Source organism: Pseudomonas extremaustralis, assembly GCF_900102035.1.
GTDB lineage: Bacteria > Pseudomonadota > Gammaproteobacteria > Pseudomonadales > Pseudomonadaceae > Aquipseudomonas > Aquipseudomonas extremaustralis.
Window position 1 is genome coordinate 1 of the sequence record NZ_LT629689.1, and the last position, 896,564, is coordinate 896,564.

Annotated in this window: 874 protein-coding genes, 14 tRNA genes, 2 other RNA genes, 19 pseudogenes and 2 riboswitches (1 of these 911 running past the window's edge); of the genes and pseudogenes, 518 read left to right on the top strand and 391 right to left on the bottom strand. The window is 60.7% G+C overall.

The genetic code is table 11. From position 1 onward, the window contains the following. From BLR63_RS31425 to BLR63_RS00055, 11 genes are all read left to right on the top strand, one after another. Positions 1-320: dTMP kinase (locus BLR63_RS31425; RefSeq protein WP_269458100.1), on the top strand; the 320-nt coding region annotated here is incomplete at its 5' end. Further along, a complete protein-coding gene (locus BLR63_RS00010) occupies positions 313-1,302 on the top strand; it encodes a DNA polymerase III subunit delta' (RefSeq protein WP_010566554.1) in 990 nt (329 codons plus the stop codon). The genes BLR63_RS31425 and BLR63_RS00010, both read left to right, overlap by 8 nt. Before the next feature lie 63 nt (positions 1,303-1,365). Then, positions 1,366-2,148: a TatD family hydrolase gene (locus tag BLR63_RS00015; RefSeq protein ID WP_010566553.1), complete on the top strand. Its 783-nt coding sequence runs from the start codon at positions 1,366-1,368 to the stop codon at positions 2,146-2,148. 448 nt (positions 2,149-2,596) lie between these two features. After that, the gene (locus tag BLR63_RS00020; protein ID WP_010566552.1) at positions 2,597-3,256 is read left to right on the top strand and encodes a TetR/AcrR family transcriptional regulator; all 660 of its coding nucleotides are present in this window, start codon (positions 2,597-2,599) and stop codon (positions 3,254-3,256) included. 114 nt (positions 3,257-3,370) lie between these two features. Then, a complete protein-coding gene (locus BLR63_RS00025) occupies positions 3,371-4,339 on the top strand; it encodes a GTP 3',8-cyclase MoaA (protein ID WP_010566551.1) in 969 nt (322 codons plus the stop codon). A gap of 75 nt (positions 4,340-4,414) precedes the next feature. Continuing rightward, positions 4,415-5,020 carry a DUF4823 domain-containing protein gene (locus tag BLR63_RS00030; RefSeq protein WP_010566550.1) on the top strand — a complete coding sequence of 202 codons (606 nt, stop codon included), beginning with the start codon at positions 4,415-4,417 and terminating at the stop codon, positions 5,018-5,020. 27 nt (positions 5,021-5,047) lie between these two features. Beyond that, positions 5,048-5,608 (top strand): DUF1285 domain-containing protein, encoded by a 561-nt coding sequence (locus BLR63_RS00035; protein WP_010566549.1) that lies wholly within the window; start codon positions 5,048-5,050, stop codon positions 5,606-5,608. Between the two features lie 70 nt (positions 5,609-5,678). Further along, a complete protein-coding gene (locus BLR63_RS00040) occupies positions 5,679-6,392 on the top strand; it encodes a GntR family transcriptional regulator (RefSeq protein ID WP_042947284.1) in 714 nt (237 codons plus the stop codon). Further along, on the top strand, positions 6,389-7,390 hold the full coding sequence (locus tag BLR63_RS00045) for an ADP-ribosylglycohydrolase family protein (protein WP_010566547.1): 1,002 nt from the start codon (positions 6,389-6,391) through the stop codon (positions 7,388-7,390). Before BLR63_RS00040 ends, BLR63_RS00045 begins: the two co-directional genes overlap by 4 nt. A gap of 186 nt (positions 7,391-7,576) precedes the next feature. Further along, on the top strand, positions 7,577-9,043 hold the full coding sequence (locus BLR63_RS00050) for a purine-cytosine permease family protein (RefSeq protein WP_010566546.1): 1,467 nt from the start codon (positions 7,577-7,579) through the stop codon (positions 9,041-9,043). After that, the gene (locus BLR63_RS00055) at positions 9,036-9,962 is read left to right on the top strand and encodes a PfkB family carbohydrate kinase (RefSeq protein ID WP_042947281.1); all 927 of its coding nucleotides are present in this window, start codon (positions 9,036-9,038) and stop codon (positions 9,960-9,962) included. Before BLR63_RS00050 ends, BLR63_RS00055 begins: the two co-directional genes overlap by 8 nt. Before the next feature lie 16 nt (positions 9,963-9,978). Here BLR63_RS00055 and BLR63_RS00060 read toward each other — a convergent pair whose 3' ends face one another. Together BLR63_RS00060 and BLR63_RS00065 are read right to left on the bottom strand one after the other, a co-directional pair. Beyond that, positions 9,979-10,323 carry a hypothetical protein gene (locus tag BLR63_RS00060; RefSeq protein ID WP_010566544.1) on the bottom strand — a complete coding sequence of 115 codons (345 nt, stop codon included), beginning with the start codon at positions 10,321-10,323 and terminating at the stop codon, positions 9,979-9,981. Positions 10,324-10,407: 84 nt separating this feature from the next. After that, positions 10,408-11,604 (bottom strand): MFS transporter, encoded by a 1,197-nt coding sequence (locus BLR63_RS00065; protein ID WP_010566543.1) that lies wholly within the window; start codon positions 11,602-11,604, stop codon positions 10,408-10,410. A gap of 188 nt (positions 11,605-11,792) precedes the next feature. On the opposite strand from BLR63_RS00065, the gene BLR63_RS00070 reads away from it, so the two are divergent. From BLR63_RS00070 to BLR63_RS00090, 5 genes are all read left to right on the top strand, one after another. After that, complete coding sequence (locus BLR63_RS00070; RefSeq protein ID WP_010566542.1) at positions 11,793-12,272, top strand: GNAT family N-acetyltransferase; 480 nt, start codon at positions 11,793-11,795, stop codon at positions 12,270-12,272. Positions 12,273-12,574: 302 nt separating this feature from the next. Beyond that, the gene (locus BLR63_RS00075; protein ID WP_010568123.1) at positions 12,575-13,579 is read left to right on the top strand and encodes a substrate-binding domain-containing protein; all 1,005 of its coding nucleotides are present in this window, start codon (positions 12,575-12,577) and stop codon (positions 13,577-13,579) included. Then, positions 13,576-15,078 carry an L-arabinose ABC transporter ATP-binding protein AraG gene (araG, locus tag BLR63_RS00080; protein ID WP_010568124.1) on the top strand — a complete coding sequence of 501 codons (1,503 nt, stop codon included), beginning with the start codon at positions 13,576-13,578 and terminating at the stop codon, positions 15,076-15,078. The genes BLR63_RS00075 and araG overlap by 4 nt, the downstream gene beginning before the upstream one ends. A 9-nt stretch (positions 15,079-15,087) precedes the next feature. Further along, complete coding sequence (gene araH, locus BLR63_RS00085; protein WP_078834509.1) at positions 15,088-16,056, top strand: L-arabinose ABC transporter permease AraH; 969 nt, start codon at positions 15,088-15,090, stop codon at positions 16,054-16,056. A gap of 68 nt (positions 16,057-16,124) precedes the next feature. Beyond that, entirely contained in the window at positions 16,125-16,928 is an 804-nt protein-coding gene (locus BLR63_RS00090; protein ID WP_010568109.1) for an IclR family transcriptional regulator, read from the top strand. On the opposite strand, the gene BLR63_RS00095 is transcribed toward BLR63_RS00090, so the two are convergent. Then, positions 16,929-17,981: an NAD(P)-dependent alcohol dehydrogenase gene (locus BLR63_RS00095; RefSeq protein WP_010568108.1), complete on the bottom strand. Its 1,053-nt coding sequence runs from the start codon at positions 17,979-17,981 to the stop codon at positions 16,929-16,931. A gap of 180 nt (positions 17,982-18,161) precedes the next feature. Here BLR63_RS00095 and BLR63_RS00100 point away from each other — a divergent pair, with 180 nt between their 5' ends. Continuing rightward, positions 18,162-19,055 (top strand): AraC family transcriptional regulator, encoded by an 894-nt coding sequence (locus tag BLR63_RS00100; protein WP_010568107.1) that lies wholly within the window; start codon positions 18,162-18,164, stop codon positions 19,053-19,055. A gap of 38 nt (positions 19,056-19,093) precedes the next feature. On the opposite strand, the gene BLR63_RS00105 is transcribed toward BLR63_RS00100, so the two are convergent. Beyond that, positions 19,094-20,056: an IS110 family transposase gene (locus BLR63_RS00105; protein WP_010568165.1), complete on the bottom strand. Its 963-nt coding sequence runs from the start codon at positions 20,054-20,056 to the stop codon at positions 19,094-19,096. A 326-nt stretch (positions 20,057-20,382) separates the two neighbouring features. Further along, entirely contained in the window at positions 20,383-22,047 is a 1,665-nt protein-coding gene (locus BLR63_RS00115; protein ID WP_010563758.1) for an electron transfer flavoprotein-ubiquinone oxidoreductase, read from the bottom strand. A 533-nt stretch (positions 22,048-22,580) separates the two neighbouring features. Here BLR63_RS00115 and BLR63_RS00120 point away from each other — a divergent pair. The 14 genes from BLR63_RS00120 (at position 22,581) to BLR63_RS00185 (ending at position 34,129) form a co-directional block, all read left to right on the top strand. Next, positions 22,581-23,330, top strand: a complete 750-nt coding sequence (locus BLR63_RS00120) for an electron transfer flavoprotein subunit beta/FixA family protein (RefSeq protein WP_010563759.1) — start codon at positions 22,581-22,583, stop codon at positions 23,328-23,330. A 2-nt stretch (positions 23,331-23,332) separates the two neighbouring features. Continuing rightward, on the top strand, positions 23,333-24,262 hold the full coding sequence (locus BLR63_RS00125) for an electron transfer flavoprotein subunit alpha/FixB family protein (protein WP_010563760.1): 930 nt from the start codon (positions 23,333-23,335) through the stop codon (positions 24,260-24,262). 83 nt (positions 24,263-24,345) lie between these two features. Further along, positions 24,346-25,164, top strand: coding sequence for a substrate-binding periplasmic protein (locus BLR63_RS00130; protein WP_010563761.1), 819 nt, complete (start codon positions 24,346-24,348; stop codon positions 25,162-25,164). A gap of 9 nt (positions 25,165-25,173) precedes the next feature. After that, on the top strand, positions 25,174-25,536 hold the full coding sequence (locus BLR63_RS00135; RefSeq protein ID WP_010563762.1) for a DUF4398 domain-containing protein: 363 nt from the start codon (positions 25,174-25,176) through the stop codon (positions 25,534-25,536). Continuing rightward, positions 25,533-26,348, top strand: a complete 816-nt coding sequence (locus BLR63_RS00140) for an OmpA family protein (RefSeq protein ID WP_010563763.1) — start codon at positions 25,533-25,535, stop codon at positions 26,346-26,348. The genes BLR63_RS00135 and BLR63_RS00140 overlap by 4 nt, the downstream gene beginning before the upstream one ends. Before the next feature lie 191 nt (positions 26,349-26,539). Then, positions 26,540-27,979, top strand: coding sequence for an aminotransferase-like domain-containing protein (locus BLR63_RS00145; RefSeq protein ID WP_010563764.1), 1,440 nt, complete (start codon positions 26,540-26,542; stop codon positions 27,977-27,979). 103 nt (positions 27,980-28,082) lie between these two features. Next, positions 28,083-28,574, top strand: a complete 492-nt coding sequence (locus tag BLR63_RS00150; RefSeq protein WP_042946555.1) for a hypothetical protein — start codon at positions 28,083-28,085, stop codon at positions 28,572-28,574. A 163-nt stretch (positions 28,575-28,737) separates the two neighbouring features. Continuing rightward, positions 28,738-28,992 carry a YkgJ family cysteine cluster protein gene (locus BLR63_RS00155; protein WP_010563766.1) on the top strand — a complete coding sequence of 85 codons (255 nt, stop codon included), beginning with the start codon at positions 28,738-28,740 and terminating at the stop codon, positions 28,990-28,992. Between the two features lie 41 nt (positions 28,993-29,033). Continuing rightward, positions 29,034-29,639 (top strand): START domain-containing protein, encoded by a 606-nt coding sequence (locus BLR63_RS00160; RefSeq protein WP_010563767.1) that lies wholly within the window; start codon positions 29,034-29,036, stop codon positions 29,637-29,639. Between the two features lie 103 nt (positions 29,640-29,742). Beyond that, complete coding sequence (locus tag BLR63_RS00165; RefSeq protein WP_010563768.1) at positions 29,743-29,979, top strand: hypothetical protein; 237 nt, start codon at positions 29,743-29,745, stop codon at positions 29,977-29,979. Between the two features lie 213 nt (positions 29,980-30,192). Continuing rightward, the gene (locus BLR63_RS00170; RefSeq protein ID WP_005790456.1) at positions 30,193-30,534 is read left to right on the top strand and encodes a ribonuclease E inhibitor RraB; all 342 of its coding nucleotides are present in this window, start codon (positions 30,193-30,195) and stop codon (positions 30,532-30,534) included. A gap of 451 nt (positions 30,535-30,985) precedes the next feature. Then, the gene (locus tag BLR63_RS00175) at positions 30,986-32,395 is read left to right on the top strand and encodes a circularly permuted type 2 ATP-grasp protein (RefSeq protein ID WP_010563769.1); all 1,410 of its coding nucleotides are present in this window, start codon (positions 30,986-30,988) and stop codon (positions 32,393-32,395) included. Positions 32,396-32,399: 4 nt separating this feature from the next. Next, positions 32,400-33,350 (top strand): alpha-E domain-containing protein, encoded by a 951-nt coding sequence (locus BLR63_RS00180; protein ID WP_010563770.1) that lies wholly within the window; start codon positions 32,400-32,402, stop codon positions 33,348-33,350. Next, positions 33,347-34,129: a transglutaminase family protein gene (locus tag BLR63_RS00185; protein WP_010563771.1), complete on the top strand. Its 783-nt coding sequence runs from the start codon at positions 33,347-33,349 to the stop codon at positions 34,127-34,129. Before BLR63_RS00180 ends, BLR63_RS00185 begins: the two co-directional genes overlap by 4 nt. Positions 34,130-34,211: 82 nt before the next feature. Here the strand turns inward: BLR63_RS00185 and BLR63_RS00190 are convergent, their stop codons facing one another. Continuing rightward, positions 34,212-35,018: a c-type cytochrome gene (locus BLR63_RS00190; protein WP_010563772.1), complete on the bottom strand. Its 807-nt coding sequence runs from the start codon at positions 35,016-35,018 to the stop codon at positions 34,212-34,214. Positions 35,019-35,664: 646 nt separating this feature from the next. Between BLR63_RS00190 and BLR63_RS00195 the strand changes: the two genes are divergently transcribed. The 3 genes from BLR63_RS00195 (at position 35,665) to BLR63_RS00205 (ending at position 39,957) form a co-directional block, all read left to right on the top strand. Continuing rightward, positions 35,665-36,870, top strand: coding sequence for an acetyl-CoA C-acetyltransferase (locus tag BLR63_RS00195; protein WP_010563773.1), 1,206 nt, complete (start codon positions 35,665-35,667; stop codon positions 36,868-36,870). A gap of 16 nt (positions 36,871-36,886) precedes the next feature. Further along, positions 36,887-39,031, top strand: coding sequence for a 3-hydroxyacyl-CoA dehydrogenase NAD-binding domain-containing protein (locus BLR63_RS00200; RefSeq protein ID WP_010563774.1), 2,145 nt, complete (start codon positions 36,887-36,889; stop codon positions 39,029-39,031). A 182-nt stretch (positions 39,032-39,213) separates the two neighbouring features. Beyond that, positions 39,214-39,957: an amidotransferase gene (locus BLR63_RS00205; RefSeq protein WP_010563775.1), complete on the top strand. Its 744-nt coding sequence runs from the start codon at positions 39,214-39,216 to the stop codon at positions 39,955-39,957. On the opposite strand, the gene BLR63_RS00210 is transcribed toward BLR63_RS00205, so the two are convergent. The 3 genes from BLR63_RS00210 to BLR63_RS00220 form a co-directional block, all read right to left on the bottom strand. Next, positions 39,935-40,906 (bottom strand): magnesium and cobalt transport protein CorA, encoded by a 972-nt coding sequence (locus BLR63_RS00210; protein ID WP_010563776.1) that lies wholly within the window; start codon positions 40,904-40,906, stop codon positions 39,935-39,937. The two genes, BLR63_RS00205 and BLR63_RS00210, sit on opposite strands and share 23 nt — an antisense overlap. 86 nt (positions 40,907-40,992) lie before the next feature. Continuing rightward, positions 40,993-41,733, bottom strand: coding sequence for a lysophospholipid acyltransferase family protein (locus BLR63_RS00215; protein WP_010563777.1), 741 nt, complete (start codon positions 41,731-41,733; stop codon positions 40,993-40,995). Positions 41,734-41,945: 212 nt separating this feature from the next. Next, positions 41,946-42,638 carry a crotonase/enoyl-CoA hydratase family protein gene (locus BLR63_RS00220; protein ID WP_010563778.1) on the bottom strand — a complete coding sequence of 231 codons (693 nt, stop codon included), beginning with the start codon at positions 42,636-42,638 and terminating at the stop codon, positions 41,946-41,948. A gap of 320 nt (positions 42,639-42,958) precedes the next feature. On the opposite strand from BLR63_RS00220, the gene BLR63_RS00225 reads away from it, so the two are divergent. Next, a tRNA-Ser gene (locus BLR63_RS00225) sits at positions 42,959-43,048 on the top strand. A gap of 555 nt (positions 43,049-43,603) precedes the next feature. On the opposite strand, the gene BLR63_RS00230 is transcribed toward BLR63_RS00225, so the two are convergent. After that, positions 43,604-43,972, bottom strand: a complete 369-nt coding sequence (locus BLR63_RS00230) for a helix-turn-helix domain-containing protein (protein ID WP_010563779.1) — start codon at positions 43,970-43,972, stop codon at positions 43,604-43,606. Positions 43,973-44,277: 305 nt separating this feature from the next. On the opposite strand from BLR63_RS00230, the gene BLR63_RS00235 reads away from it, so the two are divergent. Both BLR63_RS00235 and BLR63_RS00240 read left to right on the top strand, forming a co-directional pair. Then, complete coding sequence (locus BLR63_RS00235) at positions 44,278-45,105, top strand: EAL domain-containing protein (RefSeq protein ID WP_010563780.1); 828 nt, start codon at positions 44,278-44,280, stop codon at positions 45,103-45,105. 146 nt (positions 45,106-45,251) lie between these two features. Then, positions 45,252-46,904 carry a methyl-accepting chemotaxis protein gene (locus BLR63_RS00240; RefSeq protein ID WP_010563781.1) on the top strand — a complete coding sequence of 551 codons (1,653 nt, stop codon included), beginning with the start codon at positions 45,252-45,254 and terminating at the stop codon, positions 46,902-46,904. 68 nt (positions 46,905-46,972) lie between these two features. Here the strand turns inward: BLR63_RS00240 and BLR63_RS00245 are convergent, their stop codons facing one another. The 5 genes from BLR63_RS00245 to BLR63_RS00265 all read right to left on the bottom strand — a co-directional run bounded on the left by BLR63_RS00245 (position 46,973) and on the right by BLR63_RS00265 (position 50,779). Then, positions 46,973-48,013 carry a DMT family transporter gene (locus BLR63_RS00245; RefSeq protein WP_010563782.1) on the bottom strand — a complete coding sequence of 347 codons (1,041 nt, stop codon included), beginning with the start codon at positions 48,011-48,013 and terminating at the stop codon, positions 46,973-46,975. Between the two features lie 61 nt (positions 48,014-48,074). Then, positions 48,075-48,410 (bottom strand): hypothetical protein, encoded by a 336-nt coding sequence (locus BLR63_RS00250; RefSeq protein WP_010563783.1) that lies wholly within the window; start codon positions 48,408-48,410, stop codon positions 48,075-48,077. Between the two features lie 90 nt (positions 48,411-48,500). Beyond that, entirely contained in the window at positions 48,501-49,160 is a 660-nt protein-coding gene (locus tag BLR63_RS00255; RefSeq protein ID WP_010563784.1) for a M24 family metallopeptidase, read from the bottom strand. A gap of 101 nt (positions 49,161-49,261) precedes the next feature. Continuing rightward, positions 49,262-49,840: a DUF4337 domain-containing protein gene (locus BLR63_RS00260; protein ID WP_010563785.1), complete on the bottom strand. Its 579-nt coding sequence runs from the start codon at positions 49,838-49,840 to the stop codon at positions 49,262-49,264. A 54-nt stretch (positions 49,841-49,894) separates the two neighbouring features. Next, positions 49,895-50,779 carry a LysR family transcriptional regulator gene (locus BLR63_RS00265; RefSeq protein ID WP_010563786.1) on the bottom strand — a complete coding sequence of 295 codons (885 nt, stop codon included), beginning with the start codon at positions 50,777-50,779 and terminating at the stop codon, positions 49,895-49,897. 94 nt (positions 50,780-50,873) lie between these two features. On the opposite strand from BLR63_RS00265, the gene BLR63_RS00270 reads away from it, so the two are divergent. Both BLR63_RS00270 and BLR63_RS00275 read left to right on the top strand, forming a co-directional pair. Beyond that, positions 50,874-51,890, top strand: a complete 1,017-nt coding sequence (locus BLR63_RS00270; protein ID WP_010563787.1) for an SDR family oxidoreductase — start codon at positions 50,874-50,876, stop codon at positions 51,888-51,890. Positions 51,891-52,003: 113 nt separating this feature from the next. Continuing rightward, the gene (locus tag BLR63_RS00275) at positions 52,004-52,690 is read left to right on the top strand and encodes an HAD-IA family hydrolase (RefSeq protein WP_010563788.1); all 687 of its coding nucleotides are present in this window, start codon (positions 52,004-52,006) and stop codon (positions 52,688-52,690) included. 112 nt (positions 52,691-52,802) lie between these two features. On the opposite strand, the gene BLR63_RS00280 is transcribed toward BLR63_RS00275, so the two are convergent. Further along, complete coding sequence (locus BLR63_RS00280; RefSeq protein ID WP_010563789.1) at positions 52,803-53,549, bottom strand: 3-oxoacyl-ACP reductase family protein; 747 nt, start codon at positions 53,547-53,549, stop codon at positions 52,803-52,805. Positions 53,550-53,675: 126 nt separating this feature from the next. On the opposite strand from BLR63_RS00280, the gene BLR63_RS00285 reads away from it, so the two are divergent. Beyond that, positions 53,676-54,599 (top strand): LysR family transcriptional regulator, encoded by a 924-nt coding sequence (locus tag BLR63_RS00285; RefSeq protein WP_010563790.1) that lies wholly within the window; start codon positions 53,676-53,678, stop codon positions 54,597-54,599. Between the two features lie 25 nt (positions 54,600-54,624). Here the strand turns inward: BLR63_RS00285 and BLR63_RS00290 are convergent, their stop codons facing one another. From BLR63_RS00290 to rloA, 9 genes and pseudogenes are all read right to left on the bottom strand, one after another. Beyond that, complete coding sequence (locus BLR63_RS00290; RefSeq protein WP_010563791.1) at positions 54,625-55,353, bottom strand: aspartate/glutamate racemase family protein; 729 nt, start codon at positions 55,351-55,353, stop codon at positions 54,625-54,627. Between the two features lie 13 nt (positions 55,354-55,366). Further along, positions 55,367-56,896 carry an NCS1 family nucleobase:cation symporter-1 gene (locus tag BLR63_RS00295; protein WP_010563792.1) on the bottom strand — a complete coding sequence of 510 codons (1,530 nt, stop codon included), beginning with the start codon at positions 56,894-56,896 and terminating at the stop codon, positions 55,367-55,369. Positions 56,897-57,303: 407 nt separating this feature from the next. After that, entirely contained in the window at positions 57,304-58,038 is a 735-nt protein-coding gene (locus BLR63_RS00300; protein ID WP_010563793.1) for a phosphoadenylyl-sulfate reductase, read from the bottom strand. A 184-nt stretch (positions 58,039-58,222) separates the two neighbouring features. Beyond that, positions 58,223-58,579 (bottom strand): helix-turn-helix domain-containing protein, encoded by a 357-nt coding sequence (locus BLR63_RS00305; protein ID WP_010563794.1) that lies wholly within the window; start codon positions 58,577-58,579, stop codon positions 58,223-58,225. Next, positions 58,579-58,881, bottom strand: a pseudogene (locus BLR63_RS00310) (type II toxin-antitoxin system HigB family toxin). The gene BLR63_RS00305 and the pseudogene BLR63_RS00310 overlap by 1 nt, the downstream one beginning before the upstream one ends. A 227-nt stretch (positions 58,882-59,108) precedes the next feature. Then, the gene (pabB, locus tag BLR63_RS00315; RefSeq protein ID WP_010563797.1) at positions 59,109-60,452 is read right to left on the bottom strand and encodes an aminodeoxychorismate synthase component I; all 1,344 of its coding nucleotides are present in this window, start codon (positions 60,450-60,452) and stop codon (positions 59,109-59,111) included. Positions 60,453-60,551: 99 nt separating this feature from the next. Continuing rightward, complete coding sequence (locus BLR63_RS00320; protein ID WP_010563798.1) at positions 60,552-61,538, bottom strand: alpha-L-glutamate ligase-like protein; 987 nt, start codon at positions 61,536-61,538, stop codon at positions 60,552-60,554. Beyond that, on the bottom strand, positions 61,538-63,070 hold the full coding sequence (gene rloB / locus BLR63_RS00325; RefSeq protein ID WP_010563799.1) for an osmotic stress tolerance membrane protein RloB: 1,533 nt from the start codon (positions 63,068-63,070) through the stop codon (positions 61,538-61,540). The genes BLR63_RS00320 and rloB overlap by 1 nt, the downstream gene beginning before the upstream one ends. A gap of 5 nt (positions 63,071-63,075) precedes the next feature. After that, a complete protein-coding gene (rloA, locus tag BLR63_RS00330; RefSeq protein WP_010563800.1) occupies positions 63,076-63,609 on the bottom strand; it encodes a retropepsin-like aspartic peptidase RloA in 534 nt (177 codons plus the stop codon). Positions 63,610-63,881: 272 nt separating this feature from the next. Here rloA and BLR63_RS00335 point away from each other — a divergent pair, with 272 nt between their 5' ends. The 8 genes from BLR63_RS00335 (at position 63,882) to BLR63_RS30970 (ending at position 73,542) form a co-directional block, all read left to right on the top strand. Beyond that, entirely contained in the window at positions 63,882-64,580 is a 699-nt protein-coding gene (locus tag BLR63_RS00335) for a GntR family transcriptional regulator (protein WP_010563801.1), read from the top strand. 11 nt (positions 64,581-64,591) lie between these two features. Then, the gene (gene prpB / locus BLR63_RS00340) at positions 64,592-65,485 is read left to right on the top strand and encodes a methylisocitrate lyase (RefSeq protein WP_010563802.1); all 894 of its coding nucleotides are present in this window, start codon (positions 64,592-64,594) and stop codon (positions 65,483-65,485) included. Between the two features lie 31 nt (positions 65,486-65,516). After that, a complete protein-coding gene (locus BLR63_RS30965) occupies positions 65,517-65,678 on the top strand; it encodes a hypothetical protein (RefSeq protein WP_156791889.1) in 162 nt (53 codons plus the stop codon). After that, complete coding sequence (gene prpC, locus BLR63_RS00345) at positions 65,657-66,784, top strand: bifunctional 2-methylcitrate synthase/citrate synthase (RefSeq protein ID WP_010563803.1); 1,128 nt, start codon at positions 65,657-65,659, stop codon at positions 66,782-66,784. The genes BLR63_RS30965 and prpC overlap by 22 nt, the downstream gene beginning before the upstream one ends. 196 nt (positions 66,785-66,980) lie before the next feature. Then, complete coding sequence (gene acnD, locus BLR63_RS00350) at positions 66,981-69,575, top strand: Fe/S-dependent 2-methylisocitrate dehydratase AcnD (protein WP_010563804.1); 2,595 nt, start codon at positions 66,981-66,983, stop codon at positions 69,573-69,575. Between the two features lie 11 nt (positions 69,576-69,586). Then, on the top strand, positions 69,587-70,777 hold the full coding sequence (prpF, locus tag BLR63_RS00355; protein ID WP_010563805.1) for a 2-methylaconitate cis-trans isomerase PrpF: 1,191 nt from the start codon (positions 69,587-69,589) through the stop codon (positions 70,775-70,777). Between the two features lie 197 nt (positions 70,778-70,974). Continuing rightward, positions 70,975-72,459: a 2-methylcitrate dehydratase gene (prpD, locus tag BLR63_RS00360; protein ID WP_010563806.1), complete on the top strand. Its 1,485-nt coding sequence runs from the start codon at positions 70,975-70,977 to the stop codon at positions 72,457-72,459. Positions 72,460-72,648: 189 nt separating this feature from the next. After that, entirely contained in the window at positions 72,649-73,542 is an 894-nt protein-coding gene (locus tag BLR63_RS30970; protein WP_130926074.1) for a hypothetical protein, read from the top strand. Positions 73,543-73,687: 145 nt separating this feature from the next. On the opposite strand, the gene BLR63_RS00375 is transcribed toward BLR63_RS30970, so the two are convergent. The 7 genes from BLR63_RS00375 to BLR63_RS00405 all read right to left on the bottom strand — a co-directional run bounded on the left by BLR63_RS00375 (position 73,688) and on the right by BLR63_RS00405 (position 82,509). Continuing rightward, complete coding sequence (locus BLR63_RS00375) at positions 73,688-75,010, bottom strand: ABC transporter ATP-binding protein (RefSeq protein WP_010563809.1); 1,323 nt, start codon at positions 75,008-75,010, stop codon at positions 73,688-73,690. A 14-nt stretch (positions 75,011-75,024) separates the two neighbouring features. Then, positions 75,025-76,770: an ABC transporter permease gene (locus BLR63_RS00380; RefSeq protein ID WP_010563810.1), complete on the bottom strand. Its 1,746-nt coding sequence runs from the start codon at positions 76,768-76,770 to the stop codon at positions 75,025-75,027. Positions 76,771-76,999: 229 nt separating this feature from the next. Further along, entirely contained in the window at positions 77,000-77,728 is a 729-nt protein-coding gene (locus BLR63_RS00385) for an alanyl-tRNA editing protein (RefSeq protein WP_010563811.1), read from the bottom strand. A gap of 2 nt (positions 77,729-77,730) precedes the next feature. Then, positions 77,731-78,723, bottom strand: coding sequence for a serine O-acetyltransferase (locus BLR63_RS00390; RefSeq protein ID WP_010563812.1), 993 nt, complete (start codon positions 78,721-78,723; stop codon positions 77,731-77,733). A 37-nt stretch (positions 78,724-78,760) separates the two neighbouring features. Continuing rightward, positions 78,761-79,675: a PLP-dependent cysteine synthase family protein gene (locus tag BLR63_RS00395; RefSeq protein ID WP_042946578.1), complete on the bottom strand. Its 915-nt coding sequence runs from the start codon at positions 79,673-79,675 to the stop codon at positions 78,761-78,763. A gap of 24 nt (positions 79,676-79,699) precedes the next feature. Beyond that, entirely contained in the window at positions 79,700-81,580 is a 1,881-nt protein-coding gene (moeB, locus tag BLR63_RS00400) for a molybdopterin-synthase adenylyltransferase MoeB (protein WP_010563814.1), read from the bottom strand. A 35-nt stretch (positions 81,581-81,615) separates the two neighbouring features. Then, positions 81,616-82,509, bottom strand: a complete 894-nt coding sequence (locus BLR63_RS00405) for a DMT family transporter (RefSeq protein ID WP_010563815.1) — start codon at positions 82,507-82,509, stop codon at positions 81,616-81,618. A 160-nt stretch (positions 82,510-82,669) separates the two neighbouring features. Between BLR63_RS00405 and BLR63_RS00410 the strand changes: the two genes are divergently transcribed. Then, positions 82,670-84,094: an aminotransferase-like domain-containing protein gene (locus BLR63_RS00410; RefSeq protein WP_042946556.1), complete on the top strand. Its 1,425-nt coding sequence runs from the start codon at positions 82,670-82,672 to the stop codon at positions 84,092-84,094. 42 nt (positions 84,095-84,136) lie between these two features. On the opposite strand, the gene ppsR is transcribed toward BLR63_RS00410, so the two are convergent. Continuing rightward, positions 84,137-84,955, bottom strand: coding sequence for a posphoenolpyruvate synthetase regulatory kinase/phosphorylase PpsR (ppsR, locus tag BLR63_RS00415; protein WP_010563817.1), 819 nt, complete (start codon positions 84,953-84,955; stop codon positions 84,137-84,139). A gap of 178 nt (positions 84,956-85,133) precedes the next feature. Here ppsR and ppsA point away from each other — a divergent pair, with 178 nt between their 5' ends. From ppsA to BLR63_RS00455, 8 genes are all read left to right on the top strand, one after another. After that, the gene (ppsA, locus tag BLR63_RS00420) at positions 85,134-87,509 is read left to right on the top strand and encodes a phosphoenolpyruvate synthase (protein WP_010563818.1); all 2,376 of its coding nucleotides are present in this window, start codon (positions 85,134-85,136) and stop codon (positions 87,507-87,509) included. Between the two features lie 107 nt (positions 87,510-87,616). Beyond that, positions 87,617-88,606, top strand: coding sequence for an alpha/beta fold hydrolase (locus BLR63_RS00425; protein WP_010563819.1), 990 nt, complete (start codon positions 87,617-87,619; stop codon positions 88,604-88,606). 188 nt (positions 88,607-88,794) lie between these two features. Then, positions 88,795-89,286, top strand: coding sequence for a ribonuclease E activity regulator RraA (rraA, locus tag BLR63_RS00430; protein ID WP_010563820.1), 492 nt, complete (start codon positions 88,795-88,797; stop codon positions 89,284-89,286). A gap of 24 nt (positions 89,287-89,310) precedes the next feature. Then, positions 89,311-90,306 (top strand): zinc transporter ZntB, encoded by a 996-nt coding sequence (locus BLR63_RS00435; protein WP_010563821.1) that lies wholly within the window; start codon positions 89,311-89,313, stop codon positions 90,304-90,306. 86 nt (positions 90,307-90,392) lie between these two features. Then, positions 90,393-90,638 (top strand): hypothetical protein, encoded by a 246-nt coding sequence (locus BLR63_RS00440; protein ID WP_010563822.1) that lies wholly within the window; start codon positions 90,393-90,395, stop codon positions 90,636-90,638. A gap of 2 nt (positions 90,639-90,640) precedes the next feature. Beyond that, entirely contained in the window at positions 90,641-91,465 is an 825-nt protein-coding gene (locus BLR63_RS00445) for a mechanosensitive ion channel family protein (protein WP_003175519.1), read from the top strand. A gap of 87 nt (positions 91,466-91,552) precedes the next feature. Then, positions 91,553-92,143 carry an RNA polymerase sigma factor SigX gene (gene sigX, locus BLR63_RS00450; RefSeq protein ID WP_010563823.1) on the top strand — a complete coding sequence of 197 codons (591 nt, stop codon included), beginning with the start codon at positions 91,553-91,555 and terminating at the stop codon, positions 92,141-92,143. Between the two features lie 107 nt (positions 92,144-92,250). Beyond that, complete coding sequence (locus tag BLR63_RS00455; RefSeq protein ID WP_010563824.1) at positions 92,251-93,228, top strand: OmpA family protein; 978 nt, start codon at positions 92,251-92,253, stop codon at positions 93,226-93,228. A gap of 60 nt (positions 93,229-93,288) precedes the next feature. Here BLR63_RS00455 and cobA read toward each other — a convergent pair whose 3' ends face one another. The 5 genes from cobA to BLR63_RS00480 form a co-directional block, all read right to left on the bottom strand. Next, positions 93,289-94,032: a uroporphyrinogen-III C-methyltransferase gene (gene cobA / locus BLR63_RS00460; RefSeq protein WP_010563825.1), complete on the bottom strand. Its 744-nt coding sequence runs from the start codon at positions 94,030-94,032 to the stop codon at positions 93,289-93,291. Between the two features lie 25 nt (positions 94,033-94,057). Beyond that, complete coding sequence (locus tag BLR63_RS00465; RefSeq protein ID WP_010563826.1) at positions 94,058-95,728, bottom strand: bifunctional protein-serine/threonine kinase/phosphatase; 1,671 nt, start codon at positions 95,726-95,728, stop codon at positions 94,058-94,060. Further along, positions 95,728-96,939, bottom strand: a complete 1,212-nt coding sequence (locus tag BLR63_RS00470; protein ID WP_010563827.1) for a nitrate/nitrite transporter — start codon at positions 96,937-96,939, stop codon at positions 95,728-95,730. Before BLR63_RS00470 ends, BLR63_RS00465 begins: the two co-directional genes overlap by 1 nt. Positions 96,940-97,148: 209 nt before the next feature. Then, the gene (locus BLR63_RS00475) at positions 97,149-97,724 is read right to left on the bottom strand and encodes an ANTAR domain-containing response regulator (RefSeq protein WP_010563828.1); all 576 of its coding nucleotides are present in this window, start codon (positions 97,722-97,724) and stop codon (positions 97,149-97,151) included. Positions 97,725-97,736: 12 nt separating this feature from the next. Continuing rightward, on the bottom strand, positions 97,737-98,963 hold the full coding sequence (locus BLR63_RS00480; protein WP_010563829.1) for a CmpA/NrtA family ABC transporter substrate-binding protein: 1,227 nt from the start codon (positions 98,961-98,963) through the stop codon (positions 97,737-97,739). A 260-nt stretch (positions 98,964-99,223) separates the two neighbouring features. Between BLR63_RS00480 and sctC the strand changes: the two genes are divergently transcribed. The 5 genes from sctC to BLR63_RS00505 all read left to right on the top strand — a co-directional run bounded on the left by sctC (position 99,224) and on the right by BLR63_RS00505 (position 102,986). Next, positions 99,224-100,645, top strand: coding sequence for a type III secretion system outer membrane ring subunit SctC (gene sctC / locus BLR63_RS00485; protein ID WP_010563830.1), 1,422 nt, complete (start codon positions 99,224-99,226; stop codon positions 100,643-100,645). A 15-nt stretch (positions 100,646-100,660) separates the two neighbouring features. Further along, positions 100,661-100,885 carry a FliM/FliN family flagellar motor switch protein gene (locus BLR63_RS00490; protein ID WP_010563831.1) on the top strand — a complete coding sequence of 75 codons (225 nt, stop codon included), beginning with the start codon at positions 100,661-100,663 and terminating at the stop codon, positions 100,883-100,885. A 155-nt stretch (positions 100,886-101,040) separates the two neighbouring features. Further along, the gene (locus BLR63_RS00495; RefSeq protein ID WP_010563832.1) at positions 101,041-101,418 is read left to right on the top strand and encodes a winged helix-turn-helix domain-containing protein; all 378 of its coding nucleotides are present in this window, start codon (positions 101,041-101,043) and stop codon (positions 101,416-101,418) included. Further along, positions 101,411-101,872: a transglycosylase SLT domain-containing protein gene (locus BLR63_RS00500; protein WP_042946557.1), complete on the top strand. Its 462-nt coding sequence runs from the start codon at positions 101,411-101,413 to the stop codon at positions 101,870-101,872. The genes BLR63_RS00495 and BLR63_RS00500 overlap by 8 nt, the downstream gene beginning before the upstream one ends. Positions 101,873-101,957: 85 nt before the next feature. After that, positions 101,958-102,986, top strand: coding sequence for a quinone-dependent dihydroorotate dehydrogenase (locus BLR63_RS00505; protein WP_010563834.1), 1,029 nt, complete (start codon positions 101,958-101,960; stop codon positions 102,984-102,986). A gap of 124 nt (positions 102,987-103,110) precedes the next feature. Here the strand turns inward: BLR63_RS00505 and rmf are convergent, their stop codons facing one another. After that, a complete protein-coding gene (gene rmf / locus BLR63_RS00510) occupies positions 103,111-103,326 on the bottom strand; it encodes a ribosome modulation factor (RefSeq protein WP_002553055.1) in 216 nt (71 codons plus the stop codon). A 531-nt stretch (positions 103,327-103,857) separates the two neighbouring features. Here rmf and rlmKL point away from each other — a divergent pair. Beyond that, the gene (gene rlmKL / locus BLR63_RS00520; RefSeq protein WP_010563835.1) at positions 103,858-106,122 is read left to right on the top strand and encodes a bifunctional 23S rRNA (guanine(2069)-N(7))-methyltransferase RlmK/23S rRNA (guanine(2445)-N(2))-methyltransferase RlmL; all 2,265 of its coding nucleotides are present in this window, start codon (positions 103,858-103,860) and stop codon (positions 106,120-106,122) included. Positions 106,123-106,253: 131 nt separating this feature from the next. Beyond that, complete coding sequence (locus BLR63_RS00525; protein WP_010563836.1) at positions 106,254-108,683, top strand: sensor domain-containing diguanylate cyclase; 2,430 nt, start codon at positions 106,254-106,256, stop codon at positions 108,681-108,683. Positions 108,684-108,690: 7 nt separating this feature from the next. On the opposite strand, the gene dacB is transcribed toward BLR63_RS00525, so the two are convergent. Next, positions 108,691-110,151, bottom strand: coding sequence for a D-alanyl-D-alanine carboxypeptidase/D-alanyl-D-alanine endopeptidase (dacB, locus tag BLR63_RS00530; RefSeq protein WP_010563837.1), 1,461 nt, complete (start codon positions 110,149-110,151; stop codon positions 108,691-108,693). Between the two features lie 237 nt (positions 110,152-110,388). Between dacB and BLR63_RS00535 the strand changes: the two genes are divergently transcribed. Next, positions 110,389-110,733: a YggL family protein gene (locus tag BLR63_RS00535; protein ID WP_010563838.1), complete on the top strand. Its 345-nt coding sequence runs from the start codon at positions 110,389-110,391 to the stop codon at positions 110,731-110,733. 55 nt (positions 110,734-110,788) lie between these two features. Here BLR63_RS00535 and BLR63_RS00540 read toward each other — a convergent pair whose 3' ends face one another. Beyond that, entirely contained in the window at positions 110,789-111,979 is a 1,191-nt protein-coding gene (locus BLR63_RS00540) for a benzoate/H(+) symporter BenE family transporter (protein ID WP_010563839.1), read from the bottom strand. A gap of 342 nt (positions 111,980-112,321) precedes the next feature. Here BLR63_RS00540 and BLR63_RS00545 point away from each other — a divergent pair, with 342 nt between their 5' ends. Next, positions 112,322-113,086 carry a GntR family transcriptional regulator gene (locus tag BLR63_RS00545; protein ID WP_010563840.1) on the top strand — a complete coding sequence of 255 codons (765 nt, stop codon included), beginning with the start codon at positions 112,322-112,324 and terminating at the stop codon, positions 113,084-113,086. A gap of 126 nt (positions 113,087-113,212) precedes the next feature. Here BLR63_RS00545 and guaD read toward each other — a convergent pair whose 3' ends face one another. The 4 genes from guaD to xdhA form a co-directional block, all read right to left on the bottom strand. After that, on the bottom strand, positions 113,213-114,517 hold the full coding sequence (gene guaD, locus BLR63_RS00550) for a guanine deaminase (protein WP_010563841.1): 1,305 nt from the start codon (positions 114,515-114,517) through the stop codon (positions 113,213-113,215). 12 nt (positions 114,518-114,529) lie between these two features. Then, a complete protein-coding gene (gene xdhC / locus BLR63_RS00555) occupies positions 114,530-115,369 on the bottom strand; it encodes a xanthine dehydrogenase accessory protein XdhC (protein WP_010563842.1) in 840 nt (279 codons plus the stop codon). Between the two features lie 122 nt (positions 115,370-115,491). Further along, positions 115,492-117,891 (bottom strand): xanthine dehydrogenase molybdopterin binding subunit, encoded by a 2,400-nt coding sequence (xdhB, locus tag BLR63_RS00560; RefSeq protein ID WP_010563843.1) that lies wholly within the window; start codon positions 117,889-117,891, stop codon positions 115,492-115,494. Further along, positions 117,884-119,332, bottom strand: a complete 1,449-nt coding sequence (gene xdhA, locus BLR63_RS00565; RefSeq protein ID WP_010563844.1) for a xanthine dehydrogenase small subunit — start codon at positions 119,330-119,332, stop codon at positions 117,884-117,886. The genes xdhB and xdhA overlap by 8 nt, the downstream gene beginning before the upstream one ends. A 282-nt stretch (positions 119,333-119,614) precedes the next feature. Between xdhA and BLR63_RS00570 the strand changes: the two genes are divergently transcribed. The 8 genes and pseudogenes from BLR63_RS00570 (at position 119,615) to BLR63_RS32085 (ending at position 129,269) form a co-directional block, all read left to right on the top strand. After that, positions 119,615-120,274: a GntR family transcriptional regulator gene (locus tag BLR63_RS00570; protein WP_010563845.1), complete on the top strand. Its 660-nt coding sequence runs from the start codon at positions 119,615-119,617 to the stop codon at positions 120,272-120,274. Positions 120,275-120,276: 2 nt separating this feature from the next. After that, positions 120,277-123,765, top strand: coding sequence for a chromosome segregation protein SMC (smc, locus tag BLR63_RS00575; RefSeq protein ID WP_010563846.1), 3,489 nt, complete (start codon positions 120,277-120,279; stop codon positions 123,763-123,765). 258 nt (positions 123,766-124,023) lie between these two features. Next, a complete protein-coding gene (zipA, locus tag BLR63_RS00580; RefSeq protein WP_010563847.1) occupies positions 124,024-124,887 on the top strand; it encodes a cell division protein ZipA in 864 nt (287 codons plus the stop codon). A gap of 86 nt (positions 124,888-124,973) precedes the next feature. After that, positions 124,974-127,340 (top strand): NAD-dependent DNA ligase LigA, encoded by a 2,367-nt coding sequence (ligA, locus tag BLR63_RS00585; protein WP_010563848.1) that lies wholly within the window; start codon positions 124,974-124,976, stop codon positions 127,338-127,340. 112 nt (positions 127,341-127,452) lie between these two features. After that, positions 127,453-128,616, top strand: a complete 1,164-nt coding sequence (locus BLR63_RS00590; RefSeq protein WP_010563849.1) for a zinc-binding metallopeptidase family protein — start codon at positions 127,453-127,455, stop codon at positions 128,614-128,616. 198 nt (positions 128,617-128,814) lie between these two features. After that, positions 128,815-128,911, top strand: an RNA gene (ffs, locus tag BLR63_RS00595) — signal recognition particle sRNA small type. A 144-nt stretch (positions 128,912-129,055) separates the two neighbouring features. Next, a pseudogene (locus tag BLR63_RS32165) lies at positions 129,056-129,130 on the top strand (hypothetical protein); the annotation flags it as partial. Between the two features lie 10 nt (positions 129,131-129,140). Beyond that, entirely contained in the window at positions 129,141-129,269 is a 129-nt protein-coding gene (locus BLR63_RS32085; protein ID WP_256858833.1) for a hypothetical protein, read from the top strand. 6 nt (positions 129,270-129,275) lie between these two features. Here the strand turns inward: BLR63_RS32085 and BLR63_RS00605 are convergent, their stop codons facing one another. Continuing rightward, positions 129,276-129,833: a hypothetical protein gene (locus BLR63_RS00605; RefSeq protein ID WP_010563850.1), complete on the bottom strand. Its 558-nt coding sequence runs from the start codon at positions 129,831-129,833 to the stop codon at positions 129,276-129,278. Between the two features lie 74 nt (positions 129,834-129,907). Here BLR63_RS00605 and ffs (BLR63_RS00610) point away from each other — a divergent pair. Continuing rightward, an RNA gene (gene ffs / locus BLR63_RS00610) (signal recognition particle sRNA small type) lies at positions 129,908-129,991 on the top strand. A gap of 150 nt (positions 129,992-130,141) precedes the next feature. On the opposite strand, the gene BLR63_RS00615 is transcribed toward ffs (BLR63_RS00610), so the two are convergent. Then, positions 130,142-130,894, bottom strand: coding sequence for a substrate-binding periplasmic protein (locus BLR63_RS00615; RefSeq protein ID WP_042946559.1), 753 nt, complete (start codon positions 130,892-130,894; stop codon positions 130,142-130,144). A gap of 133 nt (positions 130,895-131,027) precedes the next feature. Here BLR63_RS00615 and dnaX point away from each other — a divergent pair, with 133 nt between their 5' ends. From dnaX to recR, 4 genes are all read left to right on the top strand, one after another. Continuing rightward, the gene (gene dnaX / locus BLR63_RS00620) at positions 131,028-133,076 is read left to right on the top strand and encodes a DNA polymerase III subunit gamma/tau (RefSeq protein ID WP_010563852.1); all 2,049 of its coding nucleotides are present in this window, start codon (positions 131,028-131,030) and stop codon (positions 133,074-133,076) included. A 42-nt stretch (positions 133,077-133,118) separates the two neighbouring features. Beyond that, positions 133,119-133,457: a YbaB/EbfC family nucleoid-associated protein gene (locus tag BLR63_RS00625; RefSeq protein WP_010563853.1), complete on the top strand. Its 339-nt coding sequence runs from the start codon at positions 133,119-133,121 to the stop codon at positions 133,455-133,457. A 144-nt stretch (positions 133,458-133,601) separates the two neighbouring features. Then, positions 133,602-134,636 carry an NADP-dependent oxidoreductase gene (locus BLR63_RS00630; RefSeq protein WP_010563854.1) on the top strand — a complete coding sequence of 345 codons (1,035 nt, stop codon included), beginning with the start codon at positions 133,602-133,604 and terminating at the stop codon, positions 134,634-134,636. Positions 134,637-134,702: 66 nt separating this feature from the next. Continuing rightward, entirely contained in the window at positions 134,703-135,305 is a 603-nt protein-coding gene (gene recR, locus BLR63_RS00635; protein WP_010563855.1) for a recombination mediator RecR, read from the top strand. A 59-nt stretch (positions 135,306-135,364) separates the two neighbouring features. On the opposite strand, the gene BLR63_RS00640 is transcribed toward recR, so the two are convergent. From BLR63_RS00640 to ccoN (BLR63_RS00715), 16 genes are all read right to left on the bottom strand, one after another. After that, positions 135,365-135,913: an adenine phosphoribosyltransferase gene (locus tag BLR63_RS00640; protein WP_010563856.1), complete on the bottom strand. Its 549-nt coding sequence runs from the start codon at positions 135,911-135,913 to the stop codon at positions 135,365-135,367. Between the two features lie 76 nt (positions 135,914-135,989). Continuing rightward, the gene (gene fnr, locus BLR63_RS00645; RefSeq protein ID WP_010563857.1) at positions 135,990-136,727 is read right to left on the bottom strand and encodes a fumarate/nitrate reduction transcriptional regulator Fnr; all 738 of its coding nucleotides are present in this window, start codon (positions 136,725-136,727) and stop codon (positions 135,990-135,992) included. A 199-nt stretch (positions 136,728-136,926) separates the two neighbouring features. Then, the gene (gene hemN, locus BLR63_RS00650) at positions 136,927-138,309 is read right to left on the bottom strand and encodes an oxygen-independent coproporphyrinogen III oxidase (protein ID WP_010563858.1); all 1,383 of its coding nucleotides are present in this window, start codon (positions 138,307-138,309) and stop codon (positions 136,927-136,929) included. Positions 138,310-138,412: 103 nt separating this feature from the next. Beyond that, positions 138,413-139,096, bottom strand: coding sequence for a sulfite exporter TauE/SafE family protein (locus BLR63_RS00655; protein WP_010563859.1), 684 nt, complete (start codon positions 139,094-139,096; stop codon positions 138,413-138,415). Next, on the bottom strand, positions 139,089-139,307 hold the full coding sequence (gene ccoS, locus BLR63_RS00660) for a cbb3-type cytochrome oxidase assembly protein CcoS (protein WP_010563860.1): 219 nt from the start codon (positions 139,305-139,307) through the stop codon (positions 139,089-139,091). The genes BLR63_RS00655 and ccoS overlap by 8 nt, the downstream gene beginning before the upstream one ends. A gap of 22 nt (positions 139,308-139,329) precedes the next feature. Further along, complete coding sequence (locus tag BLR63_RS00665) at positions 139,330-141,780, bottom strand: heavy metal translocating P-type ATPase (protein ID WP_010563861.1); 2,451 nt, start codon at positions 141,778-141,780, stop codon at positions 139,330-139,332. A gap of 114 nt (positions 141,781-141,894) precedes the next feature. After that, positions 141,895-142,434 (bottom strand): FixH family protein, encoded by a 540-nt coding sequence (locus tag BLR63_RS00670; RefSeq protein WP_010563862.1) that lies wholly within the window; start codon positions 142,432-142,434, stop codon positions 141,895-141,897. A 14-nt stretch (positions 142,435-142,448) separates the two neighbouring features. Beyond that, entirely contained in the window at positions 142,449-143,876 is a 1,428-nt protein-coding gene (ccoG, locus tag BLR63_RS00675; protein WP_010563863.1) for a cytochrome c oxidase accessory protein CcoG, read from the bottom strand. A 336-nt stretch (positions 143,877-144,212) separates the two neighbouring features. Then, complete coding sequence (gene ccoP, locus BLR63_RS00680) at positions 144,213-145,190, bottom strand: cytochrome-c oxidase, cbb3-type subunit III (RefSeq protein ID WP_010563864.1); 978 nt, start codon at positions 145,188-145,190, stop codon at positions 144,213-144,215. Then, positions 145,187-145,372 (bottom strand): CcoQ/FixQ family Cbb3-type cytochrome c oxidase assembly chaperone, encoded by a 186-nt coding sequence (locus BLR63_RS00685; RefSeq protein WP_003183474.1) that lies wholly within the window; start codon positions 145,370-145,372, stop codon positions 145,187-145,189. Before BLR63_RS00685 ends, ccoP (BLR63_RS00680) begins: the two co-directional genes overlap by 4 nt. Before the next feature lie 6 nt (positions 145,373-145,378). Further along, positions 145,379-145,987: a cytochrome-c oxidase, cbb3-type subunit II gene (ccoO, locus tag BLR63_RS00690; RefSeq protein ID WP_010563865.1), complete on the bottom strand. Its 609-nt coding sequence runs from the start codon at positions 145,985-145,987 to the stop codon at positions 145,379-145,381. Beyond that, positions 145,987-147,429, bottom strand: coding sequence for a cytochrome-c oxidase, cbb3-type subunit I (ccoN, locus tag BLR63_RS00695; RefSeq protein ID WP_010563866.1), 1,443 nt, complete (start codon positions 147,427-147,429; stop codon positions 145,987-145,989). Before ccoN (BLR63_RS00695) ends, ccoO (BLR63_RS00690) begins: the two co-directional genes overlap by 1 nt. A gap of 396 nt (positions 147,430-147,825) precedes the next feature. After that, a complete protein-coding gene (ccoP, locus tag BLR63_RS00700; RefSeq protein WP_010563867.1) occupies positions 147,826-148,773 on the bottom strand; it encodes a cytochrome-c oxidase, cbb3-type subunit III in 948 nt (315 codons plus the stop codon). Next, positions 148,770-148,970: a cbb3-type cytochrome oxidase subunit 3 gene (locus tag BLR63_RS00705; RefSeq protein WP_010563868.1), complete on the bottom strand. Its 201-nt coding sequence runs from the start codon at positions 148,968-148,970 to the stop codon at positions 148,770-148,772. The genes ccoP (BLR63_RS00700) and BLR63_RS00705 overlap by 4 nt, the downstream gene beginning before the upstream one ends. A 3-nt stretch (positions 148,971-148,973) precedes the next feature. Then, positions 148,974-149,582 carry a cytochrome-c oxidase, cbb3-type subunit II gene (gene ccoO, locus BLR63_RS00710; protein ID WP_010563869.1) on the bottom strand — a complete coding sequence of 203 codons (609 nt, stop codon included), beginning with the start codon at positions 149,580-149,582 and terminating at the stop codon, positions 148,974-148,976. 10 nt (positions 149,583-149,592) lie between these two features. Further along, positions 149,593-151,017, bottom strand: coding sequence for a cytochrome-c oxidase, cbb3-type subunit I (gene ccoN, locus BLR63_RS00715; RefSeq protein WP_010563870.1), 1,425 nt, complete (start codon positions 151,015-151,017; stop codon positions 149,593-149,595). Between the two features lie 79 nt (positions 151,018-151,096). Here ccoN (BLR63_RS00715) and BLR63_RS00720 point away from each other — a divergent pair, with 79 nt between their 5' ends. Continuing rightward, a complete protein-coding gene (locus BLR63_RS00720) occupies positions 151,097-151,789 on the top strand; it encodes an alpha/beta family hydrolase (RefSeq protein WP_010563871.1) in 693 nt (230 codons plus the stop codon). Between the two features lie 51 nt (positions 151,790-151,840). On the opposite strand, the gene BLR63_RS00725 is transcribed toward BLR63_RS00720, so the two are convergent. Both BLR63_RS00725 and BLR63_RS00730 read right to left on the bottom strand, forming a co-directional pair. After that, a complete protein-coding gene (locus BLR63_RS00725; protein ID WP_010563872.1) occupies positions 151,841-153,406 on the bottom strand; it encodes a methyl-accepting chemotaxis protein in 1,566 nt (521 codons plus the stop codon). 110 nt (positions 153,407-153,516) lie between these two features. Beyond that, positions 153,517-154,308 (bottom strand): CPBP family intramembrane glutamic endopeptidase, encoded by a 792-nt coding sequence (locus tag BLR63_RS00730; protein ID WP_010563873.1) that lies wholly within the window; start codon positions 154,306-154,308, stop codon positions 153,517-153,519. A 431-nt stretch (positions 154,309-154,739) separates the two neighbouring features. On the opposite strand from BLR63_RS00730, the gene BLR63_RS00735 reads away from it, so the two are divergent. The 8 genes from BLR63_RS00735 (at position 154,740) to BLR63_RS00770 (ending at position 165,766) form a co-directional block, all read left to right on the top strand. Further along, positions 154,740-155,600, top strand: coding sequence for a DMT family transporter (locus BLR63_RS00735; RefSeq protein WP_042946561.1), 861 nt, complete (start codon positions 154,740-154,742; stop codon positions 155,598-155,600). Between the two features lie 310 nt (positions 155,601-155,910). Then, on the top strand, positions 155,911-157,632 hold the full coding sequence (aceK, locus tag BLR63_RS00740; protein WP_010563875.1) for a bifunctional isocitrate dehydrogenase kinase/phosphatase: 1,722 nt from the start codon (positions 155,911-155,913) through the stop codon (positions 157,630-157,632). A 99-nt stretch (positions 157,633-157,731) separates the two neighbouring features. Continuing rightward, positions 157,732-158,919 carry an AAA family ATPase gene (locus BLR63_RS00745; protein ID WP_010563876.1) on the top strand — a complete coding sequence of 396 codons (1,188 nt, stop codon included), beginning with the start codon at positions 157,732-157,734 and terminating at the stop codon, positions 158,917-158,919. Further along, positions 158,916-159,494, top strand: a complete 579-nt coding sequence (locus BLR63_RS00750) for a DUF4276 family protein (RefSeq protein WP_010563877.1) — start codon at positions 158,916-158,918, stop codon at positions 159,492-159,494. Before BLR63_RS00745 ends, BLR63_RS00750 begins: the two co-directional genes overlap by 4 nt. 83 nt (positions 159,495-159,577) lie before the next feature. Further along, complete coding sequence (gene hrpA / locus BLR63_RS00755) at positions 159,578-163,489, top strand: ATP-dependent RNA helicase HrpA (RefSeq protein WP_010563878.1); 3,912 nt, start codon at positions 159,578-159,580, stop codon at positions 163,487-163,489. A 285-nt stretch (positions 163,490-163,774) separates the two neighbouring features. Next, complete coding sequence (locus BLR63_RS00760; RefSeq protein WP_010563879.1) at positions 163,775-164,896, top strand: beta-ketoacyl-ACP synthase III; 1,122 nt, start codon at positions 163,775-163,777, stop codon at positions 164,894-164,896. Positions 164,897-164,912: 16 nt separating this feature from the next. After that, on the top strand, positions 164,913-165,527 hold the full coding sequence (locus BLR63_RS00765; RefSeq protein WP_010563880.1) for an RNA polymerase sigma factor: 615 nt from the start codon (positions 164,913-164,915) through the stop codon (positions 165,525-165,527). Then, complete coding sequence (locus BLR63_RS00770; protein ID WP_010563881.1) at positions 165,521-165,766, top strand: anti-sigma factor family protein; 246 nt, start codon at positions 165,521-165,523, stop codon at positions 165,764-165,766. Before BLR63_RS00765 ends, BLR63_RS00770 begins: the two co-directional genes overlap by 7 nt. A gap of 105 nt (positions 165,767-165,871) precedes the next feature. Here BLR63_RS00770 and BLR63_RS00775 read toward each other — a convergent pair whose 3' ends face one another. Then, positions 165,872-167,194 carry a putative porin gene (locus BLR63_RS00775; RefSeq protein WP_010563882.1) on the bottom strand — a complete coding sequence of 441 codons (1,323 nt, stop codon included), beginning with the start codon at positions 167,192-167,194 and terminating at the stop codon, positions 165,872-165,874. 282 nt (positions 167,195-167,476) lie between these two features. Between BLR63_RS00775 and BLR63_RS00780 the strand changes: the two genes are divergently transcribed. From BLR63_RS00780 to BLR63_RS00790, 3 genes are all read left to right on the top strand, one after another. Continuing rightward, positions 167,477-168,601: a GNAT family N-acetyltransferase gene (locus BLR63_RS00780; RefSeq protein WP_010563883.1), complete on the top strand. Its 1,125-nt coding sequence runs from the start codon at positions 167,477-167,479 to the stop codon at positions 168,599-168,601. Between the two features lie 77 nt (positions 168,602-168,678). Beyond that, positions 168,679-168,957, top strand: a complete 279-nt coding sequence (locus BLR63_RS00785; protein WP_010563884.1) for a BrnT family toxin — start codon at positions 168,679-168,681, stop codon at positions 168,955-168,957. Then, the gene (locus BLR63_RS00790) at positions 168,935-169,183 is read left to right on the top strand and encodes a BrnA antitoxin family protein (RefSeq protein WP_010563885.1); all 249 of its coding nucleotides are present in this window, start codon (positions 168,935-168,937) and stop codon (positions 169,181-169,183) included. Before BLR63_RS00785 ends, BLR63_RS00790 begins: the two co-directional genes overlap by 23 nt. A 55-nt stretch (positions 169,184-169,238) precedes the next feature. Here the strand turns inward: BLR63_RS00790 and aqpZ are convergent, their stop codons facing one another. The 5 genes and pseudogenes from aqpZ to BLR63_RS00815 all read right to left on the bottom strand — a co-directional run bounded on the left by aqpZ (position 169,239) and on the right by BLR63_RS00815 (position 174,330). After that, on the bottom strand, positions 169,239-169,940 hold the full coding sequence (aqpZ, locus tag BLR63_RS00795; protein ID WP_042946563.1) for an aquaporin Z: 702 nt from the start codon (positions 169,938-169,940) through the stop codon (positions 169,239-169,241). 165 nt (positions 169,941-170,105) lie between these two features. Further along, positions 170,106-171,938 (bottom strand): ABC transporter ATP-binding protein, encoded by a 1,833-nt coding sequence (locus tag BLR63_RS00800; RefSeq protein ID WP_010563887.1) that lies wholly within the window; start codon positions 171,936-171,938, stop codon positions 170,106-170,108. A gap of 83 nt (positions 171,939-172,021) precedes the next feature. After that, on the bottom strand, positions 172,022-172,585 hold the full coding sequence (locus BLR63_RS00805) for a peptidylprolyl isomerase A (RefSeq protein WP_010563888.1): 564 nt from the start codon (positions 172,583-172,585) through the stop codon (positions 172,022-172,024). A gap of 3 nt (positions 172,586-172,588) precedes the next feature. Next, positions 172,589-173,392 (bottom strand): annotated as a pseudogene (locus tag BLR63_RS00810) (alpha/beta fold hydrolase). Between the two features lie 14 nt (positions 173,393-173,406). Then, positions 173,407-174,330 (bottom strand): LysR family transcriptional regulator, encoded by a 924-nt coding sequence (locus BLR63_RS00815; protein ID WP_010563889.1) that lies wholly within the window; start codon positions 174,328-174,330, stop codon positions 173,407-173,409. Between the two features lie 49 nt (positions 174,331-174,379). On the opposite strand from BLR63_RS00815, the gene BLR63_RS00820 reads away from it, so the two are divergent. Together BLR63_RS00820 and BLR63_RS00825 are read left to right on the top strand one after the other, a co-directional pair. After that, positions 174,380-174,694 carry a hypothetical protein gene (locus BLR63_RS00820; RefSeq protein ID WP_042946565.1) on the top strand — a complete coding sequence of 105 codons (315 nt, stop codon included), beginning with the start codon at positions 174,380-174,382 and terminating at the stop codon, positions 174,692-174,694. A 420-nt stretch (positions 174,695-175,114) separates the two neighbouring features. Beyond that, on the top strand, positions 175,115-175,981 hold the full coding sequence (locus BLR63_RS00825; protein WP_010563891.1) for a carboxylate/amino acid/amine transporter: 867 nt from the start codon (positions 175,115-175,117) through the stop codon (positions 175,979-175,981). Here the strand turns inward: BLR63_RS00825 and BLR63_RS00830 are convergent. Continuing rightward, positions 175,971-177,248 (bottom strand): OprD family porin, encoded by a 1,278-nt coding sequence (locus BLR63_RS00830; protein ID WP_010563892.1) that lies wholly within the window; start codon positions 177,246-177,248, stop codon positions 175,971-175,973. The two genes, BLR63_RS00825 and BLR63_RS00830, sit on opposite strands and share 11 nt — an antisense overlap. Positions 177,249-177,331: 83 nt before the next feature. Next, positions 177,332-178,630, bottom strand: coding sequence for a mechanosensitive ion channel family protein (locus BLR63_RS00835; protein ID WP_010563893.1), 1,299 nt, complete (start codon positions 178,628-178,630; stop codon positions 177,332-177,334). A gap of 194 nt (positions 178,631-178,824) precedes the next feature. Here BLR63_RS00835 and BLR63_RS00840 point away from each other — a divergent pair, with 194 nt between their 5' ends. Continuing rightward, positions 178,825-180,171 (top strand): DEAD/DEAH box helicase, encoded by a 1,347-nt coding sequence (locus BLR63_RS00840; RefSeq protein ID WP_010563894.1) that lies wholly within the window; start codon positions 178,825-178,827, stop codon positions 180,169-180,171. Between the two features lie 223 nt (positions 180,172-180,394). After that, positions 180,395-180,784: a hypothetical protein gene (locus BLR63_RS00845; protein WP_010563895.1), complete on the top strand. Its 390-nt coding sequence runs from the start codon at positions 180,395-180,397 to the stop codon at positions 180,782-180,784. A gap of 22 nt (positions 180,785-180,806) precedes the next feature. Here the strand turns inward: BLR63_RS00845 and BLR63_RS00850 are convergent, their stop codons facing one another. The 3 genes from BLR63_RS00850 to BLR63_RS00860 all read right to left on the bottom strand — a co-directional run bounded on the left by BLR63_RS00850 (position 180,807) and on the right by BLR63_RS00860 (position 182,845). Further along, the gene (locus BLR63_RS00850; RefSeq protein ID WP_010563896.1) at positions 180,807-181,673 is read right to left on the bottom strand and encodes a DUF6279 family lipoprotein; all 867 of its coding nucleotides are present in this window, start codon (positions 181,671-181,673) and stop codon (positions 180,807-180,809) included. A gap of 65 nt (positions 181,674-181,738) precedes the next feature. Further along, positions 181,739-182,461, bottom strand: coding sequence for a TorF family putative porin (locus tag BLR63_RS00855; RefSeq protein ID WP_010563897.1), 723 nt, complete (start codon positions 182,459-182,461; stop codon positions 181,739-181,741). A 204-nt stretch (positions 182,462-182,665) separates the two neighbouring features. Next, positions 182,666-182,845, bottom strand: coding sequence for a hypothetical protein (locus tag BLR63_RS00860; RefSeq protein ID WP_003193095.1), 180 nt, complete (start codon positions 182,843-182,845; stop codon positions 182,666-182,668). 311 nt (positions 182,846-183,156) lie between these two features. Between BLR63_RS00860 and BLR63_RS00865 the strand changes: the two genes are divergently transcribed. The 3 genes from BLR63_RS00865 (at position 183,157) to BLR63_RS00875 (ending at position 186,204) form a co-directional block, all read left to right on the top strand. Then, positions 183,157-183,993, top strand: a complete 837-nt coding sequence (locus BLR63_RS00865; RefSeq protein ID WP_010563898.1) for a CvfB family protein — start codon at positions 183,157-183,159, stop codon at positions 183,991-183,993. 171 nt (positions 183,994-184,164) lie between these two features. Further along, the gene (locus BLR63_RS00870; RefSeq protein WP_042946567.1) at positions 184,165-184,563 is read left to right on the top strand and encodes a DUF2177 family protein; all 399 of its coding nucleotides are present in this window, start codon (positions 184,165-184,167) and stop codon (positions 184,561-184,563) included. A 198-nt stretch (positions 184,564-184,761) separates the two neighbouring features. Then, entirely contained in the window at positions 184,762-186,204 is a 1,443-nt protein-coding gene (locus tag BLR63_RS00875) for an NCS1 family nucleobase:cation symporter-1 (protein ID WP_010563900.1), read from the top strand. Here the strand turns inward: BLR63_RS00875 and BLR63_RS00880 are convergent. Continuing rightward, complete coding sequence (locus BLR63_RS00880) at positions 186,116-187,324, bottom strand: MFS transporter (protein ID WP_010563901.1); 1,209 nt, start codon at positions 187,322-187,324, stop codon at positions 186,116-186,118. The genes BLR63_RS00875 and BLR63_RS00880 overlap by 89 nt on opposite strands. Positions 187,325-187,428: 104 nt before the next feature. Between BLR63_RS00880 and ptrR (BLR63_RS00885) the strand changes: the two genes are divergently transcribed. Both ptrR (BLR63_RS00885) and BLR63_RS32090 read left to right on the top strand, forming a co-directional pair. After that, the gene (gene ptrR, locus BLR63_RS00885) at positions 187,429-188,322 is read left to right on the top strand and encodes a putrescine utilization regulator PtrR (RefSeq protein ID WP_010563902.1); all 894 of its coding nucleotides are present in this window, start codon (positions 187,429-187,431) and stop codon (positions 188,320-188,322) included. A 142-nt stretch (positions 188,323-188,464) separates the two neighbouring features. Further along, positions 188,465-188,587, top strand: coding sequence for a PA1414 family protein (locus BLR63_RS32090; RefSeq protein WP_017134862.1), 123 nt, complete (start codon positions 188,465-188,467; stop codon positions 188,585-188,587). 146 nt (positions 188,588-188,733) lie between these two features. Here BLR63_RS32090 and BLR63_RS00890 read toward each other — a convergent pair whose 3' ends face one another. Genes BLR63_RS00890 through speB form a run of 4 tightly spaced genes read right to left on the bottom strand, consistent with a single transcriptional unit; the run spans position 188,734 to position 193,053 of the window. Continuing rightward, entirely contained in the window at positions 188,734-190,116 is a 1,383-nt protein-coding gene (locus BLR63_RS00890) for a sodium:solute symporter (protein ID WP_010563903.1), read from the bottom strand. Positions 190,117-190,150: 34 nt separating this feature from the next. Next, positions 190,151-191,662: a purine-cytosine permease family protein gene (locus tag BLR63_RS00895; protein WP_010563904.1), complete on the bottom strand. Its 1,512-nt coding sequence runs from the start codon at positions 191,660-191,662 to the stop codon at positions 190,151-190,153. Between the two features lie 21 nt (positions 191,663-191,683). Then, complete coding sequence (locus tag BLR63_RS00900; protein WP_010563905.1) at positions 191,684-192,103, bottom strand: YybH family protein; 420 nt, start codon at positions 192,101-192,103, stop codon at positions 191,684-191,686. Beyond that, positions 192,103-193,053 carry an agmatinase gene (speB, locus tag BLR63_RS00905; protein ID WP_010563906.1) on the bottom strand — a complete coding sequence of 317 codons (951 nt, stop codon included), beginning with the start codon at positions 193,051-193,053 and terminating at the stop codon, positions 192,103-192,105. Before speB ends, BLR63_RS00900 begins: the two co-directional genes overlap by 1 nt. A 256-nt stretch (positions 193,054-193,309) precedes the next feature. Between speB and BLR63_RS00910 the strand changes: the two genes are divergently transcribed. The 7 genes from BLR63_RS00910 (at position 193,310) to BLR63_RS00940 (ending at position 201,013) form a co-directional block, all read left to right on the top strand. Beyond that, positions 193,310-194,203: a LysR family transcriptional regulator gene (locus BLR63_RS00910; protein ID WP_078834318.1), complete on the top strand. Its 894-nt coding sequence runs from the start codon at positions 193,310-193,312 to the stop codon at positions 194,201-194,203. A gap of 6 nt (positions 194,204-194,209) precedes the next feature. Then, positions 194,210-194,815, top strand: coding sequence for a tRNA-uridine aminocarboxypropyltransferase (locus tag BLR63_RS00915; protein ID WP_010563908.1), 606 nt, complete (start codon positions 194,210-194,212; stop codon positions 194,813-194,815). Between the two features lie 153 nt (positions 194,816-194,968). Further along, on the top strand, positions 194,969-195,871 hold the full coding sequence (gene cysM, locus BLR63_RS00920) for a cysteine synthase CysM (protein WP_042946570.1): 903 nt from the start codon (positions 194,969-194,971) through the stop codon (positions 195,869-195,871). Continuing rightward, complete coding sequence (rlmD, locus tag BLR63_RS00925; protein WP_010563910.1) at positions 195,871-197,223, top strand: 23S rRNA (uracil(1939)-C(5))-methyltransferase RlmD; 1,353 nt, start codon at positions 195,871-195,873, stop codon at positions 197,221-197,223. The genes cysM and rlmD overlap by 1 nt, the downstream gene beginning before the upstream one ends. A gap of 136 nt (positions 197,224-197,359) precedes the next feature. Then, a complete protein-coding gene (gene relA / locus BLR63_RS00930; RefSeq protein ID WP_010563911.1) occupies positions 197,360-199,603 on the top strand; it encodes a GTP diphosphokinase in 2,244 nt (747 codons plus the stop codon). 5 nt (positions 199,604-199,608) lie between these two features. Next, positions 199,609-200,442 (top strand): nucleoside triphosphate pyrophosphohydrolase, encoded by an 834-nt coding sequence (mazG, locus tag BLR63_RS00935; protein WP_010563912.1) that lies wholly within the window; start codon positions 199,609-199,611, stop codon positions 200,440-200,442. A 25-nt stretch (positions 200,443-200,467) separates the two neighbouring features. Further along, positions 200,468-201,013, top strand: a complete 546-nt coding sequence (locus BLR63_RS00940) for a DUF2058 domain-containing protein (protein WP_010563913.1) — start codon at positions 200,468-200,470, stop codon at positions 201,011-201,013. 333 nt (positions 201,014-201,346) lie between these two features. Here BLR63_RS00940 and BLR63_RS00945 read toward each other — a convergent pair whose 3' ends face one another. The 4 genes from BLR63_RS00945 to purM form a co-directional block, all read right to left on the bottom strand. Beyond that, entirely contained in the window at positions 201,347-201,535 is a 189-nt protein-coding gene (locus tag BLR63_RS00945; RefSeq protein ID WP_010563914.1) for a hypothetical protein, read from the bottom strand. Between the two features lie 286 nt (positions 201,536-201,821). Further along, positions 201,822-202,535 (bottom strand): DUF3108 domain-containing protein, encoded by a 714-nt coding sequence (locus BLR63_RS00950; RefSeq protein ID WP_010563915.1) that lies wholly within the window; start codon positions 202,533-202,535, stop codon positions 201,822-201,824. An 8-nt stretch (positions 202,536-202,543) separates the two neighbouring features. Next, a complete protein-coding gene (purN, locus tag BLR63_RS00955) occupies positions 202,544-203,194 on the bottom strand; it encodes a phosphoribosylglycinamide formyltransferase (protein WP_010563916.1) in 651 nt (216 codons plus the stop codon). Further along, on the bottom strand, positions 203,194-204,252 hold the full coding sequence (gene purM, locus BLR63_RS00960) for a phosphoribosylformylglycinamidine cyclo-ligase (RefSeq protein WP_010563917.1): 1,059 nt from the start codon (positions 204,250-204,252) through the stop codon (positions 203,194-203,196). The genes purN and purM overlap by 1 nt, the downstream gene beginning before the upstream one ends. Positions 204,253-204,596: 344 nt before the next feature. On the opposite strand from purM, the gene BLR63_RS00965 reads away from it, so the two are divergent. From BLR63_RS00965 to BLR63_RS00985, 5 genes are all read left to right on the top strand, one after another. Then, a complete protein-coding gene (locus BLR63_RS00965) occupies positions 204,597-205,637 on the top strand; it encodes a DUF2066 domain-containing protein (RefSeq protein ID WP_010563918.1) in 1,041 nt (346 codons plus the stop codon). Positions 205,638-205,679: 42 nt separating this feature from the next. Then, on the top strand, positions 205,680-206,753 hold the full coding sequence (locus tag BLR63_RS00970) for an AI-2E family transporter (RefSeq protein WP_010563919.1): 1,074 nt from the start codon (positions 205,680-205,682) through the stop codon (positions 206,751-206,753). Between the two features lie 203 nt (positions 206,754-206,956). Further along, complete coding sequence (gene hda, locus BLR63_RS00975) at positions 206,957-207,661, top strand: DnaA regulatory inactivator Hda (protein ID WP_010563920.1); 705 nt, start codon at positions 206,957-206,959, stop codon at positions 207,659-207,661. Positions 207,662-207,871: 210 nt separating this feature from the next. Continuing rightward, positions 207,872-208,501 carry a C40 family peptidase gene (locus tag BLR63_RS00980; RefSeq protein ID WP_042946571.1) on the top strand — a complete coding sequence of 210 codons (630 nt, stop codon included), beginning with the start codon at positions 207,872-207,874 and terminating at the stop codon, positions 208,499-208,501. A gap of 144 nt (positions 208,502-208,645) precedes the next feature. Further along, positions 208,646-209,188, top strand: coding sequence for a C40 family peptidase (locus BLR63_RS00985; protein ID WP_042946572.1), 543 nt, complete (start codon positions 208,646-208,648; stop codon positions 209,186-209,188). Between the two features lie 72 nt (positions 209,189-209,260). On the opposite strand, the gene BLR63_RS00990 is transcribed toward BLR63_RS00985, so the two are convergent. Then, complete coding sequence (locus BLR63_RS00990) at positions 209,261-210,574, bottom strand: PQQ-dependent sugar dehydrogenase (RefSeq protein WP_010563923.1); 1,314 nt, start codon at positions 210,572-210,574, stop codon at positions 209,261-209,263. 99 nt (positions 210,575-210,673) lie between these two features. Then, positions 210,674-210,932, top strand: a riboswitch (cobalamin riboswitch). 78 nt (positions 210,933-211,010) lie between these two features. On the opposite strand from BLR63_RS00990, the gene cobO reads away from it, so the two are divergent. The 14 genes from cobO to BLR63_RS01055 are packed head-to-tail and all read left to right on the top strand — an operon-like array spanning position 211,011 to position 222,215. Then, complete coding sequence (gene cobO / locus BLR63_RS00995) at positions 211,011-211,622, top strand: cob(I)yrinic acid a,c-diamide adenosyltransferase (RefSeq protein ID WP_010563924.1); 612 nt, start codon at positions 211,011-211,013, stop codon at positions 211,620-211,622. After that, positions 211,619-212,941, top strand: coding sequence for a cobyrinate a,c-diamide synthase (locus BLR63_RS01000; RefSeq protein WP_010563925.1), 1,323 nt, complete (start codon positions 211,619-211,621; stop codon positions 212,939-212,941). The genes cobO and BLR63_RS01000 overlap by 4 nt, the downstream gene beginning before the upstream one ends. Next, positions 212,934-213,584 carry a 5,6-dimethylbenzimidazole synthase gene (gene bluB, locus BLR63_RS01005; protein WP_010563926.1) on the top strand — a complete coding sequence of 217 codons (651 nt, stop codon included), beginning with the start codon at positions 212,934-212,936 and terminating at the stop codon, positions 213,582-213,584. The genes BLR63_RS01000 and bluB overlap by 8 nt, the downstream gene beginning before the upstream one ends. Continuing rightward, positions 213,581-214,489, top strand: coding sequence for an adenosylcobinamide-phosphate synthase CbiB (gene cbiB / locus BLR63_RS01010; RefSeq protein ID WP_010563927.1), 909 nt, complete (start codon positions 213,581-213,583; stop codon positions 214,487-214,489). Before bluB ends, cbiB begins: the two co-directional genes overlap by 4 nt. Further along, positions 214,482-215,471, top strand: a complete 990-nt coding sequence (gene cobD, locus BLR63_RS01015; protein WP_010563928.1) for a threonine-phosphate decarboxylase CobD — start codon at positions 214,482-214,484, stop codon at positions 215,469-215,471. The genes cbiB and cobD overlap by 8 nt, the downstream gene beginning before the upstream one ends. Further along, positions 215,468-216,934 carry a cobyric acid synthase gene (locus BLR63_RS01020; protein WP_010563929.1) on the top strand — a complete coding sequence of 489 codons (1,467 nt, stop codon included), beginning with the start codon at positions 215,468-215,470 and terminating at the stop codon, positions 216,932-216,934. Before cobD ends, BLR63_RS01020 begins: the two co-directional genes overlap by 4 nt. Beyond that, on the top strand, positions 216,922-217,443 hold the full coding sequence (gene cobU / locus BLR63_RS01025; protein WP_010563930.1) for a bifunctional adenosylcobinamide kinase/adenosylcobinamide-phosphate guanylyltransferase: 522 nt from the start codon (positions 216,922-216,924) through the stop codon (positions 217,441-217,443). The genes BLR63_RS01020 and cobU overlap by 13 nt, the downstream gene beginning before the upstream one ends. Continuing rightward, on the top strand, positions 217,440-218,495 hold the full coding sequence (cobT, locus tag BLR63_RS01030; protein ID WP_010563931.1) for a nicotinate-nucleotide--dimethylbenzimidazole phosphoribosyltransferase: 1,056 nt from the start codon (positions 217,440-217,442) through the stop codon (positions 218,493-218,495). Before cobU ends, cobT begins: the two co-directional genes overlap by 4 nt. Next, entirely contained in the window at positions 218,492-219,067 is a 576-nt protein-coding gene (cobC, locus tag BLR63_RS01035; RefSeq protein WP_010563932.1) for an alpha-ribazole phosphatase family protein, read from the top strand. Before cobT ends, cobC begins: the two co-directional genes overlap by 4 nt. A gap of 2 nt (positions 219,068-219,069) precedes the next feature. Then, positions 219,070-219,798, top strand: a complete 729-nt coding sequence (locus BLR63_RS01040) for an adenosylcobinamide-GDP ribazoletransferase (RefSeq protein WP_010563933.1) — start codon at positions 219,070-219,072, stop codon at positions 219,796-219,798. Positions 219,799-219,840: 42 nt separating this feature from the next. After that, positions 219,841-220,245, top strand: a complete 405-nt coding sequence (locus BLR63_RS01045; protein WP_010563934.1) for a MarR family winged helix-turn-helix transcriptional regulator — start codon at positions 219,841-219,843, stop codon at positions 220,243-220,245. A gap of 55 nt (positions 220,246-220,300) precedes the next feature. Beyond that, positions 220,301-221,509, top strand: coding sequence for an MFS transporter (locus BLR63_RS01050; protein WP_010563935.1), 1,209 nt, complete (start codon positions 220,301-220,303; stop codon positions 221,507-221,509). After that, on the top strand, positions 221,506-221,628 hold the full coding sequence (locus BLR63_RS32095; RefSeq protein ID WP_256858832.1) for a hypothetical protein: 123 nt from the start codon (positions 221,506-221,508) through the stop codon (positions 221,626-221,628). The genes BLR63_RS01050 and BLR63_RS32095 overlap by 4 nt, the downstream gene beginning before the upstream one ends. A 35-nt stretch (positions 221,629-221,663) precedes the next feature. Further along, positions 221,664-222,215 carry a glutathione peroxidase gene (locus BLR63_RS01055; RefSeq protein WP_010563936.1) on the top strand — a complete coding sequence of 184 codons (552 nt, stop codon included), beginning with the start codon at positions 221,664-221,666 and terminating at the stop codon, positions 222,213-222,215. 65 nt (positions 222,216-222,280) lie between these two features. Here BLR63_RS01055 and BLR63_RS01060 read toward each other — a convergent pair whose 3' ends face one another. The 4 genes from BLR63_RS01060 to BLR63_RS01080 form a co-directional block, all read right to left on the bottom strand. After that, positions 222,281-223,567: an OmpP1/FadL family transporter gene (locus BLR63_RS01060; RefSeq protein WP_042946573.1), complete on the bottom strand. Its 1,287-nt coding sequence runs from the start codon at positions 223,565-223,567 to the stop codon at positions 222,281-222,283. 145 nt (positions 223,568-223,712) lie between these two features. Then, a complete protein-coding gene (locus BLR63_RS01065; protein ID WP_010563938.1) occupies positions 223,713-224,195 on the bottom strand; it encodes a hypothetical protein in 483 nt (160 codons plus the stop codon). 281 nt (positions 224,196-224,476) lie between these two features. Further along, the gene (locus BLR63_RS01070) at positions 224,477-224,698 is read right to left on the bottom strand and encodes a hypothetical protein (protein ID WP_010563939.1); all 222 of its coding nucleotides are present in this window, start codon (positions 224,696-224,698) and stop codon (positions 224,477-224,479) included. Positions 224,699-225,141: 443 nt separating this feature from the next. Then, a complete protein-coding gene (locus BLR63_RS01080) occupies positions 225,142-225,447 on the bottom strand; it encodes a hypothetical protein (protein WP_010563940.1) in 306 nt (101 codons plus the stop codon). A 456-nt stretch (positions 225,448-225,903) separates the two neighbouring features. On the opposite strand from BLR63_RS01080, the gene BLR63_RS01085 reads away from it, so the two are divergent. Further along, positions 225,904-226,227, top strand: a complete 324-nt coding sequence (locus BLR63_RS01085; protein WP_042946574.1) for an SEL1-like repeat protein — start codon at positions 225,904-225,906, stop codon at positions 226,225-226,227. 175 nt (positions 226,228-226,402) lie between these two features. Next, on the top strand, positions 226,403-227,782 hold the full coding sequence (rmuC, locus tag BLR63_RS01090) for a DNA recombination protein RmuC (protein WP_162830757.1): 1,380 nt from the start codon (positions 226,403-226,405) through the stop codon (positions 227,780-227,782). 72 nt (positions 227,783-227,854) lie between these two features. Here rmuC and BLR63_RS01095 read toward each other — a convergent pair. The 3 genes and pseudogenes from BLR63_RS01095 to BLR63_RS01105 all read right to left on the bottom strand — a co-directional run bounded on the left by BLR63_RS01095 (position 227,855) and on the right by BLR63_RS01105 (position 232,446). Continuing rightward, positions 227,855-231,324, bottom strand: a pseudogene (locus BLR63_RS01095) (hybrid sensor histidine kinase/response regulator). 130 nt (positions 231,325-231,454) lie between these two features. Further along, positions 231,455-231,838 carry a YbaN family protein gene (locus BLR63_RS01100; RefSeq protein WP_010563944.1) on the bottom strand — a complete coding sequence of 128 codons (384 nt, stop codon included), beginning with the start codon at positions 231,836-231,838 and terminating at the stop codon, positions 231,455-231,457. Between the two features lie 20 nt (positions 231,839-231,858). Beyond that, positions 231,859-232,446, bottom strand: coding sequence for a UPF0149 family protein (locus tag BLR63_RS01105; protein WP_010563945.1), 588 nt, complete (start codon positions 232,444-232,446; stop codon positions 231,859-231,861). Between the two features lie 276 nt (positions 232,447-232,722). On the opposite strand from BLR63_RS01105, the gene recQ reads away from it, so the two are divergent. Then, a complete protein-coding gene (recQ, locus tag BLR63_RS01110) occupies positions 232,723-234,849 on the top strand; it encodes a DNA helicase RecQ (RefSeq protein WP_010563946.1) in 2,127 nt (708 codons plus the stop codon). 121 nt (positions 234,850-234,970) lie between these two features. Further along, a complete protein-coding gene (locus tag BLR63_RS01115) occupies positions 234,971-235,405 on the top strand; it encodes a MarR family transcriptional regulator (RefSeq protein ID WP_010563947.1) in 435 nt (144 codons plus the stop codon). Between the two features lie 66 nt (positions 235,406-235,471). On the opposite strand, the gene BLR63_RS01120 is transcribed toward BLR63_RS01115, so the two are convergent. Then, a complete protein-coding gene (locus tag BLR63_RS01120) occupies positions 235,472-237,661 on the bottom strand; it encodes a patatin-like phospholipase family protein (protein WP_010563948.1) in 2,190 nt (729 codons plus the stop codon). A gap of 84 nt (positions 237,662-237,745) precedes the next feature. Between BLR63_RS01120 and BLR63_RS01125 the strand changes: the two genes are divergently transcribed. Next, a complete protein-coding gene (locus BLR63_RS01125) occupies positions 237,746-238,033 on the top strand; it encodes a SelT/SelW/SelH family protein (protein WP_010563949.1) in 288 nt (95 codons plus the stop codon). 41 nt (positions 238,034-238,074) lie between these two features. On the opposite strand, the gene BLR63_RS01130 is transcribed toward BLR63_RS01125, so the two are convergent. The 3 genes from BLR63_RS01130 to BLR63_RS30975 all read right to left on the bottom strand — a co-directional run bounded on the left by BLR63_RS01130 (position 238,075) and on the right by BLR63_RS30975 (position 239,594). Beyond that, positions 238,075-238,356 (bottom strand): hypothetical protein, encoded by a 282-nt coding sequence (locus BLR63_RS01130; RefSeq protein WP_010563950.1) that lies wholly within the window; start codon positions 238,354-238,356, stop codon positions 238,075-238,077. Between the two features lie 128 nt (positions 238,357-238,484). Continuing rightward, the gene (locus BLR63_RS01135; protein ID WP_010563951.1) at positions 238,485-239,369 is read right to left on the bottom strand and encodes a DMT family transporter; all 885 of its coding nucleotides are present in this window, start codon (positions 239,367-239,369) and stop codon (positions 238,485-238,487) included. A gap of 81 nt (positions 239,370-239,450) precedes the next feature. Next, the gene (locus BLR63_RS30975; RefSeq protein ID WP_156791890.1) at positions 239,451-239,594 is read right to left on the bottom strand and encodes a hypothetical protein; all 144 of its coding nucleotides are present in this window, start codon (positions 239,592-239,594) and stop codon (positions 239,451-239,453) included. 137 nt (positions 239,595-239,731) lie between these two features. On the opposite strand from BLR63_RS30975, the gene BLR63_RS01140 reads away from it, so the two are divergent. Further along, a complete protein-coding gene (locus BLR63_RS01140) occupies positions 239,732-240,541 on the top strand; it encodes a UDP-2,3-diacylglucosamine diphosphatase (protein ID WP_010563952.1) in 810 nt (269 codons plus the stop codon). Positions 240,542-240,573: 32 nt separating this feature from the next. Here the strand turns inward: BLR63_RS01140 and BLR63_RS01145 are convergent, their stop codons facing one another. From BLR63_RS01145 to phhA, 3 genes are all read right to left on the bottom strand, one after another. Then, complete coding sequence (locus tag BLR63_RS01145; RefSeq protein ID WP_010563953.1) at positions 240,574-241,767, bottom strand: amino acid aminotransferase; 1,194 nt, start codon at positions 241,765-241,767, stop codon at positions 240,574-240,576. Further along, the gene (locus BLR63_RS01150) at positions 241,767-242,123 is read right to left on the bottom strand and encodes a 4a-hydroxytetrahydrobiopterin dehydratase (RefSeq protein ID WP_010563954.1); all 357 of its coding nucleotides are present in this window, start codon (positions 242,121-242,123) and stop codon (positions 241,767-241,769) included. Before BLR63_RS01150 ends, BLR63_RS01145 begins: the two co-directional genes overlap by 1 nt. A gap of 124 nt (positions 242,124-242,247) precedes the next feature. Next, positions 242,248-243,039, bottom strand: coding sequence for a phenylalanine 4-monooxygenase (gene phhA, locus BLR63_RS01155; RefSeq protein ID WP_010563955.1), 792 nt, complete (start codon positions 243,037-243,039; stop codon positions 242,248-242,250). Positions 243,040-243,296: 257 nt separating this feature from the next. On the opposite strand from phhA, the gene BLR63_RS01160 reads away from it, so the two are divergent. The 51 genes from BLR63_RS01160 to BLR63_RS01410 all read left to right on the top strand — a co-directional run bounded on the left by BLR63_RS01160 (position 243,297) and on the right by BLR63_RS01410 (position 294,098). Beyond that, on the top strand, positions 243,297-244,859 hold the full coding sequence (locus BLR63_RS01160) for a sigma-54-dependent phenylalanine hydroxylase transcriptional regulator PhhR (RefSeq protein ID WP_010563956.1): 1,563 nt from the start codon (positions 243,297-243,299) through the stop codon (positions 244,857-244,859). 305 nt (positions 244,860-245,164) lie between these two features. Continuing rightward, positions 245,165-245,905, top strand: coding sequence for a flagellar basal body rod protein FlgF (locus tag BLR63_RS01165; RefSeq protein WP_010563957.1), 741 nt, complete (start codon positions 245,165-245,167; stop codon positions 245,903-245,905). 67 nt (positions 245,906-245,972) lie between these two features. Further along, complete coding sequence (flgG, locus tag BLR63_RS01170) at positions 245,973-246,758, top strand: flagellar basal-body rod protein FlgG (RefSeq protein ID WP_010563958.1); 786 nt, start codon at positions 245,973-245,975, stop codon at positions 246,756-246,758. Positions 246,759-246,811: 53 nt separating this feature from the next. Further along, the gene (gene flgH, locus BLR63_RS01175; protein ID WP_010563959.1) at positions 246,812-247,507 is read left to right on the top strand and encodes a flagellar basal body L-ring protein FlgH; all 696 of its coding nucleotides are present in this window, start codon (positions 246,812-246,814) and stop codon (positions 247,505-247,507) included. A 27-nt stretch (positions 247,508-247,534) separates the two neighbouring features. After that, on the top strand, positions 247,535-248,623 hold the full coding sequence (locus BLR63_RS01180) for a flagellar basal body P-ring protein FlgI (RefSeq protein WP_033901075.1): 1,089 nt from the start codon (positions 247,535-247,537) through the stop codon (positions 248,621-248,623). Between the two features lie 4 nt (positions 248,624-248,627). After that, positions 248,628-249,890, top strand: a complete 1,263-nt coding sequence (gene flgJ, locus BLR63_RS01185; protein ID WP_010563961.1) for a flagellar assembly peptidoglycan hydrolase FlgJ — start codon at positions 248,628-248,630, stop codon at positions 249,888-249,890. Between the two features lie 10 nt (positions 249,891-249,900). Then, positions 249,901-251,949: a flagellar hook-associated protein FlgK gene (gene flgK / locus BLR63_RS01190; protein ID WP_010563962.1), complete on the top strand. Its 2,049-nt coding sequence runs from the start codon at positions 249,901-249,903 to the stop codon at positions 251,947-251,949. Between the two features lie 14 nt (positions 251,950-251,963). After that, positions 251,964-253,595 carry a flagellar hook-associated protein 3 gene (locus BLR63_RS01195; protein ID WP_010563963.1) on the top strand — a complete coding sequence of 544 codons (1,632 nt, stop codon included), beginning with the start codon at positions 251,964-251,966 and terminating at the stop codon, positions 253,593-253,595. A 276-nt stretch (positions 253,596-253,871) separates the two neighbouring features. Beyond that, on the top strand, positions 253,872-254,801 hold the full coding sequence (locus BLR63_RS01200; RefSeq protein WP_010563964.1) for a ketoacyl-ACP synthase III: 930 nt from the start codon (positions 253,872-253,874) through the stop codon (positions 254,799-254,801). A gap of 266 nt (positions 254,802-255,067) precedes the next feature. Next, complete coding sequence (locus tag BLR63_RS01205) at positions 255,068-256,540, top strand: flagellin N-terminal helical domain-containing protein (protein ID WP_010563965.1); 1,473 nt, start codon at positions 255,068-255,070, stop codon at positions 256,538-256,540. Positions 256,541-256,613: 73 nt separating this feature from the next. Continuing rightward, entirely contained in the window at positions 256,614-256,964 is a 351-nt protein-coding gene (locus BLR63_RS01210; RefSeq protein WP_010563966.1) for a flagellar protein FlaG, read from the top strand. Positions 256,965-257,044: 80 nt separating this feature from the next. Next, positions 257,045-258,448, top strand: a complete 1,404-nt coding sequence (fliD, locus tag BLR63_RS01215) for a flagellar filament capping protein FliD (protein ID WP_010563967.1) — start codon at positions 257,045-257,047, stop codon at positions 258,446-258,448. Between the two features lie 139 nt (positions 258,449-258,587). Then, positions 258,588-258,992 (top strand): flagellar export chaperone FliS, encoded by a 405-nt coding sequence (gene fliS, locus BLR63_RS01220; protein WP_010563968.1) that lies wholly within the window; start codon positions 258,588-258,590, stop codon positions 258,990-258,992. Positions 258,993-259,033: 41 nt separating this feature from the next. Further along, positions 259,034-259,330, top strand: coding sequence for a flagellar protein FliT (fliT, locus tag BLR63_RS01225; RefSeq protein WP_010563969.1), 297 nt, complete (start codon positions 259,034-259,036; stop codon positions 259,328-259,330). A gap of 169 nt (positions 259,331-259,499) precedes the next feature. After that, positions 259,500-260,975, top strand: a complete 1,476-nt coding sequence (locus tag BLR63_RS01230; RefSeq protein ID WP_010563970.1) for a sigma-54 dependent transcriptional regulator — start codon at positions 259,500-259,502, stop codon at positions 260,973-260,975. Between the two features lie 110 nt (positions 260,976-261,085). Beyond that, positions 261,086-262,297: a sensor histidine kinase gene (locus tag BLR63_RS01235; RefSeq protein WP_042946579.1), complete on the top strand. Its 1,212-nt coding sequence runs from the start codon at positions 261,086-261,088 to the stop codon at positions 262,295-262,297. A 6-nt stretch (positions 262,298-262,303) separates the two neighbouring features. Beyond that, positions 262,304-263,680: a sigma-54-dependent transcriptional regulator gene (locus BLR63_RS01240; protein ID WP_010563972.1), complete on the top strand. Its 1,377-nt coding sequence runs from the start codon at positions 262,304-262,306 to the stop codon at positions 263,678-263,680. 131 nt (positions 263,681-263,811) lie between these two features. Further along, on the top strand, positions 263,812-264,141 hold the full coding sequence (fliE, locus tag BLR63_RS01245; RefSeq protein WP_010563973.1) for a flagellar hook-basal body complex protein FliE: 330 nt from the start codon (positions 263,812-263,814) through the stop codon (positions 264,139-264,141). Between the two features lie 16 nt (positions 264,142-264,157). Then, the gene (gene fliF / locus BLR63_RS01250; protein ID WP_010563974.1) at positions 264,158-265,933 is read left to right on the top strand and encodes a flagellar basal-body MS-ring/collar protein FliF; all 1,776 of its coding nucleotides are present in this window, start codon (positions 264,158-264,160) and stop codon (positions 265,931-265,933) included. Further along, complete coding sequence (fliG, locus tag BLR63_RS01255) at positions 265,926-266,945, top strand: flagellar motor switch protein FliG (RefSeq protein ID WP_010563975.1); 1,020 nt, start codon at positions 265,926-265,928, stop codon at positions 266,943-266,945. The genes fliF and fliG overlap by 8 nt, the downstream gene beginning before the upstream one ends. A gap of 10 nt (positions 266,946-266,955) precedes the next feature. Further along, positions 266,956-267,720: a flagellar assembly protein FliH gene (fliH, locus tag BLR63_RS01260; RefSeq protein WP_010563976.1), complete on the top strand. Its 765-nt coding sequence runs from the start codon at positions 266,956-266,958 to the stop codon at positions 267,718-267,720. Continuing rightward, positions 267,710-269,068, top strand: coding sequence for a flagellar protein export ATPase FliI (gene fliI, locus BLR63_RS01265; protein WP_010563977.1), 1,359 nt, complete (start codon positions 267,710-267,712; stop codon positions 269,066-269,068). The genes fliH and fliI overlap by 11 nt, the downstream gene beginning before the upstream one ends. Positions 269,069-269,071: 3 nt before the next feature. Then, a complete protein-coding gene (gene fliJ, locus BLR63_RS01270) occupies positions 269,072-269,521 on the top strand; it encodes a flagellar export protein FliJ (RefSeq protein ID WP_010563978.1) in 450 nt (149 codons plus the stop codon). A 66-nt stretch (positions 269,522-269,587) separates the two neighbouring features. Continuing rightward, positions 269,588-269,893, top strand: a complete 306-nt coding sequence (locus BLR63_RS01275; protein ID WP_010563979.1) for an STAS domain-containing protein — start codon at positions 269,588-269,590, stop codon at positions 269,891-269,893. Beyond that, positions 269,890-271,608: an ATP-binding SpoIIE family protein phosphatase gene (locus BLR63_RS01280; RefSeq protein ID WP_010563980.1), complete on the top strand. Its 1,719-nt coding sequence runs from the start codon at positions 269,890-269,892 to the stop codon at positions 271,606-271,608. The genes BLR63_RS01275 and BLR63_RS01280 overlap by 4 nt, the downstream gene beginning before the upstream one ends. Before the next feature lie 33 nt (positions 271,609-271,641). Next, positions 271,642-271,986, top strand: coding sequence for an Hpt domain-containing protein (locus tag BLR63_RS01285; RefSeq protein ID WP_042946580.1), 345 nt, complete (start codon positions 271,642-271,644; stop codon positions 271,984-271,986). Between the two features lie 138 nt (positions 271,987-272,124). Then, positions 272,125-273,513: a flagellar hook-length control protein FliK gene (locus tag BLR63_RS01290; RefSeq protein WP_010563982.1), complete on the top strand. Its 1,389-nt coding sequence runs from the start codon at positions 272,125-272,127 to the stop codon at positions 273,511-273,513. A 123-nt stretch (positions 273,514-273,636) separates the two neighbouring features. Further along, positions 273,637-274,140 carry a flagellar basal body-associated protein FliL gene (gene fliL, locus BLR63_RS01295; RefSeq protein ID WP_010563983.1) on the top strand — a complete coding sequence of 168 codons (504 nt, stop codon included), beginning with the start codon at positions 273,637-273,639 and terminating at the stop codon, positions 274,138-274,140. A gap of 9 nt (positions 274,141-274,149) precedes the next feature. Next, positions 274,150-275,118, top strand: a complete 969-nt coding sequence (gene fliM, locus BLR63_RS01300; RefSeq protein ID WP_010563984.1) for a flagellar motor switch protein FliM — start codon at positions 274,150-274,152, stop codon at positions 275,116-275,118. 45 nt (positions 275,119-275,163) lie between these two features. Then, positions 275,164-275,631 (top strand): flagellar motor switch protein FliN, encoded by a 468-nt coding sequence (gene fliN / locus BLR63_RS01305; RefSeq protein ID WP_010563985.1) that lies wholly within the window; start codon positions 275,164-275,166, stop codon positions 275,629-275,631. 1 nt (position 275,632) lies between these two features. Then, entirely contained in the window at positions 275,633-276,070 is a 438-nt protein-coding gene (gene fliO, locus BLR63_RS01310) for a flagellar biosynthetic protein FliO (protein WP_010563986.1), read from the top strand. Next, positions 276,070-276,813 (top strand): flagellar type III secretion system pore protein FliP, encoded by a 744-nt coding sequence (gene fliP / locus BLR63_RS01315; RefSeq protein ID WP_010563987.1) that lies wholly within the window; start codon positions 276,070-276,072, stop codon positions 276,811-276,813. The genes fliO and fliP overlap by 1 nt, the downstream gene beginning before the upstream one ends. Positions 276,814-276,817: 4 nt before the next feature. Next, a complete protein-coding gene (gene fliQ, locus BLR63_RS01320) occupies positions 276,818-277,087 on the top strand; it encodes a flagellar biosynthesis protein FliQ (protein ID WP_010563988.1) in 270 nt (89 codons plus the stop codon). 4 nt (positions 277,088-277,091) lie between these two features. Beyond that, positions 277,092-277,877, top strand: coding sequence for a flagellar biosynthetic protein FliR (fliR, locus tag BLR63_RS01325; protein ID WP_042946575.1), 786 nt, complete (start codon positions 277,092-277,094; stop codon positions 277,875-277,877). A 3-nt stretch (positions 277,878-277,880) separates the two neighbouring features. Next, positions 277,881-279,017: a flagellar biosynthesis protein FlhB gene (flhB, locus tag BLR63_RS01330; RefSeq protein WP_010563990.1), complete on the top strand. Its 1,137-nt coding sequence runs from the start codon at positions 277,881-277,883 to the stop codon at positions 279,015-279,017. Between the two features lie 172 nt (positions 279,018-279,189). Then, positions 279,190-279,390: a cold-shock protein gene (locus tag BLR63_RS01335; protein WP_010563991.1), complete on the top strand. Its 201-nt coding sequence runs from the start codon at positions 279,190-279,192 to the stop codon at positions 279,388-279,390. Positions 279,391-279,434: 44 nt separating this feature from the next. Then, a complete protein-coding gene (locus BLR63_RS01340; protein WP_010563992.1) occupies positions 279,435-279,638 on the top strand; it encodes a cold-shock protein in 204 nt (67 codons plus the stop codon). A gap of 171 nt (positions 279,639-279,809) precedes the next feature. Next, positions 279,810-281,939: a flagellar biosynthesis protein FlhA gene (gene flhA, locus BLR63_RS01345; protein WP_010563993.1), complete on the top strand. Its 2,130-nt coding sequence runs from the start codon at positions 279,810-279,812 to the stop codon at positions 281,937-281,939. Between the two features lie 12 nt (positions 281,940-281,951). After that, a complete protein-coding gene (flhF, locus tag BLR63_RS01350) occupies positions 281,952-283,268 on the top strand; it encodes a flagellar biosynthesis protein FlhF (protein ID WP_010563994.1) in 1,317 nt (438 codons plus the stop codon). 106 nt (positions 283,269-283,374) lie between these two features. Further along, positions 283,375-284,208, top strand: a complete 834-nt coding sequence (gene fleN, locus BLR63_RS01355; RefSeq protein WP_003192912.1) for a flagellar synthesis regulator FleN — start codon at positions 283,375-283,377, stop codon at positions 284,206-284,208. Then, entirely contained in the window at positions 284,205-284,945 is a 741-nt protein-coding gene (fliA, locus tag BLR63_RS01360) for an RNA polymerase sigma factor FliA (protein WP_010563995.1), read from the top strand. The genes fleN and fliA overlap by 4 nt, the downstream gene beginning before the upstream one ends. Positions 284,946-285,116: 171 nt before the next feature. Beyond that, entirely contained in the window at positions 285,117-285,491 is a 375-nt protein-coding gene (locus BLR63_RS01365; RefSeq protein ID WP_160385018.1) for a chemotaxis response regulator CheY, read from the top strand. A gap of 18 nt (positions 285,492-285,509) precedes the next feature. Continuing rightward, complete coding sequence (locus tag BLR63_RS01370; RefSeq protein ID WP_010563996.1) at positions 285,510-286,298, top strand: protein phosphatase CheZ; 789 nt, start codon at positions 285,510-285,512, stop codon at positions 286,296-286,298. 11 nt (positions 286,299-286,309) lie between these two features. Next, entirely contained in the window at positions 286,310-288,553 is a 2,244-nt protein-coding gene (locus BLR63_RS01375; RefSeq protein WP_010563997.1) for a chemotaxis protein CheA, read from the top strand. A 48-nt stretch (positions 288,554-288,601) separates the two neighbouring features. Then, the gene (locus BLR63_RS01380) at positions 288,602-289,729 is read left to right on the top strand and encodes a protein-glutamate methylesterase/protein-glutamine glutaminase (protein ID WP_010563998.1); all 1,128 of its coding nucleotides are present in this window, start codon (positions 288,602-288,604) and stop codon (positions 289,727-289,729) included. Beyond that, entirely contained in the window at positions 289,729-290,469 is a 741-nt protein-coding gene (locus BLR63_RS01385; protein WP_010563999.1) for a flagellar motor protein, read from the top strand. The genes BLR63_RS01380 and BLR63_RS01385 overlap by 1 nt, the downstream gene beginning before the upstream one ends. A gap of 142 nt (positions 290,470-290,611) precedes the next feature. Further along, complete coding sequence (motD, locus tag BLR63_RS01390; protein ID WP_010564000.1) at positions 290,612-291,499, top strand: flagellar motor protein MotD; 888 nt, start codon at positions 290,612-290,614, stop codon at positions 291,497-291,499. A 51-nt stretch (positions 291,500-291,550) separates the two neighbouring features. Then, positions 291,551-292,336 carry a ParA family protein gene (locus BLR63_RS01395; RefSeq protein WP_010564001.1) on the top strand — a complete coding sequence of 262 codons (786 nt, stop codon included), beginning with the start codon at positions 291,551-291,553 and terminating at the stop codon, positions 292,334-292,336. Then, positions 292,336-293,142, top strand: a complete 807-nt coding sequence (locus BLR63_RS01400) for a CheW domain-containing protein (protein WP_010564002.1) — start codon at positions 292,336-292,338, stop codon at positions 293,140-293,142. Before BLR63_RS01395 ends, BLR63_RS01400 begins: the two co-directional genes overlap by 1 nt. Positions 293,143-293,222: 80 nt before the next feature. Next, complete coding sequence (locus BLR63_RS01405) at positions 293,223-293,705, top strand: chemotaxis protein CheW (RefSeq protein ID WP_010564003.1); 483 nt, start codon at positions 293,223-293,225, stop codon at positions 293,703-293,705. Beyond that, positions 293,706-294,098 (top strand): DUF2802 domain-containing protein, encoded by a 393-nt coding sequence (locus BLR63_RS01410; RefSeq protein ID WP_010564004.1) that lies wholly within the window; start codon positions 293,706-293,708, stop codon positions 294,096-294,098. Positions 294,099-294,152: 54 nt separating this feature from the next. Here the strand turns inward: BLR63_RS01410 and BLR63_RS01415 are convergent, their stop codons facing one another. Next, complete coding sequence (locus tag BLR63_RS01415) at positions 294,153-295,310, bottom strand: hypothetical protein (protein WP_050901320.1); 1,158 nt, start codon at positions 295,308-295,310, stop codon at positions 294,153-294,155. Continuing rightward, entirely contained in the window at positions 295,303-298,845 is a 3,543-nt protein-coding gene (locus BLR63_RS01420) for a toxin VasX (RefSeq protein ID WP_083365915.1), read from the bottom strand. The genes BLR63_RS01415 and BLR63_RS01420 overlap by 8 nt, the downstream gene beginning before the upstream one ends. A gap of 495 nt (positions 298,846-299,340) precedes the next feature. On the opposite strand from BLR63_RS01420, the gene yegS reads away from it, so the two are divergent. Continuing rightward, positions 299,341-300,261, top strand: a complete 921-nt coding sequence (gene yegS / locus BLR63_RS01425) for a lipid kinase YegS (protein ID WP_010566367.1) — start codon at positions 299,341-299,343, stop codon at positions 300,259-300,261. On the opposite strand, the gene BLR63_RS01430 is transcribed toward yegS, so the two are convergent. The 3 genes from BLR63_RS01430 to BLR63_RS01440 all read right to left on the bottom strand — a co-directional run bounded on the left by BLR63_RS01430 (position 300,220) and on the right by BLR63_RS01440 (position 302,555). Beyond that, positions 300,220-300,879, bottom strand: coding sequence for a response regulator transcription factor (locus BLR63_RS01430; RefSeq protein WP_010566368.1), 660 nt, complete (start codon positions 300,877-300,879; stop codon positions 300,220-300,222). The genes yegS and BLR63_RS01430 overlap by 42 nt on opposite strands. Then, a complete protein-coding gene (locus BLR63_RS01435) occupies positions 300,876-301,769 on the bottom strand; it encodes a sensor histidine kinase (protein WP_010566369.1) in 894 nt (297 codons plus the stop codon). Before BLR63_RS01435 ends, BLR63_RS01430 begins: the two co-directional genes overlap by 4 nt. 336 nt (positions 301,770-302,105) lie before the next feature. Beyond that, complete coding sequence (locus BLR63_RS01440; RefSeq protein WP_042947190.1) at positions 302,106-302,555, bottom strand: hypothetical protein; 450 nt, start codon at positions 302,553-302,555, stop codon at positions 302,106-302,108. 548 nt (positions 302,556-303,103) lie between these two features. Here BLR63_RS01440 and BLR63_RS01445 point away from each other — a divergent pair. Continuing rightward, on the top strand, positions 303,104-304,039 hold the full coding sequence (locus BLR63_RS01445) for a chemotaxis protein CheV (RefSeq protein WP_010566371.1): 936 nt from the start codon (positions 303,104-303,106) through the stop codon (positions 304,037-304,039). A gap of 40 nt (positions 304,040-304,079) precedes the next feature. Continuing rightward, positions 304,080-304,886 carry an MOSC domain-containing protein gene (locus tag BLR63_RS01450; RefSeq protein WP_010566372.1) on the top strand — a complete coding sequence of 269 codons (807 nt, stop codon included), beginning with the start codon at positions 304,080-304,082 and terminating at the stop codon, positions 304,884-304,886. A 63-nt stretch (positions 304,887-304,949) separates the two neighbouring features. On the opposite strand, the gene ppnP is transcribed toward BLR63_RS01450, so the two are convergent. From ppnP to BLR63_RS01490, 8 genes are all read right to left on the bottom strand, one after another. After that, positions 304,950-305,234 carry a pyrimidine/purine nucleoside phosphorylase gene (gene ppnP / locus BLR63_RS01455; RefSeq protein ID WP_010566373.1) on the bottom strand — a complete coding sequence of 95 codons (285 nt, stop codon included), beginning with the start codon at positions 305,232-305,234 and terminating at the stop codon, positions 304,950-304,952. Positions 305,235-305,347: 113 nt separating this feature from the next. Then, positions 305,348-305,890, bottom strand: a complete 543-nt coding sequence (locus BLR63_RS01460) for an exonuclease domain-containing protein (protein WP_010566374.1) — start codon at positions 305,888-305,890, stop codon at positions 305,348-305,350. 74 nt (positions 305,891-305,964) lie between these two features. Next, positions 305,965-307,887, bottom strand: coding sequence for an acetyl/propionyl/methylcrotonyl-CoA carboxylase subunit alpha (locus tag BLR63_RS01465; protein ID WP_010566375.1), 1,923 nt, complete (start codon positions 307,885-307,887; stop codon positions 305,965-305,967). A gap of 111 nt (positions 307,888-307,998) precedes the next feature. Next, complete coding sequence (locus BLR63_RS01470; protein WP_010566376.1) at positions 307,999-308,766, bottom strand: enoyl-CoA hydratase/isomerase family protein; 768 nt, start codon at positions 308,764-308,766, stop codon at positions 307,999-308,001. Next, positions 308,763-309,920, bottom strand: coding sequence for a citronellyl-CoA dehydrogenase (atuD, locus tag BLR63_RS01475; protein ID WP_010566377.1), 1,158 nt, complete (start codon positions 309,918-309,920; stop codon positions 308,763-308,765). Before atuD ends, BLR63_RS01470 begins: the two co-directional genes overlap by 4 nt. Before the next feature lie 21 nt (positions 309,921-309,941). Further along, complete coding sequence (gene atuC / locus BLR63_RS01480; protein WP_010566378.1) at positions 309,942-311,558, bottom strand: geranyl-CoA carboxylase subunit beta; 1,617 nt, start codon at positions 311,556-311,558, stop codon at positions 309,942-309,944. Positions 311,559-311,561: 3 nt separating this feature from the next. Next, complete coding sequence (locus BLR63_RS01485) at positions 311,562-312,434, bottom strand: SDR family oxidoreductase (protein ID WP_010566379.1); 873 nt, start codon at positions 312,432-312,434, stop codon at positions 311,562-311,564. Positions 312,435-312,446: 12 nt separating this feature from the next. After that, positions 312,447-314,225, bottom strand: coding sequence for an acyclic terpene utilization AtuA family protein (locus tag BLR63_RS01490; protein ID WP_010566380.1), 1,779 nt, complete (start codon positions 314,223-314,225; stop codon positions 312,447-312,449). A 153-nt stretch (positions 314,226-314,378) separates the two neighbouring features. On the opposite strand from BLR63_RS01490, the gene BLR63_RS01495 reads away from it, so the two are divergent. Next, the gene (locus tag BLR63_RS01495) at positions 314,379-315,002 is read left to right on the top strand and encodes a TetR/AcrR family transcriptional regulator (RefSeq protein WP_010566381.1); all 624 of its coding nucleotides are present in this window, start codon (positions 314,379-314,381) and stop codon (positions 315,000-315,002) included. A gap of 93 nt (positions 315,003-315,095) precedes the next feature. Continuing rightward, positions 315,096-315,884 (top strand): substrate-binding periplasmic protein, encoded by a 789-nt coding sequence (locus BLR63_RS01500; protein ID WP_081480380.1) that lies wholly within the window; start codon positions 315,096-315,098, stop codon positions 315,882-315,884. Positions 315,885-315,961: 77 nt separating this feature from the next. On the opposite strand, the gene BLR63_RS01505 is transcribed toward BLR63_RS01500, so the two are convergent. Next, positions 315,962-316,513, bottom strand: coding sequence for an RNA polymerase factor sigma-70 (locus BLR63_RS01505; protein WP_042947196.1), 552 nt, complete (start codon positions 316,511-316,513; stop codon positions 315,962-315,964). Between the two features lie 302 nt (positions 316,514-316,815). Here BLR63_RS01505 and BLR63_RS01510 point away from each other — a divergent pair, with 302 nt between their 5' ends. Beyond that, positions 316,816-317,568: a thioesterase II family protein gene (locus BLR63_RS01510; protein WP_010566384.1), complete on the top strand. Its 753-nt coding sequence runs from the start codon at positions 316,816-316,818 to the stop codon at positions 317,566-317,568. 51 nt (positions 317,569-317,619) lie between these two features. Continuing rightward, positions 317,620-330,516, top strand: a complete 12,897-nt coding sequence (locus BLR63_RS01515; protein ID WP_010566385.1) for a non-ribosomal peptide synthetase — start codon at positions 317,620-317,622, stop codon at positions 330,514-330,516. A gap of 118 nt (positions 330,517-330,634) precedes the next feature. Here BLR63_RS01515 and dsbG read toward each other — a convergent pair whose 3' ends face one another. The 3 genes from dsbG to dsbD are packed head-to-tail and all read right to left on the bottom strand — an operon-like array spanning position 330,635 to position 333,950. Then, complete coding sequence (gene dsbG / locus BLR63_RS01520; RefSeq protein WP_010566386.1) at positions 330,635-331,396, bottom strand: thiol:disulfide interchange protein DsbG; 762 nt, start codon at positions 331,394-331,396, stop codon at positions 330,635-330,637. Further along, on the bottom strand, positions 331,372-332,223 hold the full coding sequence (locus BLR63_RS01525) for a TlpA disulfide reductase family protein (protein WP_010566387.1): 852 nt from the start codon (positions 332,221-332,223) through the stop codon (positions 331,372-331,374). The genes dsbG and BLR63_RS01525 overlap by 25 nt, the downstream gene beginning before the upstream one ends. Next, a complete protein-coding gene (gene dsbD, locus BLR63_RS01530; protein ID WP_010566388.1) occupies positions 332,223-333,950 on the bottom strand; it encodes a protein-disulfide reductase DsbD in 1,728 nt (575 codons plus the stop codon). The genes BLR63_RS01525 and dsbD overlap by 1 nt, the downstream gene beginning before the upstream one ends. Before the next feature lie 174 nt (positions 333,951-334,124). On the opposite strand from dsbD, the gene BLR63_RS01535 reads away from it, so the two are divergent. From BLR63_RS01535 to BLR63_RS01555, 5 genes are all read left to right on the top strand, one after another. Next, positions 334,125-334,805 (top strand): response regulator, encoded by a 681-nt coding sequence (locus BLR63_RS01535; RefSeq protein ID WP_010566389.1) that lies wholly within the window; start codon positions 334,125-334,127, stop codon positions 334,803-334,805. Next, on the top strand, positions 334,802-336,124 hold the full coding sequence (locus BLR63_RS01540) for an ATP-binding protein (protein WP_010566390.1): 1,323 nt from the start codon (positions 334,802-334,804) through the stop codon (positions 336,122-336,124). The genes BLR63_RS01535 and BLR63_RS01540 overlap by 4 nt, the downstream gene beginning before the upstream one ends. Positions 336,125-336,245: 121 nt before the next feature. After that, the gene (locus tag BLR63_RS01545; RefSeq protein ID WP_010566391.1) at positions 336,246-337,013 is read left to right on the top strand and encodes an N-acetylmuramoyl-L-alanine amidase; all 768 of its coding nucleotides are present in this window, start codon (positions 336,246-336,248) and stop codon (positions 337,011-337,013) included. A 290-nt stretch (positions 337,014-337,303) separates the two neighbouring features. Beyond that, positions 337,304-338,719 (top strand): aspartate aminotransferase family protein, encoded by a 1,416-nt coding sequence (locus BLR63_RS01550; protein ID WP_010566392.1) that lies wholly within the window; start codon positions 337,304-337,306, stop codon positions 338,717-338,719. Between the two features lie 81 nt (positions 338,720-338,800). Next, positions 338,801-339,022 (top strand): MbtH family protein, encoded by a 222-nt coding sequence (locus tag BLR63_RS01555; RefSeq protein WP_010566393.1) that lies wholly within the window; start codon positions 338,801-338,803, stop codon positions 339,020-339,022. A 69-nt stretch (positions 339,023-339,091) separates the two neighbouring features. On the opposite strand, the gene BLR63_RS01560 is transcribed toward BLR63_RS01555, so the two are convergent. The 7 genes from BLR63_RS01560 to minC form a co-directional block, all read right to left on the bottom strand. Next, positions 339,092-341,260 carry a mechanosensitive ion channel family protein gene (locus BLR63_RS01560; protein WP_010566394.1) on the bottom strand — a complete coding sequence of 723 codons (2,169 nt, stop codon included), beginning with the start codon at positions 341,258-341,260 and terminating at the stop codon, positions 339,092-339,094. Between the two features lie 72 nt (positions 341,261-341,332). After that, positions 341,333-341,500, bottom strand: a complete 168-nt coding sequence (locus tag BLR63_RS31430) for a hypothetical protein (protein ID WP_162097538.1) — start codon at positions 341,498-341,500, stop codon at positions 341,333-341,335. 109 nt (positions 341,501-341,609) lie between these two features. Further along, entirely contained in the window at positions 341,610-342,899 is a 1,290-nt protein-coding gene (locus tag BLR63_RS01565) for a M18 family aminopeptidase (protein ID WP_010566396.1), read from the bottom strand. A gap of 107 nt (positions 342,900-343,006) precedes the next feature. Next, positions 343,007-343,642: an RluA family pseudouridine synthase gene (locus BLR63_RS01570; protein WP_010566397.1), complete on the bottom strand. Its 636-nt coding sequence runs from the start codon at positions 343,640-343,642 to the stop codon at positions 343,007-343,009. Positions 343,643-343,738: 96 nt separating this feature from the next. Beyond that, complete coding sequence (minE, locus tag BLR63_RS01575; RefSeq protein WP_003175252.1) at positions 343,739-343,993, bottom strand: cell division topological specificity factor MinE; 255 nt, start codon at positions 343,991-343,993, stop codon at positions 343,739-343,741. 3 nt (positions 343,994-343,996) lie between these two features. Beyond that, positions 343,997-344,809, bottom strand: coding sequence for a septum site-determining protein MinD (minD, locus tag BLR63_RS01580; protein ID WP_010566398.1), 813 nt, complete (start codon positions 344,807-344,809; stop codon positions 343,997-343,999). Between the two features lie 200 nt (positions 344,810-345,009). Next, positions 345,010-345,747 carry a septum site-determining protein MinC gene (gene minC, locus BLR63_RS01585; protein WP_010566399.1) on the bottom strand — a complete coding sequence of 246 codons (738 nt, stop codon included), beginning with the start codon at positions 345,745-345,747 and terminating at the stop codon, positions 345,010-345,012. Positions 345,748-345,866: 119 nt separating this feature from the next. On the opposite strand from minC, the gene BLR63_RS01590 reads away from it, so the two are divergent. After that, the gene (locus BLR63_RS01590; protein WP_010566400.1) at positions 345,867-346,802 is read left to right on the top strand and encodes a lipid A biosynthesis lauroyl acyltransferase; all 936 of its coding nucleotides are present in this window, start codon (positions 345,867-345,869) and stop codon (positions 346,800-346,802) included. 30 nt (positions 346,803-346,832) lie between these two features. Beyond that, positions 346,833-347,975, top strand: coding sequence for a patatin-like phospholipase family protein (locus BLR63_RS01595; protein WP_010566401.1), 1,143 nt, complete (start codon positions 346,833-346,835; stop codon positions 347,973-347,975). Positions 347,976-348,017: 42 nt separating this feature from the next. Here BLR63_RS01595 and BLR63_RS01600 read toward each other — a convergent pair whose 3' ends face one another. The 6 genes from BLR63_RS01600 to puuE all read right to left on the bottom strand — a co-directional run bounded on the left by BLR63_RS01600 (position 348,018) and on the right by puuE (position 353,615). Beyond that, complete coding sequence (locus tag BLR63_RS01600; protein WP_010566402.1) at positions 348,018-348,803, bottom strand: outer membrane protein OmpK; 786 nt, start codon at positions 348,801-348,803, stop codon at positions 348,018-348,020. Between the two features lie 380 nt (positions 348,804-349,183). Then, positions 349,184-350,464, bottom strand: coding sequence for a urate hydroxylase PuuD (locus BLR63_RS01605; RefSeq protein WP_010566403.1), 1,281 nt, complete (start codon positions 350,462-350,464; stop codon positions 349,184-349,186). A 51-nt stretch (positions 350,465-350,515) separates the two neighbouring features. After that, on the bottom strand, positions 350,516-351,019 hold the full coding sequence (locus tag BLR63_RS01610) for an ureidoglycolate lyase (protein WP_010566404.1): 504 nt from the start codon (positions 351,017-351,019) through the stop codon (positions 350,516-350,518). 120 nt (positions 351,020-351,139) lie between these two features. Further along, positions 351,140-352,135, bottom strand: coding sequence for an allantoicase (alc, locus tag BLR63_RS01615; protein ID WP_010566405.1), 996 nt, complete (start codon positions 352,133-352,135; stop codon positions 351,140-351,142). 41 nt (positions 352,136-352,176) lie between these two features. Then, complete coding sequence (uraD, locus tag BLR63_RS01620; RefSeq protein WP_010566406.1) at positions 352,177-352,692, bottom strand: 2-oxo-4-hydroxy-4-carboxy-5-ureidoimidazoline decarboxylase; 516 nt, start codon at positions 352,690-352,692, stop codon at positions 352,177-352,179. Continuing rightward, positions 352,689-353,615, bottom strand: a complete 927-nt coding sequence (gene puuE, locus BLR63_RS01625; protein WP_010566407.1) for an allantoinase PuuE — start codon at positions 353,613-353,615, stop codon at positions 352,689-352,691. Before puuE ends, uraD begins: the two co-directional genes overlap by 4 nt. A gap of 455 nt (positions 353,616-354,070) precedes the next feature. On the opposite strand from puuE, the gene uraH reads away from it, so the two are divergent. Continuing rightward, positions 354,071-354,424: a hydroxyisourate hydrolase gene (gene uraH, locus BLR63_RS01635; protein ID WP_010566408.1), complete on the top strand. Its 354-nt coding sequence runs from the start codon at positions 354,071-354,073 to the stop codon at positions 354,422-354,424. Between the two features lie 152 nt (positions 354,425-354,576). Beyond that, complete coding sequence (locus BLR63_RS01640) at positions 354,577-359,772, top strand: dermonecrotic toxin domain-containing protein (RefSeq protein WP_010566409.1); 5,196 nt, start codon at positions 354,577-354,579, stop codon at positions 359,770-359,772. Here the strand turns inward: BLR63_RS01640 and BLR63_RS30980 are convergent. From BLR63_RS30980 to BLR63_RS01655, 3 genes and pseudogenes are all read right to left on the bottom strand, one after another. Further along, positions 359,772-359,837, bottom strand: a pseudogene (locus BLR63_RS30980) (LysE family translocator); the annotation flags it as partial. The gene BLR63_RS01640 and the pseudogene BLR63_RS30980 sit on opposite strands and share 1 nt — an antisense overlap. A gap of 7 nt (positions 359,838-359,844) precedes the next feature. Continuing rightward, positions 359,845-361,191, bottom strand: a complete 1,347-nt coding sequence (locus tag BLR63_RS01645) for an NCS2 family permease (RefSeq protein WP_010566410.1) — start codon at positions 361,189-361,191, stop codon at positions 359,845-359,847. Positions 361,192-361,462: 271 nt separating this feature from the next. Continuing rightward, on the bottom strand, positions 361,463-361,897 hold the full coding sequence (locus BLR63_RS01655) for a MarR family winged helix-turn-helix transcriptional regulator (RefSeq protein WP_010566411.1): 435 nt from the start codon (positions 361,895-361,897) through the stop codon (positions 361,463-361,465). Between the two features lie 81 nt (positions 361,898-361,978). Here BLR63_RS01655 and BLR63_RS01660 point away from each other — a divergent pair, with 81 nt between their 5' ends. Both BLR63_RS01660 and BLR63_RS01665 read left to right on the top strand, forming a co-directional pair. Beyond that, positions 361,979-363,145, top strand: a complete 1,167-nt coding sequence (locus BLR63_RS01660; RefSeq protein ID WP_010566412.1) for an aminotransferase-like domain-containing protein — start codon at positions 361,979-361,981, stop codon at positions 363,143-363,145. A 10-nt stretch (positions 363,146-363,155) separates the two neighbouring features. After that, on the top strand, positions 363,156-363,758 hold the full coding sequence (locus BLR63_RS01665) for a glutathione S-transferase family protein (RefSeq protein ID WP_010566413.1): 603 nt from the start codon (positions 363,156-363,158) through the stop codon (positions 363,756-363,758). 9 nt (positions 363,759-363,767) lie between these two features. On the opposite strand, the gene BLR63_RS01670 is transcribed toward BLR63_RS01665, so the two are convergent. Beyond that, entirely contained in the window at positions 363,768-364,664 is an 897-nt protein-coding gene (locus BLR63_RS01670; RefSeq protein WP_010566414.1) for a LysR family transcriptional regulator, read from the bottom strand. Between the two features lie 111 nt (positions 364,665-364,775). Between BLR63_RS01670 and BLR63_RS01675 the strand changes: the two genes are divergently transcribed. The 3 genes from BLR63_RS01675 to BLR63_RS01685 are packed head-to-tail and all read left to right on the top strand — an operon-like array spanning position 364,776 to position 367,709. Further along, complete coding sequence (locus BLR63_RS01675; protein WP_010566415.1) at positions 364,776-366,068, top strand: CitMHS family transporter; 1,293 nt, start codon at positions 364,776-364,778, stop codon at positions 366,066-366,068. Between the two features lies 1 nt (position 366,069). Then, the gene (locus BLR63_RS01680) at positions 366,070-367,395 is read left to right on the top strand and encodes an acyclic terpene utilization AtuA family protein (protein ID WP_010566416.1); all 1,326 of its coding nucleotides are present in this window, start codon (positions 366,070-366,072) and stop codon (positions 367,393-367,395) included. After that, the gene (locus BLR63_RS01685; protein WP_010566417.1) at positions 367,392-367,709 is read left to right on the top strand and encodes an AtuA-related protein; all 318 of its coding nucleotides are present in this window, start codon (positions 367,392-367,394) and stop codon (positions 367,707-367,709) included. Before BLR63_RS01680 ends, BLR63_RS01685 begins: the two co-directional genes overlap by 4 nt. A 111-nt stretch (positions 367,710-367,820) precedes the next feature. Here the strand turns inward: BLR63_RS01685 and BLR63_RS01690 are convergent, their stop codons facing one another. From BLR63_RS01690 to BLR63_RS01825, 30 genes are all read right to left on the bottom strand, one after another. After that, the gene (locus BLR63_RS01690) at positions 367,821-368,192 is read right to left on the bottom strand and encodes a glutathione S-transferase N-terminal domain-containing protein (RefSeq protein WP_010566418.1); all 372 of its coding nucleotides are present in this window, start codon (positions 368,190-368,192) and stop codon (positions 367,821-367,823) included. 114 nt (positions 368,193-368,306) lie between these two features. After that, entirely contained in the window at positions 368,307-368,852 is a 546-nt protein-coding gene (gene folE / locus BLR63_RS01695; RefSeq protein WP_010566419.1) for a GTP cyclohydrolase I FolE, read from the bottom strand. Between the two features lie 37 nt (positions 368,853-368,889). After that, the gene (locus BLR63_RS01700; protein ID WP_231998174.1) at positions 368,890-370,020 is read right to left on the bottom strand and encodes a site-specific integrase; all 1,131 of its coding nucleotides are present in this window, start codon (positions 370,018-370,020) and stop codon (positions 368,890-368,892) included. After that, entirely contained in the window at positions 369,924-370,265 is a 342-nt protein-coding gene (locus BLR63_RS31680) for a hypothetical protein (RefSeq protein ID WP_010566421.1), read from the bottom strand. Before BLR63_RS31680 ends, BLR63_RS01700 begins: the two co-directional genes overlap by 97 nt. A 2-nt stretch (positions 370,266-370,267) precedes the next feature. Then, the gene (locus BLR63_RS01705; RefSeq protein ID WP_010566422.1) at positions 370,268-370,486 is read right to left on the bottom strand and encodes a hypothetical protein; all 219 of its coding nucleotides are present in this window, start codon (positions 370,484-370,486) and stop codon (positions 370,268-370,270) included. Between the two features lie 49 nt (positions 370,487-370,535). Beyond that, a complete protein-coding gene (locus BLR63_RS01710) occupies positions 370,536-370,853 on the bottom strand; it encodes a hypothetical protein (protein WP_010566423.1) in 318 nt (105 codons plus the stop codon). A gap of 49 nt (positions 370,854-370,902) precedes the next feature. Next, positions 370,903-371,235: a hypothetical protein gene (locus tag BLR63_RS01715; RefSeq protein ID WP_010566424.1), complete on the bottom strand. Its 333-nt coding sequence runs from the start codon at positions 371,233-371,235 to the stop codon at positions 370,903-370,905. A gap of 46 nt (positions 371,236-371,281) precedes the next feature. Then, positions 371,282-371,734, bottom strand: coding sequence for a hypothetical protein (locus tag BLR63_RS01720; protein ID WP_010566425.1), 453 nt, complete (start codon positions 371,732-371,734; stop codon positions 371,282-371,284). Continuing rightward, positions 371,731-372,186 carry a hypothetical protein gene (locus BLR63_RS01725; RefSeq protein WP_010566426.1) on the bottom strand — a complete coding sequence of 152 codons (456 nt, stop codon included), beginning with the start codon at positions 372,184-372,186 and terminating at the stop codon, positions 371,731-371,733. The genes BLR63_RS01720 and BLR63_RS01725 overlap by 4 nt, the downstream gene beginning before the upstream one ends. Before the next feature lie 67 nt (positions 372,187-372,253). Next, on the bottom strand, positions 372,254-372,682 hold the full coding sequence (locus BLR63_RS01730; protein ID WP_010566427.1) for a hypothetical protein: 429 nt from the start codon (positions 372,680-372,682) through the stop codon (positions 372,254-372,256). A 68-nt stretch (positions 372,683-372,750) separates the two neighbouring features. Continuing rightward, entirely contained in the window at positions 372,751-373,077 is a 327-nt protein-coding gene (locus BLR63_RS01735; RefSeq protein ID WP_010566428.1) for a hypothetical protein, read from the bottom strand. Between the two features lie 69 nt (positions 373,078-373,146). Next, the gene (locus BLR63_RS01740; protein WP_010566429.1) at positions 373,147-373,617 is read right to left on the bottom strand and encodes a hypothetical protein; all 471 of its coding nucleotides are present in this window, start codon (positions 373,615-373,617) and stop codon (positions 373,147-373,149) included. Next, positions 373,614-373,856, bottom strand: a complete 243-nt coding sequence (locus BLR63_RS01745) for a hypothetical protein (RefSeq protein WP_010566430.1) — start codon at positions 373,854-373,856, stop codon at positions 373,614-373,616. The genes BLR63_RS01740 and BLR63_RS01745 overlap by 4 nt, the downstream gene beginning before the upstream one ends. Next, entirely contained in the window at positions 373,853-375,481 is a 1,629-nt protein-coding gene (locus BLR63_RS01750; protein ID WP_010566431.1) for a YqaJ viral recombinase family protein, read from the bottom strand. Before BLR63_RS01750 ends, BLR63_RS01745 begins: the two co-directional genes overlap by 4 nt. Next, positions 375,478-376,284: a phage recombination protein Bet gene (gene bet / locus BLR63_RS01755; protein WP_010566432.1), complete on the bottom strand. Its 807-nt coding sequence runs from the start codon at positions 376,282-376,284 to the stop codon at positions 375,478-375,480. Before bet ends, BLR63_RS01750 begins: the two co-directional genes overlap by 4 nt. Before the next feature lie 171 nt (positions 376,285-376,455). Then, entirely contained in the window at positions 376,456-376,749 is a 294-nt protein-coding gene (locus tag BLR63_RS01760) for a hypothetical protein (RefSeq protein WP_010566433.1), read from the bottom strand. Beyond that, complete coding sequence (locus BLR63_RS31435) at positions 376,746-376,895, bottom strand: hypothetical protein (protein WP_010566434.1); 150 nt, start codon at positions 376,893-376,895, stop codon at positions 376,746-376,748. The genes BLR63_RS01760 and BLR63_RS31435 overlap by 4 nt, the downstream gene beginning before the upstream one ends. Further along, positions 376,892-377,107, bottom strand: coding sequence for a hypothetical protein (locus BLR63_RS01765; protein WP_010566435.1), 216 nt, complete (start codon positions 377,105-377,107; stop codon positions 376,892-376,894). Before BLR63_RS01765 ends, BLR63_RS31435 begins: the two co-directional genes overlap by 4 nt. Continuing rightward, positions 377,104-377,532 (bottom strand): hypothetical protein, encoded by a 429-nt coding sequence (locus tag BLR63_RS01770; protein ID WP_010566436.1) that lies wholly within the window; start codon positions 377,530-377,532, stop codon positions 377,104-377,106. Before BLR63_RS01770 ends, BLR63_RS01765 begins: the two co-directional genes overlap by 4 nt. 21 nt (positions 377,533-377,553) lie before the next feature. Then, positions 377,554-377,814 carry a hypothetical protein gene (locus BLR63_RS01775; protein ID WP_010566437.1) on the bottom strand — a complete coding sequence of 87 codons (261 nt, stop codon included), beginning with the start codon at positions 377,812-377,814 and terminating at the stop codon, positions 377,554-377,556. Between the two features lie 21 nt (positions 377,815-377,835). Then, positions 377,836-378,030: a hypothetical protein gene (locus BLR63_RS01780; protein ID WP_010566438.1), complete on the bottom strand. Its 195-nt coding sequence runs from the start codon at positions 378,028-378,030 to the stop codon at positions 377,836-377,838. 28 nt (positions 378,031-378,058) lie between these two features. Then, positions 378,059-378,346 carry a hypothetical protein gene (locus BLR63_RS01785; protein ID WP_010566439.1) on the bottom strand — a complete coding sequence of 96 codons (288 nt, stop codon included), beginning with the start codon at positions 378,344-378,346 and terminating at the stop codon, positions 378,059-378,061. Between the two features lie 427 nt (positions 378,347-378,773). Then, complete coding sequence (locus tag BLR63_RS01790; RefSeq protein WP_010566440.1) at positions 378,774-379,046, bottom strand: hypothetical protein; 273 nt, start codon at positions 379,044-379,046, stop codon at positions 378,774-378,776. A 366-nt stretch (positions 379,047-379,412) separates the two neighbouring features. Then, positions 379,413-379,592, bottom strand: a complete 180-nt coding sequence (locus tag BLR63_RS01795) for a hypothetical protein (RefSeq protein WP_042947210.1) — start codon at positions 379,590-379,592, stop codon at positions 379,413-379,415. A 61-nt stretch (positions 379,593-379,653) separates the two neighbouring features. Further along, positions 379,654-380,196, bottom strand: a complete 543-nt coding sequence (locus BLR63_RS01800) for a hypothetical protein (RefSeq protein ID WP_010566441.1) — start codon at positions 380,194-380,196, stop codon at positions 379,654-379,656. Positions 380,197-380,935: 739 nt separating this feature from the next. Further along, positions 380,936-381,154: a hypothetical protein gene (locus BLR63_RS01805; RefSeq protein WP_010566442.1), complete on the bottom strand. Its 219-nt coding sequence runs from the start codon at positions 381,152-381,154 to the stop codon at positions 380,936-380,938. A 143-nt stretch (positions 381,155-381,297) separates the two neighbouring features. Continuing rightward, on the bottom strand, positions 381,298-382,164 hold the full coding sequence (locus BLR63_RS01810) for a BRO family protein (protein WP_010566443.1): 867 nt from the start codon (positions 382,162-382,164) through the stop codon (positions 381,298-381,300). A gap of 63 nt (positions 382,165-382,227) precedes the next feature. Next, positions 382,228-382,470 carry a hypothetical protein gene (locus BLR63_RS01815; protein WP_010566444.1) on the bottom strand — a complete coding sequence of 81 codons (243 nt, stop codon included), beginning with the start codon at positions 382,468-382,470 and terminating at the stop codon, positions 382,228-382,230. Between the two features lie 29 nt (positions 382,471-382,499). Then, positions 382,500-382,943: a hypothetical protein gene (locus tag BLR63_RS31685; RefSeq protein ID WP_010566445.1), complete on the bottom strand. Its 444-nt coding sequence runs from the start codon at positions 382,941-382,943 to the stop codon at positions 382,500-382,502. 12 nt (positions 382,944-382,955) lie between these two features. Then, positions 382,956-383,687, bottom strand: a complete 732-nt coding sequence (locus BLR63_RS01825; protein WP_010566446.1) for a S24 family peptidase — start codon at positions 383,685-383,687, stop codon at positions 382,956-382,958. 99 nt (positions 383,688-383,786) lie between these two features. Between BLR63_RS01825 and BLR63_RS01830 the strand changes: the two genes are divergently transcribed. The 35 genes from BLR63_RS01830 (at position 383,787) to BLR63_RS02015 (ending at position 408,844) form a co-directional block, all read left to right on the top strand. Further along, positions 383,787-383,981: a helix-turn-helix domain-containing protein gene (locus BLR63_RS01830; RefSeq protein ID WP_010566447.1), complete on the top strand. Its 195-nt coding sequence runs from the start codon at positions 383,787-383,789 to the stop codon at positions 383,979-383,981. 64 nt (positions 383,982-384,045) lie between these two features. Then, the gene (locus BLR63_RS01835; protein WP_042947214.1) at positions 384,046-384,513 is read left to right on the top strand and encodes a YmfL family putative regulatory protein; all 468 of its coding nucleotides are present in this window, start codon (positions 384,046-384,048) and stop codon (positions 384,511-384,513) included. A gap of 122 nt (positions 384,514-384,635) precedes the next feature. After that, positions 384,636-385,469, top strand: a complete 834-nt coding sequence (locus tag BLR63_RS01840; protein WP_010566449.1) for a hypothetical protein — start codon at positions 384,636-384,638, stop codon at positions 385,467-385,469. A gap of 36 nt (positions 385,470-385,505) precedes the next feature. Further along, complete coding sequence (locus BLR63_RS01845) at positions 385,506-386,348, top strand: ParB/RepB/Spo0J family partition protein (RefSeq protein ID WP_010566450.1); 843 nt, start codon at positions 385,506-385,508, stop codon at positions 386,346-386,348. Between the two features lies 1 nt (position 386,349). After that, positions 386,350-387,318 carry a hypothetical protein gene (locus tag BLR63_RS01850; protein ID WP_010566451.1) on the top strand — a complete coding sequence of 323 codons (969 nt, stop codon included), beginning with the start codon at positions 386,350-386,352 and terminating at the stop codon, positions 387,316-387,318. After that, positions 387,305-388,081, top strand: a complete 777-nt coding sequence (locus BLR63_RS01855; RefSeq protein WP_010566452.1) for a hypothetical protein — start codon at positions 387,305-387,307, stop codon at positions 388,079-388,081. Before BLR63_RS01850 ends, BLR63_RS01855 begins: the two co-directional genes overlap by 14 nt. Next, on the top strand, positions 388,078-388,350 hold the full coding sequence (locus tag BLR63_RS01860; RefSeq protein WP_010566453.1) for a hypothetical protein: 273 nt from the start codon (positions 388,078-388,080) through the stop codon (positions 388,348-388,350). The genes BLR63_RS01855 and BLR63_RS01860 overlap by 4 nt, the downstream gene beginning before the upstream one ends. Beyond that, the gene (locus BLR63_RS01865) at positions 388,347-389,147 is read left to right on the top strand and encodes a hypothetical protein (RefSeq protein WP_010566454.1); all 801 of its coding nucleotides are present in this window, start codon (positions 388,347-388,349) and stop codon (positions 389,145-389,147) included. Before BLR63_RS01860 ends, BLR63_RS01865 begins: the two co-directional genes overlap by 4 nt. A gap of 109 nt (positions 389,148-389,256) precedes the next feature. After that, positions 389,257-389,727 (top strand): hypothetical protein, encoded by a 471-nt coding sequence (locus tag BLR63_RS01870; RefSeq protein WP_010566455.1) that lies wholly within the window; start codon positions 389,257-389,259, stop codon positions 389,725-389,727. Positions 389,728-389,926: 199 nt separating this feature from the next. Then, positions 389,927-390,523, top strand: a complete 597-nt coding sequence (locus BLR63_RS01880; protein ID WP_083365916.1) for a recombination protein NinG — start codon at positions 389,927-389,929, stop codon at positions 390,521-390,523. After that, positions 390,520-391,206, top strand: coding sequence for a hypothetical protein (locus BLR63_RS01885; RefSeq protein ID WP_010568145.1), 687 nt, complete (start codon positions 390,520-390,522; stop codon positions 391,204-391,206). The genes BLR63_RS01880 and BLR63_RS01885 overlap by 4 nt, the downstream gene beginning before the upstream one ends. A 313-nt stretch (positions 391,207-391,519) precedes the next feature. Beyond that, positions 391,520-391,589, top strand: a tRNA-OTHER gene (locus BLR63_RS01890). Between the two features lie 4 nt (positions 391,590-391,593). Further along, a tRNA-Ile gene (locus BLR63_RS01895) sits at positions 391,594-391,669 on the top strand. A gap of 201 nt (positions 391,670-391,870) precedes the next feature. Then, the gene (locus BLR63_RS01905; RefSeq protein WP_016967662.1) at positions 391,871-392,194 is read left to right on the top strand and encodes a hypothetical protein; all 324 of its coding nucleotides are present in this window, start codon (positions 391,871-391,873) and stop codon (positions 392,192-392,194) included. Position 392,195: 1 nt separating this feature from the next. After that, positions 392,196-392,468 (top strand): hypothetical protein, encoded by a 273-nt coding sequence (locus BLR63_RS01910; protein WP_010567909.1) that lies wholly within the window; start codon positions 392,196-392,198, stop codon positions 392,466-392,468. A gap of 51 nt (positions 392,469-392,519) precedes the next feature. Continuing rightward, a complete protein-coding gene (locus BLR63_RS01915) occupies positions 392,520-393,143 on the top strand; it encodes a putative metallopeptidase (RefSeq protein WP_010567908.1) in 624 nt (207 codons plus the stop codon). 31 nt (positions 393,144-393,174) lie between these two features. Continuing rightward, positions 393,175-393,651, top strand: a complete 477-nt coding sequence (locus BLR63_RS01920) for a DUF2280 domain-containing protein (RefSeq protein ID WP_010567907.1) — start codon at positions 393,175-393,177, stop codon at positions 393,649-393,651. Then, a complete protein-coding gene (locus BLR63_RS01925; protein WP_010567906.1) occupies positions 393,626-394,948 on the top strand; it encodes a phage terminase large subunit family protein in 1,323 nt (440 codons plus the stop codon). Before BLR63_RS01920 ends, BLR63_RS01925 begins: the two co-directional genes overlap by 26 nt. Continuing rightward, positions 394,945-396,405, top strand: coding sequence for a DUF4055 domain-containing protein (locus BLR63_RS01930; RefSeq protein ID WP_010567905.1), 1,461 nt, complete (start codon positions 394,945-394,947; stop codon positions 396,403-396,405). Before BLR63_RS01925 ends, BLR63_RS01930 begins: the two co-directional genes overlap by 4 nt. Then, a complete protein-coding gene (locus tag BLR63_RS01935) occupies positions 396,380-397,468 on the top strand; it encodes a minor capsid protein (RefSeq protein ID WP_010567904.1) in 1,089 nt (362 codons plus the stop codon). The genes BLR63_RS01930 and BLR63_RS01935 overlap by 26 nt, the downstream gene beginning before the upstream one ends. Before the next feature lie 39 nt (positions 397,469-397,507). Next, positions 397,508-398,218 (top strand): hypothetical protein, encoded by a 711-nt coding sequence (locus BLR63_RS01940; protein WP_010567903.1) that lies wholly within the window; start codon positions 397,508-397,510, stop codon positions 398,216-398,218. 11 nt (positions 398,219-398,229) lie between these two features. Then, complete coding sequence (locus BLR63_RS01945) at positions 398,230-399,198, top strand: major capsid protein (protein ID WP_010567902.1); 969 nt, start codon at positions 398,230-398,232, stop codon at positions 399,196-399,198. Positions 399,199-399,247: 49 nt separating this feature from the next. After that, a complete protein-coding gene (locus BLR63_RS01950) occupies positions 399,248-399,823 on the top strand; it encodes a hypothetical protein (RefSeq protein ID WP_010567901.1) in 576 nt (191 codons plus the stop codon). Positions 399,824-399,881: 58 nt separating this feature from the next. Continuing rightward, on the top strand, positions 399,882-400,385 hold the full coding sequence (locus BLR63_RS01955) for a DnaT-like ssDNA-binding protein (RefSeq protein ID WP_010567900.1): 504 nt from the start codon (positions 399,882-399,884) through the stop codon (positions 400,383-400,385). Positions 400,386-400,765: 380 nt separating this feature from the next. Continuing rightward, positions 400,766-401,137, top strand: a complete 372-nt coding sequence (locus BLR63_RS01965) for a hypothetical protein (RefSeq protein ID WP_010567899.1) — start codon at positions 400,766-400,768, stop codon at positions 401,135-401,137. Beyond that, complete coding sequence (locus BLR63_RS01970; protein ID WP_010567898.1) at positions 401,134-401,790, top strand: hypothetical protein; 657 nt, start codon at positions 401,134-401,136, stop codon at positions 401,788-401,790. Before BLR63_RS01965 ends, BLR63_RS01970 begins: the two co-directional genes overlap by 4 nt. After that, on the top strand, positions 401,787-402,203 hold the full coding sequence (locus BLR63_RS01975; RefSeq protein WP_010567897.1) for a phage tail terminator-like protein: 417 nt from the start codon (positions 401,787-401,789) through the stop codon (positions 402,201-402,203). The genes BLR63_RS01970 and BLR63_RS01975 overlap by 4 nt, the downstream gene beginning before the upstream one ends. Positions 402,204-402,276: 73 nt before the next feature. After that, positions 402,277-402,933 carry a phage tail protein gene (locus tag BLR63_RS01980; RefSeq protein WP_010567896.1) on the top strand — a complete coding sequence of 219 codons (657 nt, stop codon included), beginning with the start codon at positions 402,277-402,279 and terminating at the stop codon, positions 402,931-402,933. A gap of 3 nt (positions 402,934-402,936) precedes the next feature. Beyond that, positions 402,937-403,317 carry a phage tail assembly chaperone gene (locus BLR63_RS01985; protein ID WP_010567895.1) on the top strand — a complete coding sequence of 127 codons (381 nt, stop codon included), beginning with the start codon at positions 402,937-402,939 and terminating at the stop codon, positions 403,315-403,317. 17 nt (positions 403,318-403,334) lie between these two features. Next, complete coding sequence (locus BLR63_RS01990; protein ID WP_010567894.1) at positions 403,335-403,637, top strand: DUF1799 domain-containing protein; 303 nt, start codon at positions 403,335-403,337, stop codon at positions 403,635-403,637. Positions 403,638-403,664: 27 nt separating this feature from the next. After that, entirely contained in the window at positions 403,665-406,745 is a 3,081-nt protein-coding gene (locus tag BLR63_RS01995; RefSeq protein WP_010567893.1) for a phage tail tape measure protein, read from the top strand. Then, positions 406,745-407,083, top strand: a complete 339-nt coding sequence (locus tag BLR63_RS02000) for a phage tail protein (protein ID WP_010567892.1) — start codon at positions 406,745-406,747, stop codon at positions 407,081-407,083. Before BLR63_RS01995 ends, BLR63_RS02000 begins: the two co-directional genes overlap by 1 nt. A 9-nt stretch (positions 407,084-407,092) precedes the next feature. Next, complete coding sequence (locus tag BLR63_RS02005; RefSeq protein ID WP_010567891.1) at positions 407,093-407,845, top strand: phage minor tail protein L; 753 nt, start codon at positions 407,093-407,095, stop codon at positions 407,843-407,845. A gap of 2 nt (positions 407,846-407,847) precedes the next feature. Further along, positions 407,848-408,603, top strand: a complete 756-nt coding sequence (locus BLR63_RS02010; RefSeq protein ID WP_010567890.1) for a C40 family peptidase — start codon at positions 407,848-407,850, stop codon at positions 408,601-408,603. A 34-nt stretch (positions 408,604-408,637) separates the two neighbouring features. Then, entirely contained in the window at positions 408,638-408,844 is a 207-nt protein-coding gene (locus BLR63_RS02015) for a hypothetical protein (RefSeq protein ID WP_010567889.1), read from the top strand. On the opposite strand, the gene BLR63_RS02020 is transcribed toward BLR63_RS02015, so the two are convergent. Next, entirely contained in the window at positions 408,822-409,067 is a 246-nt protein-coding gene (locus BLR63_RS02020; protein WP_010567888.1) for a hypothetical protein, read from the bottom strand. The two genes, BLR63_RS02015 and BLR63_RS02020, sit on opposite strands and share 23 nt — an antisense overlap. Positions 409,068-409,146: 79 nt before the next feature. Continuing rightward, positions 409,147-409,407, bottom strand: coding sequence for a hypothetical protein (locus BLR63_RS02025; RefSeq protein ID WP_010567887.1), 261 nt, complete (start codon positions 409,405-409,407; stop codon positions 409,147-409,149). A 136-nt stretch (positions 409,408-409,543) separates the two neighbouring features. Between BLR63_RS02025 and BLR63_RS02030 the strand changes: the two genes are divergently transcribed. Together BLR63_RS02030 and BLR63_RS02035 are read left to right on the top strand one after the other, a co-directional pair. Further along, the gene (locus tag BLR63_RS02030; protein ID WP_010567886.1) at positions 409,544-409,888 is read left to right on the top strand and encodes a hypothetical protein; all 345 of its coding nucleotides are present in this window, start codon (positions 409,544-409,546) and stop codon (positions 409,886-409,888) included. A 54-nt stretch (positions 409,889-409,942) separates the two neighbouring features. Continuing rightward, positions 409,943-410,524, top strand: a complete 582-nt coding sequence (locus BLR63_RS02035) for a tail assembly protein (RefSeq protein WP_010567885.1) — start codon at positions 409,943-409,945, stop codon at positions 410,522-410,524. 63 nt (positions 410,525-410,587) lie between these two features. Here the strand turns inward: BLR63_RS02035 and BLR63_RS02040 are convergent, their stop codons facing one another. After that, positions 410,588-410,869, bottom strand: a complete 282-nt coding sequence (locus BLR63_RS02040; protein ID WP_010567884.1) for a hypothetical protein — start codon at positions 410,867-410,869, stop codon at positions 410,588-410,590. 151 nt (positions 410,870-411,020) lie between these two features. On the opposite strand from BLR63_RS02040, the gene BLR63_RS02045 reads away from it, so the two are divergent. The 6 genes from BLR63_RS02045 (at position 411,021) to BLR63_RS02075 (ending at position 418,266) form a co-directional block, all read left to right on the top strand. Beyond that, a complete protein-coding gene (locus BLR63_RS02045; protein ID WP_010567883.1) occupies positions 411,021-414,590 on the top strand; it encodes a host specificity protein J in 3,570 nt (1,189 codons plus the stop codon). A gap of 337 nt (positions 414,591-414,927) precedes the next feature. Further along, positions 414,928-415,581 carry a hypothetical protein gene (locus BLR63_RS02055; protein ID WP_081480414.1) on the top strand — a complete coding sequence of 218 codons (654 nt, stop codon included), beginning with the start codon at positions 414,928-414,930 and terminating at the stop codon, positions 415,579-415,581. Positions 415,582-415,644: 63 nt separating this feature from the next. Next, complete coding sequence (locus BLR63_RS31690) at positions 415,645-416,862, top strand: hypothetical protein (RefSeq protein WP_231998132.1); 1,218 nt, start codon at positions 415,645-415,647, stop codon at positions 416,860-416,862. Continuing rightward, entirely contained in the window at positions 416,862-417,209 is a 348-nt protein-coding gene (locus BLR63_RS02065) for a hypothetical protein (protein ID WP_010567430.1), read from the top strand. Before BLR63_RS31690 ends, BLR63_RS02065 begins: the two co-directional genes overlap by 1 nt. Before the next feature lie 59 nt (positions 417,210-417,268). After that, entirely contained in the window at positions 417,269-417,778 is a 510-nt protein-coding gene (locus BLR63_RS02070; protein WP_010567431.1) for a glycoside hydrolase family 24 protein, read from the top strand. After that, entirely contained in the window at positions 417,775-418,266 is a 492-nt protein-coding gene (locus BLR63_RS02075; RefSeq protein WP_010567432.1) for a DUF2514 family protein, read from the top strand. Before BLR63_RS02070 ends, BLR63_RS02075 begins: the two co-directional genes overlap by 4 nt. Here the strand turns inward: BLR63_RS02075 and BLR63_RS02080 are convergent. From BLR63_RS02080 to BLR63_RS02095, 4 genes are all read right to left on the bottom strand, one after another. Further along, positions 418,247-418,600, bottom strand: coding sequence for a hypothetical protein (locus tag BLR63_RS02080; RefSeq protein WP_010567433.1), 354 nt, complete (start codon positions 418,598-418,600; stop codon positions 418,247-418,249). The two genes, BLR63_RS02075 and BLR63_RS02080, sit on opposite strands and share 20 nt — an antisense overlap. A 316-nt stretch (positions 418,601-418,916) precedes the next feature. After that, positions 418,917-419,474: a Smr/MutS family protein gene (locus BLR63_RS02085; protein ID WP_010567434.1), complete on the bottom strand. Its 558-nt coding sequence runs from the start codon at positions 419,472-419,474 to the stop codon at positions 418,917-418,919. Between the two features lie 75 nt (positions 419,475-419,549). Then, entirely contained in the window at positions 419,550-419,870 is a 321-nt protein-coding gene (locus tag BLR63_RS02090) for a hypothetical protein (protein WP_010567435.1), read from the bottom strand. 142 nt (positions 419,871-420,012) lie between these two features. Beyond that, positions 420,013-420,603 (bottom strand): cysteine hydrolase family protein, encoded by a 591-nt coding sequence (locus tag BLR63_RS02095; protein ID WP_010567436.1) that lies wholly within the window; start codon positions 420,601-420,603, stop codon positions 420,013-420,015. 241 nt (positions 420,604-420,844) lie between these two features. Here BLR63_RS02095 and prmB point away from each other — a divergent pair, with 241 nt between their 5' ends. Then, complete coding sequence (gene prmB, locus BLR63_RS02100; RefSeq protein ID WP_010567437.1) at positions 420,845-421,753, top strand: 50S ribosomal protein L3 N(5)-glutamine methyltransferase; 909 nt, start codon at positions 420,845-420,847, stop codon at positions 421,751-421,753. A gap of 68 nt (positions 421,754-421,821) precedes the next feature. On the opposite strand, the gene BLR63_RS02105 is transcribed toward prmB, so the two are convergent. Next, entirely contained in the window at positions 421,822-422,628 is an 807-nt protein-coding gene (locus BLR63_RS02105) for a hypothetical protein (RefSeq protein WP_010567438.1), read from the bottom strand. A 100-nt stretch (positions 422,629-422,728) separates the two neighbouring features. Then, positions 422,729-423,691: an alpha/beta hydrolase gene (locus tag BLR63_RS02110; RefSeq protein ID WP_042947602.1), complete on the bottom strand. Its 963-nt coding sequence runs from the start codon at positions 423,689-423,691 to the stop codon at positions 422,729-422,731. 142 nt (positions 423,692-423,833) lie between these two features. Here BLR63_RS02110 and aroC point away from each other — a divergent pair, with 142 nt between their 5' ends. From aroC to BLR63_RS02130, 4 genes are all read left to right on the top strand, one after another. Then, the gene (aroC, locus tag BLR63_RS02115; RefSeq protein WP_010567440.1) at positions 423,834-424,925 is read left to right on the top strand and encodes a chorismate synthase; all 1,092 of its coding nucleotides are present in this window, start codon (positions 423,834-423,836) and stop codon (positions 424,923-424,925) included. A 10-nt stretch (positions 424,926-424,935) separates the two neighbouring features. After that, positions 424,936-426,096, top strand: coding sequence for an MFS transporter (locus tag BLR63_RS02120; protein WP_010567441.1), 1,161 nt, complete (start codon positions 424,936-424,938; stop codon positions 426,094-426,096). Next, the gene (locus BLR63_RS02125; protein ID WP_010567442.1) at positions 426,093-426,623 is read left to right on the top strand and encodes a 1,2-dihydroxy-3-keto-5-methylthiopentene dioxygenase; all 531 of its coding nucleotides are present in this window, start codon (positions 426,093-426,095) and stop codon (positions 426,621-426,623) included. Before BLR63_RS02120 ends, BLR63_RS02125 begins: the two co-directional genes overlap by 4 nt. A 211-nt stretch (positions 426,624-426,834) precedes the next feature. Beyond that, positions 426,835-427,098: a response regulator transcription factor gene (locus BLR63_RS02130; RefSeq protein WP_010567443.1), complete on the top strand. Its 264-nt coding sequence runs from the start codon at positions 426,835-426,837 to the stop codon at positions 427,096-427,098. Positions 427,099-427,156: 58 nt separating this feature from the next. On the opposite strand, the gene BLR63_RS02135 is transcribed toward BLR63_RS02130, so the two are convergent. After that, positions 427,157-427,435: a DUF3509 domain-containing protein gene (locus BLR63_RS02135; RefSeq protein WP_010567444.1), complete on the bottom strand. Its 279-nt coding sequence runs from the start codon at positions 427,433-427,435 to the stop codon at positions 427,157-427,159. Between the two features lie 394 nt (positions 427,436-427,829). Here BLR63_RS02135 and BLR63_RS02140 point away from each other — a divergent pair, with 394 nt between their 5' ends. The 5 genes from BLR63_RS02140 (at position 427,830) to BLR63_RS02160 (ending at position 433,534) form a co-directional block, all read left to right on the top strand. Beyond that, on the top strand, positions 427,830-429,656 hold the full coding sequence (locus BLR63_RS02140; RefSeq protein ID WP_010567445.1) for a long-chain-acyl-CoA synthetase: 1,827 nt from the start codon (positions 427,830-427,832) through the stop codon (positions 429,654-429,656). Between the two features lie 94 nt (positions 429,657-429,750). Beyond that, positions 429,751-430,266, top strand: coding sequence for an ankyrin repeat domain-containing protein (locus BLR63_RS02145; protein ID WP_010567446.1), 516 nt, complete (start codon positions 429,751-429,753; stop codon positions 430,264-430,266). A 41-nt stretch (positions 430,267-430,307) separates the two neighbouring features. Beyond that, complete coding sequence (locus tag BLR63_RS02150) at positions 430,308-430,838, top strand: hypothetical protein (RefSeq protein WP_010567447.1); 531 nt, start codon at positions 430,308-430,310, stop codon at positions 430,836-430,838. 68 nt (positions 430,839-430,906) lie between these two features. After that, the gene (locus tag BLR63_RS02155; protein WP_010567448.1) at positions 430,907-431,098 is read left to right on the top strand and encodes a PLDc N-terminal domain-containing protein; all 192 of its coding nucleotides are present in this window, start codon (positions 430,907-430,909) and stop codon (positions 431,096-431,098) included. A 348-nt stretch (positions 431,099-431,446) separates the two neighbouring features. Further along, the gene (locus tag BLR63_RS02160) at positions 431,447-433,534 is read left to right on the top strand and encodes an LTA synthase family protein (RefSeq protein ID WP_010567449.1); all 2,088 of its coding nucleotides are present in this window, start codon (positions 431,447-431,449) and stop codon (positions 433,532-433,534) included. 59 nt (positions 433,535-433,593) lie between these two features. On the opposite strand, the gene BLR63_RS02165 is transcribed toward BLR63_RS02160, so the two are convergent. Continuing rightward, positions 433,594-433,746: a DUF3309 family protein gene (locus tag BLR63_RS02165; RefSeq protein WP_010567450.1), complete on the bottom strand. Its 153-nt coding sequence runs from the start codon at positions 433,744-433,746 to the stop codon at positions 433,594-433,596. A gap of 327 nt (positions 433,747-434,073) precedes the next feature. Between BLR63_RS02165 and BLR63_RS02170 the strand changes: the two genes are divergently transcribed. Both BLR63_RS02170 and csrA (BLR63_RS02175) read left to right on the top strand, forming a co-directional pair. Continuing rightward, on the top strand, positions 434,074-434,889 hold the full coding sequence (locus tag BLR63_RS02170; RefSeq protein ID WP_010567451.1) for an SDR family oxidoreductase: 816 nt from the start codon (positions 434,074-434,076) through the stop codon (positions 434,887-434,889). 126 nt (positions 434,890-435,015) lie between these two features. Next, positions 435,016-435,219, top strand: a complete 204-nt coding sequence (gene csrA / locus BLR63_RS02175) for a carbon storage regulator CsrA (protein ID WP_010567452.1) — start codon at positions 435,016-435,018, stop codon at positions 435,217-435,219. Positions 435,220-435,229: 10 nt separating this feature from the next. On the opposite strand, the gene BLR63_RS02180 is transcribed toward csrA (BLR63_RS02175), so the two are convergent. The 4 genes from BLR63_RS02180 to BLR63_RS02195 are packed head-to-tail and all read right to left on the bottom strand — an operon-like array spanning position 435,230 to position 440,263. After that, positions 435,230-435,457, bottom strand: a complete 228-nt coding sequence (locus BLR63_RS02180) for a YheU family protein (RefSeq protein ID WP_003192759.1) — start codon at positions 435,455-435,457, stop codon at positions 435,230-435,232. Positions 435,458-435,516: 59 nt separating this feature from the next. After that, complete coding sequence (locus BLR63_RS02185; RefSeq protein ID WP_010567453.1) at positions 435,517-436,701, bottom strand: osmoprotectant NAGGN system M42 family peptidase; 1,185 nt, start codon at positions 436,699-436,701, stop codon at positions 435,517-435,519. 37 nt (positions 436,702-436,738) lie between these two features. Next, positions 436,739-438,487: an N-acetylglutaminylglutamine synthetase gene (gene ngg / locus BLR63_RS02190; protein ID WP_010567454.1), complete on the bottom strand. Its 1,749-nt coding sequence runs from the start codon at positions 438,485-438,487 to the stop codon at positions 436,739-436,741. 3 nt (positions 438,488-438,490) lie between these two features. Next, positions 438,491-440,263, bottom strand: coding sequence for an N-acetylglutaminylglutamine amidotransferase (locus BLR63_RS02195; RefSeq protein ID WP_010567455.1), 1,773 nt, complete (start codon positions 440,261-440,263; stop codon positions 438,491-438,493). Between the two features lie 212 nt (positions 440,264-440,475). Here BLR63_RS02195 and BLR63_RS30985 point away from each other — a divergent pair, with 212 nt between their 5' ends. Beyond that, on the top strand, positions 440,476-440,619 hold the full coding sequence (locus tag BLR63_RS30985; RefSeq protein ID WP_156791891.1) for a hypothetical protein: 144 nt from the start codon (positions 440,476-440,478) through the stop codon (positions 440,617-440,619). Between the two features lie 10 nt (positions 440,620-440,629). Here the strand turns inward: BLR63_RS30985 and mnmC are convergent, their stop codons facing one another. After that, entirely contained in the window at positions 440,630-442,627 is a 1,998-nt protein-coding gene (gene mnmC, locus BLR63_RS02200; protein WP_010567456.1) for a bifunctional tRNA (5-methylaminomethyl-2-thiouridine)(34)-methyltransferase MnmD/FAD-dependent 5-carboxymethylaminomethyl-2-thiouridine(34) oxidoreductase MnmC, read from the bottom strand. A 141-nt stretch (positions 442,628-442,768) separates the two neighbouring features. Between mnmC and pap the strand changes: the two genes are divergently transcribed. The 3 genes from pap to BLR63_RS02215 all read left to right on the top strand — a co-directional run bounded on the left by pap (position 442,769) and on the right by BLR63_RS02215 (position 446,733). After that, positions 442,769-444,277: a polyphosphate:AMP phosphotransferase gene (gene pap / locus BLR63_RS02205; protein ID WP_010567457.1), complete on the top strand. Its 1,509-nt coding sequence runs from the start codon at positions 442,769-442,771 to the stop codon at positions 444,275-444,277. 160 nt (positions 444,278-444,437) lie between these two features. Further along, entirely contained in the window at positions 444,438-445,622 is a 1,185-nt protein-coding gene (locus BLR63_RS02210) for a thiolase family protein (RefSeq protein WP_010567458.1), read from the top strand. Positions 445,623-445,776: 154 nt separating this feature from the next. Continuing rightward, on the top strand, positions 445,777-446,733 hold the full coding sequence (locus BLR63_RS02215; protein WP_010567459.1) for a DMT family transporter: 957 nt from the start codon (positions 445,777-445,779) through the stop codon (positions 446,731-446,733). Here BLR63_RS02215 and BLR63_RS02220 read toward each other — a convergent pair. Continuing rightward, positions 446,730-448,112 carry a class II fumarate hydratase gene (locus tag BLR63_RS02220; RefSeq protein ID WP_010567460.1) on the bottom strand — a complete coding sequence of 461 codons (1,383 nt, stop codon included), beginning with the start codon at positions 448,110-448,112 and terminating at the stop codon, positions 446,730-446,732. The two genes, BLR63_RS02215 and BLR63_RS02220, sit on opposite strands and share 4 nt — an antisense overlap. 193 nt (positions 448,113-448,305) lie before the next feature. Here BLR63_RS02220 and BLR63_RS02225 point away from each other — a divergent pair, with 193 nt between their 5' ends. From BLR63_RS02225 to BLR63_RS02255, 7 genes are all read left to right on the top strand, one after another. Beyond that, complete coding sequence (locus BLR63_RS02225) at positions 448,306-448,824, top strand: DUF2059 domain-containing protein (RefSeq protein WP_010567461.1); 519 nt, start codon at positions 448,306-448,308, stop codon at positions 448,822-448,824. 6 nt (positions 448,825-448,830) lie between these two features. Beyond that, positions 448,831-449,124, top strand: a complete 294-nt coding sequence (locus BLR63_RS02230; protein WP_010567462.1) for a BolA family protein — start codon at positions 448,831-448,833, stop codon at positions 449,122-449,124. Positions 449,125-449,352: 228 nt separating this feature from the next. Continuing rightward, positions 449,353-450,294 carry an oxygen-dependent tRNA uridine(34) hydroxylase TrhO gene (gene trhO / locus BLR63_RS02235; protein ID WP_010567463.1) on the top strand — a complete coding sequence of 314 codons (942 nt, stop codon included), beginning with the start codon at positions 449,353-449,355 and terminating at the stop codon, positions 450,292-450,294. Between the two features lie 3 nt (positions 450,295-450,297). Further along, positions 450,298-450,933, top strand: coding sequence for a DsbA family protein (locus BLR63_RS02240; protein WP_010567464.1), 636 nt, complete (start codon positions 450,298-450,300; stop codon positions 450,931-450,933). Further along, a complete protein-coding gene (locus BLR63_RS02245) occupies positions 450,926-452,746 on the top strand; it encodes an ABC transporter ATP-binding protein (RefSeq protein WP_010567465.1) in 1,821 nt (606 codons plus the stop codon). Before BLR63_RS02240 ends, BLR63_RS02245 begins: the two co-directional genes overlap by 8 nt. Before the next feature lie 71 nt (positions 452,747-452,817). Then, positions 452,818-455,280, top strand: coding sequence for an EAL domain-containing protein (locus BLR63_RS02250; protein ID WP_010567466.1), 2,463 nt, complete (start codon positions 452,818-452,820; stop codon positions 455,278-455,280). Between the two features lie 45 nt (positions 455,281-455,325). After that, positions 455,326-456,129 carry a TenA family transcriptional regulator gene (locus tag BLR63_RS02255; RefSeq protein WP_010567467.1) on the top strand — a complete coding sequence of 268 codons (804 nt, stop codon included), beginning with the start codon at positions 455,326-455,328 and terminating at the stop codon, positions 456,127-456,129. Between the two features lie 22 nt (positions 456,130-456,151). On the opposite strand, the gene BLR63_RS02260 is transcribed toward BLR63_RS02255, so the two are convergent. Beyond that, positions 456,152-457,078 (bottom strand): GGDEF domain-containing protein, encoded by a 927-nt coding sequence (locus tag BLR63_RS02260; RefSeq protein ID WP_010567468.1) that lies wholly within the window; start codon positions 457,076-457,078, stop codon positions 456,152-456,154. Between the two features lie 277 nt (positions 457,079-457,355). Next, positions 457,356-458,498, bottom strand: coding sequence for an FMN-dependent L-lactate dehydrogenase LldD (gene lldD, locus BLR63_RS02265; RefSeq protein WP_010567469.1), 1,143 nt, complete (start codon positions 458,496-458,498; stop codon positions 457,356-457,358). Between the two features lie 101 nt (positions 458,499-458,599). Here lldD and BLR63_RS02270 point away from each other — a divergent pair. From BLR63_RS02270 to BLR63_RS02285, 4 genes and pseudogenes are all read left to right on the top strand, one after another. Continuing rightward, a pseudogene (locus BLR63_RS02270) lies at positions 458,600-459,495 on the top strand (LysR family transcriptional regulator). Positions 459,496-459,555: 60 nt separating this feature from the next. Further along, positions 459,556-459,631 (top strand) — tRNA-Asn (locus tag BLR63_RS02275). Between the two features lie 350 nt (positions 459,632-459,981). After that, positions 459,982-460,440: an Hsp20 family protein gene (locus tag BLR63_RS02280; protein WP_010567471.1), complete on the top strand. Its 459-nt coding sequence runs from the start codon at positions 459,982-459,984 to the stop codon at positions 460,438-460,440. Between the two features lie 237 nt (positions 460,441-460,677). Further along, entirely contained in the window at positions 460,678-461,475 is a 798-nt protein-coding gene (locus BLR63_RS02285) for a DNA/RNA non-specific endonuclease (protein WP_010567472.1), read from the top strand. 16 nt (positions 461,476-461,491) lie between these two features. Here BLR63_RS02285 and BLR63_RS02290 read toward each other — a convergent pair whose 3' ends face one another. From BLR63_RS02290 to BLR63_RS02300, 3 genes are read right to left on the bottom strand one after another with little or no spacing between them, the layout of a single operon-like run. After that, a complete protein-coding gene (locus BLR63_RS02290) occupies positions 461,492-461,671 on the bottom strand; it encodes a DUF1289 domain-containing protein (protein WP_081480396.1) in 180 nt (59 codons plus the stop codon). 34 nt (positions 461,672-461,705) lie between these two features. Beyond that, positions 461,706-462,617 carry a CDF family Co(II)/Ni(II) efflux transporter DmeF gene (gene dmeF, locus BLR63_RS02295; RefSeq protein WP_010567473.1) on the bottom strand — a complete coding sequence of 304 codons (912 nt, stop codon included), beginning with the start codon at positions 462,615-462,617 and terminating at the stop codon, positions 461,706-461,708. After that, positions 462,614-462,889, bottom strand: coding sequence for a metal/formaldehyde-sensitive transcriptional repressor (locus tag BLR63_RS02300; RefSeq protein WP_010567474.1), 276 nt, complete (start codon positions 462,887-462,889; stop codon positions 462,614-462,616). Before BLR63_RS02300 ends, dmeF begins: the two co-directional genes overlap by 4 nt. A 139-nt stretch (positions 462,890-463,028) precedes the next feature. Here BLR63_RS02300 and BLR63_RS02305 point away from each other — a divergent pair, with 139 nt between their 5' ends. After that, the gene (locus BLR63_RS02305) at positions 463,029-464,240 is read left to right on the top strand and encodes a YeeE/YedE family protein (RefSeq protein WP_010567475.1); all 1,212 of its coding nucleotides are present in this window, start codon (positions 463,029-463,031) and stop codon (positions 464,238-464,240) included. Between the two features lies 1 nt (position 464,241). Here the strand turns inward: BLR63_RS02305 and BLR63_RS02310 are convergent, their stop codons facing one another. The 5 genes and pseudogenes from BLR63_RS02310 to BLR63_RS02325 form a co-directional block, all read right to left on the bottom strand. Continuing rightward, positions 464,242-464,403: a DUF2986 domain-containing protein gene (locus BLR63_RS02310; RefSeq protein WP_010567476.1), complete on the bottom strand. Its 162-nt coding sequence runs from the start codon at positions 464,401-464,403 to the stop codon at positions 464,242-464,244. Between the two features lie 81 nt (positions 464,404-464,484). Next, on the bottom strand, positions 464,485-465,711 hold the full coding sequence (locus BLR63_RS02315; RefSeq protein ID WP_010567477.1) for an MFS transporter: 1,227 nt from the start codon (positions 465,709-465,711) through the stop codon (positions 464,485-464,487). Between the two features lie 293 nt (positions 465,712-466,004). Continuing rightward, positions 466,005-466,385, bottom strand: a pseudogene (locus BLR63_RS32265) (methyl-accepting chemotaxis protein); the annotation flags it as partial. Between the two features lie 534 nt (positions 466,386-466,919). Then, positions 466,920-468,026, bottom strand: a pseudogene (locus BLR63_RS32270) (FIST signal transduction protein); the annotation flags it as partial. A gap of 229 nt (positions 468,027-468,255) precedes the next feature. Next, positions 468,256-468,651: a hypothetical protein gene (locus BLR63_RS02325; RefSeq protein WP_010567479.1), complete on the bottom strand. Its 396-nt coding sequence runs from the start codon at positions 468,649-468,651 to the stop codon at positions 468,256-468,258. A gap of 151 nt (positions 468,652-468,802) precedes the next feature. On the opposite strand from BLR63_RS02325, the gene BLR63_RS30990 reads away from it, so the two are divergent. From BLR63_RS30990 to BLR63_RS02340, 4 genes are all read left to right on the top strand, one after another. Further along, positions 468,803-468,988, top strand: a complete 186-nt coding sequence (locus BLR63_RS30990) for a hypothetical protein (protein ID WP_156791892.1) — start codon at positions 468,803-468,805, stop codon at positions 468,986-468,988. Further along, the gene (locus BLR63_RS02330; protein ID WP_010568148.1) at positions 468,933-470,306 is read left to right on the top strand and encodes an IS1182 family transposase; all 1,374 of its coding nucleotides are present in this window, start codon (positions 468,933-468,935) and stop codon (positions 470,304-470,306) included. Before BLR63_RS30990 ends, BLR63_RS02330 begins: the two co-directional genes overlap by 56 nt. A 380-nt stretch (positions 470,307-470,686) precedes the next feature. Then, positions 470,687-471,394 carry a hypothetical protein gene (locus BLR63_RS02335; RefSeq protein WP_010568136.1) on the top strand — a complete coding sequence of 236 codons (708 nt, stop codon included), beginning with the start codon at positions 470,687-470,689 and terminating at the stop codon, positions 471,392-471,394. 396 nt (positions 471,395-471,790) lie between these two features. Continuing rightward, entirely contained in the window at positions 471,791-472,159 is a 369-nt protein-coding gene (locus tag BLR63_RS02340; protein ID WP_083365918.1) for a hypothetical protein, read from the top strand. A gap of 673 nt (positions 472,160-472,832) precedes the next feature. Here BLR63_RS02340 and BLR63_RS31695 read toward each other — a convergent pair. Then, a pseudogene (locus BLR63_RS31695) lies at positions 472,833-473,105 on the bottom strand (SAM-dependent methyltransferase); the annotation flags it as partial. Between the two features lie 86 nt (positions 473,106-473,191). Between BLR63_RS31695 and tnpB (BLR63_RS02350) the strand changes: the two are divergent. Continuing rightward, positions 473,192-473,551, top strand: coding sequence for an IS66 family insertion sequence element accessory protein TnpB (gene tnpB / locus BLR63_RS02350; RefSeq protein WP_010568142.1), 360 nt, complete (start codon positions 473,192-473,194; stop codon positions 473,549-473,551). A gap of 18 nt (positions 473,552-473,569) precedes the next feature. Further along, complete coding sequence (gene tnpC, locus BLR63_RS02355) at positions 473,570-475,114, top strand: IS66 family transposase (protein ID WP_010568141.1); 1,545 nt, start codon at positions 473,570-473,572, stop codon at positions 475,112-475,114. A gap of 46 nt (positions 475,115-475,160) precedes the next feature. Here tnpC and BLR63_RS02360 read toward each other — a convergent pair. The 3 genes and pseudogenes from BLR63_RS02360 to BLR63_RS02370 form a co-directional block, all read right to left on the bottom strand. Beyond that, positions 475,161-475,610: pseudogene (locus BLR63_RS02360) on the bottom strand (class I SAM-dependent methyltransferase); the annotation flags it as partial. A gap of 206 nt (positions 475,611-475,816) precedes the next feature. Continuing rightward, positions 475,817-476,152 (bottom strand): DUF6124 family protein, encoded by a 336-nt coding sequence (locus BLR63_RS02365; protein ID WP_010567211.1) that lies wholly within the window; start codon positions 476,150-476,152, stop codon positions 475,817-475,819. 366 nt (positions 476,153-476,518) lie between these two features. Then, complete coding sequence (locus BLR63_RS02370) at positions 476,519-476,887, bottom strand: VOC family protein (protein ID WP_010567212.1); 369 nt, start codon at positions 476,885-476,887, stop codon at positions 476,519-476,521. A 54-nt stretch (positions 476,888-476,941) separates the two neighbouring features. Here BLR63_RS02370 and BLR63_RS02375 point away from each other — a divergent pair, with 54 nt between their 5' ends. Further along, on the top strand, positions 476,942-477,403 hold the full coding sequence (locus BLR63_RS02375) for a MarR family winged helix-turn-helix transcriptional regulator (RefSeq protein ID WP_010567213.1): 462 nt from the start codon (positions 476,942-476,944) through the stop codon (positions 477,401-477,403). A 122-nt stretch (positions 477,404-477,525) separates the two neighbouring features. On the opposite strand, the gene BLR63_RS02380 is transcribed toward BLR63_RS02375, so the two are convergent. Beyond that, the gene (locus BLR63_RS02380; protein ID WP_010567214.1) at positions 477,526-478,290 is read right to left on the bottom strand and encodes an SDR family oxidoreductase; all 765 of its coding nucleotides are present in this window, start codon (positions 478,288-478,290) and stop codon (positions 477,526-477,528) included. A gap of 107 nt (positions 478,291-478,397) precedes the next feature. On the opposite strand from BLR63_RS02380, the gene BLR63_RS02385 reads away from it, so the two are divergent. After that, positions 478,398-479,357 carry a GlxA family transcriptional regulator gene (locus tag BLR63_RS02385; protein WP_010567215.1) on the top strand — a complete coding sequence of 320 codons (960 nt, stop codon included), beginning with the start codon at positions 478,398-478,400 and terminating at the stop codon, positions 479,355-479,357. A gap of 21 nt (positions 479,358-479,378) precedes the next feature. Here BLR63_RS02385 and BLR63_RS02390 read toward each other — a convergent pair whose 3' ends face one another. Continuing rightward, positions 479,379-480,203, bottom strand: a complete 825-nt coding sequence (locus tag BLR63_RS02390; protein WP_010567216.1) for an AraC family transcriptional regulator — start codon at positions 480,201-480,203, stop codon at positions 479,379-479,381. Positions 480,204-480,332: 129 nt separating this feature from the next. Here BLR63_RS02390 and BLR63_RS02395 point away from each other — a divergent pair, with 129 nt between their 5' ends. Continuing rightward, on the top strand, positions 480,333-480,851 hold the full coding sequence (locus BLR63_RS02395) for a carboxymuconolactone decarboxylase family protein (protein WP_010567217.1): 519 nt from the start codon (positions 480,333-480,335) through the stop codon (positions 480,849-480,851). Between the two features lie 3 nt (positions 480,852-480,854). Here the strand turns inward: BLR63_RS02395 and BLR63_RS02400 are convergent, their stop codons facing one another. From BLR63_RS02400 to BLR63_RS02410, 3 genes are all read right to left on the bottom strand, one after another. After that, the gene (locus BLR63_RS02400) at positions 480,855-482,111 is read right to left on the bottom strand and encodes a flavin-containing monooxygenase (protein ID WP_010567218.1); all 1,257 of its coding nucleotides are present in this window, start codon (positions 482,109-482,111) and stop codon (positions 480,855-480,857) included. 128 nt (positions 482,112-482,239) lie between these two features. Beyond that, positions 482,240-482,686: a type II 3-dehydroquinate dehydratase gene (locus BLR63_RS02405; protein ID WP_010567219.1), complete on the bottom strand. Its 447-nt coding sequence runs from the start codon at positions 482,684-482,686 to the stop codon at positions 482,240-482,242. A gap of 39 nt (positions 482,687-482,725) precedes the next feature. Then, positions 482,726-483,148 carry a RidA family protein gene (locus tag BLR63_RS02410; protein WP_010567220.1) on the bottom strand — a complete coding sequence of 141 codons (423 nt, stop codon included), beginning with the start codon at positions 483,146-483,148 and terminating at the stop codon, positions 482,726-482,728. 182 nt (positions 483,149-483,330) lie between these two features. On the opposite strand from BLR63_RS02410, the gene BLR63_RS02415 reads away from it, so the two are divergent. From BLR63_RS02415 to argE, 7 genes are all read left to right on the top strand, one after another. After that, positions 483,331-484,305 (top strand): LysR family transcriptional regulator, encoded by a 975-nt coding sequence (locus BLR63_RS02415; protein WP_010567221.1) that lies wholly within the window; start codon positions 483,331-483,333, stop codon positions 484,303-484,305. 242 nt (positions 484,306-484,547) lie between these two features. Then, on the top strand, positions 484,548-486,065 hold the full coding sequence (locus tag BLR63_RS02420) for an amino acid ABC transporter permease/ATP-binding protein (RefSeq protein ID WP_010567222.1): 1,518 nt from the start codon (positions 484,548-484,550) through the stop codon (positions 486,063-486,065). Positions 486,066-486,092: 27 nt separating this feature from the next. Beyond that, positions 486,093-486,965, top strand: a complete 873-nt coding sequence (locus BLR63_RS02425) for a phytanoyl-CoA dioxygenase family protein (protein ID WP_010567223.1) — start codon at positions 486,093-486,095, stop codon at positions 486,963-486,965. 28 nt (positions 486,966-486,993) lie between these two features. Further along, a complete protein-coding gene (locus BLR63_RS02430; protein ID WP_042947519.1) occupies positions 486,994-487,824 on the top strand; it encodes an ABC transporter substrate-binding protein in 831 nt (276 codons plus the stop codon). A gap of 50 nt (positions 487,825-487,874) precedes the next feature. Beyond that, on the top strand, positions 487,875-488,606 hold the full coding sequence (locus BLR63_RS02435) for a class II aldolase and adducin N-terminal domain-containing protein (RefSeq protein ID WP_010567225.1): 732 nt from the start codon (positions 487,875-487,877) through the stop codon (positions 488,604-488,606). A 10-nt stretch (positions 488,607-488,616) separates the two neighbouring features. Next, on the top strand, positions 488,617-489,294 hold the full coding sequence (locus tag BLR63_RS02440) for a DUF1028 domain-containing protein (protein WP_010567226.1): 678 nt from the start codon (positions 488,617-488,619) through the stop codon (positions 489,292-489,294). Continuing rightward, a complete protein-coding gene (argE, locus tag BLR63_RS02445; protein WP_010567227.1) occupies positions 489,291-490,442 on the top strand; it encodes an acetylornithine deacetylase in 1,152 nt (383 codons plus the stop codon). The genes BLR63_RS02440 and argE overlap by 4 nt, the downstream gene beginning before the upstream one ends. A gap of 33 nt (positions 490,443-490,475) precedes the next feature. Here the strand turns inward: argE and BLR63_RS02450 are convergent, their stop codons facing one another. Next, a complete protein-coding gene (locus BLR63_RS02450; protein ID WP_010567228.1) occupies positions 490,476-491,717 on the bottom strand; it encodes an acyl-CoA dehydrogenase family protein in 1,242 nt (413 codons plus the stop codon). 274 nt (positions 491,718-491,991) lie between these two features. On the opposite strand from BLR63_RS02450, the gene BLR63_RS02455 reads away from it, so the two are divergent. The 3 genes from BLR63_RS02455 (at position 491,992) to BLR63_RS02465 (ending at position 493,735) form a co-directional block, all read left to right on the top strand. Then, positions 491,992-492,915: an ABC transporter substrate-binding protein gene (locus tag BLR63_RS02455; protein WP_010567229.1), complete on the top strand. Its 924-nt coding sequence runs from the start codon at positions 491,992-491,994 to the stop codon at positions 492,913-492,915. Positions 492,916-493,053: 138 nt separating this feature from the next. After that, a complete protein-coding gene (locus BLR63_RS02460) occupies positions 493,054-493,356 on the top strand; it encodes a type II toxin-antitoxin system RelE/ParE family toxin (RefSeq protein ID WP_010567230.1) in 303 nt (100 codons plus the stop codon). 1 nt (position 493,357) lies between these two features. Continuing rightward, positions 493,358-493,735, top strand: coding sequence for an addiction module antidote protein (locus BLR63_RS02465; protein WP_042947520.1), 378 nt, complete (start codon positions 493,358-493,360; stop codon positions 493,733-493,735). A gap of 22 nt (positions 493,736-493,757) precedes the next feature. Here BLR63_RS02465 and gudD read toward each other — a convergent pair whose 3' ends face one another. Together gudD and BLR63_RS02475 are read right to left on the bottom strand one after the other, a co-directional pair. After that, a complete protein-coding gene (gudD, locus tag BLR63_RS02470; RefSeq protein ID WP_010567232.1) occupies positions 493,758-495,080 on the bottom strand; it encodes a glucarate dehydratase in 1,323 nt (440 codons plus the stop codon). A gap of 19 nt (positions 495,081-495,099) precedes the next feature. After that, on the bottom strand, positions 495,100-496,461 hold the full coding sequence (locus BLR63_RS02475) for an MFS transporter (protein WP_042947532.1): 1,362 nt from the start codon (positions 496,459-496,461) through the stop codon (positions 495,100-495,102). A gap of 338 nt (positions 496,462-496,799) precedes the next feature. Between BLR63_RS02475 and BLR63_RS02480 the strand changes: the two genes are divergently transcribed. Beyond that, on the top strand, positions 496,800-497,510 hold the full coding sequence (locus BLR63_RS02480) for a FadR/GntR family transcriptional regulator (RefSeq protein WP_010567234.1): 711 nt from the start codon (positions 496,800-496,802) through the stop codon (positions 497,508-497,510). A 26-nt stretch (positions 497,511-497,536) separates the two neighbouring features. Continuing rightward, positions 497,537-498,220 (top strand): tRNA (adenine(22)-N(1))-methyltransferase, encoded by a 684-nt coding sequence (locus BLR63_RS02485; protein WP_010567235.1) that lies wholly within the window; start codon positions 497,537-497,539, stop codon positions 498,218-498,220. A gap of 142 nt (positions 498,221-498,362) precedes the next feature. Here the strand turns inward: BLR63_RS02485 and solA are convergent, their stop codons facing one another. Further along, the gene (gene solA, locus BLR63_RS02490; protein WP_010567236.1) at positions 498,363-499,532 is read right to left on the bottom strand and encodes an N-methyl-L-tryptophan oxidase; all 1,170 of its coding nucleotides are present in this window, start codon (positions 499,530-499,532) and stop codon (positions 498,363-498,365) included. A 197-nt stretch (positions 499,533-499,729) separates the two neighbouring features. Here solA and BLR63_RS02495 point away from each other — a divergent pair, with 197 nt between their 5' ends. Then, positions 499,730-500,956 (top strand): hypothetical protein, encoded by a 1,227-nt coding sequence (locus tag BLR63_RS02495; RefSeq protein WP_130926107.1) that lies wholly within the window; start codon positions 499,730-499,732, stop codon positions 500,954-500,956. 89 nt (positions 500,957-501,045) lie between these two features. On the opposite strand, the gene BLR63_RS02500 is transcribed toward BLR63_RS02495, so the two are convergent. From BLR63_RS02500 to BLR63_RS02550, 11 genes are all read right to left on the bottom strand, one after another. Then, a complete protein-coding gene (locus BLR63_RS02500) occupies positions 501,046-502,305 on the bottom strand; it encodes a hypothetical protein (protein ID WP_010567238.1) in 1,260 nt (419 codons plus the stop codon). A 95-nt stretch (positions 502,306-502,400) separates the two neighbouring features. Continuing rightward, the gene (locus tag BLR63_RS02505; protein ID WP_010567239.1) at positions 502,401-502,781 is read right to left on the bottom strand and encodes a cupin domain-containing protein; all 381 of its coding nucleotides are present in this window, start codon (positions 502,779-502,781) and stop codon (positions 502,401-502,403) included. A gap of 90 nt (positions 502,782-502,871) precedes the next feature. Then, positions 502,872-503,954 carry a protein-glutamate methylesterase/protein-glutamine glutaminase gene (locus BLR63_RS02510; RefSeq protein ID WP_042947522.1) on the bottom strand — a complete coding sequence of 361 codons (1,083 nt, stop codon included), beginning with the start codon at positions 503,952-503,954 and terminating at the stop codon, positions 502,872-502,874. Beyond that, positions 503,917-504,450: a chemoreceptor glutamine deamidase CheD gene (gene cheD / locus BLR63_RS02515; protein WP_010567241.1), complete on the bottom strand. Its 534-nt coding sequence runs from the start codon at positions 504,448-504,450 to the stop codon at positions 503,917-503,919. The genes BLR63_RS02510 and cheD overlap by 38 nt, the downstream gene beginning before the upstream one ends. Then, the gene (locus BLR63_RS02520) at positions 504,447-505,256 is read right to left on the bottom strand and encodes a CheR family methyltransferase (protein WP_010567242.1); all 810 of its coding nucleotides are present in this window, start codon (positions 505,254-505,256) and stop codon (positions 504,447-504,449) included. The genes cheD and BLR63_RS02520 overlap by 4 nt, the downstream gene beginning before the upstream one ends. Positions 505,257-505,265: 9 nt before the next feature. Next, positions 505,266-505,805, bottom strand: coding sequence for a chemotaxis protein CheW (locus tag BLR63_RS02525; protein ID WP_010567243.1), 540 nt, complete (start codon positions 505,803-505,805; stop codon positions 505,266-505,268). 36 nt (positions 505,806-505,841) lie between these two features. After that, on the bottom strand, positions 505,842-507,500 hold the full coding sequence (locus BLR63_RS02530; protein ID WP_010567244.1) for a methyl-accepting chemotaxis protein: 1,659 nt from the start codon (positions 507,498-507,500) through the stop codon (positions 505,842-505,844). A gap of 29 nt (positions 507,501-507,529) precedes the next feature. Further along, entirely contained in the window at positions 507,530-509,569 is a 2,040-nt protein-coding gene (locus tag BLR63_RS02535; protein ID WP_010567245.1) for a chemotaxis protein CheA, read from the bottom strand. A 38-nt stretch (positions 509,570-509,607) separates the two neighbouring features. Further along, complete coding sequence (locus BLR63_RS02540; protein ID WP_010567246.1) at positions 509,608-509,895, bottom strand: STAS domain-containing protein; 288 nt, start codon at positions 509,893-509,895, stop codon at positions 509,608-509,610. A gap of 23 nt (positions 509,896-509,918) precedes the next feature. Beyond that, positions 509,919-510,287 (bottom strand): response regulator, encoded by a 369-nt coding sequence (locus BLR63_RS02545; protein ID WP_010567247.1) that lies wholly within the window; start codon positions 510,285-510,287, stop codon positions 509,919-509,921. Between the two features lie 9 nt (positions 510,288-510,296). After that, positions 510,297-511,511 carry a methyl-accepting chemotaxis protein gene (locus BLR63_RS02550; RefSeq protein WP_010567248.1) on the bottom strand — a complete coding sequence of 405 codons (1,215 nt, stop codon included), beginning with the start codon at positions 511,509-511,511 and terminating at the stop codon, positions 510,297-510,299. A 367-nt stretch (positions 511,512-511,878) separates the two neighbouring features. Here BLR63_RS02550 and BLR63_RS02555 point away from each other — a divergent pair, with 367 nt between their 5' ends. Both BLR63_RS02555 and BLR63_RS02560 read left to right on the top strand, forming a co-directional pair. Beyond that, entirely contained in the window at positions 511,879-512,235 is a 357-nt protein-coding gene (locus BLR63_RS02555; RefSeq protein ID WP_010567249.1) for a VOC family protein, read from the top strand. Positions 512,236-512,332: 97 nt separating this feature from the next. Next, on the top strand, positions 512,333-512,725 hold the full coding sequence (locus tag BLR63_RS02560) for a hypothetical protein (protein ID WP_010567250.1): 393 nt from the start codon (positions 512,333-512,335) through the stop codon (positions 512,723-512,725). A gap of 22 nt (positions 512,726-512,747) precedes the next feature. Here the strand turns inward: BLR63_RS02560 and BLR63_RS02565 are convergent, their stop codons facing one another. From BLR63_RS02565 to BLR63_RS02590, 6 genes are all read right to left on the bottom strand, one after another. Further along, positions 512,748-513,299: a 3-demethoxyubiquinol 3-hydroxylase gene (locus BLR63_RS02565; RefSeq protein WP_179130330.1), complete on the bottom strand. Its 552-nt coding sequence runs from the start codon at positions 513,297-513,299 to the stop codon at positions 512,748-512,750. A gap of 213 nt (positions 513,300-513,512) precedes the next feature. Then, entirely contained in the window at positions 513,513-514,085 is a 573-nt protein-coding gene (locus BLR63_RS02570) for a GNAT family N-acetyltransferase (protein WP_010567252.1), read from the bottom strand. Between the two features lie 120 nt (positions 514,086-514,205). Next, on the bottom strand, positions 514,206-514,955 hold the full coding sequence (locus BLR63_RS02575) for a CPBP family intramembrane glutamic endopeptidase (protein ID WP_010567253.1): 750 nt from the start codon (positions 514,953-514,955) through the stop codon (positions 514,206-514,208). Between the two features lie 247 nt (positions 514,956-515,202). Beyond that, the gene (locus BLR63_RS02580; RefSeq protein WP_042947525.1) at positions 515,203-516,021 is read right to left on the bottom strand and encodes a helix-turn-helix transcriptional regulator; all 819 of its coding nucleotides are present in this window, start codon (positions 516,019-516,021) and stop codon (positions 515,203-515,205) included. Between the two features lie 5 nt (positions 516,022-516,026). Continuing rightward, positions 516,027-516,566 (bottom strand): kinase inhibitor, encoded by a 540-nt coding sequence (locus BLR63_RS02585; protein ID WP_010567255.1) that lies wholly within the window; start codon positions 516,564-516,566, stop codon positions 516,027-516,029. Between the two features lie 239 nt (positions 516,567-516,805). Beyond that, positions 516,806-517,225 carry a RidA family protein gene (locus tag BLR63_RS02590; protein WP_010567256.1) on the bottom strand — a complete coding sequence of 140 codons (420 nt, stop codon included), beginning with the start codon at positions 517,223-517,225 and terminating at the stop codon, positions 516,806-516,808. A 137-nt stretch (positions 517,226-517,362) separates the two neighbouring features. Between BLR63_RS02590 and BLR63_RS02595 the strand changes: the two genes are divergently transcribed. Then, positions 517,363-518,280, top strand: coding sequence for a LysR family transcriptional regulator (locus BLR63_RS02595; protein WP_010567257.1), 918 nt, complete (start codon positions 517,363-517,365; stop codon positions 518,278-518,280). On the opposite strand, the gene BLR63_RS02600 is transcribed toward BLR63_RS02595, so the two are convergent. The 3 genes and pseudogenes from BLR63_RS02600 to BLR63_RS32170 form a co-directional block, all read right to left on the bottom strand. Next, positions 518,267-520,225: an FUSC family protein gene (locus BLR63_RS02600; RefSeq protein ID WP_010567258.1), complete on the bottom strand. Its 1,959-nt coding sequence runs from the start codon at positions 520,223-520,225 to the stop codon at positions 518,267-518,269. The two genes, BLR63_RS02595 and BLR63_RS02600, sit on opposite strands and share 14 nt — an antisense overlap. Beyond that, a complete protein-coding gene (locus BLR63_RS02605) occupies positions 520,225-521,133 on the bottom strand; it encodes an efflux RND transporter periplasmic adaptor subunit (protein WP_010567259.1) in 909 nt (302 codons plus the stop codon). The genes BLR63_RS02600 and BLR63_RS02605 overlap by 1 nt, the downstream gene beginning before the upstream one ends. A gap of 10 nt (positions 521,134-521,143) precedes the next feature. After that, positions 521,144-521,331, bottom strand: a pseudogene (locus BLR63_RS32170) (DUF1656 domain-containing protein). Positions 521,332-521,449: 118 nt separating this feature from the next. On the opposite strand from BLR63_RS32170, the gene BLR63_RS02615 reads away from it, so the two are divergent. The 4 genes from BLR63_RS02615 to BLR63_RS02635 all read left to right on the top strand — a co-directional run bounded on the left by BLR63_RS02615 (position 521,450) and on the right by BLR63_RS02635 (position 524,093). Continuing rightward, on the top strand, positions 521,450-522,244 hold the full coding sequence (locus BLR63_RS02615; protein ID WP_010567261.1) for an AraC family transcriptional regulator: 795 nt from the start codon (positions 521,450-521,452) through the stop codon (positions 522,242-522,244). A gap of 199 nt (positions 522,245-522,443) precedes the next feature. Beyond that, entirely contained in the window at positions 522,444-522,851 is a 408-nt protein-coding gene (locus BLR63_RS02620; RefSeq protein ID WP_010567262.1) for a DUF3224 domain-containing protein, read from the top strand. 161 nt (positions 522,852-523,012) lie between these two features. Next, the gene (locus tag BLR63_RS02625) at positions 523,013-523,459 is read left to right on the top strand and encodes a GNAT family N-acetyltransferase (RefSeq protein ID WP_010567263.1); all 447 of its coding nucleotides are present in this window, start codon (positions 523,013-523,015) and stop codon (positions 523,457-523,459) included. A gap of 400 nt (positions 523,460-523,859) precedes the next feature. Beyond that, positions 523,860-524,093, top strand: coding sequence for a hypothetical protein (locus BLR63_RS02635; protein ID WP_042947537.1), 234 nt, complete (start codon positions 523,860-523,862; stop codon positions 524,091-524,093). 131 nt (positions 524,094-524,224) lie between these two features. Here the strand turns inward: BLR63_RS02635 and BLR63_RS02640 are convergent, their stop codons facing one another. Continuing rightward, positions 524,225-524,455, bottom strand: coding sequence for a DUF6124 family protein (locus BLR63_RS02640; RefSeq protein WP_010567265.1), 231 nt, complete (start codon positions 524,453-524,455; stop codon positions 524,225-524,227). A gap of 387 nt (positions 524,456-524,842) precedes the next feature. Beyond that, positions 524,843-526,030, bottom strand: coding sequence for a chromate efflux transporter (chrA, locus tag BLR63_RS02645; protein WP_042947528.1), 1,188 nt, complete (start codon positions 526,028-526,030; stop codon positions 524,843-524,845). A gap of 182 nt (positions 526,031-526,212) precedes the next feature. Between chrA and tspO the strand changes: the two genes are divergently transcribed. Continuing rightward, a complete protein-coding gene (tspO, locus tag BLR63_RS02650) occupies positions 526,213-526,653 on the top strand; it encodes a tryptophan-rich sensory protein TspO (protein WP_010567267.1) in 441 nt (146 codons plus the stop codon). A gap of 155 nt (positions 526,654-526,808) precedes the next feature. Here tspO and BLR63_RS02655 read toward each other — a convergent pair whose 3' ends face one another. From BLR63_RS02655 to BLR63_RS02670, 4 genes are all read right to left on the bottom strand, one after another. Further along, entirely contained in the window at positions 526,809-527,573 is a 765-nt protein-coding gene (locus BLR63_RS02655; protein ID WP_010567268.1) for an ABC transporter ATP-binding protein, read from the bottom strand. Beyond that, complete coding sequence (locus BLR63_RS02660) at positions 527,570-528,574, bottom strand: FecCD family ABC transporter permease (RefSeq protein WP_010567269.1); 1,005 nt, start codon at positions 528,572-528,574, stop codon at positions 527,570-527,572. Before BLR63_RS02660 ends, BLR63_RS02655 begins: the two co-directional genes overlap by 4 nt. After that, positions 528,571-529,581 carry an ABC transporter substrate-binding protein gene (locus BLR63_RS02665; protein ID WP_010567270.1) on the bottom strand — a complete coding sequence of 337 codons (1,011 nt, stop codon included), beginning with the start codon at positions 529,579-529,581 and terminating at the stop codon, positions 528,571-528,573. The genes BLR63_RS02660 and BLR63_RS02665 overlap by 4 nt, the downstream gene beginning before the upstream one ends. A 118-nt stretch (positions 529,582-529,699) precedes the next feature. Continuing rightward, positions 529,700-529,894, bottom strand: a riboswitch (cobalamin riboswitch). Between the two features lie 42 nt (positions 529,895-529,936). After that, positions 529,937-531,328: an aldehyde dehydrogenase family protein gene (locus BLR63_RS02670; protein ID WP_010567271.1), complete on the bottom strand. Its 1,392-nt coding sequence runs from the start codon at positions 531,326-531,328 to the stop codon at positions 529,937-529,939. A gap of 102 nt (positions 531,329-531,430) precedes the next feature. Here BLR63_RS02670 and ptrR (BLR63_RS02675) point away from each other — a divergent pair, with 102 nt between their 5' ends. Continuing rightward, positions 531,431-532,324, top strand: coding sequence for a putrescine utilization regulator PtrR (gene ptrR / locus BLR63_RS02675; protein WP_010567272.1), 894 nt, complete (start codon positions 531,431-531,433; stop codon positions 532,322-532,324). Positions 532,325-532,537: 213 nt separating this feature from the next. Here ptrR (BLR63_RS02675) and BLR63_RS02680 read toward each other — a convergent pair whose 3' ends face one another. After that, positions 532,538-532,747 (bottom strand): hypothetical protein, encoded by a 210-nt coding sequence (locus BLR63_RS02680; RefSeq protein WP_010568038.1) that lies wholly within the window; start codon positions 532,745-532,747, stop codon positions 532,538-532,540. Positions 532,748-532,858: 111 nt separating this feature from the next. After that, complete coding sequence (locus BLR63_RS02685; protein ID WP_010568037.1) at positions 532,859-534,055, bottom strand: amino acid aminotransferase; 1,197 nt, start codon at positions 534,053-534,055, stop codon at positions 532,859-532,861. Positions 534,056-534,400: 345 nt separating this feature from the next. Between BLR63_RS02685 and uvrB the strand changes: the two genes are divergently transcribed. Continuing rightward, positions 534,401-536,416: an excinuclease ABC subunit UvrB gene (uvrB, locus tag BLR63_RS02690; protein ID WP_010568036.1), complete on the top strand. Its 2,016-nt coding sequence runs from the start codon at positions 534,401-534,403 to the stop codon at positions 536,414-536,416. A gap of 89 nt (positions 536,417-536,505) precedes the next feature. On the opposite strand, the gene BLR63_RS02695 is transcribed toward uvrB, so the two are convergent. Further along, the gene (locus BLR63_RS02695) at positions 536,506-538,056 is read right to left on the bottom strand and encodes an MDR family MFS transporter (protein WP_010568035.1); all 1,551 of its coding nucleotides are present in this window, start codon (positions 538,054-538,056) and stop codon (positions 536,506-536,508) included. After that, complete coding sequence (locus BLR63_RS02700) at positions 538,046-539,092, bottom strand: HlyD family secretion protein (RefSeq protein ID WP_010568034.1); 1,047 nt, start codon at positions 539,090-539,092, stop codon at positions 538,046-538,048. Before BLR63_RS02700 ends, BLR63_RS02695 begins: the two co-directional genes overlap by 11 nt. Positions 539,093-539,275: 183 nt before the next feature. Between BLR63_RS02700 and gltX the strand changes: the two genes are divergently transcribed. The 12 genes from gltX to BLR63_RS02760 all read left to right on the top strand — a co-directional run bounded on the left by gltX (position 539,276) and on the right by BLR63_RS02760 (position 547,812). After that, positions 539,276-540,757: a glutamate--tRNA ligase gene (gltX, locus tag BLR63_RS02705; protein ID WP_010568033.1), complete on the top strand. Its 1,482-nt coding sequence runs from the start codon at positions 539,276-539,278 to the stop codon at positions 540,755-540,757. A gap of 147 nt (positions 540,758-540,904) precedes the next feature. Then, a tRNA-Ala gene (locus BLR63_RS02710) sits at positions 540,905-540,980 on the top strand. Between the two features lie 77 nt (positions 540,981-541,057). Continuing rightward, positions 541,058-541,133 (top strand) — tRNA-Glu (locus tag BLR63_RS02715). Positions 541,134-541,182: 49 nt separating this feature from the next. Then, a tRNA-Ala gene (locus BLR63_RS02720) sits at positions 541,183-541,258 on the top strand. Between the two features lie 78 nt (positions 541,259-541,336). After that, positions 541,337-541,412 (top strand) — tRNA-Glu (locus tag BLR63_RS02725). Between the two features lie 184 nt (positions 541,413-541,596). Then, positions 541,597-542,136, top strand: a complete 540-nt coding sequence (locus BLR63_RS02730; RefSeq protein WP_010566972.1) for a TetR/AcrR family transcriptional regulator — start codon at positions 541,597-541,599, stop codon at positions 542,134-542,136. 15 nt (positions 542,137-542,151) lie between these two features. Beyond that, positions 542,152-542,985, top strand: a complete 834-nt coding sequence (locus BLR63_RS02735; protein WP_010566973.1) for an alpha/beta hydrolase — start codon at positions 542,152-542,154, stop codon at positions 542,983-542,985. Positions 542,986-543,026: 41 nt separating this feature from the next. Beyond that, a complete protein-coding gene (locus BLR63_RS02740; protein WP_010566974.1) occupies positions 543,027-543,461 on the top strand; it encodes an acyl-CoA thioesterase in 435 nt (144 codons plus the stop codon). A 55-nt stretch (positions 543,462-543,516) separates the two neighbouring features. Next, on the top strand, positions 543,517-544,485 hold the full coding sequence (locus tag BLR63_RS02745; RefSeq protein WP_010566975.1) for a tRNA dihydrouridine synthase: 969 nt from the start codon (positions 543,517-543,519) through the stop codon (positions 544,483-544,485). Between the two features lie 416 nt (positions 544,486-544,901). After that, positions 544,902-545,417 carry a hypothetical protein gene (locus BLR63_RS02750; protein WP_010566976.1) on the top strand — a complete coding sequence of 172 codons (516 nt, stop codon included), beginning with the start codon at positions 544,902-544,904 and terminating at the stop codon, positions 545,415-545,417. Between the two features lie 86 nt (positions 545,418-545,503). After that, positions 545,504-546,439 carry a hypothetical protein gene (locus tag BLR63_RS31700; protein ID WP_010566977.1) on the top strand — a complete coding sequence of 312 codons (936 nt, stop codon included), beginning with the start codon at positions 545,504-545,506 and terminating at the stop codon, positions 546,437-546,439. Positions 546,440-546,528: 89 nt separating this feature from the next. Further along, the gene (locus BLR63_RS02760) at positions 546,529-547,812 is read left to right on the top strand and encodes a hypothetical protein (protein WP_010566978.1); all 1,284 of its coding nucleotides are present in this window, start codon (positions 546,529-546,531) and stop codon (positions 547,810-547,812) included. 3 nt (positions 547,813-547,815) lie between these two features. Here the strand turns inward: BLR63_RS02760 and BLR63_RS02765 are convergent, their stop codons facing one another. Together BLR63_RS02765 and BLR63_RS02770 are read right to left on the bottom strand one after the other, a co-directional pair. Continuing rightward, on the bottom strand, positions 547,816-551,094 hold the full coding sequence (locus tag BLR63_RS02765; RefSeq protein ID WP_010566979.1) for a sensor domain-containing protein: 3,279 nt from the start codon (positions 551,092-551,094) through the stop codon (positions 547,816-547,818). A 66-nt stretch (positions 551,095-551,160) separates the two neighbouring features. Beyond that, positions 551,161-552,051, bottom strand: a complete 891-nt coding sequence (locus BLR63_RS02770; RefSeq protein ID WP_010566980.1) for a LysR family transcriptional regulator — start codon at positions 552,049-552,051, stop codon at positions 551,161-551,163. A gap of 147 nt (positions 552,052-552,198) precedes the next feature. On the opposite strand from BLR63_RS02770, the gene leuC reads away from it, so the two are divergent. The 20 genes from leuC to BLR63_RS02870 all read left to right on the top strand — a co-directional run bounded on the left by leuC (position 552,199) and on the right by BLR63_RS02870 (position 571,158). Continuing rightward, positions 552,199-553,617, top strand: a complete 1,419-nt coding sequence (leuC, locus tag BLR63_RS02775) for a 3-isopropylmalate dehydratase large subunit (protein ID WP_010566981.1) — start codon at positions 552,199-552,201, stop codon at positions 553,615-553,617. A gap of 10 nt (positions 553,618-553,627) precedes the next feature. Then, positions 553,628-554,272 (top strand): 3-isopropylmalate dehydratase small subunit, encoded by a 645-nt coding sequence (gene leuD / locus BLR63_RS02780; protein WP_010566982.1) that lies wholly within the window; start codon positions 553,628-553,630, stop codon positions 554,270-554,272. A 129-nt stretch (positions 554,273-554,401) separates the two neighbouring features. Continuing rightward, positions 554,402-555,166: a class I SAM-dependent methyltransferase gene (locus BLR63_RS02785; protein ID WP_010566983.1), complete on the top strand. Its 765-nt coding sequence runs from the start codon at positions 554,402-554,404 to the stop codon at positions 555,164-555,166. Positions 555,167-555,219: 53 nt separating this feature from the next. Further along, entirely contained in the window at positions 555,220-556,302 is a 1,083-nt protein-coding gene (gene leuB / locus BLR63_RS02790; protein WP_010566984.1) for a 3-isopropylmalate dehydrogenase, read from the top strand. 64 nt (positions 556,303-556,366) lie between these two features. After that, entirely contained in the window at positions 556,367-557,479 is a 1,113-nt protein-coding gene (asd, locus tag BLR63_RS02795) for an aspartate-semialdehyde dehydrogenase (protein WP_010566985.1), read from the top strand. A 169-nt stretch (positions 557,480-557,648) separates the two neighbouring features. Next, positions 557,649-558,659, top strand: coding sequence for an aspartate-semialdehyde dehydrogenase (locus BLR63_RS02800; protein WP_010566986.1), 1,011 nt, complete (start codon positions 557,649-557,651; stop codon positions 558,657-558,659). A gap of 162 nt (positions 558,660-558,821) precedes the next feature. Further along, positions 558,822-561,371 (top strand): FimV/HubP family polar landmark protein, encoded by a 2,550-nt coding sequence (locus tag BLR63_RS02805; protein WP_010566987.1) that lies wholly within the window; start codon positions 558,822-558,824, stop codon positions 561,369-561,371. Positions 561,372-561,527: 156 nt separating this feature from the next. Further along, positions 561,528-562,352, top strand: coding sequence for a tRNA pseudouridine(38-40) synthase TruA (truA, locus tag BLR63_RS02810; protein WP_010566988.1), 825 nt, complete (start codon positions 561,528-561,530; stop codon positions 562,350-562,352). A 64-nt stretch (positions 562,353-562,416) separates the two neighbouring features. Continuing rightward, the gene (locus tag BLR63_RS02815; protein WP_010566989.1) at positions 562,417-563,049 is read left to right on the top strand and encodes a phosphoribosylanthranilate isomerase; all 633 of its coding nucleotides are present in this window, start codon (positions 562,417-562,419) and stop codon (positions 563,047-563,049) included. A 249-nt stretch (positions 563,050-563,298) separates the two neighbouring features. Then, positions 563,299-564,219 carry an acetyl-CoA carboxylase, carboxyltransferase subunit beta gene (accD, locus tag BLR63_RS02820; RefSeq protein WP_010566990.1) on the top strand — a complete coding sequence of 307 codons (921 nt, stop codon included), beginning with the start codon at positions 563,299-563,301 and terminating at the stop codon, positions 564,217-564,219. Next, complete coding sequence (gene folC, locus BLR63_RS02825; RefSeq protein ID WP_010566991.1) at positions 564,216-565,523, top strand: bifunctional tetrahydrofolate synthase/dihydrofolate synthase; 1,308 nt, start codon at positions 564,216-564,218, stop codon at positions 565,521-565,523. The genes accD and folC overlap by 4 nt, the downstream gene beginning before the upstream one ends. Further along, positions 565,507-566,169, top strand: coding sequence for an SPOR domain-containing protein (locus BLR63_RS02830; RefSeq protein ID WP_010566992.1), 663 nt, complete (start codon positions 565,507-565,509; stop codon positions 566,167-566,169). Before folC ends, BLR63_RS02830 begins: the two co-directional genes overlap by 17 nt. A 152-nt stretch (positions 566,170-566,321) precedes the next feature. Then, positions 566,322-566,879 (top strand): CvpA family protein, encoded by a 558-nt coding sequence (locus tag BLR63_RS02835; protein ID WP_003234314.1) that lies wholly within the window; start codon positions 566,322-566,324, stop codon positions 566,877-566,879. A gap of 41 nt (positions 566,880-566,920) precedes the next feature. Further along, the gene (purF, locus tag BLR63_RS02840) at positions 566,921-568,426 is read left to right on the top strand and encodes an amidophosphoribosyltransferase (RefSeq protein WP_010566993.1); all 1,506 of its coding nucleotides are present in this window, start codon (positions 566,921-566,923) and stop codon (positions 568,424-568,426) included. A gap of 65 nt (positions 568,427-568,491) precedes the next feature. Beyond that, the gene (locus BLR63_RS02845) at positions 568,492-569,703 is read left to right on the top strand and encodes an O-succinylhomoserine sulfhydrylase (RefSeq protein WP_010566994.1); all 1,212 of its coding nucleotides are present in this window, start codon (positions 568,492-568,494) and stop codon (positions 569,701-569,703) included. Further along, entirely contained in the window at positions 569,700-570,479 is a 780-nt protein-coding gene (locus BLR63_RS02850; RefSeq protein WP_010566995.1) for an SDR family oxidoreductase, read from the top strand. Before BLR63_RS02845 ends, BLR63_RS02850 begins: the two co-directional genes overlap by 4 nt. 107 nt (positions 570,480-570,586) lie before the next feature. Further along, positions 570,587-570,662, top strand: a tRNA-Val gene (locus BLR63_RS02855). 55 nt (positions 570,663-570,717) lie between these two features. Beyond that, a tRNA-Asp gene (locus tag BLR63_RS02860) sits at positions 570,718-570,794 on the top strand. Between the two features lie 105 nt (positions 570,795-570,899). Beyond that, a tRNA-Asp gene (locus BLR63_RS02865) sits at positions 570,900-570,976 on the top strand. 105 nt (positions 570,977-571,081) lie between these two features. Then, positions 571,082-571,158, top strand: a tRNA-Asp gene (locus tag BLR63_RS02870). 153 nt (positions 571,159-571,311) lie between these two features. Here the strand turns inward: BLR63_RS02870 and BLR63_RS02875 are convergent. Beyond that, positions 571,312-572,595: an NAD(P)/FAD-dependent oxidoreductase gene (locus tag BLR63_RS02875; RefSeq protein ID WP_042947442.1), complete on the bottom strand. Its 1,284-nt coding sequence runs from the start codon at positions 572,593-572,595 to the stop codon at positions 571,312-571,314. A 184-nt stretch (positions 572,596-572,779) separates the two neighbouring features. Between BLR63_RS02875 and BLR63_RS02880 the strand changes: the two genes are divergently transcribed. Further along, a tRNA-Val gene (locus BLR63_RS02880) sits at positions 572,780-572,856 on the top strand. A gap of 1,388 nt (positions 572,857-574,244) precedes the next feature. Here BLR63_RS02880 and BLR63_RS02890 read toward each other — a convergent pair. The 5 genes from BLR63_RS02890 to BLR63_RS02910 form a co-directional block, all read right to left on the bottom strand. After that, positions 574,245-574,601: a hypothetical protein gene (locus BLR63_RS02890; protein ID WP_081480391.1), complete on the bottom strand. Its 357-nt coding sequence runs from the start codon at positions 574,599-574,601 to the stop codon at positions 574,245-574,247. A gap of 617 nt (positions 574,602-575,218) precedes the next feature. Continuing rightward, positions 575,219-576,682 carry a DEAD/DEAH box helicase family protein gene (locus BLR63_RS02895; protein WP_010566998.1) on the bottom strand — a complete coding sequence of 488 codons (1,464 nt, stop codon included), beginning with the start codon at positions 576,680-576,682 and terminating at the stop codon, positions 575,219-575,221. Next, positions 576,669-576,959 carry a hypothetical protein gene (locus BLR63_RS02900; protein ID WP_010566999.1) on the bottom strand — a complete coding sequence of 97 codons (291 nt, stop codon included), beginning with the start codon at positions 576,957-576,959 and terminating at the stop codon, positions 576,669-576,671. The genes BLR63_RS02895 and BLR63_RS02900 overlap by 14 nt, the downstream gene beginning before the upstream one ends. A 2-nt stretch (positions 576,960-576,961) precedes the next feature. Beyond that, the gene (locus tag BLR63_RS02905; RefSeq protein ID WP_010567000.1) at positions 576,962-577,369 is read right to left on the bottom strand and encodes a hypothetical protein; all 408 of its coding nucleotides are present in this window, start codon (positions 577,367-577,369) and stop codon (positions 576,962-576,964) included. A gap of 693 nt (positions 577,370-578,062) precedes the next feature. Then, a complete protein-coding gene (locus BLR63_RS02910; protein WP_010567001.1) occupies positions 578,063-579,019 on the bottom strand; it encodes a tyrosine-type recombinase/integrase in 957 nt (318 codons plus the stop codon). 282 nt (positions 579,020-579,301) lie between these two features. On the opposite strand from BLR63_RS02910, the gene BLR63_RS02915 reads away from it, so the two are divergent. Further along, the gene (locus BLR63_RS02915; protein ID WP_010567002.1) at positions 579,302-579,733 is read left to right on the top strand and encodes a hypothetical protein; all 432 of its coding nucleotides are present in this window, start codon (positions 579,302-579,304) and stop codon (positions 579,731-579,733) included. Positions 579,734-579,915: 182 nt separating this feature from the next. After that, positions 579,916-580,197 carry a hypothetical protein gene (locus BLR63_RS02920; protein ID WP_231998134.1) on the top strand — a complete coding sequence of 94 codons (282 nt, stop codon included), beginning with the start codon at positions 579,916-579,918 and terminating at the stop codon, positions 580,195-580,197. Between the two features lie 187 nt (positions 580,198-580,384). Here BLR63_RS02920 and BLR63_RS02925 read toward each other — a convergent pair whose 3' ends face one another. From BLR63_RS02925 to BLR63_RS02940, 4 genes are all read right to left on the bottom strand, one after another. Next, positions 580,385-580,930 (bottom strand): DUF4410 domain-containing protein, encoded by a 546-nt coding sequence (locus BLR63_RS02925; RefSeq protein ID WP_010567003.1) that lies wholly within the window; start codon positions 580,928-580,930, stop codon positions 580,385-580,387. 280 nt (positions 580,931-581,210) lie between these two features. Continuing rightward, complete coding sequence (locus BLR63_RS02930; RefSeq protein ID WP_010567004.1) at positions 581,211-582,683, bottom strand: heavy metal sensor histidine kinase; 1,473 nt, start codon at positions 582,681-582,683, stop codon at positions 581,211-581,213. After that, a complete protein-coding gene (locus tag BLR63_RS02935) occupies positions 582,680-583,351 on the bottom strand; it encodes a heavy metal response regulator transcription factor (protein ID WP_010567005.1) in 672 nt (223 codons plus the stop codon). Before BLR63_RS02935 ends, BLR63_RS02930 begins: the two co-directional genes overlap by 4 nt. Positions 583,352-583,393: 42 nt before the next feature. Beyond that, positions 583,394-583,639, bottom strand: coding sequence for a DUF2790 domain-containing protein (locus BLR63_RS02940; protein ID WP_010567006.1), 246 nt, complete (start codon positions 583,637-583,639; stop codon positions 583,394-583,396). Positions 583,640-583,890: 251 nt separating this feature from the next. On the opposite strand from BLR63_RS02940, the gene BLR63_RS02945 reads away from it, so the two are divergent. Then, entirely contained in the window at positions 583,891-584,568 is a 678-nt protein-coding gene (locus tag BLR63_RS02945; RefSeq protein WP_010567007.1) for an HAD-IA family hydrolase, read from the top strand. Positions 584,569-584,588: 20 nt separating this feature from the next. Here BLR63_RS02945 and BLR63_RS02950 read toward each other — a convergent pair whose 3' ends face one another. The 3 genes from BLR63_RS02950 to csrA (BLR63_RS02960) form a co-directional block, all read right to left on the bottom strand. Further along, complete coding sequence (locus BLR63_RS02950; RefSeq protein ID WP_010567008.1) at positions 584,589-584,885, bottom strand: hypothetical protein; 297 nt, start codon at positions 584,883-584,885, stop codon at positions 584,589-584,591. An 87-nt stretch (positions 584,886-584,972) separates the two neighbouring features. Continuing rightward, positions 584,973-585,230: a hypothetical protein gene (locus BLR63_RS02955; RefSeq protein WP_010567009.1), complete on the bottom strand. Its 258-nt coding sequence runs from the start codon at positions 585,228-585,230 to the stop codon at positions 584,973-584,975. 210 nt (positions 585,231-585,440) lie between these two features. Continuing rightward, the gene (csrA, locus tag BLR63_RS02960; protein ID WP_010567010.1) at positions 585,441-585,635 is read right to left on the bottom strand and encodes a carbon storage regulator CsrA; all 195 of its coding nucleotides are present in this window, start codon (positions 585,633-585,635) and stop codon (positions 585,441-585,443) included. A 247-nt stretch (positions 585,636-585,882) separates the two neighbouring features. On the opposite strand from csrA (BLR63_RS02960), the gene BLR63_RS02965 reads away from it, so the two are divergent. Then, positions 585,883-586,263, top strand: coding sequence for a hypothetical protein (locus BLR63_RS02965; RefSeq protein ID WP_010567011.1), 381 nt, complete (start codon positions 585,883-585,885; stop codon positions 586,261-586,263). Between the two features lie 112 nt (positions 586,264-586,375). On the opposite strand, the gene BLR63_RS02970 is transcribed toward BLR63_RS02965, so the two are convergent. The 3 genes from BLR63_RS02970 to BLR63_RS02980 all read right to left on the bottom strand — a co-directional run bounded on the left by BLR63_RS02970 (position 586,376) and on the right by BLR63_RS02980 (position 588,656). Then, positions 586,376-587,068 (bottom strand): endonuclease, encoded by a 693-nt coding sequence (locus tag BLR63_RS02970; protein WP_010567012.1) that lies wholly within the window; start codon positions 587,066-587,068, stop codon positions 586,376-586,378. A 4-nt stretch (positions 587,069-587,072) separates the two neighbouring features. Next, positions 587,073-587,324, bottom strand: a complete 252-nt coding sequence (locus tag BLR63_RS02975; RefSeq protein WP_010567013.1) for a DUF1654 domain-containing protein — start codon at positions 587,322-587,324, stop codon at positions 587,073-587,075. Positions 587,325-587,567: 243 nt separating this feature from the next. Further along, a complete protein-coding gene (locus BLR63_RS02980; RefSeq protein ID WP_010567014.1) occupies positions 587,568-588,656 on the bottom strand; it encodes an asparaginase in 1,089 nt (362 codons plus the stop codon). Positions 588,657-589,216: 560 nt separating this feature from the next. Here BLR63_RS02980 and BLR63_RS02985 point away from each other — a divergent pair. The 7 genes and pseudogenes from BLR63_RS02985 (at position 589,217) to BLR63_RS03015 (ending at position 596,182) form a co-directional block, all read left to right on the top strand. Beyond that, positions 589,217-590,176 (top strand): sugar ABC transporter substrate-binding protein, encoded by a 960-nt coding sequence (locus BLR63_RS02985; protein ID WP_010567015.1) that lies wholly within the window; start codon positions 589,217-589,219, stop codon positions 590,174-590,176. 57 nt (positions 590,177-590,233) lie between these two features. Continuing rightward, entirely contained in the window at positions 590,234-591,787 is a 1,554-nt protein-coding gene (locus BLR63_RS02990) for a sugar ABC transporter ATP-binding protein (protein WP_010567016.1), read from the top strand. Continuing rightward, a complete protein-coding gene (locus BLR63_RS02995) occupies positions 591,784-592,761 on the top strand; it encodes an ABC transporter permease (protein ID WP_010567017.1) in 978 nt (325 codons plus the stop codon). The genes BLR63_RS02990 and BLR63_RS02995 overlap by 4 nt, the downstream gene beginning before the upstream one ends. A gap of 3 nt (positions 592,762-592,764) precedes the next feature. After that, positions 592,765-593,787, top strand: a complete 1,023-nt coding sequence (locus BLR63_RS03000; RefSeq protein ID WP_010567018.1) for a LacI family DNA-binding transcriptional regulator — start codon at positions 592,765-592,767, stop codon at positions 593,785-593,787. Between the two features lie 23 nt (positions 593,788-593,810). Then, entirely contained in the window at positions 593,811-594,728 is a 918-nt protein-coding gene (gene rbsK / locus BLR63_RS03005) for a ribokinase (RefSeq protein ID WP_010567019.1), read from the top strand. Beyond that, positions 594,725-595,129, top strand: a complete 405-nt coding sequence (gene rbsD, locus BLR63_RS03010; RefSeq protein WP_010567020.1) for a D-ribose pyranase — start codon at positions 594,725-594,727, stop codon at positions 595,127-595,129. The genes rbsK and rbsD overlap by 4 nt, the downstream gene beginning before the upstream one ends. A 25-nt stretch (positions 595,130-595,154) precedes the next feature. Then, positions 595,155-596,182 (top strand): annotated as a pseudogene (locus BLR63_RS03015) (nucleoside hydrolase). 33 nt (positions 596,183-596,215) lie between these two features. Here the strand turns inward: BLR63_RS03015 and BLR63_RS03020 are convergent. Beyond that, complete coding sequence (locus BLR63_RS03020; RefSeq protein ID WP_010567022.1) at positions 596,216-596,428, bottom strand: hypothetical protein; 213 nt, start codon at positions 596,426-596,428, stop codon at positions 596,216-596,218. A 156-nt stretch (positions 596,429-596,584) separates the two neighbouring features. Here BLR63_RS03020 and BLR63_RS03025 point away from each other — a divergent pair, with 156 nt between their 5' ends. After that, positions 596,585-596,893 (top strand): hypothetical protein, encoded by a 309-nt coding sequence (locus tag BLR63_RS03025; RefSeq protein ID WP_010567023.1) that lies wholly within the window; start codon positions 596,585-596,587, stop codon positions 596,891-596,893. A 143-nt stretch (positions 596,894-597,036) separates the two neighbouring features. After that, complete coding sequence (locus BLR63_RS03030) at positions 597,037-597,357, top strand: I78 family peptidase inhibitor (protein ID WP_010567024.1); 321 nt, start codon at positions 597,037-597,039, stop codon at positions 597,355-597,357. 73 nt (positions 597,358-597,430) lie between these two features. Here the strand turns inward: BLR63_RS03030 and BLR63_RS03035 are convergent, their stop codons facing one another. Continuing rightward, positions 597,431-597,643 (bottom strand): cold-shock protein, encoded by a 213-nt coding sequence (locus BLR63_RS03035; protein ID WP_003234260.1) that lies wholly within the window; start codon positions 597,641-597,643, stop codon positions 597,431-597,433. Between the two features lie 290 nt (positions 597,644-597,933). Further along, entirely contained in the window at positions 597,934-598,248 is a 315-nt protein-coding gene (locus tag BLR63_RS03040; protein WP_010567025.1) for a hypothetical protein, read from the bottom strand. A gap of 366 nt (positions 598,249-598,614) precedes the next feature. Between BLR63_RS03040 and thrS the strand changes: the two genes are divergently transcribed. From thrS to BLR63_RS03085, 9 genes are all read left to right on the top strand, one after another. Beyond that, the gene (gene thrS, locus BLR63_RS03045) at positions 598,615-600,537 is read left to right on the top strand and encodes a threonine--tRNA ligase (RefSeq protein ID WP_010567026.1); all 1,923 of its coding nucleotides are present in this window, start codon (positions 598,615-598,617) and stop codon (positions 600,535-600,537) included. After that, complete coding sequence (infC, locus tag BLR63_RS03050; RefSeq protein WP_169850653.1) at positions 600,537-601,088, top strand: translation initiation factor IF-3; 552 nt, start codon at positions 600,537-600,539, stop codon at positions 601,086-601,088. The genes thrS and infC overlap by 1 nt, the downstream gene beginning before the upstream one ends. 60 nt (positions 601,089-601,148) lie before the next feature. Continuing rightward, complete coding sequence (gene rpmI / locus BLR63_RS03055; protein WP_002553160.1) at positions 601,149-601,343, top strand: 50S ribosomal protein L35; 195 nt, start codon at positions 601,149-601,151, stop codon at positions 601,341-601,343. Positions 601,344-601,373: 30 nt separating this feature from the next. Then, positions 601,374-601,730 (top strand): 50S ribosomal protein L20, encoded by a 357-nt coding sequence (gene rplT, locus BLR63_RS03060; RefSeq protein WP_002553161.1) that lies wholly within the window; start codon positions 601,374-601,376, stop codon positions 601,728-601,730. Between the two features lie 109 nt (positions 601,731-601,839). After that, complete coding sequence (pheS, locus tag BLR63_RS03065) at positions 601,840-602,856, top strand: phenylalanine--tRNA ligase subunit alpha (RefSeq protein ID WP_010567027.1); 1,017 nt, start codon at positions 601,840-601,842, stop codon at positions 602,854-602,856. 26 nt (positions 602,857-602,882) lie between these two features. Then, a complete protein-coding gene (gene pheT / locus BLR63_RS03070; RefSeq protein WP_010567028.1) occupies positions 602,883-605,261 on the top strand; it encodes a phenylalanine--tRNA ligase subunit beta in 2,379 nt (792 codons plus the stop codon). Between the two features lie 3 nt (positions 605,262-605,264). Beyond that, positions 605,265-605,567 (top strand): integration host factor subunit alpha, encoded by a 303-nt coding sequence (ihfA, locus tag BLR63_RS03075; RefSeq protein WP_002553164.1) that lies wholly within the window; start codon positions 605,265-605,267, stop codon positions 605,565-605,567. Continuing rightward, positions 605,548-605,904: a MerR family transcriptional regulator gene (locus tag BLR63_RS03080; protein WP_003174972.1), complete on the top strand. Its 357-nt coding sequence runs from the start codon at positions 605,548-605,550 to the stop codon at positions 605,902-605,904. The genes ihfA and BLR63_RS03080 overlap by 20 nt, the downstream gene beginning before the upstream one ends. A gap of 90 nt (positions 605,905-605,994) precedes the next feature. Then, a tRNA-Pro gene (locus tag BLR63_RS03085) sits at positions 605,995-606,071 on the top strand. Between the two features lie 79 nt (positions 606,072-606,150). On the opposite strand, the gene BLR63_RS03090 is transcribed toward BLR63_RS03085, so the two are convergent. The 11 genes from BLR63_RS03090 to BLR63_RS03135 form a co-directional block, all read right to left on the bottom strand. Continuing rightward, positions 606,151-607,314: a tyrosine-type recombinase/integrase gene (locus BLR63_RS03090; RefSeq protein ID WP_231998175.1), complete on the bottom strand. Its 1,164-nt coding sequence runs from the start codon at positions 607,312-607,314 to the stop codon at positions 606,151-606,153. After that, positions 607,200-607,586, bottom strand: coding sequence for a helix-turn-helix transcriptional regulator (locus tag BLR63_RS31705; protein ID WP_010567030.1), 387 nt, complete (start codon positions 607,584-607,586; stop codon positions 607,200-607,202). The genes BLR63_RS03090 and BLR63_RS31705 overlap by 115 nt, the downstream gene beginning before the upstream one ends. 82 nt (positions 607,587-607,668) lie before the next feature. Beyond that, on the bottom strand, positions 607,669-607,824 hold the full coding sequence (locus BLR63_RS31000) for a hypothetical protein (protein ID WP_156791893.1): 156 nt from the start codon (positions 607,822-607,824) through the stop codon (positions 607,669-607,671). A 46-nt stretch (positions 607,825-607,870) separates the two neighbouring features. Further along, on the bottom strand, positions 607,871-608,272 hold the full coding sequence (locus BLR63_RS03100) for a hypothetical protein (protein WP_042947455.1): 402 nt from the start codon (positions 608,270-608,272) through the stop codon (positions 607,871-607,873). A 51-nt stretch (positions 608,273-608,323) separates the two neighbouring features. Continuing rightward, positions 608,324-608,641, bottom strand: coding sequence for a hypothetical protein (locus tag BLR63_RS03105; protein ID WP_010566423.1), 318 nt, complete (start codon positions 608,639-608,641; stop codon positions 608,324-608,326). 49 nt (positions 608,642-608,690) lie between these two features. Then, positions 608,691-609,392 (bottom strand): ASCH domain-containing protein, encoded by a 702-nt coding sequence (locus BLR63_RS03110; protein ID WP_010568094.1) that lies wholly within the window; start codon positions 609,390-609,392, stop codon positions 608,691-608,693. 44 nt (positions 609,393-609,436) lie between these two features. Further along, entirely contained in the window at positions 609,437-609,973 is a 537-nt protein-coding gene (locus BLR63_RS03115) for an NUMOD4 domain-containing protein (protein WP_010568095.1), read from the bottom strand. A 53-nt stretch (positions 609,974-610,026) separates the two neighbouring features. Beyond that, a complete protein-coding gene (locus BLR63_RS03120) occupies positions 610,027-610,533 on the bottom strand; it encodes a hypothetical protein (protein WP_130926180.1) in 507 nt (168 codons plus the stop codon). Then, positions 610,530-610,730 carry a hypothetical protein gene (locus tag BLR63_RS03125; protein ID WP_010568097.1) on the bottom strand — a complete coding sequence of 67 codons (201 nt, stop codon included), beginning with the start codon at positions 610,728-610,730 and terminating at the stop codon, positions 610,530-610,532. Before BLR63_RS03125 ends, BLR63_RS03120 begins: the two co-directional genes overlap by 4 nt. A 10-nt stretch (positions 610,731-610,740) precedes the next feature. Continuing rightward, positions 610,741-611,298, bottom strand: a complete 558-nt coding sequence (locus BLR63_RS03130; protein WP_010568098.1) for a hypothetical protein — start codon at positions 611,296-611,298, stop codon at positions 610,741-610,743. Between the two features lie 44 nt (positions 611,299-611,342). Continuing rightward, positions 611,343-611,711, bottom strand: a complete 369-nt coding sequence (locus BLR63_RS03135) for a hypothetical protein (RefSeq protein WP_083365919.1) — start codon at positions 611,709-611,711, stop codon at positions 611,343-611,345. A 107-nt stretch (positions 611,712-611,818) separates the two neighbouring features. Between BLR63_RS03135 and BLR63_RS03140 the strand changes: the two genes are divergently transcribed. Continuing rightward, a complete protein-coding gene (locus tag BLR63_RS03140) occupies positions 611,819-612,061 on the top strand; it encodes a hypothetical protein (protein WP_010568100.1) in 243 nt (80 codons plus the stop codon). Positions 612,062-612,067: 6 nt separating this feature from the next. Here BLR63_RS03140 and BLR63_RS03145 read toward each other — a convergent pair whose 3' ends face one another. The 13 genes from BLR63_RS03145 to BLR63_RS03200 all read right to left on the bottom strand — a co-directional run bounded on the left by BLR63_RS03145 (position 612,068) and on the right by BLR63_RS03200 (position 619,128). After that, positions 612,068-612,628 (bottom strand): hypothetical protein, encoded by a 561-nt coding sequence (locus BLR63_RS03145; RefSeq protein WP_010568101.1) that lies wholly within the window; start codon positions 612,626-612,628, stop codon positions 612,068-612,070. Positions 612,629-612,686: 58 nt separating this feature from the next. Beyond that, the gene (locus tag BLR63_RS03150; RefSeq protein WP_010568102.1) at positions 612,687-613,172 is read right to left on the bottom strand and encodes a hypothetical protein; all 486 of its coding nucleotides are present in this window, start codon (positions 613,170-613,172) and stop codon (positions 612,687-612,689) included. Positions 613,173-613,241: 69 nt separating this feature from the next. Next, complete coding sequence (locus tag BLR63_RS03155; protein ID WP_083365920.1) at positions 613,242-613,835, bottom strand: hypothetical protein; 594 nt, start codon at positions 613,833-613,835, stop codon at positions 613,242-613,244. 9 nt (positions 613,836-613,844) lie between these two features. Continuing rightward, positions 613,845-614,516 carry a 3'-5' exonuclease gene (locus BLR63_RS03160; RefSeq protein ID WP_010568129.1) on the bottom strand — a complete coding sequence of 224 codons (672 nt, stop codon included), beginning with the start codon at positions 614,514-614,516 and terminating at the stop codon, positions 613,845-613,847. After that, positions 614,513-615,379 carry an ATP-binding protein gene (locus BLR63_RS03165; protein ID WP_010568130.1) on the bottom strand — a complete coding sequence of 289 codons (867 nt, stop codon included), beginning with the start codon at positions 615,377-615,379 and terminating at the stop codon, positions 614,513-614,515. Before BLR63_RS03165 ends, BLR63_RS03160 begins: the two co-directional genes overlap by 4 nt. Positions 615,380-615,389: 10 nt before the next feature. Further along, a complete protein-coding gene (locus BLR63_RS31005) occupies positions 615,390-615,530 on the bottom strand; it encodes a hypothetical protein (protein WP_156791894.1) in 141 nt (46 codons plus the stop codon). Continuing rightward, entirely contained in the window at positions 615,527-616,021 is a 495-nt protein-coding gene (locus BLR63_RS03170; protein WP_010568131.1) for a hypothetical protein, read from the bottom strand. Before BLR63_RS03170 ends, BLR63_RS31005 begins: the two co-directional genes overlap by 4 nt. A 53-nt stretch (positions 616,022-616,074) precedes the next feature. Continuing rightward, complete coding sequence (locus tag BLR63_RS03175; protein ID WP_010568132.1) at positions 616,075-616,302, bottom strand: hypothetical protein; 228 nt, start codon at positions 616,300-616,302, stop codon at positions 616,075-616,077. Further along, positions 616,299-616,547 (bottom strand): hypothetical protein, encoded by a 249-nt coding sequence (locus BLR63_RS03180; protein WP_130926186.1) that lies wholly within the window; start codon positions 616,545-616,547, stop codon positions 616,299-616,301. Before BLR63_RS03180 ends, BLR63_RS03175 begins: the two co-directional genes overlap by 4 nt. A 365-nt stretch (positions 616,548-616,912) precedes the next feature. Beyond that, complete coding sequence (locus BLR63_RS03185; protein WP_010568157.1) at positions 616,913-617,371, bottom strand: hypothetical protein; 459 nt, start codon at positions 617,369-617,371, stop codon at positions 616,913-616,915. A gap of 65 nt (positions 617,372-617,436) precedes the next feature. Further along, positions 617,437-617,643 (bottom strand): hypothetical protein, encoded by a 207-nt coding sequence (locus BLR63_RS03190; RefSeq protein WP_010568156.1) that lies wholly within the window; start codon positions 617,641-617,643, stop codon positions 617,437-617,439. A 4-nt stretch (positions 617,644-617,647) separates the two neighbouring features. Then, complete coding sequence (locus BLR63_RS31010; RefSeq protein WP_047274375.1) at positions 617,648-617,860, bottom strand: hypothetical protein; 213 nt, start codon at positions 617,858-617,860, stop codon at positions 617,648-617,650. A gap of 575 nt (positions 617,861-618,435) precedes the next feature. After that, complete coding sequence (locus BLR63_RS03200) at positions 618,436-619,128, bottom strand: LexA family transcriptional regulator (RefSeq protein WP_010568093.1); 693 nt, start codon at positions 619,126-619,128, stop codon at positions 618,436-618,438. Between the two features lie 123 nt (positions 619,129-619,251). On the opposite strand from BLR63_RS03200, the gene BLR63_RS03205 reads away from it, so the two are divergent. From BLR63_RS03205 to BLR63_RS03460, 55 genes are all read left to right on the top strand, one after another. Then, on the top strand, positions 619,252-619,464 hold the full coding sequence (locus BLR63_RS03205; RefSeq protein ID WP_010568092.1) for a transcriptional regulator: 213 nt from the start codon (positions 619,252-619,254) through the stop codon (positions 619,462-619,464). A 32-nt stretch (positions 619,465-619,496) separates the two neighbouring features. Next, positions 619,497-619,700 carry a hypothetical protein gene (locus tag BLR63_RS03210; RefSeq protein WP_010568091.1) on the top strand — a complete coding sequence of 68 codons (204 nt, stop codon included), beginning with the start codon at positions 619,497-619,499 and terminating at the stop codon, positions 619,698-619,700. Between the two features lie 19 nt (positions 619,701-619,719). Further along, positions 619,720-619,923 (top strand): hypothetical protein, encoded by a 204-nt coding sequence (locus BLR63_RS03215; RefSeq protein WP_010568090.1) that lies wholly within the window; start codon positions 619,720-619,722, stop codon positions 619,921-619,923. A gap of 19 nt (positions 619,924-619,942) precedes the next feature. Next, complete coding sequence (locus BLR63_RS31015; RefSeq protein ID WP_130926179.1) at positions 619,943-620,272, top strand: hypothetical protein; 330 nt, start codon at positions 619,943-619,945, stop codon at positions 620,270-620,272. Between the two features lie 657 nt (positions 620,273-620,929). Beyond that, complete coding sequence (locus tag BLR63_RS03230; protein WP_042947963.1) at positions 620,930-621,721, top strand: Rha family transcriptional regulator; 792 nt, start codon at positions 620,930-620,932, stop codon at positions 621,719-621,721. Next, entirely contained in the window at positions 621,721-622,527 is an 807-nt protein-coding gene (locus tag BLR63_RS03235) for a hypothetical protein (RefSeq protein ID WP_010568086.1), read from the top strand. Before BLR63_RS03230 ends, BLR63_RS03235 begins: the two co-directional genes overlap by 1 nt. After that, positions 622,508-623,281, top strand: coding sequence for an ATP-binding protein (locus BLR63_RS03240; protein ID WP_010568085.1), 774 nt, complete (start codon positions 622,508-622,510; stop codon positions 623,279-623,281). The genes BLR63_RS03235 and BLR63_RS03240 overlap by 20 nt, the downstream gene beginning before the upstream one ends. Further along, positions 623,281-623,499: a hypothetical protein gene (locus BLR63_RS03245; RefSeq protein WP_010568084.1), complete on the top strand. Its 219-nt coding sequence runs from the start codon at positions 623,281-623,283 to the stop codon at positions 623,497-623,499. Before BLR63_RS03240 ends, BLR63_RS03245 begins: the two co-directional genes overlap by 1 nt. Then, a complete protein-coding gene (locus BLR63_RS03250) occupies positions 623,496-623,687 on the top strand; it encodes a DUF1382 family protein (protein ID WP_231998135.1) in 192 nt (63 codons plus the stop codon). The genes BLR63_RS03245 and BLR63_RS03250 overlap by 4 nt, the downstream gene beginning before the upstream one ends. Next, positions 623,684-623,953 (top strand): hypothetical protein, encoded by a 270-nt coding sequence (locus BLR63_RS03255; protein ID WP_042948049.1) that lies wholly within the window; start codon positions 623,684-623,686, stop codon positions 623,951-623,953. Before BLR63_RS03250 ends, BLR63_RS03255 begins: the two co-directional genes overlap by 4 nt. Before the next feature lie 232 nt (positions 623,954-624,185). Continuing rightward, positions 624,186-624,545: a hypothetical protein gene (locus BLR63_RS03260; RefSeq protein WP_010568163.1), complete on the top strand. Its 360-nt coding sequence runs from the start codon at positions 624,186-624,188 to the stop codon at positions 624,543-624,545. Then, positions 624,542-624,745 carry a hypothetical protein gene (locus BLR63_RS03265; RefSeq protein ID WP_010568162.1) on the top strand — a complete coding sequence of 68 codons (204 nt, stop codon included), beginning with the start codon at positions 624,542-624,544 and terminating at the stop codon, positions 624,743-624,745. Before BLR63_RS03260 ends, BLR63_RS03265 begins: the two co-directional genes overlap by 4 nt. Then, positions 624,742-625,209, top strand: coding sequence for a recombination protein NinB (locus BLR63_RS03270; protein ID WP_083365922.1), 468 nt, complete (start codon positions 624,742-624,744; stop codon positions 625,207-625,209). Before BLR63_RS03265 ends, BLR63_RS03270 begins: the two co-directional genes overlap by 4 nt. Next, positions 625,206-625,823 (top strand): recombination protein NinG, encoded by a 618-nt coding sequence (locus BLR63_RS03275; RefSeq protein ID WP_042947852.1) that lies wholly within the window; start codon positions 625,206-625,208, stop codon positions 625,821-625,823. The genes BLR63_RS03270 and BLR63_RS03275 overlap by 4 nt, the downstream gene beginning before the upstream one ends. Continuing rightward, on the top strand, positions 625,820-626,401 hold the full coding sequence (locus BLR63_RS03280) for a hypothetical protein (protein ID WP_010567859.1): 582 nt from the start codon (positions 625,820-625,822) through the stop codon (positions 626,399-626,401). Before BLR63_RS03275 ends, BLR63_RS03280 begins: the two co-directional genes overlap by 4 nt. 146 nt (positions 626,402-626,547) lie before the next feature. Further along, the gene (locus BLR63_RS31020; protein ID WP_154220638.1) at positions 626,548-626,712 is read left to right on the top strand and encodes a hypothetical protein; all 165 of its coding nucleotides are present in this window, start codon (positions 626,548-626,550) and stop codon (positions 626,710-626,712) included. Positions 626,713-627,097: 385 nt separating this feature from the next. Then, entirely contained in the window at positions 627,098-627,412 is a 315-nt protein-coding gene (locus tag BLR63_RS03290) for a phage holin, lambda family (RefSeq protein ID WP_042947841.1), read from the top strand. Then, the gene (locus BLR63_RS03295; RefSeq protein WP_010567856.1) at positions 627,409-627,624 is read left to right on the top strand and encodes a DUF7940 domain-containing protein; all 216 of its coding nucleotides are present in this window, start codon (positions 627,409-627,411) and stop codon (positions 627,622-627,624) included. Before BLR63_RS03290 ends, BLR63_RS03295 begins: the two co-directional genes overlap by 4 nt. A gap of 77 nt (positions 627,625-627,701) precedes the next feature. Beyond that, positions 627,702-627,875, top strand: coding sequence for a hypothetical protein (locus BLR63_RS31025; RefSeq protein ID WP_156791895.1), 174 nt, complete (start codon positions 627,702-627,704; stop codon positions 627,873-627,875). A gap of 4 nt (positions 627,876-627,879) precedes the next feature. Continuing rightward, complete coding sequence (locus tag BLR63_RS31440; protein WP_162830776.1) at positions 627,880-628,044, top strand: hypothetical protein; 165 nt, start codon at positions 627,880-627,882, stop codon at positions 628,042-628,044. Positions 628,045-628,052: 8 nt separating this feature from the next. Then, positions 628,053-628,613: a terminase small subunit gene (locus tag BLR63_RS03300; RefSeq protein WP_010567855.1), complete on the top strand. Its 561-nt coding sequence runs from the start codon at positions 628,053-628,055 to the stop codon at positions 628,611-628,613. Next, a complete protein-coding gene (locus tag BLR63_RS03305) occupies positions 628,582-629,943 on the top strand; it encodes a PBSX family phage terminase large subunit (RefSeq protein ID WP_010567854.1) in 1,362 nt (453 codons plus the stop codon). The genes BLR63_RS03300 and BLR63_RS03305 overlap by 32 nt, the downstream gene beginning before the upstream one ends. Before the next feature lie 33 nt (positions 629,944-629,976). Beyond that, the gene (locus tag BLR63_RS03310) at positions 629,977-631,332 is read left to right on the top strand and encodes a DUF1073 domain-containing protein (RefSeq protein WP_042947850.1); all 1,356 of its coding nucleotides are present in this window, start codon (positions 629,977-629,979) and stop codon (positions 631,330-631,332) included. Further along, positions 631,332-631,580, top strand: coding sequence for a hypothetical protein (locus tag BLR63_RS03315; protein ID WP_010567852.1), 249 nt, complete (start codon positions 631,332-631,334; stop codon positions 631,578-631,580). The genes BLR63_RS03310 and BLR63_RS03315 overlap by 1 nt, the downstream gene beginning before the upstream one ends. Positions 631,581-631,583: 3 nt before the next feature. Next, on the top strand, positions 631,584-633,374 hold the full coding sequence (locus BLR63_RS31710) for a minor capsid protein (protein ID WP_010567851.1): 1,791 nt from the start codon (positions 631,584-631,586) through the stop codon (positions 633,372-633,374). 25 nt (positions 633,375-633,399) lie between these two features. Beyond that, positions 633,400-634,563, top strand: coding sequence for a DUF2213 domain-containing protein (locus BLR63_RS03325; RefSeq protein ID WP_010567850.1), 1,164 nt, complete (start codon positions 633,400-633,402; stop codon positions 634,561-634,563). A gap of 2 nt (positions 634,564-634,565) precedes the next feature. After that, on the top strand, positions 634,566-635,060 hold the full coding sequence (locus tag BLR63_RS03330) for a structural cement protein Gp24 (protein ID WP_010567849.1): 495 nt from the start codon (positions 634,566-634,568) through the stop codon (positions 635,058-635,060). Between the two features lie 5 nt (positions 635,061-635,065). Beyond that, positions 635,066-636,094 (top strand): DUF2184 domain-containing protein, encoded by a 1,029-nt coding sequence (locus BLR63_RS03335; protein ID WP_010567848.1) that lies wholly within the window; start codon positions 635,066-635,068, stop codon positions 636,092-636,094. Positions 636,095-636,162: 68 nt separating this feature from the next. Beyond that, the gene (locus tag BLR63_RS03340; RefSeq protein WP_010567847.1) at positions 636,163-636,396 is read left to right on the top strand and encodes a hypothetical protein; all 234 of its coding nucleotides are present in this window, start codon (positions 636,163-636,165) and stop codon (positions 636,394-636,396) included. A 43-nt stretch (positions 636,397-636,439) separates the two neighbouring features. Continuing rightward, positions 636,440-636,859, top strand: a complete 420-nt coding sequence (locus BLR63_RS03345) for a DUF4054 domain-containing protein (RefSeq protein WP_010567846.1) — start codon at positions 636,440-636,442, stop codon at positions 636,857-636,859. Further along, positions 636,860-637,018, top strand: coding sequence for a hypothetical protein (locus tag BLR63_RS31030; protein WP_156791896.1), 159 nt, complete (start codon positions 636,860-636,862; stop codon positions 637,016-637,018). Next, positions 637,015-637,614 (top strand): hypothetical protein, encoded by a 600-nt coding sequence (locus tag BLR63_RS03350; RefSeq protein WP_010567845.1) that lies wholly within the window; start codon positions 637,015-637,017, stop codon positions 637,612-637,614. The genes BLR63_RS31030 and BLR63_RS03350 overlap by 4 nt, the downstream gene beginning before the upstream one ends. Next, positions 637,611-637,982, top strand: coding sequence for a hypothetical protein (locus BLR63_RS03355; RefSeq protein ID WP_010567844.1), 372 nt, complete (start codon positions 637,611-637,613; stop codon positions 637,980-637,982). The genes BLR63_RS03350 and BLR63_RS03355 overlap by 4 nt, the downstream gene beginning before the upstream one ends. Next, positions 637,979-638,524, top strand: a complete 546-nt coding sequence (locus BLR63_RS03360; RefSeq protein WP_010567843.1) for a phage neck terminator protein — start codon at positions 637,979-637,981, stop codon at positions 638,522-638,524. Before BLR63_RS03355 ends, BLR63_RS03360 begins: the two co-directional genes overlap by 4 nt. A gap of 18 nt (positions 638,525-638,542) precedes the next feature. Further along, the gene (locus tag BLR63_RS03365) at positions 638,543-639,685 is read left to right on the top strand and encodes a DUF3383 family protein (protein WP_010567842.1); all 1,143 of its coding nucleotides are present in this window, start codon (positions 638,543-638,545) and stop codon (positions 639,683-639,685) included. A 10-nt stretch (positions 639,686-639,695) separates the two neighbouring features. Further along, positions 639,696-640,103 carry a hypothetical protein gene (locus BLR63_RS03370; RefSeq protein WP_010567841.1) on the top strand — a complete coding sequence of 136 codons (408 nt, stop codon included), beginning with the start codon at positions 639,696-639,698 and terminating at the stop codon, positions 640,101-640,103. Between the two features lie 3 nt (positions 640,104-640,106). Beyond that, positions 640,107-640,508: a hypothetical protein gene (locus BLR63_RS03375; RefSeq protein WP_010567840.1), complete on the top strand. Its 402-nt coding sequence runs from the start codon at positions 640,107-640,109 to the stop codon at positions 640,506-640,508. A 156-nt stretch (positions 640,509-640,664) separates the two neighbouring features. Further along, positions 640,665-642,014 (top strand): phage tail tape measure protein, encoded by a 1,350-nt coding sequence (locus BLR63_RS03380; protein ID WP_010567839.1) that lies wholly within the window; start codon positions 640,665-640,667, stop codon positions 642,012-642,014. A 2-nt stretch (positions 642,015-642,016) separates the two neighbouring features. Then, a complete protein-coding gene (locus tag BLR63_RS03385; RefSeq protein WP_010567838.1) occupies positions 642,017-642,673 on the top strand; it encodes a phage baseplate protein in 657 nt (218 codons plus the stop codon). Then, positions 642,673-642,981 (top strand): phage baseplate plug family protein, encoded by a 309-nt coding sequence (locus BLR63_RS03390; protein ID WP_010567837.1) that lies wholly within the window; start codon positions 642,673-642,675, stop codon positions 642,979-642,981. The genes BLR63_RS03385 and BLR63_RS03390 overlap by 1 nt, the downstream gene beginning before the upstream one ends. Before the next feature lie 110 nt (positions 642,982-643,091). Continuing rightward, complete coding sequence (locus tag BLR63_RS03395) at positions 643,092-644,417, top strand: baseplate hub protein (RefSeq protein ID WP_231998136.1); 1,326 nt, start codon at positions 643,092-643,094, stop codon at positions 644,415-644,417. Positions 644,418-644,513: 96 nt separating this feature from the next. Next, a complete protein-coding gene (locus tag BLR63_RS03400) occupies positions 644,514-645,272 on the top strand; it encodes a hypothetical protein (RefSeq protein ID WP_130926158.1) in 759 nt (252 codons plus the stop codon). Positions 645,273-645,416: 144 nt separating this feature from the next. Continuing rightward, complete coding sequence (locus BLR63_RS03405) at positions 645,417-645,920, top strand: KilA-N domain-containing protein (RefSeq protein ID WP_010567834.1); 504 nt, start codon at positions 645,417-645,419, stop codon at positions 645,918-645,920. A 77-nt stretch (positions 645,921-645,997) separates the two neighbouring features. After that, entirely contained in the window at positions 645,998-646,705 is a 708-nt protein-coding gene (locus tag BLR63_RS03410) for a Gp138 family membrane-puncturing spike protein (RefSeq protein WP_010567833.1), read from the top strand. Then, a complete protein-coding gene (locus tag BLR63_RS03415; protein ID WP_010567832.1) occupies positions 646,702-647,049 on the top strand; it encodes a hypothetical protein in 348 nt (115 codons plus the stop codon). Before BLR63_RS03410 ends, BLR63_RS03415 begins: the two co-directional genes overlap by 4 nt. Continuing rightward, positions 647,042-648,262 (top strand): baseplate J/gp47 family protein, encoded by a 1,221-nt coding sequence (locus BLR63_RS03420; protein WP_010567831.1) that lies wholly within the window; start codon positions 647,042-647,044, stop codon positions 648,260-648,262. The genes BLR63_RS03415 and BLR63_RS03420 overlap by 8 nt, the downstream gene beginning before the upstream one ends. After that, the gene (locus tag BLR63_RS03425) at positions 648,262-648,903 is read left to right on the top strand and encodes a DUF2612 domain-containing protein (RefSeq protein WP_010567830.1); all 642 of its coding nucleotides are present in this window, start codon (positions 648,262-648,264) and stop codon (positions 648,901-648,903) included. The genes BLR63_RS03420 and BLR63_RS03425 overlap by 1 nt, the downstream gene beginning before the upstream one ends. Position 648,904: 1 nt before the next feature. Further along, complete coding sequence (locus BLR63_RS31035) at positions 648,905-650,212, top strand: hypothetical protein (RefSeq protein WP_130926159.1); 1,308 nt, start codon at positions 648,905-648,907, stop codon at positions 650,210-650,212. Continuing rightward, entirely contained in the window at positions 650,209-650,577 is a 369-nt protein-coding gene (locus tag BLR63_RS03430; protein WP_130926160.1) for a phage tail assembly chaperone, read from the top strand. Before BLR63_RS31035 ends, BLR63_RS03430 begins: the two co-directional genes overlap by 4 nt. A gap of 60 nt (positions 650,578-650,637) precedes the next feature. Further along, a complete protein-coding gene (locus tag BLR63_RS03435; RefSeq protein ID WP_042947832.1) occupies positions 650,638-650,916 on the top strand; it encodes a hypothetical protein in 279 nt (92 codons plus the stop codon). Between the two features lie 53 nt (positions 650,917-650,969). Then, positions 650,970-651,551: a DUF7338 family protein gene (locus BLR63_RS03440; RefSeq protein ID WP_010567828.1), complete on the top strand. Its 582-nt coding sequence runs from the start codon at positions 650,970-650,972 to the stop codon at positions 651,549-651,551. Between the two features lies 1 nt (position 651,552). Next, positions 651,553-652,158, top strand: coding sequence for a glycoside hydrolase family 19 protein (locus BLR63_RS03445; RefSeq protein ID WP_083365923.1), 606 nt, complete (start codon positions 651,553-651,555; stop codon positions 652,156-652,158). Further along, positions 652,155-652,670 carry a DUF2514 family protein gene (locus BLR63_RS03450; protein WP_083365924.1) on the top strand — a complete coding sequence of 172 codons (516 nt, stop codon included), beginning with the start codon at positions 652,155-652,157 and terminating at the stop codon, positions 652,668-652,670. The genes BLR63_RS03445 and BLR63_RS03450 overlap by 4 nt, the downstream gene beginning before the upstream one ends. A 603-nt stretch (positions 652,671-653,273) precedes the next feature. Further along, a protein-coding gene (locus BLR63_RS03455; protein ID WP_086008205.1) for an IS3 family transposase occupies positions 653,274-654,424 on the top strand; the annotation gives its coding sequence in 2 pieces (ribosomal slippage) (positions 653,274-653,508 and positions 653,508-654,424; 1,152 coding nt in all). A gap of 237 nt (positions 654,425-654,661) precedes the next feature. Continuing rightward, the gene (locus BLR63_RS03460; RefSeq protein WP_010567594.1) at positions 654,662-655,177 is read left to right on the top strand and encodes a hypothetical protein; all 516 of its coding nucleotides are present in this window, start codon (positions 654,662-654,664) and stop codon (positions 655,175-655,177) included. Positions 655,178-655,183: 6 nt separating this feature from the next. On the opposite strand, the pseudogene BLR63_RS32175 reads toward BLR63_RS03460, so the two are convergent. The 14 genes and pseudogenes from BLR63_RS32175 to BLR63_RS03525 all read right to left on the bottom strand — a co-directional run. Then, positions 655,184-655,291, bottom strand: a pseudogene (locus BLR63_RS32175) (YqaJ viral recombinase family protein); the annotation flags it as partial. 712 nt (positions 655,292-656,003) lie between these two features. After that, on the bottom strand, positions 656,004-657,272 hold the full coding sequence (locus BLR63_RS03465; RefSeq protein ID WP_010567595.1) for a vWA domain-containing protein: 1,269 nt from the start codon (positions 657,270-657,272) through the stop codon (positions 656,004-656,006). A gap of 48 nt (positions 657,273-657,320) precedes the next feature. Continuing rightward, a complete protein-coding gene (locus BLR63_RS03470; RefSeq protein WP_010567596.1) occupies positions 657,321-657,821 on the bottom strand; it encodes a hypothetical protein in 501 nt (166 codons plus the stop codon). A 7-nt stretch (positions 657,822-657,828) separates the two neighbouring features. Then, positions 657,829-658,569, bottom strand: a complete 741-nt coding sequence (locus tag BLR63_RS03475; protein ID WP_010567597.1) for a hypothetical protein — start codon at positions 658,567-658,569, stop codon at positions 657,829-657,831. 32 nt (positions 658,570-658,601) lie between these two features. Further along, on the bottom strand, positions 658,602-660,050 hold the full coding sequence (locus BLR63_RS03480) for an SUMF1/EgtB/PvdO family nonheme iron enzyme (RefSeq protein ID WP_010567598.1): 1,449 nt from the start codon (positions 660,048-660,050) through the stop codon (positions 658,602-658,604). Between the two features lie 88 nt (positions 660,051-660,138). Next, complete coding sequence (locus tag BLR63_RS03485) at positions 660,139-661,362, bottom strand: ABC transporter permease (protein WP_010567599.1); 1,224 nt, start codon at positions 661,360-661,362, stop codon at positions 660,139-660,141. After that, positions 661,346-662,038: an ABC transporter ATP-binding protein gene (locus BLR63_RS03490; RefSeq protein ID WP_010567600.1), complete on the bottom strand. Its 693-nt coding sequence runs from the start codon at positions 662,036-662,038 to the stop codon at positions 661,346-661,348. The genes BLR63_RS03485 and BLR63_RS03490 overlap by 17 nt, the downstream gene beginning before the upstream one ends. A 1-nt stretch (position 662,039) precedes the next feature. Further along, positions 662,040-664,016 carry a vWA domain-containing protein gene (locus BLR63_RS03495; RefSeq protein WP_010567601.1) on the bottom strand — a complete coding sequence of 659 codons (1,977 nt, stop codon included), beginning with the start codon at positions 664,014-664,016 and terminating at the stop codon, positions 662,040-662,042. Beyond that, positions 664,013-665,062 (bottom strand): hypothetical protein, encoded by a 1,050-nt coding sequence (locus BLR63_RS03500; protein WP_010567602.1) that lies wholly within the window; start codon positions 665,060-665,062, stop codon positions 664,013-664,015. Before BLR63_RS03500 ends, BLR63_RS03495 begins: the two co-directional genes overlap by 4 nt. Continuing rightward, positions 665,063-667,759: a putative virulence factor gene (locus BLR63_RS03505; protein WP_010567603.1), complete on the bottom strand. Its 2,697-nt coding sequence runs from the start codon at positions 667,757-667,759 to the stop codon at positions 665,063-665,065. Then, entirely contained in the window at positions 667,756-670,890 is a 3,135-nt protein-coding gene (locus tag BLR63_RS03510) for a virulence factor SrfB (protein ID WP_010567604.1), read from the bottom strand. The genes BLR63_RS03505 and BLR63_RS03510 overlap by 4 nt, the downstream gene beginning before the upstream one ends. A gap of 11 nt (positions 670,891-670,901) precedes the next feature. Continuing rightward, positions 670,902-672,263: an SrfA family protein gene (locus BLR63_RS03515; protein WP_042947713.1), complete on the bottom strand. Its 1,362-nt coding sequence runs from the start codon at positions 672,261-672,263 to the stop codon at positions 670,902-670,904. Positions 672,264-672,653: 390 nt separating this feature from the next. Further along, positions 672,654-672,851 (bottom strand): acyl-CoA dehydrogenase, encoded by a 198-nt coding sequence (locus BLR63_RS03520; protein WP_010567607.1) that lies wholly within the window; start codon positions 672,849-672,851, stop codon positions 672,654-672,656. An 11-nt stretch (positions 672,852-672,862) separates the two neighbouring features. Beyond that, positions 672,863-673,465, bottom strand: a complete 603-nt coding sequence (locus BLR63_RS03525) for an OmpW/AlkL family protein (protein WP_078835156.1) — start codon at positions 673,463-673,465, stop codon at positions 672,863-672,865. Between the two features lie 476 nt (positions 673,466-673,941). On the opposite strand from BLR63_RS03525, the gene BLR63_RS03530 reads away from it, so the two are divergent. From BLR63_RS03530 to BLR63_RS03545, 4 genes are all read left to right on the top strand, one after another. Next, complete coding sequence (locus tag BLR63_RS03530; protein ID WP_010567609.1) at positions 673,942-675,126, top strand: efflux RND transporter periplasmic adaptor subunit; 1,185 nt, start codon at positions 673,942-673,944, stop codon at positions 675,124-675,126. A gap of 2 nt (positions 675,127-675,128) precedes the next feature. After that, positions 675,129-678,263 (top strand): efflux RND transporter permease subunit, encoded by a 3,135-nt coding sequence (locus BLR63_RS03535; RefSeq protein ID WP_010567610.1) that lies wholly within the window; start codon positions 675,129-675,131, stop codon positions 678,261-678,263. Further along, positions 678,260-679,654 carry an efflux transporter outer membrane subunit gene (locus BLR63_RS03540; protein ID WP_010567611.1) on the top strand — a complete coding sequence of 465 codons (1,395 nt, stop codon included), beginning with the start codon at positions 678,260-678,262 and terminating at the stop codon, positions 679,652-679,654. Before BLR63_RS03535 ends, BLR63_RS03540 begins: the two co-directional genes overlap by 4 nt. A gap of 100 nt (positions 679,655-679,754) precedes the next feature. Then, a complete protein-coding gene (locus BLR63_RS03545; RefSeq protein ID WP_042947714.1) occupies positions 679,755-680,456 on the top strand; it encodes an MlaA family lipoprotein in 702 nt (233 codons plus the stop codon). 70 nt (positions 680,457-680,526) lie between these two features. Here the strand turns inward: BLR63_RS03545 and BLR63_RS03550 are convergent. The 3 genes and pseudogenes from BLR63_RS03550 to BLR63_RS03560 form a co-directional block, all read right to left on the bottom strand. Further along, positions 680,527-680,799: pseudogene (locus BLR63_RS03550) on the bottom strand (helix-turn-helix transcriptional regulator); the annotation flags it as partial. After that, positions 680,790-681,207: pseudogene (locus BLR63_RS03555) on the bottom strand (transporter); the annotation flags it as partial. The pseudogenes BLR63_RS03550 and BLR63_RS03555, both read right to left, overlap by 10 nt. Before the next feature lie 414 nt (positions 681,208-681,621). Next, complete coding sequence (locus BLR63_RS03560; protein WP_042947707.1) at positions 681,622-682,659, bottom strand: LacI family DNA-binding transcriptional regulator; 1,038 nt, start codon at positions 682,657-682,659, stop codon at positions 681,622-681,624. 220 nt (positions 682,660-682,879) lie between these two features. Here BLR63_RS03560 and BLR63_RS03565 point away from each other — a divergent pair, with 220 nt between their 5' ends. Then, the gene (locus BLR63_RS03565; RefSeq protein ID WP_010567616.1) at positions 682,880-684,211 is read left to right on the top strand and encodes an MFS transporter; all 1,332 of its coding nucleotides are present in this window, start codon (positions 682,880-682,882) and stop codon (positions 684,209-684,211) included. Positions 684,212-684,224: 13 nt separating this feature from the next. Further along, on the top strand, positions 684,225-685,577 hold the full coding sequence (locus tag BLR63_RS03570; protein ID WP_010567617.1) for an amidase: 1,353 nt from the start codon (positions 684,225-684,227) through the stop codon (positions 685,575-685,577). 26 nt (positions 685,578-685,603) lie between these two features. Here BLR63_RS03570 and BLR63_RS03575 read toward each other — a convergent pair whose 3' ends face one another. The 6 genes from BLR63_RS03575 to BLR63_RS03600 form a co-directional block, all read right to left on the bottom strand. Then, complete coding sequence (locus BLR63_RS03575; RefSeq protein ID WP_050901353.1) at positions 685,604-686,395, bottom strand: amino acid ABC transporter ATP-binding protein; 792 nt, start codon at positions 686,393-686,395, stop codon at positions 685,604-685,606. 17 nt (positions 686,396-686,412) lie between these two features. Beyond that, a complete protein-coding gene (locus tag BLR63_RS03580) occupies positions 686,413-687,654 on the bottom strand; it encodes an NAD(P)/FAD-dependent oxidoreductase (RefSeq protein WP_010567619.1) in 1,242 nt (413 codons plus the stop codon). Between the two features lie 49 nt (positions 687,655-687,703). Then, positions 687,704-688,414 (bottom strand): ABC transporter permease, encoded by a 711-nt coding sequence (locus tag BLR63_RS03585; RefSeq protein WP_010567620.1) that lies wholly within the window; start codon positions 688,412-688,414, stop codon positions 687,704-687,706. Then, entirely contained in the window at positions 688,411-689,130 is a 720-nt protein-coding gene (locus BLR63_RS03590) for an ABC transporter permease (RefSeq protein ID WP_010567621.1), read from the bottom strand. The genes BLR63_RS03585 and BLR63_RS03590 overlap by 4 nt, the downstream gene beginning before the upstream one ends. 108 nt (positions 689,131-689,238) lie before the next feature. Then, positions 689,239-689,997: an ABC transporter substrate-binding protein gene (locus tag BLR63_RS03595; RefSeq protein WP_010567622.1), complete on the bottom strand. Its 759-nt coding sequence runs from the start codon at positions 689,995-689,997 to the stop codon at positions 689,239-689,241. A 22-nt stretch (positions 689,998-690,019) separates the two neighbouring features. Further along, positions 690,020-690,901 carry a MurR/RpiR family transcriptional regulator gene (locus tag BLR63_RS03600; RefSeq protein ID WP_042947711.1) on the bottom strand — a complete coding sequence of 294 codons (882 nt, stop codon included), beginning with the start codon at positions 690,899-690,901 and terminating at the stop codon, positions 690,020-690,022. A gap of 147 nt (positions 690,902-691,048) precedes the next feature. Here BLR63_RS03600 and BLR63_RS03605 point away from each other — a divergent pair, with 147 nt between their 5' ends. Beyond that, positions 691,049-692,077 carry an Ldh family oxidoreductase gene (locus BLR63_RS03605; protein WP_010567624.1) on the top strand — a complete coding sequence of 343 codons (1,029 nt, stop codon included), beginning with the start codon at positions 691,049-691,051 and terminating at the stop codon, positions 692,075-692,077. Between the two features lie 79 nt (positions 692,078-692,156). Here BLR63_RS03605 and BLR63_RS32275 read toward each other — a convergent pair. The 14 genes and pseudogenes from BLR63_RS32275 to BLR63_RS03665 form a co-directional block, all read right to left on the bottom strand. Next, positions 692,157-692,416: pseudogene (locus BLR63_RS32275) on the bottom strand (hypothetical protein); the annotation flags it as partial. 86 nt (positions 692,417-692,502) lie between these two features. Further along, positions 692,503-693,396, bottom strand: coding sequence for a regulator of G-protein signaling domain-containing protein (locus BLR63_RS03610; protein ID WP_010567625.1), 894 nt, complete (start codon positions 693,394-693,396; stop codon positions 692,503-692,505). A 68-nt stretch (positions 693,397-693,464) separates the two neighbouring features. Continuing rightward, positions 693,465-693,710 (bottom strand): hypothetical protein, encoded by a 246-nt coding sequence (locus tag BLR63_RS31040; protein WP_130926150.1) that lies wholly within the window; start codon positions 693,708-693,710, stop codon positions 693,465-693,467. Continuing rightward, complete coding sequence (locus tag BLR63_RS03615) at positions 693,707-694,630, bottom strand: hypothetical protein (RefSeq protein ID WP_010567626.1); 924 nt, start codon at positions 694,628-694,630, stop codon at positions 693,707-693,709. The genes BLR63_RS31040 and BLR63_RS03615 overlap by 4 nt, the downstream gene beginning before the upstream one ends. After that, positions 694,627-695,559: a hypothetical protein gene (locus tag BLR63_RS03620; RefSeq protein ID WP_010567627.1), complete on the bottom strand. Its 933-nt coding sequence runs from the start codon at positions 695,557-695,559 to the stop codon at positions 694,627-694,629. Before BLR63_RS03620 ends, BLR63_RS03615 begins: the two co-directional genes overlap by 4 nt. Further along, positions 695,556-696,503, bottom strand: a complete 948-nt coding sequence (locus BLR63_RS03625; RefSeq protein WP_010567628.1) for a hypothetical protein — start codon at positions 696,501-696,503, stop codon at positions 695,556-695,558. Before BLR63_RS03625 ends, BLR63_RS03620 begins: the two co-directional genes overlap by 4 nt. Further along, the gene (locus BLR63_RS03630; RefSeq protein ID WP_010567629.1) at positions 696,500-697,432 is read right to left on the bottom strand and encodes a hypothetical protein; all 933 of its coding nucleotides are present in this window, start codon (positions 697,430-697,432) and stop codon (positions 696,500-696,502) included. The genes BLR63_RS03625 and BLR63_RS03630 overlap by 4 nt, the downstream gene beginning before the upstream one ends. After that, positions 697,429-698,379: a hypothetical protein gene (locus tag BLR63_RS03635; RefSeq protein ID WP_083365925.1), complete on the bottom strand. Its 951-nt coding sequence runs from the start codon at positions 698,377-698,379 to the stop codon at positions 697,429-697,431. The genes BLR63_RS03630 and BLR63_RS03635 overlap by 4 nt, the downstream gene beginning before the upstream one ends. Beyond that, the gene (locus BLR63_RS03640) at positions 698,376-699,317 is read right to left on the bottom strand and encodes a hypothetical protein (RefSeq protein WP_083365926.1); all 942 of its coding nucleotides are present in this window, start codon (positions 699,315-699,317) and stop codon (positions 698,376-698,378) included. The genes BLR63_RS03635 and BLR63_RS03640 overlap by 4 nt, the downstream gene beginning before the upstream one ends. Then, the gene (locus tag BLR63_RS03645) at positions 699,314-700,252 is read right to left on the bottom strand and encodes a hypothetical protein (RefSeq protein WP_083365927.1); all 939 of its coding nucleotides are present in this window, start codon (positions 700,250-700,252) and stop codon (positions 699,314-699,316) included. The genes BLR63_RS03640 and BLR63_RS03645 overlap by 4 nt, the downstream gene beginning before the upstream one ends. Beyond that, the gene (locus BLR63_RS03650) at positions 700,249-703,536 is read right to left on the bottom strand and encodes a toxin VasX (RefSeq protein ID WP_010568064.1); all 3,288 of its coding nucleotides are present in this window, start codon (positions 703,534-703,536) and stop codon (positions 700,249-700,251) included. Before BLR63_RS03650 ends, BLR63_RS03645 begins: the two co-directional genes overlap by 4 nt. After that, the gene (locus BLR63_RS03655; protein WP_010568065.1) at positions 703,533-704,396 is read right to left on the bottom strand and encodes a DUF4123 domain-containing protein; all 864 of its coding nucleotides are present in this window, start codon (positions 704,394-704,396) and stop codon (positions 703,533-703,535) included. The genes BLR63_RS03650 and BLR63_RS03655 overlap by 4 nt, the downstream gene beginning before the upstream one ends. After that, on the bottom strand, positions 704,393-706,438 hold the full coding sequence (locus BLR63_RS03660) for a type VI secretion system Vgr family protein (protein ID WP_083365928.1): 2,046 nt from the start codon (positions 706,436-706,438) through the stop codon (positions 704,393-704,395). Before BLR63_RS03660 ends, BLR63_RS03655 begins: the two co-directional genes overlap by 4 nt. Positions 706,439-706,518: 80 nt before the next feature. After that, on the bottom strand, positions 706,519-707,037 hold the full coding sequence (locus tag BLR63_RS03665) for an Hcp family type VI secretion system effector (protein WP_010563421.1): 519 nt from the start codon (positions 707,035-707,037) through the stop codon (positions 706,519-706,521). A gap of 786 nt (positions 707,038-707,823) precedes the next feature. Here BLR63_RS03665 and tssA point away from each other — a divergent pair. The 24 genes from tssA to BLR63_RS31055 all read left to right on the top strand — a co-directional run bounded on the left by tssA (position 707,824) and on the right by BLR63_RS31055 (position 736,615). Then, positions 707,824-709,380: a type VI secretion system protein TssA gene (gene tssA, locus BLR63_RS03670; RefSeq protein WP_010565818.1), complete on the top strand. Its 1,557-nt coding sequence runs from the start codon at positions 707,824-707,826 to the stop codon at positions 709,378-709,380. A gap of 32 nt (positions 709,381-709,412) precedes the next feature. Continuing rightward, positions 709,413-709,916, top strand: coding sequence for a type VI secretion system contractile sheath small subunit (tssB, locus tag BLR63_RS03675; RefSeq protein ID WP_010565817.1), 504 nt, complete (start codon positions 709,413-709,415; stop codon positions 709,914-709,916). Positions 709,917-709,944: 28 nt separating this feature from the next. Next, complete coding sequence (gene tssC / locus BLR63_RS03680; protein WP_010565816.1) at positions 709,945-711,420, top strand: type VI secretion system contractile sheath large subunit; 1,476 nt, start codon at positions 709,945-709,947, stop codon at positions 711,418-711,420. A gap of 12 nt (positions 711,421-711,432) precedes the next feature. Next, positions 711,433-711,840 (top strand): type VI secretion system baseplate subunit TssE, encoded by a 408-nt coding sequence (tssE, locus tag BLR63_RS03685; RefSeq protein WP_010565815.1) that lies wholly within the window; start codon positions 711,433-711,435, stop codon positions 711,838-711,840. A 10-nt stretch (positions 711,841-711,850) separates the two neighbouring features. Further along, the gene (locus BLR63_RS03690) at positions 711,851-712,228 is read left to right on the top strand and encodes a PAAR domain-containing protein (protein ID WP_010565814.1); all 378 of its coding nucleotides are present in this window, start codon (positions 711,851-711,853) and stop codon (positions 712,226-712,228) included. A 177-nt stretch (positions 712,229-712,405) separates the two neighbouring features. Continuing rightward, the gene (locus tag BLR63_RS03695) at positions 712,406-712,813 is read left to right on the top strand and encodes a hypothetical protein (RefSeq protein ID WP_010565813.1); all 408 of its coding nucleotides are present in this window, start codon (positions 712,406-712,408) and stop codon (positions 712,811-712,813) included. A gap of 130 nt (positions 712,814-712,943) precedes the next feature. Then, positions 712,944-713,573: a hypothetical protein gene (locus BLR63_RS31050; protein WP_130926165.1), complete on the top strand. Its 630-nt coding sequence runs from the start codon at positions 712,944-712,946 to the stop codon at positions 713,571-713,573. 76 nt (positions 713,574-713,649) lie between these two features. Next, positions 713,650-714,192, top strand: a complete 543-nt coding sequence (locus BLR63_RS03700; RefSeq protein ID WP_081480374.1) for a hypothetical protein — start codon at positions 713,650-713,652, stop codon at positions 714,190-714,192. Beyond that, positions 714,170-714,472, top strand: a complete 303-nt coding sequence (locus tag BLR63_RS03705; protein WP_042947047.1) for a hypothetical protein — start codon at positions 714,170-714,172, stop codon at positions 714,470-714,472. Before BLR63_RS03700 ends, BLR63_RS03705 begins: the two co-directional genes overlap by 23 nt. 214 nt (positions 714,473-714,686) lie before the next feature. Continuing rightward, positions 714,687-716,474 (top strand): type VI secretion system baseplate subunit TssF, encoded by a 1,788-nt coding sequence (gene tssF, locus BLR63_RS03710; protein ID WP_010565810.1) that lies wholly within the window; start codon positions 714,687-714,689, stop codon positions 716,472-716,474. Next, on the top strand, positions 716,438-717,445 hold the full coding sequence (tssG, locus tag BLR63_RS03715) for a type VI secretion system baseplate subunit TssG (RefSeq protein ID WP_010565809.1): 1,008 nt from the start codon (positions 716,438-716,440) through the stop codon (positions 717,443-717,445). Before tssF ends, tssG begins: the two co-directional genes overlap by 37 nt. A gap of 12 nt (positions 717,446-717,457) precedes the next feature. Beyond that, positions 717,458-720,070 (top strand): type VI secretion system ATPase TssH, encoded by a 2,613-nt coding sequence (gene tssH, locus BLR63_RS03720; protein ID WP_010565808.1) that lies wholly within the window; start codon positions 717,458-717,460, stop codon positions 720,068-720,070. Positions 720,071-720,080: 10 nt separating this feature from the next. After that, positions 720,081-721,604: a sigma-54 interaction domain-containing protein gene (locus BLR63_RS03725; RefSeq protein WP_010565807.1), complete on the top strand. Its 1,524-nt coding sequence runs from the start codon at positions 720,081-720,083 to the stop codon at positions 721,602-721,604. An 81-nt stretch (positions 721,605-721,685) separates the two neighbouring features. Next, positions 721,686-721,826, top strand: coding sequence for a hypothetical protein (locus BLR63_RS03730; RefSeq protein WP_010565806.1), 141 nt, complete (start codon positions 721,686-721,688; stop codon positions 721,824-721,826). Positions 721,827-721,843: 17 nt separating this feature from the next. Beyond that, complete coding sequence (tagH, locus tag BLR63_RS03735) at positions 721,844-723,031, top strand: type VI secretion system-associated FHA domain protein TagH (RefSeq protein ID WP_010565805.1); 1,188 nt, start codon at positions 721,844-721,846, stop codon at positions 723,029-723,031. A 5-nt stretch (positions 723,032-723,036) separates the two neighbouring features. Continuing rightward, the gene (gene tssJ / locus BLR63_RS03740) at positions 723,037-723,537 is read left to right on the top strand and encodes a type VI secretion system lipoprotein TssJ (protein ID WP_010565804.1); all 501 of its coding nucleotides are present in this window, start codon (positions 723,037-723,039) and stop codon (positions 723,535-723,537) included. Positions 723,538-723,539: 2 nt separating this feature from the next. Continuing rightward, the gene (gene tssK, locus BLR63_RS03745; RefSeq protein WP_010565803.1) at positions 723,540-724,871 is read left to right on the top strand and encodes a type VI secretion system baseplate subunit TssK; all 1,332 of its coding nucleotides are present in this window, start codon (positions 723,540-723,542) and stop codon (positions 724,869-724,871) included. Positions 724,872-724,876: 5 nt separating this feature from the next. Continuing rightward, a complete protein-coding gene (gene icmH / locus BLR63_RS03750) occupies positions 724,877-725,752 on the top strand; it encodes a type IVB secretion system protein IcmH/DotU (protein ID WP_010565802.1) in 876 nt (291 codons plus the stop codon). A 13-nt stretch (positions 725,753-725,765) separates the two neighbouring features. Continuing rightward, on the top strand, positions 725,766-729,287 hold the full coding sequence (gene tssM, locus BLR63_RS03755) for a type VI secretion system membrane subunit TssM (protein WP_010565801.1): 3,522 nt from the start codon (positions 725,766-725,768) through the stop codon (positions 729,285-729,287). Beyond that, positions 729,287-730,015 (top strand): PP2C family protein-serine/threonine phosphatase, encoded by a 729-nt coding sequence (locus tag BLR63_RS03760; protein WP_010565800.1) that lies wholly within the window; start codon positions 729,287-729,289, stop codon positions 730,013-730,015. The genes tssM and BLR63_RS03760 overlap by 1 nt, the downstream gene beginning before the upstream one ends. Then, positions 730,012-731,025 carry a serine/threonine-protein kinase gene (locus BLR63_RS03765; protein WP_010565799.1) on the top strand — a complete coding sequence of 338 codons (1,014 nt, stop codon included), beginning with the start codon at positions 730,012-730,014 and terminating at the stop codon, positions 731,023-731,025. Before BLR63_RS03760 ends, BLR63_RS03765 begins: the two co-directional genes overlap by 4 nt. 12 nt (positions 731,026-731,037) lie before the next feature. After that, a complete protein-coding gene (locus BLR63_RS03770; protein WP_010565798.1) occupies positions 731,038-733,080 on the top strand; it encodes a type VI secretion system Vgr family protein in 2,043 nt (680 codons plus the stop codon). A 53-nt stretch (positions 733,081-733,133) separates the two neighbouring features. Continuing rightward, positions 733,134-735,842, top strand: coding sequence for a glycoside hydrolase family 19 protein (locus tag BLR63_RS31730; RefSeq protein WP_010565797.1), 2,709 nt, complete (start codon positions 733,134-733,136; stop codon positions 735,840-735,842). Between the two features lie 2 nt (positions 735,843-735,844). Continuing rightward, positions 735,845-736,615 carry a hypothetical protein gene (locus tag BLR63_RS31055; protein ID WP_130926059.1) on the top strand — a complete coding sequence of 257 codons (771 nt, stop codon included), beginning with the start codon at positions 735,845-735,847 and terminating at the stop codon, positions 736,613-736,615. 295 nt (positions 736,616-736,910) lie between these two features. On the opposite strand, the pseudogene BLR63_RS03780 reads toward BLR63_RS31055, so the two are convergent. Next, positions 736,911-737,297: pseudogene (locus BLR63_RS03780) on the bottom strand (transposase domain-containing protein); the annotation flags it as partial. A gap of 18 nt (positions 737,298-737,315) precedes the next feature. Beyond that, positions 737,316-737,675, bottom strand: a complete 360-nt coding sequence (gene tnpB, locus BLR63_RS03785) for an IS66 family insertion sequence element accessory protein TnpB (protein WP_010565795.1) — start codon at positions 737,673-737,675, stop codon at positions 737,316-737,318. Positions 737,676-737,818: 143 nt separating this feature from the next. On the opposite strand from tnpB (BLR63_RS03785), the gene BLR63_RS03790 reads away from it, so the two are divergent. Then, on the top strand, positions 737,819-738,535 hold the full coding sequence (locus BLR63_RS03790) for a hypothetical protein (protein WP_010565794.1): 717 nt from the start codon (positions 737,819-737,821) through the stop codon (positions 738,533-738,535). 861 nt (positions 738,536-739,396) lie between these two features. Here BLR63_RS03790 and BLR63_RS03795 read toward each other — a convergent pair. The 4 genes from BLR63_RS03795 to BLR63_RS03810 form a co-directional block, all read right to left on the bottom strand. After that, complete coding sequence (locus tag BLR63_RS03795) at positions 739,397-741,097, bottom strand: FAD-dependent oxidoreductase (RefSeq protein WP_010565793.1); 1,701 nt, start codon at positions 741,095-741,097, stop codon at positions 739,397-739,399. Positions 741,098-741,165: 68 nt separating this feature from the next. Then, complete coding sequence (locus tag BLR63_RS03800; RefSeq protein WP_010565792.1) at positions 741,166-741,486, bottom strand: NIPSNAP family protein; 321 nt, start codon at positions 741,484-741,486, stop codon at positions 741,166-741,168. Beyond that, positions 741,455-743,233, bottom strand: coding sequence for an FAD-dependent oxidoreductase (locus BLR63_RS03805; protein WP_042947043.1), 1,779 nt, complete (start codon positions 743,231-743,233; stop codon positions 741,455-741,457). The genes BLR63_RS03800 and BLR63_RS03805 overlap by 32 nt, the downstream gene beginning before the upstream one ends. Positions 743,234-743,266: 33 nt before the next feature. Beyond that, positions 743,267-744,085, bottom strand: a complete 819-nt coding sequence (locus tag BLR63_RS03810) for a shikimate dehydrogenase family protein (protein WP_010565790.1) — start codon at positions 744,083-744,085, stop codon at positions 743,267-743,269. 147 nt (positions 744,086-744,232) lie between these two features. On the opposite strand from BLR63_RS03810, the gene BLR63_RS03815 reads away from it, so the two are divergent. After that, positions 744,233-745,006: an IclR family transcriptional regulator domain-containing protein gene (locus BLR63_RS03815; RefSeq protein ID WP_010565789.1), complete on the top strand. Its 774-nt coding sequence runs from the start codon at positions 744,233-744,235 to the stop codon at positions 745,004-745,006. A 3-nt stretch (positions 745,007-745,009) separates the two neighbouring features. Here the strand turns inward: BLR63_RS03815 and BLR63_RS03820 are convergent, their stop codons facing one another. Further along, complete coding sequence (locus BLR63_RS03820) at positions 745,010-745,897, bottom strand: helix-turn-helix domain-containing protein (RefSeq protein WP_010565788.1); 888 nt, start codon at positions 745,895-745,897, stop codon at positions 745,010-745,012. Between the two features lie 204 nt (positions 745,898-746,101). Between BLR63_RS03820 and BLR63_RS03825 the strand changes: the two genes are divergently transcribed. From BLR63_RS03825 to BLR63_RS03840, 4 genes are all read left to right on the top strand, one after another. Then, on the top strand, positions 746,102-746,941 hold the full coding sequence (locus tag BLR63_RS03825) for an SDR family NAD(P)-dependent oxidoreductase (protein WP_010565787.1): 840 nt from the start codon (positions 746,102-746,104) through the stop codon (positions 746,939-746,941). A 108-nt stretch (positions 746,942-747,049) separates the two neighbouring features. After that, positions 747,050-748,798, top strand: coding sequence for an FAD-dependent oxidoreductase (locus BLR63_RS03830; RefSeq protein WP_010565786.1), 1,749 nt, complete (start codon positions 747,050-747,052; stop codon positions 748,796-748,798). Next, complete coding sequence (locus tag BLR63_RS03835; RefSeq protein ID WP_010565785.1) at positions 748,798-749,130, top strand: NIPSNAP family protein; 333 nt, start codon at positions 748,798-748,800, stop codon at positions 749,128-749,130. Before BLR63_RS03830 ends, BLR63_RS03835 begins: the two co-directional genes overlap by 1 nt. An 83-nt stretch (positions 749,131-749,213) precedes the next feature. After that, on the top strand, positions 749,214-750,587 hold the full coding sequence (locus BLR63_RS03840) for an MFS transporter (RefSeq protein WP_010565784.1): 1,374 nt from the start codon (positions 749,214-749,216) through the stop codon (positions 750,585-750,587). On the opposite strand, the gene BLR63_RS03845 is transcribed toward BLR63_RS03840, so the two are convergent. From BLR63_RS03845 to BLR63_RS03875, 7 genes are all read right to left on the bottom strand, one after another. Then, positions 750,584-751,984: a methyl-accepting chemotaxis protein gene (locus BLR63_RS03845; RefSeq protein WP_010565783.1), complete on the bottom strand. Its 1,401-nt coding sequence runs from the start codon at positions 751,982-751,984 to the stop codon at positions 750,584-750,586. The genes BLR63_RS03840 and BLR63_RS03845 overlap by 4 nt on opposite strands. 334 nt (positions 751,985-752,318) lie before the next feature. Further along, positions 752,319-752,552: a hypothetical protein gene (locus BLR63_RS03850; RefSeq protein WP_010565782.1), complete on the bottom strand. Its 234-nt coding sequence runs from the start codon at positions 752,550-752,552 to the stop codon at positions 752,319-752,321. Between the two features lie 271 nt (positions 752,553-752,823). Then, positions 752,824-753,243, bottom strand: a complete 420-nt coding sequence (locus tag BLR63_RS03855; RefSeq protein WP_010565781.1) for a DUF6691 family protein — start codon at positions 753,241-753,243, stop codon at positions 752,824-752,826. A gap of 2 nt (positions 753,244-753,245) precedes the next feature. Continuing rightward, a complete protein-coding gene (locus BLR63_RS03860) occupies positions 753,246-753,680 on the bottom strand; it encodes a YeeE/YedE family protein (RefSeq protein ID WP_010565780.1) in 435 nt (144 codons plus the stop codon). A 55-nt stretch (positions 753,681-753,735) separates the two neighbouring features. After that, positions 753,736-754,533, bottom strand: coding sequence for a sulfite exporter TauE/SafE family protein (locus BLR63_RS03865; protein ID WP_010565779.1), 798 nt, complete (start codon positions 754,531-754,533; stop codon positions 753,736-753,738). Between the two features lie 28 nt (positions 754,534-754,561). Continuing rightward, positions 754,562-756,232 (bottom strand): bifunctional protein tyrosine phosphatase family protein/NAD(P)/FAD-dependent oxidoreductase, encoded by a 1,671-nt coding sequence (locus BLR63_RS03870; protein ID WP_010565778.1) that lies wholly within the window; start codon positions 756,230-756,232, stop codon positions 754,562-754,564. A 52-nt stretch (positions 756,233-756,284) separates the two neighbouring features. Continuing rightward, entirely contained in the window at positions 756,285-757,163 is an 879-nt protein-coding gene (locus tag BLR63_RS03875; protein WP_010565777.1) for an MBL fold metallo-hydrolase, read from the bottom strand. Between the two features lie 246 nt (positions 757,164-757,409). Between BLR63_RS03875 and BLR63_RS03880 the strand changes: the two genes are divergently transcribed. The 6 genes from BLR63_RS03880 (at position 757,410) to BLR63_RS03900 (ending at position 762,199) form a co-directional block, all read left to right on the top strand. Beyond that, positions 757,410-758,735 (top strand): sigma-54 interaction domain-containing protein, encoded by a 1,326-nt coding sequence (locus tag BLR63_RS03880; protein WP_042947036.1) that lies wholly within the window; start codon positions 757,410-757,412, stop codon positions 758,733-758,735. A 158-nt stretch (positions 758,736-758,893) separates the two neighbouring features. Beyond that, positions 758,894-759,070, top strand: coding sequence for a cytochrome oxidase putative small subunit CydP (gene cydP / locus BLR63_RS31450; RefSeq protein WP_010565775.1), 177 nt, complete (start codon positions 758,894-758,896; stop codon positions 759,068-759,070). Further along, positions 759,067-760,638 carry a cytochrome ubiquinol oxidase subunit I gene (locus BLR63_RS03885; protein WP_010565774.1) on the top strand — a complete coding sequence of 524 codons (1,572 nt, stop codon included), beginning with the start codon at positions 759,067-759,069 and terminating at the stop codon, positions 760,636-760,638. Before cydP ends, BLR63_RS03885 begins: the two co-directional genes overlap by 4 nt. Further along, complete coding sequence (gene cydB / locus BLR63_RS03890; RefSeq protein WP_010565773.1) at positions 760,631-761,767, top strand: cytochrome d ubiquinol oxidase subunit II; 1,137 nt, start codon at positions 760,631-760,633, stop codon at positions 761,765-761,767. Before BLR63_RS03885 ends, cydB begins: the two co-directional genes overlap by 8 nt. A 22-nt stretch (positions 761,768-761,789) precedes the next feature. Beyond that, positions 761,790-761,912: a cytochrome bd-I oxidase subunit CydX gene (gene cydX / locus BLR63_RS03895; protein ID WP_010565772.1), complete on the top strand. Its 123-nt coding sequence runs from the start codon at positions 761,790-761,792 to the stop codon at positions 761,910-761,912. Then, entirely contained in the window at positions 761,912-762,199 is a 288-nt protein-coding gene (locus BLR63_RS03900; RefSeq protein WP_010565771.1) for a cyd operon YbgE family protein, read from the top strand. The genes cydX and BLR63_RS03900 overlap by 1 nt, the downstream gene beginning before the upstream one ends. A 102-nt stretch (positions 762,200-762,301) precedes the next feature. Here the strand turns inward: BLR63_RS03900 and BLR63_RS03905 are convergent, their stop codons facing one another. Together BLR63_RS03905 and bamA are read right to left on the bottom strand one after the other, a co-directional pair. Next, a complete protein-coding gene (locus tag BLR63_RS03905) occupies positions 762,302-763,123 on the bottom strand; it encodes an LPS biosynthesis protein (protein WP_010565770.1) in 822 nt (273 codons plus the stop codon). A 173-nt stretch (positions 763,124-763,296) separates the two neighbouring features. Beyond that, complete coding sequence (gene bamA, locus BLR63_RS03910; RefSeq protein ID WP_010565769.1) at positions 763,297-765,663, bottom strand: outer membrane protein assembly factor BamA; 2,367 nt, start codon at positions 765,661-765,663, stop codon at positions 763,297-763,299. 187 nt (positions 765,664-765,850) lie between these two features. Here bamA and BLR63_RS03915 point away from each other — a divergent pair, with 187 nt between their 5' ends. The 13 genes from BLR63_RS03915 to BLR63_RS03975 all read left to right on the top strand — a co-directional run bounded on the left by BLR63_RS03915 (position 765,851) and on the right by BLR63_RS03975 (position 781,301). After that, on the top strand, positions 765,851-766,531 hold the full coding sequence (locus BLR63_RS03915) for a response regulator transcription factor (protein WP_010565768.1): 681 nt from the start codon (positions 765,851-765,853) through the stop codon (positions 766,529-766,531). After that, positions 766,528-767,811 (top strand): HAMP domain-containing sensor histidine kinase, encoded by a 1,284-nt coding sequence (locus BLR63_RS03920; RefSeq protein ID WP_010565767.1) that lies wholly within the window; start codon positions 766,528-766,530, stop codon positions 767,809-767,811. The genes BLR63_RS03915 and BLR63_RS03920 overlap by 4 nt, the downstream gene beginning before the upstream one ends. A gap of 57 nt (positions 767,812-767,868) precedes the next feature. Next, entirely contained in the window at positions 767,869-768,321 is a 453-nt protein-coding gene (locus tag BLR63_RS03925) for a hypothetical protein (RefSeq protein ID WP_010565766.1), read from the top strand. 251 nt (positions 768,322-768,572) lie between these two features. Beyond that, positions 768,573-769,241: a GntR family transcriptional regulator gene (locus BLR63_RS03930; protein WP_010565765.1), complete on the top strand. Its 669-nt coding sequence runs from the start codon at positions 768,573-768,575 to the stop codon at positions 769,239-769,241. 64 nt (positions 769,242-769,305) lie between these two features. After that, positions 769,306-770,112 carry an ABC transporter substrate-binding protein gene (locus tag BLR63_RS03935; RefSeq protein ID WP_042947035.1) on the top strand — a complete coding sequence of 269 codons (807 nt, stop codon included), beginning with the start codon at positions 769,306-769,308 and terminating at the stop codon, positions 770,110-770,112. 12 nt (positions 770,113-770,124) lie between these two features. Further along, positions 770,125-770,901, top strand: coding sequence for an amino acid ABC transporter permease (locus BLR63_RS03940; protein WP_010565763.1), 777 nt, complete (start codon positions 770,125-770,127; stop codon positions 770,899-770,901). Between the two features lie 2 nt (positions 770,902-770,903). Next, positions 770,904-771,683, top strand: coding sequence for an amino acid ABC transporter ATP-binding protein (locus tag BLR63_RS03945; RefSeq protein ID WP_010565762.1), 780 nt, complete (start codon positions 770,904-770,906; stop codon positions 771,681-771,683). A 52-nt stretch (positions 771,684-771,735) separates the two neighbouring features. Beyond that, positions 771,736-773,346, top strand: a complete 1,611-nt coding sequence (locus BLR63_RS03950) for a gamma-glutamyltransferase family protein (RefSeq protein ID WP_010565761.1) — start codon at positions 771,736-771,738, stop codon at positions 773,344-773,346. A 126-nt stretch (positions 773,347-773,472) separates the two neighbouring features. Further along, complete coding sequence (locus BLR63_RS03955) at positions 773,473-775,878, top strand: TonB-dependent receptor (RefSeq protein WP_010565760.1); 2,406 nt, start codon at positions 773,473-773,475, stop codon at positions 775,876-775,878. Between the two features lie 159 nt (positions 775,879-776,037). Beyond that, positions 776,038-776,769: a response regulator transcription factor gene (locus BLR63_RS03960; protein ID WP_010565759.1), complete on the top strand. Its 732-nt coding sequence runs from the start codon at positions 776,038-776,040 to the stop codon at positions 776,767-776,769. Next, a complete protein-coding gene (locus BLR63_RS03965; protein WP_042947034.1) occupies positions 776,769-778,112 on the top strand; it encodes a HAMP domain-containing sensor histidine kinase in 1,344 nt (447 codons plus the stop codon). Before BLR63_RS03960 ends, BLR63_RS03965 begins: the two co-directional genes overlap by 1 nt. A gap of 97 nt (positions 778,113-778,209) precedes the next feature. Further along, entirely contained in the window at positions 778,210-780,432 is a 2,223-nt protein-coding gene (locus BLR63_RS03970) for a TonB-dependent siderophore receptor (protein WP_010565757.1), read from the top strand. Next, the gene (locus BLR63_RS03975; RefSeq protein ID WP_010565756.1) at positions 780,432-781,301 is read left to right on the top strand and encodes an alpha/beta hydrolase; all 870 of its coding nucleotides are present in this window, start codon (positions 780,432-780,434) and stop codon (positions 781,299-781,301) included. The genes BLR63_RS03970 and BLR63_RS03975 overlap by 1 nt, the downstream gene beginning before the upstream one ends. A gap of 10 nt (positions 781,302-781,311) precedes the next feature. Here BLR63_RS03975 and BLR63_RS03980 read toward each other — a convergent pair whose 3' ends face one another. The 6 genes from BLR63_RS03980 to BLR63_RS04005 all read right to left on the bottom strand — a co-directional run bounded on the left by BLR63_RS03980 (position 781,312) and on the right by BLR63_RS04005 (position 787,490). Next, positions 781,312-781,707, bottom strand: coding sequence for a Rid family hydrolase (locus BLR63_RS03980; protein WP_010565755.1), 396 nt, complete (start codon positions 781,705-781,707; stop codon positions 781,312-781,314). An 8-nt stretch (positions 781,708-781,715) separates the two neighbouring features. Continuing rightward, positions 781,716-783,065, bottom strand: a complete 1,350-nt coding sequence (locus tag BLR63_RS03985) for an MFS transporter (protein ID WP_010565754.1) — start codon at positions 783,063-783,065, stop codon at positions 781,716-781,718. Positions 783,066-783,154: 89 nt separating this feature from the next. After that, positions 783,155-783,868 (bottom strand): SDR family NAD(P)-dependent oxidoreductase, encoded by a 714-nt coding sequence (locus BLR63_RS03990; RefSeq protein WP_010565753.1) that lies wholly within the window; start codon positions 783,866-783,868, stop codon positions 783,155-783,157. Positions 783,869-783,882: 14 nt separating this feature from the next. Continuing rightward, positions 783,883-785,166, bottom strand: coding sequence for a flavin-containing monooxygenase (locus BLR63_RS03995; RefSeq protein WP_010565752.1), 1,284 nt, complete (start codon positions 785,164-785,166; stop codon positions 783,883-783,885). Between the two features lie 124 nt (positions 785,167-785,290). After that, a complete protein-coding gene (locus BLR63_RS04000; RefSeq protein WP_010565751.1) occupies positions 785,291-786,217 on the bottom strand; it encodes a LysR family transcriptional regulator in 927 nt (308 codons plus the stop codon). Positions 786,218-786,284: 67 nt separating this feature from the next. Beyond that, positions 786,285-787,490: a DUF1835 domain-containing protein gene (locus tag BLR63_RS04005; RefSeq protein ID WP_010565750.1), complete on the bottom strand. Its 1,206-nt coding sequence runs from the start codon at positions 787,488-787,490 to the stop codon at positions 786,285-786,287. 282 nt (positions 787,491-787,772) lie between these two features. Here BLR63_RS04005 and BLR63_RS04010 point away from each other — a divergent pair, with 282 nt between their 5' ends. From BLR63_RS04010 to BLR63_RS04045, 8 genes are all read left to right on the top strand, one after another. Beyond that, positions 787,773-788,450 (top strand): ABC transporter ATP-binding protein, encoded by a 678-nt coding sequence (locus BLR63_RS04010; RefSeq protein WP_010565749.1) that lies wholly within the window; start codon positions 787,773-787,775, stop codon positions 788,448-788,450. Next, positions 788,447-789,238: an ABC transporter permease gene (locus BLR63_RS04015; protein ID WP_010565748.1), complete on the top strand. Its 792-nt coding sequence runs from the start codon at positions 788,447-788,449 to the stop codon at positions 789,236-789,238. Before BLR63_RS04010 ends, BLR63_RS04015 begins: the two co-directional genes overlap by 4 nt. A 634-nt stretch (positions 789,239-789,872) precedes the next feature. Then, positions 789,873-790,616, top strand: coding sequence for a hypothetical protein (locus BLR63_RS04020; protein ID WP_010565747.1), 744 nt, complete (start codon positions 789,873-789,875; stop codon positions 790,614-790,616). Beyond that, the gene (locus BLR63_RS04025) at positions 790,616-791,326 is read left to right on the top strand and encodes an ATP-binding cassette domain-containing protein (RefSeq protein WP_010565746.1); all 711 of its coding nucleotides are present in this window, start codon (positions 790,616-790,618) and stop codon (positions 791,324-791,326) included. The genes BLR63_RS04020 and BLR63_RS04025 overlap by 1 nt, the downstream gene beginning before the upstream one ends. A gap of 253 nt (positions 791,327-791,579) precedes the next feature. Next, entirely contained in the window at positions 791,580-792,212 is a 633-nt protein-coding gene (locus BLR63_RS04030) for a glutathione S-transferase family protein (protein ID WP_010565745.1), read from the top strand. A gap of 18 nt (positions 792,213-792,230) precedes the next feature. Further along, positions 792,231-793,151 carry a LysR family transcriptional regulator gene (locus tag BLR63_RS04035; protein ID WP_010565744.1) on the top strand — a complete coding sequence of 307 codons (921 nt, stop codon included), beginning with the start codon at positions 792,231-792,233 and terminating at the stop codon, positions 793,149-793,151. Further along, entirely contained in the window at positions 793,151-794,035 is an 885-nt protein-coding gene (locus tag BLR63_RS04040) for a LysR family transcriptional regulator (protein WP_042947031.1), read from the top strand. The genes BLR63_RS04035 and BLR63_RS04040 overlap by 1 nt, the downstream gene beginning before the upstream one ends. Before the next feature lie 80 nt (positions 794,036-794,115). After that, on the top strand, positions 794,116-795,048 hold the full coding sequence (locus tag BLR63_RS04045; protein ID WP_010565742.1) for a pyridoxamine 5'-phosphate oxidase family protein: 933 nt from the start codon (positions 794,116-794,118) through the stop codon (positions 795,046-795,048). Between the two features lie 81 nt (positions 795,049-795,129). Here BLR63_RS04045 and BLR63_RS04050 read toward each other — a convergent pair whose 3' ends face one another. Further along, positions 795,130-795,402 carry a DUF6124 family protein gene (locus tag BLR63_RS04050; RefSeq protein WP_010565741.1) on the bottom strand — a complete coding sequence of 91 codons (273 nt, stop codon included), beginning with the start codon at positions 795,400-795,402 and terminating at the stop codon, positions 795,130-795,132. Positions 795,403-795,850: 448 nt separating this feature from the next. Here BLR63_RS04050 and BLR63_RS04055 point away from each other — a divergent pair, with 448 nt between their 5' ends. Further along, on the top strand, positions 795,851-796,777 hold the full coding sequence (locus BLR63_RS04055) for an ATP-binding cassette domain-containing protein (protein ID WP_010565740.1): 927 nt from the start codon (positions 795,851-795,853) through the stop codon (positions 796,775-796,777). Between the two features lie 7 nt (positions 796,778-796,784). On the opposite strand, the gene BLR63_RS04060 is transcribed toward BLR63_RS04055, so the two are convergent. The 3 genes from BLR63_RS04060 to pmrG all read right to left on the bottom strand — a co-directional run bounded on the left by BLR63_RS04060 (position 796,785) and on the right by pmrG (position 800,827). Beyond that, on the bottom strand, positions 796,785-798,308 hold the full coding sequence (locus tag BLR63_RS04060) for an ArnT family glycosyltransferase (protein ID WP_010565739.1): 1,524 nt from the start codon (positions 798,306-798,308) through the stop codon (positions 796,785-796,787). Then, positions 798,308-799,963, bottom strand: a complete 1,656-nt coding sequence (gene arnT / locus BLR63_RS04065; RefSeq protein WP_010565738.1) for a lipid IV(A) 4-amino-4-deoxy-L-arabinosyltransferase — start codon at positions 799,961-799,963, stop codon at positions 798,308-798,310. The genes BLR63_RS04060 and arnT overlap by 1 nt, the downstream gene beginning before the upstream one ends. A 189-nt stretch (positions 799,964-800,152) precedes the next feature. Further along, positions 800,153-800,827, bottom strand: a complete 675-nt coding sequence (gene pmrG, locus BLR63_RS04070; protein ID WP_010565737.1) for a lipopolysaccharide core heptose(II)-phosphate phosphatase PmrG — start codon at positions 800,825-800,827, stop codon at positions 800,153-800,155. Between the two features lie 273 nt (positions 800,828-801,100). Between pmrG and BLR63_RS04075 the strand changes: the two genes are divergently transcribed. The 4 genes from BLR63_RS04075 (at position 801,101) to BLR63_RS04090 (ending at position 806,868) form a co-directional block, all read left to right on the top strand. Continuing rightward, on the top strand, positions 801,101-801,769 hold the full coding sequence (locus BLR63_RS04075; RefSeq protein ID WP_010565736.1) for an ABC transporter ATP-binding protein: 669 nt from the start codon (positions 801,101-801,103) through the stop codon (positions 801,767-801,769). 1 nt (position 801,770) lies between these two features. Then, positions 801,771-804,233 carry an ABC transporter permease gene (locus BLR63_RS04080; protein ID WP_010565735.1) on the top strand — a complete coding sequence of 821 codons (2,463 nt, stop codon included), beginning with the start codon at positions 801,771-801,773 and terminating at the stop codon, positions 804,231-804,233. Further along, positions 804,223-805,287, top strand: coding sequence for a lipocalin-like domain-containing protein (locus BLR63_RS04085; RefSeq protein WP_010565734.1), 1,065 nt, complete (start codon positions 804,223-804,225; stop codon positions 805,285-805,287). The genes BLR63_RS04080 and BLR63_RS04085 overlap by 11 nt, the downstream gene beginning before the upstream one ends. A gap of 114 nt (positions 805,288-805,401) precedes the next feature. Then, on the top strand, positions 805,402-806,868 hold the full coding sequence (locus tag BLR63_RS04090; protein WP_010565733.1) for an ATP synthase subunit B family protein: 1,467 nt from the start codon (positions 805,402-805,404) through the stop codon (positions 806,866-806,868). 48 nt (positions 806,869-806,916) lie between these two features. Here the strand turns inward: BLR63_RS04090 and BLR63_RS04095 are convergent, their stop codons facing one another. From BLR63_RS04095 to BLR63_RS04120, 6 genes are all read right to left on the bottom strand, one after another. Next, positions 806,917-808,020 carry an SMP-30/gluconolactonase/LRE family protein gene (locus tag BLR63_RS04095; RefSeq protein WP_010565732.1) on the bottom strand — a complete coding sequence of 368 codons (1,104 nt, stop codon included), beginning with the start codon at positions 808,018-808,020 and terminating at the stop codon, positions 806,917-806,919. 205 nt (positions 808,021-808,225) lie between these two features. Next, the gene (locus tag BLR63_RS04100) at positions 808,226-809,089 is read right to left on the bottom strand and encodes a LysR family transcriptional regulator (protein WP_010565731.1); all 864 of its coding nucleotides are present in this window, start codon (positions 809,087-809,089) and stop codon (positions 808,226-808,228) included. 217 nt (positions 809,090-809,306) lie between these two features. Next, positions 809,307-810,056 carry an alpha/beta fold hydrolase gene (locus tag BLR63_RS04105; RefSeq protein ID WP_010565730.1) on the bottom strand — a complete coding sequence of 250 codons (750 nt, stop codon included), beginning with the start codon at positions 810,054-810,056 and terminating at the stop codon, positions 809,307-809,309. A 107-nt stretch (positions 810,057-810,163) separates the two neighbouring features. Further along, complete coding sequence (locus BLR63_RS04110) at positions 810,164-811,564, bottom strand: efflux transporter outer membrane subunit (protein ID WP_010565729.1); 1,401 nt, start codon at positions 811,562-811,564, stop codon at positions 810,164-810,166. Continuing rightward, positions 811,557-813,530 carry a MacB family efflux pump subunit gene (locus BLR63_RS04115; RefSeq protein WP_010565728.1) on the bottom strand — a complete coding sequence of 658 codons (1,974 nt, stop codon included), beginning with the start codon at positions 813,528-813,530 and terminating at the stop codon, positions 811,557-811,559. Before BLR63_RS04115 ends, BLR63_RS04110 begins: the two co-directional genes overlap by 8 nt. A 1-nt stretch (position 813,531) precedes the next feature. After that, a complete protein-coding gene (locus tag BLR63_RS04120; RefSeq protein WP_010565727.1) occupies positions 813,532-814,701 on the bottom strand; it encodes an efflux RND transporter periplasmic adaptor subunit in 1,170 nt (389 codons plus the stop codon). A 356-nt stretch (positions 814,702-815,057) separates the two neighbouring features. On the opposite strand from BLR63_RS04120, the gene BLR63_RS04125 reads away from it, so the two are divergent. The 4 genes from BLR63_RS04125 to BLR63_RS04140 all read left to right on the top strand — a co-directional run bounded on the left by BLR63_RS04125 (position 815,058) and on the right by BLR63_RS04140 (position 819,224). Further along, positions 815,058-815,540 carry a sigma-70 family RNA polymerase sigma factor gene (locus tag BLR63_RS04125; RefSeq protein ID WP_042947027.1) on the top strand — a complete coding sequence of 161 codons (483 nt, stop codon included), beginning with the start codon at positions 815,058-815,060 and terminating at the stop codon, positions 815,538-815,540. Positions 815,541-815,659: 119 nt separating this feature from the next. Beyond that, a complete protein-coding gene (locus tag BLR63_RS04130; protein WP_010565725.1) occupies positions 815,660-816,997 on the top strand; it encodes a lysine N(6)-hydroxylase/L-ornithine N(5)-oxygenase family protein in 1,338 nt (445 codons plus the stop codon). Positions 816,998-817,176: 179 nt separating this feature from the next. Beyond that, entirely contained in the window at positions 817,177-818,397 is a 1,221-nt protein-coding gene (locus tag BLR63_RS04135; RefSeq protein ID WP_010564832.1) for a putative DNA modification/repair radical SAM protein, read from the top strand. Beyond that, on the top strand, positions 818,394-819,224 hold the full coding sequence (locus BLR63_RS04140; protein WP_010564833.1) for a TIGR03915 family putative DNA repair protein: 831 nt from the start codon (positions 818,394-818,396) through the stop codon (positions 819,222-819,224). Before BLR63_RS04135 ends, BLR63_RS04140 begins: the two co-directional genes overlap by 4 nt. A 32-nt stretch (positions 819,225-819,256) precedes the next feature. On the opposite strand, the gene BLR63_RS04145 is transcribed toward BLR63_RS04140, so the two are convergent. From BLR63_RS04145 to ctlX, 7 genes are all read right to left on the bottom strand, one after another. After that, positions 819,257-819,754 carry an Lrp/AsnC family transcriptional regulator gene (locus BLR63_RS04145; protein ID WP_010564834.1) on the bottom strand — a complete coding sequence of 166 codons (498 nt, stop codon included), beginning with the start codon at positions 819,752-819,754 and terminating at the stop codon, positions 819,257-819,259. Between the two features lie 5 nt (positions 819,755-819,759). After that, a complete protein-coding gene (locus BLR63_RS04150) occupies positions 819,760-820,590 on the bottom strand; it encodes an ABC transporter ATP-binding protein (protein WP_010564835.1) in 831 nt (276 codons plus the stop codon). A gap of 3 nt (positions 820,591-820,593) precedes the next feature. Next, a complete protein-coding gene (locus BLR63_RS04155) occupies positions 820,594-821,307 on the bottom strand; it encodes an ABC transporter permease (protein WP_010564836.1) in 714 nt (237 codons plus the stop codon). Next, positions 821,304-822,005: an ABC transporter permease gene (locus BLR63_RS04160; RefSeq protein WP_010564837.1), complete on the bottom strand. Its 702-nt coding sequence runs from the start codon at positions 822,003-822,005 to the stop codon at positions 821,304-821,306. Before BLR63_RS04160 ends, BLR63_RS04155 begins: the two co-directional genes overlap by 4 nt. 86 nt (positions 822,006-822,091) lie before the next feature. After that, positions 822,092-822,871: an ABC transporter substrate-binding protein gene (locus tag BLR63_RS04165; RefSeq protein WP_010564838.1), complete on the bottom strand. Its 780-nt coding sequence runs from the start codon at positions 822,869-822,871 to the stop codon at positions 822,092-822,094. Positions 822,872-823,129: 258 nt separating this feature from the next. Next, positions 823,130-824,176, bottom strand: coding sequence for an ornithine cyclodeaminase (locus BLR63_RS04170; protein ID WP_010564839.1), 1,047 nt, complete (start codon positions 824,174-824,176; stop codon positions 823,130-823,132). An 11-nt stretch (positions 824,177-824,187) separates the two neighbouring features. Then, positions 824,188-825,114: a citrulline utilization hydrolase CtlX gene (gene ctlX / locus BLR63_RS04175; protein ID WP_010564840.1), complete on the bottom strand. Its 927-nt coding sequence runs from the start codon at positions 825,112-825,114 to the stop codon at positions 824,188-824,190. Positions 825,115-825,340: 226 nt separating this feature from the next. On the opposite strand from ctlX, the gene BLR63_RS04180 reads away from it, so the two are divergent. Continuing rightward, positions 825,341-826,234 (top strand): GNAT family acetyltransferase, encoded by an 894-nt coding sequence (locus BLR63_RS04180; protein WP_010564841.1) that lies wholly within the window; start codon positions 825,341-825,343, stop codon positions 826,232-826,234. Between the two features lie 127 nt (positions 826,235-826,361). Here the strand turns inward: BLR63_RS04180 and BLR63_RS04185 are convergent, their stop codons facing one another. The 5 genes from BLR63_RS04185 to BLR63_RS04205 form a co-directional block, all read right to left on the bottom strand. Next, positions 826,362-827,381, bottom strand: coding sequence for a branched-chain amino acid aminotransferase (locus BLR63_RS04185; RefSeq protein ID WP_010564842.1), 1,020 nt, complete (start codon positions 827,379-827,381; stop codon positions 826,362-826,364). 180 nt (positions 827,382-827,561) lie between these two features. After that, on the bottom strand, positions 827,562-828,941 hold the full coding sequence (lpdA, locus tag BLR63_RS04190) for a dihydrolipoyl dehydrogenase (protein ID WP_010564843.1): 1,380 nt from the start codon (positions 828,939-828,941) through the stop codon (positions 827,562-827,564). Positions 828,942-828,945: 4 nt separating this feature from the next. Next, on the bottom strand, positions 828,946-830,199 hold the full coding sequence (locus tag BLR63_RS04195) for a dihydrolipoamide acetyltransferase family protein (RefSeq protein ID WP_010564844.1): 1,254 nt from the start codon (positions 830,197-830,199) through the stop codon (positions 828,946-828,948). Continuing rightward, positions 830,200-831,258: an alpha-ketoacid dehydrogenase subunit beta gene (locus BLR63_RS04200; protein WP_010564845.1), complete on the bottom strand. Its 1,059-nt coding sequence runs from the start codon at positions 831,256-831,258 to the stop codon at positions 830,200-830,202. It abuts the gene before it with no gap. Position 831,259: 1 nt separating this feature from the next. Beyond that, positions 831,260-832,495, bottom strand: a complete 1,236-nt coding sequence (locus tag BLR63_RS04205) for a 3-methyl-2-oxobutanoate dehydrogenase (2-methylpropanoyl-transferring) subunit alpha (RefSeq protein WP_010564846.1) — start codon at positions 832,493-832,495, stop codon at positions 831,260-831,262. 195 nt (positions 832,496-832,690) lie between these two features. Between BLR63_RS04205 and bkdR the strand changes: the two genes are divergently transcribed. The 5 genes from bkdR to BLR63_RS04230 all read left to right on the top strand — a co-directional run bounded on the left by bkdR (position 832,691) and on the right by BLR63_RS04230 (position 839,631). Further along, positions 832,691-833,173 carry a Bkd operon transcriptional regulator BkdR gene (gene bkdR, locus BLR63_RS04210; RefSeq protein WP_010564847.1) on the top strand — a complete coding sequence of 161 codons (483 nt, stop codon included), beginning with the start codon at positions 832,691-832,693 and terminating at the stop codon, positions 833,171-833,173. 261 nt (positions 833,174-833,434) lie between these two features. Then, a complete protein-coding gene (locus BLR63_RS04215) occupies positions 833,435-834,976 on the top strand; it encodes a HAMP domain-containing methyl-accepting chemotaxis protein (protein WP_010564848.1) in 1,542 nt (513 codons plus the stop codon). 222 nt (positions 834,977-835,198) lie between these two features. Next, complete coding sequence (locus BLR63_RS04220) at positions 835,199-836,374, top strand: porin (RefSeq protein WP_010564849.1); 1,176 nt, start codon at positions 835,199-835,201, stop codon at positions 836,372-836,374. A 226-nt stretch (positions 836,375-836,600) separates the two neighbouring features. After that, positions 836,601-837,746, top strand: coding sequence for a nitric oxide-sensing protein NosP (nosP, locus tag BLR63_RS04225; RefSeq protein WP_010564850.1), 1,146 nt, complete (start codon positions 836,601-836,603; stop codon positions 837,744-837,746). Beyond that, complete coding sequence (locus BLR63_RS04230) at positions 837,688-839,631, top strand: PAS domain-containing hybrid sensor histidine kinase/response regulator (protein ID WP_050901328.1); 1,944 nt, start codon at positions 837,688-837,690, stop codon at positions 839,629-839,631. The genes nosP and BLR63_RS04230 overlap by 59 nt, the downstream gene beginning before the upstream one ends. Before the next feature lie 158 nt (positions 839,632-839,789). Here the strand turns inward: BLR63_RS04230 and BLR63_RS04235 are convergent, their stop codons facing one another. The 6 genes from BLR63_RS04235 to BLR63_RS04260 form a co-directional block, all read right to left on the bottom strand. Next, positions 839,790-840,455, bottom strand: coding sequence for a response regulator transcription factor (locus BLR63_RS04235; protein WP_010564852.1), 666 nt, complete (start codon positions 840,453-840,455; stop codon positions 839,790-839,792). A gap of 24 nt (positions 840,456-840,479) precedes the next feature. Then, positions 840,480-841,019: a PQQ-dependent catabolism-associated CXXCW motif protein gene (locus BLR63_RS04240; RefSeq protein WP_010564853.1), complete on the bottom strand. Its 540-nt coding sequence runs from the start codon at positions 841,017-841,019 to the stop codon at positions 840,480-840,482. 108 nt (positions 841,020-841,127) lie between these two features. Continuing rightward, complete coding sequence (locus BLR63_RS04245; protein ID WP_010564854.1) at positions 841,128-841,919, bottom strand: ABC transporter permease; 792 nt, start codon at positions 841,917-841,919, stop codon at positions 841,128-841,130. Then, positions 841,916-842,656 (bottom strand): ABC transporter ATP-binding protein, encoded by a 741-nt coding sequence (locus BLR63_RS04250; protein ID WP_010564855.1) that lies wholly within the window; start codon positions 842,654-842,656, stop codon positions 841,916-841,918. The genes BLR63_RS04245 and BLR63_RS04250 overlap by 4 nt, the downstream gene beginning before the upstream one ends. Further along, positions 842,653-843,612, bottom strand: a complete 960-nt coding sequence (locus BLR63_RS04255; RefSeq protein WP_010564856.1) for a YVTN family beta-propeller repeat protein — start codon at positions 843,610-843,612, stop codon at positions 842,653-842,655. Before BLR63_RS04255 ends, BLR63_RS04250 begins: the two co-directional genes overlap by 4 nt. 30 nt (positions 843,613-843,642) lie before the next feature. Further along, on the bottom strand, positions 843,643-844,827 hold the full coding sequence (locus tag BLR63_RS04260) for an ABC transporter substrate-binding protein (RefSeq protein ID WP_010564857.1): 1,185 nt from the start codon (positions 844,825-844,827) through the stop codon (positions 843,643-843,645). Between the two features lie 281 nt (positions 844,828-845,108). On the opposite strand from BLR63_RS04260, the gene BLR63_RS04265 reads away from it, so the two are divergent. Together BLR63_RS04265 and BLR63_RS04270 are read left to right on the top strand one after the other, a co-directional pair. Next, entirely contained in the window at positions 845,109-846,368 is a 1,260-nt protein-coding gene (locus BLR63_RS04265) for a HAMP domain-containing sensor histidine kinase (RefSeq protein ID WP_010564858.1), read from the top strand. After that, entirely contained in the window at positions 846,368-846,994 is a 627-nt protein-coding gene (locus BLR63_RS04270; protein ID WP_010564859.1) for a response regulator transcription factor, read from the top strand. The genes BLR63_RS04265 and BLR63_RS04270 overlap by 1 nt, the downstream gene beginning before the upstream one ends. A gap of 123 nt (positions 846,995-847,117) precedes the next feature. Here the strand turns inward: BLR63_RS04270 and BLR63_RS04275 are convergent, their stop codons facing one another. Next, positions 847,118-847,765 carry a pentapeptide repeat-containing protein gene (locus BLR63_RS04275; protein WP_010564860.1) on the bottom strand — a complete coding sequence of 216 codons (648 nt, stop codon included), beginning with the start codon at positions 847,763-847,765 and terminating at the stop codon, positions 847,118-847,120. Positions 847,766-847,830: 65 nt separating this feature from the next. Next, positions 847,831-849,726 (bottom strand): quinoprotein ethanol dehydrogenase, encoded by a 1,896-nt coding sequence (gene exaA / locus BLR63_RS04280; protein ID WP_081480362.1) that lies wholly within the window; start codon positions 849,724-849,726, stop codon positions 847,831-847,833. Between the two features lie 255 nt (positions 849,727-849,981). On the opposite strand from exaA, the gene pedF reads away from it, so the two are divergent. The 12 genes from pedF to BLR63_RS04340 all read left to right on the top strand — a co-directional run bounded on the left by pedF (position 849,982) and on the right by BLR63_RS04340 (position 864,099). After that, complete coding sequence (gene pedF, locus BLR63_RS04285; RefSeq protein WP_010564862.1) at positions 849,982-850,443, top strand: cytochrome c-550 PedF; 462 nt, start codon at positions 849,982-849,984, stop codon at positions 850,441-850,443. Between the two features lie 3 nt (positions 850,444-850,446). Beyond that, positions 850,447-851,322, top strand: coding sequence for a substrate-binding periplasmic protein (locus BLR63_RS04290; protein ID WP_010564863.1), 876 nt, complete (start codon positions 850,447-850,449; stop codon positions 851,320-851,322). Between the two features lie 21 nt (positions 851,323-851,343). After that, complete coding sequence (locus tag BLR63_RS04295) at positions 851,344-852,105, top strand: quinoprotein dehydrogenase-associated SoxYZ-like carrier (RefSeq protein ID WP_042946812.1); 762 nt, start codon at positions 851,344-851,346, stop codon at positions 852,103-852,105. Positions 852,106-852,121: 16 nt separating this feature from the next. Continuing rightward, complete coding sequence (locus BLR63_RS04300; RefSeq protein ID WP_010564865.1) at positions 852,122-853,054, top strand: quinoprotein relay system zinc metallohydrolase 1; 933 nt, start codon at positions 852,122-852,124, stop codon at positions 853,052-853,054. Between the two features lie 135 nt (positions 853,055-853,189). After that, positions 853,190-854,965, top strand: coding sequence for a PQQ-dependent methanol/ethanol family dehydrogenase (locus BLR63_RS04305; protein WP_010564866.1), 1,776 nt, complete (start codon positions 853,190-853,192; stop codon positions 854,963-854,965). 121 nt (positions 854,966-855,086) lie between these two features. Continuing rightward, positions 855,087-856,607 (top strand): acetaldehyde dehydrogenase ExaC, encoded by a 1,521-nt coding sequence (exaC, locus tag BLR63_RS04310; protein ID WP_010564867.1) that lies wholly within the window; start codon positions 855,087-855,089, stop codon positions 856,605-856,607. A 270-nt stretch (positions 856,608-856,877) separates the two neighbouring features. Then, positions 856,878-856,949, top strand: a complete 72-nt coding sequence (gene pqqA, locus BLR63_RS04315; RefSeq protein ID WP_010209364.1) for a pyrroloquinoline quinone precursor peptide PqqA — start codon at positions 856,878-856,880, stop codon at positions 856,947-856,949. Between the two features lie 128 nt (positions 856,950-857,077). Beyond that, a complete protein-coding gene (ercA, locus tag BLR63_RS04320; protein WP_010564868.1) occupies positions 857,078-858,241 on the top strand; it encodes an alcohol dehydrogenase-like regulatory protein ErcA in 1,164 nt (387 codons plus the stop codon). Then, complete coding sequence (locus tag BLR63_RS04325; RefSeq protein WP_078834759.1) at positions 858,225-859,595, top strand: ATP-binding response regulator; 1,371 nt, start codon at positions 858,225-858,227, stop codon at positions 859,593-859,595. The genes ercA and BLR63_RS04325 overlap by 17 nt, the downstream gene beginning before the upstream one ends. A gap of 79 nt (positions 859,596-859,674) precedes the next feature. Next, entirely contained in the window at positions 859,675-861,153 is a 1,479-nt protein-coding gene (locus BLR63_RS04330) for a DASS family sodium-coupled anion symporter (RefSeq protein WP_010564870.1), read from the top strand. Between the two features lie 151 nt (positions 861,154-861,304). Further along, entirely contained in the window at positions 861,305-862,951 is a 1,647-nt protein-coding gene (locus BLR63_RS04335) for an MFS transporter (protein ID WP_010564871.1), read from the top strand. Then, positions 862,948-864,099, top strand: coding sequence for an HlyD family secretion protein (locus BLR63_RS04340; RefSeq protein WP_010564872.1), 1,152 nt, complete (start codon positions 862,948-862,950; stop codon positions 864,097-864,099). Before BLR63_RS04335 ends, BLR63_RS04340 begins: the two co-directional genes overlap by 4 nt. A 9-nt stretch (positions 864,100-864,108) precedes the next feature. Here the strand turns inward: BLR63_RS04340 and BLR63_RS31740 are convergent. From BLR63_RS31740 to copD, 9 genes and pseudogenes are all read right to left on the bottom strand, one after another. Then, positions 864,109-864,195 (bottom strand): annotated as a pseudogene (locus BLR63_RS31740) (outer membrane lipoprotein carrier protein LolA); the annotation flags it as partial. A gap of 8 nt (positions 864,196-864,203) precedes the next feature. After that, a complete protein-coding gene (locus BLR63_RS04345; protein ID WP_010564873.1) occupies positions 864,204-865,064 on the bottom strand; it encodes an aldose 1-epimerase in 861 nt (286 codons plus the stop codon). Continuing rightward, positions 865,064-866,344: a TRAP transporter large permease gene (locus BLR63_RS04350; protein WP_010564874.1), complete on the bottom strand. Its 1,281-nt coding sequence runs from the start codon at positions 866,342-866,344 to the stop codon at positions 865,064-865,066. Before BLR63_RS04350 ends, BLR63_RS04345 begins: the two co-directional genes overlap by 1 nt. A gap of 1 nt (position 866,345) precedes the next feature. Continuing rightward, positions 866,346-866,873 carry a TRAP transporter small permease gene (locus BLR63_RS04355; protein WP_010564875.1) on the bottom strand — a complete coding sequence of 176 codons (528 nt, stop codon included), beginning with the start codon at positions 866,871-866,873 and terminating at the stop codon, positions 866,346-866,348. Positions 866,874-866,937: 64 nt separating this feature from the next. Next, positions 866,938-867,912 carry a TRAP transporter substrate-binding protein gene (locus BLR63_RS04360; protein ID WP_010564876.1) on the bottom strand — a complete coding sequence of 325 codons (975 nt, stop codon included), beginning with the start codon at positions 867,910-867,912 and terminating at the stop codon, positions 866,938-866,940. Positions 867,913-867,963: 51 nt separating this feature from the next. After that, positions 867,964-868,839, bottom strand: a complete 876-nt coding sequence (locus tag BLR63_RS04365) for an SMP-30/gluconolactonase/LRE family protein (protein ID WP_083365929.1) — start codon at positions 868,837-868,839, stop codon at positions 867,964-867,966. Positions 868,840-868,869: 30 nt separating this feature from the next. Then, on the bottom strand, positions 868,870-869,691 hold the full coding sequence (locus BLR63_RS04370; protein WP_010564878.1) for an NAD-dependent epimerase/dehydratase family protein: 822 nt from the start codon (positions 869,689-869,691) through the stop codon (positions 868,870-868,872). Positions 869,692-869,939: 248 nt separating this feature from the next. Then, positions 869,940-871,202, bottom strand: a complete 1,263-nt coding sequence (locus BLR63_RS04375; protein ID WP_010564879.1) for an OprD family porin — start codon at positions 871,200-871,202, stop codon at positions 869,940-869,942. 163 nt (positions 871,203-871,365) lie between these two features. After that, entirely contained in the window at positions 871,366-872,223 is an 858-nt protein-coding gene (copD, locus tag BLR63_RS04380) for a copper homeostasis membrane protein CopD (RefSeq protein ID WP_010564880.1), read from the bottom strand. A 154-nt stretch (positions 872,224-872,377) separates the two neighbouring features. Between copD and BLR63_RS04385 the strand changes: the two genes are divergently transcribed. Beyond that, the gene (locus tag BLR63_RS04385) at positions 872,378-872,998 is read left to right on the top strand and encodes a TetR/AcrR family transcriptional regulator (RefSeq protein ID WP_010564881.1); all 621 of its coding nucleotides are present in this window, start codon (positions 872,378-872,380) and stop codon (positions 872,996-872,998) included. A gap of 59 nt (positions 872,999-873,057) precedes the next feature. On the opposite strand, the gene preA is transcribed toward BLR63_RS04385, so the two are convergent. The 3 genes from preA to hydA all read right to left on the bottom strand — a co-directional run bounded on the left by preA (position 873,058) and on the right by hydA (position 877,288). Then, a complete protein-coding gene (preA, locus tag BLR63_RS04390) occupies positions 873,058-874,332 on the bottom strand; it encodes an NAD-dependent dihydropyrimidine dehydrogenase subunit PreA (RefSeq protein ID WP_010564882.1) in 1,275 nt (424 codons plus the stop codon). Next, on the bottom strand, positions 874,332-875,699 hold the full coding sequence (locus BLR63_RS04395) for an NAD(P)-dependent oxidoreductase (protein WP_010564883.1): 1,368 nt from the start codon (positions 875,697-875,699) through the stop codon (positions 874,332-874,334). The genes preA and BLR63_RS04395 overlap by 1 nt, the downstream gene beginning before the upstream one ends. Positions 875,700-875,848: 149 nt before the next feature. Continuing rightward, positions 875,849-877,288: a dihydropyrimidinase gene (gene hydA, locus BLR63_RS04400; RefSeq protein WP_010564884.1), complete on the bottom strand. Its 1,440-nt coding sequence runs from the start codon at positions 877,286-877,288 to the stop codon at positions 875,849-875,851. Between the two features lie 593 nt (positions 877,289-877,881). Between hydA and BLR63_RS04405 the strand changes: the two genes are divergently transcribed. After that, a complete protein-coding gene (locus BLR63_RS04405; protein ID WP_010564885.1) occupies positions 877,882-879,369 on the top strand; it encodes an NCS1 family nucleobase:cation symporter-1 in 1,488 nt (495 codons plus the stop codon). A 61-nt stretch (positions 879,370-879,430) separates the two neighbouring features. Then, positions 879,431-880,714: a Zn-dependent hydrolase gene (locus BLR63_RS04410; RefSeq protein ID WP_010564886.1), complete on the top strand. Its 1,284-nt coding sequence runs from the start codon at positions 879,431-879,433 to the stop codon at positions 880,712-880,714. A 118-nt stretch (positions 880,715-880,832) separates the two neighbouring features. On the opposite strand, the pseudogene BLR63_RS04415 reads toward BLR63_RS04410, so the two are convergent. The 4 genes and pseudogenes from BLR63_RS04415 to BLR63_RS04430 all read right to left on the bottom strand — a co-directional run bounded on the left by BLR63_RS04415 (position 880,833) and on the right by BLR63_RS04430 (position 887,320). Next, positions 880,833-881,291: pseudogene (locus tag BLR63_RS04415) on the bottom strand (REP-associated tyrosine transposase). Positions 881,292-881,537: 246 nt separating this feature from the next. Next, on the bottom strand, positions 881,538-882,956 hold the full coding sequence (locus BLR63_RS04420; protein WP_042946797.1) for an efflux transporter outer membrane subunit: 1,419 nt from the start codon (positions 882,954-882,956) through the stop codon (positions 881,538-881,540). After that, positions 882,940-884,109, bottom strand: a complete 1,170-nt coding sequence (locus BLR63_RS04425; RefSeq protein ID WP_010564890.1) for an efflux RND transporter periplasmic adaptor subunit — start codon at positions 884,107-884,109, stop codon at positions 882,940-882,942. Before BLR63_RS04425 ends, BLR63_RS04420 begins: the two co-directional genes overlap by 17 nt. Next, positions 884,099-887,320: an efflux RND transporter permease subunit gene (locus BLR63_RS04430; RefSeq protein WP_010564891.1), complete on the bottom strand. Its 3,222-nt coding sequence runs from the start codon at positions 887,318-887,320 to the stop codon at positions 884,099-884,101. Before BLR63_RS04430 ends, BLR63_RS04425 begins: the two co-directional genes overlap by 11 nt. Positions 887,321-887,540: 220 nt before the next feature. Between BLR63_RS04430 and BLR63_RS04435 the strand changes: the two genes are divergently transcribed. Then, positions 887,541-887,951: a PA0061/PA0062 family lipoprotein gene (locus BLR63_RS04435; RefSeq protein WP_010564892.1), complete on the top strand. Its 411-nt coding sequence runs from the start codon at positions 887,541-887,543 to the stop codon at positions 887,949-887,951. Here BLR63_RS04435 and BLR63_RS31455 read toward each other — a convergent pair. After that, the gene (locus tag BLR63_RS31455; RefSeq protein WP_010564893.1) at positions 887,948-888,109 is read right to left on the bottom strand and encodes a hypothetical protein; all 162 of its coding nucleotides are present in this window, start codon (positions 888,107-888,109) and stop codon (positions 887,948-887,950) included. The two genes, BLR63_RS04435 and BLR63_RS31455, sit on opposite strands and share 4 nt — an antisense overlap. 284 nt (positions 888,110-888,393) lie before the next feature. Here BLR63_RS31455 and BLR63_RS04440 point away from each other — a divergent pair, with 284 nt between their 5' ends. Continuing rightward, on the top strand, positions 888,394-889,053 hold the full coding sequence (locus BLR63_RS04440) for a C39 family peptidase (protein ID WP_042946798.1): 660 nt from the start codon (positions 888,394-888,396) through the stop codon (positions 889,051-889,053). Between the two features lie 17 nt (positions 889,054-889,070). Here the strand turns inward: BLR63_RS04440 and BLR63_RS04445 are convergent, their stop codons facing one another. The 5 genes from BLR63_RS04445 to BLR63_RS04465 form a co-directional block, all read right to left on the bottom strand. After that, on the bottom strand, positions 889,071-889,772 hold the full coding sequence (locus BLR63_RS04445; protein ID WP_010564895.1) for a VIT1/CCC1 transporter family protein: 702 nt from the start codon (positions 889,770-889,772) through the stop codon (positions 889,071-889,073). A gap of 13 nt (positions 889,773-889,785) precedes the next feature. Further along, positions 889,786-890,781: an FAD:protein FMN transferase gene (locus BLR63_RS04450; protein WP_010564896.1), complete on the bottom strand. Its 996-nt coding sequence runs from the start codon at positions 890,779-890,781 to the stop codon at positions 889,786-889,788. Continuing rightward, a complete protein-coding gene (locus tag BLR63_RS04455; protein WP_010564897.1) occupies positions 890,765-892,945 on the bottom strand; it encodes a PepSY domain-containing protein in 2,181 nt (726 codons plus the stop codon). The genes BLR63_RS04450 and BLR63_RS04455 overlap by 17 nt, the downstream gene beginning before the upstream one ends. Before the next feature lie 25 nt (positions 892,946-892,970). Then, entirely contained in the window at positions 892,971-893,441 is a 471-nt protein-coding gene (locus tag BLR63_RS04460; RefSeq protein ID WP_010564898.1) for a DUF2271 domain-containing protein, read from the bottom strand. A gap of 83 nt (positions 893,442-893,524) precedes the next feature. Continuing rightward, positions 893,525-893,848, bottom strand: a complete 324-nt coding sequence (locus BLR63_RS04465) for a PepSY domain-containing protein (RefSeq protein WP_010564899.1) — start codon at positions 893,846-893,848, stop codon at positions 893,525-893,527. A gap of 131 nt (positions 893,849-893,979) precedes the next feature. Here BLR63_RS04465 and BLR63_RS04470 point away from each other — a divergent pair, with 131 nt between their 5' ends. After that, entirely contained in the window at positions 893,980-894,639 is a 660-nt protein-coding gene (locus tag BLR63_RS04470) for a response regulator transcription factor (protein ID WP_010564900.1), read from the top strand. Then, complete coding sequence (locus BLR63_RS04475) at positions 894,636-895,973, top strand: sensor histidine kinase (protein WP_010564901.1); 1,338 nt, start codon at positions 894,636-894,638, stop codon at positions 895,971-895,973. The genes BLR63_RS04470 and BLR63_RS04475 overlap by 4 nt, the downstream gene beginning before the upstream one ends. Before the next feature lie 116 nt (positions 895,974-896,089). On the opposite strand, the gene pbpG is transcribed toward BLR63_RS04475, so the two are convergent. Beyond that, positions 896,090-896,564, bottom strand: partial view of a D-alanyl-D-alanine endopeptidase gene (gene pbpG / locus BLR63_RS04480; protein ID WP_010564902.1) — the 3' portion only. Its footprint extends 449 nt past the window's final position; 475 of the gene's 924 nt are visible here — the last part of the coding sequence; its start codon lies off the right edge, out of view; the stop codon is at positions 896,090-896,092.

The window sequence follows — 896,564 nt, forward strand, 5'->3', positions numbered from 1 at the left end:
AGGGCGGTGGCCGGGGCCTGTCCCTGGAGCGCATTGCCACTCTGGAAACCTTTGTGCAGGGCGATTTACGCCCTGATCTGACCTTGGTGTTCGATCTGCCGGTGGAAGTGGGCCTGGCCCGTGCCAGCGCACGTGGGCGTCTGGACCGCTTCGAACTGGAGGGGCAGGCATTTTTCGATGCGGTACGCACGGCGTTCCTCAAACGCGCCAAGGCCGAACCCGCACGTTATTACTTGCTGGACGCCGCCCAGCCGCTGGCCCAGGTACAGCGGGCCATCGATGCATTGCTGCCAGACCTGCTGGAGCGCGCCCGTGGCTGAAGCCTACCCTTGGCAGGACAGCCTCTGGCAGCAATTGGCCGGTCGTGCCCAGCATGCCCATGCCTATCTGCTGCATGGGCCGGTGGGGATCGGCAAGCGCGCACTCGCCGAACGCCTGATGGCCAGTCTATTGTGTCAACGACCGATCGACCTCGAAGCCTGCGGCACATGTAAATCCTGCCTGCTGCTCAAGGCCGGCAGCCACCCGGACAACTATCTGCTGGAACCGGAAGAAGCCGACAAGGCGATCAAGGTCGACCAGGTGCGTGACCTCGTCAGCTTCGTGGTGCAGACCGCGCAGATGGGCGGGCGCAAAGTGGTGCTGATCGAACCGGTGGAAGCGATGAACATCAACGCCGCCAACGCCTTGCTCAAGAGCCTGGAAGAACCATCTGGCGACACGGTGCTGCTATTGGTCAGTCATCAGTCCAGCCGACTGCTGCCGACGATTCGCAGTCGTTGCGTGCAGCAGGCTTGCCCGTTGCCGAGCGAAGCCATGAGTCTGCAATGGTTGGCGAAAGCGTTGCCGGACTGCGCAGAAGACGAGCGGGTAGAGTTGCTGACCCTGGCTGCGGGTTCCCCCCTTGCGGCGGTGAAGTTGCACGCTCAGGGCGTGCGTGAGCAGCGTGCGCTGGTGGTGGATGGCGTGAAGAAGCTGCTCAAGCAGGAGCTGTCGGCCACCCAACTGGCCGAAACTGCCTGGAAAGATATTCCCCTGCTGTTGTTGTTCGACTGGTTCTGCGATTGGTCGAGCCTGATCCTGCGCTACCAACTGACCCAGGACGAAAGCGGCCTGGGCCTGCCGGACATGCGCAAGGTCGTGCAGTACCTGGCGCAAAAAAGTGCCCAGGACAAGGTGCTCACTATTCAGGACTGGATCCTCGCCCAGCGCCAGAAAGTGCTCGGCAAGGCCAACCTCAACCGTGTGCTGTTGCTCGAAGCGCTGCTGGTGCAGTGGGTTGGCTTGCTCGGCCGTCGTTAATTTCGGTGGTCGACGGGTGTATCGTTGGCCAGACCCTTATCGTGACTCAAGTTGTAACCTCTTATGCTCGTAGATTCCCATTGCCACCTTGATCGACTCGACCTTGCCCAGCACGGCGGCTCCCTTGACGCCGCCCTCGACGCCGCACGCCTGCGCGGGGTAGGGCACTTTTTGTGTATCGGCGTCAGCGCCGATAACGCTGCCGACGTCAAAGCCCTGGCCGAGTGTTATGCCGATGTGGATTGCTCAGTGGGTATCCACCCGCTCGACCTCAAGCCCGGCGAAGCCCCGGCCCTCGACTGGCTTCTGGACGAACTCGATCACCCCCGCGTCGTGGCCATTGGCGAAACCGGTCTGGACTACCACTACGAGCCGGAAGCCGCCGATTTGCAGCAGGCCTCTTTCCGCCTGCATTTGCAGGCCGCCCAGCAAACCGGCAAACCGGTGATCGTCCACACCCGCGGCGCCCGCGCCGACACCCTGACGCTGCTGCGCGAGGCCGCGCTGCCCCAGGCCGGCGTGCTGCATTGCTTTACCGAGGACTGGGACATGGCCAAAGCCGCCCTGGACCTGGGCTTCTATATTTCCCTGTCTGGCATCGTCACCTTCCGCAATGCCGACGCCCTGCGCGATGTGGCACGCCAGGTTCCGGCCGACCGCCTGCTGGTGGAAACCGATTCGCCTTACCTGGCACCCATTCCTCATCGCGGCAAGCCCAACCTGCCGGAATATGTGCGCGATGTGGCGGATTACCTGGCCATGCTGCGCGGTGAGTCTTACGAGCGCTTTGCCGAGCAGACCACCGAGAACTTCAAGCGCCTGTTCCCCTTGGCCCACGTCGGTTAACGCGGTCGGTCAAATCCCAGGCAAAAAAAACCCGGGTTCTGGGGGGGGAATCCGGGCTAAGACCATTAGGAGTAAACAAGGGCACTCAGTCCGTCGGTGCCCAGGTCGGCGCTTCACTTGGGGGAGATGTCACGCCGACAGTTCAAGTATTGATCAGTATCCCATTCAGTCCAGTCGCCATTGTTCGGTTTTTAAACAGATTTGGAATACGCCCGCTTCGCTTGAGTTCTCATCAGGTAGGTGCACGACCGAAGTTGTTGCGTGTTATTTCTGACTGGTTTCGGTGAAAACGTTGGCGTGTTGAAACTAAAGTGCCTAGCCAGTTCACATAGGCGTTGCTCAACGACCGATCAGTCGGGATAATCCCTCGAATCGGGTAAATCGTATCGCCACGTATCCGTGGCCCTGCGCAACCCTCCTTATACCGACCTCTGCAGACCTTTTCCTCATGCACAAAGAACCCCGTAAGGTCCGTGAGTTTCGCCGCCGCGAGCAGGAAATTCTCGACACCGCACTCAAGTTGTTCCTTGAACAAGGCGAAGACAGCGTTACCGTCGAGATGATTGCGGATGCCGTGGGTATCGGCAAAGGCACGATCTACAAACACTTCAAGTCCAAGGCCGAGATCTACCTGCGCCTGATGCTCGACTACGAGCGCGACTTGAACGAACTGCTGCATTCGGCCGATGTGGACAAGGACAAGGAAGCGCTGTCCCGTGCCTACTTCGAGTTCCGCATGCGTGACCCGCAGCGTTACCGGCTGTTCGACCGCCTGGAAGAGAAGGTGGTCAAGGGCCATCAGGTGCCGGAAATGGTCGAGGAGTTGCACAAGATCCGTGCCTCGAACTTCGAACGCCTGACCCTGCTGATCAAGGGCCGCATCAGTGAAGGCAAGCTTGAAGACGTGCCGCCGTATTTCCATTACTGCGCCGCCTGGGCGTTGGTGCATGGCGCCGTGGCGCTGTACCACTCGCCATTCTGGAGCAATGTGCTCGAAGATCAGGAAGGCTTCTTCCAATTCTTGATGGATATTGGCGTGCGCATGGGTAACAAGCGCAAGCACAGCACCGAGTTGCCGCAGGTACCTGTCGAAACGCCTGCCACCTGATTATTTGCTGCCTGTCGCAATACCCCAGGAATATACTCAGGCAAGGAACTTGCTAAAAACTGATTTATAAGTCAGTTTTTGGCCTGCCCGAATCGTCCTCTGCCGGAGTGATCCATGATCGTTGATCGTCAAGGCAGGCGTTTTCGCAATTTGCGGATCAGCCTGACCTCAGCCTGCAATTACGCATGTACCTACTGCGTGCCAAATGGCAAGCGGCTGGTGGCTGCCCAGGACGAACTCTCGGCCGAGGCCATGGCCCGTGGCGTGGCTTATCTGATCGAAGCCGCGGGTATCGAACGCCTGCGCATCACCGGTGGCGAACCGCTGGTCAGTCCCAAGCTGGAAGCCTTCATGGGTGCCGTGGGAGGGATGGGCCTCAGCGATATCAGCCTGACCACCAACGGCCAATTGCTGGCGCGTAAACTGCCGCTGCTGGTGGACGCCGGGATTCGACGCATCAATGTCTCCCTCGACACCCTGGATGCCGACGCCTTCCGCAGTATCGCCCGTGGGGGCGACCTGGCTACCGTACTCGATGGTATGGACCAAGCGCGCGCCGCCGGGATCAAAATCAAAGTCAATATGGTGCCGTTGCGCGGCCAGAACCTGGACCAGGTGATGCCGCTGCTCGACTACTGCCTGGAGCGTGGCTACGAGCTGCGTTTTATCGAGTTGATGCGCATGGGCCATCTGGCCAAGGATTCCAACGCATTCCTGCAGCAGTTTGTCAGTCTGCAGCAACTGCTCGACCTGATCGGCGAGCATCATGAATACCTGCAGGCCGATGCACCGGTCGACGCCACGGCGGTACGCTATCAAGTGCCGGACAAAGGCTTCTTTGGGGTGATCGCCAATGAAAGCGTGCCGTTCTGCCGCACCTGTTCGCGACTGCGCTTGTCATCCACCGGTTGGCTCCACGGCTGTCTGTCGTCGAGTAACCGTCACTACGTCGGCGACTTGCTCGACAAACCGCGTCACCAGGCTTTGCCGGCCTTGCAGGGCCTGTTGATGAAGGCCCTGGGCGACAAACAGGAAGTGGCTTTCTCTGGTGGCGCCACCGTCATGAAGATCATCGGCGGCTAGTGCTGCAAGCTGGCGCAGAACCTGCATCTTGTGCCCATTCGCCGGTTTTCCGTCACCGGCCTCTGGAGGATTAGGATGCGTAGTCTGGTTTTGTTGCTGGCGTCGTTGACGCTGAGTGGTTGCATGACCGTCAGCGATATGGCCGAAGGCACCCGCTATCAGATGAGCGACGCCGGGTTGCTGGATCACAGCGATACCCGTCGCACGGCGTCGATTCGGGTGCAGCCGGACTCCTTTATCTTTATTGCCCAAGGCGCCTTCGTGCCGCCGGGCAGCGCTTATCCGCGCCCGAACGTGGTGGCCGAGGAAGCGTTCAACGGTTTCGTCGAATATTTCCCCATGGTGCGTCGCGCCCGCAAGCCTGAAGGGCTTGAGCAGGCCATGGCCGAAGCCCGTGCGGCCGGTGCCCATTACTTGCTGTACTGCCGTTTTGCCGCGGCGGATGACCGTATCGGCAACGCCGACGAGTGGACCGACCAGCAAGCCCTCGACCGCGTCGGCCTGGACAGCGGGGTTATCCAGATCATGTTGATCGAGACCAGCACCCAATACTTGATTGATACTGCACGGATTCGCAGTCGTGGCGGTTTACTGACGTTCCACGATAACAAGCCTGAAGACCTGATCGCCCGCCCCCTGGCGCAGTACGCACGAGGCCTGCTGGGCATGAGCGATCAGTAAGGCACATACGTAAAAAGGGAGAACCCCATGACCGATTCCGCCAAGGCCAATGACCTGTTGGCTCAACTGCCCAAGGGCAAGGGGCCGGCGCCGGTGCATCTGTGGAACCCGGAATTCTGCGGCGACATCGACATGCGCATTGCCCGTGATGGCACCTGGTTCTACCAGGGCACGCCGATCGGACGTAAGCCGATGGTCAAGCTGTTCTCCAACATCATCCGCCGCGATGGCGATGATTACTTCCTGGTCACTCCGGTGGAAAAAGTCGGCATCCGCGTCGATGATGCACCGTTTGTGGCACTGACCCTGGACGTGCAAGGGCTGGGCGAACATCAGGTGCTGCGCTTTACCACCAATGTCGATGAGCAGATCGAAGCGGGCCTTGAACATCCGCTGCGGGTGGTCATCGACCCTGTCACGCAGGAACCCGCACCTTACCTGCGGGTGCGCACCAACCTCGAAGCCCTTGTGCATCGCAACGCGTTCTATCAATTGGTGGAGCTGGCGGTGAGCCGTCCGATCAACGGTCAGAACTGGTTGGGGGTGTGGAGCGACGGGGCGTTTTTCCCGATTGGCCTGGAGCCCTGAGCCCGTTTTTTTTATCTGTCTAAAATAATTCCCTTGCTGTGATCGAACGCTTTCGGTTATCAATTTGTACATGATTAGACATGTGCGATTTGATAAGAAAAAACGCGTCGTCGACGAACTCATCCGCCGTATCGAAGGTGGCGTGATGGCCGACGGTTTCCTACTGCCGGGCGAGCATCAACTGGCCGAGGAGTTTGCGGTCAGTCGCGGCACGCTGCGCGAAGCCCTCGCCGAGCTCAAACGCCGTAATTACATCGCCACCCAGAGCGGTGTCGGTTCTATCGTCACCTTTGACGGCATGGTGCTCGACCAACGCAGCGGTTGGGCCCAGGCCCTGGCCGATACCGGCGCGCTGGTGATCACCGATATCCTGCGCTTCGAGGCGGTCACCCGCCCAGACCTGCTCAGCCGTTTCGGCAGCGACCAATTCATTGCCCTTGATCGCCTGCGGCGTACCGCCGACGGCACGGCCGTGTCCCTGGAACGTTCGCTGATGCCCGCGTCCGGCGCCCTGGAAGGTCTGCCCCGTGTCGGCCTGATCGACAATTCCCTGACCATTACCCTGGCCGCCTACGGTTACATCGGTGCCGAAGGCGACCAATGGATCGGCGCCGAGCCCCTCTGCGCTGAGGATGCTGAACTGCTTGGCCGTCCGGCGGGCACTGTGTTTCTCAAGGCATCGCGCACTACCTATGACCGCCGCGAGCGTTTCATGGAATACGTCGAAAGCTTGCTCGACCCGCTGCACTTTCGCCTGCATCTCCAGTTCGGAGCTTCAAAATGACTGCGCAAAGTCGTGCCCTGGGCGCCTTCTATGGCCTGGCCTTGGGCGATGCCTTGGGCATGCCCACCCAGTCTTTGAGCCGCGAGCAGGTCAGGGCTCGCTTCGGTGCCATCACCGGTCTGGAAGATGCTGGCGCCGACCAGCCCATCGCACCCAACATGCCGGCCGGTTCCATCACCGATGACACCGAGCAGGCGATCCTTATCGGCGAGTTGCTGGTGGCAGGCCAGGGCAAGATCGAGCCGATCGTGCTCGCCCGGCGCCTGATCGAGTGGGAAGCGGTGATGCGCGCCAAGGGCTCCCAGGATCTGCTCGGTCCGTCCACCCAGCGTGCGATCGATATGATCCTCGCCGGCCATACCCCGCAAGAGTCCGGGCGCTACGGCACCACCAATGGCGCGGCCATGCGCATTACGCCGGTGGGGATCGCGGCCGATGTCAGCGACCCCGAGTCATTCATCCAGGCGGTGATCCAGGCGTGTCAGGTCACCCACAACACCACGCTGGGGATCTCCAGCGCGGCGGCGGTGGCGGCGGTGGTGTCGGCCGGGATCAACGGTGTGGACTTGGGCGAAGCCCTGAACATCGGTACGCAGATCGCCCAGCAGGCGCAAAGCCATGGTCACTGGATCGCTGGCGGGCGTATTTCCACCCGCATCAGTTGGGCACGGACTTTGAGCGTCGGCAGCGGCGACAAGGCGCTATTTGCCGACCTGCTCTATGAGTTGATCGGCACTTCCGTTGCCTCCCAGGAGTCGGTGGTGGTGTCGTTCGCCCTGGCCCAGCAGGTGGCCGTAGGTGCGTTGGATGCCTTCGAAGCCCTGTGCCTGGCCGCCAGCCTTGGCGGTGACACCGACACCATCGCGGCGATCCTCGGCGCCATGCTGGGCGCGTGCCTGGGCATGCAGTGCTGGCCGCAGGCGTTGATCGAACAGGTCAAGGCCGTCAATGGCCTGGATTTGCAGGCGCTCGTTCAGGGGCTGCTCGCGTTGCGATAACCCCGTAGGAGCGAGCTTGCTCGCGAAGGGGTCAACGATGACGCGGGGAGCCAGGTGTAACGCGGCGCGCTGAAGTTTTTCGCGAGCAAGCTCGCTCCTACAGTAGTGATTCATTGAGTCAGGATGACCGGCCAAAGCCTTGGCTTTCTGCCACAACCACAACAATACAGGCACCAGGAGCCCCCTATGAGCACCACTTCTTCCGGCCAGAGCGCCGGGCAATTGGAAACACGCGGTATCGAACCGGTCCCCGAAGACGAGTGCAACGGCCATCCCCTGCAACTGTTCTGGGTCTGGTTCGCGGCCAATATCAGCATCCTCGGCTTGCCGCTCGGCGCGACGCTGGTGGCGTTTCGTGGCCTGGCGATCTGGCAGGCGATCATCGTCGCAATCCTCGGGGCCGCCGGTTCCTTCGCGGTGGTGGGCATCATTTCCATTGCCGGTCGTCGTGGCCGTGCGCCGAGCCTGACCCTGTCCCGCGCCATCTTTGGCGTGCGCGGCAATATCGGCCCGACCCTGGTGTCGCTGATGTCGCGCCTGGGCTGGGAAACCGTCAACACCACCACGGCCGCCTTCGTGCTGCTGTCGTTGTGTTCGATCCTGTTTGGTTCCGCGGTCGAAGCGAAAAGCGCACCGCTGCTCACCCTCATCTTCATCGGCATTTTTGTGTTGCTGACCCTGGCCGTTTCCGGCCTGGGCCATGCGACCTTGCTGGTGATCCAGAAGTGGGCCACCTATGTGTTTGGCGCCTTGAATATCCTGGTGGGCGGTTTTCTCTGCGCCACCATCGACTGGAGCGCAGTGTTCAACGCCACCCCGGCACCGCTGAGCGCCATGATCATCGGCGTCGGCACCATGGCCGCCGGTACCGGCATCGGCTGGGCCAACGCCGGCGCCGACATGTCGCGCTACCAGCACCGCAGCGTCAAGGCCGTGCGCCTGGTGGCCTCCGCCGCATTCGGCGCGGGCATCCCGCTGGTGTTGCTGATCACCCTCGGCGGCCTGCTGTCGGTGGGTAACAACGACCTGGCTTCGGCCACCGACCCGATTGTCGCCATCCGCGACATGCTGCCGACCTGGATGGCCGTGCCGTACCTGATCACCGCGTTTGGCGGCCTGCTGCTGTCGAACAACCTGTCGGTTTACTCGGCGGGCCTCACCACCTTGACCCTGGGCCTCAAGGTCAAGCGTGTGCATGCGGTGATCGTCGATATCGTGGCGATTTTCGCCGGCTCCATCTATTTCATGCTGATCGCCGACAGTTTCTACGGCCCGTTCATCACCTTCATTTCGTTGCTGGCGGTGCCGATCACGGCGTGGGTGGGGATCTTCGTGGTCGACCTGATCCATCGTCATTACTACAGCCCCAAGGACCTGCTGGACGTCAGCCCAAGCAGTGCCTACTGGTATCGCGGCGGCGTGGAATGGCGTGCATTCGGCGCCTGGGCCGTGGCGATCGTGCTGGGTTTCAGTTTCACCACCATTGGCACCACCGCCGAAAACATCTGGTTTGCCGGGCCGTTGTCCGACTCGTGGCTTGGCCATAACGGCCTGGGCTGGATTGTCACTTTCCTGGTGGCCGGTGGGATTTATGCCGTACTGGGCGGTGCCGCTGACCGTCGTCCGGCGTTAGTCGAGAGCGCCAATGTCTAGATTGCTGCACACCGGCCAAGTCATCGTCGACCTGGTGATGGCCCTCGACACCTTGCCAGCGACGGGCGGTGACGTGTTGGCGCAATCGGCCACCTTCGAAGCCGGCGGTGGCTTCAATGTGATGGCCGCCGCGCAGCGCAACGGGCTGCCGGCGGTCTACCTGGGCCGGCATGGCAATGGTCGTTTCGGCGACCTGGCGCGGGCGGCGATGCAGGCCGAAGGCGTGCAAATCGCCCAGCCTGTGAGTGAGCACAAGGACACCGGTTTATGCGTGGCGCTGACCGAGGCCAGCACCGAACGCACGTTCATTTCCCATATCGGCGCAGAGGGTGAATTGAGCGTCGAGGATTTGGCGCAGGTCGCGCCGCGAGCGGACGACTACGTGTACGTCAGTGGCTACAGCCTGTTGCTGGAGGGCAAGGCGCAAGCCCTGCTCGACTGGCTGCTGGCGCTGCCGCGGGAAATCACCGTGGTGTTCGACCCCGGCCCGCTGGTCAAGGCGCCGGACTCCGCCTTGATGCGCGCGCTGTTGCCGCGTATCGACATCTGGACCAGCAATGGCCCCGAAGCCATGGCGTTCACCGGTGCGACGGATATCGCCAGCGCGCTGCGCGAGCTCGGTCGCCACCTGCCTGCCCAAACGCTGCGGGTGGTGCGTGACGGGCCGAATGGCTGCTGGGTCGGGCGTGCGGGCGAGATCGAACATGTGCCGGGCTTCAAGGTGCGGGCGGTGGACAGCAATGGCGCGGGGGATGCGCATGCCGGGGTGTTCATTGCCGGTCTGGCCAGTGGCCTGACGCCTGCCGTCGCCGCACGGCGAGCGAACGCGGCGGCGGCATTGGCGGTCACCCGTTGGGGGCCGGCGACTTGCCCAGGCACCGCCGAAGTCAACGCCCTGCTAGGTGACGCGGGGAAATGACCGGTGGTTCGACGCATCAAGGCGCAGGCTGTTTCGGTGCGCCTGGGATGTTGGAGTCGTCGCCTTTATTGATATTGGGCTGATTGATAGCCGGGCCCATTTTGCCGTTACCCACGGCAGTCGGCGCCTGGCGCTGGGTGTCGTTGCCTCGGGTACGTGGGTCGGCGCCGTTATCGATGATCGCGCCGCCATTGGTGTCGAGGCCGGTGCCCATCGAATCCTGGGATTCCTGGGTGGCTGGGCTCGGCGGGCTGCCGACGGGGTCGGTCTTGCCGGTGGACGAGGTGGCCGCAAAGGCGCTCAGCGACGCAGCGGACAACAGACCGGTGAGGGCGAGGGCAGCGAGCTTGGAGGGGGTCATGGGGTGTCTCCTTATGATTGATGTCCTTACCTGTGATTGGTCAGTCCTCGTTGCGGGTTGGTGCCTTGATGGCGACGAACGGTATCAGCTCACTTGCACGATTTTAGGCGCGGCGATCCGCCGCGCGATCAGGCGAGCCACGGTGATCAGCCAGTTCAGCGCGGCGATGGTCAATACGCTGAGCATCAGTGCCGACAGGCCGTAGTCGACGATGATCTTGCCCGCCAGCCAGGGAAATCCGAAGACGCCGACAAAGTACGCCAGACTGAACAGCAGCAACGCCTGGGGCGTCGTGCCGGACGGCGCTTCGTTAGCCACCAGCCCGTTGATCACGGAATAAGTCAGGCCGTACCCGACCCCTAGCGAGGCAGCCGCCAGCAGGTAGCTGAAGTTTCCGCTCACGCCAAACGCAAACAGCACGATCGAGCCGAGCATCACCCCCGACAGCCCACAGGCGGCCCGATAGGCGTCAAGTTTGACCACGAAGCCGGCGATCAGCAGGCGGCTGGTGATCGCGGCACTCAGGAATCCTGCGAAAAACAGCGAATAGTCCAAGCCATGCGCGGCTGCGTAGCTGGTCTGGAACGATGACAGCCCGCCGAACACGCAACCTCCCAGGCCGACCATGAGGATGGCGAACGCTGCTTTGGACGACAGCACCTGGCGGATAGCAACCCAGGAGATTTTCGCCACAGGTGCATTGGCCTGTCGCTTGAGGTGGGCACCGAGGCGCCAGAACATCACCACGCCGATCAGGCTGGCCAATGCGGCGATATGAAAGGCGGTGGTGAGCGGCAACGTCAGCGCGCTTGCTGCCCTTCCCAGCAAAGGGCCGGCGCCGATGCCGCTCAACATGCTGCCCGACAGTAACGCAAAGTATCTGGCCCGCTGCCGAGGCTCCACCAGCATCGCCACGATGATCGGCCCCAAGGTATAAAACACGCCCCACCCCAACCCCAGGGCCAGGCCGAATCCCTTCAGGTCTTCACCCAATCCTGGCGTCAGCGCAAAGCCCAGGCATGCCACCACCAACAGCAGGCCCATCCCGGCGATGGCGCGTGCGGCGCCCCATGCATCCGCCAGATGTCCGGAGACCACCACTGCGACAAAGGTGCTGAGCATTGCCGTGGAAATCACACTGCCTGCATCGTGCTCATTCCCCCCGCGCAGTTGAATCAGCAATGACAACAGAAAGGTCGAGCCGTAAGACAGCGATAGCAAGAAGCTGGCAAGGCAAAACAGGGCGAACAACTTTGTGTTCACAGGGGATGTGGAATGCATGGAGCCACCCGCAAGTCATTGGAGTTATGGCTGCCTGTTTACCATGCAGGTTCAAGCGGTTTGTTCTGTGGTTGCTGGTGCTTGCATTACCGTTGACCGGAGTAACTGAGTTGCCGGCGAAGTGGCACTGCAATCAGTCATGAAAGCGCCTTAGTATGTGTGCTTTGAAATTGTCCCAAGGCTCGCCCATGACTATCGAGATTCGCCCCGCCGTGCCCAGCGATGCTGCGCAGATCCTGACGTTCATCACCGAACTCGCCGATTACGAAAAAGCCCGCCACGAAGTGATCGCCAGCGTGGCGGATATTGAGCGCAGTCTGTTCAGCGAGGGCGCTACCGCCCATGGCCTGATCTGCTCGCGGGACGGTTTGCCGATTGGTTTCGCGGTGTTCTTTTTCAGCTATTCCACCTGGCTGGGCAGCAACTGCCTGTACCTCGAAGACCTCTACATCAACCCGGAACAGCGCGGCGGCGGCGCAGGCAAGAAGCTGTTGCGCCACCTGGCCAGGATCGCCTGCGACAACGGTTGCGGCCGCTTCGAGTGGAGCGTGCTGGACTGGAACGAGCCGGCGATTGCCTTCTACAAATCCATCGGCGCCCAGCCGCAGGAGGAGTGGGTGCGCTATCGCATGGAAGGTGATGCGCTACGGGATTTTGCCCAGGGCTGATACACCTTAAAAAAGCCGGTTAGCGATGACCGGTTTTTTTGTGCTTTTGCTCACTATATGGGATGTAAATTTATATATTGAGATGTTTTAAACGATGGGTTTATATTTCGTCTGCATCAGCACTCAACTAAAGCTCTACGGGTTTTCGCCGCCTAAACGCTGCACCGCTTCACTGTAGGAGCGAGCTTGCTCGCGAAAGGCCTGAGAGCGCCGCGTGCATTCAGGCTATACGCGTCATCGTTAACGTTTTTCGCGAGCAAGCTCGCTCCTACAAAAAACAACAACAATAAGGAGTCAACCGTATGAATCGTCGTCGTGCTATCCGTTCCTTGTGCTGCGCCGCCGTGGCGGTCTCGGCCATCGGCTTGAGTGGGCTGTCGCTGGCCGCCGAAGCCGTGAAAATCGGTTTCCTGGTCAAGCAAGCCGAAGAACCCTGGTTCCAGACCGAATGGGCCTTCGCCGAAAAAGCCGGCAAGGAACATGGTTTCACCGTGATCAAGATCGCCGTGCCCGATGGAGAGAAGACGCTGTCGGCCATCGACAGCCTGGCCGCCAACGGTGCCAAGGGCTTCGTGATCTGCCCGCCGGATGTGTCCCTCGGCCCGGCGATTGTCGCCAAGGCCAAGGTCAATGGCCTGAAGGTCATGGCCGTGGATGATCGCTTCGTCGATGCCAAGGGCAACTTCATGGAAGACGTGCCGTACCTGGGCATGGCCGCCTTCGAAGTCGGTCAGAAGCAGGGCGCGGCGATGGCCGCCGAGGCGAAAAAACGTGGCTGGGACTGGAAGGACACCTACGCGGTGATCAACACCTTCAACGAACTCGACACCGGCAAGAAACGCACCGACGGTTCGATCAAATCCCTCGAAGAAGCCGGGATTCCCAAGGACCACATCCTTACTGCCGCGCTCAAAACCCTCGACGTGCCGGGGAGCATGGACGCTACCAACTCGGCCCTGGTCAAGCTGCCCAGCGGCGCGAAAAACCTAATCATCGGCGGCATGAACGACAACACCGTGCTCGGCGGCGTGCGCGCCACCGAAAGCGCCGGGTTTGCCGCCGCCAACGTGATCGGCATCGGCATCAATGGCACCGACGCCATCGGCGAATTGAAGAAAGCCAACAGCGGCTTCTTCGGCTCGATGCTGCCCAGCCCGCACATCGAGGGCTACAACACCGCGCTGATGATGTACGAGTGGGTCACCACCGGTAAGGAGCCGCCGAAGTACACGGCCATGGACGAAGTGACGCTGATCACCCGCGCCAACTTCCAGGAAGAACTGACCAAGATCGGGTTGTGGAAATGAGTGCAGCGGCACTGCGTTTTGACGGCATCGGCAAAACCTTCCCCGGGGTCAAGGCGCTGGACGGCATCAGCTTCAGCGCCCAGCCGGGGCAGGTGCACGCGTTGATGGGCGAGAACGGCGCGGGTAAGTCGACGCTGCTGAAGATCCTCGGCGGCGCCTACATTCCGAGCAGCGGCAGCGTGCAGATCGGCGCACAGACCATGGCGTTCAAATGCGCCGCCGACAGCATCGCCAGCGGCGTCGCGGTGATCCACCAGGAGCTGCACCTGGTGCCGGAAATGAGCGTCGCCGAGAACCTGTTCCTCGGGCACTTGCCGACGCGTTTCGGCGTGGTCAACCGCCGGCTGCTGCGCCAACAGGCGCTGGCGTGCCTCAAGGGCCTGGCCGATGAAATCGATCCGGATGAAAAACTCGGACGCCTGTCCCTCGGCCAGCGGCAACTGGTGGAAATCGCCAAGGCCTTGTCCCGTGGTGCCCATGTAATCGCCTTCGACGAACCCACCAGCAGCCTGTCGGCGCGGGAGATCGAGCGCTTGATGGCGATCATCACGCGCCTGCGCGACGAGGGCAAAGTGGTGCTCTATGTGTCCCATCGCATGGAAGAAGTGTTCCGCATCTGCGACGCGGTCACGGTGTTCAAGGACGGGCGCTACGTGCGCACGTTTGACGACATGAGCACGCTGAGCCACGACCAGTTGGTGACGTGCATGGTCGGCCGCGATATCCAGGACATCTACGATTACCGCCCGCGCGAGCACGGTGACGTGGCGCTCAAGGTCGACGGTTTGCTCGGCCCGGGGTTGCGCGAGCCGGTCAGTTTTGAGGTGCGCAAGGGCGAGATTCTTGGCCTGTTCGGGCTGGTGGGGGCCGGGCGCACGGAGCTGTTTCGCCTGCTCAGCGGCTTGGAGCGCGCCAGCGCCGGCAGCCTGGAGCTGTGTGGTCAGCCGCTGCAACTGCGCTCGCCCCGCGACGCCATCGCCGCCGGCGTGCTGCTGTGCCCGGAGGACCGCAAGAAGGAGGGCATCATTCCGCTGTCCAGCGTCGCGGAGAACATCAACATCAGCGCGCGCGGCGCCCATTCGCGCTTCGGCTGGCTGCTGCGCGACGGCTGGGAAAAGGGCAACGCCGAGCGGCAAATCACTGCGATGAAGGTCAAGACGCCGAACGCCGAGCAGAAAATCCTCTACCTGTCCGGCGGCAATCAGCAGAAGGCCATCTTGGGCCGTTGGCTGTCGATGCCGATGAAAGTGTTGCTGCTCGACGAACCCACGCGCGGCATCGACATCGGCGCCAAGGCCGAGATCTACCAGATCATCCATAACCTGGCGGCCAGCGGCATTGCGGTGATCGTGGTGTCCAGCGACCTGATGGAAGTGATGGGCATTGCCGACCGCATCCTGGTGCTGTGCGAAGGCGCGATGCGCGGCGAACAGACCCGCGCCCACGCCACTGAATCCAACCTGCTGCAGCTGGCGTTGCCGCGCGGCCTGGCGAACTGAGAGATGACCATGACCACTCAACACAAGCTGCTGGCGACGGCCCGCAAACCCCTCGATACGCGTGCGCTGCTGGACAATTGGGCGATGCTGCTGGCGGCGCTGGGGATTTTTCTGCTGTGCGCCTTACTGATCGACAACTTCCTCTCGCCGCTGAACATGCGCGGGTTGGGCCTGGCGATTTCCACCGTGGGCATCGCCGCCTGCACCATGTTGTTCTGCCTGGCGTCAGGGCACTTCGACTTGTCGGTGGGCTCGGTGATCGCCTGCGCCGGAGTGGTGGCGGCGATCGTAATGCGCGACACCGACAGCGTGCTGCTGGGCATCGGCGCGGCGCTGCTGATGGGCCTGATCGTCGGGCTGATCAACGGCATCGTGATCGCCAAGCTGCGGGTCAACGCACTGATCACCACCCTGGCGACCATGCAGATCGTACGCGGCCTGGCGTACATCTTTGCCGACGGCAAGGCGGTGGGGGTGTCCCAGGAACAGTTCTTTATCTTCGGTAACGGCCAGTTGCTGGGCGTGCCGGTGCCGATCCTGATCACGATTGTGTGCTTTGTGTTTTTCGGCTGGCTGCTCAACTACACCACCTACGGACGCAACACCATGGCCATCGGCGGCAACCCGGAAGCGGCGCTGCTCGCCGGGGTGAATGTCGACCGCACCAAGATCCTGATCTTCGCCGTACACGGCTTGATCGGCGCGTTGGCCGGGGTGATTCTTGCTTCGCGCATGACCTCGGGCCAACCGATGATCGGCCAGGGCTTCGAGCTGACGGTGATTTCGGCGTGCGTGCTGGGCGGGGTGTCGCTGAGCGGCGGGGTAGGGATGATCCGTCATGTGATTGCTGGAGTATTGATCCTGGCGATCATCGAGAACGCGATGAACCTGAAGAACATCGACACGTTTTACCAGTATGTGATCCGTGGTTCGATCCTGTTGCTGGCGGTGGTGATCGACCGCATGAAACAACGCTGAAACTCCCGGTATTGAGGTCCGGCATTTGCCATAATGGCGCCGTTTTCGTACTTCCCAATAGGCCCGATATGCAGGAAAACGCCCACACCCCTGTCAAAGACGCCGCGCCCACCGGTACCCAGACCTTGCTGCGTGGCCTGGGCGTGGTGCAAGCGGTGGCGGCCGGTGCGCGGGATCTGAAAGAGATCGCCCGGCGCATCGGCACCACTCGCAGCACCACGCACCGCCTGGCCAGTTGCCTGGTGGACGAGCGCTACCTGCGTGTGGTGCCGCAAGTCGGTTATCTGCTGGGGCCGAAATTGATCGAGCTGGGGTTCCAGGCCCGTGAAGAACTGCCGCTGGTGACCCTGGCCATGCCGTACCTGGACGAGTTGTCGGCACTGACCGGCGACACCATTCACCTGGCCATTCGCGAAGACGACGATGTGCTTTACCTGCATAAGAACCCCGGCCGCAACGGCCCGGAAATGCGTTCGCGGGTCGGCCATCGCATGCCATTGGCGCGCACCGGGGTTGGCAAGGCGATGCTGCTGGATGACACGGTGCAGGAATGGCAGCGTCTGTACGAAACCAGTTTGCCGGCCGGCGGCAAGAGCGTGCAGTGGCCACATCACCCGGAACAATCCTGGGCACAGTTCGAGCAGCGCATGCATGAATACGTGGCGGGGGGGTATGCGTTCGATCTGGAAGACAACGAACCGTCGATCCGTTGCGTGGCGGCACCGGTGCGCGATGCCAGCCGGCGAATCGTCGCCGGCATCAGCATCGCCAGTACCGTGCCCTACATGCCGCTGGAGAAAATGGCCGAGCTGATCCCTGTGATCAAGCAGGTCGCGGCGCGGCTGTCGGCGGAGTTGGGCGCGAAGGCCTGATCAGGCCTTCAAGGTCGCCATGTCGATGACAAAGCGGTACTTCACATCGCCGGCGATCATGCGCGTGAAAGCCTCGTTGATCTGACGGATGTCGAGCATTTCGATGTCGCAGGTAATGCCATGCTCGGCGCAGAAATTCAGGACTTCCTGGGTTTCGGCAATGCCACCGATCAAAGAACCGGCCAGCATTTTACGGCCCAGTATCAGCTTGGCCGCATTCACCGGCGGGTCCACTGGCTCGACCAAGCCGACCAGAATATGCACGCCGTCAAAACGCAGCACGTCGAGGTAGGGGTTGAGGTCGTGCTGCACCGGAATGGTATCCAGCAGGAAGTCGAAGTGTCCGGCAGCGGCTTTCATCTGCTCGGCATCGGTGGACACGATCACATGATCGGCGCCCTGGCGACGGGCTTCTTCGGCCTTGCTCGCTGAACGCGTGAAGAGGGTCACTTCGGCGCCCATGGCCTTGGCGAACTTGATGCCCATATGGCCCAGGCCGCCCATGCCGAGAATCCCGACTTTGTCGCCGGCCTTGACGCCATAGTGCTTGAGCGGCGAGTAGGTGGTGACGCCCGCACAGAGAATCGGCGCGGCGCTGGCCAGGTCGAGCTTGGCGGGGATCTTCACCACGAAGTGTTCGCTGACCACGATGCTGTCGGAGTAGCCGCCCATGGTGTTGCTGCCGTCCACGCGGTCCGGGGTGGCGTAGGTCATGGTCGGGCCTTCGAGGCAGTATTGCTCCAGGTTCGATTGGCACGCTTGGCAATGACGGCACGAATCGACCATGCAGCCCACGCCGACCAAGTCGCCGACTTTGTGCGCGCTGACACTGGCGCCGACGGCGCTGACTCTGCCGACGATCTCATGCCCCGGCATCAGCGGGTACACGGCAATGCCCCATTCGTTGCGTGCCTGGTGGATGTCGGAATGGCAGACGCCGCAGTAGAGGATCTCGATCGCCACGTCATCGGCGCGCGGGCTGCGGCGTTCAAACGACATGGGGGCGAGGGGAGTGGTGGCCGACTGGGCGGCGTAACCGATGGCGGTATACATGGAAAACCTCGCAAAAGCAGTGACAAGTGAGGCGGGCCATTCTCCGCGCCGCCCTCTGATGCGGCCATGGCGATTGCTCCGAGTCTCATGCCTATTCGTCCGGGAGTGCCCCTGGTTTGGATCTATCGGCGGTCAGACCTGCGATGATGTTTGCATCCCCTATCAACGAAGTTTTTTGCCATGTTGTTGACCCGCCATCTCGATGCCAATGCCCCGCTGGTTTCCTTGATTGAGAGGCTGACGCCCCGCGACGGTTTCTCCCCGACCCACCTGCCCGGCGTGCAGGTACTGCGCGCCAGTTGCGACGTGGCGCGCGGGCCGCAGATCTACGAGCCGAGCCTGATGTTCGTGGCCCAAGGCAGCAAGGTCGCCTACCTGGGCCCGCGCACCCTGGAATACGGCGCCGGGCATTATCTGATCCAGGCCATGCCGGTGCCTTTCGAGTGCGAGACCTTCGCCATGGCACCCGGCGCGCCGCTGCTCGGGGTGACCGTGGGCATTGATCGCGTGGTGCTGGGGGAGTTGGTGATGGCCATGGGCATGCATGCCGGGCCGCCGCCGACCGCGCAAACCCTGGAGTCGATGAGTTCGGTGGTGCTGGACGATGCCATGCGCGGCTGTGTCGAACGGTTGTTGCAATGCCTGCACGATCCGCTGGAAAGCCGGATCATGGGCCCGGCGCGAGTGCGCGAATTATTGTTCACCGCGCTGCGCGGCCCCCAGGCGGATGTACTGCGCGCACTGGTGGAACAGCAGGGGCAATTCTCGCGGATCGCCACCGCGTTGAATCACCTGCATGCCCATTACGCCGAACCACTGAACATCGAGACGTTGGCCGGTTATGCGCATATGAGTGCATCGACCTTTCACGAGCACTTCAAGCGTTGCACGTTGTTGTCGCCGGTGCAGTACCTCAAGCGCCTGCGGTTATTGAAGGCTCAGCAGTTGTTGCTGGTCGAAGGCATGGGCGTGGCGCAGGCGGCGCATCGGGTGGGCTATCAGAGCACATCGCAGTTCAGTCGCGAATATAAGCGCTACTTCGAGCGTAATCCGGGCGAAGAGCGTGCAGCCTGATTCTCCCTGGTTCAACGGGATTAAGAATGTGAGAGATTCTATGTTGCAGGACAACCCTGCAACGGCCGATTCGGTTGGTATTCGCTCTGGTTTTTCATCAGGGCGAACGCCACCCGTGCGAGTTTTCGGGCAAGGATTACCAGGGCCTGAGTCTTCTTGAATCCTCTGGCCAGGTACCCTTCATAAAATGGTTTCCAGGTCGCTGAACGACAGGCGGCCATAGCCGAGTTGTGGGCCAGACGCCGTATTTCCGGATCCCCTTTCTTGGTCAGCCTGCGACTCCCCGTCTTTTTTCCCGAGTCATCGACCCTCAAGTCCATGCCCAAAAAAGCGATGAAGGCATTGCTATCCTTAAACTCGCCACGCAAAAAAGCCGTCGCAAATCCGGTTGCCGTCAGTACTCCGACGCCTTCAATGGCCTTGCAACGCTCGATATTTTCGGCGGCTCCAGCCTCTTTGCTCAGGTCGCGCAGCTTTTTTTGAATGGCCAGATCCGAGTGCTTAAACGTCTCCATCAGACATTTCAGCTCTTCTTCCAGGCGCGGCTCATCGGCCCAGCTCTGAGCCAGACTGACGCGCGCCTTGATCAGTGCTGCCCGTCGATGAAGCAGACTTTGCAGGGCCTTGTAAGCCTTGGGTGGCGGGCTCCAAGCGCGTAACCCACCCTGTTCATGCGCCAGATATCGAGCTAGAAGACGAGCATCGCACGGATCATTTTTAGCTCGTTGGCCGACACCGCGACGGTAATGACTCAAGCGATAACCGTCCACGACGTAGACCTGATGACCCAACTCATGGGCCAACTCAACCGTGTCCAAGTGGTAAATATTGGTGGCCTCGACGGCAATGCCACTTTGGGCGGGCAGCGTCTTGAGCCAGCGTTTGAGTGCTGCTCGATTATTGGGGATGGCTTGTGTGGTTTGCAGATCGGCACGATAGACGAGCACCTCAGCCTTGGCCACATCAACACCCACGACCGTTTGCGAAGTAAGGATTGTCATGACGAATCCTCGGAGCTAGGGTTTAAGAGCTTGTTGGGGTCTACCGTTGCGCTGACTTGTCTCTATCGTCGGCCTTGCCGATGAATTCCTTATTGGCGCTTTTGGGTAGAAGGGGTGGGACGAAGTCTCCCACGGTCTGTACTGGTTAGAGTCAGAATCGGGCTTTTAGTCCCACCCACCCCTTCAAGTCTAAACATACAAGGGGGCTTGCTCCCGATGACGGTGGTTCAGCCATAGATGTGCTGACTGTTCCACTGCTATCGGGAGCAAGCCCCCTCCCACATAAAAAAGGCTCCCGATTTGGGAGCCTCTATGCTCAAGCCATCTTACATATTCGGGTAAGTCGGCCCACCCGCACCTTCCGGTGTGACCCAGGTGATGTTCTGCGAAGGGTCCTTGATGTCACAGGTCTTGCAGTGCACGCAGTTCTGGGCGTTGATCTGGAAGCGTTTCTCGCCGTCCTCCTTGGTGATCACTTCATATACGCCGGCCGGGCAGTAGCGCTGCGCCGGTTCATCGTAGAGCGGCAGGTTGGTGCCGATCGGGATGCTTGGGTCCTTGAGTTTCAAGTGGCACGGCTGTTCTTCTTCGTGGTTGGTACCGGAGATGAACACCGAACTCAGCTTGTCAAAGCTCAGCTTGCCGTCGGGTTTGGGGTAGTCGATCTTCTGGCAGTCCTTGGCCAGCTTGAGGCAGGCATAGTCCGGCTTGGTGTCGTGCAGGGTGAACGGCATTTTGCCACCCATGATGTTCTGGTCGAACCAGTTGAAGCCGGCACCGATGATCGGGCCGAACTTGTGCATCGCCGGGCCGAAGTTGCGGCTGGCGAACAGTTCTTCATAGAGCCAGCTGGACTTGAAGCTGTCGACGTAAGCGGTCAGTTCATCGCCGCCTTCGGACTCGGCGAACAGGCGGTCGGCCACGGCGTCGGCGGCGAGCATGCCGGACTTCATCGCGGTGTGGCTGCCCTTGATCTTGGCGAAGTTCAGGGTGCCGAGGTCGCAACCGATCAGTGCGCCACCTTTGAAGACCATCTTCGGCAGCGAGTTCAGGCCGCCTTTGCAGATAGCACGGGCGCCGTAGCTGATGCGCTTGCCGCCTTCCAGGTACTGGGCCAGCACCGGGTGATGCTTGAGGCGCTGAAACTCATCGAAGGGCGACAGGAAGGTGTTGCTGTAGGACAGGTCAACGATCAGGCCGACCACCACCTGGTTGTTTTCCAGGTGGTAAAGGAAGGAGCCACCGGTGTTCTCGTTGCTCATGATGTCCAGCGGCCAACCGGCGGTGTGCACCACCAGGCCTGGCTTGTGCCTGGCCGGGTCGATTTCCCAGATTTCCTTGAGGCCGATGCCGTAGTGCTGGGCGTCAGCGTCGCTGTCCAGGTTGAAGCGCTGGATCAGTTGCTTGCCGATGTGGCCACGGCAGCCTTCGGCGAACAGCGTGTACTTGCCGCGCAGTTCCATGCCTGGGGTATAGACGCCTTCTTTTGGATGGCCTTCGCGGTCGACGCCGAGGTCGCCGGTGATGATCCCGCGGACCACGCCGTTCTCGTCGAACAGTGCTTCCTGGGCGGCGAAGCCTGGGTAGACTTCCACGCCGAGGTTCTCGGCCTGTTGGGCCAGCCAGCGGCACAGGTTACCCAGGGAGATGATGTAGTTGCCTTCGTTGTGCATGGTCTTGGGCACAAAGAAGTCAGGCACCTTGGTCGAGGTGTCGGCGCTGCGCAGGACATAAATGTCGTCGCGCACCACGGGGGTGTTGAGCGGGGCGCCGAGTGTCTTCCAGTCCGGGAACAGCTCGTTCAGTGCGCGCGGTTCGAATACGGCACCGGAGAGGATATGTGCGCCGACTTCGGAGCCTTTCTCGACCACGCAGACGCTGATTTCCTTACCGGCTTCGGCGGCCTTCTGCTTCAATCGGCAGGCGGCGGACAGGCCCGCCGGGCCAGCGCCGACGATGACCACGTCGAATTCCATGTATTCGCGTTCCACAGGCTATCTCCTACTCAAGGCTCAACAGGCTTTTTTTCTAATGGGTGGAGGTTGGGTGTCGTAACTGTCATCGCTGCGTTCACTGGACAGGGTATGACCCACCTTGCTCTCTAGGTGGCGCATTATATATAGACCACTGTCAGCGTCCAATACAAACGTTTGTTTGAATTGCCCGCAGGCTAGGTAAATCAAAGCGACGCGGCTTATGACTGGCCATTTTGCCGTATTGACCAGAATAGGTGTTCCGGTCAAGATACGGGCGGTTTTGCGCTAACCGTAGGCAGACAGCAGGTTTCAAGAGCACGTCCAAAAGCAGGGCAGAGGCAAAACGGGTGACGCGCGCGCAAATGATGGCGCGCAGTTTACACGCCGCGAGAAAGAATGACCTGTCAGTCACCACTGACGAACGGTCGCACTTCCCCATCGCTGTGTCATTCGCCGACGTTTTTGGAGGTGCCCTTGTGTGCCGATGAGCATCAACCGCCAGGTTCGCCTAGGCGACTTTCTTTTCACCGGAGAGTAACGAGGAATCCATGAAGGTTCTTGTAGCTGTCAAACGCGTTGTCGATTACAACGTGAAAGTTCGCGTCAAGGCGGACAATTCCGGCGTCGACCTCGCTAACGTCAAAATGTCGATGAACCCCTTCTGCGAAATCGCCGTGGAAGAAGCCGTGCGCCTGAAAGAGAAAGGCGTGGCGACTGAAATCGTCGTGGTTTCCATCGGCCCGACCACCGCCCAGGAGCAACTGCGTACCGCCCTGGCACTGGGCGCCGATCGCGCCATCCTGGTCGAATCCGCCGAAGACCTGACTTCCCTGGCCGTGGCCAAGCTGCTCAAGGCCGTGGTCGACAAGGAACAGCCATCGCTGGTGATCCTTGGCAAACAAGCCATCGACAGCGATAACAACCAGACCGGCCAGATGCTGGCTGCACTGACCGGTTACGGCCAGGGCACCTTCGCCTCGAAAGTCGAAGTGAGCGGCGACAACGTAGCCGTGACCCGCGAAATCGACGGCGGCGCGCAGACGGTTTCGTTGAAACTGCCGGCCATCGTCACCACCGACCTGCGTTTGAACGAGCCGCGCTACGCGTCTTTGCCAAACATCATGAAAGCCAAGAAGAAGCCTCTCGAAGTGCTGACTCCTGACGCTTTGGGCGTTTCCACCGCCTCTACCAACAAGACTGTGAAAGTCGAAGCGCCGGCTGCACGCAGCGCGGGCATCAAGGTCAAGTCGGTGGCTGAATTGGTCGAGAAACTGAAAAACGAAGCGAAGGTAATCTAATCATGACTATCTTGGTAATCGCTGAACACGACAACAAGGTACTGGCTCCGGCCACCCTGAATACCGTGGCTGCCGCTGTGAAAATCGGTGGTGATATCCACGTACTGGTTGCAGGTCAGGGCGCTGGCGCCGTGGCTGAAGCCGCTGCGAAAGTCGCCGGCGTGAGCAAAGTACTGCTGGCCGACAACGCCGCTTACGCTCACCAACTGCCGGAAAACGTGGCCCCGTTGGTCGCTGAACTGGGCGCTGGCTACAGCCACATCCTGGCCGCCGCCACCTCCAACGGCAAAAACATCCTGCCGCGGGTTGCCGCGCAACTGGACGTTGACCAGATCTCCGAGATCATCTCGGTCGAAAGCGCTGACACCTTCAAGCGCCCGATCTACGCCGGTAACGCGATTGCCACCGTGCAATCGAGCGCTGCGGTCAAGGTCATCACCGTGCGCGCCACCGGTTTCGACCCGGTTGCCGCTGAAGGTGGTTCGGCTGCCATTGAAGCCGTCTCCGCAGCCCATGATGCTGGCATTTCCAGCTTTGTCGGCGAAGAGCTGGCCAAGTCGGATCGTCCTGAGCTGACCGCTGCCAAGATCGTCGTATCCGGCGGGCGTGGCATGCAGAACGGTGACAACTTCAAGCACCTGTACGAGCTGGCCGACAAGCTGGGCGCGGCGGTCGGCGCTTCCCGCGCGGCCGTCGACGCAGGCTTCGTGCCCAACGACATGCAGGTCGGCCAGACCGGCAAGATCGTTGCGCCACAGCTGTACATCGCCGTCGGTATCTCCGGCGCGATCCAGCACTTGGCGGGTATGAAAGACTCCAAAGTGATCGTGGCGATCAACAAGGACGAAGAAGCACCGATCTTCCAGGTGGCCGATTACGGCCTGGTGGCGGATTTGTTCGAAGCCGTACCCGAGCTTTCGAAGCTGGTCTAATCCAGTCGCTTCACTTATAAAGAGCCCGGTCCTGTGACCGGGCTTTTTATTGCCTGCCTTTTTCAACATCGGAGAACCTCGCCATGGAACTGCGTCCCTGGACCGTACTGCTGGGCTTCACCTTGCTGCTGCCGACCTTGTCGCTGGCCGCCGGCAAATGTGATCGCCTGGTGATCACCGGCAGTCCGGACGCACCGCCCCTGCTCTGGCGCGATCCCCAGGACCCCACCCACCTGATCGGCGCGACTGCCGATGTGTTGCAACAGGTGGCCAAGGACCTCGATGTCAAAATCGACCTGCTCTACGGTGGCACGCGCGCCCAGGCCTTGGATGAAGTCCGCAGCGGACGCATGGACATCCTTGCCGATGCCCCGCTGAACATCGGCGAGCTGGAAACTCTCGACTACATTCACCCGGCGCTGGTGCAGACCGATTATCTGGTATGGACCCGCAAGGACTCGGCGCTGGCCTATACCACCGCAGCTGACCTGCATGGCCACAAAGGCGCAGTGTCGGAGCGCGCACGCTTGAGCCGGGCGTTCGAAGCCTTCGCCGGCCAGCAACTGACGCTGCAGCGCTTTCCCGCCCTGACCCCGGCGTTCCAGAAACTGCTGCTGGGAGAGGTGGATTACGTACTGGCCGGACGTTACTCAGGCATGGCCATGGCCCAGACATTGGGCATGAGCACCGACCTTGTCGCCCGCGAAATTCCCGTCGATCAGCCTGGCTTGTACCTGGCGATTTCCCACAACTCGGCCTGCAATGATCCGTGGTTGCGCGGACAGCTCGCCAAAAAGATGACAGAATTGCCCGGGTCTGGTGTGGCGCAAGCTGCGCTGCAGCGCAATCTAGAGCGTTGGAAAGCGCAATTGCAACAACCCGTCGGCACCCCAACAAAGTAGGGATTTTCAGTGACTCTTCGACCTTTTTTCGCGGCCCTCGCCGTTGTCGCTCTGGCGGGATGTGCAGCCGATCCTGCGCCGAATGAACAAATACGCCTTACCCGGCAAGCCCTCGAACAAGCCAGCGCCGTGGGCGCCAGCGCGGATGAATCGCCCGAGTTGAAACTGGCTGAAGAAAAATTCGCCCAAGCCGAGGCCGACATGGCCGATCAATCCTACAAAGACGCGCGCATGCAGGCTGAACAGGCTGAGCTGGATGCACGTCTTGCCGAAGCCAAGGTGCTGACGCGCAAAAGCCATGAGCAACTGAACGTGCTCAACACCCGCATCACGCGCCTGCGCAAGCAGTTGCAATTGGGGGATGCCCAATGAGCCCGCTGATCCGTGGTCTGGGCTGTATTGTGCTGCTGGGTAGCGCGGCACTGGGCGGTTGCGCCACTCATCCCAACAGCGAGCAGGCCCTGCAACAGGCCGGCAGTGATTTCCAGAAGGTCAAGGAAGACGCCAATGTGCTACGTATCGCGCCCAAGGACGTGATTCGTGCCGGTGAATCCCTGGCCCGCGCCGACCGTCTGTCCAGCTATTGGGGCAGCGGTGCGGACGTGGTGCATTACGCCTACCTCAGCCAGCGCTACAGCGCCATCGCCCGCGAGCACACCGAACAGGCGCTCAATGAAGAGCGTGGCACCAAACTCGAACTGGAACGCCAGCGCCTGCAATTGGCCTTGCGTGAAAGCAAGCTGATCAGCGTGCAGCAGCAAGGCAAATGGCTTGAAGAACAGATCGCCAGCCTGGCGACTACCCAGACCGATCGCGGCCTGGTGATGACCCTTGGCGACATGCTGTTCGACACCGGCGAAGCCGACCTGAAAAACTCGGCCAACCGTACCGTGCTGAAAATCGTGCAGTTCCTGCAGCTGAACCCCAAGCGCGTGGTGCGTATCGAGGGCTATGCCGACAGCACCGGTGGCGAGCAGGAAAACCTCCAGCTGTCCCGTGATCGAGCGCAGTCGGTAGCCGATGTGCTGGTGGACCTTGGGATCGACGAAAAACGCATCCAGGTCGAGGGCTACGGCGACAAGTACCCGGTGGAAGCCAATGCCTCCGAGCGCGGACGCGCGCAGAACCGTCGGGTGGAAATTGTTTTTTCTGATGAAAAGGGCCAACTGGGCGCTGCCCGATAAGCCAGGTTTGTCCCATCAACCCGGGTTTATCCCGGGTTTTTGTTGCCTGGAATTCTGTTTATCGCCCTTACAGTTTTTGCTATCACTGCCGCCCGTGCTCGACTATTGTGGCAACTGTCCCCGTACACTTCTAAACTGTGCCGGTATGTTTCACACAAAAATAAAATACCCGTGAAATCGAGTGCTGCGTCATGACCAATCTGTTGCTTTACCAACGTATCGCCCAGCAACTGGCTGAGGATATCCGGCGCGGTGTCTATCAGCCGGGCGAGCGCGTGCCCTCGGTGCGCAAGATGAGTTCGCAACTCAACGTCAGCCATGCCACGGTGCTGCAGGCCTACGCGAACCTGGAAGACCAGGGGCTGATCAGAGCGCGGCCGCAGTCCGGCTACTACGTGCACCAGACACCGGCGCTGACTGCGCCGACGCCGGATATCGCGCGGGTCGAGCGTCCGGGGTTGGTCACCCGCAGCAGCATTATCCAGCAGGTATTGGGCGAGTCGCGCCGTGAAGGGGTGTTCCCATTGGGCGCCGCCGTGCCGAGTGTCGACTATCTGCCGGTACGCGCGCTGCACCAGCAGTTGGCCAAGGTCACTCGGTTTCAGAGCCCGCGCGCGTTCAGCTATATGTTCAGCCCAGGTTTCGAGCCGCTGCGCCGCCAAGTGGCGATTCGCATGCGCGATGCCGGGGTGGTGGTGGACCCTTCCGAAGTGGTGATCACCCACGGTTGCGTGGATGCGTTGCAGATGTCGCTGCGAGTGCTGACGCGGCCAGGCGACTTGATCGCGGCTGAATCCCCGACTTATTACGGCTTGCTGCAGTTGGCCGATCTGCTGGGCCTGAAGGTCATCGAGATCCCCAGCGACCCCTCCACCGGTATGAGCCTGGAAGCCCTGCAACTGGCGGCCAACCAATGGTCGATCAAGGCCCTGGTGTTGACCACGCGCCTGAGCAACCCTTTGGGCGGCACCATGCCAGAGGAACGGCAGAAACACTTGCTGCGTCTGGCTTCGGACTTCGATATCCAGATCGTGGAAGACGATATCTACGGCGAACTGATGTTTGAAGTCGGCCGCACCAAGGCCCTCAAGGCTTATGATCGCCTGGACCGGGTCATCTATTGCTCGAGCTTTTCCAAGACCTTGTCGCCGGGCGTGCGCATTGGCTGGATGATCGCTGGCAAGTACCAGCAGGAAATCCAGCGTTTGCAGATGTTCAGCACACATTCGGCGTGCAGTGTCACCCAGATGGGTGTTGCGGCGTACTTGGAGAACGGCGGCTACGACCGGCACTTGCGCTACATCCGCCAGGAATATCGCAAGAACCTCAGCGCGTTCCAACTGGCCGTGCAGCAGTATTTCCCGGAAGGCACCCAGATGACCCGTCCGACCGGCGGCTTTATCCTGTGGGTCAGTTTGCCCGGGCGGGTCAATACCCAGGAACTGCACGTGCGTGCCCTGCAACAGGGCATCAGCATTGCACCGGGGTTGATTTTCAGTAACACCGAACAGTTCAATCACTGCATTCGTCTTAATTGCGGCACACCGTGGAACCGTGAGGCAGAGCGTGCGCTGATGACTCTGGGCATGCTCGCCAGCCAGTTATGTCAGGAAACCGCGGCGGGCCTTTGAGGCGCTGAAAAGGCACAACGCCCATCGCTGGCCAATCCCGCGCTTGTCATGCCGCACACAACAAGCGAGCATATGCGCCTCTGCCGTTAATGCTGTTGGCGATATGACCTCTATTGTTCGTGCTGTTTTGGTGATTGGCCTGTTAAGCCTATGTAACGTCGGCACAGTGCTGGCGGCGACACCTGTGACCGAGGCCAAGCCCGCTACCCATGCCCAACAGAAGTCCCCCGCGAAAAAATCGGCACCGGCCAAAACCGCTCCCGTCGTCAAAAAGAAAGCCGCCACCGTGAAAAAACGTGCGTCGGTCGCGAGCAAATCCAAGGCGGCCCGTGAAGTGGCGCAAACCCAATTGCCACCTGCACATTTGGACTTGTCACTGCCTTCGGACATGGTCAGGCACTTGCAGCCTCTGGGCACCGTGCCCAAACCCAAGAGCGTGCCGCTGCTGCCACCGATGTTTGGCGAGAAACCCACCGACAACAGTGCGTTCCAGATCAACGGTCGCCTGCTCAGCAACGAAATGAAGCTGCAATTGCGCAACGAAGAGCGCCGTGAAGTGGAAGGCGCCGCATTGGAATTCGAGTTCAAGCAGTAAACCTTCCGCCAAACGTGACGCCTCCCCTCGACCATCTGTCGCAGACTGGTCAGTCACTTTTGTTTGGCACGAAAAAAGCCCTGTTAGACCATTTTAAAACGGCTGTTTAAGGGCGTACTCTAAGCCCGGCCATCTACATTGAGTCGTCGAGGATCTACTGGTCATGAAATGCCGTGAAGGTTGTGGCGCTTGCTGCATCGCCCCCTCCATCAGTTCACCCATACCGGGAATGCCCAATGGCAAACCGGCGGGCGAACGCTGTCTGCACCTGTCTGTCGAACAGCTGTGCCTGTTGTTCGGCCGACCGGAACGACCGGCAGTGTGCAGTGCTTTCAAAGCCGATATCGACGTGTGCGGCACCGACCAGGCCGATGCCATCCGCTTGATCGGCTGGTGGGAGCAGGTGACGGCGGCTTGATGGGCTTTACTATCGGAACTTCAACAATAAGGAATACAACAATGGGTTCGCTGAAACGAATGGCTGTGTTGTGCGGTTTTACGGTGTTGTTTGCTGCCACTGCCCAGGCTGAGGATTGGCAGGTCGCCAAGGACGAAGACGGTATCAAGGTTTCTCTGAGTGAAATTGCCGGCTCCAAGTACAAGGCTTATCGCGGCGTGACGGTGATCAAGGCGCCAATCGCCAAAATCCAGGCTCTGCAGGAAGACGCGGTCGGGGCCTGCTCCTGGATTCACGAGTGCAAGTCGCAAAAGTTACTCAAGGCGCAAGGTGACAAGAGCTGGACCTACACCCAGTTCAAGGCACCGTTCCCGGTGACTGACCGTGATTCCATCCTGGAAATCACTACGTCCAAGGCCGCCGACGGTACGGTCACCCGCACGCTCCTGGAAGTGCCGACCTATCAGCCGGAAGTCAAAGGCTACGTACGGGTAGCGCAGGTCAACGGCTTCTGGAAACTGGTCCCCAAAGGCGACAACCAGACCGAAGTCACCTACCAGGTGCACACTGAGCCCGGCGGCAGCGTGCCTTCGTGGTTGGCCAACAAGTTCGTGGTGGATGCCCCGTTCAACACCTTGAAAGCCCTCAAGGAGCGCGCTGAAAAGTAACAGCAGTTGATCAGGTGCCTCCTGCCTTGAGTGGAACGTTTGGCGAACCTTCAAGGTCCAGATAGGTATAGGCCCACACATGGGTTTTATCGAGGAGGCACCAATGCAAACGTGGCAAATTACCTTCGTTGACGATCACGGCGTCAAGTCTGTCGAGCAGTTCGCCTGCGAGCAGATGCCCAGCCTGGAAGATGCTGCCCACATGATTCGCAACAAACTGCTACCCGTGGCTGCCGAACTCGACCTCAATGATCTTGAAGGTCGCCAGCCAGAGCCTACGGTCAAGATCCTCAAAGACCAGAACAGTATTCAAATCCTCGACATTTCCCCCGCCGCCTGAATATTGGCTGTATGTGTTCCTAGCGCCTCTGGTGGAGGTGATAGCTTCGCGCTACTCTGCAAGCGAGATCAGCGAATGAATCGCTAAGGTCTGGTCTTGTCAGCTACATGCTTGTTTTCCATCGGTGATGTTATTGCCGCAGTACCCGCGCCAGTAGGGCGCGGGCTTCGGGAAGCACGGAAAGTCTATCCATCGGTTTGAGGAGGACGTTTCATGAGCACAGCCTATCAAGAAGACATCAGCACCAACGTTCTGCGCCGCATGAAAGAAGGCGGCTTCGACTTTTCACGGTTTCACCCCATCGAGTTCTACGCCATTTTTCCGGATGAGGAACGGGCGCGCAGGGCTGCGGGTCGATTTCGTGGGGAGTCCCTGAATGCCCAGGTCAGCGCGCGCGACGATGGCGCCTGGTACTTGGAATTGAGCAAAGTCATGTTTGCAACCTACGACGGCATAGGAGACTTCGAGCAGGACTTTGAGGCGGTGGTCGAACCTTTGGGCGGAATCATCGAGGGATGGGGAGTCAAGCAGGAGGTGCGTGGCTTGCCCATGTAGCGGTATGAGAAACACAGCGTATCGGCTGACCTATGGGTCAGCCGATTTTGTTTGGGATGTCTGAAAAACTCTGGAACTTGTGCTGTCTTTTCCGGCACCCAAAAAAAACCACCCGAGCAGGGTGGCTGAAAGGGAAGACCGGGAGAGCCGGTCGGTACACGAGCTATCAAGGTACCGATTGAGCAAGGGTTGACGCTGTAGGACACGTCCTGTTCAGCACAGGAGGGCGATTATCCGCGGGCTTGGTCGGGCAGTGAAATCAACTGAGACTATGCTGTTGATAGTCAAAGTCCGCATTGTGATGAGGCATGCGGCGATACACTGGGCGTTCTGCGCACCAGGACGGTGCGTTCAAATCTCTTGAGTTATTCAACCCACTGATTTTTAAGTGTTTATGCCGCTGGCACGGGCCTTGCGATGGTTCTTGCGTCCGGGTGACAAGGAGTTCGGCATGATCCGCACTTATTACGATGAAATGTACGACGGGGCAGGGCAGGTTCGCCCTCACTACCGTGAGTTCGCCCGCTGGTTGGCCGATACCCCTGCTGAACTGCTGGCACAGCGTCGGCGCGAAGCCGATTTGCTGTTCCACCGCGCCGGGATCACCTTCACCCTTTACGGGGACGAGCAAGGTACTGAGCGACTGATTCCTTTCGACACGATCCCGCGCAGTATTCCCGCCAGCGAATGGCGGATGGTCGAGCGCGGCTGCATCCAACGGGTCAAGGCGCTGAACATGTTCCTCGCCGACCTGTATCACGAACAACGCATCATCAAGGCCGGGATCATCCCCGCCGAACAGGTACTGGCCAACGAGCAGTACCAACTGGCGATGCAGGGGCTGAACCTGCACCGCGATCTGTATTCCCACATCTCCGGGGTAGACCTCGTTCGCGATGGCGACGGCACCTATTACGTGCTGGAGGACAATCTGCGTACACCGAGCGGCGTCAGCTACATGCTCGAAGACCGCAAGATGATGATGCGCCTGTTCCCGGAGCTGTTCGCGGCCCAGCGCATTGCGCCCATCGACCATTACCCCAACCTGTTGCTAGACACCCTGAAAAGCGCCAGCCCCCTGGATAATCCCAGCGTGGTGGTGCTGACCCCTGGGCGCTTCAACAGTGCATTCTTCGAACATGCCTTTCTTGCCCGGGAAATGGGCGTCGAACTGGTGGAGGGCGCCGACCTGTTCGTGCGTGACGACCACGTGTTCATGCGCACCACCGACGGCCCCAAAGCCGTGGACGTGATCTACCGTCGCCTCGACGATGCGTTCCTCGACCCACTGGCGTTCAACCCGGACTCCATGCTCGGCGTGCCCGGCCTGCTCGCGGCCTATCGCTCGGGCAACGTGGTGCTGGCCAATGCGATCGGCACCGGGGTGGCGGATGACAAGTCGGTGTATCCCTTCGTCCCCGAGATGATCCGTTTTTACCTGGATGAAGAACCCATCCTGCAAAACGTTCCTACTTTCCAATGCCGTAAGCCCGACGAATTGTCCCACGTACTGGCCAACCTGCCGGACCTGGTGGTCAAGGAAACCCAGGGCTCCGGCGGCTACGGCATGTTGGTCGGGCCGGCCTCCACGGCGGCGGAAATCGAAGCTTTCCGCGCCCGCATCAAGGCCAAGCCTCACGCTTATATCGCACAGCCCACCCTGTGTTTGTCCACCTGCCCGACCTTCGTCGAAAACGGCATTGCACCGCGCCATATCGACCTGCGCCCGTTCGTGCTGTCCGGCAAGGAAACCCGTGTAGTGCCCGGCGGTTTGACCCGCGTGGCGCTGCGTGAAGGGTCGCTGGTGGTCAATTCATCCCAGGGCGGCGGCACTAAAGACACCTGGGTGGTTGAGGACTGATGCCATGTTGAGTAGAACTGCCTCGGATTTGTACTGGATGTCGCGCTACCTGGAACGCGCGGAAAACCTCGCGCGCATGCTCGATGTCAGCTATTCGCTGTCGCTGATGCCCCAGGATGGGCGCGGTGATGGCCTGCATGAATTGGCCATGCCGCTGTTGATCACCGGCACGCTGGATGACTACCACGAACGCCATGGCGAATTGCATGCCGAACGGCTGCTGCACTTCTTCGCGCTGGACGCGGCCAACCCGGCCAGCATCTACAGCTGCCTCGGCGCCGCGCGGGCCAGCGCCCATGCGGTGCGTGGGCGAATCACTGCCGACATGTGGGAAAACATCAACGCCACCTGGCTGGATATTCGTGACATCGCCCAGCAGGGGCTGAGCCGCTATGGCATGAGCCGTTTTTGTGAGTGGGTCAAGGAGCGTTCGCACCTGTTCCGTGGGGCGACCTACGGCACCATCATGCGCAACGATGCCTTTCGCTTCATTCGCCTGGGCACCTTTATCGAACGCGCCGACAACACCCTGCGCCTGCTGGACGCGCGCTATGAAATGGCCGGCGACCAGGCCGAAGCCGTCACCGATGGCACGGCCCACGCCTACTATCAGTGGAGCGCGTTGCTGCGCGCGCTGTCCTCGTTCGAGGCCTACACCGAGATTTACCGCGACGCCCCCGGCGCCCGGCAAGTCGCCGAGCTGTTGCTGTTGCGCGCCGACGTGCCGCGTTCGCTGCGAGCCTGCAGTGAAGAGATCGACCAGATCCTCGCCAGCCTGCCAGGCCTCAATGGCCGACCGGCACAACGCCTGGCCGCCGAGATGGATGCGCGCCTGCGCTTTACCGCCATCGATGAAATCCTCGAGGAAGGCCTGCACGCCTGGCTGACCGACTTTATCCCCTTGGTCCGCCAGTTGGGCGACGCCATCTACAGTTCCTACCTGGAGGCGGCATGAGACTCTCCATCAGCCACGAAACCACCTACCGCTACGAAGACCAGGTGCGCAATAGCATCCAGTACCTGCGCCTCACGCCCCACGACAGCGAGCGTCAACATGTGCTCAGTTGGCAACTGGACTTGCCACGCCCGGTGCGCGCGCAAGTGGACCCGTTCGGTAACATCCTGCATGTGTTGACCCTCGACGAGCCCCACGACGCCATCATCATCGGTGCCCGCGGCCAAGTGGATATCGACGAATTGCGCGAAGCGGAACACGAGAGCCAGTCGGCCTTTCCATTCCTGCGCTGCACGCGGCTGACCGAACCTGACGAAGCCTTGCGTGCCTTTGCCGAACAGCATTGTCATCAGCGCCGCGATCGCACCGCGCTGATCGACCTGATGCACGCCCTCCACCAGTCGATGGTCTACACGCCGGGCGCCACCGAAGTTGACACCAGTGCCGCCCAGGCCTTTGCAGGGCGCGCGGGCGTGTGCCAGGACCACACCCATGCGTTCCTGGCCTGCGCGCGCAGCCTGGGGATTCCTGCGCGGTATGTGTCGGGGTATTTGTACACCGAAGACAGCACCCACTTGGCCAGCCACGCTTGGGCCGAAGCCTGGCTGGACAACGCCTGGTACAGCTTTGACGTCACCAACCAACTGGCCCGGCCGGAACGGCATTTGAAACTGGCCGTGGGCCTGGACTACCTTGATGCCTGCCCGGTGCGCGGCATGCGCCGGGGCGGCGGGCATGAGCAGATGCATGCCAAGGTGTTCGTGGCGCCGCAGCAGTAGTTGGCTGACAACGCGGGGTAACTGATACCCCTGTGGTGTCCTGGGGTTTTTCGCGAGCAAGCTCGCTCCTACGGGGGGGGCGTCAAGGTTGTTGTTTGCGCCCGGCCATGTGCTTCAGATACGCCACCAGCAACGCCAGCTCGCTGTCAGGCAACACACTGGCGGCGAACGCGGGCATCTTTGCCTGTGGCCAGCGCCGCAGGCTCTGCGGGTCGCGGATATAGCGCTTGAGGAAATCCCCGCCGAAATACTCGGTGGGGTTGTAGGGAATATTCAGGTCCGGGCCCACTTGTGCGTCGCCGGCGCCATTGAGGCGGTGGCAGGCCAGGCAATTCTTCTGGAATAACGCAAAACCCTGGTTGATCGGATCATTCGCCGCCAGCGTCGGGTCAGGCAAGAGCGCTGGGAAACGCTCGGCCACCGTCTTCAGCTGTTTGATCCCCGAGATCTGGAACGGCCACTGCTCAGGGCTGATATGCCCGGCTTGCGGGGCGGTCCACACCAGGTAGAACGGCCCGGCACTCGGCTTGCCGTCTGCCAGTGCGGGCCATGGGTGGGCCGGGTCTTCCACGGCCAGCCAGGCGCGGGCGCCGCTTTTTTGCAGCAACGGCGCGGCCGTCAGTTCGGCGGCAAACCCATCGAGGGCAATCGCTTGCAGATGATTTTCCGGCTTGAGGCCGGGTAGGAGCGCTGCCAACGGCACTGCGCGATAGGTCATGGTGCGTTTGTAGGAAACGTCATCGACGATTTGTACCGTCTGCACGTCGGGGTGCTTGAGCAAGTCGGCGGTCTGCCAGATCTTGCTGGCGTGGTCGAGTTCGATGGTCAATTGCGCCGCCGCTGCGGGCAGGCTGATGAGCAGGGCAAAAAGGGCGAAGATCGATTTCAAGAGAGAGGCCCGGTGCGAAGTGGCGATGGGGCTCACGATACCGCAAATCTGCGTGCAAAAAAGGCAGCCCCTGCGGGACCGCTATGGGCAATGTCCCGGCAGGTGCTGCCAAAACCTGCAGTCCCGATGGTGTATATGCGCGGAATGTGGGGGTAAAGGCTCACCCCATAATCTTGGTTAGATTGGGCAGGATCAGAATCAGTGTGGTGGCGAAAAGAATGAGTCCCGCCTGACGTACTTTCGAGTGCTTGAACATGGCTGACTGCCTTTTGTTGTTATTCCTGAACGTCAAATGCGCGCCGGTAAAATCTACTATGCCGATCTGACGTGTCGCTTTTCTTACAGCTGCTCCAGCAAAACCCGGCAGCAACTTCTTACTGATTGAACCTTAGAGCCCTCGTTCTTCGTGGCTTAGATCCATTTCGTATCAACTAATTAAAATTTCAGCTGAAAACGGCATGAGGCCTATCGCCATCTTGGCGCCAATGCCTTGGCTAGACCGCTAAAACGATTAATCTTTGGATTGCTCGTCGAGCCTACCGTTCGTCCGAGCATGGCGGTCAAAAGCAATGAGCGCATCCGTCATTGAAACCGTGTCATTCGGGCCTAAGGTAAGGGCACTACTGCGCAATGGTTCGAGGACGTCATGACCCAAGCTTTGATCTTTGATGCGATACGCACGCCCCGTGGCAGAGGCAAGGCCGACGGTGCCCTGTACAGCGTCAAGCCGGTAAACCTGGTGGCCGGTTTGCTCACCGCCCTGGCGCAACGCAGCGACCTCGACACCCACCAGGTGGATGACATCGTTCTCGGTTGCGTCACCCCCGTGGGCGACCAGGGCGCCGACATTGCCAAGACCGCCGCGCTGGTGGCGGATTGGGACGTCAGCGTCGCCGGCGTGCAACTCAACCGCTTCTGCGCCTCGGGCCTGGAGGCGGTCAACCTCGGCGCGATGAAAGTGCGCTCAGGCTTCGAAGACCTGGTGGTGGTCGGCGGCGTCGAGTCCATGTCCCGCGTGCCCATGGGCAGCGATGGCGGCGCCTGGGTGCTCGACCCGCAAACCAACATGCACAGCCACTTCACGCCCCAAGGCATCGGCGCAGACCTGATTGCCACCCTCGAGGGCTTCAGCCGCGAGGATGTCGATAGATTTGCCCTACAGTCCCAGCAGAAAGCAGCCAGGGCTCGCGCAGACGGTTCGTTCAACAAGTCGCTGATCGCCGTGCAGGACCAGAATGGCATCGTGCTGCTGGACCAGGATGAATTTATCCGCGCCGACTCCACCCTCGAAGGCCTGGGCATGCTCAAGCCGAGCTTTGAAATGATCGGCCAGATGGGCTTCGACGCCACCGCGCTGCGGGTCTACAGCCATGTGGAGCGTATCCAGCATGTACACACACCGGGTAACAGCTCCGGGATTGTCGATGGCGCCGCGTTGATGTTGATCGGTTCCGAGGCCAAGGGACGCGAGCTGGGTTTGCAGCCGCGGGCACGCATCGTCGCCACGGCGGTGACCGGCACCGATCCGACCATCATGCTCACAGGCCCCGCGCCAGCCACGCGCAAGGCGCTGGCCAAGGCCGGTCTGCGCGTGGAAGACATCGACCTGTTCGAGGTCAACGAAGCCTTTGCCTCGGTGGTGCTCAAGTTCATCAAGGACATGGGCATCGACGCCGCGCGGGTCAACGTCAACGGCGGCTCCATCGCCATGGGCCACCCATTGGGCGCCACCGGCTGCGCGATCCTCGGCACCCTGCTCGACGAGCTGGAGGCGCGCCAGCAGCGCTATGGCCTGGCCACCCTGTGTGTCGGTGGTGGCATGGGCATCGCCACCATCATCGAACGCCTCTGAGCCCAAGGAATTTGTCATGACCGACGCGATTCGTTACGAAAAAGGCCAGGACCAGATCGTGGTACTGACCCTCGACATGCCCGGCCAGAGCGCCAACACCATGAACGCCGCATACCGCGAGGCCATGGCAGCCACTGTTGCGCGCCTGGAGGCGGAAAAAGACAGCATCGCCGGGGTGATCATCACCTCGGCGAAAAAGACGTTTTTTGCCGGCGGCGACCTCAATGAACTGATCAAGGTCGACAAGGCCCACGCCAAGGAGTTCTACGCCAGTGTGCGGGTGTTGAAGGCACAACTGCGCCGTCTGGAAACTCTGGGCAAACCGGTGGTGGCCGCGATCAATGGCGCTGCGCTGGGGGGCGGCTGGGAGATTTGCCTGGCGTGCCATTACCGCGTTGCGCTGGACGACAAATCGGTGCAACTGGGGTTGCCGGAAGTCACCCTCGGCCTGCTGCCTGGCGGCGGCGGAGTAGTGCGCATGGTGCGCCTGCTCGGTCTGGAAAAGGCTTTGCCGTATTTGCTGGAAGGCAAGAAAATCCGCCCGCAACAGGCGCTGCAAGCCGGTTTGATCAATGAGCTGGCGGCGGATCGTACCGAGCTGCTGGCCAAATCCCGTGCCTGGATTCTTGCCAATCCGCAGGCCAGACAACCGTGGGACAACAAGGCTTACCAGATCCCTGGTGGCACGCCGTCGAACCCGAAAGTCGCGCAGATGCTCGCGATTGCACCGTCGATATTGCGCAGCAAAACCAACGGCTGCTTCCCGGCCCCGGAAAAAATCCTCTGCGCCGCCGTGGAGGGCGCCCAAGTGGATTTCGACACCGCGCACCTGATCGAAACTCGCTACTTCACTGAGCTGGTCACCGGGCAGGTGGCGAAAAACATGATCGGCACCTTCTGGTTCCAGCTCAATCAAATTAATGCCGGCAGCTCGCGACCACAGGGCTTTGCGCCTTACGTGACGCGCAAAGTCGGCGTGCTCGGCGCCGGGATGATGGGCGCCGGGATTGCATATGCAAGTGCCTGTGCGGGCATCGACGTGGTGCTCAAGGACATCGACCTGGCGGCGGCCGAGAAGGGCAAGGCGCACTCGGCTGCGCTGCTGGACAAGAAGGTCAGTCGTGGGCAATTGACCGCCGAGCAGCGGGAAAACACCCTGGCGCGTATTCATCCTACGCAGGATGACGCCGACCTGGCCGGCTGCGACCTGATCATCGAAGCGGTGTTCGAAGACCGCGAACTCAAGGCCAGGGTCTCTGCCGCCGCGCAACGCGTGGTCGGCGCCGACGCAGTGATCGCCTCCAACACCTCCACCTTGCCCATCAGCGGGCTGGCGACGGCAGTGCCCGATCAAGGTAAGTTTATCGGCCTGCACTTCTTCAGCCCGGTGGACAAAATGCCCCTGGTGGAAATCATCAAGGGCGCCCATACCTCGGACGAAACCCTGGCCCGAGGTTTTGATTTCGTCCTGCAAATCAACAAAACCCCGATCGTGGTCAACGACAGCCGTGGCTTCTTTACCTCGCGGGTGTTCGGCACCTTTACCAACGAAGGCATTGCCATGCTTGGCGAAGGCGTTGCCGCACCGATGATCGAGACCGAAGCGCGCAAGGCTGGTATGCCGGTTGGGCCGCTGGCGGTGTCTGACGAAGTGTCGCTGAGCCTGATGAGCCATATCCGACAGCAGGCGGTCAAGGATCTGCAGGCCGAGGGTAAAGCCGTGCCGACTCATCCGGCGACCGCGGTGATCGACCTGTTGGTGAACGAATACAAACGCATGGGCAAGGCCGCCGGGGGCGGTTTCTATGAGTACCCGGCAGGTGGGCAGAAGTATTTGTGGCCGGAATTGAAACGCCGCTTCGAGCAGCCCGGCCAACAGATTTCGCCACAGGATATACGTGACCGTTTGTTGTTTATCCAGGCCATCGAGACCGTGCGCTGCGTGGAGGAGGGGGTGTTGATGTCCACGGCGGACGCCAACGTGGGCTCGATCTTCGGGATCGGCTTTGCGGCCTGGAGTGGCGGCGCGTTGCAGTTCATCAACCAGTACGGGCTCAACGATTTCATCGCCCGCGCCCGCTACCTGGCCGAGCAATATGGGGACCGTTTCACCCCTCCGGCGCTATTGCTGGAGAAGGCCGCACAAGGTGCAATGTTCTGATTCCCCACTGTAGGAACGAGCTAGCTCGCGAAAAGCGAACAAGCGACAAGCGACAAGGATGTCGCGTTTTCGTCAACGTTCTTCGCGAGCAAGGGGTGCATGGCTAGGGCTTGCGTTGTGGGGGTATTTCGAGGCACGCTCTCGGGTGTTCAATATTCCCATCGCCGTGTCAGGTATTTTTTATGTCGCTACGCGTCTGCATCCTGGAAACCGATATCCTGCGTCCAGGCTTGATCGATCAATACCAAGGGTACGGGCAGATGTTCAAGCGCCTGTTCGCCAAACAGCCGATCCCCGCTGAGTTTGTCGTGTACAACGTGGTGCAGGGTGAATACCCATCGGACGACGAAGTGTTCGACGCCTACCTGGTGACTGGCAGCAAAGCCGACTCCTTCGGTACCGACCCTTGGATACAGACCCTCAAGACTTACCTGCTCAAACGCTATGAACGCGGCGACAAGTTGCTGGGCATCTGCTTCGGCCACCAATTGCTGGCGTTGCTGCTGGGCGGCAAGACCGAACGCGCCGGCCAGGGTTGGGGCATGGGCATCCACGACTACAAACTCGATGCCAAGGCCCCGTGGATGAGTCCCGAGGTGCCAGAGCTGACGCTACTGATCAGCCACCAGGATCAGGTGACGACCTTGCCGGACAATGCCACAGTCATCGCCTCCAGCGAATTTTGCCCGTTCGCCGCGTACCACATCGGCGACCAGGTGCTGTGCTTCCAAGGCCATCCAGAATTTATCCACGATTATTCCCGCGAGTTGCTGGAGATTCTTCAGACGACTCTGGGCGAAAAGGTCTACACCAACGGTGTGGCGAGCCTGGAGCGCGACCACCACGGCGTCACCGTGGCGGAATGGATGATGCGCTTTGTGGCCCACAAGCCCGAGGCGAAGGTTAAAGCCAGCCCGAGCGCTTGAAGCTGGCCCACAAGCCCGTGCATCCCGTGGCAATAAACCCGAGCACTGCAAAATAGCCGTAGTGCCATTGCAGCTCGGGCATGTTCTGGAAGTTCATCCCATAGATCCCCGCTACCGCCGTGGGGAACGCCAGGATCGCCGCCCATGCGGCGAACTTGCGCTGCACCACGCTCTGGCGCGAGGCCTCGAGCAGCACACCGATTTCGATGGTCTGGCTGGCGATATCGCGCAGGGTGGTGAGGTCTTCCATCTGCCGTGTCACGTGGATTTGCACGTCACGGAAATACGGGCGCATGTTCTTGTCGATGAACGGGAAACTCAGTTTCTGCAGCTCCTGGCTGATCTCCACCATCGGCGCCACATACCGCTTGAGTCGCAGCACGTCGCGGCGCAAACCGTGGAGGTTCTGAATATCGCGCTCGCTCAGTGAACTGCACAGCACGTTGCGCTCCAGCTCATCGATCTCGGCGTGGATTGTCTCGCTGACGGGTTGATAGTTTCCGGTGACGAAATCCAGCAGCGCGTAGAGTACGAAATCTTCCCCATGCTCCAGCAATAGCGGCCGCGCCTCACAGCGCTGACGTACAAAGCCGTAGGACGCCGAATGACCGTTGCGCGCCGTGATGATATAGCCGCTGCCGGCAAAGATATGGGTCTCGATAAATATCAGCTTGCCGTTCTCGCGCACCGGTGAATAGGTCACGATAAACAGCGCATCGCCGAAGGTTTCCAGCTTCGGTCGGCTGTGTTTCTCCAGGGCGTCTTCGATGGCCAGTTCATGCAGATTGAACTGGCGCTGCAGGTTGGCCAGTTCCAGGGCGCTGGGTTCTTCGAGGCCGATCCACACAAAGTGGCCCGGTTTGGCAGCCCAGGCCGCGCCTTCGTCAAGGGTGATATCAGTAACTTTTTTTCCGGCGCTGTAAACGGCGGCCGCGACAACTCTACCCATGGTGCTGATCACTTCGTATTAGGAGGACAGATGTTGGGCAGCTTAGCCTGAATGGCGTTCATTTGTTGCTGACGAAAGTCGCCCCCCTACAGACCGCGCGGTGCCCCGGCGCTTTTCAGTTCAAGGTCCATCGCCTTGATGCACGCGTCCATCTGCGCCTGACAGGCCTGCATTAACCGAGGGATGTCATCCGAGGTCAGCCCGACTGTAGGAATCGGCGGCAACGAGCGTATGAGCACATCGCCGCTGTTCCAGCGATTAAGCCGCATATGGGTGACGTAGTTACTGACACATACCTGCACGATGGGCACGCCGGCGGCAATCGCCATATGGAATGCGCCTTTCTTGAACGGCAGCAAGCCTTTGCCCAGGTTGCGCGTGCCTTCTGGAAACACCCAGATCGACGTGTCTTCATGTTGCAAGGTTCGGGTTGTGGTCAGCATCGCGCGACGCGCCTGGTGCGCATTGCCACGGTCGATCAACACATTGCCCGCCAGCCAGAACAACTGGCCGAACAGCGGCACCCATTTCAGGCTTTTCTTGGCGATACACACGGTGCGATGGGGCACCACGGTGCCCAATACAAACAGATCATAGTTGGACTGGTGGTTGGCGATGATCACGCAGGTGCCGGGCTTGTGGCGCAGCGAGTCCACATCGGCCTTCACCTTCAGGCCCAGCAGCCACATGGCCGGCAGCGCATAGAGGCGAGCACATAGGCGGCTGTTGTCCGGGTTGAACGGTCGGCAGATACCGATCAGCACGCCCAGCACGCCGGCGAACATAAAATGCAGGCTCATCAACAACATACGCAACAGAAAAAGCATCGACACGGCCCATGGGGACAAAGGTGGCGCAGTGTACGGTTGTGCACTGTATTCGGCAATTGCCCCTGTAGAGTGGGGAGATAGGCGATGTTTAAGTACATGTTTCAACATCTGCCAGCATCGGCAGGCTAGAGCGTCTGAAGAAGATTCGGATTCATGTGTAAGAAAAAGCCCGACTCAAGGTCGGGCTCTGACACGGCAGCAGTAGGCGCTTAACTCAAAATATGGCCTTGATCCTGGAGGATTGCATCGTCCAGCGCTTCCAGCAGCGCCTTACGCACTTTCAGCTTGGTTTGCTTGTGGGCGTTCATATTGAGCTTCTTCAACTGGCGTGCCGCTTCCAGCGCGGCCGCATGCAGCTCTTCCGGGGCCACCACTTTATCGAGGAAGCCGGCACCCAAGGCACCTTGTGGGTCGAATATCTCGGCATTGATCACCGAGCGATGAAACGCCGACTTACGCAGACGATCCCGCGCCAACTCGATACCGGCGTGGTGCATGGTCATGCCAATCGCCACTTCATTCAGGCCAATGCTGAACGGGCCTTCCACCCCAATTCGATAATCCGCCGACAACAGCAGGAACGCGCCCTTGGCCACCGCATGTCCTGGGCACGCCACAATCACCGGGAACGGGTGCGACAACAGACGACGCGCCAGCGTCGAGCCCGCCGTCACCAGGCCGACCGCCTCTTTAGGACCGGCCGTCATCACCTTCAAATCATAACCACCCGACAAGATCCCCGGCGTGCCGGTGATGATCACCACCGCCCGGTCTTTCTCCGCCTGGTCCAGCGCTTCATTAAAGGCATTGACCACCGCAGGAGAAATCGCATTCACCTTGCCGTTGCTCAACGTCAGGGTCGCGATACCGTCTTCCAGGTGGTAGGAGATCAACTCACTCATGACGCGGTTCCTTATAGAGTTGTTATAGAAGTGCATGCGCAGACGTTACCCACCACGCCCGCCCTGGTAAAGCACCGTGACTGACTGGCCAGTCAGTCTTTTCCTGTGCGCTGGGTGTTGAAAGCCCTAGGGCGGGGCGCAATCGCCGTTCCAGACCCGCGCGGCCAATGCCTAAGAATGGCAGAATCACCGCCCTTTGCCGGGCTTGGCCCGGCATACCCGTCTAACCGCATGAAAATTCTGAAAAAAACCTTTGCCATCAGAAAGGCTTTCGACTACATTAGCGCGCCTCGACAGACTGAACTGGTTTGACGAGATACGGTGAAGTGTCCGAGTGGCTTAAGGAGCACGCCTGGAAAGTGTGTATACAAGAAATTGTATCGAGAGTTCGAATCTCTCCTTCACCGCCACATTCGAAACGACAAAACCCCTGAAAACGTTAAAGTTTTCAGGGGTTTTGTGTTTTCTGGGGGCGAAAAAGGCCCGTATGGGAACGTCCGTGGAAATACAGTCTGTTGGGTTGCCCGCGTCCAAATCCTCGTTGACGGGGCTGCGTTACTATCCTTTCCTCTGTTAGCAATCGCTATTTTTTTGCCTGATAGCCTTATGCTGGTTTCGGGTTGGATGATTACAGCGCTCGGTTGGATTTTTTATGAGTGTTTGAGTCGCTGCAAGCGAGTGGTGGCGGGTTGGAAAATGTTCCTCCCGAGAGAGTGCAAGTATCGGTTTTTACATGCATTGATGAGGTTTTGAACCCCTGGCTAGTTAGATGTATGGCAGTTATTGCTTTGTTCATTGTTATTTTACAAGTTGTAATTCGAGGTTGCTGAAGATATTCCCGGATGATCCATCATCAGCAATAACGGGAATAAATGTATGCATTTCCAGGCTTAATTAAGCTTGAATAACACCTACAATAAAAAACAACGAAAAGCCCCATGAACCGACTCAAGATTGTTCTCTATCTATTGGGTAGACCGGTCCGTATATTTCTCTTGCACTCGATTTCTCAGGATTCTCTTGGCCGCCCCAACAATTTCTTTCAGCGAGATTTCATCAGCCTGGTAGGCAATGTCGCATAGGTGGTGGCGGAGGTTCGCCGTGGTGGGTTCAGCAGGATCCTGATTGGAGAAAAACGCATCCAGTCCCACTCCCAGGACCCTGGCGATTTGCTCCAGCATCTCGATGCTTGGGGCGTATTCGCCTCTCTCGTAACGACTCACGGTCATTGACTCGCACCCCAATGCTTCCGCAAGGGAGGCTTGTGTCCATTTATTGTCTAGTCGTAAGTGCTTGATTCGCTTGCCTATAGTGATGGTGGCATTCTGCTTCATGGGAAATATCACTTAAAATCAAATGCTTACACCTATTTACCTTCCCAGGAAGATCAGAAAAAGGCTAGATTGCTATTATTTTATAGCTAATTTCAGTATAGTCATTTTTTGACTATCTGAACGATGTTGAATTGCTAAGGAATTTTCCCATGGACGCAGAAAATTATGCCTGCAGGAAAATGCGATTGATTTCTGGTGTCTGCAGGCGTCAGCGCTTGGATAGAGCTACCAAGAATTTATTTGCTATTACAGGTCGAAAAAAACGGCTCCTACTGCCTACGTTCGGGTAACTGGGGGTCACGTTTATGCTCACACCGTCCCACAATCCACAACTGATACGGCAAAGCAAGATCGAACAAGCCTTGCATCAGGTCGATATTGAGCAAGAATTCAGCCTGGTTTTTCAGCCGGTGATTGATTTGCGTAGCCGCCGGACTGTCGCGTTCGAAGCATTGGCACGTTGGAGCAGCCTGGAGCTGGGTGACGTCCCGCCCTGTCAATTTATTCCGATTGCCGAGCGGATCGGTTTAATCAATCGCTTGAGCACTCATCTGCTTGGCAAGGCCTTGATGATTGCCGCTGATTGGCCCCCGCACATCAGTCTTTCTTTTAACTTGTCTACACACGACTGCGCGTCGGACGAAGTGGCCGAGCAAATAGTTTCAATTATTCAGGAAAGTAACTTTGATCCCCGGCGACTGGATCTGGAAATAACTGAAACAGCCATTATGCAAGATGTTGTTAAAGTGCAGCATTCTATTGATCGATTCTGCCGGTTAGGTTGCGGTGTTGCCCTTGATGATTTCGGTACTGGATACTCCAGTCTGAGCCAGTTACTGTCGTTGGCGTTTACCAAGATAAAAATAGATCGGGCTTTTGTCATAGGGATTGATGAAAACCCGGTCAGCTACAAAATCGTAAAGTCGCTGGTCGCTTTAAGCAGGGATATGCAGCTGGAATGTATAGTCGAGGGCGTGGAAACCCGTGAGGAGTTGGAGGCGCTGATTAGTCTGGGGTGTTTTTTTGTTCAGGGCTATTACTTTGCGCGGCCTATGTGTCATTCGGATATAAATGGCTGGCTTAAAGAAAATTCAATGGCGGGTGATGTGTCGGAAGCGAGTGTCAAGCGCTGACCATGATTCAGATATCGCAAGGGTTTTCTTATGCCACAGTCTAGTCCTGTCTCCAACAGGTATCATGCCGAACATAACGAGCCACCTTGATAGTGAAAGTCTGGATTAAAAATACACATCTTTAAAACTAATACGGATTTTAGATAATGAAAGATATTCTCTCTGTAAAGGCCAGGCTCGGCCTTGGCTTTGGGTCATTGTTTTTACTTGTCTTGATAATTTCAGCGATTTCTATTTTTTCACTGAGTGACGCTAACAATCGCTTTTTCAGGTATGTGGATGGTATCGGTAAGCGAAAAGAACTTTCTTCAGAATTGTTGCTGGCTGCTCAGCAACGTGCTGTTTCGGCAAGAAATCTGGTTCTGATCAATTCATCTACGGTTCGGGTCGATGAAAAAAATATTGTCAATAATGCCCACCGAAAAGTGGGTGAGTTATTACGTGAATTGACGGCGTCGGTAGAAGCGATGTCGCCCGGTGAAGAGCGAGTCGAAGCTCAACGTTTGATTTCAGACATTCAACAGATCGAGTCTTTGTACGGGCCGGTGGCTTTGAATATTGTCGATCTGGCACTTAATGGGGATAAAGACGCGGCAGTTGTAAAAATCAATAATGATTGTGAGCCTCTGCTGAGGAAGCTGGTTGAGGTGGTGACTAAATTTATCGCGCTTGAGGAACAAACCAGCGCAGCCAACGTCATGCATTCGCAGGACGAGTATGAGTTACAGCGCAATCAACTGATTGCTTTTTGTCTGGTTGCGGCGATCATCGCTTTGGCTCTGACACTGGTAATCACTCGCGGATTGGATCGAGCATTAGGCACGGAGCCCTCCATTCTTTCCGGTATTGCCCAGCGAATTGCCTCTGGCGATATTCGAGCTATCGATGAAATTAAAACAGCTAGGCCTGGAAGCGTCCTGGCCTCTTTTGGGCAAATGCAAGCCAGCCTCAGTGCGCTGATCAGTGAGGTTCATAACTCATCGAATGTGATATCAGGTTCTGCGCAAGAGCTTTCAGCGGCCACGGAGCAAACCCGTATGGGGGTCAGCCAACAACGCCTGGAAATTGATCAGGTCGCTACGGCAATTCATGAAATGGCCGCCACCGTGATGGAAGTTGCACACAATTCCGAAAGTGCAGCGAACGCAGCGGCGACGGCGGATCAGCAGGCACAGACCGGCGGAGTCACGGCCAAGCAAGCGGTAGCACAGATTGAGCATCTGGCTACCGAAGTGTCGAATACGTCGCAAGCTATGCTTCGTCTCAAACAAGAGAGTGAACATATTGAGGGCGTACTTAATGTCATCAAGTCTGTAGCGGATCAAACTAACCTTCTTGCTCTAAATGCTGCCATTGAAGCGGCCAGGGCGGGCGAAGCGGGGCGTGGTTTTGCAGTGGTGGCTGATGAGGTGCGCAATTTAGCCAGGCACACGCAAGGGGCAACTCAAGAAATCGAAACACTGATTGCCAGCTTAAGAAATATTTCTGAGGACGCTGTTGAGCGAATGGAAGTATGCCGTGGCCTTACAGATAAGGCTGTGCTTCAGATTTCCGACACAGATGTCTCTGTCACCGCGATCACCACGATGATCAGCAATATCCAGGAAATGGTGCGACAGATTGCGACGGCTGGAGAAGAACAAAGCGCGGTCGCTGAAGAGATCAGTCGGAGTGTCACTCGCGTTCGGGATATTTCAGATCAGTCTGCTGCTTCCAGCGAGCACACAGCGGCCTCTAGCATGAGCCTGGCCAAACTGGGTGGTACGTTGAAACAACAACTGGAAAGATTCCAGATTTGATAAAGCCTGGAGCTGGATCTGCATAAACACTGGGCGACTTTCTGTCGCCCATTACATCTTCAGTCTGCTCAATGCCTATGCCGATGATGCACATCCGGAAAGTGCGCATGGCTATGCCTCATCGCATTGTGTGTATGCACATGGCTGTGTGGCACCTTCGCATCCCACTCAAACCCATGCTCATGCTGATGATGCTCATCATGCACATGCCAATGCCCGTGCTCTGTCGCTTCATGCAGATGATCGTGGGCGTGTCGTTCCGTCAGGTGCAGCCACACACCCACGGCCATCAACGCCGACGCAATCCAGAAAGCCAGCGTCACCGATTCCCCCAGCGCCAGCACCGCAATCGCGGCACCCAGGAAGGGCGCTGTCGAAAAGTAGGCGCCGGTACGCGCGCTTCCCAACCCGCGTAGCGCCAGCACAAACAGGACCAGGCTGATGCCATACCCCAGGAACCCAACCAGCAAGATAGGCGCCAGCTGCGCCACGCCGGGTACCTGTGCGCCGAGATAAAGCGCCAGGCCGCCATTCACCGCCCCTGCAATCAAGCCCTTGGCCCCGGCGATAAACAGCGCATCCGACGCGGATACCTTACGCGTCAGGTTGTTATCGATCCCCCAGCACAAGCAGGCCAGCGCTACCGCAAACGGCCCCGTCCAGTCATGGCTTGTGCCGCCGCCGTCCGACCATGACAACACCACACCGCCCAGTACGATCGCGATCATCCCGAGGACGATGCGCCGGTCCGCGTTTTCTCGGAACACCAGCCAGGCGATAACAGCAGTCAGCACCGATTCAAGGTTGAGCATCAGCGAGGCGGTCGCGCCGGCGGTGCGGGTCAGGCCGAACATCAGGGCGACGGGGCCAAGGATGCCGCCGAACGCAATGGCGCCGAGCAGCCAGGGCCATTCCGAGGGGGTCAGTCCAGGCGATTTCCAGCCGCGATCGCGCAACAGGCGTACAGCGGCGAGTCCGAGACCACTGCCGAGGTAGAGCAGGCCGGCAAGCAGTATGGGCGAGAGACCCAGGCCGAGGTTTTTGGCGAGGGGGGTGCTGGCGCCGAACAGGGCGGCGGCGGCGAGGGCGTAAACGATGCTGAGGTTCATGGGCCATCCTCGAGAGATTGGCCCATGATACTTCGCAGGCTTTGGTTAACGCCTGGCGATTTTACTGCGCGGTTTTCAACTTGATCACATCACCGGAAATCTTGGTGGTGTAACCGCTGAGTACCCATGCCCAGAACCAGTTTTCCTGAACCTGGGTATTGATCAGCGCGTCGCCGCCTTTTGCCTTGATGGCAGCGTCTTGGGCACGCACGAAACGGCTGTTCTGGCCGATTGGGATAACGCCGAAGAGCATGATGCCGGTGGCGCTGGCTTCACTGTGACCCAGCACGGTGTATTGGCTGCTGTCGTATTGCGGGGATTTGATGGCGGTGCCAGTGCAGCCGGCGAGGGCGAAGCCGAGAACAGCTGCTGCAACTACTTTACTGACGTACTTCACTGAGTAACTCCATGGGCTAAAGCCCGAGATTCAATTCTCGGGGGGCGGTACTTTAATCGCTCCTGTAACAGATTGAAAACAATCGTCCCTTCAGGCCAGCAAGTCTTCATAAAAGGCACCGTAAGGCTTGCACGGATGGGCAATCTGGATTTCCAGAATCCACAGTCCGGCGTTCGGGTAGTGCTCGAAGTCACCCAGGTCGCCGCCGCGATGGATCGCATGGGGGAAGTCGCTGACCCGGTGTCCCTTGATGTCGAGGTTCAAGTCCCAGCCCATGGCTTGGGCTTGTTCTTCGGCGTAGCGGTAGAGCTCGAGGCCAATGACCTGGTGGTCTTTCCAGTGTGCCTGCACGCGGTCGAACAGGTCTTTGGCGGCGTTGGCGCAGGCGATCATGTCCGGGTCGTTGCCAGTGGTGAATGTGGCGCCGGCGTCACCTTCGTGGCCTTGCCATACCGCGCCCATGTCGATGAAGAAGATGTCGTTGTCGCCCAGTATCGGGTCGCCTTCGGAGCGTTGCTTGAAGGTCTTGAGGGTGTTGGCGCCGAAGCGCACCAGCAGCGGGTGCCAGATGCGTTGCATGTCGAGGTCGGCGAGTACTTGCTTGCCCAGTTCACGGGCTTCGGACTCCAGCATGCCGGGGCGGATGCGCTGGGCCAGTTGTTCGATGGCCTGCCAGGTCATCGACTGGGCGTAACGCATGGCGTCAATGTTGTAGGCGGCGCCTACGGCTTCCTTGGGGTGTGCGGACACCGGTATCTCCTCGGGCTAGGCTGTACTGATCGTTATGCTTTTTACTATATAGCGATCGAGTGGCAGAGCCCAAGTGCAAAGATGCTGTTGTGGCGAGCGCCTCAGATATGCAACCAGGCCAGACTCCCCAACACCACCGCCACGCCAGCGGCTGTATACGACATACGCTTCAACCATTCCCGGCGCGTCAGCAACGTAATCGCCGCCAGCGAAATCGCGATCTGAATCGCGGTCATCGCCTGGGCCCAGCGATGATGCTGGTGCAGCGCCTGTTCGGACTTCTCGTCCCATTCCTTTGAGGACGCTTCGAGCTTTTCGGCCTGGCGGCGCACGTCTTCCTTCTGGGTTTTATAGCGCTCGATTTCATCCTTGTAATGCGCCGCATCCACGCCGGGAATATGGGTGGCCAGTTCCGCCAGGTTCTGCCGGCTGGATTTGGCCTGGTAGTAATTCCACTGGTTGGCCGCTTCAGTCTTGATGATGGCAGCGTTGTTCTTGTCCATCGCCGCTTCGCTTTCGGTGGAGCCGGCCTGATAGCTGAGCATGGCGCCGAGAGTGGCCATGAGCGCGGTCATCACGGCAATACGGCTGGCGAAATTGTCACCGCGACCGTGGGCATGTTCGGTGGTGTGTTCGATGTGTTTTTCGTGGGGGCTGGGGACTTCGAAGGCTTCGGACATGGGGGCGTCTGTGAAGGGATTGAGGGACTCTGATTCTTCACCAGTGAAGCTGTCTCAAGCCTGTACGTAACGCTGTAAACCCTGCACCAGTGCATCGAACATCACTCGGCAGCGCGGGCTGTTGCGCAGGTCTTCGTGCATGGTGACCCACGTGTCCATCCTGAGCGCGAAGGCATCCGGCAAAACGCGCTGCAGGCGTGGGTCGCGCTTGGCCAGTTGCACCTGGCAGCCGCCAATGCCGGCACCGGCGCGGATCAGCGCCAATTGCGCCAGGTCGCTGTCGCTGCTGAGGGCGAATGCGCTGCGCTCGAAGCCCTGGATGGCCAGGCTGCGGATAAAGGCGTTTTCCTGGTCAAAGCCGATCACCGAGTGGTGCGCCAAATCGTGCATGTGCACAGGGACGCCGTGTTGCTGCAGGTAATCGTCGCGAGCGTGCAGGCCGACTTCGATCAGGCCTACGCGTTGTGCCAGCAATTGTTCCTGGCGGGGTCGGAGCATGCGTACGGCGATGTCGGCTTCCAGTTGCAGCAAGTCGCTCAGGCGGTTGGTCAGGACCAGTTCCACCTTGAGGTGAGGATGTTGCTGGCGCAATTGGCTGATGATCGGCGGCAGCACCTCCACGCCGACCACTTCGCTGGCGGACACGCGCACCACGCCACGCACCTCGTCGCCGTGGGATGAGGCGGCGCGCTCCAGGGCGGCAGCGGTACGCGCCATGGTCTCGGCGTGGGGGCGCAGCGCCTGGGCGACCGCCGTCGGCAGTAAACCTGTCGGTGAGCGGGTGAACAGTACGACGCCCAGCGCCGTTTCCAGCGCGGCAATATGCCGGCCGACCGTGGGCTGTGTGATGCCGAGCTGCCGTGCGGCGCCCGACAACGATCCCTCCTCGAGTACGCCGAGGAACGACCGGTAGAACTCCCAACCAATATTCAATGCCATGCATAAATGTATAGCTGCTGGATGAAGTTCGGCAATTTATCTATAGCTTGCCCACGCTCAGGATGAACCCTTCTAGTTATTGCGGGAGACAGGCATGGACAAGGTATTGGTACTGGGCGCAACGGGCGGGATCGGTGGTGAAGTCGCGCGTCAGTTAGCCGCCGGCGGGTGGCAGGTCATAGCGCTGACCCGTGACGTGGAAAAGGCCCGCCGACAAAGCGGCGATTTCATCTGGGTACAGGGTGACGCAATGAACCGCGCCGACGTACTCGCGGCGGCCAGCGGTTGTTCGGTGATCGTGCACGGGGTCAACCCGCCCGGTTATCGCCGCTGGGCCGAGTTGGTGCTGCCGATGATCGATAACAGCATCGCAGCGGCTATTGCCGAAGGGTCGACGATCGTGTTGCCGGGTACCGTCTACAACTATGGGCCGGATGCGTTCCCGCTGGTCGACGAAGACGCGCCCCAGCACCCGCAGACCCGTAAAGGCGCGATTCGAGTCGAGATGGAACGGCGCTTGTTGGACGCATCGCAGCACGGTGCGCGGGTGTTGATTGTACGGGCCGGGGATTTCTTCGGCGCCAGGGCCGCCAATAGCTGGTTTTCCCAAGGGCTGGTCAAGCCAGGCAAGCCGGTGGGTACGGTGAGTTACCCAGGCGCTCCGGGCGTGGCGCACCAATGGGCGTATCTGCCGGATGTGGCGCGCACGATGGTGCAATTGCTGGAGCGTCGCGAAGGGCTGCCACCCTTTGCACGGTTTCATCTGGCCGGGCATGTGGATGCCGATGGTACCCAGATGGTCGAGGCTATCCGCCGAGTCGTCGCTCGCAGGACCGGGGCGCAACCGCGCGTAGGCAACTTCCCTTGGTGGCTGCTGAAGATGGCTGCGCCTTTTATCGTCACTTTCCGCGAACTGCAGGAGATGCGTTACCTGTGGCAGACCCCGCTGCTCCTCAATAACCATCGGCTCTTGCAAACCCTGGGCAACGAACCCCATACACCGCTGGATGAGGCGGTGGAGGCTACGTTGGTCGGCATGGGCAACCTGCCACTGCTGCATGATCCAGCGCAGAACGGCACGAACCGGATAAAAGCGCCGACCACGCGATAGAGCCTTGCGCGCGTTTCAAAAGGATAAACGCTGCGTCTAAAGGGTTGCTTGCGGGCAAGCGTGGCCGTTATTGTGCTGAATCCTTTTAGTCCTTCCCCCTGGGATCTGTTGTGATGAATGCACCGCGTACCGCTGTCCCGATCAAGGCCGTGATTTTCGATATGGACGGGTTGTTACTGGATACAGAAGGCATCTATACCGAAGTCACACAGATCATCGCCGAACGCTACGGTCGCGCCTACGATTGGGGCATCAAGCAGCACATCATCGGGCGTGGTGCCCAGGACTTGGCCGACTATGTGGTCAAGGCGCTGGATCTGCCGATCACGCCAGCGCAATTCCTGGAAATCCGCGAGCCGCTGATGAGCGAGCGTTTCCCCAAGGCCTTGGGCATGCCGGGGGCCGAGGTGCTGGTGCGGCACTTGAAGGCCCACAACATCCCGATTGCCGTGGGCACCAGTTCGTCGCGCCATTCGTTTGGCCACAAGACCACCCTGCACCGCGAGTGGTTCAGCCTGTTCGGCACCATCGTCACGGCCGATGACCCGGAAGTCGGCGCCGCCAAACCCGCGCCGGATATCTTCCTCACCGCCGCGCGTCGCCTGGGTGTGGCGCCGGAAGATTGCCTGGTGTTCGAAGATTCGCCGTTTGGCGTCACCGCTGCGAAAGCGGCCCGGATGACCGCCATTGCCGTGCCGGATGAAGCCATGGCCGACAGCAAGTATCACCATGCCGACCAGATCATCCGCAAGCTCGCGGACTTCGACCTGGCTGCCTACGGCCTGCCGCCTCTTTCCTGAACGCCCCCAGCCAGACAGGTGGGAGGGGGGCTTGCTCCCGATGACGGTATGACAGTCAGCATCTGTATCGACTGATCCACCGCTATCGGGAGCAAGCCCCCGCCCGCCGTTGTCAGGCGCTGAAGCCGCCATCGATGGTCAGGCTGGCACCGGTGATATAGCCCGCTTCCGGGCCGGCCAGATACGCCACGAAGCTGGCAATCTCTTCCACATGTCCGTAACGGCCCACCGCCATCAGCCCGATCAGGCTCTCGGCAAACTCACTGTTTGCCGGGTTCATGTCGGTGTCCACCGGCCCGGGCTGCACGTTATTGATGGTGATGCCCCGTGGCCCCAGGTCACGTGCGAGGCCTTTGGTCAGGCCCACCAGCGCCGCCTTGCTCATCGCGTAGGGGCCGCCACCGCCAAACGGCATGCGCTCGGCGTTGGTGCTGCCGATATTGATCACTCGTCCCCCTTCGCCCATGTGCCTGGCTGCTTCCTGGGTGGCGATAAACACGCTGCGCACGTTGATTGCCAGGGTCTGGTCGAAGTCTTCCAGGGTGAAGTCCTGCAGCGGTGCGATGGCCAGCACGCCGGCATTGTTCACCAGGATATCCAGGCGGCCGAAGGCTTCGACGGTGGCGTTGACTGCGTTGCGGATCGCCGTGGCATCGGCGCTGTCGGCTTGAATCGCCAGGGCTTTGCCGCCTTGGCTGATGACGCTGTTCTGCAATGCTTCAGCCTTGGCGGCCGAGCTGACGTAGGTAAAGGCAACGGCGGCACCCTGTGCGGCCAGGCGCTGGACGATGGCGGCGCCAATGCCGCGGGAACCGCCTTGAATCAACGCAACTTTGCCGCTGAGGTTTTGTGTGGTCATGTCGATCTCCTTGATGTTCAAGGCCCAATGCCTTGTTGATGGAGCCGAGTATCGACCTCGCCCGCACACACCGGTAGATCGCGATTGCTATAGTCTGTGTAAACCAAAAGTTTAGAGTGGGGTGGTATGGAGAGCTTTGGCAGTATCGAATGCTTCGTGCGCAGTGCCGAAGGCGGCAGCTTTGCCGAGGCGGCGCGGCACCTGAGCCTGACCCCGGCGGCCGTCGGCAAAAGCGTCGCCAAGCTGGAGGCGCGCCTTGGTGTACGCCTGTTCCAGCGCAGCACCCGACGCCTGACCCTGACAGAAGCCGGCAAAGTGTTCCTGCAGGAAGTCAGCGGCAGCCTTACCACTATCCAGAACGCCGTCGCCAACCTGGCCAGCGCCGAAGGGCGGCCAGTGGGTACGCTCAAGGTGAGCATGGGCACGGTGTTCGGCAATCGCTACGTGGTGCCGTTGTTGGGCGAGTTCATGCGGCGTTTCCCGGACATCAGCCCAGACTGGCATTTCGATAACCGCCAGGTCGACCTGATCGGCCAGGGCTTCGATGCGGCCATCGGCGGTGGGTTCGAACTGCCCCAGGGCGTGGTGGCGCGCAAGCTGGCACCGGCGCATCGGGTGCTGGTGGCGTCACCGCATTACCTGGCGCAGCGCCCGCCGGTGCTGGTGCCCGAAGACTTGTCGCGCTGCAAGGGCATCCTGATTCGCTCACCGCAAACCGGGCGTATACGCTCCTGGCAACTCACCAGTGGCGAACGCGAACAGCGCCCGCTGGTGCTCAAGCCCGGCATGACCATGAGCGACTCCGAAGCCGCCTGCTGCGCCAGTGCCCAAGGCCTGGGCATTGCACTGGTGAGCATGCCCATGGCCGTGCCGTTTCTGGACAGCGGCGCGGTGGTGCGCGTGCTGCCTGACTGGTACGTCGACGACGGCAATATCTCCCTCTACTACGCCGAGCACAAACTGCTGCCCGGCAAAACCCGGGCGTTTGTGGATTTCATCATCGAGCAGTTTGCCGAGCAGGGCTTGGGGCAAATATTCAGCGCGGTCTAAGCCCAGCGTCCTCCCGCGTCAGATTTTATTGTCCGAACTTGCCGGGCCAGCCAATGATGGTCTTCGGTCGTGGCGTCGCGTAAGTCCGAATCTTCGAGGTCGACAACCCCAGTCGCACCAGGGATTCGGCAATGGTCACCGCCGCCGTTACTCCGTCGACCACCGGCACGCCGGTGCGCTGGCGAATCCGTTCATCCAGCCCGGCCATGCCGCCGCAACCCAGGCAGATCACCTCGGCCTTGTCCTCGCGGATCGCCAGTTCCGCCTGGTGGACGATGGCTTCCATGGCTGCCAGCGGGTGTTCTTCCAGCTCCAGCACCGCCATGCCGCTGGCTCGCACCGAGGCGCAGCGCTGGTACAGGCCGGCGAGTTTCAGGCGGTCTTCGATCAGCGGTACGGTGCGATCCAGGGTGGTCACCACCGAATAGGCATGCCCCAGGAACATCGCGGTGCTGGCGGCCGCTTCGGTGATGTCCACCACTGGCACGTTCAACAGTTCCTGCAAACCTTCGCGGCCATGTTCGCCATAGCCGGCCTGGATCACTGCATCGAACGGCTGGTCGTAGGCCATCACCCGGTCCATCACCGCGATGGCGGCCAGGTAGCTTTCAAAATTGCCTTCTACCGAATCCGCGCCGAAGCGAGGCGTGAGCCCGACAATCTCGGTGCCCGGTGCCGCCACGGCCCGCGCTTGCCGGGCGATGGTGTCGGTGATGGATTCGGTGGTGTTGACGTTGACCACGAGGATACGCATGGAAGGTCCTTGATTAATGACTGACGTTATCGACTGCAATGCTTTCGCCGCTGACATCGGCGTAGAACGGCTGACGCTTGGCGATCAGCAGATAGAGTAGCCCTGCAATACCGGCGCCAAACAACCAGGAAAACGGCGAGACGCTGGCGAACCCTGGCAACAACGCTAGCAGGATGGCGATCATCGCCGCCGGAATAAACGCTGCCAGTGCACGCAAATTGACGCCACGGCTGTAGTAATAAACACCGTTCGGGTCTTCGCTGTACAGCTGCGGCACGTCCACCTGGCTTTTACGGATCAGCCAGTAATCGACCATGATCACTCCGTACAGCGGCCCCAGCAGCGCGCCAAGGCCAGAGAGGAAATACACGATCACCAGCGGGCTGTTATAGAGGTTCCACGGCAGGATCAGCACCGCCACGGTGGCGCTGATCAACCCGGCGCGGCGGAAGTTCAGGTACTTGGGCGCCAGGTTGCTCAGCACAAAGGCCGGCGCGACGAAGTTGGCCATGATGTTCACCGCCACGGTGACGATCAGGAATGCGAGGCAACCGAGCACGAGAAAAAAGGTGTTGGGGATGGCGGCGATGATTTCAGTCGGGCTTTCGATCACCCGGCCGTTGAGCTGGAATTGCCCGCCGCACAGCAGCACGGTGATGGCGGCAAAGACCAGGATATTCACCGGCAAGCCCCAGAAGTTGCCGACCAGGATGGTCTTGCGGCATGGCGAGGAGCGGGCGAAGTCGCAGAAGTTGAGGATCAACGTGCCGTAGATCGCCAGCCACAGCGCGCCGCCGGCAAAGATATTGCGCCACATCTCGGCGCCGCGCAGCGGTTCGCGGATCGACCAGGCGATGTTGCCGCCGGTCTGAAAGTACATCCAGCCGGCCAGCGCCGCGACGGTGAGCAAGATCACCGGCCCGGCGAAGCCTTCATAGCGGCGCACCATCTCCATCCCGTAGGCCAGGATCACCAGTTGCACGAACCAGATCGCCACAAAGCACACCCAGCCCAGGGTCGACAAACCCAGGATCGAGTTGTGGTCATAGTCGCCAAAGCCCGGATGAATCGCGGTCAGCAGCACGCGGAAAACCACCGAGGCCAGGTAGGTCTGGATCCCGAACCAGGCAATCGCAATCACGGCGCGGATCAGCGCCGGAATCTGTGCCCCATGAATACCAAAGCTGATACGGCTGATCACTGGAAACGGTACCCCGGTCTTTTGCCCCATATAGCCCGACAGGTTCATGAAGAAGTACACCAGCGCCGCGCCGATGCCCAGGGACAGCAGAATCTGCCAGCCACCCAGGCCCAGTGCGTACAGGCCGATGGCGAATGAGTAGTTGGCAATGTTGTGCACATCGTTGGTCCACAGCGCAAAGATGCTGTAGCGCCCCCAGCGTCGGCCTTCGACCTTGGTGGGCGCCAGGTCCTTGTTGTGCAGGCGCGGGCTGAGCGCCACCGGACCGGGGCCGGCGTCCTCGGGGTTCAGGGCGGAGGAGGGCAGATCCAGTGCGATGGTGTTCGAGAGGCTTGTACGCATTCCGGCAGGCTCCAGCGCATCTGCAGCAGCGCCGCGGATGGCAAAGTGTATGTAGGTTTTGTATTTATTGTATACAAAGCACTTTTCACCTTAAGCCACATGCGTGCCAGTTTTGGCTCTATAAAAAACCTGGGTAATTTCGTTTTGATAGGGGGATTGAATAAATCGCTGAATTTCAAGAGATATAAATTGACCGCTTGAACAGCTATTTATTTTTCGCTTGTAGGCGTGCGATTCGCCAGGCCAGGCGATGGCCGGGGAAGGTGTTACGTTATGGTGCGCGAGAATAAGGATTGCACACACAAATGGCACCGATGGTTACATGTGTGTGTACATATCTAATGGCAAACACAAAACAAAATGTGGGAGGGAGCAAGCCCCTTCCCACATGTTTTACTGCGTCAGCTTCAAGCCTTGCCGATGAGATTCCCGGCGTGCAGCCCGCATTCTTTCTGCGTGGCTTCTTCCCACCACCAACGGCCTTCGCGTTCGTGCTGGTTCGGCAGTACCGGACGGGTGCAGGGTTCGCAGCCGATGCTGATAAAACCGCGCTCATGCAGGCTGTTATACGGCAACTCCAGCATGCGGATATAACCCCAGACTTCTTCGCTGGTCATCTGCGCCAGCGGGTTGAATTTGTACAGGGTACGTTCCGGGGTGGAGAAGGCGGTGTCGATCTCCAATGCCGCCACTTGGCTGCGGGTGCCGGGGCTCTGGTCGCGGCGTTGGCCGGTGGCCCAGGCGCTCACGCCGGCAAGCTTGCGGCGCAGCGGCTCGATCTTGCGCACGCCGCAGCATTCGCCATGGCCGTCCTTATAGAAGCTGAACAGGCCTTTCTCCTTGACGAAGGGTTCCAGTCTGCTCTGGTCCGGCGAGATCAGTTCGATGTCGATCTTGTAGAACTCGCGCACCTGCTCGATGAACCGGTAGGTCTCCGGGTGCAGGCGGCCGGTGTCGAGGCTGAACACCTTGACGTTCTTGTTCAGCTTCCAGGCCATGTCCACCAGCACCACATCCTCGGCACCGCTGAAGGAAATCCACAGGTCATCGCCGAACTGGCTGAATGCCAGCTTGAGAATGTCCTGGGCAGACTTGTTGGCATAAGTCGTAGCGAGTTCAACAACGTCGAAAGCTTGGTTCATCAGGACGGTTCCTACAGGTCAGTGGCGCTGAGCGCTCTATAGGGGAGCGATGGTATCAAAATCCGCCCTGCGTTGCGGCGACGGGCTTGAATCCCTAGAGTTCGGCAGTCCTTTTGCTCGCTCAACCAACACTTCTGACCGCTCGTTGAGCCTGTAAGTCGTTCGCTGACGGCGGCCCGAGATCTCAGGCCCCGGTCAGCAACCGCTCATAAGGGATGCTCAAACCTTCATGCAGGCGCCTGATCATCGACAGGCTCAGCTTGCGCTTGCGGTTGAGCACTTCGGACACCCGGCCACTGGTGCCGATGAATGCCTCCAGGTCGCGTGCCGTCATACCGAGTTGCTCCATGCGAAAGCGGATGGCTTCCACCGGGTCCGACGGCGGCATTGGATAATGTTCGGTCTCATACTTTTCAATGAGTATTGCAAGAATTTCCAGCTCATCCCCCTCGGGCGAGCCGATTGGCGCTTCCCATATCTGTTCGACGCGTGCGAGCGCGGCGGTGAGGTCTTCTTGGGAATGTATGGGTTTGATGTTCATCACACGGTCTCCGCGTTGATCTGATCGTACTGTGCGTGGGTTCTCACGAAACGTATGAACCCAAGCTGGCGCTGATAATTGATCGCCATGATTACTCGCTATTTGTTGCCGCCCACATTGAATACAACCCTGCTGCCTTTGAGGATGCTCGCGGTTGCGAGCTCCGCCTTGAGCGCTTGCGGTGTTGAATATGCAGCCTTCTCCATATGGCGATACAACTCGACCAGCGGTGTTTTGGCGTCGATATAAGCTGGGTGGCTCTCCCAGAAGAGACGTAAGGTCGAGAACGCGATTATCCGCATGACTTCAACCTCCCAATTTGGGAGATGCTAGGCTCGCGCAAGTGCAGATGCAATCTTTGAAATATTTTCTGAGGAGTAAGCAATCGCTTCATGTGATCCTTCACAGACGGCGGGTGGACGGTCGAAGCCGGACGCTATCCTCCGGTTCATACCCCGTCCACAGCGGTTCTGATTCAGATTCTTTCCGCGGTCGAGCGCTGCTTTCCGAAGCCAGGAAGGGCGCGGCGTTACAGGCTTTCCAGGGTTTGTAACAAGACCCGCACCTTGGTCAGCGACTCCTGATACTCCGCCTCCCATTGCGAATCCGCCACAATCCCGCCGCCGCCCCAGCAGCACACCTGGCCATCCTTGACCAGCAAACTGCGGATGGCGATGGAGCTGTCCATCTCGCCGCGCACATCCAGATACACCAACGAACCGCAATACAGGCCGCGTCGGGTCGGTTCCAGTTCGTCGATGATCTGCATCGCACGGATCTTCGGCGCGCCGGTGATGGAACCGCCGGGAAAGCTGCCGGCGATCAGGTCGAGGGCGTCTTTGTCGTCGGCCAGTTCGCCGGTCACGCTGCTGACCAGGTGGTGCACGTTGGGGTAGGTTTCCAGGCTGAACAGCTCCGGCACGCTCACCGAACCGGTGCGGCAGGTGCGACCGAGGTCGTTGCGCAGCAGGTCGACGATCATCAGGTTCTCGGCGCGATCCTTGGGGCTGGCCAGCAGTTCGGCGGCGTTGGCGGCGTCTTCCGTGGGGGTGAGGCCTCGGGGGCGGGTGCCTTTGATCGGGCGGGTTTCGACCTGGCGCTGGCTGATGCGCACGAAACGCTCCGGCGACAGGCTCAGCACCGCGCCGTCATCCGGCAGGCTCTGGAACCCGGAAAATGGCGTCGGGCAGGCTTCGCGCAGGGCGCAATAGGCCACCCATGGATCGCCGCTGCACGCCGCACGGAAACGCTGGGTGAAGTTGACTTGGTAGCAGTCGCCCGCCTGGATGTAGTCGTGGATGCGGGCGATGGCCTGTGCGTAGGTCTGGGCGCTGATGTCCGGTGTCATCGGGCCGTGGAGCTTGAAGGTGGCCGCGGTAGCGGCGCCGGCTCGGCCGAACAGGCTGATCAGTCGCTGCCGCTCGCTATCGACCAGCGTCGGGTGAAACACCAGTTGGCTGGTCTGCGCCTGGTGATCGCTGACCAGGGCCCAGGCATACAGCCCGAAACGTGCGTCCGGCAGGTGCAGATCATCCACCGCCTGGTGCGGCAACGGTTCCAAGTGCCGGCCGAAGTCATAGCTCAGGTAACCGATCAGGCCGCCGGCGAACGGCAACGTATAGCCGGCTGGCAATGCCGCTTCACCCAACTGCGTCAGGTTTTCCCGCAGGCGTTGCAGGAACTCGCTGCCGCTCTCGTCAGGCCCCACCGTCAGCGTTACCAGTGGCCAGGCGCTGAGCAGGTCGTAACGGCCACGCTCGGCGGCCGGGCGACCGCTGTCGAGCAGCACCGCACCGGGCGCGTGACGAATCGCCGCAAAATACTCGGCGGGGTTGGCCCGATAGGGCAGTGGGTGTACGGAGCAGGTCGACATGCGGGGTGGATCAGCCGTTGGCATGGGGGAGGGGATTGTAGTCCCCCGTAGGATTTGGTCCTAGGGGGGATGTCGGGGATAGGCAGGTGGAAGGCTGGATCAGCCTGCTACGGGGGGAATATGTCCGAACATTTCCTGGGCGAACTTGACTCGCTCTTCCGGGGTTTGCGTCACCCCCGCCGCCTTCAACGCTTCCAGGTGCGCCTCCACCGCATGGGTGCGCAGGGTCAGGCCGCAGTCGTTGGCGATCTGGATATTCAGCCCCGGCCGCGCATTCAGTTCAAGGATCAGTGGGCCTTTCTCCTGGTCCAGCACCATGTCCACGCCGATATAGCCCAGCCCGCACAGCTCATAGCAGCCGGCCGCGAGTTTCATGAAACCGTCCCAATAGGGCAGTTGCACGCCATCCACCGCGTTGGTGGTGTCGGGGTGTTTGGTGATGATGTTGTTCAGCCAGGTGCCGCGCAGGGTCAGGCCGGTGGCCAGGTCGACGCCCACGCCGATCGCGCCCTGGTGCAGGTTGGCCTTGCCGCCGGACTGGCGGGTCGGCAAGCGCAGCATGGCCATCACCGGGTAGCCCATCAGCACGATGATGCGGATGTCCGGCACGCCTTCGTAGCTGATGCTCTTGAAGATCTGGTCGGGCACCACGCGGTACTCGATCAGCGCACGGTCGCGGTGGCCGCCCAGGGAGTAAAGGCCGGTGAGGATGCTGGAGATCTGATGCTCGATCTCCTCATGGCTGATGATCTTGCCGGACACGGTGCGATAACGCCCCTCGAAGCGGTCGGCGATGACGAGGATGCCGTCACCGCCGGCGCCCTGGGCCGGTTTGATCACGAAGTCGCTGCGGCCGCCGATGATCTCGTCGAGCTTGTCGATTTCCTTCTCGGTGGAGATCACCCCGTACATCTGCGGCACATGGATGCCGGCGGCCAATGCGCGCTCCTTGGTGATGATCTTGTCATCCACGATCGGGTACAGGCTGCGCTTGTTGTACTTGAGCACATAGTCGGCATTACGCCGGTTGATGCCCATGATCCCCCGCGCTTCCAGGGCCTTCCAGGTCTTCCAGAGGCCGAACATTACGAGTCAGCCTTCACGAAGGCTTTGAAACGCATCAGTTCAGTCAGGCGATAGCCGCGATAGCGCCCCATGGCCAGCATGAAGCCCACCAGGATCAGCAGGACGGCCGGGAAGGTGAACACAAAGTAGACCAGCTCCGGCACGCTCATGATCAGGTGCGCCAGGGATGCCGCGAACAGCGTGCCAATCGCCACTTTCAGCGCATGGCTGGCGCCGCGTTCTTCCCAGGTGATCGACAGGCGTTCGATGGTCATGGTCAGGATCACCATCGGGAACAGCGCCACCGACAGCCCGCGTTCCAGCCCCAGTTTATGGCTGAACAGGCTGATGGCCGCGATCAGCACCACGACGAAGGTCAGCACCACCGACAATCTCGGCAGCATCTGCAACTTCAGGTGTTCCAGGTACGACCTGAGGGACAAGCCCAGCGCGGTAATAATGGTGAACAGCACAATCCCGAAGCCCAGTTGCGTCTCGCGGAACGCCAGGGCGATCAGCACCGGCGTGAAGGTACCCAGGGTCTGCAGGCCGATCAGGTTGCGCAGGATCAGGATCACCAGCACGCCGATCGGGATCATCACCATGATCATGAAGGTCTGCTGGGTCTGCAGCGGCAGGCCATACAGCGAGTATTCGAGGAAGTTGGCGTCGGTGTTTTCGTCGGTCAGCTTGGCCAGGCGAATGGCGTTCATTTCGCTGTTGTTCAGGCTGAAGGTGACCATGGCTTTCTTGCCGCCATCGACGGTGATCAGGTTCTCGTCGCCGGTCCACCACAGCAGGCGGTCGGCGGGCAGGCCTTGTTCGCCGGTTTCCGGGTTGAAGTACAGCCAGTCGCTGCCATTGAAGCTGCGCAGCCACAGTTCCGGGGTTTGCGGCTGGTCGGCCACCAGGCGCAGGGTGTGGACTTTTTCCACCGGCACATGGGCAATGGACAACAGCAGTTCGACGATCTTGGCCTTGTGCGGGATCGACGGATCGCCGGCCAGCAGCAGCTTGACGTTGTCGTCGTTGAGGTTGTTAGTGCGCTTGATCGCCTCGCTGATAAAGGTCTCGACGTCGGCCGAGTGCTGGCGGATCGGTGCGAGCAGGGCTTCGGCGGCGATTTTTTCCGGGCCTTCGACAGCGATGCTGTCGCGGAAGGTCGGGCCCTTGACCTTGACCTTTTCGCCGCTGTAACGCTTGGTCAGCACCAGGCGGTAATACAGGGTCTGGTTGCCCTTGGCGCGGCGCGCCGACCAGGTGACCTTGCGGTTGCCGTCGATGCGGTTGACGCTCACCCCGTAGTTATTGGAGATGAAACTCTCGTTGAGGCTGACGAAATCGCGGCTCAGCGGCGGCACGAACATCTGGACCTTCACCGGGTCCTTGGGGTTGGCGACGAACTCGACCTTGGCGTCGATGTTCCACAAGTCGTCGGTGGCGTCTTCAGTGACAGGGATGCCCAGCACGAAGATCTGGTAGGCGGTGACCGAAATCCCCAGCACCACCAGGATGGCGATGAGGATTCTCAGGTGCAGGGTCAGAGAGCGCATTCGGTTTACTCGGCGGTATGAGCGTCGGCGGCGCAGGCGGGTTTGCCTGCTGCATATTTAAGACTGGGGTCGACCAGCGCATCAAAGCGTTTCAACGCTTCGGAGCCGATCAGCAGCGGGTATTGAAAGGCGCTGCGGTCAGTCAAGTTCACTTCGATGCTGCGTAAAGCGGTACCCATGCAGATATCCAGCGCGATCACTGGACGGGCTGTGTAGTTCTTGTCCTCATCGGGGTCGTAATCACCGGCGCGACGCTTGATCTTGCTGACGCGGGCCAGGGGGCGTTCGATGGGGTGGGAATGGGCGGCGTCGATGGCCAGGTAGAAGCGTACCCAGGACTCGCCGTTGCGCTTGAAACGCTTGATGTCGCGGGCGCTGAGGGAGGCGGTCTTGGCGCCGGTGTCCAGTTTGGCGGCGACTTCCAGGTCGATGTCGGCCAACTTGGCGTATTCGTTGAGACCATACACGGTCTTCTCGGCGGCAACGCCAAGACCGGGGATGAACAGTAGGCAGAACAGGGGGAAGGGCTTGAGTCTCATAGATCCTGAGGCGGTGCAGTGCGATGTTCAATTCAAGGCGACTGGCATTGCTGCGCAAGCTCCCTCGTGCGCCGTTTCATCTAGCGATGTCAGGCAAATGCGGCGTGCATTCTAACATGATGCTTTTTTGGCGCCAGCGCTGGCAGCCCGCCATGCCCAGACGGACCGATGGGAAGGTTATTAGACGATTGTCGACAATGTTGATTTATTCTTTGACTAACAGGGCCTGATTGGCTAGTTTTTGCCACATTGCTTTTAAAGGTGTCGACAATATGCTGGATCAACTGGAAAACCCAGTGATGGCGCAGGACGATTCCCAGACGATGTCCGAGAACGTCTTTAGGCGTATACAGGCCGCCATCGTCAAGGGCGAAATCGCCCCCGGCAGCAAGATTTCCGAACCGGAACTGGCGCGCACCTATGGCATCAGCCGCGGCCCGCTGCGCGAGGCGATCCATCGTCTGGAAGGCCAGCGCCTGCTGGTGCGCGTCCCCCATGTCGGCGCCAGAGTGGTGTCCTTGAGCCACGCCGAGCTGATCGAACTCTATGAAATCCGCGAATCCCTGGAAGGCATGGCCTGTCGCCTGGCCGCCGAGCGCATGACCGACGCGGAGATCGACGAACTGCGCCAGGTGTTGCACACCCATGAGCGCGACGAAGCGTTCCAGGCCGGTGTTGGCTACTACCAGCAGGAAGGCGACTTCGATTTTCATTACCGGATAATTCAAGGCGCCCGTAATCGCACCCTGACCCAAATGCTCTGCGGCGAGCTGTATCAATTGGTGCGCATGTACCGCATCCAGTTCTCCGCTACCCCGAATCGTCCACGCCAGGCCTTTGCCGAGCATCACCGGATTCTTGACGCGATTGCCGATCGCGACGGTGAGTTGGCCGAACTGTTGATGCGCCGTCACATAGGCGCTTCCAAACGCAACATCGCCCGTCACTTCCCGGACGGCGCTCCCCAATAACGAGGTGAGTCATGAGTTCTAACATTAAGAGCACCCCAGGCCAGCGTTTCCGTGACGCAGTCGCCAGCGAACAGCCGTTGCAGGTCGTCGGTACGATCAACGCCAACCATGCCTTGCTGGCCAAGCGCGCCGGTTTCAAGGCGATCTACCTGTCGGGTGGCGGGGTTGCCGCCGGTTCGCTGGGCGTGCCGGACCTGGGGATCACCGGCCTGGACGACGTGCTGACCGACGTACGCCGCATCACTGACGTCTGCGACCTGCCACTGCTGGTGGACGTGGACACCGGCTTCGGTTCCTCGGCGTTCAACGTAGCGCGCACCGTCAAGTCGATGATCAAGTTCGGCGCCGCCGCCATCCATATCGAAGACCAGGTCGGTGCCAAGCGCTGCGGCCATCGTCCGAACAAAGAGATCGTGTCCCAGCAAGAAATGGTCGACCGCATCAAGGCCGCCGTGGACGCGCGCACCGATGACAGCTTCGTGATCATGGCGCGTACCGATGCCCTGGCCGTCGAAGGCCTGGAGTCCGCTTTGGAGCGGGCTGCCGCGTGCATCGAAGCCGGCGCCGACATGGTGTTCCCGGAAGCCATCACCGAACTGGACATGTACAAGCTGTTCGCCGCCCGTGTGAAAGCGCCGATCCTGGCTAACATCACCGAATTCGGCGCGACCCCGCTGTACACCACCGAACAGTTGAAATCTGCCGATGTTTCCCTGGTGCTGTACCCGCTCTCGGCCTTCCGTGCCATGAACAAGGCCGCCGAGAACGTCTACACCGCGATCCGTCGCGACGGTACCCAACAGAACGTGATCGACACCATGCAGACCCGCATGGAGCTTTACGATCGCATCGACTATCACACCTTCGAGCAGAAGCTCGACGCGCTGTTTGCCGCGAAGAAATAGAAGCTGGTCATCCAGCTGTAGGAGAGCGGGCTTGCCCGCGAAGATCGTCAACGATAACGCGGGAAAGCTGGATAAACGCGCTGGCCGTAGGTTTTTTCGCGAGCAAGCTCGCTCCTACAGGGATGGGGTCAACGAAGGCTTCCCTGATAAATACAAGATTGGAGAACAGACATGGCTGAAGCAAAAGTACTGAGTGGTGCCGGCCTGCGTGGCCAAGTGGCCGGGCAGACCGCACTGTCCACCGTGGGCCAGGCCGGTGCCGGCCTGACCTATCGCGGCTACGACGTGCGCGAACTGGCTGCCGATGCGCAGTTCGAAGAAGTCGCCTACCTGCTGCTGTACGGCGAACTGCCGACCAAAACCGAACTGGCGGCCTACACCGCCAAACTGAGCAAACTGCGCGACCTGCCCCTGGCCTTGAAAGAAGTGCTGGAACGCATCCCCGCCGACGCCCACCCGATGGACGTGATGCGCACCGGTTGCTCGTTCCTCGGCAATCTTGAGCCGGAACAGGACTTCAGCGCACAACGCGATGTCACCGACCGCCTGCTCGCCGCCTTCCCGGCGATCATGTGCTACTGGTACCGCTTCAGCCACGACGGCAAGCGCATCGACTGCGTGACCGACGAGCCAAGCATCGGCGCGCACTTCCTGCATCTGCTGCATGGCAAGAAGCCGAGCGAGCTGCATGAAAAAGTCATGAACGTGTCGTTGATCCTCTACGCCGAGCACGAGTTCAACGCCTCGACTTTCACCGCGCGGGTATGTGCCTCGACCTTGTCCGACCTGTATTCGTGCATCACCGCTGCCATCGGCTCGCTGCGCGGCCCGCTGCACGGCGGCGCCAACGAAGCTGCGATGGAAATGATCGAGCGCTTCTTGTCGGCAGAGGACGCCGTCGACGGCACCCTCGCCATGCTGGCGCGCAAGGACAAGATCATGGGCTTCGGCCACGCGATCTACAAAGACTGCGACCCACGCAATGAAGTGATCAAGGGCTGGTCGAAACTGCTCGCCGACGAAGTGGACGACAAGGTGTTGTTCCCAGTCTCCGAAGCCATCGACAGAGTCATGTGGGAACAGAAGAAGTTGTTCCCCAACGCCGACTTCTACCATGCCTCGGCGTACCACTTCATGGGCATCCCGACCAAGCTGTTCACGCCGATCTTCGTGTGCTCGCGCCTGACCGGCTGGGCTGCCCACGTGTTCGAACAGCGCGCCAACAACCGCATCATCCGTCCAAGCGCCGACTACATCGGCGTCGAACAGCGCAAGTTCGTTCCAATCGAACGTCGCTGAATGAGGAGACCGCCGATCCCTGGCTGGAAACCCGATTAAACAGGTGGGAGGGGGCTTGCTCCCGATAGCGGTAGCAGTTGTTGCTGTGTTGAATGACACACCGCAATCGGGAGCAAGCCCCCCTCCCACATTTGGATCGCGTTCCTGCTTCGGATCAGTCGGCTTCTTTTGTAATTACCGTGACCGAGTCCTGACGATGAACACTGAATTTCGCAAACAACTCCCTGGCAGCCGCCTGGATTTCTTCGACGCCCGCGCGGCAGTCGATGCAATCAAGCCCGGTGCCTACGCCACGTTGCCCTACACCTCCCGCGTCCTTGCGGAAAACCTCGTGCGCCGTTGCGACCCGGCCACCCTCAATGCGTCCCTGAGCCAACTGATCGAGCGCAAGCGCGACCTCGACTTCCCGTGGTTCCCGGCGCGTGTGGTGTGCCATGACATCCTTGGCCAGACCGCCCTGGTGGACCTCGCCGGCCTGCGCGACGCCATCGCCCTGCAAGGCGGCGACCCGGCCCAGGTCAACCCGGTGGTGCCGACCCAACTGATCGTCGACCACTCGTTGGCCGTCGAAGCCGGTGGTTTCGACCCGAAAGCGTTCGAGAAAAACCGCGCCATCGAAGACCGTCGCAACGAAGACCGCTTCCACTTTATCGAGTGGACTAAAAAAGCCTTCAAGAACGTCGATGTGATCCCGCCGGGCAACGGCATCATGCACCAGATCAACCTGGAGAAAATGTCTCCGGTGATCCAGGTGCGTGACGGCGTGGCCTTCCCCGACACCTGCGTCGGCACCGACAGCCACACCCCGCACGTGGATGCCCTGGGCGTGATCGCCATCGGCGTCGGCGGCCTCGAAGCCGAGAGCGTGATGCTCGGCCGCGCCTCGTGGATGCGCCTGCCGGAAAGCGTCGGCGTGGAGCTGACGGGCAAGCTGCAACCTGGCATCACCGCTACCGACATGGTGCTGGCGCTGACCGAGTTCCTGCGTCAGCAGAAAGTCGTGGGCGCATGGCTGGAGTTCTTTGGCGAAGGTGCCTCGGCACTGACCCTGGGCGACCGCGCGACCATCTCCAACATGGCCCCGGAATACGGCGCGACCGCGGCGATGTTCTACATCGACCAGCAGACCATCGCCTACCTGAAACTCACCGGCCGTGAAGACGAGCAAGTCGCCCTGGTCGAGCAATACGCCCGCCAGACCGGCCTGTGGGCCGACGACCTCAAAGGCGCGAAATACGAGCGCGGCCTGACTTTCGACCTGTCCAGCGTCGTGCGCAACATGGCCGGCCCGAGCAACCCGCACGCCCGCGTCGCCACCAGCGACCTCGCTGCCAAAGGCATCTCCGGCAAGTGGGAGGAAGTACCGGGGCAAATGCCCGACGGTGCGGTCATCATTGCTGCGATCACCAGCTGCACCAACACCAGCAACCCGCGCAACGTAATCGCCGCCGGCCTGTTGGCGCGCAACGCCAACAAACTGGGGCTGACCCGCAAGCCGTGGGTCAAGTCGTCCCTGGCGCCCGGTTCGAAAACCGTGGCCATGTACCTGGAAGAAGCCGGCCTTGGCCACGAACTGGAAAAACTCGGTTTCGGCGTGGTGGCCTTCGCCTGCACCACCTGCAACGGCATGTCCGGTGCGCTCGACCCGGTGATCCAGCAAGAAATCATCGACCGCGACCTGTACGCCACCGCCGTGTTGTCGGGTAACCGCAACTTCGACGGTCGTATCCACCCATATGCCAAGCAAGCGTTCCTGGCTTCGCCGCCGCTGGTGGTGGCCTACGCGATTGCCGGCACCATCCGTTTCGACATCGAGAAGGACGTGCTGGGCCTCGACGCCAACGGCAAGGAAATCCGCCTGAAAGACATCTGGCCGAGCGACGAAGAAATCGACGCGGTGGTCAAGGCGTCTGTCAAGCCGGAGCAGTTCCGCAAGGTGTATATCCCGATGTTCGCGATCCACGAAGACACCGGCCCGAAAGTCGCGCCGCTGTATGAGTGGCGCCCGCAAAGCACCTATATCCGCCGTCCGCCGTACTGGGAAGGCGCACTGGCCGGTGCACGTCCGCTCAAGGGCATGCGTCCGCTGGCGGTACTGCCGGACAACATCACCACCGATCACCTGTCGCCATCCAACGCGATCATGCTCGACAGCGCCGCCGGCGAATACCTGGCGAAAATGGGCCTGCCGGAAGTCGACTTCAACTCCTACGCGACCCACCGTGGCGACCACTTGACCGCGCAGCGTGCGACGTTCGCCAACCCGAAACTGTTCAACGAAATGGTCGTCGAGAACGGCAAGGTCAAGCAGGGTTCCCTGGCGCGCATCGAGCCGGAAGGCAAGGTTACGCGCATGTGGGAAGCCATCGAAACCTACATGGAACGCAAGCAGCCGCTGATCATCATCGCCGGCGCCGACTACGGTCAGGGTTCGTCCCGCGACTGGGCAGCCAAGGGTGTACGCCTGGCGGGTGTGGAAGCGATCGCTGCCGAAGGGTTCGAACGTATCCACCGCACCAACCTGGTGGGCATGGGCGTGTTGCCGCTGGAGTTCCTGCCGGGCACCGACCGTCACACCCTGAAAATCGACGGCAGCGAAACCTATGACGTGGTCGGTGAACGCACCCCGCGTGCACAGTTGACCCTGGTGATCACCCGCAAGAACGGCGAACGTGTCGAAGTGCCGGTGACCTGCCGTCTGGACACTGCTGAAGAAGTGTCGATCTACGAGGCGGGCGGCGTGTTGCAACGTTTTGCCCAGGACTTCCTGGAATCGGCGGCGACCGCCTGAAGGGGATAACCATGGCACACGTACCGCAAATCAAGATCCCCGCCACCTACATGCGTGGCGGCACCAGCAAGGGTGTGTTTTTCAGCCTCCAGGACCTGCCCGTGTCGGCGCAGGTCCCGGGTGCCGCACGCGACGCCCTGCTGTTGCGGGTGATCGGCAGCCCCGATCCCTATGACAAACAGATCGACGGCATGGGCGGCGCAACGTCCAGCACCAGCAAAACCGTGATCCTCGCCAAAAGTACCCGCGCCGATCACGACGTGGACTACCTGTTCGGCCAGGTCTCCATCGACAAGCCGTTCGTCGACTGGAGCGGCAACTGCGGCAACCTGTCGGCGGCGGTGGGTTCCTTCGCCATCAGCGCGGGCCTGGTCGACCCGGCCCGCGTGCCGCGCAACGGCGTGGCCGTGGTGCGGATCTGGCAGGCCAACATCGGCAAGACCATCATCGCCCACGTGCCGATCACCGACGGTGCGGTGCAGGAAACCGGCGACTTCGAGCTCGATGGCGTGACCTTCCCGGCCGCCGAAGTGCAGTTGGAATTCCTCGACCCGGCCGCCGAAGAAGAGGGCGGCGGTGGTTCGATGTTCCCCACCGGCAACCTGATCGACGACCTGGAGGTGCCGGGCATCGGCACCTTCAAGGCCACGCTGATCAACGCTGGTATCCCGACGATCTTCATCAATGCCGAAGACCTGGGCTACACCGGTACCGAGCTGCAAGGCGCGATCAACAGCGACCCCAAGGCCCTGGCGATGTTCGAGACCGTGCGGGCCTATGGCGCGTTGCGCATGGGCTTGATCAAGCACCTGGACGAAGCCGCCCAGCGTCAGCACACGCCGAAGATCGCGTTCGTGGCCAAGCCTGCGGATTACGTGGCTTCCAGCGGCAAGGCGATCAAGGCCGGTGATGTGGATCTGCTGGTGCGCGCGCTGTCCATGGGCAAGCTGCACCACGCCATGATGGGCACCGCAGCGGTGGCGATCGGCACGGCTGCGGCGATTTCCGGGACTTTGGTCAACCTCGCGGCGGGCGGCATCGAACGTAATGCGGTGCGCTTCGGGCATCCGTCCGGCACCTTGCGCGTCGGCGCCGAAGCCACCCAGGTGAACGGCGAATGGGTGGTGAAGAAAGCCATCATGAGTCGCAGCGCGCGGGTGCTGATGGAAGGCTGTGTACGCGTTCCAGGCGACGCGTTCTAAAACCCAACACCAATCCCTGTGGGAGGGGGCTTGCCCCCGATAGCGGTGTACCAGTCGACACATTCATTGACTGACCCACCGTCATCGGGAGCAAGCCCCCTCCCACAAGGGATCTCTATTCCAAGGCAGGCATCCAAGATCTGCCTCCAGTAACCGTAAGCCCGAGGACTGACCCCCACCCACTTTGGAGAACAGCCATGAGCGCCAACGTCGACCAGAACACCCGCCCCGACTACGACCAGGTCCTGCAGGACATCGCTGACTATGTCCTCAACTACCGGATCGATTCGCCGGACGCACTCGACACCGCCCGCAATTGCCTGATGGACACCCTCGGTTGCGGCCTGCTGGCCCTGCGTTTCCCTGAATGCACCAAGCACCTGGGACCGCTGGTGGAGGGCACGGTGGTGCCGTGCGGAGCGCGGGTGCCGGGCACGTCGTTTCGGCTGGACCCGGTCAAGGCGGCCTGGGACATTGGCTGCATCGTGCGTTGGCTCGACTACAACGACACTTGGCTCGCTGCCGAATGGGGCCACCCTTCGGATAATCTCGGCGGCATCCTCGCCGTGGCCGATCACCTCTCGCAAAAACGCGTGGCCAATGGCGACGCGCCGCTGACCATGCGCGCAGTGCTGGAGGCGATGATCATGGCCCACGAAATCCAGGGCGTGATTGCCTTGGAAAATTCCTTCAATCGTGTCGGCCTCGACCATGTGCTGCTGGTGAAAGTCGCCTCGACGGCGGTTGCTGCCAAGCTGATGGGTGCCGATCGGGATCAGTTGCTCTCGGCGCTGTCCCACGCCTTTGTCGATGGCCAGGCCTTGCGCACCTATCGGCATGCGCCGAACGCCGGTTCGCGCAAATCCTGGGCGGCGGGGGATGCATCGAGCCGTGGCGTGCGCCTGGCGGATATCGCCCTGCGCGGCGAGATGGGCATTCCCGGTGTGTTGAGCGCGCCGCAGTGGGGCTTCTACGATGTGCTGTTCAGTCATACCAACAAGGACCTGGCGCTCAAGCCCGAGGACAAGCGCAGGTTCAGCCTGTCCCAGCCTTACGGCACGTATGTGATGGAAAACGTGCTGTTCAAGATCAGCTTCCCCGCCGAGTTCCACGCGCAAACGGCCTGCGAAGCGGCGGTGACCCTGCACCCGCAGGTCAAGCATCGCCTGCACGAGATCGAACGCATCGAGATCACCACCCATGAGTCGGCGATTCGGATCATCTCCAAGGTCGGCCCACTGGCCAACGCCGCCGACCGCGACCATTGCCTGCAATACATGACTGCCGTGCCCCTGGCCTTCGGCAATCTGGTGGCCGAGGATTACGAGGATGAATTCCACGCCGCGCACCCGATCATCGATGAGCTGCGCGACAAGATGGTGATCATCGAAGACCCGCGCTACAGCCGCGAATATCTGGAGGCGGACAAGCGTTCCATCGCCAACGCGGTGCAGGTGTTCTTCAAGGACGGCTCCAGCACCGGACAGGTCGCGGTGGAATACCCGATTGGCCATCGCCGGCGCCGGGCGGATGGCATTCCGCTGCTGGAAGACAAGTTCAGGGCCAACCTGGCCACGCGGTTTCCCGCCCAGCGCAGTGCCGAGATTTTTGCCTTGTGCAAGGACCAGGCGCGGCTTGAGGCGACGCCGGTCCATCAGTTTGTGGACCGGTGGGTGATGTGACTGGTGGCGTGTCGACGCGTGACGCTGAGTGGTGGTTTTTGAAGCCGACACACTTTGCTATTCATGCTTCCTACGTCTGCGGAACCGTTTTCAGATAAATGCCCAATCAGGTGGCCAGATGACTTGTTTTAGCAGGTCGTCTGGCAAGCAATCTTTTTGAATAGCACACCTGAATCTGAGAGGCCCTCCATGACCAGCGTCAGCCATCGACAAGCCGCGTCCTACAACGCCAGCTATGAAATGTCCCCAAAGCCAGCGCCGATCCGGCGCGAAGACAGTGCCGAGGCACAGGTCCATTCCGCCCGTCATTCGGACTCAGCGACACCGCGCCCGCCGGTCACGGCAGAACAACGGGGGCAATTCTCGGCACATGGCCATTTGGTCAACCCACCGTCATCCGCGACTGGCGTTGACAGCGCTCGCCTTGCGCAGCTCTCCCAGCAAAACGCTCAACTGCGTGATGGGATTCAAAAGGTAATAGACCACTTCACACCGATAATCATGCAGCTTCGCCAGCAAGTGGCTGAGCTCACCCGACAAGCCAATGGGGCCGGGAGCCCAGGAGAACAACCAGCCGCGCCATCGGAACAAGGCGTCAGGGGTGGCCCTGAGCACCGCGAGTCGCCTGATGAACCCGCCGCTGCGGCAGAAAATGCACAGGTATCAGGTGACTTCCAGCAGATGGTCGCTGAAAACAATCAGTTGCGTGAGACAGTGGAGCGCCTGCAAGCCCAGTTCACAACGGTGGTGACCCAGCTTCAGAAGCAAATACAGGCGTTGAGTCAAAAGCTGGGCGGGCCGGACGTCGAAGCCGATCAGGCACCTGCCAGGACCTCAGGCGCGGACGCCAGCAGCAATGCTTCCCCAGACCGTGCGGCGGATGAAGAGCCGCGTGACGCCAGCCCGGCCCAATCCGATGAGGCCGCTTCGACCACAAGCCCTACCGTTGACGATCTGATGCGCGACAACCAACAACTTCGTGCTCAGCTCGAACAAATGGTCGCTCAATTCACCCAGGTGATTTCACAACTGAAACAGCAAATCGAACAATTGAGCGCCCAGGTCAAAGCCAGGACCGCCTGAGGTCCGCCAGGCTGAAGTGGCCGGCGTGGCTTGAGGCGACGTCTGTGCATCGCTTTATGGACCTGATCGTGATCTGAGAAACACGGTAAAAAAAGGTGGGAGGGCGCAAGCCCGTTCCCACCTTTTGATGAGCGGCGTTCAGGGGTTACATGCTGCCTTCGACATCCTCCAGGCTGAACGTCTCGGTGTGGTCGTCATAGGAGAAAATCTCTGCATAGCGACCCCACGCCACCACGCTTTCCAGGGTTTTCTCTACAAACGCTTCGGTCATCGAGTCTTCCAGTTCCTGTTCGAAGCGCACGCGTGGCGCCCGGTGTCCGCTGCGCTCCAGCAGTACCTGGTGAATCCGCGCGGCCAACGGCACGTGCTGGATCAAGTGCTCGGCGAACAAGGTCTTGCGCTCCTGGGTGCCGTAGTCGGCGAACAGCTTGCCGGCTTCGGTCAGGGTGATGTCGGCGCCCTTGAGTTCGGCAAAGCCCAGATGCTCGAGCATCTCCGCGACCGGGAACAGGTCGTCCACTTCCAGCAAGCGCCGCTCGGCCACAGTGGGCAGGCCGGCGTGACCGTTGTAGGGCTCGGCGGCCAGGGTTTCGATCAGGCCGGCCATCAGGTTGGTGGACACTTCCGGCAGCAGGCTGCCCATTTTTAGTTCGGGTATGCCTCGGCTGGCATCGGCGCTGCGGCGGTCGGTCATCAAGGCGTAAATGTCATCGACCATTTGCCGGAAGGACGGGTCCAGCCGATTGCGCGGGTGCGGGAACGGCACCTTGATTTCGGCCACCACCCGGCCGGGGTTCGATGACAGCACCAGGATGCGGTCGCACATCAGTACGGCTTCTTCGATGTTGTGCGTCACGATCAGGATCGACTTGATCGGCAGTTGTTTGCCGCTCCACAAATCCAGCAAGTCGGTGCGCAGGGTTTCGGCGGTGAGCACGTCCAGGGCCGAGAACGGCTCGTCCATCAGCAGCAGCGTCGGGTTGACCACCAGGCCGCGTGCGAAGCCAACGCGCTGGCGCATGCCGCCGGACAATTCGCGGGGGTAGGCGTTTTCGAAACCATCCAGGCCGATCAGGTCGATGGCCGCCAGGGCGCGCTTGCGGGCGGCCTTGCGTTCCACTTGCAAGGCTTGCAGGCCCGCTTCGACGTTTTCCAGCACGGTCAGCCAGGGAAACAGGGCAAAGGTCTGGAACACCATGGCCACGCCTTCGGCCGGGCCGGTCAGCGGTGCGCCGTGGTAACGCACCTCGCCGGACGATGCCTGGATCAGCCCGGCGATAATACGCAGCAACGTGGATTTGCCGGAGCCGGAGCGGCCCAGCATGCCGACGATCTCGCCTTCGTGCAGGGTCAGGTCCACACCGCTGAGGACTTGCAGTTCATCTTTGCCTTTGCCGAATACCCGGTTCACGTTTTTCAGCGAGAAGATTTCCGGCGTGTCGGCGGTGTTTACGGTGTAGGTAGTCATCACAGCGAATCCCATCAATTCAAGCGGAGTTTGTTTTCAGCCATGGCGTACATCGGTCGCCAGACCGCGCGGTTGAAAGCCACTACAAAGATCGACATCACGACCACGCCCAGGGTGATCTTGGGGAAGTCGCCGGCCGCGGTGGTCTGCGCGATGTAGGCGCCCAAACCGTGGGCGACCACGTTGTCCTGTCCCCAGGACACATACTCGGACACGATGCTGGCGTTCCACGCGCCGCCCGAGGCGGTGATTGCGCCGGTGACGTAGTACGGGAAGATGCCCGGCAACATCACCTTGCGCCACCACAGCCAGCCGCGAATACGGAAGTTGGCGGCGGCTTCCTTATAGTCGTTGGGGAAGGCACTGGCACCGGCGATCACGTTGAACAGGATGTACCACTGGGTGCCCAGTACGATCAGCGGGCTCAGCCAGATGTCCGGGTTCAGTTGGTAGTGCAGGATCACAATGACAAACACCGGAAACAGCAGGTTGGCCGGGAACGCCGCGAGGAACTGTGCCAGTGGCTGGATTTTTTCCGCCAGGCTCGGTCGCAGGCCGATCATCACGCCAAGCGGCACCCAGATGAGCGAGGCAATCAGGATCAGTCCCACCACCCGCAGCAGGGTAATCAGGCCCAGCACCACGACATGCCCGACTTCGCCGAGGGTCACCTCGGTGCCGACATAACGCACGATGTGGTACAGCGCATAGGCGGTCAGCGCGGCGATGAGGGCGCCCCACACCCAGTCGATCACTTTGGACCTTGCCGCACTGGCCGTGGGCATTGCCTTGAGCGGCCCGCGCGAGAAGCTGAAGCGGCGGTTGCCCAGGCGGCTGACCATGCGAGTGATCGGGCGCAGGATGCGTTGGACGACGCGGGTGCGCTGGATCAAGTTCAGCACCCAGGATTGCGGGGCGCTGCCTTGGGAGGCGGTGGTTTCCATGCGGAACTTGTCGGCCCAGGCCACCAGCGGGCGAAACAGGAACTGATCGTAGAGCAGGATCACCGCAATCATCACCAGAATCACATAGCCCACGGCATGCAGGTCTTTCTGGGCGATGGCCAGGGCCAGGTACGAACCCACCCCCGGCAAGGTGATGGTCTTGTCGCCGACCGTAATGGCTTCGGAAGCAACCACGAAAAACCAGCCGCCGGACATGCTCATCATCATGTTCCACACCATGCCGGGCATGGCGAAGGGCACGTCGAGTTTCCAGAATTTCTGCCAGCCGGACAGCCGCAAGTTGGTGGACACTTCGACCAGGTCATGGGGCAGCATGCGCAACGACTGGTAGAAGCTGAACGTCATGTTCCAGGCCTGGCTGGTAAAGATCGCAAAGATCGCCGCGAACTCGGCACCGAGCACGCGTCCGGGAAACAACAGCAGGAAGAACGTCACGGTAAACGAGATGTAGCCCAGCACCGGCACCGATTGCAGGATGTCGAGCACCGGTACCAGCAGTTTTTCGGCGCGCCGGCTTTTGGCCGCGAGGGTGCCGTACAGCAAGGTGAAGATCAGCGCCGCAGCCATCGCCGCGAGCATGCGCAGGGTCGTGCGCATCGCGTATTCCGGCAGGTTGGCCGGGTCGAGGGAAATGACTTCGCTCTGTAAGGTGGCGATGGGGGCCCAGGTTTCCCGGGCGGTGATAGAGAAGAACAGTAAAAAACCGATCACCAGGGGCAGGGCGACCAGGTCCCAGCGATTGGGCAGCAAGCGCATCGTGGACGCAGGGATATAGTGACGGAACACTTTGTTCATAGGCAGTCAGTCCTGCAGCGTTCAGGTTCAGAGTGGGCGTGTTGGGCGTGGGCTTGTCTGTCGCACGAATCACCCGCGGCCAAGGGCGGTGGTGTTTTCGTGAGTGTTGGGCATCTAGGCGATGCTGGAGGAATTGTACGTTTCAGAATGTTACAAGGTCATAAATTTGCTGTCAGTTTCCTGTACGAACCGCGGTCAGCACATGGGCGTCCCAACCGCGGTCCGGCCGTTACTCAAAACGCAGGATGACCCGGCGGTTGTGCTTGCTCTTCTTTTCGATCTTCTCGCAGAACACCCGGCCGATCTCCTCGGTATTGAGCACATGGGTGCCGCCGCACGGCTGGATATCGATCCCGCCAATTTCAATCACTCGCACCGCGCCCTGGATCACCGGGGGCGCCACCGCCTGGGTGCGGGTGATCTGCAGCAGGGTGGCGTACTCCGACGCCGGCATCGACAGGGTTTTCACCTGATGGGCCTGTTCGATCAGCGCATTGAGGTCGCGGGTGAGGCTGTCCTTGTCCAGGGTCATTTCCGGCAAATCGAAATCCAGGCGGCCCTTGTCGGCACTGATGCTGCAGCCGGTGACCGGCGCATCGATAAGGGAGCACAGCAGGTGCAGGCAGGTGTGCATTTTCATGTGTTGGTAGCGCCGTTCCCAGTCCAGGCTGGCGTCCACCTGGACCCCGGCAATCAACTGCTCGGGGCAGTGCTCCACCTGGTGCCAGATGATCGAGCGCAGCAACGGGTCGCGCACCGTGCCGGTCACCTCCACCCGTGAGCCATCCGCAAGGGTAAAGTAGCCGGTGTCACCCGGTTGCCCGCCGCCGGTGGGGTAGAACAGCGTGTGTTCGAGGGCGATTCCCTGTTCGCTGACGGCCATCACCCGTGCGCTGAAGGCGTTCTGGTAGGGCGCGCTGTCGTACAGCGCCAGGGTTTCCATGGTGTGCACGGACATGTTCAACCTCCGACAATCAGTGGGCTGGCTTGCAGCAGATGGCGCACCATTGCGCTCAAGCCAGGGGGGGAGAGCAGGGTGATTTCAAATTCCGGGCCGCACACTTTGAGGTTAAGCGGCAGGCGCGGCAGATGGTTGCCCGACTCGACACGGTGCAGGCGAAATTGCAGGTGGTGACGCTCTTTCACCGTGGGTTCCAGCATCAGCCCGGGCAACGGATGGAAGTCGGCGTCCAGCACGGTGACCTTGTGGTTGATGTTGACCTCGCCGACCACGTGCAAGCGCTCATTCAGGGCGAAGGCGCCGAGGTAGTTGCTGTGGTCCGATTCGTCGTTTTTCTGTAGCTGGATCTGGTTCACCACCTTGACCTTGGTGCCGGCCGGCACATCCTGGGTGATCACGCAGGATGGGCTGATGAACACGTTGTCGCCGATCAGCACGTAGCCCAGCACGCGGGCGCCGGAGCCGACTTCCACATTGTTGCCCAGGCGTGGGTGGCGCTTGCCGTCGGGGTTGTTGGCGATGCCCCGGGCGCCCAGGGTCACGCCGCAGAGGATGTAGCAGTCGTCGCCGATCTCGCAGGTTTCGCCGATCACCGTGCCGTAGCCGTGGTCGAGCACGAAGCGTCGACCGATGCGCGCCGCCGGGTGAATCTCGGCCCCGGAGAGCACCTTGCCCTGGTTGCTCAGCTTGAGGGCGATGCGCGAAAACACGCCGTTGGGCTGGTCGGGGAAATGCCACACCCGGTGCGCGAGCCGGTAATAGAGCACGGCCTTGAACGAGGCGTAGGACTCCAGGATCAGCTCGCCGCGCCCACGGGACGCCGGGTCGCGATACGCGTAGGCGATCAGGTCCTCGGCCACCGCCTGGGCCGCACCCTGGATCAGTGGCGCCAGGTGCGGTTCCAGCTGCTTCATCTGTGTGGGTGTGAGGGTCTTGATGAGGTGGGTGAGTAACTCATCGTGCAACAGTTGCATGTCGATAAAGCCGCCCATGGAGGCACCCCCGCATTCTGGATCGTTGGAAAACCGGTTATTCGAAACTGGGCAGGTAGCTGTCGGCACTGTCATAGACCATGGTCAATACCACCGTTTCGGGCGGCAGTTCGGGAGCGAGTCTGGCGATCGCCACCATGTTGGCGGCGGAAGACAGACCCAGGCTGATGGCGTCGGTGCGCATGATGCGTTTGATCATGTCGAGGCATTCCTGGTGCGAGACCTTGAGCATGCCGTCGATCACCTCCAGGTTGAGGATGCTCGGGATCAGGCCGATCGACAGACCCTGGATATGGTGCGGCGCGTGCTGGTTTTTCAGCAGGTCGCATTCTTCCGGCTCCACGCCCATCACGCGGATGGCCGGCCAGGCGGTCTTCAGGGTTTCGCCGATGCCGGTGATGTGGCCGCCGGTACCGATGCCGCTGACGAAATAGTCCACATGGCGATCACCGAAGGCGCGGATGATTTCCCGTGCGGTGGTGTCGCGATGGGTTTGCGGGTTGGCGCCGTTGCGTTGCTGGTTGAGCATCACGTAGCTGGGGTTTTCCAGCTGCAGCTCCATGCACTTTTCGCCGTGGGAGTTGTTGCCCAGGCGGCTGTCCGACAGCACCACCTTGGCCCCATACAGGCGCAGCAGCTTCTGTTTTTCGGGGCTGTAGTTATCGGGGATCACCAGCACCACCTTGTAGCCCAGCACGTTGCCGGCCATGACCAGGCCGATGCCGGTATTGCCGCCGCTGGGTTCGATGATGGTTTGCCCGGAGTCACGGATCAGCACGCCACGGCGCTCGGCGTCGAGGATCATGCCCAGGGCGATGCGCGCCTTGTGGCTGCCGCCGGGGTTGAGGGATTCGAGCTTGGCGTAGACCTCGATACCGAGGTCTTCGGAAAACTGCCCCAGGCGTACGATCGGCGTGTGGCCAATGACATCGAGGATTGAGTTGTGCAGCATCAGGTAGGAACCCATGGCCGGTGATCAGTACAAAGGCATGTCGGGTTCGACGTCGCGAACCCAGTGTTTCATGCCGCCCTGCAAGACTTTGGTGTTGGCGAAGCCCGCCGCCAGCAAGGTGCTGGCGGCTTGCTCGGCGCGGGTGCCGGCGTAGCAGATCAGGTAATGGGTGTTGTCCCGACTGAGGCTGTCGAGGTGTCCGTCCAGCTCGGCCAGGGGGATATGCACCACGCCTGGCAATTTGCACACTTCCAGTTCGCTGGCATCGCGCACGTCCAGCAGCACGTCGGCGCTGCTGTGGTGGTCGAGTACCTGCTTGAGCACCCGTGGCTTGATGTAGCGCTCTTCGGCCAGGGACGGCTGGCGCGGTACCGCATCCGCGCATACGGTGGGAGCCTGGGTTTCGCTGTGGCGCAGCTCGGAGCAGCACGGGCAGTCGGCGCGGCGCTTGAAGCGGATCTCGCTGAACTTCATCGCCAGCGCATCGAAGCGCATCAAGCGGCCGGACAGGGGCTCGCCGATGCCGATCAACAGTTTGATGGCCTCGGTGGCCTGGATCATCCCGACCACGCCGGGCAGCACGCCGATCACGCCGCCGGCGCTGCAATTGGGCGCCAGTTCGGCGGGCGGTGCCTTGGGGAACAGGCAGCGGTAGCAGGGGCCGCCTTTATAGTTGAGCACGCTGATCTGGCCGTCGAAACGGTAGATGGCGCCGTACACCAGGGGTTTGCCCAGTTGCACGCAGGCGTCGTTGACCAGGTAGCGGGTGTCGAAATTGTCGGTGCCGTCGATCACCAGGTCATAGGCGCCCACCAGTTCCAGGGCGTTATCGGCGTTGAGGGCGGTGTCGTGGGCGTTGATCTGGATGTGGCGGTTCAGATCCTGCAGGCGCTGCTTGGCGGACGCCACTTTGGGCATGCCGAGGGTGCTGTTGCCGTGGACGATCTGGCGTTGCAGGTTGCTGCTTTCCACCACATCGAAATCCACCAGGCCCAGGGTGCCGATACCGGCCGCGGCCAGGTAGAGGCTGATGGGCGAGCCCAGGCCGCCGGTGCCGATGATCAGCACCTTGGCTTTCTTGAGGTTCAATTGGCCTTCGCGGCCGACGCCGGGCAGGGTGATGTGGCGCACATAGCGCTGTACTTCTTCATTACTCAGGGCTGCTTCATCACTCGGGGTGTCGACGTCCATGCCGCCGGAAGTGGCGAGCAGCACTTCGATCCTGGTTTCTTCTGGCAACCGGTCATCGGCATCAATCAGCTCTTGCTCGGCGGTGAACAGGAAGTGTTCCTTGAGCTGATTGTTCTTCTCGTGAAACAGATGCGGGCGCAACTGCGGGTGGAGGCTGCAGAGGTTTTCAATGACTTCGCGCAATGTCGATCCGGCGCCCTTGAGGGTCGATTCCGGCAGCTTGGCCACGCGAACCAGAATGTCGGGGAAAGAGACAGCGTTCATGGACAACTCCGTGTTCAGGTCGTTGAAGGGTTTAAGGGCGAAATGCTTGCCATCCCAGGCAAACAGCTTGGAACCCAGGGCCTGGCCCTGGCGAACGTCTACCACCAGATAACTGACGGGGTAGATCGGTTCGCCCATGAACAGCGCCTTGTCCTGGTCTTCGTCGCTGAAATAAGCGCCGACGTCCGGGTGGGAGTGATAGATCACCACCACCGGGTTGTCGCTGCGAAACGCCTTGCTCAGCAGCAAGGTGTCGGCCACCGAAAACGTGTAGCCGTTGGCCGCACTGCGCGGGTACATCTCGGGGTTCTTGCGGTGCAGCTCGTTCTGGATATTGCTGCCCAGGTGCACGCTGCCGTCGGCGAAGACGAAACCACAGCATTCCTCGGGGTAGCGGCGGCTGGCGTGGGCATAGATCTGTTCCAGGGCTTCTGGGCGCAGGAGGTCCATGTTTCTCTCGCGTTGCTGTGTGAGGGCCGGGAGGATCAATTTTTTTTGGCCAGGAGTTTTTCAACGGGCAACTTGGTGATCGCGAAGCCGGCCAGCAGGATGGCCGAGTACAGCATCAGGTCGCGGGAAATCGCCACGCCTTCGTACCAGGCACCGATGATCACTGCGAAGACTGGGAAAATGATGAACACGAAGGACAGGATGATCGGGCTCAGGCGCTTGAGCAGCATGAAGTACACGATGAAGCCGCCCACCGACGCCACCAGTCCCAGGTAGAACAGCGCGCCCCATGAGCGCAGGGTGATGGCTTCGAAGGTCGGCGTTTCAAACCACAACCCGGCGACGAACAGCATCAGCCCGGCAATGCCGATGGGCAGGGTGTTGTAGGTGATCACGCTGATGGCGCTGCCTTTCTGCTTGGTGATCACGTAGCACAAGGCGTGCATGATCGCCGCGCTCAGGATTGCCAGGACCCCGAAGAACTCCGCGTGGTCCAGGTGCAGGCCCTGGCTCTTGATGATCATGTAGAGGCTGCCGAAACCGATGCCGATGCCGACTACCTGGGAGAAGTAGATGCGTTCGCGCAGGAACAGCGCGGAAAAGATCAGGATAAACACCGGCATGCAACTGAACAGCAGCGCGGTCAGGCCGGACGACACATGCATCTCGCCATAGTTGAGCAGGTAGTAGGGAACGCTGAAGTAGGACAGGGTCACGAACACAAAGAACCAGCGGCTCTCGCGGGGAAACAGGATCGGTTCGCGGCGCACCATGGCGAAACACAGGAACAGCGGGAAGGCGATCAGGAAGCGCAGGCCGGCGGATGTCAGCGGCGGCACGCTCTCCACCGCGATCTTGATCCCCAGCCAGGTGGTGCCCCAGCTCAGGCACACGATCAAAAACATCACGCTGGTGACCAGGCCGGCCAACCACTGTTTTTGGTTTTTTGTTTTGGCGCTGTTTTCGAGCACGGCGGACATTGGCATCGTTTATTGCTTCCCTGAGCCGGAATTGAACTCTATATTGAGCGGGTAATGAGTCGTAAAATTCGGCGATTGAACCCGTAAATGCACACTATTAGGGCCAAAGATGACTGTCAAAACAAATATTGACATGGTGTCAATTATGCGTGAGGGGTTGTCCAACGGGCAGGGCGTCAAGTACAAACGCCTGTCCGATGTCATGGAGCGGGGTATTCTCGAAGGCTTGATTGAGCCCGGACGAAAACTGCCGCCCCATCGGGTGCTTTCCGACAATCTGGGGGTAACCATCGGCACCATCAGCCGGGCCTACGGTGAGTTGGAGCGCCTAGGGTTGGTGGTGGCGCGGGTCGGCGACGGCACTTTCGTGCGTAAGCGTGGGATGGAGCGCCAGCGTGACGAAGGCTTTCGCAACTTCAGCGAAGAACCACGCCAGTACTTCGACATGAGCCGCAACATGCATATCCCTGGGCAGGAAACCACCTTCCTGGCCCAGAGTTTCCAGACCCTGTCCACCAACGCCAAGTTTCTCCAGGACATCAGTGCCTACACCCCGGACGCCGGCCTGCCGCGTTACCGCGATGCGGGCGCGCAGTGGCTGGTGCAGCGCGATTTTCATCCGATTCCCGAGCAGGTCATCTGCGTCAATGGCGGCCAGCATGGCCTGCTCTGCGCGATGATGGCATTGCTGCGGGCCGGCGATACGGTGGTCACCGAGCAAATGACATACCCCGGCCTGATCACGGCTGCGCGGATGCTCGGCATCCGCTTGATCGGCCTGGAGATGGATGACGAAGGCGTCCTGCCGGGCGCGCTGGACGAAGTCTGTCGTAACCACCGGATTTCGGCGCTGTACTGCACGCCGACGATCCAGAACCCGACCACCGCGGTGTTATCGGTGGCGCGTCGTGAAGCGCTGGTGAGGGTGTGCCGGGAACATAATCTGCTGATTCTCGAGGACGAAGCCCACGGTGTATTGGTCGAAGACCGGCCGCCGCCACTGAGTCATTTCGCCCCCGAACGCACGATTCTGATCAGCAGCTTGAGCAAGGCTGTGTCCGCCGGGCTGCGCGTGGGCTACGTGCATGCGCCGCCGGCACTGGTCAGCCGCATCTCCGCGGCCCTTCGTTCCACGTGCTGGATGGCCACGCCGGTGACCCTGGAACTGGCCACCCAATGGATCGAAAACGGCACGGCGGAATACCTGTTGCACCAGCAGATCAACGAGATCAGCCGACGCAAGGCGCTGGTACAGGACTTGTTGGCCGGCCTGGAGTATCGCACCCACTTGAACAGCCCACATTTCTGGATCGAAGTGCCGGAGCCATGGCGCGCCTCGGAAATCGAGGCGGAACTCAAGCAGAACAATTACCTGATCGCCACCGCCGAGGCCTTTGCCGTGGGGCAGACAGCGGTGCCGCAGTTTATCCGGGCGAGTATCTGCAACACGTCGGGGGATGATCAGTTATTGCGGGCGGGCTTTGATGCGCTGGCGACGGCATTGGGGCAGGGCGGCGGACGGTTTCACCTGTAGGCGGTGAGTGGGCTTGCCATACCCAGCCCGCTCACCAGAAGGCTATTTGAACCGCCGTTCCACGCCTTTCTCCACCAGAATCTTCGCCGAAATCTCTTCCACCGAAAAATGCGTGGAATTGATATGCGGAATGTTCTCGCGACGGAACAGATTTTCCACTTCGCGTACTTCGAACTCGCATTGGGCGTAGCTGGAGTAGCGGCTGTTGGGCTTGCGCTCGTTGCGGATGGCGGTGAGGCGGTCCGGGTCGATGGTCAGGCCGAACAGCTTGTGCGCATGAGCGCGCAGGGCGGTCGGCAGCGTCAGGTGTTCCATGTCGTCTTCGGTCAGCGGGTAGTTGGCCGCGCGGATGCCGAATTGCATGGCCATGTATAGACAGGTCGGCGTCTTGCCGCAGCGCGACACGCCCACCAGGATGATGTCGGCCTTGTCGTAGTAGTGGGTGCGGGCGCCATCGTCGTTGTCGAGGGCGAAGTTCACCGCTTCGATACGCTCCATATAGTTGGAGTTGTGCCCGATGGAATGGGACTTTCCGACCGAATAAGACGAGTGTTCACTCAGCTCCTGTTCCAGCGGCGCCAGGAAGCTCGAGAAGATGTCGATCATGAAACCATTCGAAGTAGCGAGGATCTCACGGATGTCCTGATTGACGATGGTGTCGAAAATGATCGGTCGGAAGCCGTCTTTTTCAGCGGCCAGATTGATTTGTTGTACCATAGCCCGCGCTTTATCCGCGTTGTCGATATATGGCCGCGTGAATTTGGCGAAAGTAACGTTTTCGAACTGCGCGAGCAGGCTTTGGCCCAGTGTTTCGGCTGTGATGCCGGTTCCATCCGAAATAAAGAAAGCAGATCGTTTCATTTGAGCCCTGGGCCTTAAGCTGATGGCGAATCTTGGATATGATAGGCGCGATTTTGCCGTCCCTCAGTGGGCCGCATTCTCACTTATTTTCCAGGTCCAGGCCACAAGCGCTGGCGAATGCTCCTACTGAGCAGCCGGCGTCCTGAGCTTTTCCAATACAGAAAGTGGAGAGATCACCTTGGTAGAGTACGTAGTTTCCCTCGATAAGCTCGGCGTCCATGATGTGGAGCACGTAGGGGGCAAGAACGCATCCCTCGGCGAGATGATCAGTAATCTTGCAGGCGCTGGTGTCTCGGTGCCAGGTGGTTTTGCCACCACCGCCCAGGCTTACCGTGATTTTCTCGAGCTGAGCGGCCTCAACGCTCAGATCCACGCCGCGCTGGACGCTCTGGACGTCGACGACGTCAACGCCCTGGCCAAGACCGGCGCCCAGATCCGTCAGTGGATCATGGAAGCCGAGTTCCCCGAGAAACTCAACGAAGAAATCCGTACCGCGTTCGCCACGCTGTCGGCCGGTAACCCGGACATGGCTGTCGCCGTGCGCTCCTCGGCCACCGCCGAAGACTTGCCCGACGCCTCCTTCGCGGGCCAGCAGGAAACCTTCCTCAACATCCGCGGCGTGGAAAACGTGATCCGCGCGGCCAAGGAAGTGTTCGCCTCGCTGTTCAATGACCGCGCCATTTCCTACCGCGTACACCAGGGTTTCGACCACAAGCTGGTGGCCTTGTCTGCAGGTGTGCAGCGCATGGTGCGTTCGGAAACCGGTACCGCCGGCGTGATGTTCACCCTGGACACCGAATCGGGCTTCCGTGACGTGGTGTTCATCACCGGCGCCTACGGTCTCGGCGAAACCGTCGTGCAAGGCGCGGTCAACCCGGACGAATTCTACGTACACAAGGGCACCCTCGAAGCGGGTCGCCCGGCCATCCTGCGCCGCAACCTGGGCAGCAAGGCCATCAAGATGATCTACGGCGACGAGGCCAAGGCCGGTCGTTCGGTCAAGACCGTTGAAGTCGACAAGGCCGAGCGCGCGCGTTTCTGCCTGAGCGACGCCGAAGTCAGCGAGCTGGCCAAACAGGCGATGATCATCGAGAAGCACTACAAGTGCCCGATGGACATCGAGTGGGCCAAGGACGGTGACGACGGCAAGCTGTACATCGTGCAGGCGCGTCCCGAGACCGTGAAAAGCCGCACTTCCGCCAATGTCATGGAGCGCTACCTGCTCAAGGAAACCGGCACCGTGCTGGTGGAAGGCCGTGCCATAGGCCAGCGCATCGGCGCGGGCAAGGTACGGATCATCAAGGACGCGTCCGAGATGGACAAGGTCCAGCCAGGCGACGTCCTGGTCTCCGACATGACCGACCCGGATTGGGAACCGGTGATGAAGCGCGCCAGCGCCATCGTCACCAACCGTGGCGGGCGTACCTGCCACGCGGCGATCATCGCCCGTGAACTGGGGATTCCTGCAGTAGTCGGTTGCGGCAACGCCACCCAACTGCTCAAGGATGGCCAGGGCGTGACCGTATCCTGCGCCGAAGGCGATACCGGTTTCATCTTCGAAGGCGAGTTGGGCTTCGACATCAAGCAAAACTCCATCGACGCCATGCCGGACCTGCCGTTCAAGATCATGATGAACGTCGGTAACCCGGATCGCGCATTCGACTTCGCGCAGTTGCCGAATGCTGGCGTGGGCCTGGCCCGCCTGGAGTTCATCATCAACCGCATGATCGGTGTGCACCCCAAGGCGCTGCTGAATTACGACGGTCTGCCGCATGACATCAAGGACAGCGTCGACAAGCGTATCGCTGGCTACAACGACCCGGTGGGCTTCTATGTCGAGAAGCTGGTGGAAGGCATCAGCACCCTGGCAGCGGCGTTCTACCCGAAAAAGGTCATCGTGCGTCTGTCGGACTTCAAGTCCAACGAATACGCGAACCTGATCGGCGGCAAGCTCTACGAGCCGGAAGAAGAAAACCCGATGCTGGGCTTCCGTGGGGCCTCGCGTTACATCAGCGAAGCCTTCCGTGACTGCTTCGAGCTCGAATGCCGCGCGCTGAAGCGTGTGCGCAACGAGATGGGTTTGACCAACGTCGAGATCATGGTGCCGTTCGTGCGTACCCTGGGTGAAGCGAGCCAAGTGGTCGACCTGCTGGCTGAAAACGGCTTGTCCCGTGGTGAAAACGGCCTGCGCGTGATCATGATGTGCGAACTGCCGTCCAACGCCATCCTGGCCGAGGAGTTCCTGGAATTCTTCGACGGCTTCTCCATCGGCTCCAACGACCTGACCCAGCTGACCCTGGGCCTGGACCGCGACTCCGGGATCATCGCTCACCTGTTCGACGAGCGTAACCCGGCGGTCAAGAAGCTGCTGGCCAATGCCATCCAGGCATGCAACAAGGCCGGCAAGTACATCGGCATCTGCGGCCAGGGCCCTTCCGATCACCCTGACCTGGCCAAATGGCTGATGGAACAGGGCATCGAAAGCGTGTCGTTGAACCCTGACTCCGTGCTGGAAACCTGGTTCTTCCTGGCGGAAGGCCAAGCGTCCGCCTAAGGTCGACATGTCAAAAAGTGCCGGTCACCCGTTATAGGTGGCCGGCATTCTTATCTGTACAGGGCGGAACTCCTTCCGGACGCCGCCCTTTTTTGTGCAAGAGCATTATGCAAAGCAGCAGCAATCTGTTTCCCGTCGCCCTGATCAGCGCTGAACGTCGTGGCGACCTGAGTGAAGATGTGTACCGCCTCAAGCCCGGTAATAGCCCGGACGGCACGGTCGAGCTGGCGCTTACCCGTTTGGGCCTGGCCGATGCCCCGCAAAGCCGGGGCGTGCCGGTCATTTTGTTGCATGGCAGTTTCTCCAATCGACGTTTTTGGTACTCGCCCAAGGGCATCGGCCTGGGGGCTTTCCTGGCGCGCCAAGGGTTCGATGTCTGGGTCCCGGAAATGCGGGGGCATGGCCTGTCCAAGCGCAATCACGACTACGCCAGAAATCGCGTCGCCGACTATGCCCGCTACGATTTGCCGGCCATCGGTGCATTTGTGCGTGAGCAAAGCGCGCAGGTTCCCCATTGGATTGGTCATTCCCTGGGCGGCACTACCTTGGCGGCAGCCCTGGGTGGCAAGCACCTTGGCGCACCGGCAGTGGCTTCAGTGGCACTCTTTGGCTGCCAGGTCAGCCGCACCCACTGGCCGTTGAAAATCCCACTGGTGGAGTGGACCGGTCGATTGCTCTTGAAGCGGTTAGGTCAGGTATCCGGCGCGCGGTTCAAGCGCGGTCCGGAGGATGAGCCGGCAGGCGTGATGATCGAAGCCATGCGCTGGAATGGCCTGTTCGGTCGCTTCGGCGAGGGCAAGCAGGATTGGTGGAAGGGCCTGGCGGAAGTCGATCTGCCGCTGTTGGCGGTCAGCGCCGCCGGGGATCAGCAAGACCCCGACTGGGCTTGCCGCAAGCTGTTCGAGCAAATCGGTTCCGAGCACCGCCAGTATCTCTGCCTGGGACGCCAGCAAGGCTTTACCGACGATTTCGGGCATGTGGAAATGTTGGTCAGCAAAGCCGCGCAAGCTGAAGTGTGGCCACTGGTGGCGCGATGGTTGAAAGATTCACTGACACCTTTGCAGGGTGCGCCGGCCGAAGGGGCGGCCACAGTTTGACGCGGAGCTCTACCAAGGGCGTTTCGCTCGCGGATGGTTGCGGCTAAGATATGACGCGTTAAATGCTTCTGGTCATATTCAGTCGTGCAGTGGCTATTGCGTTGCGGCGAAACGGATGGGATGTTTCGCACCTGCTTGGGCCGGCGCTTCTTTCGAAAGACATCTCTTTGACGGAAAGGAATTATTCAATGAATCATTACGTGACTCCCGATCTGTGCGACGCCTACCCGGACCTGGTGCAGGTGGTCGAGCCGATGTTCAGTAATTTCGGCGGCCGAGACTCCTTTGGTGGCGAGATCGTCACCATCAAATGCTTCGAAGATAACTCCCTGGTCAAGGAACAGGCGGACCAGCCTGGGGCCGGCAAGGTGCTGGTAGTCGACGGTGGTGGTTCCCTGCGTCGCGCCCTGCTGGGTGACATGATCGCTGAGAAAGCCGCGAGAAACGGTTGGGAAGGGCTGGTGATCTATGGCTGCATCCGTGATGTCGACGTGATTGCCCAGACCGATCTGGGGGTGCAGGCCCTGGCCAGCCACCCCATGAAGACCGACAAGCGCGGTATCGGCGACCTCAACGTGGCAGTCACCTTTGCCGGCGTGACGTTCCGCCCGGGTGAATACATCTATGCCGACAATAACGGTGTGATTGTCTCGCCAAGCCCGCTGAAAATGCCTGAATAAACCGCAATAGCCACAGGGGTAAGGATGTTCGAGGAAGAAAACGCGCAATGGGGGCTGGTACATGCCCTGGTGCTGGATGGTAAAGGCGGTGCGCGTTCGATTGCCCGGACTGAGCTCGACGACTTGCAGCTGCAGCCCCAGGAAAGCCTGTGGCTGCACTGGGATCGCAGCCATCCGCAAACCCAGACATGGTTGCGCAAAGCCAGTGGTTTGAGCGAATTCGCCTGTGACTTGTTGCTGGAGGAGAACACCCGTCCGCGCCTGCTGTCATTGCCGGAATCCGAGTTGCTGCTGTTCCTGCGTGGCGTCAACCTCAACCCGGGGGCCGAGCCCGAAGACATGGTCTCGGTGCGCATCTTCGCCGCTGCCCGCCGTGTGATTTCCCTGCGTTTGCGACCGCTGCGCGCCACCGATGAGCTGCTGGTGCAGTTGGCTGATGGCAAAGGGCCGAAAACCGCCTCGGAACTCATCCTGTATATGGCGCAGTACCTGACCCTCAAAGTGCAGGATCTGGTCACTGACCTGTCTGAAATCGTCGATGCCGAGGAAGAAAAACTCGATACCGACGAACGGTATACGCCGGAGCATGGCAGTATTTTGCAGATTCGTCGCCGGGCGGCCGGACTCAAGCGGTTTTTGGCACCGCAGCGGGATATTTTTGGTCAGCTCACGCGGATCAAATTGGCGTGGTTCTGTGACGACGATGCCGACTACTGGAACGAATTGAACAACAGCCTGACCCGCTACCTGGAAGAGCTCGAATTGACCCGGGAGCGCGTGGGGCTTGTACTTGAAGCTGAAGACCGACGCTTGAGCGTGCGCATGAACCGCACCATGTACCGCTTCGGGATCATCACCGGAATCTTCCTGCCGATGAGTTTTCTGACCGGCTTGCTGGGCATCAACGTGGGGGGCATACCGTTCTCTGCCAGCCCCTACGGATTCGTGATTGCGTGTCTGTTGATGGTGTCGGTTGCACTCGGACAATGGTGGCTATTTCGACGATTGCGCTGGGTTTGAGCTGAATATGACCTGAACGTAGGAAGGGGTCTATGTGACCTCAGGAAATTTACCCTCGTCTTTTAAAACACTTGCGAGAGGTCTATATGCACGATCCGTTCGAACAGTCTTTACGTGACATGCTCAATGCCTCGCCGTCCAACCGTGACGACGATGCCTGTCTGGGCCGCGTGTTGAAAACCGCCAACCGTCAGGTAGGGGCGGGTGATCTGTTCGGTCTGCTCGGTCGATGGCTACCAGCGTTGATGATGGCCCTGAACAACGGTTCGGCCCACGTATCGCCGGTTTCCCGTCGTAAATCTCTTGCGCGTACTGCTGATAAGGCTGAATGAATATGGAACTTGATCTCTGGACCCAGAGCCTGGTCACCGCGATGACCGCATTGTGGACCAAGGTGGCGAATTTCATTCCCAACCTGTTTGGTGCCCTGGTACTGGTGCTGCTGGGTTTTGTCGTGGCCAAGCTGCTCGACACCCTGCTGTCCAAATTGCTCGCCAAACTCGGCCTCGACCGCTTGATGGCAGGCACCGGCCTGACCAAACTGCTCGGCCGTGCCGGGCTGCAAGTGCCGATCTCCACGTTGATTGGCAAGATCGTCTATTGGTTTGTATTGCTGATTTTTCTGGTTTCCGCCGCGCAGTCCCTTGGACTTGAGCGAGTTTCAGCTACGCTTGACATGCTAGCGCTGTATTTGCCGAAGGTTTTCGGCGGCGCACTGGTGCTGTTGGTAGGCGTTTTGCTGGCGCAACTGGCCAATGGTTTAGTGCGTGGCGCCGCCGAAGGCGTGGGGCTGGACTATGCTGCCGGGCTCGGGCGAATCGCCCAGGGGCTGGTGATCATCATCAGTATTTCGGTCGCGATCAGCCAGTTGGAGGTCAAGACCGACCTGCTCAACCATGTGATTGTGATCGTTTTGATTACCGTTGGTCTGGCCGTTGCGTTGGCCATGGGCTTGGGTAGCCGGGAAATTGCCGGTCAGATTCTTGCGGGAATCTATGTGCGCGAGTTGTATCAGGTTGGGCAGCAGGTGCGTGTGGGCGAGGTCGAAGGGCAAATCGAGGAGATCGGTACAGTCAAGACGACAGTGCTGACCGATGACGGCGACCTGGTGTCGCTGTCCAATCGGATTCTCCTGGAGCAGCAGGTCAGTAGCCGCTAATCCGGCAAACCCTGCTAATGTACGCCGCCGCGAGCCTGGGTGACCGGGCTGTGGCGGACATTGACCTGACTGTCGGCACGACTTGTTTTGAATAAAGCCCAAACGCTGTCTACGCGCTATGACCCCCGTGAGCTCTCCGATGAGGAGTTGGTCGCGCGCTCGCACACGGAGCTGTTTCACGTCACTCGCGCGTACGAAGAATTGATGCGCAGATATCAACGCACTCTGTTCAATGTCTGTTCAAGGTATTTAGGGAACGATAGAGATGCGGATGATGTCTGTCAGGAAGTGATGCTCAAGGTGTTGTATGGCCTGAAGAACTTTGAGGGTAAATCGAAGTTCAAGACCTGGCTCTACAGCATCACGTACAACGAGTGCATCACGCAGTATCGGAAGGAACGGCGAAAGCGTCGCTTGATGGATGCTTTGAGTCTGGACCCCCTTGAGGAGGCATCTGAAGAAAAGGTGCCGGCACCCGAGGAAAAGAGCGGACTCGATCGCTGGTTGGTGCATGTGAACCCGATTGACCGGGAAATTCTGGTGCTACGTTTTGTCGCAGAGCTGGAATTTCAGGAAATCGCTGACATCATGCATATGGGTTTGAGTGCTACAAAAATGCGTTACAAACGTGCTCTAGATAAATTACGTGAGAAATTTGCGGGCGAGACTGAAACTTAGTACGTGGCAAATATCTCTTACGTGTAGGCAAGTTCTGTTAGACTTGCCGCCGAGTTGTCCCCCGGTTTGTGGGACTGCTTTACAATCACCAGATGGGGATTTAACGGATGAAACTGAAAAACACCTTGGGCTTGGCCATTGGTTCTCTTATTGCCGCTACTTCTTTCGGCGCACTGGCACAAGGCCAAGGCGCAGTTGAAGGCGAGCTGTTCTATGCGAAGAAGTTCAACGACAGCGTTAGTCACGTCGAAGACGGTCGCGTTCCAGGCATTTCGCTCGGTTACTTCCTGACCGACGACGTTTCGGTGAACTTTACCTACGGCAAGCTGGATCACACCCGCTCGAACGACGGTACCGGCAATCAGAAGATCCGTGGCGATCAGTTCGGTCTGAAGAGCCAATACCACTTCGGTACCGTTGGTGACGCGATCCGTCCATACGTTGAAGGTGGCGTTGCTCACGGCAGCCAGACCAACGTTGCTGCTGACGGTCACACCGGTCGTGATCAGTCGACCTTCCTGACCACTGGTGCAGGCGTTAAGTGGTATATCACTAACAACCTGTACGCTCGTGGCGGCGTTGAAGCTGACTACAAGCTGGACAACGGCAAGTGGGACTACCAGGCCTTGGTTGGTCTGGGCGTGAACTTCGGCGGCAACGGCGGCAAGGTTGCTCCAGCCCCTGCCCCAGCACCAGCTCCAGAGCCAGTTGCAGAGCCAGAAGCTCCAGTTGCTCAGGTTGTTCGTGTTGAGCTGGACGTTAAGTTCGACTTCGACAAGGCCGTTGTTAAGCCTAACAGCTACGGCGACGTGAAAAACCTGGCCGACTTCATGAAGCAGTACCCAGCTACCCACGTAGAAGTGGCTGGTCACACTGACTCCGTAGGTCCAGACGCCTACAACCAGAAGCTGTCCCAGCGTCGTGCTGACGCTGTCAAGCAAGTCCTGGTTAAAGACGGCGTAGCACCTAACCGCGTTACTTCGGTAGGTTACGGCGAATCCCGCCCAGTTGCTGACAACGCAACTGAAGCTGGTCGTGCTATCAACCGTCGTGTAGAAGCATCGGTTGAAGCTCAAGCTCAGTAATTACTGAGTGGTAGAAAAAAGCCCGGCTTAGGCCGGGCTTTTTTTCGCCCGCAATATGGCTCAGGCGCTGGCCGCCGATTCGATGAACGCCACCTGCCCAGCGGCGGCGACACGGCCGATCACCAGGATCGACGGGCTCTTCAAGGCAAATGCCTGCGCATCCTCATACATGCGCCACAGCTCGCTGCGGCATTCGCGCTGCAGGGGCAGCGATGCATTCTCGATCATCGCCACAGGCATATCCGCAGCCATTCCCGCCTCCAGCAGTTGCTGGGCAATCTCTTCCAGTTTCGCGACGCCCATATACACCACCAGCGTCGTACGGCCTTCGGCCAGCGCACGCCAATTAAGGCTGCTGTCATCCTGGGTATGGGCCGTGACCAGGGTCACGCCACGGCTGACACCACGTAAAGTCAGTGGAACCGCGCAGTTGGTCGCGCCCGCCAGCCCAGCGGTAATCCCGTTGACCAACTCAACCTCTACACCCCGCTCGCGCAGCCACGCGGCCTCTTCACCACCCCGACCGAAAATACACGGGTCGCCGCCTTTGAGGCGTACCACGCACTTGCCTTGGCGCGCATAACGCAACATCAGGCGGTGGATAAAGTCTTGCGGGGTTGAACGACAGCCACCGCGTTTACCCACGGTGATCACGCGCGCGTCGCCGCAGTGTTCCAGCACCGCCGGGTTGACCAGGTCATCGATCAGCACCACATCGGCTTCGTTCATTGCTCGTACCGCCTTGAGGGTCAACAACTCCGGGTCGCCGGGGCCTGCGCCCACCAGCCAGACTTTTGCGTTCATAGGTTTCCCTCGTATAGAGATGACGTCAGCTATGGAAGAGTGAATACAAGAGCAGCAGATTGAGCAGCAGCGAAAGCAACGCCAAGGTACGCCAGACCTTCAACGGTTCGCGCTCCAGCAATGGCCTGGGGCGGATACTCAGTTCCCGCCGGTCGGCCTGTTCCAGCACCAGTAACCATTCTTCGGCGGTTTCATAGCGTTGTGTCGGCTGTGCGGCCACGGCCCGTTCCAGGCTGAGGGGCAACCAATCCGGCAGGTCGGGGCGATAGCGGCTGGCGCTGACGGGTTGGGTGAATCTGGGCCGTTGGAAGGCTTCGATTTCACCGTAGGGATAGTGCCCGGTCAGCAGGTAATACAGAGTGACGCCTACGCTATACAAATCTTGTTGGGGCGTCGGACGCTCGCCATTGAAGGCTTCGGGGGCGATAAAACTCGGGGTGCCGGGCAACGCGTGAACGCGGTCTTCGGAGAGGCCCGGGCAGTACGCCAGGCCGAAATCCAGCACGCGCAATTCGCCGTCGTCCCCCAGCAGCAGGTTTTCCGGTTTGATATCGCGGTGCAGGATCTGCCGTCGATGCAACAGACCTACCGCTCGCAGCAAGCGCTCGGCCACGGACTGCCATTGCGCCAGGGCCAGGGGGCCTTGTTGCTCGAACAGCTCGGCGAGGGTCTGGCCGGAATATTCGCGCATCACGTAGTACAAATGCTGGCGCTCACTGGCGGCATGTACTTCAGGAAATGCGCGCCCAGCCACGCGGCGCAAGAACCACTCCTCGGACAACAAAGCCTGGCCGGCGTCGCTGTCATCGTCGTGGCTCGCCGGCAGGGTTTTCAGCAGCCAGGGTTGCTGTTGGGCATCGCGTACCCGGTACAGCAACGACTGTCGGCTTTGCGTCAGCATGGTTTCCACTTGCCAGCCCTCGAAGTGTTGCCCGGATTTCAAGGGCGGCGGCAGTGGCCATTGCTGCAATTGCACCAGTGCGTCGCCGAGGGTGGCCGCGCCAAGTGCGTCGACGCGTACCAGCAGCGCGCTGGCATTGTCCTGGCTGCCCGCCAGATGCGCGGCATTCACCAGGGTGTTGACCGCCAAATCCAGGTCTGATTGTTCCCGCAGGATGGCGCGAATGCTGTGATCGCCTAAAGTGGCCCACACGCCATCGCTGAGCAGCAGGAAGCACTCGCCTTCACGCAATTGGCCATCGAGAAAATCCAGCACCAAATGCTGATCCAGGCCAAGGGCACGCTTGAGCACATGCTGCATGCCCGGTTGTTCCCAGACGTGATCTTCGCTGATGCGCAGCAACTCGCCGTCCAGCCAGCGATACGCCCGGCAATCGCCGACGTGGGCCAGGGTGAAGCGTTGGCCGCGAAACACCAGGGCACTGAGGGTGGTCAGCAATGGCTGGCCACCGCCGTTGGCCTGCAGCCAGCGATTCTGCGCCAGCAGCAAGCGCTCCAGTGCCTGGGCCACGCCCCAGGTTTGCGGCGTGGCGTAGTAGTCCAGGGCCAGGGCCTGCAGGGTCGAGCGTGCGGCCAGGCCACCGTCGGCGCATTGGCTCACGCCGTCGGCCATGGCGCACAGGTAGCCTTTGCTCGCGGCCAGATCCGCCACCGGAGTGACCACGCGCAAGGCATCCTGGTTTTCTGCCCGTGGGCCGATCGCGCTGGCCTGGGCGACGCTCAGTCGCAGACTCATCAGACGCGTGCAGCGGTCACGGCGGCCGAACCCCAGGTGGTTCTCCAGCGACGTTTGACGCCGTGCAGGCCGAACCAGGCCAGCACGCCCAGGCTAGCGAACAACCACAGGGCCATCTGATAGCTGCCGGTGCTTTGTTTGATCGCACCCATGCCCGCCGCCAAGGCAAAGCCACCAATACCGCCCGCCATGCCGATCAGGCCGGTCATCACGCCGATTTCGCGACGGAAACGCTGGGGCACCAGTTGGAACACCGCGCCATTACCGGCCCCCAGGCCAAGCATGGTGCAGACGAAAAGAGCCAATGCCGCATAGGAACTGGGCAGGTTGAACCCCACCGCCGCAATGCAGATCGCCGCCACGCTGTACATGCCCAGCAGGGTACGGATCCCGCCGAAGCGGTCGGCCAGCGCGCCGCCCAGGGGACGCATCAGGCTGCCGCCGAACACGCAGGCTGCGGTGTAGTAACCGGCGGTCACCGGGCTCAGGCCGTACTGGTCGTTGAAGTAACCGGGCAGGGCGCTGGCCAGGCCAATAAAGCCGCCGAAGGTCACGCTGTAGAAAAACATGAACCACCAGCTGTCGCGGTCGCCCAGGGCCTTGAAGTAGTCGGCCATGGACTTGGCTTTCGGCCGCTCGGGGGCATTGCGGGCGAGCCAGGCGAAGATAATCAGGGTCAGTACCAGTGGAATCAACGCAAAGCCGAACACGTTACTCCAGCCAAACGCGGCGGCCAGCACGGGGGCCAGCAAGGCGGCGAACACAGTGCCCGAGTTGCCCGCGCCAGCAATGCCCATGGCCTTGCCCTGGTGCTCGGCCGGGTACCACTGGGACGCCAGGGGCAGCGCCACCGCAAAAGAGGCGCCGGCCATGCCAAGGAAGAGTCCGAGCAGCAATGCTTGCTCATAACTGTGGATGCCCAGTTTCCAGGCACCGAACAGTGCGGCGATGACGATCACCTGGCCGATCAGCCCGGCGGTCTTGGGCGACAACTTGTCGGCCAGCATGCCCATCAGGAAGCGCAGCACCGCGCCCGCCAGGATCGGCGTCGCGACCACCAGGCCGCGTTGCTGGGTGGTCAGGTGCAGGTCGGCAGCAATCTGCACCGCCAGTGGACCCAGGAGGTACCAGACCATGAAGCTCAGGTCGAAATACAGGAACGCGGCAAACAGGGTCGGGGTGTGCCCGGATTTCCAGAAGCTTGATTTCATCACGCACCTCAACGGTTGGGAGTCTTGTAAAAAGGCTTGGTGATGGAACAGCCGGCTAGGGCTGCCCCACCGGCCCCACGCAGGGGGCCAAAACGAAAAAACGCCGCCACCGGGTTCGCGAGGGCAAACCGGGTGTGCGACGTCTTTGTCGTGGAGGGGCAACCGCCGTTGGTTACCTGTAGTGATTCTTTAGCAAGAGCTGAGCCAAATCAGCCGAGCAGCTCACTCATGGCAATAATCTGCTCCGCCACCTGGATCAGTTTCTGCTGGCGGCTCATGGCTTGGCGGCGCATCAAGGTGTAGGCCTCTTCTTCGTTGCAGGCTTTCATTTTCATCAACATACCCTTGGCCAGCTCAATGCGCTTGCGTTCGGCCAACTGCTGATCACGGGCCTGGAGCTCTGCGCGCAAGGCCTGGTCGCTTTCGAAACGGGCCATGGCGACATCGAGGATCGGTTGTAACCGTTGGGCCTGGATGCCTTCGACAATGTAGGCACTGACGCCGGACTTGATCGCCTGGCGCATGACATTCGGGTCGTGCTCGTCGGTGAACATCACGATGGGTCGCGGCTGGTCGCGGCTGACCAGTACCACTTGCTCCATCACATCGCGACCGGGTGACTCGGTATCGATCAGGATCACATCCGGGCGCACCGTTTCGACGCGCGCGGGCAGGTCGATGATCAGGCCGGATTCATCGATCACCTCAAAACCGGCCTCGATCAATGCCGCCCTGAGGCGGCCGACCTTACGCGGGGTGTCGTTGATCAACAGGATTCGCAGCATAGGAGGCTCCTGTCAGCGCAAGGCTTGGCGGCTGGTGTGATCAGCCATGGCGTGCAGGCGGAAGCTGCGCGCGTAGCCGCCGGGATCCGAGCCGTCCCAGATTTTGCCGTCGATCAACTGGCTGCTGCGCATGTCCCGGTCGTTGCTGCTGATGCCCAGCGCATCGGCCGCCTGGCGATAGAGCGCCAGTTGTTGCACCTGGCGCGCAACGCCCAGGTAGTCGGGATCTTCACGCAGCAGGCCCCAGCGCCGAAATTGGGTCATGAACCACATGCCGTCGGAGAGGTAGGGCAGGTTCACGTCGCCACCGGCAAAAAAACGCAGGGCGTGGGGGTCCTGCCACTGGTTACCCAGGCCGTCGTCATAGATTCCCAGCAGACGCGGTTCGATACAGTCGAGCGGAGCATCGAGGTACTCGCGACCACTGAGCAATTGCGCGGTCGAGCGCCGGTTTTCGATGTTCTGCTCGATAAAGCGACTGGCCTCCAGCAGTGCCATCACCAATACGCGGGCGGTGTTGGGGTATTGGTCGACAAAGGCCTGCGTGCAGCCGAGCACTTTTTCCGGATGATTCGGCCAGATTGCCTGGGTGGTCGCCAGGGTAAAGCCTTGGTTTTGCTTTACGGCGCTGGCCGACCAGGGTTCGCCGACGCAAAAGCCGTCGATACGCCCGGCCTGCAGGTGCGCGACCATTTGCGGTGGCGGGACCACGACGCTTTCCACGTCCTGTAAAGGATGAATGCCTTGGCTCGCCAGCCAGTAATACAACCACATGGCGTGAGTGCCTGTGGGAAAGGTCTGGGCGAAGGTCAGTTTTGTTCGGCTTTGGTGCACGTGGCGATCCAGTGCTTCAGGAGTGACCACCCCTTGCTGTTGCAGGGCGTGGGACAGGTTGATGCTCTGGCCGTTCTGGTTCAGGCCCATCAGCACTGCCATATCGATGGGCGCCACGCCGCCAATACCCAGGTGCACGGCATAGATCAGTCCATACAGGCTGTGGGCGGCATCCAGTTCGCCGCTGACCAGTTTGTCCCGCAGGTTGGCCCATGAGGACTGACGCTTGAGGTTCAGGGTCAGGCCATAGGGTTGAGCGAAACCCTGGGTGGCGGCCACCACCAGCGAGGCGCAATCACTCAAGGCCATGAAGCCCAGGTCGAGGCTGCTCTTTTCCGGGGCATCACTGCCGTTGACCCACGCCAGCGGGTCGTTCATCGGGCTGTTGCCATCCGAATCGTTCATCAACACCTACCTTTTCTGTCAAAAAAAAGCGTCGTTCCCTCAGATGGCGATGCAAGCCATTGCAGGTAACGACGCCTTTGTCCGTAAGCGCGCTCCGCCGTTGGTGCGCACTTTGATGCAGAGTCCGTAGCAAGGCACATGCCACGGGGCGGCCGTCAACTTTTCATCAAGATTGAAACGAGGCTGCCTTTCAGTATGGCCGCTTCTCAATGCCAGGTCGTCCAGGAAGCCCCACGGTGTACGCTGAATTTCCCCTAACGATGCCCCGTCTCCGGCTCTGCCGCTGGCTGTTGTTTGCCGCGCTGATGCTGGGGAATGTGCATGCCCGGGGCGAATCCTACGAGGCACAGGACGAAAGCCTGCATACGGTATTTACCGCACTGTCGGTGCCGCTTGGGACGTCCATCGTTGTCAGCCGCGCGGTGGCCCGTAAACGCCTCAGCGCAGTGCTGGATTTCGATGCGCCGCAACAGACCCTGGAGGCGCTGGTGCTCCAGCAAGGGCTGATCGGGTACGGCGACGGGCAAGTGCTCTACCTCTATGACGCCAGCGAGGCCAAAAGCTCGGCGGTCGCCTTGCGGCATATTTCCGTCGACCGGCTGCGGGCCCTCATGCGCCGCTCGGGGCTCGATGAGTCGCGCTATCCCCTGCGCGAAAGCGGCGAGCGGACATTCTATGTGTCTGGCCCACCGAACTATGTCGACCGGGTGCTGCGCCTGGCCCAGCTGATGGATCGGCAAAGGGCGGACTTGCGCGTCGGTCAGCAGGCCTTTGGCGTGGTTCAGGTGCTCAACACGCACGTTGCGGATCGCCAGTACGACACACGGGATGGGCCGGTCACGGTACCGGGGATGGCATCAATCATCGAAACCCTGCTCGCCAGCGAGCATAAAAGCCTGTTGGCCGACAAGAGCCTGGGGGTGATCGCCTACCCCGATACCAACAGCCTGCTGATCAAGGGCAAGCCAGCGCAGGTGAGTTTCATCCAGAAACTGGTGACGGAGCTGGATTTGCCCAAGCGATCGATCGAGGTCTCATTGTGGTGGGTGGACGTGCACCGTGACGAACTGAAGAAGATCGGCCTGGACGCGGACAAGGAGGGCGAGGCCACGACCACCCGCATCATGGAACCGCTGGACGATCAACGACTGATGGCGCACATCACTGCACTGGAACGCCGGCGACGAGCGAGTGTGGTGACCTTGCCGGTGATTCTCACCCAGGAGAATGTGCCGGCCGTTTTCCAGGACAACCACACTTTCTACCTGCCCCCACTCGGTAACGAGCGGGGCGACTGGAGACCGGTGCGTCATGGCACTCAGGTCAGCGTGCTGCCGCGTTTTACCGAGTCCAACCAGATCGAACTGCGCCTGGATGTCGAAGATGGCCGTCAGATGAGTGGGGCGGGGGCGGGCAATACACCCTCGGCGGTCGGGCGGGTTGGGGTTGGTAGTGTTGTTCGTCTGCCGCAGGGCAAGCGTTTATGGCTGGGAGCGTTTGCACGAGATAGCGGGGAGTCAAGGCGTTCGGTGCAAGTGCGCCTGTTTGTCATTCAGGCGCGGGCCGTGGGGGGCGAGCCAAAGGTTTTAGCCGGTGGCGTCGGTCCTGCGCCCTTGAGTGCTACGCAATACGAGCGCGTGCAACGTGCATTTGTACGTCCAGATCGTGATATCTCACCGTGAATGAGGCGTTAACCCATGCATCTGGAAATTCTTCTACAGGAACAATTGGTCAGTCGCAGGCGCCTGGCGGCTTTTGCACCGGGAAAGGTGCTGCCGTTGGCGCCCGACGTTATCCACTGTGTGGAGGTGCGGGTCAACGGCCAGTTGCTTGCCCTGGGCGAACTGGTGCAGCTGGAGGATCGGTTGGGGGTTGAATTGCACGAAGTGTATTCGGAGTGGGCGCCTGGTGGGCTCAGATAGAGAAATATCCTACGAAGTGCTTTCGTAAGTCTCTGTATCTATGGGTTTTTTCCTGGCGCGAAGCGTGGGGCGCGTTTTTATAGTCGTGACATGGGCGCATGCGCCATTACTGGAAATAAGGACTTCAATGTCAGTAGTCGGATGCCGAGGTATGTATGGCTGTCGTGGGTAATGAGCTGACGACAGCGGCTCTGGTTTTTGCACGCTGGACCCTGCATGGCGATGGCCGTCTCACGGGCGAGGGCGCGGATGTTCAGTTGCCGCCCAAGGAGTGGCATGTGCTGCGGCTCTTGCTGGCTTCCGGCGGTGTGTTGATGAGCAAGGATCGCTTGCTGGAGCTGGCATGGCCCCAGGGGGAGGTCGCCGAGGAGTCGCTGACACGCTGCATCTACTCGTTGCGCAAATATCTGGGCGCGGACAAGGGCTTTATCAAGACGATCTATGGTCGAGGGTACCGTTTCACTTGCCCGGTGACGGTGGAAGAGCAAACGGAGCATGTGTGCTCGGCTTGCGGTCGGGTCAGCCATGGGTAAGTGCTGGCGCATGGGCTGGTTGTTGAGCGTACTGCTGGGTGGCAATCAGGCATTGGCCTATTGCTGGGAGGAAACTGCCCGCCGCTATGACATCGAGCCTGAATTGCTGCAAGCCATCGCCGATGTGGAGTCGGGTTTTCGTGCGGACGCGATCAATCATGGCAACCGCAATGGCACCCGGGATATCGGCTTGATGCAGATCAACAGCATCCACTTGCCCCGTCTGCTCAAACAAGGCATCACCGAGGAGCGCTTGTTGAACGAGCCGTGCCTGTCGGTGGAGGTGGGGGCTTCGATTCTCGCGGAATTTATCCAGCGTTTTGGCTACAACTGGACAGCGGTCGGTTCATACAACGTGGGGGCGGGCTCCGGGCCCCAGCGCGAGGCGCTGCGTCGGCGCTACGCGGAAAAAATCTGGACGCGTTACGAGGCCCTGGTCATGCAGCGCCACTGACGTTTGGACGGGCGCCTCGCGTGCACCCCGTCACCCCGGCTATAATCGCCGCCACCTTTCGCCGCCATCCGAGTCTAGCCCGCCCATGTATACCCTGGCCCGCCAGCTGTTATTCAAACTCTCCCCGGAAACCTCCCACGACCTGTCCCTGGACTTGATCGGTGCCGGCGGCCGCCTGGGGCTCAACGGCCTGGTATGCAAGGCACCGGCGAACATGCCGGTTTCGGTGATGGGGCTGGAGTTCCCCAACCCGGTCGGGCTGGCGGCAGGCCTGGACAAGAACGGCGCGGCCATCGATGGCTTTGCGCAACTGGGTTTCGGGTTTGTTGAAGTCGGCACCGTGACCCCGCGCCCACAACCGGGCAATCCCAAGCCCCGCATCTTCCGCCTGCCGGAAGCCGAGGCGATCATCAATCGCATGGGCTTCAACAACCTGGGCGTCGATCATTTGTTGTCACGGGTTCAGGCGGCGAAATACAAAGGGATTCTGGGCATTAACATCGGCAAGAACTTCGATACCCCGGTAGAGCGCGCCGTCGATGACTACCTGATCTGCCTGGACAAAGTCTACGCCCACGCCAGCTACGTCACCGTCAACGTCAGCTCGCCCAACACCCCGGGCCTGCGCAGCCTGCAGTTCGGCGACTCCCTCAAGCAATTGCTCGAAGCCTTGCGCCAGCGCCAGGAAGACCTGGCCGTGCGCCATGGCAAGCGCGTTCCGTTGGCGATCAAGATTGCACCGGACATGACTGATGAAGAAACCGTGCTGGTGGCCCAGGCCCTGATGGAGTCGGGCATGGACGCGGTGATCGCGACCAACACCACCCTCAGTCGTGTTGGCGTCGAAGGCCTGGCCCATGGTGATGAGGCCGGCGGCCTGTCGGGGGCACCGGTGCGAGAGAAGAGTACCCATGTCGTCAAGGTGCTGGCCGCCGAGCTGGCGGGGCGCTTGCCGATCATTGCGGTGGGCGGCATCACCGAAGGCAAGCATGCGGCCGAGAAGATCGCCGCCGGTGCGAGCCTGGTGCAGTTGTACTCCGGCTTTATCTATAAGGGGCCTGAGCTGATTCGCCAGTCGGTGGACGCGATCATGGCTTTGCCAGGCAAGGCCTGATTCGCCGCCAATAAAAAGGGCTCCTCAAAAGGAGCCCCTGGGCCGAAGCCCGCCGCCTGGATAGGGCGTGCGTGGTTAAGTCGTTACCTATATTCGTGCTGGTGTCGGAATTGAATGCCCTTGATTAGCCGACCGCGTGAAGTTCGTTGAGTCTGTGGATGCCCGCAGTGCCTGTCATACCGTCCCAGTTGTCGCCGCGTCCTTCTCGCCAGCCGTTGATCCAGGCTTGGCGTACCGACGGTAGAGTAAATGGGCAAAGCTCACGGGATTTGCCATGAACGCCGTATTGATATCCGCGTAAAAATGCTCTTTCCAACGGATCACGCTTAAGTCTTCTCATAGGGTGTTTCCCTCACTTGTTGACTGTCTTGATATCCTTCGGTCTCGTCTGAGGCCGGGCAGAGTTTTTCTGCCGTTGGTGGGCGCACTGCCGGCGTGGCGAGCCCAAGTGTCGGCGTCGTTACGGCGCCAACCTGTGTTGAGTTCTAACCAATAGGTCACATGGATTCAATGATCGTTTTGTCATAAGCACGTAACAATAACGATGCTATAGCCATAAGCTGGGATGGCTTTTCGCCCCTTTTATGGGGTAAAGCCAGCTATGATGTGCCTTACGAAGAGAATGGACTTGATCCTTGGGTGAGAAAGCCCGCCCGTTGCGGTCGGTTATTATTCGACGAAGGGTCTGAATATTTCTTTTTGTTGCGAAAATTATCTCTCTGCCCCGTCAATCAAGGCCTGAAGGCCCGCCAGACGGAGTGGGACGGCACATTCGTGCCACGCGAGCACTCTTCAAGAAAAGTGCTTGATTGAAAACCGAGCCGGCGATGCGTCGCCCGTTCATTTATTGCTGAAAAGCCTGGAATGCCCCATGTCGGACCGTTTTGAACTCTTCCTCACCTGCCCCAAAGGCCTTGAAGGCCTGCTGATCGAGGAAGCCGTCGGGCTTGGCCTTGAGGAAGCCCGCGAGCACACCTCGGCCGTGCGCGGCATGGCCGACATGGAAAGCGCCTATCGCCTGTGCCTCTGGTCGCGCCTGGCCAACCGTGTGTTGCTGGTACTCAAGCGCTTTCCGATGAAGGACGCCCAAGACCTCTACCACGGTGTGCTGGATATCGACTGGGCCGATCACATGGTCCCGGACGGCAGCCTGGCGGTGGAGTTCAGCGGCCACGGCTCGGGCATCGACAACACCCACTTCGGTGCGCTGAAGGTCAAGGATGCGATTGTCGACAAGTTGCGCACCCCGACCGGCGAGCGTCCATCCATCGACAAGATCAACCCGGACCTGCGTATTCACCTGCGCCTGGACCGTGGCGAAGCCATCCTGTCCCTCGACCTGTCCGGCCACAGCTTGCACCAGCGCGGTTACCGCCTGCAGCAGGGCGCCGCACCGTTGAAAGAAAACCTTGCGGCAGCGATCCTGATTCGTGCCGGCTGGCCGCGTATCGCTGCTGAAGGCGGCGCGCTGACCGACCCGATGTGCGGCGTGGGCACCTTCCTGGTGGAAGGCGCGATGATCGCCGCCGACATGGCACCGAACCTGAATCGCGAACTCTGGGGCTTCACCACCTGGCTCGGTCACGTCCCGGCGTTGTGGAAGAAACTTCACACCGAGGCCAGCGAACGCGCGGCCATCGGCATGAACAAGCCACCGTTGTGGATTCGCGGCTACGAAGCCGATCCGCGCCTGATCCAGCCCGCCCGCAACAACATCGAACGTGCCGGCCTCAGCCATTGGATCAAGGTGTACCAGGGCGAAGTCGGCACATTCGAGCCGCGCCCGGACCAGAACCAGAAAGGCCTGGTGATCTGCAACCCACCCTATGGCGAGCGCCTGGGTGACGAAGCCAGCCTGTTGTACCTCTACCAGAACCTTGGCGAGCGTCTGCGCCAGGCCTGCATGGGTTGGGAGGCAGCGGTGTTCACCGGCGCGCCGGACCTGGGCAAGCGCATGGGCATCCGCAGCCACAAGCAGTATTCGTTCTGGAACGGCGCCTTGCCGTGCAAATTGCTGCTGATCAAGGTCAACCCGGATCAGTTCGTCACCGGCGAGCGCCGCACCCCCGAACAGCGCCAGGCCGAGCGCGAGCAAGCCGCTTACGATCAGGCCCCGGCCGAACCGCAAGAACGCCAGTACAACAAGAACGGTAACCCGATCAAGCCGGCGCCGGCTCCCGTGGTCGAACAGGCGCGACTGAGCGAAGGCGGGCAGATGTTCGCCAATCGCTTGCAGAAGAACCTCAAGCAGCTGGGCAAGTGGGCCAAGCGTGAAGGCGTGGATTGCTACCGTGTGTATGACGCCGACATGCCGGAATACTCCATGGCCATCGACCTGTATCACGACTGGGTCCACGTCCAGGAATACGCCGCACCCAAATCCATCGATCCGGAAAAAGCCTCGGCACGCATGTTCGATGCGCTGGCAGCCATTCCCCAGGCGCTGAACATCGACAAGAGCCGCGTGGTGGTCAAGCGTCGCGAGCGTCAGAGCGGCACCAAGCAGTACGAGCGCCAGAGCGCCCAGGGCAAGTTCACCGAGGTCAGCGAAGGCGGCGTGAAGCTGCTGGTCAACCTTACCGACTACCTCGACACCGGCCTGTTCCTCGACCACCGGCCGATGCGCATGCGTATTCAGAAAGAGGCGGCCGGCAAGCGTTTCCTCAATCTGTATTGCTACACCGCCACCGCCAGTGTGCACGCAGCCAAGGGCGGCGCGCGCAGCACCACCAGTGTCGACCTGTCCAAGACCTACCTGGACTGGGCGCGCCGCAACTTCTCCCTCAATGGTTTCTCTGACAAGAACCGCCTGGAGCAAGGTGATGTGATGGCGTGGCTGGAAGCCAGTCGTGATGAGTTCGACCTGATCTTCATCGACCCGCCGACCTTCTCCAACTCCAAGCGCATGGAAGGTATCTTCGACGTGCAGCGCGACCACGTGCAGTTGCTCGACCTGGCCATGGCGCGCCTGGCACCGGGCGGCGTGCTGTACTTCTCGAACAACTTCCGCAAGTTCGTGCTCGAGGACAACCTCAGCGAACGCTATGCGGTCGAGGAGATCAGCGACAAGACCCTCGACCCGGATTTTGCGCGTAATGCCAAGATCCACCGCGCCTGGAAAATCACCGCGCGCTGATTGCCGCTTGCCTTGTAGGAGCGCGCTCGCTCCTACAACTTTTTTACGCTGGTCAAACCCTGGGCCGATAGTTATAAGTAAGGCCTAGCCAAAGTGACACCCCCCGCACGCTGGCGTTGTGAGTGTTGCCTATGCCGTTACAAGCCGTTCGCCCGAAAATCCTAGGTTTTATCAGTGAACAGGCGTCGGCTTGGCTGGTGGCATTAGTGGTGCTATTGGCAGGTTGCGCACTGACGACAATCGTCGCCTGGGCGGCTTCGGACCTCTATGAGCAGCAGGTGCGCCAGCGCTTTCAGTTGCTGGTCAACGAACGTTTTGCCCGACTGCAAGAGCGCTTCGAGGATCAGGAGCAGCGCCTGAACGGTCTGCGGCGCTTCTTCGTCAATTCTGACGATGTGTCCCGTGAAGAATTCGACGGTTTCGCCCAACCTTTGTTGTTGCGCGCTCGCGCCTACTCGTGGGCGCCTCGGGTATTTCGCGAGCAACGCGGGCGGTTTGAACAGGAGATGTCCCGTCAGATCGGCCGGCCCTATGTTATCCGTGAGTTGAATGCGGCCGGGGAATTGGTCCCTGCGGCTGAGCGTGATGAATACGTCCCCGTGCTTTACAGCCAGACCCAAAGCCTGCTGGGCGTGCCGCTGGGCTTTGATCTGCTGGCCCAGCCGCTGCGGCGCTCGACCCTCGAGCGCGCGCATAGGAGCGGCAAGCTGGCGGTGTCCCAGCCGATGCAACTGGTGGGGGTCGAGCCGGCCTACGCCACCGGAGTATTGCTGGTCGCGCCGGTAGCGCACCTGTCCAGCGCCGAGTCATCCTCGAATGAGCCCTACGGTTACGTGATGGCGGTGATCAGCATGCGCCAGCTGGTGGCCGATGGTTTGCCCAAGCCGGACCTGGATAATCTGGTGATGCAGATCGTCGACACCTCCGATCTGCAGCAGCGTGTGCTCTTCGAATCCAATAATGTCGTGGCCGACAGCGACCTCGTCAGCGTGCGCCGCCTGAGCCTGGGCGACCATGTGTACGCCCTGAGCCTGCATCCGAGCCAGGTGTTCGAACAGTCCAACCATTCCTCGCTGCCCACGATCCTGTCCATGGGCGGCTTGCTCAGCCTGCTGCTCAGCGCCTTGCTCTACGTGCTGGTGAGCCAGCGTCAACGCGCACTGAGACTGGTAGACCAGCGGACCGCGCAGTTACGCCTGCGCGAGCAGGAATTGCGCGATGCCCACGGCCAATTGCGCAGCGTGCTGAATGCCGCCACCCAGGTCGCGATCATTGCCACCGACCTGCGCGGTATCATCAATACCTTCAACGCTGGTGCCGAGCAGATGCTGGGGTTCAAGGCCGAGCAGGTGATTGGCCAGTTGACCCTGGCGACGCTGCACTCATCCTCGGAGCTGGAGGCACGTTCCGCCAGCCTGAGTGTGGCCCTGGGCAAGCGCATCCCGGCGAGTCAGGCGATGTTGGTGGAAAGTCCGGACAACCCGCACGAAGCCCGCGAATGGACCTTGATCCGCCAGGATGGCAGCCATCTGAGCGTGAACATGCTGGGCACGGTGTTGCTGGACGACCATGGTTTATGGATCGGCCACCTGGCCATCTACTTGGATATTACCGAGCAGAAACGGGTCTACGAGGCGCTGGCTGCTCGTGACCGCCTGCTCAAGAAGCTCAGCGCCCATGTGCCAGGCGGGATCTTCCAGTTCACCCTGGAGCCCAGGGACAATTGGCGTTTCATCTATGCCAGCGATGGCATGCGCGATATCTACGAAATCGAGGTCAGCGCGTTGCAGCAGGATGCGAACAAGGTTTTCGAGCGCATCCATCCGCAGGATGCGGAGCGTGTGCGCACGTCAATTCGCTTGTCGGCGTTGCAGTTGAGCCATTGGCGCGAAGAGTACCGCGTGCTGTTGCCGCAACGGGGCTTGCGCTGGATTCGCGGCGAGGCCACTCCCGAGGAGTTGCCGGGAGGCGGTACGCTGTGGCATGGCTACGTGTCCGATATTTCCGATCTCAAGCGGGTGGAAGAGGAATTGCGGGCGTTGTCCATTACCGACTCCCTGACCGGCATTCACAACCGTCGCTATTTCCAGGATCGCCTCAAGGCGGAGATGGTGAGGCTTAACCGCACGTCGGGGGCACTGTCGGTCATCATGCTGGATATCGATCACTTCAAGCGGATCAACGATCAGCACGGGCATGCGGTCGGTGACGGGGTGCTGCAGGAATTGTGCAAGCGCATCAGTCAGCGCCTGCGCCGCAGCGATGTGTTCTGTCGTCTTGGGGGCGAGGAGTTCATGGTGCTGTGCCCCAACACCGACGGCGAGCAGGCCTATGGCCTGGCGCTGGAATTGTGGCAATCACTGCGCAGTGCGCCGATGGCGTCGGTGGGTATCGTCACCGCCAGCTTTGGCGTGGCCAGTTGGCAGGCGGATGAAGGCATCGATGCGCTGTTGCTGCGCGCCGACTCGGCGGTGTACGTCGCCAAGCAGGCGGGCAGGGATCGGGTGGAGGTGGTGGCGAGGGCGCTCGATCCGGCGGGACCGCAAAGCGGTCCCCATTAGTGGATAGTTACAGAACCGGTGCCGCCGCTGCCAACTTCGGTTGGCGATACAGATCCAGCAGCACCTGATCCAGCACCGACGAAGCACCCCATGGCTTCGGATCGTTGAGGATCGCCACCACAGCCCAGGTGTTGCCATTGTTGTCGCGGCTGAACCCCGCGATGGCGCGCACGGTGTTCAAGGTGCCGGTCTTGACGTGGGCTTCCCCGCGCATGGCCGTGGTCTTCAGGCGTTTGCGCATGGTGCCGTCGGTACCGGCGATCGGCAGCGAACTGATGTATTCCGCCGCATATGGGCTTTTCCAGGCGGCTTGCAGCATGGCGGCCATTTCGCGGGCGCTGACCCGTTCGGCACGGGACAGGCCGGAACCGTTCTCCATGACCAGGTGCGGCGCGGTGATGCCTTTCTTCGCCAGCCACTGGCGCACTACGCGCTGGGCGGCCTTGGCATCGTCGCCATCGGCATCGTTGCGAAACTGTGCGCCCAGGCTCAGGAACAATTGCTGGGCCATGGTGTTGTTACTGTATTTGTTGATGTCGCGGATGATTTCCGCCAGGTCCGGCGAAAACGCGCGGGCCAGCACCTTGGCGTCCTTGGGCACTGGCGCCTGGATGTCCCGGCCCTGGATGGTGCCACCCAGCTCCTGCCAGATCGCGCGCACGGCGCCGGCGGTGTAGGTGGCGTGGTCCAGCAGCGACAGGTACGTCTGCGAACTGCAGCCGTCCGCCAACTGACCGCTGACGGTGACGGTCATGCTGCCGTCGGCGGCCGTTACCGGGTTGTAACGCACATCGCCGGTGCATTGCTTGGCATTGGAGACCTTGACCTGGTTGTCGATGCGGATATTGGCAATGGGCGGTTCGACCGATACGAGCACTCGGCCCGAATCGTTACGGGTCACAAAGCGCAAGGCCTTGAGGTTGACCATCAGCGCATCGGGCTTGACCAGGAACGGCTTGTTCTCGTCGTTGCCGTCATCATTGAATTCCGGCAACTGTGGCTGGTTGAAGAAGCTGCGGTCCAACACCAGGTCACCGGTGACTTGTTGCACGCCATTGGCGCGCAGGTCGCGCATCAGCAGCCAGAGCTTTTCCATGTTCAGCTTGGGGTCGCCGCCGCCCTTGAGGTACAGGTTGCCGTGCAACACGCCGCCGTTGAGGGTGCCGTCGGTATAGAACTCGGTTTTCCACTGATGGTTGGGACCGAGCATTTCCAGGGCCGCATAGGTCGTGATCAGTTTCATGGTGGAGGCCGGGTTCACCGACACATCGGCGTTGAATACCGTGGGGGTGCCTGGGCCATTGAGTGGAATCATCACCAGGGACAGCGCGGTGTTTTGCAGCTTGGCCTTGGCCAGCGCCTGCTGGACATTCGCCGGCAGGCTGTTGTTGATCGGCGCGGCGACGGTAGAGAAGGCCAGTGGCAGGAGAAGGCCTGCAAGTAATACTGAGCGCAAAGATGTGATCATAGGAAATAAAACCCTACTGCTGAGAAGGGTGAAAAAGACGAGGGGTAAATAAGAAAAATCCCTCAATGGTCATGAAAGTGTCGGCATTATGCCCCAAGGTGCAACCCGTTGTGGCTGAACGATAGCTGCTAATCCGCGTTTTTTTTACCGGCAAAGTGACGCCTGTCCCAGAGAGCGGGCAATTGCCGCCTTAAACTGCTAAAGTGCCGCCCGTTATTACTTATGAGGATTGTTCCAATGGCGACTAACCGTTCCCGGCGTCTGCGCAAAAAACTGTGCGTTGATGAATTTCAAGAGCTGGGTTTCGAACTGAACCTGGACTTCAAAGAAGGTTTGGACGATGAAGCGGTTGACGCGTTCCTCGAAGCATTCCTGACCGAAGCGATGGACGGCAACGGCCTGGACTACGTGGGCGGCGAAGACTTCGGTCTGGTGTGCAAAGCCACTCGTGGTTCGGTCACCGAAGAGCAGCGTGCAACCGTTGAAGCGTGGCTCAAGGCCCGCCCAGAGCTGACTCGCGTTGAAGTCAGCGCGTTGTTGGACGCTTGGCATCCAGAGACGCCGATCAACCCGGGCGCCTGATGTCATGAAACAGCGACCCGCCCGGGTCGCTGTTTCGTTATGGGGCGTTAAATCCTCAGGCTTTGCGCCCGTTCAGAATCAGCAGCGTCAACACCCCCGCCACAATCCCCCAGAACGCCGACCCGATGGAAAACAACGTCAAGCCTGACGCGGTGACCATAAAGGTGATCAGCGCCGCTTCCCGTTCCTTCGGCTCATTCATGGCGATGCTCAGGCCATTGATGATCGAGCCAAACAACGCCAACGCCGCAATCGACAGCACCAGTTCCTTGGGCAGTGCTGCGAACAATGCTGCCAAAGTGGCGCCGAACACGCCGGCAATCCCATAGAACACCCCGCACCACACCGCTGCGGTGTAGCGCTTGTTGCGGTCCTCATGGGCATGGGGGCCAGTGCAGATTGCTGCGCTGATCGCCGCCAGGTTGATGCCGTGGGAACCGAAGGGCGCCAGTACCAGAGAGGCAAGGCCCGTGGCGGTGATCAGCGGCGAGGCCGGTACGTTATAGCCGTCAGCCCGCAACACCGCGACGCCGGGCATGTTCTGCGAGGTCATCGCCACCACGAACAATGGGATGCCGATGCTGATGGTCGCCGCCAGCGAGAAATGCGGTGTGGTCCACACCGGTGTCGCGACTTCCAGGTGAAAGCCGCTGAAATCCAGCAGCCCCATCAGCCCCGACAGCAGGGTGCCGATCACCAGCGCGGCGAGTACCGCATACCGCGGCGACAGGCGCTTGACGATCAGGTAGGTGAAAAACATCCCCAGCACCAGGCCGGTACGGTGTTGCGCGGCGACGAAAATCTCGCTGCCGATCTTGAACAGAATGCCCGCCAGCAACGCCGCCGCCAGCGACGCCGGAATACGCTTGACCAGCTTTTCGAAGCTGCCGGTCAGCCCGCAGATCGTCACCAGTACCGCGCAGGTGATATAGGCGCCGATGGCCTCGCCATAACTCACGCCGCCCAGGCTGGTGATCAACAGCGCCGCACCCGGTGTCGACCAGGCAATGGTGATCGGCGTGCGATAGCGCAGCGACAGGCCGATGCTGCAGACCGCCATGCCGATGGAGATCGCCCAGATCCACGAAGAAATCTGCGCGGTGGTCAGGCCGGCGGCTTGCCCGGCCTGGAACATCAGCACCAGGGAACTGGTATAGCCGGTCATCATGGCGATAAAGCCGGCGACGACGGCCGACGCAGAAGTGTCGGCCAGCGGGCGCAGGGGCGCTTGGGTGGCGTCGGTCATGGCGAGGTGTTCCTTCTACCTGACTCCCGTACCTGTAGGAGCGGGCTTGCTTGCGAAAAACCTGAGAACGCCGCGTTTATCCAGAATGCTCGCGTTATCGTTGACGTTTTTCGCGAGCAAACTCGCTCCTACAGCGGGATGTCGTTCATGGGAAAGCGTGGAATCAAGCCTAAACTCAAACGTAACGAGTCATTGCAATACAGCCGGGGTCGCAAACAGCCGTACAGTGTGTGGACGCATGGGGTTGTGTACAATGTGCCCTGTTTTCAGGTGATACTTGCCAGCACCCCGCTGTTGCCGTATTACCGTTAAATCGCCGCCGTTCTCCAAACCCGAGTGCCCATGAACGAACAGTTGCAACCTCTCAAGAAACAACCGCGAGCCGGCAAGACCGCTCGCAGCGGAACCCAGGACGATATTGTCTATGCACATATCTTCGAGGCGATCCTCGAACAACGCCTGGCACCCGGGACCAAATTGAGTGAAGAGGCACTGGGCGAAATCTTCGGCGTCAGCCGCACCATCATTCGCCGCGCACTGTCGCGCCTGGCCCATGAAGGCGTGGTGCTGCTGCGGCCCAATCGCGGCGCGGTGGTGGCCAGCCCCAGCGTGGAAGAAGCGCGCCAGGTGTTCCTGGCCCGGCGCCTGGTAGAGCGGGCGATCACGGAACTGGCGGTGCAGCACGCCACTGCCGAGCAACTGGCCGAGTTGCGCCAGATGGTCAACGACGAACGCGACAGTTTCTCCCGTGGTGATCGCGGCGCCGGTATCCGCCTCTCCGGCGAATTCCACCTCAAGCTGGCCGAAGCGGCGAAGAACGCGCCGCTGATCAGCTTCCAGCGCAGCCTGGTGTCCCAGACCTCATTGATCATCGCCCAGTACGAAAGCGGCAACCGCTCGCACTGTTCCTACGATGAACACACCCAGTTGATCGACGCGATCGAAGCGCGGGATGCAGCGTTGGCGGTAGACCTGATGATGCACCACATGGATCACATCGACAGCAAGCTCAACCTCGACGAGGAAAGCGCCTCGGATGATTTGCATGCGGTGTTCTCGCATTTGTTGCAGACCAAGAAGCCGGGGCGCTCGTCTGTAAAGTTGTAAACCCGATCAAACCTGTGGGAGGGGGCTCGCTCCCGATGGCGGTGTATCAGTCAATCAATCCAGTGACTGACACTCCGTCATCGGGAGCAAGCCCCCTCCCACAGTGGTTTGGGCTTGCCGTTGGGATCAGCGTTGGTGCACCCGGTTGCCCGCCGCATACGTCTGCAACACCGTGCGGTCATCCCCCAGTGTCATCAGCACGAACAACGTTTCGGCAATGTTGTTCGCCTGCTTCAAGCGATAGCTGAGCAGTGGCGTGGCGTTATAGTCCAGTACGATGAAATCCGCATCGGTTCCCGGCTGCAAGGTGCCGATCCTGTCCTCCAACCGCAGCGCCCGCGCACCACCGAGGGTTGCCAGGTACAGGGATTTGAACGGGCTCAACCGCGCGCCCTGCAACTGCATGACCTTGTAGGCTTCGTTCAGGGTTTGCAGCAGCGAGAAACTGGTACCGCCGCCGACGTCGGTCCCCAGGCCCACATTGAGTTTGTGTTTCTCGGCCATCGGCAGGTTGAACAGGCCGCTGCCAAGGAACAGGTTCGAGGTCGGGCAGAACGCCACCGCCGAGCCGGTCTCCGCCAGCCGCGCGCACTCTTCATCGCACAGGTGCACACCGTGGGCAAACACCGAGCGCTCGCCCAGCAGCTTGTAGTGGTCGTACACATCCAGGTAGCCATCGCGCTCCGGGAATAGCGCCTTGACCCACTCGATTTCCTGCTTGTTCTCGCTGATGTGGGTCTGCATGTACAGGTCTGGATATTCGCCCAGCAGCTGCCCGGCCAGGGCCAGTTGTTCCGGCGTACTGGTCGGGGCAAAACGGGGCGTGACCGCATAGTGCAGGCGGCCCTTGCCGTGCCAGCGTTCGATCAGCGCCTTGCTTTGCTGGTAGCTGGATTCGGCGGTGTCGGTCAGATAATCCGGTGCGTTGCGATCCATCATCACCTTGCCGGCGATCATGCGCAGGTCGAGCTTTTCGGCGGCCTCGAAGAATGCATTGACCGACTGCGGATGCACGCTGCCGAACACCAGCGCGGTGGTGGTGCCGTTGCGCAGCAGTTCCTTGATGAAGACATCCGCGACTTCCTCGGCGTGGGCCTTGTCGGCGAATTGGCTTTCGCAAGGGAAGGTGTAGGTGTTGAGCCAGTCCAGCAGCTGTTCGCCGTAGGCACCGACCATGCCGGTTTGCGGCAGGTGGATGTGGGTGTCGATCAGTCCAGGGGTGATCAGCGCATCCTGGTAATGGGTGATGTCGATATCCGCAGGCAGGCGCGGCAGCAGGTCGCTGGCGTGGCCGAGCGCACTGATCCGACCGTTCTCGATCACCAGCAGACCGTCTTCGAAATATTCATAGGACGCCTCGATACCCACTTCAGCAGGGTCGGCGAGGCTGTGCAGGATGGCGGCGCGGTAGGCTTTGCGGGTCAAAGGCATGGTGATCTCAATTCAGATAGCTTGGCTGCGACGCGAAGCCGGCAGCAATTTGGCAATGGGTTCGGCGCTCGCGCTGTGCTGGCCGAAACGGGCGTTGTAGGTGGCGATGATTTCGCCGGCGATGGAGATGGCGATTTCCACCGGCAATTTGCCCTTCACTTCGGGCAGGCCCATGGGGCAGCGCATGCGCTGCAACTGCGCGGGGTCGAAACCGCGTTCGCGCAGTCGGTGTTCGAACTTGATCCGTTTGGTCTTCGAGCCGATCAGGCCGAAGTAGGCGAAGTCATTGCGTTTGAGCAGGGCGGCGGTCAGTTCCAGGTCCAGCGCGTGATTGTGGGTCATGACGATGCAGTAACTGCCCACCGGCAGGTCGGCAATTTCGTCGACCGGCTCTTCGCTGACGATTTTACGCACGCCCTGGGGGATATATTCCGGAAACTCCTGCTCGCGGGAGTCGATCCAGCGCACCCGGCACGGCAGACTCGCCAGCAAAGGTACCAGTGCGCGGCCGACGTGGCCGGCGCCAAACACAGCGATCTGTGCCTGCACCTGCACCATGGGCTCGAACAGCAGCACCGTCACGCCACCGCAGCACTGGCCCAGGCTAGCGCCCAGGCTGAAACGCTCCAGATGGGTGTTCTGCTGGCCACGGTCGAGCATGTCGCGGGCGATCTGCATCGCCTTGTATTCCAGATGCCCGCCGCCGATGGTGTCGAAGGTCTGCGTGGCGCTGATCACCATCTTCGAACCGGCATTGCGCGGCGTGGAGCCGAGCTCCTCGATGATGGTCACCAGTACGCAGGGTTCGCCCTGGTCTTGCAGGTTGGCGAGGGCGCTGATCCAGTTGGTCATGGTTACCTCAACATTACTGTTGTCTGTTCGGCCGTCATCGGGAGCAAGCCCCTCCCACATTGGAAGGTATTCACCGATCAAAATGTGGGAGGGGGCTTGCTCCCGATGACAACGCCTCAATCCTAAAGCGAAGCCAACTCGGTTTGCGCATCGACGCTCTTCACTGCCTGCAACCGGCGCATCTGCTCACACCCCCACAACACCCGCTCCGGTGTCGCCGGTGCGTCGATCTTCGGCTGATGGCGATAGTCGCCCAGGCTCGCCACGGCATCCTTGATCGCGCACCACGAGGCGATGCCGAGCATGAACGGTGGCTCGCCCACGGCCTTGGAATGGAACACCGTGTCTTCCGGGTTCTTGCGGTTTTCCACCAGCTTCACGCGCAAATCCAACGGCATGTCGGCGACGGCCGGGATCTTGTAGCTGGCCGGGCCGTTGGTCATCAATTTACCCTTGTCGTTCCACACCAGCTCTTCCATGGTCAGCCAGCCCATGCCCTGGATGAAGCCGCCTTCCACCTGGCCGATGTCGATGGCCGGGTTCAGCGAGGCGCCCACGTCATGGAGGATGTCGGTGCGCAGCATTTTGTATTCGCCGGTCAGGATGTCGACGATCACTTCGCAACAGGCCGCGCCGAAGGCGAAGTAGTAGAACGGCCGGCCGCGCGCCTGGCTGCGGTCGTAGAAGATTTTCGGGGTCTTGTAGAAACCGGTGCTCGACAACGAGACCTGGGCGAAATACGCCTGTTGGATCAACGTCTCGAAGGCCAGGATCTGCTCGCCCACACGCACATGGCCGTTATGGAAGGCCACGTCCGCTTCGCTCACTTCGTACTTGCGCGCGGCAAATTCCACCAGGCGCTGCTTGATGGTTTCGGCGGCGTTCTGCGCGGCCTTGCCGTTCAGGTCGGCGCCGCTGGAGGCCGCGGTTGGCGAGGTGTTGGGTACCTTGTCGGTGTTGGTGGCGGTGATCTGTACGCGGTCGATCTCAACCTGGAACACTTCGGCCACCACTTGCGCGACCTTGGTGTTCAGGCCCTGGCCCATTTCGGTGCCGCCATGGTTCAGGTGGATGCTGCCGTCGGTGTAGATGTGGATCAGCGCGCCGGCCTGGTTGAGAAAGCTCGCGGTGAAGGAAATACCGAATTTCACCGGGGTCAGCGCCAGGCCTTTTTTCAGGATCGGGCTGTGGGCGTTGTACCGGCGGATCGCTTCGCGGCGCTCGGCGTATTGGCTGCTGGCCTCCAGCTCGGCGGTCATCTCTTCGAGCAGGTTGTGCTCGACGGTCTGGTAGTAGTGGGTGACGTTGCGCTCGGTCTTGCCGTAGTAGTTGGTCTTGCGCACCGCCAATGGGTCGAGGGCTAGATGGCGGGCGATGGCGTCCATCACTTCTTCGATGGCGACCATGCCTTGGGGGCCGCCGAAGCCGCGATAGGCGGTATTGGACGCGGTGTTGGTCTTGCAGCGATGGCCGTTGACCGTGACATCGCCCAGGTAGTACGCGTTGTCGGCATGGAACATCGCGCGGTCGACAATCGAGTTGGACAGGTCCGGCGAGCAGCCGCAGTTGCCGGCCAGTTCCAGATTGATACCGTGCAGGCGTCCACGGTCGTCGAAGCCCACGTCGTATTCGATATAGAAGGGATGGCGCTTGCCGGTCATCAGCATGTCTTCGACCCGCGGCAGGCGCATCTTGGTCGGCTGGCCGGTGAGGTGCGCGACCACCGCACACAGGCACGCCGGGCTGGCGGCCTGGGTTTCCTTGCCGCCAAAACCGCCGCCCATGCGACGCATGTCGACGACGATCTTGTTCATCGACACGTCCAGCACTTCGGCCACCAGTTTCTGTACTTCGGTGGGGTTCTGCGTGGAGCAGTAGACGATCATGCCGCCGTCTTCGGTGGGCATTACTGAAGAAATCTGGGTTTCCAGGTAGAAGTGTTCCTGGCCGCCGATATGCAGGGTGCCCTGAATGCGATTCTTCGCCGTTGCCAACGCGCCTGCCGAATCACCGCGCTGGTGGGTGTGGCTGTCCAGCACGAAGTGCTTTTTGCGATAGGCCTCGACCACATCCAGCACCGGTTCCAGGTCTTCGTATTCGATGACGGCGGCCATCGCGGCCTTGCGTGCGGTGTCCAGGTCGCGGGCGGCCACGGCCAGCACCACCTGGCCGACGAACTGCACGGTGTCGATGGCCAGCAGCGGATCGCCCGGCAGCAACGGGCCGATGTCTTTCAGGCCTGGCACGTCCTGGTGGGTGATGACGATGCGCACGCCGTCGAAGGCATGGCAGGGCGCGGTGTCGATGCTCAGGATTCGGGCGTGGGCGCGGTCGGACAGGCGCGCATACAGGTGCAACTGGTTGGGGAATTCCAGGCGATCATCGATGTACTGCGCCTCGCCGGATACGTGCTTGGTGGCGCTGTCATGCTTGACGCTGCGGCCGACGCCGGAGGTCAGGTCCTGGGCGAACAGCTCGGCCAGTTCGGCCTGGGTTTTAACGACGGCGTGATGGTTAGACATAAGCGGTCACCCGAGTCTCGATGTGCGGCGTTTGCAGCTCGATGAAGTATTTGCGCAGCAGGTTCTGTGCGCTGAGCAGGCGGTATTCCTTGCTGGCGCGAAAGTCCGACAGCGGGGTGAAGTCCTCGGCCAGTGCGGCGCAGGCTTGCTCCACGGTGGCGGCGTTCCAGGGGGCGCCGACCAACGCGGCTTCGCAACGTTTAGCGCGTTTGGGCGTGGCAGCCATGCCACCGAAGGCGACGCGCGCTTCGCGGACCACACCGTTGTCGATCGTCAGGTTGAAGGCCGCGCACACGGCGGAAATATCGTCGTCCAGGCGCTTGGAAACCTTGTACGCACGGAACAGCGCATGGCCCTTGGGCACGATGACTTTTTCGATGAACTCGCTGTCCTGGCGCGCGGTGACGCGGTAGTCGATGAAGTAGTCTTCCAGCGCCAACGTCCGGCGGACGTTGCCTTTGCACAGTACGATCCGGGCGCCGAGGGCGATCAGCAGCGGCGGCGAGTCGCCGATCGGCGAGGCGTTGCCGATATTGCCGCCGAGGGTGCCCTGGTTGCGGATCTGCAGGGAGGCGAAGCGGTGCAGCAGGTCGCCGAAGTCCGGGTAGGCGTGATGCAGTGCGGCATAACAATCGGAGAGTGGGGCGGCGGCGCCGATTTCCAGGCGGTCGTCGAAGGATTCGATGCGCTTCATTTCTTCAATGTTGCCGACATAAATCATCACCGGCAGCGTGCGGTGGAACTGGGTGACTTCCAGCGCCAGGTCCGTGCCACCGGCCAGCAGACGGGCTTGCGGATAGGCGTCGTAGAGGTCGGCCAGGTCGGCGACGGTCAGCGGTACCAGGCAGCGTTTGTCGCCGCTGTTGAGTTCGCCGGTCTGGGTTGGCGCGATGGCTTTCAAGCGAGCAATCGTCTCGGCCTGGCGGCTGTCGAACTGGTCCTGGGGTTTGTTGCAGCAGGCCTGTTCGGCAGCGGCGAGGATCGGGCGATAGCCGGTGCAGCGGCACAAGTTGCCGGCCAGGGCTTCGTGGGCTTTCTGGCTGTCGGGGGCGTCGCTGTTCTTTTGCAGGGCGAACAACGACATCACAAAGCCGGGGGTACAAAAACCGCATTGCGAGCCGTGGCACTCCACCATGGCTTTCTGCACGCTGTGCAACTGGCCCTGGTGCTTGAGGTCTTCGACGCTGATCAGTTGCTTGCCGTGCAACGACGACACAAACGTCAGGCAGGCATTGAGGCTGCGATAGCGAATCTGCTCGGTGCCTTGCGCATCGGCATGCAACTCGCCGACCACCACGGTGCACGCGCCGCAGTCACCGCTGGCGCAACCTTCCTTGGTGCCGGACTTGCCCACATGCTCGCGCAGGTAGTTGAGTACGGTGAGGTTGGGGTCCAGGGTGTGTTCGCTACGGAGTTCCTGGTTAAGTAAAAACTGGATCACGGAAGGCCTCGCAGACTCATTATTGTTGTTAACCACTTTGCGCCGAATCTAGTCATGTCTGACTTTTCGGTCAACGGTTTTCTGACCTGTAGGTCAAGAAAATGCAGTCGCAACACATTCAATTATGGTCCAGTCTTCTGGAACCGGCGTTTTTGGGGGGCTTCTGGGGGCTGAGTGCTGCTTATTTCATGCCAAATTCAGCGAGGAGGGCCTAGCGCTATCAACCGGGCATTTGCGCTACACTGCCGCGCTTGTACCGATAGAAGATTTTGAAGGGAAAACATGACGTTCAAGGCGCCGGACAGTCTCGCCGAGCAAATCGCTCACCACCTCGCCGAACGTATCATTCGCGGCGATCTCAAGCCTGGGGAGCGGATCCAGGAACAGAAAGTCACGCTGGCGCTCAACGTCAGCCGTGGTTCTGTGCGCGAAGCCTTGTTGATCCTCGAACGCCGGCATCTGATTGCGATCCTGCCGCGCCGTGGCGCCCATGTCACCGAACTCACCGCGCACAAAGTGCAGAGCCTGTGCACGCTGATGAGCGAGCTGTATATCCTGCTCGGCAATGCGGTTGCCCAGGGCTGGCAGGTCCAGGCCGACATGGCCCCGTTTCTGCAGATCCAGCAGCGCCTGGTCACCAGTTATGAACGCCAGGATATCCGCGCCTTCGTCGAAGAAAGCTTCAATGTGATGCGCGCCGCGTACCCCTTCGCCAACAACCCGTACTTGCAGGAGACCGTCGAAAACCTGCAGCCGGCGATGAACCGTGCCTATTACCTGGCGCTGGACCAGCGCAAGGCGTCCATGGGCGAATACCTGGCGCTGTTCGAGCAACTGCTCGCCGCGGTGCTGGCCCGTGACCTGGCGCAGATTCGCCTGGTGCTGTCGGTCTACGGCCAGCGCAGTTGCTCGCTGGTGGTCGCTGCGTTGACGGACGTCTAAGCGTGCGGCTCAAGTGCATCAAACTGGCGGGGTTCAAATCCTTCGTCGACCCGACCACGGTGAACTTCCCCAGTAACATGGCGGCGGTGGTGGGGCCCAATGGCTGCGGCAAGTCGAACATCATCGACGCCGTACGCTGGGTGATGGGCGAGAGCTCGGCAAAAAACCTGCGTGGCGAGTCGATGACCGACGTCATCTTCAACGGCTCCACCAGCCGCAAGCCGGTGAGCCAAGCCAGCATCGAACTGGTGTTCGACAACTCCGACGGCACCCTGGTCGGCGAATATGCGGCCTACGCGGAAATTTCCATCCGCCGCAAAGTCACGCGCGACAGCCAGAACAGTTACTTCCTCAACGGCACCAAGTGTCGCCGTCGGGACATTACCGATATCTTCCTCGGCACCGGCCTGGGCCCGCGCAGCTACTCGATCATCGAACAGGGCATGATCTCCAAGCTGATCGAAGCCAAGCCCGAAGACCTGCGTAACTTTATCGAAGAAGCAGCCGGCATCTCCAAGTACAAGGAGCGCCGCCGCGAGACCGAAAACCGCATCCGCCGTACCCATGAAAACCTCGCCCGCCTGACCGACCTGCGCGAAGAGCTGGAGCGCCAGTTGGAGCGCCTGCACCGCCAGGCCCAGGCCGCCGAGAAGTATCAGGAATACAAGGGCGAAGAGCGCCAGCTCAAGGCGCAACTCTCGGCCCTGCGCTGGCAGGCGCTGAACGACCAGGTCGGCCAGCGCGAAGCGATCATCGGCACCCAGGAAATCAGCTTTGAAGCCCTGGTGGCCGAACAGCGTAACGCCGATGCCAGCATCGAGCGCCTGCGCGATGGGCATCATGATCTGTCCGAACGCTTTAACTTGGTGCAGGGCCGCTTCTATTCGGTGGGCGGCGATATTGCCCGTGTCGAGCAAAGCATCCAGCACGGCCAACAGCGTCTGCGCCAGTTGCAGGAGGACTTGAAAGAAGCCGAACGCGCACGCCTGGAAACCGAATCCCACCTGGGCCACGACCGCACCTTGCTGCTGACCCTGGGCGAAGAGCTGGACATGCTCACCCCCGAGCAGGAAATCACCGACGCCGCTGCCGAAGAAGCCGCCGCCGCCCTGGAAGAAGCCGAAGCGACCATGCATGGCTGGCAGGAGCAGTGGGACGCCTTCAACCTGAAGTCCGCCGAGCCGCGTCGCCAGGCTGAAGTACAGCAGTCGCGCATCCAGCAACTGGAAACCAGCATGGAACGCCTGGCCGAGCGCCAGCGTCGTCTGCAGGAAGAGCGCGTGTTACTTGCCGCCGACCCGGAAGACGCGGCGATCATGGCGCTCAACGAGCAACTGGCCGAAAGCGAAATGACGCTGGAAGAGCTGGAAGCCAGCGAAGAACAACAAGTCGAGCGCCTGGAGCAACTGCGTCAGCAACTGCAACAGGCGACCCAGGCCCAGCAACAGGCCCAGGGCGATTTGCAGCGACTCAATGGCCGCCTGGCCTCCCTCGAAGCCTTGCAGCAAGCCGCGCTGGACCCCGGCACCGGCACCGCCGAATGGCTGCGCGACCAGCACCTGGCCGAGCGTCCGCGCCTGGCCGAAGGCTTGAAGGTCGAGGCGGGTTGGGAACTGGCAGTAGAAACCGTTTTGGGCGCCGACCTGCAAGCGGTGCTGGTCGATGATTTCGGCGGTTTCGACTTGGCCGGCTTTAGCCAGGGCGATCTGCGCTTGCTCAGTCCCGCGGCCGATGGCACCCGCGTGCCGGGCAGTTTGCTGGATAAAGTCGAGGCAGCGATTGACCTGTCGCCGTGGCTCGGCCAGGTCAGGCCGGTGGAGTCCCTGGAGCAGGCCCTGGCCCAACGCGGTCAATTGGGCACGGGTGAAAGCCTGATCAGCCGCGATGGCTATTGGATCGGCCGCCATTTCCTGCGGGTGCGTCGCGCCAGCGAAGCGCAGAGCGGCGTATTGGCCCGGGGCCAGGAAATCGTCAACCTGATCGCCGAGCGCGAAGAACGCGAAGCCACCCTGGAGAGCCTGGAAACCGAACTGCAAACCCTGCGCGCCACCCAGCGCCAGCAAGAGACCGGTCGCGAACACCTGCGCCGCCTGTTGCAGGACGAGGCGCGCCAGCAAGGTGAATTGAAAGCCCAGCTCTCGGCGAGCAAGGCCAAGGCCGAGCAACTGACCCTGCGCCGCACCCGGCTCGATGAAGAAGTCGCCGAGATGGGCGAGCAGCGCGCCCTCGAACACGAAGAAATCGGCGAAGCGCGTCTGCACTTGCAGGAAGCCCTCGACAGCATGGCCCTGGATACCGAGCAGCGCGAACTGCTGCTGGCCCAGCGCGACAGCCTGCGCGAGCGCCTCGACCGCGTGCGCCAGGAAGCCCGCCAGCACAAGGATCACGCCCATCAACTGGCCGTGCGCCTCGGCTCCCTGCGCGCCCAGCACGCGTCCACGGCCCAGGCCCTTGAGCGCCTGGAGATGCAGTCCGAACGCCTCACCGAGAAACGCGAGCAACTGAGCCTCAACCTGGAGGAGGGCGAAGCGCCCCTGGAAGAGTTGCGACTCAAGTTGGAAGAGTTGCTCGACAAGCGCATGACCGTCGACGAAGAACTCAAGACCGCGCAGATCGCCCTGGAAGACGCTGACCGCGAACTGCGCGACGCGGAAAAACGCCGGACCCAGGCCGAGCAGCAGTCCCAGTTGATCCGCGGCCAGCTCGAACAACAGCGCATGGAATGGCAAGCCCTGACCGTACGCCGCAAGACCTTGCAGGACCAATTGCTCGAAGACGGCTACGACCTGCACGGCGTGCTCGACACCCTCACTGGCGAGGCCAACGAGAAAGACGCCGAAGAAGAGCTGGAGCGGATTGCCGCCCGTATCCAACGCCTCGGCGCGATCAACCTCGCGGCCATCGATGAGTATCAGCAACAGTCTGAGCGTAAACGTTATCTGGATGCCCAGGACGCCGATCTGGTGGAAGCCCTGGACACTCTGGAAAACGTGATCCGCAAGATCGACAAGGAAACCCGCAACCGTTTCAAAGATACCTTTGATCAGATTAATGGCGGTTTACAGGCGTTATTCCCGAAAGTTTTCGGCGGTGGCAGCGCTTACTTGGAACTGACGGGCGAAGATCTACTCGATACAGGGGTAACGATCATGGCGCGGCCTCCGGGCAAGAAGAACAGCACCATCCATTTGTTGTCCGGTGGCGAGAAGGCCCTGACTGCATTGGCCCTGGTATTTGCCATCTTCAAGTTGAACCCGGCGCCGTTCTGCATGCTCGATGAAGTTGACGCACCGCTGGATGACGCTAACGTTGGTCGCTATGCGCGACTGGTCAAGGAGATGTCACAAACGGTGCAGTTCATCTATATCACCCACAACAAGATCGCCATGGAGATGGCTGACCAGTTGATGGGTGTGACGATGCACGAGCCAGGCTGTTCGCGTTTGGTGGCGGTAGATGTGGAAGAGGCGATGGCGATGGTGGAATCCTGAACCGCGCCAGGCGAGAACATTTCAGCGTGATGTAAGACGGTTTACCGCTCTGGCAAAACTGGCAAATGGACATATTTGTTCAAGGCATTTTGACAGACGGTGTAAAGTTATCTTTGGTCGTGCTAGTTTAATGTCAATTTTTCGTATGCGTGGGCAAAACGCCAGTCAGAACATAGAGTTGGCGCCACGTTTTAAAGCGGTTTGCACGGTGCTAAACCCCTTATTTTTCAGCATTTTTTATTAGAGGCACGGGATTACATGGAAATCGGTCTGCGCGAGTGGCTGATCGTCATCGGCATTATTGTGATTGCCGGGATTCTTTTTGATGGCTGGCGCCGCATGCGCGGTGGCAAGGGCAAGCTCAAATTCCGTCTGGACCGCAACCTGTCCAACTTGCCTGACGACGACGGCAGCGCCGAGCTGCTGGGGCCGCCCCGTGTGCTGGATACCCATAAAGAGCCGCAGTTGGACGAGCACGACCTGCCGTCGATGAGCGCACCGCAGCGTGAAGCGCGGGAGCCGTCGTCCAAGCGTGGCAAGCGCGGTAACGCGGCCGTTGCCGAACCCCATCAGGGCGACCTCAACCTCGATGTGGATGAAGGCCCGAGTTTCAGCAGCCGCGACGATGATTTCCCGGACGAAAACGCTGGCAAGAACGCGCCACGCCAGACCGTCAACGATCAGCCTGCCGCGGAAGAAGTGCTGGTGATCAGCGTGATCTGCCGCGACGCCTCGGGCTTCAAGGGCCCGGCGCTGTTGCAGAACATTCTGGAAAGCGGTCTGCGTTTTGGTGAGATGGACATCTTCCACCGCCACGAAAGCATGGCCGGTAACGGCGAAGTGCTGTTTTCCATGGCCAACGCGGTCAAGCCCGGCACCTTCGACCTGGACGATATCGACCTGTTCAGCACCCCGGCGGTGAGCTTCTTCCTGGGTCTGCCAGGTCCGCGTCACCCGAAACAAGCATTCGACGTGATGGTGGCCGCAGCCCGCAAGCTGTCCCAGGAACTCAACGGCGAACTCAAGGACGACCAACGCAGCGTCCTTACCGCCCAGACCATCGAACACTACCGTCAGCGCATCGTCGAGTTCGAGCGCCGTGCCCTGACACAGAAACGCTGAGGATTGGTTTCCAGCGTTGTCACTAGAATAAGCGCACCAACATTTGAGCAGCTTCGGCTGCTCTTTTGCTTTATGAGAGAACACCCATGACCGCCGCCCAAACCCGCATCCTTGAACTGCGCGCTGAATTGGATCAGCACAACTACCGTTACCACGTCCTCGATGAGCCGAGTATTCCGGACGCTGAGTACGATCGCCTTTTCAACGAGCTCAAGGCCCTCGAGGCCGAGCACCCTGAACTGGTGACGCGCGATTCACCGACGCAGCGGGTCGGCAGTGCGGCGTTGTCCGCCTTTACCCAGGTGCGCCACGAGATCCCGATGCTCAGCCTGGGCAACGCGTTCGATGAAACCACGATGCTGGAATTCGATCGACGGGTCACCGAAGGTCTCGACCTGCCGGCGGGCGATCTGTTCGGTGGCGGCGCTGCGGTGGAATACAGCTGCGAGCCGAAGCTGGACGGCCTGGCGGTCAGCCTGCTGTACCAGGATGGCGAGCTGGTGCGTGGTGCCACTCGGGGCGACGGTACCACTGGCGAAGACATCAGCGTCAATGTGCGCACCGTGCGCAATATCCCGCTGAAACTGCACGGCAGCGGCTGGCCCGCAACCCTGGAAGTGCGCGGCGAAGTGTTCATGTCCAAGGCCGGTTTCGAGCGGCTCAATGCCACGCAGTTGGAAGTGGGTGGCAAGACCTTCGCCAACCCGCGCAACGCGGCGGCCGGCAGCCTGCGCCAACTGGATTCGAAAATCACCGCCAGCCGCCCGCTGGAATTCTGTTGCTATGGCATTGGCCAAGTGACTGCCGATATCAGCGATACCCATATCGGCAACCTGCAGCAGTTGCAGAAATGGGGCATGCCCATCAGTCACGAGTTGAAGCTGGCCCATGGGATCCAGGAGTGCCTGGAGTATTACCGCGATATCGGCGAGCGGCGTAACAGCCTGCCTTATGAAATCGACGGCGTGGTGTTCAAGGTCAACAGCATCGCCTCCCAGCGTGAACTGGGTTTCCGCGCCCGCGAACCGCGCTGGGCCATCGCCCATAAATTCCCGGCCATGGAAGAACTGACCGAGCTGCTCGACGTGGAGTTCCAGGTCGGTCGTACCGGCGCCGTGACCCCGGTGGCGCGCTTGAAGCCGGTCAAGGTCGCTGGCGTCACCGTATCCAACGCGACGCTGCACAACATGGACGAAGTGGCGCGGCTGGGCCTGATGATCGGCGATACCGTGATCATCCGCCGCGCCGGCGACGTGATCCCGCAGGTGGTGTCGGTGGTCACCGAGCGCCGCCCGGAAAACGCCCGTGCGGTGCAGATTCCCGAAAGCTGCCCGGTGTGCGGTTCCCATGTGGAGCGCACGCAACTGGTCAAGCGCAGCAAGGGCAAGGAAACCGTCAGCGAAGGCGCGGTGTACCGTTGCGTCGGGCGCCTGGCCTGCGGCGCGCAGCTCAAGCAGGCGATCATCCATTTCGTCTCGCGCCGCGCCATGGACATCGACGGCCTGGGCGACAAGACCATCGAGCAACTGGTGGACGAAAAACTCATCGGCTCGCCGGCTGATCTCTACACGCTTAAATACGAGCAGATCATCGACCTGGAAGGCTTTGCCGACGTCTCCAGCAAGAAGCTGATCACCGCCATCGAAAACAGCAAGACGCCGACCCTGGCGCGCTTTATCTATGCCCTGGGCATTCCTGACGTGGGCGAGGAGACCGCCAAGGTGCTGGCGCGCTCCCTGGCGTCCCTGGAGCGGGTACAGAAGGCATTGCCGGAAGTGCTGACGTACTTGCCCGACGTAGGCCTGGAAGTCGCCCACGAGATCCACAGCTTTTTTGAAGACAGCCACAACCGCAACGTCATCAGCGCGCTGTTGTCGCCGGATGAATGCGGCCTGCAATTGCAGGATCAGGGTGAGTTGAGCGCCGAGTTCGCCGCCAGCACCACCTTGGGCGGCTTGCTCGACAAGTTGAACGTGCCCAGTGTCGGCCCGGGCGCTGCGCAGAAACTCGCGGACAGGTTCGGCAGCCTCGAAGGCGTGATCCAGGCTGACTGGCTCGACATGCGCCAAGCGCTGCCCGAGAAGCAGGCCAAGGCGGTGCGCGAGTTCTTCGACAACCCGAACAACGCCAACCACGCACGGGCCATCGAGCAGCAGCTCACCGACTTCGGCATGCACTGGCAGAGCGAAAAGAAAGTGGTCGAAGGTCTGCCGGAAGCGGGGCATACCTGGGTGCTCACCGGGTCCCTGGAGCTGATGAGTCGCGACGTGGCCAAGGACAAGCTCGAAAGCCTGGGCGCCAAGGTCGCCGGTTCCGTCTCGGCGAAAACCCATTGCGTGGTGGCTGGGCCGGGCGCCGGTTCGAAATTGGCCAAGGCCACGGAGCTGGGCTTGAAGGTACTTGACGAAGAAGCCTTCGTCGCATTCCTCGCCAAGCACCACATCACCGTCTGATAGCGAGCGGGTTTGCCCCGCGTCGGGCTGCATAGCAGCCCATCACCCCAGCAAAGTGGAACGATCCCAGGCGAGAAATGATCTAGTCTCTGTCACCCCTAGAGAGATCGCCATGTTCCGCTACTTCGAACAACTCAGTTCGCGCATCGCTGCACCGTTCATGGCCGACACTTCGCGTAACAGCAAGGTCTGGCAGTGCCGGTGCGGTCAGTCGCTGTTCTTTCGCAACAGCCAATGCCTGGCCTGTTCGGCGCTGCTGGGGTATCAACCGCAGCAAACGCGCCTGTCCTCACTGCAGCCCGGTCCCGTCGCCGACACGTGGCTTGCGGACGACAACCTCGATGCCGGCGCTTTTCGCCGTTGTGCCAACCTCGACACCCCGGCCGCCTGCAACTGGTTGATTCCCGCCCACAGCACCGCGTCGCTCTGCGTGGCGTGCAGCCTCAACCGCACCATCCCTGACCTGTCGATCGCGGAAAATGCCGACCGCTGGTGCAAGGTCGAAACCGCCAAGCGCCGGTTGGTGGCGCAGTTGATCAGCCTCGGCCTGCGAGTGGTGCCCAAGAGCGTCGACGAAGAGGCCGGCCTGGCCTTCGACTTCGTCGGCATAGACCTGGAAGGCAATGCGCCCATGACTGGCCACGCCAACGGTCTGATCACCCTCGACATCAAGGAAGCCGACGACGCCCATCGCGAAACAATCCGCGTGCAGATGCGCGAACCGTACCGCACCTTGCTCGGCCACTTTCGACATGAAGTCGGCCATTACTATTGGGATCGCCTGATCGCCAACAGCGCTTGGCAGCAACCTTTTCGTAACCTGTTCGGCGACGAACGCGCCAGTTACGCGGACGCCCTCGAGCTGCACTACCAGAACGGCCCGCGGCCCGACTGGCAGCAAACCTGCGTCAGCGCCTACGCCACCATGCATCCCTGGGAAGACTGGGCCGAAACCTGGGCTCACTACCTGCATATGATGGACGCCGTCGACACTGCCCTGGGCTTTGGCATGAGTGCCCGCGAGATGGATCTGGACTACCAGCCGTTTCCTCTCGCCACCCTTTATGACCCCCAACATCCCGGCGGCCCGGCGTTTCTGTCTTTCGTCAACGCCTGGATCGAATTGGCCGGCATGCTCAACGAACTGTCCCGCGCCATGGGCCAGCCGGACTTCTATCCCTTCGTGCTGCCGCCGGCGGTGATTGCCAAGCTGCACTTCATCCACCTGGTGATCCAGGAGGAGGGTGGTCGGGCGGATGAGGCAGTTCTTCTGTAGGCGTGAGCTTGCTCGTGAAGGGTGCGGGTGTCTGTGAATTTTTCGCGAGCAAGCTCGCTCCTACGGGGAATGGTCGGAGCCGGTAGGCAAGTGCTTGAACCATCGAATGTTTTTAATCCGGAACCAACGGTTGTAACTTCCGATCAGATCGGTACAATGGCGCGGCTTGCCGAGAGGCCAGCGTCGTTATGGTGACCCCATCGGTCCCCCCGCAACGATTACCCGTGAACCTGGTCAGAGCCGGAAGGCAGCAGCCACAGCGGGAACATTGTGTGCCGGGGTGTGGCTGGTGGGGTTGCCTCCATAACGCTCAACCGATTGATTCTTAACGGTTTTTCACTCTTTTCCACGTGGTGGTACAAAGAGTGATACATCTGTGTCGACCATCCCGTCCTACCTTTTGTTGTCCCGCCACTCGGTCTATTACTTCCGAATCGTGGTGCCGGATATCATTCGCCCGCTGTTCCCCCAAAGAGAAATTCGTCGCTCCCTGCAAACCCGTTGCAAGCGGGAGGCGCTGATTCGTGGGCGTGACATTCTGGCCCAGGGCCAAGGTCTGTTCACGCAACGTCGGCAGCACGACCACGACCATCAGCGTGACGACCTTCAACAACTACGTGAAGAGCCTGACGACCTTCTTTCGTCTGCGGTGAGCGGCATTACGGCCGGTAAAGCGGGAATACTTCCATTAACGGTGGTATCTCCTGGCCTATTTCTGCTGCGCTGTCAGAGGGGTTGCTCGGTTTTGGAATATTCCGGGCGAAGTGAAAGATGATGGTCTGGCCGGAGGTGCCATCCTTGTAATACTTGAAATAGCTGATCTCCGAGAATTGCCCGTCTTTACGCAGTGAATTGGGATAAAACATCATCGCGTAATCTATCCCGGTTCTATTGTCGGTCAGCAGGACTGCCGGCATATTCGGGTTTTCTTGTTGATGAAGCTGGATGGCACGTTTGGCGAGGTCGAGGGGTTTGAAGCGGTTCATCTCGCGAGGCACGACGGTAAAGTCCACCATCTCATTCCAGGCATCCATGCTTTCCTCAGCAGGGAAATACTCCCACAAGCCCGGTTTTTGGAATTTCAGGACGAACGTCTTGCCGCCGAATACCACCGTTTTGGTATCGGCAATTGACGGACTGGACATGTCAGAGGTGAGCGGCGTGGCGCAGCCATAGAGCAGGAAGAAGGCGGATAACATAAGCAATGTGGCTTTCATTTCAATCCTTGAAAATGTGCGTCAATGTATTTTGCGCAAGTAACAGTAGCCCAACGCATCACTGAATACTTCCTTTATCGGGATCGAAAGTGAACCCGTGAACCTGGTCAGATCCGCAAGGAAGCAGCCACAGCGGGAACATTGTGTGCCGGGGCGTGGTTGCTTCCATAACGCTCTTCCTTGCAATACCCCTTCTGTTTCATATCGAAAAATCTTTGATTACCGCCATCTGCCAAGTTGTATCGCGCAGTGCATGGCGAGTTTTTCCGTGCGTTGGTGGCGGGTGTATCGGGGCCCGCCGGAGGTCTTCAACGTGCGGGGTCGCTGGCCGCGCGCTCCCCGGTATACCGCTGGATAATGTCGTCGATTTCCCCCGACATCTTCATCCTCAGCAGGGTGCGCAGAATCCGCTGCGGTTGTATGTTCGGGTCATTGCGCACGATGCAGCCCAGGCTTTCTTCATTGATCACGGCGACCTTGTGCAATCGGCGCCCGGTCGGCAGCCGCTGGTTGAAACGGTCGAAAATCCATTCATTGCTCACTGCGTACTGGAAGCGCCCCGCGATCAGTTTGTACAGCACTTGCTCTTCGCTGCGGGCATCGTCGCGGGTCAGTTGGCCGCTGGCGAACAGGGGGTCGAGGCTGGTGTAACGGTAGTTGAGTGCCGTACCGATCGTCTGTGGTGCCAGCCGGCTCACCTGTACCGGTTGAGCGTGGGTACTGACCAGCACATTGCGTTGCACCATCAACGGGATGCTCCAGATGTAATCGCCGGACAGGTTGTTGAACCAGGCCTGGGTGACATAACAGCGCACATCGATATCGCCATGCTCCATGGCGGCGGCGATGCGTGCCCGGGCCAGGACGTGGAACTCGGCCGGACGACCTACCTGAGTGGCCAGGCTCACTAGCAGGTCGTACAAAATGCCCTGGACGGCCCGACCGTCCTCCACTTGTATCAAGGGCATCGCCCAGCTGTCGGAAACCGAGAAGCGCAGCGGCGCCGGTGCGGCCAGGCTGGCCGTGGCAATCATCCATAAAGCGCCCAGAACTACACGCATAGATTCTCCGGGTTCAGGCCTTTTCGGGGCCAATCGGGTGAGCTTAGTCAGATTAGGCGAGCGTGCCGGATGCAATTTCCCCCTTGCTCCGCTAGCATTACCGGCTTCCGCTTCTCAGTTGCGACGGTTTTCGATGAGTTATCAGGTTCTTGCACGTAAATGGCGTCCGCGCTCGTTCCGCGAAATGGTCGGCCAGACCCATGTGCTCAAGGCTCTGATCAATGCCTTGGACAGCCAGCGGCTGCACCACGCTTATCTCTTCACGGGCACCCGTGGGGTGGGCAAGACTACCATTGCGCGCATCATCGCCAAATGCCTTAACTGTGAAACTGGTATTACGTCGACGCCCTGCGGCACCTGTTCGGTGTGCCGGGAAATCGACGAAGGGCGTTTCGTCGACCTGATCGAGATCGACGCCGCGAGCCGTACCAAGGTCGAAGACACCCGTGAACTGCTGGACAACGTCCAGTACGCGCCGAGCCGCGGGCGCTTCAAGGTCTACCTGATCGACGAAGTGCACATGCTCTCCAGCCACTCGTTCAACGCTTTGTTGAAAACCCTGGAAGAGCCGCCGCCCTACGTCAAATTCATTCTGGCCACCACCGACCCGCAGAAACTTCCTGCGACAATTCTATCGCGGTGCCTGCAGTTTTCCCTGAAAAACATGACCCCCGAGCGCGTGGTCGAGCATTTGACCCATGTGCTGGGGGTCGAGAACGTCCCGTTCGAAGACGACGCCCTGTGGTTGCTCGGCCGCGCCGCCGACGGCTCCATGCGTGATGCCATGAGCCTCACCGACCAGGCCATCGCCTTTGGTGAAGGCAAGGTCATGGCCGCCGATGTGCGCGCCATGCTCGGTACCCTGGACCACGGCCAGGTATTCGATGTGCTCCACGCGCTGATCGAAGGCGACGCCAAGGCGCTGCTCGAAGCGGTGCGCCACTTGTCGGAGCAGGGCCCGGACTGGAATGGCGTGCTTTCGGAAATCCTCAATGTGCTGCACCGCGTCGCCATCGCCCAGGCCTTGCCGGAAGGTGTCGACAACGGCCATGGCGACCGCGACCGCGTGTTGGCCCTGGCCCAGGCGCTGCCGGCCGAAGATGTGCAGTTCTACTACCAGATGGGCCTGATCGGCCGGCGTGACCTGCCGTTGGCGCCGGATCCGCGCGGTGGTTTTGAAATGGTCCTGCTGCGGATGCTGGCCTTCCGGCCCGCCGACACGGCAGACGCGCCGAGGCAGCCGCTAAAGCCAGTGGGGATCAGCCAGGCCACAGTTGATTCCGCCAAACCAGTGGCTGGCGCGACGGTCGTTGCGCCAGTGGTTGCTGCACCTGTTGCGCCGGCGCCTGAACCAGCGCCCGTTATGGCGCCGCCAGTGGCTGCGCCGGAGCCGGTTGCGGCGCCCGCGCCTGTGGTCGACTTGCCTTGGAATGACCCGGTAGACGCCGAACCCGAACCCCCACTGCAGCCCGCCGTGGAGCCCGTACTGGAAACCGCCGGCGAGCAGCCCGAACTGACGCCGATGCCCACCCCGCTCCCCGACAGTGTGGTGCCGGATGCGCCGGAGTGGGTCGCCGCCCCCGTGCCGGAGCCGACGTTGGCCCAGGTGGAGGCCGCTGTCCCCGGTATCGACCTCGACGATGAGCCGCCGCTGGACGAAGACTACATCGAGCCGGACATGGATTCGGCCTACAGCTACCTGGACGACCTGGCCAGCGAACACACCGCCGAGCCAGCCCCCGAGCCCGACGTCGAGCCTGCCGCAGCACCGGCCACCGGCCTGGCCCTGCAATGGCTGGAACTGTTCCCGAAATTGCCGATCTCCGGGATGACCGGCAGCATCGCGGCCAACTGCACGCTGATTTCCATCGAGGGCGACCATTGGTTGTTGCACCTGGACCCGGCCCACAGCGCCCTGTTCAATGCGACCCAGCAGCGTCGCCTCAACGATGCCTTGAACCAGTACCATGAGCGCACGCTGACCATTACCATCGAGCTGATCAAGCCGGAGCAGGAAACCCCGGCCCAGGCCGCGACCCGTCGGCGTATCAACCGCCAGCGCGAGGCAGAAGAGTCGATCCACGCCGATCCGCTCATCCAGCAAATGATGCAACAGTTCGGCGCAGTCGTTCGCCAAGATACAATTGAACCTGTCGAAGCCCCGGTGTCCCAGGCGTCATGACACCGGGCTACTTATTGATCCACGTACTTTGAGGTGATTCCCATGATGAAAGGTGGCATGGCCGGCCTGATGAAGCAGGCGCAGCAGATGCAGGAAAAGATGGCCAAGATGCAGGAAGAATTGGCCAACGCCGAAGTCACCGGTAAAGCCGGTGGCGATATGGTCAGCGTGGTCATGACCGGTCGTCACGACATCAAGCGTGTGAGCATCGACCCAAGCGTATTGCCAGGCGCCAGCGAAGATGACCTGGAAATGCTCGAGGCGTTGTTCGCTGCGGCCGTCAATGACGCGGTGCGCAAGATCGAGGCCAACAGCCAGGACAAAATGTCCGGTGTGACCGCAGGCATGCAACTGCCGCCGGGTATGAAGCTGCCGTTCTGATCGGCCTGCTCTGACGGGCGGGAGCTACTAGACTCAAATGCCAGGCCAAGCGCCTGGCATTTTTGTTTACACCGATCCGATCGAACGTCGGCGCGGCAAGCATGGTCTGCACCCTATACCGATGGATTCGTCAAGGAGCCCCTGATGCCTCAAGAACCGATTCTTAACCAGCGCATTGTGCTGGTCTCGCGCCCCCAAGGTGCACCGACCCCGGAAAACTTCCGTCTGGAGCGCGTGACCCTGCCAGAGTTGGCGGACGGCCAGGTCCTGCTGAAAACCCTGTACCTGTCCCTCGATCCCTACATGCGCGGACGCATGAGCGACGCACCTTCCTACGCCGCACCGGTGGAAATCGACGAGGTGATGACCGGTGGTGCCGTCAGCCGTATCGAGCAGTCGCGTAATCCGAAATTCGAGGTGGGTGACCTAGTGGTCGGCTCGACCGGTTGGCAGAGCCACAGCATTTCCGATGGTCGCAACCTGATGCCGATGCCCAAGGGGCTGGCCCGTCCGTCCATGGCCCTGGGGGTATTGGGCATGCCGGGCATGACCGCCTACATGGGCCTGATGGACATCGGCCAGCCCAAGGTCGGGGAAACCCTGGTGGTCGCGGCGGCGTCCGGCGCGGTGGGCTCGGTGGTGGGGCAGGTGGCCAAGCTCAAGGGCTTGCGCGTGGTCGGGATTGCCGGTGGTGCCGACAAGTGCCGCTACGTGGTGGATGAGTTGGGCTTCGATGCCTGCATCGATCACAAAAGCGAGAACTTCGTCGATGAGCTGGCCCTGGCTTGCTTCAAAGGCGTGGATATCTACTTCGAGAACGTTGGCGGCAAGGTATTCGATGCCGTGATGCCTTTGCTCAACCCCAAGGCGCGCATTCCGTTGTGCGGGCTGATCGCCGGTTACAACACTCATCAACCGCCGAGCGGTCCCGACCGGTTGCCGGCGCTGCAACGTACCTTGCTGACCAAGCGTGTGCGCATCCAGGGTTTTATCGTGTTTGACGACTATGGCGATCGCCAGCCTGAGTTCCTCAGTGCGATGGCGCCGTGGGTGCGGGACGGCAAGATCAAGTTCCGCGAAGATGTGGTCGACGGCCTGGAGCAGGCGCCCGAAGCCTTTATCGGTTTGCTCGAAGGGCGCAACTTCGGCAAGTTGGTGGTGCGGGTCGCGCAGGATTGACCATTTGACGCTAATCCGGAGCGCGGGTATAAACCGCGTCTCGTCGTTTTGTCGGACCCATGCCCCATGAGCTTCAGCCCCTTGATTCGCCAACTGATCGACGCCCTGCGCACGTTGCCGGGCGTCGGCCAGAAAACCGCCCAACGCATGGCGCTGCAACTGCTGGAGCGCGACCGCAGCGGCGGCACCCGGTTGGCCCAGGCCCTGAGCCAGGCCATGACGGGCGTCGGTCACTGTCGCCAGTGCCGCACCCTCACCGAAGAAGAACTCTGCCCGCAATGCGCCGACCCGCGCCGTGACGACACACTGTTGTGTGTGGTGGAAGGTCCGATGGATGTGTACGCGGTGGAGCAGACCGGCTATCGCGGACGCTACTTCGTGCTCAAGGGCCATCTGTCACCGCTGGACGGCCTGGGCCCGGAAGCCATCGGCATTCCGCAACTGGTCAAGCGCATTGAAGAGCAGGGCACCTTCACCGAGGTGATCCTGGCCACCAACCCTACGGTTGAAGGTGAGGCGACGGCGCATTACATCGCGCAACTGCTGACCAACAAAGGCCTGATCACCTCGCGCATCGCCCATGGCGTGCCGTTGGGTGGCGAGCTGGAGTTGGTGGACGGCGGCACCCTGGCGCATTCGTTCGCAGGGCGCAAACCCATCGCGCTCTAAGGTCCCACGCAGTCCAAGGGGAGGGGGCTTGCTCCCGATAGCGCCGGTCCGGTCAATCGTTAACGATCAGTCAGCGCAAACTGTGTCAGGCAAAAAGTGGGAATCCCCATGTCTTCCAGGCGCTGCGAGCCGCCCAGCTCGGGCAGGTCGATGATCGACGCCGCTTCGAAAACTTTGGCACCCATGCGCCTTACCAGGTTGGCCGCCGCGATCAAAGTACCGCCGGTGGCGATCAGGTCATCGAATATCAGCACCGAATCGCCCTCGCACAGGCTGTCGGCGTGCACTTCCAGGAAGGCCTCGCCGTATTCGGTCTGATAACCCTCGGCCAGCACGTCGGCCGGCAGCTTGCCCTGCTTGCGAAACAGGATCAGCGGCTTGTTCAACTGGTAGGCGATGATCGAGCCGATCAGGAATCCTCGCGCATCCATCGCGCCGATATGGGTGAAGTCGGCTTCGACGTAGCGATGGACAAACGCGTCGGCCACCAGGCGCAGGGCCTTGGGCGACTGGAACAGCGGGGTGATATCACGAAAGATTACCCCAGGCTTGGGGAAGTCGATGACGGGACGGATCAGGGATTTGATGTCGAATGAATCGAAGGTCATCGTCGAGGAGTCCTGGCGGAAAACGGACCCCAAGTATACCCGCGGCCTCGCCGGTTGGCGCGGCCGCGGCGTTGGCCTATTGACCTTCCAGGGAGCCGCCGGCCAGGGCGCACAGCTGGATCGGGTCGAGGATGTGCACTTCCTTGCCTTCGGCGGCGATCAGCTCGTTCTGCTGGAAGCGGGTAAAGACGCGGGACACGGTTTCCACCGCCAGGCCCAGGTAGTTGCCGATTTCGTTGCGCGACATGCTCAGGCGGAACTGGTTGGCCGAGAATCCACGGGCCCGGAAGCGCGCCGACAGGTTGACCAGGAAGGTGGCGATGCGCTCGTCGGCGGTCTTCTTCGACAACAACAGCATCATCTGCTGGTCATCGCGAATCTCACGGCTCATCACGCGCATCAATTGGCGTCGCAGTTGCGGCAATTGCAGGGCCAGTTCGTCGAGGCGCTCGAAAGGGATTTCGCACACCGAAGTCGTTTCCAGGGCCTGGGCCGACACCGGGTGCATTTCGGTGTCCATGCCCGATAGCCCGACCAGTTCGCTCGGCAGGTGGAAACCGGTGATCTGTTCTTCGCCGCCATCGCTCAGGCTGAATGTCTTCAACGCCCCCGAACGTACTGCAAAGACGCAATCGAATTTGTCGCCCTGGCGAAAGAGAAACTCGCCCTTTTTCAACGGGCGGCCGCGTTTAACGATTTCGTCCAGCGCATCCATGTCTTCCAGATTCAGCGAAAGTGGCAGGCAGAGGGGGGCCAGGCTGCAATCCTTGCAATGAGCCTGGCTGTGAGCGCGCAGTTTGACTGGCTCGGACATTTCTTAAATCCTTGTGGGAAAGCACACATAAGACGTAAGGGTACCGCACTGTAGGACTCGGAGGCCAGTGTGTACAGAAAAGCCGCGCAGGTATAAAGATTTGTGTCTTGGTGCGTATCTCACTTGGGTTTCATGAGGGATAGCCGAGGCTGCAGGCTTCGCGCAGGGCTTCAGCCAAGCCCTGGCATTTGCGAAACCATCAGATCACCCGGGAAAAACGCTGCCGGTTCTGGTGCTCCAGGTAAGCATCGAAAACCATGCACACCGAACGCACCAGCAGGCGGCCGGCCGGCAGTACGCGGATACCCTGTGCATCCAGCTCGATCAGGCCGTCTTGCGCCATGGCCTCGAGTTGCGGCCACACGTCGTCGAAGTACCCACGAAAATCAATGTTGAAGGCTTGTTCGATGTGTTCGAACGTCAGGCTGAAATTGCAGATCAACTGCTGAATCACTTCCCGGCGCACGCGATCGTCCGGGGTGCACAGCAAGCCCCGGCTGGTGGCCAGTTGTGCGCTGGCGAGGGCGTTCTGGTAGCCGTTGAGGTCACTGGTGTTCTGGCAGTACAAGTCACCGATCTGGCTGATGGCCGATACGCCAAGGCCGATCAGGTCGCAATGGCCATGGGTGGTGTAGCCCTGGAAATTGCGTTGCAGGGTGCCTTCTTCCTGGGCGATGGCGAGCTCGTCGTCCGGTAGGGCGAAATGGTCCATGCCGATGTAGCGATAGCCGGCCTGGGTCAGTTGCTCGATGGTGGTTTGCAACATCAGCAGCTTGGCCGCCGGCGACGGCAGGTCTTCGCTGTTGATGCGCCGCTGGGGCATGAAACGCTCCGGCAGGTGGGCGTAGTTGAACACCGAGAGGCGGTCCGGTTGCAGCTTGATCACTTCCTCTACGGTACGCGCGAAATTGATCGGCGTTTGCTTGGGCAGGCCATAGATCAGGTCGATATTGATCGAGCGATACTGCAGGGTCCGCGCCGCATCGATCACCGCGCGGGTTTCTTCCAGGCTTTGCAGGCGGTTGACCGCGCGTTGGACCTCCGGGTCGAGGTCTTGCAAGCCGATGCTCACGCGGTTGAAGCCCAGTTCGCGCAGCAGGCCCATGGTGGCCCAGTCGGCTTCGCGCGGATCGATCTCGATGCCATAGTCGCCAGAGTCATCATCCAGCAGATTGAAGTGCTGGCGCAGGCAACTCATGACCTGACGCAGTTCATCGTGGCTGAGAAACGTCGGGGTGCCGCCGCCGAAGTGCAGTTGTTCGACCGGTTGCTTGGGGTCGAGGTGGCAGGCCACTTGCTGGATTTCTTGCTCCAGGCGCAGCAGATAGGCGTGCGCGCGACCACGGTCCTTGGTGATGACCTTGTTGCAGGCGCAGTAGTAGCAAATATTCGCGCAGAACGGCACGTGCACATACAGCGATAACGGCCGCACGGCCTTGCGACTGTCGCGCAGGGCGTGGAGCAGGTCGAAGGTTCCGACCCGGCTGTCGAATTGTACGGCGGTGGGGTAGGACGTGTAGCGTGGTCCCGCCAAGTCGTAGCGGTGAATCAGATCGGTGTCCCAACGAATGGCGTCGAGCATGCGGGCGTTCCCCCGGATAGGCTAATAGGCCGAGTCTAGGGGCGTGGCTGATGGGGCATCTTGATTTGCGTCAACGGGGAGCGGCGCTATGCCACATGGCCTTCTAGTGGCCCATTAGCCAGTGCTGATGCGGCCCGGGCAATGTCCACACGCCGAACAGGATAACCAGCAACCCTCCGGCCATGCGCACACTGCGTTTGCGTAATAACGCGGTGACGCGCTCGGCGGCCAGCCCGGTCGCCAGCAGCACCGGCCAGGTGCCCAGGCCGAACGCGAGCATCAGTAGTGCACTGTCCAGGGCATTGCCTTGGCTGGCGGCCCACAACAGGGTGCTGTAGACCAATCCGCACGGCAACCAGCCCCACAATGCGCCCAGCAGCAGGGCGCGAGGCAGGCTGGACACCGGCAGCAAACGGTTGGCGACAGGTTGTATGTAGCGCCACAGTCCGCGACCGAGGCTTTCGACACGAGTCAGGCCACTCCACCAGCCGGCCAGGTACAGGCCCATGCTGATCAGCAGCAAACCGGCGAGCACGCGCATGAACATCGCCGCCGGGCTGTTGGCCACGGCCCTGCCCGCCAGGCCGATCAACAGGCCGGCCGTGGCATAGCTGAGGATGCGTCCCAGGTTGTACGCCAGCAGCAGGCCAAATCGCCGGCTGCGTTGTTCCTTGGGAATCGCCAGGGTCAGCGCGCCCATCAGCCCGCCGCACATGCCCAGGCAATGGCCGCCGCCGAGTAGGCCCAGGATCAGCGCGGAGACCAGCAGCGGCGCCAGGTCAAGCATGGGGTGGGTCTTTGGGCGTGGTTGGCGGCTCGGGGTCGTTGGCTTCGTCGACGGCGGCCAGATGGTTCGGGTCCTGGTCGTCGAACAGCACGCTGTGGGCCGGACCGTCGAGGTCGTCGTACTGGCCGCTGTCGACCGCCCAGAAAAAGATGTAGATGGCGACGCCCACCAACAACAGTGCCGCCGGAATCATGATGTATAGAGCTGGCATCTGTACTCCAGGTCCACGCGGCTCAAGCCGGCTGTGGACGGGTTACCAAAGGGGCGCTGTCGGTCTGCGGACTCGGCAGGCGAGTCAGGCGCAGGGCGTTGAGCACCACGGTCAACGAGCTGAGGGACATGCCGATGGCTGCCCAGATCGGCGTGATCCAACCCAGGGCGGCAAACGGCAACATCAGGCCATTGTACAGCCCGGCCCACAGCAGGTTTTCAATGATTACCCGACGCGTGCGCCGTGCCAGGGTAAAGGCCTGTACCAGGGCGTCGAGGCGGTTGGACAGCAGTACCGCGTCGGCGCTGGTTTTGGCCAGGTCGGTGGCCGAGCCCATGGCGACGCTGATATCGGCGGCGGCGAGCACCGGCACGTCGTTGACGCCATCGCCGAGCATCAGCACCTTGCGGCCTTCCTGGTGCAGCCGTTGCAGTACCTGCAGCTTGTCGTCGGGGCGCAGGCCGCCGTGGGCTTCGTCGATGCCCAATTCAGCCGCGACACTGGCGACCATCGGCGAGCTGTCCCCGGACAGCAGCAACGTGCGCCAGCCACGCGCCTTGCACGCCGCCAGCAATGCCGGGGCGTCGCTGCGCAGGCGGTCGTCCAGCACGAACCAGGCGAGGGCGCCGTGTGGGTCGCCCAGCAGCAACCATTGGCCAGCTTCCTCCGGCGCGGCAGGAATCGGGCAACCGCTGAGTTCGCAGACAAAACCGGGCTGGCCGATGCGCAGCAGGCGTTCACCCACATGGCCTTCCAGCCCCAGGCCCGGCGTGCTGAGCACTTCATCGGCGGCCAGCGGCGCACGGCCGAAAGCCCGGGCGATCGGGTGTTCGGAGCGGTTCTCCAAGGCAGCGGCGAGGCCCAGGCAGGTGTCGCTGTTCAGGCTGCCCAGGGGCCGGATGGCTCTCAACGCCAGGCGGCCTTCGGTGAGGGTGCCGGTTTTGTCGAAAATCACCGTGTCGATCTGGTTCAGGCCTTCCAGCACATGGCCGCGGGTCAGCAACAGCCCGAGTTTGTGCAGGGTGCCGGTGGCGGCGGTGAGGGCGGTCGGCGTGGCCAGGGACAGCGCGCAGGGGCAGGTCGCGACCAGCATTGCCAGGACGATCCAGAATGCGCGGGATGAATCCAGCTCCCACCACAGCAGACCGATGACCGCGGCGGCGATCAGCGAGCCCAGCAGGAACCATTGCGCGGCGCGATCGGCGATCTGGGCCAGGCGCGGTTTTTCGGCCTGGGCCCGCTCCAGCAGGCGCACGATAGCGGACAGGCGGGTGTCATGGCCCAGGGCGCGGACTTCGACACTCAAGGCGCCTTCGACGTTGAGGGTGCCCGCCGTGACGCTATCGCCCACCTGCCTGGGTTGCGGCAGGTACTCACCGGTGAGCAGGGATTCATCGATGCTGGATTGGCCGTCGAGGATCACCCCATCCGCCGGCAATACTGCGCCGGGATGCACCAGCACGCGGTCGCCGAGTGCCAGTTCGCTGAGCAGGATGCGTTCGCTCTGACCGTCCGCTTTCAGGCGCAGGCACGAGGCGGGCAGCAGGTTGACCAACTGGGCGGTGGCCGCCGCCGTACGTTCCCGGGCGCGGCGTTCCAGGTAGCGACCGGCCAGCAGGAACAGCGCGAACATGCCGACGGCATCGAAGTACAACTCGCCCACCCCGGTGATCGCGGTCCAGATCCCCGCCAGGTAAGCGCCGCCAATCGCCAGGGATACCGACACGTCCATGGTCAGGTGGCGGGTGCGCAGGTCACGCAGGGCGCCTTTGAAAAACGGCGCGCAGCTGTAGAACACGATGGGGGTGGTCAGAAACATCGCGACCCAGCGCAGGATGACGTGCAGCTCCGGGCTCAGGTCGATATTGAATTCCGGCCAGGTGGCCATGGTGGCCATCATCGCCTGAAACCACAGCAGACCGGCAACCCCCAGTTGGCGCAGGGCCAGGCGGTTTTCGTTAGCCAGTTGCTCGGCTGCGCGGTCGGCCTGGTAAGGGTGGGCGGCATAGCCGATGTGGCGCAGCTCGCTGAGCAGCTGGCTCAAGGGCAATTGCCCATCGGCCCAGCGTACTTGCAGGCGATGGTTGGACAGGTTCAGCCGCGCCTCGGCCACGGCGGGCAGGCGGCGCAGATGTTTTTCGATCAGCCAGCCGCAGGCGGCGCAGCTGATGCCTTCCATCAGCAGGGTGGCTTCGGCGAGATCGCCGCTGTGGTGCACGAAGGGTTTTTGCACGTCGGCCCGGTCGTACAGGGCCAATTCGTCCACCAGTTGCACCGGCAGCGTCTCAGGGTTGGCCGAGGCTTCGCTGCGGTGCTGGTAATAGCTTTCCAGCCCGCCTGCCACGATCGCTTCGGCCACCGCCTGGCAGCCCGGGCAGCAGAGCTCGCGGCACTCACCGAGAATCACGGCGGTGAAGCGGCTACCGGGCGGAACGGGCAGGGCGCAGTGGTAGCAGGGGGTTGGGGTGGTCATGGTTCAGGATCTTTGGTGGCTGGGTGGGCCTCATCGCGAGCAAGCCCGCGCCCACAGGGGAACACGTTCCGGATGTGGGCGCGGGCTTGCCGGCGATGCGCGAAGCGCGGGCGTTTAGTTCTTCAGGTCTTCGGCACCTTGCAACGGTTCATCACCCAACATCAAGTCCTTGTCATGGCTGATCTGTTCTTCTTCGAACATGCGCCAGGTGCGGTCGCCTTCCACGCCAAGCAGTTCGACGAAGCGCCGGCCTTCGACTTTGTCGGTGAGCTGGCCGATGTAGCGACCGGGCTCGCTGTCATTGCGGGCCAGGTTGATCTTGCGGTCCTTCTCCGGCTGGGTCGGGGAAATCAGGTTCAGTTCCAGGGTTGTCGGGTTGCTGTTGCCGGTCAGGTGCACCTCGACTTCGCCGGTCAACTCGTCCAGGCGCACCTTGGCGTGCAGTTGCAGGGTCTGGGCCAGCAGTTCGCGGTCCAGGGAGCGGTTGATGCCTTTGCCGGCCTCGTAGTAGTTGTCGTTGACCAGGTTGTCCGGGTTGTTCACCGCGATGGTCACCATGGACAAGGTCAAGGTCACCGAGCAGGCCAGGATGCCAATGATGATCCAGGGCCAGAGGTGCTTGTACCAAGGGCTTGCGGCAGTAGCTACGGACATTGTTCGACTCTCTATTAACGAACTTGTGGGCCGATGAATCGGCTCTTGGCTTCAACACGAACGCTGGCGTCGTCGGCGTCCTGGAGGATGAACTTCACCTCGTTGGTGCTCGATGGCAATTGCTCCGGCGCGCTCGACAGTTCTACCGGCATGCTGGCGATCTCGCCAGCGGCCACTTTGATTTCGCGACGTCCTTGCAGTTTGAGGTCTGGCAGGCCAGCGGCGTCGAGCACATAGCTGTGGTCGCGCTGGTCCTTGTTCATGATCTTCAGGCTGTAGACGTTCTCGATGCGCCCTTCGGCATTTTCTCGGTACAGCACGCGGTCCTTGCTGACGTCGAAACCGACCAGTGGGCGTATGAAAAATGCCGTGGCCAACAGGCTCATCATGGTCAGCAATACCAGCGCATAGCCGATCAGGCGTGGACGCAGCTTGTGGGTCTTCTGCCCCGACAGGTTGTGTTCGGTGGTGTAGCTGATCAGGCCGCGCGGGTAGTCCATCTTGTCCATGATGGTGTCGCAGGCGTCGATGCAGGCTGCGCAACCGATGCACTCGATCTGCAGGCCGTCACGGATGTCGATACCGGTGGGGCATACCTGCACGCACATGGTGCAATCGATGCAATCGCCCAGGCCCTGGGCCTTGTAGTCGGCGCCTTTTTTACGCGGGCCACGCACTTCGCCACGGCGTGGATCGTAGGAGACGATCAGGGTGTCCTTGTCGAACATCACGCTCTGGAAGCGTGCATACGGGCACATATAGATGCACACCTGTTCGCGCAGCCAGCCGGCGTTGCCGTAGGTGGCGAGGGTGAAGAAGCCGACCCAGAAATACGACCAGCCATCGGCCTGGCCGGTGAAGAAGTCGAACACCAGTTCGCGGATCGGCGAGAAGTAACCGACGAAGGTCATGCCGGTGACGAAGCCGATCAGCAGCCACAGCGTGTGCTTGCTGAACTTGCGCAAGAATTTGTTCGCGCCCATGGGCGCCTTGTCCAGCTTGATGCGTTGGTTGCGATCGCCTTCGGTGACCTTTTCGCACCACATGAAGATCCACGTCCACACGCTTTGCGGGCAGGTATAGCCGCACCATACGCGTCCGGCGTAGACAGTGATAAAGAACAGGCCAAACGCAGCTACGATCAGCAGACCCGAGAGCAGGATGAAGTCCTGGGGCCAGATGGTCGTGCCGAAAATGAAGAACTTACGCTCCGGCAGGTCCCACCATACTGCCTGGTGCCCGCCCCAGTTCAGCCACACCGTGCCGAAGTAGAGCAGGAACAAGACCGCGCCGCCGAGCATGCGCAGGTTGCGGAACAGGCCGGTGAAGGCACGGGTGTAGATTTTTTCCCGCGACGCATAGAGATCGACAGTCTTACTGTCTGCGCTGTTCGGGGTTTTGGCAGGCGGGGTAACGTCATGTACCGGTATCTGGTTGCTCATCATTGCATCCCACGGCGGTGGAGATTTGCCTCGGCCAGTGCGTGCCAACCGGGGTCAAATGAAGGGTCTTGCAGTGGCGTAATGATACGCCCCCGATAGTGTACAAGGGGTGCGACCTTTGGTCGCGTTGGGGAAAATCAATTGATGGTGTACGTGATCTGGATCAATTGACTTGTGAAGTATGGACGGTTTTTGCCGGCTCAACCTTCAAGACACTGGCATTCCAATGTGGGAGGGGCTTGCTCCCACATTTTGGAATTCCCACATTGGATTTGTTCATGGCAATAAAAAAGGCCCGTCACCTTTCAATGAGCGGGCCTTTGTTGCTGCTCCGACTTACTGCTCTTCAGCCTTCTTATCCCCATGGGACAGGCTGTAAACATACGCGGCCAGCAGGTGCACCTTGTCATTGCCTTGCAACAGTTCCTGCGCCGGCATCTGGCCTTGGCGGCCATAGCGGATGGTCTGCTGCAGTTGAGCGAAGCTCGAACCGTAGATGAACGCACCCGGATGGGTCAGGTCGGGCGCGCCCATGGCCGGGGTGCCTTTGCCTTGTGGGCCGTGGCAGGCTACGCAGTTGGCGGCGAAGAGTTTCTCACCGTTGGCTGCGTCGGCCTTGGTGCCTTCCGGCAACGGGCGTCCATCCAGTTTGGTCACGACGAATGCAGCCACGTCGCTGACGCCCTGTTCCGTGAGGACATCCAGCCAGGCCGGCATCATGGCATGGCGACCTTTCATGATGGTTTCCTTGATGGTCAGCGGCTCGCCGCCCCAACGCCAGTCGGCATCGGTCAGGTTGGGAAAGCCGTAGGCGCCCTTGGCGTCGGAGCCGTGGCATACCGAGCAGTTGGAGGCGAACAGGCGACCGCCCATCTTCAGGGCTTGCGGGTCCTTGGCGACCTCTTCAATGGGCATCGAAGCGAATTTGGCGAAGATCGGCCCGAACTTGGCATCCGACCTGGCCATTTCCTTTTCCCATTCGTGCACGCCTGTCCAGCCGGTCTGGCCGTTGGCGAAGGCGATTTGCTTGTCGTTGTCGAGGTAGTCGTAGCCCGGCAGCAGGCCTTTCCAGTTGCCCAGGCCAGGGTACAGCGCCAAGTAGCCGAGGGCGAAGACGATGGTGCCGACGAACAGCATGAACCACCATTTTGGCAGCGGGTTGTCATACTCCTCGATGCCATCGAACGAGTGGCCGACGGTCTCGTCGGTCTGCTCGCTGCGCTGGCCCCTTTGGGTCGACAGCAGCAGCCAGGTCAGGGCGAAGATGGTACCCAGACTGAGGACTGTGACGTACAGACTCCAGAACGTAGTCATTCTTTGTTACTCCTAGAAGCTTGCTCGACGTGCTTGATGGCTTCGGGATCATCCGCAAAGGGCAACAGGGTCGCGTCGTCAAACTCTGACTTGCGCTTGGGGCTGAAGACCCACAACGCCAGGCCGATAAAGGCCACCATCACCACAACGGTGCCCAGGCCACGAATCATCCCGATATCCATGAAGAATCACCGTTTGCTTTTGATGATGGTGCCAAGGCCTTGCAGATAGGCCACCAATGCGTCCATTTCGGTCTTGCCCTTCACGGCTGCTGATGCACCGGCGATGTCTTCGTCGGTGTAGGGCACGCCCAGGGTGCGCAAGACTTCCATCTTCTTCGCGGTGTCCTTGCCGTCGAGCTTGTTTTCCACGAGGAACGGGTACGCCGGCATTTTCGATTCAGGCACGACGTTGCGCGGGTTGTACAAGTGCGCGCGCTGCCAGTCATCGGAGTAACGCCCGCCGACACGCGCCAGGTCCGGGCCGGTGCGCTTGGAACCCCACAGGAACGGGTGGTCCCACACACTTTCACCGGCGACCGAATAGTGGCCGTAGCGTTCGGTTTCGGCGCGGAACGGACGGATCATCTGCGAGTGGCAGCCGACACAGCCGTTGGCGATGTAGACGTCGCGACCTTCCAGTTCAAGGGCGGTGCGTGGCTTCATGCCTTCGACCGGCTTGTTGGTGACGTCCTGGAAGAACAGCGGAACGATCTGGGTCAGGCCGCCGATACTCACGGCGATGACCATGAAGAAGGCCAGCAGGCCGATATTCTTCTCGACTACTTCATGCTTCATCAGTGGGCTCCCACAACGGCGATCTTGGCGGCGGCTTCGGCTTCTGCAGGGTCCGAGGCACGCACGGTGCGCCAGACGTTGTAGGCCATGAACAGCATGCCGGAGGCAAAGAACGCACCGCCCAGGGCGCGGACGATGTAGCCCGGATGGCTGGCTTGCAGCGCTTCGACGAAGGAGTAGGTGAGGGTGCCATCATCGTTGATCGCACGCCACATCAGGCCCTGGGTGATGCCGTTGACCCACATCGAGGCGATGTAGAGCACGGTGCCGATGGTGGCCAGCCAGAAGTGCGTGTTGATCAGACCGACGCTGTGCATCTGCGCACGCCCGAAGATTTTCGGGATCATGTGGTACAGCGCGCCGATGGAAATCATCGCTACCCAACCGAGTGCGCCGGCGTGTACGTGGCCGATGGTCCAGTCGGTGTAGTGGGACAGGGAGTTGACGGTCTTGATCGCCATCATCGGCCCTTCGAAGGTCGACATGCCGTAGAACGCCAGGGAGACGACGAGGAAACGCAGGATCGGGTCGGTGCGCAGCTTATGCCAGGCGCCCGACAGGGTCATCATGCCGTTGATCATGCCGCCCCAGCTCGGGGCCAGCAGGATGATCGACATCGCCATGCCCAACGACTGTGCCCAGTCCGGCAACGCGGTGTAGTGCAAGTGGTGGGGACCGGCCCAGATGTACAGGGTGATCAGCGCCCAGAAGTGCACGATGGACAGGCGATACGAGTAAATAGGACGTTCGGCCTGCTTGGGTACGAAGTAGTACATCATCCCCAGGAAACCGGTGGTGAGGAAGAACCCCACGGCGTTATGCCCGTACCACCACTGGATCATCGCATCCGTCGCCCCGGCGTAAGCCGAATAGGACTTGAACAGGCTGACCGGCAACGATGCATGGTTGACGATGTGCAACATCGCCGTCACCAGGATGAAGGCCCCGTAGAACCAGTTGCCCACATAGATGTGCTTGGTCTTGCGCTTGACGATGGTGCCGAAGAACACCACGGCGTAGACCACCCACACGATCGCCAGCAAAATGGCGATGGGCCATTCCAGCTCGGCGTATTCCTTGGTGGTGGTGTAGCCCAGCGGCAACGTAATGCCGGCGCCCACGATCACGGCCTGCCATCCCCAGAAGGTGAAGGCCGCGAGGCTGTCAGAGATCAGTCGCGTCTGGCAGGTTCGCTGCACGACATAGTAGGAGGTGGCAAACAATGCACATCCGCCGAAGGCGAAAATCACCAGGTTGGTATGCAGGGGGCGCAGGCGACCGAAGGTCGTCCATGGCAAGCCGAAATTCAACTCCGGCCATACCAGTTGCGAGGCGATGAACACCCCGAGCCCCATGCCAAGGATCCCCCAGACCACCGTCATGATGGCGAACTGGCGGACTACCTTATAGTTATAAGCAGTCGGACTGATTGCTGTGCTCATTCTAAGGTTCCACGGTTTAGGTTTTTTTATAGGTCAAATCGGCCGCAAGTATGTAGAAAGCAAGGGGTCATTGCAACGCAATGACTGACCTGTATCAATGCGTTCCACGCCAGATTCTGCGCCCTTTCCCTGTTTTGCGTAAGGACAAAATCCGAAATCAAAAGCTGATCGAGTAGACAGGAAATTTTCAGGGTCGCAACGATTGTCGTTGCGTACGCCAGGATCAGTCCGCTGTGCAAGCAAGCGTAGACCCGAATGGCAGGAGGGGAAAGTTGTGCTTTAGAGGGGTGCGACACTCGGTCGCGTAGAAGAGGGCGGTTCAGTCAAGCGTAAGCAATGAATCTGTGGCGAAGGAGCAAGAGAGCTGCCGCCCCGAAGCGGGGCGGCAGTCAGCGGTTACTGAGCCTGGCTTTCTGGCGTTGCGCCATCAGCGTTATGGGAGAGGCTGTAAACGTAGGCGGCGAGCAAGTGCACCTTGTCGTTGCCTTGCAACACTTCCTGCGCCGGCATCTGACCTTGGCGGCCATAGCGGATCGTCTGCTGCAACTGCGCCAGACTGGTGCCGTAGATGAAGCCGGCTGGCAGCGTCAGGTTCGGCGCACCCATGGCTTCCGTGCCGTGGCCTTGCGGACCGTGGCAGGCTACACATGTGGTGTTGAAGGTGGCTTGGCCAGCGGCCAGGTCGGCGGTGCTGTCAGCCGGCAAAGGCAGTTTGGCCAGATCGTGACGGACATAGGCGGCGACGTTTTTGACGCCCTCGTCGCCCAGCATTTCACCCCAGGCCGGCATCGCCGCGTGGCGACCGTTCATGATGGTGGTCTTGATCGTGTCGGCCGAGCCGCCCCAGCGCCAGATATTGTCGGCCAGGTTCGGGAAGCCAAAGGCGCCCTTGGCATCGGAGCCGTGGCACACCGCGCAGTTGGAAGCAAACAGGCGACCGCCCATTTTCAGCGCTTGCGGGTCTTTCGCGACTTCTTCCACCGGCATCGCCGAGAATTTGGCGAAGATCGGCCCGAACTTGGTGTCAGCCTTGGCCATCTCCTTTTCCCACTCTTTGGCCGACGTCCAACCGTCTTCATAGCCCGGCAGCACGCCTTTCCAGTTGCCCAGGCCCGGATAGAGGATCAGGTAGCCGACGGCAAACACCAGGGTGCCGGCGAATAGCATGAACCACCACTGGGGCAGCGGGTTGTCATATTCCTCAATGCCATCGAAGGCGTGGCCCATGGTCTGGTCGACACTGCCCTTGGTCTCGCCCTTGCGGGTGCCGATCAAGAGCCAGGTCAGGCCGATCAGGCTGCCGAGGGTCAGTACGCAGATCCATGTACTCCAGAAGGTAGTCATGGCCGGTTGCTCCTTGTTACAGGCTCTTCTTGAGCGTCGGATGAAGTGGGTTCGTCGGCGAAGGGCAGCAGGCGCGCCTGCTCGAATTCCGCATTGCGCCGATTGTTGAACACCCACAGCGACAGGCCGATAAAGGCAATGGCCACTACCAGGGTGCCTAGGCCGCGGATGGTGCCCGCATCGAATTCAAATCCCATGGCTCACCTCTTGCTCTTGATGGCGGTACCGAGCACTTGCAGGTACGAAACCAGCGCGTCCATCTCGGTCTTGCCCTTGAGGCTGGCGACGGCGCCACTGATGTCGTCGTCGGTGTACGGCACGCCAAGGGTGCGCATCACTTTCAACTTGGTCTCGGTGTGGCTGCTGTCGACCGCAGCGTTCACCAACCATGGGTAGGCCGGCATCTTCGACTCAGGCACTACGTTGCGCGGGTTGTACAAGTGCGCGCGGTGCCAGTCGTCCGAGTAACGTGCGCCGACGCGTGCCAGATCCGGCCCGGTGCGCTTGGAACCCCACAGGAACGGGTGGTCCCACACGCTTTCGCCGGCGACCGAGTAATGGCCGTAGCGTTCGGTTTCGGCGCGGAACGGACGGATCATCTGCGAGTGGCACTGTACGCAGCCTTCGCGGATGTAGATGTCACGGCCTTCCAGTTGCAGCGCGGTGTAGGGCTTCATGCCTTCAACCGGCTTGTTGGTCACGTCCTGGAAGAACAGCGGGACGATCTGGGTCAGGCCGCCGATGCTCACGGCGAGCACCATGAGCAGCATTAGCAGGCCGACGTTCTTTTCAATCGTTTCGTGTTTCATCACTGACTCCTCAGGCCATTTGCGCGACAGGGGCGTCTTCGACAGGTTGTGCCGAGCGCACGGTGCGCCATGTGTTGTATGCCATCAGGAACATGCCGCTGAGGAACACCGCACCGCCCACCAACCGCACGACGTAGCCTGGGTGGCTGGCCACCAGGGTTTCGACGAAAGAGTAGGTCAGCGTGCCGTCTTCGTTGATCGCGCGCCACATCAGGCCCTGAGCGATACCGTTGACCCACATCGAGGCGATGTAGAGCACGGTGCCGATAGTGGCCAGCCAGAAGTGCGCGTTGATCAGGCCGACGCTGTACATCTGCTGGCGACCGAAGACTTTCGGGATCATGTGGTACAGCGCGCCGATGGAGATCATCGCCACCCAGCCCAGAGCGCCGGCGTGTACGTGGCCGATGGTCCAGTCGGTGTAGTGGGACAGCGAGTTGACGGTCTTGATGGCCATCATCGGCCCTTCGAACGTCGACATGCCATAGAACGCCAGCGAGACCACCAGGAAGCGCAGGATCGGGTCGCTGCGCAACTTATGCCAGGCGCCCGACAGGGTCATCATGCCGTTGATCATGCCGCCCCAGCTTGGCGCCAGCAGCACCAGGGACATCACCATGCCCAACGACTGTGCCCAGTCCGGCAACGCGGTGTAGTGCAGGTGGTGCGGACCGGCCCAGATGTACAGGGTGATCAGCGCCCAGAAGTGCACGATGGACAGGCGATAGGAATACACCGGACGTTCGGCTTGCTTGGGTACGAAGTAGTACATCATCCCCAGGAAGCCGGCGGTCAGGAAGAAACCTACAGCGTTATGCCCATACCACCACTGCACCATGGCATCCGTCGCACCGCCGTACAGCGAGTAGGACTTGGTCAGGCTGACCGGGATTTCCAGGTTGTTGACGATATGCAGGATAGCCACGGTGATGATGAACGCACCGAAGAACCAGTTACCGACATAGATATGCTTGGTGTTGCGCTTGGCCACTGTGCCGAAAAACACAATGGCGTAGGCGACCCAGACAATGGTGATCAGGATATCGATCGGCCATTCCAGCTCGGCGTATTCCTTGGAACTGGTGTAACCCAGCGGCAAGGTGATCGCTGCCAGGACAATGACCAGTTGCCAGCCCCAGAAGCAGAACTGGGCGACTTTCGGCGCGAACAGTTGGGTCTGGCAGGTGCGCTGCACCGAGTAGAAGGAGCTGGCAAACAGCGCACAACCCCCGAAGGCGAAGATCACCGCGTTGGTATGCAGCGGGCGCAAGCGGCCGAAGCTGGTCCAAGGCAAGTCAAAGTTGAGTGCAGGCCACACCAATTGGGCCGCGAGAAAAACCCCGAGCCCCATGCCGACGATGCCCCACACCACCGTCATAATGGCGAATTGGCGGACCACCTTGTAGTTATAGGCGGTGCTTAATGTAGTGTTCATGGTTCCCCATCCACGGTTCAACCCAAGCAGATGCGGCACTTGGGCTGGAGTTATAGGCAGACTAAATAGCGAGGCAAGCATGGGCAAAGAGCACAAGGCCAGTATTGACGGGGATCAATGGGCGCGGTGTGTGCAGGAACATGGCTGGCTGTGGGATGCCGCGTCGGGCGCCGAGGGCCGTCCACCGGTCACCCTGATCCTGGCCCACGGCGCGGGCGCACCGATGGACTCAGCCTTCATGAGCGACATGGCTGCACGCCTTGCTGCGCATGGCGTCAACGTGTTGCGCTTCGAGTTTCCCTACATGGCGCAGCGGCGCGTGGACGCAGGCAAACGCCCCCCGAACCCGGCGCCGAAACTGTTGGAGAGTTGGCGCGAGGTGTATGCCGAAGTGCGACGCCATGTCGCTGGGAAACTGGCCATTGGCGGCAAGTCCATGGGCGGGCGCATGGCCAGTTTGCTGGCGGACGAATTGGGCGCCGATGGGCTGGTCTGCCTGGGCTATCCGTTCTATGCGGTGGGCAAGCCGGAAAAACCCCGGGTCGAGCACCTGGCCGGGCTGAAGACGCCGACGCTGATCGTGCAGGGTGAGCGCGATGCACTGGGCAATCGGGCGGCGGTGGAAGGGTATGCGTTAGCGCCGGGCATCGAGGTGATGTGGTTGGTGGCCGGCGATCATGATCTGAAGCCGTTGAAGGCGTCGGGGTTTAGTCATGAGCAGCATTTGGAGGCGGCGGCGGGGAAGGTGGCTGGGTTTCTCGGCGCCTGTTGAGGCTCTATCGGGAGCAAGCCCTGTGGTAAGGGGCTTGCTCCCGATAGCGATCTACCGGTTAAAACGCTCTACCAGCGAATACTGGGTATGCGCCGTATGCGTCAGCTCTTCACTCAATTGCGCCGAGTTCAGCGCTTGCTCTGAGGTTTGATCCGCCAACAGCGCAATGGTGCTGATATTGCGGCTGATCTCTTCGGCCACCGAGCTTTGCTCTTCGGTGGCTGCCGCGATCTGGGTGGTCATGTCGGTGATGTTGGCTACCGCTTCGCTGATGCCCACCAGCGCCTGGTCCGCCTCCATCACCTTCGCAACGCCCTCTTCGGCCTGGCGATGCCCGGCGTCCATGGTTTGTACGGCGGCGGCAGCGGTCTGCTGCAGTTTGGCGATCAGCGTGTGGATCTGCCCGGTCGATTCTGCGGTACGTTGCGCCAATTGGCGCACTTCATCGGCCACCACCGCGAAACCACGGCCCATCTCACCGGCGCGGGCTGCTTCGATCGCTGCGTTGAGCGCCAGCAGGTTGGTCTGGTCGGCAATGCCTTTGATCACGTCGACCACGCCGCCGATTTCGTCGCTGTCCTTGGCCAGTTGGGTGACGGTCACGCCCGTCTCACCGACGGCCACCGACAGACGCTGGATCGCCTCGCGGGTTTCCCCGGCGATATCGCGACCGCGGCCGGTCAGGCGATTGGCTTCCTGGGTCGCATCTGCGGTGCGCTGCACATGGCTGGCCACTTCCTGGGTGGTCGCCGCCATCTGGTTGACCGCCGTGGCCACCTGTTCGGTTTCTACGCGCTGACGCTCCAGGCCGCTGGAGCTGTTATGCGCCAGAGTGTTGGACTGCGCGGCCTGATCGTTCAGGTGTTCGGCGGTGTCCTGCAAGCGCGTGAGACAGGTCTTCAGACGCGCCTCCTGGCTGAGGATCGACATCTCCAGGCGCGCTTGTGCGCCGCGGCTGTCGGTATACATCTGTGCGATCAACGGATCGGAGGTGGTCTGCTCGGCCAGGCGCAGGAGGCGCTTGAGGCCGCGCTGTTGCCAGCTCAGGCCCAACAGGCCCAACGGCACCGACAGCCCGGCGGCCAAGGCAAAGCCCCAGTGGGAGTTGAGCGACGCACCGATCATGAAGCTCAACTGGCTGACCAGGATAAACGGCAGCCAGTCCTGTAGCACCGGCAGCCACTTGTCGCGCCGGGGAATGGCCGACTTGCCCTGATTGATACGGTGGTAGAGCGCTTCGGCGCGGCGGATCTGCTCAGCGGTGGGCTTGATGCGCACCGATTCGTAGCCGACCACCTGGCTGCCTTCGAAGACCGGCGTCACATAGGCGTTCACCCAATAGTGATCGCCCGTCTTGCAGCGGTTCTTGACGATGCCCATCCATGGCAAGCCTTGCTTGAGCGTGGACCACATATGCGTGAATACTGCCGCCGGAACATCCGGGTGGCGCACCAGGTTGTGCGGGGCACGGACCAGTTCGTCGCGGGAAAACCCACTGATTTCGACGAAAGCGTCGTTGCAGTAGGTGATCACACCCTTGGCATCCGTGGTGGAAATCAACCGTTGCTGAGCGGGGAAAGTTCGCTCGCGTTGGGTAACGGGCTGGTTATTACGCATAGTTATTCTAATCCGCAAGGCTTTCAGGGAGTATCGGCCAAGGCGGGGGTTTATTTAACTTAATTTTGTACCAATCAGCGGGTCGAACGTCCCGCGCCTGCGGGGGCGCATCATCCCGCCAGCATCGGATACGTAAACAACCCAAAATGAAGCAAATTCAAACCAAAATGCGTGGCAACCGCCGCACCCAGCCCGCCAAATCGATAAGCCATGCCGTAACCCACCCCGGCGATGCTCGCTAGTAACACCCAATGCCAGCCCGCGCCCACGTGCACCAGGCCGAATAGCAGCGATGCCAGCAGCAGCGCGAGGTTGTCGCCGTAGGGCAGGTGTTTGAAGCGCCGGCTCAGGCCGCCTTGCACGTAGCCGCGGAACAGGGCTTCTTCCACCAGGGTCACCAGCAGCAGGTTGTTGAGCATCCACAGCCAGGCCTGTTCCGGCCATTTCGGTGCCCAGTTGATAACGCCCAGTAACGTGGCGCCGCCCAGTGCGGCGATGGCGGTCAGGGTCAGGGCCAGGGCGGTCACGCAGATCGACAGGCGCAGGGCGCGGCGCGCGACGATCCACGGGCAGGCCAGCAGCAGCCAGAAACCGATCAGCGGTTTGTCCTGGTTCAGATACATCGAGAAGGGCACGGCGTCGGCGGTCAAGCGTTGCGGGGCGATGCCGCGGCCGTTGTAGAAACCCGGCAGCCAGTGCATCGCCAGGCTCAGGGCCAGCACGATGAATAAGCCGTGGCCAATGGCGCGCGCCCAAGGGGTCCGTTGCTGGCGTACTGCATATCCGGCAATCAGCAGCAGGGCCACGGAGACTGCCGCCAGCGCACCCAGTTGGCCGTAGACCAGCGCCAGGACATAGCCGATGGACAGCAGGGCGAGGTACAGCCAGGGCAAAGTGGCCATGTGAAATCCTTGGAAAAAAACGGACGCTAGTATAGCGAGCGGACTCCACTGCCAAGATGAAAAAGCCGCCATGGGAAAGTGGCTCATGGAGTGATTGCAAAACATGTCTGCGGCTGGTTATAGTCGGCGCGTCTTCATCTCCTCAAAAGATCAGCCCATGCCTGCATTCCTGTGCATAGCGGTAGTCGATTCAGCGTCCAGCGCTGTGGTCGTGCCGTGCGGGAACCTTCAGCCTGTGCAGATCAGTCACTACCCCCCACCTGTCAGTAGCACGCCGGTGTACGCAGTCGTATCACCGCCGGGTGTCGGCATTTCGGGCTGATCAGCTGATGGCTGTTCCCGTGTGCCTGCCTGAAACAAACCTACTGGGCTGAACCTTCGCGTTTTGGCTTTTGCTGAATCGGCTTTTTGCCTGATTACAGGTGGTAACCATGTCTGTCATATCGAAACAATCCGTGGCCGCGGCGGCCTCGACGAGCCTGTTTGTATTGCTGTGGAGCAGCGGGGCGATTTTCTCCAAGCTGGGCCTGGCCCATGCGTCGCCCTTCGCTTTTTTGCTGATCCGTTTTGCCATTGCCCTGGCTGGGTTGGTGATACTGGTACCGATCCTCAAGCTGAAACTGCCACGCCCCGGCAAGCCACTGTTATATGCGGCGACAACGGGGCTGGTGCTGTTGGGGGCGTACCAGATCTTCTATCTGCTGGCCCTGGACCTCAACGTCACACCGGGCGTGATGGCGACCATCATGGGCGTGCAGCCGATCCTGACCGTGGTGGTGATGGAACGCCAGCGCTCCTGGCGCCGGATGTTCGGCCTGGGCCTGGGGTTGGCGGGGTTGATCATGGTGGTGTACCAGGGCATCGGGCTGTCGGGGATGTCCCTGGCCGGGATGCTCTTCGGCTTGCTGGCCCTGGCCAGCATGACCTTTGGTTCGATCATGCAAAAGCGCATCACCGATAACCCCTTGGGCACGCTGCCCGTGCAATACCTGGCGGGGCTGTTGTTGTGCGCGGTGTTCGTGCCGTTCCAGCCGTTCCACTTCGAACACAACGCCAGCTTCTACCTGCCGGTGCTATGGATGGGCCTGGTGGTGTCGCTGCTGGCGACGCTATTGCTGTACCGCCTGATCGCCCGGGGCAATCTGGTCAATGTCACTAGCCTGTTCTACCTGGTACCGGCGGTGACAGCCGTGATGGATTACCTGATCTTCGGCAACCGGCTCGCGTTGTTGAGCGTGCTGGGGATGGGGTTGATCATCATTGGCCTGATCTTTGTGTTCCGTAGAGGCTGACCACCGGACACGCTGTAGGGGCAGGCATGCGCCTACAGCGTTTTGGCCAATTGCAACGACAACCCACATGCCAGTCGCCCCAACGGGCGCGCCGATGGTGCTATAGGCAAACGGCTCGACCCAATCACGGACTGCAGGGCAAATCCCACCCCCCGCCTGCCCTGGCGGATTGGCGCATTGGCCGCAGATAAGCCCCATCAATCCACGAAATGCACGAAAGTCCACAACCCGGCATGCTAAATGACTGCTTCTCCTGCCTTCGCTCACTGGCTAAGCTCTGGCTTCCAGATGCCCGTTCGAGGTTTTCCGCATGTCGCAACCCACGCCTGCCCTCGCTATCGCCCGTACCATCCTCGAAGGCTTCGACGATTACCGCGAGCACTTCCGCCAGATCACCGATGGCGCCCGTGAGCGCTTTGAAAAGGCCCAGTGGCAACAAGGGCAGGCGGCTTCGGCGGCGCGTATCAACCTGTACGAAGAAAAAGTCAGTGAAGTGACTGCACGGCTGCGGGAGAACTTCGCTGAGGCTGTCTTGCTCGACATCGATGCCTGGCCCCTGGTGAAAAGCGCCTACATCGGCCTGATCGACCTGCGCTTTGACGATGAGCTGTCCGAGACCTGGTACAACTCGATCTTCTGCGGTCTGTTCAGCCACGACCTGATCAGCGACGGCTGCATGTTCGTCCACACCACGCGACCAAGCCTGCGCCGGGCGAGGGCGGCGCAAACCCGGATCTACACGCCGGTCGGCAGGATTTCCGACATGCTGGGGCAGATTTTCGCCGACTACAGCTTCAGCGAGCCCTATGCGGATCTGTCGGCCGACCTGCGTCGCATCGAAGCGCAACTGCGCGAGAACCTGCCGGACTGGGTGTGCAAGGACCCGGACCTGAAGGTCGAGCTGTTTTCCTCGGTGCTCTACCGCAACAAGGGCGCTTACCTGGTCGGGCGTATCTATACCCACGACGAGCAGTGGCCCCTGGTCATCCCGCTGCTGCACCGCGAAGGGCAGGGCATCCAGATCGATGCGTTGATTACCGACGAAGCCGATGTGTCGATCATTTTTTCCTTCACCCGCTCCTACTTCATGGTCGACGTGCCGGTGCCGGCGGAATTCATCGGTTTCCTCAAACGCATCCTGCCGGGCAAGCACATTGCCGAGCTGTACACCTCGATCGGCTTCTACAAGCACGGCAAGTCGGAGTTCTATCGCGCCCTGATCAACCACCTGGCCACCACTGACGATCAATTCATCATGGCCCCCGGTGTGCGCGGCATGGTCATGAGCGTGTTCACGCTGCCGGGCTTCAACACGGTGTTCAAGATCATCAAGGACCGCTTTTCGCCGTCGAAAAACGTCAACCGCGCCACGGTGATCGAGAAGTACCGCCTGGTCAAAAGCGTCGACCGCGTCGGGCGCATGGCTGATACCCAGGAGTTCGCCGATTTCCGCTTCCCGTTGAGCAAGTTCGAGCCCGAATGCCTGGCCGAATTGCTCGATGTGGCCGCCGGCACCGTCGAAGTCGAAGGCGACACCGTGCTGATCCGCCACTGCTGGACCGAACGGCGCATGACCCCGCTCAATCTCTACCTCGAAAACGCCAACCCCGCCCAGGTCCGCGAAGCCCTGGAAGACTATGGCCTGGCGATCAAGCAACTGGCGGCAGCGAACATCTTCCCCGGCGACATGCTGCTCAAAAACTTCGGCGTCACCCGCCATGGCCGCGTCGTGTTCTACGACTACGACGAGATCTGCTACCTCACCGAAGCCAACTTCCGCCACATCCCCGCACCGCGCACACCGGAGGATGAAATGGCCTCCGAACCCTGGTATTCCATCGGCCCGCTGGATGTGTTCCCGGAAGAGTTCCCGCCGTTCCTGTTCGCCGACGCCGGCCAACGCAAGCTGTTCAATGAACTGCATGGCGAGTTGTACAACGCCGACTACTGGAAAGGGCTGCAGGATGCGATTCGCGCCGGCAAGGTCATCGATGTGTTCCCGTACCGGCGCAAGGAGCGGTGTGGTGAATAATGTTACAAAAAACGGTGTTGGGTGATGATTGGCATTTATTTTTGCGGTCTGTGACAATGCTTGGCTAATCAAACGACAGCTCGGATGGTCGAGGTACTCATGAAAATCGAATCAATTCGGCTAAAAAACTTCAAAGTTTTCCGTGACGTACATTTGAAAGATATTCCTCCCTTTCTAATCGTTGTAGGTGCCAACGGTGCGGGGAAAACTTCACTGTTCGACGTATTTGGATTTTTGCACGATTGTTTAAAAGGCAATGTCAGGCAGGCACTGGACAGCCGAGGGCGTTTTCGGGAGGTCTTAAGCAGGGAGAGCGACGGCGACACAATTCTTATAGAAATCCAGTACCGTATGCCAATTGCTGGCGTTAATCGTCTGGTTACATATTCTCTTGAAATTGGTGACAAAAATAATGTCCCTTATGTCAAGCGCGAAATTCTTCGTTATAAACGAGGTCGCTATGGCAGTCCTTATCGTTTTCTCGATTTCGAGAATGGGCAGGGATTTGCAATTACCAATGAAGAAGACTTTCAGCGTTCCGACGAAGAGCTAGATAGAGAATATCAATCAGTTGCCTCGGATACCTTGGCGATTAAAGGACTTGGTCAGTTTGAAAAGTTTAAAGCTGCCAATGCTTTTAGGCAGTTGATCGAGCAATGGCATGTTTCTGATTTTCATATCAGTTCCGCCCGGGGAAGGAAAGAGCCGTCAGGCGATTCCGAGCATTTGTCTGAGTCGGGTGATAATTTGCCACTGGTTGCTCGATATATGTTCGAGCAACACCCCGAGCAATTCAAAAAAATACTCGAAACTATGTCGAGACGAGTGCCTGGCGTCAAAACCATCGAGCCTCTTTTGACTGCGGATGGTTATTTAACTCTGAGATTTCAAGACGGCGCGTTCAAAACGCCGTTTCTGGATCGTTATGTTTCTGATGGCACCATTAAAATGTTTGCTTATATGGTGTTGTTGCACGATCCAGCGCCTCACCCCTTGCTCTGTGTGGAAGATCCGGAAAATCAGCTCTACCCAACGTTGATGCAAGAGCTGGCAGAGGAGTTTCGGGGGTATGCATTGCGCGGAGGTCAAGTGTTGGTTTCGACCCACTCTCCAGACTTTTTAAATGCTGCCGAGTTGGATGAAGTCTGTTGGCTGGTCAAGAAAGAGGGCGGGACGGAGGTTCGTCGTGCCAAGGATGATCCGCAAATATGTGAGTATATGGCTGAAGGCGATCAGTTAGGTTACTTGTGGAAGCAAGGATTTTTTGATGGGGCTGATCCTCAATGAGAAAAGAGTTGGTTTTTCTATTGGAAGAGCGCTCCGCAAAGGTCATGTTGGAAACTTTTCTACCAAGAATGCTTGATGAGCGTATAGAGTTTAGGTTGATTGCATTTGAGGGGAAGCAAGATCTTGAGAAACGTATGGTTATGCGTATCAAAGGGTATATAAATAACGATGCGCGGTTTATCGTTGTGCGTGATCAAGACAGTGATCCAAATTGCGTTGCGTTGAAAGCCAGGTTGATTGATAAATGCAAGGCTTCCGGGCGAGCGGCTGTCAGCTTGGTTCGAATCGCTTGTCGTGAGCTGGAAACTTTTTATCTTGCAGATCTTAACGCAGTTGAAAAGGCATTGTGTATGAAAGGCCTGGTTGCTAAGCAGCAAGGTGCAAAATTTCGCAATCCAGACTATCTAGTGTCGCCTAGCCATGAATTGAAAATTCTAACTAAGCAAAAATACGAGAAGATTGCTGGTTCTCGAGAGATAGGGCGTTATCTGGAGGTTGATAATGTTCGCTCTGATAGCTTCCGTAATTTAGTGCAGGGTATCAAACGTTTTGAGAGGGAGTTGCTAATGCTTTAAACCAAGCATCAGCCATTACGACACCGCGTGTTTGATAACCTTTGATTTGTTTCACCACCCTAAATAAGACCTATACGTACCTGATGACTGACCAAGCGCCCGCTATCGACCAACTGCTGAAAAACCTCGATCACGCCATGCTCGCCGACCGCAACCGCTTGCGGCGGCAGTTGCTCGAGCTGCGCAAGAAGCCCGATGAGCAGAAGCTGGCGCAGTGGGTCGCACGTATGCAGGCGTCCTGCGCCCAGGTCACGGCGCGGCGTGCCAGCCTGCCGGTGATCCGCTACGACGACAGCCTGCCGATCGCCGCCAAGCGCGACGAAATCAAGGCGGCGCTGCTCAAGCATCAGGTGCTGATCATTGCCGGCGAAACCGGCTCGGGCAAGACCACCCAACTGCCGAAAATCTGCCTGGAAATCGGTCGCGGCCAACACGGCCTGATCGGCCACACCCAGCCGCGCCGGATCGCCGCGCGCAGCGTCGCCAGCCGGGTCGCCGAAGAACTGGCCACGCCGCTCGGCGCGCTGGTCGGCTATCAGGTGCGCTTCGAAGACCAGAGTGATTCGAACACCCTGATCAAACTGATGACCGACGGCATCCTGCTGGCGGAAACCCAGAACGACCGTTACCTGGAACGCTACGACACGATCATCGTCGACGAAGCCCACGAACGCAGCCTGAACATTGACTTCCTGCTCGGCTACCTGAAAACCCTGCTGCCGCGTCGCCCGGACCTGAAGGTGATCATCACCTCGGCGACCATCGACCTGGAGCGTTTCTCCAAGCACTTCGACGATGCGCCGATCGTCGAGGTCTCTGGCCGCACGTTCCCGGTGGACACTTGGTATCGCCCATTGACCCTGGAACAGGACGAGGAGGGCAACCGCGTCGAAGACGACTTGACCGTCGATCAGGCGATCCTCGCCACCCTCGATGAAATCGCCGCCTACGAGCGCAGCGAGCGCCGCAGCCCTGGCGACGTGCTGGTGTTTCTGCCCGGCGAGCGCGAGATACGCGACGCCGCCGACATGCTGCGCAAGGCCCAGCTCAAGCACACCGAAATCCTGCCGTTGTACGCGCGCCTGTCGCCGGCCGAGCAGCAGCGTATTTTCCAGTCCCACCCCGGTCGGCGCGTGGTACTGGCGACCAACGTCGCGGAAACCTCGCTGACCGTACCGGGCATCCGCTATGTGATCGACAGCGGCACCGCACGCATCAGCCGCTACAGCTACCGCGCCAAGGTGCAGCGCCTGCCTATCGAGGCGATTTCCCAGGCCAGCGCCAACCAGCGTAAGGGCCGCTGTGGCCGGGTCGAGCCGGGGATTTGCATCCGCCTGTACAGCGAAGAAGATTTTATCGGCCGCCCGGAATTCACCGATCCGGAGATCCTGCGCACCAACCTGGCGGCGGTGATCCTGCAGATGCTGCACCTGCGCCTGGGGGAAATCACCGACTTCCCGTTTATCGAGCCGCCGGATGGCAAGGCCATCAGCGACGGTTTCAACCTGCTGCAAGAACTCTCGGCGGTGGATCGCAACAGTCAGCTCACGCCGCTGGGCCGCCAATTGGCGCGCCTGCCCGTGGACCCGCGCATGGGCCGCATGTTGCTGGAAGCGGCCAAGCTGGGCAGCTTGCAGGAAGTGCTGATCGTGGCCAGCGCCATGTCGATCCAGGACCCGCGTGAGCGCCCGCCGGAACGCCAACAGGCCGCCGATCAGGCCCATGCACAGTGGAAAGATCCGGATTCGGACTTCGCCGGCCTGGTCAACCTGTGGCGCGGCTTTGAAGAGCAGCGCCAGGCGCTGACCGCCAGCCCGCTGCGCAACTGGTGTCGCAAGAACTTCCTCAACTACCTGCGCCTGCGCGAGTGGCGCGATTCCCATCGCCAGTTGAGCCTGATTTGCCGCGACATGCAGCTGACCGTCAACAAAGAACCGGCGGACTTCCCGAAACTGCACAAGGCGGTACTCTCCGGCCTGCTCAGCCAGATCGGGCAGAAAACCGAAGACGGCGATTACCTCGGTGCGCGTCAGCGACGTTTCTGGATTCACCCCTCGTCAGGCATCGGCAAGAAACGCCCGCAATGGCTGATGACCGCCGAACTGGTGGAAACCACCAAGCTGTATGCGCGCATGGTGGCCAAGATCGATGCCGATTGGATCGAGCCCCTGGCCGGGCACCTGATCAAGAAGAACCACTTCGAACCCCATTGGGAGAAGAAGCGCGGCCAAGTCGTGGCCTTTGAGCAGATCACCCTGTTCGGGCTGATCGTGGTCGGGCGCCGGCCAGTGCATTACGGGCCGATCGATCCGGTGGTGTCGCGCGAGTTGTTTATCCGCGAGGGCCTGGTGCGCGGCGAGATCCAGTCGCGGGCCAAGTGCCTGACGGCCAATCAGCAATTGCTGGAACAGCTCGACGAACTGGAGGCCAAGGCCCGTCGGCGCGACATCCTCGCCGACGAGGAAACCCTCTATGCCTTCTACGATGCGCGGCTGCCGGCGGAGATCCACCAGACCGCCACGTTCGACAGCTGGTACAAGGTCAACAGCCAGAAAGACCCGCAACTGTTGATCATGCGCGAGGAAGACGTGCTGGCCCGCGATGCCAGTGAAGTCACCGCCGCGCATTACCCCGACACCCTGCACCTGGGCGACCTGGCGCTGGCCTTGAGTTACCACTTCGAGCCCAACCATCCGCGCGACGGCGTGACCCTGCGCGTGCCGGCACCGCTGTTGCCGGCCTTGCCGCCGGAGCGCCTGGAGTGGCTGGTGCCGGGGGTGATCGAAGCCAAGTGCATCGCCCTGGTGCGCAACTTGCCCAAGGCGCTGCGCAAGAACTTCGTGCCGGTGCCGGATTTCGTCAAGGCGGCGTTGCAGCGCATCGAGTTCGGCCAGGGCTCGTTGCCCCAGGCCTTGGGGCGCGAATTGCTGCGCATGACCGGTGCGCGGGTCAGCGATGAAGCCTGGGCCGAAGCGGCACAGCAGGTGGACAGCCACCTGCGGATGAACCTGGAAGTGGTCGACGCCCAAGGCAAGTTCCTTGGCGAAGGCCGCGACCTGGCGGAACTGACCGCACGCTTTGCCGAAGCCAGCCAAGCCGCGTTGGCCGTGCCACAAACCGCGAAAAGCCAGCAGCCGGTGGAAGCCAAGGTCTTCGCCGCGGTGGCCGAGAAAACCCAGCAGAACATTGCCGGCCTGTCGATGACGGTGTATCCGGCGCTGGTGGAAGAAAACGGCACCGTCAAGGAAGGGCGTTTCTCCACCGCCGCCGAGGCCGAGTTCCAGCACCGTCGCGCCTTACAGCGCCTGCTGATGCAGCAGTTGGCGGAACCGGCGAAATTCCTGCGCGGCAAATTGCCCGGCCTGACCGAGTTGGGGCTGATGTACCGCGAACTGGGGCGTATCGACGCGCTGGTGGAAGACATCTTGCTGGCCAGCCTGGACACCTGCGTGCTTGAAGGCGAAGCCAGCCTGCCCCGCGACGGCGCGGGTCTGGCCGCCTTGGCCGAGCGCAAGCGCGGCAGCTGGACCGAGCACGCCGAACGCCTGGCGCGCCTGACCCTGGAGGTGCTGAAGCTCTGGCATGGCCTGCAAAAACGCTTCAAAGGCAAGATCGACCTGGCCCAGGCCGTGGCCCTGAACGACATCAAGCAGCAGTTGAGCAACCTGGTCTATCCCGGTTTTGTGCGGGAAACCCCGGCGCAATGGCTCAAGGAACTGCCGCGCTTCCTCAAGGCCATCGAACTGCGCCTGGAGAAATTGCCGAGCCAGGTGCAAAAGGATCGCGTATGGAGCGGCGAGTTGGGCGGGCTGTGGGCGCAATACCAGAATCGCTTGAACAAGCATGCCCAGGAAGGCAAGCGCGATCCGCAACTGGCGCTCTATCGCTGGTGGTTGGAGGAATATCGGGTGTCGTTGTTTGCCCAGCAGTTGGGGACCAAGGTGCCGATTTCCGATAAGCGCCTGAGCAAGCAATGGAGCTTGGTGGAGGCGTGACGGTCCAGGGGGTGTGGTTGTGGCTTGTGGTCACAACCATAACCACTCTGCTCCGCACTCTTGGCCTAAAAAGGGACACTTATCCGGCATATGGCGCCAAATCCCAGGGTTTGTGGCAAACTTCGCGGTCATAAATACCGGGATCGTCGTGAGAGGCTGGTGAGCAGCCGCGGCGCAATGGAATAAAGCGATGCCAGTTTGGTGCCCGCGGAGCGGAATCGGACTAGTTAAAGTTTGGTACGACGGTACCAATATCTTCTGCCTGACAGATTTAGAGGAACGACCGTGCATAACGTCGTCATCAGCGGCACTGGCCTGTACACCCCGGCCAACAGCATCTCCAACGAAGAGCTGGTGCAGTCTTTCAATACCTACGTGCAACAGTTCAACGCCGACAACGCCGCCGCCATCGAGCGTGGCGAGGTCAAGGCGCTGACGGAGTCCAGCGCGGCCTTCATCGAAAAGGCCTCGGGCATCAAGAGCCGCTTTGTCATGGACAAGGACGGCATTCTCGACCCGCAGCGCATGGCCCCACGCCTGCCCGAGCGCAGCAACGACGAGTGGTCGGTGCTCTGCCAGATGGCCGTCGGCGCCGCCGAACAAGCCTTGCAGCGTGCCGGCAAGACCGCCGCCGACATCGACGGGGTGATCGTCGCCTGTTCCAACCTGCAGCGCGCCTACCCGGCGATCGCCATCGAAGTCCAGGAAGCCCTGGGCATCAAGGGCTTCGGGTTCGACATGAACGTGGCATGCTCTTCAGCCACCTTCGGCATTCAGAACGCGGCCAACAGCATCAAACTGGGCCAGGCCCGGGCGATCCTGATGGTCAACCCGGAAGTCTGCACCGGTCACCTGAACTTCCGTGATCGCGACAGCCACTTCATCTTCGGCGATGCCGCCACTGCCGTGGTCCTTGAGCGCGCTGACCTGGCAACCTCCGAGCACCAGTTCGACGTGGTCAGCACCAAGCTGCTGACCCAGTTCTCGAATAACATCCGCAACAACTTCGGCTTCCTCAACCGCGCGGCGGAAGAGGGCATCGGTGCGCCGGACAAACTGTTCGTGCAGGAAGGCCGCAAAGTCTTCCGCGATGTCTGCCCGATGGTCGCCGAACTGATCGGTGCGCACCTGGAAGAAAACCAGTTGAACGTGGCCGATGTGAAGCGCTTCTGGCTGCACCAGGCCAACCTGAGCATGAACCACCTGATCGTGAAGAAACTGCTGGGCCGCGAAGCCACGGTAGAAGAGGCGCCGGTGATTCTCGATACCTACGCCAACACTAGCTCGGCGGGTTCGGTGATCGCTTTCCACACCTACCAGGACGACTTGCCCCAGGGCTCTGTCGCGGTGCTCAGTTCGTTTGGCGCGGGCTATTCGATCGGTAGCGTGATCCTGCGCAAACGCTGAAACATCGAGGTCTTGAATGGCAGCAGCGGACGACGCGCACCTGCTTGAGCGCTTGCTCAAGGGGGAACAACGGGCCTACAAGGAATTGGTCAGCACCTACCAGAGCGCAATGCGGGCGGTGGCCTATGCCATCGTCGGCCAGCGCCATGCCGACGAAGTGGTGCAGGACGCCTGGTTGTCGGTCGTCCGGAACCTGGCCAAATTTGAAGGGCGTTCCAGTCTCAAGACCTGGCTGCTGACCATCACCGCCAACGCCGCCAAGGGCCGCTACAAACAGAATCGTCGGGAAGTGCTGCTCGACGATTTGCCCTCGCCCCACGGCACCATCGGCGATGATCGCTTCACCCCGGACGACGGCCACTGGGCCGTCGCCCCATATGCCTGGCACCAGGACACCCCGGAAGCGTTGCTGACCGAGGACGAACTGCGCAAATGCCTTGAGCATACGATCCTGAGCTTGTCCGAATTGCAAAGCAGCGTGCTGGTACTGCGCGAACGCCAGGGCCTGGAGCTGGACGAGATCTGTAATTTGTTGACGCTCTCGCTCTCCAACGTTCGTGTGCTGTTGCATCGTGCGCGGCTTAAAGTCTTCGCCACGGTGGAGCATTTTGAGGAAACGGGCGAATGTTGACCTGTAAAGAACAAGTGGCACGTTCCAGCGACTATCTCGATGGGCAATTGACCTTTCGCGAGCGTTTGCTGGTGCGTCATCACTTGATGTTCTGCCCTAACTGCCGGCGGTTTATCCGCCAGATGCGCTTGATGCAGGCGACGTTGAAGATCATGCCGGAGGAACCGGTGAAGGATGTCGATGCCTTGGCGCAGCGTCTGGCTGACGAGCAGCTCAAGGATCGGAAAGGCGGGGAATAAGCAGGCTCGCGCGGGGGAATCGAACGGATGATGGGGATCGCCCCCCGCGCAAGACTGTAACAGCCACCTCGGGCCGTCCTGGCCCAAGGCGTTTGACACTTGCCTTTAGAACTTGGCTTCAGCATCCAACTGCAGGGTGTTGGTGTTGGCATCACGCTGAGTGCGGCTGGCGTAGTCAGCCTTGGTCAGGTAGTACGTGGCGCCGACGGCGAAGTTTTTATCGATGTCGTAGCTGACCTTCATTTTGTGACCGCGCGAACCGGTGGTGCCGTTGGCGAAGTCCGAATCGGTGAAGGCGCCTACTACAGCGTTACGTTGCGTATCGCGGTAGTTGTAGTCCAGGTTGAAGCCGAACACTTTGGACTTGGCACCCAGCAACCAGGCGGTGTCCTGATCGTTGGACGCATCGTTGTTCTTCACGTACTGGCCATAGAACGCCAGCGGCACGGCCAGGCCACCGATGTCGGCTTGGGCAAAACCTTCGTACAAACGGAATTGTTCGTTCGGCGAGTTGCCGTTGACCGCCAGTGCACACGGTGTGGTGGAGCTGGTACAGGTGCTGTTTTCGTCGTTCTGGTAAGCGTAGATGCTGCCGCCCAAGGTCATTTTCAGGTTGTCGGTCACCGAGAAACGGGTCCCCAACTGGCCGGAAGTCAGGCGCAGGTCATGGCGAAATTGCACGCCGTCGCCATCGACGTTGTCCTTGAGGTTGTAGTTACCGATGCTGCCGAACAGCTCGGCGCTGCTACCCAATGGGTATTTGTAGGTCAGGGCCAGACCTTCCGGGTTGATATCGCTATCCCAGATCACGTCGCCCATGTTCACCCATGGCTGCAGCATCTTGCCGCCGATGACGTGCAGGTTCTTGATCTGGTCCGGGTGGTAGTCGATGTAGCCAAGGTCCAGCCAGATCGACTTCTTGTTGAAGTAGTTGTCCTGGTCCTGGTTGGTGGAGCGCGCGTCGTCGCTGCTGCCGGTGGCGATGCGGATACCGGTGTCGACCTGAGGGTTGATCTCGGTGTAGGCACCCAGGCGGGCACGGATGCGCTGGCGGTCCTTGTCGCGGCCACCGTTGTTGGATTCGCCCTGGATTTTCACAGTTTCCTGGCGGAAACGGACATCACCCTTGAATTGGGTCTTGGCGGCCCAGGCCAGTTTCTGGTCGAAGATGCTCAGTTCGTTGGCTTTTTTCGCGGTGGCCGCGATCTGCTCGTTGGTCTCTTGTTGAGCTTGCTGTGCGATCTGCTTTTCTTTCTGATCCTTGGCCAGTTCCGCTTGCAGTTCGGTGTACTGCGAAGCAGTGATCTGGCCGTTGGCCTTGAGCATGTCGAGCAATTTAGCGTCGACTGCAGCGCTGGCCGGAACGCTCAGGGCCAGTAACAGGCCACCGCACAGGGCCGCCGCAGTTTTAGTGGAAGCAAGACGCATATCAATCTCCGAAAGTGAGGAGGGATGGCAAACCATCCAGGACACAACCGACCGATGACGGACGGAAAAATAACCACCTGATAGAACCAGGCGCTCTAAAAACAGGCGTCAGTATCACGATCGTTTATGACGGACGAGTGGCGGAGTGATGTCATGTAGATGACAAATTATTTAAGTTGGAACTATTTGTTTGGAGCCTTGTCGTGCGATTTGAGAGTGTGTCTCACCTCGCGATAAGCGATACTCGCGCAGCTTTCACGCCATGACGCAGTGAGGATCCCAATGCCATTGCAACGCCTGGACAGTCTTTCTGAAATCGCTCCGCAGGCCTGGGATGCCCTGGTGCCGGATGCCCAGCCGTTTGTGCGGCACGCCTTCCTCAGTGCACTGGAAGACAGCGCCAGCCTGGGCCCGCAGTCGGGCTGGCAGGCGGAGCATTTGCTGCATTGGGAGGGCGATCGGCTGGTGGCGGCCTTGCCCAGTTATCGCAAGTGGCACTCCTACGGCGAGTACGTGTTCGATCATGGTTGGGCCGACGCCTGTGAGCGCGCGGGCATCGACTACTACCCCAAGCTGCTGACGGCCGTGCCGTTCAGCCCCGTCAGCGGGCCGCGCTTGCTCGCGCGCAGTGCCGAAGACGGTTTCGAGCTGCTCAAGAGTCTGCCGGGTTACCTGGAAATCGAAGGGCTCTCCAGCGCCCATATCAACTTCACCGACGCATTGGCCGACGCAGCGTTGGCGCTGCAACCGGGCTGGTTGCAGCGCCTGGGTTGTCAGTTTCATTGGCAGAACCGTGGCTACCGCGACTTCCAGGATTTCCTCGACGCCCTGAGTTCACGCAAGCGCAAACAGATGCGCAAGGAGCGTGAACAGGTGGCCGGGCAGGGCATTGAGTTCGAGTGGCTACAAGGCCATGAACTGAGCGAAGCGCAGTGGGATTTTGTCTACGCCTGCTACGCCAATACCTACGCGGTACGTCGTCAATCGCCCTACCTGACCCGTGAGTTTTTCAGCCTGTTGGCCGAGCGCATGCCTGAAGCGATTCGCGTCGTGCTGGCCAAGCAAGGTCCGCGCCCGGTGGCCATGGCCTTCAGCCTGCTTGGTGGCGACAGTTTCTACGGTCGCTACTGGGGCTGCCTGGCCGAGTTTGATCGCCTGCATTTCGAAACCTGTTTCTACCAGGGCATGGACTACGCCATCGCCCACGGCGTGCAACGTTTCGACGCCGGTGCCCAGGGCGAGCACAAACTGATCCGCGGGTTCGAGCCGGTGATCACGCGGTCGTGGCATTACCTGCGCCATCCGGGGCTGAAGAAGGCTGTGGAGGATTTCCTGGAACGTGAGCGAGTGGGGATTCTGGCGTATGCCGAAGAGGCGAGGGCAGCCCTGCCGTATCGGCAGGGCTGAACCATCGGTCTGGCGGAGCTACCAAGAAACAGCGAAATCGCTACCCTGTATGTACAAAAGTACATACAGGATGCGCCATGTATTTTGAGTGGGATGAGTCCAAGAACAAAGCCAACATCGCCAAGCACGGCATCGATTTCAACGACGTTCCTGATATCTTTCGGCATCCAATGCTGGCCTTGCGCGATGATCAAGCGGAATATGGCGAAGAGCGTTGGATCGGTATTGGCTGGATCAAATTATTAATGGGTGTGGTCGTATACACCGAACGGAGTGGGGATGTGATCCGTATCATTTCCGCCCGAAAAGCAACCAAGAAGGAGGCCAAATACTATGACGCAAACATCGAAAACTGATTGGGAGCGCTTGGCCAAGATGAATGACGAAGAAATCGATACCAGCGACATTCCTGAGCTGGACGCCGACTTTTTTCGGCGCGCCGAATTGCGTGTTCCGGTGAAGCAAGCTGTGACCATTCGACTGGATGCTGACGTTCTGGAGTGGTTCAAGGGTCAGGGGACCGGGTATCAGACGCGAATCAATCAGTTGCTTCGCCAGTACATGCAGGCTCATCAACGCTGAATCACCATCTATGGACTCAGCCCCGCTATGTCGGCAGGGCTGAACCCGTCTTGCCTCAGTCCGGCTCTTCCTTGCCCAGCCATCGATAGACCACGCCAGCAATCGCCGCGCCCAGAATCGGCGCGAGCCAGAACATCCACAACTGCTGGATCGCCCATCCGCCCACGATCAGGGCCGGGCCGGTACTGCGGGCCGGGTTGACCGAGGTGTTGGTCACGGGGATGGAGATCAGGTGGATCAAGGTGAGGGCCAGGCCGATGGCGATGGGCGCAAGGCCCTTGGGGGCGCGATGGTCGGTGGCGCCGAGGATGATCAGCAGAAACATCGCCGTCATCACCAGCTCACAGACAAACCCCGCTGCCATTGAATAGCCGCCCGGCGAATGCTCTGCATAGCCGTTGGAAGCCAGGCCCGACGCCAGTTCGAACCCCGGTTTGCCGCTGGCAATAAAGTACAGCAGCGCAGCGGCGACAATGCCGCCAATGACTTGGGCCACGATGTACGCCGGTAACTCCTTGGCCGGAAACCTTCCGCCCACGACCAGCCCCACCGAGACCGCCGGGTTGAGGTGACAACCACTGATGTGCCCGATGGCCACCGCCATGGTCAGCACTGTGAGCCCGAACGCCAGGGCTACACCCAACAAACCGATCCCGACCGCAGGGAATGCCGCGGCCAACACCGCGCTCCCGCAACCGCCCAACACCAGCCAAAACGTTCCCAACCCCTCTGCGACTGAACGCTTGAACAAAGACATGCAACCCGTCCTTGATAGATCGCTCTACCCAATCAGCAAATCGGTGATGCTCCCTGCAGATTTACTTCAGCGCCCGTCTGGGCACTGCACTGAGTACAGCACGGTTGTGGCACAAATCCAGAAGACCCATGTGGGAGGGGGCCTCCCACATTTCCAGTTGCGTTTTCAGTCGATGCCGACGAAACCCCCGGTCTGGTGCTGCCACAACCGCGCATACAGCCCACGATGAGCCAGCAACTCGGCATGGTTACCGCTCTCGGCGATCTGGCCTTTTTCCAACACCACCAGGCGGTCCATCCGCGCAATGGTCGACAACCGGTGCGCGATCGCAATCACGGTTTTGCCTTGCATCAGGGTTTCCAGGCTTTCCTGGATTGCCGCTTCGACTTCCGAGTCCAGCGCCGAAGTGGCTTCGTCCATGATCAGGATCGGCGCGTCCTTGAGCAGCACGCGCGCAATGGCGATACGCTGGCGTTGCCCGCCGGACAGTTTCACCCCGCGCTCACCCACGTGGGCATCCAGCCCGGTGCGGCCTTCGGCGTCCGACAGCAGGGGGATGAACTCATCGGCGCGTGCCTTGCGCACGGCGGCCCAGAGTTCTTCGTCGGTGGCGTCCGGCTTGCCGTACAGCAGGTTGTCGCGGATCGAACGGTGCAGCAACGAGGTGTCCTGGGTGATCATGCCGATCTGTTCGCGCAGGCTTTCCTGGGCCACTTCGGCGATGTTCTGGCCGTCGATCAGGATGCGCCCGCCTTGCAGGTCGTACAGGCGCAGCAGCAGGTTGACCAGGGTCGATTTACCCGCGCCGGACGGGCCGATCAGGCCGATTTTTTCACCGGCCTTGATGTGCAGGTTCAGGCCGCCAATGATCCCGCTCTTCTTGCCGTAGTGAAAATCCACCTGTTCGAAGCGCACTTCGCCGTGGGGCACGCTCAGGCGTGGCGCGTTCTCGCGGTCGATCACCGCCAGCGGCTGGGCGATGGTTTTCAGGCCGTCCTGCACCATGCCGATGTTTTCAAAAATGCCGTTGACCACCCACATGATCCAGCCCGACATGTTGACGATGCGAATCACCAGGCCGGTAGCCAGGGCGATGGCCCCCACGGAGATCAGCGAGTGGGTCCACAACCACAGGGCCAGGCCGGTGGTGGTGACGATCAACAGGCCGTTCATGCTGGTGATCACCACGTCCATGCTGGTCACTACGCGGCTGGCCAGCTGGGTTTTTTCGGTCTGCTCGATGATCGCTTCCCTGGCGTACTCCTGTTCGTATCGGGTGTGGGCGAACAGTTTCAAGGTGGTGATGTTGGTGTAGCCGTCCACGATGCGGCCCATCAATTTGGAGCGCGCCTCGGAGGAGATCACCGAGCGTTCCTTCACCCGTGGCACGAAGTAGCGCAACGCCAGGCTGTAGCAGACGATCCAGGTCACCAGCGGGATCATCAGGCGCCAGTCAGCCTCGGCGAACAGTACCAGGGAGCTGATGGCGTAGATCGCCACGTGCCAGATCGCATCCACCGCGGCCACCGCGGAATCGCGCAGGGAGTTACCGGTTTGCATGATGCGCTGGGCGATGCGCCCGGCGAAGTCGTTCTGGAAGAAGTTCAGGCTCTGCTTGAGCACATAGCTGTGGTTCTGCCAGCGGATCAGGCTGGTCATGCCGGGGCTGATGGTCTGGTGCACTAGCAGGTCGTGCAGGGCGCCGAAGATCGGGCGCAGCAGCAGGGCAACCACGGCCATCCAGATCAGCTCGGTGCTGTGGATCTGGAAGAAGTCAGCGGGTGGCGTGCCTTGGGCCAGGTCGATGATGCGGCTCAGGTAGCTGAACAGGGCGACTTCGATCAGCGCACCGATCAGGCCGATCACCAGCAGCGCGGCGAAACACGGCCACACCTGGCGCAGGTAGTAAAGGTAGAAGGGCAGGACTTTGTCGGGAGGGGCGGCGCTGGGCGCGTCGCGGAAAATATCGATCAGTTGTTCGAAACGACGATAGAGCATTAGGGTTGACGCCCGCCGGGCGGGCTCTCCTGTTCAAATGCGCGCGCAGCCTGCAGAGCCGCGCGCGGGACTCCCTGCAGACGTCAGTCGATGCGCTTGGCCGACTTGATCAGGACAGGATCGATAGGCACGTTCTGCATGCCCTGCTTGGTGGTGGTCTGCGAGTTGACGATGATGTCGACCACGTCCATGCCTTTGACCACTTTGGCGAACACCGCGTAGCCGCGGTCACGGCCCGGGTCGAGGAAGGCATTGTCGGCGACGTTGATGAAGAACTGGCTGGTGGCCGAATCCGGATCGTTGGTGCGCGCCATGGACAAGGTGCCACGCACGTTATGCAGGCCGTTGCTGGCTTCGTTCTTGATCGGAGCTTCGGTCGGCTTTTGCGACATCGACTTGGTAAAGCCGCCACCCTGGACCATGAAGCCCGGGATCACGCGGTGGAAAATCGTGTTGGTGTAGAAGCCTTTGTCGACATAGGCCAGGAAGTTCTTGGTACTGATCGGTGCCTTGACCGGGTCCAGTTCGATCTCAATGTCGCCGTTGGTGGTAGTGAGCAATACGTGAGGCGCCTTGGCCGGCTGGGCCGCCATCAAGTTGGCAGCGAACAAAACGGAACCGGCAAAAAAGGCGATTTTTTTCAGCATGGGTCAGTGATCCTGGGTAGTGGTTTCGACTGTCTTTAGAAAATCGAGCAGGGTGGCGTTAAAGACTTCGGGTTGATCCAAGGGCGTGGCATGGCGGGAATCCTCGATCACCACCAGTCGCGCATCGGGCAGCAGTTTTACATAGATTTCTTTGTGCGCCACAGGGGTGTAGTCGTGGTCGGCGCTGATGACCAGGGTTGGACAGGTAATCCTGGAAAGTCGTTCCTGTACGCCCCAGCCCACAATCGCATCGAAGCTGGCGAGATAAGCACGTTTGTCGTTTTTTGCCCAGCGTTCGGCCATCTTGCGCCGCAGGTCGGCTTGCGCAGGCTTGGGGAACAACCGGTCGCCGAGGGCCTTGCCAATGGTGGCCAGGCTGAGCACGCGGGCCAGGGTTCAGCGCTTGGCCCACTGCCAGTAATCGTCGAGGGTGCGCACCTTGACCTCGGGCGCGCTGTTGACGATGCACAGGCTCCTGACCCGGCCGGGCTCGTCCACCGCCAGCTGGAAGGCGATCATGCCGCCCATGGACAAGCCCACCACATGGGCGGGTGGCAGGTTCAGGTGTTCGATCAGGGCGATCAGGTCGTCGGTGAACCCTGCGATGCTGTAGCGCTCGCGCGGTTTGTCGGAACGCCCATGGCCGCGCACATCCACCACGATCAGGCGGTAATGCCGCGACAGCACCGGGATCTGCATTTCCCAGTCCTGGCTGCTGGAGCCCAGGCCGTGGATCAGGATCAGCGGTATGCCGTGGCCGTACTCCGCGTAATGCAGGCTGCAGCCTTCGTGGTCGAACCAGGGCATGCACGAACTCCGTTTCAGGCTTGCAGGGGGGCGGTGAAAGGCGCGTCCAGAGGGGCCGTGTCAAAGCTGCGCAGCAATTCCACGAGGATCTGCGTGGCCGGCCCCAAGGGTTTGTCCTTGTTCGAGTACAGGTAGAACGTGGGGTGGCGGCTGCCGCCCTGTTCCAAGGGTAGCTGCTTGAGCACGCCTTCGTGGAGTTCACGTTCGATAATGTGCCGAGGCAGCCAGGCAAAGCCCAGGCCACTGCTGACAAAAGCGGCGGCAGTGGCCAGGCTGCCGACGGTCCAGCGCTGTTCGGCGCCGAGCCAGCCCACGTCCCGCGGCTGCTGGCGACCGGAGTCGCGGATCACCACTTGCATCTGGCCTTCCAGGTCCTGGAAGCTCAGTTCGCGGTTCATGCGGTGCAGGGCATGGTCGGGGTGGGCCACGGCGATAAATTCAACGTCGCTCATTTCCGTGCCGAGGTAGCCAGGGATGCTGAAACTGCTGATCGCCAGGTCGGCCACGCCTTCCATCAGAAGCTCTTCGACGCCGGACAGCACCTCTTCACGCAGGCGTACCCGGCAGCCACGGCTTTTCGGCATAAAAGCGGTGAGGGCACGTACCAGGCGTGCGTTGGGGTAGGCGGCGTCCACCACCAGGCGTACTTCGGCTTCCCAGCCCTGTTCCATATGGTGGGCGAGGTCTTCGAGCTGGCTGGCGTTTTTCACCAGTTGCCGGGAGCGGCGCAGCAGCACTTCACCGGCGTCGGTGAGCACGGCCTTGCGCCCGTCGATGCGCAGCAGCGGTACACCGAGCTGGTCTTGCATGCGGGCCACGGTGTAGCTCACCGAAGACTGCGAACGGTGCAGCGCTTCAGCCGCCTGGGCGAAGCCGCCATGGTCGACCACGGCTTGCAGCGTGCGCCATTGATCGAGGGTAACGCGGGGCGCTTTCAAGATGAGCTCCTCTTGTCCTAAGCTGGCAGTCCTTATTGGAGACTGCCGAATGAGAAAATTCTGTTGTGTGCTGATGGCGCTAATGCCGATGACTGCGTTCGCCTACCCCATCGACGTGACAAAAAAGATCGATGGCGTGAGCGTGGATTACACGGCTTCCGACGTGGACGGCGATATCAGTTCGATCCAACTGAATAACTACGGGACGAAGGATGCCGTGTGTTCGGTGACCTTCACCAATGGTCCGGAGTCGCCACGTCGCCGCACGGTGACGGTGCCGGCGGGCAAAAGCACTAACACCACAGTCAAGTTCAACCGCGCGATTATCAAGATGCGCATTGCCTTGGCCTGTGCCCCGAAATAAAGCGGCAGCGGAGCATGTCTACAGGAATACTCCGCTTATAAACAAATTTCTAGATGGGTTGTAGCAGTTTTTTGCGCTTTTTTATCGAATGAGCCCTAGCTAATCTTTTCTCCATCGACTTACAGCAATTACAGATGGAGGCTACGACGCCACGTCTAAAGTTCTGATCATCGAAAGCAGGCCGGCACGCCAAGGCGCTGTTGGCGCAGATGGCTCGATCCTTTAATCGCCAGATAATCGCGCGGTGTTTATCTAGTGCCACGCAAACCCTTCAAGTCCGCGTAACAGACCTCCCTTTGCACTTCTGCTCCTGAGTGCTCCTGCCCGACTGCCGCTTTAGCGAGGTCGGGTTTTTTTTGCCCCGAGTTTCTTCAACCGGCGAAAACCTTTAATGTCCGGCCCATTCGAAACGAGGCGCGCATGGGCTACTTACTGGTTGTCACCCTGATTCAGGCATTTTCCTTCAGCTTGATCGGCGAATACCTCGCCGGTCACGTCGACAGCTACTTCGCCGTGCTGGTGCGGGTCGTGCTGGCCGGCCTGGTGTTCATCCCGCTGACGCGCTGGCGCTCGGTGGAACCGGCCTTCATGCGCGGCATGCTGCTGATCGGCGCACTGCAATTCGGCGTGACCTACGTGTGCCTGTACCTGAGCTTTCGCGTGTTGACGGTGCCGGAGGTGTTGCTGTTCACCATTCTCACGCCCTTGCACGTGACCTTGATCGAAGACGCCCTCAACCGCCGTTTCAACCCTTGGGCGCTGATCGCCGCATTGGTGGCGGTGGCAGGGGCGGCGGTGATCCGGTTCGACCAGATCACCCCGCACTTCCTCATGGGCTTTTTGTTGCTGCAACTGGCCAACTTCACCTATGCCGCCGGGCAGGTGATGTACAAGCATCTGGTGGCACGTTATCCGAGCGACCTGCCGCACTACCGACGCTTCGGGTATTTCTACCTGGGCGCGCTGCTGGTGGTGTTGCCGGCATTCCTGCTGTTCGGCAAGGCCGACTTCCTGCCCGATGCGCCGTTGCAATGGGGTGTGCTGGTGTTCCTCGGATTGGTCAGCACGGCGCTGGGCATGTACTGGTGGAACAAGGGCGCGTGCCTGGTCCATGGCGGTACCCTGGCGGTGATGAACAACCTGCATGTGCCGGTGGGGTTGCTGCTCAACCTGCTGATCTGGAACCAGCACGAGCCGCTGGGCCGCCTGGCGCTGGGCGGGTTGGTGATCGTGGCGGCGGTGTGGATCAGTCGCTTGGGCGTGCGTTCGGTAGCCGTCAAAGCTTGAGCGGATATTCGATCACGACGTACACCCGGTCGATGTCATCCCCGGCCTGTGCCGTGTTGGCGCGGTGGCTGACGTGGGACAACTGCACCGACAGGTCCTTGGCCGGACCGGATTGCACCACGTAATGCAGGTCGATATCGCGCTCCCAGTGGCGACCGCCGCGGCCTTGCAGGGGTTGATACTCACCGCTGTCCGCATCGAACGGGTTGTAGGCGCCGCCTTGGGGGGCGTGCGTGCCGTCGATACCTCGGCCGGTGACGTAGCGGGTCATGAACTTCAAACCCGGCACGCCGAAGGTGGCGAGGTTGAGGTCATAGCGAAGCTGCCATGAGCGTTCGCCGGGGCCATTGAAGTCGGCGTACTTGATGGAGTTGGCCAGGTAGATGGAGTCGCCGCCGACGAAGTCGAACGGCGTGTTGCCGTTGATCTTCTGGTAGGCCAGAGTCACCGACTGCGCCGCGAAGCTATATTTGCCGGCCAGGCTGTAAGCGGTGTTGGCGATGGCGCCGGCCTGCGCGCGGCCCTGGTCCTCGGTGCGGTAGATATTGCCGTCGAGTCCCCAGTTTGCCGTGGCGCCATGCAGGTTGGCGTAGTACTGGCGCCAGGTGTCCCGCAGTTGCGAGGCATACAAGGCGCCGCCCAGCGGTTGGCCTTCGAAGAACTGCCCGCCGAGGAAGTCGATGGCGCCGCTGCGCGTACTGGCGCCATAGCCATCGAAATCGCCGTGCCCGCTCGAGGCATTCTGGTTTTTGAAGGCAGTGAAGTGGCCTGCCTGCCAATGCAGGGCGTCGATCTCATGGCTGTCCAGCAACAGGCCCGTGGCGTATTCCGGTTGCAGGCGTTTGTCGGCGGTGTCGAACACTGGGGTTTCGACGGTCATCTCACCCACTGACAGCGTGGTTTTGGCGACGCGCAGCTTCACGGCCCCGCCGGCGCTGGAGTAATCGCGCTCACTGCGTCCGTCGGCGTCCAACGGCAGCAGACCGGTGCCGGCGTGGCCCTTGCCACCGTCGAGTTTCAGGCCGACAAAGGCGTGGGCGTCGAGACCGACGCCGATCGTGCCTGGGGTGAAGCCGGAGACGAACGAGGCGATAAAACCCTGGGCCCATTCCGCCTTGTGCGGCTGGTTGGACGGGGAGCGTTCCCTGTTGTCGAGGTAGAAGTTACGGCTGAGTACGTCGAGGCTCGAATCCTCGATAAAACCCGCCGCCAGCACACTGTTGCAGGTGCCGGTCAGCAGGAGCGAAAGCAAGGTTGGAGCGCGCATCGGCGTGGCCTCGAAGGATTGTCCATGAGGCCAAGGGTCGCCAACTATTCAGCACCGCGATTGAATGGCTGTGCTGCATCGCTCTAAATCGCGGTTTTTTCCGGCTCAGGCAGGTGGCTGGCGCCCAACACCGCTGGCAATATGCCGGCGCGCAGGTCATTGCCACTCGGCTGCTGATACAAGCTCAAGCCAAACTCCGGCAACACCGCCAGCAGGTAATCGAAGATATCCCCCTGGATGCGCTCGTAATCCGCCCACGCCGTGGTGCGGGTGAAGCAGTAGATTTCCAGCGGCACGCCTTGGGCGGTGGTTTGCATCTGGCGCACCATGCAGGTCATGTTGGGCTGGATGTCCGGGTGGCTTTTCAGATAAGCCAGGGCATATGCGCGGAAGGTGCCGAGGTTGGTCATGCGGCGGCGGTTGGCCGACAGTTGCGCGCTTTCACCCTGGGCTTCGTTCCAGGCCTTGAGCTCGGCCTGCTTGCGCCCGATGTAGTCCGTGAGCAGATGCACCTGGGTCATGCGTGCTTCTTCGTCATCCCGCAAAAAACGCACGCCGCTGGCGTCGATATACAGACTGCGCTTGATACGGCGCCCGCCCGCAGCCTGCATACCGCGCCAGTTCTTGAACGACTCGGACATCAGGCGCCAGGTGGGGATGGAGACGATGGTCTTGTCGAAGTTCTGCACCTTGACCGTATGCAGGGTGATGTCCACCACATCGCCATCCGCGCCGACCTGGGGCATTTCGATCCAGTCGCCGACCCGCAACATGTCGTTGCTGGTCAGTTGCACACTGGCGACGAATGACAGCAGGGTGTCCTTGTACACCAACAGGATGACCGCCGACATGGCACCCAGGCCAGACAACAGCAACAGCGGCGAACGGTCGATCAGGGTGGCGACGATGATGATCGCGCCGAACACGAACAGCACCATCTTTGCCAACTGCACATAGCCCTTGATCGAGCGGGTGCGTGCGTGTTCGGTGCGGGCGTAGATGTCCAGCAGCGCGTTGAGCAGCGCGCTCATGGCCAGCACCAGGAACAGAATGGTCAGCGCCAACGCCACGTTGCCGATAAACAGGATGGCGGTCTTGCTCAGGTCCGACACCAGGTGCAGGCCGAACTGGATGACCAGGGACGGGGTCATTTGCGCCAGGCGATGGAAGACCTTGTTATGGCGCAGGTCATTGAGCCAGTGCAGGGGCGGTTGCCGACCGAGCAATTTAACGGCGTGGAGGATGAGGTAGCGCGCCACGCGTCCAAGCAGCAGGGCCACCGTCAGCAACACCAGCAAGCCAAGGCTGGCATGCAGCAGTGGGTGTTGATCGAGGGTGCCCCAGAGGTCCTGGGCGTTGAGCCAGAGCTGTTTGATATCCATGGGGGGAACCGATTCTTCTGTAAGACAAGACGAGGGCGATTAGAGCATTTAAGTGCAATACAGTTGGCGTTCCGGACAAATGCCCTGACAAAAAAGCAGCTGATTAACGCCGTTCGCGTAAAGACACTCGGTTTGGACGCCCGAAACCGGTACCCTATGCAGCTGATTTTTTGTATTTCTTCGAGGTAGCACCCGTGTTTTCCCAATTCGCCCTGCACGAACGCCTGCTCAAAGCCGTGGCCGAGCTTAAATTTGTCGAGCCTACGCCTGTGCAAGCAGCGGCCATCCCGCTCGCGCTCCAAGGGCGTGACCTGCGGGTGACGGCTCAAACCGGGAGTGGCAAGACCGCCGCTTTCGTCCTGCCGATTCTTAACCGTCTGATCGGCCCGGCCAAAGTCCGCGTCAGCATCAAGACCCTGATCCTGCTGCCGACCCGCGAGCTGGCCCAGCAGACCTTGAAGGAAGTGGAGCGCTTCTCGCAGTTCACCTTCATCAAGTCCGGCCTGATCACCGGCGGCGAAGACTTCAAGGTCCAGGCCGCCATGCTGCGCAAGGTGCCGGACATCCTGATCGGCACTCCGGGCCGCATGATCGAGCAACTCAACGCCGGCAACCTCGACCTCAAGGAAGTCGAAGTGCTGGTGCTCGACGAAGCCGACCGCATGCTCGACATGGGCTTCGCCGACGACGTGCAGCGCCTGGTGGGCGAGTGTGTGAATCGCCAGCAGACCATGCTGTTCTCCGCCACCACCGGCGGTTCGACCCTGCGCGACATGGTCGCCAAGGTCCTGAACAACCCTGAGCACCTGCAGGTCAACAACGTCAGCGACCTGAACGCGACGACGCGCCAGCAGATCGTGACTGCCGACCACAACGTGCACAAAGAGCAGATCCTCAACTGGCTGTTGGCCAACGAGACCTATCAGAAGGCCATCGTGTTCACCAACACCCGTGCCGCGGCCGACCGCATCTACGGTCGCCTGGTGGCGCAGGACTACAAGGCATTCGTGCTGCACGGCGAGAAAGACCAGAAGGACCGCAAGCTTGCGATCGACCGTCTCAAGCAGGGCGGCGTGAAGATCCTGGTCGCCACCGACGTGGCTGCCCGTGGCCTGGATGTGGATGGCCTGGACATGGTCATCAACTTCGACATGCCCCGCAGCGGCGACGAGTACGTGCACCGTATCGGGCGTACCGGGCGTGCCGGCAACGATGGCCTGGCAATCTCGCTGATCTGCCACGGTGACTGGAACCTGATGTCGAGCATCGAGCGCTACCTCAAGCAGTCGTTCGAGCGTCGCACCATTAAGGAAGTCAAAGGCACCTACACAGGGCCGAAGAAGGTCAAGGCGTCCGGCAAAGCCGTTGGCGTGAAGAAGAAAAAGACCGACGCCAAGGGCGACAAGAAAAAAGCCGGCGCCAAGTCGCCGACCAAGCGCAAGATCGCCAATCGGCCGAAGACCGACAACCTGTCGCTCGTCAGCAAGGACGGCATGGCGCCGCTCAAGCGTCGCAAGCCGGAAGCACCGGCAGCCGAATAAGGCAGGGCAGAGCGTAAAAAAAACCGGACGATGTCCGGTTTTTTTACGCGTTCAATTTTCCGTCTTGGCGGCGGCGTCTTTCAGTTCTTATGCTCGGTTGAGCGGGCGCACGCCTGGAAAACCCAGGGAAATGACGTCCGTCCATTCAGCTGAACGGCCGCTGATGCGACGTGTCACACCTTCAGACGGGCAACTTTTCCTTGGGCCCGCAGGAGGAATCAGGATGACGACTTACAACTGGGATTTGATCGAACGTCTGCTGCATGAAGTGCAGAACGGCGAGGGCAGTTTTGCTCCACGCAAATATGCCGAACAGGAAGCCGCCGAGAAAGCCACGGTGGGCGAGGCCATCGGTAATCTGGATGCGCTGAAAAAAACTGCCGCCGACTATGAGGCGTTGTTGTTCAAGCGTGGATTTATTGAGTCGCGGCCGGAGGAAGAGGGCGGCAACGGCGAGAACTTCGTCCTGACGCCCCTCGGCGCCCAGTTGCTGGCGCTGATCGACAGTTCGATTCCAGGCAATGATCACCCGCGCCAGGTGTTGGATGAGCAGGCCGATGCACTGGACCCGGCGACGTTTGCGCAAGTGGCCTCGAAGGCACAGATCGCCTGAGGTGAAAGGGGGCTTGCTCTCGTTAGTTGGCGGCGGTCTTGAGGCACTTGAGTGCCTTGAAGTCGCTGCGCACGCCGTCGATTTTTTGCGTCAGCTTCAGGCGCTGTTGCTTGCTGCTTTCAGCCATCAAATCGACGAGCAGGCTACGTGCCGCCGCTTCGGTCAGGGCATAAGCGACGCGATATTCCGGGGTCCACAGGCTTTCGCGATCCACCAGTAACTGCTGCATTTTCTGCGGGAAGTCGGCTGTTTGGCGTTGTCGTACCGCCTCCATCAGTTGCGCCTGCCAATCGGCGCGATTGCCGATCCACTCCCGGTTTTGCTCGCCCAGCTCAATGGACCACGCCGTGACCCGGTTCTGTTGGCTGCTATTGAGCGGTCCCATCCAGGCGTCCAGGCGTTTGCTCATGCGTTGGGCGCGTTCCTTGATCTGTTGCTCCAGCGGTGGCTTGAGGTACTCGTCCTGGCGTTGGCGCAGGTCTTTGGTCAGGGCGGTGTTCATGTCCTTGACCTGTCGATCGTCCAGGCTCTGGAGCAGCTCGACAGCCGATGGGGTGATTGCCTGGGCGACGTTGGCGATGGCCTGTTTGGCTTCGACGGTACGGGCCTGCAGGGCGGCGTCGCTGACCTGATGGTTGTCGACCATCTGTTGCAGGCGATCGAGCCAGTCGAGGTAACCCGGCAACTGCGTGGTGCAGTGCCAGGCCAGGTGTTCCTTGAGTTTGTCGTTGAACCAGCGTTTCTGCCCGGCGTTCATGTCCAGGTAGTCACCGAGGGTCCAGGGGATGATCACGTCAAGGTTGCGGTAGGCCAGGCCGACGCGATTACAGCCGGCGAGCACCAGGCTCAGGGTCAGCAATACCAGCAGTCGTTTGAGCCAGTGCAGCATGGGCGGGTCCTTGCACAGAGGGATTAATGCATGTGAACCCGCAGCAGGCGCGACAGTTCAGCCCGTCAATAAAACGACCGCGCCGCCTTCAAGGTCAACAGGCCATCGCATTGCGAATTGTGTCCGGAGTAGGCCGAGCAGTCGCCGCCGCTGAGGCTGGAGTCGCTGTAGATCAGGTTCAGGTCAACGCCCATCCACGCCCTGGAAAATTGCAACGACCAGTCACTGAAGGCGCGAATGGCACCGCCCTCTACCGAAACCGGCGTGCCCAACTGATGGGTGGTGTATTTCATGCTGACGCCGATGCCGAATGGTTGGGTACCGCCGAGGTCGGCGAACAGCGTGCTGTCCTGGCGGTCCGGGTCGTTGCTGAAGGAAACGCCGAAGCGATTGCCCAGCAGGTTCAGGCCGCCATAGAACTCCTGGCTGTTGAGGGGGCTGAGCTTGGGGTAGCTGTAGTGGATCAAGCCGACTTCATAGCCCAGGGTCTGATCGAAGGGGTGTTTGAAACCCACATACGAGTCGATTTCGAGATTGTTCGCCGAGGATAGGCCCATGTTCGGCGAGAATTGGCCGAAATACAGGCCGCTGTCGTGGCTGAGGTCCAGCCCGCCATGGAACGAATCGCCGCCGGGAGACGTCGGCTTGACCAGGCCCTGAGCCATGCTTCGGCTGGGCGTGGTGCCCAATTTCAGGTCGAAGTCGCCCAATTCACGCTGGAAAATCTGCGCTTCGGCGAGGGGGCAGGCAGCCAGGACGGCGACCAGGAAAATGCAGGGTTTGAACATGCTTCACTCCGTGAAAAGCGAGGAGCAGTGACGAAAAAGTCGGGAGATGCCCGTGCTAGACGTGTGCAAGCATACCGGCGAATGCCTGGGGATGAGGCCCGTTCGTCGATTGGCGCGAGGATGAATGTGTTGGGAGGGTATTGCCGGCTCTAGTCCAAGCGCCTTGAAGGCAAGGCGCTCGGGGACCAGGTGTGTTGCGAAGTCTTACTTCTTGCCCAGGCTGATCTGCTTGGACGGGCCGAAAGTCTGGCCGCTCACGCCCTTGGCAATTTGCTGGATTTCGCCACCGGACTTGAGAAAAGCAGCAATCTGGCTGTTGATCGATTCGCTGGTTTCAACGGCGGGAGCTGGCTTTGCTTTGCTATTGGATGCTTTTACGCGCATGGCGGCCACTAACCTGTAGAAAATTAACTTGGCCAGGCATCGTACAGGAAATACTTGACAATTGCTTGGCAAATATCCACGGAGAATAAGTGCGGTGGTGATAAAGCACCAAAGTTCATCTTTGAATTAAGCGCCTAACTGACTGTTTTAGCTCGAAACCATGGGGCGTGCTGGGGGTTTCCAGTGGGCAAAATCGAGTCGATTGATCGGACGAGCGGGATGGTCCTGCGCCAGCCCGCGATTTTTAGGGCGTGCGCGCGTGGCGAGCGCAACTCGGGTAGAATGCCGCCCACGCAATGAGGGTATTGGAAATGGCTTTAGTCGGGCGCTACAACAGCTTGCAAGTGGTTAAACACACTCACTTCGGTTTGTACCTGGATGGTGCGCAAGATGGTGAAATCCTCTTGCCTAATCGGTATATCCCGAAAGATATTCCGAGTGAAGATGAAGATTGGCTTAACGTGTTCATTTACTTGGACAGCGATGACAAACTTATCGCGACGACGGAGAAACCGAAAGTTCAAGTTGGCGAATTTGCCAGTTTGAAAGTGGTTGAAGTCAATAGTATTGGCGTATTCCTCGATTGGGGTTTGCCCAAAGATCTGTTGTTGCCGTATTCGGAAGAAAAACGCCAGTTGAGCGCCGGTGAATATTGTGTGGTGCACGTCTACCTCGACAAGCACACCAAGCGCATTACCGCGACTGCGCGCCTCGATCGTTATCTGGATAAGACGCCCGCCAACTACCAGGTGGGCCAGGAAGTCGACCTGTTGGTGGCGGAAGCGACCGATATGGGCTTCAAGGCGATCATCAACAACAAACACTGGGGCCTGATCCACAAGAACGAAGTGTTCAAGTTCCTGCGTCCGGGCAAGGAAGAGAAAGGCTTCATCAAGGAAATCCGCGCCGATGGCAACATCAGCCTGAGCCTGCAACCGGTCGGCCAGGAAGCGGCCTCCAGCCTCAACTCGAAGATCCTCGCCAAGTTACGTGAAAACAATGGCACCTTGCCGGTCAGCGATAAAAGCGACCCGGCGGTGATCAGCAACTTGTTCGGCGTGAGCAAAGGCAACTTCAAGAAGGCCATTGGCGCACTGTACAAGCAGGGCCAGATCGTGATTCATGCGGATCGCATTGAACTAAGCTGAGTTCGGTTCGCTCTCTTGCAGGAGCGAGCTCGCGAATTCTACAAAATTCGCCCACAGCCATGTAGGAGCGAGCTTGCTCGCGAAAAAACCAAGAGCGCCGCGCTGTATCAGGTTCTCCGCGTTATCGTTGGCGATTTTCGCGAGCGAGCTCGCTCCTACAGGGCCATTGCCATGTCTAAGAAGTCTGTGTTCGCTTACCTCGGCACCTTGCTGGCCTTTCTGGTGCTCGACGGCCTCTGGCTCGGCGTCCTTATGGGCCCGACCTACAAATCCCTGTTGGGCCCGCTGATGCTCGATCAGCCGCGGCTGTTGCCAGCCGTGTTGTTCTACCTTCTGTATGTCGTCGGTTGCGTCGTGTTCGTGGTCTTGCCCAGCGTCGGTTGGCAGCGTGCGGCGCGCCTGGGCGCGCTGCTCGGCCTGGTCGCCTACGGCACCTATGACCTGAGCAACTGGGCCACGCTGCAAGGCTGGTCCGCCGGGTTGGCGGTGATGGACATGGCCTGGGGCGCCGTCCTTACGGCGGCTTGCTGCACGTTTGGGCATTTGTGTGCACATCGAGTGCAACACTGATTGTGTACAGGATTTACGTGCACCGTTGCTGAGCATGGCGCTCACGTCTAAAACCTCATAAGCCCCTTTGGAATGCAGTTTCTGGGGGATTGTGTGCTATTGGCACGCATTCTGCTGACTATCTCGTATACAAATCAGGCCGCCTACCGTATGCATCCCGTGACGGAAGCGCAGGCCGGTATTTCGAGGAGCCCAGCGATGTCAGAACAATTGCCCAACGGCTACAGCCCGCGCCTTTACAACCAGGACCTGGGCCCACTGCCGCAAAAGTGGACCTGGTACAACATCTTCGCCTTCTGGATGAGCGACGTGCACAGCGTCGGCGGCTATGTGTTCGCCGCCAGCCTGTTCGCCTTGGGCCTGGCCAGTTGGCAGGTATTGGTCGCCTTGCTCGCCGGTATCTGCATCGTGCAATTGATTGCCAATCTGGTGGCCAAGCCGAGCCAACAGGCGGCGGTGCCTTATCCGGTGATCTGCCGGCTGGCGTTTGGGGTGTTTGGCGCAAATATTCCTGCGGTGATTCGCGGTTTGATCGCCGTGGCCTGGTACGGGATTCAGACGTACTTGGCGTCGAGTGCGTTGATCATCGTGGTGCTGCGTTTTTTCCCGCAAATGGCCGTGTATGCAGAGCCGCATTTCGCGGGCCTGTCCTACCTTGGATGGTTTGGTTTCCTCAGCTTATGGGTATTGCAAGCGGCGGTGTTCTGGGCCGGCATGGAGTCCATTCGCCGTTTTATCGACTGGGCCGGGCCGGTGGTGTATGCGGTGATGTTCGCCCTGGCTGGTTGGATCGTGTGGAAGGCGGGCTGGGCGAATATCAGCTTTACCCTGGCGGAGAAAACCCTGTCGGGCTGGGAGGCGTTCGGCCAGGTGATTGTGGCGACCGCGCTGGTGGTCTCGTACTTTTCCGGGCCCACCCTGAATTTCGGTGACTTCAGCCGCTATTGCCGCAGTATGCAGGACGTGCGACGCGGGAACTTCTGGGGGCTGCCGGTGAATTTCCTGGCGTTTTCCCTGGTGACCGTGGTGATCGTCTCGGGCACCTTGCCGGTCTTCGGCGAAATGCTCCATGACCCGATCGCCACTGTGTCGCGCATCGATAACAGCATGGCGGTGCTGCTTGGCGCGTTCGCCTTTGTCACCGCCACCATTGGCATCAACATCGTCGCCAACTTCGTATCCCCGGCGTTTGATTTCGCCAACGTGGCCCCGAGCAAAATCAGCTGGCGTGCCGGTGGCATGATCGCGGCGGTGGCGTCGATCTTTATCACCCCATGGAACCTGTTCAACAACCCGCTGATGATCCACTACACCCTGGATATCCTCGCGGCGTTTATCGGCCCCTTGTTCGGGATTTTGCTGGTGGACTTCTACCTGGTCAAAAAGCAGCAGATCGATGTGGATGCGCTGTTCGATGACAGCCCGAGCGGGCGCTACTACTTCGACCGTGGGGTGAACTGGACAGCGGTCAAGGCGCTGGCGCCCGCCACACTGGTGGGCGTTGCGATCACTTTCACCCCGGCTTTGCAGGGAATGGCCAACTTTGCCTGGTTTACTGGCTGCTTCCTGGGTGGGCTGTTTTACCGGATATTGGCGCGGCGTGAACAGGTTCGCGTGCCAGCGCCGATGGCTGTCGGCTGACCAATGCCGCGCCTGCCAGTAACAAACCGACGCCGGCAATCACCAGCGCCGGTTGCAGGCCGCCGCTCACGTGGCTGCTCACCGACGCCAACAACGGCCCGCTCAACTGGCCCATGGCAAAGCTGGCGGTGAGTAACCCTGTGCTGCGCTGATAACCGTGGGGCGCGATTTCCCGCAGGCGTGCCATCACCAGCTGCATGCACGCCAGAAACGGCGCGCCGCACAGCAACACGCCCAGCGCCAGGCCCCAACCATTACCCAGCAAACAGGCAAACACTCCACCCGCTTGCAGCCATAAGGTTGTCATCAGCCAGCGGCGGGTGGTGTGCGGGTCCTTGCGACGCAGGCTGGCGACCACCACGCCCATCACGGCAGCCAAGCCAAAGCTGGGCCAGAACAGATCGGCCTGCCAGGCACCCTTGAACTGCGCGCTGGCCATCTGCGACAGGAACGTCGCCGGGATGATGTAGCCCAGGCCGTACAGCGCATAGATCCAGCACAGATGGGTGATGCTGTCGTTACTGGCGCTCTCGGTTTGGCTGGCGACGGAGGTGTGGGCAGCGGACGGCTTGGGCAGGAATGGCAGGATCGCCAGCAGCATCGCCAGTGCGACGCCTCCATACACCAACCACAAGGTTGCCGAGCTTTGCCCCAGGAGGTTGGAGCCCAATGCCAGCAACCCGGTCAACAGAATCCCCAGTCCAGGCCCGGCAAATACCAGGGCTCCCAGGCGTGGGCGTCCGGCGGCAATCGCCAGCGGCTGGCTCAGGCTGGTGATCATCACCAACACCCAGGCACTCGCCACACCGGTCCCGAAGCGCAACAGCAGGTGCGGCCAGAAACCCTGGGCCCAATACGACGCCAGGGTCAGCAGTACACACAACCACAGCCCGCCGTACAAACGACCGCGGACATGGTGATGGCTGCGGGCGAAGATCGAATCCACCGCGCCAACGAAATAGCCCAGGTAATTGGCTGCCGCAATCAGGCCGGCGCCGGTCAGGTCGATCTGACCCTCGCTGAGCAGGTGGGGCATTTGTGGGGTGAGGGCGAAGCGGCCAATGCCCATGGCCATCATCAACGCGATAAAACTGGCGAGTAAGCGGATCAGGGGCGACATGGTCAGGTCTCCTGCAAGCAAGCGAATGACCATCAGGCTAGAGTGGATTGACTTTCTGTAAAAATGAATAATAGTGAGTAACTTGTTCAGTTTTGGAGAAAGGTATGGAGTTCAGTCAATTGCGGATTTTCCAGGCCGTGGCGGAAGAAGGCTCCATTACCCGCGCTGCCGAGCGCCTGCACCGCGTGCCATCGAATCTGTCCACTCGCCTCAAGCAGATGGAGGAACAGCTTGGCGTGGAGTTGTTCGTGCGTGAGCGTCAGCGTTTGCAGCTGTCGCCTGCGGGAAAAGTATTGCTGGACTACAGCACCCGTCTGCTGGCGCTGCATGACGAAGCCCATGGCGCCATCCAGGGCGGGCAGCCGGCCGGCGACTTCGTGCTGGGCAGCATGTACAGCACGGCGGCGGTTCATTTGCCGAAGCTGCTGGCGCGCTACCACAAGGCTTACCCGATGGTGAACTTGCAGGTGCAATCGGCACCCAGCGGAGAGTTGCTGGAAGGATTGATCACCGGGCGCCTGGACGCGGCGCTGGTGGACGGCCCGGTGACCATTGCCACCCTGGATGGCGTGCCGCTGTGCGAAGAAAGACTGGTGCTGATATGCGAAGCCGACCATCCTCCGGTGCGCGGGCCGCAGGATGTCGCGGGGCGCGCGGTGTTCACCTTCCGACGCAGTTGCGCCTATCGCACACGCTTGGAAAGCTGGTTTTCCCACGAGCGGGTCGCCATGGGCCGGGCGATTGAGATCGAGTCCTATCAAGGCATGCTCGCCTGTGTCATCGCCGGTTCTGGGGTGGCTTTGATGTCCGAATCGATGCTCAACAGCCTTCCCGGCAAGGACAGCGTGTCCGTTCATCCGTTGACTGGGCCTTTTGCCACTGCGACAACCTGGCTGATGTGGCGAAAGGGTATGCTCGGCGCTAACCTCAACGCATGGATCGACCTGCAGCAAGCGGAGAAGGCCGTGGTCTTGCAAGACTCGCGCGCCATTGCTTGAACGATCCGTCAGGATTTTGATCAATTCAGTAATAGTTCATTGTGGTTTCGTTCAAGCAATACGTAGGACTTAGGGCTACTATCAGTGTAGGAAAAGGCGACAGAACATGCGCCTACCAGCATTACCCTCAAAGGGGGCAACCATGAAAGAGAAAATCCAGAACTGGCTCCACGACCTTGGTGTTGCACTGGGCTTGATCGAGCCGCCGCTGCAACCTATACCGATTCGTACAGACGATGAGCAGCGTCGTCCACGTCGTCGATAATGCCTTCAGGCGCTCAAGCCCACGTGTTTGAGCGCAGTTTTCGAAACGCCGCAGAGAGTGGGGCTGTTTTTGCGCAAGGCAAAAAAAACGGGCGCGATATCCGACATCGCACCCGCTGAAGAAACCACTCAGAATTCAGTTATCTCCTACGCTATGTGCGCGCCCACCGCTTCAGGCCGGCGCGACAACAAACTCACTCCCACAAAGCTCACCAACGCTACTGCCAGGCTGTAGTAGATCGGCGTGTTGGCATCCAGCCCATCCTTGAACATGAACACCAGCGCGGTCACAAAGCCCAGGGTCATGGACGTGATTGCCCCCGGAGTGGTCGCCCGCTTCCAGAAGATCGCCCCAATCAGCGGGATCAGCATGCCCCCCACCAACAAGTTGTAAGCCAGGGTCAGGGCGCTGATCACATCGTTGACCACCAGGGCGATGGCCAATACCGCCGCGCCGGTCAACAAGGTGAACAGGCGGTTGATCTTCAGGCTCGACTGTTTGCCGCCACGCAGCCGCGGTAGCAGGTCTTCGGTCAATACGGTGGATGCCGCCAGCAACCCGGCGCTGGCCGTCGACATCATCGCCGCCAAGGCCGCCGCAATCACCAGCCCACGAATCCCGTCCGGCAGCGACACTTTGACGATGGCCGCAAACGCGTTGTTGACGTTATCCAGATCCGGAATCAGCACATGGGCCGCCATGCCAATCAGTGCACAGGCCAGGCCGTAGAGGATGCAGTAGAAGCCGGCGAAAGTGCCTGCATACTGGGCGACCTTTTCGTCACGGGCGGTGAACACCCGTTGCCAGATATCCTGGCCGATCAGGATGCCGAAGAAGTAGATCATGAAGTAGGTGATGATCGTGTCCCAGCCGATCGCCGTGAAGCTGAAATTCGATGCCGGCAGCTTGGCCACCAGCTCATCCCAGCCGCCCACGCGGTACAGGCAGATCGGCAGCAGGATAAACATCAGGCCGACGGTCTTGATCACGAATTGCACGATATCGGTCAGGGTCAACGACCACATGCCACCGATGGTCGAGTAGACCACCACCACGCCACCGCCCAACAGCACCGACATCCAGAACGGCAGGCCGAACAACACCTGCAGCACGGTGCCGATGGCCAGGATCGAGGTCACGCCAATCATCAGTGCATAGGCCAGCATGATCACCGCACTGGCCTGGCGGGCCATGGGGTTGTAGCGCTTTTCCAGGACCTGGGTCACGGTGAAGATTTTCAGCTTGAGCAGCGGCTTGGCCAGGAACAGGTTCAGCGCGATGATCCCAGCACCCAGCGCGGCGCACAGCCAGAAGCCGGAGATGCCGTGTACATAGCCCAGGCGCACCGTGCCGACGGTGGACGCGCCGCCCAATACCGTGGCGGCCATGGTGCCCATGTACAGCGATGGGCCCAGGTTACGGCCGGCTACCAGGTAGTCTTCGTGGGTCTTGGCGCGGCGCATACCGTAATAGCCGAGCACAAGCATGCCGGCGGCGTAGATGAGTACGACGAATAAATCCAAAGCCATGACGGCAAATCTCCGCTTATTTTTTTTATGAAAATCAGGTGGCGTGTTGCTGCGTCGGTGCAGTGCGCGCATCTATGCGCAGGCTGCGGGGGTCGGTCGGCCCATAGACGGCCGCCGGTTCCGGGAACAGGCGAAGCAACGTCAGGTACACCGCCGAGGCCAGGCCCAGCGTCACCGGCAGGCTGATGTCGATGCCATCGGCCAGGTTGCCCAACGGCCCGACGAACTGCCCCGGCAGGTTGACGAAGCACAGCCCCACCAGCGCACTCGGGATCCAGGCACCCAGGCCGCGCCAGTTCCAGCCATGGCTGAACCAGTAACGGCCGCCGGTTTCACCGCGGGTGAACACCTGCAGGTCATCCGGGCAATAAAAGCCGCGACGCACGATCAGGCCGATGATCATCATCACCATCCATGGCGTGGTGCAGGTGATGATCAGCACGGCGAAGGTCGACACGCTCTGCACCAGGTTGGCGGCGAAACGTCCGATAAAGATGAAGGCAATCGACATCACCCCGATCAGCAATGTGGCCTTGACCCGCGACAGCACGCGCGGGAACACGCTGGACATGTCCAGCCCGGTGCCATACAGCGAGGTGGTGCCGGTGGACATGCCGCCGATCACCGCGATCAGGCACACCGGCAGGAAGAACCAGGTGGGCGCCACGGCCAGCAAACCACCGACGTAGTTGTTGGCCGCGATGTAGTCCGGTGCCTTGACCGCCACGATGGTCGCGGTGGCCAGGCCGAACAGGAACGGGATCAAGGTGGCGATCTGCGCCAGGATCACCGCGAGCATGATCCGACCCTTCGGGGTTTCCCGTGGGATATAACGCGACCAGTCGCCCAGGAACGCGCCGAAGGAAATCGGGTTGCTCATGGCCACCAGCGCGGCGCCGATGAAGGCTGCCCAGAAGCCGGTCTGGCCCAGGGCTACGGTGCCGGCGAAGTGGCTGTCGAAGGTTGGTGCGAACGCGAAGATGCCCAGCAGGAACAGCAGGCTCGCCGCCCACACCGCAATGCGGTTGACCCACAGCATGAAGCGAAAGCCATAGATGCATACCGTCAGCACCAGCAGGGCGAACAGACCGTAGGCCAGGCCCAGGGTCAGGTCGGTTTCCGGCAGGCCGATCAGCCGTTTCGCACCGCCGACCAGTGCATCGCCCGAACTCCACACCGACAGTGAGAAGAAGGCAATCGCCGTCAGCAATGACAGGAACGAGCCGACAATCCGCCCGTGCACCCCAAAGTGTGCCCCGGAAGACACGGCGTTGTTGGTGCCATTGATCGGTCCGAACAGGCCCATGGGCGCCAGGATCACAGCGCCCACCAGCACGCCCAGCACAATCGCCCAGACACCGGCCTGGAATGACAAACCAAACAGCACGGGGAACGAGCCCAGTACGGCGGTGGCAAAGGTATTGGCACCGCCGAAGATCAGTCGGAACAGATCCTTGGGGCTGGCGGTACGTTCGTGGTCCGGGATCTGTTCGACCCCGTTGGTTTCTATTTTGCGAATACTGTTGTCGTTGTTTTTATTATTCATGATCAGCTCCGATCACATTGGCTAATGGGGCGGCAGCCCTTCCGGCATAGCGGATAAATGTTCGTGACAGGCCAGCCATAGGCCTTGTTGTTCTAATTGAGATCCTTGCCGTCTGAAGACAATGGTCTCGCGTTCCTGGCTAAAGAATTGCTCCCCGTTCATGCGCAGCTCGGTGGCCACGTCATGAATGAAAATCGCCAGGTCACCTTGCAGGCTGACCACAGCGTTGCTCGAGGTGCAGGAGAGCACCTCGAAACCTTCGTCCTGGCGCCAGCTGTCCCACAACGCCTGGTAGGCATCGCGACTGAGCAACGGCTGGGGCAGGGTGTAAAACACAAAGCTGGCATCGGCCGTGAACGCGCCGAAGTAAGCGGCGCGATCATTGCGGGCAAAGGCCGCCACCAGGTCGGCGGCGGCTTTCAACACCTCGTGCGCGCTCATCAGCGGTGCGCCACGCCGGGCAGTACGCAGAGCATCTCGTACAGCAAGTTGGCGCCGAGCAGCGAGGTGTTGCCGGTGGTGTCGTAGGGTGGCGAGACTTCGACCAGGTCGCAACCGATCAGGTCGAGACCCTGGCAGCCACGGATGATCTCGATTGCCTGGATGGTGGTCAGTCCGCCGATTTCCGGGGTGCCGGTGCCGGGCGCCCATGCCGGGTCGATGCCGTCGATGTCGAAACTCAGGTACACCGGACCGCCGCCGACTTTTTCCCGCACTTCGGCCATCAAGGGTGCGAGGGAGTGGTGCCAGCATTCTTCGGCCTGGACCACACGGAAGCCCTGTTTACGGCTCCAGTTGAAGTCCTCGGCGGTGTAGCCCTGGGCGCGCAGACCGATCTGTACCACACGATCGCAATCGAGCAGGCCTTCTTCCACCGCGCGGCGGAAGGTGGTGCCGTGGGCGATTTTCTCGCCGAACATATGGTCGTTGACGTCGGCATGGGCATCAATGTGCACCAGCCCGACCTTGCCGTGTTTCTTGTGGATCGCCCGCAGGATCGGCAGGGTGATGGTGTGGTCGCCGCCCAGGGTCATGGGGATCACGTCGTGTTCGAGGATCTCATCGTAGGCTTCTTCGATGATGCGCACGGCGTCCAGCAGGTTGAAGGTGTTGATTGCTACATCACCGATGTCCGCCACCGACAGCGAGTCGAAGGGCGCGGCGCCGGTGGCCATGTTGTACGGGCGGATCATCACCGATTCGGCGCGGATCTCCCGCGGCCCGAAGCGAGTGCCGGCGCGCAGCGAAGTGCCGATGTCCAGGGGCACGCCGATAAACGCGGCGTCCAGGCCCTTGGCCGACTGCAGGTGGGGAAGACGCATCATGGTGGCGATGCCGGCGAAGCGCGGCATTTCGTTGCCGCCCAGTGGTTGGTGGAAAATCTTGTCCACGGGATTGCCTCATCGTGTTGTGTTTATTAGCGGCCGATTCTGCGAAAAGCACGGGGCGGGAAGAATCGGCAGGGGCAAATACTTAGTTCAGATTTTTCTAAACTAATACGTGAGGTAGACTCGGATGCCTGACCAATACCGCATGTCGGACTCGATCCCCCTGTAGGAGTTGGCTTATCAGCGATGGCGATATATCTGAACCACCGCGATCGCCGGCAAGCCGGCTCCTGCAGTGTTTGTGTCTTCTGGAGACTCCATGGCCAACGCCTTGCCTGACCTGAAACTCCTGCGCATCTTCGTCAGCGTCGTGCGGCACCAAGGGTTCGCCAATGCACAGCACGAACTCAACCTGTCCACTTCGGCCATCAGCACTTATATGAGTCAGCTGGAATCGGGGCTGGGCTTGGTGCTGTGCCATCGAGGTCGGGGCGGGTTCAGCCTGACCAGCAAGGGCGAGCTGTTCTACCAGGAAACCTTGCGCCTGCTCGGCGAGCTGGAGGGCTTCGAGCAATACGCCGCCGCGCTCAAGGGTGAACTGCGCGGTACGCTCAAGCTGGGGGTGCTCGACTCCACCGTCAGCGACAAGGCCTTGCCGTTCGCCGAAGTGATCGGCGCCTACAGCCTGGAGCACCCGGCGGTGCACTTGCATCTATCGGTGCTAAGTCCTTACGAACTGCAACTGGGTGTGCAGGACAACCGCCTGGACCTGGCCATCGGCGCCTTCTCCAACCGCATGAGCGGGCTGATCTATATGCCGCTGTACCGCGAACAGCACTGGCTGTATTGCAGCAGCCGCCACCCGTTGTTCAATGAACGGCGGATCCCTGAACAAGTGATTACCCAGCAACGCATGGTCGGGCGCGGCTATTGGAGCCAGGCCGAACTGGCACGCCATGGCTTCAAGCACAGTGCCGCGACCGTTGAGAGCATGGAGGCGCAGTTGATCCTGGTGCTGTCCGGCGCCTATATCGGCTACCTGCCCGAGCACTACGCCCAGGCCTGGGCCGACAAGGGCGACCTGCGCGTGTTACTGCCGGCCACCTTCGGCTACCAGGCGCCGTTCTCGATGATCATGCGCCGTGGCCGCAGCCGCGAACCGCTGATCCAGACTTTCCGCGATCTGCTCAAAGCGCAGCTCAACCAGGCCTGAAAAATCATGTCCAGACCCCAATGTTCCCGTTGCCTGAGGCCGACCGCCCATTGCCTGTGCCCGCTGATCCCCAGCCTCGACAGCCGTACCCGCGTGTTGCTGTTGCAGCACCCGAGCGAAGTCAACCATGCGCTCAATACCGCGCGTTTGGCGGCGCTGGGCTTGAACAAGGCGCAGTTGGTGGTGGGGGAGGTCTTCGAAGATCTGCCGACTTTATTGAACCCACCCGGCTACCAGGCGCGGCTGCTGTTTCCCGCTGACGACGCCCAGCCGCTGCAAGCCTATGCCCCCGGCGATCAGCCGCTGTTGCTGGTGGTGCCCGATGGCACTTGGCGCAAGGCCCGCAAACTGCTGCACCTCAATCCGTTGCTGGCGGCGTTGCCACGGGTAACGCTGGCCGAGGGCGCCGTGTCGCGCTATCGGCTGCGCAAGGCGCCGGGGCCGGGCGCCTTGTCAACGGTGGAAGCGATCGTGCAGGCGTTGCAGGTGTTGGAAGCGCCCACATCGTTCGAGCCCTTGCTCAAACCTTTTGAGGCACTGATCGAGGGGCAGATTGCGGCGATGGGCGACGAGGTGTTTCAGCGAAACCATGGCGACGGGCGGCTGGGCTAGTCGGGTATCGAGGCTTGCTCCCGATCGCGTCTCTACAGTCTCCACATCATTCGCTTATTCCCATAAGCCATAAGCACCGCACTTTGCGTGATATGGCGCGCCAGGCTTTCCCGGTATGATGTTCGCCCCCGCAGTCTGGATTGCGAATACGCCATGACCTTGCAGTACCCTACAATCGCCGATTGCGTCGGCAATACGCCCCTGGTCCGCTTGCAACGCATGGCGGGTGAAACCAGCAATATCCTGTTGCTCAAGCTCGAAGGGAACAACCCGGCCGGGTCCGTGAAAGACCGTCCGGCGCTGTCGATGATCACTCGCGCCGAGTTGCGTGGGCAGATCAAGCCAGGCGACACCCTGATCGAAGCCACTTCGGGCAACACCGGGATCGCCCTGGCCATGGCCGCCGCGATCAAGGGCTACAAGATGATCCTGATCATGCCGGACAACGGCAGCGCCGAGCGCAAGGCGGCAATGACCGCCTACGGTGCCGAGCTGATCCTGGTGACCCAGGAAGAAGGCATGGAAGGCGCGCGTGACCTCGCCGAACGCATGGCCGCCGAAGGCCGTGGCCTGGTGCTGGACCAGTTTGCCAACGGTGACAACCCCGAGGCGCACTACACCACCACCGGCCCGGAGATCTGGCGCCAGACCCAGGGCACCATCACCCATTTCGTCAGCTCCATGGGCACCACCGGCACCATCATGGGCAATTCGCGCTACCTCAAGGAGCAGAATCCCGAGATCCAGATCATCGGCCTGCAGCCGATGGAAGGCTCGGCCATTCCCGGCATCCGCCGCTGGCCCGAAGAGTACCTGCCGAAGATCTACAACGCGACGCGCGTGGACCGCATCATCGACATGGCCCAGCGTGAAGCCGAGGACACCACCCGTCGCCTGGCCCGCGAAGAAGGCATCTTCTGCGGCGTGTCCTCCGGTGGCGCCGTGGCTGGCATGTTGCGCTTGTCCAAGGAAGTGGAAAACGCGGTGATCGTCGCGATCATTTGTGACCGAGGCGACCGCTACTTGTCGACCGGCATCTTCGACGCGCCCAACTGATGGCCAAGCACGAGCGAGGCCTGCGCTTCCAACCGACGGGCGGCAGCCGGGCCCCACAGATTCCCGTGGGCAAGAAACAGCACCTGACCATCGAGCGCCTGGCCAACGATGGTCGGGGCATCGTGTTCTTCGAGGGGCGTACCTGGTTTGTGAATGGCGCGCTGGCCGGCGAAGACGTCGAAGCGCGGGTGTTGGGCACCCACGGCAAAGTGGTCGAGGCCCGCACCGAGCGTGTGCTCAAGGCCAGCGAACTGCGCCGTCCGGCGCCGTGTGCGCACGTTGGCCGCTGCGGCGGTTGCAGCGTGCAGCACTTGCCCCATGACGAACAACTCGCCCTGAAACAGCGCATGCTCGCTGAGCAACTGTCCCGCGTGGCGGGTGTCGAACCGCAAGAGTGGGCTACAGCGTTGAGCGGGCCTGAATTCGGCTACCGGCGTCGCGCCCGGGTGGCCGTGCGCTGGGACGCCAAGGCGAAAAAACTCGAAGTGGGTTTCCGTGCCGTGGCCAGCCAGGACATCGTCGCCATCGATGATTGCCCGGTGCTGGTACAGGCCTTGCAGCCGATCATGCAGCGTTTGCCGAACATGCTGCGTCGCCTGAGCAAACCCCAGGCGTTGGGGCATGTGGAACTGTTCAGCGGTTCGTCCATCGCCATATTGCTGCGCCATATGGCGCCGTTGTCCGATGCGGACCTGCACATATTGAAAGAATTTTGTACGTTCCATGATGCGCAACTGTGGCTGCAGGGGGAGGGCCAGCCGCAACCGGTGGAGCCTGGCCACGCCCTCGGCTTCCAGTTGGAGGCATGGGACCTGGAACTGGCTTACCGACCGGGCGATTTTGTGCAGGTCAATGCCGGGGTCAACGCGGCAATGGTCAGCCAGGCCCTGGCATGGTTGGCGCCCCAACCCGATGAGCGGGTGCTGGACCTGTTTTGCGGCCTGGGCAACTTTGCTTTGCCCCTGGCGCGGCAGGTGCGCGAAGTGGTGGCGGTGGAAGGCGTACAGGCCATGGTGGACCGGGCGGCAGCCAACGCCGTAAGCAACAATTTGCATAATGTGCAGTTTTTTCAGGCCGATTTGTCTCAGCCTCTGACTGACGCGGAGTGGGCCAAACAGGGCTTTTCTGCGGTACTCTTGGACCCACCTCGCGATGGGGCCCTGGAGGTTGTGCGCAAGCTCGCCACTCTGGGGGCCAAGCGCTTGGTGTACGTGTCCTGCAATCCGGCGACGCTGGCGCGGGACACGGTAGAGTTGGTCAAGCAGGGCTACCGGCTAAAACGTGCCGGAATCCTCGACATGTTTCCGCAAACCGCGCATGTCGAGGCGATGGCGTTATTTGAAGCGGGCTAGGATGCCCGTTTAATCCGACTGGCCTGCATTCTCCAAGGCCGTGACCTGCCAGGGAGAGTGTGTAAGCTTTAGTGATAAAGCAGGTCGGCGATGATTTTTGGCGCATCGAAGGTGCGTCGTAGGGAAGGTAAGCAAGATGGTACAGGTGAGAGCACACCAGCCGATCAACACCGACGGCAGTATCAATCTCGAGGCATGGCTGGATCATGCCATCAGTGTCGATCCGGCACTGGACCGTGAAGCCTTGAAGGCAGCCTGCGAGTTCGCTCGTGAGTCTGAACAGCAAGACAATGCGGCCAAGAACCTGTGGGCCGAAGGTACTTCGAGCTTTCGCACCGGCTTGGAAATCGCCGAGATTCTCGCCGATCTCAAGCTGGACCAGGATTCGCTGATCGCCGCCGTGCTCTATCGCGGCGTGCGGGAAGGGCATATTCCGCTGGCCACCGTCGGCCAGCGTTTTGGTTCCGTGGTGGCCAAACTGATCGATGGCGTGCTGCGCATGGCGGCCATCAGTGCCAGCCTCAGTCCGCGCCAGTCCATGGTGCTGGGCACCCAGGGCCAGGTCGAGAACCTGCGCAAGATGCTGGTGGCAATGGTCGACGACGTGCGCGTCGCCCTGATCAAGCTGGCCGAACGCACCTGCGCGATCCGTGCGGTGAAGACCGCCGACGATGAGAAGCGCAACCGCGTGGCCCGCGAAGTCTTCGATATCTACGCGCCGCTCGCCCATCGCCTGGGTATCGGCCATATCAAGTGGGAACTGGAAGACTTGTCCTTCCGGTACCTCGAGCCCGACCAATACAAACAGATCGCCACGTTGCTGCATGAGCGACGGCTCGACCGTGAGCGTTTCATCACCGACGTGATGGGCCAATTGCGGGCTGAGTTGCAGGCCACCGGCGTCGACGCCGACATCAGCGGCCGTGCCAAGCACATCTATTCCATCTGGCGCAAAATGCAGCGCAAGGGCCTGGCCTTCAGCCAGATCTACGACGTGCGCGCGGTGCGCGTGCTGGTCCCGGAAATACGCGACTGCTACACCGCGCTGGGCATCGTCCACACCCTGTGGCGGCACATCCCCAAGGAGTTCGACGACTACATCGCCAACCCCAAGGAAAACGGCTATCGCTCGCTGCACACTGCGGTGATCGGCCCCGAGGGCAAGGTGCTGGAAGTGCAGATCCGCACCCACGCCATGCACGAAGAGGCGGAACTGGGGGTGTGTGCGCACTGGCGCTACAAGGGCACCGACGTCAAGGCCGGGTCCAACCAGTACGAAGAGAAAATCTCCTGGCTGCGCCAAGTGCTGGAATGGCACGAAGAACTCGGCGATATCGGCGGCCTGGCGGAACAGTTGCGCGTCGACATCGAGCCGGACCGGGTCTACATCTTCACCCCCGACGGTCACGCCATCGACCTGCCGAAGGGCGCCACGCCGCTGGACTTTGCCTACCGCGTGCACACCGAAATCGGCCACAACTGCCGGGGCGCCAAGATCAACGGGCGCATCGTGCCGCTCAACTACAGCCTGCAAACCGGTGAACAGGTCGAAATCATCACCAGCAAGCACGGCACCCCAAGCCGCGACTGGCTGAACCCGAACCTGGGTTACATCACCACGTCGCGGGCGCGGGCAAAGATCGTCCATTGGTTCAAACTGCAGGCGCGCGACCAGAACGTGGCTGCCGGCAAAACCCTGCTCGAACGCGAACTGGCGCGCCTGGGCTTGCCCCAGGTGGATTTCGACAAGCTGGCCGAAAAGGCCAACATGAAGATCGCCGAAGACATGTACGCCGCCCTCGGGGCCGGCGACCTGCGTCTGGCGCAACTGGTCAACCTGGCCCAGCAACTGGTCGAGCCGGAACGCGGCAACGAACAGCTGGAACTGATCCCGCGCAAGGCCACCAGCTACAAGCCCGGCAAGCGCGGCGATATCCAGATCCAGGGCGTGGGCAACCTGATGACGCAAATGGCCGGCTGTTGCCAGCCCTTGCCGGGCGACGCGATCGTCGGCTACATCACCCAGGGCCGCGGTGTGAGCATTCACCGTCAGGACTGCGCCTCGGTGCTGCAGTTGGGTGGCCGCGAGCCGGAGCGGATCATCCAGGTCAGCTGGGGCCCGGTGCCGGTGCTCACCTACCCGGTGGACATCATCATCCGTGCCTACGACCGCTCCGGCCTGCTGCGCGACGTGTCGCAAGTGTTGCTCAATGAGCGCATTAACGTGCTGGCAGTCAACACCCGCTCGAACAAGGAGGACAACACCGCGTTGATGTCCCTGACCATCGAGATCCCGGGCCTGGACGCACTGGGGCGGCTGCTGGGGCGGATTTCCCAGTTGCCGAACATCATTGAAACTCGACGCAACCGTACCCCATGACGCCGATGTATTCGCTCGACGATCTGCTGCACCTGATGAATCGCCTGCGGGACCCGAAATACGGGTGCCCGTGGGACATCAAGCAAACCTACGCGACCATCGTCTCGCACACCCTGGAGGAAGCCTACGAGGTTGCCGACGCCATCGAGCGCGGTGACTTCGATCATCTGCAAGGTGAGTTGGGCGACCTGCTGTTCCAGGTGGTGTATTACAGCCAGCTGGCACGGGAAGAAGGGCGTTTCGAGTTTGCCGGGGTGATCGACGGCATCACCCGCAAGCTGATCCGTCGCCATCCTCATGTGTTCCCCACCGGCGACCTGTATGCACCCCTGGATATTCCTCAATTGAGCGAAGAGCAGGTCAAGGTGCGTTGGGAGCAGATCAAGGTCGAGGAGCGTGCGGAAAAGTCCGACGCGCCGCTGCAACTTTCCCTACTGGACGATGTGCCTACCGCCTTGCCGGCCTTGTCCCGTGCCGCCAAACTGCAAAAGCGTGCCAGCCAGGTCGGTTTCGACTGGCCGTCGGCATTGCCGGTGGTGGATAACGTTCGCGAAGAGTTGGATGAGGTGCTCGAAGCCATGGCCGATAACGACCCGGCGGCGATTGCCGATGAGGTCGGCGACCTGCTGTTTGCCGCGGTCAACCTGGCCCGCCACCTGAAGATCGACCCGGAAACCGCGCTACGTGGTGCCAATGCCAAGTTCGAGCGACGCTTTCGATTTATCGAACAGGCATTGCGCGATACGCGCCAATCCATGGAAGATTGCACCCTCGAAGAGTTGGACGCCCTGTGGGGCGAAGCCAAACGCCAGGAAAAGAATGTGTCCAGCTGCGGTTGAGCAGTTGCCTAAGTGAGTAAGCACCATGAGCCTTTCCCTTCGCGACCAGTTGCTCAAAGCAGGTCTGGTCAACCAAAAGCAGGCCAAGCAGGTCGGCAAAGAGAAACAGAAACACCAGCGTCTGGTCCACAAAGGCCAGGCCGAGGCGGATGACACCCAGGCACGCCTGGCCCAGGAAGCGCAAGCCGAGAAGGTCAAGCGCGACCAGGAGCTGAACCGCCAGCAACAGGAAAAAGCCGAGGCCAAGGCCCGTGCGGCCCAGGTCAAACAACTGATCGAAACCTCGCGCCTGCCCAAGCTCACGACCGAGGATTACTACAACTTCGTGGATGACAAGAAGGTCAAGCGCCTGTCGGTCAACACGTTGATGCGTAACAAGCTGAGCAACGGCTCCCTGGCCATCGTGCACCACGGTGGCGGCTACGAGGTGATCCCGCGCGAGGCAGCGCTGAAGATCCAGGAGCGCGCCCCGGAGCGTATCGTGCAGCTCAACATCCTCACCGAAAGCCAAGTGCCGGATGAGGATGATCCATACGCCGCCTACCAGATCCCGGATGATCTGATGTGGTAAAGCCCTAGACGCGGGGGGCTGGCGGCCTTCTTGCGTGTTGTTGCAATGAGGGAATGGCTTGTTGCGAGGGGGGCTTGTTGTGGCGAGGGGCGTGTCCCCCGTTGGGGCGCGAAGCGCCCCCCAACCCCGCTCAATACCGTGTGGCCAGCGAGCTTGTTCGCGCTGGACTGCGCAGCAGCCCCACTCTGAGGGCCGCTTCGCGCCCCAGCGGGAGCAAGCTCCCTCGCCACAGGTACGGTGTTCGTCCTTGACTGCACAGCATTGCGTTCAAAAGGCGCGGTTTGCATGTGTGGGCGGCCTTGCGATAAACGCTACCTACCCAATTCCAGCCTGTCAGGAGCCTTCTGCCTGGCTTCTCATCTCAAGGGCTTCAAGCTCGTTCTTATAGTTATGAGCGTCGCTCTCGTTGTGAAACATGCCGACCAGCATGTCTTGTTGATGTACATCCCAGATATGAATCCCATGGCCCAATGCTTCGTGGGACATATGTTCGTCGTCGCGTTCAGTCACTTTTACAGTCATCTGCCTGCTCCCGTCTCTGGTTGATCTGCGACAAGTCGTCGCAGGCTTTTGTTATATGTTTTGTTAGTTTGCTAAGTAAACCGATTTTCTGCGCAACAGTTTGTTGCGAAAACTGCAACAGTCGCCCGGCCCGCTGAAACCGTGGCGTTGCGTTGCGCGATGCCGGTTTTTATGACAAAAGCTTCATCTTCGCGTCAGCCCAGCGTGTTGATCCAAGTGTTGCCTTGCCTGAAAAGCGGACGAAAAAAAGCCCCGCATTCGCGAGGCTTTTTGGCTTATTTGCCGATCAGCTGCCTTTGACAGACTTCCCGTCAACGGTACCGTCTTTGAGCATGATGTTGTATTCCTTGCCGTCGGTTTCCACCTGACGCAGGGCAACCAGGATGCCGCCCCAGCCCTTGGCAAACCACATCTGGGTGATGCGCTTGCTTTGAGTCGGATCACGTACGCGCTCGACCTTGATCGCGTCGATGGAGCCGGCCTTGGTCTGGACCTTTTCCGGTCCGATCACGCGGAAGTCGTAGGTGTCGACATCGGTGCCTTCGACCACGTTGTAGCTCATGCTCTTCTTGCCGGCCGCGACATCGCGCTGCAGGGCCAACTGGTAGGTCGACTTGTCGAGCATGCCGCTTTGCAGGGCAACGTTGACCGGGTCCTTGTTTTCAAACCCGGTGACTTTTTTGGTCGCCTGGTCGAAGTCCAGGTTGATCTTTTTGGCCCTGCCCAGGCCACCGCGTTCGAAGGTGTAGCTCTTCGGTTGCAGGGTGTCCTTTTCGAACAGGATCACACTGGTTTCGGTCAGGCTGGCGATCATCATCGAGGCCTTGAAATTCAAGGTCCAGGAGCCGTCGCCATTCTTGGCCAGGCTGCGTTCAGCTGAACCGCTCATGGGCAACTGTTTCCAGTCGGCGGTGTAGCTCGCGGAGAAAGGGTGTAGGTCTGCCGCTTGCACGGCAGGCAAGGCGAATAGCGCAACAGCGAAGAGCAAGGCGCGACGCATAAAATCTCCTAGGTTCGAATCAAATGGCCGCTGGCCGCAAGTAACTGACCGTCCAATAATGCTCCCTGATCACCAAGAATCAACCGCCCCTCGGCAAACCAGCGAACAGCCAGCGGATAAATCCTGTGTTCCTGGGTGTGAACCCGTTGCGCAAGTGTCTGCGCCGAGTCGTCAGACTCTACCGGAACTACTGCCTGTACGACCAGAGGCCCGCCATCGAGTTCCTCTGTGACGAAGTGCACGCTGCAGCCATGCTCGCGGTCACCGGCGTCGAGCGCGCGCTGGTGGGTGTGCATGCCTTTGTACTTGGGCAACAGGGAAGGGTGGATATTCAGCAGGCGCCCTTCGTAGTGCCGCACGAAGTCTGCGCTGAGGATGCGCATGAAACCGGCCAGTACCACGAGTTGGGGATTGAACGCGTCGATCAGTTCGACCAAGGCACTATCGAACGCCTCGCGGCCCTCGAATGCCTTGTGATCCAGTGAGCGGGTTTCGATGCCCGCATCCCTGGCGCGTTGCAGGCCGTAGGCGTCGCTGCGGTTGGAGATCACCGCAGCGATGCGCACCGGGCTGTCGCCGGTGCGCGTGCTGTCGATCAGGGCCTGCAAGTTACTGCCGGTGCCGGAGAGTAGCACCACGACATCACAGGTCTGGGACATCAATGAGCCTTGAGGTTCTTCAGTTCAACCTGGGCCGCGCCTTCGGCAGCGGTGGCGATCTGGCCGATGACCCAAGGCTGCTCGCCGGCTTCGCGCAGGACGTTCAGCGCGGTTTCGACGTGCTCTTGGGCGACGCAGATGACCATGCCCACGCCGCAGTTCAGCACGCGGTGCATTTCGGTTTCATTGACGTTGCCTTTTTCTTGCAGCCAGTCGAATACCGCCGGACGCTGCCAGCTGGCCACGTCGACGATTGCCTGGGCGCCTTTTGGCAGTACGCGCGGGATGTTGTCCAGCAGGCCGCCGCCGGTGATGTGGGCCATGGCCTTGACCGCGCCAGTGTCCTTGATCAGCTTGAGCAATGGCTTGACGTAGATGCGCGTCGGGGCCATCAGCAGATCGGTCAGTGGCTTGCCGTCGAGCTGGGTGTTTTCGATGTCGGCACCGGACACTTCGATGATCTTGCGGATCAGCGAGTAGCCGTTCGAATGTGGGCCGGACGATGGCAGGGCGAGCAGGGCGTCGCCGGCAGCGACTTTGGAGCCGTCGATGATCTCGGCCTTCTCTACCACACCGACGCAGAAACCGGCCAGGTCGTAGTCTTCGCCTTCGTACATGCCTGGCATTTCAGCGGTTTCACCGCCGACCAGGGAGCAACCCGACAGTTCGCAGCCAGCGCCGATACCGGTCACCACTTGTGCAGCGGTGTCCACGTTCAGCTTGCCGGTGGCGTAGTAGTCGAGGAAGAACAGCGGCTCGGCGCCGCACACCACCAGGTCGTTGACGCACATGGCGACCAGGTCGATGCCGATGGTGTCGTGCTTGTTCAGGTTCAGGGCCAGGCGCAGCTTGGTGCCCACGCCGTCGGTGCCGGAAACCAGTACAGGCTGTTTGTAGCCGGCCGGGATTTCGCAGAGGGCGCCAAAACCGCCCAGGCCGCCCATGACTTCGGGGCGCGCAGTGCGCTTGGCGACGCTCTTGATGCGTTCGACCAATGCTTCACCGGCGTCGATGTCTACACCGGCGTCCTTGTAGCTCAGGGAGGGTTGCTTGCTCATGATCCAGGCCTTTAGGGGGGATTCAGGGGTAACGACCGAGCTGGCGAAGGCTTTCATGAAGAGGCCCAGCCGTTGACGGTCTGCGAAGGCGCGCGATTTTATCAGGCTTGAGGGGCAGCGGCCATCCTCGGGCCGACGGGCAGGGGCATATGCACTTAAAAAAATGCTAATCGGCTCTGCGACGGCACGTATTAAGGTATAGCCTTTAACCCGCTAGCGTTATGACACTGCGAAAACTTACCGAGACCCCGTGAATGTTTTAGTTGCCGCTGTGGTCACAGCCTGGCGATGCCGATTTCACGCGGTCTGTTCAAGCCGCTAAATTTGTCGTTCGGGAATCTTCCATGCGTCTGTGTAAATTCTTTTTTGTAGGCTGCTTGTCGTTGGTCAGCCTGGCGAGTCATGCCGAAACCCTCAATGGTCTTTATCAAGTGCTTGAGCCGGTCCGCAGCCAATCCCCGCAAGAGCGCGACCAGGCGACCCAGCGTGCCGTGCAGACCCTGGTGATCCGCCTCACCGGCGATGCCAAGGCCGCCGAGGGTCCTGGCCTGGCGGCGATTCGCAAGGACCCGCAGCAAATCATCAGTCAATACGGTTACGACGCCGGCCCGCCGGAAAGCCTGCAAGTGGATTTCGACCCGGTCAGCACCGATCGCGCCCTGCGTGGCGCGGGCCTGTCGATCTGGGGCAGCAACCGGCCGTCGATCCTCGGCTGGTGGCTCAGCGACTCCACCGAAGGCAGCAGCCTGGTGGGCGATGGCCAGACCGGCGCCCCAGCGTTGCGCCGTGCGGCACAGCACCGCGGCTTGCCGTTGCGCCTGCCATTGGGCGACCTGGACGAACAGGTCGTCGCCACCGCGCCGAATCTTGAAAGTGCCGATGCCACGCCATTGCGCGCCGCCTCCGAGCGCTATGGTGCCGACGCCCTGCTCGCGGTGCACGCGCGTCAGGCAGGTAGTCAGTGGGAGGCCAAATGGCGCCTGTGGCTGGGTGACAAGAGCGAACAAGGCAGCGTGCAAGGTGCCGACACCGACGCGGTGGCCGATGCCGTGATGCTGGCGGTCAGTCAGAAGCTCGCGCCGCGCTTTGCCGTCAAGCCAGGGGTGAGCACTGAACAGCTGTTGGAAGTGCAGGGTATGAACCTGGAGCGCTATGCCATCTTGGCGCATCTGCTGGAACCCTTTGGTGGCAATCCTCTGCGGGTGGATGGCACTCGCATCGTGTATCGCGTCAACGGCAGTGCCGATCAGTTGCGGACCCAGTTGAGCCTCGCCAAGTTGCAGGAGATCCCTGCGGGGGAGGCGCCGGCTCAGCAATCCGTCGCCGACGGCACGCAAGCGGTCGCGGCGCCTGAGCCTCAGGCGCAACTGCGTTTTCGTTGGTAAATGTCCTTCCTATATAGATAGAAGCAAATGATGGAGTGGTTTATGGCGGATGCGCGTCGTTGGGTGTGGTTGGGTGGGATCGTCCTGCTGTGCGTTTTTGTGTTCTTGCTGCATTCGATCCTGACGCCGTTCCTGGTGGCGTTGCTGCTCGCCTATCTGTTCGATCCGGTGGTGGATCGCCTGGAGAAAGCCGGCTTCTCGCGGACCCTGGGCGTAGTGACGGTGTTTGCCCTGTTCACATTGATCATCACCACGTTGGTGCTGGTGCTGGTGCCGATGCTGGCCAAGCAACTGTTCCGTCTCTATGAACTGGCGCCACAGATGCTCGACTGGCTGCAGCATACGGCCATGCCATGGGCCCAGGCCAAGCTGGGCTTGGCCGACGGTTTCTGGAAGTTCGACAAGGTCAAGGCCGCGATCAGTGAACATATGAGCCAGACCACCGATATCGTCGGGGTCATTCTCAGCCAGGCGACAGCGTCCAGCCTGGCGCTGATCGGCTGGCTGACCAACCTGGTGCTGATCCCGGTAGTGGCGTTTTACCTGTTGCGGGACTGGGACATCATGATGGCCAAGATCCGCAGCCTGCTGCCGCGTAACCGCGAGGAACGCATCGTGTCCCTGGCGGAAGAGTGCCATGAGGTGCTTGGTGCGTTCGTGCGCGGCCAGTTGCTGGTGATGCTGGCGCTGGGGATCATCTACGCGGCGGGCTTGATGGCGATCGGCCTGGAGTTGGGCCTGTTGATCGGCTTGATTGCTGGCCTCGCCGCGATCGTGCCGTACATGGGGTTTGTGATCGGTATCGGTGCGGCGCTGGTGGCTGGGTTGTTCCAGTTCGGCGGCGACCTGTACCCGATGCTGGGGATTGTTGCGGTGTTCATGGTGGGCCAGGCCCTGGAAGGCATGGTACTCACGCCGTTGCTGGTGGGCGATCGGATTGGCCTGCACCCGGTGGCGGTGATCTTTGCGATCCTGGCGGGCGGTGAACTGTTCGGCTTTACCGGCATCCTGCTGGCCCTGCCGGTGGCGGCGGTGATCATGGTGCTGGTGCGCCATGTGCATGATCTGTACAAGGATTCGGATGTCTACATGGGCGTTGAAGACCCTGACCTGTAACGACTTCGCCACACACCTGGCATAGCCGGGTTTGTGGTTTATGCAAAGAGGGTGTCAAACATTCCGCGCAAATCCGCCAAGTTAACGCAAACCTTTGATTTTGCTTGTGGTCTGCTGCATTGTGCGCCCGGCGTCACGGGTATAAACTTTGCAAACTTTACACAGAGGCCACTAACGGTTCGTATTGGAGCCGTTCAGTCAGCATGAAACCGATTCAGCTGCCCCTAGGTGTGCGTCTGCGTGACGATGCCACCTTTATCAATTACTACCCAGGCGCCAATGCCGCTGCACTCGGCTATGTCGAGCGGCTCTGCGAAGCCGACGCCGGGTGGACCGAAAGCCTGATCTATCTGTGGGGCAAGCAAGGCGTAGGGCGGACTCACCTGTTGCAGGCCGCGTGCCTGCGTTTCGAGCAGATGGGTGAGCCGGCGGTGTATCTGCCTTTGGCTGAGTTGATGGACCGCGGTATCGGGATTTTCGACCATCTTGAGCAATATGAGCTGGTATGCCTGGACGATCTGCAGGCGATCGCTGGCAAGGCGGATTGGGAAGAGGCGCTCTTTCATCTGTTCAACCGCTTGCGTGACAGTGGCCGGCGCCTGCTGATTGCCGCCTCGACCTCGCCGCGTGAACTGCCGATCAAGCTGGCCGACCTCAAGTCGCGCCTGACCCTGGCGCTGATCTTCCAGATGCGCCCCCTTTCCGACGAAGACAAATTGCGTGCCCTGCAATTGCGTGCGTCTCGTCGCGGCCTGCACCTGACCGACGAGGTGGGGCACTTCATTCTGACCCGTGGCACCCGCAGCATGAGCGCTTTGTTCGATTTGCTCGAGCAGCTCGACCAAGCGTCTTTGCAGGCCCAAAGAAAATTGACGATTCCTTTTTTGAAGGAGACTTTGGGTTGGTAACGCGTTGATTTTCAACCGTCCGGCAATTTGCAGGCGTCAGAAAAACTGCGCTTTTAGCCTCATGGGCTGCGCATTTCAATCAATAAGGGGGATTAGGGCTTAGATGCCATAGTCCAAACAATAAGTCACAAAGACCGCGATTGAATTTGCAAATCGATGTGATAGAAGGCATAGTCTCGACTTCTTTACACATCAGCCACGGTCGTGCCCATGCTAAATCGCTTCGCACCCCTCGTGCCTCTCGCACTCGTTACCCTGTTGTTTGGTTGCGCTTCTCACACCCAACAAGTAGCAGAGCAGCACAAATCCCAGGTTCAAAATCACGCCAAATTCGTCGCGGCTCAATCTTCTACCGTTTATGAAGAAGAATTGGCGACGGAAAAGGAACTGGCCGACTTCGCCGGCAACAAGCCTTATCAGCTTCCAGTTCTGGCCGACAGCATCCTCGAACGCGGCATGTCCCTGATCGGTACCCGTTACCGTTTCGGCGGTACCTCCGAAGCCGGTTTCGACTGCAGCGGTTTCATCGGCTACCTGTTTCGTGAAGAAGCTGGCATGAACCTGCCACGCTCGACGCGCGAAATGATCAACGTGAATGCACCGTTGGTCGCACGCAATAACCTCAAGCCCGGTGATCTGCTTTTCTTCAGTACCAGCGGTCGTGGTCGCGTAAGCCACGCGGGTATCTACCTGGGCGACAACCAGTTTATCCACTCCAGCAGCCGTCGCAGTGGCGGTGTTCGGGTCGACAGTCTGGGTGACAGCTACTGGAGCAAAACCTTCATCGAAGCCAAGCGTGCACTCGCCATGGCCCCGACGACGATTACCGCTAGCAAGTAAACTTAAAGTGATACTTGAAGTTTGACGTGTAAGCGCTAGAATCCCTGGACATTGTTGTAATCCGTTCGCGCAAGCTCTGCTTGCGCGTTCTGGTTTTCAGCGTTCGGCAGCGAAAGCCGCATCCAGACCAGGATTGTTCTGCACATGTCGACCTCGGCCCGCCTGATTCTAATTCTTTGCGCCGCGCTGCTCAGCGCCTGCGCAAGCCGCACACCGTCGCCCGCTCACGTAGCGATGAAGCCCAGGCCGGTGTTCAGCTATTCCAACCAAAGTTTTTCGCCTGCCGCCGAAGATGTGCTGTTCCGTGCGTTGGGCCTGGTCGGTACGCCTTATCGTTGGGGTGGCAATACGCCGGACTCGGGGTTTGATTGCAGTGGCCTGATCGGTTTTGTCTTTCGCGACGCCGCCGGTATCTCCTTGCCGCGTACGACCCGTGAACTCATCGTCATGCGTGGCCAGGACGTAAGCGAACAGAACCTGCAAACCGGCGACCTGCTGTTCTTCGCCACCGGTGGCGGCTCGCAGGTCAGCCACGCCGGGATCTATGTGGGCGAGGGTCGCTTTGTCCACGCGCCGCAAACCGGCGGTACGGTGAAGCTGGATACCTTGTCCAAGGCCTATTGGCAGAATGCCTACCTCAGCGCCAAGCGCGTGTTGCCGGCCGAGCACTTGGCCCGCAACCCCTGAGTCAACCCAAGATCCCAATGTGGGAGGGGCAAGCCCTTTCCCACATCTGTTTTGTGGTGGTCTTGGGAGCGGTTACTTAGCCGCAGAAACTCGCCACACCTTATTCCCCACATCATCGGCCACCAGTAAATCGCCCTGCTTGTCGATGACAACGCCCACCGGTCGGCCCATGGCTTTCTCATCCTTGTCGAGGAACCCGGTCAGCACGTCCACCGGCTGGCCTTTAGGCTGGCCACCCTCGAATGGTACGAAGATCACCTTGTAGCCACTGTGCGGCTTGCGGTTCCACGAACCATGCTGGCCGATGAATGCACCGTGGGTGAAGGGCGCTGGAAGGGTGCTGCCCTCGGCGAAGGTCAATCCTAACGACGCAGTGTGAGGACCCACCGCATAGTCCGGTGCGATGGCCTTGGCGACCAGTTCTGGATTTTGCGGGGTGACGCGCACGTCCACATGCTGGCCGTAATAGCTGAAGGGCCAGCCATAAAACGCACCATCCTTGACCGAGGTGATGTAGTCCGGCACCAGGTCGCTGCCGATCTCGTCGCGCTCGTTCACGGCCGTCCACAGCTTGCCACTCTGGGGTTCCCAGGCCATGCCGTTGGGATTGCGCAGGCCGGAGGCGAAGATGCGGTGCTGGCCGCTCGCACGGTCGACTTCCCAGATCGCGGCGCGGCCTTGTTCTGCCTCCAGGCCGTTTTCGCCGACGTTGCTGTTGGAGCCTACGCTGACATACAGCTTGCTGCCATCCTGGCTGGCCACCACGTTTTTGGTCCAGTGATGGTTCAACGGGCCGCCGGGCAAATCGACGACCGTGGTGCCGGCAGATTTGATCGCAGTTTCACCCGGCTGATAGGCGAAGCGCAGCAGCTTGTCCGAGTCGGCCACATACAAGTCGTTGCCGACCAGAGCCATGCCAAACGGCGAATTGAGGTGTTCCAGGAACGCCGTGCGGGTCTCGGCGACACCGTCGTGGTCGGCGTCACGCAGCAACGTGATGCGATTCGGGCTCGGCACGCCGGCACCGGCCCGGCCCATGACCTTCTCCATGACCCAGCCGCGAATGCCCTTGGAGTCATCGGGCTTGGGCGGCGCGTTGGTTTCCGCGACCAGCACATCGCCGTTGGGCAACACATACAGCCAGCGGGGATGGTCCAGGCCCTCGGCGAACGCCGTCACTTGGGTACCGGCGGCGGCCGTTGGCTTCACGCCGTCCGGCCAGCCGATGGCGGGGGCGATGTTCACGGTGGGGATCAGCGTCTTGTTCGGCTCCGGTAGCTTGGGCGTGGGCCCGGTGCCATCGGAGACCTGCAGCGTGGAGGTTTCACCGCAGGCGGCGAGGGTGCCGGCGAGCATGATGAGCAGGGCGAGTCTGGTTTTGTGCATGGTGTTCTCCTTGATACCTGTAAGGGTAGAGGCGATCGGCGGTGCGATGGTTCAAGTCCGGGGCCGGCTTTAATTGACGCTCCACCCCCAACCCACTAACCTTCGCCGCTTGTTCCAGGTGCTCTGTGACCTGTGGGTCGACAGAGTGAAACAGGGAAGCCGGTGAGTGAGCGCACTTGTACACAGTGCTGCCGCGATTCCGGCGCTGCCCCCGCAACGGTAAATGAGTCAAGACGCTGCCTTTTGCCACTGTATCGCTGGCGATATGGGAAGGCGCATCGTCGGCCTGCTCGCGCGCTCTATCAGCGCTCGCGCGCCACTCATGAGTCCGGAGACCGGCCTGGATCATCCAACAGCATCACGGTGGGCGATGCTTGGCTGTCTGTTTTTTCTTTTCCTGCCCGCCGTTTTTGTCCAGCCCCAACGGAGAGCTGCCATGACCGATTCCCCCGAGCGCGACGAGCGCCACCTGGCGCGCATGCTGCGCAAAAAAGCCGTGATCGACGAGCGCATTGCCAATTCCCCGAACGAATGCGGCCTGCTGCTGGTGTTGACCGGCAACGGCAAAGGCAAGAGCAGCTCGGCGTTCGGCATGCTCGCCCGCGCCATGGGCCATGGTATGCAGTGCGGTGTGGTGCAGTTCATCAAGGGGCGCAACAGTACCGGTGAAGAGCTGTTCTTCCGCCGCTTCCCCGAGCAAGTGCGTTTTCACGTCATGGGCGAAGGCTTCACCTGGGAAACCCAGGATCGCCAGCGCGATATCGCCGCCGCCGAAGCCGCCTGGGCGGTGTCCCGCCAGTTGCTGCAAGACCCGGGCATCGGCCTGGTGGTTCTGGATGAACTGAACATTGCCCTCAAGCACGGTTACCTTGATTTGGACCAGGTACTCAGCGACCTGCAAGCGCGCCCGCCGATGCAGCACGTGGTGGTCACCGGTCGTGGGGCCAAGCCTGAATTGATCGAAATGGGCGACACCGTCACCGAGATGGGCATGCTCAAGCACGCGTTCCAGGCCGGTATCAAGGCGCAGAAAGGCGTCGAACTTTGAATCAGCCCCGTCACTGCCCGGCTGTGTTGATCGCCGCTCCGGCGTCCGGCCAGGGCAAAACCACCGTCACCGCCGCACTGGCCCGTTTGCACCGCAACCTGGGGCGCAAGGTGCGCGTGTTCAAATGCGGTCCGGATTTTCTCGACCCGATGATCCATGAGCGCGCCAGCGGGGCGCCGGTGTATCAATTGGACATGTGGATGGTGGGCGAGCAGGAAAGTCGTCGCTTGCTGTGGGAAGCGGCGGGGGAGGCCGACCTGATCCTGATCGAAGGCGTGATGGGCCTGTTCGATGGCACGCCTTCCAGCGCCGACCTGGCACGACACTTTGGTGTACCGGTGTTGGCCGTGATCGACGGCACGGCCATGGCCCAGACCTTCGGGGCCCTGGCCCTTGGCCTGGCGCGCTATCAGCCGGATTTGCCGTTCGCCGGCGTGCTGGCCAACCGCGTCGGCACTTTGCGGCATGCGCAACTGCTCGAAGGCAGCCTCACCGAAGGCCTGCGCTGGTATGGCGCGTTGTCCCGCGAAACCGGGATCGAGTTGCCCAGCCGTCATTTGGGCCTGGTGCAAGCCAGTGAGCTGAATGACCTCGATGTGCGCCTGGATGCCGCCGCCCAAGCCCTGGGCAGCAGCTGTGAAGTCGCGTTGCCGCCGCCGGTGACCTTTGCCGCGCCCGCCGTGATCGAGGCCGAGCCGTTGCTGGCCGGGGTGCGCATTGCTGTGGCCCGCGACGAAGCGTTTGCCTTCACCTACGGTGCCAGCCTGGATCTGTTGCGGGCGATGGGCGCCGAGTTGTGTTTCTTCTCGCCGATCCATGATCGCCAATTGCCCGAGGCCGACAGTCTCTATCTACCCGGCGGTTACCCGGAGTTGCACCACCAGGCGCTGGCGCAAAACACGCCGATGCTCGATGCCATCCGTGCCCATCACGCGGGCGGCAAGCCCTTGCTCGCCGAATGTGGCGGCATGCTCTATCTGCTCGATTCGCTCACCGATGTCGACGGCACCCGTGCCGAACTGGTCGGCCTGCTGCAGGGCGATGCAGTGATGCAAAAGAAACTGGCGGCCCTGGCCCTGCAAAGCGTCGAGTTGCCCGAAGGCGTCCTGCGCGGGCACACCTATCATCACTCCCTGACCCGCACCGACTGGCAGCCGATTGCCCGCGGCCTGAGCCCCAATGGCGGGCGCGGGGCCGAGGCGGTGTATCGGCAGGGACGGATGACCGCGTCCTACGTGCACTTCTATTTCCCGTCCAATCCCCGAGCGGTTGCCGCGTTGTTTGCGCCCGACCTTGAGCCAGCACAGCCCCATGAGTGACAACGCTTTCCCCCAGGCCGATCGCGACGCGGTCTATCGCGCCATCGCCGAACGTCGAGATATGCGTCACTTCAGCGGCGGCAGCGTCGCCCCCGAATTGCTCCATCGTCTGCTCCAGGCCGCGCACCAGGCGCCGAGTGTCGGCTTGATGCAACCGTGGCGCTTTATCCGCATCAGCGACCGCACGCTGCGCGGCCGCATCCAGCAACTGGTGGAAGAGGAACGCGTGCGCACCGCCGAGGCGTTGGGCGAGCGTTCCGACGCGTTCATGAAGCTCAAGGTCGAAGGTATCCATGACTGCGCCGAAGTGCTGGTGGCAGCGCTGATGGACGATCGCGAGCGACATATCTTCGGGCGGCGCACCTTGCCGGAAATGGACATGGCCTCGTTGTCCTGTGCAATCCAGAATCTGTGGCTGGCCGCCCGCGTCGAGGGGCTGGGCATGGGCTGGGTCTCGCTGTTCGAACCCCTGGCCCTGGCCGATCTGCTGGGCTTGCCGCCTGGCGCCAAACCGTTGGCCGTGTTGTGCCTGGGGCCGGTGGCGGAATTTTACCCGGCGCCGATGTTGCAGCTCGAAGGCTGGACCGAACCCAAGCCGCTGAGTGACATGCTGTACGAAAATGTGTGGGGAGTGAGTCAATGAGTGTGGCCTTGCTGTGTGTCGCCGGGGTGGCGCTGGATGCGTTGCTGGGCGAACCCAGGCGCTGGCATCCGCTGGTGGTGTTCGGCAATTTCGCCGGGCGCATCGAGCAACGTTTCAACAGTGGTGGCCGTGGCTGGCGCAGCCATGGGGTGACCGCGTGGTTTATCGCGGTGGTGCCATTGACCCTGTTGGCCACGGCCTTGTCGTGGGCGCCGTATATCGGCTGGGTGTTGGAGATTCTGGCGTTGTATTGCGCCCTCGGCTTACGCAGCCTTGGCGAACATGTGATTCCCGTGGCCGAAGCGCTGCGTCGCGATGACCTGGACGGCGCGCGTCAGCGCGTGAGTTACCTGGTCAGCCGTCAGACCAGTGAACTGGACCACACCGAAGTCGCCCGCGCCGCCACCGAGTCAGTGTTGGAAAACGGCAGCGATGCGGTGTTTGCCGCGTTGTTCTGGTTTGTCGTCGCTGGTGTGCCGGGGGTGGTGCTGTACCGTCTGAGCAATACCCTCGACGCCATGTGGGGTTATCGCAACGAACGCTTTGAACGCTTTGGCTGGGCCGCGGCAAAGATCGACGATGTGCTGAACTACATTCCCGCACGCCTGGTGGCTTTGACCTACGCGGTACTGGGTAAAACCCGCCTGGCCCTCCGGTGCTGGCGTACCCAGGGTCCGACCTGGGACAGCCCCAACGCCGGTCCGGTGATGGCGGCCGGCGCCGGCGCCCTGGGAGTGGAACTGGGTGGTGCGGCGATCTATCACGGCGAAGTGCACCACCGCCCGCTACTGGGCGAAGGCCCGGCGGCGGATGCCGACGCCATCGACCGAGGCTGGCAACTGGTGCAGCGCGGCGTATGGTTGTGGCTGCTGATCCTATGTATCGGGGGGCAATTTTATGCTTGAGCATGGTGGCCGATTGCGCAAAGCGTCGATCCAGTACGGAATTGCTGAGGCTGACTGGCTGGACCTGTCCAGCGGCCTGGCGCCGTGGCCCTGGCCGATTCCCGAGATTCCGCTGCGGGCCTGGGCGCGCTTGCCGGAAACCGACGATGGCCTGGAACAGGCCGCCAGCGAGTATTACGGCGCCGCGCATCTGTTGCCGGTGGCCGGTTCCCAGGCGGCGATCCAACTGTTGCCGCGACTGCGCCGTGCCGGCAAGGTCGGCGTGCTCTCGCCGTGCTATGCCGAACACGCTGAAGCCTGGCGTCGTGCCGGTTACGTGGTGCGCGAAGTGCAGGAGCAGGAAGTCGACTTCTTCCTCGACAGCCTTGACGTGCTGGTGGTGGTCAATCCCAACAACCCCACCGGTTTGAGCCTGAGCCCGCAACGCCTGCTGGACTGGCACACGCGGCTGGCCCAGCGTGGTGGTTGGTTGGTGGTGGATGAAGCCTTTATGGACGCGACCCCGCACTTGAGCCTGGCGGACCAGGCCCATCAGGTCGGCTTGATTGTGTTGCGTTCGTTCGGCAAGTTTTTCGGCCTGGCCGGTGTACGGCTGGGCTTTGTCCTGGCCGAACGCAGGTTACTCAAATTGCTGGCCGAACAGGTCGGGCCATGGGCGGTCAGCGGGCCGACGCGTGTGTTGGGGCAGGCGTGCCTGCGCGACACCGCCGGGCAGGCACGGCAACGTGCGCGTTGCATCGAGGCCGGTCAACGCTTGCATGCCTTGCTCGAACGCCACGGCTTCCAACCCCAGGGTGGCTGCGCGCTGTTCCAGTGGCTGATCACGCCGCACGCCGAACGCCTGCACGAATTCATGGCCCAGCGCGGCATTCTGCTGCGCTTGTTCGTTCACGACAGCAGCCTGCGGTTTGGCCTGCCCGACACCGAGGCGCACTGGCAGCGGCTCGACGACGCCTTGGGCGCATACAAGGACGCTTCATGAGCACATTGATGGTGCAGGGCACTACTTCCGACGCCGGCAAAAGTACCCTGGTGACCGCGCTGTGCCGCTGGCTGGTGCGCCAGGGCGTGGCGGTGGTGCCGTTCAAGCCGCAGAACATGGCGCTCAACAGTGCCGTCACCGCCGACGGTGGCGAAATCGGCCGCGCCCAGGCAGTGCAGGCCCAGGCGGCCAATCTGGTGCCCCATACCGACATGAACCCGGTGCTGCTCAAGCCCAACAGTGACACCGGCTCCCAAGTGATCATCCACGGGCGCGCCGTGACCAGCATGAACGCGGTGGCCTATCACGACTACAAAGCTATCGCGATGCAGGCGGTACTGGCTTCCCACGCACGCTTGAGCGAACGCTTCCCGGTGGTGATGGTGGAAGGCGCGGGCTCTCCGGCGGAGATCAATCTGCGCGCCAATGACATCGCCAATATGGGCTTCGCCGAAGCGGTGGACTGCCCGGTGCTGCTGATCGCCGATATCAATCGCGGCGGGGTGTTCGCCCATCTGGTCGGCACCCTGGAACTGCTGTCCCCCAGCGAACAGGCGCGGGTCAAGGGCTTTATCATCAACCGTTTTCGCGGCGACATTGCTCTGTTGCAACCGGGGCTGGATTGGCTGCAGGCACGCACTGGCAAACCGGTGGTGGGCGTGCTGCCCTACGTGATGGACCTGCACCTGGAAGCCGAGGACGGCATCGACCGGCGCCAGATCGACAAGTCGGCCGATGTGCTCAAGGTGGTGGTGCCGGTGTTGCCGCGCATCAGCAACCACACCGATTTCGATCCGCTGCGCCTGCACCCGCAGGTGGATGTGCAATTCATCGGACCGGGCCAGCCGATACCGGCCGCCGACCTGATCATCCTCCCAGGCTCGAAAAGCGTGCGCGCCGACCTCGCCTACCTACGCGCCAATGGCTGGGACACTGCGGTGGCGCGGCATTTGCGCTATGGCGGCAAGGTCCTGGGGATTTGCGGTGGCCTGCAGATGCTCGGCGAGCACGTGCACGACCCGCTGGGCCTGGAAGGGCCGGCCGGCTCCAGCGTGGGTTTGGGGTTGCTGGCGTTCAGCACGACCCTGGAAGAAGAGAAGCAATTGCGCAATGTGCGTGGGCGTTTACTGCTGGAGAATGTCGAGGTCAGCGGGTATGAGATCCATGCGGGCGTGACGTCCGGCGACGCCCTGTCGAACCCCGCCGTGTACCTCGACGACGGTCGCCATGACGGCGCCCGGAGCGTGGATGGGCAGATCCTCGGTACGTATCTGCACGGTCTGTTCGAGACCCCGGCAGCGTGCAGTGCGCTGTTGCGCTGGGCCGGGTTGCAGGACGTGCAGGAGGTGGACTACCACGCCCTGCGCGAGCGCGATATCGAGCGTCTGGCGGACCTGGTGGAACAGCACCTGGATACCGATCTGTTGCGCACATTGTGTGGGGTCGCGTCATGCACCAACTGATCCTCGGCGGTGCCCGTTCCGGCAAAAGCCGCCTCGCCGAAAAGCTCGCCGGTGACAGCGGTTTGCCCGTCATCTATATCGCCACCAGCCAGCCGCTGGACGGCGAAATGAATGCACGCGTGGCCTTGCACCGCCAGCGCCGCCCTGACCATTGGGGGTTGATCGAAGAGCCGCTCGAGCTGGCGCGGGTGCTACGGGAAAATGCCGCCCCCGGTCGCTGCCTGCTGGTGGATTGCCTGACCCTGTGGCTGACCAATCTGCTGATGCTCGAAGACCCCGCACGCCTGGCCTTTGAGCGCGATCAATTGCTGGAAACCCTGGCTTCGCTGCCGGGTGAAATTATTTTTGTCAGCAACGAGACCGGTCTGGGTGTCGTGCCGCTGGGCGAATTGACTCGCCGTTATGTGGATGAAGCCGGTTGGCTGCATCAAGCCTTGGCCGAGCGATGTCAGCGCGTTGTCCTGACGGTTGCCGGCCTGCCCCTGACTTTGAAAGGTACTGCGTTATGACGGACACCTGGTGGCTCAATCCCTGTAAGGCCATTGACGCTCACGCGTACGAACAAGCCCTGGCGCGTCAGCAGCAATTGACCAAGCCCGCCGGCTCCCTGGGGCGGCTGGAAGCGCTGGCGGTGCAGTTGGCCGGTTTGCAGGGCCAGGTCAAACCGGCGGTGGAGCGGTTGTGGATCGCCATCTTTGCTGGCGATCACGGCGTGGTCGCGGAGGGGGTGTCGGCGTATCCCCAGGAGGTCACCGGCCAGATGCTGCAGAACTTCGTCAGCGGCGGCGCGGCCATCAGCGTGTTGGCGCGCCAACTGGACGCGCAGTTGGAAGTGGTCGACCTCGGCACCGTTGACCTGTCCCTGGATTTGCCCGGTGTGCGCCATCTGCATATCGGTGCGGGCACCGCCAACTTCGCCAAGGGCGCGGCAATGACCGAGGCCCAGGGACGATTGGCCTTGCAGGCCGGGCGGGACAGCGTGCTGCGCGCCCGCGAGAGCGGTGCGCAATTGTTTATCGGCGGCGAGATGGGCATCGGCAACACCACCGCCGCCAGCGCGCTGGCGTGCGCCTTGCTCGATTGCCCGGCCAGCGACCTGACCGGTCCGGGCACCGGGTTGGATGCCCAGGGGGTCAACCACAAGGTGGCGGTGATCGAACGCGCCCTGGCGTTGCATGCCGCCCAGCGCGGTGATGCATTGCACACCCTGTTCAACCTCGGCGGCTTTGAGATCGCGGCGTTGGTGGGGGCCTATCTGGCCTGCGCCCAGGAGGGCGTCGTGGTGCTGGTGGACGGGTTTATCTGCACCGTTGCCGCGCTGGTCGCGTCACGTATGAATCCGGCCTGTCGCCAGTGGCTGGTGTTCGGCCATCGTGGCGCCGAGCCTGGCCATCGTCACGTATTGCACTGCCTCGACGCGCAGCCGCTGCTGGAGCTGGGCCTGCGCCTGGGCGAAGGCAGTGGCGCGGCTCTCGCCGTACCGCTGCTGCGCCTGGCGTGCGCGTTGCACGGACAGATGGCGACCTTCGCCGAAGCGGCCGTGGCGGATCGCCCCGCATGACCTTGCGCCTGGACCTGTTGCGTCACGGCGAAACCGAACTGGGCGGCGGCCTGCGTGGCAGCCTGGACGACGCCCTGACGCCCAAGGGCTGGGAGCAGATGCGCGCAGCTGTGGTGGCGCGTGGGCCGTGGGATCTTTTGGTCAGCTCGCCTTTGCAGCGTTGCGCGCGGTTTGCCGATGAGTTGGGGGCTCGGCTCAATTTGCCGGTGCGGCTGGAAAAAAATCTGCAAGAGCTGCATTTCGGCGCCTGGGAAGGGCAGAGTGCAGCGACGTTGATGGAAACCGATGCCGAGGGGTTGGGGCGGTTCTGGGCCGATCCCTATGGTTTTACCCCGCCAGACGGAGAACCTGTCAGTGACTTTTCCGACCGGGTTTTCAGTGCGGTCTCACGCATGCATCAGGCCTACGCAGGCCAGCGCGTGCTGTTGATCAGCCATGGTGGTGTGATGCGCCTGTTGTTGGCCCATGCTCGCGGCTTACCCCGGGAGCAACTGCTGAATGTCGAGGTCGGTCACGCTGGTTTGTTCAGCCTGCAGGTCACGGCTGACGGCGTGTTGAAGGAAGTGGGGTAAGCATGCTGCCGTTCTGGATCGCCCTGCAATTTCTCAGCAGCCTGCCGATTCGCCTGCCGGGCATGCCGCAGCCCCAGGAATTGGGGCGTTCGCTGCTGTTTTATCCGCTGGTTGGCGTGTTGTTCGGCGTGCTGCTGTGGGGCCTGAACATCGCGTTGATGGGGGCGCCGTTGTTGCTGCACGCCGCGCTGTTGCTGACCGCCTGGGTGCTGCTCAGTGGCGGACTGCACCTCGACGGCCTGGCGGACAGCGCCGATGCCTGGCTCGGAGGCTTTGGCGACCGTGAGCGCACCCTCAGCATCATGAAGGACCCGCGCAGCGGGCCGATCGCAGTGGTCACCCTGGGTCTGGTGTTGCTGCTCAAGTTCACCGCGTTGGTGGCATTGATCGAGCAGCACAACGGTGCGGCATTGATCCTGGCACCCTTGATCGGCCGGGCGTCGATGCTGGCGTTGTTTCTGACCACCCGCTATGTGCGCGTCGGAGGACTGGGCCAGGCATTGTCGGATCATTTGCCACGGATCGTCGGCCAACAGGTACTGATCCTCAGCGGTCTGGCGTGTATCTTGATCGGCGGCTTCAGTGGCGGGATCGCGGTGTTGCTCGCTGCGCTGTGCTTTATGGGCTTGCGCCAACTGATGATCAATCGGCTCGGCGGCACCACGGGCGACACCGCTGGCGCACTGCTGGAGCTGCTGGAGGTCGCGGTGTTGGTCGGCCTGGCTCTGTAACACTTTCTTGCATTTCCTTAATCGCGGGTATATACACGTTCCATGCTTGCCTCCCAATGTTTATGCACCAACCTGCGACGTGCCGCCCGTGGCGTCAGCAGGCACTACGACGGCGCTCTCGACGGCTTCGGGATCAACGTCGCCCAGTATTCTTTGCTGTGTAACTTGCAGCGTCTCGACCAGCCGAGCATTTCCAGCCTGGCCGACGCCATGGGCCTGGATCGCAGCACCTTGGGGCGCAACCTGCGGGTGCTCGAAGGCGAGGGCCTGGTGCGGTTGGTCGAGGGCGATGATCTGCGCAATCGCCTGGTGTTGTTGACCGCTGCTGGCGAAGAGCGACTGGCGGCAGCGTTACCTGCCTGGGAAGCGGCGCAACAGAAACTGATCGATCGACTGGGCGCGGAAAAACGCGAAACCCTGTTGGCCTTGCTGGATGAACTCGCCTGAGCGCGAGTTTTTTTCGACTACAAGCGGGTATATACCCGCGAACGGAGAATAAGAAATGACCTCGATGTGGCGCACCAGTGGCTGGGTGCTTTTGGGCAGTGCGCTGATCCTGGCGTTGTCGTTGGGCGTGCGGCATGGTTTCGGCTTGTTCCTGGCGCCGATGAGCAGCGAATTCGGTTGGGGTCGTGAGACCTTTGCCTTCGCCATTGCCTTGCAGAACCTGATCTGGGGCCTGGCGCAGCCGTTTACCGGTGCGTTGGCCGACCGTTTCGGTGCCACCAAGGCGGTGTTTGTCGGTGGGGTGCTGTACGCGGTAGGTCTGGTGTTGATGGGCATGTCCGATTCGGCGTGGTCGTTGTCCCTCAGTGCCGGCTTGCTGATTGGGATCGGCCTGTCCGGCACCTCGTTCTCGGTCATTCTCGGCGTGGTCGGCCGCGCCGTGGCGCCGGAAAAACGCAGCATGGCCATGGGGATTGCCAGCGCCGCCGGCTCCTTCGGCCAGTTCGCCATGGTCCCGGGCACCTTGGGCCTGATCAGTTGGCTGGGCTGGTCCGCCGCCTTGCTCGCACTGGGCTTGATGGTGGCGCTGATCTTGCCGCTGGTCGCCATGCTCAAGGATCGGCCGTTGCCCGTGACGGCCGGCCAGCAAACCTTGCGCGAGGCGCTCAAGGAGGCCTGTTCCCACTCTGGGTTCTGGCTGCTGGCATTCGGCTTTTTCGTCTGTGGTTTCCAGGTAGTGTTCATCGGTGTGCATCTGCCGGCTTATCTGGTGGACCAGCACTTACCCGCCACTGTTGGCACCACCGTGTTGGCGTTGATCGGGTTGTTCAATATTTTTGGTACTTACACCGCCGGTTGGCTCGGTGGGCGCATCTCCAAACCACGCCTGCTGACCGGCTTGTACCTGCTGCGCGCTGTGGTGATCGTGCTGTTTCTGTGGGCACCGGTCACGCAAGCCTCGGCCTACCTGTTCGGCATGGCCATGGGGTTCCTGTGGTTGTCCACCGTACCGCTGACCAATGGCACCGTCGCCACATTATTTGGTGTACGAAATCTCTCCATGCTCGGTGGGATTGTGTTCCTGTTCCATCAGCTCGGTTCGTTCCTTGGCGGTTGGCTGGGCGGGGTGGTCTATGATCGAACCGGCAACTACGATTTGATCTGGCAGATGGCAATTCTCTTGAGCCTGCTCGCTGCAGCCCTGAACTGGCCGGTACGTGAGCGGCCGGTGGCGCGCTTGCAGGTGCAGATGGAGGCGGCATGAATTCAACCTGGTACCTGTTCGGTGGTGTGGCAGCGACCGTGCTTTTGTTGGCCCTGGCCTGGTGGGGATGGCAGCGTGGCGGGTTGGCGTTGATGCAGTTGGGTATGTCGATCTGTTAAGTTCGATCCCTGAACTCTTTAAAGGACATTTCGACATGCAGATGCGCTGGCTTGCAGTTCCCGTGCTGATGGCGGCTTTTGGCGGCGTGGCGTTGGCCGCCGATTGCCCAGCTTTGCTCGAAGGGCAATTACCCAAGCTGCGTGCGAAGGAGTCCATCGACCTGTGCCAGCGCTTTGCCGGCAAACCGTTGGTCATCGTCAATACCGCGAGCTTCTGCGGGTTCGCGCCGCAGTTCAAAGGCCTTGAAGCCTTGTATCAACGCTACAAGGGCCAAGGGCTGGAAGTGATCGGTGTACCGTCCGATGACTTCAAGCAGGAAGCCAAGACCGGCGAGGAAACCGCCAAGGTCTGTTATGTGAATTACGGTGTGACCTTCACCATGACCGAGCCGCAGACGGTCAAGGGGCCGGATGCCGTGCACCTGTTCAAGGTGCTGGCGGAGCAGGCCAATGCGCCGAAGTGGAATTTCTACAAATATGTGGTGGATCGCCAGGGCAAGGTGATCGCCAGTTTCTCCAGTCTGACCAAGCCGGACAGTCCCGATTTGATCGAGGCGGTTGAGCAGGCGCTGGCATCCAAGCCCTGATCGGCGGCCATTGAAAAGCCCCGCCTCCTTTGCAGGAGAGCGGGGCTTTTTTATACGGCTTGGGATCAGAACTTGTACGTCACGCCCAGGCCGAAACCGTTGGCGCTGTTTTCGTACTTGGAGCTGTAGGAACCCAGTGCATTGGACTTATTAACTTTAACCGGCTCTTCCTTGAGGTAGGAGTAAGCCACGTCCACGGTCATGTTATCCATCACCGCGTAGCCCAGGCCAACACTGAAGATGGTCCGATCACCGGTAGGGATGCGTGGTGAACGATCGGTGTTGTTGGTTGGCGACTGGTCGAAGCTCAGACCGGTGCGCAGTACCACCTGCTTGGTGAGCTGGTAGGAAGTACCCAGGGCGTAGGCCCAGGTGTCGTGCCAGTTCTGTGGCTCAGTGATCGTGCTGACGAGGCTAGGTGCAGCTATGCCACCGCTGGCCGCTGTCACACCTTCGTTGTTGATGGTGATGTCTTTCAGGCGACTCCAGCGAGTCCAGGTCGCACCCGCATACAGCTTCCAGGCGTCGTTGAGCTCCTGGGTAACCGACAGGTCCCAGGATTCAGGCGTGTCGACTTTCAACGATGCGTCGTAGCGGTTGTTGGCCAACACGAACGATGGGACCGTAGCCGCTTTGGTGACTTCGGTGTGGCCTTCGAGTTTGTACTTCACTTTCGAGTGGTAGGTCAGGCCAACGCGAGTGGTGTCGGTGGCTTGCACCAGAATACCGGCGTTAAAGCCCAGGGCCGTATCATCGCCTTTGACTTTGACTTTGTTGTCGCCTGCAAACCCTAACCCCGCCAGGTTTGGCTGCGACTCCAGGGTGCCGTCGATACGGTTGATCGTTGGACCAAAACCAATCGAGACCTTGTCATTGAAGGCGTAGCTGACCGTCGGCTGGAAGGTGATAACCGACACTTCGCTTTTGCTGCCAAACCCACGACCCTGGAAACCACTTTCGTAGTCGGTCTTCAGGCCGAACGGCGCGTAGACACCGAAGCCGATTGCCCACTGATCATTGAGTTTGTTGGTGTAGAAGCCGAATGGAACCCCGGTGAAAGGCACCATGTCGCCTTTGTTGCTGCCTGAAGAGCGTCCGCCAGCATCTTTGATATTGGTCGTGGCGTCGATGACTGCAACACCACCGGTAATTTGCTGACCTTCCAGGCGTGCCATACCGGCAGGGTTGCCATAAACGGTGCTTGCATTTTCGGCAGTAGAGGAGCGACCTGCGAAACCCGTCCCCATTCCAGCGACGTCTTGTTCGTTAAGGGCAAAGCCACTTGCGAAGACGTGGGAAGAGGCCATGGCAACGGCGAGGCTAAGTGTGGTCTTGAGCATTACTTTTTTCATTATTAGAACTCCGTGTGATCACCGCTGCGGAAAGTAACAACAAATTTGTAATCGCGCTATAGGCTGGAATGCAGGAGATAGAGCGGTTTTGTAGGACAATCCGACCAAAATCCAGGTTTTTTACCGACTCTTGCAAAGGAGTCAGTCAGCAAACCGCGGGAATCATGGGTGAAACACAGGTTTGCCAGGCTTGAGTGAAATCTCGCAGCCGTCCTTGTGGATGAAAACTTTCTTTCCAGATACGTGCCATGGCCAAAACATCACCGGGAGGTGGCAGGGCAGGGTTATGTTGCTCCACCAGTAACCAGGCGACGGCTGTGGCGTAACGCAGGTTGACCGTGAGTTCAAGTTGGGGCGCGCTGAGGAAGGCGTGCTGGCTGGCCAGGCCGCGTACCAGGCTGGCGCGATCCGGGTCCAGCGCCAGGTAGTCGTCCCACAGGGCGCGGTGGCGGGATTCGGTGATGCTATACAGGCCATGGCCGCGTCGGTCGTGCAGTGCGGAGCCCAGTTCCGACTGGCTCGCCGCAATCCCCAGCAGCAGGGACTCGGCGGTCTGATTGTGACGGCCCAGGTACATCAGCGTTGGCCGGATCACATAGCGACACAATTCGCTGGCAGCGATACCCATACATGCCTCAATCCGTGAAAGTGATCGACGAGCCTGAGAAGGGTGGGGGCTTGGCAGCTGTGGATCGGATCTCAGGCTCGCCGGAAGCGGATCATGCCGCTTGAGTTGAAGTGTAGTGTCATATTTATGGTGTAAAGGTCTGTTTTTAAAACATCTTCGCCATTCAGTTATAACGGTTATATCTATTTGAGCTGAGTGCAAAAACGCCAACGGCAAATTCCAGGCAATAAAAAACCCTGTTTTTTAAACAGGGTTTTTTGTGTTTCAGCGACTCGGGTCGATCAGGCAACCAGTGCCTGACGGGTACGCTCGATCACGGCCTGCAGCGGTTCTGCGCTGGAGTATTGATCGGGGTACAGGCGTTCGCTGTGACGAGCGATGCCGTGTTCGTTGACCAGGGTGAAGCTGAAGCAGCCTTTGCGAGCGGCCATGATCAGGCAGTTCATCGGAGCAAAAGCGTTGGTGAGGGTGCGAATGGCATCCTGAGTATGGATAGCGGACATATTATGGGTGTTCCTACAAATGACACGGTTAAGAACCGTGCAACGTTAAAACGTTCCAGTGACGTTGATCACCATTGATCGAACGAAGAACCCGACTGGAACAAAGCAGCCAGTTTGAAGCGCTAATAAGTTAGGCGCGCTTGGGCTGGCAGGTAGGTACTTAGGAGGGCAGGCAACACGACAAGGGCAAAGGTTCTGGGCCCGGGGTGAAGATCCTGATCAATTTGCAGGTTGGTTCGGTCAGAGTATTGAGACTTCGCGACACCCTTTGCTTGTTCAAAGGCAGTGTCGTCACAAGTGATACCTGGAAACCATCGAGGTGGTCGGTCCCGTGTTGTTCAGGGGAGTTGTTCGACCAGAATTGACTTTCAGCTTGGTACTAACGCCGCGGATAGTAACGGATTGAAACAGGGAAAGGAAGCGCACCTACCAAATAACTTCAGTCAGCCGTCCAAAAAGCCTTGATAGACCAGGACTGTGATAGCCGCTGTCAGCGAGCAGCCCAGTGCATAGCTCGCCAGGGTCAGGCGCAGAGACTGGCCGGTTTCGACGACTTTCATCACATCGGCCATGTCATTGATCCGACCTTCGCCCAGTTCGATGCACAGGCATGTGGCGGTAAAGGCTGCCGACAGCAGGATCGCGATGGCAAACAACGCGCCGTCAGGGGACGGCAGTACCGCATTGATCCCCAGGGCGATTGCGCAGATTGCCAGTAATAACACGGCGAACAACAGAATCCCTTTCATCGACCCACCACCGTTGCTCCTTGAGGCGGGCAGTGTGGCGAGCCTTTGCGCATTTGAAAAGTCCCCGGTCTTTGCCTTCGGTAACATCGGCGAAACGTATCGGTTCAAAAAGGGTCGGCGATATAACCATCGAATCGGTACTTGTGCACATTATGTGTGGCGTGTGTAACCCCGCTGTCACGCCCTGGGAAAAACCGTCGTTTGCCTGCAATGGAAATTTAAGTCAATGAAAAATCTGGCTTTTTTTTATTGGTGAAAAAATCGTCAGTTTGACCGCAGCCCCCATTCCATGGGGCTTTGCGCGAGTTAAAGGGGGGTTGTCCACTGAGTTATCCACAGCTTCTGTGGATTGTCCCAAGCGCTTGCTCTAGGACGGGCGTGCGGCGTTTTTTCAGCTTTACCTGTGTGAAAAAAAGAGTAGAGTGGCGCGCCCTTCGATCTGTCCCACAGTGTTTTATGAAGTTTCGCTCAGTATCACCTTCTGTTACCGACATCCCTCAGGCTGTTACCGCACCCAAGCGCTTCTCGATGAAGGTCGCCTTATGGTTGCTCGACAGCCCGCGACTGGGCCACAACACCAACGTCAAGCATTTCGCCGGGCGCTTGCTCAAGCAGCCGGCCCGCGAAGGGGTGGTCGCCGCACAGAGTCGCCTGGGGCAATTGATGTGCCGTGAATGCGGCAACGCCCGCGACCGTCGCATCGGTCACGACTTGCTGCGCCTGGCCGCGCGCGCCGGCGACCGCCGCGCCCAGCGCGAACTCGGTCAGGTCGAAGACTGAGCTGTCCTCCAGCCCTGTGCTTGGTTAACCTTGCTGCTTTTCGGTGATGGCAGAAATGGCTATGGTTTTCGATTGGACCAGTATTGCCCTGGGCCTGGCTGGCGCTGCAGTGCCGTTATTGGCGCTGTGCTGGCAGATTCAACGGCGGCTGACCGCGCGCATGGCTGGCTGGGAGTTGCTCGAAGAGCGTTTGACCATCGCGCAACTGGCCCAGGAAGGCCTGACCGCCCAGTTGGATGCCAGTCGCGACGAGATCAGCGATCTGAGCCAGGCCAATGCTGCCAAGCAAGCCGATCTGGCTGCCGTGCGCCGTGAAGTCGAACTGCTGCAGATCGATCGCGACAACGCCCGCGACGCTGCCCATGCCTGGAACCTCGACCGCAGCGCCAAGGAAACCGAATTACGCCGTCTCGATGCATTGTCTGCCGCCTTGCGTGCCGAGTTGCGCGAGCAACAGGAAAGCCATCAACAGCGCCTCGCCGACCTGCAGGGCTCGCGGGACGAGTTGCGTGCACAGTTCGCCGAGCTGGCCGGCAAGATCTTCGACGAGCGCGAGCAGCGGTTCGCCGAAACCAGTCAGGAGCGCCTCGGGCAGTTGCTCGACCCGCTGAAGGAACGCATCCAGTCCTTTGAAAAACGCGTGGAAGAAAGCTATCAGAATGAAGCCCGCGAGCGCTTTTCCCTGGCCAAGGAGCTAGAGCGCCTGCAGCAATTGAACCTGCGTCTGTCGGACGAAGCCACCAACCTCACCCGCGCCCTCAAGGGGCAGAAAACCCAGGGCAACTGGGGTGAACTGATCCTCGAACGCGTGCTGGAACATGCCGGCCTGGAGAAAGGCCGTGAGTATCAGACCCAGGTCAGCCTCAAGGGGCCGGACGGTGAGCGCTTCCAGCCGGACGTGTTGATCATGTTGCCTGGCGACAAGCAGGTAGTGGTGGATTCCAAGGTCAGCCTGACGGCTTACCAGCAGTATGTAGCGGCGGACGATGAAGTGATCGGCCAGGCGGCCTTGAAGCAGCATGTGCTGTCCCTGCGTAATCACGTCAAAGGCTTGGCCGGCAAGGATTACAAACGCCTGGAGGGGCTGCACAGCCTGGATTTCGTCTTGTTGTTCGTGCCGATCGAAGCGGCGTTTTCTGCGGCGTTGCAGGCCGAACCCAATCTGTTCCAGGAAGCGTTCGACCGTCATATCGTCATCGTCAGCCCTACCACGCTGCTCGCTACCTTGCGCGTGATCGATAGTCTGTGGAAGCAGGAACGCCAGAGCCAGAACGCTCGGGAAATCGCCGAGCGCGCCGGTTGGCTGTACGACAAGTTCGTGCTGTTTATCCAGGACTTGGATGAAGTGGGTAATCGCTTACAGCAGTTGGATAAGGCATACAGCTCTGCGCGGAACAAGCTGACAGATGGACGCGGGAATCTGGTCAGTCGCACCGAACAATTGAGATTGCTCGGCGCCCGCGCCAGTAAAAGCCTGCCGGCCGATCTGCTGGAACGGGCGATGACCGATGCCGACGGCGTGGCGCACCTGCCTGAAGAACCGAGCCCGTTGTAGGAGCGAGCTTGCTCGCGAAAAACGTCAACGATGACACGGATAACCTGGCGCAACGCGGTGTCCTGACGATCTTTACAGCGGCAGATGCCTGCTCAACAGCGCCCGCAGCGCCGCCGGTTTCACCGGCTTGGCCAGATAATCCAGCCCCGCCGCATGTACCTCGGCGACCATTTCCGGCCTGCCGTCGGCGCTGATCACCACCCCCGGAATCGGTTCCGCCAGTTGTGCGCGCAGCCAACCCATCAGTTCGGTGCCGGTTTCGCCGTGGTCCAGGTGGTAATCCACCAACGCAACTTGCGGGCGTATGCCATCTGCCAGCAATGCGGCGCATTGCGCCTGGTCGGTGGCGGTCCACACCTCACAGCCCCAGCGCGTCAGCAGGCTGCGCATGCCGATCAGAATGCTCTCTTCGTTATCCACACACAGCACCTGCGCCCCGCTCAGCGGCAGGCCGGTTTCCTGTGGGGTCTTGACCTGCGCAACGGCCTGGTTGCGCGCCAGCGGCACACGCACGCTGAACACGCTGCCCTTGCCCGGCCAGGAGCGCACGCTCAGGCGGTGGTCCAGCACGCGGCACAGACCGTCCGCGATCGCCAGGCCCAGGCCCAGGCCTTTTTCCGCACGGGTCTGGTGGCTGTCCAGGCGCTTGAACTCCTCGAAAATCACCTTCTGCTTATCCTGCGGGATACCAGGGCCGCGGTCCCACACTTCCAGGCACAGTTCGCCTTTGCGTCGACGCACGCCAAGCAGGACCGGGCCGTCGGCATAACGGAAAGCGTTGGTCAGAAAATTCTGCATGATCCGCCGTAGCAATTTGATGTCGCTGTCGACACGCAATCGGCTGCCACGCACGCGGAAGCGCAAACCCTGCTCCTGGGCCAGGGCCTTGAATTCGGCGCCCAGGGTGTCGAACAGCTCGTTGAGCACAAACGGCTGGCGCTGCGGATTGATCTTGCCGTTTTCCAGGCGCGAGATATCCAACAGGTCGCTGATCAGGTCTTCGGCCGAGCGCAGGGAACTGTCCAGATGCTGCACCAGTTGCCGGGCTTCGCTGGACAGGCCGTCATTCTGGTGGGAGAGGGCGGCGGAGAACAGGCGTGCGGCGTTCAGCGGCTGCATCAGGTCATGACTGACCGCCGCGAGGAAGCGGGTTTTCGACTGGCTGGCGGATTCGGCCACGCCTTTGGCGTCGGTGAGCGCCACGTTCAACTGCGACAGTTCATGGGTACGCTCGGCCACCCGTCGTTCCAGGCCTTCGTTCGCTTCGGTGAGCGCCTGCTCGGCTTCGCGGAACGCGGTAATGTCGGTGAAACTCATGACAAAGCCGCCGCCGGGCATCGGGTTGCCGATCAGCTCGATCACCCGCCCATTGGGGAACAAACGCTCGGAGGTGTGCGCGCGGCCCTGGCGCATCCAGTGCAGCCGGCGCGCCACATGGACTTCGGCTTCACCCGGTCCGCACAGGCCGCGTTCGGCGTTGTAGCGAATGATGTCGGCAATCGGCCGGCCGACGCTGATCAAGCCTTCGGGGTAGTTGAACAGCTCCAGATAGCGACGATTCCAGGCCACCAACTTGAGGGACTGGTCCACCACGCTGATGCCCTGGGTGATGTTCTCTATGGCGCCTTGCAGCAGGGCCCGATTGAATTGCAGCACTTCGGAGGCTTCGTCGGCGATCCGTACGACGTCCTCCAACTGCATTTCCCGACCTTCAATCGCGGCCTTTACGACGGCACGGGTCGACGAGGCGCCCAGCACGCCCGCCAGCAGGCGTTCGGTATGCGCGATCCAATCGTTATCGGCGTTCTGGTTGGGGTTGAAGCCTTTGCCCTGGCGATAAGCGAAGCGGATAAAGCTCTGCTGGGCGCGTTCTTCGCCGACAAAACGGGCTGCCAGGCTGAGCAGGTCGCTGATCTGCACCGACAACATCGAGCGAGTGCTGGCGCGTTGGCTGGTTTCCTGGCCGATGAAGCGCCCGGCCTGCCAGTGTTCGGATACCCGGGTGCGCGAAAGCATCGAGACCCAGACGAACAGCGTGAAGTTGCCCGCCAGGGAGAACACGGTGCCCAGGGTCAGTGAGGTGAGGGGCAAGCCGAGCGGGTGGGAATGCAGCCAGGTCAGGCCGGGGAAAAGGCTGAGCGACCAGCCCAGGCTTTTCGCGGTAACCGGTAGGACCAAGGTGTAGAACCACAGGAACGTGCCCGCCGCCAAACCGGCAAACACGCCGCGCCGATTCGCCTGTTTCCAATACAGCGCGCCGAGCATGGCGGGCGCCAGTTGGGTCACGGCGGCGAAGGCGATCTGGCCGATCGTCGCCAGGCTCGCGCTGGAGCCCAGCAAGCGATAGCTGACATAAGCCAGCAGCAGGATCAGCACAATGCTGACGCGACGTACCGACAGCATCCAGTGACGGAACACTTCAAACGGCCGCTCCGCGCTGGAGCGGCGCAACAGCCAGGGCAGCAGCATGTCGTTGGAGACCATGGTCGACAACGCAATGCTTGCCACAATCACCATGCCGGTGGCGGCCGACGCCCCCCCGATGAACGCCAGCAAGGCGAGAATCGGATGGGCTTCGGCCAAGGGCAGGCTGATCACGTAGGAATCGGGCGGCACCGAACCGGGCAACAGCATTTTGCCGCCGAGGGCGATCGGTACGACAAACAACGCCGCGAGGATCAGGTACGCGGGGAAGACCCATTTGGCCACGCGCAAATCCTGGGGGTCGATGTTTTCCACCACGGTGACGTGAAACTGCCGGGGCAGGCAGATGATCGCCATCATCGCGACACAGGTCTGTACCACCATCGACGGCCAGTTGACGGTTTCTTTCCAGTATTCCTCCAGGCGTGGCGCGAGCATCGCCTGGCTGAACAGGTCGCCGAAACCGTCATAGAGGCCGTAGGTCACGAACGCGCCGACGGCGAGAAACGCGAACAGCTTGACCAGGGATTCAAAGGCAATCGCCAGCACCATGCCGCGGTGGTGTTCGGTGGCGTCGAGGTTGCGCGTACCGAAGACAATGGTGAACAGCGCCAGCACCAGCGACACGATCAGCGCGGTGTCCTGGGCTCGGGTGCCGGCAGCATCCGCGCCGGCGCCGATCAGCAGGTTGACCCCCAGCACGATGCCCTTGAGCTGCAGGGCAATGTAAGGCAGCACGCCCACCATGCAGATCAGCGCCACCACCACTGCCAACGATTGGGATTTGCCGTAGCGCGCGGCGATAAAGTCAGCGATCGAGGTGATGTTTTCCTGCTTGCTGATCAGAATCATCTTTTGCAGGACCCAGGGGCCAATACCAGCAGCAGCACCGGTCCCAGGTAGATCGGTATAAAAGCCCACAGTTGTTCGGCCGCCTGGCCTACAGCGCCGAAGAAGGTCCAGCTGGTGCAATAAACGGCCAACGACAGGCTGTATACCCACGCACGCATACGCGGCGGCAGCGGCGCATGGCGGCGGTCACCGTAAAAGGCGATGGAAAACATGGTGGCCATATAGGCCAGGGCAACGGCGGCGATCAGCCCGCTGGACAGCGTCATGGTAACTCCGGACATAAACACACCAGGCATTTCAGGCCCGGCTGGACAGTCTCGCATGATGCCCGGGGATTAGTCAGTGTCGACCAAGGTCGCGTGGGCACTAATGTCGCAGGGCCGGGTATTAAAAGGCTTAGCGCGGCGGCAGGGTTTTCTGGCGCAGGATATAAATTGTTACTAATCCGCCGCTGGTCAACATGAAACCACGTGCCCAGGGCAATGGCACCAGGTAGCAGGAAAAGCCGATGCTCAGCCACATCAGGCCGATGGCGTAGACCTTGCCTTTGAGCGGGATGCCGTTGCCGTCCAGGTAGTCACGAATCCAGGGCCCCAGGTGCGGGTGTTGCACCAGCCAGTGGTAGAACCGTGGGGAGCTTCGGGCGAAGCAGGCGGCGGCGAGCAGTAGAAAGGGGGTGGTCGGCAATACCGGCAGGAAAATGCCGATCACTCCCAACGCTACGCTCAACCAACCGATGGACAGCAGCACGTAACGCAGGAGCAGCGAGCGATTGCCCATGGGGGGCACGGGCAAACGACTCAGTGGTGACGTGGCTTGAGGATCGCCGGTTTTTCGTCGGGTGCGTTGCACAGCAGGTAAAGGGCGGTGAGTGCTTCCGGGATCTGTACGATCATGTCGTCCATCAGGTTGGCGTCGGCGGCGATGTCGGAGAACTCCGGCTGGTCGTCGAACAGGCCCGAACCGACCATGATCGGCAGCAGCATTTCGCTGACTTCTTCCTCGGCGGTTTCGAACCAGGCGGCTTCGCGCAGGAACACGCCTTCCATGAAACCGATGCACCAGCCGCGCAGGTCGGAGTCGTCCGGGTCTTCACCCAGGTCCAGGTCGCACGGCAGCTCGAATTCCTCGTCGGAGGCCAGTTGGCGACCGATGTGGGCCTTGAGGGCCAGCAGGGTCGATTCGATTTCTTCACGCTGTGCGGCGTCGGCGTAGTGAGGTTCCTCGGCGAACAGGGCGTCGATCCACTCACGATCTGGCACAGGCTCGGAGCAAATGGACAGGGCGGTCAGGTAGCCGTGGGCGGCGACATAGTCCAGCGCCTCGTCATGCAGCTCATCGGCGTCGAGGAAGGCTTGCAGGCGGGTTAGTTGCTCAGCGAAGGACATTGAAGGACTACCTTGGGAATAAACGATGCTGAATTCTAGGCTTTCTTGAGCGCCCAGGCCAGCCGCAAGGCAGATTTGCCGGGTTTTAGCGAGGGACGGCTATTCGTCAGCGGCGCCCTTTGGCGGATGACGCTCGGGTATACTGCCGCGTTTTGCGATGCCCCTGCAGGCCGAGCGCCATTCCGAGAAAACTTCGCTTACGGATTATTTCCCGTGATCCCGTGTTTTCTCGGCCAGCCTGTACAGAGGGATTTCGGTACTTTTTTGGAGTTTTACATGCTCGAGCAGGCTCAACGCGTCCTCAAGGACATCTTCGGCTACGACAGTTTTCGTGGCCGCCAGGGTGCGATCATTGAGCGCGTGGCCAGTGGCGGTGACGCGCTGGTACTGATGCCTACCGGTGGTGGCAAGTCGTTGTGCTTCCAGGTGCCGGCGTTGTTGCGCAACGGCTTGGCCGTGGTGGTGTCGCCGCTGATCGCGCTGATGGACGACCAGGTCGCGACCCTCGAAGAACTGGGCGTCGCCGCGGCCTCCCTGAATTCCACTCTCAGCGCCGAGCAGCAGCGCGACCTGGCCGCACGGATCAAGCGCGGTGAAGTGAAGATGCTCTACCTGGCCCCCGAGCGCCTGGTACAGCCGCGCATGCTGGCCTTTTTGCAGGGCCTGGAAATCGCCCTGTTCGCCATCGACGAAGCCCACTGCGTATCGCAATGGGGTCACGATTTCCGCCGCGAATATCTGCAACTAGGGCAATTGGCGGAACTGTTCCCCGACGTGCCGCGCATTGCCCTGACCGCCACCGCCGACAAGCGTACCCGCGAAGAAATCGTCGAGCGCCTGCATTTGCAGAACGCCGAGCGTTTCCTCTCGAGTTTCGACCGCCCGAACATCTTCTACCGCATCGTACCCAAGGAGCAGCCGCGCAAGCAGTTGCTGGCCTTCCTGTCCGAGCGGCGCAGCGATGCGGGCATCGTGTATTGCCTGTCGCGCAAGAAGGTCGATGAAGTGGCCGCGTTCCTCTGCGAGCAAGGCTACCCGGCGCTGCCTTATCACGCAGGCTTGCCCAATGAAACGCGCTCTGCACACCAGAAGCGCTTCCTCAACGAGGAAGGCCTGATCATGGTGGCCACCATCGCGTTCGGCATGGGCATCGATAAATCCAACGTGCGCTTCGTTGCCCACATGGATTTGCCCAAGTCTCTCGAGGCGTACTACCAGGAGACCGGGCGTGCCGGCCGCGATGGCCTGCCGGCCGATGCCTGGATGGTCTACGGCCTGCAGGATGTGGTGATGCTCAAGCAGATGCTGCAGAACTCCGAAGGCGACGAGCGCCACAAGCGCCTGGAGCAGCACAAACTCGATGCCATGCTCTCGCTGTGTGAAGAAACCCGCTGTCGCCGCCAGACGCTGCTGGCGTATTTCGACGAAGACATGCCGGAGCCCTGCGGCCACTGCGACAACTGTGTCGACGGCGTGCAGACCTGGGATGCCACCGAGCCGGCGCGCCAAGCATTGTCGGCCATCTACCGCACCGGCCAGCGCTACGGCGTCGGCCACCTGGTGGATGTGTTGCTGGGCAAGGATAACGAGAAGGTGCGCAGCTTCGGCCACGAAAAACTCTCGGTCTATGGTGTCGGCAAGGCCCGCGCCGAGGGCGAGTGGCGCTCGTTGTTCCGGCAGATGGTCGCGCGCGGGCTGGTGGATATCGACCTGGAAGGGTATGGCGGGCTGCGTCTTAACGACAGTTGCCGGCCCTTGCTCAAGGGCGAGGTCAGCCTGGAGCTGCGCCGCGACCTCAAGCCGCAGACCACCGCCAAGAGCAGCACCAGCCAGGCCAGCCAACTTGTCCGTGGAGAGGAGCGCGAACAGTGGGAAGCCCTGCGCAGCCTGCGGCGCAAACTTGCGCAGGAACACAGCGTGCCGCCTTACGTTATTTTCCCCGACTCCACCCTGCTGGAGATGCTGCGCGAGCAACCCACCACCATGGCCGAAATGGCCAGGGTCAGTGGTGTGGGCGCGCGCAAGCTGGAGCGTTATGGCCAGGCCTTCCTCGAAGTGCTCGGCGGCCAGGCCGAAGCGCCGAAGGAAGTGGCCGATATTCGCCACGAACTGATCAGCCTGGCGCGCGCTGGCATGACCCCGATCCAGATCGCCGGGCAGCTGCAATGCACAGAGAAAAACGTCTACACGCTGCTGGCTGAATCCATCGGTAAGCAGCAGTTGTCGTTGGAGCAGGCGCTTGATTTGCCAGAGGATTTGCTGGGTGAAATCCAGGACGCTTTCCTGGACGGTGAAGGCGAATTGCCACCGGTCGCGGAGATCGCGCCGCTGTTTACCGGGCGGGTGCCCGAGGGCGTTTTGTACTGCGTGCGGGCTGCGTTGCAGTCCGAGTTCGAAATTTAATGTGTCAATAGCGGCAATGTAACGAATCAGTACATAGCATTCCTTGCCTAGGGGCATGGCTCATGCTTAGCTGACTAATAATTAGCCACACTTTTTTTTCAGTCTAAATCATGAGTTTTTTATGCCGTTAACCGATCAACACCGTTTTGGCATGCAGCTGGCGCAAATGTCCCGAGGTTGGCGCGCCGAGCTTGACCGCCGTTTGGCTGGAATGGGCCTGTCCCAGGCGCGCTGGTTGGTGCTGCTGCACCTGGCCCGTTTCGAAGACGCACCGACTCAACGTGAACTGGCCCAGAGTGTCGGCGTGGAAGGCCCGACCCTCGCGCGGTTGCTCGATAGCCTGGAAACCCAGGGGCTGGTGCAACGCCAGGCCGTGTTGGAAGACCGCCGTGCCAAACGCATCCTGCTATGCGACTCCGCCCGGCCGTTGATCGAGCAGATCGAAACCATTGCCACCGCCTTGCGCCATGAACTGTTCGAAGGCGTGGATGAAGCGGATCTGCGGGTGTGCATGCGTGTGCATGGGCACATTCTGGCGAATCTGGAAAAGTCCTGATCCCTCGCGCACCGCACATCGAAATGTGGGAGCGGAGGTGCTCCCACATGGGTTTCTTTTCAGGGGTTAGAAGGTTTGCCCCAGATTCAGATACACCGCCTTCTGATTATCATCGTTGAACCCATAGCTGAAACTCAGCGGCCCCAACGGCGTATCAAACCCCAGGAAAATACTCGCGGCGTTGATATAGCCACTGTCGAATTCATTGTCGTTGTTCCATGCCCGGCCCCGCTCCAGTGACCCTCCCAGGTACAACGGCAAGTCCAGCGGCAGGTACGAGCGCGGCGTCAGTCGGCGGTAGTACACCGCACGCATCAGGCTGATGTTCTGTCCGGAAATCGCATCCTGGCGAAAGCCCGACAATTGCCGCGCGCCGCCCAGCAGGAAGCTGGAAATCACCACGTCCGAATCATCCAGGGTGCGCCCGTAGCGCCCCCCCAGCACCAGGGTGTCCGGGCCATGGCTCATGGCCTTGTCCAGCTTGAACTCCCATTGACGGTAGCGCTGGTCCGAGCCCAGCCCCGGTTCGAATTCACGCAAGGCCAGGCCGATGTCTTCGCCGGTGTGAGGGAAGTACACGTTGTCGAGGGAGTCGAAGGAGTACTTCAGTTCATAGAACCCCTCGCTGAAACTGACGCTGGGCAAATTCCGATCGCCGATGCGCACGTCTGCCTTGCCCCAGGCTTCGCCGACACCGAAGCGGATTTCGCCGCTGTTGCCGATCTGCCGCCCGACGTTCAGGCCGAAACCATAGCGTTCCAGGCGATATTCGGAGATGGGGTCGTTGTCCAGGATCAGCTCGACGTTCTGGGCCTGGGCATTCAGATAGGGGGCGACGAAGTACCGCGAGCCGGTGTCCATCGGCTGGTAGAACTCGCTGTACAGCTCCTGGCGATCACCGATCTGTACGCGAGTCAGCCATTCGGCGCCGAGGCGGTTGATGCCGTTCATGCGGTAGCTGGCGCCCAGGTTGAAGGCGCTGTCGCCACGCATGTCATCCGACAGGTTCAGGCCCAGGCGCAGGTAGTCGGTGCCGCTGCGTTTGCCGCGGGCACTGATCACCAGGGTGTTGTCGTGGCCTTTTTTGATCACGCGGTATTGCACCTGCTCGAAGTAATCCAGGCCGTAGAGGGTGCCCATGTCTGTTTGCAGGCGCTCCAGGTTCAGCGGCTCGCCCAAGGGTTGGCGGATGTAGTAGCGGATGACGTCGTCGCTGACTTTCGAGTCGTTTTCCACGTTGATGGCGGTGATCACCGGAGTGCGTTCGCCGGGGGTGCGTGCGGCGAGCAGTTGCGGATCGATCGGTTCGGCGGGACGTAAATGCGCCAGGCGGATGTCGAGGGCGCGGGTGGCACGGTAGCCGGCGTCGATCATGTCCTTGGCGCGACCGAAGTCCGTCACGCCGTAGGCGGCCAACGGAGGCTGGATCAGCACGTCCTTGGGATGCAGGTCCTTGAGTTGTTCTTCGGAGTTGCGCCGGGTCATCAGGGTGATGGACTGATTGAGTACATCGACCACGGTGGCCAGTTGCTTGCGCGAACGCAGCGGGGTGCCGATGTCCACCACGATGGCGATATCGACGCCCATTTCCCGCGCCACGTCCAGCGGGATGTTATCGGTCATGCCGCCGTCCACCAGCAGCCGGCCGTCCAGTTCCACCGGGGCGAATACGGCAGGAATCGACATGCTGGCACGGATCACCTGGGGCAGATGGCCTTTGCTGAACACCACTTTTTCGCCCGTGGTGATGTCGGTGGCCACGGCACGGAAAGGGATGGGCAGCTTGTCGAAGTTACGTATGTTGCTGCTGTGGGCAAACATGCTTTCCAGCAACAGCGCCAGGTTCTGGCCCTGGATCACCCCCAGGGGCAGGCCGAGGCTGCCGTCATCGCGGAAGCTGAGTTTCTGCTTGACCAGGAAATCCCGGTCGTCCTGCTTGCGTCGAAACGGCACGTCTTCCCGAGGCGGTGCGTCCGACAGGGCCTGTTGCCAGTCGATACCCAGTGCGAGTTTTTCCAGCTCATCGATCTTGTAGCCCGATGCATACAAACCGCCGATGACCGCGCCCATGCTGGTGCCGGCGATCGCATCGATGTGGATACCCTGTTCTTCAAGGGCCTTGAGTACGCCGATATGCGCCAGGCCACGGGCCGCGCCGCCGGACAGCACCAGGCCGATTTTCGGGCGAGGGGCGTCGGCGGCGTGGACGAGGAGGGGCAGCAGGCACAGCAACAGGCAGGACAACAGGCGGCGCATCATGAATCTCGGGGCTGGGCAATAAAGGCCGGTATTATAGTCGCCCGACCCTCCGAGCCCGTTACACCAGGAACCTCTCAAATTATGTCTGCGAGCAAACCCGAGATCGTCATCACCTATTGCACCCAATGCCAGTGGCTGCTGCGCGCCGCGTGGCTGGCACAGGAACTGTTGAGTACCTTTGCCGACGACCTGGGCAAAGTGTCGCTGGAGCCGGCCACGGGCGGGGCCTTTCGCATCACCTGCGACGGCGTGCAGATCTGGGAGCGCAAGGCCGACGGTGGTTTTCCCGAAGCCAAGGTACTCAAGCAGCGGGTGCGGGACCGGATCGACCCGCAGCGTGACCTGGGCCACAACGATCGCACGCCGTGAAGGTCACCGCCCCTGTAGCACGGTGACCCGTGGGCGCACGGTTACTTGGCGGCCATCTTGCTCTTGATGAAGCCCACGACCCACGTCAGCACCAGGCCGCCGACCCCGCCGCCGACGATGTTGCCACCCACTGCCGCCACATCCAGCGCTTCGCCCCCGGAGGTGCCGGTGAGTGCCGCGACAATCTGGCCCAACACCAGGCCGCCGATGCCGCCGAGAAAGGTATTGAGCCCGGTGCCCAGGCTCTGTTTGGTCATGCCGACGATGTTGCCGCCGACGGCGCCGCTGATGATCTGCACCAGCAAGTTGATGAGCATTTCCATGATCGAACCCCTGCATAGCGTTAATGGCGTGACCACTCGCTTGCAGCAACTTCAGGGATCATGGCTGTCGTCGAGGAGTCTCTTTCCGTTGAACGACGACAGACTGTTGCGGATGGGCCAAGTATAGATCAGGCCGTTGCCGCGGGCTGTTTGGCCTGGCTGGCGCTGCCCATCAGCCCGGACAGGACGATGGCGACAATAATCAGCGCACCGCCCAGCAGCATGCGCAAGGTCGGGGTTTCGGCAAACAGCAGCCAGGCGACGGTGATGCCGTAGACCGGCTCCATGGCGAACACCACCGAGGCGGTGCGCGCCTTGATCACCGCGAGGCTGGCGACAAACAGGCTGTGGGCCAGGCCGGTACAGAACACGCCGAGTAGGCCGATCCACAGCCAGTCAAGGGCGCGCACATCCGCCAGCCCCGGCGCCGCCACTGGCAGCAGGCACAACGCGACCACTACGTTCTGGCAGAGCGCCGCCTGCACCGCTGGAATCCGCCCGGAACTGGCGCGATTATTCAGCGACAGCAGCGAGAACAGCAGCCCTGAGGCGATGCCCCAGAGCAGGCCGCCGGTGGCTTGGCTGGCGAGGTTGAAGTCCGGCGTCACCAGCACCAGACCGACGCTGACCAGTGCGACCAACAGCACCTCATTGGCACGAATGCGCTCGCGGAAGATCAGGCCTTCGAGGATCACGGTAAAGGCCGGGAACGCCGTGAACCCCAGGGTCGCCACCGCCACGCCGGCCACCTTGACCGCCATGAAGAACGTCACCCAATGCGCCGCCAGCAAGACACCGCTGACCGCCAGCCGACGCCAGTCGCGCAACTCCAGCCGCTTCCAGGCAGTGTTGCTGGCAAACCGTGCGAACACCGCGAGGGCAAGCACGGCAAAGGTGGCGCGACCAAACACGATGATGGCCGGCGAGGCGGCTGCCAGCTTGCCGAAAACGCCGGTAAGACCAAACATCAATGCGCCGATATGCAGGGCGCCGAGGGCTGAGCGGGGAGTCATTGCGATCCTTGAACCAACGAGCTGACGAAAGCGCAGTCTAGAGGGTGGTGGCTGTGGCGTCTGTCGCCGGTCTCGCGATTTTTAGCGCAGGGCTCTTCCTAGGTCGAGCGCCGCAACGCGCCAGCCATTGCACCAGTTGGTGCTGTCGCGAATCCAGGGCCAGGCGCGCCGGCTGTGGGCGAGGGGCGCTTCGATGTAGTGGCGTAGCGTGAGGGACGGTCTCATCGCGGTCTCCGGGGCGGCAGTGCGCCAGTCTACAACGCCTGGCGGCCGGCGGGCGCTGTCATCAGACGGACTCATGACTGTCATGGGCTATTAATCGCCAGGGCGCAAGCTCGCGAAAACACCGACGGGGGATGCCCATGACCAGCGCCGAATTCACCCAGCCCAGCCGCAAGCAGCGGGTACGTACCCTGTGGATTTCCGACGTGCACCTGGGCACCCGGGATTGCCAGGCCGAACATTTGTCGCAATTTCTCAAGAGCTACCACGCCGACAAGGTGTACCTGGTGGGCGATATCATCGACGGCTGGAAAATGCGCGGCGGCATGTATTGGCCCCAGGCCCATACCAACGTGATCCGCCGGTTGCTGACCATGGCCAAGCGTGGCACCGAAGTCATCTACGTCACCGGCAACCATGACGAATTCCTGCGGCGCTATTCCAAGCTGATCCTGGGCAATATCCAGTTGGTGGACGAAGCCGTGCACATCACCGCCGATGGCCGCCACTTGCTGGTGATCCACGGCGACCAATTCGACGTGATCACCCGCTACCACCGCTGGCTGGCGTTCCTGGGCGACTCGGCCTATGAATTCACCCTCACGTTGAACCGCTGGCTCAATCATTGGCGTGCGCGCTATGGCTATGGCTACTGGTCGCTGTCGGCGTACCTGAAGCACAAGGTCAAGACGGCCGTCAGTTTTATCAGCGATTTCGAAGAAGCCATCGCCCACGAAGTGACCAAGCGCGAATTACACGGTGTGGTCTGCGGGCATATCCACCACGCGGAGATTCGCAAGGTGGGCGAGGTGGATTACCTCAACTGCGGGGATTGGGTGGAGTCGTGCACGGCGTTGATCGAGCACTGGGACGGCACTATCGAGTTGTATCGGTTGGCGGATGCCCAGGCCAGAGCGGCGCAGCTCAAGGCCGAGATGGTCGCCGGCTGACCATCCCTGCTCAAATCCAAGTGTGGGTGGCTTCAGTTGGAGACATCGGCGATGGCTTGCGCCAGCAACGTCAACCGCGTCGCGTCAATACCCGCGACGTTGGCCCGTCCCGAGCTGACCATGTACACGCTGTGCTTCTCGCGCAGTTGCTTCACCTGCTCGGCACTCAAGCCGGTATAGGAAAACATCCCACGTTGCGCGCCAATGTGCGCGAATCGCGCCGATAAGCCGTGGGGCGCCAGCGCCTCCACCAGCCCGGACCGCAACTGCGCGATTCGCGAGCGCATGGCTTCGACTTCCTCGCTCCACTGCTGTTTCAGCTCGGCATCACCCAGGATGGTCGCGACCACGGCCGCGCCATGGTCCGGCGGTGTCGACCACAGGTTACGGGCGATGTTGGCCAGTTGGCTGCGCACATCCGTCAGCTTCTCGGCGTCGGCCGCACACACGATCAGCGCGCCGACACGGTCGCGGTACAGGCCGAAGTTCTTCGAGCAGGAACTGGTGATCAGCACCTCCGGCAGCTCGGCCGCAAACAGCCGCACCGCCCAGGCATCCTGTTCCAGCCCGTCGCCGAAGCCCTGGTAGGCGAAGTCGATCAGTGGCAGCAACCGGCGCTCGCGCACGATCTGCAGCACCTGGCGCCAGTCGTCGTGGGACAGGTCGAAACCGGTTGGGTTATGGCAGCAGGCATGCAGCAGCACCACGTCGCCGTGGGGCACGTTGGACAGGGTTGCCAGCATCGCCGGCACGTCCAGGCGGTTGTCGGCACCGACGTACGGGTAATGGCTGACCTTGAGCCCGGCCTTGGCAAAGATGGTTTCGTGGATCGGCCAGGTCGGGTTGCTCAGCCACACGCCACGGCCGGGCAGGCAGTGGGCGATGAAGTCGGCGCTCAGGCGCAGGGCACCGGTGCCGCCCGGGGTTTGGGTCGCGCCGGCGCGGCGTTCGCGGATGAGCACGGAATCGGCACCCAGCACCAGTTCGCTGATCAACCGGCCGAAGGCTGCATCGCCGTGGCCGCCGATGTAGGTCTTGGTGGTCTGGGTGTCGACCAGGCGCTGTTCGGCGCGCTTCACCGAGTGGGGAATCGGCGTCAGGCCCTGATCGTCCTTGTAGACGCCCACGCCGAGGTCGAACTTGTTCGGGTTGGGGTCCTGGGCGTACAGATCCATCAGGCCGAGGATCGGGTCGCCGGGTACGCGACCAATGGCATCGAAGTGCATCATTTGCGGCCCTCGGCGCGCTTGGCCACTTCGTCGGTGCGTGCGGCCATGATGAAGTCGTTGCGGTGCAGACCCTTGATGGAGTGGCTCCACCAGGTCACGGTGACTTTGCCCCATTCGGTGAGCAGGCCGGGGTGGTGGCCTTCGGCTTCGGAGATTTCACCCATGGCGTTCGTGAAGGCCAGGGCGAATTTGAAGTTCTTGAACAGGAATACCTTTTCCAGTTGCATCACGCCGTCGCGCACTTCGATGTTCCAGTCAGGGATCTGTTTGAGCAGTTCCGGCAGTTCGTCGTCGCTGACTTGCGGGGCATCGGCGCGGCAGGCTTCGCAGTGGGCTTGGTTCAAGGTGGTCATGTGGGGTGTCCTGAATTCGAGTGTTTGGAAAACGGTCGTCAGTGGCGTCACCCTAAAGCAACGCAGGGCCAGGGAACAGACTCACCTGGCCTCAAAACCTAAGGTGTAGCCAGTGGCATGGGGCTCACGCCGCCTTGGGCTTTGGCGGGAATTTCGGTGCGTGCAAGCCCAACTGCATACCGAGCTCGACCATGCCCATGATGTCTTCCTGGGCCACGTCAAACAGGCGCTTGAGTTCCGGCAGGACGAAGTACAGCGGTTGCAGGATGTCGATGCGATAGGGCGTGCGCATGGCTTCCAGCGGGTCGAAGGCTTGATGCTCAGGCTGCGGCGACAAGCTGTACAGCGTCTCCTTGGGCGACGACAAAATACCGCCGCCGTAGATGCGCAGGCCTTGGGGCGTGTCCACCAGGCCGAATTCGATGGTCATCCAGTACAGGCGCGCCAGGTAGACCCGTTGCTCCTTGGTGGCTGCGAGGCCGAGCTTGCCGTAGGTGTGGGTGAATTCGGCGAACCAGGGGTTGGTGAGCAGCGGGCAGTGGCCGAAGACCTCGTGGAAAATATCCGGCTCTTGCAGGTAGTCCAGCTCTTCGCGGCTACGAATAAAGGTCGCCACGGGAAATTGCTTGTTGGCGAGCAATTCGAAGAAGGTCTGGAAAGGGATCAGCGCTGGCACGCGGGTGACTTGCCAGCCGGTAGTTGCCGCCAGTACGCGATTGATTTCGCCCAACTGCGGGATGCGATCCAGGGGCAGGCCGAGGGCGTCGATGCCATCCAGGTATTCCTGGCAGGCGCGGCCTTCGATCACCTTCAACTGGCGCGTGATCAGGGTGTTCCACACCGCATGTTCTTCCGGCGGGTAGTGGATAAAACCTTGCGCATCGGGCTCGCGGGCCACGTAGTGCGTCTGCTTCATACGGCTCTCCTGCTAGGCATTCGTTCTTGTTATGTCCTGCGATGCCCTTATTGATACGCCGGCCCGCTGGAGATTCCATCTACCTGCGAGGGGAGCTTGTAGGAAAAGTTACAGCTTTTTGTAAAATATTCGTTACGCATGCGTGGTCGGTGGCGACGGCTGGCTGTGAAAATGCCCGCGACTGTCACATAATCTTGACGACTATCTGCGCCCAGTGACAAAAAGACGCGGCGCCTACCCACCTTTCGGGCTTTTTCATGCGTATCAAAGTGCACTGTCAGAACCGCATCGGCATCCTGCGGGACATTCTCAACCTGCTGGTGGAATACGGCGTCAACGTCGCCAAGGGCGAGGTCGGCGGCGAGCATGGCAACGCCATCTACCTGTTCTGCCCGAACCTGGTGAATATGCAGTTCCAGGCGTTGCGCCCGCAGTTCGAAGCGATCGCCGGGGTGTTCGGCGTGAAACGGGTCGGGCTGATGCCCAGCGAGCGGCGGCATATGGAGCTCAACGCGCTGCTCGGCGCCCTGGAGTTCCCGGTGCTGTCGATCGACATGGGCGGTTCCATCGTCGCCGCCAACCGTGCGGCGGCGCAGTTGCTCGGGGTGCGGGTGGACGAGGTGCCGGGGATTCCGTTGTCGCGCTATGCCGAGGATTTCGATTTGCCAGCGTTGGTGCGCGCCAGTAAATCGCGGATCAATGGCTTGCGGGTCAAGGTCAAGGGCGACGTGTTTCTGGCGGATATCGCGCCGCTGCAATCCGCTGAGCACGACGACAGCGAAGCTATGGCTGGCGCGGTGCTGACCCTGCACCGCGCCGACCGTGTGGGCGAGCGTATCTACAATGTGCGCAAGCAGGAGCTGCGCGGCTTCGACAGTATTTTCCAGAGTTCTAAAGTCATGGCCGCCGTGGTCCGTGAAGCCCGGCGCATGGCGCCGCTGGATGCGCCGCTATTAATAGAAGGCGAAACCGGCACTGGCAAAGAGCTGCTGGCGCGGGCCTGCCACCTGGCCAGTCCGCGTGGGCAATCGCCGTTGATGGCGCTTAACTGCGCGGGCTTGCCCGAGTCGATGGCCGAGACCGAGCTGTTCGGCTACGGCCCCGGTGCGTTTGAAGGGGCGCGGGCCGAGGGCAAGCTGGGGCTGCTGGAACTGACGGCGGGCGGTACGCTGTTTCTCGATGGCGTCGGGGAAATGAGCCCGCGGTTGCAGGCTAAATTGCTGCGCTTCTTGCAGGATGGGTGTTTCCGTCGCGTTGGCAGCGACGAGGAGGTGTACCTGGATGTGCGGGTGATCTGTGCGACCCAGGTGGACTTGTCCGAACTGTGCGCCCGTGGCGAGTTTCGCCAGGACCTCTACCATCGCCTCAATGTGTTGTCGCTGCATATTCCGCCGTTGCGCGAATGCCTGGATGGCCTTGCGCCGTTGGTCGAGCATTTTCTCGATCAGGCCAGTCGGCAGATCGGCTGCCCGCTGCCCAGGCTGGCCCCCGCCGCGATGGAGCGCCTGAGCCGCTATCGCTGGCCGGGTAATGTGCGCCAGCTGGAAAACGTACTGTTCCAGGCGGTGTCGCTGTGTGAGGGCGGAACGGTCAAGGCGGAACATATCCGCTTGCCGGACTATGGGGTGCGTCAGCCGCTTGGCGAATTTTCCCTGGAGGGCGGTTTGGACGAGATCGTCGGGCGCTTCGAGAAAGCGGTGCTGGAAAGCCTCTATGCCGAGCATCCCAGCAGCCGGCAACTGGGCAAGCGTCTGGGTGTATCGCACACCACCATCGCCAATAAACTGCGCGATTACGCAATCCTCAAGACCGACAAATGACCGATGTGGGAGGGGGCCTGCTCCCGATTGCGGCGGTTCAGTCACATATGTATCGACTGATAAGCCGCTATTGGGAGCAAGCCCACACATAAGTTCCTTCCCCCCCTGTGGGTCGGTGGCGTTGCCGGAAGCGGCATAAGTCCGCCGTTTTTTCGACTATCGTCTCAGCCTCGTTTTTCGCAAGTCCGCCGCAAGCCCTTGCTCCGCTTGGACTTTCCTCCATTTTGGAAAGTTGGTTCGCAAATTGCTTAAGCCTCATCAGTACAGCGGTGGGCGGCAAGCGTCCGTCAGAAAGAGGAAAGAGCGTGGACAAGTACCTTTATGTGGCAATGACCGGCGCTAGCCAGAATGCTCTGGCGCAGAAGGCCCATGCCAACAACCTGGCGAACATTTCCACCAACGGTTTCCAACGTGACCTGGAACAGGCGCGTTCGATGCCGGTGTTCGGTGACAGCTTTCCGGCGCGGGCCTTTGCCATGACCGAGCGTCCAGCCACCGACTTCAGCCCCGGCGCGATGATCGAGACCGGTCGTGACCTGGACGTCGCCGTCAACGGCAACGGCTGGATGGCGGTGCAAACTCCGGACGGCAGCGAAGCCTACGTGCGCAGCGCCAGCATGAACGTCGATGCGCTGGGCGTGCTGCGCGCCGGCAACGGCATGCCGATCATGGGTAACGGTGGCCCGATCGCCGTGCCGCCCCAGCAAAAAGTCGAAGTGGGCGCCGACGGCACCATCAGCATCCGCGCCATGGGCGAAGGCCCGCGGGTGATGGCTGAAGTGGACCGCATCAAGCTGGTCCAGCCTGACCCTAAGAACATGAGTAAAGGCTTGGATGGCACCATCCACACCAAGGATGGCCAGCCGGCCCAGGCCGATGCGACCGTGACGCTGACGTCGGGTTTCCTGCAGGCGAGCAACGTCAATGCCGTGGAAGAAATGACCGCGGTGCTGGCGCTTTCCAAGCAGTTCGAGCTGCACATCAAGATGATGAACAGCGCTAAAGAAGACGACCAGGCCATGACGCGCGTTCTGGCGATGAGCTGATTGCGGTTTCACTGACTACTAATTTTGCAGCGCAGCGCCAACAAACAGGCGCACGAAGGAGAACACTATGCTTCCGGCTCTATGGGTTGCCAAAACAGGTCTGTCCGCCCAGGACACTAACCTGACCACCATTTCCAACAACTTGGCCAACGTATCGACCACGGGTTTCAAACGTGATCGCGCCGAGTTCCAGGACTTGCTCTACCAGATCAAACGCCAGCCAGGCGCCCAGTCGACCCAGGACAGCGAACTGCCGTCGGGCCTGCAACTGGGTACCGGTGTGAAGATCGTCGGCACCCAGAAGAACTTCAACGCCGGTAACCTGCAGCAAACCGGCCAGCCCTTGGACATGGCCATCAACGGCAAGGGGTTTTTCCAGATCCTGCAACCGGACGGGACCACTTCCTACACCCGTGACGGTACGTTCCACCTGGACTCCAACGGCCAGATCGTGACGGCCAACGGCTTTGCCCTGGAGCCGGCTATCGTCGTGCCCAACAACGCCCAGACCTTTACCGTGGGCAACGACGGCACTGTGTCCATTACCGTTGCCGGCAACCCGGCGTCCCAAGTGATCGGCAACCTGCAAACCGCCGACTTCATCAACCCGGCCGGCCTGCAAGCCGTGGGTAACAACCTGTTCCTGGAAACCGCCTCCAGCGGTGCGCCGCAAATCGGCACGCCAGGCCTGAACGGTTTCGGCACCACGCTGCAAAGCACCCTGGAAACCTCCAACGTCAGCACCGTGGAAGAGATGGTCAACATGATCACCACTCAGCGTGCCTACGAGATGAACTCGAAGGTGATCTCCACCGCCGACCAGATGCTTTCGTTCGTAACGCAGAATCTGTAATCAAGTCTATGGGGCGCCCTTGAGGGCGCCTGCAACACCGTGAGGTAAGGGTCATGAATCGCTATGTTTCCGTTCTGGCATTGAGTGGGATTGCCGTGCTCGCGGGCTGTGTCGCCCCGACGCCAAAACCCAATGACCCGTACTACGCACCGGTGTTGCCGCGCACGCCGTTGCCGGCGGCGGCCAACAATGGCTCGATCTACCAGGCCGGTTTCGAACAGAACCTGTACAGCGACCGCAAGGCATTCCGGGTCGGTGACATCATCACCATCACCCTGAACGAGAAGACCCAGGCCAGCAAGAATGCCAACTCCCAAGTGGGCAAGACCAGCAAGACCGGGATTGGCCTGACCTCGCTGTTTGGCGCCGTACCGAACACCAACAACCCCCTGGGCAGCGGCGACTTGAGCCTGAGCGCCGGCTACAGCGGCGACCGCGCCACCAATGGCAAGAGTTCCGCGGGGCAGGGCAACAGCCTGACCGGTTCGATCACCGTGACCGTGGCCGATGTACTGCCTAACGGCATCATTGCGGTGCGCGGCGAGAAGTGGATGACCCTCAACACCGGTGACGAACTGGTGCGCATTGCCGGGATGGTCCGTGCCGACGACATTGCCACTGACAACACTGTGTCGTCGACGCGCATTGCCGATGCACGCATTACCTACTCGGGTACGGGTTCGTTCGCTGATGCCAGTCAGCCGGGCTGGTTCGACCGTTTCTTCCTTAGCCCGCTGTTCCCTTTCTAGGTGGCCACTTTGAAATTCAAACAGCTGATGGCGGCGGCGCTCTTGCTTTCCTTGAGCGCTGTCGCCCAGGCCGAACGTCTGAAGGACATCGCCAGTATTTCCGGCGTACGTTCCAACCAGTTGATCGGCTACGGCCTGGTGGTGGGGCTCAACGGTACGGGTGACCAGACGACCCAGACCCCGTTCACCCTGCAGACCTTCAACAACATGCTCTCGCAGTTCGGCATCAAGGTGCCGGCGGGTTCGGGCAACGTGCAGCTCAAAAACGTCGCGGCCGTGTCCATCAGTGCCGACTTGCCAGCGTTTTCCAAGCCGGGCCAGGTGGTGGACATCACCGTGTCCTCCATCGGTAACTCCAAAAGCCTGCGCGGCGGCACCCTGTTGATGACGCCCCTCAAGGGTATCGACGGCAACGTCTACGCCATCGCCCAGGGCAACCTGGTGGTCGGCGGGTTTGATGCCGAAGGTCGCGACGGTTCGAAGATCACCGTGAACGTGCCCTCGGCCGGCCGTATTCCCGGCGGCGCCACGGTGGAACGCACCGTGCCGAGCGGTTTCAACCAGGGCAACAGCCTGACCCTGAACCTCAACCGCTCCGACTTCACCACTGCCAAGCGCGTGGTCGACAAGATCAACGACATGCTCGGCCCTGGCGTGGCCCAGGCTATCGACGGCGGCTCGATCCGCGTGACCGCGCCGCTGGACCCAAGCCAGCGCGTCGACTACCTGTCGATCCTGGAAAACCTTGAGGTCGACCCGGGCCAGGCCGTGGCCAAGGTCATCATCAACTCGCGCACCGGTACCATCGTGATCGGCCAGAACGTCAAGGTCTCGCCGGCCGCCGTGACCCACGGCAGCCTGACGGTGACCATTACCGAAGACCCGATCGTCAGCCAGCCGGGGCCGTTGTCCAACGGCCAGACGGCGGTGGTTCCGCGTTCGCGGGTAAATGCCCAGCAGGAAGCCAAGCCGATGTTCAAATTCGGCCCCGGCACCACCCTGGATGAAATCGTGCGTGCGGTGAACCAGGTGGGGGCGGCGCCAGGCGACTTGATGGCGATCCTTGAAGCTTTGAAGCAGGCCGGCGCGTTGCAAGCCGACCTGATCGTGATTTAAGGCCATGGCCATGGACATGCGTAACAGTGGCCTGACCAGCACGGCGGATTCGGGGTCGTATTCTGACTTGAATCGCCTGAACCAGTTGAAGGTTGGCGACAAGAACAGCGACAGCAACATGCGCAAGGTGGCGCAGGAGTTCGAGTCGCTGTTCCTGAGCGAGATGCTCAAGTCCATGCGTTCGGCCACCGAGGCCCTGGGCAAGGACAACCCGCTGAACACGCCGGCGGCCAAGCAGTACCAGGAAATGTACGACCAGCAACTGGCGGTCTCGATGTCTCGCGAAGGCGGCGGCATCGGCCTGGCCGACGTGCTGATGCGCCAGATGCAGAAGAACAAACCGGTGGACGCCCAGGCGGCCACCTTGCAAGGCCCGGCGGCCGCCGAGCCGGTTAAGAAAGCCGATGTGCCGACGCAGATTGCCGCCGGCACCCAGGCCGAAGGCCCGCTGGGTCGCTCCAACGGCCAGCGCCCACTCTGGGCTTACCGCGTGGCGGCTCCCGAAGGCGCCAGTGCGCACGCCAACGATATGGCGTTGATGAACCAGCGTCGCCTCGCCTTGCCCAGCAAGCTGACCGACCGTCTGCTGACCGGCATCGTGCCGGGCACCGATGCCACGACGCTGGCCAAGGCTGCGCCGCTGCGTAACAGCGTCTCGGCCGACAATGTGGTCAACAGCAGCGCTCGCACGTTTGCCGTGCCGAGCGGCCGCATGCAGGTCTACGGCCGTGCCGTGGCCCAGCCTCCCTTGGCGCCGGCGAAGAAAGCCTTCAGCTCCCAGGACGAATTTGTCGCCACCATGTTGCCGATGGCCAAGGCCGCCGCCGCGCGTATCGGTGTCGACCCCAAATACCTGGTGGCCCAGGCCGCCCTGGAAACCGGTTGGGGTAAATCGGTGATGCGTGCCGAGGACGGCAGCAGCAGCCACAACCTGTTCGGCATCAAGGCCGGCCAGAGCTGGCAGGGCGGCCAGGCCCGCGCGATCACCAGCGAGTTCCGTGACGGGGCGATGGTCAAGGAAACCGCGCAGTTCCGCTCCTACAACTCGTATCAGGACAGCTTCCACGACCTGGTCACGCTGCTACAAAGCAATGATCGCTATAAAGAAGTCGTGAAATCTGCCGACAACCCGGAACAGTTTGTACGCGAGTTGCAAAAAGCCGGGTATGCAACCGACCCGGACTACGCCAGCAAGATTTCGCAGATCGCAAAAACGATGAACAGTTACCAGAACTACGCTGTCGCGGGCGCGACCACTCATTTATAAGGTCTGAACCATGAGTTTGCTCAATATCGGGATGTCGGGGCTCAACGCCGCTCAAGGATCGTTGTCTGTCCTGAGTAACAACATTGCCAACGCCAATACCGCGGGCTATTCGCGTCAGCAGACCACTCAGACCGCGAACGCGTCGAACCAGTACGGCGGCGTGTTCATCGGCAGCGGCACCACCCTGGCCGACGTGCGCCGGGTGTACAACGAGTACCTGGACACGGCTTACCAGAACAGCACCTCGCTCAACAGCGATGCCAAGGCTTATGCGGACCAGGTCAGTGCTGTCGACAAGACCCTGTCGGACAAGACCACTGGCATGTCGGCCGTACTCAGTTCGTTTTTCGCTGCTGTGCAGACCGCGTCGGCCACGCCGAGCGACACGTCGGCTCGCCAGATCCTGCTCACCAGCGCCCAGACGTTGAGTAACCGGTTCAATGCGATCTCCACGCAGTTGAGCCAGCAGAAAGAAACCATCAACAGCCAGTTGACCTCCATGAGCGATCAGGTCAACCAACTGACCTCGTCGATTGCGTCCCTCAACAAGCAGATTGCCCAGGTGCAGGGTTCGTCCAACACCACCCCGGCCAACCTGCTGGACTCGCGTGCCGAAGCCGTGCGCTCGCTCAACGAGTTGATCGGTGTGACCGCTGTCGAGAAAAACGGCGTGTTCAGCGTCAGCACCGGTACCGGTCAATCCCTTGTGCTGGGGGATCAGTCCAACACTATTTCTGCTGTACCGAGCAAGAGCGACACCAGCCAGTACACCATCCAGATCAACATGTCCGGCAATACCGCGGTGGACATCGGAAATGTGGTCAGCGGTGGCAGCATCGGTGGGCTGTTGCGTTATCGCAGCGATGTATTGACGCCGGCGATCAATGATCTGGGCCGCATTGCAATTGTCACCGCGGACACGATCAACAGCCAACTGGGTCAGGGCATCGACCTGAATGGCGAGTTCGGTGCTTCGATGTTCAAGGACATCAATAGCGCAGCTTCCATTGCTCTGCGCAGCGTGGCTGCGCAAGGTAACCAGGGCACCGGTAGCCTGGGTGTGACGATCAAGGACAGTAGCCAACTGACCAACTTCGATTACAAGGTGACCTTCAACGACGCCGCCGACCTGAATAAAGTGACCGTACTGCGTTCCGACGGCAAGGCCATGGGCACTTTCGACATCACGGCCACTCCTCCATCGGTGATTGACGGTTTTACCCTGGCTCTTACTGGCGGCCCGATGCAGGTGGGGGACGGCTTCAAGGTCAGCCCGACTGCTAATGGCGCCAAAGAGATTGGTACCGTGCTCACTGACCCGAGTAAGATCGCCTTCGCCGCGCCTTTGCAGGGCGAAGCTGGCAAGACCAACCAGGGGACCGGCACATTCACACCGCCTACCCTGACCGTGCCTATCGATATCCAGGGCGGCGCCGATACTGCCCAACTGCGCGTGGGGATTCAGAACTCCATGCCGGTGAAGATGGTGTTTGGCGCGCCGGCGGCTGATGGTACCCAGACCTACACTCTCAATAACGCCAAGGGTGAGCCCCTCGGCTCTGGTAGCATCATCCCGGGCCAGGACAATAAGATCACCATCAACGTACCGATGCGTGATGCCAGTGGTGCACTGGTGGTGCCGGCCAATAGCTTCAGTTTCGACACCACGGTGGCAGGTTCGCCATCCAATGGCGACAGCACCTCGTTTTCGTTTAATGCCTCAGGTGTGTCCGACAACCGTAATGCCCAGCAACTGCTGAGCCTGCAGACCAAGGCCACTGTCGGCGTGGCATCGGATGGCTCGGGCGGCACCAGCCTGGTCGGGGCCAACAGCAAACTGGTGTCGACCGTCGGCGCGAAGGCCGCTGCGGCCACTACTGACACCACGGCCACCAACGCACTGTTGACGGCCAATAAGAACGCGCGCAACTCGGTGTCTCAGGTCAATCTGGACGAAGAGGCGGGCGACATGATCAAGTTTCAGCAGTATTACACCGCGTCGTCGCAGATCATCAAGGCTGCGCAAGAAACCTTCAGTACGCTGATCAATAGCCTTTAAGGGAGTCTGGGCCGATGCGCATCTCTACACAGCAATATTTCGACACCAGTGCCAGCAAGTATCAGAGCAACTATTCCAGCGTGGTACAGGCCCAGCAGCAGGCCAGTTCTGGCGTGCGTGTACAGACCGCTGCCGATGATCCCGTGGCCGCTCAGCGTCTGTTGATGCTGCAACAGCAGAAAGACATGCTGTCCCAGTTCAGTGGCAATATCACCAGCCTGAAAAGCTCGTTGACCAACGAAGAAAGCATCCTGCAATCGATCAGTGCGGCGGTGCAGGCCGGCAGCCAGTTGGCGTTGCGGGCCGGTGGCGTGACTAGCGATGCCGACCGCAAGTCTATCGCGGTCGAGGTCGGGGCCATCGAGGAGCAGTTGATGGGCCTGCTCAATAGCAAGGATGCGTCAGGCAACTATCTGTTCTCCGGCTCTAAGACTCAGACGCCGCCGTATTCACGCAACAGCGATGGCACTTACAGCTATCAGGGCGACGAAAACGCCCTGAGTCTGCAGGTGTCCGAAACCCTGAAAGTCAATGCCGGTGATACGGCCAAGAGCATTCTGGAGGGGGCGATCAACACCAGTCGTACCCAGTCGAGCTATATCGCGCCGACAGTCGCGCCTGTGCCGCCTGCAATCTCTCCTCCGCTGGTCGATGACCACAAGGTTGCTATCTCCGCTGGTCTGGTGACGTCGGGCACCGACTACACCAAGCAGTTTTCCGATGGTCAGCCGTACAAGCTGACCTTCACCAGCAGTACCCAGTACGTTGTTACGGATAAGAACAATAACGACATTACCTCGGAAATTGCGGGTAACGGGACGTTCGACTCCACCAAGGAGGGCAGCTCCAGCGTCAATCTGCGCGGGGTCAAGTTCGATATCACGGTCGACCTCACCGATACTGCCACTGGGCCTGACGCCGATGCGCTGGTCAAGGGGCGCGAGTTCAACCTGGCCGCCAAGCCGGACTCGTTTAATGTGTCACGCACCGCGAGCAATGCGTCGACGGCGCAATTGACCAATGCTCAGATCAGCAGCGCTGCCGACTATGCCAGCACCTTTCCGGGAAATAGCGGGATATTGATCAAGTTCGATGACATCGATCCGACAGCTTACAAGGTGTACGCCCAGCCATATACCGCCAACAGCAAGCCGATCGTCGACAATGGTGTGATCGATAGCGCCTCCACGCCAAACAAGATCACTGCTGCGGGAGTCACTTTTGAACTGAGTGGTACACCGCAAGTCGGTGATCAGTTTACGGTCGGCAACACGACCCAGAAAACCCAGAACGCCCTCGATACCCTGAGTCAACTGCGCCAAGCCCTGGAACAGCCGGCCGATGGTATCCCCGGCGCACGGGGCAAGCTTCAGGACGCTTTGAACGCGGCCGTCAGTAACCTTACCAACTCACTGACCCAGGTCGACAATGTGCGTGGCTCCATCGGCGCGCGGCAGAACGCTCTGGAGGTGCAGGAGAGCGAAAACACCAGTGTCGGCCTGGCCAACACCAGCACCATGAGCGCCCTGGCCAACGTCGATATGGGCGAGGCGGCGATCAACCTGACTTTGCAGCAAACCATGCTGGAAGCCTCACAGTTGGCGTTCGTGAAAGTCTCGCAGTTGAGCCTGTTCAACAAGATGTAAGCGGCCTGGTGTCAAGCGGCCCATCCTGGAAACAGGCTGGGCCGTTGTCGTTTCTGGGGCTTAATTGTTTGAAGGTTTTGCACAAAGCACACAAAATTAGGTGACCTGTGAGTCATAAAGCGCATCTTCACTGTATCGTATGAAAAGGATAAGTCGTCACAGGGTCCTTGCGGGGCGGCTTTCAGCGAGATTTTTATGGGGTTATCCCCTTTATTGTCAGCACCCCGGGCGTTGTCCGCAGGGTGTTCTCCAGCTATTTAGTATTGGGAAGCCACAATGATTGGCATAAAAAGCATCGCCAGTTACGTGCCGGCAGACGGGATCGATAACTACGCCCAGGGTGCCAAATTCGCCAAGGATGAAGAATTCATCATTGGCAAGATCGGTTCGGCGTTCCTGCCGCGCAAGGAAGCCGCGCAGGAAACTTCCGATTTGTGTGTCGAGGCGGTCAACGCTTTGTTTGCCAACAACCCGGACTTGAAGCGCGAATCCATCGACGCGCTGATCGTTGTCACCCAGAACGGCGATGAAGAGGGTTTGCCCCACACCGCTGCGATCGTCCAGGACAAACTGGGTCTGCCTACCCATGTGGCGGCGTTCGATATTTCGCTGGGTTGCTCCGGTTACGTCTACGGCATCTACGCGATGAAGGGCTTCATGGAAGCCACCGGCCTGAGGAACGGCCTGCTGGTCACCGCCGACCCGTATTCAAAGATCGTCGATCCGGAAGACCGCAACACCACTATGCTGTTCGGCGACGCCGCCACAGCCACCTGGATGGGTGAGGACGCATCGTGGTTGCTGGGTAAATCCAAGTTTGGCACCGATGGTTCCGGCGCACCGCACCTGAAGGTCAGCAATGGTGTGTTCTTTATGAACGGTCGTCAGGTGTTTAACTTCGCATTGCTCAAGGTGCCGGCGCATTTGCACGAGCTGCTCAGCGAGTCGGATCTCAACGCCGACGATATCGATGCGTTCTGCATCCACCAGGGCAGTGCGGCGATTGTCGATGCCGTGGCCCGCCGTTTCGAAGACGCGCCGGTGGACAAGTTTCTCAAGGATATGGTCGAAACTGGCAACACTGTGTCGTCGAGTATTCCGTTGCTGTTGGAAAAGCATGTGATGGATGCCACTTGGAAGCGCGTGGCCATCAGCGGTTTTGGTGTGGGTCTGTCGTGGGGCTCGGCGATTTTGTATCGTCCGTGAACCTTTAAGGGGTGGCACAAAAAACGCCGATGATCGAAAGATAATCGGCGTTTTTTTATTTGGCGCCAGAAAAGCCAATGAATACGGGGTTTTGTGCCTGTGTAAGTCCTTGAATTGCAAGGTGTGGCACGACGCCAGCAAAAAAAACAAAAAAAAACCTCAAGCAACGGCCTACCACGACGATAACTATTACGTAGGTTCTCTAGGCCACACCCGGCGGTTGCCAGGGCCGGAAGCCGCAGTATCCATCCAACGAGGATTTCGTCATGGCTTTAACAGTAAACACCAACATTGCTTCGATCACTACCCAGGGCAACCTGAACAAAGCCGGCGGCGCCCTGGCCACTTCCATGCAGCGCCTGTCTTCCGGCCTGCGTATCAACAGCGCTAAAGACGACGCTGCCGGCCTGCAGATCGCTAACCGCCTGACCAGCCAAATCAACGGCCTGGGCCAAGCAGTAAAAAACGTGAACGACGGTATCTCCATCGCTCAGACCGCTGAAGGCGCGATGCAGGCTTCGACCGACATCCTGCAAAAAATGCGTACCCTGGCTCTGTCTTCCGCTACCGGTTCCCTTAGCGCTGACGACCGTAAGTCGAACAACGACGAATACCAGGCTCTGACTTCGGAATTGACCCGTATCTCGCAAACCACTACTTTCGGTGGCCAGAAGCTGCTGGACGGTTCGTACGGTACCAAAGCTATCCAGGTTGGCGCTAACGCCAACGAGACCATCAACCTGAGCTTGGAAAACGTTGCAGCTAACAACATTGGTTCGCAGCAGATCAAGAGTGTGGCTATTACCCCTTCACAAAATGGTATTGGCGCTGCAGGTAACACTATCACCGTCACTGGTAACGGTCAGGTGAGTAGTGCGATTGCTGTCGGCGTTGGTGCTTCGGCAAAATATATCGCTAGCCAGTTGAATGGTGCAATTGGCGGCTTGACGGCTACCGCAAGCACGGAAGTTCAAATTTCTGTTGATGACACCGCGTTTACCGGTGGCACCCCAGCCGCTGCTGCTACCTTTTCGCTTACTATTGGTGGTCAGTCGGTCAACATGACCGGTGTAACTAGCCAGGCTGGCTTGGCTGATCAATTGAAGTCCAACGCCGCCAAGCTGGGTATCAGCGTTAACTTCGACGAAACCAAGCAAACGCTTTCGATTAAGTCCGATACTGGTGAGAACGTCGTGTTTGGTGCTGTTACAGGCAATACCGCCGGTGCAGCTGCTGTCACTATCAAATCCAAAGATGGGGCTGGCGCCTACCCTGCTGGTGCAGGCACCGGTCTGTCTGACACTACAATTATGACTGCAACTGGTCAGGTATCGTTGGACTCCTCAAAGGGGTACTCATTGTCTGGTGCTGGTGTTGGCGGTCTGTTCGGTCCTGCTGCTGCGACCACCGCCGCATCAGGCAAAACTACTATTGCTAATACAGACGTAACCAGCGCTGACATGGCTCAAAACGCTCTTTCTGTTATTGATAAAGCCATTGGTACTATTGACAGCGTTCGTTCGGGCCTGGGCGCTACCCAGAACCGTCTGACTACCACTGCAGACAACCTGCAGAACATTCAGAAGAACTCCACCGCTGCACGTTCCACCGTTCAGGACGTCGACTTCGCTTCCGAAACCGCCGAACTGACCAAACAACAAACCCTGCAGTCGGCTTCCACTGCGATCCTGTCGCAGGCTAACCAACTGCCATCCGCTGTACTGAAACTGCTTCAGTAATCAGCGCGCTTGGTAACTAACGGAAGGGCGCGTTTACGTGCCCTTCCGTTTTTCGGTTTCGAGGAGATTGGACATGGACCTGAGTGTAAAGCTGAACCAGTCTTATCCGCCGGTTGCACCTCAAAGCGCACCAGCTCAGGTGGCGGCCGACAAAAGCGCCACCAACGTTCAGGAAACCCCGGTCATAGGCAAACAGCCTGAGCGCGCGGACCTGGAAAAAGCGGTAACCGATATTCGCGAATTCGTACAAGCTGCCCAGCGCAGCCTGGATTTTTCCATTGATGACTCCACCCATCGCGTGGTGGTGAAGGTCATCAATACCGACAATGGTGAAGTGATTCGCCAGATTCCGTCGGAAACGGCATTGAAACTGGCTCAGAGCCTATCCAGCGCAAGTCACGTATTGTTTGACGACAAGGCCTGAGCTGGCATGAAACTTGTTGCTGTCATGACTTGAAGCGTAACCAGTCAAGATAACGGCAGCCACCGAACAGGAGATAGATGATGGCGGGTTCAACGGTAAGTGGTATCGGTTCAAACATCGATACGCAATCGATCGTGACATCCTTGGTCAACGCCGAGAAGGTGCCCAAGCAAACGCAGATCAATACCGCGTCCCAGAAGGCGACCACCACGCTGTCTTCGATCGGCAAGATTCAGGCAGCGCTGGATGTGTTTCGTGGTGCGTTGGATAGCATGACTGCGAGCTCTAGCTTCACTGGTTTGACCGGTTCGTCTTCGGATGAAAAAGTCGCCACCATGACGGCTAGTAACACGGCTTCCAATGGCAGCTTCCGTTTGGTGGTCGATCAATTGGCTCAACCGTCGAAGTTGTCGAGTGCAACGTTCGCGGGTGGCACGTCGACCGTGGTGAATACCACGGACAAGCCCACCACGCTGACCATCAGTCAATCCGGCAAGAACTACGATGTGAGCATTCCTTCCGGCGCGACGCTACAGCAGGTGCGCGATTCGATCAACACGCAGTTTTCAACCTCCGGGCTCAGCGCCAACATCCTGACCGACTCCAATGGCTCGCGCTTGATTCTGACGTCCACCACGATGGGCGTGGGCTCCGACCTGACGCTATCGGGTACGTCCGGGCTGGATGTCGGCGCCACGGTGGTCGACACGCCTCAGGATGCGAAATACAGCATTGACGGTATTCCTGCGGTCTCCAAGTCCAACACCATTACCGGTGCCCTCAGTGGCGTGGATATCAAGCTGGTATCGGTGTCGGCGCTCAAGACCGCGGGCGATACCAGCACCAACCCCGATAGAAACGCCACACTCATTACGGTCAGTACCAACAATACCGCGCTCAAGTCGGGGGTGAAGGGGTTTGTCGACACCTACAATGCCTTGATCACTGCGATGAACGCCGAGACCAAGGTAACGACCAACGCTGACGGTTCTATCACGGCTGCGACGCTGACCAGCGACTCGACCATGCGTTCGCTGCAAAGCGCGATCCGTAATGAGTTCAACGCCCTGTCAGGTACTGGCACATTCAAGTCCCTTGCTCAGTTTGGTGTCACCACCGACTCCTCCACTGGTCTGCTATCGATCAATGACAAGAAGTGGGATGCGGCGGTCAAAACCAACTCCGCCGATATCAACAGCATGTTTACCGGTGACAACGGCATGCTGGCACGCATGAAAAGCGCTACCGACGATTACGCCAAGGCGAGCACTGGTATTCTAGCGACGCGTTCCACCACGCTGTCCGATACGTTGAAGGACCTGACCAAGCAACAGTCTTCCCTAGACGAACGCATGACTCTGCTGACCAACAGCCTGTCGGCCAAATACAACGCCATGGACACTCTGGTCGCTCAATTACGCCAGCAAAGCACCAGTGTCATGACCACGCTCAATGCGTTGAACAACGTCAAGTCCAGTAGTTAATCCCTATGTATAGAAAGGGCCAGGCAACCTGCCTGGCCTTTTTTTATAGCGGGACGACTGGCGCTAAAGCTTTTTGCGACCCAGTCGACATATTGGTTACTGAAATCCTTTTTGCTGTCGCCTGTCACGAGGTAGAAACATGAATCCCATGAGAGCCCTTCGCCAATACCAGAAGGTCAATTCCCATGCTCAGATCTCCGAAGCTAGCCCGCATCGCCTGGTGCAGATGCTGATGGAAGGCGGGCTTGACCGTATGGCCCAAGCCAAGGGTGCGCTGGCGCGTGGCGACATCGCCCAGAAAGGCCTGATGCTTGGTAAGGCGATAGATATCGTGATCGGTCTGCGTGACGGCCTGGATGCGCAAAAGAGCGATAACCCTGCTTACGTCCAGCAGTTGGAAAGTTTGTACGCCTACATGACCAATCGTCTTATGGAAGCGAATCTGCACAACGATGCCGACATGATCGACGAAGTCGCCCGTTTGCTTATTACCGTGAAGGAAGGCTGGGACGCCATCGCCGTGCCACAGGCTGTCACCGAATAAGGCACAGCAGAGAAGGGCCTGACGGCCTTGAGGAATATGTCATGAGCCAAGCACTGCAACGCATTGATGAAACCCGTGAGGCGCTGATGGGCGCGCTGGCAGACCGTAACTGGGATGCCATTGGCGAACTCGATATGGGCTGTCGCAACGTGATCGAGCAGGTGCTCAATGAAGCACCGGTGGACGAAGATGCGTTGCGTGAAAAGTTGGAGAGCCTGCTGGTGGTTTATCAGCAATTGCTCGAAGTGACGACGGGCGAGCGCCAGGCGATTTTCGAAGAGATGTCGCAGATCAACCAAGCGAAAAGTGCGTCAAAGGTTTACCATCTGTTTGGTTGAACGGGCGCAGTTAATCCGACCGGCGCGTCATATATTTGACTGTGCCAGCATTTTTGACTTAACTAGTGCTGTTTTCAGATTTCAGACGTCTATAGAGTAAGAAGTCCTACGGCCGTCTCGATCGCCCTCGCTCTGGGGCAGGAAGTTTTACTAGGGAAGTTGCTATTGCATGTGGCGTGAAACCAAAATTCTGCTGATTGATGACGATAGCGTCCGCCGCCGCGATTTAGCGGTGATTTTGAATTTTCTCGGCGAAGAAAATTTGCCCTGCGGCAGCCATGATTGGCAGCAGGCTGTCAGCTCGTTGTCATCGAGCCGTGAAGTCATTTGTGTGCTGATCGGGACGGTAAACGCTCCTGGTGCAGTTCTGGGCTTGTTAAAGACACTGTCTACCTGGGATGAGTTCCTTCCTGTTTTGCTGATGGGCGATATTTCTTCGCTCGATCTGCCGGAAGACCAGCGCCGCCGCGTGCTTTCCACCCTGGAAATGCCCCCCAGCTACAGCAAATTGCTCGATTCCCTGCACCGTGCCCAGGTCTATCGCGAGATGTACGACCAGGCCCGCGAGCGCGGCCGTCACCGCGAACCCAACCTGTTCCGTAGCCTGGTCGGCACCAGCCGCGCCATCCAGCACGTGCGCCAGATGATGCAGCAAGTGGCCGATACCGACGCCAGCGTGCTGATCCTCGGCGAGTCGGGCACCGGCAAGGAAGTGGTCGCGCGCAACCTGCATTACCACTCCAAGCGCCGCGACGGGCCATTCGTGCCGGTCAACTGCGGGGCGATCCCGGCAGAACTGCTGGAAAGCGAATTGTTCGGTCACGAGAAGGGCGCCTTTACCGGGGCGATCACCAGCCGTGCCGGGCGTTTCGAGCTGGCCAACGGCGGCACCCTGTTCCTCGACGAAATCGGTGACATGCCGCTGCCGATGCAGGTCAAGCTGTTGCGCGTCCTGCAGGAGCGCACCTTTGAGCGTGTGGGCAGCAACAAGACCCAGAGCGTCGATGTGCGCATCATCGCGGCGACCCACAAAAACCTCGAGAGCATGATCGAGGTTGGCAGCTTCCGCGAAGACCTGTACTACCGCCTCAACGTATTCCCCATCGAGATGGCCCCGCTGCGTGAACGCGTCGAGGACATCCCGCTGTTGATGAACGAGCTGATCTCGCGCATGGAACACGAAAAGCGCGGCTCGATTCGCTTCAACTCGGCCGCGATCATGTCCCTGTGCCGTCACGGCTGGCCGGGCAACGTCCGCGAGCTGGCCAACCTGGTCGAGCGCATGGCGATCATGCACCCCTACGGTGTGATCGGTGTGGTCGAGTTGCCGAAGAAATTCCGCTACGTCGACGATGACGACGAGCAATTGGTGGACAGTCTGCGCAGCGATCTGGAAGAGCGGGTCGCCATCAACGGCCATACCCCGGACTTCGGTTCCACCGCGATGCTGCCGCCCGAAGGCCTGGACCTGAAGGATTACCTCGGCAACCTCGAGCAAGGCTTGATCCAACAGGCCCTGGACGACGCCAATGGCATCGTCGCCCGTGCCGCCGAACGCCTGCGCATCCGCCGAACCACTCTGGTGGAGAAGATGCGCAAGTACGGTATGAGCCGTCGCGAAGGTGATGAGCAGGCGGATGATTGACGCCTGTTTTCTAACTGACTGAAAAACAAGCCTATTTTTTTAGGCACGGGTATTGCTACAGCCCTCGCAACGTTCCGTTTAACTGACGGTCAGCCAAGCGAGAGAGCATGATGCCCCACGCCGCCCAACTATCTTCGGTCCCTGAGCCCCAGGGACCTGTCCCGACTGTAGAACAGCTCAGCCGTAATGGCCTGGAACAGGCCTTTTCGTTGTTCAGTCAGATGTCGAGCCAATTGACCGATTCCTACAGCCTGCTGGAAGCCCGGGTTTCCGAGCTCAAGGGCGAATTGGCCGTGGTCAGCGCCCAGCGCATGGAGGAGTTGGCCGAAAAAGAGCGTTTGGCCAACCGCCTGCAAAACCTGCTGTCGCTGCTGCCCGGCGGTGTGATCGTCATCGACGACCAGGGCCGCGTGCGCGAAGCCAACCCGGCCGCCTGCGAACTGCTTGGCCTGCCGCTTGAGGGCGAGTTGTGGCGCCATGTCATCAGCCGTTGCTTTGCGCCGCGTGAAGATGACGGTCACGAGATCTCCCTGAAAGACGGGCGTCGCTTGTCCATCGCTACCCGCTCCCTGGATGCGGAGCCTGGCCAGTTGGTGCTGCTCAACGACCTGACTGAAACCCGTCATCTGCAAGACCAGTTGGCGCGCCATGAGCGTTTGTCGTCCCTTGGGCGGATGGTCGCTTCTTTGGCGCATCAGATCCGCACCCCGCTGTCCGCTGCGCTGATTTACGCCAGTCATTTGACTGATGAGCAATTGCCGGCCGCCACCCAGCAACGATTCGCCGGTCGGCTCAAGGAGCGCCTGCATGAGTTGGAGCACCAGGTGCGCGACATGCTGGTGTTTGCCCGCGGCGAGTTGCCGATGACCGACCGCCTCACGCCGGCCGAGCTGATGCAGGCGCTGCAAGCCGCTGCGGCCACCCATATTCAAGACACCCAGGTGCGCTGGCAATGCGACAGTCGCCTTGGCGAGCTGCTGTGCAACCGCGACACCCTGGTGGGCGCACTGCTCAATCTGATCGAGAACGCCATCCAGGCCAGCGGCCCGGATGCGCGGCTCAAGGTGCACCTGTACAACCGCGAGCAAACCCTGCGCCTGTGCATCAGCGACAGCGGCAGCGGGATTGATCCCGCCGTGCTGCGCCGCCTGGGCGAGCCTTTTTTCACCACCAAGACCAACGGCACCGGCCTGGGGCTGACCGTGGTCAAGGCCGTGGCCCGCGCTCATCAGGGCGAGCTGCAGCTGCATTCCCGGTTGGGGCGCGGCACTTGTGCATTGATGACCTTGCCGCTGTTTTCATGCGCGGCAGACACGGAGTAAGACGTAATGGCTATCAAGGTTCTGTTGGTAGAAGACGACCGCGCCCTGCGGGAAGCATTGGCTGACACGCTGCTGCTGGCGGGCCATGACTATCGGGCGGTCGGGTCTGCCGAGGATGCCTTGGAGGCGGTGGAGCAGGAGTCCTTCAGCCTGGTGGTCAGTGATGTGAACATGCCGGGCATGGACGGCCACCAGTTGCTGGGCCTGTTGCGTGCGCGTCAGCCGCAATTGCCGGTATTGCTGATGACTGCCCACGGCGCCGTCGAGCGTGCGGTGGATGCCATGCGCCAGGGCGCAGCGGACTACCTGGTCAAACCCTTCGAGCCCAAGGCGCTGATCGAGTTGGTGGCGCGGCATGCCCTGGGCGTGATCCCGCGTGGGGAGGATCAGGGGCCGATCGCCTTCGAGCCGGCCAGTGCCCAATTGCTGGAGTTGGCCGCTCGCGTGGCGCGCAGTGACTCCACTGTGTTGATTTCCGGCGAGTCCGGTACCGGCAAGGAGGTGCTGGCGCGCTATATCCACCAGCAGTCCACCCGTGCCGAGCAACCCTTTATCGCCATCAACTGTGCGGCGATCCCCGACAACATGCTCGAGGCCACCCTGTTCGGTCACGAAAAAGGCTCGTTCACCGGCGCCATCGCGGCCCAGGCCGGCAAGTTCGAGCAGGCCGACGGCGGCACCATCCTGCTCGATGAAATTTCGGAAATGCCCCTGGGCCTGCAGGCCAAACTGCTGCGCGTGCTGCAGGAGCGTGAAGTGGAGCGCGTGGGCGCACGCAAGCCGATCCAGTTGGATATTCGTGTGGTAGCCACCACCAACCGCGACCTTGCTGGCGAAGTTGCGGCGGGGCGCTTTCGTGAAGACTTGTTCTACCGGCTCTCGGTGTTCCCCCTGGCCTGGCGCCCGTTGCGCGAGCGTCCGGCGGATATCATTCCACTGGCCGAGCGCCTGCTCGGCAACCACGTCAAAAAAATGAAGCACACCCAGGCGCGGCTGTCGGCCGAGGCTCAGGCCTGTCTGATCGGCTATCCGTGGCCCGGTAATGTGCGCGAATTGGATAACGCCATCCAGCGTGCGCTGATCCTGCAGCAGGGCGGGCTGATCCAGCCCCAGGATTTCTGCCTGGCCATGGGCAGCGGTGCCGCGCCGCTGCCGGTCCTGGCGCCCGTGCCGGTGGCTGTCGAGGCGCAGGCCGCCGGGGCGCTGGGCGATGATCTGCGTCGCCGCGAGTTCCAGATGATCATCGACACCCTGCGCGCCGAACGTGGCCGCCGCAAGGAAGCGGCTGAACGCCTGGGCATCAGCCCGCGTACCCTGCGCTACAAACTGGCGCAGATGCGCGACGCGGGGATGGACGTGGAAGCTTATCTATTCGCTACCTGATCGGTAACAAGGTCGACAAGGTTTGTCGCCTTTTCTTACGAATTGCTACAGAGCTGGCACCCTTGTTGCTACCTCCCCTAGTAATCGCTGCGTAGTGTCAAAAAATTGCGGGTTGTCGGAGAGAGAAGTTCATGAGCCAGGGTATCGAGTTCAATCGGTTGATGTTGGATATGCGCTCCATGCAAATGGATGCCATGGCTCAACCGAAATCCGTCGCGCCAGCACCGGAATTGGGCCAAAGCAATTTTGCCGACATGCTCGGCCAAGCCATCAACAAGGTCAGTGACACCCAGCAAGCCTCCAATCAGTTGGCCACCGCGTTCGAGATCGGCAAAAGCGGCGTGGACCTCACCGATGTGATGGTCGCCTCGCAAAAGGCCAGCGTCTCGTTCCAGGCCCTGACCCAAGTGCGTAACAAGCTGGTTCAGGCCTATCAAGACATCATGCAGATGCCGGTTTAAGGGCGAGATTTAAGTCATGGCAGAAGCAGTCTCCGACAACCTACCCGCCAAGGCAGACGGCAAGCCGCCACTGTTTGGCCTGTCGTTCCTGGAAAACCTCTCGGAAATGACCATGTTGCGTCAGGTGGGCCTGATGGTCGGCCTGGCTGCCAGCGTGGCGATTGGATTTGCCGTGGTGTTGTGGTCGCAGCAACCCGACTATCGGCCGCTGTATGGCAGCCTGGCGGGCATGGATTCCAAGCAGATCATGGAAACCCTCGCCGCCGCCGACATCGCCTACACCGTGGAGCCCAACTCCGGCGCGCTGCTGGTCAAGTCCGACGATGTCGCCCGTGCGCGCATGAAACTCGCGGCGGCCGGCGTGACCCCGTCCGACAGCAACATCGGTTTTGAAATCCTCGACAAGGACCAGGGCCTGGGGACCAGCCAGTTCATGGAGGCTACCCGCTACCGTCGTGGCCTGGAAGGCGAACTGGCGCGCACCATCTCTAGCTTGAACAACGTCAAGGGTGCCCGCGTGCACCTGGCCATTCCGAAAAGCTCGGTGTTCGTGCGTGACGAACGCAAGCCCAGCGCCTCGGTATTGGTGGAACTGTTTTCCGGCCGCTCCCTGGAGCCTGGCCAAGTGCTGGCGATCATCAACCTGGTGGCCACCAGCGTTCCCGAATTGAGCAAGTCGCAAATCACCGTGGTGGACCAGAAGGGCAACCTGCTGTCCGACCAGGCCGAGAACTCCTCGCTGACCCAGGCCGGCAAGCAGTTCGACTACAGCCGCCGCATGGAAAGCATGTTGACCCAGCGGGTGCATAACATCCTGCAACCGGTACTGGGTAACGACCGCTACAAGGCTGAAGTGTCCGCCGATGTGGACTTCAGCGCCGTCGAGTCGACCTCCGAGCAGTTCAACCCCGACCAGCCGGCCTTGCGCAGCGAGCAGTCGACCAGCGAACAACGCACCGCCAGCAACGGCCCGCAAGGCGTGCCCGGCGCCCTGAGCAATCAGCCGCCGGCCCCGGCCTCGGCGCCGCAAACCACTGGTGGCTCTGCCGCGACCGCTGGCGCGATCCAGCCAGGGCAGCCACTGCTGGACGCCAACGGCCAGCAGATCATGGACCCGGCCACCGGCCAGCCGATGCTCGCCCCGTACCCGGCGGACAAGCGTAACCAGTCCACCAAGAACTTCGAACTCGACCGTTCCATCAGCCACACCAAGCAGCAGCAAGGCCGTATCAATCGCCTGTCGGTGTCGGTGGTGGTCGATGACCAGGTCAAGGTCAATGCGGCTGACGGTGCGGTGACCCGTGCCCCATGGAGCGCCGACGAATTGGCGCGCTTCACTCGCCTGGTACAGGACGCGGTCGGTTTCGACGCCAGCCGTGGCGACAGCGTCAGCGTGATCAACATGCCGTTCTCCGCCGAACGTGGCGAAGTGATTGCCGAACCGTCGTTCTACTCGCAGCCGTGGTTCTGGGACATCGTCAAGCAAGTGCTGGGGGTCTTGTTCATCCTGGTGCTGGTGTTCGGCGTGCTGCGTCCGGTGCTCAACAACATCACCGGCAACGGCAAGAAACAACTGGCCCTGGCCGGTGGCGACGTAGAGTTGGGTGGCATGGGCGGCCTGGACGGCGAACTGGCCAACGACCGCGTCAGTCTCGGCGGTCCGCAAAGCATCCTGTTGCCAAGCCCGAGCGAAGGCTATGACGCTCAGCTGAATGCAATCAAGAGTCTGGTGGCAGAAGACCCGGGCCGTGTGGCTCAGGTCGTGAAAGAGTGGATTAACGCAGATGAGTGATAATCGAGCCGCTGTTGCCAAACTCACCAAGGTCGACAAAGCCGCAGTCCTGCTGCTGTCCCTGGGTGAAACCGACGCCGCCCAAGTGCTGCGTCACATGGGCCCCAAAGAGGTTCAACGGGTCGGCGTGGCCATGGCGCAAATGCGCAATGTGCACCGTGAGCAAGTCGAACAGGTGATGAGCGAGTTCGTCGAGATCGTCGGCGACCAGACCAGCCTGGGCGTCGGCTCCGACAGTTACATCCGCAAGATGCTCACCTCGGCCCTGGGCGAAGACAAAGCCAACGGCCTGATCGACCGCATCCTGCTGGGCGGTAACACCAGCGGCCTGGACAGCCTCAAGTGGATGGAACCGCGTGCCGTGGCCGACGTGATCCGCTACGAGCACCCGCAGATCCAGGCCATCGTGGTGGCGTACCTCGACCCCGACCAGGCTGGTGAAGTGCTGGGCCACTTCGATCATAAAGTGCGCCTGGACATCATCCTGCGCGTGTCGTCGCTGAACACCGTGCAGCCGGCGGCCTTGAAAGAACTCAACACGATTCTCGAGAAGCAGTTCTCCGGCAACTCGAACGCTTCGCGTACCACCCTGGGCGGTATCAAGCGCGCGGCCGACATCATGAACTTCCTCGACAGCTCGGTCGAAGGCCAGTTGATGGACTCGATCCGCGAGATCGACGACACCCTGTCCGGCCAGATCGAAGACCTCATGTTCGTGTTCAACAACCTCTCCGATGTCGACGACCGTGGCATCCAGGCGTTGCTGCGCGAAGTGTCCTCCGACGTGCTGGTGCTGGCCCTCAAGGGTTCGGACGAAGGCGTCAAGGAAAAGATCTTCAAGAACATGTCCAAGCGTGCTTCCGAACTGTTGCGCGACGACCTGGAAGCCAAGGGCCCGGTGCGCGTCAGCGACGTGGAAACCGCGCAGAAAGAAATCCTCACCATTGCCCGCCGTATGGCCGAAGCCGGAGAAATCGTTCTCGGCGGGAAGGGCGGCGAAGAAATGATCTAAGGCGCCACTCATGTCGAACAAAGATGAGGCTCCCAGCGATCTGATTCGCGCACGGGATGTCGGCGGGTTCGACATCTGGTCGTTGCCCAGCTTCGATCCCCATGTGCCGGAGCCCGAACCGGAGCCTGTGGAAGAACCACCGGTGGAGATGGAAGAAGTGCCGCTGGAGGAAGTCCAGCCACTGACCCTGGAAGAGTTGGAAAGCATTCGTCAGGAGGCTTACAACGAAGGCTTGGTCGCCGGTGAAAAAGACGGTTTTCGCAGTGCCACCCTCAAGGTGCGCCAGGAAGCCGAGGTGGCCTTGGGCGTCAAGCTGGCCAGTCTCGAACGCTTGATGGGCAGCCTGTTCGATCCCATCGCCGAGCAGGATGCGCAGCTGGAAAAAACCATGGTCGGCCTGGTGGAGCACATCGCCCGCCAAGTGATCCAGCGCGAGCTGGTGCTGGACTCCAGTCAGATCGAAAGCGTCATGCGCGAAGCGCTCAAGCTGCTACCCCTGGGCGTCGGTAATGTGCGCTTGTATATCAACCCGCAGGATTTCGAGCAGGTCAAAGCCCTGCGCGAGCGCCATGAAGAAACCTGGCGCATCGTCGAAGACGCCGCGCTGCAGCCTGGCGGTTGCCGCGTCGAGACCGAATACAGTCGCATCGATGCCACGGTGGAAACCCGTATCAGCCAGATCATGGCCAAGCTGCTGGATCAGCTCCATGAGCAGGTCCTGAACCCGGCCGAACCTGACTTGAGTGTGGACCTGGACACTCCCGATGCGCCTTGATCGCACCAGCTTCGCCAAACGCCTGGGCGGGTATGTCGAAGCCACCGAGTTGCCCGCCCAGCCGATCCTTGAAGGGCGCCTGCTGCGCATGGTCGGCCTGACCCTCGAAGCCGAAGGCCTGCGCGCCGCCATGGGCAGTCGCTGCCTGGTGATCAACGACGACAGCTACCACCCGGTGCAGGTCGAAGCCGAAGTGATGGGCTTTTCCGGCAGCAAGATTTTCCTCATGCCCGTCGGCAGCCTGGCCGGCATCGCTCCCGGCGCCCGCGTGGTGCCGCTGGCCGACACCGGTCGCTTGCCCATGGGCATGAGCATGCTCGGCCGTGTGCTCGACGGCGCCGGTCGCGCGCTGGATGGAAAGGGCGGCATGAAGGCCGAAGATTGGGTGCCGATGGACGGCCCCACGATCAATCCGCTCAAGCGCAACCCCATCAGCCAGCCGCTGGATGTGGGCATTCGCTGCATCAACGGATTATTGACGGTCGGTCGCGGCCAGCGTCTGGGCCTGTTCGCCGGTACCGGTGTGGGTAAATCGGTGTTGCTGGGCATGATGACCCGCTTTACCGAGGCCGACATCATCGTGGTGGGGTTGATCGGTGAGCGGGGCCGCGAGGTCAAGGAGTTCATCGAGCACAGCCTGGGCGAAGAAGGCCTCAAGCGCTCGGTGGTGGTCGCGTCGCCCGCCGACGATGCGCCGCTCATGCGTTTGCGCGCGGCCATGTACTGCACGCGCATCGCCGAATATTTTCGCGACAAGGGCAAGAACGTCCTGTTGCTGATGGATTCGCTCACGCGTTTCGCCCAGGCCCAGCGGGAAATCGCCCTGGCCATCGGCGAGCCGCCGGCCACCAAGGGCTATCCGCCGTCGGTGTTCGCCAAGTTGCCCAAGCTGGTGGAACGCGCCGGTAACGCCGAGGCCGGCGGTGGCTCGATCACCGCGTTCTACACCGTGTTGTCCGAAGGCGATGACCAGCAAGACCCGATTGCCGACTCGGCGCGGGGCGTGCTCGATGGCCATATCGTGCTGTCGCGGCGTTTGGCGGAGGAGGGGCACTACCCGGCCATCGACATCGAAGCCTCCATCAGCCGGGTAATGCCGTCGGTGGTCACGCCCGAGCATTTGGCCCGTGCGCAACAGTTCAAGCAGCTGTGGTCGCGCTATCAACAGAGCCGCGACCTGATCAGCGTCGGCGCCTATGTCGCCGGTGGCGACCGTGAGACTGACCTGGCGATTGCCCTGCAACCGCAACTGGTGACTTACCTGCGCCAAGGCCTCAACGACAAGATCAGCATGGGTGAAAGCGAAGCGCACCTGGGCTCGATCTTCGCCCCCGCGCCGGGCGGCTAAGCCATGGCCAACAGCCGCGCCGCGCGCCTGGCCCCGGTGGTGGACATGGCCGAGAAAGCCGAGAAAACCGCGGTCCAGCGCCTGGGGTATTTCCAGGGCCAGGTGCGCCTGGCGGAAAGCAAGCTGGGCGACCTGGAGCGCTTTCGCGGCGAATACCAGCAGCAGTGGATCGAGCGGGGCGCCAAGGGCGTGTCGGGCCAATGGTTGATGGGCTACCAGGGTTTTCTCAATCAGCTCGAAACCGCCGTCGGCCAGCAGCGCCAAAGCCTGGCCTGGCACCAGAACAACCTCGACAAGGCCCGCGAGGCGTGGCAGCAAGCGTTCGCCCGTGTCGAAGGTCTGCGCAAGCTGGTGCAGCGCTACATCGATGAGGCGCGGGCGATTGAAGACAAGCGCGAGCAGAAGTTGCTCGATGAGTTGTCACAGCGGCTGCCGCGTCAAGGACAATTCTAAATGTTGCCCAGAGGCCCATCACCTGCTACACCTTGTTTGTGTTGTCCATGACAAGGAAGCTGTCACATGTCAATTGAGTCAGAAGTATCCCAGGACGGGAAGACGTTGACGATCACCATCAGGGGTCGTTTCGATTTCGGCAGCCACCAGACCTTTCGCGATACCTACGAGCATTTCTACAAGAAGCCCGAGGTGTATGTGGTCGATCTGAAAGACACCACGTACATGGACAGTTCGGCCCTGGGCATGCTCTTGCTGCTGAGGGATTATGCCGGCGGCGAACGGGCGCAAGTCCAGGTGATCAACAGCAACAATGACGTGCGCAAGATCCTCGCCATTTCCAACTTCGACAAACTGTTCGACATCAGTTGAGCGCCTTGGCCCCGGTCCTCGAGCCCCTGACGATCCTGATCGCCGAAGACAGCGCCGCGGACCTGCTGTTGCTGTCGACCATCGTGCGACGCCAGGGGCATCACGTGCTCACCGCCCGACACGGCGAGGAAGCGGTGCAAGTGTTCGCGCGCGAGCGTCCGCAACTGGTGTTGATGGACGCGCTGATGCCGGTGATGGACGGCTTTGAAGCGGCGCGCCGGATCAAGCATCTGGCCGGAGAGGCGCTGGTCCCCATTATCTTTCTCACTTCCCTGCGCGAGAGCGAAGCCCTGGCCCAGTGCCTGGATGCCGGCGGTGACGACTTTTTGCCCAAGCCCTACAACCAGGTGATCCTCGCCGCGAAGATCAACGCCATGGACCGCCTGCGCCGCTTGCACGCCACGGTGTTGCAGCAGCGCGACCTGATCGCCAGGCACCATGACTACCTGTTGCATGAGCAGCGGGTGGCCAAGGCGGTGTTCGACAAGGTGGCCCATTCCGGCTGTATCAATGCGGCGCCGAATATCCGCTACTTGCAGTCGCCCTATGCGCTGTTCAATGGCGATTTGCTGCTGGCGGCCTACACACCGTCCGGTGATATGCATGTGCTGCTCGGCGACTTCACCGGCCATGGGTTGCCGGCGGCGGTGGGCGCCATGCCGTTGGCGGAGGTGTTTTACGGCATGACCGCCAAGGGTTACGGCCTGGCGCAGATCCTTCGCGAGATGAATGCCAAGCTCAAGCGCATCCTGCCGGTGGACATGTTTTGCTGCGCGACCTTGTTGTGCCTGAGTGCGCAGCGGCGAATGGTGGAGGTGTGGAACGGCGGCATGCCCGACGGTTATGTGCATGAGGTCGCCAGCGGCAAGCGTATGCCCCTGCAGTCGCGGCATTTGCCGTTGGGTGTGCTGTCGGCGGACGCTTTTGATGATCGCACCGACGTCTGGCCCATGGCGTTGGGCGACCGCGTGTTCCTGCTGTCCGATGGCGTGCTGGATACCTCCGACGCCAATGACCAGCTGTTCGGTGCCGAGCGTTTGCGGCAGGTCTTTGCCGCCAACCGTGAGCCCGATCGGTTGTTCGAAGAGATCGAGCAGGCTTTGGCGGCGTTTCGGGGCATGGCGCGCGATGACGTGAGCATGGTGGAAATCACCCTGCAACCCGGCCAGTCACTGCGCGCGACCGGGCTGTTGCATGCCGACAGCGGCCAGTCGAGCCCGCCGGATTGGTCGGTGAGTTTCGAGTTCCGCGCCGAGACCCTCAAACGCTACAACCCCTTGCCGTACTTGCTGCAACTGCTGCTGGAGGTCCAGGGCCTGCGTGAGCATAGCGGGGCGCTCTACAGCGTCATGGCCGAGTTGTACTCCAACGCCCTGGAGCACGGCGTGCTGGGTCTGGATTCGCAGCTCAAGCGCGATGCCCAGGGTTTTGCCGAATACTATCGCCAGCGCAGCGACCGGCTGGCGCAGTTGAGCAGCGGTTGCGTGCGGGTGCATGTGCAGGTGGTGCCCACCGAGGCGGGCGGCAAAATGACCCTGTGCCTGGAAGACAGTGGGGCCGGGTTCGACGTGGAACAGGTGCTGGCCCGGCCACTGGATATCGACCGTCTGTCTGGTCGGGGCCTGAGCCTGGTGCGCCAGTTGAGCAGTGCTGTGCGCTGGTCCGACGGCGGGCGCAGTGTCTGCGTAGAGTTTTCCTGGGGGGCTCTGGCATAATCCGCCGATTCTTGATCAAGGAGCGAGCAAGTGGTGGTTGATATTCATCTGGACTCGGAAGTGTTGTCCGGTTTGCAGGAAGTCATGGAGGGCGATTATCCCAAGTTGCTCGATACCTTCCTCGACGATTCGCAAAAACGTGTCGAAGCGCTGCGCAAGGCGCGGGACGACGCCAAGGCGCTGGGCCGGATTGCCCACAGCTTCAAGGGCAGCAGCGGCAACCTCGGCGCGGTGCGGTTGGCGCAGTTGTGCCAGCGGCTGGAATCCGAGTCGGCCGAGGCAGCGGCGGACCTTGGGGCGCTGGTCGACCAGATCGATCATGAGTTTGCACTGGTCAAGCCGATGTATGAGTCCGAGCGCCAGCGCTTCAGTCTTTGAGTTGGGGCGGTAACGCCAGCCCCCACCATTCAGATCGCTTTTTACCCGCCGATGGCGATTGTCGTGCAACTTGGCCCGACTCTTGCTCTATCTCTCGATACTGCAGCCCCGATCCCCATGCAGTGGAGACCTTTACCTATGCCCGTCGCCCCGAATTCGCTTCTTCAGGCTGCCCCCGCGGCCAAGCCTCAAGCGCCCGCCGCCAATCAACCGGCAGTGGCTGCGGACCCGCGGGACAAAGGCCCTGGCTTCGCGCAGGTGTTCGCCAGCCAGGGCGCCAAGCCCTCCGCCAAGCCCTCCGCCAAGGCCGACGACAACACGGCCAAGCCCACGCGGGATAAGCCGGTCGATACCAGTGCCAAGCCCGCCGCCGGTAGCGACAAGCCCTCTGCCGGCAGTAGCAAGCCTTCCTCCAGCGCGCCAGCGGTTGCCGATAGCGGCAATACCTTGCCAGCCGATCCGCCGGCGAAAGCCGACAGCAGCGCCAGCCAGAATGACCCAGCGCCGGTCGATCCGACGCTGACGCAGCAGCCGGCGGTGGACCCGGTCGTTGATCCGGCGTTGATGGCCACGGTCACGCCGGTGGTCGTGCCGGTTCCGGTTCCAGCACCTGCACCGGTGGAAACCCCTGCGCCCGCTGTCACCACCCAGGATGTCAAAGCCCAGCCGGTGGCAGCGGCGCCGATTGCCGCGACCGATCCGGCCAAGCCAGCCTTCGACCCTCAAGCCGACCCGCTGGATGCCATGCCAGCCGTGCGCTTGGCGATGGAGCAGGGCGGGCATGTGTCGGCCAGCAGCCAGGAACCGGCAAAAACCACCGCCGCGCCGACCCAGGACCAACCGACCGCTGCCCAGAGCTTTGCTGCCGGGATGGCCGTTATGGTTGACCAGCAGGCTTCCAAGGACAGCACCGATACAGGTGGCGACAAGGCCTTCGGCGGCTTGATCGAAGGCGGGCTCAAGGATCTGAAAGACGCCAACAGCGACACCCGCGTCGATGACTTCGCCAACCGCCTGGCGGCACTGACCCAGGCCGCTACCCCGAAAACCGCGAACGCCCTGCCGCCGGTCGCGAATGCGCCGCTGGCCATGCATCAGAGTGGCTGGACGGACGAGATCGTCAATCGGGTCATGTACCTGTCCAGCGGCAACCTCAAGTCGGCGGAGATCCAGCTGCAACCGGCCGAGCTCGGTCGCCTGGATATCAAGGTCAACATGACGGCTGACCAGCAGGCCCAGGTCAACTTCATGAGCGCCCACCCGGTAGTGCGTGAAGCCCTGGAAAGCCAGTCCGGCCGGCTGCGGGAAATGTTCGCCCAGCAGGGCATGGGGCAGGTGGACGTCAACGTCTCCGACCAGTCCCGTGGCCAGGAGCAGCAACAACAGCAGGCCCAGACCCGTGGCGTCAGTGGCGGCGGCGGGCGCAGTGACAACGGCGACAGTGGTAGTCATGTCGACGTGGCTGACGCCGTGGCACCGGTGACTGCCACCGTGATCGGCTCCAGCGCCGTCGACTACTACGCCTGACCCAGCAGGAGCCGGCTTGCCGGCTCCTACGCGGATCAGTGTGTTTGCTGACAACTCTGGCATAACACTTGCTCTTGCCTTTCCGTAGATCTATGAATCCCCGAATAGTGACGGATTATTGGCATGGCGAAGAGCGACGACGCAGCAGCAAACACAGGCAAGGGCAAAGGCAAGCTCAAGCTTATCCTGATGATAGTCGTGGGCCTGCTCCTGGCCATCGGCGCGTCGGTGGGCGGCACCTGGTACATCATGCACAGCGGTGCCAGCAAACCGGCCCCCGTGGCCGAAACCACCAGCAACGTCAAGCAACCGGCAATCTTCGAGCCGATGCTTCCGGCCTTTGTCGCCAACTTCAATCAGAACGGTCGTCAACGCTACCTGCAGGTGAGCATCACCTTGCTGGCGCGTAACCAGTCGGACCTGGATGCCCTCAAGGAGCATATGCCGGTGATCCGCAACAACCTGGTGATGCTGTTCTCCGGCCAGAGCTTCGACTCCCTGGCCACGCCGGTGGGCCAGGAAATGCTGCGCCAGAAGGTCACTGCCAGCGTGCAGGAAGTGGCCCAGAAAGAGCTCGGCAAAGTCGTGGTCGAGCAGGCGCTCTTCACTAACTTCGTATTGCAGTAGGATCACGACATGGCCGTGCAAGATCTGCTGTCCCAGGATGAAATCGACGCCCTGCTGCATGGTGTCGACGATGGTCTGGTACAGACCGAATTGCCTGCCGAGCCCGGCAGTGTCAAAAGTTATGACCTCACCAGCCAGGATCGCATCGTCCGTGGACGCATGCCGACCCTGGAAATGATCAACGAGCGCTTCGCCCGCTATACCCGTATCAGCATGTTCAACATGCTGCGCCGTTCGGCGGACGTGGCGGTGGGCGGCGTGCAGGTGATGAAGTTTGGTGAATACGTGCACTCGCTGTACGTGCCCACCAGCCTCAACCTGGTCAAGATCAAGCCGCTGCGTGGTACCTCGCTGTTCATCCTCGACGCCAAACTGGTGTTCAAGCTGGTGGACAACTTCTTTGGTGGCGACGGCCGTCACGCCAAGATCGAAGGGCGTGAATTCACCCCTACCGAATTGCGCGTGGTGCGCATGGTGCTGGAGCAGGCGTTCATCGATCTGAAGGAAGCCTGGCAGGCGATCATGCAAGTCAATTTCGAGTACATCAACTCGGAAGTGAACCCGGCCATGGCCAACATCGTCGGCCCCAGCGAAGCCGTTGTGGTGTCCACCTTCCACATCGAACTCGATGGCGGCGGCGGCGACCTGCACGTGACCATGCCGTACTCGATGATCGAACCGGTGCGCGAGATGCTCGACGCCGGCTTCCAGTCCGACCTCGACGACCAGGACGAACGCTGGGTCAAGGCCCTGCGCGAGGACCTGTTGGACGTCGACGTTCCGCTGAGCGCCACCGTGGCGCGTCGCCAACTGCGCCTGCGCGATATTTTGCACATGCAGCCGGGGGACGTGATTCCTGTGGAATTGCCGGACGAAATGATCATGCGCGCCAACGGCGTGCCGTCGTTCAAGGTCAAGCTGGGGTCCCACAAGGGCAACCTGGCACTGCAGGTGGTCGAGCCGATCAACCGGCGCTGATCCACCCTCTCTCTTTATGAATGTTTGCTTCGCCGAGGACATGTAATGGCTACCGAACACGAAAACACTTCCGCCGAAGACCAGGCCCTGGCTGACGAATGGGCGGCTGCCCTGGAAGAAACCGGCGATGTCGGCCAGGACGATATCGACGCGCTGTTGGCCGCCGACGCAGCCACCGCCCCGGTGGGCAGTCGCCTGCCGATGGAAGAATTCGGCAGTGTGCCGAAGAATCACGAACCGGCGAGCCTCGATGGCCCGAACCTGGATGTGATCCTCGATATTCCGGTGTCGATTTCCATGGAAGTGGGCAGTACCGAAATCAACATCCGCAACCTGCTGCAACTCAACCAGGGCTCGGTGATCGAGCTGGACCGCCTGGCCGGTGAGCCGCTGGACGTATTGGTCAACGGCACCCTGATCGCTCATGGCGAAGTGGTCGTGGTCAACGAAAAGTTCGGCATCCGCCTCACGGACGTGATCAGCCCCAGCGAGCGCATCAGGAAGTTGCGCTGATATGAAGCGGTGGATGGTGGGTCTGTCAGTCGCGCTGCCACTGCACGCCCTGGCGGCGGAGCCGGTGGCGCAGGCCGTGGCCGCCGCGCCAGTAGGAAGCAGTCTTGGCGGGCAATTGACTCAGCTGGTGCTGGGCCTGTTGCTGGTGGTGGGCCTGATCTTCGTGCTCGCCTGGCTGATGCGCCGCGTGCAGCGCGTGGGTCCGGGCAACGGCCAGGTCATCGAGGTGATCGGCTCCCGCGCTTTGGGCACGCGTGATCGGCTGGTGCTGGTGCAGGTGGGCGAGGAACAGATCCTGCTGGGCATCACCCCCGGTCGCATCACCCCGCTGCATGTGCTCAAGACGCCCGTGAACGTGGCCCAGACCCAGGCCGCCACGCCGGAATTCGCCCAGCGCCTGATGGAGTTGCTGGGCAAGGATCAGAAGGATAAGAAGTAATGCGCGTTTTATTGACGCTCATGCTGTTGCTCGCGGCGCCCATGGCGTTTGCCGCCGACCCGTTGACGATCCCGGCCATTACGCTGGGTACCAACGCGGCTGGGGCCCAGGAGTATTCGGTCAGCCTGCAGATCCTGCTGATCATGACCGCGCTGAGTTTTATCCCGGCGTTCGTCATGCTGATGACCAGCTTCACGCGGATCATCATTGTGTTCTCGATCCTGCGCCAGGCCCTGGGCCTGCAGCAGACACCGTCCAACCAGATCCTGACCGGCATGGCGCTGTTCCTGACCCTGTTCATCATGGCGCCGGTGTTCGACAAGGTGAACCAGCAAGCCCTGCAACCTTACCTCGCCGAGAAAATGACCGCCCAGGACGCGATCGACAAGGCCCAGGGCCCGATCAAGGACTTCATGCTCTCGCAGACCCGTTCCAGCGACCTCGAGCTGTTCGTGCGCCTGTCCAAGCGCACCGACATCGCCAGCCCGGACCAGGCCCCGCTGACCATCCTGGTGCCGGCGTTCGTCACTTCGGAACTGAAGACCGCGTTCCAGATCGGTTTCATGATTTTTATCCCGTTCCTGATCATCGACCTGGTGGTGGCGAGCGTATTGATGGCCATGGGGATGATGATGCTGTCGCCGCTGATCATCTCGTTGCCGTTCAAGATCATGCTGTTTGTCCTCGTGGACGGCTGGGCGCTGATTATCGGCACCCTGGCCGGCAGTTTCGGAGGGGTATAGCGCCATGACGCCAGAAGTCGCTGTCGACCTGTTTCGTGAAGCGCTGTGGCTGACCACCATGATGGTGGCCGTGCTGGTGGTGCCGAGTCTGTTGGTGGGCCTGCTGGTGGCGATGTTCCAGGCCGCGACCCAGATCAACGAACAGACCCTGAGCTTCCTGCCGCGCCTGCTGGTGATGCTGATCACGCTGATCGTCGCCGGCCCGTGGCTGGTGCAGACCTTCATGGAATACATCCTGCAGTTGTACGGCAGTATTCCGCATGTGATCGGCTGACCCGATGCAGTCTTTGCTGGCATTGACCGACACCCAGATCAGCACCTGGGTGGCTTCCTTCATCCTGCCGCTGTTTCGCGTGACGGCGGTGCTGATGAGCATGCCGGTGTTCGGTACTACGCTGGTGCCACGGCGCGTGCGCCTGTATTTCGCGGTGGCGATCACGGTGGTGATTGTCCCCGGCTTGCCGCCGATGCCACCGGTCAACGCCCTGGACCTCAGTGCCTTGATGCTGATCGCCGAACAAATCCTGATCGGCTCGCTGCTGGGCTTCTCCTTGCAGCTGTTCTTCCAGGCCTTTGTGATTGCCGGGCAAATCATCTCGATCCAGATGGGCATGGGCTTCGCGTCCATGGTCGACCCCACCAACGGCGTGTCGGCGGCGGTGATCGGACAGTTCCTGACCATGCTCGTGACCTTGATCTTCCTGGCGATGAACGGCCACCTGGTGGTGTTCGAGGTGCTGACCGAAAGTTTCACCAACTTGCCGGTGGGCTCGGGCCTGGTGGTCAATCACTTCTGGGAATTGGTGGGGCGCCTCAGTTGGGTGCTCGGTGCCTCGTTGCTGCTGGTGTTGCCGGCGATCACAGCCTTGCTGGTGGTTAACATCGCCTTTGGCGTCATGACGCGCGCGGCGCCCCAGTTGAACATCTTCTCCATTGGTTTCCCCCTTACCCTGGTATTGGGCATGGGGATTTTCTGGATCGGCCTGGCCGACATTCTCAATCAGTATCAACCGCTGGCGATCGACGCCTTGCAGTTCTTACGTGATCTGGCACGGGCGCGCTGAGCCATGGCCGAGAGCGAGAGTGGTCAGGACAAAACAGAAGACCCCACGGAGAAACGTAAAAAGGACTCCAGGGAAAAGGGCGAGATCGCCCGCTCCAAGGAACTCAATACCGTTGCCACGATGATGGCCGGTTCCGGCGCCTTGTTGATCTATGGCGGCGGTTTGGCGCTGGATCTCATGGAGTTGATGAAACTCAACTTCAGCTTGCCCCGTGAGGTGCTGCTCAGCCCTGGCGCCATGGGGCAGTACCTGCTGCATTCGGGGAAAATCGCGATCCTGGCGGTGCAGCCGATTTTGATCACCTTGCTCCTGGCCGCGCTGATCGGCCCGGTCGCCCTGGGCGGCTGGCTGTTCGCCGCCAGCAGCATGGCGCCTAAATTCAGCCGCATGAACCCCGCTGCCGGGCTCAAGCGTATGTTTTCGCCCAAAGCCCTGGTGGAGCTGCTCAAGGCCCTGGCCAAGTTCATCCTGATTTTGTTCGTGGCGCTGATGGTGTTGTCGTCCGACATCGACGACCTGTTGCGCATCGCCCATGAGCCGGTGGAGTCGGCCATCATCCACAGCGTGCAGGTGGTGGGGTGGAGTGCCTTATGGATGGCGGCCGGGCTGATCATCATTGCGGCGGTGGATGCGCCGATCCAGTTGTGGGAGAGCCACAAGAAGCTGCTGATGACCAAGCAGGAAGTGCGTGACGAGCACAAGGATCAGGAAGGCCGGCCCGAGGTCAAGCAACGTATTCGCCAACTGCAGCGGGAAATGTCCCAGCGCAAGATGATGGCTTCGGTGCCGGACGCCGATGTGGTCATCACCAACCCGACGCACTACGCCGTGGCGCTCAAGTATGACCCGGAGAAAGGCGGTGCGCCGATGTTGCTGGCCAAGGGCAGTGATTTCACCGCCTTGAAAATCCGCGAAATCGCCGTGGCCCACGACATCCTGTTGCTGGAATCGCCTGAGCTGGCGCGGTCGATCTTCTATTCCACCGATCTCGATCAGGAGATCCCCGCCGGGCTTTACCTGGCCGTGGCCCAGGTGTTGGCGTATGTCTATCAGATTCGCCAATACCGCGCCGGCAAGGGCAAGCGCCCGGACCCGCTCAAGGACCTGCCGATTCCGCCGGAACTGCGCCGCGACGCCTAGCTGCATTTTCGCCGCGAGCCGTGCAGGCCGGCTTCTCTCGCTTGAACCGTCGCCGCTCCCTACCACTCGTCGCCAACCCATGTCTACCTGTCAACTTTGACAGTAGGCAGCGTCGCGTTCTCGCAGTTCTATTGCCTCACGTACTGCGCCGCAAGATGCAGGGAGTGGGTTGATGCAGCTATTCACAGGCCGGGTTAAATCCTATGACCAACAGACGGGAAAGGGTTTTATTGCGCCGGACAGTGGGGGAGAGGACGTGCCGGTAGATCTGCTCGGTTCGGGGGGCGGTCTGCTGGCGCAAGGGCAGAAAGTGGCATTTCGCATGATCCATCGACCGGATGGCATCTACGCATGCGATATCACGCTGATCTGACGGCAGTTGTGCAGGTATTTACTTGACGTGTACGGAGAACGGCCATGGCAACGGGCAAGGTGAAGTGGTTCAACGCGGAAAAGGGCTTTGGCTTCATCACGCAGGATGACGGCGGTGCCGATGTCTTCGTGCATTTTTCGGCGATCCAGATTGACGGATTCAAGACGCTCGAAGAAGGAAAAAAAGTCCAATTCGATATTGTCGACGGTAAAAAAGGGCCCCAGGCCGAAAACGTCCGTCCCCTGTAAAAACGTTTCCTCCGGTGGCATCGGCTGTTATCCCCGATGAGCGTTGGCGCCCGGCAGGCCCGTGCGCCAACGATCTGAAGCTGAAAGCAAAAGTTGGAAGGCTTCTTGCAATACTGCCTCCAGGACGCTCAATGGCGTCAAAAGTTTGCTTCAAGGTCACGAGGGATATCGGTGGAACGTTCTCAACTGCTCAGCACGGCCCGTAGTACCCTGACTGACCTCTCGCGAGGCAATCTGGGTGTGCCGTTGTTGTTGCTGGTGATGCTGGCAATGATGATGTTGCCGATGCCGCCGTTCCTGCTGGACGTGTTCTTCACCTTCAACATTGCCCTGTCCGTCGTCGTGCTGCTGGTGTGCGTCTACGCGCTGCGGCCTTTGGATTTCGCGGTTTTCCCCACCATCCTGCTGATTGCCACGCTGCTGCGCCTGGCGCTGAACGTGGCGTCGACCCGGGTGGTGATGCTTCACGGCCAGGACGGTCACGCCGCCGCCGGTAAGGTGATCCAGGCCTTCGGTGAGGTGGTGATCGGCGGTAACTACGTGGTCGGTGTCGTGGTGTTCGCGATCCTGATGATCATCAACTTCGTCGTGGTGACCAAAGGCGCCGGGCGGATTTCCGAGGTGAGCGCGCGCTTTACCCTCGATGCGATGCCCGGCAAACAGATGGCCATCGACGCCGACCTCAACGCCGGCCTGATCGACCAGAACCAGGCCAAGGCCCGCCGTCTAGAAGTGGCCCAGGAAGCCGAGTTCTACGGTTCCATGGACGGTGCCAGCAAATTCGTGCGCGGCGATGCCATCGCCGGCCTGTTGATTCTGTTTATCAACCTGATCGGCGGTGTGGCCGTCGGTATGTTCCAGCACGGCATGAGCTTCAGCGATGCGGGCAAGGTGTATGCCTTGCTGACCATCGGTGACGGTTTAGTGGCGCAATTGCCATCACTGTTGTTATCCACAGCTGCGGCGATCATGGTGACCCGTGCTTCGGGCTCCGAAGACATGGGCAAGCAGATCAGCCGGCAGATGTTCGCCTCGCCCAAGGCGCTGGCCGTGGCCGCTGGCATCATGGCGATCATGGGCATCGTGCCCGGCATGCCTCACATCTCGTTCTTGAGCATGGCCGCCATGGCTGCCGGTGGCGCCTACCTGTTCTGGAGAAAGCAGAACGCGGTCAAGGTGCAGGCCCAGCAAGAGATCGCACGCCAGCAGGAACTGCTGCCGTCGCCGGCCCGCGCCCAGGAAACCAAGGAGTTGGGCTGGGACGACGTGACCCCGATCGACATGATCGGCCTGGAAGTCGGTTACCGCCTGATTCCGCTGGTGGACCGCAACCAGGGTGGCCAGTTGCTCGCGCGGATCAAGGGCGTGCGCAAGAAGCTGTCCCAGGACTTGGGCTTTTTGATGCCCACCGTACATATCCGCGACAACCTCGACCTGGCCCCCAGCGCCTATCGCCTGACCCTTATGGGCGTGATCCTCGCCGAAGCGGAGATCTACCCCGACCGCGAGCTGGCGATCAACCCAGGGCAGGTGTTCGGCAGCCTCAACGGGATTACCGCCAAAGATCCGGCTTTCGGCCTGGACGCGGTATGGATCGAGGTCAGTCAGCGCAGCCAGGCCCAGTCCCTGGGCTACACCGTGGTGGATGCCAGCACCGTGGTCGCGACTCACCTCAACCAGATTCTGTACAAGCACTCCCACGAGCTGATTGGCCACGAAGAAGTCCAGCAATTGATGGGGTTGCTGGGCAAAGCCTCGCCAAAACTGGCCGAAGAGCTGGTGCCCGGCGTGCTGTCGCTGTCGCAGCTGCTCAAGGTGTTGCAGGCGCTGCTGGCCGAACAGGTGCCGGTGCGCGATATTCGCAGCATTGCCGAGGCGATCGCCAACAACGCCGCCAAGAGTCAAGATACCGCCGCTCTGGTGGCTGCGGTGCGCGTCGGGTTGTCTCGCGCAATCGTGCAAAGCATTGTGGGGCTTGACTCCGAGCTGCCTGTGATCACCTTGGAACCAAGGTTGGAACAAATATTGCTCAACAGTATTCAGAAGGCAGGACAAGGCCAGGAAGAGGGCGTTCTGCTGGAGCCAAGCATGGCTGAAAAACTGCAGCGTTCGTTGATCGACGCCGCACAGCGCCAGGAAATGCAGGGCCAACCCGTGATTCTGCTGGTGGCAGGCCCGGTCCGGGCGATGTTGTCGCGGTTTGGACGTCTGGCAGTGCCGAATTTGCACGTTTTGGCTTATCAGGAAATTCCTGACAACAAGCAAGTGACCATCGTCGCGACAGTAGGGCCCAACGGCTGAGGGTAGTGGGTTATGCAAGTGAAGCGTTTTTTCGCCGCCGATATGCGTCAGGCCATGAAACTGGTTCGTGATGAGTTGGGCGCCGACGCCGCGATTATCGGTAACCGTCGTATTGCCGGCGGTGTCGAGCTGACGGCTGCCCTGGATTACACCCCCCAGGCCTTGGCGCCGCGTGTGCCGAACATGGAGCTTGAAGACGAGCTGCGCAAGACCGCTTCGCGCATTGTCTCGGCCCAGGCCGAACTGGGCATGCGTGGCGACAGCGATGCCACGACCAATCGCCAACTGTTCGCCGGCCTGCCGCTGACGGCCGCCGAGCCGCTGGTCGAGCCGACGTTCGTTGAACCGCCACGTCCTGCCGCGCCGGCCCAGGCACAAGCCATCGACCAGCGTGTGTTCGACTCGATGCGCTTTGAACTCAACGGCCTGCGCGAGCTGCTGGAAGTGCAACTGGGCTCGCTGGCCTGGACCCAGCTGCAAGGCAGCAAGCCGCAACAGGCCAACCTCTGGCGTCGCCTGCAACGCATCGGCCTGTCCGGCCCGTTGTCCCGCGATCTGCTGGCGTTGACCACGGAAATCGAAGAACCCCGCCAGGCCTGGCGCATGTTGCTGGCCCATCTGGCGCGGATGATCGTGACCCCGGAAATCGAACCTCTGGAAGAGGGCGGTGTCATTGCCATGGTCGGTCCTGCCGGCATGGGCAAGACCACCACCCTGGCCAAGCTGGCGGCCCGTTACGTGCTCAAGTACGGCGCGCAGAACATCGCGCTGGTGAGCATGGACAGTTACCGCATCGGTGCCCAGGAGCAGCTCAAGACCCTGGGTCGCATCCTCAATGTGTCGGTGACTCACGTCGACCCGGGCCAGTCCCTGGCCAACGCCCTCGACCCCTTGCTGCGCAAGCGCGTGGTGCTGATCGACACCGCTGGCCTGCAAGCCAGCGACCCGGCGTTGCGCATGCAGCTGGAAAGCCTGGCCGGGCGCGGTATCAAGTCAAAGAACTACCTGGTGCTCGCAACTACCAGTCAAAAACAAGTGCTTACTGCTGCGTACCATAGCTACAAGCGCTGCGGCCTGGCCGGATGCATCCTCACCAAGCTCGATGAAACCGCGAGCCTGGGCGAAGTGCTGAGCCTGGCGATCAGCCATGAATTGCCGGTCGCCTACCTGACCGACGGGCCGCGGATTCCAGATGATCTGCATCTGCCGCGCCGTCATCAGTTGGTCAGCCGTGCGGTCAGCGTGCAAATGCAAGAAGAGCCTAGCGAGGAAGCGATGGCCGATATGTTCGCCGACCTCTACCACACCCCGGCGAAGCGGGTGGGTTGAGGTCAGGATGAACACCATGAAATGTATCTACATCGATGGTCTGCAAGCGATTCACGCGGCCAAGCCATGTAGCCTGCGTCTAAGCAAGACAAGGTAAAGAAATAAAATGGGCAGCATGCATCCCGTACAGGTGATCGCGGTGACCGGCGGCAAAGGTGGCGTCGGGAAAACTAACGTGTCAGTGAATTTGTCCCTGGCCCTGGCAGAGCTTGGCCGTCGCGTCATGCTGCTGGATGCTGACCTGGGGCTGGCGAACGTCGACGTTCTGCTGGGGTTGACGCCCAAACATACCCTTGCCGATGTGATCGAGGGACGCTGTGAGCTGCGTGATGTGCTGCTGCAGGGCCCTGGCGGCATCCGCATTGTGCCGGCCGCTTCCGGTACCCAGAGCATGGTGCACTTGAGCCCGGCACAGCATGCCGGCCTGATCCAGGCGTTCAGCGATATCGGCGACAACCTCGACGTGCTGGTGATCGACACCGCCGCCGGGATCGGCGAGTCCGTGGTCAGCTTCGTGCGCGCCGCGCAGGAAGTACTGCTGGTGGTCTGCGACGAACCCACCTCGATCACCGACGCCTACGCCCTGATCAAACTGCTTAACCGTGACTACGGCATGAATCGCTTTCGCGTGCTGGCCAACATGGCCCAGAGCCCGCAGGAAGGACGCAACCTGTTCGCCAAGTTGACCAAGGTCACGGATCGTTTTCTCGATGTCGCCTTACAATACGTCGGCGCAGTTCCCTACGACGAGTGTGTGCGCAAGGCTGTGCAAAAGCAGCGTGCAGTCTACGAAGCATTCCCTCGTTCCAAATGCGCATTGGCGTTCAAGGCTATTGCCCAGAAGGTCGATACCTGGCCGTTGCCCGCCAACCCACGGGGGCATCTGGAGTTTTTCGTCGAGCGATTGGTGCATCAGACGAGCGCAGGACCGGTGCTATGACAGCCAGCGGCTATAACCTTTACAAGAAATCGGCACGTGATAGCCAAGGTGATTTGATCGAGCGCTACGCGCCCCTGGTCAAGCGCATCGCCTACCACTTGCTGGCACGCCTGCCCGCCAGCGTCCAGGTCGAGGATTTGATCCAGGCCGGCATGATCGGCCTGCTCGAAGTGTCGACCAAATATGACGCGAGCAAGGGCGCGAGTTTCGAGACGTATGCGGGTATCCGTATCCGCGGCGCGATGCTCGACGAAGTGCGTAAGGGTGACTGGGCGCCACGTTCGGTGCATCGCAATACGCGCATGGTCAGCGACGCAATTCGCGCAATTGAAGCAAAAACCGGTCGCGACGCTAAAGATCACGAGGTTGCGGCCGAACTCCAATTGAGTCTCGACGATTATTACGGGATTTTGAACGACACCTTGGGCAGCCGCCTGTTCAGTTTCGACGACCTGTTGCAGGACGGCGAACACGAAGGGCTGCACGAGGACGGCGCGAGTGCTCATATGGAGCCTTCGCGGGACCTGGAAGACGAACGGTTCCAGGGCGCGTTGGCGGACGCGATTGCCAATTTGCCGGAGCGTGAACGGCTGGTGTTGGCGCTGTACTACGACGAAGAGCTGAACCTCAAGGAAATCGGTGAGGTCCTGGGGGTCAGCGAATCGCGGGTCAGCCAGTTGCATAGCCAGTGCGCAGCCCGCTTGCGGGGGCGTTTGGGAGAGTGGCGAGCGCGCTGACAGGCAGTGTGGGGGGCACTGCAGAAAGAAGCCGCGAGGGCGATTGGTCTTCGCGGGGTCGACCCGTGGTGCGTCTTGCAGTCCTTTTTGTGTAATGCCTGTTGATTAGAAGTGGCGCGTCCAGGTGCTGGGCGCGTTTAAGACTGCTTGGAGGTCGAATTGGACAAGAACATGAAAATCCTCATCGTTGATGACTTCTCAACGATGCGGCGGATCATAAAAAACCTGTTGCGTGACCTTGGGTTCACCAACACGGTCGAGGCGGATGATGGCCTTACGGCGATTCCGATCCTCAATAGCGGCAGCATCGACTTTCTGGTGACGGATTGGAACATGCCTGGCATGACCGGTATCGACTTGCTGCGTCACGTGCGCGCCGATGAAAAGCTGCGCAGCCTTCCGGTGTTGATGGTGACCGCCGAGGCCAAGCGTGAGCAGATCATCGAAGCCGCTCAGGCCGGGGTCAACGGTTACGTGGTCAAGCCTTTCACTGCACAAGCCTTGAAAGAGAAGATTGAAAAAATCTTCGAACGCATCCACGGCTAATGCCATCGCGGGGGAGCTATGGAGCATAAAGAAAAGTCACAGGGCGATTTTGAGTCGACCCTGAAAAAGCATGCTCACCAGTTGGTCGACAGCCTTGAAAAAGGTCATTTCGGCGACGCGGTGCAGTTAATCCATGAGCTCAATCAGACCCGTGACCGAGGCCTGTACCAGGAAGTGGGCAAGCTCACACGCGAGCTGCACAGCGCGATCGTCAATTTCCAGATTGACCCGCACATGCCCCAGGCCGAAGAAATCTCGCAAATCACCGATGCCACCGAACGCCTGTCCTATGTGGTCAGGCTGACTGAGGCGGCGGCCAATCGCACCATGGATCTGGTGGAGAACGCCACGCCTCTGGTCAACGGCATGGCCACCGAAGCCCAGGCCCTCAGCCACGACTGGGGCCGTTTCATGCGTCGGGAAGTCGGTGCCGAAGAGTTTCGCGAGCTGGCGCGCCGGGTCGAGGGGTTTCTGTCGCGCAGCGAGCAGGACAATCACACGGTATCCAGCAACCTCAACGACATTCTGCTGGCCCAGGACTACCAGGACCTCACCGGTCAGGTGATCAAGCGCGTGACCCAATTGGTCACCGAAGTGGAAAGCAACTTGCTCAAATTGGTGCTTATGGCAGGCCAAGTCGATCGTTTCGCCGGCATCGAACATGACCGCGAAGCGATCCTCTCGGAAAAAGATCCACAAAAACATCTCGCCAAGGGTGAAGGTCCGCAGATTCATGCCGATAAACGTGAAGACGTTATGTCAGGTCAGGATGACGTAGATGACCTGTTATCCAGTTTAGGCTTCTAAGGAGCACACCCATGAGCTTCGGCGCCGATGAAGAAATCCTTCAGGATTTCCTTGTAGAGGCCGGCGAAATTTTAGAGCAACTGTCCGAGCAACTGGTCGAGCTGGAAAGCCGACCGGATGATGCGAACCTGCTCAATGCAATTTTTCGCGGTTTTCACACTGTAAAAGGGGGCGCCGGCTTCCTCCAGCTCCATGAGCTGGTGGAGTGTTGCCACATCGCCGAGAACGTGTTCGACATCCTGCGCAAGGGTGAGCGTCACGTTGACTCGGAATTGATGGACGTGATTCTCGAAGCACTGGATGCGGTCAACGGCATGTTCAGCGAAGTGCGCGAACGTGCCCCGATCACCCCCGCCACGCCGGAACTGCTGGCCGCCCTGGCGCGTCTGGCGGAGCCTGCCGACACTTCGGCGGCGCCGGTGGTTGAAGCCGTGCCGGAGCCTGTGGTCGAAGCCGAGGCGGATGTCACCGACAGCGAGTTCGAGCAACTGCTCGACTCCCTCAATGCGGTCAAGGCCGAAGCCGAAGCGCCGCAAGCGGACGTTACGCCTGCAGCGGACACCACGCCCGCCGCGCCGACCAGCGAAGATATTACCGACGCAGAATTCGAATCCCTGCTCGATCAGTTGCACGGCAAAGGCCAGTTCGCCGCCGACGCCGTTGCGCCAACGGCTGCGCCGCCAGCGCCGGCAGCCACCGCCAGCACCGACATCACCGACGACGAATTCGAGTCGCTGCTGGACCAACTGCATGGCAAAGGGACCTTTGCGGCCGATGCCTTGCCGGAGGTCGCCGCCACGGCTGCCGCCACCACCGCCGCCACTGCTGAAAAGCCCGGCGCCGATGGGTTGATCACCGACCACGAGTTCGAATCCCTGCTGGATGAATTACACGGCAAGGGCAAGTTCACCGAGGTGCCTGCGAGTGCGGCCACAGCGGCACCGGTGGCCGCCAAGGCCGCAGCGCCTGCCGCCGCCAAAGCAGCTGCGGCAGCTCCCGCCGCCAAAGCCGCGCCGGCACCTGCTGCCGCCGCTGCTCCGGCGCGTGCCGCCGCGCCGGCCGCTGCCGACAAACCGGCCAGCGAAGCCGAAACCACCGTGCGGGTCGACACCGCGCGCCTGGACGACATCATGAACATGGTCGGCGAACTGGTACTGGTGCGTAACCGCCTGGTGCGCCTGGGCCTGAGCAGCGGCGATGAAACCATGCAAAAGGCCGTGTCGAACCTCGACGTGGTCACCGCCGACCTGCAGACCGCAGTGATGAAAACCCGGATGCAGCCGATCAAGAAAGTCTTCGGCCGTTTCCCGCGCCTGGTTCGCGACCTGGCACGCCAGCTCAAGAAAGAGATCAACCTGGAGCTGGTGGGTGAAGAAACCGACCTCGACAAAAACCTTGTCGAGGCCCTGGCCGACCCGCTGGTCCACTTGGTGCGCAACGCCGTCGACCATGGCGTCGAAACCCCGGAAGAACGTGAAGCTGCGGGCAAGTCCCGTAACGGCAAAGTGATTCTGGCGGCGGAACAGGAAGGCGACCACATCCTGCTGTCGATCAGCGATGACGGCAAGGGCATGGACCCGGCGATCCTGCGCGGTATCGCGGTCAAGCGTGGCGTGATGGACAAGGACGCCGCCGATCGCCTGACCGACACCGAGTGCTACAACCTGATCTTCGCCCCGGGCTTCTCGACCAAGACCGAGATTTCCGACGTGTCGGGCCGTGGCGTGGGCATGGACGTGGTGAAGACCAAGATCAGCCAGCTCAACGGTTCGATCAATATCTACTCGACCAAGGGCCTGGGCTCGAAGATCGTCATCAAGGTGCCGTTGACCCTGGCGATCATGCCGACCCTGATGGTGATGCTGGGCAATCAGGCTTTCGCCTTCCCGTTGGTCAACGTCAACGAGATCTTCCACCTCGATCTGTCGCGCACCAACGTGGTGGACGGCCAGGAAGTGGTGATCGTGCGCGACAAGGCGTTGCCCCTGTTCTACCTCAAGCGCTGGCTGGTCGCCTCGGCTGCCTATGAAGAGCAGCGCGAAGGTCATGTGGTGATTCTCTCCGTGGGCACCCAGCGTATCGGCTTTGTGGTCGATCAACTGGTGGGTCAGGAAGAGGTGGTCATCAAGCCTTTGGGCAAAATGCTGCAGGGAACCCCGGGCATGTCGGGTGCGACCATTACCGGCGACGGTCGGATCGCACTGATTCTCGATGTTCCGAGCATGCTCAAGCGTTACGCCGCTCGGCGTATTTGATTTTGGTGGGGCAGGGCGGTAATGCCTGCCCCGTCTAACGGAGTGTTTATGGCAGTCAAGGTCCTGGTGGTGGACGATTCAGGTTTCTTCCGCCGCCGCGTCTCGGAAATTCTTTCCGCCGATCCAACGATCCAGGTGGTCGGCACGGCCACCAACGGCAAAGAGGCGATTGATCAAGCCATTGCGTTGAAGCCGGACGTGATCACCATGGACTACGAGATGCCGATGATGGATGGCATCACCGCAGTCCGCCACATCATGCAGCGCTGCCCGACTCCGGTGTTGATGTTCTCCTCGCTGACCCACGAAGGCGCCCGAGTGACCCTCGATGCGCTGGACGCCGGCGCGGTGGATTTCCTGCCGAAGAATTTCGAAGACATCTCGCGCAACCCCGAGAAGGTCAAGCAAATGCTGTGCGAGAAAGTCCACAGCATTTCCCGCAGTAACCGTCGCAGCCTGTTCAGCGCCCCGGCGCCTGTTACCGCGCCCGCTGCACCTGCCGCCTCTTCGTTCGGCCGCCAGGCACCTGCACCGGTCGCCCGGCCTGCGGCGCCGCCGGTGCGTACCTCCGCCCCCGCTCCGGCCGCTGCCCATTCGCCTGCGCCCAAGCGCAAGGCCTACAAGCTGGTCGCCATCGGTACTTCCACTGGCGGCCCGGTCGCCTTGCAGCGCGTGTTGACGCAATTGCCGGCCAACTTCCCGGCGCCGATCGTGCTGATCCAACATATGCCCGCCGCATTCACCAAGGCCTTTGCCGAACGCCTGGACAAGCTGTGCCGCATCAGCGTCAAGGAAGCCGAGGATGGCGACATCCTGCGCCCTGGCCTGGCACTGCTGGCCCCCGGCGGCAAGCAGATGATGGTCGACGGCCGTGGCGCGATCAAAATCCTGCCTGGCGATGAGCGCCTGAACTACAAGCCGTGCGTGGATATCACCTTCGGTTCGGCGGCCAAGTCCTACGGCGACAAAGTTCTGGCGGTGGTACTCACCGGCATGGGCGCCGACGGTCGTGAAGGCGCGCGCCTGCTCAAGCAGGGTGGCAGTTCGATCTGGGCGCAGGACGAAGCCAGCTGTGTGATCTATGGCATGCCCATGGCCATCGTCAAGGCTGACCTGGCCGACGCCGTCTACAGCCTGGACGACATCGGCAAGCATCTGGTGGAGGCCTGCCTCTGATGGATGTACTGAGTCTGATCGGCATCACCATGGCGTTTGTCGCGATCATCGGCGGCAATTACCTCGAAGGCGGCCACCTCGGCGCCTTGGCCAATGGTCCGGCGGCGCTGATCGTGATTGGCGGCACGGTAGGGGCGGCGTTGCTGCAGTCGCCCCTGAGTTCGTTCAAGCGCGCCATGCAGATTCTGATCTGGATCATTTTCCCGCCACGTGTCGACCTGGCTGGCGGCATCGATCGTGTGGTCAATTGGAGCCTCACGGCGCGCAAGGAAGGCCTGCTGGGCCTGGAAGGCGTGGCCGATGCCGAGCCCGACGACTACGCGCGCAAAGGCCTGCAATTGCTGGTGGACGGCGCCGAGCCGGAAGCGATCCGCAGCATCCTGGAAGTGGATTTCTACACCCAGGAAAGCCGCGACATCAACGCCGCCAAAGTCTTTGAAAGCATGGGCGGCTACGCGCCGACCATCGGCATCATCGGTGCGGTGATGGGCCTGATCCACGTGATGGGCAATCTGGCCGATCCTTCGCAGTTGGGCAGCGGCATTGCCGTGGCGTTCGTGGCTACTATCTACGGTGTGGCCAGTGCCAACCTGGTGTTGTTGCCGGTGGCCAGCAAGCTCAAGTCGGTCGCGCTGCGTCAGTCGCGTTATCGCGAGATGCTGCTCGAAGGCATTCTGTCGATTGCCGAGGGTGAGAACCCGCGCTCCATCGAATTGAAGCTCCAGGGCTTCATGGACTGATGTACATGAACCGTGTAGGAGCGAGCTTGCTCGCGAAAATCGTCAACGATGACGCGGGCAGTCTGGATGAACGCGTTGCTCTCGGATTTTTCGCGAGCAAGCTCGCTCCTACAGGTGATTCGTTTTGCGGAGGTAATTGGTTGTGAGCCGTCGCCGTCGCGAGCCTGAAGAACATGTCAACCACGAACGCTGGCTGGTGTCCTACGCGGACTTCATCACCTTGCTGTTCGCGTTTTTCGTGGTGATGTATTCCATCTCGTCGATCAACGAAGGCAAGTACAAAGTCATTTCCCAGGCGCTGATCGGCGTGTTCAACGATGCCGACCGCTCCCTCAAGCCGATCCCCATCGGTGAAGAACGGCCCAGGACCGTGACCCCGGCCAAGCCGTTGATCAACGACAGCGACGAAACCGCCGCCGGCGTGGGCGGCACCAGCGATCCGCTGAAAAGCATTGCCGACGACATCAGCGCCGCGTTTGGCGACCTGATCAGCTCCAACCAGATGACCGTGCGCGGCAATGAGTTGTGGGTGGAGATCGAACTCAACTCCAGCCTGCTGTTCGCCAGCGCCGATGCGATGCCCAGCGACCAGGCGTTCACCATCATCGACAAGGTGGCGGCGATTCTCAAACCGTTCGAGAACCCGATCCACGTGGAAGGCTTTACCGACAACGTCCCGATCAGCACCGCGCAGTACCCGACCAACTGGGAGCTGTCATCGGCGCGGGCGGCGAGCATCGTGCGCATGCTCGCGATGCAGGGTGTGAACCCTGGGCGCCTGGCGTCGGTGGGGTATGGCGAGTTCCAGCCGGTAGCCAATAACGCCACGGCGGAAGGTCGTGCGCGCAATCGTCGGGTGGTGCTGGTGGTGTCGCGCAACCTGGATGTACGCCGCAGCCTGACCGGTACCGGCACCGCCAATGCAACACCGGACGCGGCCTTGATGCGGGCTGGCACACAAACTGCACCGGCCCCTGCAAAGCCGCCGGTGCGTCAGAGTGCCGTCAATTCTCCGTCGCCGGCTCAATAACCCCATGCAATGTCTCGGTCGCGCCAATGCCTGCCGGGAGGAACCAACCGAATGAGAGTCTGGGCAGTTGCCAATCAAAAAGGTGGAGTCGGCAAGACCACCACCTCCATCGCCTTAGCCGGCTTGCTGGCCGAGGCGGGCAAGCGCGTGGTCGTGGTCGACCTGGACCCCCATGGCTCGATGACCAGCTATTTCGGCTACGACCCGGACACGCTGGAGCACAGCAGCTACGACCTGTTCCTGCACAAGGGCAGCGTGCCGAGCGATCTGCCCGGACAATTGCTGCTGCCCACCAGCAACGAAAGCATTTCCCTGCTGCCGTCCAGCACCGCCCTCGCCACCCTTGAGCGCCAGTCGCCGGGGCAGAGCGGCCTGGGCCTGGTGATCGCCAAGACCCTGGCGCAACTGTGGCAGGACTTCGATTACGCGATCATCGACAGCCCGCCGTTGCTCGGTGTGCTGATGGTCAACGCCTTGGCGGCCAGCCAGCAACTGGTGATTCCGGTGCAGACCGAGCACCTGGCGGTCAAGGGCCTGGAACGCATGGTCAGCACCCTGGCGATGATCAATCGCTCGCGCAAACAGGCGCTGCCCTACAGCATCGTGCCGACCTTGTTCGACCGCCGTACCCAGGCGTCGCTGGGGACGTTGCGCGTGCTGCGCGATGCCTACCCGGACACGATCTGGAATGGCTACATTCCGGTGGATACGCGCCTGCGCGATGCCAGTCGCGCGGGGCTCACCCCGTCGCAGTTCGACGGCAAAAGCCGCGGTGTGCTGGCCTATCGCGCGTTGCTCAAGCACCTGCTGTCCCAACAGTTGGCGCAGGTGGCGTGATGAATCGTCCCGTCGACCTGAAGGTCAAGACCCGGCCGCAACTGGCACTGGAATCCTACCTGGATGCCTTGCTGCAGGATGCGACCGAGGAAGAACAACCGGTACTCGTATTGGAGCCGGTCCTGGAGCCAGAAAGCACGCTGGACGAGTTCCAGTTGGCGGTCCTGGAGGAACAGGCCCGCGATGCAAAGCTTCTCGTTGCACCCGTAGCAGCCCCGGTGACGCCGGCCGTGGTGGCACCCGTGGTGGTCGCTCCCGTCGTGGTCGAGCCGGTGGTGGACGTGCACCTGCCGCCAAGCATCACGCCGCCGCCGGTGACCAGCGATGGTCGCCCGGCCTGGGCTGCCGAGCCGTTCGAATGCTTGCTGTTCGACGTCGCCGGCTTGACCCTGGCGGTGCCGCTGGTGTGCCTGGGCTCGATCTACTCGCTGGAAGGCCAGGAGCTGACGCCGTTGTTCGGGCAACCGGAATGGTTCCTCGGCATCCTGCCCAGCCAGGCCGGTAACCTCAAGGTGCTGGATACCGCGCGTTGGGTCATGCCTGACCGCTACCGCGATGATTTCCGCCAAGGGTTGCAGTACGTGATTTCGGTGCAGGGCTATGAATGGGGGCTGGCGGTGCATCAGGTCAGCCGCTCACTGCGCCTGGACCCGAATGAAATCAAGTGGCGCAGCCATCGGGGCCAACGGCCATGGCTGGCGGGCACCGTAATCGAACATATGTGCGCGTTGCTCGACGTCGCCGAACTGGCTGAGTTGATCGCCAGCGGTGCCGTCAAGACGATGCCGGTCAACACCCGAAATTGATTGAACAACAAGGGTCGCACGGTTGTGCGGCCATAGAAGCACGCACGCCGTGTCCAACGGCATTTGAAGGGGTCAGGTGTATGAATAAGTCAGCGTCCGCACAAGGTTTGGATGATCCGATCCTGCAATGGGTTACCTTCAAACTGGACAACGAGTCCTATGGCATCAACGTAATGCGCGTGCAGGAAGTGCTGCGCTACACCGAAATCGCTCCGGTGCCGGGCGCGCCGAGCTACGTGCTGGGCATCATCAACCTGCGCGGCAACGTGGTGACGGTGATCGACACCCGCCAGCGTTTCGGCCTGGTGCCGACCGAGGTCAACGACAACACGCGAATCGTCATCATCGAAGCTGACAAGCAAGTGGTCGGGATCATGGTCGACAGCGTGGCGGAAGTGGTTTACCTGCGCCAATCGGAAGTGGAGACCGCTCCGAACGTGGGTAACGAAGAGTCGGCCAAGTTCATCCAGGGCGTGTGCAACAAGAACGGCGAGCTGCTGATTCTGGTTGAACTGGACAAGATGATGAGCGAAGAAGAATGGTCGGAACTGGAGAGCATCTGATTGTTCCTTGAGGCCGCAGTGATTGTCCTGGCCCTGTTATGGGCCGGGACGCTGGCATTGCTGCTGCGCCATGTGCGCCAGCAGCGCGAATTGGTGTTGCGACAGGCCGAGCAGGACGCGTTGCGCGACCGGCGCATCCTGGAGTTGGTCAAGCGGGTCGACCATTTCCAGCAAAGCGCGGTAAAGGTCGGGGATGAGGTGCATGAACTGCGCGCGATCCTCGCGCCGCTGCCGGACAAGCTGACGCAGCTGGAGCAGCGTGATCCCTCCAGCCTGTCCTTCGCCCAGGCGGCGAAACTGGTGGGCATGGGCGCGACGGTGGATGAGCTGACCCAGTCGTGCGGGTTGACCCAGGCTGAGGCTCAACTGATGAGTAAGTTGCACAAGAGTTGATCGTGGGCTGCCTCACAGCAGCCCTCGTTAGGCGCGAGGGTATTCGCAAAGAACCTAAGTGCGCCACCGCTTGAACTTGCGTTCAGAGCCACCCATCGGTTCATGTTCGCGTCGGTAAACCTCGGCAAAAATGTCGGTGATCGCGCGCTGCGGCCTGCGTTGCCTGAGTTCTTTGACGCGCTGTCCCAATCGAATCAACTCCTCGCTGGGCTTGGCCCACTGCTCCTCAGGAATCGACTCCGACCAGGCTTGCATGACCTCCGGCAATTTTTTGCGGCCGACCTTGGCGATGCGTTTCACCTCCCATTCGACGAGGCGGTTGGGCAAGGTCCAGAAGGTCATGACGTGGTAGATGTACCAGAAAAACCCATGCACCCAGCCGACCTCCTTCTCGCGAATCCGCCGGTGCAGGCGCGCGCGGGCGTTGCGGAAGGTGTGCATGCCCTCATGGGGCGGATCGTTTGGGCCTTGCAGGTCCATCGGGTCCTGGATGCTTTTGAGGTCGTGGACTTCGTACTCCATGTAGGCGCGCACGGCTTCCCAGTGGGCAATCGCCAGTGGCATCCCGGCGCACATGAACTCAACGCGCACCAGTTCCCCTTCGTGATAAAAACCCATGCCCATGCCGTACTGGCGAGTCACACCATACTGTGAACCGCCTTGCGCCTGGACGACCCAGGCGCAGAGGGACTCCCAGGGGACGAACAGAGGAGCTGTCGCACCCCTGGGCATGAAGCAGACTTCGCGACGTTGGCGGTTGAAGCGGGTGGGGATGACTTCTGTGTATAGGCTGTGGGCTTTGAGCCATGCTGCGAGGCAGACGCCTAGGTTGCACAAAGATGACCAGAAGACAATTTCATAACCCGCTAGAAAGATGCCTTGCATCGCATTCCACAGATAATCCCAACCATGACCGAGGGTTGCAAACATAAGCGCGCCGACAACCGGGCCACCCAAAAGCGCTAAGACCGCAGCGGTAAAAGGCCCCCCCAATGTCATCTGCCATGAAAATACTTGGGGCTTACCGCCGCCAAAGTCCAAGTACGTGTCATTGAGATCGCTCACGTAAGGGCTGTGTGGTGATACCTCTGTCGGCAGCGGTAGCGGTGCCAGGTAGGTCGTGTAGCCAGAAGCAAACGATTCGATGTCTCCAGCTCGGTATACCTTCATTGCCGCCGGATCGGTCGAGGGGGTATCGATGGGTTTAGTCATGCGAAATCAACTCCAGCATCAGGGGCTCTATCTGCAACAGCGGCGCGTGGGGAAGGGGGGCGACTTGATCAGCCGGCGGGAAGCTGCCACTGCCCCTGGGCTCAAAGCGGATGGAGTACGTTCGCTGATGCGGCTGCCCGTTGGTGTCGGGGCTTTGAATGACCACCACCAGCATCAGCTCTTCGCGGGACCTGTTTGGTATCAGTTCATCGGGCACGGGGTAGCCGATGCAGAGAATCATCTGATGGCCATCGACGCGACGTAGCCTGGCCTCGACGGCCTCACTGAGTATTTCCCAGCGTTCGTGGGGCATCCCCCTTTCCACGCGAATCGTGCTGATGCGGTATGCAGCGATGCTTAACTGATGGCTGGGCCTGCCGCCCATCGGCGGCGTAAATGCGCCGATATCCAGCCCGGGCAACAGCAAATGCATATCGCCGACCTTGGCTTCCAGCAGCAGGTCTTTCCACCAGGTGTCGTGTTCGACAGGGCCGACCTGCACGGAGGGTGCCTGCATGATCGCGATCAAGGCGTTCTGGTAGTCAGCCAGGCTCGAGGATTTGCGTTTGCTCGCATCCCGTCCCCACGGCGTGCTTTGTAGCCATTGGTCATGGGCACTGGTGTTGTAGTGGTTGTAGAGATAGTTACCGCCCAGCTCCAACGCCGTAAACAGCGCGCCGACCAGGTTCGCACGGAAAAAAACGCTTGAGAGCCGCACACCGGCGGCGGCCCATGCGGCGGTTCTGGCGGCTCCTTGTTCGGCCATAAGTACGGTAACGCCTGCAGTGACTGTACTGCTCAGGCCATACAGATTGCTTGCCAGCAAACCGCCTGAACCGGCCATTGACATGATTGCCCCGGCCTGAGCCTCGCCATTGCCGCTACGGACGGTTTGCTCCCAACTGGCTTGATAACTATTGAGACTGGAATTGGTCGCGAACACCCCGAATGCATAAGTCATCAGTCCTAGACCGATGTGCAACTTGCCCATCTGCACGTAGACATAGTCGATAGCGTGATTCTGCAGCCCTTTGGCCAACACTGAGATGCGAGCGGTCAGTGCCGTATCGAACACACCTTGCGCCGCAGCAAAACCGGCGGCGCCCGTCGTCATCAAAGCACTAAAAAGAGGTCGCAAAGTCGGTGGGGTATTACTTGTCACTGAACTCTCTATCACCACTTGCCAAAGATTCAACGCCTGCACCACAAACACCAACAACGCCGCCCCATCCCCCAACCGATTCGGTAGTGGCGCCGCCTTCACCCCCTCGCGAAAGTTCCTCATCAACTCCGCTATTTCCTGCCGGCCCGCCGGCGGAAAAACTACCGTGATGCCCGCCCGCGCGGGCGTGGCCCCGAAAAACTGGACGTGGTTGTCCGGCAAGTCGCCAATCGGGCTGAGTGCGTTGGCCAGGCGCGCTTCGGCGATGCCCAGTCGATAGCGGGTGTTCGCGATTTCAACCTGAAGTTCTCGCGCTCTGGGCGATTTGTGACCCGCCGTCTGTTTTGTCCAGACCCGTTCGCGCTTGAGCCTTTGCAGGTACTCCTGTTCTCTGAACCAGTCCCGGAGTTCGCGCCGGAGTGAGTCCTTCTCGTCCGCCGATGCAAAGGTAAAGGTCACGCCCTCGTGCTTCGCCGCGTCCAGAATGCGCATCAGCAAGGCCTTGGGTAAGCGACTGAAGAGCTGGTCCAGCGTCGGCATCGCCTGGCCCTTGAACACCTGATCAAAGTCCGCCAGGGCTTTTTCCATGCCGCGATTGAGCGCCGGGGTCATGGTCTGCTGGGCAGCCTCGGCAACCGCGCGGGTGTCGTCCGGCAGCCTGTCGAGGGTCGGCAAACGGTTGTTCTCGAGGTCCTGAAGTTTTTTCAGCAGTTCGGGCATGTTGTTGAACAGCGTCATGCCCGCCGCCGGCACGAACGCATACTGAGCCCGGGCCGTCGTATGTTCGCTGTAGGGCCGCGTGTAAAACTGCGGGCGACTGAAGTGCGGGGCTTGCTCCAGGTACTGGAGCACCTGCTCGCAGGCGTCATCGCTTCGGCAAATGTCCTTCAGGCAGGCGTATTCGGTGGTAAAACATTGGCCGATCTGTCTGGCATCCTCGGGGTCGTAGTACCACGCGCTTTTATGGAAAAAACCGGCGCAAAACAGCGCCGTGCGATCCGCCGTGATGTGCTCGAGCAGGGTGTTCCAACGCTGGAGGGATTGGCGGTGAGCGAACAGCGCGTTGTCCATCGCCTCACGGTCGATCAGGTCATTGATGCCGCGCTGGCCCATCTTCGCGCCATTGAGGACATCCCTGATGCGGCGGTCTTGCTCTTTACCAAGCTTGATCAGGGCCTCGAAATGTTCCTCGACGAAGTCCTGGGGCGACGTCTTGAAGTGTTCACGGGTGTAATAGCGCCGATCCGTGTCTTCGATGTCGTGAGTCGCGGCGGCGTAGTTTACGGAGTCCCCCTGGTAACGGACCATGTGCAGCGCGTCTTCCAGGACCTCCTTGTGCAAGCGCGTCAGTTCTGGCGGCACGGGACTGCCCTTCGGCGGTGTAGGCAATCCGCCTCTGTTGAGGTAATCGACCAGAGCCTGGCGCGTCGTACCTTGCTGCGGCGCCGGCATGGCCTCCAGGTCGGCGAGCATGCGCTTGATGGCCGGGTGGTTACTGGCATCGGCCAATCCGCCGATATCCGCCTGGGTCAATTGGGTCAGCGATTCGATATAGCAGGCCAGCAGGTAGTCACGCTCGTTGCCGCGTGCTTGCGATCCGCCGTTGGCCCACGCATCGATCCACCCGACGACCTTATCCTGGTAGTTGGCGAGGTCGCGAAGCACGCCAATATCATCCCTCACCGGCAAATACATGACGTCATAGCGGTACTCTGCCTCGACGCAATCACTCAGGTGCCGCATCGGTACATCATGAAACCGTACAAATGTTTCCCACAAATAGGGGGTGCGTTCAGGGTCGGGATCGCTGTCGTCATCGCCGCTGCAAGCGACCTCGGCCAACCAACGTTCGGCCTGGTCGGGCGTCAATAAACCGGGGCCGCCGGTTTCACAATTGGCCTGGCCCAGATCGACGGCCTGCATGAAGTAGTCGCGTTCGGATGGGCTGTAGAGGACCTGGCGGCACTTTTTCGCGGTCCACTGTATTTCGGAGTGGCAGACATGCAGCTCAGCGCGTGCGGGATAGATCAACACCGGCTTGTTGATGGGCGTTTCGCGGTGATCACTGTGGACGTCCGTGCCTTGCCAGAGCATCGCGGTGACCACGCCATCGAGGACGCGGTATTCCGAGAGTTCGCGCTTTTTCGCGTCGATCACATAGAGCCAGCCATCGCGCATCAGACGAATGCCGAGCGGGCGGGTGGCGAGTGTGTAGGGAACAGGGATCTCGGCCGAAGGGTCCAGGGCGGGGTCATCGACCAATCCGTAGCACAGGGGCACCAACTGCATCGTGCTTTTCATCAGCGGGCAGGTGGCCATGGAGTTTTTCGCGTCATCACGGCTTGCATTGACGTGGTTAGGGTTCTTTTTCATACCGGGTTCCTTTGCAGGCTTTCGGCCCGTTCTTGCTTGAAAAATGAAGGTGTCCAGAGGGCGAAATGCGCCGTGGGGGAGGGGACTTGGAATCAAACGGCATGCCAACTAAAAAATTGCCATATAGAACAGTTGGTTAGCGGCGAATAGGTCGGCAGGGCAGCTTTTTTGGACGGAAAAAGGGGAAAAAGTGCGCAAGAAGTTGCACAGTGCTGTGCAACTTCTTGCGCACTTGGCTGAAGCCCTTGTTATTCAAGGGTTGTAGAGGATTTAGGGGTGGATTTTCAGCTTTTTACTGTGCAACTTTTTGCCATGTGCGCGTATGGCGCGGGGCAGGCGTTGCACCCCGCTGATTGCTGTTTTCCACGTCATCGTTAACGAGCTTTACGGGCAAGTTCGAACCCGTCCTCAAATAATTTCCAAGCTCATGGCTTTTTTCTCCTCCCCAAAGGTCAACATCCTTCAAGCACCTTTGAACCCAGGAGATTCCCCCCGATGACCACCCCCAAGGCACTGTTGATCCTCCATGGCAAGCAAACCCTCAACGAGGACGTACGCTCGGCCGTGCAGGCCCGGCGTGCCCTGGGCTGGGAACTGGCGGTGCGGGTGACGTGGGAGGGCGGTGATGCTCAGCGGCTGGTACACGAGGCGCTGGACGACGGGTACACGCACCTCATTGCCGGCGGCGGTGACGGCACGTTGCGCGATGTGGCCGAGGCGATGGCGCTGGCCAAGACCGACGCCAGCCTGGTGCTGATGCCACTGGGCACCGCCAACGACTTTGCCAAGGCCGCCGGTGTGCCGCTGGACCCGGCGCAGGCCCTGGCGTTGCTGGACGTGCCGCCCAAGGCGATCGACCTCGGTCAGGTGGGGGGGCAAATCTTCCTCAACATGGCCACTGGCGGTTTCGGCAGCCAGGTCACCGCTAACACTTCCGAAGAGCTGAAGAAGGTCCTGGGCGGAGCCGCCTATCTATTTACCGGCTTGACGCGTTTCAGCGAATTGAAGGCCGCCTATGGCGAATTGGAAGGGCCGGATTTCCATTGGAAGGGCGAGTTGCTCGCGCTGGGGATCGGCAACGGGCGCCAGGCCGGCGGCGGGCATGTGCTGTGCCCGGAGGCATTGGCCGATGACGGCCTGCTGGATGTCAGCATCCTGCCGGCACCCCAGGAGGTGGTCGGTACGTTGCGTGAGCTGATGAACAATGGCTGGGGGCTGGACGCCATGTTCGTGCGAGCCCGCCTGCCCTGGGTCGACATCAAGGTCGCGCAGGGCCTGTATATCAACCTGGATGGCGAGCCGCTGGAGGGCGACGACCTGCACTTCAAAGCCTTGCCCAAGGCCTTGCGCGTGCACCTGCCGGTGAATTCGCCCCTAGTCGTCCAGGCTGATGATCTGCTCGCGCACGGCGAATAACACCAGGCCTGCCACGTCGAAAATTTGCAGGCGCTTCATGATCTGCGAGCGGTGCGCTTCCACGGTCTTGATGCTCAGGCCCAGCCCGTGGGCGATTTCCCGAGTGGACTTGCCGCGTACGATCAGGCGCAGGATCTCGAGCTGGCGGGCTGTGAGGTTATGACTGTGGCCGGCCGGGGTGGTGGGGCTCTGGCCGCGCACCAGCGCCTGGTTGATCACGGTGTGGGCGATCGCCGGGCTCAGGTAGCGTTCGTTGTTGCGCAACGCCAGCAGCGCGTGCTCCAGCTCATTGGCGGTGGTGTCCTTGAGCAGGTAGCCATGGGCGCCGGACTCTAGCGCGCACATGATCAGTTCCGGGTCGGTGTGCATCGACAGGATCAGCACCTTGCTCTTGGGGTAGGCGCGACGCAGTTGTTGCAATGCATCCAGGCCGCCAGTGTGCTTCATCGACAGGTCCAGCAGCACGATATCGGGTTGCAGGGCGCAAAACTGCTCCAGCAACTGCGCGCCATCGCTGGCTTCGCCGATCACCGTGTAGCCGGGGATGTCCTGGACCAGTGCACGGACACCGGCTCGAATCAGTGCATGGTCATCCACCAGAAGTAATTTGCAGGTCACTCGAAAACCTTAGGGGAACTGGCCCGTTCGAGGGCGCGGGGCGCCCAGGGGAAAAGCGCTTCGATCCGTGTCCCTTTGCCTGGCTGGCTGCTGACGGACAAGGTGCCCCCCAGTTGATCAATCCGCTCGAACATGCCGGCCATGCCCCGTTGACCTTCCAGGCCGGGGTCGATGGCAGGCGAAAAACCCTGGCCGTCATCGCTGATACTCAGCGACAGTCCTTCGGGCAGGCGTTGCAGGCGTATAAGCAAATTGTGTGCCTGGGCGTGGCGAAGCATGTTGGTCACCGCTTCCTGGGTGATGCGAAAGGCTGCCACGGCCATTTCTTCGGGGATTCCGGTCAGCCGTTGCTGGCATTCCAGGCTCCAGTGAATCGGTGTGTTTTCCAGGGTCTTGATCAAGTGCGCGCGCAGACTGGCTTCCAGCCCCAGGCTGGCCAATTGGCGAGGGTTGAGGATGGCGGAGACGTCGCGCACTTTGGCCAGGGTTTCATCGAGCGTGCTGCACAACACCGTGCATTGGCCTTGCAGGTCTTGCGGCAGGCGGCGCTTGAGCCATTCGCTTTGCAGCTTGGCGGCGGTCAGCAATTGGCCGATATCGTCATGCAGCTCACGGCTGAGGCGGTGGCGTTCGTTTTCCTGTACTTGCAGCAGACGCTCAGCCAGTTCCTGGGGTTGGAACTTGATGGATTTGCGTGAGCCCCACTGTTGCAGGCCAACCAGCGCCAGTATCGCCAGGTTGAGCAGCAGCACCGCCAGGGGCACAGGTTTTGTGCCGGCATAGGCGAACAGGCTGAGCAGCAACGAGACCAGGCACAGGGCGAGCATCAAGCGGCGTGCATGGCTGCTGGACACGAACCTGGCGAGGAGTGACTTGAGCTTGGCGTACATAGCGGATGGAGCCAATGAGGGTTCGCTGCGGGAAGACCGGTCATGGCGGCTGACGGGGCTTTGTGTGAAGTGCGTGGCCAAATCGTTTTTAAACATGATGAAGTTGAGTTACTTCGGGCGGGGCACATAGTACCACCCCTGTAACCGTTGGTCGCCTGGCACTTTGCATTGCCGCGCCATCACCCACGCCAATACCCTGAGGAGAGTCTCAGAGTTTGAAGAATGGGAAATTTTATTATCTAAGTTGGTTGTATCAGTGGGCCGGTTAGTGGCTATTTGATATTTGTTTTTGTCGCTTTTAGATACCCCATGGAGTGAATGCGACCTGATCGTGTCTCAGGACGCATGATGCAGGCGTTGCTGCGGTTTGGCACTGAAATCCTTTTGCGGAATCTGCAGGGCTGCCGTGGCAATCAATGTGGTTTGTTCGGTTTCATCCAGAGCCAGCTGGCCTGTCTTTATATCGATCAACTCCAACTGCCAGGCCAGCAGGGTCAGGCAATCATGCAAGGCATCCAAGGCCTGATCATGCAGTTGCAAAGGGTTTTCCGCATTGGCGATCAAGTATTGGATATGTCGCGAGAATTCGCTGATCGCCTGCAATGCCAGGGCGTCGGCTCTTTCGGCGAGGTTGATCAAGCTGATCTTCATGCAGTCGATCGCGTCGCTGTCATTGCGAATCAGATGCAAATGACTGAGACACTCTTCGGACTTGGCCAACAGCTTTTCAGCCTGATGCAAGAACTCTGGAAGTGCCAGTTGCCACTCGTTACCGTCGTTCATCATGCAAGCCTCCGCAAAAGGTCGGGTGATGAGATGTCGCACCGGGCGAATGGCTTAAAACTAGCGCTGAAATTTGACTGAAGTCTGTAGGCTGATTCTGAGTATTCAGTAGGACGTTTATTTAAATGATGGCGACGACGGCGCGTGGCCCTCATGATCGAGGTCAGTTGCACACCTTCGGTTGCCGCGACGTGTAGGTCCGGAAGGCCCGTGGACCGAGGGCTAGGGATGGCAAACAAAAGCCTGACTCCATTCATGCAATGAGAATGGCATCACATTAATGGCTATTAGATATTGCGAATATCAGGTTTTGCCTGATTGTGCATAGGGGAATCCCTTATGTCGCGGAACCTCGCGTCGATTTGAATGTCGCGCGATGTCGCTTCGCCGCCGTCTGGAGATGGCTAACGCAGTAAAGCATGATGTCAGTGTGACATCAATGAATTTGCGTGGCATTTTACAAGGGTCAAGATCTGGCATTCGCCGCCGATAACTGGCTTTAGTGAACAAACTTTCGCGCAACACTTTCCAGCGCAAAACAGGAGCTCTCAATGGCCGGCATTCTCGACACGGTAGATCAACGCACACAACTGGTGGGCGAGAATCGCCTGGAGATCCTCATGTTTCGCCTGGCCGGGCGCCAATTGTTCGCGATCAACGTGTTCAAGGTGCAGGAAGTCCTGCAATTGCCCAAGTTGACGTTGATGCCCCAGCGTCACCCCTTTGTCTGCGGCGTCGTCAACCTGCGCGGCCAGACGCTGCCGGTGATCGACCTGTCCCAGGCCATCGGCATGCGACCGCTGGTACCGGGTCCCGACAGCACGATTATCGTTACTGAGTACAACCGTTCGGTGCAGGCGTTCCTGGTGGGCGGCGTGGACCGTATCGTCAACATGAACTGGGAAGCGATCCTGCCACCGCCCACCAGCGCCGGGCGCCAGCATTACCTCACCGCCATCAGCAAGGTCGACGACCAGTTGGTGGAGATCATCGACGTGGAAAAAGTCTTGGCCGAGATCGTGCCGTATAACGCCAAGGTGTCCCGCGAAAAACTCGACGACCCGGTGCTGGAGCGTGCCCGTGGCCGTGAAGTGCTGTTGGTGGATGACTCCAACGTGGCGTTGTCGCAGTTGCGCGACACCCTGGGCCAGTTGGGGGTCAAGATGCACATCGCCAGCGATGGCCTCAAAGCCCTGAACATGCTCAAAGCCTGGGCCGATAGCGGCCAGGTGATGACCGACAAGCTGCTGATGATCTTCACCGACGCCGAAATGCCCGAAATGGACGGCTACCGCCTGACCACCGAGATCCGCAACGACCCGCGCCTGCGCAAGCTGTATGTGGTGCTGCACACGTCGCTGTCGGGCAGCTTCAACGAGTCGATGGTGAAGAAAGTCGGGTGCGACAATTTCCTGTCCAAGTTCCAGCCCGACAAGCTGGTGGATGTGGTGCGTGAACGACTGATGCTGGACGAAGTGCCGGCTTGACTTTAGGGTGGCATCTTTGCCCCCTCAGGAATGCAGGCCCATGCTTCGTCTCAGCGCGCTGTACCGTTATCCCTTGAAGTCCGGCAAAGCCGAAGTGCTTCAGCAGATCGGCCTGGATAAACTCGGCCTGGACGGGGATCGACGCTGGATGCTGGTGGACGAGGCCAGCGGGCGTTTTCTCACCCAGCGTGCCGTGGCGAAGATGAGCCAGTTGTCGGCGCTGTGGAACGCCAGCGGCGGGCTGACCTTGAGCTCGCCCGGCTACGCGCCGTTGGAGGTGCCGCTGCCGGGAGGCGACGCCGAGTTGCGCGGGGTGACCATCTGGCGCGACACCTTGCGCGTACCGGATGCCGGTGACGAAGCCGCCGCCTGGGTCAGTGAGTTTATCGGCAAGCCCACGCGGCTGGTGCAGATGCCCCTGGAACGCGCCCGCACTACCCAAGCCGGTTTCGGCAAGGATGATGACCAAGTAGCGTTTGCCGACGGTTATCCATTGCTGCTGATCGGCCAGGCGTCCCTGGACGACCTTTCCCAACGCATTGGCCGCCCCATGGAGATGCTGCGTTTTCGGCCCAACCTTGTCATCGAAGGTGGCGAGCCCTTTGCCGAGGACGGCTGGAAGCGCTTGCGCATCGGTGATGTGGAGTTTCGTGCGGTCAAGCCATGCTCACGCTGCATCCTCACCACCATCGACCCGCAAACTGGCGAGCGCAGTGCCGACCGCGAGCCGTTCGCAACCCTCGAGGCCTATCGCAAGACGGAAGAGGGCGCGATTTTTGGCCAGAACCTGATCAACGATGGCGCCGGCCACCTTGAGGTGGGCATGCCGGTGACGATCCTCGAATAATGCACGCGCCCATGAAAAATGCCCGTCTCCTGCGAGACGGGCATTTTTTTTGCGCCGCGTGGATCAGCCGCGGTATTCGCACAGGTAAGCGGTGTCCACGGCGACCTTGAGCTGGAACTTGCTGTTGGCCGGTACGTTGAACTGGCTGCCGGCGGCGAAGGTTTCCCAGGCGTTGGCATCCGGCAGCTTGACGCTCAGGGCGCCGGACACTACGTGCATGATTTCACGCTGGGCGGTGCCGAATTCGTATTCGCCCGGGGCCATCACGCCGATGGTCGCCGGACCTTCTGCGGTGCCGAAAGCGATCGACTTGACGGTGCCGTCGAAGTACTCGTTGACTTTAAACATGGGCGATTCCTCGGAAAAGGGTTGAGGCTTCCTGTAGGCGCGAGCTTGCTCGCGCCTACAGGGAGAATTACGGAAAAAAGGCCGGTCAGTATGCCCAAGCGAAGAGAAGCTGCCTAGACCGGCAAAATCAGCGGCAGCAGGCGCGCGGTGTTGCGCGCATCTTCCAGCGCCCGGTGTTGCTGGCCTTGGAACTGCATGCCGGCCAATTGCAGGGCGCCATTGAGCCCCAGGGGCTTGTCCAGGCGCCGCGCCTTGGCGAAGCGCTGCTTGAGGTTCACATGGGGGGTGTGGGCCAGTGCGCTGGCCAGGGCATGGCGCTGCCATTCCAGCTCCAACTGGTGGCGGTCGTAGTCGCCCCAACTGGCCCAGCCTTCCAGGCGCGGCTGGTGCTGGCCCAACCAGCGCTCGAACAGTGGCCACACCTCGGTAATGGGCGCGGCGCTGTCCATATTCGCCTGGGTGATGTGCGTCAGCTTGCGGCAAAAGGGCGTCAGCAGCGGACGGCGCAGTGGCCGTACAAAACGCTGGAAGTGATCCAGTTCGCGGCCTTCGCGGTTCACCAGGCTGGCGCCGATCTCGATGACTTCCATCTCCGTGACGGGCCAGCCGCCGTCATCCGTGGTGGCTTCAAGGTCAATAATCAGCCAATGAGGCATCGCGCAGGTTCCCGTACTCTTCCCTTATTGATGGGGATAGAGCGTAGCCCGACCGCGTAGTTCCGCCCAGGCGGTTATTCGATCTCCAGTAAAACCTGGCGATTTCGCACCTGGTCGCCCGCTATGACCTGCACGCCCTTGACCACACCGTCCATGCCGGCCTTCAGCGGATGCTCCATTTTCATCGCTTCGAGCACCAGCAGCAGTTGGCCTTGGGTGACACGGTCACCGGTGCTGACCCGCACGTCGACGATCGCGCCGTCCATCGGCGCCTTGACGGTGCCGCTGCCGACGTCGGCCTGGCGAGCGGCGACCTGCTGGGTGCGGTTGATCACGGTCACGCTGGGCAACCACAGTTGGGTGCCTTCAAGGTGATAAGCGACGCGCCGACGAATGCCGTTGATCACCAGCGTGGCCCAGCGACCGTCGGTGGTGAGGTGGCTGATGTCGAGGCCATTGACCTGCAGGCGGTCGTGTTCCAACACGCTGACGGTGATGTCCTGGATGTCATCGTTCACCGCCAGGCGATAGCGCCAGGGCAGCGTGGCGTTGTTGTGCCATCCCGATAAACCCTGGTGATGCCGGGCGGCGCTGTGGCGATAAAACAGCGCGGCAGCCAACGCCAGCTGTTCAGCGGACGCCGTGTGACGTGGAATGTCGCTGAAGTGTTCGGCGATAAACCCAGTGCTGAAATCGCCGTCGATAAAATCCGCGTGCTTGAGCAGATCGGCCAGCAGCCTCTGGTTACTCGCGACCCCCAGCAGCAGCGTGTCCTCCACCGCCCGCAGCAATTTGCGCCGGGCCTCTTCGCGGGTGGCGCCGTGGGCGATGATCTTGCCCAGCATCGGGTCATAGAACGGGCTGATGCATTGGCCTTCCAGCATCCCATGGTCAACCCGCACGCCGGCCGCCGGTTCCCAGCGCACAACCTCACCGGTTTGCGGCAGAAAGCCTTGGGCCGGGTCTTCGGCGTACAGGCGAACTTCCATGGCGTGGCCGCTCAGGCTCACATCGGCCTGGGTCAGCGGCAGGGGCTGGCCGGCGGCGACCTGCAGTTGCCAATTCACCAAGTCGAGACCGGTGATCAACTCGGTCACCGGGTGTTCCACTTGCAGGCGGGTGTTCATCTCCAGGAAGTAGAAGCGGCCGTCGCGGTCGAGGAGGAATTCCACGGTGCCGGCGCCGACGTAATCCACCGCGCGCCCGGCCTTGAGCGCGGCCTCGCCCATGGCCTGGCGCAACGCGGGCGTCATCACCGGGCAGGGCGCTTCTTCGATGATTTTCTGATGGCGGCGCTGGATCGAGCAGTCGCGCTCGCCGAGGTAGATAAGCTGGCCATGGCTGTCGCCGAACAGCTGGATTTCGACGTGGCGCGGCTCGATCAGCGCTTGCTCGAGGATCAGTTCGTCGCTGCCAAACGCGTTCAGGGCTTCGGAGCGGGCGGTGCGCAGTTGTTCCAGCAGATCCTCGCGTTGCTGGACCCGGCGCATGCCGCGTCCGCCGCCGCCGGCGCTGGCTTTGATCATCAGCGGGAAGCCGATGCGCTCGGCTTCGCGTTGCAGGCTGCCGTCATCCTGCGCGCTGCCCTGGTAGCCGGCGATGCACGGCACACCGGCCTCGAGCATCGCCAGTTTGGAGCGGCGCTTGCTGCCCATCAGCTCGATGGCCTGCGGGCTTGGGCCGATGAAGGTGAGGCCGGCTTGCTGGCAGGCGCGGGCGAAGTCAGGGTTTTCCGAGAGGAAGCCATAGCCGGGATGGATGGCGTCGGCGCCGGTTCTCCGCGCCGCATCGAGGATCGCCGGGATGTTGAGATAGGACTGCTGCACCGGGGCGGGGCCGATGTGCACGGCTTCGTCGGCCATCTGCACGTGCAGGGCCTGGGCGTCGGCGTCGCTGTAGACCGCCACGGTGCGATAGCCCAAGGCCTGGGCGGTGCGCTGTATGCGGCAGGCGATTTCGCCGCGGTTGGCGATCAGGATCTTGGTGAATGTGGGCATTGGGCTATTCCTGGGCGAAGGTGATGTAGAGGCTGGCCTCATCGGGAGCAAGCCCCCTCCCACCGCTTGAAATGCGTTTCTTCTGTGGTAGGGGGCTTGCTCCCGATGGCGTCATTTGCACCAACTCGGCTTGCGCTTGTGCACAAACGCCTGCGTCCCCTCAATCCCTTCTTCCCCGTTCACCGCCTCGGCAAACCACTGCGCCGCCTGGTCCAGCAACGGCCCCAACGGCTGCTCCACACTGGCCAGCAATAGCGCCTTGGTGCGTGCATTAGCCCCTGGCGCACAGCGCAGCACGTCTCCCAGCACTTCATCCAGGCGCTGGGCCAAGGCCTGCGGATCGTGCTCGGTGAAATGCACCACACCCAATCGCTGCGCTTCAATGCCGTCAAACCTGGCCGCCGTCAGCGCCAGCCGTCGTGCTTGGGTCAGGCCGATGCGCTTGACCACGAACGGCGCGATCTGCGCCGGCAGCAAACCCAGGCTGGTTTCCGGTAAACCGAACTGCGCCTTATGGTCGGCAATCGCAATATCGCTGACGCATGCCAAACCAAAGCCGCCGCCGAGTACCGCGCCCTGCAGCACCACGATCACCACTTGCGGCAGCGCTTCCACGGCTTGCAGCAAGGTGCCGAACGCACGGTTCAACGCCTGTAACTGCGGTGTGCCGCCGATGCGAGCCATGTCCTTCACATCCGCCCCGGCACAGAAGTGCCCGCCCGCGCCGCTGATCACCACGGCGCGCGCCTGGCTGTCGAGTTGCGCCAGTACCGCGCTCAATTCGTTGACCATCTCCAGGCTCATCGCGTTGCGGCATTCGGGACGGTTGAGGGTGATGTGCAGCACGCCGTTATGGGCCTCGAGCAGCAGGGTGTTCATGACTTTTTCCCCGGCAGCGTGCCCATCAGTTTGCAGATGATGCCCAGCATGATCTCGTCGGCACCGCCGCCGATCGACACCAGGCGCACGTCGCGATACGCCCGCGCCACCGGGTTGTCCCACATGAACCCCATGCCGCCCCAGTATTGCAGGCAACTGTCGCTGACTTCGCGGCCCAGGCGTCCGGCCTTGAGCTTGGCCATCGACGCCAACCGTGTCACGTCCTGGCCTTTGATGTACTGCTCGGTGGCCTGATAGACCAGGGCGCGCAGGCATTCGATTTCGGTGGACAACTCGGCCAGGCGAAAGTGGATCACCTGGTTGTCGATCAGCGCCTTGCCGAAGGTCTGGCGTTCCTTGCAGTACTCGATGGTGCTGTCGATGCAATATTCCAGGCCCTTGATCATATTGGCCGCGCCAAACAGGCGTTCTTCCTGGAACTGCAGCATCTGCATCATGAAGCCCGCGCCTTCGTGGCCAATACGGTTGCGTTGCGGCACGCGCACGCCGTCGAAGAACACCTGGGCGGTCTCGGAGCTGTGCATGCCGAGCTTTTCCAGGGGCGGGCTGACGCTGATGCCGGGGGTGTTCATCGGCACCATGATCAGCGACTTGTTGATGTGCGGCTTGTCGTCGGAGGTGTTGGCCAACAGGCAGATAAAGTCAGCGCTGGGCGAGTTGGTGATCCACATTTTGCTGCCATTGATCACGTAGTCGTCGCCGTCTTTGCGCGCGTGGGTTTTCAGCCCGGCCACATCGGAGCCCGCGCCGGTTTCCGACACACCGATGCAGCCCACTTGCTCGCCGCTGATGGCCGGGCGCAGGAATTCTTCGCGCAGTTCATCGGAGCCGAAGCGGGCGAGGGCGGGGGTGCACATGTCGGTCTGCACGCCGATGGACATGGGAATGCCGCCGCAGCGGATGGTGCCGAATTCTTCGGCGGCGACGATCGAGTAGCTGTAGTCCAGGCCCAGGCCGCCGAACTGTTCTGGCTTGGAAATGCCCAGCAGGCCGAGGTCGCCGGCCTTGCGCAAGATCTCGTGGATGGGAAAGCGCCCGGCTTTTTCCCATGCATCCACGTGGGGGTTGATTTCACGGTCGACGAAGGCGCGGACGGTGCGGCGCAGTTCCTGGTGTTCCTGGGTAAAGATCATTTTTTGTTGTTCTCCCGATCGTTAGAAACGTGCCACACCGAAGCTGTTGGGGTGCAATTGCCGCGCCTCGGCCTCCTGGCAGATATCCAGCACAAACCCCAGCAAAATCCGGGTATCCCGTGGGTCGATCAGCCCGTCGTCCCACAGGTTCGCACTGCCGTACAACGCGGTGGATTGGCTGTCGAGCTTCTGCGCGGTGACCTGTTCCAGCATGTCCAGCATCTTGGGGTCGGGCACCAGACCGTCCTTCAACTGCTTGGCCTCGGTGACGATCCGCAGCACCTTGCCCGCTTGCGCGCCGCCCATCACCGCCGTGCGGCTGTTGGGCCAGGCGAAGATAAAACGCGGGTCCAGGCCCCGGCCGCACATCGCATAATTGCCGGCGCCGTAGGAGCCGCCGACCACCACCGTGAGTTTAGGCACCCGCGCGTTGGCCACCGCCTGGATCATCTTCGCGCCGTGCTTGATCACCCCCTGCTGCTCGGACTCGGTGCCCACCATGAACCCGGTGGTGTTGTGCAGGAACAGCAGCGGCGTGTGGCTCTGGTCGCACAGCTGGATAAACTGCGCAGCCTTGCTCGCGCCCTTGGGCGTGATCGGGCCGTTGTTGCCGATCACGCCGACGGCGCGGCCATGAATATGCAGATGGCCGCAGACGGTGTGGGCATCGAACTCGCCCTTGAACTCAAGAAAGACTGAGCCGTCCGCCAGGCGTGCGAGGATTTCGCGCACGTCATAGGTTTTTTTCGGGTCGTCCGGGATCAGCCCGAGCAGGTCGTCGATGGGATACAACGGCTCGGTGTACGCCCGTGCTGGCGCGGGCGGCAGATGATCGTTCCAGGGCAACAGGCTGACGATCTCGCGCACGATACGCACGCCGTCGGCGTCGTTTTCCGCCAGGTATTCAGCGGTGCCGGCGGTTTGCGCGTGCATCTCGGCGCCGCCCAGTTCCTCGTCGGTGGCGACTTCGCCGGTGGCGGCCTTGAGCAGCGGTGGCCCGGCCAGGAACAGTTTGGCTTTGCCGCGCACCACCACCACGTAGTCCGACAGCCCCGGCTGGTACGCCCCGCCCGCCGTCGCCGAGCCATGCACCACGGTGATCTGCGGCAACCCCATGGCCGACATGCGCGCCTGATTGGCAAAACTGCGCGCGCCTTCGACGAAAATCTCCGCCGCGTAATTGAGGTTGGCGCCGCCGCTTTCGGCCAGGGTCACCACCGGCAGTTTGTTTTCCACCGCGATCTGTTGCAGGCGCAGGGATTTCTTCAGGCCCGTGGGGGAAATGGTGCCGCCCTTGATCGCGCTGTTATTGGCCACCACCAGCACGCGCACGCCACTGACATAACCGATGCCAGCGATCAGCCCGCCGCCGGCGCCGCTGCCGTCCTTGTCGTCGTGGAGTTTGTAACCGGCCAGGCTGGCCAGCTCCAGGAACGGTGCGCCGGGGTCCAGCAGCAGGTTCAGACGTTCGCGCGGCAGCAACTGGCCGCGTCGGTCGAACTTGGGTTTGGCTTCCTGCGCCTTGGCGAGCACGTGCTGTTCCAGCTGGCGCAGTAGCGCGATGGCCGCGAGCATGGTCGCGCGGTTGTGGGCGAACTGTGGGCTGTGAGGGTCGATCGAGCTTTCAATCACCGGCATGGTTTATTGCTCCGCCTTGAGCACATCGGGCAGGTAGGCGCGGTGGAAACCGTTGAACGGTGCGCTCGGCGACTGTGTCTGGTGCAACGGCCAGGCGCGACTGCCCAGGTTGGCGGCGCCATCGATGCGCAGGGTGCTGCCGCTGATGAAAGCGGCGGCGGGGCTGAGCAGAAACACGATGGCCGCGCTGACTTCCGACTCGGTGCCGATGCGCTTGAGGGGCACGTGTTCGCGCAGGGTCGGGATCAGCGCCTTGAACGCGCCTTCGTAGGTGTCCATGCCGCTGGAGGCAATCCAGCCCGGCGCCACGGCATTGACCCGCACCCCGGCGTAGCCCCACTCGAAGGCGGCGGTCTTGGTGAGGTTGTCCATGCCTGCGCGCGCCGCGCCCGAGTGGCCCATGCCGGGCATGCCGCCCCACATGTCGGCGAGCATGTTGACGATGGCGCCACCGTGCTTGCTCATGGATTGGTTGAACACTTCCCGCGCCATCAGGAAACCGCCGACCAGGTTGGTGCGCAACACGGTTTCAAAGCCTTTTTGATTGATCGAGGCCAGGGGCGACGGGTACTGGCCGCCGGCATTGTTGACCAGGCCGTGGATGGCACCGTGCTCGTGGACGATCTGGCTGACCAGCGCCTTCACCGCCTCTTCATCGCGGATGTCGCAGGCTTGCCAATGGGCGCTGCCGCCGTCTTCGGCGATTTGCGCCGCGACCTGTTCCAGCTTGTGCGCTTTGCGTCCCACCAGGATCACCCGCGCGCCAAGGGCCGCCAGCTCATGGGCGGTGCAGCGGCCAATCCCACTGCCGCCGCCGGTGACGATCACGGTGTGGCCCTGGAACAGGTCGGCTTTGAAGATCGAATCGTAGGCCACGGCAACGCTCCTTTAAGTGAGTTGATCGGCGAGGTGTTGCGGCACGGCGATGGGGATTTCCAGCAGTTGCTGGGCGAAGGCCTTGCCTTGCGGATCGATGCGCAGGCTGGCGATACCGCCGCCGCCCAGGGCGTTTTCCAGCAGGAAGTTGAGGCTATGGCTGCCGGGCAGGTACCAGCGTTGGACGCGGCCGTGGACGGGGTCGAGCACGTGGCTCATCCAGTCGACGATGACTTCCGGGGTCAGGGCTTCGGCGATCCACGGCAGGTATTCGGGGGCGCGAGCGATGACCCCGATATTGCTGTGGTTGCCCTTGTCGCCGGAGCGCGCCACGGCGAGTTTCACCAGCGGCACACTGGCGTCGGCGCGGCCTTGGGGTTTGGGCGGATCCCTCGGTGCGGCAGGCACGCGAGGCGCCTCGGCGATGGGTAGCGTGCAGGCGAGGCGTTCGCCCTGGAAGTCGATGTTTACCTCGCAGGCGGCCTTATCGATCAGGAACGAAAACAGCCGAATCAGCGGATACACCGTGGGTCGTCCGCCGACAATGCCGGTCAGCCCCGGCGCCATGCCGGTGGCCGCCTGGGCTATCTCGCGGGCGAACAGCACCAGCGCCGGTTTGCTCGGGTGGCGCACGGCCAGCTTGAGCACCACCTCGCGGGTGTCATGGCGCTTGGCGTGGGCGCCATAGGTCGCTTCGCTGCCGAGCAGTTCGATGTTCACCTCGGTGTAGGGCGCCCAACCGCGCTGGCTGAACAGTTCCGAGGTTTTGTCGATGATTGCCTGGCTGACCCGTTCGGCCTTGGCCACCGCGTCGATTCCGGCGATCAGGCAACTGGCGGTGCAGCGAAAACCATCCGGGCAGGTGGCGCTGACTTTGTACTGGTCGGTGGGTGGCAAGCCCTTGGCGCCGTGCAGGCGCACGCGGTTTTTGCCTTGCTGCTGCACTTTGACCTGGCTGAAGTCGCAGATCACATCGGGCAGTAAATAGGCGTGCGGATCGCCGATTTCATACAGCAGCTGTTCGGCCACGCTGAGCTCGCTGATCAAGCCGCCCGTGCCTTCGACTTTATTGACGGTGAACTGGCCGTCGGCGCTGACCTCGACGATGGGAAAACCGATGTGCGCGTAGTCCGGCACGTCGCGCCAATCGGTGAAATTGCCGCCGGTGCATTGGGCGCCGCATTCGATGATGTGCCCGGCCAGGGCGGCTTGGGCGAGGCGGTCGTAGTCGTGCCACGACCAGTTGAATTCATGCACCAGCGCTGCGCTGACCACTGCGCTGTCGACCACGCGACCGGTGATGACGATATCCGCGCCCAGTGCCAGCGCCTGGGTAATGCCCGGCGCACCGAGGTAGGCATTCGCGGATAGGCACATCGGCGGCAATGGTGTGCCGTTGAACATGTCGGTGAGGCCGTGCAGGTGTTTGAGCTGGGGTTGCAGGTCGTCGCCCAGCAGCACGGCGATCTTCAGCGGCAACTGGGCCTTGTCGCAGGCCGCTTGCAGGGCGGCGGCGCAGGCTTGCGGGTGGATGCCGCCGGCGTTGCTGATCACGCGAATGCCCTGGTGCTGGATATCGCCCAGCAACGGCGTCAGGACTTCGACAAAGTCGCTGGCATAACCGGCCTGGGGATCTTTCATTCGCGCACCGGCAAGGATCGACATGGTGACTTCCGCCAGGTAGTCGAACACCAGGTAATCGAGCCTGCCGCCGTGCACCAGTTGGGCGGCGGCGGTGCAGGTGTCGCCCCAGAAGGCGCTGGCGCAGCCGATACGAACCGTCTTGCTCATGAGAAATCCTTCCTCGAATGGCTGTTGGCGAGACTACCAAGCAAGCGCTTGGTTTGTAAACGCTGCCGACAAGTTTTAGCCAAGCGCTTGCTTGGGTGGCGGTCACGGCCTAAATTGCCGGCCAAGACGTCCGCGCAAGTAGAGGAGAAAGGCATGGATGAGCACAAAGCCCTGCAGGTGATGCGCACTCTGGTCGACGGCGGTGAATTGACCGACCCCGACAGTGCCCGGGGCAAGTTGCTGCAAACGGCGGCGCATCTGTTTCGCAACAAAGGCTTCGAACGCACCACGGTGCGCGACCTGGCCGGTGCCGTGGGGATTCAGTCCGGCAGCATCTTTCATCACTTCAAGAGCAAGGACGAGATCCTGCGCGCGGTGATGGAAGAAACCATTCGCTACAACACCGCACTGATGCGCGCCTCGCTGGAAGAGGCGAGCAACGTGCGCGAACGCGTGCTGGCGCTGATTCGTTGCGAATTGCAATCGATCATGGGCGGCAGCGGCGAGGCCATGGCGGTGCTGGTGTACGAATGGCGCTCGCTGTCGGCCGAAGGCCAGGCCAGGGTGCTGGCGCTGCGTGATGTATACGAAGAGATCTGGCTGCAAGTGCTGGGCGAGGCCAAGGTCGCCGGCTATATCCGGGGCGATGTGTTTATCACCCGGCGCTTTCTCACCGGCGCTTTGTCCTGGACCACCACTTGGTTCCGCGCCGAGGGCAGCCTCACGCTCGAAGAGTTGGCTGAGCAAGCACTGCTGATGGTTCTGAAAGCCGACTGAGGTGCAAGCGATTAATTTGCAGGTGAAAAGTTGTCTCTCTGGACAAAACCGCCTAGCTTATCGCCATCAATGTAGCGAACGGTGTGTGCCTCGATGTATTCGCCCTGGCGGCTGGCTGCAGGACTGACTTTATGGGCATTGGGCACCCTGTGGTGGATGCCGGCTTCGGCTGCGCAATTGGTGCGCATTGGCGCCGCGCATTTCCCGCCCTATACCGTACGCCCCGAGCAGGGCGCCGACACCGGGTTGCTGCCGCAACTGGTGGACGCGCTGAACGCTTCGCAAACCGACTATCAATTCGTGCTCGTGCCCACCTCGATCCCCCGACGTTTCCGGGATTTCGAGCAAGGTCGGGTCGATATGGCGATCTTTGAAAATCCCGACTGGGGCTGGCAGGAGATTGCCCATACCAGTGTCGACATGGGGCTTGAAGATGCGGAAGTATTCGTCGCGCTGCGTAAGCCCGAGCGCGATCAAGGTTATTTTGCCGACCTCGCCGGCAAGCGCCTGGCGGTGTTCAGCGGTTATCACTACGCCTTTGCCAACTTCAACCCCGACCCCAAGTACGTGGCCACGCACTTCAACGCCACGTTGACCTATTCCCACGACAGCAACCTGCTGATGGTCGCCCGCGGGCGTGCCGATATCGCGCTGGTGACCCGTTCGTACCTGAGCGATTTCATGGTGCGCAATGCCGATATGGCGGGGCAGCTCATGGTGTCGCAGCGTATCGATCAGGTGTACCACCACTACGCCTTGCTGCGGCCCAAGGCACCGATCAGCGGCGTCGCGTTTGCCGAACTGCTCAAACGTTTGCGAGACAGCGGAGAGATGCTGAAAATCTTCGAGCCCTATCGGATTGATGTGATGGCCGTGCCCTGAGTCCGTGGGCTTCCAGATGCGCTGCGTTATCGTTGAGGTTCTTCGCGAGCAAGCTCGCTCCTACGGGGGCGGCGGGGTCAGATCCGCCGTGCAAACGTATCGCTATGGTTGCCCGACACCTTGCGGCAATGCACCAATGCATCGCGAATCATGAAGTTCACCAGGGTTGGCGAGACGCCCAGTTCCTTGGCGATGTCCTTTTGCGGCACGCCGTGCAGACGGTACATCTCGAACGCATAGCGGGTACGCTGGGGCAACTCCGTCAGGGCGTCGGCGATGTTTTCCAGGGTGTTGAAATTGATGTGAGAGGTTTCCGGTGAAGCGCCGTGAATGACCACATTCAAGCCTTCCTCTTCGGTCCCCGAATATTTGAGCTCCAGGGCCTGCTTGCGGTAGTGATCGATCGCCAGGTTGCGCACGATCTGGAACAGGTAACTCAATTGCGCCTTGAACGATGAGGTAATCGTCGGCGCCGATTGCAGCCGGAAGTAAGCGTCCTGCACGACGTCTTCGGCTCGGGAGCGGCACCCGGTAATGCGTGCCGCGATCTTCACCAGGATCAATCGATTGTCGACGAATGCCTGGAGAAGCGGTGAGTCGCACCTGCCTGTGGATACTGGTTCCATCATGGAAATCACCTTGTCGCTGAAGAGGTTGGGGGAGGGCGTCCGTGCTGATGCCTCCTACACATCGGGCAACAAATTATGATGAATGATAATGATTGTCAAATGAGAAGCATAACTAATCTTATGCTTTTCGCGTGGGTGTGAACCGCGTCTCGCGTGTTCCCGGCGACTAATTATTTGCCGGTGCCGTCCGTTCTTCTGGGTGACAGGTCCGTGAGTCAAGCGGCCAAGGATCAACACCCGCAGGAGGACGAGATGGGTTTGTATCGTGCACACAGCGTATTTCGGTGTGGAGTGCTTGAGGGATGAGTACGCCGACGCGACTGCGCTTGTTCTGCCTGCCCTACTCGGGTGCCAGTGCCATGGTTTACGTGCGTTGGCGCCGGGCGCTGCCGGACTGGTTGCAGGTGTGCCCGCTGGAATTGCCTGGGCGTGGCAGGCGCATGGATGAACCGCTGCAGAGCGATATCAAGGCCCTGGCCGCGCAGCTCGCGGAAGAAATCAGCCGCGACTTGAATGGTCCCTATGCGCTGTTCGGCCATAGCCTCGGCGGCCTGCTGGCCTTCGAGCTGGCCCATGCGTTAAGTGCGCGCAATCTGCCGGCGCCGCTGGCGTTGTTCGCCTCCGGCACCGCCGGCCCGGCGCGGCGTGATGTCAGCGAATACGCCCGCGCCAAGACCGACGAGCAACTGATCGCCCGCCTGCGCGAACTGCAAGGCACCGCCGAAGAAGCCCTGGCCAACCCCGAATTGATGCAATTGATGCTGCCGATCCTGCGCGCCGACTTCCTGCTGTGCGGCAGCTTCAGTTATGGCGAGCGCGCGCTGCTGGATATGCCGATCCACGTGTTCGGTGGCAAGCAGGACAGCGTGCGCGCCGACCAGTTGCTCGACTGGCAACTCGAGGCGGCCAGCGGCTTTTCCCTGGACATGTTCGACGGTCACCACTTCTTCCTCATCCAGCACGAAAGCGCCGTGCTGCGCTGCGTCCGGCGCTACGCCGACGAACACCTGGCCCGCTGGCGCAACGGCGCGGCGCGGCAACTGGCCGCTGGCTGACAGCGTTTCGATTCCCGAATTTCCCGTAAGCCGATTTCAGGCAGGAACCCCATGATGGACGCCTTCGAACTTCCCCGTACCCTGGTCCAGTCCCTTCAACGTCGCGCCGCGCAGACGCCCGACCAGGTGGCCCTGCGCTTCCTCGCCGAGTCCGCCGAGCAGAGCGTGGTCCTCACTTACCGCGACCTGGACCTGCGCGCCCGCACCCTTGCCGCCGCCTTGCAGGCGCGGGCCGCGTTGGGTGACCGCGCGGTGCTGTTGTTCCCCAGTGGCCCGGATTACGTCGCCGCGTTCTTTGGGTGCCTGTACGCCGGAATCATCGCGGTGCCGGCCTACCCGCCGGAGTCCACGCGACGTCATCATCAGGCGCGCCTGCTGTCGATCATCAGCGATGCCGAGCCGTGCCTGCTGCTGACTGTCGCCAGTCTGGGCGACGACCTGGCGCAACTCGACAACGCGCCGCCGGTACTGAGCGTCGACACCCTCGATGCACACATCGCGAACGCTTGGATCGCGCCCGACCTGCAACCCGACGACATCGCCTTCCTGCAATACACCTCCGGCTCCACCGCGCTGCCCAAGGGCGTGCAAGTCAGCCACGGCAACCTGGTGGCCAATGAAGTGCTGATCCGACGCGGCTTCGGCATCGACCTGAACCCCGACGATGTGATCGTCAGCTGGCTGCCGCTGTACCACGACATGGGCCTGATCGGCGGCCTGTTGCAACCGATCTTCAGCGGCGTGCCGTGCGTGTTGATGTCGCCGGCGTACTTCCTGGGGCGGCCGTTGCGCTGGCTGGAAGCGCTCAGCGAATACGGCGGCACCATCAGCGGCGGGCCGGATTTCGCCTACCGCCTGTGCAGCGAGCGGGTCAGTGACTCGGCGCTGGAGCGCTTGGACTTGAGCCGGTGGCGCGTGGCCTATTCCGGCTCCGAGCCGATCCGCCTCGACACCCTGGAACGCTTCGCCGAGAAGTTCGCCCCCTGCGGTTTCACCCCAAGCAACTTCTTCGCCTCCTATGGGCTGGCCGAGGCCACGCTGTTTGTCGCCGGCGGCCGCCGGGGTCACGGCATCCCGGCGCTGCGTGTGGACGCCCAGGCCCTGGTCGCCAACCGCGCCGAGCCTGGGCAGGGGCCTGCGATCATGAGCTGTGGCACCCACCAGCCGGACCATGCGGTATTGATCGCCGACCCCCAAACGTTGTGCGAACTGGCCGATAACTGCGTCGGCGAACTCTGGGCCAGCGGGCCGAGCATCGCCCACGGCTACTGGCGCAACCCGGAAGCCACGGCGAGTGCTTTCGTGCAGCATGCCGGTCGTACCTGGCTGCGCACCGGCGATCTGGGCTTTATCCGCGACGGCGAGGTGTACATCACCGGGCGTCTGAAAGACCTGCTGATCGTGCGCGGCCACAACCTCTATCCCCAGGACATCGAGCAGACCATCGAGCGCGAAGTGGAGGTGGTGCGCAAGGGCCGGGTCGCTGCCTTCGCGGTGAATGACCAGGGCCAGGAAGGCATTGGCATCGCGGCGGAAATCAGCCGCAGCGTGCAGAAGATTCTGCCGTCCGAAGCGCTGATCAAGGCGATCCGCCAGGCCGTGGCCGAGGCGTACCAGGAGGCGCCGAGCGTGGTGGTGCTGCTCAATCCGGGGGCACTGCCCAAGACCTCCAGCGGCAAGGTGCAGCGTGGGGCATGCGCGATTCGCCAGGCCGATGGCAGCCTCGACAGTTACGCGCAATTCCCCGATCTGCACGCATCGGCGAGCGAGGCCGGCTTAGTGTCTGAACTGCAACAGCGGATCGCCGCGATCTGGTGCGAGCAGTTGCAGGTCGCCACGGTCGCTGCCGACGACCACTTCTTCCTGCTGGGCGGCAACTCCATCAGCGCCACCCAAGTGGTCGCACGCCTGCGCGAAAGCCTGGGCCTGGAGCTGAACCTGCGTCTGCTGTTCGAGGCGCCGACCCTGGAAGGCTTTGCCGCGAGCGTCGCGCAATGGCAGAGGGACGGCGGCGTCGCCCAAGGTGCGATCCACAGCGTGTCGCGCTACGAAGACCTGCCCCAATCCCTGGCCCAGAACCGCCTGTGGATCACCTGGCAACTGGACCCGCACAGCAGCGCCTACACGATTCCCGGCGCGTTGCGCTTGCGCGGCGAGCTGGACGAAGACGCGGTGCGTGCCAGCTTCCAGCACCTGATCCAGCGCCACGACGCCCTGCGCACACGCTTCTACGAACGTGATGGCCGGGCCTTCCAGCGCGTGGAGGCGAGCGTCGAGTTCGACCTGCACGTGATCGATCTCAGCGACCTGCCGACGGCCGAGCGCGAAGCCCGCGCGCAGCAGATCCGCGACGACGCAGCGCGCACCCGGTTCGACCTGGAAAACGGTCCGCTGCTATGGGTCACCCTCGTGCGTCTCGACGATGACGATCACCAGTTGCTGGTGACGCTGCACCACATCATCGCCGACGGCTGGTCGCTGACGCTGTTGATCGACGAGTTCTCGCGCCTGTACGCCGCCGCCGTCCAGGGCCAGACCCTGGCGCTGCCGCCGCTGGTCTTGCAGTACGCCGACTACGCCAACTGGCAACGCCAATGGCTGGCCGAAGGCGAAGGTGAGCGCCAACTGGCGTACTGGAAAACCCAACTGGGCGATGAGCATCCGCCCTTGAGCCTGGCCACCGACCACCCGCGTTCGGCGCAGCAGCGCCATAGCGCGTCGCGCCATACGGTGCGCCTGGACGCCGGTCTCAGCGCAGCGCTTCGCCAGACCGCCCAGGCCCATGAGGCCACCACGTTCATGCTGTTGCTGGCAGCCTTCCAGACCTTGCTCTATCGCTACAGCGGCCAGCGCGATATCCGCATCGGCGTGCCCAACGCCAACCGCCCGCGCCAGGAAACCCATGGGCTGGTCGGCTTCTTTATCAACACCCAGGTACTGCGTGCCGAACTGGATGGGCGCCTGCCATTCAACCAATTGCTGGCGGCGACACGCCAGGCCGCATTGGGCGCCCAGGCTCATCAGGACTTGCCTTTCGAACAGCTGCTGGAAGCCTTCCCTCACGCCCGTGAACAAGGCCTGTTCCAGGTCATGTTTAACCACCAGCAACGCGATCTCGGTGCCTTGCGCCGCCTGCCCGGCCTGCTCGCCGATGAGCTGGCGTGGCACAGCCGCGAAGCCAAGTTCGACCTGCAACTGCACAGCGAAGAAGACCGCAACGGGCGCCTGAGCCTGTCGTTCGACTATGCCGACGAACTGTTCGACGGCGCGACGGTACAGCGTCTGGCCGAGCACTTCGTCACCCTGTTGCACGCGGTGTGCGCGCAACCGCAAGGTGCCCTCGACGACCTGCAACTGATGCAGCACGACGAACAACAAGCGTGGACCCACGCGCCGTGCGCGCCCGCCCGGCAGTGGCTGCCGGAGTTGCTCAACCAACAGACCTCGGAGCGCACCGCGCTGCTCTGGGAGGGCGGTAGCCTGACCTTCGCCCAACTGCACACCCAGGCCAACCGCCTGGCCCATTACCTGCGCGACAAAGGCGTCGGCCCGGACGTGTGCGTGGCCATCGCCGCCGAGCGTTCGCCGCAACTGCTGATCGGCCTGCTGGCGATCATCAAGGCCGGAGGCGCCTATGTGCCGCTGGACCCGGATTACCCCGCCGAGCGCCTGGCCTACATGCTCAAGGACAGTGGCGTGCACCTGCTGCTGACCCAGACCGCGCTGCTCGACCGCGTACCGAGCGCCGACGGCGTGGGCGTGATCGCCATGGACAGCCTGCACCTGGACAGCTGGCCGACCCAGCCGCCGGGTCTGCACCTGGAGGGCGATAACCTCGCCTATGTGATCTACACCTCCGGCTCCACCGGCCAGCCCAAGGGTGTGGGCAATACCCACGCGGCCCTGGCCGAGCGCTTGCAGTGGATGCAGGCCACTTATCGACTCAACGACACCGATGTGCTGATGCAAAAGGCGCCGATCAGTTTCGACGTGTCAGTGTGGGAGTGCTTCTGGCCGTTGATCAGCGGTTGCCGCCTGGTGCTGGCCGGCCCTGGCGAACATCGCGATCCGCAGCGCATCGCGCAGTTGGTGCAGACCCATGGCGTGACCACCCTGCACTTTGTGCCGCCGCTGTTGCAGCTGTTTATCGACGAACCGCTGGCGGCCGAATGCACCAGCCTGCGACGCCTGTTCTGTGGCGGCGAAGCCTTGCCCACTGAGCTGCGCAACCGCGTGTTGGCGCAGTTGCCGGCGGTGCAATTGCACAACCGCTATGGCCCGACCGAGACTGCGATCAACGTCACCCACTGGCATTGCAGCACTTCGGATGGCGAGCGTTCGCCGATTGGCCGACCCCTGGGCAATGTGATCTGCCGCGTGCTGGATGGGCAACTCAATCCAGTGCCGCTCGGTGTGCCGGGTGAACTGTGCATCGGCGGCATCGGCCTGGCGCGGGGTTATCTCGGCCGTGCCGGGTTGACCGCCGAACGTTTTGTCGCCGACCCCCTGGGCGAGCCGGGCGCGCGCCTATATCGCAGCGGCGACCGCGCGCGCTGGAGCGCCGATGGCGTGCTGGAGTACCTCGGGCGCCTCGATCAGCAGGTCAAGCTGCGTGGTTTTCGCGTCGAGCCAGAAGAAATCGAGGCCCGTATGCTGGCCCTGGACGGTGTTGCCCAGGCCGTGGTGCTAGTGCGCGATGGGCAGTTGATCGGCTACTACACCGGCCATGCCGCGCTGGATGAGCAGGCGATGAAAACCGCCCTGGCCGCCGCGTTGCCGGAATACATGGTGCCCGCATGCTTGATGCGCCTGGACGCCATGCCCCTGAGCCCCAGCGGCAAACTGGACCGTCGCGCCTTACCGGAACCGGTGTGGCAGACCCGCGCACACGTGGAACCGCAAACACCCTTGCAGCAACACATCGCCGCGATCTGGCGCGAAGTCCTCGGCCTGTCCCGCATCGGCCTGCACGATGACTTTTTCGCCCTCGGCGGTCACTCCCTGCTGGCCACGCAAATCATCTCCCGCACCCGCCAGGCCTGCGATGTCGAGCTGCCGCTGCGTACCTTGTTCGACGCCAGTGAGCTGGGCGCGTTCGCCGAGCAAGTGCGGCTGATCCAGGCGGCCGGGCAACGCAACCAACAGACGGCCATTGCCAAGGTCGACCGCCGCCAGAAGGTGCCGCTGTCCTATTCCCAGCAGCGCATGTGGTTCCTGTGGCAGATGGAACCGGACAGCCCGGCCTACAACGTCGGCGGCATGGCGCGCCTGCACGGCGTACTGGATGTGGGGCGTTTCGAGGCGGCATTGCAGGCCCTGATCATGCGCCACGAAACCCTGCGCACCACGTTCCCCAGCATCGACGGCGTGGCCTGGCAGCAGGTCTCGCCACAGACCCACCTGCGCATGGGCTGGCAGGATTTCTCCGCGCTCGACGAAACCGCACGCCAGCAGCGCCTGCAGCAACTGGCCGATGTCGAGGCCCACACGCCGTTCAACCTGGAAACCGGGCCATTGCTGCGCGCGAGCCTGATCAAGGCCGGCGAGCAGGAACACTACCTGGTGCTGACCCTGCACCATATCGTCACCGAAGGCTGGGCCATGGACATCTTTGCCCGTGAACTCAGCGCCCTGTACGAAGCCTTTATCGACGAGCGCGACTCGCCGCTGGCGCCGTTGCCGGTGCAGTACCTCGACTACAGCGTGTGGCAACGCCAGTGGCTGGAAGGCGGTGAACGCCAGCGCCAACTGGATTACTGGACTGCGCAACTGGGCAACGAACATCCACTGCTGGAACTGCCCGCCGACCGCCCACGCCCGCCCGTGCAAAGCCACCGGGGCGAGTTGTACCGTTTTGACCTCAGTGATGAACTGGCCGCGCGCGTCCGGGCGTTCAATGCCGAACGTGGCCTCACGTTGTTCATGACCATGACCGCCACCCTGGCCGTGTTGCTCTATCGCTACAGTGGCCAGACCGACTTGCGTATCGGCGCGCCGGTAGCCAACCGGATCCGCCCGGAAAGCGAAGGGCTGATCGGCGCGTTCCTCAACACCCAGGTGCTGCGTTGCCAACTCAACGGCCAGATGAAGGTCGGCGAGTTGTTCGATCAGGTGCGCCACACTGTGATCGAGGGCCAGTCCCACCAGGACCTGCCGTTCGATCATCTGGTCGAAGCCCTGCAACCGCCGCGCAGTGCCGCGTACAACCCGCTGTTCCAAGTGATGTGCAACGTGCAGCGCTGGGAATTCCAGCAGCGCCGCCCACTGGCTGGCATGAGCGTGGAATACCTGGCCAACGATGCCCGCGCGACCAAGTTCGACCTCAACCTGGAAGTCACCGACCTCGACCATCGCCTGGGCTGTTGCCTGACCTACAGCACCGACCTGTTCGACGAACCGCGCATCGCACGCATGGCCGAGCATTGGCGCAACCTGCTCGAAGGGTTGATCGGCAGTCCCGAACAGCCCCTCAGTGAGCTGCCGTTGCTTAGCGCCGTCGAACAGCGGGCGTTGCAGGACAGCCTGGGTGTGGAGGCCGGCGAGCATCGCCTCGACCAGTGCATCCATACGCTGTTCAGCCGGCAGGCGATCGAGCATGCCGAGGCGCCCGCGTTGACCTTTGCAGGGGTGACCCTCACTTACGCCGAACTGGACGCTCGCGCCAATCGCCTGGCCTGGATGCTGCGCGAGCGTGGTGTCGGCCCGCAGGTGCGTGTCGGCCTGGCGCTGCCGCGTTCCCTGGAAATGGTCATCGGCCTGCTGGCGATCCTCAAGGCCGGCGGCGCCTATGTGCCGCTGGACCCGGAATACCCGCTGGAGCGCCTGCATTACATGATCGAAGACAGTGGCATCGGCCTGCTGCTCAGTGACGCGGCGATGTTCGAAGCCCTCGGCCCATTGCCGGCGACGGTAGCGTGCTGGTGCCTGGAAGATGATTTGCCGGTGCTCGGCCATTACCCCACGCACGAACTGCCATTCGTCAGCCTGGCGCAGCATCAGGCGTACTTGATCTACACCTCTGGCTCCACCGGTAAACCCAAAGGCGTGGTGGTGTCCCATGGTGAAATCGCCATGCATTGCCAGGCGGTGATCCGGCGCTTCGGCATGCGTGCCGATGACTGCGAGCTGCATTTCTATTCGATCAACTTCGACGCCGCCACCGAGCGCTTGCTGGTGCCATTGCTCAGTGGTGCGCAGGTGGTATTGCGTGCCCAGGGCCAGTGGGATGCAGAAGAAATCTGCGCGCTGATTCGCCGCCATCGCGTCACGGTCCTGGGGTTCACCCCCAGCTATGGCAGCCAGTTGGCGCAATGGCTGGCGACCCAGCAGCAGACCCTGCCGGTGCGCATGTGCATCACCGGTGGCGAAGCGCTGACCGGCGAGCACTTGCAGCGCATCCGCGCGGCGTTTCAGCCGGCGCTGTTTTTCAATGCCTACGGCCCGACCGAAACCGTGGTGATGCCGCTGGCGAGCCTGGCGCCGCAGCAGTTGGAGGAGGGCGCGGGCAGCGTACCGATCGGCCACATTGTCGGTGAGCGCGTGGCTTATATTCTCGACGCCGACCTGGCCCTGGTGCCACAAGGCGCGACCGGCGAGTTGTACGTCGGCGGAGCGGGGCTGGCCCAGGGTTACCACGAACGTCCGGGCATGACCGCCGAGCGTTTCGTCGCTGACCCGTTCGCCGCCCAGGGCGGTCGCTTGTACCGCACCGGCGACCTGGTGCGTCAACGCGCCGATGGTTTGGTGGAGTACCTGGGACGCATCGACCACCAAGTGAAGATTCGCGGTTTCCGCATCGAGTTGGGCGAGATCGAAACCCGCCTGCTGGAACACCCTGCGGTGCGCGAAGCGGTGGTGCTGGCCCTGGATTCACCGAGTGGCAAGCAACTGGTGGCGTACCTGGTCAGCGATGCCGAGCACGGCACCTTGCGCGAAGCACTCAAGGCCCATCTCAAGGCGCAGTTGCCCGACTACATGGTGCCCGCGCACCTGATCGTGCTGGACAGCATGCCGCTGACCGCCAACGGCAAACTCGACCGCCGCGCCTTGCCGTCACCGGACCCCGAAGCCAATCGCCAGGCGTATGTGGCTCCTCGCAATGGGCTGGAAAGCACATTGGCGGCGATCTGGTGCGCGGTGTTGAACGTGCCGCAAGTCGGCGTCGACGATAACTTCTTTGAACTGGGCGGCGACTCGATCCTGTCGATCCAAGTGGTCAGCCGCGCGCGGCAGGCCGGGATTCACTTCAGCCCCCGCGACCTGTTCCAGCACCAGACCGTGCAGACCCTGGCCGCCATGGCCACGCACACCGAGCAGATCACGGCTGAGCAGGGCGTGCTCACCGGCACTTCGGGCCTTACACCGATCCAGCAGTGGTTCTTCGACACAGACATTCCGAACCGTCAGCACTGGAACCAGGCCTTGCTGCTCAAGCCGCTGCAACTGCTGGAACCCCATCGCCTGGAGCAAGCGCTGCTGGCGGTGCTGGCACACCACGACGCCCTGCGCCTGAGCTTCACCCAGCGCGATGCCCGCTGGCACGCCGAACACATGGCCGTGCCCGAGGGCGGCCTGCTGATGCAGGCACATGTGCAAGAGATGCAACAGTGCGCCGCGCTGTTCACCGACACCCAGCGCAGCCTCGACCTGCAACACGGCCCGCTGTTGCGCGCGCTGTTGGTGGACGGCCCCCAGGGCCAGCAACGTCTGCTGATCGCGATCCATCACCTGGTGGTGGACGGCGTGTCGTGGCGGGTGTTGCTGGAAGACCTGCAAAACGTCTACCGCCAACTCAGCGACGGCCAGCCTGTCAGCCTGCCGGCCAAGACCCGTGCCCTGCGGGATTGGGCTGCACGTTTGCAGACGTATGCCGGCAGCGAATCCCTGCGTGAAGAATTGCACCTCTGGCAGCAGCAGTTGGCCGGTCCCGCCGTGCCATTGCCGGTGGACCGTCCACAGGGCACGCAGCGCCACCGCGACGCCGACACCGTCAGCGTGCGCCTGGATGCCGAGCGCACCCGCCAGTTGCTGCAGCAGGCGCCGAGCGCCTACCGCACCCAGGTTAACGACCTGCTGCTGACGGCCCTGGCCCGTGTGCTGTGCCGCTGGAGCGGGCACGCCTCGGCGCTGATCCAGCTGGAAGGCCATGGCCGCGAGCCCCTGTTCGATGACATCGACCTGACTCGCAGCGTCGGCTGGTTCACCAGCGCTTATCCGTTGCGCCTGACCCCGCAGGTCGGGCAGGGCGACTCGATCAAGGCGATCAAGGAGCAACTGCGCGGCGTGCCGCACAAGGGCCTGGGCTACGGCGTACTGCGTTACCTCGCGGACGATGGGTGCCGGCAGGCCATGGCCGCGCTGCCGATGGCCGAGATCACCTTCAACTACCTCGGCCAGTTCGACCAGAGCTTCGCTGCCGAGGCGCTGTTCCACCCGCTGGACGAATCGGCCGGCCTGGCCCATGACCCGGACGCGCCGCTGCCCAATGAACTGAGCGTGGACAGCCAGGTGTACGGCGGTGAACTGCTGCTGCGCTGGACCTTCAGCCGCGAACGTCACGACCCGCAGACCATCCAGGCGCTGGCCGATGCGTACCGGGCCGAACTGCACAGCCTGATCGCCCATTGCCTCACCCCCGATGCCGGCGGCCTCACACCGTCCGACTTCCCCCTGGCGCGCCTGACCCAGTCGCAACTGGATGCCCTGCCGGTACCGGCCAGTGCCATCGAAGACGTGTACCCGCTGACCCCGATGCAGGAAGGCCTGCTGCTGCACACCCTGCTCGAACCCGGCACCGGCCTCTACTACATGCAGGACCGCTACCGCATCGACAGCGCCCTGGACCCCGCGCGTTTCGCCCAGGCCTGGCACGCGGTGGTCGCCCGCCACGAAGCCTTGCGCGCCTCGTTCTGCTGGAACGTCGGCGAAGACATGCTGCAAGTGATCCACACACCCGGCGGCACGCCAATCGAATACCTGGACTGGAGCGCCGACCCTGAGGCCGAACACGAGCCATGTCTGCAAGCCCTGCTCAAGCAAGAGCGCGAGGCCGGTTTCGATCTGCTCAACCAGGCGCCGTTCCACCTGCGCCTGATCCGTGTCGACCAGGCGCGCTACTGGTTCATGATGAGCAACCACCACATCCTCATCGATGCCTGGTGCCGTTCGCTGCTGATGAATGACTTCTTCGAGATCTACATCGCCCTCGGCGAAGGCCGCGCCGCGCAACTGGCCGCCGCGCCGCGCTACCGTGACTACATCGCCTGGCTGCAACGCCAGAACCTGACCGAAGCACGCCAGTGGTGGCAGCAGAACCTGCGGGGTTTCGAGCGCACCACGCCGATCCCCAGCGACCGGCCGTTCCTGCGCGAACACGCGGGCCACAGCGGCGGCATGCTGGTGGGCGACTGCTACACGCGCCTCGATGCCGGCGACGGTGCGCAACTGCGCGAACTGGCCCAGGCCCATCAACTCACGGTCAACACCTTCGCCCAGGCAGCCTGGGCCTTGGTACTGCGGCGCTTGAGCGGCGAGCGCGACGTGCTGTTCGGCGTCACCGTGGCGGGTCGCCCGGTGGACATGCCGCAGATGCAACGCACGGTCGGTCTGTTCATCAACAGCATTGCGCTGCGGGTGACGCTGCCCGAGGACGATCAGCGTTGCAGCGTGCGCCAGTGGTTGAACGCGTTGCTCGACAGCAATATGCAACTGCGCGAGTACGACTACCTGCCGTTGGTGACGATCCAGGAACACAGCGAACTGCCCAAGGGCCAGCCGCTGTTCGACAGCCTGTTCGTGTTCGAAAACGCCCCGGTGGACGTCGCGGTGCTGGACCGCGCCCACAGCCTCAAGGCCACCTCGGATTCCGGCCGCACCCACACCAACTTCCCGCTGACCGCCGTGTGCTATCCGGGCGATGCGCTTGGCCTGCATCTGTCTTACGACCAGCGTTATTTCGACGAAAGCACCGTGCAAGGCATGCTCGGCGAGTTCAAGCGCTTGCTGTTGGCGCTGATGCAGGGCTTCCATGGCGACATGGCCGACCTGCCGCTGATCGGCGCGCAGGAGCGCGCGTTCCTGGTGGACGGCTGCAACCAGAGCGAGCACGCCTACCCGCTGGAGCGCAGTTATGTCGAGCTGTTCGAGGCGCAGGTGCAACAGCATCCACAGCGCATCGTCGCCCGTTGCCTCGATCAGCAATGGAGTTATGACGAATTGAACCGCCGCAGTAACGGCCTGGGGCACGCGCTGATCGCTGCCGGCGTCGGCCTGGATCAGCCAGTGGCGTTACTGGCCGAGCGCAGCCTCGATCTGCTGGGCATGATCGTTGGCAGCTTCAAGGCCGGCGCCGGTTACCTGCCGCTGGACCCCGGCCTGCCACTGCCGCGCCTGAGCCGCATCATCGAGATGAGCCGTACGCCGTTGCTGGTGTGCACCGAGGCGTGCCGCGAGCAGGCCATCGCATTGCTGGACGGCGTCGACTGCCAACTGCTGGTGTGGGAGGACGTGCCGGCCCGTGGCGAAAACCCAGGCCTCTACAGCGCCCCGGACAACCTCGCCTACGTGATCTATACCTCGGGCTCCACCGGCTTGCCCAAAGGCGTGATGGTCGAACAGCGCGGCATGCTCAATAACCAATTGAGCAAGGTGCCCTACCTGCGCCTGAGCGAGACCGATGTGATCGCCCAGACCGCTTCGCAAAGCTTCGATATTTCCGTGTGGCAGTTCCTCGCCGCGCCGTTGTTCGGCGCGCGGGTGGACATCGTGCCGAACGCCATCGCCCACGATCCGCAAGGCTTGCTGGCCCATGTACAGGCCCACGGCATCAGCGTGCTGGAAAGCGTACCGTCGCTGATCCAGGGCATGCTGGCCCAGGAGCGTATGAACCTGGACGGTTTGCGCTGGATGTTGCCGACCGGCGAGGCAATGCCGCCGGAACTGGCGCACCAGTGGTTGCAGCGCTATCCGCAGATCGGCTTGGTGAATGCCTACGGCCCGGCGGAATGTTCCGACGACGTGGCGTTCTTCCGTGTCGACGCGGCCTCGACCCGTGGCACTTACCTGCCGATTGGCGCGCCGACCGATAACAACCTTCTGTACCTGCTGGACGGTGCGCTGGAGCTGGTGCCCCAAGGCGCAGTGGGCGAGTTGTGCGTGGCCGGTACCGGCGTCGGTCGCGGTTACGTCGGCGATCCGCTGCGCACCGCGCCGGTGTTCGTGCCCAACCCGTTCGGTGCGCCGGGTGAGCGCTTGTACCGCACCGGCGACCTGGCCCGTCGACGTCGCGATGGCGTGCTGGAATATGTCGGACGTATCGACCATCAGGTGAAGATTCGCGGCTACCGCATTGAACTGGGGGAAATCGAAGCGCGTCTGCATGAGCAGCCGCAGATACGCGACGCGGCCGTCGGCGTGCAGGAGGGCGTCAACGGCAAGCACCTGGTGGGTTACCTGGTGGCCGCTGATCACACCCCGCCTTCGACCGAGTCTCTGGAGCGCATCAAGCAAAGCCTGCGCGCCGAACTGCCGGACTACATGGTGCCGCTGCACTGGCTCTGGCTCGAGCGCCTGCCGCTCAACACGAACGGCAAACTCGACCGCCAGGCCCTGCCGGCCCTGGAGATCGGCCAGTTGCACAGCCAGGACTACATGGCGCCGCGCAACCCACTGGAAACCACCCTGGCCGCGATCTGGGCCGAGGTGCTGAAAGTCGAAAGGGTAGGGGTGCAGGACAACTTCTTCGAGTTGGGCGGGCACTCGTTGCTGGCCACGCAGATTGCCTCACGGGTGCAGAAAACCCTGCAACGGGACGTACCGCTGCGGGCCATGTTCGAGTGCAGCACGGTGGCGGAATTGGCCGCGTATATCGACGGGTTGGCGGGCAATGAGATCAGCGCAGAGAAGGTGGATCGGTTGAGTGATTTGATGGCGGAGTTGGAGGGGTTGTAATGTCCACTGTCTTTTAGGGCCTCATCGGGGGGTAAGCCCCCTCCCACCTATTGAACGGTGACTCCATTCAATAGTGTGGGAGGGGGCTTGCTCCCGATGGCGTCTGGCCCGGCGCCGCTTACTTCGGCCCCATGATCTTCACCAACTTATCCGGCGACGGCGCCCCTTGCTGTTGCTGCAAGCCGCCCTTGTCATCCAGATAGAAAATCGCCGGCGTGGCCGATAGCTCCAGCTCTTCCATCAACTTCATGTTCGCCTCGAGCTTGGCCTCGATGTCCGCCGGGATCTTGTCCAGCGCCTTCAATTTGCTGCCTTTGCCGGCGCCTTCGTGTTCTTCCAGGGCTTTTTGCGGGTCTTTGGCGGCGAGCAGGGCGGCCGACTTGCCGGGGCTGTCTTCGCGGATGATGCCGACCATGATGTGGCGCAACTGCACCTTGCCGGCTTTTACCCACGGGCGGGCCTGTTCCCAGAACATGTTGCAGTACGGGCAGTTGGGGTCGCTGAACAGGTAGACGGTACGCGGTGCGTTTTTGTCGCCGTCCTGGATCCAGCTGCTCTTTTCCATCTTGGCCCAGATCTCCTTGGCCATTGGCGCGTACACCAATTTTTCCAGGGGCGCATTGCTCAGGTCGTTGCCTTGGGCGTCGTACAGGTTGCCGGCGATCACGCTCTTGCCATCGGCGGTCAGGTACAGCGCCATGCCGCGGTTCTGGTATTGCGCGGCGTAGCCGGTGAGGCCGCTGGGGGCGTCGAATTTGCCGATGATCTTGGCGCCCTTGGCTTCGATCTGTTTGATCGGCGCCGGCCAGTCTTCGGCCTGGGCCAGGGTGGCCGCCAATGTGAGCGGCAGCAGGGTCAGCAGGTGGCGGAGGCGGGGCATGTCGGTTTCCTTGTGGCGGCAGGTTCGGTGTCGAAGGGTTCCATCGCACGGGCCAGGCTGGCCTCGGACAATTCACCCAGGTGGCTGTTGATCAGGCGGCCGTCGGCTCGGTAGAACAGCGTGGTCGGCAAGGCCATGGAGCCCACGGCCTGGCCGAGACGGCCGCTGGCGTCGAACAGCACGTTGTCGAGGGTCAGGCCCTGGGTGGCGAGAAAGGTGCTGACGCTTTGCATGCTTTCGGCCTGGTTGACGAACAGGAAGGTCACGTCGGGACGCTGGTGCTGGGCGCGCTCGAGCACCGGCATTTCCCGGCGGCACGGCGGGCACCAGGTGGCCCACAGGTTGATCACCAGCGGGCCGCCTTTGTAGTCGGCCAGTTGCACCACCTCGCCGTCGGCGTTGCGCAAGGCAATGCCTGGCAATTGCGAGCCCTTGTCGTACAGGTTCAGGGACAGGCTGGTCATGCCCCAGAACACCAGACCGGTGATGACCCCGGCGCTCAACGGCTTGCGCAGCGCCGGGCGCCGCCAGCCATAGGCCAGCGCGCCCAGGATCAGCGCGATCACACCGGGCCAGGCGAGAAAGCCGCCGTCGCGCAGGTCGACCATTTGTAGCCAGTCGTTGCGGTAGTAACTCCAGTACATCAGCACAAAGCTGATACGTGCAGTCAGCATGCCCAAGAGGAACAGGCTGAACAGCACCGACTCCGGGTTCTCACCGCCACGCTTGGCCACGCGCCAACCCACCAGGGTGGCGAGAATCAGTGCGCTGATCAGCAGGATGTGATTCAGGGCGATGGCGAAGGTGCCGATGGTCAGGGTCAGCATCAGCGGGCTTCCCGGGTCTGATTCCAGCGTTGCAGGAAGGTCTCGGCATTCACCTCGCCGGTGATGCGCCGGGCACGGCGTTCCTCGCCATTGGGGCCGATCCAGATAAACGTCGGCGGGCCGGGGATCTTGTAGCGTTCCAGCAGTTCACGGCTGGCGGCATTGTCCGCGGTCACGTCAACCTTGAACAGGCGCACGCCACTAAGGGCTGCCATGACCTCGGGTTGACCGAACACGTCTTTTTCCATGACCTTGCAGGACCTGCACCAGTCGGCGTAGTAGTCGAGCAATACCCATTGGCCCTCGGCCTTGGCTTCGTCGAGCTGGCCCTGCAGGGCCGCTGGCGTGGTCACGGTGGTAAAGGCTTGGTGGGCACCCATTGCGGCGTAGGCCCGCGAGCCGCTGTAGACCTTCAACGGTTGCCACACGTCATCGCTGCCGCCTGCCGCGCCGACCAGCAGCAGCCCGCCCCACAACCCCAGGACGATGGAACCGGCGCCGGAGAGCATGGCCACGCGGCCGAAATCCTGGGCCAGACGCCAGCCGCAATAAGCCATGGCCAATGCCAATGCGCCCCACAGGCCAAGCCAGAGATTGTCCCCGACCACCGGGCGAATCATCAGTATCGCGGTGCCCAGGAACAGGAAGCCGAAGACGCCCTTGAGCACATTCATCCAGGTGCCCGGCTTGGGCAGGAAGCGATTGCCCACGGTCACCAGCAGCAACAACGGCACGCCAATGCCGATGCCCATGGCGAACAGGATCAGCCCGCCGTGCAGGGCGTTGCCGCTCTGAGCGATATAGAGCAGCGCGCCGGCCAGGGGCGCGGTCATGCAGGGGCCGACCAGCAGGCCGGACAGGGCGCCCAGCGCGCCGGCACCGATCAGGCTGCCGCCGTTGCGGTTGCGGTTGACGTTTTCCAGGCGGTCACGCACGGCCACCGGCAGTTGCAATTCAAAGAAGCCGAACATCGGCAGGGCCAGGATCACGAACAAGGCGGCGAAGCTGCCGAGGATCCACGGGGTTTGCAGCAGGGCGGCCAGGTTGGCGCCGAGCAAGGCGGCCAGGACGCCCAATGCGGCGTATACCAAAGCCATGCACACCACATAGCTGCCGGCCAGGGCAAAGCCGCGACGGGGGCTGGCGCCACTGCCCACGACCAGGCCGGCGAGAATCGGCAGCATCGGCAGCGAACACGGGGCAAACGCCAGCAACAGGCCCAAGCCAAAGAACACCAGCAGGCTCCAGCCCAGGCTGCGTTGTTGCAGGCCGCTGGCCAGGCTCTGGTCCTGGGCTTGCGCGGTGGCTGCAACGGCGGGGTTGCCGCCCAGGTCCACGGTGATCGATTGCGGCGGATAGCACAGGCCCGCATCGGCGCAGCCCTGCCAGCCCAGCTTGACCTGGCCGGTAACGCCGGCGGGGATCTTCACTTCCAGGCCCTGGCGATACACTTGCTGTTCGCCGAAGAACTCATCGCTGTGGGCTTCACCCTGGGGCAGCACTGGCTTTTCGGCCAGGTTGTCGAACTTCATGCGCTGCTGGTACAGGTAGTAACCGTCGGCGATCTGCCAAAACAGTTGGGTCTCGCCGGACTCCAGGCGTTCGGACGTAAAGGTGAAAGCCTTTTCTACCGGGAGGAAATCGGGTTTGGTCTCAAAAGGGTTGCTCGGCGCAGCCTGGGCGAACCCGGCGAACAGCACCAGCAGAAAGGTAAACAGATGCCCCATGGTCAAGCCTTAGTTCGTTGCAAGTAGGCACACAATGTGTGGCGTTGATTAACCGATGATTAACCGGCGCTATTCTAGAGTGTAGGGATTGTCTGATGTAGCGAACTTTGGCGGCATAATGCGCGCTTAATCCATTCCTTTTCTAATCCCCCCATCTTTCATGAAGGGTTCACCATGCACGTACTGGTCTGTGAAGACGACAAGCTGATCGCCAGCGGCATCGTCGCCGGCCTTGGCGCCCAGGGCTTTACCGTCGAACACGTGGCCACGGCCGCTGCCGCGCGGGCGATGCTCAAGGCGGCCACGTTCGACATCATGGTGCTCGACCTCGGCCTGCCCGACGAAGACGGCCTCAAGCTGTTGCAGCAACAGCGCAGCCAGGGCCTGGAGATCCCGGTGCTGATCCTCACCGCACGGGACTCGGTGACCAACCGCGTCGACGGCCTGCAAGCCGGTGCCGACGACTACCTGCTCAAGCCATTCGACCTGCGTGAACTCGCCGCGCGCCTGCAAACCCTGTTGCGGCGGGTGGCGGGGCGCAGCGTCAACCTGATCGAGCACGGTCGCCTGGCCTACGACCCGAGCAGCCGCGAGACCTTTCTCGGCGGTCAGCCGGTAGACCTTTCGCGCCGTGAGCAGGCGCTGTTGCAGGCGCTGTTGCACAACAAGGGCCGGGTGCTGTCCAGCGAGCAACTCAAGGACAGCGTCTACGGTTTCAGCGACGAACTGGAAAGCAACGCCCTCAACGTGCACATCCACCACCTGCGGCGCAAATTGGGCAATGGCATCGTCGAGACCGTGCGTGGCCTCGGTTACCGCCTGGGCCCGGCTGACGGCGGAGAGTCAACCCAGTGAAAAGCCTGCGCCTGCGCCTGACCTTCAAGCTGGGCGCCGCGTTCGTGCTGATCTGGGCCCTGGCGGCGGCCTGGATGCTCAACGACCTGCGTAACCAGATGATGTTTTCCCTCGACCAGCGCCTGGTGGCGTCCGCACGCATGGTGGCGGGCCTGACCGAGCAGATGCCGGGCCTGGCCAGTGTGAGCGGCGGGGCGCATTTGAGCACCGAGCAGTTGCATGTGCCGGGCGGCATGGCCTGCCAGGTCAGCTCCTTGCGCGGGGAAATCCTGGCGCGCAGCCATACCACGCCGGATGAAGGCCTGGAGTCGCACAAGAGCGGCTTTCGCGACCAGGTGATCGACGGCGTGGCCTGGCGCAGTTTCACCCTGTCCCGTGGCGACCTGCTGATTACTACCGCTGACCGCCAGGTGGAGCGTGAGGCGTTGAACCTGTCGATCCTGCTCGCGGCCTCGGTACCGGTGGGCGTGGCCATGCTGGGGTGCCTGTGCCTGCTGTGGCTGGGCATCGGCCAGAGCCTGCTGCCGCTCAACCGCATGCGTGACGCGTTGATGCGCCGCAGCGCCGACTCCCTCGAACCGTTGCAGATTCACCCGCTGCCCAGCGAACTCAAGCCGCTGCTCGACACGCAGAACCAACTGCTACAGCGCATCGCCAAGACCATCGAGCGCGAACGCCGCCTGACCGGCGACGCCGCCCATGAACTGCGCAGCCCGCTGACAGCGATCAAGACCCACCTGCAAGTGGCGCGCATGACCGAGGGCGCGGCTCGCGACCAGTCCCTGGCCCATGCCGAGGAAGGCGCCGACCGCCTGCACCGGACCCTGGAGCAATTGCTGTTGCTGGCGCGGGTGGAGGGCAGCCTGTCGTTTGACGATGGCCTGCAATCCAGCGCCGAGGAAGTGGCGCGGCTGGCGATCCAGGACGCCAGTGCCGGCGACAATCAGCGCATCGACCTGATCCTGCCGGACAACCTCACCGACACTCCGGTGGACATGCCCGTGGGCCTGGCGGTCGCGGCCTTGCGCAACTTGCTGGACAACGCCTTGCGCCATACGCCGGCAGACACGCGGGTGGAACTCAGTGTGTTCACCGCCGGCGATCAGGTGGTGTTCCGCGTGCGTGACCACGGCAAGCAGATCGCCGCCGAAGACCTGCAATACCTGACCCAACGCTTCTGGCGCCACGGCAGCAGCGAAGGCTGTGGCCTGGGACTGGCGATCGTGCAGGCCATTGTGCAGCGCTGCGCCTGCTCGTTGACCTTCGACAGCCAGCCCGATGGCCTGCGCGTTGACCTGGGTATGCCGCTGCGGCGCTGATCGAGTTTTTCTCGTGCCAAATAGTTACCGCCCTCTTGAGGTTCAACCCTTCAGGATGGCGATGATTTTTTGCGCTTGAACGGGCTGAATGACTCGGCCTGGCTTGAAAAGGACAGCTCTTATGTTGGTGATCGATACCAGTTTTCCCGCCAGGGATTTCAATGAACGCAACGACGAACCCGTGCGGCAGGTGGTGCTGCATTACACCGCCGAGCCTTTTGCCTCATCCCTGCATTGCCTGACGCGGCAGGGGGTGAGCGCACATTATCTGCTGCCCGACCCGCACGACCCCAGCTACCGCGGCGCTGGCTACGAGGAACTGCGTGCGTTTCGCCTGGTGGACGAAGACAAGCGCGCCTGGCACGCCGGCGTCAGCCAGTGGGGCGGGCGCGACAACCTCAACAGCCGATCGATCGGCATCGAAATCGTCAACCAGGCGTGGGACGACGGCGAGGTCTTGCACTTTGTGGCGTACCCTGACGAGCAGATCGAAGTCTTGATCGCACTGCTTCGCGACATTCTGGAGCGTTATCCGCGGGTCGGTCCTACCGACATTCTTGGCCATAGCGACGTGGCGTACTGGCGCAAGAGCGATCCGGGGCCTCGGCTGCCCTGGCGTCGCTTGTATGAAGCCGGCATCGGCGCCTGGTTCGATGAGCCGACCCAGGCGATGTACCAGCGGCGGTTCTGCGTGGCATTGCCACCGGAAGTTGAAGTGGAGCGCGCGTTTCAGCGCTATGGATACGCGCCGGCCAAGAATCGCCAGGGCTTTGAACTCAGGACCCGGGCGTTTCAGATGCACTTTCGACCGCAGGATTACTGTGGGTCACTGGATGCGCAGACCTGCGCGATTCTGTACGCGTTGAATGAAAAGTACCGGGGGCTTTGAGGTTGGTTTGATTCCCCACTGCCTCGGTACCGCCTGCCTATGACGCGACACCCACTGTAGGAGCGAGCTTGCTCGCGAAAACCGCAAGTGCGCCGCATAAATCCCGGTTTCCCGCGTCATCGTTCACGCCCCTCGCGGGCAAGCTCCGCTCCTACAAAAACGATGACAGTCCTAAATCCCTCCAACGCTGGTGCGTTTCCAGAACAGCAAATCCGTGCGCATGCCCTTGGGCCAGACGCCAGCGGATCGGCAGTTTGGTCACCATCATCAGCGTATTGAGGGATCGAGAGATGTCAGTCGCTACCAGCCGTATCGAAGATGCCCAGGTGCATCATGCCAGTCCGGCGCTCGCGGAAACGCTCTACCAGTTCGACGAAACCCCGCTGCTGGCCCGTCAGCGCCAGCAGGAGTCCAACGCCCGCAGCTACCCCCGGCGCATTCCCCTGGCGCTCAAGCGGGCCAAGGGAATTTATGTGGAGGATGTGGAAGGCCGCCGTTTCATCGACTGCCTGGCCGGCGCCGGCACCCTGGCGCTGGGGCATAACCACCCGGTGGTGATCGAGGCCATCCGGCAAGTGCTCAGCGACGAGCTGCCGCTGCACACCCTGGACCTGACCACGCCGGTCAAGGACCAGTTCGTGCAGGACTTGTTCGGCCTGTTGCCGGTGGAGCTGGCGCGGGAGGCCAAGATCCAGTTTTGCGGCCCCACCGGCACCGATGCGGTGGAAGCGGCGCTGAAACTGGTGCGCACCGCCACCGGCCGCAGCACAGTGCTGTCGTTCCAGGGCGGTTATCACGGCATGAGCCAGGGCGCACTGAGCCTGATGGGCAGTCTGGGGCCGAAAAAGCCCTTGGGTGCGTTACTCGGCAATGGCGTGCAATTCCTGCCGTTCCCTTATGACTATCGTTGCCCGTTCGGCCTGGGCGGTGCGGACGGCGTGCGGGTCAATCTGCATTACCTGGAAAACCTGCTCAACGACCCGGAAGCCGGGGTATTGCCGCCGGCCGCCGTGATTGTCGAAGTGGTACAGGGTGAAGGCGGCGTGATTCCTGCGGACCTCGACTGGCTGCGCGGCCTGCGGCGGATCACCGAGCAGGCCGGTGTGGCGTTGATCGTCGATGAAATCCAGAGCGGCTTCGGTCGCACCGGCAAGATGTTCGCCTTCGAACACGCGGGGATCATCCCGGACGTGGTGGTAATGTCCAAGGCCATCGGTGGCAGCCTGCCGTTGGCGGTGGTGGTGTACCGCGACTGGCTCGACACTTGGTTGCCGGGCGCCCATGCCGGGACGTTCCGTGGCAATCAGATGGCCATGGCGGCGGGGTCGGCGGTGATGCGCTACCTCAAGCAACACGACCTGCCCGGCCACGCGGCGGCCATGGGCGAACGCCTGGGCGAACACCTGCGCCGGCTGCAGCGCGACTTCCCGCACCTGGGCGATATTCGTGGTCGCGGGCTGATGCTCGGGGTGGAACTGGTGGACCCGGCCGGCACACCCGACACCCAGGGTCACCCCCCGGTCCACCGCCAGTTGGCGCCGCTGGTGCAGCGTGAATGCCTCAAGCGCGGCCTGATCCTGGAGCTGGGCGGTCGGCATGGCAGCGTGGTGCGCTTCCTGCCACCGCTGGTGATCACTGCCGTCGAACTGGACCGGGTGGCCGAGATCTTCGGCCGGGCCCTCGCTGGCGCAGTCGCCAGCCTCTAATTTTTTCGCGTCCCGCTACGTTTCTACAGAATCAGCGCTGCGCGTGGTGCGCAGCCCGCCCTTGAACGACGGAGAACAGCAATGACCTCAGTATTTGACCGTGAAGACATCCTGTTTCAGGTAGTGGTCAACCATGAAGAACAGTATTCCATCTGGCCCGACTACAAGGCCGTGCCGGACGGTTGGCGCACCGTGGGCAAGAGCGGTGTGAAGAAAGAATGCCTGGCCTACATCGAAGAAGTCTGGACCGACATGCGCCCGCTGAGCCTGCGGCAGAAGATGGACGGTGTCGCGCTCGTCTGACACTTTTGTTCACAGGTTGTGGCTGTGTCTGTGGCAAGCCAGCTCGCCACAGACACAGGCCACCGCCCCTCAACCGTTCTTCTCCTTCTCCAACCCGCCCGAAGCCCCCGTCACTACCTGCACACTCAAGCGCGGCGTCGCCAGGTCCAGCCCGGCCTCATCCAGATGCCGTTTGAGCGACAGGTTGAACGCCCGCGACACTTCCCATTGTTTGATCGGCGCCGTCTTGAACCGTGCCCGCAGGATGGCGCTGCCGGACTCGAAGCTTTCCACGCCCTGGATCTCCAGCGGCGACCAGATATTGCGACGCTGCAGCGGGTCGTGGCGCATTTTCTGGCCGACGTCGCGGATCAGTTTGATCGCCTCGTCGATGTCCATGTTGTAAGGGATCGCTACCCGGAAGATCGCGTAGCCGAACTCCCGGGAGTAGTTCTTGATGCTCTTGATTTCGCTGAACGGAATGGTGTGCACGATGCCGTCGATATCGCGCAGGCGCACGGTGCGGATGGTCAGGCCTTCGACGGTACCAAGGTGGCCACCGACATCGACGTAGTCATCGATGGCCAGGGAGTCTTCGATGATGATGAACAGGCCGGTGATCAAGTCCGCCACCAGCGACTGCGCGCCAAAACCGATGGCCAGGCCGATCACACCGGCACCGGCCAGCAGCGGCGTGACGTTCATGCCCATGTTGGCCAGGGCGACGATGGCCGCGATGATGAAGATGGTCACGAACAGCACGTTGCGAATCAGCGGCATCATGGTCTGCGCCCGCGCGTTGGCCAAGCCTTTGCGCGAGCGGGTGAGGGCGTGGTGGATCGCGGTGTCGCTGAGAATCCAGATCAGCCAGGCAAACAGCAACGTGCCGCCGAGGCCGAACAGCTTGACGCTGATTTCATGGCCGTCGCCTTCGGTGAAGCGAACCAACGACAACCCCCAGACCCGCAGCCCCAGCTCGATGAACGTCAGCCACACCACCAGATGGGCGAGGGTGTAGACGAAACTCTTCAAGCGTTCGGAGTACAGCGCATGGCGTTTGTGCCCGCGTTGCGGCTTGAGGGCATGGCGGCGCACCAGGCCGTTGATCACCATGCACAACACCAGCAACACCGTGCACAACAGTGACTGGCGCAGGGCGGTGCTGGTGTCGCCGGCGGAAACGAAGGTGGCGAACAGCGAGATGCCCACCAGCAGCAGGGCCGGGATGTACCAGAAGGTGCCGATGATTTCGATCGTATCGCTGAGGGCGCGACGGGTCAGGCGGCGGGACAGTGGTTGGTTACGGATCAGGTGCGCGATCGGGCGGCGGAAACGCAGGATAAACACGCCGGTAGACAGCGCGGCCATGACATTGGCCACGGTTGCCGCCGTGTGAGACAGGTGCTGACCAAGCGCAGCAACCAGCCGGGGATCGCCCAAGGCTTCGCCAAAGGCGGCGAAACTGCCGATCCACCACAAGGGCCGAAAGGCCTGGCGCCGCAGGATATACAAGGCGTGGCGGCGATGAGGCCCGTCCAGCACGGAGAATGCGATCACGCAGATTGCCGAGAAACAGGTACCGACCACCAGCGCATACGCCAGCACCATCGCCAGAGACTTGCCCAGGGACGAGGGCAGTACGTAGCTCAGGTACACCGTGATCACCAGCGCGATCAGCCACGGCCCCAGTTTGCGCAGGGCGAAGCGCAGCATGTCCCAGGTGCGTGGGTGTTGCGGCAGCTCATCGGGCAGACCGAAGCGCTCGCGCAGCCGGTGGCTGAGCCAGATCAGCGCGGCGGCCAGCAGGCTCCACACCGCCAGGATCAAGGCAAAGCCGAAGATGATCGGCAGCCATTCACTGGCCGGTAGCATCAGCGCACTGAGCTCATCCTTGGCCATATCGACTTCATCGGACCAGCGTTCCAGCGGGCTGTTGGCGCCGGAGAACTGCTGCTCCAAGTCCGACAGCGTACTGCCGATCAGGCCGAGCACACCTTGTTCGGTTACCGGTTGAGCCTTTTGTGTGGCAGCGCGCAGTTTTTTCAGGTCGCTCAGCAGTTGGGTGCGTTGCTGGTCGTTTTCCAGGGTCTTGATCACCTCGTCCAACGACTGGCCGAGGGGGACGTCTGCCTGGGGTTGGGTTTGGTGGGCGGTGCCCAACAGGCCTGTCAGGCCCACCGCCTGGGCAGAGGTGAACGGCAGCAGCGTGAGCAGAGCGATCAGCAAGCAACAGGGCAGGGCGAAAAGACGGGAAAGCACTAGGCGGTCAACCTTGAAAACGACAGATCGACCGAGTGTACGAGGCTGCTATGCCAGATGCGAGTGCATTTGTCATTCGGCCAGTTTGGCGAGGATCTTGAACACCACAGTGCCCAGGATCAGCAGCATGCCGACCCACATGCCGAATACACCGAGGGGTTTGTCGCGGAAATTGAAGCCGACAGCGAGCATGATCATGCCGATCAGAATGGGGATGAGCATGGCGTGGAAAGAGGACATGGAGATCATGGGGAGACAGCCTTGTCAGGTGGTGAATAGGGGCAAGTCTAGGTCGGAAGTTGGGAAATGGGGTTGATATGCATCACAAACATATCAACCCCATGCCGCATCAGGGCAGGTCGTGGCTCGCGTAGAACGCACCCAGGACCTTCACCAGATGGGCGAGGTCATGGCTGCCGCACAGTTCACGAATGGAATGCATGGCGAACGTCGGCAGGCCGATGTCCACGGTGCGCACACCCAGGTGGCTGGCGGTGATCGGGCCGATGGTCGAGCCGCAGCCCATGTCGCTGCGCACCACAAAGCTTTGCACCGGTACTTCCTGGGCCATGCACAGGTGGCGGAAGAAGCCGGCGGTTTCGCTGTTGGTGGCGTAGCGCTGGTTGCTGTTGACCTTGATCACCGGGCCCGCATTGAGCTTGGGGCCGTGGTTGGCGTCGTGCTTCTCGGCGTAGTTCGGATGCACGCCGTGGGCGTTGTCGGCCGATACCAACAGGGATTTCTGAATGGTGCGTACGAATTCATCACCTTCGGGCAACAGGCGCCGCAGGGTCTGTTCGAGCATCGGGCCATCGGCACCGCAGGCGGAGCAGGAACCCACTTCTTCGTGGTCGTTGCACACCAGCACGCAGGTTTCATCGCTTTCGCTGGTGAGCAGCGCTTGCAGGCCGGCATAGCACGACAACAGGTTGTCCAGGCGCGCGCCGGCGATGAAGTCGCCGTTGAGGCCAATCACGGCGGCGGCCTGGGTGTCGTAGAAGCTCAGCTCATAGTCGAGCACCACGTCGGCATTCAGCCCGTGCTCGCGTGCCAGTTGTTCGGTGAGCACGGCACGGAAGTCCACGCGCTCGTCACCGGCAAATTGCGCGAGGATCGGCGGCAGTTCGGTCTGCGCGTTGATTGCCCAGCCCTGGTTGGCTTCACGGTTCAGGTGGATGGCCAGGTTGGGGATAGTGGCGATGGGCAGCTTGAAGTCGATCAGTTGGCTTTCGACCTTGCCATCGCGGCGGAACGTGACGCGACCGGCCAGGGACAGGTCACGGTCGAACCACGGCGCCAGCAGCGCACCGCCATAGACTTCCACGCCCAATTGCCAGAAGCCCTGGCGCTGCAACTCCGGCTGGGGCTTGACCCGCAGGCAGGGGCTGTCGGTATGGGCGCCGACCAGGCGAATACCGCCTTGCAGCGGCGAGTGGCGGCCAAGCTTGAAGGCAATGATCGAGGAGTCGTTGCGGGTCACGTAGTAGCGACCATTGGCTTCGGTGGTCCAGGTTTCGCGCTCGTCGAGACGCTGGAAGCCGGCCGCTTCGAGGCGCTGGGCCAGCGCGGCAGTGGCATGGAAAGGAGTAGGGGAGGCCTTGAGGAAGTCGATCAGGCCTTGATTCAACGCTTCGCGCATAAATAGCTCCAGACAGCAGTGCGCGGAGTTTACCGTTCGACGGCAAGAAGTGCACAGAACAAATGTGGGAGGTGGCTTGCTCCCACATGTTGACGGTATTGCCAGCTTTAGAAGGGCGCCGGGCACTCGAAGCGCAGCCGTTCGCCGCTTTGCGGGTGGGTGAAACTCAGCATGCTCGCGTGCAGGCACAGGCGCGGCCAGGCGGCCAGGGCTTGTTCATGGGCGTACAGGCCGTCGCCCAACAGCGGATGGCCGATGGAAAGCATGTGGACACGCAACTGGTGCGAGCGCCCGGTGATCGGCGTCAGCTCGACACGGCACCAGTCGCCGCAACGTTCCTGCACCTTCCAGAAGGTCAGCGCATGCTTGCCGAATTCATGGTCCACCACGTGGCGCGGCTTGGTCGGCGGGTCGTAGCGCAGGGGCAGGTCGATGCTGCCGCTGTCCAGGTCTGGTTGACCCCAGGCCAGGGCGGTGTAGGCCTTTTCGGTTTCGCGGTCATGAAACTGGCGGGACAGTTCGCGATGGGTATCGGCGTCCCGGGCCAGCAGGATGATCCCCGAGGTTTCCCAGTCCAGGCGATGGACGATGCGGGCTTCGGGGTAGCCGTTTTCCTGCAGGCGTGTGATCAGGCAGTCCTTGTTGTCGTCGGCGCGGCCAGGCACCGAAAGCAGCAAAGTGGGCTTGTTCACCACCAGAACGGCGGCGTCCTGATGAATGATATGGATGTTGGACAACGGCATTAAACAGCCTCGTAACAAACGCCAACGGCGGCTCGCCCACCCGGCTCCCGTAAAGGGATCAAGGTGAACGAGCCGCCGTGGCAGCCGCCTGTTCGATCAACGATCAGGCAGGGTGATATTGAGTTCCAGAATCGAGCAGCTGCCGTCGTTTTCCAGAGCGACATGCACGTCATCGTTGCCGATATTGACGTACTTGCGGATCACTTCGACCAGTTCCTTCTGCAAGGCTGGCAGGTAATCAGGGGTACTGCGTTGGCCGCGTTCGTGCGCCACGATGATCTGTAGACGCTCTTTCGCTACCGACGCGGTACTTGGCTTTTTGTTGGCGCGAAAGAAGTCGAGAAATTTCATTGTTTAGTTGCCTCCAAAGATACGCTCGAAGAATCCCTTCTTCTTAACATCGAGGAAGCGATGTTCCACGGTCTTGCCCAGCAAGCGATCGACCGCATCGCTGTACGCCTGGCCGGCGTCGCTCTGGTCGTCGAGAATCACCGGCACGCCCTGGTTGGATGCCTTCAGGACGGCCTGGGATTCCGGGATCACGCCCAGCAGGGTCACCGCAAGGATTTCCTTGACGTCTTCAACGCCGAGCATTTCGCCGTTGCTGACGCGCTCCGGGTTGTAGCGGGTGAGCAGCAGGTGTTCCTTGATCGGCTCTTCGCCTTTCTCGGCGCGCTGGGACTTGCTGGCCAACAGGCCGAGCATGCGGTCCGAGTCACGTACGGAGGACACTTCCGGGTTGGTCACGACGATGGCTTCATCGGCGAAGTACATCGCCAGGTGAGCACCGGTTTCGATACCGGCCGGCGAGTCGCAGACCACGTATTCGAAGGTTTCCTTCAGTTCGGCGAGGACCTTGCCTACGCCTTCCTTGGTCAGCGCGTCTTTGTCGCGGGTCTGGCTGGCGGCCAGCACGTACAGGTTCTCAAGGCGCTTGTCCTTGATCAGGGCCTGTTGCAGGTTGGCTTCGCCGTTGACCACGTTGACGAAGTCATACACCACGCGGCGTTCGCAGCCCATGATCAGGTCGAGGTTACGCAAACCGACGTCGAAGTCGACGATGACTGTTTTGTGGCCGCGCAAAGCGAGGCCGGTACCGATAGCGGCGCTGGTGGTGGTCTTACCCACACCACCCTTGCCGGATGTAACCACGAGAATCTTGGCCAAGGTGTTTCACCCCTAAGGAAAAAGGACTTTCAGTCCCTGAAAAACATCTCTTGGAACTCGCCGCAGGCGGACAGCCATCGTAGGAAAAAGATGTGGTTTCCGCGGGGGAAACGCCAACTTCCAGTTATTCCTACGCAAGTCTTGCCGGTTTCGCTGTGCTATCAGAGTCTAGAGATGCTTGGAAAACGCGGCAGTATCCGTTAAAGACGGATGATGTTCAACACGTCGCCCGACAGGCTGACCTGCACCCCGGCTCCCCATAGCGGATCGCGACGCAAATCTTCGGAAACCTTGTACTGGCCTGCGATGGACACGAGTTCAGCGGTCAAGTGCTGGCAAAAAATGCGGGCCTTGGTATCACCCTTGATGCCGGCGAGGGCACGTCCGCGCATCGGGCCGTATACATGGATGTTGCCATCGGCGAGAAGTTCCGCGCCGGGACTGACCGAGGAGACTACAACCAGGTCGCCGCCCTGGGCGTAAATCTGCTGTCCGCCGCGTACGGGCGTGGTGATTATCTTTGTAGGCTTGATCGTCGGCTCCGGCGGTTTTTCCGGTTTTTTCTTCACTTCTCCGACCAAAGGATCGAGGGGACGCTCGCGTGCGCCGGACGGCGGCAGTACTGGCAGTTCAATTGCAATGGCGGCGGCAATGTCTTCGATACGGCTGGCGCGAATCGCCAGGGTGCGCAGGCCATGGGAGCGACACACGCGCATCAGCGCGGGCAGGTCGACGGCGCCTTGGCCGGCTGGCAGTTTGTCCAGGGCCAGCACCAGCGGGGCATTATTGAAAAAGTTCGGCGCGAGGGCGACCTTGGCGGCGAGCTGGCGGTCCAGGGCGTCGAGGTCGTTGCGGGCCAGTTCCAGCACGGTGATGGCGAGCATGCTGCCTTTCAGCTGGAACACGGGATCTTGGTCTAGCGGTTCGGTTTGGCTCATGGTCGGCAAAAGCGGCTTGTCACGAAAAGTGTCGAGACTTATAACGAGAACATCCACTGGCCGCAAGCCGAGTCGAACCGTTGTAGAATGCGCGGCCCTTGTCTTTACCGGAATCTGTAATGGATCGCCCGCGTTTTCGAGCTGTATTTCTTCATCCGCGTTTTTGGCTGTTATGGCTGGGACTCGGCCTCTTGTGGCTGGTGACCCAACTGCCGTACCCGGCGCTGCTGACCATTGGTCGCCTGCTCGGTGCCGGCATGTACCGTGTGGCCGGTGACCGCCGCCGCATTGCCGCGCGAAACCTGGAATTGTGCTTCCCGGAAAAATCCGCCCAGGAACGTCAGCGCTTGCTCAAGGAAAACTTCGCCTCGACCGGTATCGCCTTCTTTGAAATGGCCATGAGCTGGTGGTGGCCCAAGCCGCGCCTGGCGCGCCTGGCCCATGTCGAAGGCCTCGAACACCTCAAGCAGGCCGAGTCGGATGGCAAGGGCGTGATCCTCATGGCCCTGCACTTCACCACCCTGGAAATCGGCGCTGCCCTGCTGGGGCAGAAGCACACCATCGATGGCATGTACCGTGAGCACGGCAACCCGTTGTTCGACTACATCCAGCGCCGTGGCCGCGAGCGCCACAACCTCGATTCCCTGGCGGTCGAGCGCGAAGACGTGCGCGGCATGCTCAAGCTGCTGCGTGCCGGCCGTGCCATCTGGTACGCACCCGATCAGGATTACGGCGCCAAGCAAAGTCTCTTCGTGCCGCTGTTCGGCATCCAGGCCGCCACCGTGACCGCCACCAGCAAGTTTGCGCGGTTGGGCAAGGCGTTGGTGGTGCCGTTCACCCAGCAGCGCCTGGCCGATGGCAGTGGTTACCGCCTGGTGATCCATCCGCCGTTGACCGATTTCCCCGGCGAGAGCGATGAAGTCGATTGCCTGCGCATCAACAGGTGGGTCGAAGCCTCGGTGCGCGAATGCCCCGAGCAATATTTGTGGACCCACCGCCGCTTCAAGAGCCGGCCGCCGGGTGAACCCAAGCTGTACGAAAAACGCCGTCGATAAGACTGACCTTTCCCAACATGGAGTGATGCGATGCGCCCAACTGAACCGGTGACAGGTTTGATTCTTTCCGGTGGCGGGGCGCGGGCGGCGTATCAGGTGGGGGTGTTGGCGGCGATTGCCGAACTGTTGCCGCCGGGGGCGCCCAATCCTTTCCCGGTGATCGTCGGCACCTCGGCCGGCGCGATCAATGCGGTGACCCTGGCCAGTGGCGCCATGGACTTCACCGCTGCCATCAAACGTCTTACCGCCTTCTGGCAGGGCTTTCGCAGTCATCTGGTGCTGCGCAGCGACTGGCCGGGGGTGATTCACCAGGCGAGCCGTTTCTGTCTCCACAGCCTGTTGGGCCTGGGCGCACGCGTCCCGGTGGCCTTGCTCGACAGCTCGCCCTTGCGCGAGCTGTTGCAGGAACGCTTGAACCTGGACGGTATCGACGACGCGATCCGCCGTCAGCATTTGCATGCCGTGGCGGTGACCGCCTTCGGTTACGAATCCGGGCAGGCGGTGACGTTCTATCAAGGCGGCGGCGCCATCGTCCCTTGGTTGCGTCATCGTCGCATCGGGGTGCCTACCGAACTGACGGTTGAGCACCTGTTGGCCAGTTCGGCGATCCCCTTGCTGTTTGCCCCGGTGAAACTCGACCTGGAGTATTTCGGTGACGGTGCCGTGCGGCAATCGGCGCCCATCAGCCCGGCGTTGCACCTGGGGGCCAGCCGCGTGCTGGTGGTCGGTGTCAGCGGCAACCCGCGCGGTAACGAGCCGACGGCGCAACGCAGCTACACCGGCCAGCAGCCGACACTGGCGCAGATCGGCGGGCATATGCTCAACAGCACGTTCATCGACAGCTTGGAAAGTGATATCGAACTGCTGGAGCGCTTGAACCAGTTCAGCCATCTCCAACCCGCCGACAGCGCGGCTCGCGGCCTGGCACCGGTGGATGTGCTGGTGATTGCGCCCAGCCAACCGATCGACGAAATCGCCGCACGCCATCGGCAGGAATTGCCGGCGGCGTTGCGCTTGTTTTTACGTGGGCCGGGCGCGACCAAGACGAGCGGGGCGGGGGTGTTGAGTTACTTGTTGTTCGAGGCGGGGTATTGCAGCGAGTTGATTGAATTGGGACGGCGCGATGCATTGGCCAAGCGCGAGGAAATAACCCGCTTCCTCGGCCTGGCGTGATCGCCTGTAGGGGCGAGCAAGCTCGCTCCTACAGGTGACGCGTCAGAAGTGGTACTTGACCAGGAAGCTCGCCGTATCCTGGTTGGTCTTGAACGCGCCGGAATCCTCGATCCCGTACTTGTTCTTCCAGTAGTCGTATTCGAAACCGACATACAGTTGTTTCTCGCCCCAGTTCAGCGCCTTGCCCAAGTCGTATTTGACTTGCGGATTGAAGTGCAAGTTGGCGTGGTAAACGCCACGGGCGTTCTTGTCGTTGTCCACCACCCAGTCCATGTAACCGTCGATCAGGATGTTGGAGTTGCCCAGCGGCAGGGTGTACGACCACACCGGAGTGATCTGCCATACGCCGTCGCCCGGGCGATTGCCTTCGGTCTGGCGCTGGTAGAAGTTCAACTGGAAGTAATCGAAACCGGGGATGTTCAAATCAAAACCCGGGCCCAGCAGGTAGGACTCGTTATCGCCTTCGCCGAACTCGTAAGTGAAGGCCAGCAACACGTCCTTGATCGGGCCGAAGGACAGGTCCTTGTCCAGAATCTTGCCGAACGATAACCGTGGGCTGAACTCGCCGTAATAGGTGTCCGGGCCGACGTTGCCGTCTTCCTTGCCGTTATAAAAGATGCGGTCGAGGAAGAAGAAGTTGTCGCCATACTTCCATGCGTCGGCATGTTCGAACGTGACGGTTTGCTGGATCTGCGGGTTGACGGTGAAGTTCTTGCCCCACAAGTACGTCAGGCTGTTGTTCTGCCATTGCAGCAAGTCACCAGCCACGGCCTGCCCACCGGCCAGCAGGGACCCTGCCAGCATCAGGCCTTTGAACATAGGTTTCATTCGGTTGCTCCCGAGTTAAAGTTTTATGGTTTTTCTTCTACGCCGGCGCTCTGGTGTGGCGCCTTTTGGTTTGCTGTAAAAATCGTCTGTTCGGTCAGCTTTAGTGCTTTTAGCAAGAGCTGCGCCAAGGTGTTTAAAAAGCCAAAAAAATCCCGTCGGCTGCCGGGAATGCAGGCGAATTCGGAGGGCTTTTGCGCACGTCGGCGGCCACTGTAGGCCTGGATAAGTTGGCCTTGCGGTCAGTTTTTACTTGGGCTGTTTTTTTTGAGTCGATTCGAGCGGGCGCGGAGAATACTGGCTCCAACGCCTTGGCTCAAGTGCGCTGTTAGAGAGCGCATAGGGCGAGAATGGGGCACGGCAGGTGGCCGGCCCCAGGCGACCTAATTGGCGCGCGCGCCCTGGTTGATCCAGGTGCCAATCAAATCGCGTTCTTGCTGGGTCATTTGGGTGATGTTGCCCAGCGGCATGATCTGGCTGGCCACGGCCTGTGCCTGAATCCGCGCGGCCTGCTGCTGGATCTGCGCCGGTGTATCGAACATCACCCCCGCCGGTGCCGTGCTGAACAGCGGGCTGGTGGGCTTGGCCGAATGGCAGACGGCGCAGCGAGCCTGGATCACCCCGTGCACTTTTTCAAAATCGATCGTTGCCTGGGCGGGCACCGGCGCCGGTTCCGCAGCGGGTGCTGCGGGTTTCAATCCACCCCCCAGCGCGGTTTCCGGCAACGGCTGGTACTCGATGGCCGCCGGTGCCTTGGCAACGGGCTCCACCGGTTTGGGCCCGGTCACGTACGCTAGGGAAATCATGGCCAAGGCGCCCACCGGCAAGGTCCACGCATACTTCTGGCTGTTATGCCGGGTGTTGAAGTAATGCCGCACCAGCACTGCCGCCACCGCGATCCCAGCAAGGATCAGCCAGTTGTATTGGCTGCCGTAGGTGCTCGGGAAGTGGTTACTGATCATGATGAACAGCACCGGCAAGGTGAAGTAGTTGTTGTGCCGCGAACGCAGCAGGCCCTTGGCCGGCAATGCCGGATCGGGCGTGCGGTTCTCGACGATGGCCGCCACCAGCGCGCGTTGCGCCGGCATGATGATGCGGAACACGTTGCCCACCATGATGGTGCCGATTATCGCCCCCACATGCAGGTAAGCGCCGCGTCCGCTGAACACTTTGCTGAATCCGTATGCGGCGGCGATCAGCAGCACGAACAGGATCAGGCCGAGCAGGGCCGGGCGCTTGCCCAGGGCCGAGTCGCACAGGAAGGAGTAGATGAACCAGCCAGCGAACAGCGAGCCGATGCCGAGCAATACGCCTTCGGTGCCGCTCAGGCTGCTGCCGGGGGCGAGCAGGTACAGCGTCGGGTTGAGGTAGAACACCACGCACAGCAGCGCGACGCCCGACATCCAGGTGAAATAGGCTTCCCATTTGAACCAGTGCAGGTTGTCCGGCATGGTCGGCGGGGCCAGCTTGTATTTTTCCAGGTGGTAGATGCCGCCACCGTGGATCGCCCACAAGTCACCGGCCAGGCCGTTCTTGGGGTTGACGCGATTGAGGTTGTTTTCCAGCCAGACGAAGTAGAACGACGCGCCGATCCAGGCCACGCCAGTGATCATGTGAACCCAGCGCACGCTGAGGTTCAGCCATTCCAACAGATGTGCTTCCACAGTCTTTACCTCTCGCCTGTCACCCTTGTTGTCGGGTGATCCGGCCTTCTCTTATTGGTGGGGGGCAAGGATCAACCGCTCATCCTCTTTGAAAAAATGCTCATCGCAGTTATTGCCTGTGCCACTGCGATCAACCACCAGGAAGTCATCCCGCTTTTCGATCGTCAGCACCGGGTGGTGCCAGACGCCGCGATGGTAATTGATGCCCTGCCTGCCGTTGGTGACGAAGGCGCGGACCAAGCCCGATACAGGTACATCGCCAAGGGGCGCGACCACGATCAGAAAGGGGTTGCCGAGCAGCGGAATGAAAGCCTGGCTGCCCAGCGGGTGTCTTTCCAGCATGCACACGGTCAGTGGCATTTCCAGCGCGTCGGCGCGGAAGATGCTGATGATGGCGTGGTCTTCCGGCTCGGCGGTTTCCATCGTTGCCAGTTTGTGAAAGCGCATGGTCGACCCGTTGTTGATCATGAAGTGATCGCTGCCGTCGGTTTCGATCACGTCACCGAAGGGGGCGAAAGCTTCTTTGGTCAGGGGTTCGATCATCAGTGTGCGCATGGCTGGCTTCTTATCCGGATTCAGTGTTGTTGGATCTATCGCTATCGCGGGCAAGCCCGCTCCCACAGGGGAATGCATTCCAAATGTGGGAGCGGGCTTGCCCGCGATTGGGTTCACCGCTTACTTGGCGACCTTGCCCAGGACCCGCAGGCGGCTCACACCGCCGTCCGGGAATACGTTCAGGCGGATGTGGGTGATCGGCCCCAACGCCTTGATCTGCTCGGCGAAGGTGTGCTCGGCGTGCATTTCCAGCTTCTGCGCTGGCAGCAGTTCGCGCCAGAACAGCGATTGGGTTTCGATCTGGCTATCGGTGCCGCCTTTGACGAAGGCGCCTTGGATCGAGCAGGTGTCCGGGTAGTTGCCCTTGAAGTGCAGGGTGTCGACGATGACTTTCTCGATCACGCCTGCATGCCCCAGCGCGACGATCACCCAGTCATTGCCCGGTGTACGGCGACGCGCAGTTTCCCAGCCATCGCCCATGTTGATGCCACGGCCCGGGTTGAGGATGTTGCTCATGCGACCAAAGTGTTCGTCGGAGCAGGCCAGGGCGCGGCCGCCGTTCAAGGCGGCAGCCAGGTCGATCTGTTCGTTGTCGCCCACCGCGGACCAGTCGCGGAACGGCACGCCATACACCCGCAGGCGGGCCACGCCACCATCCGGGTAGATGTTGAAGCGCAGGTGGCTGAATGCCTGGTCGTTGTTGATCTCGTGGTAGTGGTGGCTGTTGCCCTGCAACTCGACGGCCGACAGCACTTCCACCCACTGGGTGGTGTCATCCGGCTCGCCCGAGGTCAGGAAGCAGGCTTCCAGGGACGCCGATGGTGGGTAGTTACCGGTGAAGAATGAAGTGTCGATGTCCACGCCCTTGATCGAGCCCGGCACGCCCAGGCGGATCACCGCGCTGTCGTAGCCTTCGAAGCGCTTGCGGCGCGACTCCCAGCCGTCCATCCACTTGCCGTTGTCATCGAAAACGCCCTCCTTCCACACGGCGGGGGTCGGCTGGAACAGGCGGTTGGCGTCGGCGAACCAGTCATCGGTCACCGAGATGATTTTGGTGCCGAGGCGGGCGTCGGCCAGGTTGACGAACTTCTCGAAAGGTACGGCGTGAGCTTTCATTCTTCTTGTCTGCCTTGGATGAAGTGGCTGGGGATGGTCGTTTAGAGGGTCAGTAAACGGAACAACGCGATCTTGTTGATCTCGGCCAGCGCGCATCGGAACTCGGTGTCCACCGTGTTATGGATGCGTGTTTCGAATGCTGCGAGGATCTGATGCCGGTTGCTGCCTTTTACCGCCATGATGAAGGGAAACGTGAACTTGGCCTTGTAGGCTTCGTTCAGCTCGGTGAAGCGTGAGAACTCTTCGGCCGTGCATTGGTGAATCCCCGCGCCAGCTTGCTCATCGGTGCTGGCTTGGGTGAGTTGGCCCTGGACGGCGGCTTTGCCGGCCAGGTCCGGGTGAGCGTTGATCAGCGCCAGTTGCCGGGCGTGATCGGCGTTCAACAGGATATCGCTCATGCGCTGGTGCAGGGTTTCGATCTGGTCGAGCGATGCGTCCTGGCCCAGGTCATAGGCCTTTTCGGCCACCCATGGCGAATGTTCGTAGATGTCGGCGAAGGCGTCGACGAACTCATCGCGGCTCATGCTCGACGGTTTCAAGCTCTGGAACGCGGTCACTTGGCGGCCTCCGGGTACGGATGGGTGGCTTGCCAGTGGCGGGCAATGTCGACGCGACGGGTGAACCACACGTGTTCATGGCCCTTGGCGTATTCGAGAAAACGCTTCAGTGCGGCCAGGCGCGCCGGGCGGCCGATCAGGCGGCAATGCAGGCCGATGGACAGCATCTTCGGCGCGTCGGCACCTTCGGCGTACAGCACGTCGAAGGCGTCCTTGAGGTACTCGAAAAAGTCGTCGCCCTTGTTGAAACCCTGCACCTGCGTGAAGCGCATGTCGTTGGTGTCCAGGGTGTAGGGGATCACCAGGTGCGGCTTGCCGGTGGGGTTGTTGGGTTCCCAGTAGGGCAGGTCGTCGTCGTAGGTGTCGCAGTCATACAGGAAACCGCCTTCCTCCATCACCAGCCGCCGGGTGTTGGGGCCGGTGCGCCCGGTGTACCAGCCCAGCGGGCGTTCGCCGGTGAGTTCGGTGAGGATGCGGATGGCTTCGAGCATGTGCTCGCGCTCCTGGGCCTCATCCATGTATTGGTAGTCGATCCAGCGGTAGCCGTGGCTGCAGATCTCGTGGCCGGCGGCAACCATGGCGCGGATCACATCGGGGTGGCGCTGGGCGGCCATGGCCACGGCGAAGACGGTCAGCGGGATATCGAATTGTTTGAACAGCTTGAGGATGCGCCATACGCCGGCACGGCTGCCGTATTCGTACAGCGACTCCATGCTCATGTTGCGCTCGCCCTGCAACGGTTGGGCGGAGACCATTTCCGAGAGAAAGGCTTCGGACTCTTTGTCACCGTGCAAAATGTTGCGTTCGCCGCCTTCTTCATAGTTGAGTACGAACGACAAGGCGATACGCGCATTGCCCGGCCAATGGGGGTGAGGAGGGTTACTGCCGTAACCGATCAGGTCGCGTGGGTAGTCAGCGCTCACTGCAGTCTTCCTTCTTGTGCGTGGTAGCAAGTGCGTGGCGGCCAGCGGAAAGACCTGGTGGCGTCACAGCGATGGGCTGATTGTATACAACTTAATGGCAATATTGTAAGCCTGAATTTCTGCATTTTTTCTAAACGTTGGGTACTTAACCCCTAGCAAGAAACTTGCCTGACTGGTCAATTAAATCAAAATAAATCCTCATCGATCATCTGTAGGAGCGAGCTTGCTCGCGAAGGACTCAAGAACGCTGCATTCATTCAGGATGTACGCGTCAGCGTTGGCGATTTTCGCGGGCAAGCTCGCTCCTACCGGGGTGGCAGTGGCAGAGGGAAACAGGTCTGTGGAATTTATTGTGTACAATTTTTGTTGAAAGTGTCTTAATCGCTCCGTCGCCGACTTTTTCATGCCCCGTAAAGGTGCGGCCCATTTCACTTTGCACAAGGGAGCCCCGCCCCATGGGACGACTGACTACACACGTACTGGACGCAGCCCACGGCTGTCCCGGCAGTGCCATCCAGGTTGAGCTGTACCGCGTCGAAGGCGCGCAACTGACGCTGGTCGCCAGCGCCGTGACCAATAGCGACGGTCGTTGCGACGCACCGTTGCTGCAAGGGGATGACTACCGCAGCGGCGTCTATCAGTTGCAGTTCGGCGCCGGTGACTACTACCGCGCCCGGGGCGTGCAGTTGCCCGAGCCGGCCTTTCTGGATGTGGTGGTGCTGCGCTTCGGCATCAGTGCCGAGCAGGATCACTACCATGTGCCCCTGCTGATTTCGCCTTACAGCTACTCCACCTATCGCGGTAGCTGAGTTGTCACCTCGCTTTACCCCTCAAAACGTTTCGTTGGTTTGGCCCGCGCGCACTGTGGGCTTTTTTGGCGCGGTCCGGCGTTCAATTATCTAAAGCCCCTGGGTGGGGCACGCTGCATAGGCTAGGTGTTTTCCTCGACGAAGAGACCGCCGTGACCTCACCCACCGACCCCGATGTGTCTGACGACGATGCATTAACGGCCCTGCGCGCCCAACTGACGCTACGGATCAACAGCAGTCCCCATCCCAGCCGCCTGATCAATCGACTCGCGGTCGCCGACCTGCGCTGTGCCGAATCGGCAAGCGGCCTCACGCGGCTGATCTCCAGGGCGCCCAGGGTGTTGCGGGTGATTCGCGCCGAACTGCGCAAGGCCTTTGACCTGGACCCCGACAGCGTGATTTTCACCGAGCCCAGGCCGCCGGCCGCCGCGCAAAAAGTCGACAGCTTGACCGACCGCGCCTTGCGGCTGATGGTCCTGGCTTCGGTGTCGATCAACCTCAATCAGTACACCGCCCTGAGCTTCAAGGACGACCCGGCGCGGCGCTTGCCCTTTACGCCGCTGGAGGCCTTGCGCCGGGTCATTGCGCTCAACCTGTTCGATCGTCTGGCCCAGGCGCACACCCGCTATTGGCAGGCACTGGTCCCGGGTTCATGGCTGACACGGCAAGCGCGTTGGGAGGAGTTGCACGCGCGGCTGTTTGCCAACCAGGCATTTGTCGCGCGGCAAGTGGGCGAGCTGTCGAGTGCGGGGCACGCGATGGCCCAGGCGCTGGTGGATGCCCCGACGGCCGGGCAGCGCCAGCGCGCGGGCGAGCGCTGGGCCAGCGTGCAAGCATGCGCCTTGATGTGGCCGGGCGTGGGGCCGCGACTGATGCCGATTCCCGGTGCACTGCATATTTATCGTGAGGGCGAGCCGGTGGGGATGCCCCATGTGATGTATCTGCCGGGGGGGAACCGCAACTTCTATGAATACCCGTCCTTTGACCAATTGCAGTGTGGCCTGGTAACGCTGATCAATGGGGCCTTGTTTGATGACCTGTGGCAGTGCCTGCCGCTGCGGCGTCGGCATGAGGCGTGCGAACCGGGCGCCTACGTTGCGGCGGGTCGCGGTTTGCCGATGAGCGGCGATGCGTTGGCCTTCAGCGCGCATACGGTGCTGGAGGCGCAATGGGATAACGAGTTGGCTTGCGCCGTGTCGATCAACCTTGCACAGGTGTTTTCCCGCAAGCGCCAGCCTGGGGTGATCAACGCGGCTCGCTTTCTGGCCTACATCGAGCGCGCCAGGAAGCACTGGTTGGGCAAGCCACGGCTGAGGCAGCTGCGCCGCGAGTTACAGGACTGGGACCAGCGCCGACGGCGCAAGGAAATCATCTTTGCCAGTACGGCCGAGGGGCTGGCGATGAACACCGCGTTGCACCAGCTCAAGCGTTATGAAAAAGGACTGATGACGCTGCTCGACCCCCGTGACCCCGGGGAAGACACACCCGCCGTGCGCGAATTCGTGGCGCTCGAAGACCAGTGCAAGGCCCATGGCGACACCCTGCTCACGTTGCTGCAGGCCGAGCCGTTACGGCTGTTCGAGGCGGCGTTCTGGCGTGAGAGACCCAGCGGTCAACTCAAGCGGGCGACGTTGTTCATCCACGCCTTGAGCGACCTGCTGCGCTGTGAGGTGCAGATGCAGCACCGGCTCAAGTTGATCCGCACCGTCGATCGGGATCTGCTGCTGGAAGTATTGGACACGCCGCTGGCCAGTAAGCGTGAGGGCGCTGACACCTGTGTGCTGTCGGTGCTGGTGGGCAGTGAATCCCACGCCTTTCATGCGCTGCACAGCGTGTTTGCGGTCACCCGGACGGCGGCGGTCAGTGACCCTGAACGGCGAGTTCCGGTGGTGCTGTGCGGGTTCGGGCAACAGGGCGGGGTGGCAGCCTTTTCCAGCCTTGGCGCGTTATCCCGGGGTGTCCAGGCCAGTCTGGGCAGCCGCGACGGGTCGCTGCTATGGCGCTATGTCGAGCGGCAAAAGCGTCAGGCCGTGCGCGAGCAGATCGCCGCCCAGACCCTGGCCGTGCGTTACGAATCCATTGAAGGCAACCCTGTGCTGTTGGCGCTCAAAAGGTTGCTCAAGGGTTACGTACTGCTGCAAGGCAGCGACCGTGTATCCAACGAAACCCACGACACCCAGCTCAGCCGTCAACTGTTGGCAGTCGAGCTGCATGAGCAGTTGAGCGCGCCGGTCAGCGATGCGCTGATTCAGGCCCGCGCCCATTTCGACCTGGTACGAAAAGCCGCCGAGGCAAAAAAAAACCTGCCGCAGTGGCTGACCGACGCGACGGCGGCCCAGCTCAATCGCTTCAAGCACTTGCAGGGCCACTACCTGGGTAACGTCTTTGCATTTGAAGAGCGTCTCAAGCAGCGCTTGCCCGAGCTGCACACCTTCGCCCGCGAGCGCTTGATCGCGCGTTTGCGCGAAGACGGCCTTTACCCGCAGGTGGATATCGACACGCCCTTCATCGAGTTGCCTGACCAGGTCGATGGCCAATTCTGTGGTTGGGAAAGCGCCTGTACGGTGGGCGATCGAAAGGAACTCCTTACGCCGAGCCCGACGCGTAAGCCGTTAAGCCTGCTGCAACTGGCGCTGCACAACCTGGACCCGCAGATGCTGCCCACCCATTGGCGCTTCAAATATGCCAGGTACCTGCAGCCGGCATGGAAGCCGCTACTGGGCTCACGCTACTTGATCGACATGGTGTCCTCGCTGGATATCGGCGGGCAGTACGAGGGGTTGATCAACCGCGAATTTTACCCGCCCGACGCACGGGAGCCTGGGGTTGCACCGCTGTTGAGGCGTGCTTTGCGGTCGGCGGCCGATGCGGATCTCTATTCGGCGATCAGGCAGGGCCTGACGGCGCATGCGCAGAGCCTGTTCAAGACGGCCATGGCGGCGCATTCGCCCCAGGACCTGCAAAAAAACGGCCATCACGTGCATCTGTATGCGGTGCATCTGGCCGGTCACACGCTGCTGCATGATCGTTACATCGCCGGCATCCTGGTGATGCATGACCGGATTTCCCAGCGCTGCGTGGTCTATTGGCCCACCGCGCCGGACGCCAGGAGCCTCAGTGAACACCCCACTCTGCAACAGGTTCGCGAGCACCTGAATAGCATTGGCGCCTTGCCCGATAACGTCGCGGCATTGGCCCGGCACGTCGCGCCCGGTTGGGCGTTTGAAGCCATCAATCATCGGCCTGGCGAAACGCCGCAGGGGACGGAGTTACTCAATCCGCTGAATTTTCTGCCGGGTTTCACGCTGCTGCTGGGGGTCTGGCACGGCGTTGAGTTCGTGCGTTCATTCAAGGTCAAGCACTGGGTGCCCACCGCGCTGGTCGAGGAGATTGAAAAGCAGATCCTTGAGCAAGTGGCCAGTGACTCGCTGAACTGGCTGGCGCTGGTGCCCACCTCCCATTGCGATGCCGAGGCGCTGTTGTATCAGGCGCGGGTGCTTGATCTGCATCGTCACGCGCAGGCCAACAGCAACTCCGGCAAGACCCTGCAGAAGTACCGCGAACAGCGCCTGGCGGAGCAGAGCGATACCCGCCGGCGTGCCTTGCTTTCAATGGTCGTGCCGTTTTTTGGCTTGGGTAATCAGTTGTATGAGTTGCTGCTGACGTCGCGGCGTTATCACCACAGCGGTGATGCTCGCGAAGCGGTGACGGTGGCGTTTGGCGTGGTGTTTCTGGCGGTCGACCTTTTGCTGATGTTTATACCGGGGCCCAAGCTGAAGACGAGCACCCTGGCGCGTCCGGGCCTGCGTTCGATGGGCGCCGGCCTGCATCGGCTGCAGCGCTCGAGCCTGTTGGAGTCCGGCCAGATCGCCGATCGGCTCAGACCGTCCTCAACGGTTACGCTGCTCAAGCCTTTGGAGCGCTTCAGGGTCCAGGGCACGCCGTCGGATGCCATTGCATTGAAGGGTGTGGGCGAAAGAGGGCTTTATGTGAAGAGTGGCGAGTTCTTTGTGGCGGGCGATACGCACCATTACCCGGTGTACCGACGCGCCGATGAGACGTTTTTTCGCCTGAAGAACAAGGACGCACCGGGGCAGGATGAATGGATCCTGACGCTTCATGAGTCCAGGGAGTGGCTATTGGGGGCGGATGCGCCAATGGCCGGGCCGAGCTCGGGCGTGCTCACCCCTTGGCGCGCGCCGTTGGAACAGGTGGACTGGCGCCCTCCCGCTGTACGCAGCGTGACGCAAGACCGGATTCGTCGGTCCACCGTGCCGACCCAGCACTGGTTCGACTGGCGCGTCCAAGGCCTCGGGGACTCGGCGGCGGGGACTCCGGTGTCCGGGGTATTCCATGTGCATCTGGAGCCGCCGGGGTTCCCCTACGATGTCATTTACCTGGGCCCCAGGTCCGACGTCGCGACATCCTCGGCAGGTGGGTATTACCGATTGCTGCACCAGGGCGAGCAGGCACCGTTGAGCGACATCGCGTTCATCGCCCGCAACGAACCGCTGGTCTCAAGGGCGAATGTGGACATCGAACGCTGGACCAGCAGCGCGCTGAGCGAGCAGCCGATCCCGGTGACTCGCAGTCCGGCGGGCGAATGGCAACTGCATGCGCCCCTGTTCGATGGGCCGTTGGAGCCTTTGGTCGGCGTGGCTTTCCCGACGATGACCAGCAGCAGCCGAAAGTTCGCCGTGATCAGATTAATTGAGTTGGCCGATGCCTCCCGCTCGGTCACGGCCAGTCACCTGCTCAACGTGCGGGCGACGCTGGACCATTGGTTGACGCCAAACCCGGTAAAGCTTGGCCAGACGGATGATTGGTTGCTGATGCTGCGGCCCATCCCCAGGCGCGGCGCGCATATCAACATTGGTTTCGAAGGCAAGGCGCCGGGTTTCACGCGTGTGGACTTCATTCCGTCTGCTGCCTTGGATGCGCGGCTCCGAACCGGCGGTCGGCAGGTCGCGGAACAACGCAGCATTGCGCAACGAGCCGCCATCAGGACGGTGCTGGAGCAGCAGGGCTTCATCATTCACGAATGGAACCAGCGGCGTGGCAAGATATTGAGCCGTGAATGGGTGGTGACGCATTCCCGATCCGACAAGGTGTACTACCTGCGTGAACATTGGCTGGAACGCGGGTCAGTCAGGCTGGCCAACCAACTGACGGACCCGTGGATCAATGCCGGTATCAGGTCGTATCACACAACGACCCTGGCCGCGACGGTCAAAGCCGCGTTGGCGCAGCAACGCCTGGTCCGTATCGTCGCCGGTGTGCAGTGGCCCAAGGTGGGAAACCTGCCTCCCACCGTTTATTTCGTCAAAGTGAGCCCGCTCTCGCGCTGAGAGAGTGGCCCCGGGATCAGGATCACCACCCGCGCGGCACCGCTGAACAGCAGCCAGGTTTCCAGACTCCTTTTATAGAAAGACGAACTTGGCGATAAAGATCGCGCACAGCACCCACAGGCTGAGGGAAATCTCGCGGTACTTGCCGGTGCCGGCCTTGAGCGCCACATAGGTGATAAACCCCAGGGCGATCCCGTCGGCGACCGAGAAGGTCAGGGGCATCATGATCGCGGTGACAATCGCCGGAATGCTGTCGGTGGCTTCATCCCAATGGATGTGGGCCATGCTCGCCATCATCAGCATCGCCACGTAAATCAGCGCGCCAGCGGTGGCGTAGGCCGGGATCATGCCCGCCAGCGGTGCGAAAAACATCGCCGCTACAAACAGCACGCCCACGGTCACGGCCGTCAGCCCGGTACGGCCACCGGCGGCGACTCCGGCGGCACTTTCCACGTAGCTGGTCACCGGCGGGACGCCGACCATGGCGCCGAACACGCTGGAGGCACTGTCGGCCTTGAGGGCGCGGGACAGGTTGTCGATCTTGCCGTCGGCATTCACCAGCCCGGCGCGTTGCGCAACGCCCATCAATGTGCCGGCGGTGTCGAACATGTGCACAAACAGGAAGGCGAATACCACGCTGATCATGCTCACATTGAACACACCCTTCACGTCCATCGCCATCCAGGTCGGGGCCAGGCTGGGCGGGGTGGAGAGGATACCGTTGTAGTGCACCAGGCCCAGGCCCCAGCCCGCCAGGGTCACGGCGATGATGCTGATGAGGATCGCGCCGAACACCCGGTGATAGCTGAGGATCGCGATCAGCAGGAAACACACGGCCGCCAGCAGCGGCGCCGGTTCATGCAGCGAACCGAGCTTGATCAACGTGGCCGGGCTATCAACGATGATGCCGGCGGTTTTCAGGCCGATCACCCCGAGAAACAAGCCGACACCGGCGCCCATGGCATGGCGCAGGCTGACGGGGATGCTGTTGAGCAACCATTCACGTACGCGCGAGAGCGTCAGACCCATGAACAGCACCCCGGAGATAAACACCGCACCCAGCGCGGTTTCCCAGTGGTAGCCCATGGTGCCGACCACGGTGTAGGTGAAAAACGCATTCAGGCCCATGCCCGGCGCCAGGCCCACCGGCCAGTTGGCATACAGGCCCATCAACAGGCAACCCAGGGCGGCAGCGATGCAGGTGGCGACGAACGCCGCGCCATGGTCGATACCGGCGTCGGCCATGATGTTGGGGTTGACGAAAATGATGTAGGCCATGGTGATGAAGGTAGTGAGACCGGCGATCAATTCGGTCTTCACTGTGGTGCCATGCAGGCGCAGTTTGAACAGGCGTTCCAGCCAGCCAGTGTGCGTCGGAGAGAGATCCAGCGTTGGGGCTTCGGATTTGCGGCTTTCCACAGCGAGTACTCCTCAAGCGTTTTATTGTTATGTCCAGCGCGCGGGCGCTGTGAGGTACTGGCGGGTTTGTTGACTGAAAGGTCAGGAACTCGCACGAAGCGAATTATGCTTTTGTATACAAAGAAAGCAAATAATGTTTTTTGTTTCGTGTACGAAACAGATGAAGGGCAACCCACCGTAGGAGCGAGCTTGCTCGCGAAAAACCCGAGAGCGCTGCGGGGTATCAGATTCCCCGCGTTATCGTTGACGCTTTTCGCGAGCAAGCTCGCTCCTACATTTTTGCGCACAGCGCCTGGTTGACGGCCAGCCAGCCGTTCACCGCATCTTCCCCTGCCTCACTGAACGCGCGCTGCAACAGCTTCACCTGTTCGCGGCGCAGCGACTGTTCGAAACGCAGGCCTTCTTCGCTGAGTTCCAGCAGGCGTTTGCGCTTGTCGGTCTCGGACGCCACGCTGTTGACCAGGTGCATTTCCTGCAACTGACGCAGCGGCATGTTCAGTGCCTGTTTGCTCACGCCGAGCAATTCCAGCAACTCCTTGACGCTCAAGGCCGGGTAGCGCGCGATAAAAAACACGATGCGCTGGTGCACCCGGCTCAGGCCACGTCGCTCAAGCATTTCGTCGGCCTTGGCGGTGAACGCCTGATAACCGAAGAAGAAGGCTTCCATGGCTTGTTGCTGGCTGCTCTGGTTTTTAAGGTCAAGCATATTGACGTATCTACTCAAGCTGTCGTAATTTCGGTCAACCAGTTTGACGTATTTACCACAGGCTTTGCTACCGGTGACCTTATGGCCTTCTCTGAACGTGTTACGCGCCTCAAAAGCTCCCTGATCCGTGAAATCCTCGCAGCGGCCCAGCGCCCGGAAGTGATGTCGTTCGCCGGCGGCCTGCCGGCCGAAGCCATGCTGCCCGCGTTGAATTGGGACGCCATGCCATTGAACATCGGCCAATACGGCATGAGCGAAGGCGAGCCACAGTTGCGTGAACTGCTCGCCGCCGAGGCCCGCGCCCTGGGCGTGCCGTGCCAGGCCAGCCAGGTGCTGGTGGTCAGCGGTTCCCAGCAAACCCTGGACCTGGCGGCCAAGCTGTACCTCGACAAAGGCACCAAAATCATGCTGGAAGGCCCGACCTACCTGGCCGCGTTGCAGATCTTCCAGCTGTTCGGCGCCGATTGCCTCACCGTGCAACTGGAGGCCGACGGCCCTGACCTGGCCAGCCTGCGTGCCAATCTCGAACGCCATCGCCCGGCGTTCATCTACCTGATCCCGACGTTCCAGAACCCGTCGGCCGTGCGCTACAGCGAAGCCAAGCGCGAAGCCGTCGCGGCCTTGCTCGACGAGTTCGGCGTGACCCTGATCGAAGACGAACCCTACCGCGAGCTGACCTTCGACGGCGGCAGTGCCAAGCCCATCGTCGGACGCCTGAAAAAAGCCAGTTGGATCTATACCGGCACGGTCTCCAAGACCCTGCTGCCGGGCCTGCGCGTGGGGTACCTGATCGCCAGCCCGGACCTGTTCCCGCACCTGCTCAAGCTCAAGCAGTCGGCCGACCTGCACACCAACCGCGTCGGCCAGTGGCAGGCGATGCAGTGGATCGGCACCGAGCAATACCAGCAACACCTGGTGCAACTGCGCAGTTTTTACCGCGAGCGCCGCGATGCTTTCCAGGCCGCGCTGGAGCGTCACTTCAGCGACCTGGCCGACTGGCAGGTGCCCCAGGGCGGATTATTCTTCTGGCTGACCTTGAAACAGCCGCTCGATACCCGCACCTTGTTGGCTCCTGCGCTCGATCAGGACGTCGCGTTCATGCCCGGTGAACCGTTCTTTTCCGAGCCGGACCAGCACCTTGGCTCACTGCGGCTCAATTTCAGCCATATCGACCCGTCCCGTCTGGACGAAGGTCTCAAGCGCCTGGCCGCAGTGGTCCGTCAAGCACAGCACACGCAAGCGGCATAAGGGGAGCCCCATGTACAAGGTTTATGGCGATTACAAGTCGGGCAACTGCTACAAGGTCAAATTGATGCTCAACCTGCTGGGCATCCCGTACCAGTGGGTGGATGTGGACATCCTCAACGGTGATACCCAGACCCCTGAATTCCTGGCCAAAAACCCCAACGGCAAGATCCCGGTGCTGGAACTGGATGACGGCACGTGCTTGTGGGAATCCAACGCGATCCTCAACTTCCTCGCCGATGGCAGTGAGTTCCTGCCCACCGAACCACGCCTACGTACCCAAGTGCTGCAATGGCAGTTCTTCGAGCAGTACAGCCACGAGCCGTACATTGCGGTGGCGCGGTTTATCCAGCTGTACTTGGGCATGCCGGAGGATCGCCTCGACGAATACAAAACCTCCCACAAGGGCGGCTACAAGGCGTTGAGAGTGATGGAGCGCCAGTTGCAAAGCACACCGTACCTGGTGGGCGAGCAGTATTCGATTGCGGATATCGCGTTGTATGCCTACACCCATGTGGCCCATGAGGGCGGTTTTGACTTGACGCCTTACCCAGCGGTGCAAGCCTGGTTGAAGCGCGTGGCCAGCCATCCCAAGCATGTGGCCATGCTCGACTGACTCCCACAGTTAGCTCAATGGGGTGCCGGATAATTCGTCACGCAGCCAATCGAAACAACGCTGTGCCGCCGGGCTCAGCCCCATCCCGCGGCGACTGATCAAGCCGATCTCCCGGTTCACGCCGGGATGATCGATATGGATACGCTGCAATCCCTCCAGGCTGTCCGCCGCCGACTCCGGCAGCACACTGATCCCCAGCCCCTGGCGCACCAGCGCCAGCACCGTCGACATGTAGTTGGCCTCCATGCCGGCGTTCATCGTCAGTCGCGTCTGATCGAACAACCCATCCACCTGCTCGCGCACGCTGCTGTCGCGCCCGGTGAGGATGATCGGCTGGTCGGCCAGTTGCGCCAGGGTCAGTTGGCGATGGCGGGCGAAGGGATGATCCAGGGGCACGAAGGCACATAGTCGATCATTGAGCACCGGCACGAATTCCAGCCCGTGGCTGAGGCGTGCGCGCACGCCGATGCCGAAATCCACATCGCCCGCCCGCACCTGGGCGTGAATGCGATGGGCCACCAGGTCCTGCAAACGCACTTCAATCCCGGCGAAACGCTCGCGAAACAAGCGCAGCGCCGGGGGCAGGACTCCGGCGCACACCGAGGGCAGGGCGGCAATAGTGACCACGCCCCGGCGCAAGGCGGCCAGGTCGCGGGAGCCGGTGACGATGTTGTCCAAGTCCAGCAGCAGTTTTTCCATCGGCCCACGGGCTTCCTGGCCGGCGGCGGTGAGGCTCACATGACGCGGGCTGCGGTCGAGCAGGGCGACGCCGAGCCATTCTTCCAATTGCTGGACTTGCACGGTCAGTGCCGAGGGCGACAGGTGCAGCTCGCTGGCGGCCTTGGTGAAACTGCCCGTGCGGGCGACCGCGAGAAAGGCCTGGATATGCTGGATCGAATTCTTCATTTTGTTTTTCCGAACGCGAGCGGGTGAATATTCAAATTTACAAAGAGTAACGCGCTTCCAATACTCCAGGGAAAACAATAACCGGCCGCCAAGGCCGCTCTGGAGTAACCCATGCTCGCAACCCTGGGCGTCATTACCATCCTGTGCCTGCTCGCTGCCGTCATGAGCAAACGCCTCTCGCCGCTGGTGGCCCTGATTGCCTTGCCGATCATCGCCGCGCTGCTCGGTGGGTTCGGCCTGCAAACCAGCGCCTTCATCATTACCGGGATCAAGAACGTCGCCCCGGTGGTGGGCATGTTTGTGTTCGCGATCCTGTTTTTCGGGATCATGACCGATGCCGGCATGCTGGATCCCATCATTGATCGCATCCTGCGCACGGTAGGAACGCGTCCTACGCGGATTGTCGTCGGTACCGCGACCCTGGCCCTGCTGGTGCATTTGGACGGCTCCGGCGCGGTGACCTTTCTGGTGACGGTGCCGGCGATGCTGCCGCTGTATACGCGGCTGGGCATCGACAAGCGCATCCTCGCCTGCGTCTGCGCCCTGGCCGCCGGGGTCAACTTCCTACCATGGACCGGCCCCGTGCTGCGCTCGTCGGCGGCGTTGCATGTGCCGGTGGCGGACCTGTTCCAGCCGCTGATCCCGGTGCAGATCGTTGGCCTTATCTTCGTTTTCGCCTGCGCCTGGTGGCTCGGCCGCCGTGAAGAAAAACGCCTGGGCCTGGGCGCCGGCTCGACGGTCGACGCCGTGCCGCAACGGGTGCTCAGCGACGACGACATCAAGCTGCGTCGCCCACGGCTGTTCTGGGTCAACCTGATCCTCACCGTGCTGGTGATGGTGGTGATGATCGCCGGCTGGGTCGATCCGGTGGTGATGTTCATGCTCGGCACCGTGGCGGCGCTGTGCATCAATTACCCGAACGTGGACGCCCAGCGCGCCCGCATCGACGCCCATGCGAAAACCGCCCTGACCATGGCCAGCATCCTGCTCGCCGCCGGCGTGTTCACCGGCATCATGCAAGGCACCGGCATGCTCAAGGCGATTGCCGAAGTGGCGGTGGCGCAGATTCCGGCCGGCCATGGCAAGTTGATCCCGGCGGTGGTGGGCTTTATTTCCATGCCGCTGAGCATGCTGTTCGACCCCGATTCCTACTATTTCGGCGTGATGCCGGTGATCGCCGAAGTCGGCAAGGCCCTGGGCGTCGACCCGCTGCAAGTGGCCCAGGCCTCGTTGCTGGGCGTGCACACCACTGGCTTCCCGGTCAGCCCGCTGACCCCCGCGACCTTCCTGTTGGTGGGCCTGTGCAAGATCGAATTGGCCGATCACCAGCGCTTCACCATCCCTTTTCTGTTTGCCGCGTCGGTGTTGATGACCCTGACGGCATTGCTCCTGGGAGTGTTTTGAGATGAAAACCTTGCGCATCGGTTCCGGCGCCGGCTACTCCGGCGACCGTATCGAACCTGCCGTGGAACTGGCCGAACAGGGCGACCTGGATTACCTGGTCTTCGAATGCCTGGCCGAACGCACCATCGCCCTGGCGCAACAGGCACGCATCAGCGATCCCGCCAGCGGTTACGACCCTCTGTTGAGCGAGCGGATGCGCCGCGTACTGCCGTTTGTCGGCGCTCGCCAGGGGCGTCGGCGTCTGCGGGTGATCACCAATATGGGCGCGGCCAACCCGTTGGCGGCGGCCATTGAAGTGCGGCGCATCGCCGGCGAACTGGGCTTGACCCTCAAGGTTGTCGCGGTGGTGGGCGACGATGTGCTGGACGTGTTGCGCCCCGAGCAGGTGCTGGATAACGGCCAGACCCTCGGTTCACTGGGCGAGCGGCTGATTTCCGCGAACGCCTACCTGGGCGTGGACGGCATTCTTGAGGCCCTGCGCGCCGATGCCGATGTGGTGATCACCGGGCGGGTGGCCGACCCTTCGCTGTTCCTCGCGCCCCAGGTGTTCGAGTTCGACTGGGCAACGGACGACTGGCCGCGCCTGGGCCGCGGCACCCTGGTCGGGCATTTGCTCGAATGTGCCGGGCAGGTCAGCGGCGGCTATTTTGCCGACCCCGGTTTCAAGGATGTGGATGACTTGGCGCGCTTGGGTTTTCCCTTGGCCGAGATCAACGCCGACGGCGAAGCGGTGATCACCAAGGTCGTCGGCTCGGGAGGACGGGTCAGCCGCGCCACTTGCACGGAGCAATTGATCTACGAAGTGCACGATCCGGCGGCTTACCTCACGCCGGATGTGACGGCCGATTTTTCCCAGGTGGGCTTTGCCGACGAGGGTGTCGATCGCGTGCGTGCCCAGGGGGCTGGTGGTCGAGCGCGGCCCGAGCAGTTGAAGGTCAGTGTCGGTTACCTGGACGGTTGGATCGGCGAAGGGCAGATGTCCTACGGCGGTCCTGGCGCCGTCGCACGCGCGCAGTTGGCACGTGAGGTGGTGCTCAAGCGTCTTGAATTGATGGGGGTGAAGATGCACGACGTGCGCGCCGAGTTGATCGGCATGGACTCGCTCCACGGCCCACGCAGCAGCGTCGAACCGTGGGAAGTGCGCCTGCGCGTGGCGGCGCGCTGCGAAGCCCGCAGCGATGCGGTGCGCGTCGGCAATGAAGTGGAAACCCTCTACACCAACGGCCCGTCCGGCGGCGGCGGGGCCAGCAAAAGCGTGCGGCAAGTGGTGGCGGTGGCATCGTTGTTGTTGCCCCGTGACGCGGTCAACCCGAGGATCCAAGCATGAAGTTGCAGAGCCTGGCCCATTCCCGTACCGGCGATAAGGGCGACACTTCGAATATCTCGATCATCGCCTATCACCCTGAGGATTATCCGCGGCTGTGCGAACAGCTCACGGCCGAGCGCGTCGCGGCATTCTTCGCTGGATTGCTGGAACCGGGTGCGGCGCCGGTGCGGCGCTATGAATTGCCCAACGTCCACGCATTGAATTTCGTGCTGCCGGGGATCTTGCGCGGCGGCGTGACCCGTTCGCTGGCGCTGGACGCCCATGGCAAATGCCTGGGCTCCGCATTACTGGACATGGAAATCCCACCTATGTAGGAGCGAGCTAGCTCGCGAAAATCGTCAACCATAACGAGGTGAACCTGACACCCAGCGGCGTTCTCAGGTTTTTCGCGAGCACGCTCGCTCCTACAGGGGAGAGGGCGTTTTTCAGGCAGCGGCGAAGCGCTTGTCCAGGTAATCGATGATCACTTTGGAGTCGTACATCCAGGTGGTCTGGCCGTTCTCTTCGATGCGCAGGCACGGCACCTTGATCTTGCCGCCTTGCTCCAGCAGGGTCTGGCGGTCCTGCGGATTGTTCTTCGCGTCCTTCAAGGCCACCGGCACATTCAGGCGGTGCAAGGTGCGGCGGGTCTTCACGCAGAACGGGCAGGCGTGGAACTGATACAGGGTCAGGTCCTTGGCCGCGGCGTTCACCTGTGCCTGTTGTGCGGCAGGGCGCTGCTTTTTGCGTGGGCGGGTAAGGAAGTCGCCCGCGATGATGACGTGGCCAAGGCCCACTCGAAGTGCTTTGACGAACATGGCTGAAACCTCTTGCCCATGACAGAAGGGGCGGCAGCTTACCTGATTGCTCCGTTGATTTCTGCGGACGAAAAAAAACCGGCGATGAACGCCGGTCTTTTCCTACTCAGTCGGTTACTTGATCAGACTGAGGAATTCGCTGCGGGTCGCCGCATTTTCGCGGAACTCACCCAGCATCACCGAAGTGATCATCGACGAATTCTGTTTCTCCACGCCGCGCATCATCATGCACATGTGCTTGGCTTCGATCACCACGGCCACGCCCAGGGCACCGGTGACCTGCATCACGGCATCGGCGATCTGGCGGCTGAGGTTTTCCTGGATCTGCAGGCGGCGCGCATACATGTCGACGATCCGCGCGACTTTCGACAGGCCCAGCACTTTGCCGCTGGGGATATACGCGACGTGAGCCTTGCCGATGAACGGCAGCAGGTGGTGTTCGCACAACGAATACAGCTCGATGTCCTTGACCAGCACCATTTCGCTGTTGTCGGAGCTGAACAAGGCACCGTTGGTGACTTCTTCCAGTGTCTGTTCATAGCCGCGGCAAAGGTACTGCATCGCCTTGGCGGCACGCTTTGGCGTGTCGAGCAGGCCCTCGCGGGTAACGTCCTCGCCGAGTTGGCCGAGGATCGCGGTGTAATTCTGTTCCAATGTCACAGAGCGTTATTCCGTATGGGTTCTAGAGGGGTACGGTTTATGTCTGTACCAATTTTGTACCAATCAGGCTTTGCTCAAGCTTACCGACTTCGCTCCAGTCTTCGCTGGAATTGATCCATCGGGCGTAAGTCGTCAGCAGCATTTGCACGCTGTGACCGAGCTGATTTGCGATGAACCCAAGGTTCATGCCTGCCATTAAGCACATGGTAGCGTAAGTGTGGCGGCAGTTGTATTGCCGTCTGGCCCTGATCTTCAGCGCGACCAGCGCCGCCTTGAAATGCTTGTCGGTCACGCTGGCCTGCTGAATGAACTCAAAGTTCTTGGTCGGCGGGAAAACGTACGGCGATTGTTTATGCTGGCGCCGGCTCTGTTTTGCCCTCAACTCGGCCACACCCTTGGCCACCTCAATGGCATTTAATGCCCTGCTATTCAGCATGACCCGCCGCGTTTCGCGGGTTTTCGTGCGCTCCTCGATCTTGTAGTCAGCCACGATTCTGCACACGTTGGCGACACGCCCCTCTGTATCCACCTCATCCCAGCGCAACGCCGCTATCTCCCCAGGCCGCATGCCGGTGTAAAACGCGAACTCAAAATAGGCAGCGTAGACCCGCATTGACCCTGTCAGCACCTCGTACAGGTGCCCGATTATCAAATCCGCCTCTGCCACCGTGAAAGGGTCAACCGGTTTCTTTGCTTTCACCGGCAGCTCAATTGAGCCGACCGGGTTCCTGGTGATCAGCTCATCGTTCACGGCGCACTCGAACATCGTGTGCAGCCGCTGGATCGCCGAGCGCTTCACCGTCGACGACTTCCACGGCGTGTCTCCCGCTATTTTCCGGAGCATTGCAGATGTGATCTGATCGATAGGGAGCAGCGCAAGGTGCGGCATCCAGTAAAGGTTGAGGGATATCCGGTAGTTTTTGCGGGTGCCCCCGACCACTTCGCGGCTGTCGAGCCAGGTCTGTGCGTATTCACCGAACAACGGTGTTGCGGAGTAGGTGGAGTAGGTGGAGTTCGGGAAAAGTTCGGCGTAACGCTTGTCGTCCATCACGCCGTGCTTGATCAGGCTTATTACTGTAGCGCGTAGATCTGCGGCCGCTTTAATGCCTTTTGGCGTTTGGGAATAGGCGAGGGTCTCGCAGCGCCTGAACTGCCAGGTGAAGCGAATGCGGACTGATTGACCTGCGAATTCAACTCCGGCGGGCAGTCCCAAAGGCTTTCTAGCCATGCCTCATATCTCCTGATGCTGTAGTAAATCTGACCATCGATTTCGTTCCACACCCCTTTGGGGATGATGTTGCGCTGGCGCTTGCCCTGAAGGGCGCGGCGCGTTGTGCCGACCATCTCCGCGAAGTTCTTCTCCGGGACCTTGTCGGACAGGTACTCAACAGGTAGTTGCTCTGCTGCTGCCATAGCTACCTCCCGCCGGCCGTGGGCCGCGCTGTCTTGATTATGTGAACTGCCAGGCCGAAGCTGATCAACAGCCAGGCGCAGGTGCCGGCGAATGCGTAGAGCAGCGCCCCGGTGGTGCCAGTGCCGACTAGATCAGGTCCGATCCAGATGAACCAGGTGCCGGTACCGACCAGGTACAGCAAAGCGCCCAGCATTATCAGGGTGAGTTTCGTAGCGAACATGGGGTGTCCTTGCCCACCGCTAACCGGCAGGCGTTTAGGGGGATTGGGGTTAGGCTGTTGCTTTGGCGATATCGGCGGCTGCCCGGACGATTGCTCGGCGCGTGCCGAAATCGTCCATCGCTTCAATGATCATCACGCCATGTCGCGAGTGCTCCGCGCCAACTGAGTCGTGGTCCTCCATGAAGACGATGCAGATCCCGAGCCTGATTGCCAGCCGCAGGGCGTCGCCATCGTCATCCAGCGGTCGCCACAGTCGATAGCTTTCTCTATCGCCGATTCGAAGGCAGTTCCGCGCCGATTCAAAACAGAGAACAGGGCCGATTCCTGCCGCCTTTGCTGCCAATTCAAGAATCTGTTGGTCGTTCATGGCCTTGGCCCCTTGTAGATGAAGACGTAGGCGAACCAGTGGGTGGCGATCATGGCGTCACCCGCTTGCCCCAGATGCAGACCGGGCCGTCCTCGGCATCGTGGATTGACAGGATGAACCAACCCCGTTCGGCGGGGTGCTGAATCTTCCAGGCGGAGCAGTCGACCTGTCCGTCAGTCATATAGGCGTCAAACACGTCAGCATCGACGTCACTTTCCATGTAGGTGATCTTCGTTACCACCTGGTGGCGCTGGCACCAGTCATTGAATTGCGCCTGGGTGATTTCGTCGTCGAATTCGGCCAGGTAGTCAGGGTGCGACCACCAACCGTCTGTATCGCGCTCAACTGGCAGCGGCTGAATCAAAGCAGTTTCTTCAGGCATGACTTCGTCCTTGCCGCTATAGCGGCTGACTTTGAAGGGGGAGGGGTTACTTGGTGTTGAGGCGGGTTACTTCGTCGATAAACTGGCGGGCCGAGGCCATTGAACCCGCGAGATTGCTAAGCCCCTGCCCTGATAGCAGCGCTTCAATCACCTCAAGCTCTTCAAGCTCGGCATCTGTGAGTTGTTCGGGCAGCACCACCGCTACCGGCGCGGGCTGCTCGGTGTAGAGCGGTTTCCAGTCGGTATAATCGTCGCGAGGCCAAAGTATCCGACGACCCTCGAGTACCTTTCCTTCCCTCACGTCTTTTAGGTTGTCGCTTTCCATCTGCACCAATTGGCCCAGGCACTCGCCGCCCTGCCGCCTATACATCCACGCCACCGGCTCGCCCTGGGGCTGGGCGGCCGGGTCGCATACAGAGCAGTACGCGTCACGCTGGTAGGACACGCAAGCATGGCAGACACGACGCGGCACGCCGTCAATCGTTTGGTTGGTGGTCATGCCCATACTCCATCCGTGTCCGGTGTGTCGCTTGTCAGTCCAGGCTCGAACCATTGTGAAACCCACTCAGGCAGCTCGCCACCGAATGCGCGCCTGAAATCACCAACGGTAAAACCGATCACTCCAGCGCTTGCAGAAACCGCAATATCCAGCGCAGCACGAATGCAGCACGAAACATGGTTGCCAAGACGGCCAACAGTTTCTCCGCGCCGCTCAAGTATCAAGCGACGATCCCATAGGTAGTTGTCAACGATATCGCACACGTAATCGCCGCCAACACGCGAATCCCAGTCGCACAGCTTTTCATCGTCGCCAGCGTAGTAGATCAAGTGGTCAGCAAGGTCTGACGTATAACTGATCAGCTTCAGACGGCGCGCTTCCGTCATGGGGATATCCCAGTTAGTAGCAAGTCCGACTGCAAGTTGGCGAAAACGGTCTGTTTGCTCACTCATAAATCACCTCAGCAAATCAGTTGTGCCAGTGCCAGCAGGCACCAGCAGTAGGCGGGGAGTTGGGCTTTCATGGCTTCTTCTCGTAACGGGCGATCATGTCAGCCAAGCTGATGCTCTGGCCCTGTTTGGTATTGGTTCGAATGAATACCTTTTTAAAGTCCTCGCGATCTTCTTCAAGGGTGGTGTCATCGCCACCGCCCTCTACTGACTTGAGTGCGGCGCGCATACGGGCACGCAACCTCAGTACGGCGTCCAAGTCCAACGGCTCACGCCCTACAGCATCCAGCACCTCGCCCACCAATACCTCCAGCACATCCGCCCGCTCATCCGCTGCGGTCAGCAGGACTTGCAGGGCCTGCTCTCTGGCCATCGAGTTGTTCAGCTGCAACTGAAGATCAGCTACTTGCTCGGCAGTCATGCTGCCGCAGAGCTTCAGGTAGTCCTGATGCTCTCTGGCGTATCGCTGCGGAAGGGTTTCGTCTTGATGGGTAGGCATGGGGAGTCCTCGCCGGCTGGCGTGATTCGTTGATTTGGGGTATTACGGGTGACCGGCATGGAGCCGGATCAAGCGGGCTCGATGATCTCGTCGCCCGGGTCTTTCTGGATGGCGAGAAGGCTTTTATTGCGGAATTCCCGCGCCACGTTTTGCGATATCTCGATTTCGTGGCGCGGTGGAGTAAGTAGCGGTTGGCACCGGGCGGCGCCCAACGCGTGCAGGTGATGAATCATCAGCGTCATCGCCTCGCCCTGCTCAGTAATGCCTGACCACTCCATCAGGTCGGCCAGGGCCTGGCGGGTGCCTGGTCGAACCCTTAGCCTCAGTTCCTCTTCGGCATTCGCTACGCGCTTCCTGGCAGTTTTGGCCGAGCGTTCCTGCGCAGTCTTTGCCATGGCCTACCTCTTCTATTCCGCTGGCCGGCAGTGCGAGCCAGGTTTGACGTTTGCGTTGCTGGGTGCGGGCTATGCGGCGCATGAATCGACCTTGACCTGGCGCCAGGCGCCGACGGCTTCGAAGATCCGCGCGGCGTGCGCCTCGTCCAGCGACATCGCTTCGGGAATCGCGATCCAGCCTGAAGCCACCATCTGGCTTTGGTTGGCCTCGGCGCGCAGCTTCATGTAGCAGTGCTCGATCACATCTTCCAGGTGGTCGGACAGGTAGATCCCATCCGGCGCCAGTTCCACCGACTTGCTGTAGCGATCGCCGCGGGCGTCAATGCACATTGCGCTCATGTAGATCGTCCACCGGTGGGGAATGCCGCAGACAGCCTGGCCAATCTTCCCTGGAGCAATGTTCTTCAGCGACTTGTAATTGATCATGCCCTGGCGACCGCTGGGATCGATGTTGACCACGGCGACGTGGTTGGATGCCAGTAGCGAGCGGCACGATCGCGCGATGCGCGCCTGCAGGTTATGCGGCTTGCGTTTGCTCATAATGCCTCCGCAAGTTTGCGCAGCGCCTCACGCTCGGCCCGGGTGATGGGTGGCTTGCGGCGCTTGAGAATGGTCGCAGGGTCGATCACTTCCGAACGCTTGGCCGGCTCTGGATTGATCGCCGGGCTCTCGCCGATTGTGATCTTCCCGCCGGCGGCTAAGTGCCGATAAACCTGACTGGAAAGCTCCAGCGCTTTGTCGCGCCGGAACTCGATGTCTGATCTGAGGTTGCTAATCATGCTGCCGCCTTGCCGAGCGTCACCCCGGCCATGCTGAAGTTTGCACCCTGCGCTGCGACCATCGCGTCGAGCGCTTCCCGGTTCACCAGAAGCAGCGTGATCGGCGCCTGACCATATGCCACCGCTTTTATCAGTGCCTCGAAGTCCGTCACGTTGGCCTGCAGCGCTACCTGCTCGACCGTGTGGCTCGTTACTGGCTTTGTCGCTTGTGCGGCGGGTGCCGCTGTCTGGACTGGCACGGCGCGGACCGGCTCAGGCGCCGCCACCTTCTCCACGACCGGCTCTGGCTTGATGGCTGCCAAGCGCTGGGCCTCTTGTTCTTCAGCGATTCGCTTCGCGTCAGCCTTTTCCTGTTCCGCCTTATGGTGTTCCGAAATACGAAGTTTGATCAGCGTCACCAGGTCATCATTGGCCTTGGTCATCAGCTGCTGCACATCGCTGAACAGGAAGGCGTGATCAACGGCGAGCTCCGCCAGACTGGTGAGGTTCAAGCGAATACTGTCGGCTGCCTGACTTGCGTCGATCTTCGCCCGGGCAAGCTCGGTATCAACTGCATCCTGAAGGCTGGCGATGGTGCGTTTGTTCTTCATGGCGCCGGCGAAGTCCGAAACGACATGAGGCAGCGTGACTTTGCCCAGTGTCTTGTTGATTGCGGCGATGTGGTCAGCCAGTGCCAGTTCGGCTTTTTGCTTGATGTTGGTCTTCACCAACAGCTCTTGAGCCTTCACCAGCTTGTCGACCTTCAGGCGAGTCTCGCGGGCATGGGCGCTGATGCGATCCAGCGAGGAAAACAGTTCGTCGATGCTTTGGGTCTGCGACAGAGCCTGTTTCTTGGCGGCTGCGACAGCCTCTTCAACATCGCCACACCATTTGACCGCCTTCTTGGCGTCGGCGAAGTCCTGGTCGGTGGAGAGTGTAGTTTTCACCGAGTCGATCACAGCCAGGGCCGAATCTTCAAACACTTTTAGGTTGCTGGCGGTGACCATGCCGGTCAGCTCGATACGCAGCGCTGGCAGCTCATCAGGTGCCTTGCCGACGACGATTGAAGGCGCGTCGGCCATCTCGAAGTTGGCCAGGTCCACCTCGAACTGTTTCCAGCCTTCGATCAACTGGGCCGCGCGCCCGACGACGGGCCGGTACTCCATGTGCACGAAGTTCTCCGGCGTGCCGTCCGAGCAAACGAAGATGACCCGCTCAGCGCCGCTGACCAGGAGTTGCTGCTCAAGCTGCCAGTAGTAGTGCGGAGCCAGGTCGCCGGCTTTCACCTGGGCCACGACCGACTCATTCCACAGCTTGTGCTCGAATAGGGTCTCGCCGAGCATCGTGGCGCCGTCCATTGAGGCGAGCAGGTTGCCCTCGGTAACAACGATTGGATAAAGCTCTTCGCCGATCAAGGCCTCAGTCAGCGGGCGCGCCAGGGCTTCAGTAGCGTGGCCCTTGTCGAAGATAAACTGCTGAGAGGGCGTGACGTCCGGTGTAATGCCGGTCTTCTTGGCGATCAGCAGGTCGGTGCGGGATTGATATTTCGAGGCGCCCATCATCGCCGGAGCTTCGGAAGCGGTGCGGTACTGGGCGCGAAGGGCGAGCCACTCGGCGGAGCCTTGAGCTACGTTGTGAATTTTCATGCTGCGTCTCCATCGAGGGCTTTGAGGTTGGTGATTTTTTCAATCTGCGCCAGGCTCAGCGTGTACTTGCTGCTGATGGTCGCAATGAGGTGTTCAGGGCTGGTGCGGTTCGAGTCGATTAGTGGCTGCCACTTCACGATGTTCTCGGTCAGCAGGTCGTCGGAGTAGGCGGGCAGCGCTTCCGGTTCAGGCTGGGCGTGCTGCCGAGGGCTTACATCGCGTGCCGGCTCCTCGAAGGCCTTGCCTTCCATCTCGTCGGCCGTTGGCGCTGATCCAACTTCAGGGAATGCTTTGCGCAGGGCCTGTGCCTCGGCGCACTTGGCGAGCTGGGCAAATGCTCGGCGCTTCCACATGGCGTTGGGCGCCGCGGTTTCTTTACTGGCTGTTGCGTAGTTTTCGATCCAGCGCTCGTTGGCTGTGTATTCGGCCACCAGGCCGTTGCTCATCTGCCGCTTGACCGTCACGCGGCACCATTCGGGATACGTGACTTCTACACCGCTCAACTTCGCAGTCACTGGAGGGCCATATTCTGGTTCGCTGATCCCGGCGTATTGACCGGTGCGCGCGGCCTGAATGCGGTACAGGCCGATGCCTGGCATCACCGTGTCCTGCATCTTTTTCGTCTTGGAATTCCAGATCGGAACGATGTGTACCGGCTTCAACATCGGGTCTAGGTGCGCTGCCTGGCAGTAGGCCAAGACCATCACAACCGAGTTCTTTTCTGCGCCGGGGTAAAGGCTGCTGCTCAGCACTTCGACGAGCGCGGCCTCCGATATCGCAGGCGTGTTGTCGTCCTGCTTCATTACTGCGGACATAGGGATTCCTTGCCGCGATGCTCGCAGCGATTGAAGGTGTGGGTTATTGAGTGATCAGGCCGCCGATTGCTGGGCCCAGTAGAACGATGGTGAGGAAGGTCAGGCCAACGATGGCCGAGGTCCAGCGGATGGCGCTCCGCCGGTGCCGCTGGTGGGTGGTCACAGTGTTAGCTCGCGAAGGCGCTGACTTGTCTTGAGTTCGCGCAGCTCAACACTTGCCAACTCCGCTTTCAGCGTGGACTTTCGAATCTCAAGCCATTCCTGAACATGAAGTAGAAGCTGCTTTTCGTCGCTCCAGAGGTCACCCGCGTAAAGCGTTCCTCGCCGGCTGGTGACGAACACTGTTCTGTTCCCCCACCGCTCTGTACTAACGATTTGCACAGGTGAAGCTTGCCGTTTTGGGGTTAGGCGCCAGGCCTTGAATGGCGGCACTGAGTCTTCGCTGATGCTCATGCCTTCACCTCATAAGCCACGGTCCACTCACCACACAGGCAGGCCCGGCGACTCCAGGCGTGGACGTTTTCGATACCGGCGTCGTAGGCCAGCGACAGAGCGCCGAGCCATGACTTATGGGTGAAAGCCAGGGTCATGCTGTTCATGCGGCGGCCCTCTTGAGCTGCTCGTTGCGCTCGACAAACTTGGCGTCCAGCGCATCGCGGTAACGGTTGGCAGTAGGGGAGTCGACCAGATCGGCGAACTCGGCCATTTCGATCATGCCCATGACGAAGGTGCGGTCAGGGACCGGGGTGCACGACTTCTTCATCTTGGCGATTTCCAGGCCCAGGCGGGCGAGGGCGGTTGGGGTGTTCATAGTTCGTCGTCCTCGGCCTGGGCGGCCAGTGCATCGTCAGCGAGGGGCCGAAGTAGGGCCTCTGCAATTTCGCCAAGCTTGCCGAATGGGTGGTCGCTGTGGCCAAGCAACTCGGCGGTCGACACTTTATCGGCGCGCCCTGAGTTGTTGGCGATCAGCAGCCAGCCGAGAGCCGGTGTGCCGACCTCACAGCTCGCCTGCCGGGCGTTCACCAGCTCATCAGTCGCCAGTGCCAGTTGAGCGACCGTGACGGTCTGAGGCCTGCGCAGGCGCCGCTGGAACTTCACATCCTGACCGAAGCGCACCAGCTGCTCGGTGGCGTTGTAAAGCCACTCCTTGCGGGCAATCTCCACAGCCGACTCGCTCACTGGAGGCGGCAACTGAGCGTCGTAACGCTCCTGGCATATCTTCAATGCTGCGTTCATAGTCGCCTCCAAATGGCGGGATTAATCGAAGTAGTCTTGGTCGGCCAGGTACTCGGAATGCTCACTCACAAGCCATTCCTCCATCGAGGCGATCTCGGATTCAGTCATGAAGCTGGTGTCGTCTTTCGATTCCCACTCGATTTCGCAGTACCCGTGATACTCATCGGGATCAGCGGCCTGCGAGCTGAAGTTGCCTTTCGAGGCCGAGAAAGAGACAACGGTCAGGTTGACGGCAATGTCCTCGCCATCCTTGACCGTCAAATATTCGTAAGTGCGGGCCATGGCGACCTCCAGTGTTTGGGGTTAGGCGGAACGGGCGGCGAGCATGGCGTCAGCTACTGCGTAGCAATCATCCGCGCTCTCATTTAGCGGTTTCACCTTCCAGTCGATTTCTCGCATTGCCTTTGCGGCGAAGTAGTCGCGCAGGGTCATGCCGGTAAACTCGTGATCGGCGACGCTTACCACTGGAAACGCTAGCTCATTTATTGGCTTGCTCATGACTCACTCCATTCGTTGGTTCACCCGGTTAGGCGAGCGATGCTTCCGGCTCGTCCTTGTCGTACTTCTCGCCGCAGAACATGCAGTAGTTGGCCTGCATGCTCATGGACTGCTTCTTGTCCTTCATGACGCCAGCCTTGGTCGGGAGCTGATACGTGATGTCGATCGGCATCACCTGGCGGGACACCATCACCCCATCGCCGAGCATGATTGCGTAGCCAGTCAGGCGCGCACTCAGGTTTTTGTGGCCTTCCGGTAGTTGAGCTGGCAGCGCCTCAAGCAAGCGGCGCTCTGTGTTCTGTCTGCAATCGCACATCGCTGATACCTCAGTGGTGGTTCACCTGTATTCGTTCAACACTTATGCCTCCCGCTGGTTGCCGATGGGCGCGGGGGAGGAGTGCTGACGGGTAGAGGCGGGATTGATGGTGGTGCCCAAATACCCCTATTCCGGGTTATTTTTGACTGAAAGGCCCGAGATAGAGCCTTCGTATGGTGGTGGTCATTTCTGCATTGGAGAGTGATCGAAACACCGGGGCGCTACTCCCGCTTGTTTCCCGCCGCGTTTTTAGTATTGGCCGTCTCGCTCATACCGGCTCAGGACATTTACGGGGCTTTGCGATCCTAGCGCTGCAGCCCGCTTGGGCACGCTTCGATCACTCTCCGATGCCCTCTCCCTATACGAGTCTCCCCAAGGAAAGGATCGGGCCAATTTTCGTCTGGCTGACGTGCAAGGAGAGGGTTGATCAGTCGTCGTCGCCTGCTTCGATCATCTTTTCGATGTCGGCGGCGACCGGCTTCTGCCAGTTTTTGATCTGGCCTGTTTCCAGGTCGATGTTCAGGATCAGGTAGTCGCCGTAGTGCTGGCCGGGAAAGAAGTCCGGCACGTAGCCTTCATAGCTGCCGACTTCCTCGCCCTGGGCGTCTTTCAGGCCAGCAGCGAAACCGTCGCGGACCTTGATGTAGAGGTGCAGCTCAGTCACATCGACCTGCACCGTTTTTTGCTGATTGATTTGCATGCTGCTGTCTCCGTCAGTGGGCTTCCAAATACCTCCAGGGGGTCTAGAGGCATTTGTGAAACCAGATGGCTACCTGAATCAGCAGGTAGCCATCTGTACCCGGTCACGCTACTGGCGTCAGGCCGGGGTAGGTCGTCATAGGTGTGATGCGGGGGGCCGCTTTGCGCGGTGTGTAGTGGTCATCCGCATCGGAAGTCACACATAGCCGGGGTCAATGCCTTACTCGCGCGGATGATCACTCTGGAAGCTGAATCAAACCCTTTCTCCCGGATGCCGGCTGGCGCTTTCGCGGTACCGTGTGACTTCCGATGCGCTCTCATAGAGAGGATCGGGCAGTTAACGACAGGCTGTCGTGGCGCTGGTTGTTCAGCAGTCGTATGGAGGCTTTTCACCGAGGCGCTTTTTGCGCTCAGCCACTAGCGCCTCTGCATAGTCAAATGCGGTCACAGCGACCTCATCAGGGGAAAGAGGTGTCTGATTGGCAATCAGGCCGAGCATTGCCGCGATGGCGATGCCTTCTTTGTCTTCAAATTCAGCGCGAGTCATGGTGTTTCTCCGTTCGGTTGTTTTCCCAATGCCCACCGCTCTGGATGGGCATCAGTGAAGGTCAGTACGGCTTTTCAACCTTGCCTTGGTCTTGCAGGCTTTTGATGTGAAAGAGGCCGTCCAGCATGGTGTCCATCTGTTTGGCCAATTGGATGCGAAGACCGTCTTTCAGGGCGCCCGATACGTTGCGCACGCTCTGGGTCATTTCCTTCGTGAAGTCTTCGGCGCAGACCTGAGTCATGATGTATTCGGCTCGGGTGACTGTGTTGTAGTCGCTCGTTGCGACTTTCCCTGTGCGCGGCTCAACCTTGGCTGACCAGTAAGCGTTCACGGTCTTTTCCAGCTCTTTGCGAATGGTCGTGGCCGGACCTTCTGGCTCGCCCCAGGTGTTTACCCGGCGATATTCGCGCTCAAACGAACCGTTGATGGTTTCGTTGATAGCTGCCTCAATTTGCGCTGTTACTCGCTCGTTGAAGATTTTGTCGATGCGCTTCTTAAGTTCCGCAGCGACCATGCCGGAAAGGTCATCTCCATCGCGCAGCAGCTCATCAGATACTTTGGCTACGATTGCGGTTTTCAGATCGTCTTCGTTGATGTTGAGCATTTTGTGACTCCCGTTGATTTCCAATGCCGCCTCATAGAAGCGGCATCAGTAAATCTGTGGAGCCCAGGCCCGCTACTGGCGACAGCCTGGGTTTGTTGCGTCAGCGGTGGTTCCCTCTGCGCTAGGGCGGCGCCGCGTATCCCGCTGCTGATTGCAGGTCTGCGGTTCGTCATGGGGGCGGGCTTCGAGCTTCCTACTCACGGCGTCAAACAGCATCTGTTCGCCGTGGATCACAGGTCCTTACAACATGCACGCTACAGCTCTGAATGCCCTGGCTGAGTGGGGCAGGGTGCATGAGGTCCGGCGGTCCCAGCCGAAGCTATCGGGCCCGCTAATTCTTGAATTCGGTGTTTCATCTCCACCACGCATCGGTCCGAGTCGTCTCTCACCGGCGCCGCACATTTCGTGTTCGATGCATTGCCAGTTTGTGTGCGTGGTTTCGCGTACTCACATGTGGGAGTACGGCAGCTACCAGAGGCTGCATGGACGACGGTTTAGCTTTCTCACCACCGGGGTTGCCGGTACGTCGTTGGGTCACGTCAGACTTTTAAAGAGCGGGTCAGGCCCTGAGGCCCTGGCGAGTCCCTGTTGGGTGACTCGATGGAGTGAGCATTAGGCATTCCTTCTTTTGTAGTCAATAGGTATGCCTAATTATTTTTTGTTAGGCATGAAAAAGCCCGCTTAGTGGCGGGCTACGGATTCAGATGGGAGAGGGCAGATACAGGCGGGCTTGGGGAGGTCAGTGCGGCACGGGAGAGAACAGCGCCCTTGCGACATCGTCCAGACGCCTCTCGATCTCCGCCAGGTCGGCTTGCTTGATGTCGGTCGCGCATTCGTAGGCGCAGATCAAGCACTGCAGCAGATCAAGGTCTGAAATCTTCGCAAGGTCATCTTTCAACTCTGGGTGCTGGCTGAGTAGCAGCGCTCGGATATCTTCAGCGTTTTTCGGCATATCCATAGGCGGTCCCTCCATAGCTCAACCTGATTTTAGGCCATAGCCGCACGGGACGGCATGGCCGCTGATCGATAGGCCGTGAGAGTACGCTTACTAGAAACAAGAAGCCCGGCGCTGGGCCGGGCTTTGCAAAGTTAGCGGGCTGCTTACTTATCGAGTCGCTTAAACTCTTTGCTAGATGCCTTAAGGTCGCCCTTGACCTGTTTTAGGTCGCGCGCTAAAGGCAGGCTCTCCGGGGTATCTCCGCTGATTTCGATCATAGTTTCGCGGACCTTTCTTCCAACTGCCTCGGCAGCGCGCTCAGCCGCTTTCTGCCCACGGATCCCTTCGTTTTCCATTTTCGCTTCTGTCTGCGTCACACGGAAAAGGTTTGCTGCGAGCTCCTGCTTGCCCATGAAATCAAGCAGGGACCGGCTCGAGTCCTTGCCTATAAGACCTTTACGGTTCTTGAGGTCAGACATATTCATGTTATAGAGCCCGCGATAGCCGGCATTTTGGAAAAAATGGTATTCGGTAACGCCAGCCTGTTTCGCTACGCCGCTCAGGGATTTTTCATGTAGAGAGATTTCGTCACGGATGAGAACGCGCTCAACGTCCTCAGCTTGGTCGATGTAACGCTTGAAAGTCTCAGCGACCGCAGCAAAATACGCTTGAGCTCTAGCGACCTCGGGCTTTTTGCTATCGCCATTCATGGCTGTCAAATAGCAGGCAAACCGTGAAAGCTTGTAGTCCTTCTCGATTTTTCCATCAATCTCACGGTCCACTTGCTGAAAGTTTTCCATGATGTCGATGCCGAGCGTAGTGCAGGATGCAATAGCCTTTTGAACAGCCTTTTGAAAGCTTTGAAATGTCTGATACCCGATCATTTTCATGAAGTCGCGGGCAAACCAATACGTGATGCCGTTTTTCCGACACAGGCCGTCAAAGTGAGGGCGCGAGTCATCAAAGTGGAAAACGTCTTCTTCGTTCATCGGTATGGCCAGGTCGAGTTGGTAACTCTCAATTTTACTCACAGATTGCGCTCCATGCTTTGCGTTTGTCGTTTTTTTTGAAAATAGTGGAGCTGGGCAAGTCCCTTATGTATTCGCCCCTGTTCGCACAATCCTTCCGGCCTTCACCTCATCCGCATAACCGGCCAGCCGATCCTCGCCATCATGAAATACGGTGAGCATCCTAAACACGGCCTGGGCGTCTGCCTCGTTCCCTGCAAGGCTCAGCCGCTCCGCAATCCTCATCAGCTCTACGGCCGACCACTTGAGGTCTGAGGCGATGCCTTGGAGGTCGCGCTTAAGGTCTTGGTTTGGCTTGGTAAGGGACACGAGGCCTCCGGCAGAATTCTGTGCAATTGTTACCCGGCTTTAGCTTTGCAAAGTCGCATGGCCACGTTTTGGGCACCGCCAAGTTTTTCAACAATTGACTCCCATATCTTGCTGCTGGCAACAGAGAGAGCCGCCGCGTGCTTTCCTGTATCACGGGATTCAACCGCCTCACGAATAGTCAGTAGAAAGCGTAAGAAGTCGCCGCCACTTACTGGGATCTGGCCAATTTCGGAGGCCATCGTCGCCTCGTATTCGAAAAGGCCGGATAGCCTCGTGCACGGCACCCAAATGCCCTGCCACGACTTTTCGATAATCTTCGGCGGGGATTGCGTGCGATCCCAGTGAGTATCGTTATGGTGCTGCAATATCCTAAGTGGCGTCCTTAGCTGCATAGTTGCGCAGAATTTGAAGTGCTGGATCAGTTCTGCATCATCCCACTGCGGCGCTTCGCTCTTGTACGTAATCCGTGGCATTTTGGTAATCGCCTAAAGCTTCCGGGCATTCCAGACAAGCAGCACGCGAGCCTGGATATGCACTTTGGCGAGCATATCGCCCTCAATCATGATTGCCGGGTACACCGGGTTATCTGAAATCATGCGCAGGGAACCGCCGGTCAGGCGCTGAAGCCGCTTAATGAAAAGCTCGCCCTCCAGCGTGAAGACATAGATCGCATCGGTTCGGATCTCGGTGATACCGCGATCCACCAGCAGGGCGTCGCCGTTACGGAACGTGCCCTCCATGCTGTCACCGTCGCCATCAATGATGGCCAGGTTCTCTAGCTTGGAATACGACAAGCCCTGCGTCTTCAGCCAGTCGAGATGAACGGTAATATCCCTGATCACTTCGATGTGATCGGGCGGCACTCTTCCCGGCCCCATTGACCCGGCTACGTCCAACTGAGGGATCGTAATGAAGCTGGAATCTTGCGATTTTCGGCGAGACTCAATCGGCACGACATTGCTCTCCTTGCTTGCAGGCTGCGCTCCACCATCCGACCCCTTACGCATCGGCCCCTTTCCAGTAGCCAGCCACATCGGCATCACCTTCAGATAGTCGGCGGCGATCAAAAGATTCTGCCCCTCAATCGTCTTGGTTTTCCCTGAAATCCAGTCGTTTACAGACGGCGCGCGAATGCCGCAAGCGCGAGCCAGGGCGGCCTGCGTAACTTTTGGCGGGCCGGCCATCGCCAGTTTTAACCGTTCTTGAAGTGTCCTCATTAGGGGAGCCTAACACCAGGCATCTAAGGTATTCCTATTGACCTAAATAAAAGGTATGCCTAATATCCGTACCTATGCGAATAGCCGGAGAAATCAGGCATGAACCCAAATGAAATTATTGATGCTCTCGGTGGCACTTTCCGTGTCGCTGAGCTGTGTGAAGTGCGCCCCCCATCAGTAAGTGATTGGAGGAAATACGGCATCCCAAGGGCTCGGATGATGTTTCTCCGCATCGCCAGGCCAGACGTTTTCAAGGAACTGGACGCCCAAGGCGCCAAGAAAACCGCCGCCTGACATCCCTGTCCGCCACTCCATTGAAGCAATTCTGATCGCAACCGACCCAAGGAAAAACTAGGACATGAAAACGCCCGTACTAGAGACCCGCCGCCAAGTAATGGCGGCCGTGTCCAACGCTTTCCCTGGAGGGATGGATTGCGCAGCTGCTCGCCTTGGCATCAAGGACAAGCGCCTGGAGAACCAGATCTATGAAACCGCCGGGTGCAAGCCGCTGAGCGATGCCGAGATCTTCGTGCTGGAAAGCGAAACGAAGACCGAGCACCTGCCGGACTACATCTGCGCGATGTATGGCGGCGTGTTCGTGAAGATCCCGGAAGCAGGGGAGTTGGACAACGTCGATCTGTATCAGCGCTCGCTGGCTGCATCCGCACAGCGTGGCGCACTTGACCAGATGGTGGCTTCCGCCCTGGAAGACGGCGAAATCGATTCGAACGAAGCAAAGAAGATCCGCGCCCTGCACGCCAAGTACATGTCGGCGAGCCTTGAGGCTGTAGCGGCGGTAATTGAGTTGCACAAGGCAAGAGCTTGAACCCATGCCGCGCCACGTTTTAACGCTTTGCAAAACGTGGCGCAAAACCCCAACCGCAAATCGCGGGCGCAAAAAAGCCAGGTTCGTGGCCTGGCTAATTGCGTAACTAAAGGAAAATCTACATGAGCAATTTAACCCAAAACGCCATCAACGTAAACGCCCCGGCAATTACCGTCGAGCAGGTGACACCTGAGATCGCTCGTGCGTGGCTTGAGCGTAACACTGGAAATCGCGCGGCCAGCATGGCTCATGTGGCGAAGCTCGAAAAAGCGATCCGTAATGGCGGCTGGAAGATGACCGGCGACCCGATCCGTTTCTCAAAGAGTGGCAGCCTGCTGGATGGTCAGCACCGCCTGCATGCCATTCTTCAATCTGGTATCACGGTCACTTGCGTAGTGATGCGAGGCTTTGACGAAAGCATTTTTGACGTACTCGATAGCGGGAAGGGTCGCCAGAAGTCGGATGTGTTGTTTGTTCAGCTGGGTCTCCCCGTTGAGACCTGCAAGATGCTGGCGACCGCCACCACCTGGGTGATTGATTACGAGAAGGAGCAATTTGGCTTTCCCGGCAAAGCCGAGAAGACCGACGTTCTTGAATTCGTTAAGCGCAACCCGCTGCTGATCGCCGCCGCCGAATACGGCCAAACCCTTCCTCGACAATCTCCCGTCCCGCGCTCCATTGCGGCGATGTTCTATTTCTTCGCAAGCCAGCGCAACCAGCCCTTGGCTGAGCGATTCCTTGAGCGATTCATGGTGGGGGCCGTTGAGGGCGTCAACGACAACCTGCTGTATCTGCGGAATCGCTGCTTTGCCGCATCTGTTGACCGTCGCCCGATCCACCGCAGCCAAGTCATTGGCGCCCTGATTCGTACTTGGAACGCAGAGCTGCGTGGCAAGCCTATCAAGCACGCGACCAACGTTATGCGAGTCGACGACACCTTCCCGACCTTCATCTAAATAGGATGGGGGCGGGAAACCGTCCCCTGTCAAAAAATGGCCGATCAAATCATTCAGTGCCAGGCATCCCTGATCAAGGTCGCGAATCGATTCCGCAAGGACTTCGGCGACATTGAAAGCCTGGCCGCAAGCATTTCAGAGATTGGGCTCTTGCAGCCAATCGGCATCGACTCCGGGTATCGCCTCGTTTTTGGTGAGCGCCGCCTGCGTGCCTGCCTATCCCTCGGCTGGGAAAAGATTCCAGTCCGCACCGTTCACCTCGATTCAATCTTGCAAGGCGAGATGGCCGAAAATGAGTTCCGCAAGGACTTCACCCCGTCCGAGCGCGTTGCTATCGGAGAGGCTATTGAGCGAGAGCTGGGTAGCCGCCTTGGAGCAAACCAGCACTCAGAGGGTCCGGAAAATTTTCCGGACCCTAAAGGTGACACTCGTGATATTGCAGCCAAAGCAGCCGGTTTTGGCAACGGAAAAACCTACGAGCAGGCCAAGCGTGTCGCTAACGAGGCCGCCCCTGAGCTTGTTCAGGCAATGGATGAGGGGCGCGCTTCGGTATCTGGCGCCGTGGCTCTGCTGGTGCTGCCAAAGGATCAGCAGGCATCTGTTGCTGTCGGAGACAAGAAGTCGATTCAGCAGGCCTCCAAGGCTGCCAAGGCGCCGCCTAAAGAGCAGGCTCGCGCATCTGACCTGATCCTCAGCGTAATTACCCAGGTTGAGCTGATAGGCCGCTACGTCGAGCGCAGCGAGGTTGGCGTGCCTAGCTTTGCTGGTCAGTTTCTATCAGACCTGATCGAGGCAGACTCGACCATTCAGGCGAGGCTTTCCGCCATTCTTCCTGTGCTGCAAGGTCTCTCAGATATCGCTAGCGCGGTGGAGGCCTGACATGCAGTTCACGCTATCTATTAACCAGGTTAAGTCGCTTGAGTGGGGCCTGAACTCCCAGCAAGCGCTCTTGTTCGCTTTCGTCTACTCATGCCCAAGCTGGACGACTCCAGTAAAGACCGAGAACGGTATCTTCTTTGCGCTCAGCAAAGCGAAGATCGTAGAAGAGTTGCCTCTGTTGACCGACAAACCGGACACCGCATACCGCATGCTGAAAGCGCTTGAGGAAGCCGGTTTAATTGACCTGTCCAGCACAGCGAATATCACGCTTTTCCGCCTCACCAAAAAGGCAGCCGAGTGGAACAAGAAGGAAGATGGGTCGGAAAAATATCCGACCCCTCCAGCCTCAAAGGGTCGGAAAAATATCCGATCTACCTCGGATAAATCTCCGAGCAAGGTCGGAAAAAAATCCGAGCAAGGGTCGGATAAATCTCCGACAAATCAAGATACCAGTAATCAGGATACCAATCAGGGTACCAGTCACAACTTGCCGGAAGGCTCGGACAAGCCGACCCAACCCGGCGTGCTGGTGCTGGTAGTTGATAAACCCGAAGCGCCCCGCGTTGAAATCCCAGCCGACATGCCGGGGCCGAAAGACCAGGCCTGCAAAACGTTCAAGGCTTGGGCGAACTACGCAATGGCCTACCGCAAGCGCTACCAGTGCTGGCCGGTGTGGAACGCAGCGGCCGGAGGGATGCTTGGCAAGCTGGTGGACAGCCTCGGTATCGACGTTGCCCACAGCGTTGCTGCGTACTACCTCACGGTCAATGACGCCCGAATCGTCAACGACTGCCACAGCCTGAAAAACCTGATCGGCAAGGCAGATGCGTACCACACCATGTGGCTCACCGGCCGGCAGATGAATTCCCGCACCGCCCGCCAGATTGAAGACACCCAAGCCAACATGAACGCCGCGCAGGAAGCCGCCCGGCTCATTCTCGACGGGGAGAAACGCAATGCTTTCCTCTGAAAACCTTGCTGAACTGGCCGCTGGCATTTGCGCAACGGCCGAGACGTTGGGTCAGACCATCAGCGCGACCGCTGCCAAGCTGATGGCCGAAGACTTATCCGTATTCCCGCCGCAAGACATCCGCAAGGCGCTGCAATCTTGCCGTCGAGAGCTGACAGGGAAGTTCACCCTCGGCGCGATCATGCAGCGCATCCAAGCCGAGGATGGCCGCCCTGGCAAGGACGAAGCTTGGGCTATCGCCATGACCACCAACGACGAATACGAAACCGTTGTCCTGACCGATGAAATCCAGCTGGCCCTGGCCGCCGCAAAGCCTGTGCTCGATGCCGGGGACAAGATTGGCGCCAGGATGGCCTTCATCAGCGCGTATGAGCGGTTTGTCGGCCAATCCCGAGAGGATACCAGGCCTGTGAACTGGCACGTCTCTGTGGGCTTTGACGCAAGCCGTCGCATTCAAGCCGTAACCAAGGCCATGGAGCTGAAGCGAATCCCCCGCGAGCACGGCCAGAAGTACCTGGCTGACCTGAGCGTTGCCCCGGTCACCGAGGACGGCCGCGCCATTGCTGGATTGCTCACCGGCACCGTCACCCAGCCAAAGCCTGTGCTGCGCGCAAAGCTCGAGATCGTGAAGAACTCGATGCTGGAAATGCGCAGGGCCAGCGAAGAACGGAAGCTCGAAATGCGGATTGAAGCAGCCAACGAATTGGCAGATCGCCGGGCGCTGCTGATCAAGCAGGCCCAGGAATTGGAGTCACGAGCATGACTGTAACCAGCATTCGATACAGCACCGCACAGGCCAAACCAAAGCCGCAGGCCGGGGACGAGCGCTTCCTGAAAGGTCGTGGCGTCCAGCAAATCCGCCAGCAGCAGTACAGCCAGATGTACCGGGCCTACATGGTCAGCAACGGCCGCCCGGTCTGGGAGTGGGTCGACAAGGGCAGTGAGAAAGATCGCACGTCAGAGGCGTGGCTCCAGGCTCGCAAGTTGGAGCGCATGGCAGTGATCGCAGAAGCAGGGGAGAAGCGGGCATGACCGACAACACCGAACTGAAGCGGCTGGCCGAGGCTGCACCAGAAGGCCCATGGTTTGGTCCTGAGTACGCACCGGGCACCAGCTACGTCTTCGACGTGGATCTCGGGACGCTGCTGGAATACCAAAGCATCGATACAGAAAAGGATGCATGCCTGCGCTACGTGGCCGCCGCCAACCCCGCCGCAGTCCTGAGCCTGATCGCCGAGAACGAGCGGCTGCGTGCTGACTGTTCAAGCATGCGCGGAAGCCTGAAGGCCAATGCTGTGAGCATCAATAAGCTCATCAAGGATGGTGGCCGCGCCGCCAGGGAGCGCGCCCAGCTCAAGGCCGAGAACGAGCGTCTTGCCACGGAAAATAGTGAGATTGAGTCGGCGGCCATCACCTACATCGAGGATATGCAGGAGGCGCAGCACGAAAACGAGCGTCTCACTGAGCTTTTCAAGGTTGGGATGACGCTGGATGGAAATCTGCGTGTTTATGGCGATTGGCAGAGTGTTCGAAAAGCGCAAGAGATACTCGCAGAGCGCGACGAACTCCGCGCCGAAATCGCCGGCCTCAAGACCGGCTACGAAGCCTACGAGCAGGTGAATGCTGAGCTGAAGGCCGAGAACGAGGAGCTTCGCGCAAATTCATCGCTGGTAGTGCTTCTTCCTGAATTGGACTCAGTTCTGGAAGACCTAGAGATTCACGGGCAACACAGCGATCAAGGCTACCGCAAGCTCAAGGACTGGTATCGCAAGGTCGATTTGGCGTGCAAGGCCATCGACGCCGCCATGGGCAACGGAGAGCAGCCATGAACGGTCTCGGGAATGAAATTGCCAAAGCAGCTAGGCGAGCGGTGATTTATGGGGCCGTCACTCTTGTGATGATCGCCATTGCGGCCTTCGCGCTCGGGAGGTGCTCGGTATGACGGACAAGATCAGCGTCAACTGCCGCTCCATGCTCACCGAGGCCATCACCCGCATGTCCAAGATGTTCGAGGACAAGCACTTTGTGGTGGTGAGCCTTCGTCCGGGCAAGGACCGCACCCTGGACCAGAACCGCCTGTGGTTTGCCATGTACAAGCGCATCGCCGAGATGACCCAGATCGGCGAGCCGGAAGATGCGCGCCGCTACTGCAAATTGCACTTCGGCGTGCAGATCCTGCTGAACGAGGACGCTGGTTTCCAGGCCGAGTGGTACCGGGTCATGCGTCATCTGCCCTACGAAACGAAGCTGGCCATGATGGGGGAGTGCCACTTGTTCGGCCCGGACGGCTTCCCGGTGACCAGCCTGTTCAATCGCGCCCAGGGCGTCCAGTACACCGACCGCATGGCCAATTACTTCACCGGCCAGGGCGTCGTCTTCACCGATCTGCTGAGCAAGGAGGCCGCATGAGCCCGATCAACTGCGAATGCCACCGCTGTATTGCTGAGCACAAGCTGGGCACCAAAGGTCCGTTTGGCTGGCTGCCGTTGTCATCCACGAAAATGATCCTGTGCCCTGCGTGTGGCTGCAAGCGCTGCCCCAAGGCAAGCGACCATGATCTGGCATGCACGGACAGCAACGAGCCCGGACAGCCAGGGAGCGTGTACCAATGACCATTGAGCGCAAGCAACCCAAGCCCAAGACCTGCAAAAACCCAGCATGCAGGGCCTCATTCGTCCCGCAGCGCCTCGGACAGGCTGTGTGCAGTCCGAAGTGCGGCCTGGCCATCAAGGAAGTGAACCAGGAGAAGGCGCACAAGTCGCTGGCCCAGGTTGGCCGCGCCGACATCAAGGTTCGAAAGGAGGCCCTGAAAAGTCGCGGCGACCATATGCGCGAGGCTCAGCAGGCGTTCAACGAGTACATCCGCGCCCGTGACCAGGCCGCCGGTCACCTCTGCATCTCCAGTGGGAAGCCGTTGGACTGGAGCGGCAACGCGGTAGATGCAGGGCATTACCGCAGCGTCGGCTCAGCGCCGCACCTGCGCTTCGATGAGCGCAACTGCCACGCACAGAGCAAGCAGGACAACCGGTTCCTTTCCGGCAATGCCGTGGACTACCGGATCGGCCTGATCGCGCGCATCGGCCAGGAGGCGGTCGACGCCCTGGAATCTGACCAGAGCGTGCGCAAGTACACCATCGAAGAGATCAAGGCCATCAAGGCTGAGTACCAGGCAAAGACCAGAGAATTGAAGAGGGCGGCAGCATGATCTATACGAGCGTATCAGGAGCGGTCGTTGCAGCGTTGGCCGCTGGCGAGAAGTGCGCCTCTAAGGGGCAGGCATGGCAGAAGCTCTACAACCCCAGCGAAGAGGATGGCGGATGCCTTGCATCACTCTCTTCTGGCGGCGGCGATTTGGACAGAGCCCAGGTTGACTACTGGCTTGCCGCTAGGCTGCACCACATGCTCAAGCCTCGTCACTGGGACGTGCTGGGCGCTAAGTACAGCACTGGCCGTGCCAGGCGGTTGCAGGCGATCACCGGCATCATCCCTCTGGTGCCTAGCCCTGCACCAGCGCTGTTCGTACATAAGGCCGTCACCACTTGGTCGATCCCGAAGATGAAAGGAGCAAAGCGGAAAGGGCCAACATCGGTAACGGTGGAAATCCCTCTTGAGGTCGATGACTCTCGCCGCGATAAATTGATCAGCGCAGCGATTGCAGCTGGGAAGTCGGAGCGCGCAAGGCTTGAGGCGCTGGATCAGGATCTGATCGTTCTTCCCGACAGCTTTTACGACATGAATACTTGGGATATCGATGCGGCGCCCGAGTCAACCCGATATCGCTGGAGAGACGGAATCAAGAAAGAGCTCAACTTGATGGTCAAGGAAGCGCTCGCAGAGGTTCGGTTGATTCTTGAAGAGGAAGGCCTTTTAGTTCAGGACGCGGCATAGCTATTGACAACAGTGAGAAAGTGAGAGAAATTATACCCATCCTGTCATTCCTGCGTGTGTAGGACTGACTAAAAAGAGCCCGGCTACCGCGCCGGGTTTTTTATTGCTCAAAATTCACTGCAGCCAGGGCAGCCCTCGGGAGGCCTGGACGCTGATAAGCCGGTAGTGCAGCGCTACGGAAAAACACCGGCAGCCCGCGCGCCCTGACCTAACACGCTTTCAGGGTGGCGCGAGACAGGAACAGCGAGATCGATGCACTTGGGTGTCGACGCCGTGATGGTCTTTGGCTGGCAGCGTGGGAAGACACGCAATTGCGGGTAGCGCAGGTCGCTAGACAGCCTTCCAAGCTTTCGATCAGGGTTCGATTCCCTGTATCCGCTCCAAATCTGGCCCGAAGCATTGACGGTTGATGCGCCCGGCTCATAACCGGGGGAAGAGGGTTCAAGCCCCTACGGGCCGACCAGGCACGGGGCCTCAAGCCTCTGCGGCGTAGATCTGAGAACTTTCAGGGAGCCAAAACAACTTGAGCAACTGAGGGGGAGTGCCTCGGTGCCTTTTCAGGGCCTCGATATTGATCGGGGCCTTCTTGTTTTCGGCCCCGCCACACCCTTCGCTCTGAGCTGGGAGTGCCGCCGGGGCTGATCTATTCATCATGGAGTATCCAATGGCAGAACCAACGAGCACTGCCGCCGGCGTATTGCTGGTGAAGTACGGCGTGGTCATGGCTGCATTCATTGGCTCGATTCTGTCTCTCGGCTTTCTGAGGGATCTAACCCGGGGCCAGGCAGCCGCAGCGGTGGCCACCGGTTTCTTTTTCTCGATGTACCTGTCTCAGCCTGTCACTGGCTGGATCGCCACGCGGCTCGACCTTGTAGTCGATGACAACCTCCTATGTGGCGTTGCCTTCGTACTTGGCCTGACCGCCATGAACATCATCCCGGCCATCAAAGCAGTCATAGGGTCCTTCCCGACGACGCGAGGTGCCTGACATGAACAGTATTCTTGTATCGGCGCTGAGCGCGGCTGACGCGTTCCTATGTGTCCTTGTCGCCCTGGCGGCCTGTGACTACCTGCGCCGCGTAAGGCCGGTTGACCATCCGCTCCTATGCACGGCCTTCTACTTGGTAGCCATTGGTGCATTCGGCGCTTTTGTCACCTCGATCCAGGGGCATTGGGTAAACCCGTTCGGCGTGATGCTTCACGCGGGCGTTGTGGTTTATGCCTGGGCGAAACGCGGCCAGGTAATGGCCTGCACTGATTAATCCGCGCCACGATTTGGCGCATTCGAAAACGTGGCGCGGAGATTCAGGCTTATGGATAGGCCATACCCACCGGCGTCATTGCTTGAGCTTTCCGATCTGTCCGACTTCGGCATCCGCCTGACGCCTGCGCCCGAAGTGTGGGAATGGCTGCAGGCCGAGATCCTTGCTGACAGCGGCACCATTCACAATGAAGACCATGCCCACCTACTGGATGCAGATATCCGGGTCATGTGGGCATCGTCGAGCTTCGAGAAGCAGAGCAGGACGGTATTGGGCCAGGCCGAACAGGTAGCGTTTCGCGCCGGCGGTTGGCAGAAAGCCCGGATGGAGCAGCAGATGCGTGATTGGTTCGGCGAGGTGCCGGCCTTCATCATTACCCTGGCTGCCGACTACTGCGCCCAGTGCAGCGACCTCGAGTTCTGCGCCCTGATCGAGCACGAGCTGTATCACCTGGCTCACGCGACCGACAAGTACGGTCAACCAGCATTCACCCAAGACGGTGCACCAAAGATCAAGCTGCAGGGGCACGACGTCGAAGAGTTCGTCGGTGTCGTCCGCCGCTATGGTGCGAGCCCTGAGGTTCAAGCGTTGGTGGATGCTGCAAACAGTCCTGCTGAGGTGGGGAAATTGAACATTGCGAGGGCCTGCGGAACCTGTCTGCTCAGATCGGCCTGATTCTTGACAGGCTCTAGACGGATGAGAATTTATGGCAGTCCTGAAAAATGAGGTGAAGAGCTTCATCGTTCAGGCGCTGGCGTGCTTTGACACCCCCTCCCAAGTGGTGGAAGCCGTCAAGAACGAATACGGGGTTGTGGTAAGTCGCCAGCAGGTCGAGACGCACGACCCAACCAAGTCGGCCGGGAAGGGGCTTGCCGTGAAGTGGGCGACCCTGTTTCACGATACCCGCAAGCGATTCCGAGAAGAGACCGCCGAGATCCCGATCGCCAACCGCGCCTACCGGCTTCGTGGCCTGGGGCGAATGGCAGAGAAGGCCGAGAACATGCGCAACCTGGCGCTGACCGCTCAGTTGTATGAGCAGGCCGCCAAAGAGGTGGGCGATGTCTACGTGAATCGCCGCCTCGAACCTGAGAAACCTCTGGGCTCCCAAGCAGACCAGCTGCACGCCGTTGCTGAGTACACCTTGGAGCCTGATGAGAATGTCCCCGCTACCCCGTACCTTTGACCCGCCGGTAAAGCTGACGCCCAAGCAGGCGAACATTTACTGCTGGGGCTTCCAGCCTGAGGCCCGTTTCCGCGATGCGGTGTGTGGGCGACGGTTCGGCAAGACGTTCCTGGGCAAGGCCGAGATGCGTCGTGCTGCCCGCTTGGCTGCGGAGTGGGGCGTAAGCGTCGAGGATGAGATCTGGTACGGCGCGCCTACCTTCAAGCAGGCCAAGCGCGTGTTCTGGCGGCGACTGAAGCAGGCGATCCCCGAGGCTTGGCGTGCGCACCGCCCGAACGAGACGGAATGCTCGATCACGCTCAAATCAGGCCACGTCATGCGCGTGGTTGGGCTCGACAACTACGACAACCTGCGGGGCTCCGGCCTGTTCTTCGTCTTGGTGGATGAATGGGCGGACTGCCCGTGGGCGGCATGGGAAGAAGTTCTTCGCCCGATGCTCTCGACCTGTCAGTACCAGATCCCTGGCGTCGGGATGCGCAAGGGCGGTCATGCGCTGCGCATTGGCACGCCGAAAGGCTTCAACCACTGCTACGACACATACCTCGACGGAAAGCCTGGTGGCGAGCCTGACCACAAGAGCTGGCAGTACACATCCTTGCAGGGCGGCAACGTTCCAGAGGAAGAGCTCGAGGCTGCCAAGCGCAAGATGGACCCCCGGACGTTTCGGCAAGAGTACGAAGCTGGCTTCGAAAACTACGCCGGTGTCGTCTACTACACGTTCAATCGTGACGAATGCCGAACCAGCGAACGAATCAAGCCGGGCGAAGCGCTTCACATCGGGATGGACTTCAACGTCATGAAGATGGCGGCCGTCGTCTATGTAGTGCGTGACGACCTTCCGATGGCCCTGGATGAGTTTCACGGTGTTCGGGACACGCCGGAGATGATCGAGAAAATCCAGGCCCGGTTCCCTGGTCACTCGGTGGCGGTATATCCCGACGCCAGCGGGCAGAACACCAGCAGCAAAAACGCGAGCGAGTCCGACCTTTCGCTACTGAAGAAAGCGAAGTTCACAGTGATCGTCGACTCCACAAACCCGGGCGTGAAAGACCGTGTGAACTCGGTGAACGCTATGTTCCTGAACGCCTACGGCGAGCGTCGCCTGAAGGTGAACATCGATCAATGCCCTCAGCTCACCCTGTGTCTTGAGCGACAGACCTACACCGACAAGGGTGAGCCGGACAAAGATCCGAAAAAGGGTCACGACCACATGAACGACGCCGCCGGCTACTTCATCGCCAAGCGTTATCCGATCAAAACAATCGTTACCTCAATGAAAATGGGAGTCGCCCGATGACGGACGTCACTTTCACCCGTTCCGAGTACACGGCGGCACAGTACCGCTGGCGCTTGGTGCGCGACGTCTGCAAGGGCTCGGAAACGGTCAAGGTTGCTGGCGATTACTACCTGCCCCGGCCGAATGCCTCGGACAAGTCCCAGGATAACAAGGATCGGTACGACGCTTACAAGAAGCGTGCTGTGTTCTACAACGCCACCGGCCGGACGAAACACAGCCTGGTGGGCGCGGTGTTTCGCACATGGCCAACGCTGACTGTTCCCGGTGCGCTCGATTACGTCGCAACTGACATCGACGGGCAGGGTGTCAGCGTTTACCAGCAATCGCAGTCGGTTATCGGGCATTTGCTCGAAGTCGGCCGTCACGGTCTGCTTGTTGACTACGCGGCTGTCGAGCCTGGCACCGTGAGCAGGGCAGACGAGCATGCCGGTCGCGCCCGTGCAAATGTCGCCAGCTACCCGGCTGAGTCGATCATCAACTGGAAGACGCGCCAGGTTGGCGGTCAGCACCTGTTGAGCCTGGTTGTGCTACGTGAAAAGGTCGACGTCGATACGGATGACGGGTTCGGCAGTGAGCAGGCTACCCAATACCGTGTGCTGCGCCTGGACGTTTCCGGCGTGTACACCCAGGAAGTATGGGAGGAGGGCTCCAGCAAGGCGGAGATGACCGTCGCGCCATTTGCCCCTCTGAACGGCTCAGGCCAGCCATGGCGCATCATCCCGTTCCAGTTCCTGGGCAGCGAGAACAACGACACCAGCATTGACGACTCGCCGTTGTACGACATGGCCGAAGTGAACATCGGGCATTACCGCAACAGCGCGGATTATGAAGAGGCAGCGTACTTGGTGGGCCAGCCCCAGCCATGGATGTCTGGCCTTGATGAGCAATGGCGCGACCACCTCGAAAAAGCCGGGATATTCCTGGGATCGAGGGCGCCTTGGTTGCTCCCCGTGAATGGTGCATGTGGCGTATGGCAGGCGCAGCCCAACACCGTCGCCAAAGAGGCAATGGACGCCAAGAAGCAGGACATGGTGTCCCTGGGTGCCCGGCTGATTGAGCGCGGCAGTGCAGTGAAGACTGCAACTCAGGCCGACAACGACAGCGCCGCCGAACACAGCGTTCTCTCGTTGGTGGTCAGCAACGTAAGCGAGGCGTACAGCCAGTGCCTGGTCTGGATGGCCGAGTTCGTGAATGCCACCGGCGAGGTGGTCTACAAGCTCAACCAAGACTTCAGCCAGATCACTCTGGACGCAACGATCCTTTCGGCGCTGTTCAATGCCGTGCAGGGCGGCAAGCTGCCCGAGGGCGACTTCTGGCAGTACCTGCGCGATCGCGGCGTGATCAACCCGGAGAAAACGGACGACGAAATCCGGGATGAGCTAGAGGCACAAAGCACTGGGCCAGCCCTGGACGACACCGAGGTAATTCCGAATGGCGGCAAACCAAGCAATCCTTGACGCCACCATCCGGCATGCCGTGTTCCTGGAGCAGCTGAAATCAGGGGAGGTTGCGAAGTTCGCCCCCTTCCTCAAGGAGATCGACCGCTCGATTCGTGAGCGGCTGACGCGGGCGGACCTGACGGACTACACCGTCGCCCGCCTGGAGCGGCTGCTGAGCGAGGTTGATAGCCTGCTGCTGGGTATCTTCGACCGGTACAGCGAGAAGCTGAACCTCGACTTGGTGGACATCGCCAATTACGAGGCCGAGTTTGAAGCAACCAGCCTGACCCGGGCGGCACCGGTGGGCGTCACCTTCGACGCGGCGGTGCCAGGTGCTGCGGCAATCAGGGCGGCAATCCTCACAAACCCGCTCAGCGTGCGCGGTGCGGACGGCGGGAAGCTGCTCAAGTCGTTCATTGATGGCTTCAGCGATACCGAGCGGCAACGCCTCACAGGCGCGATCAGGCAGGGCTTCTTCGAAGGCCGGACGAACTTCCAGATCATCAAGAATATTCGCGGTACCAAGGCGCTCCAGTACAACGACGGCATCCTGGCCACGACCAACCGCAACGCCGGCACCATCGTGCGAACGGCGGTGCAGCACGTCGCAACCCAGGCTCGCATGGAGACGCTGAAGGAAAACAGCGACGTCGTGCAGTTCGTGGAGATCGTTGCCACGCTGGATAGCAAGACTACGCAGGAATGCCGATCGCTGGATAAGCGCCGGTTTCCTCTCGCTTCAGGGCCCAGGCCGCCGTTCCATATCAATTGCCGAACCACTCTGGTTGCGGTGACCAGGTTCAGCGCCATGTTTGCTGAAGGTGCGACGCGTGCCTCAATCGGCGCCGACGGCCCGCAGCAGGTGAGGGCAGACCTCAGCTACTACGACTGGCTCAAGCAACAGCCGGCAGCGTTTCAGGACAAGGCCATCGGCCCGGTACGCGCCAAGCTGTTCCGCGAAGGCGGCCTGAGCATCGAACGATTCTCCGAGCTGCAGCTTGATCGAAACTTTTCACCTCTGACCCTTGTGCAGATGAAGGCTCTTGAGCCTCTGGCGTTCGAGCGGGCGGGCATCAAATAGCAGGCAGGGCCTGCACCAACGTCTCCGGGAGACAAACAAATGGGTTTGAAATATCAGTTGGACACTCTCGACGGTCTCGATGACTCCGTCAAATCGCTCTACACCGAGAAGGAAGGCAAGTTTGTCCTCGGTATTGAAGGCCTGCCGCAACCAGAAGATGTATCCGGCCTGAAGTCGAAGGTGGAAGAGCTGCTCGGCGAGAAGAAAGCCGCCGAGAAGGCTCGCAAGGATGCGGAAGAGCAGGCCAGGCTGGAGCGTGAAGAGGCCGCTCGCAAGTCCGGCAACGTCGAGGAGCTCGAAAAGTCCTGGTCTGAAAAGTACAACCGCCGCGAAGCTGAGCTGAACGGCATGCTGGAGCAGGAGCGTGGAACGCTGAGTACTCAGATCCGGGATCTGACCGTCGGCCGTACCGCTACTGACATCGCGTCTGCCCTGGCAATCCCAGGCAGCGCCAAAGCCCTGTTGCCGCATATCGAACGCCGTTTGAGCGTCGAGCAGCGCGACGGGAAGCCTGTTGTGGTCGTCCTCGACCAGCAGGGCAAGCTCTCCGCAGCAACGCTGGAAGAGCTGAAAGCAGAATTCGCAAACGACACGGCCTTCGCGCCGTTGATCGCGGGTAGCAAAGCATCTGGCGGCGGGGCTGCGGGTGCTGGAGGTGGCGGCGGGGCCGCAAAAGGAAAAATCGGCGGCACCAAAGAGGAACGACAGGCCGCGATCGCGAGCCGGTTCCCGGATCTCCCACAATCGTAAGGAAATAACTCATGTCCCTGTCGCAAATGCAGGTTTTCAACCAATACATCATGCCGGCGACTCTCGAGACGCTGGATCAGTATCTCGCCGCTTTCAACGCCGCCAGCCGCGGCGCAATCGTGCTGTCTCCGGACGGCTTCACCGGTGACTTCCTCCAAGAGTCGTTCTTCCAGACCCTGGCCGCCGCCCAGCGCCGCGTGGACCGCTACAGCGCAAACGCTACCGTCGCCGCTACCGACCTGACTGAACTGAAGAACACTTCGGTGAAGGTAGCCGGCGGCTTCGGTCCGATCCGCTACGAGCCGTCGCAAATGACCTGGCTGGAGCGCCCAACCGCGCAAGGCATCGAAGTCGCCAGCCGCGCGTTCGCTGAAATCCTGCTGAAGGACCAGCTGAACACCGCGATCGCCGCCCTGGTTGCCGCAATCACCGCCCAGGCTGCTGCCGTCAACGATGTGTCGGCTACCGCTGGCATCACCTACGCTGGCTTGAACAACGCCCACGCGAAGTTCGGCGACGCAAGCCAGAACCTGGTCACCCAGGTGATGCAGGGCACCAGCTACCACAAGTTGGTCGGCCAGAACCTGGCAAACCAACAGCAGCTGTTCCAGGCGGGCAACGTCCGTGTTGTGGACATCCTCGGCAAGATCTCCGTTGTGACGGATGCCCCGGCGCTGATGCAGGCCGGCACCCCGAACAAGGAAATCATCCTGTCCCTGGTGCAAGGCGCTGCGCTGGTCCATGACGGCCGTGACATCATCAGCAACGTCCAGACCACCAACGGCAAGGAGCGTATCGAAACTACGCTCCAAACCGACTACACCTTTGGCCTGGGTCTGAAGGGCTACACCTGGGACACCACCACCGGCGGCAAGTCGCCTACCGACGCCGAACTGGCGACCGGTACCAACTGGGACAAGACCGCCACCAGCATCAAGCACACCGCCGGTGTGGCTCTGATCGGTGACGCCTCCAAGTAACCCTGACAGCTGAGTCGGGCCCAGTGCTCGGCTTGGCGAGGACACGATCATGAGCAACAAGAACATCTGGTATCTGCCTGGTCCATTCCACCAGTACCAGGAAGACGTGAAGGCGCTGGCCAAGGAGAACGGCCTGCGCATTGTCGACGCAAGCGTTACTGAAAGCCGCGAAGATGCTGCCGACGATGTGCCTGAGGTGACGGTCAAGGAAGTGCCGAAGGTGTTGCTGATCGATGGTGACGGTTCCAGCATCAACATCGACGCCTTCCGTGTCGAACTCGAATCTGTCGGCCTGATCGTCGAGTCATTCGCTGATCAAGCGCTGGCACGTCCAGAAGGCGAGCTTGGCCCTATCGCTGATCGCCTGTTTCAGGTGTTCGAAGCGGTAAACGCTGGCGTGGAAAGCCTCATCCGCGAGCGTGACGGCGAAGTCGAAAAGGTGAAAGCTCTTCAACTGCAGGTAGATGATCTTCTCCAGCAGATCGACAAAGCTGGTCGGGAAGATGCCGACGCGAAGGAAATCGCCGACCTGAAAGCAAAGCTCGATGAAGCCAAGGTGCCGTACCGTGCCAACGCCTCGAAAGAATCCTTGGAAAAGCTCGTCGCTGATCTGCCCAAGGCGTGATAATGCTGGCTGCCGGTGACCCGGTGGCCGATCTCAAACCATTCCAGCGAGTTGACGCATGACACTCATCATCGAGGACGGTACCGGCAAGCCTGACGCCGAAAGCTACGCGAGCGCTGAGGACTTGGCCCTGTATGCCGTGAAATTCGGCACAGTTATCCCCGCAGGCGTTCCCGAGCAGGAAGCGTTGCTGCGCCGCGCCGCCTTGGCGATGGATGGCAAGACCTGGAAAGGCCGCAAGATGAGCAGCGAGCAGGCCCTATCCTGGCCGCGCCGGGAAGTGCTGCTGGATCACGAGATCAAGCCGAACAACTACCTGCCGGCGCGTATCCAGTACGGCCAAATGGCCCTGGCCGCCGAGATTCATCAGGACGATATCGACCCGGTGGAGAAGCGCAAAGGCGCGGTAACGCTGGAGCGTGTCGAAGGCGCGGTGACTCGCGAGTACGCGACTATTCCGAACACCAGCGGCCGACTGCTGCCAGCGGCGCCTGATCGACCCAGTGCTACGCAGTTTTCCGACTATTTGCAGCGGCGCGGACTATTTGCCGTTAGGGCCTAGAATGGGCACCTGGAAACGATCTTCAATATTCTGGCCTGGTGATGGATGGAGATAGTTGATTTGCTCGTAGATCTAATTTCACTAGCTTTGATTTTAACAGGCATCACGGAGTGGTTTTTTCTGTGGCTGATTCTGTTTTTTAGCGTATCAGTGCGAAACCAAGGTTTGCATCGAAGCAGGCGACGAATGATTGCGTTATGCAGTCTGCCTTTGATTGCACTGTTTCAGGCGGTTATGTCGTACAAGTTTTACGACGATAGCCACAGCAACTGGCTGATTGTTTTGTCTGCGGCGGCAATTCCCGCATTTGCTCTTCTATATTTGCGTGCTTTCTTTTTAAAGAAATCAGACTTTACCCACTAGAAACCTCTGGAGAAATCATGGCCACCTTCTACGACGAAATGGCCGTGATGGCTCTGGAGATGATCACAGAGTTCGGCCAGCCCGTGACCATCAGCAAGACGGAGCCGGGCGAGTACGACCCGGAAACGGGCGGCGAAGCGCCTGGCGCGACTGTCGAGCAAATTGCCAAGGGCATCCTGCTCGACTTCACCGGCCAAGAATTCCAGAACAACAGCCTGATCAAACAGGGCGACAAAAAGCTCAAGATCGCCGCGCAGGGTTTGGCCTGGGTGCCCGGCCTACTCGATAAGGTGGTCGTGCAGGGGCGCACCTGGGCAATCGTCCCACCACTGAAAGAGGTCAACCCCGCCGGTACGCCTATCTTGTATGAGTTGCAGGTGCGGTCGTGAGCCGGGCGGGCGCCGGCCAGTCCGGCAGCTTCGCCCTGAGCCTCGCCGAGTTCGCCGCCCAGGCCAGCGAAGCAATCGATGCGAGCCTGCGCGAGATCATCATCGAGATTGGTAGCAGCATCATTCGTATGTCGCCGGTGGGCAACCCTGAAATATGGGCGGCCAACGTTGCTCATCGCGAGGCCAATTCCCGCGCTGCCGATGACTACGACTTCAAAGTCGCCGTCCGCAACACGCTCATCAACCTGAACGAATCGAACTTCACGAAGGCGGGTAACCTCAAGCGCGGCGTGAAATATGCCAAACCGCTAACGAAGACCGAGCGCGACCAGAACTTCAGCGTGAATGGCTTGGTGGCTGGCCGAGACTATGTTGGCGGTCGCTTTCGGGCGAACTGGAATTTCTCCATCGGCTCTGTCGACAACAGCTTCCGTATTCACCCAGACCCGACAGGGATCGAGGCAACCGCAAGGCTTGTCGCGGGTGCCATTGAGTTCAAGGCCGGGCAAACAGCTTTCATCGTTAACAACTTGCCCTATGCGATTCCGCTGGAGTTCGGCCATTCCACCCAGGCCCCCGGCGGCATGGTTCGGGTCACCGTGGCTCGCTTTCAGCAGATCGTGCTGGAGGCCATCAGGAACAACCAGGTATGAGTCATGCAATCATCGCCTCGATCTACGAGGCCAAGCTCATCGCCTGGAACGCTGCCAGGTCGGAGAAGCTGAAGATCGTTTTCGAGAACACGGCCTACACGCCAGCGGACGGCGAGACGTATCTGCGGGCTTTCACGATCCCCGGAGACACCGCGAGCAACACACTCGGCGGCGATCACCGGTTGTTCACCGGAGTGTTCCAGGTGAGCATTATCGCGCCGGCCGGCACCGGCAAGGCCAAGACGAATCCAATCTCAGCAGAACTTACCGACCTGTTCCCTCTTTACGCGCGGGACACGAAGGGCGCGGTTACCGTGGTGACAATGTCGCCAGTTGACCAAGGGCCAGGCATCACTGGCGATTCCACCTACACCGTGCCGGTCTCGTTCTTGTACCGAGCCGACACGAACTGATCCCGCCCATTGGGCAAACCCAGAGACCCGCCACTGAGCGGGTTTTTTCACATCTGCAAAGAGGAAATACCCCATGGGCTACAAACTCCCGAACGGCGGCACCTTCCAGCACGCCGCAACCTACGCGACCGCACTGGCGTTCACTGCCATCAGCAACGCTGCCGAAGCGGTGGCTACCGTTGTAGGTGGCACCATCGCTGCCGGCGATATCGTTCTGCTGACATCCGGCTGGAGCAAGCTGGACAGTAAGGTGGTGCGTGTGAAAGCAGCAACCGCGACGGCAATCACCCTTGAAGGCATCGATACCACCGATACCCAGGTTTTCTCTGTTGGCGGCGGCGGCGGGACCATGCGCAAGGTTCTGACCTGGGTGCAGATCCCGCAGATTTCCGATGTCGCTTTCTCCGGCGGCGAGCAGAACTACCTTGACGTGGTGTTCCTTGAGGACGACCAAGGCAAGCAGATTCCCACCGACAAGTCGGCCGCGAGCATGGTGCTGACCCTGGCCGATGACCCAATTCAGGACTTCAACAAGGTGCTGATGAAGGCTGACGCTGGCAAGCAGGTTGAAGCTGCTCGCCTGAACCTCCCCGGCAACGACACTCTGCTGTACGGCGCCTACACGTCGTTCTCCAAGCAGCCGGCCGTGTCCCGCAACAACCTGCTGACCCGTACCGTCAGCCTGGCGCTGCAGGCCGAGCCCACTCGCTACCTGACTGCGGTGGTGTAACCCATGGCCAAGATCCGTATCGCGCAGAACGCCACGTTCAATGCGCTCGTGCTGATCCCCATCGTTGGCAGCACGCCAGAGAAGGTCGAGTTCACCTTCAAGTACCGGGATCGTGCGGAGCTTGCCGCCCTGTTTGACGAATGGAACGAAAAGCAGGGAAAGGCGCGCGCCGCTCTTGGCGATAAGCCAACCTGGTCGGAAATCGTCGCTGTAGATACCGAGCAGCAGGCGCAGCAGATCAAAGATCTCGTGGTTGGCTGGGGCTTCGACGACGAATACAGCGACGACAACATCGTCGCGTTCGTGAAGTCCTGCCATGGCGCCGCCGAGGCTGTCGTCAAAGCTCACGAAGGCGCTTACAGCCAGGCCCGCTTGGGAAACTGATCGAGGCCGCGCGCGCCATGTACTCGCCCAGCGCGCCCGATGAGCTCATCAGCGTGTTTGGCTTCGCCCCGGGCGACCTTGACGAAGATGTGGAGGTCTGGCCCTGCAACTGGCCTGCCTTCCTCCTGTTCAACAGGATGTCCACGCAGTGGCGGGCGGGCACCGGCGGCGCGATCGGTCTCGACTACAGCAGCATCCGCGACGTGGCCGGCTTCCTCGGCATCAAGAAAAAGAAACTCGCTGAAATCTTCCCTGACCTCCAGGTGTTGGAAGGCGAAGCCCTGCGCGTCATGGCGGAGGAAAGGGAAAACAGCCCGTAATCACGGGCACTTATTCAAGGTGAGTCGATGAACATTGCAGAACTCGGCGTCAAGATCGACTCGGCCGATGCGATCCAGGCCAAAACAAGCCTGGATGAGATGGCCAAGGCCGGCGGCCGGGCCGAGCAGTCCGCCGTCTCGCTGATGAACGAAATGGAGGCGCTGGAAAAGTCGCTGTCCACCAGCGCCAAAACTACCCAGGACCTGGCCAAGCAGCGTGATGCTCTCGCCAAGCTGACCAAGACCGGCGCCTATGGCGAGGCCGAAGCGGCGAAGATCTCCGCGCAACTCGACAAGCAGCAAGTGGCCCTGGCCAAGTCTGCTCTGGATGAGCAAAAAGCTCTCAACAGCTTACTGGGGGCAATTGACCCGGCCCGCGCCGCGTTGGCGAAACTCGACACTCAAGTCGAGCAACTCGGCAAGCACTTGGACGCGGGGCGCCTGAGTCAGGACGACTACAACAAAGCCCTGGGCAATATCGACAAGGATTACGCCAAGCTCGAAAAGACCACCACCGGATTCGACAAGCTGCGCCTCGGCACCCGCCAGGCGCAGGAAAACGTTATGCAGCTCGGTAACGCCCTGTCGACCGGCGATTGGGGGAGCGGTGCCCGGGCAATCACGCAGATCGGCGTAGGGGCCGGCGCCTCCATGAGCGGTCTGCTGGCACTAGCTGCTCCGATTGGCCTTGTCGCCGCCGCCATAGGTGGGCTGGCCTACGCCTACTACAGCGGCAGCAGAGAGACGGAAGTCTTCAACAAAGCGCTGATCCTAACCGGCAACTATGCAGGTGCAAGCGCTGGACAGTTGGGCGATATGTCCCGCCAGGTCGCAGCGACCGTGGGCACCACGGGGCAGGCTGCGGACGTGCTGGCTACCCTGGCAGGTAGCGGTAAGCTCGCCAGCGGCAGTTTCGTAGAGATCGCCGAGGCGGCTCTATCCATGGAGAAGGCCACCGGCAAGTCCATCGAGGCAACCGTTGCCGAGTTCGTCAAGATCGCTGACGACCCAGTGGCCGCCGCCAAGTCGCTCAACGAGCAGTACCACTTCCTCACTGCCTCGGTTTATTCGCAGATCGTCGCACTCAAGGACCAAGGCGACGAAATCGGCGCCACCAAGCTGCTGACCGACACCTATGCCGACACTGTACAGACCAGATCCCGCCAGGTGATAGAGAACCTGAACCTGTGGGAGCGGGCATGGCTTGGCATCAAGAGTGCCGCGAGCGGCGCCCTAGATGGAATCAGCGATGTAGGCCGGCAGAAGAGCTACAACGACCAGATTAAGGACCTGCAGTCCAAGCTCACCGGCTCGGATGCGTTCGACGTTGGCGGCACGAGGATGAACGCCCAGGAGGTGAGCCCGAAGGTTCGGGCTCAGATTCAGGCGCAGATCACCTTTCTTACGCTGCAGCGTGATGCCGATGATGCCCGGATCAAGTATTTCGATGACCAGGGAAAGGCCCAGCAAGCGGCCATCGTCGCCAGCGACAAGATCGACGTGCTCACCAAGTCCTCGTGGACGAATGAGCAGAAGCGCGCCGAAGCACTCAAGGATTACAAGAAACAGCTCGACGATATCCGCAAGGTTTCGCCGAACGATCCGCGCCTGGCACAGGCCACGATCGACAAGAACGTCTCCAACATCAACGACAAATTCAAAGACCCCAAGGCCTCGGGTTCTCAGGTCGACCTGACCGGCTTCAACGACGCCAAGAACAACCTGGCAGCCATCGCCGCTGACTATAAAAACTACCAGAAGGAACTGGACGCGGCGCAGAAGGCTGGCCTGCTGTCCGAGGCTGACTACCTGCTGCGCCGCCAGGCCCTGATCGGCAACGAGCGCGATCAGGTTACGGCAGCCTACGAGGCGGAAATCACCGCGCTGGAAGCCGCCAAGGGCAAGAAGACCACGTCGGCCGCGCAAAGCATTCAGCTTGACCAGAAGATCGCTGACGCACGCGCAGGGATGGTCAAGGCGCAGAAGGATGCCGATAGCCAGCTTGAAGTGCTGGCCACCAATGACGCCGGGCGCCTTGCCAAGCAGGAGCGTGCAATCAGCACCTACATCCAGGCGCTGGGGCAGCAGCAGCGAGCCTTGGAGCTGGCTGGCCAGCGGGCAGTCCTCGGCGTGGGCCAGGGTGATCGCCAAAACGCGCTCAGCGGTGAGCTGAACAGCCAGCAAGACCGGTTTGCTCAGCAGTCCCTGGAGTTGGCCAACCAGAAGTCCGACCCGTCGCGGAACATGTCGGAGGAAGAGTTCAAGCGTAAATCCCAGGCGCTCGCCGATGCGAACAAGGCGGCCACCGACCAGATCCGCCAGAACTATGCGGATGTGGAGGCAGCGCAGGGTGATTGGACAAAAGGAGCAACGTCGGCTTGGGCCAACTACTTGGATTCGGCGAGCAACATTGCCGGACAGACAAAGACCTTGTTCGGCAATGCCTTCAGTTCGATGGAGGACGCCGTCGTCAACTTCGCCATGACAGGGAAGCTGTCTTTTGCTGACTTCACCAAGTCGATTCTGGCGGATATGGCGCGGATTGCCACTCGGCAGGCCAGTTCTGCGTTGCTGAGTAGCCTCGTCGGTGCTGCCACCAGTTACTTCACTGGCGGAGGCGGCAGTAACGGGCTGGCGGCTGGATCTGCTGGCGCTGCATCTTCCAACCTTGGCGCTTCAGCGGGGGGCTACTCGGGCAGCTACTTCCCGCAAGCCATGGGCGGCGCCTGGTCGGGCGGCGTGCAGATGTTCGCCGACGGCGGTGCCTTCACCAACTCCATCGTCAGCAAGCCAACCTCGTTTGGCATGGCGAACGGCAACATGGGTATCGCTGGTGAGGCCGGTCCGGAGGCGATCATGCCGCTGACCCGAACGTCCAGCGGCAAGCTCGGCGTTATGGCCATGGGCGGCGGTGGGGCTGGCGCAACGCAGATCAGTGTCGAGGTGCATATCGACGGAGACGGCAACGCATCGTCCTCCGCCGACGCGCCTGGTTATGACCTGTTCGGCAAGGAGCTGGCGACGTTCGTTGAGCAGAAGTATCAGGAACTGCGCAGCAGGGACATGCGCCAGGGCGGCGTCATCAACAACGCAATCAAGGGGCGATGATGGCTATCGAACGATTCACCTGGGCAACGGAAAAGGGCGCGGAGGGTGATGTGACCCAGCGCGTCCGGACCAAGCAGTTCGGCGATGGGTACGAGCAGTCGGTCGAAGACGGCCTCAATAACCAGTCTCAATCCTGGCCGCTCACATTCACCGGCGCCAAGGCTCGTGTTCTGGAAATCAAGGCGTTCCTAGATCGGCACAAGGGCGCCAAGGGATTTCTATGGGAGCCGCCCCTGGGCGAGCTTGGCCTCTACAAGTGCAACGGCTACAAGCCGGTTCACCGCGGTGGCCAGGTCTACGCCATCACCGCCACCTTCAAGCAAACCTTTCATCCCTGAGGCCCATCCATGGCATTGATCACGGACATCCAGAAACTGGAGCCCGGCGGCGAGATTCGCCTGTTTGAAATTGACGGGACGGAATACGGCGCCGATTACCTGCGCTTCCACGGGCACGCAATCCCTCACACGCCAGAGGAATTGCTGGCCTATGAGGGCTCGGAAGAGGAACTACCCGCCAAGTCGATTATCTGGCAGGGCCAGGAGTACGCGGCCTGGCCGGTGCAGATTGAGGGTATCTCCTCGAGCAGCGACGGCACCGCCTCTCGGCCGACGTTCGCCGCGGGCAATGTGAATGGACGGGTTACAGCTTTGTGCCTGGCCTTCGAGGACATGCTCAAGTTCAAGCTGACGGTCCGCGAGACCCTGGCCCAGTACTTGGACGCAACCAACTTTCCTGACGGCAACCCAACCGCCGACCCGACCCAGGAGGCGCTGGAGATCTGGTACATCGACCAGAAAACAAGCGAGGACGGCGAGGCGGTCGTCTGGGAGCTGTCCTCCCCGGGCGAGATCGACAACCACGGGCTTCCAGGGCGCCAAATGACGACGTTCTGCCATTGGGCCATGACCAACGGCTACCGGGGGCCAGACTGCGGCTACACCGGCGCGGCCATGTTCGACGACGAGGACAACCCCACGGATGACCCGGCAATGGACCAGTGCAAGGGCTGCCTGTCTTCCTGCAAGCTGCGCTTCGGCGAGAACAACGAACTGTCCTTCGGTGGATTCCCCGCCGTTTCTCTGATTGCCCGGAGCTGACCATGCGCAAGCACATTATCGCGGCGATCCAGGCGCACGCGGCGGCCCAGTATCCGAAAGAGTGTTGCGGCCTGCTGCTGGCCATCGGGCGCAAGCAGAAGTATTTCCCGTGCCGGAACATCGCCACGGAGCCGAACGAAGAGTTTCGGCTTGATCCTGAGGACTACGCTGCGGCGGAAGACCTAGGCGAGGTGATCGGCATTGTTCACTCACACCCGGATGCTACCAGTCGGCCGTCGCCGCATGATCTGGCCATGTGCGAGGCTACGGCCTTGCCCTGGCACATCCTGAGCTGGCCCGAGGGCGATCTGCGGACGATCACACCAACCGGCGGCACACCTCTGCTTAAGCGCCCATTCGTACACGGCGCCTGGGACTGCTGGCAGGTTTGCGCAGATTGGTACCAGCGCGAGTGGGGCCTAGAATTCGAACCCTTCCAGCGCACCGATGGCTGGTGGGAGAGCGCAGAGAACGCCAGCCTGTACGAGCAGCACTACGAGGCGGCCGGCTTTGTACGCGTAGACCGACCGCAGCGCGGTGACATGATCGTTATGCAGGTCGGCCGGACAGCTCACCCGAACCACGCCGGCATTTACCTTGGCACCGATCCGTCGCTGCCTGGTGAGGACTCAGGCGTTTTCGGCCCTGGTCCCTTCCTGCTGCACCATCTGTACGGCAGGCCGTCGGAGATCATCGTTTTTGGTGGCCCGTGGGCAGATAGAACACGCCTGATCCTCAGGCACAAAGACGCCAGATAACCAATATGACGCGGCATGGCCGCAGGAGAGAGATATGAATCAGCCTTTTGCAGTAACAGACGATGGCAAGGTGACTATGAATGGCGCCAAGATTCAGGATGGCCAGTACCTGGTTTCGGCTGACAGGTTCGTGATTAAGCTAGGCGCGGGCACGACCGAAGCCGAGAAAGCCGAGCTGGTAGAGCGCCGGCTATCGCGTCTTGAGAACGAATTAGGACTCAGCTCTTTGGGTGGTCGCTAAAAAACTCAGATATTGCTTTGGGGTTTGGTCTGACCGGGCCATTTTTCGGCATTGCTTCCGCAATACGCAATGCAAATAACCTTGCCGCCTCAATCCCTTCTTTGCCCTGGGCAGCGAACAGCTGGTGGACAAGTCCGGAAATTACGCAATTTAGGTTCTGCAGGTCTGAGCCGTGAGCGTTGACGGCGTCGATTAACTTCTGATTCAGTTCGCTCTGATCCATTGTGCCTCCTTGGTTATCCGCGCCGATATTGGCGCTATCCCAGTCCTTGGGTTTGCAGGCGTAGGACTGGGGAAATCCTTTACGCTTTTGTTTGGGTTTTGACGATTAGCCGCCATTTCACGTCAGGACCGAATACGGTCGGGTGCTGGTGGTGGTTTTGGGGTGGGAACTTGTCACCTTTGTTTGAGGTGATTTCATCGCCACAGCCTTCGCACCGGTAGATGCCCGAGGCTGGAACTATGCTCCCGATCTGGTGTAGGTCGTTCCAGTCGCCGCCGCCGAGAATAGTTTGCGTCTCATGGAAAACGTACTTTGCCGTTTCTTTCGTTACGATCGCCATTTTCCGTCCTGCCCTGGTTAGAAATGAGGCATAAAGCTACTACGTCAAACCCTGGCCCAGTTACTGTCATTCCATCCACACTGGATGCCCGGACAGGTCCGCGTTACAGTCGCCACTTTCAGGACGAGGATCGATCATGCGGATTTTGATAGCGGCGGTAGCGGTGGCGATGCTGGCGGGGTGTGTCTCGCCTGGCGAACTTGAGTCGAAAGCGCCGAGCATTTCAGCAAGTACCGGAAAAGACCCGAAGCGGTATGCGTTGTGCGTTTTTCCGCGCTGGCAGGATGCACGTAGCGACGTGACGATGTCCGAGACAGAGTATGGCTATCGCCTGATCGCGGCCAGCAGCAATATGACCGACGAATTGCTGAGTATCCGAAAGACCGCCAAGGGCAGCGAGGTCAAGCTTTATCAGCGCCTGGCCTGGGGGCCGGGATGGGGCAGGGGCGACATGGAAAAGGCGGTTAAAAGCTGCCTGTAAGAGAACCAAAGACAAGCCGCCTCCGGGCGGTTTTTTATTATCTGGAGAAAACCCGTGTCAGCACTCGCGATCAACTATCAGCCCATGACTACCATACTGCTCTACGGCAAGCTCCGGCAGTTCGGAAGGTCGTTCCGACTATCCGTGCGATCACCAGCAGAGGCAATAAAGGCCCTGTGTGTACAGATTCCAGGATTGGAAAGGTTTATCTCAAACGCTAAGTCGCGCGGCATCGAGTTTGCCGTTTTTCGCGGATTGAAAAACATTGGCGCTAAAGAGCTGGATTACGCAGGGACGGAAGTAATTCGTATCGCCCCAATTATTACTGGCAGCAAGAGAGCTGGCCTTCTTCAAACGATTGTCGGCGTGATCTTGATTGCCGTTTCTTTCATCCCAGGTTTTCAAGCTCTTGCTGCTCCGGGCATTGCACTCGCTGCCGGCGGCGTGATCCAAATGCTCAGCCCTCAAGCCAGCGGCCTCAAAACCAGCGCCGCGCCAGAGAACACCCCCGGCTATGCCTTCGGCAGCGCCAAGAACACGACTGCATCGGGCAACCCGGTACCGCTCTGCTACGGCAAGCGGCGGGTTGGCGGCGCGATCATCAGTGCTGCCATTTATGCGGAGGATCAGATGTGAGCATATTGGCAAGAACAATCTGCGAGTACCGCGCCTGGAAGACGCCTTACTCGCCAGGGGAAATCAGCTTTGGATTGGCGGCAATGAGCGAATCATCTTGCGGATCTGCGCGAAGTTACGCTCAAGTTCAGCAATCGCAAGCGGCTGTATCCGCAAAACGGCATCGGCGTCGCTCTCGCTAGAACCCTTTGGCATCTCCCACTTGTACTTCAGCATATTCGTCAGATGCTCTTGGCATTTAGAAAGCTCGGCTGGCTGTCGCGAGTAAAGCTGGGTGTACAGGTCCTGAAGCATTATTGATTGAGCGTGAAGCAGCCCCTCAATCCGATCCGTCGAATCGCTCATTGCGACCTCCTTTCGCGTATGTGTTTCGTGAACCTACCTTGCTCTCTCGCCAGTATCTAGTGGTGATTGATACATGCTGGATACGAATACAGTATTCCGGCCAGAACAACATGCCGCCCATGAGGCGGTTTTTTATTGCCTGGAGGAAAGCATGGGCGCAGCACGCAAAATCGACATCCACGGTGCCAAGGGCGGCGAAGAGAAACCAAAAACGCCAACGGAAGCCCCCGACAGCCTGCGCTCGGTCGCTATCGCCAAGATGCTGATCGCCATCGGGGAGGGTGAGTTCGAAGGCACGCCCACCGCGCGCGACATCTACCTCGACAACACCCCCCTGCAAGACCCCCAGGGCAACATGAACTTCCCGAACGTGAAGTGGGAGTGGCGCACCGGGGCGGTGGATCAGACCTATATCCAGGGCATCCCCTCGATCGAGAACGAAACCACCATCAGTACCGAACTGCGCAGCGGCACACCGTGGGTTCGGGCGATCACCAATACCCAGCTTTCAGCCGTGCGCGTGCGTTTTGCCTGGCCGGCACTCCAGTCTGTGGATGCCAGCGGCAACATCAACGGTTATCGGATCGAGTACAAAGTTGAGCTGTCCACCGACGGCGGCGCCTACCAACAGGTGCTTAGTGAAGCGGTCGACGGCAAGACCACCAGCCTTTACGAGCGCACCCGCCGTATCGATTTGCCCAGGGCCACCACCGGCTGGCTGATGCGTATTACCCGGGTGACCATCAACCAGAACAACAACAAAATCTCAGACACGATGCAGATCGCCGGCTTCACTGAGGTGATCGACGCCAAGATTCGCTATCCGAACACCGCGCTGCTCTACATCGAATTTTCGGCTGAGCAGTTCCGCAGCATTCCGGCCGTGACTGTCGAGACCAAGCTGAAGAAGATGCAGGTGCCGAGCAACTACGACCCCGTGGCACGTTCTTACACCGGGATCTGGGACGGCACCTTCAAACAGGCTTGGACTGACAACGCTGTTTGGATGACCTACGACATCACCACGGCCGACCGCTTCGGCCTGGGCCGTCGCATCAAACCGTGGATGGTGGACAAGTGGGAGCTCTACCGCATCTCGCAGTACTGCGACCAACTGGTGACGGACGGGAAGGGTGGCCAGGAGCCGCGCTTCATCTGCAACCTGAACCTGCAGAGCAAGGCCGACGCCTGGTCGCTGCTGCGCGACATCTCGGCGATCTACCGGGGCATGACCTACTGGGCCCAGGGCCAGGTCTTCACCCTATCGGATATGCCACGAGCCACTGACTTTGACTTCGCCTACACCCGGGCGAATGTGATCGACGGCAAGTTCACCTACTCGAGCGCATCGGAGCGCACCCGGTACAGCCGCGCCCTGATCAGCTACGACAACCCGGCGAACAACTACGACACCGACGTCACTGCTGTCACGGATGCCAAGCTGCAGCGCCGCTACGGCGACAATCCGCTGGAGATCAGTGCAATCGGCTGCACTCGTGAGTCTGAGGCGCAGCGCCGCGGTAAGTGGGCGCTGCTCACCAACTCCAAGGACCGGGCCGTTACCTTCAAGGTCGGCCTCGACGGGCGCATCCCGCTGCCTGGCTACGTGATCCCGATCGCCGACGAACTCCTGGCCGGTCGGCCGGTGGGCGGGCGCATCGCTGCTGTGAACGGCAAGGTCATCACGCTGGACCGTGACACCCAGGCCAAGCCCGGCGATCGATTGATCCTCAACCTGCCCAACGGCAAGTGCGAGGGGCGCACCGTGCAAATGGTCAGCGGCCGGCAGGTCACCGTTACCGTGGCCTACTCCGTTGCGCCAGAACCCGAACTGGTATGGGCGCTGGATGCCGATGACCTGGCAATCCCGCTGTACCGGGTGGTGAGCGTTGCCCGGCCGGAGCCTGGTGTGTTCGAGATCTCGGCCGTGCAGTATGACCCGAGCAAGTTCGCGCACATCGACACCGGCGCGCGCCTGGAAGAACGCCCAATCAGCGTTGTGCCGATTACCGTCGTTCCGGCGCCGGCGAGCGTCACGCTGACGTCGAGCTACGCCGTTAACCAGGGCATCGCCATCAGCACCATGAACATCTCGTGGCCCGCTGTTGCTGGCGCGGTCGTCTATGACGTGGAGTGGCGCAAGGACAGCGGTAACTGGATCAAGGTGCCGCGCACCGGTTCGACCAGCGTCGACGTCACTGGCATTTACTCCGGCGCCTACGTGGCCCGTGTTCGGTCAGTGAGCGCTTTCGAGATTTCCTCGATCTGGAAGAACTCCAATCTGACCAACCTGGAAGGGAAGGTTGGCCTACCGCCGGCGGTGGCGTTCCTGTCCACCACCAGCGAACTGTTCGGCATCGGCATCAAGTGGGGCTTTCTTGCTGGCGCCGAAGACACCCAGCGCACCGAGCTGTGGTATGGCCCGGCAAATGACCTGGCGGCGGTGACCAAGCTTGCCGACCTGGCGCACCCCCAGGCGGATTACAGCATGCAGGCCCTCAAGGCAGGCGCGCAGTTCTTCTTCTGGGCGCGCCTGGTGGATCGGACCGGCAACGTTGGCCCGTTCTATCCGGTCGGCAACGGTGTGATGGGTATGGCGAGCGCAGACGCGGAACCGGTGTTGGAGCTGATCGCTGGACAGATAGGCCGCACGGAACTGGGCCAGGACATCAATGACGAGATCGACAAGATCCCAGGCTTGCAGGCGCAGATTGATGCGCTTGATGGGCTGTCGGCCTACGACCCTGAGCAGACCTACCTCGAGGGAGACCTGGTGGTGGTCGGAAAGCGGATATACCAGGCCACGCAGTTGGTACCGGTCGATACCTCGCCGCCGAACGCCACGTATTGGGTGGACGTCGGCCAGGTGCTGGTTACCGCCAATGGGCTGGCGCGCCAGATGGAGATCAACACCACCAGCATCACAGAGCTCGACGGTGCGGTCATGGCCCAGGCGTCGAGCCTCCAGGCGTTGCAGTCGGCGTACCGGGACGATACAGGAGAGGGCGATCTCGCTGACGCACTCCAGGGCTATAACGCATCGGCGAGCTTCGCACAGGAGGTGAAGACGCGGGCCTCGCAGAACGCAGCCATGGTGCAGCGGCAGACCGAACTCACCGCCGAGGTGGGCGAGGTAAGCGGCTCGGTGAGCGAACTCGAAAGCGTGGTGGTCACCGACCGAGAGGCTACTTCGCAGGCCATCCAGCAGGTCAGGGCTGAGATCGGTGAAACCTCAGCGGCCGTCCAGGTCGTGAGCCAGGCCCAGGCCGACACCGACGGCAAGTTCTCCACGATGTACTCCGTGAAGATGCAGGTGAATGCTGACGGCCAGCTGGTCGCTGCCGGGTTTGGACTGGGTATTGAGCAGGATGAGGAGGGCGTGCTTCAGAGTCAGTTCCTGGTGAGTGCTGATCGTTTCGCCATTGTCAGCACGCTGGCCGGCGGGCAGGTGTTCACGCCGTTCACGGTGGATAACGGTCAGGTCTTCATGCGCTCGGCCTTCATCCAGGACGGCAGTATCACCATGCTGAAGATCGGCCAGGCATTGCAATCCGACAACTACGAAGCCGGTGTACAGGGATGGCGCCTTGATAAAGCGGGGAATCTGGAGTTCAACGGGCCGGCACCTGGTGGTGGGCGCCTGACGATGACCAACCGGGCGATCAAGGTCTACGACGAAAACAACGTTAAGAGGGTCCAGTTAGGAGACCTGACAGCATGAGCTTCGGGATGAGAATATGGGGGCCTACCGGCCTCCTTGAGTTTGACGAGAACTCGTTTACAGTAAGGGTTGTTTATTCTGCACTTGTGCAGCGCGCTTCAGGTGAGGCCAGGACAAGGTTTATTGCAATAATTGGGATTGATCCTTCTACTCACTCAGCAGTGTGTATACCAGTAGATGACTATGGGACAGATGGTAAGGACCAGAGAAATATACAGTACACACCTATAGTTTCGAGTGGTGGAGTGACGCTTTATTTTGGGCAGCCTGGTGCACCCGAGGGCGCGCCTATGGGGGTACTTAGGACTCAGAGGTTAATAGTCATGAGGTATCGGTAATGCCTTACGGACTAACGTTTACAAATAACAATGACGTGGTAACGCTTGATTCTGAATTTTCCAGACTTGTTGTTTTAGCAAAGGGCACATATAGCGGAGTCGGCGGCGCGGGGGCGTCGTTCCCGTTCGTAATCACTACTCAAGAGCCACCGCTTGTTTTCGTGAGGCCAGGCCAGTCAAACACCCTGTGTTTCTGCAAGCTATCGGGAGGCCCTGGAGCCTGGACCGGATTTTCGTTCACCGGCATAGCCGGAGTTGGAACATCTGGGAACTGGTTTGCTGCCGCTTTTCAATCCAAGGAGATAGCCACCTTCGGGCTAAGATTATGGGATGGTAATTCAAAACTGCTGTTTGATAATGGTACGGCCTGCGCTCAGTTCACAAGAACGATTACAGGCTGGTCATATTTAGGTTCGTCCCCAACAGGGCAAGGTACATCAAGACTTAGCTGGACAGCATATAGCCCACTTGGTTCTGGTGACTATATGCTCCTTAATAATATTGCAATGGATGTTGCAGGTCTTACATCTCGGCAGGGAAATCAATATGCCGTGTGGGACTATGGTAATGATAGGCTTGTTATGCAAGTTGTCGGGGTTGATATCTCAACTTCATACTATACGCCTGTTGTATTTGCCAAGCCGATTTCTTAACTGCTGGAAAACGATTAGAGACCGATAGCCGCCATGTGCGGTTTTTTATCGCCTGGAGAAAATATGACCTGGTACAAAACAGGAACAGTTGCTGTGACGGCTGGCAGCAATGCCGTGATTGGCTCTGGAACATCCTTCATTGCGAATTCGCGCGTTGGCGATGCGTTCCGTGGTCCTGACGGTGAGTGGTACGAAGTCACCAACATTGCCAGCGACACGGCATTGTCGATCGCACCGAATTACCAGGGCACCACTCTGGCAGCAGGCGGTTACTCGCTTGCGCCGATGCAGGGATACGTCAAGGACTCGGCTGATGCCCTTCGGGCGGCTACCCAGGTGATTGCCAGCGGTGTTGCTGATATGCAGGATCAGGTGGCGGCCGCGACAGAGGCTGCCGCATCGGCAGGGCAATCCAAGACGGTGGCCGCCGAGCAGGCCGGCATCGCAAGCGCGGCGGCTGATGCATCTGCGGAGAACAAGAATGCCGCGCAGCTGGCGGCTCAGCAAAGCGGTTTATCTGCCCAGGCATCCGCCGCGGCGGCTGATCGAGCAGAGACGGCCAAGACCTCCATCATTCAATCGGAGCAGGCGGCCGCAGCCTCGGCTACTGCCGCTGAAGATTCTGCCGATCGAGCAGAGCAGGCCACGCTTGGTAAGGCTGACAGTGGTGAAAACAACGACATCACGTCGCTGCACGCGCTGACTTCGGGCGGTTTCGATCTGATTCGCCAGGGCATCGCGCCGATGGTTGGTGCAACGCCAACTGTTGCTGGTACCAAGGGTCTAGTTCCAGTTGCATCAGTTGCTGACCGGATGAAAGTCTTGAGCGGGGCAGGGACTTGGGTTCCTTTGCCTACGGGAGCCGCCTGGGGGGCTATTACTGGATTGATAACTGCTCAGGCCGACCTGATAGCAGAGCTTTCAAAGTATCAGCTGAAATCTGACATCGTCCCCGCCAATCAAATTGTTGCTGGCGGGTCATTTACTCCTGTCGCTCCACCGGTTCTGACCAACGCCAATAACGTCACCTCCGTCACGCGGACGTCTGCCGGGCTGTTTGTAATAAACCTGCCGCGACAGATAAAGCCAGGCTTCAAGGTCTTCTGTAGTGCCGCCTCCAACTCGGGGGTTTACTTCAACGCCATGCAAATCGAATCAGGGGGCTCAGACGTGGCAACCAGCACCATTACTCTATTCAACTCACCCGGGGCGGGAAGCAACCAATTGATTGACTCCGCTGCTGGCAGGGCGAGATTCATTATCGTAGGGGAGTGGGCGTGATGGATGAGTACATTATTGTTGGCGATGATGGGAGCACGACCTGCGTCGCTGAGGGCGTGAATATCTACGAGTACGTCAAGGAAATTGGCGGTACGGTTGTGCGCCGGGACGAATATTTTCCACCACCTTACATTCCTTCGTTGTTGGAATTGTCCGGTGTCGAAAACTCCTGGCGCGATACGGAAATGCCTATTGCCCAGCAGAACGTGACCGCCATCGAGTACGGCGAGGAAGGCATCCTAGGCACCGCCCAGCAGTGGCAGAAATATTGGCTCGCTCTGCGCAAGTGGACCGCCGATAACTCTGACTTCCCCGACAGCAGCAAGCGCCCTGTAGCGCCTACGTGATCCGTTGCTGAACAACGCCACCCGCCATGAGCGGGTTTATTTTTGCCTGGAGAAAAGCAATGGCACGACTTTCCGAATCTCGCGCGGGCGGACGTAACGCGCTGGCCTTCCTCGATATGCTCGCCTGGGGCGAGGGCACCAGCACCTCCCCGGCCACGGCCATGGATGGCTACGACGTGATCGTGACGGGAATTGATCGAAAACCCGAGGTGTTCAAGGATTTCACGGACCACCCGTTCGCCAAGGGGCGCGCATCGAAGGTCATCAACAGCAAAGGGCTCACGTCCAATGCTTCGGGCCGGTACCAGCAGATGCTGAAGGACTGGCCGCATTACAAGGCCCTGCTCAAGCTGCCGGACTTCAGCCCGATCAGCCAGGACCTGGTGGCGCTGCAGCACATCCGCGAGTGCCGGGCATTGCCTGACGTGCTTGCCGGACGGATCGAGACGGCTCTCGCGAAGTGCCGGAACATCTGGGCCAGCTTGCCGGGTGCTGGGTATGGCCAGCGCGAGCACCGCCTGGAGGATCTGCTGAAGCAATACCGACTGGCGGGCGGGGTGATGTCGTGACGCCGATACAGATCTTGGCCGTCATCCTGCTGGCCGTGGTGATCGGCGCCGGTGGCACCTGGCGGGTGCAGGACTATCGTTACGGCAAGCAACTGGCAGAACTTGGCAAAGCTCAGGCGCTCGCCATCACCGAGGCGGGCAACACGGCCCGCTTAGAAGAACAGCGCCGCCAGAAGGCAGTGAATAAGGAGGCAAGCGATGCGCGAGAACAGAACAAGGCCGCAACTGTGGATGCTGGTGCCGCTGATGCTGCTGGTGACCGGCTGCATGTCGAAGCCGGTAAGTTCGCCGCCAATGCCTGCGGCGATCCCGGAGCTACCCAGCGAGGCGCGTCAGCCACCCGCGCCGCAATGGTGCTCTCCGACCTGCTCCAGCGGGCTGACAAAAGAGCGGGAGAGCTGGCGGTCGCTTATGACCGCGCCCGAATAGCTGGACTGACTTGCGAGAGAAGCTACAACGCGTTGAGTGTCAGGGCTGCGGCTCAGTAAGTTTACGCAGTTCGCCGAGGAGTCTCTGGTTCTCCCTGAGCAGGTGGTCGCGTTGTTGTGCAACCAGCTTCATTCCCAGCACGCCTGGCTCGGTGCATGCGCGTTTAAATTCCTCCATCTCCGTCGTTGCGGCTGTAGCGACTTCTTCCGCCCGAGCCTTTCCGGTGGTCAGCACGTCATTCATGTGTACCAGTCCGGCGATGTTTCTCCGGGCCTTGGTCAGCTGGACCTGCGCCAGGGTCAACTCATCTTCCAATAGTGCGCACTGGTGCTTATACATTTCCAGAGGCGTGGGGCATCCGAGCCACTCACAGGTGTCTTGATCGATGTTCATCTTGGGAAACTCAAATGCTGTATGTGCATACAGTAATTGAGGCGGGGCAGATTTGGGAGGGGTGTTCGTCGGCAGGACGCCGTGGAGGGAATAGATCTCGTACCAATTTTTGTACCAATGACCGTGTAAAGCAGGTCAAAATCGGGTAACGCTAAGTAAGCAAGTACCCGATTTCATTGACTATTTTTACTTTGCCTTACCCCTTTAGAATCGCGGTGTAATTCTGTTCCAGGGACATGAAACTACCTGTGGGATTTTCGCAAAGCGCAAGGTTACGGTGGCGGGCACATCGCTGCAAGCCTGACGAGGGCACTTGTTACTCGTCGCGCCCTTCCAGCATGGTGCGCTTGAGCATCACGTACACCGCACCGGCACCGCCGTGGCGGGCCTGGCAGGAGGTGAAGCCGAGTACCTGGGCATGCTGGCGCAGCCAGGTGTTGACGTGGCTCTTGATCATCGGTCGCTTGCCGTCCAGGCGCACAGCCTTGCCGTGGGTGACGCGCACGCAGCGGATTTCAAACTTGGTGGCTTCGGCGAGGAACGCCCACAGGGTTTCCCGGGCTTTTTCCACGCTCATGCCGTGCAGGTCGAGGCTGCCTTCGAAGGGGATCTGGCCGACCTTGAGCTTGCGCATCTGGCTTTCTTGCACACCGTCGCGGGCCCACATCAGCTCGTCTTCGGGGCCGACGTCGATCACGAACTGGTCCGACAGGCCATCCACCGTGGTGGCATCGGTGCGCACGGTCGCGGCCTGGCGCAGCTTGGCGATCTGCGCCCGGTCGGTCTTGGGTTTGCCGGTGTCGGCCCGGTCGTGCTTGATCGGCTTGACGCCGCGCAGCTCGCTTTTGAACAGGGAAAAATCGTCGTCTTGCATGTCAGCCTCCGCGAAGGGCGGGCAGTTTACCTAAATCGCGGCGGCCAGGGCGCAGGAAACGCTATCCAAGCGCCATCAGTCGTGCTTTTTCATCAGGTGCGAAGCGATGTTCAGTGACAACGGCTGGCGCATCTTCCGACGGCTGCGCCGCCACAACCACACGCCGAACCACAGCACCAGCAGGCCGCCCGCCAGCAGAATCGCCGAGCCGCCGGGGCTGGTATTCAGTTCGCCCAGCGCCGGGGAATGCCCCGACAAGCCTGCACCACCGGCCACCGCCAGCAGCACACCTATTATCGCCAGCAGCGCGGCAATACCGGCCACCAGGCGCAGACGCCAGTTGCTCGGGCCCTTGGGGCGCAAGCGACGAGCGTCAAAACCATCGGATATCTTCATTCCGACCTTTCCTCCAGGGTATCGGCCCTTCGACCGGAAGATACACAGCTTGTTCCTGTGCCAGAGGTAAACGCGTCAAATGAAGGGACTTTATGGATGAGCGGGGCCTATACACACGCCGCGCCGCTCATCGAAAAGACGATCAGATCAGGTCTTTGGTCAACGCGAGGGTCGCGAAGTTGTCGGCCATGATGGCCATTTCAGTCTGCTGCACGTGTTCGGCCGTCAGGACGCGGCCTTTGTACGGCAGGTCGCGGGTGGCGCAGGCGTCTTCCACCAGGGTGCAGCGAAAGCCCAGGTTCTTGGCGGCGCGCACGGTGGTGCTGACGCTGGAGTGGCTCATGAAACCGCAGACGATCAGGTCCAGGGAGCCGAGGTCTTGCAGGTGTTTTTCCAGACCGGTGCCGTGGAAGGCACTGGGCAGCAGCTTGCCGATGATGGTTTCGTCACCTTCGGGTTCAAGCCCGGGGATGAACTCGCCGCGCTCGCCCTGAGGGTCGAACAGGCCGCCCACGGTGCCGAGGTGGCGCACATGCACGATCGGGCGCCCGGCGCGGCGCGCGGCGGCGAGTACTTGCTTGATGTTGGCGACCGCCGCCTCCATGCCGGAGAGGGCGAGCGGGCCGCTGAGGTATTCCTTCTGGGCGTCGATGATCACGAGAGTCGCATGGTTGAGGTTCGCTGCTGCGTAACCACGACCGCTGAGTTGAAACATCGTCTTTGGAACGGACATTCTGGGGGCTCCTGTGAGTGGGGCTTTTGCGCCATTGTCCACTGGCTGAGCGCTTCTGTGAATCGCTTCCATCGTAAGCTACGCCGTTGCTGGCGTGCAGCCTTGTCAAGTAGGCGGCGTGTTTGGCCGAATGATGGCAAATTGGATGAAATCCGACGTACGGCCATCGGTTTTCGTCCATCGTCCCTGTCGGCGAAGGCTGTTAGAATCGCCAGTCGTTTTTTCCAGGAGTCTGCCCCCCGTGATCACTTCCCGCCTGCGCACCTTGCGCGACCATATCCGTTGGGCTGTCAGCCGTTTCCATGGGGAAGACCTGTTTTTTGGCCACGGCACTGACAATGCCTGGGACGAAGCGCGGCAACTGGTGCTCGGCGCCCTGCATCTGCCGTGGGAAATTGCCGACAGTTACCTGGACTGCAACCTCGAAGAAGAGGAAATTTCCCACGTGCAGCGTCTGCTCCATCGTCGCATCCATGAGCGCGTGCCGACCGCCTACTTGCTGAAGGAGGCTTGGTTCTGTGGCATGTCGTTCATCGTCGATGAGCGCGTGCTGATCCCGCGCTCACCCATCGGCGAGCTGATCGAAAACCGCTTCGAACCCTGGTTGCACCAGCCGCCGGCGCGCATCCTCGACCTGTGCACCGGCTCCGGTTGCATCGGTATCGCGTGTGCCTATGAGTTCCCGGACGCCGAAGTGGTGCTCGGCGACTTGTCCTTCGAAGCCTTGGAAGTGGCCAACCAGAACATCGAGCGGCATGGCGTCGACGAGCGTGTGTACACCGTGCAGGGCGATGGCTTCGATGGCCTGCCCGGCCAGCGCTTCGACCTGATCGTGTCGAACCCGCCGTATGTGGATGCCGAGGACTTCGCCGACATGCCGGACGAGTACCAGCACGAACCGGAGCTGGGCCTGGCCTGTGGCGACGATGGCTTGAACCTGGTGCGACGCATGCTGGCCGAAGCGGCCGACCACCTGACCGAGAAGGGTTTGCTGATTGTCGAAGTGGGCAACAGCCAGGTGCACGTCGAGGCGTTGTACCCGGAAGTGGACTTCGCCTGGCTGGAGTTCCAGCGCGGTGGACACGGGGTGTTCATGCTCACGGCCGAGCAGTGCCGGACGCATCAGGCGGTATTCGCTGCCAGGGTCTAGCTGAAGACAATCGGTCAATGTGGGAGGGAGCAAGCCCCCTCCCACCTGTTTGGCTGCACTCCAACTGGTTAGCGGTGGGTGGCAATCCAGATCAACAAGCCCGCCTGAAACACGGTAAACGCCACCAGGCAGGTGATGGTAAAGCGCAAGCCGCTGTCTTCGCGCTTGAACTTGGTGACCTTTTCCTCTTCCTGGCGCAGCTTCACTTCCTGCTCCGCCAGGTTCTGCTCGGCCTGTTGCAGCATTTGCGCCGCTTCGAGAATTTCCACGAACTGCACCTTCTCGGTGTTCCAGCTGTCCAGCACATCGCCGACCTTGCCCGGTTGCACGCTGCCCTTGAGGTGCTGCACATCGGCATAGGCCACATCGAAGCCCTGGACCCGCAGGAAGTGATCGCGGCGCAGACGCGTGGACTCGTTGAGTGCGTCCTTGTTGGACAGATCGACGCCGTCGACGCGGTAGTGCGACCATTTCTTTTTCGCCCACGCGGCGCCCTGGGCCACCAGGAAACGGCCTATGCCACGGTTGGCCGGTTCGATTTCCAGGCTGTTGCCCGGGCCGAAATGCACGCGGTGGGTATCGTGGTCGACCCAGATATCCAGGTGATTCTGCTCGCGGCGCACCCGTTGCCCCGGCAACTGGATAACCATGCGCAACAGGCTATGGCGCTGGTCATGGCGCTCGGCATAACCGAACTGTACGAACCGCAACGGCCGCAGGCCCGTAGCGCGGTCGGTGGTCAGGGGCGCCAGGCGCAGCATCTTGAAATGCTCGGCCTGTACGTCCGCCCACGGCAGCGCCGCCGCGTCGATGGCCTCGGTTTTTTCAGCCGGGGTTTCGGCGTTAGGTTCCGGTGTTGCTTCAGTGGTTGTCATGCGGTGCGATCCTGTCCAAGCCCAGCCAGTCGACAGTCTCTTTTGCTGTCGACTCTGGGCTTATCGGCCGCTTTCTACAGGACTGGAGGCAAATTGTCGCTTAACGGGGTTGAAGTCCGTCGATAAAGTCCACCACGCGGCTGCCCAGCTCGGCGGCAAGGGGCAATTGCGGGTCATTGTAGGAGGCCAATTGCTGCTTCACGTCCTTGGGCACGATGCGCATGACGTGGTTCATGCCCTCGATCACCGCCAATTGTGCGTCTGGCTTGGCGTTTTTCAGTTGTCGGGCATCGCCGACGCCGACCTGGATATCGTTGGTGCCCTGGATGATCAGTGCTGGCATGTTCAACTTGGCGAACGCTGCCGACGGATCGGCACGGAACAAGCTGATCAGATACGGCTGCACGCTGGGTCGGAAAATGCTTTGCAGCGGCCCCGGCACGTTGGCGTCCACCTGGCCGGCCTTGAGGTGATCGAGGATTTCATTGCTGCGCAGCAACAGGGCAGGGGGTAGGTGATCGGCCAGTTGCTGGCGGATCACCTGGTCGACCGGGCGGGCGCTGCCGGACAAGGAGATCACGCCTGCCGGTTCCAGTTGCGGTGCGGCCAGGGCGGCTACCAGCGCGCCTTCGCTGTGACCCAGCACAATCAGCGGGCCCATGCGTTTGTCGGCCTTGAGCAGTTTGCCCCAGGCCACCGCGTCGGCCACGTAGGCGTCGAGGGTCAGGTTGCGTTCATCGGGGGTGGCGGCCAGGCTGGCGGCGACGCCGCGCTTGTCATAGCGCACGCTGGCGATGTTGTGGCGCGCCAATACCCAGGCCAGGCGCTTGAGGCTGTCGTTGCGCGCGCCGTCGGCACTGTTGCCATTACGGTCGGTGGGGCCGGAGCCGGCAATGATCAGCACCACCGGCACCGGTGTGTCGGACTGCGGCAGCAACAGCGAGCCAAACAGTTGGCCGGTGCCGGTGTCCAGGCTGATCGGGCGTTGCAGTACCACGGGGGTGGCGGCCTGGGCCAGGGCGGTAAACAGGGTGAGCGTGAACAGTAAAACTCGCAGCATTATCGTGCCATCATCCGGGAGGTGCCGGTTGGACCAATGTCTACCGGTAAGGTTTCGAGGATGAACTAGTCGGTTGGCCCGCGTATACTGGCGCGCTTGGTTATCACCCTTGAGTGATTACAACTGATTTCACGGAGCGCCCTGCATGTCCGGCAATACCTTCGGCAAGCTGTTCACTGTCACCACCGCGGGCGAAAGCCATGGCCCGGCGTTGGTCGCCATTGTCGACGGCTGCCCGCCCGGCCTCGAGCTGTCCCTGGAAGACCTGCAGCGTGACCTCGACCGTCGCAAGCCCGGCACCAGCCGTCACACCACTCAGCGCCAGGAGCCCGACGAAGTCGAGATCCTCTCCGGCGTGTTCGAAGGCCGCACCACCGGTTGCGCCATCGGCCTGCTGATCCGCAACACTGACCAGAAATCCAAGGACTATTCGGCGATCAAGGACCTGTTCCGCCCGGCCCACGCCGACTACACCTACCACCACAAATATGGCGAACGCGACTACCGTGGCGGCGGCCGCAGCTCGGCCCGCGAAACCGCGATGCGCGTGGCCGCCGGTGCCATCGCCAAGAAATACCTGGCGACCCAGGGCATCGTCATTCGTGGCTACATGAGCCAGCTGGGCCCGATCGAAATTCCGTTCAAGACCTGGGACAGCGTGCAGGACAACGCGTTTTTCTGCCCGGATCCCGACAAAGTGCCGGAACTGGAGGCCTACATGGACCAGTTGCGCCGCGACCAGGATTCCGTCGGCGCCAAGATCACCGTAGTGGCCGAAGGCGTCAAGCCGGGCCTGGGCGAGCCGATCTTCGACCGCCTGGACGCCGAGCTGGCCCATGCGCTGATGAGCATCAATGCGGTCAAAGGCGTGGAAATCGGCGCCGGCTTCGCCTGCGTCTCCCAGCGCGGTACCGAGCATCGCGACGAACTGACCCCGCAAGGCTTCCTCAGCAACAACGCGGGCGGCATCCTCGGCGGTATTTCCTCCGGCCAACCCATCGTTGCGCACCTGGCGCTCAAGGCCACGTCGAGTATTACCACGCCGGGCCGTTCGATCGATGTGCATGGCAATCCGGTGGACGTGATCACCAAGGGCCGCCATGACCCGTGCGTCGGCATCCGCGCCACGCCGATCGCCGAAGCGATGATGGCCATCGTGTTGATGGACCACCTGTTGCGCAATCGCGGGCAAAACGCCGACGTGCACGTGAGTACCCCGGTGCTGGGCCAGCTGTGACGGTCTGACCGTGACAGCACTCCCGTACTGGCGCCTCTCCAGCTTCTACCTGTTCTACTTCGCCCTGCTGGGGGCGACAGCGCCGTTCCTGGCGCTGTACTTCGATCATTTGGGGTTCTCCAGCGCGCGCATCGGCGAGCTGGTGGCCATCCCCATGCTGATGCGCTGCGTGGCCCCCAACCTGTGGGGCTGGCTGGGCGACTACACCGGGCGGCGCCTGGCCATCGTGCGTTTGGGAGCGGTGTGCACCCTGGCGAGTTTTTCGCTGATCTTCGTCAGCCACACCTACGCCTGGCTGGCCCTGGTGATGGCATTGCACGCGTTCTTCTGGCACGCGGTGCTGCCGCAGTTTGAAGTGATCACCCTGGCCCACCTGCGCCAACAGACCTCGCGCTACAGTCAGATCCGCCTGTGGGGCTCCATCGGGTTCATCCTCACGGTGGTGATCATGGGGCGCCTGTTCGACGGGCTGAGCCTGGATATTTACCCGGTGGTGATCGTGGTCATCATGGCCGGGATCATCGGCGCCAGCCTGTGGGTGCCGAATGCACAGCCCGCCAGCCACGGCAAACGCCTGGCCGGTGACGGTTTCCTCAAGCAATTGTGCAGCCCCGGTGTCTTGGCGTTTTATGTCTGTGTGGCGCTGATGCAAATGAGCCATGGCCCGTATTACACCTTCCTGACCCTGCACCTGGAACACCTGGGCTACAGCCGTGGTGTGATCGGGCTGCTGTGGGCTTTGGGGGTGGTGGCCGAAGTGCTGATGTTCCTGGGCATGAGCCGTATCCTCACGCGCTTTTCGGTGCGCCGGGTACTGCTGGCCAGCTTCCTGTTGGCGGCCGTGCGTTGGTTGCTGCTGGGCTCGTTCGCCGAATTCTTTTGGGTGCTGTTGCTGGCGCAGGTGATGCACGCCGCCACCTTCGGCAGCTTTCATGCGGCCTCCATCGCCTTTGTGCAGCGTAGTTTTGGCGACAAACAACAAGGCCAGGGCCAGGCGCTGTATGCCGCGTTGGCCGGTACCGGTGGTGCTTTGGGCGCCCTGTATTCCGGTTACAGCTGGAACCTGTTGGGCCCCACCCTGACCTTCAGTATCGCCAGCGTCGCGGCCCTGGCCGCCGCCGTTATCATCGGTTTTCGATTGCAAGAGCAGAGCAGAGGAACCCTCCAATGAGTTATGTCGCTATTTACCCCGTCACCTCACCGGATACCCCGAACAAGGTCCTGACCCACTTCGACGACATCGCCACGACCCTCGCCGAGCACGGTGTGCGGTTCGAGCGTTGGCAGCCCGGCCCCCTCGAAAAGGGCGCCGGCGACGCGCAACTGATCGCGGCGTACCAGGCGCAGATCGACGCCCTCGGCTACGGTGGCGTGGAAGTGTTCAGCGTCACGGGCGACCAGCCGCAGAAAGCCGAACTGCGCGCGCAGTTCCTCGATGAACATCGCTACAACACAGACAATGCGCACTTTTTCATCGCAGGCCAGGGCTGGTTCTGCCTGCATGTGGATGACTACGTGTACGGCGTACGCTGCGAGAAAAATGACCTGCTGGTGATCCCGGCCGGCATGCCGCACTGGTTCGATATAGGCGAGAACCCGCACATTGTGGCGTTGCGGCTCTTCAGTGCGACGGCAGGCCGGACGCCTGAACCGACGGGTGATGCCATCGCCCGGCGATTCCCTGGGTTGGACGATTGATCGCGAAAGATTAGAAACTTCAATCCCCACGCGTTGGAAGTTGTTGTGGGAAGAAGCTCAAGCTTTTGTAGGGCGCGGCTGTTTATTCCGCGCCCTGCGCCTGAGTGCCATGGGTTATGTAACTCTCCCCGGCATCAATGTTTATATCACCTGTCAATAGGAAGAATCCGAATGGTGATAGGGCATCCGCCAATAAAAGGGAGAAAACAACATGACCGGTCCCAAGGAGTCGTCACCCTATTCCGTGCCCAACGCCGTCAGACGGCGACTGAGCTTGTCCGGCAAACCCTTGACCCCCACGGAGCTGGAAATCCTGCGCTGGGCTTCGGAAGGCAAGACGGTCTGGGAGATCAGCCGGATACGGGCCACGTCCGAAGCCACGGTGAAGTTCCACCTGCGCAATATCTACGGCAAGCTGCAGGTCAACAACCGTGTCCAGGCCATGAATGAAGCGGCGCGCCAGGGCCTTTGCTGAATCCACGAAAAAGGGCCGCGACGCTCAATGCGTCGCGGCCCTTTGACTTAGCGGGTATTCAAGCCGAATGGTAGGTCGGCAGGGCAAAGCGATTCTGGCTTTGCAGCATGGAAATGTGCGGCAGCTCGCTGGCTTGTTCGGCCAGGTCACGGCGAATGGCACTGATCACCCAGGTCAACTGATCGGCGGTGTGCAACTGTTGGTACGAAATCGAACGCTTGACCTGTTTGCCTTCGCTGTTACGCAAGGTCAACAGGATGCCGCCGTCGGGACGTGGTTGGGTGGTGACGTCGTAGGTGGAGAATACTGAAGCGAATTTATCTTGGATCAGGCTCATGTCTATCAGCTCCGTTGGCTCAAGTTGGCAAGCATGGAGTGATAGGTGCAGCGATTGTGCCAGCTACTGTTCTTAAAGAAAGTTGTTATAAATCACATACTTATAAAAACATCAGATTTTCGATTTCGTGCAATTTGCATGAATAGCCATCATGCATCCTGCATTTTGCGCTGTTCGACAGGGTACAAACGGCTAGCGGTCATTCATGAAGACTGCACCCATGCCGCGAAATTCCCTTTTTCGGCGTCCGAGCCTCGGGATACAAAACTTTTCAAATCCCGCGTGTACAGCTGAAGAGTGGCTAACGTACTTTCCTGCAAGGTATTGGGCATTGCGCCTACAGGAATACCGGACTTCCGGATCAGACGAAGAACAAGAAAAAGGACGTTCCTCCATGAGTCACCCGCAAAACGACATGATCACCTGGCGCATGATGCTGCGTAAGGTGCCTTCGATTGTTCGCGCCCTGCCACGGGTGATACGCGGCATGCGCGCTGCCAACGTGACGGACCCCGCCCAACCCTGTGGCCTGGGCTGGCACTTCGAACAGGCCACCCTGCGTCATCCGGACGGTGCGGCATTGTTGTTTGGTGATCGTGTGCTCAGTTACCGCGAAGCCAACGAGCGTGCCAACCGCATTGCCCATCACCTTCAGGCCCAGGGCATCGGCAAGGGCGATGTGGTGGCGTTGTTTATCGAAAACCGTCCCGAATTGCTCTTGAGCGTACTGGCCGTGGCCAAGCTGGGCGGCATCTGCGCGATGCTCAATGTCGCGCAAACCCAAAGTGCATTGGTGCATAGCCTGAACCTGGTGAGCCCGGTGGCGATCGTGGTCGGCGCGGAGTTGGTGAGTGCCTATGACGCGGTACGCGATCAGGTATCGATCGAGGCGCAGCGCAGTTGGTTTGTCGCCGATCAGCCCAGCGACGTGGTGCCTGCGGGGTATATCGACCTGATGGAAGCCAGTGCCGCGTGCTCGACGGACAATCCCGCCAGCACCGCGCAGATTTTCTTCAACGACCCCTGCTTCTATATCTACACCTCCGGCACCACTGGCTTGCCCAAGGCCGGCATCATGAAACATGGGCGCTGGACCAAAACCGCCGTGAGTTTCGGCCGCATCGCCCTGGACATGGGCCCGGACGACGTCCTGTATTGCACCTTGCCGCTCTATCACGCCACCGGCCTGTGCGTGTGCTGGGGTTCGGCGATCGTGGGAGCGTCGGGGTTCGCCATCCGCCGCAAGTTCAGCGCCAGCCAGTTCTGGGACGATGCGCGTAGATTCAATGCGACCACCCTCGGTTACGTGGGCGAATTGTGCCGTTACCTGCTCGACCAGCCGCCCAGCGCGAGCGACCGCGATAACCGCGTGACCAAGATGGTCGGCAATGGCCTGCGCCCCGGCGTGTGGGCGCAGTTCAAGGCGCGCTATGGCGTGGAGCATGTCTGCGAGTTGTACGCTGCCAGCGACGGCAATATCGGCTTTACCAACGTCTTGAATTTCGACAACACCATCGGCTTTTGCCTGCAGCACTGGGCGCTGGTGGACTACGACCACGACAACGGCGAACCGGTCCGTGGCCCCGATGGCTTTATGCGCAAGGTGCAAACGGGCGGACAGGGCCTGTTGCTGGCCAGGATCGATGCTAAAGCGCCCTTCGACGGCTACACCGACCCGGAAAAGAACCGCAAGGTGATCCTCACCGACGTGTTCGAAAAGGGCGACCGCTACTTCGACACCGGCGATTTGTTGCGCAGCATCGGCTTCGGCCATGCGCAATTCGTCGATCGCCTGGGGGATACCTATCGCTGGAAAGGTGAAAACGTCTCCACCACCGAGGTCGAGAACGTCCTGCTGCAACATCCGCAGATCGCTGAAGTGGTGGCCTATGGTGTCGAAATCGACAACACCAATGGCCGCGCGGGCATGGTGGCCATCACCCCGAGCGAATCCCTGGCCGCGCTGGATATGCGTGAGCTGCTGCAATTCGCCCATGGCCAGTTGCCGCACTATGCGGTGCCGCTGTTCCTGCGGGTCAAGGTGCAGATGGAAACCACCGGAACCTTCAAATACCAGAAAGTGAAACTCAAGCAGGAAGCCTTCGACCCGGACAAGGCCGGCAACGACCCGGTCTACGCCTGGCTGCCGGGCTCGGACTGCTACGTGCCGGTGACCGGGCAACTATTGGCGCAGATCCAGGGCGGACAGTTCCGCTATTGATTGTGCCTATGGGCGCGTTTGACAAAAAAGCCATGACAGTGGGGAACTCCATCGCGACACTGGGCGCCATATAAGCACCAGAAAGGAGTCCCCCATGTCAGACCACCCCAAACGAATGAGCGAAGACGAAGCCGCCGAATTTGCCGAACAAGTCTTCGATGTGGCCCGCAAAGGTGATGCCGCCATGCTCGCCGCGTTGCTGGCCAAGGGCTTGCCGGCCAACCTGCGCAACCACAATGGCGATACCTTGCTGATGCTGTCGGCCTACCACGGCCATGCCGATGCGGTAAAAGTGCTGCTCGAATTCAAGGCCGACCCGCTGATCGCCAATGACAAGAACCAGCTACCGATTGCCGGTGCGGCGTTCAAGGGCAACCTGCCCGTGGTCAAGGCGCTGATCGCAGGCGGTACGCCAGTCGATGCGGCGTCCTCCGATGGCCGTACCGCGCTGATGATGGCGGCGATGTTCAATCGCGTGGACATGGTTGACTACCTGCTCGGCCAGGGCGCCAACCCCAAGGCCACCGATGCCCAGGGCGCAACGGCACTGGCGGCGGCGCAGACCATGGGGGCGAGGGACACGGCGGCGCAGTTGGAAAAACTGGTGTAGGCTACGCGCCCTCAAAAGCCCGCCCGTCACAGGATTGCCCCATGAAAACCGCCCTCGTCGAACTCATCAGCAAAATCAGCGCCGGCGTCATGGGCGCGGACGAAGTGGCGCGCATCGCCGAAGAAGCCGCCCAGGCCTACGCCGACCCGGCGGCCTTCCTTGCCGCCAACCCGGACATCAACTACGACGACACCTTCCCGATCCCACTGGGCGAGTGGGTGGTGGTCGGCAGCCTGCCGGACACCGTGCTGTTCCAGGCCGACACCTACGGCGACCTGTTTGCGCAGATCGTCGCGTCGTTCGGCCCGGGCGTGGCGTTCAACCTCAAGCCCAAGCAGTTGGCCAAGACCGAAGACCTCACCGCGCTCAATCGCATCCAGATCCAGATGAGCGCCCTGAGCCCGGAAGACGGCGGCTATGTGCTGCTCAACTTCAGCCAACTGCTGGATGACGAGATCCAGACCGTGCTGGTGTACGGCAATGACCTGCTGCGCGTGCTGGCGTTGTGCGCCGAAGTGGGGATCAAGGCCGAGCCGTCCCTGGAAGCGCTGAAGGTCGCGGTCCACGTCTGAAATAAAACGGAACCCCCGCCAGGGCTGGCTATCCTACAAGGGCATGCCCTCACTCTAGGAGCGACACCATGGGTTCCACTTTCAACGGTCTGGTCGGGCTGATCATCCTGGCGCTGGATATCTGGGCGATCATCAATGTATTCAAAAGCGGCGCCAGCACCGGGGCCAAGGTGCTTTGGATCCTGCTGATCCTGTTGCTGCCGGTGTTGGGCCTGATCATCTGGGCGATCGCCGGGCCGCGGGGTAACGTGCGGTTCTGATCGTTTCCCTCGATCTGCAGCAGGCACAGTCGATGTGGGAGGGGGTTTGCTCCCGGTAGCGGTGTATCAGCCACGGTATCTGGCGCTGATCCACTGCTATCGGGAGCAAACCCTCTCCCACATTTGATTTCTGCACCGGGGAGATTTGTGTGTCGAAATATTCGCTGTACGAAATTTTCACATCTTATTCAAGACAATCCGCCGGCTTTATCTCCCTGCCTCAAGTGCCTTTAAAGGCCTGGCAGCGGTGCTTCTTCAGTAATTAATAGCCTTGATGTCACTGATCGGGCACCATTCGCGCCACTGCAATACTTCGTCACTTAAACTTCCAATGGGTCCTGAAACGACATGGCAAACCCGGACGCCCTGAGTCAGCAGCGAGCTTCTAATCGCCTGCTGCAACCGACCGTCAAATCCCATCTGGCTTACACGCTGCTTTGTGCACTGGTCATGATGGTGATGTTCTCCCTGCTGCGCCTGGCGCTGCTGGTGTACAACCGCGAGATGATCCTCGACACCCCGGCCTCGACCTTCCTCGAAGCGTTCGCCAACGGCCTGCGTCTGGACCTGCGCCTGGTGGTGTACCTGATCGTGCCGTTGCTGCTGGCCCTGTTCAGCGTACGGGCCATGGCCGCACGCGGGTTCTTCCGTTTCTGGCTGACCGTGGCGTCCAGCATTGCCCTGTTCCTGGGCCTGATGGAAATGGACTTCTACCGTGAGTTCCACCAGCGCCTCAACGGCCTGGTGTTCCAGTATGTGAAAGAAGACCCGAAAACCGTGATGAGCATGCTCTGGTACGGTTTCCCGGTGGTGCGCTACCTGCTGGCCTGGGCCGTGGGCACCGTGATCCTGAGCATGGCGTTCAAAGGCGCCGACCGCGCCACCCGCCCGCGCGGTCCGTTCAGCGGTGGCAGCATCGGCACCCGCCAGGTCGCGCCGTGGTACAGCCGCATCGCGGTGTTCGTGGTCTGCCTGCTGGTCGCCGTCACAGCCGCCCGTGGCACCCTGCGCCAGGGCCCGCCGCTGCGCTGGGGTGACGTGTACACCACCGACTCGAATTTCGCCAACCAACTGGGCCTCAACGGCACCTTGTCGCTGATCGCCGCCGCCAAGTCGCGGTTCTCCGAGGAGCGTTCCAATATCTGGAAGGCGACCCTGGACCAACCGCTGGCCACCCAGACCGTGCGTGACATGCTGGTGCTGCCGCAAGAGAAGCTGGTGGACACCGACATCGCCGCCGTGCGCCGCGACTACACGCCACCGGCCGAGAAGACCCTGCCGATCAAGAACGTGGTCGTGATCCTGCTGGAAAGCTTCGCCGGTCACTCGGTCGGCGCCCTGGGCCGTCCCGGCAACGTCACGCCGTTCTTCGACAATCTGTCCAAGGAAGGCTTGCTGTTCGATCGCTTCTTCTCCAACGGCACCCATACCCACCAGGGTATGTTCGCCACCATGGCCTGCTTCCCGAACCTGCCGGGCTTCGAATACCTGATGCAGACCCCAGAGGGCAGCCACAAGCTGTCGGGCCTGCCGCAGCTGCTCAGCGCGCGCAAGTTTAACGACGTGTATGTCTACAACGGCGACTTCGCCTGGGACAACCAGTCGGGCTTCTTCAGCAACCAGGGCATGACCAACTTCATTGGCCGTAACGACTTCGTCGACCCGGTGTTCTCCGATCCGACCTGGGGTGTGTCCGACCAGGACATGTTCAACCGTGGCCTGGAAGAACTCAAAGCCCGTGAAGGCGGCAAGCCGTTCTACGCGCTGTTGCAGACCCTGTCCAACCACACGCCGTACGCGTTGCCGACGCCATTGCCGGTGGAGAAAGTCACTGACCGTGGCAGCCTCAACGAGCATTTGACCGCCATGCGTTATTCCGACTGGGCCCTGGGCCAGTTCTTTGAAAAGGCCCGCAAAGAGCCGTACTTCAAGGAAACCCTGTTCGTGATCGTCGGCGACCACGGCTTCGGCAACGAACAGCAGATCACCGAGATGGACCTGGGCCGCTTCAACGTGCCGATGCTGATGATCGCGCCGGGCATTCAAGAGAAGTTCGGCGCGCGTGACCACACCGTGGGCACCCAGATCGACATCGTGCCGACCATCATGGGCCGCCTGGGCGGCGAAACCCTGCACCAATGCTGGGGCCGTGACCTGTTGAACCTGCCGGAAGGCGACAAGGGGTTCGGCGTGATCAAGCCGTCCGGCAACGACCAGACCGTGGCGTTGGTCACCGGTGACCGCGTTCTGGTGCTGCCTAAGGAAATGCCGCCCAAACTGTGGCAATACGAACTGGGCGCCGAACCGACCGGTAAGTTGATTACCGAGTCGCCGGACGAGTCCATGCTCAAGCAGAAACTCGAGTCGTTCCTGCAGACCGCCACCAAGAGCCTGTTGGATAACACCGCCGGTGTGGTCAACGGCAAGCCGGATTAAATAACCGCGCATAAAAAAAGAGGCCTTCAAGGCCTCTTTTTTTTAAGCATTTAAAACGCTTATATCCTGCCGAGCAGCAACAATACCAACAGCACTACCAGTACAACACCCAGAATGCCCGACGGACCATAACCCCAGCTTCGGGAGTGCGGGAACACGGGCAAACCACCGACCAGCAGCAGAATCAGGATGATGATGAGAATGAGGCTCATAGTTTTATTTCCTTATAGGCCTTCAAGGAGGACCGGTTGTTTAACGATAGGCCCGCGTTGAATACGGACGCCTTAACAACTCCGACTGTGCGCCATCCGAGAAAATTCCATGTTTTCTTAAAGCATTTTATAAAGCCGCTTATTTCTTCTGATCCCTTGGCAAAGTGGCACTTCGCGTTGAAAAAGATTGAACTTAGACGCAGGCCGGGTATCCGACCCAGCCCACAGTTTGCCCAGGGCATTCATCAATCTGATGGTGCGTGGGTGTAGGAAAAACCTTCGCTACACTGCCGATCACTTCTTCTGTGAACCACAAGGCAACTTCCTATGCAAAATCGCATGATGATCACTGGCGCCGGGTCCGGCCTGGGTCGTGAAATCGCTCTGCGCTGGGCCCGTGAGGGTTGGCGGTTGGCCCTGTCGGACGTCAGCGAGCCGGGCCTGCAGGAGACCCTCAGGCTGGTTCGGGAAGCGGGCGGCGATGGCTTTGTCCAGCGTTGCGATGTGCGCGACTACAGCCAGCTCACTGCGTTTGCCCAGGCCTGCGAGGAGAAGCTCGGGGGGATCGATGTGATCGTCAACAATGCCGGCGTGGCCTCGGGTGGATTCTTCGCCGAGTTGTCGCTGGAGGACTGGGATTGGCAGATCGCAATCAACCTGATGGGCGTGGTCAAGGGGTGCAAGGCGTTCCTGCCGCTGCTGGAAAAGAGCAAGGGCCGCATCATCAACATCGCCTCCATGGCGGCGCTGATGCAGGGGCCGGCCATGAGCAACTACAACGTGGCCAAGGCCGGTGTGGTGGCGCTCTCGGAAAGCCTGCTGGTGGAACTCAAACAACAGGAAGTCGCGGTCCACGTGGTATGCCCGTCGTTTTTCCAGACCAACCTGTTGGACTCCTTCCGTGGGCCGACGCCGGCTATGAAGGCCCAGGTGGGCAAGTTGCTGGAGAGTTCGCCGATTTCGGCGGCGGATATCGCCGATTACATCTACCAGCGGGTCGCCGAGGGCGAGTTCATGATCCTGCCCCACGAGCAGGGGCGCATGGCCTGGGCCTTGAAGCAGAAGAACCCGCAGTTGCTGTATGACGAGATGACTGTCATGGCCGACAAGATGCGCGCCAAGGCGCAGGCGGTTAAGGGCTGATCAAGCAGCGTCTGTCAGGCGAATTACCTTGCTGCGTAGGTCTTGCCTGATTTAACTGCAAGCCATTGATGCACCCGTGCGCCAGGCGCATGGTCGAGGTCCTGTCACTTCACAAGGACAACCGCCATGCTGGTCTTGAGCCGAGTCATAGGTGAAGTCATCTCCATTGGCGATGACATCACCGTGCATGTTCTGTCGATCCACGGTACCCAGGTGAAACTCGGCGTCAATGCGCCGGCCGGGGCGCAGGTCCATCGCGCCGAGGTCAATCGCACACTTCTTGAGCGCCAGAAAGCTGCCACCCATCCGGTGGTGGTGCCCAACCCCTGAGCGGTGCCTCTTAGTCGAACAGATGCTTGGGCACATCGTGCTTGAGCATCAACTGGCACTGCTCGCTTTCCGGGTCGAACACAATCAGCGCCTGGCCCTTGGTCAGCGCCTGGCGCACGCGCAGTACACGGGTTTCCAGGGGCGTGTCATCGCCATTGTCCGTGCCGTCGCGGGTGACGAAGTCTTCGATGAGGCGGGTCAGGGTGTCGACTTCAAGTGCGTCGTAGGGAATCAGCATACAAGCCTCGCTTAGAGAATCCCGGCGATGCTACTGCGCCGGGACGTCAGTTGCCAGCGTCAGGATTTCTGGCCGATCAGGCTGTCCACCGACGGCACGCGGGTGTCGCTCTCCATCTGCGTTTCATGCTCGATCTGATGACTGAACCGGTCCAGTGAACCCTGGGCCGGCTGGGCGTCGCTGGCGAACACCGGCGGGCTGAGGATATACGCGCCCAACAGGCGGCTCAGCGCGGCCAGGCTGTCTATATGGGTGCGCTCATAACCGTGGGTCGCGTCGCAACCAAAGGCCAGCAGCGCGGTGCGGATGTCGTGGCCGGCGGTCACGGCGGAATGGGCGTCGCTGAAGTAATAGCGGAACAGGTCGCGGCGCACCGGCAGTGCGTTATCCGCGGCCAGGCGCAGCAGGTGTCGCGACAGGTGATAGTCATACGGCCCGCCGGAATCCTGCATCGCCACGCTCACCGCATGCTCGCTGGAATGCTGGCCGGGGGCGACCGGGGCGATGTCGATGCCGACAAATTCACTCACATCCCAGGGCAGGGCGGCGGCGGCGCCACTGCCGGTTTCCTCGGTGATGGTGAACAGCGGGTGGCAGTCGATCAGCAAGGGTTCGCCACTGTCGACGATGGCCTTGAGCGCGGCGAGCAGGGCGGCGACACCGGCCTTGTCGTCCAGATGGCGGGCGCTGATATGCCCGCTCTCGGTGAATTCCGGCAGCGGGTCGAACGCCACGTAGTCACCGATGCCGATCCCCAGGGAATCGCAATCGGCGCGGGTGGCGCAGTAGGCGTCCAGGCGCAGTTCCACATGGTCCCAACTCACCGGCATTTCATCCACGGCGGTGTTGAACGCATGCCCGGAGGCCATCAGCGGCAACACGCTGCCACGGATCACGCCGTTGTCGGTAAACAGGCTGACGCGGCTGCCTTCGGCGAAGCGGCTCGACCAGCAGCCCACCGGGGCGAGGGTCAGGCGGCCGTTGTCCTTGATCGCCCGCACGGCGGCGCCGATGGTGTCCAGGTGCGCGGACACCGCACGGTCGGGGCTGTTTTTCTGGCCCTTGAGGGTGGCGCGAATGGTGCCGCGGCGGGTCATTTCAAACGGGATGCCCAGCTCTTCCAGGCGTTCGGCGACGTAGCGCACGATGGTGTCGGTAAAACCGGTGGGGCTGGGAATGGCGAGCATTTCCAGCAGGACTTTTTGCAGGTAGTCGAGATCCGGTTCTGGGAGGGGGCGGGTCATGGAAACTCCTGATGGGGTGAGAGGGCTCTCCACACGGTCACTGAGCGGTCGGCTGGCTGTGGGGAAACAGCAAATCCACGAACTTTTCAGCAGTCGGCTGGGGTTCATGGTTGGCCAGGCCGGCCCGTTCATTGGCTTCGATAAACACGTACTCGGGTTGATCGGGCGCCGGCACCATCAGGTCCAGGCCGACCATGGGGATGTCGAGGGCGCGGGCGGCGCGGACGGCGGCGTCGACCAGTGTGGGGTGGAGGAGGGCGGTGACATCTTCCAGGCAGCCGCCGGTGTGCAGGTTGGCGGTGCGGCGCACGGCCAGGGTCTGGCCGCGGGGCAGGATGCTGCTGTAGTCGTAGCCGGCGGCATGCAGGGTGCGTTCGGTTTCGGCATCCAGGGGGATTTTGCTCTCGCCGTCGGTGGCGGCCTGGCGGCGCCGGCTCTGGGCTTCGATCAGCGCACCGATGGAATGCTGGCCGTCGCCGGTCACCTCGGCGGGGCGGCGGATCGCGGCGGCGACCACCTCGAAGCCGATCACCAGGATGCGCAGGTCCAGGCCTTGGTGGAAACTTTCGAGCAACACGCGGGAGTCGAACTGCCGCGCGGCCTCGATCGCCTGCTGCACCTCCTCGATGTGCTGCAAATCCACCGCGACGCCCTGGCCTTGTTCGCCGTCCAGCGGCTTGACCACGATGCGCCGGTGTTCGTCGAGAAACTCCAGGTTGTCGTCGGCGCTGCCGGCCAGTTGCTGCGCGGGCAATTTCAAGCCGGCGGCGTTCAGCACCTTGTGGGTCAGGCTTTTGTCCTGGCACAGGGTCATGCTGATCGCGCTGGTCAAGTCGCTCAGCGACTCGCGACAGCGCACGCGGCGCCCGCCGTGGCTGAGGGTGAACAGCCCGGCATCGGCGTCATCCACTTGCACGTCGATACCGCGCCGATGCGCCTCTTCGACGATGATCCGCGCATAAGGGTTGAACCCCGCCTGCGGGCCAGGGCCTAGGAACAGCGGCTGGTTGATGCCGTTCTTGCGCTTGATCGCAAAAGTGGTCAACGCGCGGAAACCGAGCTTGGCATAGAGGTTCTTGGCCTGGCGGTTATCGTGCAGCACCGACAGGTCGAGGTAGCTCAGGCCACGGCTCATGAAGTGCTCCACCAAGTGGCGCACCAGCACTTCGCCGACGCCGGGGCGCGTGCACCGCGGGTCGACCGCCAGGCACCACAGGCTGCAACCGTTCTCGGGGTCGTGAAAGGCTTTCTGATGGTTCAGGCCCATCACGCTGCCGATTACCGCGCCGCTGTCTTCGTCCTCGGCCAGCCAATACACCGGGCCGCCCGCATGACGGGGAGTGAGGCGTTCGGCCTCGACGGGCAGCATGCCCCGTCCCTGGTACAACTGGTTGACCGCCTGCCAATCGGCTTCGGTCTGTACCCGGCGGATACGGAAGCCGCGAAACACCCGGGTCGACGGACGATAGTCAGAGAACCACAGGCGCAGGGTGTCGGACGGATCGAGGAACAGTTGCTGTGGATCGATGCCGAGGATCTGCTGGGGCGCGGCCACGTACAGCGCGATGTCGCGCTCGCCGGGCTGTTCGTTGAGCAGTTCCAGGGCCAGGCTGGCGGGGTCGGGAAAGGTGTGGCCGATCAACAACCGGCCCCAGCCGCAATGCACGGCGATGGGCTCGGCGGCCAGCGGGCTGCCGTCTTCGGCCAGGCGCGCTTGCAGGCGCTCGTACGTGGGGGCCTGACCCTTGAGCAAACGTTGGCTGTAAGCCGCTGCGTGGGGTTTCATCGATCAGATTCCTTGTTCGCTGAGCCACAGGTTCAGCGCCGCCAGTTGCCACAGTTTGGAACCGCGCAGCGGCGTCAACTGGCCCTGCGGATCGGTCAGCAGGCGGTCGAGCATCGCCGGGTTGAACAGGCCGCGGTCCTGGCTCGGGTCCAACAGCAGTTCGCGCACCCAGTTCAAGGTATCGCCCTGCAAATGCTTGAGGCCGGGGACCGGGAAGTAGCCTTTCTTGCGGTCGATGACGGCGCTCGGGATCACCCGCCGCGCCGCTTCCTTGAGCACTTGCTTGCCGCCGTCGGGCAGTTTGAATCGGCCCGGCACCCGGGCCGACAGTTCCACCAGGCGGAAGTCCAGAAACGGTGTGCGCGCTTCCAGGCCCCAGGCCATGGTCATGTTGTCGACACGCTTGACCGGGTCGTCCACCAGCATCACCGTGCTGTCCAGGCGCAGGGCCTTGTCCACGGCGGCGTCCGCGCCGGGCAGGGCGAAATGCTCGCGGACGAAATCGCCGGCGGCGTCATGGGCGGTCAGCCATTGGGGCGCGACGGTGGCGGCGTAGTCGTCGTAGCTGCGGTCGAAAAACGCTTCGCGGTACGCCGCGTACGGATGGCTGGCACCGTCGACTTGCGGGTACCAGTGGTAACCGGCGAACAGTTCGTCGGCCCCCTGGCCGCTTTGCACCACCTTGCAATGCTTGGCCACTTCCCGCGACAGCAAATAGAACGCGATGCAGTCGTGGCTGACCATTGGCTCGCTCATGGCCCGGAACGCCGCCGGCAGTTGCTCGATGATCTCGCTTTCGGCGATGCGCAATTGATGGTGGTGCGTGCCGTAATGCTTGGCGATCAGGTCCGAATACTGGAACTCGTCGCCGCGTTCGCCGCCGGCGTCTTCAAAGCCGATGGAGAAGGTCGACAGGTCCTGCACGCCGACGTCACGCAACAGGCCGACCAGCAAGCTCGAATCGACGCCGCCGGAAAGCAGCACGCCCACATCCACGGCGGCGCGTTGACGAATCGCCACGGCGTCGCGGGTGCTGTCCAGCACGCGGTCGGTCCAGTCTTGCAGGCTGAGGTTTTTTTCATCGTCATGGGGGCCGTAGGGCAGGGTCCACCAGGTTTTCTGCTCGGTGTTGCCCTCGGCGTCGATGCGCATCCAGGTGGCCGGCGGCAGCTTTTCGATACCCGCCAGCAGGGTACGCGGCGCAGGCACCACAGCGTGGAAGTTCAGGTAGTGATTGAGCGCCACCGGGTCGAGGATCGGGTTGATATCGCCGCCCTTGAGCAGCGCCGGCAAGGTCGAGGCAAAGCGCAGGCGCTGGCCGGTGCGCGACAGGTACAAGGGCTTGACGCCGAGACGGTCACGGGCGATGAACAGGCGCTGGGTATCGCGCTCCCAGATGGCAAAGGCGAACATGCCGTTGAGCTTGGGCAGCAAGGCTTCGCCCCAGGCGTGATAGCCCTTGAGCAGCACTTCGGTGTCGCCGCCGGAATAGAAGGCGTAGCCCAGGGCTTCGAGTTCCTGGCGCAATTGCGGGAAGTTATAAATCGCGCCATTGAACGCCAGGGACAGCCCTAGTCGGGCATCGACCATCGGCTGGGCGGAGCCGTCCGACAGGTCCATGATTTTCAGGCGTCGATGGCCCAGGGCAATCGGCCCTTGGGCCTGGAAGCCCCACGCGTCAGGGCCGCGTGGCGCCAGGTGATGGGTGATGCGCTCCACTGCTGCCAGGTCGGCAGGTTGGTGATCGAAACGTAACTCGCCAGCTAATCCGCACATAAATTCCTTACCGGTTTTTCCGTTGGGGAGAGAAAAAAGTACCGTGCTGAAACGGCAGGTACCCAGAAACTGACCGGGGTGCAGGCGGGGAGTTTTAGATCGATCTGTTATAAGGCAAAAAGCCGCGTCACTGGTTTTGCCCTGGATGACAGCCCCACACACGGGCGAACACGGGGCACGACAGGTCAGCGCTATTCAACCAGGGCCAGAGCGTGGATGACGTGGATTACCGTGCTCTGATGGACGAAATCGTCCGTGAGCAGCAACAGGCGGAAAAAACCGAACTTGAGCGTCTGACACAACAGGCACTGCCATCGGAAACCGTGTCCGTTGCGTGCCTGTTGCCCGTGCTGTGAGGGTGTGCGGTCAGCGCTGGGGTTTTGTCACATTGCTGCGAATCAGCGCGCGCACGGCGAAGCGGTTGGGGTGACAGGCCTCGGCCACGCTTCGCGGCAGTGGCAGGGGTTCGTTGTCCAGCCAGGCGGCCAGCAGTTCGCCGGACAGCGGTGCGGTGATCAGCCCACGGGAACCATGGCCGCTGTTGACATACACGCCTTCGAGCCATGGGCAAGGCGCTTGCGGCACATGGCGGGCGTCCTTGCGCAAGGTGTCGTAGACCTGGGCAAAGGCCGGGTGGTCGGCCAGGGGCCCGACAATCGGCAGGTAGTCGGGGCTGGTGCAGCGAAAGGCCGCGCGCCCTTCGAGGGTTTCCGGCGCCAGGGTGTCGGCGTGCAGGCGGTGCGCAAGGTCGGTGGAGATCTCCTGCAACAGCGCCAGGTTGCCCGCGTGTTCAGCGGCGGTGGGCGCCAGGTCCTGGCTCTTGAAGTCAAAACTGGCCCCCAGGGTGTGTTCGCCCAGGCGCGCCGGCGCCACGTAGCCTTCGGCGCAGACCACGGTGCTCAGCGCGGCACTGGCGGCTGTCTGCGGCAAACGCGTGATCTGCCCACGGATGCGTTTGAGGGGCAACTCGGCACAGGCGGCAAAGCGCTTGACCTCGGCAGCGCCGGCCAGCACCACCACGGCGGCGCTGGCCAGCAATGTCTCACCGTCCCAGGCCTGCCATTGATCGTCGACTTTGCGCAGTTCCAGTACGTCGCGATGGGTAAGGACTTGAACCCCAGGCTGGCGGGCCAGCCATTGGCACAGGGCCGGCGGGTGAACCCAACCGCCTTCGGGGAAAAACAGCCCGCCATGCTCCAGCGCCACGCCCGCGCGGAGCTGGGCCTGGTCCTTGTCGAGCAGGTGCAGCAGGTCTGGGGCGAACGCCTCGGCCAGTTGGGCCTGGCGTTCGGCTTCCTTGGCATCGAAGGCCAGTTGCAGGACGCCACAGCCGTCCCAGTCGACACCGCGTTGCAGGTGCTCGAGCAGGCGCCGGGTGTGGCCGAAGCCGCTGACGATCATCTGCGACAAGGCCGTGCCGTGGGCCGACAGCTTCAGGTACAGCACGCCCTGCGGATTGCCGGACGCTTCCTCGGCGAGCCCCTCGCGCCGCTCCAGCAGGCTGACCTGCCAGCCCCGTGCCGCCAGGCTGGCGGCGCTGGCGCAACCGGCCAACCCGCCGCCGATGACCAGGGCCCGGCGCTCACCCTGGTGCAGCGGCGGGCGGGCGAACCAGGGCTTGGCGGCGGGCGGTGCACCTGTTTCGGCTGGCCAGCCGAGGTAGTCGCCGCGCAGGATTTCCCATTTGTGCCCGATGCCTGGCGTGCGTTTCATCTTGAAGCCGGCGGCATTGAGCAGCCGGCGCACCCAGCCGGTGCTGGTGAAGGTACTGATGGTCGAACCGGGCGCCGCCAACCGTGCCAGTTCGGCAAACAGCTCGGCAGTCCACATGTCAGGGTTTTTCGCCGGAGCGAAGCCGTCGAGGAACCAGGCGTCGACCTGAGCGTCGAGCTGCGGCAACTGTTCCATGACATCGCCGATCAACAGCGTCAGGGTCACACGGCCCGCGTCCAGCACCAGCCGCTGAAAGCCCTGGTGGATGGCGACGTACTGCGTCAGCAGGGGCGCGGCGAACGGTTCGAGGGACGGCCAGAGCGCAAGGGCGCGTTGCAGGTCGGCGTGGCTCAGGGGGTACTTTTCGACGCTGATGAAATGCAGGCGCGCACCGGCACAGGCGTGCTGCTCGAACAACTGCCAGGCGCAGAGAAAATTCAACCCGGTGCCGAAGCCCGTCTCGCCGATCACCAGGCGCTCGCCCGGTGCCAGGGCGGCAAAACGTTCGGCCAGGCGGTTTTGCTCCAGGAACACGTAGCGGGTTTCGTCCAGGCCCGACAGGTCGGAGAAATACACATCGTTGAACACCCGCGAGTGGGGGCGTCCCTGGTCGTCCCAGTCGAGCTGGGCGTTTGGCAGTTCGGGGTTCATGGGCAACTCGACAAAGGCAAGGCGGCCATTCTAGCCGATCAACAGACCTGTCATTGACCCATGGCAAGTCGAGTTGAAATTTCCTGGCACGCCCCGCGGCTCAATCCGCTAGTCTTGCTCCATTCTGGAACGGAGCCGCCAATGTTCGAATCTGCTGAAATCGGTCATGCCATTGACAAAGAAACCTACGACACCGAAGTGCCGGCCCTGCGGGAGGCCTTGTTGGAGGTGCAGTACGAGCTGCAACAGCAAAAGCGTTTTCCGGTGATCATCCTGATCAACGGCGTCGAAGGCGCCGGCAAGGGTGAGACGGTCAAGCTGCTCAACGAATGGATGGACCCGCGCCTGATCGAGGTGCGCACTTTCGACCAGCAGACCGACGAAGAACTCGCTCGCCCACCGGCCTGGCGCTACTGGCGCCACTTGCCGGCCAAAGGGCGCATGGGCGTGTTTTTCGGTAACTGGTACAGCCAGATGCTGCAGAGTCGGGTACATGGAGAGATCAAGGACGCGCGGCTCGACCAGGGGATTGCCGGCGCCGAGCGCCTGGAAAAGATGTTCTGCGACGAAGGCGCGTTGATCTTCAAGTTCTGGTTCCACCTGTCCAAAAAGCAGATGAAGGCGCGGCTCAAGGCGCTGGCCGACGACCCGCTGCACAGCTGGCGCATCAGCGCGCTGGACTGGCAACAGTCGGCCACGTACGACAAGTTCGTCAAATATGGCGAGCGCATCTTGCGTCGCACCAGCCGCGACTACGCGCCGTGGCACGTGATCGAAGGGGTCGATAGCAATTACCGAAGCCTCACCGTGGGCAAGATCCTGCTCGACGGCATGCAAAACGCGTTGAAACTGGCCAGGGGCAAGCCCAGCGGGATGAATCCTGCGCCCTTGCTCGCGTCGGTGGACCGCAAGAGTTTGCTCGACAGCCTCGACATGACCTTGCAATTGGACAAGGACGACTATGAAGAGCAACTGATCACCGAACAGGCACGCTTGTCTGGCCTGATGCGCGACAAACGCATGCGCCGGCACGCGCTGGTGACCGTGTTCGAAGGCAATGACGCGGCGGGCAAGGGCGGGGCGATTCGACGGGTGGCGGCGGCGCTCGACCCGCGCCAATACCACATCGTGCCGATTGCCGCGCCGAGTGAAGACGAACGCGCCCAACCTTACCTGTGGCGGTTCTGGCAGAAGATTCCGGCGCGCGGCATGTTCACCGTGTTCGACCGTTCTTGGTACGGCCGCGTGCTGGTGGAGCGCATCGAAGGCTTCTGCACGCCGACCGACTGGATGCGCGCCTATGGCGAGATCAACGACTTCGAAGAGCAACTGCGTGACGCGGGCGTGATCGTGGTCAAGTTCTGGCTGTCCATCGACAAGCAGACCCAACTGGAGCGCTTCCAGGCCCGCGAGTCGATCCCGTTCAAACGCTTCAAGATCACCGAAGACGACTGGCGCAACCGCGACAAGTGGGACGACTACCGCACGGCCGTGGGCGACATGGTCGATCGCACCAGCACCGAGGTATCGCCCTGGACCCTGGTCGAAGCCAACGACAAGCGCTGGGCGCGGGTCAAGGTCCTGCGCACGATCAACCTGGCCTTGGAAGAGGCGTTCGCCAAGTCCGACAAGCAGGCTAAAAAGAAATAGCCACTGCGCAGTCGTGGCCGATGGGCTCAGTGTGTGGTGAGCCCTTTTGCCACAACCACCCCCATGCTTTCGCATACGCCAGGTGAATGATCGTCGCCGTCGGGCAGGCCCGGATTTATCCTCGAGTCATCTCCCCACAATGACAAGATCGAGGTAGCCCATGCGTGAAGTAGTGATCGTCGACAGCGTGCGAACCGGCCTGGCCAAGTCCTTTCGCGGCAAGTTCAACCAGACCCGTCCGGATGACATGGCGGCCCATTGCGTCAACGCGCTGCTGGCCCGCAACGGCATCGACCCGGCCACGGTGGAAGACTGCATCGTCGGCGCCGGCTCCAACGAAGGCGCCCAGGGCTACAACATCGGGCGCAATGTGGCGGTGTTGTCGCAGTTGGGTACCGGCACGGCGGGCATGACCCTCAACCGGTTCTGCTCGTCGGGCTTGCAGGCGATTGCAATTGCGGCCAACCAGATCGCCTCGGGTTGCAGCGACATCATCGTCGCCGGCGGTGTCGAGTCCATCAGCCTGACCATGAAAAGCGTCAACACCGACAACCTGATCAACCCGCTGCTCAAGGCGCAGGTGCCGGGCATTTATTTCCCCATGGGCCAGACCGCCGAAATCGTCGCCCGTCGCTACAACGTCAGCCGCGAAGACCAGGACCTCTACGCCCTGCAAAGCCAGCAGCGCACGGCCCAGGCCCAGGCGGACGGCTTGTTCGACGATGAAATCGTGGCGATGGCGGTCAAGTACCGGGTCGAGGACAAGGACACCGGCGCGGTGCAGATCCTTGACGGCGTGGTCGACCGCGACGACTGCAACCGCCCCGACACCAGCCTGGCCAGCCTGGCCGGGTTGAAGCCGGTGTTCGCCGAGGATGGCTCGGTGACGGCGGGCAACTCGTCCCAGCTCTCCGATGGCGCCTCGATGACCCTGGTGATGAGCCTGGAGAAAGCCCTGGCGTTGGGGCTCAAGCCCAAGGCGTTTTTCCGTGGTTTCACCGTGGCCGGTTGTGAGCCCGACGAGATGGGCATCGGCCCGGTGTTCTCGGTGCCCAAGCTGCTCAAGGCGAAGGGCTTGCAGGTGGCGGACATCGACCTGTGGGAACTCAACGAAGCGTTCGCGTCGCAGTGCCTGTATGCACGCGATCGCCTGGAAATCGACAACGCCCGCTACAACGTCAACGGCGGCTCGATCTCCATCGGCCATCCCTTCGGCATGACCGGCTCGCGGCAAGTGGGGCACTTGGTGCGTGAGTTGCAGCGGCGCAATCTGCGCTACGGCATCGTCACCATGTGCGTGGGCGGTGGCATGGGCGCGACCGGACTCTTCGAAGCCGTACGCTGAGCCCTGGTGGAAGGGGGCTTGCTCCCGATGGCGGTGGCACCGACACCCCGCGATCAGAAGCAAGCCCGCTTTTACCGTTGAACGCCGGCATATCCCAATCCGGCGACTTCACCCTAGAATGCACGCTCCTCCACCTCTGGCTTCTGGGGCACTCATGCACATCTCTTCCGGCCGCTGGGTCTACGGCTTCTTCCTGACCCTGCTGACCGCGCTGCTGTGGGGCATTCTGCCGATCAAACTCAAACAGGTCCTGCAGGTGATGGACCCCATCACCGTCACCTGGTTTCGCCTGATCGTGGCCGGCAGTTGCCTGTTCCTGTATCTATCCGCCACCCGACGCCTGCCCAGCCTTAAAGTGCTCGGTCCCAGGGGCGGCTGGCTGGTGGGCATGGCCGTGTGCGGCCTGGTGGGCAATTACGTGTTGTACCTGGTGGGCCTGAAGCTGCTCAGCCCCGGCACCGCCCAGTTGGTGGTGCAGATGGGGCCGATCTTTTTGATGATCGCCAGCGTGTTTGTGTTCAAGGAACGCTTCAGCCTCGGGCAAGTGCTGGGCCTGGTGGTATTGATCGCGGGCTTCGGTCTGTTCTTCAACCAGCGCCTGGCGGAACTGCTGACGTCGCTGGGCGCCTATACCGCCGGCGTGCTGACCGTCCTGCTGGCCACGTCGATCTGGGTGTTTTATGCCCTGGGCCAGAAGCAGTTGCTGACCGTATGGAATTCGCTGCAGGTGATGATGGTGATCTACCTGTCGTGCGCCGTGTTACTGACGCCCTGGGCCCATCCTCTGGAGGCCCTGCAACTGAGCCCGCTGCAAGGCTGGCTGCTGCTGGCGTGCTGCATGAACACCCTGGTGGCCTACGGCGCATTTGCCGAAGCCCTGGCCCATTGGGAAGCCTCGCGGGTCAGTGCGACCCTGGCGCTCACGCCGTTGGTGACGTTTGTCGCGGTGGCGTTAGCGGCGTGGTGGTGGCCGGACTATGTGCAGGCCGAAGAGATCAACGCCCTGGGGTATATCGGCGCGCTGCTGGTGGTGCTGGGTTCGGCGGCCGTGGCGCTGGCGCCGTCGTTGCTCGCCGGGCTCAAGGCCCGGCGGCTGCGCATGGCGTCTTAAGTGCCCAGCATGTTTTCCGGGCGGACCCACTGGTCGAACTCGGCGTCGGTGAGGTAGCCCAGCTCCAGCGCTGCTTCCCGTAGCGTCAGCCCTTCGGCGTAGGCCTTCTTGGCGATCTGCGCCGACTTGTCATAGCCGATGTGCGGGTTGAGGGCGGTCACCAGCATCAGCCCACGCTCCAGGTGCTCGGCCATTTGCACGGCGTCAGGCTCGAGGCCGGCGACGCAGTGTTCCTGGAAGTTGTTGCAGCCATCGGCGAGCAGGCGGATCGACTCCAGCAGGTTGTGGATGATCACCGGCTTGTACACGTTCAACTGCAAATGCCCCTGGCTCGCAGCGATGCCGATGGTCACGTCATTGCCCATGACCTGGCAGGCCAGCATCGACAGCGCTTCGCACTGGGTCGGGTTGACCTTGCCCGGCATGATCGAACTGCCGGGCTCGTTGGCCGGCAGCTTGACCTCGGCCAGCCCGGCGCGCGGGCCCGAACCCAGCAGGCGCAGATCGTTGGCGATTTTCATCAGGGCCACGGCCAGGGTCTTCAGCGCGCCGTGCAGGGTCACCAGTGGCTCATGACCGGAAAGCGCGGCGAATTTGTTCGGCGCCGTCACGAATGGCAGGCCGGAGAGGGCGGCCAGTTCGGCGGCAATCGCCTCGCCAAAGCCGTGGGGCGCATTGAGCCCGGTGCCGACGGCGGTGCCGCCTTGGGCCAACTCGCACACGGCGGGCAGGGCGCCGCGGATCGCACGCTCGGCGTAATCGAGCTGGGCGATGAACGCCGACAGTTCCTGGCCGAAGGTGATGGGCGTGGCGTCCATCATATGGGTGCGGCCGGTCTTCACCAGTTGCATGTGCCGCGCGGCCAATTCCGCCAGGCCCCCGGAAAGGCTGGCGAGCGCCGGCAGCAGTTGCTGGTGCACCGCCTGCACGGTCGCGATGCTCATGGCCGTGGGGAAGCAGTCGTTGGAGCTCTGGGAGCGGTTGACGTGATCGTTGGGATGCACCGGGCTCTTGCCGCCACGGGGCTTGCCCGACAGCTCGTTGGCGCGGCCGGCGATCACTTCGTTGGCGTTCATGTTGCTCTGGGTACCGCTGCCGGTTTGCCAGACCACCAGGGGGAACTGGTCGTCATGCTGGCCGTCGAGCACTTCGTCGGCGGCCTGTTCGATCAGGCGCGCGATGTCGGCGGGCAGGTCGCCGTTGCGGTTGTTGACCCGTGCGGCAGCCTTCTTGATCAGGGCCAGGGCATGCAGCACCGCCAGGGGCATGCGCTGCTCGCCAATGGCGAAATTCACCAGCGAACGTTGGGTCTGGGCGCCCCAGTAGGCGTCATCCGGGACGGCGACGTCCCCCAGGCTGTCGGTTTCGATACGGCTCATCGGGCACTCTCCTTCAAGTTCGTTTGCGCAGTTTAGGCCTTGATGGGCCTATGGGGTTCCCTAAAAGACTTTTCATCGGATTCATTGACCGCCAATCCACGTCCGACAAGGGCCGGGGTTGAGCCGCAAGGTTTTTTAGGCGCAGAATGGGCGCCCTTGGGGTCTTACCTCGCCTGCTAGAAAAGGAAACTCGATGACTCGTCTTCGTGCCATCTGTACCGCGGTTGCTCTGGTTTGCGCCAGCGGCCAGGTTTTTGCCGATACCGCCAGCCACAACGCCAGTGCCGAAGCCTTCCTTACCCTGGCCCACGCTGACAAGCTGGGGACCCCGGTGTACATGCAAGTGCAGCAAATGTTCGCCCAGCGCTTCGAACAGACCAAGGCGCCTGCCGCCAAGCAGTCCGTACTGGACAGCTACCAGGCCAAGGCCAACGCCGCCCTGGACCAGGCCATCGGCTGGCCGAAGCTGAAACCGGACATGGTCAAGCTCTACACCAGCAACTTCAGCGAATCCGAACTCAAGGACCTGGTTGCTTTCTACCAGTCGCCGCTGGGCAAGAAAGTCCTGGAAAAAATGCCGCAACTGACCCAGCAATCGGCCCAGATGACCCAGGCCAAGCTGGAAAGCGCCGTACCGGTGGTGAACAAACTGTTGGAAGACATGACCAACGAGCTGACGCCGAAAGCCGCCGCACCGGCCAAGAAGAAGTAAGCAGGAATGACCATGCAACAGCGTATCGAAACGGCGCTCGCCGCCTTGGGCACGGACCACTTGAGCGTGCTGGACGAAAGCCATATGCACAGCCGTGGGTTGCAGACCCACTTCAAGGCCGTGCTGGTCAGCCAGCAGTTCGAGGGGCTTAACCGCGTCAAGCGCCACCAGAAGGTCTACGCCACCCTGGGTGACCTGATGAGCGAGTTTCATGCGCTGGCGCTGCATACCTACACGCCTGAAGAATGGGCACAAATCGACGCAGCCCCGGCCTCGCCGACCTGCGCCGGCGGCCATTGACGGGTTGATGTCGAATCTACTGTAGGAGCGTGCTTGCTCGCAAAAAAACGCAGGGCGCCGCTGGGCGTCGGCTTATCCGTGTCATCGTTCACGACCTTGGCGAGCAAGCTCGCTCCTACAGTTAACGGTTCATCCCTGATAGAATCCGCAACGCGCCGCTCAGCCGGCGCGTTTTTTTTTTGCATCCGGTTCACCCCTTACGAGGGTAGCCACCTGGAGAGAACACCCATGACTCAACCGATTGTCGTGGCGGCACTGTATAAGTTCGTCACCCTCGAAGATTACGTCGCCCTGCGCGAGCCCTTGCTGCAGGCGATGGTCGACAATGGCATCAAAGGCACTTTGCTGATCGCCGAAGAAGGCATCAACGGCACCGTTTCCGGCAGCCGCGAAGGCATCGACGGCCTGATGGCCTGGCTCAAGAACGACCCGCGCATGGTCGACATCGACCACAAAGAGTCGTACTGCGACGAGCAGCCGTTCTACCGCACCAAGGTCAAGCTCAAGAAAGAGATCGTGACCCTGGGCATCGAAGGCGTCGACCCCAACAAGCAAGTGGGCACCTACGTCGACCCCAAAGACTGGAACGCACTGATCAGCGATCCGGAAGTGCTGCTGATCGATACCCGCAACGACTACGAAGTGTCCATCGGCACCTTTGAAGGCGCGATCGACCCGAAAACCACCAGTTTTCGCGAATTTCCCGACTACATCAAAGCCAACTTCGACCCGGCCAAACACAAGAAAGTCGCTATGTTCTGCACCGGCGGCATTCGTTGCGAAAAGGCATCGAGCTACATGCTCGGCGAAGGCTTCGATGAGGTCTACCACCTCAAGGGCGGCATCCTGAAGTACCTCGAAGAGGTGCCGCAGGAAGAGACCAAATGGCAGGGTGACTGCTTTGTGTTCGACAATCGCGTGACCGTGCGCCACGACTTGAGCGAAGGCGACTACGATCAATGTCATGCCTGCCGTACACCGGTGAGCGTCGAAGACCGCGCATCCGAGCACTATGTGGCCGGCATCAGTTGCCCCCACTGCTGGGATAAGCTGCCGGAGAAAACCCGTCGCAGTGCGATCGACCGGCAAAAGCAGATCGAACTGGCCAAGGCCCGCAACATGCCGCACCCGATCGGTTTCAACTATAAGCAAACATCCTCCGAGGCTTGACCCATGTCAGCGCGCCTGCTTTACGTGATGGACCCGATGTGTTCCTGGTGCTGGGGCTTTGCCCCGGTGGCCGAGGCGTTGGTGAAGCAGGCCCAGGCGGTCGGCGTGGAACTGCACCTGGTGGTGGGCGGTTTGCGCACCGGCAGCGGCGCGGCATTGGAACCGACCACCCGGCGCTACATTCTTGAACACTGGCAGGCGGTCACCGAAGCCACCAGCCAGCCGTTCAAGCACGAGGGCGCGCTGCCCGACGGTTTTGTCTATGACACCGAGCCTGCCTGTCGCGCCATCGTCACCGCGCGCAGCCTGGCGCCGGATTGTGCATGGAAACTGTTGGGGCTGATCCAGCATGCGTTCTATGTCGAAGGTCGCGACGTAACCCTCGCCAGGGTGCTGGTGGACTTGGCGGAAGAAGCGGGCATACCGCGCATCGAGTTTGCCGGCGAGTTCGATCGCGCCGAGCAGCATGCCGCCACCGCTGCGGATTTCACCTGGGTGCAGGACCTGGGTATTGCGGGTTTCCCAACCTTGCTGGCCGAGCGTAACGGCCAGTTGGCACTGTTGACCAACGGCTACCAACCGCTGTCCGAGCTCGCGCCACTGCTCGCCCGCTGGTTGGAGCGAGCCACCTGTGCATGACCGGCCTGATACACCAGAGCTACCCAAACGCGTCGACCGCCTGACCTGGGCGGAAATTCGCCGCCTGGCCCTGCGGCACCGCAAATCCCTGTGGATCGCCAACAGCGTCGCGGTACTGGCGACCCTGTGCAGCGTACCCATCCCCTTACTGTTGCCGTTGCTGGTGGACGAAGTGCTGCTGGGCCATGGCGATGCCGCGCTCAAGGTGATGAACCACGCCTTGCCCCTGGGTTGGCAGAAGGCGGCCGGCTATATCGGCCTGATGCTGCTGGTGACGCTGTTGCTGCGCTGCAGTGCCCTGGTGTTCAACGTGGTGCAGGCACGGCTGTTTGCGCGGCTGGCCAAGGACATCGTGTACCGCATTCGCGTGCGCCTGATCGAGCGCCTCAAGCGTATCTCCCTGGGCGAGTACGAAAGCCTGGGCAGCGGCACGGTCACCACGCATCTGGTCACTGACCTGGACACCCTGGACAAATTCGTCGGCGAAACCCTCAGCCGCTTCCTTGTGGCCATGCTCACCCTGGTCGGCACGTCGGCGATCCTGGTGTGGATGCATTGGCAACTGGCCTTGCTGATTCTGCTGTTCAACCCCTTGGTGATCTATGCCACGGTGCAGTTGGGCAAGCGTGTCAAACACCTGAAGAAACTGGAAAACGACAGCACCTCACGGTTCACCCAGGCCCTGACCGAAACCCTCGATGCCATCCAGGAAGTGCGCGCCGGCAACCGCCAGGGTTTTTTCCTCGGCCGCCTGGGCCAGCGCGCCCGGGAAGTGCGTGACTACGCGATTCATTCCCAATGGAAAACCGACGCCTCCAGCCGTGCCAGCGGTTTGCTGTTCCAGTTCGGGATCGACATCTTCCGCGCGGCGGCGATGCTCACCGTGCTGTTTTCCGACCTGTCCATCGGCCAGATGCTCGCCGTGTTCAGTTACCTGTGGTTCATGATCGGCCCGGTGGAGCAGTTGCTGAACCTGCAATACGCCTACTACGCGGCGGGCGGCGCGCTGACCCGTATCAACGAATTGCTGGCCCGTGCCGATGAGCCACAGTACGCCGGCGGCGAAGACCCGTTCACCGGACACGAGACCGTTGGCATCGAAGTGCGCGGCGTTGATTTCGGCTACGGCGAAGAGCTGGTGCTCAACCAATTGAACCTGGTCATCGCCCCCGGTGAAAAGGTGGCGATCGTCGGCGCCAGCGGCGGCGGCAAAAGTACCCTGGTGCAACTGTTGCTCGGGCTCTACACGCCGCAGGCGGGCAGCATTCGTTTCGGCGGGGCCACCCAACAGGAGATCGGCCTGGAAACCATTCGCGAGCATGTCGCGGTGGTGTTGCAGCACCCGGCGCTGTTCAACGATACCGTGCGCGCCAATCTGACCATGGGCCGAAACCGCAGCGACCAGGCTTGCTGGCAGGCACTGGCAATTGCCCAACTGGATGCTACCGTCAAGGCACTGCCCCTGGGGCTTGATAGTGTGGTGGGGCGTTCCGGGGTGCGTTTTTCCGGCGGGCAGCGACAGCGCCTGGCAATTGCGCGTATGGTCCTGGCTGAGCCGAAAGTGGTGATTCTCGATGAGGCGACCTCCGCGCTGGATGCCGCCACCGAGTACAACTTGCACCAGGCACTGGCGCGGTTCCTCAGTGGCCGTACTACACTCATCATCGCCCACCGCCTGTCAGCGGTTAAGCAAGCGGATCGAGTATTAGTGTTCGACGGTGGTCATATCGCTGAGGATGGCGATCACCAGCAATTGATTGCCGAGGGTGGTCTGTACGCCAAGCTGTACGGACACTTACAACAGGTTCGTTGAATCAGCCTAGGCTGAGCTATCGAAAGCGTATTTTTGCGTGCGTATCCAGCAGTGCATGTGCAAGGGACTTCATGAAGCAAAAGCGGACTTTCGGAACGCCACGGCTGTTGGGCATTGTGTGGCCATTTATCGCTGTGGTGCTGTTCCAGGCATTGTTGGGCTGCGTCAGTCTTTACGTGCTTTCAGCGGTGCGCGGTTATGTGGCGGGCGAAAGCCTGTGGTCCAAGGGCCAGAAAGACGCCATCTATTACCTGACGCTTTACGCCGATAATCGCGACGAAGCCACCTACCTCAAATACCAGCAGGCCATTGCCGTGCCCCAGGGCGGACACGAGCTGCGCGTTGCCCTGGACCAACCTGTCCCTGATCTCGACGCGGCGCGCCTGGGTATCCTCAAGGGCGGCAACCATCCGGATGACGTTTCCAATGTGATCTGGCTGTACCTCAATTTCCGCCATTTCAGCTATCTGGAAAAAGCCATCGAGCTATGGACCGTGGGCGATGGCTTCCTGGTTCAACTGGATAGTCTGGCCCAGGAGATGCACCGCGCGATCACCCATGACCAGCTCAGTGCCAACGATGTGCAGCAGTGGAAAGCCCATATCACCGCGATCAACGAGGGGGTAACTCCCGCCGCCAAAGCGTTCAGCGATGCCCTGGGCGAAGGTTCGCGCGTGATCCTGCGACTGCTGTTGATCACCAACCTGGCGACGGCCCTGGGGCTTATCGTGCTCGCGCTGTTGCGCACCCATAAGCTGCTCGCCCAGCGTCATGCTTTCGCTGATGCCTTGGAGCAGGAAAAAGAGCGGGCACAGATCACGCTGGAGTCGATTGGCGATGGGGTGATCACCACCGACGTCGACGGTGCCATCACCTACATGAACCCGGCGGCCGAGGCGCTGACCCATTGGCATTCGTCCCGGGCACAGGGGCTGCCCCTGGCGGCACTGTTCAGCCTGCTGGACGACGATGCTCCGTCCGACGGTTTTACGTTGATCGAACACATCGTCAAAGGCCAGCTCGGCGGTGGCAGCGAGCACTCGAAAACCATCCAGCGCCTGGACGGCAGTACGGTCTCGGTCACCCTGGTGGGGGCGCCGATCCGCAGCGCCGGCAAGGTCACGGGGGCGGTGCTGGTGCTGCATGACATGACCCAGGAGCGCCAATACATTGCCAACCTGTCATGGCAAGCGACCCATGACGCCTTGACCGGCCTGGCTAACCGCCGCGAGTTCGAGTACCGCCTGGAGCAAGTGCTGCACCCGGCCGGGTACGCGCACACCGGCCGGCATGCATTGATGTTCCTCGACTTGGACCAGTTCAAACTGGTCAACGACACCTGCGGACATGCGGCGGGCGATGAATTGCTGCGGCATATCTGCGCGCTGCTGCAATCGGACCTGCGCGAAGGCGACACCCTGGCCCGGCTGGGGGGCGATGAATTCGGCATCCTGCTGGAGAATTGCCCGCCGGCGGTGGCGGAAAAAATCGCCGAAAGCCTGCGCCATACTGTGCAAAGCCTGCATTTCGTGTGGAAGGGCCGGCCGTTCATGACCACGGTCAGTATCGGCCTGGTGCATATCTCGAACACCCCGACGACCCTGGAAACCTCGCTGCGCGCCGCTGACATGGCGTGCTACATGGCCAAGGAAAAGGGCCGCAACCGCGTGCAGGTGTACCACGCTGATGACTCGGAACTGTCCCTGCGTTTTGGCGAAATGGCCTGGGTGCAACGCCTGCACATGGCATTGGAGGAGAACCGGTTCTGCCTGTATTCCCAGGAAATCGCGCCCCTCAAGCCGGTCGATGGCGACATCGGGCATATCGAAATCCTGCTGCGCCTGCACGATGAGGCCGGTCGTATCATCCTGCCCGACAGCTTTATCCCGGCCGCCGAGCGTTATGGGTTGATGACGTCCCTGGACCGTTGGGTGGTGGAGAACGTATTCAGGATCATTGCCCGCTGCCTGCAAGAGCGTCCGGGGCGGCCGATGGCGATGTGTGCGATCAATCTGTCGGGCATCACCATTGGCGACGATGACTTTCTTGGCTTCCTGCACGACCAATTCCGCACCTACAGTATCCCTCCCGAGATAATCTGTTTTGAAATTACTGAAACCAGTGCGATTGCGAATTTGGGCAGTGCGATTCGCTTTATTAATGAACTCAAGGCCTTAGGTTGTCATTTTTCCCTTGATGACTTTTGTGCCGGAATGTCCTCATTCGCTTATCTTAAACATTTACCTGTAGACTTCCTGAAGATCGATGGAAGTTTCGTGAAGGATATGCTGGACGACCCGATTAACCGCGCGATGGTTGAAGTGATCAATCACATTGGCCACGTCATGGGTAAACGCACAATTGCAGAGTTTGTCGAGACACCGCAGATCGAACAGGCGTTACTCGAGATTGGTGTCGATTACGCTCAGGGCTACCTGATCGAACGACCGCAATTGTTTACCTTTGAAAGCTTGCAGTGTCGTCCTGCTCGGCCGCAGCCCCTGTTATCCAAGGCGCCTGGCACATTCCGCTGAAACATTTGCTGGTCTGTAAAATCACACTCAAAAAGGAGCCCCACAGTGATCGACACATTCAACAGAACCGGCCCGCTGATGGAAGCCTCGAGTTACCCCGTCTGGGCTCAACAACTGATCCAGGACTGTAGCGAGAGCAAGCGGCGCGTTGTCGAACACGAACTGTACCAGCGCATGCGCGATAACACGCTCAGCGCCAAGACCATGCGCCAATACCTGATCGGTGGCTGGCCCGTCGTTGAACAGTTTGCGTTGTATATGGCGCAGAACCTCACCAAGACCAAATTTGCCCGCCACCCAGGTGAAGACATGGCCCGGCGCTGGCTGATGCGCAATATTCGCGTGGAACTGAACCACGCCGACTATTGGGTGAACTGGGCTGGTGCCCACGGTGTGAGCCTGGAAGACCTGCAGGCGCAAAACGTACCGCCAGAGCTGCATGCACTGAGCCATTGGTGCTGGCACACCAGCTCGGCCGATTCGCTGATCGTGGCGATCGCCGCGACCAACTATGCGATCGAGGGCGCGACCGGAGAGTGGTCAGCACTGGTGTGTTCCACGGGCGTTTACGCCGCCGCCTTCCCCGAGGAAGAACGCAAGCGCGCGATGAAATGGCTGAAGATGCATGCCCAGTACGATGACGCTCATCCTTGGGAAGCGTTGGAGATCATCTGCACCCTGGCCGGGATGAGCCCGAGCAAGGCACTACAGGTAGAACTGCGCCAGGCCGTGTGCAAGAGCTACGACTACATGTACCTGTTCCTGGAAAGCTGCATGCGCCTGGAGAAAGAAAAAGCCCCGGCAGCCGTGCAGCGCGAGCGTCAGGTACGCGTCGCCAGCGAAGCCTGATGTGAAGGGCGTGGCGGGGTGCTTACCCCGCCATGGCCAAGCGGTTGCGACCTTCGCGCTTGGCCACGTACAGGGCGTTGTCGGCCCGGCGCAGCAGGCTTTCGGCTGACTCGGCGGCCAGCAGGGTCGAGCAGCCCAGGCTCACCGTCAATTCGATCCGCGTACCCTCCGCCCGATAATCCTGGGTCTGTGCCGCATGGCGCAGGCGTTCGCCGACCATGGCCGCCGCATCCCGGCCGGTGTTGGACAGCAGGATCAGAAACTCTTCCCCGCCAAACCGAAACACCATGTCCACGTTACGCAGCTGGCCCTTGATCGCCCCGGCGACCGCGCGCAGTACGTTATCGCCGGCAGCGTGGCCGTGGGTGTCGTTGATGGTCTTGAAATGGTCGATGTCCAGCATCAGCAAGGACAAGGGGCTCATGTGCCGGCGCGCCATGTCGATTTCCCGTTGCAGGGTCTGGTCCATGGCAATGCGGTTGCCGGTATCGGTCAGCGGGTCGCGCAGGGCACTGCGGGTGGCGGCGCGGTAGAGCAGCGCGTTGCGCATCGGGTAGAGCAGGGCGGCCAGCAGGGATTCAAGCTGGCCGAGCTCCTCTTCCAGCAAGCGCTGGTTGCGGCGGAATATCAGCTCACCCAGGTGCTCACCTTCGTGGCTGAGGCTATAGCTCACCGAATGGTGGCCACGGTGGCCGAACTCCAGGCGCAGGTCGCTAGCTTCGTGGCGATACTGCAAGGCATCCAGCGGCACCAGGCGTTGGATCTCGCGAAAGAACACGGCAAGGATATGTTGCGGTTCCAGGCTGGTCTGCAATTGCATGCCCAGTTGCTGGCGAAGTTGAAAAATGGTCGCTGGATGACGCGGGAGGAGGGATGGCTGACCGAAGCCCAGGCGTTGCAATTTTGCACTGTCGAAGTCAATTGCGTTGGTCTGGGTGGGTGTTTTCATAAGCGGTCGGCCTCTAAGCTCTTAGCTGTCTTACAGGCTCGATGAGAGTGGCGAGTGCCAAGCGTCTTACTGTTCCTTCAGTTCCGTAAAACATTGGAAACAGTTTAAACCGCTTTGCAATGGGTTATAACCCCTGGGCACAGCCGCACGTCTTGTCATCGCTTAACCTGCTTGAAAAGAATCAGAGCGAGATTCATGCCATTTAGTTTGAATTAATAAAACTCCTTATAAATCAATGACTGTTTTTGAAAGTGAAAACAGTCATTGAACGATGACGTCAGTTATTTGGCTGCACCAGGGTGGTGTGGTCAATCTGGTCAATCGTGGTGACACCGGTCAATGTCATGGCCACGCGCATTTCCTTGGCGAAGATATCCAGCAGGTTTTCCACCCCGTGCTGGCCATCGGCGGCCAGCGCATAGGCGGCTGCACGGCCCAGCAGGCACGCCTTGGCGCCCAGGGCGAGCATGCGCACCACATCCAGCCCAGAACGGATGCCGGAGTCCACCAGCACCGTCAGGTCGTCGCCTACCGCATCGGCAATCGCAGGCAACGCTTTGGCGGTGGACAGCACACCGTCCAGCTGTCGGCCGCCATGGTTGGAGACCACGATGCCATCGGCGCCGAAACTCACGGCGTCCTTGGCATCCTGGGGGTCGAGGATGCCTTTGATGATCATCGGGCCTTTCCAGAACTCACGAATCCACTCCAAGTCTTTCCAACTGATGGAGGGGTCGAAGTTGTTGGCCAGCCAGCCGATGTAATCTTCCAGGTGGGTGGGTTTGCCCAGGTATTTGGAGATGTTGCCCAGGTCGTGGGGGCGGCCCATCAGGCCTACGTCGAAGGCCCACTGCGGTTTGGTGACGGCCTGCAACATACGCCGCGATGCCGCGAATGGCCCGGACATGCCCGAGTGAGCATCGCGGTAGCGCGCTCCCGGTGTCGGCATGTCCACTGTGAACACCAGCGTGGTGATGCCAGCCGCCTGGGCCCGCTCCAGCGCGTTGCGCATAAAGCCGCGGTCCTTGAGCACATAGAGCTGGAACCAGATCGACTGCGGGCTCTGCGACGCCACTTCTTCGATCGAACACACCGACACCGTCGACAAGCAGAATGGGATGCCCTTGTTGGCCGCCGCCTTGGCCGCCTGCACTTCACCGCGTCGCGCATACATACCGGTCAGGCCTACCGGGCTGAGGATCACCGGCATGGCCAGCTCCTGGCCAAACACGCTGGTTTTCAGGCTGAGGTTGTCGACATTGCGCAGGATGCGCTGGCGCAGACTGATCTCGGCCAGGTCCGAACTGTTCGCGCGCATCGTGTGTTCGGCGTAGGCGCCGCCGTCGATGTAGTCGAACAGGAAGCGCGGCAGCTTGCGTTTGGCGGCTGCGCGGTAGTCGGAAGCGGACGAAATAATCATGCAGGGAGGCTCCACAGGGCAAGGTGCCTCCACCATAAGCCAATCTCTGGCATGATAAAAACAACTTTTATCGCTAGCATCCAGTCGCTGAAGGAATACCGATGAACCTCAGAACCTTACGGGTCTTCGTCGAAGTGGTACGCCAGGGGGGATTCTCCCAGGCTGCCGAGGTGGTGTCCTTGACCCAGTCCAGCGTGAGCAAGGCGGTCAAGACCCTGGAGGAAGAACTCGGCGCGCCGCTGCTCAATCGTCTAGGCCACAGGAACGAACTCACCGCCGCCGGCGAAATCGCCTACCGCCGCGCCCTGGTCTTGCTCTCTGAACGCAACGATCTGGTCGCCGAGATCAACGACCTGTGCGGCCTCAAGCGCGGCGTACTGCGCATCGGCCTGCCACCGGTAGGGTGCGGTGTACTGTTTGCGACGATGTTCGCCACCTACCGCAGCCGCTACCCGGACATCGACATCGAACTCACCGAATATGGCAGCAAGAAACTGCGCGAATGCCTGGAAGCCGGGGAGGTCGACCTCGCGGCCTTGCTATTGCCGGTGGACGAAGATTTCGACTACCAGCCCGTACGCAATGAACCGCTGATGGCCGTGCTGCCCATCAGCCATCCCCTGGCACGGCGCACACGCATCGACTTCACTGACTTGGCGGACTCGCCCTTCATCCTCTTCGAAGCCGGCTTCGCCCTGAACGCCAAGATCCTCGCCGCCTGCGAACGCAAGGGCGTGGCCCCCGGGTGACGGCGCGCAGCGGGCAGATCGACTTTATCGTCGACCTGGTCGCGGCCGGCCTGGGCGTCGCCTTCCTGCCGCGCATGCTGGCGTACAAACATCAACACGCCGGCATTGCCTTGATCCCCTTAGACGAACCCGACACCGACTGGCACATCGCCCTGGCCTGGCGCGCCAGCGCCCACCTGCCACCGGCGGCACGGGCCTGGCTGGAACTGGCCAGAGAACATCAGGTCGCAACCGGCCATCCGGTGTAATCGTCACGAATGCTAGAGAACGCTTGACTTCTCCTTTTCAATCAGTAACATACGCCGCATTCCGCGATAGCTCAGTTGGTAGAGCAAATGACTGTTAATCATTGGGTCCCTGGTTCGAGTCCAGGTCGTGGAGCCAGATAGAGAAAGCCTGCAGCGATGCAGGCTTTTTTTTTGCCTTGGATTTTTCCGGGGTGATCAAAGCGCACAGCGTGACCAGCATGAATGCATCTCAAATCCTACGATTCCGAGGTCAATATCATGAAAGTCGCTGCAGTCGTTTCAACCAAAGGCGGGCCGACTAGATCATTTCGCAGGCCTGTAGATTCACCCGTCAGCCCCAACGGTCCTCAGGCTGCCACCGCCCCCGGTAAAAATTTTTTGCAGTCGACGCTTGAAATTTCTCCCCCCAAACCTACCTAGTTTTTACGCGATGCCGAATGCGGGTCGCGTATCAAATCACTTGGAGAAAACTCAGGAGATTTTGCAATGGCTACAACTCTTTCCCTCGCCCCACTGTTCCGTCATTCCGTGGGCTTTGACCGTTTCAACGACCTTTTCGAATCGGCGCTTCGCAGTGAGGCCGGTACTACCTATCCACCCCACAACGTTGAAAAGCACGGTGACGATCATTATCGGATCGTGATCGCTGCGGCCGGTTTGGTGGAGGACGACTTGGACATCCAGGTGGAGAAGGGCGTGTTGACCGTCGCCGGCGGCAAGCGGGAGCACAATGAGGGCATCACTTACCTGCATCAGGGCATCGCTCAGCGCGCGTTTCGCTTGTCGTTCCGCCTGGTCGACCACATCGAAGTGCAGGGCGCGCAGCTCGCTAATGGTTTGCTGAGCATCGATCTGCTCCGGGTGGTTCCGGAGGAAGCCAAGCCTAAGCGCATTGCGATTGGCGGTGCTGCCAAGGCGGATGTGAAATCCATCGACGAGCAGTAACGTCAAAATGAATAAAGGCGCTCTTCGGAGCGCCTTTATTTTTTGTCGAGGGCACCGACAACCAAGGCAGTCAAGATCATGGGATTCTCCCGAGAATGTAGGGCGCTGAACGCTTGCTCGTAGGAAAAGTTCAACGTTATCGGTGAGTCTTGCGGCACCAAACAGACTTATCAGGGTCCATACGCCCCGCACGATCATTCGCGCTCGTCCGTTGACCCTCAGCATAAGATCTAACGCATGTACCTACGCAATATCGCCGTCGGGCTGTCAGCCCTCGTTTTGCTCTCCACCGCTGTGGACGCCCGCAGCCTGGCAGACCCTTACACCTCCACGCAGCAACGTGCCTCGTTCGAGGGCTGTGCTGAACTCTTTCCCGCGCAAACGCCGATCAACACCGCCACGGTCCCGGCGACGATGAAACCCCTGGCCCTGTGTTCCGACACTTTTGCCGTGCTGTATTCGCAAACCAGCAAGACCCCGCTGGTGGTGGTCGAACGTCTGAACGCCGCGCAGTTGAAAGACGCCAAAGGCGAGGAGCGCACCAACCAGTTCTACCCCGACCCACGCATCCCCAAGGCCGGCCGTGCGGAGCTGAGCGACTATCGCAGTCAGCATCCGGCCATGGACCGTGGCCACCAGGCTCCGGCCGCCGATGCGCCGAACGCCCATGCCATGGCCCAATCCTTCGCGCTGTCGAACATGGTGCCCCAGGACCCCACCAACAACCGCAAGATCTGGAGCAAGGTCGAGGCGGATGTGCGCAAGTTTGCCAAGCGTGCCGGCGGCGATGTGTATGTGTTCACCGGGCCGTTGTTCGATGCGGGCTACAGCACCATCGGCGACAACCGGGTCTGGGTGCCGACGCGTCTGTTCAAGCTGGTGTACGACGCGTCGTCCCAGCGCGCCTGGGCCTATGTGTTGCCCAACGCCGAAACCCGTATCCAGAAGCCGATGGACTACGACACCTTCGTGAAAAGCACCGGGCTCAAGTTGTTGGGCAATCTTCCGGTGTCGGGGTCGGTGGGGCGCACATGATCAACGGCTGAGCGCCTTATTTACCTTTTTTCAACGCCTTCAAGCGTAGCGTCGCGCGTTGCACGGCGGCCATCTTCTCGGGGCGCTTCATGCGTTTCCATTGGCGGATGTCGTCCTTGCTGCGCCCGCAACTGACGCATAGATCGCCGCTGAGCTTGCATGTTGAGACACACGGGTTGTCGATGTCTTTGGCCAAGGGTTCACCTGGGGGATGACGTCAAGAGGAGCGGTTACGCCGCCCGGAACTCGACGGTGAGGTGGCTCACTTCATGGACGGGTTTGAGGCGCTCGCGAATGCCATCGGCATCGGTTGTCGAACTGCCGACAACACTCACAATCGCCGCATGTGCCTCGGGGCCCACGCGCCACACGTGCAAGTCGGTGATCCTGGCATCGCCGGCCTGTTCGATCAGTTCGCGGATCTCGGCGGCGACGTGTTCGTCGGTCTGGTCCAGCAGCACGCCTGCGGTCACGCCCATCAAGCTCCAGGCCCAGCGCGCGATCACGATGGCACCGACGATACCCATCACTGGGTCCAACCACACCCAACCCAGGTAGCGGCCGGCCAGCAACGCGGCGATGGCGAGCACCGAGGTGAGCGCATCGGCGAGCACATGCACGTAGGCCGATTGCAGGTTGTTGTCGTGACCTGAGTGATGATGGTCGTGGTCATGATCGTGACCGTGGCTATGACCGTGACCCAGCAACAGCGCACTGACGATATTCACCACCAGGCCGACGATGGCAATCAGCGTCGCTGTACCGAACTGCACCTCGGCGGGTTCCAACAGGCGCATCACCGACTCGACCGCAATGCCCAGGGATACCAGCGCCAGGATCAGCGCCGAGGCGAAGCCGCCCAGGTCGCCGACCTTGCCGGTGCCGAAACTGAAGCGCGCGCTGCGCGCATGGCGCTTGGCATAGGCGTAGGCCGCCGCGGCGATGCCCAGGGCGCCGGCGTGGGTGGCCATGTGGAAACCGTCGGCCAGCAGGGCCATGGAACCGGTGAGATAGCCGGCGGCGATTTCCGCCACCATCATCACCAGCGTCAGCAGCACCACCCACAGGGTGCGCCGGGCGTTTTCTTCGTGGGATGAGCCGAGGAACACGTGCTCGTGTACGTGATTATCGAGGAGGGTCATTTGGAATACCGTCGAATGGCTTCCAGCAACTCTTCCACGCCCTGGTTGCGTGCTTCGTCGCTGAGGGAAGGATCGGCCACATGCGCCCTGGCGTGTTCCTCGATGATTTCTTCCATCAAACCATTGATGGCGCCGCGGGTGGCGGCCACCAGGTGCAGGGTCTTGGCGCAGTCGGCGTCTGACTCCAGGGCGTTTTCCACCGCCTGGATCTGCCCGGCGATGCGTTTTACCCGTTTGATCAGGCTGTCTTTGTTGGCTGAAATATGGCTCATGGGATACCCCCCCTACCTATGAAGGGGCGGATCATTGCATACCCCACCCCCCTATACAAGATCGCAGGTGCGAAGGTTTCCGCCGGGTTTATACTCGCCTCCCTGGCAATCCACCTATTCAAACGAACCGAGATACCCCATGAGCACCTCTCTTGCTACGACCCCCGCGCGCAAGCCCATCGCGCCGCTGGTGGCCTTTATCCTGCTGGTGCTGGGCGGCCTGTTCCTGCAGAACAACGTCGGCTCGCGCCAAGTGTTGTTGCTGGCCGTCGGCGCCGCGCTGGGCCTGACTCTCTACCATGCCGCGTTCGGCTTTACTTCGGCCTGGCGCGTGTTTATCAATGACCGGCGTGGCGCCGGCTTGCGCGCGCAGATGGTGATGCTGGCGCTGGCGGTGCTGCTGTTTTTCCCGGCGCTGGGGGCGGGCAGCCTGTTCGGCCAGCCGGTGGTCGGGCTGGTGGCGCCGGTCGGGGTGTCGGTGGTGTTCGGCGCGTTTATCTTTGGGATCGGTATGCAGTTGGGCGGCGGCTGTGCGTCGGGCACGCTGTTCACCGTGGGCGGCGGCAATGCACGCATGTTGGTGACCTTGTTGTTCTTTATCTGCGGTTCGCTGATCGCCACCCATCACGTGGACTGGTGGTTTGCGCTGCCGGCGTTGCCGGCGGTCTCCATCGTCAAAAGCTTCGGTGTGGTGCCGGCATTGATCTTGAACCTGGCGCTGTTCGCGCTGATTGCGGCGGTGACCGTGCGCCTGGAAAAGCGCCGTCATGGCCAGCTTGAAGCCGGCGCGATCAGCGAGCACCTGGGTGTGCGCCGCTTCCTGCGCGGGCCGTGGCCGTTGGTGTGGGGCGCGGTTGGCCTGGCACTGCTCAATTACGCGACCCTGGCCCTGGCCGGGCGGCCGTGGGGCATCACCTCGGCGTTCGCATTGTGGGGGGCCAAGGTGGCAAGCGGGTTGGGTGTGGATGTGGCCAGTTGGGCGTTCTGGCAAATACCGGGCAATGCCAAGGCCCTGGCCGCACCGGTGTGGGAAGACATCACCAGCGTGATGGACATCGGCATCGTCCTGGGTGCGCTGCTGGCCGCAGGCCTGGCCGGACGCTTCGCCCCCAGCCTGAAGATCCCGACGCGCTCGCTGGTGGCGGCGGTGATCGGCGGCCTGCTGCTGGGCTATGGCTCGCGCCTGGCATACGGCTGCAATATCGGCGCGTACTTCAGCGGCATCGCCTCCGGCAGCCTGCACGGCTGGGTGTGGCTGGTGGCAGCGTTCATCGGCAATGGCGTTGGCGTGCGGTTGCGGCCGTTTTTCTTCGCAGGTGAGCGGCCGCAGGTGGCGTTGAGCGGTTGCTGAGTCAGCTCTCCGGGGAAAGGCTGGGTTCCTGAGCCGCTTCAGCCGGCAGCTTTTCCCGCTCCGCTTTGCTGATGTACTTATCCTTACTTTTCGGCGCCAATTTGGCACTGGCCTTCTTGGCTTTGGCTTTGAACAGCTGCTGGAGTTTTTTCTGGCGATTCATGGGGTTTTACCTGACGTGTACAGGCGCGGATGATACCAGCTTAAAAACCGCGATCGTCTCCCGCGTCGCCACTGCACCGGTCTAGCAGGGCTCCGCCGCCAAGCGGTTGCTGACGTTGCGCCCCAGCACCAGCACCGTGACAAACCCGCAGCCCACCAGGGCCGTGGCCAGGCTCAGCAGCACCGCGCTGCCCAACTGGTCGACGATGCGCCCGCCAAAGAACGAGCCCAAGGCAATAATCACCTGGAACAGGGCGACGAACAGCGGCATGCCGCGCTCGACGTCCTTGGGCGCGACCACAAACATCCAGATGCTGGCGCAGGCGGGGAAGGCGCCGAAGGCGAAGCCCCACAGCCCGATCAGCATCGCGGCGCCGGTCATGCCGGTGGCGAAGTAAGGGAACAGCGCGGTGCTGGTGCCGATCATCAGCGCGACCAGCAACAAGGTGTGACGCACGCTACGGTTGGCGGCGAAACCGGCAAAGATATTGCCAAATACCCCGGCCACGCCAAAGAGCAGCAATAGCGAGCCAATCGTCGGCCCGTCGAAGCCGGAGCTGTATTTGAAGAAGGGCGCGACATAGGTGTAGGCGGCAAAGTGCGCCAGGCCGATCAGCAACACGGCGATCAAGCCGACCCGCGATTGTGGGTTGATAAACAAGGCCGGCAGGTCGCTGATGCGAATCGCCTTTTCCGGCATGAGCCGCGGCAACAGGAAGACCTGCGCCAGCAGCACCGGTACGCCCAGCAGCGCAGTGATCAGGAACGTCATGCGCCAGCCCATCAGGCCGCTGAGCCAGGTGCCGACGGGCACGCCGAGTACGGTGGCCAACGTCACGCCGACCATGATGATCGACGTGGCCTGCGCGACGCCCACGCCCTTGGGCGCCAGGCGCCCGCTGAGGGCGATGGCCGTGGCCCAGAACCCACCGATGCTGATGCCCAGCAACACGCGTCCGAACAGCAACAGGCTAAAATCGCTGGCGAAGGCCACCACCGAGTTGGCGACGATCATGATCAAGGTTAGGCCGATCAGCAGATAGCGACGATCCATGCCCCCAATGCTCACCGACAGAAAAGGCGCGGCGAGGGCGGCCATGATCCCCGGCAGGGTCACCATCAGACCGGCGTGGCCGGCACTGATGCCAAGGTCGCTGGCGACATCGTTCAACACGCCCACCGGCAGAAACTCACTGGTCACCAGGGCGAAAGCCCCCACGGCGACCGACAGAATCGCCAGCCACTGCTGTTTGACACTCTGTTGATTATGTTCGGGACGGCCGTGAGGGGCCTGGAGCGCGCTGGACATGGCGTTGGGTTCCAAGAGGGGTGCCGCCTGAAACCAGGCGGGGGGACGAAGTGGGGAGCGATTATAGGAATCGGTCTTGGCGACCCAATAGGCGAGCGGTTCGATAGTCATCATCAGTGCTATCGATATGAACGGCGCACATTCCATTGAATGCGCGCTTTTAAGCCAGGGCAGGCGGGGCGTTGCGCTCCATCATGGATGGCGATTGCCGACCGCAGCGATCCGCCTGCTACGCGAGTGATCGGGATGAGCGACCTGTTCAGTCGGCTCACCCCCCCCAAAAAAAAGTAACCCTACGTATGGGTCAGCCCCGTCAACGTATCCGCAATGGTCTTGGTCCGTTGCGCCGTGCCCTCGGTCGCCCGGCTTGACGCTTCCAGGGTATCGAGCATTTCGCGCAGTGCGCCGACGCCGCTGGACTGGTCTTCAATCTGCTGGGCCACGCGCTGGGTTTCGCTGGACAACAGGTCGATATCCACGCCGATTTCCGCCGCATTCTTACGGGTGATTTCCGCCAGTTTGCGCACTTCGTCGGCCACCACCGCAAAGCCCCGGCCCAGGTCGCCAGCACGGGCCGCTTCGATGGCGGCGTTGAGCGCCAGCAGGTTGGTCTGCCCGGCGATCTGCTGGATCACCTGCACAATCGACTGGATACGCAAACTCGAGCCCGCCAGCGTGCGCGCGCCCTCCACCGCGACATCCGCCTGGCTGGACACCCCCTCCACCGTGGCCCCGGCCTGGGCAGACACGGTGTTCTGCTGGTCGATGGTGCCCACCAGCTCGTCCATCGACGCGTGCAACTCACCGGAGTAATGCTTGATCTGTGCCGCGATGTCCGCCTGCTGGCGCTCGGCCTGGGCCAGCACCTGGCCCAAGTCCGAGAGGCCTTCGAACACTGGCAGGATGCTGTTGTCCAGCCCGCGGGTATTCAGCGCGCCGGTGAAATCGTTGTTCTTGAACGCGGCGATCTGCTTGACCACCACATGGTTCAGCCCCGCCAGTTTCTTCACCTGGCGCCGCAGGAAAAACGCCTTGAATTCGCCGTAGTGGGCGATGAAATTGTCCACATACTCGTCGCTGAAGCTGGCGCCCTTGGCCACCCGAAAGAAGAAAATCGCGGTCAGCGTCTGGTTCAGGTTCAACCCCAGAATTTCACCGAAGGTCGAGAACCCCGCCAGCGGCACATCCCCGAACGTGCCGGCCATGCCGCCCAGTTCGCCCGCGTTGTTGAGCCGGCGCAAAATGCAGTCGTTCAGAATCCCCGCCACCGGCTGGCCGCCCTTGCCGCGCAAGAACTGCTCGTAGTCCAGGCGCGTGGCATCGCGCAAGGGGGTGCGCCGCACCATCACCAACTCCTCGCCGGGCGCCACGTCGCAAAACAGCTGCACGATCTGCTGTTGATGGTCGATGCGCGCGATGGAGCGCACAAACAACTCGCTGCCCACCCGAATCGCGAACGAGTAGTCAGACAGTTTCGACTCCAGGGCCTGGGGCGCGCAATTGAACGCGTCGCACAGTGCCTGCACCATGCTCTTGATATTGCCGCTGCTGTCGATCACCTGGTCAATCGTGCGGTCCTCCACCGACGCGGTGAGCACGCTGAAGGTCAAATCCGCCGGTTTGAAGTTCTGGCTCTTGAACACGCCAAATCGCACATGAGCCGCCGTCTTCAGGAACACGATCTGTGCATGGTTCTGATAACTGCGCTGGCCATCGTGAATCAGCGTCTTCTGGAAATCCAACTTGCCCCCAGCCGAACCGCCCACGAACAAGCAGGGGAAACGCCCCGACTCATACAGCGCCTCCATAAAAAACGATTCCGACGCCGACAACCCGTCGAACACCACATAGGCCAACGTATCGCGATGATCGATGGGCGTGTGCACTTGTAGCCGCTTGATATTGCCCACCAACTTGGCAATCCGCTCCTGCATCCCCAGGCGCTTGCCGCCGCCGCGAATGTCCTCGCATTCCAACGGCACCATCACCACTTCGGCCGAGGCAATCAGGCTGTCATCGAACAACTGCAGCACCACCCGATCCCAGCGCTCGCCGGTGGTGCAATACAGCGAATTGGCCGCGTTGCACAACTCGCCCGAGGTGGTGCACAGGCTGATGGTGGCTTGGGGGAAGCGACGTTTGAGCGTGGCGGCGACCTGGTCGATGTCCAGGTGAGGAGAGATGAAACCAGTGATCAGGGTCGGGGTGATGCGCAGGTTAGCTAACGCGGGGCCCAGTTCCTGGGCGGTGCAGGTGAGCGTGGCGGTGCCTTGACGATCGGCCCGGGCTTTTTTTATGAGAGACAGTGGGTTCATGGCGGTCGGCTCAATCGGGTGGGGACGCAGGATGAAGGCATGCGCTTAGTAGGGTTATCGGCAGGTTGAGTGAGGACAAGAGGGGGGGCGACGGATGGACGCATTCAGGCGGGTGTTGACCACTATCAGGCCGAGTCGCCCGTGGGCTGACGGGCACCTTCGACCCAAGGCTCAGGACCAACTCCGCATTAGCCTGACTGGACTTCACCACCCCGGAACGCACCGCAAATCATGGCTTGAGCTTCAAGTGCGCATTGACTTTTCCGCTTTTGGGATCAACAAACCAATACTCATTGTCAGCCACCTTTACCTGGCTGCATTCCTTTGGATAGTCCTTCGGTATGACGCAAACGACACCCTGGTTGAGAGTCCAGTGTTCTCTCTCGGGCGGGTTAGGCGCCATCTCGAACACGTCTACTCCATCGGGAGAAAAACTGATCGAATACGGATGACCGCCTTCCAGAGTGGTTCCGTACAGCCGCTTGCCCATCAACGTGTCGTGGATTTGCTCATCATTTAGCGTTACCGCAGCGGCAGGTACTGGCGGTGGTCGATACGCGCCGCTGGTGGTGCAACCGGCCAGATACAACAACAAGATGGACGTGCCGAACTTAAATAAAGTCATTCCACACCTTCCTTGTATTTGCCGGAAAAATATCCGGTAGATCAAAGCGTAGACAACACTGTTTGATAGCGTCGAGGCTGGTGCCGAACGGTTGACGCTTATGGAGTGGGTTCATCTATTTAGATGCGCAGGACTTATTGGGGGGATTCGAATGGATGGTTGGGTTGATTTTTTTTTTTTCGGTTATGAAGGGCAGAAATCGGCCGATTCTGTTGAAAAAGTAGATATCCTGCTTGGCCTGCGGCAAAATCAGGTCATCGGCCAGCGGGAGGATTCGCAGCATGATGGGACAATTGTCGAGCGGACAAGAGAGGCTGTTTTACTCGTTCAACATTGAAGATCACATCCCAGCCAATCACCTCCTGCGCAGCATTGATCGATGCCTTGATCTCAGCGATCTGCGCCATTATCTCGCCGATTTTTATAGCCCAATCGGGCGCCCATCGATTGATCCCGAACTGATGATTCGCCTGTTGGTGGTGGGCTACTGCTACGGCATTCGCTCCGAACGTCGGTTGTGCGAAGAGGCTCATTTGAACTTGGCGTATCGCTGGTTCTGCCGCTTAAGCCTCGAAGACGAAGTCCCCAATCACTCTACGTTTTCCAAGAATCGGCACGGTCGCTTTCGTGACAGCTCGCTGTTTCGCTGGCTGTTCAACGAGGTGCTGCGTCGCTGCATGGACGCAGGTCTGGTCAAGGGCGAAGGGTTTGCGGTCGACGCCAGCGTCATCAAAGCAGATGCCAGTCGGCAACGTGGCGTACCTGGCGATGATGAAATCAACTGGCGCGATCCGTCGCTGAGTACTCGCGCCGTGCGTGAGTACCTTGAAGCGCTGGATGAAGAAGCGTTACGCGAAGCACTGCCTAAGCGCCTGTCATTGACTGATCCACTTTCTCGTTGGACCGCAGCGCCAGGAGGCCCGGCGTTTTTCGCCTACTCGACGAACTATCTGATTGATGTCGAGCATGGCGTGATCATGGATGTGGAGCCGACCCCAGCGCATCGAACCGCCGAGGTCGAGAGCACCAAGACCATGATCGAGCGGGTCGAAGAACAGTTCGACATCAAGCCGGATCGGCTCATCGGCGATACCGCTTACGGAACCGCACCGATGCTGGCCTGGATGGTGAACGAAAAAGACATCGAGCCGCATGTGCCGGTTTGGGACAAAACCGAGCGTAAGAACGAGAGCCTCTCGATCAGTGATTTTCAATGGAGTGAAGAAGCGCAGGAATATCGTTGTCCCACGGGGCACGCCCTGCGCAGCGAGTGGCGGGCCTTCAAGAACCAGCGCTCACATGTCACGAAAGCCGACACCATCATCTTTCGATCCCGGAAAACAGACTGCTCTAAATGCTCAATGAAAGAGCGCTGCTGCCCAAACACCTCGTTCCGAAAAATCGCCCGTAGCGTCCATGAGGCGGCACGCAATGTTGCTCGGCGAATTGCCGCAACACCGCAATACGTGTGCTCTCGCCATGAGCGCAAAAAGGTCGAAATGTTGTTCGCTCATCTCAAACGAATCCTGAAACTGGATCGATTAAGGCTACGAGGAATGACCGGTGCAAACGACGAATTTACCTTGGCCGCTGCGGTACAGAATTTAAGACGACTGGCGAAACTGACCTCACAAGGGCCGCCGACCACGGGATAGGTACGCCCGGAATCAGCAAAAACCCTCAAATTAACCTATTAACCAAGCTGCAACGGTCAATGCAGAACCGGAAAGCCACGCAACGTGGTGACCAGGTTCTGAAACGAGGGCCAACGTCGCCTTCTTACAGCCTGAAATTCCGACTTTTTCAACAGAATCGGCCAAAAGGTGCCCTTCGGACTCGCCTAGAAATTTAGGGACGACTCAATATTTTAGGCTGCATGCACAAACTCATAAAACATGAGGACATTTTCGGCGGCGGGGTTGGTTTTCCATAAAAAAAGGCCGAAAATCTATCACATGACTGTGGCCGTCTTCCCTTTGCACTGGCATAGGTGTTCGAATAGCGCGTGCAGGTAAGCAAGGGATTGGAGGTTTGGATGACGGGGACATTGGAAAACTTAACGAGCGGGTTGATTGGGGGCGCCCTTGGAGTGCTCGCTACTCTGGCAGTAGCTTACTTTCAGCTAAAACAGATTGCCAAACACCACCGCGAAGCTATGGACAACAACAAGATTGCGCTTGAGCACCAGAACACTTTACTCAACGATTCACATAACAACCAAATTGCTCTCCTGAAAGAGACTTATAAAAATCAGCTTAGCCTGATATCGGCAGAGCAAAGAATTAATTCAGAAGTGTTAGCAATCAAGGAAATTCAGTTGCTGCTGAATGGTGATGTTAAGAGCGTGCACCAGTTGGGGCGTGACGTTTATCACGATCACCGCACAATGTTGCTAGCGGGACATGTTCAAGAGTTCAATGGTCGACTAGTTGATTTTCGAGACAAGCTGACTGCCGCTGTTGGTCAGATCAATGTTGTAATCGATGATAATCGACAGCACTGGAGAAGCCTTTCTCACATCGAAGCAACGATCAAAATGATCCACCCCCTTTGGGGGGCGACACAAGAACTCATCAACAAAATTAGTGGGTTGAGTCTAATACTAACAGAAGAAACACTTCCTATCATAACGTCAGAGTTAAGGGCTTTCGAAAGCATGCTCAACGTTTACAGCGATTGGAATTCTAAGTGTAAAGACGCTTGCGCACAAAGACTCACAACTATCATGTCTGAGGCTGGCTAGCAGCTAAAAGGACTTGGCTTGAATGGCTGATTGCGACCCTTCGCGACCGCTGGCGTTCGGCCAAAAGCAGACGCTCATAAATGCATTTTCACAACCCACAGCAACCCTTTAGCATAGAGTACTAGCGCCTGAGCGTTGAAAAGTAGCCGGTATAACGACTTCTGGGATTGTGATCGGTTTATTTGAATGGAGTCTCGTGCGACGCTTGCAGTATCATCCTTTCCTTACATCACCTCTCGCTTCGCGCATTGACGCGGTCGTGATTATCGTTAACTGCGGATTTGACAACAGTTAGCGTATATGGATAAACCAATAGTTTAGAACGAAAACGTTTACAGACTATTTGATTTAAAATTAAGTATTGTTCAGTGCTAAACTTAGAGAGAATCAACCAATATGATTGTACTGCTAATCGCACTAATCTTTAGCCTTGTTGGTGTATCGGGGCTCGCGCTTTATTTTTACCTTCTATCTCGAGACAAACAAAAAGACAAGAAACAATTGATGCCGTTTGATTCAACGTTAGTAGCTTGGTGGGCAGCTGCTTTCGCCTTATTGGTATGCTTTGTTTTTTTTCTGCTTTTTGATCAGGATTTTGTCATTGACAACAATATTGGACAAGTTGGTGATTTTGTTGGAGGGCTTACCAATCCAATCTTAAGCTTTATCGCACTTCTGGTATTGCTGAGAACCACAATGATCCAGACGGCTGAAGCAAGAAAAACTGCTGACTTCCTAGAGCGTCAAATGAGATTTATTGAATGAGAAAAATTTGAGGGGACTTTCTTTCAAATCTTGGAAAGGTTGGAAGCGTATTGTGAGATTCATTACAGGCAGGCCGATACTAATACCGGCGTTACAGAGGGGGATAAGATATCAAGGATGATTAATGCGAATAGTATTGCTCATAGCAAACTATCACCGCGCGCACAATATAAAGCAGTTAAAGGGGTGGTGAGTGGTCTGCTAAATAACGACATCTGCATTGGATTTAATAATCGCGCCCTTCGTGCCTTGCGTCTTATCAATAATGCAGACATACCAGAACCGTTAAAGCGATCTTTCTCGAGTCTATTGACTGACTCTATGTACCCAGGCGAGCGAAAAATTTTAGCGCATTATTCGTTTTTTTATAATCGTAGCGCACGAAGACTGTTGCGTGAGTGGAGGTTTCCGAGGCTAAAAGAACATGCGTTCGCCTCGAAATTAACGTTTCAATATTACGATAACGGAGTCAAAAAGTAGTTCTTGAAGAGCATAACTAAAAAGAGTGGAATGATTTTATCAAACTACTCAACCTATTAATTGCCAATCGGATTTATCGAACGCTAGTCGTTGATTAGCAGCTGTCCGCCCACTCTTGAATTGCCGGTTTTGGCCGCTTTCTGCCTCTCGCGACTGATAGAGAACGGCCAGAAGCAGTCATTCGCAGTCATGTTCAGACCACTTTGCAAGTCAACCACGCCCCCCAGAAAAGGCTGCTGAAGAAACGGGTAGCGTCTCCAAATCCGGCGTCATGCAAGAGTTTCTGAACCGCCGCCTCGGAATGTGGAGGATCAGCGCCTTGAAGGATTTTCCCGAGTTTGACCTTCACTTCATCCGCGCTGGCCCCATGCTGTCGCCACCGCTGCCCCCAGGCCGCAAGCAGTAACGGCTGGCTGGCGTAAGCGTATTGATTCCCCGCGACAATCAGCGGCGCACCCGGTTTTAGAGTAACCGATCCATCACTCACACATTCAAAGCCGCCCATTGAAGCCCGATGCTGCGCTCCCGATCTCTTTCTGGAGCCAGCACCTCATGATGCGTCCCGACGCCAAAGTCGAAAAAGTTTACCTTTACCCCAAGTCCGTGGACTTCCGAAAATCCATCGACGGCCTGGCCGCCCTGGTCGAGCTGGATATCAAGGTGGCCGTCTTCGACCCGGTACTTTTCGTTTTTCTGAATCGCTCCCGCAACCGGGTGAAAATCCTCTATTGGGAGCGCAACGGCTTCTGTCTTTGGCTCAAGCGCCTGGAATCCGAGCGTTTCAAAACCTCGCCCCACGTCACCGACGAAGCCATCGTATTGAGCGTCCAGGAACTGAACTGGTTGCTCGACGGTTTTGACCTTTGGCGCAACCGCCCTCATCAGGTTTTGACCCCACGCTACGTAGCCTGACCCGGTATAATCCGGGCCATGATTTCCCTGCCCGACGACCTGCCTGATGATCCTGTTTTGCTCAAGCAACTGCTGCTTGAGGCACTCAGTCGCCAGGAAGAAGTGGCCCAGGCTTATCAAACCCACATCGTCGACCTGAAAGAGCAGATCAAGTTGCTGCGCGACCGCTTGTTCGGGCGCAAGTCCGAACAGACTGTCGAGCCCAACACGCCGCAACTGGCGCTGTTCAACGAGCCCGAAAGCGAGCCGATGCCGCTCGTTGATGACCCTGACGAAGAAGCCGTTGCGCCGACGCCGCGCCGTGGCAAGCGCAAGCCGTTGTCGGCCGATCTGCCGCGTATCGAAATCATCCACGAACTGCCTGAACACGAACTGACCTGTGCCTGCGGTTGCCGCAAACACGCCATCGGCGAAGAAACCAGCGAACAACTGGACATCGTGCCGATGCAGATCCGTGTCATCAGGCACATCCGCAAGGTCTACGGTTGCCGGGGCTGTGAAACTGCACCGGTCACGGCTGACAAGCCTGCTCAGTTGATCGAAAAGAGTATGGCCAGTCCCAGCGTGCTGGCGATGCTGCTGACTACCAAATACGTCGATGGCTTGCCGTTGCACCGGTTTGAAACCGTGCTCAGCCGACATGGCGTCGAGATTGCGCGCCAGACGCTGGCGCGCTGGGTGATCCAGTGCAGCGAACACTTCCAGCCACTGCTGAATTTGATGCGCGACCGCTTGCTGGAAAGCCCGGTGATCCACTGCGATGAAACCCGCGTGCAGGTGTTGAAGGAGCCGGATCGTGACCCGACCAGTCAATCCTGGATGTGGGTGCAGGCCAGTGGCCCACCGGACAAGAAAGTCGTGCTGTTCGACTACACCTCCAGCCGAGCGCAGGATGTACCGTTGCGTTTGCTGGACAGCTATCGCGGCTATGTGATGACCGATGATTACGCCGGCTATAACGCCTTCGCGTTGCAGCCGGGCGTGGAGCGACTGGCATGCATGGCGCATGCACGCCGCAAGTTCGTGGATGCGCAAAAAGTGCAGCCTAAGGGTAAAACCGGGAGGGCTGATATCGCGCTGACGATGATCAACAAACTGTACAGCATCGAACGCGAATCCAAAGACGCCAGCGATGAACAACGGTTTATCGCTCGTCAGGAGAAGAGCTTGCCGATCCTGGCCCAACTGAAAAGCTGGCTGGCTAAGACCCAATCCCAAGTGACGCCGCAAAGCGCATTAGGCAAGGCTGTGCACTATCTGGCGAATAACTGGAACCGACTGGAGCGCTATGTCGAAGCGGGTTATTTACCCATCGACAACAACGCCGCTGAAAGAGCGATCAAGCCGTTTGTGATCGGACGCAAAGCTTGGTTGTTCAGTGATACCGTCAACGGCGCCGCCGCCAGCGCAAAGATTTACAGCTTGGTCGAGACCGCCAAGGTCAACGGCCAGGAGCCCTATACGTGGCTGCGCCACGTACTGGAGCGGTTGCCATATGCCTCGACGGTCGAAGACTACGAAGCCTTGCTGCCGTGGAACTGCTCACCGGAGATGCCACGGTAAACCGTTGACCCACCTTGGGATAGGTGGGGTTTATGGATCGCTTACGTTTTAGATGAGCCCGAATGGATCGTAAAATTTGGCGCTTGGCGTCATCTCCATCGAGATGATGGAGTACACCGATCAAGGTCGCTGCGTCGTATGACTCGTCTGCTGCCAGGTCTTCAACTTGCCCAAGATGCATGGCCGTTCTTTCAAGCAAGTTGTTTGCCTCTAGCTGCTGCTTCGCTGCCTCCAGCATTGGCTCGGATGGGTCAACGGCCGTGAAGCGCCAACTCGGTTCAAGCTTGGCCATCGCAATAATCTCCTGCGCCGTACCGCCAGCGCCAACGACCAGTATTTTTGCCGAATTTGTATTGCCCAGGCTTGCCGCCAGCATGCATGCAGCCAAGTCTTGGCAGGCGTCATATCCAGCTAGCGCAATACGGCTCTGTCGTCCGTACTCATTAGCTCGTGAGGTATCAAATTTTTCAGCTGAGTCGAGAGGGGATGATTTCAATGCGGTTCTCCATGTCCTGAAATCAAGCTACGCCAGACACAGCAATAATAAAAATCCATTGATTTTATGTGGCGCATTCCTGCAAGGAATGCATGGCGCGTATGAGACCTGGTCTTTAGGAGATGAACCCAACTTTAGCGAATCGCCGAGTTGCCGTAAGACGATGACGACAACTCGGCGATCTACCCGCTGAAAGCACTGAAAACTCAGCTACCCGCTACAGCTCCCTCGCGCGTCATCAACTTATCCACTAACAACACCCCCAATTCACTCAATTGGTGAATCGCCAGTGCCACGTCCCGTTGTTTCCCCGTCAGTTGATCCGACAGGTCCAGCAACAACGCGTTAACTGAGGAAAAGGTTTCGTAGCTATTGGCGATCAGCATTTCGCTGCTGGCGTCGTCTGCAACGCTGAACAGCGTTGTCGAGGGGGGCAGGGGTGGTTCAGCGCTGGGGTTGAGGTAATGATCAATCGCGCGATGGGCGGCTTGGTCGAGCTTCAGGTCGGGACCGTTTGGAGGGTTAGGCGTGACTTTGAACATGTGTGTTGTACCTGTTTTAGGGCCAGCACCGTTTCGCTACTAAACGAAAGGGTGGCGGCTGTACGCAGGTTAGTAGACCGGGGAAACACACAAAGCCGGCGCGCCCGAGGGCGCCCTGCGCACAGCCACCATCAAGTACAGACAAGAACATCTGATCGATGAGGTTCATGCACTTTATGTTGTCACTCGGGCTACTAAACCCGATCACTGAGTTGTCAGCGACCGGGCCACCTTAGAGACGCTCGCCCAAGCGCACAAGCCGGCGGATTCTGACGCAACTGTAGGCAAGGGAGCAAGGCGCTGAAGCGTACTGTGGGCCCGGTGACCTGGCAAATAGGCTTCCACCCGGCTGAGCACGAAGGGCGGTCAGGTTCGCGCCGTATGAAAAGTGATCGCGTAGCCATCGGGGTCCCTGGCCACAAAGAAGCGACCGAATGGGCCGTCTGCGAGCGGGCTCAGGATCACCCCACCTCGCTTGAGAATAAGGTCGTGCAAGGCATCTGCGTCGGCGCATGCGATCCAAAGCACCATACCGATACCCAGCGGCCCCGTGTCCGGAAGTGCATGGATTGGCTCCCGCAGCGCCAACGTAATCGGCTCGGTCTTGAAGATCGCTGCTCCGGGAGGGCAGTGTGCCGAAGCCTCGAAACCGAAAATCTCTAGATAGAACCTGCGGGATGCCGCGAGGTTGCGCACTTGCAAGGCGATAAAGTCAGGTCCGATTGGAGTTGTCATAGCCGTGTCCATCAATCAATATAAGGGACCTGACAATAGTATAAGGGGCCTGACATGTCAAAGCCGAAGCTTGTGCCTCGAAACGGGGTCGACTGGATTGGTTACAACCTGAAAATCACGCAACACCGATTGAGGCAGCGCCTGGATGCCGAACTCGCACAGCTGGGCATCACAGCGCCGCAGAACGCAGTTTTACTTGCCGTCGCCGGTAATCCGCAAATCTCCAATGCCGAGTTGGCTCGTGCAGCGTTTGTGACACCACAGACCATGCAGGCGATCCTCGTCAATCTTGAGCGTGGCGGCCTGATCACGCGCAGCCCGCACCCCACGCATGGCCGGGTCATCATGACTGAGCTTACGGCGGCTGGTCAGAAGGCCGTCGCCGATGGCGCAAAAGCTGCCGACGCCGTGGAGCAGCAGATGCTCTCCACGCTGTCGGCTGAAGAAATCGAGCTTCTTCGCGAGTTGCTCAAGCGTTGCGCCGCCGCCTTGGACGATCAAACACCTGACAGCTAGGGATTGGCTTGGGAAAAAAGCAGAAAAAGACCACAGATTTAGAAGGGGGGCGTTACGCAGGTTATTGGCTGCGGCGTTGCACGCAAACGCCCGACCTCATGGGCAAGGTCGGGCGCCTGGGTTCAGGCAACGGGGATGGGGTTGTCGATGATCGACTGATTGAACTGCGCGATCAGGCCATGTTCGTTCGGCCCTACGTTGGCGCGTAGCGGCGCGATGCGGTCGACGATCACCTCGGTGGTCGCGGTTTCCAGCTTGGCGAGGGTTTCGGCGATGAAGTCCGGCAGCGGCATGGCGCGGGGGTCGCCGCTTTTGTGGATCAGGTCGGTGTCGACCCAGGGCGGCGTGATTTCCAGGACCTTGACGCTGGTGTCGCGCAGCATGAAACGCTGCGACAGGCTGTAGGAATGAATAGCGGCCTTGGTCGCCGAGTACAGCGCGGTGACGGCAATCGGGATGAAGGCCAGGATGGAGCTGTTGTTGATGATGTAGGCGTCCGGTTGACGCTTGAGGTGCTCCACGAACGCTGCGCTGACCCGCACCGGACCGAGCAGGTTGGTGGTCAGCAGGCTGACGGCCTGGGCGTCATCCAGATCGCCCGAGGCGGCGTTGTCGAACGGCATCACCCCGGCGTTGTTGATGACCACGTTGAGGTCGGGATGGCGCTCGATCACCTGCTGTGCGACCTGTTTGATCTGTACCGGATCGTTGATGTCCAGGACCACGGTGTCGATACCGGGGTTGGCCTGGGCGATCTCGTCGAGCAGGGCCTTGCGACGCCCGGCGATGATCACTTTGTTGCCGCGCTGGTGAAAGGCTTCCGCCAGGCCCCGGCCGATACCCGAGGTGCCGCCGGTGATGAAGATCGTGTTTGCGCTCAGTTTCATGGTGCTACTCCTGTGAGTGGGCTTGGGGCATAGGATGGGGGGAATTTGAAAAGACCTGAATGACGTATATAGTCGCGTTTTAGGACATCACTGCTTGAGGCCAGGCCATGCATCGAATCGGCTATCTACTCTCCGACGACTTCCAGGTCATGTCCCTGGCCACCCAGACGGTCTTCGAATACGCCAACCTCGTGGCGCCGGCGCCGTTCTATGCCATCGAGATCTTCTCGATCACGGGCGGCATGGTGCACTCCTCCATCGGCCTGGGCGCGCAGACCCGCGCCGTGGACAGCCCCGGGCTGGCGGATACGTGGATGGTCACCGGCGTCAACAAGCCGCTGGAGATCGGGCCGTGCGACAGCACCCTTGAGTTCGTCCGAAACGCCGCACAGCAAGCCCGCCGTGTCGCAGGTGTCTGCACCGGTGCGTTCGTGCTCGCCCAGGCGGGCGTGCTCGACGGGCGCCGGGCGACCACACACTGGGCCTATGCCCCGGCCTTGCAGCGCTTGCACCCGCAGATCAGCGTCGAAGGCGACCGCATCTTTATCACTGATGGCAGCCTCTGGACGTCAGCCGGCATGACCGCCGGCCTCGATCTGGCGCTGAGCATGGTGGAGCAGGACCTGGGGGCCGACATCGCGCGCTCGGTGGCGCACAGGCTGGTCATGCATCAGCGCCGCGCCGGTGGCCAGTCGCAGCACTCGCAGATGCTCGACCTCGCGCCGAAGTCCGACCGCATCCAGAACGCGCTGAACTATGCCCGGCAACACCTGCACCGGCCGCTCAGCGTCGAAGAGTTGGCAGAGGCCGTGCACCTGAGCCCCCGTCAGTTCACCCGCGTATTCACCGCAGAAACCGGCCAGTCCCCCGCCAAGGCCGTCGAGCGGCTGCGCCTTGAAGCGGCGCGGGTGATGGTCGAGCAGAGCCGTCATTCCCTGGATGTGATCGCCAGGGAAACCGGCTTTCGCGACCGCCGTCATATGCGCGAGGTGTTCCTGCGTGGTTTCGGCGTGCCGCCACAAGCCATACGCCGCGATGTGCGCGGTGTGAACAGCGCGTTGGGCTGAGTCGACCCGAGGCTCGCGGTTTTATCGGGCTGCCTGTTGGAGCCAGGTACTCGGGCTTGTCCCCACCTTACGGCGGAATGTACGGGCCAGTGCGGACGGGCTTTCGTAACCGACCTCGGCCGCAATCAGCGCGATAGGCAGCCCCTCGCGCAGCCGCTTTTGCGCCAGGCTGATGCGCCAGTTGGTCAGGTAATCGGCCGGTGTCACGCCGACCACCTGGCGAAAATGCGCGGCAAAACTGGCGCGGGACATATTCGTGATCTCGGCCAGGTCAGCCACCGACCAGCGATGCTGCGGCTCGCTGTGAATCCGGGTGAGGGCGCGTGACAAGCGGGCGTTGGCCAACCCCGCCATCATTCCCGAGGCGATGCTCCCGCTGGCGATCAGATGGCGGAGCAACTGAATCACCATCAGCTCGAACAAACGATTGAGCACCACATCCCGGCCACATTCGTCGCCTGAGGCTTCTGCAAACAGCCAGTCGAGGTTGCTGCCGAGTTCGGGCAATGCGCTGAGCGGTTTGATGATGCAGTCCGGCAAGGCGAGCGTCAGCGGGTTATTCGCGCCGCCATCGAACTGCAGGGTCGCACACACCAATTCGGCTGCATCCGCTTCGGTGGCCACCAACTGATGCCCAAGGGGACGCGCCACCAGCACCAGGCTCGGCTCCGCCAGTTCGATGATCCGGTTGTGTTTGTCCCTGAAGGTCAGGCGCCCCGAGCGCAGCAGATGAGCGTGTCCGTAGCGGCCGTGGTCTTGAATGTGGGCAGTGCCACAGAAGCCACCCTGATGAAAGGTGGCGGCGTGCGGGTTGAAGTGTTTGAGCAGGCTTGATAGGCGGTCCATGACAGGCTCGGGTTTAGACGATTAGTTGCATAACGTGGATGATCTGACGCCGAAAGTACAGTCTCCCTGTCTAGTATTGGTTCCGAGCTTGATCGACAAGCGCCTTACTCAACCGATTGGAGAACCACCATGACTCGTCTCGCCGCTCTCACCCTGGAACAGGCACCCGCCGGCTCGCGCGCTGCCCTCGAAGGCCTCCAGAAGGGCCTTGGGTTTATTCCCAACGCCTTTAAAACCCTGGCACATGCGCCCGCTGCATTGAACGGTTATCTGGCCTTGGCCCAAGCGTTGGGCAAAAGCTCACTCAGCGGCGCCGAACGCGAAGTGGCCGCGCTGGCCACCTCCGAGGTCAACGGGTGCGACTACTGCATCGCCGCCCATTCGTTTTTCGGCGCCAAGGCCGGCTTGAGTGAAGAGGACATCCGCCAGGCACGCTCGGGTTCGCTGAGCGCGGTGGCCGCCCTGGCGCGCCAAATCACCGAAAGCCGCGGTCAATTGAGCGATGCGCAGATTGCCGCTGCCCATGAAGCCGGTCTGAGCGATAGCAAGATCGTCGAAGTCGTGGCTCAGGTCACGCTGTTGACCCTGACCAATTACCTGAACAACCTCGCCGGCACCGCTATCGACTTCCCGCCTTCGGCGCACTAGGCGCTAGCCAGGTTCCTTCTGGTAGGCCCTGTACTCGTTCTGCAGCACGATGTGATCGGCCACGTATTTCGCGTCGTGCCACACCCCATAGATAAACGACGAGGCACGGTTTACCAGATTGGGCAGGCCCAAAAAGTAGATGCCGCTCTGCGCCGAGATCCCGCGTTTGTGGAACGGCTCGCCTTTTTCGTCGAACGCATTGACCTTCAACCAGCTGAAATCGAGCTTGAAGCCGGTGGCCCACAAAATTGTGGTCACGCCGGCGGCGGCCAGGTCGAGGCTGAGGATCGGGTTGACCAGGCATTCGGGGTCGGGCAGCAGTTCCCAGGCCTCTGGCTCCAGGGGGAAGGGCAGGCCATTGGCCTCGATGTAGGCGTCGGCGTCGCGCAGCACGTCGAAGTAGGCGCGATCGCCCTCGGCCACGTTTTCGGCCAGGCCGGGTTGGAAGGTCATCACGCCGTCGTTCCAGTCTTGGGTGACGCCCACCAGGTTGATCCCTTGATGCGCCAGGCGGCGGAAGTCGACGGTTTTACCGCCTTCGTAGCCGCTGACGGCGAAGGCCACGTGTTTTTTCTTCGGCTGGATTTTGACTTCGTCCCACAGGCCCAGGGCGCCGAGCCACCAGCAGTAGTCGCGGCCCCGGTAGGCGCGGGGAGGGCGGTAGTGTTCGCCCACCGAGAGGTACACGGTTTTACCGGCCTTTTGCAGTTCTTCGGCGATTTGCGCGCCGGAGGCGCCGGCACCGACCACCAGCACCGCGCCTTCGGGCAGTTGGCCGGGGTTCTTGTAGGCGCAGGAATGCAGTTGGTGCAGCGGCGCCGTTTCGGGAACGATGTTCGGGATTGACGGACGTTGGAACGGGCCGGTGGCGGCGACCACATTGTCGGCTTCGATGATGCCCGCCGAGGTGGTGACCTTGAAGCCGGGACGACCGACGTGGCGTTCGACTTGCTGCACTTCCACGCCGGTGCGTATCGGTGCCTGCACCTTGTCGGCATAGGCTTCGAAGTAGTCGGCCATGCGCTCCTTGGGCGGGAAGGCTTCGGCGGAAATGCCCTCGAATTTCAGACCGGGGAAGCGGTCATGCCAGGCCGGGCCGTTGGCGACCAGCGAGTCCCAGCGTTCCGACCGCCAGCGCTCGGCGATGCGATGACGTTCCAGCACGATATGCGGCACGCCCATCAGGGACAGGTGCTCGCTCATGGCGACGCCGGCCTGGCCTGCGCCGACGACCAGGGTGTTGATGGTTTCTACTGACATGTGCGTTTCCTAAAAATGAGCGACCTGGGTCAGTGTGGGCAAGCCGCGTGGGCGGCGAAATAAGGGTTTTTGAAGGTAGAAGTTAGAAAAATCCAAAGCCTCACCTGTCGGCGCGAGCAAGCTCGCTCCTACCTGGAGAGGGGGAGCAATGTGGCGATGGCGGTCAGCGCCAATTCATAGCCCAGCGCCCCCAACCCTGCGATCACCCCGGTGGCGGCCTTGGACACGTAGGACTGATGCCGGAAGCTTTCGCGCTGCCAGATATTGCTCATGTGCGCTTCGATGATCGGCCCGTCGAACGCCAGCAGCGCGTCGAGGATCGGCACCGAGCTGTAGCTGAGCCCGGCGGCGTTGATCACGATGGCGTCGCCGTTCAGGCGCGCGTCTTGAATCCAGTCCACCAGTACGCCTTCGTGGTTGCTCTGGCGAAAGTCCAGGCCCAGGCCCAGCTCGGCGGCGTGGCGCTGGCAGCGGGCTTCGATGCTGGCGAAGCTTTCACTGCCGTAGGTGCCGTGTTTGTCCAGCCCGTAGAGGTTGGCGTTGGGGCCGTTGAGGAAGTACACGCGGTGGGTCATGACGGGCTCCAGGTTATTCGGCGATGGCAAACACTGCCTTCATACGGTCCAGTCGTCCGGTACCACGGCGATCACATCGATCTCCATCAACCACTCCGGTTGTCCCAGCCCGGAAATCACCAGCCCGGTGGAAATCGGAAACACGCCTTTGAGCCATTTGCCGACTTCCTGGTACACCGGCTCGCGATAGCGCGGGTCGATCAGGTAGGTGGTGGTCTTGACGATGTGCGACAGGTCCGAGCCGGCCTCTTCGAGCAGTTGCTTGACGTTCTTCATCGCCTGCTCAGCCTGGGCGCGCGGGTCGCCGAGGCCGACCAGGTTGCCGTCGAAATCGGTGCCGATCTGGCCGCGTACATAAATGGTGTTGCCGGCGCGCACGGCCTGGCACAAGTCGTTGTCCAGCGCCTGGTTGGGGTAGGTCTGTTTGGTGTTGAACATGCGGATGCGGGTGTGGGTAGGCATAACGACAACTCGTGGGAAGCGGGATGGATTGAGCTTCACACCGTGTCCTGTCTTGCGAAACCAGCTTTTGCGCGGGGTAGTGCTTAGGAAAATCCGAAGCCGGCGCCCATCATGGGTTCGCCCATGACCCGGCACGAACCCTGCAACGCTGCCCGTACAGTCATTGTTGAGGTGAAGGCGTAATGCTCAGTCGTATTACTCAGCGCCAATTGGAATACTTTGTCGCGTCCGGCGAGGCCGGCAGCATCAGCGCGGCGGCGGAACGCATCCATGTGTCATCGCCGTCGATCTCGGCGGCCATCACCCATATGGAAGCCGAATTGGGTATCCAGCTGTTTATCCGCCACCACGCCCAGGGTATTTCCCTGACCGCCGTGGGGCGCCTGGTGATGCAGGAGGCCAAGCAGATTCTGGAACAGGTGAGCAACCTCTACACCATCGCCTCGGAGTCCTTGAACACCGTGCGCGGGCCGTTGCGGGTCGGGTGCCTGGAGTCGCTGGCGCCGATGATCACCCCCGAGCTGGTGTTTGGTTTTGGCCGCGCGTTCCCCGGCGTGCGGTTGACCCAGGCCGAAGGCAACCACGAGGAACTGCTGGAAAAACTGCGCAGCGGTGAACTGGATATCGCCCTGACCTACGACCTGGTGACCAGCCCGGACATCGACTTCCAACCCCTGGCGCAACTGCCGCCCTATGTGATGGTCGGCGAATATCACCCGCTGGCGAGCTTGCCGGCGGTAAGCATGCAGGACCTCGAGGCGTACCCGGTGGTGCTGCTCGACACGCCGTGGAGCCGCGACTATTTCCTCAGTCTGTTCATCCAGGCGGGCACCACGCCGAACATCATCATGCGCTCCACCAACCTCGAAACGGTGCGCGCGATGGTGGGCAATGGCATCGGCTATTCGTTTGCCAATGCGCGGCCCAAATCGAACATGTCCCAGGATGGCAAACGGGTGATCCGCCTGCGCCTGGCCGGCACCCATCGGCCGATGCGCCTGGGCTATGCCACGGCGAGCAACACCCAGTTGTCGCGTGTGGTGTCGGCGTTCGCCGAGCGCTGCCGCATGTTCGTGTCCGACCAGTACATCCCCGGCATGGCGCCGCCGAGCTTTTTTGACCCCCATGCGGTGCGGGTGCTCACGGGTGTGAGCTGAATTTGCACCAAAAGGTGGCGTGCGCGGCACGCTGAATTCAGGTGTGCACGCTGTTCAATGTGGGAGGGAGCAAGCCCCCTCCCACATGGATTGGGGGTGGTTTTAAGTGGGCGCAGGGCACTGCATAGGTTCAGCCTACCCAGTGGGCCGGCTTTTACGAATTGACCCCAAGCACCTCCCGCCACGACTCTGAATCCATTGACGCAGATCAACTTCTTTATTTTTTGCAGGGCACGGCGACGATGACATTTGACTGGAATTACATGTTTGGTTTGCTGGGCGACGCCGAGTTCTGGCGCGCGACGTGGACGGTGATCAAGCTCAGTACCCTGACCTGGGTGTTGAGCATCGGCCTGGGCTTTCTGCTGGCCCTGGCCAAGCAATCCAAGCACGCGGTGCTCAGCGTGCCCGCCCGTGGCTATATCTGGTTGTTCCGCAGCCTGCCGCTGCTGGTGCTGCTGATCTTCATCTACAACCTGCCTCAAGCATTGCCCGGCACCTCGGCGGTGCTGGCCGACCCGTTCTGGTCCGGCCTGTTGGCGCTGGTGATCTGCGAAACGGCCTATGTCGCCGAAATCCATCGCGGCGGTCTGCTCTCGATTCCCAAGGGCCAGGGCGAAGCGGCGCGGGCGTTGGGCTTGAGGTTTTTCGGCACCCAATGGCGCGTGGTGATTCCCCAGGCGCTGCGGGTGGCGTTGCCGTCCCTGGCCAACGAATACATCTCCATCGTCAAGCTCACGTCGCTGGTGTCGGTGATCTCGCTCACCGAAATCCTGATGGTCGGCCAGCGCCTGTATTCGCAGAACTTCCTGGTGATCGAAACCATGGCGGCGGTGGCGTTCTTCTACGTGTTCATCGTCACGGTGTTCGACTTTTTGCTCAAACGCCTGGAGCGCTTTCTCGACGTCAACCAGCGCAACGTCTCCCGCGTGCCGGATGCGGCGGTGCTGGCCCTGGCCACTCAACAGCGCACCGCGTTGCAGCGTCCGGCGAACACCGGCGTCGCCGCGCTGCAAGCCTCGCGGTTGCACAAGGCCTATAACGACATCGAGGTGCTGGGGTCGGTCAACCTGCAGATCCAACCGGGTGAAGTGGTGTCGGTGATCGGCCCGTCGGGTTCGGGCAAGACCACGCTGATCCGCCTGCTCAATGGCCTGGAGCAACTGGACAACGGCGAGGTTCACATCAACGGCCTGCCGTTCATTCACCTGAATAAAACCGACGTGCAAAAGCCTCGCTACATCGAACACGCCGAGCACCGCCTGAACATCGGCATGGTGTTCCAGAGCTTCAACCTGTTCCCGCACTTGAGCGTGCTCGACAACCTGCTGATGGCGCCGAAGTACCACCGCCTGGGCCGCACCGACGTGCTCAAGCAACAGGCCTACGCGCTGCTGCACAAGGTGGGCATGCTCGACCATGCCTGGAAGTACCCGCACCAACTCTCCGGCGGCCAGCAGCAACGCGTGGCCATCGCCCGCGCCTTGATGATGCGCCCGCAGATCATGCTGTTCGACGAGCCCACCTCGGCGCTCGACCCGGAGAAAGTCAACGAAGTGCTGCAAGTGATCGAAGCCTTGGCCGAGGAGGGCATCACCATGGTGATCGTCACCCACGAGATGAACTTCGCCTTCAAGGTCTCCGACCGCATCGTGTTCATGGAGAAGGGGCGCGTGGTCTGCGACGACACGCCGGGCGCCTTGCGCAGCGGCCACAACCCACGCGTGGAGGCGTTCCTCAAGGACGTCTCGCTGGCGTGATCCGTTTAACGTTCAGGAAAAAACACCATGATTGAACAAGCACAAATCGAACAGTTCCAGCGCGACGGCTTCCTGATGGTGGAAGGTGTGTTGTCGCTGGACGAAGTGGCCGCGCTGCAGCACGACTTCGACCAGTGGGTCGAAGAGAGTCGCGGCCACGACCAGGGCTGGGGCAGCACCGTGGATGGCCGCGCGCGCTTCGACCTGGAAGGCGACCACCGCCCCGATCACCCGTCGCTGCGCCGTGTGAGTTCGCCCACCGAGATTTCCCCGGCCTATGAGCGCGTGGCACTGCATTCGCGCATGGCGGCGATTGCCGCGCAGTTGGTCGGCTCCAGCGGCGCGCGTTTCCACCACAGCAAGATCAACTCGAAACTGCCCCACACCGCGACCCAGGTGAAGTGGCACCAGGACTTTCTGTTCACGCCCCACAGCAACGACGACATCGTCACCGCCTTGCTGATGGTCAGCGAAGTCACCCCCCAGAACGGCCCGCTGAATGTGATCCCCGGCAGCCACAAAGGCCCGTTGTGGTCGCACTGGCAGGCGCAGCGTTTCACCGGCGCGGTGGACGACAGCGTGGTGGAACAACACTGCCAGCAACCGGTGGCCTGCTATGGCCCGCCCGGTTCCGTGTGCTTCATGCACACCCGCCTGTTGCACGCCTCCAGCCCTAACGAGACCGAACTGCCGCGCACCCTGTTCATCGGCGTGTATGCCGCTGAAGACGCGCTGCCATTCGGCGAAAACCCTCTGCCCAGCGCACATGCCGGCTTGCTGGTGGCCGGTGAAGAAAGTGGCTTGATACGTTCCACGGACAACCAACTGCGCTTGCCGCAGAAACCCCGTGGTGCGTCTTTCTTCGTGCAACAGGCCGGACAAGATTCTGCCACTGCCTAACCTCCCAACCCCCTTGCAGGTATTGACCATGACAGCGTTTCGTAAAAGTGTTCGCCCCCTTGCCGTGTGCCTGCTGGGCGCAGCGGTTGCGATGACTTCGTTGGCGGCTTCGGCTTTCCAGCAGGATGGCAAGATCATCGCCGGTTCCGATGTGACGTTCTTCCCCTACGAATACATGGATAACAACAAGCCCGCCGGCTTCGATATCGAATTCATGGACGGCCTGGGCAAAGTCATGGGCCGCAAGGTCGAGACCCTCGACACGCGCTTCCCCAACCTGATCACCGGTTTGCAGGCCGGGCGTTTCGATGTGACCAACTCGTCGATGTACATCACCGCCGAGCGGGTCAAGGTCATCGACATGATCCCCTACCTGAAAAGCGGCGAGTCGATCCTGACCCTCAAGGACAGCGCCTTCCAGCCCAAGACCCCGGAAGAGTTCTGCGGCCACAAGATCGGCTCCATGGGCGCCACCTCGTGGCTGGCGCAGATGAACAAACTGTCGGCGGAATATTGCGTGGCCAAGGGCTTGAAGCCGATTCAGATCAGCGAGTACAGCACCGACCCGCAAACCACCCAGGCCCTGCTGGCCCACGCGGTGGAAGCGCAGATCACCGACGCGGCCGTGGCCCGTGGCGTGATCGACAAACTCGGCGCGCGGGTGGTGATTTCCTCCGACACGTTGATCTACCCGGTGCTCAACGGCTTCGGCGTGAAGAAGGGCAACGACACGGTGAAAAAAGCCCTGCTCGACGGCCTGGAAAAATACCGCGCCACGCCTGAGTACGCAGCCTTGCTCAAGAAGTACAACTTCGAGGCACCGACCGAAGCCGACCTCGCGGCGTTGATGCCCAAGTAAGCCACTTGCGCGGCCGCCGTTGTGCGGCCGCGCCCTGCGGAGACCGATCCATGGCGTTATCCCTCGAAGAACAGACGCGCATCGACCTGGCGGCGACCTTTCGCATCATTGCCCACCTGGGGATGCACGAAGCGGTGGCCAACCATTTCAGTGCGGCGGTGTCGGCCGATGGCAAACAGTTCTTGCTCAACCCGAAGTGGAAGCACTTCTCGCGTATCCGCGCCAGCGACCTGTTGCTGCTGAACGCCGATGACCCATCCTGTGGCGACCACCCCAACGTGGACGCCACCGCCTGGTCGATCCACGGCCAGATCCACCGCTTGCTGCCGCAGACCCGTGCGGTGCTGCACTTGCACCCGGTGTACACCACGGCGGTGGCGTGCCTGGCCAAGCCGCACATTCCGCCGATCGACCAGAACACCGCGCGTTACTTCAACCGCGTGGCGGTGGACGAACTCTACGGCGGCATGGCCGACACCGAGGCCGAAGGCGCACGCCTGGCCGGCCTGCTCGGCGGCAAGCGCCGCCTGTTGATGGGCAACCATGGGGTAATGGTGACCGCCGCGTCCATCGGCGAAGCCTTTGACGACATCTGGACCCTGGAGCGTGCCTGCCAGATCCTGGTGACGGCCTGGTCCACCGGGCAGCCGTTGCGGGTGTTGTCCGATGACGTCGCGGAAAAGACCGCGCGGGGCTGGGAAGGCATCACCGACTTTTCGCGCCAGCATTTTGCAGAAATGAAGCAGTTGATGATCGACGCCGACCCTTCGGTACTCGATTGAGGAGCGTTCCATGACCTTTTCCGTTGTCGCCCGGTGTGCCGAGACCGGCCAGTTGGGTATTGCGATCAGCTCGTCGAGCATTGCCGTGGGCGCCCGTTGCCCATGGCTGCGTCCGGGTGTAGGCGCGGTGGCGTCGCAGAACATCACCTTGCCGAGCCTGGGACCGCAAGTGCTGGATTTGCTGGAGCAGGGCCTGGCGCCTGGCGAGGCATTGGCCTCGGTGTTTGCCGGTCAAGAGCATGGCGATTACCGCCAGGTCACGGTGATTGATCACCTGGGCCGCACCGCGCATTTCAGCGGCGCGCATACCCTGGGTGTGCATGGGGCATTGAGCGGCGAGCAGTGCGTGGCGGCGGGGAATATGCTCGCCGACCCTGGGGTGATCGACGCCATGGTGCGTGCGTTCGAGCAGGCTGCGGGGCATCTGGCCGACCGCTTGCTGGCGGCGATGCAGGCCGGCCAGGCCCAGGGTGGCGAGGCGGGGCCGGTGCATTCGGCGGCGTTGCTGGTGGTCGACGACGTACTCTGGCCCATCGTCAACCTGCGGGTGGACTGGGCCGACGAAGACCCGATCGGCGCACTCGAACGACTCTGGCAGGCCTATCATCCGCAACTGCAGGACTACATCGACCGCGCCCTCAACCCGCACATCGCACCGGGCTATGCCGTGCCGGGGGATGACCGGTGAACACCAGCCGCGACCTGTTGGCGCACCTGGTGCGCTTCGACACCACCAGCCGTGAATCCAACCTGGCGTTGATCGATTTTGTGCGTACCTATTTGCAGGACCACGGCGTGGCCTGCGAGCTGGTCTACAACGCGCACAAGAGCAAGGCCAACCTGCTGGCGACCATCGGCCCGGCCGACGTGCCCGGCATCGTGTTGTCCGGGCATACCGATGTGGTGCCGGTGGACGGCCAGCGCTGGACGGTGGCGCCGTTTGAATTGACCGAAAAAGACGGCCACTTGTACGGGCGCGGCACCGCCGACATGAAGGGCTACATCGCCTGCGTGTTGGCCAGTGTGCCGGCGCTGATGCAGGCGCCGTTGCGCATGCCGGTGCATATCGCCCTGTCCTATGACGAAGAGGTCGGCTGCCTGGGCGTGCGTGCGCTGATCGAGCGTTTCCACGGGCAAACGGTCAAGCCGCTGCTGTGTGTGATCGGCGAACCCACCGAACTCAAGCCGGTGCTCGGCCACAAAGGCAAGCTCGCGGTGCGCTGTGACGTGCACGGCGTGGCGTGCCATTCGGCCTATGCGCCTTCGGGGGTGAATGCCATTGAATACGCCGCGTGCTTGATCAGCGAACTGGTGCGTCTCGGGGAAACCCTCAAGGCCCCGCAACAGCGGGACTCGCGGTTCGATCCGCCGTTTTCCACGGTGCAGACCGGCGTGATCAGCGGCGGCAAGGCGCTGAACATCGTGCCGCAGCACTGCGCGTTTGATTTTGAAGTGCGCTCACTGCCGGGCCAGGACCCGTGGCAGGTGGCGCAGCAGCTACACGATTACGCCGAGCGCAGCCTGCTTCCCGCGATGCGGGCGGTGAGCGCGGACTGCGCGATCAGTATCAGCGAGTTATCCAGCTACCCAGGGTTGGCGACGGCCCTGGACAGCCAGGCCGCTGAATGGGCCGCGCAGTTTTGTGGCTCGCGGGACTTCGGCACCGTTGCGTTCGGCACCGAAGGCGGTCTGTTCGACCAGGCCGGCATTCCCACGGTGGTGTGCGGGCCGGGCAGCATGGCGCAGGGCCACAAGCCCGACGAGTTCATCAGCGTTGCACAGTTGGCGGCGTGTGATCGGATGCTGGAACGGGTGCTGGCGTTTGTGCGCCAGTAACCCCTGGCACTGCCCATCCGGCGTCCAAGGCTTTCAGCCCTTTGCCACACCCACTCGCCACTGCGCTGGCGGCAACAGGCCATTGACCAGGTAGTTGCCGACGATCCGCGACTTGTACACCCGTGGATTGTGGTTCGCCAGGGTGCGCGCGTTGCGCCATAACCGATCCAGCGCCTTGTCGCTGGCTGTGGCGCTGGCGCCCAGTGCGTCGAACAACGCGGTGGTGGCGGCGAGTGTCGCATCCACGACCGGGTTGACCGCCAGGCACACTTCCAGCTCGGCCAACGCCACCTGCGGGTCGTCATCGTGCAGCGGCTGGGCATGGGCGATCACAGACTGCGCCGTGTGTTCCAAGCGCCGTGCCGCTTGCTGGGCGATGGCCTGGGCAGCGTAGGCCTGGCTGGCGACTTCGCCGATCACTTGCAGCAGTTGCACGTCCGCGCCGGCGGTGTCGGCATTGCCGGTGGTGAAGGTGCGGGCGCGCCGAGCGAGTTCCTCGGCACCGCTCAAGGCAGCGCGGCGGGCGATGCCGGCGAGGGTGCTGAGGTGGTAGAGCTGGAAGAACGATTGCCCATGGCCGAAGCGTTGTTGGGTGGGGCGCAGGTCGTTGTCCACCACCGGCGCATTGTCGAACAGGCAGGTGCCGCTGGCGGTGAGGCGTTGGCCGAAGCCGTTCCAGTCATCGACGATCTGCACGCCGGGGGCCTTGAGGTCGACCACCACACTGTAGGCGATGCCGTCTTCACCGGTGGCGATGGTGTTGATCAGGTCGCTGTAGAGCGCCCCCGTGGTGTAGAACTTGCGGCCACTGATGCGCAAGGCGCCGCTGGCGTCGCGGTGCAGGCGGGTTTCGAATTCGCCGCGGGTCTGGTTGCCGACTTCGGTGCTGCCGGGGGAGAGCAGGGCGCCTTGGCCGAGGCGGTCGAGCCACTTGGCGCGCCAGTCGAGGTCCTTGGCGCTGAGCACGTCTTCGCAAAAACCGAAATGCCCGCGCAGGGCCTGGGTGATGTTGGAGTCGGCGGCGGACAGTTCGGTGAGCAGGGTGAGCAGTTCCACCAGAGTGGCGCCATGGCCGCCATAGCTTGGCGGCAGGCGCCAGCGCGGCAATCCCAGGGCGTTCAACTGCCGGATAAAGCCGGCCAGGCTGGCGCGTGTCTGGTCGGCTTCGGCGGCCTGGGTGAGGATTTGCGCAAACAGCGGGCGAAACGGAGCTGCCAGTTGTTCGTAACGGGCACTGGGCGGCGTGCCCCAGATATTCAGTGTGGGAGTCGACATGCAATGGACCTTGCAGAAAATGGTTCAGGTGCTGGGGTCCAGTGGTCTGGTGACGCCACCCTAACCCAGGGGCGGCCAAGTTTTTAATACGAAAAAAAGCTAGCGAGCTGCAAAGGCGTTCTATCTATATCGCCCAACAGTATTAAACGTCGCGCTTTTATTGCGTTAGCTTCTACCAACGCCCCGCTCGGCGACTGAAAAAACGCTGCCCCGAATGACCAGACTGCATGCCCACAGATGGTTGAACCAGCCACTGACCCTATGGGTAATTTTTATGATCAACCGTCGAACACTCCTTTCCCTGCTGGCCCTGGCCTCGTTCACGCTGCCGGGGCCGTCGGCCTGGGCGGCGCAGCCCCTGACCCTTACGGTGGGCGACCAGTTTTTCTCCAACCGCATCGTGCTGGAGCTGTCGGGCGAGCTCAAAGACTTGCCCTACCAGATCGATTTCAAACGTTTCAACACCGGCTCACCGGTTGCTTCGGCGGTGGCCAGCGGCGCACTCGACGTGGGCATTGTCGGCGATACCCCGGTGATCAGCCTGGCTGCCAATGGCGCGCCGGTGAAGGTGGTCGCCAGCACCCAGACCAGCCTCGACGGCGTCGGCATTGTGGCGCGCAAGGGCATTCATTCGGTGGCCGACCTCAAAGGCAAAACCGTGGCGATCTGGAACGGTTCGTGGAGCCAGCAACTGGCGTACAAGGCCCTGGATGAAGCCGGCGTGCCGCGCAACAGCGTCAACTTCAAATACCTGTTGCCCGCCGAAGCCAGCCTGGCGCTGACCCAGGGCGATATCGACGCGTTCGGCACCTGGGAACCCTACGTGTCGTTGCAGGAGAAGGAGGGCAGCACCTTGATCCGCAACGCCAAGGGCCTGATGAGCGCGCCGACCTACATCGTTGCGTACGAGCCGGCACTGGCGCAGAAAAGCGCGATCATCAAGGACTTTATCGCCCGCCTGACCCGCGCCAGGGTGTGGAGCAACACCCACGTGGATGAGTACGCCGAGGCCTGGTCCAAGGCCAACCAGTCCGCCCCGGAAATCGCCAAAGTGTGGTTCAAGCGCGACGCGATCAAGGTGCTGCCGATCTCGCCGACCATTGTCAGCGAGGCCCAGGCCACGGCGGATTTCCTGGTGGATGCGCAGATGTTGAAACAGCGCTATGACGTGGCGCCGTTGTTTGATCGGGCGCTTTGAAGGCAGGGGAAACAAGCGCTTATAGAATCGCTTGGCTGTTTGTGTGGGTGCTGGACTAGGGTTTTTCTTCCGGATCTCTCCGGAATGAACAATTCACTGGCATCTACAAGGAGTAGCCAGTAGGCTACAAGTGGCACGATGATCAATTGGATAGGCAGGACGCCAGAGTTCGATACATGGCTCGATGGTATGCGGGATATTTGTGGGAAAGCGGCTGTTCTGGCCCGATTGGACCGAGCCGAGGAAAACAATTTTGGTGATTGCGAACCTGCAGGCGATGGCCTGAGTGAAATGCGTGTTTTTGTCGGGCCCGGCTACAGGATTTACTTTGTGCGCACGGGGATCACTGCTTACCTGATGTTGTGGGGCAGTGATAAAACCGACCAGAAGCGAGGCATCAAGCGGGCAAGAGAGATTCTCGATGCCCGGAGAGGGAGATGAAATGAGCGAATCGACATTCAAACCCGAGGATATGCCGATCCTCGATATTGATACCGGCGGTACCCGCGTCTATGAAGCGTCGCGCTTCCTCGATAGCCCGGAAACCATCAGCGCTTATCTTGCGCAGAGCATGAGGTCGCAAGACCCACGGATACTCATGAAGGCGCTTGCCGAAGTCGCCAAGGCCCAGGGGGTGAACAAGGTGGCCGAGGCGGCCGGGGTGAATCGGGAGAGTCTGTATAAAACCCTGAAGGGCGGTTCTAAAACCCGCTACGAAACCATCCAGAAGTTGATGCAGGCGTTGGGGGTCGAGCTGACGGTGCAGCCGCTTTCAAGCAAGAAAGCGGCAAGCGTAAAGCCGAGTGCTGCCAGCAAATAAGCGACCGCCTTGCCTTACGGGCTCAGCGCACCAGGCAAGGCTGCTTGTTGTTAAAACGCCAGCCCGGAATCAAGAACTGCATCGCCACACTGTCATCCCGCGCGCCGAGGCCCATGCCTTTGTACAGCTCGTGGGCCTTGGCCACCGCGTCCATATCGATCTCCACCCCCAGGCCCGGCTTGGCCGGCACTTTCACGTAACCGCCTTCGATTTTCAGCGGTGCTTTGGTCAGGTGCTGGCCGTCCTGCCAGATCCAGTGGGTGTCGATGGCGGTGATGTCGCCCGGTGCGGCGGCGGCGACTTGGGTGAACATCGCCAGGGAAATATCGAAGTGGTTGTTGGAATGCGAGCCCCAGGTCAGGCCCCAGTCGTGACACATCTGCGCGACGCGTACCGAGCCCTGCATGGTCCAGAAGTGCGGGTCGGCCAGCGGTATGTCCACCGATTGCAGCTGGATCGCATGGCCCATTTCGCGCCAGTCGGTGGCGATCATGTTGGTGGCGGTTTTCAGGCCCGTGGCACGGCGGAATTCGGCCATGACTTCGCGGCCCGAGTAGCCGTTTTCGGCGCCGCACGGGTCTTCGGCGTAGGCGAGCACCTGGTGTTGGTCGCGGCACAGGCGGATGGCTTCTTTCAACGACCAGGCGCCATTCGGGTCGAGGGTGATGCGTGCATCGGGGAAGCGTTCGGCCAGGGCGGTGACCGCTTCGATTTCCGCGTCGCCGCTCAACACACCGCCCTTGAGCTTGAAGTCATTGAAGCCGTATCTGGCCTTGGCGGCTTCGGCCAGGCGCACCACGGCGTCGCTGGTCAGGGCTTTTTCATGGCGCAGGCGTAGCCAGTCATCGTCGCTGTCGGCTTCGTTGCGGTAGGCCAGGTCGGTGGCGCCGCGGTCGCCGACGTAGAACAGATACCCGAGCATTTTCACCGCGTCGCGCTGTTGGCCTTCGCCGAGCAAGGCCGCCACCGGCACGTCGAGGAACTGCCCCAGCAGGTCGAGCAGCGCGGCTTCCATGGCGGTGACGGCATGCACGGCGATGCGCAGGTCAAACGTCTGCAGGCCGCGCCCGGCGGCGTCCCTGGAGGCGAAGGCGCTGCGCATCTGGTTGAGGATGCGCTGGTATTGGCCGATCGGTTGACCGATCACCAGGCTGCGCGCGTCTTCCAGGGTTTCGCGGATGCGTTCGCCGCCGGGCACTTCGCCCACGCCGGTGTGGCCGCTGCTGTCCTTGAGGATGACGATATTGCGCGTGAAGTAAGGCCCGTGGGCGCCGCTGAGGTTGAGCAGCATGCTGTCGTGGCCGGCCACGGGGATGACTTGGAAATGGGTCACTACGGGAGTCATGGCAAGTTCCTAAATAGGTTCAGAGAGGTTTGCTGATGGCAGCGCCCGTTGGCGCCGCGCTTGGCGCGGTCAAGGCTGCCGAGGGCGAGGTCTTGGCAAAGAACACCAGGATCGCCGCGAGTACCGAAGTGCCGGCCAGGCCATACAGGCCACCCTGGATCGAGCCGGTGCTCTGTTCGAGGAAGCCAAAGGTGGTCGGTGCGACGAAGCCGCCCAGGTTGCCGATAGAGTTGATCAGCGCGATCACGGCGGCGGCGATGCGCACATCCAGGTAGCCCTGGGGGATCGGCCAGAACAACGACGACGCCGACTTGAAGCCGATGGCCGCGAAGCAGATCGCCACGAACGCGAAGATCGGCCCGCCGGTGGTGGACATGAACATGCCCGCGGCAGCAATCAACAGCGCAGCCGCGACCCAGGCCTGCTGGAACTTGAACTTGCCCGACAACGACGCGAAGGCATACATGGCGATGATCGAGATCAACCACGGGATCGAGTTGAAGAAACCCACCTGCATATCGCTCAAGTCCCCCATCTTCTTGATGATGCTCGGCAGCCAGAACGTCGCCGCGTAGATCGTCAGTTGGATGCAGAAGTACAGCGCGCAGAACAGCAGGATCTGACGGTCCTTGAGCAGCTTGCCGAGGGAGGGTTTGACGCTGGTCAGGGCTTCGCGGTCGCGTTGTTCCTGGTCGATGGCATCGACCAGTGCGTCCTGTTCTTCGCGGGTCATCCATTTGGCGTCGTGGGGCTTGGAGTCGAGCCAGAACCAGACGAAGAAGCCCAGCGCCACAGAGGCCAGGCCTTCGACGGCGAACATCCATTGCCAGCCATGCAAGCCAAACCCTTCGATCTGCAACAGCGCCCCGGACAGCGGGCCGGAGATCAACGAGGCCACGGCCGAACCGCTGAGGAAAATTGCGATGGCTTTACCGCGCTCCACCCCCGGCAGCCAGCGGGTGAAGTAATAGATCACGCCGGGGAAGAAGCCCGCTTCGGCCACACCCAGCAGAAAACGCAGGATGTAGAAGTGGGTTTCGTTCTGGATGAACGCCATCAGCGTGGCGACGATGCCCCAGGTGAACATGATGCGGGTCAGCCAGATACGCGCGCCGACCTTTTGCAGCAGCATGTTGGAGGGCACTTCGAAGAGGGCGTAGCCGATGAAGAACAACCCGGCGCCAAAGCCATAGGCCGCGGCGCCGATGCCCAAGTCATGCTCCATGTGCGTGCGCACGAAGCCGATGTTGACCCGGTCGATGTAGTTGAGGATGAACATGATCACGAACAGTGGGAGCACATGGCCCTTCACTTTGCTCACGGCGCGCGCGAGGGCTGAATCACGTTCGGGTGTGGCAGCTGCATGGCTTGAAGGACTCACCATTTAAAAACGCCCCCTGATTTATTTTTGTGTGGGTTTGTACGGGTGTTGATAGACATCATACAAGTTGATTTCTTCGGTTCGCAATGTGCTGCCGAGATTTTTGTGGGCATAAGGCGGCGGGATGATCAGGTTTTTTGGTTATTTGCCCTGTATTTGTTGGGTTTTTATGGGGTTTTGAAGCGATTTGTTGGGAAGGGCAGGCGTAAAGAAGATTGCATCTAAAGCACTCTTTGATATTGGTTGTCATACAAGTTGGTGGCTTTTTCAATCAACACCGCCTCGCCTCCGAACGGAATGTTAAGCTCCGCCCAGCCCAACCCCGTGGACCCGCAACGATGCCCATTGAAAGTGGAACCCCTGTGCGTAGACGCTCCAACAACCTGGCCCAAGGCGTGGTCGATGCCCTGACCCAGCGCATCCTGCTCGGGCAATTGAAACCCGGTGAGAAACTGCCGTCGGAATCCACCATCGTGCTCGAGCATGGCGTGAGCCGTACCGTGGTGCGCGAAGCGATTTCCAAATTGCAGGCGTCGGGGCTGGTGGAGACGCGCCACGGCATTGGCACTTTTGTCCTGGCGCAGCAGCCACCGTCCGGGCTGCGCCTGCATGTGGATACGGTCGCCAGTGTGCGCAGCATGCTGGAGCTGCGCCTGGGCCTGGAGGTACAGGCCGTGGCGCTGGCCGCCATGCGCCGCAGCGACGCGCAACTCGCGCGCATGCGCGAGGCGCTCACCGACTACCAGGCTTCGCTGGCCAACCACGACAGCTGCGTGGAAGAGGACAAACGTTTTCACCAACTGATCGCCGAGGCCACCGGCAATACCTTTTTTACCGAGATCATGCTGCACCTGGGCAATGCGATGATCCCGCGTACCCAGGTCAAGGGTGACGAACGCGGCGGCGCCGACTTTTCCAAACTCGGGCAGTTGGCGCACCTGGAGCATGAGGCGATTTTCAACGCAATCAAGCGCCAGGACCCGGACGCGGCCCGCGCCGCCATGGTGCTGCACCTGAGCAACAGTCGGGACCGTTTTTCGGGCGCGTAGAGTCTTTGCATCCAAAGGAATAGCCATTGAACGAACACACCTTATCCCTGCGCCTGGAGCGCGTGGCGGCGAACGTGCCAGTTGGCGCGCGCCTGGCCGATATCGGCTCCGACCACGGCTACCTGCCCGTGGCCTTGATGCGCCGTGGCCTGATCGCGGCGGCGGTGGCGGGGGAAGTGGCGACCACACCGTTTCACGCAGCGCAGCGCACGGTGCGGGACAACGACCTGCAGCCACACATCAGCGTGCGCCTGGCCGATGGTCTGGCGGCCATCCAGCCGGGCGATGGCATCACCGCGATCAGCGTCTGCGGCATGGGCGGCGAGACGATCCGCGACATCCTGGACAACGGCAAAGCCCATCTGCGCGGCAAAGAGCGCCTGATCCTGCAACCCAACGGCGGCGAGCAGCCCTTGCGGCAGTGGTTGATGGATAACGGCTACAGCATCCTCCATGAAGAACTGCTGCGGGAGAACCGGTTCTACTACGAGATCATCGTCGCCGAACGTGCCGCCCCGGTGCGTTACACCCCTGAACAACTGTACTTCGGCCCGTTGCAGATGCAGGCGCGCAGCCCCTTGTTCCTGGCTAAGTGGCAGCGTTTGTTGGGGTTGAAACGCAAAACCCTGGCCGGGCTCGAACAAGCACCGCCAGCGAAGGTGCAGGCAATCACCGAGCAGATCAACTGGATCAGTGCGCTGCTGGCTTGAGCGTGGGCACTGGCCCTGTGACAAGCAGGCTTACCCGAACCCGACAGCATGGGTGCAATGGAGCAGGGTGGGGAGTACGCCTTTGCGAAGTAAAAGGGCATACCCTGCACTGCCCGGTCGGGGACAACGTGACCTTCAGCCGTTATCGACTGGCAAAACGCTTGAGCGAAAACGATGACAAATCCAAGTCACTCGCCCCCTGGATGCACCACTGTGCAAACGCCTCGCCCAGCGCCGCCGAATGCTTGAAGCCATGCCCAGAGCACGGCGATGCCACCAGGGTGTGCTGCAGCGTGGGATGCTCATCGATGATGAAGTGGTGGTCCGGCGTCACGGTGTAGGCACACACCGCCGACTTGACCACCTTGGCCGTGACCCCGGCAATCCGGCCTTGCACCTGCTGTTCATACATTTGCCGTTCCTGCGCCGCCGAGACTGTGCGGTCGAGTGTCTCGGGCGTGGAAGGGGTGTGGTACTGCGCGGTGGCAATCTTCAGGCTGCCCTCGCCGGGCAACGCCGGGAACCCATAGTGGATACCCTCTTCGCCCTGGCCGTGAGTGAGGATGTACGTTGGTGATTTGCCCACCAGGTCAACGCCTGGCTCAAGCTCGAACCAGAACAGCCGCTGCGGGTAAACACTGAGCAACCGATCGAACGGTGTGCTGAGTAAACCACCCATCCAGTTGCCCGCACTCACCACCAGCTTGTCCGCCTGCAACGTGCGCCGGTCGGTGGTCACCGTGACGCCGTGTTCGTCCGATTGGATTTCGGTAACGGTCTCGCCCTTGTAGAGCGTTGCTCCGTGTTGTTCTGCCAGTTTGAGCTGCACGTCGATACAGCGCTCCGGCCGCACAAAACCGCCCTCCGGTTCGTAATAGCCGATGGCGCTGTCCACCACCTGGGCGAATTGGGGGAAACGTTGGCGAATCTGCGTGGCATCCAGCACTTCATGGTCGATGCCATAGGTGCGCGCCAGGCCAATGGTGCGCAAGGTGAAATCCGATTCATCGCTGGGGTCAAAGTCATCGCGGGACGTCAGCACCAGCAACCCCGACTGCTCGAACAATGCCTCCCCCGACAGCGCCTCAAGCTCCCGCCAGATCCGGTGCGAATTGCGCACGATGGGCACGTACTGTGCGCCTTCACCCACCGACAGCCGCGTGATGCGGGTGTCGCCGTGGCTGGAACCGAAGGTATGGGGCGGGTGATGACGGTCGATACCGGCCACCTTTACCCCGGCTTTTGCCAGTTGGTACACCGTGGCGGCACCCATGGCGCCCAGGCCGATGACCAGCGATTCATAGCGTTGCATATTGGATACTCGCTAGAAGAGAGGGAGCAGTAGTTGAGGGCAGGCGTCGATTAAAAGCAAGGGGAGAGCGTTAGTCGTGGGGCGCTGATGTACTGGGTAGTGGCGCAGGGTTGTTTTTATTCGAGGCGATTTGAGTTTTGGTGTACAGCATCTATACAGATAATGTCTATATGTCATTTATGTATTAAGGAGCACGTATGCGTTTAATAACTTGTATCACTACCTTAACAGTTCCAATCTTTTTAACCGCGTGTACGGCTTCCAGGCCTGAGCCTGGGACACTCCTTAAAACTTGGTCGGAGAGCGTTGCAAATCTCGGTATCCGACCGGTATATCCGTTGCAGGAGAATTTATATCCGGGCAACTTGCTTTTGGTGCCCACTTATCCAGGTAAGAGCAGGTCGGATATAAAACCTTCAGAGTTTTATAATTACTACCCGATTCCCGTAGGGTCGTTGGATTTGTGTGCGTTGTATTTACCGATCAAGAATGCGCCGGAAATGCCATTGGTGGAGAATTACGTGGCGCCGGGAGCATCAAAGGATAAGGTGCTGACACCTTGGGCACCGACGGCAATTAATTATTCGAATTTGAATTGCCACGCATACAACGGTACCGACTTCAAGCTCAATCGGACGGTCGCATTTCCTGCGTTCCAGTTCGGCGCGTTGGTCGAAGCTGGGGGCGGAGCAAACTTGATGGCCGGAACGGTTGGGGCAAAGGGCAGTGCGGCGGGGAAGGATGACTACCTGATGACTATCTCCGTGCCGAGTGCAACGGTCATCCGGGTCGACATTGCGGATCTTCTTACGGCTAGATTTTTAGACCGCTTCTATCCAAGGGGCGGTGCAGAGAAATTAAACAGCGATATTGGTGCGGTTATGAGTGCGGCTGTTTTTATCGATAAGGAGGGAACCCTCTCAATGCCGGAATTACTCCTTGTCTCCGAAGTTTATTATGCGAATGCCATTGATGTTTCAGTCACGGCCTCAGCGGCGCGATCTGCGCAGTTGGCCGCCAGTACCCAGGCGTTAGTTGAACGTTTTGAAAAACTGGATGCTTTGCAGAGAAAGATGGATGCACTGTCGGGGACTTCGCACGACTCCGGCACCACTGGGCAGGCACAGACAACGCCGTCGCAGAATAAGGCTCAAACAGTGGCTGCGACGGAAACGCAACAAAGTATCAAGAATGAACTGGTCCAGCAGATGAGTCAGACTCAATCTGAAATCAATGCACTTTCCAATACGATCTTACCCAATGCACCTGGGGTGACAGGGGCGGTTAAAAGTGTCACGCGTTCGGGTGTCACACTGACTCAGGTGTTCCCGCGGCCATTGGCAATCGGTTACAGGGCTTTGGCGTATGACCCGGTTTTCTTTATGCAGAGACTGGCAAACAAACCGGGTAAAAAAACGCCATGATCAAGTGTTTTGTCGCAAAGCATTCTTGCGCGGAATCGGGCGTTGACTGCCGGTGAAGCACTCACCGGCAACCCCGATAAAGCCTCCGATCAGCGCACCACATCCAGCGCCGTAAATTCATTCACATAGTGAGTCTGGCTCGACGTCGACTCCAGCGTCAGCGCGACCCCCAGGTCCTCGATAAATGCGCGCGAGGTCTGGTAGTCGCCCTGGTCGCATTCCAGCTTGATCGCATCGCCTGTGAGCGAAGCGAACACCTGCTTGGCCGGGAAGCGCTCGCCGATCTTGCAGGTCATGGTGGTCTGGACGGGCCTGTCGTTCGGTTTCTCCGGCATGTTCGCCATGCGCAGTCGCGCGCTCAAGGTCTGGCCCGGTGTCCAGCTCGTCGGCAGGTTGAGTTCCACCTCACGGGTTTGCAGCACACGGCCATCGCCGATGCCATTCATCTTCGACTTCAATTGGATCAGGTCCGCCTTGGTCTGGCGCTCCACGTGGAAGGTGCTGTTGTAGACCTCGTTCTTGTTCAGCAGGCCACCGTCGGCGCTGAGGGTCACGGACGTCGGGCTGTCCGGGCTGCCGTCGCCCTTTTTGGCCCGATAGGTGTAGGTCAGGGTCTTGAACTTGGGTTGCAGCAGCGGGGCGTCGAGGTGTTGGAGTACGCCTGCGGGCACCTCGACATCGTTGATGCTCGGCTCCACCACGGTGCGCGGGTAATCGACCGGCGCGATGTCCGGACGCAACAGCGCCAGCAGCGCCGCGTCCACACCGCCCTGCACCGAACAGCTGACACGCGATTGCGTGCCCTGTTTGCCTTCCGGTTCCACGATCAGCACGCGCTCCACGTGCCGCGTGCCCGGTGCCTTGCCCGGCTGGGGTTTGATCGCTTGCCAGTGGTCGCCGACCTTGAGTTCGCTGCGGGTGTATTCCCCATCGCCTTTGTGCAGCAGTGCGGGTTGTTCCAGCAGTGGGGTGAGGTGTTGGGCGACGTCGTCGATACCACCCTGCACGATAAAGCTCCAGTAATAGTAGAGCCCCAACTCGCCCAGGTCGGTGACCTCGTCGGCGTAGGACACCAACTTCAAACCGGCGATCGGCGGCGCGCTGACCGGCACCGAGTTGCCGTTGCGGCTGGCGCGATCCGGCACCGCGATCCAGGCAAAGTCCTTGTCCTGCTTGAGCGGCGCGTAGGCCTTCCACGCGTCGCGGTAGGTGTTCAGGCTGCTGAAGAAACTCGCATCGCAACGGGTAAAGGCCTTGAGCGTATCGACCAGGGCCGCGTCGTCGGCGTGGGCCAGTGAAGGCAGGAGCAAGGCTGAGGAAAGGACGAGGGCGGCGGCGGGCAACTTCATTGCACTGAATTTCCGTATCGTGGCGGGAGCCCGGCATTATCCAGAGATTGGGGGCCGGGCTCTAGCGCTGATCAACCATCGTCAGCGCCGGTCATTCAGATCCACCGGTCATTCACGGCGGTACGGTCCCCACCCTCATGGCCGGTGTTCAAAATGCCCCGGGGTTCGATCATCATCAGCCTGGCTTCACCTTCGGCAGCCGTCCGGTGCTCGATTCCATGCGGGACCACATACAGTTCCCCCGGCGCCACATACACGGGACCGTCTGGCAGATCGATCCGCAGCGTGCCTTCCAGCACCAGAAACGCCTCGTCGGTTTCCGGGTGCGAGTGCCAGATGAATTCACCCTCGATGCGCACCACCTTGAACTGGTAGTCGTTCATTTCGGCGACGACCCGCGGGCTCCACTGTTCGTCGATAAGCGCGGCTTTGTGCGCAAGGTTGATCGGGGCTGCCGGGTACGGTGACGAAGTCATGACGAATCCTCTGGTGGGTGAGAGGGGCCAGACTATCGACGCCAGGGGGGGGGCCTGGCTTGTACGATCCTGCACGTTGGGCGCTGACCTTCACTTGTACAGAATCGCCTGATGAATATCCTCCAGCGCCATGATGCGCTGGGCGGCGTTGAGCTTGATGGCCTCCTTGGGCATGCCGAACACCACGCAGCTGGCTTCGTCCTGGGCCACCGTGGCGGCGCCGGCGTCGAGCATCTCCTTGAGGCCGCGCGCGCCGTCGTCGCCCATGCCGGTCATGATGATGCCGGTGGCGTTCTTGCCGGCGAACTTGGCCACCGAGCGAAACAGCACATCCACCGAAGGCCGATGCCGGTTGACCAGCGGCCCGTCGATCACTTGGGCGTGATAGTAGGCGCCGCTGCGGGTGACCATCAGGTGCTTGCCACCAGGGGCGATCAGCGCCAGGCCAGGCAGGATGCGGTCGTTGTTGCGCGCTTCGCGCACCTCGATCTGGCACACGCTGTTGAGGCGCTCGGCAAAGGATGCGGTGAATTTCTCGGGCATGTGCTGCACGATCACCATGCCGGGGCACACCCTCGGCAGTGCCGTCAGCACCGCCTCCAGCGCCTGGGTGCCGCCGGTGGAGGTGCCGATGGCGACGATGCGTTCGGTGGTCTGTGCCATGGCATGGCCATTGGCGGCGGGCAGGATCGCATCCGCGGTGAGCTTGCTGGCCGGGGCCGGTGGTGGCGCCGGCCTTGCGCTGCGCTTGCCGAGGTTCTTGACGTTGGAGTTCGCGGCGGCGCGGATCGCCGCGACCAGCTCGGCCGCCGACTCGATGAGGAAATGCTTCAAGCCGGTCGTGGGCTTGGCGATGATGTCCACCGCGCCGGCCGACAGCGCTTGCAGGGAGGTTTCCGCGCCTTTCTGGGTCAGCGAGGAACAGATCACCACGGGCGTCGGTCGCTCGCTCATGATTTTCTTGAGAAAGGTGATGCCGTCCATGCGCGGCATTTCCACGTCCAGCACGATCACGTCCGGCCATTCCCGGGCGAGTTTGTCCATGGCGAAAATCGGGTCGGAGGCGGCGCCCATGACGTGGATGTCCGGGGTGTCGCTGAGAATCGCCAGCAGTACCTGGCGCACCACGGCCGAGTCATCGACCAACAGCACACTGATTTTTTTGGTAGGCATTTTTTTGAGGTGTTCCCATTGGTTGATGCCGGACCCAGACGTCGCCGTTCCACAGGTCGAACATGATCGTGCGGTAACCGGTACTGCCCATGTCCTGGGCCGTCAGGTTCAGGTGATGGCGCTCGACGAGGGCCAGGGCGGCGCGGATATTCAGGCTGGCCACGTCCTGCGTCGACACCAGGCGCTGGCGCTCGGGGAACATCTTGCCGCCGCCGAACAGCTTGACGTGGTAATCCCGTGCTTGTGTGCCGTTGACGTGGGCGTGGCGCAGCAGCAGTTCCAGGGCCTCATCGGCATACCGGCCGTCCAGCGGCTGATCGTTGCGCAAGCGCCCCGGCAGCATGAAGTGGCACATGCCGCCGATCAGCCGTTGCGGGTGCCAGAACGTGATCGCCACGCAGGAACCGAGCAAGGTGCGCAAGCGCGTTGGCCGCGTCGCAAAGCACACCTGGCCGGGCGCCAATACCACTTCGGTCGTACCGACAGGCTTTTTCATGGCTTGCGGTAGATCGACGGCGCTACCAGCTTCAAGGTGTCATTGACGCCGTGCAGGCTTTCCGAGTGGCTGATGATCAGGTGCCCGCCAGGTTTGAGCAGCGGCAGCAGGCGCGCGACCACTTGGATCTTGGTCGGCTGGTCGAAATAGATCATCACGTTGCGCAGGAAGATCACCTCGAACTCGCCAAGGGCGGGCAGCGCTTCGTTGAGGTTGACCTGGACAAAATTGACGCGGTCACGCAAGGCCTTGTCGATCAGAAACGTACCTTCCTGGCGGCCGATGCCCTTGAGGCAATACTTGGTCAGCAGCGGTCGGGGCAGTGTCTCGGTGCGTTCCATGGCGTAATGGCCGGTGCGCGCCTTGGCCAGCACTTGGCTGCTGATGTCCGAGCCGACGATTTCCCAGGGCGTCGTGCCCAGGCTCTCGGCCAGGGTCATCGCCAGGCTGTAGGGTTCTTCGCCGGAGGAACTGGCCGCGCTCCATACGCGAAACAACTTGCCCGGCGCGGCCTTGGGCAGTACGTGCTGACGCAGGAAGTCGAAGTGCTTGGGCTCGCGGAAAAAATAGGTTTCGTTGGTGGTCAGCAAATCCAGGGCGACCTGCAACTCGCTCTTGCGCGGGTCACTCATGATCAGCTTGAAATACTCGCCATAGCTGTGCAGCTCGTAGTGCTTGAGGCGCTTGAACAGGCGCCCGGCCACCAGGGCTTTCTTGGCCGGCGACAGGCTGATGCCCGCCGCGCGGTACAGCCAGGTCTGGAACTGACCGAATTCACGATCATCGATGGAGACAGTGTCTGACATGGCCGGGGCTCAACGCGGGTCGACGTCGAGGCTCGGCGCCTGGCCAGCCTCGGCGAGGCTGGACATCTCATCGATGGACAGCACCTTGTCCACCGCCAGCACGATCACGAACTTGCCGTCGACCTTGGCCATGCCGCTGATGAAATCGGCGCGAATCCGCGCGCCGAAGTTGGGCGGCGGTTCGATCTGCGCGGCGGCGATCTCCTGCACCGCAGACACCGTGTCGACCAGCAGCCCGATGTCCTGGGGCTGGCCATCGTCGGTGCTCGCTTCGATGATGACCACGCAGGAGCGCCGGGTGATCGCCGAGTTGGCGCGGCCAAAGCGCGCCGACAGGTCGACCACCGGCACCACCGCACCGCGCAGGTTGATCACCCCGCGCACGAAGGCGGGCATCATCGGCACCACGGTCAGGCTGCCGTATTCGATAATTTCCTTGATCCCCAGAATGCCGATGGCGAACATTTCGCCGCCGAGCATGAAGGTCAGGTATTGCGCATCCTCGTCCACCGCAACGGCGGCCTGTCGAGTCTTTGTCACTGCGCCCATGTCATTCTCCCTGTAAGCCCACGTCGATACTGGCGATCAGAAGCGGGTGAATTCCGATTCGTCCGGGGCGCTGGCCATGCTGTAGGCGAAGGCCTTGCGCGGTGCCTGCTGTTTGGGGCGTTGCAGCTGATGGCCAGGCTTGCTGCCGGGGCCGTCCACGCTGCTGCTGTGCACCGCGGCCTTGGGGGTTGAATCCAGCACGAAGAAGCTCATGGCCTGTTGCAGTTGCTCGGCCTGGCTGCTCATTTCTTCGGCCGTGGCCGCCAGTTCCTCGCTGCTCGAGGCGTTCTGCTGGGTCACCTGGTTGAGCTGGGTCATCGCGGTGTTGATCTGCGCCACACCGGCGGCCTGTTCTTCGGACGCGGCGCTGATTTCCTGCACCAGATCGGAGGTCTTGTTGATCGACGGCACCATTTCGTCGAGCAGCTTGCCGGCTTTTTCCGCCATGTCCACGCTGCTGGAGGACAGTTCACCGATTTCCTGGGCCGCGACCTGACTGCGTTCGGCCAGCTTGCGCACTTCGGCGGCCACCACCGCGAACCCTTTGCCGTGCTCGCCGGCCCGAGCGGCCTCGATGGCGGCGTTGAGGGCGAGCAGATTGGTCTGGTAGGCGATGTCATCGATGATGCTGATGCGCTGGGCGATTTTCTTCATCGCCACCACGGTCTGTTGCACCGATTCGCCGCCCTCGGTGGCTTCCTTGGCGGCCTTGCTGGCCATGCCATCGGTGACCTTGGCGTTTTCGGTGTTCTGGTTGATGCTGGCGCTCATCTGTTCGACCGATGCACTGGTTTCCTCGACGCTGGCCGCTTGTTCGCTGGTGGCCTGGCTCATCGACTGCGCGGTGGCGCTGACTTGCTCGGAGGCGCTGGCCAGGTTATCGGCGGCGTTGCGCACTTCGCCGATGATATGCGCCAGCTTGCCGACCATGTTGCGCATGGCGTTGAGCACCATGCCGGTTTCGTCTTGTGCACCCGGTTCGATGTGGGCGTTGAGGTTGCCTTCGGCCAATTGCTCGGCGGCGCTCGCGGCTTGCCTCAGCGGACGGGAGATGATCCGCGCGATGAACATCGCCAGGCCCAGGCCGATCAGCAGGGCGGTGATCAGCGCTGCGATGATCGACAGGCGTGCGCTTTCGTACAGTGTCGAGCCTTTGTCACCGGCGATGGTCGCCCCGGCGTCATTGAGCTCGACCATCTTTTGCAGGCGGTCGGTCACTTGATCGAAATGGTCCTTGGACTCACCGGTGAGCAAGCCGCGCGCCTGGGCTTCCTGGTTCTGCCGGGACAGGTCGAGCAACTGCTTGCTGGTCGCCAGGTACGAGGCCCAGGCGCTTTTCACGCTGGCCAGGAGTTGACGATCTTCTTCGTTGGACAACAACTGCTCATAGGTACCCATGCGGGCTTCGAACTGCTGGCGTGCGTCGGCGGCTTCACGCTCGGCCAGGGCTTTTCCCTCGACGATCTCGGTGCCGACGTGGCGGTTTTCTTTCAAGCGATAGTTGGCCGCGAAGAACCGCATGGCGGCCGCTGCGCGCATGGAGGGCATCCAGTTGCCCCGGATGTCCTGGGCCGCCTGGTTGACGGCTCCGAGCTGGACGATGGCGAAGCCACCCATGGCGGCGGTGAGCGCCAGGACCACCAGGAATGAGCTGATCAGCTTGGTGGAAATCTTAAGATCGTAGAACCATTTCATCGGGGAACCTCCATGGAATTGCAAAAACGTCAGCGAGCGACGACCGGTGGCGACTGAGGCGCCTGGGGCGTGCGGGCTTCCAGTTGTACGATTTGGTTGAGCAGTGCCGGTATATCCAGGATCAGGGCTACCGCGCCGCTGCCCAAGATGGTCGAGCCGCTGATGCCGCGCAGCGCGCCGAACAACTTGCCCAGGGGTTTGATCACGGTCTGGAACTCGCCGAGCAGGTCATCCACCACCAGCCCGGCCTTGTGCTCGGCGTAACGCACCACCACCACATTCTGGCGTCGGGCGGGCGGGCCTTCGTGGCTGAAGTGATCGCGCAGGTCCACCAGCGGCAGCACCTCGCCGCGCAGGTCCAGGTAGCCCTGTTCGCGGCTGGACTGACGCTGGCGTTCGTCCAGCTCGATGCATTCCTGGACCATGTCCAGGGGAATCACGTAGGTGCAATGATCGATGCCCACCAGGAACCCGTTGATGATCGCCAGGGTCAGCGGCAGGCGTATGCGCACCACGGTGCCCTCGCCGGGACGGCTGTCCAGGTCTACGGTGCCGCGCAGCAGGGTGATGTTGCGCTTGACCACGTCCATGCCGACGCCGCGCCCGGACAGGTTGGTGACCGCTTCGGCGGTGGAGAACCCCGGCTCGAAGATCAGGTTGTAGATCTCTTGGTCGGTGAGCGCCGCGCCGCTGGCCACCAGCCCGCGTTCCTGGGCTTTGGCCAGGATGCGTTCGCGGTTGAGCCCGGCGCCGTCGTCGGCGATTTCGAGGACGATGCTGCCCGAGTCGTGGTACGCATTCAGGCTCAGGTGGCCTTTGGTCGGCTTGCCCGCCGCGCGCCGGGCGTCGGCGCTTTCGATGCCGTGATCCATGGCGTTGCGCAGCAGATGCATCAGCGGGTCGCCGATTTTCTCGACCACCGTTTTGTCCAGTTCGGTTTCCGCGCCGTTGATGATCAGGTCGATGTCCTTGCCCAGTTCCTGGCTGACATCGCGCACCACGCGGCGGAAGCGGTTGAAGGTGTCGCCGATGGGGATCATGCGCAGGTGCAGGGCGCCATCGAGAATCTCTTCGACCAGCCCCGATACCGTCGAGGTGGCTTCCTGCAGCGGATCGTTGTTGCAGGAGCGGGCCAGCAGGCTCGCGCCCGCGCTGGCGATGACCAGCTCGCCGACCAGGTTGATCAGCTCGTCAAGCTTGTCGGCATTGACCCGCACATAGTTGCCGTCCCGCAGTTTTGCGTCGCCGCTCGCCGCCGCGCGTGGCTGCACCGCTGTCGTGGGGCCTTGCTCGACCTCGGCGACCTCTTCGCTGTCGACGGCGGTGCTGTTGTCGCTTGGTTCATCGACGACGCTGATCTGGACTTCACAGTCATCGCGCACAAAGTCGAAGACTTCGTTGAGGGCGGCATGGCTGGCGCTGGAGCGCAGGTCGATCTCGAAGCCCAGGTAGCAGCTTTCCGGGTCCCAGCCGTCTACGGCCGGGATGCTATCGGTGAGGGTAGTGACGTGCAGCAACTGGCCCAGGGTTTCCAGGTAGCGCAGGAACGACAGCGGGTCCATGCCATTGCGGAACACGTCCGCACCAAAGCGCAGGGACAGGTGCCAGAGCACTTCGGTCGGTACGTCGTCGTCCATCGCCACGGTGTCGATGTCGGCGCTGGGCAACGGTGCTTCTTGATAGGCCCCCAGCGCCTCGCGCAAGGCGGCTTCGCGCTCCAGCGCCGCGGACGGCAGTGCCTCGCCGCGGCTGGCGACCACCTCGATCAGCTCGAGCATATGATCGCCGGACTGCAGCAGCACCGCGATCAGTGCGGCATCCACCGCCACGTGGCCATCGCGCAGGCGGTCGAGCACGTCTTCGACGATATGGGTGAAACTCACGATCGACGCCAGGCCGAACAACCCGGCGGAGCCCTTGATGGTGTGCGCGGCGCGAAACACCGCGCCAATGGCATCCTCATCGCCCGGCTCGCTCTCCAGTTGCAACAGGGATTGCTCCATGGCTTGCAACAGTTCGCGCGCTTCGACGATAAAAGTCTGCTGTGCCTGATCGAGATTAATGCTCACCTGGACATTCCTTGTGCGTTGAACGGAGGTGGGGCGCGCTAAAAAATCGCGTCGCCACACAATTGCAACGTTTGCGCGACCGCCTGGCTTTGCGCGGCCAGGCTCACCGTCGTGCCGCTGCTGGCGGCTTCACGCCGGATGACCGCGAGCCATTGCACGCCGGCGCCGTCGATTTCCGTGATCTGCGACAGGTCCAGTGCCAGGCGCGGCGCCGCCCCCACGTGTGGCAACAGAGTGGCGGCCAGTTCGGCCACGGTGTAGATGGTCAGTTCGCCGTCGATACTCACGTGGGTGGTGCCGTCGAAGGTGTCGAGGGTGATCGGCATGGCGAGCTCCTTGGTGGCGGGTGTCAGGGCAGGATCAGCTTGGACACCGCCGCCAGCATCTGCGCCGGTTGGAACGGCTTGACCACCCAGGCCTTGGCGCCCGCGGCCTGGCCTTCGGCTTTCTTCGATTCCTGGGACTCGGTGGTCAGCATGATGATCGGCGTGAACTTGTAGTTGGCCAGCTTCTTGACCTCCTTGACGAAGGTGATGCCGTCCATGTTGGGCATGTTCACGTCGCTGATGATCAGGTGCACTTTCTGCCCGGTGAGCTTGCTCAGGGCATCTTTGCCGTCGACGGCCTCGATCACGTCATAACCGGCGCTCTTCAGGGCAATGCCGACCACTTGCCGCACGCTGCTGGAGTCGTCGACCACTAATACGTTCTTCGCCATGATGTGCTCCTAAAAGAAGGTGATGTCTTGAGAATTCTGCTGCACGGCCGCCTCGCCATGGTGGGTGCGCCGTTGCTCTTCGGTGGCGTAGGTGGCCTCCATCTGCGCCAGCCATTGCCGGGCGTCGACGGTCACTGCCTGGTCCGGCGCCTGGCGGGCCTGCAAGAGGTGGTCATGCAGGGCGTGCATGTTGTCGCGCACGTGGCTGAGGATCTGGCTGACCCGATCCTGGAATTGCAGGTTGACCAGCACTTCGGTCATCTCATCGCGAATGCCATAGCTTTCCTGTTTGAGCAGGTCGGCGGATTCGGCCAGGCGCCCGGTGATGTTCTGAAAGCGTTCGAGCACCGTTTGAATACTGTTTTCGGAGGCGGCCACCGAGTTGCTGTCCTGGTCGGCGCTGCTGGAGGCGGCCTGTACCAGTTGGGTGATGGCGTTATTGATGATGTCGACCTTGGCCGACATCTGCTGGCCGGTTTCGCTGGACTTGCTCGACAGGCTGCGCACCGCGTCGGCCACCACCGCGAAGCCGCGACCGGCTTCACCGGCACGCGCCGCCTCGATGGCTGCGTTGAGCGCCAGCAGGTTGGTCTGCGCGGCAATCGCCGCGACGTCGGCGGCCATGGTGCGCAGTTCGCCGGTATAGGCGGTGAGGCTGCGTACTTGCACCAGGGTCTGGTCGCGGCTGGTTTGGGTGGCCTTGAGCGAGTCGATCACCTGGCTCAGTTCACTGTCGCTGCGGGCCAGCACCTTGAGTGCGCCGTCGGCGGCCTGCCCATCCAGTTCGCCGGCAGCGTGTTGCGAGGCTTGTACGGTTTCCTGCAAGCGCGCGGAGATCCCGGTGAAACGGTTGGCCAGGCTCACAATCGCTTCTTCGGTCTGCTGGCGCGAACTTTCCACCTGCTTGGCCCAGATCGGCATGGCGCCCAGTAGCACCTCATCTAGCTGTGCCCGCGCGGCCATGCGGTGCTGCGCCACGTCGGCGTCCGACTGATCCGCCAGCGCCCGTGCGGCCGCACGCTGCACCGCGTCACGCTGGGAACCCGCGCTCCAGGCGCAGGCACCCAGGCCGACCAGCACCAGTCCCGCGCAGACCGCCAGATTGGCCGGGGAGGTTGATTGCAGCAGTATCCACGCAACGGCAGGCACGACCGGGATGAGCGCGAACCAGCGAAAACGCGGATGACCGGTGAGGGGAAGCGGGTTGGATGGGCGCGAAGTCATGAGTTCGGTCCTTGAACGTTGTTGCGTAGGTAAACGATAAAGATGGTATCGGCGCTGTGGTTAGCGACTTTAGGCATGCCGTTTGCCTTCCGTCTGATTTGTGACCGGCAGGTTACCGATCGGGATGGCGGTTGGCCTGATTCGGGTAGTGGCGCAATGCTATCATACTTGCGGGCCGGTCTTGGAATAGATTGCGTGGTTTGACTGGCACCTGGTACGTCCGTTTAAACCACAATTGACTGAGGCAAATTCGTTCAAATGTAGGGATATCACCCATTGATATGTCCCTATGAACCGATAGCCCATGCACACAAGCATGGTCGAATATCCTAAACTCGCACGCTCCCAATCAGCCAAGGACACCTCAATGGGCATTCAAGGAAGAGACCGTCAGATCGACAATATCGAGTTCAATGTCGTCGATATCGCCCGAAGCAAGGCCTTTTACGGCAGTGTATTTGACTGGACGTTCATCGATTACGGCCCCACTTACAGTGAGTTCAGCGACGGTCGTATGACCGGTGGATTCACCACAGGCGAGCCGGTACGCACGGGCGGGCCGTTGATCATCCTCTATGCGCAAGACCTGGAGAGCACAGCGCTCAGGCTCAAGGCTGCGGGCGCGACGATCAGTCGTGAGGTTTTCTCGTTTCCCGGCGGGCGTCGGTTCCATTTCATCGACCCAGACGGTTATGAGCTCGCGGTGTGGTCGGACGCGCCATGAGGTCGGGGACGGGTAACCGCCTCGCGGGTCATGCCTTTGTGTGAAGCGCCTCAACACAATGTGCGCAAAGCTTAACTAACTGATTTGGAACGTCTTGATGTCCAGCAATAGGATTTACAGCCTGTTTACCTGCTCTTTGATTGCCGCAACGATGATGGCCGTCGTACCTGTTTCATTCGCCGCCACCGCTCAGGACATCGAGCGCCTCAGGCACTCGAACATGGATCAAATGCGCCAGGAAGCCCAGCAACGCGCCGACGAACAGGCACGTCAGGCGCGAGAGCAAATGCGTCAGCTTGAAGAGCGCAATCGACAGCAGGCGAAGGACCTCGAAGAGTGGAGCCGACGCCAGGCGCAGGAGCGAGAAGAAGCTGCGCGTAAAGCTCAGGACGAAGCGAGAGAAAAGCAATTGCGTGAAGACGCCGAGCGCGCGAACCCAGACGTTTCACCCGCCGAAAGCCGTGAGGCTGAGCTTCCACAGCGGCAGTGAACGGGGTTGATACACCTGTTTTTCAAGAGCGCATGCCCATCCAGATCACGGCTTCAGTCCACGCCGTCACCATCGGCGTCAGTGTTCTGAACCATGGGTCGCTTACATCGATCTGCGCGGCTGAGTGGTCATGGTGGTGCTGCTCCTCCGCCACAATCGAATCAATGGCTGCCACCGCATGCGGATCGATATCGCCCAATACGTGAAGTTGATGGGCCAGGTGCTTGAGCACCACACGCTCAACCGCAACGGTAGTCGCCACAATGGCCTTGCGACCACAGAGGCCGGTGATCAGCCCCAGCGCCAGACCACCAACGCCACACAACCAGTAACTCCGGCAGCGGCGATACCCGCGACGTTGCAGCTCTGCCTGAAAGACGGAGCGATGACGGCGCTCGTGAGAGAGAAACTCCTTGAGCTCCTCCACCATGCCCGGTACGAAAAGCCGCGCCATAAACAACTGCCCGCTGTAGATGCAAATCGCGCCATGCTCGCCGGCATGGTCAACCTTCATCATGCGGTTGCCGAGGTCTTTTCCATCAGCCAGGAGATCGGGTGAATACACAGTTGCCATGCCTTGGTCGAGGGGGCCGGGAGTCGGACCTGTCCTTGCGCGGTATCGTGCTGTAGCGCTGGGTGGATATGCAAGGATCTGAAAAAAGCGCGAGATCAGGGAGCAAGCCATTTTCACTTTTAAAATGGCTGCTTATGACTTCTCGATTGGTGATGGCTGAGTCCTGTGTCAGAAAGCGCAATCAATATGGTCCATGAAGAAATCCGTGCGATTTCAATCCAGCCGGCGGGACTGGAGATTAGCTTTTCTCTTCAGCCATTGCTCCTGTGTCATTTCCCAGATTTCCTTCAACAATGAGCCGCTGACAAAGTGGCCTTGCTGCGTATCAACCAGCCGCATGCCTTCACGTTCCGACACTTTGCGCGAAGCCTGGTTGCCCGCTGCCTTGGGCACTTGCATGACCGCGCGCCCCAGTGTTTCGAACCAATAGGCGTTGATGACCTCACAGGCTTCACCTATGTAACCCTTGCCCTGCCATTGAGGCGCCAGCCAGAAACCACGGTTGTTGCCAGGCTGGTCATACAGGCAAATGCTGCCAATGCTGTTGCTCGGATCGTCAGCCATGCGAATCATCCAATGCCATTCGCGCCCGGCGGCAATGGCGGGGAGGGCGCGGTCGCGAACGTAAGTCAGAGCGCCGTCGGGCGGGTAGGGCCAAGGCACATTGATGTCGAGAAAACGCACTATTTCCCAGTGGGGGAACAGTCGTTGAATATCTGCGGCATCGCTCAGTTGAAGGGGGGTGAGGATGAGGCGGCTAGTGATGAGCGTGGGGCTACTTTCCATAGTGGAGAATCCTTTGCGAGCGGTGGGGCGTTGGCATAAAGCGATTTTGGAGAATATCAGGCCTGGTTTCATTAGGCTGGCGAGCCTGTGGATGGGGCACTCTGCACCGTGCCGACGGCGCTACCCGCCTGTCACCAATCCCATGGGCGTGGCAATGACTAATATTGCAGTCCCGTGTGCGGCGATGGCGGCGTTTACCCCGTAGCGCATGCGGATGAAAGAACAGGCCAGGCCCTCCACCAGGGTGAACAATAAAATCGGCCAGCCAATCCGGGTGACGGTGAGCGCCAGGAATGAATGGCAGGCGGCGAAGGCGACAGCGCTGATCAGGGCCGCTCGCAGCGCAGAGGTGTGGTGTTCGAGGTGACCTTGCAGGATGCCGCGAAACAGCACCTCTTCCAGCGCATTACCGCCAAAAGCCAGCACGGCCATGCTCAGCCACCAAGGCCAATAACCGGCGATCTCGGCAATATCGAGGCCTTGATAAAGGCGCAGCGGAACGCCGATGGCCAACCCGGCTGCGATGCCCAGAGCGAGCCCGACAGCCCGATTGCCGCGACTCCAGATTATGAGTTTCCACAGTTCTGGAGCGGTCCTTGCCAGCGCGGCGACGACAGCCAGCGACAGGGCGCCCAGTGTGGCCAAGACAAACGGATTCGAAATAAAGCTGATCTGCGCGTCGCCACTCAGGGACCATAAGCGCAGTGGGGTCATCACGTCGCGCATCAGGACGAAGCCAAACAGTAGGATAACGATGCGCAAACCCGGCTGTGTCTTCGGTGTCAGACAGAACCAGAGGGCGCAGAGGCCAAGGCCAGGAAGCAGGTAGGTGGCATAGTCGATGAGTAGCGAAAGTCCGTCTGCGATCATTTGGCTGTCCGCGAGGCTTGAAGTCCATGTTGAGCCCAGTCATTAACGGCTGTGACCGGATAATTGGCCGCATCGGGCAACCTTGATGTCTGGCTCCCATGGGCCGCCGAGGTCATAAGGGAACGTGGCCAAGTGCTGTTGCCTTTGTCGATGCGTTTGATCAGTGTGCCGAACATCCCGGCTCCCCCAGTGCTATCCATCGCAATATGTTTGAACGCGGGAATCGGCGAAGACTTTACGGAAATGCTCAAATCGCCGCCCGCAATTCACGTGGTGACAGGCCATAGTGTGAGCGAAAGCGCACGGCAAAACGCGAGGCCGAGGCGTAACCGCAGGCGGCGGCAATTTCTCCGATCGGGCGAGAAGTTGTTTGCAACCGTAGTAATGCTGTCGACAGTCGAACGCCCTCCAAGATGTTCCTGAAACTATTACCCTCTTTCGCCAGTTGGCGACGCAATGTCGACTCACCCAGGTTCATGTGTTGTGCAATGCTCGCAACTGTCCAGTCTCTCTCCGGGCTGGCCATTACCAGTTGCTGCACACGTTCACACAGAGGATCGTTGCGCCCCATCAGCAGAGGACCGATCTGGCCGCCGAGGCACAGGCTCAGAAGAACCGCTTCCCCATAATGTGTGCATAGTGCCTGCGGGGCGTTCCCATTGATGGCGGCCAACAACTGCTCCCATGCCTGTGTCGTGTGCCTGTCCAGAGGAACGCATAGGTCGGTTTTCAGTACCCCGCGACAGCTCATGATCTGCTGGCTATAGCGGGTGCTGAAATTACGCAATGTCGACACGGGAAAGGTCACCGCATCGGCGATGTAGTGACCGTGAGGGCCTGGGAAGTTGGAGATACCAAGCTCGCGCCCGGCCGGCATCAGAATCAGCTGATTAGGCCCTGCGCGCATCTCGCGGTCGTCCCATTGCACCAGTTTTTCCCCCTGTCGCACTCGACACAAGGTGCTCACGAACACCGGCGTCCTTGGCAATGTCAGGGGGTGTCGCGCCCGTATGACACATGCATCGATGATGTTTTCCCGGTGCTGTATGCCGTCACAAGGGCGCATCGTTCTTAACGTCCGTAAGTTGAAGTAATGGTCGCTTTGGCCAAAGCGTTGGCATTGAGCATATAACCTACCAAGGCTCCACTGGCCTGGTTGTCGAGCGGTAGCTTATCGACTTTCAATGCCCACACGGTGAATTGATAGCGATGGGGTTTATCTCCTACAGGTGGGCAAACTCCGCCAAATCCTGGCTGACCATAATCGGTTCGCCCTTGTACTGCACCGACAGGCAGGTTCGCCCCCACTCCTCTTGGCAAGTGATTGGTGGAAGCCGGCAGGTTAAACACCGTCCAATGCCACCAACCGCTACCGGTTGGTGCATCGGGATCGTAAACGGTGATCGCAAAGCTTTTAGTCCCTGCCGGGGCGTTTATCCAGGAAAGCTCAGGAGAAGTGTTGCCGCCTTCGCAACCGAAGCCCTGGAACACTTCGCGACTGGTCAGCGGGCGATTGTCAGCAATATCCCGGCTGGTGAGCGAGAAATCGGCAGCGTATGCAGTGAATGTTACGGCCATGGAAAGTGCTGGCAGGATTAATCTGATTTTCATCGCGACTCCATCTGAGTTTTAAAGGGAAACTCGAGTCTAGGTTGAGCAAAGAGTGGTTACTGTGCCGAAATGCTCGATAACAGTGCCGAAATGCTCTATTGCTCAACCGAACGATTGAATCTGTGGATGGGGCATTCTTCACTCTACCGGGAGGTAAAGCGCCGCTACCGCAGCGTACTGGATGCAAGCACCGGGATATGCGCCGGACGATAGGGTCGACTATAGCGACATGCCTGCGCCTAGTCGGACTTGCTCAAGTGCATGTCCGCGTCTGGAAGCTTGGCAATCACCTTGATCTCAAACTGGTACCCATACAGCCACGTAACCCCTACGCCTGTCAGCGTCGGGTGGGGCGCGTTGCCCCAGAACTCCGGTATCACCTTCCAGATCGTTTCGAACTTGGATTCGGGATCAACGATAAACACCGTCACGTCAATCACATCGTCAAAGGTGCAACCGGCAGCACCCAGGATCGCATTCAGGTTGTTGAACGCCAGACGGACCTGATCCTCCAGATCGGGTTCGGGCGAGCCGTCTTCATGGCTGCCGACCTGCCCAGACACAAATAAAAAGCCATTGGACTTGATGGCCGGTGAATAGCGATTGCGCTCGTACAGCGTCTGACGTCCAGGCGGAAAAACCACATTACGCTGCGTCATGGATGCCTCCATCAAAGGGTCGAAATTGACCCGCAATTAACGATGGGCAGACTCTAGGGGCTTGTGCCAAGGCGATAAACCAGCAACCTTAGCCAGCACTGTTTGTGAAACCCAAACAATCGAGCGCGGAGGCCGTAATGGACCGTTTTGATGCAATGCAGGCATTTGCTCGCGTGGTGGAAGCCGGCAGCTTCACCAAGGCCGCCGATACCCTGCACATGAGCAAGACCACCGTGACCCAACTGGTGCAGCAGTTGGAAGCGCGCCTGCGGGTCAAATTGCTTAACCGCACCACGCGCAAAGTCAACGTCACGGCCGACGGTGCGGTGTATTACGAGCGCGTGTTACAGCTGCTGGCCGACATGGACGATGCCGAGACCAGCCTGTCCAGCGCGGCGACGCTGCCCAGGGGCCGCCTGCGCGTGGATGTGCCAAGCCCGCTGGCCAGCATGATCCTCGTGCCCGCATTGCCTGCGTTTTATGCCCGGTACCCGGACATCCAGATAGATATGGGCGTCAGCGACCGTATCGTCGACATGATCGATGAGAACGTAGATTGCGTCGTGCGCGGCGGCGAACTCACCGACCAATCCCTGATGGCGCGCCGGGTAGGCGATCTTCCACTCGGCGTGTTTGCCGCGCCGAGCTACCTGGCACGCGTGGGCACGCCCGTACACCCACAGGACCTGGAAAACTCTCACCATCGTATCGTCGGCTTCCTGTGGGCCCGCACCGGCAAACCCGTGCCCTATGCCATGCGCAAGCATCTGGAAAGTCTCCAGATCAAAGGCCGCTACGCCTTGGCGGTCGATGACGGCAATGCCTACCTCGCCGCCGGCCTGGCGGGTCTTGGGGTACTGTGGCTGCCCACCTACATGTCGCAAGCCTTTGTGGACCGGGGGGAATTAGTGCCCTTGTTCGAGGACTGGAGCCTCGACCCGATGCCGCTTTACGTAGCCTTTCCGCCAAACCGGCATATCAGTCTCAAGTTGCGTGTGTTTATCGAATGGGTGGCTGAGTTGATGGCAGTGCATGCGCCTGTCAGTGGGCGATAGGAGCGGGCTGACCGGCTCGTGTATCCGCGTTTGTAATGCGTGAGTACGTGTCGAGCAGCCCGGCTAAATCCTCGTAGCAAGCGGCCAGGTCGTGAGCACCCAGCCGCATCAACGATCTCGACGTTCGACGTGCCTGAGCCGCGCTGATCGCTGGGTTGAAGGCATACCTTGAAATTCGCCGATCCCCCCGTTGCGCACACTTGGCGATCGCTGAGTCGGGTTCCAGCTCGCGTGTTTTGCGTTGCACAGTCAGCAACCGGCGACTCAATTGAAGGGACACAGAACCGGCCTGGCCAGCCTGTGGGTGACCAGCGCCCAAAAGTGCCTGCAAGGCGACCAAACGGTGCTGTTGCCTGGCCTGCCATTTGAGCAGGTCCATGCGTCGCCCGTGACGGAGCAATCGTCGTGTGTCCCTGTGCAACGCATTGGTCAAGACGTGTACGTGGCTGGCGGATTTTCCCGGCAGTAGCTGGAAGGCCAACAGGCAGATAGCAAGCGCGACCAGCCAGGCGAACGCTTGATTGGCGAAGTCGCTGAAATCGTATTGGGCGGTGCCGCCGGTGCTGACGAGCGTGTTAAAGCCGATCAGGTAGGCAATGCCTTGCAAGGCGTGACGTGGCCGGGTGGTGGCATGAATCCCGACGCCCCAAAATGCGATCAATACGACCGTCAGCAACCCGAACCCGCTGATGTAGGGCAACACCAGAAACTTGCACGCCGCGGCCGCCAGTATTCCGTAGAGCGTTCCCGTGAAGAAGCGCGCAATGCCTTGAGCGGGCGCCGCGCTGGTGGCCAGCAAAGTGCAGCAGGGGCCTAACACCGCCAATAACGTTGGCCCTTGGTCCCAGGCGCTCAGGTACCAGACCGCAGCGGTTGCAAGCGTGGCCACCAGGGCGCGTAACCCGTTACGCAGCGCATCGCCGTAATGGCGGTGAAAATCGACGGCGCGGGCCGCTGTTTGGGGCGCGCGCTCAAGGCAGGCAAAGCTCAGCAAGGCGCTGGACAGGTCTGCCAATTGTTCACTCAAGCGTTGCTGGCTTTTACTGTTTTCATGATCGTGGGCGAAGCTGTGCTGCATCTCCCGGACACGATCAGCCGCCGCAGAAAAACCGGGCTGTGCGTCGGCCAACTGTTGCAACTGCGCGCCAATTCGATCGAGGGCAGGCAAGCCACCGCGATTGACCGGTGACTCGTCCAGGATCACCGCATGCAAATACGCAAGCCCTGCCTGCAGGGACGCAAGCCTGGAGCGGACCCGCTGGGACTCACCTCGGCCGATCCCGAGAAGCTCGTCCACCTTACTCACATCGATGGCGAGCGTGTCTTGCGCTAGCGCCGGTTGCGCGCTGTGTGTCCCCTCAAATCGCAAGGCCAGCAACCGCATGGTGCGGGCAGAGACGTCCTTAAGCGCTTTGTTTAGTTTGTCCTCGACGGTTTTGCGGCTGAACAGCGTCGCCACAAGACTCAGGCTCAGCACCCCAAGGACCACCGCCGTGCCCCGCGCCACGATATGCTCGAAACCTTGCTGCGGGGCAACAATGGCGGGGCCCAGGGCAAGGCAAACGGTGTAGCCCGCGACAACTGCCGCCGTTGCCTGGTAGTGCCGAAGCACGGTCATTGCGCCGACACAGAGGCCCAGCCACACCCCGACCCCGAGGATGAACAGCAGCATTTTTTGCGCGAACAGGCCGGTCAGGAGCAAGGCGGCGAGCAAACCCACCATGGTTCCCAATACCCGATTGAACCCCTTGCCGACCACCGCACCCTGTAGCGGATGGATCAGCAACAACACGGTCGAAGCTCCCGAGAACGGCGCCTCCAGGTGCAATTGGAACCCCAGCCACAGGGCCAATGTGGCAGCGGCAAGACTGCGCAATACATAACCCGATACGTCGGGCGACCAAGAGCCAGGCAGCGCCCCCAGCATTCGCAATGCAACGGCCATCACATGAACTCCTGGAGCCACTGCGTCAGCCGCCAGCGGGTTGCAGCTTCCGCCTCGACGACCTCGATACTCGCGGTCATCCCCGCCGCCAGTTCAACGCCTGCCGGCACCTTGTCCAACTCAATCCGAACCGGCACACGCTGGGCCAGGCGTATCCAGCTGAACGTTGGCGCCACTTGAGGCAAGCCACTGTTACTGCGCAGCTCATTACCATCGGCAATACCTCTGCCGATGCTCGCCACATGCCCTTCGAGCAGCGGTGAAAAGCCCATCAGCTTGATGGACGCCGTAGCCCCCACTCGAACACCGGGCAGCTTGGTCTCTTCAAAGTAACCGGTGACCCAGAAGCTATGGCTATCGACCACAAAAATATTGGTATCGCCCGCCGCAGCGTAGTCACCGGGCTGAAGCCGCAGTTGGGTCACATACCCGTCGACCGGCGAACGAACGGTCGTGCGCTCCAGATCCAACTGCGAGTGGGCCAACTGGCTCTGGGCCGCGTCCAGACGCGCCCTGGCCACCATCAGGTCGCGGGCCGCGTTGTCGGTTTCCTCCCGCGCAATGGCATCGCCGAGTTGCTTGCGGCGGTTGAGCTGTGAGCTGCGTTGCTCGAAGACACTACGCGCCTCGGCAAGCTCGGCCGTTCGCTGTCGCTGGGCCAGCAGATAGGCGCGCCGGTCGATCTGATACAGCAACGCGCCCTTGGCGACCCACTGGTTGTCCCCAACGAGCAGTCGTTCAACCTGGCCGGACACCTCAGGTGCAATACGGATGACTTGCGCGCTGACACGCCCGTCCCGCGTCCAGGGGGCCAGCTCATAGGCGCGCCACAACTGCGTACAGAGCAGCAGCGCCGTCAAGCCGAGCACAACGGTTACGAGGGTCTTGAGGATGTGTTTGATCGTCATCGCGCCCTCCTTAAAACTTCAGGACGAGGATCGAGAGAACGATCAACGACACAAAGAAACGCGCCATGCTCGGGTGCCAAGTCCAGTCCAGCCAGCGCCGTATGATCCGCTCCAGCAGCGCGTAAACCAGAGCGGTGATACCCAGGTAGAGCAAGAAGGGGGGATGTAGAGATGGGCAATCGTGATTTCGCTCAGCATCGGTTGAATCTCGCAGTCGGCAATGGCCTTGATGACGATGGTAGGGGCTGCAAGCTTTTGCCGATATTGAGTATGCTGCCAAGATATAATCAAATTCGGACAATTGAGGTTGGGCGGCATGGACGAGACAAATCTCTATGCGGTTGATCAATTCGAACTGGACAGTTTCGACCAACCCGCAGTGGCGTTGATGCTGGGGAGCCAGCGAAACGACACTGAATTCCCTGTCCACACGCACCGCAAAGGTCAACTGGTAGTGGCTTATCACGGCGGCATCGTCTGCACCGTAGAGGATGGCGTGTGGATGGTGCCATCGGGATTCGGCGTGTGGATTCCGGGCGGTATTGCCCACAGCAACCGGGTTACCGCCAACGGCAAGATCGGCTATCTGTTTATAGAGCCCGGTGCGGCTGCGTTACCGCACAAATGCTGCACGCTGGTGCTTTCACCGCTGGTCCTGGAGTTGATCCTGCACCTGAGCACCCAAGCCCAGGACTATCCGCCGGCGTCTGCCAATGCGCGCTTGGCGAGCGTGCTCCTCGAACAATTGGAACTGGCCCCCTCGGAACAGTTATACCTGCCGCTTCCCGCCACACCGCAGTTGCGTTTCATCGCGCGAGGCCTGGCCCAAGACCCGTCAAATCGTTGCACCATGGCCCAGTGGGCACGCCAGGTCGCCATGAGCGAGCGGTCCCTGGCACGCCTGGTCAAAAGCGAAACCGGGCTGACATTCGGCCAATGGCGCAAGCAATGGCAAATCATCGTGGCATTGCAGAGCCTGGCCGAGGGCGAATCCGTGCAACGAACCGCCGAAGCACTCGGGTACGAGTCGGTCAGTTCGTTCATCAGTATGTTTCGCAAGACACTGGGCTCATCGCCGGCGCGATATATCCGTAGTACTGCTACTCGTTAGTCGGGGGATTCTCCGGCCAGGGTCGGCTTGCATGAATGGGCATGATCCTTAGGCGTCTCTCAAAGATGTGCTGACGCAGCGAGCGAGCAAGATCGACCAACTGCTGCCACAACATTGGGTCTTGGTCTGACGTTCTCAACGTGAGGGGGCTCTTGCATTAGAATGACCGCCCAACTCATATGGAACAGGACTGATCCGAATGGAAGCGCGAGCCACTTTTTCCTCCAAGAATTTCAAACCGACTGGCCTGACTCCCACGCCCGAAATTACAACAGGCTTACCAGTGTCGATCAGCACCATGGAAAAGTCCTATACAGGAGCTATCGATGGTATTTCTTCAACAGCCTTTACTGCGGCGTTCGACCAAGCGTCAAGAACGGGCAGCTACATTGCGATGGAGAGCTTCAAGGGTTCGGTGAATGGGGTAGAGGGTTCCTTTAACTTCATTCATTCCGCCTCCACGACCGGAGTTGATCGTGCAGATGAGTTTTTCTGCATAGTTGGAGGCAGTGGTACGGATGGTTTGAAAGGGATATCAGGGTCAGGAGGGATCACAATTGACGTCGATGGAACGCACCATATTTGGTTGAATTACCATCTTGCATAATTTAATCAGCCATAGAGGGCACCGCCCCTGACGCATCAGGGAGGTGTCTTCGCTAGGTGCTTACCGAGGCTTTGCCGGACGCTTGTACAGGATCGTCCAGGACCGGACGTTTTGAGTGCAGAAATAAGCCAATCCCTTTATTCCCGTCACGGACGACTACCATGCAGATATGCAAACTGACCCACGATGACTTGCCCCGCGTTAGTGCCCTGTGCCTGGATGCGTTCATGCTGGCGGTTGCCCCCTCGCTGTCTGCGCAGGGTGTGGAAACCTTCGCCAAGGTGGCAGCGGCGCAGGCGTTTGCCGAGCGTATGGAGGGCGACAACCTGATGCTGGTCTGTGTCGCGGATGCGACGATAACGGGCCTGATCGAGTTCAAGGAAGGGCGCCACGTGGCGATGCTGTTCGTCGCGCCGGGCTGGCAGCGTCGGGGCATCGGCATGCGCCTGATGAATGCAGCGCTGGAGCAGGCCAGGGATGAGACGGTAACGGTCAGGGCATCGTTGTCTTCGGTGCCATTCTACGAAAGCTACGGATTCGTCCTGGCCGGGGAAATAGGCGAGTTCGCCGGGCTGGTCTATCAACCGATGGAGAAGCGGCTGTCTTGATTGCCGGAAGTAGTGTTCAGCGTAAGCGTGAAAAAGAGCAGTTTTATATCTGATCCTTTTTTATCGTAACGACGGTGAGCATGCGGCCGAATTCGAACACTTAGATGCTGACTGGCTGCTATGGGCCGATTGTGTTGAAACGGTCGGTCCTTCCAGGCTTCCCTCGTACTGACTGCTGAAAGTACATTTTTTGCGCGCAGCGACGCGAAATCTGAGCCCGGAATCCTCTGCTTAAAGTCAGGATTTCAATCTCAATCGTGTACTTTTCTGCTGCGGAAACCATGGTCGACTTTTTCAACGCGATCGGCCGATAACAGCCCTTTTATCGATGAACAGGTCTACCATGCGCCACCGGCAGTGGTTGCACGCGCTACCGATCATTTTTCTCAAAGGTATCGCAATGTCCATCGACCAAATCTCCCTTCCCAAGGGCGTAGGCCCTCACGCCGCCAAGCTCCTCGACGCCATCACCGGCGCGTCCACTCTTGAAGAACTCAACCGCGCTGGCGGTAAAGCCGAAGGGTTTGTGCTGGGCCTGGAGTCCACCAAAGCCATCAAAAGCCAAATTGCCGAGTCGCTGTATGTGGCTTACGACGATGCGGCGAGCAATCGGGCGGGTGAGTTGAAGGGCTAGGCGTTTTTCGGGACGGTCGGCGCACAGGGCTTTAGGCTGGGCGCCTGACTGTTCAGGATGAAACTTCCCCTGTTCAAGGTCGTTGCCGCAGGTGGGCGACGACGCATGGGCTTGGCGGGAAGGGGCTGGCGTCAAGCGGAGCAGGGTGCTTCGCGGTCGAGAAGTGTGGCGGTGAGGAGCGCGCCCAGTTCGCTCAGTTGGTGAATGGCCAGGGCGATGTCGCGGTGTTTGCCGGACAGGTCTTCGGACAGGTCGAGCAGCAGGGTGCTGACGCTGTTGAAGGTTTCGTAGCTGTTGGTGATGAGGGCTTCGGTGCTGGCGTTGGGGGTGACGGTGAAAAGAGGGGCTGAATCTTTAACCATTGTTAAGTTCCTTGCTTGAGGCCACCACCTGATCGCTACTAAACAATAAGGCGGTAGCTGTACGCAGGTTAGTAGACCGGTGGAACCTAACAAAACCGGCGCGCCCGAAGGCGCCCTACGCACAGCCACCATCAAGCACAGACAGGAACGTCTGACAGATGAAACTTATGCACTTGTTAGGTTAAACCGTGGGCTACTAAACCCGATCACCGAGATGTCGGCGACCGAGCCACCTTAGAGACGGCCACCTCAGCGCACAAGCCGGCGGATTCTGACGCAGGCGTAGGCAATGGAGCAAGGTGTGTGGCGGGATTCGGATTTTGCCCCGGGGCGCTGCGTTTGCGTTGGGTCTTTTCGCGAGCAAGCTCGCTCCTACAGGGTGGGGGGTTAGCCGAGTAACCCACCCAGCACGCCGCAGCCGATCACCACCAGCCACGGCGGCAGCTTCCAGATCATCAGCGCCACCAGCGCGAGCAACGCCAGGGCGAAGTCGTAGGCGCTCAGAATCGCGCTGGTCCACACCGGCTGATACAGCGCCGCTAACAACAGTCCCACCACCCCTGCATTCACCCCGGCCAGCGCCGCCTGGGTGTGGGGGCTGTGGCGCAGGCTGGCCCAGAAGGGCAGGGCGCCGAAGATCAGCAGGAACGACGGTGCGAAGATCGCCAGCAGGCCAATCATGCCGCCGAGCCAGCCGTTCGGGGCCTGGTGCATCGAGGCGCCGAGGAAGGCGGCGAAGGTGAACAGCGGGCCGGGGACGGCTTGGGTGGCGCCATAGCCGGCGAGGAACACGTCGTTGCTCACCCACTGTGGCGGCACCACTTGGGCTTGCAGCAGTGGCAGCACCACGTGGCCGCCGCCGAACACCAGGGAGCCGGTGCGGTAGAACGCGTCCACCAGGGTCAAGGTCGGGCTGGGCCACCCGTCGGCCAGGATCGGCAGGCCCACCAGCAACAGCAGGAACAACCCCAGCCACAACGCGCCGGTGCGGCGGCTGATGGGGATGGGCAGCGTGTCGGGTTCGGTATTCGTCGGCGGTTTGAACAGCAGCAGGCCCGCCACGCCAGCGGCGGCGATCACCCCCACCTGGGCCCAGGCGGACGGTTCCAGCAGCACCACGCACGCGGCGATCAGCATCAGCGTGACCCGCGCCACGCCCCGGCACAGGTTGCGCGCCATGCCCCACACGGCCTGGGCCACCACGGCCACGGCGACGACTTTAAGCCCATGCAGCGCGCCGGCAGGCATCGCGGCGCCATAGTGGGCGAGGCCCAGGGCGAACAGGATCAAGGCGATGGCCGACGGCAACGTAAACCCGACCCAGGCGGCGACCGCCCCGCCATAGCCTGCGCGGGACAAGCCCAGGGCAATGCCGACCTGACTGCTGGCCGGGCCGGGAAGGAATTGGCACAAGGCGACCAGTTCGGCGTAACTGCGCTCGCTCAGCCAACGCCGCCGGGTGACGAATTCGTCGCGAAAATACCCAAGGTGCGCAATCGGGCCGCCGAAGGAAGTAAGCCCCAGGCGCAGGAAAACCAGGAACACCGACCAGGGACGAGTGGAGGAGTGGGCCAAGAGGGAGAACTCGGGCTAAGGTGTGGGGCACCTTAGCGAATTTTGATGACCGGAAGAAGAGGTCGTGCTTGCGCGAATGGCCACGGGCGATTGAATTTTTGTGCGCCGGTTCGAGTCAGTGAAAGAGACACGCAACAACGCTTTTCCATTCCACACCGCTGACCCTCAGCCAAGGATGCACGATGACCTTCTTTATTTTCCTCCTGGCCTGCGCGGCCGCCGCCAGCACCGGCGTGATCTTCAAGCCCGGCGCTTGGTACGCCGCTCTGGTCAAGCCCAGCTTCACCCCGCCCAACTGGGCGTTCCCGCTGGCCTGGACGCTCATCTACCTGCTGCTGGCCTGGGCCGGCTATCGCTTGAGCCTGATCCCCGGCAGCCAAACGGTGCTAGCGCTGTGGGCCGCGCAAATCGCCTTGAACACGCTGTGGACCCCGGTGTTCTTCGGCGCGCACCAGTTGCTCGCCGGGATGGTGATCATCGTGCTGCTGTGGATCACCGTGGCGGCGATGGTGGCGTTGGCCGTGCGCTTGGACCTGATCACCGGCTTGATCCTGTTCCCATACCTGGCGTGGCTGTGCGTGGCGGCTGCGTTGAATTTTTCGATCTGGCGTAACAACCGCTGAAGGTTGTAACACGGCTTAAAGAACACGGCCGCTGTAGGCGCGAGCTTGCTCGCGAAGAGGGTGGACGATAACGCGGGCATTCTGGATGAGCGCGGTGTGCTTGCGATTTTCGCGAGCAAGCTCGCTCCTACGGGGGCGGTGTGTGGCAGTCATTTTTAAATCGGGCGCAGGCGCAGGATTTGTGCACCGTCGAATGGGTCGGTCAGGTAGTGCGCCTGCACGCCGAACGTTTCGTGCAAACGTTGTGGCGTCAGCACCTCCAGCGGCTTGCCCAGTGCCACCAAGCGTCCGCGATCCAGCACGGCCAAGCGGTCACAGGTCAGCGCCTGGTTGAGATCGTGCAGGGCAATCAGGGTGGTCACCGGCAAGTCCTGCACGCCCTTGAGGATCGTCAGTTGATGCTGGATGTCCAGGTGGTTGGTCGGCTCATCCAACAGCAGGATCTGCGGCCGTTGCGCCAGGGCGCGGGCGATGTGCACGCGTTGGCGTTCGCCGCCGGAGAGGTTGCGCCAGGCGCGTTGGCTCAGGTGGGTGGCGTCCACGTCGTGCAGGGCTTGGTGCACGATGGCGTCGTCGTCGCGTGACCAGGGGCTCAGCGCCGACAGCCACGGCGTGCGCCCCAGCGCCACGGCATCGAAGACGCGGATGGCATCGTCGGTGTCGGCCTGTTGTTCCACCACCGCCAGTTGTTGCGCGATGGCGCGTCGGGATAGATCGCCCAGCCGCTCGCCGCCCAGGCGCACTTCGCCGCTGGTCGGTGCGCGCAAGCCGGCGAGCAGTTTGAGCAGGGTGGATTTGCCTGAGCCGTTCGGACCGACGATCCCTAGGGTTTCACCGGAGCGAACCTCCAGGTGAATATCGCGCAGCAACTCGGCCTCGCGCACCTTGAAGCCCAGCCCGGTGCAACTGAGCACCGTCATCGCGCATTCCTCCGGCCGATCAGGATCAGCGCAAACACCGGCGCGCCGACCAATGCCGTCACCACCCCGACCGGAATCACCTGGCCCTTGATCACGGTGCGCGACAGCACATCCGCCGCGATCAAAAACAACGCACCGCCCAACGCACTCGCCGGCAACAAGCGCGAGTGTCCTGTGCCCAGCAGCAGGCGCGCGGCATGGGGGATCACCAGGCCGACAAAGCCGATGGCGCCGACAATCGACACCATTACCGCCGTGACCAATGCCGCGCAGGCCACCAACACCAGTTGCACGCGGCGCACCGGAATGCCCAGGGACGCCGCCGAGTCGCGGCCAAAGGTGAACGCATCCAGCGCCCGTCGATGCCACAGGCACACCGCCAGCCCCACGATCGCCACCGGCACCGCCAGCCACACCGACGGCCAGCGCACGCCGCTGAGGTTGCCCAGCAGCCAGAACAGAATGCCGCGCGCCTGTTCGGAGCTGGCCGACTTGGTGATCAGGAACGCAGTCAGCGCGTTGAACAGCTGCGAACCGGCGATGCCCGCGAGGATGATCTGCCCGGTGCCGCCGGACGCGCCGCTGGCCCGCGCCAGCAGGATCACCAGCGCAAACGCGGCCATCGCGCCGACGAAGGCGCCCGCCGACAACGACACCAAACCGCCGCCCACGCCCATCAACACCACCAGCACCGCACCGGTCGAGGCGCCGGCGCTGATGCCCAGCAGGTAGGGATCGGCCAGCGGATTACGCAGCAACGACTGCAAGACCACCCCGCAGGTGGCCAGCCCGGCACCGCAGGCGGCGGCGACCAGGGCGCGGGTGAGGCGGTAGTTCCACACCACGCCTTCGTCGATGGGATCGAGCACGTAGCCGGCGTGCCACAGTTTGTTGGCGAGCACCTGCAACACCACCTTTGGCGCGATGGCGGTTTCGCCGATGGCTACGCCGGCGAGGAGGGCGATCAGCAGCAGCGCGAGGGCGAGGAGGGTGCGTGTCATTTCGGCAGGTCGTAGCCGTCGATGGCGTGCGCCAGTTGTTCCAGGCCATCGAAGGTGCGCACGCTGGCCTGCAGGGCCATGGCGTCGAGGATGATGATGCGGTTGTGTTTGACCGCGTCCATGTTGCGGGTCACCGGGTCGCTGCGCAGGAAGGCGAGTTTCTGTTCGTGGTCGTCGGCCGGGTAGCGACGGCGGTCCATGCGCGCGATCACCAGGAACGTCGGGTTGGCTTTGGCGAGGGTTTCCCAGCCGACGGCGGGCCACTCTTCATCGGACTGCACCACGTTGTGCAGGCCCAGGGTCTCGAGCATGAATTCGGGGACACCCTTGTGGCCGGCCACGTACGGGTCGCTGGCCATCTCGGCGCTGGAGAACCACACCAGCGCGCTGGCTTGCTTGAGGCCCTTGCTCTGCGCGGTGGCCACGGACCGGGCCAGGCGCGCCTGGAGTTCGGCGTTGAGTTGTCGGCCGCGATCCGGCACGTCGAAAATCTCGGCCAACTGGCTGATGCCCTTATAGATCGTCTCGACGCGAAACGGCGCCAGCCGCGTGCCGTCGGCGCCCACCCGGTTGTCCTTGGCTTCGCAGTCGGAGGGCAGCAGGTAGGTGGGGATTTTCAACTCATGAAATTGCTCGCGGGTACCGACCACGCCTTGCGGGCCGACCACCCATTCCAGCTCGGCGGCCACCAGTTGCGGGCGCTTGGCGATGACGGCTTCGAAGCTGGGCTCGTTGTCGGCCAGGCGCGGGATCTTGTCGTTCTGGACCTTGAACGACGGCAACACGTTGTTGAACCACAGCGAGGTGCCAACCACGGTATCGCCCACGCCCAAGGCATAGAGCATTTCGGTGGCGGCCTGGCCGATGGTCACACTGCGTGCGGGTGCCTGCTGGAAGGTCAGGGTGCTGCCGCAGTTTTCGAGGGTCAGCGGGTAGTGGGTGGAGGTCGCCTGGGCCAAGGCACAGAAGCCCAGGCCGGCGAGCAGGGCGGTGGTGCGTAGCAGCATGGGGCAATCTCCGTGTGGACCGTACTGGAAAAAACAGGGGGGGTACGGTTCGGAAATCCACGCTTGAACGCTGCCGGTCAGGCAGGCAAGGATGTCCTTCCCGGACACCCCGCCGGTCAGTGATGTTGCTGGGCCGGCAGGTCTCCTGACTGATGCGTCGTCGCCACGCTCCAACCTTCCCGGACAAGGTCCAGTGGCATCGAGGAGCAGGCTCGGCATCTACAGTTGCGGGGGCAGTTCCGATTGACGCGGGGACACCGCGCTTCGGATTCCCTATTAGTCCCGTTTGGGAACCGGCGCGGTATGGTAGTCGATGCGGTTGCAGGGCGCGAGCGTGCTCGCGCCTGCCCCTTGTTTACTTGCGGTTGAGCCACACCGTCTGCGCATTGCAGAATTCGCGCACGCCAAAGTGCGACAACTCGCGGCCGAACCCGCTCTTCTTCACGCCACCGAACGCCACCCGAGGGTCGGACACGCTGAAGGCATTGACGAAGATCCCGCCGGTTTCCAGCTGGTTGGCAATTTCGCCTGCCTTGGCCGGGTCGCTGGTGAAGATGCTCGCGGTGAGGCCGAACTCGCTGTCGTTGGCCAGGGCCACGGCGTGGTCGGCATCGCGGGCGGTGATGATCGAGGCCACGGGGCCGAACAGCTCCTGTCTGAACGAGGTCATCTGGTCGGTGACGTCTGCCAGTACGGTGGGCGCATAGTAGTTACCGGCGCCGGGCACTTTGTCGCCGCCCAGCAGCAGGGTCGCGCCTTCTGCCAGGGTGGCCTGGACCTGGCCGTGCAGTTCGTCGCGCAGGTCGAAGCGCGCCATCGGGCCGACGTAGGTGTCGGTCGAAGTCGGCTCACCCATCACCAGGGCGCGGCTGGCTTCGACGAATTTGGCGGTAAAGGCTTGCACCACGCCTTCCTCGATGATCAGGCGCTTGGCGGCGGCGCAGACTTGGCCGCTGTTCTGGAAGCGCCCGATGACGGCGGCTTGCACGGCGGCGTCGAGGTCGGCGTCGTTGAGCACGATGAACGGGTCGGAGCCGCCCAGTTCCAGCACGCATTTTTTCAGCGCGGCACCGGCCTGGGAGCCGATGGCCATGCCGGCGCGCACGCTGCCGGTGAGGGTGACGGCAGCGATGCGTGGGTCGGCGATGGCGCTGGACACGCCGTCGGTGGTCACGTTGATGACTTCGAACAGGCCTTCAGGGAAACCGGCTTTTTGAAACGCGGCTTTCATCAGGTAGGCGCTGCCCATCACGTTTGGCGCGTGTTTGAGCACGTAGGTGTTGCCGGCGAGCAGGGTCGGCACGGCGCCGCGCAGCACTTGCCACACCGGGAAGTTCCACGGCATCACGGCGAGGATCGGGCCCAGTGGGCGGTATTCGATCTGTGCGCTGCCGTTGTCCACCAGGGTCGGTTCCGGGGCGAGCATGGCCGGGCCGTGGGCGGCGTACCATTCGCTCAGTTGTGCGCATTTCTCGATTTCGGCACGGGCCTGGGCGATGGGTTTGCCCATTTCCAGAGTGATCATCTGCGCCATCGCTTCGGCTTGATCGCGCAAGGCGCCGGCCAGGGCCAGCAGTAATTCGGCGCGCTGGCTCACCGGCTGGCGGCGCCAGGTGCGGAAGGCGACGGTGGCGCGGTCGAGGGCGGCGTTCAGTTGGGCGGCGGTTTCGTAAGGGTAGCTGCCGACCGTTTCGCCATTGGCGGGGTTGATCGACAGGGCGTGGGTCTGGTGGGTGATCGCGTTCATGGCACCGTCCGGCTGAATGGGGGGATGGAGTCAGCCTACGGGGCTGCATGTTTTCTGGAAACTGAATAATATTGAGCAATACGTTCACGATTGGAGAATGATTTGGATCTGGTGCAGCTGGAAATCTTCAAGGCCGTTGCCGAGCAAGGCAGCATCAGCGCCGCCGCGCAGCTGATTCATCGCGTGCCGTCGAACCTGACCACGCGCATCAAGCAACTGGAGCAGGACTTGGGTGTGGAGCTGTTTATCCGCGAGAGAAGCCGCCTGCGCCTGTCGCCGGCCGGGTGGAATTTCCTCGGCTATGCGCGACGCATCCTCGACCTGGTGCAGGAAGCCCGCGCCACGGTGGCGGGGGAAGAGCCCCAGGGCGCCTTTGCCCTCGGTTCGCTGGAGAGTACGGCGGCGGTGCGCATCCCCGCGCTGCTGGCGGCATACAATCAGAAACACACCAAGGTCGAGTTGGACCTGAGCACCGGACCGTCCGGGACGATGATCGAAGGCGTGTTGTCAGGGCGCCTGGCGGCGGCATTCGTCGACGGGCCGGTGTTGCACGCGACCCTGGAGGGCGTGGCGGTGTTCGAGGAAGAGATGGTGGTGATTGCGCCGTTGCATCACGCGCCGATCACACGAGGGCAGGATGTGAATGGGCAGAACATTTATACATTCCGTTCGAACTGCTCGTACCGGCATCACTTCGAACGCTGGTTCGCACAGGACGGCGCGGTGCCGGGCAAGATCTTCGAGATCGAGTCTTACCACGGTATGTTGGCGTGTGTCAGCGCCGGCGCCGGCCTGGCGCTGATGCCACGCAGCATGCTGGAAAGCATGCCGGGGTTTGCGGCGGTGAGCGTGTGGCCGCTGATGGACAGTTTCCGCATCCTGCACACCTGGTTGATCTGGCGGCGGGGCACAGTGTCACAGAGCCTCAACAGCTTCGTAACCCTGCTGGAAGAACACGGCCTCTGCAGGAGCGAGCTTGCTCGCGAAGGTCGTTAACGATGACGCGGGCATCCGAGATAAACGCGGTGTTCTGGCGATTTTCGCGAGCAAGCTCGCTCCTACGGGTGGGCGGGGTTAGCCGCCGGTCAGGGGCGGCTTTTGTAGGAGCGAGCTTGCTCGCGAAGGTCGTTAACGATCACGCGGGCATCCGGGATAAACGCGGTGTTCTGGCGATTTTCGCGAGCAAGCTCGCTCCTACGGGGGGTAGGGTTAGCCGCCGAATTGGAGGGTGCCCATGGCCAGTTTCGCCATGAGGGCCGTCGCGCCCAGTTGCACCAACCACAATGCCAGCCCGCCGATAAACACCCCCAGCGCCACTTGCAGCACCAGGCTTTTCTGGCGTTTGGCTTGCGGCGCGCGCGGGGTGAAGTGCTCCTGGTCGTCGGGATCGGCGTGAAGGTTCAGGTCGTCGTTTCTCATAGGGCTCTCACAGCAAAAGGGCAATCGGTGCTCAGTCTAGGGGAGCAGGGCGTTTTCCGACAGGCATTAAAAAGGGAAGCCGTGGCTTCCCTTCGTACCGCGCCGCCAGGTTTATAGAACCTGAACGATCGCCTTTGTTACCGCACCAATGTTCGACTGGTTCAACGCCGCCACGCAGATGCGGCCGGTGTCGAGGGCGTAGATGCCGAACTCGGTGCGCAAGCGGGTGACTTGCTCAATGGTCAGGCCGGAGTAGGAGAACATCCCACGTTGGCGACCGACAAAGCTGAAGTCATGGCCCGGCGCAGCCTTGGCCAGTTCAGCGACCATCTGCTCGCGCATGCCACGGATGCGCAGACGCATCTCAGCCAGTTCGGCTTCCCATTGGGCGCGCAGCTCAGGGTTGTTGAGGACCGCTGCCACGATCGCCGCGCCATGGGTCGGCGGGTTGGAGTAGTTGGTGCGGATCACACGCTTGACCTGGGACAGGATGCGCGCGCTTTCTTCCTTGGATTCGCTGACGATCGACAGCGCACCCACCCGTTCGCCATACAGCGAGAACGACTTGGAGAACGAGCTCGAGACAAAGAACGTCAGGCCCGATTCCGCGAACAGGCGCACGGCCGCCGCGTCTTCGTGGATGCCGTCGCCAAAGCCCTGGTAGGCCATGTCGAGGAACGGCACCAGGTTTTTCGCCTTGACCACTTCCAGCACGTTTTGCCAGTCGGCCGGGCTCAGGTCGACGCCGGTCGGGTTATGGCAGCAGGCGTGCAGCACCACGATGGACTGTGGCGGCAGGGCGTTGAGGTCTTCGAGCAGACCGGCGCGGTTGACGTCGTGGGTGGCGGCGTCGTAGTAGCGGTAGGTCTGCACCGGGAAGCCGGCTTTTTCGAACAGTGCCTGGTGGTTTTCCCAGCTTGGGTCGCTGATGGCGACGACGGCGTTGGGCAGCAGTTGCTTGAGGAAGTCCGCGCCGATTTTCAGCGCGCCGGTGCCGCCGACGGCTTGCGCGGTGATCACGCGGCCGGCGCTCAGCAGGGGCGATTCCGCGCCGAACAACAGTTTCTGCACCGCCTGGTCATAGGCGACGATACCGTCGATCGGCAGGTAGCCACGGGCGGCGTGTTGCGCCACGCGAATGGCTTCCGCTTCGGCAACGGCACGCAAGAGTGGAATCTTCCCCTCCTCGTTGCAGTAAACGCCCACGCCAAGGTTGACCTTGGTGGTTCGTGTATCGGCGTTGAATGCTTCGTTGAGGCCCAGGATTGGATCGCGTGGTGCCATTTCGACAGCGGAGAACAGGCTCATTTTTGCGGCAGCTCTTTGGGGGAAAGGAGGGACGTGTCGCGCTCCAGCCGAATGCACTAGAGCGGTGCACAAACGGGGAGCTAGTATAGAGGCCCTCACGGCGGAGGGCGACAACCGAAACGGCTTTTCGGCCAAGTTTTTCGGTTTATTTGCCGACCGTTAGTCATATTGCAACCCTGATCGTAGAAGGCAGGTAGGACGATTGCCTTGAAACCCGTCACATTCACCACCACTTCTACAGCTATCATGTTTTTTTCCTGCAACCTGCGATGAAAATTCGCGGGTCGCTGAGCTTTTTTCGTCCTTGGCGGTTGTCAGCCGGGGGTGACTTGAAAGAGGTACGTTATGTCGGATTTCCAGCTCGTCACCCGCTTTGAACCCGCCGGCGATCAGCCCGAAGCGATCCGCCAGATGGTCGAAGGCATCGAGGCGGGCTTGTCGCACCAGACCCTGCTCGGGGTGACCGGTTCGGGCAAGACGTTCAGCATCGCCAACGTGATCGCGCAGATCAACCGTCCGACCCTGGTGCTGGCGCCGAACAAGACCCTGGCCGCGCAGTTGTACGGTGAGTTCAAGGCGTTCTTCCCGAATAACGCGGTGGAGTACTTCGTTTCCTACTACGACTACTACCAGCCCGAAGCCTATGTGCCGTCCTCCGATACCTTTATCGAGAAGGATGCGTCGATCAACGACCATATCGAGCAGATGCGCCTGTCGGCGACCAAGGCGCTGCTGGAGCGCAAGGACGCGATCATCGTCACCACGGTGTCGTGTATCTATGGCCTGGGCAGCCCGGAAACCTATTTGAAGATGGTGCTGCACGTCGACCGCGGCGACAAACTCGACCAGCGCGAACTGCTGCGTCGCCTGACGAGCCTGCAGTACACCCGCAACGACATGGACTTCGCCCGCGCCACCTTCCGCGTGCGCGGCGATGTGATCGACATCTACCCGGCCGAATCCGACCTGGAAGCGATCCGCATCGAACTGTTCGACGATGAAGTCGAGAGCCTGTCGGCCTTCGACCCATTGACCGGCGAGGTGATCCGCAAACTGCCGCGCTTCACCTTCTATCCGAAAAGCCACTACGTGACCCCGCGCGAAACCCTGATGGGCGCCATCGAAGGCATCAAAGTCGAACTGGCCGAGCGCCTCGAATACCTGCGCGCCAACAACAAGCTGGTGGAAGCCCAGCGCCTGGAGCAGCGCACCCGTTTCGACCTGGAGATGATCCTGGAACTGGGCTACTGCAACGGCATCGAAAACTACTCGCGCTACCTCTCGGGCCGCGAATCCGGCGCGGCGCCGCCGACGCTCTACGACTACCTGCCGGACGACGCGCTGCTGGTGATCGACGAATCCCACGTCAGCGTGCCGCAAGTGGGCGCCATGTATAAGGGCGACCGCTCGCGTAAAGAAACTCTGGTGGAATATGGCTTCCGCCTGCCGTCGGCGCTGGACAACCGGCCGATGCGCTTCGACGAATGGGAGCGCATCAGCCCGCAGACCATCTTCGTGTCGGCCACGCCCGGCAACTACGAGGCCGAACATGCCGGCCGCGTGATCGAGCAAGTGGTGCGCCCCACTGGCCTGGTGGACCCGGAAATCGAAATTCGCCCGGCGCTGACCCAGGTCGACGATTTGCTCTCGGAAATCAGCAAGCGCGTGGCCCTGGACGAGCGCGTGCTGGTCACCACGCTGACCAAACGCATGTCCGAAGACTTGACCGACTACCTGGCCGACCACGGCGTGCGCGTGCGCTACCTGCACTCGGATATCGACACCGTGGAGCGGGTGGAAATCATCCGCGACTTGCGCCTGGGCACGTTCGATGTGCTGGTGGGGATCAACCTGCTGCGCGAAGGCCTGGATATGCCGGAAGTCTCGCTGGTGGCGATCCTCGATGCGGACAAGGAGGGGTTCCTGCGCTCCGAGCGCTCGCTGATCCAGACCATCGGCCGGGCGGCGCGTAACCTCAACGGTCGGGCGATTCTCTACGCGGACCGCATCACCGGGTCCATGGAGCGGGCGATCGGCGAGACCCAGCGCCGTCGCGACAAGCAGATTGCCTTCAACCTGGAAAATGGCATTACGCCCAAAGGTGTGTTCAAGGACGTCGCCGACATCATGGAAGGCGCCACCGTGCCCGGCTCGCGCAGCAAGAAGCGCAAGGGCATGGCCAAGGCGGCCGAGGAAAGCGCCAAATACGAAAACGAACTGCGCTCGCCGAGTGAGATCACCAAGCGGATTCGGCAGTTGGAAGAGAAGATGTACCAACTGGCGCGGGATCTGGAGTTTGAGGCGGCGGCGCAGACGCGCGATGAGATCGGCAAGTTGCGTGAGCGCCTGTTGGCGGTGTGATCGGCAGTGATTGTGCTGGCCTAAGCCCCCTCCCACCTTTGAAATGCAGTCAAAGGTGGGGGCTTGCTCCCGATAGACGCGACACGGTCTCAATGACTCTCCCCCGCCTTGAGCCCCGCCGGCAACGCCTTGGTCAACAACACCGCAATCATGCTTACCCCCAGTGCCAACCCGACAAAGTGAAACGCATCGTTGTAGGCCATGATCTGCGCCTGCTGGTGGGCAATTTCACTGAGCTTGCCCAGGGCCGCCGTCTCGTTGCCAAGCGTTTCGGTCAAGGTCGCCAGGCGCTGCGCCACCTGCGGGTTGGTCGGCACGATCGCTTCACGTAAATAATCGAAGTAGGTCTTGGTCCGCGCATCCAGCAAGGTCGCCAGCAGCGCAATGCCGATGGCACCGCCGAGGTTGCGCAGGATATTGAACAGGCTCGACGCCGACCCTGCGTCCTGAGGCTGGATGTAGGCGGTGGCGATCAGCGAGATGGTCACCATGATCAGCGGTTGCCCGAGGGCGCGGATGATCTGGATCTGGTTGAACTGGCTGCCGGCAAAATCCGGGTTGAGCACCCCCGAGGAAAAACTCGCCAGGCCGAACAGGCCAAATCCCAGGGCGTATAGCCATTTGGGCGACACGTATTTCATCAGTTTCGGCACCAGCGGGATCAGGAATAGCTGAGGAATGCCCATCCACATGATCACTTCGCCGATCTGCAGCGCGTTGTAGTTCTGGATCTGCGCCAGGTACAGCGGCAACAGATAGATCGAGCCATACAACCCCACGCCCATGCCAAGACTGGAGATGCTCGACAGGCCAAAGTTACGATTGGCCAGGATGCCGAGGTTGATCAGCGGGTTGGGTTTGGACACTTGCACGATCACAAAGGTGATCAGGCTGAGCAGGGCGACGCTGCCCAGGCTGACGATCAGGTTCGATTCGAGCCAGTCCTTGCGGTGGCCTTCTTCCAGAAACACCTGCAAGCAGCCTAAGCCGATGGCCAAGGTGACGATGCCGGTGTAGTCGGTGCTTTTCAGCAGTTCCCAGTGTGGCGCCTTTTTTTCCAGGCCGTAGAGCAGCCCGGCGATCATCAGCAGCCCGGGCGGTACGTTGATATAGAAGATGTATTCCCAACCCCAGTTTTCCGTGAGCCAGCCGCCGATGGTCGGGCCGATGGACGGCGCGAAGGTGGCGGTCATGGCAAACATCGCCATGCCTTTGGCGCGGTGATGCTCGGGCAGCTTGATCAGGGTAAGGGTGAATGCCAGGGGGATCAGCGCGCCGCCGGTAAACCCTTGCAGGGCGCGGAACACAATCATGCTTTCCAGGCTCCAGGCCATGGAGCACATCAGCGAGGCGATCAGGAACCCCGCTGACACCCATACCGCCAGGCGCCGTGCCGAGAGCAACTGCACCAGCCAGGCGGTGAGGGGGATCATGATGATTTCGGCCACAAGGTAGGAGGTGGAAATCCACGAGCCTTCTTCCAGGGTGGCCGACAGCGCACCCTGGATATCCTTGAGCGATGAGTTGGTGATCTGGATGTCGAGCACCGCCATGAAGGCGCCGAGCATCACGCTCATTACCGCGATCCAGTCGCGCCGGGTCGGTTCGCCGACCGGGCGCAGCAGTTGATCACCGGCCATCAGGCTGGTCTTTGATGTTCACTTTGACGGTGACGGACATGCCGGGGCGGATCTTGCCCTTCAACGGGTTATCCGCCGCAAACGTCAGCTTTACCGGAATACGCTGTACGACCTTGGTGAAGTTGCCGGTGGCATTGTCCGGCGGCAACAGGCTGAACTGCGCACCGGAGGCCGCGAACAGGCTGTCGACCCGCGCCTCGATCGGCGTGTCGCTGTAGGCGTCGAAGGTCAACTCGGCTTTTTGCCCAGGCTGCATGTGGCCGATCTGGGTTTCCTTGAAGTTGGCCTGGATCCAGATGTCCTGGTCGGGGACGATCGACAGCAGGTAGGCGCCGGCCTGCACGTACTGGCCGTTGCGGGCGGCGCGCTGGCCGACCAGGCCGCTGATGGGCGCGTGGATTTCGCTGCGGGTCAGGTTCAGCTCGGCTTGGGCCAGGTCGGTTCTGGCATTGGCGATCAGTGCGTCGAGGCGCTTGATTTCGGCATTCAGGGCGTTGACCTGCTGGCGCTGCCCCTGGAGGTCTGCCTGGGCCATGCTCACTTGGGAGCGGGCGATGTGGTTGTCGGCGGAGAGGGTGGTCACCCGTTCTTCCGAGACGTAGCCGGGTTTGCGCAGGGTCTGTGCGCGGGACAGGTCGATCTGCGAGCGCCCCAGGCTGGCTTGGCTGGACGCTACCTTGGCTTCACCGGCGGCGATCAGGCTGGCTTGCTGGGTCAGCTTGCTCTGCGCCTGGGTGCGTTCGGCTTCGCGCATGGCCAGGGCGGCGTTGGCGCGGTCCACGGCCAGGTGGAAATCATCGTCTTCGAGCTTCACCAGCAACTGGCCTTTTTGCACGTGCTCGTTATCGCCCACTTTCACGTCGGCGATGCGCGCGCCGAGCTGGCTGGACACGCGGGTGATTTCGCCCTGCACATAGGCGTTGTCAGTGCTTTCATAGAAGCGGCCCTTGAAAAACCAATGGGCGAAGAACCCCAGGGCGATCAGGCTCACGATAAACACAAAGATAAACAGGCGGCGTTTGAGTGGGGCAGGCATGGGCGCGGTGTCTGTAACAAGAGGTAATGGAATATAACCACCCACGCATCTAGCAAATAGCCATGGTATGCCCGCAGACCGAACCTTGGCCTATATGCCCTTGTGCTGGAGCGCAGGTGCCTGGGGCTGTTACCATTCGCCCCTTGTTTCAATTCTAGTTATATCGCCCATTCGAGACCTGCCATGACCACCGTCCGCACGCGCATCGCGCCATCGCCTACTGGGGACCCCCACGTCGGTACTGCCTACATCGCTTTGTTCAACTACTGCTTTGCCAAGCAGCACGGCGGTGAATTCATCCTGCGGATCGAAGACACCGACCAACTGCGTTCGACCCGCGAGTCTGAACAGCAGATTTTCGATGCCCTGCGCTGGCTCGGCATTACCTGGTCGGAAGGTCCTGACGTCGGCGGCCCCCATGGCCCGTATCGCCAGAGCGAGCGCAGCGACATCTATAAGCAGTACACCCAGCAACTGGTCGACATGGGCCATGCGTTCCCGTGCTTCTGCACCGCCGAAGAGCTGGACCAGATGCGCGCCGAGCAACAGGCCCGTGGCGAGACCCCGCGCTACGATGGCCGCGCGCTGTTGCTGTCGAAAGAAGAAGTGGCCGCGCGCCTGGCTGCCGGCGAGCCCCATGTGATCCGCATGAAGGTGCCGAGCGAAGGCGTGTGCGTGGTGCCGGACATGCTGCGCGGTGACGTCGAGATCCCGTGGGACCGCATGGACATGCAAGTGCTGATGAAGACCGACGGCCTGCCGACGTACTTCCTGGCCAACGTGGTCGACGATCACCTGATGGGCATCACCCACGTGCTGCGCGGCGAAGAATGGCTGCCATCGGCCCCGAAACTGATCCTGCTCTACGAATACTTCGGCTGGGAACAGCCGCAGCTGTGCTACATGCCGCTGCTGCGTAACCCGGACAAGAGCAAGCTGTCCAAGCGCAAGAACCCGACTTCGGTGACGTTCTACGAGCGCATGGGCTTCATGCCTGAAGCGATGCTCAACTACCTGGGCCGCATGGGCTGGTCGATGCCGGACGAGCGCGAGAAGTTCTCGCTGCAGGAAATGGTCGATAACTTCGACCTGTCCCGCGTGTCGCTGGGCGGGCCGATCTTCGATATCGAGAAGCTGTCGTGGCTCAACGGCCAGTGGCTGCGTGATTTGCCGGTGCAGGAGTTCGCCAGCCGCGTGCAGCAGTGGGCGCTGAACCCTGAGTACATGATGAAGATCGCGCCGCTGGTGCAGGGCAGGGTGGAGACATTCAGCCAGGTCGCACCGCTGGCCAGTTTCTTCTTTGCCGGTGGCGTGAACCCGGACGCCAAGCTGTTCGAATCCAAGAAACTCTCCGGCGATCAGGTTCGCCAACTGATGCAGTTGATCCTGTGGAAGCTCGAAAGCCTGCGCCAGTGGGAGAAGGACACCATCACCGCGACGATTCAGGCGGTGGTCGAATCCCTGGAACTGAAGCTGCGCGATGCCATGCCGCTGATGTTTGCCGCCATCACCGGGCAGGCCAGTTCGGTGTCGGTCCTCGATGCGATGGAAATCCTCGGCCCGGACCTTACGCGTTTCCGTCTGCGCCAAGCCCTTGATTTGCTTGGCGGTGTGTCGAAGAAAGAAAACAAAGAGTGGGAAAAGCTGCTGGGCACTATTGCCTGAGTAGGCTGTTGCAGCGGCGAAACCCCGGCTTTCCGGGGTTTCGCCGGTAAGTGATTGTTATCCCGGCAAAAAATTTTGGAAATTGTTGAAAATAAATTTGACACGTTTCCAAACCGCCATTAAGATTCGCCCCGTCCTCACCGATGAGGGGCTATAGCTCAGCTGGGAGAGCGCTTGCATGGCATGCAAGAGGTCAACGGTTCGATCCCGTTTAGCTCCACCAATTTACAGGTTCAAGGTCTGGCCACACCGTCCTTGAATCGATCAGGCCCAGCCTGATCAGGTTGTACAGAAGGTTTTGTCCCCTTCGTCTAGTGGCCTAGGACACCGCCCTTTCACGGCGGTAACAGGGGTTCGAGTCCCCTAGGGGACGCCAGTTTCAACAAGTGGATCGCAAGGTCTGCTGCGCCGCCAGGCGAAAAATCGGGGCTATAGCTCAGCTGGGAGAGCGCTTGCATGGCATGCAAGAGGTCAACGGTTCGATCCCGTTTAGCTCCACCAATTTACAGGTTCAAGGTTCCGGCCACACCGTCCTTGAATCGATCAAGCCCAGCTTGATCAGGTTGTAAGAAGGTTTGTGTCCCCTTCGTCTAGTGGCCTAGGACACCGCCCTTTCACGGCGGTAACAGGGGTTCGAGTCCCCTAGGGGACGCCACGATTACCCGCTCTGCGGGATTTTTAAGGGTCATTCAATTATTGAATGGCCCTTTTGTTTGTCTGGCGTTTGGCCAATTTCCCTTTCCCTTTCCCATGCGGGCTTCTGACCAGCGGTCATGCTTCTCGCTTGCGAAATATTATTATGATAATAATATTCAACTCATGAGAGTTGGAGGCACACGATGAGCGATAAAAAAGCGCAAACCCGCGAACGTATTCTGCAAGCTGCCAGCGCGGCCTTGATCCAGCGTGGCCCGGCCGAGCCGAGTGTCGGTGAAGTCATGGGGGCGGCGGGGCTCACCGTCGGTGGTTTCTACGCGCATTTCGACAGTAAGGATGCACTGATGCTGGAGGCCTTCACGCAGTTGCTGGCTCGGCGGCGTGCATCCATCGACGATATGGACTCACAGCTCACTGGAGAAGAGCGCAGGGCGCTGGTGGCGGCGTTTTACCTGTCGCGCAAGCATCGCGACTCCACCGTTCAGGCCTGCCCGATCCCCGCTACCGTGGGCGAGATGGCTCGGCTGCCGGACGCCTTCCGTGAAGCGTTGAGTGAGCATGTGGAACTGATGGCCGCGCAACTTGCCGCCAGCCCCGAAGACACGGACAAGGCCCTGGCGGACATGGCGCTGATGATCGGCGGGTTGGCCTTGGCGCGGGCCCTGGGGCCAGGGGAACTGTCAGATCGAGTGTTGCGTGCCGCCAAGTCGGCCGTGCGCTAGAAGAGGGGTGGAATGATGGGGACGTTAACCTGGATTCGTCGCTTCAACGGCACCCTGGGGCATCTGGCACCGCAAGCGGTGGCCAACAAGATGCGACGTGCCTTCATGACGCCGCGCGACCTGCCGCCGCGTGATTGGGAGTTGCCGCTGCTGGCGCAGTCGGAGCGCATCACCTTGCGGTTTGGCCTGTCGGCGCTGCGTTGGGGCCAAGGCCCGGCGGTGTTGTTGATGCACGGTTGGGAAGGTCGCCCAACCCAGTTCGCCAGCCTGATCACCGCACTGGTGGACAATGGTTATTCAGTGATTGCCCTGGACGGTCCCGCCCATGGCCGTTCGCCGGGGCGTGAAGCCCATGTCTTGCTCTTCGCCCGTGCCATGCTTGAGGCGGCCGCCGAGTTGCCGCCTTTGCATGGGGTGATCGGCCATTCCATGGGCGGCGCCAGTGCGATGCTGGCGGTGCAGTTGGGGTTGCGTACCGAGGCGCTGGTGAGTATCGCCGCGCCGTCACGCTTCCTGGATGTGCTGTGCGGCTTTACCCACTTGGTCGGTTTGCCGGCGCGGGCCCGCTCGGCGTTTATCCAGGAGGTCGAACTGACGTTCGGCATGCCGCTCAAACACTTGGATGTGGCTCACTACCAGATGAATATCCCTGGCCTGGTGGTGCACGCCGAAGACGATACCTTCGTTCCGGTCCGAGCCTCTCAAGCGATCCATGAAGCTTGGTTCGACAGCCGTCTGCTGCGCCTGGAGCAAGGTGGTCACCAGAAAGTGCTGGCCGACCCACGGGTGATCGAGGGTGTGCTGGCGCTGTTGGCGGGGCGTCGTTTACAGGCGCGGCAAACTGCCTGATACACTGCCCCCCGCCGACATCAATCGACCGGGAGCAAGGTATGGGCTGGGATTTGGCAACGCCGTTTATCATCGATCTGCAGGTCGCCCCTGAAGACATCGACGGCCTGGGGCACGCCAATAACGCAGTGTATGTGTCCTGGCTGGAGCGCTGCGCCTGGCGGCATTCGCAGCGCCTGGGCCTGGACCTCGCCGAGTATCGGCGCCTGGACCGTGCCATGGCGGTGGTGCGCCATGAGATCGACTACCTGGCGGCGGGTTACGAGGGCGACGAGTTGCAGTTGGCCACTTGGATTGTCGACTGGGACCAGCGCCTGAAAATGACCCGCCGCTTCCAACTGTTCCGTCCCCGCGATGGCGTGACCCTGCTACGGGCGCAGACCACCTTTGTCTGTATCGAACTGTCCAGCGGTAAGCCCAAGCGCATGCCGACGGAGTTTCTCGACGGCTATGGTTCTGCCCTGACAGGGGGTTAACGGTTGTCGTAGGAAACCCAGTAAACTGCGCCACGATTTTTGTTGAGTGTTATCCATGCAAATTGCTTTGGCGCCCATGGAGGGGTTGGTCGACAACATCCTGCGGGACGTGCTGACCCGCGTGGGCGGTATTGACTGGTGCGTGACCGAGTTCATCCGCGTCAACGACCGCCTGCTCACCCCGGCCTATTTCCACAAGCTCGCTCCAGAACTGCTGCACGGTGCCCACACCGCTGCGGGCGTGCCATTGCGCGTGCAATTGCTCGGCTCTGACCCGGTGTGCCTGGCGGAGAACGCGGCCCTGGCCTGCGAGCTGGGTTCCGAAGTGATCGACCTGAACTTCGGCTGCCCGGCCAAGACCGTCAACAAGTCCCGTGGCGGCGCAGTGCTGCTCAAGGAGCCGGAGCTGCTCAACCGCATCGTTGAACACGTGCGCCGTGCGGTGCCGGCCCATATCCCGGTGACCGCCAAGATGCGCCTGGGTTTCGACAGCCCGGACGGCGCGCTGGTGTGCGCCACGGCCCTGGCCGAAGGCGGCGCGGCGCATATCGTGGTGCATGCGCGCACCAAGGTTGATGGCTACAAGCCGCCGGCCCATTGGGAGTGGATTCCACGCGTCCAGGATGTGGTCAAGGTGCCGGTATTCGCCAATGGCGATATCTGGAGCGTCGAAGACTGGCGGCGCTGCCGTGAAATCAGTGGCGTGGAAGACATCATGCTCGGTCGTGGCCTGGTCGCGCGTCCTGACCTGGCGCGGCAAATCGCTGCCGCGCGGGCGGGAGAAGAGGTGGTGGAGATGACCTGGGAGCAGATGCAGCCGATGCTCCACGAGTTCTGGCGCCAGTCGGTAGAACAATTGACCGAAAAGCAGGCGCCGGGTCGATTGAAGCAGTGGCTGGCCATGTTGACGCGCAATTACCCACAAGCGGTGGAGTTGTTTACCGCCCTGCGTCGTGAAACCGGATTGGAGCAGGTCGGTCGGTTGCTGGGCATGACCCATCCGCAGCCAGTCGCACAGTCATGAGTTCCACGCGCTGAACGTGCCGACCGCTGTCCGGTTGGCCTCTCGTACCTATCCAACACGTGATGAATCACCCTCGCGCCGGTGACGTTTTTGCGCGTGCGTAATAACAAATCCGGCGACTGAGTGGGTTGTGCAACCGTGTCGGTAAGTTTCGTGATGAGTGGTTTATTAGCGTGTGTGTCTGCATGAAGACATGCTGGAGCGCTTCGGCCCTTGATATTGCTTAAGAACACCATGGGGCAAAGTCTGAAGGTTTGGTTTGGTTTCCTTATATGAAAGGCGATTTCGGGAACTCGATGGCGGCAGTTTCCACACAAGCAGTGACCGCACAGTGATGCAGTGACTCGCGGTCCATTAAAACTATCGCTTGTCTGACTATCCCTTTAAGTCGGTCGCGTTAATTAAGGAGCTTGTGGATGTCTCTATCTGTTAATAATCCAGCTTTTGTCAGCGTTGATACTTCGACCATGGCGTCCCCATTACCCACAGTATTGAAAGCCGATGGGCGCTTGGCGACCCCGACGACCCCCTCCAACGTCAAGCCCGCAATCGTGCCACTTGAAAATAATAAGTCCCAACTTAATGAACTCATTAGTGGCGCGGCCATTACCAAATTATTCGACATGTTTGAACAGTTCTTCAGGTCGATGCGGGAGATGTTTCTCGGGAATAACCGCGCGCCGGATACTTTGCCTGCCGTGAACAACTTGCCGGTGATTAAACCGGACGCGGTCAAGCCACCGTTGGTTTCAATCAAGCCCGATGTGCACAAACCCTTGGCTCCCGTTGTGCCCACCGTGCCCAACCCGCCGGCCACTGTGATCAATGATGGCAATACCGATGTGCACGTGAACATCAATCTTGGGCAATGTTATTGCCCTGACGATAAGCGGTTCTGGCGCATGAACAGCCGACCTGTATCCAAGTCTTGAATCCATGCGCTCATCCGAGCATTTGAGTCGCGCAGGGCTTCTCCAAAGAACGCTGTTCGGAGAAGTGCTTGGGCAAGGAGAAACTTATGTCATGTTCCATTAATACTATTGCGCGTGTTATTGATGTGCGTCAGGTCATCCCCGTCGATACATTCAAGCCCCTGAGCGAGACACTTGAAGGTAAAGAGAAGAGCACAAGTATTCAGTGGAATACCGATGTCGGCTCCCTCCCGGTTTCGGGAGAAGACGTGGGTTATCGCAGCGACCCCCTCAGTTCACTTGTAAGCCTGTTTGCGAACTTTTTTAGACAATTGATCAGTCTGGTATCCGATAACAAAGCCGCAACGGTTCCCGATCTTCTTCCACTTCCAGACGTGCAGCCCAGGGTAGTACCTGATCCACCCGCGCCGGCCCCCGCGATCACCATTCCCGGTCTTTCGGAAAAGCGTAATGGCGCCAAGCCAGACAATATCTGGAGCGGTTTTCGTCAGGGCCCCTATGGCAACTGCGTGACGGTGTCGGCCATCAAGGTCGCCATGCACCGGTTCGGTCAAAGCCCTACGGATATTTTCAAGACGGTGACCAAGACCGACGGCGGTTATCGCGTGGTCATGCGGGATGATTTCCAATTGAGCCTGACGGATCAGGAGTTGGCGCAGGGCGCGCGGGGGGCGCAATTCGACGGTCCTGACAGAGGGATGCTCAAGGATGCGCAGTTTCTGTTTGCGGTGAGTGCCAAGCGCGCACAGATGGAAAATAACGACCGTACGGCGGGCAGAAGTTTCCAGGCGGCCATACGCAGTCTCAACGATGGCGAGGATGAGACAGGGCCTGGAGAGGGGCTGCAAAGACTGGGGTTGAAGCAGCACATGAAACGAGTGTCGGTGTATGACCTCGCGCGCGGGCAATTAGGCATATGCAATCGAGCCAGGCACTCGGTGGCGGTTATCAATGGTCGTGAAGAGTATTGGGGCCGTCAGGGCTCCGCGCCGACCCGTGGCTACGCGGTAGCGCTTGTGTAGTGAGCCTCGCAGCCGGGGTGCGCGATTCGATCAGGCGAGCGTGACGCCCTGGCTGCGGGTGCTTTCGATAACCTCTAGGAGTCCACGAGATGAATATTTCGATGTTCAGTCGTTCGGGTTTGCAGATGAGCGTGGAAGGCGAAGCCTCTTCAGTGCTTTCGTCAACGCCTGTCGGCCAAAAGCCTGCTGACATCGGCCAGGCATTCAACGCGACGCAACGACGCTTTGGTGAAAACTTCGACTGCAGCACCCACGCCGCCGTCATCAAGTTGATGATGATGACGTTCGGTCAACATCCCGCGGGAATGTTCAATGCTCTGGCCCCTTCAGGTAATGGCTATGACATTACGATGAAGGATGACTTCAAGGTTCACCTGTCCCGCCAGGAGGTGGAGCAGGCGACGCAGGCCGCCCGATTCAAGGGCGAGGATCATGCTGCACTGAAAGACGCTAACTTCGTGTTTGCAGCGTTTGTTAAGCGCAAGCAACAGGCAGAGGGTTATCCGACGTTTGAGGCGGCTTTGGCAAAAACCCTGGAGGGCGAGACGATCCAGCGGTGTTTGCAAGGGATGGGGGTGTTCGGCCTTGCTCAGTTTGTGCCGTCGAGTGACATGGAGGCGAAGGGGACGATGGGCCTCATGGGCACCCACAGCCGCGGCGCTGCATTGGTCATGGACGGTGTGGCCCATCACCCCCGTGAACAGCGCAAGGTCGATCCGGGCTATGGATACGTATTGTTCGACGACAAGCAATGGCCGGCCGTCGATGGCAAGCGGGTTTCTCATGTGGCCACTGGCACGCGGCCCGAGCACATCTGGGCCGGGTTTTATCAAGGGGGTGAAGGCAATTGCGTCACGGTGTCGGCGATCAAGGCGGCCATCATTCGGTTCGGGCAGGACCCTCAAGGGATCTACAGGCAAATCCAGCTCACCCCGCAGGGATTTGACGTGGTCATGCGTGATTCCTTTCGGGTGCACCTGACCCATGAAGAGCTGCGCCAAGCCACGGCCGCCTCGAACTTTCACGGCAACAACCCGCAGTTGTTGAGCTACGCCAACTTCCTGTTTGCCGTCAGTGCCAAGCGTGCGCAATGGGAGAACAACGATTTCCGTGCGCGGCAGAGTTATGAGGTGGCGCTGCAGACGCTCAACGATGGTGAGTTTCCGGGCGAGGCGCTTCGTCGTCTTGGATTGTTTGGCTACATCCGCGAAAGCAGCGTCGACGAGCTGCTCAAGGGGGCCGTGGGGACCCTGGCGGACAGTCATCATTCGGTCGCGGTGATCGACGGCGCACTCGACTTCTACGGCCAAAAGCGCGAGCTGGCGTCATCGCGCTGGATGAATACCGGGCTGCGCGCGTTGAAGCTGGCGTGAGAGCTACTCCAGTAACTGCCTGAATCCTTCGATGGGTAACGGTCGACTGTGCAAATAACCCTGGAACAAATGGCATCCCAGCTTTTGCAGGAATGCCAGTTGTTCCGGGGTTTCCACGCCTTCGGCAATCACCTCCAGGTTCAAGCTGCGGGCCATGGCGACGATAGCGCGGATGATTTCTGCGTCGTTGGGGTCATGGGTGGCGTCGCGCACGAAGGATTGGTCGATCTTCAGCGCATCCACGGGCAGGCGCTTGAGGTAGGTCAGCGACGAATAGCCGGTGCCAAAATCATCCATGGCAAAGCTCACCCCGAGTTTTTTCAGGCGCCGCATCTTGCTGATGGTGTCCTCCAGGTTCTGGATCACGATGCCTTCGGTGATTTCCAGCTTCAGCAGACTGAAGGGCAATTGATGCTGCTTGAGGCTGTGTTCCACCCGTTCCACGAAGTCATTCTGGCGAAACTGCCGTGGGCTGATGTTCACGCACAGGCTGAAATTCAGCGGGTCCACCAGGCCATCGGCGATCAATTGTTGAAACGCCGCACAGGCCTCATCAAGAATCCAGGTGCCCACTTCGAGAATCAGCCCGCTGTCCTCTAGCACCTTGATAAATTCCGACGGTGACTGCGCGCCCAGTTGCGGATGCTGCCAGCGGACCAGGGCCTCGGCACCGACGATCTTGTTGCCGCGCGCGTCCACCTGGGGTTGGTAATGCACGCTGAACTCGCCCCGTGACAGGGCCAGGCGCAGGTCGGTTTCCATGCGCAGCCGCTCGCTGGCGGTTTTCTGCATGCTGTTGTGGAACATCTGCGTGGCGTTGCGTCCCGAGTCCTTGGCGCGGTAAAGGGCGATGTCGGCGCGCTTGAGCAGGTCCGCCGGGGTCGACCCATGGTCGGGAATCAGCGCCATCCCGATGCTGGGCGTGACCTGCAGGCGGTGGCCATCGAGAAACATCGGCTGGGAGAGCAATTCGCGCAGGGTGTCAGCCAATTCCTCTACCTGGTCACCGACTTCCGTGCGGGTGCCATCCAGGCCGCTGAGCAGCACCACGAATTCGTCGCCGCCCAGGCGCGCCACGGTGTCTTCCATGCGCACGCTGGCTTCCAGGCGCGCGGTGACGATTTTCAGCACGGTGTCGCCCACCGGGTGACCGAGGGAGTCGTTGATGTGCTTGAAGTGGTCGAGGTCAAGGAAGAGCAGCGCGCCGCGCAGGTTATGGCGCTTGAGCAGGGCGATCTGCTGGCTCAGGCGGTCCATCAGCAGCGCGCGGTTGGGCAGGTTGGTCAGCGGGTCGTGGTAGGCCAGATGGCGAATCTGCGCCTGGGCGCTTTTGAGCAGGCTCACGTCGCGGGCGGTCAGCAGCAGGCACGGGGTTTCATTGAGGGTGATCGGCTCCACCGACACTTCCACTGCCAGCACGTCGCCGCGCTTGTTGTGCCAGAGCATTTCCAGGTGATGGATGCGCCCTTTGATTTGCAGTTCGGCCAGGAGTGCCGCCCGCTGGTTTTCATCGGCCCAGATGCCGATCTGGTACAGCGTCAGGCCGATGGCTTCTTCGGCGCGGAACCCGGTCAGGCGACAGAAACCGTCGTTGACCTCCACATAACGGCCGGTGTCGCGCTCGGTGATGGAAATCGCGTCGGGGCTGGAGTGGAAGGCCTTGGCGAACTTCTCTTCGCTGGCCTTCAGCGCCGCCTCCGAGCGCTGTTGCTGGGTGATGTCGCGCAAGGTGGTGACGATGCACGGCTGGTCGCCGACCTTGATCAGCCGGCTGGAAATCACGCAGGTCAGGGCCTGGCCATTCTTGTGGTGGACCACGATGGCCACGTTGCTCAGTGCCTGTTCGCGAATCACCTGTTCGATACGTTGCAGGCGCTTGCTCGATTCGTCCCACAGACCGATCTGCTCGGCGCTTTTGTCGATGACCTCGGCTGCCGTCCAACCAAAGGTCTGAGTAAAGGCCGGGTTGATCTCGATAAACGCGCCGCTGTCCAGGCCGGTGACGCAGATAGGGTCGGGGCTGGCCTGGAACAGGCTGGCGAATTTCTCTTCGGAGGCAGTCAGGCGTTGTTCGCGCTCGACCTGGTCGGTGATGTCCAGCAAGGTGCCGGCCATACGCAGCGGCGCACCCTGGTCGTCGCGATAGAGACGCGCGCGGCTTTCCAGGTAGCGCGATGTGCCATCTTCCAGTTGCACGCGGTAAGTCAGTTGGTAGTTGCCGGCCGGGCCCTCGCGCAGGGTGCGATAGGCGTTGCGCATGTTGTCGCGCTCTTCCTTGGGCATGCCCTCGAAGAATTCGTCGAAGGGTTCATGGAACGGTACGGCAGGCAGGCCATGCAACTGCGCGGCGCGGGCCGAGCCATAGAGCATGCCGCTGGGAATATGCCAGTCCCAGGTGCCCAGTTGCGCCGAGTCCAACGCCAGATCGAGGCGCTCCTGGCTGTCCTTGAGGGCTTGTTCGGCATTCTTGCGTTCGGTGGTGTCGACAAAGGTGCTGATCAGGTAGGCCTCGCCTTCCAGTTCGACCTTCTGCGCACTGAGGGTGCCGTCGTGGATCTGGCCGTTACTGGCGCAGAACTGCACATCCATGGTGATCGGTTCGCCCTTGCGCTGGGTGGCCTTGACCAGTTGCGCGCGTTGCTCGGGGTGGCACCACAGGCCCAGGTCCAGGGTGGTGCGGCCGATGGCGTCGGACAGGGGCCAGCCAAAGTGCATCTCGAAATACTGGTTGGCTTCGCTGATCAATCCGTCGGACTGGCGGGTCAGCAGCACCATGTTCGGGCACAGGTGAAACAACGTGGCGAAGCGCTTTTCAGAGTGGCTGAGGGCGTGCTCTCGCTGGCGCTGGCGGGTGGTCTCGCGGATCACGCCAATCATGCGGCGCCTGCCGGCTTTGTCGGGTGCCAGGCTGCCGTTGATTTCCAGCCAGTGATCAGTGCCATCCGGCCACTGGATATGGTGATGCATGGCCTGCTCGAACGGCTCGCCCGCCAGCACGGCATGGAACGCGCGCACCACACGACTGCGATCCTGTGGCGCCAGCAGGTCGAGGTAATCAATGTCCTTGGGGAGCGGTTGGTGGGGATCGAAACCGAACAGCGCCTGAGTACCGCGTGACCAGCTGATGCGCCCGGTATCGATTTCCCAGCACCACGCCCCCAGCCGCGCGGCGTTGAGGGCTGCCAGCAATTGCGGAGCGCTGTCCCAGCTTTGTTCCGCCTCTTGGGGGTCAAGGGCGTAGATGCGAGGCAGTGGCGGTACGGGGTCGACGGGATTGCGCATTATCAAAGGGCCTTGGCTCAATGGGCGTTCGTCGCGGTGGGGTTCAGGCCTTGAGGTCGCACAGCTTCATGCCGGAATCCCTGGCAGATCGACCTGTGCATCCAAAAGGCTCATGAAAGCCCGCGCAGCATTCGAAAGCGTCCTTTCAGTGTGCACGATATAGCCTAGCTGGCGACTGAGTTGTATGCCCGGCAAAGCGATACTTGCCACCTGATCGTCGAGCATGGTGCGCGGTAATACGCTCCAAGCCAAGCCGATGGACACCATCATCTTGATAGTTTCCAGGTAGTTCGTGCTCATTGCGATGTTCGGCGTCAGGCCCTGGGCTTCGAACAGCCGGCTGACGATATGGTGGGTGAAGGTGTTGCCACCGGGGAAAACCGCCGGGTGCCCGGCGATGTCCACCAGGTTGACCGAACCGTTGCTGGCCAGGCTGTGCTCCGGCGCCACCACGAAATCCAGCGGGTCGTCCCAGACCGGGGTGGCGCGCACCAGGTTGTGGGGATCGGGCGCCAGGGTGATCACGGCCACTTCGGCGCGGCCGTGGAGGATTTCTTCGTAGGCCACTTCCGAATCAAGAAACTGAATATCCAGTGCCACATTCGGATATTGCCGGGTAAAGGCGCGCAGGATCGGTGGCAGGCGGTGCAGGCCGATATGGTGGCTGGTGGCCAGAGTCAGGCGGCCGCTGACTTCGCCGGTGAGGTTGGTGAGGGCGCGGCGGGTGTCGTCCAGCACATTCAGAATCTGATAAGCGCGCGGCAGCAGGGCGCGTCCGGCTTCGGTCAGGCCGACTTCACGGCCCAGGCGGTCGAACAAACGGACTTTTAATTGCTGCTCGAGGCCGGCAATACGTTTGCTGATGGCCGGTTGCGTCAGGTGCAGGCGTTCGCCGGCACCGGAGAAACTGCCGGTCTCGGCGATGGCGATAAAGGCGTTGAGGTTGGCCAGGTCCATTGTTGTATTCCAGTTGGTAATCCAAAGTATAAAAAATATGAATTTGAGTTATTTAATGTAGCGCCATACCATCAGCCTCACAAGCCAAAGGGTTATTGAATGTCTCAAGACCCGGGGCATAGAAATACCGCTGATGAGGACCGATTGATGGCCGGCAAAACGCTTTACGACAAGCTTTGGGATTCCCATGAAGTGAAACGGCGCGACGATGGCTCGTCGCTGATCTATATCGACCGTCACATCATCCATGAAGTGACCTCGCCCCAAGCGTTCGAAGGCCTGCGGCTGGCCGGGCGCAAGCCTTGGCGCGTCGACTCGATCATCGCCACCCCGGACCACAACGTGCCGACCACCCCGGAGCGCAAGGGCGGGATCGAAGCGATTGCCGACCAGGTGTCGCGTTTGCAGGTGCAGACCCTCGACGACTACTGCGACGAATATGGCATCACCGAATTCAAGATGAATGACGTGCGTCAAGGCATCGTCCACGTGATCGGCCCGGAGCAGGGCGCCACCTTGCCCGGCATGACCGTGGTCTGCGGCGACTCCCACACCTCCACCCACGGTGCGTTCGGCGCCCTGGCCCACGGCATCGGTACTTCCGAGGTGGAACATGTGTTCGCCACCCAGTGCCTGGTCGCCAAGAAAATGAAGAACATGCTGGTACGCGTCGAAGGCCAATTGCCGTTTGGCGTGACCGCCAAGGACATCGTGCTCGCCGTGATCGGCAAGATCGGTACCGCTGGCGGTAACGGCCATGCCATCGAATTCGCCGGCAGCGCCATCCGCGACCTGTCCATCGAAGGCCGCATGACCATCTGCAACATGTCCATCGAAGCCGGTGCCCGCGTGGGCATGGTGGCGGCGGATGAAAAAACCGTTGAGTACGTCAAAGGCCGTCCGTTCGCCCCGAAAGGCGCCGACTGGGATGCCGCCGTCGAGGCCTGGAAAGACCTGGTCTCCGACGCCGATGCCGTGTTCGACACCGTGGTTGAACTGGATGCCACCCAGATCAAGCCGCAAGTCAGCTGGGGCACTTCGCCGGAAATGGTCTTGGCCGTCGACCAGAACGTGCCGGACCCGGCCAAGGAAACCGACCTGGTCAAGCGCGGCTCCATCGAACGCGCCTTGAAATACATGGGTTTGAAAGCCAACCAGGCGATCACTGATATTCAGTTGGATCGCGTGTTCATCGGCTCTTGCACCAACTCGCGGATCGAAGACCTGCGCGCCGCGGCGGTGATCGCCAAGGGCCGTAAAGTCGCCTCGACCATCAAGCAGGCCATCGTGGTACCGGGCTCGGGTCTGGTCAAAGCCCAGGCTGAAGCCGAAGGCCTGGACAAGATCTTCCTCGAAGCCGGTTTTGAATGGCGTGAGCCGGGCTGCTCCATGTGCCTGGCGATGAACCCGGACCGTTTGGAGTCGGGCGAGCATTGCGCGTCGACCTCCAACCGTAACTTCGAAGGGCGTCAGGGCGCCGGTGGCCGTACCCACCTGGTCAGCCCGGCCATGGCCGCAGCCGCTGCCGTCAACGGTCGTTTCATCGACGTTCGCGAATTGATCTGAGGAATACCCGATGAGAGCTTTTACCCAACACACAGGTTTAGTCGCGCCGTTGGACCGTGCCAACGTGGACACCGACCAGATCATCCCCAAGCAGTTCTTGAAGTCGATCAAGCGCACCGGCTTCGGCCCCAACCTGTTCGACGAGTGGCGCTACCTGGACGTGGGCTACGCCTATCAGGACAACTCCAAGCGCCCGCTGAACAAGGACTTCGTGCTCAACGCCGAGCGTTACCAGGGTGCCAGTGTGTTGCTGGCCCGCGAAAACTTCGGTTGCGGCTCCAGCCGTGAGCATGCGCCGTGGGCCCTGGAAGAATATGGCTTTCGCAGCATCATCGCGCCGAGCTACGCCGACATTTTCTTCAACAACAGCTTCAAGAACGGCCTGTTGCCGATCATCTTGACCGACGAAGAAGTCGATGAACTGTTCAAGCAAGTGGAAGCCGAGGTGGGCTACCAGTTGACCGTCGACCTCGCCGCGCAGACCGTGACGCGTCCGGACGGCAAGGTGTACCACTTTGAAGTGGATGCCTTCCGCAAGCACTGCCTGCTCAACGGCCTGGACGATATCGGCCTGACCTTGCAGGACGGCGACGCGATTGCCGCGTTTGAAGCCAAGCACCGGGCGAGCCAGCCCTGGTTGTTTCGCGACGCATAAGATGATGTAACTCGGGACCGTCGCTATCGGGGGCACGCTCCCTCCCACAGGGGAATGCATTCCAAATGTGGGAGGGGGCTTGCTCCCGATGAGGCCAGTATCAACCGCACAAAATCCAAGGGATTCACCATGACCACTACCGCCCACACCCAAGTCGTGCAAAAACAATTCGGCGAGCAAGCCTCGGCCTACCTGAGCAGTGCCGTGCACGCCCAGGGCACCGAATTCGCGCTGCTGCAGGCCGAACTGGCCGGGCAGGGCGCTGCACGACTGCTGGATTTGGGCTGCGGTGCCGGTCATGTCAGTTTCCACGTGGCGCCGCTGGTAAAAGAAGTGGTGGCCTACGACCTGTCCCGGCAGATGCTCGACGTGGTCGCCGCCGCTGCCGTGGACCGTAACCTCGACAACATCCGCACCGTGCATGGCGCCGCCGAGCGCTTGCCGTTCGCCGATGGTGAATTCGACTTCGTGTTCAGCCGCTATTCGGCGCACCATTGGAGCGACCTGGGCCTGGCCCTGCGTGAAGTGCGCCGGGTGCTCAAGCCTGGCGGCGTGGCGGCATTCGTCGATGTGTTGTCGCCAGGTAGCCCGCTGCTGGACACTTACCTGCAAACCGTCGAAGTGCTGCGCGACACCAGCCACGTGCGCGACTATTCCGCCGCCGAGTGGATGCGCCAGCTCAGCGAAGCCGGTCTGCATGTACGCAACAGCAGCCGCCAGCGCCTGCGCCTGGAATACACCTCGTGGGTCGAGCGCATGCGCACGCCGCAGGCCTTGCGCGCCGCGATCCTCGAGCTGCAGCAGGCGATGGGCCAGGAAGTGCGCGATTACTACGAGATTCAGGCCGACGGCACGTTCAGCACCGACGTGCTGGTGGTGTGGGCCGAGCGCTGATTAATTTTTCCCGACCTGCCCGCGGGCGGGTCGCTTGATGAAATGAGGAACCCATGAGCAAGCAGATTCTGATTCTCCCTGGCGACGGTATTGGTCCGGAAATCATGGCCGAAGCGGTCAAGGTCCTGGAAGTGGCCAACACCAAGTACAGCCTGGGCTTCGAATTGACCCACGACGTGATCGGCGGCGCCGCCATCGACAAGCACGGCGTGCCCCTGGCCGATGAAACCCTGGCACGCGCCCGTGCCGCTGACGCCGTGCTGCTGGGCGCCGTGGGTGGCCCGAAATGGGACAAGATCGAACGTGACATCCGCCCTGAGCGCGGCCTGCTGAAAATCCGCGCGCAACTGGGCCTGTTCGGCAACCTGCGCCCGGCGATCCTGTACCCGCAACTGGCCGACGCGTCGAGCCTCAAGCCGGAAGTGGTGGCCGGCCTGGACATCCTGATCGTGCGTGAACTGACCGGCGGTATCTATTTCGGCTCGCCACGTGGTGTGCGTGAGTTGGAGAATGGCGAGCGTCAGGCCTACGACACCCTGCCGTACAGCGAAAGCGAAATCCGCCGTATCGCGCGTGTCGGTTTCGACATGGCCCGCGTGCGCGGCAAGAAGCTCTGCTCGGTGGACAAGGCCAACGTGCTGGCTTCCAGCCAACTGTGGCGCGAAATCGTCGAAGAAGTGGCCAAGGACTACCCGGACGTCGAGCTGAGCCACATGTACGTCGACAACGCCGCCATGCAACTGGTGCGTGCACCGAAGCAGTTCGATGTGATCGTCACCGACAACCTGTTCGGCGACATCCTGTCCGACCAGGCCTCGATGCTCACCGGCTCCATCGGCATGCTGCCGTCGGCGTCCCTGGACACCCACAACAAGGGCATGTACGAGCCGTGCCACGGTTCGGCGCCGGACATCGCAGGCCTTGGCATTGCCAACCCGCTGGCGACCATTTTGTCGGTGTCGATGATGCTGCGCTACAGCTTCAACCTGGGCGAAGCGGCCGATGCGATCGAGAAGGCCGTGAGCCTGGTGCTGGACCAAGGGCTGCGCACCGGCGACATCTGGTCGAAGGGTTGCACCAAAGTCGGTACGCAAGAAATGGGCGACGCAGTAGTCGCCGCGCTGCGGAATCTGTAATCTCTCGTGCCCGCTTGCAGTTGTTGCTGCAAGTCGGCCCACTTTTTAACAAGGTGTAGTTGCGATGAAACGTGTAGGTCTGATCGGTTGGCGCGGTATGGTCGGTTCCGTGCTCATGCAGCGGATGCTGGAAGAGCAGGATTTCGATCTTATTGAGCCGGTGTTTTTCACCACTTCTAACGTAGGTGGCCAAGGGCCTTCCGTGGGCAAGGATATTGCCCCGCTCAAGGATGCCTACAGCATTGAAGAGCTGAAAACCCTCGACGTGATTCTGACCTGCCAGGGTGGCGACTACACCAGCGAAGTCTTCCCCAAGCTGCGTGAAGCCGGCTGGCAGGGTTACTGGATCGACGCCGCGTCGAGCCTGCGCATGCAGGACGACGCCGTGATCGTCCTCGACCCGGTCAACCGCAAGGTCATCGACCAGCAACTCGACGCCGGTACCAAGAACTATGTGGGCGGCAACTGCACGGTCAGCCTGATGCTGATGGGCCTGGGCGGCCTGTTCGAAGCCGGCCTGGTCGAGTGGATGAGCGCCATGACCTATCAGGCGGCCTCTGGTGCCGGCGCGCAGAACATGCGCGAACTGATCAAGCAGATGGGCGCGACCCACGCTGCTGTCGCCGATCAGCTGGCTGACCCGGCCAGCGCGATCCTCGATATCGATCGCCGGGTGGCCGAAGCCATGCGCAGCGATGCCTACCCGACCGAGAACTTCGGCGTGCCATTGGCCGGTAGCCTGATCCCTTGGATCGACAAAGAGCTGCCTAACGGCCAAAGCCGCGAAGAGTGGAAGGCTCAGGCCGAGACCAACAAGATCCTCGGTCGCTTCAAGAGCCCGATTCCGGTGGATGGCATCTGCGTGCGTATCGGCGCCATGCGCTGCCACAGCCAGGCGCTGACCATCAAGCTGAACAAAGACGTGCCGATCGCCGATATCGAATCGCTGATCAGTCAGCACAACCCCTGGGTCAAGCTGGTGCCGAACAACCGCGAGATCAGCATGCATGAGCTGAGCCCTACCAAGGTCACCGGTACCCTGAATGTCCCGGTGGGCCGTCTGCGCAAGCTGAACATGGGCAGCCAGTTCCTGGGTGCGTTCACCGTCGGCGACCAGCTGTTGTGGGGCGCGGCCGAGCCGCTGCGCCGCATGCTGCGGATTCTGCTGGAGCGTTGATCGCCTGAGGCGCAACGAGAAACCCGCGACTGGTGACAGGCGCGGGTTTTTTGTTGGCTTTCAGGAAGGCATCGGGAGCAAGTCCCCTCCTACAAGGCCTCGCCCAATTGCCTCACCCCCAGCCACCCGGTAAAGTGCCGCTCCCCCCGTAATGCCCGAGGCAGCCCCCATGACTCAGACCTTTGAAATCGCCGTGATCGGCGCCACCGGCACTGTTGGCGAAACCCTGGTGCAGATCCTCGAAGAGCTGGATTTTCCGGTGGGCACGCTGTATCTGCTGGCGGGCAGTAATTCCGCCGGCGCATCGGTGCCGTTTCGCGGCAAGAATGTGCGGGTGCGCGAAGTCGATGAGTTCGATTTCAGCAAGGCACAGTTGGCCTTTTTTGCCGCAGGCCCTGCGGTGACCTTGAGTTTCGCACCGCGCGCCACGGCTGCCGGCTGTTCGGTGATTGACCTGTCGGGTGCCTTGCCGGCTGATCAAGCGCCCCAGGTGGTGCCGGAAGCGAATGCCCATGTACTCGACGGTCTGAAAAAACCATTCCAGCTCAGCAGTCCGAGCCCCTGCGCGACTCACCTGGCAGTGGTCCTTGCGCCGTTGCGCGGTTTGCTGGACATCCAGCGCGTCAGCGTCACCGCTAACCTGGCGGTATCGGCCCAGGGCCGTGAAGCCGTCAGCGAACTGGCCCGGCAAACCGCCGAATTGTTGAATGTGCGCCCGTTGGAGCCGCAGTTCTTTGATCGGCAGATGGCCTTCAATCTGCTGGCACAAGTCGGCAAGCCGGACGCCCAGGGCCATACCGAACTGGAGAAAAGACTGATACACGAACTGCGTGCCGTGCTGGAAACTCCTTTGCTAAAGATTTCCGCAACTTGCGTTCAAGCCCCGGTGTTTTTTGGCGATAGCCTGACTGTGTCACTGCAATTGGGCGCGCCGGTCGACCTTGCCGCCGTCAATCGTGTGCTTGATGCCGCACCGGGTATCGAGTTAGTGGAAGAGGGCGATTACCCGACGGCCGTGGGCGATGCAGTGGGCCAGGATGTGGTGTATGTCGGTCGGGTTCGGGCGGGGGTGGATGACCCGGCGGAACTAAATCTGTGGCTGACGTCAGATAACGTACGCAAAGGCGCCGCGCTCAACGCTGTGCAACTGGCGCAGTTGTTGATAAAAGGCCTTGCGTAAAAGATACTTGGCGGCAATTTGTAGATTGATTCTAGCCAGGCGCTATGCTTGGCCCCAAGCAGGAACAGAAGCGTGTCGGTGACCTATCGGCTCGCCATGCCTTATGGCAGCGGTTACCAACCTTCTCGCAGGCCGGGGAGTGTTCAGACAAAGGATGAGGCTATGGTTCAAGTTCGCAAACTGGTGTTAGCAATAGCGGCCGCCTCGGCGCTGTCCTCCGGTATGGCGCAGGCGCTGCAGCTGGGGGAGATGACCCTCAAGTCGAAGTTGAACCAGCCATTGTCGGTGGAAATCGAATTGCTCGATGTCGGTGGCCTCACGGCTGCCGAGATCACGCCGAGCCTGGCCTCGTCCCAGGCGTTTGTGGATGCTGGCGTCGACCGCCAAGCGTTTCTCAATGATCTGACCTTCACCCCGGTGGTCAACCCCAATGGCCGCAGTGTGGTGCGTGTTACCTCCAGCAAGCCGCTGCCCGAGTCCTATGTACGCTTTTTGTTGCAGGTGCAATGGCCCAATGGGCGCCTGATGCGCGACTACAGCGTATTGCTCGATCCGTCTAAATTCGACTCGTCGGCACCGGCCGCCGTCGCGCCGCGCCTGGCAGCCCCGGCCAGCACCACGCCGTCCGCCACCGCGCCGACTGTGAGCAAGCCCGCCCAGTACACCACCACTTCCCGCGATACCTTGTGGGAAATCGCCGCCAAGAACCGCAATGGTGCTTCGGTGCAACAGACGATGCTGGCCATCCAGGCGCTGAACCCTGACGCGTTTATCGACGGCAATATCAACCGCCTGAAGACCGGTCATGTCTTGCGCCTGCCGGACACCATACAAAGCACTGCGCTGTCGCAACCCAAGGCGATTGCAGAAGTGAGTGCGCAGAACACCGCCTGGCGCCAGGGCCGCCGTGCCGCGACCAAACAAGCTACAGGTAAGCAGCAACTGGATGCCACCAAGCGCACCAGGGCCGGTAATGCGCCGGTGAGCACCAACGGCCAGGACAACTTGAGCCTGGTCTCCGGCGACGCCGCCAGGAAGGGCAGCAAGGGCAAGGCCGCTGATGGCAAGGCCTTGAGCGACAAGCTGGCGATGACCAAGGAACAGCTCGACACCACCCGTCGTGACAACGAAGAGTTGAAAAGTCGCGCGGCGGACCTGCAGAGCCAGCTGGACAAGCTGCAAAAACTGATTCAACTGAAAAACGATCAGTTGGCCCGTTTGCAAGCCGAAAAAAGCGCGCCTGCCCCTCAAGCGACGGCGGCGATGCCCGCTCAATTGGTCGGCGAGCCGGCAGCCAGTCCCACCGCGCCTGCTCCTGCGCCGACTGCGCCCGAGCCGATCAAGCCGGATGCCACGCCCGCCACCACTGAAGGCAAATTCAACGACCTGCTGACCAACCCGATCGTGCTGGGCGTGATCGGCGGCGCGGCAGGCCTGCTGGTGTTATTGCTTCTGTTGCTGTGGGCGCGTCATCGCAATGCCCGTCGCGCGGAAGAAAAACACTTGCGTATGGCGCGAGCCTTGGCTGAAGAGCCGGTATTCACCTCGAATATCGATCAAGACCTGCCACCGGATAGCTTCGAAGGCCTCGAAGTACCGCCACCGAACGTCAAGCTGGCGGCTGCGCCCGCACCCGCTCCAGCGCCTGAGCCGGCTGTGGCGGCTGTGGCGGCGCCGAGCGTCGCCTCCGTACTCGCGCCGCCGGCTGCGGCCGTAGTCCCGCAAAGCGCCAACGATGCGCTTGCACAAGCCCAGTCCCATATTGATCGTGGCCACTTGAACCAGGCTGCCGACGTGCTGGAGCAGGCGATCAAGCACGAGCCCGCGCGCAGCGACCTGCGTTTGAAACTGATGGAGGTCTACGGCCTGCAAAGTGACAAGGACGGCTTCGTCACCCAGGAGCGTCAGTTGGTGGCCAACGGTGAAAACCATGCCCAGGTCGAGCAGCTCAAGAGCCGCTTCCCGGCCATGGCCGTACTGGCGGCAGGTGTCAGTGCCGCTGTCGCCGCTGCTGCCCTTGACGCGCAGTACGTCAAGAATCTGATGGAAGACAAGCCCGCTGCGCCTGAGCCGGAAGCCTTTGACACCGATTTCGATCTGAGCCTGGACGAGTTGGAGGCGGCTTCTCCGGCCGAAATCAAGGGCGACCAGCAGACGTTCGAATCGCTGCTTCAACAGCAGACCGAAGCCAAGGCCAGTGCGGATGACTTGTCGGACTTCGACCTGGACCTGCAGCTGGATGCCCCGGCGTCGACGCAATCGGACGAAGACTTCCTCTCGGGCCTTGAAGATCCGGTGAAAGATGTGCCCGCCGTCGAGCCGCCGACCCTGACCCCTGCGGCGCTGGACGACTTCGATCTGCCGGAAGATTTCGACCTGTCCCTGGCGGATGAGCCCGAAGCCGCCAAGCCTGACGCTTTTGCATCGGAGCTGGGCGACGTCAACGCCGAGCTGGACCGTCTTTCCCAGAGCCTGGAAAGTCCTTCCATCGAACCCTCCTTTACCGCTGAAGACGCGGCGCTGGGAGGGGATGAGCCGGAGTTCGACTTTCTGTCCGGCACCGACGAAGTGGCGATCAAGCTCGATCTGGCCCAGGCCTACATCGATATGGGCGATGCCGACGGTGCGCGGGACATTCTCACCGAAGTGCTGACCGAAGGGAGTGAAGTGCAGCGTGGCGAGGCCAAGGAAATGTTGAGCCGCTTGGCTTAATCGTTCATCGTGAACATGGCGGCGACCTTCGGGTCGCCGTTTTGCTTTACGCACAGCAAACCATGGCGTCCGGGGCTCGCCGCCTTATAATGGCCGCCTTCGCGCAACTCATCAGGCTCTCAGTTCTTGGCAAATATAGATAACCCGGCTGCCGAAATGGCCGCTGCAGGCTTTTACCGCATCGCCCTGGGCGTGGAATACAAAGGTTCGCGCTATCGCGGCTGGCAGCGCCAGGCGTCGGGTGTGCTGACGGTACAGGAAACCCTGGAGAACGCCCTGTCGAAAGTCGCTGACTCACCCGTGTCTTTGATGTGTGCCGGGCGTACCGATGCCGGTGTGCACGCGTGTGGCCAGGTGGTGCACTTCGATACCCAGGCCGAACGTTCGATGAAAGCCTGGGTGATGGGCGCCAATATCAATTTGCCCCATGACGTCAGTGTCAGTTGGGCCAAGGTCATGCCTGCGCACTTTCATGCACGCTTCAAGGCCATCGCGCGGCGTTATCGCTATGTGATCTATAACGATCAGATCCGTCCGGCGCATCTCAACGAAGAGATCACTTGGAACCACCGCCCGCTGGATGCCGAGCGCATGGCCGAGGCCGCGCAATATCTGGTGGGTGTGCATGATTTCAGCGCCTTCCGGGCGGGGCAGTGTCAGGCCAAGTCGCCGATCAAGGAAGTCCACCACTTGCGGGTGACCCGTCACGGCAAGATGATTGTGTTGGATATCCGCGCCGGAGCGTTCCTGCACCATATGGTGCGCAACATTGCCGGCGTGTTGATGACCATCGGCACCGGCGAGCGTCCGGTGGAATGGGCCAAGGAAGTGTTGGAGAGCCGCATTCGTCGCACTGGCGGGGTGACGGCTCATCCGTTTGGCCTGTACCTGGTGGATGTGGAGTACCGCGACGAGTTCGAACTGCCGGATCGTTTCATCGGGCCTCACTTCCTCACCGGTTTCAGCGAACTTGGCGGCTGACGCCCGGAAAAGCTTTTGTTACCATCCGGGACTTTCTCGGTTCAACCCCTGAGGTTTCTACGATATGTCAGCCGTTCGCAGCAAGATTTGCGGGATTACCCGCATAGAAGACGCGCTGGCGGCGGTCGAGGCGGGGGCTGACGCCATCGGTTTGGTGTTTTATGCCAAAAGCCCGAGGGCGGTGAATGTGATGCAGGCACGGGCGATCATCGCCGCGTTGCCGCCGTTCGTGACCACTGTGGGCTTGTTCGTCAACGCCAGCCGTTGCGAACTCAACGAAACCCTGGATGCCGTACAGCTGGATCTGCTGCAGTTTCATGGCGACGAAACCCCAGATGAGTGTGAAAGCTACCAGCGCCCGTACATCAAGGCGCTGCGGGTCAAGGCCGGGGATGATATCGCTGGCGCCTGCCATGCTTATGGCAGCGCACGCGGCATTCTGTTGGATACCTACGTCGAAGGCGTACCTGGCGGGACGGGCGAAGCCTTCGATTGGTCGCTGATCCCTGCGGGGCTGAGCAAGCCGATCATCCTGGCCGGTGGGCTCAACGCCGCGAACGTTGCGGCGGCGATCGAACAGGTTCGACCGTATGCGGTGGATGTCAGCGGCGGGGTAGAGCAGGGCAAGGGCATCAAGGATCACAGCAAGATTCGCGCATTTATGCAGGCCGTGCGCAACAGCAGTGGCGGGATGTGACGGCGGGCAGTCTGCCGCCGTCCATAACTACCACTGTGTAAAACAGCCCGGCGCCGCCTGTGGGTGGCCCGGAAACGAAGTGGCAACCCTGCGCAGCAGGTTGTCTGGAAGGCTGAGGAGGCATGCGGGAAATGGCCGGTCGAACGTCTGACCCCGTCCAGCATGCGTCATCGCCACATATGAATTTGAATTTAGCTCAAGGGCATACGCGGGGCTGTGTTCAAGCCACCGGTACTGGAGAAAGAAAGCATGAGCAACTGGTTAGTAGACAAACTGATCCCTTCGATCATGCGTTCCGAGGTGAAAAAAAGCTCGGTTCCTGAAGGTCTGTGGCACAAGTGCCCATCCTGCGATGCGGTGCTGTACCGCCCAGAGCTGGAAAAGACCCTGGACGTTTGCCCCAAGTGCAACCACCACATGCGTATCGGTGCCCGCGCCCGTATCGACATCTTCCTCGACGCCGAAGGCCGCAACGAGCTGGGTGCCGACCTGGAGCCGGTTGACCGTCTCAAGTTTCGCGATGGCAAGAAGTACAAGGATCGCCTGACCGCTGCGCAGAAACAGACCGGTGAGAAAGACGCGCTGATCTCCGTCAGCGGCAAGCTGCTGGGCATGCCTGTGGTGGTCTCGGCGTTCGAGTTCTCCTTCATGGGTGGTTCCATGGGTGCCATCGTCGGTGAGCGCTTTGTGCGCGCTGCCAACTACGCCCTGGAAAACCGTTGCCCGATGATCTGCTTCGCCGCCTCCGGTGGTGCGCGCATGCAGGAAGCCCTGATTTCCCTGATGCAAATGGCCAAGACCTCCGCGGTTCTGGCGCGTCTGCGCGAAGAGGGTATCCCGTTCATTTCCGTGCTGACCGACCCGGTCTATGGCGGCGTTTCCGCCAGCCTGGCAATGCTGGGTGACGTGATCGTCGGCGAGCCGAAAGCCCTGATCGGTTTTGCCGGCCCGCGTGTGATCGAGCAAACCGTGCGCGAAAAACTGCCGGAGGGCTTCCAGCGCAGCGAGTTCCTGCTGGAGCACGGCGCGATCGATTTGATCATCCCGCGCGGCGAGTTGCGCCCGCGCCTGGGTAAACTGCTGGCGCAAATGATGGGTCTGCCGACGCCGGCATATGTCGCGCCTAGCGTCGAGCCGATCGTGGTGCCGCCGGTGCCTGCAAACCTATGACCCAACGGACCCTGGGCGAATGGCTCGCCTACCTTGAGCAGTTGCATCCGTCCGCCATCGACATGGGCCTGGAGCGCTCGCAACAGGTAGCGGCCCGCCTTGGGTTGGGGCGTCCGGCACCCCGTGTGATCACGGTGACCGGCACCAACGGCAAAGGCTCGACCTGCGCCTTTGTCGCTGCGCTGCTGCAAGCCCAAGGGCTGGCAGTGGGTGTGTACAGCTCGCCGCACCTGCTGCGCTATAACGAGCGGGTGCAGCTCAATGGCGTGGAAGCCACTGACGAGCAACTCTGTGAAGCGTTCGCGGCCCTCGATGCGGGGCGCGGCGACATTTCCCTGACTTACTTCGAAATGGGTACGCTGGCTGCCTTCTGGCTGTTCGAGCGTGCACAGCTGGATGTGGTCGTTCTGGAAGTCGGCCTGGGCGGTCGCCTGGACACGGTCAACGTGGTGGATGCCGACCTGGCGCTGGTTACCAGCATTGGTGTCGATCATGCCGACTACCTGGGCAATACCCGCGAGTCCGTGGCCTATGAAAAGGCCGGGATCTTCCGTCAGGGCAAGCCCGCGCTGTGCGGTGACGTGAATCCGCCGCAACCGCTGCTGGACAAGGTGCGTGAGCTGGAGTGTCCGTTTTTTCTGCGTGGCCGCGAATTCAATCTCGAGATCGGTGAGCGCAACTGGCAATGGCACGGACGCGATGCGCGCGGCCAGGCTGTCGCGCTGCATGACCTGCCGCTGTTGAACCTGCCAATGGAGAATGCCGCGCTTGCGCTGCAAGCCTATCTGTTGCTGGATCTGCCGTGGAATGCCGAGCAGATCGCTGCGACATTGCTGGCGACCCGTGTTGTGGGGCGCCTTGATCGTCGTGAATTCGACTGGCACGGTAAGCGTTTGAGCCTGCTGTTGGATGTGGGCCACAACCCCCATGCGGCCGAATACCTGGCGCGACGCCTGTCGCGTACGCCGCCTGTCGGGCGCCGCCTTGCCGTATTCGGTTTGCTGGCCGATAAGGATCTGGATGGCGTGGTTGCGCCGTTATTGGGCTGTGTCCAGGCTTGGGCGGTAGCGCCGCTGCAGACGCCGCGCAGTCGTCCGGCTGCCGAACTGGCGTCGGCATTGCAGAGCCTTGGTGCGTCGGTGACGTCGTATGCAAGCGTCACGGCGGCCCTGGAGGCTCAGTGTGCGGTCGCTACGGCGGAGGACGAGATTCTGTTGTTCGGATCATTTTATTGTGTTGCCGAGGCGCTCGAGTGGTTGGCCCGGCGCTCCACGGAGGAAGCTGCACATGGCATTACTGGATAGCGCATACAAGCAGCGAATGGTTGGAGCCCTGGTTCTGGTGGCATTGGCGGTGATTTTTCTGCCGATGCTGTTTTCCCGCCAGGACGAACAGCGCCAGGTGGTGGTCGAGGCGCCCGCAGCGCCCCAGGCGCCGGCAGTACCACAGGTGCAGGTTGAGCCGGTAGTGGTGCCTGAGCCCCAGGCGTTGCCGGAAGAAGAGCCTGTGCCTGGCGATGATGAAGTGGCTGCGCAACAGGCGCCTTCGAAGCCTGTGCAGCCGAGTGTACCGGTGGTCAAGCCGGCTCCCGCTGCGCCTGCCGTTGCCGCAAAACCCGCTGCGTCGGCGCCTGCGCCCAAGCCTGTCGCGCCACAACCTGCCGCACCGGGCAAGCCGGACGTGGGCCAGAGTCGCATCGATCCCAATGGTCTGCCGATCAGTTGGTCGATCCAGTTGGCCAGCCTGGCGAGCCGTGAAAGTGCCGATGCATTGCAGAAAAAGCTGCGGACCCAGGGTTATAACGCCTATATCCGCAGTGCAGATGGCAAGAACCGGGTATTTATCGGGCCGCTGATCGAGCGTGCCGAGGCTGACCGTCTGCGGGATTTGCTGGATCGCCAGCAGAACCTGAAGGGCTTCGTCACCCGTTTCCAGCCTGAGCGCGGCTGACGGGGCGTGGTGCCGAGCGGGTGCAAATCCTCTCGGCACAGATACATCGATCATTTCTATCGTATTGATTTGCAAAGCGCTGCCAATCACCGCTTACCGACAGCCCGGCGCTCTGCTAAAATGCGCCGCCTTATCCATCCGTAGGCTGCACCGTGCCATTTACCTGGGTTGATTGGGCGATCGTTGCAATCGTCGCCATCTCCGCTTTGATCAGTCTGAGCCGCGGCTTCGTAAAAGAAGCACTGTCGTTGCTGACCTGGATCATCGCAGGAGTCGTAGCCTGGATGTTCGGTGGTTCACTGTCGGTTTACCTGGCTGGGTACATCGAGACACCTTCGGCTCGCGTCATCGCGGGCTGCGCCATCATGTTCATCGCCACGCTGCTGGTGGGAGCAATGGTCAATTATCTTATTGGCGAGTTGATACGCGTCACCGGACTCTCCGGGACCGATCGATTTCTCGGCATGGCCTTCGGCGCAGCGCGTGGCGCGTTGCTGGTGGTCGTGGCGGTCGGGCTTTTGAGCCTGGGGCCGGTACAGCAGGACGCATGGTGGCAGGAGTCGGTACTCGTGCCAAAGTTTCTATTGGTTGCAGATTGGTCCAAGAACCTCATATTGGGGTGGAGCAGTCAGTGGCTGGCCAGCGGGATCAGCGTACCCGCTGACCTTCCGTTCAAGGAACACCTCTTGCCGGCCAAAACGCCTCAGTAAGCTGTGTTCAGTCAAGATTCATTAAGTAGGGGTTGCGTCGCATGTGTGGCATCGTCGGTATCGTCGGTAAGTCGAACGTCAATCAGGCGCTGTATGACGCGCTAACCGTCCTCCAGCACCGCGGCCAGGACGCTGCCGGTATTGTGACCAGCCATGACGGCCGGTTATTCCTGCGCAAGGACAATGGGCTGGTACGTGACGTGTTCCATCAACGTCACATGCAGCGCCTGGTCGGGCACATGGGCATTGGCCATGTGCGCTACCCGACTGCCGGTAGCTCGACTTCGGCCGAAGCTCAACCGTTTTACGTCAACTCGCCTTACGGCATCACCCTGGCGCACAACGGTAACCTGACCAACGTTGAGCAACTGGCCAAGGAGATTTACGAATCTGACCTGCGCCACGTCAACACCAACTCCGATTCGGAAGTGTTGCTCAACGTGTTCGCCCACGAGCTGGCCCAGCGCGGCAAGCTGCAGCCGACCGAAGAAGACGTGTTTGCCGCCGTCACCGACGTGCACAACCGCTGCGTCGGTGGTTACGCGGTAGTGGCCATGGTCACCGGTTATGGCATCGTCGGTTTCCGCGATCCCCATGGCATCCGTCCGATCGTGTTCGGCCAGCGTCATACCGACGAAGGCGTCGAGTATATGATCGCTTCCGAAAGTGTGTCCCTGGACGTGCTGGGCTTCACCCTGATCCGCGACCTCGCGCCGGGCGAAGCGGTGTACATCACCGAAGATGGCAAGTTGCACACCCGTCAGTGTGCCGTATCCCCTAAGCTCACTCCCTGCATCTTCGAGCACGTCTACCTGGCGCGTCCGGATTCGATCATCGACGGCGTTTCGGTGTACAAGGCGCGCCTGCGCATGGGTGAGAAGCTGGCCGACAAGATCCTGCGCGAACGTCCGAATCACGACATCGACGTGGTGATCCCAATCCCGGACACCAGCCGTACCGCTGCGCTGGAGCTGGCCAATCACTTGGGCGTCAAGTTCCGCGAAGGCTTCGTCAAGAACCGCTACATCGGCCGTACTTTCATCATGCCGGGCCAGGCGGCCCGCAAGAAATCGGTACGCCAGAAGCTCAACGCGATCGAGCTGGAGTTCCGCGGCAAGAACGTGATGCTGGTGGACGACTCCATCGTGCGCGGCACCACGTGCAAGCAGATCATCCAGATGGCCCGCGAAGCCGGGGCGAAGAACGTGTACTTCTGCTCCGCCGCCCCTGCTGTGCGTTACCCTAACGTTTACGGCATCGATATGCCGAGCGCCCACGAACTGATCGCCCACAACCGTTCGACCCAGGACGTGGCTGACCTGATCGGCGCCGATTGGCTGATCTACCAGGACCTGTCGGACCTGATCGAAGCCGTTGGCGGTGGCAAGATCAAGATCGAGGAGTTCGACTGCGCGGTGTTCGACGGCAAGTATGTGACCGGCGATATCGACGAGGCCTACTTGAACAAGATCGAGCAGGCACGTAACGACTCGTCGAAGATCAAGACCCAGGCGGTCAGCGCGATCATCGATCTGTACAACAACTAAGTAGACGCCGGCCCTGAGGGGCCGGTTTTGTATCTTAAATAAAGAATTGAGTAAGGAGTCGCAGCATGAGTCAGGAATGGGATGCCGGTCGGTTGGACAGCGACCTCGATGGCGTAGCTTTCGATACCCTGGCTGTGCGTGCCGGCCAGCACCGTACACCGGAAGGTGAGCATGGTGATCCGATGTTCTTTACCTCCAGCTATGTGTTTCGCACCGCTGCGGATGCCGCTGCGCGTTTTGCCGGTGAAGTGCCGGGCAACGTCTATTCGCGCTACACCAACCCGACGGTGCGTGCATTCGAAGAGCGTATCGCTGCCCTGGAAGGCGCTGAACAGGCCGTGGCTACTGCCACAGGCATGGCGGCGATCCTGGCCGTGGTGATGAGCCTATGCAGTGCCGGCGATCACGTGCTGGTGTCGCGCAGCGTGTTCGGTTCGACCATCAGCTTGTTCGAAAAATACTTCAAGCGCTTCGGCATCGAAGTGGACTACGTGCCCCTGGCGGATCTTTCCGGCTGGGATGCGGCGATCAAGGCTAACACCAAGCTGCTGTTCGTCGAGTCGCCGTCCAATCCGCTGGCCGAGCTGGTGGATATCGCCGCGTTGTCCGAAGTGGCTCATGCCAAAGGCGCAATGCTGGTGGTCGACAATTGCTTCTGCACGCCAGCGCTGCAACAGCCCCTGAAGTTGGGGGCGGATATTGTGGTGCACTCGGCGACCAAGTTCATCGACGGCCAAGGCCGTTGCATGGGCGGTGTGGTTGCCGGTCGCAGCGAGCAGATGAAGGAAGTGGTGGGCTTTTTGCGCACTGCGGGCCCGACCCTGAGTCCGTTCAACGCCTGGATCTTCCTCAAGGGCCTGGAAACCCTCAGTCTGCGCATGAAGGCCCATTGCGCCAATGCCCAGGCGCTGGCTGAATGGCTGGAGCAGCAGGACGGTATCGAGAAGGTGCATTACGCGGGTCTCAAGAGCCATCCGCAGCACGAATTGGCCCAGCGCCAGCAGCGTGGTTTCGGGGCCGTGGTGAGTTTTGAGGTGAAGGGGGGCAAGGAGGGCGCCTGGCGCTTTATCGATGCGACACGCCTGATTTCTATCACGGCCAACCTGGGCGACAGCAAGACCACCATTACCCATCCGAGTACTACGTCCCATGGCCGCCTGGCGCCACAGGAACGTGAAGCGGCGGGTATTCGAGACAGCCTGATCCGTATCGCGGTGGGCCTGGAGGACGTGGCCGATTTGCAAGCTGACCTGGCTCGCGGACTGGCGGCCTTGTGATCGAGTGGTCCAGGGACGCCGCTGCGGCTACCAATGGTCGTGTCGCCTTGGTGACGGGCGCGGCTCGGGGGATTGGCCTTGGGATTGCTGCATGGCTGATCAGTGAAGGCTGGCAGGTGGTGCTGGCCGACTTGGATCGCGAGCGTGGTTCCAAGGTGTCCAAGGTGTTGGGGGAAAATGCCTGGTTCATCACCATGGACGTGGCGGACGAGAAGCAGGTTGCTCAGGGTGTGGCCGAGGTGCTCGGACAGTTCGGGCGCCTGGACGCGTTGGTGTGTAACGCAGCAGTGGCCGACCCGCGCAATATCACCTTGGAAAGCCTCGACCTGGCGAACTGGAATCGTGTACTGGCGGTCAATCTCAGCGGGCCGATGTTGTTGGCCAAGCATTGTGCGCCCTACCTGCGCGCCCACGGCGGGGCGATCGTCAACCTGGCGTCGACCCGGGCCCGTCAATCGGAGCCGGACACCGAAGCCTATGCGGCGAGTAAGGGCGGCTTGTTGGCCCTGACTCATGCGTTGGCCATGAGCCTTGGGCCAGAGGTGCGGGTCAATGCCGTCAGCCCCGGCTGGATCGATGCGCGTGACCCCGGAGCTCGTCGTGCCGAGCCATTGAGCGATGCCGATCATGCCCAGCATCCAGCAGGCAGAGTTGGCACGGTGGAGGACGTGGCGGCCATGGTGGCGTGGTTGCTGTCGCGCCAGGCGGGGTTCGTCACTGGGCAGGAGTTCGTGGTGGACGGTGGCATGAGCAAGAAGATGATTTACAGCGAGTAGGGCGCATAGCCGTCTTGACACTATTTTGTCTTTTTCAGAAAAACTTCAAGCGGGCTATTGACTTAGGTCCGCTACCTGCGTAAATTTCGCGGCCTCAACGAAGCAAAGGGTGATTAGCTCAGCTGGGAGAGCATCTGCCTTACAAGCAGAGGGTCGGCGGTTCGATCCCGTCATCACCCACCACTTCTTGAGAGTTTTGCCTTAAGGCAAGACGCAACGTTAAAGGTTGCACCGACGCGCAGCGGTAGTTCAGTCGGTTAGAATACCGGCCTGTCACGCCGGGGGTCGCGGGTTCGAGTCCCGTCCGCTGCGCCATATTTCCCAGGTTCGATTCGTTGGGCCTGAGATTGAATAGCCAAGGCTGGTCAATCAGATGTTTAAAGACGGTCGAGGTTGTACGCTCGGCCAGTCAAGCGATACGCAGCGGTAGTTCAGTCGGTTAGAATACCGGCCTGTCACGCCGGGGGTCGCGGGTTCGAGTCCCGTCCGCTGCGCCATATTTCCCAGGTTCGATTCGTTGGGCCTGAGATTGAATAGCCAAGGCTGGTCAATCAGATGTTTAAAGACGGTCGAGGTTGTACGCTCGGCCAGTCAAGCGATACGCAGCGGTAGTTCAGTCGGTTAGAATACCGGCCTGTCACGCCGGGGGTCGCGGGTTCGAGTCCCGTCCGCTGCGCCATATCTGCCTCAAGGCCTACTGAACGCCTTGGAGCACAAAGAAAGCCGTTGGCTGCTTTGATCCGATAGCAAAGACCCTGGTCGAAAGACCGGGGTTTTTTGTGTGTGCGATTTGACCATCTGCAGGAGCCGGCGAGCCGGCCCCATCGGAGACTCAGAAGCCCAGCTTGTCCCGCAGCCCGTAATACCAGGCTCCTAACGCCGCAAACGGTGTGCGCAGCAATTGCCCACCAGGGAACGGATAGTGGGGCAGGTCGGCAAACGCATCAAAGCGCTCTGCCTGGCCTCGAAGGGCTTCCGCCAGGACCTTGCCCGCCAGGTGCGTGTATGTCACGCCATGGCCGCTGCAACCCTGTGAGTAGTAGATGTTGTCGCCCAGGCGGCCGACTTGTGGCAGTCGCGACAGGGTCAGTAGGAAATTGCCAGTCCAGGCGTAGTCGATTTTCACATCCTTGAGCTGTGGGAAGGCTTTGAGCATCTTCGGTCGGATGATCGCTTCGATATTCGCTGGGTCCCTGGCGCCGTACACCACGCCGCCGCCGAAGATCAGGCGCTTGTCGCGGGTGAGGCGGTAGTAGTCGAGCAGGTAATTACAGTCTTCCACGCAGTAATCCTGAGGCAGCAATGACTTGGCCAGTTCATCGCCCAGCGGTGCCGTGGTAATGACTTGTGTGCCGCATGGCATTGACTTGGCCGCCAGCTCTGGCACCAAGTTGCCCAGGTAAGCATTGCCCGCGGCGATGATGAACTTGGCCCTCACCTTACCTTCGGCGGTATGCACCACGGGGTTGGCGCCGCGCTCTATGCGTATCGCCGCTGACTGCTCATAGATCATGCCGCCCAGGGACTCCACGGCCGCGGCTTCACCCAGTGCCAGGTTGAGCGGATGGATGTGTCCGCCGCTCATGTCCAGCAGGCCGCCGACATAATTGTCACAGGCCACCACCTCGCGAATGCGACGTTCATCCAGCAGCTCCAGTTGCGTGTGGCCATAGCGCTCCCATAAGCGCTTCTGCGACTCCAGATGGCCCATGTGCTTGCTGTTGAGTGCAGCGAACACGCCGCCGTCCTTCAAGTCGCACTGGATTTGGTACTTGGCCACTCGCTCGCGAATGATCTTGCCGCCCTCAAACGCCATTTGTCCCAGCAATTGCGCCTGCTTGGGCCCGACACTACGTTCGATTACGTCAATGTCGCGGCTATAGCTGTTGACGATCTGACCACCATTGCGGCCCGAGGCTCCAAAACCTACCCTGGCGGCTTCCAGTACTGTCACGCGAAAACCGTTCTCCAGCAGGAACAGTGCGCTGGACAGGCCGGTATAGCCGGCACCAATTACGCATACATCGGTTTCGACTTCGCCTTGGAGCATTGGGCGGGGCGGAACTGCATTCGCGGAAGCGGCGTAATATGACTGGGGGTAGGGGGTGTTCGCCATCCTGGAACCTCTGTTTTATATTTTTTACGAGTGAGTCGATCCTACCCGAGTTGAAAATCGCCTGCCAGCCACTCAAAAAATGCTGAAGTGCTGACCTCAAATAAAAAATTCGCGTATTCATAGGGTTAGCTGCAAAAAAGATGTTGACACCCCTTCTGAATTCCGTAGAATGCCGCCTCACAGCAGGCACGTAGCTCAGTTGGTTAGAGCACCACCTTGACATGGTGGGGGTCGTTGGTTCGAGTCCAATCGCGCCTACCAAACAAAATCCGCTCTGCTGGGCGGTGTGAAGGGGGATCCGAAAGGGTTCCCCTTTTTCTTTGCCTAAGAAAACGTTCACAAATTATAGGCTTCGTTCACACAAGGCAATGTGAACGTGGATTCATGCCTGCTTCTGTTCACACTCAGATTTGTGAACGGCTCTACCTAACCCATTGATATACATGGCTCGTTCACTATCTTGTCTAGGTGGTGGTACGTTCGCAGGCTCACTCCCTTGCCCGTTGCTCGTGCCTCGCAAGGGCAGGCTTCTAACCAACTGAGCTACGTGCCTGCTGTGAGGCGGGTACGCCTGTCGGCCACGCTCAACACCCTACGCTCTGTGGTGAATCCTGAACGCTCTGTGTGCTGCTGTAGGGCTGGCGGGGGTGTCTCTCTAGGGGTGGGGCAGGGGGTGTGGGGTGGGGTGCTTATGTATGCAATGGTGCTTAAAAATATCCGCTGGAAATTGTCATTGCTGGCTAATTGACTTGCATCTTCATTGTCATTCAGTCTCCGCTCGGTAAATCTGAGTGGAGGTGTCCATGTTGACACTATTGAATTATTTTCGGGGCTTTCGATTGGTCTGGGCTGGGCGGAGGTTTGGCAACGATGTTGCTAAATACCTCGGTGTCGATCGTCGCCTATTCCATAATGCCCTTGAGCTTGGAGGGTTACACGATCACCTTGTGCTTTTGGGGTTCGCGGTCAAGGCTAACCAGGACATCGGTGACGTCGCCATGCTTGTGAGTGGCTATCTAATTGATGGAATCGAGGTTATGAAAGTGCGATTCGGAGCGAGGCCTATGATGACAGCGGCAACACGGAACGTACTTATGTTTAGAGGGGAGGTCGAGGGGATTGATCCTATGGAGCTTGTGACATCTGTTTTGTTCGCTAGAGGCGTTGCTTATCGAGCTACCCGGTAGTTATTAATTGTCAGTTGACATAATTTAGCTGTTTTGCTAAATATTGCATTCAGGCAAACGGGCCTTGCGTAAGCTGAACTGTATGTCCCTGACTTTGAGGGGCGCGAATGTGTAAGTAGCGGTAGGGCGAACCTTCAATGGTGTAGTTCTATCAGGAACGCACAGTCGGTCGCATCGAGACTATAAGCGATGGGAGTAGCCACGCTCAGACGTGGAACGCTTACCCCTTCTGGCGTGGTTAGGAGGGCAGGTGACTGGTAGCTGAACTATCAGGCGTAGAGGGCGTTAGCCCCTATGAAGAACGGCCAGTGTGGTAACGCATTGAGCACCCCTGAGGGGCATCTAGGTAAATCTAGAATTCGAGCGTTACGCTCAACCTGCCCTTGCTATGACCAATGTTCACTATTTTAAATTGAACGCTAGCCTCCAGGGTCAATAAACCCCTCCTGTCTTAATAAATAATTATCTTGGTTTGCTGTCTACGAGCTTCATTCGTCGAACATCTGCCGCGTATTCTTCTTCGATGCGCTTGCCGATAGCAATCTCACGTTCAACCTCTAATTTACGTGGGCGTCCTACAGGTCTTACGCCACCAGTTACCTTTAACATCTCCTTAACGGCAGCAATGTTTCCATTGACTAGTTCTTGTTTCAATATCTCAACTGATTTGTCATGCCAATAGATGCGGTGTTCTTCTTTCCATCCTTGTTCTTCTGCGTAAGTGTCAAGAGTAATCATGCTGACGCCTAAACGCTTAGCTAGTACGCAATGTGAGTTTGTCTCAATGTATTCTGTCTTGTCTGTGTCTGTAAGGTTCATGCTCTATCTCGGTATTTGATTGTTATTATCAGGGTCAGTGAGTAGCAGATAATGTTAAGCGTTATAGCTATGAAGCTATAGTCATGCATGATCTGAAGTATTACTAGCTGGGTGTATTGTATGAGGAGTAGGGCGCTTAGGAGATAAGTCACGTTTTGATAGCTGACGCTCCCTCGATTTCCTCTAGCCTGCATCTTGATAGATAGCCTACCGCTTGAAGAGAGATGCCATGATTATATGAGATGTAATACAGCGCTTGGTGGTCCTCACGCTTAGCAATAATCTGTTTGGCTAAACCCCTTCGTATAGTGATGCTATGAATTGCGAAAGAAGTTAGATCAGGTATTCGAATATTATCATTGTCTGACATTGTATTGTCCTAGGTAAGTTGTCTTAACGTCACTGCGTGACAGAAGCAAAAGCAAGAGCACGCCACGGAGTGGCATACGCATAAAGAAAAGATCAAGAGCGATACACTGGTAGGTGCTCTGCTTTTGATTTTCTCTTTTAATGCGTGCTCTTTGTCAGCTTGCTGACGTTGTTCTTGATCTTAAGTGAGTGGAGGAGGTGTCCACTTTTCCTTAGAGAGTTCTAAGAGAAAGTGGACAGGGCTAGCTTCATTCATCAGACTTCAACCACTTAGATACTATGCTTTTGCTAACCCCCATGGTCGCTGCAATGCTTCGCAATGAGAACCCATCAGATGACAATCCTTTTGCTGTGACGATGTTGTTCTTTTTCTTGTCTTTTGCATTGCTAGTTGGAGCGTGCCTAGTCAGATCTTTTAGAATGTAGTGGCATCCTGTCAAGTCGAAGGCTAGGTGTCGTCCCGATTCTTCTGTGGGTACGAAGTGCATAGTAGGTCTGTCGTTATTGAAAGTCCTAATGCTGCTTCGTGTAGCTGCTTGGAATATCAACTCCCTATAACGCTCATTGCGTAGAGCTTGCTTACCAACTGATGCGGAAATAGCCATCTTGCAAAGCATTTCAGAGTTATTCTGATCCTCTACAGTGTTTGGATTGCCATGAATCAGGGAGAGCGTATGGTGTACGTTTGAATATCCATTCAATCCCCTAGCGTCAAAAGGTATACGTATTGCGTTAGGGTAATCCTCGAATGGAAACTTGCACCATTCATGAACTTGGATAAGGATGGGTTCACCTTGTACGAACTCAATGGCGTCACGTAAAAGGGAATGCCCGTATACTCTATCATTCCACTCATCGGCCATGCTGCCGTCAGGGAGGGTAAGTAGCATGGTCTTGCTTACCTTGCTTCCCCCAATCAGTGGGTATATGTAGCTTGGGAATTTGTAGCCCCTGTATTCTGGTGTGAACTTGGAGACTTCAAGAGCGTATCCCTTGGTCAAAGCATGCTGGTAAGCTAACGTATCCGTGACGTTGGCGCCTAGGATGTGTGTTTCCTGAGCGGCCTCATAGATCCCGCTTAAGTCAAAGTAATCAATTACCCTGACTTGCCACTTCCACCTGCTGTCTTTCTTGTCTACGTATTCTTTGATGAATACATCAGCCTTGCCCCTTAGGAGGGCACCAAGACAAGTGCAGATGGTCGACATGCCCTTGTCGTTTACCACGTCAGAGTAGGTGGCTCTGGCTTCCTTCGTCATTCCTTGTTTAATAGACGCTCTGGTGGATACGCTATCAATCTCAATGAATTTCTCTAGGAAGTTAGTGTAAGCGTGGTCGCCAATATCTTTGGTAAGATTGTTGGCGACTGAGGGCACTTCATCAATGACTACAATCCAATCTTGTAGGTAACAAGGATCAAGGTCTAGCAAGGTCTTATGCGTAATGATAAGAACCTTGGGGTCATCTTCAAGGAGTGAGCATTCTACTGTGTCAGTCACGTTCTTGTGGGTGTCGCTATTGATTACGTAAGCATGAGCTATACCGATTGCATGAATGCGCTTTACAACGTCTTTGGTAAGTACCTTGGTGGGGACAGCGTATACGTATCGCTTGTAGGGGGCGGCATCCAGTTCTTTAATGAATTGTTCTGTCTTGCCTGTGCCTGGGGTAGCTTCTGCTACGTAGATAACCTTTGGCTTATTTGGGTTCAATCAGTTTCCCTTCTGTGATTAAGTTATCTATCGTTCGGGTGATATGTCTAGCGTCTGTGAAGGTGCCCTCAAGCTCCGCAGGGAGCGTGCTGCTACCATGAACAGACAACACCTGATATGAACCATACTGGCTCATGCCATACTCACACTCCTTGTATTCCTTAATACCCGTGATGAGCTTGTTCTTTTGCTCAATGCTACAGTCGATAGCGCCTAGCGCGGAGCGCCGTTGTTCTAGTAATTTAACTTCTGCTGGTGTTAGGTCTACTGCTTTCATAGTTACTCTCCTTGGTTATACATTGCGCGAATGGCTGCCATCAGTTCTGCTTGCTCTTTCGAGGTGGCCCCAGTTAGCACGGACTTAGTGGTGCCTGTAATATTTCCAAACGCATCACGTTGGACGATACTTTGCTTGGCTTGCTGAGCGGGTGAGTTATACGCGTTATCCAAGTCAGTAAGCTGTCGGACAAGAGGGTCTGCTTTATATAGCTCGTCTCGTACCTTTTGCTTAGACGCCTTCCATTGTGCTAACGCATCCTTAGAGGAAGTCAATGGATTGCCTCTAGGTGCGGGAGGTTCTTCGACTAGCTGATAGCCACGCTCGATAAGGTCTGTTAGAACTGCCATGGAGGTGTTACCTGTCTGACGTGCGAGTTCGTTGATTTCTGTCATGGTTATTGTGTTCATGTGTATCCTTAGAGTTCTACAATTCGATATTGATAGGGGGCGTTATACAGGTTGCTTGATTTTCTACGCTCGACTATTCCAGCATTCAACAAGTCTTTAAGGATGTAATCTACAGCCCTGCGTGTGAGTGCTGTGGCTTTCCCAAACTCGCCAACTGAGATTGTCGTCCATCCGTCCTCCTTGTCTCCGTTTAGGATCATTAAGTAGATTAGTTTGCGTGTAAGTGTTTTAAGGTGTGCATGACGCAGCGTCACAATGTCTTCTATTGTGGTATTCATTGGTTTCTCTGGTATGATTATTGGGGCGGTCGGAAATTTGAGGACGTTACTTTGGTGTGTTCAGATCTACATCTTGATGTGGAAATTGTTTCCGACCCTACTACCTATACTTGAATTTCGGGTGAAAGGTCTACAACACCAATTGGAAATAATTTCCGTACCTATCTAATACTCTTTTTTTGAGCCAAAAGAGGACAGCGTCAGGTGAAAATAATTTCCCTATCTACATGTATATACTTAAATCTGAGAGAAAACCCTACACGGATTCTTAAAATTAATATCTGCCCGTAACTCTCATGCACACCCATTCCTTTACTCACTGCCACTGTAGGCCCCTATAAGGGCCTACAGGCTTGCATGGCTATATGGGTGGCAGTTGATTGTCTATCGTTGTTCCTGTGCGCGTACAGGTGGCTTAATCAATGAGGTGAAGTACATCCTTCGCATTCAAATGAGAGTATCTAGCCACTGACCTAGTATCCCTATGCCCCGACACAATCATTATCTGAGCGTTGTTGAATCCCTTCTTGGCTACGTTGGTAATACGCGTATGCCTTAACTGGTGAAGCCTCACGCTACAGTCAAGCCCCGCCTTGTTCCTTGCCAGCCTAACGGCCTGTGACACAGCATGAGGCGTCACAATAAACAGTCTTCCTCTGTGTGCCTTGTTTGCTACAGCCAGCCGCTGTGCCTCTTTCAGTAGCTCTATGGCACGCATTGTCAGAGGCACAGACCTAGTGCCGTTCTTACCGTCCACTACATCCGCGATACGTTCATCCAGGTGAAGGCATTGAGTTGTGAGCTTGAGTATTTCTGAGCGTCTCATGGCTGTCTCATAGGCCAGCTCCACGATTAGGGCCATGGTGGGGGAGAGCTTGTCGAGCAACTGTCCAAGTTCGCCAGCACTGATTACCTTGTCGCTCGACTTGTCGGGCTTGGGGAGGGCTATGTCACTTACGGGATTGTGTATGTCTATGAGCAGGCCACGCTTAGCGAACCTGAAGAAACGAGACATGAACGCTAGCTGTATGCGACAGGTAGCAGGCTTGACCGTTTGTAGACGCTTCAGCTTGAAGTCATTGACTAGCTGAGGGGTGATGTCATGGATTGACTGAGGGAAGGCAGCAAAGAGCTGATCAACAATCTTGATTGCATGGTCATAGCTACCCTTGCCCTTGAGCATGGTTTCGCAATAGGTCACGCCAAGGGTGTAGAGGGTGTGCGTCTGATGCGTCTTGGTAACAGCCTCTAGCTGGTCAGCCCATGCCTGAGCCAATGCCTGAGTTGGGAATGTTTTGGATTGCGGGGGACTTCCTCTCAACCGAACCTGAGCGTTCCAATTGCCAGAGGGAAGGGAGCGAATGTTAGCCATGATTGACGCCTCATAATGTGAATGGGCGTTCTCTTAGGGCTATAGGCTGCGTGGCCTAGCGCCTAGCAGGGTGGCTCTTGACATGGTGGGGGTCGTTGGTTCGAGTCCAATCGCGCCTACCAAACAAAATCCGCTCTGCTGGGCGGTGTGAAGGGGGATCCGAAAGGGTTCCCCTTTTTCTTTGCCTGGAGTTTGGTGTCGTTGAGAAATTGAAACGCTACCCTAAAGTTAGCGGCTGGTAAGCCGATATGATCTGTAACTCCTTATTTTCGGACATTTGGCATGCTTATCAATAATAGCAATCCTCCCTCCGTATCAATCGCTCAAAGCACCACCACTACCACCACGAGCGATGCCACGGCAACCGAAAGTACGAGCAGCACTGGCGTCAACGTGACGGCTTCGAAGAGTGTGGGAGCTCAAGCTGGTGGCGGCGCCCAGTCATCATCGAGCTCGACGGAGTCCGATACTGTCAAAGCGTTGAAAAAACAGATCGAACAGTTGCAAAAGCAGCTTCAAGAGCAACAGCAAGCTTTGCAGCAGGCGCAGTCCAGCAATCAGAGTGCGGACGCGAAAGCGGCGGCCGTAGCAGCCGCGCAATCGCAGGTTGTAGCCACTTCTGCGGCTTTACAGACCGTGACCGCTGCTCTGTTGCAGGCCGTCACTGCCGAAGGTGGCAGCGGAACGGGGTCACTCGTCAGCACCACCGCTTGAATGTCGGGGCTGTGTGTTGATGGGCTAGTCTTCAAGACTCAGCCACGCTTCAACACACTTTCCCCTGCTTGCGCGGGTAACCGATACACATCTCTCAGCGCCAACTCCCCCAGTAACGCCCCCCTACAAATGCCACTCGAAAGTTCCCAGCCTGTGCCTGAGCCGCATGCTCTGACACGCTTATGGAAGCTCGCAACAAGAATGTCGCCACCATCGCCGCCGCCAGAATATGGATGGTGATGCCGTCCGGTCGTACCCTTTCACAGTTGGTCAATGAGTCGGTGGCTTCGGCCTATAAACAGGCGGGGTATGAAGTCGTGACTGAGCCAGGCGCCGCTGATGCCACGTCGATGAAGGTTCATATTGTCGAATTCTGGTCCTGGTTTACCCCAGGTTTTTTCTCGGTTGACGTCAGCAGCAAATCTCTTCTGCGCATCGAGACACCGGGGGGGGGGAAGTGCTGAACGTTGTGACCCGGCAAAACCAGAGTATGCAGTCGGTGATGGAGAGCGATTGGAAGAAGATCACCGAGGCGGGTCTTCAGGAAGTGTCGCGTGAGACGTACAAGCAGCTTTGACGTAGGTCTTTCTGTTCGTTGTGTGAGAAAAGGGTCAACCAGTCGGTTGGCCCTTTTTGTATTACAAAACCGACCTATTTAGCCTTGGCGCTCTTGATATCGCTGATCATCTGCTTGGCAATCGCCTGGACTTGCTTCTGTGTCATGGCCGAGGCAATCCCTTCCCAGGCGGATGATGAGGTGTCATAGGTGCGCGAACCGATCGGCGCACCGGATTTCAGGTCGGAATAGTCGGCGCGGGAGAACACCCAGGCGTTACCCACCAGCGCGCCAGCGACATACCGTGACCCCGGTTCGATGTAGCGAAACTTGCTCACGTTGATGGTGATGCCGACACCCTCTTCACCACTGGCGGTCACCGAGGGGCTTGGCGTGACATTGAAGCCGGCTTGACGCGCTTCGACTTGGAGCGCGTTATCCCAGTCGCGCTTGAGCAGGTTCCAGTCGGGGTTCTGCTCGACCTGATTTTCGCCTTTGATACTGACCACCAGATTCTGCTTGGCGGATTCCGGGATAGCCAGCGCGGCGCTGCCGCCACTTTTTACCTTCGCAGCACAACCGCCTAGCATCGACAGGGCAACGGCACACGAGAGGGCGACTAGGACCTTTTGGGTTTTCATTGAATTTCCATATCCGCAACAATATTGAGAGAGGGCGCGCTGCGCTTGAGCGCTGCACCCGATAAACGGGCGGCGTTAAGATGCGCGAAACCCCAGCAAGCTGTCCACATTTTGTTACGTGTGTGCTCTTTAAATGCCCGCAAGATTCATTGGTCTGCTGCAACGATTTTCTTGTTGGGCGCCTCCGTCCCAGGCAGCAAAGTTGCCGCCATTGACATTCGACCGTGCGGGTCAAATGTGCCGGTTGTGTTGTTGGAGTTGTCGGACAAGAGTGCGGTGATCAAGGCCCAACTGCCGCTGATGATTGCCATCGGCCTGGCGTCAGGGCGGTGATATTTCCATCGAGCGCGTGGTGTTCAGTCCCTCGCCCTGGGAAAAACAACTCAAAACACGTCACTGCGGCCTTGCTGCTCACGCTGTAGCGACCGTTATGCAACTGCATGATGGTCGCCACAATAGACAGGCCCAACCCGTTTGACTGGGCCGAACGTTCCCGCGATTCATCCACCCGATAAAACCGTTCGAACAGTCGCGGCAGATGTTCGGCTGCAATGGTTTCACCCCGATTGCTGACCCGCAGATTGATTCCCTCGGGATTCGGTACCGCCTGGATCACCAGCTCGGTACCGGGTGCGCCATATTTGATGGCATTGGCGCACAGGTTCGCCAGGGCTCGTCGCAACAGTATCGGCTCTGCCCAGATCACACCTTCTCCCTCGGCATGGATGCTGATCTCTGCATCGCTGGCCAGGCCTTCGAAGTAATCAGCGATGCGTTCCACTTCCTCTGCGGCGCTGAGTTCCTGACGCTGACGCAGCGCGCTGGCCGGGTCGGTGCGAGCCAGGAACAGCATGTTGTCGAGCATTCGCGCCAAGCGTTCGAGTTCTTCGACATTGGACGCCAGCAATTGCTGATAGCTCTCGATGCTACGGTTCTGCTGCAGGGCGACCTGGGTTTCCCCCAGCAGGTTGTTGATCGGCGTGCGCAGTTCATGGGCCATGTCGGTGGACACCTGTCCCAACTGGACAAACCCTTTGGTCAGGCGTTCGAGCATGGTGTTGAAGGCGTCGATCATCGGCAGCAGTTCTTTGGGGGCGCCGTGGCTGTCGAGGCGTTCGGTGAGGTTGCCGACGCCGATGCCTTGGGCGTGCTGCGCCAGGTGTCGCAAGGGCCGCAGGCCGCGATGCATCAGCAGGTAGCCCACCAGCGCCAGGACGAGAGCGGCGATGCTTGCCAGGATGTAAACGCTCAAGCGGTAGCTGGCGAGCACAGCGGTGCGCTCAGTCATCAATCGGCCGGTGGTAAGTTGCAGGCTGCCCAGGTCGCCGGAGTCGATGGACACGGCCACGGTAGCGAAGGGCACCCCGTTGAGACCCTGCAAATGTTGCACGTCGGCCAGGTTGAGAGCGTGGTCTTTGGGAACCGGCTTGACCGCTGGCAGTTCGATGTTGGCCGGGTTGACCAGCAGTAACGGCGTTTGGCCGGGCGCGGCGATGCTCAGCACCGATTCACGGTTGCCCATCATGTTCTGGAATAATTCCGGCTTGGTCCTGATCAGTTCCAGGGTGTTGCTGTCGTTGAGCAGATTGCGCAACTGATCCGCGCGGTATATCAGCGCCGCGTCGTCACGCATGATCAATTCGCGCTCGAGTTCGCGGTACAGTGCCACGCCCAGGGTTGCTAACAGGGCGAACGCCAGCAAGGCGAAGATCAGCGCCAGGCGCAGGGTCAGCGAATAATGGCGGCGAGTCATGGCTGGGTATCGAAGCGGTAACCGATGCCTCGCACGCTGTGGATCAATTTGAGCTGGAACGGGTCGTCGATCTTCAGGCGCAGGCGCCGTACGGCGACGTCCACCACATTGGTGTCGCTGTCGAAGTTCATGTCCCACACCCGCGACGCAATGAGTGAACGGGACAACACCTGATCCTGGTGAGTGGCGAACAGGTGCAGCAGGGCGAACTCTTTATTGGTCAGGGTGATGCGTGTGCCGGCGCGGGTAACTCGGCGCTTGAGCACATCGACTTGCAAGTCAGCGATCTGCAGTTGTTCTTCTTCGCGGCTCGGGCCGCGACGGGTCAGGGTGCGTAAGCGCGCCACCAGTTCGGCGAATGAGAAGGGCTTGATCAGGTAGTCGTCGGCGCCCAGTTCCAGGCCTTTGATGCGGTCGGCAATGTCATCGCGAGCCGTCAGAAAAAGCACCGGTGTATCGGCCTCCTTGCGCAAGCGGCGCAGGACTTCCCAACCGTCCATTTTCGGCATCATCACATCCAGCACGATCACGTCGAATGGCGTCTCCAGCGCCTGGTGCAAACCGTCCACGCCGTCGCGGGCCAGGCTGACTGAGTAGCCCAGTTCCTGCAGGCCGTTGAGCAGGTAATTGCCGGCCTTGGGTTCGTCTTCGACTACGAGGATGTTCATGGGACGTGTCCTGTTTCAGTGCGTGACACCAGTGTAGCCTGATCAATTTTCACCGGCGCAGCCGGTGCCATATACCTGGTAGTCCAGCACGTGTTCGCGGCCCTGGTGGTCCAGGTAGTGGAGACGTGCGGGGACTATGCCGCACTGGCCGTAGGTATCGGTGCTTGACAGTACTTTGTCCACATCCAGGTGTACGAAAAAACCGGTCTTGTCGTGGATGACGGGGTCTGCGGCAAACACAGAGCCGGTGGTCAGCAAAGCGGCAAGACTCAGGATAAGCAGTTTCATGGCGGTGTCTCTCTTAAAGGGGGGGGGCTGCCCAGTCGTGACAGTGAGTTCACAGTAACCAGGCATCCCGAACACACGACCAACAGGTTGATGACAAGTTTGTAATCAAGCGGTTATTGCTGGCGCAGAACAAGAGCGTTTGTTTGCAGGCCTCAAGCGGGACGAAGCGCCGGGAGCGTTTACAAGTATTGATGTGATCCGTAGATTGCTTCGGGCCGATTAGTTGTTACCGATCACGAGGAAGCCACGCAGTGTCCATCCGAGGTTCAGCCATATTCACCCGTCGCTATCGCGCCTTTCTATTCGATATGGATGGGACCCTGCTCAATTCCATCGCCGCTGCCGAGCGGGTGTGGAGTATTTGGGCCGAACGCCACGGCCTGGATGTGACGGCTTTTCTGACCACCATTCACGGTGCTCGCGCGATCGATACCATCACTCGCCAGGCATTGCCCGGCGTTGATCCTGAGGTTGAGGCTCAGTGGATTACCGAGGCTGAGCTCAATGATGTCGAAGGGGTCATAGCGATTCCCGGTGCCGTTGCATTTCTGAACAGCCTGCCGGGCGATCAATGGGCGCTGGTGACGTCCGCGCCCAAGGAGCTGGCGTTGCGTCGACTGCGAGCGGCAGGTATTGCGCCCCCGGCAGTGCTGGTCACAGCTGAAGATGTCGCCGTCGGCAAGCCGGACCCAGCCTGTTATGTGTTGGGCGCGCAGCGCCTGGGCGTGTCGGTGCAGGATTGTCTGGTGTTTGAAGATGCGACGGTCGGCATCCGTGCGGGAGAAGCCGCAGGGACGGATGTGATGGTCGTGACCGCTACACACCTTGAACCCATGGTCACCTCGCATCCTTCGATTGACGGATATGAGCAGTTACAGGCCAGGCGCGCGGCCGATGGTTTGTTGTACTTGCTGTACGGAGTGGGCTGATACGAAAAGAATCGAGCCCGCTAGCGCTCTCGGCCTTGCTCTTGATGGGTTGGGTCAGGCGGTGGCTGCATCCGATCATTCCTCATTCCCTGACGTGACATCACCATCTCCCTGAGAATTTCATTGGCCAGTCGGGCGATCGCTTCGGCACCGCGATAATGCGCACGCACGATTCCGGTAATTGCGAAATGGTCGGTTTCCGGGCCGCTGAGTACGGCTGAAAGGGTGCCATCGGCGTGCAACGAGCAGGTGACCCTGTAGCTGGGCAGGCGAGCTGACAGTGCAGATTCGATCTGGGATTTGCTCAGGGTGTCCATCTGCTTCAGCGCCTTTTGGTGACAGTGAAAACCAAAGCATAGGTTGTCTTGCGAGGCTGTAAACACCGGCGATCTAATAGCGCAGAGCTAGCCATCAGCGTGCTGTTTACGAGCAGTCTGTCGACAGAGTTTACGCTGCACCACCTTCTGGATGGGCTTGAGGCAGAACATGAACAGGTAGCCACCCAGCAACAGGGCCAAGTCCAGCCCGGAATGGGTATCGGTGGCGTCGGCGCCTTCGATTTCAAGTCTCAAGCCATATTCCAGTCCTATGAAGACCAGCCCTATCAGCAGGGCGATCATCCAGGCTCTGAATGCAAATGGCGGCGTGGTGGTGGGCCTCATCGACGTACTCCTTGGCGCACACGGATGGCAAGGTGTGAGTCAGATGATTCGGCCGCGAATGAAGCGACAAGTTCCTGCATGAACACAGTTTCATCTTGCGGCGACAATTAAGTCATTGGCGACGCCGATCACGCTACACAGACAAAAGCAGTTCGAAGGGGTTTTCGCCAGCCGTTACAGTGAACGAAAGGGCTGGCTACTGAGGGCGCTTCAAGGCGTCTGGTTTTTATCCGGGGCAGTCAGTCCGGCCTGGATGCGCTGATAGATCTCCTCGCGGTGCACCGCGACATTCTTGGGGGCGTTGATGCCGATTCGTACTTGCTGGCCGCTGACGCCCAGGATGGTGATCGTGATGTCATCACCGATGTTTATGCTTTCACCGACTTTGCGGGTGAGTATAAGCATGGACTTCTCCTTGATTACTTTTAAGGACACATGTTTCAGACAGGGCAGGTGTCGGATGTGTGTAGCTTACTGCTAAGCGCTTCCCTGTGGCTGCCTCTTTTAGGACGCATAGAGGCGACATTAATTCCCATGGCGGCATCATACAGGTCTGCGATACATCATTCGCATTGTTTAAGCCAACGTTTATGACGGCCAGAATAGACAGTGAATGATAAAGTCGCCTATTTATCCTTAAAGGAGCAGGGCTGTGCGTAAAGTAGCGATGGCAATTGCGGTGTTGGCATTGGCCGGTTGCGGTGAAGGTAAAAGCGTCGATGCCCCCAGGGTCAAGCCTGCCGTGACCGAAAGCCAGCCACAAGCCGGCGCGATTGCTGCTCAGGAGTGGGATGTGCGGGTGGGCCCGCCCGATCACAAGTTGCAGGCGATCACTGACCTAACGGCCTGGTTGCTGGAACATGGGTTCAATTTTTACATCGTGAAGACGGACGGCAAGGACGAAGTGCTGTTGGGGCCGTTCGCAACCAAGGAGCAGGCAGAGGCCAAGCAAGCACAACTCACCGAAAAGCTGGCGCGTGCCAAGAAAAATGATACCGAGTCGCAAATCATCGAGCACAAGGCCGCGCAATAGGTTGATGTGCTAGCCCCGGTGCAGGAGCGTTTGCTCGCGAAAGACATCGACGCTAATGCGTTTATCTTGGATGAACGTATCGCTTACGAGTTATTCGCGAGCAATCTCGCTCTTACAGCCCGCAGGCTTTGAGATTTACCGGGCCCACGAATTCATTGCCGCGTCCCATCACGCAGGCCACGGTCTGGTTACGCTGGCGTTCCCATGCCTGCACGGGGTAGGTCTTGTTCCAGGCTTCATACAACTGGCGATCCTGTTTCGACAGGCGCAAGCCGTATTGCTTGCTCATGTAGAAATAAGTTCGCGCGATCATTCCCCGAATGGATGGGCGGGGCATGACCTTCTTGGCTTTGAAGTCCACTTGGGTCAGGCATGAGCCGTACTGCCCGCTTTGCACCGGCAGCCACCCAAAGCTGAAGTTGTTACGGTCGCCATTGACCTCGCCGATGCTTGGCACCAGGTTATGCAGGTCCGCTTCGGCGCGCTTGAACACTTCATCATTGCGTGCGCAGTTCTTGCGTCCACCCTTTTGCCAGCACTGGCGCTGATGTCCGATCTGCCAGGCCGGAACAATGTGCTCCCACTCGATGCGCGCCGCGCGGTTGGGGTTTTTGCGTGGAATGTAGCCACAGGCTTTCAGGTCTACGCGATTGCCTGTGTATTTGCATCCGCAATAGAACTCAGTGGATTGTGGTGCGTAGAGCTTCCAGGCAATTTTTTTCGCTTCGCTGAACGTGCGGGGCGCCTGGGCGTTGGCGGTGAGGGTGAACAGCAGGCAACACACCGCGATAAAACGGACGCTCATTGAATCAATCTTCCTTCGGCACAACCCAGAAAATCTGCACGCCGCCGTCGTCTCGATGGGCGAGTGTGACGTTGTCGTTTTCCGCGATTTCCTCCAGCAAACGTGCCCATTCATCCTCTGGCTCTTCCGGTAAACGGAAGATCAAGGCTGCCTTGGCTTTCTGAGCGTTGGTCGAATTGATGATCTTTTGCACACGAATAGCCAGGCGTTCGTAGGCATCAGGTGGAGTTGGCGTTGCGGAAGAGGACTTTGCCATGGAGTGTTCCTTAATAAGCTGTACGCACATACAGTATTTAACTGTAGGTGATTTCGCAACTACTTAAATTTAAAGAGATTCATCCCACAGCGATTCGGGCAGTTTGGTGTAGGGCGGGGCAGATGGGCTGCAGGAGCGAGCTTGCTCGCGAAAAGCTTGAAGGCGATGGGTTAAACCAGACAGACCGCGTCCTCGTTAACGACCTTCGCGAGCAAGCTCGCTCCTACAAGATGTGGCTAGGAATCAGTATTCCCAGAACATCCGTTGCAACTCTTTGCTGTCCTGGGTCTTGGTCAGGGCGACCATCGCCAGGATGCGAGCTTTCTGCGGGTTCAAGTCGAGGGCGGCTACCCAGTCATACTTGTCGTCAGGCTGTTCGGCATTACGCAGAACCATCCCACCGGCATTTACATGGGAGGAGCGAATGATTTGCACCCCTTGCTTGCGCAGTTCCACCAGTGCGGGTACCACCTTGGACGACACAGAACCATTGCCGGTGCCTGCGTGGATGATGGCTTTGGCGCCAGCCTGGGCCAGGGCCTTGTAGGCGGTATCACTCACGTTGCCATAGCCATAGGCGATTTCGACGTCAGGCAGGCTCTTGATGGTCTTGATGTCAAATTCAGAATCCATGGTATGGCGTTTGGCAGGCAGGCGGAACCAGTAGGATTTGCCTTCAACCACCATGCCCAGCGGGCCCCACGGGCTCTTGAAGGCTTCGGTCTTGATGTTGATCATCTTGCTGACATCACGACCCGACTGGATCTCGTCGTTCATGGTCACGAGTACGCCTTTGCCGCGGGCGTCTTTGCTACCGGCAACGGCCACGGCGTTATACAGGTTGAGCATGCCATCTGCCGACATGGCGGTACCCGGACGCATGGAGCCGACTACAACGATTGGCTTGTCGGTTTTTTCCACCAGGTTCAGGAAGTAGGCGGTCTCTTCCAGGGTATCGGTACCATGGGTGATTACGATGCCATCCACGTCTTTGCTGTCGGCCAGTTCGGCCACGCGGCGACCGAGTTGCAGCAGGTTTTCATTGCTGATGCTTTCGGACGCAATTTGCATCACTTGCTCGCCACGGACATTGGCGATCTGGCTAAGCTCAGGAACACCGGCGATCAATTGGTCGATACCGACTTTCGCCGCCTGATACGTGGCGCTGTTGGCCGCGCTGGCACCGGCACCGGCAATGGTGCCGCCGGTGGCGAGGATCACCACGTTGGATAGTTTGGTTTTGGTTTCGACGTCCTTTGCCTGGGCGGCAACGGGGAACAGCAGCAGGAGGGCTAACGCGCCCGGCACAAAAGTCTTCAGTGCAGATTTCATTATTTTTCTCTCTGGTTTTTGATGAGTGCTGTAGCAGGTTCATCTAGAACACCCGGGCAGTTCTGAATGCCGCGAGGCATAGCGTATGAGCAGGATCTGTACCAGACTGACGGCATTTGTATTTATAAAATAAATTATTGATTTAAAAGGAGTTTATTTGATTTTTTGATGCTGCTCATAAAAGGGGGCGTCCGGCTTTCCGAACATCGGACGACATCGCGTTCGGTTGTCCGAAAAGGATAGCGATCTGGCAGGGGAGGTTACGTCGTGAGGCTGCGAACGGCTGTCGTTTTAGAGAGCGACGGAGGGGAGATGATTAACGATTTCCAATCCAGGCCACGAAAGCAGGGCTGATGGACTTGCATGAAAGGTTGTTTTCTACCGTTGACAAATTTCGACAAGATTCTCATAGTTCGGGTAACGCAAACGTTTGCGAGATGTTTCACTGGATACTGCTGGGGTATCGTGACAGCTCGTATCAGCCACCCGGGTGGGAAGGCTGCCGAAGCACCCTTCGGCGCAAGCGTTGCTCACAATAATCATAAGATCGGAGTGAACCCATGAAGCTGCCATTTGCCGGACGTCTTCTTGTTGTCGCTGTGCTTGCTGCCGCATCCGCCGCCTTACCTGTTTCCTCTGCCTTCGCTGATGATGCTGCCGCCAAACCCAAGGTCGGCCTGGTAATGAAATCCCTTGCCAACGAGTTTTTCGTGACCATGCAGGATGGCGCCAAGGCCTATCAGAAAGACCACGCCGCTGATTTCGACATGATCACCAACGGGATCAAGAACGAAACCGATACCAGCGCCCAGATCGACATCGTCAATCAGATGATTCTTTCCAAGGTCAACGCCATCGTCATCGCGCCTGCTGACTCCAAGGCACTGGTCACTGTCTTGAAGAAAGCCTCCGACGCCGGAATCAAGGTCGTCAATATCGACAACCGCCTGGATCCGGACGTACTCAAAAGCAAGCATCTCGATATTCCCTTCGTAGGCCCAGACAACCGCAAAGGCGCCAAGCTGGTGGGTGATTACCTGGCCAAGCAACTGGCGTCGGGCGACAAAGTCGGCATCATCGAGGGCGTTCCTACCACCACGAACGCGCAGCAGCGCACCGCGGGCTTCAAGGATGCGATGGACGCTGCCGGCATGAAGATCGTTTCTACCCAATCCGGTAACTGGGAAATCGACCAGGGCCAGAAAGTGGCCTCGGCCATGCTGAGCGAATACCCGGACCTCAAGGCGTTGCTGGCCGGAAACGACAACATGGCCTTGGGTGCCGTCTCTGCCATCCGTGCCGCAGGCAAGACCGGTAAAGTCCTGGTGGTGGGCTACGACAACATCGACGCTATCAAGCCGATGCTGAAGGATAAACGCGTTCTGGCGACCGCCGACCAGGCCGCAGCCCGGCAAGCCGTGTTCGGTATTCAGAATGCGCTCAAGCTGGTCAAGGGCGAGAAGGTCGACGCCAAAGATGGCGTGATCGAAACCCCGGTCGAACTCGTCGTCGAAAAGTAATCCTGGCTGCGCCCAACAGCGTCCGCTCGTCCTGAGCGGGCGCCTGGAGATTTTCCTATGTCATCTTCCGCCCCGAACACTGTCCTCTCGGTCAGCGGTATCGGCAAGACTTATGCCCAGCCGGTTCTGTCCGACATCACCCTGACGCTCAATCGTGGGGAAGTGCTGGCGCTCACCGGTGAAAACGGCGCGGGTAAAAGCACGTTGTCGAAGATTATCGGCGGGCTGGTCACGCCGACCGCCGGGCACATGCAATTCAATGGTCAGGATTACCGCCCGGGTAGTCGCACCCAGGCAGAAGAGCTGGGCGTGCGCATGGTCATGCAGGAACTCAACCTGCTGCCGACGCTGACGGTGGCTGAAAACCTGTTCCTGGATAACCTGCCCAGCCATTGCGGTTGGATCAGTCGCAAGCAGTTGCGCAACGCCGCGATCGAGGCCATGGCCCAGGTCGGCCTGGATGCAATCGATCCCGACACCTTGGTCGGCAGTCTTGGGATCGGCCATCAGCAAATGGTCGAGATCGCCCGTAACCTGATCGGCGACTGCCACGTCCTGATCCTCGACGAACCCACGGCCATGCTGACCGCACGTGAAGTCGAGATGCTGTTTGAGCAAATCACCCGCTTGCAAGCCCGGGGCGTGGCGATTGTTTATATTTCGCATCGGCTTGAAGAGTTGGCCCGTGTCGCCCAGCGCATAGCGGTACTGCGGGACGGCAAACTGGTCTGCGTCGAGCCGATGGCCAATTACAACAGCGAGCAACTGGTGACCTTGATGGTCGGTCGCGAGCTGGGTGAGCACATTGACTTGGGCCCGCGCACCATCGGTGGTCCGGCCCTCACGGTAAAAGGGCTGACCCGTGGGGACAAAGTCCGCGACGTATCCTTTGAAGTGCGCGCCGGAGAAATCTATGGAATTTCCGGGCTGATCGGCGCCGGTCGCACTGAGTTGCTGCGCCTGATCTTCGGTGCCGACCCGGCCGACAGCGGCACCGTGGCCCTCGGCTCGCCGGCCCAAGTGGTGAGCATTCGCTCGCCGGTAGACGCCGTCGGCCATGGTATCGCCCTGATCACCGAGGACCGCAAGGGTGAAGGCCTGCTGCTGACCCAATCCATCAGCGCGAATATCGCCTTGGGCAACATGCCGGAAATCTCCGGCGGCGGCGTAGTCAACAGCCGCGATGAAACCGCTTTGGCCAAGCGCCAGATTGATGCCATGCGTATCCGCAGTTCCAGTCCGGCGCAACTTGTATCGGAGCTGTCCGGCGGCAACCAGCAGAAAGTGGTGATTGGCCGTTGGCTGGAGCGCGACTGTTCGGTGATGTTGTTCGACGAGCCCACCCGTGGTATCGACGTCGGTGCCAAATTTGACATTTATGCCTTGCTCGGTGAATTGACCCGCCAGGGCAAGGCGCTGGTGGTGGTATCGAGCGACCTGCGTGAACTCATGTTGATCTGCGACCGCATCGGTGTGCTGTCCGCCGGGCGCCTGATCGAGACCTTCGAGCGCGACAGCTGGACCCAGGACGAATTGCTCGCCGCCGCCTTTGCCGGTTATCAGAAACGTGATGCGCTGCTCAATGACGCAGTGCTTAGGGATACCCCATGAAAACAACAACTTCCCCCGGTAAAACTGGCGGCAACTTCTATGGCCTGGGTACCTACCTCGGCCTGGCGGGTGCGTTGCTGGCGATGATTGCGCTGTTCTCGGTACTCAGCGATCACTTTCTGTCCTATGACACCTTCAGCACCCTGGCCAACCAGATTCCGGACCTCATGGTGCTGGCGGTCGGTATGACCTTCATCCTGATCATCGGCGGTATCGACCTGTCGGTGGGATCGGTGCTGGCGCTGGCGGCCTCCGCGGTCAGCGTGGCGATCCTCGGCTGGGGCTGGAGCGTTTTGCCGGCGGCTGTGCTTGGCATGGCCTGCGCGGCGCTGGCCGGTACGATTACGGGTTCGATCACTGTGGCTTGGCGGATTCCGTCGTTCATCGTGTCCCTCGGAGTATTGGAAATGGCCCGTGGCGTGGCCTACCAGATGACGGGCTCGCGCACCGCCTATATCGGTGACTCCTTTGCCTGGCTGTCCAACCCGATTGCCTTCGGTATTTCGCCTTCGTTCATTATTGCCTTGCTGGTGATCGTCATCGCCCAACTGGTGTTGACCCGCACGGTGTTCGGCCGTTACCTGATCGGTATCGGCACCAATGAAGAGGCGGTGCGCCTGGCGGGGATCAACCCCAAACCATACAAAATCCTGGTGTTCAGCCTGATGGGCCTGTTGGCGGGCGTGGCAGCGTTGTTCCAGATTTCGCGCCTGGAAGCGGCGGACCCTAACGCCGGCTCTGGCCTGGAGCTGCAAGTGATCGCAGCTGTGGTGATCGGTGGAACCAGCCTGATGGGGGGGCGCGGTTCAGTAATCAGCACCTTCTTTGGCGTGTTGATTATCTCGGTACTGGCCGCCGGTCTGGCACAGATCGGTGCCACGGAACCCACGAAGCGCATCATCACCGGTGCTGTGATCGTGATCGCCGTGGTCCTCGATACTTACCGCAGCCAGCGCGCCAGTCGGCGAGGTTGACCCATGGCAACGATCAAAGATGTGGCAGCGCTCGCGGGCATTTCCTACACCACCGTGTCCCACGTGGTGAACAAAACGCGTCCGGTCAGCGAGCCGGTACGGGTCAAAGTGGAAGCGGCGATCAAACAGCTCGACTACGTGCCCAGTGCGGTTGCTCGCTCGCTCAAGGCGAAGACCACGGCCACCATCGGTCTGCTGGTGCCCAATAGCCTCAACCCGTATTTCGCGGAGCTGGCCCGGGGTATCGAGGATTACTGCGAGCGTAACGGCTACTGCGTGATCCTTTGCAACTCCGACGACAACGCTGAAAAGCAGCGCAGCTATTTGCGGGTGTTGCTTGAGAAGCGCGTCGATGGCTTGATCGTGACCTCGGTAGGCGGCGATGACAGTGGTCTTGCCGCCGGCTTGAGCGCGGTGCGCACGCCCATGGTCATCGTCGACCGTGCGCTCGATGGCATTGATGTCGACCTGGTGCGCATCGATCACGAGCAGGGCGCTTACCTCGCGACTCGGCACTTGCTCGAACTCGGCCACCGCGACATTGCCTGCATCGGCGGCCCCAGCCGCACTCGTGTAGCGCAGATGCGGCTGGCGGGTTATCAGCGTGCATTGCGCGAGGCGGGCGTTGAGGTGGCGGTCAATCGTACCGAAGAAAGCGACTTCACCAGCACGGGTGGTTATGCCGCCGCGGTGAAGTTGCTGTCGGAAAGCCCGCCCAGCGCGATTTTCGCCAGCAACGACATGATTGGTTTCGGCGTATTGCGCGCGGCAGCGGAGCGCAATATCCGCGTGCCAGCCGAGTTGTCGGTGATCGGTTTCGATGACATTCAAATGGGCCGCTACGTCTACCCAGCGTTGACCACGGTCGGACAATCGATCGTGCAGTTGGGTGAGACGGCGGCTGAGCTTTTACTGCGACGAATCGCAACCCCCCAACTGCCGATCGATCAACGCATCGTGACGCCGAGCATTGTGTTGCGTGAGTCGACGGCGCCAGTCGCCGGCACGTTCGCTCAATACCGCTGAACCGAATTGATGAGTACTGATGTATGCCCGCAAAAGTAGTGGTAGTAGGCAGCTTGAACATGGACCTGGTTACCCGCGCCAGCCGACTGCCGCGCGCCGGTGAAACCTTGATCGGCCAGACGTTCACCACCGTGCCCGGCGGCAAGGGCGCCAACCAGGCCGTGGCGTCGGCGCGGCTGGGGGCTGATGTATCGATGATCGGCTGCGTCGGCACCGACGCGTATGGCATCCAACTACGTGACGCGTTACTGGTGGAAGGCATCGATTGCCGGGCAGTCAGTACCGTGGAGGGTTCCAGTGGCGTGGCGTTGATCGTGGTGGATGACACCAGCCAGAACGCCATTGTGATCGTCGCCGGCAGCAATGGCGAGCTGACGCCAGCCTCGCTGCAGGCATTTGATACGGTGTTGCAGGCCGCCAACGTGATCGTCTGCCAGTTGGAGGTGCCAATGGCCACCGTGGGATATGCCCTCAAGCGCGGTCGTGAACTGGGCAAGACGGTAATCCTCAATCCGGCTCCGGCCAGCGCGCCACTGCCCGCCGAATGGTACGCCTCGATCGATTACTTGATCCCCAACGAAAGTGAAGCCGGCGCATTGAGCGGTGTGACGGTCGACTCCCTTGACAGCGCCAGGCTCGCCGCGACTCGGTTGATCCAGGCCGGTGCTGGCAAAGTCATCATCACCTTGGGACCGCAAGGCGTGCTGTTTAGCGATGGCCTGGTGTTCGAGCACTTGGTGGCGCCCAAGGTCAAGGCGGTGGATACCACGGCAGCCGGCGATACGTTTGTCGGGGGCTTTGCCGCCGCCTTGGCCAACGGCGAAAGCGAGGCCGAGGCCATTCGTTTTGGACAGGTCGCGGCAGCGCTGTCGGTGACCCGTGCCGGCGCACAACCCTCCATTCCTACGCTCCACGACGTACAAGGTTTTGTACCTTCATGAAAAAGACCCCGCTGCTCAATATCGCCCTGTCGCGCGTGATCGCTTCCCTGGGGCACGGCGACATCCTGGTGATCGGCGATGCCGGCTTGCCCGTGCCGCCCGGCGTCGAGTTGATCGACCTGGCGCTGACCCAGGGCATCCCCGATTTCATCAGTACGTTGCGCGTTGTGCTCAGTGAAATGCAGGTGGAAAGCCATGTGCTGGCCGAAGAAATCTTGCTCAAGCAGCCGCCAGCGCTGAGTGCGCTCGATACCCTTACAGAGCAGGCTGCGGTGGGTGAGCGGCGGCTGGTCAGCCATGAGGCATTCAAGCAGCTCAGTTGCAAGGCGCGCGCGGTGGTGCGCACGGGTGAGTGCCAGCCTTACTGCAATATCGCGCTGGTGTCCGGCGTAACGTTTTAGCGTTCTCAATGACAAGGAGTGTTTTATGCGACGTGGTCTCCCCGCCCTGAAAAATCTGTTCCGGAGTGTTCTGCTTTTGTCCGCGCTCACTGCTGCAAGCGCCCAAGCGGCGGAAAAGATCGACCTGATCATCGATACCGATCCTGGTGCTGACGATGTGGTGGCTTTGTTGTTTGCCATGGCCTCGCCTGAGGAACTGAACATTCGTGCGCTGACTACCGTGGCCGGTAATGTGCGTCTGGACAAGACGTCCCGTAACGCACGGCTGGCCCGCGAATGGGCGGAGCGCGAGGATATTCCAGTGTATGCCGGTGCGCCCAAGCCGATTCTGCGTATGCCGATCTATGCTGAAAATATCCACGGTAAGGAAGGCATTTCCGGGGTCACCGTGCACGAACCCAAAAAGGGCCTGGCCGAAGGCAATGCCATTGACTACCTGATCAAGACCCTGAGCACTGCCAAACCCCATAGCATCACCATCGCCATGCTCGGTCCGCAGACCAATCTGGCACTGGCACTGACCCAGGCACCGGAAATCACCCAAGGCATCAAGGAAGTGGTGGTGATGGGCGGTGCGCACTTCAATGGCGGCAATATCACGCCAGTGGCAGAGTTCAATCTGTTCGCCGACCCGATTGCCGCTGAGATTGTGCTCAAGAGTGGCGTCAAGTTGACCTATCTACCTTTGGACGTGACCCACAAGGTACTGACCAGCGAGGCACGCCTGAAGCGGATCGCCGACCTCAATAGCAACGCGAGCAAGGTCGTCGGCGATATTCTTAACGAGTACGTCAGGGGCGATATGGCGCACTACGGCCTTCCCGGGGGCCGGTGCACGATGCCACCGTCGTTGCCTACCTGCTCAAGCCTTCGCTGTTCAGCGGACGTGAAGTCAATGTGGTCGTGGACAGCCGTGAAGGCCCGACCTTCGGCCAGACCATCGTCGATTGGTACGACGGCCTGAAACAACCGAAGAACGCGTTCTGGGTTGAGAGCGGCGACGCCCAGGGCTTCTTCGATTTGCTGACCGAGCGCCTGGCGCGTTTGAAATAATGCCTGATCTGGGCGTCGCTCGCCGGCCGGTTCTTATCCGCGCGCGGGGTTGTGTGCGCCCGGATGGTTAGCCGGGTATTTCTCGAATACCTGGCCGATGAATGCTTGTGCCGCTTGAGTGCCCAGTTCTTTGACCAGTAGGTCGATTCCGATGATCGCCAATTCCTCAGGGCTTCCCGGGCTGTAGGAACTTTGTCCTTGGGGCCACTTGGCTTTGATGTCGGCTTGGAGCGTTACGGTGGCCATGAATGTCTCGCGGGTCTGAAAGTGCTTGGCAGTGCGCTGGAGCGCGGTTCTAACCGGCGCAGTTAACCATTTTGCGCGGCATTTGGCACTGCTACTTAGGCATGAAGCAGGGGCTGTGCGACACTGTCGACCTGTTTAATTGCTGGGGAGTACCGCGTGCAGATCGATTTGAACAACCCCGAGAATCTGACCCTGGCCGCCGTGCGCCAGCTGATCGCCAGCGCCAGTGATGACGAACATACCCAATTGCGGGTGACCAAAAGTGGCATCGCCTACATATCCTCCGGGACAGCGGTGGGCGGCGTGGACATCGACGGGCTGTTGTTTCGCCTGGAAACCTGGGCCAAAGGTTCTGGTTATGTGGGGAATGTGGCTGCCAGTGACGAGGTCTGGGTCACGCAGATTTTCAATGCGCTGAAGCAGAACTGGCCGAAGCCGCCGTTTGACTACATCGACATCTACTGAGGGCGTTCATATCTGGTCACGATTGACCGGGCGAATGCCTGTCTAGACTCAGGCAGACTTGGGCTGCGACGGTTTACGTCTTGAAACCAATCTGTCTGACCGCTGTCGCACGATCTCTGTCCATTTTTATCATAGGAGGCTTCATGCCTTGGAAGCTCGCATCATTCGGTACTTTGTTGGCAGCACTCGCATTGGCGGGTTGCAGCACCCCGGGTACCTCTGAGCCAGCCAAAGATGCCGGCGTAACCGATGCCGGTCATCGCCGCTGTGAGGCAAAGGCCGCCGAGTTCACGATCGGCCAGAAGGCCTCGCCCCAGTTGCTTGAGCAGGCTCGCACGCGCGCCGGTGCGCAAAATGCACGCATCCTCAAGCCCAACGATATGATCACCCTCGAATACCGCTCCGACCGCCTGAACTTGAACACGGACGACAACCTGGTGATCACGCGGGTCAACTGCGGCTGATAGCCAACTGGCTTTTGTCCCGGCCATAAAAAACCCCGTCACATGGACGGGGTTTTTTTAGCTCAGCGGAGAATTACTCGCCGCGAACCTGTGCAGCTTGCATACCCTTTTGGCCTTTCTCAGCCACGAAGGAAACGGTTTGGCCTTCTTTCAGGCTTTTGAAACCGTCGCTTTCGATAGCTTTGAAGTGTACGAACAGGTCGTCACCGCCACCTTGAGGAGTGATGAAGCCGAAGCCTTTTTCATCGTTGAACCATTTAACGGTGCCGGTTTGGCGATTAGACATGGTGTATCTCCAAGAAACATATATTTTCAGTAGTGCTGTGCTGCTCAGGCCAACTGGGCACACCGGGCTATCATAGTCGAAATGTTCGACTTGGGAGCCCCCCCAAGGCATTGTTTGCTGATCAACAACGTTGCCTTTAGTGCTCTGGCTGGCTGAAAGCCCCGTGCTACGGGGCTCTAGCACGAAATATCAACTGGTAAAAAAAGCCGTAAAAGCTGCGTAATTTGTGAGAAATGGCAGTTTTCAGGCTGTTTTTTTAGCAAAAATGCCGCCTGATCAGGGGGGCGATCTTATTTTTTCTTCACGACCTTGCAGGACGAAATAGCCGCGACCGCTTTGTTTTTAAGCTGCGGGCTGGCGTTCTGGTTGGTCATCAGGTCCTTGATTTCGGCTGTGCTCAATTCAGCGTTGATTTTGTTCGCGCCACATTCGCAATGCTCTTTGGCGGTTTTGACGTCCACGTTCTGGCTGGCGGCGGAAGTGCAGTCTTTGACGAAGTTGTCGCGGGCACCGGCAGGCCAGTTGGAGGGGGCTGCTGCCTGTGCGCAAACGGAAAGGAGGGTCAGGGAGGCGGCGAGAGCGAGGGTAGAGGTAAAGCGCATCATGGGATGCTCCTATGGGTCGAGGACGAACGGCAATTCTCGATGTGTTTGAGGTATTGCGTACAGCTCAAGTTCACTTTTGCGGCGATAACGGCTGGATTTTCTCATTACATAAACGCGAGCCGGCGCGGTGACCGTTCATCTGTGCTAGCATCTTCCACCTGGCTATTTCCCGGCGCGCCATTTGCCGCCCTGCCAGGTTTCTTTTTGTCCACTCCAGTCACTCTGGTTCGATTATCGGTTGGCCGAAAGGCTCCTGCCGCTGTAAGGCAGGCGTTCATCACTGAACGGCCTGGTGTTGGATCTTGTACTGGCTCATCCCAACCCACGTGACCTTTGGTAGGGGTCACCACTAGGAGAGGAGGCGCCATGCCAACTATTACTCTTCCCGATGGCAGTCAACGTTCATTCGATCATCCGGTTTCCGTAGCCGAGGTCGCCGCATCCATTGGTGCTGGCCTGGCCAAGGCCACTGTGGCCGGCAAGGTCGACGGCAAGCTGGTTGATGCCAGCGATCTGATCACCGCCGATGCCAGCCTGCAGATCATCACGCCCAAGGATCAAGAGGGGCTGGAGATCATTCGCCACTCTTGCGCACATCTGATTGGCCATGCGGTCAAGCAACTGTATCCGACAGCTAAGATGGTGATCGGCCCGGTCATTGACGAGGGCTTCTATTACGACATCGCTTACGAGCGTCCTTTTACTCCGGATGACCTGGCCGCGATCGAGCAGCGCATGCACGCGTTGATCGAAAAAGATTATGACGTGATCAAGAAGGTCACACCGCGCGCCGAAGTGATCGACGTGTTCACCGCTCGTGGCGAAGACTACAAGCTGCGCCTGGTGGAAGACATGCCGGACGAGCAGGCCATGGGCCTGTACTACCACGAAGAATACGTCGACATGTGCCGTGGCCCGCACGTGCCGAACACGCGTTTCCTCAAGTCGTTCAAGTTGACCAAGCTGTCCGGCGCCTACTGGCGCGGCGATGCGAAGAACGAGCAACTGCAGCGGATCTACGGTACTGCCTGGGCTGATAAGAAGCAGTTGGCGGCTTACGTCCAACGCATCGAAGAAGCCGAGAAACGCGACCACCGCAAGATCGGCAAGCGCCTGAACCTGTTCCACCTTCAGGAAGAAGCGCCGGGCATGGTGTTCTGGCACCCGAATGGCTGGACCCTGTATCAGGTGCTTGAGCAGTACATGCGCAAGGTTCAGCGCGAGAACGGCTACTTGGAGGTCAAGACTCCCCAGGTCGTTGACCGCAGCCTGTGGGAGAAATCCGGGCACTGGGCCAACTACGCCGACAACATGTTCACTACCCAGTCGGAAAACCGCGACTACGCCATCAAGCCGATGAACTGCCCTTGCCACGTACAGGTGTTCAACCAAGGCCTGAAGAGCTACCGCGAGTTGCCGATGCGCCTGGCCGAGTTTGGAGCCTGCCACCGTAACGAGCCGTCGGGTGCGCTGCACGGCATCATGCGCGTGCGCGGCTTCACTCAGGACGATGCCCACATTTTCTGCACCGAAGAGCAGATGCAGGCCGAATCCGCCGCGTTCATCAAGCTGACCATGGACGTTTATCGCGATTTCGGCTTTACCGAAGTCGAAATGAAGCTGTCCACTCGTCCGGAAAAACGCGTCGGTTCCGACGAGTTGTGGGATCGCGCAGAAGCAGCACTGGCCGCGGCGCTAGATAGCGCGGGCCTTGCGTACGACCTGCAGCCGGGTGAGGGCGCCTTTTACGGGCCTAAAATCGAATTTTCGCTGAAAGATTGTCTTGGTCGTGTCTGGCAATGTGGTACTTTGCAGCTCGATTTTAACCTGCCGATCCGTCTGGGAGCCGAATACGTCTCCGAAGACAACAGCCGTAAACACCCGGTTATGCTGCACCGGGCGATCCTCGGCTCGTTCGAACGGTTCGTCGGTATCCTGATCGAGCACTACGAGGGCGCATTCCCCGCGTGGTTGGCTCCGACTCAGGCGGTGATCATGAATATCACTGATAAACAGGCCGATTTTGCTGCTGAAGTTGAAAAAACTCTCAACGAAAGCGGATTTCGTGCCAAGTCCGACTTGAGAAATGAAAAGATCGGCTTTAAAATCCGCGAGCATACTTTGCTCAAGGTTCCCTATCTTTTGGTTATCGGAGATCGGGAAGTCGAGATGCAGACTGTCGCTGTGCGTACTCGTGAAGGTGCTGACCTGGGCTCGATGCCCGTCGCCCAGTTCGCTGAGTTCCTCGCGCAAGCGGTTTCCCGGCGTGGTCGCCCAGATTCGGAGTAATTATTATTAAGCGTGAAATGAGACAAGATAAACGAGCTGCACCGAAAGCCCCGATCAACGAGAATATCTCGGCACGCGAGGTTCGGTTAATTGGCGCTGACGGCGAGCAGATTGGCATCGTCTCGATTGATGAAGCGCTTCGTATCGCTGAAGAGTCCAAATTGGACCTGGTGGAAATTTCCGCCGACGCAGTCCCGCCTGTTTGCCGGGTGATGGACTACGGCAAGTCGATCTTCGAAAAGAAGAAACAGATTGCTGCGGCGAAGAAGAACCAGAAGCAGATTCAAGTAAAAGAAATCAAGTTTCGTCCAGGGACGGAGGAAGGGGATTACCAGGTAAAACTGCGCAACCTGGTACGTTTCCTGAGTGATGGGGACAGGGCCAAGGTATCCTTGCGATTCCGCGGCCGCGAGATGGCCCACCAGGAGCTGGGGATGGAACTCCTCAAGCGGGTTGAAGCTGACCTGCTCGAGTACGGTTCGGTCGAACAGCATCCTAAGATGGAAGGACGCCAGCTGATCATGGTCATCGCCCCGAAAAAGAAGAAGTAATCAACAGGGCACGGCAGGCCTTCTGATTATGTTTATCAACTGAATGCGGAGTATCCGAACATGCCAAAGATGAAGACTAAAAGTGGTGCTGCTAAGCGGTTTCTGAAAACTGCTAACGGTATCAAGCACAAGCACGCTTTCAAGAGCCACATCCTGACCAAAATGTCGACCAAGCGTAAGCGTCAACTGCGCGGTAGCAGCTTGCTGCATCCGTCTGACGTGGCAAAAGTCGAGCGCATGCTGCGCCTTCGTTAATTTTTGGATCAAGAATAGAGGAAGTAACTCATGGCTCGTGTAAAGCGTGGCGTCATTGCCCGTAAACGTCACAAAAAAATTCTGAAACTTGCTAAAGGCTACTACGGCGCGCGTTCACGCGTATTCCGTGTTGCCAAGCAAGCGGTAATCAAGGCAGGCCAATACGCCTACCGTGACCGTCGTCAGAAAAAACGTCAGTTCCGCGCTCTGTGGATCGCTCGTATCAACGCTGGTGCTCGTGTTAACGGTCTGTCCTACAGCCGTTTCATCGCTGGCCTGAAAAAAGCGTCCATCGAGATCGACCGTAAGGTTCTGGCTGATCTGGCAGTGAACGAAAAAGCGGCGTTTGCTGCGATTGTCGAGAAAGCTAAAGCCACCTTGGCTTAAGTACCCCCGACAGTCACCCTGGGCTACTCCTGTGGCCCGAGGTGTTAAACGTCATAAATAGGGGAAGAGCCTTCAAGCTCTTCCCCTATTTTGTATCTGGAGTCTGTACATGGAAAACCTGGACGCGCTCGTCGCTCAAGCTCTTGAGGCTGTGCAAAGCGCTGAAGATATCAATGCCCTGGAGCAAATCCGGGTTCACTACCTTGGCAAAAAGGGTGAATTGACTCAGGTGATGAAGACCCTGGGAAATTTGCCGGCTGAAGAGCGTCCGCAAGTCGGTGCGCTGATCAACGTCGCCAAGGAGCGTGTCACAGAGGTTCTCAACGCGCGCAAGGCGTCGCTCGAGGAGGCCGAGCTTTCGGCCAGGCTCGCCGCCGAGTCCATTGACGTTACCTTGCCTGGCCGTGGCCAGGTGTCGGGCGGTCTGCATCCGATCACTCGGACTCTGGAACGTATCGAGCAGTTCTTCACCCACATTGGCTACGGCATCGCCGAAGGCCCTGAGGTTGAAGACGATTATCACAACTTCGAGGCGCTCAACATCCCAGGCCATCACCCGGCCCGGTCGATGCACGACACCTTCTATTTCAACGCGAACATGTTGTTGCGCACCCATACCTCGCCAGTACAGGTCCGCACCATGGAAGCGAACAAGCCGCCGATCCGCATCGTCTGCCCAGGCCGTGTGTACCGTAGCGACTCCGATATTACCCACTCGCCGATGTTCCATCAGGTCGAAGGCCTGTTGGTCGATCGCGATATCAATTTCGCCGACCTCAAGGGCACCATCGAAGAGTTCCTGCGGGTGTTCTTCGAGAAAGAACTGGCGGTGCGTTTCCGTCCATCGTTCTTCCCGTTCACCGAGCCTTCCGCCGAAGTCGACATGGAATGCGTGATGTGCAGCGGTAAAGGCTGCCGCGTCTGCAAACAGACCGGTTGGCTGGAGGTGATGGGCTGCGGCATGGTTCACCCTAATGTGCTGCGCATGTCCGGGATCGACCCGGAAGAGTTCTCGGGCTTTGCCTTCGGCATGGGCGTTGAGCGTCTGGCCATGCTGCGTTACGGCGTGAACGACTTGCGTCTGTTCTTCGACAACGACTTGCGGTTCCTCGCGCAATTTCGCTAGTCGTAACGAATCTTTAGGAGAGCAGGATGAAATTCAGTGAACAATGGCTGCGTGGTTGGGTAAGCCCGCAGGTAAGTCGCGACGAGCTGGTTGCTCGTCTGTCGATGGCCGGTCTTGAGGTCGATAGCGTTACCCCGGCCGCCGGCGTATTCAGCGGTGTGGTCGTGGGCGAGGTGCTGAGCACCGAGCAGCACCCCGACGCCGACAAATTGCGTGTGTGTCAGGTCAGCAATGGCACGGAGACGTTCCAGGTCGTTTGCGGGGCACCTAATGTGCGCCCTGGCCTGAAAATCCCGTTCGCCATGATCGGCGCTGAACTGCCGGGCGACTTCAAAATCAAGAAAGCCAAGCTGCGTGGCGTTGAGTCCAACGGCATGCTGTGCTCCCAGGCGGAACTGCAGGTGGGCGAGGGCAATGACGGCCTGATGGAGCTGCCGGCCGACGCGCCCGTGGGCCAGGACATTCGTGCCTATCTGGAGCTGGAAGACGCCAGCATCGAGGTCGACCTGACCCCGAATCGCGGCGACTGCCTGTCCCTGGCGGGGCTGGCCCGTGAAGTCGGCGCGTTGTACAACGCCCCGGTCACCCGTCCAGTGGTTGCCGCCGTACCTGCACTGCACGATGAAGTACGCCCTATCGAAGTGCTGGCGCCAAACGCCTGCCCACGTTACCTGGGGCGTGTGATCCGTAATGTCGACTTGTCCAAGCCCACACCGCTGTGGATGGTTGAACGCCTGCGCCGTGGTGACGTGCGTAGCATCGACGCTGCCGTCGACATTACCAACTATGTGATGCTGGAGTTGGGCCAACCGCTGCATGCGTTCGATCTTGCCGAGATCAATGGCGGCATCCGTGTGCGCATGGCGGGAGAAGGCGAGAAGCTGGTACTGCTCGACGGTCAGGAAGTCAGCCTGCGTGCTGGCACCCTGGTGATCGCCGACCATTCCCGGGCCCTGGCAATTGCCGGTGTGATGGGGGGCGAGCACAGCGGTGTCTCTGCCACTACTCGCGACATCTTCCTTGAGAGCGCCTTCTTCGACCAGATCGCCATCGCCGGCAAGGCCCGTTCCTATGGCCTGCACACGGATGCCTCGCACCGTTACGAGCGTGGCGTGGACTGGAAACTTGCCCGTGAAGCCATGGAGCGTGCCACTGGCCTGCTGCTGGAAATCACCGGTGGCGAAGCTGGTCCGATCACTGAAACCGTCAGCGAACAGTATCTGCCGTCCGTGGCGCCGATCACCCTACGTGCCAAAAGTGTTGAGCAGATGCTCGGCCTGGTGATCGACCCGGCTGAAATCGAACAACTGTTGTCCGCCCTTGGTCTGGGGATTTCCGCGAGTGGGGAAGGGCAGTGGCATGTTGAAGTGCCTAGCCATCGCTTCGACATCAGCCTGGAAGTCGACCTGATCGAAGAGCTGGCTCGACTGTATGGTTACAACCGCCTGCCGGTTCGTTACCCGCAAGCGCGCCTGGCGCCACAGCCCAAGGCTGAGGCGCGTGCGCATCTGCCTGAGCTGCGTCGCCTGCTGGTTGCCCGTGGTTACCAGGAAGCGGTGACCTACAGTTTCATCGATCCCAAGCAGTTCGAACTGTTCAATCCAGGCGTTGAGCCGCTGTTGCTGGCCAACCCAATCTCTAACGACATGGCGGCCATGCGTTCGTCCCTGTGGCCGGGCTTGGTGAAAGCGCTTTCCCATAACCTCAACCGCCAGCAAGACCGCGTGCGCATGTTTGAAAGCGGCCTGCGTTTCGTTGGTCAGTTGGATGACTTGAAGCAGGAGCCAATGCTGGCTGGTGTAGTTTGCGGTAGCCGCCTGCCGGAAGGCTGGGCGCAGGGCCGCGATGCCGTGGACTTCTTCGACGTCAAGGCTGATGTGGAAGCGCTGCTGGGCTTTGCGGGTGCACTGGATGCATTCAAGTTCGTGGCTGGCAGCCATCCGGCGCTGCATCCGGGCCAGACTGCACGCATCGAGCGTGAAGGGCGCCTGGTCGGTTTTGTCGGCGCTATCCACCCGGAGCTTTCGAAAACCCTGGGGCTGGATCGCCCGGTTTTTGTTTTCGAACTGGTCCTGGCCGAAGTGGCTTCGGGCAAGATGCCTAAATTCAGCGAGCTGTCGCGCTTCCCTGAAGTGCGTCGTGACCTGGCCTTGATCGCTGACCGTGAAGTGGCTGCCACTGCCGTTCTGGACGTAATCCGTGAAAATGCAGGGGAATGGCTGACAGACCTCAGGCTATTTGACGTCTATCAGGGTAAAGGCATTGATCCGCATAGAAAAAGCCTTGCAGTTGGCTTGACCTGGCAGCATCCATCGCGCACTCTTAATGACGATGAGGTGAATACCACGACACAAAATATCCTCACCTCGCTCGAACAAAGGTTGAACGCCACGTTAAGGAAGTGACGTATGGGGGCTTTGACGAAAGCTGAGATGGCGGAACGTCTGTACGAAGAGTTGGGTCTGAACAAGCGCGAGGCCAAGGAATTGGTCGAGTTGTTTTTTGAAGAAATCAGGCACGCTCTGGAAGACAACGAACAAGTCAAGTTGTCCGGTTTCGGCAATTTTGACCTGCGGGACAAACGTCAGCGGCCTGGCCGTAATCCAAAAACGGGAGAAGAAATCCCGATCACGGCTCGCCGTGTGGTCACCTTTCGTCCAGGGCAGAAGTTGAAGGCCCGAGTTGAGGCTTATGCTGGAACCAAGTCATAACGACGAGCTACCCGTCATCCCAGGCAAACGCTACTTCACCATCGGTGAAGTCAGCGAGCTCTGTGCGGTAAAACCGCATGTGCTGCGCTATTGGGAGCAGGAGTTTCCTCAACTCAACCCCGTCAAACGCACCGGGAACCGTCGGTATTATCAGCGCCAGGATGTGCTGATGATCCGACAGATCCGTGCATTGCTGTACGATCAGGGGTTCACCATCAGTGGCGCGCGGCAACGCATGTCCGGTGATGAAGCCAAAGACGACACTACCCAGTACAAGCAACTGATCCGCCAGATGATCTCCGAGCTCGAAGATGTGCTGGTGGTTTTGAAAAAATGATTCAGGCTTTTAAAATACTTCCACATTTCAAAAGCTTGCGGTATATTCCTGATCGCTTCGTTGCGAAGCGAACCCAGTAACACGCCTAGTCGGGGCGTAGCGCAGTCCGGTAGCGCACTAGCATGGGGTGCTAGGGGTCGAGTGTTCGAATCACTCCGTCCCGACCATATTATTCAATGACTTAGGCCAATGTTCACAGCATTGGCCTTTTTCATGCGCGTGACTTTTGCGTGACTTGCCGATTTTTCACGCTTGCTTCCTCTTCAAAATTGTCAGGACCGGTCCGCGAGAATCGGTTGCTGATACCATGTTCGCAGCTTCAATCAAATGCCCAAGCTCTGCGCCCGAGTAGTGACTGGTGATGCTGCCGTTCTTGTGCCCCAGTAGGGCCTTTCGATCTTCCTCGGTTACGCCTGCTGCACGCAGCCGGCGGCCAAACGTGTGCTTGAGGTCATGGATCCTGATGGATGCATACCCGGGGTGAGCGGGGCGAAGGTTTTCCTCCTGCCAGAGTTTCGCCGCTCTCGCCCGCGCCTTCTTCCAGGCTGAGTCGTTCATGCGGTGCATCGCGGTGCCGTTGTATGGGAAAACCCACTCCTTGCTGATGCCGCGCTGCTTCTCAATGATCGACCTGGCCACGCTGTTCAGCACCACCAGCCTCTCATCACCGTTCTTCACGCCTGAGCGTTCGTGCCTTCCCCCAAAGTCGGCTGGTATCAGAAATACGCTGGTGCCCAGTTCCGGTACCGCGATTTCCCAATCCCACCTCAGTTTGCAGACCTCCTGCTCCCGCGTACCGGTGTTCACCTTGAACAGCGCCATCGTTTGCAGGTGCGCCGGCAACTCCCCGAAAAGAATCGACTGCTCCGGCCATGACATTGGGTACGGCTTGCGGCTCGACTTCTTCTCTTCCAGCTTCGTGAGCATCGGCACGCTATCCAGCCACGGCCTGCGCTCATCGTCTCGCCACTTCCTGGCACACAACGACAAAACCCGAACCACACGCTCGATCGAGATATTCACCGTCCTGTTGCTGACTCCCTTCTTTACCTTCCCGTCTTCCAGCTTCTTTGTCGCCAGCCTGTCCTTGATGAATGGCGCCAGGGCCTGATCATCAATGTGGGTCAGCGGAATATCGCCAATGAACGGGTCCAACTGGCCCAGGTGGTGAGCTGAAAGCTTAAACGATGGCTGGTCCTTGATCTCCAGAAGGAACTTCATCGCAGCATCCCGCCACGTCCTCACTTCCCTGACACCATAAACCTTCTGTTGCCGGATCTGCTCCAGCCGGAAGATCAGGTACTGCTCTGCTTCTTGTCGGTCAGTTGTGCCAGTAGATTCGTAAAGTCTTTCGCCGTTGATCTTCTTGTCGATATGCCAGATACCTTTCCTTTGGGAGAGGCCTGTGATCGATTTTCGCGCCATGATTTATCTCCCTTCTGGCGCTCGCTGCGGGGCGATTGTTGCTCCGTTGCGCCTTTTTTATCAATCGCCTTGGCCTCGACGTATGCCGTGGCCCAGTCGTCCAGTTCTTGCCGATCGAACCCGACGCCACGCCCGCCGATTGGGAACTCGCTGACGAAGGGTCTGACGGTCTCGTCGAAGATTGCCCGGCACATGCCCAGATAACCCGGAGCCTCTTTGGCTCGAATGAAGCGCGGGATCAGCTGTTGAGCGCCCATACCTTCCTCCTGCCGCCCATGCTGGGAAGCGTCTTAATGATGTTCATGGTGAAGATTTACTCTGCGTGCGACGGCAGAATGTTCAGTGGATAGTCGCGCTGTCGTGCCCTACGGCGATCTGGCGTGCCTGCTGTTCGGTGCGGAAGGACATGTGCTGCCTGATGCCGCTGCAGTCCGCGATGACCCACCAATAACCGCCAAAGCGGTGTGGGCCTTTGATGATTTTGGTGATGGTCATGTGGCGTCCTTGCCGCGCAGGGCGGCAGAAGGTGGGTTAGGGTGGGTTATGCCGACCGGCGTCCGCTCTCTTTCTGGCGCTCTACGTCGATCTGCTCGTAGAGGGCGTCGACTCTTTTGCTTTTCCTATCGATGGCCTGTGAGCGCTTGATGTGGTCCGACATGGCCTTGTCGTAAGGCTCAATTTGCTTGAGAAGTTGAAGCTTCTCTTCTGGGTCCCTCGACTCATTGAATCGGTTCGCAAGTCGGTCGCGAGCCTTGAAATCCACCCCATCGAGCGCGCGGTTTTCCTTTTGCATCTCGTCTAGAACTTCGGCGGACTGCCGTTCCCAGCGCAGATACAAAACGTCGCTTCGCTTGGGGCGGAAGAAGTGCAGGTTTCTGATCCAGGCAACCAGTTCATCCTTCGTCATTTCATCGAGGACATCTTTCGAGGACGAATTTTTCATGCAGGAATACCTCGCCCGCCGCTCACCGGCAGGCATGTAGGGGGATTGGGGTTAGGCTGTTGCTTTGGCGATATCGGCGGCTGCCCGGACGATTGCTCGGCGCGTGCCGAAATCGTCCATCGCTTCAATGATCATCACGCCATGTCGCGAGTGCTCCGCGCCAACTGAGTCGTGGTCCTCCATGAAGACGATGCAGATCCCGAGCCTGATTGCCAGCCGCAGGGCGTCGCCATCGTCATCCAGCGGTCGCCACAGTCGATAGCTTTCTCTATCGCCGATTCGAAGGCAGTTCCGCGCCGATTCAAAACAGAGAACAGGGCCGATTCCTGCCGCCTTTGCTGCCAATTCAAGAATCTGTTGGTCGTTCATGGCCTGGGCCCCTTGTAGATGAAGACGTAGGCGAACCAGAGGGTGGCGATCATGGCGTCACCCGCTTGAACTCGACCACCCAGACCCATGGGTTGGCGTTCCAATCGCCGCCGGTGGAAGTCCAAAGATCAGCGAAGTCCTTTCGTGCGTCCTCGATAGCCTGCTGAGGCGCATCTAACCACCATTGACCTCCCCACATTGCTTCACCGCGGGTGCTCACGCCTTCAGCGGTTACCTGTTCTGGCGTGATGTCCTGCAACCGCTCGACGCGCACGTCGGTGATCTCCAGCAGGATGCGGCTGGCCCATCTCGGCATGTGGATGCTTGGACGCCATGCGCCGTCATACTCCATAGCTTCAGTATCTGGCTTCCATTCCGCTTTCGCTGGGATCTGGTTCAGGCCGTAGTCGCCCGGCGGACAGCTTGCCCGGTAGATCCGTGCCGCACCTCGCTCATCGCCTTTGACCAAGTTGTCTTGCCAGTCGATACAGCAGCCGTCCTCGTTACCGAGCAAGGCGAAGGTCTCGCGCACCCACAGCCGGTCGCCCGCCCGACCATACGGGCACTCCGGATTAGGCTTTGTCACATCGGGGTTGCGAATGAACGGCTGGCCCAGGCCATAGCTGCCGATATCGGCTTTCGAGTGGGGCTGACACTTCACCTCGCGCCGCGTGACCGTCTTCCGGCCTTCCAGGATGGCGCGCACCATCGGCGCCGAGAATAGGATCGGGCGTTCCTTTATTTCAGACATGTGTCGTCCTTGCCGCTATAGCGGCTGACTTTGAAGGGGGGGGGTTACAGATTTTGCGGGGTTACACGGGTGATCGTGAATCCACGGTGCGTGTTGCGCTGGCCCTTAAGGCAGGAGGTGACAGTCGAAGGGTTCATCCCAGCGGCGATCAGGTCTTGCCGGCCTCGCAGCATCAGGCCGAATCCCGACTTCTCCGCCTGAATCCAGCCTTTTGATCTTCTGGCATTCAAGTCTTTGCCGTACACGATCAGGCCGGTATCAATGGCGTGCCTGACGTTATCGCTGATGGAGCACCACTCAAGGTTGGTCAGGCGATTGTCGGATTTTATTCCGTTTCGGTGATTAACATGGGGCAGCAAGGAATGTCCAAGGAATGCCAGGGCAACTGCCCGATGGACTCGCATGTCTTTACCCGCCAGGATCACAGATAGGTAGCCATCCTTGTCGCGCTTTTTGGTCATCAGCCTTGGATCTCGCCACTTCCCGAGATAATCATAGCGGCCTGCTGACCTAACATTTCCGGCGTCACTCACCTCATAGCGTTCGTGGCCGGGCAGCACCTTCCATATTTCTTCGGGCATGGTATCTCCATGGCCGCGAATGCGGCTTTTGTCAAAAGAGTACGGGTGTACTCCTATCGGGATTTGAGTAACTCGCGCAACTGAGCGTCGGCGGCTTGCATGTCGGCCATCGAGCGAAACCCGATGTTGATGGCGTACTTTCCGCCGCCGGATTCGGTCGTGTAGAAACCAGTGTTGAGCACGTCCACCGCTACCGGCTCGGGCTGCTCGGCGCCGAACTCGAGATAAGCAAACCACAGGCCCTGCACATACTCGTCGGCGTAACCGGTGCAATCATCGCCACGGGCCAGGGATCGACCATCGAGGAAGCCGAAGACCGGGTGCTTGGTTGCCATCACCCATTTCTGAAAACGCTCGCGCTTACCTTCAACTTGCGATTTTGCGCAAGGTGCCGATTCAGCATCCAGCAGGGCGCGCAGCTCTTCCCGAACCAAGTCGCTGTCAGCCTTGGACGGAGGAACCTGCATAGGTGCATGCTGGTCGAGGTGATGAGTTAGAGCCTCAATAGCGTGCTCAATAAGCTCACGCGATACGCCGTAAATCGTTTGATTGATGGTCATGGCAATTCGTCTCCGACGATCATTTTGCAGGGGCCCAGGCGTACAGCCTTGAGTTCAGCCCGCAAATCATCTATCTCCTGATCGGCAGCGGTCAGGCGCTGTTGCAGGGCGTCACGCTCTTTGATCGCGAGCGCGTGTTTGCCGCGCCAGTGCAGCACTGCGTCCAGTTCTTCAACCGTTTGAATTGGCTTGCTCATGCTCAGAACCTCAATTGTCTGTGCCTGTGTAGGTGCGCCAAGGCACCTTCACTCCGTTGACCAGAAAGCCCCAGTCACCGCGCCACTTGCTGGTGATGAACAGGGTGTAGACGCCGCCGGGGGAAATCTGGCAGATGCGGTGGTACTCGCCGTGCCGCAGTCGGGCAGTGTCACCAGCCTGGCGATGGATGTATTCCGTGGCCTGGGCCGAGCTGCTGTAGCCGAGCGCCGCAAGCTCCTGATCGAAGCCCTCTATCAAGCGCTGTTCCGTGTACCAGCCGCGCAGGATAATCGTGCGCGCATTCCACGGATGGTCATGCAGATCCCGGTCTTCGTCGTGCCGCATGATGTGGTGCACGCGGAACGACCATGGGCACCACCACAGCGCGGGCTTGTGGGTTTCGCGGGAGTAGGGGTTGAACAGCCACCAGCGGCCCATGTACATCTCGGCGCCGTCGGCGGACATGATGTGCAGGTACGGTGTGCGCTTGGCGCGGGTGATGAGCCAGGCGGCGACCGCCGGGCGCGCAAGCAGCTTGGCGACGATGCGCCAGAACAAGTTGATCACGGGGAGTCCTTGCCGGGCCATGCCCGGGCGGTGGAGTGGGGTAATTAGAGCGAAACTTCGCCGGTATCGATCTTGCGAAGCTCCATCACTTCTATTCGGTTGGTGCCGTCAGTGATCACCCAGCACGGCAGTTCAAGGTTGCGGAAGGTGCCGTGGTAGTTTCGGTAGGCGCCGAGCGCTGCCTTGCGGAAACAATCAGCTGCTACCTTTCCGATAGGCGTTGGCTGCCCCCCCCCTAGCAGACAGAGCTCGAACACAACAGCATTTTGAATTCGCTTTGCCGCCGCGCGGATGGTGTTCGGTGCCAGATGAAAATCCTTGGCGACCTCAACAACGTGCTTGTAGAGGAGGGCGTCGTGGATTTTTTGGTCGCGCTCGCCGTTACGCAGGCCAGCGTAGATGACTGCTTGCATGGGTTATCTCCAAGCGTGCGCCTGCCTCGCCGGCTGGCGTGATTCGTTGATGGGGTATTACGGGTGACCGGCATGGAGCCGGATTAAGGAGAAGTTATGAAACCGCAGTGGATCGACCATGGACCAACATCCTCACCATCGAAAGCGGAATAGGAAAAGGCAAGGAGGTGATGGCTCAGCCAACCTGGGGCGCAGACAACGACCCCATACCTATCTCGGTTTATGTGACCGTGAATGACGATGGCGACAGAGTTATCGGCACGATCAATGGGCCTTTCGAAAGCGTCAAGCATGCTGAAAGGCTGGCACTTGAGAAAGCGTCAGCTTGGTATGAGCGTGGTAACGGCTGATAGGCGTTAGGCTGCTTGTCGCTGCCCCAGGACTGTCTGCCGTGCCGTTTCAAACGCGCTGCCGAGGATCTCGGTGGCGCCCTCGATGTTCTCGTTTCCATCCTCAAGCCTGAGGCCGAGGTTCAGGTAAACGACCCCATCCAGCTCGAAGAACACGCCGCCGAACATCCACAGCGCGCCGGGGTTCAGGCCGATCGCCTCCCAGGCCTCGTCCATGTCGATACTGGCGGGGCAATGCTCCTTCCACAGCGTGACCAAGCGCTCGTGCTCGACGACCTGCGCGGCGCGATCTTCTTTCGAGGTGCCTTTCGCTGGCTTGGCGCTGGAGCGAAGCGCGCGGTAGCCATATTGGTCGGGGCGACACCAATGCACGTCAAGATCACGGCTTGCACTGAGTTTCACTCCGCCGACATAGCTGCGGCTGCCTGAGCGCATCGGAGATGTTTCTCCGCCGAACACCTGGCCCAGCTTGGCGCGCTGTGTATTCCAGGCTGAGCGCTTGGCATCCCAGGCGATGACGGCGGCAACCACAGCCGGGGCGGTGGTCTTGTACATGTAGTTGCTCATGGATTATCTCCAGTCAGGCGCCGCCCTCCGCGTTACCGGATGCAGCGAGTAGGGTGGGTTATTCGTCGCCGTCGTCTTCGGCGTTCATTTGGAGCGATTCGGCGAAGCCCGCTTGCCGTAATTTGCGCGCCACGTTTTCTGTTATCTCGTAGCCGTGGGGCTTAATTTCGAATAGAGGGGCGGACTTCTCCGCGCCCAGTGAGTGGGCATATGCGATCAGTCGCCAGATGGTTATTCGGTCTTTCGTCTCACCCAGTTCAGCGGTGAGCGCTGCCAGCCGGTCACGCATTCCCTGGCGGAAGTAGTGACGGATGATGTCGGACGGCCCTTTTACCTTGGGTGCTGCTGGCGGCAGATCTTCTGCCTTGGCGTTGCGCACCAGCAGTTGCACTGCCTCGCCGACTTCCTTGATCTCACGCCAGAGCATCAGCTCGTCGAGCATCTGCCGGGTGCCATACGGGACCGTGTGCCGCAATTCCTGCTCGCCCAGCTCCTTCCGCTTCTCGGCCAGCCTGGCTGTTCGTTCTTCCTGGGTCACAGCCATGGCCTACCTCTTCTATTCCGCTGGCCGGCAGTGCGAGCCAGGTTTGACGCTTGCGTTGCTGGACTCGACTCACGCGGCGCATCGCTGGCCGCCTGCACGAGACTTCGGATAGTCGATCGAGTACTTTTCAAGGATTCGAGTCAGCGTGGTGCCGGTGATGTGCAGCTTCACGCACAGACGGCGACGGCTGATTCCAAGCTCTTTGAATGCATTGATCCGCTCAACCAAGGATGCTTCGCGCTCGGCGGCAGCCTTGATGAATCCGGGGCTGTTGTGCCCGCCGTGTGAGGACCGCTTGAACTTGAAGTCGAACTCTTTCGACATACTGAGCAGGGTTCGCCTGCCGATTCCGGTGATGTCGATCACTTCGCTCTGGGTGTGGTCTGGAGCAAGCTCCATCACCCATTCAACGCGCTTGCGTCGCTGCTCTTGCTGAATCTCCAGTGGAGTGGGCGGCGGCGGCGCGACCGGCTCAACTCGACGCCGAACAAACGGCTTCGGTGCCGGCGGCTCTTGGGGTACATATACGACGGGTTTCGGTGGTGGGGGAGGTTCGATCTCTTCGATCTCGCCGCCGGCCGCCACAAACTCGGCGACCTGGGCCGCCAGCTCATTGGCTTTTGGCCGTAGTGCCTCGACCAGGCTGAGGTTGTTGCTGATCATGATTCACCCTCAGCGCATTAGCGCCTTCCGAACAAATGGGTCAAGGTCCGGCTGATTCAGGAGCCAGCGCCTGTAGTCGCTAGGCAGATCCGCAAAGGCGGCACCTTTGTGTTTGCCGAATCCGATAATCGTGGGGATTCGCGCATCCTCTGAGATCTGCCACAGCTCTTCCCAGTCGCTGACCTGCCGGCCACGCTCGGCAGCGAGTTGATCTAGGATCTTTACCAGCAGCAGCCTGCAATTCTTCACGTCATCCAGAGCTGCGTGGGCGTTGCGGAGCAGGCCTGTCGCTTCGGCACGGTAGTGCAGGTAGATCATTGCGGACTGGGTGTGGCTGTCGGCGTCCGGCCAGAGTTTGGAACTCAGCGCCTGCGTGCAGATGCGCTTTACGTCCGGCTCGCCAATGACGCGCCAGTCGTAATCCACGTTGTGACCGATCAAATACTCAACATCGATCGGCAGGTTGAAGTCGGTGTGCGGGTGAAAGCCAGCAAGCTCTTCGTCGAGGATGTGGCAGGTTGCCAGAGCACTCAACTCGATCGGCTTGCCAGGCTTGTAGCGCTGGAGGAAGTCAGCTGTAACCGCGAGGCTGCTGATGCTTTCCAATTGGAGCCATGCTGCCTCGATTAGGTGTGGATCGTTGAGGCCAGTTGTTTCGCTGTCGAAGATGTATGCGGTCATGCCGATTGCCTTTGTGAGGAGAGTTCGTTTTTGCGTTTGTCTTTGGCTGACACGACCTGTTGAACCAGGTCGTCAAAGCCGACGGCAATCGCCTTGGCCGCATTGAACGCGGATTGGAGGGAGGGTATGTCCTTAGCTGAAGCGATGTCAGCCAAAGCATCCACCAGCAGCTCCTTGGCCCTTTCTTCTGGGTTCAGACCAGAGTTCAGCCAGGTCAGCAGGCGCACACCGGTATCTGCGCTGATCAGCTCAGGTTGGTCGAACAGCTTCGTCCGGTCCTTGCTGGCCGTTGCGGTGTGGCCGTCGTGGGTGAGGTCCAGCACCACCGTGAATTCGTAGTCGGTACCGTCGCGCTGCTCGGACTTCATGCCCAGCTTGAGGATCTTCTTGCCCTCGCCCTGAACAGTCTCCGTCTTGCTGCGCATTGTGCAGATGATGTGCATCGAGCTGGTGAGGATCTTGTCCGTCAGCTTCCGGTGGCGCGGCGTGGTCTCGTTCCAGGCCGCCCAGGTGTTGCCCCGGAACTTCTGGTGGGCAACGGATTCGTTGATCTCAAGGCAGCCTCCGGAACCCGTCCATTCGTGCGAGTAGCTGTCGATGACGAGGGTTTCGTACCCGGCCTGCTCGGCGGCGGCGATGACTTCGATGTAGCGCTCTGGGGAGTACGGCGCGTGCAACTCCATTGCGTCGAAGTCGACCAGGTCCGCGTACAGCGATGCGCTACCGTGTTCGGTGTCTAGCACCGCGATACGCCCGCCAAGCCCCTGGGCGAGCAGAAGAGCAGAGTAGGTTTTGCCTGATCCAGATGGCCCGGCAAGTGCCAGCCGTAGCTTGGCCTGCTTGCGTTCGGCTTTCTTGAACATTTGAGTTTCCTCAGATTGGTTGGTTGTCCCACTGCCGCTGGATGCGGCGGGCGGCTTCTTCGTATTGTTTGCGCTCCTCACCGGTGAATCGCTCGGGCGAGAACGCACCCTGAGTCATCCAGTCGAACTGGGCGGCCATTGCGGGGCTCATACAGCCCTCCTGTGGCTGAGCCCCATCAATTGGGCTGTCTGGGCCATGGTTTGTGGCTGGATCACTCCGAGGTTGCTGGCTACCCGCTTTAGCACCACCAAGTCGTCCAGCGTCCGCGCCTTGTCGATGTAGCCGGCCAGCGTGACCAGCTTCGAATGGCTGGCTGTCAGCGCCATGCCGAAGTGCACTAGGCTCAACTGTCGAACGTCCCGACCCACCGCGGCGCTAACCGACTCGAAAACCTGCTCCAGCTTTCTATTGGCGTAGTTCGCCTCGACCTGTGCGCGCTTGCGGTCATCGACTGCAGCTGCAAGCCTGGCTTCCAGGTCAAGCACCAATTCGGCCGACCCGCCGAGCTTGGCGATTCGCTCGCGCTCCGCCTGCTGCTGGGCAACCGCCAGTTCTTCGCGCTCAATCTTGGCCGTTGGCGCTGCGTGTGCGATGGTCCGCAGATCCGCCGCGGTGCGAGGTAATACGTTTTCTTGAGACATAGAGCCTCCATCACGGCAGCGGAATGCGCCGTGCTTGGTGTCTGGAAAGGGTGTTAAGCGGCAGTGGATTGAGTGGACGTGTAGTCGTCGTAGATCTCGTCGATACGCGCCTGAAACTCTCGCTGCTCTGTGTCGCTGATAGTGCGCAGAAGGAAGGCCAGGGTTATCGCCGAGCGTGCGGCGGCGCTTGCGTTCGGCTTCCCTACGTCTCTGCGCAGTTCGGCAAGCTCGGCATTGATCCAGCCGACCGCCGTGTCGTGGTCACGCTGCTGGAGGCTCACTGGTTACGCTCCAGGCTCCGGGCGAGGGCACAGGCTTCGTTGTGGTTGCGACGGAAGCCCATGACCTTGTTAGTCTGGCTGTCCACCACATGGAAGAAGTCGCGGCCCGCAGGCTTCACCACCATGCGAAAGGTGACCACGGGCATCGGACGATCAATCAGCCGGTAGAAATCAGCAGTGGCGAGAAGGGAGCGCTGATGCAAGCCTTCGACGATGTCGCGGCGCGATTGGATGCTGTGGTGCATGGTCACCTCCAAGGTGGTGGGTTGTTCACCTGTATTCGTCAACACTCATGCCTCCCGCTGGTTGCCGATGGGCGCGGGGGAGGAATGCTGACGTAATAGAGGTGGGGAAGGGTGCAGGCGCCCGGCACTTCCCGGGATGTGTCGAGTCTGGCCAGCTATGCCCTCGGACTCGCCTGCGGTGTTCTTCTTCATTTGGGGTGGGCCTACCTTTCGGCCGATGCGCGGTGACATCGTCGGCCCTGCTGTCCGCTGCCTGTTGGGGTGATGGGCGAAGCCTTCAGGCTTGCTACGCCACGCGGGTGAATCGTTGATCTACTTCATGGCCGTATCTCCTGTTGTTCGCTCACTGGGAAGGCAGTGGCTACCTATGGGATGAGTTTCTTGAGCGCTGACTTGCCCAGGCCGCGAATCGACAGCCGAAGGTGTCCGAGGTCCTTCTTGACCCTCTTGCGCTCAAGGATGAAGTGCCAGGCCCTGGTGCAATGCACGCACTCCTGATCGGCGAGGAAGTCTGCAATCTCATCGATCTGCAGCCCGACCATTCCATAGCCGCAGCTGGACGGCTCGCGGTGCTGGAACGCTCCCCAGATGTGAGTTTTGCGGCGGTGCTGCTCGTCGTGCAGAATTTCGTGATGCTCGCCATTCGGCCACGGCAAAATCCCAAGGATGTCGTCATGGGCGCTTGCAGGCCTTGGGCCGATCTGGTCGTAACCGTTCTGGCACTTCCCAATGCACACCCCGATGATGCGAGTCAGGCGCTTGATCTGCTGTAGGCACGTTTCGTGTGCGGCCAGCGTGATTACCACTTTCCGCTCGAAGTTCATGTGCGGTTTCTCCGGTTGTTTTCCCAATGCTCACCGCTCTGGATGGGCATCAGTGAAAAGGTCCGTCATGCATACATCCGAACAGTCACGAAGCCGTTGCTCTCCACACGGTGCGTCCAGCGATTGAACCAAACGCCATCGCCGAACTTCTTCATCGCCGCTCGGCGAACCTCGATGACGATGCTGTCGGCGGTGTCGCCCTTGTCAGGTGCTACGAGCCAGTCGAGGCGTTTGCCGTTGCTCAGGCTGCTGTCTATATAGAAACGCGCCATTTGCTTATCCCTCAATACCAAAGTGGCGGCGAACTACCTGCTCGCCGATTTCTTCAAGCAGCGCCTCAACACCAAAGTGATTGACGACTTGCTCAACTTCGAAGTTTTCCAGAACCGTTGCGCCGTCTGCATCGAATGCCGAGACAGCCATAAACGTGCGACTAGTCGGGTTGACGTCTATTTTGCCGGCGTCGAAATTCAAAACTGAGATATTCATTCCTTTCCCCTTTCAATGATTTCCCGGATGACCCTGTCGCCAAGGTCATCGAGGAAATCTGTTCTCTCCACCACGCAACACTTCCGAGTCGTCTCTCACCGGCGTCGCACATTTCGTGTTCGATGCTGTTCCGGTTTGGAAGCGTGGTTTCGCGTACTCACATGAGGGAGTACGGCAGCTATCCAGAGGCTGCATGGGCGGCGGTTTAGCTTCTTCCGACCCAGGTAATGGCCTGGGTACGTCGCGGTGGTCACGTCTGGCTGTTAAAGAGCGGGTCAGGCCCTAAGGCCCTGGCGAGTCCCTGTTGGGTGACTCGATGGGCCTAGTAAACAACACGTTTATAAACGCGTCAACACTATTTGTTTATTTGTGTTTATCGCAGGCAAAAAAAGCCCGCTCAATGGCGGGCAGCAGATCGATCACAAGTCGGCTGGTCGTACTATTCAGCGCAGGTCGATGCCTGCGAGGGGGAGGGGGTAATGCAGGGAGGGCAGAAACAAGAAGCCCGGCGCTGGGCCGGGCTTAGTTGTGGTGTGGCTACTGATTTTGTTTGGTTGTATGCGCGGATGCTCCGGCTACACCAGGACCGAATACCAAAAAACCCGTCCAAGAACGACCAGCTCGTTCTCCATCATCTGCTGGGCTGTGTACTCTTCGTCGGGATGCTCTTCACGGTTATAGCTGCGCAGGCGCAAGCCACCCATCGGCATCCTATAAAGAATCTTCACCCGAAGCTGGCCGCCATGGTTCAGCGCGTACATTTTCCCATCAATGACGGATGTTGACCCCTGGTCAACTCCTACCGTGCTGCCGTTCGGCAAAACCGGCTCCATGCTGTTCCCGCTGACGGTCACGCATACCGCCTCGCTAGGCTGAACATTCTGGCGCCGCAGAGTCATCTTCCCAAATCGAAGTCTTTGCTTGTGGGATTGCTCGACGACCGTCCTACCGCTACCGGCCGATAACTCCACCTCCTTTAAGAAAGGCACGTACACCTCATCATTTTCCAGGGGAGTGTCGTCATCCCAGACATCAAAAGGGCCATCCAAAGATGCGTTCGAGTCGGCGGCTGGCGGAACTGGAGGGTCGGATCGGCCAGACGGGTCAGGCTCCCCCGTGGTTAGCCAGTGCTGGCCCACAAACAGCTTTAGAGCTGCCTGATAAATGGCGCGTGCTGGGAGCCCCCGGTTAAACCAGTTATTTAAAGTCTGCGGTGAAACCTCAAGGGTTTCAGCGACCTGCTTTGCGGTAAGGCCTTGCTCGGCCATAAACCGCCGTAGCCGGTCGCCAGAATGTTCATTAGTCATAAACACAGAGTTTACCGGGGTTGTGTTGTTTATTAAATAAACGTATCGTTGACTGGTGTTTACTCGCCGACGGCGGAATTGTTTATGAAGCCCACACCTCTTGAGCGCGCAATCCTTGCGGCCGGATCGGGCAAAGCCCTTGCCGAGCTTCTTGGCGTGACCCCTATGGCGGTCTCCTACTGGAAGGTCAGGGGTGTTCCCGCACGTCAGGCACTTCCTATCGAAAAAGCTACTGGCATATCCCGCCATGAGCTTCGGCCTGATTTATATCCGGTCGAATCCCTTTCTGCCGCTTAAACCATTTCATCAATCACAGGAGATTCACTCACATGGCCTATGGCAACCCGTCCCATAAGCGCGTCAAGGACCGCAAGGTCCGCTTTAACCAAACCCTTGACCGAATTCTTGGTCGAGCTGCCGAGCGCGCAGAACGACAGCACGCGACATACCTGTTCGAGGTCATCGAGTGGGCGGTCGAGAACGGCGTAATCGAAGCGCTGAGCAAGGACGAGAGCAAGTCTAGCGCGGCTTAAAGACCCTATGGAGGGCTATATGCCTGAATTCGATTACGAGGGGTTGAGCCCTGGCGCAAAAACGAAGATCTCCGCTCTGGCCTTGAAGAAGGGCTGGAGCATCGAACAAGCCGTAGAGGCAATCGGGATTGAGTTTGTCGCCATGGGCGGCCCAGCCCTAATGAGGCGCCCGAAAGGGAAGCTCTACCAGATCAACCCGAAAGAGACCCTCGAAAGGGGCTAACTAGAGCAGGAGAAGGACCATGACACCAGAAGACCTGAATAGCGAAATCAAGCTGATCTTTGCGCGGGCCTGTGCCGAAGGGCTGAAAGCTGAAGCTGGGAGCTTGATGGATCTGAGTAGCTTTGACCTCAAGAAAACCACTGCAACTCAATATGCAGCGGCTTTCTCGAGTGCGTTCGCCTTTGTCGCGGAGCGCTTTATAGAAGGTCCTTCATCTTATGACGAGATGGTTGTTTCGGCCCTGCGTAGTAATCCAGCAGCTGATTCTCAATCTGGCGAAGGGAAATCGTGTCCAGCTCCAGACGATTCCCTTGGGAATACACCAGTTTCTCCGGAAGTTGGCCGCTAGCGATGATCGCGTTGAGCGTGTCGCGAGCCATTTGCTCTACAGATTTTTCTGTCATGTCCGGCCTCCAAGGCCTTCGTTTGTGGAAATTCGAAATTACCACGGAAGCGCCGGACACCCAATTCAACACCGCAGCATTGAGCTAGGAGAAGGACATGGTTGGATCATGGGGAGACATCCCGCCGCCACCTGGATTTGATCCGAAGCGAACCCCTCATGAGGTGAAGTTCGAAATTATCGCGGACTCCGCCGACCTCGAGGGGAAAGTTAGTAAGACGCTTGGACTCCTACCACTTCATCTTCGAAAGGGCTTTCTCGAGAGCGTCCTGGACCTGGTCCGCAGCGGTGCTTGCCGCGCCGTCTACGTCCGACTCGGAAAGAGAAGCTTCGTCCAAGGTGCTGATGGCGCCACAACCTACGCACTTATACGCCGGATCTACAGCGCTCAACTCGTTGGACTCGACGAGCTCTGTGCTACCGCATTGAGGGCAGCGGGCATTGAGAGCGGAAATTGATTTTATGGACATCGGAACCTCCTGGTTCGCTGTGCTGGGTAAGAGCTTCACAGCGTAGCAGGAGGTTCCGGCCTAAACAGCCTGAATTTCAGGCACAAAAAAACCGGGTTCACGGCCCGGTTCATTGCTACATCGCGAGGTAATCATGAATACACAATCGATCCCCGTCAATACCCCCAACAAACCCGCGCCACGTTTTTCGCAATCGGAAAACGTGGCGCGGACAATGTCATCTCGGGAAATCGCCGATCTGGTCGAGGCCCGGCACAACGATGTCATCACCACCATCGAGCGTCTTTTTGCCAAAGGGCTTTTACGATCAGATCGTAAAACTCGGCGTGAAGCCACTGGCGGCCGACCCATTGATGTCTACGACCTGACCGAGCGTGACACGCATCTGGTTGTGGCTGGCTACAGCGACGAGCACCGCGCACGAGTTATCGACCGCTGGCAGGAACTGGAAGGGCAGGTTGCGCAACCACAGCAGCTCTCCACCATCGAAATCCTGCAGATCGCCATGGAGTCTGAAAAGGCCCGCTTGCTGCTCACCGCCCAGGTTGAGCAGCAGGCCACGAAGATCCATTCCTTGGAAAACCTGTTTAAGGAAGGCATGACCCACACCCAATTCTGCAAGGGCCTCAATGGCGTCAACGTCATGCAGGTGGGTAATTACCTTGAAGGGCGTAGCTGGCTCTACAACGAGAGCAAGTCCGGCACCCGTCACCGTGTTGGCTCGTACGCTCGCGACAAGTACATGACCGAGCACCAGGTCGAAGTCACCCCGCACGGCAAAGATCCTTTCATCTCCTACACGCCCGTTCTGCTGAAGAAGGGCGCTGCACGCCTGTACGACCTGTACCTGGCCGGCGAACTGCCCATGAAGAAGACCTGGGACGGCCTGTTCACCCACGACAAAGCACTCAAGGGGGCCGCGTGATGGCTCGTTCCAGAAACATCAAGCCGGGGTTCTTCTCGAACGAACACCTGGCAGAGTTGGATTTTGCCACTCGACTTCTTTTCATCGGCATGTGGACCGAGGCTGACCGAGAGGGGCGGCTTGAGGATCGCCCGCGCCGCCTGAAAATGGCCCTGTTCCCCGCCGACAACGTCGACATCGAAAAGATGCTCGCCGACCTGGATCATTTGGGGTTCATCACGCGGTACACCGTTGGATCATTCCACGCGATCCAGATCGTGAACTGGGCGAAACACCAGAACCCGCACCTCAAGGAAGCCAAGAGCACCATCCCTGAAATGACTGTTCTAGAGCCTTGCCCGGTAAAGGTTGGTGCTAGCACCATGCAAGCACCAGACGAGAACAGTTCTTTCCCGGCTGATTCCCTCTCTTCTGATTCCGGATTCCTGATTCCTGATTCCCTTCCTCCGTCGCCCGCTCCGGTGGTGGTGGAAGACCTTTTCCCAAAGTTCTGGAAGCTCTATCCGCGCAAGGTCGGGAAGGACAAGGCGGAGAAGGCCTGGGCCAAGCTGAAGGTCAACCCGGAGCTGTTCGAACTGATGGCGAAGGCGCTGGGCAAGCAGGTGCTGACGCCGGAATGGATCAAGGACAAGGGCCAGTTCATCCCGCACCCATCGACGTGGCTGAACGGTAAGCGCTGGGAGGACGAGATACCCGACACCCCGACCAACGTTCACCTGCTGCCTGTGAATCGCCACACCAACTTCGAAAGCCGCGATTACAAGGCCGGAACCAAGGAGAACGCCAATGGCACGTTCCGTATCTGAACTGGCTGATCGCAAGCTGGGGGTAATTGGTCGCAAGGCTGTCACCTGCGCAGAGCATGGCGAATATTCCGCAGTGATGCTCAAGGATGGCGGGTTATCGGGATGCCCGATCTGCCGGAGCAATCAGCGCGACATGGAAGAGCTTGAGCGTAAGCGCTTCAACTTTCGCATGACTCAGCGTAGCGCCGCCCGAATTCCCCAGCGCTTTGCCGAGAAGACCTTTTCTGACTTCGTGGTATCGAATCCCGCGCAGAAAATCGCACTGGATGCCTGTCTCGACTACGTGGACAACTTCTCGAAGCATCGCCGTGAAGGCCGCTGCATGTTGCTGCTGGGAAAAGTCGGAACGGGTAAGACGCACCTGGCCGTCGCTGCGGTAAACCACCTGATCAACGAGTGCATGGTCAAGGCGATCTACCGAACCGTGGGCGCGATCATCGGTGACATCCGAGCGACCTTTAGCGACCGAACCGGCGAATCAGAGGCCAACATCCTGCGCGAAGTGATAGGGGCTGACCTGCTTGTGCTGGATGAGGTGGGGGCAACCAAGCAAAGCGAGTTCGAGCTGGCAACCCTGTTCAGCATCATCAATGGGCGTTACGAGCAGTGCCGCCCAACGATCATCGTCAGCAATCTGGCGCCCGGCGAACTGAACGACGCCATTGGCGCCCGCTGCGTTGATCGTATCCGCGAGAACGGCTGCATTGGCGTGGCGTTCGAGTGGGAATCTCAGCGCGGCAAGGAGGGCTTCTGATGAGTAACCCAGTGAAAAAGCTTACCCCTGCGCCCGAAGACTTGGTTCGTCTTCGCGATGAGATCGCCATGCACGCACTGAACGGCCTGCTGATCAATGCGCAATGGGGTTACACGAATAGCGAAGGCATTCGGAAGGTTTATCAAACTCCGCAGGAGTACACCGATCAGGCGTATCGCCTTGCCGATGAAATGCTGGCTTCTCGGGAGCGCAAATGATGAAGCGAGCAAACCCAGCCCAGCTACGCCAATCCATTGAGGCTGCCAGCGCCCTGGTCAAGCTCGGAATCCGTTTCGTATGCATGCCTGTGGTGGATGAGGCGGACTTAGCCAATCTCGCCAGCCAGGCCGCTGAGCGATTTGAGCGCCTGGCAGTGATCGCAGAAGCAGGGGAGAAGCGGACATGACCGACAAGATGCGTGAAGCGGTTGCGAGAGCAATCTGGAATATCCGCCGCGAAGAAGAAGACCGGTGCGACATGGAGCTTGAGGACATTGGCGCCGACCATTCCGTGTGGGCCGAGGCTGATGCCGCTATCGGGGCGATAGTGATCAAACTTCCCGAAAAATGCGAATACGCAGACGCCCAAAGCGACTACGCCAAAGGCCATCGCCAAGGCAAGCGTGACGTTGTTGATGTCCTAGAAGCTGCCGGCCTGAAGGTGAAGTCATGAACATTCATTCGATGCCACACGACGCAACGGTCAAGCACAAGGCCCTGCCGAAGTCTTGCCTTCTGAAGGTCACCTTCCTGCCATGGCGCTATCAGGCATGCAGGAGCTTTATGCGTAGCCGAGGGGCGAATCACTTATCGATTTGGGCGTGGAGATTCCACGTAGTCATTCGGCGCCCCTGGATGGCAGGTCCAGCACGCCAACTACATCCTGAGCTGTTTGAGGTGAAGCCATGACCTACGTCAGAGAGCAATCATCTACCGAGCTCGCTGTGCACATGCGCAGCTTGCAGAAGATGCCAGGCTGGCATGACCCACTTGCAGACCGCTTGTGGCAGGAGGTTGAAGCGCTCAAGGCCGAAGTCGCCGGCCTACGCACCGGCTACGAAGCCTACGAGCGGGTGAATGCTGAGCTGAAGGGTGAGGTGGAGGGGCTGCGCAAGGCTCTCACATCCTCCCGAGAATTCCTTATGCGTGATGCCAAGGTGCGGCGCATGACCGATGGAGCCCGGCACATATCGCCAATGTTTCCTCTCCGGAAACTGGTCATGGAGCAGATCGACGCCGCCCTGGGCCAGGGAGAGCAGTCATGAATATCCCAACCTTCAATCCGAAGGGTATCCGGCCCTGGATGATCAAGTACCAGTTTGCGGCGCGCGTCTACTGCTTGGTGATGCTGCCCATCTCCCCATTTATTTTTGGCGCCGTGATCCTTTGGGAAAACCGCCGCGACTTCGCCGAAATGAAGAAGCTCGCAGAAGCAGCTTTCTTGCCATGGAGGGCGAAGTCATGACCAACGTAATCCACAAACCCCGCCACTTTTGGTCGGCTGGCCCTGCGCGGGTTCGTGAGGTCTTGCGGCTCGCCTACCTGTTCGCTACCGAGCTTTCCGCCGCCGGCGCCGTCGAGATCATCGTCCGCCCGGTGAAGTCCCGCCGCACCCTGGAGCAGAACGCCAAGCTGTGGGCAATGTTGGGCGACATCTCCCGCCAGGTTGAGTGGCCGGTCAATGGCGTCATGCAGAAGCTCGACAGCGAGGACTGGAAGGCGCTGATGACTGCTGCGGCACGCCAAGAGATCCGCATGGCCCAGGGCATAAACGGCGGCGTGGTCATGCTGGGCGAAAGCACCAAGCGCATGACCGTGGCCGAGCTGGGCGACGTGATCGAGTGCATGTATGCATTCGGCGCTGACAAGGGCGTGATCTGGAGCGAGCCCAAGGGCCAGATGCCAGAGCAATGGGAGGCGGCGGCATGAAGCGCACTCCACTACAACGCAAGACCCCGCTCAAGTCCGGCGGCCCTCGGCGTAAACGCTGCCCCGAGTGCCGGGTGATGTTCACGCCCTCCAGAAGCTCGCAGGCGGTGTGCGGCGAGATCGAGTGCGCCATCGCTCACGGGAAGTCGGAGAAGGGCCAGGAAAGCGCGCGCAAGGCCCTAGCTGATGTCGGGAGACGTGACATCAGGGAGCGTAAGGAGGCCCTGAAAAGTCGCGCAGACCACCTCAAGGATACGCAGCACGCATTCAATGCCTGGATACGCCAGCGTGACATCGGTCAGCCCTGCATCAGTTGCGGAACCACTGCTGATGTTCAGTACTGCGCCGGTCACTATCGAACAACCGCTGCCTGCCCAGAACTTCGCTTTGAGCCCCTGAACGTGAATCTTCAATGCAATCGCAATTGCAACATGGGCAAGTCCGGAAACCTGCTGGGGTATCGGCCCGGCCTGATCGAGAAGATTGGTATCGAGGCTGTCGAGTGGCTGGAAGGCCCTCATGAGGCCAAGAAGTACACCACCGAAGAATTGAAGGCGATGACCGCCGAGTACCGGGCAAAGACCAGAGAGCTGAAGAAGGGGGAGGCAGCATGAAGATCAACTCAGCGCGCCAGGCGTGGCATGACTGCAAATACAACCCGGCCCCGGGCCAGACCTCTGATGTTGTGCAATTGGGCGTGGTGGTGCAGAACACCGAGCGCGGCCCTACAGCGAATCATGCGGTGCATGGGGCGCTGGCGGGGCATATCCAGTCGGCAATCGCTCGGCTACATCCGCAGATCCGCGTCTTCGGCGACTTCATGTACGCCGCTGAACAGAGCGACGACATCCGCGAGGCGGCGGAGGAGGTGGTATTCCTGGTGGTGCAGAGCAAGTCGCCGCGGATGACAGCGGCCAAGCGGGAGAAGCTGGAGTATGTGGTGAAGGGGGTCATGCGTCGGTACCAGTACATGCACCAGGGCGGCCAGTCGGCCAACGAAGACCCGTTCGCCAATCCCGAGAAGTTCAGGGAGTGGATGTGGCAGTTCTACGGTGTGCGCCTGGAGTCATGCAACTGGGAACGGGATTGGGGCGGCGTGCTGCAACTGATCTTCGATTGCTGCGAGGATCTGGACCGTCGAGCACTCAGCCCGGTGGCGGCGGTAATTTACGAAATGCGCGAGGCCGCATGAGGGCCTATTGCGTTCCCGTGCGGCTCGTGGCATGATTTCGCCATCCTGATAATTTTGCCTTCGGCAACTTACTCATCAATCAAAGAAAGCCCGGCCATCGCGCCGGGTTTTTTTATTTCCTCGAATTCATCCTTCTGGAGGTGCGCGTGAAGCTGAAAGCCAAAAGCAATCTGCTGGAGCGCGCCAGAACGGCATGGGAGGCGGTCGCACGCCAAGTTGGCGAGACCGACTTCTCGCGCCATCCACGCACCGGAGAGTATCTGCACCCCGGTGTCGCCATGGGTTGGCGCATCCACAAAAAGAATCTGTAGTTTTACCTGTAGCCAGGACAGCCCTCGGAAAGGCCTGGACGTCGATAGCCGGACAGTGCGACGTACGGAACAACACCGGCAGCCCGTGCACCCTGACCTCACTGTGCTTCCAGGGTGGCGCGAGACCAGGTCGGCGAGATCGATGCACTTGGGTGTCGACGCCGTGATGGTCTTTGGCTGGCAGCGTGGGAAGACACGCGCACCTATTCAGGGCCTCGACATTGATCGGGGCCTTCTTGTTTTCGGCCCCGCCACACCCTTCGCTCTGAGCTGGGAGTGCCGCCGGGGCTGATCTATTCGCCGCTGCTCCCCAGCGTTTGGCCGCCACCTGACGGCCTTTTTTTATTCCTCTACTCCCAGAAGGGAGGACTTCGGATTGAAAATCATGCCCGAAAAAGACCCTTCCTTCTGGGCGATGGTTTTGAATGCCCTCCGCGACAACGGGCTGGCCATGGTCCTGACGTTCCTCCTGATCTGGTTGCGGATTCAGTACGACGGCAAAGAGACCAAGCCTGTCCGCCAGATTATCGAGTCTGTCCTTGGGGCTTTGATCGTGATGGTGGTCGGCCTGACGGTGCAGAAGTTCGGCTTAAGCAGCGGGTGGGCATTCTTCGCCGCCGGCTTCGTCGGCATTCTCGGCGTTGATCAGGTTCGACAACTCGGCAAGCGCTGGTCTGAGCGCAAGGCGGATGAGCTATGAAGCTGATCGAGAGCGCCGGAAGCTGGCACCGCCTGTGGTCGGTGCGCCTGGCCCTGGCCGGCTCGGTACTGAATGCCGGGGCGATTGGATGGACGGTCTTCCAGGGTGCGGTCAACCCGCTGATGTACGCCGCCATCAATATGGGCTTTGGCGTCGGCGTTGCCATTGTGCGCGTGCTGTCTCAATCGCTGCCGGATGGCCAGGAGCAATAGATCTCGCAGGGATCAGAAAAAATCCGCGCCACGTTTTCGATAGCACCAAATCGTGGCGCGTAAATTGAGGGATGACTATGGCAACCGTTTACGAAGTAACCATTGATGGCGGCTCTCGTGTCGAGACCGTAAAGGGCGACCACATGTATGTAGAGCGTGAGCACTTGATTATCGAAGACGGCAAAGGTGTTTCCGTGGCCATCTTCGCCACGTTCAACTCCGTGATCGCTAAGCCAGTAGAGCAAGAGTAACGATATGGGCCACACAACCATTACCTGCAAGATCACCATGCGCTGGTGGCTTCGTGTGTATCTGGACTGCGTGGTGTTCACGGCCAACATCACCGGACTTAATCCTGACTGGGACAAGGTTCGCTACTGGGTTGGTCGAGGCATGAAGATAACCCTTTGTAGTAAGTGAGATTAACAATGGCATTGACCCCGAAGCAGGAGGCCTTCTGCCTGACCTACCTGAAGACGGGTAACGCCAGCGAGGCTTACAGGCAAGCGTATAGCGCTGCCAACATGAAGCCCGAGACCATCAACAACAAGGCCAGCTCCTTGCTCAAGAAGGGCGAGATTGGGGCGAGGCTTGAACAACTCAACCAATCGGCTGTCACTGACTCCGTGATGACCCGTCAGCGCGCCCTGGAGCGTTTGAGCCTGATTGCCGAGACGTCCATCACCGACATCCTCGAGTTTGACCAGCGCGAGATTGACGGGCCAGAAGGCCCTGTCAGCGAAACCATCTGGCGGATGAAGGACAGCGTCGAGATCCCAGAAGTGGCAGCGGCCACCATCAAGTCGGTGACCATGACCAAGTTCGGCCCGAAGATCGAGATGTACGACCGACTGAGCGCGATTCAGCAACTCGCCAGGATGCAAGGCTGGGAGTCGGCGCAGAAGCACGACCACACCAGCAGTGACGGCAGCATGAGCCCCAAAGGGAAGTCGCTGGATGACTTCTACGCCGGCGATGTACCAGCTTAACCCGAACCTTCGTGAGTTTTGGCGGATCAGGAAGCCGTACAAGCTTCTGAAGGGTGGGCGGTTCTCCTCGAAGACCCAAGACGCGGGCGGCATGGCTGCCTTCCTGGCTCGCAACTACACGGTGAAGTTTCTCTGCATTCGCCAATTTCAGAACCGTATCGCCGACTCGGTGTATACGGTCATCAAGGAAAAGATCAATCAGGCCTGTTGGGCGGATGAGTTTGATATCGGCGTATCGTCGATCAAGCACCGCACGACGGGCTCTGAGTTCTTGTTCTACGGCATCGCCAGGAACCTGAACGACATCAAGGGTACTGAGGGTGTCGACATTTGCTGGATCGAGGAGGGCGAAGGTCTGACCGAGGAGCAGTGGGCTGTCATCGACCCGACGATTCGTAAAGAGGGGTCGGAAATCTGGATTCTCTGGAACCCGGACCTGATGACGGATTTCGTGCAGGCCAAACTGCCGAAGCTGCTTGGCGACGACTGTGTCATCAAGCACATCAACTACGCCGACAACCCGTTTCTATCCGATACCGCGCGCGCCAAGGCTGAGCGGCTGAAAGAGGCTGACCAGGAGTCGTACAACCACATCTACCTGGGTCAGCCGCGCACCAACGACGACGCAGCTGTAATCAAGTTCTCATGGGTGGAGGCGTGCGTTAACGCTCACCTAAAGCTTGGGATGAGCCTGTCCGGTGCGCGAGCGGTTGGTTATGACGTGGCGGACAGTGGTGACGACAGCAACGCCTGCGCGATCTTTGATGGGGCGCTCTGTCATGACTTGGACGAGTGGAAGGCTGGCGAGGATGAGCTGAATGAGTCAGCCATGCGCGCCTGGGCTCACGTCAAGGGCGGTAGGCTGATCTACGACAGTATCGGCAACGGTGCGCACGTAGGCTCAACCCTGAAAGCCGCCAGGGCCGTACAGCGCTACTACAAGTTCAATGCCGCCGGGGCAATCATCAATCCTGAAAAGGAATACGCCCCGAAGATCAAGAACAAGGACAAGTTCGAGAACCTGAAGGCGCAGGCCTGGCAGGACGTGGCTGACCGCATGCGCAACACGTTCAATGCAGTCACGAAGGGGCAGAAGTTCAAGCCATCTGAGCTGATCAGCATTACGGGTGATCTGCGCAAGCTCGAACAACTGAAGCTCGAGCTGTCCACGCCACGCAAGCGCTACAGCAAGCGCGGCCTGGATATGGTCGAGACCAAGGATGAACTGGCAAAGCGCGGCGTCGCATCCCCCAACCTGGCTGATGCATTCGTTATGGGTGCATGTCCGCACCTGGTAGCAAACGGAAGACCTATCCGCGACCTCCTATGACCAATTGGTGAATACATGAGCAAGAAGGGCTTAGTGCCAGCAGACAAAAAGCTGGGCAAAGCCCTTGTTCGGGCCGCTCAGAAGTATGAGGCATCCATCAAGTCGTCGAGTGATGGCCTGGTGAACGTCGTGTCCGGCCTGGGCACCCAGAAGGCCAAGCGCTCTCACAACCAGTTCCAATATGGGTTCCTGAACGACTTCCAGCAGTTGGATGCGGCATACCAGACCAGCTGGCTTGCCCGGGCGATCGTTGATTACCCGGCCGAGGACATGACCCGCGAGTGGCGCACCCTCAAGTGCGATGATGCGGACGTGATCCGGGCCGAGGAAGACCGGTTGAACCTGCCGGCCATGGTCAGCGAGGCAACCAGCTGGGCGCGCCTTTACGGCGGCGCTGGCATCCTCATGCTGACCAACCAGGACCTGACCAAGCCGCTCAAACCGGAGAAGATCAAGAAGGGCGACCTTTACCGCCTGCTGGTGATCGACCGCTTCGACATGACGGCGATGAACATGAACCAGTCGAACATCCTGGCCGCGAACTACTTGCAGCCGGAGTTCTACACCATCTCCGCCGGCGCCCAGCAGATCCACTGGACGCACTTCGCCCGCTTCGCCGGTGCCAAGCTGCCACGCCGCCAGCGCGCACAGACGCAGGGCTGGGGCGACTCAGAGCTGCGCAAGTGCCTCGACGACGTGATGGACATCGTAGCCAGCAAGGACGGCATCGCCGAGCTGATGCAGGAAGCGAACGTCGACATCATCAAGCGTGTCGGCCTCTCGGATGAGCTGGCCAGCGATCAGGACGACGCTATCACGGCGCGTTATGCCCTGTTCAGCATGATGAAGTCCTCGATCAACCTGGCGCTGCTGGATGACGAAGAGACCTACGACCGCAAGACCCTGGATCTGTCCGGGGTGGCGCCGGTGCTCGACCTGCTCATGACATGGATCGCCGGCGCTGCTGGTATCCCGGTGACGCGCCTGTTTGGCGAGTCGGCCAAGGGCCTTGGAAACACCGGTGAGGGCGATGACACCAACTACCACAACCATCTGTCATCGAAGCGCCTGACCCAGATTGATCCAGGCCTTCGCCAGCTGGATGAGGTGATGGTGCGCTCGGCCACCGGTCAGTGGATCGAAGACTTCAACTACGTCTGGAACCCGTTCAAGCAGCCAGACCTGGTGCAGATCGCCCAGGCCAACAAGGCCAACGCTGAGACGGACATCGCCTACAAGGATGCTGGCGTGATCACCACCAGCCAGATCCAACGAAAGTTGCAGGCCCAGGAGCTCTACCAGTTCGACGACGACAAGATCGAAGCGCTGGAGGCTGATGAGGACCTGGAGATGTTCAACGATCCGCCTGGTAGTGAAGGTGATGAGTGATGCCCGAGCAAATGCCAGTGATGAGTCATCCTAGCATCAAGTCAATACCGATGGCGATGCTTGAGCCATTCAGGCGCCAGGCGATGAAGAACCACGGACAGACCCTGGAGCGACTTGCCGAGCGTGGCGGCCTGTGTGCCTCTGAGGTTTTGTCGATCATGGATGGGATTGGCTGGGGTAGGGTCAAAAACTGCCCCGAAAATGATGCGCTGCTGGTCCGCAGGATCGAAGCGTGGGGCAAGAGGTAGCTCATGAACATGATCGGCATCCAGTACAACGCCAAGCTGCAGCGGCTGGTCAAGCAGATCAAAGCGGACATCGCCAAGGAGGTGATGCCGCTGGTTCGCCAGCTTGCGCCGGAGTACACGCAGGACGCGGTGGCCACGACTGACGCCTGGTCGGACCTTATCAGCAACGCCATGTCGTTCCTGTTCAGCAAGTGGCAAAACGAAAGGGTCAGCGCTGGCGCCAGCAGGATAGCCGGAGAGTTCGTTCAGTCGTCGCTCAAGAAGTCAGAGCGCGACCTGAAGAAGTCGGCCGGCATTGACGTGTTCGGCGGCAACAGCGCGCTTCAGGACTACCTGAAGGCCTCCGCACAGCAGAACGCCCAGCTCATCAAGTCGATCCCTGCCAAGTATCTCGAAGAGGTGCAAACGCTGGTGATGGCAAACATGCGCTCCGGCATGCGGCCTGGCTTCATCGAGAAGGTGCTGCAGGAACAGTTCGGCGTGACGCAGCGCCGGGCCAAGATGATCGCCCGCGACCAGACTTCGAAGATCCAGGGCGAGCTGGCCGAGAAGCAGCAGAAGGGCGCCGGCTTCGAGTACTTCCAGTGGATTGACTCCGACGACCAGCGCGTCCGGCACCGCCACCACGAGATCGCCAACAAGGTCACCGCCTACGGGAAAGGGATCTACCGCTGGGACGACCTGCCGCTGAGCGACAAGGGCGTTCCGATCAAGCCTGGCTCCGATTACCAGTGCTTCCCCGGCGACTCACCAGTAAACGTCTTTTACGGTGCAAGAAAAGCGTTTAGGCACGCTTATCGAGGCGAATTGACCAGACTCGTTTCTGACTCTGGCGAAGAGATCGTATGTACACCGAACCACCCTGTGCTGACTGATAGGGGATATGTCGCGGCTCAAATGATCAATGTGGGCGATTACATCGTCCATGTTCCCGATCAGGCCATCCGCACCCCGAACGGAGAGGCACAGAGTTCGAATGTTGAATTCAGCAAACTTTTTGAAGCGTTTCAGCTGATCGGGATTGTTGGTGAACCTGTCCGTGCTCTCGGTGGTGATTTCCACGGCGACGCTATTGCCGACGAGGAAATCAATGTTGTAGCCCTCGACTGGGTACTGCCAGACGAATTCGACGCCGCGAAGTCGAAGAGCTTCTTCGAACTCTTTTTCGCCAGCGCCGACGAGATGCTCGTATCGGCTGGCAGCTCTGGTTATGGCGATCTTTTCCCGGTGCTCAAGGGGCTTACTCTTGCCCCTGACAGCATCGTGAGCGGCGCGTGCAAGCTCCTTTCTGTCGTGAGCACTGGTTTTGCTCATGCGCAGCAGCATGCCCTCTCGTCGATTGGGCTGCTGTATTCCAGCCTCATTGAGGACGCGGACGATGACGTTTCTGGATGTCTGGAGTTTTTCAGCGACTGCTTTAACGCTGAATCCGGCATCAATCATAGACTTGATCTGTTCAAGCGGTATGTCCTGGCGATTGTGCGCCACGCTTTTGGTGGCGGGGATCGTGAGACCCCTGGCGCGGATCGCTTTGCTGAGGTTGTCGGGGTTGCACCCAAGCATCTCCCCGACTCTCTTCAGGCTATTTCCCTGGAGTGCCAGTTGGTGCGCGTGGCTAACAAATTCATCAGTGAATTTAATGGTCATGTCTACAACCTGGAAATGGGGGAGGGGCTATACGTTGCGCATAGTATAGCCGTTAGTAACTGCCGATGCATCGCGCTCCCAGTGAGCGCGCGCGAGGTCAAGGCCAACCAAGACGCAGGCCGCACAGCGCCGGGCGTTCTTCGCTAATTCATCCATCCCGCGAGGCCGCAACATGAAATGCACGGTTTTCGACCGGGCCGGGTATCGCATTACCCAGCGAGAGTACACAGACGAGGGCTTCCTCAAGGTTCCGGCCAGAGTGGCTCGCACCGGGATTCAGGAGTACCTGGCGCGCGAGCTTGGGCTCGACGGAGATCCGAACCGAATCGTCCGCGTGTACCGGCCGCCTGAAGAGGTTTTCGCGCCTGACTCGCTGAGTACCTACGACACCAGCGACATCACCAACGATCACCCGAAGGAGCTCGTCACGGCGGCGACCTACAGGGGTATCGCTGTTGGTGTGGTTCGAGGGCCTGGGCGCGAAGACGGCGACTTTGTTGCGGCAGACCTGATCGTCAAAGACCAGAAGACGATCAACGACATCAATGCCGGTAAATGCGAAGTCTCTGCCGGATACACAGCCATCTATGTCTACGCGCCTGGATTCACGGCGGATGGACAGCCATACGACTACATCCAACGTGAAATCCGAATCAACCACGTTGCCATCGTAGATAGAGCAAGGGCGGGCGCGAATGCTCGCGTTTTTGACCACAACCCAGGAGGCAACACAATGCCTGTATTTATCACCACCGATAGCGGGCGCAGCGTTGATGTTGCTGATCCTGCGAACGCCCAAGTGGTCGCCGACTCGTTCGACCGATTGCTGAAGCGCGCCACTGATGCGGAATCCAAGGCTGATAAGGCCCAGGCAACCGCTGACAAGGCAGCCGAAGATCTGGCCGAGGCCCGCAAGGCTTCTGGCGACGAGGCAATCAACGCTCGCGTCGTCCTGATCGGCAGCACCCAGGCCCAGGCCCGCAAGATCGCCGGCGACAGCTTCACCTGTGACAGCCTCGACGTGATCGAGATCAAGCGTGCCGCGCTGGCCGTCAAGCGTCCGAAAATGGCGTGGGGCGACAAGTCTGCCGGCTATGTCGAGTGCGCCTTTGACGCCGAGGCCGAGAAAGAGCCTGACGAAGACGACATGGACGAAGAAGGCAAGAAGAAGCCCAAGCCCGCTACTGGCGACACTGCCGCGCTCTTCGCCCAGTTCATGCAGTTGGCCAAGGACGGCGCAGCCACCACGGCGACCGCTGATGCCGCGCCGACCCCATACCAGCAGCACAAGCAGAAGCTGTCGGGCGCCCACAAACAACCCCAGAAAGGAGCCTGACCATGGCTGTTCAAGGTGGTAACGCACTCAATCACGGCGTCGCTTACGCAGGTATGGTCGCCGATGGCGAACTGTCCAACGCCGTCTCCAAAGTCAACAAAGGCACCGTGAACATCGCGTTCGGCCTGGGTGTCGTTACCGATGGTGACGACGGCGCCAAGCTGCCTGTGGCAGGTTCCACTGCGGCCCAATTCATCGGCGTCGTGAAGCGCGAACTGAACCGCGCCTACACCGCTACCGACGTGGTCGGCGCAGTCGCCAAGCGCGATATGTCGGTTGAGACCGTAGCGCCTATCTGGGTGACCGCCCGTGTCGCAGTCGCCAAGGATGACCCGGTGTATCTGGTCATCGGCGACGGCACCGGCACTAACCAGGGCCAGTTCTCGAACGTGGTCGGCGCTGCTGCAACCCTGGCCGTTCTGATCCCGAACGCCAAATGGGTCAGCTCAGCCGGCGCCGGCGCGCTGGCTAAAATTTCTCTGAAGATCGGGGGCTAATCGACATGACCCAGCTTAAAAAAATCGTCGTAGCCATCGACGCAGCGATTGCGTACCAGATCGGTCGCGATTCGCATCAAGTCGCCTTCAACGACGGTCTGCCGACCCTCGACGATGGCCTGGCGTTCTACATCAGCCAGTTGGCAAACCTGGAAGCTCGTATCTACGAGGCCAAGTACGCAGCCATCAACTACGACGAGCTGATCCCGGTCGACACCTCTCTCCCTGAGTGGGTCGATAGCTGGGACTACATCAGCTACGACGGCGTGACCCTGGGCAAGTTCATCGGCGCCAGCGCTGACGACCTGCCGGATGTAACCCTGTCGGCCAACAAGTCGTCCGTGCCGATCGGTTACGCGGGCAACAAGTACAGCTACAGCCTGGATGAGCTGCGCAAATCGCAACAACTGCGCATCCCGCTGGACAGCTCCAAAGCCAAGCTGGCCTTCCGCGGCGCCCAGGAGCACACCCAGCGCGTTGCATACTTTGGTGATGCGGCTCGCGGCATGACCGGACTGTTCAACAACCCGAACCTGGCGCTGTCCAACTCCACCCTGGATTGGTACAACGCCGCGACCACCGGTGACCAGATCGTCGCCGACCTGAACAAGATTCTGGTTGATGTCTACATCAACTCGGCGACCGTCCACGTCCCTGACACGATCATCCTGGATGCTGCCCGCTTCGCGTTCATCTCGAACAAGCGGATGGGCACCATCACCGACAAGACGATGCTGGAATACTTCCGTACCAACAACCAGTACACCGCGCTGACCGGTCGCCCGATCAACATCTTCAGCCGCCTGCAACTGTCCGCTGCCCAACTGGCCGCCGCCGGCGTATCCAACGGCAGCAAGGATCGCATCGTCGCTTACGAGCTGAACGACGAGAACCTGGGCATGCAGGTTCCGATCCCATGGCGCTCCCTGGCTCCCCAGATGTGGAATCTGAAGGTCAACGTGCCCTGCGAGTACAAGATCAGCGGCGTTGAATTCCGCTATCCGTTCTCTGGCGCGTACCGCGACCAGTTCTAACCAGCCGAACCGTGGCCGCTTCCGCTATGCCCGGGGCGGCGGCCAATGATTCCGGGCGAGGATTCGACATGTTCCTGAAGAACGAAGCAGCACGACTGATCACCATCAACCACCTGGTTGGCGACAAAGAAACCAGCTACCCGATCCTGCCTGGCGAAAACCCGGCGGTCGAAGTTCCTGATGAGGTCGCCAAAATCGATTTCGTCAAAGCTCTGCTGAAGAACGGCGACCTGCGCCGCGTTGGTGCTGATGAACTGCCTGCCGACGAGGAAGAAGACGCGCCGGCCACAGGCAAGAAGTAACACCCGGGCGCCTGGCGCCCACTCATTCATAGCTGGAGAGCCCATGATAATCACCCCCGAGATGATTGCGGCTTTCCGCAGCAATCCCCTGATGAAGGCATTCACCGACGCGGTGAAGTGGCCGGACGAGTTCATCGTCGAGGCATTGTGCGAAGCCGGTACCGAGACGGGATCAAGCCGCTGGGGTGCGCTGGAACTGACCTGCGACAACTTCAAGTGGCGCGGCATGCAGTACTTCGCCGCGCACTGGCTGGCGACCAACTTTTCCACCCTTGGCTCCACGGCGGCCCCCGGCTCCGATGCGCGCCTGAACGTGGCCCAGAAGTCGGTCGGTGACGAATCGATCGCCTACCGCGTGCCGCAGATGATGGACGCGGGCACCGACTGGCTGACCTACACCAACTTCGGCCAGCAGTTCTACCGGCTGAAAAAGCGCGCCGGGATGGGCGCCAAGGTGGTTTAGATGGGTGTCAACGCACCTCACGGCGAAAAGCCGCGCAGCAAGTTGCGCAAGGCGGCAGATCTGTTGCTGTTGCTGGTCATTGTCGCGGCCTTCTCATTCGCCTTGGCGTCGGGCCTTGAATCCTGCCAGCAGCGCGTATTGGAGATTACCCGGCAATGATCAATCTCGAGCTGATCGGCTTCCAGGAGCTGCAGGACGAGCTGTCGAAAGAGCTTGCCGCGCTTCGGTCCGACAAGGTGGTAACGGTCGGTATCCACGAAGAGGCGGGCGACGTTGAGTCGGGCGACCTGACCATGGCCGGCCTTGGGGCCATGCTCAACTTTGGCGCAACAATCAAGCACCCGGGCGGCACGTCCTACGGATACGCCAGCAAGGCGGCCGCCGACCGTGATGAGGTCCGCTTCCTGAAGAAGGGTGCGGGCTATATGGAATTGGGCGTAACCCAGCCGCACAACATCGATATCCCGGCGCGGGAGTGGCTTGAGCCTGGTGTTGCAAGCGCCACGCCTGAAGTGCTGCTGACCATCCAAGACGGCATGGATGCCGGGCAGTCGATGGACCAGATCCTTGAGACTGTCGGTGTTGTGGCGGCTGGCGCGGTGAAGGTCTACATGACCGATCTGAAGACGCCGCCCAACGCCGCCTCCACCATCCGCAAGAAAGGTAGTTCGAATCCGCTGATCGACAAGGGCGCCCTGCGCCAGTCGGTCACCCACAAAGTTTCTATCGGTCCCGTGACGGAGGGCTTGGAATGAGCCTTTCAATGGAAGGCCACATCGACGACGTGTTCGTCAGTGTCGCTGCGAGCCGAACTGTTTCCGTGGATGGCCAGTTTGTGGAAGGCATCTGGGTTCCCGGCGCGACCGAGACCAATCCCTACGTCGTCAACATCCAGCAGGCCAGTGATAGGGAGGTCGACTTCATCCGCCAGGGTGGCGAGCGGATCACCGACGTGCGCCGCATCTATATCAACCAGGGCGAGATGCAGTTGATCGACCAGACCGGCACCTGGGAGTTTCTCGGACAGCAGTGGAAGGCCACCAAGTGTGACAACAGGTACTGGCGGAACTACTGCAAGGTCATCGTTATGCGGATCGACGATCAGTCAGGCGGCCCAGCATGACCAACGAAGAACTGTTCAAGAAGCTGCGCCCGATTGTGATGCTGGCGACCGGTGTGCCTGAGTGCATCCTTGCGGATCAGGTCGGCCCAGGCAGCATGCCGGCCCCCAAGGGCGCATACGCAACGATCACGCCCAGGCAGTCCATCAGTGAGCGCGGCCAGGCCAACATCGTGTCGCGTGACATCCCAGGCGATCAGGTGGAGGTCGATGTGCGAGCGCAGATCATGTGCTCGGCAAGCATCAACTTCTACCGAGGCGAGGCGCTGATGTACGCCGAGCGCCTGAAGCAGGCCAACAAGCGGCCGGACGTGAGCATGATGCTGTTCAAGGCCAAGATCGGCTGGAACAGCACGGATGCCGTGAATAACCTCACCAGCCTGCAGTCGGCCAACTTCGAGCAGCGGGCGCAGATCACCATCCGCCTGATGTACGAGACCAGCAGCCTCCCGGCTATCAACAACATCCTGAGCGTCGAAGTGGCGCTCCAGAACGAAAAGGCGCGGGTCATTGAGACCTTCACCGTCGAAATTGACCCCGCATAAATCATTGGAGCGCTCGAGATGAGTTACCCCGCCTCAGAAATCATCCGCATCAACGCCCGGATCAGCCCGGCCGGCCTTGGTAATGCAAACTTTGCCAGCGCCATGCTGTTCGCTCCGCAGCTTGAGCTGCCGGTAGGCTTTGCGCCTGATACATACCGAACTTATTTCAGCTTGCCCGCGCTTTCTGAAGACTTCGCCGACACCACCGAGACGTACAAGGCGGCTCAGCGCTGGCTTGGCGGTACTCCGGCTACTCGCCAGATCCAAGTCTGGGGCGCAGCCACTGCCGACGCCACCCGTGCCGCCACGCTCAACAAGGCTCGGAATATCACCTGGTGGTACTGGACCATGTGGACGGCTCCAGTTCTGGCAGTCAAGGCGGACGTACTGGCAATCGCCCAATGGTGCGAAGACAACACCAGCATGTTCATCGACAACCAGACTGGCGCATCGGTGGGCGAGATTCGCGACCCTGCTGATGTTGACGATATCGCCACTCAGTTGACTTCTGCCGGATTCCGTCACGTATTCACTGCCGCGCACGCCACCGACGCCTACTCTGGTTCGGCCCTGGCCAAGCATTACGCCGCTGTGAACTACAGTGCCGATCGCTCGACGATTACCGGTGAATTCAAGAAGTCGCCAAGCGTAACTGCGGAAAACCTGACCGGCACCGCTTACACCGCCATGCAGAGTGACAAGAAGAAGGCCGTCTTCTACACCGTAGTGGACAACCAGGGCTCTACCGACTCCGGTCGCTGGCTCAACACCCTAACGCACAGCACCTACGGCGAGTTCATTGACGACGTGGTCAATCTCGACGCGTGCGTCAACTACCTGACGACTTCGCTCTACAACGCAGTGGCGAACCAGACCACCAAGCTGGCCCAGACCCCGGTTGGCCAGGCCGTGCTGATCGGCGCCGCACGGGCGACCATGCAGCAGTTCATCAACAACGGCTACCTGGGTCCGCGGAACTACATCGACCCGGACGACGGCCTCGAGAAATACACCATCGGTTTCGAGATCCTGACCAAGCCCGAGGACATCCTCGACCTGTCGGATGCTGATCGCAGCGCCCGCAAGTCCGCACCACTCCGCATTCGCCTGTTCCGCGCCGGCGCCATCCACATTGTTGACGTTGACCTCGACGTTTATTGATAGGTGACCCATGAGCCTGAGTAATTTCTCGAACGACCTGACCGTCGTCACCATCAATGGCCGTCAGATCCAGGACTGGGGCGAAACCGCTACCCCGTACACGGACGCGCCGATTGATCCTCAAAGCCAACTGCGCCGGGGGCAGGGCGGCAATGCATGCCGAATGGACAGACAAAACCCTGGGCGCGAGGTAAACATTTATCTCAACCCTGGATCGTCCGACTCAGCCTACGTGCAGGGCCTGTTTAACTCGAAAGCCAACATCACACTGACCTTCACCCAGATCGGCACGCTGGAAACCGCGCTTGGTTCTGAAGGCATTATCGCGAACGACGGCCAGCGCGGCCGGGCCGGCTCCACCATCACGGACGACCAGTTCACGATGCACTTCAATATCTGGGAAGCGACAAGGGGCTGATAGATGAGCGTTAAATCATTCACCGTGGGCGGCGTGCAGTACAACGCCGCCATGGCCAGCGCTGTCGATCAGGACCGTCTGATGTCCCTGCTGTCTGCCGCCGTGCTTGAGCGATTCGCCACGGCGGCGGGCGCCGGCCTGGAAGTGGACGATCAGGTGCTTTGCGCCATGTTCATGTCGATGCGCCAGGATGTGAAGGCCCAGGTCGCGCAGATGATCATGGCTCGCGCGCTGATCAATGGCACTGAGCGCCCGGTCACCGTCGCCGACTTCGGCGGAAAGATGGTGCAGTACAACCAACTCCTGGCCGAACTGCTGCGCTGGAACCTCTCCGATTTTTTCGACTGGCTGCCAAGCGGCGCAAAAGGCGCTCGGCAGGAAGGGGCGGCAAGCGCAGCGCAGTAAATTGGTTCCTGATGCGGCCCTGTGTGGGGATTGTCGGGGTTTGCCCTCCGCTTTGCACCTGGGCCCAGCTTGAAGACGGCACCCACTCTATAGCGAGCGTGGAGCGCTTCAATCAGGCGATGGACGAACTGTGGGATCAATACGAGGCTGCGAAGAATGGCTAGCAAAGTACTGAAGTCATTCCTGATCGGCATCGGCTGGGATACCAAGGCTCTGGAGGCGGGCGACAAAAAGATCCAGTCCAGCCTGCAAGGCGTTAAGTCGAGTGCGCTTGGAATCTCGGCGGCGCTGGTTGGAGCTTTTGGGGCTGGTGCCGGGGTAATTGTCAGCACGGCCAACAAGATTGATCGTCTGGCTGCTGCCGCCCAAAACATGCGTACAGCATTCTCCGCTCAGTACAACTTCGGTAACGCCATAGCGCAGATGGGCGGGCAGGCACAAGAAGGGTACGACTTCCTCAAAAGAGCTGAAGAGTTCCAGAACAACTTCAACCTGAACGGCAAGGATGATTCGATTGATGCTCTTGCGCGAGCCGGTCTCGATACAGGGAGGCTGGCTGACACCAGGCTCAATGGCGGTGATGCCATGGATTTTTATAGGGAGCTGGAGAAGCAGTTCAAGGAGAGGGGGCTCAATGAGGGGCAGCGAGCGCAAGTTCAATCCACGCTTAGCTATTCTGACTTCGTGTCAAGGCTTCTAAAAGAAGGAAACGGTGAGGCTAGGATGGCGCAGGCCGCCAGAAATACCGGCTCTATCGACCAGATGACCGATAGTGCCCGCAGGTTCGCTGATAGCAATACGGTTCTAAGCCAGAAATTTGAAGGCTTGGCGAATGAGCTGACTGAGAAGTTCCTACCAAGCCTGATCGGTGCGAGCGAATGGGCAAATAAGTTCCTCGATGAGCACCGGGGCGAGATCAGTAAGGGCATTGATTATGCAGCGGACAACCCAGGCGCCACCGCTGCGCTTCTTGGCTCAAGTGTGTCATCCCTGTTCGGACCCGTAATTTCAAAGTTTGGCCTAACGTCGATTGGAGGCATGGCCACGAAGGCTGGCGTTGCCGGTCTGGTGGGGACTGGTAGCGCTATCGGCTCAAACCTGGTCAACCAAGGACTGGACAAGTATGTCCCTGGCTACAGGGGCGTGTCTCAAGGCTTCGATGACCTGCTCAAGGGGGTCACTGGCCTGGATCGGATTCCTGGGCCGCTGGACCTCATGTCCGGTCGCTTCCCCAGCTTTGTCGATCAGCCAAAGTTCCCCACAACAGGCGACAGAACCGCAGCCGACAGCATGCCTCCGCAATCAAGTATTGATGAACGCTACAAGGACGTTCCGTCGCAGAGCGCCGATGATCTGGTCAGGCGCATACAGGACGCGAAATTCAACGTCCATAACAACCTGACCATTGAGATTGACGGTGAGAAGCTGAACCACAGAATCATCCGAGTCAACGAACGCCAGAACTACGAGGCGTCTGATGATCTAAGGTCAACTACGAGGCGCTAGCCATGAGCATCGTCAACATATTCACGCGCCAAGCGCCGACTCTCGCTAGCTACTCGTTCGACGCCGTGCTGGAAGATACATTTGAGTCCAGCGTTACTATTACGACGTTCCCGATTGAGAGCGGCGTAAGAGTCGCCGACCACAGAATCTTCAATCCATTCAAGTGGACGATGACAGGCGCGATCAGTAACAACCCGGTCAAGACGCAACTGACGGACTTCCTCGGCGGAGCGCTCTCCAATCTCACCGACAACCCATTTATAGCCGGGGTTGCTGGGCTTTCGGCTGGATTTCTCGCCGGCAGCGACGAGACGAGGGCGAGCTCCACGCTGGGGCTCCTTGTCGAGCTGATGAGCAAGAAAGAGCCGTTCGATGTTGATATTGGTGAGGTCATTCTCAGAAATATGGCGATCACTCGCCTATCGCGAACCAAGGAGCCGCGCAACGAGGGTGGCCTGGAGTTCGTTGCGGAATTGCAGGAGGTTATTCAGCTGGATCGGCTCGCTGCTGGCAATGACCGCTGGCCTCACCAGCTAAGAGCTGGAGACCCTTCGCAGAGCGCCCTTACAAGAGTCGTAAACAAGGGGCAGCTAATCGCCAAGGAGGCAACAGCAAGCGTGACAAATGCCGTTAACGGAATTCTTGATGGAATAGCCTGATGCTCACAATCCCTTTAGCGGCTGGCGTAGATAACGCCCACCAGCGATTCAGTGTTCAGCTCGGCGACAACCTTATCTCCTTTGAAATCGACTTCATTTCGTACCTGGATGCGCCAGCGTGGTCCATGAATATTGTGCGCGGCGGAATCAGGCTCGCGGCTGGCGTGATGCTGGAGCCCGGCAGCGACATCATTCAAAGCTACCGCACTGGCATTGGGCAGATGGTGTTCACTGGCAAAGACGTGACCCTGGACAACCTTGGCGTCGATAACTCCCTTGTCTGGATACCTCCAGTGGTGGAAATATGAGATCAAGAGCTTGGTCTGTCGATATCAACGGCGAGCCTTATATCAGCTTGCAGTCCGGCTCAACGCAGTTTCGAATCCAGTTCAATATTGACGTGTCACCTGGCAGCTCTGTGTCGTATGCCGACATTCGCCTTTACAACCTGAACAAGGTGTCGGGGATTGCGAACGGCGCCAGAATCATCCTGAGGGCTGGCTACACTGACAATATCGACGCGATCTTCACTGGCACTGTGACCAACGTATTGCGTGAGCGCGAGCCGGGATCGCCGGAAATCATCACTAGGCTAATCTGCAAATCAGGGTTCGCCGTGGTGGATCGAGGATCGGCGCAAACTTGCCTAGGCCCTGGCGCCAGAGTCGAAGAAGTTATCCGGGATCTGGCCAGGCAGTGGCCCATTCCAGTAGATATGGATGACAAGCAGTTCGCCGATGACCAGCCTATGATTCGTGGGTGCACGATTGATGGCGACATCCCAAAGGCAATGGATAACCTGGCTTACGATTATGACTTCAAATGGCTCCAACACATGGGGCGCATGTACGTCACTAAGCCTGAGATGAAGCGGAATTCAACCGCTATCAAGATCAACCAATTCACCGGAATGATCGGGATCCCAGAGATAGGTCTAGGGCCGAGCGGTCTTGGGATATCCGTCTCTGCGCAGCTAAACCCTTCGATCATGATCAACGGCGTCATCGACCTGACAAGTGAGTTCGCCACATACAACACGGGTAATCTGTACGTGTCCGAGGTTCAGCCTGAGGCGAAGCCTGTAGGCGAGTACAACGTGTTTGCCCTGAGATACGAGGGCGACTCGCACAGTGACACATGGAAGGTTGACATCGACGGTATCCGCTGGGGAACGAAGCCAGACACAAGGTCGGTGTCCACGCCAGAGAATGGCAAGCTGATCTGGGGGGCGTCCTTTAAAGAGAACAATGAGCCTTACGAGCCGTTCAAGGCTAAGGTGATCGCTATCGCGAAGGGGCTGGCTGTTGACCCTAACTGGCTAATGGCGGTTATGGCTTATGAGACCGGGAAGCACAAATTCAGCCCTGAAGCTCAGAACCCCAAGAGCAGCGCCACCGGCCTGATTCAGTTTCTTGAAGACACCGCTAAAAAGCTTGGGACAACCACGAAGCAGCTTTCACGCATGACCGCCGTGCAGCAACTTGACTACGTAAAGAAATATTACGAAAAGGCAGCATCGAAGCCTATCCGCAACCTGGGAGATGCTTATTTGGCAGTCTTGTGGCCTGCGGCAATTGGATTCCCAGACACCTACGTGATGTGGGAGAGAGACTCCGGCCCATATCGGCGCGAGTACAAAGCAAACAGCCACCTGGACAAGGGAAACAAAGGCTTCATCACGAGGGGCGACGCGGTGTCTGTAGTGAACGAGTCTTACAGTGCTGGCGGCAAGCGATCTAGGTAGGTCGGCTGCGTGGGAAGCATCAAGGATGCTGTGTTCGCGCTGACCATCTGCTACATTTTGTGGCCTTTACGGATTGCGGCCATCCTGGACGGTAAAATGAACAAAATCATAGCTATATTTATTTCGGTTCTTATCTCTGGATGCGTCCTAGAGCCAAGGGTTTATCCGAAAGCAAAGCCATACGATAATCCGGAAGGCTATGTCGTCTACAAGCCTTATGCCGGTTATCAGCGATGGGATGGCAGGTATCTAAGCGGATTTTATTCCAGCGGGTGGCAATACCTAGATAACTGTGTTGCAACGGGGCCGCTAGTCCCTAATAAAATTCTTCAGGCAAGCATTAGATATAGCGATAAGGATGATGTGGTTTATCTAAATTATGCTGGAGGTCCATCCAGGGCTAGATGCGATATAAAATATGACGTAATTAAGGCTGAAATAGATAAGTATATTAGTGACGCATCTGCCGCTGAGACTGCTCGTAATATTGCGGAAATCAAAGAAGAAAAACGGCAGGAAGCCGAAAGAAAGAAAAAAGGATTAGGAGAGAAAGTAAACAAAGTCGAGTTTGGTGGTTTTGTCGCAGCCAGAGAGGACATACTTACTTCAGTGCTTCTAGCCTGCTACACCGGAAGCCTGGACAGCGGTGGATGGCCATCTATCTCTACACAGGAGCGAACTAGTAGATACAAGGCTTTGCTAAGCCTGCACGACGACAGCCCCGCGAGCATGCAAAGAATAACCAATGCTTATAACTTTGCCCTCAAAAACCTCAGTGATCGCTATCCTCTTGATACGATGGCCAAATATCGCGGTAGCGTATGCGATCAGATGGTTATGAAGGGCAAGCTTTAGAAAGCAAACGAACAAACATCAAACCCGCCTCGGCGGGTTTTTTATTGCCCGCGTTTTACCAGTGGCGACTAGGAGGCATCCGAAAGCGGTATCCCTGAGCCGTTGTCGCTACCACCCAATTCAGGACATCGTAGGGAATGAACAATGAACAATGTGATTCCGTTTCACTACAAGGGCCAGTCGGTTCGCTTCAATAGCGAGGGCTGGATTAACGCTACGGATGTGGCCAAGCGATTTGGCAAACGGCCGGTTGACTGGCTGAAGCAGGGCGAGACAAAGGAATACCTCAATGCGCTTGCCGAGGCGCTTACATGTGACGCTGGATCACTTGTAGAAACGAGCAAGGCGCGCTCGGATCGCGGTGGCGGCACATGGTTTCACCCGAAGCTGGCAGTGGCCTTTGCTCGATGGCTCGATCTGAAGTTTGCCGTCTGGTGCGACCTGCATATTGATGCTCTGCTGCGCGGCGAGTTGAGCGAGAAGCAGGCTTTCGATCAGGCCTGCAAGCAGCTTGAGGACGGCCGTCAATTGGCCAGCCTGCACGGAAAGGGCCTTGCGAACTGGAAGTGCAAGAAGCCCGCACTGGAGCATCGCGTAGACGAGATGCGTGACCGCTTGCAGATGGTCCTCGGCCTCGACGCCGCGTAACCGATCCGCCCCAACGAAAAGCCCGCCTAGTGCGGGCTTCGTTGTTTCTGGAGCGCTGAAAATAGCGAGGTAACACAATGATCGAGACAGAAGGGCGGGCGCGTAATGAGAAGCTGATTCGGAATGCGTTCGGCGAACTGATGAAGGATGTATGCACCTCAATCCCCGGGCACGTGCTGACGTTCGATCCTTTGACCCAGCGCGCTCAGGTGCAGATTGGAATCCTCAGGGTTGATGTCAACGATGCCACCTTCGCACTAAAGCCTATTGTCGAGGTTCCCGTCTATTTCCCAGGTGGCGACTACTGCGTTGAGTATCAGATCGACCCTGGGTGCGAAGGAGACATCCTGTTCTCCCAGCGCTGCATTGACGGCTGGGTTCAGAGTGGCGGAGTGGCCACCAACCCAAGAGGCCGCTTCCACAGCATGCAGGACGCCATGTTCCTGCCTGGGTTCCGGTCTCAACCAAATGCGCTGACGGACTTCCAGAACAACGGCGTGCGCATGCGCAACAAGGCCGGTAGCCAGTTCGTCTGGCTGAAGAACGACAACAGCATCTCCATGGATAACGGAGTGGCCAGGTTCAACGTACTGGCCGACGGCACAACCCTGATGCAGAACGGCGCGGGCAGCTTTCAGCTACTGGCCGATGGGTCGTTCCTGATTAACGGGCTGAAGATCACGCCGGACGGCAACGTCATCACCGCCGCCGGCATCAACCTCAATACGCACCGCCATAGCGGTGTAACCCCGGGCTCCGGGACAAGCGGAGTTCCAGTTATATGACCGTTCGCAGACTGGACGACAACGGCGACATCGTGACGCGCGGCCAACAGTTCATCACCGGCCAGTCCGAGGTTGCGCAGACGGTGCTGACCCGGCTGCGCCTGTTCCTGGGCGAGTACTTCAGGGACATCACCGACGGCACGCCGTGGTACGAGCAGATCCTCGGCAAGTTCACCAGCCTTTCAACCGCCGAGGCGGCACTCAGAGCGCGAATTGCCAACACCCCCGGCGTGATCCGGCTCACCAGCTTCTCCGCTGACTTCAACATCGACAACCGAAAATACAGCGTAACCGCTGGGATTCTCACTGAGTTCGGCCTAGAAGAGGTAACACTGAATGGCTAGCCTGACTTCGACCGGCTACGTGCTACAGACGCAAAACGACTGGTTTGCCCAGGAGCGGCAGTTCTACCTGGATATTGACCCGCTGTGGAACTTGGACGCTTCGACCCCGGACGGGTTGAAGATGGCGCATGACGCCGAGATCTTCTACGCCCTGGATGAGACGCTGCAGCAGGCCTACAACTCTAAAGACCCAAACAAGGCCAAGGGCGCAGACTTGGATATCGTCTGTTCGCTTACTGGCACCATTCGCTCCAATGGTTCGGCCTCCAGCGTACAGCTCACGTTTGCCGCGACACCAGGAACCCCTATTCCCAAGGGAAACCGTTTCGAGTCCGTCACTACCGGAAGCCGCTGGACGACCGATCAAGCCGTAACGGCGGATTCGCTTGGCGCGGCCACTGTCAACGCGACGTGCACCGTCGTCGGGCCAACCCAGGCCGATCACGACACCATAACCCGCATCGTTGACGTTGTGGCCGGGCTGTCTGGTGTAACAAACGCAGATCCAGCAACGCCTGGAACAGACGCCCAAACCAACGAGCAACTGCGTGTAACCCGGGCGACGGCAGTGGGGCGCCCCGGCAACAACCAGATCGACTCCACTTACGGCGAGCTGTACGCAGTTCCCGGCGTGCGCCGCGTCAAGATCTACGAGAACGATACCGATAGCGCTGCCGTATCAGTCGACAACCCTCACGGCCTACCAAGGAAATCGTATGCGGTGATCGTCGACGGCGGCACCAATGAAGATATCGCCATGGCGATCTATCTGAAGAAGAACCCTGGTCCTCTCCTATATCAGGCCGGTACGCCTTTCGAGGTTGAGGTGACGTCGCCGAAATACCCTACCAACAAAAAGGTGATCCGCGCCAGCCGGCCAATCTACGTGGACATGCTCCCGGTCATTCATGTCGTAAACGATGGAACGCTGCCAGCCAACGCCGACCAACTTATCAAGGAGGCGATGATGGAGTATGCGGCCGGCGATCTGATCCCGGCAGACGTGGGCTTCAAGATCAGCGGGTTTGATATTGGCGAGACTGTGCCGTTCAGTACGATCTTCACGCCGGTCAACAAGGTAATCGGGGCATACGGCAACAGCTACGTTGACTTGCCTTCGTCAAGCCTCAATGGCGTCCAGGCGAACGCAGTCATCGCCTACAACCAGATGTCTCGGTGGACGGAGAGCAACATCACCGTAGTGATCACCTAATGAATATCCCAGAACGAATTTACGCGCAGTACCGCGATAAGCCTAAGGCTGTGGCCTGGTATGCGATTGCCAAAAGGCTAGGCGGTAGCCTAGAGGATGCCGCCGAAGCTGTTCGCAAGAGCTATGACATAGATAACGTATTCGGCGAACAACTGAACGTTATCGGTCGGATCGTCGTTGCACCGCGCAGCTTCGTTGGCGCATTTCCAATGAGCCCAGGGCTATTTGATCTCACTGACGGCGATGAGTTTGGCGACGATGGCGCGATGTTTAGCGCCCTGACTATCGATCAGGACGGGCAGCTATCGGATGACCTTTACCGCCTGGTCATTAAAGCCAAGATCGTCAAGAACAACGGCGATGCGACGATTGAGAACATCCTCGACGGTATGAATTTCCTTCTACCGAACGCTCAGGTTCTGCGCGTGACGGACAGTGAGGACATGTCGTTCAGCATCGAGTTCTACGGGCAGATAACCGATCTTGAGCGCTTTGCCCTGCTCAATGCAGGGCTTGTACCAAAGCCGCAAGCAGTTGGATTTAACGGATTCCTTGAAGGGTTTGGAATGTTCGAGTTCGGCGATATGGATGCCGAGTTCGGTGACGAAGACGCAGAATTTGCAGGATATATAGGGGCTTAGAATGTCACTCAAGCTAAACGAACGGTACCCGGCTCGGTTCAACAACCCTACAGCAGGATACCCGCAAGGCTCATTTAAAAACCGAACCACACCTACCGCTAAAGATGGTTCCTACCTGGAAAAGGACTGGGCAAACGACAAGGAGGGTTTTTTCCAGTCACTTCTAAGCGCTGCAGGAATTACGGCCAATGGCGCTGTTGATGCCGTAGGCGCATCGCAGTTCTTCGATGCGCTCCAGGCACTTAAGCAGATCCAGGCAGGAACCGCATTTACGACTGCGGGCATCGCTGGAGTACTAACGCTCGCTCCAACCCCTGCAATCCCTGCGTACTCAGCGCCCCTGCGATTCCATGTTAAGTTTAGCCAGGACAGTACCGGTAATGACACCATTAACGTGTCCGGAAAGGGCGCCCAGAGCCTTAAGCAGTACAACTCGGCCGGTGCTAAAGTAGCGGCAGTATTTACCGCTAACCAACTCGCCGATATCGAATATGACGGCGTTGATTTTGTTCTTCTGGATCAGTTGCCAGGAACCACGGCCACAATCGGTATACAGGGCAGCTTTAAAAATCTTTCGGTATCAACTACCGGCTTAAGTTCAGTGGTGAAAGTAACCGCCGACGAACTTATGGTGGAAAGCTCATTATTTTTGTATCAAACGCTCAGAGCGGTAAATGTTTCTCCATCTTTTGCTATCGCTGGCGCCGGCGGCCTTGATGTTGGCGCTGCAAATAGCCAGACCGCTCCTACTTGGTATAGCGTTTGGGTCATATGGAACGGGACTACCGTGTCCAGCCTCCTGTCGCTGAGCGCTTCCTCTCCAACTATGCCGTCTGGCTATACGCACAAAGCTCGGGTTGCATGGGTTAGAACGGATGCATCTGGCAACAAGTACCCGCTTGGCTTTATGCAAACTGGACGGCGCGCAAGGTACAGGATACAGGCCGGGACAAACGTAACCTCTGTTCCACTTATGATTAATGGCGCGCAAGGAAACCCGCTTGGAAACACTCCGACTTACATCCCTGTCGCAGTGGCAGCCTTCGTTCCACCAACAGCAACTGTTATTTGTTTGACGCTTTCGGCTTATGTAGCGAACTCATCTGCAATCGCGGCTCCTAACACTAGCTATCAGGGAATTTCATCTACTAACTCGGTCGCGGCACCATTATCTGTAAGCCTTCAGGCTACAGCCCCAACGCACATGGCGGCAACAGGAGATTTTGTGATCGAGTCGGCAAACGTTTATTACGCGTCCACTGGTGTTCCGGCTGGGCTTTCGTGCAACGGATGGGAGGATGTTCTATGAATGGCTATGCCGTTAAGAATGACGGCCAGGGATGGCGTGCGGTGGATTCAGAAACCGATATCTTCGAGTGGGAGACATTCTCTGTAAATCAACCGGACCCCTACGTCTTGCCGATCGAGACGCTGGAAAGATCATGGAGGGATGCGGTAATAGAGTCAGTTAAATGGGTTCGCGAAAGACATCGTGACGAAATTGATATTGGGGGCAAAACAACTATTACGGGAGATATGTTTTCTGAGTTACTTACTTTTATCCAGGAGCTAAGAGACTGGCCGAAATCTAGCGAATTTCCCTTGGAAGCTGGCAGGCCAAAGCCGCCAGCATGGCTTTGCTCTAAGCAAAACACTCTAGCTCTATCGAGGTGAAAAATGAGTAGTTCTTTTAGATGCTTTGGAGTTGTCGGAACTTACCGTTGGTACTGTGGAATGTATGACGATGATTTTATTCCTCCAGCCGGTAATGTACCAATGGTTGATGAGTACCCACAAAACCCTGGGCCAACCCGTTTTGGCGCGTGGTTTGTTAGTGCTGAAGGTACGTTCTATTGGAATCAGTACCCCGACCCACCGTTCAATATCGTCTATCACGAAGGTAAGATGAAGAACTCTGACACCATGGTTGAGATCGCCATTGAAACGCTACCAGGCAACGTTGCTGCACGCCTGGATGCACTCGAGGCAGCCGTTTTCCCGACGACCCCATAACTGTGATGCACAAGCCGCCTTAGGGCGGCTTTTTTGCGTCTGGAGAAAACCAAATGCTCAATATCACCAAGGCGATTTGCCAGTGGGCGCTTCTGCTCGCCTGCAATATCGTCACCGACCTTGTCGGGCTTTTTGTCGTGGCAATTGCAATCCCGTTCCGGGTTGCAGATGTCAGCAAGAGCGATGGCCGGCCAATCGTGAATTTACCGCGCTGGGTTTGGCTGTTTGGCAATGACTACGACGGGCTACTGGGTGATCGGCGGGGTTGGTGGGCTGAGAACACTCCGTTCGGTTGGCCGGTCGACTCGTTCATGGCGATGTGGTGGTGGGCCGCGGTGCGCAACCCGGTCAACAACATGCGGTTCGTCAAGCTCTGGCAGGCGCCGATCAAGGGCAGCACGATCACCTATGTGGGCGACTACACCGTCCGCGACCATCCTGGCGAGGCGGGTTGGCAGTTCGTGATCACCGAGAACGGCGGGAAGCGCTGGTATGGCTTCTACCTGGTTCACCAGTGGAGCGAAACCCGCGCCTTCGTGATCCGCCTGGGCTTTAAGGTGCAGCCGGATGACGCCGGGACTGACGGCGAGCCGCTGGGCATGACGACGAAAATCAACTTTTACAAGGCGATCTGACATGCCAATCACCGAGCAGCAGTTGCTGCAGATCCTCCCGAACGCCGGACGCCAAGCCGGCGTTTTTGTTCCTGTCCTGAACGCCGCCATGAACCGCTACAGCATCGTCGGCACGCCGCGCGCCGCCGCGTTCATCGCCCAGGTCGGGCATGAGTCGGGCCAGTTGACGCGCCTGGTGGAAAACCTGAACTACAGCGCCGACGGGCTGATGAAGACCTGGCCGAGCCGGTTCGACTTGGTGCGAGCAACGGCATGTGCCCGCAAGCCTGAGCAGATCGCGAATGTCGTGTATGCCGATCGCATGGGTAACGCTGGCCCTGGTGACGGCTGGAAGTATCGCGGGCGAGGCCTGATCCAGGTGACTGGCAAGACGAACTATGCAGCCTGCGGAGAAGCCCTTGGCCTGGACCTGATCAATCAGCCTGAACTGCTGGAGCGGCCCCAATATGCAGCGATGTCGGCGGCATGGTTCTGGTCGGCCAATGGGCTGAATACCCTGGCCGATGCTGGCGACCTGACAAAGATCACCCGACGCATCAATGGTGGGCTCACCGGCCAGGCCGACCGCCAGGCGCTGTATGACAAGGCATTGAAGGTGCTGGCATGAGCACGATCTGGCTGAAAACCCTTCCTTATATAGCAGCGGTGCTGCTGGCCCTTGGCGCGCTCTATGGCGCCTATCACCGCGGCGTGAGCAACACTAACGCGACGTGGCAGGCCGAATGGAACAGCCGCGATACACGCGATGCTCAGGCCAAGGAGCGGAACGAGGCCGCCGCGCGCGCCACAGAACAAGCCTGGCAACTCAAACTCGACAAGGTGACGGAAGATGGACAGCATGCGATCGATCAAGCGACTGGCGATGCTGCTACCGCTCGCGCTTCTGCTGACGGCCTGCGCGGAGCGGCCGACGCCCTTGCCGCTCGACTCGCAGCCAGTCAATCCGGCGGCAATTCCTGCACTGCCGCCGCAAGCGCGGCAGCTACCCGTGCCGTCATGGTGCTTGCCGACGTGCTCAAGCGCTCTGATGAGAGATCGGGCGATCTGGCAGGATATGCTGATCAAAGCAGGGGCCGAGGAGTAACCTGCGAGCAGGCGTATGACAGTTTGGGGAAATAGGGGGATTGTGTTCGGTCGGCAGGACGCCGGGGAGGGGGCGTGACATTTGCGTGACTCTCTCACGCACTTGCAAGCTCTTGTGGGCAGTCGATTGCAGCGAGCGCCAATAAAAACAGCTAGTTAACAATGGCTTGCAGGTGTACTGCGTGCATGGGGTGCTAGGGGTCGAGTGTTCGAATCACTCCGTCCCGACCATATAATTCAATGACTTAGCCGAACACTCACCAGTTCGGCTTTTTCATGTCTGTGAAATTACTCCCACATTTACTCCCACGGATATTTTAGGTCTAGGTAACGTTGGCTTATGAGCTAGCGACAGCTTTGGCACTACTCGCCGTGTCTTCTTTATGCGCTCCAGCGTCTTGGGCGACAATATTCAACTGGTCTAAAGCTCAAATTGAGGCGTTGGGCCTTTCCAGTTCAGCACGTTTCCTAATGGTGACGCACTCGAGTGATACGTGTGGTTAGCCATAGACCAACCTCATTGTCATCAACCGTTGAGCCAGGAGCCATCCTCTCGCATTCAATGAGGCGGGCCGTGTGAATCGCCCCGGGTTTCGTAGACACCTCCATGCCTTAAACTGAGGCCAATCAGGAGGTGCCATGAGCAACCCACGTTATCCCGAAGAGTTCAAAATCCAAGCGGTCAATCAAGTGACCGAAAAGAAGCTGCCTGTCGCTGATGTGGCGGCGCGTCTTGGCGTGTCGACGCATAGCCTCTATGCCTGGATAAAGCGCTACAGCAAACCTCAGGCAGAACGGCAGCAAGACGACGATCAGCACGCTGAACTGCGTCGTCTGCGAGCCGAACTCAAGCGCGTCACCGAAGAGCGAGACATCTTAAAAAAGGCCGCCGCGTACTTTGCCAAGGAGTGCGGTTGAAGTACGCCTTTATCAAGCAGCGAGCGGGCGATTATTCCATTCGACGGCTTTGCCTGACGCTGAAAGTCCATCCCAGCGGTTATTACGCCTGGCTGTCTGAGCCGCAATCTGTACGCGCCAAAGACGACCAGCGACTGCTGGGTTTGATCAAGCATTCCTGGCTGGAGAGCGGCGGCGTTTATGGCTATCGCAAAGTCCATGACGATCTGCGCGAAGTCGGTGAGGATTGTGGTCGGCATCGTGTGGCGAGGCTGATGCGTCTTGAAGGTCTGCGCTCTCAGACAGGGTATCGACGCCGTCCTGGCAAATACGGCGGTAAGCCAGCGGTCGCCTCACCCAATTTACTGAAGCGCCAGTTCGATGTCGTAGAACCCAACAAAGTTTGGGTCACCGACATCACTTACATTCGTACGTATGAAGGCTGGCTGTATTTGGCAGTGGTGCTGGATCTGTTTTCTCGTCAGGTCGTTGGCTGGTCAATGAAGTCGCAGATGACCAGTGATTTGGCCATTGATGCGTTATTGATGGCGGTCTGGAGGCGTAAACCGAAGCAGGAGGTGATGGTTCACTCTGACCAGGGCAGCCAGTACAGCAGCGCCGATTGGCGCAGTTTTTTGAAGGCGAACAATTTGGTTGCCAGCATGAGCCGCCGAGGCAATTGTCATGACAACGCCGTGGCTGAGAGCTTTTTCCAGCTTCTAAAGCGGGAACGGATCAAGCGGAAAATCTATTCCACGCGCGAAGATGCTCGTAGTGATGTGTTTGATTACATCGAGATGTTCTACAACGCAAAACGCCGCCATGGTTTCAACAATCAGCTGTCACCGGTAGAGTTTGAAAAGCGTTATGCAATGAGCTTGCAAGGTGTCTAGAGAATCCGGGGCGATTCACTGCGAGTTGAAAAGGAACGGGGTTGGTATCACCTTCGATATGCATGAGGTTTGCAGCGAGCCCTAGAACATTGAGTTAAATGTACTTCAAAACTTTACTCTGCCTTACAAACTCTTTACACCCTTAAACGATATCATCAGCGTCCTCCTGTCATCGAATAACTACCCGCGTGAACAGTCTTTTCAGCCCGTTTTATCAGGCTCGAAGAACGCGCAGCCATGGATGCTCTTCCTTTGAAAAACTTGATCAATCGTTATGCAACACCTCTCACTACAGGCTTTTTCCTGGTTTCCCTGATTTCCGGCGTGGCTTTGTTTTTTCACTGGGCACCTGGACTTTTTCACGGCATGCATGAATGGCTCAGTATGGTGTTACTTGTTCCATTCGCCTTGCACCTTTGGAAAAACTGGGGCCCGATGGTGGGGTACATCAATCGCAAGACACTCTTTGTGCCCCTGCTGCTTTCGGTACTGATAGCGATCCCTTTTGCTGTCTCAAGTACTGGAGGCAAGCAAGGCGGGAACCCTGCATTTGCAGCGGTGCAATTAGTGAGCAAGGCGCCTTTGGTCGACAGCGCGGCTTTGTTCAATAACACACCGGATGAGCTGGTAGCGAGACTGCGTCAGCGCGGGCTTGCGGTGACGTCCTCCGGCGATAACCTCAACCAGATTGCGCAGTCTGCAAAAATGCAGCCTGCGCAATTGATTGCCGAACTGATGAATGATCGCAAGTAACGATCTTGCATACTGCTTGCCGGTGACGGCGAGCTGATGCATGACCTGCAACTGCACATACTCCGGTACACCTTCTTTCCAGAGGCGAGCCCCGTTGATAAGCGGCGAGTTGCAGCGCTGCATTCATGGGCGATCCCTGCGATGAAATCCTCAGAAATCATAGCAAGGGTTCACGAAGGCGTTTTTACACACTCTGGGCCGAGAGCTGCCTTTCAAAGGAGTGCGATCATTAACAGTGCTTGGACCACGATCAGTCTCGATGCTTAAGTCCGACAGAGAAACGGCAGTTTCGCAATTCGATGCTTCCCTGCCTGAATGGCCAGCAGGCACGTTCTTTCATGCTTGGCGACTGCCGGACGATCGTGATCTTCGTGGTCTTTCGGGGCTCGTCTAGCGGGGGCGAGTTGGAGCTAACCGGAAACGTGACCACATTGTCAGCGCCTTTTGGCGCAAAGTTCTGATCATTGAAAACGGTTTGCCGAGTCGTATTGTCTGGCGCAGGTACTTGCGATGATGCTCGAAGCCACGATGAATTGGGGTCTTGGCTTGGCGGCATCTCACTTGCGCGTGTAAATCCCCCTTTATTCTCGGTTGAACTCGCCGTCCGCTTGTAAGCTGAGTCGAGGCTTGGGGCCCGGCTTATCAACTGGAGCGCACCTATCATGACCAGGCTTCCTGTCATCAGACAGATCACCGTGTAGAAAACGTTAGGTTTGTGATGCCTTCGGTTGACTCTTTCTGGAGCATCGCTAATGTCGGCTTTCATCCATTCCCCGGTTTATGCTGCCCGACCTCCCGGGCAGCATTTGACAGCGCTGACACACAGTCACTCGGCTGCGGTCGCATCCTCACAGGCAGGTGTATTGGCGACTTCTTCAACCGCCTCACGCAGCATTCGCTGCACTTCACCGACTTCGTTGGCGGCGTAGACACGACCACCGGTGTTTTCGGCAATGCAGTTCGAGAGGGTGCTGTCACTGATGTTGACCACGTTTACCCGCAGTCTCGGCTGCTGTCGGGCGATCTGTGCGGAGACGTCACATGCATTCTGATCACAACCGTCTTCACCGTCGACAAACATCACCACCAGTGAATCCTGGAAACGACCATCAACTTTGCTCGCGGCCTCTACCAGGCTCGCTGCCAATGGCGTTCCACCGTCTGCGCCAAGCCGTTGGACGTCGCTGATCAACTGCGGTCGTGAATTTTGCGCAAAGACACCATGGTCGACCGTACCCTGGCACCCACGGAAGGTGATCAGGCGTGTCTGAATGTCCGGATGCAATTGGCCGATCATCGATTCGAATGCCTGTTTTGCGACTGTCAGCCGGGTGGGCTCTGCCAATATCCGTGCTTTTCTGGGGTTGCTATCTGGCAAATTTTCACCGACCTGGTTCAACCACCTCTCGTCATCGGGAGATGTATTGATATTGAGGTTCATGGAGCCGGAGGTATCCAGTACCACCGCGAAATCCGGGGGTTGAGCGCCCTGAGTGCAGGCGTAGTTGCCGATTTTTACGGGGTGCAGCAGGTGCCACAAGCCACCACGCCAGGTCCATAGCAGCCAAAGTAGAAGCAACAGCAGCGGAAGGAGAATCAGCCAGAGAGGCAGTCGCAGCCACCAGCGTCGTGGGGCCATTTTCGTAGAGGGGGCAGGCGAGGTATCTGCGGGTGTAAGCGGCGCCGCAGCAGGAGGTAGCTGCGGCGGCAAGCCCCAGCGGATGATGACAGGTTCCTGGTTGAGGCTGTAGAGGTTGGCGAGATCCGGCGCACCGATAAGCGTACGAAGCGTGCTGGCGTCATCGGCTTTTCCGCGCTGCTGCAACTCCTCGACTAGTCGCCCTATGGCGTCCTGGCGCTGGTTGTAGCGCACCAGGAGTGCCTGCTGAGCGGTCGGGTCAAGATTGCTGTAGGGCAATGGCTGCCCGCCGAGGTCAGACCACCATTGCAGGCTGTCCTCGCTGCCCGAGCGCGGAATGGCGTACAGACTTGCAACACTGGGGGGAAAGTAGCGCTGCAGCAGTTGGACCTTGCTCTCCAGAGCACTCAAAAGCTCTGAGGCGCAGGATGTGGTATCTCGGGTAATGCGCTGCATGGGACAGATCCGGAATAAGAAGAGGCCCCGCAGGGCCTCTCTAGGCGTTTACTCGTAGCCGAGGCTGAGTTGCAGCCTGGAGACTTTTTGCTGCAGGGTTTTAAGTTCCTGCTTGCGTGCTTCGATCACTGCCGGGTCAGCACTGACAACCGCTTTTTTCTTGACTGCAAGTTGCTGCTCCAGATCGCTGATCTGCTGTTGGACCTGGGCCTTGTTAGCATGCCGAGTTTTGAGCTGGCTCAGGAGTTTGCCCATCGAGGTGTCGAGCGCCGCTTGCTGCTTTTGCTGCTCGGCAAGGCTTTTGCCCGTCGCCTGTTGCTGGCTTTGCAGGGCTGCGTACACGTCACGGAACGCTGCGTTTTCATTGCGCGCGTCCACGAGCGCCTGCTCGCGCTGTTTGATTTGATCGCTGTAGCCACCGGAGTGATCACAGTTCATTTTGGTAATCAAGCTGGCCTCGGTGTTGTTTGAATCACAGCTGCCCGGTTGGGTGGCACAGCCCCCCAACAGCAACAGGAAGGTGCTTGCGATCAGAGTTCGAGTCATCATGTGCCTATCAACCCAGCGTAATGGCTTGGCGTTGGCTGTAAAGGCCGTCTACTTCTTTCTGCAGCGACGCAACCTTGGTGTTCATTTTGCTGATTTCGAGGTCAATGGCCGAGACTTGACTAGCGCTACCGTTGGTGCGCTCCATGTCTGCGGTCTTTTTGTATTCGGTCACTTTGTTGCGCATGCCGGCCAGGTCTTTATTCATCTGTGCCAGGTTGCTGTCGACACTGGCGATCTCCTGCTGCGCCTTGGCTTTGTCCAGGCTCTTGGCCTTGATGGACTGTTGAATGCCGGCGATGCGCTCTTTGTCATCGTTGATCACCTGCTGCAAGGTGGCGGTGCGCTGAGCGACTTTCTCGGTGTCTGCCTTCACGTCGTCATTCATCAATTGCAGGCGTTGGGTCGTGTTGGAGTACTTGCTGCGGCGGTAGTCGTAGTAATAGTTGGCACCCATTGCCACACCGCATGCGGCGATACCAGCTACAACCATGCATTTCACTTTGTCGTTAGGGCTCGAAACCGCACACGCCAAAATTCCCACCCCGGCGCCACCGGCACAGGCAGTCAGGCCAGAGGTCGAGAAAAACGATGCGTCAGCGCTTTTGGTCAGTCGAGGGTCAGGCGCAGTGCCGGAGCCGGCAAGCATGCTGCTGCCGGTACCGTTGCTGGCACAGCCGGCTAGGACGAGGCTGACGGACATGATCAGGCCGAGCATGACCTTGGGGAGATAGTGACCTACTTGTTTCATGCTGTTGCTCCTTGAGTTAGCGTGACGTCGAGTTACTGGACTGCCTTACAACGGTTCAGCCAGGCATCCGTGTCGATTTTCTGGGTTTTGAGAAAGGCTTGTTGATTGACCCAGTGGGTCTGCAAGTACGGCTTGAGTTCTTTGAGCTGCTCATTGCGCGCGATGATTTCGCCTAGGACCGGGACCTGGCGCGCCAGTAGGGGCTCACCGTAAAGGGTCGAGGCGTCCACGAGGCTGCTTGCGTAATAGTGGCTGAGCTTGTGCAGGCGGTCTTTCTGCTCATCGAGCTTGCCCTTGCGCATCGGGCAACTGGCGTCTTGCTCGGCTGCCGAGCAGTTGAGGTCGTAATTCTTTTGCAGGAAGTCCAGGTATTTGCCGTCGTCGAGCATCTTCGTGCACAGGAATGCGCCCAGATTGAGGCTGGCGCGGATCGCCTGATCACGGCTTTCTTCCTGCTGTTGATTGCTGGCGCGCAGCTGGTTTTCCAGCGCCTTGAGCTTTTCTTTCAAGGCCTCGTCTTCGACAGTCGAAGCGAGCGTGCCAAGGGCCTGGGCGGTGTTCTTGTCATTGCTCTGGTTGCTGTCGCCGCTGCCGGTCCCGAGTTTTTTCCAGCTGGTTTCAATGCTGCTCACGCGGTCGCGGGAGGTCAGCGTACTGGAGGCCAGCGCCAGGCGAAATCCAGTGGTTTTGCTGGTGGCGGGCGCCTTGGCGTCGTAGTAATTGCGTTCTTTGCGCAGGGCGCTGCGGATGTCGGCTGTGGCGGTTCGATAGTCACCGCCACGCACCACGTACCCTCCGGCCTGGCCGTGCTGTCGATCGAGCTTGTTCAGCCGGAACGGCTCGAACATCATCTCGTCGACGTTACCCAGCATGTCGTGAAGGCCCAACGGGTTGGGCTTGAGCAAGCCTGTCAGTTGCAATTGACCGTTGGACGATTGGGTGCCGGAGAACCACTCATATGCGTTCAGGCCCTCGGGCATCGGATAGTGCAGGTCTCGAAACTCGGCCGTGCTGACATTCAGGCCGCCGCGTGCCGCGAACTCCCATTCAACCTCCGTAGGCAAGCGCACAAAGCCGGCGACTCCGTCCTCGGTGGGCAACTTGTCCGCTGCATTCTGCCGCAGCCAGATGTTGTATTTGTCGGCAGCTTCCATCGCTTGCATCCAACTGACGGAAACAATTGGCAGGCGTTGCTTGTTGGACGGGGCAGGGCACTCGGGTTGAGTGAGCGCTCGATACTGCAATTCCGTCATCTCGTACTTGGCCAGCAGATAGAAACGGGATTTGGCATTTTTCTCGGCAGTAAAGCTGCCGGCGATGAACGCCGGGTGCGTCTGCTCCACATAGCCCCATTCACTGTTGTCGCCGCCGATATTGATCGGATAGTCGTCAAGGGGGCCGGCCAGGGGGATGAAGACTTTGCGAAACACCATCGCGCCATCGCAGGGCATTGGCAGGACGACGTCCTCGGCGTCCGGCATGGGATTGTAAAGCTTCTCTTCCCAGGCCTCAGCGCTCGCCCCCAGGGACAGCAGCGTGAGGGGCACAGCGAGAAGGTGGTGCCAGTGTCTAGAGTTCACGCAGACTCTCCGCAGGTTGGATTTGAAGGGCTCGGGTCACACCAGCCAGGGCGACCAATGCGGCTACCACGAGTGAAAGCAGCAGTGCCACAAGGCCGTGCACAGGAGTGATCTGGCAGATGAAACTGCCGGTGATGCGCTGGCCACCCAGTAATTGATTGAACGCCTCGCTGCCGGCGAAGTAGCAAAGGATTCCACCCAGATAACCGATCAAGGCCAGCGCCAACGCTTGTAAAACCATGTAGCTCGCCACCGCCGGTGCAGTGAAACCCATGAGCCTCAACAGGGCCAGGCTCCGGCGTTTGCGATCGATGTTGGCCAGAAACGCGCCCACCAGCGATGCCACGCAGCCCACCAGCGCAGCACCGGCGATGACCCCGAAGATCACCCCCAGGACGTGGTTGATTGCCTTGACGTTGTCGATGTCTGCCAGCCGGCTGCCGGTCTCGATATGTTGTGCATTGAGCCAGCGCTCCAGCGAAGCAACACTATCGATGTCACGGGCATAGAGGCGCGCACGGGCATAGCGCGGGGTCAGATGATCGGCTGTCTGGCCTGTCATCACGCCAAGCGACGGGATGGCGAAGCCGTCGCGGAAACGCTCCAGCTCAAGCAGCCGGTCCGGGTGTACAAAGGCAGCGGGCCTGGAGAAGCTGGCCGCAGGCATGACAGCGACCAGCGTCAGCCGGATCTCTCCTTTTTCGGCGACGCCATCCAGACGCCGCTGTACAACTAATCGCAGGGTGTCACCCGGCGTCAGGGACAAGCGCTCGGCAGCGCTGGCGCTAAGAATGACCTGGCCGGGCAGCAGTGCGCTGGCGGGCATGTTCAGCAGTGGATCACCGGCCGCAGTGGGCAGGATTTCCGCATTGTCGACGAAGCGCCCACCCGTGCCGATCAAGTCAGCCTGGGTGTTGAGCGACCGCGTCATCCCGAGGGCAAACCCGGTTTCCGGACGCTGCTGGAGTTCAAGCAGCCACTGTTCGCTGAAGTTACCGCTGCTCAGCAGTTTGATTTCCAGATTGCGTGGGTCGCGCAGCAGCTCGTCTTGCAGTTGGCTGACGACGCCGTGTTTGAGCCCGAACAGCAACAGTAACGGAGCGATCACTGCCACCAACGAAGCCGTGATGCACAACGAAACCTTGCGGTCATGCCACAGATCGGCGACTGCGAGGCTCGCCAGCAGCCGAAAGCGGCTAACGAGAGGCTTCAAAGTGCGTCTCTCCAGGCCGGCTGACGGCAATGAGCCGCGGAAGATCGAAGCTGCGCACCAGTTCCCAGTCGTGCGAGACGATCAACGCACACAGGCCTGACTGCTCCACCAGGCTCAGCAAGAGTTCAAACAACAGCCTGGCGTTATGCGGATCGAGGGCCGCAGTCGGCTCGTCGGCGAGTATCAGTGCCGGTTGGTGGGCGATGGCGCGCACGCAGGCGGCCCGCTGTCGCTCGCCGATCGACAGCGCCTGGGGCAACTTGTCCAGCAAGGGCTCCAGACTCAGAGCAGAAATCGCGTTGTCGACGAAGCTGCTTTGGCTATCCAGCCCCAGCAATCGGCGGGGCAGGTTGATGTTGTCGCGAATATTGAGGAAGGGTAAAAGACCGCCGTTTTGCAGGACGAAGCCCAACGAGCGCGCCCGCATGTCAGCCAGAGACGGTTGATCATCAGCTTCCAACAGTGCCGCCACGTCTCGGCCTGCGAGGCTGAACTGCGCGACGCTTACTGGCGCCAGTAGCAGGCCAATGGCTTCAAGCAGGGTGCTCTTGCCACAACCGCTTTCACCGGTAATGGCGACAATCTGTCCCCGCGCCAGCGCCAGCTCAGGCAGCTGGACGCAGTGCGCCTGGGAACCGTTCCCTCGTTGTACGTTCAGTCCTTTGATCCGGAGCATGTCAGGGCATCATTTCCAGCGGCACCGGGTAGACGTTCTCACGTGCGTCGCTGCCATCGGCCAGGGAAACCCAGCGATCGACGTCAGCGTTATAGATCTGGTAATGGCGCAGTTTGGTGGACAGTGTCCGAATGAATTTCTCCTGAGCCAGACCATCCCAGCTTTTCCAGGTCTCCTCATCCAGGTTCAGCACTTCGCTGTGATACGGCAAGTCATCCAGATACTCACCCAAGACACCCAGCTCGGACAGCTTTGCGGTGCCGTTCTGTTTGAGTTGGTTTGGATCCGTACCCATGGTGGCGGCGACCGAACGCAGGCGCTCGAACATGTCGCTGGGGGAGATCATCCCTTCATTGGCCGCATCAAGGATTTTCTTGAGCACATCACTCAGATCACTCAGCTGGGATTTGGTCAGCAGCACACGGACATCGGTGGTCGGGACGTTTTGCTTGATCGGGTCGCGGTCGGCGATCCATGCCTGAAATACCGGAGGTGCCTGGCTGCCGGTTTTTTCGCCCAGATACGCCAGGCGCATGGCATGGCCAATCAGCGCGGCGTCGTCGACCAGTTTCTGCTCCGCCGGCGGCGCCTTCGCGTTCATGGCGCTGCCGATAGCGTCCTCGCCCATGTATGCCGCCTTGACCTGGCCCGTGATGGCGGTGGCCAGTGCATCGACCTTGCTGCCGAACGCATTGATATCACCCGCATCCACCGGGTAATACAGCGACGTGTTAGTGCCGCTGAAAGTGGAGAGTACCTGGTACTGGGCCTCTGCCTTGGCGTGGTCTTTGGAACCTGCGGATGTTTTCAGATGAAGGGTATAGATGGCTACGCCTGGATTACTGGCTTCAATCCTGACTTGCTCGGCATTCAGACCGGTCTTGGACAGCTTGTCATCGGCATCCAGTGCGCCTGCGTCGGTGATGAGGACCACATAGCGTGCGCCGAATGGCTTCCAGTCGACCTTGTCGATAGCTTGCATGACCCCGGCGTAGGAGTCCTCGTCAAAGCTCTTGCTCGACACTTTGGCCTGCTTCAGGTCGGCGACCTTCGCCATGAAATCCGCGCCGTCTTTTACTGTATTGGGGTCGGCGTACATCTTGGTCACATACTCCAGCCCAGGCACGGCCTGTGTGCTGGAGCGAAACGCGACTAGCCCGAATTTCACCTGGCGACCGAGGTTTTCCTTGGCGATCTGAGCGTAGACCTTGCTGATTGCCTCGCGGGTACGTTCGATATACGGGTCCATCGAGATGGTCGAGTCGATCACAAACACCACGGCAGCGCTAAATTCCTTTAGTTGGCTGGCAGCGTCGATGCCAGCCTGAGACGAGGTTGCCGTTGCTCCTGCTTGAGTGCTTTGTACGAGGGCTGCATCGGCTTTGCTGACCGAGGCGACATTGAGGATGCGAGTCCGAAACCCGCCCTCGGTCATGACTTCCTCACCGCTGAGCACGGGCAGCAGGTAGAACTGCTTCTGCATGTCGATGAAGTATTCCGGCTCTTGCGCAAGCACGCCCGGCGCGGGTGCATTTTGCTTGAGCTTGGCGCGCAGCGGAGCGATCACGCTGACCGGATCGGGCGCGTCGAGAATGCCCTCTAGGGTGCCGCGCTCTTTAAAGAACATCAGTCGGTCGCGGTTTGCCGGGTTGGTGAACGCCAGGGTCAACTGCATTTTCCAGTCGACGGTACAGGCTGCCGGCAGCCAGCCCGAGGTTTTGCCAAAACTGTCTGGCCCGACTTCGATCCAGTCAGCGTTGCCAGCCTTGGCGTGCTCGTAAACGTAGAACCGACTGAACGGCGGCTGCTCTGCACCGGGCGGCGCACCTGCGGCAGGGCTCAAATGGCATCCTGGCGTGGTGAGTACACGCTGAAACAAGGTTTTCTTGCCTTCCTGCAGCAGGGGTTTGTCGGCAGCCAGGGCCCATCCCGAACTCAGGCACAAACAGGCTGCAAGTGTCAGTTTCAGCAACGTCACGGCTTGAGCTCCTTGAGGCGTTGCGCCGCTTCGGCGTTGTCAGGTTGATAGCCCAGGATGGTTTCGTACCAGTAGGCCGCTGTTGCGTTGTCGGCTGCCGCAAAACAGGCGCTTGGTTGCAAGTACTTGGGGTCGTACTCGCGCGCGTATGCTTCGGCGACTTCTACGTTGCCTGCCTGAGCGCGATTGGCATAAAGCCGCTGCGCAACGCCGCACTGTTTATTGGCTTTAGCCATCCCGATGATGTTCAGCAGGGTCGCGCTATCAGGCGCAAGCTTGATGCAGCCCTGTACAAAGTTCAGCTCGGTTTCGCTGGTCAGTGCCTCGCTGCTGCACGGCGCCGGTGCGGCCGGTGCTTGAGGTGCGACGGCGGCCGGAGCAGGAGCGGTTGTCGCCACCGCCGGCTGCGTGTCTGCAGGCTTTTTGAGCCAGAACCACAGGCCTGCGGCGATAATGCAAAGCAGCACCAAAAGCCCTAGGAAGAGGAGTCCCTTACCACTTTTTGCGGGCGCAGCGGTGACCGCGGGCGGCTCAATAATGGGCTCCGGTGATGGCTCTGCCTGCTCGGTCGGCGCTTGCACTGGCTCGATGACAGGTGCTGGCTCCGGTTCGATGACAGACGCAGCTTGCGCTGGCGATTCGAGGGTTACGGAGGTCTGCGCAGCCGCAGGCCCGGTGGCACTTCCTGCTGCGGACAGGGCCAGGCCTTCCATCAACTTCATCGGGTTGTCATCTTCGCCGCTGCCGTCGGTGCTGCGCAGGCGAAAATTGAATACTGCGGTCGCCGAGTTCAGCAGCAGCGGATCAACGATGTTCGGACCAACCTGATGGCTGATCGAGTCGCCGCTGCTGTCTTCCTCGAAGTGTTGCGCGAACCAGCAAGGCGCATTGCCCCACTGGTGGCTCTGTTGCAGATAGTAGTCATCCTGGTTGCGCTGAATGGCAAACTCAAGGATGCCGGCGTCATGCTCCCAACCACGCACTTGAAGAAAGCCATGGCCGGGCACGGGATTGGCCAGTGGAGAGAGTCGGATAGTGATGGACATTTATGATCTCGCTTTGAAGGCCTGGATGACTCGGCCCATGGCCTCGTTCTGCTCGGGTGTAATGTCTTTGCCCTTGCGATGGCCGACATTTTTCTGTGTATGAATGGCGATGCCCGAAATCCAGTCGTTGGCGAAGATCACACTTTGGTCATCCGCTTGGGGCGCCAACTGTGGGAAGCGCCCCGGCATTTCCTTTTCATAGAAGGCAAACAGCGGTTGCTTTGAACCCAGCAGGCCATTGGGGCGCTGCGCGGACGGCTCGGTGGTATGGCCGAACCAGGCGGCGAAATCATTGAGCAACAGTTGTACGGTCAGCACCTGGCGCTGCACCAGATGCTCTCTGCGAACGCCGCTCTGCGCGCGCTTGAGCAAGGCATTGCTCAGTTGCAATGGCACGTCCAGACGTTCGGCGCAAACCACCAGCTCCTTGACCATCAGCGCGATGGCCTCGGCAGGCAGTTCCAGTAACTCCAACAGGCTTTGGCGTCGGCTCAGGTTGCGCAGATGGCTCGCCCACAGATCGAATGCAGCGCGAGCAAACCGGTGCTCGTGGCTCTGATACTGCGGGGGCGCTGTCGCAACGGCTGTTTGCTCAGCAACAGGCGTGATGGCTTCGCCAAAAATGTCGTATTCAACCTCGGTTTTGACTGCGGCCGGTTTTGTTTCAACAGGTTCGGCCGACGACGCATCAAAATCACCGTTGAGGTACAGCTCACGCAACTGCTGTTCGGGTAGCGCCATATACGCGAGCAGCTCGCCGAGCACGTATTTGCCGTGGGGCGTCGTGGCGAAGGGGCGGGCGATCTGGTTGGCGATCACCTTCTTTTTGGCGCGCTCATCTTCGCCGCCGGCCTCGTAGTACTCTTCGAGACGTGGCAGCAATTGCACCATCAGTTCTTCAAGCTGCTCCTCGATACGGTGCAGTTTGAATTCAATGTTGGCGACCGACGTGAATGCTGAACTGAAGCGTTCCATGCCGCCATCGTTCATCTTGAGCATCGCCTGCCAGGCGTTCTGTGGGTCTGCCACGTGGCGCTTGACCAGCTCACTGTTGTTGAAGGCTCGCTCCAGCTCCGACAGGGCTGCGAGGGAGGATTCATTCAAACGCACCTCGCCGAGCTTGTCTTCCAGATCAATGAAGTTGGTCTTGAAGCGTGGCTTGCGCACCAGATAAGTGTTCTTGAAGGGCGTACTGCCCCATTGTTTCATCCATTCTTCATTGCCGAAGCGCTCAATCATGGTGAGCTTGAGCATGTTGTCGCAGGCTTCGGGGAACTGAACGGTTTCGCCGTTGAGCGCGCCACCGATGAAACCGTCACACATGGTCAGCGCCCAGATCAGACCGCTGGCACGGCCGTCGCGCTGCTGCGCACTGGAGCCTTGAGTCTTGTCGATCCAGCTTTTCAGAACCGGACCAACGCTGACGACTTCGCTCTGCTTGAACGTGCTCGTGCACATCACCAGCGCGTTCATTTCCTGCTCGTTGGTGTAACGCTCGAACAGGTAAGCGACCTTGCCCCGCAGCAGCAGCTTGGCTACTGGATTGTTGGCAGCGCCACTGCTGTCGACTTCGCTGGCTTCGTTGATGCTCATCAGTTTTTGTCGGCTGCGATAGCCCGGAAAATCCAGCAGGTCGACGCTGTTGACGATCGGATTGGCCGGCTCATTGTCGAGACGGAAAATCAACTCGTTGGTCAGCGCGGCAAGCTCTGCCCGATTTACTGACACGGCGGGGCTTAAGGCGCCGGCGATTGACGGGCGCACTTCAATAGTCGTGTCGCTGCTGCCGCCCAGGCGGCTGAGGATGTCGACGTTGATGATGCTGTTGCTTTGAACCAACTGCCCGTCCCGTTCGCTGACCAGGGCGCTGATCGGTGCATAGACCGTTTCGGCCAGACCAAGGCGGTGCAGGGCGGCGGCCAGTTGTTCGTACGTTTCGGTCATCTTGTCGATGCCGCCCCACAGCGGGGCAAACAGCTGAGCACGATCACGTATCGACAAGCGTGGCGCCAGCTTGACCACCCGAGGCCAGTAGTGGGCCAGCAGGGGGCGCATGGCGTTGGCGTAATGGTGTTCCAGATAGTCCCAGAGCAGCACCACATCGTCACTGCTGACGCCGGCCGTCGGCGCAGCGGCGAGGTTGCCTTCAAAGCGTTGCAGCAGGCTTTCTACCTGGGCATCGGAGATCTGGCTATTGAGGCGCTGATGATCGAAGTCCTCGAACCAGGCATTGGCGAGTATGATCGCGACTTCGACTTCCCGGAAAAGGCGCAGCTCCACAGGAAAGCCGGAAGCAGGACTCGGTTTCGCACTGCGCGTGAAGCGCGTGACCAGCCCGGTGGCCTCCTTGCCGCCGCCGACCGGGTTCACGTGTTTGATGAAGTCCAACTGCTGATCGCCCAGTTGGGTGAGTAATTGGCCCTTGTCGTCTGCGGCAAGGGCCGAAATCAGGTAGCTCTTTCCTGCTTGTGAGAGACCGAAGAAACCGATGCCCATTGGGGTGGTCGAGACCCGTCCCAGGCTGCGGGCCAGGTTGCGCGCACGGTACAAATCGCGGTTGAGAGCATCCGCTTTGGTGGCCACTTCTTCGACTTTTCCGGCCACGTCGGCCACCCAGTCCAGGGCCAGGCCAGCACCTTCATGTACGGATGCCCAAGCCTGGGTGAGTTGATTCTGCTTGGTGGTCAGAGTAGTCATTTCGGACTTACGCTCCCGCTGTCGAGCCAGTAGTTGGATGCACCGCCTTCGGCACTCAACATGGTGTAGAGCTGTAGTTTCACGTCCTTGCGATCGAAGGACTCATCGGTGTTGCTTTCGATGTTGTCGTCAATCACCAGGGTTTCGGCAATGATCTCGGCGTCGCCGCGGTCGGCTTCGGCTTCCTTGATCCGAAAGCGCAGCAGCAGGCATGCCTCCTTGCCGTCCTTGGTTGGCTTGCCGACGAGCTTGCGTGTGCCACGCTCAGTCAGTTCGATCAAATAGAGCGGCGCCGCCACCCAACGCTCTGCGTTCAGCTGGCGATAGCCCAGGCGGGTTTTGCCGAGCACCCGCAACTGGGGCCCATCCAGGTGTGGCTCGTGCAGTTGCAGGAACTCATTGCCCCGTGGGTCACTCTTGATCACGTCGCGGTACAGCATGTCGTGGTCGATCACCAGATTGTTTTCATCCAGCTTGCCGATATGGCGCATAGTCGAATACGGGCTGAGGCGGCCTACGCTGAAGTAGAAGTTCGACACCTTACGCTGCTCGCTCAACAGACACAGCATGGCGCCCACTGCTGCGGTGCTTTTGGGGTCGTCAATCTGACCGTTGCGATGGAAGGGGTACCAGCCTCCGGTGCGATAACCGTTCATGGGTACGATGCGCCCCGGTGGCAGTGGCACCTTGCGCCGGATGTAGGCTTGCACCCCCGGCAGGCGCGACGGCCGGCCGGTGAGCAGCAGTGCATCGCAGGGGTATTGGAAGACCACCTCGCAGAGTGCATCAAGGATCTTGCCAAGATTGATCTGGCCCTTGAGAAACGCTTGATGAATCGCTGGCAGATCGATCCGCAGGGTGGCTTGACCCAGGTCAAAGCCATCGCGGCCGCCATCGATGCGACGGACACCGCCGGCGACGTATTCCCTGAGGCGATCTGTGATCGCATCTTCGTCCAGAAGCTCGGCAAACGCGTATTCGTGAACCGGGCTTGGCAACTCGGGATCGTAAGCCTCGTAGTCTTTGAGCAGGCGCAGACCGAGAGGCACGAACACTTGCAGGTTAAGTTGCTGGCGCAGGATAGCGTCCTGGGCGCTGGTGCTCTCATCGCCGCACAGGCGTGACAGCAGCGAGCGGGGTGACACCACGCCGAAATTCAGCAGAGCCTGCTCAAGGCTGGGCAGGACAAAGCGCTGAATGATGTCCAGCAGAATGTCGTCTCCGGCCACCTTGAAACTGTCGCGAAAGCGTTGCTCGGGGATGATCGAAACGTTGCTGCCGCTGGCGTGCTCGGCGCCTCGTTCCAATGAATAATCAGTGATGACAAGGTCAGTGGTGCCGCCACCGATATCAATGCTGGCCAGCGTGATCTGCTCGCGATTGGTCTTGTCGGGGCGGGCCAGAGTGTCGAAGAACTCTTGGGGGTGGCCGGCGAAGTTCTCGCGAATCTCGGTGTAGAGATAGACCAGTTGGCCGCAGGTGGCCTCATCCCATTCCACTTTTATACGCGGTAGCGGGACACGAGGTACGGGCACTGGAGAGTTGGCACCCTTGGCTTTACTCGGGTCGAGGTCGCCTTCATGCCAGCCCATGCACTTCCAGACCAGCGCCATGGCTTGCAGCAGACGGTCGTTGAGCAGGCTGCGCTCGACTTGAGGCATGCCTGGCGGAACTGTCAGGGTGATGCTCGATAGCTGCCGTGGCCTTTGGGTATGCCCCATTCGTGTTCGTTGAGCGGGGCTGTTGATTTGCAGCAGCGCTTGCGTCAGCACCTCCGCGAGCATGAAGGTCATCAGGGAGCTGCGCGAATACTGAGGGGAAAACGCAGGCAGGCGATCATCCTCATTCTTGAGCTTGTAGAACGCCTGGCCCAGCTTGGTGATTTTGTGTGAGAACGGCGCGGCGGTGGCTTTCGGCTCGCTGTCTGTCTGCACATATGAATTGTTGAAACGCCAGCCATGGGTATAGGCATTCTCATCCCACAGATAGCGTTTCGGGCTCGACAACCCGGTGGAGCCTTCAGTGCCGCGACGACGCCCAGACAACCGTCCGGCTTCGACGCCGACGCGAGCGATGGTCGGCCACTGGAATGCATCGTGGCGGCCGCTCTGGACCGAAAAGTTCTCTTTGCCGAAAGAGGCCTGGGCGAACTCCACACGGCTCTCAAATGGTTGGCTATACACGCGTTCTGGGCGCACCAGATCGCGGATCTGGAGGATGTAGTTGTGCTTCATCCCGTCACCGGACTGACCGTGGTTTTCGATCAGGATGCCGCAGGTGCGTGAGTTGCCGACATCCAGTACCAGATCCACCGGGATCGGCGGGTCCAGCGACTCGACACCGTTGGCCGCCAGTTTGACTTCCGGGATCACGATGCGCGCAGGTTCGCTGCTACGTTGTTCGGGCACTGGCTTGGCCATCAGGCTCAGCAGGTTCAGGTAATGACCCAGGTGTCGCTGCTCTTCCAGCTCATCATCAATGTCTTCGCTGGGGCGGTGTTTGTTGCCCTCGCGATAGATTTCCGCCAGCCAGTCCTGCACCCATTTCTGATCCAGAAACCATCGGCTCTGGCGTGCGTGGCAGGCCAGGCGAAACGCTGAACCGGCGTTGATGTCGTCGCGGGTCGGCGCCAGGTATTGCATCCCCGATGCCGACGCCATCGACCGGGTGTCGAACGCCAGGGTCAGGCGATGAGTGTTGCCATCTACATCCGGCTGTTCAAGCTCCACCAGACGCACGCGGGCCCAATTGGTAGGACCCTCGTCGTAGCGCTCTGGCGGCAGAAAACGAAAGAACGGAACGGGCAACCATAGGCCGTCAAGCAGCTTGAGGCTTGCCTGCATGCTCAGGGTCAGGTCTTCGTCATCCACCTCGGTGACCAGGCGCTCCTGGGTTTGCGAATGGGCCAGGCGATCGCCCGATTGGTTGGCAGTTGCCACGGGGCCCAAGTGGAAGTACTGCTTGGTTTCCCGATTCTGCAACAGGCGTGCGATCAGCGTATTACCCATTTTGGCAAAGCGGCCGGCGGCTTCGTTTCGCAGATCGAGTCTGACCGCAAAGTCCATGAACTGGATTCCGCTGTCGTTTATCAGGTGGACGGTATCTTCAAACTTGGTAAGTTCGGGCAGCATGGGGACAGCCTTTATTCGCGCCGCATGGACATTGGGAATTGGGTATTGCCGTAGTTGCCTTGGCAATCGGCGATGCTTTGAGCGCCCGGTTTACATGCCACTTTCGGCATGTCGTACCGGCTGCCGTCGGTGCATGTGGCCTGGTCCTGGCTGTTCAAGCCCAGGCTGCCCGCGTTCATTGCCGCGCTGACTGCGCCGGAGCAGGTGACACCGTCCGGACGACGGATCGTGACGTTGCCTTGTCCCTTCTCGAATGCATACTCAAGTCGCAAAGGTCGAGAGGTTTTTGCATCCATGATCCCTGCACCTGCACGATAACTGCCGTTCAGGAAATCAGCGGGGCCTTCCGCGGCATCCGAGGGAATGCTCAGCGGTGTGCCGGGCGCAACGGACGGAGCAGGTGCGGCCTCAGCCGTGGGTTGGGAGGAGGGCTGCGGTGGGGCTGTGGAAGGCTGGATGGACTCCGGTAGCGGAGTTTCTGCGGGTTCAGCCACAGGGGCCGGTTCAGGCACCACATTGCTGGCATTTGTTCCAGACCCAGAGCCTGACCCTGAGGGCACTATTGCGCCGGCAGGGTTGCTGCTCCCAGCTGCAACAACAGGCCCTGTACTGCCGGTATCGGCGTTGATGTGGGGTACGGAAACACTGCCGACCGGTAGCATGGCAGAGGGGGTACACCCTCGTAGGAGACCAAACAACAGCAGCGCCAAGAACACCAAAAGCAATGGCCAAAGCCACCAGAACCGACGCCAGAAAGATCGCGTGACTTGAGTGAGCGGCGGAGCCGGCTGTACGGTGGGCGCAGGTTCTGAAAGTACGGCTGGTGCAGGTTGAGGTGCATTGGGTCGGGGATTCAAGAAGTAAAGCGGGTCGCGATGCCGGTCGCCCTCGTGTTGAACGAACCCCCAAAAAGTCAGCACTGGCTGAGTGTAACGTTCAGACTGGCCAGCTGCGTTAATGCGGGTGGCGTCGACCAGATAGATATAAGCGTCGGCAGGCGCATGTGGCACCAGGCCCAACAGCTTTCCAAAAATAACTTGGTCGCTTTGGCCGCCTTTATTGCCTGCTTGCACCAGCGCCGAACTCATATCCGCGATCGCGTTTTTGAATTGGTTCAGCTGAGCCCTGGCATCGTTGCGTTCATCTTCTGTTGCCGAACTCCAAGGCACGACATCACCTTGGACCGGGCTATACCAGTCAATGACGCTGCCTTGTTCATTACTCTTGGGGACGGCAAGAAAGCCGGCCATTGGCGGGGCTTTACGGGCCAGCGCGGCGATAAGTTGCAGAGCAGCCTTGTGGACGGGTTGCCCCGTTTCGCCCACGGCGATGAACTCGTCACTTTTGCCTGTACGAAGCAGCGCACCGTGCATGCTGAACATTCCCTTGTAATTCAATCCGTTGGTTCATTCAGAACCGTGAGCAGGCGGTCACCATAATGGCAGAATGCCTTTGGCGTCAATTTTTATGCATATGACTTCACTCGCATACGTTCTTTTTATTGGCTCTGGCGCGGGCCTCTCAGCCGCATTGCGGTTTCTCGCCGCTTCGTACCAGCCGCTGGTGGGGTATGGCGGCCACAGGCCTTGGCCGCTATCGGCCCCAAACCTTCTCCATGGTGATCGTGCGCTCGGCGCCGTGCCACGATCCGCTTCAACGCTGCCTAAGTTCGCGAAGCGGTGTAGCCCTTGGTGGACCCGCGTTGCGGAACTCACTCAGGGGCGTATGTGTCCCACAGCAGCCAACCAAGCGATACCGGTTCGTTAGGCGTCCAGTTCGGCGAATGGAAGCCGGCGTTCACGATCGCGCTGGATCGTCTCTTGGGCGAACTGGCTGGCCAGGTGCTTGGCGGCATCAATGGCCTGGGCTTCGCTTTCCAGGCGAGTGGCGGGTGTTTTTGACTGGATCTGCAGATACGGATCGCTCGAGCTGGCGGTATCGACTTTAGGTAATGAGCTCATGATGATTTCCTTTAGAAGCGGTAGCCGAGATTGAAGCTGTAGATGGTGGGGTCGACATCGACACTGCCGACCTTGGTGCCGGCGATTCTTACGTCGCTGTTGATCTTCGCGTAACGCACATCGGCGCCCAGACTCCAGTGTTCGTCGATGGCGACATCCACTCCGGCCTGAAAGGCTGCGCCCCACGAGTCGGAGAGCTCGAGTTTGGCGCCGTTGTCCAGATGCTCGTCGAAGAAGTAGGTGTAATTGACACCTACGCCTACGAAGGGCTGCACTTTGGCGCCGGGCAAAAAGTGGTACTGCAGAGAAACAATCGGCGGCAAGTGGCGGGTGCTGCCAACCTTGTCGCCGTTGAGCTTGATGTCGTGCTTGAACGGTAGGCCGCCCAGTACGTCGATGGCCCAGTTGGGTGTGAGGAAGTAGGCGATATTGAAGGTGGGCCCGACAGAGCTGTTGATGTCTATCGTCCCGGGGGAGATGTTGCCAGGGGCGGAGGTCGGCACAATGTCACTGATGCCTACACGCACTTGCCACGGACTTTCTGCGTAGACCAGTGGCGCCGCGACACATAGCAGGGCTCCAAGGGTTGTTCGTCTTAGCCAGCGGTATTGCATAAAGCACTTCCTTGATTCCAGATATAACGGACAGCGTTTTACCAACGCCGATAGGGGGTCGCTCCGCCACGTCCGTACATTCGGTATGCAGGGAAGCACAAGGCCATGGTGCAGGCTTTGTGCCAGACTTTAACTTGCTGTTTTTAAAAGGTTTTAAGCCGGTGTGGTTAAGTGCAAGTGTCTGTCGAGTGACCGTGTTGATGAAGTTGTGTTGCTGGCCCGACAGTCGGTTGACTGTGGCGCGCAATAGACGAAGGCCACCGCAATAGCCGCACAGGCGTTGATGGACAAAATCGGCGAAGTGGTCGCTGAAAACGCGGTAGGACTCACCGAGTCGACCTGACGCAGTTTTGCCTTCAGCCAGGTCGCGAGACTCAACGTCATGAAGATGAGCCGCCGGGAAATCTTCAATTTTCCTGCACATTTGCCCTGCAGGATGGCGCTGACTCAAGCCATCCCGTCTTGCAGAGGCCGCTATGTCGACGAAAATTTTTGCCAAATTCCTGGTAACCGCCGCGGTTTGCCTGTCCTTGTTCATTCTGTTCCTGCTGGGCGGTTGTTCCGGCGGTGAGTCGGCGCCGGCAGCGATGACGCCCAAGGTCTCGGTGATCAGCATAAAGCCTCAGAGCCAAGTGCTGACCACTGAGCTTGCGGGGCGCACTCAGGCCTTTATGGTGGCGCAGATTCGTCCGCAGGTCGGCGGCATCGTGCAGCGGCGATTGTTTGTCGAGGGGGCGGATGTCAAGGTCGGGCAGGCGTTGTACCAATTGGATGCGGCGTCCTATACCGCTGCCCTGGCGCAGTCCCAGGCGAGTCTGGCCAAGTATCGCGCCACGCTTAAATCCGCGCAGGCCACTGCCAGGCGCGATGCCGAACTGGTGAAGATCAATGCCATCAGTCAGCAAACGAACGAGGACGCTCAGGCGACCTTGCTGACCGCCGCCGCTGATGTACAAGTCGCCGAGGCGGAAGTCCAAACCGCGCGGATCAACCTGGCTTACACGCGTATTACCTCGCCGGTCAGCGGACGGATTGAAACCTCCACGGTGACCCCAGGGGCGCTGGTGGTGGCCAATCAGGACAGCGCACTGACCACGGTGCAGCAACTCGATCCGATTTATGTGGACGTTACCCAATCGACCACGGAGCTGCTGCGGCTCAAGCGTGACCTGGCCAGCGGCGCGTTGCAGTCCAACGGCGATGGCGAGGCATCGATCAGCCTGAAGCTGGACGACGGCACCACCTACAACCAGCCGGGGCGGCTCAAGGTCAGCGGTATCAGTGTCAACGAAGGCACGGGCACCGTGACCCTGCGTGCTGTTTTCGCCAATCCCGATCACCTGCTGCTGCCGGGCATGTATGTGCGCGCGGTGCTGGAACAGGCTCGCGATGACCAGGCCATTCTGATTCCGCAAAAAGCCGTGACCCGCAGTGCCAGCGGTGTGACCACGGCGTTGCTGGTGGTCGACGGCAAGGTTGAGCAGCGCGAGCTGACCCTCGATCGCGCGATAGGTAATCAATGGTGGGTCACTTCGGGCCTGAAGGCCGGTGATCAGTTGATCGTCGAAGGCGGACAAAAAGTCCGTGCCGGCGCCGCCGTGCAAGTGCAGGACGCCAATGCTCAAGCGGCCACACCGTCCACCCCAGTGAAGGAGGGTTGAGCGTGGCGCGTTTTTTCATAGATCGACCGATTTTCGCCTGGGTCATCGCCATCGTGATCATGCTCGGTGGCAGCCTGTCCATCAGCCAGTTGCCGCTGGAGCAATACCCGGACATCGCACCACCCACGGTGAAGATTTCCGCCACTTACACTGGGGCCTCGGCCAAGACCGTGGAAGACTCGGTGACCCAGGTCATCGAACAGCAGATGAAAGGCCTGGATAACCTGACCTACATGTCCGCCACCAGCAGTTCGGCGGGCAGTGCCAGCATCAGTCTGACCTTTACCGCCGGCACCGACCCGGATGTGGCCCAGATGCAGGTGCAGAACAAGCTGCAGCAAGCCGAGTCGAGACTGCCGCAATCGGTACAGAGCGAAGGCCTGACCGTGACCAAGGGCGGCTCGGACTTCTTGATGATTGTCGCCCTGGCATCGGATGACCCCAGCGTGACCGGCACCCAGATCGGCGACTACATTTCCACCACCTTGCTGGATTCCATCAGCCGCATAGACGGCGTCGGCGATGTGCAGACCCTGGGATCCGGCTACGCCATGCGTATCTGGCTGGACCCGGCCCTGTTGGAAAAATATGCGCTGATGCCTTCGGATGTCAGCAGTGCCCTGGAAGCGCAGAACACCGAAGTCTCCGCTGGCCAGCTCGGTGGCTTGCCGGCGATCAAGGGCCAGCAGTTGAACGCCACGATCAGCGCCCGCAGCAAACTGCAGACTGTCGAAGAATTTCGCAACGTGGTGATCAAGTCGAACAACGACGGCGCCGTCGTGCTGCTGGGCGATGTGGCAACCCTGGAGCTGGGCAGTGAGAGCTACGACATCAGCACCGCCCTCAACGGCAAGCCCGCCGCTGCCATGGGTGTGCAGTTGGCGGCAGGCGCCAACGCGCTGAACGTCGGCAAGGCGGTCAAGGCCAAGCTCAAAGAAATGGAGCCGTTCTACCCGAGCGAAATGCAACTTAAAAACGTGATTGCCTACGACACCACGCCGTTTGTCAGCTTGTCCATCGAGGAAGTGGTCAAAGCCTTGGGCGAGGCCATCGTGCTGGTGGTGTTGATCATGTTTTTGTTCCTGCAAAACCTGCGCGCGACGCTGATCCCGGCGATTACCGTGCCGGTGGTGCTGCTGGGCACGTTCGGTGTGCTGGCAATGTTTGGCTACTCGATCAACACCTTGACGATGTTTGCCATGGTCCTGGCGATCGGCTTGCTGGTGGACGACGCCATCGTGGTGGTCGAAAACGTTGAGCGACTGATGGGCGGGGGACTATCGCCCGTGGCCGCCACACGTCAATCGATGGGGGAAATCAGCAGCGCGCTGGTGGGCATCACCCTGGTGCTGAGCGCGGTGTTTATCCCCATGGCGTTTTTCGGCGGTTCCACCGGGATTATCTATCGGCAGTTTTCCGTGACCATCGTTTCGGCCATGGTCCTGTCGGTGTTGGTGGCGATGACCCTGACACCCGCGCTGTGCGCCTCGTTGCTCAAAACCCGCGACGGCCAGGGGCATGGTGCCCAGCATGGGTTCTTCGGCTGGTTCAACCGCACCTTCGAGCGTGCCAGCGCCGGTTATGAGCGCTGGGTCGGGGGCGTGCTACGGCATTGGATACGCAGCCTGCTGCTCTATGGCGGGGTGCTGGTGATCATGGCGGTGGGCTACATGAGCCTGGCCACATCATTCCTGCCGGACGAAGACCAAGGGATCCTCCTGGCACAGATCCAATTGCCCGTGGGCGCGACCGACAGCCGTACACAGGCGGTGATCAAGCAGTTCGAGGACTACATCCTCAAGCAGCCCGAAGTTGACGCAATGATCAGCATCAGCGGGTTGGGCATGGGGGGCAACAGCCAGAACACCGCGCGGGCGTTTATTCGCCTCAAGGATTGGGATGAGCGCGGTGGCCGCGGCCAGAGTGCGGCCGCGATTGCCCAGCGAGCGACCATGGCGCTGGCCAGCATTGGCGATGCCGACGCGTTCGTCATGCAACCGCCGACCGTACGCGGTCTGGGCCAGAGCTCGGGGTTCGACCTGCAACTCAAGGACCTCGGTGGCCTGGGCCATGATGCGCTGGTGGCCGCCCGCGAACAGTTTCTTGAGCTGGCCAGAAAAGATCCACGCTTGCTGGGAGTGCGCAGCAACGGCCTGGATGATGCGCCGCAGCTCAAGGTCAGCATCGACGACCGCAAGGCTGGCGCGCTGAGCCTGAGCACCAGCGATATCAACACCACCCTGTCGACGGCATTGGGCGGCACGTACGTGAATGACTTTCTCAACCAGGGCCGGGTGAAAAAAGTCTATGTGCAGGGCCAGGCGTCTTCGCGCATGCAGGCCGCTGACCTGGATCATTGGTTTGTGCGCAACAGCAACAATGAAATGGTGCCGTTCTCGTCGTTTGCCAGCAGCACCTGGAGTTACGGCTCACCGTTACTGGAGCGCTACAACGGGAACGCCTCGTTGGAAGTCGTCGGTGACCCAGCGCCGGGCGTGAGTGCCGGGGATGCGATGAACGCGGTGGAGGCCATCGTCCGGCAATTGCCCCAGGGCATCGGCTACGAATGGACCGGGCAGTCCTATCAACTGCGACTGTCCGGGTCCCAGGCCCCGCTGCTCTATGCCATCTCCGTATTGTTTGTGTTCCTGTGCCTGGCCGCGCTCTACGAGAGTTGGTCGGTACCGTTCTCGGTGATTCTGGTGGTGCCTCTGGGGGTGATCGGTGCCGTGCTGGCGACCCGCGTCGCCGGGTTGAGCAACGACGTGTATTTCCAGGTGGGGCTGTTGACCACCGTGGGCCTGGCGGCGAAGAACGCGATCCTGATCGTGGAGTTCGCCAAGCACCTGCAAGAGCAGGGCAACAGCCTGATCGACGCGACGCTGATCGCGGTGCGCCAACGCCTGCGGCCGATCCTGATGACATCCCTGGCCTTTATGTTTGGCGTGCTGCCGCTGGCCTTGAGCACCGGCGCAGGCTCCGCCGGGCGCCAGGCCATCGGTACGGGCGTGCTGGGCGGCATGTTCAGCGCCACGGTACTGGGGATCTTCTTAGTCCCGCTGTTTTTTGTGCTGATCCGCCGCCGTTTTGGCGGCGAGCGCAGCGCTAACCAATCTGCCCCGACAGGTGATGCATGATCAAGTCACACTGGCCTTTGCTGGCCGCCATGGTCCTGGGTGGCTGCGTCAACCTGGCGCCCCAGTATGAGCGTCCTGAAGCGCCCGTCTCCGGCCAATGGCTGCCGGCGGCCAGCCTGCCGAAAGGGCAGGTGGGCGCTGATGTGAAATGGCAGCAGTTCTTTACCGACAGCCGCCTGGCACAGTTGCAGGCGTTGGCGCTGGCCAATAACCGCGACTTGCGCCTGGCCAGCCTGAATGTCGAAAAGGCGCAGGCGCAATACCGCATCAAGCGCGCAGACCTGTTTCCCACCCTGGATGCGAGCGTCAGCGGCACCCATAGCCGCACGCCCGGGTCGCTGTCCAACACCGGTACGGCGGTCACCAGCCACGATTACAGCGCGCAATTGGGCCTGAGCAGCTACGAGCTGGATGTGTTTGGTCGGGTCCGCAACCTTCGCGACGAAGCGCTGGAAAACTACCTGGCGCTGACGGAAACCCGACGCAGCACGCAAATCAGCCTGGTGGCCGAAGTGGCCACCGCCTGGCTGACCCTGGCCGCCGACAATGAACGGCTGCTGCTGGCCCAGGAAACCCTGACCAGCCAGTTGGCCACCTACGACCTGACCCAGCGCAGCTATGCCTTGGGCGGTTCCTCCGCGTTGTCCGTGGCGCAGGCACAGACCACCGTCGAGTCGGCGCGCGGCGATGTGGCGTCCTACGAAAGCCAGATTCTGCAGGACCGCAATGCCTTGCGCCTGTTGGTCGACAGCGACCTTCCCGAAGCGCTCCTGCCGGGCACGCACCTGGAGTCGGCGGCGGTGCTGGTGGACATACCGGCGGGCTTGCCTTCGAGCCTGTTGCAACAACGCCCGGACGTGCTGTCGGCGGAGCACACGCTCAAGTCGGCCAACATCGACATCGGCGCGGCCCGTGCGGCGTTCTACCCCAGTATCAGCCTGACCGCCAACGCCGGCTCGTCCAGCGCAGCGTTGGCCGGCCTGTTCAAATCCGGCAGCGGCGCCTGGACCTTTGCCCCGAGCATCAGCGTGCCGATTTTCGACGGCGGCAGTAACCGCGCAACTTTGGATTCGGCCAAGGTCGAGCGCGACATCCAGATACAGACCTATCAACAGACCCTGCAGACCGCGTTCCGCGAAGTGGCCGACGCACTGGCCGTGCGCAGCACCCTGGATCGTCGCATCGCCGCGCAACAGGCGCTGACCGACGCCAGCCGCAAAAGCTTCGAACTTTCGGACGCGTTGTATCGGGGCGGGTCGCAAAGCTACCTGGAAGCCTTGGATGCGCAGCGCTCGCTCTACAGCGCTCAGCAGGACCTGATCACCCTGCGCCTGACCGAGCAGAGCAACCGCATCACGTTGTACAAAGTGTTGGGCGGCGGTTGGAATTGACCGCCCATGGGAAATGGCTGTGCCACCTCTACACAGCCTCGCAGCGATGGAACGACTTGCGCGCACCGAACCGGCTTATTTCATTCAATGGGAAATCAACATGTGTGCCTATCGTTCCACGTTAAACCGATGCGTCCAGGTACTGGCCTGCGCCGGTTTCATCACGCTTTCACCCCTTTCCCATGCGGCCACCGACAAGGATCCATGGGAGCGTATCAACCGGCCGATCTTCTCGTTCAATGACACCTTGGATACCTATGCCCTGAAACCACTCGCCCAAGGCTATCAATGGGTCACCCCCCGTTTGGCACAGGACGGCATTCATCATTTCTTCAACAACCTGGGGGATGTCGGGAATCTGGCGAACAATTTGCTACAAGCCAAGTTTCACCGTGCAGGGGTCGATACGAGTCGGCTTTTACTTAACAGCACCCTTGGCCTGGTGGGATTGGTCGACGTCGCGACGCCGATGGGGCTGCAGCGCAGTGACGAGGATTTCGGCCAAACCCTCGGCTATTGGGGCGTCGATAGCGGCCCTTATCTGGTCTTGCCGCTCTTGGGGCCAAGCACGCTGCGCGATGCGCCAGCCCTGATCCCCGATGCCTATGCCAACCCGGTTCACTACATCGGCGATGTCCCCACGCGCAACAGCCTGTATGGCATGGGCCTGATCGACGGCCGCGCTCAATATATAAAATCCGAAAAGCTCATCACCGGCGATAAGTACAACTTTATCCGCAGTGTTTATCTGCAAACCCGAGAGTTCAAGATTAAAGACGGCAACGTAAAGGACGACTTCTGATCGGTGCGTGTTGACCTTGTGATCTCCATGCGTCGCCCGTCAGAGCCGAGACTCTGACGGGCGATTGGCGTCATGCCGCCGTGGATTTCACGCGGGCGTCGCTGGCGGTTTCACGAAACAGCCGCGGTGACATGCCGAAGGTGGATTTGAAATGCCGGCTGAAGTGGGAACTGCTGCCGTAGCCCCAGGCATAAGCAATCTCGGTGAGGGAGCGATGGGCCTGTTCGTGGTTGCGCAGGTCCTCGGCGCAACGGGACAACCGACGCTGCCAGATGTACTCGCTGACGCTGCACCCCAGTTCATCTTGAAAGGCCCGGTGCAAGCTGCGCACCGAACACTGCTCTCTTTATAGGTATTGAGCCAGAATGCCTGCTCTTCGTTGATTTTCCAGAACAGGCCAGGGCCAATGCCCAATACCTTCTCGCGCGAGTTGCTCAAGCGGTCGCCGTTGGCCTGGTCATCCGTTATTTGCCTGAAGTAATAGCCGTTGATACCGAGCGAGACCTTCGGAAACACCTCATACGAGACGGTGAAGTTGGCCCAGACCGACGCCGTTGTCCTTGAGTTTGACGCCGTTGTCGCCAAAGTCGCCATCCAGGGACACCACCGGAACCAACAGGCTCCATCCCAGGTGCGTGCCGCCGCCAATGGTGTCGGGCGAGTAATAGCTGAACTGGTTGATCAAGGTGATGACATTGATCTTCGGGTTATCGAAGTTGCGGTTGTCCTTGCCGCCATTGTCACGAATGCTGCGACGTCGCTCTATTATTGGAGTTGTGAGCTGGGGTGTGCATCCCCTGGGGGAACCCGATCATGCTTCGGGTCCAGGCTCAATGATTACCCCTGCGAGGAAAGTCTACGGCGGCTGCCGGCTGACGGGTGTCCAGCTAGGGATCACCAACGTATTTTTTACTGCCTAAAAATCAAAGCCCTGAAGGTTCGCGGCTTCAGGGCTTCTATTTTCGCCTCCATCCCTTAATGTCTGGCGAACGTGGCGGCGAGGTTACCATCGGTGTTTCAGCCAATCACTACGCCGATAGGGGGATTGCGTTCGTTCAGTGGACGCGGTTCAAGACATTGGCGATGTCGGGTTTGCGCTGACGTTTTGCGCGCTTGCCAATGTCCTCGTTTAAGTATGGCTTTAACGGACGTGGCCACCGGCTGGTCAGTCGGTGCGACGCAACCGCGAAGAGCTGGCTCGCACCTGTAATTCCGGCGCCAGGATAATCGACTCGGCAGGTTCGCCCAGAATGCGTTTGTGCAGCAACTCCACCGCATGCAGGCCCATCTGCGCCAGCGGCAGGCGCACGCTGGTCAGCGGTACGAAAAGTTCTTTGGCCAGGGGGGTGTCGTTGAAACCAACCACCGCAATGTCCTTGCCCGGCTCCAATCCCTTATCGCGCGCGGCACCCATCAGGCCGATGGCCAGGAAGTCATTGACCGCGAAAAACGCCTGCGGGGGAGGGTTGAGTCCTAGCAGATACTCGCCTTGCTGGTGCCCGGTGAGGCTGTCAAAAGGGCCATTGAGAATCCATTCCGGGCGCAGTGTTATGCCCTGCTCACGGTAATAACGGATGAACCCACGGGTCCGATCTGCCCCGGTGGACGCATGCCGTTCGCCGGCCAATATCGCCACGTCGCGGCAGCCCTGTTGGTACAAGTGTTCGGCCGCCAACCAGCCGCCCATTTCGTCGTCGCTGCCCGCCGTCAGGTGCCCGGTAATCTGGCGGCTGACGAGTACGTAGGGAATGTGTTTGCGTTGCAGCAAGTCAAGCAGTGGCTGGGTTTCACCCACGTGGGAGTCACCGACAATCAGCCCGGCCACCGAGCGGCGTAAAGCGTGCTCGGCACGTGCCATTTGGCGTGCCTGCTGATCTTCTGTGTTGGCGACGAAGGTGAGATAGCCCGCTTGCTCGGCCGCGCTGTCGATGCTGTCGTAAATAGTCGCCATCACCAGGTCGGTAAGGCGTGGCATGAGCACGCAGATCTCCTGGCTTTTACGCAACTTCAGGTTAGATGCCTGCGTGTTCGGTCGATAATCCAGTTCTTTGGCCAACGAGCGAATACGTGCCACAACCTCGGTCGACGCCGCGCGCTCGACCCCTGCCGGATCGCCATTGAGCACCCGAGACACCGTCGAAACGTGTACCCCAAGTGCAATCGCCATGGACTTCAGTGTGGCGGGACGAGATTGATTCGGCATATCTGAAAGGCTTCCAAGCGTCTGTTTCTGGCGCGCGATTCTATCTCAATCGAGGCGCCATCGATGCGCGAACCTCCAAAAAAAATCTTTACCCAAACGATTGACTAACCATTTTTCAATCTCTACATTTTGCCAACCCAAACGTTTGGGTAAAAAATAAAAAATACGCCGGACGCGGCCGATTTTTTGACCTCTGCCCTCATTTGAAGAGTCAGTTCCTATGAACAGTCCCGCTATCCCGCGCTTCCGCTACCAGATTTTCTTCTTGATCATGCTGATGGCATTGCTCAACTACATCGACCGCGGCGCGATTTCTTATGCCTCGGCGAGCATTCTTCCCGAGTACGGCTTCGACAAGGCCGACTGGGGCAATGTGTTGGGGTTCTTTGGCTACGGCTACATTCTCGGCGCGCTGATCGGTGGCATTCTGGCCGACCGTTTTGGCGCCAAGCGTATCTGGCTGATTGCCGGTGGTACCTGGTCGATCTTTGAGATCGCCACCGCGTTTGCAGGTGACTTTGGTCTTGCGTTCATGGGTGGCTCGGCCATGGCCGGTTTCGCCACCATTCGCGTTTTGTTTGGCTTTGCCGAAGGCCCGGCTTATTCGGTGATCAATAAGAGCGTGGCTAACTGGGCGACCCCCAAGGAGCGAGGCTTCGTGGTCTCGGTCGGCCTGTTGAGCACCCCCCTCGGTGCACTGCTCACGGCACCGGTGGCGGTGGGCCTGCAGACCCTGACCGGCGACTGGCGCAGCATGTTCGTGGTGCTGGGCGTGATCAGCCTGGCACTGCTGGTTTTCTTCATGACACGCTTCACCAACACCCCGGATGAGAACCCGCGGATGTCCAAGGCCGAGCTGGAGTTCCTGCGTCAGGAGCGTGCGGCGCAAACCACAGCCTCACCCCCTGGCACCAGCGCTACGCCGGTGTGGCATTTCTTCAAGAACAAGGACCTGCTGCTCAACGCTGTCGGTTATTTCTCGTTCGTGTATGTGACCTTTCTGCTGCTGACCTGGACTCCCAAGTACCTGCAGGACGAGTTTCACTACAACCTGTCGTCGCTGTGGTACATGGGCATGATCCCGTGGATCGGCGCCTGTTTCACCGTGTTGTTGGGCGGCAAGATTTCCGACTTGCTGCTACGCCGCACCGGCAACCTGAAGGTGGCGCGTAGTTGGCTGGCTGCGACGTGCCTGCTGTTGACCACGTTGTGCTTCCTCCTGGTCTCGCAGGCCGAGACGGTGTGGGGTGTGATTGCCCTGATGACCGTGGCCAACGCCCTCAATGCGCTGCCGAACTCTGTCTACTGGGCCGTGGTGATCGATACCGCACCGTCGAACCGAGTGGGTGCCTACAGCGGTATGACCCATTTCATTGCCAACACCGCCTCGTTCATCGCGCCGATGCTGACCGGCTACTTGACCGTTCGCTATGGCTACTCGTCGATGTTCGTCGCGGCGGCGGTGGCCACGGCGCTGGGCATGGGGGCGATGCTGATGGTGCGTCCCGGCAGTCGGCACGTCGCGCCTTCCCCTTCGACCGCAGCAGTTTGATGGATGTGTTTGTATGAATCTGACGAAGCCTATCCAAGCGGGCTATTTTTCGGGTCAATCGGTCTTTGATCTGGCTCAGCGCCTTCGTGCCGGCTGCCTGACGAGTGTCGAGCTGACTGAAGCGGCCCTTGACAGCATCGAGCGCCTGAATCCGATCCTGAACGCCTTTGTTTGCGTCGATGCCGCCGTGGCGCTGGCGCAGGCGAGCAAGGCTGATGAACTGTTCGAACAGGGCCAGGACCTGGGGCCGCTGCAGGGCATTCCGGTCGCGATCAAAGACAACATCGATACGTTCGACCATGTCACCACATACGGTTCGGCACACTTCGCCGGCTGCAAACCCGAGCACGATGCGGTGTGCGTACAGCGTTTGCGCGAGGCGGGCGCGGTGATCGTGGGCAAGACCCTGACGCATGAATTCGCCTACGGGCCGACGGGCGACCGCTCGCTGCAGGGCGCCGCGCGCAATCCCTGGGACGCCACCTGTATCACCGGCGGCTCCAGTGCCGGCAGCGCCGCCGCAGTCGCCAGTGGCATGGTGCCGCTGGCACTGGGTACCGATACCGGTGGGTCGATCCGTATTCCAGCGGCCTTGTGCGGCGTGGTCGGTTTCAAGCCATCGTTTGCCAGCGTGCCGCTGGAGGGCGTGTTTCCCCTTGCGTCGAGTCTCGACCACGTGGGCCCGCTCGCCAATCACATCGAGGATGCGCGCCTGTTGTTCGAGGTGATCGCCGGGCGGCGGTGTGCAGCCTCGACTCAAGCCAGACCGTTGCGGGTTGGTTGGATCGCATCCGGCAGCTTCGGCGCGGTCGACGCGGAGCTGGATAGCCAGGTGTACCAGGCGGCGCAACAGCTCTTTGGCGAGGGCCTGCAAACGGTCGATGAACTGGCGCTGCTGTCGGCCGAAATGAAAGCGACCTTGCAGGTGCTGCAACGCGCCGAGGCTTTCAATGTCCACGCCGAGCGCATGCAGAACGCGCCGCAGCTGTTCGAGGATGAGGTGCGCGAGCGCCTCGAGTTGTCGGGTGAAGTCAGGGGCTGGCAATACATCCGCGCCCAGTCCGGCCAGGCACGGCTCAAGGCCGCGATCGCGCAGATATTCCAGCGCTATGACTTGCTGGTCTCGCCCAGCGTGCCGATCACGGCGACGCCAGTGGATGCCCGTGTGGTGCAGATTGGCGCGCAGGATATGGACGTGCGCGCCGCCTTGCTCAGTCATACCAGTGCCTGGAACCTCACCGGGTTACCCGCGATCAGCCTGCCGGTGGGGCTGGTGCGGGGGATGCCAGTGGGGCTGCAGGTCATTGGCGCGGCGGGAGAGGATGATCGACTGTTGACCCTGATGGGGCAGCGATTCCCACGCTAATGCCGTTGCTCCGGGCGTGCTGAGCGCTAATGCAGGATCTGCGCAAGAAAGCTCTGCGCCCTGGGGCTTTGCGGGTTATTGAAGAAGGCCTCTGGTGGGCTGTCTTCAATGATCCGGCCTGCGTCGAGAAACAGCACGCGCTCCGCGACTTGCCGGGCGAAGCCCATTTCATGGGTGACACAGAGCATGGTCATACCGGTGTCGGCAAGCTTGACCAACACATCCAGCACCTCGGCGACCATCTCCGGGTCGAGGGCCGAGGTCGGTTCATCAAACAGCATGATCCTGGGTTTCATGCACAACGCCCTGGCAATGGCTACGCGCTGCTGTTGTCCACCGGACAACTGGCTGGGGAATTTGTCGGCCTGGCTCTCGATGCCGACTTTGTTCAAGTAGAACCGCCCCAGCTCTTGCGCCTCCGTGCGCGACAGGCCACGCACCGACATCGGCGCCAGCATGCAGTTTTGCAGGACGCTCAGGTGCGGGAACAGGTTGAAGTGCTGGAACACCATGCCGATTTCGCTGCGCACCTGCGCCGCCTGGCGGGTATTCAGCGCCAGGTCGGTGTCATTGACCCGGATATGACCTTTCTCCGCGATTTCCAGGCGGTTGATACAGCGGATCAGTGTGGATTTCCCCGAGCCGGAGGGTCCGCACAGCACGATGCGCTCGCCTTCGCGCACCTTCAGCTCGATGTCATGCAAGACATGGTAGGCGCCGTAGAATTTGTTCAGCCCTTCAATACTGACCACTACACTGCGCGTGTCCGGCAACGCCACAGGGTCGGGCAGGTGAAGCAGGGGGGTTGTCGCAGGCATGACGGTTGCTCCGCAAGTCAGTGGAATCGCTGCGCGCTGTAAGGCGCCGGATCGGTAAAGGTAGGAGCGCCGGTAAGCATCTCGGCGAGCAGGCGCCCGCTGACCGGGCCGAGAGTCAGGCCGTGGTGGGCATGGCCGAAGTTGAACCACAGGCCGGGGTGATGCGCCGCCGGGCCGATCACCGGGCGCATGTCCGGCAGGCACGGACGACGACCCAGCCAGGGCTCGGGGTCCAGGCGCTCGCCGAGTGGATAGAGCTTGCGCGCGAGGGCTTCACAGCGACTGAGCTGAATGTCATTGGCCTGGTCGCTGCTCTCGGCAAACTCGATGCCCGTGGTCAAACGGATCCCCTGAGCCATCGGTGCCAGCACATAGCCGCCCTGGGCATCGCAAATTGAGTGCTGCAATTGCGCATCGTCCAGCGAGCTGTAGTGCATGTGGTAGCCGCGCTTGATTGCCAGCGGAATACGATAGCCCAGCTGCTTGAACAGCTCGGGCGCTTGTGGGCCGAGGGCGATCACCGCCTGTTCGGCGCTCACCGGGCCTTGTTCGGTCAGCACCTGCCAGCGGCCATCGAGGTGTTTCAGGGTCAGCGCATCGCCCTGGATGAACCGTCCGCCGCGCTTGATAAAGAGCGCGGCGTAGCCACGGGTCAAGGCCCCGGGATCGCTGACGGTTTTCGGATCAAGCCAGTGAATACCGCCCACCGCCTGGTCGCTCAGTGACGGTTCGCGCTCGCGTAATTGCTCGCCGTCGAGCACTTCATAACGCAAGCCATAGGGCTGCAAGGCACGGGCATCGGCCTGGGCCGTGCTAAAGGCCGGTTGATTGCGAAACACCTCGATCCAGCCATTGGCTTTGATCAGATGACCCATGCCGGCGGCCTCGATCAGCGCATCATGCTCATCCACGCAGCGTTGCACCAACGGCAGCATGGCGCGAGCGGCCTGGTTCAACCGGGTCGGTGACGAGTTCTGCCAGTAGGTGAACAGCCAGGGCGCGACTTTGGGCAGGTAGCGCCAGCTGTAACGCACATCGGATTGCTGGTTGAGGCTATAGCGCACCAGGCTCGACAGTTCTCGCGGGAACGCATAGGGAATCACACTGGAGCGCTCGATCAGCCCGGCATTGCCATGGCTGGTGCCGTTTCCGGGTGGCTGGCGGTCGATCAGGATGACCTCAACGCCACGCGCTTGCAGGTGCAGTGCAGTGCAGACGCCGACAATCCCGGCGCCCAGAACGATGGTTTGGCAATGCATGAAAAATTCCTTGTGACACGTCGTGCAGGATGGCGGGTAAACGACAGGCTCACGGCAGATGGCGGCCAAGTCGGGCTTCGACGCGCTTGAGGACGCGGCGGATAATTTCGACGATCAGCAGATAAAGAACGGCTGCCCACAGGTAAACCTGGAAATCGAGGCTGCGCGAGAAAGCCAGCTTGGTCACGCCCATCAGGTCGTAAATAGTCACCAGCGAAGCGATGGCGCTGGCCTTGACCATCAGAATCAGCTCGTTACCCAGCGGGCCGATGGCGACCAACAGCGATTGGGGCAGGATGACTTTGAAGAACGTGGTTGAACGTTTCAGGCTCAAGGCCTTGGCCGCCTCATGCTGCCCCTGGGAGACCGAGAGCAGGCTGCCGCGGAAAATCTCTGCCTGATAAGCCGCCGTATTCAAGGTGAAGGCCAGCAGCGTGCAAAACCACGCATCGCGGAAAAACCACCATAGCCCCACGTCTTGCCAGAATCCCTTGAACGACCCGAGGCCGTAATACAGCAGGAACAATTGCGCGAGTAATGGCGAGCCACGAAAACAGTAGACATACAGTGCGCTCGAGCGCTGCAACAGCAGGTTGTTGGACACCCGGGCCAAAGCAATCAGCAGGCCGAGCAGGGCGCCGAGCGTGAATGAAATCGCCACCAGCTTGCCCGTGACCAACAAGCCTTCGAGCATCCGCGGGCCATAGCGCTGTAACAGGTCGACGTCGATCAACCACTGCGCAAAATTTTCCAATGTCATGGTTGTGCGCTCCGCAGATGCCGACTGAAGTGCCGCTCGATCCATGCGAACGCGCGCCCCGACAGCGCCGAGAAAAACAGGTAGCCAAAACAGGCCACGGCGTAGAAGAACAACGGCTCCTTGGTCACGCTCACCGCCAGGTTGGTCTGGCGCATCAGATCGACCAGCGAAATGGTGGAGACCAGCGACGTGTCCTTGAGCAGCGACAACCAATTATTCGACAGCCCAGGCAAGGCGATACGTACCAGTTGCGGGAACACCACCTTGCGAAAGGTCGTGGCCTTGCTCAACCCGAGTGCCGCAGACGCCTCGTACTGACCCTTGTGGACGGTCTTGAACGCACCGAGCCAGATCTCGCTGGAGAACGCCGCAAAGACAAAACTGAAGGCGACCATGGCCGCCAGAAAGGTATTGATGGTGACCTGTGTTTCATAGCCCATCGCCGCGAGGATTTTCTGGGCGCCAATCTGGCAACCGTAATAAATGATCAGCAGCGTCAGCAACTCCGGCAGGCCCCGAAACACCGTGGAAAACAGCGTAGCGAACGAGCGCAGCCACGGTTTTTTCGAGCGTGCGGCCAAAGCCAGTCCAAGCCCCAGGGGCAAGCCCACCGGCAGGCAGGCCAGCGCCAGCGCCAGGGTCACCAACGCGCCGGCCAGCAGCGCTTGCCCCCAGCCACCGCTGGCAAACGACAACAGTGATAGATGTTCGATCATGCTCGAACCCTCGTGAAAGGACATCGTGGGACGGGCACTGGCGCACCCGCTTCTGGCCAGTCTGGGCTCAGGCAGCGGGTGGACCGTCAGTGCTCCACAGGCGACGAATCAGTGATAGATATCGAAAGCAAAATACTTGCTGGAGATCTTCTGATACGTGCCATCGGCCACAATTTCGTCGAGGGCTTTGTTGAAGCGTTCGCGCAGCGCGTTGTCTTCCTTGCGCACCGCAATCGAGGCATCGGCCTGGGTGCCATTGACATCGCCGAGCATCTTGCAGCAGCTTTTGCCGGCCTTGTCGATCCAGTCGGCGAGCGGGAATTTGTCGGCAATCACACCGTCGAGCCGACCAGACGCCAGGTCGCTGTTGGCCTCGTCCAGCGTCGGGTAGAGCTTCACATTGGCGCCGGCTTTGCCGTACACGTCTTCGGCATAAATAGACTGGGTGGAAGAGGATTGCGCGCCGACGGTTTTGCCTTTGAAGTTGGTCTGCGCGTCGCTGATGTCCGAGTCTTTGGGAACCGCAACGGACAGTGGGGTTTTGTAGTAGTGATGGGTGAAGCTGATTTTCTTGCGGCGCTCTTCGGTGTCGATCATCGACGCCACCACCGCGTCATATTTCTTGGCCATCAAGGCCGGAATGATACCGTCCCAGTCTTGCGCCACCAGGGTGCATTGGGCCTGCATGCGCTCGCACAGGGCGAGGGCAATATCGACGTCAAAGCCATGGAGCTGGTTATCCGAATCGACATAGTTGAACGGCGGGTAAGCGCCTTCGGTGGCGATTTTCAACACGTCGGCCTGGGCGAGACCGACACTGGCGGCGAATACCGCACACACACTTGCAAAGCGAATGACTCGTTTCATCGTTGCCTCTCAATCTGCTGGCCTATTGCTCTTGTTTGCTCGCGAGTGACGATGTGTAACCCACGAACTCGTTATGTAGCGCGGCAGTGGCTTCCAAGCGTTTCTCAACATCGGGCCCGAGTTTCTTGCAGACCTCGTTGACCATCAGGTGAACCAGCGACAGCATCGTCGACGTCGATTCCCAGAAAAGATTGAATTCAGTAGGCAGGCGAAAGACCTCGTCGGCGTGCAGCTCGGCCCAGTCGCAAAAGGTGTCGGTGATCAGCGTCACCGGAATGCCAGCAGCCCGGGCCTTGCGGCACAGGGTCAGGGCGTGGCGCGAATAGCGGCGCGCCTCGAACACCACCAGGGCGGTGTGTTCAGGGTTGCTCAGCAACACGTCGCCGAAATGCCCGGCAGAGCCGTCCACCACCTGCACGCCATCGCGCAGGTACTGCAACAGGTGCACCATCGAGAGGGCGATGCCGCGCTCGGTCTGAAAACCGGCAACGAAGATTTTTGGCGTTTTAGCCAAGCGTTTGGCGACGGTATCCCAGGCTGGCGTCTGGCTGTGTTCATAGACGCTTACCAGCGCGGCGACTTCCAGCTCCAGGCTGCGCGAAAGTCCCTGCGGGTTGTGGCTCTGTTGCTGACGAAACTCTTGCAAGCGGTCGCCCACCAGCCACGGGCCATCGCCGAGGTCATCCTTCAGGTCGTTTTTCAGATCCTTGAAATGGCTGTAACCGAGTGAACGGCAAAAGCGTCCGACGCTCGATTCGCTGACCCCGAGTTTCTGGGCGATATCGGCGGCGGTCTGAAAGGGCAGTTCATGCAGGTTGGCGAGCATGTACGTGGCAATCGTCCGACCAGAAGCGGCAGCTGTTGACAGACTGTTTTCAAGGCGTTGTTTGATCGGTTGGCTCACGGTACGACTCGCTGTCTTTTTTGCTTGCGATAGAAAATGAATGTTTTCTGTCATCAAGTCAACAATTGACAGTTTGCTGTCACCTCTGGATAGTCAAATGCCTGCAACGGCCATCGCGTTGACCGACCTCGACCTGGGAGTTTTCACATGCCTTCACCTGCACGCTCTGCCTTGGCGCACATTGCCTTCAGCGATCTGGTTGTGTTGCTGCGCGGCATTTTCGAGCGCCATGGCACTTCGGCCGAAGTGGCTGCGGTCCTCGCCACTAACTGCGCCAGCGCCCAGCGCGACGGCGCTCACAGCCACGGGGTGTTTCGGATGCCCGGCTACGTTTCTACCCTGGCCAGCGGATGGGTCGATGGGCGTGCGGTGCCGGTGGTCGAAGATGTGGCCTCGGGTTATGTCCGGGTCGATGCCCGCAACGGTTTCGCCCAACCGGCCCTGGCCGCTGCTCGCGGGTTGTTGCTGGAAAAAGCCCGCAGCGCCGGGATTGCCGTGTTGGCGATTCACAACTCCCACCATTTCGCCGCGCTCTGGCCAGATGTCGAACCCTTCGCCGAGGAAGGGCTGATCGCCTTGAGTGTGGTCAACAGCATGACCTGCGTGGTGCCCCATGGCGCTCGACGACCCCTGTTTGGCACCAACCCGATCGCCTTCGCTGCGCCTTGTGCCGCGAGCGCTCCGATCGTTTTCGACATGGCGACCAGTGCCATGGCCCATGGCGATGTGCAGATCGCGGCGCGTGCGGGTGAGACCTTGCCGCCGGGCATGGGGGTCGATAGCCAGGGGCTGGCGACACAGGACCCCAACGCCATCCTCAATGGCGGGGCACTGCTGCCGTTTGGCGGGCACAAGGGCTCGGCCCTGTCGATGATGGTGGAGTTGCTGGCGGCCGCCCTGACCGGCGGCAATTTCTCGTTTGAGTTCGACTGGGATCAACACCCAGGGGCGAAAACGCCGTGGACCGGGCAACTGATTATCGTGATCGATCCGCGCAAGTCCGGGGGTGAGAGTTTTGCCCGGCGTGCCCAGACCCTGGTGGCGCATATGCATGAAGTCGGCTTGTCGCGTATGCCGGGCGAACGTCGTTACCGCGAACGTGAGCATTCCGCGCTGCATGGCGTAGCAATCGCGGAGCAGGAGCTGGCGCAGCTGCGGGCTATGACCGGGGACTGAGACGGGAGGCAAAAGCATCCGCGCGGCACCGACGCCAGCCCCCGGAACCATCGGTGGGCTTGGCGGCGCGTGTAGCCCGTTACGTTCTCTCTGATGTTTGAGCGGTCTGTACGGCCCATTCGGCTTCACGTTTGGCGATGGCGGTTTCCAGTGCTGCGGAGCGCTTGGCCCACTGTTCGGGTGGGAGTGGTTTGGACCATTCGATGATGGCCGGATACGTCAGGTCGGGTGGCGGATACAGTTTTTTCCTTCCCACAGTAACGTCAGAATCCAGCCACGGGTTTTGGCCTTATCCCTCATGTAGTCAAGGTAGAAACGCAGACTCTCGCCTGCCTTAAGGGGCCGGCGAACACAGCTTCCGAGCCTGGTCGATAAGGGTATTTGAGTCCGTGTAGGCCTAGACAGTACCCGCGTTTTACACAGACTCATTGCACATTCTTGTAGGTAACGGATTCCAGCCGATCCAGTCCATCGCCAACGTGGAAGCTCAATGGTCGCGGTAAGGTACTGGCTTTATTTTCACATTCCCTGATCAACGCCGAAGCGCGATGCTGCAATGGGAATTTGCTGTACAGCCGGTGCTTCCCCAGCTCAGCGAAGCCCAACTGCACGATCAGCGGACTGGTCGTCATTAACCGCAGTTCACCGCTCTGCACCTGACTCTGCAACTGGGCATCTCTGAAGCGGTACCGCGCTGGGTACGACTGCTCCCCCACTTCCACACTGATCTGGTCTGCATCGTCCAGAAAGGACTTCCAAAGCGCCGTTACGCCTGCTGGAAAAGGTTCTACAGGACGCGCCTGCAATTGGCAGCTCACCTCAGAGTTGACCTCTTGCATTACGTCACCCATAACGTCGCCACCCTTAGGCATCAACGCCATGGTCAGCACCTTGGGTTCAAGCGCCAGATTGATGATCAGCGGCTGAGGTAGAGCATCAACCTGTTGGCGTTGCGCGGCGCTTAACTCCTTGAGCGCTTGTGCCGGGATGTCCAGGTTAACTTCAATGTCCAGTGTACTGGCGACGCGAGCTTGGACAATTTGGTCGAACACCCTGTGCAAGGCCATGCGTTGCGAATCGCTCAGCGGCTGCAACTCCTTCATATACACGAGGTGTTCGTCCTGCGGGTCTACCCGCCATCGCAAGCTCTGCGGGTTGATCTGGTTTGCAGTCAGAGCATTGTCGATCAGTTCCTGTTTTGTAGTATTCAGCCCGGTGCCCGACGAGCCTGCCGAATCCTGAAAATGCAGGACCATCGACTCGTCATTGCAGCCAGCCAGCAACATGCCGCCGAGCAGCGCCAGGGGTTTTAAATTCATCCGGTAACATCCTTGTGTGGTAAAGTTATTCAGCATCTGAAAATGTTCACACGAGCCTACGATGCCACTCAAGCTGGCCAGCCATGATCTACTCTTAACAACTTACCCAAGGCTCGTAGAGCCTCGGATTCGTCAATCATAACGTCACTATCAGCAGCGGCAGCCACAAACTCGAAAGCAGCTCCAGCGGTTTCTACTCGATCACGTAATGATCCAATACACGGTTCTTCGTCTGTGGGAATGGGCAGTGGTGCCAGATAATCATTGCGCGGAAACAACCGTTTTTGGGTGGTGCCTGCGGGGGGTGTGCTCATGGCCTGTCCTCTGATGCTTGAGTTGTCTGTACCGCCAATTCGGCTTCACGTTTGGCGATGGCGGTTTCCAGTTCTGCGGAGCGTTTGGCCCACTGTTCTGGTGGGAGTGGTTTGGACCATTCGATGATGTCGGGATAGGGCAGTTCAGGTGGGTGCGACAGCTTTAAATTCTGCAGCTTCTCCGCCAAATAAGTGCCCAGGATCGTGATGCAGAATATCCCCCATACAACCATTATCAGATCGCCTTTACGCAGGTCGGTGATGATCGAGCCGATTTGCGTTTCTTCATAGAGGGGTATTCCGACTTGGCTGTCAGGCACCGCCTGCGGCCCAATTTCCATATAACTGCGGATGCACTCCCACAACGCCATGGCCGTGGTACCGCCACCACAATTGAAGCCAAAGGAAAAATGCTTGTTGTCGTCTTTAGCCTGCGGGTCCGGGTTTTCAAAGCCGATGATCAGCAGTCCCATCGTGGCCCTGCCGGCCTGGCTGACTGAGGATTGTTGCGTGGCTGCTGCTGTCACGCTTTCCCAGGGAACAATCCAATATTCATCGTCTCCTCGGGGGACGCAGACCTCTCGGCGTTGGCGGTTGAAGCGCACGGGTAAAGGTACTGCGTGGAATAGGCCCTGGATTACAAACAAGATGGGGATGCCCACGATGATTAGCCCTCCGCCCCATATTAGAGGGTGAGGCGTGATGTAACTCATAAGCGCAAAGAACACCCCCATCGTCCATATCACCATTACCGCCGAACCGATGCTGTAATTGCCAATGTCGACAAACACATCGTTCTTACGCCAGATGGTGTTGAGCACGTCACACGGTTTTTCACCTGTGGGAATGGGCAGTGGCGCCAGATAATCATTGCGCGAAAACAACCGTTTTTGAGTGGTGCCTGCCGGCGGCGTGCTCATGGCTTGTCCTCTGACGCTTGAGCCGTCTGTACAGCCAATTCGGCTTCACGTTTGGCGATGGCGGTTTCCAATGCAGCGGAGCGCTTGGCCCACTGTTCGGGTGGCAGTGGTTTGGACCATTCGATGATGGCCGGATACGTCAGGTCGGGTGGCGGATACAGTTTTTTCCTTTGCAGGTATTGCGCCAAAGGTGCGTTAAAAATAAACACGCCGAAGACTCCATCCCACAGTAACGTCAGAATCCAGCCGCGGGTTTTGGCCTTATCCCTCATGTAGTCAATGTAGAAACGCAGACTCTCGCCTGCGTTAAGTGCAGCCGCTTTCGGCACCGCCTGCGGCCCAATTTCCATATAGCTGCGGATGCATTCCCACAACGCCATGGCCGTGGTACCGCCACCACAATTGAAGCCAAAGGAAAAATGCTTGTTGTCGTCTTTAGCCTGCGGGTCCGGGTTTTCAAAGCCGATGATTAGCAGCCCCATCGTGGCCCTGCCGGCCTGGCTGACTGAGGATTGTTGCGTGGCTGCTGCTGTCACGCTTTCCCAGGGAACGATCCAATATTCATCGTCTCCTCGTGGGACGCAGACCTCTCGGCGTTGGCGGTTGAAGCGCACGGGTAAGGGGACTTCGCGGAATAGGCCCTGGATTACAAACAAGATGGGGATGCCTGTAATACACGCCCCCACGATGAGTGCATCAGAGTCATTTAATGCATATGCCAGTCCCAAGAAAATAACCAATATTGGCCAAATCACCATCACCGCCGAACCGATGCTGTAATTGCCAATGTCGACAAACACATCGTTCTTACGCCAGATGGTGTTGAGCACATCACACGGTTTTTCACCTGTGGGAATGGGCAATGGCGCCAGATAATCATTGCGCGACAACAACCGTTTTTGAGTGGTGCCTGCCGGTGGCGTGCTCATGGCTTGTCCTCTGACGCTTGAGCCGTCTGTACAGCCAATTCGGCTTCACGTTTGGCGATGGCGGTTTCCAGTGCTGCGGAGCGTTTGGCCCACTGTTCGGGTGGCAACGGTTTGGACCATTCGATGATGGCCGGATAAGTGAGGTCGGGTGGTGGATACAGTTTCTTTCTTTGCAGGTACTGCGCCAAAGGTGCGTTGAAAACAAACACGCCGAGTATGCCGTCCCACAGCAGGGTCAGAATCCAGCCACGGGTTTTGGCCTTATCCCTCATGTAGTCAAGGTAGAAACGCAGATTCTCACCTGCATTAAGTGCTGCCGCTTTCGGCACCGCCTGCGGCCCAATTTCCATATAACTGCGGATGCACTCCCACAACGCCATGGCCGTGGTACCGCCACCACAATTGAAGCCAAAGGAAAAATGCTTGTTGTCGTCTTTAGCCTGCGGGTCCGGGTTCTCAAAGCCGATGATCAGCAGTCCCATTGTGGTCCTGCCGGCCTGGCTGACCGAGGAATGTTGCGTGGCTGCTGCTGTCACGCTTTCCCAGGGAACAATCCAATATTCATCGTCTCCTTGCGGGACGCAGACCTCTCGGCGTTGGCGGTTGAAGCGCACGGGTAAGGGGACTTCGCGGAATAGGCCCTGGATTAAAAACAAGGTAGGAATCCCAATGATGCAGGTGGTCATGATCGCAAATATGTGTGCGTCGTCCTGGTCATTCCTGAACAGATATCCCATGAATGCAAACAGCACCACCATCGACCAAAGCATCATCACCGCCGCTCCGATGCTGTAATTGCCAATGTCGACAAACACATCGTTCTTACGCCAGATGGTGTTGAGCACATCACACGGTTTTTCACCTGTGGGAATGGGCAGTGGCGCCAGATAATCATTGCGCGAAAACAACCTTTTTTGAGTGGTACCTGCCGGTGGCGTGCTCATGGCCTGTCCTCCGACGCTTGAGCCGTCTGTACCGCCAATTCGGCTTCACGTTTGGCGATGGCGGTTTCCAGTTCTGCGGAGCGCTTGGCCCACTGTTCGGGTGGCAACGGTTTGGACCATTCGAGGATGGCCGGATAAGTGAGGTCGGGTGGCGGATACAGTTTCTTTCTTTGTAGGTACTGCGCCAAAGGTGCGTTGAAAACAAATACGCCGAGTATGCCGTCCCACAGCAGGGTCAGAATCCAGCCATGGGTTTTGGCCTTATCCCTCATGTAGTCAAGGTAGAAACGCAGATTCTCACCTGCATTAAGTGCTGCCGCTTTCGGCACCGCCTGCGGCCCAATTTCCATATAGCTGCGGATGCACTCCCACAACGCCATAGCTGTGGTACCGCCGCCACAATTGAAGCCAAAAGAAAAATGCTTGTTGTCGTCTTTAGCCTGCGGGTCCGGGTTCTCAAAGCCGATGATCAGCAGTCCCATCGTGGCCCTGCCGGCCTGGCTGACCGAGGAATGTTGCGTGGCTGCTGCTGTCACGCTTTCCCAGGGAACAATCCAATATTCATTGTCTCCTCGGGGGACGCAGACCTCTCGGCGTTGGCGGTTGAAGCGCACGGGTAAGGGGACTTCGCGGAATAGGCCCTGGATTACAAACAAGATGGGGATGCCTGTAATACACGCCCCCACGATGAGTGCATCAGGGTCATTTAATGCATATGCCAGTCCCAAGAAAATAACCAATATTGGCCAAATCACCATCACCGCCGAACCGATGCTGTAATTGCCGATGTCAACAAACACATCGTTCTTACGCCAGATGGTGTTGAGCACATCACAAGGTTCTTCGCCTGTGGGAATGGGCAATGGCGCCAGATAATCATTGCGCGAAAACAACCGCTTTTGAGTGGTGCCTGCCGGTGGCGTGCTCATGGCCTGTCCTCTGACGCTTGAGTCGTCTGGACAGCCAATTCGGCTTCACGTTTGGCGATGGCGGTTTCCAGTTCTGCGGAGCGCTTGGCCCACTGTTCGGGTGGCAATGGTTTGGACCATTCGATGATGGCCGGATACGTCAGGTCGGGTGGCGGATACAGTTTTTTCCTTTGCAGGTATTGCGCCAAAGGTGCGTTAAAAATAAACATGCCGAAGACTCCATCCCACAGTAACGTCAGAATCCAGCCGCGGGTTTTGGCCTTATCCCTCATGTAGTCAATGTAGAAACGCAGACTCTCGCCTGCGTTAAGTGCAGCCGCTTTCGGCACCGCCTGCGGCCCAATTTCCATATAGCTGCGGATGCATTCCCACAACGCCATGGCCGTGGTACCGCCGCCACAATTGAAGCCAAATGAAAAATGCTTGTTGTCATCTTTAGCCTGCGGGTCCGGGTTCTCAAAGCCGATGATTAGCAGCCCCATCGTGGCCCTGCCGGCCTGGCTGACTGAGGATTGTTGCGTGGCTGCTGCTGTCACGCTTTCCCAGGGAACAATCCAATATTCATCCTCTCCTCGTGGGATGCAGACCTCTCGGCGTTGGCGATTGAAGCGCACGGGTAAGGGGACTTCGCGGAATAGGCCCTGGATTAAAAAAAAAACAGGAAGAGCCATGATAATTAAGCCCAACATCAAAATGTTCTGACTGAAGTCGGGGATGAAATTTCGGGTGAAGTAAGACATGGCTAAAAACACCATCACACCAGGCCAAATCGTCATCACCGCAGATGCGATGCTGTAATTACCAATGTCGACAAACACATCGTTTTTACGCCAGATGGTATTGAGCACATCAGAAGGTTCTTCGCCTGTGGGAATGGGCAATGGCGCCAGATAATCATTGCGCGACAACAACCGTTTTTGAGTGGTGCCTGCGGGTGGCGTGCTCATGGCCTGTCCTCCGACGCTTGAGCCGTCTGTACCGCCAATTCGGCTTCACGTTTGGCGATGGCGGTTTCCAGTGCTGCGGAGCGTTTGGCCCACTGTTCTGGTGGGAGTGGTTTGGACCATTCGATGATGTCGGGATAGGGCAGTTCAGGTGGGTGCGACAGCTTTAAATTCTGCAGCTTCTCCGCCAAATAAGTGCCCAGGATCGTGATGCAGAATATCCCCCAAACAACCATTATAAGATCGCCTTTGCGCAGGTCGGTGATGATCGAGCCGATTTGCGTTTCTTCGTAGCGTGGTATGCCGACTTGGCTGTCAGGCACCGCCTGCGGCCCAATTTCCATATAACTGCGGATGCATTCCCACAACGCCATGGCCGTGGTACCGCCGCCACAATTGAAGCCAAATGAAAAATGCTTGTTGTCATCTTTAGCCTGCGGGTCCGGGTTCTCAAAGCCGATGATTAGCAGCCCCATCGTGGCCCTGCCGGCCTGGCTGACTGAGGATTGTTGCGTGGCTGCTGCTGTCACGCTTTCCCAGGGAACAATCCAATATTCATCCTCTCCTCGTGGGATGCAGACCTCTCGGCGTTGGCGATTGAAGCGCACGGGTAAGGGGACTTCGCGGAATAGGCCCTGGATTAAAAAAAAAACAGGAAGAGCCATGATAATTAAGCCCAACATCAAAATGTTCTGACTGAAGTCGGGGATGAAATTTCGGGTGAAGTAAGACATGGCTAAAAACACCATCACACCAGGCCAAATCGTCATCACCGCAGATGCGATGCTGTAATTACCAATGTCGACAAACACATCGTTTTTACGCCAGATGGTATTGAGCACATCAGAAGGTTCTTCGCCTGTGGGAATGGGCAATGGCGCCAGATAATCATTGCGCGACAACAACCGTTTTTGAGTGGTGCCTGCGGGTGGCGTGCTCATGGCCTGTCCTCCGACGCTTGAGCCGTCTGTACCGCCAATTCGGCTTCACGTTTGGCGATGGCGGTTTCCAGTGCTGCGGAGCGTTTGGCCCACTGTTCTGGTGGGAGTGGTTTGGACCATTCGATGATGTCGGGATAGGGCAGTTCAGGTGGGTGCGACAGCTTTAAATTCTGCAGCTTCTCCGCCAAATAAGTGCCCAGGATCGTGATGCAGAATATCCCCCAAACAACCATTATAAGATCGCCTTTGCGCAGGTCGGTGATGATCGAGCCGATTTGCGTTTCTTCGTAGCGTGGTATGCCGACTTGGCTGTCAGGCACCGCCTGCGGCCCAATTTCCATATAACTGCGGATGCATTCCCACAACGCCATGGCCGTGGTACCGCCACCACAATTGAAGCCAAAGGAAAAATGCTTGTTGTCGTCTTTAGCCTGCGGGTCCGGGTTCTCAAAGCCGATGATTAGCAGCCCCATCGTGGCCCTGCCTGCCTGGCTGACCGAGGATTGTTGCGTGGCTGCCGCTGTCACGCTTTCCCAGGGAACAATCCAATATTCATCGTCTCCTCGCGGGACGCAGACCTCTCGGCGTTGGCGGTTGAAGCGCACGGGTAAGGGGACTTCGCGGAATAGGCCCTGGATTAAAAACAAGGTAGGAATCCCAATGACGCAGGTGGTCATGATCGCAAATATGTGTGCATCGTCCTGGTCATTCCTGAACAGATATCCCATGAATGCAAACAGCACCACCATCGACCAAAGCATCATCACCGCCGCTCCGATGCTGTAATTGCCGATGTCGACAAACACATCGTTCTTACGCCAGATGGTGTTGAGCACATCACACGGTTTTTCACCTGTGGGAATGGGCAGTGGCGCCAGATAATCATTGCGCGACAACAACCGTTTTTGAGTGGTGCCTGCCGATGGCGTGCTCATGGTTTTTCCTCCGGTTGCAGATAAATCGCGTTGGGATAGCCTTCGCCGAGCCGATAGAAGGGCGCGCGGTCGAGTTCAGGTGTGGGGTCGTCTCGCAGGATGATGACGCCCGCGTTATTGCTGAGGGTAAAGGCGACGCCCCGTTCTCCGCCGATAAAGCTGTTGGCGCCCAGCAATGCCGTCAAAGGCGTGCGGTAGCGCAATCGCAGTGAAATGGTGCGGGGCTTCGAGTCTAGGACACCTGGCTCCGTGTTGAACGGGCCACTCAGGCGTAAGCCTTGGCCTTCCTTGGCCGGTATCCACATACAGGTGCTGCTCGGCAGCCAGTGAGGCGCCATATCCCGCCATGGCGTGGGTGGGAGGAAGTTATTGGTCGGACTGTTTTTGAACAGGGCGCTGTACGCTTGGCTATCGACGGGGTCACCGATCAGGGCCAGTTCCAGGTAGGCGCTGCCAGGCTCTGCTCCCGGCAAGTCGATGGTCAGGGCCTCGATAGAACTCACGAAGGTTAGCCCAGAGTACCCATTGGATGGCATCGTCACCGAGCGGCTCTCTATGCTGACCCGCGGTGTGTAAAGGATGCTGTAGAGTTGATTGAGCTCGTCTTGTTGCGCCTGAGCTGCGATAGGCCTCAGATTGCCTGCCCGCGCTTTTGACCAGCAGCAGAAGTTGAGGAAGTTTTGCAAGGGCGTTTGCTGAAAGAACCAGGTGATCAGATACAGGACACCCAGTATGGCAATGATCCAGTTCAGCGGGCCCATGAATAACGTATAGCGCAGGATGGCGGCTTCGACCGTCACTAAACCTGCCAAGGCTCTGGCTGTTTGCACTATGCCCAACAGTGCTTGAGCCCCATAAGCCGCAACCTGGCCCGTAACCACATCCTTACGCATCTCCAGCCACGGATCGATATGCGTTCGCGCCTGCTCCAGTTGGCTCTGCAGAGATCTAGAGTCTTTTACAGCTGCATAGGCTGATAACCCACCAATTACTCCACCAAACAGAGTGAGCGTTGGGGCCCTAGAATTAAGGAAAAGGAAACTGTTTTTCTTCAGCCCTAACCGCACCTGACTATCAATCACCGCCACCAACGCCGCCCCCGCATACAACGACGCGGAAACCGTATCGTTCTTTCGCTGGCTGCCCATCCCCTCCAAGGTCCCGACCTGACCCAACTGAATACCCGCGTTGAGGGTATTCAGCAGCAAGGCCGCCAGGGGAACGAGTCCGCCGCTATTGGTCACAAAGGTGGAGTTGGTGATACCGGCTACATGTCCGGCGCCAATGGCTCTTCCCGTGGCGGTTGCCCAGCGGGTCAGCCCTTCGGCTTTTTGTCCCAGCAACGCCCAGAACGGTCGGCCATTTTTAATCAGCTCCTCGACACGCGTGTCGCTGCCCAAACGAGCCGTGACGAAAATGCCGAGCCAGGCGCTGCTGAACGTTTTATCAGTGTTGAGCAACAGCAACGCCGCCGCCAGCCGGTTGACCAGCACGCTCCATAGGCTGTTGGCGTCGCGGGCCATGGCCGCCAGGTCGTCCAGAACGGGCGCGGTCAGCGGCGCAAGGGCTTGATAGGTCGCGGTGATGTTTTCGGACGCCAGCGCTGTCATCAGTTCGCCCAGGCGCGTCGTGTGGTTGAGGCCTGCGTCGAGGGAGGGGGTCCAGGCACGGAACAGTTGGGTCAACGCACCGCCATCGGCCGCCCGCACGTAGTTGGCGTATTGCTCGGCGCCCTGGGCACGAATGCATTGGGCGCTCAGGCAACCGAGGGCCATTTCGGTCAACCAGTGTCGAGTGTCGATGTCGTGGTAATCGACAAACCAAGTGCCGGTGCTCGAGCGTTTGAGGTACACCTCTCGGTCGCTGAACAGGACTTGATGGCGTTGTTCGATCTGCTCGAAATGCAAGGGCGCGGTTGTATCGAGCCAGGTGTTCATCGCCTCCAGATCGATGTACTGACTCACCTTGGCGCTGAAGGTGTCGTTGTTGAGGTTGGCTTGTTTTTCGGCACGGTATTCGCGCACCACGTATTCAGCCTCGTTGTACAACTGCGCCGGAATAAAGGCGCGTACCGGCGCCACGATAGCGGCGATACGTGCATCACGCGCTGCGGCCGCGTTTCGGTCAGGGTGACCGCCGTATTGGCGGGCCAGGGTTTCAGCCTTGAGTTCGGCATCCAGCTGATGCTGTGCATCGAGCATCACCTGGCCCTGCTCCGGCGTGAGGGTAATGTCGTACTCCTTGTAACGGTAGCTGAGGATACCCGCCAATTCGGCCCCGTCTTCGCTGACCAGGCTGCGTACAAAACCACCGACGCTCAGCCGCAGGTTGTTATCACCCACCCATTGTTCATGACCCGCTTCGACCGACTCTTGCTCATGATTGATATCACGCAGCACGCCCAGGTCATCGTCGAGGGCGGCGAACACGGCATACAGCGCGGCCGCCTGGCGCTTGGCTGCATCGAGCCATGCCTGGGTGGCGTCGACTTCCCAAGGGCAGGCGCTCCAGACGCCGGGTTCGACCAGGGGCTCTCCCGGTGGTTGTGCGCCAGCCGCCTCTTCGCGTTCGCGCAGTGACTGGGACAGGGCAGAAAAGGCCTTGATGTTGTCTTGCGTTGGGTTGTCGTGGACCACGTTGCCTAGCGTTTTCAGGTCTTCACGGTAGGTCGCACCGTTGTGCTGATAGTCGTGTGCCAGGGCTTTATCGCGCACTGTCGGCATCAGTTCGGCTACCAGTGCTGAAGCCTGTTCGAGCGGTGGACAGTGCCGGGCCGAAAGGCGTTTGGCGACATCGACGAGGCCTACCTGGCGCATGCGTATACGTCGTTCGTCACTTTTTTTCAGGCGTTCGCAGGCATCGTTGCTTAACGGCATTTCGCTGTAGAGCATCCAGGCATCGGTGCTCTTGTTCAAAGCGATCCCGGCCTTTTCTCCTCTCACGATGGCTGCATGGGGTTGCGTCAGCGGTTGTTCCACCAGCAGGCCATCAACCGCTACGGCATAACGGGCCAGTGGTCCGTCGGCGTGCCACAGGTACAAGTAGCCGGCACGCAAGCGGCGCAGTCCCATCGGATGGCTTTGGGGTGGACTGGAAGGCTGGAAGTCCGCATGTTCGGCGGCCTGTTCGGCCATGGCGTAACGAGCGGGAACCACAAAGACTTCAGGCTGGCGGGCGGGGCAGGCGGCAACCGGGCTCGACAGGTCTTCGTGGCCGAACTGACACTGCGCGGCCTGATCGGCAGCGGCCAGGTTGCGGTTTTTATTGAGTGGTTGGACGGTCATGAAAAGGACTCTTTATCAGTCAGTAACCAATGGCGATGCAGTTCTTCCAGCAAGGCATCCAGGCGTTGTGTGGCATTGAGCGATGGTTGTTGGAGAAGGTCGCGATAAACCTGGTGTTCGGGCGCTTGCGCGAACGCTGTGCCGTGGGCTGCCACCAATGCCGCCCAGCGCGTGACTTCGCTGGGGCTCGAGTATCCATAACGGGCGGCCCCTTCGCGGCACGCTGCCGCCCACGCCAGTTGTTCGGCGGTCGAGCGTTGTGTCAGGCATTCGGGAAAGTAGGTGCGTACATGCCCCAGCAATTGCTGGTCGAAGGCTTCCAACTGGGCTTGGTTAAGGTGTTGGAGCTGTTGCTCGTCGAGGTACAGCCACGGACGCTCGCCATAGTGCTCGGCGTTTTGCCGGTGTGCGCGAACGATCCAGTGTTCCTCCTGATCTTCCGTTGCGGGCAGGCGTACACGGTTGATCGGGCCCATCTTGCAGTCCCTTTCATTGGCATCGAGAGCGGGCAGCCAATGACGCAGGACACGCGGGTCGTAAAAGCGAAACAGTAACGAAACATCACCGCTTACTCGCGCGTGAATCAGGCTGCGCAAATGTTCAGCCAGTGATTGCATGGGGGCGTCACTTTCGAGCATGAGCCCGGCATCGTGTTGCCAGTGCGCCGTGAACATCTGTTCCAGAGGGCTGTTGGCGCGCAGGACGACCAGAACAGGGCCAATATCGAATACCGCCTTGTAGGGCGTCGTCAGGTAGAGCCATTCGAACGTCGGGTTGCCTTCCAGTCTGTACAGGTGGCCCGACAGGTTTTCTATCTTTGCCCCGTCCAGAAGCAAATAACGTGAGGTGCTGTGCGTCATTTTTCCGCTCCCGGCTTCTGGCAGATCTCGCAGACCGGCTGAGCTGTTGTGGCTGCCCGTAGCAGGCTCTGACGCAAGGCGGGTACCAACAACTCTCCCGCCTTATCCGCATCCGCGGCCTTCAACAGTCCCGGCAACAACGGCGCCGCCGCCGTGCCGCTGCCAGGGCTGCCCCCGGAGTTCAGATTCGTCGCCGGGCCGCTGATCCACACGCCGCTGGGATCGATTTTGATAAAGCTCCCGCCGGCCTTGAGCGTCAGTTCTATACCCGCTTCCAGCACCGCCTTCAGCCCGCTGCTCAGGTGTATCTCCCGGCCCGCTTCGACGAACTGCCCCGCGCCGATCTTGACGTGCTGATCCATCGCCACCGTGAGGTGGTCGTCTGCCCGCGCCTGGACTTTGCGGTCGGCGTGGACGGTGTGGTGTTCCTCGGCCTTGAATTCGCTGTAGGCATTCTTCTCGACGGTGTCGTGGCGTTCGTTGCCGACGCGGATCTTTTGGTCGTGCTCGATGTTTTCGTCCCAATCGCGCTGGGCATGCAGGAAGATTTGTTCCGCGCCTTTTTTGTCTTCGATGCGCAGTTCGTTGAAGCCGCTGCCGCCCGGTGAGCTGAGGGTTTTGAATACGGTGCGGGTTTTGTTCGCCGGCAGTGGGTAGGGGGCGGGGTTTGTCTTGTGGTACAGGCAACCGCTGATCAGCGGTTGGTCGGGGTCGCCTTCAAGGAAGGTCACCAGCACTTCCATGCCGACGCGGGGGATGGCGATGCCGCCGTAGCGGGCGCCGGCCCAACTGCTGGAAACACGCAGCCAGCAGCTGCTTTTGTCGTCGCCCCGTCCTTCGCGGTCCCAGTGGAATTGCACTTTGACGCGGCCGTGTTCGTCGCAGTGGATTTCTTCGCCTTCGGGGCCGGTGACCACGGCGCTTTGGCTGCCGAGGATGCGTGGTTTGGGATGGTTCAGCGGTGGGCGGTAGAACGCGTCCCACGGCGTGGCGAGAAAACGGTTGCGGTAGCCCTGGTGGAAATCGTCCTTATTGTCGGTGGTGTAGCTGGTGATGGACTCTTCGAGGACTTGGGGCTGTTTGCCTTCGTGGAGGACTTCGGTGAGCAGCCACAGGTCGTTCCAGCGGGCTTTGGGGTGGTGGGTCAGGGGCAGGAAGTGGCCGCTGAGCAGCAACGGTTGATCGCTTTTGCCTTCGGCGAGCTGGTAGTCGCTGCGGTGGCGTTCGAGGGCGCGTTTGGCCAGGTGTCTACCGCGTTGGCTGTCGTGGAAACGGCCGGGGTAGTCGTAGTCTTCGAGGTCGGGCAGGGCGTCGCTACGCTCGTCACCTTCGAGGGTGACGCGCGGGATTTCAAAGTTGTAGTCGCGGCGGGTGGTCCGGCTGGTGCGGGTTTCCAGGCGCAGGTCGAAGCGCTTGACCACCGGCTCGCTGGCCACCAGGCCGGCGTCTTGCTGGTAGGCCACGGGGGCGAGTCTCGGGAACACCGTCTGGTCGTCGCCGAACACCACGGTGTGGACGGTGGCGCTGTGCTGGAAGTGGTAGTGAATACCTTCTTCTTCGCATAGGCGCTGGATGAAATGCAGGTCGGATTCGTCGTATTGAACGCAGTAATCCCGTGTGGGATACGTCGTGCCCAGGTGAAAGGTGTAGGCAGTGCTCTGGATGCCATGTTCTTCGAGAACCTGGGCAATGATGCTGGGCACATTGAGGTTCTGGAAGATGCGCTGGTTGAAGCGGTGCGCGAGGTACGCCAGTTGCGGGCGCAGGGTCACCGAATAGCGGCTCAGGCGCTTGCCGGCGTCGCCCTGGGCCACGCGATGAAGCTGGCCATGAACGCCGCGGCCGTCCGGTGCCAGCTGCAAAAACGCGGGCTTGTGCAACAGTGCCTCGAGGTCGAACGACGGGTGTTCGCTGACCAGTTCAATGTCGAACGCGAAGGGTTGGCTGATGGCTTCGCGCCCCGTGAGGGAAAGGACTTTAAGCTCGTATTTCAGCCCCTTGAGGATGAGGCGGAAGTGGGTCTGGTTGGCGGGTGCGAACATCCTTTTTTCCTTCTGTCATGCAGCGAAAAAACGACATCGGCCAGTGCGGCTGGCCGATGTCCCGCAGGGGTCAGCCAGGCTTAGGCAACGACCGGCGCGCGCCAGTCATCGGAGCCTGAAGTGCCGGACACTTCGTGGGTCCAGGTGATTTTGCGGTAGGTGAACGCGACGTCCTCCAGGTGGGTGAAGTGCGCGTTCGCCGGGTCCTGGCAGTTGTGCATGTGGTCTTTGATATCGACGATGATTGCGTCCTCGAGCTTGGTGGTGAAGTAGTGCTCCTGGGTGCCGGCCGCCGAGGTGCGGTACCACTGGATGGTGATTTCGCTCAGGCGTTCGCCGGAGGTCAGGGCCGCCAGCAGCAGCGGCGAGGATTTGTCGAAGACCTTGGTGATCTTGACGGGCTTGTGCACGCGCTGACCGGTGGGTTGGCCGGACTGCGGATCACGCGGGATGATCACTTCGTGACTGAAGCCCTGGACCATGACCTGGTCTTCGTGGCCTTCCTGATAGGTATTGCCCACTGAGTCGGCGGTGAAGGCCCCGGCGGTGATCAGGCCTTGTTTGGTGCCGGTGATGGACATGTAAGCGGGTGTTGCCATGGAGATGCTCCTTACTTGAAAAATGAGAAAACCCAACAGGCGAAATTGCCTGTTGGTTCGCCGGAAGTATCAAACATCGTGCCATGTAATTTATTTGCTAATTAAATCAGTGGTGTAGTTGTAGCTCAGTGGCATGCACTGTTGTTTTTCTAAGTTTTTGGCCTAAAAACTGGCAACTTCTTGCACGGTAGTGTGCAACTTCTTGCGCACTTGGCAGGGCGCCAGTAAATATAAGGTCTGTAGAGAAGTATCCACAGGTTTGTCCACAAATAGGTGTGCAAGAACTTGCCATGTATGGTGATTGTGGATTGATTGGTGAATCATGGGGGTTGGGGTGGCTGTAGGAAGTTTCACGCATCTTTTTAAGATGTTTCTTATTTACGGAACCTTGGGTTTCAAGTGTAGACTTCGGCCCGGTAGAGAAACCATCCTACCCATGCTCAGGTGAATAGCTTACATGAGGCTTACATGAGTGCGGGGTGTATATCCCACGGATAAAAGGCCTGGTTTTCTTGCTGCAATAGCTCTATCTAGGGTGTTTCAGGCGCATTGTGCGACTGCCTGATGACTATGTAGAGCCGGTTCAAATCGCTGTGTTTTTTTTGATCAGTTCTGGCTATCTGAATGTGTGATTTTTACGACCGCTTCAATACCGTTTGCAAAGGCTCATTATCCTGGGTAGGTGAAAAGGTGTGGGTTGAATGGTTTGAAACATCATATTTTCCATCTGTCGCTTGGCCGGCGCGTAATGCGCTGCCCAACGATTTATTAACTTGAAGGTCAGGGATGTCCTACTCCAGCAAACTATCCGCTCATTATCTTGAACTCGCAAAAGTCTCTGTTTCCCAAGAGAATTTTGCGGGCGAGGATGTTCGTTTTTCGAGCGAATACGAAGCGCTGGAAAGTGAACTGGCCAAAGCCCAATCCATGCATGAAAGTGGTCAGATCGATTGGCTCAAAGTTCGAGAGATCAGTGAGAGCCTGTTGCGCACTCAATCAAAGGATCTGCGAGTCGGTGCGTGGCTGACCTGGTCACTGTACCAGCGCGAATCGTTTCAGGGGCTGTTGGCCGGGCTCGGCTTTTTGCACTACCTGTGCGAGCACCATTGGACCGATATTCACCCCTATAAAGCCCGAACCCGCAGCGCCGCGATAAGCTGGCTCGTGCCGCGCCTCGAGCAGGTGCTGAACGAAAACATCGCGATCAAAGAACAACTGCCGCTGTTCCGTCGATTGGTTGAGCACCTTGAGGGGCTGGATGCCGCTTGCACCCAGCATCTGGGCGACGATGCCCCGCTGCTTTTGCCGATCTCGCGTCGGCTGAAAGGCATGGTCCAGCGTGCTGCCGATAATCAACCGGAGCCGGGCGTGGTCGGCACGGCAGTTGCGCAGGTAAAGCAAGCAGCCACCCAGCTGTTCGCCGTGGGAGCGCCGATCGACAATGAAAAGGACGCGCACAAGGCGCTGCGCGCTCAACAGGACAGCGCACGACCATTGTGTGCCTGGTGGCTCAAGCAGAAAGCTACCGATTGGCGGGCCTTGCGCCTCAATCGCACGCTGTTGTGGCTGCCCATCGACGCGGTGCCCGAGCGCAATGCCGAACACATCACTGCATTGCGCGGGCTACCGGCGGACAAGCTCAAGTCCTACCAGGATCGCTACAAAGAGGCGGCATACGCCGATCTTATCGTTGAAGTCGAGGCGAGCCTGGCCAAGACGCCATTCTGGTTCGATGGACAGCGCATGGTCTGGGAGTGCCTGCAAGGCTTGAACGCCGACCAGGCCATGCGTGAAGTGGAAATTCATTTCGCCCTGCTGATTCAACGTTTGCCCGGCATCATCGAACTACGTTTTCACGACGGGGCGCCTTTTGCCGACCCCGCCACGCGCGCCTGGATCAACGCCAACGTCATGCCACACCTGCAGACTGCCAGCGCGCCGCGCAAGGTGGAGGTCTCGCATGCGCAACCCGCCTGGGAGCTGGCGCTGGAAGAGGCCCTGCCGGTATTGCGCAAGGACGGCCTCAAGGTTGCCGTGCAGATACTCAAGCAGGGCCTGCAGAACGCCCAGGGCGGCCGTGCGCGATTTTTCTGGCAGTTCGCCCTGGCACGCCTCTGCTTTCTGGCCAAGAAATACGAACTGGCCAAGACCCAACTCGAAACGCTCGACCAAACATTACAGGACTCAGGTCTGCACGACTGGGAGCCGGACCTTGCGCTGGAAGTACTCCACCTGCTGCATAGCTGCTGCGAGTTGTTGCCGCAAAACCACGCAGTGCGCGAACGCAAGGAAGAGATTTATCGCAGGCTGTGCCATCTCGATCTCGAAGTGGTACTCGAATAGGCCACACGGCCACAACAGCAAGGAGAAAAGCCATGGCCAAAGAAGGCTCGGTAGCCCCCAAGGAACGCATCAACGTCACTTTCAAACCCGCCACTGGCGGCGCTCAGGAAGAGATTGAACTGCCATTGAAACTGCTGGCGGTAGGTGACTACACCCATCGCAAGGACGAGCGAAAAGTCGAAGATCGCAAACCGATCAGCATCGACAAGACCACCTTCGATGAGGTGCTGGCCAAGCAAGAGCTGCAACTGACGCTGAGCGTGCCGAACCGTCTTCAGGAGGAGGGTGATACCGACGCGTTGGCTGTGGAGTTGCGCGTCAATTCGATGAAGGACTTCAATCCGGCCAGCCTGGTCGAGCAAGTGCCGGAGCTCAAGAAACTGATGGAGCTGCGCGACGCGCTGGTGGCCCTCAAGGGGCCGCTGGGGAATGCGCCGGCGTTCCGCAAAGCCATCGAAGGCGTGCTCGCCGACGACGAATCCCGCGGTCGCGTGCTGAGTGAGCTGGGCCTTGACGCCGCAGCCCCAGACGCCTGAGCCCCCATCCGCCAAGGAAGCCAACACTATGAGCACTAGCGCAGCAAAGCAAAAAAACGTCGAAAGCGGCGAACTCAGTATTCTCGACAGCATCATCGCCGAAACCCGCCTGACCCCGGACGACGAAGCCTACGACATCGCCAGGCGCGGTGTGTCGGCCTTTATCGAAGAACTGCTCAAACCGCAGAACAACGGTGAGCCGGTCAAGAAGGCCATGGTCGACCGCATGATCGCCGAGATCGATGCCAAGCTCAGCCGGCAGATGGACGAGATCCTCCACCACGCTGACTTCCAGTCCCTGGAGTCGGCATGGCGTGGTCTGCAACTGCTGGTTGATCGCACCAATTTCCGCGAAAACATCAAGATCGAAATCCTCAACGTCTCCAAAGACGACTTGCTGGACGATTTCGACGACTCGCCGGAAGTCATGCAATCGGGTTTGTACAAGCACATCTACACCGCTGAATACGGCCAGTTCGGTGGCCAACCGGTGGGCGCGATCATCGCTAACTACTTCATGTCCCCGAGCTCGCCGGACGTAAAACTGATGCAGTACGTTTCCAGTGTTGCCTGCATGTCCCATGCGCCGTTCATTGCGGCGGCGGGCCCGCAATTCTTCGGCCTGGAAAGCTTCACTGGTCTGCCAGACCTGAAGGATCTGAAAGATCACTTCGAAGGCCCGCAGTTCGCCAAATGGCAGAGCTTCCGCCAGTCCGAAGATTCCCGCTACATCGGCCTGACCGTACCGCGTTTCCTGCTGCGTAACCCTTACGACCCGGAAGAAAACCCGGTGAAATCGTTCGTGTACAAGGAGACCGTCGCCAACAGTCACGAACATTACCTGTGGGGCAACACGGCCTACGCGTTCGGTACCAAGCTGACCGACAGCTTCGCCAAGTTCCGCTGGTGCCCGAACATCATCGGCCCGCAAAGCGGTGGCGCGGTGGAAGACCTGCCGTTGCACCATTTCGAAAGCATGGGTGAGATCGAAACCAAGATCCCGACGGAAGTGCTGGTATCCGACCGCCGTGAATACGAGTTGGCCGAGGAAGGCTTCATTTCCCTGACCATGCGCAAGGGTTCCGACAACGCGGCGTTTTTCTCCGCCAGTTCGGTGCAGAAGCCGAAGTTCTTCGGCATCAGCGCGGAAGGCAAGACCGCGGAGTTGAACTACAAACTCGGCACCCAACTGCCGTACATGATGATCGTCAACCGCCTGGCTCACTATTTGAAGGTGCTGCAGCGCGAGCAACTTGGTTCGTGGAAAGAACGTACCGACCTCGAACTGGAACTCAACAAGTGGATTCGCCAGTACGTCGCCGACCAGGAGAACCCAAGTGCCGAAGTACGTGGTCGTCGTCCACTGCGTGCCGCTCAGGTCATCGTCAGCGATGTCGAGGGCGAGCCGGGTTGGTACCGCGTAAGCCTCAATGTGCGCCCGCACTTCAAGTACATGGGCGCTGATTTCACCTTGTCGCTGGTCGGCAAGTTGGACAAAGAGTAAACGGGGCCAATCATGAGCGGATACGGCAGCCTTTTCGAACGCCTGGGCGGCGACGCGAACATGCGCGACGGCTGGGGCCGTGAGGTTTCCGCCATGGCGTCGGTGGCAGCCCATCTGGCCAAGATGCTCAGTACCCGGGCGGGCAGCGTGCAGACGCTGTCCGACTATGGGTTACCCGATCTCAATGATATGCGCCTGAGCCTGCATGACTCCCTGAGTCAAGCGCGCACGGCCATCGAAAACTTCATCGAAGCCTACGAGCCGCGCCTGAGCAATGTGCGTGTCATTTCCCTGCCGCGTGAGCACGATCAGCTTCGCCTGTCCTTCAGCATTGAAGGTCTGTTGGAAGTTGAAGGTTTCAAGCGCCAGGTCAGTTTCGCCGCATGCCTGGATGGCAGTGGCCAAGTCAAGGTCAATTAAGGTGGCCCCCATGTCCGGCAAACCCGCAGCCCGCGTCACCGACCCTACCGATTGCCCGCTCCCCGGCCACGGTAGCAACCCGATCGTCGAAGGTTCCGGCGACGTATTTTTCGACGGCCTGCCGGCTGCTCGCCAAGGTGATGCCACCGAGTGCGGCGGGGTGATGTCCAGCGGGTTGGCGGCGACTGTTTTTATTAACGGCAAACCGGCTGCGACGGTGGATTCCGTGGGGACGCATGGCAATAAGGTTACGGCGGGATCGGGGACGGTGATTATTGGGAGTTCGCATACACCGGCGCCGTTTGTTGCACCGTTGGCAATGCCAGGAGTCTTCAGCGATTTTTTTGTCCTGCGCGATGATGAAGGGGTTGGTCATCTCAGATGTTAAAAATTTCGCTGATTGCACCGGGAGGTGTGGCTAAGGAAAAGATTAAAAAAGATCACTTGGATATGCGTCCGATAGAGGAGTGGAACGATTTTTCTTAAGGCTGAATCCGAATGATAAACGTTGGAGGTCTATCTGTTTTGAATCGCTGCCAGAAACTCAAAATGAGTAGATTGTAAGATGACATATTTAAAATATTTTAAAGGCGCGGTGTGGGCTCCGGCGATTATATTGCCGGTTCTGCTGGTCGCTGATGCTTTGCTGCCGCCTGTGACCAGATTTGTAGCGGGAGAACAGTTTTTTCAGATGTATGTATTGGCGTTTGGAGTTGCTGGTTGTTTTGTTTTTGCACTTTGGGCGTCACGAATAATTAATAAAAAGACTGAGGCTGAAGTCGCACGGTTAGTGTGGTTTGCTCCTATCGTTTTCATACCTTTCTACGGCGTGCCGTGGATTTTGTATGGGGTGATTTATTTGGTTGCTGGCGATGTTTTCGGCTTGGGGTTAATGGTTTATTGGTTGGGTTTTATTCCTTATTTTTTAATTGTGGGGTACTTTTTTCGATTGCAACAGGAGTTGTTTATTTAGTCGTTAGAAGGTTTTTTCGATGAGTCTTAGCAGTGACGAAGAAGTCTCGGCGGCATCGTATTTGACACTGTAGGTTATTTTGGTGCGGATTGGGTGGCAGGCCATATATTCGAAAATTGAGAGGTTTTGTATGTTTTCAATTTTTAGAAAAATAGTTAGCACTCTCTCGTCGAAGGGAGAAAGTGTTGGCTGCGTGGAAAGTGAAATGCAAGGGTTTTCCAAGTATTTTCAAGCCTCACTTTCGTTAGCCGACTTGCGGGTGTCTTACGGATTCCCCGCTGTCACTGATATGACTAAATATGGCCTAGATGTCTGTCGGGCTATTTTTATGCCAGACGATCCGAGCACTGACAGGTTATATGCTCTGATTGGCAGGCACAGATTTGATCTTTGTTTGGGGCGTGTGTCTAGCTTCGATATTTTGCGAAATAGTGTTGGCGAGACTCTGTTTGTTGGTAGATATGCCGAGTCTAGAGGACGGGTGTTTGTATTGATTACTGACAGTGGAAATTTTCTCGAACATCTATGCGAGTCTCGAATGAGTCCGGTACCCCCCTGGATAGTATTTCCCGAAGTGGATCCTGGAGAGCTTGGGCGAATGGAAGGCGAAATGGGTTGTTGGTGGGAAAATCACTGGCTTCCATTTTGGACCACGCTGAACGATGAAGAACGACGCGGGTACCTCGAGCAAAAAGAAGCGCCTACAGGTTGGGTCGAGTTTTTTAAATCTTATGTTGAGTTAAATCATCTCAATTGTTGATTCGGTTATTCGTCCGCAAATTGATGGGGTGAGTAGTGGGTGTTTGATAATGAGGTTCTTAGGGGTCGGTTGTAAAATGACATATTTAAGTTATTTTAAAGGTGCGCTATGGGTGCCGGCGATTATATTACCGCCGCTGCTTGTTGCTGATGCCTTGCTGCCTCCGGCGATCACATTTGGGGAGTGGGAACAGTTTTTCCCGATGTGCGTATTAGTATTTGGAGTCGCTGCCTATTTTGTATTTGCACTTTGGGCATCGCGAACCGTCAACAGGAAGACTGAGACTGAAGTTGCAAGATTAGTAGGGTGGGCGCCTATTATTTTCATGATTTTCTATGGTGTATCGTGGATTTTATATGGGTTTATCTATTTGATAGGGGGGAAGGTTGCAGGTTTTGGATTAATGGTTTGCTGGCTGGCTTTTATTTCTTGCTTACTTCTGGTGGAGTGCTTTTTTTCGATTGTAATAATTGTTGTTTATCTGGCCGTCAGAAAGTTTTTCGATGAGCCTTGCAGAACTGTCCAGGCCTCAGCGATGCATCATGAAAAACGCACTGGCTTGAGCTTGCTAACGTTATTTATGCTGAGGGGCGGCCATGAGTTATGCACTAAAAGTTAAATTAATGATTGTTTTGGCTGTAGTGCTTGTGTTGCCATTTTTGGTGTTCGAGATATATGCGGTTTTTAAATTGGGCTTTGTAGAACCGTATAGCTACGCCCTGTCTGTCCCCATAGTTGTCTTTTCTTTTGTCATTTTACAGTTTGCGATTGGGTTTGGTGTTGTAAGAGGTTGGTCGGTTTGTGGTATGCGTGGAAATTGTATTTATTTGATGGTTTGGGTGCTGGCCGTGATCGTGCTTTTGGCTCTTCCTGAAATATTTACGGTTGGTGAAGTTTGAAGGCGTTTTTTGCACTGGGTCGAACGCCTAAATGTCTTGGGTTGGTGCGTTTATTTGTCGCGCATTGTTGTTTTGTTTTTTGTGAGGGGTTTTCAAGAAACCCATGTTCCTTAGTTGGCGCAAAGTGTTTAGTTCGGAACGCTCCGGAGTTTAGTAGCAACCGTTGCGACCCGCAGCATTGTTAAATCAAACGAATAAATAAGACAGGTAACCCATGTCCTTTAACCACTACTACCAAAGCGAACTCACCGCACTTCGACAGTTGGGTCGTCGATTCGCCGAGCGTAGCCCGGCGTTGGCGCCTTTTCTCGGCGAGGCCGGGCGGGATCCGGATGTGGAGCGGTTACTGGAAGGCTTTGCGTTCCTGACCGGTCGCCTGCGTCAGAAGCTCGACGATGAGTTGCCAGAGCTCAGTCATTCCCTGATGCAACTGCTGTGGCCCAACTACATGCGGCCGTTGCCGGCTTTCAGCATTCTACAGTTCGACCCGTTGAAACACGCCGGCCCGGCGATGAGGGTCGAGCGCGATACGCCGATTGAAAGTCAGCCGGTCAACGATGTGCGCTGCCGTTTCCGTACCTGCTATCCGACCGAGATACAGGCGCTGCGCCTGACCGCGTTGACGTATTCGGTCAAGGGCGACGGTTCGCTGTTGAGCTTGCGTCTGGAGGTGAGTGCAGACGGCCACCTCGGCGAGTTGAAATTGAATCGAGTGCGTCTGCATTTTGCCGGTGAGCGCTATATCAGCCAGATGCTCTACCTGAGCCTGTTGCGCAATCTGGCCGGGATCGAGATGGTGCCCCTGGACGGTTCCGGCAAACCGATCATTGGTGTGAACGGTCAACCGATGGCGTTCAAAGTGCCTGGCAACCGTGTGCAGCCGGTGGGCTTTGCCGAAGAGGAGGCGCTGATCCCCTATCCGCTGAATACCTTCCGCGGCTACCGCTATCTGCAGGAATATTTCGCCTTTCAGGACAAGTTCCTCTTCGTCGACGTCAACGGTCTCGACCAGCTCAACGCGTTGCCGGAAGACACCCTCAAGCAGCTACGCGGTGTGGAATTGCGCTTCGATATCCGCAAGAGCGGCTTGCTGCGCATGCGCCCGACCCTGGACAACGTGAAGTTGCACTGCACGCCTATCGTCAACCTGTTCAAACATGACGCGTTGCCGATTCGCCTCGACGGGAAGCAGGACGAATATCTACTGCTGCCCTCCCGGCACGGCCTGGAAGATTGCGGCGTGTTCTCCGTGGAGGCCGTCATCGGCTGGAAGGCTGGCGGTGTCGGTTATCGGGAATACGTGCCCTTCGAATCATTCGAGCACGACCCCAGCTTCGACGTGCCCAACAGCCGTCCGCATTACAGCCTCCGTCAACGTTCCTCGATGTTGCACGACGGCCTCGACAGCTACCTGAGCTTCGGCACCAGCGACACCGGAACTGATGAAACCTTGTCGATCGAGCTGATGTGCACCAATCAGAATCTGCCGCGCAAGCTCAAGCTGGGCGACATCAACCTGTCGTGCGACAAAACCCCTGAATTTCTAAGCTTTCGCAATATCACCCTGGCCACGTCGAGCTTTGCGCCGCCGCTGAACCGGGATTTTCTGTGGAAGCTGATCAGCAATATGTCGCTCAACTACCTGTCACTGGCCGACGTCAACGCCTTGAAGGTGATTCTCGAAACCTATGACTTGCCGCGTTACTACGATCAGCAGGCTGAAAAGGTCAGCAAGTGCCTGCTCGGCGGACTCAAGTCCATCAAGCACCACCATGTCGACCGCTTGCATCGCGGGCTACCGGTACGTGGCCTGCGCACCGAACTGACCATCGACCCACAAGGCTATATCGGTGAGGGCGACCTGTTCGTGTTCGCCTCTGTTCTCAACGAGTTCTTCGCGCTTTACGCCAGTCTCAATTCGTTTCACGAACTGCGGGTAAAAAGCACACAGGGAGAGGTGTACCAATGGACACCCCGCATGGGCCTCCAGCCGCTTCTTTAAGCGCGCTGAGCCGAGGCATACGCGAGTACTCACTGTTTCAGGCCGTGCTGCTGGTGATTGACCGGCTGCGCGAGGCGCACCCGTATCTGAGTCAGGATGAGCTCTATGACCAGTTGGAGTTCCAGGCCAACCCGAGTCTCGGCTTCCCCGGCAGTGACGTCGATCGTGTGGAGTTTTTCCATGAGCACGGGCAGATGCGCGCGCGCCTGCGCTTCAACCTGATTGGTCTGGTGGGCGCCGGCTCGCCGCTGCCGGCCTTCTATGGCGAGCAGGCACTGGGCGATAGCGAGGATGGCAACCCGACCCGCAACTTCCTGGACGTGTTTCACCATCGCCTGCAACGGCTGATGCTGCCGATCTGGAAGAAGTATCGCTACCGCGCCAGCTTCGAAAGCGGCGCGATCGATCCGTTTTCCGAGCAACTGTTTGCACTGATCGGCCTGGGCGGCCAAGAAATCCGCCTCGCCACAGAACTGAACTGGAAGCGCCTGTTGCCATACCTCGGTTTGTTGAGCTTGCGTGCGCACTCGGCGGCCTTGATCGAAGCGGTGCTGCGTTACTACTTCAAACACGCAGAGTTGACCATCGAGCAGTGCCTCGAACGCCGCGTCGAGATCCTCAACGAGCAGCGCAATTGCCTGGGGCTGGCCAACACCTTGCTCGGTGAAAGCGTGGTGTTGGGGGAACGCGTGCGTGATCGCAGCGGCAAATTCCGTATCCACATTCGCCAACTCGACTGGCAGCGTTTTCACGAGTTCCTGCCGATCGGTTTCGGTTATCAGCCGCTGTGCGCGCTGGTGCGATTCACCTTACGCGACCCGCTTGATTACGACATACGGCTGGTGCTGCGCCACGAAGAAATTCGTGAGTTGCGCATCGGCGAACAAAACGCCTGTCGGCTGGGATGGACCAGTTGGCTCGGCCACGAACGCGCAGACGGGGTCGTCACCCTGGGCAGCAAAACTCATTAAGGATGTGAGCGTATGAGCAACGTAGATCTGCAGCAACTGATACAGGCGCTGGACGCCGAAACCCGTCGGGACCTGGAGCGCTCGGCAGAGCGTTGTGTTGGCCGCGGCGGTAGCAAGGTCCTCGTGGAGGACTTGCTGCTCGGTTTGCTCGAGCGTCCGCAGGGCCTGCTTGCGCGCGCCTTGCAGGATGCCGACGTAGATGCCGGCGAATTGAGCGCCGCCCTGCAATCGCGGGTCGAGCACAGCGCCTCGCGCAACCCGGTGTTTGCCCCGGAATTGGTGCAGTGGCTGCAAGATGGTTTGTTGGTGGCCAACCTTGAGTTGGGCCAGACCCAGGTCGAACAGGCCGCGCTGATTCTCGCACTGTTGCGTAACCCGATGCGCTACGCCGGCAGTCGCTACCAGTCGCTGCTGTCCAAGTTGAATATCGACCGGTTGAAGGAATTCGCCCTGTCCCAGCAGGAAAAAAGCACTACCGCCAAAGCCGTCGCACCGGGGGAATCGCTGCTTGAACGCTTCACCCACAACCTGACCCAGCAGGCACGTGACGGCAAGCTTGACCCCGTATTGTGTCGCGATGACGCCATTCGGCAGATGGTCGATATCCTCGCCCGACGCCGTAAGAACAATCCCATTGTGGTCGGCGAAGCCGGTGTGGGTAAAACCGCAATCGTCGAAGGCCTGGCATTGCGCATCGTCGCTGGTGAAGTGACGCAGGTGTTGAAAGGGGTCGAGTTGTTGTCCCTGGACATGGGGTTGTTGCAGGCCGGGGCCAGTGTCAAAGGCGAGTTCGAGCGTCGTCTTAAAGGCGTGATCGATGAGGTCAAGGCGTCGCCCAAGCCCGTCATTCTGTTTATCGACGAGGCGCACACGCTGATCGGTGCAGGCGCCAACGCGGGCGGTTCCGATGCCGCCAACCTGCTCAAGCCCGCGCTGGCCCGTGGCGAGTTGCGCACCATCGCGGCCACCACCTGGGCGGAGTACAAGAAATACTTCGAGAAAGACCCGGCGCTGGCGCGGCGTTTCCAGCCGGTGCAACTGCATGAACCGACCGTCAGTGAAGCGGTGACTATCCTGCGTGGCCTGGCTCAGATCTATGAAAAAAGCCACGGCATCTACCTGCGTGATGACGCCGTGGTAGCGGCCGCCGAACTGTCGGCGCGCTACCTGGCAGGGCGCCAGTTGCCGGACAAGGCCGTTGATGTGCTCGACACCGCCTGTGCCCGCGTGCGCATCAGCCTGGCTGCGGTGCCGGAAAGCCTGGAGCGCCTGCGTGGCGAGCTGGCCGAAGGTGGCCGTCAGCGTCAGGCCTTGCGTCGTGATGCCGAGGCCGGCCTGTCGGTGGATCACGAAGCATTGGCGCTGCTGGAGGCACGCCTGGAAGAAGCCGAAGCGCAAAGCGCGGTGTTGGAATCCCTTTGGATTGAACAGAAGGAGTTGGCCGAACGTTTGCTGGCGTTGCGTCAGCAACTGGCTGACGCGCGCCAATCCACCGCCACGGCGGGAACCGAGAGTGCTGAAAGCCGCGAGATCGACACCGTCGAGTCCCTGGAATCCGCCCTGAACGACACTCACAGGGCGCTGACGGCATTGCAAGCACAGCAGCGGCTGGTGAGTTTTGAAGTCTGCCCACGCCTGGTGGCCGAGGTGGTCAGCGCCTGGACCGGCGTGCCGCTGGCGCAACTGGCCCGCGAGCACAATGCCAAGGTCGCCAGCTTCGCCACCGACCTGCGCCTGCGCATTCGCGGCCAGGAACAGGCGGTGCACGCGCTGGACCGTTCGATGCGTGCCACTGCCGCCGGCTTGAACAAGCCGGATGCACCGGTGGGTGTCTTCCTGCTGGTGGGCCCCAGCGGTGTCGGCAAGACCGAAACCGCCCTCGTGCTGGCCGATCTGCTGTATGGCGGTGAGCGTTTTATCACCACCATCAACATGTCGGAATTCCAGGAAAAGCACACCGTATCGCGCCTGATCGGCGCGCCGCCGGGTTATGTGGGATATGGCGAGGGCGGCATGCTCACCGAAGCGGTCCGGCAGAAGCCCTATTCCGTGGTGCTGCTGGATGAAGTCGAAAAAGCCGACCCGGACGTGCTCAATCTGTTTTACCAAATCTTTGACAAAGGCGTGGTCAACGACGGCGAAGGGCGCGAAATCGATTTTCGCAACACGCTGATCCTGATGACCTCCAACCTGGGCAGCGACCGTATCGGTGCCCTTTGGGCAAAAGGAGAGCGGCCAAGCGCCGAAGTCCTCGAAGAAACCATCCGTCCCGTGCTCAGTAAGCACTTCAAGCCGGCATTGCTGGCACGTATGCGCGTGGTGCCCTATTACCCGGTCGGCGGCCCGGTATTGCGCGAACTGATCGAGATCAAACTCGATCGTCTTGGCGAGCGCTTGAACCGTCGCCAATTGGCGTTCACCTACTGCCAGAACCTCGTCGATCACCTGGCGCAACGTTGCACCCAGAGCGACAGCGGGGCGCGACTTATCGATCACCTCCTCGATTTGCATGTGCTACCGCTGGTTGCCGACCGCTTGCTGGACGCAATGGCCACGGGCGAAAGCCTCAAGCGTGTTCACGCCACGCTGGACGACAACGCCTGTGTCACGTGCGAATTCACATGAGGTGGGCGTGATGTTTGCTTGCGTGCCGCAACCGTTGACGTATGCCGAAGCCCTGTTGGCCCAGTTCGCCAGCCTGTCCCGGGCCACGGACGGCGCGGCGCTGTTGGAGGCTTTCGTGCGTGGTCTGGCCGAGCTCAGCGCCTGCGAGCTGGCGCAGGTGTATCTGCTGGACGCCACCCATACCCGCCTGGGGATGAATGCCGAGTGCCTGAACGGCAACCTGCAACCCCGTAAAGTGGGAAGCCTGCCAGCGGACTACAACGCCGAGCAACTGCTGCAATTCGCGCTGTGCCAGAACCGCGTGATTGGCCTCTGTGGGTTGAGTGCCAGCCTTCATGAGACCAGTTTCCTGCCGAGTCAGGTGGAACCATGGGAATCGCTGCTGTGCGTGCCCTTGATCAATCAACGGGAAGCGGTAGAAGGCTTACTGCTTTGCGCGAGCCCCCGACAGCTCGATCTGCTGGGGTTTGCGAGCTCATTTGGCCTGCTCGGCTCGTTCGTCGTCGACCAGTTGCATTTGCTGCGGCGTTTGCGCCGGCTCAGCACGGATCAGCCGGCGTTGCCGGTCAGCCCACCGAGCGCCAGTGACTATGGCCTGATCGGTAGAAGCGCGGCCATGCGCCAAGTCTACTCGCTGATCAGCAAGGTCTTGCACAGCCCCTGTACCGTATTGCTGCGTGGGGAGACCGGCACCGGTAAGGAACTGGTGGCCCGGGCCATTCATGATTGTGGTCCGCGTCGTTCCAAGGGATTCATCGTGCAGAACTGCGCGGCACTGCCGGAAAACCTGCTGGAAAGCGAGTTGTTTGGCTATCGCAAAGGTGCGTTTACCGGCGCCGACCGCGACCGGGTCGGGCTGTTCGACGCGGCCGACGGTGGCACGCTGTTGCTGGATGAAGTGGGCGACATGCCGCTGTCGCTGCAAGCCAAGCTTTTGCGGGTGTTGCAGGAAGGTGAGATTCGCCCGCTGGGCTCCAACGACACCCACAAAGTCGACGTGCGCATCCTTGCCGCCACCCACAGGGATCTTTCGGCCCTGGTCCGCGCCGGGCAGTTTCGTGAAGACCTGTACTACCGCCTGGCGCAATTCCCCATCGAGTTGTCCCCCCTGCGTGAGCGCGAAGGAGACATCCTGCTCCTGGCGCGCCACTTCGCCGACAGGGCTTGCGCCTTTTTGCAGCGCGACGAAGTGAGTTGGGCCAGCGACGCCCTCGATCATCTGTCCAACTACACCTTTCCCGGCAACGTGCGCGAGCTTAAAGGCTTAGTCGAGCGGGCGCTGCTGCTGTGCGAGGGCAGCGAATTACAGGTTGAGCATTTCTCCTTGTGCGTGGGTGCCGTGCCGGGAGGCTGCAGCCTGAACCTGCGCGAACGGCTTGATCAAGTCGAGCGCAGCTTGATGCTGGATTGCCTGCGCAAGCATGCCGGTAACCGGACCAACGCCGCCCGTGAACTTGGCCTGCCGCGCCGCACCTTTCTCTACCGCCTGGGCCGCCTGAATATCAACGTGGAGGGGACCGATGGCCAGGCCTGAACCGTTCGCTTTCCATGCATTTTCCGTTAACCGTGCCACCCAAGAGGTCGGTGCCCTTCGCTGTTCCCTGGAGACCCCCTGATGTCTATTCGTCACTGGCAAGCCGTGCTGCTGACCCTCGCTGTTCTATGCGGCCTGGGTGGTTGCGGCGGTAACTATAAATTCAACGACGCGGCCTACCGCCCCCTGGGTGATCCGCAGGCGATCAATCGCGGCAAGTGAACGAAGGAGTATTCCCCATGGAGTTGGTTTTAGAAGTGCTTGGCACCCATCAATTCGTTCCCCTCGAACTGCGCGAGAAGACCTTCAAGCAGGCTGGCGGTGTGATTGGCCGGGGCAGTGATTGCGATTGGATCATTCCCGACCGTAAGCGTCATCTGTCCAGTCATCACGCACTGGTCAGTTATCGCGATGGCGCCTTTTACCTCACCGATACCAGCAGTAATGGTATTCGCGCCGGTGCCAACGGTGCGCGCCTGCGCAAGGGTGAGGCGGTACGCATCGAACACGGCAGCCGGTATGCCATGGGTGACTTTGAAATGCGTGCCCGGTTGATCCGTGATCCGGCTGTATTCGATGTGGACGTCGGACGTCCACAAGCCGCCGGCAGTCTTATTCCTGACGATGCGTTCCTGGACCCGCTCAAAGCCCTGGCTCAGCAAGAGTGCGTGCATTCGGAGCTTGATGAGCTGATCTCATCCCGCCCCCTCATTCAGGACGCTCCCCAGCGCGCCGACTATGCACGCATCGATATGGAAAGCTTGTTGGTGCCGGAACTGGTGGAGGCCCCGGTCGCCCCTGAACCCGTGGCACCGAAAGTCGTCGAGCGCCAGGCCGATGGTTTCTGGGAGCGGTTTGGTGCGGCCCTCGGCGTCGACCTCGAAAAACTGGACCACGATGCCAGAGAGGTGTTGGCCGTGCAGGCTGCGCGTTTGCTCAAGCAGAGCATCGGCGGCCTGCAGCAGAGCCTGCGCACTCGCAGCGAACTGAAAAACGAGCTGCGTTTGGCCCAGACCCTTGTACAAGGCCCGCAAAAGAACCCGCTGAAATTCGCCATCGATGCCGGCGAGGCCCTGGATATCTTGTTGCAGCCCAGCAAGCCGGGCCAGATGCCGGCCGAGCAGGCGGTCTCCCGTGCCTTCCGTGACCTGCAAGCCCATCAAGTGGCGTTGCTGACCGCCAGCCGTGCCGCGATTCGCGCCACCCTGGAGCATTTTTCACCGCAACAACTGACCTTGCGCTTCGAGCGCGATAACAAACCCTTGCTCGCCACCTCCGGCAGTCGCTGGAGAGCCTACGGGCGCTATCACCAGGCGCTGCGTCAGGACGATGACTGGAGCGAGCGCCTGCTGGCGCGGGATTTCGCCCAGGCCTACGAAGAACAGATCCGCCTGATTTCCACCCTCAACATTGACCTCCAAGGATGAAGCCCATGTCTTGCCGATCGACAGTTTTTTTCAAGACGCTGGTCGCGCTGGCCGCGCTGGTGCTGATGGCGGGGTGCGCGTCGCTGTCTCCGTATTCCCATGTCACCAAACTGAACCTGAAGCTGACTGCCAGCGACCGGTTGAACCCGGACCTCAACGGGCGACCGTCGCCGATTGTCGTGCGCCTGTTCGAACTCAAGCATCCGGTGTCGTTCGAGAACGCGGACTTTTTCAGCCTCTATGAACGTGCCAGGGAAGCGCTGGCACCGGACATGGTCGCCAGCGAAGAAATGGAGCTGCGTCCAGGGGAAACCGTGGAGCTCAAGCTCAGCGTGGAGGAGGGCAGTCGCTATGTGGGCGTGCTCGCGGCTTACCGGGATCTGTCGGACACCCGGTGGCGCTACACCCTGCAAGTGACCCCGCTCGGCACGACCGACGTTGATCTGACCCTGGACCAGAACGGCATCCGCAATACCCATTCAACCCTCGCCAAGGCGGATGACTGACCATGAACACCCACAAAGTCATTTGGCAGGAAGGCATGCTGCTACGCCCGCAGCACTTCCAGCATAACGATCGCTACTACGACCACCAGATGAAGAAGCGCACCCAATTGCTGGGCGGCTACAGCTGGGGCTTTCTCCGCCTGGAAATCGACTTGCAGTACCTCAAAATGGGCAAGCTGGTCATCAGTCAGGCTGCGGGGATCCTGCCCGACGGCAGCCTGTTCGAGTTGGGTGGCAACACCGAACCGCTGGCTCTGGATGTGCCGCCGAACACCGGCCATACGCCAATCTACCTGGCATTGCCGCTGGTCACGGGCAACCACATCGAGGCGCGGCGCATGGAGCAATCCGACGTATTGGCGCGCTACATCGCCTACGACGCCGAGGTGGCCGACTCCAACGCCGGTGATGATTGCTCCAGCCAAGTCAGTTGCGCCCGGCCTGATTTCAAGATGCTGCTGGGCGAGCAGCAGACCGACCAGGCCTATGTGAAGCTGAAGATCTGCGAGGTGCTCGACACCACCCCCGACGGGGCCATTAGCCTCGATCCCGACTACGTGCCGACCTACATTCAGACCCATGCCTCCAGCTACCTGCTGTCGTGCCTCAAAGAGGTGATCACCCTGTTGGGGAATCGCGGCGAGTCCATCGCCGAGCGGATTCGCTCCAACGGCAAGGTCGGTGGTGCGGAAGTGGGCGACTTCATGATGCTGCAACTGATCAACCGCACCGAACTTCTGCTGCGGCACTACCTGGACTTGGAACAGGTGCACCCCGAAGCCTTGTACCGTGAATTGCTGACCCTGCTCGGTGACCTGGCGACCTTTTCCAGCGACACCAAGCGCCCGCGCCTGGAGAGCCGATACCAACACAGCGACCAAGGCGCGAGCTTTCGCAAACTGATGGAGGCTATCCGGCAGGTGTTGTCGATGGTGCTGGAGCAGCATGCGATCGAGCTGATCCTGCAGGCGCGCCAGTACGGCATCATCGTGTCGCCGTTACACGACCACAAACTGCTGGGCTCGGCCTCGTTCGTGCTGGCCGTCAGCGCCAATTGCGATAGCGAGGAACTGCGCCAGCGCCTGCCGGCGCACTTGAAGGTCGCCCCGGTGGAGCGCATCCGCCAGTTGGTCAACCTGCATCTGCCGGGTTTCAAGATCAAACCTTTGCCGGTGGCGCCGCGCCAGATCGCGTTTCACGCCAACAAAACCTATTTCATTCTCGAACTCAGTTCTGACGACCTGGCACAACTGGAGCGTTCCGGCGGCTTCGCGTTCCACGTCTCCGGCGAATTCTCCGAGATCGAGCTGAATTTCTGGGCCATCAGGAACTGACCGACATGATCAAGGACATGGAACACCATCAGGACGATAAGACAGTCCTGCTCGACCACCAGGGCCAAGGTCCGGACTCGCGACCGCTCACCGACTTTGCGGCACCGCCGCGTTTGGAGCAGTTGGGGGCGCGCATGATTTACGCCGCGCAATCGCCACCGGCCGAAGCCTTCAACATCAGCCTCAATGCGCTGGTGGCCGCCGCCGGCAAATTGCTGTCGGAGGTGGTGCGGCTCAAGCGCGGCGAAACCCGTGAAGACTTGCATGCGCTCAAAGCACGGCTGACGACCGAGCTGAATAACTTCGGCGTGGTCGCCTCGGGCAATGGCGCTGAAAACGGCCAGATCTCGTCGGCGCGCTACGTGTTGTGCTCGGTGCTCGACGAAGCAGTGGTCACCACGACGTGGGGCGGTGAAAGCGAGTGGTCGCAGATGAGCCTGCTCAGCAGCTTCCACAACGAGACCTTTGGCGGCGAGAAGTTCTTCCGGATGCTGGATGTGCTGTTGAAAGATCCGGTCAAGTACTTGTCCCTGCTCGAGCTGATGTACCTGTGCCTGGCCCTGGGTTTTGAGGGCAAGTATCGCGTGCAACCACGCGGGATGCTGGAACTGGAAGGCATCCGCGACGCCTTGTATCGCCAGATCCGCCACGTGCGTGGGGATGTGCCACGGGAGCTGTCGCCGCATTGGGAAGGCTTGAATGAGCAGCGTCGCAACCTGGTGCGCATCGTGCCTGCGTGGATGGTGGCGCTGTTCACCGTGGTCTGCCTGGTGGTGATGTATTCCGGCTTTGCCTGGGTGCTGAACGAACAGCGCGACACCGTGTTGCAACCTTACCAGCCCATTGACCCCGCTGCGGTCGTGCCGCAGTCACAGCCGTAAACAGGGACGTGTGATGAAAGAGCTATTCAAGAAACTCGGCGCATTCCTGCGCAAGACCTGGGTCTGGACCTTGCTGCTGGTGCTGTCCGTCGCGCTGCTGGTGTGGTTTGCCGGGCCATTGCTGGCGGTGGATGACTACAAATTCTGGGAAGCCGCGACGGCGCGCTTGCTGACCATCAGCGTGCTGTTCCTGATCTGGGGCCTGACGATGGTGTTCGTCAATTGGCGCGCCGGCATACGGAAAAAAGCCGTCGAGGACAGCCAGGACGGTCAGGCGCGTCTGGTCCGTGAAGCGAAGATGGACGAGCAGCAAAGGGAATTGAAGGCGCGTTTCAAGGACGCCCTCCACACCCTGAAAACCTCGAGCCGCTACCGTGGCCGCAGCGAACGCTGGCGCGGCGATTTGCCCTGGTACCTGGTGATCGGCCCGGAGGACAGTGGCAAAACCAGCCTGTTGGATTTCTCCGGGTTGGAATTCCCGATCAACAAGATCGATCACAAAACCACTCGCGATACCCAGGGTACCCGGCATTGCGACTGGTATTTCGCGGATCACGCCGTGCTGGTCGATACCAGCGGCCGCTACTTCAGCCAGGCGGACATCGGTATTGACGGCGGCGCCTGGAACACCTTGCTGCAGCTGCTGCGCAAACGCCGGCGCAGCCGTCCACTCAACGGGGTGCTGGTGACCATCCCGGTGGAAGACTTCCTCGATAGCAGCGGAGAGCAAGTGAAACTACTTGCCCAACAGACCCGTGCGCGACTGTTGGAGGTGCACCAGAAACTGCATGTGGATGTGCCGGTTTACCTGGTGCTGAGCAAGGCCGATCGCCTGCTGGGCTTCGAAGAGTTCTTCGACCAACTGACCCGTGAAGAAAGCGATCAGGTCCTCGGCGCCAGCTTCGGCAAAGAGCAGAGCGGCACCGACGTGACTGCATTGCGCGCCGAGTTCGAAGCGTTGCTGCACCGCCTCAACAGCCAAGTGATCATGCGCATGCACCAGGAGCGCAACACGCAGCACCGTGGTCGTATCCTCGATTTCCCCCATCAGTTGGAACAGATTGGGCAGAACCTGTGCGTGTTCGTTGGAATAGCATTCAGCGCTGATCGCTACCAGCTTGTCACGCAACTGCGTGGTTTCTACCTGACCAGTGCGATGCACCTGGTCGAAAACAAGGAGCAACCCGCCGCGGGTTCAAAACCGGGCACGACCGACGGTGCGCCAGCGACCCTGCACCGTGGCCGTTCGCGCTTCATTCATCACCTGCTCAGTCGGGTGATTTTCCCCGAGGCCGATCTGGCAGGCCTGGACCAGCGCGAGCGCAGCCGTATCCATTGGGGCCAACGCGCCCTTTACATGGGGGCGCTGGCTGCCCTGGGACTGTTCGGCGTGCTCTGGGCCAGTGGTTTTTCCGCCAACTATGAGCGGCTGGAGAACCTGCGCAACCTGGCGCAGAACTGGACGCAGCAACGCTCGGCGCTGGCCGCGCGCGATGATGCGATGGCCGCGCTCAAGACCCTCGACAGCAGCTATGCCGCCACCCAGGTCTTCCCGAAAAAAGGCGATGTGGGCTATCAGGAACGCACGGGCCTGTACCTGGGCAAGACCGTCAACCCGGTGGTCGAACAGGCCTATGAGCGCGAGCTGCGCACGCAACTGTTGCCACGGGTGGCCACGCTGCTGGAAGGGCAGATCCGCGCCAGTATGAAGGACCGCGATCGCCTCCTTAACAGCCTGCGCGCCTACCTGATGCTGAACATGAAGGACCGTCGCGACGTGCCCTGGCTTAAGGAATGGGTCGCGGCCGAGTGGTCCCGACGCTATACCGGCAACACAGCGGTGCAGAATGACCTGAACGCGCACTTCGAGCGTTTGCTCGAGCTGCCGTTTCTCCATCCGATCGACGACTCTTTGGTGGCCCAGGCTCGCCAGGTGCTGCGCGGTGAGTCGTTGGCCACCGTGGTGTATCGCATGCTGCGTGAGCAGGCGCGCAATGTGCCTGAGTACCGTCTGAGCCAACACCTGGGGCCCCAGGGCGCGCTGTTTGTCGGCACCGATTATGTGATCCCGGGGTTCTATACCCAGCAAGGCTACCAGCAGTATTTCTCGGTGCGCGGCTCCCTGCTGGTCACCGACATCCTGCGGGACAACTGGGTGCTGGGCGAAGGCTCGGGCATCAGCGGCATGGACCTGCGTCGCCTGATGGTCGAGCTGGAGCAGCTGTACTTCCGTGATTACGCCAACCACTGGAGCGAGGCAGTGGGCCGCGTGGCGTTGCTGCCGATCAACGACTTCGGTGAAGCCGCCGAACAACTGGCGGGGTTGACGTCCGCCAACTCGCCGATTCTGCAGTTGTTGGTCGAGGTCCGTGAAAACACGCGTTTCCCGGTGCTGGCTGACGATGCCGACGCTGCTGCCGACGCTGCGGGCAAGCTGGTGGAGAAGGGCGGCAAGGCCGGTAAGCTCGCTGCGGCGGTGGCGGATAAAGCTGCCGGCGCACTGGCGAAAAACTTGCCGGACACGGCGAAAAAATCCCTGCAACGACGCTTCGAGCCATTGCACCGTTTACTCGATGGTGAAAACGGTCCGGCAGCCGACCTGACCCCGGCGTTGACTGCGCTCAATGACCTGCAATTGCAGATGGCCAGCCTGGCACGTGCCAGCGCACCGGAACAGGCCGCGTTTGAAATGGCCAAGACGCGCATGGGCGGCCAGCGTGATGCCCTGAGTAACCTGCGCAATACGGCCGGGCGTTTGCCGCGCCCCGTGAGTGCGTGGTTCAGTGTGCTGGCGGAAGATAGCTGGCGTCTGGTGCTGGGTGATGCCTATCAATACCTCAACCAGCGCTATCAGAGCGAGTTGTACGGCTTCTACCGCAAGGCAATCAGCCAGCGCTACCCGTTCAACGCCCACAGCGCCAGCGAGGTGGCGATCAGCGACTTCCGCGAGTTTTTCAAGGCGCAGGGCATTGCTGAGCGCTTCTTCGACACCTACCTGCGTCCATTCGTCAGTGGCGATCCCGGCAACTACCGCATGCGCAGCGTTGATGGCCGCAGCTTGCCGGTCTCGAAGGTGTACCTGGAGCAAATGGCCGCTGCCCAGGTCATCCGCCAGAGCTTCTTCGCCGATAACCCGGCGCAGCCGCAGGTGCAGTTCAAACTGGAGCCGTACACGCTGGACCCGGTGGTCAGCCGTTCCGAGTTCAAGTTTGGCGACAAGACCATCGAGTACCGCCACGGCCCGATCGTGCCAGTGTCATTCAAATGGCCGACCGATGCTGAAGACGGTCGTACTAGCCTGGTGCTCGACAAGACAGTCGGCCGCCCCATAGGGATCGAAAAAAACACCGGCCCCTGGTCGCTGTTCCGTCTGTTCGACCTGATGCAGACCGAATACCTGACGGGTCGTGATGTGTTGGTGCTCAAGGCCGATGTGGGCGGCCTGCGCGCCAACTATCTGCTGACCAGCCAGCGCACGCCTAACCCGTTCGACATGGGCGTGTTGCGCACCTTCCGCATGCCGGTGCAGCTCTGATGCGATCGGCCAGCCGTTGGCGCAGCGCGGCGCGTACGGACGCCGGCAAGGTGCGCTCACGTAACGAAGATGCCTTCCTCGACAGCCCCCGGCAGGGGCTTTGGGTGGTGGCGGATGGCATGGGCGGTCACCAGGGGGGCGATATCGCCAGCCAGTTGATCGTCGCCAGCCTCGCCGAGTTGCCGGTCCAGGCGGACTTCGATGCGCGTCTGACCGGTATTCGCCAGTGCCTGCACTGGCTCAATCGGCGCTTGGGCCAGGAGTTGACGGTCGTCGCCGGGCGCTCCGACAGCATCATGGGCAGTACCGTCGTGGCGCTGTTGGTAGAAGGCAAGCGCGCGGCGTGTGTCTGGGCCGGTGACAGCCGCTGCTACTTGTGGCGCGGGCAGCGTTTGTACCAGTTGTCCAAGGACCATTCGTTTCAACAGCAGTTGATGGACGAGCAGGACTACAGCGCCGAGCAGGCCAGGGCGCATCCGTCCGCCCATGCATTGACCCGTGCAGTGGGCGCGGCGGAGCAACTGACCCTGGATGTGCTGGAACTCGAGGTGCACGCCAGCGATGTGTTTTTGCTGTGTAGCGATGGTTTGTATCAAGGCCTGACCTGCGATGCGCTGGGCAGCGCCTTGAGTCAGTCTGCGCCGCACGTCGCGCTGGCGCGCCTATTCGATGTTGCGTTGCGCGGCTCGGCACGGGACAACCTGACGGCCGTGGTGATCCGACAATGACCAACGATGCGCCATCTGTCGATGACCTGCGGATGAACGAAGAGCAGGACGAGAAACTGACCTACTTTGCGTTCGTCCAGTCCCTCAACGCAAAACCGCGCACGGCCGTTGCCGCGTCGGCCCCGACCAAGGCTGGCTTGGAAGCATTGCCCGAGCTGCTCGCCGGTCGTTACCGCATCGAACGCCTGTTGGGTGCCGGTGGCATGGGCGTGGTTTACCGCGCACGGGACCTGTTGATCGAGCAGTTTGGCGCTCCCGACCCCTATATCGCGCTGAAATTCCTCAGCGAAGCATTTTCCGAAAGCCCTGACGCCAGCGCGCTGCTCTACAGCGAATTTGCCCTGACCCGGCATCTGCGCCATGACAACGTCGTGCGCCTGCACAGCTTTGAAGTGGACACCGAGTACCAGCGCGCCTTTATCACCATGGAACTCATGCGCGGGCTGACCCTGGACAGGCTGTTATGCGAACGCCCACTTGGCCTGCCCTGGAACGAGCTGCGCGGGATCGTGCTGCCGTTGCTCGATGCCTTGGCGTACGCCCATGCGCGCGGCGTCACCCATGGTGACATGAAGCCAAGCAACGTGATGGTCAGCGAGGAGGGCGTGCGCGTATTCGATTTCGGTCTTGGCCAGGCGCAGGAAGGCGTACTGCGTGGCCTGCCCCGACTGAGCCGTGATCGCTTCAACGCCTGGACCCCCGGCTACGCCGCCCCGGAAACGCTCGAAGGTCAGCCGCTGGCGACCAGTGCCGACCTCTACGGCGTGGCCTGCGTGATCTACGAGTTGGCGGGCGGCAAGCACCCCTTTCGCCGCCTGCCGTCGACCCAGGCCCGGGATGAGCGCCTGGAGCGCGACCTGCGAGCGCCCGCGCATTTACCCAAGCACTGCTGGCCGGCCTTGCGCTCAGCATTGGCTTTCGAGGCGGTGGAGCGAACCACTGCCACTCAATTGCGTGACGCACTGGGCGCCACGTCAACTTTGCGGCAACGCCTGCGATTCTGGACGTAGAGGGAGCACATCATGTTCAACTCATCCAACGAAACCCACTTCAGCCTCACCATCGAAAACTTCACCGGCGACCTGCAAGTGCTGTCGTTCACCGGCACCGAAGGCATCAGCCAACCCTATCGCTTCGACGTCGAACTGGTCAGCGAAAAAGCCGACATCGACCTGGAAAAACTCCTGCACAAGCGGGCATTCCTGGCCTTCGACCCACAAGGCCACGGCATACACGGCCAGGTCTACCGTGTCGCCCAAGGCGATGCCGGCAAGCGCCTGAGTCGCTACAGCCTCTCTCTGGTGCCACACCTGCAATACCTGCATCACCGCACCAACCAACGTATTTATCAGCAGATGTCGGCGCCGCAGATCATCGCCTTGATCCTCGAAGAGCACGGCATCCAAGGCGACGCCTACCGCTTCCACCTCGGCCAGCCGTGCCCGGATCGCGATTACTGCGTGCAATACGACGAAACAGACCTGCATTTCATCCAGCGCCTGTGTGAAGAAGAAGGCGTGCACTACCACTTCCAGCACAGCACCCGCGGCCACGTCTTGGTGTTCGGCGACGACCAGACCGTCTTTCCCAGACTCGGCCAACCCACCGCCTACATCCAAGGCAGCGGCCTGGTGGCCGACGAACCGGTGATCAAAGGCTTCAGCGTGCGCCTGGCCACCCGCACCGGTCGCGTGACCCGTCGCGACTACGACTTTGAAAAGCCCAAACTGCAACTCGAAGCCGACTACAAACCCCACGGCGATGACCCCGGCCCGGACCTTGAAGACTACGACTACCCCGGCCGCTTTCTCACACGCGACCGTGGCAACGTCCTCAGCCAACGCGCCGTCGAGCGCCACCGTGCCGACTATCAACAGGCAGAAGGCTGGGGCGACCAGACCACACTGACCAGTGGCCACTTCCTGCCACTCTCCGATCACCCACGTAAAGCCTGGAACGACCTGTGGCTGCTGACCCACGTCACCCACGAAGGCAAACAGCCCCAAGTCCTCGAAGAATCCATCACCAGCGACACCACCGACAATAAGGACGATTTCCACCAGGGCTACCGCAACCGTTTTCTCGCCACGCCGTGGGACGTGTTCTACCGCCCACCGCTGAACCATCCCAAACCGCGCATCCTCGGCAGCCAAAGCGCCGTGGTCACCGGCCCCGAAGGCGAAGAAATCCACTGCGACGAACACGGCCGCGTCAAAGTGCAATTCCACTGGGACCGCGAAGGACGGGGCGACGACAAAAGCAGTTGCTGGCTGCGTGTTTCCAGCAGTTGGGCCGGCGCCCGCTACGGCGGCATCGCCATCCCCCGCGTGGGCATGGAAGTGCTGGTGACCTTCCTCGAAGGCGACCCCGACCAACCGCTGATCAGCGGTTGCCTGTACCACAAGACAAACCCCGCCCCCTACCCACTGCCGGCGAACAAAACCCGCACCGTATTCAAAACCCTCAGCTCACCGGGCGGCAGCGGCTTCAACGAACTGCGCATCGAAGACAAAAAAGGCGCGGAACAAATCTTCCTGCACGCCCAGCGCGATTGGGACGAAAACATCGAGCACGACCAAAAGATCCGCGTCGGCAACGAACGCCACGACACCGTAGAGCAGAACACCTACACCGAACTCAAGGCCGAAGAACACCGCATCACCCACGCCGACCGCAAGGTGGAAGTGCGCATGGACGACCATCTGAGCATCGTAAAAAACCAACACGTGAAAGTGGGCATGGCGCAGTTGGTGAGCGCGGGAAACGAAATTCACCTGAAGGCCGGCGAGAAGATCGTCATCGACGCCGAGATGGAACTCACGGTGAAAGCCGGGGGCAGTTTTATCAAGGTGGATGTGGGTGGGATCGCAGTGATGGGGCCGGAGGTGAAGGTGAATGCGGGCGGTTCGCCGGGGAATGGGACGGGGATCGGGATCAAATCGCCGATGTTGCCGGGGGCGGCGGATAGGGATCAGGCGGGAAGTTTGATGGCGCGGGCGTTGGGGAATGCGGGGGGTGAGAAAACGAAAAGTAAGCCTAAACGCAAGGCCCACTTTTCTGGTTGACACACACCAACGGCACGCACTGCCACTAAGGATCAGACTTCAGGTAATGGGCAATGACTGAGACAACAACAAGCAAGGTAGAAAAGTGGGCATATCCGTTGAAAGTCGATGGCGCAGAGGTGACGGACCCGCAGCAATACTACGCGGCATTGGCAAAAGCCAAGAATGGGTACTACCCACTGGGGGCTAATGGGCTCTGGCACGGCGGCGTTCACTTCGATGAAGCCACGGGGCTGGTGGCGGATTTGACGGAAGTCCGATGCATCGCCGATGGTGAAGTAGTGGCGTATCGGATTGACGAGGTCTATCCAAAATCGGACTACGGTTCGACGCAAGCGGTCTACTCGACCGGGTTTGTATTGATCAAACACCGTCTTGAAGCGCCATCGCCTCCCGCCCCGGCGCCAGCGCCAGGTGCGCAACCTGCTGCTGCGGCACCTGGGCCTGGCCTGACGTTTTTTAGCCTGTACATGCATTTGCTCGATTGGGAGGGGTATCGCGCGAATCCGGAACTCGCCCGGCCGCCCTTTTGGAGCGGGGGTTCATGGCAGGTCAAAGCCACCGCCGATGACAAAATACTCGGCCTGAGGGTCCGGCAAGACCGGAGAGGAAAACCAGGCTACGCCACAATCTTGAGCGTGCTGCCCCGAGGTACCGTCGTGGAGACGGGGGAAGAGGAAAATGGATGGCTCAAGGTCGTCAGCATTACCCCTGCGGACCCTAATGTCCCTACCGGAACCGGTTGGATCTTCAAAAGGGAAATGACGGCCAGTGCAACACCTGACACCTACATCATTGGCAGCGAAGCCAAAGACGAAATGAACCCGCCTCGCACAGGCTTGGCGGTGCATGCAGCCGCAAACCAAAAAAGTACCACCACCGCCATCTTGCCGATTGGAACCGAAGTGAAAATTGGCAATGACGGACCACGGGGTAAATATCAGAAGCTGCTGGAAATCGTCAGTGGCAACCCCGTTCCGGAACTGACCCCCTCCGACGGCATCCTGGGCTATATCTGGGAAGGGTTGCTGGATGCGAAGAATGAGCCGGCGGCGAAAGATACCGTTCATTTATTGGATCGGCCTTATCCCATCAAAGCGGGTAGCGTGATTGGTCACGTGGGGAAGTATCAGAATCTCGATGATTCCACGCCTAAAAACTTGCTGCATTTGGAGGTGTTCAGTTGTGAGGACGTGAAAGCATTTGCGCAACTGAGCAAATCCAGCGCAACCAGACTGCCGGTAAGCGAAAAGACACTGGTAAAAATCCCTAAAGACACTCCTTTGATCACCCATGTGCAAGGCATGTGTGCCGAAAATCCTCCGAAGGTGAGCGACCCATCCAAAAAAGTTGGGTATGACTTCATGATTCCAGTGGGCGTTTTGGAAGCATTGCCGGCTGAGAAGAAAATCAAGGTGCCAGTGGTGATGGCCGGGGTTACTACCTATACATATTGGTGGCGTCTGGATGGTCTGTTAGGGGACTCGGACGGAAATGGGATTGACGGTTGGTTTGCAGAGCCGGATACAGTGTTATCGCGCCATTCGCCTTTTGAATGGGAAGGTTTCGACTTTATTGAAGAACGTGTGAGTAACGAAGAGAACCTGGCCGCTTATCTTCACGACCTCAATCAACTTGAAGACTCTGAAAAAGAGACATTTCTGCCCAAGGCTAACGCTTCTACCAGCGGGCCGCTGAAGGAGCGGTTGTATAGCATCGTTGATACCGATAAGAATGAAAAACTGACGCTGGCGGAGATTCGGGGGGCTTTGGCCAAACCTTGGTTTTCGCAGCCTATTTCGCAGCTAGTGATTAAGTGTGAAAGTGAATGGTTCTATAGCGCAGAAAAATGGAATGCACTGGATGAGTTGATGGGGCATACGCCAGAGCAGCCAAATGCGATTTGGTTATCTGAGAAAAAACGGATTGAACATCTTGCTTGGTGGAAAAGTATTGACGTTGGATCGGAGATAATCTGGAGTTTTAACCCTGTTATTTTTATTTGCGCAATGTCGACTATACCCAGATCGTTAATCTGCAAAGCATGCGGTAAAAATATCGCACTAACAGTAGAGGTGATGAAGAAAGTCGCGATCAGTGGCATTGCCGATACATTTCTTAGCGAATTTGTTTTAAGGGCTAATGAGCTTTTTCCTAAGTATGGTGTAGATACATGTTCACAGATAGTTCATTTGCTTGGTCAGGGGAAGCATGAAACGCAGAGATTCACTGCTTTCAGAGAAAGCCTGATCTATAGCCGGAGAAGTTACACAGCCGAAAGTTTATACCGAATGGCGCCTTCCGCAATTGATAACGGGTTTGCCCGGCTAGGTATGAATCTTACGCGGGCAGAAAAAATCTTATACATCGATAGAAATTTGATTGCTAACGATGTGGGTTATGGGAAGCATAGTTTCGGAAGCTCTCTACATCCGAACAATGATTACAGAGGACGCGGCTTGCTTCATTTGACTCACTACTCAAACTATCGGGCTTGCGCTCTTGACATTGGAGTCGATATTGACGCAAATCCAATGTTGGTTGAGAGCGATATCGGAGTGATGATTGAAACTGGTTTGTGGTATTGGAGAATCAACTCCATTGGATATATAGCTGATAGCGATAAAATGTCAATGGATGCAAAAGTAAGGGCAGTTACTGCAAAAATTAATACAGGCTTGAAGGCGCTTGAAGAGCGAGCAGCATTTACTAAGGATGTCTCGTCTATTTTTAAATCTGAATTGGGTGGCTGTTCGGAGTAGATATGAGAACTCTAAAGATTGTTTTTTTGACGATTTCAATTTTTATCACCTGCAATGTTTTTGCTTGTGATACCCCCCAGGTCGCGGCATTTAAAGCTATCCCACTTGATGGGGCGGCAATAGTATTTGACTTTGTCTCTATAGGAAAAGAATCGAGCAATACAAGTCATTCTCACGAAATTGGAATTGATGTGATTTTTTTCAGATGTTCCGATGGTACCAAGACATTAATTGGTCAACTGCCCTATTTGGCCGACACGGGGAAAATTGAGGATGCATTTCTTTATAGAACTGATAATGGGACAGTGGAGGGGCTTTTTGTCATTCATAGCGTTGAAATAAGATCTGATACTGGCGTCAACTACTCCGGTAGGTATTATACTATTAATGTTTACAAAAAAGATGGCGATGACTTTACGCGAAATGAGCAGCTATCGACTTATTTTGGCAAGGGTGGAGATATTTTTGATGAGGACTACAAGGAATTGCTATATATATTTCCGTATAAAAATAAAATATCAATTTTAAGATCACTAAAATCTGAAGCCTATAAAAAATGGCGTGCAGGCGCTCCGGTCAACCTAGTGATAAACAAAAAAACTGCGATACATAACTCACCAGTTTTAGCCGATGTTACTCGTATGTATCTCTTGGCAGGGGATGTGGTTTCACAAAGTGAAGTTGAAGCGGGCTGGTTGTCAGTCATATATAAAACCTCAAAAGGAAAAGAGGTTCGTGGTTGGATTCAATGCGAGAATGCGGATGGTTGTTGATGATGAGAAGGTTTTCATGATTGACCTGAGTTCAGCCTGGAAAGTGCACCGAATGAATGTCTTTTTAAGCTTTTTACGAGTGCTATTTTTTTTACCACTCCTTTGTGCAATGCATACTTATGCATGTGAAACAAATGAATGAAGGTGTACGCAAAGTGATTAATTGGGGGGGCAGAACGCACGTATGCGATCCATGAACCCCACCTACCGCAAGACGGGGCAACGGCTTACCGTGGCATCTCTGGCGAGCAGTTCCACGGCAGTAAGGCTTCGTAGTCTTCGACCGATGAGGCGTGCGGCAACCGCAGGCGTAGGTCAGTTCGTGCTCGGGCAGCTCATGAATGACCTCGATACGCGGCAGGTCTGCCGACAACGGCTTGCGCTTGCCACGGCGCGCAGTGGGCGCCACCACTTCTTCTTCCGCGTCCTGGACCGCCAACATCGGGTCGCTTTCCGGCTCGTTGAACAGGGCCAGTTGCGGGGTGTTGGGTTCGGCGGTTTGTTCGGATTTGCGCCCGAACAAACGGTCGCGCAGCAGCTTGATCTGCTCTTTCAGGTCGACGATATGGCCTTCATGCGCTTGCAACACTTCGGCTGTTTTTGCCTGACGAGCCAGCGCCTCAAGCAGCAACTTCTTGAGCAAAACAGGATCATCTGGGAGGTCATCGGGCCGGGAAATCATGGCCCGGATTATACCGGCTCAGGCCACGAAGCGAGGCGTTAAAACCTGATGCGGACGATTGCGCCAGAGGTCAAAGCCGTCGAGCAGCCAGTTCAGCTCCTGAACGCTCAACACAATGGCTTCGTCACTTTCATCGGGCGATGTTTTGAACCGTTCGGATTCGAGGCGTTTGAGCCAAAGGCAAAAGCCGTTGCGCTCCCAGTAGAGGATTTTCACGCGATTACGTGGGCGATTCAGGAAAACGAAAAGCACGGGATCGAACACCGCGACTTTAATACCCAACTCAACCAGAGCGGCCGAGCCGTCAATGGATTTTCGAAAGTCCACGGGCTTGGGGTAGAGATAGACTTTTTCGACTTTGGCGTCGGGTCGCATCATGAGGGGCTGGCTCCAGAAAGAGATCGGGAGCACAGCATCGAACATCAAATTGCGGCTTGGAATGTGGAGTTCATGGAGCGGTTACTTTTAAAAGAATATATGCTATAGAAATAGAAACTTGCGATTCAGGAAGATTTAGGAAGATGAAAAGATATTTTGGTAAAGCAGTTTTGCTATTTTTTCTTGTCGCAACTGTTGGCCGAGCCGATGCATCTGATTTTTTAGTGATGTATCAAGATGTCACGCGGGATGGGGAATTAGATGAAATTAAATTGCTTGATAATGGTGGCCCGTTCTACACGTTAAGAGTTGTTTCAAAGGGTGACGAGATTCTACATAATGAAAAACTAATCCCTAAAAAAATTTCCAATGAGGGCGGGCTAGATATTTTTCAAGGGGTATCAGTTGCCGATCACAATATTTCAATACGATATCGCTTTTGCGGTCCCTCAAGTAGTATTTGCTATGATAGAAATCTCGTCTGGGTATTTAAGGGCAAGAAATTTATTCTGCTGAAGGAAGAGGTTGTGGCCGCTGCGGATAAAATTTCCCTGAGCGACGCGTTTTATCAAAAAACCGAAATTCTGTTGAGTTCATTAACTTATGAGTCATTGATTGAGAATAATGAAAATGCCGAAATGCTGTTTGGCCGAATATATGGAAGCTGTGTGGCAGGGCTCGGTGGTGATGCTCTCATGAAAATCTCAGAAGCCCTTGAAAAATCCACGCCAGATGAGTGGGTTATGAAAGACGGGTGTGTTACAGCTGCTCTTGTTTTTAATTTAGAAGCTCAGAAGTATTTATCATATGAAGCTGCTTTGAGGTATTTGTCTGTATTTGAAAAAAGCAAGGCTAAATAGATTTCTACGTCTCGACGACGGATACTTGGCTGGCTTGTTTTTATACATGCAGTGGGGGCTATACATACAATACTTAGAGTGAGGGTAAAAGTTGGAAGTTGTCTAATGTAAAAGTTACGTGGCCATTTGTTCGTTTGCATGTTGTACTGGACCGACTATCCGACGGCGCCCCAACTGCGGTCTCCAACGGCTGGGCAGGCTATTGCTACGGCGGCATAAGGGGATTTGATGTTGAATGTTTAATTTTGATTTCTGCTCAAAAGATAAGGGCGGTTATTGGGTGCGCTATTTAAATGTATCGGTCTGGAGGGTAATTAATGATTGTGTACGTTAACGGTTACTTCCTGCTTTTGTGGGGTTTGTCTTTTGATAGTTTCGAATGCGGTATTATCCGCAGGTGAACGGTGCGATATTGATGTGTCTATATCTGGGTTAAGTGTTGAGTTGGTAGCTAATGTCGTTGGTGGTGGAGGAGGGTATTATAATAATTTGATTCGATTGCCCTGTGCTGAGCAAGTAGTTAGTTATTTAGATGCGGCCAAAAGTGCCAAATCTAAAATAATGGCGGAAGGTTTTGAATGTGAAAAATATTGTCTATGGGCGGCAGGACGGTGAGGCAGGTCCCGGGATTGCCTATAGCACCCTCTCTAAGAGACTGGGTGGCAGTTATGTGTTTGTCTTTCAATGTAATGCCTTTTGTGAGGTTAATATATCTAATTTAAAAAAATACTTCGGGTAATTGACAAGAATCTAAGAGTGCGGGATGAGTGATTGGTTGTTGAAGGATTATGCAGTCGTTATGATTCTGCCTTTCGTGAACAAGGTATTTTTAAGTCAAGTGGGTGAGGTGTTCCCCCCCCATCAACTATCCCCCCCCGCAAGAACCCTCGCCGCAACATACCCAAACGTCATCCCAGGCCCCAGTGTGATCCCCCCACTCGGGTAATACCCATTCATGATGCTATTCATGTCATTACCCACCGCAAATAACCCCGGTATCGCCACACCCTGTTTGTCCAATGCGCGGGCGCTGGCGTCGGTCTTGAGGCCGGCGAAGGTGCCGAGGCTGCCGGGGACTAGTTTTATTGCGTAGAACGGCGCGTCGCGCAGGCTGCCGAGGGAGGGGTTGGGGCCGTGCAGGGGTTCGCCTTGGGCCTTGTTGTATAGCGATTCACCGCGCTGGAAGACTGGGTCGTGTCCGCGTTCTGCATCGAGGTTGAAGGCGTTGACGGTGGCGTTCAGTTGTTGTGCGTCGATGCCGCATTGGTGTGCCAGGTCGGTCAGTGTCGGGGCTTTGAACAAGTAGCCTGAGCGTATGTAGTGCGCGGTCGGGAACGGGAAGGGTCTGGACCAGCCCAGGCCATAGCGACGTTGGGCGCGGTGATCGCAGATCAGCCAGGAGGTTGGGGTTTCTCCCGGGCCGGTGGCGTTGAACAGGGCGCACATGTAGTCGTGGTAGGAGTCGGCTTCGTTGACGAAGCGGCGGCCATCCTGGCGCACGGCGATGAAGCCGGGTTTGGCGCGTTCCATCAGGTGTGGGAAGCCGCTGAAGCCGCCGTCTTCGCGTGGGACCCGGGACACCGGTGCCCATGCGGCGGGGTGGGGCAGGTCGGATGCTACGCACGCGCCGACGCGTTCGCCCAGGCGCAGGCCATCGCCGGTATTGCCTTTGGGCGCTGCGCTCAGGTGTTCGGTGCCGTTGGGGGCATGGGTGAACAGGCGGGCGATGCGCTGTTGATCGTGGGGGAAGCCGCCACACGCGAGGACCACGCCGCGCCGGGCGTGGATCTCGGTCAGGCGACCGGCAGATTCGACGCGCGCGCCGACCACCCGCGCACCGTCGCGCAGCAATTCCCGCACGGGGGTTTCAGTCAACAGGCGCACGTTGCGATCCAGCGCGCTTTTGAGCAGGCGGCCAACCAGTGCGTTGCCGTTCACCAGGTGCATGCCACGGCCATGACGCAGCAGGTCGCGGGCATGGCGCAACAGGCGCTTGCCGGCGTAGAGCAGTGACGACGGTGACTGGCGCGCATTGAGAAAGTGATTGAGATCGGCACCGCCGGCGATGCCCATTCCGGCCGGGCTGATGAGGTCGAGCGGGCGCCGCAGTTTGTTGATCCAGGGGCCGAGGCGACGACCGTCGAAGGGTTGCGCACACACCGAACGGCCCCCTTTGGCGTAGCCTTCGCTGGCGTGAAAGTCAGGCATTTTGCTGCCGGAAAAAAACTGCACTTCGGTGTGGCGTTGAAAGAACTCGACCATCTTCGGCCCTTGTTCGAGAAAGGTTTCCACGTTGGGACCGAGCACGTCGGTGTGCAGTTCATGACGCAGGTACACCCGCGATTGTTCCGGGTCTTCTGCGATACCGTCGGCGATGGCCAGCGGATTGCGCGGAATCCACAGCCAACCCCCCGACCAGGCACTGGTGCCGCCGAGCAGGGGTTCTTTCTCTACGACGATCACGTCCAGGCCCAGTTGCGCAGCGGTTACCGCCGCAGCCAGACCGGAAGCGCCGGAGCCGACGACCAACACATCACAAAGCAGGGAATCGCTGATGCACATAGGAACTACCGCGAGAAGGTGTGAGATTGGCCGCTCTTGAGCAGAAACGGCGCAACCTGGCGACGGGGTTATTGGAGGGGCGAAAAGTCGGTCGGGCGCAGCAGGCGTGATTCCAGGCTCACGACGGCGTCGAGTGCCTTGTTCTGCTGGGCGAAGTCCTGCCAGCGCGGATCGGCCGCCATGGCGTTGCGACGGCTGATGCGGTCGTCGAGGCTGGCGTAGCCCCAGATGTGCACCACTTGATTGACCTCCCCGATTTCGGTGGTGAAAAAGCCGATCAGGTTGCCCAGGTGTTCTTGCTGCACGGCCAAGGCGGCGCTTTTGTACAGGGCCAGCCAGTCGCCGAGCTTGGTCGGTTTAATCGTGTAGGTGCGCAGTTCGTAGTACATGGTGTTCTCCAGTGGGGGCGGGTTGTGCCGTTTGGCGGTCGAGCCGCCGGGCAATGTCGTTGGCGGCGAGGTAGCCGAAGGTGATGCCAGGACCGAGGGTGATGCCGGGGCCGGGGTAGGTGCCGTCCATGATCGAATTCATTTCGTTGCCGGCCGCGTAGAGTCCGGGGACCGGTGCGTGGTGGCGATCGAGTACGTTGGCCTGGGCATTGGTCACCAGGCCACGGGCCGAACCCAGGTCGCCGGTGAACACCCGCACGGCATAGAAAGGCGCCTTGTGCAGCGGTTTCAGGCACGGGTTGGGCTGATGCAGCGGGTCGCCCATGTAGCGGTTGTAGGCGTTGCTGCCCTTGCCGAATTGGCGGTCGACACCTTGTTCGGCATCGGCGTTGTAGTGCGCCACGGTCTGCGCCAGTGTGGCCGCGTCGATGCGGGTGAGCTGCGCCAGTTCGGTGAGGCTGTCGGCACAAAACAGGTAGCCGGCCTTGATCAGCGCGCTGTTGTCGACCGGCCGCGGCCGCGCCAGGCCCATGCCGTAATGGTTCAGCGCTTCGCTGTCGCAGATCAGCCAGCAGGGCGCGTTGGCGCCGCCATTGGCGAACATGGCTTCGACGAAACAATGGTAGGAGTCGGATTCATTGACAAAACGCTGCCCGGCGCGATTGACCGCGATCACGCCGGGTTTGGCGCGGTCGGTCACCAAGTGCGGAAAGCGTTCCACACTGCCATCAGCCTTGTGCAGCACCGAGACAGGCGCCCAGAAAAAGTTCGCCGCCAGGTTGTCGCCGATGGCCGCGTCCACAGAAGCGGCCAGGCGTTGCCCGTCACCGACGTTGGCGGCAGGCGACATGCTCCAGTGCTCCGACGCCGTGGATGGCCGCTGTTCGGCCGCTTGCGCACCCGCCGCGAAACCGCCCATGGCCAGCACCACACCGCCCCGCGCCCTGACCGAATGGGTGACACCGTCGCGGGAAATCCGCACGCCCTTGACCGACCCCTGTTCCACGATCAACGCCTCGGGCGTGGCTCGCAGCCACAGGTCGACACCGTTGGCCAGGGCGGTGGTCGCCAGGCGCGCGATCAAGGCATTGCCCACGGTCAGGCGGGTTCCGCGTGGATGGTTGATTCGGTCGACGGCATACCGCCCCAAGAGTTTGACGCAGTGCCAGAGGGATTTCGGCGAGCGCTTGAAACTGAGGAAGTGCTGGATGTCGACACGATTGACCATCATGCCGCCGAACAGCAGCATGCCGTTCGGTGGCCGTTTCAGGTCCTTGAAATGCTCACCGAGGCGGCGTCCGTCGTATTCGTCGATTTCCAGCGCGCGGCCGGTTTGCGTACCGCCGGGCAGGTCCGGGTAATAGTCCGGCGACAGCGGTCGCAGGCTGTAACTCAGCTCGCTGTGGGCTTCCAGGTAGCGCAGGGCTTCACGTCCCTGTTCGATGAATGCGTCGATCAATGCCGGGTTGTAGCCAGCGCCGATGACGGCCTTGAGGTAACGGCGCATCTGTTCGGCGCTCAGGTGATGCCCGGCGGCCCGGGCCTGGTCGGTGTCGTGCAGCCAGACCGCACCACCGGAAATCGCCGACGTGCCGCCAAAGGCTTCGGTCTTTTCCACCAGCAGGACCTTGAGGCCGCGAGAGCTGGCCGTCACGGCGGCGGCAAAACCGGCCGCGCCACTGCCCAGGACGATCACGTCGTAGGTCAGCTCGGCAGCGGCGCGGTGCACGCAAGTGCTCGTTTTCATTGTTGGTTGCCTATTGAAGATGCGCGCGGGCATTCAGATTTCCAGCGGCGTCACGCCCATGAAGTGACCGAGGTTGCCCAACTGCGCCAGGGCCATTTCCGGGCCGGTCTGAATTCCACAGCCCAGACGCTGGGCGCAGGCGAGAAAGGGCGTCACCGCCGGCGAGGTCACGACGTCGGCGACCAGCGCGGTGGCGCTCAGGGTTTCCATCAGGGGCAGCGGGAGCGGCATCTGGCCGTCATCGGCCGTGGCGTTCATGCCGACCGGCGAGGCGTTCACCACCAGGTCAAAGTGCGCGAGCGAGGTCGGGTTGGCGCTGATCACGATCTCCGGGAACACACTGCACAACAACTCGCTCAGCACCTCGACACGCTCGTGGTTCAGGTCGCTGATCACCAGGTGGCTGACCCCACCTTCACACAACGAATAGGCAATCGCGCTGCCGACACCGCCCGTGCCGATCACCAGGGCCTGTTTGCCTTGAGGATTGAAACCGTGCTTGCGCGCGGCGTTGAGAAAGCCTTCGCCGTCGACGATATCGCCCACCAGCCGACCGTCGGCCTCGCGGCGGATCACATTGACCGAGCGCAGTGCCGCCGAGCGCTCGCTGACGCTGTCCAGGCGATTGGCCAAGAGTTGTTTGTAAGGCACCGTCACCACGCAACCGCGCAGGTTTTGCCAGCCGCGCAGGGTCTGGACGAAGTTCTGCAGGGCCGACGGCGCAAGGTCGATGGCCAGCATTGCGACGTTCTGCTGATGGCTGGCGAACCAGCGATTGAAGTTTTCCGGCGATTTCACCTGGGCAATCGGTGAGCCGACAATGGCGACCAGTTCAGTCGAACCCTGAATCATGCTGTGTACCCGTTTATTGGCTGTGTTGTGGGGCCGATACTGCAAGCCGGGGGCCCAGCGAACAATCGAGTGCACCGGCGAATGCGTTGATAATCGCAGTGACAGTGCGATAATCGCAGCCTTTGCCTGATTAAGAGCCTGAGTTCGATGAAACAACCCACCATTCATTCGCGGGATTTGATCGTCGGCCTGCAAAAGGGCCTGGCGCTGTTGCAGTTGTTTTCCCAGGAGCACCCGCGCCTGAGCGTGCCGCAAGTGGCGCGCATGGCCGACATGACCCAAAGCGCCGCCCGGCGTTTTCTGCTGACCCTGGTGCATGACGATTTCGCCCAGACCGACGGACGCCATTACTGGCTGACCGCCAAGACCTTGCGGATCGGCCAGGCTTATGTCGATTCGGCGGTGCTGCCGCGCATGCTGCGCCCGATTGTGGAGCAGGTGGCAAGGACCACCCAGGAGCATGTGTCGGTGGGTGTGCGCGACGGCGATGACATCGTGCATATCGTGCGCAGCCGCTACAGCCATATCACTTCGATGTCGATCCGCCCCGGCTCCAGGGTGCCGATGTATTGCACGGGCAGTGGCCGGCTCTGGTTGGCGAGCCTGACCGAAGAGGCGCTCGCGGGGTATTTCAGCCGTAACGAGCTGCGTGCGATTACCCCTTATACCGTGACGGACGAAGCGCGCATCCGCGCCGAGATTGCCTTGGCGCGCGAGCGTGGATACGTCCTGGTGGACCAGGAATATGAAGTGGGCATGCGTGTGCTGAGCGTGCCGCTGATCGATCGGGAAGGGCGCTTGCAGGCGACCTTGACCCTGACCACCCACGCCTCGCGCATGAGCGTCGAGGACATGCGCGAGCGTTATCTGTCGGCGTTGTACGAAGGGCAGGCGTTGCTGCGGCCGGTCATGACGCTCTGAGCGTCACTGGCGTTTGGCTTGGGCCTGGAGGCGAAACTCGCTGGGGCTGCACTGGGCGTGCTTGCGGAAAAAACGGCTGAAGTAACCGACATCGGCAAAGCCCATGCCGTGGGCAATCTGCTTGACGCTTTGGGTCGAATGGGCCAGTTCGCGTTTGGCTTCGAGGATCAGCCGGGCGTTGATCAGGGTCATGGGGGTCATGCCCAGTTGTTCATGGCACAGCCGGCTCAGGGTGACCACGGTGATCCCGAGGAAATTGGCGTAGTCATGCAGCGAAAGGTGTTCGCGAAAGTGCCGGTTCACCCGTTCGCGGAAGGCGATCATCTGCTGGCTGCGTCGATCGTGACGCTGCGCGTGCAGCTCGTGGGTGGGCTCGCTCAGGCGCAGCATCTGGATCACCAGCGCGAGCAGCAATGACATGCTGCTGGCGACATGCTCCCGGCCGCGACCGTGATACTCCTCGTACAGCGCTCGATACAGCGGCTCCAGCGGATTGTCGGCCGGCGCCCAGTGCGGCAGGGCGACCACCCAGGGTTTCTGGATCTGCGCCAACAGGCCCGGAGAGAGCACCTGGACGATGCTTTCCAGCGGGTGTTGCACGGCGGTGATCACATGCCCTTCGACCCGCCCGTGCCAGGCGAAGCCATGGACGATCTGCTCAGGGATGAACAGCAGGCACGGCGCCTTGACCTCGACCCGCTGGTTGTCCAGCAGCACCTCGCCTTCACCGCTTTGCAGGTACAGCATCTGCAACAACCCCTCGTGTCGATGGGCAGCGATCTCCCAGTTGTAGGCGCCGGAGCGCAGGGAGATCGACTCGACATGCAGGGAGTCGTGCCATATCGGCGCCGCCGCCTCGCCGTACAGGGCATAGCTGGGAATCTTGTTCATTATTTTTATGGTCTACGGGCACGTGTTTTCTACCTTAGCGAAGAAACCGCGCGTTGGGCAATTCGCTGCCGATTTGTCGTAAAAGTCTCGACGGTTGAAGGTTTTGTCCATTCTTGCGAGCCGTCCCACGCTTCTATCCTGAGCATCGCCTGCTGCATCCCGAGCAGTGGGGCAATTGTCTTGAAATGCGTGTTGGAGATAACAATGAATAATAACGACCTGCAGAAAAGCTGGCTGAATCTGGACTCCAAGGTCTGTGTGCTCACAGGCGCGGCCGGCGGCATCGGCAGCGCGATTGCCGGCGCGCTGGTGCGCCAGAATGCCCATGTGGTGCTGCTTGATCGCGATGAACAAAAATGCCGCGAGCTGGCCGCCGAATTGGCGCAAAACAGTGAAGCGGATGTTTCTGTACTGCACTGCGATATTGCCGACCCCGTCAGCGTGCAACACGCTGCCGAACAAGTGCAGGCGCTCCACGGGCGCTGCGATGTGCTGATCAACAACGCCAGCGTGTTGCAGGCCGGGGCGCTGGAAACGCTGAGCCTGGAACACTGGAACCAGGTGCTGTCGGTCAACCTCACGGGCTATCTGTTGTGTGCCCAGGCGTTCGGGCGGCTGATGCTGGCCCGGCAAAGCGGCAGCATCGTGCACATCGCCTCGATCGCCGCGCATTACCCGCAGACCTTCAGCGGCGCCTACAGTGCCGCCAAGGCCGGGGTCGCCATGCTTTCGCGGCAGATCGCTGCGGAGTGGGGCCCACGGGGCATTCGCAGCAATGCCATCTGCCCGGGACTGATCCGCACGCCGCTGTCGGCAGCGTTCTACGCCGATCCCAAGGTCGAGCAGCAACGCAAGGCGATGACCGCCAACCAGCGCATCGGCGAGCCCCAGGACATTGCCGACGCCGTCCTCTTCCTCGCGAGCCCGCGGGCCGGTTATGTCAACGCCGCCGAGCTGACCGTCGACGGTGGCCTGGAAAGCATGCTGATGGCGTTGATTCCGCGCCCCGGCTTTGAGTCCCCCATGGCCAGCCACCAGGCCTGACCTCTGTTCGGCCAATGCTGGCCGACTCCGAATACCCCAGCGAACCTGTCCTGTCGTGCTGTCGACGGCGGCAAGCGTTCGGCTGGCTTTTACCGAGTGAGACTGACTATGACGACGACAACTACCGAGGCGATCCGTCGGTGCGACGTACTGGTGATCGGCGCCGGCGCCGGTGGCCTGGCGACCGCCATCACTGCGCGCAAGCAGGGGCTGGAAGTCATTGTGATTGAAAAGGATGCGTACTTCGGCGGCACCACCGCGTTCTCGGGAGGCGTGCTGTGGATTCCCGGCAACGGGCTGTCCAAGGCCAAGGGCATCGCGGACAGCCGGGAGGCCGCGCTGACCTATATGAAAAACGAGACGGGCGATTTCTACGATGCCGAGGCGGTCGATGCGTTTCTCGATAACGCGCCGCAGATGATCGACTTTTTCCAGCGGGAGACCGAGGTCCAGTTCATCCCGACCCTCTACCCGGACTATCACCCAGACGTGGCCGGTGGCGTCGACATCGGCCGTTCGATCCTCGCCGCGCCGTTCGACATCCGCCGGCTGGGAGCCGACATGGCACGCCTGCGCCCGCCGCTCAAAACCATCACGTTCATTGGGATGATGTTCAATTCGTCGAATGCCGACCTCAAGCATTTCTTCAATGCCACCAAATCCCTGACCTCGTTCCTCTATGTGGCCAAGCGCCTGATGACCCACGCCAAGGAGCTGCTGCTGTACCGGCGTGGTATTCAAGTGACCAGCGGCAATGCCTTGGCTGCGCGGCTGGCGAAATCGGCGCTGGACCTGGGGATCCCGATTCTCACGCAAACCAGCGCCCGGCAATTATTGAAAGACGCGGATCGGGTCACCGGGGTGATCGCTCAGACCGAAGGCGGTGAAGTGCGGTTTGAAGCCCGCCAGGGTGTGGTATTGGCCAGTGGCGGGTTTTCCCATGACCTGCAACGGTTGCAGCAGGCTTATCCCCATGTGCGTCGCGGTGGCGAGCATTTCTCACCGGTGCCGCAGACCAACACCGGGGACGGCGCGCGCATGGCCGAGGCCTTGGGCGGCAGCGTCGAGATACGGCTCAAGGCGCCTGCGGCCTGGATGCCAGTCTCGAAAGTGCCGATGGGTAACGGCAGCTTCACGGCCTTCCCCCATCTGCTCGATCGCTACAAACCCGGCGTGATCGGTGTGACCCGCAATGGCCAACGCTTCACCAACGAGTCCAACTCCTACCACGACGTCGGCGCGGCGATGATCGAGGCCTGTGCCAATCAAACCGAAACCGCCATGTGGCTGATCTGCGACCGCCGGACCATGGCCAAGTACGGCCTGGGTTATGCCAAGCCGGCGCCGATGCCCCTCGCGCCATTGCTGCGCAACGGCTACCTGCACAGCGGCCGCACCCTGGCGCAATTGGCGCAGAACGCCGGGCTCGATGCGGCCGGGCTGGAACAGACCGTGCGTGACTACAATCGCACGGCGGGGCAGGGCGTGGACCGGCAGTTCGGCCGTGGCACCACCAGCTTCAACCGCTACCTCGCCGACCCGCAGAACCTGCCGAACCCATGCGTGGCGCCGATTGGCGACGGGCCTTACTACGCCCTCAAAGTGATCATGGGGGATCTGGGTACCTTTGACGGCATCCGGACCAGCGTGTGCGGGGAGGTGCTCGACCGCCAAGGCCAGGCGATCGCCGGGCTTTACGCGGTGGGCAACGACCGCGCGAGCATCATGGGCGGCAACTATCCCGCCGCCGGTATCACCCTCGGACCGATCATGACCTTCGGTTATCTCACCGGCCTGCACCTGGCGCGGGTGGCTGGCGCAAAAACACCGGGCAACCCCCGGCAGGAGGTGGCCTGATGCATCACAAGCCGGTCGTCGACCACCGCATCTACACCATCCGCCCACGGGGCATGCCCGAGTTCATCGAGATCTTCGATCGCCTGGCCATGCCGGTTCTGCTCGAGCATCTGGGCGCGCCGCTGGGGTTCTATACCAGCAGCATCGGCCCGCTGAACCAAGTCGTGCACCTATGGGGCTACGACAGCCTCGATGACTTCGAGCGACGCAGCCAGGCACGAGACAGCGATCCGCGCTTCCCGGCCTACCTGCAGGCTTCGGCGCATCTGATCATTGCCCAGGAAACCCGGATCATCCGTCCGGTGCGTTTCCACAGCCTCGGCGGTGCTTGAACCGCCGGTTACCGTCCTCGTTTCACCCCAATAAAAAAGCGGGCGCCGTGGTTGCGCGCCCCCACAACACAGAGGTGACTTTCATGCTGACAACCCAACCCATCGACATCCACGCGCTGATCAACAGTCGCCCCATCGGCGCCTTTCAGAAGTGGGTGGTGTTCCTCGGTTTCCTGATCATCGGCCTGGATGGCTTCGATGTGGCCATCATGGGCTTTATCGCACCGCAACTGAAAATGGACTGGGGCTTGAGCCATCAGCAACTGGGTCCGGTGCTGAGTGCGGCGCTGATCGGCCTGGCTGCCGGTGCACTGGTCGCCGGGCCGCTGGCCGACCGTTACGGGCGCAAGATCGTGCTGGTCAGCAGTGTGTCCATGTTTGGCCTGTGGACCCTGGCGACGGCGTTTTCCCCGGACATCAGCACCATGGTGATCCTGCGCTTCCTCACCGGGCTGGGGCTCGGCGCGGCCATGCCGAATGCCAGTACCCTGGTGTCGGAGTACGCGCCGCAGCGCAGCCGTTCGTTCCTGATCACGGTAGCGTTTTGCGGGTTCTCCCTGGGCGCTGCCGGCGGCGGGTTTCTGTCGGCCTGGATGATTCCGGCCTTCGGCTGGAAAAGCATGCTGATCCTCGGTGGCATCTTGCCCCTGCTGGTGGCGCCGCTGCTGTATTTCAAACTGCCCGAGTCGGTGACGTTCCTGGTCGCCAAGCGGGCGCCGAACCCGCGGATCCGCGCGATTGTGGAAAAACTCGCACCGGGCGTCAGTGATGCGCAATCGACCTTTTGCCTGCCGGCCCATCCGCTGATGCGCGCGTCGGCCATGCACATCGTATTGTCGCCGTCCTATCGCTTCGGCACGTTGATGCTGTGGAGCGGTTATGTGCTGGCGTTGTTTCTGGTCTACCTGTTCAGCGGCTGGTTACCGACCCTGGTGAAAGACGGCGGCGGTTATAGCGTGGCGGACGCGGCGATTGTGACCGCGATGTTCCAGATCGGCGGGCCTGCCGGCGCGCTGTGTGTCGGCTGGGTCATGGATCGCTGGAATAAATACCGGGTGTTGATGGCGGTGTTCGTGTTGAGCGGTGGGGTGATCTACGCGATTGGCCAGGCCACCGGGCATTTCCTGTTGCTGTGCCTGATCGCCTGGCTGGTCGGGTTCGGCCTCAATGGTGCCAGCGTCGGCATGAACGCGCTGGCGGCCACGTTCTACCCGACCCAGGCACGCGCCACCGGCGCCAGTTGGATGAGCGGCATCGGTCGCTTCGGCGCGATCCTCAGCGCCTTTGCCGGTGCGCAGATGCTGAGTTGGGGCTGGACCTTCGCGCAAGTGTTTGCCGCGCTGGTGGTACCTTCCGCTCTGGCGGCCCTGGCGATTTACGGGTTGGGGCGCAGCGCTGGCGCGGTGTCGAGCGATCGACAGGGGGTGTCTGCTCCACCGCGCCGGACGAATGCCTAGACCTTGAAACGCTCCACCAGGCGTTCCAACTCATGCCCCAGCCGCGCCAGTTCGTTACTCGACGCGGCGGTTTCTTCGCAGGTGTTGGCCGTCTGGTCGGAGATGTCGCGCACGTTGATCACCGCGCGATTGATCTCCTCGGTGACGGCGCTTTGTTGCTCCGCCGCTGTTGCGATCTGCTGGTTCATGGACTGGATGATCGAGACCTTGCCGGTGATGTTCTCCAGGGCGCTGACCGCGCGATGGGTGCATTCCACGCTGCTTTCGCTCAGTTGCAGGCTGCTGTCCATGCCCGAGGCCACGGCTTGGGTGCCGCTCTGGACCCCGGCGACCAGGCTCTCGATTTCTTCGGTGGAGCGCTGGGTGCGCAGGGCGAGGTTGCGTACCTCGTCGGCCGACTGGTTGAGTTCTGTGGCCAGGCGCTGGATCTGCGCGATGGCTTCCCCCACGATCTGTTCGCCTTCGCTGGCTTGCTGATCGGCGATGGACGCGGCGACGGAGGCCTCTTCGGCGTTGCGTGCAACGTTGTGTACGGTGGCCGTCATCTCGTTCATGGCGGTGGCGACGTGATCGGTTTCGGCTTTCTGGTTGTTGATGCCCGAATTGGTCTGCTCGGTCACCGCCGACAATTGTTCCGCGGCGCTGGCAACCTGGATGACGCCGGATCGAATGCCGTCGATCAGTTCGTGCAGGTTGAGCATCATCTGCTGAAGGCCGGATTGCAGCTGGCCCAGTTCATCGCGTCGGGTCACCGTCAGCTTCTCGGTCAAATCGCCCCTGGCGATGCGGTTCACTGCCTGGAGCGTGTGTTGCAGTGGGTTGACGATTTGTCGGGTGATGACCCATGCGGCCAGTGCGCCGAGTAACAGGGCCAGGGTCGCGACGAGGCTGAGCAGGGTTTTGGCGGACGCGGCATCGGTATCGCGTTTGGTATTTTGCGAGTCAATGAGTTTTTGCGTGGTGTCGAGCAACAGGTCGCCCAACTGCCCCATCCGTTTGAACAGGGACGCTTGGTCAACGTCAGGCGTGGCCAAGTCCTTCAGCAATTTCCCGTACTCATTGACGGCCTCTTGCTGTTGGCGGATCAGATCGTTATCCCGTGGGTCGATGAATTGAGCCCTGATACGGTCCAGATGGGTCGCGAGGCGATCCAGGGTTTGTTGCAGCGGTTGGAAGGCGTCCGCTTGGGTGCTCTTACCGATGCGCAAACGGATGATGCGCAGGTCTTTGGTGTAATCGCTGATCTGAGCAATTTCCTCAACCTTCAGCCCGCGATCGGTCAATTTCACCACGGCATACCAGCCGGTTGCGGCCAGTAATAACGTAAGCCCCAGCACCAGGCCGAATCCCCAACTTAATTTAGCGCTGACTCGGATATTACTGATCCAGCCGGACATATGGCCTCCAGAAAGTTACGTAGGTTAATTGACTCGTGATTCCCTGAGTGTCGACCCTCAGACCCAATGCTTTAGTGCTAACAGGGCGGTCACGCTGTTTCAGATGATTATTCGGGCCTTGGATGAAAAAAATGGCACTGCGAGGGGCATTGCTTGAAGCAATGGCTGAAAGGTTACAGCCCGCTATTTGTCAGGCGTTGGCGCAGAGATAGGCTTTTAGGCCAAGTATCTTTTTCGAGACTAAGCGTGGTGTCTTGTGCTTTGGTCGAATATTAAAAAGGCCTGGGTTCTGGTGCGTGGCAATCGAAAAGAGTGCAGGGCAGTTACGGGGGAATTAGAACGCGATTGATTTTTTCAGATAAGAAAACAGTTGGTCCTGGCAAGCCCTGTATTGGTTTTCAAGGTGCTCGACTTCCCACATGCGCGCCAGCCATACCTCATCACAAGCGGCTTCCAAATGATTGACGGTGGTCATCCAGGCGGTTTGGGCGTTGGCCGTCGCTTGAAGTAATTGCAACAACTCTTCACTTATCGCGAGGGTGTTCGATGCAGCGTGTATGGACGACATTAAAAGTACCGGGAATCAATTTAAACAGGCGGGATGTATGCGGCGCACTATAAGGCGCCGTTCGCGAAAGGCAGTATTCGACTAATGGCTAACGAGGCGCCTCTGTTTATATGGGTTTTTTCGGTGTGGATATTCAGCCTGTTTATAGCGTTGCCTTTATCGGTAGCGTGTTTGATTGCGTTGAGCGGGTGATTCGATTCAGTCGACCAGTTGACTCGGTATGTAATCGTTATCGAATAAAACGCTGTTGATCTCTTAGCTGCAAACGTGATCAACGTTTGCGTCGATTCTCCAGGGCCGTGAACAACAACATGCCACCCAACATGGCCAGCATGAACAGGATGGCTTGCCAGTGACCGGTCAGCAGGATAGCCACGGCCGGACCAGGACAAATCCCGGCAATGCCCCAACCGATGCCAAACAACAGGCTGCCGCCGATCAGGCGTCGGTCCAGTTCGCGTTTGGCGGGGAACTGCATGGGGCTGCCCAGGAGCGAACGGGACTGCCGGCGTGCCCAGGTCATCGGGCCAATGGCCACGGCAATGGCGCCGACCATGACCAGTCCCAGGGACGGGTCCCAGGCGCCGGCCACATCCAGGAACGCCAGCACTTTTCTCGGGTTGGCCATGCCCGCCAGCAAAAGGCCCAGGCCGAACAACAGGCCGGCGATGAATGCGCTGAATTTGATCATGTTCAACCCCCCAGTAGATGACGCAGCACAAACACCGTAACGAAGCCGCTGAACATGAAACACAGCGTGGCCGCCATCGAGCGTGGCGACAGGCGTGACAGGCCGCACACCCCATGGCCACTGGTGCAACCCGAGCCATAGCGTGTGCCGACTCCCACCAGGACCCCGGCGAGGATCAGCCCGAGCCAACCGCTCTGGAACTCGATCAGCGGCAATACGGCGAACAGGCCCCAGAGCAGCGGCGCGACGAGCAGGCCGAGCAGAAACAGGGCTTTCTCACTCACGCCTTCGCCGCCGCGTTGCAGCACACTGCCGATCAGGCCGCTGATGCCGGCGATACGGCCGTTGCCGACGGCGAACAGGCTGGCGGCCAGGCCAATCAAGGCGCCGCCTGCCAGGGATGACCAGGGCGTGAAGTTGATCCAGTCGACAATCATGGGGCTTCTCCAGTGCAAATCAGGGGGAACAGGCCGGGTACGGGCGCGCGCAAGTTCAGGATCCAATCGCTTTGACCAGTAGGGCCACCGCCACCAGCATCGACACGATGGCAAACCCGCGTTGCAAGTGCGGGCCTGCCAGCCGCGCCGCGATCAGGCGTCCGCAGGCCATGCCGAACAATGCGCCCAGGGAGAACGGCAGGGCAACTGCCCACTGCAAATGCCCGGCCGCCGAACTGGCGGCCACGCCGGACATCGACACCAGTGCGATCACCGCCAGGGACGTTGCCAGCACCGATTGCGCGGTCAAGTTGGTGTAGCGCTGCAACGCCGGCACCATCACGAATCCGCCGCCCACGCCGAGCAGGCCCGAAAGCCCGCCCGCGACCACGCCAGACACCGTGAGCGCCCAGGCGCAGGGCGCGGTCCAGTTCAGCTTTCCGCGCTGGGTGTCCAGCACGCACGGCGGCGGCTTGGTCGCGACCGGGGCCTTGGACGCCGGCAACGAACGTTTGAATACCCGGAACGCCACGTACATCAACACGCAGGCAAACATGATCGTCAACGGACGATTCGGCGTGCGCTGCGCCAGCCACAAGCCCAGGGGCGAGCAGATGATCCCCGCGGTGGCGATCAACAGCGCCGCCTTGTAGCGCACGGTGCCGTTCTTGAGGCCCATCACCGCGCCCAGGGTCGCGGCCAGGCCCACCGCCAGCAAGCCGATGGGGCCGGCCTCGGCCATGCTCAGGCCCGCCCCGAACACCAGCAACGGCACCGCGAGGATGCCGCCGCCGGCGCCGGTCAGGGCCAGGATCACACCCACCGTCAGCCCCAGCAGTAAGACGATGATCATCCCAGTCTCCTTGCCTTCAATGCGGTTTTCATTGGTCGGTCAACTCGGGTTTGGCCAACCATTCCCGGCCCTTGAGCATGCCCTTCCAATACAGCGGTGGAAGAATCCGCTCTTTGAGCAACCAGGCCAGCCGGGAAGGGCGGGTGCCGTCGATCAGCCAGGACGGGAAGCTGGGGGCGACCTTGCCACCATAGGTGAACTCCGCCAGGACGATCTTGCCGCGCTCCACCGTCAGCGGGCAGGAGCCGTAGCCGTCGTACTGCGCGCAGCCGTTCGCCTTGCCCATGGCCGCCAACACGTTATGGGCCACCACTGGCGCCTGCTTGCGGGCGGCGGCGGCGGTCTTGGCGTTGCTTGAGTTGGCCGCGTCACCCAGCGCATGAATGTTTGCCCAGGTTTTATGCCGCAGCGTTGCGGGGTCGACATCAATCCAGCCGGCCGCGTCGGCCAACGGGCTGACCCGAATGAAATCCGGCGCGATCTGCGGCGGCACCACGTGCAGCAAATCGAACTCGCGGGTTACCTCGTGGTTCGTGCCATCCGCATTCGCGCTGTTGAACGTGGCGGTGCGCGCCGGGCCATCGACGCGGATGAGGGTGTGGCCGAAATTCAGGTCGATCCTGTAAGCCTTGACGTATTCCATCAGCGCCGGCACATAGTCGGGCACCCCGAACAGCACCGCACCGGCGCTGTAGAACTCGATCTCGATGTCCTTCAGCACGCCGCTGCGTTTCCAGTGATCGGCCGACAAATACATGGCTTTTTGCGGCGCCCCGGCACATTTGATCGGCATGGGCGGCTGCGTAAAGATCGCCCGGCCACCGCGCAACTGTTGCACCTGTTCCCAGGTGTACGGCGCCAGGTGATACAGGTAGTTGGAAGTCACGCCGTTGCGGCCCAGGGTCTGCGACAAGCCCTCGATGGCATGCCAATTGAGCTTCAGGCCGGGGCACACGATCAGTTGTTCGTATTTGACCACCCGGCAGCCATCCAGAATGACCGCATTGCGCTCGGGTTCGAACGCCGCCACCGCCGCCTTGATCCAATGCACGCCACGGGGCAGGGTGGTGCCCATGGTGTGGGCGGTTTGGCGCGCATCGAATACGCCGCCGCCCACCAGTGTCCAGCCGGGCTGGTAGTAGTGCACGTCGGCCGGGTCGATGATCGCGATGTCGAGGCCCGGCGCGCGGGCGAGCAGGCTGGAGGCGGTGGCGATACCCGCCGCGCCGGCGCCGATGATGACCACGGTGTGCTGCGCTTCGGCCACTTCGATCGGGGTGCGGCCCTTGTTCGCGATCCGCCGGATCACGCCTTTCATGTCGAACCCGGCTTTCTTGGCGCTCTCGACGATGTGCGGCAGGTCGTGCTGACCGGCTTGCGACAGCGCCCACATCGTTGTCGAGCGCATCCCCGAGCGGCAATAGGCCAACACCGGCTTGGGCAGCGTTTCCAGGAGTTTGCCGAAGGCAACCCCTTGCTCGTCGGTGACCTTGCCCGATTCGGCGGGCAAGTAGTGCGCTTCGATACCGGCCGCATCGGCGGCGCGTTTTATCTCGGCAAACAGCGGTTGGTCACTGCCTTCGCCGTCGGGGCGGTTGCAGACGATGGCGCGAAAGCCGGCGGTTTTGAGTTCAGCCACTTGGCTGGGGAAAATCTGTTCCGATACCGATAGACCGGGTGCAAGGCGGCGCAAATCCATAAATGTCTCCGTGATGGGCATTTTTTTATGTTTTTTTGGGTTAGGGGGAATGTCAGGCGACGTTGAGGGGGATTTTCAGGTAGCTGATCCCGTTCGATTCAGGCTCGGGAAAATGCCCGGCGCGCATGTTGACCTGCACCGAGGGCAGGATCAGCGTCGGCATTTCCAGCGATGCATCGCGTTTGGTGCGCATCGCCACGAACTCTTCCTCGCTGATGCCATTGCGCACATGCACGTTGTGCGCGCGCTGTTCGGCAACGGTGCTGGCGAACTGCACTTCGCGACCGCCCGGCTGGTAGTCGTGGCACAGGTACAGCATCGTATCGGCCGGCAGGCTCAGTACCTTGTTGATGGACTGGAACAGCGTGCGCGCATTGCCGCCGGGGAAATCGCAGCGGGCGGTGCCGTAGTCGGGCATGAACAGCGTATCGCCGACGAAGGCCGCCGTTTCGCTGCCGTTGCTGATCAGGTAAGTCATGCAGGCCGGCGTATGGCCGGGGGTATGCAGCGTGGTGCAGTGCAGTGTGCCGATGCTGAACGACTCGTCGTTCACGAACAGGTGGTCGAACTGACTGCCATCGCGGGGCATATCGCTACCGGTGTTGAACAGTGTGCCGAACACTTCCTGCACCGTCGAAATCTGGCTGCCGATGCCGATTTTCCCGCCGAGTTTTTCCTTCAGGTAGGGCGCGGCGGTCAGGTGGTCGGCATGGACGTGGGTCTCGAGAATCCACTCGACCTTGGCATTCAGCTCGCTCACCCGGGCGATCAGGCGATCGGCGGACGTGGTGGTCGTGTGGCCGGACTTAGGGTCGTAATCCAATACGCTGTCGATGATCGCGCAGTGGAGGGTGGCCTCATCCAGCACCAGGTAGCTGACGGTGTGGGTAGCAGCATCGAAGAAACCTTCGACGTGAAGTTTGACGCGCATGCAACTGTCTCCTTATAGGGGGGCTTTTTTAGCGAGCCGCTCAGACTAAGGACTGACAGTGCAATAAGTTTGCCAGGCCGTGATTTTGCCCTGGTAGCCTAATATCCAATTGATTTTATTGGGCTTTGTGTTTGTGTATGGGGGTATTCAGGCCTGCATCGGGTGGACGTCTCTGCCATTGGCAGTGCCTGTTGACAGAGGTGGCAGTGCCACAACAGGATGGAACGATGGATTCCAGGAGCCATGATGAAGACTTTTCTGCCGACCCCAACCAACGCCGTCCCACGTCCGGATCAAGTGCAGTCGCTTGTTTCGTTTCTGGAGCACGAACCCAATCCAATGATCGTGCTCGATCCGAACTACAACATCCTCGCAGCCAACACCGCCTATCAGCGCCAGTTCGGCAGCGCTGACAAACCCTTTATCGGGCATAAGTGTTATCAGATCTCACATCATTACGACGTCCCTTGCGACCAGGCAGGTGAGAATTGTCCGATGAAAAAGGCCCAGGAAATGCGCGGGCCGGATCGTGTCCTGCACATTCACCACACGCCACGGGGGCCTGAACACGTCGATGTCGAGTTGCGGCCGATCCTCGACGAACACGGTGCGATCACCGCCTATGTGGAGCGCCTGACCCTGGTGCGCAGTGCCTCGGCGCGTCCGAGCGACGAAGGCCTGGTCGGCTCTTCGCCGGCCTTCAACCTCGCCCTGGCGGAGCTGCAGCGCGTGGCGCCGTCCCTGTTGCCGGTGCTGCTGCTGGGCGAGTCGGGCACGGGCAAGGAGCTGTTCGCGCGGGCCGTGCATGAAACCAGCGAGCGCGCCGATGGGCCGTTTGTCGTGGTGGATTGCTCGGGCTTGACCGAAACACTCTTTGAGAGCGAGCTGTTCGGCCATGAAAAAGGCGCCTTCACCGGTGCTGTCACGCGCAAGCCCGGCCTGGTCGAGACGGCCCAGGGCGGCACGTTGTTCCTGGATGAGATTGGCGATGTGCCGCTGGCCATGCAGGTCAAACTGTTGCGCCTGATCGAGTCGGGTACCTATCGTCGGGTCGGCAGCGTCGAGACTTTCCACGCCAATTTCAGGTTGATTGCCGCCACCCATAAACCGCTGGAAAAAATGATGGAAAAAGGCGAGTTCAGGCAAGACCTGTACTACCGCATCAGCGCATTCCCCATTCACTTGCCGCCCTTGCGCAACCGGGTCGAAGACATTGCCCTGCTGGTGAATTCCTTCCTGCAACGTCGCGGTGCCGGCAAGCGGCGGCTGACCATCGACGCCGAAGCCCTGGCCGCCCTTGAGCAATACTCGTGGCCCGGCAATGTCCGTGAGTTACGCAATGTCTTGGAAAGAGCGAGTCTGTTCGCTGACGATGGGGTCATCCGCGCCATCCATTTACCCCAGGTTTGTGTGACGCCGCCCCCTCAGGCTGCGGCTTCGATGCCCCTCGACGACAGCTCGCTGGCGCAGACGCTGGCGACGTTCAAAGGTACCCGCAGCGAGTTGGCCAAACACCTGGGAATCAGCGACCGGACCTTGTACCGACGCCTGAAAGAACAAGGCCTGGCCTAGCCCTCTACGACTGCCAGTGACTGCCACGCTGCCAGAGGTGGCAGCGTATTAACCAGCCAAAACTCCCCGCGTCCAATCCCCGATTTTCGTAACTGTATGTTTTATAACGATATGCATACAGGTCGAAGGGTTGGCATGCCCTGTGCTAACTACAAGGCATGACCATTTCCGACAAACGCCTACTACGCCAACTGATTACAGCGGTGCTGATCAAGCTCCTGCTGTTGAGTGTGCTGTGGTGGCTGTTCATCCGGGATTCGCACGTCAGTGTCGACCCGAACATCGTCGGCAACCGTTTCGGTGTACCCACCTCGACTCAAGGGGCAAGCAAGTGATATCAGAACAACTGGTGGATTTGTCACGGCTGCAGTTCGCAGCTACTGCGCTTTACCACTTTCTATTCGTACCGCTGACGGTTGGCATGGTCTGGCTGCTCGTCATCATGGAAAGCGTCTATGTGATGACCGGGAACGTCATCTGGAAAGACATGACGCGCTTCTGGGGCAAGTTATTCGGCATCAACTTCGCCTTGGGGGTGACAACCGGTATCACCATGGAATTCCAGTTCGGTACCAACTGGGCGTACTACTCCCACTATGTGGGCGACATCTTCGGTGCGCCACTGGCCATCGAGGGCTTGATGGCGTTCTTCCTCGAATCGACCATGATCGGTCTGTTCTTCTTTGGCTGGGATCGCCTGAAGAAAGAGCACCACTTGCTGGTCACGCTGCTGATGGCCATCGGTACCAACCTGTCGGCGCTGTGGATCCTGATCGCCAACGGCTGGATGCAGAACCCGGTGGGCTCGGAATTCAGCTACATCACCATGCGTATGGAGATGGTCGATTTCTGGGCGGTGGTGTTCAACCCGGTTGCCCAGGCCAAGTTTGTGCACACGGTGTCCGCCGGTTATGTCACCGGTTCGATGTTCGTGTTGTCGATTTCCAGCTGGTACCTGCTCAAGCGTCGTGATGTCGAGTTCGCCAAACGCAGCTTCCGGGTGGCGGCGGCGTTCGGCCTGGCGTCCGTGCTGAGCGTGATCGTACTGGGGGATGAATCGGGTTACACCGTGGGTGAGGCGCAGCAAACCAAGCTGGCGGCCATGGAAGCCATGTGGGAAACCAAGCCTGCGCCGGCGGGCCTGACCTTGCTGGCCAGCATCAACGAAGCCGAGTCCAAGAATAACTGGGAAGTCGATGTGCCCTGGGTGATGGGCTTGATCGGCACACGCTCGGTGAGCAAGCAGATTCCTGGTATTCACGACATCAAAGCGAAAAACCGCGCGCGCATCCTGCGCGGCATTACCGCCGTCAATGCGCTGGAAGCCCTGCGGGCCGATCGCAACGACAAGGCCGCGTTCGAGACTTTCGAAGCGTACAAGACAGACCTCGGTTTTGGCCTGCTGCTGAAAAAGTACGTTGAAGACGTCAACCAGGCCACGCCGGAGATCATCGACAAAGCGGTGAACGATACCGTACCCCACGTGACCCCGATGTTCTGGTCGTTCCGGGTCATGGTCGCGATGGGCTTCGCCATGCTCCTGCTGTTCGGCCTGGCTTTCTGGAGCACCTTGCAGTCGGCCTGCACACGCCGCCGCTGGCTGCTGCGTTGGGCCCTGTGCATGCTGCCCGCGCCTTGGCTGGCCTGTGAACTGGGTTGGTTCGTCGCTGAATATGGCCGTCAACCCTGGACCATCTACGGCGTGCTGCCCACTCACATGAGTGTTTCCACCCTTAGCGTCAATAACATCTATGGCTCGCTGGCAGGATTCGTCGCTTTCTACACCGTGCTGCTGGTGGTTGAAATGTTCCTGATGGTCAAGTTCGCCCGCCAAGGGCCGGGCAGCCTCGGAACCGGCCGTTATGCCCACGATGCCAACATGAAGGAACTCCACCATGTTTGATTACGTCACCCTGAAACTTATCTGGTGGGCACTGGTCGGCGTACTGCTGATCGGCTTCGCCATCATGGACGGCCACGACATGGGCGTTGGCACCTTGCTGCCCTTCGTCGGCCGCTCGGACGTGGAACGCCGCGTCGCGATCAACACCGTAGGGCCGCACTGGGACGGTAACCAGGTGTGGTTCATCACCGCGGGCGGGGCGTTGTTCGCCGCGTGGCCGGTGGTGTATGCCACTGCGTTCAGCGGGTTCTACTGGGCGATGATCCTGGTCCTGTGGGCGCTGTTCTTCCGCCCGGTGGGGTTTGACTATCGCAGCAAGATTCACAACGCCAAATGGCGCAGCACCTGGGACTGGGGCCTGTTCATCGGCGGCGCCGTGCCACCGCTGGTGTTCGGCATCGCGTTCGGCAACCTGCTGCAAGGCGTACCGTTTCACTTCAGTAACATGCTGGTATCGACATACACCGGGAGTTTCTGGCAACTGCTGAACCCCTTCGCGCTGCTGACCGGTGTGGTGAGCAGTGCAATGATCACCCTGCAAGGCGGTACCTACCTGGCGCACCGTACTGAAGGCGTGATCCAGGCCCGTGCCATCAAGGGCGGGGTCGGCGCGGCGCTGGTGCTGATGTGCACGTTTGTCATTGCCGGCGTGTGGTTGCAGTCGATCGACGGCTATCGCATTACCTCGGTGGTGGACATCGCCGGGCTGCCGGACATTCTCAACAAGACCGTGGTACGCGAAGCCGGGGCCTGGATGGCCAACTATGGCCATTATCCAGCGTTGTGGCTGCTGCCTGCGCTGGGCCTGGCGGGCGCCGCCGGTGCCGCATTGTTGATGCTGATGCGCCGCACACTCGCCGCGTTTGTCGCCTCGTCGCTGGCGGTGGTCGGGGTGATCAGCACCGCTGGTGTGTCGATGTTCCCGTTCGTCATGCCGTCGTCGACCGTACCGGCGGCAAGCCTGACCGTATGGGACAGCGTGGCCAGTCATCTGAGCCTGGCGATCATGTTCTGGGCCACGTTGATCTTCATGCCGCTGATCGTGATCTACACCTCGTGGGCCTATCGCGTCATGCGCGGCAAGGTCACCGTGGCGCACATCAAAGCCAACGAACACTCGGCCTACTAACGCCATTAGAGGAGCAAGGACTATGTGGTATTTCGCCTGGATGCTGGGAGTCGGTTTTGCGCTGCTGCTGGCGATATTGAATGCGATGTGGGGCGAGACCGAAGCCGGTCGCACCCAAAGCGATCGCGACGAGGCACAGCCGTGATGTCGCGTGTCGCTGACGACGCTCCGGCGTCCTCACGCCTTCACCCGCTGAGCCTGCTTATCGCGATTGCGATCATGCTCGTGTGTACGCTCTATCCGCCGCTGATGGCCTCCCCGGACGGGAAAGCCGATCACGGGCTGGCAACGGCGTTGTTCGTGGCGATGAGTGTGGCGTTTGTGCGCGGCGTGGGGTTCGTGCCGCGTGCGCGCATATGGCGCTGGCTGTTCTCGGGCTGGACCTGCTGTGCCGCGCTGGTACTGGCGGGCGTGTTGAAGTACCTGCTGTAAGTTCAGACGATTCCGGCGCCGCGCGGGCTTCTCTTCGGGGCGCCGGGATCGTCAAACCACATTGTTTTGGCTGGGGCTGCCGCGCGAAGCATCGCGCGATGCCTACCCTTGAATCAGCGCCTGTGCTTGCGCAAGCGTGACGCGCGGGATAACGCTCTCAGGAATTCTTGAACAGTCGGATAAGTTGTAGACCTTGAAGTCATCGCCGACGATTTTCTGCGACATCAGCTCTAACGACGGAAGTATGCGCGTGTAGTAGTGCTGATCGAGTCCGCAGGGGGAGTTGATTGACTCACGGTTCTCATAGAATCGTCCCGAGTTCTGGTTCAGGTCCACGCCCACCAGAAACACCTTGGAGAACCCGACGTGGTAGGCCAGCTGAATGGCCAGGTACGCCACTGTCCGGGCATCAAAAAAACCCTCGCGCATGTCTTTACTGAAACCAATGTTCGCTTTCCCGCACGCCAGCAAAGGGTTGGGGGTGACCAGCGACGTGTGGCGTCCCAATAGGGCGTCGAGCCAGGACGGTTTTTTCGCCTTGGACAGCCCATAGAGTTGCCCGCTGGGACAAAGATCCAAGTTACGCGCGTGGTCCTCCCACAGCGCGACGTTTTGACTGATCGTCATGGCCTGGTTGAATAAATGCGGCTGCTGTTCGGAAAAACTTCTATCCGAGCAGACATAAAAAAACGGTTTTACGTCGGTGTTCAAAAACATCGAAATAGCGCCGTTCATCGTGATCATCGGCACGTGCGCAAATTTTTCGATGGGAAACGATTTTGCCGACAGACCGGAAGCAAGAATAAAAACCGCGCCTGATGCGATATTCCGACAGCTACCGAAATCGTGCACGGTCAACTTGGGGTCATGCAGCGCCTGCTCAGCGTTCTCAACGTACTCGCCCTTGAAGGACATCTGTTTCATCTGACCTACTCGTGCAGCTAAATGAAAAGATATACACGGTAGCGGAGCCGAGGTCTTCATGGGAGTTTCTTTATAAAAAAGAATTCACAAACGGACGTCAGATAGTTACCGGTATGGTGTAGGAATCATTTCTGTTTGAGGGCGGCCCTCGGCGTCTTGACCGGCTGAAGCACTCAAAACGTCTGCCCCATGGAGAACTGGAATATCTGCTTTTCGGCATTCTCAGGCGTGCGAATCGGATAGGCCAGGTTGAAGCTCAACGGCCCCAGCGGGCTGTACCACGTCACCCCGACCCCCACCGAACTGGCCATCTGGCTCAGGTCCATACCGTCGCAGCCCTGGGTGGTGGTCAGGTAGCACTTGTCCGAATACACCGAGCCCATGTCCCAGAACACCGAGGTGCGTACGGATTTGTTGTCCTTGATGAACGGCACGGGGAACAGGTACTCCGCGCCGCCGGTAATCAGGATATTGCCGCCCAGTGCGTCGGTGCTCCGGTCCGAATAGTACGCCTGGCCTTCGCTGGCATATGCGCCGGTCGCCGGTGTGCTGCGTGGGCCGAGGGTGCCACTTTTAAACCCGCGCACCGTGCCTTCGCCGCCCGCCGTATAGCTTTCATAGAAGGGCAAGCCGTCCGTGGAGCCATAGCCATTGCCGTAACCGAGCTTGGTGTGCAGGCGCAGGGCCGTGTCGTTGCTGATCGGCAGGAAGGTTTGCCCGGTGTAGTCGATCTTGTAGAAGCTCAGGTCACTGCCGGGCACCGTCACCATCAGGTTGAGGTTTTGCGAATGCCCACGCGTTGCCAGTACACCTTTGTTCAGGGTCGATTCCGACCAGCCTGCGTTAGCCTTGAAGTTGGTGAACTCCTTGCCTTCGCGCTCGATGAAGTTGTAGATCTCGTCGGCGCTGTAGGTGCCCGGTTCGATGCTGTCGTGCTGCGCGGTGAGGCCGAAGGTCAGGCGCGAGGTCTCATTGATCGGGTAGCCGAAGGTGGTGCCCAGGCCAAAACTGTTGATGGCGTAATAGGACACGCCGTCATCGTAGTATTTGTTGTAGTCGGTCTTGCTGTAGAACGCGTTGTAACCCAGGCTCACGCCGTCGGTGGTGAAGTAGGGGTCGGTGAAACCGATGTTGTACTTGCTCTGGTAGGACGAACGGGTCAGCCCCAGGCTGGCGTAGTTACCGGTGCCGAGAAAGTTGTTCTGGGTAATCGAGCCGCCAAGGATCAGGCCTGAGCTCTGGGCGAAGCCGATGCTGGCGGTGATCGAGCCCGAGGCCTGCTCTTCCACGGCGTAGTTCACGTCCAGTTGGTCATCCAGCCCGGCCACCGCTGGGGTCTCGACGTTGACCTCCTTGAAGAACCCCAGGCGCTCCAGGCGCACCTTGGATTGGTCGATCAGGTAGGTCGACGCCCAGCCGCCCTCCATCTGGCGCATTTCACGACGCAGCACGTGGTCGGCGGTCTTGGTGTTGCCGCGGAAGTTGATGCGATTGACGTAAGCGCGCTTGCCGGGGTCGACGCTGAAGATGATCTCGACCGTGTGGTCGTCGTCATGCACCTGGGGCGTGCCGTTGACGTTGGCGAACGTATAGCCTTCGTTGCCCAGGCGACGGGTGATCAGCTCCGAGGTGGTGGTCATCAGTTTACGCGAAAACACCTGGCCCTTTTGCACCAGCAAGAGGGACTGCAGCTGGTCCTGGGGGACTTTCAGCTCGCCACTCAACTTGACGTCGCGCACCGTGTATTTCTGGCCTTCCTGGATGTTCACGGTGATGTAGACGTGTTTTTTGTCCGGGGTCATGGAGACCTGGGTCGAGGTGATATCCATGTTGATATAACCACGGTCCAGGTAATAGGAGCGCAGCCGTTCGAGGTCGCCGGAGAGTTTCTCCCGTGCGTATTTATCGTCGTTCTTGAAAAAAGACAGCCAGTTGCTGGTCTTGAGTGTGAATTGGTCGATCAAGGCGTCGTCGGGGAACACCGTATTGCCCACCACGTTGATGTGCTGGATCGACGCCACTTGGCCTTCATCGATCTTGATCTTCACACCCACCCGATTGCGCGGCTGGGCCACGACCTCGGTGTCGACCGACGCCGAGTAACGGCCTTGGGCAACGTACTGGCGCTGCAACTCGTTGCGCACGCCTTCAAGGGTTGCGCGCTGGAAAATCTCGCCTTCGGCCAGGCCCGATTGCTTCATGCCTTTCATCAAATCGTCGGTGGAGATCGCCTTGTTGCCCTCGAACTCGATGCTGGCAACCGAAGGCCGTTCGACAACATTGATAATCAGCACGTCGCCTTCGCGGCTCAACTGGATGTCCTGGAAGAACCCGGTCTTGAACAACGCGCGAGTGGAATCCACCAGGCGCCGGTCATCGGCTTCGTCGCCGACGTTCAGCGGCAATGCGCCGAACACACTGCCCGCCGAGACCCGTTGCAGGCCATTGATTCGAATATCCGAGATTTTGAAACCTTGGGCGAGTGCCAGTGAGGCATTGAGCAGCAGCGCAACCGAGCAGAGCAGGCGCGAAAAATTCATCAAGATCTTTTCCAGAACACATCGACAAGCAGCGCCGGCGCGCTTGGATCACTCGCCGACCGGTGAAGAGCCAGCATAAGAGCGCGCGGCGTTTGGTGCGGTTAACCGAATGTCAAGATAGGTAAAGGTTGGCGTGAAAACCGGCGACAAGCCTGATAATGCGCACCCCCTCACTGACGAGCCGACAATGATCTGCGTACTGTTGGTCGACGACGACCAGGAATTGACCGAAATGCTGAGCCAATACCTGGCGCGCGAAGGCTTCGAGGCCACGGCCGTGCACACGGGCGAGGAGGGCGAGGTCGAGGCGCTCTCGGGGCGCTACAGCATTGTGGTGCTGGACGTGATGCTGCCCCAGCGCTCGGGCATCGAGGTGTTGCGGCGCATCCGTGCGGTCAGCCAGGTGCCCGTGGTGCTGCTGACCGCCCGTGGCGACAACATCGACCGCATCACCGGCCTGGAACTGGGCGCCGACGATTACGTGCCCAAGCCCAGCTCTCCCGGCGAGTTGGTGGCCCGCCTGCGCGCGATCATGCGTCGGGTGCAGCCGGTGGGCCAGCCGACCGAGGTGATCAAGAGCGGCGCGCTGGTGTTGTGGCCCGGCAAGCGCCAGGCCCTGTGGAACGGTATCGAGTTGTGCGTGACCAGCACCGAATTCAGCCTGCTCGAAGCACTGGCCCGCAGCGCCGGCCAAGTGGTGAGCAAAAAGGATCTGTCCCTCAATGCCCTGGGCTGCCCACTCACCCGCTACGACCGGCGCATCGACGTGCACATCAGCAGCATCCGGCAAAAGCTGGGGCCGCGCCCGGACGCCAAGGCCTGGATCCAGAGCGTGCGCGGCCTCGGCTACCTGTTGATCGCCGAATGACCCGGCCCAGCCTGCTGTTCTGGAAACTGTTCCTGGCCTTCTGGCTGGCGACTACCTTGACGTTTCTCGTCGGGATCGGCGTGCTTGAGCTGAGCCGCTTTCGCCCCGGCGACCCCCATGTGGAAGCGATTCTGGCGGCGGAAACCGGGCTGCTGGAACAGTTCGGGGTCGACGCCGCAGGCCAGCTCCTCACGGTCTGGGAACGTCCGCCGGATGAAAACATCGGCATCTATGACAGCAACGGGCGCTTGATCGCGGGGGCGCCGGTTGCGCAGCCGGCCTATGAACGAGCGGTCACCAGCAAGGAGGGCCTGGCGCTTTCGATCAGGTCCACCCACGCCCCCGGCAACATCCCGGACAGGCCCTGGCACCAGATCCCGCTGCTGATCGGCACGCTGATGAGCGCTCTGTTCAGCGGCTACATGGCGTACTACCTGGCCTGGCCCCTGGCTCATCTGCGCCGGGCCATGAGCGATGTGGCCCAGGGGCGTTTCGAAACCCGGGTCAAGCCCGCCATGGGCAAGCGCCGCGATGAAATCGTCGACCTGGCCGAAGACTGCGACCGCATGGCCAATCAGCTCAAGGTACTGGTGCAGGCCCAGCAGCATCTGCTGCACGACATTTCCCATGAACTGCGCTCGCCGCTGACACGCATGCAAGCGGCTATCGGCCTGTTGCGCCAGGACGCCGCGCGCCTGGAAATGCTCGAACGCATCGAGCATGAATCCGAACGCATGGACACCCTGATTGAAGCGCTGCTGACCCTCGCCCGCCTGCAAGGCCGCCCCGAAAGCATCGAGCGCGAGCCCGTGGACATCAGCGAGTTGCTGGCGATGATTGTCGAAGACGCGCAGTTCGAGGCCGGGATCAAAGGCTGTCGCGTGCACTTGCAACCGTGTCCGCCATTTATCGCATGTGTCAGCGGCGAGTTGCTCTACCGCTGCTTCGAGAATGTGATTCGCAATGCCGTGCGCTACACCCGAGCGGACACCATGGTGTGGGTGTCGGCGCATATCAGCACGGATGGGAACCGCCTCACGGTGCGCATCACCGACCACGGGCCGGGCGTCGACGATGACCGTTTGCACAGCATTTTCGAGCCGTTCGAGCGGGGCGCGGGGGATGCCTGTGTCGGCTTCGGCCTGGGCCTGGCTATCGCCGCACGGGCCGTGCAGATGCACGGCGGCACCATCGCGGCCCGCAACGAAGCGGGCGGCGGGCTGACCGTGGAGATCAACCTGCACAGCGCACGATCTTTACACGACATTACATTGGCTTGACCGCCCTGTACGTCGCCGCTCATTAGACTCATCGCCATTGATTGAGTGGAGGTGGCGATGTTTCAGGTGCATAAAAAGGGCTTTGTGCCCGGCAGGAAAATGGTCGATGGCCTGGTGCCTTATGACTTCTTTTGTGAAGACAGCCCGGCGATCAATCTCTTTGTGTTCACCGGCGCCGCCACGCCGGACGCCACGGTCGAGGAGCAGACGCTGTGGGGCTTCACCCGGCTGGAGCGGTTCGAGGCGATGACCGGTGCACTGGTGAGTAACAAGCGGCACGCCGGCTGGTTTCAAAGCGTCAACGTGCTGACCGGGCCCAACCAGAACGGCACGCAAAGCGTGAAATTCCAGCGTGTGCTGAAAATCATCAAGCACGCCAGCGCCACGCGCAAAGCCGACTACGAGATCCTCACCGACGAAGGCGACATCTACTTCACCCGGCAGACCGTTGCGGCGGACAGTGCGCAAACGGTCATCTATTCGGCTGAGTCATCCCCTCGGAGCGTGTGATTGTTTCCAGAACCTGGCGGGCGCAAAGCTCGCCTGTTCATGCGCCATTGCGCGTTACTGCTGCCCACCTATGGGGCGGGTTGAGCCATTTGGTAGCACATTCCTCCGTCCTCCCTTCCGTCGCCTACCGACATGTCCTGACCGAATTCATCTGAATCAATCACTTGGCACTGCGCTCCAGGAGTTGGCACGCATCCTGCTTTTTTTGCATCCGTGGATAATTGGATACAAAAATTCAAAAGGTGCCGCCGATGCAATTTGCCCGCGCTTACGTTGACCGTCAGCCGCTGACCGCCGAGGAAGAGGCTTATAACTTCCTGTTGGAAGCCATTTGTCGTGGCCGCTACCGCAAGGGCGATCGGCTGATCGCCGAAGACATCGCCAGTGAGATCGGCATGAGCCGCATGCCGGTGCGCGAGGCATTCCGGCGCCTGGATGCCCAGGGCCTGGTGACCCTGCGGCCCAATCGCGGTGCGGTTGTCAGTGGCCTGGATATCGACGAACTGCACGAGGTGTTCGAGATGCGCAGCGCCCTCGAAGGCCTGGCGGTGCGTGTGGCGGTCGGTCGTACCGGTGAGCGCCAGCTCGCGGCGCTGGAACGCCTGCTGGATGAAATGGACGACTATCGCGACGAGGGCGCCGCATGGGTCGGCCGGCACCGTGCGTTCCATGAATACCTGTGCAGCCTCAGCGGTCGGCCGCGCTTGATGAAGCAGATTTCGGCGCTGTACTCGCTGGTCGAGGCGCCCATGCGCCTGTGGTTGCAGCACGGCGAAAAACCCCTCAGCGCACGCCAGGAACACGCGGTGATCCTCGACGCGATTCGCGCCGGTGATGCTGCGCGCGCCGAAGCCGTGGTGCGTGAACACATCGAAGGCACGGTGCCGGCGCTGATCCAATTCCTGCAAAACGAACAATAAAAAAGCTGTCGTGTTTTGACGTTGATTCCTGCCGCCGTTATTCAACGAATTGGAGTGTCTGGTCATGCATAAACGCCGCGCCTTGCTGATGGCTGTCTCCCTCGGCCTCTGTACTCAATGGGCATGTGCTGCGCCCCAGGTACCGGAGCGCTTGCAGAAAGTCGATAGGCTCACGTACTGCTCGGGGATGGATTCACCGCCCCTGGTGTCCTTCGACGAAGCCCAGAAACCGCGCGGGCTCACCGTCGACCTGGGCCTGGAAATCGCCAAGCGCCTGGGCGACAAACAGGTGCAATGGCGGGTGATTCCGTTCTCCGGTTTAGTGCCGGCATTGCTCGCCCAGCAATGCGACATGATCGTCGACCAGTTGTTCGACAAGCCCGAGCGGCGCCAGGTGATCGACATCGTCAACTACATGTATTCCAGCCAGTCGGTGGTGGTGCCCAAGGGCAACCCCAAGGGCATCAAGGCGCTGGATGACCTGTCCGGGCACAAGGTCGCGGTGCTCAACGGCTCCACCATCAAGACCCTGCTGGACGCGCAAAACGACAGCCTGACCAAAGCCGGCAAGCCACCGATGAAACTGGTGGTCTACAACACCGACACCGACGCCTTCCAGGCCCTGCGCATCAGCCAGGTCGACGCCTACGGCACCACCGTGGAAACCGCCGGTTACTACGCAGCGATGGCCCCCGAGCTATTCCAGGAAGGCGTGCCAGCATTCAGCCGCATCCTCACCGGCCTTGGCATGCGCAAGGACGACCCGCAACTCACCGCCGCCGTGCAGCAGATCATCAGCGACATGCGCAGTGACGGCAGCTACGTGCGGTTGCTGGACAAATGGCATGTCAGCAGCGACACACTCGACTGAGGCAAACCGGCGATGAATTTCAATTGGGATGTGTTCTGGCAGTACCTGCTGCAGCCCAGTGGGGTGTACCTCACCGGGTTGTGGTTGACCTGCGTGATCAGTGTGTTGGCGATGCTGCTCGGCTGTGTGCTGGGGCTGGCGGCGGCGCTGCTGCGCTTGTCGAAGAACCCACTGTTGCACCTGCCGGTACGTTTTTATGTGTGGCTGATGCGCGGCACGCCGCTGCTGGTGCAGATCGTGTTTTTGTACACCGCGCTGGCGGCGGGCGGGATTTTCCGCTTCGAGGATATCGAGCTGTTCGGCCTGATCGTGCCCGGCAATGTCCAGGCGGCGATCATTGCCCTGGGCCTCAATGAAGGCGCGTACATGGCCGAGATCATCCGCGCCGGCATCGGTGCGGTGGACAAGGGCCAATATGAAGCCGGGCGTTGTCTGGGCATGGGCTTTGCCAAATTGATGCGGCGCATCGTGCTGCCCCAGGCGTTCCGGGTGATCGTGCCGGCCCTGGGCAACGAGTTCAACGTGATGCTCAAGAACACCACCCTGGTCAGTGTGATTGGTGTGCAGGAGTTGCTGCTCAGTACCCAGATGATCACCTCGGCAACCTTCCGCGTCTTTGAGCTGTACCTGGTAGTGGCCCTGTACTTCCTGACGCTGACCACCCTGTGGGGCTTTTTCCAGCGCTGGCTGGAGAAGCGCTTCAGCCAATCCGACCGGCCTGACACACCACCACCGGCCGCCAGCCGCATGTTCGGGCGCAGCACCCTGAAACTGCTGAGGGGACGTTAACCATGGCGCACCAAAGTGAAGAACTGATCATCGAAGCGCTGGACATCCACAAGTCGTTCGGCCACCTGCAGATTCTCAAGGGCATTTCCCTGCAAGTGCGACGCGGCGAAGTGGTGGTGCTGATCGGCGCCTCCGGTTCCGGCAAGACCACGTTCATCCGCTGCATCAACCTGCTCGAAGACATCCAGGGTGGACGCATTCGCGTCAATGGCCGCGCCATGGGCTATCGCGAACGCCGCGACGGCAGCCTGGTGCGCGATTCGGAGCGCAACATCGCCCGGCAGCGCCGTGACATCGGCATGGTGTTCCAGCGCTTCAACCTGTTCCCCCATATGACGGCCCTGGAAAACATCATCGAAGCACCGATCCACGTGCTCGGCACCCCGCGTGCCGAGGCATTGGAGCAGGCCCGTGGTTTGCTCGCGCGGGTCGGCCTGGCGGACAAGGCCAGCCATTACCCGTCGATGCTCTCTGGCGGCCAGCAACAACGGGTGGCGATTGCCCGCGCCCTGGCGATGAAGCCCCAGGCCATGCTGTTCGACGAACCCACCAGCGCCCTCGACCCGGAAACCGTCGGCGAAGTGCTGCAGGTAATGAAGGAACTGGCCGAGGAGGGCATGACCATGGTGGTGGTCACCCATGAAATGGGCTTTGCCCGTGAAGTGGCCGACCGCGTGGTGGTGCTCGACCAGGGCGAACTCATCGAGCAAGGCCCGCCGGAACAGATATTCAGCCACCCCAGCCACCCGCGTACCCGGGCCTTTCTCAGCCGCGTGTTATGACCCTGGAATGGAACCGGATCGGATCCGGCCAATAAATCGAAGAGTCTTTGTCATGTTGAAATTTTCTGCTCACGAGTACCCCTATCCGTCGCAACGCCAGACTGTGTTTGCCCGGCGCGGCATGGTCGCCGCGTCCCAGCCCCTGGCCGCTCAAGCCGGTATCGAGATCATGCAAAAGGGCGGCAACGCGATCGACGCGGCCATTGCCACGGCGGCGGCCTTGACGGTAGTGGAGCCCACCGGCTGCGGCCTGGGCGGCGATGCGTTTGCCTTGGTCTGGTGCAAGGGCCGGTTGCACGGTCTCAACGGCAACGGTCACGCGCCGGCCGCCTTGAGCATCGAGGCGGTCAAGGCGGCGGGGCATGACCGGATGCCGCTGTACGGCTGGACCCCGGTCACCGTACCCGGCTGCCCTTCGGCCTGGGCCGAGCTGTCGCAACGCTTCGGCAAGCTGCCGTTTGCCGAACTGCTGCAACCGGCCATCAGCCTGGCGCGGGAAGGGTTCCCGGTGTCGCCGGTGGTCGCCCATCAATGGCAGATTGCACTGAACGAATTCAGCCCCCATCGCGACGCGGTCCTGGACGCCTGGTTCGAGACCTTCCTGATCGACGGATGCGCGCCCCAGGCGGGGCAGATTTTCCGCAACCCGGCCCAGGCCCGAACCCTGGAAGAGCTCGCCGCGACCCGCTGCGAAAGCCTGTATCGCGGGGCCCTGGCCGAACGCCTGGATGCGCATTCCCAGGCCGGCGGCGGCTACCTGCGCGCCAGCGACCTCAAGGATTACCGCGCACAGTGGGTGGAGCCGATCCACATCAACTATCGCGGCGTCGATGTCTGGGAAATTCCCCCCAGCGGCCAGGGCCTGGTGGCACTGATGGCGCTGAAGATCCTCGAAGGTTTCAGCTTCGATTACCGCGACAGCCAGCAAACCTGGCATCGCCAACTCGAAGCGATGAAGCTCGCCTACAGCGATGGCTTGCATTACATCACCGACCCCCAGCGCATGCGCGTGGCGGTGGCCGACCTGCTGAGCGACGACTACAGCACCCGCCGCCGCAACCAGATCGGCGAGCAGGCACAGGCGCCCAAGCCCGGCGACCCTCACGCCAGCGGCACGGTGTACCTGGCTACGGCGGACGCCGAAGGCAATATGGTCTCGTTCATCCAGAGCAATTACCACGGCTTCGGTTCCGGCGTGGTACTGCCCGACAGCGGCATCGCCCTGCAGAATCGCGGGCAGGAATTCAGCCTCGACCCGAGCCACGCCAACTGCCTCGCGCCGGGCAAGAAAACCTTCCACACCATCATCCCCGGCTTTCTGACACAAAACGGTGAAGCCCTCGGGCCGTTCGGCGTGATGGGCGGGTACATGCAGCCCCAGGGCCATGTGCAGATGGTGATGAACCTGGTGGACTTCGGCCTCAACCCCCAGGCCGCCCTGGATGCGCCGCGCTGGCAATGGCTGGGCGACATGAAGGTGGGGATTGAGCAGGGCGCCTCACGGGACCTGGCCAATGGGTTGGCGCGCCGTGGCCACAAGGTGCAGATCGACAGCGACCTTACCGACTACGGGCGCGGGCAGATCATCCTGCGCGACCCGGTCAGCGGCGTGCTGTGCGCGGGCACCGAGCCGCGGGCGGACTCGCATATCGCGGTGTGGTAAAGCCCGTGGCCTGCGCATCGGGAGGCGGTGGATAGCCGTTGCGGAAAATAGTTTGACGAAGCCTGTCCCTTTTTTTCACCTCGCCTGTCATTCCAGGCAAGTGAACAAAATCGAGAGCTTCTTCCCATGTCCGCAGTCCCCGCCTTGCGCTTGCGCCCGCTGCTCAAACTGAGCCTGTTGCTGAGCCTCAGTGCCAGCCCGCTGTTCGTGCCCGTCAGCTATGCCGAAGACACCGCCAGCCGCCGCAGCTACCAGGTGCCCGCCGGCAGCCTGAGTGCGGCGTTGACCCGTTTCGCCGGGTTGTCGGGGGTCAACCTGTCGGTGGACCCGGCGCTGGTCAGCGGTCGCACCAGCAGCGGGTTGTCCGGTGAGTATGGGGTCGAGGAGGGCTTTGCCCGCCTGCTGCAAGGCTCGGGCCTGCAACTGCAAGCCATGGGGGAGCAGGCGTACATGCTGGTGCCGGTGCCCGAGGGCAGCCACCTGGAATTGGCGCCGACGTCGATCCTCGGCACCACCGGCCTGTACGACGGCGATACCTACGCCGGTGGCCAGGTGGCGCGGCGTGGCTCCCAAGGCTTGCTGGGCACCCGGGACTTCATGGAAACGCCGTTCAGCATGACCACCTACACCCAGGACACGGTGAAAAACCAGCAGGCCCGCACCCTCGGCGACCTGATTGCCAACGACCCGTCTGTGCGCGCCACCAACCCGGCGGGCGGGCGCTTCGAGCAGTTCACCATTCGCGGTTTCAGCCTGTTCAACAGTGATGTGGCCTACAACGGCCTGTACGGTGTACTGCCGACTTACACCATCGACATGGAAATGGCCGACCGCGTCGACATCTTCAAAGGCCCCACCCAGTTGATCAACGGCATCTCGCCACGGGGCAGCGTGGGTGGCGGGATCAACGTGGTGCCCAAGCGTGCCACCGACAAGGACATCACCTCGTTCACCGGCTCCTGGGCCTCCGACAGCCAGGCCGGCGGCGCGGTGGATGTGGGCCGGCGCTTTGGCGAAGACAACCAGTTCGGCCTGCGCTTCAACGGCGTGAAGCAGTCCGGCGATACCGAATGGGATCACCAGAGCGTCGACCGTGAGATGGCCGTGCTGGGCCTGGATTTCCGTGGCGAGCGCCTGCGCCTGTCCACCGATATCGGCCACACCGAGCGCGACACCGATGCCCCCCAGGAGCGCGTGCAGGTGGCCGCCGCCGCGCCGGTGCCGAGCGCCAACGCTGTGCGCCGCAACTATGCGCAGTCCTGGAGCAAGGCCAGCACCAACGACACGTTCGGCACGGTGAATGCCGAATACGACCTGAGCGATGCGGTGATGCTCTACGGCGGCGTCGGCGCGCGTAAAAGCAACCATGACTTCCTGCGCCATGCCGTGTCCGTGGCCGATGCCGCGGGTAATTTCACCGTGCAGCCGCGGTATTTCACCCGCGACGAAAATGTGCGCACCGCCACGGGCGGGGTGCGCAACTGGTTCCACACCGGGCCTGTGAGCCATGAGGTCAACCTGGCGGCCAGCTACTTCTACATGGACTTCACCAACGGCGGCGCGCGGTATGCAACGGCGCAGAGCAACCTCTACAACCCAGTGCAAACGCCGACGCCGTCCACCGCCACGCGCCAGGATGCGAAGGTGTATACCGAAAACGCCTTCAGCGGCCTGGCGTTATCCGACACCCTGGGCTTCTTCGACGACCGCCTGCTGCTGACCCTCGGCGCGCGCTGGCAGCGTGTGAAAGTGGACGACTGGACCAACGACGTCAAAGGCAAGACCGGCTACGACGAAGAAAAGGTCTCACCCTCCGGCGGCCTGCTGTTCAAGGCCACCGACAAACTGTCGCTGTACGCCAACTACATGGAAGGCCTGAGCCAGGGCAAGATCGCGCCGTCGACTTCGCGCAACGAAAATCAGATCTTCCCGCCATTCATCAGCCGCCAGGTGGAAGTGGGCGCCAAATACGACGCCGGGGCTGTCGCGCTGACGGCGGCGGTGTTCCGCATCAGGCAACCGGCCTATGAAACCAATGCCACCACGCGGCTGTTCGGCCCCAACGGCAAGCGCCAGAACCAAGGGCTGGAGCTGAGCGTATTCGGCGAACCGCTCAAGGGCGTGCGTTTGCTCGGCGGGGTGATGTACACCGACAGCGAACTGACCGACACCACCAATGGCACCTACGACGGCAACCGCGCGCCGGCCACGCCCAAGTACAACGTCAACCTCGGCGCCGAATGGGACGTCCCGGGGTTGGAAGGCCTGACCTTGAGCAGCCGTGGCCTGTACTCCAGCTCGCAATACCTGGACGCCTCCAACGTCAAGCAGATCGACGCCTGGACCCGTCTCGACGTGGGCGCGCGCTATGGGTTCAAGGTGGACGACAAACGCATCACCCTGCGGGCCAATGTGGAGAACGTCGCCGATAGACGCTACTGGAGTTCGGCGGGCGCATCGGACGACAGTGAGCCGGGGCTGACCTTGTCGACACCGCGCACTTATCTGCTGTCGGCGACGATCGACTTCTGACACGGTTTCTTTGAGCAGGCTTGTTGTGGAGACGGGACTTGTTGTGGCGAGCAGCCATGCCCGATGAATGCAACAAGCCGGCTCCAAAGGGGGCGCGGTAAACGTTGCACAGGGGAGGTTGTTGCGAATTATTACGGCGGATGAGAAACTGGCGTAATTGTGAATAATTATCATCTTCCCCAGATCCCTTCTGCACCTGCGCGCATCCTGATCATCGAGGATGACGTCGAGCTGTGCACGCACCTGAGCAATCATCTGAGCCGGCGCGGCTTCGCGTTGAACAGTACCCATCGCGGCGATCAGGGCCTGGACCTGGCCCTGCATTCGCCGGTGGAGCTGATCCTGCTGGACATCATGCTGCCCCACCACAGTGGCCTGAATATCCTCGCGCGCCTGCGCCATGAGCGGGGGACGCCGGTGATCCTGATGTCGGCCCTGGGCGCCGAGCAGGACCGTATCACCGGTTTCAGCCAGGGCGCCGATGACTACTTGCCCAAGCCGTTCAGCCTGGCGGAACTCGATGTGCGCATCGACGCCTTGCTGCGCCGTGTAGCGATCGATTGCGGCACCCGCACGCCGCCGGCCGCTGGTCGCCGTTCGACGCTGGATTTCGACACAGATGCGCGGGACGTTAGCTTCAACGGCCGCGCCGCCGGGCTGACTTCTTCGGAATTGCGCCTGCTGTACACGCTCCACGAGCACCGGGGCGAGGCGCTGAGCAAGGCCTTCCTCTACCAGCATGTGCTGCATCGGCCCTACACCCGGCTGGATCGCGGCCTGGATGTGCATGTATGCAACCTGCGGCGCAAGCTGGCGGCCATCGAGGTGCAGGGTGTGCGCATCGACGCGGTGCGTCATCAGGGCTATGTGCTGATGTGTGAAAGCGCCTGATGCGGTGTCGTCATCCGCTGCTGTGGAAAATGGCCATGCTGCATGTGTGCGCCTGTCTGCTGCTGGTGTGGCTGGTGTGGAACTGGGGCTTGCGGGTGGAGCGCAACACCTACTTTCTGGACCCGTCCGACCGGGTCGCCCTGGCTGCCTATGCCGCCGAGGCCGAGCAGGTCGCGGCCCGTGGCGATGCGCAGGCGGTAGAGCGCTGGCGGCTGGCGTTGCAGCAGCGTGAACGCACCTGGGTCGCGGTGTTGGATGAGCGTCTGCAGAGCCTGGGCACGTCGCCGCTCAGCGCTTCGCAGATCAGCCATCTCACCTTCATGCGCAAGCTCAGTTGGCCGATGAGCAAACGCCTGGAGGATGAACTGCCGTATGTGAGCATCGCCTTTCCCCAACACCCGGAACGCGGGCGGCTGGTGATGCAATTGCCGGAACGCCTGTTGCCGCCGGGGCTTACACCGTGGACCCATGTGTTGACCCACGGCGTGGTGCCGGTGCTGCTGGCGCTGGGGCTGGGATTGGTGCTGTATCGCCATCTGGTGCAGCCGCTGAACGAACTGCGCGAGCGCGCCAACACCCTGAGCGCCGGCGACCTGGCGCCCCTGGCCAGCAGCCGCGTCACGCGCCGCCCGGATGAGCTGGGCGAGCTGGCCCGCGCCTACGAGCACATGGCCGAGCGCCTGCGCCAGAGCCTCGATCAGCAACGCCAGTTGCTGCGCACCTTGTCCCATGAAATCCGCACGCCCCTGGCGCGCTTGAAGATCGCCAGCGAAAGCGGCCTGCCACCCGATCAGTTGGAACAACGCCTGGCGCGCGAGGTGGAGGACATGCGCCAACTGGTGGACGACGCCCTCAACCTGGCCTGGCTCGACACCGAAAAACCACGCCTGCCGGCCGAAACGGTGGTGGTGGCCTCGGTGTGGGAAGCCCTGGTGCAAGATGCGTATTTCGAAACCGGTTGGCCGCTGGAGGCGCTGGTCTGCGAGCTGGACAGCACCTGCCAGTTGCGCGTGCACCTCAACAGCTTTGCCCAGGCCCTGGAAAACGTCCTGCGCAATGCCATCCGCCACTCGCCGGTACACGGCGTGGTGCGCTTGAGAGGCCGGCGCGACGGCGACAGTTGGTGCCTGGTCGTCGAAGACCAGGGGGCGGGCGTGGCCGAGGCCGATCTGGAGCGCATCTTCGAGCCTTACCTGCGGCTGGACGGCACCCAGGGCAGCGGTTTCGGCCTGGGCCTGAGCATCGCCCGGCGCGCCATCGAACTGCAGGGCGGCGAGTTATGGGCCAGCCGTGGCGCCCAGGGCCTGCGCATGAACCTGCGCCTGCCGGCGGCAAATGTTTAGAAAGTTAATGTTCTTTACTCGCAATTGCATCTGATTATCATCGGCGATCTTTGATGGCCTGCCGCTATCGGTCGGGCTGACGTTTGGAGATCCCCGCATGTTCCGCTTATCCCTGCTTGCCGTGAGTATTTGCAGCCTGCTGCCCGTCAGCAGTTTCGCCGCCGAGGTCGACGCGCCCGCGCCGCTGGAATTGCCGACCCAGACCGTGTTGGGCACCGCACAGGAAGAGATCAAGCAGATGCCCGGTGTGTCGATCATCACCGCCGACGACATCAAGAAGCGCCCGCCGGCCAACGACCTGTCGGAGATCATCCGCACCATGCCCGGCGTCAACCTCACCGGTAACTCCAGCAGCGGCCAGCGCGGCAACAATCGCCAGATCGACATCCGTGGCATGGGCCCGGAAAACACCTTGATCCTGGTCGACGGCAAACCCGTCAGCAGCCGCAACTCGGTGCGCTACGGCTGGCGCGGTGAACGTGACAGCCGTGGCGACAGCAACTGGGTGCCGGCCGATCAGGTCGAGCGCATCGAAGTCATCCGTGGCCCGGCGGCGGCGCGTTATGGCAACGGTGCGGCGGGCGGCGTGGTGAATATCATCACCAAGCAACCGGGCAGCGAAACCCACGGTTCGGCGACGATCTACCACAACTTCGCCCAGCACAAAGCCGAAGGCGAGACCGAACGCATGAACTTCGGCCTCAACGGCCCGCTCACCGACACCCTCAGTTACCGCGTGTACGGCAACATCGCCAAGACCAACGCCGACGACGCCGACATCAACAGCGGCCACGAATCCACCCGCACTGGCAACCAGGTCGGCACTTTGCCGGCCGGGCGCGAAGGCGTGCGCAACAAGGACGTCAACGGCTTGCTGAGCTGGAAGATGACCCCCGAGCAAACCCTCGACCTGGAGGCCGGCTTCAGCCGCCAGGGCAACATCTATACCGGCGACACCCAGAACACCAACAGCAACGCCAACGTCAAGAGCATGCTCGGCCATGAGACCAACATCCTCTACCGTGAAAACTTCGCGCTGACCCATCGCGGCGAATGGGATTTCGGCAGCAGCCTGGCCTACCTGCAATACGAAAAGACCCGCAACAGCCGCATCAACGAGGGGCTGGCGGGCGGCACCGAAGGCATCTTTTCCAGCACCGACTTCTACACCACCGTGCTGCGCGACCTCACCGCCCACGGCGAGGTCAGCCTGCCGCTGCATGCCGGTGTCGACCAAGTGCTGACCCTGGGCACCGAGTGGGTCGAATCCAAGCTCGATGACCCCAGCGCCAACACCCAGACCACCACCGCGGGCGGCAGCGTCGCCGGCCTGACGAGCACCAACCGCAGCAGCACGTCGTCGGCGCGGATCTTTTCGGTCTTTGCCGAAGACAACATCGAACTGTTCCCCGGCACGCGCCTGACCCCGGGCCTGCGTCTGGACCACCACGATATCGTCGGCGACAACTGGAGCCCGTCGCTCAACGTGTCCCAGGTGCTCACCGACACCCTGACCCTCAAGGCCGGCATCGCCCGCTCGTACAAGGCGCCGAACCTCTACCAGCTCAACCCCAACTACCTGCTGTACAGCAACGGTCAGGGTTGCTATGGCTCGACCAAAAGCTGTTACCTGCAAGGCAACGCCGACCTCGAGGCCGAAACCAGCGTCAACAAGGAACTGGGCATCGAGTACCGCCAGGACGGTGTGGTCGCCGGCCTGACGTACTTTCGCAACGACTACAAGAACAAGATCGAGTCCGGCCTGACCCCGGTCGGCACGGCATCCGGCGGCACCGGCACCACCGCCAATGCCAACGTGTTCCAGTGGGAAAACGTGCCCAAGGCGCTGGTCGAAGGGCTTGAAGGCAACCTCACGTTACCGTTGGCCGAGTCGCTGACCTGGACCAACAACTTCACCTACATGCTGCAATCGAAAAACAAACAGACCGGCGATGTGCTCTCGGTCACGCCCAAGTACACGCTCAATTCCATGCTCGACTGGCAAGCCACCCAGGACCTGTCCCTGCAGGCCAGCGTCGCCTGGTACGGCAAGCAGACACCGAAAAAATACGACTACCACGGCTACCGCGTGACCGGCACCAGCAACCAGCAGTTGTCGCCGTATGCCATCGCCGGCGTCAGCGGCACCTACGCGCTGACCAAGCACCTGAGCCTCACCGCCGGCGTGGATAACGTCTTCGACAAACGCCTGTGGCGCGAAGGCAATGCCCAGGGCGTGACCAACATCGAAGGCGCGGGCGCGGCCACCTACAACCAGTCCGGCCGCACCCTGTACACCAGCCTGACGGCGTCGTTCTGATGGGCCGCGCACTCTGGCTCGCGTTGTTGTTCACCTCATGGGTGCAGGCCCAGCCGGCCCCCGATCAAGTGATGGAGGCGTCGGTGCTGCGCGAGGCCAGCGACTACCAGTTCAGCACCCTGGAACTGGACTCCGTCGATGGCACCCGGCACTACCGCCTCTGGCTCGGTCGCCCGCTCAAGGTCACCGCCGCCAACCCGGTCGCTTATCTGCTCGATGGCAACGCGGCCATGGCGGCGCTGGATACCGCGCTGCTCAACCGCTTGTCCCACAGCGCTACCCCACCGGTGCTGGTGGCGGTGGGCTACGCCACGCCGCTGCGCATTGACCGCAAAGCGCGCACCTTCGACTACACGCCAAAGGTGGGCGAGGGCGCCCAGCGCGATCCGCTGACCGACCTGCCCAGCGGCGGCGCGGAGGCATTCCTGGATCTGCTCACGCAGCAGATCCGCCCACTGATCAACCAGCGCCTTGAGGTACAACCCAAGCGCCAGGTGTTGTGGGGGCATTCCTATGGCGGATTGCTGGTGCTGTACACACTGATGACCCGCCCGGATGCCTTCGACGAATACGCCGCCGCCAGCCCGTCGCTGTGGTGGAACAACGGCGTGATCCACCCCGAGGGCCTGGCGCAACGCCTGAACGGCCAGCGACCGACGTTGCTGTTGATGCGTGGAGACGAGGAGCCGGCAAGCCCGGCCCTGGGCCGTCACCCCAAAGGCGCTCAGGATGGCGCGCTGAAAAACCTGCTGGCGGCACTGCGCCAGGTGCCGGGTTTGACGGTGCAATACCAGGCGTTCGCGGGGTTGGGGCATGGGCCGATGTTGCCGGCGTCGTTGGGTTTTACGCTGGAGCACATCGGCCAATGACCATTGGCGCCTAGAGGTCAGCCGCGATGGCATAAGTCTCTATTTCAACTTTCTGCCAAGGTCGCAGCATCGAGTCCACCTGGATCAGGCTGCTGGCCGGACGGATGCCATCGAACACCTCGCTGTGGGCCTTGGCGACCAGCGGCGCATCGTTGATATCGCGCAGATACACCACCGTGCGCACCACATCCTGCGTACTCATGCCGGCATCGGCCAGTACCTTGTTGACAGTGACCAGAATTGCCTGGGCCTGCTCGAAGGCGTTGCTGTGTTCATAGTCGGGCGAGGCGCACGTGCCGGAGATGTGCAAGTGATTGCCGACGCGCACCGCACGGGAGTAACCGAACACCGATTCATACTGGCCGCCCGAGGAAAAGTTTTGTCGCGTTACGGTTTGGCTGGTCATGGTCATTCTCATGTTGGGAGGGGTTTACCGGTGGAGTCCTTGACGAACAGGATCGAAATCAGGCCCACCACAGCGCCGGCGATCAGGTACCAGGCCGGGATCATCGGGTTGCCGGTGGCGGAAATCAGCCAGGTATTGATCAGCGGCGCAGTACCGCCAAACAACGACACGGCCACGTTGTAACTCAGGGCCAGGGCGCTGTAGCGCACCCGTGCACGGAACAGCGAGGTCATGGTCGCCGGCATCGCACCTTCGAAGAACAACTGGGCCAGGGTCAGGATCAACAGCGCGGCGAGCAGGAATGCCACGTTCCCGGTGCGCAGCAGCATGAAGCAGGGGAACGCCATGACGATCAGCAAGAGGCAGCCGCTGATGATCATCCGGTTGCGCCCCAGCCGGTCGGCGAGCAAACCGGAGACCGGGATCAGCACCAGCATGAACAGCGTGGCGGTCATGCCCAGGCCCATGGCAAAGGCGTTGCTGTACCCCAGCACGTTTTCCAGGTAGCCGGGGATGTAACCCAGGATGATGTAGTAGGTGACGTTGAACACTGTCACCAGGCCCATGCACTGCAAAACCTGCGGCCATTCACTGACCAGCATTTTGAACAGGCCTTGCTTGGGGGCTGTGGTCTTTTGCTGTTTTTCCTGCTCCTGGATTTCCTTGAACACCGGGGTCTCTTCCAGGCCCAGGCGCAGGTACAGCGCGATCAGGCCGAGCAGGCCGCCTATCGCGAACGGCACCCGCCAGCCCCACTCCTGCATGGCCTGCTCGCCCAGGCCAAGGGTGAACAAGCTCACCACGGCACCGCCGAGCAAGAAACCGGAAATATTGCCGAACTCCAGCCAACTGGTAAAAAAGCTGCGGCGTTTATCTGGTGAGTGTTCGGCGATAAACGTGCAGGAACCACCGTACTCGCCACCGGTGGAGAGGCCTTGCAACAGGCGCATAAGGACCAGCAGCAGTGGTGCGAACACGCCAATGCTGGCGTAGCTGGGGATCAAGGCGATTGCGAAAGTCGCCACGGCCATCAGGGTAATGCTCAGGGAGAGCGCGGTGCGGCGACCGCATTTGTCACCGATGGGCCCGAAGACCAGGCTGCCCAGGGGGCGTATCAGGAAACCTGCGGCAAAGGTGGCGTAGATCGCCATCAGTTGTGCGGTGGGGTCGTCATCGTGGAAGAACGTTCGGCCGATAATGCCGGCCATCGATGAGTAGAGCGCAAAGTCGAACCACTCGACCATATTGCCCAGCGTCACGCCGACCACCGCCTTGCTCAAGCGTTTGGACGAGAGTTCCGCCGGCGCACGCGCGGTGGATGAATCAGGATGAATCGAGGAAGGGTAAACTTCGCCCATGATATTGCCCTCTGGAATAATTGTAGTGAGGCAGCAGTCAATAGGGAGCCAGGCCCACGTCTGGCGCGTGGGGCCCGAGGTATTCGCGGTCAGCGCATAAACACACCTCCTGCGATGCACAACGATTCGCCGGTCACATAGCCGGGCTTGGCACTCAACTGCCAGACCCAATCGGCGATTTCCTCCACGCGCGCGGCGCGCTTGAGGGGGATGGAAGCCACGGCGGCGTCGATACGGCCGCCGGCGCGGGTGCCTTCGGTGTCGACCCAGCCCGGCGCCAGGGCGTTGACCACGATGTGGTGGTCGGCCAACTCGATCGCCAGGCTGCGCGTCATCGACACCACGGCCGCTTTGGAGGCGCTGTAGAGCAACTGGTTTTTCGACACGGTGAACGCGTCCACCGAGGCGAAAAACACAATGGCACCGCCGCCCGCCGCTTTGAGATGACGCGTGCCGATCCGCGCGATATTCAGTGAGCCCAGCACGTTGATATCGAAGATCCTGCGATACAGCGCCTCGCTATAGGTCTCCAGGGACGACGTGGGGAAGATGCCCGCAGCGTTGATCACCGCGCGCAATGGCGGCTTGCCGTCGAGGGCGGCGTCGATGCGAGCGGTCAGCGCCGCCTCATCGGTGATGTCACCGACCACCGGAGAAAACACGCTGCTGGCCGCCTTTGGACTGGGCGTCAGGTCGACGGCAACGACGTGCCAGCCTTCTGTCTCAAAGCGTTGCGCGACGGCTTGGCCCATGCCGGAAGAGGTGCCGGTGATGAGGACGCTGGCGTGAGGTGCATGGCTCATAAGTAGGTGTCCGTTCAGGCGAGTTGAGGGCGTGGGGCGCTGGGTTGCAAGGTCAGTTCCAGGACATCCAGCTGACGTTGGGTGTCCTGGTAGTTGGCCAGCCATTCGCGCTTGACGATGTCGATGCGCGACTCGGCCGGCTGCAACTGGGCGAACTTGGCGGCCAGGCCCTTCATGCCGGCGGCGCGCAAGGCGAGGAAGCGCATCACCAGCTTGGTCTGTTCGCAATAAACCGGCCATTGCGGGCCGCGGGGCGCTCCCAGGCCGATGTAGAACAAGCCTTCCAGGTTGGTCGGCAAGGTCATCGCCGCAGTGCGCAGCGGTACGCCGTCACGCCATTGCAGCAGGCTTTCGTCGAGGAACGGCAGACGGGTATTGAACCCCGTGGCCCAGACAATGGTGTCGTAGTCGGCCTGGCTGCCATCGGTGAAGGTGACCGTCTTGCCCCGGATGCACTCGATCCCCGGCGCGATTTTGATCCGGCCATGCTGCACCCAATACAGCAGCAGGGTGTTGACCACCGGGGGTTGAGCATCCAGATCGTAGGTCTCGGGCGCGGGCAGGCCCGGATAGTGTTTGTGAGTACCGACGCTGGCCATGATCAGCAGATTCATGAGCATGTTCTGTTGTTCCGGCGGCAACTGCCCCAGCAGCGGCAATTCGCCGCGAGGCAGGCCGAAAAGTGTCTTGGGTTGGAACAGTTGGCCGCGACGAATTGCGATGGTGGTATCCAGGCGCGCCTGGGCGGCATCCACCGCCAGATCGCAGCCGGAGTTACCAAAGCCCACCACCAGCACCTTGCCGTGTAGCTGCTGCACGTTGCGGTATTCGCCGGAGTGCACCGACACGCCGGTAAAGCCCTGGCCGACTTCGGGGATCTTGCAATCCCACAGATGCCCGTTGGCCACCAGCACCCCGGCATAGCGCCGGCTGCGGCCATCGGCCAGGGTCACCTGCCAGCCGCCTTCGCCGTTGTCGTCCAGGGGGGTGAGGCTGCGTACCTCGGTGTCGAAGGTGATTTTTTCGCGCAGGCCGAAGGTATCGGTGTAGGCGTTCATGTACGCCTTGACCTGATCGCGACTCGGGTACACCGGGTAGTCGGCCGGCATGGGGAACCCGTCGAAAAACGAACTGCTTTTGGGGGTGATCAGGTGCAGGGCATCGTAGTCGGTGTTCCAGTGGCCGCCGATGCGGCCGGACTTCTCGAAGCAGTCCACCCGAAAGCCGGCGTCGGTGAGGGTCTTGAGGGCCGCAAGGCCTGCGGCGCCGGCGCCAATGATGCAGTAGTGGTCGGACATTCTGACTCTCCATTCTTCGCACGTTGGAAGCGCCTGTGACTGGCGTCCGTGGTTTGAGTATCCGGCCAGGCAAGCGGCGGATGAATGGGCTAAGTCATGTGCTTCCTATAGGGGATACCTATGGCTAAAGCGTCTCCAGGTGTGCATACAGCGTCTGGATACGGCTCAAGTGGCTGCGCATCAGGTTGATCAGCACCCGTGTCGGCGGTGAAATGGGCGTGTCATGCCGATGGATAAAGCCGAACACCTCGAAGATCGCCGGGGTGATGGGCACCCAGCCGAGGCGGTCGTTGAAGCCCAGCTGATGCAGGATCGGGCGTGTGGCAATCACGTCGCCGAGGCCGCGTGCCGCCAGTTCAAAGCCGGTGATCTGGTGCTCGACTTCAATGATCGGGTCCAGTACCTCGCCACCCTTGGCGGCCATCTGTGTCAGCAGCTTGCGAATCGGGTCGGCGGCCTGCCAGCGCGCTTCGGTGAGGATCAAGGGGGCGACGGCCAGGTCACGGATGCTCTTGGGGCTTTTAAGGCGCTCGGGGTCGGCGCTGATATAGCCCACCTGGGCCGACCATACCGGTTCGCTGACGGCCAGGTTCTGCTGCTTGATGGGCAACATCACCAGGCCCGCCTCGAGTTCGCCCTGGCTGACCCGTTCGGCGATTTCCGAAGAGTTGTAGCCGACGATCTTGATACGCATGTCCGGGTGCTGCGTACGGAACTGTTCGATCAGATCGGTGAGGAAGTAGTGGTGGGCTGTGCCGAAGGTGCCGAAGCTGGCGACCCCGCCGGACAGTTCGCGCACCGCCTGCACCGCCTCGAAACCCTGGCGCGCCGACGTCACCATGCCTTGCGCGAAGGGCAGCAGGCGTCGCCCGGCTTCGGTGAGCACCAGTCGGCGATTGGTGCGAATGAACACATGGGTGCCCAGGTGCTCCTCCAGCCGCAGGATCTGCTCGGACAGTGAGGGTTGGGAAAGATGCAGGCTCTCCGCCGCCTTCGAGAACGTGCCATGCTCGATGGCGGCGAGAAAGTAATTGAGCTGTTGCAGTGTCATGGCGCTGGACCGTCACCTGTTTCGGTCAACATGCCATAGAACGCCAGTATCGCGAAGCGCTGCCGCCTCAGTCGCGCCATACGGGCAGGTCGTTAGCGTCCAGTGTCCAATGGGCGCCGCCGGGCTGCAGGCACACTCCGCCGACCCAGCGTTCATGGCTGGCGTGATCGAGCCAATAGGTGTCGCCGCTCAGCACCCGGTGGCCCAACGGTGTGAGCGCCAGCACGCGCCGAGGCCAGTCCAGATGCGCCTCGGTTTGGGTGAGCAACGGCTGCTCGGCCTCGATCAACGGTCGCAACAGCGCATGAAACATCATGTCCCCCAGGAACGGCAGCGGCTCGCGCTTGGCCATCAGCTCCGCGAACACGCGTCCAAACGGCATCGGCCCGGCTTCGGCGAGGCAGGTCAGGGCCAGGCGCTCGGTGAGTGACAGGCCATCCTGGGTCCCCGGCAATTCCTGCAACTGGCGCAACAGCGCCGGCGCCAGCAAGGGCAGCGCGGGATGGCTGCCGTGGGCCAGTTGTGCCCAGGCCGTCGGTGTCGGGGCGCAATACGCCGACCAGGCCTGTTTGGCCAGTTGCAGCGCGTCGTCATCGATCAAGCGGCGCTGCGGCCATAACCAGGCGAGGACGTCGGGCGCCAGTTGGCCGATGCCGATAAACCGCTCGACGCCGGGAATGCGATCCACCTCGATCAGCTCCAGCCGGGGTGGCACATGATCGAGGCCCGCCAGGGCGCGGATCAGGAAGAGTTGGTCATAGGCATCCGCCTCGCACCACAGCACGCTGTGCTCGGCGTGGGCCAGTGCTTCGAGCTGGTGGTATTCGTCGTCGACGCGGCGCGCCACCTCCGTGCTGTCCATGGCAAAGGCGTGGCTGATAAAAGCGCTGCGCATGGCGCGGAATGCTTCGGCGGGCAGCTCGCGAACCGGGCCCATGCACAGCGGGTCGGTGAGCATCTGGAAGGGTCCCTTGAAGCCGGCCACCTGCAGGCTATGGGCGATGTCATTACCGCAGCGCCAGTGGGTGGTGCGGGCTTCGTCGCTGGCGTTGAAGTCGGGATGGCGGGCGGCGAAGTCTAGGGCGTCGACATGGGCCTTGAGCTTGGGCCAACTGCTGAAGCCCAACTGTTTGGCGATCTGCCATTGGGCCTGGGACAAGGTGGCGTCCGGGTCTTGGATTTTCAGCTGCGCCAACCATTCCTTGGCGCGCTTGCGCTGTTGCTCAAGGTTGAGACGGCCATCGGTGTTGGAAGAAACAGGGCGTTGCGACATACGAGCTCCTTGTACAAACCTTTTCCGCTTCAAGGTGGGGAGTCGTAGAAATGAGGTGTTGCTCGAATGTCCTGGGCGCAGCGCTTTCCGCGGAAGGAGGCGTAGAGAGCGCCCGGCGGGAAATATAGGCAGAGCGGGGCACGATTGCAAATGGCGTGTTCCTGTCCGTTGACTGCGAAGCGCCGAGCCATCGGGGTGGCGACAGGTTGAGTTTTTTCATGAAAACTGTGCGCGCCTGCGTCACCATGGCGCCTGACACATTCAACCAGGAACCCCGCGTCCATGAGCGCACTGATCGAAACCCGCGCCCTCACGCGCATGGACGAGCGCCGCCAGGTGCCCTTGCTCCAGCCCACGGATTTCACCTTGAACCGGGGCGACCGTGTGTCGATCACCGGTGCTTCCGGTTCCGGCAAAAGCGTGTTCCTGCGCATGCTGGCGCTGTTGGACGCGCCCAGTGCGGGGCAGATCCTGTGGAACGGCCAGGCGATCACCGACGCGCAGATTCCCCATTACCGCAGCCATATCAGCTACCTGTCCCAACGTCCGGCGCTGATCGAAGGCTCGGTCGAAGACAATCTGCGCTTTCCCTTCAGCCTCAAGACCCTGCGCAAGCGCCGTTTCGATATACATGCCGTCACCACACTGCTAGCGCATGCCGGCAAGGCCGCGGACTTCCTGGACAAGCGCGCCGCGGACTTGTCGGGCGGCGAGTCCCAGGTGGTGTCGCTGATCCGCACCTTGCAACTCGACCCCGAAGTGCTGCTGTTGGACGAGCCCACTGCGGCCCTCGACCCCACGTCCTCCCGCGAAGTGGAAGCGTTGATCAACGCCTGGTTCGCCGGCGACAAGGCCCGCGCGTGTATCTGGGTATCCCACGACTTGGAGCAGGCCCGGCGCATGAGCGACATCCATTTGCAGATGAGCGCAGGCGTGTTGAGCGAGGTGGTCCGGCCATGAACTATCAAAACCTGAGCGCCCTGGACATGGGCATCGCCGCGTCGCTGATCCTGATCAACGGCGCGCTGTCTTTGCTGCTGCGCCTGGGCCTGGGCCGCCAATTGCTGTGGGCGGCGGTGCGCACGGTGGTGCAACTGTTGGCCATCGGTTACCTGCTGGGCTGGGTGTTCGAATTCGCCTATTGGTACGTGGTGCTGCCGTTGATGTGCGCGATGACCCTGATTGCCGGCCTGTCCGCGGCGGGGCGCGGGCGGCGTACTTATCGGGGCCAGCGGGTCGACAGCATCCTGTCGGTGTGGGGCAGTTCGTGGCTGGTGACGGCGGTGGGGTTGTTTGCAGTGATCCGCATCCACCCCTGGTACGAGCCGCAGTACGCGATCCCGATCCTCGGCATGATCCTCGGCAATACCCTGACCGGCGTGTCCCTGGGCATAGAGCGCATGACCCAGGAACTGGCCACCGGGCGCAACACCATCGAGATGATCCTGGCCCTGGGCGGTACACGCTGGGAAGCGGCCCAGGAAGCGATCCGCCAGGCGGTGCGCGCCGGGATGATCCCGACGCTCAACCAGATGGCCGTGGTCGGCATCGTCAGCCTGCCGGGCATGATGACCGGCCAGGTGCTGGCGGGGGAGAGCCCGGTGGACGCAGTGCGTTATCAGATCGTGATCATGTTCCTGATCGCCGCATCGTCGGCGCTGGGCACAGTGGGGGCGGTGCTGCTCACGTATCGGCGGTTGTTTTCCAGCAGCCACAGGTTTCTGCGTGATCGGCTTGAGGAGCGCTGAGTGCCGTTAGCCCGGCCAATTAACGTGGGTAGCTAAAAAACGCTACCGTTCGTCGTATTAGTTATCGGATGCCTGAGTAAGCGCTCGGTTTTTATAAGCACTCTCCACAATTGAAGAACGTCTATGGATAGTTGTTAGGTGTTTGTAAATTCCTAATTTTTATGGATGTTTAGTTGAGGCTTGTGACGGCTTGCAATATATGCTTGATGCGCAACTGTTGATGTTCTGATTTTGGTGAATGAATTTTCCTATTTTAACTGATGAAGTTTCCTGCGTTGGAAAATTCAAGAAGTTGCATTTTTTGTTATGGGAACTAAATTTGGATTGCCGCCTTTATATGAGACTCACCAAAACATCACCGATGTGCAGATTGACGCCAAGGGACAAGAAAAAACTTCAAATGTCAGCTTCACACTGGCTGGGAATTTATCGGTATTGAAAGGCGAGAATATTTCAGGATATTTCTATTCGAAGGCTTCTAAAGTTAATGGCTTTGACTGTGTGCTCAGTAAATATATGTCGCCTGGAATAGCGAAAAGAATATAAATTCAATAAATAAGTGCTCTAAAGACTTTGAATGTCAGATGCTGTCAACCCGCTTGAAAAAAATGGTGCCGTTTCCGTGAGGTGAATGATGAGTTATTACTTTCTGGTTAAACCTCTTCTGTTGGCGAAAATTTTTATCAAGGAACAATTGAAAGAGCCAGTTGCACTGTTTTGGACTGTCCTGTCGCCGGTAGTTACATTTTATCTGATTAATTACGCTGGATTGCCGGCAAGCGATAGGTCAGGTAATTATCTTTCAAGTACCTCGTGGTTTTATGCGTTTGTATCGTCCAGTGTGGCTTTTTTTGGTTTGGCATTTTATATGGTTGGCCGGAGGGAAAGCGGGTTTTTACGGTCCTTCGTATACACGGCGCGTACAAAAATTATTTTCCTGGTCGGGCAGGTATTGGCCTATTCATTCATGTCGCTGGTCTATTGTGCAGTTTTTTATGTTTCTACTCGAGGTCACTATGGTGTTATGGGGGTGGCGGAGTTATTTATTATCGTCGGTAGGTTTTATATCTGTTTTCTAATGTTTTCCATAATGTCACTTTTGTTGACGCTGATTCCCTTGGGTTTTCAAAATGCAAACACTGTTTTTTCAATACTGTCTTTTGCGATGTTGGCGTTAGGAGTTTCTAGCGAGCGTTCTTCTCATCCCTTCTTTGAGCTGCTTGGTGTTTTCAATCCGATGGGGTGGGCGAATCACATTATGTTGATCGGCGTGGCTGAGCTGAAATATGCCGTCATGGCTATTGTTTTCTTATTTGGATGCTCGTTATGGATGACATTTAAATTCTTGCTTGTTAATCCAGTGTGGAGTCGTTATTGATGAAGCGGCTTATTGTAAATTCACTCGATGTCAGGTTTGCGCGCCACGTTTTGTTTAATAAGGCTTCGTTGAGAGTGGAGGCGGGTTCGATATCGGGTTTGTTAGGGCCTAACGGTTCGGGGAAAACCACCTTCTTTGATGTGGTGTGTGGTTTGAGAAAAGTAGATGGCGGTGACGTTTGCAGTTCTTTTTCAAAGCTGCTTTACCTGTCGCAAACCATTACGACACCCACTGTGTTTCGTATGTTTGATGTCTTTAGGATGATGATGCTGTTTTGTTCGGAGAACGAAATTACTCAACGGCACGCGCTGGAAAAAATTGAAAAATGGGCCCCGGGGGTAGCAGAGCGATATTGTGCAATCTGGAAGAAAAAATCCTCCCTTTGTAGTTACGGTGAAAAGCGTTGGTTTTTCACGTTATCCCTGCTTTCCGCCAACGCAGACTTCGTGATTTTGGATGAGCCTACGGCGGGTGTAGATCCAGAGTTTCGACATTACATCTGGAAATGCCTGGAGGGCGCAGCAGCAGAAGGCGTCGCGGTGCTGGTTTCGTCGCACAATGTCGATGAAATCGTTGCTCATTGCGATAACTTTTATATGTTGAGTCAGCAGCGTTTCAACCACTTCACTGATGCGAAAGGTTTTTTGAAGACATACGGTGCGTCCAGTTTGGATGAGGCCTTTATTCATGCGGCGAGTTTGCCGCCGTAACGCCACGCTCCCATCCTCACGCGTGCAAAACAACCGCTCGCCGTTATCCGGCTGCGTGGTGACCATCTGATGATCCGCACCCAGAACCCCCTCCAGCAGCCACCGGTTTCTACGCGATCGGCTTGAAGAACGCTGATCGTCGAGGTGATTGTTTCAGTGGGTGAAATGCTCGATTGTAAAACCTGGTGATTCCATCAGCCGGGGCAGCGGCGGAACATGCGTGGTGTCGAACCCCCACCTTCTGGAGCTTTTCATGTCTACGCATCCGATCAAACTCTATGGTTTCAAGCTGTCCGGCCACTCCCATCGGGTGGAGCTGATGCTGTCGCTGCTGGGGCTGCCCAGCGAATTCGTGCTGGTCGACCTCACGCAAGGCGCCCACAAGACTCCGGAGTTCCTCGCCACGTTCAACCGTTTCGGCCAGGTGCCGGTGATTGACGATAACGGCACCGTCCTTGCCGACTCCAACGCGATCCTGGTCTACCTCGCCACGCAATACGGCAACGGTCAATGGCTGCCCGCCGACCCTCTGGGGCAGGCCCGCGTACAGCGCTGGCTGTCGGTCGCTGCCGGGCAGTTGCACGTCGGCCCTGCCAGCGCGCGCCTGGCCCTGGTGTTTGGGGCGCCGGTCGATCTCGACGCCGCCATCAGCCGCTCCCACGCCTTGCTCGCAGTGCTCGAGCAGCAACTGAGCCAGACGCGCTTCCTGGTCGACGAGCAGCCGAGCATCGCCGATATCGCCCTTTACACCTACGTGGCCCACGCGCCGGAAGGCAATGTGTCGCTGGCCGACTACCCTCATGTACGCGCCTGGCTGGCGAGCATCGAAGCCTTGCCGGGGTTTGTCGGCATGCCGCGCACGGCGGTGGGGCTGCAATCACAGTAATTCTCACGAGGCGCGTCGATGGACCGATTCCATGAAATGCAGGTGTTCGTCACGGTGGCCGAGGAGGAGGGTTTTGCCGCCGCCGCGCGGCGCCTGAACACCTCGCCGCCCAGCGTGACCCGGGCCATCGCCGCCATGGAAGCACGCATCGGCACCCAACTGCTGGCGCGCACCACCCGCAGCCTGCACCTGACGGAAGCGGGCCAGCGTTACCTGGACGATTGCCGGCGCATTCTTGCCGAGCTGGAGGAGGCCGAGGACGCGGCGGCGGGCAGTTATTCGATCCCGTGCGGCCAACTCACGGTGACCGCGCCGGTGCTGTTCGGTGAGTTGTATGTGGCCCCGGTGCTGGGCGCGTATCTGGAGCAGTTTCCCCTGGTGAATATCAACGCGTTGCTGGTCGATCGAGTGGTCAACATGACCGATGAAGGCGTCGATGTGGCCGTGCGCATCGGTCATCTGCACGAGCCCGACCAACAGGCGATCAAGGTGGGAGAGGTGCGCCGGGTGGTCTGCGCATCGCCCGGCTATCTCGACCAACACGGGCGGCCCCAGCATCCCGCGCAGTTGCGTGACGCCAGGCTCGTCACCTCATCCGCCAGCCAGCGGGTAAGCGAATGGACCTTTGCCGAGGGCGGCCAGCCGCTGACGGTGGCCATCGAACCGCGCCTGGTGGTCACCGCGAACAATGCGGCGATCAACCTGGCGCGATTGGGCTGGGGCATGACGCGGGTACTGTCCTATCAGGTCGCGGCGGCGGTGGCGGCCGGGGAGCTGGAGATTGTCCTGGAGGACTTTGAGCCGGCAGCGCTGCCGATCCAGGTGGTGTTCCACCCCCGCGGGCGCGTGCCGGCCAAGGTCCATACCTTTGTCGACTTCCTCAGCCAGCAGCTCGGCCAGGACGTAGCCCTGAACCCGACCCGGCAGCGGCGCGGCTGATGGAGCGTTATCGCGATATGCAGTTGTTTGCCGCGCTGGCCGGGCAACCGAGCCTGGCCGCGGCGGCGCGCAGTGCCCAGGTGTCGGGCGCGACCCTGGTGCGCGCGGTGGCACGTCTGGAAGCGCGCCTGCGCGTGGCGTTGCTGTTGCGCAGTACCCAGGGCGTCAGCTTGACCGACGCGGGGCACGCTTACCTGGCCGACTGCGTGCGCCTGCTGGCCGCCGTCGATGCCGCCGAAGCCTCGGCCCTGGGCTTGCAGGTGCAGGCCCAGGGCCATGTGCGGGTGTTCTTGCCGGTGCTGTTCAGTCGCTACGTGATGGCGCCGATCCTGGCCGACTACATGGACCGCCACCCCGACGTGCGCCTCACTGTGCGCTATCACGACTACTACCCGAACCTGCACGAAGAGGGCCTGGACGTGGCGATCCTGGTGGGCGAACTGCCCAACTCATCGTTGATCGCGCGGCCGGTGGGGCAGGTGCGCTCTATCCTGTGCGCCAGTCCCCGCTACCTTGCGGCCCACGGCGAACCCCGGCACCCCGAAGCGCTGAAACAGCATCGCCTGATCGCCAGCGCCAATCGGGTCGACTGGGATTTCCAGGGCTATTCGCTCAAGGCCCGTGCGCGCTTGAGTTGCTCCACGGTGCAAGGCGCGATCAACGCGGCGGTGCAGGGCACGGGGTTGATTCGTTGCTTGAGTTACCCGGTTCATGACGCTGTGCACGCTGGGCAATTGCGCCGGGTCTTATCCGCGTATGAACCGCCGCCGCTGCCTGTGCAGGTGGTGTACCGGGAAGGCCGCCAGGCGCCGCTGCGCGTGCGCAGTTTTGTCGATCATTGCGTGGCGGCCCTGCGCGGGCATCCGGCATTTCAGTTGGCGTAATGCTGGATTGCCGGGGGTGGTTATTCCCTCGCTGGCGGGCTGGGCGCAGTCTTGGCACATCCCACACGGAGGCGATTGCCATGAACCCGAGCGAACAATCCCCCTGGCATGCCGGCGAACGGCAGGTGCAAGAAACCGTTGGCGTGGCCGAGCGCATGGCCATGATCGGCCCCAAGGTGATTCGTGACCACCTGCCCGAACAGCATCGGGATTTCTATCCCTTGTTGCCGTATCTGCTGCTTGGCGTGGTGGATGAGCAGGGCCTTCCCTGGGCGACGATGATTGAAGGCGCGCCGGGTTTTGCCCACTCGCCCGACCCGTACACCTTGCAGGTCGACAGCCTGCCATCCAGCAGCGACCCAGCACGGGCCGCCCTGCGCAATGGCGCCGCCGTGGGCCTGCTGGGCATCGACCTCAGCACCCGCCGCCGCAACCGCATGAACGGCCGCATCGGTTGGCTGGACCACGACGGTTTTTCGGTCGATGTGGTGCAGACCTTCGGCAACTGCCCCAAGTACATCCAACTGCGCCCGGTGGACGGGATCGCGCGTAAACCCGGCACACAGGTCGAACGCCTCAACGGCCTGGACGCTGCTGCACAAACGATGATCCGCAACGCCGACACGTTCTTCGTCGCCAGCTACGTGGACTTGGACGGCGAACGCTCGGTGGACGTGTCCCATCGCGGCGGCAACACCGGCTTCGTGCGCGTGGAGGGCAATGTGCTGACCATCCCCGACTTCGCCGGCAACCTGTTCTTCAACACCCTGGGCAACCTGGCGGCCAACCCGGTGGCGGGGTTGTTATTTATCGATTTCGATTCTGGCGCGGTGCTGCAAGTGGCCGGGCGCACGACGCTGATCCTCGACGGGCCGCAAGTGGCGGCGTTCGAAGGAGCGCAGCGGTTGTGGACGGTGACGGTGGAACACCTCGTGCGGCGTCCGGCGGCGTTGGCGTTGAAGTGGCAGGTTGGGCAGTTTTCGCCGTTCAGTCTGGCGATGGGGCATTGGTAGGTGGTCGGGTCGGCAAGCCCGCTCGCCGCGACAAACTCACTAGCCGCGACAAGCCCACTTGCCACAAAAGCCCGGTCGGCATCAGGCCACCGGACACTCCCGGTTCAATGCGTCATCTACCAATAACTGTGCGATCTCGATCATTTGCACCACTGCCAGCACTTGTTTGCGGTGTTGACCATCGAGGTGTTCCGCGCAGTCGTATGCACAGACCGTCGCCGATTCCAGCATCTCGCTGGCATTGCTCAAGGCTGCTTCGGTGCTCAGGCCAGCACGGACGGTAAAGATTATTTCAGGGGGCGGGTCGATGTTGGTCGAGGAGGACGGAGGGGGGTTGGGTGTGGCTTTTTTCATGGTGAAACTCCTATGAATGAGCACCTCCATTTCGCTACCACACGAAGTCAGGAGGCGACTGTACACGGGGTGGTAGACCGGTCATAGAAACCCGGCAGGCCGAAGCCTCCCATGCACAGCCGCCACAAAGCAGCCCGCACAAAAAAACGCCCTTGAGCGTTTTGGGGTCTATGAGAGAACTGGGCTACCACACCCATTCGCTGAATTTGCAGCGACCCGCGAAGGTTAGCGACGAGGTTCATCGGACGCAACCCGAAAGTTGCGTAAGAACGGTCCTGTGACCGGGGGGTAATCCGCTTATAGCCTAAAAGCATTTCGCTATTCGATTCAGCTATTGGATTGTTCCTGAGGTAATGCCTTTAATTCGGAACCTAACTCATTGTTGTACGGAATAAATCGGCGCTTTCGGGCGTTGTAATGAGTCATCGTTGCGCCATTGAGGTTAGCCATGAGCAACCCCGTTGCCCCCGAGCCCCTGGTTCGTCTGCTGGGCCTGTGCAAGACCTTTGGTGCGCAATGCGCGCTGGATCAGGTCAGTCTGGATATTTATCCGGGCGAGGGCGTGGCGTTGCTGGGGGCCAACGGTGCAGGCAAGTCGACGTTGGTGAGAATCCTCAGCGGCGCCCTAGCGGCGGATGCCGGGGAGCTCTGGGTCGATGGGCAGCGCCAACGCTTCACTTCGCCATTGTCGGCGCGGCGGGTCGGCATTGTGGCGGTGCATCAGAGCCTCGACGATGCCATCGCCCCGGGCCTGAGTGTGGCCGAGAACCTGTTGCTCGATGAGCTTGGCCAGCCCGACGCCGATTTTCTGCTCAACCGCAAAAGCCTGTTGCACCGCGCCGAAGCCATTGCCGCCGGGCTCGGCCTGGACTTGCCGTTGCAATACCCAGTCGAGCGCCTGGGCCGCGCCGACCGCCAATTGCTGGTGCTGGCCCGTGCGTTCGCGCTGCAACCCAGGCTGCTGATCCTCGACGAACCCACCGCCGCCTTGCCTGAAGCCGATGCCGAACGTCTGCTCGGCCTGATCGACAGTCAGCGCGCGCGCGGGGTGGCGATTCTGTACATTTCCCAGCGCCTGTCCGATCTGCAACGGGTCACCAACCGCGCCATCGTCCTGCAAGACGGTCGGCTCACCGGCGATCTCAATACCCGCCACTTGCCGAGCGCGGCCTACACCCTGTTCGGCGATATCGCCGAAAACCCGTCGGTCGCCCCGGACCAAGCCTTGCCGGTACCCTTCCTGGAGCGCTTTACTCGCGCCGGGTTCATTCGCAATCGTGCCGAGGGGCGGGCGGTGCAGGCGCAGGTGGCGGGGCTGGGCAGCAGCGTGGCGCCGGCCGACGTGCTGCCCTCTGGCAAAACCGAGCGCACCTGAGGCGCGATCAGCGCGGTGAGGCCGGGATGAACGCCACACTGCCTTCCTCACGCGGCTTGAACAGCCGCTCGCCGTTGTCCGGCTGGGTGCTGATCAACTGATGATCCGCCCCCAGGTAGGCCAATGGCGTCGGGTCGTCCTTGGAGAACGGCGCGACGATAATCGTGCGCTGCGGGTCGAAGTGTTGGCCGCTGGTGGTGTCCAGCCAGGCCATGAACGCGGCGCTGTCGCCCTGGCGCGGGAAGTCCTGGGTCTGGGCGACGTAGTAGAACGGCGGGCCGCCATTCTGCAGGTACATGGGCAGTTTGTTGTCGACTTCCACCAGCACCATCTGCCATTGGTTCCAGGGCGCGATTTTGACCGCTTGGGCCTGCACGTCCTGGGCGAAGCGGGTCACGCCGCCGTTGCCGTTGGACCAGGGATAGGCCACGCCGAGGATCAGCAGCAACAGCGCGGCGGTGAAGGCAAAACCTTTCTGCCAGCGCGGCCCGCTGGCGGTTTTGTTCGCCAGCCGTTCGCTCAGCCACCACGCGCCCAACAACTGCGCGAACGGCACCAGTGGCAACACGTAGTAGCTGCGCCGGCTGCCACTGGCGGTAAAGAACACAAACAACAGGCCCAGGCCCCATACCAGCCAGCGCACATTGGGCGGCGTCTGGCGCCAGTGCCGCACCGCCAGCCACAGGCCGAGCAGCCAGCACGGTACCCAGGGCAGGGTGTAGGCCGGCAAGTAGATGAGGTAGGTGTAGATCGGGCCCATGTGGTCGAACGGGTCGAAGAAGCGCACCACGTTTTCCCGGAACACCAGGGCCAGGCCGCTCTCGCCATAGGTCGGTGCGCCGTACACGTGGGACAGCACGAACGGCGTGGCATACACCGCCGCGGCGATCAGCAGCGCCAGCAGCAGGCGCAGGTTGAGGTGACGTTTGTAGCGTTGTTCGCTGAGTACATGCGGCAGCAGCACTAGGCCGGGCAGCACGAAGCCGATCAGGCCCTTGAGCAGGGACGTCAGCGCCAGTATCAGGAAAAACACCGTGTAGCGTCCCAACCGCGTGTCATCCGGCCCGCGCCAGTACCACCACACGGCTGCCAGCACGCCGCATACGGTGAGCACGTCGGCCGTGGCCACTCGCGCCCAGAACAGAAAGTAGAAGGTGGTGGCGAGCATCCAGCCGGCGATCAACCCCGTGCCCTTGGCGAACAGGCGTTCGCCGATCAGGTACACCAGCCACACGCTCAGCCAGGCGCCGATCACCGATGGCAGGCGCAACGACCAGGGACCGAGGCCGCCCATCAGGTGGGAAAAACCGGTGATCAGCCAGTAGGAGGGCAGGGGTTTGTCGTAGTACGGCACGCCCTTGAGGTACGGGTCGAAATAGTCGCCGCTTTGCAGCATCTGCAAGGCGATGTTCGCCCAGCGGGTTTCCGGGCCCCACAGGTCGCGGGCGCCGAGGCCAGTGAGCAGCAACAAGGCCGAGACGCCCAGCAAGAGCAGCAGGGCGCCGCGCTCGGTCCTGAAAAATCGAAGCATCAAGGCACCTGTGGGTAGAGGATGAGTTCCAGATGGCCCTTGGCATAGCGTTTGCCACCCAGCGGCAGTTGCCCGGCCTCGCGCATTTCACTGGTGCTGGCGACCTGCAGTAGCACGCCGACCGGACCGTGGCGGCGTGCTTCGTCGAGCCAGGCCTGGACCTGGTCCAATTCCACTTTGCGATGCACGGAACCGGCGTATTGCAGGCCGTATTGCAGTTCGCCCTCGGTGTTATACAGCGTCACGTCCGGGCGCTTCAGACGCCAGGCCAGGGCGCTGGCGTTATCCAGGGTATTGCTCAGCAGCGCTTGGGTTTGCTGCAGTTCATCCAGGTGCTCCAGCACAAACTGGTCGGGCATTTCGTTGTCCGTGACCTGCGCCGGCATGCTGGCCGGCAGCAGGATCACCAGCACGCCGATGCCCAGCGCCGGCATGGCCCACAGCGTCAGCGGGCGCACGGCTTGCAGCAGGTGGGCGAGCACCCACACCAGCAGCACGATAAAGGCCAGGGACAGGCTGAACATCTCGGCATGGCTGTGGCCGTACAGCGGTCTGGCGACTTGCAGGTAGATCAGGCCGACCATGGCGGCCAGGCCGATCACCGCATTGATCACGCCATTGAGGCACAGGGCGCGGGCTTTGCCGCGGTTGAGCAGGTCGACCAGGGTGTGCCCCATCAACAAGGCCAGGGGCAGCAGGCACGGCATGATGTAGGTCGGCAGTTTGCCGTTGCTCAGGCTGAAGAACCCCAGCGGCAGTAGCAGCCACAGGGTCAGGAAGCCGATCGACGGCTGGCGTTTTTGCTTCCAGGCCTGTTGCAGCGTATTGGGCAGCAGCGCGGCCCAGGGCAGGCAGGACACGACCAGAATCGGCAGGAAAAACCACCACGGCCGCACGTGTTGCGCGTTGTCGGCGCTGAAGCGGCGAATGTGTTCGTTCCAGAAGAAAAAGCGCCAGAAGTCCGGTTCCTGCAGATGGATCGCCATGACCCACGGCAGGCACACCAGCGCGGCCACCCCCACCGCCAGCGGGCCGTACAGCAGCAACTCCCCCAGGCGCCGTTGCCAGAGCATGTACGGCACGGCAATCAGCACCGGCAATGCCCAGGCCAGAAAGCCCTTGGTCATGAACCCCATGGCGCAGGCCAGGCCCAGCACGGCCCAGGCGATCAGACGGTGGCGCGTGGTGGTGGTGTCGAGGGCGAACCACAGGGCCACCAGGCTGAGGTTGACCCACAGGGTGAATTGCGGATCGAGGTTGGAATACCCGGCTTGCCCGGCCACCAGGCCAAAGCTCAGGTAGAGCAGGGCGCAGGCGAAACTTTTGCGTGGGTCGTTCCACATCCGACGGGCAATCAGGTAGGCCAGCAATACGCTCAAACCGGTGGTCAGGGCCGAAGCGATGCGCACGCCGAACAGGTTCTGGCCAAACACCGCCTGGCCCAGGGCGATCAGCCAATAGCCGCCGGCCGGTTTTTCGAAATAGCGGATGCCCATGAAGTGCGGCGTCACCCAGTTGCCGCTCAGCAGCATCTCTTGGCTGATCTGGGCGTAACGGGTCTCGTCCGGGGTCCATAAGCCGTGCAGGCCCAGGGGCAGCAGATAAAACGCGACAAAGGCGAGTAATAAAATCGGCAGGGGTTTTAATCGGGTCATGACAACGTCGCTCCTTGACGTTTAATTGCGCAATGTTGAAGTAGTGAAGTAATAGCGGAATATGTCACAGCGGTCACTAAATAACAGGAAGTATTCATGACGTCCTTAAATGAAAGGGCGCAACTAAACATGCCAGAACAGGCCTGTCTTTTTGCTGAACATTAATTGCGGAGGCTGGTGCTAGAGCCTTTAGCGTTGTTTTAACGCATTCGGCCAGTCTGCGCTTTTCACAATGCCCAGGGCCTTGAATTTACCGTTGGGCAAGACCTGCACGAACAGCGAACTGCCGTACTCGGAGAACTTCGCATGGGGGTAGCCCAGGACTTTTTCGAAGTCGCCGATGCAGCCGCTGTGGGTGATGAAGACCAAGTTGCGCCCAGGCTGCTTGTGGCTGAGCAATTCTTCGCCCATGGCCGCGCCGCAGACTGCATCTTCGCTGGCGGTCAGCTCGGTTTTGCCGAACATGAAACGCGCGGTCTGGGCCGTGCGAATGGCGGGGCTTGCGAGGGTGTCGGTGCCGTCCATGCCCAATGATTTAAAGGCTTTGCCGAGGTTTTCCGCATGTTGGCTGCCGTTGACCGTCACACCTTCCGCCGGGCCCAGGCACGGGTTGGTGGAGCGATCGCAGCGCTCTTCATGACGCACCAGCACGATCACGTCGCCGTCGCGCCATAGGGGCAGGACCTGGGACGTCATCAGGCGATTGCCCACACCCAGGTCACGGGGAGATCCCGGCCATAGCAGGCTGGCAGTGAGCAACAGACCGATCACGGCGATGCCCAGCCACAACGGTTTCACGCGCTTGGTCATGGCCCGCAGCGAACGCGGCTTGGTCAGGGTCAGGTCGATCACTTTCTTCACCATAGGCACTGTTGGCAGTGTTGTTTTCATTAGGCGCAACGTATTGGCGAATGCCCGTAGCCAAAAAGAAACTGTCACAGGGCTGCTGTCTTTTCGCTGAACAGGGTGCCGTTAAAAGTGGGTGGGCGTGGCAACTAACAAGTTGTCGATGGGTCACGCTTGGCCGGCAATTTAAAGTGGCGTGAGTCGGTGCGCGGTGAAATGCATGTGAAAAATTTGCATGGCCTTGATCCGCAGCCGTTATTCTCGATGGCCGGCCATCGAACGAGCGTTCCCATGCTGCAGGTGCAAGGTGTCTTCAAAAGCTACACGACCCCCCAGGGCCCATTGGCGGTGTTGGCCGGGGTCGACCTCCATCTGGCGGCGCGCAGTAGCTTGGCCTTGATGGGCGAGTCGGGCAGCGGCAAGAGCACGCTCATGCACCTGGTGGCGGGGCTCGACCGGGTGGATGACGGCAGCATCCAGGTCGGCGAGCGGCGTCTCGACCGCATGAGCGAAGCGCAACTGGCCCACTGGCGGCGTACCGAGATCGGCCTGGTGTTCCAGCAGTTCAATCTGATCGGCAGCTTGCGCGTCGACGACAACCTGGCCTTCCAGGCGCGGCTGGCGGGGCGCTTCGATGCCCGATGGCAGGCGCAACTGGTGGAACGCCTGGGTCTTGGGGACTTGCTCAAGCGTTACCCGGAACAACTTTCCGGCGGCCAGCAGCAACGGGTGGCGGTGGGGCGCGCGCTGGCCTCGCGCCCAGGCTTGCTGCTGGCCGACGAGCCCACCGGCAACCTCGACGAAGCCACCAGCGACGAGGTGCTGCAATTGATGCTGGACCTGTTGCGCGACACCCCCACAAGCCTGTTGATGGTTACCCACAGCCCACGCATCGCCGCGCGTCTGGACCGCCAGGTGGTGCTGCATCGCGGTCGCGTGCTGCCTGCGGACGCGCGCTGAGATGGCGGTGTTTATGTGGACACTGCGCGCGCTGCTCAGTCATTGGCGGCGGCACCCCGTGCAGTTTTTCAGCGTGCTCACTGGGCTGTGGCTCGCCACCGCGCTGTTGACCGGGGTGCAGGCGCTCAACAGCCAGGCGCGTGACAGCTATGCGCGCGCCAGCCAATTGATCGGCGGCGAACCCCAGGCCAGCCTCAGTGCGCCGGACGGTGCCGGTTTCCCCCAGGCGCTGTTCGCCCAGTTGCGCCGTGCCGGGTGGCCGGTGTCGCCGGTGGTCCAGGGGCGGCTGCAACTCCAGGGGCATGAGGATGTGCGCCTGCAATTGATGGGCATCGACCCGGTGTCGTTGCCCGGCAGCGGCGCGGTGGCCGGGCAACGCTTGAGCCAGGCGCAAATGCTCGCCTTCTTTGCGCCGCCGGGGCGTACCTGGATCGCCCCGCAGACCTTGCAGGCCCTGGGGCTGCACGCAGGCGAGCAACCGCTGACGCTGAGTGGGCAGCGCCTGCCGCCCTTGCAGGTGCAGGCCGACATGGCGCCCGGCCTGCTGCTCACCGACATCGGCTTCGCCCAGCCGCTGTTGGCGATGCCCGGCCAACTGTCGCGCCTGCTGGTGGACAAGGCCTTCGCCGCCAGCCATCCCACGCCGCCGGCCGCACTGCAACTCAAGCTGGGTGAGGACAACAACCTCGCACGCCTGACCGAGAGCTTTCACCTGAACCTCGACGCGCTGGGCTTTTTGTCCTTTGTGGTGGGCTTGTTCATCGTGCACGCCGCCATCGGCCTGGCCCTGGAGCAACGGCGCGGGCTGCTGCGTACCTTGCGTGCCTGCGGGGTCAGTGCGCGGATGTTGATCCTCGGCCTGGGTGTCGAACTGGGGGTGTTGTCGGTGCTGGGCGGCGTGCTGGGCGTCGCCAGCGGTTACCTGCTGGCCAGCCTGCTGCTGCCGGATGTGGCCGCCAGCCTGCGCGGCCTGTATGGCACCGAGGTGTCGGGGCAATTGAACCTGAGCCCGTGGTGGTGGCTGGCGGGGCTGGGCTTGAGCCTGCTCGGTGCGTTGCTGGCCGGCGCCGGCAGCCTGTGGCGGGCGGCACGTTTGCCGTTGCTGGCACTGGCCAACGCCCAGGCCTGGCAGGAGGCCCATGGACGCTGGTTGCGGCGCCAGGGCTGGGTCGCGGCCACGGCGTTGCTGATCGCACTACTGGCGCTGTGGCAGGGCGACAGTCTGGCCGCCGGCTTTGTGCTGATGGCCGCGTTGCTGCTCGGCGCCGCCCTCGGTTTGCCGGTGCTGCTCAACGGCCTGTTGACGATGGTGCTGGGGCGCAGTCGTTCGGTGCTGGGTCAATGGTTTCTCGCCGACTGCCGCCAGCAACTGCCGGCCCTGAGCCTGGCCCTGATGGCGCTGCTATTGGCCCTGGCCGCCAATATCGGCGCGGGCTCGATGACCTCGGGCTTTCGTCACACCTTCTCGAACTGGCTGGAACAGCGGCTGACCGCCGAGCTGTACCTCAACCCGCAAACCCCGGCCCAGGCGCAACAACTCAATACCTGGCTGATGCAACAACCGTTGGTGCAGACGGTGCTGCCCACCTGGCAGGTCGCCGTGCAGTTGCAGGGCTGGCCGGCGGATCTGTTTGGCGTGGTCGACGACCCGACCTATCGCCAGCACTGGCCGTTGCTCGACGCCGCCAGCACGCCGTGGGACCGCTTGCAGCAAGACGACACGCTGATGCTCAGTGAGCAACTGGCGCGGCGGCTGGCGGTGCAGCTCGGCGATACGGTGAGCATTCCCACGCCGCAAGGGCAGTGGACCCCCACGGTGGTGGGTATCTACGCCGATTACGGCAACCCCAAGGGCCACATCCTGGTCAACGCCGCGCACCTGCTGGCCCATTGGCCGACGCTGACGCCGGCGCGCTTCAACCTGCGGGTGTCGCCGGAGAAGGTCGCGCCGCTGGTGCATGAGGTGCAGCGCGCGTTTGCCCTGGACGACAGCCGTATCGTCGATCAGCAGCAGCTCAAAGGCTGGTCGAGCCAAGTGTTCGAACGCACCTTCGCCGCGACCGCCGCCCTCAACAGCCTGACCCTGGGAGTGGCCGGCGTGGCGCTGTTCATCAGCCTGCTGACCCAGAGCCAAAGCCGCCTGGGCCAACTCGCACCGCTGTGGGCATTGGGGGTGACGCGCCGCCAATTGATGCTGCTGAACCTGGGCCAGACCTGGTTGCTGGCGGTGCTCACCTTGATCCTGGCGTTGCCGCTGGGCCTGCTGTTGGCGTGGTGCCTGGACGCGGTGATCAATGTGCAGGCCTTTGGCTGGCGCCTGCCGTTGCAGATATTCCCCTGGCAGTTGGCGCAATTGCTCGGCCTGGCGCTGCTGGCCACGCTCCTGGCCTCGGCCTGGCCGTTGTGGCAGTTGTATCGCAGCCGTCCGGCCGACCTGTTGAGGACATTTGCCCATGAAGCGTAAGGCGCTGCTGTGCGCGGTTTTGGTGTTATTGAGCGCGTGCGATGCGCCCCCCGCGCCGCCGGAAAGCTTCGCTGGCCTTGGCAGTGACGCGGCGGATTTTGCCCAGGTGGTGCCCGGAAAAGTCTTCAGCTTCCCCGAGGACCACGGCCCCCACGCGGGCTTTCGCATCGAGTGGTGGTATGTCACCGCCAACCTCAAGGATGCCCAGGGCAATGCGTTCGGCGTGCAATGGACGCTGTTTCGCAACGCCCTCAAGGCCGGGCCGAGCCAGGCGGGCTGGCAAGACTCGACGATCTGGCTCGGCCACGCCGCCGTCACCTCCGCCACCCACCATTACGCCGCCGAACGTTACGCCCGTGGCGGCGTCGGCCAGGCCGGGGCCCAGGCGGCGCCCTTCGACGCCTGGATCGACGACTGGCGTTTCTCCACCCGCCCCGGCGCCGTGAGCCCCCTGGCGGATCTGCAACTCAAGGCCAGCGCCGCGCAATTCGCCTACGACCTGCACTTGACCTCCAGCCGCCCGCTGGTGCTGCAGGGCGAGAACGGCTACAGCCGTAAATCCGACCAGGGCCAGGCGTCGTACTACTACAGCCAGCCCTTTTTCAGCGCCGAAGGCAGCCTCAGCATCGACGGCAAAACCTACCAGGTCAGCGGCCCCGCCTGGCTCGACCGCGAATGGAGCAGCCAACCCTTGAGCGCCAGCCAGACCGGCTGGGACTGGTTCTCCCTGCACCTGGACCGTGGCGAGCAGTTGATGCTGTTCCGGGTACGGCAAACCGACGGCAGGTCCTACCTGACCGGCACCTGGATCGACCGCGAGGGCCATACCCAGACCCTGCACAACGCCGATATCCAACTGGCGCCCGTACGCACCACGGCCATCGATGGACGCAGCATTCCCACCCGCTGGTCGCTGAAAATTCCCGGCAAACAGCTGGATATCACCACCGAAGCGGTTAACCCGAACGCCTGGATGAACCTGAGCATTCCGTACTGGGAAGGGCCGGTGCGGTTCGAGGGCGGGGTGGGGTACCTGGAGATGACTGGTTATTAGGCGAGGAAATTTCCTACAAAAAATACTGGACATCCATACAGTTAATGACTAGATTCCATCTCAGGTGACCGGATGTCATCTGACCTTCAGTTTTTAACTATGGATGGATAAAAAATGAAATCGAAAAAAGCTTTTATGCTGGGCGCGGCCATGGCGGCCACCTGCTTCGTTTCGGCCTTTGCCCTGGCCGAGCAATACCCTTCGCAACCCCTCCCCAAACTCAGTGCCCAGGCGCTCAAGCAAGCGGTTGAGAAAGCGCTGAAGCCCGGGGGGACGCTTGAATCCAAGCCCATCTCCGCGCAATTGCAGCAAAAGCTCAAGGCAGCCATGGCGACGAAAGCCGCCGGCCAGTCCAAGGCGGTTGCCGGCAAGGCGGCGAAAGTCACCACGGTGGCCACCGTTGACAGCGAAGTGAAGAAACCCGATCAGGACACGCTCAAAACGGCGGTCGCCGAGTTTGTACCGCTGTTTCCGACGCTGGACGTCAACACCCTGTACACCATCAGCGACGTGCAAACCGGCCAGGCGTTTCCCTACCACTTCAATCTGCCGCAGAGCGCGCGGGTACTGGTGCAACTGATCGACCAGAGTGCCGGCGCCGATATGTCCCTGAGCCTGTTTCGCGATGATGGCCAGGGCAACCCGCAGTTGATCGACACCTCCGACAACCCCGGCAACGCCGACGAGTACCTCGGCGGTGTGCTGCCGGCGGGGGATTACTACTGGTACATGGTGGCCAACACGGCCGACAACGCGCAGTTCAGTTTTGGCGTGGCGGTGGACACCAACATCGATGCCTATGAACCCAATGACACGCCCCAGGCCTCGTTTGTACTGCCCGATGCCCTGAACCGAGTGACGGGCAATATCGACAACCCCAACGATGTCGACTACTTCGCGTTCCAGGCCACCCGTGGCCAGAACGTGGCGATGTCCTTGAGCGACGATAAAAAGGGTGTGCGCGACCAGTGGATCTTCGAGCGCCTGGAGGGCAATAACTGGGTCGTGGTGCCGGCCGGTACCAGCCTGACCACCTCGGGCGTGGCGCCGGGTTATGTCGCCCAGGTGCGGGTCCGGGCCAACCCGGCCGTGGTCCAGGACCCCACGGCGCAGTACCGGCTCACCCTGGGGTCGGCGCCGCGCTTGAATACCTTCGATGTGAAGGGCGACAACATCGTGCGCGTGCCGTATTCGGTGTTTTCCCTGGCGACCCAGACCGCGCGGACGTTGAACTGGTCGACCCAGTGGTCCGACTCCACGGGGGCACCACTGTTGGGCGTGACGCCGATCCTGCGTGTCGACAAGCGCTTTGACGGCGCCGAGTTCCACTGGACCGATTTCAAGGCCACCACCAACAGTGCGGGTGCGTCCCTGGCCAGCGCCGGCCTGGGTGAGTGCTTTGGCGAGTACCGCGTGGTGATCCCGGACAGCAGCACCGGCGTGGCGTACAACTGGGACACCACCTTCAACTTCGGCGGCTGGCGTATCGAGCTGGACGAGTTCCCCGGCGTCGGGGTAGGGGGCGATAACGTGCCGTATGTGAGCCTGGGGCATATCTGCACCCAGGACATCAAACACTGATAGACCGTTGTAAATGAAGGGGGGCAGCCTGAGGGGGCTGCCCTTTTTTCATTCCTCCGGCGCCAGTGCCAAGGCCAGCGGCAAGCGCGCCATGCTCGTGTTCTTCAACGAACCCAGGTACAACCAGTCGCCATATTCCCGGGCGGTGGTGATCGGCGAGTAATTGCCCGCGCTGCCGTCCTGCAGGTTGGCGATGACCTTGCCCTCGGTGTCGAGCCCCAGCACAAAGCCTTTGCGCTCGATGGGCTTGGGCACCACCATCAGCGCGCGCACCATCATCTTGCGCAGCAGCGGGTAGCCGGCAACGCTGTCGAGCAACGGGTTGCGCGGTGAGTACAGCGCCACCCAGAAGCGGTCCTGGCCGTTGAAGCTGAGGTTGTCCGGCAGGCCCGGCAGGTTGTCGATAAACAGGTCATGGCTGCCGGCGCGCTCGCCCTTGAGCCAATAGCGGCTGATGCGATAGGCGCCGGTTTCATTGACCAGCACGTAGCGTTCATCCGGGCCCAGGGCCACACCGTTGGCGAATTGCAGCTGGTCCAGCAACACCTCGGTGTTGCCGGTGCTGAAGTCATAGCGCAACAGCCGCCCATCGCCGCCATGTTCGATCACCGCCTCGCCATCCTGGCCGTAACCCCAACGGCTCGAGGCATCGCTGAAATACGCATAACGACCACTGGCGTCCACGGCCACGTCGTCGGTAAAGCCAAAGGGCACGCCATTGGCGCTGGTGCTCAAAGTGCTCAGCTGGCGATTGGCATCCAGCGCCAGCAGGCCCTTGATCCCATCGGCAATGATCAAGCGCCCATCCGGGTGCAGCGCCAGGCCCAGCGGCCGGCCACCGGTATTGGCCAGCACTTCCAGGCTGCGACTGTCGGGCGAGGTGCGGATGATGCGCCCGTCATGCAGCCCGCTGATCAGCAAGCCCTGGGCATCCAGCACCAAGGCCTCGGGCCCGGCGATGTCCTGGGCGCCGATTCTCTGCACGCCCTTGAGGCGCTGGTTTTGCGCGTAGGGGCCGTCTTTCATCGACGGCGCCTTGGGCGGCGTCCAGTTCACCGGTTGCACCGGGGTGGGCATCAGCAGCAGAAACGCGATCACCGCCAGCAGCAGGACAAACAACAGATGACGCAGTTTTTTCGGACGGGTACTCATGACGATTCCTGGTTGTCGGAGGGGCCCGGCTCTCGTTGCGGGGCCGGACATGACAGCGCGCCCCTGCATCCGCTGCATAGGGTGAGTCCAAGTCGGTGGCTCGGCGCTTTTTTGTTGGAGAGTGAGCTTAGTTGGTGCTTGAAATTGTGCGAGTTTTTGCGCCAACGCGATTCAAGGGGGGCTTGCTCGCGAGTGCGAGGGCGCCTCAAATCATCGGGTCCCAGCGTTGCGACCAGTCGCTCTCGGCTTCGACCACGCCGCGCAGCAACGCCAGCGCCTGTTGCAGCACCGCCGAATCCCGCGCCCGCGAGTACACCAGGAACGTCGGGAAGCTGAACTCCGGGGCTTTGGGCACGCGTTGCATCACGCCGCTGTCCAGATAGCTTTGCACCACCCGCGTGCGGAAATACCCGGCGCCGCCATTCTCGAGGATGTACTGCAACGCCAGCGGCCCGAGGTTGAAACTCAACGCGGCGCGCGCCCGCTCGGGCAGGGCGGCGTCATGCTGCTGGCGAAAGCCCGGGCCCCAGTCGATGTAGACGTACGGGGCCGGTTTGCTCGCCAACTGCACCAGGATCAGTTTTTCTTCCAGCACCTGTTCCACCTGCAACCCCGGCCAGTACTGCGGCTGGAACACCAGCGCGGCGTCGAGCACGCCCAGTTCCAGTTGGCGTAGCAGGTATTCGCCATCACGGATCTCGGTGCGCAGGGCATGGCCGGGGATGTGCTCGCGCAGGGCTTGGGCCCAGCCGAGCATCAGCGGGTTGCACAGGCTGACCTCGCCGCCGATATGCAGCACGTTGCGATAGCCGTCCGGCAATGGCAGGTCGCGGCGCGCGGCTTCCCAGGTCTGTAGCAACTGGTTGGCGTACACCACGAAGGCCTCGCCGTCGGCGGTCAGCCGCGCACCGGCACGGTTGCGCACGAACAACGTACTGCCCAACTGACTTTCGAGGTTCTTGACCCGCGCGGTGATGGCGGTCTGGGTGACGTGGAGTTTCTCGGCGGCGGCGGCCAGGCTGCCGCAGCGGGTGATTTCGAGGAAGGTGCGTGCCAGTTCGATGTCCATGAAGCCCCCCGGGAGATGAGTGAGGGGCATTGTAGAGGCCGGGGATTGGAATGCGCTGAAAAAATGTGGGAGAGGGTTGGTGGGAGGGGGCTTGCTCCCGATAGCGGTGTGTCAGTCGAGATAAAGGTTGAATGTGCTGGCCTTATCGGGAGCAAGCCCCCTCCCACATGGGGTTTGAGTGTTTTTATGAGTAGGCGGCAACAGGTCGTAAACAACGCTATTCCCAATCACCGGAATCCAGGCAGCGGGTGGACGGCGGTGGCGGCCGGCGATAGATCAGAAAGTCGCCCACCCACTGGTTCACGCAGCCGCCGGCGCCCGGTTTGGCCGGTTCCTTGAGGCGTAGTTGATCCACCAGCGGCGCGGTCGGTTCACCGGGGGGCGTGTTGACCAGTATCAGGCGCGCGACGCGTTCGGGATGCAGCGTGGCGTAGCGGTTGCCCACCCGTGTGGCGTCGGCGTTGCCCAGATAGTGCAGCTGGGTGTCGCCCAGTTGAGCGCGCACGAACTCGATATCCTTTGCCGCCTGTTCGATGGCGGGGGCTGACTGGAGGTCGCGGGGGCTGAGTTCGATGAGGTCGTAGCGGTCGAGCAGCGTGCGATACGCCGGTGTCGCGTAGGCGCCCCAGCGGCTGGCCAGGTGAATGACGAAGGTGCCGCTGTGGTGCGTTTTCGAGGTGTCGCCGGCCTGGGCGAAGACCACGCCCTGGCGGCTCAGCGGTTCGCGGGCGCCGACGCGGGTCAGGTGCAGGCGCAGGCTGCCTTGGCGCGGTGCGGCATGGTTGCGGGGCACGGTGACGATGCCGCACTGGGTGCGCTCCAGCACCTCGGGGTCCAGGCGTTCAACGCTGGGGAGGGGGCAGTCCAGCAGCCAGTCGATGGCGCCGGGCCTGATCAGCGGCTCGGCGTGGCCGAGGCTTGCGAACAGCCAGAGACAGGCACAGGCGAGGTGCTTTGAAGCAGTCATCAGGAGGTCCCGGGCAGCCGTGTGAGGGCGGCTTTTTTACCAAGGACCCAGGGGGGAAGAATGTAGGTGTAAAAGACGGCTCGTGTACGAAACCGGAGTTTTGTTTATCAGATGTCGGTTTTCCAGCCGCCGCCCAAGGCCTTGTACAAGGCGATGCTGGCTTGCAGGCGCGACAGCCGCAGTTGCACGTTCAAATCCTGGGCCGTGTACAGGGTGCGCTGGGTTTCCAGCACGGTGAGCAGGTCTTCGGCCCCGGCCTGGTAACGGCTTTGTGCGATCTGGAAGGCCGTTTGCGCCTGTTGCAGTTCCTCGTGTTGCCATTGGCGCTGCTGGTCGAGGCGGGTAATGCTGCTGAGGGCTTTTTCCACATCGGCAAAGCCGTTGACGATCGCGCCGCGATAGGTCTGTAGCAGTTCGTCCTGGCGGGCGCGGGCTTTGTCGCGCTCGGCGCTCAGGCGGCCGTTGTTGAAGATCGGCCCGACCAGCCCCGCGGTCAACGTGTAGTAAGGGCTGCGCAGGACTTCCACGGCCTTGTAGGCGTCCGAGCCCAGGGTTGCGCCCAGGGTGATCGTCGGCAGCATCGCGGCCCGCGCCACGCTGACGTCCGCTTGCGCCGCCGCCAGTTGCGCCTCGGCCTTGGCGATGTCGGGCCGGCGGCTGAGCAACTGGCTGGGCAGGCCGGCACCGATGCTCGGCCAGGTCAGCGCCTGGAATGGTTCGCTGCCCAGGTCCAGAGCCTGCACCGGTTGGCCGAGGAGGGCGGCGAGGGTGATCCGTGAGTCTTCGGCCAGTTGCTGGATCAGCGGCAGTTGGCGTTGCTGGCTGGCGACGAGGCTTTTCTGCTGGGCCAGTTCCAGGGCGGTGGCGGAACCGGCATCATAGCGGGTCTGCACCAACTCCAGCACGTTGCGCGCATTGGCCAGGTTCAGTTCGGCGATCTGCCCGCGCTCGCGGGCCGCCAGGGTTTGTGCGTAACGGTCGGCGACGTTGCCAAGCAAGGTCAGCTCCACCGTGGCCTGGTCGAAGGCGCTGGCGCGCAGGCTGTGCAGGGCGCTGTCGCGGGCGGCAGCGCGGCCGCCCCAGAAGTCCACTTCATAGCTGGCGGCCAGGTTGACGCCGTAGTTGTCGACCACCTTGTCGCTTTGCGACGCATCCAGGCTCGGCCCGCCCTTGCCGCGCAACAGTTGCTGGCGACTGGTGTCGAGGTTGAGCTTGACCTCGGGCAGCAGCGGTGCGCCGGCGATCACCGCGCTGGCCTGGGCCTGGTGCACCCGGGCCATGGCGGCGGCGACGTCGAAGCTGTCGCGCCGGGCCTGATCGATCAGGCGGTTGAGCTGCGGGCTGCCGAAGTGGGTCCACCAGCGCGCAGTGGTGGCCTGGGCCGCGTCACGCTCGGCGAATTGCCAGGCGGCGGGCGGCGCGATGCCGCTGTCGACGGGGGACGTGTAGCTGGCGCAGGCATTGAGCAACAGGCACAGGCTGAGCAGGCACGGGGATCGTTTATTCACGGGACAACGCCTTAACCGGATCGAGCCGGGCAGCTTTACGGGCCGGCATAAAGCCGAATACGACGCCGGTGACCAGTGCGCAGGCAAATGCGCCAAGCACCGCCACCAGGGAAAACTGCACGGCCACCTTGGCCAGCACCAGCACGCCGCCCACCAGCAGCGCCAGGGCGACGCCGCACAGGCCACCGACCACCGAAAGCATCACCGCCTCGGTGAGAAACTGGCGCAGGATGTCGCGCTGGCGTGCGCCGGTGGCCATGCGGATGCCGATTTCGCGCGTCCGCTCGCGCACGGTCATCAGCATGATATTCATCACACCGATACCGCCCACCAACAGGGAAATCGCGGCAATCGAGCCGAGCATCAGCGACAGGGTGTTCTGGGTGTGCGCCTCGGCCTGGATCATCGCGGCGTTATTGGTCAGCTCATAGTCGCGCTTGCCGTTGTGCAGTTTCTGCATGAGCTGGTCGATGGCCACCTCGGTCGCGCGGACCTTGCGCGCATCGGCGGCAGCGATCACCACGTACTCGGGGTTGTAGCTGCCGAACAGGCGCACGCTGGCGGCGGTGTAGGGAATGGCGATGCGGTTGTCGCTGTCCTTGTTGCCGGAGCTGGCGCCTTTTTCCGCGAGCACGCCGATCACCTGGAACGGCACGTTTTCGATGAGGATGTACTGGCCGATCGGATTGACCCGGCCCTGGAACAGTTTTTCCCGCACGCGATGGCCGATCACGGCGACGGTGGCTGCGGCGCGTTCGTCGGCGGCGGTGAAGTAGCTGCCCTCGACCACCGGCCAGTTGAAGATGTCCGGGAAATTGGTGTCATTGCCGCCCACATACGCCATGTAGTCGACGTTGCCGAAGCGCACCCCGGCTTCGCTGCCGTTGACCGGCATGATGCGTTTGACCTGGGGCAACGCCGCCAGCGCCGCGACGTCATCGAGGCTGACGATGCCCAGCGGCGTGCGCGGGTTGGGCGATGAACCGCTCAGGTACAGGATGTTGGAGCCGAACGCGCCCATCTGCGCCATGACCTGGCGCTTGCTGCCTTCGCCCACCGCCAGCATCACCACCACCGACGCTACGCCGATGATGATCCCCAGCAGGGTCAGCGCAGTGCGGAAGCGGTTGATCCACATCACCCGCCAGGCCGCCTGCACCGCGTCCAGCAGTTCGGCTTTCCACGCGCCGTTGTGTTCGGCGCCGTCGGCCAGGCGCTGGCGCAGGTCCACGGCCTGCAACGCGTTTTGGCCGGGCGGAGCGGGGACGTGGGTGTCGCTTTGGGCCGAGTCGCTGATGATCAGGCCATCGCGAATCTCGATGATGCGATTGGCCCGCGCTGCGACTTCGCGGTCGTGGGTAATCAGGATGACCACGTGGCCCTGGCTGGCCAGTTCGTCCAGCAGCGTCATCACTTCGGCGCCGCTGTGGCTGTCGAGGGCGCCGGTGGGTTCGTCGGCGAGGATGATATGGCCGCCGTTCATCAACGCACGGGCAATCGACACGCGCTGCTGCTGGCCGCCGGACAACTGGTGCGGGCGGTTGCCGGTGCGTTCGGCCAGGCCCAGGCGCGCGAGCAGGGCATGGGCACGGGCGTGGCGTTCGGCGGCGCTGATGCCGGCATAAATCGCCGGCATTTCGACGTTTTCCTGGGCCGACCCCGAGGCAATCAAGTGATAGCCCTGGAACACGAAGCCGAACGCTTCGCGCCGCAGCCAGGCCAGTTCGTCGCTGCCCAGGTGCGCGACGTTTTCCCCGGCGAACAGGTACTCGCCCTGCGTGGGGCGGTCGAGGCAGCCGAGGATATTCATCAACGTGGACTTGCCCGAGCCGGACGCGCCGACGATCGCCACGAATTCCCCGGCGTGGATCGCCAGGTCGATGCCGCGCAATACGTCGACCTGCGGGCTGTCGCCGCCGCCGTAGGACTTGCGGATGTTTTTGAGTTCGATCAGGGGCGTCGTCACCTCAACCCCCGTTGCCGTCGGCCGGACCGATCAACAGGTGATCGCCTTCGTGCAGGCCGTCGAGCACCTCGACCCGCAGGCGATCACTGAGGCCCAGGCGTACCTCGCGCGCTTCGATGCTGCCGTTCGCTGCGACCACGCGGGCGATCTGCCGGTCGCTGCCCGAGACGCCCTGCAATGCGGCGACCGGCACGGTCAGCACGTCCTTGGCCGCGCCGGCGACAAAGAACACTTGGGTGGTCATTTCGGCCATCAGCGCGTTGTCGCTGTTGTCCACGTCCAGCAGCACGGTGTAGAGCACCACGCGGCCGCTGCCGCTCTTGTTGGAACTGTTGGGGCTGCCGCTGCCCTGGGTTTCAATCAGGGGCTTGGGCGGGATCGGCAGGATTTGCCGCACGGTGCTGGTCCAGCGCCGGTTGCCGCCGCTCAGGGTGGTGAAGTAGGCGGTCATGCCCGGCTTGACGTGGCCGATGTCGGCCTCGGAGACTTCGGCCCACACGGTCATCGGCGACAACTTGGCGATGCGCAGGATCAGCGGGGTCTGCTGCTGGGCGTTGAGGGTCTGGCCGACGCGCGCATCCACCGCGACCACGGTGCCGCTCATCGGCGCATAGATGCGGGTGTAGCCCAGTTCGGCTTCGTCGCTGCGCAGGCTGGCCTGGGCCTGAAGGATTTGCGCCTGGAACATGTCCACCCGCGCCTGGGTCGCGCTCAGTTCGGCCTTGGCGGTCTGCACGTCTTCTTCGCGGGTGGCGTTGCCGGCCGCCAGGCGTTGCTGGCGCTGATATTTCTGGCGCGCCAGTTGGTGCTGGGCTTTTTGTTCCTGCAACTGGGCCTTGAGGTTTTCGATGGCGTAGCGGCTGGCGTCGAGCTTGGCCTTTTGCGTGGACGGGTCGATCTCCACCAGCAATTGGCCTTCCTGGACCGGGTCGCCGGCTTCGACGTGGATCTGGCGGATCTGCCCGGAGGCTTGGGCGCCCACATCCACATAGCGCCGTGGTTGCAGGGTGCCCAGGGCGGTGACGCTGCTTTCGATCGTGCCGCGACTGACGGTCACGGTGGTCAGGTTGTCGCGCCCTGTCGGCAGCACCTGCCAGGTGGCGACGGCGATGAGGGGGATCATGCAGGCGATAACGAGCAAGGCGCGTCGGGCGGGGCGAGGGCGTTTCATGCTTAGGTTCCAGCCAGGAAGTTCGGAGCGCAGTTGCGCGGAGCTGACAGGTAAACGAGGGAATTGCCCCGGAATTTAGACAGTTACACAGGCGGATACAGGCCCCATGAAGAAAAAAACGCCCGTTGATGCAAGTCTTGATTAAAACTAGATGAGAATTACTATAAATTGCGTCTACCCAAACTGCCATCACCCGTTGTAGGAGCGAGCTTGTTCGCGAGAATCGCCAACGATAACGCGGGCAGTCTGGGGGAACGCGGCGTCTGTGGGATCTTCGCGAGCAAGCTCGCTCCTGCAGAGGCTGTGTTTTTTTCGCACTCAGGGATTTAATACCGCGCCCCCGGCGGTTGGGAGTCATGTTGGAAAACTACTATCGCGAGCTGGTGTGTTTCCTCAACGCCAAGCTGAGCAACCGTCAGGTGGCCGAGGATGTGGTGCATGACGCTTATGTCCGGGTGCTGGAACGTTCCAGCGACACCCCCATCGAACAACCTCGCGCGTTCTTGTACCGCACCGCGCTGAACCTGGTGATCGACGGCCATCGGCGCAACGCCTTGCGCCAGGTCGAGCCCCTGGACGTGCTGGACAGCGAAGAACGCTTCGCCGCCAGCACGCCCCACACCTCCCACGACCACAGCCTGCGCCTGGAACTGCTCGAACGCGCCCTGGCCGAGCTGCCGGCGGTATGCCGCGACAGCTTCCTGCTGCGCAAGCTCGACGGCCTGACCCATGTGCAAATCGCCGAACGCCTGGGGATTTCCCGCTCCCTGGTGGAAAAACACATCGTCAATGCCATGAAGCACTGCCGGGTGCGGATGCGCGAGTGGGACGCGCACTGATCGCTGACCGGTTAAATTTTATTTCACTGTCCTCGTTTCCTATCAACACATGACCTGTTGTGCAGGTCTCGAAGGTATTCCCGCCCCATCGCCAAGGGGCTTATCCAGAGGACACTGGAATGACACAGGCAATTGCTTCGCCCGCGGTTCACGACCTGATCGGTATCGGTTTCGGCCCTTCGAACCTGGCGCTGGCCATCGCCCTGCAGGAGCGCGAAAAGACGCAGGGCAAACTGGACGTGCTGTTTCTCGACAAACAGGCCGATTACCGTTGGCACGGCAATACCCTGGTGACCATGAGCGAACTGCAGATTTCTTTCCTCAAGGACCTGGTGACCCTGCGCAACCCCACCAGCCCTTACTCCTTCGTCAACTACCTCAAGGCCCACGACCGCCTGGTGGATTTCATCAACCTGGGCACCTTCTACCCGTGCCGCATGGAGTTCAACGACTACCTGCGCTGGGTCGCAGGGCAGTTCCAGGCCCAGGCTCGCTACGGCGAGGAAGTGCTGGCCATCGAGCCGATCCTGCACCAGCAGCAGGTCGAGGCGCTGCGCGTGATCTCCCGCGATGCGCTGGGTGAGCAGCATGTGCGCACCACCCGTTCGGTGGTGGTCAGCGCCGGTGGCACGCCGAAGATTCCCGACGAGTTCAAGGCGCTCAAGGGCGACAGCCGGGTGTTCCACCATTCCCACTACCTCGAGCGCATGGCCACCCAGCCGTGCGTGGACGGCAAGGCGATGCGCATCGCGATCATCGGCGGTGGCCAGAGCGCGGCCGAGGCCTTTATCGACCTGAACGACAGTTTCCCTTCGGTGCAGGTCGATATGATCCTGCGCGGTTCGGCGCTCAAGCCTGCCGATGACAGCCCGTTCGTCAATGAAGTGTTCTCGCCGGCCTTTACCGACCTGGTGTTCCAGCAGGTCGGTGCCGAGCGCGAGCGCCTGGTGGCGGAGTACCAGAACACCAACTATTCGGTGGTGGACCTGGATTTGATCGAGCGTATCTACGGGATTTTCTACCGCCAGAAAGTCTCCGGCGTCGCCCGTCAGGCGTTCCGCACCATGACCGTGGTCGAAAAGGCCAGCGCCGGCCCGTTGGGTATCGAACTGGTCCTGCGTCACAACGCCAGCGGGGAAACCAGCGTCAATCATTACGACGCGGTGATCCTCGCCACCGGCTACGAGCGCCAGACGCACCGCGAGCTGCTGGCACCGTTGGACGCTTATATGGGCGACTTCGAGGTCAGCCGCGATTACCGCATCGTCACCGATGAACGCTGCAAGGCCGGCATCTACATCCAGGGCTTCAGCCAGGCCAGCCACGGGTTGAGCGACACCTTGCTGTCGGTGCTGCCGATTCGGGCGGATGAGATTGCGGCGTCGCTGTTCGAGCATGATCGCCACCGTGGCCAGGGCCGCTCCGTGCAAGACCTGCTCCTGGCCACCGCCAGCTGACCCCACCCCCTTGTAGGAGCGAGCTTGCTCGCGAAGATCGCCAACGATAACGCGGGCATTCGGGATGAACGCGGCGTTTGTGGGATCTTCGCGAGCAAGCTCGCTCCTACAGGGGGTGGGGGGTGGCGGTAATCGGGGGGACTGGTACTGTACAAAAAACCAGTATCGGTAGCCCCCCCATGCAGTTGATCGAAAAACTCAGCATCCTCGCCGATGCCGCCAAGTACGACGCCTCCTGCGCCAGCAGCGGCGCGCCCAAGCGCAGTTCGGAGGGCAAGGCGGGGCTGGGGTCCACCGATGGCATGGGCATCTGCCACAGCTACACACCCGATGGCCGCTGCGTCTCGCTGCTCAAGGTGCTGCTCACCAATTTCTGTCTCTACGACTGCCAATACTGCGTCAACCGCCGTTCCAGCGACGTGCCCCGTGCCCGCTTCAGCCCGGAGGAGGTGGTTACCCTGACCCTGGATTTCTACCGGCGCAATTGCGTCAGCGGGCTGTTTCTCAGCTCCGGCATCATTCGCTCGGCCGACTACACCATGGAACAACTGGTGCGCGTCGCCAAGCTGCTGCGCGAAGAGCATGACTTTCGCGGCTACATCCACCTCAAGACCATCCCCGATGCCGACCCTGCGCTGATTGCCGAGGCCGGGCGCTACGCCGACCGCCTCAGTGTGAACATCGAGCTGCCCACCGACGCCAGCCTGCAGACCCTGGCACCGGAGAAGCACATCGGCTCGATCAAGCAGGCCATGCAGACCATCTACACCGGCGAGCAGACGGTGCTCAACGAACCCCGCGCGCCGCGCTTCGCCCCGGCCGGTCAGAGCACGCAGATGATCGTCGGCGCCGACGACACCGACGACAGCACCATCCTCCACGGCGCCGAGGCGTTGTATGGCAACTTCAAGCTGCGCCGGGTCTATTACTCGGCGTTCAGCCCCATCCCCAACAGCCCGAAAAGCGTACCCCTGGCCGCGCCACCGCTGATGCGCGAGCACCGTTTGTACCAGGCCGACTTCCTGTTGCGCAGCTATGGCTTCAGGGCCAACGAACTGTTCGAAGGCCCTGGCCACCTGGCCCTGGACATCGACCCCAAGCTGGCGTGGGCGCTGGAGCATCGCGAGGTGTTCCCCCTGGACCTGAACCGCGCCGAACCGACCCTGATCGCACGCATCCCCGGCATCGGCCTGCGCACCACCCAGCGCCTGGTGGACCTGCGCCGCGAACGCAAGATCCGCTTCGAAGACCTGGCGCGCATGCGCTGTGTGCTGGCCAAGGCCAAGCCGTTCTTCATCACCAGCGACTACCACCCGCAACAGGCGGAAAGCACCAGCGTGCTGCTGCGCGAACAATTGCGCGACCGCCCGCAGCCGCAGCAGATGGGGTTGTGGGGATGATCAGCCTGGAATGCGACAACCTGTTCGGCACCTGGCGCGACCAGGCGCGCTGGTTGCTCAGCCATCAGATCGACCCCAGCCAGGTGAGCTGGGGCGACGCCGAGGTGGCGGACCTGTTTGCCACCGACGAACCCATCCCGCCGGGACTCGGCCCGTTCCAGGCGCGCATTCCCAAGGCATTGCTGGAGTTGCTGGAATCGGCCGCCTGTTACCACGGCGACCAGCGCTGGAGCCTGTTGTATGAAGTGTTGTGGCGGGTCAGCCATGGTGACCGCACGGCGATGCTGGCGGGGGACAAGCTGGGCAGCGAGCTGCAGCGGCGGATCAAGCAGGTCAACCGCGAGGCCCATCATCTGCATGCGTTTGTGCGCTTTATCGCCTTGCCGGCAGAGGCCGGGCCGGCGTTGCCGGAATACGTGGCCTGGCATGAGCCGGCCCACGACATTCTCAAGAGCGCCAGCCAGCACTTTATCGGGCGCATGGGGCGGCATCGCTGGATGATCGCTACGCCGCTGGATGGGGTGTATTACGACGGTGAACAGTTGATTCATCAACGCCAATGCCCCGAGGCGTGGCGACAGCTGGCGCAAACGGTCGAAGACCCCCACAGCGCCATGTGGCTGACCTACTACAGTCACATCTTCAACCCGGCGCGGTTGAACCCCAAGGTGATGGAGGGGCACTTGCCCAGCCGGTTCTGGAAGAATCTGCCGGAGGGCAAGTTGATCCCTGGGTTGATCAGCGAGGCACGCACGGGCAAGCAGCGGGATGGGCAGGCCAGGCTGATTGCTGCAAAACCGGGCAAGCGCATCAACACCCTTACGTAGGAACCGGTAAGCCGGCGCCTACGGTGGGTGTTTCAGGCCAGTTCGGTCGCGGTGTTCTTGACCACTGCGAGTTCGGGATGGGCCACCAACTTGTCGATGTGTAATTCGTCGTTGTTCAACCAGGTCTCCGTCAGCACCCGGTAGTGCTCCATGTCGCGGCAACGCATGCGCAGGCTGTAGTCGAACGGCCCGCTGATCAGCTGGCATTCGAACACCTGGGGGCAGGCCTTGACGCAGGCTTCGAAGGCCTTTTGCGCCGAGCGCCCGCTTTGGTTGGACAAGGCCACCAGCACCAGCAATGACAAGCCCGGCGAGACCATCTGCACATCGATGATCGCCCCATACCCCCGGATCACTCCGCGGCGCTCCAGCTTGCGCACCCGCTCCAGGCAGGGCCTGGGGGTGAGGTGCACCAGCGACGAGAGCTTTTCATAGGTGATACGTCCCTGGTGGCGCAGCACGTCGATGATCGCTTCGTCGATGCGGTCCAGCGCAGGGGCGGTATGGGGTCCGTTGGCCTTGGTATCCATGGGTTTCACTTCAAACGATTGGAAAGAAATTGCTGCAAGCGCTCGCTGCCGGGGTGATCGAGGATCTGCGCACTGCCTTGTTCCTCGACCCGGCCCTGGTGCAGGAACAGCACTTGGCTGGACACCTGGCGGGCAAAGCCCATCTCGTGGGTGACCATCAGCATGGTACGGCCTTCCTCGGCCAACGTCTGTATGACTTTGAGGACTTCTCCTACAAGCTCCGGGTCGAGCGCGGAGGTCGGTTCGTCGAACAGAATGATCTCTGGCTCCATCGCCAATGCCCGTGCAATGGCCACGCGCTGTTGTTGGCCGCCGGACAGAAACGCCGGGTACTGATCCGCTACGCGGCCCGGCAGGCCGACTTTGTCCAGGTACAGCCGCGCGCGTTTTTCCGCTTCGGCTGCGCTCACGCCCAGCACCCGGCGCGGCGCCATGGTGATGTTTTCCAGCACGGTCATGTGGCTCCAGAGGTTGAAGTGCTGGAACACCATGGCCAGGCGCGTGCGCAGGTTCTGCAATTGCTCCTGGTGGGGCGCGCGGGTGCCGGCGGGGCCCTGGCGCATTTCGATGCTGATGCCGTCGAGGGTGATGACCCCGGCGTCCGGTTGTTCGAGAAAATTGATGCACCGCAACAGGGTGCTTTTGCCCGAGCCGCTGGCGCCGATCAGGCTGATCACATCGCCGTTGCGTGCGTTGAGGGACACGCCCTTGAGCACTTCGTGTTCGCCGTAGCGTTTGTGGATGCCTTCGACTTGAAGCTTGACCGCCGTCGTTGCGGTTTGGGTAACGGGTTCATCCACAGGATAAGTGGCCAGGGCCTGCGCGGACTGATTCATGGGTTAGCCTCGGGTCGGAACAAGAAAACGCATCCAGCGACGTTCGGCCAGTCGAAACAGGCCCACCAGTGCAAAGGACAGCAGCATGTAGAGCAGCGCGGCGATGCCGAAAGCCTGGAACGTCAGGAACGTCTCGGCATTGGCATCGCGGGCCACTTTGAGGATGTCGGCGACGGTGGCGGTAAACGCCAGTGAGGTCGCGTGCAACATCAGGATCATTTCGTTGCTGTAGGCCGGCAACGCCCGGCGCAGCGCGGCGGGCACCACCACAAACAGGTTGAGCCGCCAGCCGTGCAGGCCATAGGCGCATGCCGCTTCGATTTCGCCATGGGGAATATTGCGGATCGCTCCGGCGAAGATTTCCACGGTGTAGGCGCAGGTGTTGAGCACGAAGGCCAGCAGCGTGCAGTTGAGGGCATTGCGGAAAAACTGGTTGAGCAGGGCGTTGTCCTGCACCACTTCCAGGCTGTAGAGCCCGGTGTAGCAAATCAGCAATTGGATATACAGCGGCGTGCCGCGAAACAGGTAGGTGTAGGCCTCCACCGGCCAGCGCAGCCAGACGTGTTCCGAGACGCGGGCGATCGCCAGGGGGATCGACAGGAAAAATCCGAACAGCACCGAGAGGATGAATAACCACAGGGTCATCGCCACGCCGGACAACCCCGCGCCGTCGCTGAACAGATAGGCCAGGCCGTATTGCTGGAACAGTTCGATCATCGCGCCATCCCCTTGATGCCGAGGTTGTAGCGCCGTTCGAGGCGCTTGAAGATGCGGTTGGACAGGGTGGTGATCAGCAGGTAAACCAGCCCCGCGAGGATCAGGAAATACAACGGCTCATTGGTGGTCTTGCCGGCGTTTTGCGCGGCCTTGACCAGGTCCGACAGGCCGATGATCGACACCAGCGCCGTGGACTTGAGCAACACCAGCCAGTTATTGCCCAGGCCCGGCAGGGCAAAGCGCATCAGTTGCGGGAACAGCACCAGGCGAAAACGCTGCCAGCGGCTCAGGCCATAGGCGGTGGCGGCTTCCAACTGGCCCGCCGGCACGCTGAGGATCGCGCCGCGGAAGTTCTCGGTGAAATACGCGCCGTAGATAAACCCCAGGGTGACGACCCCGGCGGTAAACGGGTCGATTTCAAAGTAATCCCAGCCGAACACTTCGCTCAGGTCGTTCAGCCACAGTTGCAGGCTGTAGAACATCAGCAGGATCAGCACCAGGTCCGGCACGCTGCGGATCAGTGTGGTGTAGAGCGTGGCCGGCACTCGCAGCCATTTGGCGCTGGAGAGTTTGGCGGCAGCGGCGATCAGGCCCAGGGAGAGGCTCAGGGCCAGGGCGAGGAGCGCCAGTTTGAGCGTCATCCAGGCGCCCTGGGCGAGCATCGGGCCGTAGCCCTGCAGGTTGAGGAATTCGTTCATGGGGGAGATCTCTAAAGGGCGCAGACATACCCCTGTGGGAGAGGGCTTGTGGAGGAGGTGGCTTCTCTCACAGGGTCGGTGTTGGCTTACTCGTGGTAGATGTCCTGATCGCCGAAGTATTTCTTCTGGATCTGCCCATAGGTGCCATCGGCCTGGACGGCGGCGATGCCCTTGTTGATCAGCGCGCGCAAGTCCTGGTCGTTCTTGCGCAGGCCCATGGCGATGTCCAGGGGCAGGGTCGGGTCCTTGAAGGCCGGGCCGGTCTTGAAGTCGGCGCCTTCGGGCTTGGACAGGAAGTTGAGCTGGGCTTCGAGCTTGTCGGTCAGGGTGGCGTCGAGGCGACCGTTTTGCAGGTCGGCGTAGTTCTGTTCCTGGGACTGGTACGCCTTGATCTGGGCGCCCAGCTTGGCCAGGTGCGCGCGGGCATAGGCTTCTTGCAGCGAACCTTGCAGCACGCCGACCTGTTTGCCTTTGAGCGATTCCGGGGTGTCGCCGAAGTCGGCGCTTTGGCGGGTGATCACCGACGTGGGGCTGAGGAACAGGCGGTCGCTGAAGTCGATGACTTTCTCGCGTGCCGGGGTCACGGCCATGGACGACATGATGGCGTCGAACTTGCGTGCGCGCAGGGCCGGGATCATGCCGTCGAACTCGTTGTGCACCCAGGTGCATTTGACTTCGAGCTTGGCGCAGATGGCGTTGCCCAATTCGATATCGAAGCCTTGCAGGCTGCCGTCGGCCGCCACGGACTCGAAGGGCGGGTATTCGGGGAATACGCCGAAACGGATTTCTTTCCAGTCTTGGGCGTGGGCGGCGCTGGCGCACAGTGGCAACAGCAGTGCAGCGAAAAGTGATCGCAATGGCGTCATGGTGTGGTCCCTATATTTTGTAATTGATGTCAGGGCAGTAAAAAGGGGTGCGGCTTGCATTCATTCGGTGACTCTTCGGTCGGGCTCAGAATGCTTCAAGGTGGTGCGTTTTTTGTGTCGTTTAGCCCGCGCTCAAAGCGCGAATTGCGCTGTAAAAAAGAGCAATGCAGCGGAATCGGCTGCCGCACCCGCTGAATCGGCTTTTCATCCGCCGGAATCCGGCCTGCCCCGGGCGCAAAGCGGCAGGCCAGAGCGGTCTCAGGCGCGCTTTTTCTGCTGCGCGCGCGGTGGTTGGGCCAGGCGGGCGAACAGGTCTTTAGGGTCGGCGAGGTCCGGTACCAGTTCCAGTTCGCTGCCCACGTCCAGGGCTTTGGCCACGTCCAGCACGTAGCGCAGGGCCGAGTAGTCTTCGATGGCAAAACCCACCGAGTCGAACAGGGTGACCTGGCGTGCGTTCTCGCGGCCGGGGCGCTGGCCGTTGATCACTTGCCACAGCTCGGTCACCGGCGAGTCTGGCGGCATGTGCTGGATTTCGCCTTCGATGCGGCTTTGCGGTTCGTACTCGACGATTACCCGCGCACGCTCGACGATGCGGCGGTCCAGCTCGGTCTTGCCTGGGCAGTCGCCGCCCACGGCGTTGAGGTGCATGCCGGGCTCGATCATGTCGTCGCTGAGGATGGTGGCGTAGGCTTTGTCGGCGGTGACGGTGGTGACGATGTCCGCGCCTTTGACCGCTTCGGCCACGCTGCCGGCGAGGATCACTTTGATTGCCGGAAACGCCTTGAGGTTGGCCGCCAGCTTGGCGGTGGCCTTGGCGTCGATGTCGAACAGGCGGATCTCATTGATGCCCAGCATGGCGTGGAAGGCCAGGGCCTGGAATTCACTCTGGGAACCGTTGCCGATCAACGCCATGCTGCGGCTGTTGTTGCGGGCCAGGTAGCGCGCGACCAGCGCTGAAGTGGCGGCGGTGCGGATCGCGGTGGTCAGGGTCATTTCCGCCAGCAGCACCGGTTTGCCGGTGTCCACATCGCCCAGGGCACCGAAGGCCATCACGGTGAGCATGCCGGCCAGGGTGTTTTTCGGGTGGCCGTTGACGTACTTGAACGCATACAGCGAAGCATCGGAAACCGGCATCAACTCGATCACGCCATCCGGCGAATGGTTGGCCAGGCGCGGGCATTTTTCAAAGTCCTGCCAGCGCAGGTAGTCGGCGCGGATGTACTCGGCCATTTCGGTGATGCAGGTTTGCAGGCCTTTCTGCGAGACCAGGTAGCTGAGGTCGTTGACGTCGATGTAGCGGGTCATGGCAAGACTCCTTATTGAAATGAGGCGCGGGCCGGCAGATGCACTTCGGCCAGCATGCAGCGGGCACTGCCGCCGCCGATGCGTTCGATGTTGTCGATGTTCACCACCACCGGCCGCGTGTGGCGTTCCACATGCCGGCGCTGGGCGGGGGGCAGGGCGGCCCAGGCGCTGGCGGACATCACCAGCAGCGGCTGGCCGTCGCGGTCGTGGACTTCGAGCATGTTGCCGGCGAAGGCTTCGAGCTGGTCGAAGTCGAGGGCGAGGATGTCCTTGCCGGTGTCGCGCAGGGAACGCTCCAGCGCGCGGCGCTCGTCGGCGTCCGGCAGGGCTTGCAGGCACACCACCGCGAGGTCGCGGCCGACGCTCATCATCACGTTGCTGTGGTAGATCGGCGCGTGCTGGCGGTCGACGGCGTGGAACACGCACAGCCGGTAGTCGAGGCGTTCGGCGAACTGGCGCAGGGCGTCCTGGTGGGTGCGCCCGGAATGGCAGGCGTAGCTGATGCGGTGCTGGCGGTCGAGCACCATGCTGCCGGTGCCTTCGAGGAAGATGTTCTGTTGTTCGAGATGGCTGAGGTCAATGGTGTCTTTGATTGCAAAACGCTGTTCGAGGACTTGCAGCACGCCCTTGTTGCGTTCCAATCGTCGGTTCTGGCCTTCCATCGGGTACAGCACCAGGCTGCCGTCGGCGTGGCTGCTCCACCAGTTATTGGGAAAGATCGAGTCCGGCGTGTGGGGCGCCGGGGTGTCCTGCACCACCAGCACTTCCACGCCATGCCGGCGCAGGGTGTCGACATAGCCGTCGAACTCTTCCAGCGCTTTGTGCTGTGCGCTGAGCGGGTCGAGGGGCGGGCGTTGGAAACGGTTGTTGATCGCGGTGTCCGGGTTGAAGGCAAAGCGCGCCGGGCGAATCATCAGGACGGTGTTGGTGGTTTGCATGGGGGCACGAATCCATGGGGTTGAGCAGTGGGGATATTGTGTGCGGGAGGGCGGGTGAATCCCGGCTGAAACGGGTGGGGGCATCAGCCGGGAAAGCTGAAAAGCGCGGTGTGGCAGCCGAATCGGCTGTTGGGGCGTCAGTCACATGACAGACCGCTATCGCTGGCGAGCCAGCTCCTCCATTAGTATGGGGCGCTCGTGAGGTACGTTTTAGCAGGGAGTCTTTATGTCTACCGCCGTTCGTCTCGCCGAGGCAGCCGATGCCGAGGCGATCAGCCAGCTGATCCTGGCCGCCTTGCACAGCAGCAATGCACGGGATTACCCGGCGGATGTGATTGCGCGGGTGGCGGGCAATTTCACCCCTGATGCGGTGCGGGAGCTGCTCAAGCGTCGCAGGGTGCTGGTGGCGGTGCAGGACGAGGCGATCGTCGCCACCGCCTCCCTGGATGGCAACGTGGTGCGTTCGGTGTTCGTCGACCCGGCGCTGCAAGGCCAGGGCATCGGTCGGTTGCTGATGATCGAAATCGAATTGCGCGCCCGTGAGGCCGGGGTGACGGTGTTGAGCGTGCCGTCCTCGCTGACCGCCGAGCCGTTCTATACCAAGCTGGGTTTTCACACCGTGCGCAATGTCTACCATGGCAACGAACGCACAGTGGTGATGGAGAAAGCGTTGTCGTCGCGCCACCCCATCGGGCCATACCGTGACCGCCTGCACCGGGCGCAGGTGGTGGCGTTATGGCAGGAAGCGTTTGGCTATGACAGCGCCCACAACCTGCCGAGCCTGGCGATCGATAAGAAACTGGCGGTCAATGACGGGCTGTTCTTCGTGGCGACGGATAAGAAAGTCGTGATCGGCACCCTGCTGGCGGGGTACGACGGGCATCGCGGTTGGTTGTATTCGGTGGCGGTGCGCGCTGACTATCGCCGGCAAGGGCTGGGGGCGTCGCTGGTGCGGCACGCGGAGCAGGCGTTGACTGCCTTGGGGTGCATGAAGATCAACCTGCAGATCACCGGCGGCAATGAGGCAGTGGTGGGGTTCTACGAGGCGTTGGGGTACGGGGTGGAGCCGAGGATCAGCATGGGCAAGAAGATTGCCGACAATATCCCCAATGGCGCTTGAAGACACGGGGGACCAAATGTGGGAGGGGGCTTGCTCCCGATAGCGCAGTGTCAGTCACCGGCAATATTGACTGAGCCACTGCTATCGGGAACAAGCCCCTCCCACAGGGTTTTGCGGTGTGGCGGGGTTAGACCTTGACGATCCAGCCTTCTGGCGCTTCGACGTCACCGGTCTGTACGCCGGTCAGCTCTTTGTAGAGCTTCTGGGTGATCGGGCCGACTTCGGTCTCGCTGTAGAACACATGCAGCTTGCCGTTGTACTGGATGCCGCCGATTGGCGAGATCACCGCAGCGGTGCCGCAGGCGCCGGCTTCCTTGAACTCGTCCAGTTTGTCGATGAACACTTCGCCCTCGACCACTTCCAGGCCCAGGCGGGTCTTGGCCAATTCGATCAGCGACAGGCGGGTGATGCCTGGCAGCACCGACGGCGAGCGCGGGGTGACGAATTTGTTGTCGTGGGTGATGCCAAAGAAGTTGGCCGAGCCGACTTCTTCGATTTTCGAGTGGGTCATCGGGTCCAGGTAGATCGCGTCGGCGAACCCGGATTTCTTCGCTTCGGAGCCTGGCATCAGGCTGGCAGCGTAGTTGCCGCCGACTTTCGCGGCACCGGTGCCCTGTGGCGCGGCGCGGTCGAAGGTGGAGATCTGGAAGTTGTGCGGCACCAGGCCGCCTTTGAAGTAGGCGCCGACCGGGATGCAGAACACCGAGAAGATGAATTCCGGCGCGGTGCGCACGCCGATGTTGTCACCGGTGCCGATCACGAACGGACGCAGGTACAGCGCGCCGCCACTGCCGTACGGCGGGATGAACCGCTCGTTGGCCTTGACCACTTGTCGGCAGGCGTCGATGAACACGTCGGTCGGTACATGGGGCATCAGCAGGCGGGCGCAGCTGCGTTGCATGCGGGCGGCGTTCTGGTCCGGGCGGAACAGGTTGATCGAACCGTCCTTGCAACGGTAGGCCTTGAGGCCTTCGAAGCATTGCTGGCCATAGTGCAGGGCGGTAGAGCCCTCGCTGATGTGCAGCAGGTTGTCTTCGGTCAGGGTGCCAGGTTGCCACTCGCCGTTTTTAAAGGTCTGGATATAGCGCTTGTCGGTCTTGATGTAGTCAAAACCCAGCTTGTCCCAATTGATGCTTTCGTTACCCATGACACCCTCTATCTCTGGTCAAGTCGGTTTTTTTCTGAATGGGCGCAACAATACTGCATTCGCAGGTCCGTTCGCATCCCCTTGTAGGAGCGAGCTTGCTCGCGAAAACCACAAGGGCGCCGCGTTTGTTCTGGTTTCGTGCGTTATCGTTGACGATTTTCGCGAGCAAGTTCGCTCCTACTAGAGGTGCAGGGCGTGGCCCAAGGCGCGCAGCGCGGCTTCCTGCACGGCTTCGCCCAGGGTCGGGTGGGCGTGGATGGTGCCGGCCACGTCTTCCAGGCGCGCGCCCATTTCCAGGCTCAGGCCAAACGCGGTGGACAGCTCGGACACGCCGACGCCCACGGCCTGCCAGCCGACGATCAGGTGATTGTCCTGCCGCGCCACCACCCGCACAAAGCCGCTTTTCGATTCCAGGGTCATGGCCCGACCGTTGGCCGCGAACGGGAAGCTCGCCACCAGGCAGTCCAGCCCTGCCGCCTTGGCCTCGTCGGGCGTCTTGCCGACCACCACCAGTTCCGGGTCAGTGAAGCACACCGCCGGGATCGCCGCCGGGCTGAATTCGCGGTGCCTACCGCTGATCAGTTCGGCGACCATTTCGCCCTGGGCCATGGCCCGGTGCGCGAGCATCGGTTCGCCGCTCAGGTCGCCGATGGCCCACACATTGCGCATGCTGGTCTGGCAACGGTCGTCGATCTTGATCGCCGCGCCGTTCATGTCCAGGTTCAGCGCCTCCAGGTTCCAGCCCTGGGTATTGGGGGTGCGCCCCACGGCCACCAGCACCTGGTCGGTCTGCAGCGACACAGTGTCGCCATGGGGGTCGCGTACTTGCAGGCGGTTGTCCGCAAACCCGGTGACGCTGTGCTTGAGGTACAGCTTCACCCCTAGTTGCTTGAGGGATTCGTTCACCGGCTGAGTCAGTTCGGCGTCATACGCCGGCAGAATCCGCTCCTGGGCCTCGACCACACTGACCTCGGCGCCGAGCTTGCGGTAGGCAATCCCCAGCTCCAGGCCGATATAGCCGCCACCGACCACCACCAGCCGCTTGGGCACACGGGTCGGCGCCAGGGCTTCGGTGGAGGAGATGATCGGCCCGCCCAGCGGCAGCATCGGCAGGTTGACGCTCTTCGAGCCAGTGGCCAGCAGCAGGTGTTCGCACTGGATGCGCTGGTCGCCGACGTCGACGGTCTTGCCATCCACCACTTTGGCCCAGCCGTGGATCACCTGCACCTTGTGCTTTTTAAGCAACGCAGCGACGCCGGTGGTCAGGCGGTCGACGATGCCGTCCTTCCATTCCACGCTCTTGCGGATGTCCAGGGTCGGCACGTCCACTTCGATCCCCAGGGGCGAACCCTGGCTGTGGTGCACGCTTTGCTGGAATTGCTCGGCCACATGGATCAGGGCCTTGGACGGGATGCAGCCGATATTCAGGCAGGTGCCGCCCAGCGCCTGGCCTTCCACCAGGATGGTGGGGATGCCCAGTTGGCCGGCGCGGATTGCCGCCACGTAACCGCCAGGCCCGCCGCCGATGATCAGCAGGGTGGTATGCAATGTCTGCGTCATGTGCTTACTCCAGGAACAGGCTGGCGGGTTGTTCGAGCAGGCCGCGAATGGCCTGGATGAATTGCGCCGCGTCCATGCCATCGACCACGCGGTGATCGAATGAGCTGGAGAGGTTCATCATCTTGCGGATCACGATCTGGCCCTTGATCACCACTGGCCGTTCGACGATGCGGTTGACGCCGACGATGGCCACTTCCGGCAGGTTCAGCACCGGCGTGCTGACGATGCCGCCCAGCGCCCCGAGGCTGGTCAGGGTGATGGTCGACCCCGACAGCTCCTCGCGGCTGGCCTTGCCCGTGCGCGCGGCCTTGGCCAAGCGCGCGATTTCCTCGGCTGTGCCCCACAGGCTGCGCGCTTCGGCGTGGCGCACTACCGGCACCATCAGGCCCGCGTCGCTCTGGGTGGCGACGCCCACATGCACCGCGCCGAGGCGGGTGATGACCTGGGCTTCATCGTCGTAACGCGCGTTGATCTGCGGGAACTCGCGTAGCGCCACGACCATGGCACGCACGATGAACGGCAGCAGGGTCAGCTTGCCGCGTGTCGCGCCGTGCTTCTCATTGAGGTGCACGCGCAGCTCGTCGAGGGCGCTGACGTCGATCTCTTCCACATAGCTGAAATGCGCGGCGCGCCGGGTGGCGTCCTGCATGCGCTGGGCGATCTTGCGGCGCATGCCGATCACCGGGATTTGTGCTTCGTCGTGGCGTTCGGCGTAGGGGTTGGCTGCGCTGGTTTGTTGCCCCGGACGCTGGAGCAAGTAAGCGTCCAAGTCTTCGTGCAAAATCCGCCCCGCCGGACCGGAGCCCTGCACCAGGCGCAGTTGTATACCTGCATCCAGCGCGTGCTTGCGCACGGCGGGGGAGGCCAGCGGGCGTTCGTCGGCATCCCGGGCCACGGGGGCCTGAGCGGCAACGACCGGTGCGGGCTTGCTCTCGACCGCTGCCGGTGTGGCCTCGACCACCGCAGCAGCCTTCACCGGCGCTACCTCCACGGGCGCGTCCTTGGCATTGCCCGCGCCTTCGACTTCGATGCTGATCAAAATACTGCCCACCGCCATGACCTCGCCCGGCTCGCCGCCGAGGGCAATCACCTTGCCGTGGACCGGCGAGGGAATGTCCACCATCGCCTTATCGGTCATCACGTCCGCCAGCACCTGGTCTTCGACGACCATGTCGCCGACCTTCACATGCCAGGCCGACAGTTCAACTTCCGCGATGCCTTCGCCAATGTCCGGCATCTTGATAACGTGCGTGCCCATTCAGACCTCCATGACCCGTTTCAACGCCGCGCCCACTCGGGACGGCCCTGGGAAATACGCCCATTCCTGCGCGTGCGGGTAGGGGGTGTCCCAACCGGTGACGCGTTCGATCGGCGCTTCCAGGTGGTGGAAGCAATGTTCCTGCACCAGCGCCACCAGCTCGGCGCCAAAGCCGCAGGTGCGGGTGGCTTCGTGCACCACCACGCAGCGGCCGGTCTTTTTCACCGATTTGACGATGGTCTCCAGGTCCAGCGGCCACAGGCTGCGCAGGTCGATGACCTCGGCGTCGATGCCGGTTTCTTCGGCGGCGACTTGCGACACATACACCGTGGTGCCATAGGTCAGCACGGTGACGGCCGAACCCGGACGCACAATGGCGGCCACATCCAGCGGCACGGTGTAGTAACCGTCCGGCACTTGCGCTTGCGGGTGTTTCGACCACGGCGTTACCGGGCGGTCGTGATGGCCGTCGAACGGGCCGTTATACAGGCGCTTGGGTTCGAGGAAGATCACCGGGTCGTCGTTTTCGATCGAGGCGATCAGCAGGCCCTTGGCGTCATACGGGTTGGACGGCATTACCGTGCGCAGGCCGCAGACCTGGGTGAACACCGCTTCGATGCTCTGGCTGTGGGTCTGGCCACCATAAATGCCACCGCCGCAGGGCATGCGCAGGGTCAGCGGCGCGGTGAACTGGCCGGCGGAGCGATAACGCAGGCGCGCGGCTTCGGAGATGATCTGGTCGGTGGCCGGGTAGACGTAGTCGGCGAACTGGATTTCCGCCACCGGGCGCAGGCCATAGGCGCCCATACCAACCGCCACACCGACGATGCCGCTTTCAGAGATCGGCGCGTCGAACACCCGCGAGGTGCCGTACTTGCTCTGCAAACCTTCGGTGCAACGGAACACGCCGCCGAAGTAACCGACGTCCTGGCCGAACACCACCACATCATCATCACGTTCGAGCATCACATCCATGGCCGAGCGCAGGGCCTGGATCATGGTCATGGTGGTGGTGGTCATGGCGGTTTCCAATTCGATGCTGTTGTTGTGATCGTTCATGTCAGATCCCCAACTCTTGACGCTGGCGCTTCAAGTGCTCCGGCATCTCTTTGTAGACGTCTTCGAACATGGTCGCGGCGCTTGGAATCTGGCCGCCGGCGAGGGTGCCGTACTGTTCGGCTTGTTTTTGCGCCGCGATGACCTCGGCTTCCAGCTCGGCACTGACGGCCGCGTGTTCCTCTTCGGACCACTGGCCGATCTTGATCAGGTGCTGCTTGAGGCGCGCAATCGGGTCGCCCAGGGGGAAGTGGCTCCAGTCGTCGGCCGGGCGGTATTTGGACGGATCGTCGGAGGTGGAGTGCGGACCGGCGCGGTAGGTGACCCACTCGATCAGCGTCGGGCCGAGGTTGCGCCGCGCGCGTTCGGCGGCCCAGGCGGAGGCGGCGTATACCGCGATGAAGTCGTTGCCGTCCACGCGCAGGGAGGCGATGCCGCAGCCGACGCCGCGTCCGGCGAAGGTGGTGGCTTCACCGCCAGCGATGGCCTGGAAGGTGGAGATGGCCCACTGGTTGTTGACCACGTTGAGAATCACCGGCGCGCGGTACACGTGGGCGAAGGTGAGGGCGGTGTGGAAGTCCGATTCGGCGGTGGCGCCGTCGCCGATCCAGGCCGAGGCGATCTTGGTATCGCCTTTGATCGCCGAGGCCATGCCCCAGCCCACACCCTGTACGAATTGGGTGGCGAGGTTGCCGGAAATGGTAAAGAAACCGGCGTCTTTCACCGAATACATGATCGGTAACTGGCGGCCCTTGAGCGGGTCGTGCTCGTTGGACAGCAGTTGGCAGATCAGGTCCACCAGCGGCACGTCGCGGGCCATCAGGATGCTTTGCTGGCGGTAGGTGGGAAAGCACATGTCGTCGATGTTCAAGGCCAGGGCCTGGGCGCTGCCAATGGCTTCTTCGCCAAGGCTTTGCATGTAGAACGACATTTTTTTCTGACGCTGGGCGACCACCATGCGGTTGTCGAAGATGCGCGTCTTGAGCATGGCGCGCATGCCGCGGCGCAGGATCTCGACGGGGACGCCTTCAGCCCAGGGGCCGAGGGCCTGGCCCTGGTCGTCGAGCACGCGGATCAGGCCCTTGGCCAGGTCGGCGGTGTCGGCGGGTTCGACGTCGATGCTGGGTTTGCGCACCAGGCCGGCGTCGGTCAGACGCAGGTAGGTAAAGTCGGTCTTGCAGCCTGGGCGGCCCGAGGGTTCGGGAACGTGCAGGCGCAATGGTGCATACGGCTGGTTCATGGCTTTCTACGCTCGATCTTGTGAATTTCTTGTAGTGGGCGCGCTAGCTGACCGTCATCCTCCGGGTAGGAGAAATCTTGTCCTACAAACATCATAGGCGTGGCGAAGAAGAATATTTATCTGTGTTTCATTGCGCCTGGGCTCATTTGCGGATAAAAAAACTGCATAAACACAATAAACAGGTGAATTTGTCTCATGCGCAAACTGGACCGTACCGATATCGGCATTCTCAACGCCCTGCAGGAGAATGCGCGGATCACCAACGCTGACCTCGCCCGCTCGGTCAACCTGTCGCCCACGCCGTGCTTCAACCGGGTCAAGGCCATGGAGGAACTGGGTCTGATCCGCGAGCAGGTCACGCTGCTCGACGCCGACCTGCTGGGGCTGCACGTCAATGTGTTTATCCATGTGAGCCTGGAAAAGCAGAATGAACTGGCGTTGCAGCAGTTCGAAGGGGCGATTTCCGACCGGCCCGAGGTGATGGAGTGCTACCTGATGGCCGGCGATCCGGACTACCTGATCCGCGTGCTGGTGCCGACGATCCAGGCGCTGGAACGTTTCATGATGGACTTTCTGACCAAGGTGCCGGGGGTGGCGAATATCCGCTCGAGTTTTGCGCTCAAGCAAGTGCGCTACAAGACCGCATTGCCACTGCCACCGGGTGGATTGATGGTCTGATATGGCATGTATTAGGACCGACCATTTTGATAGTGAGCTATATAACTAATTCGGCGGCTTTATTATTTCTAATCATCGATAAAAAATTACTCAATACTCACGTATTTTTCACATATGGTTTAACACAGTAACCCCATTGGGTCGTGGAGTTGCGGCCCAGGAACGGGGTTGGCCGCTATGTCCATTAGAGCTTTGAAGTTGAACTTACGTACCACGCTGTGTTTTGGCGTGGTTTGCCTGCTGCTATTGATACAAGGAGCGATGACGCTGATCAAAGTCGACAAAGTCTATTCTTCGACGGTCGATATAGAAACCAACTGGCTCCCCAGTATTCGCCTGGGCGGCGAGATAGATGCAGCTTTTTATAAACTGCGTCTTGATCTGCGTCGGTTTGTCATGGAAATACCCCGTCATGACCCTGCGTCCATCGAAAAGCTCAAGAGCGTGCGCGCAGACGCGCTCGAAATTGCCGAGCGCTATGCGCCGCTAGTGTCGAGCCCCGAGGAACAAGCTAAATACAACGAAGTATTGGGCGGCATAAAGAACTACAGCCAGAAGATGGATGAGTTTCTCGCACAAGCCTCCACCATGTCCGATGAACAGATGTCCACGTACTTGCGTGATGTCAACGGGCCGATTGCCCTTGAGGTACAGCGCGTCATCAGTGAGTTGATCGCATTGAATTCGCGAGGCTCCAGCGAGGCGGTGCAAGTGGCGTCCGACGAATATCATGCGGCACGCTTGTTCACGTGGATATTGATGATTGGCTCATTGCTGGTCGGCATTGTGATCACCCGCCTGTTTACCCGCAGCATCATTAAACCGGTCCATGAGTTGTTGGTATCGACCGGCAAGATTGCCGATGGCGATTTGCGCGTGGACATTGCCGTCAATGGCAATGATGAATTGACCGAATTGCAACGCTCTACCGCCGCCATGCAGATGAGCCTGAAAAGCACCCTGCAGAATATTTCCCATGCGTCCGGGCAATTGGCCTCGGCGGCCGAAGAGATGAGTGCTATCACCCGCGAGTCCAGCGCTGGCATCGAGCGCCAGAGCATGGAGACGGACCAGGCCGCCACGGCGGTCAACGAGATGACCGCGGCGGTGGAAGAGGTGGCCCGTAATGCGATCTCGGCCTCCCAGTCGACGCAAGACTCTCAGCGCTCGGCCAAGATCGGCCAGGAACGCGTGGCTCAAACCATTGCCTCCATCGAGAAGCTCAGCACCACGGTGCAGCAGACCGGTGTGGAAGTCGAAGGCCTGGCCAAGCAGGCCCAGGACATCGCACGGGTGGTGGAGGTGATCCGCTCCATTGCCGAACAGACCAACCTGCTGGCGTTGAACGCCGCCATCGAAGCAGCGCGGGCCGGCGAGCAAGGGCGCGGGTTTGCGGTTGTGGCCGACGAGGTCCGCGCGCTGGCCCATCGGACGCAAACCTCGACCCAGGAAATCGAGCACATGATTGCGAAAATCCAGAGCTGTTCCAGCGAGGCGGTGTCCTCCATGGAGCTCAATCGCAACGATGCGGTGGACTCGTTGAAAATCGCCCATGAGGCCGGTGCGGCCCTGGTCCAGATCACCGAAGCCATCGCGGATATCAACGACAGGAACCTGTTGATCGCCACGGCCTCCGAGGAGCAGGCCCACGTTGCGCGTTCGGTGGACCAGAACCTGATCAGCATTCGCGACTTGTCTGTCCAGAGTTCTTCGGCCGCCAACCAGACTTCGGTTGCCAGCCATGAGTTGTCAACGCTGGCGGTCGATCTCAAGCAGATCGTTGCGAAGTTCTCCGTCAACTGAGTCGCCCCACATCCTCTTGGCCCTGCGGCCTCGACAAAATGTTCAGGCCCGGTCTTACACCCTAAGTGGCGGGCCTGTAACCGGGCCCGTCTTACACCGAATTCGCCGGGCCCCCACTGCGCGCCCAAAGCACCCTCCAATCAGCGCCAAGGCAGCGTAGGCCGTGGCCTGGCCGCTTTCGATAATCGCCTCCGACATCACGTCCCCGCTGCGGAGCGCACTATGCATAACAATAAGAATCTCCCCCTGCGTCTGTTACCTGCTTTTGTCCTCGGTCTCGGTCTGAGCCCGTTCGCCAACGCCGAGATCATGCTGTACGACAAAGACGACACCACGTTTTCCACCGATGGCTACATCAACGCCTTCTACGTCAACAGCAATGTGGACCGTGCCGGCGACCAATACGACCGCCGCCAGGCGCGGGTGAAGATGGGCTTTTTGCCCAACTACCTGGGCTTCAACATGGGCAAGCAGGTCGACGACCTCAAGCTCGGCGCCCGTGCGTCGTTCTGGGTGACCATCAACGACAGCCAGACCAACGGCACCGATACTGCCATCGATGTGCGCCAGTTCTACGGCACCGTGGCCAACCCGGAATGGGGCGAAGTGCTGATCGGTAAGGACTTCGGCCTGTTCGCCCGCTCCAACATCCTGCTCGATGAACTGTTGGCCGGTTACGGCCAGGTCAGCGACAGCCTTGGCCTGGTGGATGGCGGCGGGGTGTCGTTCGGCAATATCGGCAGCGGTTATCCGTACCCGTTCCCGACCTCGCAGATCACCTACCGCACCCCGGTGATGGACGGCCTGCGCGTCGCCGTGGGCATCCTCGACCCGGTGGACACCAACAACAGCAGCCCCCAGGGCAAGGCCTATCAGAAGAACCCGCGCACCGAGAGCGAGATCACCTACCAGTTCGAACTGGGCGGGGCGAAGATCTACAGCTGGCTCAACGGCAGCTACCAGACTTCGGACAACACCGACTCCAACGTCGACAGCGTCACCTCCAAGGGCGTGGGCTACGGCGTGCAGGCGAAAATGGGCGGCTTGTCCCTGACCGGTTCGGGCTTCCAGGCCAAGGGCATCAACCCGTTCTTCACCAACAACGCCGGCGAAGCCACCCTGCGCAATGTCGACAGCAACGGCTACTTGCTGCAAGGCTCCTACAAGCTGGACAAGAACCGCCTGGCGTTGTCCTACGGCAAGACCAAGGACGACGGCAACGGCGTGGTGGGCAGCGGCGCGGATTACGACACCCGTGGGATTGCGCTGTTTCACGACGTCAACGCCAACCTGACGCTGGTGGCCGAGTACAACCAGTTCCGGATCAAGGGGCATGACACCAGCGCGCAAAACGAAGACACCAACACCTTCGCCGTCGGCGCCGTCCTCACCTGGTAGCACGTTGAAATGCAACCCCACTGTGGGAGGGGGCTTGCTCCCGATGAAGGCATGTCAGTCAATGCATCTGCAACTGACCTACCGCTATCGGGAGCCAGCCCCCTCCCACCGTTGTGCTGGGATCGCTTGAAACCTAATCCCATTGAAGCCCCCGACCCAGTACCCAAGTAGCATAGGTCCCGTCCCCCACCCTTCGTACACTCATGCTTCAGAGGGGGAACCAACGATGCACAACAGTGAAGGCGTAGTCAGTGCCATGTCCCAGGCCACCGATCCCGGGCAGGCCGCCGAGGAACTGGCCCGTCAACTGCTGCATCCGTACCTGGGCTTTGTGCTGTTCTTCTGCTCGGCGTCCTACGACCTGGAAGCGCTGGGCCACGCCCTGCAACAGTGCTTCGGCAAGGTACGCGTGGTGGGTTGCACCAGCGCCGGCGAGATCACCCCCCAGGGTTATGGGCGCAATTGCGTGACCGCGATGGGCTTTAACCATGCGCACTTTTCCATTGCCACCGAATTGATCGACCAGGTGGAACACTTCAGCCTGATCGACGCCCAGCAGATGGTCGAACGCCTGGTGGGCGGCTGTCGCAGCAATACCCTGGCGCCGATCAAGGGCAACACCTTCGCCCTGACCTTGCTCGACGGCCTGTCCAGCCGTGAAGAAATGGTGCTCGCTGCCCTCAGCGCGGCCCTGGGCGATATTCCGCATTTCGGCGGATCGGCCGGCGACGACAACTTCCTCACCCATACCCATGTGTACTTCAACGGCGCATTCCACAGCGGCGCGGCGGTGGTGGTGATGGTCAATACCTGGCTGGATTTCGAGGTGTTCACCACCCATCACATCCTGCCGCGCACGGAAAAACTGGTGGTGACCGGTGCCGACAGCCCCTCGCGCCGGGTCTTCGAGCTCAATGCGGAACCGGCCGCCGAGGAATACGCGCGGCATATCGGCGTGCCCGTGGCCGACCTCGACCACCGCATCTTCGCCGCCCACCCGCTGGCGGTGCGTATCCACGACCAGTATTACGTGCGGGCCATCCAGCAGGTGCACGACGACCTGAGCCTGAGTTTCTACTGCGCGGTGGAAAACGGCATCGTGCTCACCGTGATGAAACCGGGGCCGATCCTGCCGAACCTGCAAACCCTGTTCGATGGCCTGCAAACCCGCCTTGGCGACCTGCTGCTGACCATCGGCTGCGACTGCTTCCTGCGGCGCCTGGAACTGGAAGACAGCGATAACCTGGAACCGATCGGCCGTTACCTGCGTGACCAGCGGGTGCTGGGCTTCAATACCTACGGAGAACAGTTCAATGGCATGCACATCAACCAGACCTTTACCGGGGTCGCCATTGCCCGAGGCCGACGTTGACCTGCTGGCCCAGGTTGCCCAACTGCAACAGGACAACCACAAGCTGGCGCGCATCAATGCGGCGTTGATCGAGCGCATCGAATCCGGCATGAGCCAGGGCAACAACCCCTACACCACCTTCCAGCATTCGGTGGTGCTGGCCGAGCAAGTGCGCGAACGCACCGACGCGCTGAACCAGGCGATGGCTGAGCTCAAGGCCAGCAACCACCTGCTGATCAACGCCCAATTGCGCGCCGAAACCCTGCGCGGCGAGCAGGCGGCCGCGCAAAAGGCCCAGGAAAGCGAACGCTGGATCCGCCTGATCACCGACCATGTGCCGGCCCTGATCGGCTACCTGAATGCCGACCTGGTCTACGAGTTCACCAACAAAGTCTACGAAGAATGGTACTGCTGGCCGCGCGGCATGATGCTCGGGCTGAGCCTGCGCGAAGTCCACAGCGAGGAGCATTGCCAGCGCCTGGATGCCTATGTCTCCCGCGCCCTGGCCGGGGAGAGCGTGACCTTCGAGTTCGCCGAAACCAACATCAACAACCAGGAGCGCTACATGCTGCGCTCCTATGTGCCGAACATGTTGGCCAGCGGCGAAGTGGTGGGGATCTTTGTGCTGATCCGCGACATTACCGAACGGCGCCGCACCGCCGAAGCCTTGCACCAGGCCTATCAGCACCTGGAGCAGCGCGTGTCCCAGCGCACCTCGGAACTGACCGCGCTCAATGATCAATTGTTGAAAGAGATCGACGAGCGCCGGCGCATGGAAACCCGTCTGCGCGAAGCCAAGCTGGAGGCCGAGCAGGCCAACCTGTCGAAGACCAAATTCCTCGCGGCCGTCAGCCATGACCTGCTGCAACCGCTCAACGCCGCGCGCCTGTTCACCAGCGCCTTGCTGGAACGCCCCAGCGAAACTCTGGTGCGCAACGTGAGCAACTCCCTGGAAGACGTGGAAAACCTGCTGGGTACCCTGGTGGATATTTCCAAGCTCGATGCCGGCGTGATCAAGGCCGATATCGCGCCGTTCGCCCTCAGTGAACTGCTCGACAACCTGGCGGCGGAATACACCGAACTGGCCCGTAGCGAAGGCTTGGAGTTGCACTTCGTCGGCTGTTCGGCCCTGGTGCGCAGCGATATCCAACTGCTGGCGCGGATCCTGCGCAACCTGTTGAGCAATGCCTTGCGCTACACCTACAAGGGCCGTGTGGTGCTGGGCTGTCGGCGTCAGCATCAGCGTTTGTCGATCCAGGTGTGGGACAGCGGCATGGGCATCGCCGAGGAGCGCCTGGAGGAGATTTTCCAGGAGTTCAAGCGCGGCGATGTGCAGCGTCCCGACCAGGATCGCGGGCTCGGCCTGGGGCTGGCGATCGTGGAGAAAATCGCCGGGATTCTCGGGCACCGCATCAGTGTCAGGTCCTGGCCGGGCAAGGGTTCGATGTTTTCCGTGGAAGTGCCGTTGAGCGCCACCGCACCGACCCCTCTGCCGATACCGACCATGAGCGACGCGATGCTCGAACGCCTGCAAGGCGCGCGGGTGTGGGTGCTGGATAACGACGCGGCGATCTGCGCGGGCATGCGCACTTTGCTTGAAGGCTGGGGGTGCCGGGTGGTGACGGCGTTGTCGGAACAGGACCTGGCACGGCAGGTGGACAACTACCATGCCGAGGCGGATCTGCTGATCGCCGACTACCACCTCGACGACGACCAGAACGGCGTGGACGCCGTGGCCCGCATCAACGCCCGGCGCGGCCAGGCCATCCCGGCGCTGATGATCACCGCCAACTACAGCAATGAGCTCAAGCAGCAGATTCGCGAGTTGGGGCATACCCTGATGCACAAGCCGGTGCGGCCAATGAAACTCAAGACCGCCATGAGCCACCTGCTCGGCCGGCCCTGACGTGTGGGAACCACCTGAAGATCTTAGAGCACCGCCATTCCACTGTGGGAGGGGGCTTGCTCCCGATGGCGGGCTGTCAGTCGATATCGCACTGACTGATGCACCGCTATCGGGAGCAAGCCCCCTCCCACTTTGGGTTGTGTGTGGTGTCTGGGCGATCAGCGGCGCAGGTATGAGCCGAAGTCGATATCCCCGGCGCTGAGGATCGCTTGCACCCGGTTGTGCACATTCAATTTGCGCAGGATCGCCGACACATGGGCCTTCACCGTGGTTTCGGCGATCTCCAGGGTGTAGGCGATCTGTTTGTTCGACTCGCCCTTGGTCATCCGTTCCAGCACCAGCAACTGCTTGCGCGTCAGCGCCTGCAGCAGTTCGGGGGCGAAGCCGGGGTTTTCGTTCAGGCGTCGGTGGGTGCCGCTTTTCTGCGTGCGGATGATGTCCGGCGGCAGGTACACATTGCCGTTGAGAATCTGCTGGATCGCCTCGGTCATCTGCTGGCGCGGCGAGGACTTGGTGATGAACCCCACGGCGCCATAGGTGATGGCTTGCAGCACGATCTGCTTGTCCTGCTCGGCCGAGACGATCACCACTGGGATGGTCGGCGCTTCGTTGCGCAGGTTGATCAGGCCGTTGAGGCCGTGCATGCCGGGCATGTTCAGGTCGAGCAGGATCAGGTCGAGGTCGTCGTGGTCCTGGGTCAACGCCAGGGCACTGTCCAAGTCAGCGGTTTCCATCACTTCACTGCCGGGGAAACCATCGCTGATGACGTTGTGGATCGCTTCGCGAAACAGTGGGTGATCGTCGGCAATCAGGATTTTGTACATGGCCGTTCACCTTTCTTATTGTGGTTATTCAAATGGCTCGGGTTGGGCGACCGACACCGGCAGCTTTGCCGCTTCCCACGCATCCAGACCGTCGCGATACCAGTACACAGAGGTATAGCCCAGGCTGGCGGCACGTTTTACCGCGTTCCAACTCAACCAGCAATCGGCGCGGCAATAGAAGACCAACGGTCGGGCGAGGTTGCCGCCGCTGTAGGTGTACAGGTGGCGCACGAAATAGCTTTGCCATTCGGGCGTGAGGTCGCCGTCGCCGGTGTTGGCCAGCCAGTGGCTGCCGGGCAGGTTGGCGTGGGGCTGGTCTTCGATGAAGCGGCCTTGCAGCCACTGGCGGCGGTACACGTCGATCAGCACCGGGGCCGGGGTTTGGGTCAGCAAGGTTTGCAGGGCCGGGGTGTCGACGATGGTCGCGCCCTGCAGATGATCGGGCGTGGGGCTGCGGTACAGGCTGATGCGGTAGCCGTCGGCGGAAAATAACGGCGTATCGGCCTGGGTATTGAAGGCGAACAGACACAGCAGTGCCAGCAGGGGCAGTCGGGCGTGCAGCATGGCAGGTCGATCCTTATCGTTATGCCGCCATTACACGTGAGTCCCGAGCCCTTGGGAATGCGACGATAGACAGGAAAACCGGTACTAAAGTAGTAGTTTTATGCGCCCTCAGCCCTTTTTGCGCAACGCCGCATGTTGGGGGTTGAAGGTCAGCACCGCCAACAGCGCGAACAGCATTGTCAAGCCCAGGCACACCGCCAGGGCCAGGCCGGCGAAACGTTCATAGAGGGCAAAGCGCACCAGTTCGACGGCGTGGGTGAAGGGGTTGATTGCGCACAGCCAATACAGCCACTCGCTGGAGTCGCGCATTTTCCACAACGGGTACAGCGCCGACGACATGAAGAACAGCGGGAAGATCACGAAATTCATCACCCCGGCGAAGTTCTCCAGTTGGCGGATCGCATTCGACAGCAACAGGCCCAGGGCGCTGAGCATCAATGCCACCAGCAGCAAGGCGGGCAGGGCGATCAGCAGGCCCATGGCCGGCGGTTGCACGCCGTAGATCCAGGCAATCGCCAGGAAGCCGTACACCTGCAACAGCGAAATCAGCGCGGTGGCGAGCAACTTGCTGCACAGCAAAAACGTGCGCGGCAGCGGGCTGGTCAGCAGCACGCGCATGCTGCCCATCTCGCGGTCGTAGACCATTGACAGCGACCCCTGCATGCCGTTGAACAGCAGGATCATGCAGGCCAGCCCAGGGATGATGTAGACCTCGTAGGGGATGTAGGTGTCGTAGGGTTCGATCACCGAGATACCCAGCGCGGCGCGAAAGCCGGCGGCGAATACCAGCAGCCACAGCAGCGGGCGCACCAGGGCGCTGAGAAACCGCGTGCGCTGCAACACAAAGCGCAGCCATTCGCGCAGCACGATGCCGCGCAAGCATTGCCAGTAAGCGTTCATGCGGCGGCTCCCGTGGCGCTGGGGCGGGTCAGGCGCGCGAAGACGCTGCCCAGGTCGCCGCCTTGTTGTTCGATCAGGGCGTCGACTTGCCCGCTGGCCACCAAGTGGCCCTGATGCAGAATCATCAAGGCGTCGTCGGCCTGCACTTCATCGAGCAGGTGAGTGGTCCACAGCACGCTGATGCCTTGTTCGAGGCACAGGCTGCGCACGTGCTGGTTCAGCGCCAGGCGGCTGGCGGGGTCGAGGCCGACGCTGGCTTCATCGAGCAGCAGCAAGCGCGGTTCATGCAGCAACGCCCGGGCGATTTCCACGCGGCGCCGGTGCCCGCCGTTGAGCTCGCGGACTTTTTCGCGGCGCCGTTCGCTGAGGGCCTGGCGCGCCAGTTCGGCGTCCACCCGCAGGCTGGTCTGGCGCCGCGACAAGCCATGCAGCGCGGCGTGGTAGCGCAGGTTCTGTTCGACGCTCAAGTCCAGGTCCAGGGTGCTTTGCTGGAACACCACGCCCAGTTGGGTGAGGGCCGCGCGCGGTGCGTCGCGCAGGGAATGGCCGCCGACGCGGATGTCGCCGCTTTGCAGGTCATACAGCCGCGTGAGCAGGGCGATCAAGGTGGATTTGCCGGCGCCGTTGGGCCCCAGCAACGCGGCAAAGCGCCCCGGTGCCAGGCTGAAACTCACCTCATGCAAGGCCTGGCGGGCGCCATAGGCGAAGCTCAGGGCGTGCACATCGAGGGCATTCATGGCGTGACCACCACGCCCCATGGGTAGCGCCCGACTTTTACCGACTTGATCACCTTGAGGCTGTCCACATCGATCACCGACACATCGCCGCTGACGCCATTGGTGGCCAGCAACTGTTTCTCGTCCGGGCTGAATGCCAGCTGCCACACCCGGCGGCCCACCAGCAGGTAGTCGAGGATCTCGAAGGTCTTGGCGTCGATCACCGCCACATGGTTGGCCGGGCCGAGGGCGACGAAGCCGTACTTGCCGTCGGCGCTGAGCTTGATCCCCACCGGTTGCACCTTGTCCGGGTGCACGCCCTTGATCTTGAAGGTCAGGGTCTTGAGGATCGCGCGGCTGGCCACGTCGAGGATGGTCACGGTGCCGCCGATCTCCGCCGAGGCCCACAACTGTGAGCCATCGTGGTTGAACTCGACGAAACGCGGACGCTGGTCCACCAGGGTGCTGTCCACCAGGGTCTGGGTGCTGGTGTCGATCCAGTGCAGCATGTTCGTGGTTTCGCTGGTATTCACCGCCCACTTGCCGTCCGGGCTCACGGCCATGCCTTCGGGCTCGACGCCGACGTTGATCTGGCCGAGCACTTTAGAGGTCTCAGTGTCGATCACCGTGACCAGCGCATCGTCTTCGTTGGACACATACAGCCAGCGGTCATTGGGGTGCAGGGCGAACTGCTCGGGGTCTTTGCCGGAGGGCAGTTCCTTGATGATCTTGCGCGTGGCCACGTCCATCACTTGCACGCGGTCCGAGTCGCTGGCGCAGATGTACAGCAGCTTTTTGTCATGGGACAGCAGCAGTCCGCGTGGGCGCTGGCCGACCTTGAGGGTGTCGGTGACTTGCAGGGTCTGCATGTCGATCAGGCTCAAGGTGTTGTCTTTCTCGTTGGAGACCCAGGCGGTGCTGGCCACGGCGTGCCCGGCGGCAAGCAGCAGGGCGCATGAGAGCAGGGTGCGGCGCATGGCGGATTCCTTATTATTGTCGGTTGGCGATCAGGGAAAGCGGCAGGTCACCTCGGGCTTGTCGTAGCCCAGGCTGTCCATTTCGTTGAAAGGGTGCAGGAAACCGTCCTGGGGCGAGGTGGTGACCAGGGCGCGGGGTTGCACGATGGGGATCGGTTGGCGCAGTTGGCCGTTCCAGGGGCGGTAGCTGAGCTTGCGGCCCTTGAAACCGTCCAGGGGCAATTGCTCGCTGATTTCCAGTTGGCGGATGGTCATGGGGTCGACCTGGCGCAGTTTGCTCACCGCACTGGCGACGCTGCGCACGGCCATCCACGCGGCGAAGTCGCGGTCGTTCATCCAGCGCCCGGCCAGGGCCTCGAAGCGTTTTTGCAATTGGGCGGCGCCGTAGGTCTCGACGGTCTTGTGCCAGCCAGTGGGCGTCAGGCCCTGGGTGCCGGCGACGGGGCGCGGGTACCAGGTCTGGTAGGGCACGTATTCGCCGAAGTCACCGCGCTCGTCGGCCACCAGCACCACATCGTATTCGGCGGTCTGGGTGAACAGCGGCATGTCCGCCTGGGCGGTGCGGCGTTGGTCGTTGTCGAAGCGCCAGGCTTTCTCCGCCACCAGTTGCACGCCGAAGCGCTTGGCGGCGCGGCGCAGGGCAGCGGCGTAGGCTTGGTCGTCGTCGGTGGGGCCGACGATCAGCAGCGCCTTCTGCCATTTGCGCACTACCAGGAACTGCGCCAGTGCATCGGCGAGCATGGCGCGGCTCGGCAGGGTGTGCAGCACGTTGCCCAGGCAGTCGGTGCTGCGCAGGCTGTCATCGGGGCTGCCGGCGTTGAACAGCAGGCTGTCGGGCAGCGCCGCGCTGAGTTGGCGCAGGCTGGCGGCGGGGGCGTTGACCACGAACAGGCGCAGGCCCTGGGCGTGCTGGGCCTGGGCGGCGGCGAGGAGGGCGTCGGGGCTGTCCGCCGTGGCGGTGGTCAGGCTGTAGCGCTGGTTGAGAAACGCGCCGGTGCTGTTGCTGTCGATGATCGCCAGTTCGGCGCCGCGTTGCCCGGCGTCGGTCGGTTCGGGAATCACATTCGACAGCAACGGTCCCGGATCGGGCCGGTAGCCCAGGTAGCCGATCTGCACCGCCAGCGGTGCCTCGGCGGCCTGGGTGGCGGTGGCCAGCCCGGCGGCGCAAGCGATCGCCAGCAGGTAGATCACGGCGTAGGGGGCGAGCTGGCGCATAAGGCACTCCATGTCAGGTCGCCTCAGCATAGGAAGCCTTGGGGGCGCTGCAAATATGCAGAAAGTAGCGCTGGGGCAGTACCAAGGTAGTAGCCACGCGCTGGTGATGGGGTCTTAGCATGGGTTACCGCCCCTTCACGCTGACTCGGGAGATGATCGATCATGCAAATCCTCAAAGCATTGCTGTTGCCGTTCCTGCTGATCGTCAGCCTGATCGGTGTCGACAAGCTGCACGCGCCCCTGCAAGCGGTGAGCGCGCCCGCCCGCTTGGCGCACTAGGCATGTCGGCCCTGTGGCGCATCAACCTGTGGGTGTGCGGTTTCTTCGCCTTGGTCGCCAGTGCCTGCACCGCTCTGTTGCTGCACCAGGCCCTGGCGGATGTGGAGCGCGAGCTGCAATCGGCCGAGGCGGTGGTGCATTACCTGAGCGAAACCGCCGAGCGCGACCCCGCCAGCCTGCAACCGCGCCTCACCGCGAGCCTGCGCCATGTGCGCGTGCATTGGCTGGGTCCTGGCGAAACCCTCAACGCATCGCTGCCGGACGGCCTGGATGCCTGGCTCGGCCGCCTATTGTTTGCCGAGGCGCGACGCAGTGCCCAGGTGCTGGACCTGCCGGATGGCCGCCGCGTGTCCATCGCCGTCGACCCTCGGGATGAACTCGACGAAGTCTGGGACTCCCTGCAACAACTGTTGAGCCTGTGCGCCCTGGCCCTGGCCCTGAGCCTGCTGACCATTCGCTGGGCGGTGCGCCGTGGCATGGGCGTACTCGATGAACTGCTGCGCGCCTTGCAGCAAGTGTGCGCCGGCCAGCTCAATGTGCGCCTGCGCAGCGCCGGTTCGCCGGAGGCGCGGCAACTGGCGCTGCATTTCAACCGCATGACCGGCGCCCTGGAGCAGGCGCGCACCGACAACACCCAATTGACCCAGACCCTGATGGCGGTGCAGGAGCAGGAGCGCAACCACCTGGCCCAGACCCTGCACGACGACCTCGGCCAATACCTGGCCGGCATCCGCGCCCAGGCCTGCCTGTTGCGGCTGGTCACCGACCAGCCGCAGTTGCTGACGCGCACGGTGGCGCAACTGGAAGATCACTGCGACCACTTGCAGCAAGGCTTTCGCGCGCTGGTCCATGACCTGTACCCGGTGGCCCTGCAACACCTACCGATGGCCGAGGCGTTCGCGATGCTGGTGACCCAGTGGCAGGCCAGCCATGGCATCGATTGCCGCTTGCGGGTCAGCGCCGATCTGCCGACGCTGTCCGGGGCCAGCAAGACCCATCTGTATCGCCTGCTGCAAGAAGCCCTGACCAATATCGTGCGGCATGCCGATGCCAGCCAGGTGCACGTGCGCCTGCAACATTACGGTTCACGCCTGCGCCTGTGGGTGCGCGACAACGGACGCGGGGCGCCCGCGCCGCAGCGTCCCGGCGTGGGCCTGTATTCGATGTATGAACGCGCGCGCTGCCTGGGCGGCGAACTGAAAATCCTCAGCCACCCCGGCGCCGGTTGGGCGCTGGCGTTGAACATGCCATTGGAGGCCTGATGAATATCTTGTTGGTGGATGACCACGCGGTGGTGCGCCAGGGCTATGCCAGCCTCTTGCGGGCGTTGTTGCCGGCCATCGAAGTGCGCGAGGCGGCCAGCGGCGAAGAAGCCCTCAGCCGCGTGCAGGAAGCGGTGCCGAACCTGGTGATCATGGACTTCGGCCTGCCCGGCATCAGCGGCCTGGAAACCACCCGCCGCCTGCGCCAGCGCCTGCCCCAACTGCGCGTGCTGTTCTTCAGCATGCACGACGAGCTGCCGCTGGTGCGCCAGGCCCTGGATGCGGGCGCCTCGGGCTACCTGACCAAAAGCTCGGCGCCTGAAGTGTTGATCGAAGCGGTGCGACGTATCCTCGACGGCCACGCCTATATCGAACAGGCCCTGGCCACCGAACTGGCCTACACCCCCAGCGATCAACGCTTGCAAGGCATGACGCCACGGGAGCTGGAGATTTTCCTGATGCTGGCCAGGGGCACCCCGACCCGGGCGATTGCCGACCAGCTCAATATCAGCAGCAAGACCGTGTCCAACCACCTGACCTTGCTCAAGAGCAAATTGCAGGTCAGCTCCCATGCCGAACTGGTACACCTGGGGATCGACCTGGGCGTGGTGCGCGTGGCCGGCTGATCCGCCCTGTAGGGGCGAGCGTGCTTGCGAAAAACGTCAACGATAACGCGGAAAACCTGATTCCCCGCGGCGGTCTCGGGTTTTTCGCGAGCGAGCTCGCTCCTACATTTGAATGGCGGTGTTTTAACGGTTCCAGGTGGTGGGGCAGCCGTTGCAGCCTTCCATGTTGGCGTCCTGGAAGTTCGCATAGTGCTGGCGGCTGCCGCTGAGGCTGGCGTTTTCCAGGTTGCTTTCGCCGAACTTGGCTTCCTGCAGATTCGCATCGCTCAGGTCCGCCCCTTGCAGGTCGGCCTTGCTCAGCCAGGTCATTTCCAGGTCTGCGGCCCGCAGGTTGACCTTGTGCATTTTCGCCCCCGAGAGCCGGGCGAATTGCAGGTAGGCGCCGCCGAGGTTGGCGTTTTCGAATTGCGCGCCCTGGGCGAACAGCCCCCAGCCCTGGATCGCCATCAGCGTCGCACCGGTGAAATCGGCCAGGCGCAGGTTGCTTTGTTGCAGGCTGGCGCGGGTCAGGTTGGCGCCCTGCAACTGAGCTTTCTCCAGGTTGGCCAGGTCGAGGTTGGCGTGGCGCAAGTCCGCATCGCGCAGGTCGGCGCCGGCCAGGTTCATGTGGCTCAGGTCCTGGTTGCTCAGGTTGGCACCCTTGAGGTTGGCACCGGGACATTGGCTGTGGGGGGCGAGGGTGCAGCCGTGGATGATCAGGGGTTGGTCGTCGCCGTCGTCGGCGTGGGCCAGCGGCAAGGCCAGGAGTAGCAGGAAGGGTAGGTAGTTCATCACAACACCTCGAAGAGGGGAGAGTGGGCAAGGGGCCGCCGCGCGACCCCTTGCCCTGGGGTGGGTTATTTCTGCGCGGTCTTGTTATCCCAGCTCGGGATCTTGAACACCCAGAACGACCCGCCCTGTGCCACCGGCTTGGTCAGCTCGGCCATGTCGCCGCCCCACAACGGCACCGCGCCGCCGTAGCCGACGGTCACGCCGATGTACTGCTCGCCATCCTGTTCCCAGGTGATCGGCGGCGAGACGATGCCGCTGCCGGTCTGGAACTTCCACAGCTCCTTGCCGGTTTTCGCGTCGAAGGCCTTGAAGAAGCCGTCGCCGGTGCCGGTGAACACCAGGTTGCCCTTGGTCGCCAGCACGCCGGCCCACAGCGGCAGGTGTTCCTTGTGCTCCCACACCACCTTGCCGGTGGTCGGGTTCATCGCCCGCAGGGTGCCGACGTGGTCCTCGTACATGCGCTTGATGCGAAAGCCCATGCCCAAGTAAGCCGAGCCTTTCTTGTAGTTGACCTCTTCGGTCCAGTATTCCTCTTTCCACTGGTTGCCAGGGATGTAGAACAGGCCTGTGTCCTGGCTGTAGGCCATGGGGTTCCAGTTCTTGCCGCCGAGGAACGGCGGCGAGACTTCCACCGGCTTGCCCTTGGTTTCGCCCGGCAACGGCTTGGCCGGACGCTGACCTTCGTTTTCTACCGGGCGACCGGTCTTCAAGTCGATGTGGCTGGCCCAGGTGATGTTGTCGACGAACGGGAAGGCGTTCTGCAGCTTGCCGTTGTTGCGATCGACCACGTAGAAGAAGCCGTTGCGGTCGGCGTGGCCGGTGGCCTTGATTACTTTGCCGTCCTTGTCCTTGTAGTCGAACAGCACCAGTTCGTTGTTGCCGGAGAAGTCCCAGGCATCGTTCGGGGTGTGCTGGTAGAACCATTTCACTTCGCCGGTGCTCGGGTCGACGCCGACCTGGCCGGAGGTGTAGAGGCTGTCGAAGTCGTGGGGGTTGCCGTCCTTGGCGGTGCGCGCCCAGGTGTTCCACGGGCCGGGGTTGCCGGCGCCGACGATGATGGTGTTGGTCTCGGCATCGAAGCTCGCGCTCTGCCAAGGGGCGCCGCCGCCGTGGCTCCAGGCTTCGACCTTGCCGGTTTCGGTGGTCGGGTCATCCGGCCAGGACGGCGCTTTGACGTCGCCGGTCGGCGTGCTGTCCTTGCCGTTGAGGCGGCCCATGTGGCCTTCCACGAACGGGCGCATCCACACTTCTTCGCCGGTGTCCGGGTCCCGTGCGAACAACTGGCCGACCACGCCGAATTCATCGCCGGAGCTGCCGTGGATCAGCAGCACCTTGCCGGTCACTTTGTCTTTGATCAGCACCGGGGCGCCGGTCATGGTGTAGCCGGCGGCGTGGTCGCCGAATTTCTTGTTCCACACCACTTTGCCGGTGTTTTTGTCGAGGGCGATCAGGCGCGCGTCGAGGGTGCCGAAGTAGATCTTGTCGCCGAAGATCGCCGCCCCGCGGTTGACCACGTCGCAGCACGGGCGAATGTTGTCGGGCAGGCGGTGGTTGTAGGTCCACAGGCGCTTGCCGGTCTTGGCGTCGAGGGCGAATACCCGGGAGTAGGAACCGGTGACGTAGACCACGCCGTCGCTGACGATGGCCTGGGATTCCTGGCCGCGCTGTTTCTCGTCGCCGAACGAGTAGGACCAGGCCGGGGTGAGCTTGAATACGTTCTTGTCGTTGACCTGGGCCAGCGGGCTCCAGCGCTGGGCGTTGGTGCCCATGCCGTATTGCAGCACGTCCTTGGTGGTCAGGTGATCGTTGGCGATGTCTTCCCAGGTGACGTTGCGGGTTTGCTTGGCCACCGGTTCGGCGGCGGCTTGGCTCGCGGCGCTGAGGGACAGGCCGCCCACCAGCAGGCAGGCTTGCAGGGCAAGACTTAAAGGTGAGAGGGCGGGTAGCGATCTTATTGTCATGGTTGCAGTTCCCAGTGGAGGTTTTGGCCTGCACAGGGTGGAGCGCCGGGGCCTGGGACGGATACGGAAAAACTCCCGCTGTGGCCGGGAAGACTTCCCGAGGTGCCGCTGTTTTAGGCGTGCCCCACAAGCCCTACTACCAAGGGAGGATAAGGCGGCCACCAAAGCAGCATACGGCCCATGCCCCAGGGTTCCTAAGATGGTTGCCATAGCCTCTGCAATGAGGTTTTGCGTGCAATCCTGAGGGCAAAAATAATGACAACAAAACACAATGCCTTGCTCGTCGCCGGGCTGTTGGCCGGTTTGATCGGTGCAGGCTCGGCCTGGGCCCATGGCAACGTGGTTCCGCAACCGGTCGAAACCAAGGGCCTGACCTCCATCAAAGACGCCGGTGTGCCGGTCAACGAAGACGGCTGGGCGGCGGTGAACCCGTATCGCACCTCGCCGGAACATGACCGCGCCGTAGAGATCGGCTCGTCTGCCTATAACCAGAACTGCGCCGCCTGCCACGGCCTGGAAGCCAAGTCCGGCGGGATCGCCCCGGACCTGCGCATGCTGGATGTCGGCGAAGCCGGTGATGAGTGGTTCGTTGAACGTGTGCGCCACGGCGCCGTGCGCGACGGCCGCGTGTACATGCCGAAAATGGCCGACTACTTGAGCCAGGAAGCCCTGTGGGCAGTACGTACCTACCTGGACACCGTGCACGTCGAGGAGTAAGCCATGCGCCTGTTCGCTTATGTGCTCGGCCTGGCCCTGCTGTGTTGCCAGACGGCACAGGCGCAGGTGCGCAGCTATGACCAGATGATCGCCGCCGGCGAGATCAAAGTGGCGGTGTACAAGGACTTCGCGCCCTACAGCTTCCAGGACGGCGACACCCCACGGGGTGTGGACGTCGAGCTGGCCCAGGCGCTGGCCAAAGCGATGGGTGTGCAGCTGACCCTGATCTGGGCGCCGGCCGGGGAAAAACTCGACGACGACCTGCGCGACTACATCTGGCGCGGCAGCCAGTTGCATAACCAGCAACTGGCCGACCTGATGATGCGCGCGCCCTACGACCGCAATTACGCGCAAAAGCGTAACGACCAGGGCGAGCTGGAAAACGGCCACGTGGTGATGTTCGGGCCGTACCAGAACGAACAATGGCAAGTGGCCTACGACCGCCGGCGCCTGGACAAAGTCGCCAGTGTCGCGGTGTTCGAGCAGCACCCGATCGGCGTCGAAGTCGACAGCGTGCCCTCGTTCTACCTGACCTCGGTGTTCAACGGCATGCTCGCCGCCAAGACCCATCACTACCCCGATGTGCCCCAGGCCTTTGCGGCGATGAAAGCCGGCGAAGTCGATGCGGTCATGGCTATGCGTGGCGAGATCGACTGGCAGGTGCATGAAGCCCACGACCCGCAACTGGCCCTGGCCGAGAACGCCTACCCGAACATGGGCAAACAGCGCTGGGAGATCGGCATGGCGGTGCACGAAAGCAATCGCCAGCTGGCCTATGCAGTGGAGGAGGCGCTGGAAGGCCTGATCCGCGACGGCTCGGTGCAAGGCATCTATAGCCATTACGGCCTGCAATACGAAGTGCCCGAAATGTACCAATAGGAGCAGGCGATGATCTGGCGACTGAACGTGCGACTGAGCTGCGTGCTGGCCTGCCTGTTGCCGTGGGCGGCCCATGCCGCCGACGTCGACCCCGGCAAGGACCCGGTGCCCTCGGTGATGTGGGCCTTCTACCACAAGCAGTTGCTGGCCGACGCGCCGTTCGTGTTCGACGAGCGGGTCAAGCTGCTGGCGCCGCCGTTCGCCGAGGATGCGCGCCAGGTACCGTTGGAAATCGACGCCCGGGCGTTCAACGGCCATGTGGTGAAAATCCTCGCCTGGGCCGAGCTCAACCCCCTGCCGAAAATCGTCGACTTCCAACCCAAGGCCGGGGTGCTGCCGTGGCTATCGCTGCGCATTCGCATCGAACAGGCCACGCCGTTGCGCGCCGCGGTGCTCACCGATGACGGCCTGTGGCACGTCGGTTCGACCCTGATCGACGCAGCCGGCGGCGGCTGCACCGCGCCCAGCGTGGTGCGCACCCAGCCGGGTTGGGAGGAGCACATCGGCGAGGTGCTCGGCGGACGCTACCCGCGCGGCGAATTCAGCCGCGTGCGCGTGCAGGTGGCGCACCCGATGGACAACGGCATGGTCAGCGGCATCCCCGAGTTCTACATCAACCACGCGCAACTGCGTGGCAGCGACGACCGGGTGCTGGCCGAGCTGGCGCTGTTCCCGGCGGTCAGCGAAAACCCCAACCTGGCCTTCGACATCGAAGCGCCGGGGCCGACCCGCCTGGTGCTGCGCGACAACAGCGGCAATGAATTCGACGCAGCCATTCCCTGACCAGAAGGAGCGCGGCATGCGCTGGATTCTATTGCTGTGCCTGAGCCTGAGCCTGCCGGCCCTGGCCGACCTCGACTACGCCCTCAAGCCGCGCCTGATCGCTGAGGACACCTGGCTGCTCGAAGGCAGCACCGACAACTTCGCCAAGTCCAACGGCGGCAACATCGTCAATACCGCGTTCATCGTCACCGATGCCGGCGTGGTGGTGATCGACACCGGACCCTCGCGGCGCTACGGCGAGGCCATGCGCCAGGCCATCGCCCAGGTCACCGCCAAACCGGTGATCCAGGTGCTGCTGACCCACCATCATCCCGACCACGCGCTGGGCAACCAGGCCTTCAAGGACGTGCCCATCGGCGCCCTGGCCGACACCACGCGGCTGCTGCACGAGCAGGGCGACGGCATGGCGGAAAACCTCTACCGCATGGTCGGCGACTGGATGCGCGGCACCGAGGTGGTGCTGCCGACCCAGGTGCTGGAGCCCGGCGTCATGCATTTCGGTCGCCACGATTTACGTCTGCTCGCGCTCACCGGCCACACCGGCGCCGACCTGGCGATCCTCGATCAGAGCACCGGCGTGCTGTTTGCCGGCGATCTGGTGTTCTACCAGCGAGCCCTCACCACCCCCAACAGTCCGGGGCTGGCGGTGTGGCAGGCCGACCTCGACACCCTGCAAGCCTTGCCCTGGACCTTGATCGTGCCCGGCCACGGCCCGGTGGCCAGCGATGCGCAGCCCTTCGAGCAGATGCGCGACTACCTCGGCTGGCTCGACCAGCTGCTGCGCGACGGCGCCGCCCACGGCACCGATATGGCCGAGATGATCCGCAGCCCCATCCCAGAGCGCTTCGCGACCATCAACCTGAGCCGCTATGAGCTGATCCGCAGCGTCAGCCACCTGTACCCGCGCTACGAGCGCGAACAGATGCAGCGCGTGGATTCGACCCGCTGAGCGGTCGTACCCGCTACTAAGGAACTAGCAATCTCGATATTGCGGTCAATTGTGACAACTGCCCCTGCGCCCAAGAATCAGCACCAGACCGGGAAAATTTCCCGGGTATAACAAAAAACCGCAGAGGTAGCCGTCATGACCCAACCCGCACGCCGCCAACCCTTCGCCTTGAGTGTGTTGCTCGGTGCCATCCTGTTATCCGGCCAGGCCATGGCCGCGGTCACCGACCAGGACATCCTCCAGGACCCGAAAAACCCAGGGCAGATCGTCACCAACGGCCTGGGCGTGCAGGGCCAGCGCTACAGCCCCCTCGACACGCTGAACGTGGACAACGTCAAGGACCTGCGCCCGGTCTGGGCCTTCTCCTTCGGTGGCGAGAAACAGCGCGGCCAGCAGGCGCAGCCGATGATCAAGGACGGGGTGATGTACCTCACCGGGTCCTACTCGCGGGTGTTCGCGGTGGATGCGCGCACCGGCAAGAAACTCTGGCAGTACGATGCGCGCCTGCCCGATGACATCCGTCCGTGCTGCGACGTGATCAACCGTGGCGTGGCGCTGTATGGCGACCTGGTGTTCTTCGGCACCCTCGACGCCAAGCTGGTGGCCCTGAACAAAGACACCGGCAAAGTGGTGTGGAGCAAGCAAGTCGCCGACCACAAGGAAGGCTACTCGATCAGCGCCGCCCCCCTGGTGATCAACGGCAAGCTGATTACCGGCGTGGCCGGTGGTGAGTTCGGCGTGGTGGGCAAGATCCAGGCCTACGACCCGAAAAACGGCGAACTGCTGTGGATGCGTCCAACCGTAGAAGGCCATATGGGCTATGTCTACAAAGACGGCAAGGCCGTGGAAAACGGTATTTCCGGCGGCGAGGCGGGCAAGACCTGGCCCGGCGACCTGTGGAAGACCGGCGGCGCGGCGCCGTGGCTGGGCGGTTACTACGACCCGGAAACCAACCTGCTGCTGTTCGGCACCGGCAACCCGGCGCCGTGGAACTCGCACCTGCGCCCCGGCGACAACCTGTATTCGTCCTCGCGCCTGGCGCTGAACCCGGATGACGGCACCATCAAGTGGCACTTCCAGAGCACGCCTCACGACGGCTGGGACTATGACGGCGTCAACGAGCTGATCTCCTTCAACTACACCGAAGGCGGCAAGGAAATCAAAGCGGCGGCCACCGCCGACCGTAACGGCTTCTTCTACGTGCTCGACCGCACCAACGGCAAGTTCATCCGTGGCTTCCCATTCGTCGACAAGATCACCTGGGCCACCGGCCTGGATAAGAACGGCCGCCCGATCTACAACGAAGCCAGCCGCCCAGGCGCGCCGGGCAGCGACACCAAAGGCACCTCGGTATTCGTCGCCCCGGCGTTCCTCGGCGCGAAGAACTGGATGCCGATGGCCTACAACCGTGACACCGGGCTGTTCTATGTGCCGTCCAACGAATGGGGCATGGACATCTGGAACGAAGACATCGCCTACAAGAAAGGCGCGGCGTTCCTTGGTGCGGGCTTCACCATCAAGCCGCTCAACGAAGACTACATCGGCGTGCTGCGCGCCATCGATCCGAAGACTGGCAAGGAAGTCTGGCGCCACAAGAACTACGCGCCACTGTGGGGCGGGGTGCTGACCACCAAGGGCAACCTGGTGTTCACCGGTACGCCGGAAGGTTTCCTGCAGGCGTTCAACGCCAAGACCGGCGAGAAGGTCTGGGAATTCCAGACTGGTTCCGGCGTGCTCGGCTCGCCTGTGACCTGGGAAATGGACGGCGAACAATATGTGTCGGTGCTCTCCGGCTGGGGCGGCGCGGTGCCGTTGTGGGGCGGTGAAGTGGCCAAGCGCATCAAGGACTTCAACCAGGGCGGCATGCTCTGGACCTTCAAGTTGCCCAAAGAACTGGTCGCCAAACACTAAAACTACGACCAAATGACAAGACCCCCCCTGCCAACGGCGCATTCGCCCGGCAGCGGGGGCTCTTTACTATCGGGTCATCGCCTGTTGACCGACAGGCCCGGACCCAGACAGAGGCCTCAACATGATCTACGCACAACCTGGCACCCCTGGCGCCATCGTCAGCTTCAAGTCGCGCTACGGTAACTACATCGGCGGCGAGTTCGTCGCCCCGCTCAGCGGTCAATACTTCACCAACACCTCGCCGGTGACCGGTGAGCTGATCGCCGAATTCCCGCGCTCCAATGCCGCCGACATCGACGCCGCGCTCGACGCTGCCCATGCCGCCGCCGACGCCTGGGGCAAGACCTCGGCCCAGGACCGCTCCCTGGTGCTGCTGAAAATCGCTGACCGCATCGAGCAGAACCTCGAAGTGCTGGCCGTCGCCGAAACCTGGGACAACGGCAAAGCCGTGCGCGAAACCCTCAACGCCGACGTGCCCCTGGCCGCCGACCACTTCCGTTACTTCGCTGGCTGCATCCGCGCCCAGGAAGGCGGGGCCGCCGAAATCAACGAACTGACCGCGGCCTATCACTTCCACGAGCCGCTGGGCGTGGTCGGGCAGATCATTCCGTGGAACTTCCCACTGCTGATGGCCGCCTGGAAACTCGCCCCGGCCCTGGCCGCCGGTAACTGCATCGTGCTCAAGCCGGCCGAACAGACGCCGCTGTCGATCATGGTGTTCGCCGAGCTGATCAACGACCTGCTGCCACCGGGCGTGCTCAACATCGTCCAGGGCTTCGGTCGCGAAGCCGGTGAAGCGCTGGCCACCAGCAAGCGCATCGCCAAGATCGCGTTCACCGGTTCCACCCCAGTGGGCGCGCACATCATGCATGCGGCCGCCGAGAACATCATTCCGTCCACCGTGGAACTGGGCGGCAAGTCGCCGAACATCTTCTTCGAAGACATCATGAGCGCCGAGCCGCAGTTCATCGAAAAGGCCGCCGAAGGCCTGGTGCTGGCGTTCTTCAACCAGGGTGAAGTGTGCACCTGCCCGTCGCGGGCGCTGGTGCAGGAGTCGATCTACGACGACTTCATGAAAGTGGTGATGAAAAAGATCGTCAAGATCAAGCGCGGCAACCCGCTGGACACCGAAACCATGGTCGGCGCCCAGGCGTCCGAGCAGCAATACGACAAGATCCTCTCCTACCTCAAGATCGCCCAGGAAGAGGGCGCCGAGCTGCTCACCGGCGGCGCGGCCGAACGCCTGGAAGGCGACCTGTCCACCGGTTACTACATCCAGCCGACCCTGCTCAAGGGCCACAACAAAATGCGCGTGTTCCAGGAAGAAATCTTCGGCCCGGTGGTGGGTATCACCACCTTCAAGGACGAAGCCGAAGCCCTGGCCATTGCCAACGACAGCGAATTCGGCCTTGGCGCCGGCCTGTGGACCCGCGACATCAACCGTGCCTACCGCATGGGCCGCGCGATCAAGGCCGGTCGCGTGTGGACCAACTGCTACCACTTGTACCCGGCGCACGCAGCGTTCGGCGGCTATAAGAAGTCGGGTGTGGGCCGTGAGAACCACAAGATGATGCTGGACCACTACCAACAGACCAAGAACCTGCTGGTGAGCTACGACATCAACCCACTGGGCTTCTTCTAACCCTCAGGGGTGAAATACAAGCCAAGGTGGGAGGGGGCTTGATGTGGGAGGGGGCTTGCTCCCGATAGCGGTGTGTCAGATGGAACTGTTTTGACTGACGCATCGCTATCGGGAGCAAGCCCCCTCCCACAAGGTATAGGCCTCCCACAAGGTGTAGGTCTGCTACCAAGGCATGCTTCAGGCTCGTTCCAAAGTAGCATTCGCCCCTTTGATCCCCCCATGCATTAATGCCTTTACCGGAATCTTCCGGCACAACAAGAGGAACGCCCCATGTGGACTAAACCCGCGTTTACCGACCTGCGTATCGGCTTTGAAGTGACTATGTACTTCGCCAGCCGCTGATTCACCCCCCGGCCAGCCTCGCGCTGGCCGGGGTCGTTTTGGGAATGACTCTTTGGTCTGATTGCAATCGCGCGAAGATCGGCTAGTGTGGAGCGCATATCCCAAAAAATAATAACAACAGGCTTCCAATGAGCCCCAATCTGAGCCTCCTGCGTAAATTCGTCTCGCCTGAAATCATCTTTGGTGCCGGCTGTCGGCACAACGTCGGCAATTACGCCAAGACCTTCGGTGCGCGCAAGGTGCTGGTGGTCAGTGACCCCGGTGTGATCGCCGCCGGCTGGGTCGCCGACGTGGAAGCCAGCCTGCAGGCCATCGGCATCGACTACTGCCTGTACAGCGACGTCTCCCCCAACCCCCGTGTCGAAGAAGTCATGCTCGGCGCCGAGGTGTACCGCGACAACCATTGCGACGTGATCGTGGCCATCGGCGGCGGCAGCCCCATGGACTGCGGCAAGGCCATCGGCATTGTGGTCGCCCATGGGCGCAACATCCTCGACTTCGAAGGCGTGGACACCATTCGCGTGCCCAGCCCGCCGTTGATCCTGATTCCCACCACCGCCGGCACTTCGGCGGATGTTTCGCAGTTCGTGATCATTTCCAACCAGCAGGAGCGCATGAAGTTCTCCATCGTCAGCAAGGCGGTGGTGCCCGACGTGTCGCTGATCGACCCGGAAACCACGGCGAGCATGGACCCGTTCCTGTCCGCCTGCACCGGCATCGATGCGCTGGTGCATGCGATCGAGGCGTTCGTCTCCACCGGCCACGGCCCGCTGACCGACCCCCATGCGCTGGAAGCCATGCGCCTGATCAACGGCAATCTGGTGCAGATGATCGCCAACCCGGCGGACATCGCCCTGCGCGAGAAGATCATGCTCGGCAGCATGCAGGCGGGGCTGGCGTTCTCCAATGCGATCCTCGGCGCGGTGCATGCCATGTCCCACAGCCTCGGCGGCTTTCTCGACCTGCCCCATGGCCTGTGCAACGCGGTGCTGGTCGAACACGTGGTGGCGTTCAACTACAACTCGGCGCCGGAGCGCTTCAAGGTCATCGCCGAGACGTTCGGCATCGACTGCCGCGGCCTCAACCATCGGCAGATCCGTGGGCGCCTGGTGGAGCACCTGATCGCCCTCAAGCACGCGATCGGCTTTCACGAAACCCTCGGTTTGCACGGGGTGCGCGTCGCGGATATTCCATTCCTGTCCCAGCATGCGATGGACGATCCGTGCATCCTCACCAACCCCCGTGAGTCCAGCCAACGTGATGTCGAGGTCGTGTATGGCGAAGCACTCTGACGACCCGCAGCGCGCCCTCGCCGGGTTGCTGGGATTGGGCGACCAGTCGACGCGCAAGAGCCATTACCCGGAACTGGCCACGCGACTGGGCGAGCTGGAGGCCGAACGCAACCGCTACATCCGCCTGAACGATGAACTGGAACAGCGCGTCGCGGCGCGCACCGACGAACTGCTCGAAGCCAACCGCAACCTGCAACAGCAGATCGCCCAGCGCGAAAGGGTCGAGAAGGACCTGCGCGACGCCCGCGACGCCGCCCAAGCCGCCAACCGCAGCAAGGACAAGTACCTCGCCGCCGCCAGCCATGACCTGCTGCAACCGCTCAACGCGGCGCGCTTGCTGATCTCGACCCTGCGCGAGCGCAACTTGCCCAGTGTCGAGCAGGTGCTGGTGGAGCGCACCCACCAGGCCCTGGAAGGCGCCGAGGATTTGCTCACCGACCTGCTGGACATCTCGCGGCTGGACCAGGCGGCGGTCAAGCCGGATGTGGCGCTGTATCGCCTGGACGAGCTGTTTGCGCCGCTGATCTCCGAATTCCAATCGGTGGCCCTGGCCGCCGGGCTCAACCTGCGGGCCCACATCGGCCATTACGCGATCCGCACCGACCTGCGCCTGGTGACGCGCATCCTGCGCAACTTCCTCAGCAACGCCTGCCGCTACACCGACGACGGCTGCATCCTGCTCGGCGCCCGCCGTCGCGGCGATCGCCTGCGCCTGGAAGTGTGGGACACCGGGCGCGGCATCGCGGCCGACCGGCTCGAGGCGATCTTCCTCGAGTTCAACCAGCTGGATGTGGGCCGCGCTTCGGACCGCAAGGGCGTGGGCCTGGGCCTGGCGATTGTCGAGCGCATCGCCGAAATCCTCGGCTACCCGGTGTCGGTGCGTTCGTGGCCGGGGCGCGGCTCGATGTTCAGCATCGAAGTGCCCATCAGCGAAGAGATGCCGTTGGCCATCAGTCAGTTGCCGGCGCAAGCGACCACGGGCAACCCGCTGCCGGGGCGGCGCCTGCTGGTGATCGACAACGAGGTGAGCATCCTCGAAAGCATGCATGCGCTGCTCGAACAGTGGGGCTGCGAGGTGATCACCGCCACCGATCAGGCCGGGGCCATGCTGGCGTTGCAGGGCAGGGCGCCGGAATTGATCCTCGCCGACTATCACCTTGACCACGGGGTGGTGGGCTGTGCGGTGGTCAAGCACCTGCGCGAGCATTTCGAACAGCCGATCCCGGCGGTGATCATCACCGCCGACCGCACCGACCAATGCCGCCGCGCGCTACGGCGCCTGGAAGCGCCGATGTTGAACAAACCGGTCAAACCCGGGAAGTTGCGGGCGGTGTTGAGCCAGTTATTGGCCTAGAGGTTTGATACCTGTCAACACGGCCTGCGGCATTTTGCATCATGCTCCGGGCCTGATCTGAAGGCTGACGGAGAAACCCATGAGCGCGCCCGCAACAACCGCAACATCCTTCAAGTTGCCCTTGGGCCTGGTCGTCGCCGTGCTGGTGATGGCCGGCGTGCTGCTGTTGCCGCTGCCGGCCGACTTGCCGGTGGCCGGGCATCGCATGCTGGCGATCCTCGCGTTTGCGGTGGTGGTGTGGATCACCGAAGCGGTGTCCTATGAAGCCAGCGCGATCATGATCACCTCGCTCATGGCGTTCCTGCTCGGCACCGCGCCGTCGCTGCAAGACCCCACGCACCTGATCGGCTCCAGCCCGGCGATCAGCATGGCGTTGACCGGCTTCTCCAACCCGGCCCTGGCCCTGGTGGCGGGCGCGTTGTTCATCGCCGCCGCCATGACCCACACCGGCCTGGACCGGCGCATCGCCCTGGTCACCCTGACGCGGGTCGGCACCAGCACCCGCGGCATTCTGCTGGGGGCGATCGCGGTGACCATCCTGCTCAGCCTGGTGGTTCCCAGCGCGACGGCGCGCAGTGCTTGTGTGGTGCCGATCATGATGGGCGTGGTCGCCGCGTTTGGCGTCGACAAGCGCTCGAACATCGCCGCCGGCCTGATGATTGTCGTGGCCCAGGGCACCAGCATCTGGAACGTCGGCATCCAGACCGCCGCCGCGCAGAACCTTCTGACCGTAGGATTCATGGACAAGATGCTCGGCCAGCGCGTGTCGTGGATCGACTGGTTGATCGCCGGCGCGCCGTGGGCGCTGATCATGTCGGCGGTGCTGTTGTTCCTGGTAATCAAGCTGCTGCCGCCGGAAACCGACAGCATCCCCGGTGGCAAAGAAGCCGTGGCCCAATCCCTGGTGGACATCGGCCCGATGACCGGCCCGCAGAAACGCTTGCTGGCCGTGTCGTTGCTGTTGCTGCTGGCCTGGGCCACCGAAGGGCGCCTGCACAACTTCGACACCACCTCGACCACCTACGCCGGGCTGGTCGTCCTGCTGCTGCCGGGGATTGGCGTGATGACCTGGAAAGACGTGCAGTCGCGGATTCCGTGGGGCACGGTGATTGTGTTCGGCGTCGGCATCAGCCTGGGTACGGCCCTGCTCACCACCCAGGCCGGGCAATGGCTGGGCGCCCAGGTGGTGGCGCACACCGGGCTGGATCAAGTCGGGCCGCTGGGGGTGTTTGCGATCCTCGGCGCGTTTTTGATCGTGATCCACCTGGGCTTCGCCAGCGCCACGGCGTTGACCTCGGCATTGCTGCCGATCCTGATCGCGGTGTTGCAGACCTTGCCGGGCGAGTTCAACCGGTTGGGGGTGACGATGCTGTTGGGGTTTGTGGTCAGTTACGGGTTTATCCTGCCGATCAACGCGCCGCAGAACATGGTGTGCCTGGGGACCGGGACGTTTACGGCGCGGCAGTTTGCCAAGGTGGGGATCTTGGTGACGTTGATTGGCTATTTGTTGATGTTGGTGTTTGCCGCGACGTATTGGAGTTGGCTCGGCTGGATCTGACGGGCATGTGGTCTCCCAGACAAAGGGCGATCCCACAGGTGGCCAGGGATCAATTGTGACCTCGACATGGCAAGATGAACTCCACTCAGGTTTACTACTGCCTGAGTAACGGAGCCCCCGACCTTGCGTGTCGGTTCATCAAGGTCACTGAATGGACAAATACACCCCCCGCACCTGGCAGCCCCACGAGCGCCCGGCGCTGCCGGGTTCGCCGTCGACGCCGCTGCATCCCACCCACAAACGCTGGCTCTACGCCCTGGTCGGTGTGCTCGTCGCGATCACCGGCGGGCTGGGCAATTCGCTGGTGATCGCCAACCTGCAATACCTGCAAGGCGTCCTCGGCGCGACCACGGCGGAAATGGCCTGGCTGCCCGCCGCCTATGTGATGACCAACGTCTGCATGAACCTGCTGCTGGTCAAGTTCCGCCAACAGTTCGGCCTGCGGGCGTTTACCGAGGTGTTCCTGGTGCTGTATGCGCTGGTGACCTTCGGCCACTTGTTCGTCAACGACCTCAACTCGGCCATCGCCGTGCGGGCCGCCCATGGCATGGTCGGCGCGGCGCTCAGTTCCCTGGGTTTGTACTACATGATCCAGGCGTTCCCCGCCAAGTGGCGCTTGAAGGCGCTGGTGTTGGGCCTGGGCACCGCGCAGTTGGCCTTGCCGCTGGCGCGGCTGTTCTCCGAAGACCTGCTGCAAATCGCCGAATGGCGTGGCTTGTACCTGTTCGAATTGGGCTTGGCGCTGATCTGCCTGGGCTGCGTGTTCCTGCTCAAGCTGCCGCCGGGCGACCGTTTCAAGACCTTCGAAGCACTCGACTTCCTCACCTTCGCTATCCTCTCCAGCGGCGTGGCGCTGCTCTGCGCGGTGCTGTCGCTGGGGCGTATCGACTGGTGGCTGGAAGCGCCGTGGATCGGCGTGGCGTCGGCCTGTTCCCTGGTGCTGATCATGACCGGCCTGGCCATCGAGCATAACCGCGCCAACCCGATGCTGATGACCCGCTGGCTGGGCAGCGGCGCCATGATTCGCCTGGCGCTGGCGGTGATCCTGATTCGCATGGTGCTGTCGGAGCAGTCCACCGGTGCGGTGGGCTTCATGCAGATGCTGAACATGAGCTACGAGCAGATGCACACCCTGTATGTGGTGATGCTCGCGGGAGCGATTGCCGGGTTGGCGGTCAGCGCGTTGACGATCAACCCGGCGCACTTGCTGATGCCGTTGGTTATCTCCCTGGCGCTGATGGCCGTGGGCTCGGTGATGGACAGTTTCTCCAGCAACCTGACCCGCCCGCAGAACCTGTACATCAGCCAGTTCCTGCTGGGTTTTGGCGGCACCTTTTTCCTTGGGCCGACCATGGTGCTGGGCACCAAAAACGTGCTGACCAACCCGCGCAACCTGGTGAGTTTTTCGGTGATGTTCGGCATTTGCCAGAACCTCGGCGGCCTGATCGGCGCGGCGTTGCTCGGCACCTTCCAGGTGGTGCGCGAGAAGTTTCACTCGAGCATGATCGTCGAACACCTGACCCTGCTCGACCCACGTGTTGCCGCGCGGGTGCAGAGCGGCGGCTCGGCCTATGGCGGCATCGTCGCCGACCCCGAGTTGCGCAACCTCATAGGCATTCGCAGCCTCGCCACGGCGGCGACCCGCGAGGCGAATGTCATGGCCTATAACGATGTATTCATGCTGATCGCGATCATCGCGATACTGACCATGCTCTGGATCTTTACCCGCAGTCTGTGGCTGCTCAGCACCACCAAGCCGGCAGCCACTTCCGTTCAACCCAGCGGCACTTCTCAATGACCGAACCGACGACCACCTCGACCACCACCAACGCGATCGCCGCCACCCCGGAAGGCGCCTTGCCGCCGGGAGCGACGATCACCGAACCGCGCTCCCTGTGGGTGCGCATCCTTTCGTCCCTGGGCTTTGCCGCGATTGCCATCGTTGGCGTGTTGATCGTGCTGTATGCCTGGCAATTGCCGCCGTTCAGCAGCGCGGTGGAAACCACCGAGAACGCCCTGGTGCGCGGCCAGGTGACCATCATCGGCCCGCAGCTCAGCGGCTACGTGTTCGAGGTGCCGGTGCAGGACTTCCAGTACGTCAAGACCGGCGACCTGCTGGTGCGCCTGGATGATCGCATCTACAAGCAGCGTCTGGATCAGGCCCTGGCGCAACTGGCGGTGCAGAAGGCCGCGCTGGCCAATGTGCTGCAGCAACGCAACAGCGCCGAAGCGACGATCAAGCTGCGCCAGGCCGCCGTGGTGGACAGCCAGGCCCAGGCGCGTAAAAGCACCGCCGACCTGCGCCGCAACGAAGAACTGATCAGCGACGGTTCGGTGTCCCGGCGCGAGCTGGACGTGACCCGTGCCGCCAATGCCCAGACCCTAGCCGCCGTGGTCCAGGCCCAGGCGAGTCTGGACATCGCGCGCCAGGACTTGCAAACGGTGATCGTCAATCGCGGCTCCCTGGAAGCAGCGGTGGCCAGTGCCGAGGCCGCGGTGGAACTGGCGCGCATCGACCTGTCCAACACCCGCATCACCGCGCCGCGCGACGGCCAGTTGGGGCAGATCGGCGTGCGCCTGGGCGCCTACGTCAACTCCGGCGCGCAGTTGATGGCGCTGGTGCCGAAGCAACTGTGGGTGATCGCCAATATGAAAGAAACCCAGATGGACAATGTGCAAGTGGGGCAACCGGTGACGTTCACCGTGGACGCGCTCAACCACCGCAGGTTTCGCGGCACGGTCGAGCATATTTCCCCGGCGACCGGCTCGGAGTTCAGCCTGTTGCAGGCCGACAACGCCACCGGCAACTTCGTCAAGATCGCCCAGCGCGTGCCGGTGCGGATCACGGTGGACCCGGATCAGGTCGACAGCGAACGCTTGCGGCCGGGGTTGTCGGTGGTCGTCAGCATCGACACCGCCGGACGCCTGAAAAACTCGCCCCCCTGAGCCGGCCCCTGTAGGAGCGAGCTTGCTCGCGAAAAACCTCAGGGCAACGCGGGGCATCAGGCACGCCGCGTTATCGTTGACGATCTTCGCGAGCAAGCTCGCTCCTACAGAGGGGTGTATTTCAGGGTGAAGTCGAGGTGGGTGGACTGGTGTGGTTCCAGCAGTTTCAGGCCCGGCCTGCCCGGCAGGTGGTGGGCGTTTACGGGGTGGCTCACCGGCTCGATGCAAAAGAACCCCAGCCCCGGCGGGCAGTACAACAGGAAGTAATCGGCACCGCTGGCCTGGCATTCCAGGGCATAACCCAGCTCCGGCTGTTCGATCCGGCAATGCCCGTCCCATGGGCAGAAGCCGTTGTCCACCAGGCCCGTCGGTAGTGCCTTGAGCTGGCGAAAATCCCAGTCCTGCGGCACTGATGCCAACCCAGTCGGCAACTTGGCCCCATCGCTCAACCACACCTGCGAAGCCTTGGCCTGCAATCGCGTGCCCGCGCGGCGCGGGAAGTACGGGTGCAACCCCAGGCCATGCCACGCCGGGTATTCGCCCAGATGCGTTACGCGCAAGCCGATACTCAACGCACCGTCCCGCAACCGAAAGCGCTGCTCGGCGCGATAGGCGAACGGCGTGGCGCATTCCAGTGCAAGCAGCACTTCATCCGCCGACTGACTGACCACGTGCCACGCCTGTTGCCAGGCTGAGCCGTGAATCGGCAGCGGGTCGGTGAGGCTGTTGGGCGCGAGGGCCAGCCAGCCGGTGGGGGTGTCGAAGCCGCCTTGGGCAATCCGGTTGGACCAGGGCGCCAGTGGGTAGCACCCCAGCTTGCCGGGCAAACCGCTCTCGATCGCCTGCGCATCGCTGTGCCGCAGCAACGGTTGCCCGCTGGCGCGCACCGTCCAGTTGACGATACTGCCGCCCACGGCCGGGGCGAGGGTGAGGTGGGTCAGGTTATCTTCGAGTTCAATCAGCATCACAGCACCACGCCTGGCAGCCACAACGACAAGGCCGGAATGTAAGTCACCGCCATCAGTATCAGGAACAGCACCCCATAGAACGGCAGCAACGCCTTCACGGTTTTCTCGATGCTCACCTTGCCCACCGCTGCGCCCACGAACAGCACCGCGCCCACCGGCGGAGTGATCAAGCCGATGCCGAGGTTGACCAGCATGATCATGCCGAAGTGCACCGGGTCGACGCCGATACCCAGCACCACCGGCAGCAGGATCGGTGTGAGGATCAGAATCAGCGGCGCCATGTCCATCACCGTGCCGAGCAACAGCAGCATGGCGTTGATGCACATCAGGATCACGTAGCGATTGTCCGACAGGGTCAGGAACAGCGTGGTGATCTTCGCCGGGATCTGCATCAGCGTCATGATGTAGCCGAAGCTGGCGGCGAAGGCGATCAGGATCATCACGATGGAAATCGTGCGCACGGTGCGGTGCATCAGCTTGGGCAGCTCGCTCCATTTGTAGTCGCGGTAGATGAACATGGTGACGAAGAACGCCCACAGCACGGCAATCGCGGCGGATTCGGTGGCGGTGAAAATGCCCGAGAGGATGCCGCCGAGGATGATCACCATGGCCATCAGGCCCCACAGCGCGTCGGCGCAGATTTTCAGCGCTTGCTTGAGGGGGATGACTTCGCCCTTGGGGTAGTCGCGCTTCTTCGCGAAGATCAGGCACAGCACCATCAGGCACGCGCTCATCAGCAGGCCCGGGACCACGCCGGCCATGAACAGCGAGGCGATGGACACCGTGCCGCCAGCCGCCAGGGAATAGAGCACCGAGTTGTGGCTGGGCGGGGTCAGCAGGGCCTGCACCGAGCCGCTGATGGTCACCGCCGTGGCGAACTCGCGCGGGTAGCCGCGGCGTTCCATTTCCGGAATCAGCACCGAGCCCACCGACGCCGTGTCGGCCACCGACGAACCGGAGATCGCGCCGAAAAACGTCGAGGCCATGATGTTCACCAGCGACAAGCCGCCGCGCACAAAGCCCACCAGCACCCCGGCAAACGCCACCAGCCGCCGCGACATGCCGCCCTCGGCCATGATCGCGCCGGCCAGCACAAAGAACGGAATCGCCATCAGCGAAAACTTGTTCACCCCGCCGGCCACCTGAATCATCAGGGCCTGGAACGGAATGTCGATCCACCACGCGCCAATCAACGCCGACATCCCCAGGGCATAGGCCACCGGCATGCCGATCAGGATCAAGGCGATAAAGCTGCCCAACAAAATCAATGCGTCCATATCAGGCAGCCCCTTCGCTTTCTTCAACCAAATCGAAGCGCACCACGCGCCGGTGGCTCTGATCGCCCAGCAGGAGTTTTTCCATCACGAACACCAGGGTCAACAGCCCGCCTATGGGGATCGGCATATAGGTGATGCCCACGCGCAGGGAAGGAATGGCGCTCATGAACTGGTTCCAGGTGGACAGGCACAACTTGGTGCCCCAGATCGTCATGAACAGGCAGATGGTGCCCATCAGCAGTTGCGAAAGGATGCCGACGAGCTGGCGTTGGCGCGGCGGCAAGCGATCGGTGACCACGGCCACCGACATGTGCGCGCCGGCGCGATAACTGGCGGCGGCGCCGATAAAGGTGAACACCAGCATCAGCAGGATGGCGGTGGGCTCCGGCCAGCTTGCGCCGGTGCCGAGGATATAGCGGGCGAAGATGCCCCAGGGAATGATCAGCGCGACCCCGAGGACCGACAGCCCGGCGACCCAGATGCAGGTCATGTACAGGCGGTCGTTGATGCGCAGCAGTAGATTCTTCATGGCGTTCACCGTAACCGGGCGCGTCGATACGGACCGCGCCGGGCCTTGCTAGGAGAGGAGGGCGTTACTGAACGGCGTCGATGCGCGCGATGATGTCGGCGTAAGGCGCGCCGTACTTGGCGCGAACCGCTGCGGTGGCGTCATAGAAGGGTTTTTTATCGACAGTGATGAACTCCACGCCCGCGGCCTTGAGCTTGGTTTCGCTGCTGGCGGACTTGGCGTCCCACAATACGCGTTCATCGGCCTGGGCGGCTTTGGCGGCGTTTTTCACCATGACCTGTTGCGCGGGGGGGAGCTTGTTCCAGGTGATTTTCGACATCACGATGGGCTCGGGCAGGATCAGGTGTTCGGTGAGGGTGTAGTACTTGGCGTTCTGGAAGTGATTGTGTTCGAGCAAAGTCGGCGGGTTGTTTTCGGCGCCGTCGATGACCCCGGTCTGCAAGGCGCTGAAGATCTCGCCGGTATCCATGGCGATGCCGTTGGCGCCCATGGCGTTGAAGGCGTCGATGAACAGCGGGTTGCCCTGCACACGGATCTTCATGCCCTTGAGGTCGGCGAGGCTGCGCACCGGCTTCTTGGTGTAGAGGTTGCGCGTGCCGCCGTCCATCCACGCCAGGGCCACCAGGCCGAACTCGGAGTCGGTGATCTTGGCGAGGATCTCGTCGCCGATCTCACCGTCGATGACCTTGCGCATGTGCGCCTGGTCGCGGAACACGAACGGCAGGTTGAACACGTTCACGTCCGGCACCACGGGCCCGACGATGCCGAGGCTGACGCGGGTCATCTGTACCGCGCCGACCTGGGCCTGTTCGACCACTTCTTTCTCCGAGCCCAGCACACCGCCGGGGAAGTATTTGAAGGTCAGTTCGCCGTTGCTCGCTTTGGTCAGGGCCTTGCCCATGTTTTCTTCGGCGACGACGGTGGGGTAGCCGGCGGGGTGAACGTCGGCGAATTTGATTTCCAGCGCGTGGGCGGCGCTGCTGAGGGTGGCGACGAGGGGGAATGCAGCAACGGCGAGCAAGGTGCGTTTGAAGTCCATGGGGTGTGTCTCCTGTCTTGTTATTTTTGTATTCAAGGCACAGCGATGCAGCTAGAGGATGAAGCGGGGTTCGGGCAGTCCTTGGACGCCGGGGTCGAGGGCGAACACGCCGCCGGACAGTGATTGTTCGCTCTGATCGTCACGGATCGAGGTGACGAACAGGGTGTCCAGGCGACTGCCGCCAAAGGCGCACATGGTGGGTTTTTTCACCGGCACGCTCAGGGAGCGGTCCAGGCGACCTTCGGGGGTGAAGCGGTGCACCAGGCCAGCGTCATTGGCGCAGATCCAGTAGCAGCCGTCGACATCCACCGCCGCGCCATCGGGGCGACCGGGATATTGGTGCATGTCGACGAACACCCGGCGATTGGACGGCGTGCCGGTGTCGGTGTCGTAGTCGAAGGCCCAGATCTGTTGCACCAGCGGGTGCGAATCCGAGACGTACATCGTGCGACCGTCAGGGCTGAAGGCCAGGCCGTTGAGGGTAATGAAGCCGTCCAGCAGGGCCTGGGGCGCGTGGCCCGATGCATAGCGATAAAGCATGCCTGCGGCGGCGTTCGCGCCCATGTCCAGCACCATACTGCCCGCCCAGAAACGGCCCTGGCGATCGCAGCGTCCGTCGTTCAGGCGCATGTCCGGGCGCGGGTGCTCGACCCTGGCCAGGGGCGTGGCGTCGAGGCTGCCATCGTTGTGGGGGGTGAGTTGGAAAAAGCCGGTTTCCAGGCCGGCGACCCAGTTGCCCGCTGTGGTGCGGGCCATGCAGGCGAGCATCTGCGGGGCTTTCCAGGCGGCGATATGCCCGGTGGCGGCGTTCCAGCGTTGCAGGCCGCCGTTGGGGATATCCACCCAGTACAGGGCGTTTTCCTCCGCCACCCACACCGGGCATTCGCCCACGGCGTTGCGCGCATCGACAATCAAGTGTGCAGTCATGGCCACTCATTCCCTTGGGTTGGTCTGGCGTCAGTCACCGAACGGCCCCGCGACGCAGAACGCGCCACCCTGATAGACCTTGGCCGGATCGTCGGCGGCCACCGGCGGCTGGGCCTCGACCTGGGCGCGGAACACTTCGGAGCTGTCCTTGGGGACAAAGCCCAGATGCGCGGCGTAGCGGTTGTCCCACCAGGTATCGAGGTTGGCCGACATGCCGTAGACCACGGTGTGACCGACGTTCGGCGTGTACAGCGCGCGTTCGAGCAGTTGGGTGAGGTCGTCGAAGCTCAGCCAGGTGTGCATCATGCGGCGGTTCTGCGGTTCGGGGAACGATGAGCCGATGCGGATGCTCACGGTCTCGATGCCGTAGCGATCGAAGTAGAAATTGGCCATGTCTTCGCCGTAGGACTTGGACAGGCCGTAGTAGCTGTCCGGACGGCGCGGGGAGTGGGCGTCGAGTTGTTCGCCCTGCTTGTAGAAGCCGATGACGTGGTTGGAACTGGCGAAGATCACGCGCTTCACCCCGTGGCGGCGTGCGGCCTCATAGATATGGAAGGTGCCGCTGATATTGGCGTCGAGCACTTCTTCGAACGAGCGTTCCACCGACACACCGCCGAAATGCAGGATGGCATCGACGCCTTCCACCAGGTGGTGCACGGCTTGCTTGTCGGCCAGGTCGCAGGGGTGCACTTCTTCATGGGCGGCGGCGGGGGCCATGGCGGCGATATCCGACAGGCGCAGCACCTGGGCATAAGGGCGCAGGCGTTCGCGCAGGACTTTGCCCAGGCCGCCGGCGGCACCGGTGAGGAGGAGGCGGTTGAATGGAACAGGCGGGGTCGTGGTAGTGGTCATGAGGGTTCCATTGTTGTTGTAAGTTGTCGTATGACTGTGCCGAAGTATCGTTAGGGTGTCCCTGGATTGTCAACGCCTCGTCGACTCCGATTGATCGCTGGCACCCCGCAAAAAAACACATCCCCTGTAGGCGCGAGCTTGCTCGCGAAAAACCCAAGAACGCCACGGGCTATCAGCCTCTGCGCGTTATGGTTGACGACCTTCGCGAGCAAGCTCGCGCCTACAAGGGTGGGGCGTTGTTTGGGGGCCTACAGCAGTGAAATCGGATAGCTGATGAAGATGCGGTTTTCGTCGAATTCGTTATTGCTGAAATCCCGACGCAGGGTCGAGTTGCGCCATTTCACGTTGAGGTTCTTCAGCGCACCGCTCTGCACCGTGTAGGCCAGTTCCGATTCGCGGCCCCATTCCTTGCCATCGGTGATCGTACCGGTGTGCACATTACTGCCGCTGATATAGCGGTTCATCATCGTCAAGCCGGGAACCCCGAGCACCACGAAGTTGAAGTCATGACGCAGCTGCCAGGATTTTTCCCTGGCGTTGTCGTAGCTGGAGTTATAGCTGTCGTTGGCCAGGGTGCCGCCACTGGTGCCGTTGACCCGCATCCACACGCTGTCGCCGCTGAGTTTCTGTAGGCCCACGTAGAAGGTGTGGCCCTGGTATTTGGCCGAGAGCAGGGCGAACGCGGTTTTGTTGTCCAGGTCGCCGGCCAGGGCGCTGCCGTCTTCCTTGCCGTTGAAGAAACCGACGTTGGCGCCCAGGGTCCAGTCGCCCAGCGGCTGGCTGTGGGTCAGGTTGACGTACTGTTGCTGGTAGATATCGGTCAATTCGGCGTACCACAGGCCGACCTGGGTGCGTTTGTCGTTGAAGGTATATTCACCGCCGCCGAAGTTGAAGCGGTCCGAGGTGAACGCGGCTTTGCCGTTCATGAACATGTCTTCCATGCTCGCGTCGTTGCGCGGGCTGTTACCGCGAAACTGCCCGCCGTAGAGGGTCAGGCCGTCGATTTCGTTGGAGGTGACCTGGCCGCCGCGAAAGGTCTGGGGCAGGGAGCGGCCATCGTCGGAGCGCAGGATCGGCAGCACTGGCATCCATTCGCCCACCTTCAATTCGGTCTTTGACAGCTTGGTCTTCAATGCCACGCCCAGGCGGCCGAAGTTGTCGGCCGGGCGGCCGTCGTTGTGGATCGGCAACAGTTGGGTGCCACCGGTGCCTTTGCCGCCGTCGAGCTTTTGCGAGTACAGGCCCAGCACATCGATGCCGAAGCCCAGCGTGCCTTGGGTGTAGCCGGACTTGGCGTCGAGGATGAAGCTCTGCGTCCACTCTTCGGCCTTGCCCTGGGCATTGGTCGGGTTGGTGAAATTGCGATTGAAGTAGGCATTGCGCAGGTTGAGCGTGGCCTTGGCGTCGTCGACAAACCCTTCGGCCTGGGTGACCAGCGGCAGGGTGAACGCCAGGCTGCCAAGGCTGATAAGGCCCAGGCGTGTGGAGGCATTGCGGGCGGATTGACTCACAGTGAAGCTCCCATTTTTGTTGTTTTTATTATTTGTTATACGTTGTCGTACAACATTGAAGCGAATATTTGCGGGGTTTTTCCAGCTTGTCAATCGGAAGTTATACGATGACTGCGCGATGGGGATCTACAGCTGGAGCAGTCAATGTGGGAGGGTCGCGGATTCAGCCGGCCAGCCCCATGGGAGGCAAGGTGCCAAGGAGCGAAACGGCGGCTACTGCTGAAACACCTAGTAACCATTCCAGCATCACGCTGGCTTTCAAGCTGCCCGGTCGCTGTTCGCAACGGTCCAGGCGCAGGCGGTTCAGCAGCGCCAGGGCCAGCATGCCCAGCACCAGCATCACCTTGATCAACAGAATCAAGGCAAACCCATTGAACAAGGGCGTGGGCCACCACTGCCCGGTCAGCACGCGTACGTTGATCATCCCGGTCAGCAGCAAGCCGGCGACCAGGCCATAGCCCACGCCGCTGAATCGCCGGAGGATCGTTTCCAATGGGGGGCGATCCGGCTGACGCAGGATCAGCACCAGCAGCAACAAGCCGCCCAGCCATGCGCCCACGCACAGCAGGTGCATCACCTGGTTGAGGATCAGCAATTGTCCGCGCAGCCCAGCGAGCATGGCGCCATGGCCGACCGGCGCCAGGGTCGCCAGCAACACGGTGATCAATGGCAGGCGCGGGGCCTTCCAGCCTGTCATCAGGACAACCACCAGCAGCCCATTCAACAGCAGGTGCCAGGTCCACACCTGGCCGAAGAAGGTCTTGTCGAGCACCAGCTGCACGGTCGAAAGGTCCCACGCAGCGGACCATGAGCCGGCCATGCTGGCGGTGATCAACACTAACCAGGCCACGCCGGAGCCGAGCCCTGCCCAGGCCAGCGCGCGGGTGATGCGCAGCAACCGCCGGTCCAGCGCTGGTTGCGGTGCAGCGCCGAGCAGCCAGGGCCTGAACACACAGGCCCCGAACATCAGCAGCACGACGATGAAATGCACGAAGCGGCACAGCACCAGCAGGGTTGCCATGGGTTATTGACCCGTCGCCAGGGGTTTATTGATCGACATGCTGCAATAGCCATCCACGATTGGGGGCGGGCAGTGTACGAAGTTTCTTCTGTGCCTGTCGCCCCGATCTAGAGCGGTGGTAGTCTTTGGCCCATGTCTTTGTCAGGGAGCCCTTATGGGCAATCACAAGAGCGGAATTCGTCGAGTCAACGTCGAAAAGATCCTGCTGGCGGCGGAGAAAATCTTCGCCGAGAAGGGCTATGGCAGCACCGCCATGGCCGACATCGCCGAAGAAGTGCAACTGCCGCGCTCCAACCTGCATTACTACTTCACCACCAAGAGCGAGCTGTACAGCGCGGTGCTGTTCGACCTGCTGGAAGTGTGGAAGCAGGATGCCCTGAGCTTCGAGACCTTCGATGATCCTCGGGTGGTGCTCAGCAGTTACATCCGCGCCAAGATGCAGCGCTCACGCACGCGGCCCTATGGCTCGAAAGTCTGGGCCAACGAAATCATCCACGGCGCGCCGACGCTCGGTGAGGCGCTGGATGAAAGCCTGTACGACTGGGCCAAGATGAAGGAAGCGAAAATTCGCCAGTGGGTGGAGGACAAACGCATCCTGCCGGTGGAGCCGTCGAGCCTGCTGTACATGATCTGGGCCTCGACCCAGCACTACGCCGACTTCGATCATCAGGTGAAGATCCTGAACGATCACCAGCCGCTGTCGGACATGCAGTTCGAGAAGGCGATTCAGACGGTGACCGGGGTGATTTTGCGCGGGATCGGGTTGGAGCCTTGAAGGCTGTGGTGAGGTTGAGGGCGCTATCGGGAGCAAGCCCCCGATAGTGCCCTAAAGACCTACACCGCTTCCCGATACGGATTACGCGGATCTTGCGTCCAGTTCAAAAACGGCTTGCCAGTGTCCACCGTCACCATCTCGATGCAATCGGCCACCGGGCAGGTGATCTGGCACAGATTGCAGCCCACGCACTCATCATCGATCACCTCGTATTTATGCGTGCCATCCGCCTGTTTCAAACTGGCAATCGCCTGGTGCGAGGTGTCCTCACAGGCAATATGGCAACGCCCGCAACCAATACAGGCTTCTTGATCGATCTTGGCGATGACTTGGTAGTTGATGTCCAGGTACTTCCAGTCGGTGGTATTGCCCACTGCGCGACCGGAAAAATCCTGCAAGCTCGCGTAACCCTGGCTGTCCATCCATCGCGACAGTCCGTCCTTCATCTCTTCGACGATGCGAAACCCGTGCAGCATCGCCGCCGTGCACACCTGCACCGCACCGCAGCCGAGGGCGATGAATTCCGCCGCGTCGCGCCAGTTGCCGATGCCGCCGATGCCGCAGATCGGCAGGCCGTGGGTCTGCGGGTCGCGGGCGATTTCGGCGACCATGTTCAGCGCAATCGGCTTGACCGCCGAACCGCAATAACCGCCGTGGGTGCTTTGGGTGCCGACGGTCGGCAGGGCGACCATGCGCTCTAGGTCCACACTGGTAATGGAATTGATGGTGTTGATCAGCGACACCGCATCCGCGCCGCCGCGATACGCCGCCCGTGCCGCCACGCGAATGTCGGTGATATTCGGCGTGAGCTTGACGATCACCGGCAGCGAACAGTACGTCTTGCACCAGCGCGTCACCTGTTCCACATACTCCGGCATCTGGCCCACCGCCGCGCCCATGCCGCGTTCGGGCATGCCGTGGGGGCAGCCGAAGTTCAGCTCGATACCGTCGCAGCCGGTGGCTTCCACCAGGGGCAGGATGTTTTTCCAGGACTCTTCGACGCACGGCACCATCAGCGACACGATCAGCGCACGGTCGGGCCAGTCTTTTTTGACCTGGGTGATTTCCCGCAGGTTGATTTCCAGGGAGCGGTCGGTGATCAGCTCGATGTTGTTGATGCCCAGCACTTCACGGTTGGCGCCGTAGTGCGCCGAGTAGCGCGACGACACGTTGACCGCCGCCGGGTCTTCACCCAGGGTTTTCCACACCACGCCGCCCCAGCCGGCTTCGAAGGCGCGGACCACGTTGTAGGCCTTGTCGGTGGGCGGCGCGGAGGCCAGCCAGAACGGGTTGGGGGCTTTGATACCGGCGAAGACAATCGAGAGATCGGCCATTACGCAGCCTCCACGTTGAGCATGAGTTGGGCGTGCATGGCTTCAGCGGCCAGCTTGCCGTGTTGTACCGCCTGCACGGTGAGGTCCTGGCCGAGACTGACGCAATCGCCGCCGGCATACACGCCGGGGATGCTGGTGCGCAGCTGTTCGTCGACGAAAATCCGCTCGCCCACGCGTTGCAGTTGCTGGGCCAGCGGATCGTGCAGCGCGGCGTTGTCGAAGCCCTGGCCGATGGCTTTGAAGATCGCGTCGGCGGCCAGTTCGAAGGTTTCGCCGGTGGGGTGCAGACGGCCGTTGTGCATGTGCGTGCGCAGGAAACGCATGCCGCGCACATGGCCCTGGTCGTCGAGCAAGACTTCTTCGGGTTGGGCCCAGGTCAGCAGGCGTACCTGATTGGCCTTGGCGATGTCCTGTTCATGGCCGGTGGCGCCCATGTCGGCCAGCCCCCGGCGGTAGACGAGGTTCACATCGCGGGCGCCGAGGCGGGCCATTTGCACGGCCATGTCGATGGCGGTATTGCCGGCGCCGAGCACGATGCAGCGGTCGGCCAGGGGCAGTTGGCTAAGGTCGTCGGTCTGGCGCAGTTCGCGGATATAGTCGGTGGCGGCGAGCAGGCCGGGGGCGTCCTCGTGGGGCAGGCCCAGTTGTTTGCTGGCGGCCAGGCCGAGGCCGAGGAACACCGCATCGAAGTGTTGATGCAGTTCGCTCAGGCTGAGGTTGTCGCCCAGGCGCTGGCCGTGACGGATCTCGATGCCGCCGATCTGCAGGAGAAATTCCAGCTCCTTTTGCGCGAAATCATCCACCAGCTTGTACTTGGCGATCCCGTATTCGTTCAGGCCGCCGGCTTTTTCCCTGGCTTCGAAGATCACCACGTCGTGGCCGTGCAGGGCGGCGCGATGGGCACAGGCCAGGCCAGCCGGGCCGGCGCCGACCACCGCGATGCGTTTGCCGGTGGCAGCGGCGCGCTGGAACGGATGCTCGCTGAAGTGCGCGTTGTCGATGGCGTAGCGTTGCAACAGGCCGATCAGCACCGGGGCGCATTCGTCGGCGTTGTTACGCACACAGGCCTGCTGGCACAGGATCTCGGTGGGGCAGACGCGGGCGCAACTGCCGCCGAGGATATTGGCCGAGAGAATTTTTTGCGCGGCGCCTTGCACGTTGTCGGTGTGGATATTGCGGATGAACGACGGGATGTCGATTTCGCTGGGGCACGCATTCACACACGGCGCGTCGTAGCAATACAGGCAGCGCGAGGCTTCCAGTTGGGCCTGGCGGGCGTTGAGGGGCGGCGCCAGGTCGGTGAAATGGCTGGCGAGGGTCGCCCCATCTGCGTGGGGATGGGGGAGGTGGGTCAGGGTCTGGATCACGGTGTTAGCCTCACGATGTTTTTTCGGATTGCCTCTGGCGGGCATTTTTTGTTGCCTGTGCTGGCCTTATCGGGGGCAAGCCCCCTCCCACACTTGAATGGTGTGAACCCGATCAAAGGTGTGAGGGGGCTTGCTCCCGATAAGCGATGTCAGCGGTTGACGGCAACGGGCTTGGAACGCTCGGCGCGCTTGCTCAACTGCTCGAACACCGACGGATACGCCGGCCGTTCCACATAGCGCCCGGCCCCGCGTTCGGCGCGCAGGTCGCCGTCGGCCCAGACCAGCTTGCCCTGGCTGATGGTATGGCTCGGCACGCCGCGCACGGTCTTGCCCTCGAAGATGTTGAAGTCGACGTTCTGGTGGTGGGTCTTGGCGGAAATCGTGCGCGTGCCTTGCGGGTCCCACAGCACCAGGTCGGCATCGGCGCCGACGCGGATCGCGCCTTTGCGTGGGTAGAGGTTGAAAATCTTCGCGGTGTTGGTGGAGGTCAGCGCGACGAAGGCCTGCATCGACAGTCGGCCGGTATTCACCCCTTCGTCCCACAGCAGCGCCATGCGGTCTTCGATGCCGGCGGTGCCGTTGGGGATCTTGCTGAAGTCGTCACGGCCGGCGGCTTTCTGCTCGGCGCAGAAGCAGCAATGGTCGGTGGCGGTGGTGTGCAGGTTGCCGGACTGCAGGCCATGCCACAGTGCCTCCTGATGTCCGCGCGGGCGGAACGGCGGGCTCATCACATAGCCGGCGGCGGTCTGCCAGTCGGGGTGGCGGTAGACGCTGTCGTCCAGCAGCAGGTGGCCGGCGAGGACCTCGCCGTATACCGCCTGGCCCTTGCCACGGGCGTAGGTGATTTCATCCAGCGCCTCTTTGGTCGAGACGTGTACCAGGTACAGCGGCGTGCCGATGGTCTCGGCAATACGGATCGCGCGGCTGGCTGCTTCGCCCTCCACTTGGGAGGGCCGCGACAGCGGATGGGCTTCCGGCCCGGTGATGCCCTGGGCCATCAGCTTGCGTTGCAGGTGATGCACCAGCTCGCCGTTTTCCGCGTGCACGGTGGGCACCGCGCCCAGTTCCAGGCAGCGCTCGAAGCTGGCGACCAGGGTGTCGTCGGCCGCCATGATCGCGTTCTTGTAGGCCATGAAGTGCTTGAAGCTGTTGATGCCGTGGTGGCTGACCAGTTCGGCCATTTCCTCGCGCACCTGCTCGCTCCACCAGGTGATCGCCACATGAAAACCGTAGTCGGCCGCCGACTTTTGCGCCCAGCCGCGCCACTGGTGAAACGCTTCGAGCAAGGACTGCTGCGGATTGGGAATCACAAAGTCGATGATCGACGTGGTGCCACCGGCCAGCCCGGCCGCCGTGCCGCTGAAAAAGTCTTCACTGGCCACGGTGCCCATGAAGGGCAATTGCATATGGGTATGCGGGTCGATGCCGCCGGGCATCAGGTACTGGCCGCTGCCGTCGAGTATCTCGGTGCCGGCGGGAATATCCAGGTCCGTGCCAATGGCGCGAATCAGACCGCCGGCGCATAAAACATCGGCGCGGTAAGTTTCATCATGGGTTATTACAGTGGCGCCACGGATCAACAGTGACATGTCGAGTTCCTCACAGGGCTTGACCGGCTTGTGCTGGTTCTAAGTGTTTTAATTCCGTTCACTGAAGGTTTAAAAAAACCTGTCATCGGTGACAGGAATAGAAACTAGCCCGAGTCTTTAGATAGGGCAAGAATATTTTTTATAAGCTTATATCATTCTTAATTTATTGATTTATAAGGATAAAAAATCAAAATCACCAAAATGTGGCGAGTGCTCACCATTTTGACGCACTTGACAGGTTCGCAAATTGAGCAACATTTCTTATTGCAAATCAGACGCTTGAGACATGCCTCTTGACGTCGGCAGTGAATAAAAATAATTGTGTTGCACCAGATTGAGTCCTGACGGTTCGGACAACTTCCAGGTTATGTCGGCGGTGTCACGCGGCAAGTATCCAAGGTTCAATCGGAAAACTGATTAACATCAGCAAGTTATATAAGCGGTGCAGGTTCGGAGGCGGTTGTCGGCACGGTTATTGAGTGCAGTGGCGGCTGGCCGGACCCGTGATGTCATGTTGTTTACGAGGTACTCCGGCCACCTGCCTCGACCTGGCAGGTGAGCAACAACAATTCAAAAAAAACCGTGGAGCGGCCATGCAACAGAACAGATCGCAAGTCATTGAACGCAACGGGCTGTACGAACTCGACGCCGGCCCCGACGTCCTCGACAGCCCTCGCTACAACCACGACATGGCACCGACCAAGGTGCATGAACGCACCTGGAACAAGTGGCACATCACCGCGCTGTGGGTCGGCATGTCGATCTGCGTGCCCACCTACACGCTGGGCGGGGTGCTGACCGCGTACTTCGGGTTGTCGGTGGGCGAGGCGCTGATGGCGATCCTGCTGGCCAATATCGTGGTGCTGATCCCGCTGACCCTCAACGCCTTCCCCGGTACCAAGTACGGCATTCCGTTCCCGGTGTTGTTGCGCTCGTCGTTCGGCATCCTCGGTTCCAACGTGCCGTGCCTGATCCGTGCGCTGGTGGCCTGCGGCTGGTTCGGTATCCAGACGATGTTCGGCGGATTGGCGATCCACCTGTTTCTCGGCTCGATTTTCGAGGGCTGGAAATCCCTGGGCGGCACCGGTGAAGTGATCGGCTTCATGATCTTCTGGACCCTCAACCTGTGGGTGGTGCTGCGCGGCGCCGAGTCGATCAAGCGCCTGGAAACCCTGTCGGCACCGTTGCTGGTGGCGGTGGGCATTGGCCTGCTGGTGTGGGCGATGCCGAGCGTGTCCCTCAGCGAGTTGATGGCGATCCCGCCCAAACGCCCCGAAGGCGCGAGCCTGACCGGTTACTTCATGGCCGGCCTGACGGCGATGGTGGGCTTCTGGGCCACTCTGTCACTGAACATTCCCGACTTCAGCCGCTACGCCAACAGCCAGAAGGACCAGATCCTCGGGCAGATCTTCGGCCTGCCCCTGACCATGTTCCTGTTCGCCGCCCTCGGCGTGATCATGACCGCCGCGTCGGTGAAACTGGTGGGCGTCAGCGTGTCCGACCCGGTGACGCTGATCGGGCATATCCAGAGTCCGGTGTGGGTCGCGGTGGCCATGGCGTTGATCATCGTCGCCACCTTGTCCACCAACACGGCGGCAAACATCGTCTCGCCCACCAACGACTTCCAGAACATCGCCCCCAAGCTGATCAACCGCACCACGGCGGTGATTCTCACCGGGTTGGTGGGGCTGGCACTGATGGCCCACGAACTGCTGAAAAAACTTGGGCTGATCGTCTCCGATGTCAGCCTGGAGACCGTGTATTCCAACTGGTTGCTGGGTTATTCGAGCCTGCTCGGGCCCATCGCCGGGATCATGGTAGTGGACTACTTCATCACCCGCCGGCAGCAACTGGACCTGGCCGGCCTGTATCGCGACGACGTGTACCCGGCGTGGAACTGGAGCGGTTTCGTCGCGTTTGGCGTGCCGGTGGTGCTGACCTTGCTGGCGCTGGGCAGCGATGCGTTCAGCTGGTTCTACAGCTACGGCTGGTTTACCGGTTCGGCGTTGGGCGGCGTGTTGTATTACGGCCTCAATGCCAAGCGCAGACCCCAGGCACTGGCACTGAAAACCCCCTCATAACCGCGTTGCTCTCGCCGGCAATGCCCAAGACGTACCTAAGAAACAGCCTGAGGAGAACCCCATGAACGCTGTCCTCGACGTTCTGCAATCGACCCATCCGCACGTCAACCGCGACCGCCTGTGGCAGTCGCTGATGGAGCTGGCCACACTCGGTGCCACCGCCAAGGGTGGCGTGTGCCGCCTGGCCCTTACCGACCTCGACCGCAAGGCCCGCGACCTGTTCGTGCAGTGGTGCGAAGAGGCCGGCTGCACCGTGACCATCGACGGCATCGGCAACATCTTCGCCCGCCGTCCGGGACGCAATCCCAACCTGCCGCCGGTGATGACCGGCAGCCATATCGACACCCAGCCCACCGGCGGCAAGTTCGACGGCTGCTTCGGCGTGCTGGCGGGGGTGGAAGTGCTGCGTACCCTCAATGACCTCAAGGTGGAAACCGAGGCGCCGCTGGAAGTGGTGGTGTGGACCAACGAGGAAGGTTCGCGCTTCCCACCGTGCATGATGGGCTCGGGAGTATTTGCCAGGAAATTCACCCTGGCCGAAACCCTGGCCAAGGTCGATGCAGATGGTGTCTCGGTGGGCGATGCATTGAATGCGATCGGTTATGCCGGTACGCGTGCGGAGAGTGGGCACAAGGTCGGCGCCTATTTCGAGGCGCATATCGAACAAGGGCCGATTCTTGAGGACGAGAAGAAAACCATCGGCGTGGTGCTCGGCGCCCTCGGGCAAAAGTGGTTCGACCTGAAACTGCGTGGCGTCGAAGCCCACGCCGGGCCGACGCCCATGCATTTGCGCAAGGATGCCCTGGTGGGCGCGGCGGCGGTGGTGGCGGCGGTGAATGCGGCTGCGTTGGGGCATCAACCCCATGCCTGCGGCACCGTTGGTTGCCTGCAGGCTTATCCCGGCTCACGCAACGTGATTCCCGGTGAAGTGCGCATGACCCTGGACTTCCGTCACCTGGAACCGGCGCGCTTGGATTCGATGATTGCCCAGGTGCGCCAGGTGATCGACGAGACCTGCGCCAAGCATGGATTGAGTTATGAAATGGAACCCACCGCCGACTTCCCGCCGCTGTACTTCGACAAAGGCTGCGTGGACGCCGTCCGCGACGCCGCGAACGGCTTGGGCTTGTCGAACATGGACATCGTCAGCGGGGCCGGGCACGACGCGATCTTCCTCGCCGAACTCGGCCCGGCGGGGATGATCTTCGTCCCGTGTGAAGGCGGCATCAGCCACAACGAAATCGAGAACGCCGCACCGGATGATTTGGCAGCGGGGTGTGCGGTGCTGTTGCGGGCGATGCTAGCCGCATCGGCCGCCATCGCCAGCGGCCAACTCGCCGCCTGAGTCCCTGACCCAAAACCAATGTGTGGGGGCTCGCTCCCGATAGCCGTCTTTCAGTCGATGCATACATGACTGATCCACCGCCATCGGGAGTGAGCCCCCTCCCACAGTTGAACGGTGTCTATATCCAAATCGCATCCCACAACGGGTAATCGCCGATCCGGCTAACCAACCCCGCACGCAATGGATTAGCCACCACATACCTGGCCATTTTCACCAGGTCCTCCTCCTTGCGCAGCGCCCGGTCATGAAAACTGGTTTGCCAAAGCCGGCCTTTGCGTCCGCTCGCGCCGTTGACGGTCCGTGTACTTTTGGACTTCACCTGGCACATCAGGTCAGCCAGCGAGCCTTTTTGCAGTTCTAGCATTCAGTGAAAGTGGTCCGGCATGATCACCCACGCCAGGGAGTTCGCCAGCCCTTGGTACTGGGCTGCCCGCAACTGCCGGACAACCAGGCGACCGAGGTGGAAGTCGCTGAATATCGGTACGCGTTCGTGGGTGTTGGTGGTGATGAGATAGATGCGATTCGGCTCGCTGAATCGACCGATACGCAGGCGATGTGAAGCGGGTAAATCAGGCATTCCCTGGCCTCTCTCTGGGGGTGTCTTGAGAGGCTAGATGGGGATGCCACAGGTTGAGAGGCGGGCTTTTGGCAGGATGTGTCTGGACGGACGCTATCGGGAGCAAGCCCCCTCCCACATTGGATCTGTGGCATTCATACAACCCATGTCAGCCCCCAAACCCGTGAGGGAGGGGGCTTGCTCCCGATAGCGATCTTTCAGCCAATACCGATGTAACTGACCGCAACCCCTTCCCCTATTCTGTTGTCAGGTACCCGACTGCCAGCCGCCGCCCAGCGCCGTCACCAACCCCACACTCGCTTGCAATTGCCGCGTCTGCACCGCTTGCAAGGTCCTTTGCGCCTGCAACGCTGCCGTCTGCGCTGTCACTACGTCCAGGTAACTCACCGCGCCGGCTTGATAGCTGTTCATCGCCAACGACTGCGTGTGCAGCGCGGCATCCGCTGCCGCCTGTTCATCCTGTGCCTCCTGCTGCAAATCGCGCAGTTGCGCCAGGTTGTCTTCCACTTCGCGCACGGCCTTCAGCACTTGGCTGCGGTACTGCGCCGAGGCTTGTTCAAACTCGGCTTTGGCTTGGCGTTCGTTGGCACTCAAGCGACCGCCGTCGAAGATCGGCACGTTCATCAGCGGCCCCAGCGCCCAATACCGATTGCCCGCCGACAGTAAGTTCCCCACGCCTTGGGTCTGTCCGCCGATCAACCCGGTCAGACTGAAATCCGGGTACCACGCCGCCTTGGCCACGCCGATATTCGCGTTGGCCGCAAATACCCGGCGCTCTGCCGCTGCAATATCCGGGCGACGTTGCAGCAGGTGGCTTGGCAACTGCGATGGAATTGCCGGCAGGGCGATCAGCTGTTGGCTCGCCGGCAGAGTGAAGTCGCTGGCCGCCACGCCGACCAGTTCACCGATGGCATGCTCGGTCAGGTTGCGTTGCCCGCGCACTTCATCGAGCTGGGCCTTGGCTTCGGCCAACTGGTTTTGCGCGCGCGTGAGGTCAAGTTCAGACGCGATCTGGCCTTCATAACGGCTGCGGGTCAGTTGCAACGCCTGGCTGAAATCGTCCAGCGAGCTGTCGAGAATCCGACTCTGCGCATCCAGCCCATTGAGTTGCACATACAGGCTCGCCAACTGCCGTTGCAGGCTCAAGCGCGCCACCGCCAGGTCATCCGCGGACGCTTGCGCCTGGGCATCGCCGGCCGCCACCTGATTGCGGATCTTGCCCCACAGGTCCAAGTCATAACTCAACGAAAACCCGGCCGTGTTGCTGTTGTACACCGACGGCTGCGTCGCCCCGCGCAGCGGGCGTGAGTCGGATTGGCGCTGGCGCAACGGCTGCGCGCTGGCGTTGATCTGCGGGAACAAGCCGGCATGCAACTGGCTGGCATACGCCTGGGACGCATCGAAGTGCGCCAGCGCCGCCGCCAGGTCGGGGTTGGCCGTGAGCAGTTGCTGTTGCAGGGCGTTCAGGCGCGCATCGTGGTACAGCGTCCACCATTGCGGCGCCAGTTGATCGGACGGTTGCGCGCTGTGCCACGGGCCGTCGCTGGTCTGTTCGCGGTAGTTGGCCGGCAGGTCAAGCGCCGGCACTGTGTAGGTCGGCGCCAGCGAGCAACCTTGCAATGCCAGCAGCATCAGCGCCGCGAGGGGCTTAAGCCTTGGGCGCATGGGCACCTCCGGCGGCGTCGGCCAGTTGCACCGGGTCGCCTTCGCGCAGGGCATCGGGCGGGTTGTCGACGATGCGGTCGGCGGGGTTCAGGCCCTGGTCGATCACCAGGCGTTCGCCCAGGTCCAGGCCGATATGGATGGTTTGCAGGTGCACGTGGTTGTGTGTGTCCAGCACCGCCACTTGCGTGCCTTGGGCGCGGAAGATCAGCGCGCTGGCCGGAATGCTCACGCCATGGGTGTCCGCCGGGATCGGCAGGGTGGCTTCGGCGTAGTCGCCGGGGAGCAATTCGCCGTGGGGGTTGTCGGCGACGAACTGCGCGAGCAGGGTGCCGGAGCGTCGGTCGATGGCGGTGGAGTCGCCGATCAGGCGCGCCTTGAAGTGCTCGCCAGGGTGTTCGGGGACGGTCAGTTCGGCTTCCAGTCCTGGGTGGATCACCGCCGCGTAGTTCTGCGGCACCGGCACATAGAGTCGCAGCTGATGGGTGTCGGCAATGCTGAACAGCTCCGGGTCGCTGTCGGTGTCGGCCTTGATCAACTGGCCGATGTCAGTGTTGCGCGCGGTGATGGTGCCGGCGAAGGGCGCGCGCAGGGTCTTGTAGCTTTCCAGGGCCGACAGCCGTGCGTAATCGGCGGCGGCCGCCTCGGCGTTGGCTTTCGCCGCCGCAGCGTTGGAGGTTTTTTCATCGGCTTCCTGGCGCGATACCGAGTGGCTGGCCAGCAGGTTTTCCCAGCGGGTCGCAGTGGTGGCGGCCAAGCGTGCGTTGGCCTGCTGCTGGATCAGGCGCGCATGGGTCTGCGCCAACTGTTGATCGAGGTCGGGACTGTCGATTTCGGCAAGGACCTGCCCGGCCTTGACCTGGCTGCCGATGTCGACTTTCCAGTCCTTCAGGTAGCCGCTGACCCGCGCATGAATCGGCGCTTTGCTCCAGGCCTCAAGGTGGGCGGGCAGGCGCAGGCTGTCGCCGGTCACGTTTTGCTGCGGCTGGAACACCATCACCTGGGGGATGGCCGCAGTTTCGGTCCAGGCCGTGACGGATCGTTCGTGCATTGTGCGGGCGTACAGGCCGTTGGCGACCAGCAGGGCGGCCAGGGTCAGGCCGCCGACACCCATGAGCATCAGACGCTTGCGTGAGGGTTTGTGATCAGACGACATGGGACGTTTCTCCAGCAATTGCGCGAGTAGGGTGACGACCGTGGACCAGGCTGAAGACCACGGGAACAAACAACAAAGTGGCGGTGGTGGCGAGGATCAGGCCACCGATTACGGCGCGGCCCAATGGCGCGTTCTGTTCTTCGGAAAGGGCCAGGGGCAGCATGCCGATGATCATCGCCAGGGCGGTCATGCACACCGGGCGAAAGCGTGTGTAACCGGCTTCCAGCGCGGCCTTGAGCGCATCGCCATGCTCGGCCAGGCGTTCGCGGCAGAAGCTCACCACCAGGATCGAGTTGGAGGTGGCCACCCCCATGCACAGGATCGCGCCGGTCAACGCGGGCACCGACAGCGACGTGCCGCTGAGGAACAGCATCCACACGATGCCCGCCAGTGCCGCCGGCAGCGCGGTGATGATCACGAACGGGTCGACCCAGGACTGGAAGTTGACCACGATCAGCAGGTAGATCAGCACCACTGCGCCGAGCAGGCCGAAGCTCAAGCCACTGAAGGCTTCGTGCAGCGCGTCGATCTGCCCGTGCAGGCTGATCGTCGCGCCTTTGGGGCGCAGGTGCGCGGTGTCGTCCAGTACCTTTTGCACGTCGCGGGCCACGCCGCCGAGGTCGCGGCCTTGCACGTTGGCGTACAGGTCCAGGGTCGGTTCGATGTTGTAGTGGGTCACCACCGCCGGGCTTTGCACCCGGGAGATGCTCGCCACGCCGCCGAGGATCTGCGACTGGCCATCGGCACCGGTCACCGGCAGCGCTTCCAGCGCCGGCAGGCTGTCGAGGCGGTATTGCGGGGTGGCGGCGACGATGGAATAGGACACGCCGTTGGCCGGGTTGAGCCAGAAGGTCGGCGCGGTTTGCGAGCTGCCGGCCAGCGACGCGACCATGCTGTTGGTCACGTCGCGCTCGGTGATGCCCAGGCCGTTGGCGCGCAGGCGGTCGACGTTGACCTGTAGCGACGGGTAGCCGGTGGACTGCTGGATGCGCAGGTCGGCGATGCCCGGTACGTGTTGCAGACGGCGCTCGAGTTCCACGGCGTAGGCGCGGTTTTCGGCGTCGCTGCGCCCGGAGATTTTCACGTCCAGCGGCGCCGGCGTGCCGAAGTTGAGGATCTGGCTGCTGATGTCCGCCGGCAGGAACGCGAAGTGGCTGCCGGGGAAACTCTGCGGCAGCGCTTCACGCAGTTTCTTCACGTAATCGGCGGTGGGGGCGTGGTGTTTTTTCAGGCTGACCTGGATGTCGCCATCCTGCGGGCCAATGGTGCCGCTGCTGCTGTAGGCCATGTCGATGCCGCTCAGCGGAATGCCGATGTTGTCGACGATGGTGTCGAGTTCTTCGGCGGGGATCACCTCACGAATCCGCGCTTCGATGCGGTCGAAGGCAGCGGCGCTTTCTTCGATGCGCGTGCCCAAGGGCAGGCGCACATGCAACGCCAGCGCACCGGCATCGGTGGCCGGGAAGAAGTCCTGGCCCAGGCTCGGCAGCAGCAGGAACGAGGCCAGCACACAGGCTAAAAAGCCTGCGATAAAGCCCTTGCGATTGCCCAGGGCCAGCGTCAGCAGGCCATGGTAGGTGTCGCGGATGTTCGAGAAGTGCCGCTCGAAGCCCTGTTGGAAATTCAGCACCGATTGCAGCACGGCATTGCGTGGCTTGCGGTGCTGTTCACCCTCGTGGTGGTTGATGAACGCATCTTCCGGGTGGTGCCCCGTGCCGGGTTCCGGCGTGTGCGGCTTGAGCAGGTACATCGCCAGGGTCGGCACCAGGGTGCGCGAGAGGATGAACGAACTGGCCATGGCAAAGATCACTGCCAGGGCCATCGGCCGGAACAGGTAGCCGGCGATGCCTTGCAGCAGGAACATCGGCACGAACACGATGCAAATGCACAGCAGGGAGACGAACGCCGGGCCGACGATCTGCGCGGCGCCGTCGAGAATCGCGGTCTTCACCGCCTTGCCCTGTTCCAGGTGCCAGTTGATGTTTTCGATGGTTACCGTGGCGTCGTCCACCAGAATCCCCACCGCCAACGCCAGGCCGCCGAGGGTCATCACGTTGAGGGTCTGCCCGCTGACTGCCAACAGCGCGATGGCCGACAGCACCGCCAGGGGAATCGACGCGGCGATAATCAATGTGGAGCGCCAGCTGCCGAGGAACAGCAGGATCATCGCACTGGTCAGCAGCGCGGCGATGATGCCTTCCTGGGCCACGCTGCCCACCGATTGCTTGACGAACACCGAGGCATCGCCCAGCAGCGAGGTCTTCAGCGACGGCGGCAGGGTTTCGTTGATGCGCGGCAGCATCTGGCGGATGCCGTCGATGATCGACAGGGTGGAGATGCTGCCGTTTTTCAGCGCCGGCATCAGCACCGCGCGATGGCCGTCGACGCGCACGATGTTGGTCTGCGGTGGCGAACCGTCGCGCACGTGGGCCACCTGGCCGATGGTGATCAGCGCGCCATCGACGGTCTTGATCGGCAGGTCGTTGAGTTCATCGATCGCCTTGGGGCTGTTGTTGAGCAGGATCGTGTATTCGTCGGGGCCGAGCTTGGCGGTGCCCACCGGGATGATCTGGTTCTGCAACGCCAGGGCATTGCCCACGTCCTGGGCCGACAAGCCTTTGGCGGCCAGCGCCTGGGGGTCGAGGTCGAGGGTGATCTGCCGCTGTTTGCCGCCCATGGGCGTCGGCATGGCCAGGCCGGGTAGGGCGCTCAGGGGCAGGCGGATATTGTTCTGCACCAGGTCGCGGATCTTGGCTTCCGACAGTGTCGGGCTGGAGAACGCCATTTGCAGGATCGGCACCGTCGACGCGCTGTAGTTGAGAATCAGCGGCGGCGTGATGCCTGGTGGCATTTGCTTGAGCACGGTTTGTGACACCGCCGTCACTTGCGCGTTGGCGGTGCGGATATCGACGCCGGGCTGGAAGAAAATCTTGACGATGCCCATGCCGGGCAACGATTGCGATTCGATGTGTTCGATGTCGTTGACGGTGGTGCTCAGGGAGCGTTCGTAGGTGTAGATCACCCGGCCGGCCATGGCGTCCGGCGACAGGCCGTTGTACTGCCAGACCACGGCGACCACGGGGATGCCGATATCGGGAAATACATCGGTCGGGGTGCGCAGGGCCGCCATCGGTCCGATGATGCAGATGAATAGGGCCAACACGATAAACGTGTATGGCTTTTGCAGTGCGGTCTTTACCAGCCCGAGCATGCGTAAACCTCCAATGGAGCAGGATTGCAAACCCCGGCAGTCTTGACCGACCCACCTAACACGCACCTTTCAGCCAGGTGAAGGAAGATTTAGGTAAGGGCTGAAGATCGTTTCATATGTATTCATTTGTTCTACATGGGGGGGCTCCGCAAGCTTGTAGCCCAACGGACACGACGTCGTTTCGCCGCGTCTTTCTACGAATGTTCTTTGGAGCCCTGCCATGTCACTCAAACCTTTTTTGTTGATTCCCGCCCTGGGTGCGGTGTTGCTGCTGTCGGCCTGCGCCGGCCCGATTCCCAAGGCAGACCCGAGCGAAGCCTGGATCGGCCTGAAAGAAGAAGCGCCGAACGATCTGATGGCCGAGCGTGTGGATGGCAAGCGTGTGGATGACGGGCGCTTTTTCGAGGTGACCCCAGGCAACCATCGCTTGGACGTGACGTTATTCGAGGAGGAACCCGGCGACGACAACCAGCGGGACTGCCAGGGCAGTGTCGAATACAAGCATTTCAAGGCGGGTGAGCATTACACCCTGATGGAGTCGAGCCTGGGCACGACCGTGCGCGCATCCCTTGAGGATGGTCACGGCAAGGAAGTAGCGGCCACCCAGGACTTCAGTTGCATGCCGGGCTAGGCGTGGTGCCCCGCTGCCTTATGGCGCTTGGCGGGTGCAGCGGGTTTGACGTGGGGGTGATGGTGCCGGCGGGTAATGCGCAACACCCCCCACAACATGGCGCTGGCAACGGCCAGCCAACCGCAGATCAACAGGAAAATCGTTGTAGCAAGGCTCATTCTGGCCTCCTTTCGCCCCGCTCGGGGCACACACAGTCTGTTCAATGGACAGTCTAGCTACCCGCCGGTTGCCTGCTATTGACCAATGGTCGAGTCGCGTCAACTTCTTTGCTCTATCGCCGCGGGTTTATAGAGCGGACGGCGATTCTTTGATGACGCGGGTTATCGGGGAGAACGCGGCGTTCTCTGGTTTTTCGCGAGCAAGCTCGCTCCTACGGGGAACATCCGCCGCGATTGGGCTATGATCTGGCCCTTCACCGGCAGTTGATCAAGAGAGTAAAAAATTGCGGTTACGGTCGAACGTTAAAACATCCTTATTGTTGGCCTTTGCCCTGGGGCTTGCGGCCTGTTCCAGTGTGTCGAAACTGCCGGGCCTGCCGGAGCGCGTCGAACTCAACGGCGTGCCGAGCTTTCGCAGCGACGCTTATCAGAGCGCTCCTACGGCTCTGGCCAGCATGCTGTCGCAACAAGGCATTGTCATGACACCGGGCTTGCTGGAAAAGCCATTGCACTTGCCGGGCGGTGAGGCGGACCTCGAGCGCAACATGCAGGTGCTGGCGCGCGAGTACGGGCTGATGGTGTACCCGCTGGATGCCAAGCTCACGGCGGTGCTGGCGCAGGTGGCGGCGGGTTACCCGGTGATGGCGCGGGTGAGCGGCGGGTTGTTGTCCAGCACGCACTACGTGGTCGTGGTGGGTTTCAACCAGCAGAAAAGCACGCTGCTGCTGCGCTCAGGCAAGGATCGGCGGCTGTTGATGAGCTTCAGCGACTTTGAATCGAAGTGGAGCAGCGCCGGCCACTGGGCAATCCTCACCCAGCGTCCGAGCCAGTTGCCGGCCAATGTGGATGCGCAGCGTTGGCGCGCTGCGGCCAACGCCACGGCCCAGGCCGGCCAGGAGCGGGCCGCGGCCCAGGCGCTGAAGGTGCTGGCCGAGAGCAAGTAACCGCGCTCGCGTCAGCCCTACACCGTGGCGCCGAAGATCGCCCCCACGGCGGCCGTGATGCCCATGGCGAGTGCTCCCCACAGGGTCACTCGCCAAGCGCCGATGAAGATGTTCGCCCCGCCGGCCCTGGCCGCAACGGCGCCCAGGCTGGCCAGGAACAGCAGGGACATGCCGGATATCCACGGCACGACGCTGTGGGTCGGGGCGATGATGGTCACCGCCAGCGGCAACACCGCACCCACCACGAAACTCGCCGCCGAGGCGAGCGCCGCCTGCAGCGGTTTGGCCGTGAGCGTCGCGCTGATGCCCAACTCGTCCCGTGCGTGTGCGCCCAGTGCATCGTGCGCCATCAATTGATCGGCCACCTGATGGGCCAGTTCGGATGACACCCCTCGATTCATGTAGATGTGGGCAAGCTCGCTGTGCTCGGCCTTCGGGTTGTTCGCCAGTTCCGCCTGTTCGCGGGACAGGTCGGCGCGCTCGGTATCGGCCTGGGAATGCACGGAAACGTATTCGCCGGCCGCCATGGACATCGCGCCCGCCACCAGCCCGGCCAGGCCGGTGACGATCAGCGAGGCATGGGTGGCGTTGGCCGCGGCCACGCCGATCAACAGGCTGGCGGTGGAGACGATCCCGTCATTGGCTCCAAGGACGGCGGCGCGCAGCCAGCCGATACGGTCACTGCGGTGGGATTCGGTGTGCCGGTGCATGAATTTCATGGATGTGCGGGACTCACGTGCGTGGGCGGGGTTGGGTCGGACGGCTGTCAATCTGCGCCTGCAGAATGCCGCCGACAATGGATATTTCTCTGAGTCGGTCACCCTCGCGCAGCACGAACAGTGCGTCCATCCCGCGGGCCTGGGCCACGCGCGGGCCTTCGCTTTCGCCCAGCACCATCAGTGCCGTGGCCCAGGCGTCGGCGAGCATGCACGAGGCGGCCACCACCGTCACGGCTGCGACGCTATTGCACAGCGGCGCGCCGGTGGCCGGGTTCATGGTGTGAGCATAGTGGCGACCCTTTACGTCAATCCAGTGTCGGTAGTCGCCGGAGGTGGCGATGGCGGCATCGCAGAGTTCCATGACCCCCATCACTTCGCGCACGCCACGGCACGGTTTTTCAATCGCCACGACCCAGGGTTGCGCATCCGGTTTGCTGCCGCGGGCACGCATCTCGCCATCGATGCCGACCAGATAGTCGGTCAGCCCGAAGCCGTCCAGGCAGCGGGCCAGTTCGTCGACGCCAAAGCCTTTGGCGATCGCGTTGAGGTTGAGCTGCAGCGGCGCGCGTTTGCGCACTTGGTGGCGTTGGGTGTCCACCGTCAGCGCGGCATTTGCCGAGAGAGCGCTGCGCGGCGCCAGGGTGTCGAGGGGCTGCTCGGTCACCGACGATGCGCCGGGACCGAAGCCCCAGGCTTCTACCAGATCACCGACCGCGATGTCGAAGGCGCCGCCGGATTGCTGGCCGACCCGCAGCGCGGCGGCCAGAACCGTGACCAGCTCTTCAGGCACCGGCAGCCACACTTGCTCAGGGGCAGCATTGAGGCGATTGAGGTCGGAGTCGGCTTTCCAGGTAGACATCTGCTGGTCCACGCGGCCCACGGCCTGGGCCAGAGCGCGGTTGATCGCGTCGGTGTCGAGGCCGGCCTCGGCGTAGAACAGGGCGGTGTAGCGCGTGCCCATGGTCTCGCCGTTGAGGCTGTAGCGTTGTGTCTCAGTAGACGTCTTCACGGTAGCGTCCTTGTGTCTTGAGGGCCTGCACGCTCAAGTTGAGCGGCGCCAGCACTTCGTCCAGGGCGTGCATCACGCCTTTGGCCATTTCACGGCTGCCACACACCAGCACCTGGGCGCCTTTTTCAATCAGCCGGCGCAATGCCAGGGCATCGCTGAGCAGCCGGTCCTGCACATAGCTGCGGTCCTGGACCTGGGAAAACGCAGCGCGCAAGGCGGTCAAGCGGTGGTCCGCCAGGTAACGGTTGAGCTCCGGTTCATAGAGGAAATCCGAAGCCGGGTTACGCCCGCCCCAATACAAGTGCATCGGGTGCTTGGCGGTGTTGTGGCGAATAAAGCCCGCCAGGGGCCCGATACCAGTGCCGGCGCCGATCAGAATCACCGGGTGCGCGCCCGACGCCGGACGGAATTGCGGATTGGGCTGGATGAACGCTTCGACCGACCCACCGATCTCCAAGTCATGCAGGAACCCCGAGCATAGACCGCCTGGGTGTTTGCGCACGCAGATTTCCAGCACGCCGTCGTCGGCGCAGCTGGCCAGCGAGTAAAAGCGCGGCGCCGGGTTATCCGGCAGGAAAATGCCGACCAGATCACCGGCCTGGAAGCGCGGTAGCCCACCCTTGGCCTTGAAGCGCAGGACGTGGGTCGGTGCGTTCACGGCTTCGCCATAGACGATGCGCTCGCTCAGCTCCAGTTGACAGGTGCTTGGGCGCTGCGCCGTGTGGATCAGCGGCAGGTCGTGACCCAGCGGTACCGCCAGCGCGTCGCCCCAGCGCGCGAATTCCTGGGAGGATTGGCGGTTCACGGTTTCCAGCCCCAGCAAGGGCGTGCCGCCGACCTGCACCATCGCGTCCTGCACCTGATGGGCGTACTGACAGAACCTTGGAAACTGCCTATCGCCAAACCCGAGTACCGCAAAAGGCAGGCCGGGTTTGAGGCCCAGTCGCTTGAGGCGCGCCAGGAATTGCGTGGCTGATGCCGGTGCATCGCCGTCGCCGTGGGTGGCGGTGAGGATGAACAGGCGCTGGGCGGCACGGTATTCGCCTGTCCACTCATTCATCGCGGCACTGTGAACCCGGTGCCCGGCCTGGTGCAGCGCGGCGTGCAAGGTGTTGGCAAAGCCCCAGGTGCCGTTGTTTTCGCTGCCCACCAGAATCACGCTGTCGGCGGCGTGGGCCGGGCTGTTATGACGAATCTTCGGTGCGGCTTTGCGGCGCCGCCACCACAGCAGCATGCCGGTCACACTCATCAACGGTACGCTGAGGGCGCAAACCCCGAGGATCAAGCCCAGCCACCAGAGGCCTTCACCGGTGTGCAATTGATAGATCAATTGATACAGGTCGTGCATTGAATCGTGGGGCTGATACGCCAGCAGCTCGCCGCTGACCGGGTCCACGTAGCCATCACCCTGGGCGGTGCGCAGGGAAAACACGTCCTCGGGGTTGCCGGGGCTCGGGTAAACCAATTCGCGCAGGTCATTCAAATCGGTGGCCTGCAACGCTTGCAGGTTGGCCACCGGTTGCGTCGCGCCGACGCTGATATGCGCGGGGAAGGCCGGTTCAGCCTGACTGCCGTCGGCGATCAGGCCGAAGGTCGTGGCGCACATGTACAGCCCGCTCAAGGCCGACAGCAGCAGCCCAAGCAAGGCCAGGCGCCCGACTTCGGCATGCCAGCGCTGGCTGAACGAGCCGCGCAGCGGCCGCAACAGGTTGCGCAGGCCACCCAGGCGGCGCGCCAGCAACAGCGCCCCGGACACCGAGAGCAGCAACATGACAAACGCGCCGACGCCCGCGATCCCATGCCCCACCGTGCCCATGAACAGCGAGCGGTGCAGGTCTTTTACCCAGCGCGAAACGGCGGACGGCTCATAGGCCCCGAGCCCCTGGCCGGTGAGTGGGTCGACCGTTTGCGCACCGGCCTGGCCGTCCTGGTTGTAGTAGATGATTACCGTCCCGGACGCTGTGCGCTGGATCTGCTCCACCCCCGGGAAATGGTTGGCGATGCGTCCCGCCAATTGCCCGACATTGACCTGCCCGGCAGCGGTCGAGGTGCCGTGCAGGCGTTCCAAGGCCGGATTGACGGACAGCACTGCGCCGCTGATGGCCAACAACATGACCAGCAGGGCGGCGATCAGACCGGGCAGTGAATGGAACTGGCGAAGCATGTTCAGCCTCCAGAAGTCGCAGGTGTTACAGGTCGTAGGTGAAAGACTTGACATACGTGCTGCCGCTGACCGGCTTGTGCGAGCCGCTCGAGGTCAGGGGGACACTCACATCGGCGCGGGTGTCGCGTTTGTCTTCCACGGCGCTGTCGATACGGATCTGATACCCGGCATCGATCAAGGTGTCGGCCAGTTCGACACTGACGGTGAGGGTGTCGCCGCTGCCGACGCTGGCGCCGCTGAGCCCGTCGAATTCGTTCGGGTTCATGCCGCTGCCACGCGCCCAGTCGCTCAGGTGGCGGTAGTACTTGGACTTTTTGCCAGCGACCCACAGGGTTTTCTGGTACTTGCCGTTGGCGTCGGTGACGTAGATCGCCAGGTACGCGCCGTTGCCGCTGTAGTCCTTGAGCTGGGTGGTCAGGGTCACTTCGCGGGCCTGGGCCAGCCCCGGCAGGGCAATGGCACCGGCGAGGCAAGTTGCAGCAATGATTTTTTTCATGGGGATGTCCTGGTTGAATGATGTGGCGAGAGCCTGGACCTGCTGGCTGACAGCAACCTGAAAGCCATGGAAAAACGCAAAGTTCATTCAGATCCGGGGCGGTTGAGGTAATCCCGGGCGTCGCCGTTGTCGCCGAAATGGATTTCCAGTTTGCGCAATCGCAGCGAGGCTGGGGCATAGCTGGCTTCGATCGCATTGCCTTTGCGGTCGGTGGCCTTGAGTTCGTAGCAGCCGTCGTCGACCTTGATGCGCTGCACGCTCCAGCCGTATTGCTGTTCCACGTGTTGGCGCAGGGTCTCGCGGGGTTGCCAGTCGCTGACCGGCTCACTGCAGTCGTCATCGGCCAAGGCGTGTGTGCCGAGCAGGACGCCCAGCAGTGCGGTGCTGACAATAAAAGCTGATTTCATGATCTGTCTCCGGCCGGATGGGCATTTGCGGCTTACCCTAAAGGTCATTCCTGACAACCAGCTGAATCTTCAGATTCACGTCAGGTAAGGTGGGTAAGGTGCTGCACGACAACCATCACAGGAGGTGCCAGATGCGGGTTTTATTGGTCGAGGACGCGCCCGGACTGGGCGAGGCGGTACGCGAACAGATAGCCGATGACGGCCATGCCGTCGACTGGGTGCAGCGCCTGGACCATGCGAACGCCAGTGTGCGCACCACGCCCTACGACCTGATTCTGTTGGATCTGATGCTGCCCGATGGTCGCGGGCTGGACTTCCTGCGCCAGCAGCGCGCAGTCGGCAACGTGACCCCGGTGATCATCCTCACCGCCCAGGACCAGATATCCGACCGCATCGCCGGCCTCAATGCCGGGGCGGACGATTACCTGGTCAAGCCATTCGACCTGTTCGAACTCTCGGCCCGAGTGGCCGCCGTGGCCCGGCGTTACAGCGGCAACCCCAACCCGCAGATCAGGCTCGGCGACCTGCAAGTCGATATGAGCGCACGCACCGTGCAGCGCGCCGGCATCACCATCGATCTGACGGCCCGCGAGTGGGCACTGTTCGAGGCGTTTGTGCAGCGTCCCACGGCATTGCTGTCGAAGGCGCAGCTCGAAGAGCGTTTGTACGCCTTTGGCGCGGAAATCGAGAGCAACACCATCGAGGTCTATATCAGCCGCTTGCGTAAGAAACTGGGGCGCGACCTGGTGGAAACCGTGCGTGGCATGGGCTATCGGTTGATGGCCGCATGAAGTCGCCGATCAGTCTGCAAAAGCGTCTTGGCCTGGGCTTGACCCTGGGCATGACCTTGCTCTGGCTGGGCGCGACCGTCGGTGCCTGGCTGGTGGTGCAGCATGAATTGAACGAGGCGTTCGACAGCGCCCTGGAAGAGACTGCACAACGCATCCTGCCCCTGGCGGTGCTGGAAATCAGCAACCGCGAAGCGCCGCGTACCGCCCAGCACGTCGCCACCCTGAAAATGCACAAGGAATACCTGACGTACCTGGTGCGCGACGCTGAGGGGCAGATCCTGATGCAGTCCCATGACGCCAACCCGAAGATTTTCAACGAGCACCCGAGCGAAGGGTTTTCCACCACGCAAAAATACCGTTTGTATGGCGCCAGTGCGTTGCGCAACACCCTGTTCATTGAGATCGCCGAGCCGTTGGGACATCGCCGTGAGGCGGCGCGGGAAGCCTTGCTCGCGTTGTTGTTGCCGTTGCTGGCGCTGATCCCCATCAGCCTGTTGGGCACATGGCTGTTTGTGCGTCTCAGCTTGCGTAGCGTGTTGGCCTATCGCCGTGCCGTGGAAGCCCGTGGCGTGGGGGATTTGTCGCCGATCAGCGTGGCGCGCCTGCCGGCGGAAATCGACCCGTTGGCCGATGCGGTCAACCGTCTGCTGGAGCGCTTGCGCAAGGCGTTGGAGGCCGAGCGCAGTTTCACCGCCAACAGCGCCCATGAGTTGCGCACGCCGTTGGCCGCGACGTTGGCGCAGATCCAACGCTTGCGCCAGGAAGCGCCGCAAGGCCCGTTGCGCACGCGCGCGGCGAAGATCGAAGACTCACTGCGCGAGCTGGCAAGGCTGTCGGAGAAGCTGATGCAGTTGGCCAAGGCCGAGGGCGGCGGGCTGTTGTCCGAGGCACCCCAGGACCTGATTCCCTTGCTGGCCCATGGTGTCGATGAGTGGAATCGCAGCAGCGGGCAGCGCATTCGCTTGCAACTGCCAACCGAGGCCAGCGTTTATTGTGCGATCGACCCGGATGCGTTCGGCATCCTGCTGCGCAATTTGATCGAGAACGCATTGAAGTACGGCGCTGCGGATCAGCCGGTCGAAGTCAGCCTCACGGAGCAGGCGCTGCTGCGGGTCGTCAATGGCGGACCGGTGGTGCCGGCACCGGTGTTGCAACGCCTGACCGAACGCTTCGTGCGTGGCAGCAGCGAAGCCAGTGGCACAGGCTTGGGCCTGGCGATTGCCAAGACCATCGCTCAAGGGGTCAAGGCGCGTATGACCCTGGCATCGCCAGCGACCGGCAGGGCGGATGGGTTTGAGGTCACTGTCCAGTTTTTATGCGTGCCGAGCGCTTGAATGAGTCGCTCTGGGCGTCAATCGAGGCGCCTGCTTTGCGGCTATAGCGCAGACAAAAAAATGCCCCGATCCGATCGGGGCATTGGCTGGGCTGACGCCGTTTCGTGTGGCGGGGCTCAGCGACTGACTTCGGCAGCGTTCCCGCGATTCTTCAGGTTCTTGTCGGCCTTGTAGCGCAACGCTACATCCGGAACCGAACCGCCTTTGCCGGTCTCGACCCAGTTGCGAATGCGGTTGGCATCGGCGAAGTGGGTGAGTTTGCCGAAGGCGTCGAGGATCACCAGCGACACTGGGCGGTTACCCATGCTCGTCACGAGCACCAGGCAGTGGCCGGCCTGGTTGGTGAAGCCGGTCTTGGTCAGCTTGATATCCCAGTTGGCGCGGTTGATCAGGTGGTCGGTGTTGGAGAAGCCCAGGGTGTAGTTGGGCTTGCGGAACGCCACGGTCTTTTCCTTGGTGGTGCTCAATTGGCTCAGCATCGGGAATTTGCGCGCATAGGCCAGCAACTTGCTCAGGTCGCGGGCAGTGGACACGTTATGGATCGACAGGCCAGTGGGCTCGACGTAGTGAGTGCTGGTCATGCCCAGCGCC

Excerpts from the sequence above, each read along its gene's own strand:
- BLR63_RS00425 (WP_010563819.1), top strand. The coding sequence starts at position 87,617 with ATGCAAAGCAGCAGCAATCTGTTTCCCGTCGCCCTGATCAGCGCTGAA.
- BLR63_RS01060 (WP_042946573.1), bottom strand. The coding sequence starts at position 223,567 with ATGAAAAAAGTAATGCTCAAGACCACACTTAGCCTCGCCGTTGCCATG.
- BLR63_RS03475 (WP_010567597.1), bottom strand. The coding sequence starts at position 658,569 with ATGAAACAAGTAGGTCACTATCTCCCCAAGGTCATGCTCGGCCTGATC.
- BLR63_RS03525 (WP_078835156.1), bottom strand. The coding sequence starts at position 673,465 with ATGCAATACCGCTGGCTAAGACGAACAACCCTTGGAGCCCTGCTATGT.
- BLR63_RS02300 (WP_010567474.1), bottom strand. The coding sequence starts at position 462,889 with ATGAGCCATATTTCAGCCAACAAAGACAGCCTGATCAAACGGGTAAAA.
- BLR63_RS01125 (WP_010563949.1), top strand. The coding sequence starts at position 237,746 with ATGTCTGCGAGCAAACCCGAGATCGTCATCACCTATTGCACCCAATGC.
- BLR63_RS02225 (WP_010567461.1), top strand. The coding sequence starts at position 448,306 with ATGACTCGTCTTCGTGCCATCTGTACCGCGGTTGCTCTGGTTTGCGCC.
- BLR63_RS02660 (WP_010567269.1), bottom strand. The coding sequence starts at position 528,574 with ATGACACGCACCCTCCTCGCCCTCGCGCTGCTGCTGATCGCCCTCCTC.
- mazG (WP_010563912.1), top strand. The coding sequence starts at position 199,609 with ATGTATTCGCTCGACGATCTGCTGCACCTGATGAATCGCCTGCGGGAC.
- ccoP (WP_010563864.1), bottom strand. The coding sequence starts at position 145,190 with ATGACTACGTTCTGGAGTCTGTACGTCACAGTCCTCAGTCTGGGTACC.
- BLR63_RS01990 (WP_010567894.1), top strand. The coding sequence starts at position 403,335 with ATGTACTCGCCCAGCGCGCCCGATGAGCTCATCAGCGTGTTTGGCTTC.
- BLR63_RS01930 (WP_010567905.1), top strand. The coding sequence starts at position 394,945 with ATGACGGACGTCACTTTCACCCGTTCCGAGTACACGGCGGCACAGTAC.
- BLR63_RS02220 (WP_010567460.1), bottom strand. The coding sequence starts at position 448,112 with ATGAGCCGTATCGAAACCGACAGCCTGGGGGACGTCGCCGTCCCGGAT.
- BLR63_RS01435 (WP_010566369.1), bottom strand. The coding sequence starts at position 301,769 with ATGTACGCCAAGCTCAAGTCACTCCTCGCCAGGTTCGTGTCCAGCAGC.
- BLR63_RS01370 (WP_010563996.1), top strand. The coding sequence starts at position 285,510 with ATGGAGCATAAAGAAAAGTCACAGGGCGATTTTGAGTCGACCCTGAAA.
- uvrB (WP_010568036.1), top strand. The coding sequence starts at position 534,401 with ATGTCGGATTTCCAGCTCGTCACCCGCTTTGAACCCGCCGGCGATCAG.
- BLR63_RS00670 (WP_010563862.1), bottom strand. The coding sequence starts at position 142,434 with ATGTCCGTAGCTACTGCCGCAAGCCCTTGGTACAAGCACCTCTGGCCC.
- dsbG (WP_010566386.1), bottom strand. The coding sequence starts at position 331,396 with ATGCCCCGCCTCCGCCACCTGCTGACCCTGCTGCCGCTCACATTGGCG.
- BLR63_RS03985 (WP_010565754.1), bottom strand. The coding sequence starts at position 783,065 with ATGGGCGAAGTTTACCCTTCCTCGATTCATCCTGATTCATCCACCGCG.
- BLR63_RS00095 (WP_010568108.1), bottom strand. The coding sequence starts at position 17,981 with ATGTATACCGCCATCGGTTACGCCGCCCAGTCGGCCACCACTCCCCTC.
- tagH (WP_010565805.1), top strand. The coding sequence starts at position 721,844 with ATGGAGTTGGTTTTAGAAGTGCTTGGCACCCATCAATTCGTTCCCCTC.
- BLR63_RS04025 (WP_010565746.1), top strand. The coding sequence starts at position 790,616 with ATGAAGCGGCTTATTGTAAATTCACTCGATGTCAGGTTTGCGCGCCAC.
- mnmC (WP_010567456.1), bottom strand. The coding sequence starts at position 442,627 with ATGAACCCCGAACTGCCAAACGCCCAGCTCGACTGGGACGACCAGGGA.
- BLR63_RS00990 (WP_010563923.1), bottom strand. The coding sequence starts at position 210,574 with ATGCACAAAACCAGACTCGCCCTGCTCATCATGCTCGCCGGCACCCTC.
- BLR63_RS01780 (WP_010566438.1), bottom strand. The coding sequence starts at position 378,030 with ATGAGCAAGCCAATAAATGAGCTAGCGTTTCCAGTGGTAAGCGTCGCC.
- BLR63_RS01065 (WP_010563938.1), bottom strand. The coding sequence starts at position 224,195 with ATGGGTATCGCTGCCAGCGAATTGTGTCGCTATGTGATCCGGCCAACG.
- BLR63_RS01750 (WP_010566431.1), bottom strand. The coding sequence starts at position 375,481 with ATGAAAATTCACAACGTAGCTCAAGGCTCCGCCGAGTGGCTCGCCCTT.
- BLR63_RS03100 (WP_042947455.1), bottom strand. The coding sequence starts at position 608,272 with ATGAAAAATTCGTCCTCGAAAGATGTCCTCGATGAAATGACGAAGGAT.
- BLR63_RS03305 (WP_010567854.1), top strand. The coding sequence starts at position 628,582 with ATGACTTCTACGCCGGCGATGTACCAGCTTAACCCGAACCTTCGTGAG.
- BLR63_RS04355 (WP_010564875.1), bottom strand. The coding sequence starts at position 866,873 with ATGAAGAATCTACTGCTGCGCATCAACGACCGCCTGTACATGACCTGC.
- BLR63_RS03845 (WP_010565783.1), bottom strand. The coding sequence starts at position 751,984 with ATGTCCGGCTGGATCAGTAATATCCGAGTCAGCGCTAAATTAAGTTGG.
- cysM (WP_042946570.1), top strand. The coding sequence starts at position 194,969 with ATGACCTTGCAGTACCCTACAATCGCCGATTGCGTCGGCAATACGCCC.
- BLR63_RS00910 (WP_078834318.1), top strand. The coding sequence starts at position 193,310 with ATGGCCAACGCCTTGCCTGACCTGAAACTCCTGCGCATCTTCGTCAGC.
- phhA (WP_010563955.1), bottom strand. The coding sequence starts at position 243,039 with ATGAAGCAGACGCACTACGTGGCCCGCGAGCCCGATGCGCAAGGTTTT.
- fliO (WP_010563986.1), top strand. The coding sequence starts at position 275,633 with ATGAAGCGGTGGATGGTGGGTCTGTCAGTCGCGCTGCCACTGCACGCC.
- BLR63_RS00395 (WP_042946578.1), bottom strand. The coding sequence starts at position 79,675 with ATGCTGCACAACTCAATCCTCGATGTCATTGGCCACACGCCGATCGTA.
- BLR63_RS31700 (WP_010566977.1), top strand. The coding sequence starts at position 545,504 with ATGTCATGTTCCATTAATACTATTGCGCGTGTTATTGATGTGCGTCAG.
- BLR63_RS01975 (WP_010567897.1), top strand. The coding sequence starts at position 401,787 with ATGAGTCATGCAATCATCGCCTCGATCTACGAGGCCAAGCTCATCGCC.
- BLR63_RS03760 (WP_010565800.1), top strand. The coding sequence starts at position 729,287 with ATGCGATCGGCCAGCCGTTGGCGCAGCGCGGCGCGTACGGACGCCGGC.
- BLR63_RS02160 (WP_010567449.1), top strand. The coding sequence starts at position 431,447 with ATGGCAAACCCGGACGCCCTGAGTCAGCAGCGAGCTTCTAATCGCCTG.
- BLR63_RS03160 (WP_010568129.1), bottom strand. The coding sequence starts at position 614,516 with ATGACCGCATACATCTTCGACAGCGAAACAACTGGCCTCAACGATCCA.
- BLR63_RS00980 (WP_042946571.1), top strand. The coding sequence starts at position 207,872 with ATGCTAAATCGCTTCGCACCCCTCGTGCCTCTCGCACTCGTTACCCTG.
- BLR63_RS01835 (WP_042947214.1), top strand. The coding sequence starts at position 384,046 with ATGAAAACGCCCGTACTAGAGACCCGCCGCCAAGTAATGGCGGCCGTG.
- BLR63_RS00195 (WP_010563773.1), top strand. The coding sequence starts at position 35,665 with ATGACCCAAGCTTTGATCTTTGATGCGATACGCACGCCCCGTGGCAGA.
- BLR63_RS03120 (WP_130926180.1), bottom strand. The coding sequence starts at position 610,533 with ATGACCATCAATCAAACGATTTACGGCGTATCGCGTGAGCTTATTGAG.
- BLR63_RS04255 (WP_010564856.1), bottom strand. The coding sequence starts at position 843,612 with ATGCGCCGCACCCTGCTCTCATGCGCCCTGCTGCTTGCCGCCGGGCAC.
- BLR63_RS03255 (WP_042948049.1), top strand. The coding sequence starts at position 623,684 with ATGACCGACAAGATGCGTGAAGCGGTTGCGAGAGCAATCTGGAATATC.
- BLR63_RS03440 (WP_010567828.1), top strand. The coding sequence starts at position 650,970 with ATGCTCAATATCACCAAGGCGATTTGCCAGTGGGCGCTTCTGCTCGCC.
- BLR63_RS03410 (WP_010567833.1), top strand. The coding sequence starts at position 645,998 with ATGATCGAGACAGAAGGGCGGGCGCGTAATGAGAAGCTGATTCGGAAT.
- BLR63_RS04090 (WP_010565733.1), top strand. The coding sequence starts at position 805,402 with ATGAAATCGAAAAAAGCTTTTATGCTGGGCGCGGCCATGGCGGCCACC.
- minC (WP_010566399.1), bottom strand. The coding sequence starts at position 345,747 with ATGAGCCAAACCGAACCGCTAGACCAAGATCCCGTGTTCCAGCTGAAA.
- BLR63_RS01665 (WP_010566413.1), top strand. The coding sequence starts at position 363,156 with ATGTACAAGGTTTATGGCGATTACAAGTCGGGCAACTGCTACAAGGTC.
- BLR63_RS02410 (WP_010567220.1), bottom strand. The coding sequence starts at position 483,148 with ATGCCTACCCACACCCGCATCCGCATGTTCAACACCAAACAGACCTAC.
- BLR63_RS02460 (WP_010567230.1), top strand. The coding sequence starts at position 493,054 with ATGATCAATTGGATAGGCAGGACGCCAGAGTTCGATACATGGCTCGAT.
- BLR63_RS03465 (WP_010567595.1), bottom strand. The coding sequence starts at position 657,272 with ATGCAGCGCATTACCCGAGATACCACATCCTGCGCCTCAGAGCTTTTG.
- BLR63_RS00380 (WP_010563810.1), bottom strand. The coding sequence starts at position 76,770 with ATGAACAAAGTGTTCCGTCACTATATCCCTGCGTCCACGATGCGCTTG.
- rraA (WP_010563820.1), top strand. The coding sequence starts at position 88,795 with ATGAATCATTACGTGACTCCCGATCTGTGCGACGCCTACCCGGACCTG.
- BLR63_RS02405 (WP_010567219.1), bottom strand. The coding sequence starts at position 482,686 with ATGACCCACCGCGTGTACTTCCTCAACGGCCCCAACGCCAACCTCTAC.
- BLR63_RS01375 (WP_010563997.1), top strand. The coding sequence starts at position 286,310 with ATGAGCTTCGGCGCCGATGAAGAAATCCTTCAGGATTTCCTTGTAGAG.
- BLR63_RS03365 (WP_010567842.1), top strand. The coding sequence starts at position 638,543 with ATGAGTTACCCCGCCTCAGAAATCATCCGCATCAACGCCCGGATCAGC.
- BLR63_RS04410 (WP_010564886.1), top strand. The coding sequence starts at position 879,431 with ATGAACGCTGTCCTCGACGTTCTGCAATCGACCCATCCGCACGTCAAC.
- ccoO (WP_010563865.1), bottom strand. The coding sequence starts at position 145,987 with ATGAAGCATGAAGTAGTCGAGAAGAATATCGGCCTGCTGGCCTTCTTC.
- BLR63_RS02180 (WP_003192759.1), bottom strand. The coding sequence starts at position 435,457 with ATGCTGATTCCCTACGACGCACTTGAAGTCGACACCCTGACCCGCCTC.
- BLR63_RS03820 (WP_010565788.1), bottom strand. The coding sequence starts at position 745,897 with ATGAACAAGATTCCCAGCTATGCCCTGTACGGCGAGGCGGCGGCGCCG.
- flhF (WP_010563994.1), top strand. The coding sequence starts at position 281,952 with ATGCAAGTGAAGCGTTTTTTCGCCGCCGATATGCGTCAGGCCATGAAA.
- BLR63_RS01105 (WP_010563945.1), bottom strand. The coding sequence starts at position 232,446 with ATGTCCTTCGCTGAGCAACTAACCCGCCTGCAAGCCTTCCTCGACGCC.
- cbiB (WP_010563927.1), top strand. The coding sequence starts at position 213,581 with ATGAGTGTGGCCTTGCTGTGTGTCGCCGGGGTGGCGCTGGATGCGTTG.
- BLR63_RS00825 (WP_010563891.1), top strand. The coding sequence starts at position 175,115 with ATGGGCTACTTACTGGTTGTCACCCTGATTCAGGCATTTTCCTTCAGC.
- fliI (WP_010563977.1), top strand. The coding sequence starts at position 267,710 with ATGCGCCTTGATCGCACCAGCTTCGCCAAACGCCTGGGCGGGTATGTC.
- BLR63_RS04095 (WP_010565732.1), bottom strand. The coding sequence starts at position 808,020 with ATGAGTACCCGTCCGAAAAAACTGCGTCATCTGTTGTTTGTCCTGCTG.
- BLR63_RS01600 (WP_010566402.1), bottom strand. The coding sequence starts at position 348,803 with ATGAAACCTATGTTCAAAGGCCTGATGCTGGCAGGGTCCCTGCTGGCC.
- csrA (WP_010567010.1), bottom strand. The coding sequence starts at position 585,635 with ATGCTTATACTCACCCGCAAAGTCGGTGAAAGCATAAACATCGGTGAT.
- BLR63_RS03655 (WP_010568065.1), bottom strand. The coding sequence starts at position 704,396 with ATGACGCACAGCACCTCACGTTATTTGCTTCTGGACGGGGCAAAGATA.
- BLR63_RS02090 (WP_010567435.1), bottom strand. The coding sequence starts at position 419,870 with ATGAAGATATCCGATGGTTTTGACGCTCGTCGCTTGCGCCCCAAGGGC.
- BLR63_RS03610 (WP_010567625.1), bottom strand. The coding sequence starts at position 693,396 with ATGAATTTAAAACCCCTGGCGCTGCTCGGCGGCATGTTGCTGGCTGGC.
- BLR63_RS03315 (WP_010567852.1), top strand. The coding sequence starts at position 631,332 with ATGCCCGAGCAAATGCCAGTGATGAGTCATCCTAGCATCAAGTCAATA.
- BLR63_RS01160 (WP_010563956.1), top strand. The coding sequence starts at position 243,297 with ATGCGTATCAAAGTGCACTGTCAGAACCGCATCGGCATCCTGCGGGAC.
- BLR63_RS00505 (WP_010563834.1), top strand. The coding sequence starts at position 101,958 with ATGTATACCCTGGCCCGCCAGCTGTTATTCAAACTCTCCCCGGAAACC.
- BLR63_RS02595 (WP_010567257.1), top strand. The coding sequence starts at position 517,363 with ATGGACCGTTTTGATGCAATGCAGGCATTTGCTCGCGTGGTGGAAGCC.
- BLR63_RS02575 (WP_010567253.1), bottom strand. The coding sequence starts at position 514,955 with ATGATCGCAGACGGACTTTCGCTACTCATCGACTATGCCACCTACCTG.
- BLR63_RS03970 (WP_010565757.1), top strand. The coding sequence starts at position 778,210 with ATGTTCCGCTTATCCCTGCTTGCCGTGAGTATTTGCAGCCTGCTGCCC.
- BLR63_RS31035 (WP_130926159.1), top strand. The coding sequence starts at position 648,905 with ATGTCACTCAAGCTAAACGAACGGTACCCGGCTCGGTTCAACAACCCT.
- BLR63_RS01055 (WP_010563936.1), top strand. The coding sequence starts at position 221,664 with ATGCAGATGCGCTGGCTTGCAGTTCCCGTGCTGATGGCGGCTTTTGGC.
- prpF (WP_010563805.1), top strand. The coding sequence starts at position 69,587 with ATGGCACACGTACCGCAAATCAAGATCCCCGCCACCTACATGCGTGGC.
- BLR63_RS00160 (WP_010563767.1), top strand. The coding sequence starts at position 29,034 with ATGGGTTCGCTGAAACGAATGGCTGTGTTGTGCGGTTTTACGGTGTTG.
- BLR63_RS02525 (WP_010567243.1), bottom strand. The coding sequence starts at position 505,805 with ATGGGCGCAGTGACAAAGACTCGACAGGCCGCCGTTGCGGTGGACGAG.
- BLR63_RS03815 (WP_010565789.1), top strand. The coding sequence starts at position 744,233 with ATGAAACAACCCACCATTCATTCGCGGGATTTGATCGTCGGCCTGCAA.
- BLR63_RS04250 (WP_010564855.1), bottom strand. The coding sequence starts at position 842,656 with ATGAATGCCCTCGATGTGCACGCCCTGAGCTTCGCCTATGGCGCCCGC.
- BLR63_RS04275 (WP_010564860.1), bottom strand. The coding sequence starts at position 847,765 with ATGAACTACCTACCCTTCCTGCTACTCCTGGCCTTGCCGCTGGCCCAC.
- BLR63_RS03155 (WP_083365920.1), bottom strand. The coding sequence starts at position 613,835 with ATGATCAGCAACAACCTCAGCCTGGTCGAGGCACTACGGCCAAAAGCC.
- BLR63_RS04345 (WP_010564873.1), bottom strand. The coding sequence starts at position 865,064 with ATGCTGATTGAACTCGAAGATAACCTGACCCACCTCACCCTCGCCCCG.
- yegS (WP_010566367.1), top strand. The coding sequence starts at position 299,341 with ATGACCACCCCCAAGGCACTGTTGATCCTCCATGGCAAGCAAACCCTC.
- cobU (WP_010563930.1), top strand. The coding sequence starts at position 216,922 with ATGCACCAACTGATCCTCGGCGGTGCCCGTTCCGGCAAAAGCCGCCTC.
- asd (WP_010566985.1), top strand. The coding sequence starts at position 556,367 with ATGAAACGTGTAGGTCTGATCGGTTGGCGCGGTATGGTCGGTTCCGTG.
- BLR63_RS01195 (WP_010563963.1), top strand. The coding sequence starts at position 251,964 with ATGCGCATCTCTACACAGCAATATTTCGACACCAGTGCCAGCAAGTAT.
- BLR63_RS02995 (WP_010567017.1), top strand. The coding sequence starts at position 591,784 with ATGAAAACAACAACTTCCCCCGGTAAAACTGGCGGCAACTTCTATGGC.
- BLR63_RS04220 (WP_010564849.1), top strand. The coding sequence starts at position 835,199 with ATGCATAACAATAAGAATCTCCCCCTGCGTCTGTTACCTGCTTTTGTC.
- BLR63_RS02375 (WP_010567213.1), top strand. The coding sequence starts at position 476,942 with ATGTCAAAGCCGAAGCTTGTGCCTCGAAACGGGGTCGACTGGATTGGT.
- folC (WP_010566991.1), top strand. The coding sequence starts at position 564,216 with ATGACCCAACGGACCCTGGGCGAATGGCTCGCCTACCTTGAGCAGTTG.
- BLR63_RS04180 (WP_010564841.1), top strand. The coding sequence starts at position 825,341 with ATGTCTACCGCCGTTCGTCTCGCCGAGGCAGCCGATGCCGAGGCGATC.
- BLR63_RS02420 (WP_010567222.1), top strand. The coding sequence starts at position 484,548 with ATGACATTTGACTGGAATTACATGTTTGGTTTGCTGGGCGACGCCGAG.
- BLR63_RS00900 (WP_010563905.1), bottom strand. The coding sequence starts at position 192,103 with ATGAGCGCGCACGAGGTGTTGAAAGCCGCCGCCGACCTGGTGGCGGCC.
- BLR63_RS00745 (WP_010563876.1), top strand. The coding sequence starts at position 157,732 with ATGAAAATCGAATCAATTCGGCTAAAAAACTTCAAAGTTTTCCGTGAC.
- BLR63_RS03835 (WP_010565785.1), top strand. The coding sequence starts at position 748,798 with ATGCATCACAAGCCGGTCGTCGACCACCGCATCTACACCATCCGCCCA.
- BLR63_RS02020 (WP_010567888.1), bottom strand. The coding sequence starts at position 409,067 with ATGGATCAGAGCGAACTGAATCAGAAGTTAATCGACGCCGTCAACGCT.
- BLR63_RS00025 (WP_010566551.1), top strand. The coding sequence starts at position 3,371 with ATGATCGTTGATCGTCAAGGCAGGCGTTTTCGCAATTTGCGGATCAGC.
- BLR63_RS01765 (WP_010566435.1), bottom strand. The coding sequence starts at position 377,107 with ATGAACACCCCAACCGCCCTCGCCCGCCTGGGCCTGGAAATCGCCAAG.
- BLR63_RS02085 (WP_010567434.1), bottom strand. The coding sequence starts at position 419,474 with ATGCAAGACGACGATTTTTCCCTGTTCAAAAGCGAGCTGCGCGGCGTC.
- BLR63_RS00465 (WP_010563826.1), bottom strand. The coding sequence starts at position 95,728 with ATGAGTCTGCGACTGAGCGTCGCCCAGGCCAGCGCGATCGGCCCACGG.
- pabB (WP_010563797.1), bottom strand. The coding sequence starts at position 60,452 with ATGTCGACCTGCTCCGTACACCCACTGCCCTATCGGGCCAACCCCGCC.
- BLR63_RS02955 (WP_010567009.1), bottom strand. The coding sequence starts at position 585,230 with ATGAGGCCCACCACCACGCCGCCATTTGCATTCAGAGCCTGGATGATC.
- BLR63_RS02545 (WP_010567247.1), bottom strand. The coding sequence starts at position 510,287 with ATGGCGAAGAACGTATTAGTGGTCGACGACTCCAGCAGCGTGCGGCAA.
- BLR63_RS03030 (WP_010567024.1), top strand. The coding sequence starts at position 597,037 with ATGCCTTGGAAGCTCGCATCATTCGGTACTTTGTTGGCAGCACTCGCA.
- BLR63_RS01850 (WP_010566451.1), top strand. The coding sequence starts at position 386,350 with ATGCAGTTCACGCTATCTATTAACCAGGTTAAGTCGCTTGAGTGGGGC.
- flhB (WP_010563990.1), top strand. The coding sequence starts at position 277,881 with ATGGCCGAGAGCGAGAGTGGTCAGGACAAAACAGAAGACCCCACGGAG.
- BLR63_RS31015 (WP_130926179.1), top strand. The coding sequence starts at position 619,943 with ATGACACCAGAAGACCTGAATAGCGAAATCAAGCTGATCTTTGCGCGG.
- BLR63_RS04350 (WP_010564874.1), bottom strand. The coding sequence starts at position 866,344 with ATGGACGCATTGATTTTGTTGGGCAGCTTTATCGCCTTGATCCTGATC.
- BLR63_RS03800 (WP_010565792.1), bottom strand. The coding sequence starts at position 741,486 with ATGTACTACGAACTGCGCACCTACACGATTAAACCGACCAAGCTCGGC.
- tssC (WP_010565816.1), top strand. The coding sequence starts at position 709,945 with ATGAGCACTAGCGCAGCAAAGCAAAAAAACGTCGAAAGCGGCGAACTC.
- BLR63_RS03345 (WP_010567846.1), top strand. The coding sequence starts at position 636,440 with ATGATAATCACCCCCGAGATGATTGCGGCTTTCCGCAGCAATCCCCTG.
- gltX (WP_010568033.1), top strand. The coding sequence starts at position 539,276 with ATGACCACCGTCCGCACGCGCATCGCGCCATCGCCTACTGGGGACCCC.
- BLR63_RS03590 (WP_010567621.1), bottom strand. The coding sequence starts at position 689,130 with ATGATCGAACATCTATCACTGTTGTCGTTTGCCAGCGGTGGCTGGGGG.
- BLR63_RS03165 (WP_010568130.1), bottom strand. The coding sequence starts at position 615,379 with ATGTTCAAGAAAGCCGAACGCAAGCAGGCCAAGCTACGGCTGGCACTT.
- BLR63_RS02380 (WP_010567214.1), bottom strand. The coding sequence starts at position 478,290 with ATGAAACTGAGCGCAAACACGATCTTCATCACCGGCGGCACCTCGGGT.
- BLR63_RS02150 (WP_010567447.1), top strand. The coding sequence starts at position 430,308 with ATGAAAACCGCCCTCGTCGAACTCATCAGCAAAATCAGCGCCGGCGTC.
- BLR63_RS03615 (WP_010567626.1), bottom strand. The coding sequence starts at position 694,630 with ATGAGCACGCCGCCGGCAGGCACCACTCAAAAACGGTTGTTTTCGCGC.
- BLR63_RS01400 (WP_010564002.1), top strand. The coding sequence starts at position 292,336 with ATGAATCGTCCCGTCGACCTGAAGGTCAAGACCCGGCCGCAACTGGCA.
- tssB (WP_010565817.1), top strand. The coding sequence starts at position 709,413 with ATGGCCAAAGAAGGCTCGGTAGCCCCCAAGGAACGCATCAACGTCACT.
- BLR63_RS03925 (WP_010565766.1), top strand. The coding sequence starts at position 767,869 with ATGTTTCAGGTGCATAAAAAGGGCTTTGTGCCCGGCAGGAAAATGGTC.
- BLR63_RS00940 (WP_010563913.1), top strand. The coding sequence starts at position 200,468 with ATGAGCCTTTCCCTTCGCGACCAGTTGCTCAAAGCAGGTCTGGTCAAC.
- BLR63_RS03880 (WP_042947036.1), top strand. The coding sequence starts at position 757,410 with ATGAAGACTTTTCTGCCGACCCCAACCAACGCCGTCCCACGTCCGGAT.
- BLR63_RS00475 (WP_010563828.1), bottom strand. The coding sequence starts at position 97,724 with ATGCTGCGAATCCTGTTGATCAACGACACCCCGCGTAAGGTCGGCCGC.
- BLR63_RS01955 (WP_010567900.1), top strand. The coding sequence starts at position 399,882 with ATGACACTCATCATCGAGGACGGTACCGGCAAGCCTGACGCCGAAAGC.
- BLR63_RS02605 (WP_010567259.1), bottom strand. The coding sequence starts at position 521,133 with ATGACGATCAAACACATCCTCAAGACCCTCGTAACCGTTGTGCTCGGC.
- BLR63_RS00105 (WP_010568165.1), bottom strand. The coding sequence starts at position 20,056 with ATGACAATCCTTACTTCGCAAACGGTCGTGGGTGTTGATGTGGCCAAG.
- BLR63_RS02070 (WP_010567431.1), top strand. The coding sequence starts at position 417,269 with ATGGCACGACTTTCCGAATCTCGCGCGGGCGGACGTAACGCGCTGGCC.
- BLR63_RS03295 (WP_010567856.1), top strand. The coding sequence starts at position 627,409 with ATGAAGCTGATCGAGAGCGCCGGAAGCTGGCACCGCCTGTGGTCGGTG.
- BLR63_RS00875 (WP_010563900.1), top strand. The coding sequence starts at position 184,762 with ATGTCAGAACAATTGCCCAACGGCTACAGCCCGCGCCTTTACAACCAG.
- BLR63_RS00260 (WP_010563785.1), bottom strand. The coding sequence starts at position 49,840 with ATGTCCGAAGCCTTCGAAGTCCCCAGCCCCCACGAAAAACACATCGAA.
- aceK (WP_010563875.1), top strand. The coding sequence starts at position 155,911 with ATGTCGCAACCCACGCCTGCCCTCGCTATCGCCCGTACCATCCTCGAA.
- BLR63_RS02700 (WP_010568034.1), bottom strand. The coding sequence starts at position 539,092 with ATGCCTGCCCCACTCAAACGCCGCCTGTTTATCTTTGTGTTTATCGTG.
- BLR63_RS04200 (WP_010564845.1), bottom strand. The coding sequence starts at position 831,258 with ATGAACGATCACAACAACAGCATCGAATTGGAAACCGCCATGACCACC.
- minE (WP_003175252.1), bottom strand. The coding sequence starts at position 343,993 with ATGAAATTTCTCGACTTCTTTCGCGCCAACAAAAAGCCAAGTACCGCG.
- BLR63_RS02530 (WP_010567244.1), bottom strand. The coding sequence starts at position 507,500 with ATGAAATGGTTCTACGATCTTAAGATTTCCACCAAGCTGATCAGCTCA.
- BLR63_RS32090 (WP_017134862.1), top strand. The coding sequence starts at position 188,465 with ATGAAAGAGAAAATCCAGAACTGGCTCCACGACCTTGGTGTTGCACTG.
- BLR63_RS03765 (WP_010565799.1), top strand. The coding sequence starts at position 730,012 with ATGACCAACGATGCGCCATCTGTCGATGACCTGCGGATGAACGAAGAG.
- ligA (WP_010563848.1), top strand. The coding sequence starts at position 124,974 with ATGACCGCCGCCCAAACCCGCATCCTTGAACTGCGCGCTGAATTGGAT.
- BLR63_RS04030 (WP_010565745.1), top strand. The coding sequence starts at position 791,580 with ATGTCTACGCATCCGATCAAACTCTATGGTTTCAAGCTGTCCGGCCAC.
- BLR63_RS01720 (WP_010566425.1), bottom strand. The coding sequence starts at position 371,734 with ATGACCACCAACCAAACGATTGACGGCGTGCCGCGTCGTGTCTGCCAT.
- BLR63_RS01500 (WP_081480380.1), top strand. The coding sequence starts at position 315,096 with ATGTATTCGCCCTGGCGGCTGGCTGCAGGACTGACTTTATGGGCATTG.
- ppsR (WP_010563817.1), bottom strand. The coding sequence starts at position 84,955 with ATGAAACGATCTGCTTTCTTTATTTCGGATGGAACCGGCATCACAGCC.
- fliN (WP_010563985.1), top strand. The coding sequence starts at position 275,164 with ATGGCTACCGAACACGAAAACACTTCCGCCGAAGACCAGGCCCTGGCT.
- BLR63_RS02250 (WP_010567466.1), top strand. The coding sequence starts at position 452,818 with ATGAAGCAAAAGCGGACTTTCGGAACGCCACGGCTGTTGGGCATTGTG.
- BLR63_RS01080 (WP_010563940.1), bottom strand. The coding sequence starts at position 225,447 with ATGAAAGGGATTCTGTTGTTCGCCGTGTTATTACTGGCAATCTGCGCA.
- BLR63_RS01140 (WP_010563952.1), top strand. The coding sequence starts at position 239,732 with ATGACCAGCGCCGAATTCACCCAGCCCAGCCGCAAGCAGCGGGTACGT.
- BLR63_RS31430 (WP_162097538.1), bottom strand. The coding sequence starts at position 341,500 with ATGTCCTCTTTCCACGCCATGCTCATCCCCATTCTGATCGGCATGATC.
- cydX (WP_010565772.1), top strand. The coding sequence starts at position 761,790 with ATGTGGTATTTCGCCTGGATGCTGGGAGTCGGTTTTGCGCTGCTGCTG.
- recR (WP_010563855.1), top strand. The coding sequence starts at position 134,703 with ATGAGCTTCAGCCCCTTGATTCGCCAACTGATCGACGCCCTGCGCACG.
- BLR63_RS00060 (WP_010566544.1), bottom strand. The coding sequence starts at position 10,323 with ATGACCCCCTCCAAGCTCGCTGCCCTCGCCCTCACCGGTCTGTTGTCC.
- BLR63_RS00410 (WP_042946556.1), top strand. The coding sequence starts at position 82,670 with ATGACTGTCAAAACAAATATTGACATGGTGTCAATTATGCGTGAGGGG.
- BLR63_RS01590 (WP_010566400.1), top strand. The coding sequence starts at position 345,867 with ATGGATCGCCCGCGTTTTCGAGCTGTATTTCTTCATCCGCGTTTTTGG.
- cydP (WP_010565775.1), top strand. The coding sequence starts at position 758,894 with ATGACCATTTCCGACAAACGCCTACTACGCCAACTGATTACAGCGGTG.
- dnaX (WP_010563852.1), top strand. The coding sequence starts at position 131,028 with ATGAGTTATCAGGTTCTTGCACGTAAATGGCGTCCGCGCTCGTTCCGC.
- BLR63_RS01690 (WP_010566418.1), bottom strand. The coding sequence starts at position 368,192 with ATGTTCGTCAAAGCACTTCGAGTGGGCCTTGGCCACGTCATCATCGCG.
- BLR63_RS00785 (WP_010563884.1), top strand. The coding sequence starts at position 168,679 with ATGTATTTTGAGTGGGATGAGTCCAAGAACAAAGCCAACATCGCCAAG.
- dacB (WP_010563837.1), bottom strand. The coding sequence starts at position 110,151 with ATGATCACATCTTTGCGCTCAGTATTACTTGCAGGCCTTCTCCTGCCA.
- BLR63_RS00170 (WP_005790456.1), top strand. The coding sequence starts at position 30,193 with ATGAGCACAGCCTATCAAGAAGACATCAGCACCAACGTTCTGCGCCGC.
- BLR63_RS00230 (WP_010563779.1), bottom strand. The coding sequence starts at position 43,972 with ATGAAGCAGAATGCCACCATCACTATAGGCAAGCGAATCAAGCACTTA.
- BLR63_RS30975 (WP_156791890.1), bottom strand. The coding sequence starts at position 239,594 with ATGAGACCGTCCCTCACGCTACGCCACTACATCGAAGCGCCCCTCGCC.
- BLR63_RS00335 (WP_010563801.1), top strand. The coding sequence starts at position 63,882 with ATGCTGGATCAACTGGAAAACCCAGTGATGGCGCAGGACGATTCCCAG.
- BLR63_RS01470 (WP_010566376.1), bottom strand. The coding sequence starts at position 308,766 with ATGAACACCCTGCTGCTCGAGGCCCATAACGGCGTGCTGCACATCACC.
- BLR63_RS00665 (WP_010563861.1), bottom strand. The coding sequence starts at position 141,780 with ATGACCACCCCAACCCCCTGCTACCACTGCGCCCTGCCCGTTCCGCCC.
- BLR63_RS02935 (WP_010567005.1), bottom strand. The coding sequence starts at position 583,351 with ATGAACATCCTCGTAGTCGAAGACGAACCCAAGGCCGGCAATTACCTG.
- BLR63_RS01940 (WP_010567903.1), top strand. The coding sequence starts at position 397,508 with ATGGGTTTGAAATATCAGTTGGACACTCTCGACGGTCTCGATGACTCC.
- flgG (WP_010563958.1), top strand. The coding sequence starts at position 245,973 with ATGCTTCCGGCTCTATGGGTTGCCAAAACAGGTCTGTCCGCCCAGGAC.
- BLR63_RS03375 (WP_010567840.1), top strand. The coding sequence starts at position 640,107 with ATGAGCGTTAAATCATTCACCGTGGGCGGCGTGCAGTACAACGCCGCC.
- BLR63_RS03190 (WP_010568156.1), bottom strand. The coding sequence starts at position 617,643 with ATGGCGCGTTTCTATATAGACAGCAGCCTGAGCAACGGCAAACGCCTC.
- BLR63_RS01740 (WP_010566429.1), bottom strand. The coding sequence starts at position 373,617 with ATGAGCAAACGCAAGCCGCATAACCTGCAGGCGCGCATCGCGCGATCG.
- BLR63_RS01860 (WP_010566453.1), top strand. The coding sequence starts at position 388,078 with ATGACTGTAACCAGCATTCGATACAGCACCGCACAGGCCAAACCAAAG.
- BLR63_RS03185 (WP_010568157.1), bottom strand. The coding sequence starts at position 617,371 with ATGAACTTCGAGCGGAAAGTGGTAATCACGCTGGCCGCACACGAAACG.
- BLR63_RS03630 (WP_010567629.1), bottom strand. The coding sequence starts at position 697,432 with ATGAGCACGCCACCGGCAGGCACCACTCAAAAGCGGTTGTTTTCGCGC.
- BLR63_RS00180 (WP_010563770.1), top strand. The coding sequence starts at position 32,400 with ATGTTGAGTAGAACTGCCTCGGATTTGTACTGGATGTCGCGCTACCTG.
- BLR63_RS00265 (WP_010563786.1), bottom strand. The coding sequence starts at position 50,779 with ATGGCATTGAATATTGGTTGGGAGTTCTACCGGTCGTTCCTCGGCGTA.
- BLR63_RS00945 (WP_010563914.1), bottom strand. The coding sequence starts at position 201,535 with ATGACTGTAAAAGTGACTGAACGCGACGACGAACATATGTCCCACGAA.
- rpmI (WP_002553160.1), top strand. The coding sequence starts at position 601,149 with ATGCCAAAGATGAAGACTAAAAGTGGTGCTGCTAAGCGGTTTCTGAAA.
- pheS (WP_010567027.1), top strand. The coding sequence starts at position 601,840 with ATGGAAAACCTGGACGCGCTCGTCGCTCAAGCTCTTGAGGCTGTGCAA.
- BLR63_RS00805 (WP_010563888.1), bottom strand. The coding sequence starts at position 172,585 with ATGCTGAAAAAAATCGCCTTTTTTGCCGGTTCCGTTTTGTTCGCTGCC.
- accD (WP_010566990.1), top strand. The coding sequence starts at position 563,299 with ATGAGCAACTGGTTAGTAGACAAACTGATCCCTTCGATCATGCGTTCC.
- BLR63_RS01985 (WP_010567895.1), top strand. The coding sequence starts at position 402,937 with ATGGCCAAGATCCGTATCGCGCAGAACGCCACGTTCAATGCGCTCGTG.
- BLR63_RS00035 (WP_010566549.1), top strand. The coding sequence starts at position 5,048 with ATGACCGATTCCGCCAAGGCCAATGACCTGTTGGCTCAACTGCCCAAG.
- exaA (WP_081480362.1), bottom strand. The coding sequence starts at position 849,726 with ATGACAATAAGATCGCTACCCGCCCTCTCACCTTTAAGTCTTGCCCTG.
- BLR63_RS02040 (WP_010567884.1), bottom strand. The coding sequence starts at position 410,869 with ATGAGCGATTCGACGGATCGGATTGAGGGGCTGCTTCACGCTCAATCA.
- BLR63_RS03300 (WP_010567855.1), top strand. The coding sequence starts at position 628,053 with ATGGCATTGACCCCGAAGCAGGAGGCCTTCTGCCTGACCTACCTGAAG.
- aqpZ (WP_042946563.1), bottom strand. The coding sequence starts at position 169,940 with ATGTCTTTGTTCAAGCGTTCAGTCGCAGAGGGGTTGGGAACGTTTTGG.
- prpB (WP_010563802.1), top strand. The coding sequence starts at position 64,592 with ATGAGTTCTAACATTAAGAGCACCCCAGGCCAGCGTTTCCGTGACGCA.
- BLR63_RS00970 (WP_010563919.1), top strand. The coding sequence starts at position 205,680 with ATGGCGGATGCGCGTCGTTGGGTGTGGTTGGGTGGGATCGTCCTGCTG.
- BLR63_RS01100 (WP_010563944.1), bottom strand. The coding sequence starts at position 231,838 with ATGGGCAATCGCTCGCTGCTCCTGCGTTACGTGCTGCTGTCCATCGGT.
- BLR63_RS01830 (WP_010566447.1), top strand. The coding sequence starts at position 383,787 with ATGAACCCAAATGAAATTATTGATGCTCTCGGTGGCACTTTCCGTGTC.
- BLR63_RS02025 (WP_010567887.1), bottom strand. The coding sequence starts at position 409,407 with ATGGCGATCGTAACGAAAGAAACGGCAAAGTACGTTTTCCATGAGACG.
- BLR63_RS02915 (WP_010567002.1), top strand. The coding sequence starts at position 579,302 with ATGCTTATCAATAATAGCAATCCTCCCTCCGTATCAATCGCTCAAAGC.
- BLR63_RS00390 (WP_010563812.1), bottom strand. The coding sequence starts at position 78,723 with ATGGGCGGCTTTATCGACATGCAACTGTTGCACGATGAGTTACTCACC.
- BLR63_RS00725 (WP_010563872.1), bottom strand. The coding sequence starts at position 153,406 with ATGCGTAATAACCAGCCCGTTACCCAACGCGAGCGAACTTTCCCCGCT.
- BLR63_RS04385 (WP_010564881.1), top strand. The coding sequence starts at position 872,378 with ATGGGCAATCACAAGAGCGGAATTCGTCGAGTCAACGTCGAAAAGATC.
- BLR63_RS04100 (WP_010565731.1), bottom strand. The coding sequence starts at position 809,089 with ATGGACATCGAACTGGCACGCACCTTCCTCGAAATCACCCGCTGCGGC.
- BLR63_RS31455 (WP_010564893.1), bottom strand. The coding sequence starts at position 888,109 with ATGAGCCTTGCTACAACGATTTTCCTGTTGATCTGCGGTTGGCTGGCC.
- BLR63_RS02750 (WP_010566976.1), top strand. The coding sequence starts at position 544,902 with ATGTCTCTATCTGTTAATAATCCAGCTTTTGTCAGCGTTGATACTTCG.
- BLR63_RS01680 (WP_010566416.1), top strand. The coding sequence starts at position 366,070 with ATGAAAACCTTGCGCATCGGTTCCGGCGCCGGCTACTCCGGCGACCGT.
- BLR63_RS00275 (WP_010563788.1), top strand. The coding sequence starts at position 52,004 with ATGAATGCACCGCGTACCGCTGTCCCGATCAAGGCCGTGATTTTCGAT.
- BLR63_RS02540 (WP_010567246.1), bottom strand. The coding sequence starts at position 509,895 with ATGCCGATCACCCTCGACACCTTCGACGGCACCACCCACGTGAGTATC.
- BLR63_RS02685 (WP_010568037.1), bottom strand. The coding sequence starts at position 534,055 with ATGAGCCTGTTCTCCGCTGTCGAAATGGCACCACGCGATCCAATCCTG.
- BLR63_RS03210 (WP_010568091.1), top strand. The coding sequence starts at position 619,497 with ATGGCCTATGGCAACCCGTCCCATAAGCGCGTCAAGGACCGCAAGGTC.
- BLR63_RS01070 (WP_010563939.1), bottom strand. The coding sequence starts at position 224,698 with ATGTCCGCTATCCATACTCAGGATGCCATTCGCACCCTCACCAACGCT.
- BLR63_RS02130 (WP_010567443.1), top strand. The coding sequence starts at position 426,835 with ATGACCGGTCCCAAGGAGTCGTCACCCTATTCCGTGCCCAACGCCGTC.
- BLR63_RS03840 (WP_010565784.1), top strand. The coding sequence starts at position 749,214 with ATGCTGACAACCCAACCCATCGACATCCACGCGCTGATCAACAGTCGC.
- BLR63_RS04265 (WP_010564858.1), top strand. The coding sequence starts at position 845,109 with ATGTCGGCCCTGTGGCGCATCAACCTGTGGGTGTGCGGTTTCTTCGCC.
- BLR63_RS04000 (WP_010565751.1), bottom strand. The coding sequence starts at position 786,217 with ATGACACTGCAACAGCTCAATTACTTTCTCGCCGCCATCGAGCATGGC.
- BLR63_RS02315 (WP_010567477.1), bottom strand. The coding sequence starts at position 465,711 with ATGTCCAGCGCGCTCCAGGCCCCTCACGGCCGTCCCGAACATAATCAA.
- cobT (WP_010563931.1), top strand. The coding sequence starts at position 217,440 with ATGACGGACACCTGGTGGCTCAATCCCTGTAAGGCCATTGACGCTCAC.
- BLR63_RS00625 (WP_010563853.1), top strand. The coding sequence starts at position 133,119 with ATGATGAAAGGTGGCATGGCCGGCCTGATGAAGCAGGCGCAGCAGATG.
- BLR63_RS04445 (WP_010564895.1), bottom strand. The coding sequence starts at position 889,772 with ATGAAATTCATGCACCGGCACACCGAATCCCACCGCAGTGACCGTATC.
- BLR63_RS00895 (WP_010563904.1), bottom strand. The coding sequence starts at position 191,662 with ATGAATAATAAAAACAACGACAACAGTATTCGCAAAATAGAAACCAAC.
- BLR63_RS02435 (WP_010567225.1), top strand. The coding sequence starts at position 487,875 with ATGGCGTTATCCCTCGAAGAACAGACGCGCATCGACCTGGCGGCGACC.
- BLR63_RS02980 (WP_010567014.1), bottom strand. The coding sequence starts at position 588,656 with ATGAAATCTGCACTGAAGACTTTTGTGCCGGGCGCGTTAGCCCTCCTG.
- BLR63_RS04340 (WP_010564872.1), top strand. The coding sequence starts at position 862,948 with ATGACCGAACCGACGACCACCTCGACCACCACCAACGCGATCGCCGCC.
- tnpB (WP_010568142.1), top strand. The coding sequence starts at position 473,192 with ATGATGCGTCCCGACGCCAAAGTCGAAAAAGTTTACCTTTACCCCAAG.
- BLR63_RS03795 (WP_010565793.1), bottom strand. The coding sequence starts at position 741,097 with ATGTGCATCAGCGATTCCCTGCTTTGTGATGTGTTGGTCGTCGGCTCC.
- fliA (WP_010563995.1), top strand. The coding sequence starts at position 284,205 with ATGACAGCCAGCGGCTATAACCTTTACAAGAAATCGGCACGTGATAGC.
- BLR63_RS00500 (WP_042946557.1), top strand. The coding sequence starts at position 101,411 with ATGGGTAAGTGCTGGCGCATGGGCTGGTTGTTGAGCGTACTGCTGGGT.
- tssF (WP_010565810.1), top strand. The coding sequence starts at position 714,687 with ATGTCCTTTAACCACTACTACCAAAGCGAACTCACCGCACTTCGACAG.
- BLR63_RS03240 (WP_010568085.1), top strand. The coding sequence starts at position 622,508 with ATGGCACGTTCCGTATCTGAACTGGCTGATCGCAAGCTGGGGGTAATT.
- BLR63_RS01660 (WP_010566412.1), top strand. The coding sequence starts at position 361,979 with ATGGCCTTCTCTGAACGTGTTACGCGCCTCAAAAGCTCCCTGATCCGT.
- BLR63_RS02910 (WP_010567001.1), bottom strand. The coding sequence starts at position 579,019 with ATGGCTAACATTCGCTCCCTTCCCTCTGGCAATTGGAACGCTCAGGTT.
- BLR63_RS03260 (WP_010568163.1), top strand. The coding sequence starts at position 624,186 with ATGACCTACGTCAGAGAGCAATCATCTACCGAGCTCGCTGTGCACATG.
- BLR63_RS00155 (WP_010563766.1), top strand. The coding sequence starts at position 28,738 with ATGAAATGCCGTGAAGGTTGTGGCGCTTGCTGCATCGCCCCCTCCATC.
- BLR63_RS02145 (WP_010567446.1), top strand. The coding sequence starts at position 429,751 with ATGTCAGACCACCCCAAACGAATGAGCGAAGACGAAGCCGCCGAATTT.
- BLR63_RS03975 (WP_010565756.1), top strand. The coding sequence starts at position 780,432 with ATGGGCCGCGCACTCTGGCTCGCGTTGTTGTTCACCTCATGGGTGCAG.
- BLR63_RS04240 (WP_010564853.1), bottom strand. The coding sequence starts at position 841,019 with ATGCTGCACGCCCGACTGCCCCTGCTGGCACTGCTGTGTCTGTTCGCC.
- BLR63_RS01450 (WP_010566372.1), top strand. The coding sequence starts at position 304,080 with ATGCTTCGTCTCAGCGCGCTGTACCGTTATCCCTTGAAGTCCGGCAAA.
- tssJ (WP_010565804.1), top strand. The coding sequence starts at position 723,037 with ATGTCTTGCCGATCGACAGTTTTTTTCAAGACGCTGGTCGCGCTGGCC.
- BLR63_RS31710 (WP_010567851.1), top strand. The coding sequence starts at position 631,584 with ATGAACATGATCGGCATCCAGTACAACGCCAAGCTGCAGCGGCTGGTC.
- BLR63_RS00985 (WP_042946572.1), top strand. The coding sequence starts at position 208,646 with ATGTCGACCTCGGCCCGCCTGATTCTAATTCTTTGCGCCGCGCTGCTC.
- guaD (WP_010563841.1), bottom strand. The coding sequence starts at position 114,517 with ATGCCTTTGACCCGCAAAGCCTACCGCGCCGCCATCCTGCACAGCCTC.
- BLR63_RS04435 (WP_010564892.1), top strand. The coding sequence starts at position 887,541 with ATGTCACTCAAACCTTTTTTGTTGATTCCCGCCCTGGGTGCGGTGTTG.
- BLR63_RS03810 (WP_010565790.1), bottom strand. The coding sequence starts at position 744,085 with ATGATTCAGGGTTCGACTGAACTGGTCGCCATTGTCGGCTCACCGATT.
- BLR63_RS02845 (WP_010566994.1), top strand. The coding sequence starts at position 568,492 with ATGAGTCAGGAATGGGATGCCGGTCGGTTGGACAGCGACCTCGATGGC.
- BLR63_RS02550 (WP_010567248.1), bottom strand. The coding sequence starts at position 511,511 with ATGACTTCGCGCCCATCCAACCCGCTTCCCCTCACCGGTCATCCGCGT.
- BLR63_RS00385 (WP_010563811.1), bottom strand. The coding sequence starts at position 77,728 with ATGTCCGTGCACACCATGGAAACCCTGGCGCTGTACGACAGCGCGCCC.
- BLR63_RS02800 (WP_010566986.1), top strand. The coding sequence starts at position 557,649 with ATGACTCAGACCTTTGAAATCGCCGTGATCGGCGCCACCGGCACTGTT.
- BLR63_RS03035 (WP_003234260.1), bottom strand. The coding sequence starts at position 597,643 with ATGTCTAATCGCCAAACCGGCACCGTTAAATGGTTCAACGATGAAAAA.
- BLR63_RS02215 (WP_010567459.1), top strand. The coding sequence starts at position 445,777 with ATGCACATCTCTTCCGGCCGCTGGGTCTACGGCTTCTTCCTGACCCTG.
- BLR63_RS03860 (WP_010565780.1), bottom strand. The coding sequence starts at position 753,680 with ATGATTGTCGACTGGATCAACTTCACGCCCTGGTCATCCCTGGCAGGC.
- BLR63_RS01995 (WP_010567893.1), top strand. The coding sequence starts at position 403,665 with ATGAACATTGCAGAACTCGGCGTCAAGATCGACTCGGCCGATGCGATC.
- BLR63_RS01290 (WP_010563982.1), top strand. The coding sequence starts at position 272,125 with ATGCCCGTCGCCCCGAATTCGCTTCTTCAGGCTGCCCCCGCGGCCAAG.
- BLR63_RS00915 (WP_010563908.1), top strand. The coding sequence starts at position 194,210 with ATGTCCAGACCCCAATGTTCCCGTTGCCTGAGGCCGACCGCCCATTGC.
- BLR63_RS00685 (WP_003183474.1), bottom strand. The coding sequence starts at position 145,372 with ATGGATATCGGGATGATTCGTGGCCTGGGCACCGTTGTGGTGATGGTG.
- BLR63_RS02655 (WP_010567268.1), bottom strand. The coding sequence starts at position 527,573 with ATGACGGTGCTCAGTTGCACCGGGCTGGGCTTCAAGGTGCGCGAGGCC.
- BLR63_RS02625 (WP_010567263.1), top strand. The coding sequence starts at position 523,013 with ATGCAGATATGCAAACTGACCCACGATGACTTGCCCCGCGTTAGTGCC.
- BLR63_RS02620 (WP_010567262.1), top strand. The coding sequence starts at position 522,444 with ATGGAAGCGCGAGCCACTTTTTCCTCCAAGAATTTCAAACCGACTGGC.
- BLR63_RS00240 (WP_010563781.1), top strand. The coding sequence starts at position 45,252 with ATGAAAGATATTCTCTCTGTAAAGGCCAGGCTCGGCCTTGGCTTTGGG.
- BLR63_RS00705 (WP_010563868.1), bottom strand. The coding sequence starts at position 148,970 with ATGGGATTTGAATTCGATGCGGGCACCATCCGCGGCCTAGGCACCCTG.
- BLR63_RS01460 (WP_010566374.1), bottom strand. The coding sequence starts at position 305,890 with ATGCCTCATTGGCTGATTATTGACCTTGAAGCCACCACGGATGACGGC.
- BLR63_RS00640 (WP_010563856.1), bottom strand. The coding sequence starts at position 135,913 with ATGACCTTCGATTCATTCGACATCAAATCCCTGATCCGTCCCGTCATC.
- BLR63_RS00615 (WP_042946559.1), bottom strand. The coding sequence starts at position 130,894 with ATGCGTGTAGTTCTGGGCGCTTTATGGATGATTGCCACGGCCAGCCTG.
- BLR63_RS01880 (WP_083365916.1), top strand. The coding sequence starts at position 389,927 with ATGACCATTGAGCGCAAGCAACCCAAGCCCAAGACCTGCAAAAACCCA.
- BLR63_RS03275 (WP_042947852.1), top strand. The coding sequence starts at position 625,206 with ATGAAGCGCACTCCACTACAACGCAAGACCCCGCTCAAGTCCGGCGGC.
- hemN (WP_010563858.1), bottom strand. The coding sequence starts at position 138,309 with ATGCTCGACGCCATTCGTTGGGACACCGATCTGATTCACCGCTACGAC.
- BLR63_RS04300 (WP_010564865.1), top strand. The coding sequence starts at position 852,122 with ATGCGCTGGATTCTATTGCTGTGCCTGAGCCTGAGCCTGCCGGCCCTG.
- BLR63_RS00165 (WP_010563768.1), top strand. The coding sequence starts at position 29,743 with ATGCAAACGTGGCAAATTACCTTCGTTGACGATCACGGCGTCAAGTCT.
- BLR63_RS01920 (WP_010567907.1), top strand. The coding sequence starts at position 393,175 with ATGGCAGTCCTGAAAAATGAGGTGAAGAGCTTCATCGTTCAGGCGCTG.
- BLR63_RS03115 (WP_010568095.1), bottom strand. The coding sequence starts at position 609,973 with ATGCCCGAAGAAATATGGAAGGTGCTGCCCGGCCACGAACGCTATGAG.
- BLR63_RS01045 (WP_010563934.1), top strand. The coding sequence starts at position 219,841 with ATGCTTGCCTCCCAATGTTTATGCACCAACCTGCGACGTGCCGCCCGT.
- fliF (WP_010563974.1), top strand. The coding sequence starts at position 264,158 with ATGGCAGAAGCAGTCTCCGACAACCTACCCGCCAAGGCAGACGGCAAG.
- BLR63_RS03000 (WP_010567018.1), top strand. The coding sequence starts at position 592,765 with ATGGCAACGATCAAAGATGTGGCAGCGCTCGCGGGCATTTCCTACACC.
- BLR63_RS04460 (WP_010564898.1), bottom strand. The coding sequence starts at position 893,441 with ATGAAAAAAATCATTGCTGCAACTTGCCTCGCCGGTGCCATTGCCCTG.
- tspO (WP_010567267.1), top strand. The coding sequence starts at position 526,213 with ATGACCTTCTTTATTTTCCTCCTGGCCTGCGCGGCCGCCGCCAGCACC.
- BLR63_RS00790 (WP_010563885.1), top strand. The coding sequence starts at position 168,935 with ATGACGCAAACATCGAAAACTGATTGGGAGCGCTTGGCCAAGATGAAT.
- BLR63_RS03500 (WP_010567602.1), bottom strand. The coding sequence starts at position 665,062 with ATGTCCATCACTATCCGACTCTCTCCACTGGCCAATCCCGTGCCCGGC.
- BLR63_RS02450 (WP_010567228.1), bottom strand. The coding sequence starts at position 491,717 with ATGTCGACTCCCACACTGAATATCTGGGGCACGCCGCCCAGTGCCCGT.
- rloA (WP_010563800.1), bottom strand. The coding sequence starts at position 63,609 with ATGAGACTCAAGCCCTTCCCCCTGTTCTGCCTACTGTTCATCCCCGGT.
- BLR63_RS01570 (WP_010566397.1), bottom strand. The coding sequence starts at position 343,642 with ATGCCGTTGTCCAACATCCATATCATTCATCAGGACGCCGCCGTTCTG.
- truA (WP_010566988.1), top strand. The coding sequence starts at position 561,528 with ATGGCCGCTGCAGGCTTTTACCGCATCGCCCTGGGCGTGGAATACAAA.
- BLR63_RS04195 (WP_010564844.1), bottom strand. The coding sequence starts at position 830,199 with ATGGGCACGCACGTTATCAAGATGCCGGACATTGGCGAAGGCATCGCG.
- BLR63_RS03370 (WP_010567841.1), top strand. The coding sequence starts at position 639,696 with ATGAGCCTGAGTAATTTCTCGAACGACCTGACCGTCGTCACCATCAAT.
- BLR63_RS03665 (WP_010563421.1), bottom strand. The coding sequence starts at position 707,037 with ATGGCAACACCCGCTTACATGTCCATCACCGGCACCAAACAAGGCCTG.
- prpC (WP_010563803.1), top strand. The coding sequence starts at position 65,657 with ATGGCTGAAGCAAAAGTACTGAGTGGTGCCGGCCTGCGTGGCCAAGTG.
- BLR63_RS02005 (WP_010567891.1), top strand. The coding sequence starts at position 407,093 with ATGGCATTGATCACGGACATCCAGAAACTGGAGCCCGGCGGCGAGATT.
- BLR63_RS31690 (WP_231998132.1), top strand. The coding sequence starts at position 415,645 with ATGACCTGGTACAAAACAGGAACAGTTGCTGTGACGGCTGGCAGCAAT.
- rlmD (WP_010563910.1), top strand. The coding sequence starts at position 195,871 with ATGGCCAAGCACGAGCGAGGCCTGCGCTTCCAACCGACGGGCGGCAGC.
- fliD (WP_010563967.1), top strand. The coding sequence starts at position 257,045 with ATGGCGGGTTCAACGGTAAGTGGTATCGGTTCAAACATCGATACGCAA.
- BLR63_RS02365 (WP_010567211.1), bottom strand. The coding sequence starts at position 476,152 with ATGTTCAAAGTCACGCCTAACCCTCCAAACGGTCCCGACCTGAAGCTC.
- BLR63_RS04455 (WP_010564897.1), bottom strand. The coding sequence starts at position 892,945 with ATGCTTCGCCAGTTCCATTCACTGCCCGGTCTGATCGCCGCCCTGCTG.
- hda (WP_010563920.1), top strand. The coding sequence starts at position 206,957 with ATGAAACCGATTCAGCTGCCCCTAGGTGTGCGTCTGCGTGACGATGCC.
- BLR63_RS00445 (WP_003175519.1), top strand. The coding sequence starts at position 90,641 with ATGGAACTTGATCTCTGGACCCAGAGCCTGGTCACCGCGATGACCGCA.
- flgK (WP_010563962.1), top strand. The coding sequence starts at position 249,901 with ATGAGTTTGCTCAATATCGGGATGTCGGGGCTCAACGCCGCTCAAGGA.
- bet (WP_010566432.1), bottom strand. The coding sequence starts at position 376,284 with ATGAAGCAGGACGACAACACGCCTGCGATATCGGAGGCCGCGCTCGTC.
- BLR63_RS01050 (WP_010563935.1), top strand. The coding sequence starts at position 220,301 with ATGACCTCGATGTGGCGCACCAGTGGCTGGGTGCTTTTGGGCAGTGCG.
- BLR63_RS02080 (WP_010567433.1), bottom strand. The coding sequence starts at position 418,600 with ATGAACATCGATCAAGACACCTGTGAGTGGCTCGGATGCCCCACGCCT.
- bluB (WP_010563926.1), top strand. The coding sequence starts at position 212,934 with ATGAGTGACAACGCTTTCCCCCAGGCCGATCGCGACGCGGTCTATCGC.
- BLR63_RS02830 (WP_010566992.1), top strand. The coding sequence starts at position 565,507 with ATGGCATTACTGGATAGCGCATACAAGCAGCGAATGGTTGGAGCCCTG.
- BLR63_RS02925 (WP_010567003.1), bottom strand. The coding sequence starts at position 580,930 with ATGAAAACCCAAAAGGTCCTAGTCGCCCTCTCGTGTGCCGTTGCCCTG.
- BLR63_RS01135 (WP_010563951.1), bottom strand. The coding sequence starts at position 239,369 with ATGACTCCCCGCTCAGCCCTCGGCGCCCTGCATATCGGCGCATTGATG.
- BLR63_RS04325 (WP_078834759.1), top strand. The coding sequence starts at position 858,225 with ATGGCGAAGCACTCTGACGACCCGCAGCGCGCCCTCGCCGGGTTGCTG.
- BLR63_RS02480 (WP_010567234.1), top strand. The coding sequence starts at position 496,800 with ATGCCCATTGAAAGTGGAACCCCTGTGCGTAGACGCTCCAACAACCTG.
- BLR63_RS00750 (WP_010563877.1), top strand. The coding sequence starts at position 158,916 with ATGAGAAAAGAGTTGGTTTTTCTATTGGAAGAGCGCTCCGCAAAGGTC.
- BLR63_RS02135 (WP_010567444.1), bottom strand. The coding sequence starts at position 427,435 with ATGAGCCTGATCCAAGATAAATTCGCTTCAGTATTCTCCACCTACGAC.
- BLR63_RS03290 (WP_042947841.1), top strand. The coding sequence starts at position 627,098 with ATGCCCGAAAAAGACCCTTCCTTCTGGGCGATGGTTTTGAATGCCCTC.
- fnr (WP_010563857.1), bottom strand. The coding sequence starts at position 136,727 with ATGTCCGAGCCAGTCAAACTGCGCGCTCACAGCCAGGCTCATTGCAAG.
- BLR63_RS00835 (WP_010563893.1), bottom strand. The coding sequence starts at position 178,630 with ATGGATATCAAACAGCTCTGGCTCAACGCCCAGGACCTCTGGGGCACC.
- BLR63_RS02990 (WP_010567016.1), top strand. The coding sequence starts at position 590,234 with ATGTCATCTTCCGCCCCGAACACTGTCCTCTCGGTCAGCGGTATCGGC.
- BLR63_RS03790 (WP_010565794.1), top strand. The coding sequence starts at position 737,819 with ATGAAAAGATATTTTGGTAAAGCAGTTTTGCTATTTTTTCTTGTCGCA.
- BLR63_RS03360 (WP_010567843.1), top strand. The coding sequence starts at position 637,979 with ATGACCAACGAAGAACTGTTCAAGAAGCTGCGCCCGATTGTGATGCTG.
- purM (WP_010563917.1), bottom strand. The coding sequence starts at position 204,252 with ATGAGCAAGCAACCCTCCCTGAGCTACAAGGACGCCGGTGTAGACATC.
- BLR63_RS03945 (WP_010565762.1), top strand. The coding sequence starts at position 770,904 with ATGGCGCACCAAAGTGAAGAACTGATCATCGAAGCGCTGGACATCCAC.
- BLR63_RS00185 (WP_010563771.1), top strand. The coding sequence starts at position 33,347 with ATGAGACTCTCCATCAGCCACGAAACCACCTACCGCTACGAAGACCAG.
- BLR63_RS03480 (WP_010567598.1), bottom strand. The coding sequence starts at position 660,050 with ATGCCGGACGCCGAGGACGTCGTCCTGCCAATGCCCTGCGATGGCGCG.
- copD (WP_010564880.1), bottom strand. The coding sequence starts at position 872,223 with ATGGCAACCCTGCTGGTGCTGTGCCGCTTCGTGCATTTCATCGTCGTG.
- BLR63_RS00030 (WP_010566550.1), top strand. The coding sequence starts at position 4,415 with ATGCGTAGTCTGGTTTTGTTGCTGGCGTCGTTGACGCTGAGTGGTTGC.
- BLR63_RS01935 (WP_010567904.1), top strand. The coding sequence starts at position 396,380 with ATGGCGGCAAACCAAGCAATCCTTGACGCCACCATCCGGCATGCCGTG.
- BLR63_RS00480 (WP_010563829.1), bottom strand. The coding sequence starts at position 98,963 with ATGAACGATTCGGATGGCAACAGCCCGATGAACGACCCGCTGGCGTGG.
- BLR63_RS04150 (WP_010564835.1), bottom strand. The coding sequence starts at position 820,590 with ATGAATCAGTCCGCGCAGGCCCTGGCCACTTATCCTGTGGATGAACCC.
- BLR63_RS02065 (WP_010567430.1), top strand. The coding sequence starts at position 416,862 with ATGGATGAGTACATTATTGTTGGCGATGATGGGAGCACGACCTGCGTC.
- BLR63_RS03540 (WP_010567611.1), top strand. The coding sequence starts at position 678,260 with ATGATCAAGTCACACTGGCCTTTGCTGGCCGCCATGGTCCTGGGTGGC.
- BLR63_RS00070 (WP_010566542.1), top strand. The coding sequence starts at position 11,793 with ATGACTATCGAGATTCGCCCCGCCGTGCCCAGCGATGCTGCGCAGATC.
- rmf (WP_002553055.1), bottom strand. The coding sequence starts at position 103,326 with ATGAGAAGACTTAAGCGTGATCCGTTGGAAAGAGCATTTTTACGCGGA.
- BLR63_RS01685 (WP_010566417.1), top strand. The coding sequence starts at position 367,392 with ATGAAGTTGCAGAGCCTGGCCCATTCCCGTACCGGCGATAAGGGCGAC.
- BLR63_RS31055 (WP_130926059.1), top strand. The coding sequence starts at position 735,845 with ATGAGAACTCTAAAGATTGTTTTTTTGACGATTTCAATTTTTATCACC.
- ngg (WP_010567454.1), bottom strand. The coding sequence starts at position 438,487 with ATGAAACCCCACGCAGCGGCTTACAGCCAACGTTTGCTCAAGGGTCAG.
- BLR63_RS03435 (WP_042947832.1), top strand. The coding sequence starts at position 650,638 with ATGTATGACGATGATTTTATTCCTCCAGCCGGTAATGTACCAATGGTT.
- BLR63_RS02950 (WP_010567008.1), bottom strand. The coding sequence starts at position 584,885 with ATGGACACCCTGAGCAAATCCCAGATCGAATCTGCACTGTCAGCTCGC.
- BLR63_RS00735 (WP_042946561.1), top strand. The coding sequence starts at position 154,740 with ATGTCTGTCATATCGAAACAATCCGTGGCCGCGGCGGCCTCGACGAGC.
- BLR63_RS01915 (WP_010567908.1), top strand. The coding sequence starts at position 392,520 with ATGGATAGGCCATACCCACCGGCGTCATTGCTTGAGCTTTCCGATCTG.
- BLR63_RS00870 (WP_042946567.1), top strand. The coding sequence starts at position 184,165 with ATGTCTAAGAAGTCTGTGTTCGCTTACCTCGGCACCTTGCTGGCCTTT.
- BLR63_RS02985 (WP_010567015.1), top strand. The coding sequence starts at position 589,217 with ATGAAGCTGCCATTTGCCGGACGTCTTCTTGTTGTCGCTGTGCTTGCT.
- BLR63_RS01365 (WP_160385018.1), top strand. The coding sequence starts at position 285,117 with ATGAAAATCCTCATCGTTGATGACTTCTCAACGATGCGGCGGATCATA.
- purF (WP_010566993.1), top strand. The coding sequence starts at position 566,921 with ATGTGTGGCATCGTCGGTATCGTCGGTAAGTCGAACGTCAATCAGGCG.
- BLR63_RS02015 (WP_010567889.1), top strand. The coding sequence starts at position 408,638 with ATGAATCAGCCTTTTGCAGTAACAGACGATGGCAAGGTGACTATGAAT.
- BLR63_RS00175 (WP_010563769.1), top strand. The coding sequence starts at position 30,986 with ATGATCCGCACTTATTACGATGAAATGTACGACGGGGCAGGGCAGGTT.
- BLR63_RS03520 (WP_010567607.1), bottom strand. The coding sequence starts at position 672,851 with ATGAGCTCATTACCTAAAGTCGATACCGCCAGCTCGAGCGATCCGTAT.
- BLR63_RS00830 (WP_010563892.1), bottom strand. The coding sequence starts at position 177,248 with ATGCGCGCTCCAACCTTGCTTTCGCTCCTGCTGACCGGCACCTGCAAC.
- rbsD (WP_010567020.1), top strand. The coding sequence starts at position 594,725 with ATGAAAAAGACCCCGCTGCTCAATATCGCCCTGTCGCGCGTGATCGCT.
- BLR63_RS04270 (WP_010564859.1), top strand. The coding sequence starts at position 846,368 with ATGAATATCTTGTTGGTGGATGACCACGCGGTGGTGCGCCAGGGCTAT.
- BLR63_RS02890 (WP_081480391.1), bottom strand. The coding sequence starts at position 574,601 with ATGAACCTTACAGACACAGACAAGACAGAATACATTGAGACAAACTCA.
- BLR63_RS02140 (WP_010567445.1), top strand. The coding sequence starts at position 427,830 with ATGAGTCACCCGCAAAACGACATGATCACCTGGCGCATGATGCTGCGT.
- BLR63_RS04330 (WP_010564870.1), top strand. The coding sequence starts at position 859,675 with ATGAGCGCGCCCGCAACAACCGCAACATCCTTCAAGTTGCCCTTGGGC.
- BLR63_RS00245 (WP_010563782.1), bottom strand. The coding sequence starts at position 48,013 with ATGAACCTCAGCATCGTTTACGCCCTCGCCGCCGCCGCCCTGTTCGGC.
- rlmKL (WP_010563835.1), top strand. The coding sequence starts at position 103,858 with ATGTCGGACCGTTTTGAACTCTTCCTCACCTGCCCCAAAGGCCTTGAA.
- BLR63_RS04085 (WP_010565734.1), top strand. The coding sequence starts at position 804,223 with ATGAAGCGTAAGGCGCTGCTGTGCGCGGTTTTGGTGTTATTGAGCGCG.
- BLR63_RS00800 (WP_010563887.1), bottom strand. The coding sequence starts at position 171,938 with ATGCTCTATCGTCGTTTCGAACAACTGATCGATATTTTCCGCGACGCG.
- BLR63_RS02210 (WP_010567458.1), top strand. The coding sequence starts at position 444,438 with ATGCGTGAAGTAGTGATCGTCGACAGCGTGCGAACCGGCCTGGCCAAG.
- BLR63_RS31000 (WP_156791893.1), bottom strand. The coding sequence starts at position 607,824 with ATGACCATCACCAAAATCATCAAAGGCCCACACCGCTTTGGCGGTTAT.
- BLR63_RS00765 (WP_010563880.1), top strand. The coding sequence starts at position 164,913 with ATGGCAGCAGCGGACGACGCGCACCTGCTTGAGCGCTTGCTCAAGGGG.
- BLR63_RS03875 (WP_010565777.1), bottom strand. The coding sequence starts at position 757,163 with ATGCGCGTCAAACTTCACGTCGAAGGTTTCTTCGATGCTGCTACCCAC.
- BLR63_RS01420 (WP_083365915.1), bottom strand. The coding sequence starts at position 298,845 with ATGAAAAAGAACCCTAACCACGTCAATGCAAGCCGTGATGACGCGAAA.
- BLR63_RS00965 (WP_010563918.1), top strand. The coding sequence starts at position 204,597 with ATGCGTCTGTGTAAATTCTTTTTTGTAGGCTGCTTGTCGTTGGTCAGC.
- BLR63_RS00630 (WP_010563854.1), top strand. The coding sequence starts at position 133,602 with ATGCCTCAAGAACCGATTCTTAACCAGCGCATTGTGCTGGTCTCGCGC.
- BLR63_RS04245 (WP_010564854.1), bottom strand. The coding sequence starts at position 841,919 with ATGAACGCTTACTGGCAATGCTTGCGCGGCATCGTGCTGCGCGAATGG.
- BLR63_RS01845 (WP_010566450.1), top strand. The coding sequence starts at position 385,506 with ATGGCCGATCAAATCATTCAGTGCCAGGCATCCCTGATCAAGGTCGCG.
- BLR63_RS01715 (WP_010566424.1), bottom strand. The coding sequence starts at position 371,235 with ATGCCTGAAGAAACTGCTTTGATTCAGCCGCTGCCAGTTGAGCGCGAT.
- BLR63_RS00220 (WP_010563778.1), bottom strand. The coding sequence starts at position 42,638 with ATGAGTGAGTTGATCTCCTACCACCTGGAAGACGGTATCGCGACCCTG.
- BLR63_RS01150 (WP_010563954.1), bottom strand. The coding sequence starts at position 242,123 with ATGACCACCTTGAACCAAGCCCACTGCGAAGCCTGCCGCGCCGATGCC.
- BLR63_RS03695 (WP_010565813.1), top strand. The coding sequence starts at position 712,406 with ATGACATATTTAAAATATTTTAAAGGCGCGGTGTGGGCTCCGGCGATT.
- BLR63_RS04205 (WP_010564846.1), bottom strand. The coding sequence starts at position 832,495 with ATGAACCAGCCGTATGCACCATTGCGCCTGCACGTTCCCGAACCCTCG.
- BLR63_RS02400 (WP_010567218.1), bottom strand. The coding sequence starts at position 482,111 with ATGTCAGTAGAAACCATCAACACCCTGGTCGTCGGCGCAGGCCAGGCC.
- BLR63_RS02055 (WP_081480414.1), top strand. The coding sequence starts at position 414,928 with ATGCCTTACGGACTAACGTTTACAAATAACAATGACGTGGTAACGCTT.
- BLR63_RS01445 (WP_010566371.1), top strand. The coding sequence starts at position 303,104 with ATGGCCGGCATTCTCGACACGGTAGATCAACGCACACAACTGGTGGGC.
- BLR63_RS31730 (WP_010565797.1), top strand. The coding sequence starts at position 733,134 with ATGACTGAGACAACAACAAGCAAGGTAGAAAAGTGGGCATATCCGTTG.
- moeB (WP_010563814.1), bottom strand. The coding sequence starts at position 81,580 with ATGGACCTCCTGCGCCCAGAAGCCCTGGAACAGATCTATGCCCACGCC.
- BLR63_RS01145 (WP_010563953.1), bottom strand. The coding sequence starts at position 241,767 with ATGCACTTCGATGCCATTGGTCGCGTACCCGGCGACCCGATCCTCGGC.
- fliT (WP_010563969.1), top strand. The coding sequence starts at position 259,034 with ATGAGCCAAGCACTGCAACGCATTGATGAAACCCGTGAGGCGCTGATG.
- bamA (WP_010565769.1), bottom strand. The coding sequence starts at position 765,663 with ATGAATTTTTCGCGCCTGCTCTGCTCGGTTGCGCTGCTGCTCAATGCC.
- pmrG (WP_010565737.1), bottom strand. The coding sequence starts at position 800,827 with ATGGTGAAGAAAGTGATCGACCTGACCCTGACCAAGCCGCGTTCGCTG.
- BLR63_RS01495 (WP_010566381.1), top strand. The coding sequence starts at position 314,379 with ATGGATGAGCACAAAGCCCTGCAGGTGATGCGCACTCTGGTCGACGGC.
- BLR63_RS03280 (WP_010567859.1), top strand. The coding sequence starts at position 625,820 with ATGAAGATCAACTCAGCGCGCCAGGCGTGGCATGACTGCAAATACAAC.
- fliQ (WP_010563988.1), top strand. The coding sequence starts at position 276,818 with ATGACGCCAGAAGTCGCTGTCGACCTGTTTCGTGAAGCGCTGTGGCTG.
- BLR63_RS03990 (WP_010565753.1), bottom strand. The coding sequence starts at position 783,868 with ATGAGCCATGCACCTCACGCCAGCGTCCTCATCACCGGCACCTCTTCC.
- BLR63_RS03915 (WP_010565768.1), top strand. The coding sequence starts at position 765,851 with ATGATCTGCGTACTGTTGGTCGACGACGACCAGGAATTGACCGAAATG.
- BLR63_RS02920 (WP_231998134.1), top strand. The coding sequence starts at position 579,916 with ATGGAAGCTCGCAACAAGAATGTCGCCACCATCGCCGCCGCCAGAATA.
- BLR63_RS03900 (WP_010565771.1), top strand. The coding sequence starts at position 761,912 with ATGTCGCGTGTCGCTGACGACGCTCCGGCGTCCTCACGCCTTCACCCG.
- BLR63_RS01725 (WP_010566426.1), bottom strand. The coding sequence starts at position 372,186 with ATGAGTGAGCAAACAGACCGTTTTCGCCAACTTGCAGTCGGACTTGCT.
- BLR63_RS02045 (WP_010567883.1), top strand. The coding sequence starts at position 411,021 with ATGGGCGCAGCACGCAAAATCGACATCCACGGTGCCAAGGGCGGCGAA.
- BLR63_RS02010 (WP_010567890.1), top strand. The coding sequence starts at position 407,848 with ATGCGCAAGCACATTATCGCGGCGATCCAGGCGCACGCGGCGGCCCAG.
- BLR63_RS04040 (WP_042947031.1), top strand. The coding sequence starts at position 793,151 with ATGGAGCGTTATCGCGATATGCAGTTGTTTGCCGCGCTGGCCGGGCAA.
- BLR63_RS04290 (WP_010564863.1), top strand. The coding sequence starts at position 850,447 with ATGCGCCTGTTCGCTTATGTGCTCGGCCTGGCCCTGCTGTGTTGCCAG.
- BLR63_RS04405 (WP_010564885.1), top strand. The coding sequence starts at position 877,882 with ATGCAACAGAACAGATCGCAAGTCATTGAACGCAACGGGCTGTACGAA.
- BLR63_RS00015 (WP_010566553.1), top strand. The coding sequence starts at position 1,366 with ATGCTCGTAGATTCCCATTGCCACCTTGATCGACTCGACCTTGCCCAG.
- BLR63_RS02615 (WP_010567261.1), top strand. The coding sequence starts at position 521,450 with ATGGACGAGACAAATCTCTATGCGGTTGATCAATTCGAACTGGACAGT.
- BLR63_RS00290 (WP_010563791.1), bottom strand. The coding sequence starts at position 55,353 with ATGCGTATCCTCGTGGTCAACGTCAACACCACCGAATCCATCACCGAC.
- leuC (WP_010566981.1), top strand. The coding sequence starts at position 552,199 with ATGGCCGGCAAAACGCTTTACGACAAGCTTTGGGATTCCCATGAAGTG.
- BLR63_RS02520 (WP_010567242.1), bottom strand. The coding sequence starts at position 505,256 with ATGTCAGACACTGTCTCCATCGATGATCGTGAATTCGGTCAGTTCCAG.
- BLR63_RS03935 (WP_042947035.1), top strand. The coding sequence starts at position 769,306 with ATGCATAAACGCCGCGCCTTGCTGATGGCTGTCTCCCTCGGCCTCTGT.
- BLR63_RS02815 (WP_010566989.1), top strand. The coding sequence starts at position 562,417 with ATGTCAGCCGTTCGCAGCAAGATTTGCGGGATTACCCGCATAGAAGAC.
- BLR63_RS04075 (WP_010565736.1), top strand. The coding sequence starts at position 801,101 with ATGCTGCAGGTGCAAGGTGTCTTCAAAAGCTACACGACCCCCCAGGGC.
- tssA (WP_010565818.1), top strand. The coding sequence starts at position 707,824 with ATGTCCTACTCCAGCAAACTATCCGCTCATTATCTTGAACTCGCAAAA.
- BLR63_RS02640 (WP_010567265.1), bottom strand. The coding sequence starts at position 524,455 with ATGGTTAAAGATTCAGCCCCTCTTTTCACCGTCACCCCCAACGCCAGC.
- fliP (WP_010563987.1), top strand. The coding sequence starts at position 276,070 with ATGCGCGTTTTATTGACGCTCATGCTGTTGCTCGCGGCGCCCATGGCG.
- BLR63_RS00950 (WP_010563915.1), bottom strand. The coding sequence starts at position 202,535 with ATGCGTCGCGCCTTGCTCTTCGCTGTTGCGCTATTCGCCTTGCCTGCC.
- exaC (WP_010564867.1), top strand. The coding sequence starts at position 855,087 with ATGATCTACGCACAACCTGGCACCCCTGGCGCCATCGTCAGCTTCAAG.
- BLR63_RS00880 (WP_010563901.1), bottom strand. The coding sequence starts at position 187,324 with ATGTCGCCCCTGATCCGCTTACTCGCCAGTTTTATCGCGTTGATGATG.
- BLR63_RS00050 (WP_010566546.1), top strand. The coding sequence starts at position 7,577 with ATGAGCACCACTTCTTCCGGCCAGAGCGCCGGGCAATTGGAAACACGC.
- BLR63_RS00140 (WP_010563763.1), top strand. The coding sequence starts at position 25,533 with ATGAGCCCGCTGATCCGTGGTCTGGGCTGTATTGTGCTGCTGGGTAGC.
- BLR63_RS03770 (WP_010565798.1), top strand. The coding sequence starts at position 731,038 with ATGTTCAACTCATCCAACGAAACCCACTTCAGCCTCACCATCGAAAAC.
- csrA (WP_010567452.1), top strand. The coding sequence starts at position 435,016 with ATGCTGGTCTTGAGCCGAGTCATAGGTGAAGTCATCTCCATTGGCGAT.
- BLR63_RS00215 (WP_010563777.1), bottom strand. The coding sequence starts at position 41,733 with ATGCTTTTTCTGTTGCGTATGTTGTTGATGAGCCTGCATTTTATGTTC.
- fliJ (WP_010563978.1), top strand. The coding sequence starts at position 269,072 with ATGGCCAACAGCCGCGCCGCGCGCCTGGCCCCGGTGGTGGACATGGCC.
- BLR63_RS03690 (WP_010565814.1), top strand. The coding sequence starts at position 711,851 with ATGTCCGGCAAACCCGCAGCCCGCGTCACCGACCCTACCGATTGCCCG.
- BLR63_RS01380 (WP_010563998.1), top strand. The coding sequence starts at position 288,602 with ATGGCAGTCAAGGTCCTGGTGGTGGACGATTCAGGTTTCTTCCGCCGC.
- BLR63_RS01085 (WP_042946574.1), top strand. The coding sequence starts at position 225,904 with ATGAAGTTTCGCTCAGTATCACCTTCTGTTACCGACATCCCTCAGGCT.
- BLR63_RS00300 (WP_010563793.1), bottom strand. The coding sequence starts at position 58,038 with ATGAACCAAGCTTTCGACGTTGTTGAACTCGCTACGACTTATGCCAAC.
- fliS (WP_010563968.1), top strand. The coding sequence starts at position 258,588 with ATGAATCCCATGAGAGCCCTTCGCCAATACCAGAAGGTCAATTCCCAT.
- thrS (WP_010567026.1), top strand. The coding sequence starts at position 598,615 with ATGCCAACTATTACTCTTCCCGATGGCAGTCAACGTTCATTCGATCAT.
- BLR63_RS03200 (WP_010568093.1), bottom strand. The coding sequence starts at position 619,128 with ATGGCCGAGCAAGGCCTTACCGCAAAGCAGGTCGCTGAAACCCTTGAG.
- ihfA (WP_002553164.1), top strand. The coding sequence starts at position 605,265 with ATGGGGGCTTTGACGAAAGCTGAGATGGCGGAACGTCTGTACGAAGAG.
- BLR63_RS03565 (WP_010567616.1), top strand. The coding sequence starts at position 682,880 with ATGAACAGTCCCGCTATCCCGCGCTTCCGCTACCAGATTTTCTTCTTG.
- BLR63_RS00375 (WP_010563809.1), bottom strand. The coding sequence starts at position 75,010 with ATGACTACCTACACCGTAAACACCGCCGACACGCCGGAAATCTTCTCG.
- BLR63_RS02735 (WP_010566973.1), top strand. The coding sequence starts at position 542,152 with ATGGGGACGTTAACCTGGATTCGTCGCTTCAACGGCACCCTGGGGCAT.
- BLR63_RS00320 (WP_010563798.1), bottom strand. The coding sequence starts at position 61,538 with ATGTTCGGCCTCTGGAAGACCTGGAAGGCCCTGGAAGCGCGGGGGATC.
- BLR63_RS01805 (WP_010566442.1), bottom strand. The coding sequence starts at position 381,154 with ATGGATATGCCGAAAAACGCTGAAGATATCCGAGCGCTGCTACTCAGC.
- BLR63_RS01925 (WP_010567906.1), top strand. The coding sequence starts at position 393,626 with ATGTCCCCGCTACCCCGTACCTTTGACCCGCCGGTAAAGCTGACGCCC.
- BLR63_RS02325 (WP_010567479.1), bottom strand. The coding sequence starts at position 468,651 with ATGACTTTATTTAAGTTCGGCACGTCCATCTTGTTGTTGTATCTGGCC.
- BLR63_RS31440 (WP_162830776.1), top strand. The coding sequence starts at position 627,880 with ATGGGCCACACAACCATTACCTGCAAGATCACCATGCGCTGGTGGCTT.
- BLR63_RS01230 (WP_010563970.1), top strand. The coding sequence starts at position 259,500 with ATGTGGCGTGAAACCAAAATTCTGCTGATTGATGACGATAGCGTCCGC.
- leuD (WP_010566982.1), top strand. The coding sequence starts at position 553,628 with ATGAGAGCTTTTACCCAACACACAGGTTTAGTCGCGCCGTTGGACCGT.
- pheT (WP_010567028.1), top strand. The coding sequence starts at position 602,883 with ATGAAATTCAGTGAACAATGGCTGCGTGGTTGGGTAAGCCCGCAGGTA.
- BLR63_RS00270 (WP_010563787.1), top strand. The coding sequence starts at position 50,874 with ATGGACAAGGTATTGGTACTGGGCGCAACGGGCGGGATCGGTGGTGAA.
- BLR63_RS04185 (WP_010564842.1), bottom strand. The coding sequence starts at position 827,381 with ATGGGTAACGAAAGCATCAATTGGGACAAGCTGGGTTTTGACTACATC.
- BLR63_RS00055 (WP_042947281.1), top strand. The coding sequence starts at position 9,036 with ATGTCTAGATTGCTGCACACCGGCCAAGTCATCGTCGACCTGGTGATG.
- BLR63_RS01795 (WP_042947210.1), bottom strand. The coding sequence starts at position 379,592 with ATGACTCGCGCTGAATTTGAAGACAAAGAAGGCATCGCCATCGCGGCA.
- BLR63_RS04305 (WP_010564866.1), top strand. The coding sequence starts at position 853,190 with ATGACCCAACCCGCACGCCGCCAACCCTTCGCCTTGAGTGTGTTGCTC.
- BLR63_RS03335 (WP_010567848.1), top strand. The coding sequence starts at position 635,066 with ATGACCCAGCTTAAAAAAATCGTCGTAGCCATCGACGCAGCGATTGCG.
- BLR63_RS04475 (WP_010564901.1), top strand. The coding sequence starts at position 894,636 with ATGAAGTCGCCGATCAGTCTGCAAAAGCGTCTTGGCCTGGGCTTGACC.
- BLR63_RS03640 (WP_083365926.1), bottom strand. The coding sequence starts at position 699,317 with ATGAGCACGCCACCCGCAGGCACCACTCAAAAACGGTTGTTGTCGCGC.
- BLR63_RS31005 (WP_156791894.1), bottom strand. The coding sequence starts at position 615,530 with ATGAGCCCCGCAATGGCCGCCCAGTTCGACTGGATGACTCAGGGTGCG.
- BLR63_RS02745 (WP_010566975.1), top strand. The coding sequence starts at position 543,517 with ATGCAAATTGCTTTGGCGCCCATGGAGGGGTTGGTCGACAACATCCTG.
- BLR63_RS04420 (WP_042946797.1), bottom strand. The coding sequence starts at position 882,956 with ATGCGCCCAAGGCTTAAGCCCCTCGCGGCGCTGATGCTGCTGGCATTG.
- BLR63_RS00280 (WP_010563789.1), bottom strand. The coding sequence starts at position 53,549 with ATGACCACACAAAACCTCAGCGGCAAAGTTGCGTTGATTCAAGGCGGT.
- BLR63_RS01545 (WP_010566391.1), top strand. The coding sequence starts at position 336,246 with ATGTTGGTGATCGATACCAGTTTTCCCGCCAGGGATTTCAATGAACGC.
- BLR63_RS01385 (WP_010563999.1), top strand. The coding sequence starts at position 289,729 with ATGGATGTACTGAGTCTGATCGGCATCACCATGGCGTTTGTCGCGATC.
- BLR63_RS03460 (WP_010567594.1), top strand. The coding sequence starts at position 654,662 with ATGGATGCTCTTCCTTTGAAAAACTTGATCAATCGTTATGCAACACCT.
- BLR63_RS02505 (WP_010567239.1), bottom strand. The coding sequence starts at position 502,781 with ATGACTTCGTCACCGTACCCGGCAGCCCCGATCAACCTTGCGCACAAA.
- BLR63_RS01555 (WP_010566393.1), top strand. The coding sequence starts at position 338,801 with ATGACCTCAGTATTTGACCGTGAAGACATCCTGTTTCAGGTAGTGGTC.
- BLR63_RS00730 (WP_010563873.1), bottom strand. The coding sequence starts at position 154,308 with ATGGCCACTTTGCCCTGGCTGTACCTCGCCCTGCTGTCCATCGGCTAT.
- alc (WP_010566405.1), bottom strand. The coding sequence starts at position 352,135 with ATGAAAGCTCACGCCGTACCTTTCGAGAAGTTCGTCAACCTGGCCGAC.
- tssE (WP_010565815.1), top strand. The coding sequence starts at position 711,433 with ATGAGCGGATACGGCAGCCTTTTCGAACGCCTGGGCGGCGACGCGAAC.
- BLR63_RS00045 (WP_010566547.1), top strand. The coding sequence starts at position 6,389 with ATGACTGCGCAAAGTCGTGCCCTGGGCGCCTTCTATGGCCTGGCCTTG.
- BLR63_RS00655 (WP_010563859.1), bottom strand. The coding sequence starts at position 139,096 with ATGCTTGACCTGGCGCCGCTGCTGGTCTCCGCGCTGATCCTGGGCCTA.
- BLR63_RS02665 (WP_010567270.1), bottom strand. The coding sequence starts at position 529,581 with ATGCTGCTACGCACCACCGCCCTGCTCGCCGGCCTGGGCTTCTGTGCC.
- BLR63_RS01115 (WP_010563947.1), top strand. The coding sequence starts at position 234,971 with ATGCCGTTAACCGATCAACACCGTTTTGGCATGCAGCTGGCGCAAATG.
- BLR63_RS31025 (WP_156791895.1), top strand. The coding sequence starts at position 627,702 with ATGGCAACCGTTTACGAAGTAACCATTGATGGCGGCTCTCGTGTCGAG.
- pap (WP_010567457.1), top strand. The coding sequence starts at position 442,769 with ATGTTCGAATCTGCTGAAATCGGTCATGCCATTGACAAAGAAACCTAC.
- BLR63_RS01790 (WP_010566440.1), bottom strand. The coding sequence starts at position 379,046 with ATGCAAATCAATCAGCAAAAAACGGTGCAGGTCGATGTGACTGAGCTG.
- nosP (WP_010564850.1), top strand. The coding sequence starts at position 836,601 with ATGCACAACAGTGAAGGCGTAGTCAGTGCCATGTCCCAGGCCACCGAT.
- BLR63_RS03445 (WP_083365923.1), top strand. The coding sequence starts at position 651,553 with ATGCCAATCACCGAGCAGCAGTTGCTGCAGATCCTCCCGAACGCCGGA.
- BLR63_RS03400 (WP_130926158.1), top strand. The coding sequence starts at position 644,514 with ATGAACAAAATCATAGCTATATTTATTTCGGTTCTTATCTCTGGATGC.
- BLR63_RS02585 (WP_010567255.1), bottom strand. The coding sequence starts at position 516,566 with ATGAAAATCAGATTAATCCTGCCAGCACTTTCCATGGCCGTAACATTC.
- BLR63_RS04120 (WP_010565727.1), bottom strand. The coding sequence starts at position 814,701 with ATGAAACGCCCTCGCCCCGCCCGACGCGCCTTGCTCGTTATCGCCTGC.
- BLR63_RS03180 (WP_130926186.1), bottom strand. The coding sequence starts at position 616,547 with ATGCACCACAGCATCCAATCGCGCCGCGACATCGTCGAAGGCTTGCAT.
- BLR63_RS01980 (WP_010567896.1), top strand. The coding sequence starts at position 402,277 with ATGGGCTACAAACTCCCGAACGGCGGCACCTTCCAGCACGCCGCAACC.
- BLR63_RS00720 (WP_010563871.1), top strand. The coding sequence starts at position 151,097 with ATGGGCAAAGAGCACAAGGCCAGTATTGACGGGGATCAATGGGCGCGG.
- BLR63_RS00850 (WP_010563896.1), bottom strand. The coding sequence starts at position 181,673 with ATGCTGCACTGGCTCAAACGACTGCTGGTATTGCTGACCCTGAGCCTG.
- fliH (WP_010563976.1), top strand. The coding sequence starts at position 266,956 with ATGTCGAACAAAGATGAGGCTCCCAGCGATCTGATTCGCGCACGGGAT.
- BLR63_RS01670 (WP_010566414.1), bottom strand. The coding sequence starts at position 364,664 with ATGAAGAATTCGATCCAGCATATCCAGGCCTTTCTCGCGGTCGCCCGC.
- BLR63_RS03105 (WP_010566423.1), bottom strand. The coding sequence starts at position 608,641 with ATGAACGACCAACAGATTCTTGAATTGGCAGCAAAGGCGGCAGGAATC.
- BLR63_RS03560 (WP_042947707.1), bottom strand. The coding sequence starts at position 682,659 with ATGCCGAATCAATCTCGTCCCGCCACACTGAAGTCCATGGCGATTGCA.
- BLR63_RS01905 (WP_016967662.1), top strand. The coding sequence starts at position 391,871 with ATGGCAGAACCAACGAGCACTGCCGCCGGCGTATTGCTGGTGAAGTAC.
- BLR63_RS02390 (WP_010567216.1), bottom strand. The coding sequence starts at position 480,203 with ATGGACCGCCTATCAAGCCTGCTCAAACACTTCAACCCGCACGCCGCC.
- BLR63_RS03425 (WP_010567830.1), top strand. The coding sequence starts at position 648,262 with ATGAATATCCCAGAACGAATTTACGCGCAGTACCGCGATAAGCCTAAG.
- BLR63_RS04015 (WP_010565748.1), top strand. The coding sequence starts at position 788,447 with ATGAACTATCAAAACCTGAGCGCCCTGGACATGGGCATCGCCGCGTCG.
- BLR63_RS01335 (WP_010563991.1), top strand. The coding sequence starts at position 279,190 with ATGCAGCTATTCACAGGCCGGGTTAAATCCTATGACCAACAGACGGGA.
- BLR63_RS00820 (WP_042946565.1), top strand. The coding sequence starts at position 174,380 with ATGAGAAAATTCTGTTGTGTGCTGATGGCGCTAATGCCGATGACTGCG.
- BLR63_RS03110 (WP_010568094.1), bottom strand. The coding sequence starts at position 609,392 with ATGTCTGAAATAAAGGAACGCCCGATCCTATTCTCGGCGCCGATGGTG.
- BLR63_RS04235 (WP_010564852.1), bottom strand. The coding sequence starts at position 840,455 with ATGTACAAAATCCTGATTGCCGACGATCACCCACTGTTTCGCGAAGCG.
- prpD (WP_010563806.1), top strand. The coding sequence starts at position 70,975 with ATGAGCGCCAACGTCGACCAGAACACCCGCCCCGACTACGACCAGGTC.
- BLR63_RS31705 (WP_010567030.1), bottom strand. The coding sequence starts at position 607,586 with ATGGGCGCTCAACAGCTGATCCCGCGCTTCATTCGAGCCAAAGAGGCT.
- tnpC (WP_010568141.1), top strand. The coding sequence starts at position 473,570 with ATGATTTCCCTGCCCGACGACCTGCCTGATGATCCTGTTTTGCTCAAG.
- BLR63_RS03625 (WP_010567628.1), bottom strand. The coding sequence starts at position 696,503 with ATGAGCACGCCACCGGCAGGTACCACTCAAAAAAGGTTGTTTTCGCGC.
- BLR63_RS00490 (WP_010563831.1), top strand. The coding sequence starts at position 100,661 with ATGCATCTGGAAATTCTTCTACAGGAACAATTGGTCAGTCGCAGGCGC.
- BLR63_RS03955 (WP_010565760.1), top strand. The coding sequence starts at position 773,473 with ATGTCCGCAGTCCCCGCCTTGCGCTTGCGCCCGCTGCTCAAACTGAGC.
- BLR63_RS02125 (WP_010567442.1), top strand. The coding sequence starts at position 426,093 with ATGAGTTATGTCGCTATTTACCCCGTCACCTCACCGGATACCCCGAAC.
- araG (WP_010568124.1), top strand. The coding sequence starts at position 13,576 with ATGAGTGCAGCGGCACTGCGTTTTGACGGCATCGGCAAAACCTTCCCC.
- BLR63_RS04335 (WP_010564871.1), top strand. The coding sequence starts at position 861,305 with ATGGACAAATACACCCCCCGCACCTGGCAGCCCCACGAGCGCCCGGCG.
- BLR63_RS02285 (WP_010567472.1), top strand. The coding sequence starts at position 460,678 with ATGTACCTACGCAATATCGCCGTCGGGCTGTCAGCCCTCGTTTTGCTC.
- BLR63_RS04430 (WP_010564891.1), bottom strand. The coding sequence starts at position 887,320 with ATGCTCGGGCTGGTAAAGACCGCACTGCAAAAGCCATACACGTTTATC.
- BLR63_RS03135 (WP_083365919.1), bottom strand. The coding sequence starts at position 611,711 with ATGCAAGCAGTCATCTACGCTGGCCTGCGTAACGGCGAGCGCGACCAA.
- BLR63_RS01595 (WP_010566401.1), top strand. The coding sequence starts at position 346,833 with ATGCGCCCAACTGAACCGGTGACAGGTTTGATTCTTTCCGGTGGCGGG.
- sctC (WP_010563830.1), top strand. The coding sequence starts at position 99,224 with ATGCCCCGTCTCCGGCTCTGCCGCTGGCTGTTGTTTGCCGCGCTGATG.
- BLR63_RS00285 (WP_010563790.1), top strand. The coding sequence starts at position 53,676 with ATGGAGAGCTTTGGCAGTATCGAATGCTTCGTGCGCAGTGCCGAAGGC.
- BLR63_RS03215 (WP_010568090.1), top strand. The coding sequence starts at position 619,720 with ATGCCTGAATTCGATTACGAGGGGTTGAGCCCTGGCGCAAAAACGAAG.
- BLR63_RS30990 (WP_156791892.1), top strand. The coding sequence starts at position 468,803 with ATGGATGGTTGGGTTGATTTTTTTTTTTTCGGTTATGAAGGGCAGAAA.
- ctlX (WP_010564840.1), bottom strand. The coding sequence starts at position 825,114 with ATGCAAACCACCAACACCGTCCTGATGATTCGCCCGGCGCGCTTTGCC.
- cobC (WP_010563932.1), top strand. The coding sequence starts at position 218,492 with ATGACCTTGCGCCTGGACCTGTTGCGTCACGGCGAAACCGAACTGGGC.
- BLR63_RS04215 (WP_010564848.1), top strand. The coding sequence starts at position 833,435 with ATGACGCTGATCAAAGTCGACAAAGTCTATTCTTCGACGGTCGATATA.
- BLR63_RS00890 (WP_010563903.1), bottom strand. The coding sequence starts at position 190,116 with ATGGCTTTGGATTTATTCGTCGTACTCATCTACGCCGCCGGCATGCTT.
- BLR63_RS03805 (WP_042947043.1), bottom strand. The coding sequence starts at position 743,233 with ATGAAAACGAGCACTTGCGTGCACCGCGCCGCTGCCGAGCTGACCTAC.
- BLR63_RS03575 (WP_050901353.1), bottom strand. The coding sequence starts at position 686,395 with ATGCCTGCGACAACCCCCCTGCTTCACCTGCCCGACCCTGTGGCGTTG.
- BLR63_RS01840 (WP_010566449.1), top strand. The coding sequence starts at position 384,636 with ATGAGCAATTTAACCCAAAACGCCATCAACGTAAACGCCCCGGCAATT.
- BLR63_RS00235 (WP_010563780.1), top strand. The coding sequence starts at position 44,278 with ATGCTCACACCGTCCCACAATCCACAACTGATACGGCAAAGCAAGATC.
- atuC (WP_010566378.1), bottom strand. The coding sequence starts at position 311,558 with ATGCCGGTGATTGAAAGCTCGATCGACCCTCACAGCCCACAGTTCGCC.
- bkdR (WP_010564847.1), top strand. The coding sequence starts at position 832,691 with ATGCGCAAACTGGACCGTACCGATATCGGCATTCTCAACGCCCTGCAG.
- BLR63_RS01020 (WP_010563929.1), top strand. The coding sequence starts at position 215,468 with ATGAGCACATTGATGGTGCAGGGCACTACTTCCGACGCCGGCAAAAGT.
- lpdA (WP_010564843.1), bottom strand. The coding sequence starts at position 828,941 with ATGACGCAGACATTGCATACCACCCTGCTGATCATCGGCGGCGGGCCT.
- BLR63_RS03585 (WP_010567620.1), bottom strand. The coding sequence starts at position 688,414 with ATGACATTGGAAAATTTTGCGCAGTGGTTGATCGACGTCGACCTGTTA.
- zipA (WP_010563847.1), top strand. The coding sequence starts at position 124,024 with ATGGAAATCGGTCTGCGCGAGTGGCTGATCGTCATCGGCATTATTGTG.
- fliM (WP_010563984.1), top strand. The coding sequence starts at position 274,150 with ATGGCCGTGCAAGATCTGCTGTCCCAGGATGAAATCGACGCCCTGCTG.
- BLR63_RS03405 (WP_010567834.1), top strand. The coding sequence starts at position 645,417 with ATGAACAATGTGATTCCGTTTCACTACAAGGGCCAGTCGGTTCGCTTC.
- uraH (WP_010566408.1), top strand. The coding sequence starts at position 354,071 with ATGGGACGACTGACTACACACGTACTGGACGCAGCCCACGGCTGTCCC.
- BLR63_RS04425 (WP_010564890.1), bottom strand. The coding sequence starts at position 884,109 with ATGTCGTCTGATCACAAACCCTCACGCAAGCGTCTGATGCTCATGGGT.
- BLR63_RS04105 (WP_010565730.1), bottom strand. The coding sequence starts at position 810,056 with ATGACTGCTTCAAAGCACCTCGCCTGTGCCTGTCTCTGGCTGTTCGCA.
- BLR63_RS02385 (WP_010567215.1), top strand. The coding sequence starts at position 478,398 with ATGCATCGAATCGGCTATCTACTCTCCGACGACTTCCAGGTCATGTCC.
- BLR63_RS31435 (WP_010566434.1), bottom strand. The coding sequence starts at position 376,895 with ATGAACAGCATGACCCTGGCTTTCACCCATAAGTCATGGCTCGGCGCT.
- tnpB (WP_010565795.1), bottom strand. The coding sequence starts at position 737,675 with ATGATGCGACCCGACGCCAAAGTCGAAAAAGTCTATCTCTACCCCAAG.
- BLR63_RS02370 (WP_010567212.1), bottom strand. The coding sequence starts at position 476,887 with ATGACAACTCCAATCGGACCTGACTTTATCGCCTTGCAAGTGCGCAAC.
- BLR63_RS01440 (WP_042947190.1), bottom strand. The coding sequence starts at position 302,555 with ATGATGAACGACGGTAACGAGTGGCAACTGGCACTTCCAGAGTTCTTG.
- BLR63_RS01120 (WP_010563948.1), bottom strand. The coding sequence starts at position 237,661 with ATGCGCCGCCTGTTGTCCTGCCTGTTGCTGTGCCTGCTGCCCCTCCTC.
- BLR63_RS03870 (WP_010565778.1), bottom strand. The coding sequence starts at position 756,232 with ATGGATTTGCGCCGCCTTGCACCCGGTCTATCGGTATCGGAACAGATT.
- BLR63_RS04010 (WP_010565749.1), top strand. The coding sequence starts at position 787,773 with ATGAGCGCACTGATCGAAACCCGCGCCCTCACGCGCATGGACGAGCGC.
- ercA (WP_010564868.1), top strand. The coding sequence starts at position 857,078 with ATGAGCCCCAATCTGAGCCTCCTGCGTAAATTCGTCTCGCCTGAAATC.
- gudD (WP_010567232.1), bottom strand. The coding sequence starts at position 495,080 with ATGACTCCCGTAGTGACCCATTTCCAAGTCATCCCCGTGGCCGGCCAC.
- arnT (WP_010565738.1), bottom strand. The coding sequence starts at position 799,963 with ATGACCCGATTAAAACCCCTGCCGATTTTATTACTCGCCTTTGTCGCG.
- BLR63_RS04465 (WP_010564899.1), bottom strand. The coding sequence starts at position 893,848 with ATGAAATCAGCTTTTATTGTCAGCACCGCACTGCTGGGCGTCCTGCTC.
- BLR63_RS00865 (WP_010563898.1), top strand. The coding sequence starts at position 183,157 with ATGGCTTTAGTCGGGCGCTACAACAGCTTGCAAGTGGTTAAACACACT.
- BLR63_RS02330 (WP_010568148.1), top strand. The coding sequence starts at position 468,933 with ATGATGGGACAATTGTCGAGCGGACAAGAGAGGCTGTTTTACTCGTTC.
- BLR63_RS00770 (WP_010563881.1), top strand. The coding sequence starts at position 165,521 with ATGTTGACCTGTAAAGAACAAGTGGCACGTTCCAGCGACTATCTCGAT.
- BLR63_RS00455 (WP_010563824.1), top strand. The coding sequence starts at position 92,251 with ATGAAACTGAAAAACACCTTGGGCTTGGCCATTGGTTCTCTTATTGCC.
- BLR63_RS00775 (WP_010563882.1), bottom strand. The coding sequence starts at position 167,194 with ATGCGTCTTGCTTCCACTAAAACTGCGGCGGCCCTGTGCGGTGGCCTG.
- BLR63_RS02230 (WP_010567462.1), top strand. The coding sequence starts at position 448,831 with ATGACCATGCAACAGCGTATCGAAACGGCGCTCGCCGCCTTGGGCACG.
- BLR63_RS02590 (WP_010567256.1), bottom strand. The coding sequence starts at position 517,225 with ATGACGCAGCGTAATGTGGTTTTTCCGCCTGGACGTCAGACGCTGTAC.
- BLR63_RS00210 (WP_010563776.1), bottom strand. The coding sequence starts at position 40,906 with ATGGGTAGAGTTGTCGCGGCCGCCGTTTACAGCGCCGGAAAAAAAGTT.
- cheD (WP_010567241.1), bottom strand. The coding sequence starts at position 504,450 with ATGAAAAAGCCTGTCGGTACGACCGAAGTGGTATTGGCGCCCGGCCAG.
- BLR63_RS02280 (WP_010567471.1), top strand. The coding sequence starts at position 459,982 with ATGGCTACAACTCTTTCCCTCGCCCCACTGTTCCGTCATTCCGTGGGC.
- hrpA (WP_010563878.1), top strand. The coding sequence starts at position 159,578 with ATGACTGACCAAGCGCCCGCTATCGACCAACTGCTGAAAAACCTCGAT.
- BLR63_RS03605 (WP_010567624.1), top strand. The coding sequence starts at position 691,049 with ATGCCTTCACCTGCACGCTCTGCCTTGGCGCACATTGCCTTCAGCGAT.
- BLR63_RS00020 (WP_010566552.1), top strand. The coding sequence starts at position 2,597 with ATGCACAAAGAACCCCGTAAGGTCCGTGAGTTTCGCCGCCGCGAGCAG.
- BLR63_RS01490 (WP_010566380.1), bottom strand. The coding sequence starts at position 314,225 with ATGAGCAAGACGGTTCGTATCGGCTGCGCCAGCGCCTTCTGGGGCGAC.
- BLR63_RS03995 (WP_010565752.1), bottom strand. The coding sequence starts at position 785,166 with ATGTCCGACCACTACTGCATCATTGGCGCCGGCGCCGCAGGCCTTGCG.
- BLR63_RS03390 (WP_010567837.1), top strand. The coding sequence starts at position 642,673 with ATGCTCACAATCCCTTTAGCGGCTGGCGTAGATAACGCCCACCAGCGA.
- cobA (WP_010563825.1), bottom strand. The coding sequence starts at position 94,032 with ATGAACGCAAAAGTCTGGCTGGTGGGCGCAGGCCCCGGCGACCCGGAG.
- BLR63_RS01550 (WP_010566392.1), top strand. The coding sequence starts at position 337,304 with ATGTCAGTCGCTACCAGCCGTATCGAAGATGCCCAGGTGCATCATGCC.
- BLR63_RS00860 (WP_003193095.1), bottom strand. The coding sequence starts at position 182,845 with ATGCGCGTAAAAGCATCCAATAGCAAAGCAAAGCCAGCTCCCGCCGTT.
- ccoS (WP_010563860.1), bottom strand. The coding sequence starts at position 139,307 with ATGCCAGCTCTATACATCATGATTCCGGCGGCACTGTTGTTGGTGGGC.
- BLR63_RS03245 (WP_010568084.1), top strand. The coding sequence starts at position 623,281 with ATGAGTAACCCAGTGAAAAAGCTTACCCCTGCGCCCGAAGACTTGGTT.
- BLR63_RS03980 (WP_010565755.1), bottom strand. The coding sequence starts at position 781,707 with ATGACCAGCCAAACCGTAACGCGACAAAACTTTTCCTCGGGCGGCCAG.
- ptrR (WP_010563902.1), top strand. The coding sequence starts at position 187,429 with ATGGAGTTCAGTCAATTGCGGATTTTCCAGGCCGTGGCGGAAGAAGGC.
- fliL (WP_010563983.1), top strand. The coding sequence starts at position 273,637 with ATGGCGAAGAGCGACGACGCAGCAGCAAACACAGGCAAGGGCAAAGGC.
- BLR63_RS03145 (WP_010568101.1), bottom strand. The coding sequence starts at position 612,628 with ATGAGCAACTACATGTACAAGACCACCGCCCCGGCTGTGGTTGCCGCC.
- BLR63_RS03580 (WP_010567619.1), bottom strand. The coding sequence starts at position 687,654 with ATGCATTGCCAAACCATCGTTCTGGGCGCCGGGATTGTCGGCGTCTGC.
- BLR63_RS31680 (WP_010566421.1), bottom strand. The coding sequence starts at position 370,265 with ATGGCAGCAGCAGAGCAACTACCTGTTGAGTACCTGTCCGACAAGGTC.
- BLR63_RS00295 (WP_010563792.1), bottom strand. The coding sequence starts at position 56,896 with ATGCGTACAAGCCTCTCGAACACCATCGCACTGGATCTGCCCTCCTCC.
- BLR63_RS03865 (WP_010565779.1), bottom strand. The coding sequence starts at position 754,533 with ATGATCATCGTCTTACTGCTGGGGCTGACGGTGGGTGTGATCCTGGCC.
- BLR63_RS03830 (WP_010565786.1), top strand. The coding sequence starts at position 747,050 with ATGACGACGACAACTACCGAGGCGATCCGTCGGTGCGACGTACTGGTG.
- BLR63_RS03705 (WP_042947047.1), top strand. The coding sequence starts at position 714,170 with ATGAGTTATGCACTAAAAGTTAAATTAATGATTGTTTTGGCTGTAGTG.
- BLR63_RS04130 (WP_010565725.1), top strand. The coding sequence starts at position 815,660 with ATGACACAGGCAATTGCTTCGCCCGCGGTTCACGACCTGATCGGTATC.
- BLR63_RS04160 (WP_010564837.1), bottom strand. The coding sequence starts at position 822,005 with ATGAACGAATTCCTCAACCTGCAGGGCTACGGCCCGATGCTCGCCCAG.
- BLR63_RS31050 (WP_130926165.1), top strand. The coding sequence starts at position 712,944 with ATGTTTTCAATTTTTAGAAAAATAGTTAGCACTCTCTCGTCGAAGGGA.
- BLR63_RS00605 (WP_010563850.1), bottom strand. The coding sequence starts at position 129,833 with ATGAAAGCCACATTGCTTATGTTATCCGCCTTCTTCCTGCTCTATGGC.
- BLR63_RS02730 (WP_010566972.1), top strand. The coding sequence starts at position 541,597 with ATGAGCGATAAAAAAGCGCAAACCCGCGAACGTATTCTGCAAGCTGCC.
- BLR63_RS03490 (WP_010567600.1), bottom strand. The coding sequence starts at position 662,038 with ATGCTCCGGATCAAAGGACTGAACGTACAACGAGGGAACGGTTCCCAG.
- xdhB (WP_010563843.1), bottom strand. The coding sequence starts at position 117,891 with ATGTCTAACCATCACGCCGTCGTTAAAACCCAGGCCGAACTGGCCGAG.
- BLR63_RS02670 (WP_010567271.1), bottom strand. The coding sequence starts at position 531,328 with ATGAACGCGATCACCCACCAGACCCACGCCCTGTCGATCAACCCCGCC.
- BLR63_RS03595 (WP_010567622.1), bottom strand. The coding sequence starts at position 689,997 with ATGAAACGAGTCATTCGCTTTGCAAGTGTGTGTGCGGTATTCGCCGCC.
- rloB (WP_010563799.1), bottom strand. The coding sequence starts at position 63,070 with ATGCGCTCTCTGACCCTGCACCTGAGAATCCTCATCGCCATCCTGGTG.
- BLR63_RS00305 (WP_010563794.1), bottom strand. The coding sequence starts at position 58,579 with ATGAACATCAAACCCATACATTCCCAAGAAGACCTCACCGCCGCGCTC.
- BLR63_RS00065 (WP_010566543.1), bottom strand. The coding sequence starts at position 11,604 with ATGCATTCCACATCCCCTGTGAACACAAAGTTGTTCGCCCTGTTTTGC.
- BLR63_RS01205 (WP_010563965.1), top strand. The coding sequence starts at position 255,068 with ATGGCTTTAACAGTAAACACCAACATTGCTTCGATCACTACCCAGGGC.
- BLR63_RS04155 (WP_010564836.1), bottom strand. The coding sequence starts at position 821,307 with ATGATCGAACTGTTCCAGCAATACGGCCTGGCCTATCTGTTCAGCGAC.
- BLR63_RS31685 (WP_010566445.1), bottom strand. The coding sequence starts at position 382,943 with ATGCCACGGATTACGTACAAGAGCGAAGCGCCGCAGTGGGATGATGCA.
- icmH (WP_010565802.1), top strand. The coding sequence starts at position 724,877 with ATGATCAAGGACATGGAACACCATCAGGACGATAAGACAGTCCTGCTC.
- BLR63_RS03620 (WP_010567627.1), bottom strand. The coding sequence starts at position 695,559 with ATGAGCACGCCACCGGCAGGCACCACTCAAAAACGGTTGTTGTCGCGC.
- BLR63_RS01710 (WP_010566423.1), bottom strand. The coding sequence starts at position 370,853 with ATGAACGACCAACAGATTCTTGAATTGGCAGCAAAGGCGGCAGGAATC.
- BLR63_RS02495 (WP_130926107.1), top strand. The coding sequence starts at position 499,730 with ATGCGTTTAATAACTTGTATCACTACCTTAACAGTTCCAATCTTTTTA.
- BLR63_RS02765 (WP_010566979.1), bottom strand. The coding sequence starts at position 551,094 with ATGCGCAATCCCGTCGACCCCGTACCGCCACTGCCTCGCATCTACGCC.
- lldD (WP_010567469.1), bottom strand. The coding sequence starts at position 458,498 with ATGATTATTTCGTCCGCTTCCGACTACCGCGCAGCCGCCAAACGCAAG.
- BLR63_RS02510 (WP_042947522.1), bottom strand. The coding sequence starts at position 503,954 with ATGCCTACCAAAAAAATCAGTGTGCTGTTGGTCGATGACTCGGCCGTG.
- BLR63_RS03080 (WP_003174972.1), top strand. The coding sequence starts at position 605,548 with ATGCTGGAACCAAGTCATAACGACGAGCTACCCGTCATCCCAGGCAAA.
- BLR63_RS00540 (WP_010563839.1), bottom strand. The coding sequence starts at position 111,979 with ATGACCGACGCCACCCAAGCGCCCCTGCGCCCGCTGGCCGACACTTCT.
- fliE (WP_010563973.1), top strand. The coding sequence starts at position 263,812 with ATGAGCCAGGGTATCGAGTTCAATCGGTTGATGTTGGATATGCGCTCC.
- BLR63_RS00130 (WP_010563761.1), top strand. The coding sequence starts at position 24,346 with ATGGAACTGCGTCCCTGGACCGTACTGCTGGGCTTCACCTTGCTGCTG.
- flgH (WP_010563959.1), top strand. The coding sequence starts at position 246,812 with ATGAATCGCTATGTTTCCGTTCTGGCATTGAGTGGGATTGCCGTGCTC.
- BLR63_RS01415 (WP_050901320.1), bottom strand. The coding sequence starts at position 295,310 with ATGACTAAACCCATCGATACCCCCTCGACCGATCCGGCGGCAATGAAG.
- trhO (WP_010567463.1), top strand. The coding sequence starts at position 449,353 with ATGACTCAACCGATTGTCGTGGCGGCACTGTATAAGTTCGTCACCCTC.
- BLR63_RS01885 (WP_010568145.1), top strand. The coding sequence starts at position 390,520 with ATGATCTATACGAGCGTATCAGGAGCGGTCGTTGCAGCGTTGGCCGCT.
- BLR63_RS03700 (WP_081480374.1), top strand. The coding sequence starts at position 713,650 with ATGACATATTTAAGTTATTTTAAAGGTGCGCTATGGGTGCCGGCGATT.
- BLR63_RS01535 (WP_010566389.1), top strand. The coding sequence starts at position 334,125 with ATGCACGTACTGGTCTGTGAAGACGACAAGCTGATCGCCAGCGGCATC.
- BLR63_RS02940 (WP_010567006.1), bottom strand. The coding sequence starts at position 583,639 with ATGAAACTGCTTATCCTGAGTCTTGCCGCTTTGCTGACCACCGGCTCT.
- tssK (WP_010565803.1), top strand. The coding sequence starts at position 723,540 with ATGAACACCCACAAAGTCATTTGGCAGGAAGGCATGCTGCTACGCCCG.
- BLR63_RS02465 (WP_042947520.1), top strand. The coding sequence starts at position 493,358 with ATGAGCGAATCGACATTCAAACCCGAGGATATGCCGATCCTCGATATT.
- BLR63_RS30970 (WP_130926074.1), top strand. The coding sequence starts at position 72,649 with ATGACCAGCGTCAGCCATCGACAAGCCGCGTCCTACAACGCCAGCTAT.
- BLR63_RS00205 (WP_010563775.1), top strand. The coding sequence starts at position 39,214 with ATGTCGCTACGCGTCTGCATCCTGGAAACCGATATCCTGCGTCCAGGC.
- BLR63_RS02905 (WP_010567000.1), bottom strand. The coding sequence starts at position 577,369 with ATGAACACAATAACCATGACAGAAATCAACGAACTCGCACGTCAGACA.
- BLR63_RS04170 (WP_010564839.1), bottom strand. The coding sequence starts at position 824,176 with ATGACCCGCTACATCGACGTCAACGACCTCAGCTACCTGGTCTCGCAG.
- BLR63_RS00435 (WP_010563821.1), top strand. The coding sequence starts at position 89,311 with ATGTTCGAGGAAGAAAACGCGCAATGGGGGCTGGTACATGCCCTGGTG.
- BLR63_RS01510 (WP_010566384.1), top strand. The coding sequence starts at position 316,816 with ATGAGTACGCCGACGCGACTGCGCTTGTTCTGCCTGCCCTACTCGGGT.
- BLR63_RS03125 (WP_010568097.1), bottom strand. The coding sequence starts at position 610,730 with ATGAGCAAGCCAATTCAAACGGTTGAAGAACTGGACGCAGTGCTGCAC.
- BLR63_RS03570 (WP_010567617.1), top strand. The coding sequence starts at position 684,225 with ATGAATCTGACGAAGCCTATCCAAGCGGGCTATTTTTCGGGTCAATCG.
- BLR63_RS04140 (WP_010564833.1), top strand. The coding sequence starts at position 818,394 with ATGATCAGCCTGGAATGCGACAACCTGTTCGGCACCTGGCGCGACCAG.
- BLR63_RS02340 (WP_083365918.1), top strand. The coding sequence starts at position 471,791 with ATGATTGTACTGCTAATCGCACTAATCTTTAGCCTTGTTGGTGTATCG.
- BLR63_RS03355 (WP_010567844.1), top strand. The coding sequence starts at position 637,611 with ATGAGCCTTTCAATGGAAGGCCACATCGACGACGTGTTCGTCAGTGTC.
- BLR63_RS01240 (WP_010563972.1), top strand. The coding sequence starts at position 262,304 with ATGGCTATCAAGGTTCTGTTGGTAGAAGACGACCGCGCCCTGCGGGAA.
- BLR63_RS01855 (WP_010566452.1), top strand. The coding sequence starts at position 387,305 with ATGCTTTCCTCTGAAAACCTTGCTGAACTGGCCGCTGGCATTTGCGCA.
- BLR63_RS03020 (WP_010567022.1), bottom strand. The coding sequence starts at position 596,428 with ATGGCCACCGTAACGCTCCAAGCCGACATCAAAGCCAAGTGGCCCCAA.
- BLR63_RS01745 (WP_010566430.1), bottom strand. The coding sequence starts at position 373,856 with ATGATTAGCAACCTCAGATCAGACATCGAGTTCCGGCGCGACAAAGCG.
- BLR63_RS03850 (WP_010565782.1), bottom strand. The coding sequence starts at position 752,552 with ATGTCGTCCATACACGCTGCATCGAACACCCTCGCGATAAGTGAAGAG.
- BLR63_RS04135 (WP_010564832.1), top strand. The coding sequence starts at position 817,177 with ATGCAGTTGATCGAAAAACTCAGCATCCTCGCCGATGCCGCCAAGTAC.
- solA (WP_010567236.1), bottom strand. The coding sequence starts at position 499,532 with ATGCAACGCTATGAATCGCTGGTCATCGGCCTGGGCGCCATGGGTGCC.
- BLR63_RS03325 (WP_010567850.1), top strand. The coding sequence starts at position 633,400 with ATGAAATGCACGGTTTTCGACCGGGCCGGGTATCGCATTACCCAGCGA.
- BLR63_RS01565 (WP_010566396.1), bottom strand. The coding sequence starts at position 342,899 with ATGCGCGAAGCGTTGAATCAAGGCCTGATCGACTTCCTCAAGGCCTCC.
- BLR63_RS02305 (WP_010567475.1), top strand. The coding sequence starts at position 463,029 with ATGAGCACCTCTCTTGCTACGACCCCCGCGCGCAAGCCCATCGCGCCG.
- BLR63_RS02185 (WP_010567453.1), bottom strand. The coding sequence starts at position 436,701 with ATGACCCGCCCCCTCCCAGAACCGGATCTCGACTACCTGCAAAAAGTC.
- ccoN (WP_010563866.1), bottom strand. The coding sequence starts at position 147,429 with ATGAGCACAGCAATCAGTCCGACTGCTTATAACTATAAGGTAGTCCGC.
- BLR63_RS01785 (WP_010566439.1), bottom strand. The coding sequence starts at position 378,346 with ATGTGCGATTGCAGACAGAACACAGAGCGCCGCTTGCTTGAGGCGCTG.
- relA (WP_010563911.1), top strand. The coding sequence starts at position 197,360 with ATGGTACAGGTGAGAGCACACCAGCCGATCAACACCGACGGCAGTATC.
- BLR63_RS01865 (WP_010566454.1), top strand. The coding sequence starts at position 388,347 with ATGACCGACAACACCGAACTGAAGCGGCTGGCCGAGGCTGCACCAGAA.
- BLR63_RS04125 (WP_042947027.1), top strand. The coding sequence starts at position 815,058 with ATGTTGGAAAACTACTATCGCGAGCTGGTGTGTTTCCTCAACGCCAAG.
- BLR63_RS00120 (WP_010563759.1), top strand. The coding sequence starts at position 22,581 with ATGAAGGTTCTTGTAGCTGTCAAACGCGTTGTCGATTACAACGTGAAA.
- BLR63_RS01825 (WP_010566446.1), bottom strand. The coding sequence starts at position 383,687 with ATGAGGACACTTCAAGAACGGTTAAAACTGGCGATGGCCGGCCCGCCA.
- BLR63_RS01200 (WP_010563964.1), top strand. The coding sequence starts at position 253,872 with ATGATTGGCATAAAAAGCATCGCCAGTTACGTGCCGGCAGACGGGATC.
- BLR63_RS00040 (WP_042947284.1), top strand. The coding sequence starts at position 5,679 with ATGATTAGACATGTGCGATTTGATAAGAAAAAACGCGTCGTCGACGAA.
- recQ (WP_010563946.1), top strand. The coding sequence starts at position 232,723 with ATGCTCGAGCAGGCTCAACGCGTCCTCAAGGACATCTTCGGCTACGAC.
- BLR63_RS02310 (WP_010567476.1), bottom strand. The coding sequence starts at position 464,403 with ATGAATCGCCAGAAAAAACTCCAGCAGCTGTTCAAAGCCAAAGCCAAG.
- cobO (WP_010563924.1), top strand. The coding sequence starts at position 211,011 with ATGACCGATTCCCCCGAGCGCGACGAGCGCCACCTGGCGCGCATGCTG.
- BLR63_RS01275 (WP_010563979.1), top strand. The coding sequence starts at position 269,588 with ATGTCAATTGAGTCAGAAGTATCCCAGGACGGGAAGACGTTGACGATC.
- BLR63_RS02930 (WP_010567004.1), bottom strand. The coding sequence starts at position 582,683 with ATGACTCGCCGCCATTATTCGCTGACCCTGCGCCTGGCGCTGATCTTC.
- BLR63_RS01610 (WP_010566404.1), bottom strand. The coding sequence starts at position 351,019 with ATGCGCACACTGATGATCGAACCCCTGACCAAAGAAGCTTTCGCCCCC.
- BLR63_RS03825 (WP_010565787.1), top strand. The coding sequence starts at position 746,102 with ATGAATAATAACGACCTGCAGAAAAGCTGGCTGAATCTGGACTCCAAG.
- BLR63_RS00145 (WP_010563764.1), top strand. The coding sequence starts at position 26,540 with ATGACCAATCTGTTGCTTTACCAACGTATCGCCCAGCAACTGGCTGAG.
- fliG (WP_010563975.1), top strand. The coding sequence starts at position 265,926 with ATGAGTGATAATCGAGCCGCTGTTGCCAAACTCACCAAGGTCGACAAA.
- BLR63_RS03230 (WP_042947963.1), top strand. The coding sequence starts at position 620,930 with ATGAATACACAATCGATCCCCGTCAATACCCCCAACAAACCCGCGCCA.
- dsbD (WP_010566388.1), bottom strand. The coding sequence starts at position 333,950 with ATGGGGCATCTGTTTACCTTTCTGCTGGTGCTGTTCGCCGGGTTCGCC.
- BLR63_RS02900 (WP_010566999.1), bottom strand. The coding sequence starts at position 576,959 with ATGAAAGCAGTAGACCTAACACCAGCAGAAGTTAAATTACTAGAACAA.
- BLR63_RS01340 (WP_010563992.1), top strand. The coding sequence starts at position 279,435 with ATGGCAACGGGCAAGGTGAAGTGGTTCAACGCGGAAAAGGGCTTTGGC.
- BLR63_RS03380 (WP_010567839.1), top strand. The coding sequence starts at position 640,665 with ATGGCTAGCAAAGTACTGAAGTCATTCCTGATCGGCATCGGCTGGGAT.
- BLR63_RS02975 (WP_010567013.1), bottom strand. The coding sequence starts at position 587,324 with ATGGCAAAGTCCTCTTCCGCAACGCCAACTCCACCTGATGCCTACGAA.
- BLR63_RS03205 (WP_010568092.1), top strand. The coding sequence starts at position 619,252 with ATGAAGCCCACACCTCTTGAGCGCGCAATCCTTGCGGCCGGATCGGGC.
- BLR63_RS01405 (WP_010564003.1), top strand. The coding sequence starts at position 293,223 with ATGAATAAGTCAGCGTCCGCACAAGGTTTGGATGATCCGATCCTGCAA.
- aroC (WP_010567440.1), top strand. The coding sequence starts at position 423,834 with ATGTCCGGCAATACCTTCGGCAAGCTGTTCACTGTCACCACCGCGGGC.
- dmeF (WP_010567473.1), bottom strand. The coding sequence starts at position 462,617 with ATGACCCTCCTCGATAATCACGTACACGAGCACGTGTTCCTCGGCTCA.
- BLR63_RS04145 (WP_010564834.1), bottom strand. The coding sequence starts at position 819,754 with ATGGATACCAAGGCCAACGGACCCCATACCGCCCCTGCGCTGGACCGC.
- leuB (WP_010566984.1), top strand. The coding sequence starts at position 555,220 with ATGAGCAAGCAGATTCTGATTCTCCCTGGCGACGGTATTGGTCCGGAA.
- pedF (WP_010564862.1), top strand. The coding sequence starts at position 849,982 with ATGACAACAAAACACAATGCCTTGCTCGTCGCCGGGCTGTTGGCCGGT.
- BLR63_RS02455 (WP_010567229.1), top strand. The coding sequence starts at position 491,992 with ATGATCAACCGTCGAACACTCCTTTCCCTGCTGGCCCTGGCCTCGTTC.
- BLR63_RS02165 (WP_010567450.1), bottom strand. The coding sequence starts at position 433,746 with ATGAGCCTCATTCTCATCATCATCCTGATTCTGCTGCTGGTCGGTGGT.
- BLR63_RS04365 (WP_083365929.1), bottom strand. The coding sequence starts at position 868,839 with ATGACTGCACACTTGATTGTCGATGCGCGCAACGCCGTGGGCGAATGC.
- purN (WP_010563916.1), bottom strand. The coding sequence starts at position 203,194 with ATGTCCCAGACCTGTGATGTCGTGGTGCTACTCTCCGGCACCGGCAGT.
- BLR63_RS02560 (WP_010567250.1), top strand. The coding sequence starts at position 512,333 with ATGTCCAGCAATAGGATTTACAGCCTGTTTACCTGCTCTTTGATTGCC.
- BLR63_RS00780 (WP_010563883.1), top strand. The coding sequence starts at position 167,477 with ATGCCATTGCAACGCCTGGACAGTCTTTCTGAAATCGCTCCGCAGGCC.
- BLR63_RS02555 (WP_010567249.1), top strand. The coding sequence starts at position 511,879 with ATGGGCATTCAAGGAAGAGACCGTCAGATCGACAATATCGAGTTCAAT.
- BLR63_RS02580 (WP_042947525.1), bottom strand. The coding sequence starts at position 516,021 with ATGCGCCCTTGTGACGGCATACAGCACCGGGAAAACATCATCGATGCA.
- BLR63_RS01760 (WP_010566433.1), bottom strand. The coding sequence starts at position 376,749 with ATGAGCATCAGCGAAGACTCAGTGCCGCCATTCAAGGCCTGGCGCCTA.
- cydB (WP_010565773.1), top strand. The coding sequence starts at position 760,631 with ATGTTTGATTACGTCACCCTGAAACTTATCTGGTGGGCACTGGTCGGC.
- BLR63_RS02240 (WP_010567464.1), top strand. The coding sequence starts at position 450,298 with ATGTCAGCGCGCCTGCTTTACGTGATGGACCCGATGTGTTCCTGGTGC.
- BLR63_RS31030 (WP_156791896.1), top strand. The coding sequence starts at position 636,860 with ATGGGTGTCAACGCACCTCACGGCGAAAAGCCGCGCAGCAAGTTGCGC.
- BLR63_RS01515 (WP_010566385.1), top strand. The coding sequence starts at position 317,620 with ATGATGGACGCCTTCGAACTTCCCCGTACCCTGGTCCAGTCCCTTCAA.
- BLR63_RS00200 (WP_010563774.1), top strand. The coding sequence starts at position 36,887 with ATGACCGACGCGATTCGTTACGAAAAAGGCCAGGACCAGATCGTGGTA.
- ccoP (WP_010563867.1), bottom strand. The coding sequence starts at position 148,773 with ATGACTACCTTCTGGAGTACATGGATCTGCGTACTGACCCTCGGCAGC.
- rplT (WP_002553161.1), top strand. The coding sequence starts at position 601,374 with ATGGCTCGTGTAAAGCGTGGCGTCATTGCCCGTAAACGTCACAAAAAA.
- flgJ (WP_010563961.1), top strand. The coding sequence starts at position 248,628 with ATGGCCATGGACATGCGTAACAGTGGCCTGACCAGCACGGCGGATTCG.
- BLR63_RS02565 (WP_179130330.1), bottom strand. The coding sequence starts at position 513,299 with ATGGCAACTGTGTATTCACCCGATCTCCTGGCTGATGGAAAAGACCTC.
- BLR63_RS02000 (WP_010567892.1), top strand. The coding sequence starts at position 406,745 with ATGGCTATCGAACGATTCACCTGGGCAACGGAAAAGGGCGCGGAGGGT.
- BLR63_RS03940 (WP_010565763.1), top strand. The coding sequence starts at position 770,125 with ATGAATTTCAATTGGGATGTGTTCTGGCAGTACCTGCTGCAGCCCAGT.
- BLR63_RS01735 (WP_010566428.1), bottom strand. The coding sequence starts at position 373,077 with ATGGCAAAGACTGCGCAGGAACGCTCGGCCAAAACTGCCAGGAAGCGC.
- BLR63_RS01775 (WP_010566437.1), bottom strand. The coding sequence starts at position 377,814 with ATGGCCCGCACTTACGAATATTTGACGGTCAAGGATGGCGAGGACATT.
- BLR63_RS03270 (WP_083365922.1), top strand. The coding sequence starts at position 624,742 with ATGACCAACGTAATCCACAAACCCCGCCACTTTTGGTCGGCTGGCCCT.
- BLR63_RS03855 (WP_010565781.1), bottom strand. The coding sequence starts at position 753,243 with ATGATCAAATTCAGCGCATTCATCGCCGGCCTGTTGTTCGGCCTGGGC.
- BLR63_RS01395 (WP_010564001.1), top strand. The coding sequence starts at position 291,551 with ATGAGAGTCTGGGCAGTTGCCAATCAAAAAGGTGGAGTCGGCAAGACC.
- BLR63_RS00525 (WP_010563836.1), top strand. The coding sequence starts at position 106,254 with ATGCCGTTACAAGCCGTTCGCCCGAAAATCCTAGGTTTTATCAGTGAA.
- ccoN (WP_010563870.1), bottom strand. The coding sequence starts at position 151,017 with ATGAACACTACATTAAGCACCGCCTATAACTACAAGGTGGTCCGCCAA.
- BLR63_RS02155 (WP_010567448.1), top strand. The coding sequence starts at position 430,907 with ATGGGTTCCACTTTCAACGGTCTGGTCGGGCTGATCATCCTGGCGCTG.
- BLR63_RS01910 (WP_010567909.1), top strand. The coding sequence starts at position 392,196 with ATGAACAGTATTCTTGTATCGGCGCTGAGCGCGGCTGACGCGTTCCTA.
- BLR63_RS03645 (WP_083365927.1), bottom strand. The coding sequence starts at position 700,252 with ATGAGCACGCCATCGGCAGGCACCACTCAAAAACGGTTGTTGTCGCGC.
- BLR63_RS03920 (WP_010565767.1), top strand. The coding sequence starts at position 766,528 with ATGACCCGGCCCAGCCTGCTGTTCTGGAAACTGTTCCTGGCCTTCTGG.
- BLR63_RS01945 (WP_010567902.1), top strand. The coding sequence starts at position 398,230 with ATGTCCCTGTCGCAAATGCAGGTTTTCAACCAATACATCATGCCGGCG.
- BLR63_RS02805 (WP_010566987.1), top strand. The coding sequence starts at position 558,822 with ATGGTTCAAGTTCGCAAACTGGTGTTAGCAATAGCGGCCGCCTCGGCG.
- BLR63_RS03350 (WP_010567845.1), top strand. The coding sequence starts at position 637,015 with ATGATCAATCTCGAGCTGATCGGCTTCCAGGAGCTGCAGGACGAGCTG.
- BLR63_RS01525 (WP_010566387.1), bottom strand. The coding sequence starts at position 332,223 with ATGCTGACCCTGACCATCGGCACCTTCGCCATCGCCCTGAATCACATC.
- BLR63_RS02760 (WP_010566978.1), top strand. The coding sequence starts at position 546,529 with ATGAATATTTCGATGTTCAGTCGTTCGGGTTTGCAGATGAGCGTGGAA.
- BLR63_RS01180 (WP_033901075.1), top strand. The coding sequence starts at position 247,535 with ATGGCGGCGGCGCTCTTGCTTTCCTTGAGCGCTGTCGCCCAGGCCGAA.
- ccoO (WP_010563869.1), bottom strand. The coding sequence starts at position 149,582 with ATGAAACACGAAACGATTGAAAAGAACGTCGGCCTGCTAATGCTGCTC.
- BLR63_RS01950 (WP_010567901.1), top strand. The coding sequence starts at position 399,248 with ATGAGCAACAAGAACATCTGGTATCTGCCTGGTCCATTCCACCAGTAC.
- BLR63_RS01965 (WP_010567899.1), top strand. The coding sequence starts at position 400,766 with ATGGCCACCTTCTACGACGAAATGGCCGTGATGGCTCTGGAGATGATC.
- preA (WP_010564882.1), bottom strand. The coding sequence starts at position 874,332 with ATGGCCGATCTCTCGATTGTCTTCGCCGGTATCAAAGCCCCCAACCCG.
- BLR63_RS03530 (WP_010567609.1), top strand. The coding sequence starts at position 673,942 with ATGTCGACGAAAATTTTTGCCAAATTCCTGGTAACCGCCGCGGTTTGC.
- BLR63_RS03545 (WP_042947714.1), top strand. The coding sequence starts at position 679,755 with ATGTGTGCCTATCGTTCCACGTTAAACCGATGCGTCCAGGTACTGGCC.
- BLR63_RS02635 (WP_042947537.1), top strand. The coding sequence starts at position 523,860 with ATGTCCATCGACCAAATCTCCCTTCCCAAGGGCGTAGGCCCTCACGCC.
- BLR63_RS02740 (WP_010566974.1), top strand. The coding sequence starts at position 543,027 with ATGGGCTGGGATTTGGCAACGCCGTTTATCATCGATCTGCAGGTCGCC.
- ppnP (WP_010566373.1), bottom strand. The coding sequence starts at position 305,234 with ATGTTTAAAGTCAACGAGTACTTCGACGGCACCGTCAAGTCGATCGCT.
- BLR63_RS03660 (WP_083365928.1), bottom strand. The coding sequence starts at position 706,438 with ATGTTCGCACCCGCCAACCAGACCCACTTCCGCCTCATCCTCAAGGGG.
- BLR63_RS03635 (WP_083365925.1), bottom strand. The coding sequence starts at position 698,379 with ATGAGCACGCCACCCGCAGGCACCACTCAAAAACGGTTGTTGTCGCGC.
- BLR63_RS03330 (WP_010567849.1), top strand. The coding sequence starts at position 634,566 with ATGGCTGTTCAAGGTGGTAACGCACTCAATCACGGCGTCGCTTACGCA.
- BLR63_RS00570 (WP_010563845.1), top strand. The coding sequence starts at position 119,615 with ATGACGTTCAAGGCGCCGGACAGTCTCGCCGAGCAAATCGCTCACCAC.
- BLR63_RS03905 (WP_010565770.1), bottom strand. The coding sequence starts at position 763,123 with ATGAAACAGATGTCCTTCAAGGGCGAGTACGTTGAGAACGCTGAGCAG.
- fliR (WP_042946575.1), top strand. The coding sequence starts at position 277,092 with ATGCAGTCTTTGCTGGCATTGACCGACACCCAGATCAGCACCTGGGTG.
- BLR63_RS02875 (WP_042947442.1), bottom strand. The coding sequence starts at position 572,595 with ATGGCGAACACCCCCTACCCCCAGTCATATTACGCCGCTTCCGCGAAT.
- tssH (WP_010565808.1), top strand. The coding sequence starts at position 717,458 with ATGAGCAACGTAGATCTGCAGCAACTGATACAGGCGCTGGACGCCGAA.
- BLR63_RS04080 (WP_010565735.1), top strand. The coding sequence starts at position 801,771 with ATGGCGGTGTTTATGTGGACACTGCGCGCGCTGCTCAGTCATTGGCGG.
- BLR63_RS01130 (WP_010563950.1), bottom strand. The coding sequence starts at position 238,356 with ATGGAAATGCTCATCAACTTGCTGGTGCAGATCATCAGCGGCGCCGTC.
- BLR63_RS31010 (WP_047274375.1), bottom strand. The coding sequence starts at position 617,860 with ATGAATATCTCAGTTTTGAATTTCGACGCCGGCAAAATAGACGTCAAC.
- BLR63_RS01675 (WP_010566415.1), top strand. The coding sequence starts at position 364,776 with ATGCTCGCAACCCTGGGCGTCATTACCATCCTGTGCCTGCTCGCTGCC.
- BLR63_RS03170 (WP_010568131.1), bottom strand. The coding sequence starts at position 616,021 with ATGTCTCAAGAAAACGTATTACCTCGCACCGCGGCGGATCTGCGGACC.
- BLR63_RS01870 (WP_010566455.1), top strand. The coding sequence starts at position 389,257 with ATGACGGACAAGATCAGCGTCAACTGCCGCTCCATGCTCACCGAGGCC.
- BLR63_RS00495 (WP_010563832.1), top strand. The coding sequence starts at position 101,041 with ATGGCTGTCGTGGGTAATGAGCTGACGACAGCGGCTCTGGTTTTTGCA.
- BLR63_RS00855 (WP_010563897.1), bottom strand. The coding sequence starts at position 182,461 with ATGTTCAAACCCTGCATTTTCCTGGTCGCCGTCCTGGCTGCCTGCCCC.
- BLR63_RS00545 (WP_010563840.1), top strand. The coding sequence starts at position 112,322 with ATGAACGAACAGTTGCAACCTCTCAAGAAACAACCGCGAGCCGGCAAG.
- BLR63_RS03040 (WP_010567025.1), bottom strand. The coding sequence starts at position 598,248 with ATGATGCGCTTTACCTCTACCCTCGCTCTCGCCGCCTCCCTGACCCTC.
- tssM (WP_010565801.1), top strand. The coding sequence starts at position 725,766 with ATGAAAGAGCTATTCAAGAAACTCGGCGCATTCCTGCGCAAGACCTGG.
- BLR63_RS04470 (WP_010564900.1), top strand. The coding sequence starts at position 893,980 with ATGCGGGTTTTATTGGTCGAGGACGCGCCCGGACTGGGCGAGGCGGTA.
- rbsK (WP_010567019.1), top strand. The coding sequence starts at position 593,811 with ATGCCCGCAAAAGTAGTGGTAGTAGGCAGCTTGAACATGGACCTGGTT.
- BLR63_RS32095 (WP_256858832.1), top strand. The coding sequence starts at position 221,506 with ATGAATTCAACCTGGTACCTGTTCGGTGGTGTGGCAGCGACCGTGCTT.
- BLR63_RS03265 (WP_010568162.1), top strand. The coding sequence starts at position 624,542 with ATGAATATCCCAACCTTCAATCCGAAGGGTATCCGGCCCTGGATGATC.
- BLR63_RS02030 (WP_010567886.1), top strand. The coding sequence starts at position 409,544 with ATGCGGATTTTGATAGCGGCGGTAGCGGTGGCGATGCTGGCGGGGTGT.
- BLR63_RS03235 (WP_010568086.1), top strand. The coding sequence starts at position 621,721 with ATGGCTCGTTCCAGAAACATCAAGCCGGGGTTCTTCTCGAACGAACAC.
- BLR63_RS02430 (WP_042947519.1), top strand. The coding sequence starts at position 486,994 with ATGACAGCGTTTCGTAAAAGTGTTCGCCCCCTTGCCGTGTGCCTGCTG.
- BLR63_RS02095 (WP_010567436.1), bottom strand. The coding sequence starts at position 420,603 with ATGTCCGTTCCAAAGACGATGTTTCAACTCAGCGGTCGTGGTTACGCA.
- BLR63_RS03340 (WP_010567847.1), top strand. The coding sequence starts at position 636,163 with ATGTTCCTGAAGAACGAAGCAGCACGACTGATCACCATCAACCACCTG.
- BLR63_RS01465 (WP_010566375.1), bottom strand. The coding sequence starts at position 307,887 with ATGCCCACATTCACCAAGATCCTGATCGCCAACCGCGGCGAAATCGCC.
- BLR63_RS03470 (WP_010567596.1), bottom strand. The coding sequence starts at position 657,821 with ATGATGACTCGAACTCTGATCGCAAGCACCTTCCTGTTGCTGTTGGGG.
- BLR63_RS01730 (WP_010566427.1), bottom strand. The coding sequence starts at position 372,682 with ATGCCTACCCATCAAGACGAAACCCTTCCGCAGCGATACGCCAGAGAG.
- BLR63_RS01800 (WP_010566441.1), bottom strand. The coding sequence starts at position 380,196 with ATGCTCAACATCAACGAAGACGATCTGAAAACCGCAATCGTAGCCAAA.
- BLR63_RS03965 (WP_042947034.1), top strand. The coding sequence starts at position 776,769 with ATGCGGTGTCGTCATCCGCTGCTGTGGAAAATGGCCATGCTGCATGTG.
- BLR63_RS03430 (WP_130926160.1), top strand. The coding sequence starts at position 650,209 with ATGAATGGCTATGCCGTTAAGAATGACGGCCAGGGATGGCGTGCGGTG.
- BLR63_RS04230 (WP_050901328.1), top strand. The coding sequence starts at position 837,688 with ATGGCATGCACATCAACCAGACCTTTACCGGGGTCGCCATTGCCCGAG.
- BLR63_RS00440 (WP_010563822.1), top strand. The coding sequence starts at position 90,393 with ATGCACGATCCGTTCGAACAGTCTTTACGTGACATGCTCAATGCCTCG.
- BLR63_RS02600 (WP_010567258.1), bottom strand. The coding sequence starts at position 520,225 with ATGGCCGTTGCATTGCGAATGCTGGGGGCGCTGCCTGGCTCTTGGTCG.
- araH (WP_078834509.1), top strand. The coding sequence starts at position 15,088 with ATGACCACTCAACACAAGCTGCTGGCGACGGCCCGCAAACCCCTCGAT.
- BLR63_RS02695 (WP_010568035.1), bottom strand. The coding sequence starts at position 538,056 with ATGGCCGGTGATCAACTGCTGCGCCCGGTCGGCGAACCGACCCGGCGC.
- BLR63_RS03250 (WP_231998135.1), top strand. The coding sequence starts at position 623,496 with ATGATGAAGCGAGCAAACCCAGCCCAGCTACGCCAATCCATTGAGGCT.
- BLR63_RS02570 (WP_010567252.1), bottom strand. The coding sequence starts at position 514,085 with ATGGAAAGTAGCCCCACGCTCATCACTAGCCGCCTCATCCTCACCCCC.
- atuD (WP_010566377.1), bottom strand. The coding sequence starts at position 309,920 with ATGATCTTTACCCAGGAACACCAGGAACTGCGCCGCACCGTCCGCGCC.
- BLR63_RS04050 (WP_010565741.1), bottom strand. The coding sequence starts at position 795,402 with ATGAAAAAAGCCACACCCAACCCCCCTCCGTCCTCCTCGACCAACATC.
- BLR63_RS01770 (WP_010566436.1), bottom strand. The coding sequence starts at position 377,532 with ATGAACGCAGCATTGAAGATATGCCAGGAGCGTTACGACGCTCAGTTG.
- BLR63_RS01505 (WP_042947196.1), bottom strand. The coding sequence starts at position 316,513 with ATGATGGAACCAGTATCCACAGGCAGGTGCGACTCACCGCTTCTCCAG.
- BLR63_RS02970 (WP_010567012.1), bottom strand. The coding sequence starts at position 587,068 with ATGAGCGTCCGTTTTATCGCGGTGTGTTGCCTGCTGTTCACCCTCACC.
- cobD (WP_010563928.1), top strand. The coding sequence starts at position 214,482 with ATGCTTGAGCATGGTGGCCGATTGCGCAAAGCGTCGATCCAGTACGGA.
- BLR63_RS02500 (WP_010567238.1), bottom strand. The coding sequence starts at position 502,305 with ATGAAGTTGCCCGCCGCCGCCCTCGTCCTTTCCTCAGCCTTGCTCCTG.
- BLR63_RS02425 (WP_010567223.1), top strand. The coding sequence starts at position 486,093 with ATGATTGAACAAGCACAAATCGAACAGTTCCAGCGCGACGGCTTCCTG.
- BLR63_RS01235 (WP_042946579.1), top strand. The coding sequence starts at position 261,086 with ATGCCCCACGCCGCCCAACTATCTTCGGTCCCTGAGCCCCAGGGACCT.
- BLR63_RS04020 (WP_010565747.1), top strand. The coding sequence starts at position 789,873 with ATGAGTTATTACTTTCTGGTTAAACCTCTTCTGTTGGCGAAAATTTTT.
- BLR63_RS02395 (WP_010567217.1), top strand. The coding sequence starts at position 480,333 with ATGACTCGTCTCGCCGCTCTCACCCTGGAACAGGCACCCGCCGGCTCG.
- BLR63_RS03510 (WP_010567604.1), bottom strand. The coding sequence starts at position 670,890 with ATGCTGCCCGAACTTACCAAGTTTGAAGATACCGTCCACCTGATAAAC.
- BLR63_RS01040 (WP_010563933.1), top strand. The coding sequence starts at position 219,070 with ATGCTGCCGTTCTGGATCGCCCTGCAATTTCTCAGCAGCCTGCCGATT.
- BLR63_RS31040 (WP_130926150.1), bottom strand. The coding sequence starts at position 693,710 with ATGAGCACACCCCCCGCAGGCACCACCCAAAAACGGTTGTTTCCGCGC.
- BLR63_RS00075 (WP_010568123.1), top strand. The coding sequence starts at position 12,575 with ATGAATCGTCGTCGTGCTATCCGTTCCTTGTGCTGCGCCGCCGTGGCG.
- acnD (WP_010563804.1), top strand. The coding sequence starts at position 66,981 with ATGAACACTGAATTTCGCAAACAACTCCCTGGCAGCCGCCTGGATTTC.
- BLR63_RS02770 (WP_010566980.1), bottom strand. The coding sequence starts at position 552,051 with ATGGACCTGGCCAACCTCAACGCCTTTATCGCCATCGCCGAGACCGGC.
- BLR63_RS04055 (WP_010565740.1), top strand. The coding sequence starts at position 795,851 with ATGAGCAACCCCGTTGCCCCCGAGCCCCTGGTTCGTCTGCTGGGCCTG.
- ccoG (WP_010563863.1), bottom strand. The coding sequence starts at position 143,876 with ATGAGCAACCAGATACCGGTACATGACGTTACCCCGCCTGCCAAAACC.
- BLR63_RS00090 (WP_010568109.1), top strand. The coding sequence starts at position 16,125 with ATGCAGGAAAACGCCCACACCCCTGTCAAAGACGCCGCGCCCACCGGT.
- BLR63_RS01705 (WP_010566422.1), bottom strand. The coding sequence starts at position 370,486 with ATGTTCGCTACGAAACTCACCCTGATAATGCTGGGCGCTTTGCTGTAC.
- BLR63_RS04360 (WP_010564876.1), bottom strand. The coding sequence starts at position 867,912 with ATGGACTTCAAACGCACCTTGCTCGCCGTTGCTGCATTCCCCCTCGTC.
- BLR63_RS00125 (WP_010563760.1), top strand. The coding sequence starts at position 23,333 with ATGACTATCTTGGTAATCGCTGAACACGACAACAAGGTACTGGCTCCG.
- BLR63_RS03420 (WP_010567831.1), top strand. The coding sequence starts at position 647,042 with ATGGCTAGCCTGACTTCGACCGGCTACGTGCTACAGACGCAAAACGAC.
- BLR63_RS04370 (WP_010564878.1), bottom strand. The coding sequence starts at position 869,691 with ATGACCACTACCACGACCCCGCCTGTTCCATTCAACCGCCTCCTCCTC.
- BLR63_RS04045 (WP_010565742.1), top strand. The coding sequence starts at position 794,116 with ATGAACCCGAGCGAACAATCCCCCTGGCATGCCGGCGAACGGCAGGTG.
- BLR63_RS03150 (WP_010568102.1), bottom strand. The coding sequence starts at position 613,172 with ATGGCTGTGACCCAGGAAGAACGAACAGCCAGGCTGGCCGAGAAGCGG.
- BLR63_RS00150 (WP_042946555.1), top strand. The coding sequence starts at position 28,083 with ATGACCTCTATTGTTCGTGCTGTTTTGGTGATTGGCCTGTTAAGCCTA.
- BLR63_RS01655 (WP_010566411.1), bottom strand. The coding sequence starts at position 361,897 with ATGCTTGACCTTAAAAACCAGAGCAGCCAGCAACAAGCCATGGAAGCC.
- BLR63_RS03450 (WP_083365924.1), top strand. The coding sequence starts at position 652,155 with ATGAGCACGATCTGGCTGAAAACCCTTCCTTATATAGCAGCGGTGCTG.
- xdhC (WP_010563842.1), bottom strand. The coding sequence starts at position 115,369 with ATGACCAACTGGATCAGCGCCCTCGCCAACCTGCAAGACCAGGGCGAA.
- BLR63_RS04005 (WP_010565750.1), bottom strand. The coding sequence starts at position 787,490 with ATGTCGCAACGCCCTGTTTCTTCCAACACCGATGGCCGTCTCAACCTT.
- BLR63_RS02440 (WP_010567226.1), top strand. The coding sequence starts at position 488,617 with ATGACCTTTTCCGTTGTCGCCCGGTGTGCCGAGACCGGCCAGTTGGGT.
- BLR63_RS00100 (WP_010568107.1), top strand. The coding sequence starts at position 18,162 with ATGTTGTTGACCCGCCATCTCGATGCCAATGCCCCGCTGGTTTCCTTG.
- BLR63_RS04035 (WP_010565744.1), top strand. The coding sequence starts at position 792,231 with ATGGACCGATTCCATGAAATGCAGGTGTTCGTCACGGTGGCCGAGGAG.
- BLR63_RS02335 (WP_010568136.1), top strand. The coding sequence starts at position 470,687 with ATGACGGGGACATTGGAAAACTTAACGAGCGGGTTGATTGGGGGCGCC.
- BLR63_RS03730 (WP_010565806.1), top strand. The coding sequence starts at position 721,686 with ATGTCTATTCGTCACTGGCAAGCCGTGCTGCTGACCCTCGCTGTTCTA.
- BLR63_RS04060 (WP_010565739.1), bottom strand. The coding sequence starts at position 798,308 with ATGCTTCGATTTTTCAGGACCGAGCGCGGCGCCCTGCTGCTCTTGCTG.
- BLR63_RS03650 (WP_010568064.1), bottom strand. The coding sequence starts at position 703,536 with ATGACCGTCCAACCACTCAATAAAAACCGCAACCTGGCCGCTGCCGAT.
- BLR63_RS02170 (WP_010567451.1), top strand. The coding sequence starts at position 434,074 with ATGCAAAATCGCATGATGATCACTGGCGCCGGGTCCGGCCTGGGTCGT.
- BLR63_RS02680 (WP_010568038.1), bottom strand. The coding sequence starts at position 532,747 with ATGAGAAACGACGACCTGAACCTTCACGCCGATCCCGACGACCAGGAG.
- fleN (WP_003192912.1), top strand. The coding sequence starts at position 283,375 with ATGGGCAGCATGCATCCCGTACAGGTGATCGCGGTGACCGGCGGCAAA.
- BLR63_RS02415 (WP_010567221.1), top strand. The coding sequence starts at position 483,331 with ATGCTCAGTCGTATTACTCAGCGCCAATTGGAATACTTTGTCGCGTCC.
- tssG (WP_010565809.1), top strand. The coding sequence starts at position 716,438 with ATGGACACCCCGCATGGGCCTCCAGCCGCTTCTTTAAGCGCGCTGAGC.
- BLR63_RS04165 (WP_010564838.1), bottom strand. The coding sequence starts at position 822,871 with ATGACGCCATTGCGATCACTTTTCGCTGCACTGCTGTTGCCACTGTGC.
- BLR63_RS03725 (WP_010565807.1), top strand. The coding sequence starts at position 720,081 with ATGTTTGCTTGCGTGCCGCAACCGTTGACGTATGCCGAAGCCCTGTTG.
- BLR63_RS03950 (WP_010565761.1), top strand. The coding sequence starts at position 771,736 with ATGTTGAAATTTTCTGCTCACGAGTACCCCTATCCGTCGCAACGCCAG.
- hydA (WP_010564884.1), bottom strand. The coding sequence starts at position 877,288 with ATGTCACTGTTGATCCGTGGCGCCACTGTAATAACCCATGATGAAACT.
- BLR63_RS02105 (WP_010567438.1), bottom strand. The coding sequence starts at position 422,628 with ATGACAACCACTGAAGCAACACCGGAACCTAACGCCGAAACCCCGGCT.
- BLR63_RS03415 (WP_010567832.1), top strand. The coding sequence starts at position 646,702 with ATGACCGTTCGCAGACTGGACGACAACGGCGACATCGTGACGCGCGGC.
- BLR63_RS03385 (WP_010567838.1), top strand. The coding sequence starts at position 642,017 with ATGAGCATCGTCAACATATTCACGCGCCAAGCGCCGACTCTCGCTAGC.
- BLR63_RS02785 (WP_010566983.1), top strand. The coding sequence starts at position 554,402 with ATGACCACTACCGCCCACACCCAAGTCGTGCAAAAACAATTCGGCGAG.
- BLR63_RS00470 (WP_010563827.1), bottom strand. The coding sequence starts at position 96,939 with ATGAAATCAAGCTTCTGGAAATCCGGGCACACCCCGACCCTGTTTGCC.
- BLR63_RS00590 (WP_010563849.1), top strand. The coding sequence starts at position 127,453 with ATGTTCCGCTACTTCGAACAACTCAGTTCGCGCATCGCTGCACCGTTC.
- BLR63_RS01210 (WP_010563966.1), top strand. The coding sequence starts at position 256,614 with ATGGACCTGAGTGTAAAGCTGAACCAGTCTTATCCGCCGGTTGCACCT.
- BLR63_RS02195 (WP_010567455.1), bottom strand. The coding sequence starts at position 440,263 with ATGTGCGGATTAGCTGGCGAGTTACGTTTCGATCACCAACCTGCCGAC.
- BLR63_RS03515 (WP_042947713.1), bottom strand. The coding sequence starts at position 672,263 with ATGCACGGTGCGCTGCTTCGTACAGGCAAAAGTGACGAGTTCATCGCC.
- BLR63_RS03505 (WP_010567603.1), bottom strand. The coding sequence starts at position 667,759 with ATGACTACTCTGACCACCAAGCAGAATCAACTCACCCAGGCTTGGGCA.
- BLR63_RS00845 (WP_010563895.1), top strand. The coding sequence starts at position 180,395 with ATGACGACTTACAACTGGGATTTGATCGAACGTCTGCTGCATGAAGTG.
- BLR63_RS00535 (WP_010563838.1), top strand. The coding sequence starts at position 110,389 with ATGGCGACTAACCGTTCCCGGCGTCTGCGCAAAAAACTGTGCGTTGAT.
- BLR63_RS03930 (WP_010565765.1), top strand. The coding sequence starts at position 768,573 with ATGCAATTTGCCCGCGCTTACGTTGACCGTCAGCCGCTGACCGCCGAG.
- BLR63_RS02260 (WP_010567468.1), bottom strand. The coding sequence starts at position 457,078 with ATGAAAACACCCACCCAGACCAACGCAATTGACTTCGACAGTGCAAAA.
- BLR63_RS04260 (WP_010564857.1), bottom strand. The coding sequence starts at position 844,827 with ATGCGCCAGCTCGCCCCCTACGCCGTGATCTACCTGCTGGCGATCGCT.